Source organism: Myxococcales bacterium, assembly GCA_016699535.1.
Taxonomy (GTDB): domain Bacteria; phylum Myxococcota_A; class Polyangia; order Polyangiales.
Map to the genome: position 1 here is coordinate 3,096,567 of CP064980.1, position 922,305 is coordinate 4,018,871.

Below are 922,305 nucleotides of genomic sequence, written 5' to 3' on the forward strand. Positions count from 1 at the left end.
TGTTGCCGATTAAGGTGGTCACCGTGCTTTTGCCGTTGGTACCGCTAATCGCAACAATGGGCGCCTTGATGTACCAGCTTGCAAGCTCGACTTCGCTTACGATTTTCACGCCCTGCTCTTCAGCGATATCCAATTCCGCAAGAGGCGGCACGCCCGGAGAAAGGACGATCAGATCCATGTCTGACAAACGTTCAGCATCATGTCGGCCTAGCAAAAGCTCTGCGCCTCGCTCGCTAAACTCACGTAACTCGTCGCCGAAATGAGACGCCGGGGCACTATCATTGGCCAGCACAGTAGCGCCTTGGGCGAGCAGAAAACGCGTTGCGGCTTTACCGCTTGCGCCGAGTCCCACTACCGCCACTTTTGCTCCCCTTAACTGCACGCCCTACCTCAACTTCAGTGTTGCCAAGCTCGCCAGCGCGAGCATGATGCTAATGATCCAGAAGCGCACGATGACTTTGGGCTCCGCCCAGCCCTTTTTTTCAAAGTGATGATGAATCGGCGCCATCAAAAAAATACGTTTTCCGGTCAGCTTGAACGAAGCCACTTGCCCAATGACGCTAACAGCCTCTGTTACAAAAATTCCGCCAAGCAGAATCGAAAGCACTTCGTTTTTGGTTAGCACCGCTAAAGTACCAAGACCTGCACCCAGAGCAAGCGAGCCCACATCGCCCATAAACACTTGGGCCGGATAAGTATTAAACCAAAGAAACCCTACCCCCGCGCCAATCATTGCGCCGCAATACACCGCAAGCTCACCAGCGCTATGTATCGCAGGAATATCGAGGTAGCGCGCGATAGGGACTCGGAATAAAATCGCACCCGCAAGATACGCAAGAATCATGTAGGTGCCTGCGTTGATCATCACGGGCCCTATGGCTAAACCATCGAGGCCGTCGGTAAGATTAACCGCATTGGATGTGCCAACGATGACCAGACCGGCAAAAATAACGTAGAGCCAGGCAGGAATGCTGAAGGGGTAACGTTCAAACGCCACAAAAGGCAACGCCAAACGCTCGCGCAGCGCAAGCCAATCTTCGGGCAAACCCTTTTGCGCGTACCAAAGAAAGGCAGCGACACCAAAAGCTATCGCAAATTGCGACAGGAGCTTCATACGTGCAGAAACACCTTTGCTGTTTTTGAAGCGGATTTTCAAAGCATCGTCGATGTAGCCAATCGCGCCAAAGCCAACTGTAACGGCCATCACAACCCACACCATCGTGTTTGACGGATTTGCCCACAGCGCGGTTGAAAAGATCAACGCGAGCAGAACAAGCGCGCCGCCCATGGTCGGTGTGCCCGCTTTGGATAAATGCGATTCAGGACCATCTTCACGTATGACTTGGCCGATTTGTCGAGACTGAAGCTTGCGAATGAACCATGGATAGAGGCCAAAAGTAAGCACCATCGCTGTCATGGTTGATGCCAAAACCCGAAACGGTACGTAACGAAGAACGTTCAAGAAGGAGAACGCATCATGCTGAGCCAGGGGATAAAGAAGATAGTAGATCATGCGTTATCTGCCTCTATCATGGCCTTTACGATGCGCTCCATTTGCATGGCTCTTGAACCCTTGATCAAAATGACGTCCCTCTCTTGAAGTTTCTCCACGACGGGCGCGACAGCATCGAGCGCATTGTTGATAGAGATGGCTTGAGTCGGAGCGGCAAGGCCTGTGGTTTCTGATGAACTTTCAACCGCAACTTTCATTTCAGGGCCAAAGCCCACAAACATCATCGCAGAGACCGCGACAACGTGACGGCCAACTTTTCGATGTTCAGCTTTCGAGCGCTCCCCAAGCTCTTTCATGTCACCCAACACAACAAAAAGTCGCCCTTTGATGGTCTGAGCGATTTCCGAAGCGGTATCGAGTGCAAGAGACATCGCTGCAGGCGATGCGTTATAGGTATCGTCAATCAACAGTGATCTTTTAGGGCCGCGTCGAAGGTTGAAACGGTGGGGCGCACCAGGAATGTCATTGAGAACCTTTGCTATAATCTTAATTGCTTTTGGCACCGCCTTGGGGTCGGTGGCGGTAACCATTTCGGTAACCAAGGCCACCACAGCGGCTGCATTCATAGCAGCACCCTCGCCCAACTGCCGCATCTGCAGTGGAATCTCATGATTGATCTTGCTAAGCGCAATGGTACATTCGTTACGAAGTGAGGGATTGATGTGCTGAGCACGCAACTGCACATCACCGCTGTCTTGAGAACCAAAGCGCACTAACCGCTCGGTCGCTAAACCTTCGATAAGCGTATCAAAATACTCGCTGTCGCCATGGACCACAGCCAAGCCTTTCGGCGAAAGCGCGCGCAACAAAGCCCCTTTTTCTTTGGCAATGCTTTGCTCGTCGCTCAAACCTTCGGTATGCACAGCTGAAACATTGGTAATCACGGCAGCATCGGGCTGCGCGATGCTCGCAAGCCGTTCCATCTCACCGGGCTGGTTAATGCCAAGTTCCACCACGGCTAGTTGATGTTTCTCGCTCAAGGCCAGCAAGGTCATGGGCAAACCAATCAGGTTATTCAAGTTGCCTTCGGTCTTATGAACCTTCTTGTACAAAGTTTTTAGTACTGCAGCAGCAAAGTCCTTGGTCATGGTTTTCCCGGCAGAGCCAGAAACGGCAACAACGTACCCACCCCATCTACGGCGATGGGCCGCGGCCAAATCACCCAAGGCTGCGATGCCATCAGGCACCTCAATCACTGCGATGTCTTTCGGTGCTTTCTCAGCCTGACTTACAATAACGGCTTTTGCTCCGGCCTTCACTGCTGTTTTGATATAGTCGTGGCCATCCATGCGCTCGCCTGCAATGGCGACAAACAAGTTGTTTGCTTTGACTGACCGGGTATCGGTGCTCACACCGACGATTTCGTCGTCCGCATTTCCACTCAACAAGGTGCCTTTGCAGATGGAACAGATTTCAGCAAGGCTAAATCGAACTTCGTTTACTGGGATGGGTGTTGCCATCTTATGCATCCTCCTCAACAAGAGCAGAGTCTGCTTCTTTTATTGCCTCAAAGTCGCTAAAATGTCGCCTTTGTTGCCCAATGATTTGGTAATCTTCATGGCCTTTGCCCGCCACCAAGAGCACATCCCCAGAGCTCGCCGCTTCCAATGCAACGGCAACGGCTTCGCGACGATCCGGTATGCAAGCGTAGGCGCGAGCAGAACTTTTCAGCTGACTCGCCTGCACTTTTTCGAGTTCACCGGCACGACGAAGTCCAGTTTCGATCTGCTCAATAATGCGATCCGGATCTTCGCTTCGGGGATTGTCGTTGCTTAGCACGATAAGATCCGCATACTTTGCAGCAACCTCGCCCATAAGAGAGCGCTTGTCTTGATCGCGATCGCCACCACAGCCAAACACAAGCAGTATCCGAGCCTTGGCGACTTTTCGAAGCGCACGCAGCGCCGAGCTTAACGCGTCCGGCGTATGCGCGTAGTCCACAAAGGTTAGAATTTGCTTCTTCGTCTTAACAGGCTGCAAGCGGCCCGGAACAATCTCGAGCTGCTCTATCCCCTGAACTGATTTCTCAAGGTCCAAACCAAGAGCATGACAGCATGCTAGCGAAAGCAGTAAATTGTAGGCATTGTGCTCGCCAATGAGACGACTGTGTATGGCAAGCTCACCTTTCGGCGTACGAATTTCCATCGACACCCCTGAGCTAGAACATGTCAAACGTCTGCAAAAAAACTCAGTATCTTCGTTGCGAAACGAACAGCGAATCAATTTCCCCGGATACAAATCAGCAATACGCTTCCCGTATTCATCGTCGATATTAATTGCACCGTACTCGGGCCGTAGGTCTAAGAACAAACGCGCTTTGCTTTGAAAGTACTCTTCCAGCGATTTGTGAAAGTCCAGATGATCCTGACTTAGATTAAGGAAAGCAGCGACTTTAAAATCAAGCGCATCAACGCGGTGAAGCGCTAGAGCGTGACTTGAGACCTCAAGAAGCAAGTGTGTCGCTCCACGGTCAAGCACCGCACGCGCAAAGCGCGAAATGTCATCAGCTTCCGGAGTGGTGTGATTAGCATCGTAGCGCAGCCCTACTCCACGGTATTCGATAGTGCCCATCACTGCCGGAAGGGCAGCGTTCGCAAAGACAGCTGCTTCGAGAAGATAACTTAAGGTCGTTTTGCCGTTTGTGCCCGTGATGCCCGCAACAGACAAGCTCGATGATGGATGAGCAAAATGCTTCTCCGCTACTTTACCGAGCGCGATGCGAGCATCGTGTGCAACAGCAAGAGGAACATGACACTCAAAGGCATGGTCCGCTAGAACAGCAGCCGCACCACGCGTAATAGCGTCTTGAACAAAGCGTGATCCATCTTGCATCTGCCCCTTTAGCGCCACGAAAAGATGGTTTTTTAAAACCCGACGTGAATCATGCTGCACATCAACAAAACGCACGCTTGGATCTCCCACGATGCTATGAACTAAGCCTGCATCCTTCAAGCTTTGAAGTGAGGTCGAAGGCACCATACGCTAGCCCCCCTGCCCTGTTTTCACGTAGTCAGGTTCGGCAAGTTCAACTTGCAAACGCGATCCGGGAACGACAAGAGCTCCAGCTTGCGGCTGCTGAGAACTCACCACGCCAGAGCCCGACAATGTTAGCTCAAGATTGGAACGGTAGGTCATGACAATCGCCGCGCGTGCACTCTTGCCTATCAAATAAGGCACAGTGGTTTGCTCTTGAAGTGTGGACGATGCGTTGTTGCTTTTAAGGTACGATGCCGGAATGATACCTGGAAGCATATCCGTGTCTTGCCGTGTATCTTTTCGCTTCGCTCCTTTATGTGCTGCAAGAAGCGTTTTGCTTCTGCCGTCGGACGGAACACCCAAGTGATGAAGCGCGGCGAGCTTAACGCGGCGAAACACAGGCGCAGCGACCGTCCCGCCCGTATGCTCAACAGTGGGCTCATCAATCACCACAACAATGGCAAGACGAGGGTTGTTTGCGGGAACGAAGCCTGCAAACGATGCGATCCATTTGTTTCGCGCATAGCCGCCTGCAATGTAGTCGGCCTTTTGTGCCGTACCGGTTTTCCCTGCTACTTCATAGCCATCGATGGCAGCTTCAACACCTGTACCCTCTTCGGACGCCACTTCCTTCAACATGCGAGCAACACGATTTGCAGCCCAACCTGCCACAGCAACCCGGCGCAACTCAGTCTTGTTCTCCTCAAGAAGCTCGCCGCGCGCGCTTTGAACCCGTTTGATGAGCACGGGTTTCAAAAGCTTTCCGCCATTGGCGATAGCACTGGTCGCCACAGCAAGTTGGATAGCCGTGGCACTCATACCTTGGCCAAAAGGCACAGTGGCAGCATCCATGTCATACCATTTGCTGTAATGCCTTAAAATACCTTGCGCTTCGCCCGGTAGACCGACATCGGTCTTTTCGCCGAAACCATAGCGCCTCAAGGAGCGAAACATCCGTGCCTTTCCCATCGAAAGACCAATACGCGAAATCCCAATATTGCTGGAATGTACCAAAATTTCAGTTGGCGTTAGCCTGCCCCATTTATGGGTGTCGTGAATGATAAACTCACCGATTTGTAAAAGTCCCTGGCCGCAATCGATTCGTTGATTGGGTCGGATCGCGCCACTCTCAAGAGCACTCGCCACGGTAAACATCTTAACCGTCGAACCTGGCTCAAAGCGGTCTGTGACTGCCCGGTTCCGTCGGTTGGCCGGCGGAGACTCACCTGGGTCATTGGGATTGTAACTGGGGTAGTTGGCCATGGCCAACACATCCCCATTATGGGGATCCATGACAACAACACTACCCGCTCGCGCCTCATAGTGCTGCACGGCATAGGCAAGCTCTTGTTCGGCGCGATGCTGAATGCTTTTGTCGAGACTGAGGACAATATCCTCACCCTGCGTTGCGCGATCATCAAGAAACTCTTCGGAGAACACAACCGAACCATGCCGATCGCGCGTCGCAGCGGTGCTTTCAATGCGCCCGCGCAAACGATCCTCTAAAGCAAGCTCAAGACCCTCGATACCTTTGCCATCCACATTGGCAAAGCCCAAGAGATGTGAAGCCAGCTCACGGTTCGGATAAAAGCGTCGCGCTTCTTTGGACATGGCAACGCCTGGCAATTTCAGTTGCTTGATCGCAGCTGCTTGCCTGGGAGTGATATGCCTTCTTATCCAGACAAAATAGCGATCGGATGAAAGCCTTTGATGAATGCGCTTTGCATCCAAAGCGGGCAGAACGCTTCGCAGTTGAGCCGTTACCGCGGCAGGGGTTGCTCCCTGCTTTTTTAGTAAGCGCGGATTGGCCCACACGCTATCGACTTCAACGCTCACAGCCAGTTCAGCGCCGTTTCGATCGTATATGGTACCTCGCTTTGGCGCGAGCCTAAGACTGAGTTGATGCTGCTCCTCCGCCATCTTAGCGAGCGGACTAGCAGCTTCGACCTGAAGCTCCCAAGCACGCCGGACAACCGTGCCCACTCCCACCAGCAGCAACAAAAGCATGATGGATACCCGCAACCGAATCCATTTTGCACGACGCTCAGGAAGGTTTTTCACCTCGCCGCTCCTGTATTCGCTGCGATTCGGGTGGCATCCATGGAAACCACGCGATTGGGTTTGGCCGTTTCCATGCCAAGTAATTGGGTAGCCAGAAATTCAATCCGAGGGGTTTGCCTCAGCGTCGCCGCTTCAAGTGACAAAGTTCGGCGTTGTTCTAGGAGCCGACGTTGTACTTTGCGTGCATTGCCAACTTCATAGCCGAGACGCACCGTTTCAAAGCGCAAAGCCAAATGCACAACGAATGCTGCAGAACTTGCGATCACTGCAACGGACCATAGGGTAAGAAAACGTCGTTTCATTGTACCACCTCCGCAGCACTTACTCTTTTGGCTGCGCGCATTTTTGCGCTCCTCGAACGAGGATTATCTTTGGTTTCACTAAGCGAAGCGGTAAGCGGTTTTTTTGTAAGCGGCTGCCAACGACTTTTGTCGCGGAAGGCATATTTAACCATGCGGTCTTCTAAGGAATGAAAACTGATCACGACGGCTATTCCCCCAGGAGCAATACAATCCGGCAACACTTCAAGAAGCTCGGAGAGCTGCTCAAGCTCTTGATTCACCACAATGCGCAACGCTTGAAAAGTTCGCGTTGCTGGATGGATACGACTACCGGGTGGGCGACCTATTGCACGGAGCACGATATTTGCCAGTTGTGTCGTTGTTTCAATCGGGCTTTCACGCTTCGCCTGACAAATAGCCCGAGCAATACGTCGCGAGCGATGCTCCTCGCCGTATTTGTAAAGAAGGTTGGCAAGATCTTTTTCTGAAGTTTGGACTAACAACTCAGAGGCACTTAGCCCGAGCTCAGGGTTCATCCGCATATCGAGAGGACCTTCATGCTGAAAGGAAAAGCCACGCTCGGCAGCGTCGAGTTGAAGCGAGCTCACTCCTAAATCCGCCAACAAACCGTCCACAGGACAAACGCCGTGCTCTTGAAAAACCTGTTTAACGCTCGCAAAATCAGCATTAAAGAACTGCGTGCGCGCGCTGTAGGGGCTAAGTCGATCCTTTGCGAGCGCCAGCGCATCAGGGTCACGATCAAAAGCAATAAGCTTTCCAGAAGGGGCACTTGCCTCAAGGATAGCCTCTGAGTGGCCGCCTAGCCCAAGAGTGAGATCCGCATAGACCGCGCCATCCCGTACACTTAACGCAGCGAGACACTCATCGAGCATCACAGGAATATGCGCTTGCTCGCTTTGCGTCATCATAGTCCCAGCTCCGAAAGGCGTGCCGCCATGATCTGACGTTGCTCGGCATCGTCAAGCACTTCAGTTTGAAGTTTATCGAACTCCGCTTTGGACCATAGCTCGACGTGCTTTCCCATGCCCGCCCATAACGCTTTGCGTTTGAGCTTCGCATGGTCACGCAAGGATGCTGGGATTAAAAGACGCCCAAGTTTATCGAGCTCACACTCGACTGCTCCGGATACGTAGATACGTCGAAGCATAGCGACGCTTCGATCGAACTTTGGCAATTGCGAAAGACGCTCTTCGAACGCCATCCATTCACTTAGGGGATAAGCAACCAAACAGGATTCAAGACCTGCAGTGATCACAAGTCGACTTTCGCCGTTAGCACTAAGCAGTTCACGAAAACGCGAAGGAAGAGATGTTCTTCCCTTAGCATCAATCGTGTGTTCATAGCGTCCTCGAAACACTGCTTGGCTCACCTTCACCCGTTGGGCCCGTTTTGCCCAGAATAGGCACTAGTTACCACTTTTTACCACTTAGCTCTCCGAAACTACGGGCTTGCGGTACACGGTGTCAACTTCTTTTTGCCCTTCGATCAGCATCTGATCGCCTTTGTTTTTAGTTGGAAAATAAAAAGAACGCCACTTAGCGAGAAAGTAGCTTTAGGCTGCTCGCTTGTTCAGCTTATGCTCGTTAGAGCATGCGTGTAAAAAGCGTTCACTCCAATCACATCTGGCATGACTAACAACACTGAACAAAATGATAGCGAGCAAATCCTCGATGCAACGCAAGAAGACAGTATGGATCTTGCTTGGACGCAAGTTCTTGAGCACTGGGAAGAGGACATTGCTCATCGACGTTTTATCGTACTGTGCCAAGCGACCGGCAAACTTTCCGAGGCCGGAAAACGCTACCGAAGTATAAAAGAAGCAGATCCTGCTCGAAGTGAACGCGCTTCAATGCAACTTGAACACGTCTTCGCTGCAGCCATGCAGGCTCTCGATGCATCCCGTGCCGACGCGATTAAGCCTTCGCACAATAGGATTACAGTTTTTGCATTGGGTGTTTTTCTCATGATGCTTTTTTTCGCCGTCTGGGCCTGGAGAAGGACCCTCTAAACGACGTGAGATCATGACACACGCACGAGAACGACATTTTATTAAGATCTTGCAAGCAACGCTTGAGAAAGAAAAGTATGAAAAAGTAGTGCTCGGCATCGGGGACGATGCAGCGGTACTTGGCTCGCTTGATAAACACCTCGTCTGTAGCGTTGATGTGCAAGTTGAACACGTGCATTTTAAGCAGTCCTATCTTAGCCATGAACAACTTGCATGGCGCGCTATGGCCGTAAGCGTAAGTGACCTTTCGGCAATGGCAGCCAAGCCTGTGGGAGCCCTGGTCTCCCTCATCTTGCCCGAGAGTACCAGTGACGAGACCATTCGTGCGCTCGCCGAAGGCTTACGAATGGCATCAGACGAGATGCAAATTCCTGTAGTCGGTGGCAATTTGTCGCGTGGTCGTAACATGTCCGTTTCTGTCACCGTGCTAGGCGAAAGCAATTCAAATGTACTGCGACGCTCCACTGCCAAAGTTGGTGACAAACTCTATTTAACGGGTCAGGTTGGAAGTGCCGCCTTGGGCCTAAAGGCACTACAGCAATCATCAACGCATCTTGACTTCAGAAAGTTTGTAGAACGCTGGCAGCGTCCCCCTGTCTATTTGAAAGAAATGGCAGCCGTCGCCCACATTGCGTCAGCAGCCATTGATTTGTCCGATGGACTCAACGATGCCCTGCAGCTCGTCACCGAATCATCCCATGTCGCTGCGACTGTCGCTTTGGAAAAACTCCCCTTTGATACCGGGTATCGTGAGGCCTGCGAAGCCCTTGACTGTGATCCCTTTGAGCTCGCCTTGTTGGGGGGCGAAGACTATGAGTTGCTTATCGCCTCGAAAGAGCATCCGTTACTAGAAAGCTTTGCAACCTGCATTGGCGATATTGTCGTCGGTGACAAAAACGTGATGTATACCTACAACGGAAGTGAGCAGCCCACGGTTAGGCAGGGTGACTTTGTTCACTTCGCTTAGTCACCCAGCGACCCAGAGATAGCTGTTTAGTAATCCCACACCAGCAAAGCATAGTTGCCCGCAGCCCGAAAAGCGTACGATCCAGAAGGAGTAACAATCATCGTAGACAGATCGCTGACTAATGCCGATCCGATGAGCTTTCGGGATGCGAGCAACTGAAGTTCGGCACCTGCCCCTATTTCAACAGAAGCACTTTCGATATCTGCGCCGACTTCAGCGATCGTTGTAGTCGCAGAAAGCTGTGGAGTAATCGTGAACTTCAACGGAAGGTCTCCAACGTTATATGCACGAAAAGGAACTGTGTTTGTGTCAGGTAAGGCGTAGAGAGTGCGCCAACGCAATTCAGCATCGTATCCGTTCTTGTCGAACTCATAAGTTTCCAACATTACCCTAGTCGAATTGTACATCGCGCACACCACCAACACCGGCTCTCCGTTCTGAAGCTCGGAAACAGTGCTAAGCTCAACCAATTTGTTTTGAATGCGAATTAGGCAATCGTGGTCATTGTCTTGGGGCCAAACAAATGGATCCGGGTCGAAACTTGGACCCTCATCAACTCTCGACACCACACGGCCCGTTTTTGCATCGTACTCAATTCCATCTATAAACCGTCTAAAAACATCGAGCTCATCTTCCTCAACACTTTCGTTGCCTTGCTCCGCAAGAGTAGCATCCATCTGGCGCACTAGTTCTAAACGAATCATCTCAAGTTGAGTTTCCGCCGCCGACAGCTCACCTTGGCGCAGTCGCTGTAGAATGGCATTTGAGATTTGTGCCAGTAAGCCTATCTCAAGAAGTTCAAACGACGAATGCTGAGGTCGCATCATATACCATGAGTCAAGCCCACGAATAGCAATTGCAGCTATTGCAAGGCCAGCCAACGAAAGCAGCGTGATAACTTTGGACCAACTTAGATCAGGTATCGAGAAACTTGCTAGTCCAACAGCTCCGAGTAGCGTTGCCGTTTGCCGGAGACTTTCGCCGAGCTCTGCAAAATCTATTTGAGACAGTAAAACCTGTTGGCCGGATTGAGCATGTTGGCCATTGACAGTAAGACAGCCAGAATCAACATAGCCCTCACGTGCACTGTTTTGAAGATTTGTTTGCGTATCTGCACTAACAAGCTCTTCGCGAATCTCATTGCTTCCGTAATCCTGAACAAGCTCTTTGTCGGGTTGAGCCGCAAAGCGCTGGCGAACAACGCAGCTACCCTCATTGCAAACTAATTCAGCGTTGCTTAAAGCTTCACCAAAATTTTCCCGCCCCTTTGCTTCTACATAGCTACGAAAAGGTTCACAAACATCAAAAGGATCCTCAGGGCTCCCTTCCCCGTTGTATGTTACTTTATCAACCCGAAATGGAAGTCCAACGAGAGCGCCTTCAAGTTCACCTAAGTCATTGGATTCTGGCTTCGCCGGCGCAAGTGAGCAAGCGACACTCCCGATACAGATAAGAGCTAGAAGTCGACCAAGAAAAGGCATGGCTATAAACGGAGCAAAAACAATGCCAACGGATATTTCGCTGCTTTCTGCGAATTTAGCATGTAGGATAACCAAGCCGCTGTGGATAGGATACCCCAGCACAGCAACACAATACCCGCACCATACGCATGCCGACTGAAGTGTGACCGATACCTTTGTTTAACTTTTAATAATGGTCACGGGACAATCGGCACCACGCATGACGCGTTCACTGACGCTACCAAGGATGATTCCATCTAAGGTAGCAACGCCCCGAGAACCCATCACAACCATAAAAGGTCTGCTCTTCTTCGCGTAGTTAATGAGTTCCACACTCGGAACTCCTTCAAGGGAAACATGACGGCGCAAAACTTTATGTTCTTTTAGTACTGCTTCGGCTCGTTCAAACGCGGTCTTTGTTGCTGCTGCCTTGGCACGCAATGAGTCTTCCTTAGAAAAAGCCACCACTCCACCAAAATTGATCCCAGGCGTATCATACGCGTAAACCAATTCGAGTTCTGCATCAAAGCGAGTCGCCAAGTCTGCGGCAAAACGCAAGGCGTTTTCACAACCAGCTGAACCATCAATGGGAACCATAATTTTTTGCATCGCTCGTCTCCTAGATTTCGGCTTCACCCGCGAACAACAAACACCGGCATTGTGGCATAGCGAAGAGTGCGCTCAGCAGTGCTGCCCAAAAAGAACTTTTTCAGATTTCCTTTGCCACTTGCACTCAACACGAGAAAAGAAGCATCGCGATGGGATGCATGCTCAGCCAGGGCATGCCCCGTTGTCTTATCGGAAGGAGTCTGCTTGAAGGTAGTTTTGGCGCTCGGAACAAGCAAAGCCTTTAGTTCATCAAGTTGTTGCTTGGCGTGATCGGCCCAAAGTTGATTCACAGGCTCGTCCAACTCGCGACTCAGCGGTGCACTGATGTGCACAAGCTCAATAGAAGCTTGCAATTTTTCCACAAAGGGTTGGACAAAAGAAATCGCTCTTTTGTTTTCATCGGAAAAATCGACACCAACAACCCACTTACACTTATGAAGCGCTGCAGGCAAAGTGGCATTGGGCGGCAGCGCTAGTACGGGTACATTACTGTGCCGAAGCACTGTGCTCGAAGTGCTGCCAAACACATGCTGAACCAACGGAGAGTGGCTCACGCTACTCGAACGCAACCCGAGAACAACAAACGCCGGCGGATGCTCCTTCGCATAGTCAAGAATGCCTGTACTTGCACGTTCGTTTCGAAACTCGACGCAACACTCAACACCTAGCTTTTGCACAACAGACTGCTCAAGCTTAAGTTGTTTTTCTGCAGCGTCACGACGTTCGGCCATGGTTTTGCGCATGGCTTCGATAGCAGGAAGCAAGGCCTGCGGAACATCTTCAGACGATTCGGCATCTGCAACACCCATAAAATGAAGCAAACAGAGCTTAACATCCAAAGCTTTGGCTAAGGTTGCCGCAAACTGCAGCCGTGTTTGGTTGTTTGCCGCCAAATCTGTAGGAAACAGCAGAGTGTTTTCAGACATTTGGCTAATTATATCGCATGCGAGAAAAAAGATTAAGCTGCCTTGCTATGACTCAGCATTATTATAAAAAGCAAGCCTAATCCACCTCTTTCTCACCTTTATCATTGACTGCACCACGAGGAGGAATGATCGTCGGTTCGTATTCGGATTCCGGATAACTCCGAACGCCAGTCCTTGCAGGATGAACCGCGCCAATTGGGACAGGTTCGAGGTCTCGATCAACCGGTTTTTCGTCAACACGAGCATTGCTACCGCCGCACCCGACTAACCAGCAAACAGCGAGCAGTGATCCCATCCGAATTTTTTTCATTCCTTTTGACATTAGCACAGCTTAACCTGGAAAAATACTTGGACGATGGTATAAACGAAAGAGATCAAACGGACTCAATGATAAGGTGTTTTTGATGACTTTTCCCTTACAAATTACATTTCGCGATATTCCACCCTCCGAAGCTCTTGAACAACGAATTCGAGAAAAAGCTGCTAAACTCGAAAAGTTTCATGACCGTATTCATCGCTGCCATGTCGTTATAGAAGCGCCACACCGGCACAAACACAAAGGCTTTCTTTACGAAGTTACCATAGACATAACGCTGCCAATATGCGAACTCTTGGCAAACCAAAGAAGCGGTACGAGTCCGGCACACGAAGATGCTTACGTAGCGGTACGTGACGCTTTCGATGCAGCAGCACGTCGGCTTGAGGACTACATCGAGAAGAAACGCACGCTAGAGCGGCAATCGTAGTTGTCCCTGGTCAGCCCCTGCTTTCTTCCAGCACTTCTAGCTTCACTTTTTTGCCTGGATAGCTGGGTTTCGACTGCGGGCAAGTGTCACCGACTGACCAGGTACATCTAAATTATATCGCCTTTGTCTGACGGTTTATCTGCGATGCGCTTTGTGCTTCGCGACAAAACGGTTGGCCCCACCAATAGTGCACCTAGGATGACCCACGGAATCATGCCGGCGGCGTGAACAAACACCGCAACCGCAGCAGCACGTGACTTAGGTGTATCCATCACAGACAACGCTGCAACCACGGCAAAATGATAGGTCCCTACATAGGCAGCTGCCGCCGGAAGTGCCGTTCCCACTGCCAAAAAGGCCAACAATAGAAAGCTCGCATACCACGGCACCTCGAGATCAAAAGCCAAGGTCCACACATGCAATGTCACTAAGCTAAACAACCAATAAAACACACTCAGTAAAATAACGTAGAACGCATCTTTCTTTTTCTTTAGGGCGCCAAGACCATCGAGTACTTGTTGCGCAATAGGCAAAATCAGCCGCTCAAGCTTTGCCCCCAGGAAAGAAAGCACATAGCGCACAACTTTCATAAACAACATTGACTGAAAAGTAGCGACAACAAGCACGCAACAACCTGCTGCAGCAATGGCCACTGCAAGCCAAACGCCTGGACCAAGCGCGCCAGAGCCAAGAGCCAAAGGAAGCACCCAAAGTGAAAAGGCAATCACCAGTGCCAGATCAATAACTCGCTCGACCGCAATAAGCGCAATGCTCAGCCCGGGAGAAAGGCCAGTGCGAAACGAAATGTAACCAGCCTTCAGGAACTCTCCTATTCGGGCCGGTAGCACAGCGTTGCCCAAATACCCAGCAAACACAGAACGCAATGCGTCTTTGAAACTGAAGGGGTGTTGCGTGCCCACAAGAATCTTGATCCGCAAGGCGATACACAAAAAGCCGAGGCCTGCACTAAGATAACTGAGCAAGAACACTCCCATTTTCACTTTTGTGGTCTGAGCCCAAAATGAATTGAAATCCACGCCTCTGAAAGTCGCAAAAAGAGCAACCACACTAACTAGAATCGAAATGAGTAGAGCAAAAACCTGGCGCTTAGGCAGTGAAAATTTCATAAAACCAGGTAACCTTTTTCCCTACGTGTTTAGGGACTGTATTTTTTGAATAAGCCTTGTTTAGCATCGTCAAACAGTCATGGACCCTGGCATCCGATCTGGCAAAGTCACCATGCTTTCATTGGTTTTTTTGTTTGTCTATGTAGCGCAAAGCCAGGCCGAAGAACAGATTTTTAGTTCCGAAGAGCTCGAGCAGCTTAATCAAGGCTTACTTGTGACCCGACCGCAGAGCCAACTGAAAAAGGGGATGTTCCTCTTTGGTGGAAACAGTTGGCAACTTATCAATGCCAAACCGCAAGAGGTGTGGCAATCCCTACTCGACGTCGAACGCTTTCCTAGCATAATTCCAAAGACAGTGAGTTCAGAGCTCTTATCGGAACATGAACAGCGACGCGTTGTTGCGATACACCAAAAAGGAGGGCCTTTTGATATTAACTACCGTATTGTCTTCACGGTAAAAATCCCTGGCAAGGAACTTCTTTTTCGCATTGATTCCTCTCACGACGGTACCGCGACGAAAGCATGGGGCTTTTTTCACATCGCGCCTTACAACGATCGAAAAAGCATTCTTAGTTATGGCGTACTAAGTGACATCGGGAGCGGAAGTGTCCAGGGAATGATTCGTCCCCTGCTCCAAGAAAAACTCCTCAAAGTTCCTTTTTACCTAAAACGCTATCTCGAACGCGGCGGAAAGTTTCGCTACACCCAAAACCTTCCAACTCAACATCGGAAGCCTAAGGTTGATCGCTCGATAGCCAAGCTAGGGCGTGTATTCGCCATCGCCAGCAAGAAAATACAGTAGCGCCATGCGCACAGCCACTCCTGCTTCGACTTGGTCCAAGATTAAACTTTGAGGACCATCCGCCACAAGAGGATCAATCTCCACACCCCGATTCATGGGGCCAGGATGCATCACCAGCGCGTTTTTCTTCGCTAGCTCAAGGCGTTTTTGGTTGATGCCGTAACACTTTGCGTACTCTCTTAAACTCGGTATGCATGCGCTCTTGAGTCGTTCCTGCTGGATGCGCAAGGCCATCACCACATCGGCACCTTCCAAAGCGCTTTCGACAGAATGAAACACTTTCGCACCAAGGCGCTCAATACCAGGCGGAATCAAAGTGTTGGGACCAACCACGTGCACTTCGCAGCCCATGAGTTTCCAAAGCAAAATATTGGATCGCACGACACGGGAATGCATCAGATCCCCACATATCGCGATACGCAAACCGTCGATCGATCCCAAACGAGACCGCAATGCAAAGGCGTCAAGCAATGCTTGGGAGGGATGTTCATGCATGCCATCGCCTGCGTTGATGACCCGCACATTTGTTTTCTCAGCCACAAAATCAGCAGCACCCGAAGCTTGATGACGAATCACAATCACATCCGGACACATGGCTTGCAGGGTCCGGCAGGTATCGAGCAAGGTCTCGCCCTTACTTACGCTTGAACTACTGCCAGAGACATTAATCACATCGGCGGACAAGCGTTTGCCCGCGATTTCAAACGAAGTCCTGGTACGTGTAGAGGGTTCAAAAAAGGCGTTGATGATTGTTTTCCCTCGCAAAGTCGGTACCTTGCGAACTGCTCTTCGTGACACTTCAAAAAAAGCTTCGGCTGCATCAAATATTTGCTCCACATCGCCGCGACTAAGCGCCTCGATGCCAAGCACGTGGCGGTGCCGAAAAGCTTTTTCTTTTGCTAAGCTCATTTATCCAACCCTATTTCGCAATCTGACGAATGCATCTTCAATCTTCTCCGAATCAACGCATGCATCCAGGAGCACACCCTCTGGGACTTTCACTTCGCGACCCACAAAATCAGCCATAATGGGAAGCTCTCGAGCACCCCGATCACAAAGCACCGCAAGCCATATTCGTCGCGGGCGACCATAATCGAGCAAACACTCTATTGCTGCTCGGATAGTCCGACCTGTGTGAAGAACATCGTCCACCAAAACAACGTCTTTGCCTTTGATATCAAAAGGCACATGACTCGGTCCTATTTTAGGGTCAGGAAGCGCGGACGCCGCATCATCCCTATAAAGGGAAATGTCGACTGTTCCGACGGGAACCTCGAGGCCTTCACTTTTGCGTATGAACTCGGCCATCCACGTTGCAATTGGCACGCCACCACGGCGCACCCCAACAAGAGCTAACTGCTGCGGGCCGTGAGTTTGCTCAACGATTGCCATGGCCATACGCTGAATGCTGCGTAATACATCCTTTGCATCCATGATGGTCTGCTCTGAGCCCTGCATCTAAACCCCGTGTTTATGCCCCAGTGGGCATTGGGTCAAGCTCCTTATGCGAAGCGCCGAGTTTGTAGGTCAAAAAGCATTACACCCTCGTGTTTTTAGCCTCAAAAGGGTAACTTCGGACTCGAGCTCGATCATGCCCACAAGCTCTATCCCTCCAACAAGCGAAATCATCCACCAAACGCTGCATCACAGCGAAGTGATTTTCGATATTGCTGAAAGCGACCTGAGCGTCTTGGTCCGCGAAATCGCCAAGCGAATGCGTGCTCAAAGCAGACTTTCAGGCACCCAATACAGACGAATTAGCAACGCACTTGCCCATCGTCATCAACCCAGTCCAAAGAATCTCGGGCATAGTGTTGGCGTATTGCGAGTCACTTTCCCTGGAACGGGGAACGCCCGTTGCTCATTGCTCAGGCTTCATCAGCCCTGCTATGCCGAAGACGGAGCCTCTTTGGAGTTTCTTTGGGTCGTATTCGAAGCAGACGGAGTCACGGATCCACGAGACGCTGAACTCGAGCCCTTTGGTTGGATGCTGCATGATTCGCGATTTGGAAGCCAAGCACTAAGCGCCGATTCGCCGGAAGCATTGCTGGAGGTCTACGAGCGCTATCTTGCTTTTGTTGAATCACCCCCAAAACCAACACAAGACAGTGTTCCGCCAGAGCTCCGAAAAACAAACAAACTTGCAGGAGGACTGCTTAACGACATCAAACGACGTGCGCCCTTTTATTTCAGTGATTTTTCAGATGGCCTGCACCCGAAAGCCTTAGCATCAACCTTGTTTCTCTTTTTCGCGTGCCTGGCGCCTGCCATTGCGTTCGGGGGATTGCTCACCGTGCTTACGCACGGACAAGTCGGTGTGGTCGAAATGCTTGTAACGCACACGTTATGTGGCATCGTCTATGCGCTTTTTTCAGGACAACCACTCACGATTCTAGGCAGCACGGGCCCGGTAATTATTTTCATGGGGATTCTTTACGGCGTATGTGAACAAGCCGGCCTAAGCTACCTACCCGTGTTGGGCTGGATTGGCCTTTGGACGATGGCCTTTATCTTTGCTTTCACTATTTTTGAAGCAGGCAGTCTCATGCGTTGGTTTTCGCGTTTCACCGATGAAACCTTCGCTGCGCTCATATCACTTATTTTCATCGTCGAAGCAGGCAAAGATATTTTACGAGGATTTACGGACGAAAGCCGGAGTTATCAAGGAGCTCTCTCATCGCTCGTCCTTGCACTTGGCACTTACGTCATCGCCACACAACTGTCGCGATTTCGACGCAGCCCTCTTCTGCTTCACTCCGTGCGTGAATTTCTCGCTGATTTCGGACCAGCCATTGCTATCTTCACTATGACATTCGTGGCTTGGTCAATGCGTCACATCGACCTAGTCTACCTCTCCGCTCCAGAACACTTTGGCACAAGCACAGGGCGCGCCTGGTTCGTTGATATTTTTCAGACCCCATACTGGGCACGTTTGGCCGCCGCATTGCCTGCGCTCCTTTTTTCCGTGCTTGTCTTTCTCGATCAGAACATCACGGTACGGTTGGTCAATGCTCCGCAACATAAACTAAAAAAAGGAGCTGCCTACCACTTGGACCTTTTGGTCGTAGGCGTTCTTATTGGCATATGCTCCTTGTTTGGCCTGCCTTGGATGGTTGCCGCCACAGTACGGTCGTTAAATCATGTACGAAGTCTCGCTCATGTAAGCAGCCAGGGTGGTCAAGAACACGTCGTGTCGGTCATCGAAACAAGACTCACGGGCCTTTCGGTGCATGTCATGATTGGCCTTTGCCTTTTTGTACTTCCTTCTCTTCGGGCCATCCCGATGTCCGTGCTTTTTGGCTTGTTTTTGTTTATGGGCATCAACTCAACACGTGGCAACCAATTTTTCGAACGCATCAAGTTATGGGTCACCGATCCAAACATGTACCCTCCTAAGCACTACACGCGCCGTGTTCCCAAAGCGGTCGTCCATACCTTCACCGCAATACAAGCACTATGCCTCACCATGCTTTGGATCATTAAGGCTTCGATTCTGGGAATTATCTTTCCTTTGTTTATTGGCCTGCTGGTGCCTATTCGTCTACTCATGACTCGCTTTTTTGATCCCACACATCTAGCTTTCCTGGACGCGGAGGAAGTTCCCGACGAAGAGATGTACCGAGAGTTTGACTAAAGCATTTTCCAATACAATCGATTTGATTCTCGCTTGTCCAGAGCGCCCGATGCTGCGTTGCTCCTCCTCGCCGCAGCGAAGCGAGGACTGTTTGAGCATGGGGCCCCTGGGCCTCGTCGCCTCAAGCCTTTTTATCTAACCTTGCGATTCAAAAATTTCGAGCCGAAAGCGGAGCGCTATTAATACTGTTCTGCAGTGGGCGCGTGCGGAGTTTCGTAAGGCATTTTCTCGCCCTTTTCCGAACGTTGTTTCATTTCGTATTTGGAAGGACATCGCGGAATGACTTGGCTTGCTAAAAAGCTACCGTCTTTATTAAGCGTTCCTTCAACCGTGACGGTCAAACCCTGACCGTCGCGAAAGGTATCTGGGACAACACACTGCGGAAACCGCACCGCCATGATTTTGTCTTTTTTCTCCAGCACGAAACGCCACTCGCAGGGCTGTTCTCGAAATTTGACCGAGCCCTGTCGAAGGTCACCTTCAACGCGCAATTGTTTACCTTCGAACATAGCAGGCGTGTCGACAACTTCATGAACAAGTTTGGAGTACACAAAAGCATCCGAAGCATCGCTTCCAAACAGCAAAAAACCGACAGCGGTACAAAGCAAAGTAAAGACAATGCCGATTTTCGCCCAACCTGGCAGCCGACGTTTTGGTGTAACACTAGGATCAGTAATTTCAGATGGCTCGTTCATGGCTCTTTCTAGTATGAAGCAAAATCCGCCTGCTCGCCATGGTACTTGCCCGTAACCATAGCAAAAAACCCGCAAGCACATGAAGCTTACGGGTTTTTTGTGATTTAGAACAAGCTGTTTTTACTGGATCAAAATCTCAGAAGAAACCAGCTAGTTTTAGCGCAATAACGAAAGCGTAGAGCACCAAAGACTCAATAAGCGCTAGCCCCAAAAGCATTGGCGTAAAAATCTTGCCCGATGCATTTGGATTTCGAGCAATGCCATCAAGTGCAGTTGCCGAAGCTTTGCCCTGACCCAAAGCACCACCAAACGCGGCGATACCAATAGCCAATCCAGCAGCAAGATAGGAAATCGCCTGCTGACTGAACTCATTGGCTGGAGCGCCACCCATTTGAGCAAAGGCAGGCATTGCCACCATTGCTGTCCCACAAAACACCAAACATTGCCTCATCATTTTTTTCATCGAAAACTCCTTAGTGTTCCCCGTGTTCAATCGCCAAAGCGATATAAACTGTTGAAAGCAAACAAAAGACCACCGTCTGAACGACGACGACCAACGACCCCAGTACCATCACCAAAACAGGCACTGGGATAAACACACCAACCACACCAAGCCCACCCACTACCAAGCCAAGAATAACGGTAAGCAACGTATGGTCAGCAAACATATTTCCCATCAAGCGAATCGACAGCGACATGGGTCGCACGATATGACTGATGGTTTCAATCACGAACATCAATAGCATCAAAGGAAGGGCATACCACTTAATAATCGGACCTAGGAAGTGCTTAAAATAAGCAATGCCGTGCTCTCTGATACCAAAGATATGTGTCGAAAAGAAAATCACCGAGGCGCAAGCCAAAGTCGTATTGAGCGAATCGGTCGGTGGCGAAAAACCTGGAACTAGGCCGAGGGAGTTTGAAACTAAAATAAAAAGCGCGCAGGTACCGATGAGCGGCAGAAAAAACTTCGCCGCCTTTTTGCCCATCATTTCGGTCATCGAGCCATAGACCATTTGCACCACGAGCTCGATAAACACAGCTGCGCTAAAGGTATCCTCGGGCACGAGTGCTTTTTCGGTGTCTGCAACCTTCTTGTAGGTAAGGAAGCCCAGGAAGGTCAATAAGAGCAATACAAAAACGGCGCCAAACACGTGACCCACGGGGACCGATTGGTGAGCAATCCAAGTCTCACCGAAGCCCTGCGCAGCACGTTCGACATCCTTAAAAAAAGGAAGAAAATTAAACCAAGTTTGACCGTGTGGCATCGTTTTACTCTCCCTCTTCCAGCGAGGAGCCGGCGTTGTTTATCAGACTCCCGGCAAGAATGCCAACGACCATGGTGCTAAGACCGACAATAAAGCCCAAAGGATGCAATTTTAAGCTAGAAAGTGCGATCGCCATGAGCAAAAACAGGGCACTCATCTTTAGAACATAGATAAAAACGACTGCGGCTGGAGCCAGGCTCTGGCGGCTAAGCCTTTTGCCGAGCCAACGAAGAGCAGCCCAGTTGGCGGCACCAAGCAGACAGCCAGCGCACAGGCCAAGAGCAGTCTGGACGCCGAAAAGCAGACCACAAGCCAGGGCCAAAAAGGCGCCCAGCCCAAGAATCCAAATAAAAACAGCGTCTTTTTTTAGGATTTCCATGTCACATCTTGTCCAAATCAACGGTTTTCGCCAAACGATACAAAGCGCGAAAACCCGTTATACAGCCCAATACCAAGCCAGTGATCTTCAAATAGGGGTTTGTACCAAAATGATTATCCAACCAACGACCGACGAGGTAGCCAACCACCATGGCAAGCACCAATTCCAAGCCCACAATGCTCACTCGCGCTGCGACTTTGAGCTGCTCTCGCCCTTCTGGGTCTATTAATGGCATATTGGACCGTTTTCCCAACCCTTTACCGGCGATAGGCAGACACTAGTACCTCGACGTGGCGCTGGGTAGCATGGGGTCACTTATAGGGTCAAGCCGACTGTTTTAGACGCAAAAAAGCTTTTTCCATCGCTTTTTTAGTTAGGCTAAGCACCTCAGCATCATGGCAAATCGAGACAAAGGCGGCCTCGAACTGCGAGGGCGGCCAATAGACACCTTCCTGCAATAGGCTCCGATGCCATTGGGCAAAGGCTTTCGTGTCGCAAGCCGATGCATCATCCCAGTGCCGCACCGGACCTTTGGTGAAAAACACAGTTAGCATGGAAGCCACACGTTGCACGCACACTGTCACGCCAACTTGGTTTGCGGCCTCGAGAATGTCTCGCTCTAGTTGAGCACCTGTCTTTTCAAGGGTCTCGTAGACTGCGGAGCGCTTGAGCTGACTCAGCATTGCGATGCCCGCCGCGGTCGCCAAAGGATTTCCGCTTAAGGTGCCTGCTTGATAGACCGGTCCCAAGGGAGCAACCTTTTGCATCATTTCGGAACGTCCTCCGTACGCGCCAACCGGAAGGCCTCCTCCAACGATTTTTCCAAAACAACTTAAATCAGGACGAACACCATAACGAGCTTGCGCACCCCCGTGATGCACACGAAAACCCGTCATCACTTCATCAAACACCAACACCACACCCGCTTCGCTACAAAGCTCACGCAGCCCTTGAAGATAGCCTTCCTGAGGAGGTACGCAGCCCATATTTCCTGCTACCGGCTCGATAATCAGAGCCGCAATGTTGTCCTTGTGCGCCGTAAAGACCTGCCTAACCGCTTCAATGTCATTGTAAGGCACAAGTACGGTCAGTTCGGCAAAGGCCTTCGGCACCCCGGCGCTGTCCGGACTGCCTAAAGTGGCTGCTCCACTACCCGCTTTGACCAGCAGATAATCAGCTCCACCGTGGTAGCAACCAACGCATTTCACAATCATATCCCGGCCAGTAAAGCCGCGCGCCACGCGCAGTGCACCCATCACCGCTTCGGTTCCGCTGTTGGTCAGGCGCAGCATTTCCATGCTCGGCACCGCCTCGTTAATTAGCCGCGCAAGGTCAAGCTCGGCCTCCGTCGGAGCACCAAAGCTCGTACTGCGCTCAGCAGCGTCTTTGACGGCTGCGATGACATGAGGCTCCGCATGCCCCAAGATCATCGGTCCCCATGAACCGATGTAGTCAATATACGAATTGCCATCGACATCTTTGAGCCAAGCGCCTTTGCCGCTTTTCATCACCACCGGTTCGCCACCCACCGCAGCAAAGGCTCGGACGGGCGAATTGACACCACCAGGTATCAATTGCCGCGATTGCTCATAGATCGAAAGGGATTTTAAGTCCGCACCCATACTCTTGCCTCCAGGACGCACTCGTGGGTATCCCGTCTTGGGTCTACCTTGCGCCACCTGAACTACACTATCTAACCTATTTTAGAAAAGTCACTTCCAGCTCATGTTCAGAAAACGTGGATAAAACTTAGCGCTCCCCCCGTGTTTTTCTATATTCTCTCAAGGTCTTGGCAGCTGAATTGAAAAAAACGGATACTTGTCATCATCATTGAAAACGGCTTCGGAATAAATACAGAACGAAACTGTTCTGCCCTACAGCGGGCATAAGGGAGAAAATGGCCATCCAATCGTCTTTGGGGACCCCAGATAGAGCAAGACAAGCGACGGTTTCCCCTTTTGATATGGCTGGCTCTATGTGCACACGGGCTCGAGGAAAATACCGAAGTGGCCTTGCCACGCCTTTGAATCGGTGGCATTCGCGCAGCCAAGCTAAAAGTTCATCCCGCATGAAACGCCATAGAACCCCAAAGCATCAGAGCAACTGCAGCAACAAGCTCTTTGCTAGCGTTGCAGTAACTATAGCGTTTGCCGTTGGCCTCTTTTTATCAAGCGCTGTTCACCACCAACGTTTTGACGCCGGCTATCACCACAGCCTTAGCGACTCTTCGAACCAAGCATCGCTCAGCCAGCGTAATAATTATCGCTACGCCTATGCGACCATTTCAAGTAGCTCTGAAGAAGCCGGTTCTGAGGAAGAAAACAACGAAACACAAAAAACCCGTCGTGCAGACGATATCCTAGTCCAACCAACGGCTGAGTTCGTGCTTTTCTTTGAGCGCGCCCTGAGTGGTTCAGAGGACTATCAGCCGTCGGAGCGACATGCTCCTCGCGCACCCCCCTGCGCCTGACGAGAATTCCCTAACGAAATTTTCGTCTCCAGCAGGTCGGTTGATGCAAGTCCTAGATGCTCAGGGGTACATTCATTTGTTAATGCGTGAGGAGAAATATGTCTCAGAAACTATGGTCTGCGCAGACACGTAGCACACTCAAAGATGATTTTAAGTCAGGTTTTTTGGTCTTCCTTATTGCCTTACCTCTGTGCCTTGGCATTGCCATGGCAAGTGGTTTTCCGCCAGTTGCGGGCGTACTGACCGCAATTGTCGGCGGCGTCGTTGTGACCTTCCTTGGAAGTTCACGACTAACAATCAAAGGGCCTGCTGCAGGCCTTATTGTTGTCGCGCTTGGTTGCGTGCAAGAGCTTGGCGGTGGTGACCTTCATACGGGGTATAAACGAGCGCTCGCTGTTGGCGTAGCTGCAGCAGCGCTCCAGATCTTATTTGCTTTGATGCGTATGGCCTCGATAGGCGTCGTGATGTCGCCATCCGTCGTTCACGGCATGCTTGCCGCGATTGGCGTTATCATCGTCTCAAAGCAAGCGCACACCCTTGTTGGCGTTGCTCCGCATGCAAAAGGGCCGCTTGCCCTACTCGCCGAGATTCCACAGAGCATCGTCCGCGCCAATCCTGAGATTCTCATTCTTGGATTTTTATCACTCATCATACTTTTCGGGCTCCCTTACATTCGCACGAAATGGGCCAAAGCAATTCCTGCGCCCATACTGGTTCTCGCCGTTACGGTGCCACTTGGGCTTGTGTTCGGACTCGACCACCCACACGACTATTGGCTTTTACACGGCCACTTTCACGTCGGACCGGAGTACTTGGTTCAACTCCCAGGGGCTTTGATCAATGCCATCGCATTTCCGGATTTTTCAATGCTGTTTAGCTCAGCATCGTTGAAGTATATTGCTATGTTTTCGTTGGTCGGGACCATCGAATCAACACTAAGTGTCATTGCAGTTGATGCCCTGGACCCAGCGAAAGACCGCTCTAACCTGAACAAGGATCTACTCGGAGTCGGTGTGGGTAATCTTATTTCCGCTATGATCGGCGGTCTTCCAATGATCTCTGAAATCGTTCGTAGTAAGGCGAATATCGATGCAGGAGCCAAATCGAGTTTTTCGAATTTTTTCCACGGCGTATTTCTTCTTCTCTTTGTCGCACTCGTGCCCCAGTTGCTTCATGAAATCCCGCTTTCAGCACTCGCCGCAATGCTGATTTACACGGGTTTCCGCTTGGCTTCACCCTCGCAGTTGGTCCACATCAAGCAAATCGGAATGGATCAACTTGCGTTGTTTGTGACCACCCTTTTGGTGACTTTGGCAACGGATCTGCTCGTCGGTGTTGCTTCCGGCATAGCGCTGAAGCTGATTCTTCATTACCTACGAGGGGTACCCCTCTCTTCGGTATTTCGCACGCGCATAGAAAGCAAACAAGAGGGATCCGACCTGGAGATAAAAATGTACGGAGCTGCGATCTTTACAAGTTTGCTTCCGCTTACGCGTGCGATCGGGGAGCTTGGCCCAGCAACCAAACGCGTACTTTTGGACCTATCGGAGGTCGCGGTGGTTGATCACACCTTCCTCTCTCGTCTACACGGAATGGCAGCGGAATGGCCTCATACAGAACTTGTACTGGTAGGTATGGACAAACTGCAAGCAACATCATCTCATGCGCTAGCTACGCGCAGGAAGCAAAAATGATTCGTGTAATGGAGAACGAGGCCCTGCTGGCTAAGTTCTTCCCAGACAATGTTCCTTCGCTCGAGGCGATGCTCGAGCAAGCTGCAAAACTTCTTCCAGAACAAGCAGTGTTGCAGTGGTTCGTCCACCACAACACCTTGCATTCGTTTGAGCATCTGGAGTTTGAAAAAGCAGTCATCACGGCATCCGCCAAACTGGGAACGGAAGCCTTCCAATCCGAGGCGAAATACCGAGACTTCATGGCAAGTGGGCGCATCATAGAAGCCGACCTCGACTTTGCCTTGCAGCCATCGGAGCAGCGCGACGAGGCCGAGCTCTTTGTGGGCGGCCCGACTGTCTATGCCTTTCGAAAAATGCGCTTGAAGCATCTTTTTGAGATTCCGCAAGGTTCCGCCTTAAATTGGCTGTTAAGCGAAGGCAATATCAAAAAGGAGATTCAGCAGGACGTCGCCCCGGAACGCAAAGCACAGCTTCTGGAACAAGCTAAGTTTCGATTTGGCGAACTCCCAGCAGCGACTCAGGAAGCATTGTTGCTCGAGAGTTTGTGGAATGCGCTGCACAATGCCACCGCAGAGACTCACACGGAAAAGCCCCTCCCGCGTCGACGTGATCAAATCTTAGAGCTCTTTGGCATCGATACCGATGATTGGGTTCACTCGATGATGATTCGCCTTGCCGGAGCCTATCTTGATCAGGGACTGGCGTACTGGTCGATGCCAAATCGGGAAAGAGGCTTTTTGAATGCTTTCCGTAGTCTCTATAGTTTGCCCTATGGTCCCCCCGATCGCTGGCGCAGAGCTTTGAGCGAACTGTTGAAGCAGCAACATGGATGGTCTGCCGAGCAAACCGTGCGTTGGACACTGCAGGAACTTTCCGTGCCGGAACATCTGTGGCCGACTTATATCGAAAAAACCTTGCTTTCATTGCGAGGCTGGGCCGGTATGTTTAGGCAGTTCGAGCTGGATCCGAAAAAAGCACCCGTTAAAGCATGGCCTGCTACTTTGATGGACTATCTTGCGGTGCAACTCATTTTGGATCTGCTGGCCGTTCGTTACGCGCTAAAGGAGCAACTTGGCGACGAGAGTGCTTTTGAGAAAATCGAGCAAATCCTGTCCGAAAAAATGTCACGCGTTGAGAACGCTGAAAAAGATTTGAGCCTTGTATACGAAGCTTTTGTACTTGCTCAGCATTCTGATTTAAATCTTGGCGTCTTTTTTGATTTACGAAACTGCGCATGTTGGCTTGACGAAGTAAAGCGCTTCAACACATTGGAAAGAAAACGTCTGCTGCAACGTGCCTTTGAACATCGGCACCTGGTGCACATTCTCGACACCCTGCAGGTGGCGGAGCCCATTGAGCCCCAAAATACGCCAGCGGCATTTCAAGCAGTCTTCTGCATTGACGATCGAGAAGAATCATATCGTCGACATCTTGAAGAAGTCGACCCTTCCTTTGACACCTACGGCTACCCAGGCTTTTTCGGCGTAGCCATGGCCTATCAAGGCCCCACAGACGTCCGTCCGCGTGCGCTGTGCCCCGTGTCCATGCAGGCCACGCACTTTGTACAAGTCGTTCAGGACCAGAAAAACAAATCCATCTTCTCGCACTGGCATCACATGTTGTTCGTCGGTAGTTCAACCTTGATCCGCGGATTTATCATTACGCTGTTTGGAAGCTTAGCGGCAATCCCCCTCATCTTCACGGTGCTCTTTCCGAGGCTGTTCGCCTCATTGATCGCGGGATGGAGCCCATCGATAAGAAAAGGCGACCGCTTGCTCTATGAACGCCAGAACAACATCAAAGAAAGCGACTTGCCCATTGGCTACACCCATGAGGAAATGGCCAACGTGGTAGAAAAAATGTTGAGAGAAACAGGTTTGGAAAACAAACTCTCAAACCTTGTCTTTTTAGTTGGTCACGGATCCATCAGCGTTAACAATCCACACCTTGCAGCCTACGGCTGTGGCGCAACCGCAGGAGGCTCGGGAGGGTCGAACGCTCGCGTGTGCGCCTCCATGGCCAATCATCCTCGAGTCCGCGAGATCTTGGCGAGTCGCGGCTTGCCGATTCCTCAAAACACCCACTTTATTGGATGCCTACACGATACCTGCACGGACGATGTGTTTTTGTTTGATGAAGAGGATGTTCCGTCGGAGCATGAAGCCGCTATAGCGCGCGCGAAAAAAGCATTTGGCGAAACAGGTCTGCGAAATTCCAAAGAGCGCTGTCGTTTGTTTGGCGTCGTTTCCACCTCGATATCACCCAAACAAGCGAAAGCCATCGTGCATCGCCGCTCCATTGACCTTTCGGAACCGCGCCCCGAATACAATCACACGAAAAATTCGTTGTGCATTGTCGGACAGCGCAAATGGACACGCGGCCTTTTCCTCGATCAACGTGCTTTTCTTGTGTCCTACGATCCAAAGGCGGATCCAAGCGGGGAGCGACTCGAAGAGGTGCTTATGGGTAGTGTGCCCGTCGGCGTTGGCATCAACCTCGAGTATTTTTTCTCACACGTGGACAACCGAATCTATGGCGCCGGCTCGAAGCTTCCTCATAACATCACGGGACTCTTCGCCGTTATGGATGGGCATGCATCGGATTTACGCACAGGGCTTTACCAGCAAATGATCGAGATTCATGAAGCAGTACGTATGGTCTCCGTCATCCAAGCGTCTCCTCAGGTTCTAAAATCAGTCATGAAAAACCGTCCTGGCATTGAAAACTTGGTTAAAAACAAATGGCTCGAGCTTGTGGCTTGGGATCCAGAAAACCAAGCTATCTCCTGGTTCAAAGATGGCGAGTTTCAAGACTATGTACCAGAATCTGATCTTGTGCCTCTGTACAAAGACTCGTTGGACTATTGCGAAAACACACGCCTGTCCCTTCCCTTTGCCAAAAGAACTTGTTCTGCTGACGAAAGGCAGGTCTAGATGCCTTGGGAATCTGTAGCCATCACCTCCGTCATCGCCTTGCCTGCCTTAGCATTTACTTACCTTGCTCTAGCCTCGTGGTTCTCGATTCGCCTTTCTGAAGACCGGATCAATCTCGTCGTCGGCTTGAGTTTTGCAACGGCCGCTACAATCGGCACGGTGCTCGTAATCGATATCTGGGTACATGATGCGGTTCACTATCACGTCGACCTCGGCACGTTTTTCGCTGTCGAGCACTACAGCTTTCACTGGGACCTGATTGCTGACCGGCTGTCCCTGCCCTTTGTGGTGTTTTCCTCCGTGCTCACCGGCGTCATCGGCTCTTTTTCAAGGCGTTATCTTCACCGCGAGCCCGGTTATCGTCGCTTTTACATGTTGCTTTGCATGTTTGGAGCGGCAGTCAATTTGCTCGTGCTAGCCGCTAACTTGGATCTCATTTTTTTCGGCTGGGAAATCGTAGGTTTAACCTCAGCACTTCTCATCGCGTACTATGACGAACGAAAAAAACCCGTCGAACACGGCCTGCTCGCGTTCTTAACCTATCGTGTTTGCGACATAGGGCTACTTGGGGCTGCCGTTTGGCTGCATCATACTGTCGGAACATCAGCCACGGTCATCTCCACACCCGCCGAACAATGGCACGGTTTTGTTGTTCCGCCTCACACTTTTGATGCAACGTTGATAGCGTTTCTGCTTCTTTGGGCATCGCTAGGCAAAGCTGCGCAACTTCCCTTTGGAGGATGGCTGCCTCGTGCCATGGAAGGGCCCACGCCATCGAGCGCGATATTCTACGGCGCTATTTCCGTGTCTCTCGGGCCCTATCTGCTATTGCGAGCGGCACCCATTATTCATGCAGCTCCACTCAGCGCTATTGCGATCATTGGCATTGGAGGTCTTACAGCTATTCAGGGAACCCTAATTGGCCGTGCGCAAACCGACATAAAGAGCAGTTTAGCTTACGCGTCCATGGCTCAAATCGGCATCATCTATGTTGAAATCGGTCTCGGACTTAATCTCCTTGCGCTTATCCACATCGTAGGGCACGCCGCCTTTCGAAGCTTGCAAATTCTTCGTTCACCAAACCGCATCGCCGACTACCACAACCTTGAACGCACCATTGGAGGTCCGATTCCTGAAACAGGTTTGCATCTTAAAAAACGAGTGCCTTGGCTCGTGCAACATTGGCTCTACCGTCAAGCCTTAGACCGCGGATATTTCAACGTGTTTCTCAAAGAGTACGTTGTCGGTGGTTTTCTGTTTCTATTCAAAAAGCTAGACGATCTCGACAACCGTTGGGTAAGTTTTCTCGATTCTAAAACGACTTTCCTGAATCCGAGCACTCGTTCCGGAAAAGATCAACCATGATTGCGCTTAGCCCTCTTCTAATTGCCTTTATGTTCTGCATCGCGGCATTGCTCGTAAGACGTCAGCCCGATGCAAAAAAAGCCAGAGCCTTTTCGGTCATAGCCACCGGTCTCGGTTTTTTTGTTTCCCTGGTTTTTCTCGGCATCGAGCAGTTCTTTCCGCAAGCTGAGCTATCTGCTGCAGCTCACCAAGTGGTATTGCTGCCACCTGGTCTACTAAGCTTTGCGCCAACCGTTAATTGCGTGATCGGTATGTTGGCGGTCTCACTCAGTTCGGTCGCCACCCATCGAAGTCGAAGCTACGCGAACATTCTGGCGTTATTGCTTGTTTCTTTGACCTTCGTCGCGCTAACGGACCCGATGGCCTTGTTTTTCCTCTGGGCTTTCTCGGCATGGATTGTCTACTCGGAACTACGAGAAAGCAATCGCACTCATAAAAGCGCTCAACTCTTTTTGATTTACCATATTCCGAGCATCGTGCTTTTTGGCATCGGAGCATGGCTGCACTCCGAACAAGTCACCACCCTCAGCATGATTTGTTTAGTTCTCGCAATTGTCATTCGCGAAGCAGTGATCCCTCTGCACAGCTGGTTTCCGCTGTTCGTATCACAAGCTCCCATGGGCATCGTCGTTGCATTCGTTGCACCGCAAATTGGCGTCTATGCCCATCTCACTCTCCTTTCAGAAAGTCTTCCATCCTCTTTTGCGCATCACATTGCCACCGTCGGTGCAATCACTTCAATTGCAGCGGCAACACTGGCCATCGTGCAAAAAGATGCCAAACGAGCACTGGCCTTTCTTATGATGAGCCAAACCGGTCTTGTGGCCTTTGGCCTCGAGAACGAATCGTCAGTGGGCTACTTTGGCGCGCTACTTACCTGGCAAGTTCTGGCCCTAGCAAGTTCCGGTTTCGCGATGAGCCTTAGCGCGCTTGAAGCCAGACGCGGGCAGCTTTCCTTGAATGCGCCAGGGGGAAACTTCTCACGCACCCCGCATCTAGCTACGGCATTTTTGCTTCTTGGTTTTGCGACAGTCGGCTTTCCTTTGACCATAGGCTTCATCGCCGAAGACCTGTTGGTGCAAGGCTCAGTCGCGGAATATCCCCTGCTTGGCATTAGCTTGATCATTGCGACTGCCCTAAACGGAATGACCGTCATGCGTGCCTTTTTCGTTTTGTTTTCCGGAAGCAACACCCACATCGGCGAGCAAGACCTTTGCTTGCGAGAACGCATAGCACTCAGCGTCGTTCTAGCCGTTTTGCTGATCACAGGAATCCAGCCACGCTTGCTCCTTTCTTTTGAGGCGCAGGCACTGCCGGAACAACCCCCTGTTCAACAGACTAAATAACTTCTCGAGCTAGATTCCTTCGAAAATCTCTCCTGGGCTTTCCAAACCCACGCGCTTTGCGCCGGCGACAACTTCCTTTTTTTCTCAACCGCCGCAAGTCCCGAAGTAAATCTATCTCTGCCCGCCAAGTACTGAAAATCCCATCGCTTGGATCTCACAGCACGGAAGCGTCCTATGGAACTTGAATGTTCTGCCTTTGTGCATCACATTGCTTTGCATGAGTGAACACACAAAACACCAGCCGCATATTGTGATCGTAGGCGGAGGATTTGCTGGCCTTGCTGTTGCCAAAAGATTGAACAAAGCGCCTGTAAAAGTGACCCTTATTGATCGCTGGAACCATCATCTTTTTCAACCTTTGCTATATCAAGTGGCCATGGCAGGTCTCTCGCCGGCCGATATCGCGGCACCCATCCGCGCTATTTTGAGAAAACAGAAGAAGGTAACGGTATGGCAAGCTGAAGTGCAAAGCGTTGATGCCCAAGGCAAGGAAGTCGTGATGCGGCATGGCTATCGGCTTCAGTACGACTACTTGATTGTCGCCACCGGGGCGCGCACAACTTACTATGGCAACGATCAATGGGCAAAACACACCATCAGTCTTAAAAGTTTAGACGATGCCATAAACATTCGCCGCAAAGTACTTCTGGCTTTCGAAGCAGCGGAGCGTGAAGCAGACCCCGACACAAGGCGACAGCTTCTCACTTTTGTGGTCATCGGTGGCGGACCGACAGGCGTTGAGTTGGCTGGGTCGTTGGCTGAACTTTCAAAGCGTGTCCTTGCGAGTGACTTTAGGCAGATTCATGCCGGAAGCGCGCGTGTGGTGCTTGTTGAGGCTGCCGAATCTATTCTCAACGCTTTTAATCCCAAACTCCGGGATTCAGCCATAAAGCAACTCAAAGAGCTAGGCGTGGAAATCTTATTGAATCAAGCGGTAACGGACATCACAGAAAGCGGTGTCCATTTCAAAGATAATTTCATTCCTACCAACACAGTCCTTTGGACGGCTGGCGTGGGAGCGAACTCGTTGTCTCAAGCGCTTGATGTGGAGCGTGACAAAAATGGCCGCATCAAGGTCGATAAGCAGTGCCGTGTCCCGAAATTTCAGAATATCTTTGCGATCGGTGACATAGCCCATTTTGAGCAAGAAGGTAAAACACTCCCAGGTGTTTCCCCTGTGGCCATTCAGCAAGGGCGTTACGTGGCACACTTGATTGCAGAGGAAGCAAAGCGCAAAAAATTTTCTAAAAGCTTTCTCTATTTTGACAAAGGCACGATGGCGACTATCGGTCGCTCTCGGGCAGTGGCTGAAGTGGGAGCGATAAAGATAAGCGGCCTGTGGGCATGGCTTGCCTGGCTCTTCGTACACCTTTGGTATTTGGTGAGTTTTAGAAACAGGCTTTTCGTTTTTTTGCAATGGTGTTGGTCGTATATCGCTTACAAACCCGGTGCGCGACTTATCACAGGCGGAGAACTACCCCCGCATCCAAAAAACAAAGTTTGCTTCCAAACCAGAGGGTTGCGCAAAGCGCAGCATCGACAGAGTAGCCCGCTACACTGAGGAGCTTAAAGAACAGGCCTACCGCGCGGAAGGTTAGATTTTGAAAGGCAAGTGAGCGAAAGAAACCCCACAAATGTGAACAGGGAGAACGAAGTCATCGCCGTGCCATCGGCCCTCTTTTTATTCGCGTCGCTCTATCGCTTCGGCGTGCAGGCGTAGCAAGTCAATGTACTCGTTTTGTTCTGCTTCGACGGGGCTGCCATCGTACCAAGTAAAGCTATAGTGATCCCACTCTACAGGACGTGCATCGTAGCTGTACATCCACGGAAACGCGCCATCGACGATGCCTTTTTCGGCAAGCGAAAGCCAAGCCGAATAGATGTCTCGACGTTCTGAGAGCTCAAACAAAGCGCGATCATCCCGTGCTGGATTGAGCAGACCAAACTCACCCATGAGCAAAGGGATTTGACTTTGCGCTAGAAGGTCGTGATGGAGCCTTGCCCACGTCTCACACACGCGCTTCGCTTCATACGGCGAAGCACCCCAAGCCTCGGGATAGCAGTGGATCGAAGCGATATCCACGCATTGAGAGTTTAAAACAAACTCCGTTGCTTGACTGCCATCCAAAAGCCAGCTCGCAGTAGCTTGTTCAAGAAACAACAACTGGCTTGAGTCTTCAAGTTCACCATAGAAGTTGCCAAAGCCAGTTTCACCGCTCGCTATGAGTTGTTTTGCGCCAAGCGCACGCAGCTCGCCTGCCATCTCGCAATACCAATCACTCAAACGCTGCGCACTCGTCCCCCAGCCGCGTGGCTCGTTCATAAGCTCCCAAGCCAACACCGCGGGCTCATCACGGTACTGTCGTCCAGTTTCACTATTAACCCGCAACATCAATGCACGCAGATAGCTTTTAAAATGATCACGCAAACTGTCTTCAACAAAAAACGCGCCGCGATCATCTTGTTTGTCATGCGGATAAGCGTTCCACGCCAAATACTGATCCACACCGCCATAAGCCGTCCAATAGTTACTCACCGACAGGATTAAGTGCAGGCCATAGCGCTCCGCCATCGCGATCACATGATCCAGACCGCGAAAACCAGCTTCGCTGTAAATCCCTTGCTCGATTTGGATCACTGAATCTTTTTCAGGAGCATCGTTGAAACCATTAGTGCGCACTGTGCTGACACCAAGTTCGGCAAGCTCTCGAAAGACTTCGTTTACAACCTCGCTCACCGTGGCTCCGGCTGCGAGTTCTCGGCTGGCTTCTTCTTGCAAGTAATAAGCGTTGGTTCCGCTGAAGCCGTAAGGCTTGCTGTCCAAAGTCAGTCGTCCCCACTCTACTGACACATAGTTTGAAGCAGATTCATCCGGCAACTCATCTCCGCATGAAACACAAATCAACACAAACGCGATAAAACATAGCCTGTGGCAAAGGATGATGGATGTCATGGAATGATCTGCTTGCTTGGCGCCATACGCTGAAAACCGTTAAAAAGAAATCCTAGCCCCATCCCGCAACATGCCACATATGGCATGTTTTACCGACATTTAGCGCCAAAAATGGCTTTTTTTGGACAAATTAATGCCATTTCTGTCCAAGGCGCAACTGCATGGCTGAGATCGGAATATTTGCCGCGTGCTGAGTGTTGCTCCACTGACCGCCGGTATGTTAATGGAACTTTCGCGAAATAGCTCGTGTCACTGACTCGGTCGCTATGGCTCGACAGTGCCTAATACCGGAGCTGTAAAAAGGAGTAAGAACATGAATGATGTGCGGGTGATCAATGAAATGGTGCAAAAAGAGAGCGCCTTTGTCGATCCTATCCTCCAAGAGATCCGCAAGGTGATCATCGGCCAGGATCACATGATCGAACGCCTTCTTATCGGCTTGCTTACCGGCGGTCATGTTCTTTTGGAAGGTGTTCCTGGCCTCGCAAAAACGCTGACCGTAAAAACCTTGTGTCAAACCATCTCGGCCAAGTTTCAACGTGTGCAATTTACGCCCGACTTGCTACCGGCCGACTTGGTGGGCACGGTGATCTACAATCAACAACGCGGAGAGTTCTCAGCCAAGAAAGGCCCTATCTTCGCCAACTTGGTGCTCGCCGATGAAATCAACCGCGCGCCTGCCAAGGTTCAAAGCGCGCTGCTTGAGGCCATGCAGGAACTGCAAATCACAATTGGCGATACGACTTACAAGCTTGAGCAACCCTTTATGGTGATGGCCACGCAAAACCCCATCGAGCAAGAAGGCACCTATCCCTTGCCTGAAGCGCAAGTGGACCGCTTCATGCTTCACGTCAAGGTGCCTTATCCAGCGCGCGATGAAGAACGCAACATCATGGAGCGCATGAGTCAGTCCGCTTTGCGCGACATAGCCAGCAGCGAAGGAAGCAAAACCAACACGGTGCTCGAACCACGTCGTCTGCTCGATGCTCGAAGCGTCGTTGCAGAAATCTACATGGACGAGAAAACCAAAGACTATATCGTCGACATTGTGCTTGCCACACGCAATCCTGAAAAAGCAGGGCTTGCGGATCTCAAAGACATGATCGCTCACGGCGCATCACCGCGCGCAACCATCGCGCTCAACCTTGCATCCCGCGCTCATGCCTTCCTAAAGCACCGCGGCTATGTCACGCCCGAAGACATCAAAGCCGTTGGCCCCGACGTGCTCAGGCACCGTGTGCTACGCACCTACGAGGCCGAGGCCGAAGAAATTAGCAGTGATGATATCGTTAAACGTGTTTTCGATACGGTTGAAGTCCCGTGAGTGTGTTTTGAGGCCTTTATGTTTGCAAGGACTTCGCGTGAGCTTTCCATATCTTCGGCTTTCAGGCTCGTCGCTCGTCGGGAAGTACAGTCGTACGTCCCTTCTCACTCCTCACGTGCGCTCGAAGCTAGGAAAAGCTCACGCGAAGTTGTGCATAAAAAAAACATTACCGCATATCTCTCCCAAAGCATCAAGCATTGCGAGAACATGATAGCCGGAGCAGAGTCCCGTGATTCCTAAAGAGCTGATAAAGAAATTACGCAAGATAGAAATCCATACCTCTCGCTTGGCCAATGAACAGTTGGCCGGAAGCTACCAATCCGTTTTTAAAGGCCGAGGCATGGCTTTCAGTGAGGTGCGGCAGTATCAACACGGCGATGACGTGCGTTTTATCGACTGGAACGTCAGCGCACGCATGAACGATGTTTACGTCAAGCTTTTCACCGAAGAGCGTGAAATGACGGTCATGCTTTTAGTCGATTTGTCCGCATCGCAGCGCTATGGCGTCAAAGACCGCAGCAAAATCGAGGTCGCTGCCGAAATTGCTGCCCTGATGGCCTTTAGCGCCATCAAGAACAACGATCGCGTGGGCCTTATTCTCTTTACCGACACGGTTGAACGCTTCGTGCCTCCTAAGAAAGGGCGTGCTCATGTCATGCGCGTCGTGACTGAAATCCTCAATGCCCAACCAACAAGCAGTGGCACAAAGCTTAGCGATGCTTTGGATTTTTTTGGCAGTGTGAGTAAACGACGATCAGTGGCTTTTTTGATCAGTGACTTTAAAGATCACGATTATGAGCGCTCATTACGTGTTGTAGCTAGAAGACACGACATCATTCCCGTTCAAATCGACGATCCGACGGAATACGAACTGCCTTCGACCGGACTCTGTTTAGCTCAAGATCTTGAAAGCGGGGAGTTACTGGAGCTCGACCTGAGTTCGAAAGTGGTCCGCAATGCTTTTCATCGTCACGAAGCCAAAATCCGTCTCATGCGCGATCAACTGTTCAGCAAGTTGAGCCTGGATACGGTTAAGGTGCGTACGGACCAACCTTATATTAAGCCCATTGCTGCCTTGTTCCGGCGTCGGCAAAAACGCATGCGAGGGGCTGCATGAGAGCGTTATTGAGCCTGTTGCTGCTTTGCTTTATCAGCGGCTCGGCATCAGCGCAGGGCGCAAACACCCCCCCTGCACTTACGGTTGAGCCCCGAGGCGGCAGCAAAACTGGCCAGCTTTTGCGTGCAAAGCTCAGCATCACCGTTGCAGACACAGTCACTGTCGCAATGGCAAAGAGTGATTTTGGCCGTCTGGAGATTCACAGCAAAAAGCATCACGAGCTTCGAAAAGACAATCAGATTCAGCATCGCTTTGAGTTCATGCTCCTTTCGCTCAAACCCGGCCCCGTGACTATTCCGCCTTTGACCCTTCAGCTTATTGATCAAAACGGCGAGATCACAAAAGTTGAATCAAACTCGCTTACACTCAACATCGCATCCTGGCTTGCGAATGAGCCCAATGCAAAACTCAAAGGCGCCTCCAAAGACGACGCCACTCGGCCCCACCAAGTATGGCAAGATGACTACTTGCTGCTCTGGTTGTGGCTTACGGCGCTTGCTCTACTACTGCTAATCGCCACGGTTTGGCTGATTGCTAAAAAATGGCAGTCCTATGCGCAAGCACGAAAGCCGCCACCGCCACCTACCCCCCCATGGGAACTTGCTGAAACAAAACTTAGAACGCTAGCAAAGGATCGCGCAGCTCTGTTTGAGCAAGGCAAGGGAGAAGAGTTTGTCGACCGCCTTAGTGATATTCTGCGTGAATATCTTGGTTTACGCTATGGGTTTGAGGGGCTTGAGTGCACATCCGATGAAGTCATCGCCCACCTTAAAGCCATTCGACCCGAGGGTATTTCCATCGAAGCTCTAATTCTTCGTTTCAGCGATTATGATTTGGTGAAGTTCGCTAGAGCCGACGCGCAAGAACAACGAGCCGAAGAGCTCATCGCCGAAGTTCGCGCGCTCATCAACAAGAGCCGCATGAAGGTTAACGACGAAACAGCAAAGGAGCCTGAGCATGTCTAAACGCTCCAGACGCTACGCTTGGCTCACCCTGTTGTATACGAGCGCGCTCTTTATAGCCTGCGCTCTACTTGGACTCTACCTGGCCAAACACTACTACGAGCTGCCTTTGCGCATTGCAGCCTTTCGCTTTCAAAGACCTTGGGCTGCCCTGTTGTTTTTAGCGCCGCTGCTTGCATGGATAGCGCAAGGCTATCTGTCCCTGAATCGTAGCCCTCGTTTTTTGGCACCCTTTGTTTCCGAGCTCGCACATTTTCCGAAAAGCATCAAAACACAGCTGAGCCCTCTTGTTCCGGCATTGCGTGTCTGCGCATTGTGTTTTGTTGTCATCGCATTGATGCGGCCCCAAAGCATTCACGCCAAGCAGTCGACACAAAGCGAAGGCATCGACATTGTCCTTGCCATGGATCTTTCGCTGTCCATGCAAGCCGCGGACATTGTACCGAATCGCTTCGTTGCCTCCACCCAAGTTGTTGCTGATTTTATTGAACGACGACCAAGTGACCGCATCGGCGCGGTAATTTTTGGCAAGAACGCTTATACGTTGATGCCGCTTACAACGGACAAAACGGCTTTGCTTAATGCAATTTTAGAACTTCAACTCGGTATTATCGACGGCAAAGGCACGGCCATCGGCAACGCCGTAGGCGTAGCGCTCAACCGACTGCGTCCCTCCGAAGCAAAAAGCAAAGTGGTGATCGTGCTAACTGACGGTAATTCGAACGCCGGAAACATCGCGCCCGAACAGGCCGCTGAATACGCCAAAACCATGGGCGTGAAGATTTATACCGTTCTGATGGGGCAGTCTGATGACGCGCTGGTGCAGCGCGGCAAGGGGATCTTTGGTTTTGCGTTAATGGATCGCGGTGAGTTTCCCATCAATCCGGAGCTGCTCGAAAAGATGGCCACCGAAACCGGCGGCAAAGCGTTCTTGGCCACGGATCGCAAAGGACTGGTTCGCAGCTTTCATCGCATTCTCGATGACCTTGAGCGCTCAAAGATCGAAGAGTCCGGTGCAGTATACGGCGAGCTCTTTATTCTTCCGGTGGCCTTTGCTCTCTGGCTTTTGTTTATCGAAGTACTGCTCAGTCAACTTTGGTTAAGGAGGTGGCCATGAGTTTTGGTGCACCTTATCTATTGTGGCTTCTTACGCTACTTCCCCTTGTGGTTTTAGCCCAGATCTATGCTTTCATCGCACGAAAAAAGACCTTGATACGGCTTGGCAACCCAGATCAAGCCCGCCAGATGATAGTAGGCGATGCGCGCAAATGGCGTGCCGCCAAGAATGCACTCATCTTGTTTGCGCTTGCCTTATTGATTGTCAGTTTGTCCCGGCCTCAATACGGCACTCGCACTCTGCTGCTTCGCAAACGAGGCATCGACATCGTCATCGCTCTTGATTTTTCAAAGAGTATGTTGGCTCAAGACGTCAAACCCAATCGCATCGAGCGCGCAAAGAGTGAGATTTTGCGTTTTATCGAAGGACTTCGTGGTGACCGTGTTGGCATTGTAAGCTTTGCCGGTGAGACCATGGAGTTTCCGATGACCACGGACTATTCTGCGCTCCGCCTTTTCTTTCGCGACCTTGGACCAAACGATTTGCCTGTGGGCGGCACCGCCATCGGGCGTGCACTCATCGCAGCCAAGCGCTTGATTGAGCGATCGAACGAGAACGAGACGCAACCGAGCAAAGATCAGGCGCAACGCGTCGTGCTTTTGCTTACGGACGGCGAGGACCATGAAGGAGATCCCGCTGCCGCCGCCGAAGAACTCGCTGCCGCTGGGATCAAACTCTACGTCATCGGTATTGGGTCGCGAATCCCGGAGCGTATCCCCAGTTACGCGCCCGATGGAACCTGGACGGGCTATTTGCATGACGAGCAAGGCCAAGTCGTCACTACATCCCTGAGCGCTGAAAACGAACAAACGCTCAAACGCTTGGCGAAAATCACTGACGGTCAGTACTACCGTGCAGGCAAAGGGAGCGTCGGTGCGGCTGAACTGCGACGCACGCTAAGACAGCTCAAGCAAAGTGAACGTAAGAGCAGGCGTATTGTGCAGGCTGAAGACCGCTATACCTTGTTTGTCTTGGCCGCCTTTTTGCTGCTTTTCCTTGAAGCGCTGCTGCCATTGGCCTGGTTTGCTCACGATCGAAAGCAGGTAAAACCATGACTGCTTTGAGACGATTCAGCCCTAAAGCTCTGTTTTGGTACATTTTTGTGTTGCTGCTAGCGCTGAGCATCGCCGCACTCGCCGTCTCCTATGCAAGCTCTTGGCAGCCTTTGCGCTCGGAAAACTCTCAGGTCAAACAAGGCAACCAAGCCATGTTGGCAAAGGACTACAAAAAGCACTCAGCTACTACGACAAGGCAGCTAAAGAACTACCGTCGAACAATGCGGTGCATTTAAAACCGTGGACTTGCCCTACGCGCTCTTGGCAAAAACGATCAAGCCATGCAAGCCTTTTCCTTAAGCACTGACTCAGAAGGCAGCGTCGCTACGCGAGCGGAAGGCTTTTTAATCTTGGAATCCTTCATTTCGAGCAGGGCGATGCGCACACTCAGAAGCAAGCTTACGGCGAAGCTAAAAAATCCTTTGAGGCCGCAGTCGATGCCTTTTCTGCGTCATTACGCCTAAAGCCCAGCAATCCGCAAGCCGCATGGAACCTTGAGCTTGCCTTGCGCCGTCTTGAACAAAGCAAAGAGCAAGAAAACCAGCAGCAAAAGGAACAAGAAAAGCAGGACAAAGAAAAACAAGACAAGGACAAGGAAGAGCAAAGCAAAGACGAGCAAAAACAGCAGGACTCGCAAGACAAAGAAAACTCCGAAAACAACGATCAAAAACAGCAGGACCAACAAAAAGAAGACTCCAAGAAAACCGACGATCAAGCACAAAAGAATGAACCCAAATCCTCGGAACCAGAGCAGAAGCAAGAGCAGTCTCAGTCACAGCAAGACCAAAAGGTCTTGCCACAAGATGCAAAAAGAGCGCTTGATGCCCTAGAGCAAGGCGAAGAAAACCTGGAACGACACAAAGCCATTCTGCGTGCTCGAGAGCAACATCGTCGCCTAGAAAAGGATTGGTGATGAAGACGGCTCTCAGCAAACTCAAAGCGAATACTCGGGCCACCTGCTGCTCCGGCTTCGCCTCGTGGTGTACCCCGATGCTTGGTCTGGTTTTGCTTACGGTTTTTTGCGGAGCTTCACTTGCAAGCGCGCAACAAGTCTCGCTTAGCATGGAGGTCGATCAAAACAGCGTTACGGCTGGATCGACCTTCACGCTTGAAGTACGTGCCGACGTTAAGGGCGCTGATGCTGATGGCCTTAAATTGCCGGATTTAGGAGAATTTGAAATTGTAGGACACCAGCTTTCAAAGCCCATGCAGTTTAGCTTTAGTTTTGGCACGGGGGGCGCGCACCGAAACGTGCAATCAAGCATCGTGCACACTTTTTCGTTGAGAGCACCTGGACACTCTGGCAATTTCACTCTTGGCCCAGCATCTCTGCGTCTCGGTCGACAAACTTACCGCAGTAACGTTGTCGCAATTCGTGTTACAGGCTCCGCTCCTTCATCAAGCAGCACGCTCACGACCGCACCTCCAACATCGAACTCGGACATGGTCAATTATGATGATAAGGCTTTTGTGCGCGCCGTTATCGACAAAGAGTCGCTTTATCTAGGTGAGCAAGCCACCGTGTCCATCTATTTGTACATACGCGGCTCGCTGCGTTCATCGCCCACCGTAACGCAGGAAGCCTCGGCCAACGGTTTTTGGACGCAAGACCTTATCGCAGCGGGCCAAAACATCGAACCCAGTTTGCAACTTATTAACGGATACAATTTCCGCGTCTATCTTTTACGTCAATTCGCAGCAATCCCTCTGCGCACTGGCGAATTGCACATTGGCGCTTTGGAAATCACGATTCCGACAGGATCGTTGTTTGATCTTTTTGGAGGCGGTGGACGCAACGTCGAACGAAAAAGCCAAGTCTTGGACGTCAATATTAAAGACATTCCAGACCATCCGCGCAAAGCCGAACTGCCGCTTGTTGTCGGCTCGCTCAAGCTCGAAATGGGCCTTGATCGACCGAATACCGCAACGGGGGATGCAGCTCGACTCACGCTCACGCTCCAGGGACAGGGCGACCTTAGTGCAGTCGCACTAGAACTCCCTACACACCGCGGATTGCGTGCGCTTGAGCCTGAGACTCGCTTGCATGTTGAAACGGCGAATGGGCTCGTTCAAAGCACAAAAACTTTTGAATGGTTGATCGTCGCCGAAAAGCCGGGGAACTACAAGATCCCTCCTTTTGAAGTCTTGGTCTTTGATCCTGAAAAGAAAAGTTTTTCCGTAGCACAAAGCAATCCTCTCACTCTTACCGCAGTGGGCAACCCTATCGATCTTCCAAGTGAGGCTGAAGAAACGAAGCTTGGCAGCAACGAAGACGGTGCAGACGACATCGACATCGTGCCCAAAACATCGAGCACTTTTCTTCGAAAAGAAGCAGCGATTCCCAAACGCCCGTGGTTCTGGTTTTTACTGTGTCTTCCGCCTGGCGCTTTGGCCCTTGTTCTTAGTTGGAGAAAGGGTCAAAAGTTTCTGCGTCGCAAACGCCTGAATCCTTCACGTAGCTCGAAAAAGGAGCTCTCAAGCCTCGAAAGCCTCGCGGTATCTGAAACAAGCCAGCCCTTCTTCGGCGAATTGGATCGAATCTTACGACAATCTATCGAACAGCAGATTGGCGAAGGAAGTCGCGCTCTGACCTTTGTGGAGATCGAACAAGCACTTCAAACCCGAGGACTATCCTTAGAAGTCATAAAAAAGCTAATCAAGCTGCTAAAGGCTATTGAAAGGCAACGTTTTTCCGCCGACTCTGAAGGCGACGACCGAAAAGACTTGCTGCAAACGGCCAAACAAGTTTTATCGAAGATGAAGGCAAAAAGACCATGAATCGCACTGCCTGTTTTGCACTTGTGATGTTAATCTTTTCCTTTACGGAAACGGTGCACGCTGAGTCACTCGCCGAAATATTCCAGCGCGGTGTCTCTGATCTTCGAAAAAAAGAATGCTCTTCCGCAGCCAAAAAATTTGATCGTTTGCAGAACCTTAGCATTTCCGATCCAAACCTTTTTTTCAACAAAGGACTTGCGTTTGAATGCCTCAATCAACATGGAAAGGCTATTCTTTATTTTGAACGAGCTAAAACCCTTGCCCCGACGGACAAAGAAACAACGAAGCACATTCGCGCTGTTTACAAGCGCTTGGGTGAGCGACACGCAACCACGGCGCCCAACCGTGAGTTCGACTACCACCCTCCTCTCACGCGAGTGGTTACAGGATGGATCTCTCTGAAGCATGCAAGCTATGCAACACTTGTGCTTAATCTTTTTGCTTGGCTTTCCATCGCTTATTTGCTTTGGGGCAAAAATGAAAACAAGCGTGTAGCCGCAGGACTAAGCACCGTTGTTTTTGCTTTTGCCACTGCGTTTTTCCTCGTTATTTGCCTGAGTAAAAGCCACCTTCTTTTCGGCAAGCCCACGGCTGTTGTACTGAGAGATCATCTGTCACTTAAAGAGAGTCCAGGCACAGATTCCGAGTCGAACAACGAAGCCTTTGAGGGCGAGCAGGCCTCAGTAAATGACCGACGCAACGGCTACGTGTTTTTATCTTTTTCAGAAGGGCGAAAAGGATGGGTTCCGCGGGATACTATTGGAACTTACTGAGCTTGCTTTTCTTTTGAAAGTTTGGCGCGTTCAATGCGGATACGCTTCATCAGACTTACGGCACGCTCATCGTTTGGGTTGCTCAATAGCACATCGCCTAGAAACTCTTCAGCTTCATGCAATTGACCATCTTCGAGCGCTCGCTCTCCGAGTTCGAGCAAGCGTTCGACATCGGGGCTAACCTCTTGCTGATCTTGAGCGTTTTCATGGCTTTGACGTAACCAAAGCGATACGGCGGTGGCCGCCAAAAGAAAGACGATAAGGCCGCCAACAATGAACATGCTCAACAGCCAGCTTCGTGGAACCACAACGGAATCTTTGGTCCCTCTGGAACGGCTTGTTCCTGCATGTGCGCCGTACAAAGGTTTTACTTCGGACGATGAATTTTGCCCTGAAGCACCTGGCTTCAACCACCCCGAGGATGACGAGTTCCGACCTTCTGTGCTGGGACGTGAAAGTCGTTTTATCCCAGGCCGTTGAGCTGCATCAACAATTGCCATGGAAGTCTCGCCAATACGAATTCGATCGCCGAACTTCAGAGGAATCTTAAAGGCCGACTCCCCATTGACCAAGGTTCCGTTTCCGCTTCCTAAATCCTCGAGCTGTAGTTCCTTTTGCTCGTTGATAATGCGTAGATGCTTCCGCGAAACAGTTACGTCCGTCAAAATGACTTCGTTATCTACTCCGCGGCCAACCGTGGTTATGCCTGGATTAAGAACGAAGCTTTTGCCTTGATCACTTCCCTGTTCGACTAAAAGATGCGGAGGCGGCGTGCCTCCTTCAACGATATCAGTGGATTGCTCCGCAAGCAGGCTGTCTTCCTCAATGTGAGTGGGCTCTGCGTCCAGCTCATCGGTAGACTCGTTATAGGTGTCATCCCCAAAAACAGCACGCTCTTCTTGGGCACCCGGCCCTACAGGTGGGCGTTTAGAAGGGTAAGATTCATCCATGAGTCTCAGCTCAGTATACAACTATGAAGATTAAAAATTTAGCTCTTTGGAACAAAAAACGCCGGACCTACATTTCCCCATAGGCGCACCGCCTAGCCAGCGACACGAGAAGCGTGGACGTACGTGCAGAAAAAGCCCATAAAAGCCGAAGCATGATACACTGGAAGGCGGCATGGAAAGAACGGATTCAGCGGAATCTTTTGGTCCTTACGAGATCATACGGCGACTCGCCGTAGGTGGTATGTCCGAAGTCTTGCTTGCTCGTCACTTTGGTCTGGAAGGACTAGAGCGTCGCGTTGTCATCAAGCGCATCCGTGAAGGACTAAGCCGAGATGAAGAGTTCCGAACCATGTTTCTGGACGAAGCAAGGCTTATGGCAGCTTTATGCCACCCTAACATTGCCCAGGTCTTTGAGCTTGGGCAGGTGGGTGAATCCTATCACCTTGTGATGGAATACGTGCGTGGGCCCACACTAAACACTATCTTGCATGCAGCATCAAAACATGGACTGCGTGGGCTTAGTCCAAGCATTGCACTTCACATTGCTTTGGGCATCGCCGAGGCCATGGCCTATGTTCACTCTTGCAAAGATGACTTGGGTCGACCTTTGCGAATTGTACATCGCGATCTTAAGCCCGCTAACATTATTGTAAGTTACGATGGCGCGGTAAAGCTCATTGATTTTGGTATCGCAAAAGCAGCCTCAAAAGTTTACGAAACACGCACCGGTGTAATCAAAGGCACCTACGGGTATATTGCTCCTGAGCAACTTGCACACGGATCGCCCGTTGATCACAGAGTCGATGTCTTTGCTCTCGGGATCATTCTCTACGAAATGGTCGTTGGAGAGCACCCCTTCGATACAAGTGATGATCCTGATTTGCTCGATCGTATCTTGAACGCACGCTATACAAGACCGCGAAAACTAGTGCCTACGATTCCGCGCAGTCTTGATAAGCTCATAACACAGTGCCTTGCTCCACATCCCGAAGGTCGTCCGGAAGACATGGCAAGCCTCATCGAGCAACTCCTCAACGAGCAACTTGCTTTGGGCCGAGGAAGCTCCATGAGGAACCTCTCTGATTTTATAAAGCAACTCGTGCCTGACATGCATGGACCTGCACCGCTAAAGCCCATGACGGAATACAAGAGCGCGTTTCCTGAGTATTCTGTAGCGGCCCCACGCCCAGATGGAACCGCGCAGACCACAGCCGAAGGGCATGTCGCCATAGCACCCCCTCACGACAACGATGAAGACGAAGGCACGCAGCGCATGAGTAAAGATGCCGTCACAAACATGGCTCAAAACATGGCATCGCATGAGGAAGTTCCCGATGCTTCCGAAAGCAATTGGGACGAACTTCTTACCATGGTCGCTCCAAGTTCCGAAGGTCTTCCCATAGAGCCCACACACGGAAACGCTACGCTACCGATTTACCTTAGCTCAACGCCTCCACCTGGGAAACGAAGTTCCGGATGGGTTTTCCTTGCCTTGCTTCTTATTTTGCTTGCGGCTCTTGGAGCCTATGTAACGGTATCGGTGTTTCCTAAGCCACCGGTCGTCTTGAACGCGCTACAGAACGTAGGACTCAAGGCATGGATCGATATGCTGGAGTTCGGATCACCAAAGCAGTCGATACAGGAGCATAAACCCAATCCCGCTTCGAAAGCAGGCACACTCAAAGAGCGAAGCATCAAGATATCCTCCGATCCGTCCGGAGCTACGATTGTGCTCAACGGCAAAACCTTAGCCGAAAAAACACCAGCAGCCATTAAAGTCCCTGCAAATCTTGATAAGGTAAGTGTGCGTGTCTCCAAAAAGGGCTATGCCGGATACTTGCAAGAACTTGGATCCGAAAGCACTTCGGAGCATTTTATCTTGCTTCCGCTGCAAGGCTCGGACGGCGAAGAGTAGCCAAGCGGCTAAACAAGGCCTTTTTACAACGATTTGGGTCTTTTTTGCGCCCGGGCTTCGTGCTAGAAAAGCCTGACTTATGAGGCATTTGTTTTACATGACGCTATGCTCAGTTCTGAGCCTGCTTGGAGGGTGCAACACAGCACACGAAGAGTCCCATCACAGCTCCGAGAAGCAACATGGGCTGAGCAGCAAAGAAGCCAATACGGTTCTAGCGCAAGTTGGCGATGTGAAGATCACTGCAGGCGATGTTGCGGAACGTCTCGCAGCGCAATCACCCTACTTGCGCAGTCAATATCGCAGCTTAGATCGTCGGCAAGAGTTTTTGGAAAACCTGATTCGTTTTGAATTATTAGCGCAGGAAGCCAAGCGTCTTGGCTATGACAAAGCTCCCACCGTTAAACGCGCCAAAAACAAAGCGATGATTGAAGTGATGATTGAGGATGAGATTGACTCCAAACTAAAACTCGAAAACATCAGTGAGCAGCAGATACAAGACTACTATCAAAGCCATCCTGAAGAATACGACAAGCCTGCACAAGTTCGGCTCAGCCAAATTGTGGTGAGTGATGAAGCAACGGCAAACTCACTTCTAAAGAAACTGAACGAAAAGAAGGATGAAAAACGTCACGAGTTGTTTGTTGATTTTGTAAAGCAATACTCAATCGACACGCAAAGCAAAGAAGCGTTAGGCGACCTTCAGTTCCTATCCAAACCGACTGACGAAAACGAGCAGGAAAACCATGTGCCTGCGGCGGTAGCACATGCGGGATTTGCGCTAAAAAAGGTCGGCGATCTTTATCCGAACCCCATCCAGAGCACGCAAGGTTTTCATATTGTGCAGCTCACGGCCAAACGGGACGCCTTACGCAGAAACCTCGAAGAGGTCCGTCGACCCATTCAAAACATGTTGTTGCGCAAACAGCGGGACGCTCTTCTGGACCAGCTCATCGGAAAACTCCGTAAAGAATCTACCATCACGGAAAAAGCAGAACTGCTAAACACATTAGACATCAATGGCCACGAAAATGCTTCTTCCCAGACCCCTTAAACAAGTTTTCATCGCGATACTGCTGTGCCTGTATTTTTCGCAGAGCGCCTTTGCCGGAATTGTTGAACGGGTTGCTGCCGTTGTAAATGATCAGCCCATATTTCTTTCCGAGGTTCGGCAAAAGGCCACGCCTTTTTTGATGCGTGCCTTTCAAGCTCCTTCGGAAACACAGCGCCAGACCATGGTTGAGCAAATATACAAAGAGATCACCAACCAACTGATCAACGAAATCCTTATAGAGGAGCTGGCTTCAACCATGCAGGTCAGTATCTCAGAGCAAGATGTTGCTCGAGCCATCGAAAACATTCAAAGGCAAAACGGCATGGACGATGCGGGCTTTTGGGAGGCCGTGCAGACACAAGGGCTTAGTCGCGTTCAATATCGACGAGACGTAAAGAAGCAACTGTTGCGTTATCGAGTAATCAACCAGCGCCTACGAGGACGCGTAAGCATTACCGAAGATGACGTAAAGCGAAGGTTTCGGGAAGTTACTACGGAAAACAATGCCAAGTGGCGTTATCGTATTTCCCATGTTTTCATCGAAGTACCCGCTGAAGCGACAGAAGAGCAGATCATGGCGCTCTACGAAAAAGCGCAAGGGATCTATGCTCAATACCCCGGAGAATTTCAATGAAAACATCGAAGAACACGGTGGAGCGGAGCTTGGCTGGATTAGCGATGGTGATTTACGTGGTAAGCTCGATGAGACGGTAAAGAGTCTAGAGCCCGGAGAAATCAGTCCCCCTGCACGTGGCGCGGGCGGCTTTCACATCTTCATTTTACACGAAAAAGAGAAAGAAAAAGCCGCCACCTATGAAGAAATGCGGGAGCAACTCTATCGTCGTATCATGGAAGAAACCATGGCACGTCAAGAGCAACTGCTTTTAGAACAACTTCGTCGGGAAGCCGTTATTTCAAATCGTCTATTGTGAGCCTTTAGACTGAAAACTGTGTGACTTCAGCCGGCCGACGAGCTGCCGCGCTTTGGCTTGCGAACAATTGACTCAAGCGTTTTCTTTGAAGCAAACAGATTGTCTCAAGAGACTTGATGTTTTCTCCAGGATACACCTTGCTCGTTGCCAGTTCTTGGTAGAATTCGATGCCTTTTTCTAAATTTTGTCTGAATACTTCAAGCGACTTAGGAATCGCTTCGTCCAACTGAAGGTGCTTGTCGATTTGTTTTTCTAAATGATCCATGTAGAGCACTAGTTCTTTTGCAAACATATGGGGGCGGTCCTGGGGAACCAGACTTTCTCCTCGACCGTAGATATGATCCACCATTTCTTCCAAACGATAACTCTTGTCAAAATAAGCAAGGTTTGGTCCGGGACAAATAGCCACAGGCAAATCGTTACGATGAGCGATACCTAGGGCGATCAACGCACCATTGCCCAAATGAGAACAGATGCAGCGCTTGTTGTAGATGGCCTGAATCTCCTCGTTTGCCTCAGCTCGGGCTGGGGCTTGCTCATAGCCAAGAGACTCCAGTTTTTTCTTCATGTATTGCCTCGAGCCTAAACACAGCGGCTTGCCATCAAACTCCGAATTAAAGCAAACGTGTCCATTGGGACAGGGAGATCCAGGTGTGCCCTCTGCAATGCGTTTCTCGGACCATAACTCCGAACTCGAGTCACGGAGGTTGTTAAACGCTACGCCCATGGGAGAGGCATCGCTAAGGACAAGCTCTTTTTCACCGGCACGTTCAAGTTTCTCTCGAGTTGCATCGTCAAGTGCAGTGGCTTCCGGCACCAAAAGAAAAGGACTGGCCCAACCGGTGGCATCAAAGCCAAAAGACTCTACAAGCCGAGCAACTTCAGCAGCATTTCCGATTCCGCCCTGCACTGTCAGCCGAATACGATCCTGAGGATCACGTGCTTGATAGAGCCAGTTCTTCTTCTCACAATAGCTTTGGATAAATGGCTCGAAAAGCGCGTCAAACTCTTGTCGCTTTTCTTGAAACTCCCTAAGGATAGGCCCGAGTAGATGCCCTTCCGTAGCGAAGGCATGACCACCACAGTTTAGACCGGACTCCACGCGAAACTCGGCAACGCGAAGCCCTTTTTCGCAAGAAGCTTGCCTTGAATCAAAGCAGACCTGAGATCAGAGACCTTTAAGATAATCTTCTTTGCGGTGTGCCCATGTTCATCCGGATAGAATCCAGAAAAACTCTCGAGGTATCCGAAGAGTGTCGGATTCACGCCTGCTGATAGCACCAACTCATAGTCGCCCTTTGCTTCGGCAAGACCCAGAATCGCAGCTTTGGCATCGGACAGCTCGGTTTCAATGCGCTTACCATCGCGATCGAACCAAGCACCGTCTAACTTGGTCATGATGTTGCAACCAATGCGCCCAGGAACAATATGTTGATTGAGTGCCTTTTCTTCCTCTGCATCAGGCTGATCGGCAGCTCGCTCCATGTAGCGTAAGAACTGTGCTTTTGCGGGATTCGTATCGGGCAACAAGCGAAAATATCGAGACTTGTCATTGCCCGGCGCAAAAGGCTGGGCCTGAAGCTCAGTCACCTGGCGACAAAGAACATCAGTGCAAAGCTCAAGATAGAGCTGTATGCGCTTCGCACGGTCCACGGAACCACGCTTGGGCACGGCTTTATCTGAAAGTCCCCATTGTTTTGCATAGTGGCACCGAACTTTGTCAATAAGACGGTCATCAACTAAGGACATTACCGAAGAGATGCCGTACTTGCCAACGCGCAATATGGAGTCGATGGTAAAACCCGTTCCCATAACAGGGATAAAGAACTTATGTGTTTCTTGAGACATGCCTGTCTCCTTTCTGTGTGAGGCGCATCGCGATTTGCGCTCTTTAAAGCCTCTCACCCAAGCTTCCCTCAACGGAACCTTGCAATTGAGCCCTAAGCTACTCCCTCAAGGTTTGTTTTGTTCCAGGACAGTGTCAGCGTTTCATCACAATATTTAGATCGAGCAGCTCTCGAATCGCCCGCTTTTTAGCCGTCTTGGCTTGTCTCGAGCGTCTGGCTACGTTATGAGCCCTCTTTGGTGAAAAGCTCTCCGATAGATTTAGACTTCGATCCCGAGCACGTTAACCAAGAAGCGGCGCTTTTAGCATTAGCTAAAAAGCAAAGCTGGCAACTGACCGGCCTAGCTCCAGGTGCGGCAGCCTTACTCTTCTCGGATTTGTACAAGCAGACGAAGCGCATGCAGCTATGGGTGTGCCCGGATGACACCATAGCCCAACGAGCTCGTGAAAATTTTGGCTTCTTTGCACAAGAAAACACTAAGAAAGCCACCCTCATCTACCCAGGATATGAATTTTCTCCCTACGTTGAGGTAATTCCCGACCAAAACGTGGCCATGCAACGCCTAGATGCACTTGGGAGGCTGTGTCTCGGCGAGCAAGTATCCGCACTTTTTATAGGCGCAACCGCCATGCTCCCCAAGCTCCCTCCACCAAAAACCTTACAGCGTTTTTCGCTTACACTTGAGCAGGGGCAAATCGTCGATCGTGATGATTTCATCAGTCACTTGTCCCACATTGGCTATCTTCGTGTCCCTGCTGTCGAAGATCCAGGAAGTTTCAGTGTCAGGGGAAGCATCGTTGATGTTTTTTCGCCCACCGAACGCACACCTGCACGTATTGAATTTGATGACGATGAAGTATGGCTCATCAAAGCCATCGATGTGGAATCCCAGCGGGCACTGTCGACACAGCCAAAGACGCATATTTTCCCCGCGCGCCTATTCAGCACAGCACCCCACGAGCGAAGCAAAGCCGAAACGAGTTTGCGAACGTTATGCGATGCAGTCAATTTTCCATCGAGTAAAGTCAGGCCCCTTCTCGATGCAGTAACAACCGGACGTCTTTTTCCAGGAAGCGACGGCTTTTTGCCTGCTTACTACGATACGCTGAGCAGCATCCATAGCTATCTGCCTTCCGATGTGCAGATCATTTTGCTGGATCCTCCAGCAATCTTCGATGCATGGCAAAGCTACTGGCAGAACGCTCAAGACGACCACGACGCAAAGCATGCTGAGAAGAATCCCATTTTCAACATGAATGAACTGCTCGACTCACCGGAGCAAGCTATCGCATACACAACAAAGGCAAAAACGATTTCGATAAACCGCCGAGATGTTGCAAAAAACGCCGCACTGCCTTTTGAAGAAACGCGCACAGCAAGCTCCAAAGCACTTCACTTTGGAAGCACGGATCAGCGCGAACTCAGCACAGCATTGAGCGCTCGCCGTAAAACTTTAGGAAAGAAGAATGTCCTTACGCCTCTGAAGCAATGCATCGACGATTGGCACGACTATGGCTTTGCTGTTGCGGTAAGTGCTAGGCATCAGCAGCAAGCGGAACGACTGGCTTCCATTTTTAGTCACATGGGTTTTGAAAAACCATCTCTTTCATCTAATTTCTCTAAAAACAGAACCTCTAACGACCAAACGAAACAACTTCAGATTGTGTTGGGAAAACTTGCAGACGGTTTTATCTGGCCCCAGCAGGGTCTTGTTTTCCTAACCGAAGAGGAAATCTTTGGCGCCCGCAGCCACCGCAAGTCCACAACGACCGTAAAAAAAGACAAAGCCTTTGTGCAGGATCTACGCACGCTCAAAGTCGGTGACTATCTAGTGCACCATGAGCACGGCATCGGCGTGTACCGTGGCTTGGAAAAAAAGTCGCTGATGCCAACGCGCATGGAATTAATGCAAGGCCGTCAGCCCCTTAATATCGAAGTGTTGGTCATCGAGTATGCCGAAAACGCAAAGCTCTTTTTACCGGTCACACGCCTAAGCCAAGTTCAAAAATTTTCGGGCCAAGCAGGCAGCAAGCCCAAACTTGATCGTTTGGGCGGCCAAAGTTTTTCGGTTAAGAAAAAGCGTGTAAAAAAAGCGGTCGCCGATTTGGCTGACAAGTTGCTACGACTTTACGCTGAACGTGCACTCGAAAAAAAGCAGGCTCTTGGCCCAGCAACTACCGACTTTTCAGAGTTCGAAGCAAGTTTCGCTTACGAAGAGACACCGGATCAGAAGCAGGCCATTGACGATGTGCTTTTGGATTTAGAACGCACCATTCCGATGGATCGCGTGGTCTGCGGCGACGTTGGCTTTGGAAAAACAGAAGTTGCCATGCGCGCAGCGTTTCGAGTAGCCGAATCCGGCAAGCAGGTCGCCTTGATATGCCCTACCACTGTATTGGCACAACAACACTACCAGAGTTTTAGAGATCGGTTTTCTAACTACCCTTTTTCCATCGGGGTACTTTCACGATTTGTGCCTAAAACAACTCAAAGCGAAACTTTATCTCAAATAAAAAAAGGAGAATGCGACATCGTCGTTGGCACTCACCGTCTGCTTTCAAAAGATGTCCATTTCAAAAACCTAGGACTACTTATCGTCGACGAGGAGCAGCGTTTTGGTGTTACGCACAAAGAGCGCCTCAAAGAACTACGGACCCACATCGATGTTTTGACGCTGACGGCGACACCTATTCCGCGCACCCTTCAACTTGCGATGGGCGGAGTGCGTGATCTTTCTCTTATTACCACGGCGCCCAGCGATAGACGCGCTGTACGGACTTTTGTTTCAGCCTGGGATGACCATCTTATCAGCGACGCAATTCGTCGCGAGCTCAACCGCGGAGGGCAGTGTTTTTTTGTCTACAACCGTGTCGAAGGTCTTTATGAACGGTCTAAACGTCTTGCAGAACTTGTTCCAGAAGCTCGCGTTGCCGTTGCTCACGCCCAGATGAAAGCGCTTGCGCTGGAAAAAATTATGACTGATTTTGTTGCAGGCGAGATTGATGTCCTTTGCTCCACGGCAATTGTTGAGAGCGGATTAGACATTCCCAAAGCCAACACCATCATCATCGATCATGCAGAAATGTTGGGACTGAGCCAGCTTTATCAACTTCGAGGCCGCGTAGGTCGTTCAAAAGAACGCGCCTACTGCTTCTTATTGGCTCCTCCTATGGCCAGCCTTGGCGAGGATGCGCGTAATCGCCTCGAGGCGATGGAGCGTTTCTCGCATCTCGGCGCTGGCTTTAGCATCGCATCACTCGACATGGATCAACGTGGCGCTGGGGACTTATTGGGTGCAGAACAAAGCGGGCATGTTGCAGCGATTGGCTTTGATCTCTTTGTCCACATGCTTGGAGATGCCGTAGCACTGCTGCAAGGCAAAAGCGTTGAGCATCCGATTGATCCTGAACTAAGCCTGGACGTCGAGCACTATATCCCGGAAGACTACATCGACGATGTCGGTTTACGCTTAAGTTTCTATCAGCGCCTAGCCGATGTCGACAGTCAATCCGACATGGACGAGATTGCGGAAGAAATGCAAGAACGTTTTGGACCACTCCCTGAGGTAGCTCGACAGTGTTTTCGCGTGATGGGCCTAAAACCTGTATTACGCGAACTCTACATTTTAGGGTGTGAAGCTAACCGCATGCGCATCACCTTGCACCTAAGTGAAAACACTAAACTCGACCCCGTTAAGCTCACTACGCTCATTCATCAATCCCCGAACAGCTTGACGCTGAGCCCTGACATGAAGCTAAGCTACCGCAAGAGCAAAAAAGAACTTCACAAACAAGAAGACACCGTTGAGTTTGTGCTTCGTGTTTTGGATACACTCAAGCAGCTCTAGATCAAGGACACTCGACTATCTTTCCATTACCGGGATCATCGTTGGGAACGCAGCCAATACGCAAAAAGCAAGCATCGCAATCGCTAGTCATTGCACTTGGTGAGTATAGCCAGGTGCCGTAGGCATCGACCCGAAAACCTTGGAAACTATCTAAACGGACCCAAGGGTCGGGACTCGATTGATAGCTTTCAATAGCTTGAGGACCATTGACACCAGCCAAACGCCAACTTTGCCCCGCAAACTCTTCCGGTTTTGCAAGGTCCAAGTAGCGATAAGCAATCTGCTTTCCCAGTTGACCGCAGCTCGGCACGCAGTAGCCATCTTTCAAGCCCCATTCTTGATTCCACGGGTTAGCGCAAAGAATTCTGGCATTGCAACTATCACTGTCCATGTCGACTTGACCGCTGCATTGTTCGACCACTTTTCCAATCCATTCCTTTGCAGAGACCCCTCCCCAAAAGGATTGACCATCGACGCGACTTGCACGACTGGCGCGCGCTACGAGCGTAGCGTCGCCACTCGCACTGAGGTCTTCCAGATACTCCAGAAAATAGGGCATCACCGTGCGCACCGTATCGCGAACTGCATGGTCCTGAAGTTCGCTTAATGTTCGATGCGATATCAGATTGTGAATGGCAAAAAGCCTTACGCTCCCTTCCTGTAGCTGATAGACAGGCGCACCAGAGTCACCAGCATCCGTGGTTTCATTCAAATCGGTGGAAAAACGACTCAGATAGAGTGACGATATAAAGTTGTATTCTTTTGAAATACGCGGAGCGGATGTAACCGCCGAATCGAGTTGCTCTAACGGAGCACCGTCTGCCATTGTACCGTCCACATAATAGGTAGAGGGAATCGAAGGAGCTTCATCAGCAATCGAAATCGGCTGCATGTCCATTGGCAGAGACTCTCGTTGAGCCAGCCCCTGAATACTCATATCCACTTGCAAAAGACCAAGGTCCGCGGTGTTTGGACTTTCTGTATCACGAAGCCAATCGTCACTTCCGTTAACGCCTCCGTAACGAAACACGCTTGGGTGATAAAATGTTTTTACAACCGCACCGCTAAGAGGAAGCACTCGCTTAGTGGGCAGCATCTTGCCATAATAGGTAATTTCAAGCTTGGGCATTTTTGCCGTGCATTTGGATTTAATATAGCCAATGGCCGTCAGCACGTGTGCCGCTGTCAAAACATAGGGGGTTGAAGGATCAAGCACAACACCTGTAGCCCTCACTTCCGCATCGGCAGTCCCGAGCAAATCAGGGCACCAATAGTGAATAGATACCGTGTTGCTTAGTCCATCGTAGACATAGCCCTGCACCGCATCGGAACTTTCCTTTACGGCATAGTCCCGCTCTGCGCATGCACCGGCGAAACTGCATATCAACAGGAGGTGGATGTAAGATTTATTGAAAAGCACACAGCCTTAGCAAGCAAGAAGCGCGCCATAGAAATATCTAATGTTTTCAGCCAAAGCGGTGCTACTGTGGTGTCTGTACACCAGGGCTCGTCGACACCAGCTGCCCGGTGCCATCCGGCTCAATCTTTTTGAGACATAGCACTAGCCGCTCGCCATAGGGTCAGCGGAACAATGAGCGCGAAAAAAATACCCAAGCTAACGCCAAAAAACCGGGCCCAGTTGCCCCATTTGAAATAAGTCGCCAACAACGCAACCAGCGTGCTTGAAAAAAAGAACAGCACCAAAGGCAAAAGAGCGATCAAACGTGAGCGTTTGGTCCGTTGTGCTACTCGGTACACCCATGCACTGCATACAAACGACAAAGCGATTCCGACAAAAGCAAACACGAAACTCTACCCTTCTTTTCCCTCATGCATTAGCGAGGCTCGTAGTAAAGCACTTGTCGCATGCTGTGTAAAATCAATACGCATCTCGGGCTCCACAAGCGAGCGCCGAAACCCTCCACGCGCTGCTTCAGGGTTTTGAAACAAATAACTATTGTCTGCTCTGACTTGTTCACGAATTAAAGCATCAGTCGCTGCTTGAACTTGTTTTTCAACCTCCTCGTTTACTCGACCATGGTATCTGCCTAGCAAATAAGTCGAAACCATGGCCTCCGTAAAACCGGCAGCTGCGCCTGCTTGAGGAACCATCAAAGCGCCCACACCGTAGTGACCATAAAAATCACGATTATCCCAACCCTGCTTTGCGTATTGCAAACGCGACAAAAAGTCGGCATAGCCCTCGCAAAAATCAAGATAGTGTTGCTCTTGTAAGGCAGGATACGCTTCTTCCGCAGCAATGCACGTCCAGTGATCGGCTCCGTAAACAAACCAGCCCAAGAAGAAACTGTATTTCTCAGTGGTGAGAAAATCCAACGCTTTTTCCGCAGCACTAAGAAAGAGTTTATCGCCAAAAACCTTATAGCCTAGAACCAAAGCAAGAGCGGCCTCTTCACTATAAAACATCTTCTTGCTTTGCCTGTCGATTTGCTTGCGATGAGGATCGTAGCCGTGAAAAAAATCGCCGTTGTCTTGCTGCATAGCAAGCAGGAAATTTAACAAAGCTCTGTTTTGCTCAGCAAAACGCGTATCGGAGGTTTTACGCTGGTATTCAAGCCCCGCAATGGCACTAAGCGCCGAAGAGCCCAGGGTGACTTCACCTTGAAACACAACGCAAGCCGCCTGCGGGCTACCACAACGACGACGCACATGCTTTGAAAGCCAGAACATGGCCCGTTGTGCTCCAACACGAAAACGTTGCAGTTTTGTTTGGCCCCACAGCTGAGCCAAACTATAGGCCGATCCGGCATGCCGAGGCACACTGTATACCGCACCTTGGTGCGCTTGATCCTTCATGGGCAGATACACGTAATTGAAACGCCCATCCAAACGAAGCTGCCGGAGCATAAAATCGCCGCCGGCGATGGCCGCTTTTCGCAAGTTCTCTTTGCCAGATACCGGTCCTTTAGTGTTTCCCCGGTAGACTCCACGCGTCCGTCCCTGCGCGAACAAAAAACTCTCAACCGCCGCACGTAAAAGCGGATGCTCTTGCGAGGTTCCTAGTTGCTCGTAAACCCATTGGCGATTGATACCAAGCCTCACCTCGCGAATCTTTGGAATTAAAGGCGCACTGCCAAACACGCCGGCTTTTAGCATATCGTCCGGCAACAGCATGCGCTGCTCGGATAGCAAAGCGTCAATACCGGGTCGAACCGACAAGGAAAGCAAGGGGGTCGTTGCAAACCAAACGGCTTTGGTCTGCCCAATGCGGTCCATTTTTAACGTAAAAGGCCGCTCAACATCCAGAGCAGGAACTCCTGCATAAAGCTTGTTCTGAATCGCACGCATCATCTCGTAGAAACTTTTCTTTGTTTCGACGTGACGAGCCAGCAGCTTACCGTGCTGCCAAACACTCACGACGAATGCGTGACTACTGATATCCGCGTATTTCAGAGCGCGTATATCAACCGGCTCGTCATGAACAAGACTTGCATAGAGAGCCTTGCCGCACAAAGTTCGAAGCCGATACGATAGCTGCACATCGCGATTCAAATGCGTGCCATAAACCACAGCGAGTAGGCACACGATGAGCACGCTGATTAGCCCTATACCAAGACGCTTTATCGGTATCTTTAATCCAAAATGGCTGCGCACTGCCTGAGTACGAAGCAGGCAAAGTTGCAACAGAGGTATCAGACCAAGCAACTGAAAAATGATGAGACTTACCATAAAGGCCACAATCGCAGCGCCATAACCAAAGTCACCATAAATTCCCTGCAAGTAAAAAGCCGATGAAACAAGCGCGGCAACCACGACAAAGCAGCACAGCAAAAGTAGCATGCTCAGATAGGTGGTAAGCAAAACACCAAAACGGCTACCTCGCCACAAACTCAAAGCACTTAGGGCGTAAGCGAATGCGATCATAAGAGACGCGATATTAATTCCTTGACTCTTCCACGGGACGAGCCAGATAAAAGTCACGCTCAATAACAAAGCAAGAAGCGCGCTGATTCCGCTTGCGATGCGCAAGACCTTGGGCATTTGCGTAGTTGACATCCGCGCACGATAGGCCGACACAGGTAAGCAGCTCAAGAGCAACGCGGTATCGGAGCTTCGGGGGCAGTGAGAATCATATCCACCCAGTCGAAAAGCGCGTCAGGCTAGACAATCGCTCAAAAAACGGAACATGACAAAAATGGCATTAAATTGCTTATTTAATGCCAACAGTGGCGTAAAAGCCCTAAAAAAAAGACAGCTTATGATTTACCCTTTAGGTCCGAAGCTTTGATGCCGCGCTGCCTCAGCAAACGCTCAAGCGATTTACGGTGCAGACCAGCTTCATCTGCGGCGCGGCCAAGATCCCCGTCGCAGCGTTGCACCAAACGGATCAGATACTCACGTTCCATGGGTTCAAGCCATTTTTCACGAGCTTCTTTGATGGGCAGCTGCACACCGAGATCCCGTGGAAGCGGAGGCGAGGTCAAACGAGCTTCGGAGTGAACCTCAGGAAGGGAAGAAGGACGTATCGCAGCCGCTCGTACGCTCGCGCGACCCGTGGGGCGTACGCTTGTGCTGCGAGCCCCCGGTGGAGCCGATAAATCATTGCGTTTTAGTGTGCTGCCCGAAGCCAGCGTAGCTGCACGACGAATCACGTTGCGAAGCTCGCGCACGTTACCAGACCACGGACGTCCCATCAGGTACTCAACAGCCGCAGGTTCAATATCAGAAATACCGCCCCACTTTTCCTGGTTCTGCTCAAGCATATGGCGAATGATCAAAGGAATATCTTCACGACGATCACGCAGAGCTGGCATCTCTAAGATAACTTCAGCAAGACGGTAGTAGATATCTTCACGGAAGCGTCCGTTGCGAATCATCTGAGCTAAGTCACGGTGCGTTGCTGTAATCACCCGCACGTCGACTTCCATGGTTTTAGAGGCACCCAAGCGCTTAATCTCACGGCGTTCGAGCACTCTCAACAACTTAGGTTGCAAATCCAAAGGAAGCTCGCCGACTTCATCCAAAAAGATGGTGCCGCCGTTTGCGACTTCGAAAGCACCCGCACGAAGCTTGTCAGCTCCGGTAAACGCGCCCTTTTCATGACCAAACAACTCAGATTCGATCAGGTTAGCACTCATCGCGCCGCAATCGACAACGACAAAAGGGCCTTTAGCGCGTTTGCTGTGCTGATGGATAGCACGTGCAGCAAGCTCCTTACCCGTGCCTGTTTCACCAATCAGCACCACCGAAAGGTCTGTCGGCGAGACTTTCGAAAGCAGCGCAAAAATCGAACGCATCACATTGGAGCAGCCGTACAGTTCACCAAAATGATCCGCGATGGGCTCCTTAATGCGCACCCACTTTTTCTTCGGCTCAAAAATGATTTCCGTATAGCCAATGCGGATTCTGGAGCCCGGGCTAAGAAAAGCCTCAAGGACGGGGGTGTCACCCAGCCGGGTGCCATTGGTCGATTGCAAATCCCGCAAGACGTAGCGATCATCTTTGACGGTAATCTCACAATGATGACGACTTACAGCAGGATCGCTGAGCGAAAGGTCGTTACTGGACGCTGCGCCTATGGAGAGACGGGGCGCATTAACTTCAATCTCTTTGCCTTTATCCGGCCCATCAACAACAACAACGCGCTGACGATGTGCCACCAGCACCGGCCCTGTTCCATCGTCACGTACTTGAGTGCCGCGGAAGGTTCCTGTCTGCAAAGAATCTTCAGTCTTAACGTCGTCCATCATCCTTGCCGATTTTAGCATTAACGAAGGGTAAAATGGCTATTTATCGGCCGGTTTTCTCCTTTTCGCCCTGAAACGCCGTGCATTGTTCGACCCTGGAAGTATGTTTTTAGCGCGAGGGCCCCCGGCCAATTCATGCGGATTCCAAGTATGATTTTCGCCTTGTCTTCCGCTTTTTTCCGAGGAAAATAACGTTGCACACCATCCAAAAGCAGTGCACATTCTCTTACACTTCGCACCCCTACGGAATAACATGGATACCCAATCACTTCTTGAATCGATTTACGAGGCCGATCGCAGAGCCGACGCAGCCGAAACTCAACTGCTTGACCAATCGGATACAAAACAACTTGCTTCTGTCCTAAGTGAGGAAGTGAGCAAAGCATGCCAACTCGCTGATCGCGACGAAGCAGAACGACGGCTTCGACGACTGAGCGATTTATGCGCGCAGTGTCCAAGCAACGCAACCATTGACGCTTTGTTTCAGATCTTAGACGAAGAGAGCTCCAACCTACGGACCATTGCGTGCGAGGCCTTATTGGATTTGTCCTATGAACGCTACGGCGAAGTCGCTCGGCGCATCGAAGCCAGGATCGCAACGAATCACAAGGGCCATAGCATGCAGGAGTTGCCGTTCATCATTGCTGAAGTTGGCGAAGCAAGTGCGCTTTCTTTGATAAGCCAATTTCTAAAGCATCCCGATTCAGAAACCGTCGCCGCCGCAATCGAAGCGCTTGCTTCGCTAGGTGAACCTGGCGCTGAGCCAGCCCTGCAGGCACTTGCTCAAGATCCACGAGCCGTTACTTTGTACGATGACGATGAGGAACTAACGACTACCATCGGGGATCTGGCCTCAGAAGCGCTCAGCCTGATCAGCCCAGACGAGGACCTTTCCTAGTGTCCGGCGCCGATGCACTCAGCTGGAAAGCCAGCTCGACCCTGGATGCTGCTGAGTTCGACACCTTAGTAGCTCCCCGTTATATCTTGCGCATTGGGGCTTCGATTTTGGACAAGATTGAAGCGGGAAGTAACGAAAGCATTCTTGATTTGGCTTGCCGTACCGGCTCTTTGACCCTTGAGCTGCTAAAACGTCTTGGGCCTAAAGCCCGAATCATTGCCCTGGAAAGCGATCCAGAATTGCTTGGCATCGCACGCAGTAAAGCGCCCAAGGAAACCGGCCGACGTTTGTTTTTCGGGGCGCTTTCCCATCCAGATCAGTGGCGCTTTGAAGAAGAAGTCTTCAGCACCATCGTCGCCAACTTGGCCTTTGACGAGTTACCTAGTCCCGAGGAAGACTTTCGGCGAATCTATCGAACCCTAAAAAACGGCGGTCGCATTATCGTGACGCGACTTTGTTCCGGATCGTTTCAAGAAGTGCTCGATATGTTGCGTGAGCTTAGCCACGAAGAGAATAACTCGCGTCTTACGCACCGTACCGAGACCATCGCCGAGCGCTACGTCAATAAAGAACAATTCGTCGATTTTTTCAAAGCCCTTGGTTTCGAAATTAGCGATGTCAAAGAACACGAGTTTTCTCTTAGTTTCGATCGTCCTTCCGACCTGTTTTCCGATCCGGTCGTTCGTCGTGTAGCTCTTCAAGAATGGAAATGGATCAGTGAGGTTAGCCGCGACGCTGACACACTTTTCCTCAACCTTGAACAGCGCCTAAAAGCCTACTTCGAAGGCCAAACCATCCCCCTCACTCTCCGCTTCATCACCTTAGAAGCAAAAAAACCTACCACGCCAACCCCCGATCAAAAATAAGTCCTCGCTAGGTCATCCTTCAGAGCGGAACAACAGGACCCAGCAAATCAAGCGCAGTAGCTCCGCATGCAAACACATTTTCGCTAGGTTTTTCTAGGCTCTCGGCAGGTCTAGGGCCCCACAGTTCACTCCGCATTCGCTCTGCTAAAACTCTGCCCGAGACACTCTCACAGGACCAAGGAAGCACGGTCAAGCGGACATCACAGCCACGCGAGAGTGCTGTTGTCTGTACTTGCTGACGAGGGCCGAGGACGTAAGCCGAAGCTAGATAAACCTCGCTAGAAGCTCTCCCAATCAAGATGCCGTGAACGCCTACTCCTTGCGGACAATAGACCCCACTGGGGCATACATGCACAGGCATTTAGCTTCCATATGGCACACTTTTAAGTCCTTCTCGCAGATCAGAGCACCTTTCGTTCCACTTTTTCTATAAATTATCCAATCATTTTCACAGACGATCGTTTTGGAACACCTCTTGCATTACTTAGTCTCAGAATGGAACTTACAAACCAACAACCCTCATTTGATTTGAATCGCCACAGCTTAATGTGGGGTGCACTTGCAACTGTGTTGGTTATTAATCTTGCCGATGCCGGTCTAACATTATGGGCGGTTCACATGGGCTGGGCAGTTGAAGCCAATCCCTTCATGGCTCATGTTTTAGATCTGGGTTCCATCCCCTTTGTACTCACTAAAATTTTCTTGGTTTCATCGGGTGTCATGCTTCTCTGGATGCTGCGTAGCCGCACTCTACTCGCAGCAATCGGCTCCTTTGCCGTGCTGGGCACCTATCTTTACGTGCTTAGCTGCCACATGGAAACATTCCGCTACCTTATGGGCTAGTTTCCCCTCAACTTAGCGCTACGAAAAAGCCCAACACTACCTTTGCGCTTTTGGCTGAAGAACGCTAAAAGCTCGGTACTGAGACAGAGGAGTAGCGGAAATGCCTTATATTGTTGCAGAGCCTTGTATCAAATGTAAATACACCGACTGCGTCGCAGTTTGCCCAGTGGATTGTTTCTACGAAGGGAAAAACTCCCTCGTGATTCACCCTGATGAGTGCATTGATTGCGGCGCTTGTGAGCCGGAATGCCCTACCAAGGCAATTTTCGATGACTCATCCGTTCCTGAAAAATGGAAGCCCTATATCGAAATTAATGCCGTGCTATCCGGAGCCAAAGAAGCATCCGACGCTGACACAACAGGTTGGCCGGAGCATTTAGTAGCGGCCGCTGAAGAAGACAAGCTTGCCGCATGGCCAAATATCAACGAGCAAAAAGAGCCTATGCCAGGGGCTGATGAAGCCGCCAAAATTGAAGACAAAACTGCGGACTTCGACCCACTTGGCGCATAGTTAGTTGACGCCGAAAAAATCGGACCACTCCATGACATAAGAGACCGCTTCGCCCTCTGGGGCCAAGCGGTTTTTTTAATGTCAGTTCAAGCTAAGCGCATCGCTTTCAGCGCCAGTGGCTTTTTTTGGTATTTTTTCTTTATCCTCGCGGTGTAATTGCACGCTAACCATCTTAGAGACTCCAGGCGCCTCCATGGTTACACCGTATAGGCGATCTGTAAGTTCCATGCTCCGGCGCGAGTGCGTAATGATAATGAACTGCGACTCTCCAGACATGGTACGAATGGCTTCGTTAAAGCGATCAATGTTCGCCTCATCAAGCGGGGCATCCACCTCATCGAGTAAACAGAAAGGCGACGGCTTGTGCTGAAAAATCGAGAAGATAAGCGATACCGCTGTAAGCGCTTTTTCACCACCACTCATGAGCTCGATTGAACCAATTCGTTTACCAGGAGGCTTGGCAATGATGTCAACGCCTGTCTCAAGCAAGTCGTGCGGCTCGGTAAGAACCAGCTCGCCTTTACCGCCGCCAAACATCGCGGGGAACACCTTCTGAAAGCGTGTATTAATTGAATCAAAAGCTTCTTTGAAAAGCTTCCGACTCTCTTTGTTCATCTTTCGAATGGCCGATTCAAGCTGCTCCAAAGCTGACTCCAAGTCGCTCTGCTGCCCGGTCAAGAACACATAGCGCTCGTTTTTCTCTTCAAACTCCTCGATGGCCAGAAGGTTAACTTCTCCCATGCGACTGAGTAAGCGATTGAGCTCCTCAGCACGAGCGCGTTGCTCATGGTGCGGAACCTCAAGGTGATGAAAATCGCATACAACAAAACGCAAATCGACATTGTGTTTTTCCTGTATTTGATCCAGCAAATGCTCAATCCCAAGCGTCGCCTCGCGTTGCTTCATCGCTAGTTCACCAGCGACACTCGCATCTTCCTCAATACGCCCACGAAGGCCTTTGAGTTCTTCTTCGCTCAAAGAAAGCTCCTGACGTGCCTCATCAAAAGCATGCTTCACACGCTCAAGCTCCTCGTTGTCTTTAATGCGCTGCTCTTTGCGTTCCGCAAGATTTTCCCTGCTTTGCTTTATGCGCAACGACATCTCTTCTTGCTTAAGCTTACCCTCTTCAAGGTCTTCGCGAAGTTTTGCCGATTGCGCCTCTAGCTCCTGCAAGGAGCGGCTTAGACGTTCAACAGAGCTCTGCTCACCTTGGCTCTTTTGGCGAAGCTCAGCCGAGGTCACGCGCTGATCGGTAACCACCTTGGACTGCGTCTCTTCGTGCTCTTTTCGATCATTGTAAACTTGGATCGCAACTTCGATGTCCTGCTCGATGCTTTGTCTACTGCTTTTGGAACGTTCAAGATCCGAGTTCAATGACAAAAGCTTATCTTCCAAACTCTCGAGCGTAAGCCGAATTTCGTTTTGCTCTTCCTCAAGCAATTGCAGTCGCCGTGATTTATTCTCAATCGACTGCTCCGCTTGCCGCAACTTCGATTGCGCTTCAACCATGGCGAGTTCGGTGTCGTGAGCTTCGGACTGGGCTGCCTCGGTGGCTGCCTCGATCTCAGCAATTTGCTTACGCACATTCGTATGCGTGGCCTCCGCGGTATGAAGCTGCGCTTGGGCTACTGCGAGCGCCTCGGATAGAGCCTTAACCTCACGCTTGACTTGCAAGACGTGCGCCCCCTGCTCTTCAAGGCCACCACCAGTGAGCAAACCTTCTGAATCAAGGAAGTCGCCTTGCGGCGTCACAAAATCATAGCCCGGATGGCTGTCGTGAAGAGCAATCGCAGCCTGAAGACTGTTTACGATGAACACCTTGCCCAAAAAGCGCTCAACAAGAGAGCGATCTTCATCCGAAACCAAGATACTGTCCAGCAGTCTCCCAACAACTCGCGAGTCATTGAGATCGGCACAAGACTCTGGTGCAGCTACCGCTTGCTTAGCCACAAAGGTTGCACGGCCATGCTTACCTTCGCTGAGATATTCAATGATAGGCGTGCTCGAGGAAAGTTCCGGCACAATAATACAACGTAGCTTCTCGCCGAGAGCGGCCGCAAGCGCTTGAGTTAGCTCCTCTGGACAATCGATTCGGTCAGCAAGCATGCCAACCACAGCATGACTTGGATCCTTCTCCTCATGGCGACTAAAATGGTTCATGACCGATCGGGTTCCAGAATCAAAACCTTCAAACTGGCGCCAGATTTCCTCAAGAGAAGCTAGCCGTGATTTCTTTTCAATCACCGAAGCACGCAATGCATCATGCGTTCGTTCGCTTTGAATCGCCTGGGCGCGCAAACCATCCAGTTCTGTCTCGAGCTCCTGCTTTCGCTCTTTGCTCTGCGAACGGCCGCCACTTAGACCTTCGATGCGAGCATTTGTTTCTTCGGCAGAGCTTCGGTCCGCCACCATGCTCTGCTCGATTTCTTCTTTTTCACCGCGAATCCGCTCCAAACGCGCTTGAAGCTCTTGCTTACGAAGCAACGCTGCTTCTTTTTGCGCCTCATGCGAAGCACACTCAGCTTGCAAGCGAGTGAGTTGCTCTTTTGCATTCTCAACGTTGCTTTGAGCTTCGCTAAGCAGTTGCCGTTTGTGTTCCAGTTCGGTAACTGTTCGCTCGAGCACTAGCTGAGCTTCATGCTCTGCGCGCTGAGCTTCTTTCAATCCGAGCTCAAGCTCTTCGCGTTCCTTCAAAAAATTCGATTGTTTTTCGGAAACAGACTCCAGATCACCTTCCAGTTGCTCTTCACGCTCACGAAGGCTGCTCAATTGATCGAGCTGATGAGCTACTTGGCTTTCAAGCAAATGCACAGCGTTTTCGGACTCAAACGCGTGTTTCTGAGTCTCTTCTACGGTTTTGCCCAAGGCATCAATGCCCTGTCGCCTCTTGCAAAGCCTCTTCACGCACAGCAAGTTCGCGACGGACTTCCTGAAGCTGCTTTTGGGCTTCAGAAAGCGAACCCGCCACGGCTTTTTCGGTAGCAGTAAGCTCAAGCCAGCGGTGTGTTGCAGCATGAAGCTCCAAAGATCGTAATTCTTCTTTGTAGTTTTTATAGCGTTCTGCCTTTTGGGCTTGTCGCTTCAGTGACGCTAGGCTTCGCTCAAGCTCAACGATGACATCCTTCACACGCAAAAGGTTTTGACGCGTGTGATCCATTTTTCGTTCCGCAGCTCGTTTTCGTGCTTGAAACTTAGTAATGCCAGCTGCTTCCTCAATAAAGTGACGACGATCTTTCGGCTTTGCTGAAACGATAAGTCCAACACGACCTTGCTCAATGATGGAATAAGCCTTGGTGCCAATACCCGTGCCCAAAAACAAATTGGTCACATCCATCAGACGTACAGGAACCTTATTAATGAAGTAGTCACTTTCGCCAGAGCGATCCAAGCGACGCATCACAGTAATCTCGGAATAGTCCTTAAACTCCTCGGGCGCTAGGCCTTGGGCGTTATCGAAGGTCAGCGCAACTTCCGCAAAGCCATGAGGCGCCCGCTGCTCGGAGCCGTTAAAAATAACGTCCTCCATGGCCTTGCCCCTTAGGTGCTTGGCAGACTGCTCGCCCATGACCCAGCGAATGGCATCCACCACGTTGGACTTGCCGCAACCGTTCGGGCCAACAATGCCAATAATATCCTCATCAAAACGAAACACCGTTCGATCAACAAAGGATTTAAAACCACAAATATCAAGCCGCTTTATGCGCATGAATTACCAACACCTGTAAGCAAAAGAGTGACTTGGTGGGGTAGCACCCAAAGCAGCCCTTTGCAACGCAAAACAAGGGCCAAGAGAAGCTAGATCGCCTTGCGACTGACAGGAATCCGGAAAGAAAGCGATTTTGGCTGAGCGCCGAAGTTAATTGCCTGGGCCACCGATTGCAGACAACGGCCTAAAGGCGATCGCCCCACCTCCGCTGGCAATACAGCAGCGGACTCTACCGCCCCGCTTTCGCTCACTGAAAAACGCAGTGATACATTTTGCACATCTTGCGTGGTATCGTCCGCGTGTTGACGAAAGCAACGATCAAGCTGCTCATGCCGTTTTTGTACGGTCGCAGACAACTGAGCAATGTCGACTTCGGCTGAGACTTTAGCTTTGTGCGTCTTTTTTACGATAGGTTGAGTCTTTTTCGTCGTTTCAACCGGGTCTTTGTTTTCGGGAACTTGCTCTTGATTGTCTGCAGAGCTTGGTTGCTCTGGAGTTTGTTCGGTGGCAGTTTCTGTTTTCTGCTCCGATACGCCCGTACTTTGAACATAAACAATCTTTGTATTGTAGATCTCTTGAGGGGTGGACAAAACAACAGCAACCACTCCACCCGCAAGCAGCAGCAAGGCGAACGCAGCCACAGTTGCCCAGATTTTCCATGCCCTGCTAGGCGCCTTTAACGACCACCGAGTCGGTATCGTCTCCGAACTCGCCTTCGTTACTTAGAACAATAGGTATGCTTGGAAATTTATCGGACGGTGGTGGCCTGGACGATATATAGGCTGCTTCGCGAAAATCGGAAGAGGTGTCGGGTGCCTCGCGCCAAGCACGATCAAGATCGCTAAGATCATCCGCCCCCAACAACTCCGACATGTGAGGATCAAAAAAGTCCTTAGCGACTGCTTCAGCAAGCTTGGCCTGAGTTTGCTCAGCATTCCCGGTGCGCATTTGCCTCAAAGCTTGCGCGAACTCTAATGCGCTCTGAAAACGCTGGGTCGCGTCTTTGTTAAGTGCTTTGTTAATAATATCGCTGAGTCCTGGAGGAATGTCTTGCCGGACACTTTCCAGAAGCTCTGGTTGGTGGTTCAGCACTCTAGAAACAGTGGCTGAGAAATTCGGTGCACGAAAAACGTTTCGCCCAATCAGGGCTTCATGAAGCACGACGCCGCAGGCATAGACATCCGAAACCGGCGAAGGATCCCCTCCATGAAGTATCTCAGGCGCAAGATAGGGAAACTTACCCTTAATAGTAGCCTCTCCCGTGCCAACATCGGTGGCATCCGTTCGCATTCTTGCGATACCAAAATCCGCTAGCTTTACATGACCTTCTACGTCCAACAATACATTGGACGGCGTAACATCGCGGTGAACGACCTGCAGCACTGTACCGTCATGAGCGGTCAGCGTGTGCGCGTAGTGAAGCGCATCAAGCACTTGAATCACAATATGGATGGCAAACTCGACGGGAAATGGACCTGAAGTCCCCTGGGTGTAACGCAGCCACCTGCCAAGATGAAAACCATGAATGTAGTCGAGCACCATGAAATACGCACGGTGGTCACGTCCAAAATCGATAACGCTCACAATGCCCGGGTGTCGCAAGTTCGACATGATTCGAGCTTCACGTTTAAACATGCTAACCATTGAGCTATCGTCACCAAGGTCTGTAAGAATGCGTTTGATAACAACAGGTTTTACAAAACCAGCAGCGCCCTCACTACGTGCGAGGTAAATGACGCCCATACCACCTTTGGCCAGCACGCCAACTATGCGGTAGCGTCCTAAAACTAAACGGCCAACAAATTCGTCAGCTGGGTACCTCAATGGTTCTACTGGGCAATGGACCTTAGATAATAATGTACACCATATTGCGCCTGAGAAATACGGATGGCAACAGATCGTTCATCTCCGGATAGTCCAACGTCACCTTTGAAACGATACTGGGAATCGGTTTGGAGCGGTGTGCCGCGAACACTTACCTTAGCACCATCGACAGCGGCTCCAGATACCGTCACGCTTGCGCTCCCGGCCGGTATCGTCCCTGAGGGTTCACGCAAAAACGCAGCAGGAGCCGCATTGTCAAAAGCAACGGAAAGTGCCGTTGTGGCAGATCGTTTTCCGTCTTTACTCTCAAACCACCAGTTGTATGTCCCTTCAGCGACTTCCCCAGCATCAAAAGTGTATTTGGCAGCATTGGCAGTCACCGTCTTGGAACTTCCTGAACCTTGTGGCTCAAGACGCAAGGTGTACGAGCCACCCTTCGGTGCCCTTGACCAAATAAAGCTCAATTCCGGCAAAAGATTCTGATAGAGAACCGTGTATTTTCGACCATCCGCTTCGACTGTGTTTCGCGGGGCACGCTTCGGTATCTGTTGGCTGCCCGCATCGCGGGAAACACGAATCGTTCCGGAGGCTACGGCTTTGGAGGCTTCCGTGCCGCCGGAGCGCATGCAACGCAATCGGTAGTGCAGGGAACCAGGATTTGCCGAAATTATAGCGCTTCCTTTTCCAGGAGAACTCATAAGCAATCGCGAAAATGCACGATTACTACCAACTTCTACCATGCCTTCACCGTTGCACTTGTCCTCAAATAAAATGCGTATCGCCGTGGGAGCGGAGGTATCGTGAACGGTCGCGCTTTCTCCTGCGGGCATGGAAAAATCAGCATACTTCGGAATTTTTGTAAGCACCTCAAGCATTCCGCTATGCGTGAGGCGTACCTTCTCGCCGCCCAACAAATCAACCGATGCGTCCTTACCTTTGACTTGCGCGTTGCCATTGCGGACCGTTATGTCGGAATAACGACCACCCACTTCAATATTTGATACACCTGTGCTGCCCGATCCAAGCGCTACCATTTCACCGCCGGGAAGAGCAACTTGCACAGCTTCACCCGTTGCTTCTGCACTTAACGTGCCACGATCAGCCTTAAGCAAAGCGCCCCCTTCTGGAGCCACAACGATATCGGCTAAACCTTTGACTTCGGCAAACTGCCCAGCGCGTCGGATTTCAACGGTTGCCCCTCGTGGGATCTTGATTTCACTTCCCGGAACAACTTCGATGCTACCAGGCTCTACGGTGCTCCAGCTTTTCTCTCCCGGAGCGCGCACACGAGCGGCACGCCCTTTAAGGTTAACTTCCACGGTATCCGATGACGGCTCTTCAGCAGGTGGCTCTTCAATAGGCTCCTCTGTTTCATCGCCTCCGAGGCGTTCGAGAATAGCGCCACCCACCTCAAGCACAACGCCCTGCCCTGCACCAAAACTCAAACTATCAGCTCCCTCAATCGAAGCTTGGCCTACCAAAACAAGAAACTTCATTTTGTCGCCATTGACTTGAACTTCAACTTGGGAGCCGGCCTCGATATAGGCCACGCCAACGTACGTGTTGAGTTGCAAACCGCCTCCGCCACCTTCAAGCACCACTTCACCAGCCTCAACACTAATCCTTCCATCGCCTCGTCCAGGAGCTTTGGACAAAAAGCGTATCCGTGTTAGTTCGCCGAGTTTTACACCGCTACCTGAGGTGAACATTATTTTTGCGCTTGAGCCACGTGCAGTGCGAACTCCATCATTGATGATAAAGCTATCGCCCGTGTTTGCCTTTTTCCAGCTGCCCTGCTTACTTGCGTAGTCACGCTGCACTTTATTTTTTGTTTGGACAAGCTCGGCGATTTTCTCGACACCACAACCACGAAAAGTATCGCACCCCAACGAGAAGAGACTCAAAACAATGGCAGCACTGAGAGTTGATCTAGCTCCAAGCAACATTACCGAGCCTTTCGACGTTTCGCACCGCTCGATTCGCGCAAGTCAATGTTTAGCACGGTCACGCCTTGCTCCTGCACACGGACCCTGCGGTGTTGATCCCGATAACCGTCCATCTCAATGGTGACGCGATAGTCACCGGGAGGCACATCAATTTCAAAGCTTCCGTTTTCATCCGCTTTAAGTTCTGTACCCAGCGGCTCAATACGTACCGTGGCGCGCAAACCGATACCGCTGTACGAGCGAATGTATCCACGGATCTGTCCAACAGGAAGGTCTTCATCAAGAGTCACGCTAACTTTCACACTCTTGCCTGCAACGATGTTAAGCGATTGGGTCGCGGGACGATAACCCTCGGCGGCAATCGATAACTCAAGCGCGCCTTGCGGTAGCTCAGCTTGTGTGAAGCTGCCATCTGCATTGGTCACGATTTGCCCTTCGCTTTGTCCCTGTTTCCACGTGATTGTGGCCTGCAAACCATTGCCAACTTTGTCGGTAATCCGGCCTGTGGCAATACCTGTGGTGGGCTTGGCAGGCTCCTTCTTTTCAGGCTTCACTTCTTCTTGCTGTTTGGGAGTCTCGACGATATGAGGCTCATCTTCGAAACTAAAGAGATAACTAGCCCCTGCCATTACAGTGAAAAGCGGCTCAACAGGAATTAGTGGCTCACCGACGTCCACGGTTGGGCGCGAACTTGGCACAAATTCGCCTATAAGATGGAGTGCCAACGGCAGGCTGCGCGAAGGCTGCCAGCGCCCACCTGCATTGATGCGCATGGGTGCTTTGGACATCGGCGGAGCACCCGAGCCAAGCAATGGCTCCCAAGTCCATTCACCGAGCAGCTCAAAGTCACCGAGTTGCCACAGCAAACCAAGACCAACTAGTGCAGCATTAAAATCACTTACACCAAGCGATAACCGATCTGCTCGGCTGAGTTGATCGGCGTTCTTCGCGGAATCCGCAGAGTTGTCCAAACGGAAACCTGTCTGGAGCGCCAAAGAAAGACCACTGTCTCCAAATTCATAGCTACCAAGCAACAAAGCTTCCAAGGTAGTCGCTGAAAGTTCGATCGACGGAGCTACTGCCCCAGGTAAAAGCACGCCGAACTGAGCACCAATACTCAAGCCGTCTGCCACTTCGGATCCGGCACGAACTCGAAGCCGCGGATCACCAACCAGCCCGTCATCGCTCCCCGTATCGCTCGAATGCTTATCAAAACGTCCGTCAACGGTGGCTGCAAAGCTTAACCAACGCAAAGGTCGTACCGACAGACTCGTTCGGCCTAGGAACCGATTGTGCGAGTCGTTGTCATCAAGCACACCTTCGGTGTAGCCAAAGCCCACCATGCCAGCAAGACCAAGTCCACGGTCTTGATCTTTGGCAATGCCAACACGGTACAAGCCCGGCAGGGCATCAAGGCTAAGGCCGACGCCATTTTTCTTAGCCAGTTCTCGTTTTTGGACTTGGGTTTTTTGATGCTGTGCTAGCGCAGCATGCGGCGCAAAACAAAGCCCAACCAATATCAATGCCCCAACCAGCCTCTTGGTGTGCCAACGCATGCAAGTAGTTTAGCCGAAAAGTGAAAAAAATAGCAATGAATGCGTCAAGGTTCTGTCCAACAAAAGACTACGTTCTACTGTAAAAGCGGCTAGATACGCAGGTTGTCCCACATTGCTCACCACAAAATCACAAATCGCACCCCAAATTGAGCGCATCTGCTCCGTCTGGATAGTAGGCGGGGCGAGTTTGTAACAGCTCAAAACCCATGGAGCGATAGAGCTTGATCGCCGCATGGTTGTCGGCTCGCACCTCAAGAAATAGTTGTTTGACGCCATCTTTTCGCAAATCATCGAACATCTGCCCGAGCAACACCGAAGCCAGCCCTTGGCGGCGGTATTGATCAATTGTCATCAACTGATAGAGCTCGTATTCCTCTGCGGTAGACCTACCCACCGCCAAAGCTCGCGGCTCAAGGTCTGCAAGAGGAGCAGCTATCCAGATCGAAAGCTGCGGAAGCCTAAACCACTTCGCGAAGAGTTGCCTATCGCTGGAATGCTCAAGTTGCGCAAGCCAGCTCTTAAGCACCGCCGATTCAGAACCATCACGCTTGAGTCGTGCGATGCGTAAAGTCGAAGCTTCAGTCGTTATTGCCGTTATCGGCTGTTTTGTCGACGGCATTCTGATGTTCCAAAGACTCAAGACTACCAGCAGAGCTTTCTGGCATCGGAAGTCCAGAAGCACGCCGAGCAACAAGGAACTCGACGTAGGCAACTGCGGTAGAAAGGTCCGCCGGATGAACACGTTCAACAATCTCACGAAGACGCTGTCGCGGGGCCATGCTGCTCACGCCTTTGCCATCGGATTCTTCCGAAAGCTCTTTTTCTGCTTCGTCGGGCTTTTCGTCGTTTAGCTCAGCAAGGACTGGTTCCGGACGGACGATGGCTTCGATTCCGTGTGTGGCGAGCCAGGCCTCCATGCACTGTCGAAGACGTTCTGAGCGGAAGGTAAACCAACGTTCGCGTTCTTCAGTGAAATTCATCAGCAAATCTTTAAACCTACGGAAGGCACCTTTTCCGTCGATGGCACCATTGAGGCGACGCCGCAAATCATCGTCGAGCACGCTTTCGTTAAAACGCTCCATCCAGCGGTATTGCTCACGCGAAGAAACCGCTTCGATACGCTGATAATTCATATCTGCTGCGATACGGGCATGCATCGCTGGATCGGCAACCCCGTCGACAACGCGGATAACTTCACCGGTTATCAAATGCAAATAGCTGTGAACTTCCGGAGCATTATTTTCAAAAGCGTCTTCAAGCGGCTCCCAGGCTATCGGTACTTTTCGTAAGGTTGTTGATTGCATAGTCTCGCTAAGGTTAGGAATTCTAGAATAACACAAAAAAAAGCGCTGTCTTCTTATTAAGCAGTGGCCATCACGCGTTTTAAGGCTGTTGACCAAAGTTTGAGTTTTTTCTCTCGTTCCTCCGTTTTCATCACAGGATTAAAACATTTATCAATACGATGAACTTTGCGAATGTCTTCCAAGGTAGGGAAAAAGCCCACGGCTAGACCCGCAAGATAAGCAGCTCCTAGAGCCGTTGTTTCCACCGATTCAGGCCTATCGACCCGCAAAGCAAGTAAATCTGCTTGGAACTGCATTAAGAAATCGCTTTTGGCGGCTCCTCCATCAACACGCATGCTCCGTAAATCTTCGCCGAGGTCATCGCGCATCGCCCGCGCAAGGTCGTAAATCTGAAAGGCAATGCCCTCCAGGGTAGCTCGAGCAAGATGTGCCCGCGACGAGGCCCGCGTTATTCCGGTAATCATACCGCGCGCATGGGGATCCCAATGTGGCGCCCCAAGGCCTGTAAGCGCCGGGACAAACACAAGTTCGCCACTATCGGGAACAGAACTTGCCAGCGGATCCATCTCGCTTGCATCCGATATCAAGCCAAGTCCATCACGTAACCATTGAACGGCGGCGCCAGCGATAAACGCACTACCTTCCAGAGCATAAGTCATCTCAGAGCCGAGTTTCCAAGCAACCGTACTAAGCACGCCATGTTCTGATCGCAGGGGCTGCGTCCCAGTATTTACGAGAAGAAAAGCGCCGGTCCCATAGGTGCATTTGGCATCACCTTTATCAAAACAGGTCTGCCCAAACAAAGCAGCTTGCTGATCCCCCGCCATACCCGCGATGGGTGTTCCATCGGGCAGTGATTCTAGTCCGTTGGTTTTTGCTAAATGACCAGAGCAGGCGGTTACCTCCGGAAGGATGGCTTCAGGCACAGATAAAAGCTGACAGAGCTCGCTGTCCCAATGGCCTTTGCCTATATCAAACAAAAGTGTTCTTGATGCATTGCTTGCATCCGTGATGTGAGACTTGCCTCCTGAAAGACGCCAGACAAGGAACGAATCAATCGTTCCGAAACAAAGCTCACCCGCTCGTGCCCGACGAAGCAATGCTGCGTCGTTTTGAAACAACCACTGAAGCTTCGTGCCGCTGAAATAGGGATCGAGCAACAAACCACTTCGTGCTCTGAACAAGGCTTCATGGCCCTCGGCCTTTAGCGCTGCGCATTGCTCAGCACTGCGTCTGTCCTGCCATACAATCGCGCGGTGAACCGGCAAACCGGAATCGCGTTCCCAAACGACGGTCGTTTCTCTTTGATTGGTAATACCAATGCCTGCACAATCGGCTGGCTTCAAGTCGCTCTTTTCAAAAAGCTCAGCCATGCAATCGCAAACACTTTGCCAGATTTCCTCCGCATCGTGTTCTACCCAACCTGGTTGAGGGAAATGCTGCGGAAACTCGCGATAACTCTTAGTGAGGATTTGCGCTTGCGCACTGAGGGCCAAAACAGTTGAGCCCGTTGTTCCTTGGTCAATGGCTAGAATAAAAGGCTTTCCCATACGAGCTTTAGTATAAGGAGGACCCTAAAAAAAGCGCAACTCTTGGCAAAATTTCTGCTATGTCGCTGGAATGACTGCTATCGGAGCGGCCCTCGTTGCTTTTTTCATCTACATCTATGCGTATCGTCGTTATGGCGGTTTTTTAAGCAGCACGGTCTTTCAAATCCGTTCTGAGCAAATCACCCCGGCCCACACATTGCGCGATGACGTGGATTTTGTGCCAACAAAACGAAGCGTGCTTTTTGGCCACCATTTTGCGTCGATTACCGGCCTTGCCCCCATGCTAGGGCCAGCCGTTGCAGTTATTTGGGGTTGGCTACCGGCTCTGGTTTGGGTGGTGTTTGGCTCCGTTCTGATTGGTTGCGTGCACGACTTTTCTGCCTTGGTTGTATCGCTGCGTGCAGAAGGAAAATCGATCGGTGTGGTTGCCGAAGGGATCATGGGTCGCCGGGCTAAGACCCTCTTTTTGTTTATTATTCTTTTCGGGGTCGCGCTTGCGATGGGCGTTTTTGTGTTTGTCATCGCGCAGCTTTTTTCAACCAAACTCACCCCGCAAAAAGCCGGATACCCACAAGCCGCCCTTCCATCGCTTAATATTATGGTCCTAGCAGTTTTGATCGGCTGGTTAAGTTTCCGCAAAGGCTACAGCGTACGAAAGCTCGTTGCCTTCGCGTTTCCAATCACACTCGCATCGGTATTTGCCGGCATGCAATGGCCGACTTTTGGACTAGCTGAAAGTCTTTGGCCCAGCCCACTCACTTGGATTGCTTTGCTTCTTGTTTATGCACTTGCTGCATCCATATTGCCCGTGTGGTCGTTGCTGCAACCTCGTGATTTCTTAAATTCCTTGCTTTTGTATCTGGGTCTGCTTCTTTGCTATCTGGGATTCTTTTTGAGCGCTCCGGAGTTTCAAGCCCCGGCAGTGCGCTTTTCGCCACAAGGCGCGCCACCTCTTTTTCCTTTTGTTTTTATAATAATTGCCTGCGGTGCAGTCAGCGGCTTTCATGGCCTGGTATCATCTGGCACCACATCCAAGCAACTTGATAAAGCAGAGGACGCCAAAGCGATTACTTACGGCGGCATGATAGGAGAAAGTCTCTTAGGGCTGCTTGCTGTGTTTGCATGCACATGCGGGTTTCCTGATTCACAAAGCTGGGCGAAGCACTATGCAAACTGGAACTCTGCTCAGAGTTTAGCAACAAAACTGGATGCCTTTATTCAAGGCAGCGCATCGTTTTTGAATAGTGTAGGGATACCCACTGCGCTCGGCGCCACCTTCATGGCTGTCATTGTCGTATCCTTTGCACTTACAACCTTGGATTCAGCAACGCGTCTGTTGCGCTACAACATCGAGGAACTTGCGAAGAATTTTGGTTTTCGCTCCCTGCAAAACCGTTTTGCTTCATCAAGCTTCGCCGTGTTTATTATCGGCGCTTTCGCTCTTTACAAGGTCGATGGCAAACCGGCTGCGCTTGCACTTTGGGAGCTGTTTGGCACCACAAATCAATTGCTCGCCGGTCTTACCCTTGTAACAGTCACGCTCTATCTCAAACAACGCAAATTACCTATAATCTACACGCTTGTTCCGGCCATTGTTATGATGATGACCACCTTAGTTGCCATGACTGAAAAACTTCTTGAGTTCTGGCAGGGACAAAAACTTTTGTTGTTTGTGGTTGGTGGAATTTTACTCGTCTTCGCTCTGTGGATATTGGTGGAAGGATGCCTTGCTTGGTTTCGCAAAAGCGATCAAGACCGCAACCTTAGTCTCGATGTGTTTGAAAAAAGCTCATGAGCCTGCACCGGATTAAGGTTTTTGGCATGCCACCTTGGCTTGATGCTCAGCATTTACTTGGCGAGGGGACTTGGCATCGGCACAAATCCTATTGGCATAGCCAATTACACAGCAAGCAAGCAGCCGATGTGCAAGCACGTCTGCGCAACATGTGCATTGGCGGCGCTACGATTGAAACAGTCATCGAACCTGCCGTACCGCGGCAGGCCTATCGCAAAGCCCTGCACGAGGAAGCCGTGCGCATGCGGAACAAGACGCCTCTTTTCTCAGAAGCTCAGGCTTGCCTTGATCGTGAATCCCGAGCCTTTATAACACCCGAAGCGCTTGCTCTTGATATTGGAAAACTTGCCACAGAACGAAGCGTGCTCGATGCAGGTTGCGGTGTCGGAAGCAATGCTATCGCTTTTGCGCGTGAGGGCTGCGCAGTCACCGCTCTTGAAAGTCATCCGGAACGCTTGGCCATGGCCATGGCCAATGCAAAAATCTATGGAGTCCAAGAGCTTATTCACTTTAAACAGTCTCAAATCGATGCAAGAACACCCTTACCCCCTGCGGACATTCTATTTGTTGATCCTCCCTGGCTGGGACTTGAAAAAGAAAAAAGCAGTCTTACAGACTACCCTTTTTTAGAGCTCATGCTTGACCGATTTAACACCGAAAAAAAATGGCATGCCTTGTGGATTAAGCTTCCCATGCGTTTTGATTTAAGCTCGCTTGAAGGCTTTCGTCCCTTGGCTTTTTTCGGAAAAGGAAAAGGCGATTTTCGTCGAGTGAAGTTCCTACTATTGCAAAGCAGTCAATAACATTCTCTTATTGGATTTTCGCCGTGTAGTTCAAAAACAGAGCATGGGCTTGTTCGCCCGCCTGTTTGCGTAGCTCCGCAAGCTCGCTCGGATCTGCGCCCCTTTTTTCTGCCTTAGCCATGCACACCAAAGCCGCGACTTTTCGATTGCGAAAAAGCAGACTTCGAGCCAGAGCGCTGTACGCCTCCGCATCGTCTTTGCCGCTTGAAATCGCGCGACGAAACAAACCAATTGACGAGCCTTGTTGCCCACCCCGAAAAGCATGGACACCGAGTGCATAGTAGTATTGACCAGCAGCCGGTAAATCTTGCACCCACTGAATGGCCAGCCGGATTAACTCCTGCGGAACATGCTGTTCAGCGGCCTCACACCCCACCAAAGCTTCCGCCAAAAGAGCAAGCCCTTGAGCCAGCTGTTCTCGATCGGTATCCGATAATTTTGCGCCACCGGGGGTCCGCAAAAGGCGTGCTAACGGAGCTGGCCAAGCGCCCAGCAACTCGATAACTTGCCCCATATCGCCGCTATCGAAAGCCGCTTGGGCCTCGGTAACTTTTGAAAGATCAAGCGATACTTCCGCCTCGCCGCCGCCCCTTTCAGTGCTAAGTTTTAAAGCATGGCAGAGCGCATCCCGAAACTCACCAACGCTTAGAATCTCCTGACTTCCTTCAATCTCAATAAGCAGTTCTGGCTCTGGCTCCTTGAGCGTGAGCTCAAGCACCTTCATACCAAAGACCGACGCCATCAATAGAAAGGGAACTCCCACAAATTGTTGGACGTCCTCCCGATTGGGCCTCTCAGCGAGCGGTTCAAACTGCCCAGCCGCCACTAAAATAGGAGCAAGCAAGCGGTGACGGAATTCACTGAAGGTAAGTTCCTGAGTTTGCGGTTGTTCTCCGACACCAAATTCGATTACCGATGCTTCGGGAACAACCCGGTCCATCGTTATCGATGTGATGCGAACACCACATATAATCGAAAGAGCCGTGGTGTGATCCCCAAGAACTTCACAGACTTGCGCCAATCCGGGGTTCGACTCTTTTGCCTTTTTAAACCAATCACGTGGATAAAGGTCTTCGAGACGAATAACTTTGGGAGCGTTCGCCATGGGGCTACTGAGACCGTTCTCGATACCATTCGATGGTTTTACCCAAACCATCCTCCAGTTCGACATGAGCTTGAAAGCCCAAGAGATCACGCGCTTTGTCTGTATCGGGAATCCGCAAGGCAACATCGGGAAAATCCCAATCGACAAATTCAATCTTCGAGTTGCTTTTTGCAAGACTCACGACCAAACGTGCAAGCTGATAAATAGTCACAGTGCTTCGTGCATTGCCGATATTAAATGCTTCGCCAACGGCTTTGTCGCTTTGCATCGCCAGCAAAATACCTTCTACGATATCGTCGATATAACACCACGAACGAATCTGATCTCCGTTGTTGTGAATCTTTATACTTTCGTTTCGTAGTGCCCGTGTGACAAATGCATGCACGGCTCCTTCGCCCACCTGACCCGGACCATAGATATTAAACGGCCGGATAGAGCAGGCAGGAAGGCCATATTGCTTCCAGTAGTTGTGCGCCAGATGCTCCGTCGCTAGCTTGGAGACAGCATAGGTCCAGCGCGCCTCGCCGACTGCACCAAGACTGGTCACATCGGCCTCTCGCACGCGAAAAGCATAGGAGCCGAAAACTTCACTGGTTGAAAAATCGATAAAACGCTTAACGTTACTTTGTTCCCGTGCTGCACGAAGAAGATTCATCGTTCCTAGCAACGATACTTCCATGGTGGTCACCGGATTGTTTAACACGGTGTCCACGCCTGCGATGGAAGCCATGTGCACAAAGTACTCCATTCCCTTGGCGGCCTCATTAACAACATCCGCATCGCGAACATCTCCAACGCAAAGTTCAATATTTGGGTGAGTATCCAGACCAGCAACCGCAAGTGCGTTGCGTCTCAAGTTGTCAAGCACACGAATATGATTGTCCTCAGCCAGACGCTTGCATAATGCTGTTCCAATAAAGCCAGCGCCACCGGTGATAAGAATCTTTTGTTGTTTCAACATACTTGCACAAGGAGTTAGCACGAACTGACGGCCCTGGTCCATTAATGGCTAAGCACGACCGCCGAATGCGAGATTCCCACAGGCCACATCGCCGAAGGTGGTATTTCTAAGAAAAAATTGTGCGATTTTAATACTAGTTGCTCATATTCTGTGGGCAACTAATAATGAGGTATGACCGACCGTAAAGCAGCTCCGAGTCCGCCGCCTGCGCCGCGAGCGCAGCACAGCGTTGAAATCGACGAGGACGAAGTCACTCTTAAGCCCCCTATTGCGGAAAAACTTAGCTTTGCACTGGAGCAACTCAGCAACAAATCGAAGCATAAAGCCTCTCTTTCTGAGGAAGTTCTAGCTAACCTCAGACGTCTTATTCAGCTCGCATCAACCGACCCTCGACGCGCACTGTGGTGGCTGTTTCCTGTACCAGGAAGCTACGCGAGCTACGCGCCCAGGAGCGCCGCCCCGCCCAGCAGTCCCTTTGCAAGCCCATCGAGCGTGCTCCCCACAGCAGTGGCCTATGCCCTCTTGCTCCGCCAGGTTCATGCCTTTGCCGACGCAATTCCAACGGCGCTAGCCGTTATCGCACAAGCACGAAAAGTCGACGATAAGCGTAGAGAAATCGCTGCCTTACATGTCCTTGCGGATGCCTATTCGGGCTTGGGCCTCGGTTTTGAAGCGCAAAAATTCTCTGACTGCGCCGATTTATTGCAGCGAAAGTTGACGAAAGTAGAAGCTTCCTAAACACTAGATACGTGGGAGAACTTTACAGGGTAAGATATTGTAATCCATTGTGTTTTTTGACATGCGTGGTATCGACTCTTCTCGCGCCAGCTTGCGTCACCACCAAGCCGACAGCCCACCCTCAAAACATTAACACCGACGCAGCAACTCGCAGGTACCCTCCAGAAGCCAGCGGCGAACGCGCCGATTTTTCAACCCGCACGACATCGTTTGTTGATCCCGTCAGTCCCGCTGGGCAACGTGCACAAGGCATTTATCTTACCGGGCCGCTCATCCGACGCTACAAGACTGCGAAACGAATCGCTCAGCTTGCCAAGCAATCCCATGCCAACGCCGTCGTGATTGACATGAAAGACGATCAAGGACGTGTGTTCTTTCCGACTAAGATCGCAGAACTCCAACGGCAACGCGTCAATCATATCGAAAACCCTAAAAAACTTATTGCCGAGCTGAAAAAAGAAGGAATCTATACGATTGGTCGCCTGGTTTGTTTCAGTGATCCGAAACTCCCCTCGCGTGAACCGGAACGGGCCATTCTCGATACGCGCCAAAACAAACGAGACAAACCATGGGTGTCCTGGGGCAATGGAAGCACGTGGCTCAACCCTTGGCATCCGGCTAATCACGCTATGATTGTGCAAATGGCCAAAGAGGTGGCGGCGCTAGGCATTGATGAAGTACAGCTCGATTACATCCGTTTTCCAGTGGATCCGGGGACACGTTTTGCAAAGTATCCTTTTGAAAAACAAACGCTTCGACGTTTTGTCCTCAGAGACCTGCTACGCAAAGTCGATGAAAGCATCCGTGTACCGTTGAGTGTGGATGTCTTTGGTCTTACAGCTTTTCGCACGGGCGATCCAACGGGTCTCGGTCAATCCCTTGAAGACTGGACCGACTACGTCGAGATTTTCTCACCCATGCTTTATACGAACAACATGAAGTCATGGGGACGGCATGTTAAAACGGCACGCGCCTTTGCACTCGTCAACGCCGGTGTGCGCCAGCTCCGTCAGCGTCTCGGGCCAGAACCTATCATTCGCCCTTTCCTGCAAGCCTTTGCTGCTGGAGCAGACTACTACAACGCCGATTTCATCTCCGAGCAAGTGATCGGCTCGCGCTTAGCCGGAGCTGACGGCTTTCTTTTTTGGAACCCCGCATCGAACTACGGAACCGTCTCTAGAGCCATGCGCCGATCGAAAAACCGCAGCCCTTTCCCAATTAAAAAGCGCATGCAGCAACGAAGCAAGCTTTGGTCCAATAAAAGCAAATAACAAAACAGTCTGCTTTTGGCCTAATTTAATGACAAAACTGTCATTTTTTTACTAAATTCACGCCAATTCGCTAACCCGGCGTTAAAATAAGATGAGCTCACCTGAGTCGATGTGAAGGAAAGCCTTCAAATCTCACACGAATATTCGCTACCATAGGCCTGTGGAGGAGCCCCATTCAGTTCGCACTCTAAGGCCGCAGCAACATGACACTACTCGATCAGGCTAAGCCTCATAGCCATGCTGAATTTTCAAATTTGCTTTCCGGCTTAGCGGTAGACGGAAAAATCGCCCTTTTGAGAGCAGAAGAACAAGCTTGCGATGAGAGCAGTAAAAAAGCTGCCCTGCTCTATGAAATCGGAACCTTGATCGAAGAGAAACAGGGGAACGAAAGTTTAGCCATTCGCGAATATCTTGCAGCCTTTAATCTGGAGCCACAGTTTCGGCCCCCGCTCTATGCGCTGATTCGAATATTCGAAAGCAGACGTTCTTTTAAGAACTTATTAAAACTTTATGAAGCCGAAGCAAACGCCGCGGTCACACCGGAAGAGAAAGCCTCTGCTTTAGTGGATAGCGGCTGTCTGCTTGAAGATCATCTCGGTCAGGCCGAACTCGCACGTTCCATGTACGAAGAAGCTGTTGCGCTTGCCCCAAACTACCGAGTCGCGTGGCTCTTTTTGGAACGTTCTTACCAGGATGCAAACGACACGGAGGCTAGCGACCGCGCGCTGAGTGGTTTAGCGGCACATATTGAAGACAAAGAGTGGCAAAGTCTTTTGCAGCTCGAATTGGGCCTTCGACTGCACGAACGCGGACGCAGTGATGAAGCGCTCAAACTTTTGAACGCGGCATCGAAAGACAGTCCCTTTGAGTGGCGGTTCCTGCGCCAAATCGAATTCCTATGCCGCAAAGCTGAGCGCGATGATGCCTTGCTTGATATTTTAGAACGTTCTGCATTGCTTATTGACGAAGGGAGCAACACAAGACCACAGCTCATCTTGCCATTTAAGAACGGTTCTGATTTAGCAAAACGCTATGCGGCGTCTCTTTGGGCCGAAGCTGCTCGGCTGCGTGTAAAGCTAAACAGTGACTCGCACGGAGCCATGCACAATCTGCGTCGCGCAGTCGAGTTGTGTCCGCAAGAGCTGTCCTTGCGTTTGCAGCGTTGGTTTCTCGCCGCTCAAACAAGCGATTACGCCCAAGCCTTGGAAGACATTAACTTTCTGTTGACCCAAAACCCCGGCCAAGACTTAAACGCTGCTTTGCAATTCGGCTTAGCAGAACTTGCAAGAGCCCAAGGCGATTTAAAAAAAGCAAAACACATCGCGCAGCGTGTGCATGAAGCCTATCCACAAGCGAAGAGTCTTGAAGTGTTCATTCGAGATATCGCAACTCAAATGGCGAGTCCGGAAGCCGCGGTTGAACTTCTAAGTCGCCAAGCTCAACGTCTTGGCGGAGCCGGTCAGAGTTGGTGGGAAGCAGCTCACATCGCTGCCGATGATCTCCAAAACCCAATGAAAGCCCGTTCGCTTTACGAAAAAGCGCTTAAGGCAAATGACGATGAAACTGCTGTGCTTCGTGAAATGTATGGCAGCCTATTGCGCCTTGGCGATTTGTATGCCGCCCAAGAGTCGGGTGCAATTCTTTTAGAAAAAGAGCTTTCGGAAGGTGAGCACAGTGCACTGCTGCGTGATCAATATGAACTTTTGCGCGATGTTTTTGGCGATAGCGGTGCAGCCGAGGAACTACTGAACGATGCCATAAAGCAAGAGCATGCGCATGAATGGGTGCTCGATACCGCACGACTTTTCGGAGCCATGCAGGATAACACAGAACTTTGTGCAAAAGCTCACGACCAACTTGCTGGGCGATGCAATGACAAACGACTTGCAGCTGCTCACTATTGTGCAGCCGCACGGGCAAGCGCACGCTCAAGCCGACGCATGGTTGCCGCTCAGTTCCTAAAAAAAGCGTTAAGTCTTGTCCCCGACCATGCCTATGCGCTCGCTTTGCTCGAGACCTTACTTAACTCAGGCGAAAAAACCTTTGAACTCATGGAAATCGTTCAGGAGGTCGCATCGCAGCACATCGAGCATTCCGGAATTGAAACATCCTTGCTCACAAGTGCAATCGAAGCAGATCTTAACGGAGATATCCCTAACGCAATCCGGATGTACCGACAGCTCAGCCACATTAGCCAAGGAGCCCTTGCCCCGTTGTGGCATCTCCGTCGTATTGCGCATCGGCAAGGCAGCAATGATCTGCTTGCCGAGGTATTGCATAGTCTTTACGAGCTTGAACAAAAGCAATCCCGTTTTGGACACGCCACATTGGAGTGGGGGGAACATCAATCGTACTTTCAAGGAAATTATAACGCTGCGGAAGAACTCTTCAGTCAGGTGTTTCATCACCCTGACATCGGCTTTGCAGCTGCACTTAGTGTGCTGAGCCAACCCCTTACTCCGGAACACAGCGAACATCGCAGCGCAGCCGTTGAGCAAATGCTGAAATGGACACAAGGATCGCATCGCGAAAACCTTAGACAAGATCGCTGTGCTCTTCTGGGCGAAGGGGCTGAGGCGGTGGATTCGCTGGAAGATTTCGTTGAAGAATACCCAGAGAACATGTGGGCTCGACTCACCCAGCTTTCGCAATGGACCGTGCGCCCTAATGAAGGAGAGCGAAGAGCCCACACTTTGTTAGCGCTCGCAAAGCTTAGCAAAGATCCTCACGCCGCCGCCGACATCATGTTGCATGCTTTACGAACCGTCATGATTTCGGATGCCGAAGACGCTTACGGCGATGCGGTCATTTTCGCACATGAGATTAATCCCAAGAACGATCCAATGATTGCCGCACTCGCTTTCGATGAAACATTGAGCGGAGGCGATGACCCGGAAACACGCGCACGCGCTCTTGAAACATGGAACGACCGCGCTGGATCCGAGTGGGGGCCAGGCATTCGCGCGGCGCTTGGTCGCGCGTTGGTCGCTTCAGGGCGCTACGACAGTGCATTCCAAGTACTTAGCGATGTGGTCAATACAGACCCAGACGATTTGGCTTCGTGGGAAGCCTTGGGTCTCGCCGCGGAGAAACTCGAGAACTGGGAAGAAGTCGCTTGGGCACGAGAGCAAATGGCAGAACGCAGCCCCGATCCACTCAAAGCAAAACTTCTCGAACAAGCAGCAAGCGTGTGGATCGATAAGTTAGGTGAACCTACGGAAGGCGAAAGACGCTTACGCGTCGCACTCAAGCTTAGGCCTGAACTTAGCACCGCTTTCGACCGCTATCACAACCTGCTTCGTGACCGAAAAGACACCAACGCTTTGTTGGAACTGCTCGCGATGCGACTGCCCGTTGTTACGGACAACAAGCAATTCAGCAAACTTCTTTACGAACAAGCTATCTTGTTCCGATCCATTGGAAACTTAGAAGGGGCAAAGCACTCCGTTGAACAACTACTCGACCACGACGGGGCACATATTGGAGCGCTGGCACTACTCTCCGAAGCCAACACCGCTTTGGGTGATTGGGAAGGTGCCATCTCGGCACTACGCCGGCTGGCCAGCAGTGAAGTTCCACTCTCCCAAAAACGAGTCGCTCGTTTGGCATCGGCCAATCTTCTTGAAAACAAAATGAACGATTCACTTTCGGCGTTTGAAGAGCTCTTGCTCCTTCAAAAAGAATATCCCAACGATCCAGAGCTAAGTTTACGTATCGGTAGTCTCGCTGAGAAACTTGGAAACTTCAAAAAGGCTATCGAGATCTGGGAGAATCTCGCGACTGAATCGGAGGGGGAGCAACGAGGCGTTTACTACAAATTTGTCGCGAGAATATATCGTCACCAGATTGGAGAGGCGACTCCCGCCATACGCGCCTACGAAGAGGCTCTAAAAGCCAACCCGACCGACGCGGATGCTTGTGAAGAAATCCTTGCGTGCGACATCGACGGAAAAGCCAAACGTCGAACGATTCGCAATTTCCAAATAGGTCTTTATGAACATCTTCAGAAGCATCCATTTTCGCCTGAACTCATGCGGCAGTTGCTACGTTCGGCAAATTGGGCGGAAGAAAGAGACCGACAAAAAGTAGTTCTTGAGGCCATGCGATGTTTGGGCTTTGCTAGCCAAGAGGAACTCCAACAATTGGATCGCCTGCAGAGAACCGAGCAGTTTCGTTTTGAAAGCAACTTCGATGAACGTGTGCTCGAAGAATTGCTCCAGCACAATGTGCATAGTCCCGTTGACGAGATCGGACAGCTTATTGCTGAAGAGTTCTGCTCTAAGTCCTTCGTGTCGCTCGAAACCGCAGGGCTCTTTAAGCAGAATCGAATCAAAAAACGGCACGAGAACGCCGAACGAGAAGAATTGCGAAAAATTGCTGCTTTATTCTCTGTTCCAATTGGCGATTGCTACATGGACCTTGACTCCCCGAGTCGCATCATAGCGGTGCAACGTGGCACGGACCTCTATTGGGGTATTGGCTCGAATCTTCTTGCCCCCTTCGCCTGTGCCCAACGTTTTGAAATAGGGCGCCAGCTTTTCGGAATCCGCTCCGGCGTCTTACCGTGGGTTCACCGTGGAGCGACGGAAACCAGCGCTCAGATTTTTTCGATTGCTGAATCGATGGGGAAGAGATTGTCCTCCGGGGTTGGTTATTTTGTTCAAAACGAAATGAGCGATCACAGCGTTCGACAGTTTAGTGGGCGAAACAAACGTAAACTTAATAGTTTATGGAATGAAATGGATTCGCGAGGCGACAGTATTCTTGCCTACGCGCGAAGTATCGAATTCGCCTCGGCCGCCGTAGGCTTGATCCTCTGTGGCAATCTGCCTGAAGCTCTTGGTGTAATCCTCGATGGCCCTATCGACAAACATCGCGTTCATCAATCGCGCTTAGCGCGCGAACTGATTTCCTTCTGGATTTCCGATCGAGCCATCCGAATAAGGCGACAACTGGGGGCGACTCAATGAATGACAATTGGGAAAAATACCCGCCCATGGAAGCTGTAGACAACGATGGACGGAACATGAGCCTCGATGATGAACTCGATTCGTTGCTGACGGATCTTGAAGAGATTAACGATGACCACGCCTCCGTTGTCGTGCCCCTTGCTTCCATCCTGCAACAAGGCATGCCCTCGAGCAGACAAAGGTCCGAGCGGCGCACTCTTGACGACGATGACGACCTTGGTTTTTCCGCAGAAGAAACCCAACGCAGGGCCAATCCTCAAAAACGTCCTCTTGCTTTGCATACTGAGTTGCCTCCACTGGAAGGTGAAGCAAGTCGTCAGATTGAAATTCAAGCAGCGCCGGAGGACTTTGGGGCAGCCGCAGCACTACAATCATTCGGTATTGAAAGCACAAGCGAGCGTCGTCCTCTCTCCCTTCCTACTCAAGAGTTAACCGAGCGGGTATTGCTTTTGAGTGAGTTGGCTGCATCGAAAGCCGGCAGCACGAGTGCACGACTCTACGTTGCTGCAGCAGAGCTTTGTGAGCAAGTTGGCAATGCCGACCTAGCTCGTGATTTATACCGCAAAGCACTGGAAGCATCTCCGCTGGATCTCGTCGCGCTTCGTGCACTAAGGCGAGACGCCGTTACTCGACGCGCATGGAGTGAAGCCGCCCGTCTTTTAGAGTCTGAAGCTTCGTTACCACTAAGCCCCAACGAACGGTCTTTGGCACTTAGTTTCCTTGCAGAGATTCAGTGGCAGCGCCTTGCCGACCCTGTCTCCGCGCTGAATTCAGCCCAGCAAGCAGCGCAACTGCGACCCCAATCGGTTATGGCTGGCCTCGCTCTATCGAACCTCTACCTTGTCAACGGAAACATGGAACGAGCTTTTTTGGAGCTTGAGCGGGTAAGCCGTTACTGGGGCGACCGAGAAGCACGCTCAGCCCTGTCCTTAAAATCAGCATACTATTCTGAGAAACAAGGAGACTGGAAACACGCTCGCAGGCAATTTGAAGCGGCCCTAAAGGATGCTCCGACATCCCTTTGCGCCCTGCTGGGTATCGTGCGTTCCTCACGAGCAACAGCCGACCTCGATCGTGCAGTTGCGGCACTAAAAACAGCAGAGAACTCAGCTGAAACTGGCACAAAGGAGTATTTCGCTTGGCTTAGCTCGCGTTTTCTTCAGTTTTACTTAAATCGCCACCGTGATGCGGCTCGCTTATTGTCTGAAGCACGCGGACCACTTGCTTTGCGATCAAGGGTCGATGCGACGCTGGTTCGCGAGCAGGAGGACAGCAAAGCGGCAGCGTTGCGAGACTGGGTAGCGATCGCGGGTAGCTCGCATCGAGCTCTTGGGCTAATTGAAATGGCCATCTTGGCTTTACGGACAAACAAGATTGAAATCGCTCGAAAATGCCTAGCTGAAGCTACGTTATCGGACAGCGAAGTAAAAAGCATCGAGGCTCTACGTGAACTCATGGCTCGCCGTTTTTCTGATTCTGAATCGGCAATGATCAAGGCAGCACAAGATACGAATCAGAAAGGTTCAGGAAACACCGCTGTCGCAAGAGCAGCACGACTGGTTGCAGACCCCCGAAAACTTACCGAGGAAAAACAATGGTTAGTTCATGCTTCTGAAGATGAGCAACACGCCATTTGCGCGGATGTACTTTTACTCGACCTAGCTGCGATTATGAACGACACCTCTGGGATTATCGATGGGCTTAAGCACCACGCTCTACGCTCTCCACCGTCCCGAAGGATAGGCCCTCTTCTTGCGCTCGCAGAATTTGCAGCAAGAGAGGGTGACACCGAAAACGCTCTAAAAACATTGCAACAAGCTCATGACCTAGAACCAGGGAACCCGGTGGTTCTTAGACCACTCGGTCGTCTCTCCCAAGCTATTTCCCGAGAGCGCGCAGCGGGACTTTGGCTTGAAGAAGCACATCACAGTAAAGGCAGCCAAGCTGCTTTTGCCGCTACCAATGCGGCACGTCTTTTATCTGCCTCAGAAAGCCAAGCGGTCGAAGCGCTTCACGTAGCTTTAAAAGCATACCCACTGTATGGACCTGCACGCTGGTCGTTGGAGAAGATACTCGTTAAAAATGGCGACAGAAAATCAGTAGCGGAGCTACATAATTCGCTTCAAGAAAATTCCCGAACGCGCCCATCTGGAATGAGCACAAATTAAGGGCCTATTGGAACTTTTGGCCGACCTCTCCTGATGAAGCAATGCTGGCACTCGCTTCAGCCCTTGATTTATTTCCAGACGACCCGATTTTGGGGATGCTGCTTCTACGCTATGACAACACAACGCACTCCACTCAGCGACTGCGAATCGCGCAGACACTGCTGAGCAGGGATTCTTCAACTCTTGCACACGCTTTCGTGCTTGACGCAGCTTGGCAGTGCCTAGCACGCGGCGATTTGCAAACGAGCACTGCTTTTCTTACGCAACACAGCCAACACAATCCTACGGATCCCTTTCATTTTCGCATTGCAGATCATCTAAAAAGCGACCCAACGAAACTCATCGCGGAAAGCATTCGTGCCTCTGATCAAAGCGTGCAGAATGACTCGACTGTTTTTGCTGTTGAACATCTTTGCACAATCACCAATACAATTTTAAAAATCCCTCAAGCAAATTTGAGAGCTTTGCAACTGCTGTCCGACCAAAACCCTACCAACAAAGCACTTGCCAGAGCACTTCAACGCAGTTTCATTCAACTCGGCAACAAAGACGAACTGAGTTCTATCGACGCTCGCATGGGAGAACTTCTCGATTCCGTATCGGATTGCACCACGCACACAAGAGCTGCAGCTCGTTATGCGCTCTCTCAGTCGTCGGCACGAGCTAGCGCAGCAGACAAAATCTTACTACGCACCGATGAAACACAACTTTCGGATTCGTGGATTGCGCGACGTCTACTCGGAGCAGCATTGCGAACGAACAACATCGAGCGCACGGCTATCTCACGACAAATTATTGCTGAAGGCGCTTCCCGCAACAGTGAAAAAGCACCTTTTGCGTTGCGCGCCGTAAGTGTGCTTGAATTCCAAGGGCAGTCGCAGGAAGCAGCCAACCTCCTTACCAAGTCCATCGGTGGGAACGAGGTATCTTTTCACTTTGAGGAAGAACTCGCGCGACTTTTCTTTGAAATGGGAGAAGGGAAAGCTGCAGCTGAGCATTTTGAAGCTGCTGCGAGACTCTGCCACCTACCCTCGCATTCCCTTTGCCTTTGGCATCACGCCGGCAGTATCTGGCAGGACGAGGTCGCAGATCGAACAAAAGCGGTTGCCGCATTGGAACAAGCCGCGGCTATCGACATCGCCTATTCCGATGTTTTTGACCGCTTGCGACGTCTTCTCCAAGACCATGGTGGACTGCGTCAGCTTGCAGCACTCACCCTGGAACGCATTAAGGCAGGAGGGGACCCCAGGTCCGTCGTCGAGTTACATGTACAGCTTGCAGATCTCTACCAGCAACTTGGAAAAGCTGACGAAGCTAAGAAACACTTGGAACTGGCCCTGTCGACTGAGCCGGATCATCTCGATGCTCTGCGGGAATTTGCCGAGCTTTCGAGTGCATCAGAGAGCTGGGAGGATGCGGCTAATGCGTACATCCGAATTGCACGAATCTCCCGCGACCATGATGAGCTGCGACGAATTTTTTTGGCTCTGGGCAGTATTTATGAATCAAAAACACCCGATGCAAAGCGTGCGGAAGCTGCGTTTAAGCGTGTGATTCGCATTGCTCCCGATGACCTTACTGCAATGCAGCGACTTGCCAAAGTCTATGTCGACGACGGAAACATGGCTCAGGCTATTGAGACCCTTAGTCACCTTGTAGATAAAGACTTGGATCCGGAACGTAACAGAGATCACCGCCTAAAACTCGCTCAGGCCTACGAAAGTAGTGGGAAGCTGCGCCAAGCTGAGCAGACTTTAGAAAGAGCTCGGAAGCATACGCCAGCGGATATCATCGTAATTCAGTCTCTGGCTGATTTCTACGACCGCCAAGGTGCGACCAGCGCTTACGCCATGCACCTAAACCGGGCCACCGACGATTTCCGCCATGCTATCCGCAATGACCTCAGTGACGCCGCAGCGTGGCACGGACTCGTGAGGGTTTTAGGTTGGAGAGAAAAACACGATGCGGCCAGAGCTTGTGCATCAGCGGCTCTTTCAACAGGAATCGTCGACATCGAGATTTCTAAATTACTTTCTCCTGACGGCGCCGCTCGTTTGGACATACAAAATGCATCCAATGACGAACTGGACCAACTCCTGAGTCCTGAGATGCTTGCGCCAGCAGTGCGTACGCTTTTCACTCTTAGCGCATCGGCTATGGAAAAATTATTCCCGATCGACCTGCGAAGCTTCAAGGCTCAAAAGATTGGCCGTCGCGAAAAGTCCCGTGAAATCGCTGATCGGGTTTCTGCTCTACTAGGCCGAAGCGCAGCGCACGTGCACGTAACTGAGTCAACATCACATCTCTGTGTCCCTATCAGTTCAAACCCTCTGTCGATTTTAATCAGTCGTGATCTCATCGAGACAACCAACGATGACGAGCTGTTCTTCCTGATGGCTCGCGCCATAAAAGTGGCAGACAGTTCTCTGTCCGTCACAAGCCGAACGAAGCCTTACGATGTTGCCCTGCTTTTGGCCTCGGTAATTCACATCTGCGATCCGGAATTCTTTCCTCCCGGAATCGAGATTGAGGAACTTGAAGTCTATTCAAAGCACATGAATAAGTACCTGTCCAAACGCCTCAAGCAGCAAATCATACCACATGCCTTAGAGGTTTCTGCAATGCAGAACTTTGATCCAGGTATTCTCGGCAATCTTGCATTCCAGCTGGGAAGCCGTTTTGGCTTGCTGCTTCTGGGTTCAGCCCCATCAGCCGTGGCTGCGCTCCTCAAACTTCACGGACACCCCGATCCTTCTTCAAACTTGGCCCGTCGCATAGTAGCGATTCGCGAGATTAATGAGTTATCTTCACTTATTAGTTTCGCAATATCAGAAGAGCACTTTGAAGCCAGACTAAGAGTGAGTACTCAGAAAAGCTAGTATGCAAATCGCACTTATTGGAAAACTCTCATCACATGTCGAACTGCTTTGGCGCGCTTGTGAGCTCTCGCTTCTAGAACGTCGTGTCGATCGCATGATGGTGCTCGACACGGAGCAAAAGGTTCGGGCCCAACTCAAGACATGGAACCATGGAGCGTCTTCGTCTCAAGACGCACCTCACACCAAAGATCAAAAAATTGTTGAACTTGGCGTCAACGGAACAAGTCAACAAATCGAATCCTACCTCGAAACGGAAGGGATTGCCCAACGCACTTCGGACATACACGCTTTGCCGGATCTACATACGCGCATTATCGAAGTAATGGACGGTGAAATCGTTTTTTTCATCCATGATAAATCAGTGCTTAACGAGGACGACATCGCAAGCACAAAACTCATTGTTTATGGCAAAGGAGACACTCTCGACCTGCGTGCATTTGGAAGCCGACACTTTTTTTGTCCGGGACCCATCGCCGATGAAAAGCTCTCAATCATTCGTTCTGTTAAAAATGGCCTTATCGAAATTGAGTGCCTTGATTTCAAGGGAAACACCGAATGGAAAAAGTCCCTTAGTCCCAAAACACCTCGTTTGAGCATCACCTAACTTCAATGAACGCGCAAAATGAAACAATTGGTCTATTCGGAGGAAGTTTCGACCCTCCTCATCTCGCTCACGTCTTGGTTGGAACCTATGTGCTTTCTTCTACACACGTTGATCGCATTGTTGTCATTCCAACCTATGTTCATCCTTTTTCAAAGAAACTCGCGCCCTACGAACATCGGCTGCGCATGTGTGAGCTTGCGTTTTCAGACTTGAAACGTGTTTCCGTTTCGGACGTAGAGGGTGTTCTCGGTGGAGAAAGTCGAACACTGCGCACCGTTGAACATCTTTCAAAAGAAATGCCAAACAAGCAACTGCGACTGATCATTGGATCAGACCTCGTCAAAGAAACCGAGAGATGGCACAGATTTGATCAGATAAAGAAAATGGCGCCACCTTTAGTTATTCCTCGTGCATCGCTAGATATTCATAGCCCACTTGGAATTCCACCAATTAGCTCCACCGAAGTTCGAGAACGTCTGCGCACCAATGAGGAGATGAGTGGCTGGCTTCCAGAAATCGTCACCGAGTACATACGAACTCAAAAATTGTATCAGGACTAGCTGCACTGCTCAGCCTTACCGCTAACGCTTTCGCCAACCGCACAGTTACTGCGCTTCGATCGCGATATCTCCGTCCTTTATTTTCAAACACACACTGCTACCAGCAGAAAGCTTCTTAGAAAGCAACGCGTCAGCGAGCGGAGCTTCAATCAAACGGCTGACAGCTCGGTTCAAAGGCCGTGCTCCAAGCTCAGAGTCAAATCCGCCTTGATCCATAAGCACATCAACGACATTGTCTTTGTATTTCAAAACAATGCCGTTTTGGTCAAACAACTTCTCCTGAAGGCTCGCTAAACGCTTCTTGGCGATTTTAACCACTTCAGATTTTGTAAGCGGCAAGAAAACCAATGGCTCATCGATTCTATTCCAAAGCTCAGGCGCTAACGAGCCACGCGCTGCATCTAGAGCAGATTTTCTAGAATCGTTTTTTGCCAAAACATCGTCTTCAAAACCAATCGAGTTGTGCTTAATAAAAGCTTTTGCTCCAAAGTTTGAAGTCATCATGATGATGGTATGTGTAAAATCAACCGTCCGCCCACGCGCATCACTTAGCCGACCTTCATCGAGAAGAGGAAGCAAGGAAAGCAGTACTTCACGATGCGCTTTGTCGATTTCGTCAAGCAAGATAAGTTGGTAAGGACGATTTCGAACCGCCTCGGTAAGCTGACCACCCTCATCGTGCCCAATATAGCCAGGAGGGGCGCCAAGCAGTCTTGCCACGGCGTGCGCTTCGCTAAACTCAGCCATATCAAAGCGAGCAATTTCAATCCCAGGAAAAAGAAGTTCAGAAATAGCCTTTGCGAGTTCTGTTTTTCCGACACCCGTTGGTCCAAGCGCCAAAAACACACCAAGTGGCCCATTGCCAAGAAAACCAGCGGCGCTCTTTCGAAGCGACGCGGCAACTTTCGCAACAACCTCGTCTTGCCCCACAATCCGCTCAAGTAGCTTATCTTCTAACTGCAAAAGGCTATCCGCGTCCGTCTTCAACAAACGCTCCACGGGAACGCGACTGTGTTCACTGATGACTTGAGCAATATCATGATCCGTCACCCGGTTTTTTCCTGCACGCTTTATTCGAGCGGCGGCAAGATCAAGTGCACCGATAGCCTTGTCGGGCAAAAAGCGATCGTGGATATAGCGCGACGACAAAGTCACAGCCAATGCAACGGCATCATCATCGAAACTTACGCCATGGTGTTTAGAATAAACCGCCTCTACTCCGCGCAGGATTTGGATGGACTCTGATTCAGAAGGCTCCTGAATGAACACTCGCTGAAACTGTCTTGCAAGTGCCGGATCGCGTTCAATATGTCGGTTGTATTCTCGCTCGGAACAAGCCCCAATACTGGAAATGCTCCCCGAGCTAAAAGGGCTTTAAACTCACTGGAGAGCTCATCAACGGCATCGCCAGCTGCCAGAATGGTGTGGATATCGTCCACGAAAAGAAGCACCCTGCCTTTAGCGGCTTTTAGTTCATCGGCAAGCATGCGCAGACGTTCTGTCAAAGCTCCGCGAACTGCGGTCCCAGCAATCAGGCTTCCTACGCCCATTTCAACGACCACGGTCGGATTGACCTCGTTTTGGCGTCTCGCTTCACGGACCATGCGACTAACTAGGCCGTGAACCAAAGCGGTTTTACCAACCCCGGGAGGTCCAACCACAACGGGATTGTTTGCCTTTCTTCGGGCCAGCACATCGAGCAGCGTTTCAATGTCCTGCTGCCGGCCGACCACACAGTCGAGCGCGCCCATATCCGCATCGAGGCTTAGATTGTGGCCCAACTTAGCCAAAACGGGAAAGCACTTACTATCCAACGCGAAGAGGGACTCAGAGCCACGGATTTTCTTGTAAGATCCTGTTTCAAGGTTCTCTTGTGGTAGTTGCTTTGTTTTGCTAGGTGCAGCAACCCGCAAGGCCTGGGGCTTCGGTTCCACCTTAACTTCTTTTGCTTTTTCTTCGCGCTGCTCTGAAAACGTTTGTCCAGAGTTCAAAATAGCCCGCGCTACGGTTTTGTTTTTGGACGTTGAAGCCAACATCTGTCTGGAAGCAATACGGCGCCCGCCCTGCCCTAGTAAGTCAAGTGCTTGTTGCTCGATACCGGTGGGACTTCCAACAATCTCCGCTAGGCACCGATAAGCTGCGCTCCGCGATTCTCTGCTCAAAGCTAACAGCAAATGAAGAACGCCCGGCTGCTTTAGGCCAAAACCCTGCGCAAGACGCGAAGCCTTCTCAAGACTCACCTCCATAGCGCTCAGGGATTCATCCGAGTGCTTCTTCAAAGCAGCCGCAAGGGCGGCTTCGCTAAGGCCGTTTTCTGCCAAAACTGCGGCTGGCTTGCCGCCATGTTGCAGCATAACCAATAGCAAATGGGAGGTGGTTAAGGTCTGCCCCCGACGACGGGCAGCTCGAGATGCTTTTCCAAGCAGGGTTGCCAACTCTTTTCCCATGATCCTATGTCCGATACCTGCTTGAGAGCTTAAAAGCCAATTTTTTCGTAACACAAGCCTGCCGTCTTGACGCGCAGGCTGCTTAGCGCCAGTTTAGCCGCCAGACCATGCACGCTGCTGATCTTATCGCCCAATTGAGCGCTGGAAAGCCTTCTTCGCGGGTTTTTGTCCTTGTTGGGACCGAGACAGTTTTTCAAAAACGCTGCCTTGATGGGATCAAATCCTGGACCCATGAGCTGGGTTTGCGAGCCGAAGATATCGAATTGCATCGTGGACCTTCGATCCCAATTGCTGCTGTGCTCGAAAGCCTGCGAACTCCGCCCATGTTTGCCAGCACCCGTGCTATTTTCATCCAGCAAGCCGAAACACTAAAAAGCAATGCTTTAGACAATCTTGCCGAGATACTGAAGACACCACCAACCGATGCCATTGTTGTGCTTCAAGCAGAAAAGCTTGACGGTCGAAGCCGCTTTGCAAAACTCGCCAAGGACAAGGGGTACTGGATTGACCTTCAGCCCTTAAAAGGACCGGCTCTAAAACGTTTCGTCATTCACCAGGCTAAAAGCCTTGGTCATGCTCTTAGTGACCACGACGCAAGTCTGCTAATTGATAGTTGTGGCTCAGAGCTTGTAAACATCGATGATGCACTTCAAAGGCTCTCGCTTTTTGTCGGCCCATCCCAGCGCATCGACGCTGCATCCATTGAAAGCTGCATCACTCAACTGCCAAATGCCACCATCTGGGATTTAGTGGATAGTGTTGGAGCGTCTCAAACAAAGCAAGCGCTTCGCAGTCTCGAGCAGCTACTCAAAGAAGGGGAGCCTCCTTTGCGATTACTCGCCATGCTCGCCCGCCAATTCGCATTCTTGGACGATTTCGAAGTGCTTTAGACTCAGGTTCAACCCCACAGGAAGCGGCTCGCCTCGCTTCTGCACCAGCGTTCAAAGCAGGCGAACTTGCGAGCATCGCAAAACGAATTTCTTTTTCAAAACTGAGCAAGGTTTTTATTGAGCTTTCAACGCTAGAACGCAGCTTAAAACAAAGCCGTGTACCGCCCAGTGTTCTATTGCAACAGAGCATCCTTAGCCTGCTAGACGCGAATTAGCGACGAGCTCTAAAGCAAACGCAAAACACTTAGGAAGTAGGCGTTAAGCTGGTTTCTGACGCGCCCTTCTTTCGCCGCAGATAACGGAAAGAACTGAGCCATGGATAGAGCGTCGGCAGTATCCCAAGCGTAAGCAACGTTGAAGTGACCAGGCCGCCAACGACAACAGTCGCCAGAGGTCGCTGAACCTCCGATCCAACGCCCGTCGCAAGCATCATGGGAACGAAGCCAAGCGCCGCAACCAGGGCTGTCATAAGCACCGGCCGCAGACGATTGTGCGCGGCAAAACGAGCGGCTTCCATGGGCGAGGCGCCTTGTTGCTCTTTGGCAACCAAGGCATTCATCAGCACCACGCCGTTGAGCACGGCAATACCACTAAGCGCAATGAAACCAACCGCAGCAGAAATCGACACCGGCAAGCCCCTCGCATATAGCGCCATGATGCCGCCAACAGCGGCAAAAGGAACATTCAGCAAAATAATCAAAGCGATCCGAATTGAGCGAAATAAAATAAAAAGTAGCAAAAAGATTAAGACAAGCACTGCTGGTATGACAACCGCTAAACGAGCCTGAGCACTTTTAAGGCTTTTGTACTGCCCTCCCCACTCCAGTCTCATCCCCGTCGGAACATCCACATGCTTGGCGATGGCCACTTGAGCATCCTGAACGGTGGTCGCAAGATCACGACCGCGAACGTTAAAGCCTACGACGACTCGTCTAAAACCGTTGTTTCGATTAACCATGGCCGGAGTGGGCATGCGTTCAACTTTTGCTACGTTGCGCAGGGCCACGGTGTGTCCTTGCGCCGTGACCAAGGGAAGCTCAGAAGCACGGTACGCATCCGGCGATAGATCAAAGCGTACACGAAGCGGAACACGAATAGGACCATCGTAAGTCAGTCCTGCATCGACTCCACGTCGAAGTGCTTGAACGTGATTAAGTACATCTTCGGGACTAAAACCGAATTGCGCCGCGGCAAGTGGATTGGGTCGAACTTCGATAACGCTAACCGAAGGTGGCGCTGAAACACGCACATCTTGCGCACCATCAACCTTTTTAAGTGCGCGAACCGCTTGCTTGGCAACCGCATTAAGTTCGGTGAGGTTTTCACTGTAAAAGCTAAGGCCAACATCACTCACTTCACCGCCCAAAAGCTCATTGAAACGCATTTGAATCGGCTGCGTAAAACTCATATCTTTTGGTTTCGCTGAGGGCGAGACAGCTTTCTCGATCTGGGCAATCAAATCAGATTTGCTAAGCCCTTCTCGCCATTGATCTTTGTCTTTCAAGTCAACAAAAACATCGGCCTGCTCCAAACCCATGATGTCGGTGGCGACGGCTGGGCTGCCTATCCTACTTACGATGCGGTTTACTTCAGGAACCTTTCGCAAGATGTCCTCTTCCATAAGCAAACTCTGGTTGACCGCACTCTGCACCCGTATGTCAGGCTCTCTCAGCGTCTGTATGACCAAATCCCCTTCATCGAGTTGTGGAATAAAGGCACTGCCCGAATGGGCAAAAAGATAAATACCACTGCCCAGCAGTAGAACTGCGGTTGTAGCCACGACCAAAGGTCGTTTTAACATGCGATCAAGCTCGGGCTCATAGATGCTTTGGACTTTACGAATCAGCCAGGGCTCTTGCTTGGGCACATCACGATCACGCAAAAACAAGCGAAGAGCAGGTGGAATAAAAAGAAGCGACAACACAAGCGCAGTACTAAGAGCAAACACCACGGTAAGCACCATGGGACGAAACATTTTTCCCTCCACACCTTGGAGCGAAAGAATCGGAATGTAGACCAACAAAATAATTAATACTGAAAAGAACACAGGCCGTGCCATGCTATTTGACACGCGATCAACACAGCCACGAACATGCACCTTTTTCTGCTGCATTTCGTGAAAAACGCTCTCCACCATCACAATGCCGCCGTCGACCAGGAGACCAAAATCAAGTGCGCCAAGACTCATCAAGTTTGCAGGAACATCAAAGAAAACCATAGCCACAATGGCACCAAGCATCGAGAGAGGAATCAGCGACGCTACAAGCAAGCCCGCACGCAAGCTGCCGAGCAAAAAAAACAAAACAAAAATAACAAGCAAGCCACCTTCAAGAAGGTTCTTGGCTACCGTTTTCAGTGTGGCATAGACGAGCTCGCTACGATCGTAGACTTCTTCGATTTCAACGTCCGGCGGCAAAGCCTCACGTACTTTTGGCAATGCCGTATGCACGTCTTTGAGCACTTCCAAAGCATTGGCTTCAAGAAGCATCTGTAGCATCACATAGACCGTCTCGCCGCGACCATCCAAGGTTGCCGCGCCAAGCCGCGGCCGAGCACCATCTTGAACCGATGCGACATCACCAATTCGAATCACCGTGCCATCCTCGTTTAACCGCAAGACGGTAGCAGCAAGTTCAGAACTACTTCTTGGCCAAGACACGCCACGCAACAAGGTTCCGCTTTGTCCTCGATGCAAGGTTGCCCCAGCCACTTGGCCGCTCGCGGCGCGAACAGCTTGAATGACTTCATTCATCGTAACTTTATAGCTCGCCATTAGACTGGGATTGGCAATGACGTCAAGAGTTCGTTCTCGCCCACCCCAGGTATTAACTTCAACAATGCCCGGCACCGACCGCAACAGCGGGGCGATTTGCCATCGCGCCAACTCATACAGTTCGGTGGTGCTTCGCTTATCCGAGTGTAAGGAGAAATGGTAGATTTCACCTAGACCACCGGTCATGGGTCCAAGTTCAGGCGCATCAACCCCATTAGGAAGACTCGTAGCAATGCTTTGGAGCGATTCTTGGATGAGCTGCCGTGCACGAAGAATGGGAACATCTTCGTCAAACACCGCAGTTACTGAAGAAATGCCGTAACGCGATATGCTACGCTGCGATTTTAGTCCTGGAACCCCACCAATTCGCATTTCGACCAAGCGAGTGACGATGCGCTCGACTTCTTGGGGAGTAAATCCCGCAGCGCGCGTAAGTATCATCACTTGTCTGCCGGTCACATCGGGCAAAGCGTCAAAGCGCAAATGAAAGGTCGCAATCAGTGCCAGAAGGGCACCCCCAATGACCAAAACCACGGCCCATCGCGCACGCGCAAGGGCAAAGTTCACCCATTTCTCAATCATCTTGGCTGCCTCGCTCCAGTGCTCGCGCTGCGCCAGCGCCCGTTTGTTGCACCGCTCGCGCTGCGCCAGCGCCCGCTCGACTCGCCTCTTGCACTAAGGCTATGCGATCGCCTACGGCAAGCGGACCGCGAATGAAGGCATTGTAGTCGGTTGACGCAATCACTTCGATTTCGATATGGCTTTCTTTATTGTTTCGGTCTCGAAGCACAGTGATTTTCCCGCTCTGCTCGGCCACCATGCTTTGAGGGATTTCAAAAACCTGCACTGCACTATTGATACGAACCCGACCACGCAAACCGTCCGCAAAGACCGCTTCTTTGGCAAATTCATACCACAGAAGCCACGTGCCATCTGCACTTTGCACTTGCGATATCGCCTCGGGATTAAGCGCCAAGATTTTCCCCGCGTTATCAATAAAACTAAGCGAATCAGCTTTTGGAAAGCCGCCCAAAACACGCACTTCGACGCGACCTTTGCTTTCACCAACAATACGAGCAAGCGGCTTATTACTACCAAGATCAGGAATCTCCCCAATACGAGCGCTTAGCTCGGTAAGCACGCCGGAGATGGGAGCACGCAAAGTCAACGACCCCTTTGCCAGGAGCGATTTTGCAGCATCAGGAGAAATGCCCGAAGCCCGCAATACTGCTGCCGCTCGTTTCGTATCAATGCCAAGTTCCGCTTGTGATTTTTGCTGCTCAAGCACTCTAGATTGATCAACGATGCCTTCTTCACGAAGGGTTTCTAGACGCTCTGAGCGTGCTTTATACACCACCGATCGCTGCATGGCGCTCAAATACACTGCCGCAGCATCAAGCACCTCGGGGCAAAGTACATCTAGTACAGCATCACCCTTTTTTACTTTTGCACCGACCGTTGCATGCAGCGCCGTAATCCGTCCGCGGTAAGCCAAGGCAATGCCTGCTGAAGCATGTGGTGCGCGCACCACGGCTGGCGCTTCAAATACCGAGGTCGTATTGGCCTTTCGTATCAGGTACCAGTCATAGATAGTTTTCTTTGCTTGATCAGCCATCTTTGCTTTCTGCGTTTGAGGCTGCTCTTTTTTTCCACGCGCGCAAAACGACAAAACACTCGCAAACCCGATGATCCAAATTGTTTTCATTTGCTGCTTCCACGGTTGTGCAGTGCTTTCATGAGCAACCACAGTTTTATCTTTGCCCAACTAAGAGCTTCCTGGCTAAGCGTTGAAAGCTCGCGTGTCGCTATCCACTGACGACGTGCTGTAACCAATTGGAAAACACTTCCTTCGTTTGCAGCAAGAGCTTTTTCCTGAGCATCGACGAGATTGGTAACACTTGGCAGGGCCTCTTTCGTTACAAGCCTTAAAAGGCGGGTCTCGTGCTCAACCTCGTGGATTGCAGCAAGAAGCTGCGCTTGACCATCCCGCCGAGCTTTGTCCTTAGCAACGTTAAGCCGTTCAACTTCTTCCAGGTGCTGCGAGACCTGTCGTTTTGCCGCGTTCGATACGGGCACGGAGATACCCACTAAGCCAAAACCAAGCCAAGACGTGGGTGATTCCCGCTGCACTTGTGCTCCGATTTGAAACATCGGCGCTACCGAAGCATCGGCTTCACTCACCCTTGCCTTTGCAGAGTCCCGAAGCAAACGTGCATATTGAACCGAGGGCAGTGCATCGACGCGTGCAATGAGAGATGGCGTATCAAAGTGCTTTGGGAGCGCAACGCGAGGTGGATCTCCCTTGGTCGTCAGTTTGGTATTGGGTTTTCGGCCCATTGTTTCACATAGCTTTAGAACCTGATAAAATTGCATACCTTCCAGATCGAGCGACTTCATCTTAAGTTCAGCAAGGTGAGACCGGGCGGATTCCACATCCAGCACGGTCGCCTCGCCTAGCTTTTGCGCCCGCTCAATGGCGCTCAGGAAAGTCTCAGTTAGTTTGGTTGCATCCGCTGCCATGCCGCGTAGTTTCTCGATTCGCCACAAAGCAAGCCAGGCACGGGCGATTTCCAGGCGCGAGCTTAATAGGTTGGCTTGGACTTCTGCGGCAATCGCCTGACGTTCCTTCTTTGCCGATTCACGTCGCGCGCCACCGAGATCTTCAAGACTAAAAGACTCTGAGAAATTAGCTTGAAATTCAAAGCCCTTGGACTCAGCCGGATGAGGACGAAACCCCGGCATAAACGAAAACTGCATCGGACCTGCGGTACCGCCTATTCCATCGTCGCTATCGCGTCTGGTTTCTAAGGCCATGCTTGAGCTTTTTACCGCGCTCGCATGCTGCACCAAGCCGACAGCCTCCTCAAAACGAAGGGCTTCCGCTTGCACGCGTGATGGCACGAATAAAAGTCCACAGACAACGAGGTAAATCCCTCGAATGTAGGAAAGCAACATACGAATAGTATCCCTATATGAAGAACAAATATGACATCTGGGACTACTCCCAGGAACGCGTCATGTGACGGAGCTTTCAGTTTTTTCTATATTTTTCTATACGTCAGACGACGGATGCAGGTCATTTAGCGCATCCTTTTCGGTCGACGGCAACAGAAGATCTTCTAGAAAAAACGCCGACAGCTCTGTGCGCCCTGCAAGTCCGCCTTTTCGGTATACCGCTCGCGCTTGGTCCCGTGCGGTACGCTCGCTTGTCTTCCGCAAGGATGAAATATCGGCAATACTCACGCCTTTGAGCAGAAAAAGTGCCACTTCTTTTCAGCGTTGCTCAATTGCCAGCGGAGAAACTGTTGGTCTATTTGCTCACCAAGACCTCTCAAAAGCTGCTGAGAAGATTCCTTCCACTGGTGTGCCTCGGTCTGAAGACGTCCCAATCGTCGTCTCAATCTGACCGTACGACGGCGCTGACTTCGAATAATAGAAAAAGCAGTTAAGCCCAGCACCAAAAATGAGACCAGATGCATGACCAGATGCATGGGATGCACACCCGCGCGCCAATCGACAAAAAGATCCGATCCTAGAACAGCAGCGGCAAGTGTGAGACCAACAACCCAAAGACGAGCCGTGCGACCTGGAGGCCACCAGCGCAGATCATCGTCAATCCAGCTTACCCACTCACTTTGCTCAATTTGATGACGCGTTTGCGCGTGATCCATTGCAGCGTGTGCTTAGTTAAGCGCTGCAACCTTAGTGTGCAGACGCGAAATGTACCGAGAGCCAGTCTTACGATGAAAGACCCCTTTGCTCACTGCCATGTCAATACTTCGCGCGACACGCGCAAAGGCTGTCTGAGCTGCTGCGGAATCACCTTGTTCCACCGCTTCACGAACTGCCTTGGTAAAAGATCGCACTGTGCTGCGCACATGGCGATTTTGCTCACGGCGCTTTAGGCTTTGGCGATGTCGTTTTTCTGCAGACTTATGATTTGCCATCTCTTTTTCGCTCCCTACATACCACTCGGAGGTGGGGGATTACCGCTCAAGTAGACGGCTGTCAAGTGAATCTCATAACAAATTGCGGTAGCAATGAAATTATTGTAGTATAATGTGAAAGGTTCTTTATGGAAGGGAGGCCAAAGGTGCCCTCCGCCGAGGCAAAACGCGAGCCAGAAAAATTACCAAGAACGATTGGGCGTTACCATATTCTGGGTCACCTCGCATCGGGCGGTATGGCTGAAGTCTTGCTTGCAAAGTTGCTGGGTCCCAGTGGCTTTGAACGCCCTGTCATCATCAAGCGAATCTTGCCCCACCTCGCAAAACGCACGGAATTCGTCAAAATGTTCTTGGATGAAGCGCGCATCATCGCAGCGATTCGTCACCCCAACGTCGTGCAAGTTCAAGACTTGGTTCACGATGGCACCGAACTTTACCTCGTCATGGAATATCTGCCGGGTGAAAGTCTGGCTGGTATTATCACCCGCTATAAATCCATGGGTGAGCGCTTAGATTTTGCGCTTTGCGCTCACATTATTTCAGAAGCCTGCGCTGGTCTGCATGCCGCGCACGATCTTAAAGATCCCGATGGTCACCCACGCGAGATCGTCCACCGCGACATCTCGCCTCAAAACATCTTTGTGACCTATGATGGAACCACCAAAGTCCTTGATTTCGGCATTGCGAAAGCAAGCGATCGCGTTACTAGTACGGAAGCAGGTCAACTCAAAGGCAAATTTGCATACATGTCTCCGGAACAATGCCAAGGGCTGGCTTTGGACCGACGAACCGATATCTTTGCACTAGGCATTGTGCTCTACGAGCTCTCCACCCAAAAACGACTCTTCGCTCGAACCAATGCCATGAAAACGCTCGAAGCGATTTGTTATGGCGACTTTCCTGCCCCATCCACCCATATTGATAACTACCCGGCAGAACTCGAGCGTGTCGTACTCAAAGCCTTAAGTAAAAAACGGGAGGACCGCTATCAAACAGCAGCCGACATGCGCAGAGACTTAGTCGGCGTTGTCTCTTCCCTTGGCTTTCAAGGTATTCCTGAAGAAACCTTAGCGGCACAGATGGTCGATGTCTTTGCTGATCGTGTGGCTGAAAAGCACGAGTTGCTTCGTCGGGTGCGTAGCGGCTCAACCCTATCGCATATTCCTGCGGCAGAAATAGGCTCCGATCTCGAAGCCGAGGAAGGGTCGCGACCTTCTCTTACAAAGGGCCTTGCCACAAGTGGCGTGCATCGCGTTGACACCAGCGCAGGAACCAGTGTCATGACCTCTGGAAAAAAGCGTTCCGCCTGGTGGTGGCTACTTGCTGCAGCCATTATTGGAACGTCATTTTTTATCGTTAAAACCTCCACAAAAGCGCCATCGCCTGGCCAAAACAAAGCCTTTCCAGAAGCAAACTCTCTACGATCTGATCCGGTAGCAGAACGGCAAACACCCCCACCGGCCGAAAAAGCCAAGCAGAGCATCGCCCTAAGTATCGATAGCGTCCCACCTGAAGCCGAGGTCAGTCTCGATGGTGAAGTTGCCGGAAGCACGCCACTTACACTCGAACTAAAAGAGGAAGCACCCCACTTCTGATACAGGTTCAAAGCAAAGGCTTTAAACTCTATGAGCGACGCCTCGTTCCGAGCTCCGATCAACAACTGCACCTTGTCCTTGAACGCATCCCCACAAAGATACGCAAAACAAAGGCATCACCAAAGAGCGAGGAGCCCGACAACGGCGGCGGATTTAGACGCTTTAATTAGTACTCTGACCTAGAAGCTTGCAGCGATGCGGGTTAATGTCCGGACGTCGCTATGGATAAACCGGCCCCGAAAACAAACTCTCAAACTGTAACGCGCTCTGCGTTAACCGTTGCATCGGGGACACTGCTTTCACGCATTTTCGGGGCTCTTCGGGACGCTGTGATTGCTGCTGTTTTTTCGTTGAAGCACACCGATGCATTTTTCATAGCGTTCACGATTCCGAATTCGCTACGGGTCTTGCTCGGTGAAGGGGCGATTTCAGGAGCCTTTGTTCCAGTCCTTTCGCAAACCCATGAACGCGAACCTGAGCGCTACAACCATGTTTTCGGCGCTTTGTTTGGGATGATGGGACTGATCTTATTTGCTGTCACGGCCCTGGGTGTGCTCTGCGCACCTTATCTCGTATCGATGTTTGCAGCGGGCTACCTTGAGCACCCCGAGAAGTTTGACCTAACCGTTCAACTAACGCAGGTGGTCTTTCCCTATATTTTCTTGATGGGTATTGCCGCGCTTTTTACAGCCAGTCTTCATACACTGGGTGTTTTCTCCGTTCCCGCTTTTAGCCCTGTGTTTTTAAACATAGCGCTTATCTCAGCAGCGTTTGTACTGCCAAGTTGGCTAAGGCTACACGGCTATCCCGCGGTACTTTCTCTTTCCTTGGGAGCTTTGGCTGGAGGTGTTCTGCAAATTCTCTCACAGCTCCCTGTTTTGCTCAAGCGTAAAGCCATGGCCCTACCGCGAATCGATTTCAAAGACCCTGCTGTAAGGAAGGCGCTTCGCTTGCTCTTGCCGCTGATCCTTGGACTCGGAACCTACCAACTTAATGTGATGGCCTCTCGCCTGCTTGCATCATTCCTTGCAACTGGCGCGCAAAGCTATCTCTACTACAGCCAACGTTTGGTTGAAATTCCGCAAGGCATGATCGCTTTGGCCATTGGCGCTGCTGCACTGCCTACCCTCTCAAAACTGATTAGCAAGGGAGAGCACCAAGCGGCGCAGCAAACGCTTAACGATGCTTGGCGGCTTTCATTGTTTATCACAATCCCTGCAACGGTTTTTCTTACTGGCTTTGCCGATGCCACGGTGAGTGTCGTGCTTGGCCGCGGCAACTTCGACTCAGAGCAAATCCGTCAGACGGGCGCTGCCTTACGCGCACAGGCGATTGGTATCTGGGCGATTTCAAGCGTGCGAATTCTTATCCCCCTGTTTCATGCAAACAGCGACACCCGCTCGCCAGTAAAGGCTAGCATGATTAATCTCGCCATCTTCGTGACGAGTTCCGTCGTCTTGATGCAGTTTTGGGGACACCAAGGAATTGCCGCGAGCATCGCACTCGCGGGGATCGCGCAACTTGCTGTGCTTATTCTACTCAGTAGACGCACGGGCCTTAGTCCTTCGCTTCGCCCGGTGCTCCACAGCAGCTGGCGTATTGTCGTGTGCTCAATGCCCATGATGTTGCTATTGTTGGGGGTTAATCATTTCTTTAACTGGGCAGTGCAAAAAAGTTCCTGGCTCTCGATTGCTGTCTACCTAGGCACAACCCTCCTTGCTGCAATCGTGTATACGGGGATGGCAAAACTGATTCGACTTCCAGAGCAGCAACACTTTTTCGACGCATTTAGACGTCGAAAATGAGGATGAAGCCATCACAGGCAAGAAACGAGGCTTTCCCCTTCATGCTATTTTGCGCTAGCTTCCGAAGCTATGGAATCTGAGTTTGTCGCTGCAGCCTCTTCGTTTGAGCAATTGCCCGCACCGGTTTTTGCCGAACTTGCATTGGTGGGCCGCTCCAACGTTGGCAAATCAAGTTTGATCAACACCTTGCTTGGTCGCAAGAAACTAGCTCGCACGAGTGGTCAACCAGGTTGCACTCGCAGCCTTAATCTCTACCGAGTTCATGTGGGGCCAGGCTGTTTTGATCTCATCGATCTACCCGGGTTTGGTTACGCCAAGCGAAGCAAAAGCGAACGCAAAAAGTGGCAAAGCATGATTGAAAGCTTCCTTAACCAACGCGTTGGACTGCGCGGTATTTTACTTATCGTCGACATTAGGCGAGGCCTGGAAGAAGAAGAACGAGATCTTAGTAATTACATCAAGTCCTTGGGTTGAGTCTGCAGATTGTCGCCACAAAGATGGACAAGCTTCCTCTAAACCAGCACAAGCTCGCCGTGGCTAAACTGAAGAAAGATACCCCTGCGCCGGTAGTTGCATTTAGTGCGCACAACCAACTTGGCAAAGAAGTACTTTTTAGCCGAGTACTAAAACTGGTCGGCATCGACGCAGATGCCGTATCGTCCAGGCATCCGACATGAAACTTCTTCGCATTGTTCTCAGCGATTTACACCTCGGCACCGGCATAAAACGCGGGGAACTCAATCCTTTTGAAGACTTTGTCCACGATGATCGTTTCGCGGATCTTTTACAGTACTACGACGAAAAAGCTGGTACAGAAACTGAAATCGAACTCATCCTCAATGGGGACATTTTTGATCTCTTGAGGGTTAAAATCGATGGCAAGTGGCCGCTCGAAATCACCGAGGAGATTGCCACCGAAAAACTTCGCAAGTGCCTTGAAGGTCATCCTCGTTTTGTTCGTTCCTTGCGAGAGTTTTTAGCCAAGGCCAAACGTCGTGTTGTGTATTTACCCGGCAACCATGATCTCGACATGTGGTTTGCCGCACCACAGGAGCTTTTTCGACGTTACGTTGCTCCTGCGGATGGTCCAGCCGACAAGCTTCGTTTTATTACGAGCAGCGACACGTATTATTTACCGGAAGGCATTCAGATTCGGCACGGACATCAACTCGAGCGCATCCATCGCGTGGACTACCAACACATGACGCGCACGGACAAGAGCGGTGTCGAGATTCTCAACCTTCCCTGGGGCAGCATTTGGATCCTTGAAGTCATGAACCCCGCAAAAGAACTCAGAAACCATATCGATCGGGTGCAGCCGTTTAGGCGCTTTTTAGCTGCAGGCTTGCTCTTCGACACCAAGTTTGCGCTGCGTTTTTTGCTAATGTCATCGGTGCATTTTATTCGTCACCGCGTGTTCCGCATTCATGTTTGGAAAGAACGTATTCGGAATTTCACAACGATTCTTCGTGAGGAAATTTTCACCATCGGCACCTACGACGACGCGGCAACCCGTGTGTTGAGGCAGTTGCGCGGCGTTCACACCCTTATTGTTGGACACAGCCATGGTCCGCGCTATCTTTCGCTGCCACGCGGGAAAGTTCTGGTTAACACCGGAACATGGATGCGCATGATTAACGTTGACTTGGAGCACTTGGGACAAAACAGCGGGCTTACTTATGCGCTTATTGAATACGATGAAGAAGGAAGGCCACAAACCTCGCTCATGCGTTGGTTTGGCAAACAGCCGACTTGCGAGACCATTCCTTATGCAGACTAGGTTTTTACCGTGACAGAGCCCACCATAACGCTGCTTGTCGTCGATGACGAGCTTTCAAACCGCGAATCGCTTGAAAAGATTTTCACGCGAGAAGGGTTTCGTGTTCTTTTGGCTGGCGGGGCACAAGAGGCGCTTGAACTTTGTCGCAATCACGTTGTCGATATTGTACTTTCAGATTTGATGATGCCTGGCATGAGCGGCCTTGAGTTATCGAAAGCGCTCAAAGTCGTGGCCCCCGATACGGAAATAGTGCTGATGACGGCCTACGGCACGATTGAAACCGCTGTACAAGCCATGCGGCAAGGCGCTTACGACTTTGTCGAAAAGCCGCTCAAACGCATGAACATCGTAAAAACGGTGCGCAAAGCGGCAGAGCGCGCTGCCTTGCTGGCGGAAAACCGTCACCTCAAACGCGCGCTTTTTGCCATCAGCAACCAACGCATTATTGGCTCATCCCCTGCCTTGCGCCGGGCCTTAGATACCGCACGTCAAGCTGCGCCTTCGAGTGCAACTGTTCTACTGCTAGGGCAAAGCGGTACCGGAAAAGAGCTGCTTGCTCGCTACATTCACGAGCACAGCGAACGTCAAGGTGAATTTGTAGCAGTGAACTTAGCGGCCTTACCAGAAACCATTGTCGAAGCAGAGCTTTTTGGACACGAGCGCGGCGCGTTCACAGGGGCCATGCAAAAACGTATTGGTCGCATCGCACAGGCTAACCGCGGCACCCTATTCTTGGATGAAATAGGCGAGCTACCTGCCGCCATTCAAGTCAAGCTTCTGCGTGTTCTTCAAGACGGAATGTATGAGCCCTTAGGCGGGAGCAAAGAGCATGCCGATTTCCGCTTGATTGCTGCCACAAATCGAGACCTGGAGTCGGAAGTCAATGCCGGGCGTTTTCGTGAGGATTTGTATTATCGCCTTAACGTCATTGCTATAACCTCACCGCCCCTTTCCGATAGGCGCAACGACATCCCTTTGCTGGTTGATCATTTTCTTGATCTGTACAGCAAGAAGAACAACAAGGCGACGTTTAGCTTCTCCTCAACTGCTATGGAAAAAATGTTGGGCTATGGCTGGCCCGGTAACGTTCGCGAACTTGAAAACGTGATTGAGCGCATTGTCGTCCTCAACACGAAAGCAGTGATCGACGCCGAAGACTTGCCGCCGCCCATCTCGGATGCACAAGCCCATCAAGGCGATTTGGTGTTTTCCTTAGGTACGCCACTTGCACAAATCGAACGTGCAGCCATTGTCGCCGCGCTCCGTCACAGCGGCGGAGACAAACAACTCGCAGCGCAACTGCTCGGCATCTCTGCGCGCACCATCTACCGAAAATTGGAAGAAAAAACCTAAAAAATGCCAAGGTTGACATGTTTATCGCATAAAACATGCCAGCTTTGTCATGTTAGCATTTGCGATTGTTAAGTTTTTCTAAGTTTTTGCCAAACTGTCAACTCACTCCGATTTAAGCACCGTCACACTGTCAGCTTGTCGAAACACCGGTCGATGCAGAATCGAGGTTTATCCACGAATTAACGTAAAATATAAGAGGATCTGTCAATCGTTGCAACTTGGCATGGTCTTTGCTGCAAGGCTATACGTGGCTTACGAATTAAAGCAGCAACATATCATCGTTGGGATAGTTGGCCTTACCTTTGTGCTGAGTGCCATGCTCTTTGCACACGGGTGCACACGCATCATCGCCACGAGCACACTAAGCCTCGATCCAGAACTTCAACAAACACAAAGTGGAGGCGCGCTCCCTCAATTCTCAGCACGCGGCGCCATCGGATCAGCGGCGAGCAAGCGACGTGACCCCAAGCCTCTGCTAAAAAGAAATATTTTCGATTCGGCCCTAGGACCGTTGGATCAGATTCCAGCACCCGAAGCCACAGATGGCGGCCCCCTCGTGGTCGATCCAAACGCGCCGCCACCACCGTGTGAAGGCGGGATTCGTTTAGTCGGATCATTTGCCTTTCCTAAACTTCCCGAATACTCCTTTGCCGCCATCGCAACATCGTCTCAGACCGGCATGTTGTTTCGCAGCGGTATGAGTGTTGATGGCAACATCGTTGCAGATATTTATCCCGATTTAGTTTTTCTTCGTCGTAGTGGCGGCGGATTATGCACCCTGTCCATGTTTGGCCAAGAAGCGATGGTAAGACCGCCTAAAGCAAGCACGGCCAGTACAGCCACCACAACGGATAAAGCAGGCGCTATAAAAACGCGCACCGGTTTTGGTGTCGATGAGATCAGTGAGAACATCGAAAAGATTAGCGATACGTCGTATAATATTAATCGCTCCCTGGTCACGAAACTCCTTGAAGACCAGTCCGCCATGATGCGTGCAGCTCGCATACGCCCTGTCAAAGAAGGCGACCGTGTTATTGGCGTCAAACTTTCAGCCATTCGAAAAACAGGACTACTGGGCCAACTTGGATTGAGCAACGGTGATGTGCTTCGCACGATCAATGGATACGACATGTCGGATCCAAGCGCGGCGCTTCAAGCCTATGCACGCCTTCGCAATGAAAACAGCCTTACCGTTTCGGTGCTGCGAGACGGTAAGCCAGTGAACATGACGTACAACATTCGTTAAGAAGATGGGAACTATGACTAAGTACACACAACACTTTTTTTGCCGCGTGCTAAAGCGTCCTCATGGCAACGCTTATGCTGGGAAGCAGTGCAGCCTTTGCACAACCCAAACCAAAGCAGCCCGTAAAAGAAGAAGCCCCAAGCCCCGGTCCTAAACTTACGCCCCCTTCGCCCAGAGTTGCAACACCACGCGATGGCCAACCAAGACCTCGTCCCAGAGGAGCACCGGCGATTCCTACGCCACCCGCTACGCAGCAACCAGCAGACAATGCAGCGCTTCCATCCGACATGAAAGCCTTTGAGACGGGTCTTGAATACAAGCCGACCCCTCCTGGAGCACGCATTACTTTTAATCTCGAAGATGCGGATTTGCCTGAGCTTGTACGACTTATTTCTCAGATCACAGGTCGGCGTTTCATTTTGCCTGGAAAGGTTCGCAGTATCAAAGCTACCGTCTTTGCGCCAACTGAAGTCACTGCAGCAGAAGCCTACCGTGCCTTTCTTTCCATCCTTGAGATGAATGGCATGACGGTCGTTCCCGCCGGACGCTACTTGAAAATTGTCGAGACCGCAGGCGTTGAAAAGCAACCACTTCAAACCTATGTCCCTGGCGAATCGACTCCAGGTGATGACCGCTACGTCACGCGAATGCACCGGCTTTCAAATCTAAGCGCCGATGATGTAACTCAGCTGCTCGGCCGTTTCAGTTCCTCAGAGGGCAGCATCACTGCCTACGCACCGACCAACACCATCATCATCACGGACACCGGCACGAACATTCAACGAATGATGCGTATCTTGGAAAGCATCGATGTGCAGCGCACCGGCGAGCAGGTATGGATCGAGCCGGTGTACTATGCCGATGCCAGCGACCTTGCAAAGACTTTAGAAGACATGTTTCCTTCAGCACGCTCAGCCGGAAGCGGAAGTCCTTCTTCAAGCTCCAGTGCCTCCAAAAGCCCGTCACGAAGGGAAACCGCAGGCTCAAAGTCCAACAACTCGGCAACGATTGGCCTTGGATCGGGCGATTCACGCGTTACGAAAATAGTAGCCGATGAACGATCGAACTCGCTGATCATTGTCGCAACAGAAAGCGCTTATTTGCGCATGCTTGAAATCATCCGTGAGCTGGACAAATCACTTGAAGGCGAAGGCCGCATTCATATTCACTATTTACAACACGGTGATGCTGAACAAATCGCTTCAACCTTGAGCAACCTGTCAGGCAACTCGGAGTTCAAGCTCAGGCTCTTCTGGCGGCAAGGGTCGTGCGGCAAGCAGCGGTCCTGCCGGTCCAACCAGTGCTCAGTTTGAAGGGCAAATCCGCATCACAGCACACACCGCAAACAACGCTCTTGTTATCACGGCTTCGAGTCATGACTACGCTACCCTGCGTCCAATCATTGAAAAGCTCGACCAACGCAGGCGTCAAGTCTTCATTGAAGCAGCCATCATGGATCTTTCCGTCAGTCGTTCACGAGACCTGGGTGTCCAATTTCATGGCGGTGTATCGGATCAGCCCACGGATGGTTCCATTGGTGTGTTGGGATGGCAAGCTCAAAACACGGTGGGGTTGCTTTCGGATCCAACATCAACAAGTAAGCTGCTCAGCGGTCTTGCCGTTGGCGTACGTGGACCACAAATCGATGTCGCCCAAAGCATTGGCCTTTCCTTACCGGCTTTTGGCGTCGCACTTAACGCCATCGCACAATCATCGGACGCCAACATTCTCGCCACGCCACATTTGATTGCAATGGACAACGAAGAAGCGGAAATAAGCATTGGCGAAAACGTCCCACTTCAAACCAACGGTTTCGGATCTGCATTGTCCGGACTATCCGGGCTTGCCGGCGCAAGCGGACAAACAAACGCAGCTACCTCAGGGCTTGGGGGATTAGGCGCACTTGGAGCTCTCGGCGGTTTCGGAAACGTGCCGCGTCAAGACGTGGGAACCACCATTCGCATCACACCTCACATTAATGACTCCGATGAAATTCGTTTAGAGATCGAAGAAGAGATTTCCGAAGTAGCGGCTTCAAATGAAGGCACGCTGGGCGTTAAAACCTTAACTAAACGCACAGCCAAGACGCAGCTCGCTGTAGAGGATCAAGAAACCGTGGTGATTGGCGGTTTGATGCGAGACACCGTTGTGAAATCCGAAACCAAAGTTCCGATTCTAGGTGATATTCCTCTGATCGGTGCACTTTTCCGGAGCACGCATCGAGAAACTCGAAAGTCGAACCTCCTTTTGTTTCTCACGCCTTACATAATTAGAGAGCCAGCCGATTTGCGTGCCATTTTTGAACGCAAGCTTCAGGAGCGCCAAGAATTCGTGGATCGCTACATGGTGTTCAACGACCACGAATACACACCACCGATTGACTACTCGCGAACGCGTGGCCTGTTTGCTGAAATGACCAACGAGATGGACTCCATGGAAGCAGATCATCAACTTCTGCTTGACGCAGAAAATGCGCCGCGTCTTGAACACAAACCAAGAGCCGCAGTGGGCAACTCATCGCCAGAGGACTACGAGCCTTCCGAAGGTAACGTAATCATTGGTCCAGATGGCGAGCAAACAACCGTGGGCCCGAGTTCAGACTACAATTCAAGCTCCGATGACACTTCCAGCAGCGAAGGAATTCCTTCTCCTCCAATCTCTCCCTTTCGCGGAACCTTCGGGCGAAGCAGAAATGAAGTCGACTCAGAGTCCCTGAAGGAGGAGACGGGAATAGTGATGCAGACTGATTTTGTCGGCGAAGTACTCGTCAAGCATGGCGCGCTTAGCAGCGAGAAACTGGCGGAAGCTTTGGAGGCTGCCGAAAAGAAGGGCAGTCCACTTACCGACATTTTGCTTGCAGCACGTCTCATTGATGAAGACAAGTTGCTTGAAGCACTTGCTAAAGAAATGGGCATGGAGATTGTTTCTCAAATTCAAGTCGATAAGATCCCGACCGAGTTGATTGAGCTTGTGCCCATTACCTTTGCACGACAACACAGCCTTCTGCCCTTTGCAGAGAAAAATGGGAACGTGATCGTCGCGGTTGCCAACCCCCTTGATCTTGCGCCATTGGACGATCTTCGTGCGCTTTTGAACAAGCCGACGATTCCAGTCGCGGCACTTGAAAGCACTGTTTTTGATGCCATCAACCGCGTTTATGAACGCAAAGATGAAACCGCTCTTTCGGAAGCGAAAGATGGTCACACGGAAGAGGAACTTCAAGACCTTATTGATATGAAAGATGAGGCTCCCGTCATCCGCTGGGTCAACAATCTCTTTTACAATGCCGTACGCGACCGAGTCTCTGATATTCACATTGAGCCCAGCGACAACCAAGTTGTTGTAAGAACCCGAATAGACGGAGAACTCTACCCCGTCAAAACAGCTCATAAAGGGTTTCTGCCGTCCATCGTAAGCCGCATTAAGATCGAGGCAGGTCTTAACATCGCTGAAAAACGTTTGCCTCAAGACGGTCGTATTACAAAGAAAATCGCTGGCAAACTCGTCGATGTACGTGTCTCAACCGTACCGACTGCAAAAGGCGAACGAATCGTCATGCGTCTGCTCGACAAGGAACAAGTACTGCTTGATTTACCCGATTTGGGTTTTGATCCGAGCCAGTTGCATGTGATGGAATCGTTCATCACACGCCCTAACGGGATTATTCTTGTCACCGGACCAACGGGTCAGGTAAGACCACAACGCTTTATGCCTGCTTAAACAAAGTCAACAAGCCTGGCATTAACATTTTAACGATTGAAGATCCTGTAGAGTATGAACTTAAGGGAATTGGACAAGTCCAAATTCAGCCCAAAATCGGATTGACTTTCGCTTCTGGCCTCCGAAGCTTTTTAAGGCAAGACCCGGACGTCATCATGGTCGGCGAAATTCGTGATCATGAAACTGCAGAGATTGCGATTCACGCATCGCTTACCGGTCACTTGGTTTTATCAACACTGCATACAAACGATGCAGCAGGAGCCATAACGCGTCTTGCGGAAATGGGGATTCAGCCCTTTCATATTTCTTCGACCCTGCTTGCAGTGCTTGCGCAACGGCTTGTAAGACGACTTTGTCAGCACTGCAAAGAACTCTATGACCCTTCAACCGAAGAAGTGCGCGCGCTTGGCATCAATCCGGAGTTGGTGTCGACGCGCACTAACCCTTCCATTGACATAGCCAAGCTCAAAGCTTTGCAGGGGGAAAAAGGAACTCTAACCGTCCCAGAACACAGCGCCTTTTACAAGCCCAAAGGCTGTGAGCATTGCGCTGGCACAGGATATCGAGGCCGGCTGGGTATCTATGAATTGCTTAGCGTTGATGAAGCCGTACGCCGGGAAATTAACCAAAACAGTGATTCAAAATCCATTCATCGAGTTGCGGCACAACATGGCATGCGCTCATTGCGTGAAGACGGCGCTCGGCAAGTCTTAGCGGGAAAAACAAGCATTGATGAAGTGCTCGCGGCAACGCAGGCTGGGGAGTTGGAATAAGCCGTGACTGCTTTTGCATGGAAAGGTGTCAATAGCCAAGGCCGAACGCTAAAAGGCGTTCGCGATGCCGATTCGGCAAAAGCGGCGCGAGCGCTTCTACGCAAAGAAGGAATTCTCGTTACCCATGTACAAGAGCAGAATTCTCAAACACTCGCGGCAAGCAAAGACATCAATTTCAAGAAACTGTTTCAACGCATCTCAATAAGTGATGTTGCCGTTTCGACTCGCCTTTTAGCGACGCTGCTCAAGAGCGGGATTCCTTTGGTCGAAGCCCTCAATGCGCTCATCGAACAGCTTGAGAAGCCAGAGCTCAAAGCGGCCTTCAATCAAACGCGCGATAAGGTCAACGAAGGCATTAGCCTCGCTGAGGCACTAGCTGAGCACTCAAAAATATTTACTCCACTGTACATCAACATGGTAAGCGCCGGAGAGGCTTCAGGAACCTTGGAAGTTGTACTTGAACGATTGGCTGAGTTCTTAGAATCGCAAGCACGTCTTCGTGGGAAAGTCGTCAGTGCGATGGCCTACCCCATGTTTATGGGCCTCATGGGTTTTGCCGTCATCGCGTTAATGATGGTAGTCGTCGTGCCAAAAGTCACGTCAATCTTTGAAGACTTCGATCAAGTACTGCCGTGGTACACGCGCATGCTCATTGGGACAAGCCATCTCATCTCGGGTTACTGGTGGGCTCTGCTTGCTGTTTTCGGTGGTCTTTTTTATTGGTTTCGCCGTTGGAAGAGCACCGAGGAGGGACGCGAAAAATGGGATAGGTTTTTGCTACGCGTTCCACAAATTGGACAGCTCATTGTCATGATTGCAGTGACTCGTTTTAGCCGCACCTTATCGACTCTTCTTTCAAGCGGCGTACCCATGCTCAACGCCATGGACATCTCTCGGCGCGTGCTAGGAAATACAATCTTGATGAACGTCATTGAGGAAGCACGCACATCCGTCCGCGAGGGCGAAAGCATCGCCGGGCCCATCAAACGCAGTGGCCATTTCCCCCCCATCGTAACGCATATGATCGCTATCGGAGAACGTTCCGGGCACCTCGAAGACATGCTTGAAAACGTAGCCATGGCCTACGAAGATCAAGTTGACAACAAACTCACCATGCTTACCTCACTCCTGGAGCCCACCATGATTGCGCTAATGGGCGGGATTGCTGGAACGATAGCTTTTTCAATTCTCATGCCACTCATGAGACTCAACGAGTTCATAGGATAGCTTATGGTACGACGACACAAAGAACGTATTGCACTGCCATGGGAAGGCCAATTGGTCCGGCTTGGAGATTTGCTCGGAGGACGACGGCTACGAGTTCTTTTAATGTTCTGCCTAATTGGTGCTACTGTCATCTTTCTCAGCCACCATATTGAAGAGCGAAGTAGAATTCGAACAACTTGGGCTGTTATTCATCAAGTCGAGCAAGCCCTTTACAGCTATCGCATCGAGCAAGAGCGTTGCCCTCCATCCATATTGGATCTGATCGGCAAAGAACAAGATAACGAGTTTGGGCTTCGTGCCATCCCACGAGATGGTTGGGGCCGCGAGTTAAAAATTGTCTGTCCTAACAAAGAAAATGATGCAGGAGGCATTGTCGTGATGTCCGCTGGACCCAGTGGTTCATTTTTAGTCAACGACAACCTTTACTAGCAAAGGAGAAATAGTGTGATGAAAACAAATCAAAACCAACGCCAACACCAAAGTAGTCTTGAGGGCATGACGCTCGTTGAGATCATGGTGGTCATGGCCATTATCGCTCTCGTCGCAGCCGGTGTGGGCTTTGCGCTAATACCGCAGTTCAATAAAGCCAAAATCAAACAAACGACGGCAGATGTTCAAACCGTTCGCTCAGCTGCCATCATCTGGCTTTCTGACAACACAGGCTGTCCTAGCGTCGGAGAACTCATTGAGAACAAGTTTCTGGACCAAGGAGCAAGAACTCAAGATGCCTGGGGCAACGATTTTCGGATCGAATGCACATCCGATGACATCGAGGTTTCTTCCGGTGGACCGGACGGCGAGTTCGGTACTGAGGACGATATCAAGTAATGAAGAACGCGCAGGCCAGAAACTCAATGCTCGGGATGACCCTTATTGAGATTCTAATTGTCTTGGCTCTTGTGGCTGTCGCTGCAACGGGAATTAGTTTTTCCACCGGTGCAGCCACACGAAGCCGTCTGCGGTCAGCCTGCGTTCGCGTTTTATCAGCTTCACGCTTTGCGTACACCCGTGCGATTTCACAACAGAAGACCGTACGCATCGCTTTTGATTTTCAGAAAAACGTCTTTTCCATACAGGAATCCGACGGCACAGTGCTGCTAAACCAAGGCGATAAAAATGAAAGCGAAACCGAAACGAGCGACCCGTGGGCAATGGCACGTGCTCGCTTAGAAGGAACGTTTGACCCCAAACCCACGCCTTCGCCATTTCATCCCATAGCCGGTAGCGATGGAAAGCCCATCAAGCGCTACGCATCTCAAAAACTTGGCGCAAAAGGTCTTCGTTTTCTTCGTCTATTAGTTCCGCACTCGCCCATTCCCATTGAAGGCAGCAATGCTTCGGGCTCCATTTATTTCTTTCCGAACGGGCAGACTGAACACGCAGTGCTGCAGATTGGGAGCGAATCAGGCAACGACGTTTATTCCCTGGAACTACACCCTCTTACCGCTCGAGGCACCATTCATGCGGGCAAATATGTACCGACTACGGCTTTGACTCTGCGGAATCGTACTCCGAAGTTGAGGACAATTGTGATGCCCCTTCTCTGCAACTTCGGCCATCGTCTCATGCTGCACAAGGCTTTTCTATTTTAGAGGTCATGATTGCGGTAGCCATATTGGGCGTTTCTCTTACCGCTATTTTTTCAAGTGAAGCCGGAGCCGTACGGGTTGCAACACACGCAAAGAAAACAGTGGTAGCGACGTTATTGGCACGCTGCAAAATGGGCGAGATAGAAGAAAAACTTGCCAAAGAAGGCTTCCCCGCGATTTCAGATGACGATCGGGGTGATTGCTGTGAAGATGCAACGCCTGAAGGCTTTCAATGCGAATGGAAGATCACCCGCTTGGAGCTTCCGGATCCCGATATTAGCGGAAACTCCGCAAGCGAAGATAGTCTGAACGCCCCGCAAAAAGCTGATCTGCCGGGTAGCGACACAAAAGATAGCACCGATGTAGCGAGCCAGATGGGCAGCTTCGAGTCCGGAGGACTTACCGAAATGGCTATGCAATATGTATATCCGTTGCTGCAGCCCGCCATTGAAGAGCAGGTCCGGCGAGTTGAAGTTATCGTAAATTGGCAAGAAGGAAAACGTCCCACATCGTTTGAAGTCGTCCAGTATCTTGTTTCGGAAAACCCAACAAGTAACATTGCAACTGGCTTGCCTGCAAATCTTGGCACCACGGCAACTCCGACTGGCACGAGCTCTGGGGTTAGGCCATGATACAGGACGTTATCGTCACCAAAGACGTTCGTGTGCGGGGAATGACCCTGATCGAAGTGCTGATTGCTATTGGTATTTTATCAATCGTTTCAACCCTTGTGTGGCAAGGCTTCTCACAAACCACTCGAAACAAAAAGCGGATTGAAAATTCAATCGATCACTACCATGAGATGTCACTTTCCTTGGAGCGCATGGTTCGTGATTTGTCCATGGCCTTTGTTTCAGCTCAGATCAACCCAAGCCCCTCGCTGCAAACCATCCAAACGATATTTGTTGGCGATGATCGCGGAGATCGGGATCGGATCGACTTTACCTCTTTTTCCCACCAACGACTTTTTGCCAATGCGCATGAATCCGATATCAACGAGCTTTCCTATTTCCTTGCAGCCGATCCAGACAACCCCAGAAAGAAAGTCTTGGCGCGTAGGGAGCAACGCCGACCGGATGATCATCCACGCGAGGGTGGCGAATCGATGATTCTAATGCGGGATGTCATTGAATTTAACCTTGAATATCTCGATCCACTGAGTCACGAATGGGTTCGCGAGTGGGACACGATGCAAGCCACTGGCCAGCTCAACCGTCTGCCTTCGCAAGTTAAGATCACGCTTGCGATTGAAATGGACGAAGGCGAACGCAATCCAAAAAAACTTAGCCTAAGTACGAGAGCGTCACTACCACTTCGTTACGCCATTAACCATGCGATGTACAAACCATGACCTCTAACCCCAGCAAAAGACAAGCATCAAAAAAGAACAAGGGGTGGCCTTGGTAGTGGTGCTGTCAGCATTGCTATATTGGCGGTCATGGTGGCCGATTTACATGAAAACACGCATACTTTTTTTGTGTCGGCCAATGCCAAACGTGATGAGCTAAAAGCGGAGTATATGGCGCGAAGCGGCATCAATCTTACACGACTTTTGATCTCCACTGAGCCTTTAGTAAGACAAGCAACAGCTCCTCTTATCCAAATGATGACGCAACGCACACCTCCACAGCTACCTGTCTGGGAATATGCAACCGAAGCTTTATCGATGTTCTCCGATTTGGAAGGAGCCACTGCCGCCGCAACACAAATCGGCTTGGACCTTGGCTCTGCAGAAGGGTTGGGAAACGCCGGGGGAAGTTTTGAGATATTGGCCTGTGCCGAAAACCGTAAAATCAATGTCAACTCACCGCTCGCGTTGCAAGGAGAGCACGCAAGACAAAGTGTTGCCTCTCAAGTCTTTTCCCTTCTAGGAGGCTATCAAAGTCCAAGCCCATACGATCCACTTTTTAGCGGACGAGATGCAGATGGACAGTTTTCTTCTCGCCTTAATATCGTGGGTGACATTGTCGATTGGTGGGATTTTGACCAGCAAGCCACCAATTTTGATCCCGGAGCGCGCACTGTAACGAGTGCGGGAAGTGAAGATAACGTTTATCAGTCGCTTAAAGACCCTTACCAATCAAAAAATGCTCCCTTTGATTCGCTTGAGGAGTTACGTTTGGTTCGTGGCTTTAGCGATGAATTCTGGGCGACATTTGTAAGCCCAAAACCAGAAAACCCCTGTGAAGACCTTATGACTGTTTACGGAACAGGTTCCTTAAATCCTAACATGGCGAAGCCCGAAGCAATGCTTGCTACACTTTGTTCATACATTTCAGATCAGCCCCTATGCCTGGACACCATGGAGGGCGCCAAGTTTGTCCAGCTGGTAAACACCGTGCGGGGGATGTTCCCTATTCCCTGGTTTAGTTCGGCCACGGATTTTGTAAATTTTGTAGAGGGCAAAGGCAACCAGAACGATCTGTTCCCAACCCTCAAAAGCTTCTTAGGAGAAGACCCCTCGTTACTGTTTCGTCCCGTTACTATCAATCAAGATGTTCGTAAAAATTTGGAAGCTGCATTTACTACCGAGTCCTACCTTATCTTAATTCAATCGACAGGCAGCGCTGGCCGTTCTCGTGTTAGCATTCGCAGCGTTGTCAATTTTCACAACCGTTGGGCACCGCCGCCACCAAATACTGCGGTCATGCCTGCAACCGGGGTTATTCAATACTGGCGGGTTAACTGATGGCAAGAGTAATAGGAATTGATATTGACGCGCATAGCATCAAAGCGGTGTTACTACGAAGCTCACTTCGTAGTCACGAACTCCTCGCTTATGATGAAATCGTTCTCGACAAAGATCTCGTAAGCGATGAGCTAAAACGCAAAGCTATCTACGAGGGGCTCCGCGAACTTCAGCAGCGATTTTCCTCGGAGACCGACTCCGTCGTTTGCGCCATCTCTGGTGGGATCGTTTCCATGCGAACACTGAACTTTCCCAAGGTAGCGCTTCGTCACCTTGACGGCTTGGTTCCGAACGAACTTGAGGCTGAACTCCCCTTCGACATTGAGGAGGTTGTTTTTGACTATCAGAGTGTCGCAAAGGGGGACGAATCGTTGCAAGTGCTTGCAACCGCCGTTCCCAAATCCGCACTTGAAGACACCATTGAATTGTTCTCTTCAGCGGGCCTGAGTCCTCGCGAAATCGCAATCGGAGCGGCATCGCTTGATGGTCTAGCTCCACTGCTGGCTGATTTACGTGCACCCGGACCGATCGTTCTTGTTGATTTCCGAAATGCAGAAACGGATGTCTGCATCATTCAAAACGGTCATTGTGTCTTAGCGCGCACGCTTTCTCATGGAGTACGCAGCAGCCAGTCAAGCCCTGAGACGCTAGCGATGCAAATCAAACAAACCCTTGCCTCCTATCGAGCCTCAAACGGACTTTTGCCCGTTCAAGCCTATATTGTCGGAGAAGGAAGTACTCTTCCCAATGCCTCACGGTGGGTCTCGGAATTACTTCACATCCCGACCGACACCCTTTTATTGCCTGTGGCAAGCGGCCTTGAGGCCGAACAGACAACACGTTATGCGCGAGCTGCAGCGCTTGCGGCGAGGATTCTCGGGCGAGGGAAACGAATTAACCTCCGTTCCGGAGAATTCAGGCCTGAGCGAGCAACAAGCGTTTTGCGCGAACGAGCGGGTTTGCTCGCTGCTTGTGCGGTAGCTATCGTTGTATCCTTCGTAGTGTTTGCCTACGGACATTTACAACTGCTCGAGAACCAAAACGAAGCTCTGAAAATAGAACTCTCGCAGCTTAGTAAAAAAGTGTTTGATGACGAGGCCAGCGACCCAAAGCGCGCTAGAGAACTTTTGGAAGGACGCGGGCAAGGCAAAAACCCACTGCCCGAGATACGAGCGTTTGATATTATGGAATTTGTAAGTAACGCCGTCCCACCCAACATCGCGCATGACACCAGACAACTTCGCATCGAGCTCGGCATCGGTGGAGGGCGCGGACGCTTGGAACTCGAAGAATTCTAACGAATAACAGTGAGCGCGCGGAAGTCATCGCTAACCTAGGCAAGCACGAATGCAGTAAAGACCTCAATGAAGCAGGAACCTCCCCTGCCGGCGACGGTCGCATTCGTTACAAAGTCGAAGCAGACCTAAATTGTCCAGGGACGAGCGTTAGCACCGAAAGGAAAGGCAATGAATCTAACTAGTTTCATCGAAACGCCACGCCGCATGTGGGATGGGCTAAGTGATCGCGAACGCCGCCTCGTCGCTGCGTTAGGAGCTGTTTTTGCCGGGCTACTGATCTTTATTCCTCTTTTCTTGGTCCTGCAACAAGCCTCTTCGACCAGCTCCGAGAACGAAGAAATACGGAAAGTGTTGAAGGAGATCAATCAAAACCAAGGCATTCTTGAAAAGCGGGGAGCAGCCCGACGTGCAGCAGAGCGCCGATTTGCAACACGCGCCCCTGACCTAAGTGCCTTTCTAGAGGAGCAAGGCCAACGCGTCGGATTAACGGTCGCGCGAACCCAACCGCAACCCAATGCCGAGGTCCCCGGCTTTACACGTCGTGGTGTCAAAGTTGATTTACCGGATGTTCCACTCCGGCCCGCCGCAGAGCTAATTGCCGCCGTAGAGAACAGCCAGTACCCTGTTGCCGTCGATGAGATCCAGATATCTCACACACAAATGGGAGTGGATCGCTTTTCCGTAAAGCTAGGCGTTGTGGCTTTCGACAAACACCCCGAAAAAGAAAGTGCAAAGAGTGAACCTTGAACACTTAAAAAACCTTGCCAAAGAGTCCTTTGCTAGAGCCGTCGCCTACATTGCAAAGTCGCGGCGTCGCACGCTAATTGCACTTGGTGCTAGCTATCTATTTCTCTTTTTGCTGTTTTCCTATCTCTTGTTTCCGTACGGCCAGTTGAAAGACTTTGCTTTACAGGAGTTTCACTATCCTAGACTGCCCAACGGCGAACGTGGACGGAGCGCTTATATTCTTGAGGTCGATTCCCTCCGTCCCCACTGGTTTACTGGGGTTAAATTAAAGAATGTTCATTTCCGAAAAAGAACCACCATCAGCGATCAAGAAGCTTCCGGTTTTTCTGCCGATGCCGTAACCATTCATCCATCGATTCTTTCATTGCTTGTTGGAAAGAAAAGCGCCTCTTTTGATGTCGAATTAGGTGACGGAGAAATCGATGGGAGCTACTCGGGCCGTGAAGAAGGGTTTTCTCTTGACGCGGATATTGACGACGTCGACCTCAAAGAGCTCGCGCTGATCGAAAGCTTAATCGGATTACCATCCACGGGTCTCATCAACGGCAGCATCGAACTCAATGTTGCTAAAGAAGCGGCTGAGAACAACGGAGAAATCGAACTCAGCATCGAAGGGCTGAGTATTGGTGATGATAAAGCCGCGCTTAAAATCAAAGATGTCCCCCCTGGTATGAAGTTAGCAAAAATCGACGCTGGGGACCTCGAAGCCCACGTCAGCATCGAAAACGGTATAGGGAAGATTGACCAATTTCAAAGCAGCGGCAAAGACCTTGAGCTCCAAGGAAGCGGTGAGATTCGGCCACGCTTCCCTTTCAACCAAAGTGCGGTTAACGCGCTTGTTAAGTTCAAGTTTAATGATGCCTACAAAAAGAAGAACGACACGAACATTGGCCTCTTCATGATTCTTGATAACTTGCCGCAAATGAAGCGTGCCAAAACATCAGACGGATGGCTGCAGTACCGTTTGAGGGGCAATTTTACCCGATTGCGCCCTCTTCCTGACGGAAAAGCTCGTAATCCGAGCTAGCGAGCGACTCAAAAAAGGGGATGTTTTTGAGATGACTTCTAGAATAAAACGCCTCGTCGTGTGTTAATAGCGAGATAGCCCTATGAATTCATCCTCGAAAAGCCCCTCCTCTGAAGCTGAGCATCCAGGCAGCGCATCGCTTGCACTTCGGCCAAGCGATGCGCTGGGTCGATTTGACCCACTGCAAGCTTATATGCGTGAAGTGAATGCTTATGCCCTTCTGTCTCATCAGGAACAAAAAGAGCTCGCGGAACGGTACGTGGAAACAGGAGACTTGGATGCTGCGGCTCAGCTTGTTACGGCAAACCTACGCTTGGTTGTAAAGATTGCCTACGAGTACCGTCGTGCTTACAAGAATATTCTTGACTTGATCCAAGAAGGAAACATTGGACTCATGCAAGCCGTAAAAAAATACGACCCTTACCGCGGCGTAAAGCTTTCAACTTACGCAGCTTGGTGGATTAAAGCATATATTCTTCGTTTCATTCTTAACAATTGGCGTCTTGTAAAACTGGGCACAACACAAGCACAGCGAAAACTTTTCTTTAATCTCAACAAGGAAAAAGCCAAACTAACATCGATGGGTATCGAGCCTACCCATCAAGAAATCGCCAAACGGCTGAACGTTAAAGAAGCCGAAGTCGTTCAGATGGAGCGTCGACTGGGCGCTGGGGACCTCTCCCTTGATACTCCGATAGCGGGCAGCCAAGACGATGGCCGTGGCCAAAGCAGACTTGATCTTGTTCCCGATGATAGCTTGGATCAAGCAGACACCGTGCTGGCGGACGCACAAGTCGGTGAACAACTCCGGGCCGTATTGGACAGCTTCTCCTCGACTCTTAAAGACAAAGAGGCTGCTATTTTTAATAAGCGGTTGTTGGCCGATGACCCTTTGACCTTGCAGCAGCTCGGCGACGAATTGGAGTAAGTCGCGAACGAGTTCGGCAAATCGAGCAACGCCTACAAAACAAATTGAAAGTTTTCCTTCAGGAAAAGCTGGGAGAAACGGTAGTTGATATTATTGGCGAATAGATCTTATCCACGCGAAAACAATCTTCGAAGCCAGCGCGATGCTCTGTAAAGGGAAATTGTACGTCGTGGGGGTCCCTATCGGGAATCTCGAGGATATTACCTTTCGAGCACTGAAGGTTTTGAAGGAAGCTGACCTAATTGTTGCCGAAGATACGCGTCGAACTTCAATTTTGTGCTCTCACTATGCGATCACAACAAAGCTGCGGTCCTTTCACAGCTACAGCAGTCCCAAAACGCTGCAGTCCATCGTTTCCAGACTGTCAGAGGGCGAGAATATATGCCTCGTCACCGATGCGGGAACCCCTTCAGTAAGTGATCCGGGTACTGAGCTTGTTGCTGAGGCGCGAAAAGCAAACATCGAAGTGATTGCGATCCCGGGCCCTAGCGCTTTGACCGCCGCCGTATCGATTTGCGGACTGCAAGGGGATGGATTGCTTTTCCTAGGCTTTTTGCCTCGCTCAGGCACACGACGAAAAAAAGCCCTTGTCCGCTTAAGAAGCTCTCAAGAGTGCGTGGTCTTTTTCGAGTCACCGTTTAGACTCAAGGCCACGATTCAAGAACTTGCGAAGTGTCTGCCGGAGCGAAATGCAGCGATTTTTCGAGAGCTTACGAAGATCCATGAAGAAGCACTGGTTGGAAGTTTCCAGGAACTCGATGCTCGACTTCAGGAAGTGGAGCGCGTGCGTGGGGAAATCACCATTGTGGTAGAGCCTTCGACTAACGAGACAGGCGCTACCCCAGCACGCCTCGAGGATGACGAACTGCAAGAGCGCATCGAAACACTACAAAAAGAAGGGCTTTCAACCTCCGCTATGGCAAAATCTCTCGCGCTTGAAGACGGTCGCTCAAAGCAAGAGCTCTACGATTACATCGTACACATGAAAAAAACAGGCGAATCTGAATCGTAAATTTGCTTCATGGACTTGAACTGAATCTAAGCCTACACTTCAAGCGCATGCAGTGGACCGAAGATACAGTTGCCGGATTCTTTCTAGCCGCCACTTTGATGGGTAAAAAAGATGCGAAACACGTCAAAGCGTGGATCTGTTCTCAACAACATACTGCTATTGATTTCTTTTTTGATAACTATCGAAAAACGCCTGCGACCGATCGTCCGAAGATGTTGCGCAACATCGTTCTTACGCTCAACGCCGTCCCAAAAGACAAAGAAGCTCTTCACCCACGTGCGATGGCCCTGATCGCCTCGCGCATTGACGAGAGTCCCCAGGGAGGGTTGTCGAGCGCGCGCTTGCGCGACGTGAGCACTTCATGGACGGACGATTCTTGTATTCCCCGAAGCGGCTATAAGCCAAGCGCGGAATTACTCCGGGATCTGCGACGACTCTGTAGACAAGCAAACAAGCAGCCATGACATCAATTCGAGCACTAAAAACCCAAGGACGAATTATCAAGAAGGCGGAATTAGAAAGCCTCGAGCAGGCTGAACAAGCTATTAAGGATAGTGAAGCGTTTTGCAAAGCGCTGCGAGACAAAGCAGAACAAAGCGCTGAGGCCATCCGCAAACAAGCACGGAGCGAAGGCCTCGAACAGGGCCGCGCACAGGTCGCCTCGCAATTGCTAGTAGCTCAACAGCTCTATGCAAACACCTTGAATGACAGTGAAAAAGACATCGTTGCGCTTTGCATAAACATCGCGGCTCAAATCGTGCAAGATGAGATTGTTACACGGCCGGAGCACATCATCCCTATCGCAAAGCAAGCCATTGCGCAGGCCACCCAAGCCAAGCAACTTACGCTTGTCGTGCACCCTGACGATAAAAGCTATCTTAAAGGCCTTGTGCAAAAGCATGCCCCTGCGATTCACATCGAATGCGACGCGAGCATGAGCCGAGGTGGATGTGTCGTGTTGAGCAACATCGGTGATATCGATGCACGACTGGAAACACGTTTAAGCAATCTTGAACGACAACTACTAAAGAGCTAGCGCTATACTTGTGAAAAACAACTGGACATTGCCGCTTGCACTTATTGTGCTTACCTTTTTATCCACCCTCTACGTAGGGGCCGGAATGGAGGGGAGTCCAGGAAACATTCTGACTGGCTGGCCTTTTGCCTTACCACTTATGGCCATCCTCCTTGCGCACGAATTTGGCCATTACATCGCCGGCCGTATTCATCGCGTGCCTATCTCGCCTCCGTACTTTATTCCGGTCCCCTTCTTCCTATTGGGCACAATGGGTGCCGTTATTCACATGCGAGGACGGATCAAAACGCGCAATGCACTCTTAGATATTGGCGCGAGCGGACCCCTTGCCGGATTACTTGTCACCATGCCTGTACTCGTCTACGGCATTGCAACTTCAGAAATACGTGGCATGCCCGAGACCGGAAGCTACCTCATCGAAGGCCGTTCGCTATTCTACCTGCTTTGTCTCTATATTTGCCACGGCCCGCTACCGGCAGGACAAGACATCTGGCTAAACTCAACAGCTTTTGCAGGCTGGGCTGGGCTGCTCGTCACCATGATCAATCTTCTTCCCGTAGGGCAACTCGACGGCGGACACGTAGCTTACGCACTTTGGGGGAAGAGACAGAACAGCCGCTCGGAATTTATTCGACACCTGCTACCCTTCTTGGGACTGGTCATCTCATTGTGTTTTTGGACAGCGGCATACCTTCAGGGGATTCGTGGCGAAGCATTAATTCAGGAGTTTATGGCTGGGATGCATTGGGTGTTTTGGGCAGGGATCTTGTGGCTAATGACAAGACTATCTGGAAAAACCCATCCGCCCACCGATGATGACCAACTTTCTCCTAAGCGAAAGGCTATTGGTTGGTTAACCCTTTGTTTCTTTGTCCTGCTCTTTATGCCGTCTTGGATCCGTGTTGCATAGTGTTTGTTTAAGAAAGTCCTGAGCCACCTGGCTTGGTCTTGATTCCGCTTGCTTCCGCCCCCTAGACCTTGGAATTAAGCTAGGCTCCTGTAGGCTGCGATTCTATGATCCTAAAAATTGCACAAATTGGCGAACCCGTTCTCAGAAAGACCGCGGATAAACTCAGCATCGAAACACTCCTTAGTGAAGAGACACAAAGTTTCATCGACTCGCTAGTCGAAACGATGCGTCATGCGAACGGAGCCGGGCTTGCGGCCAACCAGGTCTTTATGCCTTTGCAAATCTGTGCCATCGAAGTCCACAACAACCCACGCTATCCTTACAAGCCCAACATTCCGCTCACTGTGCTTGTCAATCCAATCCTTAGCCCTCTCGACGACGCAACTTTCATAAACTATGAGGGCTGTTTAAGTGTACCGAATCTACGAGGAGAAGTGCCCCGTTATATCAAGCTCAGAGTGCAAGCCTGGGATCGACACGGTGGTCCCATCGATGAGGTCGTTCACGGTCTGAAGGCTGCTACCTTTCAGCATGAGGTCGACCACCTCAACGGTAAGCTTTTCCTCGACCGCGTAGAGAACACCGCAAGTCTTTGCACATGGGAAAACTTTGAAAAATTTCATGCCTTGAGCTTTATCAAACGCGCCAAAGCCTTGGTCGAACAAACTGGAAGCTAAACTATTGTGACAACCGGAAACAGAATTAACTACGAAGAGCAAATCAGTGGGTTTAGTCAGGAGATATCCAAACGGGGCAAGAGACTAACCCAGCTTATCGCTCCACGGCTGCTTCTTTTTCTAGCGGCCATTGTTTTCCTTGTCATGTGGCGAGTCCAGGATTCGCACGTCTACTTCAATGCCGCCGTGCAAGTTTTAGTTTTTTTCCTCGCTTTGGGCGTATGGATGTCACGTTTGCGCCAGCACAAAGCAAGCTACGAGAATAGAAAGGCGCTTGCTGAAAAGCATCTGGCCAGAACCAATTCCGATTGGCTCAATTTTAAACAAACGGGACAGGAATGCCTTCCACTCTCGCATCCCTACGCCTACGACATTGATTTGGTTGGACGCGGAAGCCTCGTTCAGAAGTTTTGCACAGCACACACCTTAGGTGGAGTCCGGACCTTTATCAGCTGGCTGAGCGCACCATCTTCAAAACGCGTCATTGAAAACAGACAACAAGCAGTAAGGGAGCTAGTCACCGCTGGAGGATTCAGGCTTGAGCTTGAACACCTTGGAAGTTTTAAGCGCAAGGAGCCTCTCGACGAAGCCCCTTTTCTTAAATTTCTCCAAGACTCGACATCAAATGAAGCCTACGTCAAGCTCGCGCGGTTCGCTTGGATAATACCTGCTGTGAACGCACTGATCTTCGCTTTGGTTAGCTTTGGAAGGTTACCTGCTTGGTGTTTTTATCTGTCTGCCATTGTTCAATTTGTAATTGGATGCGTTTTGCAAAAACGGCATCCGCAGAACTCGATTGGCTCAATGCGAGTATTGGTTTCGCAGACTCTTACGAAAACCTTTTTTCTCTCGTTATTCGACAATCTTTCCAGTCCCCCTTGCTGTCTGACCTTCAGAAAAGTCTCAGTGACGGTCGTTCGCCGCTTAAGGCACTACGTCGCCTTGTTTCATTTGCAGAGCTGCGTTTCCAAGGGCTGCTGCATGTCTTTTTGGATCCGATTTTGCTATGGGATTATCAGACCTGGGGGCATCTAAACCGTTGGAAAAAGCAGCATGCAGAGCAGGCAGGCAAGTGGTTTCAAAGCATCGCAGACATCGAGGCCTTGTCTTCTCTTGCAACTTTAGGCGCACTTGATCAGCATAGTTGCTTCCCTACGATCAGCGGCAGCGATAGCTCTTGGGCAGCACAAGGACTAAACCACCCACTCCTTCCCGCTGGGGTTTGCATCGAGAACGACCTCGTTATAGACGGCGCAAGCTCATTGATCATCGTAACCGGATCCAACATGGCAGGAAAGAGCACGCTTCTTCGAGCTATTGGCCTGAACACCGCGCTTGCTCTTGCTGGCGGACCTGTGTGCGCACAGCAAATGCAACTACCGATATGTCTTCTTCGCTGTAGCATGCGGATTCAAGACTCTCTTCAAGCCGGAGCAAGCTATTTCCATGCGGAGCTAGAACGTTTGGCGCTCGTACTAGCCAACACGCAAGAGCAATTGCCGGTCCTGTTTTTACTCGATGAGCTTCTTAAGGGAACAAACGCCGCTGCGCGCACTGAAGGATCCATTCGGATACTGAACCGTTTGTTGGAGCGAGGTGCTATGGGCCTGATTGCCACCCACGACACCGAACTCGTTTCACTCGAAAACCAATCGCAGTTTAGAATAAAGAACGTGCACTTTACCGACGTCATGGTAGGGGAAGAGATGCGGTTTGACTACAAACTCCGACAAGGCCCCGTCAAAAGCAGCAACGCTCTACGGCTCGTGGATGAGCTTTTAGCTGGCTCGTTTGTGCCGGAAAAGGCATCGAAAAAAAGCTAGTTAGTTTTGCTTCATTGTTCGCCTTTTTTGTTATAATCCAAAAGTGTCCATCGAAGGGATTCTGCAGCTTTCCTCTGCCGTGAACGATCAAGAGCGCCGAAACCTTTGGCGCCAGTCGATGGCTTCCTTGGGCGCAGCTGCGTTAAACCAGAGACTCGTTCCCCTTGAGGGGTTTTCCCCAGAAAGCGTGCAAGCTTTTGTACGAAGCGCGCTTGAGCACAACCTTATTGACGACCTAGAGTGGCTTTCTGCACCGGCAGCTGCAGTGGCTTTGTATGAACTCGCTGCAGCAGTACCCGTGGGGACCGAAAGGCATCAACTGGGTCGTCGCGTCGCTTTTCGTTTGCATGAAAGCGACGCTTCAACTTTCGTGGCCCTTGCAACTTCTTTGGCCATGGGATCGCGACATGGCCTCAATACCGAAGCAGCCCAAACGCGCGTCGCCCTCGCACTGGATTTACCTTTAGGCAATGATGCTCAGGTCGATGCTCTAGCTCTTGCCTTGATTTCAAAAAAGGAACTTGAAAGGCAATGGCTAAGCATCCCTTCGATGGGATCGCTGCCCTCACGGCGGCTCGCAGCACGCCTTCTTGAACGAGCCGCGCGACAAGCAGCCATGAAGGCTAGCCAAGGCGACATCGTTGCCCTAAGCGCCTTTGAATCACACGAAGTCAAAAGCGCATGGCAGCGCCTACTTTGGGATCGAGAATCATTGGTTTGGTCGCACGTTGCCGCCGCCCGCGGTCTTCTCTCAAGCAGCGTCTCTTCTCTACAGAACGATATTGATCGCGGCCTTCGTCCCACGGCAGGTATTGGCGATTTACGCAAATCGGCTGCTTCACTAGCTGCAAGCTTAGCAGTCCGGCCGAAACAATCGTTGGAGCGATGCACTTCTCTTTTGGAAAGCAACCTTCTTAAAAAAGATCCGGGTATTTCTGCCGCCATGGTACTTGGCATTCCTCGCTCGGTTGAGGTCGAGCCTGAAGCGGCAGAACGACTGCTGGAGAAAATTGTTGAAAAAGCCGATGCTTATACTGCCGAAGCGATGATCGAGCTGCGACAACAGATCGGAGGCGCAGATTTTGGCGCAAAAGCTTTCTCATCGATGCAGCAGAAACTACGCGCAGAGCTGGAGACCCTGCCTTCCGATGATCCAGCAAAAAGGCGCTTTACCATTGTCTCATTGAGGAACTTGGCGCCGAGCAACGGCCACTTTCAGCCAGCATTCACGACCATCTAAAGCGCGCCCTTCGACAGTTTTCCGAACAGGGAGCGCGAGATGCCCACAAGAATGCGATCCAAATTCTGGATCGAATCTCGCTGGTTGTCGATGAGCTTCAAGACATCGACCCAAACGATCCGGCGCAACTCCCTTCTGCTTTCGCTCGGATGCGCAATCTCGACAACGGTTTATTAAAACGCACAACCCTTCGTGAGTTGCTTAAGCTCGGCGCAAAAGAGAGCGCTCCGAAACTTATTGAAAAACTCGACATGCACCTGGTTCGCTTTCACAGCTGGTTGATCAAACACGAAACGCAGAACGACACCACCGAGCAGAGCATGCATCTGAGCTGGCACCAAAACCGTCTTCGCACACTGCTTCACCTCATCGACACAGACATCAGCTCTCCAGAACGAAAACCCGATCCGGTTGCTAGCAAAAGCATCCGCTCAAAAAAACAAGGTGAATCATGGCCCATCTCACTTGAACGCGACGTGCGAAGCATCCGCATACATACGGTACGGCTGTTTTTGAGACACGTTGAAGCAAAACCGGCAAAGCACCTCAAACGTATTCTTCTTGCCACCCTTACCCGTGCCTGCGATGCATTGGTACGCGACGACATGTGCGAAGTGTCGGATATTCTGTTTGCACTTTTTGATTCACTTGAAGACGCTCAAAGCCTTGAAGTTATCTCCGAAGCATCCATGCTACCGGACATAAAAGCCCCCACAACCCACTATGCCAAACTTCTTCACCATATTATTCAAAGCCGTAGGGGATCTGCGGGTTCAATCAGCACTGCGCTTGACGGGCTTACCGATCTCGCATTTAGCCTAAAAACAGGCTCTCCACGAGTCGAGGCCATGCGTGCCGGAATGCTAAGCCTGTCTTCAGCTCTTGAAGCAGTTACCGTCTGCCCTTCCCTTCGGGCTCTTGTTTTCGATCGCTCAGCAAGTCCGCTTACGATGCTGGCCCAAGGCACTGAGACACTAAGCCAGATACGCATTGGCGCTCACCGGCGTTTGGGTTTGCGGCAGATCGAAAGCTCGAGTGACATCAGCAAAAGCATTCGAGCACTTGATCTGTTTATCGAACAGACACTCAAAGAGGACAATCCAAAAGCCTTACAAGATGAAGTAACCAAAGTCGCACAACGGATGTCTCGAGCACTACCCCAAGCAGTGGGTGATATCGCGGCAACGGTACTCTTGAGGATTGCCGGAAAAGAGAAGGAAACCTCTGCCAAAGCAGCCCCTCCGCCAGTACCTCAACATGCCAAAGCTCCTTCGCTGCCTCCATGGCTTCCTCCAAGCCGCACCTTGGGAGGATTCTATGTGATAAAAAAACTTGGCGACGGGGGCGTGGCTACGGTGTTTGTAGCCAAACGTAGTGAAGAGCGACACAGTCCAACCGCTTCGCAGTACGCCCTTAAGATCCCAGAATACACAGGAAGCGCTTCTCGAACACTCTCGGAAGGAGAGTTCTACAACATGTTTCGTGAAGAAGCTGGAGCTCTACTCACACTCCCAGAAAGCCCTCACCTTGCACGCTTTGTTACCTTTGATGCCGGAGTGCGCCCTAAACCTATTCTGGTGATGGAACTGGTTGAAGGTATTAATCTGCAACGCGTTATTCAAATGCACGACCTGAGCATCAAGTCAGCCTTTGCTATTCTCGATGGGATTGCCGCAGGACTGAGTGTTCTACACAACTCTGAAATGGGTCATCTCGATATTAAACCTTCGAATGTGATTCTACGCGATTCAAGGAAAAGGTCAGAAGACAAAGTCATGCCGGTCTTAGTTGACTTTGGTTTGGCGGGCAGGCGCCTCAGACCCGGTTGTGCCACCGGTGAGTATGGTGCACCGGAGATATGGGGACTCGTTCCAGAGGGATATGAGCCCAAACCACAAGCCGCCGATGTCTACGCCTTTGCCTGCCTTAGCTTTGAAGTCCTTTCAGGCACGACTTTGTTCGAAGCTGAAAGCGAAATCGCCACGATTACTCAGCACATTAGTCATCAAGGTATGCCGGAGAAACTTAGATCTTGGGCACAGAGCCCTCTTAGGGAGCCTCTCGCCAATGTACTCTTTGGGGCCCTGCAACCCGATCCGCGAGCTCGAATTAACATCGATCAGTTTCGCAGCGAACTTGCTCGTTGCCTAAACCACGTCATGGACCGGAAATGGCCTTTATAGCTGTTTTTCGGCAATTTTAGCAGCCTACTGTCCATCTTAGCGCTGTCCTCTACATAGAGATAAGGCCGCGAACGCGAGCTCCGGGGAGCAGTTACACTCAGAAGAGAAAAAAACGTCAATTCCTTCGGTACAAGTGGACCAGACTATGCTAGCAAGCCCAGTGAAATAGGGTTCTTCTAAACTCATAGAAGACTCTCAATCACAAGATACGAACTGAAACCCACCACACGTGAAGCAGAGGTCGTTGTCATGACCACCGAACAACTTGAAAACGTCGTCATCCGCTTTACCGGCGACTCCGGCGACGGCATGCAACTCACCGGTACAGAATTCACCAAGACCAGTGCAATTGCAGGGAACGATTTAGCAACTTTTCCTGATTTCCCTGCCGAAATACGCGCCCCCGCCGGAACGCTTGCAGGCGTCTCTGGCTTCCAAATTCATTTTTCAAGCAACGCCGTATTTACGCCCGGCGATGCGGTTGATGTCCTCGTCGCAATGAACCCCGCTGCCCTAAAAAGCAATCTTGCCGATCTTAAAGAAGATGGTGTGCTAATCCTAAACAGCGAAGGGTTTAACAAACGTAACCTCGAGCGCGTCAACTACGACAAAGACCCTCGCCAGGACAGCAGCCTAAGCAAGTACCGTGTTTTTGACGTTGACATTACAGGGATGACACTCAAGGCCATCGAGGAACTCAAGTTAAACCAACGCTCGGCCGTGCGGTGCAAAAACTTCTTTGCACTGGGCTTGGTGTACTGGATGTTTAATCGTGATCCGAAACACACGATTGAATGGGTCGAGAAAAAGTTTGCAAAACAAGAAACAATAAAGAATGCAAATATCTATGCCCTTAAAGCAGGCTATGCTTTTGGCGAAACCTCAGAAGTCTTCACGCACAACTACATCGTCAAAAAGGCAGATATCCCTAAAGGGCGTTATCGAAATATTTCCGGCAACGAAGCTCTAGCGCTAGGCATGATGGCCGCCGCTGAACTCAGCGGTCTAGAGCTCTTTTTGGGCTCCTATCCCATCACACCAGCCTCCGATGTCCTGCACTATCTGTCACGGCAAAAGAAATTCGGCGTTAAAACCTTCCAAGCAGAGGATGAAATTGCAGCAATCAGCGCAGCAATTGGAGCAAGCTTTTGTGGCTCTCTGGCTGCCACCACAACCAGCGGTCCCGGACTAGTGCTCAAAGGTGAAGCCCTTGGCCTGGCCAACATGCTTGAACTTCCTTTGCTGGTGATTGATATCCAACGTGGTGGCCCAAGTACCGGACTGCCAACGAAAACAGAGCAAGCAGACCTTATGCTTGCCCTACACGGACGAAACGGCGAGTCACCTTTGCCCATCGTTGCCGCCAAAGGCCCAGGCGATTGCTTTTACGCCGCAATCGAAGCCGCGCGCATTGCCGTTACACACATGACTCCCGTTATTTTGCTTTCGGACGGATACATTGCAAATGGCGCAGAACCTTGGCCCATACCTTCGATGCAAGATATTCCCAAAATCGATGTTCAGTTTAGAACCGAGGTTGAAGGGTTCCAGCCTTATCTGCGTGATCCCAAAACCCTTGCACGGCCATGGGCCATACCCGGCGTTCCAGGTCTTGAACATCGTGTTGGCGGTCTTGAGAAACAAGATGTCACCGGTACGGTCAGCTATGATCCCCAGAATCACGAGCACATGATCAAAACCCGCGCCGCCAAGGTTGCAGCGGTAGCCGACAGTTTGCCTCCCACTGAAGTGGACGGTGATCTTGAAGGCGATTTGCTCATTGTCGGTTGGGGAAGCTCTCATGGAGCTATCGAAGCCGCACTACCCGCTCTTCGTTCCAACAACAAAAAAGTAGGACATATCGGCCTTCGCTATCTCAATCCGCTTCCCAAGGACCTCAAAGAAATCTGCGGCCGCTATCAAAACGTCCTCGTTCCAGAACTCAATATGGGTCAACTCTCTAAGCATCTACAAACAGAGCTTGGACTAAAAGTCGCCGAGTACCACAAAGTCCAAGGGAAACCTTTCCGAGTCATCGAAATCATTGAAGCCGCAAAGCGCGTGTTGGAGGCTAACTAATGGACAGTCTACCTGTTATCAATCACACCGATCCAAGCACACTCAGCAAAGCAGATTTTACTTCCGATCAAGATGTACGTTGGTGCCCTGGCTGCGGAGACTACTCCATTCTAGCCCAAGTGCAGCGTACCCTTCCGGAGCTCAACATACCGAGAGAAAATTACGTCTTTGTTAGTGGCATCGGCTGTTCATCTCGCTTTCCGTACTACATGAACACATACGGCATGCACAGCATTCACGGTAGAGCACCAGCCATTGCCACCGGGATCAAGGCAGCGCGACCTGATCTGTCAGTATGGGTTATCACTGGAGATGGCGACAGCCTTTCGATCGGTGGAAACCATTTTATTCACGTGATGCGTCGAAACGTTGATTTGCAACTCATGCTTTTCAACAACCGCATCTATGGAATCACAAAAGGTCAATACAGTCCCACTTCCGAGCAAGGAAAAATCACGAAATCAACCCCAATGGGCTCCATCGATCATCCAATCAATCCTGTGGCCATCGCCCTCGCTGCAAATGCCACCTTCGTGGCTCGCACCATCGACGTCGAAGCCAAGCACCTGCAAAGCATGATCAAGCGCGCCGCGGAGCATCGCGGCACTTCCTTCATCGAAGTCTACCAAAACTGCAACATCTTCAACGATGGAGCCTTCGCGCCTCTATCTGAAAAGGCAAGCAAAGCCGATCACCTTTTATACCTTGAGCACGGCAAGCCTATGCGCTTCGGAAAAAACAACGAAAAGGGAATTGCAATGATCGGCGGATGTCAGCCTGCTGTTGTCGACGTTCAAAGCCACGGAGAAGAAAATCTTCTCGTGCACGATGAGCAAAGCGAGTTTATCGCTCTGATGCTAAGCCGTTTTGTGCGCTCCGAGTTCCCTACCCTGATTGGTGTCATTCATGCGGTAGAGCGTCCCACCTACGATTCAATGATGGCCGAGCAACTGAAACAGGCTCAACAAAAAGGCAAAGACACTATCCAAGCACTTCTTGATCGAGGCGATAGCTGGGAAGTCACCTAGAGGCTACAACAATACGCGGTCGTCTTTGTGCGCTTCGAGATCCTGTTCACGGTCTTTGCCTTGGTATTTGATGACAGCGCGATCATAAGCGGCGACTAAGTCCCGTCTGCTTATAGCTCCGCGGATTTTTGTTCGGTCGCCATCCTCAACCACCACCAATTGATCTCGCTTGCTTTCCACAATTTTTCGCATTGCGGAATATAGTGTTTCATTGATATTTAATAGTGGAGCACTCGACATGAGGTCCGATGCCACCACGCGGTCACGCTCTTTGTCGCTTGCCATGGCAATTGCATGTCTGACACGTCGATTGTCAATAATGCCATGAAGACGCCCTTCTTCATCCACCACGGGAAAGACATCCTGATCACTGTGGCCATAGGCTTCAATAATTTCTCGCATCGACGCTTTGGGGCGAATAAAATAGGCCGGTTCGTGATCGGGATCTTTTAGCGCATCACGCACCGTGAGATTCTTCAGTACAGCACCCAGCATTTCTTCTAGATGCACAGGGATTTTGAGCGACTGGCAACTTGGGCGCGATAAATCGTTGAGCGTCTTACTAGCAAAAAGGCGATGATGGTCACCCACATCGTCGGAACAAGTAAATCGTAACTACCCACCATCTCACTCACCATAATGATGGTCGAGATGGGGGTATTAGCTGCAGCAGCAAAAAAACCGGCCATCCCCACAATCACAAAGGCACCAGCTGGCGCATCATGCCAAGGAATATAGTGCTGCACGAGTTGTCCAGTTAGACCACTCAACGCCGCGCCAATAACGATTGCAGGACCAAACACACCACCACTTTGCCCAGAACCAATTGTAAGCGAGGTCGTTGTGATCTTGCCGAGCACCACTACACCAAGAAAGGTCCACGGCACTCTTCCATCCAGAGCTTGCTGAACCACACCGTATCCAGAGCCCATAACTTCGGGGAGAAAAAAGGCAAAGAGGCCAACGCCAAGGCCACCAATTGCTGGCTTGAGATAGGGAATAATTTTCCATCCGCGGAAAAAATCATGCACAGCATAGAAGGTCACCACGTAAAGTTTAGCTCCCATGGCCACCACAATGGCAAGAATGGTGTAGGAAAATAGCTGAAGCGGATCATCGAAGGCCTGGATATGCGCTTTGAATAACGGGGATACACCAAAGGGTATCGTAAAGACGGTATAGGAAATAATTGAAGCGATCACCGCAGGAACAATTACCTCGAACTCAAGATCCATCTCTTTATAAAGCACCTCAGCAGCAAACAAGGCGCCGGCAAGGGGCGCGCGAAAAATCGCACCGATGCCTGCTGCCATACCCGCAACCATGAGGATCCTGCGATTACGTGCACTCAGTTTAAGGAGGTCGGCTGTCGCAGTTCCCAGGCCAGCGCCAATCTGAGCGATGGGCCCCTCTCGACCGGCCGATCCAGCGGTCCCCAAGGTAATCACCGAGGTGATTGTTTTTACGAGAGGAACTCGATAGCGAATGCGTCCGTGGTGGTTGTGATACGCATCAATAGCAGCATCGGTACCATGACCTTCTGCTTCCGGCGCAAAATAGTAAATTATCAAGCCTCCGACTAAGCCGCCGATCACCGGCAAAAATGCAAGTCGCCATGGATGAAAGGCTTCCATCCCAGGTGCCCAAAGCCCTCTATCGACCGCGGCTTCACTTGGTCGAAAACCCGCATAGGAGTTAAGCAAGGTGTATTTCGCAACGGTCGTTAGCAACTCAAACAATACGGCTGCACCACCCACAAAAAAACCAACCAGGGCACAAAGCAACAACAGGCGTCCGACATGTTGAGCGCGCCCTACTGGAACAGCATTCTTCGTTAATTCCCTTATCTGCATGACTTCACATCATCTCGCTACCACGTTCACGAACTAACACATCTGAGCTTACGCACCCAAAAAAGGGCGGAAACGACTGAACCGCAAGGCCGCGTCCTGCACAGTATACCTGTACGATCTTTTTGAATGCGCTACTAGGGCGATGCTATAGCAACTCCCTCAAACAGTGTCCAATGGTATTGTACATCGAAAAAACCTCTAATTCTCTGCTCTCGGCCAGCGTGTGCGAGCACAACCATTCTCCAATTTGATGGCCACTAAATTGATGAGTTTTCATCACAGACAAGTCGCCGCGCTCCGGGACTACACCAGTTCACGTTGGCTTTATCGCCTATACATATTCCATTGACGGACGAGCAATCTGTATCCGAACCGCACTCCGTAATTTTGTTCGGAACACATCCGAGCGTATCGCTGCAACCAAATCCTTCCGGACACATGTACAAACCACTATTCGGATCTGCCTCAGCAGTGCATCGCAAGACACATCCATGAGCATCGAGATGGACACCGCTTTCACTCAATGGCCGCGCGTACAGTTGGCTGCTCAACTGAGAACAGTGACAGTCGGCGTGATAGCTACAGTCGCTATCGTTGCAATCGAGGTCACCGTCACCATCGTCATCTACGCCATTGTTGCAAATCTCATTATAATACGGTTCTTCGACCTCTAAATCACACGTGTTCGTAGGACAAGCAGCGTGATCCAGTACACATTCTAAATCGTCGCAATCTATTTTTCCGTCGCCATCGTCATCTATTTCGTTGTCACAAACTTCGGAATCTCTAAACAGAGAAGGACAAAGCAGTTTCGCCGAATTCACCCCTTGATCACGAAAATGACCAACAGCAGATGCATACACTGTATTGAGTAGCCTTTCTTCAAGATCACAATTTCCGGCATGGCAGATAGCTTTTGCAAGGTCAACGCCCTTGAGCGCAGCCTTACTTCCTTCGAAGCTGATGCGACATTGGTTTTGGGAAAGTTCAGCGTCTGGTCCCAAAAAAGGTGATTTCCAACAATCACCCTGCGGTTGCGCGCTTACAAATTCACTCACCGGCATGTAGTCACAGTCACAGTCCTTGAGAGTCACAGGCAACCCGACCTTCTTAAGCTCTTCAAACAACAACAACGTACCGTAGTTCCACGGGTGATAGTGGGTGGTGCTTGTCCCTGCGCTAAGCGGCAGGGCGCCAGGAATGCCTAGTACCGCAACGCTGGCAGCATCCCAGAGTGCGCCAAGCACATCAAATCCAACGGTAGCGCCCACGCTGAAGCCGTAAACACCTTCGGGCGGATTGTGCAGTTCCTCCGGCGCGATCAGATGGTCGCCATCCAGATCCGTACCCGAACGAAACCAGTTAAGGTCTGCATTTAAAAAACGCTTTAGTACAGGCAGAGGATTTATACCAACCGATGCACCGTTAAAAAATCCATACCAATCGCTTAAACCATTCTCTAGACCATAGGCTGCTCCACCGTACATGCTGAAGCTCGCGCCGCCACTAAAGAGTTTGGAAACATTTGTCCCGTTGCCAGCATATCCGAGCACCATAATCTCTTGGTTGTACAAGTCAGCAACCACATCAATGCCCCGCAACACCGAATCAACGCCTTGTAGTATTTTCAAAGACCCTTTTGCCGAGCCTCCGACAAAGATTGCGGGGTGCATCGCATCATCCGCGAAGCCCTCTGGGATTCCGTAAGGGAAAACATGTTCGAGTGCTTCGCAATACGCCCGGTTGCTCAGTACCGCTGAAGATTCCGATGCGCTATCCATTTCAGTTTCTGGACTACAGGCCGGTATACTGCATGATAAAAGAAGCCATGCGCAGACATGTAAGTAATATTTTGTACTGCAATGCATACACGGCTACATTGCAAAGCCGATGCCAATCCGCAGTGCCTCGTAAGGACTAGACAATATGGAATCGCGGCGCTTATGGTATCCCGATAGCCGAGAAAAATTCTAAGAATTGATAGCAATTAATGAGGTTTTAGACCTCAGGCCGGGAAAGCTAGTTTCCCCAAAGCGGGCCGGCCTTGGGAAGGTCTTTGGCCATGATGCGAGGCGGTTCATGATCCGGATCGCAGCGATACTTTGCAAAATCCGTATAGCCACGCTCACGAAGAAAGTCTTCATCAAGCAACGCGTGTCCGGAAAGCTCAGCAGGATCCGTCGTAAGCACTTCCATCACAGCGTCACACAAAATATCAGGCTTGCGCCAGGTCTTCGGTCCGCCAAGTTTAAAGTTGATGGTCGCTTGAGACTCAATGGCCGTAACGGGCCACAGCGCATTGATGGCCACGCCCTTGCCTTTGAGCTCTTCTGCAAGTCCAATAGCCAGCATTGTCATACCAAACTTACTAATGAGATAAGCCACCTTACCCGGCAGAGCCGATAAATCGATGGGCGGCGAAAACACCAACACATGCCCTGCCCGGCTTTTTAAAAGATAAGGTAACGCTGCTTGCGTCAGAGCAAACGATGCACGCGCGTTCACATTCATCATCAAGTCAAAACGTTTCATGGGCGTCTCAGCAACGTCTTGCCACCATAGAGCGCCTGCATTGTTGATCACAACATCGATACCTCCAAAGGTATCGACCGTTTGCTGGACTAAGTTTTCAATGTCTTCTTGTTTGCTCACGTCGACTTTAAGCGGCAAAGCCTCTGCGCCAAGTCCGCGCACTTCCTCGGCCACTGTATGAATCGAGCCTGGCAAGGTTGGCTTGGGCTGCTCGCTCTTTGCAGCAACCACAACCTTCGCTCCCTCGCTTGCAAAACGCCGTGCAAGAGCTGCTCCAATACCGCGCGATGCACCTGTTATGATTGCCACTTTACCTTTGAGATCTTCTTGCTTGCTCATGTTAGGAAGCATACAGTCAGTTAGCGAAAATGGCACATGTTTTGATCATCGGTTGCGGCTATGTTGGAATAGCCCTCGGACAACGCTTGTTAGGCAAAGATCACGTGGTATGGGCGTTAAGACGCAACCCAGCCGAGCTTCCCGTCTCTTTTAAACCTATTGAAGCCGATTTGCTGGTGCCCAACACCTTACGCCATTTGCCGGATGTTGATTACGTCTTTTACACCGCAGCGCCCGATAGCCGCGATGAAAAAAGCTACCAAGCCATATACTTACAGGGTTTAAAGTACACCCTCGCTGCACTTGAACAGAAAAAACACAAACCCCAGCGTGTGTTTTTCACCTCCAGCACCTCCGTGTACAGCCAAAGCGATGGTCAATGGGTCGATGAAGAATCCAAAACCGATGGCAATCAGCCATCAAGTGAAATACTTCTTCAAGCCGAGAAATTCTTAAAGCAAAGCTCCTTACCCAGCACCGTCGTTCGCCTCTCAGGCATCTACGGTCCCGGACGAACGCGTTTGCTCGAATCCGTCAAAGAAGGCCAAGCAAGCTATTCAGAAGACCAAGTAAGCTATACCAACCGTATTCATCGTGATGATTGCGCCGGCGTCTTGGCTCACTTGATGCAACAGCAAAAACCAGAAGCCCTTTATCTTGCTTCCGATCACGACCCAGTGGATCGAAAAACGTTGCTATGCTGGATTGCCACACGACTGGCCGCACCAGCACCGAAAAGCTCTACCCAGGCCCAAGGGCGCAACCGGAGCAACAAGCGCTGCCTCAACGAAAAGCTACTAAAGAGTGGCTACGTCTTTCGCTACCCAAGCTACAAAGAAGGATACAACATGATCATTGAACGAATGAGCATCCGATGACTCAAAACCATGCGATCCAATTTGGAACAGCTGGCATACGTGCCGTTCTTGGCCCGCTGCCCAATCAAATGAATAGGGATCTGGTGATGCGTGTCACTGCAGGCTTATGCAAGCACTTACTGAAGTGTAGCCCTGAGGCCCCTAAACAAGGCCTCTGTGTTGCCTATGACGGACGAAAACACAGTCTTGAATTTGCTCGAGCTGTTGCGGAGGTCGCCTGCGCGCAGGGCTTTAAAGTCTATACCTTTGAGGACACGGTCCCCACGCCTTTGCTCGCTTTCTCGGTCACAGAACTTGGGGCAAGCGCTGGGGTCATGATTACCGCAAGTCATAACCCACCAGAGTACAACGGCTACAAAGTCTTTTGGCACAATGGCGCACAGATTATTCCGCCTCACGACGAAGGCATCAGCAAAGAGATAGCGGCTCTTGGTCCCAAACAGGATTTTCGCACCCTTGCCTACGCAGAGTTTCAAAAACAAAGAAAGATCGAATTTGTCGGCCGTCAAATCGAAACACTTTATCTCAGCTACATCGAAACACTAGGGCATCAGCCAAAAACAGTCGATTCAATTTGCATTGCCTATACCGCCATGCACGGCGTGGGCGAACGCATCGCACGCAAAGCTTTCTCTCAGCGGGGTTACACCAATTGTCACAGTGTCCCGGAGCAAGCTTTGCCCGATCCTGACTTTCCAACCGTTGCTTTTCCAAACCCGGAAGAAAAAGGCGCCATGGATTTGGTCCTTAAACTCGCTTCCAGAACAGACGCCGACATTGTACTTGCCAATGACCCTGATGCAGACCGGCTTGCAGTGGCCTGCAAAGATAGATCCGGATCATACCATCAGCTAAGTGGCAATGAGGTGGGCGCACTTCTGTGCGAGTACCAACTTCGTCACTCTCGTACGCCGGAAAAACAAAGCATCTTTTGCAGCATCGTCAGCTCGCCGCTCACAGCTCTTATCGCACGTCACTACGGGGCCTACTTTGAGCAAACCTTAACGGGTTTTAAATGGATCATGAATCGAGCTCTCGCTAAGCAAAAAGAGGGTTTTTGCTTAGCGCTCGGTTTTGAAGAAGCCTTGGGCTACGCCCCGAGCAGCGAGGTAGCAGACAAAGATGGCATTTCTTCTGCCATTTTAATGACAGAAATGGCAAGTTTTTATCTCAAAACCGGACAAAACTTGCATGACGTGCTTATCGAGCTCTGGCTGCGTTTTGGTTTTCATCACAGCACAGCACTTAATATTCATCTCGACTCGGAAATGGCCGAGCACATACAAAGCAAACTGGATGCCTTGCGAAAAGAGCCACCAAACCTCCTTGGCAAGCTCGCTGTGCAACGCTTTTGCGACTACAAAACCGGGCAGATTAAAGACCGCGATGGGCGAAGCTCCCAATCAACCTTACCCTCGAGCAATGTGCTTGCCTTTCACCTCGAAGGCGGACATCGCGTGATGATCCGGCCCAGCGGCACGGAACCCAAACTTAAAATTTACCTGGATATCACGCTTCCACTAGCCAGCTGCGAAGCTCTCGCAGAATGTCAAAAACAAGCTAGCGCGATTACAACGCAACTCGGAGATTCCGTGCGAGCTATCTTCACCTAGTGTTCGTTAAACGAACACTAGCCCAACGCTAGCCCACCAATACCCAACCGTTTTGTTCCATCCACTTATGAACGCGCGACTCACGGCCTCCGGCAATAGCAACCGCGACGCGATCAATCTTTGTGCCACAATCTTTGGACATGGGTAAAACTCGCTCTTTTATACCGCAGGCCAAAGGAAGAAAGAGATCAACGGATTGTTCGATCAACTCCACTATTGTATCGCGTGTTACCTTCGAAGGCTTCCACCATTCAACAGTTGCAAAGCCACGTTCAAATTCGATATTCCAAAATTCATGATAACGCGTCTGTCCAAACAGCACATTCAGCTCTTCTTTTTCGACATCCAACGGGGTAATGCTTTGGTGGCCTCGTCGAAGCGCCACCCATGCATTGCCTAGCTTGTACTCTTTGCGTGCTTTGCGAGCCACAAGCATATTAACTTCTTCGCTGGACGTTAATGCGATCAGCCCTCGCCTGCTGCCAGCACCAGCCATGCGAAGCACTTCAGAATCCATCGCATTACCATGGATGGCCGAAAAGCCAGCGTCTTCGGCCATGATCACAGCATCCGGGTGTGAATCAACGAAAATCACTGTTTCACCTGCTTTACGAAGCAAACGCGCCAAAGCTAGACCAATGCCGCATGATCCAACAATAAGATATCCAGAAATGGGCACTCGCACACGTAACAAGGTCGCCACAGTCTTAGCACCAAGCCCCTCAACCACCACGGTGGTTGCAATCAAAAGAAACACCAAAGCCCTTAGCTCGCTTGCTTTGCTCTCGCCCGAAGCCAGAAGCACTTCCGCAAACAACGAAGCAGCCGCAGCAGCAACGATGCCTCGGGGAGCCATCCAGCTAAGAAAAAGTTTGTCGCGCAAGTTAAAGCGAGAACCGGATGTCGAAGCCCAAACGGCAATGGGCCGAATAACCACCATCAGCGTAAGGACCGTCATCAGTCCATTGAAACCTAGACTCACTACTTCTGCGGTACGCACGCTAGCGGCCAAAAGCACAAAGAGCATGGCAATTAGCATTACTGTAAGCTGCTCTTCAAAGTCCCGAAGCTTGCCCAGGCGCTGGATCCCCATATTACCCACGGTTAGGCCCGCTACAGTGATGCTCAAGATGCCACTTTCTGGCAGCAACAGGTTCGATCCTTCAAACAAAACGAGTACATAAGCAAGGACAAATACATTCTCGAGTCCCTCAGCGATGGATCGCTTCGAGCGCAGCAAGGCACCAACGAAGAAGCCACCGACAAGACCGGCCGCCGTTCCAAAAGCCAAGCGAGAAAGTAAACCAAGCGCGCCAATCGCAAAGGCATCGCCGTGCCAATCCACAACGACCTCAAGCACAACCGCCGCAACAATCGCACCGATGGCATCACCAAAAACACCTTCGGCTTCAAGCACGGTAGCCAAACGCGGAAGAAGACGAATACGTCTAACAATGGGCTGGATCACTGTAGGACCCGTCACGATGACAAGCGCACCAAACAAAAAACAAAGTCGCCATGACCATTGCATCCAATAACGCGCTGCCAGTGTTCCGCCGATTGCCGTGATCAGTGCCCCAACAGTAATCAGACGACGAATGCTCGAGCCTCGCTTTCGTAGACTCTTAAGATCGAGAGCAAGCCCACCCTCGAAAAGAATGACCGCAACCGCTGTATGCACGAGGTCTCGAAGTGCGGGACCTAGTTGTTCCGGATGCACAACGCCGAGCACATCGGGACCTAGCACCACCCCAAGGCCAAGCAAAATAGCAATGCCAGGGATACCTGTGCGCCGCCCAAGAGACTGGGCAATCATACCCAACAGCAGCGCTAGCGCGATCATAAATAGGCGATGGTCCATTAAACACGGTCGTCTGTTTCCAGGCTCAAAAACGAGCTGGGGTCACTAACGCTTCTTAAATTAAGCTTCAGAGCAGAATGGACAAATCTACCGCCAATGTCGAGCCCAACGAACATTTTGCCTTAATCTGCGAATAAAACGGCATAAAACATGGCGTTAAATTTTTGCCAACTCGCTCAATCGCATCATCTACATACCGCGTTTTAGCTGCCGCGGCTGATGAGCAAAGTTGCAGCATGAGTTTGACTGGCTACTTCCAATACCAACTGACTAAAGATTTTATGATTCGCGTCAGGTTTCTGTACACCCAAGATAACCAGATCATGTTGCATTGCGCGCTCGCGAATAAGTCTTGCAGCATCGTCGCTACGAAGCACCTCAGCAACGTTGGCCCCTGCGGCTTCTTCATCTGCAAAACGCTTAAGTTCTCGCTCAATGACTCGCAAACGCGCAGGGGTCGTCTTTTCAGGCACGACTCTTAAGAAATTAATTGTCCGCTTACCCATACGTAAAATTGCACCGAGAAGCCGCGCTCTTAGTTCATCATGCGCTCCTAGACCACCAACAGGAACCAAAATGGTCTTAACTTTATCGAGATCCCAGCCCTCCGGGGCACGCAGCAAGGTTACATGACAATCCAGCGCAGAAACGAGTTCTTCAAACTGCTTTGAACTCTGTTCCCGATCAAAGTAGGTTAATCCCATTAAAACGATTTGGCAGTTGTGCACATTCGCTACGCGAATAATCTCAGGCCAAGGCTTATCCGCTATAGTAATCAAGCCCTCTGGACGATAGCCAGCGCTAAGCGCACGCTCGAGGGCCTTGTCCAAAAGCGCAGCCGTTCGGCGTAAATCCTGTGGCGGCACAGACTCGCCCTGTCGAAGCGGCGTACTAAGCACCGAGAGCAAAAGCACCCGACCAACTTGAGTTGGCGCAAGGGCAGAAGCCACACCCACTAAAGGAGCAGCCGAATCTGGATTTGCGATGGGCACAAGCACCAACGGAGAACGTCCTCGCAACCTGACAAGCTCCGGATCCTGCGCTTCTGCACGTGCATCCATAACCTCTGCGCGTCCGGCAAACAACGCAAAATAGAGTGCAACGCCCAAACCAAGCCAGATAAGCACGATGGCACCAGCTTGCGGTACGGCAATGGCCTGATAGCAGGCAAGACAAAAGCAACTTACCCCACCCACGACGGGCACCAGTGGAAACAAAGGGGTTCGATAGCATTTCCTTACGGGCGTTACGCGCTTGCGCGCCAAGATCGAAGTGTAGTGTGCAAGCGCAAAGGCCAATAAGAAAATGAGACTTGATGCGGCACCGGCAGCTGCCAAGTCATGCATCATTAACACAATGGCAAGCAGAGTAAGAACGCTAAGATAGGTGGCCATAAGTGGCGTGCCATAGCGTTTATGCCGTATGCCCACCACCCACGGCAGCGTTCGATCGTCGGCCATCGAAAGGGAGACACGCGACGCGGCTAAAATACAGGCCTGTAAAGCGGACAGGGTCGAGAGCACCGCCGCAACAAGAACCAACCAAAAACCTGTTTCCCCCATGTAGTGTTTTGCCGCAACAGCAAAAACGGTGTCCGGATGATGTTCGGCCAGCTCATGAATATGCTCACCGCTTTGCACACCGACCGTCGCCATTAGAAACAAAAGCGGAATATAAATAAGCAACGCTGCGCCAAGCGATAAGAACATGGCCCGCGGAATATTGCGTTCCGGATGTTTGACTTCGCCTCCAACTGCGGCAATTAAATCAAACCCCTGCAGAGCAATAAATGTAAAACCCATCGCGCTTAGCAAGCCTGCAACACCGCCTGGGAACAACGGACTGAGCGCTTCTGTGGTTTCCAATAAGGGCTGCTTTGCAAAAGCGAATGCCCCAGCGCCAATCAGCACCAAAAAGACAAGCACTTTACCAACGGTCGCCCAGTGGCCGCCTCCTTTGCGGCTTCGAAGCGCCGCGAGTGCATATGCGGCTGTTGCACCCACGCTCAGCAACAACACTGTGCCGCGCGCCGTTAGAAAAGAAAAATCGCCTGCACCAAACACTTCGGTAGCCAGCGCTTGAAGCAACGTCGATCCATAGGTTGCAAAACCAAGCGCATAAAGCGCTCCAGCTACGATGTACGCAAACCACAGCACCCAGCCGACGGCAAAAGCCGCACGCACGGAAAGCACTTTTTTAGCAAAGACATAGGCTCCTCCCGTTTCAGGAAAAGCGCTCGACATCTCAGCAAAACTCATCGCCGTTAAAAAAGCAACGACACCATTGAACGCAATCGCAAGCACAGCGCCTGGACCGGTGCTTGAAAAAGCAGCACCCGCCAAGACCATGATACCACCACCCACGATGGCCCCCACGCCTATAGCGGTAGCTCCCCACAGTCCTCGATGTCGCGTCTCACTCATACTCCGGGGCATTGTACGGGCCATCACCTATTAGCGGCAAGTTCGCCTAAATTTCGGGCAACCCCTTTGCACTACCTAGAACAACATCATACAAGCGCAACATGAAAACGAGTTCCAGGACAGTATTGAATCGTTTTCCTTTCTTTTACGGATGGGTTATCGCTGCCGTAGCAACGGTCGGAATCCTGATGAGCATTCCCGGTCAAACCATGGGAGTTAGCGTCTTTACCGATCCTTTGTTACGAGCCACCAAACTATCACGGCTTCAACTTAGCAACGCCTATCTTCTTGGCACCATTCTTAGCGGAATTCTGCTGCCCTGGGGAGGCAGCGCACTGGACCGTTATGGAGCGCGCCTTACCGCAACCCTATCGACTTTTGTACTTGGTTTAACCTTGGTCGTTTTATCGCGCATTGATCGGATTGCCGCATTTTTGGGCAGTGTGCATGCTTTTTTTGCCAATCAAGCCTTCGCCACCGGATTGTTGGTTGTTGCTTTTCTTTGTTTGCGTTTTAGCGGCCAAGGCATGCTCACGATGACTTGCCGCACCACAATCGGCAAATGGTTTGATAAAAGACGTGGACTCGTGGCCGGCATCACTGGCGTAGTGGTCTCCTTTGGATTTGCTTCGGCACCCTTGTTTTTAAACAAGTGGGTCACTGCACACGGTTGGCGAAGCACCTGGGTGGAAATGGCCATGGTCGTAGCTTTTGGGATGGGCACGCTTGCCTGGTTGCTGCTTCGCGACAGCCCCGAAGAGCTGGGTCTGCAAATGGACGGCCAAAAGACAAGCCTAACGGAAAACACATCACAAAAGCTCGTGCGTGAAGTTGAACAGCCAGAGTACACGCGCGCTCAAGCTTTGCGCACTATCGTCTTTTGGGCGCTCACCTACGCTGTGGCTTTGCAAGGATTGGTCATCACCGGCTTTACATTTCACATTGTCGACATCGGTGCCGACGCGGGCCTCGATGCACATCAGGCCGTCGCGATTTTCTTACCCATGGCTGCCGTAAGCACGCTCATGAATCTTACCACGGGCTATCTTTCCGATCGCGTTCGCATCCGTTATCTGCTGATGGCGCTTGCCGCATTTCAGTGTATCGGAGCACTCGGCGTCACACACTTTGCATCCTTTGCGGGACGGGCTTTTTGCGTGCTTGGTTTCGGTGCCGGCGGCGGCATGTTCACCATCCTTACGACCGTCGCACTCCCAAGGTTTTTTGGACGCAAGCACCTTGGCGCCATCAGTGGCCTTCAGATGATGTGCATCGTCATTGGCAGCGCACTTGGTCCAAGCATGTTTGCTCTTGCTCGACAACTATCCGGACACTACACGCCCGCTCTGCTGCTTTGCGCTGCTCTGCCTCTTGGACATTTTATTCTTGCGCTCTTAAGCAACCCGCCTGCGCCACGTCACTTGGAACGATAAACGATCATTCCGTGACTTAGGTCATAAGGCGAAAGTGCAACCGTAACACGGTCACCCAAAATAACGCGAATACGAAACTTACGCATCCTGCCGCAAAGCTGCGCACGCACGATAGCGCCTGCATCGGTAGTTACTTCAAACTGACCACCCGCAAACACGTTGGTAATGACCCCTTCAAGTTTGACGTGATCGTCTCGCCCGGCATCCTCTTCCTGAGCAAAATCCTGTCTATTTCTTCTACGTTTCGCCACAACACGTCCTTCTTTGCGCTGGTCGTATAAGGCCTTCTTCTAACGATAGCCAGCTATTTCACAAATTTTCGGTTTTATTTCTGCAGTTTTTGCAGAATACCGAAAGTCTCAGAGACAGGCATTAGAGCACTAACCTTATGTAAATATTGAATTTTCATGCCTAAGCCCCGTTTGCCAGCACGAAAAAAACCAAAGAGACCTCAAAAGGCCAACGCATCGATACTTCGATCCTTGTTGCCACACGTTTCGGCATTGAAAAGAATGAAAAAAATTCGCATAGTTCGGGCCCACGACTCCTTAAGAGCGTTTGTTGGAGGTATTGATGTTAAGTATTGGCGACAGTTTTCCAGAGTTCAAATTGCAAGCTTGCGTAGGCACCGAAGCCGGCAAAGAGTTTAAGCAAATCTCTCACGACAGTTTTCCGGGCAAGTGGAAGGTTGTTTTCTTCTGGCCGATGGACTTTACTTTTGTGTGTCCCACGGAAATCGCTGCCTTTGGAAAAGCCAATGCTAGCTTCGCGGAAAAGAACGCCGTTCTTCTTGGTGCGAGCACCGACACGCACTATGTGCACCTTGCATGGCGCAAAGATCATCCAGACCTCAAAGAGCTCCCTTTCCCAATGCTTGCCGATACCAAGCGTGAGTTATGCGAAGCTCTTGGCATACTGCACAAAGACGCGGGCGTTGCCTTGCGCGCCACCTTTATCGTGGACCCTGAAAACACCATTCGCTTTGTAAGCGTCAATGACCTTTCTATCGGACGCAGCGTCGATGAAGTGCTGCGCGTACTGAGCGCTCTTCAGACCGGCGAGCTATGTCCCGTTGAATGGAAACCCGGACAGGCAACATTGTAATGGTACGCTACTCAACATTGTGCATTCTTAGCTGTGTGTTGCTGGCATGCGGAGCTCCGAAGCAGCCAGCACAAAACCAGGTCAGTCACGAAGCTGCCCCAAGCGAGGGAGAAGAGCCCAGCCAGGCTCCGTCCGACGAAGTGCAAGTCGTTGGCACTGAAAACGGATTAAATGCGCCAACGAATGTCGCCGCTGCACCACCAAGTGCCGAGCGCAGCCCAACAGGTCTTGCCTGGCAAGTACTCACGCCTGGACATGGGCACGATCATCCCACGGCAACGTCGAATGTCCGAGTGCACTATACCGGATGGACCACCGACGGACGATTGTTTGATAGCTCAGTCAAACGCGGCGAGCCAGCAACCTTTCCACTCAACCGTGTAATTCCGGGCTGGACCGAAGGCCTTCAGCTGATGAGCGAAGGCGAGAAGCGACGCTTCTGGATTCCTGCGCACCTGGCGTATGAAGGTCAAAACGGCCCACAAGGCACTTTGGTCTTTGATGTCGAACTGCTCGAGATTCTGGACTAAACAATTTAGCGGTAAGGATTGCTAAGAACTTCTTCGCCTGAAGCAGCGGGCTTGCCTGCAGGGCGACGCGGTGTGGTGATGCGCTTACGCACCCGAGGTTGAAGCTGATCCTCTTGGAGCGCTTGCTCAACGACTTCCCCTTTCTTTGCGGTGTTGACGGCTTCCGTGCTCTTAACCTTTGTGGCAAGCTCGCTTTTTTCGATCGGCGGAGCAGGCACCACATTTGAGGAAGGCTTTGTTTCTTTCGTCACATCTTCAGAAAGCTTTGTTTCGGATTTTCCCGACGCTACAGCCGGTTTGTCGTTCTTCTCTTCATCGTCTCCACCCGAGATAAGTGCGGCAAATAGCGCGACTACAATAGCCAACACAACACCGCCAATCGCCATTTTCTTAGTTGGAACGCGAGGTTTACTAAAAGAACCGGTATCACGACTGAGTTCTTTAAGTTCAGCTATCGGGTAATCGGTGACCGGCGTTCGTTCATCATCCTCGGAAACATCGACCTCGATGGGGACCGACAATGTAGAGTCTTTGGCTAAACTCCTAAGCGAAGTATTGATGGCTTCATTCTCTTTTGCAAGCTTCTCGCTTGCCAGTCGTTGCAAAAACAAAGCAACTGCTCTTGAGGGCGCAACCCCCCTACCTCCGGAGCGATTTTTTCAATCGCCTCAATCATTTCCTGAGCTGTTTGAAAACGCTCGTCCATTGGCTTGGCCAACGCTTTCTTCAAAAGCGCATCGAAGTTCGAAAGCTCAGGCTTGACGCTCGAAGGCGGCGGCGGCTCCAAGACAAGAACTTTGTGCAAGGTCTCCGCATTGGTGCGCCCACGAAACAAACGTTTTTGAGTGAGCGACTCCCACAACACAACGCCCATCGAAAACAAATCGGAACGCTGCTCGACTTTACCATGCGTGGCTTGCTCTGGCGCCATGTACGAAAGCTTGCCTTTGAGCTGTCCGTGCCGAGTGGTTGAAATATTAACTTCGGCTTTAGCAATACCAAGATCAGTTAAGCGCGAAATGCCATCGGAGCCGACCAGCACGTTTTGCGGAGAGATGTCGCGGTGCACGAGGTTTAGCTTCCTGCCATCACGATCGATCAAGTCATGTGCGGCAGCGAGGCCATGCAAGGCATCAATAATAATGCGAAGTACAATCGTGACCGGAACACGCGCTTTGCTTGTCACGCTTGTTTTTAAAATGGATGCGAGATTCTCGCCCTCGACATATTCCATGACAAGGAAATAGCCATCCATCGGAGACTCAGAGATGTCCAAAGTCGCCACAACATTGGGATGACGAATCCGTGCAGCAAGCCTGGCTTCATCCAAAAACATGTTCACGAATTGTTCTTCGTCAGCGAGGTGTGAATGAAGCGTTTTAATAGCGACAAGACGCTCAAAGCCAGCCATGCCGCCGTGTCGTGCTACATAGACGGAACCCATACCGCCGGCAGCCAGAAGATGTAAAATGTCGTAGCGGCCCAAACGCTGGCCAATCAGCTTCTTTCTATCGTTGGAATTGGCGTTTAAAGCACCTTCTCCCATTCAAAACCGACCCCATAATGCAGCACCCGCGCCACCTGGCATCGCATAAGCCGAAGCCTGTAAACGAAAACCAGACGAAGCTACTTCATCTTCATCGTCTGAGTTGCTGCTGTTCCAATCTGTTAGAAACACACCCATGACTGTCGTTGCCACAGCCAAGCCAGCCGTCACACCAATGAGCACATTGGTGCGAAGCTCTAAATCTTGTCCCGCTGAATAACGTTCTGGTGTGGGATCTTTCTTGTATTCATCGGCAGCCGATGATGTATCCAGCCCCGACCAGACGGTGACGCCTAAAGCGACAGCCGTAAGACCAGCGCCAACCCAAAAGAAGACCGGCGATAAACCATCGCTCGAACTGCTATCCTCGGGGTTATCTGCTGGGGTCTCGCTGGACTCCTCGCTATCGGCTAGCTCTTCTGAATTGTCATTGCTTTGCTCTTCGCCGGACGGACCTACCAGGGCGACCACCTTCTGCTCGCCAGCTTCGCCGGAAACACTCTGCTCTCGGTCGCCATCTTCAAAGCTTGCTACAATGGTATGCTCATCACCCGCCGAAAGGAAGATGGACGGGAAGTATTCGCGCTCGTCATCAATGCGTATTTCACAATCTTCACACACAAGGTCCACGCGGAAATACTTCGCAGCGGCTCGCTCGAGGGCTTCCTTAGCATCGCTGGTCATGCGATGCACTCCATACTCTTCTTGTAAGGCAAGAGCGGCCGTGCCAGCACGCTTGTCATCTTCAGCGCGCAAGTAGGCCTTGATGGTCTGAAGCAATGCGTTGACGGATGGAAGCAGTCGGTAGGCAGTTTCATAGAAACGTCCAGCTCGCGCAAAATCTCCCGCTACGTAAGCCTTCGATCCACGGTCATACGCTGCAGCAGCCGCGGCGCGCTTCTCGGCACTCTGCGGATCATTCTGAGCAAAAACCTGTACGCTGCTAAGGAACATGCACACTACTGCCAATGCACTCAACAATCTTACGGTGATGCTTTTTTTAAAGCCCCATATCCTCATCAGAGAGTTTGCTCCTTCGCTCGTGTCCAAAGCCAATTATGCAACAAAAACTGTGGTGGAGTACAGCAAATGCCGATCTGTGTGCGTGTATGTAGCGCTTTTCGCTACCTTGAAATGCCCAAGAGTGTGCGCGTTCCTGCATGATTTGCCTAAGATCTGGATAAAACACCATTTTCAGAAGCGATCCAAAAACGAGCGCCAAGCTCCCTCAAATGACATCGCCGCTCGTGCGTTTAGCGAAAATCGCTTGGCTTGAAGTCGGCAAAAGCAACTAACTCTGCTGTGTGTACTGCGGGGAGCCCACGCCAAAACACCCACCAGTTGTTGCTGCGTTGCATCCCATCGCAGTGTTTCTGATACCAGGGCAAGATGGGATTGTCGGGCCGCGCCCGCCAAAAGAAGCCTTTGTGTTGCGCCACAACAGCTTGCCACAAGTCACCACCAACGCCTTCACCGCGTGCATCTTTGGTGACTGCAAACTTATCGAGATAATCACCAAGTGGCGTGCAGCGCATCAAAGCAAGACCGCGAAAGTTTTCCTCAAGGTAGAGCACTCCTTTTTGCTTTTCCCAAAATGCGTCATCCAGACGCCTGGCAAAACTGGCTTCAATGATTTGGTTTAGCGCAGCTGAATCCAGCGCGGAAAAATTTGTATGTCGCGTAATGCTGCTTCCCCAACGCAGCAAAGTACCCGCCCCTTTGATCGAAAAAAGTTCGCGTAACAGCTCCAACGGAGAAGTGATAGCCACCAAAAAACGTCTGCCTTCGCTCTGCTCGATCCAGGCTTTAGAGAGCTCAAGCATCGAGCGCTGCTCGCTTCCCAACGTAGGCAGCGCTTGGACAAAGGAGTCCAGCTGATCGAGCCGTAGCGCGGGCACACGCTCCTGCCCCTGTACAATCGCGCCGCGACGATGCAAAAAGACAAGCTTCTTAGCGCGAAGTTCTTTGATAAACACAGCAATGCGTTCTTTGGGGTCCTCGCTCTCGTCAATCACCAGCAAAGGAATACTTTCGTTCTTTAGCGCGCGTTTGGCTGCTTCTAAATCTGTTTTGCAAAACTCGGCCGCAACCTCACTTTGCAAAAGCAAACTCTCAAGCTTCTGGGCCCTGCGGGCCGAACTTGCCTGTTTACTATCAAGCCCCACCACCACAAGGGGAAAAAGACCGAGCAGCGAAAGCACTTTAAGGTCCAAAGCAACAGCCTCAAGCGCATCTTCAGCCACGCCGCGCTGCACCGAAATAACAGCAAAACAGTCGCTTTTCTGTTCATGAAAGAGCTTGAGATAGAACTCCGCTTCCCCTGGTGGCGCAACGCTCTGCAAAAAACGCTGCATGGCTTCGGCATACTGCATCTTGATTATCCTTCGAATGGCCTTATATTAGATGGATGGCTCTGTTGCAAAATGGTTCCGCCACGCTGCAAACAGATTCATAGTTCTTTGAAATTATGGGGGCGAAATGGTTTCGACGGGGATGTCGAAGCGCTAGTGGCGTGCCGTCGGTCTTTGGGACGACGTAAAAACCTCAGAGAAACAAACGACTGCAGATAACGCAGAATTCGCTCTCGCGGCCTAAAAAGCCAAAGGAGCCGTTGAACCGAAGAGCCTGTCAGTGCTCTCGGGGAGGCGTCGTTGAACTGGCTAGCTAACTCCGGGCAGCTCGGGAGCTAAGCGAAATAACAGAGCTGATAACTTTGGTGAAAGCCTGTTTGTGGGCGAGCCCCAAAGTGACACCAAAACACAAACTACGCATGTAGAAGCTATCGTAGAGGATTCGCGGACCTGGGTTCGACTCCCAGCGCCTCCACTATGTTTTGAGCAAAGCTCAAAACCAGTTTATTGCTGTTCGTCGTCAGACCTGAACTTGTGCAGCTCCGTGGACTTGCGTCCACTCCGCCATGCAAAAGTTCACATATGTCCGACTCCCACCGGCTTCACTATGTTTGTGGTCGGAATTTTCTTCGATCGCTCAACGATTTCAAATCTGTCGCGATTTGATGGTTCGAGATGTAACGCGACGCGTCGATAAGGTCCCTGACTTCACTCAAAAGGACACTGAGGCAATGATTTGGAAATCTCACCCTTGGAAGAAGTCGCTGGAGAGACTAGCAAAAGACTTTCGCAAGCGGCAATTGCAACGACGATGGGGCGAAGCGTCGCTAGCGAAAGTTGAACAGAACTTCTTCATAGCGGCGTTCTCCATTCGAAAACTCAGCGAAGGACAAAAGCTGTCGGACGAAATCGAGGCCATGTCCTTGCCGATCGTTTCGTTCAAGCCCACTGCTCGGAACGCCGACCTTCTCAACTGGCACAAGCTTGACATGCTGTATTATTTGGACGCTCCCAAGTCCGCTCGATTGGGTCTGCGGGCGTTCTGCAATCAGGCGATTCATAGCTTCATCTTCGTCCCGAAATGCGATCCATGCTTGAGCGGTTTCTATTTCAGCTCCGACCAATCGCGACACTTTTCGCTCTACTATCTCTCGGTCGACGCGCTAATTGAAACAATCGAACGCGTCGCAACCGATGACGTCCTAAGCGTTCAGATACAGAGGGACCCAGTTACCGGTGAGCTTTCCGTGGCCCAGAAATCTAACAAGGTTCCACCACGCTCGAACTGAGGCCCTTCCACGCTCTCGTATCGAAATTGATGTCCCGATTCAGACAGTCATCCAGGCTTCTGTAAAAATATCCCGGATTTATTAGGGCGAATGCTTCGCCATAACTTTTGCTCCATTAGGGATTTTCGATAGTATTGTTCCATGCAATGGGATGAAAACCTCACAGGGACCGCTCTCTCGATAGCCAGCACCGATAGATCACCTTTGCGTGTATTGGCCGGGCCTGGGACCGGGAAGTCTTACGCGATGAAGCGACGTATCATGCGTCTACTACAAAAAGACGGTGTCGATCCCTCTAGAATATTGGCGGTTACATTTACACGAACGGCAGCTGGTGACTTAGTTAAGGATCTTCGCAGTCTAGGAGTTTCCGGGTGTGAGAAAATTGATGCCGGAACACTTCACAGCTTTTGCTTCCGTATACTAAATGACAACGACGTGTTTGGACACATTGGTAGAGAAGCTCGTCCTATTCTGACTTTTGAAAAATCTAAGGTTTTGAAATTTGAAGCAACACCTCTTCTCGCTGATTTAGATGACTCGGAGTTTGAAGCCAATAGAAAAAGGACTAACCGCATTTTAGCATTCGAGGCAGCTTGGGCTCGTCTTCAATCAGAACAACCAGGGTGGCCATCAGATCCCACTGATCAAAAATTCCATAGCAAACTCCTAGAGTGGCTGAAATTTCATAAAACCATGCTTATCGGTGAGCTAGTCCCGCTGACCCTCTCATACCTGCGAAATAATCCTCAAGCGGATACCCTATTTTCATACGACCATATCGTTGTCGATGAGTACCAAGACTTAAACAAAGCGGAACAAGCGCTTATCGATCTATTGGCCAAAACTGCCACTCTTTCGATAGTGGGTGATGGCGATCAATCAATCTATAAGTTCAGGCATGCAAATCCCGAGGGTATCATTGAGTTCAATAACGCAAGGCCCAACACCCATGATGTAACATTGAGCGAATGCCGGCGGTGCCCTAAAACCGTAGTAGCTATTGCTGATTCACTCATTCGTCATAATAAGCCGGGAACGCTTCAACCGACTCTCAGACCTTTGGCGCAAAATGCGCCGGGTAATATAGTGGTCGTTCAGTGGAAAAGGCTCACCGACGAAATCGCGGGAATCGCAGACTATATTCATTCTATCGTCCAATCCGGAGAGTCGTTGAGCGATGTTTTGCTACTATGCCCCAGGAAACACATAGGATACTTAGTCCGTGATCGCTTGAAAGAAGCGAACGTGCCTTCTCACTGCTTCTACAACGAGGAAATCTTGGAAACAGCTGAGGCTCAGGAAGCCTTTGCGCTACTCACCTTGCTGGCGAAACCGGATGACCTCGTAAGCCTTCGTTTCTTACTTGGTTGCAAGTCCAATAGTTATCTCAAAGGAGAGTATAGAAAACTTCGAAATTACTGCGAGGAACAGAACAAAACACCAAAGGAGGCTCTGGAGCAAATATTAGTTGGTGAAACCGTACCAAAAATTCCAAAGCTGATTTCCAGGTATAAAGACCTCAAACCGCGACTAGGGCAACTCAGATCTCTAAGCGGCGAATCCCTTGTTAATGAATTGTTCCCGGCTGACTCTGAGTGGGCAAATGGGGTACGAGACGTCTATGAGACGTTCGATGAGGATGGCCTCGCCCCGAAGCAAATCCATGAACGCTTGCGAACGCACGTTACGTCCCCGGAGGTGCCTACTGGAAATTTCGTGCATATTATGAGTCTCCACAAGAGTAAGGGCTTGACAGCAAAAATTGTGATTGTGATGAACTGCGTTGAAGGGCTCGTTCCTTATATCGACAGAAAAGAAAGTCAGTACGAGGCAACTCTAACAGAACAAGAACAAAGGAGACTTTTTTATGTGGCAATCACGCGCACATCGAAGACATTGGTTTTGTCTTCATGCACAAAAGTGGAAAAGAGCCTCGCCCACAAGTTGGGTATGAAAGTGCGAGGGTTTGGCCGAACAGCAAATGCAATCGCCAGCAAATTTCTAAACGAGCTCGGGCCACAGTGCCCCGAGGCAATAACGGGTGAGACCTGGAGAGGAAAAGACTTCCATATCTGACAGATTTCGCCCCCCCCCCGAAAAAAACAGATCTCGTGGTGTGCCCTAGGGGCGGAGCACACTGCCGTTCCTCAACACTTGATCACCTACACACGGGACGATTTGCCCTGAAATACGGATTCTGTTTCGGAAAGGCTCCTCTATGAAATACAAACATCCAGCTGAAAAAAGTGTTGCGTTGGTAATCCTAGGAACGGTGCTGGTTTGCTTCAGCGCCATTACCATTCCTGTTCAAGCACAGTCCTCACAGGAAATAGAACTACTGGTATTCTCTTACGAAAAAGCAAGCTACGGATCTGCCGGTAAAAAACTTTTTTTAGGATGCTTAAACTGCGAACCCTCGTCACCAATCTCCATAATAAATGAAAATGGTAAACATGGTCCCGGCTTCATAGGTGCTATGAGCGAACAAAACCTATGGAGCGTTCTCTCACCATTTCGTAGTAGTATCGACAATAAATCTATATGCAATACTATGGCTGATTCACCTCCAGTGATTGTCGACCGCAAAGGAAATTTCTACGGACGCCTGACGGTTAGCAAATTTCACACTCAGCGTTCACGTCTTACAATCGCGCAATTGTTTGCAACCGCACTATGCAAAAGCCGCTGAGGATCAGCAAATCGCCGCAAGTTGCATGTCTTAGTGAACTTTACCCAACAAGATTTGATGACACGGGCAGATAGTTCTGGGGACATGCTTTAGAAAAGCACGTAAAATAATATCAATAGTTTACAAACTTGACCGCGAAACCATTATCTTTGTCGACAGTTTCGCGGTCGGGTTTGTAATTGCCTGTGGCCGTTTGACTATTTGGGTCAAAGCATGTCCCCAAGAAACAGAGCTTGATCACACATGTAGATTGCTAGATTAGCCCCAGTGCGCAACAACGATTCTACTGCACGCAGTTATTGCCGCTATATGACCAGCGAACAATGGAGTTGTTAAGGTCCACTTCGAAATATGTCGTACAATAGTATGTGACCGTTTGTTTTGGGTGACTATATCGTTCTTCTTGGACAGTGTTGTTATAGCTGTTGTATTTATACGTCGCGGTCTCATTTGGCCCGTACTGAGGCATCTCCACGGTGTTGCTACGGTGGTACACAAGGAGCTTATTACCGTTAGGCGCCTGGTTGATCGCATAAGGATACCCCCAAGCACTAACCAGCGAATCGACATGTGAGCCCTTCCAGGAGTTGAGTGTCTTTTCGTAGTTAGCGGTTGTCGCGCAGCAAGTCAGTATTAGCCCGATTGCAATAGCAAGTACATTGGAATGTGCTTGCGAATCATAGGGTGTCTCCATGCTCTTCGTCTTTCCAATCAGGTTAAGCGTATCCTGTGTCATTGCCGCTTCATTAACCGCATCAAGCGGCAACGCCACCGCAATCAACTTCTTAACCGAACGTCCCATCATCTTCAGCCCCCGAACCATTGCAAAAGGAACATCCAGTCTACGGCAACAAATCCGAGCATCCCAGCAAACAACATAAAATCGGTACGATGGTGAACTCCATCGCTATACAGTTTCATGCGTTTCAATTCAGTGTGGGTTTCGGTGTGCCCCGCACCCCGACCAAGAAGTTTCCTGACATAACTTTGTAACTTATCTTCGTTTACACAATGAACGATTCTGGTGCAGCGGAAGGTAAGTCTAAAAAAGATGGTCAGAAGAAGGGGAAGTTTTCCTGCTGGATTTTACGCGATTGTGCTTCGGGGCTAGCAGCTCTCGGAACTGCGGCAGGCACTCTTTTGCTAGGCGTTGCAGCGTCCTATGCGGCTTGCCAAACCAATGACCTGTTTTCTGAAGTTCTAAAAATTCAAAGGAAATCGGATGAAATAAGCAGCGCTGTGGCTGATGTCAAAGCAGCAACAACCCAACTGAACAGGGGTCAGGTCGTGTTTTTGCTACTTGTTGTCTTATTGGCGCAACTTCTACACCGTTGGGACGATAACGCTACATGTCGCGCCCACTCCGCATCGACGCTCCCGGCTACTGGCACCACGTGATGTCGCGGGGTGCTGCCTTTCAAAACATTTTTCTCTGCGATGAAGACAGGGTTGTTTTTCTCGATTTGGTAGCAGATTGCTGCTCGCGGTGGGGATTTATCATTCATGCATTTGTGTTGATGGACAACCACTTTCATGTTTTTCTGCAAGACTCTCTTGGCCAACTCAGTCGAGGCATGCGCCATCTCATCGGGGTGTACACGCAAAGGTTCAACCGGAAGCACCGCCGAGATGGCCCACTTTTTCGTGGACGATTTCGCTCCAAGGTGGTGCAATCAACTGAATATGCCAATAGTGTCGTTGACTACATCCATCGTAACCCAGTGGAGGCGGGTCTAGTAACAGAAGCCAGCAACTATCCATGGTCAAGCGCCAGTGAAAAAGCGCTTCAATTCGGCATTCTTTGTGAAGCCTCGCTCTGTCTCAGAGACACCGATGCCGAGACGACGATGCTGGTTTATCATCCTTCGAATTGTGGCCCGGTTTGGGGAGATGCAACTTTTTTGAAAGAATGCAGGGCCGTGGTCAATCAAGTGCCGACGAAGGCAACTCCAAACGTTCCCGATGGCCGTAGATTATCTCGCCCTTCACATCATGAGATTGTCAAGTGCATTGCCCATGCAGAAAATATTAAGGCACCGTACATTCTGAGTTGCCGCAAAGCAAAGAAGCACCCGGCTCGATTTGCAGCGATGGTGCTTTGTGCAAGATTCAGTGGATTATCGGCGCAGGCACTAGGCGCGTATTTTGGGGTCAGTGCTGCTGGCATTCGTGCCGCTGTGTGGCGTTTTCGCCATTCTGAATCGCATCGGGATTCGATCAGACACCTGCAACACATCGTGGAAGAACATCTCGCTCATCCACGTAGGGCACTAGACTCAAAATCGTTGGCTAGTAGCAAAAACACGACCTGACCCCGATTCTTATGGAAGCAACTCCCGGAAGTTACCACTCGAGCCACCCATCAACTCAAAACATCACTTCAACGCTACACAAAACACGTTTCTTTCCTTCTTTTCCTAAAATGCCTTGTCACGTTTTAAAGGACCGCCCTTCTTGCTATTCCGAATCTCGAACAATATTTCGTGCTTTAGAGAGCAAATCGTTGTAACTCTCATCGAATGGCTCAGAGAGCGAAGATTCTAGCGAAGACTCTATATCCCATAGCACTCTTTGCTCGGCCTGGTCTTCAAAAGTCGCACTATTTGATTTGTTGAAACGTGATAGCCACTCAAAAAAAACAAGCGCCTCATCTTGTGACAGTAGCAACTTAACTTTCTTATCGGTCATGGTATTAGAGTCCCCCGTGTTTCAATATGTTTTGTTGCTGAGCAGGGCTTAATTTCCAACCACTCACAAAATTTCCAGCGGAGTCCGTCATCACGTTTAGCCGACTGGAGGGATCAAGAAAGTGCTTGACCGGCTGATTGTGATACGTTCCCGAAATTTCTTTGACTCCTGGGCTGTTTACATGCTGATGAATCGCACGGCTGAATTTTGCAGCGTTAGCTTTGCTATAGTTGCCGCTTACTCCAAAATCGGACGCATGCTTAAATTTTGCTTGGAGCTGTCTTCCAGTGCGCAGGATCACCTTATTGGCACTCTCAGCTGCCTGAGTACCGCTACTGCCCAAGAAGCGTTTACTGATGGCGCTTTTGACAGAGGAAGCGTGTTTGCTGGCCCATTTGGTGAGGCGGCTGGCTTGGTTGGTGATGAACGTGGTGGCTTTGGGGGCGTAGCGGCCTGTTACTTTGCCGATGCCCGATAGCATGCGCGAGGGTCCGGCGACGGGGCCTGCTGGGCCCGTGCCAACGGTCATGCGAATGCCTTCGGCGGTTTCATGGGCGAGGTCTTCTGCAAAGTCGATGAATTTGTTGCGCGGTTGATTTCCACCTGGTGTAGGGCCAGGCTGCAAGCCGTCGGGATCAGTCATGCCGATGGGCTCGCCGAGCGCATAGCTGTAGGGGCTGAGCCGTTCGGGCTGCGTCATGACGCTCTCGGGAGTAAGAACGGCGACTGGGTCGGGTGTGATAAAGCTACTCAGCTCGGGCCGGTAGGGGCGTGCTTTGAAGTCGGCTAGCGCTGCGCCTTTGTCATACTCGTTGCCGGCAAAGCGAAATGGGTCAGCGCTACTCTCTTCCAGGCCCCGCACACTGCCATACGCGTTGTAAGCGTAGCGCGCGAGCACTTCTCCTTCAGCATCAGCGCGCACCACGGGGCTGCCGTGCAAATCGTTGAGGTAGAGCTCGGCCGGTGCGGGCCATTCGGTGATGAGCACGCCATCGTGCGGGTTAAAGTCATCGCCGCCACAGCTCAGCAGCACACCCACAAGCGCTAGCGCTCCGAGCGCAAAGCTTCGCCGTTTGAGCACACTGAAGACGACCGAAGCAAGCAAGCCAAGCAATGCAAGCACCCAAAGCCATGGCGCGCTTGGCACCGAGGGCCCTAGGGGTGTTGATGGTGCTGCAGCCGACGGTTGCGCTAAACCTGCTTGTGGCACAGCATCAAGGCGTATCGCGCGCTTGTCATCGAGCTCGACATAGCGAATGATCTTTCCTTCGCGCACTTCAACATCGGGCGAGGGATAACGCACTTCTGTTTCACCATCAGCACTGCTTGTGCGTTTGATGACTCGGCGATCATCGTAGCCATACTGGTAGGTCTCGGTGATCTGCGCGCCGTTTTCATCTGCGCGCACGACTTTGGCGATACGGCCTTTGGCGTCCCATTCTAACGCACGCGCGCCATCTTCAAGCAAGCGGCCTGCGGCATCGTACTTCAAAGTCTCATCGGCAAACTTGGTGACGCGATCAGGGCCGTTTGAATCCGTGTATTCATAGTCAACTTGCGCGGCAAGATCAGCGCGATCCGAAGTCACCGAAAGCAGATTGGACATCACATCGTAACTAAAGGTGGTGCTTCCGAGCCGGTTTTGCTCTGATGCCAAGCGATAACGCGCATCGTATCCATATGTCGCGCTGAGATTGAGCGCATCGCTAAGCTCGCGGGCATCGATTTCTTCAATCACGCGTGAGCTTGGGTCAAGCTCAAACCGCAAATCAAGCAGCGTGGAGCCACCGGATTGCGAAAGCATATGTGTCAAACGCTGCCGCGAGTCGTACTCGCGCATGCTCTGCACGCCATTGCCGTATTGAGCTTCTTGCAAGCTGCCCCATGCGCTCCAGCTCACGTTGTTGATGAGGCCAGTGATGCTCTGGGTGAGGCCGCGTGCATCATAATTTGTCTCAAAGTAAGTCTTATTGGGGTAGCCGCGGCGTTTGAGGCGGTCTTGTGAGTCGTATTCCGACCAGTTTGCATGCTCAGAGCCATCGCTCCAGCGGCGCACTTCATCCGTAGCCCGTCCACGCGCATCGTAGCCAAAGTGCACTTCACCCACTTCATCTTCAAGCCACGAGAGCTGACCTTGGGTGTGGCGCATCCACGAAAAACGCTCCGAGCGCTCATCGTAATGATAACGCACCGAAAGGCGCTCCTCGCCATCTTTTGCGCGGTGCCACTCCTCGAGCGCTCTTCCGCGCGCATCGTAGACATAACGCACTTGGTTGCCTTCTGGATCAAGCCTGCTCAAGAGCGCACCAGGCACATCATAAGAAAACTCCCAGCTTCCAGCATTGGGGTCTTCGAGTTTCGTGCGCTGCAAAAGGCCGTTGTATGTGTAGCGCCGCACGCTGCCTCGCGCATCGCTGAGCGTGATGAGTTTATCGGCTGCGTTGTAGCTGTAAGTTGTCACAGCATCGTCTTCATCGCTTTCTTGCAAGTGCTGAATGAGGCGACCGAGGCCATCGGTGATATCACTCCGGCGGCGCCCGTTTTCATCGAAGCTATCGGTGCGCAACGGTGCGTAGCTAAAGGATCGCGTTGCGCCATCGGGCTCTGCTTCACGGATGGGGCGGCCAAGCGCATCGTAGCTTAGTTCAACACCGCTCTGGGTAAGATCTGCTTCGCGGTAATCGGCATTGCTGGCAAAGAGTGGGCGCTGCGCGAAGGAAGCCAGACCGCGCGGACCAAAGCGTTTGATTTCACTGCCGGCCCATGAACCATCTCCGGCTTCTTCGAAGATGCCGCGCTTGCGGCCGAGGCCATCGATATGGGTAATCGACGTTTCGACCTCGTCTGAATCGCTGTCTTTGGCAAGTCGTTCGCGAATGACAGAAGTCGGTGCGCCAAGCGTGTACTCATAGCTTTTGGTGGGGTGCTCCTCGCTATCGTGCGGCTCGATGATGCTGATGAGGCGCCCGAGCGCATCGTGCTCAAAACGTGTGCTCTGATCATTCGGGTCTATGAATGAAAGCATGGTGCCAAACGCTGCATCGTAGCTAGCGGCAAAGTTCAGCGTGTATGAGCCATCGACATCAAGCCGCTCCTCGGTAACAAAGGTGCCGCTTTCATCGTAGGCAAAGTCGCTGCGGCCACCGCGGCCATCGATTTGCGCAATGATATTTCCGTGCTCATCATGCTCGTTGACTTCCACATCGACAAACTCATCGCCCGAGCGCCAGCTGGTTTTTCGGCTCACAGCTCCCCGCTCGATTTGCCCCAACGGCAGTCCTTCGAAGGCGGAGCCATCGTAGTAGTGGCGGGTTTCGGTGATGCGCTGGCCTGATCCGTCGCTCACTCGCTCGCTTGAGGGCGCGCTTAGAATCCAGCGTTCGGTGTTTTGAGCAAAAGTGCGGGTCGTGATGCGCTCGTCACCGCCCGCAAGCAGGTCATCTCCCAGGGTGATGCCCCACTCTGCTTGTTTGGTGACGTTGCCATAGTCGTCGTACTCGAAGGTTTTCCGCGTGGTGACTGGTGTATCACCAAGCTCAATCACCGTGGTGTCGCTTTGCTCGAGATATGCAAAACGCAAGGGACGCTGCGCATCGGCAGAGTCGAACAACTGCAACCCATAGGTGTTTTGCACGTGATCAAAGGTTCCGCCGTCTGCGTTTTGCCTGATCACACTCAGCGGCAAGCCTTTGAAGGCTATTTCAGTCTCGCCGACATCAAAAGTGCTGATGGTATGAAGCGTGGGCTGGGGCCCATCGCCCACGTCGATGCGCTGCGCATAAGCAAAGCCACGAAACTCCCGCTCGTAGGGGTCAAAGTAGCCATCGGCATAGTAAAAACGCGAGTGTTGAACGGAGCCAAGGCTGTCATCGACCCACATCTCGGAGAGCAGCATTTGACCAATGGGCGAGCGTTTGCTCCAATCGAGGGTGTGTTCATTCGCCCACGCGCGCATGACGCCGATGCCCGCATAGCTCATGCGCGTGATTTGCCCCAAACCATTGTCAATGCGTACCAACAGGCCAGGCTTTCCCTGCTCGAGCACATCGACGTAAGTCCATGCTTCATCGACGGGCGCGCTGCGATCAAGCCAGACCACATCGGTGCTTCCGTTGGCGTTGATGTCAAACAACCTGACTTGAATCGATTCACTCGAGCCCGGTGTGTTTTCGATGCGCACCACATCGCTGAGCGAAGCAGAAGCAAGGTTTAGATAAAGCAGAACATGCGCAGCATTCACAACGACAAGGTCTGCAAGGCCGTTACCGTCGATATCACTCAGATGTGAGCGAGAGAGCTCGCCTTCTGAAAGAGCGGGCGCCCCTGAGATCGGCACGGCAGCAGCAAAACGTCCTGAGCCTTGTGCAGGGAAATAGCGCAAAGAACCCGAGCGCAGCTGCGCAATGTCTTGCAGGCCATCGCCGTTCATGTCAGCAAGACGCAATCCATCGCCATCAAAGGTAAGCACTTGGCCTGATTCAAGCTGCCCGAGATTTTGCACGGCAGAAAACGTGCCATCCCCTTGGTTGATCGCCACGCGCACATCACCAGAGCTCGCTTCGATATGCAGCCAGTCCACGCGCCGGTCGTGGTTGAGATCAACAAACTTCACATTCGGATCGCTTGGCGCGGGACTAAGGTTGGGACTGAGCACCACCGCGGCGCCGAAACCGGTGCTCCCGCCGGGATAATAACGCAAACCATCGCTGCTGCTTGAGAGGCGCGCGAGCACATCCGGGGCGCCATCGCCGTTGACATCGGCGAGTTGTGTGTCGGGATTATCGAGCCACGTGGATGCTGAATCGATGTTTTGCCATTCGCCGAACCCAGTGCCATCAAGATTCGGCCGCAAGCGGTATTGCCCGCCATCAAGCGATGCATCCATTTGCACGACATCCGGCAAAGCATCGCCGTTGACATCGGCAATCTCAACGCTTGCGCCAAGCTCGCGTGTGGGGCCGTTAAGCATTTGTTTTGGCGCGATGGCCGGGTCAAACTCGGCGTAACTCAAGCTAAGCGCTGGCAGCGTGGTTTCACCATCTTTGCCAGTGAGCTCAACTTTGACCAAGCGGGAAAGGCCGGTGCCAAGCTCGTAGCCGAGGTCATACTGGCGCACCATCTCACCTGCGTGCAGCACCTCGATGCGTGTCAGGCGCTTTGTGGTGCGCACAGCAAAAGTGGATAGATAGCTCGTGAGCGCATCGGGGCGCTCTTCGTAAGAGAAGCGCACTTCGTTGATGCTGCCTTCGACGTGAAGATTGTAACGAATTGAAGTGAGATAAGGACGCTCGCCTGCGGGTTTATCGTAGCTGTACTCGATGCGATGCCCAAAAGTGTCTTCTTGCGCCGTCAAAGCGTACGAAAAGTCTTTTGTACCATCCTGCACCACGCTGCTCGCAGAGCCATCAAACTCGAAGATGACACCAGAGGAGTTGGTGAACACAAAACCATCGCCCGAGCGCCGGCCGCGCGCAAAGGCGCCTTCGATTTCAAAACGATAGCTGCCATCAGGCATCTGCACGAGCTCTTCTGAGCCTTTGCCGCCCATGCCGCTAAGCACCCAGCGGTCCTCGGTCGTGTAAGTCGGCAGGCGCCGGTCGGTGCTACGCTTGACCGTCGGGGTAGCCAAAGACCAGCCAAGGCCAAGTACGTCGTAGCCGGTGCCTGAGCTATACTGAAGCTTCACCGTCGGCTCAAAATCAGCCACACCGGGCGGCACATCCACATCGATCTCATACGTACTTGAGCCTGCTTGAAGCTGTGGCTCAAAGGCTTCCCCCAAGCCTTCGATGGAGCCAGGGCCAGAGGGAAGACTCATTACCGCCGGACGCACACCCGAGCGGTCTTGCGCACTTGCGCTCAAGCAAAGCGCCCATACGCTAAACCCCAACACTAACACATGCAAGCATTTAGACCTCATGTGCCTTAGAGCTCACAACTGGGTGCAAATGAGCCTGTGTAGTCCGACAATGTAATCGCTTCACGTTTGAGCTCGAAGATGATGTCCTCAAGCCGTGACAGATCCAGGTCATCGTTTTGTGGGGCCTGTTCTGCTGGTGGAAAACTAATCACCCAATCCGAGGCCGCCACCGAGCGTCCAAAGAATTGGGTGTCAATGTCATCTCGATAGGTGTTTACGCCCGCATCGATTTCTGCTTCGCGCGGCGCAAGCTCATAGCTGTATACAATGTCTTCGACCACACTGTCTGGTGATTCGCAGCTTCGCACAAAGCTTACGCCTTTTTGCACTAACCTTACGATAGCTTGGTCGTCACCAAGGCCATCGCCGATGAGTTTCACCCGCACACCTGTCACAAAGTCGTTACACAGCCCAGTGCTAAAGGCACCGTTGTTGAGCGAAAGGCTTGTGGCAAAAGGAAGATTGACGGTTCCATCATCCTCGATTTGGTTTGGCTTGAAGAGTAAGCGCTGAAACTGTTCGCGCGCTGAAATCTCTCGGCCGGTTTGCGGATCTTTAATGCTGCCGCGAATCTTCAAGATATCTTCTTTGAGGCTTAGCTCAAGTGTTTTGGCCTGCGGCGCGCCATAGACCAATCCTACATCCTCAGCTTGGCGTTTTAGACATCCAAAAAAATCCAATATTTCGCTAGCATTAAAGGCAGAAATCAACTCGGTATAGATGCCAGGCAAGGAGGTATTAACCTCATACTCAAAGGCTTTGGCGGCATCAAATACTGCTTCGCGCGCGCGCTCCCGAGCAGCCATGGCAAGCACCACTTTTTCATCGCGCAGCATGCGCAAGGTGGGATCGTTGAGCCCGCCGAAACGCTCGCCGTTAAGATGAGCCCGGATTCTGTCATACTGCTGCGCCGTAAACTGCGCTTGATTGGAGAGATCTTGAGCGTGCACAAGTTGCGCTGAGTAATCGAGTGCGGCTTGCGTCTGCTCAATGCGCAGTTCGGTGATGCCGATCGCAAGCTCTTTCATTTGGGTCATGCCATTGATGTACTCAACTTTATAATCTCCCTCGAGCAGGGCCATTTCTTTGGCAAGCTGCGCTTGCTCTTTTTGCGCTTCAAGACTGCTCACTTTCTTGTTCAAGAAAGGTTGCGCAACCCTCGGACCAGATGCAGCGATGATTCCAGGATTCGCTGTCACAATACCGTAGCCAAGTGTGATCGCATCACCCGCTATCCCTAGTAAATCGCCCCAAAAGCTGGAAGTATTCTGATCTTCGGTAATGTTAACGATCTCCTCGTTTTGTGAATTCACAAACTGCAAGTTTTCCTGACGAATTCCGTGAACTTGACTGAGCCTTGAGACTTGCGCGCGGATGCGTTGTCGCTGCGCGCGCGTGCGCTGTTCGGCCAAACGAATGCCCGTCTGACTCTGCTCTACACCAATGGCCGCTTGGCGCAATGCTCCACCCGAACTGCCGCATTTTTCAACATCGGGAGAGCTGGCAGAGCCACCGCACACTTCAAGCAGCTGACTTTGAAAACTACTTTGAGCCTCGATCAACCTGTCCTCGAGTGTAAACTCCTTCGTAGCCACTTCCATTACGTAGTCACGCGCTTCTCTTTCCTTGGCATCAGCCTCCAGCACGCGTTCCTCTGCCCTACTTATGAGTTGCGCAAGATTGGTGGGCCCTTTGTCTTGAGCCTGCCGTACATCGTAAATGAAAGGAACGTAGCTCGGGTCTTTTCCGAACACGCTATCGGGCTGCTCCAAAAGCTGCACATATAGTCGCCCAGCATCAGAAAACGATTCGTCTAGCTCGAAAAGATGTGGCAGCTCACTGGCTTCTTGTTTTTTGGCCATGTGCGATAACACCGCCGCTAATGGAAACCGTTGCAAATGATCCTTGTTCATACTGCTGCGGAGCTCCGCAACATACGCAAGAGGATCCACTTGCTTCCAACGCGTTTGCAATGCCAGTTCGAGATAATATTTTTGAGCATCCCAACGACGGCTCAGCAGAGTAGCCATGTTGCGGATATGCTTGTAGTCCGTAGCACTGGCATCTTCAGGCCTTAGTTTCATCATCACCGGCAAAAAAGCATTTGAACTCCAGAAAAAATTAACTGGGTAACCCATATAAACGCGAGCTTCATCAAGCATATCCATCAACGTTGTTCGTACACTGTCACCGGTGCTTTCAAACTCGGCGCGATAGCTTTCCACAATTCTTTCCTGAACCGCGACAGTCGCAGCCTGAACAGCTCCGTCGATGGCCTCCACCAACATCCGCGCACCATCAGTTTCAGACTCCGTTCCCCAAAACTCTATGCTCAGCTGTCCTGCGCAATGCGTTTTTCCGAAAGACCAACACGTCCCCGGGTTCTCCGGCACATGTGATTCATCTTGACATTGTTTTCCCAGGTTCGAAAAGGTAAGCTCTATCGCAGTTGAATCCGCATTGAAGGCTTTTTCGGGGCTCTCGGCATCGTTGACTACACTCTCGGCACACAACAGCAAGGTCTGATTGCTCGCAGTACAGCTGCTTAGACCAGTGAGACTTTCAGCCCACTCGTAACAAGACGTAGTCGTGTTACCATTTGAAAACTCGTAATCATAGTCAATCGCATCAAACGAATCCGACGATGCTTCCCCGAGTTCCGGCAAATCTGTATCCGTTTCCCTCACTACAAAAATAGTTGCAGACAGATCAAAACCTGATCGCAAAATACCGTGCCAACTCTCGATCAACTCTCCCTGGAGTATACCCGCCTGGGTGCTCGATAAAGAGAAGTTCACTGACCGTGCGATTGTTCGGAAGTACAGACTACGAAGAAAATCTGCATCGAGTTCGTTAGGATCGATCACCTGCCCAAAGCTCGCTCCAAGATTTCCATTACCATCAATCGTTACCGAAGCTCCCGGCCAGCCGCCATCCTCTTTTTCCATGTAGCCAAACGAGTAGTTTGGATCGATGTACAGGTCGTAGTTGCCATCATCCTTTTGTTTAACAGCAAAACGAATCGGCATTTGACCTAGCCCTGGATCCTCGTAGGCGACTACGCCGCGATACATGCCTTCCAAATTATTCTGCACCACAGCTGGCACCAGAGCATCACCACCATAGGAGTAAACGGACACAAAACCCTGCGCTGTTCCGCTGCCCGCCGCTTCGCGGTCCACCTCAAGGGTGATCTCTTTTTCGCCTTTAAAATCCGCAAGCCGATCTTCATCGGCGATTTTGATCCAAGGCACATCGTTCGAAATCCGATAGCGCAAAGAAACATCTGGGTTATCTGATTTCAGCGTGAGTGTGACGGTGTCACGATCGTTTCCAAAATCGAGCAGCTCTTGCTCAACCGACAAGGTTACAGCACGTTCTGTTTCAATCGGCACATCATTGGAATCACCAGAGCCTGAGCAACGCCCGCGCTCTGAGCACGAATCGCCACCGGAGCAACTTTTTTTAGAGCTGCAAGCTTGGTAGCAAATGCCGAGTTCGCAATAAGAGCCGTTTGGACAATCAGCCGAAAGCTCACAGGCTGGCGCATCGGTCAGCCCAAAATCAACCGGGTCAGGTCCGTCACTGCCACACCCAATTAACCAAGCGAAAAAGAATACCGACCCTAAAACCAGCTTTTGACGATCCATCCACAACTCCGTTTTCATCCGCGCCCGCGTCGAAACGCATAAAGCCTATGCTCCGTTATCGGGCTTTGAGCACCATTGTTGCCAGAAATTTACCTAGTTTCACCGTAAAAATTTGCAAGCAACGTAATTTCAACACCTTAGTAAGCGAAATGGATGTATCCATCCATGCCGAACTAGCTATTTCAAGCAAAAAAGAAAACAAGCCTCACAGTCCCCGTAAAAGTATTAGGTCCAAGATCCGCCGGCCTTCCAGATCTTCAGACTTTTCGTGCCAGAGTGAATGTCTTTGGCGATGGGCACTAGAAATGCTCGGAGCATCGGAGTTGCTTCAGATAGTGAACTGGGCGCGTCGTTGACCTGTATGCGTTTTACAAAAGCAGCCCATTTCTTTTTTGTGTCTTCGTTATTTACAAACTCCGAGCTCAACCCTACAGGGTCGAGGTCAATTTTCGTCCCTCGATGCGCGAAAGTTTTGCGTACAGCATCGGACAATAATGAGCCGTCAAAATTGAAAGTTCGAGCCAACAGCCATAGGTCGAAAAAATCTTTCATCCTGCTGTTGATTTCGCCCAACTGGACCATGGCTTCAAATTTTTCTGCGACGACAGTTTCTTTTGGATACATTTTTAGAGTCGGAGCTGACATTTGTAGAAGTGTTGGGTACGCATTGAACGACGGCTTAGGGGTGATCACATCGCTAAACCCGATGTCTACCTGCACAGGAATTCTAGAACGGCTAAGAAAGCCAGCAAAGGTCACGCGCACCCCTTCGTAGCGCGCGTCTTCTTTGATGCGCCCGGCCCGAACTTCCTCGGAGGGAAATTGCAGACCATCAGGTTCTACATCAGTGTCACAAATGCCTTTGAAAACATCACGAACAGCATCCAGCGAGTTACTCGCAAAACCCAATAGATCAATGTCACGCGTAGGCCTTGTGATGGGTGCATTCCACACGTGGAGCAATAGCGCTCCTTTGAGCACGAAAGTATCGCCATACTTTGACTTCGCTAAGCGGTACAAGAATCGTTCAAGCCCGTAGAACTGAAGAAGTTCTTGAAAAGGTCTACCCTTGGCTCGAGCTTCGTTCAGGAGCTTGGCGTGAACAGAAGCCGCCATGTTCTTTACATTCTTGGCGCTCATTGTAGAGCCTCTAGGTAGGGTCTCAGCACGTTGGTCACACGACAAATTTTTGCATAGCGCTGTAGTGCACCCAGGTCACGGCCCGGTTTGATATACCAGTTTCGAAGTGCCTCCACAGCCACATCGCTTCCAATCTTTCCGCGAAACTTAAAAGCATCGGTAATAGATTTTTCAGCAGTGTACATCTTTACTTTGGCTCCATCGATAGAGTGCTCGACTATCCCTGCGTCGAACGTTTTCTTAGAAAGCCACCATAGGCGCACAGGTGGGTAGTCGACCCGGGGAGCTTCGCGATCCATACGGATAGCAACGTCAACGACGTGGGGCACCTGCGTAGTAAGTTCGTAATAGGCGAGCGCGGAAGTGAGACAAATGATTCCGTGAGGAATGCGTCTAGCACAAGTCACGAGGTCTGGGTTCCCTAGCGGTTCAAGATCCGTAAGGCGATACAGCCCTCGGGACATGCGTTCTATGATTCCGGCATCACGCATAGCGTAAAGAGTATATCGGCTGATGCCACGCTCGATTGCCTCGGCCATTCGAAGCATTCCGCCCTGCCCTTCAAACACTGCACGAGCCTCTTTAAAAGGTTGATCCACACCAGACATAATACCTGTAGATATTAATAAGTACAGGTAATTTGTCTGATTCGGAATGGCTCAACGCATTTAGATCTATTGTAATTGTTTTGTTTTTTCCACATCCGCATGAAGTCATTCCGGGAATCGAACCCCCACACCCAAATAAATTGTGGGGTACATCTGGGGGTACTTTTTGATCGCGGTTACGCGGAGCGGCCTTGTTTTAGCCACGCGGTGAAACGGTGTGACTCCCAGCGCCTCCACTATGTTTTGAGCAAAGCTCAAAACCAGTTTATTGCTGTTCGTCGTCAGACCTGAACTTTTGCAACTCCGTGGACTTACGTCCACTCCGCCATGCAAAAGTTCACATAAGTCCGACTCCCAGCGGCTTCACTAAATATTTTCACACTAAAAGGTGCGCTTTTTTGAACTGCACAGATATCATCAAGGAAACCATCCGGGTTTTTGAAACCTGTCTGGCTCGTGCCAGCAGCTCTTCGGACCGATCGTTACTTCAAAGGCACATCCTCGCTTTGAACCAAATAATGGAGTCCCTAGATCAACACGGTTCAATGAAGTATCAAATCTCCAGTTTTGAAAAACTGCTATCGGATCCATGGATGGACGATCGTAATATGTTCGAAACGGTTTACTACGCATGGGAAAACTTTAAAATTGCATATCAAGCGTTTATTGGCGGCATGACAGTAAACGAACGTCTTCACTACACTGGGCTGACAGCCGAATTCGAAAAGAAAAAAAACAAACTGGAATCAAGAACTATTTTGAGAGAAGTCTTTATTTCTGATGACGATATCGAAAAGATACTAAGTTCTGATTCTGCCGTTAATTCCTAAGGAATGTGCCAACGCATTTTTTGAGGAAGGATTAACTCTTGGCGAAGTCAGTCATTTTGTTTGGCGTATACGCAATGCGCATATCTCCGAAACAAAGTTTCCCTAAACATTAGCGGTCAATCAGTCCACGAATTTCCTAAAAAAAACGCGTTGGCACTTTCCGCGGAAGTTCATCTGCGAAATGCCTTCTGCAAAACGTTCTTTGAGATCCGTCCTTCAGCACGATGTTGTAATCAAGCGAAGGAACAAAATGATTGATGCGGCAGTAGACGGGAAGGCTTGGCATATTGGCATATGATTTTTTGTTGCTCCGATGTCTCTCATGCTTCGCTAGATTTACACGAAACGCTTCTAGAAGAGTGAAGAGGTCATCTAGGCTTTGTTTTTGCTCTAACATGACTTCATACTGCTCAGATTTAGCTGCAACTTTTTCCGCATTAATACTCTTTGATAGAAGTATTTGATTTCGACTATTCTCCCTTCCAATCTCCATTCCCTTGCTTTTTCTCCGAGTTGTTTAGCTTTATACAACTCATCGAATTCGCGAACGCGTTGTCGCCATGTACGCAGAATTTCATACAACGCGAAAATCCACATTTACGTAAAAGCTGCAAATTCGGAGGTTTCAAAGGGTGTTTTCTCTTCGTTCGCAAGTGCTGCGGCTACTTCGTACTCCATTCTCGTGATACGCATATCTGTAAGCGACAAATAGTGGCCTTGCATCGATAAATTAAGGTCATCGAAGAATATCAAACTCTGGAATTTCTCGTTTAGCTCGTTAACGTCCAGATCGATCGAAGGTCTTCTGTCTAAAGCATTCGAAGTCATAAATTCACCAAGCAATAGTAAGAATAGGCCAGCACTTCTACAAATCTTGTGCGTATAGGTTCGTAGGAGTGTCCCGGACGATGGAATAGACGAGCAAGTGGCGGACTCACTCAGACCTTCGCCGTGGATCTCGGAATCGAGAAAATTGCACCCAAGGAGTCAGACAAAATGTCGGCACTTATTGATAAGTACAGGTAATTTGTCTGGAAGGCATTCTTCTAATATGATACTAAATGTATGTCATAACAATTTTTAGTCAACATTACGTATCATGCCAAAACCTGACCACGACATCGTTACAAGTAAGGTGGAGAAGCTGCTCAGGCTTGCTCGGAAGGGGCCCGTTCGCGCGAGTGACCTAGATAGCGCCGATATTCCAAGGGCTTATCTTCGGAGACTTTGTGACCAAGGGATTCTGGAACAGGTAGATCGGGGACTGTATCGGCTAGCAGATGCACCTGTCAGCGAGATGGGCTCACTTGTGGAAGTGGCTAAGCGAGTGCCCGAGGCGCGAATCTGTCTAATAAGTGCACTGCAAATGCATGGACTTGGATCCCAGCTCCCTCATGCAGTTTGGATCATGATCGGTAGGCAAGCACGCATACCAAGGATTTCATACCCCAAGATTGAAATCGTTTGGGCGAGCGGCGCCGCTTTTGAGCATGGCGTAGAGGTTAGGGAGATCGAGGGGGTGGACGTTCGAATCACCACCCCCGCAAAAACGGTCGCCGATTGTTTTCGCTATCGTCGGCATGTAGGACTCGAAGTGGCACTTGAAGCGCTGCGGGATTATCTGAAGGAGTATCGTGGCGGTATAGATGATCTTGTGGCAGCAGCAAAGGCGGACCGAGTGTATCGTGTGATGCAACCTTATATGGAAGCACTGGTATGAAGGAAGGGCGTGAACCCAATATTAGCGCATCGGTGCGCACTCGATTGCTGCGGCTTGCTCGGGAGCGAGGGACTGACTTTCAGCTCCTACTGACACGCTACGCCAACGAGCGCTTCTTGTATCGTCTGTCGGCATCGGAATTCGGTTCGCGCTTTGTTTTGAAGGGAGCGACGCTATTTACTCTGTGGACCGGCGCGCCCATAGAGCTACCCGTGATGTTGACCTACTCGGTTTCGGCGAGCCGAGCGAAGAGCACATACGCACGATATTTGAAGCACTGCTGACCCTGGACGTGCCCGATGACGGCGTGAAATTTGATATCGATACGCTGAGCGTCGGACCGATCCGAGAGGACCAAGCGTATGGCGGTCTACGAGCTGTTTTTGTAGCCCGAATCACGTCCGCAAAAATAGAACTCCAGGTCGATATCGGATTTGGGGATGCGATTACGCCCGAACCAGAAGTATTGCCCTACCCAGGGCTACTCGATTTCCCGGCTCCACAGCTGCGTGTATATCCGCGAGAGACAGTGGTTGCAGAAAAACTTGAAGCCATGGTGCAGCTCGGTATGACGAACAGTCGCATGAAAGACTTTTATGACGTCATGCTCCTTGCGCGTGATTTTGATTTTGACGGCGAGTCCCTCGTGGAAGCCATTCGTGCCACCTTCGAACGCCGCAAGACACCTCTTCCTGAAAAGCTACCCGTGGCGATAAGACCAGAATTTACCGAGGATTCAATGAAGTTGGCGCAGTGGCAGGGGTTCAAGCGCAAAGCAGACATCCAAGACGCCGACAGTCTTGAGTCTGTAGTGCGTGCCGTAGCTGATTTTGCTTCGCAACCATTGCTCCAGGCTCATTCCGGGAGAACCTTTGGTCGTTCATGGCGAGCCGGTGGTCCATGGACATCGGAAGACACGTAGAGTCCTCAAACTTTATATTTGTGCAGTTTCAGCGACACGAAAGCAAAGCCAAACTTTACATTTCTGTAGGGATCCCAACACAAAATTAAAGGCGGACGGTTGGTGATTGGCAAGAACGCGAAACTAAACTCTCGCGCGCGCGAGGCTTCATCGGAGTCTCAAGCTGTCTCCACAATGTCTCCAAAATTGAGGTTGATTTGAGTGATGGACTTGCCCAGAAAAAGTGGAGAGACGTTCCCGCGGGAACGCCTTCGCGTCATGAACCGCTAACGGTTGTATTAGCCGGTCAAATCCTGATCTAAAATCGGATCAAATCCACCATATATCATTCGCTGTCCATCAAAAGGCATGTCCATGTCTTTCATCTTTGCATCTTCCATCATCTTTTTCATGCCTTCATTGCGCACAGCCTTTGAAGGCCATTCTATCCAACTAAACATGACCACTTCGTCTTCTTTGCTTTTTACGGCCCCGTAAAAATCAGTAACTTTGCCTTTTGGCACATCGTCGCCCCAACCTTCTACGATACGACTTGCGCCATACTCTTTAAACATGTGTGCCGCTTTTTTTGCCGCCTCTAAGTATTTTTCTTTGTTTGCTTTTGGTACTGGAATCAAATAGCCATCAATATACATTGCCACCTCCCCTTTCGATCTAGTTTGCGACAGCGGCATCCAAGGCCGCAATGTCGATTTTCGACATGGTCATCATCGCCTCAAAGGCGCGTTTTGCTTCAGCGGCATCGGAACTCGTAGTCAGCTCGAGCAGCCGCCTTGGCGTGATTTGCCATGAAAATCCCCAACGGTCTTTACACCAACCGCATTCGCTCGCTGCACCGCCATTGCCAATGATGACGTTCCAGTAGCGGTCAGTCTCTTCCTGATTCTCAGTAATGACCATAAAACTGACAGCCTGATTGGGCGTGAAATTCGGACCGCCATTGAGGCCGACGAAACTACGGCCAAGTACGGTGAACTCCACTGGTGTTAATCACCATCACCAACAATTCGGGCGGCGGACAGCCCGTGAGCATGGCCTGCTTACGGAAGACTGAGGAGATTTGCTCGCGTCATGGTGTACCGCTGTTTCTTGATGCCTGCCGCTTTGCCGAAAACGCCTGGTTCATTAAACAACGCGAAGCAGGGTACGCCGATAAATCGGTCAGTGAGATCACGCGCGAGATGGCCGCGTGTGCTGACGGCATGACGATGTCGGCAAAAAAAGATGGCTTGGCCAACATCGGTGGTTGGCTCGCACTCAAAGACGATGCATTGGCGGATAAGTGCCGCACCCTATTGGTGATCACGGAAGGCTTTCCCACCTACGGAGGTTTGGCGGGCCGGGACCTGGAAGCCATCGCTCAGGGTTTGCATGAAGTGGTGGATCACGACTATTTGCGCTACCGCGTGCGCTCAAGTGAGTACCTTGGGGAGAAACTGCGGGAGTTGGGGATCCCCATCATGGTTCCGGTCGGCGGGCATGCTGTCTACATTGATGCTCGGGCCATGCTACCGCACATTGCGCCGTTAGCTTATCCGGGTCAGGCTCTTGCACTCGAGCTCTACCGCGAAGGCGGTGTGCGCAGTTGCGAAATCGGCACGGTGATGTTTGGACGACAGCCCGACGGCAGCGAGATACCCGCAGCCATGGATCTGGTGCGCCTAGCTATCCCGCGGCGCGTCTACACCCAAAGCCACATCGACTACGTGGTCGAAGTCGCTGAGCGCGTCTCGCAGCGCCGCAGCTCTCTTCTGGGCCTGCGAATCACCCACGAGCCTCCCGCCCTGCGCCATTTCACCGCAACGTTTGCGTATGCAAGCGACGAATGAAGAGGTGTCGCGATCGGGTTTGCAACATTTCGATGTTACATCAGTGATTCGCCGTGAGCAGGTCCCCAAGAATTTTGGGACAGTCCCCTTAAGGCTGGGAGTATACCTGGCCAGCTAGGGACCCCAACCCACTTCTCGTGATTGCTCGAAGCGCTTTTCGATACGCGCGATACCTTGGATTCACTAGGCATCATTTTTTGGCTATTCTCCACAATATGAAAAATTGCCCGTTGGATCTTCCTGGGACTTGCAGAGAGTTCCACCGCCACAACGTAGGGCGCGCCATTTACGATCCTCCAAGGGTTCATACGGCAAAGCGAAGCCTTCTGATCCATGATGAGGTGCAATACACTTGAAAACGAGTTCCGGGTGCTCCGGATTGCAAATATCGCGACCGATCGGAACATCACCAAAACCTGAACCAATACAACTATCAGGAATAGTTGCGGTATCGATGGGGTCCGCATTCTGAGCAAAATACTCACGTAACAAAGAAGGAGAATCTTGGTACCAAGCATCGCCAGAGAGCGATTCAACAAGCCGCAAGTGTTGTTCTCCTCCATAGATTTTATCTCGCTTGCCATAGAGAGGTGCTAGACACCATTTGCTCATGCTAAGGTCAATACGTTCTCCGGTGTCCGGGTCGATATCGCCGGGAAACATAATACAGCCTGTTTTATTTACATGATCGAGCCCTAACAAGTGACCTAGCTCATGTGCTGCATACATTGCGACTTGCCTAGCAAATTTATCAAAAGACGGGTCCTCATCTTTCAGAGACGGGGCATTGAATTCCATATAACCTCGTGCTTCGAGCAGGGCGTTGAAATAGACCCAACCGACATGGGATGCATGGATATGGTCGAAATCAACCGGTGCTATACCAGCATCGAAGCGGTCCCAATTGTAATGGCAACCTGAATCGTCACAACTCATCTGGCCTGAGGCAGAGACTGAGTTATCAAAAACCAGCGTTGTGTAGGGACCCTGCTGTGGTCGACTCAAGGTTACGAGCACCGAGCCGTTGTGGAGCGGAGCTAGAATGTCCCGTAGGTTGTTTCCTATCTTCTCTGGTAAGTCTGGGACCGGTAATATCAAATTCGGATCGCCCAACTCTATCGTCGCCGTAGGATCATACAGGAACTCAAAGTTCTCGGAGTCTGAGAAATAAGGATTGATCACCTGAGAAATATTGCGTTGAGAGTTATCAACTAGTCCGTAGTGATAGGTGCCAGGCCCGAAATCCAGAAATACCACATAAACGTTTGGAAAAACCGATGCTGATTGGTGATCATTATCGATGGTCGCCTCCATGTTGCAACCTAAGACCGAAAGGACCGCCAAGAATGCGACTCCCGCAATTTTCCCTGAGTTAAAACGAAATATATCCATGTTGCTATACCAAAACGGTTCTTAAAACAAGCAAGAATAATGCCACTGCAGCTACAAGTGATAGCATTGCCAGGGCTATCGCTTCTATAACTTTGACAAAACAGTGACTTAGATGATCGTGAAGAAACCTCCAGCAGCCCAAAGGGCTGCACAACGCAGGAGGTTTTTATGAAAGCAAGAGCACAAAAACCCCAATGCAGGTCAGTTAAGGCCCCAGTTGGCGATGTTGACCTCAAGACAAGGGTAACAAAGTTGCCTCACGACATCGGTAACACTTTTTGTTTTTTGGGTGGGTAGTTTCGTGTATGTGCTCGGAATCCTTTGGGACTTAGGGTGCCGACGAGCACTTTGCCGAAGTAGATGTTGCAAAGACGCTGTCGATACAAGAGGGGTGATCAAATTGGGGACATACTTTGATCTAAATAGCAGAATGATCGCATATGTTTACATGTACGAGCACGGAACCTTCGGGAAGAGGTGTCGCGATCGGGTTTGCAACATTTCGAGGTTACATCAGTGATTCGCCGTGAGCAGGTCCCCAAGCAGAAGATTGTCTCGGTTCACAGAGCGGTAAAACCGTGCTAGACGCCAGGACCCCCGAACTACCCGGCCACCCAAGGATACAGCCATGAACTCTTCTCTATTCGCACTATGTTTATCCTTCATCCTCTGCGCCAGCGCGTGTGCAGACAGCGGCGATGACACAGAATCGCAGGAACCGGGTATCGACTATTGCAGCAATCTTAACGAGCTCTGCGCCAGCTGCGACGTCCCGTCAAACAACGCTGCTTGCCAAGAGCTCGCCGATGCGGATGACGCAACCGCCTGTGAAATGCAGTACGAAGCCTTCTTGAAAGCCTGTTATCCGACCTCCCTAGCTTGCGAAGAGCTGCAATTAAAGTGCAACGACTGTACCGTAGAAAACGAGAAAGCGAATTGTGAAGCAGCGGCCAACTCACGCTACGCGACCGCAGAGCTCTGCACGAGCTTCGATATCACGAACTACGGAAGTTGCCCGCAACCTTAACAGCATCGTCACGCAGATAACATCCGGCTACGCCAGCATCTTGCAACAATAAGCCGGCCAGCTCGTTGCATGTGTGCAACTGCAAATCCAGAGTCCCGGAACTCAAAAACCACTAGCATAAACGTGACAACTGCAGCGTGCGACATGTGGGGTAGCTGGAGTCGATGGATGTTGTCCGCGCAGATTACTCGTAGCGCTTGCAAAATGGGCAAAATCATTCATCCTTATTCAAGAGTTGTGAGCGCTCTCAAACGGTGTAGCGCGCGCGAAACGAAGGGTGGTCATGTTGCAATATCGTCGTTATTTAGTTTTGTTAGTCGCGGGGTTAGTTGCTTCGCTCATGGTTAGCGGTTGTTCGGGAACTTCCGACAGCAACAGTGCCTCAAACAGCCAGGAATCACCCGACGGGGGCGATGCGTCCACAAACACAAGCGACGGAAGTTTAGGGTACGCGAATCTGACGCCAGAGCAGCAGGCGGCGCTCGATGCGTGCGAGCAAGCGACTGGCGAAAGAACGTTTGAAAATTGTCCACCACAGATTCTGTGCTCCAGTCTCGATCCGACCGCCACGGTCCCGGTCCAGTTGACCTTTGACCCATTGCAAGACGAATGCCCCTGGTCCACTACCGGCGGGCAAGCTGCGGACGGAAACGGTCCAAAGCTTAACGAGTTTATTCGTGCTCGCGTTGAGCAGGTTCAGGATATCTCGCAGCACCTCGAAGTACCTGAGGGAGAAATCGCCGTGTTTTGCCGTATCAATATCTCAATTGTAAAACTCAACGACCAGTTTAAATACGACGATGATCTCATTTTGGTCTTTGGTGGGAGCAGTGCAGATTCCGGAGCAGACGGAGGCGTCATGCTGATGACCAAGAACAAGATGATTAGTGAAATCACACCCACTGCCGTGGCCGAGTTCGAATCAACTTCGTGGCCTTTGTACTCATGGGACGATGTGTATGACCTAAACCTTGCCAACGGGGCTCCAAATAACGAGCTCGCTTCGCCGATGTGCTTTGGGCACGGTGATACAACACCGCTGGATGATCAAGGCAATCCTCTTGCGTGTCAGCTTCCAGACACCGACGTGAACGGCGAAAACGCCATCGATTTAACCAACGCAACAGCCGAGGCCATTGGCATTCGTGCCGCGCTCAATGGCAACTACAATCTGTCAGTCGTGATTACGGGGGATAACGACAGCTCGAGCGACTGCAAACACCAAGGCTTCATTGCCAATCTTGATGTTGGCTATATCAGTCTCCCTCAAGCCGAAGTAGAGAAAATCAAACCCGACGACGTCTTTTAGGGTAAAGCCTTAATTTGCGGGGACGGTTCATTGGATTTCGCGTTTGCTATGCAAGTGCATAAGAAGAGCTTCAGCAACTACTGATCTAGCTACCCTGGGCACCAAGACTGTCCGAACCGGCAACATTGCTAGCAGCTTTAGGTTAGGTGATGACTGCAGGGGTGAGGTTTGGGTTACAGTGGGTTGGCACTCTTTGGCACAACAGGTACCGAAAACATCTGAATTTAATGAAGTTTTCTGTGGCACAGTGTTTGCAAATACCCTGTTTATGACAAACCGTATTACTTTATCCATTGTTTTCGGGTTCAGTTTACTCGCCTTGCTAGCTCACAGCTACAGCTACTCAAGCCATGCCAAGGCTTGTTCGGTGGCGGCCGGGCCCAATTCCGAGCTTGCTTTAGCGCTCGATCGCTTGGCCGATTCCCTTGAACAAGACTTTGCCGACGTACCACTTGAAATAAGCCGAGAAGGGGTGCTTGCCTTTGGCCTTGACCCTTCAACCGACGGATACACCACCGGTGTATTCGAAAAAGAAACCGAAGCCTTGGGGTTTGCGCAAGAGGTGGACTGGTTTTCTATTTTAGTTTTGGACCCTGAAGGAAATATAGTCTTGGGAAAAAGTGAATATCGGTCTGAAGTTAGAGCCGTGGTGTGGCGCGCGAATACCGAGCTCTTACCAGACACGCTTTATGATGTATCGCTAAATATTCTGTACACAACCAATGGGGAAAGTGCTTCGGGCAGCGTGAACAGACAGGTTGAGTTTCAACTAAAAAGCGCAAGCGACTATACGCCAGAACCTAGGCCCATTCAGACTCTCGCATTAAGCATCGAAGCGCAAAAGAAGGTGCTTGAGTCGGTGTGTTGCGACACAAGCCAGCCTTCACCAAGAGATCCCTATAACTGCGTGGGGCTCACTGAGACGGTGACACGCTGTTGGGCGACCCAGAGCACGGCCATTCCATTGGTACGCGTTCAATGGGATACGGTCGAGCAAGACCTAAACCGCTTTTACTATGCATATCGCATCACCTCCGATGCATCCGAGCCTGCTTTCCCAGATTTGTTGTCTAGCAGAGATATGGTTGAGACTCGAATGGATGCGATTGCATTTCAGGAAATATCGAAGGAGTACTGTCTTGCGATTGAAACTTACAGTTTAATTGATGGGACGCTTGCAACATCCCAAACTCTTTGCGTCGATCACGATCCAAGCATTGAAGCAAAAGAATTTCCGGCGCAGCACCCGGATTTCTCGTCATGTTTTCCTTATTATGAAGATTCCAAGGAAGCACTGACCGAGGACGAAAGACTTCGTCTCGACCCGAACGCACAACTGGACCCCTCCCATGAAGGGTGCAGCCTCAAGTCATCCTCGCCGCCGCGGATCGCTTGGTTGTTTGTAATAGGCGTATTCCTCTGGAGAAGGCGCCGAGCCCGGCAGAGTTTCCAATAAAACGGAGTTACAAAAAGGCCGACAAAAAAAGCCTAGCCGGCCTTCCGTGCTGCCTTATTCCGCCAAGGGTGCTGCAGCAATCTGCGTCCTATAGTTACGGCAGGGCTCCTGGCCAAACTTTTGAAGATCCTTGTCGCCTCGGAACTCAAGTGTGAAGTTAATCTCAGTGGGTGCCACTTTGCGGTTGTCTTCTTCCGTACAAGCTGCGCTCAGATAAAATTCGCGAGAAATGATGTCGGTACAGTCAATCACGGCTTTCGATTTGTCGCTCGATGACCACTCTTCAGCAAAGCATCGCAATTGCGGCGCTTGGTCGTTCGCACACGTCATATTGATAGACCAGAGCAACGGTTGATCAATTTCTTGTTCGTAAATCTTGCCCGCTCCGAAGGCATTTCCGCGTATGTAAAGAGAGCTGTTCAAACTACCATCTGCTTCGCCATTCTTAAAAACACGACCCCAGTTCTCATAGGGCCGCATGGTGTATCGTACCGTTTGGCCTTTGTTGCGAAAGACTCCGTAGTGATCGACATTCAGATTCGTTGGAGAGAAAACCTTGAGGTAGTCGCTTTCGGTGACAGTGTCGGGATCATTGGTTTCAGGCACAAAGCACAGCCGGGGCGGTTCGGCGTTTATACTGTCGACAAGCCTCACTTCTTGTGAAACATAAGATTCAAGCCAATCTTTTGTTTCCTGTGAGTCTAAACGGCTAGAAAAATTTTCCGCACCGTTGATGCCAGAGTGAACTCCCAGCACAAGACTATTAAAACCGTTGGTACTCAGATCGGGTCCACCTGAATCTCCCGGACAAGTCCCAGCAAGAGGAACCGGGTAACCCAATTCATCAAATTCCGCATCAACGGTTGAGAAATAATAATCCTCCGAAGAAACCGCTTTTGTCCACGATAGCTTCTCAGTATAGGTCGTTCGCACAAAACGCTTTTCTCCAAAATCGGAATCACCAAGTGCCTTGCAACCATATCCTGCCTGCAAAACCGTAGTGTTCTCCGCGTTTGCAGTAGAAATAGCATAGATCTCACCTGGAATTTCTTGTTCCACAGTGACAAGGGCTAAATCAGACCAACCCTCCTCAAGAAGAGTGTCATAATCGCACGGGTCAGTGCAGTGTTCGACAAACCCAGGATGATAGTCGATACGCTCAACGGCAACATAGAAACGCATACGGTCTTCCCAAGGGTAGATGCCACGACCAAGAAAAAGCACCTCTCCTTCAAGCTTATTACTTACAGCAAGTTGAGTTTTGTTATACTCGTAGCCGCTTTCGTCAACGCTAGGAATATAATTTATCTCGGACACGCAATGCGCCGCGGTCAAGATATGTCGTGGACCCACCATGGTTGCCGAGCAATGGTTGTTAAAATTAATCACACCTTGTAGTTCGTCGTAGAGCGGAGTGGTGCCATTAATGATGGCGGAACCTTCTTCGGAAAGGCTCTCGGACTGAGCTAGGCCTTGGCAAGCACCTAGCAAACTAGAACCCAGAGCAACTACTAGAAAAAAGAGATTTCCTGGCAAATATAAGCGCATAGACATGAACCATGAACCCGATACTGCCAACGTGCAACACGAAATCCAGTCGCCATAAAATCCGCGGACACCGGTAGTAATACACTTTGCATCACCTTCGTGCTGTATCATCCCAGCAACAGACGGAGCCAAAATAAGTGCTGCCCGTCTATTTTTGACGACCGAATGGCGTCTTTTGGTCATGTTGAATTATCACATTGTGCCAGAGTTGTTTTGGCCGTTTCTTCTCCAGGGTACCGAATTAGACAGTTGGCAAGATCAAGTTTTCAACAGCACTGTGGGCTTCATGTTCCTGAATACCCGGGTGCTGGGCGCGTCTATCCCCGGCCACATCGGCGTTGAAGAGCTAAACGCGCAATAAAAAGGCCCCAAGTTCACTTGGCAGGTGGCGGTTGATGTTCCACCAAAGGTCGTTGGCACCTTTGTGCCTTGAGAAAATCAAGCTGATTGACGTCTTTTTGAGGAGATGACAGCACTTCGCGCCATCCTGCTAAAGACAAAACTGGAAGAAACGCTTAAGTGGAATCTGCCGTGTTACAGCTATAAAGAAAGCAACGTAGTTATCATCCAACCCTTCAAAAATTGTTTAGGAATGATGTTCTTCAAAGGCACACTGCTCAAAGACCCCAAAGGAGTCTTAGTCGACAATGGACCAAACTCTCAGGCCGGGCGTCGATTCGAATTTGCCTCGGTACGCGATATTAATAAACTAACACCGACCATCAAAGCTTACATAAAAGAAGCTATCGCAATAGAAGACTCCGGCCAGACCGTGACGTTTAAGAAAAACCCCGAACCGGTGCCCGATGAGCTTAAGAAAATATTTGCGGCAAAACCCAGGGTAAAAAAAGCTTTTGGCTCACTCACCCCGGGACGCCAGAGAGCCTACATTCTCTATTTTTCCGGCGCCAAGCAATCTTCGACTCGTCAATCACGGATTGAAAAACACATCCCACGCATACTCGAAGGCAAAGGCATCAATGACCGCTAGATTTGTTTAGGACTTAGGTCCGGGTTTTGTAACTCTGTTTTTTGTTTTGTTGACCACTTGATACGAGGCGTTCTACGTAGTTAGCCCATGAAGACGCAACACCAGAGCTTGTTGTTGGCTTTCATCACGCTTGGTTTACTGGCTTGTGGCTCAGGGAAATCAGCAGCGGCACACTCCACACCACGAGCTTATGAAAAACCGGAAGCACGGCAAAACGAAACTGAACGCTCAGACAGTCAATCTCACACTCAAAACACCGACGATAACAACGCATATGATTCACTTAGCGAAGCTCTTCAAGCCAATACGCCGCATATACAAAACTGTTACGACCAACTCCTTCGGAATGCACCTGAGCTCGAAGGTCGAGTCGTCGTTCAATTTCGTTTGCTGAGTTCAGGCTACGTCGATCAGGCTTACATTCTTAACAACACCACTGAAAGCCCTGAACTGGCAGATTGCATCAAACATATCATCGCAAAACTTCAGATCAAAACACCACCGGCGAGCAGCGTTACCCTCCAACTACCCTTCGTCTTCGCTCCGCCCTAAACTTCCATGCCAAGTGAATTGAAACTTTGCCGCGAGTACAATCGCTATCATCTTCATCGCAGTTGTTAAAGCGGTTTGAGACTAGTGGACAGTTTTCTTTTTCGATCAGAGCACTAGTAGCTATCGCTACAGTCTGAGCTTGCTAACTCGAAAGCGTGGATGTTGATGCCTGTAGTGCAGTCATCAAAGCAATTATCCATTTCGTACACACACGCATCGAGCAAACCTTCTTCACTAGCGTTAATATGGAAAGAGACGTCATCAACGTTTTCAATGCTAGAAATGTATTTGTCTTCACATGTAACTAGCAACTCGTCGTAGGTGGATACATCCGAAGCAAAAACATCATCGTGACTTCCGAGCAAACTGCTATCTTCTTCCCAATTTGTGACAAGTTCTTCTGAACCATCAATTTGGCGTAGTGTTTCCTTGTATATACGAGCCACTACTGCATGATTTTGGACTTGGATTTCGGTGTAGTAGCACGAGCCAGTGAACGAGCACCGCGACGTTACGTAGCAATAATCTGCACGACTTTCTTCTGTTCTTTCGTCCCAGTTACTTTGAATTTCAGCTAGATCATCAAGTGCCGCTTGAGTTTTAGGATCGATATCATGGGTATCAACGTCATCATTGCTGCACGCAATTAACACGCACATCGCCATCGCAAAGTAGACTCTGTTAAAATTCATCGCGGCCTCCTCAGTTTTAGAAGTCATGTCTTACGCAAAAGACATGCCAACACACTACAGCCCATTTTCCAGTGCAAAGAGCTCCTGCTTACGTCATCGTGTGCCACTCTGCGCCAGGAGCGTGGACTCACTTTCCTTTCTGCCTCATCCGGAGACAGCAGACCTCAGCACTGTGAGTTTTTGGGTCTTGTAAGCAGCCCATACGACATAAATTACCAAAATTATTGAATAATAATGAACGGCTTCTGGCGCCGTTCTGAAATACCAAGCGGCACGGTTTTTGCTCTATTTTAGCGTCAACGTGCAAAACAAGCAAAACGGCACTGTACGAAGCTCCCACAGATGGTCTTACCGAGCGCTCGCTTTAGTTCTATGTGGAACGCTTTTGGGCTGTAATGTGCGTACCGAACAAAACCTCGACTCACAGGGCGGCGCGAATACAATCGCCGCACCTATTGCCTTTGAGATAGTTGGTTCGAGCGCAGCACTTTCTCTTGGTGGCTTGGCAGCTGTAGGTGGTAGTTTGATTTTGGGGCTTGGTCTAGCAATGCTTCTAAGCACTCAACAGCATGAAGCCGAAGTACGCACGCAATTCGCCAAGCCTTTGAAGACTGGATCGCGGCTGGAGCAAGCTCCGAAGAAGACTGGGTAGCCTCAGCATTCGCGCAGATTTATGATAGTGCTTCGTTCGTCGATCAACAGGATTTTGCCGTTGCCGAGTTCAACGCCCTGTTCGTAAACAAAGTAATGCCTGGTATCCTCCATGATCTAAGCACGCCAGGCTCAGATGTGTGGCAGGGCGCAATCACTCTTCCGAAGCTGCAAGGTTTTCATGATCTGATCTTACACCTACTTCCTCATCCGTTTGAGGACTCGAACTGGGTCAGCCCTTTCCATGGAGAGAGTTCTGCAGACCTTCAAGACTGGCTGACGATGCAACTGGACTCACTGGCCATGGGCAGAGTTTACCTATCCGCCGAGTGGAACGATGCTCCTAGTATTGCCGAACAACTTACCTCGCGCGCAGAAGTTGCAAAAGAGTTTATAGGCACGCTCGTGTTTCTTCACACCGCCCTCGGCAATCTTGAAATCCCGGCTGACGGCGAACGACTCATCAAAGAAGCCGAACGAATTCTGCAAGATCTCGAGAACGCGGAGTCTCTCGATGAGGCACAGCTTCTTTACGCTTTAATCATCTTGCTAACCTTAATTGCAGAGTTGCTCAAACACAGGTTTGGCGGGGGCAGCACATACATAAATGACGCCAGTGCTGCCAACTATATCGGACAGCTCGCCATGGAGTTACAGCAGATATTGACTGCATACCTCGAGCGATTCAGCGAATTTCTCTCCGTCGAGATTAGGCAAACGCTTTGCTCATTTTTCTTTGGTGATATCGTGGAAAATCTAATAGAGCAGGACTCCGATTTATCCGAAGATCTTTTGGGAGATTTGAGCAAGTTCATGTTAAACTTATGTCCTTCCGACTCAAGCTAGCAGCTCACTTCATCACGACCTATCTCTATGGAATAAGCTGAAACTTTTGCCATCGGCTATCCGCAGCTGCAGCGTTTTTTACGAGATGGCTTGACTTATGGGCACCTTATTTCCGACACTCGGGCGGCGGGATGCTCTCGTCTCCTGCACCGAATGCACTTACTGGGGAGTTTACATGCATAACAAGTTGTTCTTTTGTTCCAACACTTTGGTGACGATGATTGCTGTTCTTTTCATTGCGAGTTGTGCGGCGCAAAGCGCATCCGATGATCTGGGCGAATCGTTGACGGAAGAGCAGCAGGCTTTTGTGGCCAACTATATGGGAAACCAGTACGGCGCAACCTTTGATGGGGATCCTCGGGTAGAAGCCTTGCAACACGCCCTCACTTCGGCAACTGGTTTAGAGCTTGGTGAATGGAAAGGGGTTATCCCCTTTAAAATGGCTCACAAGTGGCTTGGCAAATGAACTACGATGATACGCGATTCGTTAGCCTTGCTGCGCTTCGCAGTAACAGTGGACAAACACACGTTTTCGGTGCGACTGGCGATGAGCAGAACACGCAGCTGATTGGTTTTGCGCCGGATGGCACTCTTCACTGGGTGGCTTCCGATGCTAGCGATTTGAACGAACTTGAATCTAGTCTGATGTCCCCTGATGAACTCGACCTTCCGATGGCACAGGTCTGTCGCGAATGTGTGCAAGAATTTCGAACCTATCAATTCATAACAATGCTTGTTGCATTCGCCGCCATCATTATCGGCCTGGTGGTTGTTAGAAGAGCCGGCGGATGGCAAGGCAAAGCCGTTGGCCTTGGAATCGTCGCTTTGGCCATTGCAACCTTTGTATCCTCCATGCGTGCTTGGATCGTCGCCGGCAATCCGGAAAAATCAAACGCGTCCATCGATATTCCACGCATCGAAACAAGCGTTGGAGACGACGGGTGGCTGATCCAATGGTTTGGTCAGGCTGGGCAGTTGCTTGTTGATCTTCTTAGCGGAGTCACCAACGCCTTCATCGGCGCCATCAATCTTTTTGATAGACTCTATTGGTCTGCTTGGGATGGCTACGGCGGATACCCGGTGTGCACAGATGCCTGTCAATAGATTCCGGGCCAGGGAGTGTTCTCTTTTATTTGAGCAAAGCTTCATTTAAAGGTTGATCGTAAACGAGAAGATCTTTAACGGTAACGCTTCCCTCAGAGGTTACAGAAACCTGCAGTAGAGCCTCATCGGTGCGGGCAGCTTTGATAAAGATTCTTTCGAGTTCTGATGCGTGGGCCCCGGGAATATAGAATCGCTGAAGCTTTTCGAGTTGCTCATCACGGATGCTTGCGTCGCAACGACGGGTAGCTTCGCAGCGATCGAAGTGCACGCGCGGGGGCTTTCGCTCCCAGGTTTCAGTGAGACATAAACAACAATCTGCAAGATCATCGCAGCTACGGGCGCCGCCATCCCAATCGTAGCCAACAACGTAGTGGATGTAGTGTCCTTTGAGAAGGTCGCGCGGATCGTAGCCTTTTAGGCTAAAGTACCACAGCGTTCCACGTTCGAGATTATACTGAGAGAAAGCAATGCTTCCAACGATCAGGACCAACGGCAGGGCAAGCGCGACGAGTATCCCGGTCTTGTTTGTTGATGGTGTCATACTTCGTCCGCCATTTGTTCAAAATGATCCATGACTCTGGGCGATTTGCGATACCAAAGCCATGCCACCAGTACAGTCAACATGCCACCTGTGATCAAACCCAAGCCGGTACTCAGCATCGAGCCAAAGACCTCGAAGTAGATCAGAACGATGCGCAGTCCCAGATAAGCTGTGACGAAACCAAAAAACCGAGACCACTGCAGGCGTAGTGCCGCCCATCCGAGAACGCACATGAAAGCAAGATTGCTCAACGCACCAACAAGCTCTATCGCCTCGTGGGTGAACAGAAAAGGAAGCACGGTCACTGCAAACACAGATAGCAACACTGTCCGAAGTGCACTAATGCTACTCGGCGATAAGTTCGGATACATTCGGGGCAGAGCCACAGCCGCTCCAATGCTTGGCGCAACCGCGAGCAGCGCCGAGAAGACAATCGTTTCATCTCCAGAAATATCTGCGTACCACGCGAACTGAGCGGCGAATCCCATGGCGACAAGGAACGCCCATGCCAGCGTTACGAACACAAAGCGAAAACGTGGCCGCTTCATTTTTATGGGAGCTATTTCGGAGAGCAACAAGAAAAGGAATGGCGCAAAATATGTGGCGAAAAAAGGAACATCCGGTGACAAACCGACCTTGTGTGCCTCGATCCAGCTTGTGAGCTGCACTACACAAGCGCCATAGGTGACTGCAAGGCCCAAGCCCCAAACCCAAGCGAGAAAGGTCGTTGAACCCAACAACACAACTGGCGCGGTGGCCATAGTCCACGCCAGAAGCAAACGGTACAGAGGCGGATCCCAATGGTAAATTTGCCCTACCAAGGCCATCGATGTGAGCGTAAAAAGATAATACACAAGGATTAACGCGTCGCGTTGCCAAATCTGCTTTGCTTTGTGCAGCCGCCAAATACCCCATGCGATAGCAACTCCCACTAAGAGGTCAACGAAAATTTTAGCGAGGTCACTGATGTCCTGCCAGTTCGCCGCAACCGTGGAAATTAATCCCACCCCAATCGTAAACGCACCAAGCCCGCCAAGAGCGTACACCAACCGAGGTCCATTGGATCGCGACTCGAAGGCCGTGATGTTCGCTAGGGTATCCTCATCGATCAACCCAGCATCTTTCCATGTCCGGAGCTTTGTTTTTAACGACACGATGTTAGCGGAGTAGCCTGATTCTCCAACAGCGCCAATGCGACCGCCTCACGAAACAGAGTTTTCTCAGCTCTTCTTTGAGAGCACATTGCAGGCGCATGCAACCATTGAAAATCGATGACTCAGTTGAGCCTCGTTCACTGTTCGTGGCAATCTAGCGATACACAGGGCTTCGTGAGCATGAGTTAGATAGCCACATGGTTTCAAACGATTAGCACGCATGGGTGCTTGTTCTAGCTTTACTGAGCATGTAAAAGTTTGTTGAAACTGCATTGGCTTTAATATACACTCGGCACATGCCTTGGAAATTGGTAGCGCTTATTTTCGAGCTTTGCCTACTAATGAACTGTGGCCGTGTCGGCTACGATCAGATCGCTAACTCTCAGGACGGCGGAGACGCAGATGCGCCGGTGTCATTGGACGCTGGAACCGATGGCAATGATTCACTTGATTCGGCACAAGCCCCAACCTGCTCCGATGGCGTTCAAAACCAAGATGAGACGGACGTCGATTGCGGCGGTAGCACTTGCGCTGCTTGTGCGGCGGGCCAAAGCTGCAACCAAAGTAGCGATTGTTTTTCTAACGCTTGCGCCACAACCTGTGCCGCGACCGTTGGAATAACCGAAAGTTTACGTCCTCCTGACCCGACTATATCCTATCAGTATTTTGGTGATTCCATGGACCTTTCTGCCAATCGCATGATCATCGGGGCCACCGAATTTTATCCATTTTCGCCGGGGACGGGACATGCGTACGTCTACGAACGCCAAGGCAACGGAAGCTGGCTTTTGGAAGATACGCTAAGCGCTTCGGACGGCGCCTTGGGCGATGCCTTTGGCGCCAGTGTCACCATCGACGGTGACTATGCTGTTGTTGGCGCGCCAAACGTCGACGGTGGGGGCTTTTCCGATATCGGTGCTGCTTATATTTATGAGCGACAGGGCAATGGAAGCTGGCTTGAAGTGACCAAGTTGACACAGACCCCAGCTGATTACACCTATTTTGGCGGCGCTGTTGAGATGGATGGCGACCTCGCCTACATCACTCGCTATCGAGGTTCGGTTGGCGGAGGAAACTTCAGCGGTGGTATTTACGTCTACCGCCGAACCGGCCCCGGAAGCTGGTCATCCGAAGATACCTTGGGCTACAATCCACGGAAATCTCCGGCGGAGATTATTTGGGCTATTCGATTGCCATCGACGGCGATTGGTTGATTGCAGGCGCGCCTGGTCGCTCTGATGGGTCTGCGACTTCGGGTGCGGTTTATCTTTATCGATGGAACGGCAGCTCGTGGGACTTTTTCAATCGTTATTTCGGATCGCTTAGCAACAGCGATAACCACGAGTTTGGATCGTCGGTGTCTATCCAAGGCACGCGCTTTGTGGTAGGCGATGTTGGCCCGAATAACTCCGCTGGCTATGCTTACATCTTCGATTGGAACGGATCAACCTGGCAAGAGACCGCCGCATTACAGCCTTCGGATGGAAGCAACGACGATGAGTTTGGAAAAGACGTCAAACTCTATGGGGACTTCGCCATCATCGGCGCACCTTATAACACGACTAACACGGGTGGTTTGGGCGCGGGATACCTCTACGTTCGTCAGCCAAACAACAATTGGGCGTTGGCGATCAAATACGAAGCAAGCGATTACTATGGCGCCGATGCCCTCGGCTATACGGTGTACATCGACAGCAGCCAAGTTTACCTGTTCGCCAATTGGAAATTTAACACGGCAAGCTACGATGACGTGGGAGCCCTTTACATCGTTGATCTCCCTTAATAGTTTGTATTCGAGGGGACACTCTCCGCGACGCTTTGTCGCTTGAATGCATTAAAGCGTGGGTGTATGTCCATGTGCAAGGAGTCAGTATGACAGATAAAGTAACCTTCTATTATAATCCGATGTCACGCGGTCGCATTGCCCATTGGATGCTCGAAGAAGTTGGCGCCGAGTACGAGATTAAATTGTTGAAGTGGGAAACGGGCGATCATAAGTCGGCGGATTATTTAAAAATCAATCCCATGGGAAAAGTCCCTGCGATTGTTCATAAGAAGGTTGTCGTGACAGAGACTTCTGCTATCTGTGCCTATTTAGCCGACGCTTTCCCTCAGGCAAACTTAGCACATGATGTGAGGGATCCGCGTCGTGGCGCCTACTACCGCTGGCTCTTTTTTACGGCTTCATGCATGGAGCCGGCCATGCTTGATAAAACAAATCCGCGTATGGATAGTCCAAAGCCAAGCCATCTAGGGTACGGTAGCTATAGCGACGTGGTTTCTAATCTTGAACAGGCAGTCTCGAATGGTTTTCTCTTGGAGGAGCAATTCAGCGCCGCGGACCTATTTCTCGCTTCCAATCTGGAATGGTATATTTTCACCAAAGCTCTAGAGGCTAAGCCGGTCTTTACCAAATACATTGCGCGATGCCAGGACCGTCCCGGATACAAACGTTACATCCAAAGGCTGGTCCAATCGGCTAGTGCTCTGATTGGAAAGTATTGAGCCGAGATCGTAAAGTGAAGGGGTGAGATGCTAGGAAGCAAAGCGCGGTAATATCGCGAATATTTCAAGGTTTTCTGACGCTGCAGCTCGCGCCTTCACTGCGGCGAGAGGGATCAATACTTTTCGATCGGAGCACTAGTTTGGGCATCCGAAATAAAATAGAATTTGATCATTGTGGAGGCTCGGCTTATGCCTGCGCGCATGGCGGACGATCAACACGGGCAATTAGTATTGGTGCAAGTAACCGGGCGTGATCACGTCGGTATTACAGCAGCTCTAAGTCAAACCGTGGCAACGGCAGGCGCCGAGTTGATCGACATCGAGCAAGTGGTGGTGCAGGGCCATCTAACCCTTTGTTTGTTAATTCGTGTAGATGGAACGCCAGCAAAAGGCGAGCCTGTGCTTAAGGATCTGCTCTTCACCGCAAAACAGATGGGCCTTGAGCTGCAGTTTGATTTGCTTGAGCAGCAAGAAGAAGGCACTGGACAAGATTTTTTTGCAGTAACTGCAATTGGTGATGCGCTCGGAGCTTCGCAGGTCGCGGAACTTACCAAAGCGCTCGCTTCACACCGTGCCAACATCGTAGCGATACGACGTTTGAGTGAAGGTGTTTTGTCTTCATTGGAAGTGATCATCGCCCTACCCGAAGGCAGCGAAGAAGCGCTGCGAACAACACTGATTGAACAGAGCGACAAACACCATTTTGACGTGGCTCTTCAGCGTGACAATCTTACCAGACGCTCGAAGCGCCTTATCGTCATGGACATGGATTCCACGCTTATTCAAATCGAAGTCATCGATGAGTTGGCCAAGCTTGCTGGCGTCGGTGACAGTGTTGTCGCGGTGACCAAAGAAGCCATGGAAGGAAAGCTGGACTTCGAAGCCTCGCTTCGCAAACGTGTATCGTTACTCAAGGGCTTGGACTATGCCCAGGTCGTCCAACTAAGCCGAAACTTGCCTTTGACGGAAGGTGCGCCTGAGTTGTTGCGGGTCTTAAAAACGCTCGGTTATAAAACCGCAGTAATCTCCGGAGGCTTTATGTGTGCGGCCGAAGCACTGCAAGCCACGCTTCGGCTTGATTATGCTTACGCGAACCGCTTGGAAGTTCGCGATGGAAAGCTGACCGGCGCTCTAGAAGGCGAGATCGTTACACCGCAGCGCAAAGCCGAGTTACTAAGCACCATTGCCCAACACGAAAGCATTGCTGCTGAACAAACAATTGCTATCGGCGATGGCGCCAACGATTTATTGATGCTCTCTCGTGCAGGGCTAGGCATCGCATTTCACGCGAAAAAGCGACTGCGCGATGCGGCAGACACCGCTTTGAGTCGAGGCGGCCTCGATCGCATCTTGTATCTTCTTGGACTTCACGCACGCGACGTCCAACACCTCATGAAGGCTCCCTAGACGCATGTTTTACGTTGGTCGACCGTTGCTTGCACAGCCTAACAACAGCGTGAGCTTTATCCGCAGCTACCATTTAATGGTAGCTTGTAGTTGTCGGCGCCATCTAAATCGCAAACCAGTTTCCAAGTGAGCACTCCACGACATGGATCGCATGCACAAACATAGTGACCGTCGAGTCCTGCAAGCGAGTCTCCCGTTGGCGCGTGGTGCAAATCGTAATTTTCCGAGGTTGAGCCTGGACAAAGCCAACCATTGCACAGCTGTCCTGAGCTAGCAGGAACCCATCCATCTGCTGTTTGTTTACAAGGACCAAAATCCTGGCCAAATTCATCCCCCTGAGTAAACAGGCCATCTTCGCACACAAACGACAGACCGGTAGTATGACTATTGTGCGTTGGGCAACTCAAGTTTCCAGACGGAGGCGGCGTCGAAGCATGCAGGGGCTCAACGAACGAATCATCCGGCGAGTTTGAAGATGTGTTATCAACATCAGTATCGTCAACGAGGACGAGATCTGGGTCATCGCTTTCATTGATGAGGGAAACATCCGGCGGGTTAGTTTCTCCATCGCTAAAATTGGTAGAATTTACCGCGATGAACTTCCACCAATTCTCGTTTTTCGTCCGAGGAAGCTTCGCAAACCGCCATTTGTGGTACTCTGATTCTACACAACCCCAGCCATCGTCATGATCGCAATCAAACTGGGTTGTGGGAAATGACTGATCAGGTACAGGTCCAAAAGCATGACACGTTGAAGAGACCTCTAAGGGACTATTGTAGTTATATTCTTCTCCCGCTGCTGAATTTGGTGGATGGTGAGTGTCACCACACCCTGCGATACCGTTGGAAGAGGTACCTAGGTATTTTGAAAATTTTTCATAATTACCTTTTGGAAGTTTGCCTGCCTCTTCAACGTGTTTGAGCGTGTCATCCACACGGTGTCCATAGTCGTGCAGCATCTCCGCAACATGCCGTTCATAACTAAAACCCATGAGAACAAAGCGCCGAGAGCAGGAACGGCGCGAAACCGAGACAGTGGGTCCATTTATCCAAAAAGAATCCCGTCCTACCATGCTGCTTTCGAAAAAACCAAAGCCAGGTGCGCCTAAAAGCAGGACTTCATCCACTTCCCGCTGAGCAACTCTGTTACAAAGATCGTGATCACGTACTATCTTCTCGTAATCCGCATTCTTCGTATTATAGCAAGAACTGCCGTCATTCAGGCACTGCTCATATGACGTTTCATTAAATTGTTCTCCTATCATTGGAGGAAAAGCATCGACGTCTTTCCAGTCGACAATGTCATACGCAACTCCTCCACCAGAGGCTTGGTATAGTGCCTCGCTAAACCCGGTGACAAGTTCACGCGGATCTTGCCAAAAATGTTGTTCGCGTAGCGAACCGCCACTGACAATAGGATCATAGTTGATGACCAATACTTTCAGTCGTACCGACTGTTCTGCATACGGCAACCATGCTCCGAGCATGGCTCTCTTTGCACTCGCTTGATCGGAATCTGCAACTGGAACACAACCAGCCGTAAGAAAAGCATGGGAACAATAGATAAGAATAAAAAAGCAAAAGCTACGAAAAAATGGTTGCATACAAATCCCTTTTTTCACTACTGCAGCAATAAATGTGCCAATTAGCTCACACTGTCCCCCAATAGTTCGCCTGTAATCATTCTTGTTTTTATCAACAGAAAAACAGCAAGATGGCTAACTGGGTTGCCAATGAGGACTTTCGACCTCAACGTTGACAGGCAAGGTTCGACTCGCCATGAGTATCTGCACCCATGGGATTGCCTTTCCGCCAACAGACTATTGCCTAACCTTATCGGATCGAATTTTTCCACAGCCTTGACACACATACCAACTGGTTGGTATGTGTGTCATATGGGTAGGCCTTCCAAAAGAGACGAGCAACTACCAAAGCGTGAGAAACTTCTTCTTGCGGCCTTCAAATTGATTCGTAGCCAAGGGTACTCAGCCACGAGCGTTGATGAGCTATGTAAGGAAGCAGGCGTGACAAAGGGCACTTTCTTTCACTACTTCAAGAGTAAAGATGCACTCGCTGTTGCTGCCGCCAATCACTGGTCTTTGGTCACCGGAAACTTCTTTGACTCCGCTGCTTATCACGACAGAAAGGATCCCTTGCAACGATTCATTGGCTACATCGATTTTAGAAAAGAGATTCTTCAAGGCACAGTTGCAGAGTTTACATGTCTAGTAGGCACAATGGTGCAAGAGACTTACGATGCACAGCCTGATATTCGAAAAGCATGCCGTGAGAGTATCTTTGCTCATGCACAAAAGCTGGAGGCTGATATACGCGAAGCGAAATCCCTCTACGCGAATAAGGGAAAGTGGTCTGCTGAAAGTCTAGCTCTTCATACTCAAGCAGTGATTCAGGGGGCGTTTATTTTAGCCAAAGCGAGCGGCAGTGCCGATATTGCAGCACAGAGTCTTGATCATCTCAAAAACTACGTCCAGCTATTATTTAGTGGTGGTGAAGCAAGCAAAAGGAGAGAAAAGCAATGAATAGAAATTCAGTTGCATGGTTTGAGATTTACGTAACAGATATTGAACGCGCAAAGCGTTTCTATGAATCTGTTTTCCAAAGAAAACTAGAAAAGCTGGGCCCGGATGACTCGGACTTTGAAATGTGGTCGTTTCCGGGGAGTCCGGAGCAATATGGGGCGTCTGGAGCTTTGTGCAAAATGAAAGGTTTTGAGCCTGGCAACAACAGCGTACTTGTCTACTTTTCTTGCGAGGACTGCGCCGTTGAAGAAAAACGCGTGCAAGAATTTGGCGGACGAGTTCAAAAAGAAAAAATGTCCATCGGCGAGTACGGCTTTATTTCACTGGTGTTCGACACCGAAGGCAACATGTTTGGGCTTCACTCCATGAAATAAGGATGAGATCTCAAAACTACCAGTAGCAAAACGATGTATCGGAAGCATTTTCACAAAATAATTTAAAGGAGAGTCAAGTGACAACTACAAACACCATTCAACTTCATCGCGTGCTCAGGGCACCCACTGAAAAAGTTTACCGCGCATTTCTAGAGCCAGACGCTCTAACGCGCTGGATTCCGCCCTATGGCTTTACGGCAAAAGTGCATGAAATGGATGTCCGCGTAGGCGGCCACTATAAAATGTCATTTACTAACTTTGGCACGGGAAGCGAGCATTCGTTTGGAGGCAGGTACACCGAGCTAAGACCCAATGAATTGATTAGATACACTGACCAATTCGATGACCCCAATTTGCCCGGAGAAATGCAGGTAACTATCGCGCTTAAAAAAGTTTTGTGCGGTACCGAGCTAAGAATTACGCAAGAAGGAGTCCCCGCAGTTATCCCTGCTGAAATGTGCTACCTCGGTTGGCAAGAATCACTTAGCATGCTTGCCCATCTCGTGGAGCCAGAAATTCCGGATCAAGGATAGAATCCGTGTTTTTGAACGGCGGTGTAGTTGGCGCTTCGCTTGTTGCTACTCGTACAACTTTGGGGTGGCTATGCGGTATTGCGGACCATGGTAGGCTGAATGATTTCGATCTATCATCGTTGCCATGAAGGCTATTGTTGTCATCCTGATTCTTTGCACTTTTTGCCTGGATTGTTCCGATGAAACGACTATCTCGGATGCCGCTTCTATCGAGTTTTCCGATCCACAATCTGATTTCGTAAGCAGCGAGGTTCGTGATGTTGATGGACAAATTGTTGAATTCGATGCCAATACAGATGAACTGATTTGGCTTTCGACAGGACAGCGTTTTTCGGGTTGGCCGGTCGACAAAAACCAGATCGCAGAGCAGTTTTTGGTTCGTTTTGGCACCGAAGACGGAGAGCGACGTGCTTATTTTACTGAGATAAGCCCACCCACGATTTGCAACATTGAAGTCAATAACGGTAGCTTGAGCATCTCGTCGACTTCGGTGACCGTGCCTGTATTATAGGAAGATAGCGGGGTGATTCATCACAGCACACAGCCGGCCAAATTGGATCTAGTCGTCAAGCGTTTTGATGGCTGTGGCTACCACTTTGCGAATGCACTTGTAGCAATCTTCAATGCCGAGAAAACCGCATCCAGATCGAGGCGCCTTCTTCACGCGTTCTAAGGCCGGCAATGCTTTTCTCTCGTCGGTCTCTACGATGCGTTCAATAGCTTGTCGCTGAAGACGACATTGTTTCGCGAGCTCAAACTCCGCAACGGCTAAGGCATAGGATGGAATCTCCTCTACGGGTTTGTGATCGAGCAACCAGCGCGCGGCCTGACGCCTTTGCACTTTTCGGCTGTGCGTCATCATGGTCTCAACATGTTGTTTTACCTCTTCAGGTACATGAGAAAAAGCATCCTTTATGTTGGACACAATCCCCGCATTAGCTACCTCCGTCTTGGTGTCGCTCGAGCTTGACCAAAGAATCATCGCCACGATGACTGCTGAAGCCAAAGCAAAAACAGCAAACCATCGTGACACGTAGGGCTGCAATCTGTCGGGCAGAACGCGAAAGCAGCGTTGCCCGAAAGCGCGTAGCAATGCAGCAAAGCCACGCGTGGTGTGTTCCACATACGAGCGAGCAGCGTGAGTAGCTGTAGAAAAGGAAGGTTGTTGAGGGATCTGCGATCCGAGCTCTCGCAATGTCTGACGAAGCTGTGTGGCTGATTCGGGTCGATCCTCGGGCTTGGGTTTAAGAAGCGCACCCACAATTTGATCAAGGCCCGCAACAGGAGCCGGCTGCCGTAGGGAAAGCAAGCCATTTAGCGATGGCGGTATATGCGTAAGTTGCTTTGTCACGATTTCGGTAAAGCTTTCTCCATCAAAAAGCCTTTGACCTGTTAACATTTCCCAGAGGATGACACCCAACGCATAAAGGTCAGCGCGCACATCAACCGCGCCACCCATAGCTTGCTCCGGTGCCATGTAGCCTGGTGTGCCAACCACCGTCCCCACACGCGTAAGTGATCTATCCAAAACAGCGCCCTGGGGCGCAGGCTGCCCCGTCGATTGGACTTGAGCAATTCCAAAATCAAGCACCATGACCCACCAACTGTCATCGTCACGCTTCTCGATCATGATGTTGTCGGGTTTAAGGTCGCGATGGACGATTCCTGCAGCGTGTGCAGAGATCATGGCATCTGCAACTTGAGCGGCAATATGACAAGCATCCCTCCAAGAAAAAGTTTCGTGTCGATCGAAAAGCTCTCCGAGACTGTGTCCTGTAACAAACTGCATGACGAGATAGGCGCCGCCTTCGGGTAGCGTTCCGTAGTCCAGGGCGCTTGCAATGTGAGGATGCTCTAACCTGGCACTGGCCATCGCCTCGCGGGCAAAGCGCGCCGTGATTTCATCGTTGCCAATGAATCCTGAAAGAATCGCTTTAAAGGCCACACGCTTGTGGAGTTTTAGGTGCTCGGCGACAAACACCTTTCCCATGCCGCCCTCGCCCAGCACTTCTAGGATGCGATACCGTTCATCAATCACTCTCCCGATCCAAGAACCTTCCTTTGCTTCGCTGACCGAAACAGCAAGCTGGGTTTGCCCTTCCGGGTCTGCAGCGTGCGAGGCAGAGACCTGCATCGGAGCAAAGGCAGCCGTGGGTTGCCGAACATGCCTGCCGCTGTCCTTGCCCACCTCGCTGCTTTCATTGCCATGACCGCTATCTTTAGAAGCATGAGACATCTGTGCCCAGGATACCTAAATCACGCTTTCATGCCTAACATGTAACCTTTGGCACGACTTGAGACCGCCACAAAAATCGCTCAGCCACAGCATTTTTTCAGCTTTTCACGCTCATTGTCGCAGGTCATGGGAGCCCTTGAAAGGGCTTTTAGATCCCTGCCCTGCGGGTAACGACACAATTTGGCACAGCTTTGCGTGCTCAAAACAGAATCATAACAGTAAAGAACCAATGGCACGGTTGTTGCTGTAACTGCACTGAACTTTCAAAATAAGGAATATCAATGAATCGACATAGAAAACGTGCTCCGTGGGTTATTGTAGCAGCTTCTGCGCTTAGCTTATCTTCTGCAGCTTGTGATGACGAGAGCCCTCGCTTCTGTGATCCCTGTCAGTCCCAGTGCGACAGCGGCACCTGCAACCCTCCGCCGCCCTACGAGGATGCGGGAAACGATGGAAATACACCAGATGGTGGCAATGGCGGCGATGGCGGCTGACGCCCAAGCACACGCTGATCTTGATCTTCAACGCGTTCAAAAGGAGTGGTCGGCACGCGTCACTGCCGAGTACCGATCAGCCGCACTTAGCGCGCAAAGCTTGCATTGGCTCATTCAACTTGGCCTAAGCCCTGATACCATTGACCTAGGGCACCGGATTGTTCGTGATGAACTCGATCACGCGGCTGACTCGTTTGACGTGTTTCAAGCTGCTGGCGGAAAGCAACGCTCCGTGCTGGACCCGCATACGCTTCACTTTAAACAAGCCGGCAAGCAGCCCTTGCCGTTTCAGGTTTTGGATGTCGCCGCTTCGGTATTCTGCTGTGGCGAGACCGTGGCCGTGCCACTTTTCCAAGCCATGCTCAAACAAACGACCGCAAAAGACGCTAGAGCAGCTTTAAAAAGGATTGTAAAAGATGAAGCCGTGCATAGCGCCTTTGGATGGAGCCTGCTGGACGAATTATTGGAACTTCTAAAAGATCAAGGACGAGATTTTTAAGATCACGACTTGAGGGCTATTATAGCAATCTTTCTAACGACTACTCTCACAGTCTTCTCGAAACGACAGCTTTGGAAAAGAGTTGGGGCCTACTCGACGGAGCCGAATACCGGCGCATCACTGAGGAGTGCATCGCAAAAGTGATTCGACCACGATTCGAAAACAAACTTCATCGCCGGTGGATCTCAATTCAACCGCTATCTATCGATAAAGAGACCGAGCAACTTATTGGTGCCTTAACTCACGGGCCCTGACATGTCGTTCTTGCACCCACTCGACCACTGCTTGAGTTCAGCAAACCCTATAAACTCAAAAATGTCCCTTGATTTTTGACGCTTTCGAATTGCCATACCCACAATATATTCTACACTAGGAGTACTAGCTCTTCGTTGCGGGATTTTTCATGAGACTTACTATGCGGCTTACTTTTCTTCACTTTGTTCTAGCCTTCTTTTTGTTTGCTTGTGGTTCAAGTAACCATGCTCTAACCGAAGACGCTGGCGTCGATGGCGAGATCGACGCTGCCGCGCTGCTCAGCGACGGCGGAAAGGAAGGCGAGACGCTACCGGATTGGGAAGAAGGCGCTTGTCGCCTCGAGCCCGCCGCTGAGCCTTTTGCAAACCCCTCGACTGAGTTGCATTGGGATGCAAGCGCATTGCCTTTTCCAGAGTTTAAGCATGCCATCATGTCTCCTGTCGTAGTTGATTTTGTACCTGAGGCCGAAGGCGATGCCATTCCCGAAATCGTTTTTATCAGTTACCAAAACTATCCTGAAACAGGCGTTCTACGCGTGGTCAGCGGACGAAGCCCCTACACCAATCTCCTCACCTTTGCTGGCGATGGCAGCGCACCGATCGTTGCTCCAAGTACCGATACCACAGGCAAAACACCTGCCTTGCGTTTTGACGGACATGTCGCGGCCGGTGATCTGAACGGCGACGGTTATCCTGAGATCGTAGCCACTAAACAAAACGGTGGCGTGGTGGCGTTTACCCGAAACTCCGATGGAAGTTTTTCGGAACTGTGGAGTAAAAATGGCAGCGACTGGCCGGGAGTCTCAAGCGCCACCGGGGAAACGCAGCCCAACGGATCTCCTGCCATCGCAAACTTGGATGGAACAGGCTCCCCAGAAGTAATTATTGGACGTCTGGTACTCAACGGCAACGACGGTTCACTGCGTTGGATCGGAACAGGCGGAGCCAAAGGGATCAACAGCCAGGGCCCTTTGAGTTGCGTGGCAGATTTGGATGAAGACGGGTCCATGGAAGTCATCGCTGGAGCCACAGTGTTCGACAAAGATGGAAATATCGTGTGGCAAAACAAAGACGGGTCCAATAATCCTGAAGAAGGGTTTTGCGCTATTGCAGACGTTGTCTCAAACAGCGATGGAAGTGCTGGCCAAGACGGCTTGCCCGAAGTGATCCGCGTTTCCAAAGGAAAGGTGTATTTTCACGAGACACGCATCAATGGCAACGAAGGTAATGTTGTTTGGTCTATAGAGATTCCGAAGTGCGATACCGAAAACAACATCACTTGCACGAGCAATTGCGCAAGCAAAAACTCTGGAGGCGCGCCGACTGTGGCTGATTTCGATGGCGACGGCAAAGCCGAGGTTGGTGTCGCTGGAGGCAGCTGCTATGTCGTGTTTGATCCAGACTGCAAAGGAGCAAATGTCGAAGGATGTGTAGAAGACGGCATTCGTTGGGTACACAGCACCGAAGACGATTCTTCCAATGTCACTTCCTCCACCGTTTTTGATTTCAACGGTGATGGCAGCGCCGAAGTTGTCTACAATGACGAACAACGCTTTTTGGTTTTCGATGGAAAAACCGGAGCCGAAGTATTTTCCGATTGGAACCCTTCAAGAACTCGCACCGAGCAACCCATCGTCGCTGACGTTGACAATGACGGCAATGCTGAAATCGTTTTTGTCAGTAATACTGAAGCAAACTTTGCTGGCGATGGAATCCCTGGAAATGTAAGCGCAGAAGAACGCATCCCCGGCGTCGAAATCTGGTCAAGCGCTGATGATTCCTGGGTCCGTGCAAGGCCACTGTGGAACCAACACACTTACCATATTAGTAACGTCAACGACGACATGACGATTCCAACCGAAGAGATAGCCAGTTGGAAAACGCACAACACTTATCGTCTCAACGCTGCGGTGGGAGATTCTTTGGCGGCGCCTGATTTAGGCACGGATGCTGGCGCCGTTGTGTGTGAAGACTTTACGATGAAGCTTTGCATTCAGCTCTACAATTCGGGTGACGTAGAAGTTGGCGCAGGGATTGAAGTTGAATTTCACCGCGACAGTGCCGATGGCGAATTGCTCGCAAGCACAGCAAGCTCTCGAAACATCCCCCCAGGGGAATACGGCGAAGTCGTGTGTGGCGAGTGGGATCCAGCCAGCTCTGAAGTCGGCCCCGTGGATATTGTCGCGTTAATCGATCCTGGGGCAAAAGAACGTGAATGCGTCGAAGATAACAACTCACTAAGCTTTTCTGTCATTCCCTGTAGTTTTGATTCGGTGTTCTAGCCGAAACGATCAACTACTGTTATAATTTCTTCCGATAATTCATGAGTGCACAGTGCTTTAGGAGGTATCTATGTCCAATGCTTGTTTGCTACTCGCCGAAGGTTTTGAAGAAATTGAAGCAATCACCGTGCTCGATGTCCTACGGCGCGCCAATATCGACATCGCGGCTGTCGGTGTTGACAGCGAATCAGTGCTTGGAGCGCACGGAATCAAAGTGCAAACTGATCTGACCATGCCGCAAGCCGTTGATCGCAATTGGGACGTCGTTATTTTACCGGGCGGATTGCCTGGTGCACAAAAGCTCACGCAAAGCAAAGAAGTACAAAAGTTAATCAAAAAGCAACATCAGCAAAGCAAAAACATCGCTGCGATTTGTGCAGCTCCAATGGCGCTCGCCAAAGCTGGCGTCCTTACCGGCAAACAAGCTACATGCTATCCCGGGTTTGAATCCTACCTGAAAGAGGGTAACGCTACATTCCACAAGCAAGATGTCGTGGTCGATGGCACGATTACCACGAGCCGCGGCCCAGGCACCGCCCTAGCCTTTGCCCTTGAACTTGTCGCTCAACTCAAAGGGAAGAACATCGCCGATGAGCTTGCCAAAGCGACCTTGAGCACATAGCGACAACTCTACGAAAACCATGTTCTGACTCTTTTACGTACCACGAGTCGTTATTTTCGGCTGCTCCGTAAAGGATGGACTTTATCCTTCGCACTCGCATGGTACAAAACTTTTCAGAACTTGCTCCTTCATGGACCCACTGCACATCAATACATGAGGGCGGGTATGGTGCACTGTCGGTATGTTGAGTAAATCGACAGCGCGTTATGTTTGAGTACAATAGTGAGTTCGAGTATCTCAAGCGTGGAGGGCAGAACAATGGGGCAGAGCATGCGAATCTTAGTAGCAGTATGGGTTATCTTTTTGTTAACACAATGCAGTAGTGATAAAAAAAGCGGCATTGATCCAAACGATCAAAACAATACAACCGATATTCCTAGTGACGTAGCATCCGCCTATCCAGTGGGCCTCGCGATTAGCTCGCCGCTCCAAGTTGCAAGCACTCAAGCGCCTGCACTTCCTCAACAATTACAAAACGCGTCCCCTGTTGCTGCAGCGCGTAGTTTTCTTAGCGGTGATTGGCTTAGCAGTCACGAAATGGCCACCACCGAAATCAACGAAGTGCTCAATGGCCAAGTCTCGGTATTTGATGGCAATGATTTTTTTGTAAACGCCGGACGGGCCAATTGTTATGGACCAACGGTAAAGTACAGTTCGCATCCCGATGAAATGGGCGGAGGCGGAGGCAGTGCCGATGGCCAGCTTCCCGGTGGCGATGTCGGCATTTGGCTTGAAAGCGAAAGCAGCGGTGAAGCATGTGCCGCAGCAGAGCTTAATAGTCTGCTAAGTGGCCTAAGCAGCCAAGGTCTTGCCGCCCTCAAGGCCCTCGCCGCACTTGCCTATGTTGCTTTCAATGAAAACGGTGCGCTACCCGCGGCCGGTGACAGTGCCGACCTTACTGCAGCGATGAACGCGGCGGGGCTAAGCGATACAACTTTCATTCATGCGAATTTGGGCCAACCGGAAACAGACACCTGGAGTTACGAGCTTGAGTTTGACTTGACTCGGAACAGCGACACTCATCGTGTTTATGTAAACCTCGAGCACCATGCATTGGGCACGGACAACTACGATGGTAAAGTCTTTTATCGTATAGGTGGAAGTAGCAGTGACTTTCCTGGCGGCAACTGCGCAGCTTCGAGTCGTACCCTAAACGGAAGCCTTTGGTATGAACTTGCTTCGGCTAATGATCTAAAAGTGCAGTCACGTACAGCCACTTATTGTGGAGAAAACATCGATGGCCGCGTTGTGGATAGCAGCACAGGTGATTATGGCCAACTCGACCCAAACAAGCGCATTCCAGACGACAGCGAAGGCTGGAGTGAGAACTTCAACCTCTTTGTCGGCAACTTTGATCCCAGCAACTCCTCCGGGACTTACACCTTTGCGTGGCAAGCCGGCGCAGGAGACAGCAACACGCGCGTCTTTCAAATTGGCATCAACGATTTTGAAGCGCCCGATGGCGAAGCCTACTTTGCTTACGGTGCTCCCATGCACCAATTCACAGGTGAAATCCTCGGCATGATTTGCAACTGGGCAGGTCCGGGCTCCAATCACAGCTTGCAAGACTATGCACAGCGCCAGTTTGTTGAATTCGATGCCGCCGCAGGTATCTTTGTGCAGCCTGAAGGCGGATCCGATATTCTCTATGCGCCAACCAATAGTTGTTCCTATGACGGTAATGGCAACTTCCTATACGACACCAACGCTGATGGCTCGCTCGATGATGAAACCCACGCCGCAGTCACGGCGGATTTGTTTACGCCAGGTTCCGGCCAAAGCATCACCGAAGCCATCGCCGCCCGCGGCTACGATTTACCCCAAGCCCCCGGAGGCTGGCCTGCGCCCTAAAGGGGTCATTCACCAAGAAGTTAACTTCTTGCCTCAGAATATATCTATTTAATAGGGACAAAATCACAAGGAAAGTGACCCCCCGTTACAGAAAAACATGGCCTTAGCAGGAGGTTTTGTACGCAGCGAGCGCTTAGAGTTGCGCCGGAAGGTCGACTTCGATGCCCCAGGCCCGACAAGTGGAGCCCGACGGATCCATCCTCGAGCAGGCCTCCAGCCAAAACTCATAGGGGAAAAGTTCCAACGCAAAAAAAGCTACACAGGAAGTACGTTCAATAAAAACACGAAACCCCCTCAGAGCGGCAATCGCCAGCGCGCTCACGCCCAGAATAGGAGTGAGCAAATCCCAATCAATGACAATCCAATAGTGCCCGGGCCAGCCTACGGCGAAACCGTTGTCCGGCAATTCATCGATGCCGCTGCGATCGATTGACTCAAGACCGTTATCGGTCCCCGTGCCATACACCTCATCTGTATTTGGAAGACTATTTGAGTCCCTAACTTCCAAGCCATCAAGACCCGAACTTGCTAACTGATAACTGGCGTCGCTCGATGATACAACGACCGTTGCCTTGCCGGGCTCAGTTTCCATCACAGGCGATCCTGGAGGACAGGGGCCGCAGATATGTACGTCAAGAAAATCGTGCCAGACTTTCCCGTCCGCTCGATCGGGTGCCACCATTTGCGCAAATGACACAGAACTCTCTGCGCCACTATAGAGACTTTCTTTTGTCCTCAGCCACGTTTCATACTGACGTGTCATATCAAAGTTTGTCCCTATCTCAAACTCTGCGTAGATGCACATCGTGCCATAGCAACCGGTGAACTGATGCATCGCACCAGGGCTGTTGTTGTTGCTATGAGCGTCAACAAACTCCCCCTAACGATCCCGCCGCGGCTGATATCATAGTATGATTTTTCACAGGCAAGCATAAGTTCACGCTGCGCTAGTTCATCAGAAGCCAAGGCGGGATTGTTCTCGGCACAGTTGCTTATGACTTGTGTGCACGCTTGCTATGTATCACGCCTGCTATTTATTTATGCAGACGCTTCACTTGACACTGTATCGTCGCTTGCAACGGAACACCCTGTTGTGATCAGGATAACTCCCACTACGAGTTGCTTGTATGGATGTAGGCTTAGGTCAGAGATTGGGTTTCCTTGTATAAATGCTTGCTAGTATCCTTGCAAATTTCAGGCCGAATAAATCTGTGAACTTCAAAAATGATTTCATTGCGATTTAGCTCATAGGGGCCATCAAACCCTATCTTGAAGAACTCCAGACCGTGATCTTGGAGCGCTGTGATTTCAAATCGCTACAAAACGACTAGTGGTTAAAATTGGCATCCCTTTGAAGCGAGCGCTGAAACACCTGCTGACTGCAAAAGCAGTTGATAGGGTTGAAGCGTAAGCAAACGACCTGGAGCCTTATGCTACAAACACCGTTTTGATGTTGGTGAATTCGTGGATGCCGAACTCGGAGAGTTCGCGGCCGTGGCCGGAGTGTTTGATGCCACCGAAAGGGAGGCGTGAATCCGAGCGAACGAAAGTATTGACGAAACAACTGCCAGCCTGAAGGCTCTTTTTGGCAAGGCGTTCAGCTTTTTCGCTGTCTTTGGAGAAGATGGCTGCGCCAAGGCCGTAGTTTGTATCGTTGGCAATACGTAACGCATCGTCTTGATCTTGCGCTTCGATGATAGAGGCCACCGGACCAAAGAGTTCCTCATGATAAGCGGGCATACCAGTTCCAACATTACCAAGTACAGTCGGAGGAAACCATGCACCGGGTTTATCGGGCACTTCGCCACCCAAAAGCAGCTTTGCACCCTTTTTAATGCTGTCTTGAACCTGCGAGTAGAGTTCATCGCGCAAGTCCATGCGCGCCATGGGACCGATATCGGTGTCTTCATCGAGCGGGCTGCCCACTCGCACAGCTTGCATGTGTTTAAGAACTTGTGCTTGAAACTCTTCAAGCACCCTCTTTTCAACGATGAAACGTTTAGCGGCAATACAGCTTTGACCGGCATTGATGAATCTGCTTTTGACGCAAGTTTTTGAAGCAAGTTCAATGTCTGCATCGGCAAGTACAACGTAGGGGTCAGAGCCGCCCAGTTCAAGCACGCATTTTTTTAGTGCCGCACCAGCTCGTGCAGCAACCGCACGCCCTGCCCGCGTACTGCCTGTGAGCGTTACCGCAGCAACACTCGGCTCGTCAATCAGCGCTTCGGTATCCTCGTTGTTCAGATACACATTGCTAAGCACTTTTTTAGGAAAGCCCGCCTTAACAAAAGCATCTTCTATTGCCTCAGCACAACCTGGAACGTTCGAGGCATGTTTGAGTATCATCGCATTGCCCGCCATGAGCGCTGGAGCTGCGCAACGAAACACCTGCCAAAAGGGAAAATTCCATGGCATGATTGCAAGAATCACCCCCAGGGGCTCAAAGGCCACGTAGCTTTTTGTGGCATCGCTAGCAATGGGACGCTCGTTGAGCATCTGCTGGGCATTGGCAGCATAGTACTCGCAGCAGTTTGCGCATTTTTCGATTTCTGCGCGGCCCTCGACCACGGCTTTACCCATCTCGACCGCCATCAGTTCGGCATAATCATTCGCAGACGAGCGCAAGACCGTTGCAAGACTATCAAAGCATTCGGCGCGCACGTTCACACTTTTACTTGCCCAGTGTTGCGCACTCCTTGCACATTCATTCGCAATGTCACCTGCTTCTTTAAGCGACATGCTGCGTGCCTCACGAAGGGAGCGGCCATTTGAAGGGTTAATCAAGGCCATCGCGTATCCTCTCTTTATTTCAACAAGAACATACGCCTGTTCGAAACAATTGTCGAATACGACTTACTGCATACGCGCCTCGAGAAGAAACTTATTCAGTGGGAGGACCAACGGTTGGGACACACTGCAAAGTCACGTCGTGCGCGTGAGCGTTGGTTGTCGTCGAGCTTTTCGTGAGTGTGCCGTTTAATCTCAACGTTGCAATCTCGCCTGAAGTAAAGGTCACTGTATGCATATGGCCACTTCCCGTAAGCGAGTAAGGCCCAAGAGCGCCGTTTTCAAGATCACTTTCGGTAATCAGCAAAAAATGGGAATGCACAACAGTCTCCACCCCCACACTTAAGCTTTCATCGACGCCGCAGATTGCATTGTTGTTCGTGAGGCCCGAGTCAGTCGGCGTTAAACCATCTGTTGCAACATCTGCAGAACTGTCTTGACTCGTATTGCTATCCGGATCGCTACTCGTATCCGATCCGGCATCACTGGACGAACTCGCATCATCACACGCGGAAAGCGAAAGCAGGCCGCTTCCCAAACCAAGCAACACTGCTCCATCGCCAATAAACTCTCGCCTGTTTCGCTTCATGCCCAAGCCCTCCCCAAGTCATTAACTTGGCATCGAGCCAATGCAGTGTCAAATGAAGCAGGCTATAGCATTTTGTGTTGGTAGAGCGCGCCATCATGAAAATCATGTCTTCGGTAGTAGGGTCGTGTACCCACAGCCGAGATCACCGAGAGCGTTCGATAGCCTGCTTGCTTGGCCAGTTTTTCAGCCTCCAACAGCAACGTCCTGCCCACGCCACGATGTTGGCCCGAATGCTTTTGCTTTTGGCCCAATGCCATGGCCTGGCCATAAACATGCAACTCCCGAATCATGACAGAATTGGCAATTTCTGGCTCTAAACACGCCATGTTTGGCATAAAAATGCGTATAAATCCAACAACCCTGTCATTCCCGCATAGCGATTCAATGAAGTACTCCGTGCCTTCTTCAAGCAGATAGCAGCTATGCTTGATATGAAAATCAATTCCCAAAGCTGAACTTGCGCGAATCTCGCGCGCACGAATATCAAGCAAGGTTTTACCCAACTGGCGTGCTTTGGCTTCGGCTGCTTCGCGCAAATTGCTTTGCACGTTGCCAGTCACAATATCGCCTGCGGGAATATCGCGCACCACGCGACTCAAGCGACAATATCGTGGTGTATGCGTCAAAACATGAACCAACACGTCACACAACACCTCGGTCGAATAAGGTTGCCACCTTCCATCTTGATAGGCCTGCATAAGTTCGGTGTTCTCGATTAGACTGCAAGGATAGATTTTGAGTTCGTCCGGATAAAAAGCAGGGTCACTAAACAACCGCAAAAAATCTTGCTTGTCTTTTTCAGGATCGCTGCCAAACAGATTAGGCATCCAGTGCGCTTGAAGCTTAAAGCCATAGCGACGCACAAGCTTCGCGGCTTTGCGTGCTGCAGCTACATCGTGGCCGCGTTTGTTCAACGCCAAGACCTCGTCATCCAAGCTTTGCAAACCCAGCTGGATTTTGGTGCAGCCCAAACGACGCAGCTCGACTAACACATCCTCACTGATTTCATCGGGTCGAGTCTCAACGCTAAGGCCCACGCAGCGTGCCGAAGAGTTCTCGTTTTCGTTATGTGCTTTTTCGAGTTCAGTCCAAGAGCAATCTTCGTGTGAACTTCGATGGGCCGGGACCTCGGCGTTGTAGTTCGTTTTCTTCAAATCGATGCTGCGTGGCAGCCCGGAATTGTCAAAGGTGTTTTTTGCTAAAATGCTCGGCCGCTCATCGAGACCCGCTGCAAAATCGTTCATGGCATCGAAACAGCGCTTGATAAACCAACGACGGTAACTTTCCGGATAATGCGTCCAGGTCCCGCCGAGCACGATAAGCTCAACTTTGTCGGTGCCATGGCCAATGGCGCGGAACACATTAAGTCGACCCCAAGTCTGCAAATAGGGATCAAAGGCATTGTCCTCGGCCCGTTGCGCTCCAGGCTCGTCGCTAAGATAGCTTTTGGGCATACGCACATCGTTTGGACAAAAGATGCACTGCCCCGGACAAGGAAAGGGTTTGCAGAACACCGTGACGGGACTTACGCCACTTAGTGAACGCACCGGTCGCATGCGAAGGCGATGCAAAAACTCACGTTCGCTCACCTCAAAGGGATGCACGTTGCTTAGCGCACGGAAGCCTGCGATGATCTGACTGCGTGAGAAAAGGCCCTTTCCTGCCCGGGGATACCGCTTGAGGAGTCGCTGAATGAGCTTTGCTGAAAGCGGAGCCGCAGGATCGGGCAGAGCCAACATGCTCTGCTCAAGCTCGCGCAGCAGGGGCAAAAGCTCAACTTCATACGCTGTGATATCGAAATGACTTGCAGGCGGGCTTTTGCGCCTGGCAGGGGCTCGCTCGGCAAGACTCTGGTAACTTTCAATTGCTTTCATGGTACAAACACAGCCATGCAATCCATCTTAGAAGCTCGAACTACCGCGCTTTGCTTGATGATAGCAAGCCTGCTGAGTCCCACCTTGGCCTGCGCCCAAAAAAGCGCTTGGACCGAAGCGCTCTTTACCGAAAATCGCGCTTTTGATGACACCAAAGCACCCAGCGTGCTCGTGCACGGGCATGGTCAAACGATGCCGCACACCCTGGTGATATTTTTGCATGGCTGGAATGGTTGTGCGCTGCGCTTAATGAAGGACGGACAGCAGGCATGTTATGAGGGCGGCAGAAAAGGTATGGGCTGGGACCTGGCAAGGCATTTTGATCAGACTGAGCAAGATGCCTTGTTTCTGATCCCGCAGCTTGCGCTACTGAAGCGTCACGGCAAGCCAGGCGCATTCGCTAAAGCCAATGTGTTTCAACGATTTCTCGATGAAAGCCTAGAGCAACTTGAAACGCGAGGTCGACTGAAAGACGCTGACATCGAACACGTCGATTCCATTATCCTTGTTGCGCACAGCGCCGGTTACGAAACGGCGCTTGCCTTGATTGCAAACAGCGGCGTTGAAGAGAAAATCAAAACCATTGTTTTGTTTGATAGTTTATATTCTCAGCCCGAAGCCTTTGCAGATTGGTTGCTTGAAAAGCCCGAACAGCGACGCTTGATTTCTTATTTCCTGCCTAAAGGCACACCCCATCAACTCAATAAGAAGTTACGTGATTTGCTTGATGAGCATCACTACCCTCGCCAAGAACTCGTTGTTCACGCAAACAAAGCGCACTTATCACAGGCTTCGGCACTTTTCATTCAAACACAAGTGCAGCATGGAGCGCTGGCCAAAAGCTATCTTACGCAGGCTTTGCGTTTAGCTTCGAGGCTACTTGCTTTGCCATCGCGTAGTACTCCGAGAAACGCGGATACGCGAGCACGTTGAGCACCAACGCAAACACAAACAAGACCCAGGCTTCTTTGAGTGTTCCAGCGCCGAAGACAACGACTAAGCCAAAAACAGCGATGGATTCATGCAAGGCCCAACTTATAAGCAAGGGGGCCGTGACCCACCCTGGCACACGAAGCATGAGCTGTTCTTGCTCGCCAAGCCCCTCGAGCATGGGCCTGATTTCCGGGCGGGGATCCGCCTGAAGAAATGTTTCTAAGCGTGCTTCGCTTATCAACGTGCGTCGGATGAGCATCGATGCAAGACTCGCCCCGACGACAACCATCATAATGACAGTATTGGGAATTAAAAAAGAGGGCTCTCTGTCCTGAACACTGCTGGCCACGATGAAGCCAATCACAGCGTACATGGGAATGCTGACACACAGCGCAAGCCATATAAACTTCAATGTTGTTTCCAGCTTTCTCTGCTTTTGGCGAAAAAATGAAGATATCGATGGGTCCACAATTAACGAGTCTATTGATTACTTGAGACTTGTCCAGAAAGCGAAGATTCGCGAAAACCAAGGGATATCCGCCATTGTTAGTGCCCTCGGAATACTGTAATTACTATCCTCCTGTCGTGCTTTACAGTAGCCGACAAACATTACTCGCGACTGTTTTAAAAATGAAACAAATAGACGAAATTTAGATTTTTGGTTTGGGCCCATCGAGTTTGACCAAATACCCATTCAAGAGAAAAAAGAGCGGTGGTACAAGAAAGATCCTCAATTTGATCAAACGCTAAAAGAGCGCTGGTTCGATGCTCTGCAAGCCGCCAAACGAGACGCTTTAGACGACTGGGCGACCAGTCCTCGCGGAAGTCTTGCTCTGATTATTCTTATCGATCAATTCGGGCGTAATATTTTTCGAAATACCGCAGCGAGTTTTGAAGGTGATAAAAAAGCACTAGCGATTGCCAAGCAAGCGCTAGACCGACATTTTGATCGGGAACTTCCTTGGGCTATGCGAGTTTTTCTGTATATGCCCTTCATGCATTCCGAGGATTTAGTCGATCAAGAGCATTGTGTGGAATTGTTTAAAAGCCTTAAACACAACGCTCCGGAGCATTTTAAGAAAGCTTTTGACCAGAACATCGACTATGCTATCAAGCACAAGGATATCATCAAGCGCTTTGACCGTTTTCCTCATCGCAATGCCATCCTTGGACGCAAGAGCACGCCTGAGGAATCCGCATTTTTAGAGCAACCAGGTTCATCGTTTTAAATTAATCGTTTTATTTAAGGATTCACACGTGTTTGAAGGCTTCGATCTTAGTCCGGGCTACCATCTCGGCTCTCACTACAAAGTGGTGCGCTTTTTAGGTTGCGGCTCCGAAGGAGAAGTCTATCAGATTGAAGAAACGAAAACTGGGATCCACCGTGCGGCAAAGCTGTATTTTGAGAGCGCTGTGCCAAGCGACAAAGCGGTCGTCTGGCACGCAAAAAAACTAAACAAACTGCGGCACTGCCCCATCGTGCTTCAATACCATCACACGCAGACTGTTCAGCTGCGGGGGCGCCAGGTGCTTTGCCTTATTTCGGAGTTTTGTGAAGGTGTCCCACTTGGCCTTTGGGTGAACTCCCAGCCCAAAAAGCGGCTTCATCCCTATCTCGCCCTGCACATGCTCTATTGGATTGTGTGCGGCGTGGAACGCATTCACGCGCTTGGCGAGTACCACTCAGATATCCATTCACACAACATCCTTGTCTGGCCCCAAGGCGTTGGATTCAATTTGAAGCTGGTCGATTTTTACAATTGGGGCAAGCCCGCGCCTCGAAAGCGAAAGCAAGACGTCATCGATGCTATCAATGTTCTGTACGAATGCCTTGGTGGTAAGAAACGCTATTCCAAACTAAGTCCACAAGTAAAATACATCTGCGCTGGCCTAAAAACGGATCTAATTTTAGAGCGCTTCCCAACGATGAGTGCGCTACGGCTCCACCTTGAAACCTTTGATTGGTATAGAATTCCAAGCCACTAGAACGCTATTGGCTTAGGCGAAAGATAACAAAGCTTAGATCATCGGGCTTGCTTGGAATCTCACTGCCCTGAACTTCAGGAGGACTCATACGCTTGGTGCAGGCCTCGATTAAAGACTGTGCTGCATCCGCGATGGGACCTTTTCGAATGCACTTTACGATTTCTCCAAGGTAGAGATTATCAGTCAGTCCATCACTTGAAATAAGAACGGTATCGTTAGGGCTAAGTTCAACACTCGGACCCACTTCAATACGCATCTCTGAGGTTCCAACATAATTGGAAACGATATGACGCTGCTCGTGTTTCATGGCTTGTAGTTCGTTGATAAGACCAGCTTCGAGACCGTAACCCACCGGACCGTGTGAAATGTTCTGATGCTTAATTCGTCCTCGCCGACCAACCACCAGAATGCTTGAATCGCCTATATGAATAGGTTTTATTTTTTTCTCCTCGATCAAGACAAGTGCCAGCGTGGTAGCTGCGCCAGTTCCTAAAGCCAGAATCTCTTGGTTGGCATGCTCTATACCGCTGATCATGGTTGCCCGACGCAGAACTGAATCGGCGGGTTTCGGCTGCCACGATTTGGCCAAATTCTCGAGTAACATTCGAGCCGCCTTAGCGCCGGAGCGACTCCCTCCCACACCATCGGCCACTGCGATAAAACCAGTTTGCGAGTCGAGCTCCAAAAGAGCGGCGGCGTCTTGGTTTTCGCCGCTGCCTTTGGGTCGTCCTCGACTAAATGCGGCTACAGTGCCCCCCTGCAAAAGGAAAAACCTCCGCAGTCTCTAGATTTGCTTCAAAATACGACCGCATTACATGAGCGATTATATCGAAAGCGGAGGAAAACAACGAAATTCATAAAAATGAATTCATAAAAACACCTCTATGTATGCGATCATCGCAACAAACCCACTACTCTTTTGAACAGTAGGAGACGCGAGCAATGGTGCTTCCGGGCTAGCCAAGCCGATGATTGTGGGCAAGTCGCATGTATTTCGCGGCCAACTGGCGATGAAAGCGCTCATCTTCACCGCTGAGCTTCTTTACAACCTTGCCAGGAACACCAAGCACTAGGCTTCGTGGGGGGATGATCGTTTCAGCAGTGACTAAAGCCCCTGCCCCAATCACGCTGCCTTCTCCAATCACAGCAGCATCAAGCACTGTGGATTGAATGCCAATCAAACATGCATCCTCTACGCGGCAGCCATGCAGCACTACCCGGTGCCCTACGACGACATCGTTGCCAACCCATGTGGGGTCGGTATCGCCAAGATGCACAACTGAACCATCCTGGATATTGCTACCTTCACCAAGGTCAATGCGGTTAATGTCAGCTCGCAGCACAACACCTGGCCACACACTGCTCTTGGGACCAAGCGTCACTTGTCCAATAAGCACCGCTCCGGGAGCAACATATGCATCCTCTGCAACCGAAGGAAGATGCTCGAGATAACGTTTAAAGATCGCGCCAGCAAAACGCTCTTCAAGGACACGAAGACTTCGCTCGAGCTCTTCGATATTTTTCGGTGGCTCGTTTACGGTTTGTACTGAATCAACAATCGTTCGCATGGCTATGTACTATCCTGTATTTCGCAGTCCCTGAGCAATACCATTAAGGGTTGTGCTTAGCACAGCGCGAAGTCTTATCGTTTCATCGCTTTGTTCCCCGTGATTCTTTTTTAGCTTCAGCAGTTTGACCTGAAGCAACGAGAGGGGATCAATGTAGGGATCACGTAGTCTAAGAGCCGCTTGTAGGCCTTCTTGATTATCTAAGAGCGCCTTTTGTTCCCGAATAGCTAGAATGGCGTCCACAGTACTGCGATACTCTTCTTTCAGGCGCTCAAAGAGAGGCCGTCCTTCCGGGCAGAGTTCGCTTATATAGAGTTCTGCGATTTCAAAATCGGCTTTTGCACACACCATTTCGACTTTGGCTAAGAAATCATCAAAAAACGGCCACACCTTGATCATCCGCTGAAGTCTGTGAAGCCCCTTCGCATCGCTCATCACCTTTTTCAAGGCGGTACCAACCCCCAGCCACCCAGGAAGCATGATTCGGTTTTGATTCCAACCAAACACCCAGGGAATGGCACGAATACCTTTGAAGGTTCCCGTTCCCTTATCCCGGTAGGCAGGACGCGAACCAAAATGCACATGCGCAAGCTCTGAGACCGGCGTACTGCTTTGAAACAAGCTAAACAGCTCGGCATGTTCATGGACCATGTCTCGGAAAACCACTAAGGCTTCCTTTGACATCGATTTCATTAACTGTTCAAATTCCGACTGTTCGCTCTGATCGACACCCTTGCGCCAATCTTCAACACAAGCGACCAAGGTGCCCGCAAGACTTACTTCTAAGCTTTGCTGCGCTACAGAAAAGATTCCATACTTCTGAGAAATAACTTCACCTTGTTCGGTGATTTTAACAATACCATCCATCGTGCCCGGAGGAAGCGCGCTTAACGCTCGAACAACCGGCGAGCCACCTCCCCGACCAACGCTTCCGCCACGACCGTGGAAAAGCAAAAGTTGCACGCCCGCATCGCGACACACTTGCGCAAGCTTTCGCTGTGCATCGTACAGGGCCCAAGACGAAGGCAGAAGGCCTGCATCTTTAGCAGAGTCAGAGTATCCCAGCATGACTTCTTGGACTTTTCCGCGAGCTTCAAGCTGTCGCAGGTAAGCTGGGTTTTGGAAAAGTCTTTTCATGACATCCGACGCGTGCTCTAGGTCATCAAGAGTCTCAAACAGCGGCACCACATCAATCTCCGAGCGGGGAATTTCCGCTGCCAAGTCCACCAGACCCGCTTCACGTGCAAGCAGCAAAACCCGAAGCAAGTCGTTCTCCGATTTCGTCATCGAAATGATGTAAGTGTTAGCTGATTCGGAACCAAAACGATCTTGCAAAGTGCGAATCGCATGAAAGGTATCCAATGTCCGTCTACTTCGTTTGGAGAGTTTCGATAAGTCACCCACGAGCGGCCGAGTTCCCAGGAGTTCTTTTTGCAGGGCTGCGGCGTCAAAGGCTTCTAAACGCAACAGCTTGGCGATTTCGTTCAAAGCTTCGGTATGCTCCTGAGCATCCTCACGCAGATCCAAATCGTAACCATGAAAACCATACATCTGCATCCGTAGTAACAAGGGCTGAAGCAACGTGGCCCGTGTCTGATGCGCACCACTTTTTCCCAAGGCCTCATCAACCAGCAATAGATCTTTTTCAAACTCGGCAACGTCTCGATAGCCAACGTAGGTCGCCGCAAGTGGCTGCAAGGGTTTTTCAGAGAGATGCTGCCTAGTTCGTCTCAAGCGACCTCGGATGAAGCTAAGCTTTAGCCGTATGGGCTCGTCAGCATCCCTGCGTTGATTCATTTCCCATATATCAGGCAGATCAAGGCAATCTTTTTGCATGGAAGCTCGCAAACTGGAAGGAACAGGAGCAAGGCGCTCGGAAAAGGAAAAACGTTCAATCAACTGATTGATGTTTTCGATGTATTTGCCAAGCATGCTCCAGGCCGTGTTTTGCACAGCTTCGATTGTAATCTCCGGGGTCACGTAGGGATTACCATCGCGGTCTCCACCGACCCAACTCCCGACACGTACGACGGCTGAAGGGACCAGGGCATCGCCAAACACAAGCTCAAACGCTTCAGAAGTACGTTGCGCCAAATCCGCACCCACCTCAAAGAAACCGTCCTCGAGATACCAAAGATTTGTTCCAACCTCATCCATCACCAAAGGTCGGTCATGACGCACTTCAGAAGTCAGCCATAGCATTTCGACTTCAGCTTCGACTTCTTTTTCGATCTCTTTGATTCGCGTTTCAGACGCATGGTCTCGCTCAAGCAAGCGATCGGCTATCCTCGCCTGCAAAGATAAAACTGTCCGCCGGGTGGCCTCGGTAGGATGTGCGGTAAGCACCGGTCTTACTTGCGTGTGCGCTATCTGTTCTCTAACTTGTTTTGACGTAAAACCTGCTTCTTTTAGACGCAGCATTGCCCACGGAAGTGTACCTGGAGCATGTTCACCGCCAGCATCATCGATCATTTGTTGATGCTTACGCGCACGGTCTACCTGTTCCGCTGTGTTGATAAGCAAGAAAAACAGAGTGAACGCTCGAGAAACAATCGTCCATTGCTTTTCATCGATGCCCTCAAGGTGCTGATAGATCTCAAACAAGTTGGGCGCGCCTTCATCCCGCCGACGTCGGGCACGACACTGGGTACGCATCAACTCCACTGCCTCGAAACTCGCTTGCCCTTCAAGGCGACGGATCACCTGGCCTAAAGTCGAAGAGAGCCAGCGAACATCTTCATGAAGCAAACGAGCACCATGCCCTTTGTGTAGCGACTGTGAATCCATATCAACCTTTTTTAATTCGATAAATGCGAGACCTCCATAAAGGCGCCCGAAGGCTCTTTTGTCAAGCACGAGCGCGGTAGCTAAGCGCTATTTTCCCCAATCTTTAATCAGCGCCACTGCATGCTCCGGATTCTCCCAATGCAGCCGCGAGCAGTGTTGCACATCAATAAGCTGGCCGATATCGCACTTGGGTCGTATAAATGCATGCTCATGAATCACAGCTAACATCTCAAGCGGCTTCATCGGACTAAGCTTTGTATGTTTTGATTGCTCTATCACAACCCAATGAACTTGAGTTGGAAGCACAGGCATTGTCGCCACTTCGCAATCCAACAAAGGATAAATAGGTGAAGTGGCCAGCTGTCCGTGAACATCTTTCATCCGGCGATCCACAAAGCGATTCGAGTTGAACAGTGCCGGCCTTTTTGACGGTTCATCCACTCGTAAATCAAATTGGATACTGCGGGGCAAACCCCACAGAGAATGCCCATCACTCCAGATAAACTCGTCACTCAGGTAGCGAAAGCCTGCCTGCACAGACAGCAGACTTAAAGTCGACTTACCTGCGCCGCTTGGCCCCATCAGAACCACCGCGTTCTTCGATCGAACTACCGAAGCAGCATGCAGTAACATCAAGTCCTTACTCGAGGAAGCCAATTGCAAATAAACCAGTGCTTCGAGCCTAGCTGTCAAATCATCGGCTACCTCAACACGTTCAACATCCTCGCCGTCTTGCTGAATGACAAAAGCATGATTTTTTTCCGACACGACAAACTCGGTAGAATAGACGGGCGGAAGAACAGAGTGTTTGCACTGCCCCCATAACAACTCAAGCTGCCCAAGCAAAAAAGCTGGTCCCGCGATTCTGACTTCAAGGCAAGAGAAGAAAAAGCAAACCCTCATAAAAATTCAACAAGATGCTTTGCTTGCAGTTCACGAACAAAGCTTTCAACGTCTTGTTTAACACGATCATTCGGCACCGGAAGGGTCTGAACAATGCTTTCACAAATCGCATCAACGCTTCGATTGCCATCGATGAGATACCATACGGCCGCTCCAACATTGTTGAGGAGCAAAACACAATTATTCTGCTCGTCGACAAGAGCAAGCTCTTCATCATTCATCTGGTGAGTGGTAATCGTTTTACGTTTTGGAACCATCGTGTTTATTGCACCACCGCATCAAGCATAGTGGCTCTTAGCCTACAAGCCCAGCAAGTTAACGACTCAGCATGCTTGCTGAGTTGTTCTGGCAAGGTATCAAGGTCAAGCCGAACATCCTTCGGCTGGGTTAATATGTCAGACAACCGCTTTTGATAAACATTACCCAAGGGAGAATTGCGTGAAAAAATACAAGGATACACCGTGCCATCCGGTCCTATCGCCGCGCTCCCAGAAAAGCGTGGAGCATCATCGCTTGAGCCACCGCTCTGTTTGTGAATGCCGCCAGCAGCAAGAAGTACTTCTCCACTCTTGGATTTACGAAGCGAAACCCCGCGACCCACATCACTAACGGTATCGTAGCCACTGACTCAGGAGCAATACCAATTTTTTCAAGAAGCTCGCGCACCTTGGGATAGTGATCGAAGTTTTCTTGCATCAACACCACACCAGCACGCGCACGTTTGCCATCTGCGAGTACCCGTTTAATGGCCTCAATAGTACGCCGCTGGCTACCTGGCGTTCGCGTAATGCGGTCGTGCACATCCGGGTCGTGGGAATAAAAAGAAAAGGCAAAGGAAAGCGAATAGCTACGAATTTGATTGTAGAGAGCGTCTCCTAAAGCAAGACCATTGGTATAGATTTCAACATGCTCGAATTTGAGGCGATCGCATTCTTCAACGGCATCAAGAAAATGAGAGCTTATCAGCGGGTCCCCGCCGGTAAGCTGCACGGATTCAAAGCCGAGCGTTTTGGCATCTTTTAGAAGTGCTCGAATGGACTCAAGGCTGAGTTCTTCGTCGCACTGCGGACTTGACTCCGCATAGCAATGAACACACTGCTCATTGCAGCGTTTGGTCAACTCAACAAAAAGTTGCCGATAACCAAAGCCTCGCAAAGCCGAAGCTCGCGTCAGTGGCAGTAGCGGTGATTTTGAAAGTGCCTGAAAAAATTGAGCGCTTAGAGCTCCACCCTGCCCGGCAAAGTGTAAAAGCGACGGAGAAACCGAGCCCGCTAGCACCGACTCACGCCATTGCCCCTCGAGCTCGAAGAGCTTTTTCCCTCCCATGTCTAAAACCGCAAGACTTCGTTCCGTATCCACAACGAGCCAATGCGGCGCGAGCATGTAGCTCGCCGAGCCGTGCGGTTCGGTGGCTCGACTGCTTTGCTGAGCGCGTTCTATGGAAGTCTGCACAAGTATTTTTACCCTTAAAAACAGCCTTCTGGAATAGTCCAAGACCATCCTTTTAAGGAACTGCGATGGCCTTGACGTCTTGACTTCAGGGGGCGAAACTCGCTTGCAGTATCGTGTTCGCCTCACTAAGCCAGCATTTTGCCATGAAGTCCGTTCCAGCAGAAGATTCTTTTTTCAGAAGATGGCTGCGTCGTACATTCACCCTATCCTTAGTCCTGTTTGTTTCGACGATCTACTTATGCAGTTTTCCGCTCACCTTCTTTTTGAGCCTTATTGTTGATTTAGTCAGAAACAAACGATTTAGCTCGATACGCGCTCTGATTTTTTTCGGGCTGTTTCTGTTGTCTGAATTTCACGGTGTCGGCGGTGCCATCATTTTGTGGATCCGATACCGGCTACTTCGTTTCGGTAGCTACGAACAATTCATTCAAGCGAACTACAGGCTTCAGTGGGCCTGGGCTTCGTTTACGGTAAGTTCAACCCTTCGCCTATTTGGAATGCGTCTAAATATTGACGCAGACCCTAAAGACGGTCGCGGCCCGGTGCTGGTTTTCATGCAACACAGCAGCATCGCCGATACCCTGCTGCCCATCTACCTCCTATCCCGGCCTTTTGGACTTAGTTTGCGCTACGTTTTGAAAAAAGAATTGCTCTGGGACCCTTCCATTGACATTGTGGGGCAGCGTCTTCCTAACGTTTTTGTGAACCGAAGCAGCAAGCAGCACTCTAAACAGATTCGCTCGCTGCACAGCCTGGCTTCAAATCTAGGACCGAAGGACGCCGCATTCATTTATCCAGAAGGAACCCGTCGAACCGAAAAGAAGCGGCAGCGTATTATCGCATCCCTTCAAACAACCGGTAACCAAGAGCAAATCGCCTATGCGAAATCACTCGAGCATTTGCTTCCACCTCAACTCGGAGGCTCAATTGCTTTTCTCAATGCAGCTCCGAGCACGGATGCTTTATTTTGTGCGCATGTAGGCTTGGAAGGCTCAACGCAGATTAAAGATGTATGGAAAGGCATGTTGATTGGGAAAACGATTCACGTGAAGTTCTGGCGGTTTGATGGCGCAGACATCCCGACCTCCCCGCCCGCGAGACGTCGCTGGTTTTTAGAAAAATGGTCCTTAATGGACCGTTGGCTTATTGAACAACACCGCAATGGGTGAATTTTATAAAAGCAGTGACAACACTGTTGTTTTAGCAAGCGCTGGAACTGGTAAGACCGAAAGCCTTACTACACTTTTTTTACACGTGCTTCTTGGCGCTGGCGAATCAAAGGATCCGATAAGCGCAAACCACATGGTCGCGCTCACTTTCACAGAAAAAGCGGCAGCAGAAATGAAGCAGCGCATCGCGCATGCCCTTGAACAACTCAAGCAAGGCGTCCCCGATAACGAAGCCCTTCACTCGGTGCAGACACTTCGAGCCTCGCTCAAGAGCAAGGGTCAACACCTTGACCCTTCGCTCGTGGCAAGAGCGCTTCAGTTATTGCCGAGTGCTCGGATCACAACCTTGCATGCCTTTTGTATGAACATTCTACGCCGTTACGCCACGGTCGCGGGTCTTGCGCCTGACTTTTCACTTCTTAATGAAGTGACGGCCACAGCCATGCTGGACACGGCCATCGAACAAACGATGATCGAAGCGCTGGACGCGGATGAGGCTATCGGCAAGGAGCTGCTCGTCGAGCTTGAAGGCATGCATCTAAGCCCTCATCGCGGAGCAGTGCCTGTCTTGCGAAAGCTGTACCGAGATTTACGCGAAGCAGCGAAGGATCCGGAAGGCACCGAATACCTCGGCTACTATGCTGACGCGCATATCGATCAGGACTTTAAAAAGAACGCTCAGTTACTGGGCTGCTCGCCATCCGACTGTGAGAATCAAGATTTAGCCTGCGCATTTGACGCATTGTTGGGAGCGCACCAACAACTCCAACACAGCGAAGGATTGCACGTCAGCACAAAAAAGGTAGTCGGCAAAATCTTGGAAGCCGTCCAAGCATTGAAAGAACGCTATACGCACACCTCGATTCGCAGCGAACACCTGTTTGAAGCGGCAACACTTCTGGCTGAACAATGCGGAACTGGCAAAGCAAAGGATCTTGAGCCTGCCAACGAAATGCGCGCAGCAGCCATTGCCCTTTTTCTGCTTCCACAGCTTAAGCAACGCTCGCAAGGCATTCACCGTCTGCTTAGCCACATCCACATCCGCTACAATGCGCTTAAATCCGAGCAGAACTCCGTTGATTTCCAAGATCTAACGCTTTATTGCCGCAAGCTTTTGCTCGAGCACCAAGACCTTCGCGAAGAGCTTCAGCGCAACATTGCTACACTTCTTGTGGATGAGTTCCAAGACACCAATGGCCCACAGCGCGATATCATCTATCTACTTCGCAACACTGAGAAGCAAATTTCGCTACCGTTGAATGCAAAACACCTTCAACGCCAGGGCTTATTCATCGTTGGAGATCGCAAACAATCGATTTACGGTTTTCGCGGCGCTGATGTTGCGGTATTTCAAAATGTCGTCTCGGACTTAGGAAACAACCATGCTAAATTGTATGCGCTTCGAACCAGTTATCGAAGCAGTCCAGAGCTCATCGCAGCCCTCAACGCTCTTAGCCGAGCTGCCCTTAAAAAAGACAGCGAGCAAATCTTTGACTTTGATTTCGATGAAGATGACGAAGCTTTGGTATCCTTTCAAGGCACAAAAACCAGCAGCAACTCACCGGCTTTGGAGTTTTTTGACTCGCGCGAGGAGGAAGAATTCTCTGCGGCCAAAGAAGGCTCGTGGATCGCGACACGCGCAAAGCAGTTGATTGAAGACAAAGAGAGCTGCATCGATCGAAAATCCAAGCAACTCCGCCCAATCAACTATGGCGATATGGTTCTATTGCTTCCTCGCTTCAGCAACTTATCGAACTACATCGCGGCATTGCAAAACGAAGAGCTGCCTTACCGAATCGTGCGTGCGCAGGGCTTGTTAAGCACCCAAGAAGCAAAAGACTTATTCAGCCTATGCAAAGTCTTGCTTGAGGAGCACAGCAACCTTGACCTCTTTTCAGTGCTTAGGTCGCCTTGGGTACTACTGTCCGACGATGTCCTCCTACGTTTAGCGATGCAGAGCCGGCAAGATTCAAGACCGCTAAGTTCCCTAAACTGGCCTTATCCCTCTGACGATCACGACGCGGAACGAAAGCGTTTTGAGCGAGCCCTTCCCTTGATTCATCGGCTCCAAGGGCATGTCGAGCGTTTAGGTCTTTCCAAATGCCTGGAGTTGCTTCTTAGCGAACTGCACTACGACACGATCCTTGCAGGAATGCCCTCTGCGAGTGATCGTCTGCGCAATCTTGATTTTCTTTTAGCGCGCATACGTGAGCATGAACTCGAAGGCTGGGATGCACAAAAGATCCTTGTCAACTGGCAGTGGCGTCTTGCCCGTGGTCTTGATGAACCCGCACCATCGTTTAGCGATTCAAATGATCAGAGTTTGTGCGTGATGACGGTTCACCAGTCGAAGGGGCTGGAGTTTCCCGTTGTGTTTGCAGCGGATCTCGGTCGCCGGTCAGCGGAACAGAGCTCGCCGCTTTTATTTGATCCCGATCCCGATGCAGGACTAGCCCTGGGCCTACGCGCCCCGTCGGGTCAGTGGTTATACGATGAGCACGCAAAAAAAGTGCGCGATATTCATCGCGCAAGAGAACGCGCCGAAGCAAAACGCTTGTTTTATGTGCAAATCACACGTGCACGAGACAGACTGATTTTAAGCGGAGCGCCCAGTTCGTTCTACAAAACGCTCCTAAACGAGACTTTGCCAGCACTGGAACAGGCGGGGCTTGCCGGACGACTTTTGCCGAAACTTTCACCGAAGCAAAGCAGCCACGCAAGCTCAAGTGAAACAATGCTCGAATCGGCCTCGCTTATCAAGCAGCTTGATGATGCGCCCCAAATCCGGCCCACGCTTCTTCAAACTGCGGTTACCACTTTGGAGGACTTTGCACTTTGCCCGCGCCGCTACCATGCACGAAGCGTGCTTCGATTGCCGGAGTTTCCAAGGCCTCTCATTAAAGAGCAGGAGCAGGGGCAAAGCATGGACCCATCGAAGCGAGGAACTCGTCTTCACGAAGCGCTCGAGCTAATTGATTTTGGCAAAGCTTTGCAAAGCCCCACAGAGTACAGTCAAACAGTCTTTAAAGAAGAGAGCAATGCTGAGGAACTTCAAAAGCGTCTCAGTCATTTTCTAACGAGCGATTACGCGGCTTGCATCGCACGCTCGGAGCAGCAACACCGAGAGCTTCCCTTTACGCTAAAGGTCGATGCCACACAGGGCAGCATTGTCTTGCGCGGACAAATCGATTTACTTCACGGTGATAATAAGAGCATGGACCTCGTGGACTACAAAGCTGCACGCCCTAAAGGTTCTAGTCCCGCAGAACGCTACCGTTTTCAGCTTGATATCTACCGACATGCCCTTAGGCGTGTGCTGCCAGCGCATACCAAACTTCGAGCAGGCATTGTTTTCCTTGATGGACGTAGCAGCGCTCCTGTGTTTTTGGAAGCGCAACATGATTCTGATACTTTTGAAGAGAAACTAGGGAAGCTCGCCGATGCTTTACTCGAAGCGAGCACCCGCAATAACTTTGAAGGCAAAGAGGAAAGTTATTGCAAACAAATCGACTGCGGTTTTCGTTGGCTGTGTCATGCCAAAGACAATGACAGCGAAGCGACGTATTTACACAACGGGCTCTAGGCCATGCATATTAAAGGCAACAATGGCACGCGCCGCCCGTTCGACATCGATGTCCGATTTAAAATCACCCATCACGTACTCTTCCATAACCTGCTTGACCGTGCCGAGCACGCACGATGCGGACACCTCAACATCAATATTTCCAATCACACCAATAGACTGACCGTTGCGGATGGATTCCCGAATAAAGTGCCGTAGTGATCCATAGAAGTTGTTGAGAATCTCCCGCGCCTCGGCATCAAGGCTTACCGCTTCACGCACGATAATTGTCGCAAGTGAACGATCGCGCACGACGGTATTAAGAATGCGCTGCACTGTTTGCACCAACTGCTGATCTATCGGCGGTGCGTCCGAACCAAGATCCACACCAACGACACTTGCCCGTAGCCGCTCAAGAAGTTCTTTGAGCAAGGCTAGGAACACGGCGCCTTTGCTTTCGAAGTAAAGATAAAATGTGCCGCGTGCTATGCCGGCGCTCTCAATAATATCGGCAATACGTGTTTGATGGAAACCGCTCTTTGAAAACACCTCCGCAGCAGCATCGAGAATCTCGGCTCGACGGCGGCTACGCGGACTTGTGCCTTGTTTTTTTAACGGCTTGGTAGAAGAAATCTCCGTACTCATACGTTCAACCTAAGTGCTCTTGGAAGAGTGTTAAGGGTTAAGGGCTTTAGGCGACAAATCTCGCCATCAATCATCACATCAACTTGACCGAGACCCTCAAAGCGCAAGCTCTTGCAGGCGTACCCATGTATGGCGGTATGGGCCAAATGCCGGCCCTGGTAGATTGCCGGAAAGGTTCGGAGAAGATCCAAAACCGACAGCGGCTCGACATGCACCACGTTGAATTTTCCATCGTCAACTTTGGCATCAGGCGCCATATGCATCGTGCCACCCGTAAACTGACTGTTGCAGACGGAAAACATCATGTAGTCAACCTTGTCATGTTTTTCGTCATTTTCATGCCAAACGTGGCATGTTTTTTGCGGAATTGATGCCAGTTTTGTCAAAACTGCCATAGCATAGCCGACGTGTCCGAAGGCCTTGAAGTAGCGGTTTCGAAGCGCACCCACTTGTGCACTAAAGCGAATACTAAAGATGTTAAGAAAGAAAAGCAGACCGTGTTCGTGCCGCAGCTCAATGAGATCCACCAAGCGCTCTTTTCCCGAATCAAAACGCTCAAGGGCTGCCTTTGTGTCGCTGATGCCGAAGTCGCGCAAAAAAGAATTGCCCGTGCCTAACGGTAGAATACCAAAACGCAGCGTTTGGTCTTCAAGGGCCTCGGGGAATAAACCGTTGAGCACTTCGTAGGTGGTGCCATCACCGCCTACCGAAAGAAAACAACGCTTACCTTCTTTCATGGCGTTGCGCGCAAGCAGGGTCGCGGAGCCTTTGGCAGTGGTGTTGAGCCGCTCGACGTGCCAGCCTCGCTCTTTTAGCTCGGCCAGAGCCTCGTTGGCCAACTTGCCACAACGCCCCGCTCCGGCCGCACCATTAACAATCGCCACGCATTCCTTATTCATCGCAATGCCATCATCTCCTCGCTACTGCTCTGTTCCCGAAGCATGGCAGCAAGGCTTTCGCGCTTTAGTTTCAACGATGCTGTGCGCGGAAAATGCTCCGGCCAAAACAAAACACCCTGCAAGCGTTTGTAGTCCGGCAAGCTTTGGTTTTTTTGTTTGAGTCCATCAATGACGCTTTGTCGATCTTGCTCGGAGCGCACCACAGCCACAAGACTGTTGTGCTCAAGTTGCTCTTTTTGCCAGAGGTAGTTGCTGGCCATGACAGCCAGCTCTTCACAAGGAAGGTCTTCAAAGGCACTTTCCACATCTTCTGGATAAACATTTTTGCCGCCAGCCGTCACAATCATGTTTTTAGAGCGGCCGAGCAAACGCAGATGCCCCGCAGAGTCGATGGCTCCAAGGTCTCCGGTCTTGAGCCAACCGTCCTCAAAAACAGCCGCGCTAAGTTCTGGCGCATCGAGATAACCCAGCATGACCGTATCGCCTCGCACCCAAACCTCACCCACACCGTCGGCGTTTTGATGAGCAAGTTTCAGTTCAGTACCAGGCACCGGCTTGCCCACGCTGTCTCCGCGAAAGGGCCGCAAATCATTAACGGTGAGTACGGTACAGGCCTCGGTAAGACCATAACCAATCGCGACCGGGATGCCCAGGCGGTAGAAAAACTCGGCACGCTTTTGGTCCACCATTGCACCACCACAAAACAAAACTTTAAGCTCGCCACCAAAAGCTTCATGAATGGGCGCAATAAGACGTTTTGAGAGCGCATGATTGGGTGAACGTTGAGTGCACCAACGGTTTACTGCGCTCAAGGTCGATAGAAGCTTTTGCTTGTAGGTTGGAGATGCTTGGATCTTTTCGCGAATCGCACGCTCGAAGGCTTCAAGCAAAAGAGGAACCACAGCCATGTGCGTGATGCGCTTCTTTTGCATGGTATCCAAAATGAACTCGGGCCTTAGTGCACGCTGATGAACTACCGTGGCTCCGCCAAAAAAGGGTCCTAAAAAGCCACACATAAAATCAATGGCATGGTTGGTGGGCAAAATGGAAAAGTAGCGGTCCCCCTCGCCGAGCGGAAAAAGTACGTTCAACGAGGCATACTGCGCAAGGTAGTTACCGTGGCTCAGCATGCAGCCCTTGGGTGTGCCCCCAGTGCCGGATGAATAGACAATCGTTGCTAAGTCATCACGGCCTGCCGTGGAGCATGTTTTGAAATCAAGTTCAGCGGCTGGTAAATGCTCCCAGCGAACGGTGTTCGCAATGAACGCTTGATCTGGCAGCTCCGAGACCAAGGCCGCAAGTGTTGTGCACTGATGAAGCTTTTGCCATACCGCGTATTCACTCAACACAAGCTTTACGCCGCTGTGCTGTAGCAACGCCGCTTGCTCTTGAGCGCTCAGCTTGTAGTCGATCGGCACAAGCACAGCGCCACGAAGAAAAATCGCATAAGCGCCGATTAACCAATTGCTTTGGTTGCTCATGACAATCGCAACGCGATCGTTGGAGTCGACATGCTGCGACTTTAGAAAAGCCAGCACCCTTGCCGCTTCTTTGGCGACATCAAGATAACTTAGGGCGCGCACTTGCCGTTTTCGATTCATTTCACAAAGCGCAAGTGAGTCTTTGTAAGTGATGATCGAGTCGCGAAGCGCTTCGCCTAGGTTATTCCAATGTTTAGGGCTCATGACTGTCGCTTTCGAATCAGCTCCGCAAGACGGGAAAAAGTGGTAACGCCTTGAAGTTCGTAATCAGGAATCTCAACGTCAAAGGCATGCTCGAGATCACTCAGCAGTTCCATCGCTCTAAAGCTATCAATACCGAGTTGCTGAAAAAAATCCTCGTTGGGACTCAACGTTTCTTTGGCCACCCCAAAGCGTTTCGCAGCAAGTTCGATCAAGCGGAGTTCAATACTTTGTTCATTCATGGCAGATAAGGCCTTAAATCATTTCTGGTTACAAAACTCTGCAAAGCTTCAAACACGGTCGGCTCCATCATAAGCTTGCAGAAAAGTTCTTTTTCTTGCTCAAGTTCCTCTAGCGGCAAAGCTTTCACAAATTGCTTTGCTTGCCGCACGGTGTGTTTTGAGAAACGAGCACACTGCTGAGCCAGGGCGCGTGCGGCGCTCAGTGCCTCACCCTTCGCCAGCCGTTGCGAAACAAGGCCAAGTTCATAAGCCCGTTTGGCGTTGAGACTCCGGCCGCTGAATAACAAATCACGAACCACGGCATTCCCGAGATCACGACCTAAACGCGGAAGCCCACCAAAACCAGGAACCAACCCCAGGCGCAGCTCAGGAAAACAAAACGACTGCTCGCATCCGCTACCATGACATCGCAAGTCAGCGCGAGCTCGAAACCACCACCGAATACCGGACCGTGCAAAGCCGCTATCGTTGTGGTTGGCGCGCTATCGATGATGTTGAACACTCGGTGGATTCGATTCAAAAAATCCCGCACTTGCTCAAGCGCCACTTGTTTTTCTTCGGCTGTGTGAGCATCACTCAAAAAGTGATACAGGGCTTTGAGATCCGCACCGGCACAAAAGCCGCTTTGAAGGCTACTGTAAATTACGAGGGGCGGAAGGCTTGAGGCGCTTTGTATATAGTCAGCAAGCACTTCAAGTTCGTCCAATGTTTCAAGGCCAATCTCGTTACAAGGAGCGCGGTGAAGCTCAACCTCAAGCACTGAGTCGCGAAGCGCACAACAAATTGTTTTTCCTTGGTAGTCCATGGCTATGTGTAAAGCTGATTCAGTTGCACTTGATAGTGCTCTTCCAGCACCTGGCGCCTCAGTTTTTGGTTTGCTGTAAGCAACCCGCTTTCAGGCGTAAAAGGCTCCTCGGTAAGATGAAAAGCGCGAATGCGTCGGTAATGCGGCAAACTCTCGTTAAGCGTGTCGATGGTGTGTTTAACCTTCATCTCGTCGAGTTTGCCCGAAATGATCGCAGTCAAATAAGGTCTACCGTGGCCTACGACCACCACATAGTCTGCTTCCGGCAGGAGCGCATGCAGACTCTGCTCGATCGGCTCCGGTGCCACGTTGTGGCCAGACTCGGGTACCAAAATATTTTTCAAGCGACCGATGATCTGAAGGTTGCCTGCACTGTCCTGCTCAACTTGATCTCCGGTGCGAAACCAACCATCCTCGCTGATGCAAGCATTGCTCTCTTCCTCTTTGCCCCAGTAGCCCATAAACACATGCGGGCCGCGGGTCTGCAGCTCGCCATCCTCTGAAACCCTGCATTCGACACCTTCGATGGGCTGGCCGACAAAACCATGAGCAGCTTTCTTTCCCAGTTTGTCCATACTCACAATGGCCGTCGTTTCAGTGAGCCCGTAGACTTGATACACAGGAATGCCCAAAGCAGAGAAAAAATCTTGGGTGCTTTTTTGCAGCGGCGCAGAACCACAAATAAGAAAATCCAATGCGGGGCCGAGCTTTCGACGTATGGCAGCAAAAAGCGAAAGCTTTGCAAACTGAAGCGCCAATCGATCGGCTAAACCATGAGCACCGTGCATTGAGACCCGCATGGCCCGGTTGAAAAGCGCCGCAGCAAAACCACCTTTTTCCTGCAAACCGCTTTCAATCTGCTTTCTTATACGCTCGAGCAAGGCAGGAACATTCAGAAAGTAGTGTGGCTGTGCGGTTTTCATTTCTTCTTTGAGTTGCTCGAGATCGGTCGAAATGCGCAGCTCTGCTCCCCGCAGCAAACAGGTCCAAAGCATCACCCGTGATCCTGCAAAGCAAAACGGCAGATAGTGAAACACCCGATCATCTGCCGCATTTCGCGCTGCATCAAAAGCCTCTGCCGTACGGTGCAACATAAAATCCAGGTTGGCCTGGCTCAGCATGGCGCCTTTAGAGGCTCCGCTTGTCCCTGAGGTATACACAAGAGTAGCTGGGACATGTTCGTTGCGTTTTCGGAAAGGCTCGTCGATGGATTTTTCCGTAAAAAGCTGATCGAGTAGCAGTACAGCAGGAGCAAGTTTCTTTTCTTTAAAACTTTCTGCAAGGTCTTCGTCCGCCACCACAATCACGGAAGGCATACTGTCTTGGATGATCGCTTCGAGCTCTTCCGCCTCTTGGCGGACATACAAAGGAACGGAAATCCCGCCTTCGGCGATAATGGCAAGATCACAAGCGACCCAACGAAAACTATTGGGCGCCACAAACACAGCGCGATGACCCGCACGAAGGCCAGCTTCGCGAAGCGCAAAGCGTGCACGTGCGATAGCTTCGATCAAATCATTGGCGGAATACGGCCATAAGCTTGCGCCGTGGACCTCTTGTAAAACAACACGATCCGATTGCTGCTTCAATTTATCCAGAATCTCTTGCGCAAAGCTCATGACGCCTCCTTTTTCTCGGCACACTCGTAGCGTTTTATTAAGGCCTTTAAGTTATCATTAAGCTCTGGCAAAAAAGCCCAAGGGTCTTCTTTTGCAAGCAACTGCTCAGAGATTGGAAAGTCTGGGTACTGTTTGTGTAAGGCTTCTAAAAAGGTCTTCCCCATCTGCCCCATGCATTTGAGATTGCGCACCACTGCCTGAGCCATCGCGGTTTTGCTTTGCGAAGCGTGCTGCTGCACATAGTCAAATTGTGTAAGTATTTTTTCAGCAAGCTCAGGGGCATTCATGTCAATCGAGAGCGCTGCTTCACCACGATCACTCATAAGATTCGCAATGCGCTCATCCATCGTGACACCAATCGAGAGCACCTGAGCAGGCATGGACGTTACGATGGCGTGAAAACGCGAAGAGATGAGCCAAGTGCTCTGTCGCAAAAGCGAAACAAGGCTGTACATGTCGTACTCATCCGATATAAAAAGTGCAGGCGATATTGAACTTAGACGCGCGGCCAAGGCTTCTGCGGCTTTTCTATCGAGGCGCTCCATGCCCACCAACGCAACAAAAGCATCTTGCTCTTTCTGAATACGGAGCACTGCTTTTGCAAGTTCGTCGAGATAACGCTCTTGTTTTTCTTTAACGTCTGGACCGCCATGATGAAAGTAAATCGAAGCGTAGTGATCCTCGTCTCTTCTAGAGTTAAAAGCGAGCTTTGCAGCGCGTGCCAAATCGGGTCGCACCGGCCACCAATAACCATTGATGGGACATACTGTGAGCACTGGGCGCTTTCCGTCCCAGCCCTTCTCTTTTAGCAGCTTCTGGCCGACTTCCGGCGGCGCTGGATCAAAGGTCCAGGCTGTATCCGTGCCCACGGTGGATTCAATCCCCAACGCACCAAGCACCGAAGCACTCTGTGTGTTACGAACGATTACTTTAGCGTGCTTGCAATAACGTCGCACAAGCTTTTCCAACGGAGCATCCATAGCCCCTGCTTCGCCACCGTACGCAACCGCAAGTTTCTGCTCGGAAGAAGCCAGACCCAAGGATCCAACCATCATGGTTGAAAGCGCATTGGCAAACTTGGACTTAAACATCGAGCCTTCAGCCGCGATGACACCGTGATGCGCATGCACTGTGTCGAAAAGGAACTTTGGAAATAGTTTTGGAAATTGAATCTGCTTTACCGTTCTAAAATAGCCCTCGGACCATTGGGGGTTCAGAGTCAAGATCGACAAACTCAGGTGCTCATCACCAAGCAAGAAGCGAAACTGCCGAATCATCTCTTCAACCCGAACATCGGCCCCAGTATTGCGATTACCGGCATAGCCTACAATCATTAGCTTAAGCGCTTGACCCGCTTTCCACTGCGCCCCGGGATCAAGGGGATAGCGCGCAGCGCTGAGCTCAATGAAGCTAGCCATGCTTCGCATCAGCCAGCGATCGGCATCGAGATGAGCCAAAGCATTTTGCTCAGCAAACTGCTTGGCTTTTTTTGCTATCTCTATCCAACCTTGCATCTTTACGTCCTTCATGCAGCTTTAGCCGCCTTTTGGGGTAGCGGTGAAAAAGGAAAACTAAAATTAGACTCTTTTGCAAAGCGATAGAGTTCGGCGGCATAGGCATTAAAGGGAACGGCTTTTAGACCAAGCTCCTGCTCGACCCGAGCACTATCAAAGACCGTATCAAAGGTAATGTAAGGCCAAAACACCTTGAGCAAAACAGCCACGCGATAGAGCGTGCTCTCTTTCGGAAGCAGCAGACCGGCATCGACGGTTCGTGAAAACGCGTGTTCAAACGCAGGGGTGAATCGCGGCACGCGGCGATCTAAACTTTGACACACAGATTTGGCTATTTCGCCTGCGCTAAGGGCATCGCGACCACTGCTTAAATGATAGCAATCGTAGGAAAGCTTTTGCTTTTGATGCAACCTTGCGATAGCAGCACCTACAAAATCCGCATTGACGATATCGAGTCGCCCTTTTGGGTTCATGGGCAAAGCCGGAAACTCCATCAAAGCCGCAAAGGCCCTAACCATGTCGAACTGACTTGTTTGCGCGAAACGCGAATCACCCATCACGATCGATGGACGCATGATAAGGACTTTCTCAGAGGGAAGCATTTGCCGAACCATGTGCTCAGCAAACTTTTTGGTCCGGGCATAAGGATCGTAGTCGGAGCGGCTCCAGTCAATTGACGCATCTTCACTCACAAGCTCAGACTGCCTTTGGCCCGCCACTGCAACCGTCGAGACATAACTAAAGCGTCTTAGGCGCCGTCTTTGCTCGAGTTCCAGGCCAAGCTTAATCATCGAAAGCGTGCCTCGAAGATTAACGTTCATGCAGACTTTCTCAGAGCGACGGTTTAAAGAAGCGGCAATATGCAATACCGAATCCACCCGACCAAGCAGCTCGTCGTGATCCTTTCTGCTCATCCCCAAGTTATCTTGAGTCAAATCACCGTAGACAAAATGAAGCCGCGGCAGATAAGCGAAAAACTGTTCAGCTGATATATGAAGTTGTAGCGCTCGCCACAGTTTCTCCTCGCAGGCACGTTTGTCTTTTTCTCGGACCAAAACATGGATTTTCTCTGAGCTGCCCTGAAGTAGTTCGCTCACCACGTAGCCGCCAAGAAACCCAGTACCACCCGATAGGAACACACTCATATCTCGGCCCTCGACACTTCTGCACTTTCAGTACTCGGCTGCACAACACCCAAACGCTTTTCCACCAAACGCAAAGACAAATCGTCGGGAACTTTCTGTCCCTCGATTAGCGGTATACACCACTTCATAAGCCCAGGAATCTGCACGTTGATCCAGTAACCGTACCAGTCAAGATTATCGATTCCAAAACGAAAAGCGCTTTCGACAGTGGGATCAAGCTCCTCGTTAAGAGTTTGCAGATTTTCACTCTGAAAAATGTAATCGTGATCGTGGGTAAACGGCCGGTAGAGCGTGAGCATGTATTCAATGCGATTTAATGTACGCTTGCCATGTTTGATGCTTTTGACCAAGCGTTTAACGGCCTTGTCCACCGAAGTGCCAGCAAACTTTGAGCGGACATGCCTTTCATGGAAAGTACGAAGCAATCCTTCCGCTTGCTCGCTTCGTTTGCGCCAAACGCCCAAACGTCGCAAATGCGTATCGCCCTCAACTTCAAAGGCATCCAAATGACTCCACAAACGCTTTTTCAAACTTTCGCTTTGATGCATCCGTTGATGGCGACGGATGCCTAAGGCCACGAGATCCAAAGTTCGTCCAAAGCTTACAGGATTGATTGAAGAGGAGCACAAATGATAGACGGCTTTGGCTTGATTGCTGAGTGAAGCAGCAAGCACGAGGCTTATGCCGCGCGCAACCTCATCGCCTCGCACAACATCAAAACGATTGCTGCTTTGCGACGGGATCCAGCGATAGGGCGTTGAAAGCAGCCATACCAACGGCGCCGAGGTATTAATACCTTCATTCCAGCCAGCAAAGGGGAAGTCAGTGGCGCATTCCACCACGGAGGGACGTGCAATGCAAAGATCGATGTCTTTGCGGTGCACGAGCAAGTGCTCAGCAAGGCCTTTGCTTAAGGTGTAAATGTTACGCCAGCCCAGTTCTTCAGCAAAGCGTACTGCGATATCGATACGCGCTTGTTTTGCTTTTCGATCTTCTTGCGGCAAAAAAAGCGCATCACTTCGCATGCATGCTGCTTCGATATCGCGCAAGGTCTCTCGAGGATCAAAGACCTCACCTTTCGGACATATGCCATACTCAATACTCTCTTGAACCTGCCCTTGCGCTACGCCTGCTACGTAAGCGGTCGAAATATGGATCAGTTTCTTCGAGGGCGTTTGCGCGGCGAGATCAGCTACATGAAGGGCTCCTCTCACGTTGACCGAAAGTGCTAGTTTGGGATCCGCTTGAAAATCCGTTATGCCCGCAATGTGCACTACCGCATCGATTCTTGGGAGCAGTTCCTTGCATGTTTTATCAGACAGGGCGCACTTCGCTTGTTGAATGTCGCCTTCAAGCACTGTCACTTTGCTTTTGATGAAGGCTTCGTAGCTGTTTCCGTATTTTTCCCTAAGCGGTCTAAAAACAGGATTTCGTCCAATCATGTCTAAAAACCGTTCGGCGGCGCTTTGCTTTCGCGTCGAACGGAGAAGAATATAGACTTGCTTGAGATCGCTAATGCGATCCAATGTAAAGGCAAGCCAAACCTTCGCCACAAAGCCGCTCACACCAGTCACTAGCAGCGTCTTACCACTCAAGTTTTGTTTGGGATTAAAGTCCCTTGTCATAACACCGACCAATCGCTCTGTTTTGCCAAATGGCGTAGTTTTCGATCCGGATGAATCACTGAAGCATGTCCCATAAGATCCAGCATCAGGCTGTCCTGACTGCCAGAAGCCACTGCAAAAGAAGCCGCCAAATCAATATTGTTCTCGGCGGCGTACTGTCGCAAACGTTTTCCTGAGACAGCGCGCCTAATCACCGGATCCAATAACCTTCCGGTGGCTTTGCCCTCACGGTATTCAAGACAATTGCATAGCAACGCATCAGCCTTCACTCGCTCGGCTACGCTCTGCATGACTTCGGAGATACTGTCGCTAATCAACACCACATGAGAAACCCGTCGCCGGACTTCCTGAAGATGAGCCAGAGCTTCAGCGTTCAGTCTGGGTTCAATGATTTGCTCGGCATAGCTGTGCGCCATGGCCCGAATTCGATCCTGGCTCAGCCCGCGTAGCGCAGCCCATCCCAAACGGCGGCCTAAATCGTAAACATCACTATCGCCTCCAAGTGCAAACGGAAGCGATGCAACAATTTGGCCAAGGCGCAGAGCCCGCTGCCTTAGACGCTGAGCGTTTGCGGCGCACCAGGCCGGTGCGAGCAGCGTTGGAACGCGCGACAAAGTGCCTTCAACACGACAAAATAACGCTGCTCGTTTGCTTTCTTCAGCAGTACTCATGGTTGCGTTATGGTGTAGCCAAATTAGACTGACATGTCAGTACAATTGAAGCAAACAAGATAACCTATTGTTATTAATAAGAAATTCTGCGTTTGTTGCATTGAAATAGAGCTCCTAGGCGCCCTGGCGAATGAAAAAAGGCTCGGGGCTCTAGAATACAATGAGTTTGGCAGCCATGAAGAACATTTTCATCAATAAGGTCTTCTATATCAACCAGCCCTTCTTTCAATTCTCGGTCGTGCAGCTGTGCATCCATGGGCTGGTAGTTTTCTTCTGCATACTGGATGCCCGACCGATCGATGCCCCCGCGTGACTCACGCTTGTGCTCCACCCGAACTCAAAGCGACGCGGCGATGGGTGTTCTGTGAAAGCTGCATCTATGGTATGTCAAGTCTGAGATTAATTACTCCAAATTAATGCCAAATTTGGCGTGGTGATGTTTTTTAGGCAATGGCTTATTTGTTCCTACGGGTCGCGTCAGCTCTAAACTCGTTATAAAACAATACGCATTAGATAACGAATGGGTGGGTTGCATGGAACGTGTTTTTCCTACGCCACTTGCGTCCTATAGTGAATCTTTCCTCGCCACTCTTAGTTCAGAACTCGTTGTTGAACCGACGAACTCGCTGTCTTTAATTCCTATTGCTACGCAGAACGGTTTCTCGCTTTCATTGATAACAACTCAACACGAGCCGATATATATGTTTGACATTATAGTGACCCACGAAGTCGCTAATCCGAACGAAACCCAGATCAATCATGACAAACTGCAGGCTCTAGCTCCACACGGCTTTTCACCGGACCGCGTCGAGCTCGAACTAAAATACTATGCAGCACAGCTTACACACTGGCCCTTTTCACATGGCTCAGGTGATGAAGAGTCGGATGCCAGTGGTATGCTAACCCTCAAATACGAACGAAACTGGATAGTACCACTGACAAGCGAACTCACGGAAAGCTTGGTGGCCGACGTAAACTAGAGGGGAAGTGGCGTGTCACTGTGAAGCCTAAAAATGTGCTCGGCACCTTTTTGGTCGTTATCGGAAGGCTTGCTCAATTTGTTCGTTGGTTAGTTTTCGGACTTCGCGTTCGTTTTCAGGTTGCCAACTTGGGGAAGTCACCAAGAGCATTTTCAGGTTTCCAGCGTAGTAGAATTTGTGGTTCGGAGGCACGACAATGATGTCAGTGGCTTTGACAGGTTGTTTGTGCCCGTTGATGATAAAAGCGCCCTGCCCTTCGATGATGTAGTAAACAAAGAAACTTGCAACATCGTAAAACTCCTGGCGATGACCGTGGGTGGTTTCAACCGTAACCATGCCCACCTGGTTTTGGGTGGCATCTCGGACCGGATACACTTTGAGGTCGATTCCAAACTTGGATTTGCTGAAAGCTTCATCTCGCGTAAAAACAAAACGTGCGGGCGCAGAAACCTTGTCGGAGCTTTTTCGCTGGACAACCGGTTTCGGCGTAGCGCTGCTTGGCGCTCCCGAAATCGTTGAACCGCCACACGCCACCAGACCAAGACAAAGCAATACAAACAGGGGCTTCATTGAGACCTCCAGTCTGGAGAAAAGTTTCCATCAAATCGAAATGAACACAATAACGTTATCGATCTTGCAAAAGAAAGTGCCAGGCTCCTTTATGGGTGACATGGGGCACTCGGCAATTGCCAATTCTGGCGTCTTTTGACCATATAATATGCCAACAGTGGCATGTTATAACAAAAAAACATGCTAGTTCTGTCATGTGCGCAGCGCGTTACATCGGGTGGCTTGAACACTTGATAGGCGCCTGCTCTGGGGTCAAGCTCTACCCCCAAATGCATTGGAAGCTTTGAAGGCTTTAACGTTGTAAGAGAGCATGAGCGCAGCGAGATGGAATCAACGACTATAGAAGAGTGGGCTCAAGCTTTTATTTTGAGCACGCGTTTGAGCGACAAGCTAGAGCCTTCTGCGCCGCCGAAGCGATTTGCGGCGGATGGATTTGCTGGCGTTGATTTGCGGCCGGGCCGCCCGGAGGAATTAGTCGTCACAAAGAAGGCGCGTGGCTTTCGAGGGGCACACCGTTCGGTTTTGGCACGTGCGCGTGCGGCGCATACTTTCTTGCATCACGAACTTCAGGCGGCGGAACTGATGTGTTGGTGCTTGCTGCGTTTTCCAGATGCACCCAAAAGTTTTCGGCGCGGCCTTGTGAAGATCGCCACCGATGAGTTGCGGCATATGGCGATGTACCGCGAATACATTGAAAGCTTGGGTTACGCCGTGGGCGCTTTTGAGGTGCGGGATTGGTTTTGGAATCGCGTTCCGCAATGCCAGAGCCCTACCGAATATGTGGCAACCATGGGCATGGGTTTTGAAGCTGCCAACCTCGATCACAGCGAGCGCTTTGCGAGCATTTTCGAGGCAGCCGGCGATCACAGCGGAGCGGCTTTGCAGCGGCATGTGGGCCAAGAAGAGATCGGGCATGTGCGTTTCGCAGTCCATTGGTTTTGCGCTTTTGGTGCAGAGCTTAACTTTAAAGAATGGAGCAAGCATTTGCCTGCGCCGCTATCGCCGATGGTGATGAAGGGACGGCCGCTCAATCGCGCGGCGCGAGCCAAAGCCTCGCTTGGGCAAGACTTTTGTGATGAGCTGGAGCAATGGGAAGCCATTGGGTTATAAATTTCGATGCTGAGCTAGAACTGGCCGGCGACTCGCTTCCTAAAAACGCCACGCAGTTCTTGCAAAGTTATGATTTGCGAAAACTGCCTTTTATCGCCACAGGCGATACTATTGCTGGTTTGGACAAGCCTAAACCGGGCTCTATAGGAAAAGCATTTTGTCCCACCCCACATGCGCTTGCTCGGCTTGCACGAGAGGGGGTTATCGCAGCAGCGGCGCCGTCGGTTGATGTTTTGCGCACAGTTAATCATCGCGCGTTTTGCGCAAAGCTCGGGCAAACCCTAGAGGGTGCACACTTTGCTACCGACAAGGCAGAAGTGATTAAAGTCATTCAAAGCGGCAGCCCTTACCTGCTTAAACGTCCTTTGGCGATGGCTGGCCGGGCAAGTCGTTCGGTGAGCAGCGAGACGCTGTGTGATCAAGATCATCGCTGGATTGAAGCAAGCCTCGAAGGTATGATGGTTTGCAAGTCGAACCTGAAGTGGCCATCGACATCGAGTTTTCCATCCACGGATTTGTCAACGAGGCGGGTGAATACCGGATAGGCGATCCAGTAGAACAAATCGTCGATGAACACGGCGTATGGCGTAGTGGCCAAGCAGCTGAAGCAAAGATTTTTGCCAACGAAGAAGGCGAACTACGCGAACAGGCAAATAATGTAGCGAAGGCCTTACATCGAGCCGGTTATTTTGGTCCGTTTGGCATCGACGCTTACCGCTACCGCAAGGGCAAGCACATGTGCTTTCAGCCACGCTCAGAAATCAACGCGCGCTACACCATGACCTGGGGAATCGCCGGCGGAGCACTCTACTGCTAAGTGGAAAAGGAGGTTGGCACCTCTGGACCCGGTGGAGCACTGCACTGCTCAGCGGAAAAGGAGGTTGGCACCCTTGGTTCGCCCTTGGTTCCGGCGGACCGCTGTACGGCTAAGTGGAAAAAGGAGGTTGGCACCCTTGGTCGAATAATTGCGGAGCAAATCGCTGTTTGCGCCCTTCGTCTGCAGCGTCACGAATTAAACACGTCACTCTAAACTGCTGTTATTTATAGATAATTGCAGAGCAAATCGCTTTTTAGTCGGGCGACTACCGGTGAAGCTGATTATTGGGTATAGGGACGGCATTCGCCCCATGCAAACAGAAATCGAAAAAACCTTTGGTTTTGAAGCAGCTCACCGTTTGCCGGAGGTCGGCGAGCATCACAAATGCTTCAATCTTCACGGCCACAGCTTTCGCGTCACCCTTCGCGTTCGGGGTCCCGTAGATCCGAGGAAGGGCTGGATTGTTGATTTCGCAGAGCTGCGTTCGGCCTGGCAGCCTCTTATGGATATCTTGGATCATCACTATCTGAACGACATCGAAGGATTGGAAAATCCAACCAGCGAAGTCCTCGCAGCGTGGATTGCTGAGCACATCACCATTAAGGGCGCCAAACTTCATTCGGTGACAATCCATGAGACCTGCACCTCGGCAGCAACGGTATACCTTTAAATGGTTCTTACTATGAACCTTCGGAGAAACATGCTTATTCGTTCACTTGTATTACTCGTCATTCTTTTTTCTTCCTGCACACCCCAAACAACTGAAAGCACCTTTCCAAACAAAGCGTATGGAAAGCATCCTCTGGTATTGAGTATTGTTCTTGACCAAGTAGGAAGCTGGGCGCTGGAGCGCTACCTCCCCTACCTCGACGAACATGGCTTGATTCGGAGCCATTTGCCGAAAGCTGAATACTTCAAATATGTACAACTTGCGCACGCAACCACGTTTACAGCACCGGGTCATGCGGCGATTTTTACCGGGGAGCCACCACGACACAGCGGGATCGGCGCCAACCGGGTCTGGGACTACAAACGCAACGATGTACGCATGATTGTCGACACCGGCAAGCATCGGGTTTTTGCAGACACCGCGCACTTTGCTAGCCCTGATGAACTCGAGGCACAAACCGTAGGCGACCTTCTCAAAGTACAAAGCAGAGGAAAATCCAAGGTTGTATCGATTTCAATCAAGCCTTGGCCTGCGGTTGTTTCAGGCGGTAAAAAGGCAGACTTGGCAGCATGGTACACGCCTCGAGAAAACGATGGCGCGATGAGCACCTCCAGTTACTACAGCAAAGAAGAGCCCTCATGGATATCGAGCTGGAACAAGGACCACACAGTTGCTCAGTTTTGGGGCGCATGGGACGCTGAGAATCAAAAACTGTACACATCGGTAGTAGGCGCCGATGAGGGCCCTGGGGAAGACACGCTTGAAGGCTGGAGCACCACCTTTCCTCACGACCCTAAAAAGGCCAAAGAACCCTACGTTGCTTTTGAGTACACCCCGCAAGCTACGGCTTACCTATTGAAGTTTACCGAAAAAGCAGTTGAACACTACGGTTTAGGACAGGACAGTTATCCCGATCTACTAATGGTGTCTGTTTCTGGCACCGACAAAATCGGTCACACCTTTGGCGTCGAGTCCTGGGAGTATTTGGACAATCTTATTCGCGTCGATCGTATGCTCGGACAGTTTGTCGCTCAGCTTGAAAAGACAACCGACCTTTCCGTGCTGATTACTTCCGATCATGGCTCTTATCCACTGCCCGAAAAATCGGAGCACCCGGAAGAAGGTGGCCGTCTTGACTACGAAGCAACCCTAAACGATCTGAACACCTTGGCGCAAAAACAATTGGGCCAGGGAAAGTGGTTCGCTTATCTCGAATTTCCATTGCTTTACTTTGCACAAGAAGCAAAAACTGGCGACAAACGCAAAAAGTTAATCGCGATAGCAACCGAGTATTTCACAAAACTATCTGGCGTTTCTCGCGTATTTGACACGGCGGAATTTAGTTCCGAAAGCGAAGAAAAAGATCCTTTGCGCGAAGCCATTCGCCTGTCTTTACCCGCAAAACTTGGCGCGGATATGTACATTATTCCAGGACAAAACACGGTACCACGCGCCAAAGGCGGCACCACACACGGAAGTCCTTGGCCACATGACCGGCAAGTTCCCGTTATTGTGTGGCGCAGTCGAGCGCATGCTGACGCGGCGCAAACGCCACAAGGGAGCCAGGAAATGATTCGTAACGAACTATACGATCAACGACGTATTGCATCGACGCTTGCTGATTTGTTAGGACTACCTGCCCTAAAGCGGCCATCGCTCTTAGAGACAAGCAAGTAATGAAACCTTCGCTAAAAAGCCAACTCAATCATCTCAAGCAGCTCGAAGCGGAAAGTATTCACATCATCCGCGAAGCGACTGCTAGTTTTGATAAGCCCGTGATGCTCTACTCGATCGGGAAGGACTCGGCCGTGATGGTGCATCTTGCGCGCAAAGCATTTCATCCGGCGCCGCTGCCCTTTGCTCTGCTCCATGTGGATACCACCTGGAAGTTCAAAGAGATGATCGCGTTTCGTGACCAATACACCAAGCAGTATGGCATGCGGCTCTTAGTGCACTCGAACAAAGAAGGCGTGCAAAACAATGTCAACCCCTTTGACTATGGTAGTAGCAGCTACACCCAGGTAATGAAAACGCAAGCTTTGCTGCAAGCACTCAAGCAACACGAATTCGATTGCGCCTTTGGTGGAGCACGCCGCGATGAGGAGCGCTCCCGGGCCAAAGAACGGATTTTTTCCTTTCGAGACCGTTTTCAGCAATGGGATCCCAAAAACCAACGGCCCGAACTTTGGGAGGTCTACAACACACGGATTCGGCAAGGGGAAAGCGTACGAGTCTTTCCTCTATCCAACTGGACCGAGCTCGACGTCTGGCTCTACATCTGGAAGGAAAACATCCCTGTTGTGCCACTTTATTTTGCCAAAGAGCGTCCTGTGGTTAAGCGGGCTGGCACGTGGATCATGGCAGACGATGAACGCATGCGCCTTGAGGCAGGTGAAAAACCCGAAATGAAGAAGGTTCGCTTTCGCACTTTAGGCTGCTACCCCCTAAGTGGCGCTATTGAATCGGACGCCGACACCGTGCCTAAACTGATTCAAGAAATGCTGCTTACACGTTTTTCTGAACGTCAAGGCCGGCTTATTGATTTTGACACCGAGGGCTCGATGGAGCTCAAAAAACGAGAAGGTTATTTTTAATCATCATGTCAATCGTAAAACAAGATGACGAATTGATTCGAAGCGACATCGAAGGCTATCTCGCATCGTATCAAAACAAAGAGCTCTTACGTTTTGTTGCAGTGGGCTCTGTGGACGATGGCAAATCGACCCTCATTGGACGCCTTCTTCACGACACGGGAATGGTCTACGAAGACCAATTGCAATCGGTACGCAAGGCCACGGCCATAGAAGGCGAAGATATCGACTTCTCACTCTTTACAGATGGGCTACGTGCTGAGCGCGAACAGGGCATTACCATCGATGTCGCCTACCGCTATTTTTCAACAGCAGTACGTAAATTTATCATCGCCGACACACCAGGGCACGTTCAGTACACGCGTAACATGGTTACAGGCGCATCCACCGCGCATGTCGCACTCATTCTTATTGATGCGCGTTTGGGCGTGCTGCAGCAATCCAGAAGACATGCCTATATCGCATCCCTGTTAGGGATTCCAAATCTCGCTGTTTGTATAAACAAAATGGATCTTGTTGGTTACGATCAGCACGTTTTCGAACGCATCAAGAAAAACTTTTCTGCTTTTTCTGACAGCCTAGCTTTCAAGGAAGTAAGCTTTTTCCCCATTAGCGCACTTAAGGGCAGCAACATTGTGTCCGCTTCTCCGCACACCGCTTGGTACACCGGACCCACAGTGCTTGGCTATCTTGAAACCGTAGCGCTTGCAGAAGATCAAAACCCTGACGATTTTCGCTTTCCAGTGCAGACTGTGATTCGGCCACATCTTGATTACCGCGGCTTTGCTGGGAAAATTGTTTCTGGCTCTATCAGCCGGGGCGATGAAATTATCACGCTTCCGTCGGGCAAGCGAAGTCACGTAAGTTCCATCGACACCTTTGATGGCGAACTCGAACAAGCTTGTGCAAACCAATCCGTCACCATCCGTTTGGATGACGAGATTGATATCAGCCGAGGCGACATGCTGGTTAAAGCAAACAGTCTACCTTCTGTTGGGCGAAGCGTTGATGCAAGCCTTGTCTGGATGAACGAAAAAGAGCTTGATTCAGAAAAGAGTTACATTTTAAAGCACACTACCCAAAGTGTACGCGTTCAAATCGATAAAGTTCATTGGAAAAAAGACATGGACACCTTAAAAGAGGTGGAGGCTTCAACCCTTGGTCTCAATGACATCGGCAAGGTGAGTTTATCGTGTCATCGCGCTATTTACTTCGATGCCTATACAAAAAACCGAAACACCGGTGCCTTTATTCTCATCGACTCACTGAGCAACGACACAGTGGCAGCGGGAATGATTGGGCCCAGTACGACCAAACAAGAATTCGATGAGGCCCTTCGCGAACTTCGCGCAGGCTCGGCACTAAAGCCAAAAAGCCAAATCAGCCGCGCAGAACGAATGCACCGCTTGGGGCAACATGGCGCTGTCGTATGGCTCACCGGCCTTCCAGGTTCAGGACGCTGGACCCTCGCCTACGCCCTTGAGCGCCGCCTTTTTGACTTGGGATGCACGGCTACGGTCATCGATCCGACGCAAGAAACCTTGTCGTCCATGATTTCATCTGCCAAAGCCGTTACACACGCGGGTCTTATCGCTATCTGTGCTTTTCCAAGTTACAAGCACGACGATCGCGAAGCTGTTCGCTCACGCATAGGCGATCAACGCTTTGTGCAAGTCTACGTGAACACTTCACTTGAGCTCTGTAAAGAGCGACGACCTGGTGCTGATTTTTCCGGCTTTGAAGAGCCCGCGAACCCTGAAGTCACCGTAGCCCTTGATCACACGCGTATCGAACAAGCCGTCGATTTCATTATCAGTGCACTGAAAAAACAAGGCCGTATCACCATCTAGGGAAACACCCTAGAACATCGGGAAGATGGAGCTGGTTTTTCTGTCACGACGGTGCTCACTTGGATGATAGCGCGCATCGACGTAGCGTCGCTCAATGATGAGAACCGAAGCTGGGTTTTGTGCAGTGTTTTTAAAGTCGCTGATGCTCTCCGGCGTGCAGTGCACCACCGCATTAACAGCAAGAGCGTCTCCTTTCCACTGTATACCTGGACTGAGTACCATCATCGACGCCGAAGCTTCCTCGATGATTGGACTCGAATCTGTTTTAAGATCAAGGCGGTAAATTAGCGCATCTTTTCCGTCATGAAAACAACGACGGTGGACTCCCTGAACCACTTGCGCAGCAGCTTTAATCTCACTTGGTCGAGCTGTTACGCTAAGCGAAGGCACCCCAAAACCGTCAAGCGCACCAGGTTTTTTCAAAGTGACTTTCGCCTCAAGCACTGCGCCGTGCTCTACGGATGCAATCGGTGGACTTAGCAGACAACGAAGCAAAACCTGCGCACCCGTTTCAAGTAGTCTGTAACGGCAATGGCCAAGCAAAAACCGAACCTGTTCAGCGGTCTGCGCGTAACCAACCGTGTACTTTAGTTTCTCAAGATACGCGGCTTGCCCGATGTCGACTTGCATCTCGAGATCAACCTGCACGGTTTGCAGTTTATCCAACTCGTGAGTGTAGACGCCAAGCAAAGCATCCAGTTCCAAGCCACTAAGACGTATGGTCCCGATTGTCATGAACGCAGCATACACAGGTCCGCGACACAGACCAATATTTGGCGTAATTTTCATTGAATCATGACAAATCTGGCATATATCGGATGTTTTCATGACATGTCTGTCTAGAAGGGCATTGCGTTATGTTGCCGAACGGAGGAGGAACTGTTAAACCGCTGCCGGTGAGTTTTTTAGGCATCGACTATGGAAGCAAGCGCGTAGGCCTGGCTCTTGCAGAAAACGCAGAGCTCGTCCTGCCGTTAAAGACACTAGCTCGAGGCAAAAACTTTTGGGAGGAACTAAAGACTTGTATTTTTGACTACGAAGTCGATGTCGTCGTGCTCGGGCTGCCGCTCAACATGGACGGCAGTGAGGGTGATGCCGCAAAGCGAACACGCATTTTTTCCGACGAACTTCAGAAGCACATCAATGTTCAAGTGATGCTCTGGGATGAACGGCTTAGTAGCGTCGAAGCTCATGACCGTCTCGATCAAGCAGGATTCTCTTCAAAGAAACAAAGGCAAGTTGTCGATCAAATGGCTGCCGTGATCATTCTGCAGAGTTTTTTGGATGGCCAAACGCAAAGCTAACAAACAAACACTTACTTTGATTGCTGGCTCCCTGGGTGTGCTCATCATCATTGCGCTTGCCTTTGCGCTCTTTTCCTACAAGGAAGCCAGAGAAAAGCGGGCTGCCTATCGTGCACGGCATGTACGTGTCACTATCCCCGAAGGCTTTGATACCTTTATGATCGGTGCGCGCTTGCAAAAGCTTGGGGTCATTGATGCACAATCATTTATTAGTGCCTGTGAAGATGAAAGGTTCGTGCGCTACTTAGGGCTCAGCGGCCACAGCCTGGAGGGCTATCTTTTCCCAGACACCTACGAGTTTTTAAAGGAAAGCTCTGCCGCAATCATCGTCGAGAAGATGGTGAACAACTACAAAAACAAAAGCCAAGCGCTTTGGGATGATAATCGCCGAGCTCTGGATAGCCTCCATGACACCCTTGGCTGGAGTTCTTACGAAGTACTCATCTTGGCCTCAATCATAGAAAAAGAAGCTCAAAGGAAAGAGGAGCAGGCCATCATTGCTGGAGTGTTTCTAAACCGGCTTACAAGCACAACTTTTTCTCCAAAACGTTTGCAAGCTGACCCTACCCTTGCTTATGGGTGCAAGCTAGCTTCATCCGCGCTTGTTTCTTGCGCACGTTTTGACGGAAAACATTTGGGCAAAACGCAACGCATGGATCCTCAAAACCCTTACAACACTTATTTCATCGAAGGCTTGCCGCCCGGTCCGATCAGTAACCCTGGCTTATCCGCCATGACTGCAGTGCTCAAGCCCAAGAAGCATGATTTTCTATACTTCGTCTCACGCGGTGATGGCAGCCACCTTTTCAGCCGCACCCTCGATAAACATCAGCAGGGCATCAATAAATATTTGAAAAAAATTCCTACTAAAACTGATTAGAAGCCGCGAATTGGGCAAGAGCTGCACCTGAGCCTTCTAGACTACAAACTGCGGAAGCTATAAGCCTCTTCTACTCCCGCACTGTCTCAATGCGCCACATGCAGACGCTCTGGTGCAGTCCTTGCCTAATCCACTACCAAGACCAGTGAGCATTTTTTTAACCACTAAAGTGATTGATTACGCTGTCGTCGGGGATGCGACGGCGGGTGCGTAGCGTTATGAGTAATGCGATGAGGGACAGAGCAAAGGCGACGCCGGTTGTATCAGCAAGCCAGTCCATTACGGAGGGGATGCGTTTTGGCACGTAGTATTGGTGACATTCATCGATGATCCCCCAACTCACGGAAATCACAAAAGCTAAGAGATAGCGAAAACGATTGTTTAGATGGGCAAAGCTTACATGACAGGCAAAGTATACGAGAACACCGAGCACGAAATACTCTGTGAAATGCAAGAGCTTGTCATGCACCAAAAAAGTTACTTTCGGCAGATGACCCGCAGGAATCGCGGATACTCCCCAGATAAGTGTCATGTACAAAGCAGCAGGCAACCACGATAGGATGGCTCGAGCGTGTGTCCGTATCATCGAGAACTACTGTACACCAGCTAACGGTAATCGACGAGTGTTTTTAGCAGGAACCGGAGCCAGCGACTCACCTCGCTTGACTGCACGCAGCGAGTGTTTGAAGGCTTGGCAAATTTCAACTTCGAGCAGCTGGCCCACAGGGTTTTGCTCCGGAGCAAGGTCAACGTGCACAATTTCGTTGCGCTCGGTGCGACCCATGAAACGGCCTTGCACTCCCCGCGAGGGCCCCTCGATCAGCACGGACTGAATTGTACCGACGAGACTTTCAAGATGAGCATCTTGCTGCTCAGCCACCAACGACAAAAGCGCAGCGAGACGTTCATCTTTCACTTCCTCCGAAACGTCGTCCTCGAGCTTTAACGAAGGCGTGAAGGGCCGCGGTGAATACTTGAACGCAAAAGCTGATACAAAGCCAACGCTTTTGATCAGATCCAAGGTCTGCTCGAAATCCTCGTCGCTCTCGCCCGGAAAGCCCACAATCACATCAGTGGAAAGCGTCATGCCTTTTCTGCTTTGCAGTAAGGCTTTAGCACGCTCGATGTAGTGCTCACGCGTATAGCGACGAATCATGCGTTTCAGAACGCGATTGGATCCGGACTGAACGGGCAGATGAACGTGCGAGGCCAATACCTCAAGCGACGCATGTTTTTCAAGCAACTCGTCGGTAAGATGCTGTGGATGCGGCGAGGTGTACCGTAGGCGTGACAAAGCTGGGACTTCATCCGAGATGCGTTGGAGCAGCGAAGCAAATTGGGAACTCTTGTCGAGCGCGCGCTGGTGGGGCGCGAGCATTGAATTAATATCTGCAGTGCCAGGTTCATACCAAGAGTTAACGGTCTGTCCTAAGAGCGTCACTTCCCGGATACCACCCTCTACCATATGTTTAATTTCATGGATGATGTCATCGGCAGACCTGTAGCGCTCGGAGCCACGGGTGTAAGGAACAATGCAAAAGCTGCAACGCTGATCGCAACCTTTCATGATAGTAACAAAACTGCAAACTTCATCGCGCGCTGCACGTGGCGTGGCTTGCAGGAACGAAGGATTATCATTGTCAAAAACGGTGCGTGCAACCGGGGGGCCACCTGAGCGAACATGTTCGATAAGCGCCGGCAGTTCGGGGATATTGTCCGGGCCCAACACAACATCGAGATATGGGACTTTTCTTAAAAGCTTTTCACTTTCTTGTTGCGCAACACAGCCAGCCACCGCCAGAACAAGATCAGGGCGCATATGTTTCAGCGGACGATAGGTGCCCAGTGCACTCATCAATTTGTGCTCGGCCTTTTCGCGAATACTGCAAGTATTAAACACAATTACGTCGGCATCCGATGCTGTTTGTGCAGCTTCGTAGCCGGCCTGCGATAAGACCTCTTCCATGCGACGCGAGTCATGGACGTTCATTTGGCAGCCGAAGGTTTGGATGAGGTATTTGGACACAAAAAGCTTCTGTTAATGATTGAAAGGGACAATGGCGCCACAAAGCCGATGCAAGGATTCACAACGCACAAATACAACGCTCCCTTTTAGAGGCAATTGGCAAAAATTCAAGCGGCCAAGTAATTTTGAATAATTACCCCAATTTCAGGTCTGCACGAGAAGCAAAGCAGAAGCCTTTGAGTGGCTTGGCGTAGAGAAAACAACCGCAGAAAAGCACGGGTGGCTTTGCGTCACGGTATGGGCGAAGGTATCACGGGCAGTCCGAACAAGGCACCCCCGCCAGAAAATCCTACAACCCCATCCGAGTTAAACACCGGCAGGGCTGCTGCTGAAGCCCGAAAGGTTTCCAAAGGCTGCGCGGTAGCAGAGCTAGCTTCTGTCATCATGGTTACGGGTTGCGCGCCGGTGATGCCAAAGCCCACGTTGATCAAGAGAACGGCTCTATTCCCAGGAATCCCATCGGCTCCCACAACCACGGCGCCGGGCGTTGAACACGCAATAGCAACAAAGGCTCCTGAGGGTACGCCTTCAGCCACTTGAGCGACGGCCGGGTTGAACATAGCCTGTCGCGCGAGCATTGCCACGTTGCCGTACCATAGTTGAGTCACAAGCTCCGAAGTAAACAGCGCGCCATTGACTTGAGTAATAATCCCGTGGAGCGCCAAAATGGTGGCTTTGCATTGATCGATACGAGGTTTTTCAAGCTCTAGATCAATATCCGCGCTGGTATGGATGGACAAGCTTTGCTTGAGGTCAAGCGGAGTAAGGTAGTCCTCCACATCGTAGTCTCCGTATCCTCCCTGACCTGGCATACTGGTTTGACCTAGTCGTGCATCATCGAGACTTATTTCGGACGTTGCCATTATAGCTTGCAGGCTATCGGTGACATAATTCCAGAACTCTTGCAGGACGACTAAGGGAGCATGACGCAAAGCCTGATCAATAGCATACAGCTGTTTGATCGTGGTCCAATTCTCTGCTGCAAGGCCACTGTCAACATATCGGTCTAGGCCATATAGCAGCAATCCAGCCCCGACAACCACACCGACCACTGGCCAGCCAAAAGTAAAGCCGACCGCTGCCGTTAGACTAATGGCTTCAGCCGAAGCATCTTCCGCTGCAAGATCAGCTTCTTCATTGTGCGCGCTGCAATTGGACAATAGTAAGCCAAGGCAAAGAAACAATACAATGCCTGTACAGGTATGACGTTGTTGGAAATAAGGATTCATCATGATAGTCATTTTAATAAGCAATTTCTGTGCCATGTTCTTGGATAACAATACAATCTTTTCGAACGGATATTGAGATAAAGACAGGCTTCTATCTAAGAGAAAAGCTGATCTGCTCGGGGTGTGGAATCCAAGGAGTGGATACAAAAAGCCTCAGTTCACTACAGGCCGATGCTCATTGAGCGCGCTCGAAACGTAAAAAGTCGGCAAGCACTCTGAGCTCGGATTCGCTGAGATCTTCGGCAAAGGCTGGCATCTCATTTAGCTCGCCGTAGTGGTGTTCAGGATCGGCTGTTTGCCGGTAAATCCACTGCGCTGATCCGTAAGCACTCAGGTCAGGGCCGCCAAGGCCATCGTAGTCGCCATCTCCTTCGTAACGATGACAGCCCATGCATTTGCTCTGAAACAAACGCGCACCTTCTTCAACAAGCTCTTGATTAACGGGCAAATCCGTTGGCTCTTGACCAAGAGAGAACAGGAACTCGACAATCGCGGTGAGTTTTTTTTGCCCCAGTTTTTTTTGCGAGGGCATGTCGTCGATATCTGTCTTTGCAAAAAACCGATTCGCCTGAGGTTTTTCTAGCAGGGCCATGATCCACTCCCGCGAGGCAAACGCGGTGTGATCCGGGGCTTGTCGCTCGCCCTCCCCATGAAGAATATGACACTGCTGACAGTTTCTGCGATACAGATCCTGACCTCCAATCACAGGGTCATTAGCCAGCATGAACAGCGGTCCCTCTGGAGGAACGCCCTGCTGAGCTATCGCATACGCACGCTCTGCACGCTTGGCAGCGCTGGCTTTGCTTCTTAGAAAATCAACATCGTGCAAATCATCGTAAAATGACCAGACCGTTAGTCCGGCTATGAATAGTCCTGCGCCGATGATCGGTAATATGAATTTCAAACGAGGCCTTAATCCCATCTTTGGTTCATGATCCAAAAATGGTAGTGCGATAAGAAACGCTGCAACCAGAACGGGAATGAGAGCCGCTGCTATGCTTTCAAAATCCGATGGTAGGATTTTAAACAACTGAAATAAAAAACGAAAATACCACTCAGGCCGCGGCGGATACACAACACTTGGATCGGCAGGCGCATCGAGAGGAGCGCCATGCCCCTTGAACGTAAAATAGATAATCGCGCCCACGGTGATAACACTTGCGATTTGATTTCGAACAAGCTGAAAGGGATAGTAGGGTTGCGAGTGCTTGGCTGGATTTGTTCGATACGGATAGCGTCGAAGTGGTCCATGTCGCTGAAACAGCAAAAGATGCATCACGACCAGCAACACAATGAACGCGGGCAAAATAGCAACATGAAGTGCAAAGAAGCGGCTCAACATGAGCTGCCCGTACTGATCGCCGCCCAACAAAAGTGATTTGAGCGCGCGACCCACAAACGGCAGACCTCCAATGACACTCGTCGTTACTTTGGAAGCCCAATAAGCTTTTTGATCCCACGGCAAAAGGTAGCCACTTAGCGCCATCCCCAGCAGCAAGGCCATCAAGGCAAGACCAAACCACCAGCTTAGTTCACGTGGAGCTTTATAGGCGCCATAGGTTGCTGTTTGAACAAAATGCAGTCCAAGCACAATCATCACTGCAGAGGCTCCATAGTGATGCACACCGCGCACAAACCAACCCAAAGTCATTTGGCTTTGGATATACATCACGCTCGGCCAAGCAGATTGCACGCCGGGTACAAACACCAGCATAAGCAACACGCCGGAAAACAACTGAATCACAAGCAGCAAAACAAGAACACGTCCGAAGACGCGCGACCAACTGGCTCCCCCGGGTCGCTCGTGATGCAAATAACGATCAAGGAGTTGTTGATACCCCGTACGGGCTTGCAGCCATTGGCGAAACTCCATCATGATTCCAATTCTATTTTCTTTGAAGTCTGTAGCTCAAAACGCTTAAATTGAACTTCGATGGAATTGCCCTTCACCCGGGTTTTTAGCTCATCAAGCGCACGAGGAGACGGTCCAGCAAGGGCTTTTCCATCAAGAGCAAAGGCACTTTTATGGCATGGACACGCAAACTCTCTTTTATTTTTTGCCAGAGCGATTTTGCATCCAAGGTGCGGGCACTCGGCACTTAGAGCCCTTAGCTCTCCCTTTCTAGAACGGCTTAGCCACACCGTGCCCAGTGTCTGCTTTTCATTTTTAATCCAAGCGTCACGCGCATCACCTATCACCGCAAACGATATGGGCGTCTCCCCCAAGTGTTCAAGCTTCGCGATAGGGACCCAACGATCTTTAGTCTTGTTCCGCCGAAACCAAGGGTCAACAAGATAGCCGATCCACGGAACAGCAAAAACCGCACTCAAAAGGGTAGCTGTGCCGTAGGTCACTGTTTTTAAGAGTTGGCGACGTGTTTGACGCTTTCTTTCTTCCATCTATACTCCTCTAGCCAAATCACGCTTTTTTGAGTTACATTTTACGGTGTTAGATTGAACTACTTATGTCAATTGGCAAAGGCCGTTATTTTGGAGTTGATAGGCAGAGGAGCTGACCATGTTTTCAAAAAACTATTACCTTTGGTTTTTCTTATCCTTGGGTCTGACAGCAATTGTCAAAATAGTGCAAACGACGATGCTTCAGAAGCAGAGCTTAGTTCAGGCGATGAGGCATCGGAAGCTAACGCAGATACCGAAGTCACTGCATCTGGGCAGAACGATCCGGGTTTAATCGATCCGCGTGCCAATGCGATCGAGCAAGAGCTTAGCTCTTTGACAAAAGCGAATTGGAAAAAGCTTCTGAAATCTGGTGAGCGCCGCTACGATCGTGCATGCGGTTCATGCCACCCTGGTGGTCAAGACGACCTCGGACCAAGTTTGATTGGCATTCGTTGGTCGATTTCGGATATGTATCGGCAAATTCGCAAAGGCTCAGGGAAAATGCAGCCGATTTCGGAAAAGCGACTGCCCGAAAAGGACATGGCGGCCGTGATGGTCTATCTGTCGACCCTCAACATCGTCAAAGACCTTTCAGCTCCCTAAAGCAGCTTTTTAGCATAAAACAGCTGTGAAAACTGCCGTAATCTAGGCTATAAGCGGCTAGTGGGGCATCCGGTATCTGGCTCAAATTCATTCCGTTTGAACTGCCATAGTCGAGCGGACGCTGGCGTCGCGCGAGCTCGTTTGAAAACGGACGCTAGCGTCGCGCGAGCTCGCAAAAAAACGGGCGCGAAGAGCAAGCGAACTACTTTGCAAACACGTCCGGCCGAACCATCGAGCAAACAGCCAAGGTGCCGTCTATTTGTGCCACAGTTATTCTTCTTTTGTGCTGGAATCACTCTGTTTAGTGCTTGCGCCTCGGTTCCCAAGGGACGGTATGGAATCACCAATTTTGAGCTTAGTGGTGTACAGCAGATGGATGCTAAATCCCTGCAAGCCTGTTTAGCTACGCAAGAACGTTCCTCTTTTTCATTTAATTTGGGAGCGGTTCCCGAACCCGAATGCAATGTTCCGCCCTTCGACACAGATCGCGTCACCTTGTCGTTGTGGCGCTGGCCTTGGACCGACTGGCCTGTCTTTGAACGGACAATTTTTGAGCGTGACCTGGAGCGCATTGTGCGTTGGTACCGAGCACGTGGTTTTTACAGAGCCCGCATCTTGAATAGCGAAGTTCTTCCCAACTCAGCGTTGGACTCTGACCGAACACTGCTCATGGAAGGGCAAAAGCTACGCCTAGGTGAAGAGGAAAGTGAAAAACACGCTACGGTAAAAGTCCAAGTATACGAAGGCGAACCGGTTATTGTTCGATCCTTGGAGCTTAACGAAGATACCGAATTGGAGATTGATCTTCGCCGCAGATTACACAAGCAAATAGGCCGTATGATCGGGCAGCGCTTTGATGAAGCAGAGTACGACTTGAACAAAAAACATTGCTTCGAATCCTACAAGACGCTTCCTATGCCCATGCTGAAATTGAGGGCAGCGTTAAAATCGATACGCGCAAATTAACGGCTACCGTTAAGGTAGTTATCTACCCTGGCCCAGCATGTCGTTTTGGAAAGGTTGATGTGGTTGTAGACGACCGCTACGACCTTCCAAAATCAACTATTTTGGGCGCTGCGAAAATTCATAAACGTTCAGCCTTTAGCCTCACTGCGCTCGAAGAAGCACGACGAGAAGTCTACGCACTCGGTGCTTTTTCATCTGTTGAAATCGAGCCTGAGCTGAACGAAAAAAATGCAATTATCGATGTCCATATCCACGTCACGCCCGGACGGTTGTTTCGATACGGTCTAGGTGTTGGAATGCTTTCCGGAATTGCCCAACTTAGCAGTGTTCAAGAGCAGCAAGATGTTTTGCAGTGGGACCTGCACGTGTTGGGCTTTGTCGAGTTTCGAAATCTTCTTGGTGGCTTACGTAGACTACGCATCGAAGAGCGTCCGCGTTTGATTTTTACGAGAAACTTTCCACAGGCATCCGATGGAGACCCCGTCTTGGGTAACTTGGTCACCGTCGAATTCCAGCAACCTGGCTTCGTTGAAACACGCACTACTTTGACGTCGGGTGCACGCTGGGATTTTGGACCGCAGCCCTATGGCGAGGACTATTCTCGTCACAATCTGGATGCATGGGTCGGGCCACAACGCTATTTTGCAAAAGGGCACCTTTTTGCTTCGACTCGAATTCACGGCAACGTTTTCTTTCCGACACATATCGGGGCCAGTGTCGAGGATCCCCCGAAAAAGTATGAAGTGCTTTTCTTTGAACAATACGCCCGGCTCGACCTTCGCGACCGGCCACGACAACCCCATAAGGGCTCATTCTTCGCACTCGGGCTTCATGAAGCCATCCCGCCCGGATCATGGACCTACTTGCGATTTACGCCTGATGCGCGTGTCTATTTGCCATTGCCGTTAGGCTTTACTCTTGCTGGACGTTTTGCGATGGGCATCATGGAGATTCTCGAGAGCTCGTTTAATCCGGCGACAGATCCCCGTCTTGCCACGCTCGGTCCAGGTGTTTGCAGATGCAGGAGATGTCTCGCAATCCAAGCAATTTCGTTTTGACCATCCTCAAACAACTTTAGGACTTGGATTTCGCTACCACACCATTATCGGCCCCATTCGTTTTGATGCAGGTTGGCGAGTTCCTGGCGCACAGGTTATCGGAAAGGATGAACGCGATCCAGAACGAGCAGGGAAACCGTCCGATGCAAGCCTACTCTTTTTTGGTTTTCCAGGCGCGCTGCACCTAACGATAGGAGAATCGTTTTGAAAGCACGACGGGCAGGCATGCGCGCTCTTATCGCGTCTCTTATCGCTGCACGTGTTACGATTGCAACCTTTTTTATCGTGCTCGTTTCAGTAAGCGTAAGCGCCTGGTACCATATTCAGCTTCCTCAAGGTCGTCACTTGGTTGCAAATTTGGTTCATGATCTTGTCAACGGAGAAATCAAAGGTCAGCTCCAGATTTCAGAAATCGTTTCGATCAGCCCAACAAAGGTCGTGACCAAAAACGTATATCTTTACGATGCCGAAGGACGTCGAGTTGCTTTCGGAAAAACGGTTACCATCACACCAGATTTTCGAGCAGCATTCCGAGGCACACTTCGTTTCGCTCACGCGCGCCTCAATGGAGGACGCGTCAACCTCTACCCATCCGAGAGTGGATTGCCTACCTTAATCACTGCCTTTGAAGCGCGAGACCCTACGCCAGGAATAGGACCACCCATCCACGCTGTTGTTGACGACATACAAATTGAAAAGGTTGCAGTGCGAGGTGAGGTTCTTGGACTCAAGGGCCTGTTGGCTAAAGACTTCAAAGCAAACTGGCGTCTTGAGTTCAATCGAAAAATTCAGGTCACCGTTTTCAGTGCGCAGGGCCAATTGCTCGAACCCTTTCCTTTCAAGCTCGCACTTCAAGATTTACGAGGACTGATTGAAACCGATTTAGCGAGAGGGATTAGTTTGGCTGCACGTCTCAAGAATGGAACGGAGCACTATACTGTCGCGTTACGCTATTTTAAAGATCCTAAGAAAGCAGATGAGCCCACGCTTGATGTACACGTTAACACAGCAAGCGTGTCGGCTCGAACAATTCAGGGACTGGGTTTTGAATGGGCGAAGATCCTTAATTTTAACGCGGCAGGGATTTTCGTCTTTTGGCCCGCCTGACAAACTTCAAATGGAAGCAAAAGCCACCACCGAAGGAGGCATTGTAAACATTGAAGGCTCCCTTGCTTCAGGACAAAACGCCGTCGTGACCTTCAAGACATCACAACTTAGGCTTAGCAAAGTTCTTGCTGAAGCACCTGACATAGCCGTCTCGGGTTCCGCAACCGTCACCGCAAGCCAGCCGCACCCAAAGCTTGATATTGATGTCCAAGCTTTTGAATACAAAGGAATCACTTTCCCCGCTTTCACTATGCAGGGACGAATTCTTGCGAATCGAATACAAATCGATGCAATGCTTTCTAGGCATCTTGCTGGATCCATCAAAGGTCAAGGAGATGCGTTTTTCAATGGACGTATCCGGCTCGAGTTGGAAGCTAACCTCAAGAACATTGGACGTGATCCCAACGTACCATCCGAGATTCAAGCAGATGCAAAAGCAAAGGTTGCAATCGATACCCTGGGTTCGTCATCAAGTAGCCTTGAAGTAAGGGGCTCGATTGCACTTTCCGCAGTCCACTACAGAAGCATTAAAGCAGAGACACTGGTATTTGATGGCCTGTATCGTGGTGCACTAAGACAGCCTTATGTAAAAACACGACTCTCAGGCAAAGGTGTTCGCGTCGGGAACTACGTCCTTGGGGATACGGAGTTAACCATCGCTGGAGGCCCTTACACCTATGCTGTCGAAGGACGTGCAGGCACACCTGAGCAACGCAGAGCAGAGTTCGCTGCCACGATTCAAGCCAGCACGGACGGCTATCTCCTGCACGCCAAGCAGGTAGTTGTTTCAGCTGCCGGCGGTACATGGCGTGGCTTTGTTGAGGGTCTTACCTTTCATCCCGGACAAGACCTAGTAGTCGAACGCATCGTTCTGGCGAACGGTACCCAACGCCTGCAAGTCAGTGGGCAATACCGCTTTGATGGCACCGAAGAGATTGAAGCACAATGCAGGATTTTGATATCGCAGGCCTACGTGCCATCTTGGCAACAGGTGTCGAACCTTTTGCCGGTCGAGCGGACTTGCATCTAAGTCTTCGAGGACATCTGAGTTCACCTGAACTGTTGATCGAAGGCGCATTACGTGAAGGTAACTTCCTTTCCTTGGAGCCCGTCACTGCTGTTTATGTGTTGAACTATAGCGATGGTGTACTCGAATTCGATGCCCAAGCAGAAATCGAAGAACGTGCTGTTTTATCAATCAATGGCAGCAGCCATCTTCAACTCGATGTCGAACACCCGATTGAGGCTATTCGTCAGGGACAACATCACTTTTTGGCAAGCATCGACAATCTTTCGCTTGATGTCATTTCGCGTGCGACCAAGAAGCCACTTGAGAATCTTTCCGCTTCGGTTTTTGGAGATCTCGAGTTCAATGGTTTTTTTCACGAGTTTAGTCTCGACGGAACCTTACGTTTGTCGGAGTTCGTCTTTCGTGATTCGTCACCTGTCGATATCCAAACGCGTTTTAATTTCGGAGGCCAAACGCTGCTTCTTTCGCTAAGCACCTTACATGAGCAGCGTAAGCTTTTTGATGCAGAAGGAGCTTTTCAGCTACCACCGAACACCATCCCTGAGGCAAGCTCTGCGTTTGCAGCAAAGGTACTTGACCAGCCGTGGCAACTCTCCTTTGCCTTTCCACCGCGTCGCCTCGACAGGCTCCCTTCTCCCCTTTCTGAGTATCTAAATTTCCCGGCTGTGATTCAAGGAAAGGCTAATTTTTCAGGGGGTCAACAGACGACCACCGGATCGGTCGACCTTAGCACCACTTGGTTCGGATCATCGAAGGCAGGTGGTCTTTCAAAATCACGTCCACGCATGCGGATTCGTGGCGATACAAACAACGACCAAACACATCTTAGTTTCGACGGTTTTGTCGGCACCGATCGAACCTTTAAAGCCGAAGCCTCTGCGAAAACTCCTTTGCATCAATGGATTCGTGCAGAACTGCCTTTCAGCATTCCGGGAACACGTTTTAGTGGGCATCTATGGCGCATGCCCATGGAAGATATCCCTCTTATGCCAAACTACATTAAGGGCCCCGCTGACATCGCTTGGAATGCAAAAGCTTTGTTCACCGAAAAACCGTCCTGGACGATTGAACTTAGGTCTTCAGCGCTTCGCTTTTTTGAAACAAGCCCTATCGTACTCACCCTTGAAGCAAAAACCACTCCGGAAGGGGTATCCGTCGAAGCCACCACAGAAGACCTTTTCAAAGGTAAAGGTACTGTTACAGGACACCTGCCGCTCAAGTGGCTAGCCCAGCCACCCTTTGCAAGCTTTGATTCTGACGCTCCTTTTTCATTGCATGCAAAATTCAAAAAGGCACGCCTGCAACCGATTCTCACCTCGATTCCCAGTGTAACGAACGCCGATGCGATAGCGACCGGACAAGTCGATTTAGCGGGTTCGATAAATGATATTCGTATTACGGGAAGTATGGATGTCTCCAATGGCTATCTGCAGCTAGTCGGACTCGGTCAGCAGCTACAAAACATTCAAGGACAAATTATTTTCAGAGAGAAATGGGCAGAACTAAAAAACATACGAGCTACGGACGGCCAAGGGAGTTCACGTATCTTGGGTGGTATCGGTTTCGAAGGTCTTCGTCCTACAAAAATCAAACTTAGTCTAAATTCGTCACGCTTTCCGGTTCGACGAGAAGGAGCAGTTTTAGCTCGCCTTACTGGTTCAGCCAATATGACAGCCACAACGACACCGGAACGTCTGGATGCAGCCATGGTCGTACACAACTTATCGGTAGCCTTACCCGATGAAAACAACTCGGGGGTTCAGGAGTTGAGTCCCCACCCCGACCTTACAGTAGACGGCGGAAAGACTGCTACTGAAGAAGGGGATTCAACACCCTTCATCGTCCATATGCAATCGATGCGTCGCAACCCTTTTGGGTGCGACGTTCGGATTTTTCCGCGCAGGTCGCTTCAAAACTTGATGTGACGTACAAAGATCCCTACTTGTATATTGAAGGCTATGCCGATCTACGAAGAGGTTTTTTCGACCTGTTTGGAAAGCGCTTTGAGCTCTCTAGAGGAACCATGAATTTTGATGGCTCAAGCGAACTCAACCCGGAATTGAATCTTCAAGCCACACACGAAGTTGCATCATCCGGTGGAACTCTTGTCACGATTTCAGTCGGCGGTCGGCTACGTGCTCCAAAAGTTGATTTTACCTCCAATCACCCAGACTGCCGGGAACAAAGCCAAGTCATCGATTTGTTGATTAGTGGTCGCTGCGCTTCGGGTCAGAACCAAAGTGGTTTTGGCGTTGCCGCTGCTGAGCAGCAAGCAGCATCCTTTTTGGCAGGTCTGACCGCCGGTATTCTTACCTTGGGTGCACGACGAGAATTTGGAGAATTGGTGCCGGTCATCTCAATCGAGACGGGACAAAGTGGCTTCAGTAGCACAAGGGCTCGACTCGGTTTTCAAGCAGACACAATTATCCCACCATTTATGAAGTCTGTAGTTCGCGGGGCGTACATTGAAGGGGCTTTTCCTCTGTCCTCCGCACAAGACAGCCCTCAAATACAGCAACAGCAACTTCAGCAACAGGGTGCAGGTACACGCTTTTTGTTAGAACTTCAGTTTCCTTATGACTTTGTGGGCACCACCCGCTACTGGCCGCCCAGCACTTTCGGGTTGGATCTTACTTGGGAGCCCTAGAGATGTGTGCCCCTGTGTTGATTCGATTCTCGCCTTACCGACGGTCATGATACAGCGCTCCGCCTCAGAATTCCCGGGCACTCGACTTCTTGGCGCACGACGTGTAGATAGCCTGCATGCAGCGTAAACTCTTCGGAACCGACGGCATTCGCGGTCTGGCAAACCAAGGAATTATGAGCCCTGAGACGGCCTTCCGGGTTGGAGCCGCGGTCAGCTACCAAGCACGAAAACGGGGTATTCGATCTCCTCGTGTCGTTATCGGCAAAGACACTCGCCTGTCTGGCTATCTATTTGAAACCTCCCTCGCAGCAGGAGTCTGTACCTTTGGAGGGCGCGTCCTACTCTCCGGTCCTCTTCCGACCCCAGCCATTGCTCATATCACTACAAGCATGCGTGCAAGTGCTGGAATTGTTATCAGTGCATCACATAATCCATTTGAGGATAACGGAATCAAAATATTTGGCCCCGACGGATACAAACTACCGGATGAGGTTGAACTTGAAATTGAAAGCCTTATTTTGGGAAACGAACTCGATAGCCGACGACCCATCGGCAAATCCATTGGTAGAGCAGACCGCCTAGACGACGCTTGGGGACGCTATGTAGCTTTTGTCAAATCACGTTTTCCTCAACATCTACAACTCGATGGCGTACGCATTGTAGTCGATGCAGCACACGGCGCGGCCTATCGAGCTGCACCCTGTGTATTTGCCGAGCTTGGAGCCGAGGTATTTCCCATTGGCATAAAACCAAATGGGAAAAACATCAATTCACGTTGCGGCGCACTGCATCCCGAGCACTGTGCGCGTGAGGTAAAGAAGCGGCATGCTCATCTTGGTATCGCTCTTGACGGAGATGCCGATCGCGTCATCTTCATCGACGAAAAAGGAAACACCATCGATGGCGACGTCATCATGGCGCTTTGTGCGACTCGCATGATTCGAGCAAAAACTTTAAAAAAGAAGACCCTTGTCGCAACCGTCATGTCTAACCTTGGTCTTGAACGATCACTTCAACGCGAGAATGGGAAGCTTATTCGTTGTCCGGTCGGTGACCGCTATGTGGTCGAAACATTGCGCCGCGGAGGATACAACTTTGGAGGCGAGCAATCTGGACATCTTGTTTTTCTAGATCACGTCACCACTGGAGATGGCCTTGTAGCAGCACTCCAACTTCTATCTATTATACTACAAGAAAACCGCCCGCTTTCTGAATTGGCAAACGAAGTGATGCAGCCCGTTCCACAGGTGCTAGTGAATGCTACTTTCAAGACACGCAAAGCCCTTGAAAACCTTAAAAAGACGAGCAAGCAAATCCGTTTGATTGAAGCAAAGTTAGGAAAAGAAGGCCGCGTCCTGGTTCGATGGAGTGGGACAGAAGCAAAGCTACGGGTGATGATCGAAGGACCCGATCATAAGCTTATCTCTACTCTAGCAAAAGAATGATTAATACTGCAAAAAGCGAGCTCGTCTAGACTTCCGTTGTGGTGTGACAGCTTTGAGCCGCTTCATGAACCCTAAAGAACAGGTTTTCCTCACCGATTAACTCAGCCAAGCCTGAACGCTCCATGACATCACGCACGGGACCTTTAACTGAAGCCATTTTCAAACAAATACCACGTCTCTTGTAGTCGCACACGAGTTCGCGAAGCGCAGCTTCCGCCGAAGAATCAAGATAGTTGATACCACTGGCATCGAGCACAACAAAGTGTAACTTCTCCTTCAGGTCTCGCTCCAAAACCCGTAACGTTTCTCGCAAGAAACTCACATTTCCGAAATAGAACTGAGCGTCAATGCGCAGCAACAGTACACCTTCGCAGCGTTGAGCCTCCGAATACCGTAAAACATTTCTATAGATTTCCGTCCCAGGCAGACGACCCAACAAAGCGTAGTGTGGACGAGTGGTGCGAAACACAAAAGTAATGAGAGAGGCTCCAACGCCAATAAGCAAACCGTTTTGAACGCCAAAGCTCCAAGTCGAAACAAAGGCAAGGCCCAACAAAAACAGGTCTTTCCGATCAAAACGGCGAAGACGTCGCAGTTCTCCAATTTCCAGCAAACCAAGGACAGAAACAAAGATAACCGCGGCAATAACAGAAACAGGCAATAGTCTCACCCAAGGCGTAAGCCAAAGCAAAACCATAATAACAATTGTAGCCGCAAACCAGTTGTGTCTTGCGCTTATTGCCGAGGCACGAGCGGCTACGGCTGAACGAGAAAAACTTCCCGAAACGGGGTAACACCCTGAGAAACTTCCGGCAAAGTTGGCACAGCCCAAGGCAAAAAATTCCCGGTTTGGATAGGGCTCCTCCGCAGCACTACGCGCCAAGCCTTTGCCGATTGAAATGGCTTCAACAAAACCAATAAACGCGATGCTCGTTGCAGCTGTAGTCACGGAAAAGAGCAAAGAAAAATCCCAAACCGGAACTTTGAACGTCGGCAAACCTGTTGGTATGGGCCCGACATTGTTCACTCCAAGTTGATCGGTATGAACAATGGCTGCCAGACAAATTCCCAGCAAAGTCACGAGCAACACAGCTGGAAATTTGGGCCAGAACACTTTGCATACCCAGAGAATAGCAATCGTGCCCAGCGCTATCGTGAAAGTCGCTAAATGTGTTTTTTCCACCTGTTCGATCAGAAAGACAAAGGCACTAAAGTTGTCGCTTCCTTTGGGAAGCTGCACCCCAAGAAGCAATGGCACTTGTTTTAGCGCGATAATTAAAGCAGCCGCACTCGTAAAGCCTCGTAGGACCGGCCGGGAAAGGAATTGGCCAAAAATCCGCCATGCAATAAACCGAGGCAAAGTTGAACCATGCCCACAACGGCGCAAAACATCGGAGCAATCGCCAAAGCGGATACGCCATGTTTGTGACTCAACAGCGATAAAGATGCTCCTACTAAAAGAGAATCCAGAGCGACGGGACCGACAGAAAGATAACGACTACTACCAAGCAGGCCATAAACCACAGGTGGAAGCAACGCCGAATACAAACCGACTTCCGGTGGAAGTCCTGCAAGCAACGCGTAAGCAACAGACTGAGGCACAAGGAGAGCCGAGACACTCAGACCTGCAACAAAATCTTTACGCAGACCGCTGTTGAGATAAGGCAAAGCGCCTGTAACTATCGCTTTCGCTTTCATGATCGCTCATTTTTTTTGCAATGCAACGAGTACATCGGGAGGAAGAATACGAGCAACATTTACGCCCTTGGGAACGCCTCGTACATAAACTGAAATGGGCTGCATTCCTCTTTTAGTCGATGCAAGGTCTGCAAGACTTACGTAGGGAACAATATGTTCAGGATCCAAACTATCGATAATTTCTGGGTCACCCTGCAGCACTACTGTTACTCGAGTGGGCCTAAGTTTTGCGCTCTGAGCCCCCAAGACAGCCACACTAAGCCTATTTAATCGCTTCTCCTTTATTTCAGGAACAATTTCTATTTCCACACGAACAGACGACTGATCCAGATAACTAACAAAATCAGCCGGGGGCTCCAACGGTATCTCTTGGACATGTGTTCCCACGTCCAAAGAAGAAATATCGATTGGCTCAGTATGAGCAATTTTTAGGTCAGATACCTTGCCCTTGGGTCCGCGCACAATAATCGTATCAGGAACGACCCGCACTGGCGGCAACACAGATAGTCCACGTCGCGATTTTCCTGTCGTTTCTGCGAGGATTTTGACACGTTTTTGTACCCGCTTGGCATAATTTAATCGAATGCTTGCGGGGGAAATCTGAATAATATTGACGCCGGGTGGCATCTCAAAAGAGGACTGATTTAAGTATAAATAACGTTTTTCTGTATCCCTAACGTCGACATGAACAGGTGGAATACCATCACGCTGTATCGTGCTAAGAACTGAACGACTCCCCTGCAGTGTCAGACGAACAGCTTCCGGAATCTCACTCACAAGCACGCTTTCGGAGGTATCCGGAGGAAGAAGCGGGGCAACTTCAACTAACACGGTTCGTTGCGCATCCTGAGCACCACGCACCAAAGCAAAAAGCCCGATTGAAAAAACAATCGCTGTAAGCTTCATGCCCATTTGATTGGTAAAAAGTCGCTGTACTTTACGAGCAACACGGAGAGCACTCACGACAAAGTCTCCTTATTTTGATTCGGTTTCGCTTTAGAATCTCTCCCTGGAGTTACCCCAGGAGGACTGCTTAGACTTCCCGATCGAGATTCCGGCCGAACACTATTCTTGAGGCTCACACGCTGAGAGGGATCTTTGTTCGCTGTCTTCGAAGAGCGTCCATCCTTTGATTTCGCTCCATCACTTTTGGGCAGAACACTTGCTTTTCGCTGTCGCTTTCCATGGAACAATCCGCCAAGTGCCTCGCGTAAAGAACTCGAATCAAGTTTTCTTACGATATTGCCGTTGAAGCATAAGCTTATCGACCCTCGCTCTTCAGAAACCACTACAACAACGGCATCTGTTTCTTCGGTAATACCGATAGCCGCACGGTGTCGGGTACCTAGGCTTTGATCGAGTTTAGGACTACCAGTAAGCGGCAAAAATGCTCCAGCGCGCCACACCTTACCTTCGCGAAGGATAACTGCTCCATCGTGCATTGGATTTTCAAAACTCGGAATAAAAAGGCTATAAAGAAGCTCTTTACTTACAACAGCATCCAAATGAGTGCCTTGATCAATAAACTCGTCAAGCATCGCATCGCGTTCGAAAACGATAAGAGCGCCGATACGTTTCTGAGCCAAGCTCGTTGCAGCACTGATTACTTCCTCAATAATAAAATCTTCTTTTGTCTGACGACCTAAATGCAGAAAAGGTCTGCGGCCAAAGCGCATAAGCGCACGTCGAATGTCATTTTGAAAAATAACCACGATGATAAGCACTATCGAGGCAAGAAGAGTGTCAAGCAGTGTGTATAGCGTAACCAAACCAAACTGCCGAGACAGGTGATGCACGACAAAAACCAACACTAGCCCTACACCCATTTGCATGGCGCGTGTGCCCCGTACCAAAAGCAGTACCCAATAAATCACCACGCTAACCAAACAAATATCGGCAATATCAGTGAGAACAACCCACGGCGAGCGTTGGAAAAACTCAACAATGCTTTCTACCAATGAGACAATCATTGCAGAAGCATCCTTTCCACGTCCAAGCGCTCGCTCAACGCGCTGGCCATACACATAGCTTGCCTTGTCTCAAAGACATCATGCGTGCGTATGGCTTGGGCGCCTGCCCAATAGCCCCATGCCGTAACAACTGCACCAGCGCTCATGCGCCGAGATGGTTCGGGCTTTTTGCCATTGGCATCAGCGCTCACTCTTGCGATAAACGATTTTCGTGAATGCCCAAGAAGTACCGGATAGCCTAAACTCACGACATCCGTAAGTTTTGCCAAGATATCAACCGTCGCTTCTGCGGATTTGGCAAACCCTAAACCAGGATCGAGCCAAAGCTTATTTTGCTCTATGCCTTTACTCAGACAGCGCTCCACGCCCTGCTGCAACTCATCACATACTTGCGCTGCAACATGGCTGTACGAAGCGTTCTCGCCCGCTACCTTGCCATCTGCACGATTATGCATCAGTACGTAGTGAACTTGTTTTTCCGCTACGAGACTCAACAACTCATCGTTTGCTGCGCACGAGACATCGTTTACAATACTCGCGCCTGCTTCCAAAGCTTGTTGAGCGACTTGAGCTTTGACGGTATCGATCGATATGGTCGCGCCGAGTTCACTTCTTAGCGCCCTGATCACTGGAATAACTCGTCGCAGCTCTTCCGCTTCATCAACTTGCGTTGATCCTTCACCGTAGTCGCCTCCTGCAGGTCGACTTGACTCGCCTCCAACGTCGATCACATCAGCGCCCTCGCTGAGCATTTGCTTTGCACGCGCCAAGGCATCTTCAGGACGAAGAAAAGCCCCACCATCGCTGAACGAATCAGGCGTAATGTTTAAAATCCCCAGATTTGACGTTGAAGCTGCATTGGTTAAGTAAACAACTGGATACACTACACCTACGGAGCAACCAAGGTGCTTTTTCCATTTTAAAGTATACGCGCTACACCTACATCTTGTCAGAAAGCCGACAAGCCGACAAATGACGCGATGTGTATAGGGCAAAAAAGCCCGTGATTGCCGTTCATTAACCCGCAACTAAACGTACCCGGTCAGTCAGTGACAAAAGACAGCTGTTAACAAAAAAAGTATGCGAACAAAAAGGCAAAGCTAGAAGACAACTCTTTTTTCGATGTTTTCGTAGATTTGAGCGTGCCCACAGGACTGAGGAGGATGGTACATCGGTACCTGTCGAGCGGGTGCTAGAGCCCGTGAGCCCGTTTGTTAGACGAGGCCTGAGGACCTAAGCCGAATCTACGGAAAGCTCGGAAAAAGTGCCTGCAGGCGCCACGGACCGAGCGGTTACCAGCTAAACCGGGTCGGGAATCTCACTTGGTCGTGGATGGAAAATCGAAGGCTTATTTTCAGAGTCCTTCTCTGTGTCACGATTAATCTGCTTTTTTCGCGTCGTAGCGTAGGTGGGAATGACCACACGCTCTCGCGGCGGCAGCTCACGCCCTTCCATAAGGGCTTTTATTTCCTCACGGTCGAGGGTCTCTCGCTCCAAAAGTGCCTCAGCAATCAAATCAAGCTTGTCGCGGTTGGCCTCAAGCAAACGTCGTGCTTTGTCATATTGTTCGGTCACAATACTGCGAACTTCTTCGTCTATTTCGCGTGCGGTTTGCTCTGAGTAGTCCTTACTCTTCATGCCTGAGCCAAAACCAAAAAGGCTGTCTTCATGCTCAGCAAAACTAACTGGACCAAACTTCTTGCTCATCCCCCACTCGGTCACCATCGAACGAGCAAGCTGAGTTGCTTTTTTGAAGTCATCCGCTGCACCGGTGGTCAGCTGGTTGAATACAATTTCCTCGGCAATGCGGCCGCTAAGCGCCATCGCAATGCGATCCAAAGCCCAGGCGCGTGAATGCCCCAATTGATCTTCGTCGGGAATCGCCATGGTAATACCAAGCGCTGGTCCTCGAGGAATGATGGATACCTTGTGAATGGGATCATGATTTTCCAAAAGCTGCGCAGCCAAGGTGTGTCCAGCTTCATGCCATGCGGTAGTGCGTTTTTCTTTGTCGCTGATCATCATAGACCTGCGCTCAGAACCCATCAGCACTTTGTCCTTGGCCATTTCAAAATCCGACATGGAAATCATGTCTTTGTCCTGACGTGCAGCAAGCAAAGCCGCTTCGTTGACCAAGTTTTCTAAGTCTGCGCCAGAAAAGCCAGGTGTTCCCCGAGAAAGAATTTCCACATCGACGTCGTCGCTGAGCGGCGTTTTCTTGGTGTGGACCATCAAAATCCCCGCACGGCCCTTAACATCAGGTCGAGGCACCATAATGCGTCGGTCAAAACGACCAGGACGCAAAATCGCTGGGTCAAGCACATCCGGGCGGTTGGTAGCGGCGATAATAATAACGCCCTCATTGGACTCAAAGCCGTCCATTTCGACCAACAACTGATTTAATGTCTGCTCTCGCTCGTCGTGTCCGCCGCCAAGACCAGCTCCGCGATGACGTCCTACTGCATCAATTTCATCGATAAAAATAATGCATGGCGCATGCTTTTTTCCTTGTTCAAACAAGTCACGCACACGGGATGCACCAACGCCAACAAACATCTCGACAAAATCAGAACCCGAAATGCTAAAGAAAGGGACGCCTGCCTCTCCCGCAATGGCTCGGGCAAGCAAGGTCTTACCGGTCCCGGGTGCGCCCATAAGCAACACGCCTTTCGGAATTCTTCCACCAAGCCGCTGAAACTTCTTTGGATCTTTCAAGAAGGCAATGATCTCTTCGCAATCGTCCTTAGCTTCATCAATGCCCGCAACATCCTGAAAAGTCACTTTGTTTTGCGACTCGTTGAGAAGTCGTGCACGCGACTTGCCAAAGCTCATGGCCTTGCCGCCCGAGGACTGCAGCTGCCGCATAAAGAAAAACAGTATCCCTAACACAAAAATCATCGGAAGCCAGGTAACAAGCAAGCTCGCCCAAATACCGTTTTGCTCATCCGAGCGGTACTTCACACGAACTGTGTGCTCTCGCAGTTCCTTAGCGGTCTGTTCTCCAGGAGGGCCAACGGCAACACGCGTTGATTGTTTGCTGCCATCGTCTTTCTTTGTCGTATAGCTGTATTCGGCAATGGTCTCACGAGCATTGATTGTGACCTCTTGAACTTTTCCAGCCTGAACTTCTTCCATGAAGTCGCTGAAAGCCACATTTTGAGGTTGGCTACTTTGCATGGTCAGGTTGTACAGAGCGACCATTAATACGATCACAAACAACCAGATAAATAATGTTCTTTGTCCTTGCTTCACTTCATCACCGGATTTCAAGAGCTAGTTTGGCCGACACCCTGCCACTTTATTATAGTATCTCAGTAGCATGAGGGTAGGAAATATTCAATCACACCACAACTTTTTACCGCTGTGTGCGTGTCGGATATTCACTTACTTTTAAAGCTATAAGCACGCTTTTCCGAACGCGCAAGAGCCACTGCCCTGGCAGCAAGACTTCACCTCCAGAAGGAAGCACTCTGTTAAGCTGCTGATGTTGCGCGCGGCCCAAGATCTGTCCGGTCTGCTCTTGCACCCAAACCTTGAGCGCTTGTCTTCGAATGGCGATAGGACTTGCCAATAACACACCAACATCAAGCTCGTTGGCTTTGAGTTGAGCCTTTTGCAGCACATCCCTAAGGCCAAGTTCGAGATGCGATTTTAGATCGCGTGCATCGTCGGCAAGCAAGGCCAAGCTGCGCAGTAGATCGGGATTTTCCTCTCTCAGTAGTGGCAGAAGCTTTTTACGAATTCTTACTCGTTTGAAGTGCAGATTGGAGTTGCTCGGATCTTCCCGAAAGGACAATCCCCGATGTTCTAAAAAAGCGAGCACATCCTCTCGTGTACAATCGATCAGAGGACGAATCACGCCATCCTCTCGACTCGGCGCAATGCCCGAAAGAGCCAAACAGCCGCTCCCCGAAGCAGTCGATCTAAAACCGTCTCCGCTTGATCATCAAGCGTATGCGCTATCGCAATTTTTGTCGCACCAATTTTGTCTTTTAGAGCCAGAAGAGCCCGATAGCGAACCTTCCGGGCCGCGTTTTGTATCGAAGGCTCTTTCGGTAGCTCGACACACAAGCCATGAAAAGGAAGGCCTAGTGTTAGAGCATGTTGCCGGACAAACTCAACGTCATCTGCTGCGTTATCACGGAGTTGATGGTTAACCGAAGCGACATGCAGCCCCATCTCAAAAGACGACGATAACTCTGCAAAGGCATAGAGCATCGCTAGAGAATCCGCTCCACCCGAGCATGCCACAAGCACGCTTTCTGAAGGTCGTACTAAGTTACGTTCTTTAAGCGTGCTTCGAACACGCGTAAGTAACAATGGCTTAGATGATGACATGCTATCAACGCTTCTTTACCCACACCGCACAGCGCTCAGCGTCCACCAAAATACGCATCGTGTCCGCGAGTTGGCAGGATTGTTTTCTGTTTTTTCTGCAAACGCAAATCGATCGCACGTGCCGCTTCGCGTCCTTCGGAAATTGCCCACACAATCAACGATGCACCGCGATGGGCATCTCCTGCACAATAGACCCCCGGAAGACTGGTCTCAAATGATGGATTCACTTGGATACAACCGCGTGCATCAAGCTGAATCGAGGTCTGCTCCACCAAACTCTGCACCCAAGGACCCGTAAAACCCATCGCCAAAATTAATAGGTCGACCGGAATATCGATATCGCTACCCGGAATTTCACGAAAAGGGCCGCCTTCGCCACTGGTATTGAGCTCAACTTTGACGGCATGCAAGGTCTTCAGCACACCATCTTTGCCGGATAACTTCTTGGTCAACATGGCAAACTCTCGCTCACCACCTTCTTTGTGCGATGACGAGCTACGAAATACCATCGGCCACTGCGGCCACGGGTTGTTCATATCGCGGCGTTGCGGCGGCATGGGTAATAGCTCGATTTGCTTGACCTGCTTTGCGCCTTGACGAAGTGCCGTTCCCAGGCAATCAGAGCCAGTATCTCCTCCGCCCAAAATCACAACACGCCTAGCTTGCGCATGAAGGCTAGTGCTTTGTTGCTGGCCGCGAGCATTGAAGCGGTTTTGCGCCCCAAGATAATCCATCGCGAACACAACCTGCTTTAAATCCCGACCGGGCACCGGCAAGTCTCGAGCTTTTTGAGCGCCCATCGCGAGAAGTACGGCATCGTACTCCTCGATAACGTCCTTCCAAAGCAGGTCCTTTCCAACGGTAACACCCGTGCTAAATGCAATGCCGGCCTTTTTCATAAGGTCAATGCGTCGATCAATAACCCATTTTTCAAGCTTAAAATCTGGGATGCCAAAACGCAGCAATCCTCCCGGCGCTTCATCACGCTCAAACACGGTCACCGTATGCCCAGCAGCGGCAAGTTGCGCCGCCGCGGCGAGCCCCGCCGGACCGCTGCCAACAACCGCTACGCGTTTATTGGTTTTTTTAGCGACAACACCAGCGTCAACCCATCCTTCTTGAAACGCCTTTTCAATGATTTCTTTTTCCGTTTGCTCAATCGTCACCGCATCGGCGCTAATCGCAAGAGTGCAAGCAGCTTCGCAGGGCGCCGGGCAAAGTCTGCCTGTAAACTCCGGAAAGTTGTTGGTCGAACTCAATTGCTTGTATGCCCTTTGCCAATTGCCTTTCGAAACACTCTGATTCCAGTCCGGAATAAGATTGCCAAGTGGACAGCCCTGATGGCAAAAAGGAATGCCGCAGTCCATGCAACGCGCAGCTTGGCTTTGAGCCAAAGGCTCTGGTTGCGGCTGATACACTTCTTTCCAGTCCGACAATCGTTCGTCAACCTCACGAGCAGGCGCATTCTGCCTGGGCGTAGTGATAAAAGCGCGAAGATCAGCCATGGACGCCGCCTGTGTGCAGCAAGACCCTTTTGCTTTCTTCTTTACTCAAAGGTCGTTCCGAGCGGCGCTGCAGCAAAATTTTCTTGTACTCGATTGGCATGACCTTAATGAAACTTGAGACGAGTGTGTCCCAGTTGTCCAAAATCCGGGCTGCTAAAGCCCTTCGCGTATAGCGCACATGCTTTTCAAGCAAGCCTTTGAGCAGCCATTGATCACTTTCGTCGGAAACTGCTTCAAGCTCAACCATGCCAAGGTTGCAGCGCTCGGCGAAGCTCTCTTCACGGTTGAATACAAAGGCCACACCACCGCTCATACCCGCAGCAAAATTTCGGCCCGTCTCTCCCAGAACAACTACCACGCCACCGGTCATGTACTCACAACCGTGATCGCCTACCCCTTCAATCACAGCCGTAGCCCCGCTGTTGCGTACAGCGAAACGCTCACCTGCACGCCCCTCGGCAAACAAGCTTCCCGCTGTCGCACCGTAGAGCACAGTGTTTCCGACAATAATGTTTTCAGAAGCATTGAACTGCGAATTTCGATCCGGGTAAACAACAATACGCGCCCCGGAAAGGCCCTTCCCAACATAGTCATTGGCCTCGCCCTCAAGCTCAAGCGTTAAGCCCTGCGCAGCAAAGGCTCCAAAACTCTGCCCCGCGGTTCCCCGATAGCAAATATGAACGCTGTCATCGGGCAAGGTTCGACCTCCTCGGCTTCGCGCGATGTGACCACTGAGCAACGTTCCCACTGCACGATCCGTATTGCGAATCGTTAAAGTCTCTTTTAATCGTTCGCGCTTTTCAAGGGCTTGATCGGCTTTCGCAAGCAAGGCTTGATCAAGATGGTTTTCAAGCGACCATGGCAGACTTGTTTTTTGTGAACGCGCCCAGACCGAAGGTGCACGGGGCTCAGCTAAAATCTGTGAAAAATCGAGTTTCGAAGCTTTCCAATGGCTCTGATCCTGACGAACTTTCAACAAATCCACACGGCCTACCAAAGCATCAAAACGGCGAATACCCAACGCCGCCATGTGCTGCCGCACATCGCGCGCCACGAGACGGAAAAAATTCTCGACATACTCTGCCTTGCCCGCAAACTTTTCTCTCAACACAGGGTCTTGTGTTGCTATGCCCACCGAACAGGTGTTGAGATGACACTTGCGAAGCATAATGCAGCCTTCAGCAATCAACGAAGCGGTGGCCATGCCGAACTCTTCAGCGCCAAGAAGCGCAGCAACCATGACGTCGCGACCTGTGCGAAGCCCACCATCAACCTGCACGCGAATGCGATCACGCAAACGGTTTTGTACCAAGACTTGTTGAGTTTCGGACAGGCCAAGTTCCCATGGTAGACCAGCGCGTTTGATGCTTGAAAGCGGCGATGCGCCGGTGCCGCCAGAGTAACCGGCTATAACGACGCAACCCGCCCGGGCTTTGGCTACGCCCGCAGCCACAGTACCTACCCCAACCTCGCTAACAAGCTTTACGCTAATCCGCGCGCTTGGATTCACCACCTGCAAATCGTAGATCAGCTGTGCCAGATCCTCGATGCTGTAGATGTCGTGGTGCGGAGGCGGAGAAATAAGGGTTACCCCGGGTGTCGAGCAACGCACTTTAGCAATACGCTCATCAACTTTGTGACCAGGGAGCTGCCCTCCTTCGCCAGGTTTTGCTCCTTGGGCCACTTTGATTTGCAAATCATCTGCGTGCACCAAGTAATCAACGTGGACACCAAAGCGGCCGGAAGCGACTTGCTTGATAGCACTACGGCGCAAGTCGCCGTTTTCATCCGCATAAAAACGATGCGGCTCTTCACCGCCCTCGCCACTGTTTGAGCGCGCTTTGAGACGGTTCATTGCAATGGCCAAGGTTTCGTGGGCTTCAGCGCTGATCGAGCCAAAAGACATCGCGCCCGTTACAAAACGTTGAACAATGCTGTCCTCGGATTCGACTTCATCGATATCGATACTTCGGTGCTCGTCTACTACCAAATCGAACTGGCCCCGTAGAGTAGCCAGTTGATTGTCCTCGTTGTTCACGCTCCGGGCATACTTTTCATAAATTTCAAAATCGTTGCTTTTCACTGCAGACTGCAAGAGTGCAACTGTTTGAGGGTTCCATTTATGAAGCTCACCCCGGCGACGCCATTGGTAGACTCCGCCAAGCGGTAAGGGATCGGCAAGACTTGCAAGACTCTGACCGAAAGCCCGGCTATGCCGCTCGATAACTTCCCGCCCAAGCTCGAACATCCCGATGCCCTCAAGGCGTGAAGGTGTTCCGGTAAAGTATTGATCGACCACATCGCGGTTCAGACCTACAATTTCAAAGATTTGAGATCCGCGATAGGACTGGATAGTTGAAATACCCATTTTGGACATCACCTTCAACAAACCAGCATTAACCGCTTGAATGTAGTTTTCAATGGCTTGCTCAACCGGAATGTCTAATTCACCATCTTGGCAAAGTGCATGAATACTATCCATCGCCAAGTATGGATTGATGGCCGTTGCGCCAACAGCAGTAAGCATTGCAAAGTCGTGAACTTCAAACGCATCGCCGCACTCGACTACAAGGCTGGCCTCCATGCGAATGCCTTCGCGCACTATATGCTGATGCACTGCGCTTGCCGCAAGAAGGGAAGGAATGGCCAAATGATCTTTATCGACGCCCCGATCAGAGAGAATCAGAATATTGTGTCCGTCTTCGATCTGTTCCTGCGCCACTCGACAAAGCTTTTTTACCGCACGCTCAAGACCTTTTTCCCCACCTTTGGCTGAGTAGAGCAGCGAAAGCACCACCGGCTCAAACACGCCAGCACGCACGGCACTAATCCTTGCAAGGTCAGCATTGCTCATGATCGGACTACCGATCCGAATTAAATGACATTGCTCTGGGGTTTCATCGAAGGTATTGCCCACACCGCCCAAGGAAGTCTGTAAACTCATGACCAAGGATTCACGGATGGGATCAATCGCTGGGTTTGTAACCTGCGCAAAGAGTTGATGAAAATATTCAAAAAGACGTGGCGCGTTTTGGCTAAGCACAGCGAGGGGCGTATCGGTACCCATCGAACCGATTGGCTCCTTGCCCTCCTGTGCCATGGGCGACAAAATGATCTTCAGGCTTTCATCGCTGTAGCCAAACGCGCGCTGCAAAGCGAGCAGTTCATCGCCAAGCAGCGTATCGGCGGCTTTTTCCTCGGGAAAGTTTTTGAAGTGAAAGACATTCTTCTCGAGCCATTTGCCATAAGGGAAACGACCAGCCAGATCGGCTTTGACTTCATCGTCTTCAAGGATTCGGCCTTCGCTGGTATCCACCACGAAGATTTTGCCTGGTTTGAGCCGACCTTTGCCGCGAATCTCCTCCGGGGGAATATCAAGCAAGCCAGCTTCTGAAGCGAGGACGACCCGGCCGTCTTTGCTGATTAGATAGCGCATCGGCCGCAAACCGTTTCGATCAAGGCTTGCTCCGACAAGCTGTCCGTCGGTAAAAGCTACGGCCGCTGGACCATCCCAAGGCTCCATAAGCGAGGAAAGGTAGTTATAAAAATCGCGCCGAGTGGATTCCATGCCCTTAGCGCCTTCCCAGGCTTCGGGAATCAGCATCAACACCGAGTTAGGTAAACTTCGTCCGCCGAGATAAAGCAGCTCGAGCATGTTATCGAATTGAGCTGAATCGCTGAGCTCTGCTCCGATAATCGGGAAAAGACGATCAAGGCTTCCTCCAAACTTAGCCGACTGAAGCAGGTTTCGCCGAGCCGTCATCCAGTTTCGGTTGCCGCGCACGGTGTTGATTTCACCATTGTGCGCAATCAGTCGAAAAGGTTGTGCCAAATCCCAACTTGGGAAAGTGTTGGTTGAAAAACGCGAATGAACTAAGCCAATCGCGGTAACTAGCAAGGGATCTTGAAGATCGAGATAAAACTCCCCTAAACGCTCAGGCAAGATCAGCCCTTTATAGACGATCGTTTCCGTCGAGAAACTTGCAATATGAAATTTACCCTCCGGATCAGCCTGCTCTCGGTGAATGCGATTCTCAGCAAGCTTGCGAATAACGTATAGCTTTCGCTCGACCGCTGAAGGCGATACACGTCTTAGCCGAACGAATATCTGCCTCATCACCGGCATCACTTCGGTAGCAAACGGTCCAGCAAGTTCTTGCCGAATGGGTACATCACGCCACCCGAGGACTTCCTGTCCCTCGTTTTGCGCCTCTTGCTCGATGATAGCTTCGCAAGCAGCTCTACTTCGAGGATCGCGCGGAAGAAAAACCTGACCTACCCCGTAGCGCCGCCGTCTAGGTGGTTCAATGCCAAGCTCACGAATTTTCTCTTTGAAAAAGCGATGTGGGATCTGCACCAAAATGCCCGCACCATCGCTTGTTTCCGGATCCCAGCCCGAAGCGCTGCGGTGCGCTAGACGCGCCAAAACCTGCAATGCATCCTCGACAATGCCGCGGCTTTTTTCTCCGTTGATCTTTGCCACAAAACCAACACCACAGCCGTCATGCTCAAGCTGAGGATCGTATAAGCCATGCCGTTTTAACGAATAATGCACCGACCTGCATTTCTACAATCCTTTTAGCCGCTATGTCTAGAGTGCTAATTGGGCCGGGAGCAAGATGCAGCAATCAAAATGGCGATATACCGAGACTCAATGAGGGATCAGGTTGGGCCATCGATTAGGAAGAACGCCTAACACGGAGCAACGCAAGCAGAACAGCAGGGACTCAAAACGAGCTAAAAATGCCCTTGAACTAAGGAAAAACGCAACTCGGGATTGGCTTTTTGCCCATATTTCAGCTGCTCTTTGTTGCTTACGTCGCTTAGCACCGCTGGCACAGGTAAGCCCATCGAAAGCCGTCCGGATTCGCTAACGCCAAGTGCGGCAAAAACAGGCGCATTTGAAGAAGACTTCGGCTCTTTGACTTGCGATACGCTTCGTCCTGGCGGAGGCACTACAGCTGTGTCTTTCTTTTCAATCGCTTCCATTTCGTCTTCGGGATCATACGCGGCAGACGATACAGCAAGCACAATGGCCGGAATGGCCAAGGCCATGCCAGCAGCCATCACTCCAATACCGGCTTCAACCGAATTATTGTTATCAATCAAAAACTGACCAGCAATTGCACCGCCAGTGGCACCTACGCCCGCAGCGATCAGATAGGGCCATGCGTCTTTGACACCAAAAACACTCACCACGGCTAGACCGAGCTCAGCGCCCAGCAATCCGCCCCCCACTTTACCTTCAAAGTCTGCATTTACCGGGTCAACGTTTTGTGCTGAAGCAGAAGAGGCCAACGCTGTCACCAAACAAAGTGAAAGCACGCACACCTTCGCCAAATTCATTTTTTGCTCTTGGCCAAACACACAAACCTCCCGAGATCGTTCAAAGAATCCCGATACCCTAGCTCGGTACCTTACACAAAGGGGATCGGTTCGGCAACTATGAGCTCACCACCGGAGCCTCCAAGGCCACAAAAGGCTCGTTGGCGTACCTAACGCGAAATCCCAGCTCGGAAAAACCGACGATCCATCCACTCGGTCACCGGAGCGGCGATATAGATGGAGGAGTATGTTCCGACGACCACACCGATAACCATGGCTAAAGCAATGTCCTGAATGACAGGGGTGCCCCAGATAAAGAACGCACTCACTGAAAGAACGGTTGTGCCTGATGTCGTAATCGTTCTTGATAGCATCTGCGAAGTACTAATATTGATTAACTCTCGCAGGCTCTTATCTCGCATGCGTTGCATGTTTTCACGAATACGATCGAAGATAACTATCGTATCGTTGATCGAGTAGCCCATGATCGTAAGCAAAGCAGCAACGGTTGATAAGTTAATCTCCTTTCGCAACAAGACGAACAAACCAATCGTAATAATCGCATCATGCACCATGGCAAGCACTCCGCCCGGTGCAAAACGTAAATCAAAGCGAAACGCGACATAGACCATAATGAAGGCGACTGCGTAAAGTAGCGATTGCAGCGCAGCCGTCCGAAGTTGTTCTCCTGCTTTTGGACCTACCCATTCCACTCGCCTGGGGGCTTCTGGACCGCGGGAGCCAAGCTTGCTCTGGAGTTTGTCGACAATCTTGTCGGCCACGCCTTGCAAACGAATTTCATAACGAAATTGATCTGCGGATCCGAAACGGCTTGCAGAACGCACTTTCACGCCAGCCGCATGAACCGCATGCGTCAAAAGAGCCTCGTTGGTGACTCCACTGAGTCTTAGTGATATTTTATCGCCACCAGGAGAGAGCTTGAACTCTTTTATCTTGGTTTGACCAAGCGCTGAACTGATTTTCGATTTGATTTGTTTAATTTTCGAATCAGCAAGAGATGAAACTTCCTGAATACGAACGATGAATTCATTGGGCCGATCCTCAACACTTAGTACTTCCGGTTGACTGTAGCCCAAAGAACCAAGGGTCGAGCGCAATTCCCCCGCGCTTACTTTCCCTTTGAATGCAAGCTGGATTTCCGTACCACCTCGAAAATCAATGCCGTAGTTTGGTCCCGGAAAGACAATAAGGACAAGACTGCCAATCACCGTCAGAATAGAGACTAAAATCACTACCTTCCGGTAGCGCATAAAATCAATATAAACGCCTGGTTTAATAAACTCCATCGACTAACCCACCCGCAACTGTTGCACACGTAAACCGCGGACCAACCATTCGAACATTACTCGAGAACAGAACACACCGGTAAAAAAGAGAAGTAATGATTCCAGCCATCAAGGTCACAGCAAAACCACGAATGGGTCCCGTACCAAACTGATAAAGCACAACACCTGCAATGAAAGTCGTTAGCTGTGCATCCATAATCGACCAGAAGGCGCGACGGTAACCCTGATCCACTGCCGCGCGTGCCGATTTACCACCTCGAAGCTCCTCACGGATACGCTCCATAATCAGCACGTTAGCATCCACGGCCATACCAACCGTTAGGGCAATTCCCGCAATACCCGGGAGAGTCAGCGTTGCACTCATCACCGACAGAAAAGCCAACAACAACGAAATATTGAAGAGCACCATGACGTCCGCAATGAAACCACCCACCTGGTAGTACAGAAGCATGAATATCAGCACCAATATTATGCCTACCATCGCTCCTTTTGCACCACGCTGCACTGAATCTTGACCCAGCGTTGGACCGATGAGTTGCTCATTTGATGGACGAATAGGAACAGGAAGCGCACCCGCCTTGAGTACAATCGATAGATTCTTTGCTTCCTGTTGGATGTTGGGTCCTACACCCAAAGTAATTTGGGCGCGCCCTCCTCCAATCTTGGTCTGTATCACTGGAGCAGACTCGACGCGGTCATCAAGCACAATCGCCATGCGTCGCTTTACGTTTCTTTCTGTGAGCTCTTCAAAAAGATTTGCGCCACGCGGTTTTTTGAAGTCAATCGATACGAAAAAGGCGGGTCTTCCGGACGCTGTCCTTGAGTGACCCACGCATCCTCGATTTCATCACCGCCCACTTCGCTCCGTGAAAACAGGTAGTAAGTGCGCCATAATGTGGTGGGCTCTTCGCCCGGTTCAAGACCCTGAGCCAAGGTCTCAGAACCCATTAAGAGCTGATGGTCTTCGGGAACTCTCTCAGCATCGCGTAACGATTTAAGATATTTCGAAAGTTTCTGCTTGGCACCCTTGCCTTGCGCCATGAGATAGCTGCTCGTCGAACTCTTCCCGGTCCCAGTAGGGACAGTTTCTTTGAGTGCTTGGATACCTTCAGGAAGATCGGAAAGCGTTGCCACAAAATCACTTTCATCATCCAACACTTTAAACTCGAGCTGCGCGGTTCGGCCAATGATATCGCGCGTCAGTTGAAAAGTGGCTTCATCTTCACCAGGAATCTCGATAATAATATCGGTTTCGCGGGAAGCCACCGAAGTCTGACGCAGCTGAAGTTCATCAATGCGATTGACGATCGTGCGCTTGGCTTGCTGAACTGCATCGTCACGCAACGCCTGTAACCGGTCTTCACGCACTTCAAGACTCACAGTGTTTGCATCACGTCCCACTTCTTTTAAATCACCAAGATTACGAAGCAAGTCGCGATCAAGCGCTTTTAAATCCGAAGTTTTTTTAAAGACCACCTGAAGTTTGCGATGATCGTCACGGTTACGTTTTACAGTAACGCGTTCGGCCACTTGGTCGAGCTGGGCGCGCGTGGGGGTGTCGCGCTCTGGAATCACATTAAGCTTTCTGCCAAGACTCTCTAGAAGCTGCTCGGCACGCGTGTCGCGAATATCACGTATCGCTTCATCAACCTCGGCTTCGTACACCAACCGCAAACCACCACGAATATCGAGGCCCGGGACAATCTTCCCTTTGAAGGTATTTTTAACGAAACTAGGAGCGGGCACCCACTTGTCGATGCTAGGCCAGAGGGAAAGCCAGGCAAGCGCAACCGTTGCCGCAACAATACTAAAACGGAAATACCAAGCTCGGTCCATTTTCTTTAAGCCGCCTTCTTGTTGGAACCGGTGTTTTCGACGCCGGCAACATGGCTACGTAGCACATTGAGTTTTACTTTCTCGGCCACTAACAACGTTACATCGCTGTCGCTGAGGTCAAGAATCTCACCCCGAATCCCACCCGTTGTGCGTACGACATCACCACGTTTTAAACTACTGAGTAGAGCTTGTTGTTCTTTTTGACGTTTTTGTTGCGGGCGAATCAAAAGAAGATAAAAGACCACAAACATGACAACCAGCATGCCAGCTTGCATGGCGCAGCCCTCGGGCGCCGGTGCTTGTGGTGCTGATGCACTGGAAGCGGCTCCGCCGGCTCCCGACCCTGTTGCAGCAGGCTGCAACTTCCAAAATAATTCCGTCAAAGCTAAAAACACACACAACCTCGCAAATTACAGCGACACTTACTTTGTTTGATTCTATCGGCCGCGGTTCTACTTCAAGGCCGAAAAAGCGTCAACAGATAGGACTTTAGCTCACGCTCATGGGCTTTTAGGCAAAACACGCCACAGATCCTGCTTTTTCTTGGAGCGGGTGGTAGGGAACAATTGGACACACCTGAGGGCTGCCCCAGAATGGAGGGCCGAGTCATTCAGGTGTATCAGCGCGATGGAAGACTTTGACCCGAAAAAAGCGCAGCAAGCTTGCGCCCAGTTCAGCGCCGCCGGTGGAAAGCTCGCGAATAAACAAGAGCAAACGATGGTGGCTGCACTTTTCGAGCATAGCCCGGCATTATTTCCGCTGCTTTGCGAAAAACCATCCCGTCTTTCAGCAATTGTCGCCGAGCCACTTTCGCTGCCATGGAACGAAGAATCGCTGCGTAGCCTCTTCGATCCGCTGTTTCAAGGCGAGCTTGAGCCCTCTGAACTGACCAAACAATTGCGCGAATTACGCCATATCGCGATGCTACGCCTTGCTCTACGCGATGTCTTGCGCCTTGCAGATATTGACCAAAGCAGCGCCGAGGTGAGCGCACTTGCCAGCACGGTCGTGCATTATGCCTTAAGTGCTTCATTAAGTAGTTACACAAAACGCTTTGGACTGCCATTGGACGAGCAAAAGCAGCCCATCCCGCTGGTCGCCCTTGGCATGGGCAAGCTCGGGGGCGTCGAATTGAATCCTGGTAGCGATATCGATCTTTGCTTCTTTTATGGAAGCGACCACATGCTGGAAAACTCGTGTTCAATTGAAGCACATGCCTTTTTTACAAAAGTTGTCCAGCGAAGCTGTAGCCTGATCTCGGATGTCTCCGAAGATGGCTTCTGCTTTCGAGTCGACTTGAGGTTGCGTCCAGAGGGTCGGACAGGACCTTTGGTTAACTCGCTTTCAAGCGCAGAACGTTACTACGAATCCTGGGGACGAAACTGGGAGCGCGCCGCTTTGTTGCGAGCACGACCTATCGCAGGGGATTTGCCCTTTGGAAAAAAACTCCTTTTGACACTCAAGCCCTTCGTGTTCCGTCGCGAAATTAAGCCTGCCCTCGCTGGCGAGATGATGGAATTGCTCGACCGCAACCGCAGTGAACATCAAGTTGACTTAGAAAACGACGTCAAACTTGGGCTCGGTGGAATTCGCGAAGCCGAGTTTTTTGTGCAATCGCTGCAGCTAATCTGGGGGGACGTTATCCGGCGCTTCAAGTCCAAGGTACCATTGCTGCCGTTGATGCTTTGCTAGCTCATGGCTTGGTTTCTGACCGCGAAGCACAAGAGCTTACCGACGCGTGGGCTTTTTGCGTCGCCTGGAACACCGCATTCAAATGCACCGAAGCCACCAAACCCACGAGCTACCGAAAGAAAAGCAAGCGCGAACAGCTTTGGCAGAATCGCTGGGCTTTAGCGACCTTGATGCCTTTGAAGACGAGTACACGAGGCACAAAGAAAAGGTTCGCAAGTTAGCTCAAAGCCTGATCCCGGGCCAAGACAGCTCGAGCAAGTCTGTGTTTCAAAAAGCATGCAACGACCTTGCCGAAGGACATTCGCTGCAAAGTGCCGCGGAGCAACTTCAAGGAAGCATTCAGCAAGCAAGCCTCGATGAAATCAAAGCGCTACTAAAACGCCTTTCAAAAAAAGCCGACTCCCCGCTTGGTGCAGTCACTCAGGAGAAACTACCGCTGCTTGGGCCAACTTTGCTCGAAGAGGCCACGAATTCGTCGGATGCTATCTCGGCACTTCATTTCCTCGTTGAGCTCTTCGAGCGTCTAGGTGGCCCCTGGCTCTATGGTCAATGGTTACTCGACGAAGAGCCCATTCGAAGACGTCTCATTAATCTCTTTGCGAAAAGCCCAACCTTATCCGAAGCACTGATCAATCACCCTGAGAATCTGGAAACGCTCTTTAGCTCGCATCGCACCATCGACCCAACGATCATCCGAGACCGACACAGGGCGCTGTCGGAGAACTACAACTCCGCTGAGCAACAAGAAGACGCCATTGCCAACCTTCGTAAACTCAAGCGCGAGCACATGCTTGGGATAGGCCTCATGTATGTGGGCGGCGATGCCGAGCTCGAAAAGACAAGCGAACTCCTCAGTATACTGGCCGATGAACAAATAAAGGCGGCCACTTGGATGGCCATGAAAAGCCTAGGTAAACCAACCACAAACCTTGCTCTTCCCGCGGTGGTGGGCCTGGGAAAGCTTGGCGCAGGAGAGCTCGGGTTTTCAAGTGATTTAGATATTTTCTTTATCTACGATTCAGATGCTCTTTCCGAAACTCAAAAAGAATACGCACAGGACAGTTACACTAAAATCGCACAACGCTGCCTGAGCATTTTATCACAACCTCATGAGCAAGGCGCAGCTTACCAAGTGGATACCCGTTTGCGCCCAAGCGGCCGACACGGCCTACTCGTAGTCTCTCTCGCCGCTTTTGATCGCTACCATGAAGAGCACGCCGAGGCCTGGGAGCGACAAAGTTTGATTCGAGCACGTCCCATTTCAGCTTCGGAGTCGCTGAAGCAGGCCCTGGATAAGCGCTTCGCCCATCTTGCCTACGAGCATCAAGCACCTGAGGCTCATAAACTCGCGCACCTTCGAGCCCGCATGCAAAAAGAACTTGCTTCGGAGACGGCGCATAAAGTTAACCCGAAGTATGGTTACGGCGGACTTGTCGATATTGAATTCCTCGTGCAGTGGCTGCAGATGCGCCACGGCAGTGATTCCAATGTACGCACTCCTCACACACTCTCTGCCCTCCGCAAACTCTCCGAAGCAGGATATTTTCCGAAGAACCAAGCTAAAATGCTCGAGCACTGTTATAGTTGGTTTAGAAGTATTGAGCAGAGTCTGCATCTCATGAAACCCTACGGACAGCTTTTTATCTCGCGAGACGACCCAACGCTTAGTAAGCTTGCAGCCTCACTTCGTGTTCGTGCTCGAGACGCCATGTCAGTCGAAGAGGCCTTCTTCGCGACGTATAAGCAGAACGCCGAGTTTTGCCGTTCCATGTTCGAAGAATACCTCTGCAAAGTGGATGCCGCCGCACCTTGGAGTGAGCAGTGAACCAGCTTTCCGTTCTAATCGCACATCCTGAACAAAAAGTGGCCACCGCCATCGCGGATGAAGTCCGGCAAAGCGGTCATTCGGCCACAAAAGTATATGACGGCAAAGATGTGCTACGTGCTTTTGAACAAAAAACTTTGATGCGCTGATCGTCCATGTTGCGCTACGAGGACAAGACGGAATCAGCACCTCAGAAAGCATCCGTAAATCAGCAAAGGGCATAGACCTGCCCATCATCCTGACGGGCACGCCCAATGTCGATGCATTGAAACTCGAAGCACTTGCCGAAAGCATTCGCGCAACAGCCTTTGTGCTTAGCGACGACAATGTTCGTTTTGTGGTGCGCTTGCTCGACGACCTGGTCCACCGCTCACCCACAAAACCCTCCGTACACCCTGAAGCGCCCGACGGCGCTCCCGATTACGATACAGGCGAAAACAAAAGCGACGAGCACTTTGCCGAAGGCGAAGAGCGGCAAACCAAAGTCGATGACGCGCCCTATAGCGAACTTGAAAAGACTCCATTATCCCTTGGGCTCAAGGCGACGATCCCGACGCTGAAACCGAAGGACAAAATGTCGAAGCTCAAGTCCGTGCAATCCAAGAAAACGAAAGCGCCACCACTGGCAACTTCAAGAGCATGCCCTTCCCCCGACTGCTACGCCAAATGGCCGACACACGCAGCACAGGCGCGATTGCCATTTACCATCACGACAGCGACCGAAAAACCACCACTGGAGAGGCACCTAAAAAGGTCGTTTACTTTCGAAATGGCATCCCTGCCTATGTCGAATCCAATCTTGTTCATGAATGCTTGGGACACATGCTGGTCCGACAAGGAAAAATCGACCGAAGCATTTTAGAAGAATCCGTTAAGCGGATGCACAGTGAAAAGCGAAAACAAGGCGACATTCTAGTGGCACTTGGTGTGCTGAGCACCGCAGAGCTCAATGAAGCCTTGCAAGAGCAACTTCAACGCAAACTCTTTGATTTGTTTGGTTGGCGACATGCTTCGTTTCACTTGCTCAAGAACGAAAGCAAGCTCCCCGGCATCATCCGTCTTGAGATGGGCCTTGCGGAAGTGATTTTTGAAGGCGTCGTAAGGCAGATCCCACCGCAACGTCTTTTGCGCTTACTTGAACCTCACATGACCCACTACGTTGTGCCCAATCACCAACGCGCCGAAGTCTTTCTGAAGATGGATCTCGTGGATGAAGCACGCGACGTCGTGCTCAAGCTCAACGGTTCCATGACCATGTCCCAGGTGCTTAGAACCGCTACGAAGCGACCCGGAGCCGTTGCGCAACTGCTCTATGCGATGGCCACGGTCGAAGCCCTTCGCTTTTCCTTAGAGCCAGACCAGGTCGCCTCAGTTCAAGACTATCTTGCTGAAACGCAAAGTTTTATGGTCCCCAGCCCCGAGCAAGAAAGCACGGCTCCTGCTTCCACCACCGCCGAAGCACCTGTTCCAGAATATGGCTCCTACGCCACAACCGAAGTCACTAGCGGAGAGACCCCCAATCAGCGCACACGCAGCAAAAACGAATCGGTCACTGCCAATGCCGATCCTGCTCCTGCCACTGAAACGACTAACACCGAACAACTTGATCGCGAGGTCGAGCTTACCTTCCAAGCTGAACGCCTTTTCCGTCTCGGAAAACGCTCTTTGCGAAACAAGGAATACGACCGTGCGCTACTTTTGTTCAACCAAGCCCATAAACTTTGTCCCGACGAAGGCGAGTTCATGCTCTACGTCGGCTACCTTACGCACTTGATGGCCGACGGCAAGCCAAAGCAAAACGAAAAAGCTAAGAAAATCATCGAACGCGCTATCGAACACGCCCCCCACCTCTACGAAGCCCACCTTTTTTACGCCCGGGTTTTACGTAGCCTCGCCAAAGACGGCAACGCGAAAAGTGCCCTGCAAAGGGCCATCGCACTCGAGCCCCAGCGAAGCGAAGCCCAAGAGGAACTTGAGGATCTAGACCGGGACAACTAGTGCAGGTACAAAGAGCCTCGGAGGTCGGATGATCGACAAAGTAGAAAAGATATGGATGGACGGAAAGCTCATACCCTGGGACGAAGCAAACGTTCACATCTTAACACATACGCTTCACTACGGACTAGGCGTTTTTGAGGGCGTACGTTGCTACAAACGCGACGATGGAAGCAGTGCCATCTTTCGTTTGGATGAACACTCCCAAAGGCTGTGCGACTCAGCCAAAATAGCCACCATCCCTTTGCCATGGACCGCCAAGCAAATCAGTGAAGCTTGCGTGCAAACCGTGCGCGCCAACAAGCTTGATGCTTGCTACATTCGTCCTCTTGTGTTCATGGGTGACGGCGCGATGGGCTTGGCAGCCTCAGACAACGCAACCCGTATGGCAGTCATTGCTTGGCGCTGGGGAGCCTACCTCGGCGACGAAGCGCTCAAATACGGCATTCGCGCTAAAATCAGCTCCTTTGCTCGGCCAGGCGTCAATATGCTCATGGCCAAAGGCAAAATCGTCGGACACTATGTAAGCTCCATTTTGGCCAAGCGTGAAGCGCTCAACGCAGGCTACGAAGAAGCTATCCTGCTTGATGCGCAGGGCTACATCGCTGAAGCGTCCGGCGAAAACGTGTTTGTCGTCAAAGACGGAACCATCTATACGCCACCACTTGGCGGCTCACAGCTAGGCGGCATTACCCGCGATACAGTCCTTCAACTTTGCGCGGATCTATCCATTCCAGTGCTCGAGCGAAGCTTGTGTCGCGATGAGCTTTACATTGCCGATGAAGTCTTTTTGTGTGGCACAGCAGCTGAAGTCACCCCTGTGCGTGAACTTGATGATCGCAGCATCGGCATCGGCAGCCGTGGTCCCATCACAGAAAAAGTCCAAAGCCGCTTCTTTGAGACCCTACGTTCCTCCGATCCAAGTCATCCGGAGTGGTTTACAATCGTATAAAGCCTTCGCTAGCCTACGAAGAAGGATTTGCTTCTTTGTACACAAGAATGCGTCGGCAGTTGGCACATTGCTCCAGCGTCTCACCGCGTTGCACATTGATGAACTGCTGAGGCGAAATCGTCATGCGGCAAGCGGTGCAGGTGTTGTGATACACTTGAACTAGACCGACCCCTAATCGATCTTTAGTTGCTCGCAGCGACGCAAGTGGCTTTTATCAACATGCGCAGCAAGCTCATCACGACCTAGCAATACCTCAGAACGTTCTCTTTCAAGTTCCTTGATGCGAGCTTCAGCCTTTTCTCTTTCATCGTCACAGAGTTTTTCAACTCTTCGAGCTCTCCTTCATGGGAAGCTAGCGAGCTATTGACTTGGTCGATGGCGGTGTTGAGTTTTTCGCGTTCTTGCTCACGATCGCGAATGTTGCGCCGCAGAGATTCCATTTCGCGTTCAGCCGCTTCGGCTTCACGGGCATTTTGCGCACGCGCCATTTTGCTTTTGGCTTTGGCAAGCTGCTCGTTGCCTTGGCTAACTTCCTGCGCGTGCTGCTCTCGAAGACGTGTCGCCTCAGCAAGCTTGTCGCGTTCGACCGAAAGCAGGCGCTCAAGTCGTTCGACATTGCCTACCATCTCTTCGATTCGAGCTGGAAGCGCGCGAAGTTCGGTTTCTACTTCTCGCGCGGAATTATCAATTTCTGAAAGTTTAGCTAAAGCTTCAAGTTGTTCCCGCACACGCGCGCCTTTACCGCGCCTTGCGACAAGACGCAAGCACGAAGCCGACAAGCCCCACAATCCGCGCTTTTTACAGGCTTGTCTCCTTCATACTTCCTCCCTGTCTGAAAAACACCATTTGACAAAACTGGCATATTTCTGGACTATTTAATGACATGTCTGTCGTTAAATAGCGCAGAAATATGCTATTTATATCACAACCGGCGTTTTAAAACCGATTCTCGTTTGCGGCCAAGCAGCAAGTCTTGCCCAAAGCATGAGACCACACAACAACGATCGACTGCTCCGCATGTCTGCTCTTCTTTGCACGCCGGCTGTATACCGAACCAGGCTCTGCGTATTCTGAGCTCTCAACGAACGCCATGCCCACCCTGACTAGGCTCCGGAAATCATAGGCCCTTTGTGGCAAGATGATGTGATGTGGCCTGCATCGCGTACCATACCATGGACGGCCTCGAAAAAGTCATGGGCACGGACTACGAGATCGGATCTCCGATCATTTCCCAGCATTTGTCGATATTCAGCCTATGGGATGTTAGGATTGCGACATGCGCAAGCGTGGCTTCCCGTTGCGATCGGCTTTTCTGTTCTGGACAGTCCTGGCTACGCTAGGTTGTGGGCGAATCGGATTCGACGAATTGCTCGCCGATGCTGGAACGAACGACTCAGGAACAACGGACGGAGCAGCAAACGACGACTCGGACGGCGACGGACTAACGGATATGGTCGACTGCGCCCCTCAAATGCCAGACCCTCCAGGTACGCCAGGGGTGGGAGATCCCTGCGACGGTAACGATTTAGACCAATGCGAAGACGGTAGCATCGTCTGCGAATCAGGGATGCCGGTCTGTAACGACACTATTGATGATATGGAACATGCCGAGATTTGTGACGGCGTAGACAATGACTGCGATGGTTCGTTGGTTGATGACGGGACTGACGATTGTGGGGCGTTTACCGAATGCATTGGGGCAGCGGGTTGTTCACCGGTCCGGGCTATCGGAAATTTCGGAAGCATAGCCGACGATTTTGTTTTTGACGCATTGCTTCTTTCGGACGGGGATCTGCTTTTCACAGGAATAAGCAACAACACAGCAGGACAAGGAGATTTTGATCTTTTTCTAACTCGACTGTCCCTAAACGGCACAATACGTTGGACCACTTTGGTGGGGGGATCGGGGTACGACGCTGGATTGAATATTGCTGAATTAAGCAACGGAGATTTCATGGTAATCGGCGAAACCGAGTCTTTCGGGGCTGGAGACCGCGATTTTTACTTGGTACGCGTTGATGGGACTGGGGCACTTGTCTCAACCTCCGTTCATGGCGGCAGCGGCGCCGAACGAATCGGTAACAACGGACATATTGAGCAACTTGCCGATAATTCATTCCTATTGGTCGGCTTTACACAGAGTGCGGAGTTTCGACCTTCCGGTGGAGGTGGCGAGGAAGCGATAATCGTATCCGTTGACGAAAACGGAAATGATCTGTGGGCTGTTTCAATGGGCGGCAACGGAAACGAATACATCGCCGGCGCTGCCTCAGTATCGAGCGGAAATATTATTGCCGCTGGCACCACGGACTCATTCGGAAACGGCTTGGATGATACTTTCCTGCTACACCTTACCAACGATGGCACGCCACTTTCAGCCACGGCCTATGGACAAAACGGTTATGACACTGCCTATGGTTTGGCGCACAACAGTGGAAACGATGATATATTTTTGATCGGCCTCAACGATACCTATGGGGGATTCCATACGCCGTTTTCTTTTGGCGCAGACATTTTCATACATCGATTTTCAGGCACCGGTGTCCTGCAAGAACTGATTGTTCTCGAACGGGACGCAAGTGAAATGTTTGTAACCCTTGCGGCCTCGGAACAAAACACTCTCTATTTTGCTGGCCACCTCAGAACCTCTGCCGTCCAACCGCAAACTCAAGACACGATCGTGGGCTCTATGAATTTGTCAGCCAACCTAAATTGGGCAACACGTATCACTTCAAGTATCACTGCCCACACCAACCAAAGTTATCCACGTATCGTGCCTTTGTTAAACGGCACGACCGCGATCATCGGCGCGAGTTACACCGGAACCGGAAATCGTGGCGCTGACAGTTTTGTCACGATCGTGGGTGGCCAAGGTGGCGCTGGCATTTGCCCAGGGTTTAGCAATCTTGCATCAGAGCTCAACCGCGAACAAGTCACGCCCCTGCCAAGCCCAGCTACTCTTGAAAACCCGATTCCGCTAGGTTCCACCCTTCAAATCAGCTCGGCAATGATGAACTCCTCAACAGGTGGCGTGGCGGCAAGCGTAGCGGGCTTCGAATTGCTTCCTCAACAGCTGTGCAACTAAAACAGTCCCTTACAATACCGATATCGCGCAAGCATAATCGTAATGGAGCACAAGGTCATTTATACTATTCTGCGCCTCTAGACTAGCTCGCAGCCGCCTCCGCGCAGCAGGCCTTGCACGCGGTTGAGCATCGCTTCGGAAGGATCAACGCGCAAGCCGTCACCCGATAAACGCACTGCCCATTGCTCTTGGGAGTTTAGCTCAAAGCGTACAGGACACTTTCCTGGATGGGCTTCGAGCGCTTCGCGCAAAGCTTTAAGTACACCAGGTTCGGTTTGATCGACATCGAGCGAAATCCGCACGCCACGACTTTGCTCCCTAAAAGCCTCTCCCAGCGCAGTGGCTTCTTTTAAGACTAGCTTGGCTTGAGTCCCTTGTTCAGCCCCACCACTCTCAGCGGCGGCGCCCCGGTCGTGTTCATGCTGAACACTGCCTTTGACCAACACACCTTCACCCGAACCAAGAATCTCTCGTACGTTATCAAGCACTCGTGGTCTTACAATCACTTCAACACGGCCCACCGGATCTTCCAAATCAAAGAAAGCAATCTTATGCCCAGTTTTAGTGGTTCGCTCTCGAAAGCCCTCGACCATACCGCCCACCGTTACTTCGGTGCCATCCGAAAGGGCACTCAGGCTTTGAGTGCTGGCGCTGCAAAAACGTTTGAGCTCCGATACGAAGCGATCCAGGGGATGACCTGAAACGTAAAAGCCCAAGGTATGCTTTTCACGCGCCAGACGTTCTTTATCACTCCACCCATCGATGCGGGGGAATTCGGAACGAAGAACGGTATCGGGTTGCGTGTCATCTCCAAGCAAAGCAAGCAAGTTGGTTTGTCCGCTACGACGTTCAGCTTGCGCTTTTTTTCCACGCTCAAGCGCCATATCGATAGCCGCAAAGGCTTGCGCGCGACTGATGCCTTGCGGTTGATGGGCGCTTCCAAACGCCCCGCATTGAACCAAGGCTTCGACAACGCCTTTGTTCACTTTCCGAGAATCCACTCGTCCCGCAAAATCAAAAAGATCCAAAAAGGGCTGCGTTTGCTTCGTCTCTTCGTTTCGCCGGGCAGAAAGTATCGAATCCAGCGCGGCCACGCCAATGCCTTTGACTGCGCCTAAACCAAAACGCAAGCGAGGGCGATAGGGGTCGTAGAGCTTACCTCGCCTGGACCGCTGTTTACCTTTGACTACTTTGCAGCTCTCATCGGGCGCATCATTGTAGACCACCGTGAAATCAATTTCGCTTTCATTCACGTCCGGCGGAAGCACAGTGATGCCCATGGATTTCGCTTCGGCAATGGTCCGCACTACTTTTTCACTTTTTTCTTTATCCGCTGTGAGCGTGGCGCACAAAAACTCCACGGGAAAGTTCGCCTTTAGATAAGCCGTCTGATAGGTAAGCATCGCGTAAGCCGCCGAGTGCGATTTGTTAAAACCGTAACCTGCGAAATACGACATGAGCTCAAACACTTTTTCGGCATCTTGCGGCTGATAGCCCTTGTCCGTGGCACCTTGCACAAAAGTCGCTTTTTGCTTGGCCATCTCTTCGGCTTTCTTCTTACCCATCGCACGGCGGAGCAAATCCGCAGCGCCAAGGGAGTAGCCCGCCATGCTTCGGGCGACCTGCATAACTTGTTCCTGGTAGACGAGCACGCCGTAAGTCTCTTTGAGGATCGGCTCAAGGCTTGGATGCGGATACTGGATCGCAACCCTGCCGTGCTTACGTTGCACAAAGTCCTCGACCATGCCGGAGCCAAGCGGTCCCGGACGGTAAAGCGCCACAGCAGCAATCACATCTTCAAGCGAATCGGGCATGAGTTGCTTAAAGAGGGCCTGCATACCACTTGATTCCAACTGAAATACATTGGTTGTTTCGCCAGAACGGAGCAGTGCGAAAGTTGCAGGATCATCGAGCGGAATACGATCGATACGAAAGAATTCACTGTTTTGGCCAGGACGGCGTTGTATCAAACGGCATGCAATATCAATGACGGTCAGTGTACGGAGACCGAGAAAGTCAAACTTAACCAGACCGGCTGCTTCAACGTCGTCTTTATCGTACTGCGTCACCAACACGCCAGGCTCAGGCACAAAGACCGGTACATGACTCCATAAAGGGCCTTCACTAATCACCACACCAGCAGCGTGCATCCCGGCATGACGCGTCAGATCCTCAAGTGTTTGCGCACTTTGAATCAGCTCATTGATGACGGCATCCTCTGCGCAGGCGCGCCGAAGGCGTGGTTCTTTTTCGAGCGCTTCGGGAATCGACACGCTCTTGCCTTGTATCGGTTCAGGAATAAGCGTGGCAATTCGGCCAGCGTCTTGAGGAGTCATACCCATCACGCGTGCAACGTCACGCACTACGCTTCGGCTTTTCAGGGCATGAAAGGTGGCGATTTGCCCGACGCTCTCTTTGCCGTACTTTTCTTTCACATAATCAATCACTTCGTCGCGGCGATCCATACAAAAGTCGATATCGAAGTCGGGCATCGACACACGTTCTGGATTCAAAAAACGTTCAAAGAGCAAACCGTACTCGATGGGATCGAGGCCTGTGATACCCATGGCGTACGCCACAATGGAACCTGCACCCGAACCACGGCCAGGGCCAACAGGAATGCCTTTTTGTTTTGCGTGATTGATAAAATCAGCCACGATAAGAAAGTAACTTGCAAAACCCATCGACACGATGACATCGCATTCGTGTGCAAGACGTTTTCGGTAAGCCTCGTGATCAACCGCTCGTCCCGTCTCGTTGAACTCCGCAAAGCGACTCTCGAGGCCTTCATTAGCCAGCTTGCGAAAGTAGGTGTTGTCATCCATGCCTTGGGGCACGGGGAAATTAGGCATCACAGGCGGGCTCAACGGATCGACCGCTCCGCCGCACATTTCTGCAATGAGCAAAGTGTTTTTTATCGCCTCGGTTTTCTCGGCGAAGCGCTCGAGCATTTCCTCTGCGCTCTTTAGATAAAGCTCTTCATTCTTGTGATAGGAAGCTTCGCTATCCTTCAGAGTCATACCCGATGCGATGCATTGCAAAATCAACTTGGCGCGATGGTCTTTTTTTTCTGGATAGTGGCAATCGTTTGTAGCCACGATCGGAAAGTCTAAGCTTTTTGCAAGCTCACACAAAATACGGTTCAAGGGCTTTTGTTCGACAAAGCCGTGATCTTGCAGCTCCACGAAGAAAGCACCCGGCTCGAAACACTCACCCAACTGACCCATCACAAGTTTTCCGTTGCCAGAGCCTTTTTGCAAAATGCTTTGTGCCAAAAACCCGCCCATGCATGCACTAAGACCGACAAGGCCCTCGCGGTGTGCATGAAGCAGTTCATAGTCGATAGCGCGCGGCTTATCCTCGCTGCCATTAATCCAAGCACGGGAAACGAGATTCACTAAGTTTTGGTAGCCTTTCTGGCTACGTGCCAGCAGCAGCAGATGCTGTCCCGGGCCCTGGCTTTGATTCACCGCATCGACGAAATCAATTTCGCAACCAAGGATCGGTGCCACGCCCTCTGATTTACAGGCTTTATTGAACTGCATGGCCCCAAACATGTTGCCGTGATCGCTCAATGCGATCGCTGGAGCGCCTTGCTCCTTCGCCCACTTTGCAAGCTGCTTGATACGGATAGCGCCATCCAGCATGGAGTACTGGGAGTGAACGTGCAGATGAACAAACTGTGAATTCGACATAGAACGAGATTATGTACCTGAGCCTTACCTTGATTGAAAAGGCCTGATACCCTCCCCGTCGCATGTCTACCTCTTCTGAGAGCTTTTGCCAGCGTCTTGACCTCGGGCCAAATGACAGGCGGCGCCGATTGCAGCTCATGGGATTAACGGAAAGCATTTGGCCAAAAAGCCAAATACTTTCGGTCTATGTAAAAAAGTACGAGCAGGAAATCTTAGATGATTTCGAAGCGCAACTCAGGGACTTCAAGCAGATCTATCATGCGGTAATTCCACGTTTTCGTCTCGACGAAATGCATGCCTTGATTGAAAAACAAATCAGAAATCTTGGCCATGAAATCCACACCGAAGAATACTTTGAAGAGCGTTTGCGCCTCGGCTCAGCCTACGGCAAGGCTGAGCTACCAGCTTTTGTCTGCAACTATCTATTTCACTTGCTTAGCAATTGCCTCCTCGCTTCGTTGAATAATCATCAACAGCAGGACCTGGATGCGGTTGCAGAACGCTTGCTGTGTTTGGATTTGTCGCTGGCTCTGGAAGTCATTGCTCTTATGGAGCGCCGCTCGCGCAAGGAGCGATCAAGCGATCGAAAAACACCAATCGAATCGGACAATGCTGCGCTCTATCCCCTTCCCAAGGTTGAAAAAGGCTACGTCCTTACCGTCCTTGAGCAAGTTCTTTCTCCAGATACACAAAATCTGTCTCCGATGAGTGTCGTTGTTGCCGAAGTCGATCGCTTGGCAATCATCAATCAAACGCATGGTCAAGCGATTGGCGATGAAGTTCTAAGACGTGTTTCGGTACGTATGCGGAGTGCTTTACGCGATGAAGACACGGTTGGCCGCTACGGTGGCGATGATTTTTTGATTTTGCTTCGTGATGCACCTTTGGACATGGCTCGCGATGTGGCTGAACGCCTAAGACGCCGAGTTGCAGCCGAACCGATACGTTTGCGCGATCAGCAGATCCATCCGACCATTACCGTGGGAGTGGTGCAAGCAGGCTCGAGCGAAGGCGCTGAACTCCTGTTTAGGCGTGCACGCTCCGCCTTAGAAGCCGCTATTGAAGCGGGCCGCAACTGCGTACGCTGCAGCTAAACCGTTACTCGTATTCGCTCGAAGCACTAAGCCACGAACTAAACACGTGGCGAATGTCGTCTAAAGAATCCTCAATCATCAAAGGCATCGTCTGCGCGTAAGTATCAAGCAGCACAAGCGCGTTCACGGACGAGTCGGTTTCGGTGGCAGCCCGAAACCGAGCAGCAAGCGCCATGTTAACTTTTTGCATGGCACGATAGATTTTCGTGAGCCCACCAAGCTCATGGTCCATTGCCTTACCAGTTTGGTAGCGAAAATACTGCGCCAGCATGTACATGGAGGCCACCCGATAAATCACTTCTTCCTCGCTCGGAACTGGCAAATGGAAACGAGCCATCGGCCGAAACACCGCGGGATGAGGGCAACCGCTCGTTGCCATAATAAGACCCATCAGTGAGCCGATTGCACTTTGTGCCGTAGTTTTTTGAGCAACGATACGCTCAGCCGCACGGACTCTCAATCGCACGCGATCGTGGGAAACAATCGTATCAAAACGCCGAAGGACATCGACCAACGCCACCGCAGCCGGGCAGTGCGGATAATCCGCCTTCCTCAAGGGACAGTTGGAGCACTGATGAAACTCGAGCCGTGTCCAGTCGGGCAGGTTTTGCTTGGCAGGAACTTGTAGCTGGTAGCTCTGGGCATCAAACACAAAACGAAAGCTTTCTTTCTGAGCGTTGTCGAATTCGAAAATGTACTCGACGACTTCTGTCTTGTGCCCATTTTCCGCCATGCATGTGATTAAACGCAGGAAAACGAAAAGTGCGCAAAAAACACAGCTTTGCCACGGTAAAAGGGTAAACCCCCCGCAACTTTTGAGCTGGCTTCCAAGCTAAAAAAACGCTAGGCTTTCCCATTCGACCCCCAAAACCGCTGTTTTACCGGGTTAATGGACGATGAAGCTCAGCCGAGAGATTGCCTTGCAGCTTTTGAGGCTTGGTGCTACAAAGCGCCTTCTTTGTGAGGAAAAAGTATTATGCGTGCCACGCCATTAACCCAAGTAAAAGAACGCTTAAAATAAAGAAGCACTTATCAAAGCAGTGCAGGGTCTTACCACCAAAGAGTTGTGGATTGACCGGATTAACGAAGATAAGGGTCTTGAGCATGTCTCTAATGCAAAGTTATTGCACTTGCACGATGTGCTTAGCAGCGTAAAAAAAGAGTTTGGTAGCCGCACGAAGTTGATTGACTCAATGTGTACGCTTCAAAACCGCAGCAAAGACGCAGACTACCGTAAATCGCTTGAAAGCCTAAGCACACCGCGCTTGTTCGACAAACAACGCGCACTTGCTAAAAAAGCCAAAGCTCGCTCGTAGCGGCCAGGACTTGCTTTTAGCGAAGCATCGTAAAGTAGGCCTCAACCAGTGTAGGGCCGAAGAACAAGTATTCAACAGCAGCCAGCGCGAGGAAAGGTCCGAAGGGCATTTTAAGCCGCCCTTTGCTTTTCGGCGTATCCGTTTGATCGGGATCCGCTTCATCCTGGCTTGGCTCCTGTGCTTCGATGGCGCCTTTGGGCTTGAGACTGCGACCGCTTAATAAAAGCACCGCAGCTGCGAAAACGCCTTGAAATGAGGCGGCCATAAGAGAAAACAGTACGCCTTTCCAGCCAAGGAAAGCACCAATCATCATGAGAAGTTTGGAATCACCTTCGCCCATGCCGCGACGAGCGAAGAGTATCTCGTAGCCCCACACGAAAAGCACTTGAATACCCAAGTAACCGAGGCCGGCGCCGAGCGCGGCATCAAGAGCGCCAGGCTCCTGGCGCAAGCTCACCGTAACAAGTCCCAACGCAGCGCCTGGCAAGGTCACCTCGTCTGGAATCAACATACAATCAAGATCAATGAAGGTAGCAACCAGCAAACCACCGACGAAAGTAAAATAGATGCCCGCTTCAATGACGGCAGCAAGCATATAGCGATCGGGACTGGCCCATACCACCCACAGCTCAGCGATAGCCAGCGCTAAAACAGCACCCAATAGCTCAACCAAAGGGTAGCGTATGGAAAGCTTTACGCCACAACACGCCGCCTTGCCTCGCAAAAAAACATAGCCCAAAATAGGTACGTTTTGCCAAGCGCGAACAGGTGCACCGCACGCAGGGCAATGGCTTGGCGGTTTGATGACCGACATCTCCAAAGGCCATCGGTAAATTGCCACATTGAAAAAACTGCCCCACGCCGCGCCTAGCACAAAAGCCACAGTGCGTATAAACCATGGTGATAGGTCAGAAACGAGCATGATTCATGCAATGTAAAACGTTAGTACTTACAAAGAAAGAAAAGGTAGATTGAGATCATGAACTTCCTTGAAAACCCACGCGAAGCTCTCACAGAAGCAGGCTGCGTCGTCATCAAGGTGGGCTCCAAAGTCCTCGCTGGCTCGAAGCACAACGGCTGGCTTGATGCCTTTGCGGCTCAGATTGCGGCTTTACGTGCCCAAGGCCGCGAAGTCGTCGTGGTGACCTCGGGCGCCATCGCATGGGGTTATCCTCGGCTTGGCCTCACGGAGCGACCCACCGAAATGGCTCTTTTGCAAGCCTCGGCTGCGGCAGGACAAAGCCATCTCATGCAAGCCTATGAGCAATCCTTCGCAAAGCACGGTCTGGCTGCAGCCCAAGTTCTGCTCACTCGGACAGGAATCATCCCGCGCGATCGCTATCTCAATGCGAGCGCAGCGCTGAACGCTCTGTTGGATCACGGACTCGTTCCGATTGTAAACGAAAACGACACCGTTTCGATTGATGAGATTACCTTTGGTGACAACGACCATCTTGCGGCCATGGTGTCGTGGCTGGTTGGCGCCGACTTGCTGATTTTGCTTACCAGCGTGGATGGCTTGCTTGATGCGGAGCAAAAACGCGTAAGCCTGGTTCCCGAAATGGCCACCGTCAGCGATCTGGTCAAAGAAGAAAAAAGCACCGACGGCACAGGCGGCATGGACTCGAAACTCAAAGCGGCCGCCTCGGCAGCCAAACATGGCGTACCTGTGGTGATAGCAAACGGTAACGACGGAAGCATCCTGCAGTACATACTTGATGGACAAGATGTAGGCACCCTTGTACTTCCTCAAGGCTCACGCCTGGCGTCACGCAAGCATTGGATTGCCTATACCTTGCATCCGGAAGGAAGCGTAGTCGTTGATCACGGCGCCGCCAAAGCCTTAGTCCAAGGCAAAAAAAGTTTGCTGCCTGCTGGAGTCGTTCAAGTCCAAGGTGATTTTGCGGCTGGCGATTCGGTGCGCATCATTGATGAGCATGGCGAAGAAATCGCCCGTGGGCTGAGCCGCTACAGCGCAGAGGATGCAAAAAAACTCATTGGCGTTCAAAGTCATGAAATTGCAGAGTGTTTGGGCCGAAACGATGGGCATGAAATTGTCCACAGAGATGATATGGTAGTGATCTACGATGCAAGTCACTACGACAAGAAATAAGAACATGACTGATAGCAACACAAGTGGGGAGCAAACTAAAAGCCAAATCACTGATTTAGCGCTAGCGTCAAAGGCGGCAGCGCGCAGTCTTGCGAGTTTGCCAACTGAAAAGAAAAACGCTGTGCTGTTACAAGTGGCTGAGTTACTGCGGGCGAGGCCAAAACTGACTACTTGAAGCCAATCAAAAAGACTTGGCGTATGCTAAAGACAAAGGTCTAAGTAGCGCTTTGCTGGATCGCTTGCGTTTGGATGAAAAGCGCATCGACGACGTGGCCAATGCCGTTAGCCAAGTGGCAGCCATGAATGATCCCATTGGCGAAGTGACGGGGCTTCACACTACGCCAGGCGGTGTTCAAGTTGGCCAGATGCGTGTGCCTTTGGGACTTATCATGATGATTTACGAGTCACGCCCTAATGTCACAGCTGATGCGGCGGCCCTCTGTCTTAAAAGCGGCAACGCCTGCATTTTGCGTGGTGGCTCCGAAGCCTTTCATAGCAACACGGCCTTTGCCAAGGTCTTCGAGCAGGCCTTGGAAGAACAAGGTCTACCCAAAGCAGCGGTTAGCTTAGTTCCCACGACGGACCGTGAAGCAACGCTCCATCTGCTCGGCCTTCATGGCATCATTGATCTGGTGATTCCTCGCGGTGGCGAGCGGCTCATTCATTTTGTCGCTGAGCATGCCAAAATACCCGTCGTGCAACATTACAAAGGCCTATGTCACGTCTACGTCGACGGCGATGCCGATTTTGACATGGCAGAGCGCATTGCCATCAATGCCAAAGTGCAGCGCCCTGGGGTCTGCAACGCCATGGAAACTTTACTGGTCGATCAAGCCTGCGCCAAAAGTTTTTTGCCCAGAGTCTGTGCAGCGCTCAAAAAAGAAGGCGTCGAGATACGCGGCGATGAGCAATCTAAAGCAATCGTCCCCGACATCAAAGCCGCCAGCCCCGAGGACTGGGACACCGAATACCTTGATCTGATTTTATCGATCGCAGTGGTGGACGGCATCGATGGGGCCATCAAGCACATCGAAGAGCATGGCAGCAACCACACCGAAGTCATCGTCACGCGCAGCTACGAAAAATCCCAACGCTGGCTTAGGGAAATTGATGCTAGCTTTGTCCTGATCAACGCTTCGAGCCGATTTAACGACGGCGGTGAACTTGGCCTGGGGTGCTGAAATCGGAATTTCTACAACAAAAATGCATGCTTATGGCCCTATGGGCTTAAATGAGCTTTGCGCTTTAAAGTGGATAGGCTATGGACACGGGGAAATACGTCGTTAACATCTTTTAAAGGATTCTGGTTTGGCTAAACAAAGTTCATCGGTCGCTCGCAACGTTCAAAAAAATTCAACCCAGCTTGGCGCCAAACAACTTGCCCTCGGCATCGGAAATATCGGCATCGATAAAAAGGCCAAAGACATCGAAATCATCGATGTGCGCGGCAAAGTCGATTACACCGATTATATCGTGCTCATGAGCGGCAGCAGTGACCGTCAAGTCAATGCTTTGGCACGTTATATTGAAGAGGGCAGCAAAAAGGATCTTGGCACACCATGTCATGGTGTAGAGGGTTTACCGAAAGCCTCATGGGTACTTCTTGATTACGGCGATGTGATTGTGCACATTTTCCACGAACACACGCGTCCTTATTACGATCTTGAAACGCTCTGGATGGATGCCAAGCGCGTTGCACTCAAAGCTTAGCGCTACGTCGTGCAAGTTCTAGTGATTTCGGTGGGTCGGCTTAAAGACAAAGAGCTCAAAGCCCTGATTCAAGACTACGGCAAGCGTATCTCTCGTTTTACGCGTTTTGACGAAAAAGAAATCAAAGACGCCCAGCTTGATACCGTGCGCGAGCAAATCGAGCGCGCCATTCCAAAACGCTCGCGTACTATCGCTTTAGAGGTTCAGGGCAAAAGCTTTACGAGCCCCCAATTTGCCGCTGCCGTCGAACACGCCAGACACGATGCCATTGAGCATCTGGTGTTCATCATTGGCGGCGCGTACGGACTGCCCAAAACGATTTCCGATCAAGCCGACCTCAAGCTCTCGCTTTCCACCATGACCCTTCCCCACCGCCTTGCGCGCCTGCTACTGCTAGAGCAAATCTACCGAGCTTTTAGCATCCTTGCGAACGAACCCTACGCCCATGAGAGCTAGAGCATGTTCCAAGTGCTGCGACAATTTGCCGCAGCGAAAAAAACGATAGATTTAGTTAGTTTGCCGCCATGAACGCGACGAACGCTAACACAGATAGACCTGTCACTCTTTCTTTTTTTCGTTGGCTGCTTCAACGCGACACAGCATGGTCGGCACTAGACTGTTTCGGTCGCGGTTATTTAGCCATTGCTGCTTTGGCCTTTTTTCAAGTGATCGCGTTGCGGGTTCCGGCGCTTTTTCATCTACAAGGCAGGCAAACAGTCCTAGCACTGCAAGCGTCGGACATGATTCTAGTCTTTCTGTTTATCATTCCAACGCTCTTTCAACTAAGCAGCACCTTCATTCTCAAATCGCACCTTGATGAAACAAGCTTTGCTATGCCTAAAATTGCAATCGCTAGTTTTTTTCTCTACCTCGGCGGAACAGTTTCGGTCCTGACGAGTGTGGCATTGCAAAAGCCGACAGAGCTTAGCAGAAGCTGGCTCCTGCAAACGAGCTATGATTCGGCCTTAAGTGGAGCTGAAACGCCTTGGTTGTTGATTGGCATCGCCTTGATTGCCGTTTCACTGCTCTTATCTGCAATCAATGTCGTCTCGACGATCTACGCTTGGCAACGCAAGTCCACGCCTAGCAAACGAGACCTGCCAGCCTCGCTTTGGTCACTCTACGCCCATAGCCTTGCGATTTCCATCGCCTCTCCGGTGCTTGTGCTCACCATGCTCCTTACTCTCGCGGAGCGCAGCAACAGCATTTCCTTGTTTCGCGCCAGCGCTGGGGAGATCCCTTTTCTTTTTTACATTTGTTTTGGTTTTCGGCGCATCCTTTGCTCATCACTTCGATTCTGCCAGCTCTTGGATTCGCACTTGAAAAGCTAAGTTCCACTGAGCAGAGACCAAGCGCGGCAACCACCCATGAACGCAATGCATTCTTTGCTTTTGCTTTGCTTAGTTGCACGGTATGGGGACAGCACATGGCAGCGGCAGGCATCAGTGCCCAGACCGCCCTATCATTTAGCTTGCTAGGCATCGTCTCGATGTATCCGCTGGTTTATCTTGTCATACGTGCCTTTCACTACACCCGCAGCGTTAGCCATCGCCACCTGCCGGAGCTCCTCCCTGCCCTGAGTGTCTTTGCTGCGCTTTGCGTGCTGATTGCTTTGGCTATGCTTTGTTCTGCTGCCGGTATGGCGGTCAGCACCAACCTTTTGCTCTTTTCTCACCTAGGCCTAGCGCTTGTTTCGTTGCTCATTGTTCTCGGCATGATTTCCAACCTCCTTGCGAGCTGGCACAGCGATCAGCTAGGATAGAACACATCCCCTACGATGATCGCAAAACGCAAAATAAAAGTTTATCTATTAATTCTTTCAGCCCTTGCTCTTTTGCGATCGGCCAAGTCGCCGCCGAAAAAAATGACCACTCGGGTTATCACTACAAGGTTATCAAAGTCATTGATGGCGATACGCTCGTGGCCACCGATGGCAATATCAAATTCAAAGTTCGCTTGGCCGCCATGGATGCTCCAGAGCGCGGGCAGCCCTACAGCAAAGTCGCCAAGCATCTACTAAGCGAATACGTGCTCGATGAAAGCATTTTGATTCGACCCGTGGGCAGCGGCCTTGACCGATATGGACGCGTACTCGGCCATGTCAGCGTCAACAACAAAGACGTCGCGCTTCGCCTCATTGAAGAAGGTCTCGCCAGCTACTATCGCCCCACATGTCAGGATTATCCAGCCGATAAAAAGAAATACAACTATGAGCCGGCGCTCTATGTCCAAGCGGAGCAGCAAGCCAGGCAAAAGAAAAGAAACATGTGGTCCGAAGCTTCTGTCATCTTAGCTTGCAGCTATCGACGACAGCCAAAGCATCCATAAGCCAATAAGCATCGGCTTTAAATTTCTTTTCACAAAGGTGTTAATAAATAGCCTCAAGCTACGTCTTTATAAGTAGAGCCTACGTTTTTCGCGGGCTTGCAGGACATGAGGATGTAGTATGCATGCAACAGATAGCGATTCTTCAGTGATGGCGAACTTGCAGGAACTGATGGAACTTCAAAAGCAGCGTGTTCGTGATGAGAACGCTCGAATCCAAACACAGCTCGCGAAGCAAGAAGCGCTTAGACAGGCCGAAGAGCAGCGCCAGCAGGCCGCACGCGAGGCCTCTGTCAAACAACACGAAGAGAAAAAGCGCGAGCAGGAGCGCCAAGCTGCAGAGGAAGAAAACAGGCTCGCTCTAGCGCGCCACGCGGCGGAAGTACGCCTCCGACTGCAAGCTGCGCAACACGAGCGCTTGTCTCGTGAAGCCACTCAACTGGCGCATGAACGAGCTCTTAGTCGCATCAGACAAAAGCAGGGATGGCGACTGGCATCGAGCACAGGTCTCGCCATCTTTTGCATTCTGGGGACTTTGTTGGGGAGTAGCTATTTTCTTTACCTGCAACCTCGATTCGAGCGCTATGCCACACAGGCGCAACGCGAACGAGTGCTTCGAGAAAAGCTGCAACAACAGCAAACGTTGATTTCGGCAAAGCTTGATCAGCTTAAACAGAGCTTGCATGAACAGCAAACACACGATAGCGACGAAGGCAAGCAAAGCATGACTAAGCCCGTAAAGCGCGTTCACAAAAAGCCGGTCGAAAGCAGAAGCCAGCACAAAACAACGAAAACCAAAAGGCTAACCGGCTTTGGGAGCCTGAACAGCAACGATCCGCTTTTTGGCTTGCCTGCGCCCTAGATGAAAGTCGCGGCAAGATGCCAACTTCGTCATTTTTTTGGCATTTCCTTGCCACAATTGGCAATTTTAAACTATTTTTCATGCCAAATTTTGTTTGTTAAGAAAAACAGCCGCGCCACGTTGATCAAGTAGAGCTCAAGGGATGTCCCGCATGAAACACACCGAATGGATTGAAGAAGCACTGAGGGAACATGAACGATCACTCCTTAATTTCGCGAGCAGCATGGTTGGACCGCATTACGCGGCCGAAGCCGTGCAAGAAACTTTCTTGCGACTTTGTCAGCAAGAGCAACAAAGCGTGTCAGGACACCTTCGCGCCTGGCTCTTTAGTGTCTGCAAAAATCTATGCCGAGACATCTTGCGCAAAAGGCGGCATCTAATGGGAGCCTTGGAGACCGACGGTTTACAAAGCCAAGAAGCAGCTCCTGCTCTGCACGTTGAAAAGCAGCAAGAACTTACACGCATCCGCCATTGGATGCAAACGCTTCCGGCTTCTCAACAAGAAGTTCTTTCCCTGAAGTTTTCTTCTGAGCTTTCGTACAAGGAAATCGCCGAGGTCATGGATATGAGCACATCGCAAGTGGGCGTGCTGCTGCACCGCGCCGTAAGCAGCCTCAAAGACAAGATGAACAAAGAACAAGAGAAAGGAGGCAAGCATGAATAAAGAAGAACAACAAGCCAGGCTGCTTGCCTATCTATTGGATGAACTCGGTGCACAGGAGCGTCAAGCTGTCGAAGAGCAACTCGCTCAATCGCAGAGCTTGCGAGACGAAGCCGAAGCGCTCAAAAGCACCGTGCACATGCTTCAAACACTTGCTCAAAGCGAACTTGCGTTAGATGAGAGCCAACGGCAGAAAGTTCGTGAAGCTGCCAAAGAGCAGACAGTCACAAGTGCGGAGCACAGCTCTTCACCACTCGCTTGGCTAAAACAAGTTCCAGGACAATGGTGGGCTGCTGCAGCTCTATCGGCCGCAGCAGTAGGTAGTGTGATGATCTGGGCTGGCGGAGTGGCCACTGTTCAGCGGTTTCAAGGAGAAGAATCGGCGAGCGCCAAACCGTTCGAGAGGCAATCGGACAACCCGGTCGCCTTTAACTCAACAACCATGGAATTCGCTAAAGAAGCACGCCCGGCGCGCAATGCGCTTCGAAGGTCACGACGCAAGCAAGCCACGGCAGCCGACCCGCTTACAGGGATAGGCTACGGAAGTGGAGGTGTTGTCGCTGCACCCGCATCCCCGAACTTTAATACCGAGCGCTATGCAGCCCTCAACGAGTCAGGTTTTCAAAACACTATCTCTTCTCCGTTTTCAACCTTTTCGATTGATGTAGATACAGCATCTTATTCGGTCACGCGTCGACATTTGCAAAACGGAGAACTGCCCCCGACGGACGCAGTGCGCATCGAAGAACTGCTTAACTATTTTCGCTACGATTATCCGGAACCGAAAGCGGGCAAGCCTTTCAGCGTCAGTACGGACTTAGCGAAAGCACCGTGGCAGCCCCAGCATCGTTTGTTGCGCGTTGCGCTCAAGGGTCGCGAGATCGCACCAGACGAACGCAAGCGCGCCAACTTGGTGTTTTTGATTGATGTCTCGGGCTCAATGGCCGATGAAAACAAACTGCCCTTGCTTAAGCGCGGCTTTAAGATGCTCACCGAATCGCTCAAGACCCAAGACCGCGTAGCGATTGTGGTCTATGCCGGCGCATCCGGTGTGGTTTTGCCGAGCACGCCCGGAAATCAGCGGCAGCGCATCGATGCCGCATTGGATGAGCTTTACTCCGGCGGCTCGACCAATGGCGGAGAAGGCATTAACTTGGCCTATCACATTGCCAAGCAAAACTTCGATCCCGAAGGCATCAACCGCGTGATCTTGGCCACCGATGGCGATTTCAATGTCGGACAAAGCAGCGATGCTGAACTCAAACACTTGATTGAAAAGCACGCCCAGAGTGGGGTGTTTCTCAGCGTACTTGGCTTTGGCGAGGGCAACTACAACGATGCGGGTCTGGAACAACTGGCGGACCGCGGCAACGGCAACTATGCTTACATCGATAATCTACGCGAAGCGCGCAAAGTGCTCGTCGAACAACTTGCCGGAACACTGATCACCATTGCTAAAGACGTGAAAATCCAAGTGGAGTTCAACCCCAAGAAAGTCGCAAGCTATCGTTTGATTGGCTATGAAAACCGTCGTCTTAGCAATCAAGACTTCAACGACGATAGCAAAGACGCTGGCGAAATCGGCGCAGGCCACACGGTGACGGCGCTTTATGAAATCGTGCCGGTGGGCGTCAAAAGCAATGCCCCGAGCGTGGATCCGTTGAAGTACCAAAAGCCTGCGGCGCACACCGTGCTTAGCAAAAGTGATGAATGGGCCACGGTTAAGCTTCGATATAAGGAGCCTCGTGCACATCAAAGCAAGCGCATCGAGCACATCGTAAGTGGCAGTACCCCTATCCAGATGCGCCCCGACTTTGCCTTTGCTGCAGCTGTGGCGGAGTTTGGTTTATTGCTTAGTGACTCAAGCCATAAAGCACGCGCCAACCTTACTCAAGTGCTGACGCTTGCCAGGCAAGGCAGCGCTGGCCCATTGGCAAACACCGAACGCCGTGAGTTTATCGAACTTGTAAAAGCAGCCATGCGTTTGAAAGGATGAAGTCGTGAAGTTATTGGAGAAAAAAGCAAACGTTTTTGAGAAACGAGCCCTTAATATTGCCATTCTTTGGAACGACGATGTGCTTTATGCAGAGCATTTGCGCTTGCCCAATCACTTTGTGCTTTCATCGTCGGATACTGAGCATCCAAAATTTGTCAGTCCTGAGGGACTCATCAAGGACGAGTCCCTCTCGTTGTTGCACTGCGATCCAGACGGCTCTTTTCGCATTGTTATTCCAGAAGAAGCCTTCATTGAGCACGCGCCTTTAGACATGCCGGAAGGAAAGATCGAGCAACAGGTCTCGGTTTCGCCGCGCGATGGCGAGCATTTGGCTTTTCGTCTGGATGAGATTTGCTTTCATTTCTCCCTTAGCGATGGAGCTCAGCACCCTTTACCCCTCAATCCGATCGACTGGCGAGCGACGAAATACAGTCTAGCTTCGTTGCTCTTTCATTTTTTGCTTGTCATGGGTATGTGGCTGATGCCGCCCTCTTCTTCATCGCTAGCGATTGAACTGCTTAGCCCCGATAGCGCACTCGTTGATTATGTGCACGACGCCAATGAACGCGAAACGGAACATATTCTTGTGAGCGTGGGCCACGACAATGCAAGTTCATCGGCTCCCGAAGCGATGCAAGGCGATGCAGGCCAGCTTGGCCGCCCCGATGAAAAAGCAAAAAGCGGCCGTGCTCAGTATCATGGCCAAGGCTCAACGCGGCTCTCGCCGATGCTAATGGCCGAGAGCGCGGGCATTCTTGGCGTACTGCTTGCATCCACCGGCGCACTGCACAGCAGTGATTCACCCTACGCGAAAGATCGCGCACTTGGCATCGATGCTGAGACCTTTTGGGGAAGCTATGAAGGGGTTCCCGGAACGCAATTTGGTTTCAACGGCCTCGGACCACATGGCACCGGTATCGGCGGTGGCGGTGATGCCAATGGATCCAAACCACTAGCCAGGATCGGAGGACTGGGAAACGACGGGGGAGGCGATTACGGACTTATTCGAGGCACCCTTGATCTTAAAGGACGGCAAAGTCATGCCCCACGTGTCAGTTCGCAGCAAGCGACGGTTACCGGAACGCTATCTAAAGAAGTGATTCGCCGAGTGGTAAGACGCAACATCAACACGGTGCGCTACTGCTACGAGCAAACGCTGCGCGAGCGCCCAGATCTTGAAGGACGTATCACCATGAGATTTGTGATTGCTGAGGGCGGCTCAGTCATCTCAGCGGACGTTTTATCGCGAGCAAGCGACATTCAGCACACGGAGCTCAGCCAATGCATGAGCGAGAGCATCCGTCGCTGGAACTTCCCACAACCTGAAGGTGGCGGAGTGGTCATCGTAAGTTATCCCTTTATGTTTGCTTCAGGCGGCTAGTGTTCGTTTAAGGTTTTATGCGGCGGGTTCCTTTTGGCGGCTTCCATGCGAAGGTGTTCGTAGGGACTGGCTTGTTGAACTTGAGTTTTGAGAACTCAAACTTATTGCGATTGCCGCTGTGGTCAATGATCAGCACACGATGCACTACCCCGCGTCTTGATGGATCGGCATCCACAAAAAACAAGATACGATCAAAGTTCGGATCAGGTTTTTGCGGCCGCAGCTCAAGCACGTATCCATTAAACTTCCATGACGCCGATTCAAGCAGGCGAAAATGAAAATCATCGGCCAAGCGGCTGGTACCGGTAAGAAAAGACATGGCTTTGGGCAACTGGGCGTTTTTCATGTCTTGCTCAAAGAGCTGACCGGCGCTGCCTTCCTCACCTGGCTCAAATATTTGCAGACTCTTGCTATTGGCAAGGATTTTTTTGCCGTTAGGCTTGGCGTAGTTCCAAAGCATTTTGCCGGGTTTGACAAACAAGACCTCACCCTTGGAACGCTCGTAGCGCTGGTAAAGTTTGTAGTAGTACGTTTGGTAGAAACTGGCCGCGACGCTTTTGGTCTGATCGTAAAAGGTCTGGACATAGGCTGCGACCGTTTTTGCATCGACTTTTGGGTCCGCCGCGAAGGATCCGGTCGGAATCCCCAGTATAAAAGCGCATACCGTGAGATAAATTCGTAGTCGTTTCATATGCTTCTTTGACTGCTTGCCAGAAAAATTATTCATAGCTCACGATTTTGTGGTATTTTTTCAAAAACTCAAACAGTTTCAACGTTATAGCGTATTTGCCCTCAGCCGGTCCTGGCACAGGGCCGCTCTATGATCTACACTAAAACGCACATACAAAAAATCCCGGAGAGAAAATAGGCTCTCCGGGACATCGAATAAGCGTTAGGTAGACTCTAAAGCAAAGGACTAAGCAAGTAAGGCAAGATCCAAATTTAGAAACTGTAAAATTAAGAAAGAATAAGAAAGCTAAGAAACAAAGCGCTACTTCGTTTCACATGCAATTTGGGTGCCAAATTAACTCAATCGACAAAGAAAAGCATTAACTATCTGAAATTACTAACATTTCACACACAGTCTTCTGTTTTTCTACTCAACCAACGATAATACTGGCCTTTGAATGCTGACAATCGTGTCATATCTAAAGCTTTGAAATTCATCGAATGTCACACGAAGCAAATGATTTGATTTATGATAAGTCTCGCTAACCCCTATGCTTGAGTCTTTTTCAAAAGGGTTGAGCAACGATTTATGAGCACCGCAAAAAGCAATCCAAATATCGTTTCGGCACATCCATCTCAAGAAGAGGGGTCGGAAGTTGCACCGACAGGAACCTGGTCTGGTGATAATGTGCCTGAAAACCAAGGCACAGCTCCAGAGCCCGACGCTCAAGACGCCTCACAACAAATTGCAATCTCATCGCAAGTACGTGAGAAAACTTACTCGGAGGTGCCAGGATTGATGCCGGATGAAGAGCAGAGAGCTGCCGAAGCCACGCAAAGCCAATCGAAGGCAACTCCCAGCAAAAAAAAACCGGTAGCGCCTCCTCAGCCATTGCTAGCTTCCACTCTTTTGCTCGACGATTTTGCGCCCAAAGAACCTGGTCAACAGCTGATTCGTCGCAGCTCCATCGCAGTGGGCATCCTAGGCACCGCGGCTGCGTTAGCGCTATCTCGAGCTGAGCCAGGGCCCTTAGTTGTTGCAGCAATTTTCGCAATCATCGGAGCTATCGGCGCCTTTAAGCTTTCCTATGCTCATCGCGCCTGGGCATTGACTGTCCTAAGCTTTGTAAGTCTCGGCTTTTTATCTTGGGTGCGCAGCAGCACCGCAGGCCTTTATTCCGGTCCTTGGTTAGGCCTGGGCGTGGCAGTCCTATGTGGAAGTCTGCTTTTCCGCGCGTACTACCGCAGTGCGCTTACCTCACGCATTCTTGTCGGCGCGTCGGTAATCGTGACAGCTGGCTGGCTGGCCATAGCCACCCAAGTCGAATCGATATCTGTCCTCGAGATCGAATGGCAATCTTGGGCAAAACCTGTTCTTTGGTTGGTTTTGAGCCTGCTCTTGCTTTTGTCCCTACTCTCTTTCATGGAGGCGCAAACCACGGGCGGCTGCAGGATCTGGGCAACATGCCTGCTGCTTTGGTACCCGGCGTACGTTTTTTTGGAATTGGCCTTGCGAACATGGCCTGCCCAAGGTGGAGCTGTGCTCATCTCTCAGGCATTGCGTACCTTAGCGCCAGCCTCGTCGGTATCCGGAGAATTCCAAATCAGCCCCGAACTTTCAACGCTTTCGGTCTCACTTCTGTGCGCGCTTGCTGCGCTCGGGCTTTGGCAGCTGCTTGCTGTACACTATACCCGAAGTTTCCGTGGCAGACGTGATGATATTTCGCTGCGCTTAATGTCCAACCGCTAGAGCATTTTTTACCTGCTTGTGCGGCGAGCCTTAAGATCGTCATGACCCTATGACTAGCCTTTCAAGGGCTTTGAACCAATTGATCAATGAAACGCTCTAGTCTCAAGCGGCGCGAGGCTTTGAAAAGGATAGCCTCTCCGCCTACAAGCTGCGCGCGGAGTAGCTCGAAACCCTGCTCAACACTTTGAGCCAAAATGCATGGCGTTGAACTAAACAAAGGCCTTTTGGCAAAGACCTCGGCAAACTTGCCGATAGCCACGATGCGATCAAAGCCTGCAGTAGCGATTTGTTGCGCGACCTGCTGGTGGAGTACGGTACTTTGTTTTCCCAGTTCGTCCATGGTTCCGATGAAAGCTATTCGCCTGCCTTGGAGTTGCTCCATCGTCTCAATCGCGACTCTAAAGCTGGCTGGGTTCGCGTTGTAGCAGTCAGCTAGGACGCGGAAGCCACCAACAAGCCGCAACTCTGCACGCAGCGGCGTCGGTCTCATCCCCTGCAACGCGCTTTGAGCCTGTGCCGAGCTCATTCCAAGTGACTTTGCAACATGAAGCGCCAAGCTGGCATTGTCTGCAAAGGCCAAGGCGGCATAGGGAATGCTTAAGTAGTTTCCTTCAAAAAAAAATCGCGCAAATCCTCGTTTATCAATATAAGCTTGGCTTGGTGCGCCCTGTGCTGATCCTGCTACACTGGGTACCAGATGAACATCTTCAGCGAAAAGACGCGCTACGCGGATGACATTGCGAAGATGACTTGGAATAAAGGCCTTTGCTGAAGGGCGCAAGTACTGGAACACAGAACACTCCTCTTGAAACACGCCAGCACTATCGCCAAGACCTTCAAGATGCTCGTCGCTCAACGAGGTAAACACTACAATGTCAGGCTCGGCCATGGATGCAGCACGCGCTATCTCTCCCTTTTTACTTGTGCCCAGCTCCACAATGACAATATCGTTGTCCTGCTTTGCTTCGAGCAGAGTTTTGGGCACGCCAATCAGATTGTTTTCATTGTTCTTCGTTGAATGGACGCAAAAAAAATCAGACAGTATAGCACTCAGCATGTCCCGGGTTGAGGTTTTGCCGTTTGATCCGACAACGGCAATGACTTTCGCCGAAAGATGTCGACGTTTACTGCGAGCCATATGTCCAAAGGCTAACAAGGTATCATTTACACAAAGCAGGGGTAGAGGCGCGCTTCCTTCGGGAATCCGTTGAACCACTGCTAGAGCCGCTCCCGAAGCTGCTGCCGCTGTGAGAAAATCATGTCCATCGTGCTTCGCTCCTTGCAGGGCTACGAATACCGAACCAGGGCGCAAGTTGCGAGTGTCTGTGCTGAGCACAGGAAACTGTATCTGGCTTTGTACGCTTCCTTGAATGTCAAGCGCAGCGAACATCTGCGTCAGTGTGGCTCGCTTAGGCCGCGGTGGCTAAGCACTCGAAGAGAGTTGGGTTCTGTCATTGCTCATTTGATCACAGGCTAAAGTTCTGCTTTTCTCGCATCTGACACGAGATAATCGATCGTCAAGTACCCGGCGATGGTCTCGGGTGAAAGGCTTTGCTTTAAATCAAAAAGGGGCAATCTACCCATAAGTGGTACATTCAATGCCGTACAAAGCGTTGCGATTTGTTCGTTCGAAAAAGGAACGTTTTCATCTACGCAGTTGGCTACCCATCCGATTAGCCGTAGCCCCTCAGATTGTATTGCTTCGGCCGTAAGCAAAGCATGGTTTAGGCAGCCCAATCGAATGGCCACGACCATGACAACATCAAGCCCGAGCTGCTTGGGGATCTCAGCCATGGTCGTGCCGTGGATATCAAGGGGTACACGAAAGCCCCCTGCTCCTTCCACAACCACAGTATCGGAGATTTTAGCAAGTTGAGAGAAAGACTCAACAATGGGACCAAGTTCAATGGGAACATGCGTTTGCGCCGCCGCGATGTGCGGTGCAATTGGAGCTTCGTATGCAAAGGGATTGACAAGATTATACTCAGCGACCCTTCCCGCTGCTTGAAGACGCAAGGCATCATCGTTACGAAGCCCCTGGGATGTCATTTGACTTCCCGAAGCTATCGGCTTCATTCCAACGGCCCGCAGACCAGCATGGCGAAGTGCAGCAATAAGTGCACAGCTTACCATTGTTTTACCGACTCCAGTGTCGGTGCCGGTCACGAATATCCCAGACCTTTGTACTGCCTTTGCTTTGAGAGCTGTTCGACCGAGGTGTTAATCGGACGTAGCACCGCTGCCCCGCTTGTCTCGTTGCTTTGCTCGTCGACAATAATAAATGAACCCGTCATTCGGTTGCGCTCGTAGCTATCAAAGAATAGCGGTGTCTTGGTACGGAAGCGCACTCGCCCGATCGCATTTCGTTCAAGCCCAGAAGACTTAGGCTTGCGATGCAAGGTATGAAGATCCAACTCGTAATCGATCGCAATCACTATGGCACGCACCCAACGAAACGTGTGTTTGATGAGATATTCTTGTCCAACTTGCAAGGGTCTTTCTCCTAACCAGACAAGCATCGTTGCAAGATCACTTGCAATACTCGGGAGGTTGGCAGGTCTGCACAGCATATCGCCACGAGAAACGTCCAAGTGATCTTCCAAAACAATGGTTGCAGGCATGGAGGGATGGGCTTCTTCTATGGACTCCCCGTACAGTTCGATCTTCGCAATCCGGCTACGTTCCATGCTCGGCAGAACGACAAGTTCATCACCAACACGAAACACCCCACTCGCTACAACTCCCGAATAGCCTCGGTAATCAGCAAGACTCTGTGACCTTATGACGTGTTGCACAATAAAACGTGCGTCAATAAAATTATGATCCGATGCAATATGCACCGTCTCAAGCAAATGAAGCAAGGAGCGACCTCGATGCCACGGCATTCGTTTGCTTTCGTGCACGACGTTGTCACCATCCAATGCACTGATCGGAAGGAAAGTCACATCGCGTACCGGCAGCTTTGCAACGAACTGGGAAAGCTCTTGTCGAATGCTTTCAAAAACACTTTCATCGTAATCGCAACGGTCCATCTTGTTGATAGCAAAAACAACATGCTTGACTCCAAGCAAGGAGACGACCGCAGTGTGGCGACGAGTCTGATCGAGTACACCGTGGCGCGCATCAACGAGTATCACCGCAAGGTCGGCCGTGCTCGCACCAGTGACCATGTTGCGCGTGTACTGAGCGTGACCCGGTGCATCGGCAATAATAAATTTCCTCTTTGGTGTCGAGAAATAGCGATAAGCCACGTCAATCGTTATCCCTTGTTCTCGCTCCGCACGAAGGCCGTCAGTGAGCAATGCAAGGTCTGCACGCTCATCGCCCCGGCGTTTGCTTGCCTCCCTGATGTGCGCCAGCTGATCATCGTGAACTGCCTGACTATCGGTGAGCAGACGGCCAATTAGTGTAGACTTTCCATCATCGACACTGCCTGCAACGATAAATCGCAAGACTTCTTTTGAATAAGCCGGGGCTTTGGTTTTAGAAGTATCCTTCACGCTTTCGATCCTCCATCGCAGCATCACTTGTGCGATCATCCGCTCGGGTCGCGCCACGCTCCGTCACACGAGCCGAAGCCACCTCGTTAACAACACTATCGATCGTAGTCGCGTTCGAGCGAACAGCGCCTGTGCAAGTCATGTCGCCAATGGTGCGAAAACGCACCATCTCTTCAAAGACCTTTTCGTGTGGCAATTGTTTTATAAAAGATGATGGCGCATAAAGCATACCGTCTCGTTCGAACACTGAACGCTTCTTCGCGAAGTACAAGTCAGGCATCCTGATGTTCTGCGCGCGGATGTATTCCCAAACGTCAAGCTCCGTCCAGTTGCTAAGTGGAAATACTCTAAAATGCTCGCCCGGATTGATGCGTCCGTTGTAAAGCGACCATAGCTCCAAGCGTTGGTTCTTGGGGTTCCACTGGCCATCCACATCGCGGTGGCTAAACACGCGCTCTTTGGCCCGCGCTCTGTCCTCATCGCGTCGTCCCCCGCCGACTGCAGCATCAAAACCGTAATCCTTTAGGGCATCAAGCAAGGTCACCGTCTGTAAGCGATTCCTACTTGCCCGCAAGCCAGTCGGGTCCATCACCCGACCTTCATCAATCGATTTTTGGACACTGGCTACAATTAAATCGATTTTATTCTCGCGCACAATCTGATCGCGCAACGCGATAATTTCCGGGAAGTTATGTCCAGTATCGACGTGCATAATCGCAAAGGGCATGGCTGCCGGTCGAAAGGCTTTTTGGGCCAGATGCAGCAGCACAAGTGAGTCCTTCCCGCCACTGAACAGCAGCACCGGCTTTGACATTTCGTGGTACATCTCCCGAAATACGAAAATTGCCTCAGCCTCGAGGGCAAGCAAATGGATCGGTTTTGATTCGCGATTCACCACGTAACCTTTCTTTAGGGGTTACAAAGAGTACAGTATTGAGGGTCGGCACTTCGCAAACCGTCGGGCCGGTGCTGATGCATTCGAAATGGGCAGGCCGCACACGCCCATATTTCTTTTTCAACGAGCGTACTTGGTGCACCACATTCTGAGCAGGGCAAACCAAGCACTGCTTTTTCAAAACCAAAGCCAGCCACTCCGCATTCAGGACAGCTCCGCGCTACGCGATCCGCAAGCCGTTTTGCCAGCTTTGCGATGGTTTCCATTCTTCGCTGGTTCATGTGTGCACGCATATCTGTTTGGACGAAGGCTTTCCGATCGACAGACTGTGCGCAACAACGGAGGATAGCCTTTTTTAAATCATCAAAGTTGCGAATCCCTTTACTCATGGTCGTTATGTCAGCTCGCGCATCATTGGGTGCAGTGACAAGTGCATGATGAGGTAAGTCTATCCCGTGTACAAAGTCCTCCAAGCCAGCAAAATCGGTACCTATCGTGACGGCGTTGTATACGGGGCTTGGCTCAAGAATGCTCTCAGTTATTGCAATACCTTTATCCGCATCGACAAAGACCATGAGTTCTAGGCCCGAATAGCTAAACGGAAGAGCAGGATGCGGACCGTAGCTGCCTTCCGATGCTATGGCGAGCGTATGGCCGCTAAGCTGCAGACCAGCTTGCGCTTTAGCCAGCGCTGCATCATTCATGGTTCCCAAACGCGGAATCTCTCCTGTGAAGGTCCCCATCTGGTCGGTATCCAAGCCGCAAGGTGTGTGCAGCTTGATGCCGAGTCGCCTAAAAAAGGGCTGAGCAATAGCTTCTTCCTTTTTGTGCATGCTCGCCAAGCAACCGACCATTCCTCGATAGTCACCGGCTTGATCGAAACCATCGCGATTCTTCGAAAAAGGTTGCACAGCGCTCCTTAGGCAGCTTGCGTTTCGATCGAACGCTCGAGTGAGCTCCATTGTAGGCTCCCTAAATAACGGTGACTGATTTGACCTTCATCGTTTAGTACGAACAGGTTAACCCAGCCGTTATCTACCAGATTTTTTATGGACTCGTGTTTCTCAATCGTAGCATTAATCGCTTCAAGCGGCGCTTCAATCAACACGTTCAGACGCACAGGCTCATGCTGCAATTGCTTCCCATCGTATAGCGACTGCCAAGGCAATCCAACGCGAAGATCACCGGTGTTTCCCTCCAACACACCGGTTGTTCCACCGACAACGTTGTGCAGTGTCTTGTTTCCAGCTCCGAAAAGGGCGTTGTCGACCGTCGAGGCGTAGTACTGAAGGCTGATCCAACTGGCAACCACCATGGGTGCCGTCATGATAAGCTCGAGCACGGAAAAGTTTTTATCGTTTTTCCAGTCATAAGAGTGAAGAAACGCACGGCCTTGCAAATCAAGGTTCAGTGTTCGGGTACGTGGCGCAACCACGAAAGCCGCACAACCCGCAAGCCCCCATTCAGGACGTACTTGGGCCCAATCGCGGCTACGGTAAAAGCAACTGTTGCTTCGAGATTCTGGCTCAGTTGTGCCGCGAGCGGCTCGCTCAAGTCGCGCCAAACCTCCAGCGTCTTTGAAACTCTCCTGCAACTCAAACAGATCACGCGCGTGCGATTCGGGTACTTCCGCCCTGTTCAGTATGCGCACTTGATCCGTTGTGGTGTCATGCAGTGCCGCAAGGAAAAAAGTGTCCTCGGGTATCACAATGTCTTTTTGCGTAGCCCATCACGAACTGCCGGATCGTTTAGCACCACGGCAGCCACCGTGGCGTTGGCTTCACCCGTTCGACCGCCGCACGCCCCACAATCGAGCCCCGCTGCATGCGGATTGTTCACGCTGCTCGCGCCATGCCCGGCGAGTACCACCATCCGTGCAAAACCTTTGGTCAGTGACATTGCCCTAAGGGCGTTAGCCGCTAGCTCTATGCGATCTTCAAGGCAGATGCCGGTGCTGCGAGGCTCAAAACCTGTCTTTTCGAGGACAAGGCTTCTCTGCGATCCTTGCTTTGCAAGACCCTCGGTTGAGGGATGAGGCACCGGACGCGTTAGTGCAAAGGCGTCGGTAAAGAGTTTGGGTAGATAGAATAGACCAATGGGTCCCACGAAACTAAAACAAGAAATCGCACCCATTTTGAAACTCTGCCAAGCACGCGAAAGATGATGACGCTCGAGGCGTTTTTGGTGTACCTTCGATCGTTGTTCTTCATCAGCAGCAGACTCCACCACACGATGCGTCGGTCGAAGAAGTACAGGACATTGCGGCACTGCTTTGTTGTGCGCGATCGGGACCACTTCGATAGGAAAGCCGAAAAACCCTGCAAAACCCATGGTTGCAATGCGCGGGTTGGAGCGCTCCAAATGGCGACGAAATACCTCTGAGCGCACGTCGATACAAAAGATGCATTGAGCTTGGGAGCGCTCTTTGTTTGCTCTTTTCAACTCAGAAACATAGGAAGATCCCTCATCGCCCCCCTTGCGATTATTGAACTGAGCAAGCAGCTTTTGTTGCACTCGTTTTTCGTAGGCAAGCTGCAAAATCAGCCGCGCCCGAAACTTGGAATCGGCACTGTGGTTGGCTGAAAGCTCGAGCATGGTCTGTCTGGCTGCACGCCAGCCCGCGGTAAATTGCTCATCCTCAAACGCCTTGAGCAGCGCAACTTCCACTGCCAGTAAAACAGCAAGAAACTCAATCAACGTATCGTCTTTAGACTGCTCGTAAAGCTTTTTCTCCCAGACAATGCGCGCCGCACATGCGGACCAACCCCCTACACGCATCAATAGCCGATGCAGATAAAGCTCTTGGGCTTGCTCTGGAATGTCAAGCAGCCTCAGCGCCTCCGATGCGGCTTCGAGCGCCGAGTCGGGTAGTGTACGAAGCGTTGAGCGAAAATGCCGCGCCCCCATCACCTCAGGGCTGCGATCAATCTCAGCCTCAGTTTTCCACGACAAAAAAAGCGAGCCTGTACGCTGTGGCTGCCAAGCCGCAACCTGCGTATCAAAATAGGATGCTGCCCATGAGCCTACATACTCGACGACAAAACGATTCCAATCGCTGTGTCGTTGCGCATCAATGACATCTGTAACGGTTGGGATCATCGATTCATCCGTCTGCAAATCTCCACGCTCGATGGTGGCGACAAGGTGTTCGCGCTCTTTTTCCAGTCCTAAATCTTGGATGGCTTCGTCGATGTGCTGCCAGCCGATTTGCCCCGAGCTAACCTGCCTATGAAGCGTATCGGCAGGCAGAGTCATCTTTGCTGCAGCAACTATGCTCAGCGTCTGGGCTGCTTCAAGGAAGCTTTTGTCTGCAAATCCTAAAAACGGGTTTACCGCTACAAAGCGATCGAGCGGCCAGACCGGCGCGATCCTTTGTGATACTCGGCGAAGAAAGTCCTCGACTTCATATTGCGATTCAGTCATCGGAGTGCTGCTATTCATCTACTTGCTTCCTTTCAATCAAAATCAGACCATGTTTGAAGACCGACTCAACGCACCGAGCCACCGATCGAAAAGCGTATTGGCATAGAGCCCATGACGCACATGAACGCGCAGGCTCTGCGCGAAACGGGACTGCCTGCTCCAGCCTGAAAGCTGAAGCCAAATGGCTATGAAAAAACTTAGTACCACTACGCCACCGAGAACGAGCGTTACGGGATTCGGTGCTCTGATCTCAGGAAAGGAGTCCAAAAGCATAAGCTGGGCACCTTGCTCAAGCAAAAAGAATGAAACGGTTACCAATGTCGCAAGGCCCGTTGTTTTGAGATAGACCAAAACTTTTGCTGGGCGATCGAAACTTGCGCCAAGCAACTGACTGAGACCAAGCACCACGATGGCGCCGATAAGCACAAGGGAGGGCTCTTCCCAAGGCGTAAAACCAAGAATCCAGGCCACCGTTAAGTAGGCTCCGAGCGCCAGAACGAAGCTAGCAGCTATCGTAAAAGGTTTATAAAGGCGCGGGGATATAGCAATGGTTCTGGACTGAAAGCTATCGACGGCGCTACCTGCGGAAAGAAAAGCATGCGCTTTATAGAAACTGTGGGCGACAAGATGCAGCGCGACCGCCGGGTAGACGTGCAAACCACATACAAAAAGCATAAAGCCCATGTGCGCTGCGCTCGAATAGCCCAACGCAACTTTAACAGAGGGTTGCGTTCGTAAAACGACTGATGCAAATAAGGCAGTAAACCCGCCAAATACGATCAAAAGCCATGAGGCCACTTGCCCATTGACCATGATGGGCGAAAAGCGAAGCACCAAATACGGTCCCGCGTTTAGGACGCCAGCATGCAGAAGCGCTGAGACTGGTGTTGGCGTCTCCATCATCTCCACAAGCCAACCGTGTGTCGGAAACTGAGCCGACTTTAGCAGTGCTGTAAGCGCAATGAAAACCGTAGCTATGGCCACCAAGGAGGATTGGTTTTGAGGATGGGCGACTAGGATAGATTCCAGATCGCCGGTGCCGTAGGCTAAATAAAGAAGCACAAATGCGACTGCAAGCATTGCATCACCAAGACGCGCCACAATAAATTTTTTGCGTGCTGCGTGACGCGCTCGCGGCCGTTGCGCGTAAAAGACAAGCAAGCGTTGCAGGCACAAACTGGTAGCAACCCAGCCTACATAGAGAATCAAAAGATTATTGGCAAGAACGAGTACTTGCACAGCCGCCACTGTGGCCGCAAACCATCCCATGAAAACACCGTGGCGTGCATCGCCATCGAGGTAGGTTTGGCTAAAGCGCCCTATCACGAAAGCCAAAACAGACACCATGGTGAAGATGGTCACACTCAAGGCATCGACACGTAGGGATAAGCCAAGACCCCCGACGCCGAGCAGAGGGCTTGTACTCGGAGCCCCAAGGAGGCGAACAAGCCCCACGCAAAGGGCAGCCGCTACGCTAAATGCGGTCGCAAAGGCTAGAGCGCGGGCCACAATCCGAGAGCGATGGTCCGGATTGCGTGCACAAAGATAGCCAACAGTGAGCAGTGTGATCGGACAGAGTATAAGTAAGATGAAAATTGGTATGGATGGCACGTTTCAGACTCCTGGGTTGTTTTAATGTCTTATCGGCCTTTGAATCATTTATCCAATGCATTATTATCATATAATGCATAAACAAAAACGAACGATTGAAACGCTGCCGAGTCTCCTAAACTATCAGCACCTTTACTACTTTTGGGCTGTAGCGACCGAAGGAAACCTTACTCGAGCGGCCGAAAAACTTCGTGTTACGCAGTCTGCCGTTTCAGTGCAACTTCGCAAGCTCGAGGATAGTATCGGCCACGCTTTGTTCTGGCGGCAAGGACGCGGTCTAGAGCTTACCTCGCATGGACGGTTAGCTCTTGATTACGCTCATCGTATTTTTTCCACCGGAGACGAACTACTCGAAGCTCTGCACCAAGAATCCGAGGTGCAACGCAAAACTCTGCGTGTAGGCGCGCTTGCAACGCTGTCACGCAATTTCCAAATTGCGCTTCTCAGACCCCTCATGCAGAAGCATAAGATTCGACTTTTACTGCGATCCGGCTCTCTTAACGAACTTGTTGAGCGCCTCGAGCGCCATGATCTTGACCTAGTGCTTACAAATTTTCTACCGCGAAGAAACGAGGACTCCGTTTGGGTAGCTCATACCCTCGATACCCAACCAGTCAGTTTAGTTGCAACGCAACCACGAGCATCAAGGAAGCTTAGATGCTTGTTATCTGAAGAGCGCCTTGTTCTGCCTTCTAAAGAATCGGGTGTACGCATCGGTTTCGATGCCCTGGTCCAACGAATGGGTATTCAGCCCCGCATCATTGCGGAAGTGGATGACATGGCCATGCTCCGTCTTGTTGCTCGTGAGCAGAATGGCGTGGCGGTTGTCCCTCCCATTGTTGTTCGCGACGAACTTGAGTCGGGAGCTCTTATCGAGATTACACACCTTCCGAAGCTTGAGGAAACCTTTTTAGCCCTGTCAGCGGACCGTATCTCCCCACATCCTCTTTTAGTCGAGCTTTTGAGCCGAACGAAATAGCAACACATCGCGAATCAATGCACCAATTCGCTGCACTCTAATCTCGCAGCCAGAGCACTATGCGGATGCTCCGTCCAACTGCACGAAGATCGCAAGCAAGCACTTTGCTGCCCTCGCCCGAATTATGTTGTTTTTTCTGGCTAGCAAACCGCAAGACATAAGCTTTTTGTTAGCCTAGACGAAAAGCGAGCAAGGGAACTGCCAAATTAATCCGAGCACTGCTAACGAGCTCTCGTTCTGGGCCATGAAGCAAAAAACACCACTAAGCAAGTGCGGCCTTTTTTGTTGTGTGCGGTGGCCATACCGACATCTGTGAAGCGCGAGTCGAGCAGGACTTTTAGGTGCGACGGACTGCTAAGCAACGATGAAAAGGCCATTTCCGTGTCCCGAGCTCTGGCAATGGCTTCTCCGGTGGCATCGGCGCTTAATCGAAGCTTGCCCAAACGTTCTTCGGGTCCTTCTCCGCTTTCGCCTCGATGCGAGACTTTGTGGCTCAGGCATACTTGCTCAGCGTGCTGCTTCGCTTGCTCTGATAGTAGTCGATTATTACGAAGTGCACCTGCATTGAAATGAGAACGCAGCGTTTGTAGTTGCTCGCGAGGGCCCCCATGGACCTTCAAGCTATTGCCGATTTCTTCTTTCAGATCGGTACGTCCAAATTCGATCACCGGATAACCACCCGAGGGATTCTCGGTATGCAGCTGCAAAAGCGCCTTGCTTTGAAAAACAGGGTCGATCGCAAAGCAATATTCATCGCCGGTTTCATGCAAAGGCAGTTCATAGAGCATAAGCTCCGCGTCTACTGCCAGTAACTGTGGACGATAAAATCCTTCGGCCAAACGAAAACAACGTTGATTGCCTTCGGCCAACTCACTGAAAACCACCGCACGTTCCACTGCAACCCAAAGGCTATGATCTCCATGGACTGCTAAACCACACGCCAAAGGCGCATCGCTTTGTTGCCGCAAGGATTCAAACCAATGGTCCTGAGCAGCATACGACGCAGTTTTGCCCCGCCATGCATGCACGCGCAATTCCCATACACCAAACTCTCGCGCCCTTGGGTAAAGTGCTTCTTCATCGATTGCACCGAGCTCACCTAGCCCCAGAGCAAAACGATCAAGATTGGCTGCTCTAGCGCATGCTGAGATTTTCCGAGGCGCAGCAGCGAGCCTCGTCTCCTTCGTCAGCCCAGGATACTTCGAGGGAACGGTTCTCGGCGGGCTCTGGCGATATGAATGAAGCGATGATGTACCGCAGCCCAGAGCCAACGCTATCAGCAAACTAGCTGCGGTAGTCTGCATTAATCCGCACATACTCGTGTCCAATATCGCTTGTCAGATAGCTTGCTTCGAAATTGCTCGCGCCTAGCTCAAGACAAATTGTGTACTGTTCCTTTTTCATCACAGCGGCGGCGCGTTTTTCTTCGGCAGGACCGAGCCCCACGCCTTTTTCGACTAGCGTGACCTGGTCAATCAAGATTCTTGCTTTGTTTCCATCAAAAGCTACGCCAGCATTGCCAGCGGCCATGAGCAGTCGTCCCCAATTCGGATCAGCTCCGTGCAACGCCGTTTTAACCAAGAGCGATGTAGCTACTTTTTGGGCCACCGCACGGCAGGCCTTTTGACTTGCGAGCCCCTTTACCACAATACGCACGCAATGCTCCGCCCCTTCGCCATCGCGAACGATGCTCTCGGAAAGTTCCTGCAACACTTCCGTGAGTGCTCTAAGGAAACTTCGGTACTCAGGGCTACCTTGCTTGAGGCTATCGCTCATGGCCTTACCCGAGGCCATCAGAGAAATCATATCGTTGGTGCTGGTATCGCCATCGACGGTCACTCGGTTAAAACTCTCATCGCATGCTTTGCGCAAACACTGCCTGAGTAACGCGGGCGCTAGCTTTGCATCGCTAAGCACAAAACAAAGCGTTGTGGCCATGTTGGGATGAATCATTCCGGCCCCCTTGGCCATACCCAAAACACGGACTTTGTGTTTGCCAAGGTTCACATCACGCTTGGCAATTTTTGGCCAGCGATCGGTGGTCATAATCGCTTCAGAAAACACCGCAGCGCTATCGGGACTCAGCGCACCAATTAAGGCAGGTAGCGCACCTTCAATCCGCGACGCTGGTAAAGGAAGGCCAATGACTCCTGTCGAGGCAGCCAACACATCGCTGTGTTTGCAGCCCAGGTGTTTTGCAAGTGATTGCGTGGTCTGGAGCGCTGCCTGCATTCCAAGCGCACCTGTGCAAGCATTCGCGTTTCCGCTATTGACCAAAATGGCGCGAGCCAGTCCATCTCGCACACGTCGCTCGGTAAGCTGCACTGGAGCTGCTTTGATGCGATTCTGTGTGAGCACTGCAGCCGTGGGAACCACTTCATCGGTGCAAATCAAGCCCAAGTCCAGAGCATTTCCCTTTTTAAGGCCACAACTCATAGCGGAAAAAGCAAAACCTTCTACTTTTAGATCAGTCTTTGTTGCCATGATCGCTTAGACTTGTCTTTCCCCAACAGAAGGTCAAGATCCGTTGAGCTTTCCTGGCGCTTCGCCTGCACAGGCCTGGCTTCACATTCGCAGCCTAGAGCGCTACTCAAGGCATGCTAGACTAAGTTGTCATGCCTCCCATCAGCCAAGAAAAGATTAAAGCACTCGAAGCTTTGCTCAAAAGGCTTGGTATCGAGGAAGCAGATTTGCTTGAAAAATTTGTTCGAGGGAGTGGCCCGGGCGGTCAGAAAATCAACAAAACATCGGTAGCGGTCTACCTTCGGCACCTACCAAGCGGCATCGAGGTCAAGGTTCAACAAAGTCGTTCCCAAGCCACCAACCGCTTTTTGGCGCGCCGAGAACTTGCCGACCGCCTGATTGAACAGAAGACGCAAGAAAAAAGCCAAAAACAACAGCGCATGGAAAAGGTTCGGCGCCAAAAACGCAAACGTTCCAAGCGCGCCAAAGAAAAGATACTTGCTGACAAGCATCATCAAAGCGAGAAAAAGAAGAACAGAAAGAAACCGGGAAGCGACATACCGTAGCCCTACGGACTGCAGAAGCTACAGGCTGCTTGAGATGCGCGGCAGCCGTGCAAAGCTCCTCAGCCTACTTCAGCGTTCGCTTCGTTTTGATCTGTACGCAAATGACACTGCTTGTATTTTTTACCGCTGCCACAATGACAAGGATCGTTTCGGCCTAGTTTCGGTTTATCCCGCTTGACCGTTTCGCCTCGCAATTGCTGAAGTTGCTCCGGGCTAAGTTGCGTAAGCTGTTGTGGTGCAGCACCTTGCTTTTTAGCCAAACGCCGCGCATGGCGACTAAGTTGTCCACCGTCCGCTCCTGAGCCTCCGCCCTGTGCAGCATCGTGCGACATGCGGATAAGTTCCTGGCGCGCATCGACCTGCCTTTTACGTTGAGCTTCAAGCCGTGCGACGTCTTCTTCCGCCATGGTCTCAAGTCGATAAATGGCCGAAGCGACCGTGAGTTTAACGCTTTCCATCATTTGCACAAAAAGATCAAAACCTTCCTTTTTGTACTCTTTCTTTGGATCGCGCTGCCCGTAACCTCGAAGGCCAATGCCCTCACGCAAATGTTCCATGTTTTGCAAGTGATCAATCCATTGCCGATCGATCTCTTGTAAAAACAAATTGCGGAATACGCGCAGAAACTGCAGATGTCCCAGTACTTCTATTTTCTTATGAAGCAACGCTTCGGCATCGTCGTAGAGCTTAGTTGCCAGTTCTTGCACATCGGTGATCTTTTCAAGTCCGCTTGCTCGCACATCAAAGGTGCCAGAAAAGGCCTCGGTTAGTCCCTGGATATCCCAATCCTCAAAATGCTTATTGGGCGGACAAGCACGCTCGACCATAACGCCCACAAGCTCATCCACTAAAGCAAGCAAACGCTCCTGCTGCTCAGCCAACGATGAGCCGACTTCTTGTTCCAGAATCTGAAGCGCTTTTTCCGGCTCTTCACGATAAGGGCTCAAATCAACGCGGCAGCCAAACCACACATAAACATCGCGCTCAATAAGTGCAGTGCGCAAAGTGCCCAGCGAGGACAATTCGGCTTGCTGCGCCTGCTTTCGAAAACGCTCAAGTTCCTCTTGCGATGCACCTGGCGAAGGTTGTGGTCCGCCATGAAACTTGATCATTTGCTCAAGCACCGGTTTGGCAAGCTCAGCATACTTTGGATCAATCGTACTTATAAGCGGAACGGGCTCAACGCCGCGCTTTTGTTCTTCTTCAGTGGGCACCGTTCGGTACTGACCACAGAGCACCTGCTTGCGAAGGACGTAAACGCTCTTACGCTGCTGGTTCATGACATCGTCGTATTCCAGCAAGTTTTTACGAATGTCGAAGTTGCGTTCTTCGACTTTCTTTTGCGCGTTCTCAACAGCTTTAGTCACCCAACGATGCTCAATAGGCACATCTTCTTCCATGCCTAAGGTATCCATCATGCGCTGGACTCGATCCCCAGCGAAAATACGCATCAGATCATCCTCAAGCGAAAGGAAAAAACGTGAACTACCAGGGTCGCCCTGACGTCCGGAACGACCACGCAGCTGGTTATCAACACGCCGCGATTCATGTCGCTCGGTACCAATGATCATTAAACCACCGTTATCGAGCACTTCTTTCTTTTCCTGTTCACATTGCTCACGGTAGCGCTCAGTCTCGGCATCGACAGCGGCTTCAAGTGCCTCTTTATCTGCAAGCAAGGCTTCATCAGCACGCTCGAGAACCTCGTGACGTGCAAGCATGTCTGGATTACCACCAAGCACAATATCGGTACCGCGGCCCGCCATGTTGGTCGCCACCGTCACGGCACCTTTTCGGCCTGCCTGAGCGACGATATACGCCTCACGTTCATGCTGTTTGGCGTTTAGCACGTTGTGCTCAACGCCGCGCTTGTTCAGCAATCGAGCAAGCGCATCGGATTTCTCGACGCTGGTCGTACCGACGAGCACAGGCTGCCCACGCTGCTGTGCGTCTTCAATCTCAGCAGCCACTGCCTTGAACTTTTCGCGCTCGGTTTTGTAAACCAAATCATCGGAATCAATCCTTTGAATGGGCTTGTTTGTTGGTACAACCACTACATCAAGGTTGTAAATTTTATGAAATTCTGCAGCTTCGGTATCCGCGGTGCCCGTCATGCCAGCAAGCTTGCCGTACAAACGAAATAGATTCTGAAAAGAAATGGTAGCAAGGGTGATATTTTCATCTTGAATCGGCACGCGCTCTTTGGCTTCGATGGCCTGATGCAAACCGTCCGACCAACGCCTGCCTGGCAAGGTACGACCCGTAAACTCATCAATGATCATTACCTTGCCTTCAGCGGTAACCATGTACTGCTGATCACGCTTATATAGCGTATGCGCGCGGAGCAACTGCTGAAGAATGTGCAGGGTTTCTAGATTAACCGGATCGTAAAGGTTTTCCTCTTCGGTGATGCCACGCTCTTTGAGCATGGTTTGAGCAAGGATAATGCCTTCTTCGGTTAGTGTGACGTTGCTGGCTTTTTCATCAACGGTGTAGTGATCGTCTTTGCGCAAACGCGGCAAGATGTCGTTGATGCGAATGTATTTTTCACTGGCAGTTTGCCCTGGACCACTGATGATCAATGGCGTTCGCGCTTCATCGATCAGAATCGAGTCAACCTCATCGACAATCGCGTAGTGCAAATCACGCTGCACATAATCATGAATGCTAAACTTCATGTTATCGCGCATGTAATCAAAGCCAAACTCGTTGTTTTGACCGTAGGTAATATCGGCAGCGTAGGCTTTCTTTTTTGAACTATCGCCCTGAGAATGCACGACAACACCAGTGCTCATGCCCAAAAAACGGTAAAGCTGCCCCATCCATTCGGCATCGCGCGTGGCCAAGTAGTCGTTCACCGTAACGACATGCACACCTTTGCCGGCAAGAGCGTTGAGATAGCAAGCAAGGGTGGCAACCAGTGTCTTACCCTCACCGGTTTTCATTTCAGCAATCTTGCCTTCATGAAGCACCATGCCGCCCAAGAGCTGCACATCAAAATGCCGCATGCCCAAAGCGCGTTTGCCTGCTTCACGCGCCGTTGCAAAGGCCGGAATCAAAAGCTCGTCGGTACTGGCTCCGCGCTCAATCATCGCGCGAAACTCTGCCGTTTTGCCGCGCAGCGCTTCATCGCTCAGGGCCTGATACTCAGGCTCGAGCAGGTTAATCGCGTCGACTCGTGGCTGCATGCGCTTGAGTTCACGCTCGTTTTTGGTTCCAAGTATCTTTTTTAATGCCCATCCGTACATTGCCGGCGCAATCTAAGACCTCAGAAGGCAATGCGCAACGTCTGGATGGGCTCAAACACTACTGGGTTTGCAGGAAGATCATGAGCAGCACGAAGGCTGCAGCCAGAGCGATAAACATGGCAAAACACATAATTACCAAGGAAATCACCCGCCCCAAATGCTTCTTTTCGACCTCACTTTCGCCTAAATCACTTAGCAATTGCTCGGCCCGGCGTAGCTCCTGCCGACCCCGAAAAGCAAAGGAAAATGCCGCTCCGAGCGCACTAAGCAGTCCCAAAACCGCCAGCCATAGCCCCCAAGTTGATTTGCTTTTCTGATAACGATTCTGCTGCACGGGCAAGCTGCGCACAGGATGAGGGAGCGGCATCCAGCGCTCTTCTTGAATGGCATGTCTATAGGCATTCATGCCATTTTTGGCTGTTTTTTTCAAAATTAGTGCCACTTTTGGCATTTCAAACAACAACGAGCGACTGTGCTCGCCTCCAAATACGTCGCTACTGAGCTGAAGGCGCCATAAGCCTTCTTTGGCGGCAAAGCCTGGCAAGCCGATCGTCTCCTCTTTTTTTGCCGGTTTTTTCCACGACTGTGTAAAGACCCAACGCTCGCCAGAGCTTTCGATTTGAAACACATCTGCCACAAGACAGTTCGTGGCAGCAGAGCTTGCCGCTTTAAAATCAAGCGTATCGCCAATCTTTAATTGCCGCTGCTCCATCTCAAGGTGCGCCGAGGCAAGTGAGATGGGAACGCGCACCTTACGTTCTGCCACTGGCGTTTTGTTGTGCTCAAGCACGACATCAAGTTCGGCCTCTGGTCCGTGCACTTTAAACGTCAACGCGGCCCAACCCGCTTTGCTCTGCACCGGCTGCTCATCCAAGATGTCCACCGATGACTGGCTCTTGATACGTACACTATATACGATTGGATTGTCTCCAAGTCGTACAATCATCTGACAACTTCGATCCGGCAGACAAACACCCGAAACAAAACGCAAAGCAAACTGCTTTGGCATGAGCTTGTTGCTGATTGTACGAACATCACCAAGCCGTCTTTGTTGAAGTGGATGCGCGCTGCGCTCTTGCGCGGGGTAAGTAAAGTTGCCTCTGCCCACATCGAGCTTTTTTTCAATGCCAAATTGCCGATTCTGATAAGTCACCCGCAGCTGAAGCCTGTAGCCACCAGAGGGCAAGGAAGTTGGGATGTGCAGATTGCCCTCTTGCCCCATGCAAGGCGATTGCTTCATCCGAAGTTGCGCAATCAATTCGCCGCCGCGGTCTCGAAGCTGCAGCAAGCCCTGCGCTTTTATCACAGTGGGTGTGCTCTGCGTTCTCGAGATGCCAAGCAAAAAGGCACGTGCGGGGAGAACACCACCCTGCGGTACGCGCTCCGGCGTAACGAGCTGCAAATCGTAATCGGTGCTTGGTTTGCGCAACCACAAACTAACACCGCCTACGGCCACTAATAGTAATGGCAGAAAAAACGCCCAAAAACGCGAAGCTGTATCCGTTGATGCTTTCACTCGCAACGATCCATATCACGTATCAAAACATGATGAGAGAAACCCGAGTAGTTCAGTCCTCTATTGTAAAGGTGTCAATCCTTCAACAGAACTAAAAACGCTCGCGTTTGCGTCTCGTCTTGAGCTATTGGGTTGCGTTAAAACTATGTTTGTGAAACGCGAACTATTTTATTGACCCACTTCGCAAATTTTCATCTTCTCCGCTCAATACAAGACCTATATGCATATGAGTTCATAGCAATGCATGTGGCCCATTTACCATCTGCACGAGGAGTGAAAGCATGCGTAACACTTGCCACTGGATTAACCACAAACCAGTCACCGTATCGATAAGCTGTCTTTTAGTGTCGCTCATCGGATCACCCGCTTGGGCCACCGATGGGATGAATCCCATCGCCTACGATGCGCGCTCTGCAGGCATGGGCGGTGCCAACACTGCGGTGATTGATCACGCCTTAGCTATCACGAGCAACCCAGCTGGCATTGCTTTATCAGGTGCTAATCTGGATTTGAATCTCACGCTCCTTACGCCATCCCTGCACGTGCGAGACCAAGTCATGACGCCGCAAGGCGCCATGCAACTCAACGACAAAGACAGCGAAGGCCAACTGTTCCCTCTTCTAGGAATCGCTTACTCGATGCCTGTGTCCAAGAAGCTGTATGCGGGTATGGGAATCTTTGTGCAAGGAGGCATGGGCGCTCACTTTAGGGGCCTAAACACCATGACCGATCCAGACCCCACAACAGTCAACCAAGACAACGAAGGACAGCCCTCAACCTATGATATCAAAAGTCAGATTATGTACATCAAGTTTGCACCCACAGTGGCCTATCGCCTTCTTGATAACTTGATCTTAGGCGCGTCCTTTAACGTCGGAGTTGCTAAAATGGATTGGCGACATGGCGCCATGCAATTTCCTGAGCCTGATGGAGACAATCTCTATGGAGCCCAGAGCTTGAATTTTAAAAGCGACTACGCTCTTGGCTTTTCGGGACGCTTTGGCGCGTTGCTCAACTTGCTCGATGACAATCTTCGCTTTGGTGCAAGCTACGCTATGAAAGCGTCGCCAACTTTTGATGGAACACTCAAAATCAATGGTGTCCCTTACGACGCTCAGACGGAGGACTTTGCTTGGGCACGGGAGCTCGCGCTCGGTGTCGCTGGCAAACTTTTCGAAAAGCGGCTTACCTTGGCGGCAGACTTTCGTTGGGTCAACTGGGCCAATGCGGTTGACACCGTGCAGTTTGATGCAACAGCGAAAGACCCATCGACCTTGCCACCAGGCATGACGCCGGCACTTGCGCTGCCTTTTCAAATGCGTTGGCAAAACTCCGTTGTTCTGGCTTTTGGTACCGAGTACGCACTTCTCAAAGACTTTTTGTTTATAAGAGCCGGCTACAACTACGGCAAAACGCCCGCTACTGCCAGTGGAATCAATCCGCTTTTTCCACCGGTCACCCAGCATCATCTCACCGCAGGTCTTGGGTTTAAAGACGTCGAAAGTGGCGTTAAAATGGATCTCGCAGGCGAGTATGGGTTTACCGGCAAAGTTTCCTCTAGCTCCGAGAACCAAATGGCTTATCAGCCAGCCCTGCCTGGACAAACACCCCAACCTAACGGTTATTCAGTGGATGTGCAGATGAAACAACTGAGCATCTATTTAGGCCTAGGCTACGACTTTAATTAGCGATTTCCTCGCTGGACGCCTTCTATTGTCTCGGGAACTTAACTGCTTCGGGACGAGTGCATATGTATGTATCGACAATCCTCAAAGGGCACACTATGCTATTGCCACCTATGATTTCAAAAGAAGCACCGCCAAATTTCAAGCAAATTGAGCAACTGCATGCAAGGCTTGGCCAATACATGGAAAAGCACAAACTCCGGTCCACTGGGCAACGGCGTCTTGTGACCGATGTTTTTTTTCGCACGGGCGGCCATCAGTCCATCGAAGAGTTGCTGGCCATGGTGCGCGAGGAAGATCCAAAAGTTGGCTACGCCACAGTGTATCGTACTTTGAAGCTACTTACTGAATCAGGCATCGCCAATGAGCATCATTTTGGCGATGGATTTACTCGCTATGAAATAGCACTCAAGGGCGACCATCATGACCACTTGATTTGCACAGCGTGCGGCAAAATTGTCGAGTTTGAGCAAGACCGAATTGAAGAGCTGCAAGAACAAGTTGCGAACAAGCACGGGTTTAAACTGAGCAGCCATAAACACGAGCTCTACGGCTTGTGTCCGAATTGCCAGAACTGACACCTGTAAAAGCCACCTTGGACGGCAGCCAATTCTCATCACACCATCCGTGCAGAACCGCCGGTATGGAACTACACCTATCGGCTATTAATTTGCCCATCGGTGCTCTCCTACAGTGACCTACATATTTTTATCTGGCTAGAAGCTCGACGGCACACCCATCGCGTTATGGCATAGCCGTATTATTATGATATAATTACAAAACATGTCTGATTATGGATGCTTTTTTAGAGTGCATGCTGCACATCAAACCCCGGCTGCTCGGGGTCGTCGTAAAACAACGGCTCATGGCTTCACTCGTTCTCTTTCCTTCACGGCCTGTTTAGTAGTCATGGCGTTGGAAATGTGGGGTTGTGGCCGTTTGGGCTATGACAGTGAAGATCAAGACATGGTCGATTCGGGAAGCAACGTGAGTAACACCAACACCATTTCCTTCCTGGACACCGATGGCGATGGCATCAGTGATGCGGTTGAGGGAACCGAAGACTTGGATGCAGATGGTTTAGCCAACTATCTTGACAGCGATAGCGACGGAGATTCGATTGGTGATGAAATCGAGGGTGAGAATGATTTCGACTTGGATGGATGGGCAAACTTTCTCGACCTTGATTCGGATAATGACGGGCTTCTCGATCAGGACGAAGGTGATGGCGATCTTGACCAGGATGGCAATCCAAATTTTCTCGATAACGATGCAGACGGAGACGGCCTAAGCGATAGTGTTGACCTTGACACCTATTGTAGTGACGCCCGACTCAACTTCGGGGAAAGTGATGTGGATTGCGGCGGCATTGCAATAGCTGTAGCAATGGCAGTGCATGTAGCGCGAGCACTGATTGTCTATCAGGGCGGTGTTCCGGTGGGCTCTGCATCCCGGCAAGCTGTGCCGATAGCATACTCAATGGCGACGAGACGGATGTCGATTGCGGCGGAAGCTGCAGTGCTTGCCCAAATGGATCGAATTGCTTGGTGCCAAGCGACTGCAGTTCTAGTGTCTGCAGCTCAGGTCAATGCCAAAGTCCGAGTTGCTCAGATGGAACCCAAAATCAAGATGAAAGCGATGTGGATTGCGGTGGAAGCAGCTGCAGCACATGCAGTACGGGACAAGCTTGCATGGTTGCCGGCGACTGCAGCTCCGGGGTATGTACGAGCAACGTGTGCCAAGCAGCGACTTGTTTCGACGGGACAATTAACCAAGATGAAACAGACACCGACTGTGGCGGAAGCGTTTGTGGCGCTTGCGGTGATGGCTTCGGCTGCACTCTTTCCTCCGACTGCAACTCCGGGGTATGCACAGGCAACATCTGCCAAGCTGCGACCTGTTCCGATAACATACAAAACCAAGATGAAAGCGATATCGACTGTGGGGGAAGTTCGTGTGGTAGGTGTGTCAACGGAGACAGTTGCTCAATCGATCTCGATTGCATTTCCCTTAACTGCGACACTGGAACATGCGCACCTCATCCAGGATTTTCACTCACGTTTGGAACCAATAATGACGACATCGGCACAGGCATTGCTTCAGATAACTTCGGCAATATCTACGTTACGGGTTCATTTAGCGGAACCATTAACCTGGGTGGCTCTGATCTAATCGGTCCCGGAAATGTAGATGTTTTTGTAGCCAGCTATGATATCGATGGGAATCATCGCTGGTCGGCAGCCTTCGGAGGAAGCAGTTTTGATGAGGCGAGCGAGCTCGACATCGATGCCAACGGCAATATTTACATCGTTGGAACCTTCAGCAGTAGCGATGCGAACTTTGGAGGAAGTACCTTTAGCGCAATCAATAAAGATATTTTTGTAGCCAGTTACGACAGTTCGGGCAATCATCGCTGGTCGAAGGGGATCAATTCAAGCGGCGATGACGAAGGCGCGGGGATTGCTGTTGATCCTTCTGGATATGTGTATGCCACCGGAAGTTTTCAAAACACGATTGACTTTGGAGGCGGCAGTCTAAATGCAACAGCCTCGGATGTGTTTCTGGTGAAATACTCGACCGCGAACGGTAGCTACATATGGGCAGCCGACTTTGGAAGTACGCTCACAGACAGGGGCGATACCGTTACCGTAGCTAGCTCAAGCGATGTATGCATCGCGGGTGACTACGCCGGGACCATCAATTTCGGTGGAAGCCCACTAAGCAATTCCGGCGGCAGCGATATCTATATTGCGTGCTTCAACGCGAGCGGAACACACCAATGGTCCAGCGGTCACGGTGGTCCAGGAGACGACAAGGCCTATAGCATTGCAACCGATGGCAACAACCGTGTATTGTTAACGGGCGAGATTAACAACAACGTTGATTTTGGCGGCGGAGCACTCGGCTTTTTTGGAGGCTCCGATGTGTTTGTCGCAAGTTTTGATGCAACTGGTACGCATATTTGGTCGCAAAGTTTTGGCAACAGCTTGAACGATGGCGGATATGATATCGCGGCGTATCCAAGCAACGATGTCGCCATTGTAGGATATTTTCGCAATTCGATTGATTTCGGTGGTGGAACTTTAAACGGCGTGAACTCCAATGAAGACTACTTTGGCGCGCTATTTGATTCAACAGGCGGCTATCTGTATGCCGATGTCAATGGATCGACAGCACGAGAATACAGTTATGCTTTTACATTGAGTTCCGATGGACGCGGATGTCACATCGGAGTGTTCAGCAGTCCCACTATTAATTTTACTTTTGGCAACCATACGCTCGTTGGCGGCAAAGACTTCTTCATTGTTTGCAAGTAATTCGCATCAAGAGCCCGTGCCCATTAAAGCATAAATCCCCCTGGCCAATGCCAGGAGGATTAAGCAAGAGCATAATCGATTCTCTTAACTCGCGATGAGTGGCGCGATAATCAACGCGACAATGCTCATGAGCTTAATGAGAATGTTCATCGATGGGCCACTGGTATCCTTGAGAGGATCACCCACGGTATCGCCCACAACGGCAGCTTTAAGGGCTTCGCCACCCTTTTGCTCGCCAGGGATTTCACCCTTTTCGATAGCTTTCTTTGCATTGTCCCAGACGCCACCAGCGTTGGCCATAAACAAAGCCAAGAGCACACCAGCCACAGTGGCCCCTGCAAGCATGCCCCCAAGCGCCTCGACGCCAAGCTGAGGAATAAAACCAACGATAATCGGTGCAGCGATGGCAACGGTTCCAGGAAGGACCATTTCACGAAGAGCTGCTTTTGTTGAAATCTCAACACAGCGTGCGGCATCTGGTTTTGCATCAGGCTTTCCTTCAAGCAAACCAGGGATCTCTCTAAACTGACGCCGAATCTCGTCCACCATTTGCCCTGCGGCTTTACCCACCGATGTCATGGTCATCGCGCCGATGAGAAATGGCAAAATGCCGCCGATGAATAGACCAATCACCACTTTTGGATCACGGATGTCGATCACCAAGGGCACGCCTTGCACCGCTTCGACTTTTTGAGCGAAAGCAGAAAACAATGCCAAAGCCGTCAGCGCCGCTGAACCAATCGCAAAGCCTTTACCAATGGCAGCAGTGGTGTTGCCAAGTGCATCAAGACCGTCGGTGATTTTTCGAACCTCTGGACCAAGCTTTGCCATCTCACTAATGCCACCAGCGTTGTCCGCAATGGGGCCATAGGCATCAACCGACATGGTAACGCCAACGGTTGCTAACATGCCAAGCGCGGCAATTCCGATACCATAGAGGCCGGCAAGATGATTGGCGATAAACACTGCAACCACGATGAGCAAGATCGGAATAGCGACGGATTCCAGTCCAACGGCCAAACCATGGATGATATTCGTAGCGGGGCCTGTTTTAGAAGCGTTTGCTACGCGAATGACTGGAGCAGCACTGGTATAGTACTCGGTGGCTAGGCCAATAAGCACGCCAGCAATCGATCCTGCAAGCACCGCCCAAAACACACCGGAGCTCACGCCGAAGGCCGCAATGACGAACTTCGCAGCAATCAAGAACAAACCCGCTGCCAAGAAGGTCGAGTAACGCAATGCGGCTGCAGGATCCCAAGCCTTGAGCACCGACATCGAGGCCACGCCAATCAAAGAAGCGACAAGACCAACCACCGCCAAAATAAGAGGCAAGGTCACCAAGGTTCCAGTGATCATGCTTGCATCAGCAAGTGCATCGCCAGACCATAGCGCAGCAGCTGCACTGCCGCCCAAGGTCGCGCCGATGGCGCAGGTTGCGATAATGGATCCCACGTAGCTTTCAAAAATATCAGCACCCATACCGGCGACGTCACCGACGTTGTCGCCTACGTTATCCGCAATAACGCCGGGGTTACGCGGGTCGTCCTCTGGGATGCCAGCTTCGACTTTACCCACCAAGTCAGCGCCTACATCGGCTGCTTTGGTGTAAATACCGCCACCCACGCGTGAGAAAAGTGCAATCGATGAGGCGCCCATCGAAAAGCCACCAATCGCTTGAACCGTGTCGACATTGTCAAGCACACCGAAAATCAAAAAGAGGCCACCGACTCCGAGCAAACCAAGGGATGCAACGGCCAAGCCCATGACTGCTCCACCGTTGAATGCCACAAAAAGAGCGTTAGCTTGTGATCCTTGCCTGGCAGCTTCACTCGTTCGCACGTTGGCTTTGGTAGCCGACTTCATGCCGAGGAAACCAGCAAACATGGAGCACAACGCGCCTAGGAAAAACGCAAAAGCTGTTTGCACGCCATAAAAGACGAACAACGCTATCGCTACTACGGCGATGAACACCGCTAAAATCAGATACTCAGAACGCAAAAAAGCCATGGCACCATTGTGGATTTCTTCACTGATTTGCTTCATGCGGTCGTTGCCAACGGCTTGTTTTGAAACATAGCCGTACAGGGCAAAGGCTATAATAAGGCCAACCACACCTGCTCCAGGGATCCAAGGGATAAAATTCGTGAGTTCCACTGCGCCTCCTAGTAATATGCTCGCGTAGCTCAACGGCCAGCACGTGCTACGCCCTGAACGGTCATCCTGTCCAGAGCGACGCTCTTGTACCCAATTGGCGTGCTAAATCAAGCCTGGTCAGCCTTTCAGAGCCAAAAGTCTTAAAATTTTCACTAGATCTCCCAAAAGAGCACTAAACTCTGGCTCGAAACGAATCGGTGGCTTTTACAAGAGCCCTGCAAATACCGGTTTCACTTTGGGCATGCCCCGCAGCACCGACGATATTGAGCTGTGCCTCCGGCCATACGGCATGGAGATCGACGGCATTTTTGACCGGACAAATCACATCGTAGCGGCCGTGCACAATGACCCCCGGGATACCCCCGCAACCGGAAGGCATCACGCAGAAGCTGCCCATCGCATTCAAAAAAACCCTTATTCACAAAGTAGTGAGCCTCAAGTCGCGCAAAAGCATCACTGAATTTAGTTTGCTCTGCTTTTCGGACAAGCGCCGGATTGGCGAGCAGCGTGCTTCGCCCCATCTCCCAACTGCTCCAGGCATGTGCAGCTTTGGCGCGAAGCTTCTCGTCATGACCAGTAAGCAACTCATGGTATGCACTCAATAAGTCCCCGCGTTTTTCAGCAGGGACAACTTTCTGAAATTCAGCAAAAGCTTCTGGAAACAAAAAACTTGCGCCCTGCTGATAGAACCAATGCAACTCTTCTGAGCGCAATAAAAAAACACCGCGAAGGACAAGTTCGCTGACACGTTCCGGATACTTTTGCGCATAGGCCAATGCTAGGGTACTCCCCCATGAGCCACCAAAGACCTGCCAAGTGTTAATACCAAGGCGCTCACGAATCGTTTCAATGTCTGAAACCAAGTGCCAGGTTGTATTAGCACGGAGCTCAGAATGTGGCGTACTCTCTGCGCAACCACGTTGATCAAAGAGCACGATTCGATAGACCTCAGGATCGAAATAGCGCCGCGAAACGGGCTGGCTCCCTCCGCCGGGACCACCGTGTAATACGACAACCGGCTTGCCATTTTCGTTGCCAGATTGCTCAACGTATAGTTCGTGCATCTCGTCTACTTTCAAACGAAACTCGGAAAACGGTTTTATCTCCGGATACAATGTATGTTCAGACATGGCACCTAAAATGATTTCGCCGCACTTCACTCTGTAGCAAAACAAAAAGAGTTGTTAGCCAGCTACATGATCCAACATAGATACTTAGCTTTTGCAAATTCAAAGGTTCAGGCCCGGACAAATTCTCATCGCTTCGAAACGATCAAATGCTTAACTTCCGTCAACGATTTTTTTAATCGAGCAAGGCAAGTAAATCATCACGCGTGAGGGCCGTCGCGCGGTCGGCTTCTCCAAGAGCAGCTTCGGCAAGCCCACGTTTTTTCTTCTGAAGCGAGAGAATACGTTCCTCGACTGTATCTTGAGTGACCAAGCGATAGACCATGACCGGTCGGTCCTGACCAATACGATGGGAGCGATCGGCCGCTTGGTCCTCGGCAGCAGGATTCCACCATGGGTCGGTTAGAAAAACGTGATCCGCTGCTGTTAGATTGAGACCAGTTCCACCCGCTTTGAGCGAGGCAAGTAGCAACGGAGGTCCGGAATCGCTTTGAAAGTTTGCCACAACCTCGGCACGATTTCGGGTTGCGCCATCCAGTCTCAAAAAATCCAGACCCGATTTTTTCAAATGAGGCTCAATGAGATTAAGCATCGAAGTCCACTGAGAAAATACCAATGCTTTGTGTCCGTCTGCGGCAACGGTCTCGAGTGCCTCAATTAATGTTTTCACTTTGGACGAATGCTCAGCGTGCTGGCCTGGTACCAGCGCGGAATGACAAGCTGCCTGCCTTAATCGAAGCAGTGCCTCGAGCGCAGCCAGCACGTTACTACCATGCCCCAGCCGCTCAATCACGTCCTTACGCGTTGCGGCGCGAATTGTATCGTATACGGCTCGTTCTTGCTCGTCGAGCTCCACATGGAGTACCGACTCCGTTCTTGGAGGCAACTCTGGCGCTACGTCTTTTTTGATGCGTCTTAAAACAAAAGGCCGGATTTTCTGCCTCAAGCGCTCGGCCGCGCCCTTGTCTCCAACGGCAATCGGTTTTGAAAATCGGTTTTGAAAGTCAGAACGACCACCCAATAGACCTGGATTGCTAAAATGCAGCAAGCTCCATAACTCTTCAAGCCGATTTTCAACGGGCGTGCCAGACAATGCGATTCGGAACTCACCATCCAGGCGGTACGCCACTTTGGCTGCTTGAGACGATGGGTTTTTAATGGCCTGCGCTTCATCGAGCACGATGCAATCCCAAAACTGTTTGGTCAAAAGCGCCGCGTCAATGCGCAAAATTGCGTAGGTGGTGATCACCACATCCGCCTGCTTATCAAGTTTGCGTTTTGGGCCATGAAAGATTGATGTTTTCAATGTGGGCCTAAAACGTTGGATCTCGTCTTCCCAGTTTTGAAGCACACTCGTTGGGCACACAACCAGACTACGTCCTTTGAACGCACAAATGCTCTGCAAGGTTTTTCCTAAACCCATGTCATCGGCCAATACGGCACCCAGGTTCGCGTCACGCAAAAAACAAAGCCAGCTCACGCCTTCTTTTTGATAGTCGCGAAGCTCTGCGGTGACACCCTCTGGAATCGGGCTCTGTGGCAAAGACTTAAAATCTTCGAACAAGGGTCGTAAGCGGGCAAAACCGGGAGGCGGAGGTTGATTCAGATCTTCGGCCAAAATGGCAAGGCTCGGTAAGGCAACCGTCGGAACTTTGTTCTTGCTCTGTTTTCGTGCGGCAAGCAAATCGGCCACGCGGTCACCGTGTTCGGCAAGCCATTCTTCGGGTAGAGGCGCCCAACCGCCACCTTCAAGTGCAACTTGGGAAAAACCACCCTGCCAGGCGCCAATCACCGCTTCAGCGCTAACGCGCAATGCCTTTTTGCTGGACTGTTGCGCGTTGGTTTCGAAAAACAAATCAACCTTTTCACCTTTGATCAGCATACGCGGTAGCAAAGGTGCCTGTTGCAGAAACTGACCCTCGGGTCCTAAAGCGTGACTCCAACGTTTGAGCTTTTCTGCAAAAGCCGTTGCTTCGCCACCCGTGAAAGTAACTTTGCGACCGGGCATCAAATGCAAATCATCCCGCAACGCACGAACAATTTTCCGCCTCGGCCTGTCCATCGCGCACCGGAATCAACCCTTCAAGATGCACCAGCTTTCCACCATCGATGCGCGCCTGAGGAGGATCGCCATAGACAATCGTGGGCAGGACCGACAAGGTGTTGCCTTCTTGTTTGACCTGCAAATCAACACGAGGTTTGAGCGATTTGCTGGTTCCGGGAACATGCTTCGACAATATCTCGATGTCCGCTTTACCTTCAAACTCTGGAAGCACGCTCGTGGCCAGTTCACCCACCGAATCAAAAGGAAACACTCGTGTGAGCGGTAGATTTTCCAAACGTACACCAGTGACGGAAACTTCAGCGAGCACGTGCAAGGTCTCAGCAAGGCGTACGACACCGTCGGCTACGATTTCATCGATAGCCTTACTTGGCAGAAGTGAAAGCTCGATACCGTCTGAGACGTCTCGAAGCACAGCTCGCGGCCGCACAGGCGCCGAGGAAATCTTGAAGGCCTTGTTCTCAAAAAATATGCGCCCGCTCTCGTTTTCCGCCTCGAGCAAGGCAAAAATTTTACTGAGCATACTAAGCGGGATAGTCGCCGGCGGTCGTTGTCCTAAGATGCGATCGATTTCAAGATCGTTGTGATCAACATTGAGGCTTTCACGCGCGGAACTTTTGCTCATCATCTTGAAAAGAGAGCTCTCAAGCGCCGACTTTTCTTTTCCGGTCGCCAAAACACGCTTTAGCCCAAGGCCAATGCCACGACGCTCAAAATAATAGTGTAGCTCGGCAACCTTGCGCTGACTTGTGGGCAAAACCCGTCCGTCAGCAACGGCACTGCTAAGCGCTATAACGGCGGCTGCCACATGAGCGCAATACTCTTTGGGGCTTGGACAATCGCAATCCCACTCCTCATCATCCGGATAAAGGACCACCGTGGGAGCCACTGGAAGTTCAGGTGTTTTGACACGAAGCACAATTTCATCGTCATTTTCCGATTGCCCCAAAACGCGATCTTCACGCGCAAGCTTGACGCCTTGGGCCCACAACCCGGATGGGCATTTGCCCTGTACCCTATGAAAAAGTGTTTGAATCTCAGACATACTTGCCAACTGAGCCCACCCCGCGGCGGAGGCGCACTATACACCATCCAGATGATTCCTGCATTCCATAAGCGTGAAAAAGCACTGTTTTTAATAAGAAAGGCTTTCTAGCACGTCATTTTCAAAGCGCACGCGTTGAAAAGTAACCGGTCAGTTGGTGACTGAAGTCAGCAGCTAACAAAAAAGTATGCGAGCAAAAAGGCAAAGCGAGAAGACAAGTCTTTTTTCGAGGTTTTCGTAGCTTCGAGCGCCCCCACAGGGACGAGGAGGCACGTACACCGGTACTTGCCGACGAGGAGCGAGGAGGTAAGCCGAAGCTACGGAAACCTCGGAAAAAGTCCTTGCAGGCATCACCGACCGACCAGGTACGCTTGGAGTTCTTCGAGCCCCTTCGGGCCCTTCAAGATTCATGCGTTTTGCGTCTTTGTCGATGCGAGCAATCAGTCCGCTTAGCACTTTGCCTGGTCCGAGTTCAACGAAAAGATCCGCTCCAGCGGCTCGCATGGCCACGATAGATTGCTGCCACTTCACAGGAGCGCTTACTTGTTTAACAAGCGCAGCACGCAATGCATCACCGTCGCTTTGAGCGCAGGCATCGGTATTCACGTACAGTGGGCAGCTCGCATCGTTAAACTGTGTCTCTTTGAGCTTCGGCTCAAGCGCATCTTGCGCAGGCTTCATCATCGCGCAATGAAAAGGTGCACTCACCGGCAGGGGTCGAATCTTTGCACCCTTTTCTCGAAGACTCTCACTTGCAGCAGCAACCGCGGTTGCTTCTCCGGCAATGACCACTTGTCCAGGAGCGTTGTAGTTCGCAGGAGAAACAATGCCTGGCGTTGCTTCGCAGATAGCTTCAATCACAGAAGGATCACCGCCGAGCACCGCAGCCATGGCGCCTTGTCCACCGGCACAGCTTGCTGCATCAACTTGCCACGCAGATGCACCAAGCGAACAGCGTCGGTAAAACGAAGCGTGCCAGCAGCCACATTGGCGCTGTACTCGCCAAGGCTGTGCCCTGCAACCATATCGGCGGCAGGTTTGCCCAAGGCAGCCCAAAGCGCAATCGATGTCGTGAGGATTGCAGGCTGAGTATTGGCGGTTAATTTCAGGTCTTCCTCGGGCCCTTCAAAACAAAGTTTTGAAAGCGAAAAGCCAAGCGCTTCATCTGCTTGCTCAAAAATCTCGGCGGCCTTGCTGGAAGCTTCAGCAATGGCCTTACCCATGCCTACTTTTTGAGCCCCCTGCCCTGGAAATACAAATGCTACTTTTGCCATGCTAAGATCTAACTCCCAAAGTTATGTTGATTTTGTCTGCTCAGGACGAAAAAGCCCGAGGGAATTCGCAAAGGCCCTATAGCTAAATCTGCACTACCCAACAAGAGGGTTGGATCATCTGCGTAAACCTGCACAAGATAGTCGCGCAAAAGCCCGCTGAGCTGCAGCCCGTTGGCGCCAAGACCGTAGTCGAGCAAAAGAGCTTGCGCAAAGCGGCTGTCTTTCCCGCCGCTTTGCACAGGATGCACCCGAAAAAAACCATGGCGTTTGGGATTCTCCTCACTGGGCCTTGCTTCAAAGGGCGGCTCGTTTGCTTTTTGATCCACAACAACATTGTAGCCTTGAATAAAAGGGGCTGGCCCGAAGCTCACGCGGGGCTCACCCTCGTAGAAACCTTTTTGAATTTTCCGAAGCCTAGAAGATGAGCTACCCCAGCTGTGTTGATGCCGGCAAACTCCCAACCCACAAGCTCCTTCATATCAGGGGCATTCGCGTGCGTCATGATGTCACTCAACAACGAAGCTGCCGCTTTTGAGAGCTGCAACGCGGAAAACCGTGCGCCTTTGTCGTTTACCCAGTTTTTTGTCATAAGCTGTTCTTACAACAAAGCGGGTGTTGAGACGAGAGCCCACTCATTGTGTCACGAAACACACCTCGTGCTACATCGCGCGAAACATTCAGCTTCACGAAAAACATGCTAAGATAAGGCTTATGAAACCTTCCCTGTTTTTTTTACTTTTGCTGCTCTTAACCGCCTGCGGCATTTCCAATTCTGCCACAAGCACCACCAATGGCGACCCCTGTGCAAATGGCCCTGCTGAAGGCGGATGCGGAACCGAGTGCACTCTCAATCCTGCGATTTGCGCTGATGGTTTCTTTTGCGGTGGGGATGGACTGTGCACTGCTCAATGCAATGAAAGTAAAGGCGCCATGTGCTCCAATGCCCAGCGCTGCACCAGTGATGGGCGCTGCGTTGCCACAAGCCAGCCCGCAAGCGATAGCGGAGTTAACAGTACGGAATGCGTCGATGAGTTGCTGGTGTTAATACGTGATTTTCAGAGTAGCCACCCTGACTTTGAGATCGATCTGAACGCAAAGGGTATTTCACAAGGCCTTCTAGAGAAAAACATTGTGACAGCGAGCTTGGATAGCAATCGCAAGCCTGTGTTCAACACCACTGAAGCGCCTTTTGTGACGGTTGAAAACCAAGCAAGTTTCGATCAGTGGTTTCGTAATGTCGACAGCGTCAATCAAGCCATTGAAAAAACCCTTCCGCTTACCCGAGGCACTGACGGCGCCCTTACTTACGATTCAGATAGTTTCTTCCCAATTGACGGCGAAGGTTTTGGCAACACCCAAGGCCAGTCTCACAACTACCATTTCACCATGGAGCTGCACTCCAAGTTTAGCTACAAAGGCGGCGAAGTATTTACCTTCCAGGGTGATGATGACTTATTTCTCTTCATCAATGGCAAGCTTGCGATTGACCTAGGCGGTGTACACGCTGAAGAAACTGACACCGCCGATATGGACGCCCTGGCAAGTTCACTCGGTATCGAGATTGGCAACACCTACGATCTCGACTTGTTCTTTGCCGAACGCCATACCACCGAATCCAATTTCCGCATCGAAACCTCGATCGAATGCATCGTCAGCGAAGACGACGTTTTTTAGTTGCACCACAAAACCTTGATGGCAACTATTTTACGCTTCGCCGCTCGATAAGTTTACACTACTGCCATGACCACCCTGATATTCGGAGACCGAAATCGAATTGAGGTCACCGCTATTTTTCTGGGAAGCCGGATTGAACTGCGTGCCATTCGAGGACAGGTCAAACTTGCTTCCTCTCCACTTGTCGTGAAAGTCGGCACGGAGGGTTGCGCCGTGTTGCTTCGCTATGGAGCCGTTGTCTTTTTCAATGTTGATATGCAAGCACAAGCAGAGTTCCTTACTGAGCTAAGACCTCATGTCAAAGAACCGGCTGAACAAAGCGAGCAGGAAAACGATACCTTAGGCCTGCGCCTCAATGAGCCCGAAGGTGTGGATGAAGCGGTTATTTATTTACAAGATTTCGATATCCGAAAGATTCAGCTGATTGGCGATGTGCTGGCCAAAAGTGCGACCTTGAGTTTTTACGAAGGCACAGTGGCTAGTGCTTTTGATCGCATTGAACCGCTGGCAGTTGCGCTGCAACACCACGGTCGTCCGCATCAAAAAACGGTCACACTGCTAAAGCATCTTGGTGATGCGATGAGTGTCCAGCATAAAATGGTCGGTCGCATGGAGCTTGGCGAAAAACCGGATTTGCTTTGGGACAACAGCGCGCTTGAGCAGCTCTTTGCGCATCTGGAAAACGAATACGAGCTGCGTGAGCGTCTTTTTGCGCTCGATCGCAAACTGACCTTGCTCTCGCACACAGCCCAAACCTCTGTTGATTTAGTGCAAGCCAGGCATAGTTTGCGTGTGGAATGGTACAGCGTGGCCGTGAGTTTGAGCGAAATCGGGGTCTCGCTCTACGATATTTGCTTACGCCCTTGATTTTTGCCGGATTTGCGTCAAACAACAGCAGCAAGAAATTGTCATCGAGCGCGCGCTGGCGCGAGCATATCTATGGAAGCTTTAGACCTCACTTATTGGATTGTTTTTATCTCGGCAGCGGTAGCGCTCAATCTATCGCCGGGGCCGGATCTCATCTACGTACTCTCACGCACGGTGGCACAAGGCAGAAAAGTCGGTCTGGCTTCCTCCGTGGGGGTTTGCACTGGCGCCCTTGTTCACGTGGCCGCTGCAGCGTTTGGGCTTTCAGCAATTTTGGCGTCATCCGCCGTTGCTTTCGCGGCCATCAAATACGCTGGCGCCGTATATCTTTGCTACCTTGGCATTAAGGCCTGGCGCCATGCTGGCAGCGGTTTTCATTTTTCCCAGGCCAAAGACGAAGGATTGAGTGTACTAGCTGCCTTCAAACAAGGCGCACTTACGGACATCCTCAATCCCAAAGTCGCCATCTTCTTCATGGCTTTTTTGCCACAATTTGTCCGGCCCGATGCAGGAAACCCGCAAGTTCAAATTGTTGTCCTTGGCCTTCTCGTTATTGGGCTTGCACTGGCAAGTGATTCGATTTTGATTTTGCTGGCGGCCAAAGCCACCGACTTTTTTCGCAACGATAGCCGCTTTACCCGCATCCTCGATCGCACCTTGGGCACGATCCTGATTGGCCTCGGGCTGCGCTTAGCCTTTGCTGAAAAATAGAGTCTCTCGCGAAATCAAGCACGTGGACAACCCGCCACTTGCTTCAACTCAGACGCTTGTCATGCTAAGGGGTCTATAGGTCCCCAAAGGCCTTGAGCAAAGAGGTTTTCGCCATGCGTCTAGTTAATAACTACTTATCTATCTGCACAATGATTCTGTTTCCGCTTTTTCTCGGAGTCGCGATTTCAGGATGCAGCAACGACGGGTCAGGCGCGGCTTTTGAAAACGCCGATGGCGTTGCCTGTGAGCCCTCTACGATTGATGGGACGAGCGCATGTTCCGGCGTGCTCTGCGAAGCCAACCAGTTTTGCTCGCAAGGCGCATGCGTTGCCGGATGCATGAGCACGCTGAACTGTGGGGAAGAAAGCTATTGCGATAAAGTTGGCAGCACTGATCCTTTGGGCGCGGGCGTATGTCGTTCTTGCCTACCGACGAGCAATCCCGCCGACGATTCAAACGATGGAACGGTTATCGACGTGAGCTCTGGACAAGGCTCCAACGCGTCAGGCACCTGCCAGAACCTCGTCAACAACTACAATGTCTATGCCACAGATAACAATCCACTCAGCTGTCTGGGTTATGGATATGATGTCTGCAGCGTTACCGATCCCGATGGCAAACTAACATTGACCTGCTTTGATGGACCCGATGCCACCGATTCCATGGAGTGCACCCTCGATTCAGACGCTTGCACTTGCACCACAACCCTCGTCACCCCCGAAAAAGAGGGCATGCTAAAAGTCGACTTTAAAGGGAAACTCATGACCATCACTTTCGATGGCTTGCTGTGCAAATACCTTTTTGACGCCTCATAGCCACCCATCTCGGCCGCGTTAGGATGGGCAATTGCTCCGATTTGACAACTTTGCCCAAGCGCCTTAATCACGTGGGTTATGGTTGAAGCAAGTATCATTGAGGAGCGGCTTCGGGAGGCTTTCCCGGAAGCAGTTCATATCGCAATTGAAGATTTGACGGGAACAAAAGATCATTACTCCGCGATGATTGCTGCACCCGAATTCGAAAATAAGAATCGGATTGAGCAACACAAGCTAGTCTACGCGGCACTGGGCGAGCTTATGGACGGAGCAATTCATGCCCTTAGCTTGCAGACTTTCACGCCAGGCGGCTGGGCTGCACGTGGGCAATCGATCATCTAACGACCGCACAAAACAAGGAAACAGTAAGTTATGGACGATACAATCAAGAAACGAATTCAAGACATTGTCGATTCCGACGCTATTGTGCTCTTTATGAAGGGCAATAAAACTTTCCCACAATGTGGGTTTTCGGCGACAGTTGTCGAGGTACTAAAACGCCTAAACGCTGATTTTCAAAGCGTAAATGTTCTTGAAGACCCCGAGATACGGCAAGGTATCAAGGAATATTCCAACTGGCCGACAATCCCTCAGTTGTACATCAAGGGACAATTCATTGGTGGTTGTGATATTATTCGCGAGATGTACTCGAGTGGTGAGCTTGAGCCTTTGGTTAAGGCTGCCACAGAATAGGTCATGCAGGCGCTTGCGCCTCGCGGGTGAGAAAATGGGTAGAGACAGAAAACGGAGCACTTGAATATGAAACTTAAGAACCTAAGTATTGGATTTGTGAGTTACCTTGCAGCGTTATGCTTAACAGCAAGCGCATGCACCAGTGATAGCGGGGAAGCTGGCAGCCCTTCGGCGCGCGCTCAAGCTTTAGTGGATGCAACCACTGAACTTCAGAGTGCTTCAGCAAGCATTCAGACCGACTTGCTCTCGACTTGCCAAGCAATGGCAACCGATCTCGATATCGCCGACAGCGAACTCGCTCCGGCTGGCGATGAGACAGAAACCGAAGCGGCATGTCGGGCCGTGAGCACGAAGATTGACGCCATCGTCGAAGCTAACTTCACAGCACAAGCAAGCCTTGAGATCATCTACGTGCCTGCTCAATGTGAGTTTAGCATCGATGCAGCAGCAAGTTGTACAGGCGAATGCGATGCAAACTTCAACGCAGAAGCTGACCTTCAATGTGATGCGGGCAAACTTTCCGGCACATGCGAAGCTTCTTGCACTGGTAGCTGCTCAGTTGAAGCATCTGCGAGCTGCAGCGGTGAATGCAGCGGAAGCTGTAGCGGCACTTGCGACGGTAACTGCAATGGTGAGGCCAACAATGGTGGCGGATCGGTGTCCTGCGAAGGCGCTTGCGAAGGCACTTGCGAAGGAAGCTGCAGTGCAACATGCACCGCTGAAGCAACAGGCCAGTGTTCCGGTACCTGCACAGGTGAATGTTCAGTAGAGATGCAAGCTCCGCACTGCGAAGGCGAAGCCCACATCGAAGCTGAAGCAAGCTGCAAGGCTTCTTGCGAAGCTCAAGCCGAAGCAAAAGCTGAGTGCACCGAGCCAGAGGTAACTGTCGTTGCCGATGCAAGCTTCGATGGGAACGTCGAAGTTCAGGCCCTTGTAACGACACTTGAGGCAAACTGGGGCGTCTTGCTCAGCATTTTTGCGAAAGTCGGCCTTTTGGTGAGCGCATCAGCTGATGTTGTTACTCAATTGACTGCATTCGTTGAAGCCGTGGGTCAAAGTGTGCTTTCGATATCTGCCGATCTTATTGCTAAGGTTCAGGCCTCTGCAACAGCGATGGCTGATGTTTCGGTTGATGTCTCGGTAAGCGCAAGCGTGAGCACATCAATGCAAGGCTCTGTAGCCGGTGCAGGCGGCGCTTAGAGCAAAACACTAAGCAACTGCTTTAGAAATAAGGGGAGCTGAGTTAGTCTCAGCTCCCCTTTTGTTTTTAAATGCATCCATGTCACGGCGAGCTCACCAAAAACAGGTCCTACGAACTGCATGGCTACTGTTAGGCATGTTATGCAGCGCAACTGCTCTCGCCCAATACCAGGCAGTGGCTGAAGTTGAACGACCTATCAGCAGTAGCTATGAAGAAGATGTGACGAGCACAGCATCGGTGGTTGCTGTTGATACACAACGCACTGCAGTCCTGCGGACCGAAGAGTTGCTGTTGCAAGTTCCAGGAACACGTGTGCAACGTTTTGGTGATTTTGCTTCTTTTTCGTCGCTATCTTTGCGGGGAGCTGAATTTGACCAGACCACCGTTCTGCTCGGCACTATCCCACTGCAAAGTGCTGATGGCGGAGCCTTTGATCTGTCGACCCTACCCGCTCACATGGTGGAGCGCCTTGAAGTGTTTCGTGGCTCAACGCCAGCCTGGCTCGGGACTGCCGGTATTGGCGGAACCTTACGCATTGTTCCGCAGCAAAGCGAGCACAGCTCGGCCGAACTGAACACAGGTATCGGATCCTTCGGCCTCGCTACAACAAATCTATCCGTTTCAGCTAAAAGTGCTAGCGGTCTAAAATGGACGGGCGTAAGTGGATTTGCACACTCAGACGGTGACTTTCAGTACACTGATCAACGCGGCACCCTGTTCGACAGCAGCGATGATCAGAAACGCACCCGAAGCAACAATCACAAAGATCAAGCCTATGGACTGCTTCACCTTGAGGCCCCACTAGCCGGAGGAAAACTTGAAGCGCTAGCTTTTATTTTCGAGCGCATCAGCGGAGAGCCAGGGCCTGCCGTGCAGAGCAGCTTGTATGCGCGCCGTAACCTCGCGCGCGCTATCGGAGCCTTGCAATATTCAAAAGAACGATCCACGCGTGGCAAACTACTCTGGCGCACCGAGTTGTTGGCGTCGATTGCTCATACCCGAAATCGTTTTTCTGACCGTTTTAGTGAAATTGGATTAGGACACCAAGACAGCGACAATCATTCAACCCGTACACAGCTGCGAGCCGCTGCCGAGAGACGCTTAATCGACTGGCTCAACCTGACAGGCATACTCGATTGGCAACATGAAATGTTCTCGCCACAAGATGCTTACGCACAAGAAGCCTTAGATGGCTCGCAACGTGATCGTTTGGCTGCAACCATGGAAATGCCTATCAAAAGCAAACTCGCAGCCTTGCCTTTTGAGCTTAGACCCTCGGCGCGCATGGAGCTGATTCACGCCAAGCTCTCTGATACTGCAGTGCAATCGTCCTCGAGCACCCAACTCATCTCAACCTTTCGACTCGGTGCGGCTCTCGCGCTCTGGCCTGGCTTGGCACTTACCGCCAGCCTAGCGAGAGCTGCACGCGCGCCTAGTATGATTGAACTCTTTGGTGATCAAGGACTGTTGCTCGGAAACACCTCGCTCGAACCAGAAACCGCTTACCTAGCGGATGTGGGAGTCAACTTTTCAGAACAGCTCGGAGAGCTGCAAAGCGGTATGCAAATAAGGCTGTTCGCCAGTCGAATCGAATCCATGATTGTGTTTAACCAAATCAATGACGAGAGTAACTTCGCCTCTCGCAATCTTGGCGGTCAAACCGAGATTTACGGAGTTGAAACAAACACATCTCTTGAGTGGAAACGTGCTTTGAAAGTCATCGCAAACGCCACTGTGATGAAAAGTAAAAGCACACAAAACCTAGCATTACCGCTGCGACCTCAATTGTCTGCTTTTACGCGAGTGCAATACACTTTCTACCCTGATAAATGGTTTGACGAACTCGCGGTATTTTCCGATCTGGTCTACCGCAGTAATTTTTTCACGGATCTGGTCAATACAGTGCTGCTCCGGGAGCAGTGCATTTTAAACGCTGGAATTCAGAGCGCCTTGGTCCGAAAAACACTTGATTTACGCTTCCAGATTCGTAATGTCCTGGACTCTGCCAACAAAGATCTCTTGGCTTTTCCATTGCCGGGCCGTAGTTTCGCGCTGGAGCTCACATGGCATACCGATGGACCCTAGCAATACGAACAGCCGCTTGGATTGGCCTAAGCGCATGCAACTTAAAAAGCCCCCATCCAGCAGCAAAACTGGGTCCGCCTGAACGCAAGCCTAGTTTTGCAGTGGTTACGTCTGACTACGTGAGTTCGGCCATTGCCCTGCTTGATGCCGATGGTGAACTGATTACTGAAGCTTGGATTGATTCAGGAACAACCGCTGCGGGACTCAGCGCTACCATTGGAGGAGATGTGGTGCTGCCAAGTCATCCCTCCGAGGACAACACACTAAAGGTGATTGATCGCTTGGGAATTGATGTTGTAACCCGCATTGATCTCGACAGCGGTCAAATCATCGATCAGATTCAAACCCAAGGGAACGGACCGAACGAAACTGGATTTCGCGCCAATCCGCAAGACTGGGTTCAAATCAGCGATACGGTGGCTTTTGTTTCACGGCATGAACCCAACCTCAACCCCAATGCTTCAGAGCTTGATGCCGGCAATGATCTTATCCAAATTGATTTGCCAGCTCAAAGCATTCGCAGGCATATCGACTTAGCATCATTTAATACTTCGGTAGGCGCGACAACTGTCTATGCACGACCTGCTCTGATGACCCAGTTGGGCTCCTTCCTTATCTTCTCAATGGCAAGACTCAGTTTTGATTTCTCCAAAGCTGCTAGCGGAATTCTAGGGTATCTCGATTTATCAAGCATGACACTCGGCCGTCTTGATCTCGCTCCGTGTAAACAGGCAGCTTGGCCAAGGCAAGCAACGCTGAAACTGTTTTTGTACTGTGCGTAGGCACTCCTTTTACGGCTGGAGCGGAACGCAGAGCAGACGCTGGTATTTTTGCAGTCGAGCTCGTTGGCAATGAGCCGACCCTCAAAGACCATTGGTATGCATCCGAGGATCCGAACGTAGTCGTTCCTCAAGGATCTTTAGTCTCTTTCGATGAACATACCGTAGGTTTTTCGGGAAACGCTGAGAGTAACCACGATGAATTTTGGATTTTGGATTTCTCTACCCGAAGCGGCCAACTTCTCTATGAGGCAGAAGAAAGTTTCGTCTTAGGACAAGGGAGTTTTTCGCAAGGAACACAACTGCTCTTTGTACCGCATACAAAGCTTGGTCTATTGCGCTACAAACGTGAAGATAGCGGTGAATTGAGTGCTCTGCCTACGATTAACGTCTCACCAAGCCGAAAACTGCCTCCTCGCGAGATTCGTATACTTAGCCTAAATGACTAAGGGAGCTAGACGCCGCACTGGCCGCGCCAGCGCAGCCAATGATCGGCTAACACAAGCGCAACCATCGCTTCAGCAATAGGCACAAAGCGCGGCAACAAACAGGGATCGTGGCGACCCTTGGTGGCGATGCTGCTGCTCTTTCCGTCACGAGTTACGGTATCTTGCTCCTGAGAAAGACTGCTCGTAGCTTTGAGCGCCGCGCGCAACACAATGGGCATACCCGAAGAAATTCCGCCAAGCATACCACCGTGCCGATTGCTTTCGGTCGCGACCTGCCCATCTCGCATCACAAAGCGATCATTGTGCACGCTGCCACGCTCGAGCGCTCCACTAAAACCAGAGCCATATTCCACGCCAATCACGGCCGGTATGCTGAAAAGCGCTTTGGCAAAATCGGCTTTGAGCTTATCAAACACTGGCTCACCCAGACCCGCCGGGACACCTGTAGCACAAAGTTCAGCTATGCCCCCAATGGAATCTTGTTCTTTTCTCACCTTATCGATGAGAGCAATCATCTTTTTTGAAGCAGCATGATCCGGGCAGCGCACCGGATTCATCGTTCCATCTTTGAAAAACTCAACGCTTGCTTCTTCAATGCTACTTGGATCAGGGATCTGCGCAATGACATCACCAATCTGCGTGACATAACCAACAACCTGAACGTTTAGCCACTCCCTCAGAAGCTTCTTTGCCACCGCCCCTGCGGCAACACGTGCAACAGTCTCACGCGCACTAGAACGACCCCCGCCACGGTAGTCGCGAAAACCGTATTTGGCATCGAAGCTGTGATCCGCATGTCCCGGGCGGTACTTGTCTTTGATGTCGCTGTAGTCTTTGCTACGTGCATCTTGATTCCGTATTAAGATAGCAATGCTTGTACCCGTTGTTTTGCCTTCAAACACTCCACTGAGTATTTCAGGAGTATCGCTTTCGTTGCGCTGCGAAACCAGTTTGCTTTGCCCGGGACGACGACGCACGAGGTCGTGTACTAAGTCTTCTTCACTCAAAGCAAGACCAGGAGGACAGCCGTCGATAATCACAACGTTGGCCGGACCGTGAGATTCGCCTGCAGTCGTGATGCAAAAAGAGGTACCAAAACTATTACCGGGCATGATTGGCGCTACTCTGCCATAATGACGCGGTTGCGACCAGCTGACTTTGCTTTATATAGCGCCTCGTCAGCAAGTGCCACGAGGTCCTCCGGTTCGGCAACTTTGGGACCAGGCGCGATTGCGACGCCCATACTGATGGTCACCGGTATCTGGACGCCTTCTCGCTCAAAACGATAATTTTCTACTGCTTTGCGCACTCGTTCAGCAAAGCTCTCTGTTGCGTCGTAGTCAATGCCTCGACACAACAAGACCAATCTTCACCGCCATAGCGTGCAAAAACATCTTCAGCACGAATCGAATGGCCAATACCTTTGGCAAGTGTTACCAGCACGTAGTCGCCAGCGAGATGGCCGTGGGTATCGTTAATTCGTTTAAAATGATCAATATCAAACATCAACAACGAAAGCGTCGTGTTGTGGCGCGTAACATAAGCAAATTCAGTCGCTAAACGATCCAAGAAAAAACGCTTATTAAAAATCTTTGTCAGACCATCGCGCAGAGCCGATTCGTACATCTGCTTCTGGAATTGTTCTTCCAACTGGTCGTGGTAGGTAAACTTTAATATCGTTGTCGATCCGAGCTGGATCTTGTCACCGTCTTGCAACAAGTGCGGTCCGCCAAGAGATTCACCATTTACGAAGGTACCGTTGGTCGAACCAAGGTCTTCAACACACACGCAGCCGTCTTTCAGAAAAACACGAGCGTGTTGCCTTGAAATGCCATCGTCGATAATACGAACGTTCGCGCCCTCGCTTCTACCCATCACCAGCGCTCCATCGAGCTTATACATTTCCCCGACATTGCTACCTGCCAAGACAATCAAATAAGCCTTGTCGTTGCTAGCAAGCTTAGCGATAGGTAACTTCGACGCAATTACCGTTCGGTCTTCTTCGTCACCAAGTATCGGTGGGATCTCAGAATCTTGCCCCGGAGCCATGACTTGTAGTGTATCAAAGGGCGGCACAAGTTACCAAGTCACTATGCTATATCAACGCGTTATTCGATCACTTTTTTTCCTGCTTCCTGCGGAAATTGCCCACAAGGTAGGTTTTGGGGCTTGGCGCCTGATCTGCGCGATCCCGCTTGTTTCAGGGCTTATCTCACGATATTTCGCCCAAACACCGCATAACCTACAAACAACGGCTTTTGGCCGCGCCTTGGCCAGCCCCATTGGTCTGGCTGCTGGCTTCGACAAGAACGGGTCCGGTTTTAAGGCTCTTGGCCGCATGGGTTTTGCCTTTATCGAAGTTGGCACCGTCACCCCACGGCCTCAGCCCGGCAATCCACGGCCGCGCTTGTTTCGTCTCCGAGCCGATCGCGCTTTGATTAATCGCATGGGTTTTAACAATGTGGGAGCAGTGGCCGTGGCCAAACGACTTCGCCGTAAGGGCGACTGTTTCATCGGTGTAAATATCGGCAAGAACAAAGACACTCCCAATGAGCAGGCCGTAGAAGACTATAAGGCGTGCGCAAAAACCCTTCTACCCTATGCTGACTATCTCGTTATCAACGTTAGCTCCCCAAACACACCAGGCCTGAGGAAACTGCAGGCGGTGGAACAACTGCGGCCGGTGCTAAGCTCGGTAAACCAACTTGCCACTGAAAAAAAATGCCCAGTCCTCCTAAAGATTGCGCCGGATCTTAGTGATGCAGAGATTCGAGATATTGCAAAACTCGCCATCGAGACACAAATCGCTGGCATCATCGCTACAAACACTTCATTGAGCCGAGACGGACTAACAACAAACCAAAAAGCACTTGGCAACATCGGACCCGGAGGACTTTCTGGAAAGCCCCTCAAAACACGTGCAATCGAAGTGCTGCGTGTGCTTCGAGAAACAGCCGGGGACAAACTCGTACTTGTATCGTGCGGCGGCATTGAAACCGCAGAGGACATCGCTCAGCGCCTAAAAGCCGGGGCAACTCTGGTGCAAATCTATACTGCACTTATCTATGAAGGGCCAGGGCTACTCCGAAAACTACATAGCGAACTTTCGGAAAAAATTGGGACTTTACCCAAGGGCCCTCGATCCCTTACAGTGCAGCAGTAGTGAAAATTTCTCCCTGGATTCTTTTAGTTCTCGCTGTGCCTGTGCTTCTTTTAGGAGAACAGTTCGTTAAGCGAATCCGCGTTCTAAATCGCTTTAACATCCCTGCCCCGGTGGTCGGAGGGTTGTTCGTATGCGTGCTCATTTTAGCCGCCAACTTGATGGGGCTAGACATAACTCTTGAGCAAAAAATTCAAGTACCTTGGTGGAACTGGCTGGTACTTACCGAAACACAGCTTTTCGATAACCCATCGGTCGATATGATTCGGCCATTCCTGGTCGCATTCTTTGTCTGCATTGGTTTGAACGCCAGTTGGGGTTTAGTTAAACAAGCCAGTTGGCAGCTGCCTCTTTTTTGCCTGCTCGCTGGTGGCCTAACTATCGTGCAAAATCTAACAGGCATCGTTGCTGCAACCGCGTTAGGTGAATCCCCGCTGCTTGGCTTGCTCTGTGGCAGCATTAGCTTGACCGGTGGCCATGGCACGGCCATTGGGTTTTCAGACGTTATTGTTGAAGCGGGCTACAGCTCAGCCTCGGTTGTGGGTGTTGCAGCTGCAACTTTCGGTCTCGTAGCGGCAGGCTTGTTGGGAGGCCCCGTCGGTGGCCGGCTCTTGAAAAAAAACAAGCTTGAAGCAGACAAAGACCCCAATTCGGACTCTGAAGAGAGCACAGGACAAGAGGAAACAACCACTGGCTTCTTTTACGAAGTCGGGCAGTTGCATAGTTCAGGGCAGCGCGCAGTATTTCACTTAATTATTGTAGTACTTTGCATCAAGGCCGGGGCGTGGGTGAGTGCCGGGATAGAAGCTGTCGGTCTTACGTTTCCCGTGTACATCGGTGCGATGATCGTGGGCGTGATTACACGCAACGTTATCTATTTCATCAAACCTGATTTAATCCAGACCTGGCTGGTTGATTTACTAGCCTCAGTGTTTCTTGGGATATTCTTGTCGATGGCGATGATGGGTCTGAACCTTATCGAGCTGGCAAACGCCGCCGGGCCCATGCTGATCATCCTCGGACTGCAAGTGCTGGTCATGGGCTTGTACGCTTATTTCATTACCTTTCGAGTCATGGGCAAAGACTACGACGCTGCCGTTATGGCCGCTGGGCATTGCGGCTTTGGCCTTGGAGCAACACCCGCTGCAGTCGCGAACATGAAAGCCATTACAGAAAAATTTGGACCAGCGCCTCGTGCTTTTTTGGTGTTGCCCTTAGTCGGGGCCTTCCTAATTGATTTCATCAACTCGCTCGTTATCCTTGGATATCTTAATTTCGTTACCTGATGCGTGTTCGAGACATCACGGTTTTTCCTAACTATGCTTTGAAAGCGCAACATATGCTTCATGTTGCCGAGCAAGCTCAAAGCAACAGTTCGATAGGAAATTGTGCGTGGCAACTAGACGAAATTGAAACTCAAATTATCACATCGGTTATTGATGCAACATCACTTCCCGATGAAGCCACAGGGCGACTCTGGCTAGCTAGCGTGATTCATGAGAGTCCATGCAAAACATGGATGGAAACCTCACAAATGAGCCGACCAGGACTCGTCGGGGCCATCCAGCACGCATTGCGTTTGTTTCAAGAAGTGGGCGCGAACCCCGACACCTTAAAAGACACGGCGATGAAGCTTCCAGTGCAGGGAAAGAAGCGACTCGAGCGAATGGCTTCGATGATGGACTGGTGGAGTGCGTTCAAGGAAACGCATAACATCATGGATGTTTTTGAAGCGCATTGGTTTGCAGCAAGCAGCATCAACAATGGCGCAGAACTTCCGAAGTTCCTTCGGGAGACCACGTCGATTACTTTGCGCTATTGTCTCGATTTGCCTCCTGCGCGACTTGCGTTATGGGAAGCCATCGCCAAGCGTTTGCTAGAAAGTTGCTCCATTACTATCGAGCTTCCTTATGCTCCCGGCGAGACTATCTATGCGCAACGTATCTCCAGAATGCTGAACGACTTTGAGCGTTTTGCTCAAAGCAGCCAACTAAACATTCATCCCATCCCGGTATCCCTTGATGCAAATGGCTGCGGAGCATCTCTTGCTACACGGCTGTATGAACCCCGAAACGCAGCTGAGCCACTCGAAGGCGTGGCGGCTTTCGAGCTTTCGAGTCGCACAGAACAGCTTGCCATCGTTTCTTGCACCTTGCGTCAATGGCTGGATGAAGGCATTGCGCCACACCGTATTGCCGTATGCTGCCCTACTCTGAATAAGGAAGCGGATTTTTGGGCTACGGCCCTTGCTCAAGAAGGTATTCCCATTGAGCAACCTCGTTATCCTGCGCTGCTCAACTCACACTTTCTTCGTTGGCTTTGCGAGCTTACGAAGTTGACTCAGTCACAATGGACCGCGACAACATTGTTCACGGTACTCAGCAGTGACTTTGCGCGCACACTCTTTGAGCAAGCGATCACACGCTCAGTCCTGAGAAAAACTCTTTCGACGCTCCCCTCTTCACACCATCTCGAGTTGCCCACCGTTGTAAAAAGTCTTGAAGCGATGGAATCGCAGAGCGCGCTTAGCTGCGCAAGCGCCGTCAACAAGCTTCACCTTCTCCTTGATCCATTTTCTGAGCAGATGAGTCTGCACGATTTCGTTGATCGCTTTCGTAGCCTCGTTCGGGCACTCAAAGTCAAGCAATCACTGGAGCGCCCTCACATTCATCCGGAAAGCTTGCGCACCATGATTCATGCCAGCGATCCCTTGAATCGCAACCTCGCTAGAGCACTAGGACAGGACGAGCTTGCTTTTGAAAGCTTGGATAGAATCCTGGATCGGTTTTCGTTGGTAGCAAAATCACTCGACGCTAAACACCCATCAAAACATTGGTTTGAGCAATTGTTTTCCGAGCTTCAGGACGCTTCACTTTCACTGCTTAGTGTTCATGGAAATAGCATTGCGATGCTTTCGCTATCCATGCTTGCCGCCCGTCAATTTGATGCAGTCGTTTTTTGCGATCTTTCCGAGGAAAGTTTTGCTGCTCTTGCTAAAGACAACCCGCTTTTGCCCTACTCCGACCTTTGGCATATGCACCAGGACATTGTCAGTCACAGCAAAGCGGGTTTTGATTGCTCATCACGCGCCACGGCGGACTCCGTATTGCACGACACAACGCTAGAGCGCGCCGCCTCTGATTTTCTTTTAGGGCTTTTCAGCGCCACAAAAAAGCTTTGCTTATGCTATTGCCAAACCGATTCTGCAGGCCGACCACTAAGTGCTTCAATGTTTTTCAAAGACAGCGCCGAGGCCATTGGCATAACATCAGCGACGGAGTGCCTTCGCAATGCTCGCGGAAAGACACTTTCGCGCCGCATGCTTGGAGCGACACTACACAAAGGTGCACTGCCAGAAACGAGCCACGATCTTTTGCTTTCAGCCAAACAAAGGATAGGCATCGAACATAGCCGTTTCGTTCACGCTCTGTCATTTGGAAAAGTGGCGCAGAACAGTTACACCGGGATTCTAAGTGCCGAAAGTCTAAGTCTCGAGGATCCGATAGGTAGCGAGAACTCACCCCTCAGCGCCTCGCAGCTTGAGCGTGCCTTCCGTTGTCCCTTTCAAGATTTTGCAGCGCGACGTCTTCGTCTAATAGATGATCGTGATGTCGAATTTGATCTCGAAGCAAAAGATCAAGGAACCTTGGCACACCTTTGTTTTGAAGATGCCATGTCATCGATTATCCAAAAAGGAGTATCCCAGTTTCACGAGAAGCATCGCAAAATGGCACTCGAACTCGCAAGCAATGCGATTGAAGCGCGAATACAACAACAAGCCACCGCGACCTCGCTTCACCCGAGCATCTTCGCTACCATAGCTCATCGTATCGCATCTCAGCTGCTAGGTCTTATCGATGATCTCTATCGGAGCGACGACGGCTATCACGCGATTCATCCTGAGCAGACATTTGGCTTCAAAGACGGTTGGCCTGCGTTGCAGATTAGCGATCCGCAAAGCGAGACATCCTATTTTGTACGTGGAAAGATCGACCTTGTAGAAGAAGGGCGCGGCGGGGTTCGTGTGAGTGATCTTAAACGAGCCAAAACGGGATCGCTTCGCGCGCAACTTCAGCCCGCAAAGTTTGGCTCACAACACCTGCAGCTTTCACTCTATGCCGCTGCTACTACCCAAACAAAAATGCTATCAAACGAAAAAATCGATGCGCGTTTCTTGAGTCTAGGAGATCAAAAAGCGCTCCCTTCGATTCGAGTACTGGCCAAGACATCGTCGGCATGGAAAAAGTCTACGACTGCAATAGAAGACTTGCTTCATGTTAGCAACCCCGACCGTCATCTCACCGTGCTTGGAGAGCGGGTAGTTGATCTGGCGACTCAAATGAGAAGCGGAAAACATGTACTACGGCCCATCGCTGAGGCTTGTGGTTTTTGCGATTTTTCCCCATTGTGCCGTATCCCAGAAAAACCAGCAGAGGAAGCAGAAGATGACTAGGAGAAACGAGCGATGAAACTTTGGTGGGCCGTCGCCATGGCAGGAGCGGTAGGTTCGCTCATGCGCTATGCTTTGGGTATGACTCTACAGCGCTACTTGGGAAGCGCTTTTGGTTATGGAACCCTTCTAGCCAACGTTCTAGGTTGCTTCTGTATTGGCTTTGTGATGCAGCTGTCTGAACGAAGCATAATAAGCGCGGAGTGGCGCATTCCAATCGTCATAGGCCTACTCGGTGGATTTACCACCTTTTCAAGTTTTGGATACGACACCGTGCATTATATGCAAAACGGTAATCATGTGCTGGCGCTTACCAATACGATGGGAAATCTAATACTAGGGCTATCCGGGGTGTGGATTGGATTGTATCTCGCAAAGGTTTTTTAAGATCTTGAAATCACGAGATGAAAGGTTTCATTTTTAAAACCTTCTCTCCGATGAAAAAATATTCTGACCACTCACCGCGGCGTGCAGCCATCCCAACAATGATGGCGTAAACAACAGCTATCAAAACAGGCAGCACATGCAACACGTTCAAAAGACTTGCCAGGCTCACCCCAGCAATTGACAACACCATGATCCAGATTTGCAACGCCACTTGGATCACGAATAAGGCACCTTGGAAGATGACACTTTGATGGATGTGAAAGAGCTCAAAAGCCGTCTTTTGTTTTGAGAAAAGGAGCACCAACAGCGGTGCACCTATGGGCAGCACAAAGCCGCAGCACACCACGTTGGCAATGGCCGCCAGAAAATGCGCGAAAAAGGCATTCTGGCACTGCTCAGGGCCCGGAAGCTGCCCTCCGGCTTTGGCCCCGGCAAAATACCCGGCCGCCCGCTCTTGGTGGGGCGCTGGAGGAGGAGCAATCGGGGCATGGTCAGGTAGCTGATTTTGCGACGGTTTTTCGCCGCCTTGATCCTCAGAACTCATGATACTTGTCTAACGCGTGCCGTCATCGCTGGCAAGAGTGTATTTCCTCGGGCACAAAAGATAAAACGAGGCTATACTGCGGCGCACGAATAGTATTTGAAAGCGAGTGCAGCGTGCTAGATGAGACTCCCCGAAAAGCTTTAACCTTTGATGATGTCCTTTTACTTCCCCGCTATGCGGACTTTTTGCCAAGGGATGCCGACCTTCGCACACGCTGTGCTCGGAATCTCGAGCTAGCAATTCCCTTGGTTTCCAGTGCCATGGACACGGTTACCGAATGGAAAACCGCAGTCACCATGGCTCGAGAGGGCGGTCTAGGCTTTGTCCACAAGAACCTAAGCCCAGAAGAGCAAGCAAGAGAAATTCTCAAGGTAAAGCGAGCTGAGAGTGGGATGATCCTTGATCCGGTCACCATTCACCCGACGCGCAGCCTGCGTGATGCTTTGGGTCTGATGAGACTGCACAATATCTCAGGGCTGCCTGTCGTTGAGAACGAACGCATTGTAGGCATACTCACCAGCCGCGATCTGCGGTTCCAAAGCAAGCTTGACCAAAGTGTTGAGCAGCACATGACACGCAAACTTGTGACCGTGCCGCCCGGTGTTTCTCAGCAGCGCGCAAAAGAACTCCTGCATGAGCATCGAATTGAAAAGCTTCTTGTGGTCGGAAGCGGCGGACAGTTGGTCGGCTTAATTACCATCAAGGACCTTCTGCAAGCGGAGCGCTACCCCAATGCCATCAAAGACGACCTTGGTCGCTTACGTGTCGGCGCCGCAGTGGGGGTTGGCCCCGATCGCGGCGAACGCGTCGCAGCCCTGATTGCCGCCGGGGTTGATATTCTCACCATCGATACAGCACACGGTCATACCCGCGCTGTTATTGACACGATTCGGGAAATAAAGACGCAGCATCCGGACACGCCTTTGATCGCAGGAAACGTCGCAACAGCTGAAGGTGCCAAAGCACTTATCGATGCTGGCATTGATGGTATCAAAGTAGGAATGGGTCCCGGATCGATTTGCACGACACGCGTTGTGGCTGGAATCGGCGTTCCACAGATCACCGCCATTGCTGACTGCGCAAAAGTTGCCGCGCAAAAAGACATACCCATTATTGCAGACGGCGGCGTGAAATACTCAGGCGACGTCGTCAAAGCCATCGCGGCTGGTGCCCATTGCGTCATGATCGGCTCGATGTTTGCTGGAACGGACGAGTCACCAGGTCAGAGGATCTTGTACCAAGGACGCACGTACAAGAGCTATCGCGGCATGGGCTCACTTACCGCCATGGCCAGAGGGGCAAAAGATCGTTACGCCCAAAGTGATGTCGAAGACGTGGAGAAGCTCGTGCCAGAAGGTGTCGAAGGCCGAGTCCCCTACCGCGGATCGCTCTCGAGCATCGTCTATCAGCTCACCGGCGGTTTGCGAGCCGGCATGGGCTATACAGGCTCTCGAACCATTGAAGCCTTGCGCAGCGAGACACGCTTCGTGCAACAAAGCGCACAAGGCGTAAGAGAAAGCCATGTCCATGACGTCGTGGTGACTCAAGAAGCCCCCAACTACAGCTAGAAATTGCCAAAAGCCAGTCGACGCGTTTTTGCGGCCGTGTTAGATCGCGGGGGTGTCACAGTCGCAATACATCCTCATTCTGGACTTCGGTTCTCAATACACTCAACTTATCGCACGACGCATTCGCGAGGAACGCGTGTACTGCGAAATCCAGCCTTGTACACTTGATATCAAGGCTCTTGAAGATCACAAACCCAAAGCCATTGTTCTATCCGGCGGACCCAATAGTGTCTTCGAAGAAAATGCGCCTCAAGTCGACCCAAAGATTTTCGAACTTGGTATTCCCATCTTAGGCATCTGCTACGGCATGCAACTCCTCAGCCACGTCCTCGGCGGAAAAGTCATTCGTGCCGATCACCATGAGTACGGTCCAGCCCAAGTTGAAGTAAACAACCCTAGTAGCATCCTCAGCAGCTTCAGTATGCATCAAAAACTTGATGTATGGATGAGTCACGGTGACCGTGTCGAATCTTTGCCAGAAGGCTTTGTCCCGATGGCCAAAACATCCAGCACGCCCTTTGCGGCTGTCGGGAACGAGGCGAATAAAATATACGCCGTGCAATTTCACCCTGAAGTGGCTCACACACCCCAAGGCGAGGAGATTATTGCTTCCTTTCTTTTTGATGTCGCGGGGTGCAAACCCACGTGGACACCAGGATCGTTTGTTGATGAAAGCATCGCAAGTATCAAAGCTCAAATCGGTGATGCCGAGGCCGTGTGCGGTCTTTCCGGCGGAGTGGACTCTTCGGTCGCCGCGGTGCTCGTTGCAAAAGCCATTGAGAAAAAGCTCACCTGTATTTTCGTTGACAATGGATTGTTGCGCCTGGGCGAGGCAAAAGAAGTCGTACGCACCTTCCGCGACAATTTCGGCCTCAACCTTGTTCATGTGGATGCATCCGAGCAGTTTTTAGATGCACTAGGGGGAAGTCACGGAAGACCGACTTCGCGTTCTTCGCGAAGCGGACATTATCCTAGAGGAAGAAATTCGCGACGCCGGATTGTACGAGCAGATTTGGCAGTCGTTTTGCGTACTGCTTCCAGTAAAAACAGTGGGTGTCATGGGCGATGAACGTACCTATGACTCTGTAATCGCCATTCGTGCTGTGACTTCCAAAGATGGCATGACCGCAGACTGGGTCAGGCTTCCCTATGAATTGTTGGGTAAAGCATCCTCTCGCATTATCAACGAAGTAAGAGGCTGTAACCGCGTCGTCTACGACGTGTCGAGCAAACCGCCGGCGACAATTGAATGGGAATAACTTTGCGCAAACTGCCTTTAGCTCTGGTTGTGTTTTTGGGGACAACGCTCTGCATCGCAATGCTCTTAGAAGCTTGCGCCGGCACTCAAACGAGAGCGAACGATACAGCTCGCCTTTTAATGAACATTGAACCAGCTCAGGGCCGGCTCTATCAAGGGAATCGCTTTTTAGGCAGCGCACTAGCTCTCGAGAAAACCCCGCTACCGCTTAGTCCCGGCGAATATTTTTTCACGGTCAAAGCACCACACTTTTTTCCCCACGATCTGCGGCTATTTCTCAAACCCGGCCTCACGAAAGTCTCCATCAAGCTGCGTCCTATCCCCCAATAGGCTTGCTTGAAGGAAACACGGACCAGCCGGAACAAGACAGCAAAGCACTACTTTTCTTCGGGCAGCATGTTTTTCACGGTCGGAATATTTCGCTTACTTAATAAGCTCTTAAAGAAGCTCATGGCTTCGGCAATGAGGGCAGCATCGGTACTGTCAAAGGTGATTGTTACGCAAGGAGGCCTGGCTACCAAGGGGTAGCTCCCTATAGCGAGCATCGGAAAAGCTTTTACAAGATCATCCAGCAAATCGACAATGTCGCATTCATCGGCGTAGATCCCGATTTTCTCCGATAGAAAAGCAGGATTCCCTTCAAAATATTTCTTTACGGCTTCAAACTTCATCCGGAAGTATTTAGGAACACCGGGGAAAATAAAAACGTTGTCCATGCGAAGTGTCGGAAAGGAAGAGCCCTCCTCATAAAGAAGCTCGACTCCCTGAGGAAGACGCGCCATTCGCAAGTGCCCGGCTGAAAGACACTGACCATAGTGCTCTTCAAATAGCTGAATGAACTGTTCGGATTCTTCCAAATCGACGTTAAAAGCACTCGCAATTGCCTCAAGCGTCAGGTCATCATGTGTGGGTCCGACGCCTCCGCTGGTGAAAACAATATCAAATGCAGTACGAAGCTCGTTCAATGATTTCGCAATGTCTGAGATTTCATCCGGAACGTAAACAACCCGTCCTAAGCTCACACCGAGCTCGAAAAGTCGCTCGGCCAAAAAAGGAGTGTTTTCGTCTCGAACTTTACCTTTGAGGAGTTCATCCCCAATAATTAACGCTGCCGCGGTTTTGGCAATACGATCGGGCCTGGGGCCACGGTCATCCACCAAGCTCAATCCCTAAACGTTGGGCCACACGAACAAGTTCATTGTCAGGCGAGACAAGTTTGCTTTCTTGTAAGGCATCACTTAGAGGCACATCAACAACATCTTGCCCCTTAAGACTCACTAAACGACCGGTAATACCATCGCGACAAAGTTCGGCCGCGCGTACGCCGAAACGTGATCCGAGCAGACGATCGAGCGATGATGGCGTTCCTCCACGCAACAGATGACCTAGCACCGTGACGCGAATCTCGTGCGAAATCCTATCTTCAAGTTCTTGCGCAAGACGGTGTCCTGCGCCACCCAAGCGTGCAAGGTGTCCGTCGTAACCCGCTTCGACTGTCGAAGCACGACCCCCTTTTGGCATCGCGCCTTCGCCGATGGCTACAATCGCAAAAGTTGCTCCGCGCTCAGCACGTGCATGAATAGCTGCCTCAACGCGTTCGATCTCGGGGATTTCCGGAATCAGGATAACGTCCGCGCCACCTGCAATACCAGCATGAAGAGCAATCCAGCCCGCATGACGGCCCATCAGTTCCACAATCATCACACGATCGTGCGATTCAGCAGTCGAATGCAAACCATCAATAGCCCAAGTCGCAGTTTGAACTGCGGTATCAAATCCAAAGGTAAAATCGGTGCCTCTAAGGTCATTGTCGATGGTTTTGGGGACGCCAATGCACTTGAGGCCCTTTTTCTGTAGCCTTATGGCGTGATTCATGGTGCCGTCGCCGCCCACCATCACCACAGTGTCAATCTCAAGTTCCTTGATTCGTTTTACAACGTCATCGGAGACGTCAACGATCGAAGTCTTACCGTCACTTCCCTTTACAGGGAAGGCAAAGGGATTGCCGCGATTGGAGCATCCAAGAATGCTACCCCCACGATGAACAATACCTTTTACGCTTTCGCTCTTGAGCGGCACGATGCCATCCGGCCTCATGAAACCTTCCATGCCGTCTTCGCTGCCAAAAACCTCAATCCCAAAAGATACACTCGCTTTGACGAACGCACGGAGGACCGCGTTAAGACCAGGAGCGTCACCGCCACCCGTAAGAATGCATACACGCTTTGCTGCTTTTTGACTCATGTGTTGTCTACCTGTGAATTATCCAATTTTGATTGATTGAGCTGATACATTGCGATTGCGGCGGCAACCGATGCATTCAGAGAGGCTACGGGGCCAGCCATGTCGATGCGTACTAATACATCACACGCCTCGCGTACAAGACGCCTAAGCCCTTTTCCCTCGGAACCTACCACGAGCACCTGCCCGTTTCGAGTTGAATTAATGCTGTTAATTTGCACATCGGATGCTGCATCGAGGCCGACAATCTCAAAGCCATAGTTTTCGCGCAACAAACAAAGCGCTTTGCCCAAATTTGTCACTCTGGCAATCCGGGCATGCTCAGTGGCTCCGGCTGCGGCCCGAACCACCGCTCCGCTGACCGGAGCTGCCCGATGTCGAGGGATTATCATGCCATCGAGGCCCAAACACACGGCAGTTCGAACAATAGCCCCGAAATTATGAGGATCGGTAAGCTCGTCAAGTGCGATGAAAAAAGGGCTCTTATTGGGGCACTCGCTCACCATCACCTCAAGATCGAGGTACGGAAACTCTCCGCCAATGCCTACCACCCCTTGGTGCCGCCCACCTTGAGCTAAGGCATCAAGCTGGCTTTCTGGGCAGATTCGCAGCTCAACACCTTGATGCTTTGCAAGATCCAGCAGTTCAGTTAGTCCCTGAGTGGCTTTTTCTGAGACACACAGGATATGTAGCGGAGCACGGCCACGCATGGCCTCACGTACTGCTTGTTTTCCGTAAACTCTTCTTTTCATGGATGATCCGATTCCGCTCTATTTAAAACCGTGGCAATTGAAGCAACGATCTGAGAAGCCGACCGTGCTGGATCTTTGGCGTCTCGAATCGGTCTGCCCACGACAAGCAAATTCGAGCCATGCTCTACCGCCCAGGCAGGATCAGCAACCCTTTTTTGATCGAAACTATCCGCCAAGGAGGGCCGAATGCCAGGTGTCACCAAAAAAGCATTCGGCCCAGCCACCTCGCGAAGCACGTGAAGCTCAGGAGCTGCGCAAACAAATCCGCTTACGCCTTGCTCAACCGCCATACACGCCAGGTCTCTGACTTGCTCAAGCGGTGGTTTCAATACACCGATAGCCTTTAGGTCTTTCTCGTCACTGCTAGTGAGTACGGTGACCGCTAGCGTACGCATGTTGCTGTGCGCGGTAGCCTTGAGAACCTGGCTCAAGGCCTCAGGTCCCGCACTCGCATGCACGGTCAATAGATCAACGCCAAGATCAGCAGCTGCTGCCGCAGCTCGCGCCATCGTTGCTGGAATATCGTGCAATTTTAAATCCAAAAAGCATTTCAAACCCAACGATCGCACTAACGAAACAGCTTCGCTTCCGGCCGAAGTAAACAACTCCAAGCCAACTTTCAAATAGCCAACCTCATGTTGAATACGACGGGCCAATGCCTGCGCCTCTTTCAAATTAGGAAGGTCCAAAGCGCATGCCAAGTGTTGTTTAGCTTTTGTCCTGATGTCGGTATCCATTAAAACCTGGGCGATCAGGTACCTGACTTTGGCTAAAAGTCCAGCCCACCCAATGGATCATCGGAATTTGAGCCCCCGCCTGAGGTCTTCTTCTTCGTGGAGCTGCCACTGCTACGACGCGAACTTTTTCGGCTACTGCGAGAACTGCTTGCCCGAGCACGTTCTGCGGCTTTTTCTCGCTCAAGCTTCTGCGCAGCTTCCTTCGCTAGTCGCTCGGCATCTTCTGCTTTGCGTTGTGCCTCGGCAGCTTCTTGAGCTAACCGTTGCTTTTCAGCTTCAGCCTCTTCGCGTTGCTCGCGCTCTATCTGAGCTTGCCTAGCCTGACGTTCAAGTTCCGGTTTGACCATGCCAAAATAGACACCAGCACCAGCACCGATAAGGACAACCGCCGCAACTGGAAGGACCCAGTGGGGTAATCCTTTTCGTTGCTTGGTCTCGATCTCAGCCAAATGCCGTTCATGAGCAAAGCGCTGTTGCTCTTGCTGGATTCGCTCTTGTTGCTCCATCTCCAGACGGACACGCAGCTCTGCTTCTTCTTTATTGCGAAGTTGACGTTCTTCTTCCTCGCGAAGTTTACGCTCTTCGGCAAGCTTGGCTTCTTGCTCAGCCCTTAGAGCGGCTTCTTTTGCTTCACGCACACGAGCCTCTTCGGCTTCGCGACGTAAACGTTCTTCTTCTTCTCGTTTCTTTCGAGAGTCTTCTTCCGCTTTGATGCGGTCTTCTTCGAGGTTCATTAACTCTCGAAGGTTAAATAAAACGGAAGACTCGTTATCCTGATCAGACATAATGGCTCTATTTGTAAATTTAACAGCCAGTTGGGTACACTGTCAATGAAACGGGTCCATTATCCAGAACTTCAAGCTTCTCAAGGGGCGTTATGACAACTGAAATCAAGGCACACATCACCGGTACTGTATGGAAAGTTGAGAAAAAGCAGGTGATTCGGTCACCAAAGGAGAGGCCATCGTGATCTTGGAATCCATGAAAATGGAGCTGCCCGTCGAATCTCCCTGCGATGGCACGGTCAAAAGCATTGTTTGCAAGGAGGTGACTCGGTCAATCAGGGTCAAGTTCTTGCCACACTAGGGCTCTGATTAGAAAATATTGAGCAGCACAGCTCAAAGCGACGGCCTTGCAGCACGGCGGACGCGCCAGACAAGCACGAGCATACTTGCCAATAGCAGGCAAACCCCGAAAAGAAGCCCAAGAAGGCCCTGAAGCAAATTGGCAGAGGCCACTGAGACTTCAAACGGGCCAACCCAACGGAGTACTTGAGGCTTGTGCACCAGATGCGGAACAGCCAGCATGATCACCGTCACATTGTCCGGGCGAAGCCCCTGGACTGCGCCAGCGACGAATTCCTTTATCTTCTCGTCGCCCAAGGACGAAGGCAGTTTCTGAAATTTGATCAAAACGGATGCACGGCTTGAACTTGATGAACTGTCCTCCCAGAGCTGCTGCTGCGCAAAGCTAAATGCACATCGACTTGAACAACACCGTCGATCGATAACAAGCTCCGCTCTAATTTCACGGCCACTGAGTTTTCGTAGGCTTCTTTTGATGCCACGCACTGGAAATAAATGGTTTTGCTTTTGGGGAACTCGGTGGGAATCCATCCCTTTTGTTGGCAGTGCTAAGCTTCGTAAAGTCTGCAACGCCAAAGGAGCCTGGCTGTTTGAGACCTTCACTTGGTAGCGGCCTCGAGATAGACCGACATTACGCGAATCTTTTGTTGCGTGGATCCCCTGCGCGGCCAATGCTTTGAGTACCTGATCCGCTTGCTCTTCGCTGAGGCGACTCTCTATTACCGTTTCACACGCCAAACAAAAAAAACAAAGGATCGCTACGAAGTAAACTGTTTTCACTCAATCAACCCTGAATGTAAAAGTGGCACCCATTCGAGGTGAAGAAAAACTAGGGAACTTTACTTTACGAACCTGCGCAACAACGCAGGACTTAAAACTTGCGCTACCTGCATGGACACTTGCACCAAGCACGCGTCCACTACCCTCAATCGCAAGGTCGATCCGCACCGCGCCAGGACGGCTTGCACTGCGAAGCTCGGCTCCCACACAGTTACTTAACGACCTCATGCTACGATTCATAACAGAGGCTATCTGCTCGGAGCTCAGCGTGGCGATGTCGTTTCCGCCGCTAACATCACCGAGATCCACCGCTTGGTTCATGGCATCTTCGTAGGACAAATCACCACTCCCACCGCTCTTGTTTTTGGCACTTCGGCCGCGTTTGCCGCGGGGTGCATTAAGAATACCCGCTTGTCCTTCAAGCTGTATTTCGCCTCGTTCGTATAAACCCGCAAGATCGGGATCACTTTGATCTGAATCCGCGCTTTCACGCGTCATCACATAACCTGCTACGCCTAAACCCAGCGCTCCGATAATTCCGAGTCCCACCACGATTTTAAATAAGTTACCGGCTCGTTCCATGCGCTCAGAACGCTCCAAAGCCGTTTTCTGCGTCTGGTGTTGGATATTGATCTGGTATTGCTTAAAAAAGCGGAGAAAAGTGGCGAATCACCCAACGTTGACTGCTCGCGAGTATCGATGTTGGTAAGGCCATGTTCTGCTCGCGCACTGCCATCCATGACCATGTGCACCAGATCTCTGCCAGAAAAAGGTCCGTGATCCAAACCATCTTTCATTAGCATCCAGCGAGGCGCATCGTTTTTATCATTGCGCTAGTTGTTCTTGAAGATTCGGCGTGGGGTTTGAAGACATTGTTCTTTGCGTTATCTGTCATAGACACTGATACTGGTTTGCTTATGGCATGTTAGATCCATAAGTGTAGCGAAGCTCTATGAGCTTGGCCAAGTTCAGCACGGAGGAGAAAGTAGCACCTTTGCCTACCCCTTAGAAGACACATTGTCTGCTACAAAGGCAGCAAGCTCCACCCAAAATTCCTGCCAATTGGGCGGGCAATCGTTGTGATCCGCATCGTAGGCAATTAGTTTTCCCTTTTTCACGCAGCGCTTGAGTCGCTGTGCATGACTAAACGGTATCAGCTTGTCTTTGGTCCCATGAACAATCAAAACCGGAAGATCCAAAGATTCCAAGCGGGTTTGATTATCAAAACGATCTAAAACAAGCCATGACGGGACCAAGAACTTACGTACAACATTCGGAATGCTTGTAAAGGTCGACTGCACAACCATGGCCGCAGGAGGCACTACCTCCGCCAAAGCACAAACCACACCACCGCCAAGCGAACGACCATGAAAAAGAATCCGAGAAGCATCGATACGCGGGTCTTTCTTTAATTTTTCTAGAAAATAAACCATGTCCGAAAGGATATTGGCTTCGGTTGCTTTTCCAGTGCTTCGCCCGTAACCCCGGTATTCCGGCAAAAACAAGTGAAAGCCGTTGTTTCGATACCAGTCCAACGGCTCGAGCCATTGATCGATCAACTCGGCATTGCCGTGAGCGAACACGACGAGAGGCAATTTTTCTTCCGCACGGTGATGACATGGGGCAAACCATGCCTCAACACTGAGCTGCCCCTCTTCTCGGTACCAACGTTCAACATCGTATCCCGGATCAGGTCGTTGCTCTTTTGCAGGAGCAAGATGCTTTGGAAAAATAAAAGTACGTTGCCAACCCAGTAGTTTAGCCGCTACATCGTGCCCAAACATAACTAGTTGTCTTTTGCTTTCCTTTGAAAGGTTAAACTTGTCCTTGTAGTCCTTGGCGCATTGGTTACCGGAGCGCGAAAATGGCCGGAAACGATTTGCTTCTCGAAACATCGTGTGACTTCCTGAGGCAGGCTAGACGATCGAACATCCGCTCGCGTCACGCGTCCGGTTTCCATAATGGTCGCTTCCACACTAAGCGTAACCGTCGCTGTCGCTTGTTTTGCAATGTCCGAAGAGACACAACTGCTGGCAGCAGCAACAAGCTGCTTGAGCTCTTTCTCATAGTCACGCTCTTCAGTCTTCTCGGATGATTTTTCCTCAGCCTCGTCTTCGGAAAAATCAAAATGAGGAGCTTTCCCTGGCTGACTTTCCTCACCACTGCGCCTGGGAGACGAAGATGAAGAATGCTTTTTCGGCTGCTTCGGCTGGGCCGCTCTATACGGCTCAGCTCTTTTTACACCCCGGCTTACCTCGACAACACTTTGCTCAACCTGCAAATCCTCTGAGTCACCACAAGCAACCAACAAAACAGCACAGCACCCCATACAAACAAAGTTCATGGTTCACACTTTCTTCGCGACTTCGATCTTCAACGAAAGGTCACCAAAGGCTAAGCCGTTTAATGATTCGATTACGCTATCGCTCAGACTCGCAGGTAGTTCGATAAAACTATAGCGATCGCGGAGCTTAATTTGTAGCTTTTCAGCGGCCGGAAGATCAACATGCTCTTTCAGTAGAGTGAGCACCTTTTTGACATCAAAACCGTCTCGCTTCCCAACATTTAGGTAGAGCAAGGTGTTCTGCTCATCGTGAACATGAACAACCTTAGGAGACTCTCGCCTCTTTACTTCATCACTATTCCGGTTGTGTTCTTTTTTCCCCGACGTCGCATTTTCTCTTTGACGCACGTTTGGATTGCTCTCCTGCGCCTCTTTGCTGGGAGCGGCAACTCGCTCAATCCTTGAGCCACGCGCCATTTCATCGACATCCTGCTCCATACCGCCAAACAAAGAAGCGACCATGGCAGAAACATAACGGAGAGATTCAGGATGATTAAGAATACGACTGGCTACCGCTCTATCAATTTCCTTGATCGGTACTTGAGTGAGTGCATCAACCAAATCGAGACGATCAAGTTCTTTTCGAGTTTTCCACTCGCGTTGCGTGGGCAAACTTCGTTCAACGGGAAATATTTTGTACTGCAACCTCAGATAGTAAAGATGTCCAATGTCGGTTGGCCCGATCAATGACAGCGCCGCACCCGTCCGACCTGCCCGGCCAGTACGTCCTGCACGATGAACATACTGCTCTGTTGATTCTGGGAAGTTGTAGTTAATAACATGCGTGATATGCGAAATATCAATGCCGCGAGCGGCAACGTCTGTTGCAACCAAAAACCTGAGTTCGCCGGTGCGGCTTTTCCCAAGCACCGCTTCCCGATCACGCTGAGGCAAATCGCCGTTGATCCAGTCAGCATTGAAACCAAGGCGTTGAAGTTCCTTAGCAACTTGCTCAGTCTCTGCCTTGGTCTTACAAAAAATGATTGCGGTATCTGGATTTTCGACTTCCAGCAATGACACCAAATCAGCCGTTCTATTTTTGCCGCTGATAAGATACACAAAATGAGAAACGCTCTTGGCCCCAACTTCGTCGCTTGAAAGAGCAAGCACCATAGGTTCATGGAGAAAACGGTCTGCCACCCGCCGTATCGCTGAATCAATCGTTGCTGAAAAAAGAAGTGTTTGTCGCTCCTTGGGAAGCTTACTAATGATCTCTGTAAGATCCTCGATGAATCCATCGAAAGCATTTCATCGGCTTCATCGAGCACTAAAACCCTTAGCCTTGAAACCTCCAGGGTGCCCTGCTTTAAATGGTCAAGGATGCGTCCGGGCGTACCCGAAACAACTTGAATCCCTTCGGCCAAAGCGCGTACTTGCGTCTCCATGCTCGCCCCGCCGTAAACGGCAAGGGCTTTAATCCCTGAATAATTGGAAAGACGGGAGATTTCATTGGCGCTTTGTACAGCCAGTTCCCGCGTTGTAGCGAGTACAAGCGCCTGCACCGGCCCATTTTCCTCTACTAGTCGATCGACAATCGGAATACCAAAAGCAGCTGTCTTCCCTGTTCCGGTCTGTGCTTGAACAATGAGATCTCTTTTTTGAATGGCGGGCTCGTAACTTGCAGCCTGGACTGGGGTTGGAGTGTCAAACCCCATATCCGCCAGCGCCTTTTGCGTGGATTCCTTTAGATTAAGTGTTTCAAAACCTGTTGGTTTTTGTTCGTTCACGGGGCCTCAGTCGATGTGGATGGAGCATGGTCTGCCACCTGCTGAGTTGCATCTTTTGTTAAGAAAATCTGCGGAATTAGAGATATAAACGCCACCGTTACTACGTAAACAACAAGAATCCAATACACAATCAGACCAGCACGTCTGCCGATCCGACCGGATGATTCAAGAGAGCTTGATTGCGGTTGTGTCATTCGAGGAAGATTCATTCGCCTTTGTTTTCTTTCACCTCTACGTCCTTAACAAGCTTATACCCTACGCCATGAACGGTCAGCAGAAAACTAGGCCGATCTGGACAAGGTTCCAGCTTTTTACGCAATTTAACGATGCAATTGTCGACTGTGCGGTTATTGGGGCCAGCGTGTATTCCCCATACTTTTTCAAGAATTTCGTCGCGACTCAAGGGTTCACCCCGAAATTGCTCTAACAGCGCTAAAAGCGAAGCTTCATAATAGGAAAGGTGTTCAATGTCATCTCCACGCGTAAGCGTGTGCGCTTGCGGATCGATCAGGACATCCCCAATTACAATTTCATGAATCGCGTCGACCCGCCCCTGAACCCGACGCATTATCGCCCGAATGCGTGCCACAAGTTCGCCAATTGAAAACGGCTTAGTCACGTAGTCATCCGCGCCGGCGTCGAGTCCACGGATTTTGTCAATCTCATCACTGCGTGCTGTGAGCATAACAATCGGCACAGTATGATCAATTGCTCTAATCTTTTCACACACCATGAAACCATTAATGTCTGGCAACATAAGATCTAAAATAACGCAGTCCGGCCGAGAGCGTGTCGCTTCAGAGACTCCCTCTTGACCCGTCTTAGCATGAACGACTTGATAGCCCTCAAACTGCAGCGAGTCGCATAAACCAAGAGCTAGCGAAGGGTCATCCTCGACCAATAAAACTTTTGCCTTTGCTTGGGACTGCTTAGTTACCGTCATAAATTACCACGCCATCAGTGCCATTCTTGCGCGTCTAATTTGGATACAGGAATACTGAAGCCAACCTTCGCGCCTCCCTTTTGTTTGTTTCTCGCCCATGCCTGGCCACCATGCGCCTCGGCGATATATCTCACCAACGACAGCCCAATTCCTGAACCGCGAACTTGCCCTGTACTTCTGCTCCTAAAAAACCGCTCAAAAACACGCTTGATGTCTTCTTTGGGAATACCCGGCCCCTCGTCGGCCACGCTGAGCTGTAACATGCCAGCTTTGTAGCGCAAGCCAACGTCGACCGCTGTCCCACCACCGTATTTTGCCGCATTATCTAACAAATTGATCACCGCCAATAAGATAGCTTGGTGGTCAAAAGCCACGAGAGGAAGATCTTGTTCGATGGTTATGCGAATCTCAATGCCTTCTCGCTCGATGCGGTATCGAAAGGTTTCGACGGCATGCAACACGACCTCACCCAGATTGCCTTTACGCATTTCATAGCGCTGCTTGCCGCTCTCCAATGCGGAAAAATCCAAAACATTGTCGATAAGCGTGCTGAGACGCTCACTCTCCTTGCATATGATCTCCAGATACTGTCCGCGCTTCTCCTCAGAAGGGACTCGTCCTGCACGCAAAAGATCGGAAAACATTCGGACTATTGAGAGTGGTGTTTTAAGTTCATGCGATACGTTCGCTAAGAACTCGGTCTTGCGTATATTTAACTTTCGTTCTTTTTCCACCGCATAGAGCAAGAATGAAACGCCCATCACAACCACGGCAAAAGCGAAAAGCAAGAGCCCAACTTCATTGTAACGGCGCGTGCGACCTTTTGCTTGAAGTTGCGGGGCATGCTTCGGAGCGATTTGAAGCCGCCACGCATAGAGCGTCGTTGGAAAACGTCGACCTACAACATAGTCGCCGGCATCCGAAAGCGAAACGCCAAACATCCGACGATTGTTTGCATCCACCACATTGTACAAATGCTTGGAAGCTTCGCCTCTAAACAAGGCTGGAAAAAGATTACGGATCACGTAACCAAGGTCATGTTGAAGCACCAAGTAGTAGCGATGACCTTGAAGCCATCTCATTTCATAGGAAAGTAGATAGTATTTTCCTTTTACGTCTTTATGCAGATGTTGCAGCTGTTTTGTGTTCTTCAGATTGTTCGAAATCTCTGGCAACAAAGTGTTGTGGAAGACTTCCAAAAACTCGGTGCGATGCTTTTTTTGCCAGCACGGGTCACGAAGGCTACTTGTGACAGCGTGTCGTCAAGAATAATTGAGCGAACACTGGGCGCGCTCTGCTCCGCAAGAGGAACAAAGTCCTGTGTCAATGTATCAAGATGCTCCAACGATACGACGTCAAAAACCGTGTTATCCGCATCAATGATCTGTTTCTCAATACGATCGACTTTTTCTTGAACAAGTAAAAGAACCGATTGAGCAATCGAACGCTCACCCAGTTTTTCAAACTGCGATGCAGTGAGAATGGTGTAGTAACCCAAGATGCAAGCCGCGCCGACAATGGCCGGAAGAAAAATCCAATACAGTCTTTGACGGTTCATTGCTGCACTCAATTTCTCGCTTTAGTCACGTTCGGGGCGAGGTTGTCTCGACATTAAGGTCGCCGCAGCTTCCGATGGAGTTTTAGCTTCATACAAGGTTTTGTAAACTTCTGCGGTTATTGGCATATCAACTTTCTGCTGAAGACTAAGCTCATACGCGCTTTTTGCTGTGGGAAAGCCTTCCGCAACCATTTTCAGTTCATGCAGCGTATCAGCAAGCGAACGTCCTTGACCTAACGCTAGGCCCAAACGGCGATTCCTTGAAAGATCCCCGGTACACGTCAATAGCAAATCACCCATACCAGCCAAACCCGCGAAAGTAAGCGGGTGGGCGCCAAGCTTGACGCCGAGCCTGGAGATTTCTGCGAGACCACGGGTAATCATACCCGCACGCGTGTTATGACCCAACATGAGACCATCGGCGACGCCAATAGCAATCGCAATCACGTTTTTCAGAGCGCCAGCTATCTCCACGCCAATCACATCATCGGTTGTGTAGACGCGAAACCAATCACGGGCAAACCGTGCTTGGACGTCCAGCCCAACCTTCTCTGCTTCAGAAGCCACTACCACCGCAGTCGGCAAGCCCTGTGCGACCTCTTTGGCAAAGCTTGGGCCCGAGATGGCACAAATAAGCGGCGCCATGGATGCTGACAACATGCTTTTAATAGCGTCACATCCCACCATTAGGCTTTCGTTTTCAATGCCCTTGGGAGCGATGACGATGGGCGCAGAACTGGGCAAAAATGCTTTGGCGTCAGTGATAAGATGCCGCAACCCTTGAGTAGGCACGGCCGAAACCACAAAATCAGCGGACTGAAGAGCTTCCTCAAGATCGGCTGTAACCCGCACATTATCGGGCAGAGCAAAACCCGGCAGATAGGTCGCGTTTTCACGACTCGTCAGCATCTGCAAGGCATGATCAACGCGTCGAGACCATAGCCGAACATCCTTCTCACTTTCAGCCAGCATCCGTGCAAGCGCTGTTCCCCAGGAACCTGCACCCAGGACCGCTATAGTGCCTCTATCAACCATGACGAGACGATACCTAAAGCCACGCTATGTCGCTACTACAACTTTGGTTAGTAAGAAGCCTAAAGATTAGGGCGTGTCCGGACATTCCGGACCGAGGGAAAAATCGCGAGATTCGAGCCGCTCGAGGATACCCCCTAGGTTGCCGAAGCAGTCATTCCTTCATTTTCAGCGCTTTTCTTATCTTTTTCGCCACTGTTTGCGTTAAGTTCCAGCTTTTCTGGGTGCTCTAGGGCATTGGCAAGAACTTCATCCATTTTGGTGACGTAAACAAATTCAAGCGTGTCACGAATTTCCTGCGGAACTTCCTCAATATCTGCAGAGCATCGCTCCGGCATGATAACTCGCTTGATGCCGGCGCGGTGGGCAGCAAGGACTTTTTCTTTAATTCCGCCGACGGGCAACACTCGGCCTCGCAGCGTAATCTCTCCAGTCATGGCCACATCGTGACGAATACGAATGCCAGTGAGCAGCGAGACGAGTGCTGTCATCATCGTCACACCAGCGCTTGGACCATCTTTGGGCATGGCGCCTGCTGGGATATGAATATGGATGTCGCTTTTTTCCAAAAAGTCTTCTGGAATATGGAGCTGCTTGGCACGAGCACGTACAAAACTAAGCGCAGCTTGAGCAGACTCTTTCATGACCTCGCCAAGCTGTCCGGTCAACTGAAGTTTGCCTGTGCCTTGCATTCGCGTCGCTTCGATGAACAAAATCTCTCCACCCACGGAAGTCCAAGCCAAACCAGTAGCAACTCCGGCTTCTTCGGTGCGCTCGGCGACCTCGGAAGTAAAGCGTGGTGGTCCAAGGAAAGGACGCACATCGTCTGCTTGCTCGACAGCAAATGGGCCGAAGTCACCCTCGGCAACTTTCACTGCAATACCTCGAATAACCGAAGCAATCTGCCTTTCGAGATTTCGTACTCCCGCCTCTCGCGTGTAGTAGTCGATCACTGCCTCGAGAGCCCCATCTTTAACTGACAAGATCTTTTCGGTAATTCCGTGCTCCTCGAGTTGCTTTGGCACCAAGTGCTGACGCGCAATGTCGAGTTTTTCTTTGCGTGTGTAACCCGGTATTTCCAGGATCTCCATGCGGTCACGAAGCGCTGGAGGAATGGTGTCACCAACGTTTGCCGTAGCAATAAACATTACCTTCGATAAGTCGTAGGGGATTTCTAGATAGTGATCCGAGAAGGTATCGTTCTGTTCCGGATCAAGCACCTCAAGCAGGGCCGCCGCAGGATCGCCGCGAAAGTCATGACCAATCTTGTCGATTTCATCCAGCATGAACACGGGATTAATCGTGCTCGCCTTTTTCATGCTTTGAATCACTTGCCCTGGCAGCGCTCCAACATACGTACGGCGATGGCCACGTATCGCAGCTTCATCGTGCACTCCGCCCAAAGACATACGGACGAACTTGCGTCCCAACGCGCGGGCAACCGATCGTCCGAGCGAGGTCTTACCCACACCGGGAGGTCCAATTAGACAGAGGATAGGCCCCTTCTTGTCTTTTTTAATCTTTCGAACAGCCAGATACTCTACGATGCGCTTTTTAACTTTCTCAAGCCCGGAATGATCTTCGTCAAGCACTTTACGCACCGACGGAATATCCATTTTGTCCGTCGTGGCATGCTTCCACGGCACATCCAAAATCCAATCAATATAGGTGCGAACCACCGTGTATTCCGCAGAGCCAACTTGCATCGAACGCAGACGCTTAAGTTGTTTGCGCGTTACGCTGTCTGCCTCTTTTGGCAGATGGGTTTTGACAATTCGCTCCTCGAGCATGTCCAAATCACTTTGATCGCCATCTTCCTCACCAAGCTCTTCTTTAATAGCTTTGAGTTGTTGGCGTAGAACGTACTCCCTTTGGTTTTTCCCCATTTCCTCTTTTATTTGGGAGTTAATGCGATCACGCATTTTGAGTATTTCGAGTTGCCGAGTGAGCAATCGAAGGACTTTACGAATTCGTTCTTTCGGATCAATCGTCTCGAGCAGTACATTTTTTTCATCGACCGGAGCATCAAGATTGGCAGCTACCAAATCTGAGAGTTGCCCAGGCTCTTGTATCGAATCCACCAGAGAGCTTGCTTCACGCGGAAGTTCAGGCATCAGCTGGATGACTTGCTTTGCAATATCTCGAAGCGACATGGAAAGAGCTTCTGCCTCCACGTCCTCTTGCTTGATTTCGGCGATCTTCGAGACGCGCGCCTTGAGATAAGGCGAGCTCGAAGTAACTTGCTCTAAACGGATGCGCCCAACACCTTGTAAAATTAAACTGTAGTTTCCAGAAGAATGCTTTAAAGCTTTGAGCACCCGAGCAACAACACCCACAGTGTACAAATCATCTTGGCCTGGATCATCAGTAGCCGGATCGCGCTGAGAGAAAATCCCGATGAGAGTTTGCGACTGATTTTCTAGATCTTCTACCAAAGCAACGGACTTTTCGCGCCCCACATCAAACGGAGCAACCGCTCCGGGGAACAAAACCGCGTTGCGAATGGGAAGAACCGCAAGTTCCGAAGGAACCTCGATATCCTCATCAGCCGGGGGCAGCTCAATCTCTTCTTCTACTGTCTTCTTTTCGTCGTCAGACATTACTCACCTTGTTTCAAGAACTAAGCCTATCTTTGCACAAAACTATTGAACTTAGCCAACTTAGTCACGCCCTTTCGCCGGGGCAAGGACTTAATGTACACATGCCATTGTAATGGTGGTATTCTTTAGGGAAATGCGGGGAGTCGTACAACGTGTGCAAAGTGCGATGGTCAGGGTCGGAGAGAAAACCACCGGTTCCATCGGTGCTGGACTGTTAATCTATCTTGGGATCGGAAAAACTGACCGAACCGAGGACGCAGAAGCTCTTGCCAAGAAGATCAGCCAACTACGAGTCTTTGTTGATGATAAAGACAAAATGACCCACAGCTTGCTCGATTTGCAGCATCTCAACCGTCCGTCAGCAGCACTGGTTGTTTCACAGTTTACATTATTTGCAGATCTGAGCCGAGGACGACGCCCCTCTTTTCATCTCGCTGCTGACCCTATCCATGCTGAAAAACTTTATTTGCATTTTTTGAACGCCCTTGGCAATGAAGGCGTCTGTGTTGAACAAGGACGTTTTGGTGCCATGATGCAAGTTCACAGCATTGGGGATGGCCCTGTCACTTTGTGCATCGATACAAACGAAGCATAAATCACCGGATTTTTCTTCATAGTAAATACAGACGGTGGCACTGGCGCAGGTTGCTGGCGCTCAGACCCAATGTCGATTGTCTGAAACCAATTGCCGGTAGTGTGTGATTTCCGAAGCCTTTTGCTCATCACTCCAGTGTAGGAGCTCCGCCATGCATGTGGCTACGGCCTCCACAGCATCGAGCCCTTGGCTGGATTCCCTAAAATACAATTGCGTTCGGCGCACTAAAACATCTTCAAGACGAACGGCAAATTCCTCTTTAACAGCCCAGAGCACCTGAGCCATGATTTCAGCTCGCCCGGTGACGATTGCTTTTAACAATCCAGGCTGATCGACGGCATGTTGCATAAGACTCAAAGAGCGTACCCCGTAGCTTTGGGCTAGCAATGATGCCGTCTTTGACGACAGAAAATCACCGTATTGCTCAAGCAAATCACTCTCGATGCCGCCCTGCCCTTGCTTAGGCCACCCTACAGCACCTGGAAGTGGTTTGTGCTTCGTCTGCGTAACGGTTGGATGACTCCGCAAAAGTTCTTCTTTGTGCAACCAACTCACAACCTCGTTGGCAACTTCTTTGGCCATTTTCCGATAGGTGGTGAGCTTGCCTCCCGCAATCGAAAAGAAGCCAGGCGACTCCATACGCAGCTCATGCTCTCTACTCATCTGAGACGGCATTAACTTGCCTTTGCTATGTTGCGGTCGCAGCAATGGTCGCAGTCCCGACCAGGTTGCGATTACATCGTCACGACTTGCTTGGGCCCCCGGGAAAAAATCCTTTGCAGCTTCAATCAAATAATCCACGTCCTCTCTGCTGGCGTTAACGTGTTCAGGCATTCCTTCGTAGAAGGTATCCGTGGTTCCGAGATAAGCCTCATCTCCCCAGGGAATGGCAAACATCACTCGTTTATCCCGTGGATGAAAAAGTGCCACGGCGTGTTTCAAGGGAAACTTCTCTTGAGGCAAAACGACGTGAATGCCCTTGGTACAGTGAAGCATCTCATCTTTGGGAGCTCTCGGGTTTTTTCCGCGCGTAAGGTCAGTCCAAGGCCCCGTAGCATTGATGACCGCACTGCATTGCAGGGGCTTTTCGGTATTCGACAGCGTGTCTTTCGCAATCACCGTAAACTGTTTTTCTTCTCATCCCAACTGAAACGCTCGGCTTTGGTCCAGGTTAAAATGGTCGCTCCATCCTGCGCTGCGTCGATGGCGTTTTCGAGCGTCAATCGAGCATCATCCGTCGAACAATCGTAGTACATCGGGACGCCCACAAGATTGTCACGTCTTAGTGCAGGCTCAACCTTGCTCAGTTTGGACTTCGGGATCATCTTGTGCAGCTTGGGCGATCGAAAAAGTGACAAAAAATCATAGAGCCACAAGCCAAGACGTAGCATCCACAACGAAAGAGGCGACGACTTGTATATTGGGAAGAGAAAAGCCAAAGGCTTGACCAAATGCGGTGCAATCTTCAGTAAGATACGCCGTTCGCTAACTGACTCAAACACAAGGCCAAAACGCAGTTGCTTGAGGTAGCGAAATCCACCATGAACGAGTTTCGATGATCTGGAACTGGTTCCATACGCCAAGTCATACTGCTCGAGCAAGACAGCGCTGATACCACGTTCAGCCAGATCGCGAACGATCCCGCAACCGCAGATCCCCCCTCCAACAACCACAACATCGTATGAGCTCTGTACGCGTTGCCACATTTCCGAACGTGAAGGCATGAAAACTATCTCCCATAGCAATACTTCCCGAAATTACCAAAGAATGCTACCTGGCAGGCATTCTTGGTATGCGTACTTACCTAAGGCAGTTTACTTTTTTCTTAGTACTCGCGGCGCCCGCGGTTGTTTCGCGGCTCTTGCTGGTCTCGGCACTCGAGACCGACTGGACGCGCTACGATAGCCGGGGCCTGTGCGCCGACTTGGTCCTATGCTGCATAATTGCTCTGCTTTCGGCGTTGCTTGGTCGGCGAATCCGATGGCTAGCGCTTCCCTTGCCGCTATTATGGATAACCCTATGCTTCATCAACTACGAGCACGCCAAGCTCTTTGATACCGTCGTCGAAATTCGCTACGCCCACTACCTATTCGATCCTACCTTTTTTATGGGTTCTGTTTCTGGCTCATCGCTGCTCCTTCCTTGGCTGATAACATGCCTTGTGGCCTTACCGACTGTTTGGTGGAGTCTCAAAAAGCCTTGGGGCAGATGGACTTTTGCGGGCTTCACCGTGCTGTTGATTGCATCTACCAGCTATTGGCTGGCGCAAGCAGCTTCCCTTGAAATCATGCCTTGGCGTCAACGCAATTTTTTACTGGCCAGCCTCGACTCCACATGGACCAGCCTTCGACTAAAGCACCAAGCGGATACCGACGCACTTCACTATCACAAGCGAACTGAGCGTTTAGAACAAATACTTGTGGCCGATCTAGGACAAGGCCTCCGGATAACGCCTCACGGACGCGGACAGAATGTAATCTGGCTAGTTCTTGAAAGTGTCTCTGGCGCCTATTTGCCTTCCTTTGCCAAAGCCCAGGATATGCGTGCCGATGCACATATGCCCCGACTCGACGCCTGGTTTAAAAAAGGCTTATCCTTTGATCAATTCATTGATCAGCAACGCCAGACGAACAGAGGCAGCTACGCGCTTCTCTGCGGAGACTATCCCAAACTTCGCTCCGACACGCCCAAGATGAGCGAATACGCCGCTGAACGACGACGCACTTGCTTACCCAAAATTTTAGCCGAACTCGGTATGCATACGGTGTACATGCAGTCAGCCCCATTGGGCTTTATGATGAAAGATCATTTCATGAGGGCTGCGGGCTTTTTAGAACTGCACGGCTACGAGCATTTCAATCATGCCTATTCACGAAACAGTTGGGGACCAGACGACCGAGCTTTTTTAGAGCAAGCTTCGGATGACATCATCCACTATCACGAAAAAGAGCAACCCTTTTTCGTAACGCTTCTCAATTCCGGCACGCACCATCCCTACAATAAATTGCCTTTGCTTACCTCGACAGCAGCGTCGATGCCTTTCTTCGAAAACTTCAAAAGCAAGGTGTACTTCGGGACACCACGGTTTTCATTACGAGTGATGAATCTGCAGGGGTTAGTCGCTACAACAACGCAGAAAGCAAACGCCTCACTCACAATTGGGGCATTTTGGGCATCATCGGACCGGGTGTACCAAAACAGCGAACAAACATTCCTTTTTTGCAAAGTGACCTTGCCTTAAGCACCCTTGATTGGTTGGAATATCCATACAAAGCTCTGCATTTTAGTGGGCGAAGCATCTTTCGAAACTATTCGAAAGGCCGTCCTTTGTTTTTTGCAAACACATATTTCCGTCGCGCTTACGCCATCAAAAAAAACGTGCTTTCTATTTGCAATGAGTTTGGGACCCAATGCACCAACTACAAAAGCAGCCCTTCACACCTTTTCAAAGTACCTACCAACGCTCTGAAGGAAACCAGTCCGGAAAATCCTGATTTAGTTTACGTGTCCCACCGCAGCACATTGTGGCAAAAACCCAAGAAAACCATTGAATCGATATCGCTATTGCAAGGGAAACAAACGCTGAGTATTCCCGATGATTTTTTCTTTCATACACTTTTGGGGCAACAGTATTTCCAAATACCTGCGGGGGCATCTGCGGAAGTTGTGATTGACGCAGAGTTGGTAGGCAAGCAAGCTATTGCAAATTTGCGCTACGATTTTGTTAGGAGGCGGGTTCGAGAACGGTTTGGGACCGCTCTACTAAAGGACGGTGACCGTTTTAGGTTGACTTATCGCAAATGGTTTAAAGAACCGGTCGAACGCTTCTCGGTGGACTTGAATGTGTTTCGAGTCAGAGGCCACGATATAAAACTACGGATTCACAAGGCACGCTTCACAACGCATTTACAAAGCTCCCCTCCTCCGGCTCACGACCGTATGTTTTTTGAAACCTCGATTGTCGCAAAAGCCAATCAAAACACGGTAAAGCTTCACATCGATCAGAAGCAGTGGAACTCTTTGGCAACCTGTATGACGCAGACCAAGGAAAACCCTCCTCTATGGCAAGCTAACCACTGTCAAACCGAGATAAGTTTTGAGCTACCGGCTCGATTCTATCCAAAAGGAGCACGGCTGCTTAGCTCTTGGACTGTTCCACAAGATAAAACGATCGATTCGATAACATGGCATCTAAAGGAAGGATTACGTGATACAAATTTAGATAGCTGTACGCTAGACTCGAAACACTACAAAGACAAAGACCCATTCCAGTGCAAACTCGATATTCCCGTTAAGCGCACCGTCGGCCAAGGTGTCCTAGAGATGCATGTCTCTTTGAGTGCCCTGACAACAGTCTCTGCCTTCCAAGCTCCCGAGCTCGAAATAGTCCTTCCCAGCAATCTTTTTGCTAAAAGAGAAAAAACAAAACCAACCCGTTGACTTTTACCTACCTTTTGAAAGGCTCTGTGCCATGGACATTCTTACTCAACTCAGCAGCGACCTTAAAGAAGCAATGCGAAGCAAGGACATGCTTCGCGTAGAAACCATTCGAGGAGCGCTAAGCGCCATTCGCAGTAAAGAAATGGAAACATCAAAAAGCTTGGACGAAGCTACCACCATGGCTGTTCTTAAATCGCTGGTCAAACAGCGCGTGGATTCAATCGCACAGTTCAAAGAGGGCGGCAGAAACGACCTGGTTGAAAAAGAAAGCCTCGAAAAGGAAATTCTCGAAAGCTACTTGCCTGAGGCCCCAGACGAAGCTGCCATCGAAAAAGCAGTGCTCGCGGCTATTGAGCAAAGCGGTGCTAGCGGCATGAAAGATATGGGCAAAGTCATGCAAATCTGTAAAAGCGAACTGGGGCCTACCGTTGACGGAAAAATTCTTAGCAATCTCGTGCGAAGCAAACTCAACGCTTGAAGCTGAAATACAACGCATTGAAGTCAACGCCAACAACGCGAGCTTTTTCTATCACCATCTTTTTTGGTTTTCTCGCGGCTTGTTTTTGGTTGCATGCGCTTAAATCGCCCGAATCAACAGGCGTTGGCGATTGGCGTATGGTTCACCACAATTGGGAAGCTGGTTTTGCATCCATACATCGTGACCATCAGTTTCCTTTCTGGGATCCTTTTCATTGCGGCGGGATAAGCTCGATTGGTAACCCAGAAACACAGCACTTATCACCTTTTTTTTGGCTGTCATTTCTTACCGGACCCACACTAGCAAGCAAGCTGCTTTTGGTAGGACATACCTGGATAGCATTGCTTTCGTTTTTCTTGCTTTGTGTTTGTAGCTTCAACATGTCGAAACTTAGTGCTCTATGGGCTGTACTGTGGAGCTGTTCTGGTTTTTTTGCATTACAGTTCGGTGTTGGACACGCTACTTTTGTACCTTTTTGTTTTGCCCCCCTGCTGCTTCTATGTTGGCAAAAGTCCCTCGACGATTTGCGTTACGCTCTTGCTGTTGCGCTTATCTTGGCCATCACCGTGTTTGAAGGGGGAACTTACCCCTTTCCCTATTTCCTACTCATGCTGGCCATTGACGCTGGAGCTAGACTGCTCGACAAAAAATCAAGCTGGCAGAGCATCGTTTTATCTGGGAGTTTAAGCGCGGTTTTCACCGCACTTTTTTCAGCGCTTCGCATTCTACCTATCTTGGATACGCTAAGGCGCCATCCCCGCGCTATCGAAAGCAGTGATGCTATCGACCTCAAAGGAGCCTTAGGCATGTTCGTGCGACGGGACATGCCGCCAGGTCATCCACCCTATGCCCACAATTGGCACGAGTATACCCACTACATTGGATGGCCCGCTTTGCTTTTAGCTATCGTGGGCATTTTCTTTGCGTGGCGCGCCAGACGCTGGCCCATCTTAATAGCCTTGTGTTTGTTTGTTTCTCTCATGTTTGGCGAACACGGAAATTTTTCTCCGTGGCACATGCTTCATCAACTCCCGATTTTTTCCTCGCTTCGGGTCCCTTCACGCTTTTCGGTAATAGTCGGCTTGTATCTTATCGTGCTTAGCGGATTTGCTTTTGACGGAGTGGTCTCATGGTTGAAAAAGAGGGCCCAATCAAAGACAGCCCAAAGGGCGGTGTTTGCATTTAGCACCATCGCAGCATTGGGCATAGCCGGCGAGGTGTACATTAACAATCTTCGGCATACCGATTTTTGGTTAAGCCCCGCGATCGAGGAGACCGCCTCGAAACACTTTCATCTTATTAGCGCTCCTGACTGGGGCAGGTATTATCCAATCTATGCCTCGCTTCCCGCTCGCAATCTCGGTACAGCTGGTTGCTACCCCTGGGGTATGCAATGGAATGTGTCGAATGAACTTTGGTCTGGGAATGTAGCACAAGTCCGCATCAAACAGGGCCAGGGCAGCATTTCGAGCTACACACAGACAAGCCATCAATGGCAGGTTGATCTACGACTTGATACGCCAGCGCTGCTGGTATTCAACCAAATTGGGATCCTGGATGGCAAAGCTCCATAGGCGACGCATTTGCATTTGATAAACTGCTAGCACTCAAACTTTCCCCAGGAAAACATCGGCTTACCCTACGCTACTCCCCTCGATTGTTTTGGAAGGGCCTTTGGCTCGGCGTCATTGGAGTCGTTTTAGCTATTGCATTCTATATCTATGAAACCCGTCGCAGAAAAAGACAGCTGCTTTCAATCGATTCAAAGCCTGTTATTCTTGAATAGCGTAACGAAGCTGTACTTGATGCTGTACGACAATTTCGCCTTGCTCAATGGGCACTGCGGAATCTTCCATGACTTCCGCTTTCATACTTTGATAGGCCGCACGTGGATAAATGCGATCCGCTTCGCTCTCGGAAACGGCCAACAAAGGTCCCAGTGTTGCGCCACTTAGCTCAGCAAGTGCCTTAGCTTTCTCTTTGGCGTCCTGAACAGCTTTTGCCCGGGCTTTGGCTTCAAGCGCAGCTGAATCCTCGAGCTCAAAACGAATACCCCAGATATTATTGGCGCCTGCCTTGGTGGCTGCAGCTAGAACATCACCCAAGGTATCCAGTTTGCGCACCGAAACATCCAGTTGATTATTTACAACATAGTGACCCGTCGGCAATTCAGCTTTGCTGGATGTCTCTTTGCCTGGCTCGGGTCTTGGGGGGGAGTCTTGCACAAAGTTGATGGAATAGTTGCTGGTTTGCAAATCACGATCGGCGACTCCTTTGGCTTTGATTGCATTAACAATGCTTGTCATTTGTTTCTTTGCAAGCCTTTCAGCATCATCAACACTTGTTGCCCTCACCTGCACGCCAATGGTTGCACGTGCAACGTCGGGTTTTCCGGTCAAACGCGCTGAGCCATTCACGCTAAGCCCGTAAGCTTCACCCTGCGAAGCATCGTGCACCACCACTGTGTGCCCCGCACAACCTGTAAGAACAAAAAGGAGTATTGGTATTCTATAAAACATTGTTATCACATCCCCGTAATCATCAATTTAACGCATACGGCATCGCAAGAGTGAAAGGATCAATCTTGGCCGTGAACTGCTCGCCCTGTCGGTACGCATGATGTAACCGCCCTGCATCGTGCCTACAGGCGTCGGCAGGGGACAAAAGCTTGTGTACTCGAAGGTCTCCCCAGGGTTGAGGCGTGGTGTTTTTCCCACTACACCTGGGCCTTCGACTTCTTCTGTGCGCCCGGATGCATCTGTAATAAGCCAACGCCTCGAGACCAACTGAACGACTTCACTGCCTTCGTTTTCAATTTTTACCTTATAAGAAAAAAAGTAATTATTGAGATGCGGCTCGGATTCTTCTTTAACATAAGAAGACTCGACCTTGATACAAACTCCGCGTGTTACCGTACAGGACATAGCGCTTGCTACCATGACACAAACTCACCCCTGGAGGAAAGGGGGGCTGTGCTCAAGATGATTTCGACTTCTTCGAGGCAGCTGCTCTGCTACAAGCCAACTCGTACAGCTAGCCACAGTAGCGCTAGGAGAGCCGCTGCGATGAGCAGCGACCAGGCAACATTGGAAACAAAATAAGGATAAACCATCAAGATCAATCCCACGGCAATTTGCGGAAAACGCCTTTGCCTCTTTCCGTACGAAAACGAAACAAAACCTGCTCCGCTCACCAAAAAAGCAACAAACATTACTGCGGGATCAAAATTCATCAATCAATCACGTTGGTCCAAAGGAAAACCGCTTTGAAAGTATAGCACAAGAAAAAACAAGGCATAGAACTCATTGAAGCAACACTAAAAGAGCGGGTAGCACACAATGCAGCACTCGCCTCGCTATTGCCAAAAACCGTCGGGGTACGATAAACCCGCTCGTGCATTGTCTCTTGTACAAATTAGAAAGCCTTGAGCGGAAAGCCGCGCCATGAACACTGACTCTTTCTCAATCGACGCCTATCTCAAACGTATCGGCTTGTCCGCCCTTCCCACGGCGACCTCCGCAGGACTAAAAAGCATTGTATCTGCTCAAGCTTGCTCTATCACCTTTGAAAACCTCGACGTCTTAGCTGGTGAAGCTATCCGTTTGGATCAGTCCGCAATCATCACAAAGATACTTCACCAGGGTCGTGGCGGTTATTGTTTTGAACTCAATGGACTACTCGCCCTGGCGCTACAAACAGCAGGCTTTCAACTGAGCCGAGCACTTGCGCGAGTTACCTATAAACGAAGTGAACCCGGTCCCTTCACGCACATGGTTCTTTTAGTCGAGAGTGAGGGCAAAGAATGGCTAGTGGATGCTGGCTTTGGTGGCCCCGGACTAATCGAACCAGTGTTGCTCGAAGAAAGTGACACCATTGTCCAGAGAGGCGCACGTTTCCGTCTATTCAAAGACAATACCGGAGACTTTCACCTGCAACGCAAGATCGAAAACGAATGGTTGGGACTCTATATTATCTCGAGTAGAGCTATTCTCCCAATTGATATTGAAGTGGCGAATCACTTTGTTTCAACTTGGGAGCGTTCACCTTTTCGTTCAATGTTTATGGTCGCACGGCCAAACGGGGATATGTTAAGTACGCTCCAAGGGCAGGAGTTTCTCGTTCTTGATTCACAGCTTCGGGTGAAAACAAAAAGCGCGATTGAAAGCGCCGAACACCTTCGGACGCTGATGCTTTCAGTTTTCGATGTTCCTATCTCAGAGAAGCTTGCAGCGAAAGTTTGGCTTCGAATTCGATCAGGACCCTAGATCTGGCATGAAAACATGGAACGCTCAGCCTCGAGGAATCAACCGCAGCAGGGGCGACAAGCGTATGGTATTCCGCTATGAACGGCGCGGGAGGACAAGGCTAAGATGGACTTTTCTTGGATCACTAGCTCAGAGGCACTAGTTGCTCTATTGACGCTCACCTTGCTTGAGCTCGTGCTCGGCATCGACAACATTGTTTTCATCTCTATCTTAACTTCTAAGCTCTCTGTGAACGAGCAGCCCAAGGCTCGACTGCTGGGACTGTTCATGGCCATGTTTGGCCGCATTGCACTGCTGCTTTCGCTGACCTGGATCATGGGCCTTACCAAGCCATGGCTTACTTTGTTTGGAAACGAAATTTCAGGACGTGACAGTATATTGATCCTGGGTGGTCTTTTTCTCTTGGGCAAAAGCACCCATGAAATACACGGCAAGCTCGAAGGGGAAGATGAACATGATCCCCAAGGTAAAACGGCAGCTTCGTTTCGAGCCGTGGTTTTTCAGATTTTACTGGTCGACCTTGTGTTTTCGCTTGATTCCGTGATCACGGCCGTAGGCATGGCTCAGCACATCGAGATCATGATTATCGCTGTCGTTCTTTCCGTCGGCGCGATGATGCTTTCCTCTGGAGCGATATCACGCTTCATTGATGCGCATCCTACGGTTAAGGTGCTAGCGCTGAGTTTTCTGCTTTTAATCGGGGCTACCCTGATCGCTGACGGTTTAGGTCATCACTTTCCCAAAGCGTACATCTACTTTGCCATGGCTTTCTCAGTTTTTGTTGAACTGATTAATCTTCGCGTTCGCAGCAAAAGCAAGCCCATTAAGCTCCGAAACCCTCAACTCTCCCACGCGATCAATAAGAGCAGAAACGAAGAAAGTTAAGGCGCCGCAGTTCTTGATATCGCTGGGCAATTCAGCACAGCTTTGAGCGCAATCGAAATTGCGTTCGTCGGACAAAGCCCTATACTTTGCGGCATGAAGATCTTGTACCCATTTTGTTCCAGCCCTTCGCCCGGCGGCCCGCTTTGCCTTTGCTGGCTGCTCGCAGCACTGAGTCTGTGCACATGCGACTCGGGTTCCATCGGAAAGAAGAAGGACGTCATCGATGATGCTTCTACTTTATCCGATGCAGCCACGGGTGATGGGGGAGACGGTAGTACGATCGGCATCGATGAGCCGATCATACCCGCCGCAGATCTGCCAGCGTGGATGGAGCCACACGGCATTCATCTGCATGATCTAGTTGGAAACGTACCCGAAGCACATCTTGTTAACGCCATTGTTTCTGGCTTTCCCGGTCTGGGACGCTACGTATCCGGCGCGAGGGATGGGAGCACCGTGACGATGCGCGTACGCCTAAACTTACGTTCCGATGCAAGCGGACAATACTCGGAAGTCTCCGCATTAGGTCAGCAAGCTGCACTCGATCAGTGGCCCACGGTGCTTCCCGCATCGGAACTACGTTTGTACGACGGCACAACTGAAGTGACCGACAAAGTTATTTCATACCACTATCATCCAGCTGGATTACTGCAGCCGACAGACGGCGCAACTTCCTTCAGCCGCTACCCAGTTATCGATGTTACGACAAACCTTTTTACTGAGACAGGCGCCTTAAGCTTACCTGCCCATCGTGGCTGCTCCTTTGTGATGAGCAGTCAGTATTCTGAGTTGATTGCAGAGTTTACGCTTACGTCGAATAACAAGATTGCAGTTAGTTTTTGGCTAAGCAAGACTTTGTTTTAAATCCTACATTGGGGGAGGCAATGCAGGGAACGTGGAAGCATTGCGAAGCCAACTGCAAGCAACCTATCCCGATCGACATAATAAGTTTCAGTTCACAATGCCAGCCGGCACAGACGTAATGTTGCCTCATTTCCCGCCCACCCCGATTGATCCCTACAGCGATATTTCGAACGTCGCTAGGCCAAGTACAGGGACCTACCGTTTTGGCAGCTCCAGCAATCCGGCGCTATCGGTCGACCATACGATTTCGATGGCAATGGCGCCCAATCTGCAATGGCAAGATGCCGATCAAAGTGGCGCGACCAAAGAACTTAACTTTCTTCCGGCTCTCACCACGGTCGACCTTATCTCAAGTCCAGAATACTTCGTGCCCGCCACCGTTGCCTACGATCCCTGCATGACCAATGGAAACTGCTCAACCATGCTACTCGAGCAAATCTATAACGCCAGCATGACGATGACAGTGTACTACTATTCCATCACGCGCACTGGAGACAACTTATACAAAATTCCGTTGCGACAAGTGGGATCGACTTACACCAACGCAGCGCCGGGCACCGCCACCACTCACGGCTTTGGCTATTTCGACTACCAAGGTCGACTCGTCGACTTTGAACCCTAACCCAAGTGTATTGCACTGTTGTGAGAAGACTTGCTCGAAGCAAGATGGCTCAAGACTTTTGTATCAGAGCGCTAGATGCTCTCAAGCACACGCTCAAGGCGCTCTTTCACTTCGCTGGCAACTTCCTGAATCGAAGTGTTTGATGAAAAAGAGCCCATCGCAGCCACTGGATCCATGGCAAGGATACGCGTTGTTTTGGAATCAATTTGGCTGAGGCAAACATTGCAGGGCAAAAGCACTCCAATCTCTTCCTCACTACCCAGTGCCTTGTGCGCAAGCTTGGGGTTGCATGCACCTAATATCGTATAGGGCCGAAACTCCACGTCGATCTTTTTCTTTAGCGTATCTTTAACGTCAATTTCAGTGAGCACTCCAAAGCCCTCGACTTTTAACGCCTCAACCACTTTCGTCCGTGTCTCATCAAAACCATAAGGCACTTCACGCTGCAGAGTATAGCTAGCCATAAGCATCTCCCTTGCCTTTACTGCAACAAGCAAAGCACTCGTTGCCTCAAGCAGCGCAATTATATCATCAAGATACCTTTTTGGCTCTAAACGATATTTGAGTACTCAATGTAGCTCAGATAGCCCCAACTGCAGTCGATAACATCATTGTGAAACCAGTCGAGCCCAATTCATCGCGTCGTTCTGAACACCAATCAGCAGAGTCCAGGTCTGAGTACTGCGGTCGCACTGAACCAAACCCTTATAGTTAAGCTGGTTTTGGTAGTCGTTAAAATTCACGTTGACCTCGTTAACTGAATCTTCAAAGGTATCGGTCGACGCATTGTACGCATAGAGCGGATTTTGACTTGCACCATCAACAATATTGATGCCATTGCCCAACACAGTGCTCGCCATAATGTCCATACCGTAGCTACTTTGCGAAGTCTCGTAGTGTGTTCCGAGGCTTCCATTACCATCATCGTAAACCATCGCGATCACACCGTCGTTTGAAGTAAAGAAGGCTTCGATGCTGCTGGTGTCACCACAAAAATCAGCTGCGTTTCCGGAATCGCTGAGTACAGAGCCATCACCGGTCACATCGCTATCGCTTACCGCGCTATCCATGCCAGCATCGTTATTTGAGCTGGAACTATCGTCCGAGCAGTGAAGCGCTGCAGCGCTGAGGATTGCAACTAGAAAAAAACGATATAAACTGGACATGCTTTTTCTCCCTACGCAACGATATGATGTTGCGCTGCAAGCGTATATCTGCTTTTTGCTTTTTTCAAAAAAAACACAAGTGAGCTGAATTAATCACTCATGGCCTTAGCGCTTCGCAAACTCGATCGCGAATTTATTGTGTCTTACGAAGCAGCAGCGCTCAAACGATTTCACGCATCCTGACAACGGCAAGCTTGATCGATAAAGCGATGCAATTGTTTACGTATGTCTTTAGGCCAATCGACGATGTGACTAGCAACTTCATCAAACTTGTGTGCAAACAACGCGCGTGCTGCCTCTTCAAAACCTGGTTGATCACCTGCGATATCCCAAATAAAACAGTGTGCAGCATCGATAATTTTCCGCATGGCGTCTTGTGATGCGTTTGCCTTGCGTGCGCTATCCACAAGTCGACGCAAAGTGGCCGAGGCACCTGAGGGTTGCTCAGAAAGCCACTGCCAGTGCCGTGGAAGCAGCGTGACCTCTCGTGAGACCACACCAAGCTTGGGCCGACCTGGACCGCGATGGACTGACGTTGCCTTCGTTGCAACCTCCTGACCATCGAGCTTGTCGATCACTTCTGTCTCGCTACCACTGAAATCAACATCCACTGCCCGTCCACTCTGTTCATCAAACAGCGCAATTCGTTCCTGACAGCCCCGATCCACGTAGGGCTTGGCCAGACGAACAACTTTTTTTAAATTCCCTCGTCCCAGCAATCGATTGCCAACAAACACAAAAAATACCGCTTTCTCCCCCATCAATCGCCACCTCTCAATGCCAAGCTTTCGAAACAAGGCTGGCTCATAATATTACCCGGGTAATATTATGAGCGAAGTGCGTAATTTAGCAAAAATAAAGTTTTTCACCTCGACACTTTTTCGAGCACGAATTCAGCGAGCGAGTTTTCCATGATGACCGCATCACCTCTGGAGTTCGGTACACTATTTCTTTCTATCCAATGGATAGACACTATTCAGAATACTGGCAGTCCTTCGGTTATCGGAATCTTTTTGTTAGGTTCGCATCCGTACACACATCGAGCAAAGGAGGCAAAATGCCGATTGTCATAAACCCACTGGGCGAAGCGGCACTGGAAATGCAGGTGTATGGAAAACTCGCCAAAGACGATTACCAGAAATTCATTCCAGTGTTGGAAGAACGCATCAATGAAAAAGGACAAATCGGGCTGTTATTGCATTTGTCCGATTTTCAAGGATGGACTCTTCCGGCACTCTGGGAAGATTTGAAATTCGATGCCAAGCATTACAACGATGTTTCACGTATTGCCCTAGTCGCTCATGATTCTGGAAAGAAATGGATGGCGACTCTATCCAAGCCCTTCACCGGAGCAGAGATCGAATATTTTCCGGAAATCGAAATTGATAAAGCTCGCGCATGGGTACAGCACTAAAACCATAGTCCTGGCTTGTATCTTCCGAGTATATCTGCTTGTCTCCTAGCCTTAGGAGGCTCAACGATGACGACACGCTCAGCAACAGCTTTATGGAACGGTACCCTCAAGGAAGGCTCAGGCCAGATGAAGGTGGAGAGTGGCTTCATCGATGTCCCTTTCACTTTTGCTTCTCGCTTTGAATCTTCGGACAAAGGGACCAATCCCGAAGAGTTGATTGGCGCCGCGCATGCCGGATGTTTTTCAATGTTTTTGTCCGCCCTGTTAAGCAAAGACGGTCATAACCCTACCGTGATTAGCAGCTCCTCCAAAGTTACCTTGGGACGTGACGATACCGGTCCTGTAATCACCATGATTGAGCTTAGTACCGAAGCGACAGTTCCTGGTCTCAAGGACACGGAGTTTCAAGATTACGTTGCCAAAGCCAAGGCCAATTGTCCCATCTCTCGCGCTTTGTCTGCCACGGAAATCTCGATCAAAAGCGCTACGCTGAAAAGCTAATCGTTTTAGCCATAAAACCTAGCTCGCTTGATTTGAACAAGATTCACTTCGCGGTTGCCAGACATCTTGCAGTTGAGCTGCGTCCTCATCATCGCGCGGCGGGCAAATGACAGTTGGGCGATCACAAAACTCTCGCCACTACCGTGATCGCCCAAAGGCTACTAGCTAGAGCAGTCTAGTCACTCGAGAATGTTGTATTTTTCTATTTTCAGCGAAATTTGTATTTTTTTGAACATCTCGACTTGCTTCGGGCACTCAATCATACAATGACAAAAATAACGATGAAATCAGCGTGTGCTCTTCTGCTCGTCTTTGGGCTTCAGATGATTCCCCCTCCATATGCCCAGGCTCAGGAACAGAGCACAACGCCATCGCAACAGCATCTACGGCTGCACTTGCGTGGCTTCGAGGACGCCGCCTTGCAGGAACTCATCAAAAAGCGGATTGCGCAGGAACTATCCCTGGAGGAGGGCGCAATCGATGTCCTAGAAGATTCGGTCCCGGAAGGTGGCGAAATTTTTGTGGACTATAATGACACCGGTATTCGGCTCCGCTATATCGATTCGGAGGGGCGCTTTTATCAACGGGACACCGAACGAAACTCAGAGCATCCGATTGAGGAGCAAATCGCTCTTGTCATTGGAAATCTAGTACGCGATCAAACGGCAACTTTTGAAGTTAAGGAAGTAGTTCTTCCCGTCAAAACGCCGCCCGCTGAGGTGAAAAAGAAAACTAAAGCAAGTAAGAAGGAAAAATATCAAAAACCCAAAGGAGTAAACAAGAGAGCCAACTATCTTGAGCCCTTCGCCATAGCATCCTTTGGTGTATTTGGAGCTGAAGAAGGCCTGGGCGCACAACTTGGTGCCGACGTGGGGCTTCGAATTAACGGATTCGGTTTATCTGGCGGCTTCAATATTTCACACACGGCTTACACAGCCAATGTGTTCGAACAGCAAGTTATAACTGCACCTTCAATGACCGACTACAACGCACCGGGTAGCGTAACATGGCTTTCGCTTCCTTTTACCTTTTCCTATCGCGCCGATCTTAGCCGGACAATATCGCTTGATGTAGGCGCTGGCCCTGGGTTTAGTATAGGCATCGCCAATGTCGAAGAAGCTTCTGAAACAAACACTACGGGATATTTGCACTCAATGCTTGGCCTAAGTTTCAAACTTTCAGCAAGAACCCGTTTTTCTTTCAATCCGTTCTTCCGTTACAATCTAAGCAAAACAACCACATCTGCGCTTATCCAAGTTACCCAAACGCAACCTAGCCAACGCTCAATCGTGGCCGACGTACCACGCTATATGGGCGGTGCCCTTATCGGGCTGGAGTGGATGATTTGACATGAAAGGCCAGTCGACCACAACAAGCTCTTTTGGAACTTGGGACGCTGCCCATAGCGAAGCGGGTACTGCCACCTCGGATGAAGTGCAAAAAACCGGTATTCTTATTGAAGACATCAAAATGGGCCACCGTGATGCGATTGCTTCTGTCTATGATCGTTATCAAGGTAAGCTCCGAAACCTAGCGTATCGCCTGCTCGGCGATGAAAGTAGCGCAGAGGATCTCGTGCACGATGTGTTTGTCACTCTGCCATCCGCAATTCAAAAATTCAAAGGACAAAGTACTTTATCAACCTTTCTTTGCGGTATTTTGATCAATCACGCACGGCGCGCAATTCGCTCGGCTACGCGCAAACGCCATGCTCTATCGAAGCTTAGCAAACAAATCCCTTTGCCCTCTCATAGCCCTGAATCGCAAGCATATGAAACTGAATTCCTCGATCACATGCAATGTCTGCTTGACCGATTGCCCATCCGACAACGCATTGTGTTCGTGTTAGTAGAAGTCGAACAAAAGAGCACTGGAGAAGTAGCTGAAATTCTCAACACTCACCCAGCAACCGTTCGAACACGACTTTTCCATGCAAAGCGAAAACTTCGCTCTTACCTAGAAAAGGAGGTCTTGTAATGACGAACCAAGACCCACTTGAGTTGATGATCGCTGCCCTCAGGCACAAACAAGCAGATCCCAAAAACGCTCCACGTACACGCGCGCGTATTTTGCAAGATTTGGTTTTAAAGAAAGACGAAAAGCATATTTGGCCCGTAGTTATTGCGGTGGCTGCTTTGCTTTTTGCATCAAGTGCCTGGGCGACCCTGCACTACGAGCTAGAGTTTCCATTTTTACTATTGCGAGCGCCAGCGCCACAGAAACCACATCCGCAAGGTATGGCAACGAGACTCTCCTCGTCGCCGAAAAACCAACCAAGCGTAGCAGTCGCCTCAGCAAACAATTTCAACAATGCCGAGAGGGCATTTTCGCAAACAAGCAAAACCGGCCAAGATCTGGCACCGCCAAAAACACATCTCTTAGCAAAACCAAACCAAGCAATTGCATCGCCTCCTCAACTCGACACTTTAAAAGGAGCAGAGCGACACGCATATCTCGGTGCGCATGCTTTGCATTTTTATAAAAGGGACTACCCATCGGCTCTGGATGCCTGGAACAACTATATTCAAGATTTTCCAAATGGATTGCTCAATGCCGAAGCGCGTTACAACCGCGTGATTGCCCTCATTAAGTTGGGGAAGTTCACTCGGGCCAGCATCGAGCTTGAAACCTTGGAAATCTTTCCCGAGCTTAAGTACCGCCATAGAGATATGCAAAAGCTACGCACATGGCTAGAGCAACACCACGAGCCGCAATGAACTCTTCAACGACAAGGTAGCTGTTTTATCAAAGGCCGGCATTAATTTCCTAAGGTAAAATCCTGTTGTCAAAACTTGGCGACTAACCTAGTGTTCTGCAATGCGCAGATACACGGCCATGGATTCAATGCGACTGGCTTTATCAATTACAATACAGTGTGCTTGCGGATCCCCAAGGCCATCGCCGAGGCCGAGTACTGAAAGCACCACCCCTCCACCTTCACCATCAAAAAGAGCGATTCACCTGGGGATGTCAATCATTGGGACGATGCCGTGTTTGCCCTAAAAGCCCAATACCCAAAGCTAGGCCTTGTTGTACCAAGTCACGGTTCGCCCGGAGGAGTAGAGCTTCTCGATCATACGGTGACGTTGGCAAGAAAACACAGTGCTCCGTAGCATTATTCGAGCAAAGGATTCTTGAAATTAGCGTTGTTTTAGCGGTACATAAAGAAACTATGAACGATGAAAAAACAATTTGGACTGGCGGCCCCTCTCAAGTGCTTAACTTAAAAGTATATGTTGTCTGCTTTTTACTGTGCTTTTTAGTCATACCGATATTTTACGCCTTGTGGAAATGGTTGGAGTTGAAAAACACACGCTACGAACTTACGAACCAGCGCCTGAAGATGCATTATGGTATACTTTCCAAACATAGCGACGATATCGAACTTTATCGAGTCAAAGACACGCGTTTTGAGCAGCCGTTTGTGTTCCGATTGTTCGGCGTCGGAAACATCATTCTCGCAACATCCGATATCAGCAACGCCCAAGTCATGCTTCGTGCCGTCCATCAAGCAGACAGTGTACGCGACCAAATTCGAGCTAACGTAGAAGAAGTCCGGAGCCGCAAAGGTGTTCGCGAAGTCGATTTCAACTAAACACGACTATCCTCAGTGATGAACGGGTACCGTTTGCGCTTTTTTCTTAAGATGACTTTCTCCCCCTTTTTGCAGTTCAGCGTATCGAAAACATTCAACCATATGATCATTAACCATCCCCACAGCTTGCATGAAGGCATAGCAAATAGTCGGTCCGCAAAAGCGAAAACCTAACTTCTTCAGAGCTTTCGACATGTGTTGGCTTTGTGTGGTCTGCGCAGGCAAGTCACTTAGACTACTCCATCGATTGCAAATGGTCTCGTGCTCAACAAAGCTCCAAAGAAAATCGTTAAAGCTTTGCCCGCTATCACGTAGTTGCAAATAAGCTTTTGCACTGTCTATCGTTCCTGAAATTTTTGCACGGTTCCGTACTATCCCAGCATCGCTCATAAGTGATGCAATCTTTTTCTCTGAAAAGCGAACAATCTTCTCGGGCTCAAAGTTCACAAAAGCCTTGCGGAAGTTTTCGCGCTTTTTCAGAATGGTGAACCACGACAGCCCCGCCTGAAAGCCGTCGAGAATCAACTTCTCGAACAACGCTCGGTCATCATGCTCCGGCACACCCCATTCAGTGTCGTGATAATGTACATACAAAGGATCAGATCCACACCAAGTACACCGAATTTTAGTATGTTTAACCATGAACAAAGCCATAGCAGAAACACAGCCTCACCGCATCCATCAAATGTTCTGAAACAAGCATGGCATGCTCTGGTGCAGTAATTGACTCTTAGGTATACTCAGATTCTTTTCTGGCGTTAGAAGCCACATTGACCAGCAGAATCTTACAATGCAAGGGGCAAACATGAGCGATCTGATCGTGCGGGATGGTTGCATTAAAGACGCAGAAGTGATTACAACATTCCAACAGCGGATGGCCTGGGTGACCGAGGGTAAGTCGCTTGATGCAGAAACAGTATCAACTGGGGTGCGCACCGTGTTCAACAATCCGGAGTTTGGATGCTACTTGGTAGCCGAAATAGATGGCGAAGTAGTAGGTAGTTTGCTGATTACTCAAGAGTGGAGCGACTGGCGCAATGGGCTGTTTTGGTGGATTCAATCGGTATACGTCGATGAGAATGTAAGACGCCGAGGCGTGTACCGAGCCATGCATGAAGAAGCACGCAAGCGGGCCAAAGCAGCCGGTAACGTGGTTGGTATTCGGCTCTATGTTGAGCGAGAAAACACAATCGCACAACAAAGCTATATGCAGCTTGGAATGAAACCCACCCATTACGACGTGTATGAAGAACTTGTCGGATAGAAAACGGTGTCTTTTGTGCGAAACTAAATTGCATGCGCATCGCGCGCGACGTTTCAGCCGCTTCCGAGCATGTTCCCGACCGTAAACTACGGAAGCATCTCACCACGCCAAGGAAGTTTTGGATTACTTTCACCCGTTGCCCAACGGTAGCGCAATCCGGCAACACCGTATGCACCAAGCACAAAGCCTAAAGAGTCCGGGCTGGCCACAGCCATTGTAAGAGCGCTCGCGATTTCCAGATGCTCTGTCAACTGAAACGATAAGACAGGACCGATTCGCCACACGCCTTCGGGCCTGGCTGTACCAAAGACGTGTTCGGCAAGGACACCAACGCGAAGCGAGTCCTGGTTCAACAAACGTGCAAGTGCTGCAAAGCGAAATACAAAATAAGTTGAATCCGCTACAAGCGCACGATACGATTCATCATAAAAAACACGGTTCGAGGGAACATCCACGGAATGAATAAAGATAAAGTCAGCAACCAAAGCCGCGTGAGGCAAAGGCACAATGCCGACTGCTTCAAATTCGAAAGCCCAGTACCTGGCACGCGCTCCGGGTGTGTCGTAGACATCGCTCCGGGTATACTGTTGTTGTGGACTATAAAAAGTCTTATTGTACGAAGCCGTGTCGCGAAAACCCGCAGAGATATCAAGTACCGGTGTCGCCACACGGACACCACCGTAAGCTTGTGCGAACTCGACCGTCGTTATCGCGTTGAAATCAACCCCGGTCCATATCCAGTGTGGTTTGCCATAACCAAAGGCCACAGCCGGTCGAAGATAAGGCGCGCCGAGTTCCATTCGTGTTGAAGCAAAAAAACGTGTCTTGCCTTGAGACCAGTAGCCAAAGTCCAAGCTTGGTTCGGCTTGTTTCTTATTATTCCGTAACTTGGGTGACTTAGCATCTTGTGCATAAACATGCTTCGGTCCAAGACAACAAAGCAGCAGAAACAAGATGGAAATACGGATTGGCATAGACGATAAACGAAGCCTTTGGCGGGGAACGATGACATAGTTAGCGCTAGGCCGCGAGCTCATCGAGAGCTTTTTTCGCCTTCTGAACAAGACATTCACGCTCTTTGATGCTGGATTAAAAAAGGTAGCTATTAATATCTTCGTGTAGTGCAAGCACTTCGCTTCGAAGATAGTCTGACAGGGCTTGCGCCAAGGTGATTTCACTTGTGTCTTTATCAAAACCAAGGAGATGATCAATCCAAAGTGAGACAGCAACTACCACGGCAAAGAGACCCGCAATAACGGAGCTTGGCAGCGCTGCCAGAACAAGAGCAGCAACCATGCCAATTGCTACGATGGAAACAACAACAACGGTGCCAATCCGAGACCAGTCGAGCCGCATGCCTTCGATTTGCACAGAGCCAGACTGGGTGTTCGGCGCAGCTAAAAGCTCAGTGATAGCATTATTCCACGCTATCAAATCTGCAGATCCTAATGCAGAAGAATGGTTTGCTTCAGCGATAAGGTTTAACCACTGTTCGCGACTTCCTTTATCCGAAATCAAAGCCGCACTCGCTAGCGATCCTTCGGCCGAGCTGATATCCCCAGCACCAAACGCAGGATCAATGAGATAAAAGTCATGAATGCTGTCGGACTGAACGGCCTCATGCAAAGCGGCCCAATCGTGGGTACCTACCCTGTCGGCCGCAAGGAAATACACCCACTGCCCGGAGGCTTCGCTTTGTCCACCGATCACGATACCGCGAGCATCGGCTCCTAGACCAAGCTCGACAACGCTTCCAAACGCCAAGCTGCCAGAAACCTGAACTTCAGCGCCAGAAGCGTCAATCACAAGCGATTGCTCTTTTACGCCGTCACACCAGTTGCAACTTCCATCGAGGGGATTGGTGTTGAAAATGCCCCACTCGCTATCAAATCTAAAATCAATGCAAAGAAAGCGCTCCAACGTCTTTTTAATTACGATTTTGTATAGAGTATCAGCACTGAGATCGGCGCCGGCCGTTGCTGCATTTGCAGCATCAGCGCAAGCATGAATTGAGTTTTCGACTAGGTTTTGACTTTGGCTCATGTTGTTGAGCTGCAAACAACGTGAAATGGCCATGCTGCATAAAAAGAAGGTTGCGATCACTTCCTCGGTAATAGCGATTGGTAGCGTTGCGGTAGATGTTTTTGGCCCCCTCCAAACGGTATCTCAGGTCTGGGTGAACATCAGTGCTTTGCATATCAGACTGATGTTCAAGGCCTGAGTCTAGCTCAACACCGCAAGCAACTGACAGAGCGACAAACAACACAACAGCGCAGTAGCGCACGGGTGAATATATTCCTGACAAGTATAGGCTTATAAGGAAGGTTTTATTTTTTTGGTCCATCGATACCTTTTGTCCAAGACCGTACAGCAAAAAGTGTGCTCAAAACCAACCCTTTTCACATTTTCATTTTAGCCGCCTTTTTGCACCAACTTGCGATTCTGTTGCTGTCATCTCAACTGAGCCAGTTGGCGCTTTCTTCCTCTTTGGCGGACAATAGTCCCCACCCAAACACAATAATACCCTATGTTTTTCACGCAGCTAAACGGTCAGAAACGCCTTTACTAGGTAAGATTGTATTCGCGCTTGCAGTCCTGTCGGACTCCAAATCACTAAAAGGACATGCAATTGTGTCCTAAAGTGACTCCAGCGAGGAAACAATAGTAGCCACTTTATGTGCGGAGTGGTTAAAATTTCCCGCGTTTTAAGCAATTTTTTTTGTTTTAAAGTTGGCCTGATTTTTGCGTTACTATGCCCCCATCATGAGACGCAACTTTGTAAGAAATGTAGGCCTACTCGTTCTAAGCGCTGCACTTTTGTTGAACGGCTGTACCGCTGAGAGCTCGAACTCAAACGAACTTGACCACGATCACTCCGAAAGTATTTCGGCACTTCTCTTTGCCGAAGTTGGGGCAGGAATTCTGGTTTGGCATGTCGCTGTAATCGCTGGAGTTGCAATCCTTGGGTATCTTAGCTTGCTCGAAGCAAACGGGGTCGACGTACCTCAGGCTGTTTGGGACACCACTGAAACCATGGTCAATGGTGCAGAATATATCGCGGAGAATGCCTGGCCAACCATCAGCGCTCTAGCTTCGCAAGTCTCACAAATTATTTCCTTACTAGCTCAATCGATTGGCCGTAGTGTGGGGTCAGTTATCATGGACATCAAGCCGGAGTTCGATCGAGGCATGATGGCCGCGGATCTCGGGTTGCCGAATGCAGCAGACTTCGGGACCGACGCTTTCAGAGCGCACATCGAGCAGTTAATTGCTATCGGCGGCCATCCTGGACTTGCAACGCCGAATCCAAATGATCCAAACGATCCAAGCAACAAACCGGATTGGTGCAATGCCTTGATCACCGGAGCACGCACAGCCGGCCGAGCAGGTTTCGAATTCAGCGCCCCCTCAGCAGCGGGGGCAACAGAGTTTCTTTCTTATTTGGACGGCATCTACGCTTTTGACCCTAACACCAGCGTCGCACGCTTTGGTATTAACGTCTTCGAAGCCGTACAACAAGGAAGCGGAAGCATATGTAAACTTTTGATGAATGTAGCTTCATGTAGCAAAGCACAGGGCATTGATACTATCGATATTGATTTCGCTGGACCCGCAGAAAGGGTAGTTACAAAGATGACAAACAACTTTGGTAATCCAACAATTTTCGGCTCTGGAATCTATCGCTGGACCATCCCAACGTCAGGTTTCACCTGTGTCGACGGTCTCTCCTCAGGAAACATCACTGCCGTACACTATATCCCCTGATTCTAGGGAACTGATCTCTTACCCTAGTTTACTGCGCTTCGCTTCGCGAATGCTCGTCGAGCAAACTGAAAAAGGCACAAAAACGCGGACTTGCGTCCGCTTCGTCTGTGGCTCTTCTGCAAGGTGCTTCCTTACCCTAGTTTACTGCGCTTCGCTTCGCGAATGCTCGTAGACTAAACTGAAAAAGGCACAAAAACGCGGACTTGCGTCCGCTTCGTCTGTGGCTCTTCTGCAAGGTGCTTCCTTACCCTAGTTTACTGCGCTTCGCTTCGCGAATGCTCGTAGACTAAACTGAAAAAGGCACAAAAACGCGGACTTGCGTCCGCTTCTTTTGTGCCTTTTTCAGTTTAGTTGCGGGGGCCGGATTTGAACCGACGACCTTCGGGTTATGAGCCCGACGAGCTACCAGGCTGCTCCACCCCGCGTCAGTTGGAGCGCATTATAAGCTTCTAAAGCTTTTTGTGTCAACGCGTAACGTCACTCTTTTTATCAGTCAAATAGCGTTTTTTTAGTTTTTCAATTTCGGTCTTTTTTAATGGGCGTTTCTGACCAGGTCGCAAGCCTTCGGCATCGATACCAGCGTGTGATAGCCGCGCCAATCGCATAACCCGTTTATCCAACGCCTCCAGCATACGATGGATTTGGCGGTTTTTACCTTCTTGCAATGCGATACGCAGCCATGTCGAACGTGGCTCTTCGCGATCAACATGAACTTTCGCCGGCGCGGTCTTGTAGCCATCATCAAGGACAATCCCCTGCGTTAACTTTTGTAAATCGTCCACAGACACTTTGCCGGACACCTTCGCGATGTAAACTTTGGGTGCAGCGACTCTTGGATGCATTAAAGCTTCAGAGAGCTCACCATCGTTAGTCAGAAGCAAAACACCACTGGTGTGATAATCCAATCGACCAACAGGATAGACACGCTCCGGAACATCTCTGATATAGTCAGCAAGACATTCACGCCCTTCAGGATCCGAAAGCGTACTAAGCACGGCTCTTGGTTTATGAAAAACAAAGTAAACCAGTGGCTCTAAGACAATGCGTTTACCGTCGACTTCGATTTTGGCACGACGCGGATTTGCCTTGCTCCCAAGTTCAGTCACAATGCGTCCGTCAACCCGTACCCGACCTTTAATAATAAGCTCTTCAGCAGCTCGGCGCGACGCAACGCCCGCTTTGGCAAGTATCTTTTGAAGTCGTTCTAGTTTTTCTGCCACAACACATGAAACCTATTTAGCGGCTTCCTCTTTTTTCCGTGCTTCTTCTTCGGATGTCATCAAAGGATCCCCCAAAGAAGTGGTCATTTCTTCTTTAAAGAAACGGTCATCACGCTCCCAACGATCCACGCGTCCATCACCATCAAGGTCAGTGCCCATGCGAATGACTTTATCATTTTCATAGTATTCCCAACGGTCCGGCTTCCATTGATCAGCAGTGCTGCGGCCGGCAATGTCGCTTTCAGCGCGCAGAGGTTTGCCGTCTTCGAAATACACTTTGTTGTCGATTTTGCCATCGCCGTTATTATCGAACTCTTTTCGCACGATTTTGGCATCTTCGAAGTAGACCCGTGAATCTATTTTACCGTTGAAATCACGGTCTGCATCTTCACGCAAAGGACGCCCGTCTTGATTGTAGTGACGTACAACATCTTTTACACCATCTGCGTTTTAAATCACTTTCTCGACAGACAAGTATCAAGCGTCGTTCGGCACCCTCGCCCACACTTTGAAATACTTTGCGGATGTCCGGACGCTCATCACCCGAGGTATCGTATTCGCTAATCTCACGTCCCGGGCTTTTAACATCACAAAGCATTAGATCCGTTGAGGAAATATCTTCTGAGCCTGAACTGCCAGTGCTCGGCATAGTCGCTGCAAGGTTCCCTTGCACTGAAGCGTCCCCTCCACCGCAGGCACCTATAAGAGCCAAGGCTAGGCTTATCCTGATTTTCATGGTTCTTCTCCCGACGCAGCATCATCATTGTCTTGGCCATCTTGTTCGCTTTCAGCGGGAGACTCGTCGCCAAAGCTCTCGCTTTGCTCATCGGTCTTTGCTTCCGTCGCTGGAGGAGCTGAATAGTTCACTTCCTCTTCCGGGATTTCCAAGACACCCCCTTCACAAGCCATTGGCTCGGTCGGCGGACCCGCTGCAGCACTCGGAAACTTTTCGTTTCGGTCAGCTTTACCGTCGCCATCGGTATCGTAACGTACTTCAACAACGCTTCCGTTTCGAAGAATTTCCCACTTTTCTGGATCGCCATCGTTGTTGTCATCGTAGACAACTTCGGTGAGCCAACCATTTTTATAGCTCTCCCAAACGTCGACCCGACCATTGTGATAACGATCACGCTCGGTTTTGGAGACCGCTTTACCATCACACCAGACCCAATAGTCGATAACGTTGTCAAAGTTGGTGTCGAGTTCTTTTCGTTCAATCTTACCGTGCTTAAAGAAAGTAAGCTGATCGATGCGTCCGTCAAAATCAAAGTCGTGTTCTTCCCGAATCGGTGTTTTGCCATCGGTGTCGAAAAAACGCGTGGCATCAATCTTGCCGTCATAGTTCATGTCGTACTGAACACAGCGCTCGACGCCATCTTTAAAGTAATGCGAAATATCAACACGCCCATCATTGTTAACGTCTACCGTGTGGCGGTTTTTGCCAGAAGCCTCACAAAGCTCTCGCATCTCCTCATCGCCTAAAGAACCTTTCGGTAGCGTGCTTCCAGAAGAACCGCAAGCCGCAAGAAGAAGCGCTAAATGGACCGTTGCTGGGAAATGCTTGATAAATCTCATTATTTTTCGCCTTTCAGGGCGTTACCATAGCGTCCTAGCACCTTGGCTGGCAAGCATTCTTGATTGACGGTACGTATGTTGTCATGTATGTTCATACGAAAGCAATACCTCTTCACCGAACAGTCAGTTTTTCGATGGCCCGTAAAAAAATCTCCACCACCATTTACATTACTCCGGAACAGAGCGAAAAGCTCAAACTGCTTCACGAACGAACAAAAGTTCCTGTAGCAGTATACATCCGTGAAGGCATCGATTTGGTGCTTGAACGTTATAACGATCAACTCCCCGGACAACTCAGCTTAGGGGAAAGTCAGAACAAACGTCGGAAGTGAACGGCGATACCATTCAAAACGTCCGCAATTTCTCCATCATCGCCCATATTGACCATGGGAAGAGCACGCTTGCGGATCGCATTCTGGAGTACACTGGAGCTTTAAGCGAGCGCCAAAGAACAGACCAATTCCTCGATAAGCTGGAATGGAACGTGAACGGGGCATCACGATTAAAGCCCAAGCTGTTCGCCTAAGCTATAAGGCCGACGATGGACAAAGCTACCAGCTCAATTTGATCGACACCCCTGGACACGTGGATTTTAGCTACGAGGTATCGCGATCGCTTGCTGCATGCGAGGGGGCGTTGCTTGTTGTCGATGCGAGCCAAGGCGTGCAAGCCCAGACCCTCGCCAACGTTTATCTCGCCCTTGAAAACGACCTTGAAATCATCCCGGTCTTCAACAAGATCGACTTACCGAGTGCGGATGTCGATCGCGTTCGACACGAAGTCCAGGAGGTCGTGGGCCTCGATTGCAGTGAAGCTATCGCCGCCAGCGCAAAAACGGGTGCAGGTATTCACGAAATTCTTGAAGCAGTCATCAAAAAGGTTCCACCTCCCAAGGGGAAAAAGGATGAAACGCTGCGCGCGCTTGTGCTTGATAGTTGGTACGACAGTTACCGCGGCGCGGTGGTGCTGGTTCGTGTAGTGGATGGAACTTTACGAAAAGGGATGAAGTTTCGCATGCTTGCCACCGGACAGGACTACGAGGCCACTGAAGTTGGTGTGTTCTCACCCTTCCCGCAAGCACTTGCCGCACTTAACACCGGAGAGGTCGGTTTTCTCGCTGCGAGCATCAAATCAGTCAACGAAACCCGTATTGGCGATACCATCACCGATTCGAAAAACCCCACAAAACAGCCTCTGCCCGGCTTCAAAGAAGTCAAACCCATGGTGTTTTCTGGAATCTTTCCGACCGACAGCGGCCAATACAACGACCTTCGTGATGCGCTTGAAAAACTCAACCTCAATGACAGTGCATTTCAATACGAGCCCGAGACGTCGGATGCGTTGGGTTTTGGCTTTCGCTGCGGCTTTTTAGGCCTCTTACATATGGAAGTTGTTCAAGAACGACTTGAACGTGAATACGATTTAGATTTGATCACCACAGCGCCAAGCGTGGTGTATCGCGTGTACACTACGGGCGGAGACGTTGTTGACGTCGAGAATCCCTCGCGCTTGCCTGATCCTGGAAAAATCGACTACATCGAGGAGCCGTTTTTAAAGGCAGCGGTTCATGTCCCTGAAAACTTTGTCGGTGCTGTCTTAGCACTATGTCAGGACCGTCGCGGCGTTCAAAAAGGCATCCAGTACGTCACAACCGATCGCGTGATTATTACCTACGAGCTGCCTATGGCTGAAGTGCTTTTCGATTTCTACGATCGTCTTAAAAGTGCGACCAAGGGCTACGCCTCCATGGAGTACGCTCTTATCGACTACCGTCGCAATCCGCTCGTGCGACTCGACATGCTCGTCAACGGCGAACGCGTGGATGCTCTTAGCGCCATCGTTCATAAAGACAAGGCATTCGTCCTTGGACGCAAGCTCGCCGAAAAATTAAAAACCATCGTGCCTAGACAGCAATACGAAGTCGCCATTCAAGCAGCCATTGGTTCACGCATTGTCGCCCGAGAAACAGTGCGCGCCATGCGTAAGGACGTCACAGCAAAATGTTACGGCGGTGATATATCGCGAAAGCGCAAACTGCTCGAAAAGCAAAAAGAGGGCAAAAGCGCATGAAGAGTGTGGGCTCGGTGGATATTCCACAAGAAGCTTTTCACGCGATTCTAAAGGTCAACGAATGAGCATGGCGATAAAGCACATCGTTTGGCACGAGGGTGAAGTAAGCGCCAAATTGCGAAAGAAGCACTATGGACATCCCGGACTGACGGTTTGGCTTACAGGATTGTCGGGGTCCGGAAAAAGTACCATCGCCATGCGTACTGAACGATTGCTGATTGAACAAGGTGTCAAGAGCTACGCGCTTGACGGCGATAACCTGCGTCATGGCCTAAACAGTGACCTCGATTTTACCGCAACTGGCCGACAAGAAAACATTCGACGCATCGGTGAAGTCTGCCGTTTGTTTTGCGATGCAGGGATCGTTGTATTGGCCGCCTTTATCTCGCCCTACGAAAAAGACCGTCAAACCGTTCGCAATATTCATCCTGAGAAGAGTTTTATTGAGGTACACGTCGCTACCCCGCTCGCAGTATGCGAATCCCGTGATCCCAAAGGATTATACAAAAAAGCACGGGCAGGAGAACTAAAAAACTTTACGGGGATCAGCGCTCCTTATGAAGAGCCTTCCCATCCAGATCTTGTGCTTGACACAACGAAGACGGATATCGACGATTGCGCAAAGAAGCTCGTATCTTTTATCACTTCACACTTATCGCAAAACAACTAACTTTCGAATCTAGTTATCCACCCACAGCTTTTTCCCGGGCAATAACCACTCGTATACCGCGTCTTCAGGTTTCGCTTCGCTAAAGAAAAAACCTTGGGCTACAGCACACCCCGCCTCCTTCAAAAACTTTAGCTGCGATTCTTCTTCGACACCTTCTGCAACAACTTCCAAGCCTAATATATCACCCAAGCTTATTACCGCGCGGGCAATCTCGGCATCACGAACTTGATAACACAAACGCTGCACAAATGACTGATCAACCTTGAGAACATCAATCGGAAAATCACGCAGATAGCCAAGGGACGAATAACCCGTTCCAAAGTCATCAATGGCAACGCTTACCCCCTGCGATCGGAGTTCTGTCAGTCTCGACCGAATCAGCGATGTCTCCTCGGCAAAAAGGTGCTCGGTAATCTCCAATTCCAATTCTCCGGCACTGACTCCATAATCCAAAAAGGCACTCTTTAAATGAGGCATAAATTCGGCGCTAAGGAGTTGTTTTGGAGAAACATTGACGGCGACTCGAACATCGCGAAGACCTTCTGCCCGCCACATGCTTTGATACCTGCAAACTTCGCGTATAATCCACCCTCCCAACTCTACGATTCTGCCCTCTTCTTCAAGTAAGGGGATGAACTCCATAGGAAATACCAACCCACGTTCTGGATGCTGCCAACGAACAAGTGCTTCCAAACCCCAAATCTGACCCGTTCTTAAATCAATCTGTGGTTGAAAATGAATAACAAACTGCTTCTTCTCGACAGCAAGACGGAGCTCCTCAAGCAAATGCATTCGGGCTTGCATGCTTCGGTAAGAACTGTAGTCAAACATGGCCACACCATTTCGACCGGAACGCTTGACTTGGTACATCGCCGCATCAGCACTGCGAACTAACTCTTTTGCATTGCTTGCGTTATCGGGGACCAAAGCCACACCCACACTAACCGAGCAAGAAATATCTCGCCCTACTATTTCAAATGGCTGCGTAAAGGTTTCCACCACACGCTGCGCCACAAGATGTGCTTCGCGATCAGAATGCACACTTTCCAAGATAACGGCAAACTCATCCCCAGACAAACGTGCCGCCACGTCAGTGCTGCGACTAAATTGCAAAAGTCGTTCAGCCACATGTTTTAGCAACTCATCACCAACTTCGTGCCCGAATGCATCATTGATTTGTTTAAACTGATCGACATCAATGAACAACAGACCCGTTTTTGTTCCGGCGCGTCTTGCCCGTTCAATTGACTGCTTCAGTCTTTCATTAAATAAACTACGATTGGCTAGCCCAGTAAGCTGGTCATAATGAGCCATGTGAACAAGCTGATCGCAAAAGCGCTTACGCTCCATCGCATAACGGACCGAGCGAATGGTTGATGACACACCTTCATGCCCCTTATAGAGATAGTCTTGCGCTCCGAATTTGAGCGCTTCGACTGCCGTTTTCTCATCCTCGTGTCCTGTTACTACAATGACAGGAACTTGAGGACTGCACGCGAGCAATTGTTTGACTGTAGATATTCCACTCGAGTCAGGCAGTTCAAGGTCGGACAAAACAGCCTGGTATTCTGCACATTCCACTGCCAGCAATGCATCAGCAAGTGTTTCGACACGATCGACAGACAAATTCTGGCCATGCTGCATCAAAGTACGAGTGATTAACTCAGCATCCAAAGAATTGTCTTCAATGAGCAAAACTCGAAAAGCGCCATTTTCGTTTTTCAAGACAGGCTCAGATTGGTCCACTACAACACCGTTGTCTAGCAACATCCGATCCTCCCCAGCGGTCAAACCAAATGATAAATTATACCCTGTCTTAATGCTGTTTGTGCTGCCGTTATCAACAAACCTGGTCGATAAATGAGTTTCACCGTTTAAGGTAAACTAATCAAAAAAAGAGCAGCCCAGTGGAAGTAAATTGGGCTTACTAAACCAGTATTCACAAAGCTTACGCAAACCTACTTCCAAATCCCGTGGATTACATGGCTTGGACCAATACGACGATGCACCCCTGTCGTAAGCCGTGCGTATGTCATTTATATCAGTTGAGCTACTAAAGATAACAACCGGTACGGCGCGCGCTTGTGGATGTTTTTTTAGCTCGACAATGAACTCTAAACCGTTTCCATCGTCCAAGTTGAGATCCAACAGAATAAGGTCCGGCAAAGTTTCAACACCTGATGTTCCACTACAAAGTTCTTCAATCGCATCGTCAATTCCTTGACGGAAGGTGCAACCAATTTTGTCATCATAGAGTTTGTCAATGACACGTTTGACCGCTACTTGATCAAGTTTGCTATCATCTATCATGAGAATCTTAGCTTTACGGCCCATATGCTTTTTAGTACCACTTATGGAATTGCCGTCAAGGTAGTATGTAGGTAAGTAAGTATATTGTTCATGTAGGACGAATGTTTACATAAAGCTAATCGCCGCAGTTTTCATATTCACACATATCTGAGGAGGAGCTATGCATGCTGAAGGGACCCGTCTATTTGATACTACGGGCTTTGTTCCTCGTTGGAATTGCGGAGTCTGGAGCCACGGTCTTGGATGGGTTCACATTGTTTCTGATCTTGTTACCTTTGCTGCCTACTTTCTGATTCCTGCCACAATTGCTTATTTTGCGTTTCAGAGGCGAGACATTCAATTCCGTAGTATCTACATTCTTTTCGGACTATTTATATTGAGTTGCGGAACGGTTCATTTAGTCGAAGCTATTATTTTCTGGGCTCCCATCTATCGATTTTCAGCGTTCGTAAAGTCCATAACGGCAGTGATTTCTGTAGCTAGTCTAGTTGCTTTGTTTTTTGTAGCGCCAAAAGCACTTCGTTTACCGGGATACAAAGCCTTGTATGAAGAGATTCGGGTAAATGAAAACAGATACCGTTCCTTAGTGAGGGCAACAAACGCTGTTGTGTGGACCGCAGATAAAAATGGCGAGCTCGTCACTGTTCAAAACTCTTGGAATGCCTACACCGGTCAAAGCTTTGATAAATCCAAAGGCTTTGGCTGGCTCGACAGGATTCATCAAGATGACCAAAAGAGAGTACAGGAGAGCTGGGAGCAAGCATGCGCAACAGGAGATCAGTATTTCGTGGAAGGTCGAATTTGGAGCGAAGAGCACCATAGCTATCGGCACTTTGAAGCGCGTGCCGTTCCAATAAAAGACACTTCTTCGGAAATCGTCGAATGGGTTGGTGCAATTCGAGACACCGAGGACGAAAAGCTCCTTGAAATAGACAAGATCGATGCCAACGAACTAGCATCTGTTGCCCTCGAGTCTGTGACATGTGGTCTTGTTATTGCGAATCAAAACGGAATAATTAAACGGGTGAACTCTCAACTTACCGATATGCTCGGCTACAATGCAGATGAGATCGTAGGACAGACGATCGAAAAGCTTGTCCCAACGAAAAGCAGAGAAACGCACACAAAAAGTCGTAATCTGTTTTTCGAGAGTCCGAGCAAGCGCGCTATCGGACAGAACCGTGACTTAGTAGCCCTTGCATCCAGCGGTAAGGAAATTCCCGTGGAGGTGGGACTTAACCCCCTACAGTATCGTGGTGAATTGCATGCCGTTGCCACAATCGTTGATATAGCAGAGCGAAAGAGAACAGAAGCTGCCTTAAGGGGATACGCAAACCAGCTCAAGATTGCCAACGAGGATCTCGACCAATTCGTCCACGCGGCATCGCATGATCTAAAAGAACCCATTCGCGGCATCAGTACCTATTGTGGTTTTATTCTAGAAGATCACGCTGAACAGATGAATGCCGAACTTCGTGACATGGTAAAGAAAATCGAAACCCTCGCACACCGAACACACAATATGATCAGCGGCATCCTTAACTTCCGACGGCTACATGAGCAATTAGAGAATTCCCCAGCATGCGAATTACGAGAAATAATTGCCATTGCAAAAGAAACGCTCATAGCACAATTAAGTCATGAGCAGGTATTGTTCAAGATTCAACCTCATCTTCCCGTGGTAATGGGCGCGAAAACAGAACTCGTAAGTGTATTTCAAAACCTGATTAGCAATGGAATCAAATACAACAACAATGAGGAAAAGGTCATTGAAGTCGGCTGCAAATCGTCTGAGGATGGAAAAGAGGCGCTCATATGGCTACGCGATAACGGTATGGGTATCGATAAAAAACACACCGGCAATTTATTTAAACTATTTAAGCGTTTACCAAATGCACGGGGCAAAGAGGAAGGCACAGGTGTGGGCCTAGCCTTTGCAAAGCGCATCATCGAACGTCATGGTGGCACTATCTGGCTTGAGTCACAGGTCAACGAAGGAACTACTTTCTTTTTCACCCTTCCATTAGCGGCACCTGCATAGAAATGGTATACGATTTTGGAAATCAGTTGACGCTAACGGAGGACAATCCATGAAGTACAGCGGCGGATGCCATTGTGGCACAGTTCGATATGAAGTTGAGATGGAGATCGAAAAAGTGATCTCGTGCAACTGTTCAATATGCTCCAAGAAAGCTCATCTATTGGCATTCGTCCCGGAAGACAATTTTAAACTTCTGAGTGGAGATAGCGACCTGCAAGACTACCAGTTCGCGAAGAAAACAATACATCACTACTTTTGCAAGCACTGTGGCGTTAGTTCTTTCGGCGCAGGGACGATGCCAAATGGTCCTGTGGCACGAGCAATTAATATTCGCTGTTTGGACAACGTTGATATCAACGACTATCCCGTAACTCACTACGACGGTAAGAGTCTTTAACTCCAACCATCACACAACATGTAACGCCATACAGGAGCAAGGACCGGAAGACCGTCAACCACTGGCATGCTCTGCTCAGAAACCACAGAACCGTAAATTATCTATCAAAACACCGAATCAGCAACATTGCAGGGGAAAGTTCCCGCTAACGAAGCGTTGGAACCATTTTTGAGATCAGTACACGCACTACCCTGAAGCTCAATGTGGTTCGCATCAACTGCTCGCCATCCGTTGGGGTCATCGCAAGGCAGAGTGGTTCCGTTTGGATCCTCGTTTGATGTAAGCACAACTTGTCCTTCACAAGCCTTGCTTAGGTCTTTGATATTGCCTTGAAGTTCAAAGGTACAAGACAGTTGGTTTTGCACCAGAGTCTGTAGTGCTGTTGCAAGCCCGGCAGGATCGGTCACTGGGTAGTACGGCGCATCCGCATCGCCATTGTTTGTATCAACACCAGCACCGGCATTGGCCATGTCTTGGAAGTGATCGCTGTCGGCAGCCACTGAAACCACGTAGGTGCGGATGCCATCGTCGTAAGCTGCTGCCACGGCGCTCAATGCTTTGCTTTTTCCAGCATTGGCTGCCGCTTGACTAGCACCTTGATTCAATGCTGTGCAGGTATCGGGCTCTCCATCGGTGGCAAGCAAAAATACTATGGGGTCCGAATTCCCAATTGGGTTTGTTTTGAAATAGTTTGCCAAAAACTCGATCGCATCCCCGGTTGGAGTATCGTCGACCATGTTAGCATCCGCATAGAGCGAAACAATATCATTGTAGGCATTAAGTGCTGGAGCTTGAGGCGATTGTGTATTCCAGTCTTCGCTAACAGACCACTCTGGACTGTTAGCAAAATTAATCAATGGGCATGATGTATCTGCATGGGGCAACGTGGAATCACCATTTGCATTTGGATCGGTTCCTGGATCTACTTTTCGCACGTAAGCACGATCATTCATCGCACTGTATAGAGCGATGCCAAAACGCACACTTTGCTGTAAATCGTAGATAAGTCCGTCGGGCCGTGAGCCTTGTTCACCAATAAGAAAATTCCTTAGCGTGTCCCAGCGAGAATTTCCGCCAAAGTTTGAGTCCATGCTTAACGATTGATCAACAATGAGAACGATGTTGGGCGTGATGTTATCCGTATCGATGTGGACTTCTGCGCAAACATCACTTCCGGAATCACCGTTTGAACTGTTTGCTGCAAGACAGCGTCCGTTTGAAGTGCAAGTGCTTGCATCAGCGCATGGGATGTTATTGACCAAACTGCATTCGGCATCACAGACACCACTGCTTGAACAGAAGAAACCGTCCGCACACGCGTTAACGTCCGTTAGACATGGCGTACCGCAACCGCCTTCCGCTGGACTAGCCTTACAAGCTTCTGTGTTCGAACCTATACTCTTCTTACTGGAACAGTTTGGTAAACAAAGACAGCAATACGACAACAACACAAGCGACAAAACACGCATAGTTTTCCCTCGAAAAGTAAAGATAAGAAATCCTTATCTAGTTTTACAGTTTCTGCTCCAAGCGCAAGACAAAGTCACAGTTTACATGAGCTTACCTTTCATGACGAATAATTTCATCAGCACACAGAAACGCTGGGTCTGAACAAAAAACACCAATAAAACCATCAGAAGTTACAGTGATTTTATAGGCGAGAGTCGTAACACCAACTTCCCCGGTTCAGTCACTAGGTCCTGCAATCGGATAAGATCCAGCATCGAGCGCCACGGCTCGCTTGCCTTGCTTCGAACGACCGGGATGTCTCGCAAGTCGACACGGAACATATCACCATCACGACTGACGGGAGGCCGCAGTCCTTTTGCTCCAAAATCAATAAATGATCCCCAAAGCTTTTTGGCAATCGCAAGAGCAAGTTCAGATACAACGCGGTCAATTTCACGATTTTGCTTCTCATTTTTACCAAGAACACGAAATACGACTTCCTTTGCCCCTCTAGGCGCAAAAAAAACGCCACGGGATTCTAGAATAAGTGTTTGCTCTTCGTCTTCGCTAAAGCAGCCAGACAAAATGATTTTACCTTGCTTAATGGAGACTGTAAGCGAGCTCGCTACACCTTGTTTGACCAGCTCCGAGCAAAGTTCGGTCTCTGAAATTTCGAGCCCCTTCATTAGCGCCATCACTTTGGAGCTAATCACAGTTGGCAGGCCACCTAACTTCTTGAAAAAGGACTCCCTTCTTTTTTCGGCACTGTTCAGCCAACTTTGAATAAGACGCTGCATCTCAACCCAAAGAAACTGTGCTGGGTTCTGATTCGTTCTGAAGCGATAGTGCTCTTAGTGTCTCTAAGTCAAAAGGGCTAGTGCAGCGATCTTTCTGTTGCCAAACCAACGATTCACGAACTAGGCGCGCCGGCATGTCTTTCGATTCAAAAATCACTTCGATAACTTCCGCAGCCTTGGCGCTACCATGCGGTGTAATGCCGACTGAAAAACGAATAGGCACCAGATCACCCATGTACCCAGCACGTTCAAGCGTTTCTGCCCCTTGATTAGCAATCACTTTATCGAGAAAAGGCGCAACATTAACACGTCGTTTGATACCCTTGGTATTACGAAGCACTTCGAGCGGGGTTTTACGCTTTTCATCGATCCAAGATTGAAGCGCTTGCTCAGAATCGAGCTCTCTTTCACTCAAAACCGCTCTAGGGACTCCCGCCACATAGAAGGCCTTGTTGATTACTTTATTGATGCCCAAGTCCTGCTTGCCTAAAACGTTCACCGAGAAAACACTAACGCCTTCCGATGCACAGTCCTGAAAACGCTCCAAAAGCTCCTGAGAGTCGATATTGATCTCCGGCTCGAGTTTGATGTCAACGTACTCACCTAAAGAGGCCACCCCAAGTGATAAAGCGGGGCCGAAACTCATTTCAGCTTTTGGATGGAAACCTTGCGAGTAACGCAGTGGCAAGTCGAGTCTGCGCGCCATACGAGGCAAAAGTCGCACTAAGTCAAGATGGGCACTGTAAGCTGCGCGTCCGACTTTAGTGTAGCCCAAACGCAGACGAAGCGCGGGAGAACGAAGTAGAGGGATTTTGCGTACAGTATCGCGGCGCTGCACTGAACCAGGCTTGGCCTCAACGGAGTGAACATCGCGCGCTTTGTCGGCATGTAAATCATCCAAGAAAATCTCGCGTCTACCACGCATCTGCTGCATGTCGCAGGCTATGCCGCAATCGTAACAGACGAGCTTTCGTTTATCGCTACGCGCGTCTTTTAGATTGGTGTGGTGCACAAACATGCCTGCAACTTTTCCGCATGGCGGTGACAGACGATTGGCCACGGCTTTTCGATATTCACGAGCCAAAAAGCCATCTTCCAAACCTACGTCGAGATGGTCCCACGGCAGGCGTGCATCGATGGGTATGGTACCGAGAAAGATATCAGGATTGATTTGATGCTCGTGCAATGCTGCTTTCCAAACATCCAACTTCAGTTGCTCTTCCCAAGAATCAAAGCGCGCACCGTTTTTGTACGCGGTCTCGATGACTTGGCCTAAGCTTCGATCGCCACGAGCTAAAAAGCCCTCGACCCAGGATCCCTCGGAAGCATGCATGCGGAGCTGCACATTTTCTTCACGAGCTGTCTGCTTTAGGATGCCTTGCTTGCGCAGTATCTCCGAGAAACCATTCATGGCGCACCACTGAAAAGGCGTGTGCGGTTTTGGAACGAAGGTACTTACGCTTACAGTTACGCGAGGCGCACGCTTTTGAAGGCTCCTACCAATATTCCGAGCGCGGGCACCTGTTTGAACGATGCCTGCTACATCCGAATCTTCCTCGGTTGGCAAGCCAATCATGAAATACAATTTCATCTTGGACCAACCTCTTGAAAATACACGTTCAGCGGTTTGCATCAGTTGCTCTTCGGTGATGTTTTTATTTATCACGTCACGCATACGTTGCGAGCCCGCTTCGGGAGCAAAGGTAAGACCTGTTGCACGAACCTTTTCGATATCTTCAAGCAATTCGTCGTCCAAACCATAAGCGCGCAAAGACGATACTGAAAGCGAGACTTTCTGTGGTTCAAGCTTTTTCATCACCTCATGAATCAAGGGCGCAATCGCGCTGTAGTCGGCCGTGGAAAGCGAAGTCAGCGACGCTTCATCGTAGCCTCCGCCCATCAGCGAAGCTTCAAGAGAGCTCATGATGTCCTGAGGTGTGCGCTCACGCACGGGCCTGTAAATCATTCCGGCCTGACAAAAGCGACAGCCCTCCGTACAACCGCGAGCGATTTCAACGGACACACGATCAAAAACCGTTTCGGTTGCTGCAATCGGTCCATCACTTGGAAAGGGATATTTACTGATGTCTTTTACAAAGCTTCGCTCGATTGGATAGGGTAAACTTGGATCGTCTGGCTTTTGCACGACTTGAAGACCAGTATCCTCCATCGTCTCGCTTTGATAAAGACTCGGCACATACAGGCCTGGAAGTTTTGCAAGCGCACGAAGCCGTTCTACGCGCGTCATCTTTGTTTTCTTCAGCGCAGACCACGTTAACATCAGTTCCGGGGTGGCTTCTTCCCCGTCGCCGATAAGAAAGACATCAATGAACGAAGACATGGGCTCAGCATGCGTAGCACAAGGGCCGCCCGCTACAATCAATGGATCGTCATTGTTACGCTCGTCGCTCCGCAGAGGGATCCCTCCTAACTCTAGCATTAGCAGCACATTGCTATAGGTTAGCTCGAACTGCAGTGAAAAACCAACGATGTCGAAATCCGACAGTGGTCTCCAACTTTCAAGTGAACGCAAGGGCTCATCTCGCAAACGCAACTCCTGTTCCATATCAAGCCAGGGCGCATAACTTCGTTCCGCAAGAAGCTTTGGGTGCTTGTTGATGATGGAATACAAAATCTTGTAGCCCAAGTGACTCATGCCGATGTCATACAGATCCGGAAAGGCGAGACATATCGTGCAAGCTGCCGCATCAAAATCCTTTAGAATCTCGCCGTGCTCACCACCGACATAGCGCGCCGGCTTCATGACTTTAGGGAGAAAGTCCGCGTAAGGATGCTCAGTCGTTTTTTGGGCCATAGCGACCAGTTGTAGCCTAGTTTGAGCGAATGTTAAGGCTGCCAGGACGATAAAAGGCGATACTTTACGAAAAAACGCCAATTATTTAACTTGACTCTACCTGCGACTAAAAGTTTTCACCTCGCGCCAGCATCCTCTACAATCAAAGACTTCTGAGACTTTTTCATGTTTTTGCTTTTTGATGGCATCGTTGATTTCGTTTTGCACCTAGCGGTCGAGAGCATTGCTCCAATCGGCCGGTTGATCTGTCGGAAGCTAGGCCTCGATGCAACCGCTTTTAGGTCAGCTGCATTCGGATCTCTTTTTTGGCTGAGTACCGCTGCTGCGATCGGAGCAATATGTTGGTACCTTTTTTTCAATCCCTAACTCAAAGATAAAACAACTAAGTCATATTTAAAGGTTTGAACATGAAACTACTTTATATAGCGCTGGGAATGATTACTGCCTTGTTCCTATTGTCAGTCCGCGGACGAAACCAGGAGAACAAGTTAAAACGCCAAGGATTAATTCCCACAACGGAAACGCCCACGCTCGATCATGTTCATCGCTTGATCGCAGATGGCGAAAAGATCCATGCCATTAAACTGTACCGACAGATTCACAACGTCAGCCTCAAAGAAGCCAAAGAGCAAGTAGAGCAGCTCGCAAAAAGCAAACAAACCTGAAAGCTCGCTCATCAGTTATCCCCCCCCGCGAGCAGCGCGAGCCCGCTGGGGTGGGAGCCGACGCGCGAAGCGCGCTCGGGAGGGGATTCGCGTGAATCCCCTCTTTGGAGCGCTGCCACGTAGCGGTCCAAACAGTTAAAGCTAACAACCTAACCAATTCCAAAATTAGCAAGCAAACATCCTGCTCGCAAGGCAAGCCCGCTGGGCACTCCGCAGAACAAAAAAACCCGCGCTTTGCACGGGTCTTTTTTTGCTGGCGTCCCCGGAGTTCTCGTCGCTTCGCTCCTGCGATCCCGGTGATTTGCAAATCCCGCTGGGCACTCCGCAGAACAAAAAAACCCGCGCTTTGCACGGGTTTTTTTGCTGGCGTCCCCAGCGGGATTTGAACCCGCGTAACGAGCTTGAAGGGCTCGCGTCCTAGGCCTCTAGACGATGGGGACCTTTGGTGCCGGCGGAAGCTACTCCAAGTCCGGGCTAAAAGCCAGTCTTGTGGTGACTTTGCCTAGTGGGCCGTACAGGATTCGAACCGCAAAACCGAAAACACCTGCGACCTTCCGAGGAAGGGCGCACTCGAGGTTTTGTACTTTGTTTTTGTGGCTTTTCTGCCTTTCCTTTCCACTAGTGGGCCGTACAGGATTCGAACCTGTGACCGTCGGGTTAAAAGCCCGCTGCTCTACCAACTGAGCTAACAGCCCTAGGAGCCGGAGCGATATCAAGCACAGCCGAACAAAGCAAGCCTTTTTAAGCTCAAAGCGAACGGGGGAGCAAGCCTACAAACAAATCACTTTCAAAATTACCTACCCACCCACCACGCGAGCAGAGCGAGCCCGCTGGGGTGGGAGCCAAGGCGCGTAGCGTCCTTGGGAGGGGATTCGCGTGAATCCCCTCTTTGGAGCGCTGCTACGCAGCGGTACAAACCAAATTAGTGGGCCCACCGGGATTCGAACCTGGAACAACCCCGTTATGAGCGGGGGGCTCTAACCGTTGAGCTATGGGCCCGTAAGGCGACCATCGCACCAAAATCGTGCAACAGCCCCCAAACTCAATTAGTTTTCGGCGAAACTACGTAACTGCTTCGAGCGGCTAGGATGACGAAGCTTGCGCAACGCTTTGGCCTCAATCTGCCTAATACGTTCACGTGTCACTTCAAAATCTTGCCCGACCTCTTCAAGAGTGTGATCGCTCTTCTCACCAATACCGAAACGCATTCTCAAAACTTTTTCTTCTCGAGGCGTGAGTGTTTTGAGCACGCTTCGCGTCTGGTCCTCTAGACTAAAGTTGATGACAGAATCCACCGGTGAAAGCTCCGACTTATCCTCGATGAAATCACCGAGATGGCTGTCTTCTTCTTCACCGATCGGTGTTTCAAGCGAAATCGGCTCTTTGGCGATCTTCAATACCTTACGCACCTTATCCAATGGAAGCTCCATCTTTTCAGCGATCTCCTCAGGGTCGGGCTCACGGCCAAGTTCCTGAACAAGATACCGCGAGGTGCGAATGAGCTTGTTGATGGTTTCAATCATGTGCACCGGAATACGAATAGTGCGTGCCTGATCCGCAATCGCGCGCGTGATGGCCTGACGAATCCACCAGGTGGCATAGGTCGAGAACTTGTAGCCACGGCGGTACTCAAACTTATCAACCGCTTTCATCAAGCCAATGTTACCTTCCTGGATGAGATCCAAGAATTGAAGACCGCGGTTGGTGTATTTCTTCGCAATGGACACCACCAAACGCAGATTGGCTTCCACAAGTTCGGCTTTAGCGACTTCTGCTTCGCGCTCTCCACGATGGAGTTCGCGATAGGTTGCCTTAAATACTTCTAAAGGCTGGCCCAAATCTTCTTCGATACGCTTGGCAACTTTGTGTGCATCTTTGATGCGCTCTTCAGCGCGCTCCAGCTGTGGCGCACCCACTTTGTATTTACGTGCGACTCGCTTCTCGAGCACTGGGTCGGTGTGAATCTCTTTAACGGCCTTGCGAATCTCTTTAGCAGGCATACCTCCCGCAAGACGCTCGGCATCGGCAATCATGGTTTCGTAGCGAGAAACCCGTCTTGAGTAGAGCTTGAACTGACCGATGATAGCGTCCACTTGCTTCTTATTAAGGCGAAGCGCCATAAGAGCATCAACCGGCTCTTTTTTGCTCTTATCAAGCTGAGCTTGCTGCGTCTTTTTGGCTCGGTCTGTCTTTTTGCCGCCCACGTTGAGTTCGGTGCGGAGTTTTGCAACATGGCTTTCAATCTTTTTGATTTTCTCGAGTTGCACGCACACGTTCTTGATGGCCGCTTCTTCATCAAACTCGGTGCCTTCTTCCACGTCAGCATCTTTTACGACATCTTTGACACGCACTTTTCCATTTTTGAGCTTGTCCGAGAGATCAATAATCTCCGTCACACCCACTTTGGAGTTCAAAAGAACATCAAAAACTTTGCACTCCCCTTCTTCAATACGCTTGGCGATTTCGACTTCACCTTCACGTGTAAGCAAGGAGACCGAACCCATTTTCCGCAAGTACATCCGAACAGGGTCGTTGGATTTGGCTTGGTACATCTCTTCGGCTTCTTTGCTGCCAACCGCAGGAGGAATCACCGAAGGTTTCTCATTACTGCCGGCTTCCGGTGTCGTGGTGATCACCGTAGGATTTCGAATATTGTCAAGCGCTGAGACGGCTTTGATGGGGCCCTTGTATTTGCTTGGATGATCCAGCACCGCAACGTCGCCAGCCTTGAGCAACTGCATAAGCTCATCGATTTGCTCCGAACTGACGAGGTCAGGAGGCAAGCCATCGTTGATTTCATCAAAGGTCAGAAAGCCTTTGGTTATGCCTCGTTCAACCAAACGCTGCACTTCACGCGCTTCAGTGCCTCTAAGCCTAAAACCACCGCTTCTTTTTTCCGCCTTTTTGCTCTTCTCCGTTTTGGAACGGCTAGCAGTCGTAGTTGTTTTCGATGCTTTGTCAGCCTTGGTGGCCGTGGTTGTTTTGGCAGTGCTTTTCGCAGTCATCTTTGCGCTACTCTTCGCTTTCTTGGCCGTTGTTTTTTTTACGGCTCTTTTTTTTGCGGCGGTTGTTTTTGACGCCGACTTCTTTGTGGCTGTTTTCTTTTTAGCTCGTTTTTTCTTTGTTGCTTCCTTGCTAGCCATGTTCACCCCTTAGCAACTTGCATCGCCCGTTGTGCGCTTCTAAAAAGCCGATCACGTTCTTTGGTGAGTTCCAGTGCTTGCTGGTCGTTTCCGAGTCTGCGCGCTTCTTTAACTTGAGTTGCGAGCATCGGCAACTCGCGCTCGATATTTTGTTTAGCCAGTTGCACTATACCCCTGTCTAGTATCTCCTCTGCCGCCTTGGCCTCGTGCTTCTGCACAGATACCCGACGCTCGAGTAGACTTCGACATTCAATCTCCCCTAATTGTTCCAATAGAAGCGTTGCATCCACCACGCCCCGTGTGGCGACGATGCCCGCTGCCGCATGAAAGATGACCCGAACTTGGGTATCCGTCAAAAGCTCAACAAACAATTCTGCCCTTTGATCGGAGAAAAGTTTAGGAAAATCCAAAAAAGCCCCTAAAATCTCCCATTCGGTACGGGTATGCTTTGGAATTGTCCACAATTTCTCTAGTTTTTTTTCTGCGCTTTCGTTTGCCCTCGATTGCTTCGTCTCACTCTTTCCTCTTCTAAGTTGAGCACGAACCGCGCCAAGGTCAACCAGCCCAAATCGTCTGGCAACACGTTCGATGTAAAGTTGCAATTCCACGGGATTATCAGTCATGTGGATATAACGGCCTAGGCTCGCTACGGCGTCGGCTTTGCCTTTAGCATCGGCCGGTGCCAGCTCCGAGGCCCGATCAATGAGGTACTCGACAACGCCCACCGCGGAGTCAAGCCGCTGTGAAAGCGCCTCTGCGCCATGTTCCCGCACAAAACTGTCGGGGTCGCTGCCTGGTGGTAAAGCAACTACTTTAGCGTTTAGGCCGCTCGCGCTCAAAATAGGAAAGGCAGCTTGAACCGCTTTGGCGCCAGCTGCGTCGGCGTCAAACAATAGAATAACGGTGTCCGCAAAGCGACGAATCAACTTCGCTTGGCTTTCGGTCAGCGCCGTGCCGAGCGGTGCAGCCGCAAAAGGGATTTTTGCTTGATGCAAAGCCAAAAGGTCAAAGTTGCCTTCACACAGGACAATCTTTTGCGCTCGCCGTACTGCAACGCGGGCTTCATGCAGGCCAAATAGCAGGTTGCCTTTCTTGTACAGCGGGGTGTCAGGACTGTTGACATACTTTGCAGCTGGGCTCTGTTGCTTGTCCTCCGTGCCGGGAGGGTTTTCAAGCATCCGTCCACTGAAAGCAACAATACGCCCATGGGAATCGGAGATGGGAAACATCAAGCGATGACGAAAACGATCGTAAAAAGCATTTTTTTCTCCCTCTTTTTCGGAGAAACCCCGCTTTGAGACGATCAAACCAAGCATTTCGGCATCGGCAAGCGAATGACCGCGAGCACTTAGAAACTCAACCAAGCTCCGCCAGCCCGCAGGCGCGTAGCCCAAACGAAACTGAGTCGCCAACTCTGAATCGACGCCTCGTTTCTTCAACTCGCTTTTCGCATAGACCGCTAACTGATGTTCTTTAAGCTGCGTCATGTAAAAACCGGCAGCGTCCTCGATAAGGGCATACCAACGATCTTTTTGACTCTTTTGCCGAGCCTCCTGCGCAGATTTATGCGGGTCCATCACAGGTAGCTCGATACCGCTACGCTCGGCCAGTTGTTCCGCTACTTCGGGAAAACTTCTATTTTCCATGCGCATCATAAAGGAAAAGACATCACCGGAGACGCCACAACCGAAACAATGAAAGAACTGCCGATCGGGATGAACGTAAAACGAGGGGGTCTTTTCTGCGTGAAAAGGACAAAGGCCCTTGCTGCTTGCGCCCATTCGTTTCAGATTCACGTATTCTCCAACGATCGCAAGGATATCTGTTCGCTCACGAATCTCGGCAATCTTGGACTCAGAAATCAATGCGGCCTCACTCAAGCAGGGTTGTGCAACATAACCCCCTTCCGACCATGGTCAAGCGCCTGATGGAAGATGGAGACCTCCCATCGGCAGTGCCGGGTTTGTAGCAATTTCGGCCAATTTCACACTTTCTTTAGGAAAAAGCGCGACGTTAGGGAGAAATTGACAAACAAGTTCGATGGGTTTGCCCAGATTCTCGGCCCCTCATCAACCTGAGTTTCGAATAAGAACGAACTAATTTAGCTTTTTTGGGCCTTTTTGCTGCGTTAGACTTCTTTGAATTGCCCAAGAGGGTCGTCCTGTGTCGATCTGCCAGGCAAAAAGGCCAAATCCCGCGCTATCTTTGCATTTCTTATCCGAAACTCAGGGTATAACCTGGCGCATGTTGTCTGGCGGCAAAGCACTGAAACAAGCTTTTCGCAGTTACGCCATCGTGGCGATCGTTACTGCATTGGTGGTTTATCTTCCTGTGGCCTGGTTTCAGCAGCATCTGGCTCCTTTGCTGCTGGCTTTGTTTTTATTGTGGACCGCGCTTCATTTTGCCGTTGATAACAAAGACAACCTGGCACGCCACGGACTCTCGCTGGGCGGCTTCTTTGAAAGCAGCAGTTCAGAAAAAAGCACCGTGTCGGCTTTGCTCCATACGCTTCCAGCAGCATTCAAGTCCTTAGCGTTAGCGGCACTTACAGCATTGATTGTATTCCCGCCGTTTATCGTTGCCTATCTCTGGTGGTGGAAACCCGACGGTGCATTTCATTGGCAATGGCCTGCTGGACTTTTAAGTTATGCACTAAATCAGCTTTTTGTCGTCGCTCTTCCAGAAGAAGCTTTTTTTAGAGGCTACCTTCAAACACGTCTTGCCGATGGATTTCGGACACAACGCAAGGTATTCGGCGTGTCGCTGTCGCTACCAGCATGGTTGATGCAAGCGGCTCTTTTTGCGCTGCTCCACTTTTTGGCGCCACCCCACCCTTCACGCTTTGCGGTTTTCTTTCCGGCGCTTGTCTTTGGTTGGCTCCGACGCAAAGAACAAAGCATTGGTGCAAGCGTATGGTTTCACGCCATGAGCAACATACTATCGTTTACTTTGGCACGGGGGTTTGCATGAGCCCAAAACATGTGCCGCCGTTGCAAACACAACAGATTAAAGCGCAACTAAAAAGCCGAGAGCTTGGTCATTTACTCGAACTCTATGAGGAAGTTAACTCAACAAACGATGTAGCCAAAGAAGCTGCACTCAACGGCGCTGCCCACGGGCTAACGATTGTTGCCGAAACTCAGCGTGCTGGACGTGGCCGACGCGGCCGAATATGGACTTCGCCGAGCAGCGGTGACTTGTACATGTCCATCGTATGGAGAAAAAAAATACCGCAAGCACACTTAGCTTTAGCAACACTGTGCACCGGCTTAGGCGTGGCAAGCGCCATCGAAAAAAGCACTGCAAAGACCGTGCAAATAAAATGGCCCAACGACATTTTGATTGCACAGAAAAAAGCTGCCGGTATTTTAGTCGAAGGGATAGGACGCAGCGAAGGACTGAATGCTCTTATCATCGGGATTGGAGTTAACGTCCATCGAGAGGCATTCCCCGCGGATTTTGAAACGCTGGCCACATCCTTGTGTTTGCAGAGCGATTCCGGCTCGCCCCTTGACCGCGGCGTACTGCTTTGCGATATCTTAAAGGATGTCGAAGACTGGCTCGAGCAACTGTGCTCCAGTGCGGTTGCGCCAATCCTTGAATCCATGCAAAAACGTCTTGCTTGGCGAGGACAATGGGTGCTGTGCGACGATGTCGCTGGACAGATACAGGGCCTTGATGACAAAGGAGCCCTAATCTTAGCAACCGAATCAGGACCGGTGCATTTGCTTTCCGGGTCCGTTCGCCTTCGTGAACGTGATTCCAAAGGATGAGAGACTGAGCACTAAGTTATGAACAACGCAACAAAGCTAGAGGCGTTTCGAAGCAGTCTTGCTGCAAAAAAAATCCACGACGAAAGCGTGATGCGCGTGTATGGACCGGATGCGCGCACTTGGCTCAACGGACAAATCACAGCCAACGTGGCCATTGCGTCCAAAGGGTCTGGGATTTATGCCGTAGCGCCCACCGTCAAAGGTAAAGTTATTTCGGACCTCGTTGTCTACGACCGAGGAGATGACTTTTTGCTTGCTCTTCCTCAAAGCGAAGCCACCAAGCTCTACGACAACTTTCAGCACTATATTATTATGGAGGAAGTTGAACTTGAATTGCTTCCAGAAGCCCGCGTATGGAGCCTGCAAGGGCCTCAGGCATCCGAGCTAAAACATAAGCTACAAAGCGATGCAATCGAGTTTTTCTCTAGTCCTCGACTCTGCGAGAATGGCTTGGACGCGGTGATCGTGCAGTCAACAAACGAAGCAGCGTTAGAAGAAGCTATTACCCAGTATGGCCTGCTAGTGAATGAAACAAACTGGGACACCATGCGCATACGTTTAGGGATTCCAAAGTTTAACATGGATTTTTCAAACAAAGACTTCCCGCAAGAAGCGGGTCTTCGAAAGCGTGCCATCAGTTTTACTAAAGGCTGCTACATTGGACAGGAAGTCGTTGCCATGTTGGAGCACCGCGGCAAGCAAAAATGGCTTAGCGTGCATCTAAAAAGCAAGCTGCTCTTAGAACCAGGCAGCGAACTTCAAGACCAAAGTGGCGAAGATATGGGTAAAGTCAGCTCCGCTGCGTGGGACGATGAAGAGCAATGCTGTTATGCTCTTGCGCGAATTTCAGCCACAAAAAGCGAAGGCATCGAAACACTCTACTGCGACAAGCAAGCCATCACGGTGCTCGGACATCTGTAGAACAGAAAGCTAGCGCAATATATCGCCCGCAACTTCGCCACCATCGACAACTAATTGATGCCCAGTCACGAAAGGAGCAGTTGCCAAAAACAACACCGCATCGGCAATATCTTCTGCGCGTCCAAGTTTACCGAGAGGCACCTGTTTGAGCAGTCGCTGAACGGTGTCTTCTTGCATTTCCGGAGGTGGCAGCACAGCACCCGGCGCGACCGCGTTAACGCGAACATCAGGAGCGAGTTCGAGCGCTAGGGTTTTGGTCAGCTGAAAGACACCCGCTTTTGACATGAGATACGGCAAGTAATGTCGAAAAGGTTTGATTGTACTGGCACAGCTTAAAAGAACGATTGCACCTTGCCTTGCCTTTAACTCCTTTACCGCGTGCTGAGCTAACCAAAAAGGAGCCTTAAGGTTGAGCTCAAGGGCCCGATTCCAATGCTCCTCAGCAATCGCATCAAGCTCAACGCGCTCAAAGTTTGCCGCGTTACAAACAAGCACATCGAGCCTTCCGAAAAAGGCAATCACTTCATCGATCAAAGCCTGACATTGCTTTTGGTCGAATAAATCAGCCTGAAAGGACTTTGCCTGACTGCCTGCCTCAGTTAGTTCCTGAACCAAATCAGCGGCTCCGCTTTCGGAATGGTGGAAATGCACGGCCACTTTTGCCCCAGATTGGGCCAATCGTCGGCTTATACTGGCACCTAACCTTTTGGCACCACCGGTGACTAGGACAACTTTGCCTTGCAATTAAAAGGGGAAACGGTATCGACCATAGCTTCTTCCGGCACTGTCTCATACTCATGGTTTCAGTCAACGAGGTGGCAGACCGGAAAAGAATGGCTATACTAGAGTATCAAGTAAGCCACTTGGCATATAAGGCAGGACAAACATGATTTCACTTACCGACAAAGCAGCTGCAAAAGTAAAAGAAATCCAAAAGGATGAAGAACTCAACGAGCAAGGTTTGCGTTTGCGCGTAGTCGGCGGCGGATGTGCTGGGTTTAGCTACGATTTGTATTTCGAAGACGAAGTCCAAGAGATTGATCGTATTTTTGAATCGCAAGGCATCAAGCTCTACGTCGACATGATGAGCTACTCCTATCTTGAAGGAACCGAAATCGACTATGTCGATGGGCTTCATGGCGCTGGCTTTAAATTCAACAATCCAAAATCCTCAGCCACTTGCGGTTGCGGCTCAAGTTTTAGCGCATAGTAACGCAGCTCGCGCCTTCATTTTGCAATCTCGTCCGTTGACTTACACCATCGGTTCAAGGTTCCGTGGGGTATTTGCGCCTTTTGAAGAACGTACCAAACGAATAACGATGTCCGAACGGGTGATCAAATAGAGCGACACGAGGATTAAGAGCAACGCCCCTGCAATCAGCCAACGATTGTAAGCTTCTTCTGCGTAGATATCCCCCTGCCCGACCTCGGGCATAGCAGCGGGCTCAATTGCCAAGCCGAACTTTTCTGCGATTTTTTGATGCCGTACATGTGAATAACAGGCACGCCGCTTTCAATGAAACGCGACATCACGCCATCGACCGCCGATACCCCCGGAGGCGCCTTTTTATTCATGCCCGAAGCAAACATCTGCTTGCCAATTTTTTTACCTACGGAGATCGAGCCGCCACCCACATTGATGTAAGCCTTGATGGGCCGACCGCTGGCCATTGTATAATAAATCTGCATGCGTTGATCGACGCCATCGGAAAGAGACTCACTTTGAAGCAAGGTTAAATCATTCGCTTGCACCGCACGATACAACGCTTTGAGGCCTTTTTTGGGTAAACCTTTACCACTGTCGCCAATACCGCCAATCGAAGCAGCCACCGATCGGTGCTCAAAAATTCCTTTATCGTAAAGCACTTTTTCCATATCGGGCCACAACAAATCAAGGAGGTTCGCGCCAAACTGAGATGCCGATGCGCTCAGGATAATAATGGATTGAGTTTGAGCGTTTGAATAGCCGCTAAGGTTGCAATATTAATGGCCGGAAACGATCCAGAGTATCCAACAGCAACGACATCACCGGGACGAACACCAAGGTCACGCAAATAGTGCACCATGACAGCTGCAAAGTTAGGATTGACGGAAGTCCTCTTCGAGCTAAGCGATCCATAGTTCGTCGTCGCTTCGGACATAAGGTCGCCTATCAAACCGCTTCCAGCAGGATCATTGTACGTTTGCACAGGAAGTCGCCTGGTTTTACGTTCATCGAGGATGGCGTCAAAGGCTTGTTTGGTGAGTCGCGCGGCGTGAATTTTAAGACCATAGTCTGGCTTTTTGACTCGTTCTTTTAAATGCTCAACTGTCATTAGGCTTAGACAGGAGCCAATCGCAATAAGCGTGAGTGCAGTGCGAGAAATACGCTGAGAGCGCCAATACAAATTCTTCATGAACCAAGCTCCAAACCAAGCAACAAAAGCAATAGACGTACCACAACAGAACTCGTAACAAGAGCGCCAAGCGTAGCAATCAAGCCCTGCCGATCAATCCATATCGCAATTAGTCCTGGGATGATGTAACCGATAACGGTAACGTCCGCGCTTTGTTTTGAAAGAAATTGGCCAGGATCAAGACTGATTAGGGTACCCACGATGTATCCCGCAAGAATCATCAGGACCGTTCTTCGCCGACCGTAGATAATAGTAAAACTTGATATGGCGTGAACAAAAGCAAAGGATACCACCCCCGCTCCAATGGTAAGCGCCACACGCAAAGGGTGATGAAGCATGATCGCCAGATAACCCGGCACGACCATACCGCCCACGGCAAGCCCAAGCAGCTCAGAGAAAAGCAAGCTCGTGAACAACCCAATTCCAATCGACAGTGCTAAAGGACTCATTTATCTCTCTTCCAACAAGGGCGCTAACATGCTGCGATTTTGAAAATAGCGAAGTATTTCCAAGCCCTGTCCCCCGATATTTGCAATACCAATAATCAAACTGTTTCGCCCAGAAAGTTCCGCAAGGAGCTCAAAAATCTCCTCTGCACGAAAACCCTCCGCGTAATTAAGTTTGCTGGGATCAAGACCTGCTCTTGTAGCTGTTTTTGCAAAAACATAGGTTCCTGTTCCCATCAAAACATAGTGGTCTGCGATAGGCCACTGAACACATGCAACACCTAGTTGCTTTGAACGATCCGGTCGATCGACTCGACAGTTTACCAACGCAATAACTCGTTGTCCTGGCTTGGCCTCTTTGACGGCACGATTCCAGATAGCCCCCGTCGAGGTGGGATCGTTTGCCGCAAAACCATTGATGAACTCGAAATGTCGACCAAAGAACTCAACGGTATAATTCGCCAAAGCCCCAGGATCAGGTGTTGATTTTTTCATACCTGCAAGGGCAGTCTTACGCTCCACACCAAGCTCAACGCACACACGAAGCGCCAATGCGACGTTTTCCTTATGCTCCATATAGGGAAAACCGTTCATATCATCGTCACTGACATCGGCGACATCGGCATCGTCGACTGTAACCAACTTGCTTTTTCGATCCTGACATGCTTTAGCAAAAATTGAAGTGTACTTTCGCTCCGAACAAAATAACACGGCCTTCTTTGGAACCGTTCCAGCCAGAGCTCGCGCGACATCCTCCTCCGTTGGACCCATCACTTCCAAATGATCTGCCCGAGCATTGGTCAGCACACCGTGCGTTGCCGAAACCATTACGCGCTCACTTAGCGACTGCAAAATCGGTTGCAGTGCCATGCACTCGACCACGAGAGCTTCAGCTTTGAGTTTCGCCGCAAGCCGCACCACACGCAACTGTTCAATCACGTTGGCGCCCATTGGCCGAAATAGAGGATACTCCTTGCCATCGGGCATAATCATGCGAGCCAGGGTACCTGTTGTTTTAGCGCAGCTGCGAATGCCGCCTTCGCGAAGAGCGGCTGCGATCAACCGAGTGACGCTTGATTTGCCTCTCGTACCGTTCACATGCACGCGGATTGGGATTCTCTTTAAGAGCATGCGATGCACAAACCGCTCGACCGCAAGCCAGACCACGAGCACTGCAAAAAGCACAACTAATACATAGAAACTACCGTTCATCGCGCAAAGAGATGATACGGCTTTTTGACTTTCGTCAATAGCAGTATGCCTAGTGTTCGATTGAACACAAAAGAGCTCTAGAGCATCCGTCCTTGATGCTTAGCCGCCCAACTGACCGATAAAGTTCTCCAGAGCAGCAAAAGCAAAAGTTATTTTCTGAAAAAAAGAAGAATTATGCGGAATGAAAAAATAGTTGGGGTGGGCAGACCAGAGTTTACGCAGGCGCAAATCAAGAGCTTTAGCGTCCTCAATATCTTCGATGCGTTGAGGGTTTCCACCTTCAATCTCTAAGCCACCAACAGCAGCACTTTCAAAGAACAAGACTGCATCATAGCGTTTCAACTCCACCTCAAGACTTGAACCCACCTTGAGAAAAAATTCATCTGGACCATCGGTCCAGTAAGCTGCGCCATCAACAGTGCCTCGATCGCACAAAAGAATGCGGCCTGGATAGTTTGCAAACTGGATATCTTCAAGGTTGCGCTGCACATGAAAAATCGCTTGCTGTGCGGCCTGCCTCGCATGCAAGTTATCAACCCTTGGGAAGCCTCCGGCGAACAACATGGTTGCTGTTTCCGGAACGACTACCACCCGCTCACCAATTTCGCGCCGAAATAAATCCGCAGCCGTTGTTTTGCCTCCACCTGGACCACCAGTAAGGACTATCCTTGAACAACGCTTTGAGCTGTCTTTGTCGTAAAGCAACACACTGAAAGCATACCACGAGCAATAAACTTTTGGACCACTGTATGTTTATGTAGGCACACCGTATAGTTTAGACCTTTGCTTCATCCTGGTATCCTTATAGGGCATGGCTGACAGTAAAGACCCGAAGACTTCCGAGCTACGTATCGACGAGATTCGTGCAGTTACAAACCTGCCTCAAAAAAGCCTTCCGCCTCCTCCTCCACGGAAATCAGCGAAGCCCATACAGCCGCCCCAACGCACACACTCCGCTGCGCCAACGACTGCCTATGAATCCGATCGACCAACTATCGAGGATCTTAACGCAACGGTCTCGCAGCAAAGCGTCCTTTCCTTACGTGCTAAAACCTTAATCACTCGTTTTCAAAACGATCTTCTATCCAATCCCGACGCCCTTCGTGCGGCTCGACTACACTTTGAGCTAGCTCATCTTTTCGACTGCCACCTGCAAAATCAAAGCAAGGCCATCGAGCACTATAAAAAAAGCTTGGAGCTCAAAAGCGATCATCTGCCCTCAATCCAAGGGCTGCGGCGGATTATGCTCGATAAAGGGCAGTTTGAAGAAGCGCTGCCACTTTTCGACCGCGAACTAGAGCGAACAGGAAACGTCCGCGACAAGGCCCGACTGCTGCGCCAAAAAGCTGCGGTGATCGAAACAAGCATGTCTGAGCCCGATAAAGCCTTCGAGCACTATTGCCGCGCTTTTGAACTCGATAACAGCGATCATGCTGCTTTGTTGGGTCTTGACCGATGCGCGCGAGTGCTTGGGCAATGGGATAAACTCGATCAAGTCTATCAAAAGAGAATCGCTCTAATAGACAAGGAATCAATCTATCGCGCTCAGCAGTTATTTGAGCGTGCCTGGATTGCAGAAACACAGCATCAACCAGACATCAGCGCGCCCGAACTGTATACAGCTGCCCTCGCTATCGATCCGAATCATCTTCCCGCGCGCGCGGCACTCAAACGCTTGCACGAAACACAGGAAAACTGGCAATCGCTCATTGAAGTGCTTACTCATGAGGCAGAATACACCAAAGACATTCGCATCAAAGCCGATAACTATTTACGCATCGCGCAACTTTATTCTGAAAAGTTAAGCGACGCGGATAACACGGCCCAAGCTCTGCAGAAGGCATCCTCTGTGTGCCCGCAGGATGCCGTGATCCTAGCGAGACTAGCGCGTCTGTACGAAGAAACGGCGCGACATAGAGCCGCGATAGGCGTCTGGGAGCGATGGGTCTCCATTGTTGAGGATCCAACGGACTTAGTTTCCGTCTCGTTTCGCATCGCAAAAATCGCCGACGACTTACTCGACGACGAAGAACTTGCCATCCAATGGTACGAGCGCACTCTTGGCATCGAGCCATCGCACACCGCGAGTCGACATCGTTTAGAGCAACTCTATCGAAAGCAGCAAAATTGGGACGCTCTTGTCGGGATGCTTCTCGCATTTGCACGAGCGAGCGAAGACAACAAAGAACGTGCTGCAGTTCATGCCAAAGTTGCGGGCATTCTGGAAGAACATACAAAAGAGCCAAATGATGCAATCGATCATCATCTACGCGCGCTAAGTTTTGTGTCAGACTACCAAGGATCCTTCAAGGCACTGGACCGGCTTTTTCGTAGCACGGGCCGCTTCGCGGAACTCTTGCAACTCTATGAACGACTTGTCGAAGAGCAAAACGATCCGACTGAGAAAACCGAACTGCTCTTTGCAATGGGCGGCCTGTGTGAAAATGAAGTAAAAGATTTTGCCCAAGCGGCGCTCTGTTACAAACGTATTCTTGGCGTACAAAAGGATAGTTTACGAGCCATCAGGGCCCTTCAACGCGTCTTGGAACGTGCCAAAGACTATAAGGAACTAGCGGAAGCTCTAAAACTTGAAGCACGACTAACCGTTGAAAAGAGCCGACTGGCACAAATCCACAACCAGATTGGCATTCTGTTGTTCGAGAAGCTAAACGACCTTCAAGGCGCAACCGTCAATCTTCGCAAAGCTCTGGATGCCGATGAAACCTTTGCCCCAGCGCTTGAGCAACTATGTCTCATTTACACGCAAGCGGGCCGATGGGAAGACGTGCTCCGCGTGTTGCAGCGTCAAGCTAACATCGAAACCCAACCGAAAGCTTCGGCCTCATTGTATTTTGAAATCGCAAGACTCTGCGAATATACCCTGGGACAAGCCGACCAAGCCATTCGCGCCTACGCAAAAGTTATTGAGTTTGATCCAAGCCATCGGCAAGGTGTTGAATCACTTCGCTCCTTACTTGTGAAACACGAGCGCTGGAAAGAACTTTCCGTAACATTAGAGCACTTATTTAAACATGCAAGCACCGCTTCGGAAAAAGCATTTATATGTTTGGATCTTGCATCACTCTATGAGAAAAAACTCGAAGATCTACCTCAGGCGATTTTGTTTTATGAAAAGGCTATCTCGCTACAGCCCAACTTGCACACCGCCAATGATGCATTAATTCGTTTACGTTTCCAGCAGCAAGCCTGGGACAAACTCGAGCAACGCATTGCTCATGCAAGCGCCGCCACAGAAGACCTTGGCCTGGCGAAAAATCATCTCTGGCATGAAGCCCTCGTTCAGAAATCACTTCTTAACGAACCAAAGAAAGCTGAACAATCGCTCCATGCAGTTCTCGAGCTTGACCCAACACATATTGGCTCAATTGATGAATTGCGAAACGTTCATCTTGAAACCAAGCATTGGGAAAGAGCAGCACAATACGCAAAACACTTAGCCGAACATAGCGAACAGCCCTTATTGCACCAGGCGTTCCTACAATAAGCTGCCACTCTGGCTTCTTTCCGCAAAGAAAAAGGCGTTAAAGATCAGGTGCAATCGTATCAAACGATTCTCACCAAGACGCCCGACAGCAGCGCGGCTCTGCACGCCCTTGAAGATCTTGGCCTGCAAACCCGCGATTGGGATCTTCTTACACAAGTCGAGGGCCTACTTTCCGCGGAGCAATCTAACTTGGTACTGGCAGCCGCGCACATGTGCCGACTCGGCGAAGCACTGGAGGCCATCGGTCATAACGACGCCATCAATGCCTATCGAGCTGCAATCAAAAAAGATCCCGACAACCTTGGGGCGATTCATAACTTTGCACGGCTTGCCGAACTAGGATCCGATGTGATGATCCAAATCGAGGCCAAACGGCAACTTGCGCGCATCGCGCTTGATCACGCTGATGCGGCATCTCATCTGCTTGAGAGCGCATTTCTTTGGCTTGAGAAAGCAGACAATCCTGTCGAAGCGCTCAAAGATCTTCAAGCCGCTCTCGATAGCGACCCCTCTCACAAACCGACCATGGACGCAGTTGAGCGGTTACTTATCAATGCCGGGCAATTTGAACAGCTTTTAGAAATTTTCCTACGGAACACGTCACGTCTTAGCGAAGCGCGTGATCTTTGTGGCTGTTGGTTTCGCATTGCCAAGATCCAATGGGAACACGTGGGCGATATTGCTGCGGCCATCCATGCCCTTGATAACGCATTGCGCGCGGATTCGAGTCATTTGCCCTCCGCCATCATGCTTACGAGCATCTACGAACAAGATCGGCAGTGGAAACGGGCAAGTGAACTTCTAGAACACATCCTAGCTCTGGCCAACGAAAACGACCTGCGTTTGGAAACGCATCTAAAACTAGCTACACTTTACGAGCACCATCTCAATGATCGCAACCGAGCTCGACAACACCTAGAAGCTGCTCTCGCTATCAACCCAAGCCATCACGACGCACTCGTGCAAATGGCGACATGGCAGTCGCAAAGCAATGACTTTCAGGCTGCTCAAAAGATGGCAATGCGCTTAAGCCGCATCGCTCAGACACCGGAAGCGAAGGCGGTATCGGACGGTTGCTTGGGCCGCATCGCGCTAAGACAGGGTCGTCTCGAGGAAGCGCTGGAGCTTCTGGGCAAGAACTTCGCGATCCTTGGCCCTAAAGATGCGTTTGCAGACGACTACAAAAGCCTCGTGGAAAAGATGGACGCCTGGAGCAGCTACGCCCAAGTCATTCAGGCCTTTATTGACTACGCAAAAGATAGTTCACCTTTGGTCTCAAAAGCATTCCACGAGCTTGCATGGGTGCAACAATTCAAACTGAAACTGCGCGACGCGGCAACGCAAACCTTGCGCCAAGGCGTAAGGTATTCTCGCGGCGATGCCACCTTGCGACGCACGCTAGCTCAGCGCCTCGTCGATGCAGGCAAACCCGATGAAGCCGTAGCTGAACTGACAAAAGCCATCAAGCAGCAACCCGCCGATGTCGAACTCTGGCAAAATCTTGCGCGTATTTATCGGCAAAGCGGTCAGAGTACGCTTTGCCGCCTGGCACTTCAGCCTTTGCTACTACTTGATGCTCTAAGCGCAGAGGACCATGAGTTCCTTCTTGCCTTTACGCCGCGTGCCGCATCCGCGGGAGCAAGTGCGCTTGATGCTGATGCCATGCGGCGACTAAGTGTACTCCCACAAGAAGCAGAAGCTGCAACCGAGCTATTGCGTGCTACGCAACCAGGACTCGGTAAAATATTTCCTCCCGATTTTGAAGCCTACGGGGTGGGCCCTCGTGACAAACTAAGCTCAAAAGATGACCATCCGCTAGCCATTCTCAGCTATCGTGTAGGCGCCATTTTGGACGTCAATGAGTTTGATTTGTATTTGCATGGCACTCGCACGGCTCGAGTGGATGTCGAACTGGGCGATCCAGCTCTCGTTTTTATCCCTAACGAACTGTCCCAACTCAAACGTCCAGCTCAAGCTTTTTTGGTGGCGCGCACCTTTGCGAAAATGGCTCTAGGTCTGGAATCCACCGAGAAACTCACTCCGCGTGAACTTCAGATCTTGCTAGCGGCGGCGACTCGGACAGTCAGTGCAGAGTTCGGTTACGGTCTTAGCGGCGAAGAGGTCTTGGAAGACCAGAACAAACGGATTATCAAGGCTCTTAGTCGCAAACAACGCAAAAGCCTGGAGGAAGCGGCAGCACGCTATGCCGTGAGTCCAGCTCCCGACTTTTTGCAATGGGTGGCCAGCATTGATCAAAGCGCTAATCGGGCCGCAGCTCTTATAAGCGATGATTTGGTCTGCGCTATCGACATGATTCGCCAATCGCGTCGTGAATACCGAAGCCTGGAGGGCGCAGCGCTAGTAAGCCAGAGCCACGAAGTTCGTGATTTGCTGCGTTTTTGGCTCAGCCCTCTAGCCATCGATCTTCGCCGCGGGATGGGCATCCTTTAGAGAAAAGCCTGATCTGCACTGGGACTCGATGCTGCTCTAGCGGCCAAGACTCCCCAAATAGTTAGGGTTTTCGGTTTGACTTGAGTGGGTTTTGTGTCATTTTTCCTTACAGCACATGCCGTCGCACATTCTCATTGTCGAAAGCAATCAAACCATTCGCAAAGCCATGTCAAATACGCTTACGCGAGCCGGTTATTCCATCAGTCATGCCGAAACAATCGATAAAACGGCAAGCTTTCTAAAGAACAATCCTTCGGTGCAACTCGTCTTTGCAGATGTCCAAACGCTCGGTGGGGAACGCGAGTTTCTCAAAGACTTCTCCCATGTCTTTCAAGCACACCCGTCGGTTGAATGGATACTCACGCATTTCTCCTCCATGCGCGTCCCTCAAAAGATACAAAAGCCAAACTTACGTTGTCTTGAAAAACCCTTCTCTCCAGAAACAGTTCTAAAGCAGTCGTCCAAATACGTACAAAGCAGTCTTGGAAACGATGAGATTGCCGTTAGCGGCGATGAAACCGAAGATATCAGTCCACTTGATGAGAGCGGCTACGCGAAATCAACGCAATGGCTGCAAGAACAAAGTGTGGTTTTAAATGCATGGGTGGAACGGCTTTCGGAGGGGCTGACGCCAATCATACGCACACTTCAAACACCTTCGGAACTAACGCCTCGCGTTTTTAGCACGGCTCTTCAGCAAACACTCGGCGAAAAACAACTTCAAGCACTTAGCCATGACTTGAGTCGACTAAGTCCCACTGCAAAGGGGCTTGCCTCTCTTGAAGGCCGCATCGATCATGCCCCACTGATCGAAACCTTGCAGATGCTGCAAATGCAAAACCAGACAGGCACACTAAATATTCGCAAAAATGATCGGGTAATTCATGTTTGCTTGAGCAATGGCGCCGTTGACATGGCAGTTAGCGAAGGCTCGTCGCCAGAGTTTCTACTGGGGCGCTACCTTATCGAAAAAGGTTTTATTCGACGCGATGAACTTGAAGGCCTTCTAAACGACAACAATGATGAGCTCGAACAATTGCTCGGGCGTCGCTTACTCCACAAAGAGCTTATTTCAACAAACGAGCTGACAGAAGCTTTGGCCCGACAGACAACCGACTTACTTTGCGAAGCACTGCGTTGGAACGAAGGAACCTTCCGCTTCGACAAAGAAAACCTGCTGCCAGAAGCACGCCTTGCAAGATTGCAGCTTCCAGTGCAATCCCTTATCCTAGAAGGCGTCCGACGCATCGATGAATGGCGACTGATTGAGAGTCGAATCTCTGATTTTTCCAGTGTGTTTAGTCGCACTCAAAACGAGCAGGAATCAAATTTGTCTCAAGAGTTTGACGACAGTCATAAAAAAGTCTGGGAGTTAATTGATGGAAAAAGAGATTTGCGTTCCATCATTGACGCCTCATCCATGAGTTCATTTGATGTTTGCAAAGCTGCATATCAGCTGCTTGACAGCAATATGATTCAAAGCCCCAGCATGCACTAGAACCATACAACTGGTCAGTCCGTGATGCCTGCATGGACTTTTCCCGAGATTTCCGTAGCTTCGGCTTACCTCCTCGTCGCTGTGGGAGAGTGTCTGGGGCAGAGTTCCAGCGAAGCGAACTCTGGGGGCCCTAGACCTGCTGAATCTACGAAAATCTCGGAAAAAGTCTTTCCTACTAGCTTTGTTCTCGTGTTCGTATACTTTTTATTAACCGGTGAGGTTTGACTCCAACTGACCGGTTGTTACCCCTTAGAATGCGACTTCAAGGCTTGCGGTTAGATCAATATTGAGCATGAAGATCGGCACCATGAAGTGAAACTCGGGCGTGAACACCACGCCGAAATTTCGCGCAAACGATAGCCAACCACGGCGCCGGCTTGCACGCCTTGCAAACCTGAAAGCACATAAGGCCAGCCTTTGGCAGGCTCATCGCCATCTTGCGGAGGTTTCGGACTAATCTGACCCACACTTGCACCGAGGAATGGAGCAAGATTGAAACCTTTGGAGCGCGGCGTGGTCACTAGATATTGTCCGCGCAAGCCAATTTGCATACCGGACATGGACCCCTGGCCTTTATCAAGTTGCATGCGCACCGACGCTGCAAGAGCGAAACGCTGCCAAAAGTAGTAGCCCATGGTGGCCCGCAATGCGTAAGTCGGCACAAAGCCAGAAGACGAGACTTCAACGCAATCGTCGGTGCCGCTGCAATCGGCTTCCCAACCTGCAGTGGGCCCGGATGAAGGTGCCGAGCGGTCAGCTAGCATACCACTGCCGACGTAAGCCAAACCTGTCGTGAAACCTAGGTGCGCGAAGAAGCGAGGCGTTTCAGGATCCGGACCTGCGTCTTGCTCGGCAACGTCTTCACTAAAGACACAAATTGAATCTTCGCAAATCAAACCAGCCTGACAATCATTATCTGCAGAGCAGCTCTCTTCAAAAGCAGCGGCTCCACCTGCCGGCTCGCATCCGGGCATGCCAGGTGGACAAACCGCATCGCTGCCTTCGCATGCTTCTGGAGGGGGCTGCCCCGGAAGAGCTGGCGCGGGCATGGTGCGTTGGCTAACGATCGGTACATTAAAAGGGGAATTTGCCGTGCCGGCATAACCAAGTGGAGCGCCATCCTGTCCGAAGGCAATGATGTAATACTGCATGGCAGGTTCGCGAACGTGATAGCAAGGGATTTCTTGTCCCCAGCCGTTGGCTATTTTGGTCATCTCGATACGCGTGAACTCAGCCATGGCAGCGCCTTGGAAAAACAAGTGAACTTGTCCGGCTTTAAGCTGTTTGGGAAGCTCGATATAAACTGGAATGGGCGTGTGGAGGAGTTGTTGCGGCACGGGTTGATGAGGCAGGCTCACTCCGGTTCCCCCAGTTTCCATGGGAGGGCCACCAGACGGTGCAGCTGCGCTTGGCTTAGCTCCACCCTTGCCCACTTTGTTTTGTGCCAAGACCCATACCGTTTGAATGTCTGGATTGCTGGTCAACGGATCAAGATCAATGGCCGGATCAGTCTTAAGCGCACTTACAAAGTTATCTAAGCCTTTGCTGTTATCCCCATAGCCACCTATGTAAACAACACCTAAGTTCATGTAAGTGCGCGCAAGCGGCGCTCCGGTGACGCTGCCTTTTTTCGCAACTTTCAAGGCGCGGTTTAACGTCGCTTTGGCCTTGTCTAAATCGAGATTGTTGTAGGCCTCCATGGCCTGACGATTGAGTTTTACGATTTCAGTAACTTGCGCCTGAGCAAAAACGGTTTGACTTCCAGCAAGCAAGCTAACCAACACAAGGAAAAAAGAAAAAACGCGCATGTTTACACTAGACCAACGGAATTTGAGTTTCGGAAAAAAGGCAATTGATTACCTCAACTAGAAAGTTTTGGCAGCTTATGCTTGTCCTTTTTCTCGAACACGGCGTCAGAAAAACTTGAAATATCTCAAGATATTCCTGCATTCTTCTTCCTTCTGTTCGAAAAAAAATCCTGCGCATCTACCTGTCAAAACTTTCCAGTTGAGGTACTAGCAGAAAGGTTCTGAGGCGGCCAGCTGCAAAATCACCGCCTTATAATAATTTTGCCGAGTGAACTTCTGCCAAAAGAAAAACAAAAAATCGCCGTGAAGAAAGCTACGCATAGCTCACGCTTTTACGCAGCAAACTAAATTTCAAACAATGGCGTATTTTAACGAAAAATACGACAAAACTGGCGGTTTTTGTAAGAATTTACGCCACTTCTGACATATAGGTGCTTAGGGCTAGCGAGCTAGATGCTCTGAATGCTCCATACGAGTTTCAGTGCAAGCGCACTTAGCACCAACGCAAAAAGGAGGTTAATAAAGTGTTGCGAGCGTGCATAAACAGCCTGAATACGCGGTTTTTGAAGCATTTTTACCCAGAGTAGCCAAAGCAGCCAGCCTTGCATCACGACGATCGCGCCAAGAAGCCAGGGCCACCAGCTCGGATGCTTTGCCGACATAAATGGCATCATCGCGGCGGCTAAAAACACCACGGCCTTTGGATTAAGAACATTGCACAAAAAACCAGCGCGAAAACCAGTAAGCTTCGCTCGGCCCGAAGTTGCCGTGCGCTGTTGCCCCGATGCTTTTGTGCTCTTGAAGAGCAACCACGCTAAATACAAAAGGTATGCGGCCGAAAAAACTCTTAGCGCAACGGAAATGGCACCTCCTGCTGCAAAAAGCTGAGCCGTACCCGCAATGGCAAGCAATGCGTGCAGGCATAGACCACATGCAACGCCAGTCGCTGCCCAATAGCCCGCCGAAGCACCCTCGGCCAGCGATATTCGCGTCAGAAGAATCATGTCCGGACCCGGGCTAAACTGCCCAAGGACCATAACGCCTGCAAACGCTAAAAGCTCCACCGCCATAAGAGGATGATAAGGTTTATTTCAATAAGATCGAATTAAACCTTATCATCCTCATCATGAAAACTCATGCAACGATATACTGCCTATGCACTGCTTTGCTTTGGAGCTGTAGTTCTGACAAAAGCGCTATCACTTCCGACCCAAGGGATGCAGGCAATCCTGCACAACCAGTGGCATGCAATGAGCCAGCAACGCATACTTCGGTTGCGACCTATTATTTCGAAGCCGACGGTAGCGGCAACTGTTTATTTGATGCAACGCCAAGCGATCCAATGGTCGCAGCCCTGGCTAGCAATGCATACAACGGCTCGTATGCTTGCGGGCAATGCATTCAAGTCGACGGCCCCGATGGCAGTGTAACGGTTCGCGTGGTGGACAGCTGCCCTGATTGCATGAACGATCAAGTGGATCTGCACCCTCAAGCTTTTGATGGCATCGCTGCGCGTGAACTTGGTCGCGTCGATATCACTTGGAAGGTGGTTCCTTGTGATGTGAGCGGAGCAGTTCGTTTTCATTTCAAAGATGGCAGTAACCCCTACTGGACCGCGGTTCAGATTCGCAATCACCGCCATGGCGTAGCGAAACTCGAAGCCAAACAAGCGGATGGCAGCTACCAAGAGCTTCCGCGTTATGACTACAACTACTTTGTGGCCGAACAGGGCCTTGGTGATGGTCCCTATGAGTTCCGAGTCACGGACATCTATGGGAGCCAAATCACCGAAGCGGGCATTGCACTAGGCGACAATGTCGAGCGCACTGGAAGCACTCAGTTTCCAGAATGCATCTAACTCTGGTTTATTACCGGCTCGGAACGCTTCTTTTGGCGCCAAATCATGCAGCACCATGATGTCGTCGCGCTCAGCTGCCCATTTGTCTGGAAAACTTCGAATTTTTTGTGAAACCCCAAAACGCCTTTTCCCTTGGAAGCTTACTTGGATTTCTTGGACTTTGAGCAAAGTGTGCTATGCCAAAGACGTGTCAGATCTTCGAGAAGAGCGTCAACGTTGGATACGATCGCGGCGAAATGCAGAAGCTAAAGAGCGTGCCGAAGCACAGCAACAAAAACACCCATTGATGTGAGCTTGGCCTGGCTTCCTTTTGAAAAGGAAGCGCTGGAGCAAGCCACTGTGGAAGATTTCGGCTCGGCGTAACCTACGCAGCCATCAATTCCCAACTTTGGCACAGCGAACAAATAATCTCGCACCAGGAGCAAGAGATGAAGCGCGACATAGCCACTTTGATTCGTCTTGGAGAAAATGAGCACATCGAATTCAAGTCTACCGTACGTTGGGACATGCAACGCGAAAAAGTGAACAAAAAACTTTCCGACGTCGTGGCGAAGACTATCGCCGCGTTGGCAAACCACGGTGGAGGCAGCCTTCTCATTGGAATCAACGACGACGGTAAGATTTTGGGCCTAAATCTGGACTACCAAACACTGAAAAAACCAAACCGCGATGGATTCGAGCAGCTCGTGATGACCCTCGTTCGTGAGCGTCTTGGCGGTCATGTTTGCAGGCTGATTCATGTGCTTTTCGCTAATCTTGAGGGCCACGATGTCTGCCGGATTGTGGTAGAGCCGTCGGATGCGCCTATTTTTTTCGACGATGGTACATCAACGTGCTTTTTTGTACGGACAGGGAATGCAAGCCGGGAGCTTGATGTTCGAGAGACGATCCAATTCGTAGCAAGCCGCTGGAACGAAAAGGCGGCCCAACCGAGCAGAGCCTTAGACTGGTCATCTCAGCCGCCGAAGGGAGTGACAAAAGCATGAAACATCCTTTTAAACGCAAGGTGGACTTCTTCGTTGATCAAGGAAAGCTGTCATGATGCGACTCCTGAAGCCATGGCTTCTTATTCACACCCGACCGGTGCTTGCCCAGCGTTTTGGACGGGCACGCGCAAAACAGATTCTTGAGCAAGCCTTCGGTCGCTATAGAACCAGCGCAAGCAATCTTCGCAAAGAAGCATCGATGGGAGGTAATGTGATGGTTCACTGTGCTGCGCTCACGGCAGAGCTTTACCATGTCCTGCTAGTTGAAGGACTCGACGAGCAGCAAGCGCGCGCACAAACCGCCAAAGTCACCGCAGTCATCTACGACAAAATGGCAAAGCTTCCCTGGTTGATCGCGCGGATTTCAGCGCGATCGCCCATTGCCCGACTAAAGCGCGCCACCACAATCTTCCGGAAATTTCCTTTCAGTCCGCCAGCCTATCTGATGCAAGATGTGCCATCGGATAAGCAAAGCGTTGCCTTCGACGTCAAGCGCTGCCCGGTTGCCGAGTACTTCAAGCAACAAGGTCTCCCTGAGCTATGCGCCGAGTCCTTTTGCAGCCTTGATTTTTCTCTTGCCGAAAAATGGGGCGCGCAACTGGAGCGGTCAACAACGCTTGCCGCTGGAGATGCATGTTGCGACTTTCGTTGGCGGTTGAAACCGATCGAAAAAGAACGAATACCCAAGAAAAGAAGAGGGCTTTATAAGTCACCCTTTGTCAGACGAAAAAACTTGCACGACCCATTTCGGTTCTGCTCTACGGCCCTGCTTACTGGAAAGAGATCGTCAATTTTCGATGCTTTGACCAAGCACGGCATGATTAGCCCACAGGACCGTGCGCTTTTTCGCTTCGCAGACAGCCCAGTTGAAGCTTTTTCGTTTTTGAAGGAAGGTCTTTCCGAAGCCATGGAAGCTACGAGCCCTGCATTCGCCAGCACTGTTACCTGCTCCGCACATCTTGAGCAAAAATGTGCCCATGCTGCTGCTGATTGCTGCGGTCCCACTGCGCCTATCCAGAAAGTCAACACATGACAGATCGACGCAACCATTGGGAAGCTGCATACCAATCCAAGGACTCCGAGACACAAAGCTGGTTTCAGCCTCGTCCGGTCGAATCGCTTGCGCTTATCGAGATGGCGGGCTGCAGCCCGCTAACACGAATCATCGATGTGGGTGGCGGCACCTCGCTTCTTGTCGATGAGCTCATAACCCAAGGTTGCCGGAACTTGAGCGTTCTTGACATTTCGGCCTCAGCACTTGAAGAAAGCAAAAGGCGGCTTGGCATGCAGGCAGAGCAAGTGCTCTGGATCGAGGCCGACATCGCAGAGAGCGCCATCGACGGAAATTTTGACATCTGGCACGACCGAGCTGTCTTTCACTTTCTTACGGAGACCACTGACAAAAGGGCGTACGTGCACACGTTGAAAAAATCACTCAAGTTTGGCGGACACGCAATCATCGCCACATTTGCAGAAGACGGTCCCACGCGCTGCAGTGGCCTTCCGGTCGTTCAATACCATCCGAGCTCACTTCTCGCAGAGCTCGGCGAAGGTTTCACGCTAGTAGAAACACGCAAGGAATTGCACCACACACCCGCGGGTCGCGATCAAAGTTTCGTCTACTGTCTTTTTCGGCATACTGATGCAGCGCGCCAGGCTTGACTCTGTAGCAAGGTACGGGGTTTAGACTGGTTAACATCATGAACAGCTCCGAGACTTTTACCATTGGACAACTGGCTAAACACACTGGGGTTGGCGTCGAGACAATCCGGTTTTACGAAAAAAAAGGGCTTCTCGTGGCGCCTAAACGGCTGCCTTCGGGCTATCGGCAATATTCAACTTTAGCGCTTGATCGAGTCCGCTTTATCCGGCGCGCCAAAGGACTTGGCTTTACGCTCGGAGAAATTGCTGAGCTGCTATCGGAAACGAAAACGGGGTCAGGTCGCTTCATGTAGACACGAATGTCTATGGAACAAACAAGTTCGCCGTTTCCTCCAAACTCCGAGTTGTCTACATGAAGCGACCTGACCCCGTTACTGGGCATAGAGATTTATGCCTTGCCTATTCTAAACCGAGCGCAAAACGTAGGGAGTCATCAACTTGCGCCATTTTTGATGTGCTTAAAACAGAGATGCGCTCCTCAAGCGACGCCATGGCTATCGTGGCTACATTGTCCAAGTTAACAACACAAACTTTCGGTAGCTTTTCTTTGCGGCCTACTCGGACTTCTACTGAAAAGCCACGGATGGTTGTGCTAAGCGGCGCCACCGTTACCATAGCCCGCACATCGTAAGCTTCATCACGAGAAAGAAGAAGTACCGGCCGCCGCTTATCAAGCCGGGCCCACCACAGTTCACCCCGCTTCATTCCCAATCCACGTGCGACAGCCCCGACTTGGCAAGCGCTGTCGCCTGTCTTACTTCATCTTGAGATTCCGGAGAGCACTTATAAGCAGCAACATATTCACGCACACGAGCGTGTCTTTCATTGTGGCGCAATAAAATCCGAACAGCACGTTGAATCACCGCACTGCGGCTCTCGTGATTCGCAAGCCGCAACTTCTCAACTTCGTCATAGACATCATCCGGAAGCGTAATCGCTATTTTGGTACTTCCCGCCATAGTATTACTTTATCATACCACACGCCGGGCCAAGGTCAAGACTCTAACCTCCTCAACTATCCTTCGAAGGTAAACGTTTGCCGAGGGGCCGAGGAAGCTGCCAAGGCCCGAGGGATCCCCACAAATTGTTCAATAATTTCATTGATTGGAACCGTGAGCATTCTCGCGCCTTCCCCTGTGTTCAAAAAAAGGTGGTTTTTTGCTCGTCTGAGCGAGCCCCGGCCAGATCACCAAATCACCGTGATCCTAATCGTGGTTCATTCACGTCCAAGTGATCGAAATATTAAAGGAATTGAAATTGTTTGTTATATGACACACGCGGTGCTCACGCATTGGGTATAGGAGATGGACATGACAGATCGACGCGAGCATTGGGAAGCTGCATACCAATCCAAGGACTCCGCGAGGCACGCTTGTAGAAACACGAAAGGAATTGCACCACACACCCGCGGGCCGCGATCAAAGTTTCGTCTACTGCCTTTTTCGGCATACTGATGCAGCGCGCCTGGCTTGATTTTGTGGCGCTGCGCAGCGTGGGCGGCAGCAACTTTGCAGTGAGCGATAATGCCAAGGACTACCTATCTAAATCCTTCAAGAACACCGCCCAGCTGATCAAAAACTAGCTTACCTTGCATCCTAGGCTAACCATGTGTTAATGTTGAAAGCGATGATAAAGAAGCTCTCCCCGATAGTGTCTCTCGTTCTTGCTCTGCAATTTGTGCCGGGATTGGGCGAACTTGTGGAGAGCGCCGTTCATTTTGCCGTCCATGGGCATTCAGCCCATGCGCTGTCTGATACCGAGCACCAGTCTCAAGAAGCTGAACATGGGTGTTCAGGGCCTTTTCATCTTTGTCCATGTCATTCAACGGTTGCTTATACCATGCAAGCCGCAGTGTCCGGTGTTGTTGCGCCTGCTCGCGATGACGCTAGGCCCAAATGGTGGATCGATGGCGATGGGCCAACCGACGCTCATCTGGCTGGCGTCTTTCGTCCTCCACTGCCTAGCTCTGCGTTCAAGGGAGTCAAGTGTCCGGAGTTCGCCCTTTGCGGCGAAAAATTCCGTGTAACTCAAGCGCCTATTTTGGTGCACCTACGATTGGCAAAGGAAAGGCTATGAAGAGACGATCGCATATATTTAATGCGCGGGGCACTGTCGCCGCGTTAATGGTCCTGGCTGCCAGTGGTGGTATGCCAGCATATGGACAGGAGTTGTCTACCCGCAGAACCGCGGCATGGCGTCCACTGCGACCGGAGCAAGCAATTCATCTCGAGCAAGCTGTAAGCTACGCGTTTGGCAGTCATCCAAAAATTCGCGCAGCCGAAGCGCGTCTTCGAGAAGCACAGGGTCGGCTAACAGGGGCACAAACCTATCCCCACAATCCGATTCTCTCCGGCGGCGCAGCTGCCCATACGATAGGGCCCGATCAGAGCAGGCCTGATTTGAATTTTGTGTTGGGACAGGAGATTGAGATAGCCGCTCAGCGCGGTGACCGGATAAGCGCTTCACAGAGAGAGCTTGCTGCGCAGCGAGCCAAACTGTTGCGCACGAAACGTCTGCTTGCTGCCAACGTGCATGTTGCTTTTATCGCAGGCCTTGAGACTCGGGAGCTTCTGGACGTGGCCCTTCGGGATGTGGTGTTAACAAGACGGCTTTACGAACTGGCGCAACGTCGTTTAGAACGCGGCGGCGCCACTCAGCTCGATGTCAACGTTGCAGCCGCGGAGCTTGGACGGTCCGAGGCGCGTTTTCAGTCCGCCGAAGCCGACTATGGCCTGGCGAGGGCTTTTCTTGCCGAGACCATAGGACTCGATCCTTCTTTTCTGCCACTTCCGCGGGGAAAGCTTCATGTCGAGCTCGAGGCGCCTCCTTCGCTTAAAGAAGCCGTGCAATCCGCACACGGCAGACGAGCTGATCTGCGAGCCCTCAGAGAGCAGCAAGCAGCAAGCCGTGGACGCTACGAGCTTGCCAAATCAGAAGCGTGGCCAAATATCACCCTAAGCGCTCTTGCCGGAAGCGAAGAAGGCATACCGCTCGTAGGCGGAGCGCTGTCGATCCCTATTCCACTGTTCAACCGAAACCAAGGACGCATTCAAGAAACCAAAGCTGGGATCGATCGTTCGCTGGCGGAGCACGAGCTCGGTGAGCTCTCGGCACAGCGCGAGGTCGTAGCCGCACACACGCGTTATCAAACAGGGATCCGCACCGCACAAAGATTACGGCAGTTGGTTGTCGGGACACTGGAGCAAAATCTGTTGCTTCTTCAGCGTGCTTTCGATGCAGGTAAAGCCACCTGGCCAGAGGTTGTGCTCATTCGTCGCTCGCTGGTGGATGGGCAACGTGAACTGATTTCCGCGGAGGCCAATGCCCGACAGGCCTGGATCGCGCTCCAGATTGCAACCGGAAGAATGCCTGTGCCCCTGCCCAAACGCAAACCAAAGGAGAAACAATGATACGGCGAAACCTACTTATCCATTTGATGGCCCTCGCACTGGGCATAGGATTTGGAGCGTGCTCGTCCAAAACCAAAGAGCAACATGCAAAGCATGATAACAACGATGCGCATAAGGAGGGAATCGTTGTGCTTACTGCCGAAGCTGCTACGCGAGTCCGCATTCGAACAAGCCCCGTGCAAAACCGCGTACTATCCGGTGTGATTTCCACGACCGGAAGGGTCGACTTCAACCAGGATAACCTCGCTCATGTCTCGCCGCGTGTACCTGGAAGGGTGCACCAGGTCCACGCAGTCCTCGGCGCGCAGGTGAAAAAAGGGCAGAGCCTTGCTGTGATTGATTCGATTTCGTTTGGACAAGCCAAAAGCACATTCTTGCAAGCAAAGGCGCAGCTTGAACTTGCAACCAGCACACTTGAGCGTGAACAGGGTCTGCTCGCGGATCAGATTACAAGCCAGCAGTCCGTGCTCGAGGCGCAAGCGAGCCACCAGCGTGCGAACGCCACATTCCAAAGTGCACGACAACAACTACGCCTATTGGGGTTATCCAACCGCCAAATTGATTCCGTGAGTTATGATGACTCCGCAGCGGCACTTTTTCCCTTGCCAGCTCCCATTTCTGGAACCATCGTTGAAAAACATATCAGTTTGGGCGAAATCGTTTCACCTGGAAACAACGTATTTACAGTGGCAGATCTCTCAAGTTTGTGGATCTGGATTGACATCTATGAACGCGACTTGGCTCACGTTCACTTGGATGATGACGTGGTGCTCAGCGTAGACACCTTTCCTGACCAAATTTCAAGGGCAAAGTAGCCTATATTCGCAATGAGATCGATCCGGACACACGAACCGCTCGGGCTCGTATCGACGTCCACAATCCAGACAGAGCCCTCAAGCCAGGCATGTTTGCAAATGTAGTCGTCTCCGATCCACATGGCGTAGACGGAGCGCTCTCGCCGAAAACCCTCGTGGTGCCCATGGGCGCCATTCAAAGAGACGGCAAGGAGCAAGTAGCTTTTGTTCCAAAAGGAGAACGTCGCTTCGAGCGCCGTGTGCTTACGCTTGGCCAGCAAACGGATGCCTACGCTGAGGTCTTAAGTGGCCTGAAAGCTAGCGACTCGGTAGTAATCGAGGGGACCTTCATTCTTAAATCCGAGGCCGCCAAAAATACCCTGGGCGGCGGTCATGACGACTAAGGGACAAAGCAAATGATTAACCGCATCATCGATTTTTCTCTAAACCACCGTTTGCTGGTTATCATCGGCTGGTTTTTGACGGTGGCTATCGGAGCGTATTCCCTCTCTGATCTGCCAATCGACGCAGTGCCCGATGTGACCAACGTTCAGGTTCAAGTGCTGACCAACACTCCCGGTTTGGCTCCAGAAGAGGTGGAAAAGTTTATCACCTTCCCTGTCGAGACGGCCATGAGCGGTGTGCCCAAGGTCGAAGAGATTCGGTCCGTATCCAAATTTGGTTTATCGGTTGTCACGGTGGTGTTCGAAGAGGGCTCCGACATTTACTGGGCACGTCAGCAGGTCAGCGAACGTCTCACCGAGGCGCGTGAACAGATCCCGCAGGGCTATGGCGAACCTGCGATGGGACCCATTTCCACTGGCTTGGGTGAAATCTATCAGTTCGAGGTTAAGGGCGAACCGATGTGCGAGGCCGAGCAAGAGGATACAGAGGAGTGTTATACGCCAATGGAGCTGCGCACGATTCTCGATTGGTACGTCAACTATCAGCTTCGCTCAGTGCCGGGCATTGTCGAGGTAAACTCATTCGGCGGCCAGCTCAAAACATACCAGGCCACGCTCGATCCAAAGCAGTTGGTGGCCTACGGTCTGAGTGTTGGAGATGTACTCAGTGCTCTGGAGGCCAACAACCGTAACGTCGGCGGTGGTTACATCGCGCATCAGGGTGAGCAGTATCTTGTGCGTGGCGAAGGGCTAATTGAAGATCTTGAATCGCTTGGCAGCATCGTGCTAAGCCATGACGCGCAGGGCACGCCAGTGTATGTTCGGGACGTCGGCCAAGTGCAGTTCGCGCCCATGATTCGACAAGGGGCGGTCACGCGTGACGGTCGCGGTGAGACCGTCGTTGGCATCGTCATGATGCTTATGGGCGAGAACTCTCGCGCTGTGGTGAATCGCGTCAAAGACAAGATCAAACAGGTCAAAAAGACGCTTCCCAAGGGTGTGAGCATCGAGACGTACTACGACCGTACCGAGCTTGTGGAGCGCACCATCAAAACCGTCGCGACAAACCTGGTTGAGGGAAGCCTGTTGGTCGTCATTGTACTGCTTCTTTTGCTCGGCAATCTTCGTGCAGCGCTAATTGTGGCTTTGGCCATCCCGCTCTCCTTTGTGGTAGCGATTATTGGAATGAAGTGGGCGGGGTTGTCGGCAAATCTTATGAGTCTCGGAGCAGTAGACTTTGGCATCATTGTGGATGGCGCTGTCGTGATGATCGAAAACATTGTTCGAGTGCTTCACGATACCAAACACGCAAAGGACGCCTCACACCTCGAGAAGGTCCGCTCTGCAGCTCGCGATGTTGCCCGCCCGGTACTTTTCGCTGTCGGGATTATTATGATCGTTTATCTCCCGATCCTTGGCCTTCGTGGCGTCGAGGGAAAAATGTTCATCCCGATGGCCCTGACCGTCATGTTTGCACTTTTTGGTTCGCTTGTGGTTGCACTTACCCTCATGCCGGTCCTCGCGAGCTTCTTTCTCAAAAACATTTCAGAAAAGGAGCCCTGGCTCTTTCGTATGGCCAAAAGGGTCTACGTGCCACTGCTCGGCCTGGTCCTTCGCCACAAGGCTCGCACCTTTGGAGCTGCCGTGGGCATCTTTGTGATCAGTCTTTTTCTCATACCGTTTTTGGGCGCAGAGTTCATTCCCAAACTCGATGAAGGCGCTATCGCGATGCAAATTTGGCGTCTGCCTAGCGTCTCGCTTGAGCAGTCGAACGACATCAGCACGATGGCTGAACAAGTACTCAAAGAGCAGTTCCCTGAAGTGGACACGGTTGTCTCCCGCACCGGACGCGCTGAAATTGCGACCGATCCAATGGGCGTGGAGATAAGCGATACTTACATTATTTTGAAGCCACCAGACACGTGGCGATTCAAGACCAAGGAAGCGCTACTCGAGGCCATCGACGAAGCAATAAAAAAGAACGTTCCAGGAGCCATCTTTAGTTATTCCCAACCCATTGAGCTTCGTGTGCAAGAACTCATCTCCGGAGTGCGTTCTGACATCGCGATTCAGATCTACGGCGATGATTTAGATTTGCTCAAGCAAAAAGCCGACGCGGTTGCTGCCATCGTTCAAAAGGTTCCGGGCGCCGCTGATGTCAAGGCAGAACAGACGCAAGGGTTGCCGTTGCTGCGCATCCACATCGATCGAGCTGCCATTGCACGCTATGGCATCACGGCAACACAGGTTCTCGATGTCATCGAAACAGTGGGCGGCAAACGAGTCGGCACTGTGCTCGAAGGCCAAAAACGTTTTGCTTTGCAAGTGCGTTTCGATCACGATGTACGAAAAGACTTGCGTGCCATTCGCGATCTGCGCATAGGCGTGCCGCAACAATATGGCCCCACAATGCAGATTCCGATCTCCCAGTTGGCGCAGATCACGCTTGAGGAGGGACCCGCTCAGATCAGCCGCGAGCGAATTAGTCGGCGTATCAACGTGGAGGCCAATGTGCGGGGGCGTGACCTGGCTTCCTTCGTCTCCGATGCGCAGGCAGCAGTTGCTGCGAAAGTGGAGCTACCCCAGGGTTGGCTGATCGAGTGGGGCGGTCAATTCGAAAACCTCCAGAAAGCATCGAAGCGTCTCGCATTGCTTATCCCCATTGCGATGTTGCTCATTTTTTTCCTGCTTTATTCCACCTTCAACTCAGCACGCCTTGCAGCGCTCATCTACCTAAACGTTCCGATGGCCATCACGGGCGGACTCGTTGCCCTGAGCATTCGCGGATATCCGCTTTCTATTTCAGCAGGCGTCGGGTTCATCGCACTTTTTGGCGTTGCAGTGATGAACGGTGTTGTGTTGGTCTCCTATATGGTTCAACGGCAAAAAGAAGGGGAAGATCCGGATAGCGCTGCGCGACAAGGAGGCATCTCGCGTCTTAGGCCCGTGCTGATGACAGCGCTTACCGGCATCATTGGTTTTGCTCCGATGGCGATTGCGACAAGCGCTGGCGCTGAGGTGCAGCGTCCGCTTGCGACCGTTGTGATTGGCGGATTGTGTACTTCGCTTCTGCTCACACTTCTTGTGATTCCGTCGGTCTATACATGGTTTGTAAAACAGGATAAGCAAAAAAACATAGTCCGATGAGCGAAGATCACACACATGGGTCAGCGGCTAACGTGCGGCAGGCCGCAGGCAAGTATAAACATCGGCTCTTATGGTCATTTTGGGTCATAGGCGGATATTTTATAGTGGAGCTCGTGGGCGGCCTGATGACCAATTCACTGGCGCTGCTCTCAGATGCCGGTCATATGTTAACCGACGTGCTTGGGCTTGGCATGGCGGTAGCTGCCATCCGTGCAGCTGACCGCGTCAAGCGCGATCCACAGAAAACCTTCGGTTTATACCGCTTGGAAATCCTGGCTGCACTCGCCAATGCGGTGCTGCTATTCGGTGTCGCACTATACATCCTTTACGAAGCCATTGAGCGTTTCCAAAAGCCTCCTGCAGTACTCGGGGCGCCCATGCTTTTTGTTGCCATCATCGGGCTTGCGGTCAACCTGCTGGTTTTCTTTTGGCTCAGGGGCGGCGCCAGTGAAAGCATCAATGTTGAAGGCGCCTATCTTGAAGTGCTTGCTGATTTGCTTGGCTCCGTTGGGGTGATTGTAGCAGCGGTTGTCATTCAGGCCACTGGCTTTCGGCTTATCGATCCCATCTTCGGCACCGTTATTGGGGTGTTTGTGCTGCCTCGCACATGGCGCTTGGCGCGCAAAGCCATCCGGATTCTGATTCAAGCTGCCCCACCCGATCTGGACATCAAAGCCATGCATGCGGCCCTCGAAAACATTGATGGCGTCTGTGCGATTCATGACCTGCACGCATGGACCCTTACCTCGGGCATGGAAATTTGCTCGGTGCATTTGTGCTTGCAAGAAGGAGCTGAAACAGCGTCCGTGCTCAAGACGGCCCAGAATATCCTCCATGATCAATTCGGTATGAACCATCCCACCATCCAAATCGAGCCTGAAGGTTTTATGCACTGCGAACAAAGCAATAGCGGCACCCAAAACTGGTAAAAAGTTTGGAACCTGGATTCCCAACCGAACTCAAAAAACACCAGTCGGGCACTACTCCCGCTTGACTCTATTGTAAGGTACAGAGTGTAATGCGGTGTCCGATTGATGTGATTGCGTTTTTCTTGTGAGCTCGCACTGGAGCGTCGCCTCACATACTTGAAATATCACGGGATATTCCTGCGTTTTCCCGCCTCGCTCCAGTGCAATCTCACTACGCCCTCCCCAATCACATTAATCGGACGCCGTATTAGACCGCTTAACATCATGAGTAGCTCTGGGACTTTTATCATTGTACAACTTACTAAACACACCGGGGTTGGCATCGAGACCATCCAATTTTACGAAAAAAGCTTCTTTTGCCACCCCAGCAGCTGCCTTCGGGCTCCCGGCAATACCCGCCTGGCACCCTTTGCCAGATAGCAAAGTATCCGTCCCCCGATTCCTGTTAGCTCCTTCTATTTGCTCGATTGAGGTGCGGGGAACCAACCTTGCGTGCGATTGGCAAAGGCTACGAGTGAGAGCATCACAGGCACCTCGATGAGCACACCAACTACGGTGGCCAGCACCGCTCCGGAAGCGATGCCGAACACGCTGACCGCGACGGCAACTGCTAGCTCAAAGAAGTTTGATGTGCCAATCATCGCTGCCGGTGCAGCAACATCAAAAGGCAGCTTAAGTAACCGCGCAAGTCCGTAAGCCATGGCGAAGATGCCATAGCTTTGGATCAGAAGTGGGATGGCAATAAGCAGCACGTTCAGTGGCTGCGCCATGATGGTTTGGGCTTGAAAGCCGAAAAGCAAAACCACGGTGAGCAAAAGCGCAATCATCGACAAAGGTTTTAGCCCCTCGGCCAAGCGGTTAAGTCGCGCTGCGCTCATAAGACGTTGAGTGAGCATTCCTGCGCAAAGCGGGATGAGCACAAAGATGATAACCGAGGCAATGAGCGTCTCCCACGGAACATGAATATCGGTGACTCCAAGCAAAAATGCAGCCAGTGGTGCATAGGCGAAGATCATAATGAGGTCATTGACCGAAACCTGCACAAGGGTGTAGTTGGCATCGCCCTTTGTAAGATGGCTCCAGACAAACACCATCGCAGTGCAGGGCGCAACGCCAAGCAAAATCATGCCAGCAATATATTCTTGGGCGCTTGCAGCAGAAACCATGTCAGCAAAAAGCACTTTGAAGAAAAACACACCAAGCCCGGCCATGGTAAAGGGCTTGATAAGCCAGTTGACGACTAGGGTTAACGCCAAGCCCTTGGGCCTTGTGCCAACTTTTTTGAGGCAACTGGGATCGACCTTGAGCATCATCGGGTAGATCATAAGCCAAATGAGCGTGGCAATTGGCAAATTGACATGGGCCCATTCAAACCGTGCGACAAGCTCAAAAAAACCGGAGGATACGTGGCCCAACACGATGCCCAAAGCAATCGCCAACGCAACCCAAAGAGACAAATAACGTTCAAAACTGCCCATAGCAAACCTCCTGCAAACACATCGATGCGTCGCCAAAGGGAAACTACCTTGCTGGAATCGATTCCGGAATAACCATGGTTGCCATCAATTTCCTGGTCAAATCAGAATTCTGCACAATACCTACTGTAACCCGTTTAGTTACAAGAGGCGATCCACTCCGCGCGTTTCTCGGCATCAGAGGCTTCCCCCTGTTCGGGGTTGATGCGTCACAATGATCGGTGTGTTCGTTCATTTTAATCGTTTATGCGTCGGGAAACGGAATCCAGGGAAAGAAGTCCATGCGTCCTCATGATGTCATCGCGTTCTTTTGCCCACTTTTCTGGAAAATTCTTGATGCACATCTCACAGCATTGATTGAATACCAGCGTTTTTCCTTGATACTCTGCAACCGGACCATCATAGGTCACCCGGCTTTGAAACTTGCCAAGGTCTTTTTTATCAAGGGGCGATCCACTCATTGCGCAGGTCTCGTTATTAACGTGTACGACATCGCCTTGCACGGTGTAGACATGCGCTGATTCAGGCTGCTTCGTTTCAACAACTTGCGAGGCAACGCTTTTTTCCGAATTGCTCTTGCCGCAAGCGCCAAGCATGGCTGCTCCAAACATAAAAAACATAAATTTCGACGGCTTTTTCATTTTAAATTCCGTTCCAGACAAAATTGCGGTTAGTGGTGTTTTCTAGAATGCGAACTGCCCCCGACAATCTCCCCACAGGAACGCATTTTTGGACCACTGCGGTATGGGTTTTTGCTTTCACCGCGCCTTTGCAGCCAGCTCGCTTTCACTTTGGAGCAATAAAGCACATCGATGCCAGCAGGCTTGGACATCGTGCCCCACATGGCCATCGGCATGGATAGCTTTTTAAAGGCAGTCCTCGCTTGCTCGATCTGAGTTGCTTTGCCGAGTAAACTTGCTGCCTTTTTTAGGTCACCAGGGATGTTCTTATAGTGGCTCTCGTGCTCGCCACTTACTTTTTGTGTTTTTAACTTTTTTGCTTCTTTGATGATTTTTGCCGCAGCGCCTTTCACTTCGTTCAAACTGTCTTTCGAAAGTGACTCTTGAATTCTGAGATAAGAAACAAGAATTGGCTGCATCGCGCTATCGAATTTTTCTGCTCCGGAGCCCATGGCGCTTTCCTCCGCCACCGCGGATGACGTTACGCCAAAACAAATCAATAAATAAAAAACAAACAAACGAACAAATAACATCACTCTCCTCCTAATAATATGTTTAATTTAATCAGGTTTTGTTCCTGTCTCCTTTGCAGCCGAAGTCGTGGCACATGAAAAAAGCGTCATAAACAGAAAACCAGTCCCCGCCGAAACAACCAAACTTGTTGAATGAAGAATTTCATACCGCCCCTGCGCGGGGCACAAGATTTTCAAAGCAAAACCCATGCCAGGTTGTAGATCCTCAAATTCAAGGCAAACAATGGGAGGGGCGCAAACAACGTAACCCATACGGTTACTGTTTGGTAACCGCGAGGGTTACAAGCAGATGAGGCAAACACCTCTATTTGCAGGAATTAGGGCAATTGTCCGCTTGGCACACTTCATGCGTATGCTTTCCGTGACTGATTTAATCATCCACACGCTCCAAGGAGCAGCCGCTTCACAACGATGGACACGAACATGAACATGCCGACCCCACAAAACGGCCCCCTCTTTACTTGTCCGATGCATCCACAAATCGTTCGAGATGGACCGGGCGACTGCCCCATCTGCGGGATGGCGCTCGAAGCCAAAACGGTAACATTAGAGGAGCAGGACAATCCCGAGCTCAGGGACATGAGCCGCCGCTTTTGGTTTGCCGCCGCACTGTCTGTGCCACTGCTTAGCATCGTGATGCTCGACATGCTGCCCGGGCGACCTGTCTCGGCGTTTTTGCCCGGACGCTTGCGCGCTTTGCTCGAGCTTGCGCTCGCAGCGCCTGTGTGCCTTTGGTCCGCCTGGCCCTTTTATGTTCGTGCTCTTCACTCCGTGCGCAACCGAAGTTTGAACATGTTCACGCTGATCGGCCTCGGCGTGAGTGTTTCTTTTCTGTATAGCGTCATCGCGACCCTGCTCCCCGGCATCTTCCCCGCATCCTTTCGCGGGCACGGTGGACAGGTCGCGGTCTACTTCGAAGCCGCTGCCGTGATCGTGACCTTGATCTTACTCGGCCAGGTTATCGAGCTGAAAGCTCGGAGCCAGACCAGTACTGCCATCAAAAAGCTTTTGGGTATGGCCCCAACCAGCGCGCGCCGCATTGGCGCAGACGGTTCAGAGCACGACGTGCCTCTGGAGCAAGTTTCTGTTGGCGATCGGCTGCGCGTGAGGCCAGGTGAAAAGATTCCGGTTGATGGCACGGTGCTCGAAGGAAATTCCAACGTGGATGAATCGATGGTCACCGGCGAGCCCATGCCGGCGCCAAAGAGCCCGGATGATGGCGTCATCGGCGCCACGATCAACGGAACTGGCGGGCTTGTCATCCGGGCCGAAAAAGTGGGAGCAGAAACCTTGCTTTCGCGCATCGTTGCCATGGTGGCGCAAGCGCAACGCAGCCGCGCTCCCATTCAAAAGCTTGCCGATGTGGTGTCCGGCTACTTCGTGCCGACAGTGATCGCCGTCGCGGTCATCACCTTTGTGCTATGGGCGCTGTTCGGACCGGAGCCTAGCATGGCCTTTGCGCTCATCAATGCGGTGGCCGTTCTCATCATCGCTTGTCCTTGCGCGCTCGGCCTGGCCACGCCGATGTCAATCATGGTCGCCACGGGCAAAGGAGCGTCCTACGGATTGCTGTTTCGAAACGCAGAGGCCATCGAGGTGATGCGCAAAGTCGATACCTTGGTCGTCGACAAAACCGGCACGCTGACCGAAGGTAAACCAAGGCTCGTTACCGTCTCCGCGCAGTCGGGCTTTAACGAACAAAGCTTGTTGCGACTTGCGGCCAGCATGGAGCGAGGCAGTGAGCATCCGCTCGCGGCCGCCATCGTGGCCGGCACCCAAGAGCGAGGCGTCGCCATGACCAAAGCCGAAGAGTTTGTATCGGTCACGGGCAAGGGAGTTCAAGGAAGGGTCGAGGATCACAACGTGGCGCTTGGCAATTTGGCCATGATGGAGCAAGTGGGCGCCGACACCGCAAGCGTGGCAGCTGCAGCCGAGAAGCTTCGCGCCGACGGGCAAACCGTAATGTTCGTTGCTGTCGACCGAAAGGTGGCCGGACTGCTCGGCGTCGCCGATCCCATCAAAGAGAGCACTCCCGACGCCATCACCTCACTACACCGCGAAAGGCTGCGCGTGGTCATGCTAACCGGTGACAACGAGACCACAGCGCGCGCGGTCGCCGCAAAACTTGGCATCGACGAAGTGATCGCCGGAGTTCTGCCGGATGAGAAAGCCGCCAAGGTGGCGTCGCTGCAAAGCGAGGGGCGCGTGGTGGCCATGGCTGGAGACGGCATCAACGATGCCCCGGCGCTGGCCCGCGCTGAGGTGGGCATTGCCATGGGCACCGGCACGGACGTTGCGATGGAAAGTGCGGGCGTCACCCTCGTGAAAGGCGACCTGCGCGGCATCGTGCGCGCCCGCAAACTCTCGCGTTTGACGATGGCCAACATCAAACAAAATCTGTTCTTTGCGTTTATCTACAACTCTCTTGGCGTGCCGATCGCGGCCGGTATTCTCTATCCCTTTTTTGGCATTCTACTTAGTCCCATGCTCGCAGCCGCTGCCATGAGCTTAAGCTCCGTGTCGGTCATCGCCAACGCCCTGCGGCTACGGAGCTCGGAACTATGACCAAGCGCTCTGCTCAGTATGAAAGGGGAAGTCTTAGCCTCCTCGGCACCGTGGCGATGGGGACAGGTGTGATGATCGGCGCTGGCATTTTCGCATTGACCGGCCAGGTCGCTGAATTCGCTGGCGGGCTTTTCCCCCTTGCCTTCATCATCGCAGCCATCATAAGCGGCTTCAGCGCCTACAGCTACATCAAGGTCTCCAGCGCTTATCCCTCTTCCGGGGGCATTGCGATGATCCTGAAAAAGGCCTACGGGAGCTCGACGTTGACCGGCGCGGCCTCCTTGCTGATGGCACTCTCGATGGTCATCAACGAGAGCCTTGTCGCGCGCACCTTCGGGGAATACACGCTACGTCTCTTCCCCGAAGACGTACCGCGTTTCTGGGTTCCCGTTCTCGCCGTCGGGCTTATCGCGCTTGCCTTCGTAGTCAACATCGCAGGAAACAAAGTGATCGGTGCGGTCTCGACTGTCAGTGCAGTGATCAAGATCGGGGCCTGCTCGTTTTCGCAGCGATTGTGGTCGCAGCCTCCGGCGTCGATCTGCAGATCCAGCCATGGCCTGCAGCTGGAAAGCCTTCGGCGCCAAGCTTCATCGGCGCCATCGCGCTGGCTATCCTCGCCTTCAAGGGCTTCACCACTATTACCAATAGTGGCGGCGAAATCAAAAACCCGAAAAAGAACATCGGCCGAGCAATTATCATCTCGCTGGTTCTGTGCCTTCTGGTCTATCTCGCGGTGTGCTTCGCCATCGCTTCCAGTTTATCGCTCAGTGAACTCATCGAGGCTAAGAATTATTCTCTCGCCCAAGCGGCGCGTCCTGCCATCGGTGGTTACGGGACGGTTTTTACCGTCGCGGTCACCATTGTCGCCACCGCAACGGGCTTGTTTGCGAGCATTTTTGCGGTATCGCGCATGCTTGCCATGCTTACCGATATGGACCTCATCCCGCACAGCCACTTCGGCATGCCGGGAGATGTCCAAAAACACACTCTCGTATACACCGTAGTCATCGCCGCAGCGCTCGCAGCACTCTTTGACCTATCGCGCATCGCCTCGATTGGCGCGATTCTCTACCTCGTCACGGACATCGCGATTCATTGGGGGGTGCTTCGCCACTTGCGCAAAACACTTCAGGCAAACGCCGCAGTGCTCGTCACAGCCATTGTTTTAGATCTCGTCGCGCTCGTTGCTTTTGTTTTTGTCAAAGGCTCTGCAGACCCGCTGATCATTGGCATAAGTGTGGCTGGCATCGGCGTGGTGTTCGCGTTAGAGCGCTTTTTTTTGCAGCGCTTGCGCCGTTTACGCGGAAAGGAGCTGTGAGACATGTTGACTAGAGTGCAAAGCCTTGTGCAGCGGCTGGCGCGGCTGTGCGTGATTTGTAGTAACCGAATGAAGAAGCTCATTGTTTTTGATCTCGATGGTACGCTTGCTGAAAGCAAAGCATCCCTGGATGCCGAGAAGGACAAATGGGACCCTGACTTCGCCAAGCGTAAGAAGATGCAGACCCGCCTTAAGCAACTTATCCCTGAGTTTTCTGTGCGCCTGGGCGGCGCGACCTCTAAGGATGCGCAATGAGCGGCTTTCAGATGCAGCGCCTTGGACAGATCATGGCGCCCGAACCAGGTAATCCGCTTGAGGTCGAAGGCGTCCTGAATCCGGCGGCCGTTCGTGGCCCAGAGGGTCACCTGTATCTCTTCCCCCGGCTTGTCGCGCAAGGCAACTATTCGCGCATCGGCATTGCCCGCGTGCGCTTCAATCAAGCAGGTGATCCGGTGGGCGTCGAGCGGCTCGGCATTGCCCTTGAGCCGGAGGCTGACTACGAGCTGCGAGCGGATGGTTCTGGTGGTTGCGAGGATCCGCGCATCACCTTTGTGAAGCGGCTGCGGCGTTATGTCATGAGCTACACGGCCTTGTCGCCCAGCGGTCCACGGATCGCTCTCGCCATATCGGAAGATTTGTTTCACTGGAAGCGTCTGGGTCTAGCGACCTTTGCTCCGTATCGCGGCGTCGATTTCGTTCACGTGGACAACAAGGACGCGAGCCTCTTCCCGCTCGCGATTCCTAATCACGCCGGCAAGATGCAGCTAGCGATCCTTCATCGGCCCCTCTTCTCCGGCACGCGTCCCGAGGAAACCGTCTGCCAGTGCGCGCCCCGTGAGGTGGACATCGATCATGAGAGCATCTGGATTTCCTACTGCCCGATGGCCTTGGATGACGTCGAACCGCATCATCTTGGCCTGTTCAACTCACATCACCGGCTCGCAACGCCCGTATCGCCTTGGGAGAAGCTGAAAATCGGCGGCGGCACTCCGCCCATCCTCACCCTCCATGGCTGGCTGATCGTTTACCACGGCGTGAGCGAGCTGTCCGAGCCAGGAGGTGACGAGCGCTCTTTGTGCTACTCGGCTGGGGTGATGGTGCTCTCGAAGGAGCATCCGCGCGTGCTCCTTTATCGATCGGAGGAGGCAGTGTTGACTCCCCTGCTGCCGCAAGAGCGGCAGGGCGTGGTTTCTAACGTCGTCTTCCCCACCGGCATCGACCAGCGCCTCGATCTGGGCTTGCCGGACCGCATCGACGTTTACTACGGGATGGCCGACAACCGGATCGGCGCGGCGCGCCTCGATGTGCCCGAACGCCTGCCGTCAGGGGCACCCGCTTGAGACGCGGGCACGAAACTTGCAGAGCAACGCCCCCGTGTAGAGAGGAGTTCATGTGATGCCGTCGGGACTTGTAAAGCGAAGTTGCCACATATTGATCTGGTTGGTGGTTGCTAGTTCATGCACCATCGATGACAGCTATCAGATCGAAACTTCCGTCAACCCAACGCCAGTTCGCGTGGGCAGTGAATGTGAGATTACCGTGGTTGCCACACTGTCCGGTAAACGAATAGTGCCCCATGTGCTTCATATAAGCGCTCGATTTGAATCCGAAACCGAGGGCGTGCCCCTTCATACGGAGCTTCACGGCGATGGCTATCGCTCCATCACTACCTTTGAAGTCGCGGGGGACTATACCCTCGAGATCGTCGCGCATTTCGAATTCGTTATTGCACGCGAGACTATTTTACTAACCGTCACCCCGTAGATTTCAGAAACGATTCTCAGAAATATGATCATGCTCTACCTTCTCAATCAATTCCCTATGGGACGGAACCGTAATCGTAGGCAACAGCGCAACGAGAACAGGTATACACATGGCTAAGGTCCAGAGCATGGTGCAGCGGTTGGCGCGGCTGTGCGTGATTTGGTGGGTGCTCGTGAGCGAGTACAGCGCTTATCGTCGATTCCGGCGTGACGGCAGCGATGACACGATTCCGGCAAGGTTCGCCGATCGTCTTGTCGCGCTGGGCCCAACTTTTATCAAGTTTGGTCAAATCCTAAGCACGCGCTCTGAGTTGCTCCCCGCTGCCTATATAGAAGCGCTTTCGAAGTTGCAAGAACAAGCGCCCGAGCTTCCTTTCGAGACGGTGTACGCGATCCTCGAGCAAGAGTTTGGCACATCTGTTGATGCTTTGTTTGCAGACTTCTCACGAGCGCCCGTTGCCGCTGCATCGCTGGCTCAGGTCCATAAAGCGGTGTTGCACAACGGCAGCGTTGTCGCGGTCAAAGTTCAGAGGCCCGACCTCGAGCGTTTGCTACGGCGCGACCTTGATGCGCTGCAACTAGGCTTGAACTGGTTAGCGTGTTTGTTTCCGAAACGAATGAAGCGAACCAATCTGGTGGCATTTTTCGACGAGTTCCAGCGCTACACCCTCAAAGAGCTCGATTTTGCCAACGAGGGCAAAACGATTGAACGTTTTCGTGCCAATTTTAGAGGTCGCAAGGATGTTCACTTCCCGGCCGTCTTTGATAGCCATACGACCTCTCGCGTGCTCACGTTGCAGTGGGTGGAAGGTATGCGGGTGCATGAAGCTTTCGCTACGCTGCCAGCGGCTCAGCGACAAACACTCGTGGCAAGGATTGTCGATGTACTGCTACAAATGTTTGTTGCCGATGGTCTGTTTCACGCCGACCTTCATCCCGGCAACATATTCTTTCATGCCGACGGCAGTTTTACGTTGATCGATTTTGGCATGATCGGCGAGCTTAGCGACACGCAGCGGGATCGCTTTATTTTGTATTGGTTTGCGGTTGTACAAAAACAGACTCGGCGCGCCTTTTATCATTTCAAACGCCAGACGCGTGTTCTGTCGGGCGCAAACGAGACGGCGTTCTTCAATCGTTTCGCCGCGCTCGCTGAAACCTTCTATGAGTCTCGACTCAGCGAGATGAGTTTCACAAAAGTATATCTGGAGATGATGCAAGCCGGCTACGAACACGGCTTTGTATTTCCAAGTGAACTCATGCTTCATGCCAAAGCCTTAACGACGGCCGAAGCACTGGTCTTTGTACTCGCGCCAGAGGCTCGTTTCGAAAAAATTTCGCGACCCTTCATCGCCCGTCAATACCTTGCCCGCACAGCTTCGACCGAGCTTGTCAAACGCCGGCTGTCGCAAATCGTCCCCGAGCTACTACTGATCGGCGAAATGCCACCCGAGCAAGCGCTCGATCACAGCTGGGACTGGGATGCGACCGTGGAGATAATCAGTGAGCTTGGTAAACAGCTGAGCACTACCGTCACCCAATCATTAAGCGATGGTGGTTTATGGAAATCGCTACTCGAAACCGATGCCCGAAAGATTCTTGGGGAAGCGTTGCCAGGCGAGGCGGCCGACCAAGCTCTAGCCGAAAGCTGGAAGCGTTATTACGAACTGGAAGCATCCCTGCCTATCGAGCGCACGCTCGGTGCCGTGTTCACAACGCATCTTGCCCTGCTGACGCTTGCCATGCATGAGGCTTTGCTTGGGCATGATGTCAGCAAAGACCAAAGTTACCAGCTCATCTACGATATCGGTTGGAAGTTTTATACACGCATGGGAGAGCCTCCGCTTCTGCTCGCCGCCGCGCTTACCGACGATCCCGACAAGCGCTTGCGCTTGGCTACCGATCTATTTCGAACTTTTCCCTTTGGCTCGCCAAGCTACGGGTGGCGCGATGTGCCAAGTGCCAGCGGCGTCGTCGCATTCGATTGCACCCGCTGCCCCGTTGCCGAATTTTTTTCAAGATACGGTGCTTCTGAGCTGTGCGTGAACACCTGGTGCAAGCTTGACTTTCCCTTAGCGGAAAAGTGGGGTGCTCACCTAGAGCGAACAGGTACCATCGCCATGGGAGCCGGGCATTGCGACTTTCGCTGGCACGTTACTCAGAGCGATGGCGACGATAAACACGAGGAGCCCGCACTGTGAGACTCATCCCTTATCGGCACGTTGGAAGGGTGCTGGCCTTGGCAGGGACTCTGCTTTTCGTGCTAGCAGACAGCTCGCAAGCTCGTGCGCAATCGATACCAGATCGCGGCAAGGCCCCAAGCTCTGTCCGCTGGCACCGCGACCGTGCCGACCCGCGTTGGGTGCACGGAATGGTCGAAGTTAAGATGGCACCACCAACCGTGTGGAAGCGTATTCAAAATTTAAGGGATTGGCCCACTATGTTTAGCGACATCCGCGGCATGAAGAACTTAAAGAAGGTCGGGCATGTATGGACCATGGAACTTGAATCTGAAATTTTCGGTCATGGCTTTCATGACTACGTGCTCAAATTTAAAACACCTTTGCGCGCCGAACTGACCGTTGATTCCGGCGGCATTTATGCTTTGGCCCGTATGCAAATCGCAAAGGCTCCCCAACCATCGACGACGATCATTCGCTACAGCGTCCTAGTCGAAACAACCGGTTTCATAGGCTGGTTTATCTCAGACAATGACTTACGTCAGAAACAAGAAAAGCTGGTGCTGCGCTACCTCCATGATTTCCAACGCGCCTTCAGTCCGTAAGTTGGGATTGTAACGAGCACAAACGCAAAGAATTTGCAACTTTCCCGAAGAAGTTGAAAGCTACACGGACTTCCTCACGCGACAACACGGCATGTTTCTTAGTGTTACTCTTCGTCGTCCCAAGCATACAGGGTGATGAGGTAGGCAATAATGCTTCGAATTTCATCTTGGCTTAGGATATCTTTCCAAGCCATCATTTACAGCGGTGGCTCTACACACCCGCGGGCCGCGATCAAAGTTTCGTCTACTGTCTTTTCCGGCACACTGATGCGACGCACCAAGCTTGACTCTGAAGCAAGGTACAGGGGTCATTATGAGTAGCTCTGGGACTTTTACCATTGTACAACTTACTAAACACACCGGGGTTGGCATCGAGACCATCCAATTTTACGAAAAAAGCTTCTTTTGCCACCCCAGCAGCTGCCTTCGGGCTCCCGGCAATATCCGTCTGACACCGTTTTACAGATAGCAAAGCATCCGTCTCTCGATTCCCGATTTTGGTTTAGATATAACACAATTTACGGCGAAAATCGCCGCGTATTTATTGTTTTGTAAACCTAAGCGCTGTGATAACATGGTTTATTGACATCAATATATCCGGCGATGTCCGCCGCAAAACAGAGCAAATATAAACCATGTTCGTAAATGCCGATATACGCGCAGAGCTCGCAAAACTGCTGCCTTATGGCCTCCTGGCGGCACGAAGCTGGTTGATGGACAAGGGGCTGAGCCGTCATGGTCTTGATAATCTGCTCAAGAGCGGCCAACTCGTCTCGCTTGCGCCGGGCGTCTACAAGCGCCCGGAGACGACCCTGAAATGGCAGGGATTGGTTTCCTCCCTCCAACGTATGGGAAATGATCTGCTTGTCGGCGGCATCAGCGCTCTGGAACTCCAGGGACACTCGCATTACCTATCGCTGTCCAGCCTTAGGACTGTTCACCTTTATGGCTATGATCCTCTGCCCTCATGGGCAAACAAGGTCGACCTAGCAGAGACCTTCAAATGGCATGGCAATGCCCGCCTATGGACGGCAGTGAACAACAAGGAGCTCAAGCCAGATTTCAGCATCGATCTGTCGTGGGGGGATCAATCAGCCCCGCTCAAGGCCTCTTCTTCTGAACGTGCGATATGTGAGCTTCTTGTTGATGTTCCGGAGAAAGTTTCCTTCGAGCATGCCGAACAGTTGATGCAGGGATTGGTGAGCCTATCGCCTCGCCGTCTGGATGCGATCCTGCATCAGCTGAAGCATGTAAAGGCCAAGCGGCTCTTTTTTTGGCTGGCGCAACGGCAAGGTCATGCATGGTTCAAAAAGCTTGATCCGGCGAGCTTCGATCTCGGCCATGGTAAACGGGTCGTCGCCAAAGGAGGCAAGCTTGACCGAAAATACCTGATCACGGTGCCGGAGAACATGCATGAATAGGACCCATCCCTTCTTCGGACAGGTCGAGCTACTCGTGCGTGTCCTTCCTTGTCTATCTCATCAGCCATCAGCGGCCAATATCCGAGCTGCTCTCGCCGAACCAAAGGGACATCAGTAAACTATTCGAAACCGAGTTCAGAGAAATGACCGAAGAACCGGTTTCGCTCGACGATCTACTGCAAACTCGTGAACGCCTTATAGGACATGTACAGAAGGCCCTCACAGATCAAGACCGTGTGTTTCTTCTTTCGTTTAAAAACCGCACCCCTGACTGGTCGCTATTAGAGCTAAAAGGTGTGAACGAGTTACCTGCGGTCAAATGGAAGCTCGTTAATTTGAAACGTATGAAGGCCGAACAGCACACAGAAGCGATGAGCCGTCTGAAAACGATTCTTGAAAAAGGGTCGGGTTGTTTCACGTAGAACGAAAGAAGGCTGCGCACCAAAACGAAACTCGGGTGGAAAAAGAATGGGACCAAAGTAACCCATTAGGTTACAAAAGTAACCGTATAGGTTACAGTGCACTGAGCTTTTTGGCCTGAGCATGATAATCACAAGGAATTTTGATATGCATGTTTGGCATGAAACCTGCTTTACTCCTGCCATGGAGCCAAAAAAACACTTTCTGAATGACTGACCCTCTCGATCAGAGGCGCGTTTCAGCGCCTCCTTTCCCAAAGACCAAACGCGTGATCGCGAGACGATTGACGCTGCGTTTCGTGCTTTTGTCCCTTATCTCGGTGATGATGTGCCTGATTTTGATCAGTTTAATTGTGCAGATCTCAGACGTTGTAAGGAGGATGCGCGACGACGAAGTTGCGATCAAGGCGAGTTTGGCCCTGGCGACCGCGGTGCGTGAACAGTTTATGCACCAGGAGCATTGGATTATTGAAAAAAACGACGAACATCTTCAGCACTATCAACACTGGACCGAGGTCGTTAACGAGAACATCCGCGCGTTAGAACCACTCGTGCCAAGGACAGAGCGCTGGCGTCTGGAACGTATCGCGGCGGACAGCAGCGAGCTGAACCGACTTTTTCAAAAGAAGGTGATGCCCGCTGCAAGCCGTGGCAATCACGGCAAAATCATTCTGCTGCACGAAAAGAGCGATGTGCTGTCCGCGCGCGCCGCGCGTCATGCCGACACGGTGGCTTCTCACATCGAAAAACGCATGGCGCACGCGCACGCTTCGGCAACTTGGACAACACGACTTGGGATGCTCAGCGGCGCAGTGTGTGTGCTTTTGATTCTTTCGCTAAGTGTTCTATTCCGTCGCCGAATGCGCAAAGACGTTTTCAAACCCCTGGAAGTTCTGTCCGCGGCGGCGCAGCGCTTTGGCTCAGGTGATTTCAAAACACGAACGGGTGCTTTGGGTGAAGGCGAGCTCGCTGCCGTGGCCTCAGCTTTTGATCGCATGGCGGAAGAACTTGAGGTGAGAGAACAACAACTTATCGAAAGCGAACGCATGGCGGCCATTGGCCAGCTCGCCGCAGGCGTTGCGCATGAAATTAACAATCCGATCCAAATTATTCGCGGCTATCTGAACACCATCAATCCAGATGCTTCACGCCAAACTTTAATCGACGAGCTGAAAATTCTAGACGAAGAGGCTTCGGCCTGCCAACGCATTGCCGAAGATTTGGTGACCTACGCTGTAGAGCCAGAGCTGCACTTTGATGTTTTCCAAATGCGCAATTTTCTTGAGGAATCGGTCCAGCGCTTTGGGGAAACCATCGAAGGCAAAGCACAAGCCCTGCATGTTCAGACCGAGGACGCCAAGGTCTTCATGGACGGTGGACGCATCCGTCAAGTGCTGATGAATCTTTTGCTCAATGCCGCGCAGGTCTCCACCGAACAGCAATCCATCGAGGTCACGGGCAACAAAGCGGTGGATCAAAGCTACGAGATCCTGGTCTCTGACCGCGGACCCGGTATTAACCCAGAGGACAAAAGCAAATTTTTCGAGCCCTTCTTTTCTCAAAGATCAGGCGGATCGGGGCTAGGCCTTGCCGTCGCCCAAGGCATTGTTCGCGCACATGGCGGCAAAATTACGGTTCAAGACCGAAATGGTGGAGGCAGCATTTTTCGGATCAGTTTGCCGCAACGGCTAAATGAGAAAAGGCAGAGTGCATGAGCTCAAGCAATAAGCCAACAGTTCTTATCGTCGATGATAAAAAACATGCTCCGGCTTATGACAAAGATTCTGCAAAACGATGCTCGTGTGCTCACCGCAGAAAGAGGCATCGAGGCACTGGAATCCTTGCCATCGAGCCCGTGGACGTCGTGCTCTGTGATTTGCGCATGCCAGACATGGACGGCATTGCGGTTTTGAAACAATGCAAGGCCATCCGCAAACAAACCGAGTTTGTGCTTATGACTGCTTACGCTTCAGTGCACACTGCGGTAGAGGCCTTGCAGCTGGGGGCTTATGATTATCTAAGCAAACCTTTTGAGCCGGAAGCAGCGCGCGCTGTGGTGCTGCGCGCGATGGGCCGCGCTGCGACCGCATGGCCAGAAACTCAGAGCAAGGCAAACGAAGAAGTGCTGCCCAACATGATCGCGCGCTCGGCGGTGATGCGTGATTTTGCCACCCTGGTTCGGCAAGTGGCCGACAGTGATGCCACGGTGCTTCTGCTCGGCGAGACCGGCACCGGCAAAGAGCGCCTGGCGCGCGCCATTCATCAGCTAAGCGCGCGCTCAAATCAACGCTTCGTGGCTGTCAACTGCGCCGCGATTCCAGCCGAGCTCATGGAGAGTGAACTCTTCGGTTACAGCAAAGGAGCGTTCACCAATGCGGTAAAAGACCGAAAAGGTCTTTTTGAAGAAGCCCATAAAGGCACGATTTTCCTTGATGAAATTGGTGAGTTGCTGCTTTCATTACAGGCCAAACTGACACGCACCCTGGAAGAGCGCAGCGTCCGTCGCCTTGGCGAGTCGATTGAGCGAGCCTTCGATACACGATTGATTGCTGCAACGCACCGCGATATTGAAAGCATGGTCAAAAACGCCAGCTTCCGTGAAGACCTTTGGTATAGGCTCAACGTGGCCATGCTGCGCGTGCCAACGCTGCGCGAGCGAAAGGACGACATCGAACTTTTGGCAAGCCATTTTTTACGCGACATACCGCCAAGGAAAAAAGAGCGTCTCATCGGTTTTTCGCAGGCTGCTATCTCTGCCCTTCAAAAGTACGATTGGCCGGGAAACGTAAGGCAGCTGCGCTCCGCCGTTGAACGGGCCAGTGTGGTATGCCAAAGCGAACGCATCGATATCGGCGATTTGCCGCCCGAAGGTTTGGGCCAAAAGTCTGCTGGACGCCCAGCAACCTCTCTGAGGCATTTAAGCTGGGCCGAAGCACAAAAACAAGGGCAGCTCGAAGCTGGCCGCCTCTATCTTCAGCAAGTTCTCGATCTTTACGACGGACACATCAGCCAAGCCGCTGCCCACGCCGGGGTTGAAAGAGAAAGTTTTTACCGAATCATGCGGCGCCATGGACTACACCCCGATCAGCATCCCAACAACAAAGACAAAGAGTGCATGTGACCCAATGGGTTACGATCAGGCTTCGCTGCTGCGCTCGTGAGGCGTTGATTTATGGTACTGGGAGTCCGCTGTTGAGTACGGAAAAGCTTATTAAAAGCTGGTTTGTTTGCAGACGCTAGGTTTTACAATGCAGCAGTTGCGCGTTGGCACGAGTATTGCTTACGGTTACAGGGGACACATTTTGGAAATGGATTTATGGCAGCACCTCTCAATGCAAAGATTCAAGATCTGCGTGCTCTTGTGCAGCGGCACAAGGTATGTTGGGAGGTGTGGCCTGAAGAGCATTATCGCAAAGGACGAGGCAAAGTGAACATCGGATATATCATACAAATCACCGGAACGCATGATCATCCGGCTCATCCGCCTTTACCGGGTTGCGACGAGTGCAAAGCGGTCTATAAAAAACTTAGAGATATCGCCCGTTGGATTATTCCTTCCGAGCAACGTGAGAGCAAATATGAGATTGATATGTTCGACCATGCCCTTCGTTATTCGCCAAAACGCAAATTCCGCGAAGAGGTCACGCTGTCATTAAAAATCCTGCATCGAGGCCAATGGGATAATCCAGTAGATGCATGTGAAACGCGCTGTCTTTATGAAATGGAAGAAAAACTTGCAGAGCTCGGTGCACACAAGGGGCATGGGTCATGAAAAAAGCTTGTGTGGTATGGCTCGTTTTATGGGGCTTTCCCATAAACATTGTCGCTCAAGAACAGCATGGGGATGCTGAGCGCGATGTCGCCCAGGCACTTGCAGAAGAAGGCTTGCGCAAGAACCAGGGCCTTCGCGCTATTGAAAAACGCATCGCAGCGCTCTCGGAGAACATCGATAGAGCTGGCGCATGGATGGATCCAATCGCCTCGGCTGAATACAGCAACATTCCGATTGATTCCTTGAGACCTGATAGGCACCCAATGAGCGGCGTTCAGTTCAAGCTTCAGCAAACCTTTTTCTTCCCTGGAAAAACTTCAAGGCGCGAAGCCGTAGCCAAAGGAGAAGTGAAACAAGCCAAAGAGGCCCTAGCCGAAAGCCAAACACAATTGCGCAATTTGGTAAAGCGAGCCTACTACGAGCTAACGCTGGTAAGGCAGCTCCGTGAGATCACAAAAGAGCACATCCAGCTCGTAGCGCAATTCATCGATGTCGTGCGCGTAAAATACGAAGTCGGTAAAACGGCGCAACACGAGTTAATCCGGCTCGAAGTGCTTCGCGGCGAGCTTAGCGATCAGCTGGAGGATTTTGACCGTGATGATCAGGCCCTAAGCGCCGAAATCAACAGCACCTTGCATCGACCGAACACTGTGCCGATTCAAACGCCCAAAACCCTTGCTGCGCTAGAACCACAAAGCACACTTGCTAAACTGATACAACATTCAAAACACCATCGCCCCTTGCTGCGGCAATACCGTGAGCAAGCACGCACCAAAGAGCTTGCTGCCAAACAAGCAAGCCTTGAAGGGTATCCTGATTTTACGGCATGGCTTAGCTATCGGCTTCGTTCTGATACGGGAGCCGACCCAGGCACCGATTTTGTGGGGGCGGGTCTCTCGGTACCGATTCCCTTTTGGTACGATCAGCGCTGGGGCAGCGAACGCAGAATCAACGAGAATCTCGCACGAGAAGCGCGTGCACAAGAAGATGCCCTTTTTGACGACATTCGCGCAAAGCTTGCCGACACCGTTTCACGCTGGAAAAGAGCCTACGAGCAGACACAAACTTACGAAAAACAGCTCACTCCGCAAAGCAAACAAGCGCTCGAAGCCACTTTTTCTGCCTATCAGGTCGACCGCGCGGATTTTGCTTCCCTGTATCAAGCCGAGCTGCAGCTTCTTGATTTCGAGCGCACCCTTCGCCGGGCCCGCGCGCTAACCCATATCAGCCAAGCCCAGACCGAAGCTTTAATTGGAAGCCCTTTGAAAACCAAGCAAAACAAGCGGAGCCGCTAAGCATGCAATTACATATGAACAAACGCTGGATCATCGCAATCGCCATGGCAACAACAGTCATTGCCGCTGCTGTGCTGGCGTACGCTCTCTGGGCGCCAAGCAAATCAAGCGACGAGCACGCTGAGCATGGCAAAGAGTCTGAAGAGTCGGATAGCGAAGCTCAGCTCTACACCTGCGGCATGCACCCTCAAGTGGTCGAAAATGAACCCGGCACTTGTCCGATTTGCGGCATGAACCTCGTGCCGATGAAAAACAGCACGAAAAAAAGTCCAACCAAAGCAGGCTCGCAAGGCGACCGCAAGATCAAGTACTGGCAAGCTCCGATGGACCCAAGTTACATCAGCGACAAGCCTGGCAAGTCGCCCATGGGCATGGATTTGATCCCTGTTTACGAAGATGGGGCAGGCGACGGTGATCCGGAAGGCATGATTCGCATTGATCCGGTTGTTGTTCAAAATATGGGCGTGCGCACTGCCCCCGTGGTGCGGGGAAGCCTGTCGCGCACGGTACGCACCATCGGCGAGGTGGTAGTGGCCGAGGATTTGCTTTCGGTCGTTAACTTGAAATTTTCAGGATGGATTGAGAAACTATTCGTGGATCAGACCGGCGTTTCTGTGCGTCAGGGTCAAGCGCTTTTTAGTATTTACTCACCTGAACTGGTTTCTGCGCAAGAGGAATACTTAATGGCGGTGCGCACCGCAGGTGCCGATAGCCCGCTGGCACGCTCTGCTGAGATGCGACTGCAATTGTGGGATCTGAGCGAGCGAGACATTACGGGTATCCGCGAAAAGGGAAAACCCCAGCGCGCGCTTACGATTCGCGCCCCACGAGCGGGTTACGTGCTGCACAAAAGTGTGGTGCAAGGCGACCGGGCCCTGGCGGGGGAGGATTTGTTTCGCATTGGAAAACTTAGCGCGATTTGGATTCATGTTCAGGTTTACGAATTTGATGCCCCGTGGGTCAAACTTGGTCAGCCCGCGACGATGGAGCTCTCCTTTCAGCGCGGCAAACTCTACGAAGGGAAAGTGAGTTACATCTACCCGACCCTCGATGAAAAAACGCGTACGCTGACGGTGCGGCTGGAGTTTGTCAATCCTGAACTTAGTCTCAAACCAGGCATGTTTACCACCGTGCGGATCAAAACACGCCAGCAACAAGGCGTGCTTGTGGTGCCCACCGAAGCCATTATCCATTCCGGGGAACGTCAGATCGTTTTTGTGACACCTGAGCTCGGCAAATATGAGCTGCGTGAGATTGTTACGGGGGTCGCGGGTGATGACCATGTCACAAAAGTAATCTCCGGTCTGCATGAGGGAGATCAAGTGGTCGTCTCAGGCCAGTTCTTGCTCGATTCAGAAAGCCAACTTCAAGAAGCCGTTCAAAAAATGCTTAAAGCTCGACTGCAAACCAAGCAGCCCACCTCGCCGCCTGCAAGCAAAGCATCGATGCCAGAGACCATGGAGCATGCGCCCTCTGGAGAAACAAAGAGCTCTGCTGACAAAGCCCAAGCTGCACCTGCGGCAATGCCCATGAAAGCGCCGATGAAACATCAGCCTTCCAAGGCTTCAGAACCAACACCGAGCACGGAAGAAAAACCAGTTCACAAGCCCGCTCCAGCCGCGATGAAAGCTGATCATAGTGGCCACTCCGCTGCAGACGCCGAGCATCATGGCATGCACCACCAGGTGACCCCATGATTGAAAAGATCATCGAAGCATCGGTCAAAAACCGTTTCTTCGTTATCATCATCACCGCGGTCGTCATTCTTGGTGGCGTGTGGGCACTTTATAACACGCCTATTGATGCAATCCCTGATCTCTCTGATGTGCAGGTGATCGTTTTTACAGAGTACCAGGGCCAGGGCCCGCAGGTGGTCGAGGACCAGGTCACCTACCCCCTAACAACGGCCATGCTCTCGGTGCCCTACGCGAAAGTCGTGCGCGGTTATTCATTTTTTGGATTCTCACTTGTCTATATTATTTTCGACGATGGCACAGATCTGTATTGGGCACGTTCCCGAGTGCTTGAGTACCTTAACTTTGTTCGTGATCGCTTGCCGCAAGGCCTAAGCCCGCAGCTTGGACCCGATGCGACCGGGGTGGGCTGGGTCTATGAGTACAGTTTGGTTTCAAAGAAACATGATCTTTCACAGCTTCGCTCCATCCAAGATTGGTATCTGCGCTATGAGCTTGCCGCGCTGCCGGGCATCGCTGAAGTGGCAAGTTTAGGTGGTTTCGTTAAGCAATACCAAGTGGACGTCGACCCTGAAAAACTTCGCGCCTACAAAGTTCCGCTATCGAAAGTAAAAGAGGCCATCGCGCGTTCCAACGTGGATGTCGGAGGCCGCGTGCTTGAGATGGCGGAAACCGAATACATCGTGAGGGGTAAGGGCTATTTTCGCTCTGTTGAAGATATCAAAAACGTACCGATTGGGATGAATCCTGAAACCCATACGCCGATTATGCTTTCGCAGGTCGCCGATGTGCACCTTGGCCCAGAAATACGCCGAGGCCTAGCCGAGATGAATGGCGAAGGTGAGGTGGTGACAGGCATCGTTATTATCCGCTTTGGGGAAAACGCGCTAGAGGTCATTGATAGAGTTAAAACACGACTATCAGAACTCAAGTCTAGCCTGCCCGAAGGCGTTGAGATTCACACTTCTTATGATCGCTCCAATCTTATCAAACGTGCGATTGGCACGCTTAAGAAAAAGCTCTTTGAAGAGATGATCGTTGTGGCATTGATTTGCCTGCTTTTCCTTTTGCACTTGCGCTCAGCTTTGGTGGCGATACTGACACTTCCAGTGGGCATCTTGATGGCCCTGCTCATCATGCATGGCCTTGATATCAACGCCAATATCATGAGCCTCAGTGGCATCGCTATCGCCATAGGAGTAATGGTGGACGCCTCCATCGTGCTGGTTGAAAACATGCACAAGCATAAGGAGCGTGATCATGGCTTATCTCAGGCGGAACTGGTGATCCGTTCTGCCAAAGAGGTGGGCCCAGCCCTCTTCTTTTCGCTACTTATCATCACGGTTAGTTTTTTGCCCGTGTTTGCGCTTCAGCAGCAAGAGGGGCGTTTGTTTCATCCACTGGCCTATACCAAAACATTCGCCATGGCCTCGGCCGCAGTGCTAGCGATCACGCTCATCCCTGTGCTGATGTACTATCTGGTCCGCGGCAAGATTCGCACAGAAGAAACCAACCCGGTGAGCCGTTTTTTCATTCGAGTTTATCGCCCGATCATCCATTTTGTATTGCGTTTCCCAAAATGGACCGTTTTTGCGGCCTTGTTTGTGATGCTCCTTACGCTTTTGCCCTACAGCCTGATTGGCTCAGAGTTTATGCCTCCGCTCAATGAAGGCGACCTTTTGTACATGCCCACCACACCTCCTGGCATCAGCATCACAAAAGCAAAAGAGCTGCTTCAGCAAACTGACAAAATCATTGCGCGCCATCCCCAAGTCAAACATGTGCTTGGCAAGGTAGGCAGAGCCGAGACCGCCACCGATCCTGCACCGCTCTCGATGATGGAAAGCACCATTATTCTTAAAGACGAGCACACCTGGCCTAAAGGCAAAACCATGGAGGATATCATCAAAGAACTTGATGGGATGATTCAGTTCCCCGGAGTGACCAATGCATGGACCATGCCGATCAAAACACGCATTGACATGCTGGCAACCGGCATTAAAACGCCTGTCGGCATCAAGTTGCTCGGAGCCGATCTAAACGAGCTTTCTGCGGTGGGTTCGCAGATTGAAGCTGTGCTCGGAACTCTTCCAGACACCCTGTCGGCCTATTCTGAACGCGTCGTTGGCGGAAATTTTATCGACATTCACATCCAGCGTGAGGAGGCGGCGCGTTACGGTCTGACCGTTGGCGACGTGCAAGACGTCATCAAAAGCGCTCTGGGTGGCATGAACGTGACGTATACCGTCGAGGGGCTGGAACGCTATCCAGTCAACCTTCGTTTCCCTCGGGAACTTCGCGACGATTTGGATAAACTTCGCTCGGTGCCTATTCCAACGCCCATGGGACATACGGTTCCGCTTGCTCAGGTTGCCAATCTCGAGGTAGTTAAAGGTCCGCCTTCCATCAAAAGTGAAAATGCACGCCGGACGGCTTGGATTTACGTAGACCTGAAAACCTCTGACATAGGCGGCTACGTGCAAAACGCAAAAGCAGCTATTGCCAAGCAAGTAAAGCTTCCCACGGGCGTTTCGATCATGTGGTCTGGCCAGTATGAATACATGGAGCGCGCAAACAAGCGCTTGGCCATCATCGTCCCGCTCACCATGATTCTCGTTTTCTTGCTGCTATTCATGCATTTTCGCAATTTCCAAGAAGCAAGCATTGTCATGGCCACGATGCCCTTTGCGTTGGTCGGCGGTGTCTGGCTTATGTTTTTTCTTGGCTATAACATGTCCGTAGCAGTAGCCGTTGGCTTCATTGCCCTTGCGGGCTTGGCAGCGGAAACCGGTATCGTCATGTTGGTCTACCTGGATCAGTCCTATAAACATTACGTCCAAGAGGGCAAACTTAAAAGCATTACCGATCTCAAAGCCGCCATCAGTGAAGGCGCTGTCGATCGCGTCAGGCCCAAACTAATGACCGTAGCCACCACCCTGATCGGCCTGCTTCCCGTCATGTGGGGAACAGAAACCGGCTCACGCATCATGAAACGCATCGCGGCGCCAATGGTAGGAGGACTTATCTCCTCGACCATTCTGACTCTAGTTATTCTTCCAGCCATCTTCTTTCTCTGGAAGGGTTTTGCACTTCGGCGTGACATTGCAAAACAGTAAAGTCATCTGATCAAAACTGCGCCATGGTGGATTTGGCATCAAAACCAAAATCAACAAGCTCGGACTTACCGTGATCGTTGACGGTTTTAACTGCACCGCTCAAGGGGACTGCCGGGTGGATCCATGCGCTTCCGTGAATTTTCTTTCCGGTCACATCTAGACTTGAATCGACTTTGTCTGCGCCGAGGAAAGTGCCCGCCGGAACGCGTACCTCCTCTTTGCCTTGGGAAACAAAATGCTCAGGCTGCACTGACTTTAGAATGTTTTTCCAAAACGCGCCCCCAATGGCGAGTTCGATTTCACTGAGCTCGTGGGCCTCTTGTCCTTTTTCTTTAGTGACGGCGCGAAGGATCTCGATGTCTTTGAAATCGCCCTCCTCACCCGGGTCCATCACAAATTCACTAACGCTGTGAATGTCTTTGCTTTGCATCTCGACTTCCGTGGTGCGCAATCGCTCATCAACCTCTAACAAACGCGTGGTAACAAAAGAAACAATTTGGCCCTTTTCGTTACTCACGCTGTACTTCGTCCACTGACCTGCTGCGAGCGCTTTATGATCCGAGCTATCACCCGCCGCATAACTTTGATCTTTTTGTCGAACACGAGCCGCCTCCTGATCCATCGCCGCAATCAGCGCCGGATTACTCGTCGCGCACGATCCAGCAAAAAAACAAACTAAAAACAAAATCGCAGAGCTTTTATTTAAACGCATCATCAGATCCTTTTCGAGAGTCTGCTTTGCTTATCGGCCACGTCCTTCCGAAGTTGCGGACCGCTAACCTAAAAATAGAAAGAAGCAGTACAACTTCGAATAGCTTAAGTTTTTCAGGCGCAGCAGTTTTATCGCGCGCCGCGGCGAAAGGGCTTGCTACTTTCGGATAGCAGATCGAGTACATGTTCTGGCTTTTTCAATCAGCTTGCTTTGTTGGCGTGCAAAGTGTGGTTGAAGCTAAGCAGAGCCTCCGGATATGGGACGCGCGTAGCGAATAGCGTGTCGCGTCGCAATGCTTAGAGGACTATTCTCGTCCGCTATTCTAAACATGTTGATAATTCCGGAATTTTTTTAGTTTTGGAAACCGCAATAGCATTCTTCGCGACAGCCGTTCAAAGGTTTAAAGTTTCGTTGAGCTCTTTCAGCGCCATTCTTTTGTCAGTAAGTATGTCGGTTAGCTTGATACTTTTTGGCCACCGGGTACTATGCGCGTGGAGGGCTTCATATGACTACTCGATTTCTTTGTGCATTTGCACGGGTTGCTGTCGTGGTGTGCGTAGCAGGACTTGTGGCTTGTGAAGGGCCAGCCGGTCCCAATGGTGCCGACGGAGAACCTGGCACAAGTTCGGATCCACTTGCTGGTATCGACGGTGGAACAACCACTGGACGATCGGCTGCTTTTGTTGGCGGAGGGCTACAAGTGGAGTTACTTGCTGCTGCAATTGACAGTGCAGGAGTTGCAAGCGTTGAGTTTAAGTTGACCTCCGATGACGGGGATCCTTTGGATCGTCTCGGCGTGTATACAATTGGCGAAACTTCATTGAACTTTGTTCTAGCCAAGTTGAGCGAACACAGTGACGGCGGACCTGGATCGTATACCGCATACACAAAAACTACACAGACCAGTGACATCACGGACGAAACTGCTGAACAAGCGAGCTCCGAGAGCGATGGGACCTTTGAAGAAATCGACCCGGACCAAGGCAGCTACCGTTATACCTTTTCGACCACTATCGATTCTCCCTCCATGAATTCAACCCATACCGTTGGAGTTTACGCAACGCGAAATGTGGACGATCAGAGATACGACGCAAGCGATACCCTTGATTTCGTACCGAACGGCTCGGATGTTAGTTTGCAACGCGAGTTGGTTACCGACGCCGCTTGCACAAGTTGTCACAGTGAGATTTCCGCACATGGCGGTGCACGAATTGGCGTCAAACTGTGCGTGCTCTGTCACAATCCACAAACAAGTGACCCAGATACCGGTAACACTGTTGATTTTCCCGTCATGATTCACAAAATCCATATGGGAGAGCACTTACCTAGCGTACAAGCAAACACGCCCTATCAAATCATCGGCTACCGCGGCAGCGTGCACGACTACTCAACCGTCACCTTCCCGCAGCCCGTTGTGAACTGCGAGGCCTGCCATCAAGGACAAGATGCAGATTTGCACGCGTCAAGAACAACCAAGAGCACTTGCACTTCATGTCATGACATGACCTCGTTTGAAGATCCGGCTCCCAATGGACTAAGCTTGCATGGTGGTGGCGCGCAACCTGACAACGCTCAGTGCACTGTCTGCCATCCTGCAGCAGGTAGTCTCGCGGGTATTCGCGATGTGCACATGGATCCAATCTTTGATCCCAATGCACCAGTCTTGGCTTTTGAACTGCTTTCAGTAAGCAATACGGCACCGGGACAGCAGCCGGTGTTGGATTTCAAAGTGACTGTCGATGGAGCCGCTCTTGATATTCTCACCACTCCGATGGACAGACTCCGAGCCACCATAGCTGGGCCGAATACAGATTTTGCAAGCTACTGGCAGGTAACCATCCAGGGATCGGGAGCATCTGGAACACTCAGCGCTATCGATGCCAATGCCGGGGAGTTCCAATACGAATTCTCCGCTCCCAATGCAATCCCTGTGGATGCCACTGGAAGCTACACTCTCGCACTTGAAGGCCGCATTGTAGAGGATACAATTCGCTACGCAGCGTTTACGGAAACTATTGCTTTCGCAGTCACTGATTCAGAAGCTGTACCGCGACGCACGGTTGTATCAAGCGATTTGTGTAACAACTGTCACTATTCAGTGGCCGGTCATGGAGGCGGACGCAAGGGGGCAAAGGTTTGCGTCCTTTGTCATCAAGCCAGTACGATGATCACGAATGGTGGAACTCGTTTCGAAGACGACGAGCTCATGCGGCTACAGACTGTGGATTTCAAAGTTATGATTCACAAGATTCACATGGGTGAACATCTGAGCCAGCCTTATTTTCTGGGGGGACGTCCATCCGAAAGTAATCCGGCTGGCAGTCCCACTGACTTTGGGGAGATCCGTTACCCTCGAAGCCCAAGTGACTGTGAGAGCTGCCACGTCCAAAATACCTACATCCTGCCTCTGTCTTTGGATATGTCACCCACTCTATTTGACGAAATGAGTTGCTCTGAGAATCCGGGAGATGATGCCAATGACTACTGCAATGACCCCTACTGGTTAGTGGATCAAACCATTGAAGTGCCGCCAGAAACAGCGGTGTGCACAGCGTGTCACGATCAGCCGGCCACACAGGCTCATGCCGAAGTGATGACCACTACCATGGGCGGAGAAATCTGCGCGGTATGTCATGGACCTGGAACGGTTTATGACGTTGCCGTGGTACACAGCGCTCCATGAACTTAAGATGGGTGCTCATAGCCACATTTTTTGTTACGGCATGCACAAAAGAAAAAGAGCCTGACCTAGTCACAACTTGTGTGAATTGGACGGATGACGTGGCGCCAGTTTTTACTGAGCAGTGTTCGAAATGTCACAGTGTTTCGAGCGCTGCAGCGCAGTATGACGTCACAGAATACAAAACAGTGCTCGGAGCAAACCAGGTCCCGCCCATCGTGATTGCGGGAAGTGAAGAATCGACTTTGCTCCGAGTGCTCAATCCTGACTCAGCGGACGCCATCCATTCTGGTTTCAAAGAAGTCTATGACTTGGTTGAGACTTGGATAGTAGGATGCAATGCCGCATACATACAGTCGGTCATTCACCCTTCCGGAATCATGAACCCCGGCGATGAAGGTTTTCACGGCAAGTTACTTTCCCAGCACCGGTGGAACTTTAGTTTGTGCGAAAACTGCCATGGTGAAGCCGCCGGAGAGTCCAGACAAACGCCTTGCACGAGCTGCCACACTAGCGGCCCTACGGCATGTGAAACGTGTCACAACGACGCACTCTATTATAGTGGCGCGCATCGCTATCATCTTTCCTATGAAAACGGTGTGCTCGATTTCGAGATATGTAACAATTGTCACCATAAACCGAATAGCTATAGTGATGCAGGGCATTTGTTTAATGAAGATGGATCCGTGGATTGGTTACCTGCCGAAGTTAATTTTGGAGCCATTGCTAACTTCAGTCCAGCCGCAGACATACGACAAGGACCTGCTGAATACGATTTTGACTCTAGGCAATGCTCGAATGTCTATTGTCACGGCGATGGCTCGCAAAACAGCACCGCTCTTGACGCCAGCCCGCTGTGGCTACAAATCGCAGAAGAAAAGTGTAACTTTTGCCACGCTATGCCCCCAGAAAGTCACGCCCAGGATCAGTGTGAGGCATGCCATCAGCAAGTTGTAGGGAAAGACAATATCATCATCAACAAAAGCCTGCATGTGGACGGCATCGTACAAGTCGGCCGTGAAGGCGAGAGCGGCTGCACACGCTGTCACGGTCAAAGTGGCAGTCCTGCCCCACCCTATGATCTAGCAGGACATAGTCTTGCCACATTCATAGGTGTCGGTGCACACCAAAGTCATACTCAAGCTCTGCATCGCATCACCGCTCCGATTGCATGCAACGAATGCCATCAAGAGGTGACTGACTTGCATAGCGAAGGGCACATTGACACGCCACTCCCTGCCGAAGTCTTTATAAACAACGCCGCTGTGCTAGCCACAGCTCAAGGAGCCATGCCAAGTTGGAATCGCGAAAGCAATCAATGCAGCGACGTTTATTGTCACGGTGGTGGGGCTCTTAGTGATGACAGTGCTTTTTCGGTCAGTCGAAGGCCTGCTTGGACCACTTCGGGCGTCACGGAAATGACTTGCGGATTTTGTCACGGTTTTCCACCAGGCGATGCGAACCACGATCCAAATTTCGGGTTTAGCGATTGTGTGCTCTGTCATACTTCCGTCGACGAATTCGGGAATACCATTGTTACAGGACCTCCAGGTAGTGAAGTGAGTGAACACATCAACGGGGTGATTAATGTCCGCTGAAACAACCAAAGCAGTTTTTGACATGTACCCGATGGCAATAGGACTTGCACTTGTAAGTTCCGCCTTAGCAACCATTATTTTGATTTGGTTTTTGCTTCGACGGCCTCCATTGACGCTTAGCACAAAGGTCGCATTGTTCTTCGGACTCGGCGCGTTTCCCATTCTGGCAGCCCTGATTGGGAATACGGCAAATTTTGTGCACAGTAAGCATCGTAACTTTTGTAGCTCATGTCACGTCATGCTTCCCTACACACAAGATTCCAACAATTGGAATAGTACAACCCTAGCCTCCAGGCACGCACGCAATGCCGAGTTTGGTGATCACAACTGTTATATGTGCCATCAAGACTACGGCATGTTCGGAACCGTGATGACTAAAATGGGAGGACTGCGCCATGCTTGGGAATACTACACGGAATACCAGTATTATAGTTTAGAGCAGTCAAGAAAAAGATTCATCTCTATAAGCCTTTCAAAAACAGTTCCTGCACCCATTGCCATTCGACTCGGTTGCCTATCTGGAAAGATGTGCCTGAACACGGTTCACTCAAAGACGAAATCAGTCACAAAGAGGTGAGCTGCATCAGTGATGGTTGCCATGGCCCTGCGCATCCCTTTAGCAAAGACATCAAGCCGGAAGAGGCGACGATAGGAGAGAAGCTATGAGATCGTGGCGCTCGATGACTTGGTTAAGAATCGCATCGTTTCTGGCTTTGTTAGCGCTCGGCCTTATTACTTGGTCTTTTTTGGACCCAAGTCCTTTTCTAATGATCTTGTTTATGTCGGTGGGCCAAGGGATTGGCACTCTTTCTAAGATGATATTTTTAGTTGTGGTGATTCATGATGCTCTGTTGCGCCCATCTCGGTTGTCGGCAGAACAAGAGAACGAAGAACAAGGGAGCAAAACGGCATGAAGCCAGTGATGCTCGGCGTAAGTTTTGAACGAAAAGTCGCCGAGGGCCGGGCGTCGCTCGCAAGATGCTCAACGCCGAAAGGGTCGAGCCTCTTTCAAAGAGTGCACCGCAGCGAGCAGCGTTCAGGACTGGCGAAAACCTTTTATAACCTCCGTCGAGCACCACTAGGCTTTGCGATCCGTGCCGTTGTTGCTTCCCTATGGCTGATCGTTATCCAACTTCAAGGGACCGCTCACGCTGAAGCAAATTACAGTGTTCAAGGTGATGCTTTATTGCGCGCACAACCTGGAATGGGTTTGCTTACTCTGCAAGGAGATAGCGAAATTCACCCATGGATTTCAGCAGAAGCCTTGGTATGGAGCCGTTATGGCAGCGACCTCGATGGCGACGCGTTAGTAATGGCTATACGTCTGAGAGATCCAAGCCGTCGCGCAGAACTTAGGCTAGGACGCTTTGTGCTAACACCAGGCGCACTACGACCTGTACATATTGATGGAGGCCACGCACGACTCAGACTTCCTGCCGATTTTTACTTAGAAGGCTTCGCTGGAATTCCGGCAGTGGTCGACTTTGATTCCCGATCCTACGATTGGATCGCAGGATCCCGCATCTCTCGCAGCCTCGGCGACTGGGGATCTGTCGGCGTAGCCTACGCACAACGCCGCGATCATGGTGTGCGCGCCGATGAAGAGGTTGCTTTCGATGCCGGCGCAACCATAGGCGATTTGCTTGATTTAAACGGACGTCTTTCTTACGACTTGCTTTATCCAGGCATCAGCGAAGCCCATGGCGCTGCGGTCTTACATGATAGCAACTGGCGCGCGGAACTCTTTTACACCGAACGCTCTCCTTCCCGCATTCTCCTTTCAACCTCACTTTTTTCAGTGCTGGGTGACAGTGTATCTCGTCGTGGTGGTTTTACGGGACATTGGCGTCTTGCTCCCAGACTCGACGTCGATGGCACCGCGGCTCTGCGAATGGTGGGCCGTAACCCCGGCGAATCAATTACCTTGCGCACCACACTGCGCTTAGACGACCTAGGGAGCAGTTCGATGGCAATCGAGGGACGTCGCGAAGGTGTCATTGACGGAAGCTGGACAGGTGTGCGAGGCGTTGCTCGTGTGCAAGTGCTCGACACCATCTTCGCATCCACTGAAGTCGAAATGGTTTTCCCGGATGATCCCCATGGCCGCGGTGTGCTATGGCCCTGGGGGCTGTTAGCCATGACCTGGAAAGCAAATGAAAATTGGGAGGTAGCTGTTGCTAGTCAAGGCAGCATCTCGCCAGATAACAACGGAAAACTGGACGCTATGTTGCGCCTGACCCATCGCAGCGGAGCAGCTTTATGAGACGCAAGCTACTTCTTGTTCTTGGAATCACTGCTGTTGTGGGATGCGCTCATTTGCTTGGTTTAAAAAAAGCTGACAAAGAAGCATTTTCGCATCGTACCCACGTTCTTAAAGGCGTTGCCTGTGTAAAATGCCACAAAAAGCTCGATCAAGCGGGAGATAAAGGTCCTCTGCATATGCCCTCGCAAACAGATTGTGTGACGTGCCATGACAAGCCTCATGATTCGCGGCCATGTTTAGGGTGCCATAGTGACGACGATCGACAAATGCGTACGACCATGGGCAAAGAACACATTCGTTTTCGTCATGACACGCATCTAAAACGGATGCCTGGTAACTGCGTCCGGTGTCATACAGGCATTGCGGACGAAGAGGATTCTTCTTTGGTGGCTCCAATGGCCGTGTGCCTGAGTTGTCATGCACACAAAGACGAGTTTAAACTGCGCAAGTTCATGGTTTTGATTTTGAACGTCGACATGGTGTGCAAGCTGGCAGCTCTGCTGATCTTTGCACCACCTGTCACAAAGAGCGATTCTGTGCAGGATGTCATGGCGTGACTGTACCCATCCTGCCTACGCGCATGCAGTTTGACAACACCGTCAACGGTCCGACGCTTCATCGCGCCGGCTTTGCTTCGCGGCACGCGGAGGAAGCCCATGCGCAAGCAGGTCTTTGCACCACCTGTCACAGCGAACGTTTCTGCAGTAACTGCCACCGCGACCGCGGGATTCACGGCAGCATCGAAAACCCTGTATCACCTCATCCGCCCGGATGGGTTGGCGCTCTTTCTTCGCAAAACGATCATGGCCGAGCGGCACGCAGGGATCCGGCAGCCTGCGCAAGCTGTCATGACGGCGCTGGTCAAATGTTGTGTGTGGAGTGTCACCGAGTGGGCGGCATTGGCGGCAGCCCTCATCCAAGCGGGTTTTCAAGCTCAAAAGGTCAAAACGAAATGCCTTGCCGCCTTTGCCATCTCACACCATGAAAGACCAATCATTCATTGCAAAGCTGTTGTCTCGTCCTTGGTTTATCGCCGCTCTGATTGCAACTGGCCTTTTTGTAGCACTGCTTGTTTTGGGAGGATGGCTACTCCTGCAACAACTCGAACAGCAACCCGCGGATGCAGCACCCACCGTCAAAATCCCTGCTCGTTTCACGCATGTGCGCGATTCAATTAATCACGCGAAACATCTCAAAGCAAAAGTGCAATGCAAGAGCTGCCATGACCTGGAGCACGAAACTTTCGAAGCACCCGACAAAAAAGTCTGCGCGGATTGCCATGATGATATTCATGGTGAAATCCACGCTCGCAGCACAAACAAAAAAGCTCCAAAATGCCTTGATTGTCATTCCTTTAAAGAAAGCTCTGCCGATAAGACTATCGACTGTCTAAGCAGCCATCAAAGCGCAATCGGTCACGCTCCCGCTCTGCAAAGACATAAAGACACACGTTGCGTCGGATGCCATCAAGTGCACAACAGCCCTCCGCTACAACCTCAAGGTTGCCTTGACTGTCATGAAGATAAAAAGACAGGTCATGGTCAAGGTCAGGAAAAGCGCTGCTTGGATTGCCACAGCTTCCATCAAAAAGATGAACGTATCGATGCGCAATGTCAAAACTGCCATAGCAAGAAGAACCCTATCATACCGGTACAAACAGCTCTCGTTAAAGGTCATGATCCGTGCACGGGCTGCCATAGCCCTCATGGTTTTACAAAAACCAGTGTTCAAGCTTGCACGAACTGCCATGCTTCAATCACGATCCTTGGCCAACAGAAAAGCAAGGAACATGCCAACTGTCGGAGCTGTCACGATCCTCACAATGCACGAGCTTCAGCACAATCAAGCTGCATAAACTGCCATCAAGCTCTAAGCAACAGTCATCCTCCTGAGCAAAACAATTGCGTCAGCTGTCATCAAATTCATAATCCCAAGGGAAAAACTTCAGCATCAACGCTCCCTACAGCCTTAGCGTGCAGCAGTTGTCATAAAACAGCCAAATCCGAGACAGCTTTTCATGCCGGAGCCACTTTGTGCACTAACTGCCATACGCCTCACCACTTCGCTCAAAAGAAGCCCTTTGATTTGTGCGCAAAGTGCCACCAAACTGAGGTCAAACAGAAAGCGAGCATTGCTGAGCATCGCGACTGCGGGAGCTGCCATAACGATGCCGCCCATCACCCCAACAAAAGCAAAATCAAATGCGCAAGTTGCCACAAAACCCAGCATCAAAGTGCGCCCAAGGGCCACCAAGATTGCACGAATTGCCATAACCCGCACGATGGGCGCATGAAAAAGCAAGCCACTTTTTGTGTAAACTGCCATCAAAACGAAGCGAAAAGCGCGCATGCTCCACCGCATACTCAATGCACAAACTGCCACCGTGCACATGGTCCTGGCGGATTGCCTTCTTTGCCTGCCTGCAGCACCTGCCATGCTCTGCCCAAACTATCGGGGCTGCATGCAGTCAAGAAGCATCAACAGTGTCAAAGCTGCCACCACCCGCATCAGGCTATGCAAAAAAACCAACGTGCTCTTTGCGCAACCTGCCACGACGATAAACAAGACCATGAAGCCAGCACCAATCAATGCAGCGGTTGCCACATTTTCGCAAATGCATCGTGATGGTTTGTCTAGGCCCGCAAACTAAATATTCATAGTGTGACTGCTAACGGACGCTACAAGATTCGAACTTGAACTGCGACATCCAGGGCCGGAGACTTAAATGTCTCCGGCACCGAGCAGTGAGTAGCAGCTTGCTGCCTTTGTTTCGCATCGATTTTTTTGCGGACGCTACAAGATTCGAACTTGTGACCTTCGGCTCCGGAGGCCGACGCTCTATCCAGCTGAGCTAAGCGTCCCATCGCTAGCGCTTCAAGACCTCGATCCCCGCGAGGACATTTCGCGAGCTTTTCCTATCCGCGGCTTTCCTCCTCGCTCCTCGTCAGCAAGTACAGCCGTACGTGCTTCCTTGTCACTGTGGGGGCGCTCGCGCCTAGAAAAACCTCACGAAATGAATTTCCTTGAAGCTCTTATTGAGCTTACCTACTCCAAGCCCTGTGATCAACAGCAAGTGTGCTTGGTTCTGCTTCTACCCAGTCCTTAGATTAAAGCAGGCCGAGCTCTAATTTCGCGGCTTCGGACATACGGTCTTTGTCCCAGGGGGGATCCCAGACGACCTTAGCGTAAGCGTGACGCACGCCCGGAACATTGGCTACTTTTTCCGCAACTTGTTCGACCAAACTACCGGCAACAGGGCACGCCGGTGCGGTAAGGGTCATCGTAATGAAAGCGGCTCTGTTTTCGTCGATATCAACGCCGTAGATCAAGCCAAGCTCATAGATGTTCAGAGGTATCTCCGGATCGTAAATCGTTTTTAGTGCTTCGACGATAAGTTCTTCGTTCAACTTATCTATTTCGAATTCGGGACTCTGGCCAGGTGCATTGGCTTGATAGTCCTGCTCTGGATAGCCTTGCGGTGCAGTCCAGGCTGCGGGCGTGTTCATTGGTAAGCGGCGTTTGTTTTCAGGATGCTCAGACATCATGCACTACTCCGTACTCACTTGGGTTTTGTTTTCTAAAGCAGCGTGCAGTGTGTGCCACGCCAAAGTGGCGCATTTAACACGCATTGGAAATTCCACCACGCCCGAAAAAGCAGCAAGCTTGCCAAGCAAAGCCTCATTTGGCTTATGTTCAAGAGTCACGAGGTTATGAAACTCGCTGAATAACGCTTCGACTTCCTCAAGAGACTTGCCTTTAATGGCTTCGGTCATTGTGGATGCCGAGGCGGTTGAAATCGCGCAACCCGATCCTTGAAAGCCCACATCCTCAATCCTGTTGTCCTTGATGCGAAGCTTTAAGATGAGATTGTCACCACACAAAGGATTGTGCCCATTGGCACTGTGTGTGGAAGGCTCCGGGAAACGGAAATTGCGAGGCTGCTTTCCGTGGTCCAAGATAAGTTCCTGATACAGCTCTCGTAGTTCTGACATTAGCCTAACAACTCCTGTGCATGCTGTAGACCGTCAATAAAACGATCCACATCGCTTTCTGTGTTGTAGATGCCAAACGATGCCCGCACGGTCGCCGGGACTCCGAAGTGTTCCATAACCGGTTGGGCACAATGATGGCCTGCACGAATTGCGACACCATCCATATCAAGCACCGTGCCGATATCATGAGGATGAATTCCCTCAAGCACCACCGAAACAACACCCACCTTCTGAGCAGCTTGACCCACAAGGCGTACATTTGGAATCGCCTTTAGTTTTTCGTGCGCATAAGTCAGCAAGGCCTGTTCATGTTCAAAAACAGTTTGCATCCCAAGTTTTTCTAAATACTCAAGCGCGGCTCCCATCCCAATGACGCCCGCGATATTTGGGGTTCCTGCCTCAAAGCGATGCGGCAAATCATTGAAAATGACTTCCGAAAAACTCACGCTCTTGATCATGTCGCCGCCCGATTGATAGGGCTGCATCTGCTCAAGCCACCTTGTTTTGGCCACAAGCACACCCGAACCCGTGGGGCCATAAGCCTTGTGCGCACTAAATGCGTAAAAATCAGCATCAAGCGCGCTAAGATCGACAGGAAGGTGAGGAAGAGCTTGTGCCCCGTCAAGCAATACAGGTAAGCCGCGAGCATGCGCTGCATCAATCATGGCTTTCACAGGCAGCACCGTGCCCAGAGCATTGGAGACATGGCAAAGCGAAACAAAGCGCGTTTTTTCCGACAGCTTTGCCTCAAACTCCGCTGGATCGACTTGTCCTTTATCATCAAAAGGCAGCACAACCAGCTTAGCCCCCGTGTTTTTGCACAATAGCCACCATGGCACCAAGTTGGAATGATGCTCTAACTCCGTGATCAGGATTTCATCGCCAGCTTTGAGTTGGGGAGCCACAAAACTTTGGGCAACAAGGTTAATGGCCTCAGTCGTCCCACGGACAAACACACTGTGGCTGCCTTGAGGTGCATTTAAAAAGCGCTTGACGGTATCGCGTGCTTTTTCATAAGCCACCGTGGCGCGCTGCGATAGCATATGCACACCCCGATGAATGTTTGCGCAGTCTTTAGCATACACATTCAGTACTGAATCAATCACAGCCTGAGGTTTTAGAGCGGTTGCCGCGCTATCAAGGTAGCAAAGCGCTTTGCCGTGAACTTCTTGATCCAGGGCCGGGAAATCAGCGCGCACTTTATCCCAGTTCTTTTTAGCGCGCGATTCAGGATGCAGGTTTGCTGTTGGGGTGCTCGGTGTCATGTTTAGCACAGCTCCTCCAGCACCTGTTCAGCGCCCAGACGACTCAATAAGGTGGTTTGCAAAGCCTTGAACACTGGAAGGTTCTGCGCAGCTTGCAAAAGCTCACGCACGAAGCCATAAGTCAAGAGCGCTTTGGCGTGCTGCTCATCAATGCCTCGCGTTCGAAGATAAAACATCTGCACGGGATCAAGTTGACCCACCGTGGCGCCGTGGCTGCACTTGACATCATCGGCATCAATCTGCAGCTGTGGTTTGGTATGAATCACGGCGCTGTCGGACAAAAGCAAGTTGTGATTCTCTTGAGTCGCCGAACTTTTTTGAGCATCACGCGCCACTTTAATGCCGCCATCAAACACGGCCTGACTTTGAGCAGCAAGCACGCCGCGATAACGTTGAGCGCTTAACGCTCGGGGACAAGTATGCTCTACCGTGGTGTAGTGCCCAGAAAATTCATCGTTATCCGTAATGTAGCAACCCTCGAGACTGCACTCGCTACCCTGAGCATTGAGCGTGATCGATAAATCTTCACGCCGAAAGGCTCCTTGCATCGAATAGCTATGCGAATCCAGATGCCCGTCACTCTCGATACGCGCATGGTATTGGTAAAGATGATAATCTTGCTCACTGCCACTGAAGATTCGAAAATGGTGCAAGTTTGCATTGGCACCGATAACGGTTTCGACCACCGAATTGCTAAGATGAAGCCCGGCGGAATCCTGAGCCGGCAAAAAATGCTCGACCACAGTGCATTCGCTACTTTCACCAAGTGTAATTAGTACGCGAGGATGCACAAGCGCATTACCACTGCTCCGCGAGATGATGTACTCTACGTCGATGGGCGTTTTAATCTGCGCACCTTTTTCGACGTTGATCCAAAGCAGATCCGAGAACAGAGCCGTGTTGAGTTCAAACCAGGCATCACGTTGTTTTGCTATGCGAGCCAAGAAAAAAGCCATGGCTTCTTTATCTTTTGTATTCGCAGCATGCAGGGTCGTGATGCTAAGGCCTGAGAGATGCTTTTGCTTTTTGAGCGAGTAGCTGCCATTTTGACAGAGCACCGGAGCTTGAGAGGAATTGCGATGCGCCGAGGGTTGTACCGGCGCATCACTTAAGGAATCAAAAGATGACGCAAGCAAATCGTTCATCGGGACAAAACGCCAAGCTTCATTTTTGCTCGCGGGAAGACCATGTTCAATCACATGCTTGGCAGCTTCAGCACGCAGCTTGCTAAGCCAAGCAGTTTCCTGACTCAAGGGAAGATGACTAAGCTTGGCCACTAAACTTTGTTCAAGCTCTGAGCGTTCTTTTGCTACCTCGCTCATACAGAGGGCCCCTCAAACTGATTGGGACTGTTTTCATGCTTGCCGTATCCTTCTTTTTCAAGACGCAAAGCAATATCTTTGTCGCCCGACTCGACAATCCTGCCATCGACTAGCACATGAATTTGATCCGGCACAATGTAATCCAAGAGGCGCTGGTAGTGTGTAATGAGCAGCATAGAGCGATCCTTTGATCGCAGCGCATTCACTCCGTCTGCAACGACTTTTAAGGCATCGATATCAAGTCCAGAATCGGTTTCATCCAATATCGCAAGCTTAGGCTCTAGCATGGCCATTTGAAAAATCTCATTCCGCTTTTTCTCGCCACCGCTGAAGCCTTCGTTGACACCGCGTCTTGAGAAACTTTCATCAAGCTTGAGCAACGCCATCTTTTCTTTGGATAGTTTCAGAAAATCCACTGCATCGATGGGCGGTAGATCGCGATGCTTGCGGATGGCGTTCATGCCCGCCTTGAGAAAATACATATTGCTGACACCAGGAATCTCCACAGGGTACTGAAAACCCAAAAACATACCTTCTCGAGCACGCTCTTCGACCGACATCTCTAGAAGGTCTTTACCATCAAAAAGCATCTTGCCTTTTGTCACCTCGTAGCCGTCGCGACCCGCCAGCAAATACGACAGCGTACTCTTACCGGATCCGTTAGGTCCCATGATCGCATGCACCTGTCCGGTCTCCAGTTTGAGATTGACACCCTTAAGGATTTCTTTGCCATCCACACTTGCGTGGAGGTTTTGCAGTTCCAACATCGATATACTCCAGTACGTTCACAAAATTGAGCGGGCGCTTGCCCCGCGCGAACTCGCTTGTTACGCGGGCTCTAGCGCCACGCGAACTCGTTTGTTATGCGGTCGCTTGCGCCGCATAAACTTATTTGTCAAAACAGGCCCTATCCAACAGCACCTTCCAAACTCACGCCGAGAAGCTTCTGAGCTTCAACAGCAAACTCCATCGGAAGTTCTTTAATCACTTCTTTACAAAAGCCATTAACAATCAAACTCACGGCATCTTCTTCGCTTAGTCCTCGTTGCTTGCAGTAAAAGAGTTGATCTTCGCCAATGCGCGAAGTTGTAGCTTCGTGCTCGAGCTTCGCCGATGCGTTACGCACTTCAACATAGGGGACAGTATCCGCAGTGCAGGTATCGCCAATAAGCAGTGAATCACATTGGGTATGGTTACGCGCGCCCTGGGCGTTTTTCATAATTTTGACCAAACCACGGTAGGTTTGTTTGCCATGCCCAGCCGAAATACCTTTGGACACGATTGTGCTGCTGGTGTTTTTACCAAGATGAATCATCTTGGTACCGGTATCGGCTTGCTGTCGATTGTTGCTGAGCGCAACCGAATAAAACTCACCAATGGAGTTGTCACCCTTTAGGATACAGCTTGGGTACTTCCAAGTGATCGCAGAGCCGGTTTCAACCTGAGTCCATGAAATCTTAGAGCCCTTCCCTAGGCAGTTGCCGCGCTTGGTTACAAAATTATAGATCCCGCCTTTGCCGTTTTTGTCTCCGGGATACCAGTTTTGCACAGTGGAATATTTGATTTGTGCGCTTTCGAGGGCTACCAGTTCAACGACCGCAGCATGCAGTTGGTTTTCATCGCGCATCGGTGCGGTGCAACCTTCAAGGTAGCTGACATAGCTTTGATCATCGGCAACAACCAGCGTGCGCTCAAACTGACCGGTATTAGCAGCGTTAATGCGGAAATAGGTGGAAAGCTCCATGGGACAACGCACACCTTTGGGAATGTAGACAAAGGAGCCATCGCTAAAGACAGCCGAATTCAGTGCAGCGTAGAAGTTATCCGTGTGAGGAACGACGGAGCCAAGGTACTTTTTAATTAGTTCCGGATACTCTTGAACAGCTTCGGAAAAAGAACAAAACAAAATTCCCTCATCCTTTAGTCGCCCTTTAAAGGTCGTTGCAACCGAAACACTGTCGAAGACCGCATCCACCGCAACGCCCGCAAGCGCTGCACGCTCAGCTAAGGGAATGCCAAGTTTTTCATAGGTTTTTAAGAGTTCAGGATCGACTTCTTCCAAACTCTTCGGCGCATTCTCTTTGGACTTCGGTGCGGCATAATAAGAGATGGACTGAAAATCGATCGATGGATACTCGACATGAGCCCAGGTGGGTTCTTTCAACGTAGTCCAATGACGATAGGCTTTGAGTCGCCATTGCAATAGCCAATCGGGTTCATTTTTCTTTTTCGAAATAAAACGAACGATTTCTTCGCTCAGACCCGGTGGCGCGTAGTCTTGCTCAATGTTGGTGATAAAACCTGCATCGTAGTCGCGACTGATGAAAGCATTAAGCTCTTTATTTTTTTCTTTCACTTTCCTACTCATGACTTATTCCGATTCGACTGCAGCGGGCTCTAAAGGCTCGCGATGTTTGACCAACTGAAGCGGTACCAGCTTCGCCGATTCAGAATGGTTCATGTCCGCTAAGGAAACCGTGGACAGGGCTTTGAACACTGCCGTATTGATCAGCGCCCAGTTGGTATGTGCACCACCGTCGCTCTGTCTGTCGCAGGGATTCTCAGAGGGAATACTGCATTCGGTCAGAGCGATCGGACCTTCCATCGCCTCGATGATTTCCGCAATGCTCACCTCGGCTGGCATGCCGTTCATCCGATAGCCGCCATTAACGCCACGCTCAGAAGAAAAGATACCGGCGCGAACGAGCTGTTTAAGCACCTTGCTTACCGTAGGGCTGGGTATTTTTGTGCTTTCAGAAAGACCTCGCACACTGTGCAAATCCTCTGGTCGCTGCGCCATCTGCGTGCTAAGCACGATGGCGTAGTCAGTTAGTTTTCCAATGCGAACCATGCTGGCTATATAGTACGAAAATAGTACTATTTCCAGTCATAAGTAACATCCCACTGCATCCGGACACTTTTGGCATGTATTCAGCCTTAAAAACGCCAAATCTGGCATAATTCCATGTAAATCATGCCAGATGCACTAGCGGCAATTTTGTTACTAAAGAGCAAATGAGCTGCCGCAGCCACAACCGCTCTTGGCTTTGGGGTTGACGAATTTGAAGCCGTAGCCAATCAGTTTGTCTTCCCAGTCCAAGATGCATCCTTCGAGGATTTTCATGCTTTTGGCATCGATAAACACACGCAAGCCATCGTAGTCAAAGACATGGTCGTTTTCGCGTTGGTTTTGGGCAAATGCCACAGCGTAGCTTACGCCCGAGCATCCGCCGCCTCGCACCCCCAACCTCAAACCCAATACGGCTTCTTCGGCTTCGCTCAGCTTTTGCTTGCCCATAGCGATTGCTTTTGGAGTGAGATTAAATTGCGGTTTTCTCTCGATTGCTGGCTTCTGCGACATACTCGTCTCTTTCACATTCAACACCGGAAATCCAGTACTATAAGGGCTGTTTCCTAACAACCCGAACTATTCTGCAACAGTACTTATAGAGTGTAATCAGCAAATTAGGGGATCGCAACAACCACCCTGAGCAAACCAGGTCCCATTAATGCAGCGCCACAATTGCTGATCGCCCTGTGAACAACCATCTGAAGACATCACGCTCACGCCGCTGCAGGTTTTAGGGCGCGTCCCTGCGGCAGGACAACTAGGGGCACACACCTGTTCACAGGTTGACCAACTGCTCCAGACGCCCCAAGTGCATGTTGCGGAAGAACAGCTTCGATAGCGTTCTTGCATGCCGTTGCTGCCGCAGCTCTGTTCCTGGGTATCGATAGTGCCTGCCACACACTCATAGCTTTCCCCGGAACAGCTGCTCCAACTACTCCACGTGTTCCAGACGCAACTGCTACTGCATGATCGCTGTCGACTTTGTGTTCCGGTGCCGCACTGTCCGCAAGCGCGTTGCTCCGAGTCCTGCTCGCCCGGGATACAGTCTTGAATGTTGGAGCATGCGCTCCAGTCACCCCAAGCTTGCCATTGGCAATCTTGTCCACAACTACGCGAACGCTGTCGAGCGTTGCCGCAGCTTCCACAGCTTTCGCTCTCGGTTTCGCTTTGTCCCGGCGTGCACACTCCTTCAGCAACGCAGGCATAGTCGTCCCAGCCGCAAGTCTCATTGCAACTGCGTTGCAGGGTTCCGCACATCCCGCAGCTGCCGTTTTGCTCGAGCGCGCCAACGGCACAGGCGCCTTGATTGGTGCAACTACCATCATTGCTCCATGTGCCATCAACACAGCTTTGTGCTTGAGTGCCACATTGCTGACAACTTGTTTGTCGAGAATCGGGCACCGTACAACTGCAATCGGCTGGCGCATCACAACTTTGCCAGACACCATTGACGCAGTCTTGAATGCCATCGGCACATTCGCTCTGGCAGCTCCGTTCTGAGCGGGAACCCACAGAGCTGTTCTGATCATCGCAATCGACCTGCTCGGCAAAGCCATCTCCGTCCTGATCGACAAAAGTGCTCTGACAGTCTGCTCCTTCACAGGGCTCTACTTGTGGATCGCTCAGAAGCGTTGCATCAAAACTCTGGCAACTCGCCATCGCAAGCACAGAGGCGAGCAAGATCGGTTTAATATAGTCCACTTTCCTTATTATAATCCACAGCGCCAAGCTCGCCACTTCGTTTAGCGGAACGGCAGACGCTGTGGGCGAATGCCGACATTGCGACCCGACAAGACATTGAAATCATTGAGACTACAAGCAGGCACTCATTTTGCCTGCCGTCAAGTGGCATGCCCTTTGTCGTCGCAGTAGGGATCGCTTGGCTAAGCTCTTTGTTTTTACGCGAAGCCTTTGCTTCAAGCACCGCGTTGAAAATCATCGTTGGAGTGTTTGTACTCGCAATCATTGCTTTACTGCAACGAAGGAACAATCTGCGAGAAGGCTGCAGAGTGTTGTCTCAATTGCTAATGCTGTCACTTTGTTGCGGCATCCTCCTTCAACTACCACGCGCACGCGGCAAAACTGTACCGCAATCAGGACCGTATGTGTTGCGCATCAGAGTCGAAAAAACAGACCATACGCGTGGCGGGCCCCGCTCCTTGGTGTCCGTGCTTAGCGGTAAACACCTTATTAACAAAACAGCAATGGAGCCTGGCACAAAGCTCTACGTGTATCCCCGAGAATTCCCTCTGGGTGCAGAACTTTCAGTGTTCTTAAAAATAAAAAGCTTCTCTCGTTTCGACAACCCCAGTCCGCATCCCACTTGGTCCTTTGGAGAGGCCGAACGACCTTCTGCGAGTGCATGGATCATCGCACCTGAAACCATACAGACAGTCTCACGAAATCTTTTTCTCGAGAAGATACAAACACTTCGCTCAAGGATACGAAGCCGGCTTCAGCAAACACTTGGCCGCCGCACTGCAGCGCTTGGTTGCGCGTGGGTGCTGGGCGAATCGGCTCTCATGGATCCCGATGATAAAGCTGCTTTTCGCAAAGCAGGCATGGCGCATCTGCTTGCGGTCTCAGGGCTGCATGTCAGCCTCATCGCCGGAATTTTTCTTTTAGTGATCCGTCGCTTACTTCAAAGCACGCCCCTGCTCTCAAAACGATTTGACATTAAACCACTCGCTTATGTAACAGCGCTTCCTTTTGTCGTGTTTGTTGCGCTCGTGGCTAATGGCTCACCCAGCGCTTGGCGTGCAGCTCTTACGGCCATCCTGAGCTGGAGCGCTACTGCGTTTAGTCGACAGCCTTGTACGATTCGCACAGTGGCGGCATCGCTAGTCCTATTCTGTGTCTTCGATCCCGTTCGTAGTTTGCAACCGGCTTTTCTGCTTTCGATCATGGCTACCGCTAGTCTGATTGGCAGCGCTGCCAGATTTAGCTTTCTCAAAACACATTGGACCACTGCCTATCGAAGTTTCATCGCAACTGCGCCACTACTTTGGTGGTGTTTTTCCTCGCTTCCTTTAGTCGGTCTTCTTAGCAACGTCATTCTGCTTCCTTTGCTTAGCGTGACGCTACTGCCCCTGTGCTTTATTCATACCTTCTTGGCTACGCTTGGCTTGGGAGTCGCCGAGTATTCAGCTTTCGTGCTTTCACGGGGATCGGAATGGATGCATTCAGCCAATGCATGGCTCGCGCAAATTTCATTTGGACAAGTTCTCCCTCCGCCAAGCTTGCTTCAAGGACTGATCGCTGCACCGTTTTCTCTGTTTTTTCTTGCGAGCGAGAGAAAGCAAAAACGAAGCATCGTTGCTGCACTTGCTTTGCTGGCTCTTTTTTTAGCAGAAGCACACTTGCGCTACACTGAAAAACCAACAGGCGCGCTGCGCGTTAGTTTTCTTGACGTGGGCCAAGGAGACGCCGCTCTGATTGATCTGCCCAACGGCAAACTCATGATGATCGACACAGGAGGAGATCCTTTAGGCAAATGGGATCCCGGGGCGAAGGCAGTCTTGCCACTGCTCAAAGCACGTCGACGAGAGCGCATTGATATTCTTGCCATTAGCCATCCGCATCCCGATCACTATGCTGGATTGGCTGCTTTGCTTGAGGAAATCAAAATTACAGAGATTTGGGATAGCGGGCAGGCCTTGCAAGAAAATCCCGAGGGGGGCTACGCCAAGCTACTTGCTCTGGCTCAAAAAAGGGAGCACGCTTGCTTACAGCACAGACCCTTTGCAACAATGATCTATCGGAGGGCGGCGCCGAGATTCATGTCCTTTGGCCCTGCCCTAGTTTCGATGCGAGCTATGACGTCAACGACAACTCGCTAGTCATCTCAATTGCCTACGCAAAAGGTCGCTATCTATTTACAGGCGACATTGAGGCCGAGGCCGAGGCTGAGTTAATCCGTCAAAGAAGTCCATTGCAAGCCGAGGTATTGAAAGTAGCCCACCATGGATCCCGCACCTCAAGTTCTATGGCTTTTTTGCAGGCAGTCGCGCCGGACCTTGCAGTGCTCAGCAGCGGAAAAGACAATCCCTTTGGCCATCCCCATCAACAAACCTTGGATGCACTACAACAACTCGGCATTCATTCGTGGTCCACCGCAACACGCGGAGGTCTCGTCCTTACACAGAAGGGTTCGAAGCAGCAATCTCTTTTTCATAGATTCGGTAAGTTTTGTAGATCTTGGCACCCATGGCTTTGATCGCAAGGTTGATGAGGCGGTTATCTTCCAAGGTCCACGACAGTTCAGCCCAACGATAGCCGCAGGGTTGCGCGCGTCGAATAAGTTCGACGTACATCGCCGTAGAGAGTCCGCCATAGCGCTTGATGCCTCTGATCTCTTCTCGAATCCCTAGCATCATCAACCGACCACTTCGGGGTTTGTTGATTTTCATGCGCCACAGGATCTTAAGCAGACCGGTTGGAAAGAGTTTGCCGTCGATGTCACGTATGGCTTCGTTGAGATTGGGGATGCAAATACATATCCCCATGGGTCTGCCATTAATCTCAGCAAAGAAAGCAACGCGCTCATCAATGATTAGCTTGAGGTCCTTGGCGATCTTATCCACTTCTTCACGTGTAGCCGGAACAAAGCCCCAATTTTCTTTCCAGGCATCATTGAATATCTCCATGATGCTCTTGAGTTCTTCTTCCATGCGCGACTTATCAACGCAACGCATCCTTACTTCAGGAAGCAACTGAATCTGCTCCCAAGCTTTTTTGGCGCGCGCCGGAACCTCGTCTACATCGTAACGCCAAGCAAAAAGGTCTTTGCATTTGCTGAAACCAGCACTTTCGACAATGCCGGCTTGATACTGCCGTGAATGCGGCATGAGAATCACAGGTGGGTGCTCAAAACCGTCTATCAGCAAGCCCACTTCTTCGTTGATGTTCAAGGAATACGGTCCCCGGATACGCTTCACGCCGCGCTCGGCAAGCCAAGCTTCAGCCTTGCGCAAGAGCGCATGACCGACTTCAGGATCATTAAGTGTATCAAAAAAACCAAAAAACCCTGTTTCATCTTTGTGAATCCGCAAGTGTTCACGATCAATTTGGGCTGAACAGCGCCCGACTAATTTGCCGTTTTTCCAAGCGGTAAACAGGGTCGCTTCACCATGCAAAAAGAAAGGGTTTTTCCTGGGCGTGAGTCGCTCGCGCAAATCCATTTCCAGTGGCGGAACCCATGCCGGATCAGCATTAAAGACCACATGTCCTGCTCGAATAAAATCGTCGAGGTCTTTGCCTAAACGATGTTCGCGAATTTCAACCGCCATAAACTAAGCTTTCGGTCCTAACATGGTTTCGGGTCGTACGACTTCATCAAATTCTTTTGCAGAAAGGAAACCAAGCTCGACAGCAGCTTCTTTTAGTGTCCCGCCTGTTTTGTGCGCATGTTTTGCTATCTTAGCCGCGTTGTCATAGCCGATTTTAGGATTCAATGCTGTCACCAGCATAAGGGAGTTATTTACGTTGCGCTCAATGGTCGCAAGATTGGCTTCAATGCCAATGGCACAATGGTCATTGAAACTCGTGATAGCATCGCCAAGCAAACGCACTGATTGAAGCAGATTGTAGGCAATTACGGGTTTGAAGACGTTGAGTTCGAAGTTGCCTTGACTGCCAGCAAAACCAACCGCGGCATCGTTGCCGAAAACCTGCACGCACACCATGGTTAGCGCCTCACTTTGAGTTGGGTTAACTTTGCCGGGCATGATGGAGCTGCCAGGCTCATTTTCAGGAATACTGATTTCGCCTATGCCGCAACGCGGACCGGAAGCAAGCCAACGCACATCATTTGCAATTTTCATGCATGCCGCTGCAAGTTGTTTTAGCGCACCGCTGCTTCCTACAAAGGTGTCGTGCGCGGCAAGACCTGCAAATTTATTCTCAGCACTATCAAACTGTGTACCCGAGATATCACTTATTTTCTTAGCGACCATAGGAGCATACTTGATGTCAGTGTTAAGGCCTGTACCTACGGCAGTGCCACCCAAAGGAATTGCTCGAAGCTGTTTAAGTGTTCCCTGTACCGCTTCAGAAGCGCTCTTGAGCTGCGCGACCCAACCGCTGATCTCCTGGCCAAGTGTGAGCGGGGTGGCATCTTGAAGATGAGTGCGGCCGATTTTCACAATGTCTTTAAAAGCGACAGCCTTCTTGTCTAGCGTATCGTGCAACTTCTTTACCGCGGGGAGCAGGTGCCGCTCGATTTGCTCTACGGCAGCAATGTGCATGGCTGTAGGAAAGGTATCGTTGGAGGATTGTGAACGATTCACATGATCGTTGGGGTGCACTGGCTTTTTCGAACCAATCTGCCCGCCTGCAAGCTCGATGGCTCGGTTTGAAATAACCTCATTGACGTTCATGTTGCTTTGGGTGCCCGAGCCCGTTTGCCACACAACCAACGGGAAATGTTCATCCAAACGGCCATCGATGACCTCATCGGCTGCGCGAACGATAAGGTCACACAGCTCTTTTTCCAGGTTTCCGAGCTCGTGATTGCTGAGTGCTGCCGCTTTTTTGAGAATACCAAAGGCTCGGAGAATTTCACGTGGCATGCGCTCGCTACCAATACGAAATTCATTCTTGAGCGTGCTGTTTGCGCGCCATAGTATTTATCAGAGGGAACTTCGATGTCTCCCATCGAATCACTTTCAATACGTGTGTTCATTTTTTTCCTCGCCCGTATATTTTTAGCAAAAACAACGCTAGCGTTGTGGCATGCGGCGTTTGGCTTACTGCATTGTGACTCTTTTGGCTAGCAGCTCGGTGACGGCCGAGTCTGGGCCTTCAATTGAACTACTCAGAAAAAGCCTCGAGCACGAATTTTCCGGCAATTCCAAGGTTTCGGAAAGCTCACTGCATAGCGTGGGCTATACACTGGATGTTGCAGAACGGATCAAACACAGCCATCCGGCGCAATCCGGGGCATGGATAAAACGTGCCGCAGCACTTTTAAAAGCGTGCAGTCGGGAAAAGATCCCTATCCTCAGCTAAAAGGAAAAATCACGCCACGAGGCTACAAGAGCAAACTGTCATCTAAACGGCAAGGCTATGCCATCTACATTCCGCCCACATACGATCCGAATAAACAGTACCCGCTTATGATTGTGCTTCACGGAGGATCATCAAACGGTAATTTGTTTTTAGGGGTGGTGCTTGGGAACAACTTAAATTGGAAAAGTTATCCTCAGCATTTGTACGACTCTTTTGAGCCACGGCACTTTCCAGAATGGATCGTGGTTGCCCCGGATGGTTATGGACAAGTGCTTTGGCGCTGGATGGGCGAACAAGATGTGCTTGATGTCATCTCTGACGTCAAGAGCCAATACAGTGTCGATCCCAACCGTGTGGTCCCTAGCTGGGATATCAAACGGCGGACTCGGTGCCTATAGCATAGGGCTTCGCCAAGCTTGGCGCTTTAGCGCAGTCATCGCTATGGCCGGAGCACCTGGATGGCACCAATACGCCGGAGGTAGCCCATCGAGTGTTGAACGCGCACTTCTCGCGCAGGTCTCAGGCTTTGATTTGGCACGCAACGCTCACAACACCGATTTCCGTTTTTATCACGGACGCACCGATACCGGACCAATGCGGCCACACTATGTCGAAGAATTCGAAGCGCTGCTGCAACGTAAAAACATCCCTTATAAAAACCGCTGGTACGATGCGGGCCACGATATCCTCTATATCGTAGAGCGACGAGAAAAACTTTTTGAAGACCTTACTCGAGTCGTGCGCAATCCACATCCTGCACAAATAAAGATGGTGACTTCTGATTTTCGCGCCAATCGCCAACATTGGCTGGAAGTCACCCGTTTTGATGGTTATCCCGCTCTAGCTGAAATCGACGGAAAAATCGAAGACTCAACGCTGAGTATAAAGAGCAAAGGGGCATCGGCACTTCGCATTTATGCGCAGGACTTACCTTTGTCCCCCAACAGGGAGCTCAAACTACAGATCAACGGCGAGGCAGTCTTTGAAGGCAAGCGAGATGCGTTAGGGCATCGTGTTAATGTAGTCCATCAGAATGGAAAATGGAGACTTGCATATCCAGAGACTAGCACACTTGAGAAGAAACCTGGCCTAAGCGGCCCACTCACGGACGGCTATTATGAGCCCGCCGTGCATGTCTACGGCAGTCAGAATGAAAGCACTCGTTCCTTGTTAGAACAAAGCGCAACCAAAGCTGCCCGCGGCTGGCCTTTATGGCTTTGGTTTTTCTCACAACCAGTAGTTGCCGATAGCGAACTTAGCGAGGCTCAAATCAAAAACAACAACATCGTCCTTTATGGAACGCCAGATGACAATATCGTTCTAAAAGATCGCTTCCAAGCTACCGATCCAGATCACACATGATGGCATAACCATTCAAGGCAACGAATTCAAAGGCAAAGAGCTTGGAGCGCGCTTCATCTATCCTAATCCCTTAAATCGCGAGCGTTATGTGATTGTTCAAAGTGGCACAACGCCTCAAAGTATTGCAGCGGCAAACAACCTTCCCGACTTTGTCGCGGACTATGTTGTTTTTGATGCTACTTTGTTTAAAACCCGCCAGCGCTTGATAGCCGGAAAAACGCGTTATCTCGCACATGGCTTTTGGGGAGCCCACTGGCAATAAAAGCTTAGCCGTTTTTTTGTGCTAGAAATTCCAAAACGAGCGCAGCAGTCCATGTGAAACTTTCTGCACCAAGGCCTTCACCTGTCTGCGCTTCAAAGTACTCATAGAAGCCTGAGTTTTCAACCAGAGCCAGACTTAACTCGGCCAAATCAATATCTACAGCGTCATTTAACATCCAGTTGGTATTGATCCAAGTCGGCCCTCGCCAGTAGCGACGTGGCTCGAACTTTGCGTCTGTGGGCGACGTTGAAGGATAGGGGTACGGGGTAGTGAAGCGAGAGCGCAAACCCTCGCGAAGTGCGTCTTCACGCTCCTTTTTTACGCCACACCAAAGAGGCATATAGCATCCAATGGTATCCGACTCGATGAATTTCAAATCAAAGGCATCTTTATAGCAATAACGTTCTTTGTCTGGATGCCATAGATGCTGCTCGAGGCCTTCCCGAATGCGCTTTGCACGCAACAATGCCTCACTCCGAAAATCACATTGCTTGGCTAGCCAAGCAAGATCGTCTTCGGCACGAATCACCACCGATGTCATGAAAGGATCGTAGACACTGAAACTGCCACGCCCAAAGCCATTGTCCGCAATCTCTTGCACTAAAGCTAGGTAACGTTTGTAGGTTGTATCATCAGGTCGTTGCTCGGCCTCTGTAACGACAGTGTTATCAACACGATTAAATGACGGAACCTCGGAAATATCGATGCGCTCCAAAGCAGCATCCCATGCGGGGCTGTTGTCCAATCCGCTTTCCCAAGGATGAGCTACCGCAATTGCGCCCAAGCCACAGGGATCACGTTGCTCTGAGAAGAAGCACAACGAAGCATCCAACTTTGAAAGCAGAGGAAGGAGCCGCTCACGATTGGGATCTCTTGAAAACAACATCCTTAGTGCTGTTGACCACATGGGCGGTTGAGTGACACTCGTGCTGGAGTAATCCTTCCAAATCGCCGGACAAGGAAAATAGCGTGCGTCAGGATTGTGAAAATAAATGTGGGGGATACGACCATCTGGCCATGCGGTTGCAAAGAGTGTTTCCAATTCAACCCAGGCACGATCAGTATTAAAGTGAGACCAGCCCATGGCAGCAAATGCCGAGTCCCACGCCCATTGATGAGGATACAGACGCTGTGAAGGTACCGTAAAAGCACCTTGGTCGTTGTTCTTTAGGAGCTCGATGGCGTGTTCTCGAAGCAGGTCTGTTGACATAACGGTCTTGAATGTTTTGAAACTATAGATAAAACCCGACACTGTAATTGAAAAATTAGGATGACGCTATGAAAAATTACAGCAATTCCCTGCTATTTTCTAGACACTTGAACTAGAAAGTAGAAGGTTCAGGTTAACGAAGTGAATCAACTTAACATGCGCTACTCTATCGTCCTGCTAATCTTATCTCTGCTTATCTTTGAAACTGTTTCTGGTTGTGGAAAACGGGAAGGCAAAGACACACCTTCCGTGCTTGGAAAACTAAGTGCTCCTACGCAGCCGAAAACCCACGACACGACAATCGAAGAACGTTCTTCCCAAGAAGATATCAAAGAACAGGTTTCTCAAGCTTTTGCCGCACAGTACCCGTTGCTAGGAACCGTTGAATGGCACATCGCTCGAATCTACTCAGAGCCCAAAACCACATCGGCCGTGGCTGGAGCGGCACGACGCGGCACCTTTTCGCGCCGCACTGGTTGAGCAAGGCGAAGGTTGCAAAGGAAAATGGTTACGCCTGCCGGGCAATGGCTTTGCATGCACAGCCCAAGGCTTTGCTTTACAGAAGCCAGAGCAAGACAACGAGGATAAGTGGGTACCCATGCCGCCGGCCTTGGATAGCGCGCTGCCCTACCCCTATGGACGAGTGGTCCGAGAAGGCAGCCCACAGTACTGGCGCCTTCCCAGTCGTGAAGAGGAAATTCAAGCGATGCAAATCATGAAACGCATCGCCGAACGCACACAAAAACTTCAAAACTCCACAGTAGACGGTGAAGATCCAGCCCCTGAGGAAGAGCAAGCTTCTGCAAGTGACGAGCAACCGGAAGCTGTACCTGAGACTAACCCGGCGGTAGAAGAGGCGACGGAAGAAGAAGCCCTTCCGGACTTCATTCGCATGCGAATGCAAGCGGGATACTATGTAAGCCTCGATCGTTTTGAAAATCATGAAGGACAAGATTTCTTCCGAACAATACGAGGTGGATTTCTACGTGCCGATGACATTGTTGAAGTAACAGCTCCACCCATGCGAGGAGTCATTGTCGGTGGCGTTTGGTCCTTGCCGCTTGCTTTTGTATGGCGAGCTTACACGCGTGCTTATCAATACAACCCTTCGGAGAACAAGCTCAAAGTACTTTACGATTTGCCTCGTCACACACCCTTGGCCTTAAAAAACGATAACTTTATTCATGAAGGCAAGGCGTACGTACTAAGCCGTGAAGAGATTGCCGCTCGCATGACAGCAGTGCGTATCGCTAAAGCAGTTCGCCGGCCTGCAATTATCCCAGTAGGCGAAAAATGGATTCACATCAATCTCAAACAACAAACAGTTATCGCTTATGAAGGCGACAAGCCCGTTTTTGCCACCCTTGCATCCACCGGAAAAAAAGACTTTGAAACGCCGCCTGGTGTGTTTCGCATGGTCTCCAAGCACGTAAGCACCACCATGGATGATTTCACTTCGCAAGAACAGGCTTATAGCATCGAAGATGTACCCTGGGTGATGTACTACAGTGGCAGCTATGCATTGCATGGTGCTTTTTGGCACAACCGTTTCGGGCAAACTCGTAGTCACGGCTGTGTTAATCTGTCGCCCATTGATGCCCGATGGCTCTTTCAATGGTCGGAGCCCACCCTTCCCAATGGTTGGCACTCTTTGTTTTCTTCCCGCGACCGCCCAGGAACCTGGATCTATGTTGATACTGGAGAAGAAGAGACCAACTAAGACACTGCCCTTCTGATGTCACTGCGGGAAGCTCAGCAAGCTCGCCACGGACCGGGGCGCGTAGATCAAGGAATACCAAGCTATATTTCAAGTTTGAGCAACGATACCCCTAAGTTACAGCATCAAACAGACACCGTATTTGTGCTGTGATTGGATGGAACTGGTTTTCCAGTTGTCTGCAGTAAAAAAGCACGCTAATCCGCTGCCTGTGATTGCTGAAATGAAACAAGATACTCTCCCCTGCAGTGGTTGCGGCGCAAGCATGGACCAACTGCGTGCACCTCATGTTGTTGCATTTGAAGAGGGCTTGTCCTTTTTCTGCTCCGATCAGTGCTTAAAAAAACTCAAGGAACATAGTGCACGGCCAAGCTTCGAAGCGCTTCGCCCTGCTCGTGTATCACGATCGCCCGTGCCGCTTGCTCCCGTTAACACCAACAGCATTCAGTCGCCAGGCTTTTTAATCGAAACAAGGCGCCGCTGGTTCATCGCCGCCGTGACACTCTCTACGCTATCCCTTCTGATGGCTGCTTTTGCAGCACGCTCATGGATAGCACTTCTTTGCACCGCACTTAGCACCACAAGCGTTGGCATCGCGTTCTATGTTGTTCGAGAAAAACATTTAACTCGAAACATTTTTCTGGGACTGGGCTGCATTGGTACCTTACTCATCAATGCGCAAGCGTGGATGCTCGTAGCCGAGAAAAGCAATGCCAGCTTCGTATTAGCCGGCGCGGCTTGTTGTTCGTTGGTGGTTCTGTTTCGCGTCTACACAGAAATACAAGTTTTGCGGCCCATAGTGGCCATCCTGCGCAGCATGCGCAAGGCCCTACCGCACATTGCCAAAAAGCCACGACAGGACGATCGGAACCCAACTCAGGTTGCTTTTGATCTTTGCAATAGTGAAGAAGTATCGGTGGGAGAGGAGATCTTGCTTCTTGCGGGCGATAGCGCACCTGTTGACGGAACGATTCGCGCTGGACAAGCAGAAGCCTTTCCCTTCCCGGCTTCAAAGACACTCATATCCGTCAGGCCAGGACAGAATCTTATTGCAGGAACCCAAGTGGTTCGAGGTGCGCTACGCATGGTAGCGACAGCCACGCGCGATCAACGCCTACCTTTGCGATCGCTAAGTTCGCCGCGCACCATCCTAAAGACACCGCTGTCACCCGCAACCCTGCATCAAGCCATGTACCGTTGGGGCTTGGTTGCCTTTGCTTTTGCAGCTCTATTTTTACTCATTATTGTCGATGGTATCGCAAGCAAACTCGGCATGCTTGGGTTGCTTTGTGTCGTCACCCCTTTTGTATCCCTGTCTCGCAGTGGCTATATCCAGCTCTTGCTTGCTTCGTTCTCAGCGCAAAATCGCGGGATCTTTTTTAATGATCTTCATGCGTTATATCGAGCTGGTGCAGTGGACACCGTGGCCGCACGAAGCCGCGGCATTGTCACAGAAGGCCGATTGCAAGTCGTTGATGTCGAATGGATCGATAACAGTGCGATGAGTAAAGCCCTCGCGCTGATTCTCTCCGCGGAAAGCAACTTTAGCCAACAGCCTATCGCCCAGGCCTTAGTACGTTACGCCAGTGACCACTGCAAAGAGCCGACAGCTCTCGCGCACCCGACACTCAGTCCTGGAGAAGGGATCACCGGAAACACACAAGAGGGAGAAGCTTTTGTGATCGGTAATCGGCAAATGCTGCTCAATCAAGGCGTTAGCATCGCCGTTGCAGAAGAAACCCTAAAAAAAGCTGAAACGCTTGGCCGCACCACGGTATTGGTCGCCATCGGCGGAAAAATGGTGGCTGTCTTTGCTATGCAAGATGAGCCAAGCCCACATGCCAGAGTCGCCGTCCAACGTCTCTCCGACCTTGGCATCGAAGTCATGCTCCTTTCGGGAGACCAAAAACGTACAGTCGAAGTCATGGCTGCACACCTTGGTATTGATTACATCAAAGCTGAACTTTCGCCCCCCGAGCGCGCCCATGAAATTAAAAAACTCCGCGAAGGAGGAAGCGTAGTGGCAGTCGTTGGGGATCCGAGCCTTGATGAAATCCTTCTGCGAGAAGCGAATATACCCATCCCACTAAGCTCCGCTGGCAAAGGCGTTTCCTTTAACGACAGCATGGCTTTGGTGGGTAGCGACTTGCGAGATGCGGCCGATGGTCTGTGGATTGCGCAGGCCTGCCACCGCGGCATCCGCAAAAAAATCTTCGCAGCCCTCACCGTCGGAAGCTGTCTTATGGCAAACACCATGTTTGGACAACTCCCTATCATGATCGGGGCTTTGGCCGCCTTTGCGCTTGATTTTTACGCCTTGCTTGCGCCACGGCGCTTGCAACGACGAATTGACCTCCGCGTCCCATGCCGTTCATGGTAGGAGATCAAATATGACGTCTAGCAAAATCTGGGGTGGACGCTTCGAGCAGGGAGTCGATGAATTAGCTGCGGATTTCAGCGCTTCGGTCGAGGTCGATCAGCGCCTTGCCCTCTGCGACATTCAAGGCTCGATAGCCCACGTCCACATGCTCCAATCGACCAAGATCCGAAAAGACGATGAGGCCAAAGCCCTCCTCGCAGGGCTTGAACAAATCCGCGATGAAGTGAGCGCTGGAAAATTAAAGTGGGATCCAAAGCTTGAAGATATTCATATGAATATAGAAGCCTTGCTCACTTCTCGCGTTGGTGAAGTCGGTGGGCGCTTGCATACCGCACGAAGCCGGAACGACCAAGTTGCAACTGATATGCGTCTTTGGACACGGCAAGCCACAGTCGACCTCATCAACGATCTTGACCAACTTCTTACCGTTCTTTACGAACGAGCAGAGCAACATCAAGACACGCTACTGCCTGGCTACACGCACCTTCAACGCGCCCAACCCACACGGCTGGCGCATCATTTGCTTGCTTGGTCTGAAAAATTCGAAAGGGACCGCAGCCGTTTCATCGATGCAAACTCACGTCTAAACGAATGCCCCCTTGGAGCCGGTGCACTTAGCACCACGACCTTTCCTATCGATCGGCACCAGACGGCGAAAGAACTCGCATTTGAACGCCCGATGAGCAATTCGCTTGATGCCGTATCCGATCGTGATTTTCTAGCTGAATTTCTTTTTGCTATCTCACTTTGTGCAGTTCATCTTTCACGCCTCTGTGAGGAGCTCGTGTTGTGGAGCAGCCAAGAGTTTGCTTTCGTTGATTTGGGCGATGCCTTTACCACCGGCTCTTCAATGATGCCTCAAAAGAAAAATCCGGACATGGCCGAGCTTGTTCGAGGTAAGACCGGCAGAGCCGTCGGCAATCTCGTAAACTTACTCGTCACTTTAAAGGGTCTCCCTCTGACCTACAATCGCGACATGCAAGAAGACAAAGCCCCCGCGTTTGAGGCCTTTGATTCATTGCACAGCTCGCTTCGTGTCATGGCAGCCATGCTTGATGCCGCCACCTTTCATAGCGAGACGATGAAAGCTGCGCTTCGCACAGGCTATCTCGATGCCACCGAAATTGCCGATTATCTGAGCACAAAGGATGTACCGTTTAGAGAAGCACACAGCATCGCCGGACAGTTAGTTCAAAAAGCCATCAAGCTCGGTAAAACACTTAATGAGCTTGAGTTAAGTGACATGAAAAACATAAGCCCTCTTATCGAGCAAGACATTTATGCGGTTCTCGATCCTGAAACCGCTATCGAACGCCGTGACGTTTTTGGTGGCCCGTCGAAAAAGCGGGTTAAAGAAGCACTGCATGCGCTGCAAAAACGTCTTAAAAGCCGCGGCATTTCCATCTAAAAACTGATTAAAAGGATACCATGTCTTTACCCTCTTTATCTGGGACACCCTTTTCGTACCAAAACGGCACTTTGCATATCGACGGCGTATCACTTGAGCGCATTGCCGAAGCAACCGATACACCCTGCTTCGTTTACAGCTCAGCCGCCATCGAAAAAGCTTACAAAGCGATTGACGCCTCTTTGTCTTTTGCTCCGCATGAGATTTCTTATGCTGTGAAAGCCAATGGCAACTTAGCCATCTTGAATCTACTGCGTGAACTTGGATCCGGAGCAGATATCGTTTCCGGAGGTGAACTGGCACGTTGTCAAAAAGCGGGGTTTTCTTCAGAACGCATTGTCTTTAGCGGAGTTGGAAAAAGCAAAGAGGAGCTTTACACCGCAATCAAAGCAAAGATTCGGTCCATCCATGTGGAGAGCGAAGCGGAGCTCGACCACATCAACGCCATCTGCCAAGAACTCAAATGCGAAGCCAAACTGTCTTTCCGAGTTAACCCAAACATCGACGCCAAAACCCACCCCTATATTTCCACGGGTCTAAAAAGCACAAATTGGCCTTGATATCGAAAAAGCACGGGCGCTTTATGAAACATTAAACAAAGCCCGTATCTCAAACTAAAAGGCCTTGCGTGCCATATTGGCTCTCAGCTTCCTTCAGCCGAGCCTCTACGGGATGCCATCGAAATCGTCGCATTGCTTGCCAAAGATTTAATCGCCAAAGGCGCAGAGCTTCAAACACTTGATGCTGGAGGCGGATGGCCCATCAACTATGGTAACGAAGAAAAAAATCATCCACCGCTTCAGGCCTACGGACAGGCCATCGAAGAAGGAATAAAGAGGGCGGGCGCTACGCAGCTCGGTCTTAGCATTCAAGTTGAACCGGGTCGTTCCATTGTGGGACCAAGTGGTGTGTTGCTCAGCCGCGTTTTGCTCACCAAAACGCAAGGCGATAAGCTTTTCACCGTACTCGATGCCGCAATGACTGAACTGTTGCGACCTGCGCTCTACCAGGCCTACCACCCCATCTGGCCCGTCGGCGAATCCATCACTCAGGCAAAAAGTGTTGTTACCGATGTGGTGGGCCCGGTTTGCGAAACCGCCGATTTCATCGCCTTGGATCGAGAGCTACCTCCTCTTAGTGAGCAAACTTTAGTCGCTATCGGCAATGCAGGCGCCTACTCCTCCGCTATGGCCTCGAACTACAATGCCCGACGCCGCCCTGCCGAAGTGCTTGTCCATAAAAGCACCTTCCGAACGGTCCGCACGCGCGAAAATTATGAAGACCTATGGCGCCTTGAATCAACCTGAGCTCAGCTGCGTTTTTTAGCTAACATAGCTTATTGTCGTGTTTTTTTCAGACAAAAGCGGGGAAATACCACTAGCGCCAAGCCCCGAGCCCTGGTAAGGATCCCTCAAGTTTTATGCCAGGCACAACGATCATCGGAACCGGACATTTTGTCCCAGGCGAACCCGTACACAACGATGCCCTTGCGCGCGTCATGGATACCAATGACGATTGGATTCATCAGCGCACTGGCATTCGTCAACGCTACTATGCCGAAGACGGCACCGGCAGCAGCGACCTTGGAAAAGAAGCCGCCGTTCGAGCACTTAAGGCTGCCAAAGTCAGCCCCGAAGAGGTTGACTACATTCTTTGCGCGACCATGACACCCGAATTTGTCTATCCAGGTTCAGGTGGATTACTGGGTGCAAAGCTTGGTATTCCGGGCGTACCAGCCCTGGATATTCGTATGCAGTGCGCAGCAATTCCATTTGCTTTACAGGTAGCCGACGGTCTGATTAACACCGGCGCTGCGAATACTGTTCTGCTGGTAGGTGCTGAAGTTCAATCAGGTTTTATGCCCTGGAACGATTGGGATACCGTTCGTGGACGTGCTCAAAATAAAATCCCACAAGAAGACTGGGATAAAGCCACCCGCCAACGCGGTGTATCGGTCCTTTTCGGCGATGGCGCCGGCGCCTTCGTACTACGCAAGTCCGAAATCGAAGGCCATGGCTTGATCGGTAGCGCACTCTACACAGACGGTCGCGATGTCAAACTCATCTACGTGCAAGGCGGTGGTTTCACAAAACACCCTTACGTTTCAAAAGAGACTCTCGAAAACGACGATCTTTACCCACGCATGCAAGGACGCGATTTATTTAAGAGCGCCGCTGTTCGTCTTCCGAAGGCCGTGCGTGAAGTGTGTCTGCGCTGCAATATCAACATCGATGACATCGACTATTTCGTCGCGCATCAAGCCAACGACCGCATCAACGAAGCAGTAAGGCACTCTCTTAAAGTTCCAACAGAAAAGATTCCCTCAAACATTGCTAAATACGGCAACACCTCTGCCGCCACTATTCCCATTTTGCTCGATGAGTTGATTTTGGAAGGTCGCGTCAAAAAGGGTGACTTGCTCTGCTTCTTGGCATTGGGCGCTGGCTTGCATTGGGGCGCAAGCTTACTGCGACTTTAGGCCTAGCGATCGAGAAAATAAACTTGGGCCTTCACCCTGCGCAGGACGGAAGCTTCCTCGCTCTGTGAAGACATAGTCCACGTACTTTGCAGGCGTCACATCAAACGCCGGATGACGGCAAACGATTCCTTTTGCCACGATACGCTTGCCGAAGATCGTAGCCACTTCTTCTGAGCTACGCTCTTCGATCGGAATCGCTTCTCCATTGGGAGTTTCAAGATCCACCGTGCTCCAGGGAGCAGCTACAGTAAAGGGCACATCATGCGCTCTACACAAAACAGCCAGACCGTATGTTCCTATTTTGTTGGCAACATCGCCATTGGCAGCAATGCGGTCCGAGCCAACTACGGCAAAGTTGATTTCCCCGCGCTTCAGAAAATGCCCAGCCATCGAATCGGTAATCACTTCGACATCAATTCCGGCTTCGCTGAGCTCCCATGCGCTCAAGCGCGCCCCTTGCAAATAAGGTCGTGTCTCGCAACAAAACACTTTGAAATCTTTACCCATGGCATGAGCTGCTCGGATCACACCAAGCGCTGTACCGTAGCCTCCGGTGGCTAGCGCGCCGGTATTGCAATGTGTCACGACTGTGCCGCCATCCGGTACATGCTCAGCGCCGAGCTTTCCCATGGTTTTGCAAGCATGAAGATCCTCGAGATGAATAGCCTCTGCTTCTTGCTGCATGCGCGCTGCTCTTGTTTCGTGCGCTTCATCCTGAATGAGTCGCGCCGTCTCGAGCATGCGTGCTGCTGCCCATTTTAAATTCACAGCGGTGGGTCTGGCTGCCACAAGCTCATCGGCGCCGCGTTCAATAGCCTGAAAAAAACCAGCCCCTGTGCTGCGTTTTGAGAGCGCCGCAAGCGCATAGCCTGCCGTGATGCCAATCGCAGGGGCACCACGCACCACCATATCAGTGATAGCTTTTGCAACATCGCTTACACCGGCGTAGCGATAGTACTTGATCTCGTGCGGCAAAAGCCGTTGATCCAAAAGCAGTACTTGCGCATCAATCGGATCGTATTCGATCGAAAATATCTTTTCTTCGCTAAGAGGCGCTCTGGAAAGTAGCTCAGACACTAGGCAAACTCAGAAGGTCGCTTTAGATGCCAATCGCTTAGCTGCTCGTACGCAGAAGCCACCTTAAAAAGCAGCCCTTCTTCAAAAGCCGGTGCACAAAGTTGCATGCCGATTGGCAAACCGTTTTTTGAAAAACCACAAGGCACATTGACCGCTGGAACCCCAGCCAAGCTCGCAGGTAAGGTAAAGATATCCTCCAAATACATCGCCAGAGGATCCCCAGTGCGTGCCCCGAAAGCAAACGCTGGTGTCGGAGCGGTTGGCGAAAGGACCACATCACAGTTTTTGAAAGCCTCGGTGTAGTCGTTGCGGATCAAGGTGCGGACTTTGGTCGCCTTGAGATAAAAGGCATCGTAGTAACCCGCTGAAAGTGCATAGGTTCCGAGCATAATGCGTCGTTTGACTTCCGGACCAAAGCCTTGCCCGCGTGACTTGTTGTAGGTATCACGAAGATCTTCGCCATCGACTCGAAGTCCATAACGCATGCCATCAAAACGCGCCAAGTTTGAGGACGCTTCAGCGGTCGCCACAAGGTAGTACACCGATACAGCATGTTTTGCGTGAGGCAACTCGAGCTCTTCAACACTTGCGCCTTGCGCTTGCAGCTGCTTGATAGCTTCTTTGAGAGCCGAGACGACTTCAGGGTCGCTCCCATCAGCAAAGCTCTCTTTGACCACCCCGATGCGCAAACCCTTGATTGGCTTTCCGCACGCCGCCTCGTAGTCATCCACAGGCCGCTCCACGCTCGTCGCATCGCGATCATCGTAGCCGGCAATCGCTGCAAGCGTGCGCGCCGCATCTTTGCTGCTTCGTGCCATCGGTCCGATTTGATCAAGCGATGAAGCGAAGGCAATCAGTCCGAAGCGCGAAACGCGTCCGTAGGTAGGCTTAACTGCCATCACACCGCAAAACGAACCCGGTTGCCTGACGGATCCACCAGTATCGCTGCCTAAGGATACAGCACACAGCGATGCCGCCGTAGCTGCAGCAGAACCACCCGAGGAGCCACCCGGCACATGCCCTAGCTCCCATGGGTTTTTAACCGTTGCGTATGCCGAGTTTTCGTTTGAAGAGCCCATGGCAAACTCATCAAGATTTGTTTTGCCCAAGACGACTGCGCCAGCGTCCCTTAAACGCTCAACCACATGAGCATCGTAAGGCGGTACATAGTGTTCCAGAATTTTTGAAGCGCAGGTCGTACGGATTCCTCGCGTACAAATATTGTCTTTTAGCGCGATGGGAACACCCGCAAGCTTTCCAGGATCACTCCCTTGCTTTCGCTTGCGATCCACTTGTGCGGCTTGCGCCAGCGCACGCTCTCCATCCAAAGTCAGAAAGGCATCAAGCTTAGGATTGAGTTCACTTGCTCGATTCAAAAACGCTTGCGTTACTTCGACTGCCCCAAGCTCACCACTTCTAACTTTGTCGGCAATATCAACGACGCCCAATTGGTAAAGCTTTTCCATGTCTAGCCTTCCATCACTTTCGGTACTGCAAAACCACCGTCGGCGGTCTTGGGCGCTTGGGCAAAAGCTTCATCACGTGCCAAGGTGTCTTTAACAACATCCTCACGAAGCTTCATTTGATCCAAACCCGGGTAAACGGTTGGCTCAACGCCGCGAACATCCAAAGCATCCAAACTCGCGATGTACTCCAAAATGGCGTTGAGCTGACCGCTCATTGCTTCAAGTTGCTCTGCGTTCAGTGCAAGCCGAGCCAGATTGGCCACATGCTGTACTTCTTCGGGTTTTATTTTGTCTTGCGCCATAGCGGCGCTTTTATCACGGCTGGGCAACCAAACAATAACCGAGGAGCCGCCCCTGCCAAAACCCAAGCTTTTGGGCCCTCTTTATGCCCACCTTGTAGGAAGCTTCCTTCAGAGCTCTTACAAAAACATTTGACACACCGGTATTTTTTTACTATTATCAAAACAGGGCAAAGGGATGAATACCATCGATCCATGGATTGCAGAAACACTCGGAATTCCCGTTTTTAGCGAGGACTTTGAAGGGAAAGTGGCCTGTAATCCAAGCGCCCAGAAGCTCATAGGACCCGAGCCTGCAAGCGATATGTTGAATTTGCTGCGCAGGATCTGCCGAGATGACGCTCTGCTGGAGCGCGTGATTGAAGCCGGCCGAAGCGGTAAACGTGACGCCCTCCTCATTGAGTCAAAAGCAGGATCGGGAATCACAACCTGGCAGGCCTTGGTACTGCCTGAACGCGATGGCTGGCAGCTTTGGCTTGCACCCGCCACGCTCAGACAATCCATTGAAGTCCAAAAACGCGCCGCCTTAGCCGATGCAGCTGCAAGCGTGAGCCACGAGATCAGCAATGCCCTTGGCGCGATCATGGGTTGGGCCCAAATGGGAGCCAGCTGCCCGACGCTGCCATCACGCGCTGCCGACGCTTTTGAGCACATCGAATCAAGTGCTGAAGCTGCAAAATCCGTAACACGGGCTATGCTCGAGGCCTCAAGCGATGGCGTGGTTCGCAACAGCACCATCGATGCATCATCGCTTCTACTACAGATTCAACGCTTGCTTACGCCAGCTGCTCGCAAAGCAAACGTGACCTTGCTTGCAGATGTTCACGAGGAGCTGATGGTTAAGTGTTCGCGCACTGATCTATGGACAGCCATTTGGAGTCTCTTAAAGAACGCTATCGAAGCCATGGAGCACGGTGGCCGTATTGAACTCTCCGCCTATGAAAAAGGCGACAAAGTTTTTATCAGCGTGCAAGACAACGGGCCTGGAATGAGCGCTAAACTTAGACGCGAATCCTTTGTGCCCTATTTTACAACGAAAGAAAGCGGCACAGGTCTTGGGCTTGCCTTGGTCAAACGCGCGGTCGAAAACATGCACGGCCACATCGAGTTATTCACCAAACCAAAACAAGGCACGCGCTTTGAGATCGAGCTTCCTTCCGCCAAACTCGAAGCCACTGAACGCAAACAGTCATCCGGTATAAAACACTCGGATATGCCAGTGAGCGCCAAAGTACTGGTTGTGGAAGACGATGCATCCTTGATGGAACTTGTCTCGACTGGCCTTTCCTTGCAAGGCGCCCAAGTGACGGCTATGCGATCCGGCAAAGAAGCCTTAGCCCTCAACGATCACTTTGATGTTGCGTTGATTGACATGCTGCTTGGCGATATGCGCGGTGATGAATTGCTTTCGCAGCTACGCAGCTCTAAGCGTGTCGATAGAGCCATTCTAGTGAGCGGACAGCCCGAACCACACGCCTTTGCCTCTGGTGGCGTTCCCAATCTATGGCTGCGCAAACCATATGAACTTCGCATCTTGGCTCAAAGCATCCAACAACTCCTGAGCGAACAGGAAAAAAAAGCCCATAGCGCTTGAGAAAAGCACTCATGACAAATTTGGCATATTTTCGCCGAGAAACATGCCAGTCATGTCTGTTTTTAGCAAAAAATCATGACGCTTTTGTCAGATTAAGCTGTTTGCGAAGACGACAGTGTCGTGGTAAACTTTTGAAGTAAATGTTATTTTTTGAGAAACGTTGGGCGCAAGCCATTCTCGAAGCCTTTGCTCCAAAGCGCGACGGTTTGTGGGGAGCAGGCATCCAACGCTGCGATTTTCTCAACGCCTTCGCGACGATCAGTCAAAGCTCTACGCCCAAAGCACGCCTGGGCCTTCGAGTGGCCTTGTGGATGGTTGCGCTGGCCCCACTGTGGACCGGAACGCGCTTTTGCACGATGGCCAAACTGCCCCTACAAGCGCGAACAGAGCTGCTTGAAGGGTTAATCTCTTCGAAGCATTTTGTTGTACGCGAGCTCACCACCCTGCTTAAACTTGTAAGCACAATGGCCATGTTCTCAGTCTCTGAGCTGCGCCTGGCCAGCGGCTATGAAAAAGAGCGCACGCTCTACGATAGCGCTGAAGAAATCTCCGGCACACGTCCCTCCCGACGCAATCTTCCCGTCGTGCACGATGCACCGGATGCTGAACATGAACAAGAGGTGGCGTAATGGGCAAGTGGGCCATGGAAGACGTCGCTGATTTTGTGATCGTGGGCTCAGGAGCCGGCGGAGCAACGGCTGCCTACGTGCTTAGTGCTGCGGGCTTCTCGGTGCTTATCCTCGAAGAAGGTGCTTATTTGCAAAGCAAAGCACGACCCAAAGAAGCTCTTAAAGCCATGTCCCAGAGCATGCGAGGTTTTGGCGCGCAAACCACCGACAGCGCCGTACCCATCCCTTTGCTGCAAGGCGTGTGCGTCGGCGGCAGCACCGCCATTAACAGCGGCATCATCTGGCGCATGCCGCAAGACGTCCGCAAGCTGTGGAAAGATCAGCATGGTCTTGATGAGCTCGTAAACGAAAACGCTCTACATCGCATTTACGAGCGCATCGAAAAATTGCTTGGGGTGCAAAGCACCGATTCAAGCTTGTGGGGAGGTAACGGGCATAAGCTTGCTGACGCTGCAAGCGCAATGCATCTCAAGGGCAAAGCCATGGAGCGCAATGCCGCACAATGCAAAGGCAGTGGTCGTTGCGTGCAGGGTTGTCCAAACGGAGCACGGCAAAGCATGGATGTGTCTTTGATACCGCTGTCCATTGATCAGGGCGCTCGGCTTTTCACTGGGGCGCGCGCTTTGCAAGTTGTCATCAAGCAGGGCCGTGCAACCGGAGTCACTGGTAAGATTTCAGGGGCCTGGTCGGCCTACTGGTAACTTTAGAGTGCATGCGCGAAAAGCTGTCATTCTAGCAGCCAGTGCGCTTTACACCCCGGTGCTTCTTCTACAAAGCGGACTGAGCGGCAAGGTCGGGCATCACTTTCGGGCCCATCCAGGCGCTCCAGTCGTCGGTATGTTTGACGAGCGCATCGACATTGCAAGCGGCGGCACCCAAAGCTACGAGATACCATTGCGCGAGCGCGGCTATAAAATCGAATCGATCGGCGTTCCGCCTGAACTTATCGCAGCACGGATTCCCGGCGCTGGCGCTGTTTGGCAAGACCGCATCTCGCGCTTGGATCACGTCGCGCAATGGGCTGGACTGATTCATATGGAGGCTCAAGGTCACATCGACGTTGGTTGGGGGCAAACGCCAAAAGTTAGCTATACTCCCAGCCAAGCCGACTATGCCAAAGCACGCGAAGCGATTGCGCTCATGTGCAAGATGATGTTCCAAGTTGGCGCCAAAGAAGTCTATCCGGGCTTAGGTGGAGTGCCAGAGGTCATTACGAACCCATCCCAAGTGGAGTTGATCGAGAAGGTTGCACTTAAAGCGCAAAGCTTTCATCTTGTCGCCTCGCATCTGTTTGGCGGAGCCGTTGCTGGAGCCGATCCAGCACACAGTGTTGTGGGCCCAGACCTGCAATGCCACGACCTTCAAAACCTTTACGCGATGGACGCCAGTGTTTTTCCAAGCAACATGGGCGTCAACCCCCAGCATTCCATCATGGCCATCGTCTACCGTGCCGCCGAACGCCTTGCCAACCAAACCCATTACTATCAAGCCGCCTAAAAGATCGGAGGACGGCGACGGAGCAATCCTCTCTTCGTCAACCTGCTCTCACCTTTAGAGCACTTTCACTCTTCTTTTGCCGGTTTACACTAAGGATCCTACAGAAAACTACGGTAGAATAAGGGCTTAGATCAGGTTTTCTAGCAGACGGTTTTCCGCACGGGTTCTGGAGCAGCAGGTCTAGGGCCCCCGGGGTTCGCTTTTTGTTCAAAGCGCCGCTCGCGGCGCTTTGAACGCGCCCAATCGGACGGAACCCCGCCCCAGACACTCTCCCACAGAAAAGACGACGATTATACATTGGTATTTGAGGCGCTTTTTCGAGGAGGAAAGCCGCTCCAGAACCCGTGTGGGAAACCGCCCTAATCATAGGCAATAATTTGTTCAATCCTAAGGGTTTACATGCAGAGCTTGGTCTTCTGTTCTGACGCATGCTACGGATGCCAAATATGACCAGGACACTAGAGCCAAAGGTCACTGTCTTGGTGACGGGCGCGACCGGTTATATTGGCGGACGTTTGGTGCCGCGCTTGCTGGACAGTGGCTACCACGTACGCTGCCTTAGCCGATCGGCTCGCAAGCTTGATGCGCGCGATTGGTCCAAACATCCCCGACTTCAAATTATCGAAGGTGATGCGGCCAAGCTCGAGGATGTAATATGCGCGATGCAGGACTGCACCGCCGCTTACTACTTCGTGCACTCGATGCTCGTTGCGGGCGCAGCCTATCGCACGCACGATCGAGAGCTTGCCGAGACCTTCTCGAAAGCTGCTGACATTTCTGGTGTCGAGCAAATCATCTACCTGGGTGGTTTGGGAGAAACCGGAGACGGCCTAAGCGAGCATTTACGCTCCAGACGTGAAGTCGAAAAGGCGCTTTCCCAAGGCAAAGTGCCTGTTACCGTCTTTCGCGCCGCGATGATTATCGGGTCCGGCTCAGCTTCGTTTGAAATTTTGCGCTACCTGGTTGAACGCCTGCCAGCCATGGTCACTCCCCGTTGGGTGAATACCGAATCGCAACCGATCGCTGTCCGAGACGTGCTCCGATACCTGGAGCAATGTTTAGACGTGCCGCACAGCAAAGGGCAAACCCTTGATATCGGAGGTAAAGACATCCTGAGCTACCGCGAGCTCATGCAACTGATGGCCCATCACCTCGGGCTCTCGCGCCGCATCATTGTGCCGCTGCCTGTTCTGAGCCCCAGACTCAGTTCGCTTTGGATTCACTTGGTCACTCCTATTGATAAACGCATTGCACGGCCGCTTGCCGAAGGACTGCGAAACCGGGTTGTTTTGCGCGATAATCGGGCGGCGGAGCTCATGCCAGGAAGCATCCAAAGCGCGAGCGAAGCGATTGCAGCCGCACTTGGAAAACTTGATACGGATGAGATTGAAACAGCTTGGATGGACGCTGGACCGATTCCAGGAGATCCAGACTTTTCCGGCGGCACGGTGTTCACAGACACCCGAAGCGCCAACGTTAACGCCCAGGCCCAGCAAGTCTTTAACGCGGTTTGTCGCATCGGCGGAGGGCATGGCTACTACCACGCGGACTGGCTCTGGCGCCTGCGCGGCTGGATGGATCGCCTCATTGGCGGCCCCGGTCTACGCCGCGGGCGCCGAAACCCCCTTCGGGTAAGTTATGGCGAAGCGCTCGATTTTTGGCGTGTCACCGATATTGTGGAGGCTCGCTACCTTGAACTTCGCGCCGAAATGAAACTGCCTGGCATCGCCACCCTTGATTTTAGGATTGAGCCGGATGAAGCACGCCACAATCGTTGTACACTCATCCAAACAGCACGATTTAAACCCAAGGGTTTATTGGGCCTTGTCTATTGGTATCTGGTCCTTCCGCTGCACGGCATCGTGTTCAAAGGCATGCTTAGCGGCATCAAGAACGCCGCCGAAGGTGCTGCCAACTAAGCTCGCTACGAACAAACCGCCTAGACTATTTCTGGATGGATTCGGTTATTAATCTGATCCCAACTCGGCATGGCGCATAAATTTTATGGCTGTGCTAGCACATGGTCATGGAGAAAAATCCTTTTCGCCGCCAACCAGGCGCCCCGCCTTTTTTGCTTGCGCACCGAGGTTCCCATCGGAGGGCTTGCGAAAATACCATGGCCGCGTTTGAGCAGGCCATGAACGATGGCGCGGATGGGGTTGAGTTGGACCTAAGGCTCTGCCGCGACGGAGAGGTGGTGGTGTTTCACGACGCTGACCTAAAACGCCTAAGCACACAGCGTGATCGCATCAGCAGTTTGCGTTTGCATGAACTCAAGCAGGTCAGACTCAACGACGGACAGAGCATTCCGACACTTGTTGAGTGCTTAGAGTTATTGGAAACGCGACAGGCTCTAGTCAATCTCGAACTAAAGGCCGACGGAAACAATGGAAGAAAACTGGCAGAAGCAGTGTTGGACATCTGTCATAAACGCAAAGCAACTCACCAAACTCGCTTTTTGTTTTCAAGCTTTGCTTTGTCAATCGTTCGTTATCTGAAAAAACACAGCCCAATAAAAAGCGCTTATCTTATCGACGATGCCTATTGGGGCAAGCTTCGTATGCAGGGAGTTGCTCGCCTCTGCAATATTGACGCACTTCATCCCAAACATAATTTGATCGATTCGACCTCCGCGGCATTACTCCAGAGCCGAGGTACTCTTTTAAACGTTTGGACGGTTGATCACCCCCAAGACCTTCGCCGCTGCGACGAAGCAGGCGTCGATGCAATCATCACCAACAACATTACAAAAGCCAGGGAAACCTTAGAAAAATAGATAGTTGGTCCAGTTTTTGCTCTAAAATTCACATCCGCCACCGAGCTTTTGAGTTCGCCAAAAACAATGGATACACTAAATTGTGCTATACTAAATAGATATCCATGTAATCCAATGAAGGACTTTATCGTCGATGTCCAAAACTGAGTTAGCCTTGGTCGTGAGCGGTGGCGGAGCACGCGCTGCCTATCAAGCTGGTTTTTTGAGACGCCTTTCGCGAGAATTTCCTGATTTGCAGATTGATATCCTTACCGGCGTTTCCGCAGGTGCGATCAATGCAGTGTTTCTTGCCTCGGATCCACACTCCTTTGCCATGAAAATGGAGCATCTTGCCGAGCTTTGGAGTGGTCTTCAAACCGGCGATGTCTTTCACGCAGACGCAAGCTCGCTTAGCAAGCAAGTCTTTCGTTGGATGAGGCAACTTGCCTCCGGAGGCGGTCACGGCGGCAAACGAACCCGCGGTCTTGTCGACACGCAACCTTTAGCTGACTTTCTTACAGAACGCCTTGGAGCAGAGTCCGGGCCCATCCCTGGTATCGAGCGAAATCTTGCCTCAGGAAGGCTGAAAGCCTTAGCCGTGACCACCGCATGTTATGGCACCGGGCGAAGCGTTACGTGGGTGCAAGGCCGGGACATCTCCACCTGGGAGCGCCCTCACCGCACCAGTGTTCAGACGCAGATCACCGTTAAACACATTTTGGCCTCGGCAGCCCTACCTTTGTTCTTTCCAGCTATTGAGATTGACGGACGTTGGTATGGGGATGGTGGCATACGCTTGGCCGCACCACTTGCCCCTGCGGTGCACTTAGGCGCCGAAAAATCTTGGCCATCTCGACTCGCTACATTCCGCAACTACGATGAAATGTTAGCACCTGAAGGCGAAAGCTACCCGCCCCGGCCCAAGTATTGGTATACTTCTGAACTCCATTTTCTTAGATCTTTTCGATCAAGATGCTCAACGCCTCAAACGCATCAACCATTTGTTGAAACATTTTCCAAATCAACGCCAAGATGCTTTCAGGCCGATCAATCTCAAAGTCGTTCGCCCCAGCACCGACCTTGGTAAACTCGCCAACGAATTCGAGGCCAAGCTGCCAAAGGCCTTTCGTTTCCTCACCCGAGGTCTTGGCACTAAAGAAATCCGCTCCAATGACGCCCTGAGTATGGTGATGTTTCAATCGGACTATATCAACCGCATTATCGAAATCGGCGAAAAAGACGCGGAGTCGCGACTCCCGGAAATGCAAGCGTTTTTCTCCAGCTAAAGCAGACGGGATTGCAAAGCTTCACCCTTTTGCTCTATTCAAGCCCTGCGTGGAATTAAGAACTCAAACCTCACTGCTTGCCGGCGTCCTTGCCATTGCGATCGCAGTGACGGTGCTATTGCGGCCCAGGCAGCGTCATTTACAGCGGCAATTTTCTATTTTTAGCCTTACAGTTGCGGCGTGGTATTTGGCTACCTTTGCAACGGGAACGCTAAAAGGCCACGTGTTATGGTTCCGGATCGATCGCATCTTCGCCGTGCTTTTACCCATTGCGGCCTTTCAATTTTTCAGAGCCTTTGTCATTGAAGAAGCCAAGCGAGCCATGGTCATGCGGCGGTTGGCCTGGGTCTCAGGTGCAGTACTCATCGCCGCTGCTTTTAGTCCGTTTTACGATCATATCGTCGTATCCGTTTTGATCTTCATCTACGTGACCATTCTTCTGATGTCTGGGTTGCGCATGCTGTTTGATCACAGCAGGCTCGTACGCTCGCGCTTTGAACAAGCGCGTCTGCGCTTTTTGGCCATCATGGGTACCCTTGCTGCGACCTTTACGGTTATCGACTACCTGCCTTACGTCGGTTTGGATATTCCGCCTGTAGGCCCCGTATTGGTCTTGGTGTTCTTATATATCCTATCGCAGTCGATCCTTCATTTTCGCTTGCTGGATATGTACGAGCTTGCTGGCCGGTTGATCATTCTCAGTGCTCTAGCATTCGCCATAGCAGGCATTTATGCAGTGATCGTTCTATTCGCAGGCGAACGTTTCTTTCTGTATGCCGTGGTTGCAGCACTTGCTTTATTGCTGGTCTTTGATCCCACCCGTGCCAAGCTAGAGGAAAAATTCATGCAGCTTCTGTTTCGTGAGCGCTTTGATCTCGAGCGGGCATTGCATAGCTTGCGAGCCCAGCTCGTCCATGTTCTTGAGCTTGAGCAGGTCGTGCGCGTACTTCTCTCGGGTCTTGAAGAATCCAGGCGATTCACGCACGCAGCGGTTTTTCTAGCCTCCGAAGACATGCTCAGCTTCGCTCTTCGAGACTATTTTGGACCATCGCCGGTGCATCATATCGAGGTAGCAGCTGCACGGCCCTTACTCGATCGTTTGCGTCGAGAGGAAAACGTCGTGCTTGAAGACCTTGAGCACGAAATCGAGGAACTCAAAGATATTGGAGATCAACGAGGCTCAGAAACCGTGCATGAAATCGTGCATACCCTTGAAGCATTGAACGCTTCGGTATGCATCGCCCTACAAACCAAACAAGAGTTATTTGGTTTTCTATGCATCAAAGACGAACGCGTGTGGGATGCCTTTAGCCCCGAGGAAGTGGGTTTGCTCAAAGGTCTTGCTAGTCAGCTTGTCATTGCAGTAGAAAACTCCCGTCTTTACGAACAGCTTAAAGAGCGGGATCGTCTTGCAGCGCTCGGTGAGATGGCCGCTGGTCTAGCGCATGAAATCCGCAACCCACTTGGCGCTATCAAAGCCAGCGCACAATACCTGAGTGAACCAGAACAAAAACTGGGCCCTTCGGAGCCGGAGTCAAAGGAGTTTTTGGGGATCATTGTCGATGAAACAGACCGACTCAATCGCGTTCTATCTTCCTTTTTAGACTTTGCTAGACCTTCGCATGGCGATCCTGAACCCACCGACGTTAATCTGGCTGTGCAAAAAACCCTTAAAATCCTAAATGCAGAGCAAAGCTATGGCAGCATCGAGCAACTTCTTGATCTTGAAGAAAAACTGCCTCTGGTACGAATCGACGTCGAACAACTTCGACAAGTTCTGATCAATCTGATTCGGAATGCCTTTCAAGCCATGGAAAACCGCGGAACGTTAAATATTAATACACGAGCAGTGGAACGGCGCCACACCGATGGAAGTCCGCGAAGGTGGGTTGAGATCCGAGTAAGCGACACAGGCCCTGGCATCCCACAAAAAATGTTATCCACGCTCTTCGTTCCTTTCGTAACATCACGGGATCAAGGCACGGGTCTCGGCCTTGCTATTTCGCACCGTATCATTACCGAAGCTGGCGGACATGTCGAAGTCCGAACACACGACAAAAGCGGCACCAGCTTTTTAATCCGTCTCCCCATCTCTCACACCGGCGTCTCTCAGCACTAGAATCAATCTCCCATCTAGCTAGAGTCATTTAGCCTTGTGTGCACGGTCCAGCACTCCTGCACCATGCATCCGCTACTCTGTTGAATTAATGCTTCCAGGAAGTAGCGCTTCGGATGTGCCTAAGCGCTCTGCGCGAAGTCGGTAGGGCCTGAGGTCACGCCTGTCGAGACTGTTAGGGCTCTGTCCTGAACTCTCAAACAATTCTTTAAAAGCTGCTGTCGCAGAACTATCAGCAAGCTTTTCTCTGCTTTCAGGAAGCATGTAACGCCATGACGTTTTTTTTTCGTAAGCTACACCGTGTTCTTCATAGAACACCGAATTTACAAATTCAGCATCGCGTTCCTCGAGATAGCCATCCGGAAAAAGTCTCCAGACCTCGACATCAAGCTCTTCGAGTTTGTCCGTGAGTGCACCCCCCATGGCATTCTCACGTTCTTTCCAACGATCCGCAGCCACCAGCGTCGCTGTGATTAGCGCGCGGGCTACTGAGCTTCCTCGTGCCGAGCGCCACAACCTCGCAGTCGTTCCATCACGCAGTAGCACCATAATCTCCACACTGGTCGCGTCACGCAAGGTTTCAGGAAAAGTCTGCAAAGGCGGAGGACTTTCACCTTCAAGTAAACGCCGCGCCAATGTGGCGAGCGCTTCGCCAGTGACCTCATCGACTTTTGGGAAATAAGATAAAAGGTAGAGCGCTGCATCCTTGGAGATAAGCTCCGCATGAAAAAATTGCATGGGCGCGTAGCCTACAAAACGATCGCGTAGCGTTTGTTGCTCTGTTTTTTGCAGTGGACCGGCAAGCACACCGGTAATCCGTTGATCGAGCAGCGCTTGTGCCAAGGCCTCTTCATCTTCGCCACTGAGCAACCTTGAGACAAAATCGTTGTCCTTTTCACTAAGCGTAATCGTTCCGTCAGCGTTCCATCCGGCAAAGTCTTTTTCCCCGATAGCAAGCAAAGTTCCACGATTTTTCAACACAGCGTTTAGTTCTGGCGGAGCAGTGACACGTCGCCACCAAAGACCGAAAAAAACCCCGACAATTAGAACGACCCCAAAGAGCAACGCTCCCACCACAACAGGTCCGGCAACACTTTTTTTCCTACTTTCCTTCATCGTGCGAGTCGAATGCCCCTTGGACAGAGACATAACAAGGTGATAGCACCCTGCCAACATGAAGATTGGTCTTTTCAGCGTATTTTCACAGAAGGCATGCACTTTGAAAGACGTTGCTGGCGGTTACGGAACGGTCTTCCGTGTGGGTCACAGCTGGAGGGCAAAACTTTTAGAACGCGCTAAAACACGCCTTATCCATCTACCTCCACCTAGCTTGGGATACTTGGCTGCTTTCGCTACCCAGGGAGGCCACCAGGTCGTTGTAAGGGAACGAAGACCTTCTGCTAAAAGCCGCGATCCCATGCCTGATGTCGACCTCGCGATTGTACTTAGTTCGATCACCGATGCACCGGAAGAGCGCAAGCTGCTCGCCGAACTTAAAGATAAAGGCATCCATAGTATCGTCGTCGGCGCGTTTGCCTCAGCAAAGCCGGAGTATTACAGCGACATCGCAGATGCCGTGATTTGTGGAGAGGCCGAAGCGCTCGGACATCAACTTTTTGATAAAAACCGCACCGGGGTCATTGAGGCGGGCGAAGTCAAAGAGCTAAGCAAACTACCCCTGCCCGATTGGTCGATGTTTCCACGCAAGCACTATCGTTATGCCGGTCTTGCAGCCAAAGGTCAGGTGCTGCCTGTTCTCGGCATGAGGGGCTGCGCCTTTCGATGCAACTACTGCCCCTATCCCGTTACAGCAAGTTATCGACTGCGACCCGTATCCGATGTTGTCGATGAAGTCCGCTTCCTAAAAAAACACTATGGCGTACGGGGCATCGCTTTTCGCGATCCGTTGTTTAACGCATCGCGCCAACGTTTGGCTGCTTTCATCGAACAACTCAAAGGCTTGCAGATTCACTACAGTGCTGAGATGCGAGCAGACCGTTTGGATATCGAGACGCTTGATAAGCTTTACGATTCTGGACTACGTAGTTTGCAAATCGGTATTGAGAGCGCGGATGCTTCGTTCGCAACATCACTGAACCGTGATGTTCCAGATCTTACACAGATTAAAAAGCTGGTCCATCACGCTGAAAAAATCGGCATTCGTGTCATCGCAAACTACATACTCGGCTTACCGAACGATACGGAAGCACGCATGAAACAAAGCATCGATTTTGCTAAAAAGCTCAACAGCTTTGCAGTGCAATTTACCGTGGCAACACCTTATCCGAAAACCCAGCTTGCAGCCGCGGTTAAAGATAAAGTCCATGCAAAGCCGGGGCCTGCTTTTAGTGGGTGGGAGCCCACCTTCGTCCATCCTCAAATCGAAACACACACGCTAAAAACCATGCGCGAAAAAGCCTATATCAGTTATCATTTTCGAGTAGCTTACCTGCTTCATTTTGTTTCGTTCTTGACAAGGCCCTTTCAAAAGAAACTGCGCGCTCTCTTTTCGATCAAAGCATTAAACTCTAAAACGCAATGCAAACTTACTCTTAGCAAAAGCGAATAACACCATGCCTGTGTCGCCCAAACTTCGCTATCAAAGCCATAAAGAACCTTTTCACATTGTACTTGTGGAACCTGAAATCCCTCCAAACACCGGAGCCATCGCTCGAACCTGCGCGGCCACTCAAACAGTGCTGCACCTGGTTGGTCCCCTAGGCTTTCGCATCGACGATCAAGCGGTAAGACGCGCAGGGTTAGACTATTGGCATCTCGTCAACATGCAGCGACACGATAGCTTTGAACAATTTTTGGAATGCAACCCGGATCGACCTTTGCATTTTTTAAGTGCAGGCGCCCGGAAAAGTTATCTTCAAGCTAATTTTCAAGCCGGGGACGTTTTGGTTTTTGGTAAAGAGTCCGTTGGGCTGCCGGATACACTTTTGACCCGTTATCCTGAACAGTGCATTGCTATTCCCACTTTGAGCGGCGGCGTTAGCAGTCTCAATCTTTCCAACGCTGCTGCTCTGGTTCTTTATGAAGCGCTCCGAGTCACCGGGCAACTCGAAACACTTTCGCTAAGTGAATAGCATCAAAAAATCATCGATAAATATCACCACAAAAAGCATTGCTATAAAATACACAACCAAGCCGAGATATTGGGGCATCCAAGCGCGATTGCTTTGCACTAACTCTTTCACATCCAACACAATGTCATGGGAATATTCATAGTTCCCGCGTGGGGCTCCAAGTCGACTGACCAGTGCGGTAGTTGATATCGCAACAACAAGCCCAAAGAGATTCCACCACATCCAGAAAACCTCACCCTTAAACAAATAAAGCAAGACGTTGACGGCGATGCCTGATGCGACGCCAGTCAGCACCGCCGGCCCAGTGGCTCGGCGATCGACAAGGCCCGCAACAAAAGCCGCCAAAATAGGTCCATAGAAAAAACTTCCGAGTTTGTTGATGCCCTCCACGACCGTGCTTGAAATATTGCCAACCCAGAAAGCAAAAAGGGTGATGGATAGCCCCCAAAAGCGGTAATACCCTTGCTCGTCCAAAGTTTTCGACCTTGTGAAGCCCCGCGAAGCTTGCTTTCAATGAAATCTCGCATGGTTGCTGCCGAAAGACTGTTTAGGTTGGAATCAAGGCTTGAAATAGCCGCCGCCAAAATCGCCGCAAAAAGGATACCTCGCAGTCCCGAGGGTAAAAACATCCGGATGTACTCTGGAAGCAAACTGTCTAGGCGGTTGGCCGAAATCGCCTGCTGCAATTCCTGGGATTGCGCGTACACCGCGCCAACTGCAAGGCCCATGAAGATATACAAAAGAGTCAATGGAAAACGAAACAAGCCATTGAACATCAAAGCACGTTTGGATTCATCAACCGAAGGAGCAGAAAGCATGCGTTGCGCCTGGCTCTGATCGACGCCGTAGTAGCTGACGTACAAAACGAAACCGCCCAAAACAAAACCCCAAAATGGTGTTTTGCTTCCATCGCCTAAACCTAAGCCCCACTCGATTGCCGAAAGGCGTGCTGGCTCATGTGCAGCGATGATGTCCGCAAAACTTCCGACCTGATGAAAAGCCACGACAATGCAAAGTAAAATGCCCGCAAGCAAAATAAACATTTGCATGACATCGGCATAAACCACAGCAGTCATGCCACCAATCGAATCGTAAAGTGTTGTTGCAACTCCCATGACGAGAATGCAGGCCCAGACTGGAACCTCAAGACATACTGAAAGCACAACACCGGAGGCGTAAACCTGAACACCAGCAGCGAGTCCACGGCTAACTAGAAACATCGCACTTACACTTTTGCGCGTGAGCCGATCAAAACGCATCTCTAAATATTGATAGACACTTATTAATTCAAGCCGTCTAAAAAAGGGCACCACGAGTACCATGACCACAATCATTGCGAGCGGAACGGCCAGTTCGTATTGAAGCCAAGTCAGGCCACCGCCCGGCGCCAAAGCGACAAATGCCGGAATACCAATAAAACTGTTGGCCGAGGTCTGAGTCGCCATCGCTGAAATGGCTACAGCCCACCATGGCAAGTTACGTCCACCGACGTAGTAGTCATCAACATTTTTTTGGTGACGCGAAACCCAAAGCCCTAGGCCAACAACGCTTAACAAGTGAACTGCTATCACCAACCAGTCAAGACGACTCACCGAAAGGTGGTACTATAGACAGCTGAAAACACAAGAACAAAAGCCCTATTGCAGCAAATCGCGCTTTACTTAGCGATCGGCCTCAACAGAAAGCAAGGTTTGTTGCATATCGCGGTGCGGGACAAAACCGAGCTCCTGGCGCGCACGGCTATCATCCACCATGCATAAAAATCGGATATGATCGATTTCTGGCGGCGGGAAGGAAACAAGACGGTATTTCCACAACCGATTGAGTGTGGTTTTTGCAACAAACGACGGAACGGGCACCGGTTTACGACGCAACCGTTCGAATACCTTAGATAGCGGTAACTCCCCCGGGCCTCGCAAGTTGAAAATGCCTCGTACGCCTGGCTTCAGTGCGGCTACGATTGCGTCGGTGACATCTTTTTCATGGATCACTTGAATCATCGGATCAAAGCCGAGCAAGGTGAGAGGCCGTTCTAAACGCAAATAGTTGCTTGCTGCGTTTTTTACGCCGCCCAAAATATGGCAAGGGCGCAAGATGACAGTCTCTGTCTCCATATGACGCCAAAAAAAGCTTTGTGCCAACATATCCACTTCAACTAAATCGCGAATCTTGCTGAAGCTCTGTGCGCCAAGCAAGGGTGCCTCTTCGCTTAGAAACTGAGGATTGTCAGGTTGAGGTCCATACACATTGGCGCTTGAAAGCAAAACCAGTTTTGGAACTTGGTAATGCGTGATGTACTCAAGCAATTTTTGAAAAGCCACGACGTTAAAAGTGTGATGTTCTTTGTCACTCGCTCGTGGATTATGCATCACGCCTAAATGAATCACGGCCCGGATCTTGTTGGATCGAAAGATATCGCGCATCTTCCGACGTCGTAAATCAACCTTGTAGTGCTCGATATCCTCAGGTTTACCAAGAAAATCACGGCGATCGACACCAATTACTTTATCGTTTCGATGCAAGGTTCGAGCAACAAGGCGGCCAAGGCGACCACAAATACCTGTCACCAGGACTGCTCCGTCTCGTGAGGCGGCAGCACGTTTCAACTGCCCAGAAGATACACGACTTGCTCGAGCAGAAGGGCGTTGCGACTTGGAGACTGGGTTTGTGGACATATCGTATGCTTTGAATTCAACGAGCCATTGTGGCGCTAAGCTTTGGCGAAGACTAACACAGTTGTCTTTCAGATATGATCCCTTGCCATTGCTACCAAAATACGGAGCGCCTTTGCTTGAGACCGTCGCCTAACATTCCATCAATGGCATCTCGCACTTGCGCGACTTTCTTGGACACGGAAACATCATCGTCGTCCGGATGCCCCTCGAAGGTCATCGCTTCGCCAAAATAGATGCGATACTTTGTCGGCAAGGGCAGTGGGAAACCCAAAAACAGCTGAGGCAGCACTGGAAGGGCAGGAAGGCCTAATACCTTTCCAATTTTCTCAAGGTTGGCCACGGAGGGGTACTGCTCTTCTCCGCCAATGATAGCTGCCGGTACGATAGGCGTGCCCGTCTCCAAAGCCATTCGCATAAAACCAAAACCAAAATCACGCATTTTATAACGCTCTTGGTAGGGTTTAGAGATGCCTCGTATGCCCTCTGGAAAAACAAGCAAAGTGGAGTCCTGCTCGAGCAGCCGTCTTGCATTGTCCTGAGAGCCCACTACCTGCCCGAAGCGGGGATATAAGTAAGAGATAAAAGGAAGTGTGGCGGTCCATTTCTCGACCATACTCCTCGCGAAGCGAGGTGGCTCAGCGTCCAAAAGCAGAGCCGCGGTAATAATCACGGCATCCAGCGGGATCTGCCCAGAGTGATTGGCCACAACGATGGCCCTGCCCTCTGGAACTCGCTCGACGCCAAAAACCTCGGTTCGAAAATACAGTCGATGTAGAAATGCCGCGAAAGCAAGCCCATATCGAGCCACCGCTGGGTCAAAACCAAAGGGATCCATACCCACTTCGTTGTGAGCGAGCTGAATTCGGCTAACTTTGGCATCAAGCTCTTCGCCAAGCAGTTGTTCGCTCATTTCCATGAAGCGATTGCCCGTCCGGCTCAGAAGCTCTCGGAACGGTTGACGGTTCTTTAAACTAAATCGCCTAAGACTAAGTGCGTAACTGCCTTTTGGCATGAAAAAGCTCATAGCAATCACTCCGCAGCGCGTCTACTTTATCTTCAAGAAGACCGATATTGGACGCATTTTCCTTCTCGAGACGCAGCCCCATGGTAGGGCTTCGACTTCGATCTCTGGCGTCGAAGTCGAGATCGATGCTCGAGTTCGAAACCAGCATCGAGCCTGCTTTTAACTAACACTGTCAATCTAAATCCATGATTTTATAAGAAATTTCCAAAATTGACGAAATAACGTCTACGCCAATTTTTCTCATTGTAATTACTGTGTTTTATAAAAATATATGATCCAATATTCAAACGTATTTTGTCGTCCCGCCGTCATTTTCATTATGGCTCCCCTGGAAATGTCACGGATACATGTGTGTATTCATGATCTTATGACACTGCGTGCGGACAAAGCGTATCGCTGCCCATTGGATTGCCGCTGAGCGCGTACGCCCTAGCTCGAGAACCGCCGCAAACCCACCTATAATCGCAGTGACCGCAGCCGCCCTCATAGTGGTCGGCATTGCGCAGCTCGATAAGGTCGGGATTTTCGCGGTAGATCGTCTCGAGCCCGGTTTCTTTAACGTTTCCGAGGAGTGGATAAGGCAAAAATCCCGCGGGATAGACATCGCCGGTGTGGGAAACGAAAATCACTCCGTTACCGTCTCGTACACCAAAACCCTTTGATTTTGCCTGCTTTTGTAACTCTTCGATCGTCTTACCGCAGGCCAATTCCTGCTCCATCCAAAAGCGTCGATAGTGAGGAGCTTCAACTGTGCTCAGGAAAAAAGGCGCAGAGCTCGATGTCTTATAAACCCAGTCAAATAAATCATTCATTTGGCTTTGGCTGGGCATAAGTTGCTTGCTCCCCTGCCAACAGGAATCAGGACAAACAGACTCCAACGCCGGACGGGAGGGTGTGCTTTTTCGCTAAGCAAACGGTAAAGGGTCTCGACATGAGGCAAGGTATCGCGAGTAATTGTTGTGTTTATTTGCACAGGTATCTCGTGCTCTTTGGCCCATCCAAGCGCTCGCATCGAATAGTCAAAAGTGCCTGGCACTTGCCTGAATCCGTCGTGGACCTCCGCATTGGGGCCATCGAGACTTACCCCAAGCGCCATGACGCCAAGTTCCTTCATTTTAGCCACTTTTTCAGAACTTAAAGACGGCGTCGTGCTTGGAGTGACCGAAACCGGTACCGAATGGCTCCTGGCGTAAGCAATTAATTCAAAAAGATCAGGTCGTTTCATGGGATCGCCACCTGTTAGCACCAGCATACTGCCAAGTGTTTTGACGGAATCGATCAAACGCTTCGCTTGTTCAGTATTTAGCTCCGCAGGGTCGCGATACGGCAGCGCGTTCGCGCGGCAGTGTTTGCAGGCAAGATCACAGGCAATCGTGGTTTCCCAGTACACATTCCTGGGAGCATCCGAATAAACAAAACCTGCGAAGGGTTCACCGATTAACTGAGCATGTACCATGGCATTGAAGCTCTTTCTGAGTCGAACAAGCGCTTTACACTGATTCAAGCAACTACTCCCATCAGAAAGCTCTAGCAAGGTCCTTTTTGCGTTTGTTTTGTAACCTCAAGCACGGTATAGCTTCGGGTTTTGTAAGGGTTTTTTTTCTCGAAAAACTTCGAAAAAAAACGGGGGATGCTTTGAAGCGCTTTAGGCATGGTTGCATTTGGGCAGTACTGATCCTTTGCAGCATCGGTTTTATTGCAAGCCCTGGCCACGCCGATCCTAAACCAGCAAATCTCTGGGCCAAACTTGAAACCCCAAAAGTTCTTCTATCAGGGGTGCCGTTTACCTTGAGTATCAGTCCGCGCGAGCACGAGGAACTGTCCGAGGATCTGGAACTGGAAATCCTTGCAGCCTCAAGTGGTAAAGAACTACGTCGCTATCGCTTTTCAAATCCTGACATGAAAAAGCTTTGGACCATCGACGGCATTCGTATCGAGCACGGCGGTAAAGCAAAGATCCAGCTTCTGCACCAAGGCAAGGTCTTCGTTTCAAAACAGCTAAGTGTGATTCCGGGCTGGTTTTCCATCTTGCCAACGCTCATCGCCATCATCATCGCTTTGCTACTCAAAGAAGTGCTCATTGCGCTCTTCGTCGGACTCTGGATTGGCGTGATGGGCGTTCAGGATTTTTCACCAGTGCGTGGTTTTCTGCGGAGTATTGACAGCTACGTAATTAACGAAGTCGCCGATCAGCACCATGGATCGGTCATGGTCTTCACACTGATGCTTGGAGGCTTTGTTGCACTTCTTTCGCGCTCCGGAGGTGCGCATGGTTTAGCCACTGCATTTACGCGCTTTGCCAAAAACCGCCGACGTGGACAGCTCAGCACATGGGTGCTTGGCTGGGTGATCTTTTTTGATGACTACGCAAACACCTTACTCGTCGGCACAACCATGCGGCCCATTACGGATCGCTTACGTATCAGTCGAGAAAAACTCGCCTTCATTGTCGATACCACTTCAGCACCGATTGCATCTTTAGCGCTTGTCTCAACTTGGATTGGCGTTGAAATCGGCTACATCGCCGATCAGTTCGATGCGCTTCATCTCGAAGGGGATCCCTATTGGGTTTTCGTTCAGAGTCTTCCCTATCGCTTCTACCCTATTCTTATCCTTTTTTTCGGCTTGCTCTTGGTTTGGATGAAACGAGACTTTGGTCCGATGTACAAAGCCGAAATGCGCGCCATTGAAAAAGGACAGCTCCTGGCTCCGGGCGCCAAACCCATTGCCGATTTGGATGGCAAGGGGATGGAGCCCGATCCAGACAAGCCACAGCGCTGGCTCAATGCCGCCTTCCCCGTTTTGGTCGTGATCGCCATTCTTTGCATCGCCATGTACGTCACAGGTATTGAGGGCATCGATGCAAAACGAAGCCTCGGAGAAAGCATCGACACCAACTTTCGAACCATCGTCGGAAATGCAAGCTCAACCAAAGCACTGCTTTGGGCATCGCTTGTGGGCTGCATTTTGGTTATTTTCATGGCCAATGTGCAAAAGCTTCTAAGCTTTCAAGAAGCACTAAGTGCCTGGTTGCTTGGCGCAAAGTCCATGGTGCTGGCGGTTATCATTCTGGTTTTGGCTTGGGCGCTGGGCACGGTCTGCAGAGAGCTGCAAACCGCTCAGTACATCATGCAATTGGTGAGCGCATGGCTGCATCCCGGGATGCTTCCTGCTTTAGTGTTCGCAGTGGCCGGTATTGTAAGTTTCGCCACTGGAACATCCTGGGGAACCATGGGCATTATGTTTCCTCTCGTGGTGCCTCTCGCCTATGAGCTTGCACCAGCCGATGCATCCATCCGTCTAGCAACGGTCGCTTCGGTGCTTTCCGGTTCAGTATGGGGGGATCACTGCTCACCGATTTCCGATACAACAGTGATGAGTTCACTTGCTTCGGCCTGCGATCACCTTGATCACGTACGAACCCAAGTACCCTACGTCGCGCTTGTCGGTTTGGTAAGCATGATCACAGGATCACTCGGTACAGCAATGGGCTGGTACGGACCGTGGACCGGCGTGCTATTGGGCGCCGTTGTCTTGGCTTTGTTTGCTTACTTCGTCGGCAAACCAGTCGATGACAGCTGAGCATTAAGGATAGTTTTCGAAGCTTCACCAAGTTTCGGCGCAAAGCAGAAGGTTTCAAAAAACCAAACACAAAGCAATCTGTTTGATCTTGTTCCTTTGGCTCGGTCCTCAACAACATGGTGCAAATCAGGTCGAATGCCGGTCGTGGCCAAGGAAAACATGAAAACACGCACATCATTTATCTTTACGAAGCTAACGATCCTCTTGCGACCGTGGAGCTCAACTATGCGCTTCGCCGTCCCGAAGAATTAGACGCCTATTTGCAACCCTGAGCAATACGCTCTTGAGGGTGCATAACCATGCAGCAACCACCAGGGCAGACGATGGTACCTTGCTCAGGCGATTTCCACTAAACCTTCTCAAGATTGCCAAAATTGCTGACAAGGTGCTTTCAAGCATTTCATCGTTTTCGCCCAGGTTGCGTGCGGCCTCACCCGAAAGTTGCACTAGATACAAAATACCGGAAAAATACTGTTGGAGCTGCACTTATGTTTAGATTTCTTGGTATCTTTCCAAATCTTGCCATCCTTTCCCTCTGCTTGGCCGCGGGTTGCGGACAGGTGGAGTTTGGCAACACGAACGATGCTGGAGACACCGGACCTGACCCGGATGCATCGATCGGAAACGATAGCGGCAATCAAAGCGACAGCGGTACGGATAGCGGTACCAACTCTTGCACGGGTTTGACCTGCGGCTTCATACCCTCCAACGGTATCGCAGCAGTGCTGCCAAATGATACGAGTTCGCTCGGTGACACTGTAGTGGGCGCCAACGGTTCTGCCTATTGGGAAATCGATACGGACACCGGAGCCATAGAGGGCTACGATGATCTGGACCGCAACGGCAATCAGCAAATACGAGCTGGTCTGAACGCTGTAAGCGCTGGGATTTTTTATGCGCTACTTCCGAAGACAACAAGTCCGAACATTGGAGTCTTCGTCAGCCGCAGTTTGACTATTCCCAATGGCACATTTGTTTTCGGCAAAGGCAACGCTGCCCTAGCCTGGATTACGATCGAAGACGACATAACGATCGAGGGCTGGCTGTCGGTTCGCGCCGATACATTTAAGACATCCCGACCCGGACCCGGCGGCGCCCAAGGCGGCCAGGGTGGGGGTGCGGCCGGTCAAGGAATCGGCGGAGGAGGCGGTGGAACCGCTGGTGGTGGTGGTGGAGGCGGTTTCGGTAGCGTTGGCGGACTCGCCAACGACGGTGCCGCGGGCACTGCGGGGGGAATCATCTATGGAAGCGCCGAACTATCTCCGCTTGTCGCAGGTTCAGGTGGTGGTTCAGGCCCTGGTTCGACCGGTGCAGTCGGTGGAAACGGCGGAGGAGCACTGCAGTTGTTTTCTTTCACGGCCATCGAGCTCGGTCTCAGCGGGCGGATCGACGCGGGTGGAGGCGGCGGCGCAACTCCTGATGATTGCTGCAATCTGGGAAACGGCGGTGGAGGCGGATCAGGAGGTGCTATTTTGCTCGAGGCACCGACGGTTCTTATCGCCGGCCTTCTAGGTGCCAACGGTGGTGGTGGTGGCCAAGGTGGCGAGAACAGTGCTCAAATCCCTGGGACACCAGGATCTCCTACTGTGGTACCTGCGCCCGGTTCAGTGACCAGCTCTAGTAATGGTGGCGGAGGAAATGGCAGTGATGCACAAGGCGTTGCGGGCGAAGGTCTCGCCGCATTTACCAGCGGTGGAGGCGGCGGAGGCGCCGGCCGCGTTCGCATCAATACAGCAAGTGGTGCGGAGAGTTTTGGCCCCGGAATCACTCCGTCGGTGCTCTCCGGTTTGAGCACCATCGGTACCTTGGCAACCGAGTAACATGTGAAAAAGCTCACGAATGGACGACAAGTGGACAGTGTTGTTCATGATTGTACACTCGGCAGTGCAGTGGACCTAAGACGCTATTCGCGCAGAGCGCAACAACTAGGAGCATTGAGGGTTATCCTAGCACTCGCGATCGCAGCTCTTGCGATAGTAATGCATGCCCCCTCCGCCGAAGCGCAATCTGGCCCAGATGAATGGGGTCGCACAAAGAATGCCCTCCCCGGCGCTTGGCGTTTTTCGGCACCCACGCCTGGCATCCGCGGCTTAAGTTTTTTCGGATCGGCAGGCTTTGGGTACACAGAGCAGGTTCTCAAGCAGAACGATACGCACTACAGACTGTCCGGCAACGCCGCGGCAAGTGTAACGCCTTTGGATTGGCTGGGTTTTGCACTCAAGTTGGACGGTCGCATGGACTTTCATTCAAGTGACAGCGGATCTGCACAAATTGGGATGGGTGAAATGCGCTTTGTATCGCGCGCAGGCACAGCACTTGGCTTGGGATTTGCAACTGGGATTGAAGCAAGTGTTTGGCTGCCCGGAGGTGAAGCACCTTCGCTGGAGTTTGACGCGACGACCCTCGACGCTCTTTGGTCGGGAAGTTACCGCGTGCAAGAGATACCGCTTACGCTCGGAGTCAATGCAGGGTTTCGTTTGGACAACAGCGCCAACTCGCTTTCCGATCCTCAATCTCTGCTGCCTGCTAACCGACTCACCCGAAGTCTAAGCAAGTCGAACGCAGCGCTGTTTACTGTTGCCGCAAACTATGTTGCAGGCCCCATCGAAGTTCTCGCGGAATGGACGTGGGATCTGCTTGTTGGATCCGATGCTCCCCCTATCTCGGCCTCGCCCATGCGCATTGCAGGGGGCGCTCGCTGGAATCCCTCAAAAAAATACCGCTAACGATTGCTGCGATCGCCGAGATTGGTCTAAGCGCACGCTTTATAGTAACGCAAGATCAGCCGCTTGCTCCGGTCGAGCCCCTTGTCAGCGGATTTCTCACTCTCGGGTACCTGATTCCCTTTGACAAGCCGAAGGCCCCTCCAGCGAAGTCGCAAGAGCCACCGCAGGAGACGCCAGTTGTCACATCACCACCGGCGTCACCTTTTGGATCCATTGCAGGCGATATATCTGGCGAACAAGGAAAGCCCGTGGTTCAGGCCAGGGTCTCGATAGCAGGTCATGCAGACATCGTCACGGACAACAAGGGGCATTTTTTCATTGAAGGTCTCAAGCCGGGCGTCTACGAGTTGGCGATTGAAGCACAAGGGTATGAAAAAACCGTTCGAACGATCGAGCTGCAAATTGGCAAAACGTCGTCGCTCACCGTTGGCCTGGTTGTTAAGCTTCCCACAGCGCAACTGCGAGGGCTCGTTCGCTCTTATGCTGGCGACGCACTCTTCGCTACCATAAGCATTGTTCCCGGCACACTCGAACTACAGACCAACGAAACGGGTGCTTTTGAGACCGACATTGAGCCAGGAGTCTACGACGTTTCTATCAAATGCGAAGGTTACCTTAAACAGACAAGGCGCATCAAAGTCGAGGAAGGTGGCGTAACAATCCTCAATATCGACATGCGCAAAGGTGCTCGAACGCGCAGCAAGCACGGACAAAACTAGCAAATGACCTGTTTGGTTAAAAACCAAACCAGCGAGGCTCTGTAGCGAAACGCGACGAAGACTCCCTTGGACTCCAAGGCCGAAGGCAGCCCACTGATCCAAAGAGGTCCCAACGGCCTTTGGTCAGAAGGCGGAGGTACTAGTCTTTTGGCTTTTGAAAGTTTGCTCAGTCCACAAGTGGCTGAACAACGCTACGCCAAAGCCATGGGGGCCATGGCCGGTTAAATTGTCTCTCAACTTTTTCCGGGCAAGTCCATCGGAAAACCCTTTGCGCATCCCCAATAAACAAAAAAGGGGCTGACCCCAAATTAGTAATCAGGCCAGGTTGTGCCAGCGGTTGGCGATATGCTGCAAGTTTTCTGAAATTATTCCGCAATTTCTTGGCACGACCTTTGCTTTGTTTTCTGACAAAGCCAAACACCAGGAGAGCTATGAAAAACCTATTCTTGAAGTTTCTAACCTTGCTGCTCGTTTTAGCAGCTTCGGGTTGCAGTGAATCGTCGATTAGCAAATCCGAGGCCCTTCTAAGCGGCGGCCGAAGCGACATCGGAGCTGATTTGTGCCGGACTGAACTTTGGTATGGTGATGGCGAGTGCGATAGCTTTTGTCCGCATCCAGATCGTGACTGCAGTGATAGCCCTGCGGCGAGCTGGATCTTGAGGCATGTGAAGCGTCAAAGTTTTGCGAACCGATGGCTCCCCAACCCCCGTGTGAAACTTCGCAAGGTCCCTGTCCAACGGTCATGGCAATTCCGCAGAATTGCAGGCCCATTGTCTTTGATTCACCCTGCTACGATATTGAGGATGAAACCGAGTGCACAGCGACGATGGCCTGTGAAACCGAAAGCGGCTATGCATGTCCCGATGGGCAGACCTGTCCGCCGGAGTCGCCTCTGCCTGCGCAGGATTCCGGAAGCGCACCGACCGGAAGTGGTACCGTTGAGCCCGGAGGTTTCGGAATCGTGTGTGTACCGGCTGAACCAATTTTGGTTGGAGAATGCGAAATACTTGAAACGCGAAGAGGCCTGCGCCGGTGCCGGATGTGTGCCCATCTTCAAACCAGCGCCGCCCGTAGCGTGTCCGGACATCCAAGGCGAAACGGAGCCGTGCCGAGATCCCGAACCCCCGACCTATCTGGGGTGCGCAACGCCAACGCAGCCCACTGAACCCACTCCGCCACGCCCGACATTGCTCAAGGCAGCTAAAAACAAAACGAAAGCAAAAAGGCTGTCTAGACCTAAAGAGGTGCCGTAAAAATGTGCTTGGTCCCTTTTAGACCGCCTTAGCTGCAGCACGTTTGCGCGCTACTACGCAAGGCTTCGAAGAAAACTTGAGATGTACTTTACCTTTCTTCGGGACCCTTTGCGCATCGATACGAGCAACAACGCATCAGAACGAGCGCTACGGCCGGCGGTGAGTTGGCGCAAACTTAGTTTTGGCTCGCGCGATGAGCACGGTAGATTATTTGTTCAAAGGACACTCACGGTCGTAAGCACGCTGAAGAAACAAAAACGAAGCTGTTTTGCCTTTATCAAACAGGCCTTGCTGGCCAGGCTCCATAATGGGTAGCGCCGTCGCTCCTTGCGAGCAAAGCTGGCTACCCGCTGCTCACACCGGCAGCTTTGATGTCTTGAAGCCAAAAGGGCAAGGCTGCCACGCGCAGTTTGCGCAGCGCAGCGAGCACCTCGTTTGAGCATGGAAGCCTTGCCCTTTTGGCAAGCTCACTGCGCAGCCACTGAGGTCCATCCACGCCCCCAGACTTACCCCACCATTTCTGAAAACACTGTATTTTCTTTAGTGTCACAACTTAGGGGGTGTCCATCTACCTATGACACTGACAGCACGGTTCACTATCGACCGAGGCTTATTGTCTCCATCCAAGGCGTTTGCAGGGCGAAATTTATTCGTTTTTTTTTGACCGCATTGTCGAGAGTGCTTGGCATCAATGTTGCTCTAGATGGATTGACTTATTTTTCTAACATGCCGCCGTGCTGCTTTGAATAAAGGAATCCATCGTGCAACAAGCGATTCTGCTTAAAACTCTTATTCTTCTAACGGCCTCTTCATTTCTCTTGGCCTGCAATTTTGTTTCATCCGAAGGACTCGACGAAGACCAATCCGGGCAAAACCTCGAATCCTTGGGAATCTACCAACTCTCATTCAGTAACGGTGAGTTTACGACCTATGCTGGCGGCATCGGAAGCAGTCCTTTAGGCGATGAAACCTATCACGAAACCATCGCCATTCAATTTGCACCCCTCGGGGAACAATGGACAGCCTGGCTTTCCCAAGACTTTACTTTCACGGCCTACAACAGTGCGACCTACTACTTTGACAGTTCACCCAATCCCGACGCTGCTGAGCTTCCACCTCGTATTGTAATGAATCCCGACACCGCGACTTGCAGCATGTATTCCTTTTTGCCGCTCTATGTTTTCGGGCCAGTCATAAACGGCGTACGGGTAAGAGACGATCGCTACAAGTTACTGCTACGGATTGAACCCACCGACCCCAACCGATGCGCCGACCTTTCTCAAAACCTTACAACCATGGATCTCGACGTACAGCTCACTGTATTCGATGACACGCTAAATAGCAGCAATGGAGTTTGGTACAGTCGCAGCACGATCCAACGCCACAAACTCGCTGAACTCTTCGTGCAAAACAACTCCTCTGAGGACTGTACAAACAGCATTCCGGAAAGCCTTGATGAGGGCGATTCATTTTGCGCAACACGTACGATCATTGACGTCGGCGAAGGCGACAGCAACTGTGTCAGTTTTGCGGTCACCGATGGAAAATTTGGATTGCCGGAAATCGAAGTCACCGTCACGCCAATCGAGCCGCACACCGAAAGCGGAAAGCTGTCTCGCGGCGAACACTATTCTGTCAGCACATCCTATGAATGCACACAGGGAGATTTATCTTGGCGTACATGCATCGGACATAACAAAGGCGCGCTGACCTCCGGCTATTGCTCTGCGAACGGCGATACCCAAGAAAGCCCCTATACGGCCTATTCGAACATGGTTATTCGCTCATGCAGCGGCGAGCCTAGAGACGGAACCGCCACCGTATGCATCAACCCCACTCCAGGCCTGTACTATCCTGGGTCCTACAAACTCCTCGTACGGATCAAGTAAGCCCAAAGCAACTAAATGCTTATTGACTGCCTTGCAGGAACATCTTGCGGGACACGCAAAGCATTGCGTTGCAGGATTTTCTGGACCAAAGCGTGTGACATTCCCAAAAAGGTGCCAACGACCTTTGGTAGCTTCCACAAGACTGAAGGTCCTTCAGTCTCCACTTTTTTGCCGTGCTTTTTCCGCATAAGAACTGATCGGCTGCCACCCAGATGAAGGCTACCTACATGGAGTCTTAAGTCATCAGCACGCATTAAGTTTCCTACCATTCAGCAACTGAAAACAGTTTACTTATGGATTTATTGGTTTTTCCCAGTGGAACGATTCTTGCTTGTTTTTATAAGCCATATGGCCAATTTCGATGGTTTAGCTGCCCTGAATCGTTTCTTTGCTTTTTTCATGCTTCTTTTGGCGATGGCTTCTGGATGCGTTCAGAGTCCCTCAGATATTGCGATGGATGGCGAACTGCAAAAGGACAAGCCTAAATCCAGTGATAAAATTTGCGAGCTGATTCAAGATACCATCGGATACCCGCTTTCACAGATCGACAGTTTTTTCCCTTTTGAAGGTGTCCAGGGACAGTGCGCAGCTCTTATAAACGGCGCCCCCAACGTCACCGTTTTGCCATTGGTCGAACTTGTCGCTCTAAACTCTACTGAAATCCAAACGACGCTTGAGCAACAGAGTAAAGCAGCGTGTGCAGTACTTCAGCAGACACTCAGTCTCTGCAAAGAGGGCAGCTATCAGCAGGGCTCTGAGCCCTTGGTGACACACAAGACAAGTTGCCACCCAAATGCAAACTTTCATTGCGATCGTTACCATCCCGATTTTGCCGAAATACTCGGCAATGCTGAGCTAAGCTTCACTGGCGGCCTAAAAACCACTGAAGACAGTTACTGTACCGGGCAAGTTGCCTATGAGACAGGATACTCCCAACAGATTCCCGCACAACCAGTCCAGTGGTCATGCAAAGGCGACGATGCTGAAACACTCATGCAAGCAATGGAACACACCGAAAGCATTTTTGCATGGACTGTGTGGCCACTCAGCAACATTACTGAATGTGAAGAATCTGAAGAAGACAGTGTTTTTTGCAATCAATGTAAGGTTGTCAAGGCTTTGCTCGAGTGTGTGCTACCCAACCTTGGTCCTTCAAAAGAGTGCACGATGCCTGGCCCCGAGAATACGTCCGGACGAAAGTATCAAAAGACTGGTGATTACTGCTACCGCATGACGCAACTTACGGGAGGGCTTGGAGCTTCGGCACACAGCGCCGGGCTCGCTTTTGATCTCAACAATCTTTCACATCCCTTAGCCAACCGTAACAATGGGAATATCTTTAGCCTTGGCGATCAAAAAGCGATGAACATTTTTCAAACAGCACAAGTTGATCTTCCCCCAGAATTTGTGTCCATCCTAGAAGGTTGCGGTTTTGAGTGGGGCGGACGAATGAACAGCGCTGAAGGGATCCCACTTGGATGCGATCCGATGCACTTTCAGCTCCCAGCCAACTAGATCCAACATCGATTCTAGTGCCCTGCCCAAAAGCGCCTACAGTATTGCGGACTGCTTTTCGGGAACATCTTGCAGGACACGCAAAGCATTGCGTTGCAGGATTTTCTGCACCAAAGCGTGTGTCATGCCTGCATCAAGTAAAGCTTGGGTAAGATGCGGCAACTTGCTTGCATCTTCTAAGCCTTGCGTGGGCCTGATGAAGCCATCCCAGTCAGAACCCAAGGCGGGCAAACTCTCTCCTCCAACTTTAATGATATGCTTGAGGTGTTCAACCACCGCCGGGATACCGTCTTGCCCAAGATAAGCAGGACAGAAAATCACTCCAACAGCGCCTCCGTTGTCCGCAACGGCTCGCAGTTGCTCATCGTCGATGTTACGCCACATCGAATGCACCCCGCTAACCGCGGTATGGGAAACGTACATGGGCTTTTGCGCGATAGAGCAGGCTTGCATAAAACCTTTTTTGTTAATGTGAGCCAAATCAACGATCACGCCTTGCTGCTCGCAACTCTCGATCACTGAACAGCCAAAATTGGTTAAGCCCTGCTCATGGTTGACACCAAAACCCATGGCGGGAAAACCACAAGCGTTGGCAGAAAAATGCAGCAGACCGAGATAACGGACTCCACGCGCCGCGAAATGCTCGAGCCTACTCAATGAACCCTCAAGACAATGTGCGCCTTCGATGCCCAAGAGCGCCGCAACGCCATGCTGGCTTTGTTTCAAAAAGGCCTCGGCGCTTGTCACAAGCTTGAGGCGACCGTCACTCCTATCGCAAGCCGCTCGAAGAAAATCGATCTGCTGATCGATTGCAGCACCAAGGTCTGCGTCAAGCACCGGCAACGAGACCAACCCAAAAAACTGAGCACCAAGCCCACCCTCTATTAACCGAGGCACATCCACGTGCCCTCCAAACCACGCATGCGGTAAAGGGGCTTTGTGCTTTTTGTTGAGATCATAGCCAACGAACTTCGTCCAAAGTAGCGGATCGGCATGTAAATCAATGGCCGGACACTCGGCATGGATTGTTTGAACTGCGTCACTGTGATGTGGGTAGCTTTTCATTTTTGCACTGCCGATAAACACGGGACCCTTTCGTTAGCTTAGCGTAAAAAAACCCTGTCTTTCGAATTAGAGCTTTTTAGCACTTTTTAGACGAAAAACAGCGATTGTACTCCCGAAAAAAGGCACTATACTGCCGAGCATGTCTTACCATGCCATGTTCAAATGCGTCGCTGGATGCGAAGGGCAATACCCTCTCGATGAAGTTATCTACCGTTGTCCCAAATGTAGCGAATTGCTTCAGGTTCAACATGACCTTGAGGCTCTCAAAGATCAAAGTGCAGAAGAGTGGAAAGAGCTCTTCAACAAACGGCATCGCACCACCGAGTGGCCTTTTGGAAGTGGCGTCTGGGGCAAAAAAGAATGGGTGGCGCCTGGCGTAAGTGATGATCATGTAGTCTCGCTTCATGAAGGTGGGACCAATCTTTTTTGGGCCAGTCGCTATGGCAAATCACTTGGCCTGGATGACTTATGGATTAAACTTTGTGGCAATAGCCATACAGGCTCCTTTAAAGATCTAGGAATGACCGTGCTTGTTAGCGTGGTCAATCAAATGATCGCCGATGGCAAGCCTATCCGCGCCATTGCCTGCGCATCGACTGGCGATACCTCCGCAGCACTGGCTGCTTACTGCGCGGCAGCCGGCATACGCTCGGTTGTTCTGCTACCCAAAGGCAAGATCACCACCGCGCAACTCGTGCAACCTTTGGCCAATGGCTCAACTGTCTGCGCCTTGGACACTGACTTTGATGGTTGCATGAGCATTGTGCAGCGTCTGGCCACCGAACCCGGTGTCTACCTCGCCAATTCCATGAACTCCTTACGGCTTGAAGGGCAAAAAACAGTCGCTATCGAAGTGGTGCAGCAATTCGACTGGCAAGTGCCTGATTGGGTGATTATCCCCGGCGGAAATCTTGGTAACGTCTCAGCGCTGGGAGCAGGCTTTGATATGATGCTCAACTTGGGTCTTATCACAAAGCGGCCACGCATTTGCGTTGCACAAGCCCAAGCGGCAAATCCTCTTTATCTCGCCTACAAAAAGGGTTGGGACAGCTTTGAGCCCATGCTGGCACAAAACACCGAAGCCAGTGCGATTCGCATTGGCAACCCAGTCTCGATTCGCCGGGCGATTCGTACGCTCAAGAGCTACAACGGCGTGGTTGAGCAAGCCAGTGAACAAGAGCTGGCTTCCGCAGCAGCCTCTGCCGATCGCACCGGCACCTACGCCTGTCCGCACACCGGAGTCGCCCTTGCGGCCCTGGAAAAACTTGTTGCTCGTAAAGAAATAAAACAAAAAGATAAAGTCGTTGTGATCTCAACCGCCAATGGCCTGAAATTCAGTGAATTTAAAGTGCGCTACCACGAAAGCAAAATTGAAGGCGTAACCAGCACTCTAGCCAATCAACCCATCGATTTGCCCAATGACTATGATTCGGTACGCGGAGCTGTGTTGGGTGCACTCGATAAAAGCTGATCAAGCATCAAGCGCTGCTCGCGACGAAGATTGACTAAGCGCACTCGAATCCGAAACATGCCCTCCGTGGCGTCTTTTTTTGTGCAGTCAATCGTTCGGCCATTGAGCTCCATGCTTCCGCCATCATGCTCCAACACAAAGGCGATGGGGGAGCCTGGCGCATGCGCTCGAGGAAGCTCAATGCGAATCACTTCACCGCTTAGGCCCAACGCTTGTCCATGATCATCCTGAGAAACAATACGATGCAAGGTCTATCTCCTATGTTTTTGCATGACTTGACGGGCTTCTTTTTTATCAAGATCCCGCTTGATTTCTTCTCGCTTATCGCGCTTGGCACGCCCTTTACCTAAACCCAGCTCAACTTTGGCGTGGCCGTTTTTAAAATACACGCTGAGCGGGACTAAGGTGTAGCCACGGATCGTTAGTCGTGTGTGAAGCTTTTCAAGCTCGCGCCGGTGCAAGAGCAACTTGCGCACTCGAGTGGGTTCGTGACCAAAAGCTGTGGCCTGCTCGTAAGGGGCGATATGCATTTTGTACAAAAACAGCTCATCGCCATGAAAGCCAGCATAGGAGCCTTCGAGATCACCGCGCCGGTTGCGCAAACTTTTAACTTCCGAGCCTACAAGCACTAAACCGGCTTCGAGCTTTTCTTCTATCTCATAAAGCTTGCGTGCTTTTGGGTTGCGACAGACCAACAGGTCCGCTTTTTTGTCGCTTTCTTTTTTCTTTTGCTTAGCCATGCTTTTAGTCACCGCGCGCGAGCACCAGGGTATATACCTTTTTCGCGCCTTGCGCCCGAAGTGCTCCAGCCGATTCGCTCAGAGTCGCTCCGGTGCTTCGTACATCATCTATAAGTAGGATGCGAAGCCCTTTTACATCATTTGTGGCTCTAAAAGCACCCTGAACGTTAGAAATACGGGCTAAGCCACCTAGGCCGACTTGAGGAACCGTATCCCTAACACGCAGCAGCACACCGCAACGTAGAGGTTTTTTTATCGAGCGTGCCACAGCCCGGGCTAATAGCGCACATTGGTTATACCCCCTTTGCCTCAATCGCCTTGCGTGCAGTGGCACAGGGACCACGATATCCACTAAAGGCTGATAGGTATGAACTTGCTCGCACAACAAAGAACGCAGAGCTTTCGCATAGTCAGTGCGGCTTTTGTATTTGAAACTTTTTATGCCCTCCGCCAAAGGTCCGCCGTACAAAATAAGTGCAGCGTTAATCGCTGGAGCTTTGTCTTGTTTGCTGTTTAGCCGCTCCAGCAGTGGTTCACACACTTCGCAAAAGCCATCAAATCCCGCCGGATGCTCGACGTCGCATCCGGGACAGCAACGTGGTGCGAGCAAGTCCAAGCACGCGGCAAAAAAACTTTTGATATTTTTCCAAAACACCGAAGCTTATCGGCACAAAACCAGTAAAGTTGCTCGGAGCCCTCATTTTTGCCTTTACCGCCTGCCTTCTTCGACAATCGCTCTTTCGCGTGTCACACTGTTCTGCCATGTGCAGACTGTTTGGCTTTCGAAGTGTAATTCCCTCACAAGTGCATCGCTCTTTGCTCGATGCGGAAAATGCACTGGGCCGGCAAAGCAACGCTCATCCTGACGGCTGGGGCGTGGCTTATTATTTGCAAGATACGCCGCATGTCACTAAGAGCGCATCGCGCGCTCTTGGTGATGCACTTTTTCATCGCCTCAGTGGCGTTGTCGCATCAGAGACAGTTGTCGCCCACGTGCGCAAAGCGACCGTTGGCGATATATCGGTACTCAATTGCCATCCTTTTCAATTTGGACGCTGGATTTTCGCCCACAACGGTGAAATCCCAGGCTTTGCGGAGCAACGGGAGAAATTTCTCGGCGAGATTGATCCCGCTTTAAGGCGCTACGTCTTGGGCGATACCGACAGCGAAGTTATTTTTCATCTGCTTCTCACTGAACTCAATCGCTTTGCAAAACCAACAAGTGTCGTAACCTTGGGTGATTGCATTAGACGCACCATCGATACCGTTCAACGTTTGTGGGAAGCGCCTGATTCGACATCAAAACTTTTATTGACAGTAATGATTACCAACGGCTCTAGCATGTTAGCTTATCGTTTCGGCAAAGAACTTCATTATTCGACCTACAAAACACGCTGCTCTGATCGCGACAGTTGCGCTTCTCTGTCTCCTGAATGTGAAGCTCCCAGCCTTTCTGGCCGAGTCAACCACATGATCATTTCCAGCGAGCCTCTGCTTGGCGAAAATGTTTGGCATGAACTGCCTGATCAGGAACTTATCGGTGTCGACGAGTCAATGATGTTGGTCGCGAAGCCAAGCCAGCAAAACAAGCTTCCTGTTTTGGCGTAGGGCAACATAAAACCCAAGAAAAAACGTTCTGAATTGACTGGACTGTTTCACATTGCACAGCACACCAAGGTCATGTCATAGTGCAGCCTGACTCGTATCAGACAGAGCATACGAGATCATCTGTAAGGAGCAGCATGAACTTGCGGATAGTTTTACTAGGAATACTTTTTTGCTCATTTTTGCCGGCTTGTATGAGCAAAATTGAAGACGACTACCTTGAAGGTCGTGACTATCAGCAATGCGATACAGTTGCAGTCATCACCGCGAACCTCCCGCTAAAAGTGCGTGCGGAAGCATCAGCAAAAGGAAATGTACTCGGCGAGATTTTTCCAGAGCAAGAATTCCTCTTTCTGCGCTCCCTTCAAGGAGACGCTTACAGGTGCGGCCCTGAGCTGTGTTACAGTTGGACGGAAATCGACTATGGTGGAAACAGCGCCTACGTCGCCAGCTTTTACGTGAGCCGCCGCTGTGCTGCTGAGCCCTAAAACTTGGCCTGCGTAGGAGCGTTTGGAAAAACCAAAACACTTCAAGCAAGCGCGGTAGGCATGTCCTCTTTTCTTAAGTTGCGATTGTGCTAAATCGCAGCGATGGAACATTTTACACCGCTTACTTCCTTGTTAGGTGGCATGCTTATTGGGCTCTCTTCAGCCTGTGTTTATCTTTTTCATGGACGAATCGCTGGCGTGAGCAGTTTGCTTGGCGGAGCGCTGCGTGGCGCCAAAGCCGATCGCGCTTGGCGCACGAGCTTTTTGCTTGGATTGCTAGCTGCCGGATTGCTCGCAGTCCAATTTTTTCCGGATGCATTTGCAGTGACCATCAAACGCCCTCCCATGGTGCTTGCTCTAGCAGGCTTGTTGGTTGGCCTAGGTACACAAGTCGGAAAAGGCTGCACGAGTGGTCATGGGGTTTGCGGCATTGGACGTCTGTCCAAACGATCACTAATTGCTACGCTAAGTTTTATGATCTCCGGAATGCTTACTGTTTTTGTTTATACCCGATTGCTGGAGAGCAACTTAAGATGAAAAGTCTTTTGCTACCTGTCTTTTACGGGCTTATTTTCGGTTTTGGTTTAGCGCTTTCGGGGATGAATCAGCCCAGTAAGGTCATTGGCTTTTTAGATATCACTGGCCACTGGGATCCAAGTCTTGCTTTTGTCATGGGTGGTGCAATAGCAGTATACCTACCGGTTTACCTATGGACGCGGCATAAGCTGTCACAGTCTATTTTAGGAAGCAGTTTTTCTCTTTTGCCCGCCCAAAGTATCGATGCGAAACTTGTGCTTGGAGCGCTTTGCTTTGGTGCGGGTTGGGGCCTTAGCGGCTACTGCCCCGGTCCAGCGCTAAGCTCAGTCGGCGCCTTCTCCGCTAACGCCGCATGGTTTAGCATCTTTATGGTGCTTGGGATCATGCTGACTCCCAAGCGATTTATTGCTTAAGCTAGAGAAACAGTCGTTCCGAAAAAGGAACAAAAAAACCGTTATGTTTCAAATCGTTCCGTTTTTGCAACGATGCTTTACGATAACGATACCTAGCGCAAGAACAATCAAGGACTTAAGCTGCTAGAACTATGGAAAACAACAATTCTAGACAAGCCTTGAAAACAGTAAAACACATCCTTTCCCCCCAGGAAGAGCACTGGGTTGGTAATGGCTTTTTTGTAAGCTCAATTCTCTCTCCTTTTGTGATCGATTCTCAGGATATCAGCCCTTTTCTGCTTTTAGATCACGCTGCACCAAAACAATTTTCACCCTCGACTCAAAGCCGTGGGGTTGGGGAGCATCCACACCGTGGCTTTGAGACTGTTACTTTTGCCTACGCTGGCGAAGTCGAGCATCGCGACTCGTTTGGCGGTGGTGGCATTATCGGCCCAGGCGATGTGCAGTGGATGACCGCCGCATCCGGTCTCGTGCATGAGGAAATGCATTCAAAAGAATTCACTCGACAAGGCGGCTTGTTTGAGATGGTGCAACTCTGGGTCAACCTCCCAGCGAAGTTAAAGATGATAAGTCCCAAATATCAATCCTTGCTCGATAAAGACTTTCCACGCATCACGCTCGAAAGCGCAATCGCTCGCCTGATCGCCGGCGAACTTAAACAACAAAAAGGCCCAGCGCATACTCACACCCCCATTCGAGTGTTTGATCTGCATTTCGAGCAAGACGGAGAGAGTCGATTTGCAGCGACGCCAGGACATACCTTGCTTGCACTGCTGCGCACTGGCTCCGTGAAGACAAAGAACGGTGAGCATGCTCGTGAACGGGATATTTTTGTTTTTGATAAGAAGAGCGAAGGCGATGTTGTGTTTGAGGGATCAAAAGGCAGTTCTCTACTCATCCTTGAAGGCCAAGCCTTAGATGAGCCCGTCGTCGCGCACGGGCCCTTTGTGATGAACACCACGGATGAAATCCGAGCAGCCATTCGAGATTTTCAGTCTGGAAAAATGGGTCGATTGAGTTGATCGACCTAGCTCTCTAAAGCTCTTGCCGTTAATTTTTTAATTGCTCTGGAGGCGTACTTTTTTGTGGGCGCGCTTTGTGATTCTCAGTTTAGCTGCCTCGGGGGATGCTTTTTCTCAGGGGATCCGTTATCTACAATTCAACCTTTTTGCGATGGATCTTCAAAGCCAAAATCTCCGCCTTTTTGTGGCTGGCGCCACGGGTTTTACCGGAAGGCATCTTGTCAAACTAGCGTGTGCATCGGAAATCCACACCACGGCACACATTCGGCCGGACTCTACGCGCAGCGAGCAATGGATCGCTTTATTCAAGCAGGCAGGAGCTCGTGTGGATCAGAGCATCTTCTCACTCAAGGCACTGGAAACTACGCTCAGCAAGCTACAGCCTACGCATGTGTTTTGCTTGATTGGCACGACCCAAAGGCGTCGCCTACGCGCGCTACTCAAAGGGACTAAAGCCGGAAGCTATGAGCAAGTTGATTATGGGCTCACCAAGCTATTATTAGACGCCACACGCGCAAGCGCTCCGGATGCTCGCTTTGTTTGGATTTCAGCCACGGGAGCGAGCCCACATGCCTTCAATCGTTATTTGCGCATTCGTGCAAAAACAGAAAAAGCCATCAGCGAAAGTGGGCTTAACTACACCATTGTCCGTCCATCGTTTATTACCGGTCCCGATCGCGATGAGAGCCGCCCCTTAGAGCAGGTGGGAGCATGGTTAGTCGATCGTTGTCTTAAACTGTTCGCGTGCTTGGGCCTAGACCATCTCGTAAAACGCTTCTCTTCGATGCATGCATCGGAGCTCGCCCGTATCTTGCTTGAACGATGTTCGAATGCCGAGCCGCCGCATCACCTCATGAAGTCCCATGAGCTTTATGAACTCAGCCATGTTCGTTACCTTGAAACAAAAGCAATTCTTAACAAGAGGACGGCAGAGGATTCCAAGCCCGTCTAACCCACCATGTGGATACTCCTTTTTCTAACCTTGCCTGTCTGTGCTTTTTTGCTGATCACGGGAATCTTTGGTCACCATTTAAATAAAAACCTAAAAAAAGTAACACAAGCTAAGGCCTTGCTCGATGATGCGAACTTACCTGAGCTAAGCTTGGTTATTCCGGTAAGGAATGAAGCCCAAACTCTACCGCAAGCTGTTGATTCGGTTCTGGCCATCGATTATCCAAAACTTCAGATCATTTACGTTGACGATCGCTCGGACGATGAAAGTCCCACCATCCTTGATAACTATGCGAAAAATGATCCACGGATGACGGTCCTGCATTTGGATACCTTGAAAGAGGGCTGGTTAGGCAAAGTTCGCGCCCTGCACACGGGCTTTGAGCAAGCAACGGGCGAATGGGTCTTAGCGAGTGATGCTGACCTTTGCTTTTCACCACAACTCACTCGTTATGCTCTTAGCTTGGCAGTCGAGCAAAAACTGGATCACCTTGCCATAATGCCCAAAATGCTGGCCAAAGGTTTTTGGTATCGCCTATCTTTATGCGCTTTTGGAGCTGCGTTCATGTTGCTGGTGCGTCCCAAAGCGCTGATGGATCCACAATCCAAAGCCTATACGGGCATTGGAGCGTTTAACCTCATTCGACGGTCCCGTTTCGATCGATCCAAAGGCTTTGAATGGCTACGTTTGGAAGTGGCCGATGATATGGGTCTCGGCATGCTGATCAAACAGGCACATGGACGATCGATGTTGGTACGGAGCTGTGGACTGCTAACCGTGAGCTGGTATCCGAATCTAAAAGCCATGATGCACGGCTTAGAAAAGAATCTGTTTGCCGTGACTTGCGGATACAGCTACCTGCGCTTGCTGGCGACGGTTATCCTTGTGTTGATGCTGTTCTTTACGCCGTGGCTAGCTCTTTTTCAGCCATGGTTTGACTGGCTCAGCGTTGTGGCGCTTTTGGCTATCGCTTCCAACGCTTACTATAATCTAAGCGTCTCGCGAATTTCCGGAATGCCTACTCCTATTGCTTTGTTTGCGCCTCTCGGTCTATGGACCTTACTGTATGCGCTCATGATATCGGCATACAAAACATGGAAACAAGATGGCATTTATTGGCGAGAGAGCTTTTACAGCCTTGATACACTTCGCAAGGGGCGTCGCGTTAAACTCTGATCGCATGCACGAAATTGGTTACAAGGTATCGGTCGAAAACGAGCTCAGAACACGCATGTAGTTGGCTCGCTCAAAGGCTCCAGGCTCAGCGCAGTTCATCTGACTCATACTGCCCTGCATTTGTTTCACAGACTCGTACTCATGCTCGATCAGCCATTCTTGGAGTTCAGAACGTAGTTCCGTAATGCGGCCAATGCCATTTCGCAACAGCTCCGAAGCCATCATGGTAATCTTCGCGCCAGCCATCAGGCCTTTGATAACGTCTTCGCTACGATGCACGCCTGTAGTGAGCGCCAAATCAGCTTGAATACGTCCATAAAGAATCGCTATCCAACGGAGCGGCAAACGCAACTCATCCGAGCCACTTAAGACCAAATGAGGAACAACTTCAAGAGTTTCAGGATCCAAATCGGGCTGGTAAAAACGATTAAATAGCACCAAGCCATTCACTCCAGCATCCGTAAGTTGTTTGGCCATGTGAGCAGTTGAACTAAAGTAAGGGCTAAGCTTCATTGCAATCGGAATGGATACCGCCGAGCGAACATGTTTGAGAATATCAAGATACATCGTCTCGACCTGCAGTCCAGTTAGGCCCAGATCTGTGGCAAGATAGTAAACGTTGAGCTCCAAAGCATCAGCGCCTGACTGTTCTATGTTCTTTGCGTAATCGATCCAACCGCTGTTTGAAATGCCGTTGAGGCTTCCTATCACGGGAATCGAAAGTGATTTTTTAGCCCACGCCAAATGCTCGAGATATTCCGCCGGGCCCGTTTGATAATCAGGTGCCTCAGGAAAATAGCTTATGGCCTCTGCCGAAATCTCCGCACCCTGATTGAGATAGCCATCCAGATTATGACTCTCCTGGGTGATTTGCTCTTCAAACAACGAGTGAAGTACAACAGCAGCAGCGCCTGCATCCTCCATGCGCTTGAGGTCATCACGACTACGCATCAAAGGCGAAGAGGACGGCACTAGCGGGTTTTCTAACTTAAGGCCCAGGTAGTTTGTGCTAAGATCCATTTCACTTGCCTCGCTTTTTCCTCATCAACTATTTGTTGTGCTTGCAAGTTTTGCATAACTTGCCCATTGCGATTTCACATCGTCAGTTGCCATTTGCAAAAGCTCTTTCGCGCGTTCAGGCTGGCTTTGAGTCAGCATTCGGTAGCGTCCTTCACGATACATGTACTGCGAAAGCGGCAGCGACGGCTCTTTGCTATCAAGCTGGAATGGGTTTTTGCCTTCATGAAGCAAGTCCGGGTTGTAGCGATAAAGTGGCCAATGGCCTGATTTGACGGCTGCTTGCTGCTGCTCTAGGCCAAATTTTAAATCGTAGCCATGCGCGATGCAATGCGAATAGGCCAAGATCAAGGAGGGCCCGTTGTAGGCAGAGGCTTCTTGAAAAGCCTTGATAGTCTGCACATCACTTGCCCCAAAAGCAACGCGTGCGACATAAATATTGCCGTAACTTATCGCCAAAAGCCCCAGGTCTTTTTTAGCCATTGACTTCCCAGCAGCAGCAAACTTTGCGATTGCAGCGCGTGGTGTCGATTTGGACATCTGACCACCCGTATTTGAATAGACTTCGGTATCCAATACAAGAACGTTGACGTTGCGGCCCGATGCAAGCACATGATCCAAACCGCCATAACCAATGTCGTAAGCCCAACCGTCGCCTCCGACTATCCAGACGCTCTTGCTGACCAGAGCATCCGCTAGACTTAGCAGTTGAGTGAGGGAGCGTTTTTGCTCAGCTCGGCTCTCGGCTTCTCGCAATTTTTGCAGTCGCTGCTTTAGATTTTCAACAGCTGCGCGTTGAGCTTGAAGGCCAGCTTCATCATCTTGATTTGCCGTTAGCAGCGCATCAACGAGCTCACTACCAATCTCTTCTCGTAAATCACGAAGCTGCTGTTGAGCAGCCTCTTGCCTTTGATCGAGCGCAACACGCATCCCAAAACCAAACTCAGCGTTGTCTTCAAAAAGTGAATTGGACCATGCCGGACCACGCCCTTCTGCGTTGACAGTGTAAGGTGTGGTCGGAAGATTGCCCCCGTAGATTGACGAGCAACCCGTAGCATTGGCAATGATACTGCGGTCACCATAGAGCTGACTGAGCAGCTTAATGTAGGGCGTTTCTCCGCAACCTGCGCATGCACCGGAAAACTCAAACAAGGGCTGAAGAAGTTGCGAGTACTTAACTTTGTGCACCGGGAGTTCTGTTCGATCTATATCGGGCAACTCAAGGAAGAACTCCCAATTCTTACTCTCCTGCTCCCTGAGAGCAGCGACTGGGGCCATGTTGATTGCTTTATACTTTGGTTGTGCTTTGTTTTTAACGGGGCAAACATCAACGCACAATGTGCAGCCCGTGCAATCCTCAGGCGCCACTTGTAAACTAAAGACCTTGTCCTTGAACTCAGCAAAACGCGCGGGCGCAGACTTAAAAGTCTCAGGCGCTTTTTCTAGACGTGAAGGGTCAACTATTTTCTGTCGAATAACCGCATGAGGACAAACAAACACGCACTTGCCGCATTGAATGCAAATGCTTTCATCCCATACGGGTATTTCGGTCGCAATATTTCGCTTTTCCCATTTTGTTGTTCCGGTGGGATAACTTCCGTCGTTAGGCAGCGCACTCACGGGAAGATCATCTCCAAAGCCTTCAATCAGCCTGGCGGTGACTTGCTTTACAAAATCTGGCGCGCTGTCCGGCACCAGAGATCGGCGCTCGCGCGTACTCGTTACCTCGCTTGGGACTTTCACTTCATACAGATGCGATAGTGCAGCATCGACCGCTGCGTTGTTTTGCTTAACGATCTCTTCGCCGCGTTTGCCATAGGTCTTCTTGATGGCATGCTTAATAGCTTCGATGGCTTTATCTGGCGGAAGAACGCCGCTGAGCTTGAAAAAGCAAGTCTGCAGCACCGTGTTGAAACGTCGCCCCATCCCAGTTTCCGCTGCAACTTTGTATCCGTCGACTACAAAAAACTTCAGCTTCTTTTTGATGATGCTCTTTTGAATTGTGCCTGGAAGCTTTGCCCACACTTCCTCCGGACCGTAAGGGCTATTCAGCAGAAAAGTGGCCCCCTCCGAGGCTTTTGCAAGCACATCGTAGCGGTCAAGAAAACTGAACTGGTGGCAAGCCACAAAATTTGCAGAGTCGATAAGATAGGTGGAGCGAATGGGTCGTGGACCGAAGCGCAAATGCGAGACCGTCATCGCCCCCGCTTTTTTCGAGTCGTAGACAAAATAGCCTTGGCCGTAGTTTTCAGTACTTTCGCTAATAATCTTAATGGAGTTTTTGTTCGCACCCACAGTGCCATCGGAGCCAAGGCCGTAGAACACAGCACGCACTACGTCATCGGCTTCAATGTTAAAGTTTTTGTCCCACTCTAAACTGCGGTGCGTTAGGTCATCATGAATACCAATCGTAAAGTGGTTTTTAGGCTCACGATGAGTTAGTTCTTCGAAAATGGCTCGCACAATGCCAGGATTGAACTCTTTAGAGGAGAGCCCGTACCTTCCGCCAATGATACGCGGCATGCCATTAAGATGGCTCTTGCCGCTTGCCGTTAGCTCACAAAGCGCAGCAAGCACATCGAGATACAGAGGCTCGCCCGAGGCGCCGGGTTCTTTCGTGCGGTCCAAGACCGCAATTTGCTTTGGTTGTTTTAGGCAAGGCAGCGACAAAAGCTTCGGCGCTGAACGGGCGGTACAAGCGCACTTTGAGAAGACCAACCTTTTCACCCTTTTTGTTAAGGTATTCGACTGTCTCGTGCACCGTCTCGGCGCCCGAACCCATCATGACAATAATGCGTTCCGCGTCTTCCGGACCTACATAGTCAAAAAGCCGGTACTGCCTCGAGCTGTATTTTGCAAAGGCATTCATGATCTCTTGGACAAGGCGAGGCGTGTTGTCATAAAAGGCGTTTACGCTCTCACGCGCTTGGAAAAACACGTCGGGATTTTGCGCGGTGCCGCGAACCACCGGATGATCTGGACTCAGCCCGCGTGCGCGATGCGCTTGGACGAGCTCCTCGTTCATCATGGCTCGCAATACTTCATTGGACAGTGGCTCTATCTTCGAGACTTCGTGAGAAGTGCGGAAGCCGTCGAAAAAATGAACAAAGGGTAACCTTGCCGATAAAGAAGCTGCCGTTGAAATGAGCGCAAAGTCCGATACTTCTTGCACATTGTTTGAGGCCAGCATCGCGAACCCGGTAGCACGAGCAGCCATCACGTCCGAATGATCCCCAAAAATCGATAGCGCTTGAGCTGCTATCGATCGAGCCGCGACATGAAATACCGTAGGTGTGAGCTCACCTGCGATTTTGTACATGTTAGGAATCATCAACAGCAACCCCTGCGACGCCGTGAAGGTTGTGGTGAGCGCACCGGCTTGAAGGGAGCCGTGCACTGTTCCTGCGGCACCACCTTCAGACTGAAGTTCAACGACTTGAGGTACTGCACCCCAGATATTTGTTCGCTTTTCAGACGACCATTGATCAGACCATTCTCCCATTGGAGAAGAAGGAGTAATCGGATAGATGGCGATTACTTCGTTGATGCGATGAGCAACCCGGGCTGCCGCCTCGTTGCCGTCAACAGAAACCATTGCTTCGGTCATTTTAGCCTCATTCCTGATAGCGAGAGGACTTGCTACCGTGTTCAATCACACTCCAAGAAAATGTTCCAGCAAATAGTTAGTTTGCCCCGAAAAAGGTTGGACCAGTATCCAACAACAGCAAAGCAACAGGAGTTTTCTTAGAGCATCGCTCTAGAGCCAACTCGAGCTAGAGCCTATTTGCAAAGCTCATCGATTAGTTCGCGATGGTATAAGCTACCACGAAAACCGACCACACGTTCCACTTCTTTACCGTCCTTAAAAATAGATAACGGTCGGTGTGCCCCGTACTCCGTAACGCGCCGCAATTTGCATCCCGTCGGTGATGTTAAGCTCACAAACCTTAACAGTCTCCGCTTTGTCACTTGCAATGCCAATAATCACATCTTCAAGTTGTTTACAGGGCGCACAACCTGGCGACCAAAAATCAACCAAAGTAAGTCTATCGGATTTTAGTACCTGAGCATCAAAGTTTTCATCACAGAGCGAGGTTGGCATGACACGCTTGGAAGCAAACAGGTTTGAAAACCAACTCATCCCTTGATTATAACATGAACCCGGCTTCTTTATCGAATAAAGATAACAACTAAAAAGAGGGATTGCCCGAAGCAGCAGGCTCTTCGTTGAACAAGCTTCGAAGAGCATCCGGACTGCGGATGTTGGACCCTTCTAGCGAGTTTATATCCACCTGGGTCAAATCGACATTTGGAGCAAAGACCTGTTCATGAAAAGCCTTAGCGATGTTGGCAGCGTCTTCTTTTCTATGTTTGATCTTGTGTTGTGCGCAACCCAAAGCATCGCCCGATGCTCCGATAAGACACAAACGCATGGATGCGGTGTTCTGTAAAAATTGCAGACGAATAGCTGCTCGATCTTGCTTATCAAGCCTATCGGAGCGCGCTAAAAACTTCAGCACCCTAGCCTCCAAGGCATTGGCCGCCGTCGGAAAACGAGTTGGAATGGGGATTTCTAAACGTCTGAATGCACCGGGATCATGCTGCAACGCACGATCCACCCACATGGCCGACTGCTTTGCTTGACCTATCTGCCAACTTGCTTCGGCTGCCACCACAAAAAGCCTTGCTCGCAATAATACTTCAGCTTTGCCCAATGTTTTTTCTGCCGCGTTTGCAGCTCGCAGGCTTTCAATGTAGCGCCCTGCTCTCAAAAAAGTCTCGGCTTTGAACGCATCGTAATACGCCTGCACTAAGGGTCGCTCATCGCTCTGTTCGGCCTCTCGCAAAGCTTCCATACTCACCGACGGCCCAAGGACATCAATGAGATCCCCTGCAAACCAGGGTGGCATGACAGCGCTTTGAGCGGAACCTATCTTGAAGGTGCCTGCAAGCCTTGAGCCTTCCGATAGCAGGCGCGCAACTTGCTGTCCCGCTCGCCAGGCCTTCATTCGCTGAAACGACGCTTGCATCCACGCCCACAAACGTTTGTAAAAAACCTTGTCGACGCTTTTTTCTAACTGCTGCTCCGCGCTAACTCGCAATGCCCGGCGATGCAGCAAGGCTAGAATAGCGCGATCCTGTTCTGCTTCGCGACTGGTATGCGCACGCCTATCTGGAAGCAACAAAGCTTTTTCGGAAATCTCTGCTGACACATCAGCTTTGCCCATTACCAAGAAGAAGGCCGCAAGACCGCGCCTTAACTCAGAGAGGTCCACGTTGCGTACATGTGGAGGGCGCTCAGCTCGATAAGGTGCAATCGATTTAAAAGCAGATAAACTCTCTGCAAAACGTCCTTCGCGCAAGTAGAGATCGGCCAAATCAAGCCATGGATTAGCGTACCATGAGACGGGTACGCGTGTGGCTTCAAGACTGGTTTTCTCCGCTTCATCGAGTTTAAATAAAGAACGGGAGGCTTCAGCGTAGTTGCTTAGATCGACAGCACTTAGGGTTCGTCGCTCTTGCCGTGCATGCTCGACAGCTTGCTTACAGGCGAGATACCCAGCCTCATTGTCCCCTGCTTCAAATTCAATCGCGCACAATGCATTGTAGGCCAAGACTTTTTGAAACAACGTATCTTCTTTGAGAGCCAACTTGGCATATTTGCGCGCTTCTTTGTAACGCCTCAGTTTCATCAAAGGCCACGCTCGCTCGGCAATCATGAGTGGACGGTAGTACTCATTGTAGCGATCCATGAACGCAATACGTTTTTCGTATTCCTCCATGTCGTAGTACGATGCACCCAGTTCCTTCAATATTCGAGAATGCCAACCCCATGGTTTTTGGGGAGTGGGCACTTTGCCGTACTTGCGTTCGTAAAGCTTCAGTGCTTTTTCTAAATGGAATACTGAACGCGGGATATTGGCTTCGGCGTAGTGCTCAACATAGCCAAGAACCAAATGAGCAACGTACGAGCTTTTGTTCTTTTCGATTACCTCCTGGGCAAGTTCGCGTGCTTTGATCAGCTTATCGGAACGAGCAAAAGCCCAAGCAAGTTGTTCATCACTGCTAGCCCGCAGATTTGCAGCTTGGGGCATCGGCGGCAGCTCATCAGCTCGCGCTGGCAGCACCAGCAAACATAGCAAAAAAGAGCAGGCGATAGTTTCATCGCTTAAGGGTGGTTCGTGCCAGCATCTCAAGCACTGGTTGCAAACACTCGCTAACCACTTGGCTCTCATCGCCGATGCCCGGAACGCAGTCCAAGCGATGAGCAAAAACGAAGGGCGACAAAACTGCAACATCGTCTGGACTGACAAAGTCACGTCCATGCACTAACGCCCTAGCCTGCAAAGCTGGCAGCATCAACACCAAAGAACGCGTTGAAACCCCCTGAACAACGCGTGCATCTGAACGCAAAGTCGTTGCAAGTTCAACAAGACCTTCTTGAATCGCTGGCGAAACAAAGACACTTTCTCGTAAAAGTTTTCGCACCGCAAGGATTTCTTCACGGCTTACTTGCGCTAAGCGCGCAGCTGTCTGCAAACTGGTTTCTGGATAGCGAGCAAGCACCCTGAGCTCGGCTTCACGACTAATATGTTTCATGCGGATACAGAACAAAAAGCGATCCAGCTGTGGTGTCGGTAAAGGATAGGTGCCAGCAACATCGCGCGGATTTTGTGTTGCAATCACAAAAAACAGTTCATCCAGTGGATAAGTCTGGTTATCAACGGTCACCTGTTTTTCCGCCATTGCTTCAAGCATGGCCGATTGGACTTTGGGCGAGGTGCGGTTAATCTCATCCGCCAACACCACATGCGCAAACAAAGGTCCAGGCCGAAAACTCAACGAAGAACGCTCAGGATCAAACACACTCGCGCCAGTAATATCGCTGGGCAGTAGATCAGGCGTAAACTGAATGCGCCTAAATGCTCCAAACGCGCTACTACGCTCAGCCCGGGAGATGCCTTGTCCCAACGCACGTGCCAAGGTGGTTTTTCCGGAACCAGGATAGTCCTCAAGAAGGACATGACCATCGGCAAATAGCGCGATACTAATGAGCTCGATGACATCGTCGCGACCGACAATCGCGGCACGAAGGCGGGCCATCATCCGATGCATCACTTCTTGTGCCCTTGGGAGTTGCTCAGAACTTATCGCGACCTGTGGATCTTGCATGCTATCGCTTCCTACTTGATATCGAAATTCTATCTAGAAAACAGCCATGACCATGGCAGAATCAAAGCCCAAAGTCTACGCCACCAACTCACGTTCTGCCGACGCTCATCCCGCAGATTGCTAAGTGCCGAAGGAAGCGACGCCTGCAGATTCCGCTGAGGATCGGCAAAGGCTGTAGCGATGTGAGTATCGCTAAGTTGTCTAAAACTTGGATAGCGTTGTTGCAACCGTCTGGCGAACGCTTCTTGGCTCTCTCCATAGTGTCGTCTTATTCTTAACTCCGAAAGCACATCCAACGCCGCACGATAAGCATAGTGATTTTTTTTCCGACCACGGGAAAAATGGTAACAAACGCGACGGTAAAATTTGATGACATAGAAGATGAAGAGCGTAAGAATGCTTATCCATGCGAGCAGCCACGGGAGCAACTCGACCGCCCGTATTAAAAAGCGACTGGCTTTGGCTGCCGGAGAATCCTTGCCCATTTGCAAAGGACGCTCTCCGCGCAGCAGCTCCCCAATAATCGCTGCAGATCCGGATCAGGCGGTGGTGGTGGCGAATCAAGACTTTGCTCCGGAAAGATGTCCATCACGATCCAACCGAGGTCTTGAAAATAAACTTCCGGCCAAGCATGTGAATCTGCGCTGCTGAGCAGTAGAGCTGAGCCTCCCTGTCTGGCAGCTTCATTAATCGCATAGCCGGTTGCTACACGTGAGGGAATGCCGAGCTGGCGCAAAAGGTAGACGGCCGCGTGCGCAAAATGAATGCAATAGCCTATTTTTTCCCCAAACAAAAAAGCAGCTGTTGGATCTTCCGCGTTCGCGTAACCGTGCCGTAAACTGTAGGTGCCGTGAGAGCCTAGCCAACTGACCACAGCAACGGATTTGGCCATCGGATCGCTCTTTAGGGCTTCTGGCATCTCATCCACAATGCTCTGGGCCAGCTTGTCGTAACGAGGATCTTTGGGCGCCGCCAAATAGTACTTCCACTCCGAAGCCGTCCATTCTTTCTTTCCAGCTTCAGCTCCTATTAGGGCTAAGTATTCAGTATCCAGAGCGGCCGACTCGACCTCGTAGCTTCTTAAAAACCGTGATGGATTACTGTTTTCGGTTGCTGTTAAGCTAATCGGCGACTCGAGCCCAGGAGGTCTTGAATGATCCGCCAACAAGGCCATCGTTGTTTTTAGATCTTTGCGAACGCCCGCTACAACAAAATCGTGTGGTATCGCAAACGAGGTGGTCGGAAAACCTGGAGCAATATCTGTATCGACATCGTCACGCGTAGTGGTGACCAAACGTCGGCCGTTGTACTGACTGAAAGCGTTTTGTCTAAAGTAGTAAACGCCTTGGGGCGGTGAATAATCATCGTGAAATAAGACCACGGCAACCGGTGAGCGGTCGGCTTCGTCGTTGTAGTTGTCACGAAACTCCATTTCTTCGGTACTATGCTGGCCTTTGCCCGATTGTTCTTTGTTCTTTTTTTGCTGGCCTTGTTGTTTGTTCTTTCCACGAAGGCCCAGCGCATCTCCAGCAACCGATGGCGTCGGCAGTCCCAACACCTGCGTGCCGGCAACCACGACTCCGAGTATCAACAAAAAGAAAAGCCCCATGCTTAAGGCTCGCCACAAGCCTTTCGCTCGATTGATGACAAAAAAAGCTAGCAGCGAGACGGCCACGCCAATCAACAAAATGGCCAGAGCCGGATCCTTGCCCTGCGTCAATAAGGGGTCAGCAAGTTCGAAGGGGCGGTTGATGGATCCATAACGATGAGCGGCTAGCAACTGGGTAAAACTTACACACACAAGCGCTATCTCTAGCAGCACAAAATAACGGAAGCGCAAAGCCAAACTCCGAGCCATAAGCGCAACGGAATAGCAACAAATAAAAAAACCAAGGTCTTGAGCAAAAGCAAAACGCGAAGTTGTATCGAGAAAAGAAACAAAAGAGAGCGAGGACAGTATCCAGCTACGAACAAACAAACCCAAAAGAAAAGCAGAACAGAAATCAGCACGAGAGCAGCAAGACGCACGCGCTTTTTCAACAACAAGTGCGCAGTGACAACGCCAAGCACTGCTCCCGTGCCGGCACTCACTCGCATCGAAAAGCTGGAAATGGACCATAATAAAGCGACAGCCGAAACCCCATAAGCCAAGGCCGAAATAAGTGTTAGACTCCAGCTTCCGGACAAAGGCCCGTTGTTCTTATGACCCGGCATTAAGCGCTCCGCCTTAGCTCACGTTTATCGCTCATGGAATGCAGGTAGCTGTCTCCACTTTTCCGGTCAAGGATATCAACACTCGCACCCATTTTCTTAAGCGAAATGAGTAGCTCTTGCAACTCGGTCTTCGTAAAGACATCGGATCTGTTTGCATTGAAAAGAAAACGCGTCAATAGCTTCGGAGGATGTTCCTGTGGCGCGCCGTCGATCCCTATGACGACATGCACGCCCGCGGCAAACTCACTGATACACTCCCGCAACTGTTCAAGCCACTCGCCCTGTTGGGTTGGGGGACAAAACACCAACAAACTGGAAAAACCAAGTTTGCGTTGAGCAGACACAAATTGACGTAGTTCGGTCTTCTTTTCCTTGTTCCGTTGTTTTGAAAGCTGGATAAGCTCCAATGCTTTTGCAACGTCAACGGCAAGCTCCGAGCTACCATCGGCACCAAACAACCAGTCTTCCCCCAAAGCCTGTTGTTCGATCGCAACGCGCGCTACGGCTGCACTTGCATCATCGTTAGGCCCCTCAACCAAATAAGCTAACACTTTTGTCGTTTTGCTAAACGCCCGTTCGGGAAAACGCGTCATCAGTTTACGCGTGCGCGCAAAAAGCTTCCAATGAATGAGGCGTGCAGGATCCCCGGGGTTGTAGCGACGGAGCTCGACACGGTCTCCTTCGGCGAGCCCTCGTGGATGTGCCAGGTCTTCCCCTCCAGCGTAGGCACTTAGCAGCGGACTGCGATCCAATGCGCCTGTCCATGGCAATACCTTTAACTCAAGCAGCTGCGCGGATTCAAAAACAATCCGACTCAAGCCCAGAATATCTTGGATAAAAAAACGACGCTTAAGGTTTTTGTACTGGCCACGCTCCAAAAGACGAACACGCTCATGCAGCACACGGCTTCTATTAATACAATCAAGCTCCGCGATATTGGGCTCATACCACTGCCACCTCAAATCAACCCACGGGAGCCAAGAGACCGCTTTGAGCGCAAAATCTGTTTCCACCTGCAGACAGGTCTCAAGGCTAAGGGCCTTGCATCGAAGCCGTCGCAAGCGAAGGTGCGAGAGCAATGCAACAGTCACCGTGCTCAGTACGGAAAAGCCAAGCAAAGCAAGCGCGGAATAGGACAGCACGAGCACGACAAGGTCCATTTGCCGAAGCCCCCACCATTGAAGAGCAAAGGGAGCAAGCACGAGCAGCGAAAAGCCAAGGGAACTCAACGGAAACAAATTGCGAACGGTGTGGGTAGTCCTTGCAATGCCTTTCAGCAACTTTCCTTTCGATGAGCCTTTGTTCTTCACAATAGAAATATTATAGTTGCTTTCATGTTAAAGCACAGAGACTTGATTGGTTTTATCTTGGCCCTATGCTCGCTAGCCGCCTGCGCCTCGAGCCCAAAGGCTAAAACAGTACCACAGAAAGCCAAAGAGGTCGCAGTGCAGGTCCACAACAATCAACGCATCGACGTTGTGGTTGGCGCAATGGGAGGCACGCTATCGCTTGGAAGCAATGCTGAGTTACGCATTCCCGAAGGAGCCATTCCAATCAAAACAGAGATTCATTTTCGCTTCGACAGCGATTCTTCTCTTGCAACGCAAAGCTCAACGCGCCGGCATATCGGCCCCACCGTGCACATCGGCCCTGAGCTTGGCTTTGCAAAAGCGATTGAGCTACGGGTGCGTGCTCCACAATCTTCAAACCAGCTCGGCGAAGGCGACTTGTCTTTGTTTATTGAAAAACAGAGCCCGGATCAGCGCGGTCTCGGTCTCGGCGGAACACGCACACGCTGGGAATACTGGCCCGCGAAAAGAGACGGTGAGTACCTAAGCGCTCAACTTAACGAAGTGTACGATTTCCGCATGCAGTTTGTTGTGGAAGCTGAAGAATAAAAGCAGCTCTAGTGGCTTACTACTTTGTTGGCTAACTCGTTTTCGTCGTCAGTTTGCAGGGGAAGCACTTCGCCGACTTGGGTGGCCAGTGCATGGATGACTTTGCAGATACCTTCAGCAGCACGTTTTTCGTGAATCGCCTGCACGATGGTTTTTACGTGCTGTTGCCAGCCTTCAGTTTGAACTTTTTCATGAATGCCGCGGTCGGCTAAAATTTCGACGCGTTTCTCAAGCGCAGAGATGAGCAGCAGCACGCCCACGCGGTTTTTGGTTTCCGCTATATTGTTGTCCAAAAAAGCAAGTTTTGCTTGACGGTGAACTGCAGCTTGCTCCAGCGCATCGGGCGCAAGCAAGCGCAGCAGCGGCGGCAGGCCGCAAAGAAACCAGCTCAAAGCAAGCAAAGGAAGCTGAAGTGCAATCAGCCAATCGGCAGACACCAAAGGGCAGCCATAGTGAATCGTCAGCACTGCGCTCAGCGTGAGCAGTCCGCTACCAAGGCCGCGCCATAAAAGGTAGGCGTCGCTTCTTTCAACCTCGGCCACCACGATTTCGACGTCGCCCAGGGTTTCGACCTCAGCGATTTTTTCTTCGATCTTGCGTTTATCGTCACTGCTTAAAATCCTCGCCATGACTACCATCCCCCCGAAGCGCCGCCGCCGCCAAAGCCGCCGCCTCCACCGCCGAAACCACCGCCACCGCCAAAGCCGCCACCTCCACCGAAGCCACCACCGTAGTACATGCCTCCGGCTCCTGCGCGCGGCGATGCGGAAAAGATCGAGCCGAAGAAAAGGCCCGAAAGGAAGCCGATGATGCCGTGCAAAATAAAAAAGCCAAGCAATCCGCCCGCAACAACCATAATGGGAATGCGCGCTGCCTTAGGCAGCATGCGAGAGACCATGCTGAAAAAGAAAAGCGGCAAAAGCAAGAGCATCCACCCCGGGCCCTGCCTGCGTTGCTTAGCGCGTGGCGGTGGCCCGAGCGATTCGCCCTTGGCTGCTTTCATGAGCGCATCGAAAACTGCATTGATGCCTTCAGCAAAGTTTTGAGCGCGAAACGATGGCGTAGCATACTGGTCAATGATGCGCTTGGCTAGGGCATCCGGGATGGCTCCCTCTAAACCGTAGCCCACTTCAATGCGCATGCGCCTTTCCTGAACCGCGAGCAAAAAAAGCAGCCCGTCATCCCGCTTTTTATCACCCAGTTTCCATTGCTCAACGGTGCGAATCGAAAAATCTTCGATGGGATCGCCATCCAAGGTGGGCACACTCAAAAACGCAAACTGATGGCCGGTTTGCTGTTCATAAGCAGCAAGCTTTTTCTCAAGCTCGGAGCGTGCGCCGGCGCCAAGCACCCCCGCTAGATCGGTAACCCGTGCATTAAGGGCTGGTGGATCAAGGGCACCTGCCGAGTTCGGAAGGAAACAAAGAAGTGCAAGCATCGAAGCGAGCGCACCGACTGTCCATCTTCGTAGCACCGCTCGTATCGCAGTAGGCATTCCTCAGGCCCTACCCTACTCGAACTTTACTTCAGGGGCTCGGTCAGCGCCTTCAATCGTGCCTTCAAAGGTAGGCCTGGTTTCTTTGCCCCGCATTCTCGCGCCAATCATGCTGGGAAAGCGCAACACCACTTTGTTGTACTCAGCAACCGATTCAATAAAGCGACGGCGCGCCACTGCAATGCGGTTTTCCGTGCCCTCGAGCTGCACCATCAAATCACGATAGGCTTGCGAGGCTTTAAGATCGGGATAGCGCTCGACGGTAACGAGTAAACGCGACAAGGCGCCTGAAAGCTTAGCTTGAGCTTGCTCAAATTGTTTAAAGCGCGCCGGATCATCAAGGATGCTCGAATCAACCTGCATGCTCGATACCTTGGAGCGTGCTTCAATCACGTTTTGCAAAGTATCTTGCTCGAAATCAGCTGCCCCTTTAACGGTCTTGACCAGATTGGGCACAAGCTCCGCTCGGCGTTGGTATTGGTTTTCAACTTCCGCCCACGATGCTTTGACGTCTTCGTCGCGCTCGATAACAGCGTTGAAACCACAACCCGAAGCAAACACAGCAGGCAGCAAGAAAAAGAATAGAAGTTTATGTTTCATGAGCGTTCTTTTAAGCATGGCGAACAAAGGACGCAAGGGCGCTAAAACAGCCACATGCCAGAGTTGGCATTAAAATATCATAGAAAACGCCAAACCTGTCATTAAATAGGCGCAAAAACAGACAAAACAGTCATGGCGAAAAACTCATCTAATGTTTTTCCAGGCAAGCATTTTACGCAAAGCCAAGATAGCGTTAAATGGATCGCATGTTCCGCTTTATCCAAGTTGCCCTGCTTTTTGTTTTCGCCTGCCATGCGCAAAGTCATGCTGAGGATAAAGCAATTTCCAAGCAGCCATCTAAACAACAAAGCGCTTATGCCGAAGCAACCTTTGCCGGTGGATGTTTTTGGTGCATGGAAAAACCTTTTGACATGTTGCCAGGCGTGATTGCCACGATCGCTGGGTATACCGGCGGGCACACGAAAAACCCAAGCTACAACGAAGTAAGCAGCGGCAATACAGGTCATGCAGAAGCAGTGCGCGTGCGTTACGATCCAAAAAGAACTAGCTATAAGAAACTACTTGATGTCTTTTGGCACAACATCGATCCCACAGTTAAGGACCGACAGTTTTGCGATGTGGGCAAACAATATCGCAGTGCAATTTTTTATCACGACGCAAAACAAAAGAAGCTGGCCGAATCATCAAAGCTAGCCATTGAAAAAGCAAAACACTTTAAGACACCACTGAAAACGCTGATTCGAAAAGCCGGACCTTTTTATCCTGCTGAAGACTACCACCAGGACTTTTACAAAACGCATCCAGAAACCTACCGAAATTATTCGCTAAGCTGCGGCCGCGAAAAAGCCCTGCAAAGACTGTGGAGTGAACCTTAGCGTCATTGTTGAATCGCTCCATGAACGCTCAAAGCAAGAATCTTTTTAGATTTATTCGAAGCGAAGGGCTCGATTGCGCTATTGGGCTGTCATCAGGACAAAACTCTGTTAGCGTCCCAGGCCTATGGTACTTCGAGATTTGGGCTACCGAGCTTATGAGGGCAGCCTTCAAGGGCGCGGGCAAAATGCATGGGTGCTTTGGCGCTACAGTTTAAGGCGAGCCTGGAACAGTTGGCTGATTAAACTTTCCGTTCTTTTTTGTTGGGTACCTGCCATGGTGCCGCTGGCCTACATCGGTATTGTGTTTTGGTTCTCGACACAAACCGCCGGCGGCAATGCGCCAGGCGCAGGCAACATCGATGGAGCAAGCTTGCTCAATAACCTTTTCAAGTGGCAGCTGTGGTTGTTTGTCAGCTTGGTAACCTTACGCACAGGCGCCAGCGCCATGGCTGAAGACATGACCAACGATTCCTTTACTTTTTTCTTTTCGAAACCGGTTTCGCCTTTGCAGTATTTACTCGGCCGAATGGGCGCGGTGCTGACCTTGGTCTTTAGCATCACCTTATTGCCTACTGCACTCGTCGTGCTCTGTTTGAGCGTCACCTCGCCGCAAGGTGAAGTGTGGCATAGCGCCAAGCTTTTTTTCCCTACCCTCGGCTTGTGTGCCGTTGTAGCGCTGGTCACCTCGGTCGTATCGGTGGGCATCTCTTCGCTCTCTCGTAACCGAGCCTTGACCATGACGGGCTGGCTTTTGTTGTGGATCGTGCCGCACGTCATTGCGTCGGTGGTGTATGCGATTACAGACCTTCCTTGGCTCAAGCTAGCTTCGCTGCCCGCCGTGCTTGGCAGCCTATCGCAGATTTTATTTCAAATTACGCCGGAAAAAGACGCCGCCATACTCAACTGGATGCAGGTGAGCGCAGTGCTTTTGGCGGTTACGGCAAGCAGTTACGCCTTGGCTTGGTTTCGTTTGAACCGTCTTGAGGTGCTTAAATGAATGAAGACAAAACAAGCCCTTCCTTGCGGGCCATTCGTTTGAGCAAGTGGTACGGACGCATTACCGCGCTGCAACAAATCAGTGTTGATTTGGAACCTGGCATTTGGGGACTGCTTGGTCCCAACGGCTCGGGCAAGAGTACCTTCCTAAAGCTGTGCGCAGGACTGCTTCGCCCTAGCCTTGGGCAGATGCATGTCAACGGCATGGCGCCTTTTGCTAACCCAAAAGTGCTAAAAGACATTGGCTTGTGCCCCGAAGCCGATGCTTTGCCAAAAGAGCTTAGCGCCCTTGAGTTTGTAGCCGCCATGGCGCGTCTGTCCGGCTTTTCAAAAAAGGAAAGCCTCGAGCGAGCGAAAGCAGCACTGGAGCGCATGGGACTGACGGAAGCCGCTGATCGGCGTTTGGTGGGCTTTTCTCGCGGCATGCGTCAACGCGTAAAACTTGCTCAAGCCATGGTGCATGAGCCCTCGATTCTTCTTTTAGATGAACCTCTGAGCGGCACCGATCCTACGACGCGTCAGATGATCCTCGCGGAAATTCAAGCCCATGCCGATCGCGGCGGACTGGTGCTTTTTTCTACGCATGTGCTTCATGAAGTGGAGAGCCTCACGGACAAAGTATTGCTGATTGCGCGAGGGCAACTCGTCGCACAAGGCGCCATTCGCGAAATCCGTGATTTGCTCGATGATGTGCCACACCAGATTTGGGTGGAGTGCAGCGAAACACGCAAGCTTGCGCAAAGCATGATTGCTGAAGAGCACATCAAGCGCATCGACTTTCACGATGCAAGCCGGGTGGTTTTCGAAACAGATGCGCCCGATCAAAGCTACACTGCGCTCGGTCAAAAACTATCCGAGCACGACTACGGTCTTGTGGCGTTGAGCAGCCCGGATGCCCAGCTTGAATCGCTTTTTCATCGCCTTGTAGAGCGCAGCTCAGGGCTCGCCGGAGTGGGTGTGGACGCAGCAAGCAAAAAACAAAACAAAGCACGAAAAGAGGCAGCCGATGCATGAACTTCCTTCAGGCTACCCTGCCATACAAACTGTGGCCGAGCTTCATTGGCTCAAACTCAAACGCGGCAAAGGTCTTTGGCTAGGCATCATCGCAACGCTCACCGTCATCGTTGCGGTGGCCCTAGCGCGCTATGCCGCCAAAGACATCGAGCCAAGCGAACTGATGCAGAGTGCCTTGAGTTTGGACTTCTTTGGCCTTTTGGTTTATTTGCTGCCTTTTTTGTTTGCGGCAGGAGCCATCTCCGATGAAGTCGAAGATCGAACCTTTAGTTTTATCATCAGCCGCCCAGTCCGACGTGTTTATCTACTCCTGGGAAAATTTCTAAGTGCATCATTGGCGAGTATTGCTTTGCTTTGCTTGAGCACACTGTGTTTGCATCTGATAATTTACTTGCCGGATTTCAGCGCCGCGAGCGCCGCGCTGCCGCAGAGCCTTGCTGCAATGGGAAGTCTTAGCATCTTGGCTTCAGCCTATTGCGCTATTTGCTTGCTCTGGGGCGCACTGGCTGTTGAAGCCTCTGGAGTGCTTAGTGTGATGTACTTTGCCGTGGTGGAATTTTCACTTGGGCACATCCTGCCGGGACCTTCACGCATGGTGTCGCTGAACTACCATGCAAAGCAACTTGCCGGTCTGCCCAAAGGCGGCCTCTTCGCTCCAGAGATGACCCCAGATTTGCCAGCTGTGGCTCACGCTGGCGTGCTTTGCGCTGCCTTGCTTGTCGTTATGCTTCTGTGCACCCTTGTGATCAACCATGGCGAATACGTCACCGAACAAAGCTAAAGCGAAGTAATTCTCGATATCAAAATAATAGATTGAACAAACGCAGCACCTCCGGGCACTTAAGAAATAGAGACGGAGGTTGTTATGATGCGTATAATTAAATTGGGCTGCTACTTTGCTTTGGCGTGGGTGCTTAGCGCTTGCTCAGATTCATCCACGGAGGCGCAGAATCCGGGACCATGCAGTCTGACGGCTCAAGGCGTCGAAAACTATCAGATTGATTACGCTTACGATGAGCATGGCCAGCTTGTACGCGAGAGGCGTAGCCAAGAAGGACCCTATATCCGGGACTATGTTTACGATAGCAAAGGAGTACTTCAAAACATGACCCAATACGAAACCAATCCCCACCACACCGTATATTCCTACGACGACGAAGGGAGACTCATCGAAGAAACGCGCACGTTGAAAGATCCCTCGATTCGAACTTTCGAATACGACGAAAGTGGCTTGCTCGTTTTTGAAGAGCAAAGTGGCACGGGACCTTATACAAAAGACTATTTCTACGATGGCCTTGGGAGACTCGAGCGCGTTGAACAAAACGGCACAGATCCGCAGACAATCCAATACAACTACGATGAGCACGGCTTACTCTTAGAAGAAACGCGAAGTATTAGTAGTCCGTACACTCGAAGCTACAGCTATGACGAGAAAAATCGTATCTCTAGCGTTATCGAGCAGCGCGTTGGTCAAGGACAAATCGAGTTTAATTATGAGTATCTCTGTTTGGATCCAGAATAGTCCAGAGCTTTGTTAGCGAAATGGCCTCTACGGACACCAACAACGGTGTCCGTAGAGCAAGCCTTTTCCCTAGGCACTGCAAAAACAACGACCCTATGCTTAGCTTTGTGCTATTCATTAATCATGCATGCTCGTGGAGCCTTGAAATGGCACTTGCTTCTTTTTGGCGTATGCTTTGCACTGGCTCTAACAAATAACAGCTTGGCACAATCACTTTCGGTGGATGAAAATGACGATGGGCAAACCCGCGTGAGTTGGCTGGATAGCGCAGCGGAGCCGCGCAGCGTGCGTATACGCAATGATCAAATTACGACGACCGAACAGAGCTATTTAGTAGACGGTATCACGATTAGCGATCAGGCGCTGCTTGAGGGCGGGCGCATGGTTCATCACGGGAGCTGCACACAGGGATATACAAGCTCGGACGCTGGAACTGAGCTTGTCGCTTCTGTCGTGTTTAGCGCAAAACACCATGCTCTTGTGCGCCGCAGTTTTCGCCTTGCGAGTTGTTCCATGCCGAGCCTTGTTTGGCGAATCACCAACGATTACTTTTTTCAAGATGGAAGCGATGGATATATACAAACTGTCGCCTATGACAGCAGCGACATTGCAGATGACGTCGAGCTAGGTGACGACATGCGCGGGCCCTACAGCCAATTTGATTGGCCTAAAAACGGGATTATTACGGGAATGGCCTGGGGCACGCAGTATAAGTTTGAAACAACTTCTGCGCTCACTGGCAGTGGGGATCCGTCAACTGAAAACGGTGTACAGGTAAACTGGGATTGGTCCACACCGAACACGATTCCTTATGTCATGTCTTGGGCTAGCCCTAGCGAGGGTGGCGCTGTAGACCGAGAAGTTGGCGTCGTGCAAAACCAAAGCTACCAGGAACAAGACATGGGCGGCGGCTACTATGATGGTGGCGACAGCTGGGCCAGTGCCCCGCCTTTGAGCGGCAGTTCTTTGCCTGCGGTATGGGCACTTCCCACACAGATGTCAGGTTATGACAGTAGCTACAGTTCCGGAAGAATTACTTGGGGTGGTGTCTATGGCGCTTTCAACAACGGACACTCTAATGACACCGGCACGTTGAGCATGGGTAGCAACTTTAGACCAGTCAACGCTTGGAGCTGGACCCATGTTGTTGGAAAACACAGCGACGCTCCAGTAAAGAAGATCCTACGCACCATCGAAAGCACGTACCAAACAAAACTCACAGCTCTTGCGGGCAATGTCTGGACTGAAGGGCCGCGTGGTCCCGGCAATTTCGTAAGTGAACGTTTGGGCGCAATGCCAACCACCGAATACCTTGTACCCGGTTATGATTTTGTTTATCGCGCATGGCGCGTCGATGCGCTAGACGACGTAGCAACACTGCGCTTTGAGTTGCCGGCAAATACACAGCTTTCATCAGCCACGATTATTGTCAGCAACTACACCGCACAGACCGCGCCTGATCTGTACTACGACGCTTCACTCCTACAAGACTCGGCCGATTACTATGCATCCTTGGTCCCAAGCGAAAATGCGCTCTACCTTACCCTGCGCCAGGCCATCGAAGCTGGCGTGCACGTTGTTGATATTGGTGGAGAGGGCCTCGCGCCGAGCGACATCGATGAGGGTTCTTCTTCGGGCACAGCAAGTACGGGCTCGGCATCGGGCGGCTGTTCATTGAGAGCCCACGATCGGACAAGCACAAGCTTCAGCATGCTGTGCTTTGCCTTCGTTTGCCTGATTCGCATCAGAAGCAAGAGCGCTGTAAGGCGGTGAACACCCCAGCAGGGAAATAGCTCCCAGCCGTTCATAGCTCGAGCACAGAAGTCGGCAGAGCTTACCTTTCTGCGGCTTTTCCCCGATCCCTGATTCACTCCTGCAAAGAGCGGCTTTCCTTGCGAGCAGGTAGTTCCGTGGGTATCGAGAGCCAAATCCCTTCAGCAGACAGCTCGGACGATGCCGCTTCGCCTAGCCCAAAACTCGGCCTCCATCGCCACTGAGCCCTGCACCGCCAAGCCAGGAATCGCGTTCACCTACTTTTTTATTGCGATCGTGCGTAAAAAGCTTGCGGCTTTCAAAAAAATTGGTATCAAGCCCTCTTTGTTTTATCAGGCAGGGCTAGGCTACTTCAGCAGCTGGGGGCACACTATGGACACTCTGGGCCAACATCTTCTGGTTGAATTTATGGTTGTGATGCCGAGGCACTTAACGACCAAGATAGAATTCAAGATTTAATGGTGAAAGCGGCACAGGCAGCTGGCGCTACGGTGGTCGGTAAGTTTTTTCATCGTTTTACGCCGCAGGGCGTAAGCGGCGTCGTTGTTGTCGAAGAATCGCATTTATCGATTCATACCTGGCCCGAAACAGGTTACGCGGCGGTGGATTTTTACACCTGCGGAGAATGTGTACCCGAAAAAGCACGTGACCTTCTCACCCAGGGCCTGAGCGCACAAAACACCGAATGGCTTAAGGTTGATCGCGGCGTTGACCCGCAGTATTCCATCGTTATTCGCGAGCACGATAAAAAGCGTCAAAGTCATGCAGTCCAGCCCCAAAGCTTTGATGCAACGGCCATTTAGTTTGGCTCTTAATTAAGGATAGAAACAAATGAGCGAATGGTTTGATGAAGTTTATCAAGACAACTTGCGCCTTGGGCTAAGGGTACTGAAACATGTTTACCACAGCCAAAGTAAGTTTCAGACGATAGACATCGTCGATACCGAGATGTACGGCCGAGCCCTCGCGCTCGACGGCTGTTTTATGACCAGTGATAAAGAAGAGTTCTTCTATCATGAGTCACTTGTTCATCCGGTGCTTTGTTCGGCGCCGTGTATAGAAAAGGTTCTCATTATCGGTGGAGGCGACGGAGGAACCAGCCGAGAAGTCTTACGCTACGCCGAAGTTCAAAACGTACGCCTCGTTGAAATCGATGGCGAAGTTGTCGAAGCCTGCAAGGAGCACATGCCTCATATTGGGGGCAGCGCTTGGCAGGACCCGCGCCTTGATTTACGGATCGAAGACGGGGTGGCCTATGTAAAACAAGAGCAGTCCGGCATCTACGATATTATTTTACTTGATAGCACCGATCCGATCGGCCCTGGCGTTGGCCTGTTTAACAGAGAGTTTTATGCCGAGTGCAAACGTCTACTCAAACCCCACGGCGTTTTAGCGCTGCAAAGCGAATCACCGGTCATGATGCCGAAAGGTTTTGCATCCATCCAGCACAACCTCCGCGCAGTATTCCCAAAAGTCTTTCCATATTTTGGGCCTGTACCTATCTACAATACTGGAATATGGAGCTGGACCTACGCAAGTGCCGAGGCTACCCCACATGAGACCAATGCGGCGCGGGTTAATATGATTGTTCCCGGCTGTCGTTACTACAACGAAGCGGTGCACCGCGGGATGTTTGCTGTTCCAAACTACGTCAAAGGTTTACTGCATTCTGATCCGTTGACATTGGAAAAACAGACAGACAACAAAGTAAAGGCTGCTCCTCTAGCCTAAGCAGCCGTAAAAAGTTAGGCTGAATAGTGGCGCTAGAGAGGCAAGAAGCGTGGCCATGGATCAAGAGTTTGGCGTAAATCAATCGTTAGTTGAAGAGCTGTATCAGCGCTTTAAAGAAAACCCTGAATCGGTTGATCCGGTGTGGCGTAGCTACTTCACGAACGGAGGCTCCACTCAAGCTATTAACGGAACACGTTACACGGCATCCGAGCTTCCAACAGCAGCGGACAAAAGCAAAAAGAGCCGCAAACGCATTGATTCCTTTCCGCCAAACGCAGAGCTGCATTTCGCAACAGAGCTTCAAGGCCGTGTCTCGGCCATGATGGATGCCTTTCGGGCCAGGGGACACCGCCTTGCAGCGCTGGATCCGTTGGGCCTCGTCCCTAAGCACCAAAGCAATTTGAGCCTTGAGCATTTTGGCTTGGATAACGTAGGCCTCGATACCGTGTTTTCGGTAGGTGGTCTGATGGGCAAAACCAAGCTACCCCTTGGTGAAATTCTTGAACATCTTAAAGAAATCTATTGTCGGAGTATTGGCGTTGAGTTCAAGCACATCGACGAGCAGGAGATTCGTCATTGGTTGCAAGAACGCATGGAAAGCACAGGCAACCATATTGAACTAAGCCGAGAAGAGCAAATCCTTATTTTGAGTAAGCTTACTGACGCTGAAAGTTTTGAGCAGTTTTTACACACAAACTACATCGGAGCAAAACGCTTTTCCTTGGAAGGCGCAGAAAGCGTCATCCCTTTACTTGAACTCATGATTCAAGATTCAGCAAAACATGGCGTAAACGAAATCGTCATTGGCATGGCACACCGTGGTCGTCTGAATGTGCTTGCGAATGTAATGGAAAAAAATCTGACTGAAATTTTTGCGGCCTTCGAAGATGAGCACCCTGAACTGCACCTCGGTCGCGGCGACGTGAAATATCATTTGGGCTATTCTTCCGATCGTGTTCTCGCCAATGGACGAAAGGTTCACCTGTCACTGGCCTTTAACCCGAGCCACCTCGAGTGGGTCAATCCAGTGGTCGAGGGCCGCGTGCGCGCAAAACAAGACCGGCGCGCAAATGGATCCAGAAAAGACGTGCTCCCCCTGCTTATTCACGGGGATGCTGCTTTTGCAGGTCAAGGCGTTGTCCCAGAGACACTCAACCTGAGCCGTCTGCATGGCTACGATACCGGTGGCACGATCCATTTGGTTATCAACAACCAAATAGGCTTTACGACTTCTCCTGACGACGCCCGCTCGACCGCGTACGCCACCGACATCACGCGTATGCTGCGCTGCCCTATTTTTCACGTCAATGGAGAAGATCCGGAAGCCGTGGCTCAAACCGTACGCCTGGCCACCGACTTTCGACAGCGCTTTAGCCGCGATGTTGTCATTGACATGTACTGCTATCGCCGCCACGGACACAACGAAGGGGACGAGCCCCGTTTCACGCAACCCTTGATGTACAAAGCCGTAGACAATCACGCTTCAGTACGTACGCATTACGTGACCCAGCTTGTCGAGCATGGCAAGATCACGGAACAAGAAGCAGAAGACATTGTCAGCAAGCGACGTTCCGCTCTTGAAAAAGCACTCAAAGAAACGCGAAGTTCAGTCGTGATTCCTCCTGAATATGCCGGTGATGGCATCTGGAAAGGCTACAAAGGTGGCCTTGATCATACCGTCGAAGACGTATCGACTGCTGTCGACAAGCGAAAGCTTCGTGAACTTGCTACTCGACTGTGCACTGTTCCTCAAAACTTCAACCTCAATCCGAAAATAAAGCGCGTCCTTGACCAACGTAGAGAACAAGGTACCGAAAAACGCCCTCTTGACTGGGGCGGCGCCGAAGCGCTTGCTTTTGCATCGCTGGTTGAAGCCGGTCATCGCATTCGCATCACAGGGCAAGACTGCAGGCGCGGCACATTCAGCCATCGCCACGCGACCCTTTTCGATGCCAGAAGCGGACAAGACTATACGCCCCTGCAGCACTTGCACCCAAATCAAGGGCCGTTTGAGATCTACGATAGTCCCCTATCCGAAGCCGGCGTGCTTGGTTTTGAGTACGGCTACAGCTTGGATTGCCCCGACGGAATGGTACTTTGGGAGGCGCAATTTGGTGATTTTGTAAACTCCGCTCAAGTCATCATCGACCAGTTCATTAGCTCGTCGGAAGATAAATGGAAGCGTCTTAGCGCGCTGGTCATGCTGCTGCCGCATGGCTTCGAGGGGCAAGGGCCCGAGCACTCCAGCGCACGTCTTGAACGCTTTTTAGTGCTTTGCGCTGAGGACAATATGCAGGTGGTGAATCTTACCAGCCCCGCACAGCTCTTTCATTGCTTGCGCCGACAGGTACTAAGGCCTTATCGCAAGCCACTTATTGTCATGACCCCCAAAAGCCTTCTGCGGCACCCGAGGGCCACTTCCACACTCGAGGAACTTAGTAGTGGAGAGTTTCAGCGAACCACCCCCGACCCCGAAATTAAACAACAAAGGGCCCGGCGCGTTATTCTTTGCTCTGGAAAAATCTATTACGATCTAGTTCAAGAACGCGAGAAGCAACAGATTGAGGATGTTGCCATCGTTCGACTCGAACAGCTCTACCCGCTGCGGCGCGAAGAACTCAACGCTGTACTTGCTCCCTATGGCAAAGACATCGAGATTTTTTGGGTACAAGAGGAGCCACGCAACATGGGCTCGTGGTACTTTATGAGCACACATCTTCCCGTTTTGCTGGGCCGTAGCGCACCAATACACTGCATTGCACGCCCCAGTAGCGCAAGCCCTGCAACTGGCTCGATGGCAAGTCATCGACTCGAACAGCAATGGCTCCTCGACGGTGCTTTTTCAACCGATTCAAGAGACATCCAGCCAGGCTTTAACTCCTTTTAGAGCGTTTCCAATACAATTGATCGAGATATCGCGCAGGACAGAACGCCTAATTTTGCGTTACTCCTCCTCGCGCCTTGGCTCAGTCGCTAGATGACGAGGCGCAGGGAATGCTGAGGCATATTCAAAAACGAGCAGCAACAACGACGGAGCTCAAAGATATGAAAAAACGATCGCTTCAATGCCAACCGATACTCGGTACGGCTGATTAGTTTTTCTTGGGGTTAGGCATTTTAGCTTCGACGAACTCAACGTGTTTGCGAGCTTTTGGATCGTATTTCTTGAACTTCAGCTTGTCCGGAGTGGTCCGCTTGTTCTTGGATGTGTAGTAAGTGTAGCCAGTGCCAGCACTAGAAACCAATCGAATAAGATCACGCATACCTTGCTCCTTATGCCTTCCAAACAGCCCAAAAACCTACCGTAGAGCGCGTGCTAGCGCGGCGCGAGCACTACGTGGAAGGGAGAGGGACCATAGCCTGAGCTTTGATAAATCGCAAGGCAATCAAGCTTGCGGCGGCTCGCTTTGAAAGCTCCAGCCTTTTTCTTCAAAAATTTCGCGAATTTCCCGTGCCCGGCTTGTTTCGACCAGCCACGCGATAAGCATTCTAGGCCGCAAAATCCCTTCATACACGGGCAGGTTGCAATCCTTGCCATACACAACCAGAGGGACTGCTATCAGGTTCGTGGCGCCCAAATTGGCAGGCCAGCGGACTTTGCTCTCCTTGGGGGCACGCCACCACTGAACTTCCGCTTCCTCATGACGAATGCGTTGCGACCACCGTTGCACATCCACCGCGGAGGCAAAGAGCAGCTTGGCGCCTGAATGGCTCACCATTTGTGGGCTCACCCCAACCTCCAAGTCTTCCGTGGTAATGCCAAAGAAATGCTGCTTAGCAAGATGCTTTGCATGCTGCACCGCGAGAAAGTTAGTTTGCTCGTTTGAGGTGCAAGCAAGTAAACCACGTCGGATATCTAGCTTCGCAAGCTGCAAAGCCTCTTCCTTGAGAGCATTTCCATACACGCAACCAAAACCTGCGGCTTCCGCTTCTTTGCATGCTCGAGGATTGCTCTCAATAAAAACAATCGGATCCAACGGATTGCGAAGCAGGCCTGCTAACGTCAGTCCAAAATCATTCGCGCCTACAATGACCCAACCATGATCCGTCTTACGACGAAGACCCAAAAGACGTGCCACGATTCCACCGGAAAGACCTGCCACGACCACCGTTGATGCAATCACGACAAAGACCAAAGCCTTAAGATCGGCACCGCCCTCCATGTGCGCAACATCCAGTTCTGAGGCGAAGAGACTTGCAACGGCAGCAGCCACAATTCCTCGCGGACCAATCCACGCGATGAAAAGCTTTTGTTTCCAATCCAACGACGTGCCGCGTGTCGAGGCAACAACACATGCCGGCCTGACCAATAGAATTACCGCCAAAACGGTAAATACCGCGCCAATCCCAAGCGAGTAGATTTCAGAAAGACGCACATCCGCCGCTAACAAGACAAACAATGCACCAATAAAAAGGGCGCTAAGTTGTTCTTTAAATTCCAGAAGACTTTTTTTCGCGCGCTCCGAAATATTGGCCACCACCATTCCCGCCACGGTCACAGCAGCAATGCCGCTCTCATGGACGGAGATGTTGCACACTTGAAAAACAAGCAACACAAGCGCAAGCGTAACTACGTTTTCAAGGCTTTCAGGAACAAGCCAGCGAAAGCGCCACAAATAAACGATGCACCAGCCGGACAAAAAGCCAACGCTAATCCCAAAGGCTAAGCGTCCTAAAATGTGCATGACCCCGCTCATGGCGTTAAGGCCCGTGGGCCGAAGTACAACTTCTAAAACGACCACAGCCGTAATTGCGCCGATGGCATCGATCAGCACGCCTTCTGCTTCTAAAATAGTTGATACGGTAGTCTTCACCTGCAAACGTTGCAAAAGTGGTTTGATGACGGTGGGCCCGCTGACAATGACCAAGGAGCCAAATAGCGCCGAGAGCGTCCAAGGCCATCCCATAAACAACTTGGCACACAGGGTCCCTGTCACCGCGGTGACAAAAGCACCCAACGTCACAAGACGACGAATGGCTTTTTGCTCTCGTTTCAAACGAGCGAGGCTGAGATGCAAGCCACCTTCAAACAAGATCACAGCCACCGCAAAACTAACAAGCCCGGAAAGGCCATCACCAAGAGCACTGGGGGCCAGCCAGCCTGCAAGGTCGGGTCCCAGCAGTACACCCACAAGCAAAAGAAGCACGATGCTCGGCATACGAATATGCGCCGCAATGACTTGGGCGACTATTCCTGCGGCGATAGCAAGCGCAAGGGTTACGTAGGGGTGGCTAAAATACATGGTTAAGTATGGTTAAGGTTGCGCTACCCAACTACTGTAGTCCCCATCATAGCCTGCCGCGCGTTGAAGTTGGTCTACTTTTTGTGACAGTTCTTTGATCTCGCTAGGACTGCGCTTGCGCATGTCGGAAAGTTGTTCGGCAACCTGCTCGGCTTTATTTGCTATAACATCATGCGCCGCATCGACTGCAGCATCAACAGCTTCGCTGCTTTGCTCACCAAGATAGCGACTCATAATTCCCTCGCTTATCTGTTTAGCGTTCTTTCGGCTGTCTTTAATATTGCCCTTACCAGTCAGCACATTGCCAAGACCGAACACACGGGAAACACCTTCTAGCTCGCCAGTATTCCAGTCCTTCCAGTGAAAAAGCTCCCCACGACAAGGAATCTCAGCAAGGGGTTCCGGAATGCTTCCGATGGAACTAACTACCAACGGCGCATGAACGTTGATTTCTGTGTCTGGCAAGGTCCGAACGCGTCCGTCGACGATTTCAGTCTGCGCAAAACGCAAGCCCACCAATCGGCCGTTGTCCTCAATATAGCCCACTGGCACACGCTTTTCTTCAAAGTTCACAAGATACTTTTCGATAACTTTGTTAATGATGCGTTCGCGAGCCACACGGACCTTTGCAATCTGCTCCGCCGAAGCTCCTTCTGGAATCGACGCCAGAGGCATGTCTTGCTTGGAGCGGCGGTAAAAAAGCCGTGCACCCTTAATGCCAAGCTCTTCCTGACTGAGCCCATGTGCTTCTAAAACAGCAGGTATGCCGCGATGCTCGAAGCTTTCAACGTCGACTTCGATGCCTCGTTGCTTAAGTGCTCGGCCATAAAGCTCAAAATTAATGATTTTTGCAACGTCGACAGAAGCCAGCCCTCCGCCAACAACGACTGTGCCGTCTTTTACTTCATAACGGGGGCCCGAATAACCAGACTCAAGACAATGATTGAACCAGTAGACAAACGAGTTTTGGTAGACCAAACCCTTGTCGATGAACTGATCGACCTTCTCAATTCCTAACGATCGGTCCCGCCACGCGCCATTTGCAAGAACCACGGCAGTAACAGCCCACTCATCAAGCAAAGCTTTTATGCTCAAGCTTTCACCAAGCTTTGTGTTCGGAAGAAAAGCTACTTCGGGATGACTCAGATTCTCGTTGATCTTTCCGTATTCGGCTTCGCGAAGTTTGGCGTGCCAGCGCGGCAGTCCATCTTCGATCTTACCGTATGGTTTTTTGTTTTGCTCGATCACAATGGGTAGAATCCCACGCTTTACGAAACAAGCAGCCGCCTCGGAGCCGGCGACAGCACCGCCCACGATGGCTACAACATGCCTTGCTTCCGCAATGGCTTCCCATGACTTGGGCATAACGCCGAGAACAGTACTCGAGTTTGCCATGCGATGCCAGTCTTATTTGATACCTACACTTGCAGAAAACCAGCGCTATGAGTAGGACATTGGCGTGCAACCAGGACATCATATGGCGCTGCCACCACTGGCACCGACCACGAAAAAAATCATTGTACTGCTATCTGCAGCGTTTATTGCTGAACTAATTCTGCAGGTTTGGGTTGGTATTCCAGTTTTCCAGATGCTTGCCCTCGACCCCACTACGTTGGGCATCCAAACCCTCTGGCAGCTTTTTACCTTTCCTTTCGTTGAATACCCGCAAGCGATTATCAAAGTCTTCTTAAGCTTACTGATGATTTGGTGGTTTCTGTCGCCGTTCGAGCTGAGTCATGGCCGCGCTAGGCTGATACAACTCTGCATGGCGGCTATCCTAGCGTCCGGTTTGGCAGCTCTGCTCACGGGCCAAATTGTTTCCTCTGGCTCCGTATTTACCTCATCACTGTTGGCCGGATCCGATGCGTTATCCTTGGCCGCGCTCGCTGCTTTTGCAGCAACCTATCGCCACAGCCAAATTCTTCTTTTTGGGGTCTTTCCCATCAAAACCATGCACATCATTGCTTTTAGTGTCGCGATGAGTGTGCTTTATTTCTTGGCAAGCCGCGATCTTGTCTCCTTAGCAGCGCACCTGGCTGCCATCGGAGCTGGCTTTGCCTTCGTTAACTGGATGCGTCGTCCGCCAAAGCGCCGTACTTTAAAACGAAAAACAGGTGCGGACGCTGCGCTACAGGTGCTTCAGGGCGGCAAACCGACGGATCCTCCAAAATGGTTAAACTAAGACACTCCCGCTTTACTGTTCTTGGATTTTGCGCCCTCGGCATGTTGGCCTGCGGAAAGAAGACTGTCCCATATACGCAACCTCAAGATGAAGCGCCGATTCCAGAAGTCTCCGACAAAGAGGCTTCCGATTTTGACACCGTCACGATTGTTCAAGAAGCCGACAGCCAGTTCAAAATAGCGGGCCTAAAACACGATAAAGCAGCAAGCGGTCTTTCTCTGACGCCTCTAAGGGACGACTGCTCTATTAAAAATGCTAAGCTTGTTCGCCTAAGCAAGGCCACGAGCGGCGTCCTATTCGAGGATCAGTGTGTGGATAAAACCTGGCAAGAGTTATGGATCATCGATCATGTGCATAACCTGCAAGAGAAAGCTAAAATAGCACTCAGCGAAACACTTTTTGATCGTTTCGAGCTTGGAGCAAAACTGGCCGACGCACCAAAACACTCCGAAGAACTGTCGGTTGTCGTTAAAAAGAAAAATAGCACGTCATCATCTTCTGAATTTGACGTAGCACTCGAAACGCATGGCAACTTGCTCGAAGTCAATCCCGTAACTTTGGAACAAGAGCTCATGAAGCTCGCTACACGTGCAAATAAAAGCCTGACAAACTCCCCCCAAAGCGCCCTAAGCGAAGCCGATGACCTGCTTAGCTTTCATGCGCTTTTTTGCCGTGAAGCACCTGGTGGAAAACTACTTTTTAACAGAAAAGACTACGGAATCGCGTGTGGTCGTTCAGAGGCAGCAGCGCTTGCATTCGCTACAAAAGCAGCAGCGCTCGTCGCGACGCAAAAACAAAGTGAAGCAGCGCGCTTGTTGACCGAAGTTGCATCTTCAGCTTTTTCTTTCACGGAGCAGAGCAACGCAATTATTGAGAAGCTGTTAGAGCAGAAACTCGGCAGCAGCGTTGATATCAAAGTACACACTGGACCCATAGTGCAAGGGAGCGTTCCAAGCGCGGCTTACCCTGGTTTAAACTTTGTGGGAGAAGAGACGGTGATTGTTTATACCAATCCGCCGAAGCGCTGGAGCGTTGGATCGTCTGCTTTCGATAGCGACAGCACGCCAGCCTCACGGCCTCATCCGCTGAGCCCAAACCGTCAGCTTGCCGTCGTCAATCTTCATCGAAGCTGTGCGGGTTACGCTGTTGGGATTGCACCTGCATCGTGGCTTTCGGATACTTCGCTTGGCTTGCGTTACAAACAAAGTGTTGTGTTCACCGGCTCGGATGAATCATGCAAACTAAGCAAAGAAGCAGAAGCAGATACGGGCGGCTGGAACGTTTTTGGCTGGACTCCAAGCGGCATCGTCATGAATCATGCGGAATCGCTTTGGATGCTTCCCGTCAATTCTGACGGGGAATCTACCGGAGAGCTATCTAAACTCGGCCTAGCCAACGCTCTGCCCAAAGGGCTTAGCAGTCCGGCTGTCAGTGAAAGTCAAAACGCTTTTGTGATCGCCCTGCCGGGCGGCGCGGCCATATATCGCAGCTCCTCCCCAAATGACGCCATTCTTCTACGCCCGAAAGCCTGGGCCCCTCCCGGGTACCGATTGAGCAGGTCGCACTTTCACCCTCTGCAACACGTGTTGCAGCAATCTACAACGGAAGGATATTTGTCCTTGAGCAGTTACAAAACCAGCAGACTGAATAAACACACTTCCCTGCTTGTTAGCATGGCATGCGGCTTGTTTGCTTGTGCAACTTCCGGAGCTGTCCACGAAGCTCAAAACGAAAAACAAAGTCCTGCAGTTGTCAGCCGCCCAAATGCAGATCAGGTTGAGCATAGCCCATCGCTGCCAAGCAAGGCACTAATACGTGTTTACCGTGCAACAGGCCGCATCTTGTGGTCGCCTCTGTTTCCCAGCAAAAAAAGCATCGTGCTTTCTTCAACCACCGGGCAGGCCATCGCCTTAGATAAACAGGGCAAACGCCTTTGGGAGCATGACTTTGGACGCACGATGTTTGGCGCGTCAGTTCTTGATCAACAAAACAATGTCGTTTTGGTTAGCGACGATGGAACAGTGCGTTCTTTTTCATCAACCGGGCAACAGCGCTGGAGCTACGCAGTCCATCATTCCACCGTTGCAGGAATCCGAATCGATCAAAAAGGACGTCTCTTCGTTCCATCACTGGGTTTGGTTGCACTAAACTCAGAGGGAAAGCTTTTGTGGCACTACATGACAGCAAGTACCTTGCACCATTTGCCAGCCTTCCAATCGGATGGAAAAGTCATCATAGGTACCTTAGACGGCATTGCGCACGGAATTAATCACAATGGTAGAGGCGCGTGGCGCTACGATACCAAAGCCAGCATCTCTGCCGGAATCGCAGTTGGGCCGGATGATAGCATCTACCTTCCAACCGAAGGCAAAGGCCTTGTCGCGCTCGATGCACAGGGCAAGTTGCGCTGGGAGTTCCCTCTAAACTTAGCAATTCGTGCTACGCCGCTTGTCTTTCAAGGCAAACGCACGCTCGTCGTTTTTGGTTGTGATGACCATATGATTTACGCACTCAGGGCTCAGGACGGATCGCTGGCCTGGAAGATTCAAAGCTGGGGAGCAGTTCGTGCTAGCCCATCAAATCCGCAAGATGAACTAATTTTCATCGGATCGGACGATGGCTTTGTCTACCTTATCGATCCAGATGGAAAACTCAGATATAAGATAGTCGTTGGACAAGCGGTTCGCTCTGCGGTCGTTGCCTCGCCGTGGAACTGGTTTTATTTCGGCGCAGATGACGGCTGGCTTTACGCTTTTCACAATTAACGCTTTGGCGGAGCAGGAAACACTAAGGCGAACATGGGATATCGACAGCGCAAAGCAACACACACCGGACGCAGAAGCAAGCGAGAGAAAAGCGAACGGTTTTCTAAAAAAGACACCGTAAGAGGCTACTTCTCTCTGAGCACGCGTGGTTTCGGTTTTGTTAATCCCGAACTCGGAGGAGAAGATATTTTCATTCCCCCTGGGGCAGTCGGACCAGCCATGCAGGGCGATGGTGTCGTTGTTCGTTTTTGGCCGAGTGCAAAAGGTTTTGAGGGCGAAATTATCGACATTTGGTATCGCGCCGTCACCCACGTCGTTGGAACATTACGCCAAGCGGCTTCCGCCTTGTGGCTCGAGTCGGATGACCCGCGCATGCGAGGACCCATGCAGGTCCAAGGCTCCATGCCATCAAAAGTTTCACCAGGCATCGAAGTCATCGCAAAAATCATCGACTATCCTTCTCGTGCCGGTGAAGCACCCGTCGTTGAAATCACCGAAGCACTTGGTCCCGCTGGCGTTGCCAAAGTTGAAGTAGAGAAAATAAAAATTCGAGAAGCCGTGCGAGAAACATTTTCGGCTAAAGTGCAAAAAGAAGCAGATAGCTTTGCATCGCATCTTGGCAAAAAGGATCTCCAAGGCCGCGAAGATCTGCGCGATGTCGAACTCGTGACCATTGACCCTGAAGACGCTCGCGACCACGACGACGCCCTTTGGGTCAGCAAAAATCAAGACGGTTCATTTTTAGTACTTATCGCGATTGCCGACGTTTCACACTACGTTACCCCAGAAAGCGCACTGGATGAGGAAGCACAAATGCGCGGTTGCTCTATTTATCTTCCCGACCGAGCAATCCCCATGCTTCCGGAACGGCTGTCGGCTGGACTTTGCTCTTTGGTCCCCAACGAAGACCGTTTCACCTTGGCGCTTGAAATCGAAATCCGGCGCGATGGATCGGTCAAAGCATTTCGCTACATCGAAGGCGTGATGCGCTCTGCCGCAAAGCTCTCCTATGAAGGCGTGGCTCACGAGCTCGGACTCAGCACACAAGCCAAAGCTCAAAGCGAAGCCAAGCGATTTCACGGAACCTTGGCCACCATGTGGGAGCTTAGCCAAATTTTACGGCAAAGGCGCATGAAGCGCGGAGCGCTCAATCTCGAGCTTCCGGAAACCAAAATCGTACTCGACCCCGTCACCGAAGAGCCCTTGCGCAGCGTGCAATCACGCAAAGACCCCGGCATTTCTAAAGCCTACACGATTGTCGAAGAACTCATGCTTCTGGCCAATGAAACCGTCGCGGCCGATCTCGACAAGCAAACCTTGCCTTGCATCTTTCGTGTGCACGACAAACCCGATCCTAAAAAGATGCAAACCTTCGCCAAAATGGCTGAGGCATTTGGCTTTGCGATGCCAGCTGATGCAGCAGAAAACCCCAAGCAACTGGGCAAGTTTTTAAAGCAAATTCATAGCTCACCCAACGCGTCCTTGCTTCATTCTTTGCTACTGCGAGCAATGCAGCAAGCCGTTTATGACACAAAAAACATCGGGCACTTTGGACTTGCAGCCAAATCCTATCTCCATTTCACCTCGCCCATTCGCCGATACCCCGATCTTCTTGTTCATCGCGAAGTCCGCGCGCTGATCCGCCATCGCAAACTTAACCATGATAAAGTTGAGCACGCTCTGAGACTCCACGCTGTACGGGCAAGCCGTCTTGAACGTCGCGCTATGACGGTCGAACGCGAAGTTTCTAACTTGTATAGCGCCATACTCATGCGACCTTTTGTCGGTCACGAGTTCACCGCAACCATCTCAAGCATCTCCAATTTCGGTTTTTATTGTGCGATTGAAGACCCTTATGTTGAAGCGCTTTGTCGTGTCGCGGAACTTGACGGTGATTTTTATGAGCTCGATGACATGGGCCTGCGATGGATTGGCAAACGCAGTGGACAAAGTTTTGGGTTGGGCGACAAACTCCGCATCTTCATCGAGGATGTATCCATCCATCAACGTGAAGTGCGTGCCATTCCAATAGAAAATTTCCATAAAACCAAATACAAAAGCTCCAAAAAGAATCAAAACAAAAAACAACCGGGCAAACCACGTCCCTCACGCAAAACCAACTTTAGAAAAAAGCGAAAGCGATGAAAGCAAAAAGCAGTTTCTTCTCAGTCCCCGAACTCATTGCACAAAAACGTGATGGACTCGCGTTATCGAATGAGCAAATAAAGACCATTATTGAAGCCTACACAGACGGTCGTGTTCCGGATTACCAAATGAGCGCTCTGGCCATGGCCATCTATTTTCAAGGCATGAACGATGAAGAAACGGTAGCGCTCACCATGGCCATGCGGGATAGCGGACGCATTGTGGACTTGAGCTCGGTAAAAGCACGCTGTGTTGATAAGCATTCAACAGGTGGCGTAGGCGATAAAGTTTCGATCTGCCTTGCTCCCCTGGTTGCAAGCTGCGGCGTTGCGGTACCGATGGTTAGCGGCCGTGGCCTCGGTCATACCGGAGGTACTTTAGATAAGCTAGAAAGCATACCCGGCTTTAACATCTCATTGCCGATTAGCCGTGTCCTAAAACAGCTCCAAACGCTTAACTGTGCACTTATTGGTCAAACCAAAGACATCGCGCCCGCGGACAAAAAACTCTATGCACTGCGTGATGTCACTGGCACTGTGGAGTCCATCCCGCTCATCACGGCAAGCATTCTTTCCAAGAAACTTGCCGCCGGCATCGACGCCCTGGTTTTGGATGTCAAAGCCGGCCAGGGGGCGTTCATGAAAAATGAAAAAGACGCCAAAGCCCTGGCCCGCTCCCTTGTGCGGGTCGGCAAGCTCGCGAAAAAGCAGGTAACGGCTTTTCTGACCAACATGGAAAGCCCACTGGGACTAAGCATTGGCAACGCTCTTGAAACAAAAGAGGCGCTGCAGCTTCTGCATGGGCAAGGCCCTGATGACCTCCGTGAGTGCACCCTCGTTCTTGGAGCTGAGATGCTGCGCCTGGGCAAAGTCGTGCGAACCGAGGCTCAAGGCCGGAAACGACTCTTGGAGGCTATCAACGATCGCAGTGCGCTCGAGCACATGAAAAAGATTATCAAAGCCCAAGGCGGAGACCCACGCGTGGCCGACGAGCCCGATCGCTTGCCTTCAGCCACTCGAAAAATCATGCTTAAAGCTCCAAAAACAGGCTATCTACGCAGTATCGATGCTCTGGAAATCGGCCGTTGCGCAACAGCCTTGGGTGCTGGACGTCTTACTGTAAACGATTCCATCGACCCTGCCGTCGGCATGCTCCTTCAAGCAAAACCGGGAGATCAGCTTCGCAAGGGAGCGCCACTTGTCGAATTGCACATCAAGCGGGATGGGCTCGATAGCGCGATACAAGACCGGATTCTGGCAAGTTTCGAGTTTTCAGCCACTCGGCCCAAACTCAAGCCGCTTATTTTAGAAGTACTCCGATAGCGATATTTTCGGCACTCCACTCCGGTGAAAATCTTTTTTCATCAAAGAAATCATACGATTAGACCTTCTATCTTGCAGAAATACCTAAAAAAGCTACAACGCATGCACGGAAGCCTCCCGAGGGGGGCCTCCAAACATGGATCCATCTTAAAGGAGAAACCCCTATGAAGAAGTTATTTGTTATGATGATTGCTTTGATGTTCAGCAGCGCAGTGGCCGTCGGCTGCAGCAGCGAAGAAGACGCTGAGTCCACCGAGGTGAGCAGCGGTTCTGAGTACACCGAAGAGCAGTGGGGCAATGCTGAGCAAGAGGCTACCGAAGGTACCGAAGCAACAGAGGCTGAGTCCACCGAGGCTACCGACGAAGCTGCAGAAGGTGCTGAAGAGACCACTGAAGAAGCAACCGAATAACATTGAGTTAACGCTCATTGAAGATGAGGCCGTAGTGCTTGAAGCGCTGCGGCCTTATTTTTTTGCAAACTGTCATGTAGAAGGAATTGGATATGACCAAAAACCACAAAGGTTTTGTGCAAGGAGCGTGGTGTCTCTTTGATTGGGCCAACTCGCCGTTCACAACACTTGTTGTGACCTTCATCTACGCGACCTATTTTACCAAAGCGATTGTCGCTGACGAAGTCGATGGCCCGGTACTTTGGTCTCGAGCGATTACCATCACGGGTATCGCTGTGGCTCTCTTCTCGCCCCTACTCGGCTATCTTGCCGACCGAAAAGCATGGCGTAAGCAACTGCTTTGGATAAGCACTCTTCTGTGTGCCGTGTTTTGTGCCTGGCTAAGTTTTGTTCATCCAGAGGATCCACAAGCCATTACCAAAGCCTTGGTGTTCTTCATTGTTGCCAACGTCGCATTCGAACTTCAAATGGTGTTTTACAATGCCTACCTTCCTGAAATAGCGCCCGCCAACAAAGTGGGCCGATTATCTGGCTTTGGTTGGGGCCTGGGCTACTTGGGTGGCCTGGTTTGCATGGCAATAGCACTTTTCATCTTCGTTAAATCACCGGAGCGCTTTGGCATCAGCACTAACCATGGCTTCAATGTCCGAGCCACTTGCCTGTTGGCTGCGTTTTGGCTTGTTATCTTTGCACTACCTTTTCTTCTGAGTGCAAAAAAACCAACTCCCAGTTAGTTCATCCCTTCCGGAAAAAAACTTTTGGCAAAGCTTGAAACTTCTAAAACGCTATCCTGCGGTCTTATGGTTTTTGCTCTCCCGACTGCTCTATAACGACGGCTTGGTTACCATTTTTGCTTTTGGCGGCATCTACGCCAGCACAGTGTTTGGTTTCAGCAACCAAGACATTCTTATTTTTGGCATTGCACTCAACTTTGCAGCAGGCCTAGGTGCATTTCTATTTGCTCACTTTGATGACCGCTTTGGCCCTCGACTTACCATCAATCTAAGTCTTATCGCCTTAAGCGGGGCGACACTGCTTGCTGTCGTGGGTCAAAGCCCATCAAGCTTATGGCTAAGCGGAATTGTCATCGGACTCTTTGCTGGCCCAAACCAAAGCGCAAGTCGTTCACTTTTTAGTCACATGGTCCCTGAGCAGCACCGCACCGAGCTCTTCGGTCTGTATGCCATGTCAGGAAAAATGACGACCTTTCTTGGACCGCTATGCCTTGGTTTACTCACCGACGCCTTTTCATCCATGCGTGCTGGAGTAGCCGCAGTCATTGTCTTCTTTATCCTCGGAGCGCTGCTATTGCAGCGCGTGCCAAAGCGCTCAAACGCTATAGCGGCTTAGGAGCTCTAAAAGAGCATCGGGCTGCTCGGCGTGCACCCAATGACCGCAGTTTTCAAGAAGGTGAGCATGCAAATAACCCTGCTCTTGAGCCCCAAAGACTCGTTCACGCTCCTCCTTCGCAAAAGTCGTGGAGTTGCCGGCAATCACAATATCACGCCGCATCGATTTGGCAGGAGCTTCCAAATCCGGCCAAAAATCTTGCACGCCATAATCTCGCATCATCGCCTCAATGGCATCCAGGTCAATGGCTAATTCAAAACCAGTCTCGTTTCGCTTTAAGTTCATAGCTAACCACGTTGCAACACCCGAACGCTGGCCCGTTGCTACCGCCATTGAAATGAATTCCTCTCGGCTTTTATAGTGCTTCGGTACGGTCTTTAGAAATTCCAATACCGCCAGAGCTTGGATCGCATTGTGATGCTTTGTCGGCCCAGGCATCGAATCGATAACCCAAAGTTGCTTGATGCTGCTTTGCCGGTCCCTACAATAGCGCATCGCTACTTTGCCACCAAAACTATGGCCCAACACCCCTCAATCGGAGCGCTAACACGTTGCTCCAATGCTACGAGGTCCTCAGCAGCTGCCTCTAATGTATGCGGTGGCTCAAACGCGACCGAATCACCATGCATGCGCAAATCCACCAACAAAGCTCCCCAATCGGGCCGCTGTTGCACGAAACGTTTAGCAATCCCTCGCCAATTGGCGCGACGCCCTAAAATTCCATGAATGAATAACATCCAGCGCTTTGGCTCTTCGCTAAAAGGGCTTATCGCTGAAAAGCCTAGGGAATTTTCCTTGCTTGCCTCAGTCACTTCGCCGCCCACCAAGCAAGCCAGCTCGCATCATGAAGTAAAGAAGCTGAAGCACCGCAGTAATCGCTGCTGCAACATAGGTCAACGCGGCTGCGCGCAACACTTTGGATGTACCCAACACTTCTTGCTCAGTAATCATTCGATGATCTCGCAACACGGTCACCGCACGACTCGAAGCATTGAACTCCACCGGAAGCGTAATCACAGTAAACAGCACAAAGGCTGAAAAAAGAACAATACCTGCCCATATAAGCCCTGTGCTCTGCATGAACAGACCCAGACCACACATGATCGTGCCCAAATTGGAACCCATCATCGCAGGTTTGACAATCACCGAACGAAACTTAAGTGGGCCGTAGCCGGTTGCATGTTGAATCGCATGGCCCGTCTCATGGGCTGCTACACCAAGCGCCGCCAAGGATCGACCCGCATAGACATCTGGCGATAAACGCAATACACGCTTGAAGGGATCATAATGATCCGAAAGATACCCAGGTGTTTGCTCCACACTCACATTGTGGATGTCTTTTGCTCGGAGCAGCTGCTGTGCTGCTTCGGCGCCTGACATTCCACTTGCGGCGGGCACCGCTGAGTATTTCCGAAAGGTGCTTTTTACGGTAGCACTAGCCCAGAAACTAAGCGCCATACCCGGCACTAAAAACAGCAAATACATCGGGTCGAAATAAAACATGCCGGCAAGATAATCATGCAAGGCAAAAAGGCAAGACAGTAGTGGAACAGCACAGTGAATCGCGGGGGATAGTTTGATGAAAACATTGGGAAATAACTTCTTAAAAGGACTGCTCATCGTAGGTCCCTTAGCTATTACGCTCTACGTCGTATACGCCGTTGTAAACGGCATCGACCGCTTGCTTAATATTCCCATTCCCGGCCTGGGCTTGCTGCTTACCGTCAGCGCCATCACATTCATCGGCCTCGTCGCTTCAAATGTGGTCGGCAGACGCCTTTTGCGATTGGCGGAAAAACTCCTAAACCGCTTGCCTTTTGTGCGTTTCCTTTACAGCGCTATCAAAGACCTCGTGAGCGCCTTTGTGGGTGAGCGCCGTGGTTTTGATCGACCTGTTATGGTGCAGCTAAGCGAAAACCCGTCAATTGCGGTGATGGGCTTTCTAACCACCGAAGAAGCCGTTACTCCTGAGCTAGCCGATCACGTCACAGTCTACCTCCCTCAATCTTACAATTTCGCCGGCAATCTTATTTTGGTTCACCGGAGCGCAATACGGCCGCTAAACGTCGAAAGCAGCCGTTTGATGGCGCTTATTGTCTCAGGAGGCGTCTCATCGACCGCCAACAAGGCCACCATGCCTCCGCAAGCACCACGCTAGCGCTTCTGAAAAGGACATTCAAAAATCGCTCCGCACCTGAACCTCGAGAGTGTCTACGAAAACAACCACCTGTAAGAGCTTGTAAGCATTACGCTATCCATTTGACTGCAACGCCCAAGCACCAGTAAGATCAGCTTATGCGTCTATTATGTCTGTGGGTCGCTGCGCTGCTCATGAGTTGTGCAGGCAGCTTGGATAACAAAGATCAATTTCAAGGTGACGGTGGAAGCTCCGCCGATACCGGAACCGACACAGGGACAGTGCCAAACGATGCTGGCACCACGCCCATGTCGCTCTGTAATCTCGCATCTCCTGCTCAGGTCATCACCGATTCCTGCTTAGGAGCGGGTTGTCATGACAACGGGGTAATCGCACCCGACCTAAGTGGTACTACCGCTTATGCCACCTTCGTCGATCAGGATGTTACTCGAAGCGGTTGCACGGGTGAAAAATACATCGACAGCACCAACCCTGAAAATTCTTTTCTCTATAAAATTGTAGTTGCAGGTAGCGTTTGTGGAAATGGCTTGATGCCACCTAGCCCCAACGAGGGAGTGCTTGATGCAAACGATGCTGACAACGACGCAGCTCTTAAAGATTGTCTAAAAGATTGGGTCACCGAACTCGCTTCAGGAGCGAACTAGTCATGCGTAAAACATCTTCGAAGTGCTTTGTTGTCTTTATCTTCTCGACATTGCTTTTTGCTTTTTTCACAAGCCAAGCCAGTGCTCAAAGCTGCAGTAAACGTGTTGTGATCTTGGATTTTTCGGGCCCAGGCTCAAACAGTGTACGCACCGGAATCATCAAGACCTTGGATGCACAAGGTTGCACCTTGGTGCCCTCCAAAAAAGTGCCGCGCCGCCTAAATCGAAGTAGCGACTATACAAAGGCAGCCAGCCGCATCGGCATTGATGCTTTTATTGAAGGTTCAGTTAAAAAGAGTGGCCGCAACTACACTGCCGAAGTATCCGTGCGCAACGGCTCCGATGGCGAAGTTCTCAAAAGCACAAGTTGGCGTGCTCGATCTGCCAAAGCTCTGGCCCGCTCTGCGCAGCGCAGTGCCTGGCGACGTTTGAGTAGTGCGCTTGAACAAAGCGGAGAGGACGCCGCTGCTGAGGAACAAAGCAGTGATAGTCCAAGCTCGGGAAAACGCATTGCGGTTCTTCCCTTTGATGGCCCCAAGGGTGTTCAAGCACGAAGCGCCGTTGAGCAAGCTCTGAAAGACGATGGGCACGAAGTACTTGAAAGCGCTCAGACCGACGCCGTGATGGAATCGCTTGGCGGCCAACCCGACGATGAGGAGGCCTTTGTTGCCCTAGCGAAAGAACTCAACGCCGATGCAATTGTGGTCGGTAACGTATCCAAACAAGGCAAAGGCTACGAAGTTGTGGCGACTGCTCACAATGGTATGGACGGTGAAGAACTGGAAGAAAGCTCAGCAAGCGCAAAGCGCTCGCGAAACCTCGACTCCGCTTCCAAAAAAGTAGCTAAAGAGCTTTCGCCAAAGCTCAACGATGCCCAGCGACCAGGACAAGCTTTGAGTGACGACAGCGAACAAGACGATGACAACGAAGAAGACAGCTCGGATGATGAAGAACTAGCTTACGTTGCTTTGGATGCTTTCGTGGGCTCACGTTTCTTTTCACGATCGCTGAGTTACAAAGACGATATTAATGCTGCGCTACGTGGCTACGAAGTATTTCCTGCCTTTGCGATCGCTGCAGGAGCCACCTGGTTTCCCGGAGCCCATTTTACAAATGGGGTGGGCGCACACATTGGTATTCAGGCGTATTTTGAAAGCTCACTGGGCCTGAATTCAACCGTCGATGGAAGTACCGCCGAGTTTCCAACCTCAGCCACGGCTTACTCGGTTGGCTTAGTCGGCCGTATTCCCGTGAGCAAACTCGAGATCCTCCCTGCCCTAAGCTACGGCAGCCGCAGTTTCAAAATCGATGCAGCGAACGCCACAACTCCGAAACCGGATATAGCAAACGTCGCCTATTCGCATGCGCGCCTCGGTGCTTCAGCACGTTATGCATTGGGTTCACGCTTCGCGCTCATGGGTGGACTGGGCTATCAGTTGCTCCTAAGCGCTGGAGAGATCGAGGACACGTATTTTCCGAACCTAAGCGGCGGCGGCCTTGATCTAAGCCTCGGCGCTGGATACCGGATTGTCGCTGGCCTTGAAGCTCGCCTTGAACTCAATATGCAACGCTACTTTATGACCATGAACCCTGAAGTAGGCGATTCACCTGTTGCTGGTGGTGCTTTGGATCAATGGTTTGGCGCCACACTAAGCCTGGCCTATCGTCTGGGTGGTCCCGATCCTGACGGAAATTGAGTAGTACTTCACTAAAGAAGTCTTAACGACTTTATGCTATGCGTTGGGCATGCGTGTCCTCTATTGCCTAGTTCTTCTTGCGCTGTCCTGCGGCGGTAATAAGCAAGTTCTTCTCAGTACACCGCGACCTAAGCCTCAACAGAGCAAGGTCGAAGAAAGTATCACCTTGAGCCTTGTAGGCACCAACGATTTTCACGGAAGCATGCACATGCTGCCATGGCTTGGCGGCTATCTTAACAACCTTCGAGCCGAGGAGCGCCCCGTGCTGCTCCTCGACGCAGGAGACATGTTTCAAGGAACCCTTGAATCGAATCTCGGCGAAGGAGATGTCGTCGTTCAAGCCTACAATGCACTGAACTACGATGCTGTTGCGATTGGTAATCATGAATTTGATTTTGGTCCTGTTGGAAGCGACACCACCGTAAAGCAGCCCACGCAAAACCCTCGAGGCGCGTTGCTCCAGCGTGCCAGTGAAGCTCATTTTCCTTTTCTTAGTGCAAATATCCTCCTCAAAACCTCAAACGAACGCCCTGATTGGAAGAACGTCTACCCTCACGTCCTCATTGAAAAAGCAGGAATTAAAATCGGCATCATTGGGGCAACCACTGAAGGAACTCCTTGGGAAACTATCGCAACGAATGTAGCCGATTTAAAATTCTCATCCATTGCTAGCGCCATCGAAGAGCAAGCAGCCATCCTAAAGGGACGCGGCGCAGACTTCATTGTGGTCACGGTCCATGAAGGCGGAGCGTGCGACGAATTTCACGATCCCAAGAACGTTGAAAGCTGTGAGACCGATGCTCCCATCATGGAAGTTGCTCGCAAACTCAATAGCAACCTTGTCCAGGCCATTGTGGCTGGGCATACACATCGGGGCATGGCGCATGTTGTAAATGGCATAGCTATCATCGAGTCATTTGCACAAGGCGTTGCGTTTGGACGAATTGATTTCACCCTACGCAAAACCGACAAACGCATTCTTGGTCGCAAGATCTATCCTCCACAACAACTGTGCAAGGCCATCGAAAAAAACGAATGCATGCCGTTTGACTATGCAGGGAAAAGCGTTTCAAAAGACATCTCAGTTGAAAAAATCGTATCAGCTTCTCAAGAGCGAGCCGCGAAAAAGAAAAACGAGTCTCTTGGAGTGTACATCAAAGGCGTTTTTTTTCGATCACGCAGCGATCCATCTCCGCTAAGCAATCTTTTTGCTGACTACATGCTCAAAGCACACCCAGAAGCCGATGCCGCTCTTATTAATAACGGGGCAATACGTAGCAATCTAAACGAGGGAACACTCACCTACGGACAGCTCTATGAAGCCCACCCTTTTGACAACAGTTTCGTCATGGTTACTCTGACAGCGAAGCAACTAAAAACAGTCATAAAGAAACAGCTGGAACAACAAGGAAGTTTTATTTCTTTTGCAGGAATCACCATCAAAGCTTTTTGTCGAAACAAAGAGCTTCAGCTTTCGCTTACTTCCAAATCCGGGAAAACGATAAAAGACACAGCCTCCATTCACCTTGTGACCTCAAACTTTGTTGCTAACGGCGGTGGAGCATTTCTCTCGTCTCTTGATTTACCAGCTGATTCTTTTCACGATTTTGAAGGGCAGGATATTCGAGAAAGTATTGCTCAACTTTTAAAGAAGCAGGGAGGGACTCTCGATGCAGCGGATCCCAAACTCTTCGATCCAAAGCATCCACGCATTGAATTTGAGGGCAAACGACCCCTCATATGTCACTAAGCTTCTGGTGAAATACCGCAAAGTTTTGCCACGGCATCACGATAGCCTTTCCAGTAGCCCAAGGTCTCTTGCATGGCCGTGATCACAGCGCCCTGCTCATCCTGAGGGCAAAAATCAAGCACCACCTTCCAGGCAGCTGCGCGATGGCTTCCCTCGACCGCACGATGGGCCTTGGTAAGTGCAAGGGACTCGATTGGCAATCCGTAGTGTTTAACAAGCGGATGCTCTTTTAAGTCAGGCTCTGGTCTCTTCTGCGCATTCGGATCGAGCTCACCACGATCATACGATGTGCCTTCAATAAAGATCGTTGTTACCGCTGCAGCGGTGACCCAACCATTGTCCACGGTAAAGCGATCAAGGCACTGTCTATATGCTGCGGCTTCGGGAAGCAATTCAATCCGCTCAAAACGAGCAAGGTCCATTCCGAGGCCTTTAGGATATTCCAAAAACAGTTCCGGATGAGGCTTGCCTGCCGCGATCTGACCGGTTTCTTCTTCGTAGACATTTTCAATGAGCTCCCGTCGCACTTCTGCAATGGGGCACTGCACGTATGCACGGGCGACAAGAACCGGAAAATCACGAACATAGCTTTCATACTCTTGCTCAAAATGCAGATGCAAAAATTCTTTCTTTACTTTTCCAGAGGTAAAGAGGCCCCAAGCCCAATGCTGCTTCGACTCCATGACCTGCAACAGCGCTTCTTTAAAATCAGCTTTGTCCATACGTTATGTCTACCCCCAAAATCCCAAGTGCTCTGATCGGAAAGGATTGATCCATCTCGACGCAATACTTTCCGAATTTTCCAACCAGAGCACTAGCGACACACCAAACACTCTAGCAAAATTCAGTACCGAAACGTAAATAATGATTTTGTCACTAAATTCACAAAGAATGGCATGACGCCGAAAAAATACCCGTGACTCGAATGGATCAATGATAGGCAGCCGTGGGCGTCCAAGGAGGGTCCTGTTCCGGACCATCTGCATGTGGCGCATGACAGCAAGCACGGGAAGAAAAGAAGCTTAAACCTTCCGCGGTTCTCAGTCTTGAAAGGTCCGGAACAGGACCCTCCTTGGACGCTTATCACCTTTGCAAGTGAATATTGTTAATTGTTATGTTTTTTTTTGCTCATGGATGTAACGGCGGATGCGACGTGGAACATTGAGCACCGTATTCGAGATTTGTTCTCGCAACATGCTCTTGAAAAAACCATCGCCCGTATCGAGCATGATGCCATAAGAGAGAATGCTTTTACCGTCTTTCCATGGTCTCACGGTAAAGAAGCCCCAGGCCGCCTTAATATCATGCGGTCTACTGGTATCAAGCTGAAAGGTAAGTTCTTTTTTGTCCTCTTCAGTGACACCCAACAGAGCATAGCTTACCGACAGTGGACCCTTGGCGTGCTCTAACAACACGATTCGTTTTGATCCTTTTTGCTTGAGCAGTTTGGCGGAAACGACAAAGGGGAAAATATACTTATACTTGTTGGTATTGGTAATCGTCTTCCAAACGTCTTCAGGCGACGCCGAGATAATCTGCCAACTGGTCCCTCCAGTAAGGCGCAAGCCACCGCGCTCCTGGACCGTCTGACGCTTAACAAGGCCCCCCCGCTCCAGCTTGTCCATCTCCGACTTCGAAAAATCACGGCCTTTTGCAATGGCTAGGGAGGGAATGGTGGCCAAAGTCAGCAATATTATGCTAAACAGTCCCACACTTTGTCGTATACCCTTCATACAATACTCGCTTCCGCTAGTTCGCTATGATTCTTTTGACGTCCGAGCATCTGCCTTATTCTATTGTGAACGATTTTGAGGAAATCGCAAAATCATCCATGAAAGTTAGCCGAAATGCCCCAGCTCTCTGATCAGGCTATCTCACGTGAAGGTTGGGGAAGCCGGCTTGGATTCATGCTTGCTTCCGTGGGCTCCGCTGTAGGTCTAGGTAATATGTGGCGCTTTCCCTATGCTACTTCAGAGCACGGAGGCGCCGCTTTTGTCTTTCTATACATCGTCATGGTCTTCGCCATGGGGATTCCCTTGATGGGCTGCGAGTTTGTTGTAGGAAGGCACACCAAACTAAGCCCTGTAGGCGCCTTGCGTACATTAGGGGGCCGTCATTGGGCGATCGTTGGACATCTATTTGTCCTAGTCGGCTTTTGTATCCTGGCATACTATTCCGTGATCACCGGCTGGACGCTTCGTTACGCCATCGAAGCCCTCACGATCGGGCTACCCGCAGATCCTGCAGCACATTTCGACCAGGTGGCGACAGGTCATGACGCATTGGCATTTCATCTGCTTTCCATGACCGTAATGATTGCTGTTGTGGCTGGCGGAGTTCGCTCTGGCATCGAGCGCACTTCGTTTATACTGATGCCAGCCCTTTTTATCTTAATTATTGGCCTTGCCATTTGGGCTTTCACTTTAGATGGTGCGGCAGCAGGTTACAGTTTCTATCTCAAAACCGATTTTGGAAAATTATTCTCCCTCAAAGTGCTGGTCGCTGCAGCTGGACAGGCATTCTTCAGTTTGTCCCTAGGCATGGGCGCCATGTTAACCTACGCCAGTTATCTTTCACGCAAAGAAAATCTACCGGTAGCCGCCGTAACGATTTCCACCGCTGACTTTCTAGTTGCTTTTATCGCCGGGTTGGTCGTTTTTCCGATTATTTTTGCCTTCGACCTTTCGGGCGAAATCAGCGAGAGCACCTTGGGGGCTTTATTTATTGGTTTACCGAAGGCGTTTGCTGCGATGGGAAACGCAGGACGTTTTGTAGCCTTCATGTTTTTCGCGACATTACTCGTCGGAGCCCTAACCTCCGGCATCTCCCTGCTCGAAGTCGTGACGGCTTCCGCGATGGATGGAAAACATCATGCCGCGCGCAAAAAGGCAGCATTGTTTATGGGCGCCATCATTGCACTAGTCGGCGCGCCGTGTGCCTATGATTTAGAGATACTGGCTATCTTCGATCAAGTGGTTGGAAATGTACTGCTAGCTAGCGGAGCCTTGGCTTTGGCTTTTTTGGTCGGTTGGAAAATGAAAAACCCGACGGAAGAAATAGCTCATGGATTTGAAGGGCCATCGTGGATGCTCAAAGGCTGGCATCTTACCCTTCGTTTCGTCGTGCCCCCAGTGTTAATCTTGGTGCTCTATCAATCGATACAAGATACCTGGGTCGTTGTCGGCGGCATGCTTTCCAACTAAATAAGTTGCTCAAGCGGAAAATAGCGAAGCAGATGGCTTTCGCTAAGCTTTAAGGTTAGCGGCTCGTTGCTCGAGTGCCGGCATGATTTTGCGAAGTTCCTTTAGCTCGCGAGCCACTTCTTCATCATCGAAATCAAACTGATCCACCAAGGCTTCTTGCAGCGAATCATAAAGCCAGGTGCTGCCCTCTGTGTCTTTGGAGCAATCAATTGCGGTATGGCCTTTGAAGTTAAGCGTTGAGACGCGTGCTGCGGCATGTTCGATAACTTTCATCAAATCACCAAGATGCTCTCTCGCAACCTGCAACTGTTCAGTCATTGGCTGATAAACCTCCGGAAACTCCTCGTGATGAGCAGAAAAGGCCTCTGGAGAAGCTTTGCTAAGCCTTTCCAACACGACGCGCATCACAAGCACGTCATCCACATAGGCGAGAATGCCTTTCATGCCAGGAATCACATTCGAGCCAGAAAGCACATGGAGGAGCGCTCCGGCTGCATCGGTGCGCTGTGTATCGTCAAGATCGGGATCTTCGACGATACGCAATACGGCTTTGCAATCCTGGGGCAATGATAGAATTGCCTCTTGGATGGCTGCTCCAAACTTTTCCGCTGACATGTTCACTTACCTCTTTGGAGTCAAACTGCGTCCAGCAGGACACGCTACTTGCACCTTGGTTGGTCCAGCATCGGTTTCAAGAATCTTGAACTCAACGCGACGATTCTTTTCCCATGCTTCGTCATTGTGAGCCGGATCCACCGGACATCTCTCACCGTAACCTGCGCTTCTCAAGCGCCCTGGGTCCACACCCCGTTCGATCATCGCATCTTTGACGGAAGCTGCCCGGTCACGGGTAAGTTTGATGTTGTAGGCATCGCCGCCACGTTCATCAGCATGGCCTTGAATCTCAATTTTCACGATTTGCGGGTTACCCGTCAGAGTAGCGGCGAGCGCATCCACAATCGGATAACTTTCTTTCTTAATCACGGCGCTATCTGTTTCAAAGTAGATCTTCTGCAAAATCATGATGCGGTCTTCTTCGACCACGACATCGCCCTTATCAGGACAGCCATCTTCGTCTTCAAAGCCGTTGTAGGTCTCTGGTTTGGTTGGGCAGCTGTCGTCGACATCGAGGATGCGATCTTTGTCGTTATCCGGGTCAGGACAGCCATCCTCGTCTTCAAAGCCGTCTTTGTCCTCTGGATCATTTGGACAACTGTCGTCTTTGTCCAAGATACCATCTTGGTCATTATCCGGATCAGGACAGCCGTCTTCGTCCTCGAACCCATCGAAGTCCTCAGGATCGTCTGGGCACTCATCGACGCTATCAAGGATGCCGTCACCGTCGCGATCGCCCTCTTCGCCCTCAGGGCAGCCATCTTCATCATGGTCCCCATCCATATCTTCGGGAATAAGCGGACAATCGTCATCGACATCCGGAATACCATCTTTGTCATTGTCTGGATCAGGACAGCCGTCTTCGTCTTCAAAGCCATCAAAGTCTTCGGGCTCATCCGGGCACTGATCGATATCGTCTTTTATGCCATCGCCATCACGGTCGCGGACGCTGGGCTCGAAAATAAAGCTTACAATGCCGCGGGCCAAGGGCGTGGAAAAACCATCGGTGGGGATGCCTATGCCGCCACCTATAAACAAGAAACTATTGCGCTCAACAAAGACTTTTAGGCCTGCCGCGGTTTCCATGGCGAGTGCGCCATTGTCACCAAATGCGTTGTAAATTTGATTGCCGTAGAACTCACCAACGAGATCAACCGAAGGCAGGACGCGCAAACTCGCGCCGACGCCAAAGGTGATGAGATCATCATATTTAAGATTCGAACCTTCTTGACCGGCAACAAATTGCGCAGCTGTTGCGTTAGTCGTTCCAGGCACTGTTCGACCGTCGATCGGAAAACGAACGCCATCTTTTGAGTTGAAGCGATACCCTAGGTTAAAGCCGATTCGCAGGATATCGGCCGGTCGCAACTCAAGGGCGAGAGTTGGCCAAAGCGAGACGCCCGGCTCACCAGCAAACTCCTGGGTTGAACCCGTCGGAACACCCACGCGCAACAGTGCCGCCAAACCAACAGGATCGCGATCAGCTCGCAAAATACGGTATTTTGCGTGAAAATGAATATCGCCAAGGCCTTGGTAGTCCAGGCCACGGGGTCGGGCGCTATCGTTGTAAACACCTGGAGCGGTGATGTTTGAGCCTACCACCGCTTGGAATGGAAGCTGTAAACCGATAATCATGCGGTTGAACAAACCAACGTTGGCTTGCAGCGTACCGGTGAAAAGCGCATCAACGATATGCTTTTGCCGCTCAGCATCGCTTGCGAGCACCGCATCGTTGTTTACAAAGCCTCTAAACGAAAGAATTTGAAAACCGGCATCTAGCACTAAACCGAAACTGTAGTCCAAATGCCCAAGCACTTCGGTACCGTTGACGGAGATGTGGCCTTTGGAATCCACAGCCGGCCTGAACAGATGTAAGTCCATGCCTCCGCCATTCAATTTCCCCGCTTGAGCAAAGCCGGTGGAAGGCATCGATAAAAAGAACAGCCCTACTAGGACCGAAAGACCAATGGAGCGTTTGCTTGCAAACGCTGATGTGACTCGCATGGTTCGAAACAATTCCGTACTCTGTTGGTTTCGTGGAGTATCAAACAGGCATGGATCATTTGTCAATGCTTGTGCAATTTCAAGATCTTGCTCACCAGTCGCGAGAAAATCAGCACAAAACCAAGGCAATTTGATGTGAATTGACCCTATTCAGCGCGAAGATCGGGCTGGCCTACTCGGTGGGTTGCTCTTTTAAAAGTAAAAATTGACGATATTCGGTGGACCGCGCATCCGAGGGGTAGCGCTGGATGTACAGAGTCATGTCGCGAATTGCTGCATTTTGATTGCCCATTTGCCGATGGGTTGCAATTCGCAAGGCCAGCTCCGAGGGGCCATTGACCTGACTCAACGCTTCAAGCGCGCAGGCATTGTTTCCGTACTTGAGACATTCTCTGGCAGCCGCGAGGCCTTTGGGAGCCGGGGCAGGTTTGCTGGCTTCCTTTGGAGCCTCGATGGGGGTTGCGCGTCGTTCTGGAGCAACTCTGGGCGCAGAGACGCTCGCCAAGACAGGCGGCTTTGTGACTTTCGCTCGCGTGGGCGACGCAGAAGATTCCAGATTTTGGGACAATAATTCCGCACGCTGTCTTACTCGTACTGGAGCATGGGTCATGCCAAGCAACTCATCGAGCACGCTCTGCGCACGAATTGGATCGCTTTTGACTAACTCTTCGGCGGACTCCAATCGCAACTCCGCATAGAGACGATTGGTTTGAATGACTTCCGAGCGATTACGAAAAGCGCTGCTCTCTGAGAGGTTCGCTTGAAACTGCAAGTAGGCTTCCTCAACGCGGCCTTGCTCAAAAAGTGCTCTGCCTTTGGTAAACGCGGCTTGCTCAGTGAGTGCACGTTCTGCCACGTCCCGACACTGCCGCCCCTGTTCACTGTCGGGTCGCATACGCACCAAATCGCGTCCTAGACCAACAGCTTTGGCGTAGTTCTGTCCTTCTAATGCCTGCTGACAGTCTCGAAGCGAGACCCAAAATTTCTCCGCTGAACTGGATGAAGTCACCGTCGAGCCCGCAGTTCGCTCGCTTTGCCGTTTTTTGACCGCGTCAAAGAGCACAACACCCGCAATCACTGCGGCAAGACTAACAATGCCAAATGCCACAACTAAAGGCGCACGTGAAACAGGAAGGCGTAGAGGTGGCTCCGCGATGGCAGGAGCAGGACTTCTTGTCGGCGGAGGCTCGGTGGACGCAGTGCCAAACAGCCCCGATCCCTGCTCGGAAGCATCGTCCGGAACGGTCATACGACTTGCCGAGTTGCGTGCTGGAAAGGCCCCCTTCAAGTCGGGTTCCATACTGAGTTCGATCCGATAATCACCTATGGCAATACGATCGCCAGCACTGATCTGCGTTTTGCCCTGAATGCGTTTACCGTTGACGATAACGCCCGTGTACGAACTGAAATCCTCAATGCGTAGTTTTCCGTCGGTACGGATTAACTTGGCGTGCAAGCGAGAGATATTCCGTTCGCTTAAATGAACCGTAGAGCCCTCTTTACGTCCGATGGTGATCACATCGTCAAGCAAGGGGACTTCGGTGGTTTTGCCATCGTCATCTTCAACGACGAGCTTATACATACCGACCTAGCTCCACAGGTTCCTTACCAGAAGCCATCTCATACATACCTGGGTATATATGGAGGCGCAACGCCAGCTCCGATGGCGTTTTCTCATGTGAAAAGCGACCGGAGGTATGTATGAGATGGCTTCTAACATCCGTTTTCTATCGTAACGGTTGCACCGGTGCTGTCAAACTCCAAACGTGCCATACTTACGTTTCCCTACAAAGATCACCGCCAAAAAGGGTCACCTTGCAAACAACGTTTGCTCAACTATGCACTGCTTGCGCCGCGCCAGCGTGCGCTCGACTGGCGTCTTGGCCCTTTTTGCGCTTAGATCCTATAAGTGACCCCTCGATTGCAATTTTTACTGCTGAGTGGCCTGTTTTTGGCCTTGGCAACCTGCAAAGGCCAGAGCCGGGCACCGAACGCCCCATCCGATGCCGCCACTGCACAGGACAGCGGCCCGGACAATCCCGACTCCGGCGAGCCCTTAGCCGGACGCGGACAGAATCCCGTGCTGCCAGCAGCAGATATTATCATAGAGCTTCCGTATGGGGCCCCCGCCATAGACTATGCTTTGAGCGTATCGGCGGATCCTGCTTTGGCAGACATTGTTTTCTTGGTCGACACAACAAGTAGTTTCGGCGAAGAGATTGACGCTATTCAACGCGACTTGCGTACTCAGATTATACCAGAGATCCAGGTGCGGATTGAGCTGTCATCCTTTGCTGCCGCACGGTTTGAGGATTTTCCCATTGCCCCCTTTGGATCTTCAACTGACCGCCCCTTTGCTCTTCTTAGCGCCGTTACCTCTAACGTGGATGCAGTTCAAACGGCGATCGGTCTGCTCGACAATCCGTTGGGCCTCGGTGGCGATGGACTTGAATCCGGCATCGAAGCTCTTTTCCAAATTGGTACTGGCGAAGGCTTTAAGCATAACGGCAAACAATACGTTGCTGCGTACAAAGGCAAAGCTTTGGATGGAGGGGGATCTTTGGGCGGCGTCGGCTTTCGAAGCGGCGCGCTTCATTTGGTGATTCAAATTACCGATGCTCCTTTCCACAGCAAAAGCGACTATGCAGCAGCGATTTCTGACGCGCATTCCTTTACAGAGGCCATCGACGCCCTACGCTCGCTTGACGTCATCGTGATCGGCATCGCCAGCGACGAATTTGCTCGGCCCGATCTTCAAAGCATTGCGCTTGCTACGGGTGCAGTGATGCCACCTGTAGACGGAACGTGTCCTACAGGTATTGATGGCAAGCCAAACGCAAGCATCGATGGCCAATGCCCATTGGTGTATGATGTTCAAGGCGATGGTTCAGGCTTATCCGAAGCGCTGGTTGATGCAGTGCTGATGTTCGTGAACACCTTACGCTACGATCAAGTATGGCTGCGCATCGACGATGATCGTTTTGACTTTATAAAATCAGTAGTCGCTTATCAGGCTACATCACCTGAGGGCATAGCCGAGCCTGGTTTCGCAGATCTGCAAGCACCCTTTGATGGAAAGTTCGATACCTTTACAGCGGTTGGCCCAGCAACCGAACTGGTCTTTGCTCTGGAACTGCAAAACGATCGACTTCCTCCAGCGGTGGACTACGATCAAGTATTCCTCGTGCCGGTATCTATTTTAGGAGACGATCTGGTACTCAGCGAAAAAACATTGCGTATCGTGGTACCCTCGACGCCCTATGTGGGCGATGCGGGATTGGATGCAGCAGATGCCAGTAACTAGAACGCTTTTGGGGTGTTTGTTTGTTGCAGTCTTGCAGTGTGCTTCGCTGAGCTGCGCCCATGAAGATTGGAGGGGTGGTATTCAAGCCAAACTACTCTACTCCCAACAAAAAGGGCTTCGGGTTGCCGAAGTGCCCCCAAACAGCGCTGCGGCCCGCGGAGGACTGCAAGTGCAGGATCAAATTCTGAGCATCGATGCGCAAAGCGTTGAAGGTTGGCCCCTGGTGCAAGTGCTTGATAAACTGCGAGGATCGGTCGGTTCAACCATCCGTTTGGGCATCCGTCGCGATTCCAAACGCTTGACCTTGGAAGTCGAACGTGCTCCCTATAAGTAAGTAGTATGAAACGACGTAGCCGCATTAGACTGATTGCTTTTGACATTGATGGCGTACTCACTACCAGCCAGACTTTTTGGCTTGGTGAAGAGCTCGGCTGGAGTCAGTTTTACAGTGTACGAGACGGCGAAGCCTTCTTACGTTTGCGAGCCGGCGGATACATCTTGGTTCCCATCTCAGCAAACAAAACGCTAAGCGCTAAAAAACGCATGGAGCAGTTTGCGTTTGATTGCACATGGCTTGGCGTATCCGACAAGCTTACAGCAATAAACGAGGCTACTGCCAAATACCAAGTCTCCTTTGAAGAGACTTGCTACGTAGCCGACGGCCTTGGCGATGTTGAGGCTTTAAAGCAGGTCGGCTTAGGGATTGCCCCTTGTGATGCGCATCCTGTTTGCAAAACGGCAGCCAAGCACGTTCTGAAAGCAAAAGGAGGCTCATACGTTATTGAGGAACTCGAGCTCTATCTCATCAATAAACACGCATGAGCCATTCACGGTTTATCGAGCTATTAAAGAAAAAGAAACGTCGCATCATTGGGCTCATGTCCGGGATGAGCATGGACGGCATCGACCTTTCGCTCGCGAGTTTTGATCGCAGCAAAAGCGAACTTCACATTGAACTTGAAGATTCCTTTTCTTGCCCTACCCCCAAGACCTACGGCAAACGTTGCGTCGCTGCATCAAACAAGGATCAAGCCGTGAACTATGCCAACTGAACTTCGACCTTGGCTACAGCTTCGCCAATTGCGTGAACAGTTTTTTACAAACGCGCTCGCTCCCTTCTATTGAAATCGATGCCATTGGCAGTCACGGACAAACAGTAGCCCATCGCGCTCCGGAACAAGAACGCCATGGCTCGACCTTGCAAATCGCTTCCATTTCAGTCATCGCCGAACTCACCGGGATTACAACGCTTGGTCACTTTCGAGAGCGGGACATGGTGCGCGGCGGTCAGGGCGCGCCGCTTGTTCCTTTGCTCGACTGGTATCTTTGCAAAGACCAGGTAGCTTTTCCCGTAGCGCTGCACAACTTGGGAAGCATTTCCAACCTGAGTGTGCTTAGCGATCGCATCGAAGATACGGTGGCCTTTGATACGGGTCCGGCTAATCAAATGATCGACTATTTTGCCTCGCTGATTGAAGGGGAACATGACGGTATTGACAGAGATGGCACTCTTTCCGCGCAGGGTGTGGTGGATCAAGCGCTGCTCCTCAGTTGGATGAAGCATCCATTTTTGGCAGAAAAACCTCCAAAAAGCGCCAGTTTTGACGATTTCTCGCCTGAATTCATGACAAAACTGTCTTCTCAGCAAAGTAGCAAGCTAGGCCCATTGGACCTTCTACGCACCGCCGTCGAGTTTTGTGCCCAAAGCATTGCCGAGGCATACCGCAAGCATGTACTTGCCGCCTTTCCGACACTCAAGCGAGTGTATTTCAGCGGCGGTGGGGTGCACAATCAGACTTTGATGCAAAGCATCGCAAAAGCATTGCCAGAACTTGAAGTACTTACTCTTGCCGAACACGACAAGCGGCTCACCGACTGCAAAGAAGCGCTAGCGTTTGCCTTGCTTGCCGATGCGAGCCTTAGCGCGGAGCTCACCACGATTTGCAAAAGCACAGGGGCTAGTCAAAGCGTGGTGAGCGGCGAGATCGCAATCGCAACACCATGCGACAGATCCTAAGTTGCCGGTAAAAGCGGACCGTTAGGGTTAGCAGTCACCACGAAGCTCGCGCAGTGCTATGCTGGCTTTTGCAAGCAAGAAGAAAGTCAATCTTTCCACTTGCAGTTATCTCTTAGAGTGAACTTTTCTTGGGCTGAGTTTCCTCACGCGCTTGCTTGGCTTTTTCGCGCTTTTCTTCGCGTTCTTTCTTCTCTTTTTCAAGCTTTTCTTTGTGTGCTTGTTTTTCGCTGGCGCGCTTTTCAGCCTTCTCGCTTTTCTCTGCATCAAGCTTTTCCTTGCGCGCTTCTTTCGCTTCTTCGCGCTTTGCTTTGTCGCTTTCCAACTTTTCCTTGCGAGCTTCTTTCGCTTGCTCACGCTTTGCTTTGTCATCGGCACGCTTCGCTTCGCGTTCTGCTTTTTTCGCCTCAAGCTTATCTTTTTGAGCTTGTTTAGCGGCCTCACGTTTTTCTTTGTCTTCAGCGCGCTTGGCGGCGGCTTTTGTGCAGGGCTCATTGGCGTCTGTGCTTGTTCTTTCGACGCTGCGCTATCTTCGGAAGTCTCAGTGAGCGCTTGAGATTGACCTGAAGTCGAAGGCTGCTGTGCAGTCACTGCAGATTGGGGAGCCACACCAACAGGCTGTACGCTTGAAGGAGTGAAGTTCTTTGTCGACTTGTCGGAACTGTGTACCGAGCAAGCATGAATCATGGGAATTAACAATGCTATTTTGAGTAATGTTTTCATGCGGCGTATCTTCGATTGGATGCTATTCACTGTCAACAAAGGACAAATATAGCCCAATAACCACGAAAAAGATCCCTTACCATGCTCCGGAAAAGCATGTTAGCGTTCGCGGCCGTTATGGGATCTACACTAACACTTGGGGTGATTGGCGGAAGCGGTCTTTACGCGATGCCCGGCCTTGAAGACCTGCAAACCAAACAGGTCGAAACCACGTTTGGCAGTCCATCCGATGCCATCGTCTGCGGGAAGTTTGGCAAAACCCGCTTGCTATTTCTGCCACGTCACGGAGTGGGTCACCGCATCCCACCGCATAAGATAAACTACCGTGCAAACATTCTGGCCCTAAAGGCCCTTGGTGCACAGGCCATCGTTAGCTTGTCTGCGGTGGGCTCTCTTAGAGAAGAAATTCAGCCAGGCGATTTCGTTGTCATCGATCAGTTTATCGATCGCACAACCTCGCGTCCCCGAACCTTCTTCGATGAGGATGTGGTTTGTCATGTGGAGTTCGCCGATCCTATTGATGCAACATTGCACAACGCCTTGACGGATGGCTGCAAAGCCTTAGGACTTCGGCATCACGAGGCCGGAAGCTACGTCTGTATTGAGGGGCCTCAGTTCTCCACTCGCGCAGAATCACACCTGTTTCGCTCTTGGGGAGCAAGCGTGGTGGGAATGACCAATCTACCAGAGGCTCGGCTTGCACGCGAAGCCGAACTGCCTTATGCCACTGTAGCGCTGGCGACAGACTACGATTGTTGGAAAGAACATGAAGCGTCTGTTTCCGTGAAAAGTGTGCTTGAAATTCTAAAACAAAATGCTGAAAACGCGCAACGTTTGCTCCAAACCATTAGCCAAACACTGCCAGATCGTGCCGATTTTGAAGGAAAATATTCCATTCGACATTCAATCTTAAGCGATTTATCGAAACTTGGTCAGGCAAGTCGGACGCGTCTTGCGCCACTTATTGAGAAATATTGTTAACGAGAAAATGAAAAGGGAAAAAATGTCTCGCGTACTAGTTGTTGGATCCGTAGCTTTTGACACTTTGCACTTACCAAGCGGTAGTCACGAAAAAATACCCGGCGGAGCTGCACTGTACGCAGCAATGGCAGGCTCGTTTTTTTGTCCGATGCGTGTGGTAGCCGTTACCGGAAACGATTTTCCACAAACAATGCTTGAAACCATGACGAAACGTGACATCGATGTTTCTGGCATTGAAAAAGCCGATGGACTGACATTTCATTGGGAAGGTCGATACGCGCAAAACCTTAACTCACGTGACACGATTCGCACCGATCTTAACGTCTTTGCCAATTTTGAGCCCACGCTTCCATCCAATTACTTGGATTCTGAATATGTTTTGCTGGCCAACATTGACCCTGTTTTGCAGCTGCAAGTCTTAAATCAAGTAACCAAGCCCAAACTTGTGGTCGCAGACACGATGAACTTCTGGATTGAAGGATCCCTGCCTGCCCTAAAACGCACATTAGAGCGTGTGGATGTCCTTGTCATCAACGAAGAAGAAGCACGGCAGCTTTCAAGCTGCTACAACCTGCTCGAAGCCGCACGCATTATGAAGGCGATGGGACCTAAAATCGTGATCATTAAACGCGGTGAATACGGCGCACTGCTGTTCGACCACGACAACGTGTTTTTTGCTCCTGCCTTTCCGTTGGAAAAGGAGTTGGATCCGACTGGCGCTGGCGATACCTTTGCAGGAGCATTCCTCGCTTTCATCGCCTCCTGCGGTGAAGTCAACACTCGCATACTGCGCCAAGCTGTAATTTACGGCTCAACTGTGGCTTCTTTTGGGGTCGAGGGCGTAGGCAGCAAACGACTTGAACAAATTAGTCGAGACGACATAGATTCACGTTACGAAGACTTTGCACGTTTGGTGGCATTTCCATCATCCAATGGAAATCAATGTTAACAGGGGGGCGCATGAAAAGACCGTTGCTTTGGCTGGTATCAATTGTTTGTTGCTGGAGTGCTGTAGCTTGCAGCGAAACAGGCGATCCGCTTGCTGTCGATCAGCCCGCACCCGACTACTGCCCTGATAAAGCGCCCCTGGGCTATCAGATGAGTGGCGATTGTTGTGCGCGTGTTTCCAATGCCGACCGTCTTGATCATCCTCAGTTTCGAGTCGCTGGCATTAGCGTTAATCGGCCTGCTATTCTGGACGACGATTTCATTGCCAACATCATACAGGCCTTTCTCGATCAAGAAACCTTCAACTGGATCATTGATGTTCAAAATGCCGCAGCCGATGGCCCTATTGATATACGAACTGGTTTTGGTATTCGCGACGTCCAAGACAACACTTTTTCTTTTGATACGACAAACCCCGATCTCGCTCCGGCACCACTGGCAGCCGAGCTCGGAGAGAATGAAGTAAGTTCTGAAAGTTTTAATCAAACATTATTGCTTCCTATCCTGGATAAAGACGTCACCCCAGGGCAAACTATCGATCCGAGTGCCGTTCTTCCAGTCGATCAACTGAAGCTGATCAATGTGCCTTTTTCTGACGATCGAACATGCATTGGTATACGTAATCGGGACCTCAATGTGTATGAAACAAAGATCATCGTCGATCAAAGTCTTGATACAGAAACACGTCTCGAGGCCAGTGAGTTTCCTGTGCCGCCTGGAGAAGTTGAAGCTTACGTCAAAGTGGACGCGGCTGATGACGTTTTTGTTGCCGATCTCAATGATAAACTCTGCGACATCATTGCTTGTGAGCTGCGCAGCACATGCAGCGATCCGGTCGACTATTGTGGCGAAGTCGCTCGAAGCGAATGGAACAATCCACCCGATTCACTTTGTGATAGCAACGGTTGTCAGCGCAACGACAGCGAAGGAGACGACGTTAATGGGAACGGGAATATGGACCAAGTCTGTGACCCTGCTACCGAATGTAACGCTTGGTACCTCAATCTATATTTCGTAGCTCAGGGAGTAGAGATCACGAACTAAGTTTGTGATACAAGCGCTAGGCACTATACCCAGGCCGGGGTGGCGGAAGGGCAGACGCGGAAGACTTAAAATCTTCTATCGGAAACGGTGTGCGGGTTCGAATCCCGCCCCCGGCACTTAGTAGCTAGCTAATTTAGGAATTGGTTTTCTTGTTGGCTTTAACTGTTTGGACCGCTGCGTAGCAGCTCTCCAAAGAGGGGATTCACGACAATCCCCTCCCAAGCGCGCTTCGCGCCTTGGCTCCCTCCCCTGCGGGCTCGCGCTGCTCGCGGGCGATGATCTGTATGCAAACGCTAAATTAGTGAATGGCTTCTTGGGCGGGTTAGTGGTGAAAGCTTTTTGCGAGCTTGTTCTGTGTTCGAGCGCCCCCACAGAAATCGAGCGCAGTGGACTTCGGTCCATGAGCACGGTTTCGAGGAGGTAAGCCGAACACGGAGCAAGCTCGCAGAAAGTCCTTGCATGCAACGATCTGTAAACAAACGCTAAATTAGTGGATGGCTTGGGGGCGGGCGGGGCCGGGGAGTTCGGCTCTGCGGGAGACGATGCGATTCTTTTCATCGACGTGGATGACAACAGGCTTGTGCTCGCGGGCTTGCTCTACGCTCATTTGGCCAAAGGTTGCAAGGATGATGATTTCACCGGGCGCATTGAGGTGCGCAGCGGCTCCATTGACACAAATCGTTCCCGAGTCGCGTGGCCCTTTAACGCATAGGTCATTAAACGACTGCCACGAGTGATATTCCAAATGTACACCGCTTCATGCTCGACTATACCGGCAGCTTCCATCAATGTTTCATCAATGGTCACGCTACCTTCGTATTCTACATCGGCTTGGGTGACTATTGCCCGGTGAATCTTGGCCAAGAACATCGTTTTCTGCATCATTTCCTCCCACTGTAGCGCCCGCAAACAAGCAGTGCACTCAGCAACGGCATTAATCTAACCGCTGTTCCTAGCAGGAGCAAGCTCCCAATAAAAGCTGAAATATCCTAAATGCATAGCACACATCCTGAGCTGGGCATGCAGGCGAGGGATTCGGTGATGTTTGCCCCTTTAGATGATTCGTGTTAACGCCGCAGCTAATGACTTCGTTGATACCCAAACGCCCACGATTTATGGGTTTTATTGTCCTAGGCATCGTTTTCTTAGCCTTTATTACCCTACCCACGCTGGCACGGATCTACACGGAGTTCCTCTGGTTTAAGTCGCTTGGCCAAGGCGCGGTTTTCACCACGCTCCTCACTACAAAAGTCTGGCTGGGTTTTGCCATCGCGCTACTAACCTTTGCCTTTGTATTTGTTAACTCTCGACTTGCGATCAAGCTCTCTCACGGACTTTATCCTGTCGTATTGCGCGATCCCAACGGTGTCGTTCAGATAAATGCTGGGAAGATTGCTACCAAATTCGTCTGGCCGGTCTCCCTACTTGCTACGCTTTTCCTTGGATTTTGGGGAGCGAGTCTTTGGAATGTTTGGCTTCGGAGCAATCACAGCGTTTCCTTCGGCCAGCGCGATCCTCTATTCGGCCGCGATGTCGCTTTTTACATGTTCGATTTACCGTTGCTTGAAATGCTAACTTCGCTTGGCCTTACCCTGCTCGTTCCAACCGTGGGGCTTTGCGTGCTTCTCTATTTTGCCCGAGGTGCTTTAGTCAACGCTCCGAACGGCCCACGTGTTGAAAAACATGCACGCATTCATCTGAGTATTTTGCTCGCGCTCCTTTTCTTGATGCTTGCCTGCAAAACATATTTGCAGACTACGTATTTGTTGTTCTCCGAGTCTGGACCCGTCAGTGGAGCAAGCTATACCGACGTATTCGCAAAGCTACCTGCTCTACAGATAAAGGCCGCTATCGCCGTAGTCGCTGCCTTGCTCGTATTGGGCAATCTATGGCGCCAACGCTTTTTATGGGTGGGGATAGCTTTTGCTCTGTACGTGAGCGTCGAAATCTTAGGCGTTCGTGTGTATCCTAACTTGGTCCATAAGTTTACGGTCGTTCCAAACGAATACGAAAAAGAAGCGCCTTTTATTCGTCATAATATTGAAGCCACACGACAAGCCTTTGCTCTGGATAAAGTCAAAGAGCGCGATTTGACTGCAGATGTGACTTTGACCATCGATGATATCAATCGAAACCAAGCTACCATTGAAAACATTCGACTGTGGGATCATGCACCTTTGCTGGACACCTTCGCGCAAATCCAAGAAATTCGTACCTACTACGACTTCACCTCAGTGGATAACGATCGTTATGTCATTGATGGCAAGTTAAGACAGACCATGCTCTCACCACGTGAGCTTGCTTCTGAAAGCTTGCCAAACCGCACATGGATCAATGAACGTTTTACATTCACCCATGGATACGGATTAACACTCGGCCCGGTCAACCGTGCAACACCCGAAGGCCTCCCCGAACTTTTTATTAAAGACATTCCCCCTCAGTCTTCAATAAAAGGACTCAATGTCAGCAATCCCGCTATCTATTACGGAGAGCTGACGAGCGATTACGTGTTTGTCGACACACGTAACCGTGAATTCCATCACCCATCGGGTGATAAAAACGTTTACGCTAAATACAAGGGCAAAGGCGGAGTCTCGCTCTCATCCTTTTTAACACGACTGGCTCTTTCCATTCAGTTTGGTTCGATAAAGCTTCTGCTTTCTGAAGACATTCAAGAAACAAGCCGGGTTTTACTACACCGCAACATTCAAGAACGCATTCGAAACATCGCGCCATTTTTACTTTTCGATCAAGACCCCTACATGGTGATTCGAGATAACGGACAGCTTGTGTGGTTGATTGACGCTTATACTATCGCCAACCGATATCCCTACGCGCAGTCTGTCCGCGCCGGGATCAACTACATGCGTAACTCTGTTAAGGTCGTAGTCGATGCCTACGACGGCTCCGTTGATTTCTACGTGGCGGACACTGTCGATCCAGTTTTAAAGGTTTGGCAGCAAATCTTCCCGACTTTGTTTAAATCTCTGCAAAGCATGCCAAAGGATATCAAAAAACATCTGCGTTATCCGTTAGATATTTTCGAATACCAAACAGAAATGATGAGTATCTATCACATGAAAAGCGCTGAGCTTTTGTACAACAGGGAAGATCAGTGGGAGATACCAGCCATCACAAACGGTGAAAACCGAACCATGCTTGAGCCCTACTATACCGTGATGAAACTTCCTCAGGAGAAGAATCCTGAATTCATTCTCATGCTGCCCTTTACCCCCAAGCGCAAAGATAACTTGGCCGCTTGGATGGTAGCGCGAAACGATGGCGAGCATCTCGGCGAGCTTGTGGTCTACAGTTTCCCCAAAGACCGTCTGATCTTTGGACCTCAACAGATTGCCAATCGCATCAATCAAGATGCTGAAATATCACGACAAATTTCGTTGTGGGATCAGCGTGGCTCCCAAGCCATCTTAGGCACCTTACTCGTCATACCGATCGAAGAAGCACTTATCTATGTGCAACCCTTGTATTTGCGCTCCGAAGGCGGACGCATTCCGGAGCTCAAACGCGTGGTGGTTGCCTATGAAAACCGCATTGCCATGGCCCAAACACTTGAAGCCGCCATTGCTGATCTCTTTGGAGGCGAAACTGCAACGAGCAAAACGGTATCCTCCAAGGAAGAAGACATAACGCTTCTTCAAAACACGCAAGCCCAAGAGTTCAACGCGGCTACTGAGGAAAAGCTGCTAAATCAGCAGGCGCTAAATCACTATCGGCAAGCCATCCAGGCACAAAAAGAAGGTGACTGGTCACGCTACGGTGAAGAGCTCAAGGCCTTAGGCAATGTGCTCGAACGCATGCAATAGCTAACTGTAACTGGCCAGTCCCTGGCAGCTGAAAGCACTTTTTTCGAGCTTTTCTTATCTTCGGCTTACTTCCTCGGACTTCCTCGTCAGGTACCAATGGACCATCCCCCTCAGTCCTGTGGGAGAGTGTCTGGGGCAGAGTTCCAGCGGAGCGAACTCTGGGGGCCCTAGACCTGCTGAACCTAAGAAAACCTCGAAAGAAAACTTGGCTTCGGGCATTGCGTTCATGTTCGCGTGCTTTTTTCTTAACTGCTGACTTTTGTCACCGACTGACCAGGTCCCAATAGCTAGAGCGATACACTGGGGCGTGTCTCGGGGAGTTTTTCCGGATCACGGAACAGTACACCATGTTCAGCGAAGTCTCGACGAAGCTTCGGAAAGGCGCTGCGAATTTTTTCTGTGGTGCTCGCATAGGCAACGTTCATCAAGAATTTGAAAATAGTCCCTTACTGTATTTGGTGACAACTGCGCGTCATTCGCAATTTTTGTATAATTGAGCATTTGAGTATCGCTCAACGCCGCGGTTCCTAATGACATCCGCTACGCTTTACCTTACGAGGAGTCGATAGCGACAACGGCTGGACCTGATTGCTAGATTGTGCCGCCGCCGCCAAAGAGCGAAGTGATGTCGTGCCAGAACCCCAAGATGACGAGGAAACAAGGGCGCAACTTGATTTTTGGCAGGATGACCCTCCAGATCCAACACCAAGAGGCACTCCTTGGAGCAAACTGCTCGCCCGAGTCTTCAAGATAGATGTGAGCGTGTGCCCAGCCAGTGGTGGTCACATGAAGATTGTCGAGTTTCCCGCCAACCCTAGACCGGGTTTCACAACTTCCCTTGCCCTTTGCCGGTTGATTTCAATCCATCGCGATGCACCACTGCTTGCTGCCCCTCGGTGGTGCAAACTGTCCGTAACCTCGTGCCCTAAACACCTTTTTTTTGCCCGCCTTAGGCCCTTGGCACCCGGGCCCACGACCGCGCCCGGCCCTGCGTTGCTCAAAGCTGTGCTCTGTCATCGCTTTTGCGCTACGCCCCCAGTGTGTTTCGCCCTTTTGGAATACCTAGGCTTAAAAGATTGTTTTGCAAAAGCGCGACGGTTTCTGAAGGTCCAGATTGCGCCACAATGGCTCGGATTTGCTCGAAATGAGCACGCTGCAGGTTGACTATCGTCTGGTAGTCCGCCTGTGAGCAGGCAAAGACGTTGTAGTTGACCACCGCCAAATGCTCTGTTTGAAGCCGTTCATGTATCACCTTTTGCCAGTGTTCCAGAAGCTTCCAAAAGGCCTCAGGGTGACGATGGGTATCGACCGTAAGCACCTCGCTAAGCAAGTGGTGCGTGCCATCCCAGCTCACGACATTCGCTTGCTCTAACAAAGCTAGACTGCTTTGGACGATTTCGGGGCTCAGCCCGAGGTAGTTCGCTATATACTGATGTGAAGCGTTCTTTCGTTGGCGATAATGCTCGGTTTCAAGGACCCTTAGAATCGCTTCGGTCCAAGGCACCGTCCATGCGAGCTCCTGCAGGATGCGGCGGGCTTGCTGCTCTTGTCTGAGCGAAGGAATGTGCTCGATGCCCACAAGTTCATCCAGGAAATCGCCTACGCGATGAGTGCACGCTTGAATCAAAGAAAGAAACTCAGGAAGCCTGGGATGACTTTTACCGGAAAACCATCGACTGACCGAATAGCGCGAATGGCCCGTGCTTTGAGCAATCGAAACAATGCTTTGCTTGCCTTTTAGCGCTGAAAGCCACAAGGCAAGCCCGGCGTCATCCAGATGGCTGCAAAGCGCATGGGCATCCACGCTCGACATGAATCGATCCATCGCCGCGACCACATCAATGCCCACACGCACACAGGCCTTGAGCGTGACAAGCCCCGTGGGAAAACGCCGCCCAGCCTCCCAGTCAGCGGCAGTATTACTGCGATAGCCCAAGCGACGCGCGAAGGCCATTTGCGAACGAGGCCCGCGAATTGCCCGTAAAAGCTCACTAGCTACATGGTTCACTATCCCAGTTTAGCACATATAAGTGCGATTCAGAAGCGTAAAAAGTGCATAATCGGTAAACTTTATCCTTGTCTATGCTCGCAGCCCTTCCATACTAGAGTTGAGGGCCAATCTCTGGTCCTAACAAGGAGAGAACGAACTTATGTCAGCTTTTTACTTAACCCCTAAATATACAACACTCAGCACAGCCGTGCTGTGCTTGGCACTGGGCCTTTCCCATTGCTCAACCTCCGAGGGCGGGCAATCTGGTGGTGGCACAAACAATGAAACGCCGTTGTGCAATCAACTTTCACGGCAGAGCATTGAAGCGGATGTAGTCGCCGAAGGCTTCAGCGTGGCTGTAGCCGATGAACTTGCATTGTATGTCAAAGACTACGCCGGCGAACTTCTGGATGATAACGGCGACGTGGTGTCGGCTTATGTTCTCGAGCTTAGCGCGGCCGATGATCTTGCTCTGCAAGTCGTCAGGCAAGAAATTAATGAGGACAGCAGCACCCTTGAATCGGAAACCTATGAGGTCGTCGATCAAGACTGCGCCGATTATTACGAAGCCAAGTTGAACTATATTTTCAGACTCGGTTCGGAAGATGCTCCGATGATCGAAATCAGCGGAACCGACACCTTCCGCTGGAGCAGCGCGCGTAAGTTTGCTGCGTCAATTCATACAGCTATCGAAGAGGTGACAGGGTCTTTTGAACCCGCGCTCATCGCCGAGGGCTACCAGAACATTGAGTTGCAACTCGAGCTCAGCAGCACCAGCTCGGATGCCGAGACCCTTGTGCCTGACATGATAAGCGGCGAGCTCGGCTGGCAGGGCGAAAAGTTCCACGGAGACCCCTCTGATCCTGCTGATCCGAACGCCATCGCGGAAGCGAAAACTGAAATCACTGGCAGCTTCAGTCAAGCACTGGAATAGATCCACGCAAAACACAAGTAAGTAAGAACTAGCCCGCACCCCGACTCTTCGATATATGGAAGGGTCGGGGTTGTTTTTTACTGCTCGCTCCGCCTTGCCCTTTGCCCCGAAGCACTGTCAGTTCAAGCGCCCGAAATGGCTTCCAGGGCGTTTTCTAGGGTATTTGTCGTAGTTGATGGGTTTATCTTCCAGTTTCAGTGTTGCAAAATGCTTGATGCGGTTCGAATACTGAGCGAATTTCGATCTATATTAAGCAGGACGCTTGATAGACTGAAATCACGCAGTTTTTTTCTGCTAGGGGCACGTGGAGTTGGGAAAACACTGCAACGAGCAAAACGGTATCCTCCAAGGAAGAAGACATAACGCTTCTTCAAAACACGCAAGCCCAAGAGTTCAACGCGGCTACTGAGGAAAAGCTGCTAAATCAGCAGGCGCTAAATCACTATCGGCAAGCCATCCAGGCACAAAAAGAAGGGGACTGGTCACGCTACGGTGAAGAGCTCAAGGCCTTAGGCAATGTGCTCGAACGCATGCAATAGCTGTAACTGGCCAGTCCCTGGCAGCTGCAAGCACTTTTTTCGAGCTTTTCTTATCTTCGGCTTACTTCCTCGGACTTCCTCGGACTTCCTCGTCAGGTACCAATGGACCATCCCCCTCAGTCCTGTGGGAGAGTGTCTGGGGCAGAGTTCCAGCGGAGCGAACTCTGGGGCCCTAGACCTGCTGAACCTAAGAAAACCTCGAAAAAAAACTTGGCTTCGGGCATTGCTTTCGTGTTCGCGTGCTTTTTTCTTAACTGCTGACTTTTGTCACCGACTGACCAGGTACAAATAGCTAGAGCGAAACACTGGTGCGCGTCTCGGGGATTTCTTCCGGATCACGGAACAGCACACCATGTTCAGCAAAGTCTCGACGAAGCTTCGGAAAGGCGCTGCGTATTTTTTCTGTGGTGCTCGCATAGGCAACGTCAGCGAGTTCCTTACGCAAGAAAACTTTCATCGGAGAGCCGGCCATCAAACGCATTTCTTCCCCTTCTGGACGAAAAAGGTGGAAATGCACATCCGGAAACATCTCCCGCAAAGCGTACACGGTCTTATCAAAGCGGCCGTTTACAATCGCCTTAAGTCCTTGAAGTGTTCCAAAAAGACCGCCGCGATCAAAAACGTAGCCAGCGTTGCGCGAAAGCAATGGAACCAAAGGATCGACTAAGATCACCAAAGTTGCTCCGTGGTTTACAGCAACACGCATATTGGTCGTACGCGTAAAGGCCCCGTCTATATAGTAACGTCCACCTATTTCCTCCGGTGCGTAAAAAGGGGCAAGCGCAGCAGATGCTCGTATGGCCTTGTGAAGCGGAACGTGTTTAAAATTTTCTTCTCCAAAAACGACGGCTTTTGAAGAATCTTGGTCTGTCGCCCCAATGAAAAGCGGTTTGCGTAAACCGTCAAAATGGTTACTCATCCCCGGTCTGTTGAACTGCTTTTCAAGCCAACGGCTGAGACCTTCACCTTTGAAGATACCTGATGGCACCATTTCTCCCAAAGACGAAATCGGATCTTCTGCAAGAGAGCGTGCCCACATGCCTTTTGCAAGATGAAGCAAGCGTTTGCGAAACTCGGGAAGATTAATGTCGTAGATTTCACGACGGCTAATGGGCGATACGCGCGATTCTTTGCCAGACATGCCTTCAAGGATCTCATCCGGACCAATGCCGTTTGCGAGCAGTCCACCAATGATCGCTCCTGCACTGATTCCGCAAAACAAGTCAAAATCGATGATGGGTCGCTCTGGCAAAAAACGCTCAAATGCTCTTAGAACACCAAGCTCGTATAAAAGACCTTCGCTACCGCCGCCCGCAAGGCAAAGCGCGATTTTTCCTGTTCGCTTTAATCGAGGAATGATAGCGAGTTGCTCGATTACTTCCTCAGGGCTAGGCTCGACCCATACACCGCGAACATTCTTTGCCCAATTCAAAGGCAGCAGCGGCGCCCTCCGAACCCGCAGCAACGATGCCATAAATGCGCGAGCGCAATCGAGGCCAACTTTCTACGGCTCGAATAAAATGGGCCGCAAGGCTATCGGACCAAGGCTGCGCCGGCATATGACGCGTATCAACGAGAAGGGCGAGAGGTTGCTCTTCCCTCAAAAAAGCAAGGACCTCAGGCAAGCTTTCAAAGAAATGAAACAGGTACTGGGCACTACCAGGACCTGCATGCCCTTTAACCTGCACACCACCGCCATTAAGGACATGCGCTCCAGAAAGGCGACCCAAGACAAGAGGATCTTCTTTGTGTGCGCCAAGGTAAACGACTGTATGCACGAGCCCCCCTATCTATGGCGAAGTCTGGCACGAAATGCTATTGTATGAAAACGAGTGGTATGTTTTCTACTGTAAATTCGCTTCGGCTTGCACTTCGGTTGTTGCAATGACTGAAATTACCGTTGAAGAAGTTGAGATGCTTTAACTGACGCAGGATTTGAATTTATCAAACCCTGGGTGGTGAAATTCAACTTGCGGAGCGTGTGCGCGTGCATATGATGGATTCCAGCGTGCGCGTTCATGTCAACGATCGCATCGGAATGAGTTTCATCGTGCGGGCTCAACGTTCTGATTTTCCCCAATCCACTGCCGAAGAGTTATTTTCAAAAGTTCGGAACGCCGCGGGTCCTACCGCGGGCGCACGTGGCTATGCCGAAGCGGCCCATGACGTGACCGACATCAAGGACCCGGTCAACTCCGATAAAGTCCTCGATGTCTGGCACGAAGTTAGGTACAGCAAACAAAATGTTGAACTGCCCGAGCTTGCTGAAGAAGTGCGCTGGGCTATGCAAATGGAAAAATTCATTTCAAAGGTCTGAACTTTTTTCAGACGCCATCGCTTAAGCAGCAATGCTGTTCATATTAAGCCGAAAAATGGCTCAATTGAACAGCATTCGTACTACGGACCCGAGACGTACACATCGCAGCTAAGTGCGGTGCCTTCCGGATTCTCGGGACTAGCACATGGAGGGTTATTCGAATTGGGAACATTGTACTTGAATTTGATATTGAGACTTCCTACACGAAGACCACTCATATGGTACGTCCAATAGTACGTCGTCCCATTGTCCGTTTGGCTGGACCAAGCCGCTACGGGATCACCCGCGCCATCGAGAGCAACCGCAACGCACCCAAAAGCGTCGGTATGATCAAAAACAGCAGTTGCAGTTCCGGCAGCGGCGTTGGCTTCTGTGATTTCCATATGACTGCACTCACCTGAGGAGCCCAGTTTTCCAACGGTAAGCGAGCCAGGCAAACCCGTGCTCGTACCTGAATCATTGTTATTGTTGATAGTGCTGTCAATATCAACATCACTTGTGCCAGAATCGTTCCTTGTGCTGCTTGCGTTTTCCGCACAGGCTACGGCAAAGAGCAATGCAAGACTAAGACCCCAAGATAAACCACGCGAATTCATACAACATCTCCTCTGAATTGACTTGACCGGCATTGTGCACTGATCGCAAGTTGGAAGCAAAATCATGCTTCTTTCGCCCCTTATATGACACAGCTTCCTTGATGAAGCCAGCACTTGTAGTGCTCAATAGCCCATGCCCTTGAACGCTAATTTTAGGACGCACGCTGCTCGAATGAAGGGGCGGCGAACGCTCGCTTCATGCCGAGCGCATAGCTAACTAAACACAGGAATGCTTGAGTATCTTCGAAAGCGAATGTATCGCCTCTAGGCCATCGCCTCGGGTGGCTTGGTCACGCGTTCTGCAAGCAGACCTTTGGGACCCTCCACGAGCTCGAACTCTACCGTTTCACCCTCTTCAAGCGTTCGAAAACCTTCGCCATCGATTTGGCTGTAATGCACAAACACATCTGGTCCCTCTTCGAGTTTGATAAAACCAAAGCCCTTTGCATCGTTAAACCATTTTACTTTGCCAACTGGCATAACATCCCTCCTGCCGCTGCGAGCACCAACCGCACAAGTGCACCACACCGATCACGCCCAACGTCACAACACCTCCCAAAGCAACCAGCCCGAGGATGTTGCATGCAACCACTACCTTCCTGAGAATAGGTAGGCCACCGCGTGAGTCAAGAGAATTCCTAAAACATTCTCGCTATATGGCAAAACTCTGACACTTAGGATTTGCTGCTCTTCTATTCAATAGAAGATAGCAATTAGCTCTTCGTGCCTGTTTTTTTCGGGCCAAGATGCTTGGCATACAAAGTGCATCGTTCGTTTGTTTAGTGTAGGCCCATGTCAGTAAAATCAACACAACTATTTTGCACTACTTTAGCGTGGGACAAAATGACCCTGCAGATCAAGCGCGCTAACTCCGTCTAAAAGGCTGAACTAAACACAATGAAAACTATCGATGCTTATGGAAAGAGCAGTTCATGTTTCCAACAATCACCGTCTTTGATGTAGTGATCGCGATCATGCAAGCGATAGTCACCCGCATTCCAAAACTCGATGCGTTTGGGGCTCAGACAATACCCGCCCCAAAACTCCGGACGAGGAACCTCTCCTTTTTTGAACTGCTTTTTAAAGTCATCAAAGCGTGATTCGAGCGTAGTTCGACTGTCCAAAGAACGACTCTGTTTTGAAGCCCACGCTCCCACTTGGCTTTCGTGCGGGCGACTTTTGAAATACGCATCGGCTTCGGCCTCGGAAACCCGACTCACTGTCCCTTCAATGCGTACTTGTTCGGCAAGCGTCGGCCAAAAGAAACAGAGGGCTGCCTGTGGGTTTTGCGCTAAATCACTGGCTTTGCTGCTCCCGAAATTGGTGTAAAAAACGAAACCTTTTTCCGAAAAATCTTTGAGCAGCACAATCCGCACGCTTGGACGCGCCGCTCGATCCGCTGTCGCCAAAGCAGCAGCCGTCGCATCCCCGCTCTCTTTGAGTTTAGCTTCATCGAAACGTTCCTGAAAACGAGAAATGGGGTCATCCATAAACCTACAGTAGCACCTTCGTGAAAACTGAACAGAGCCAAGCTTCGGGAAAAAACGGATAAAGCAACAACGGAAATTCCGGTGCCTTGCAACACCAATCGGGCTTCAATTCAGCGGCGATTTTCATTTCGTGATTGACCAATTACGAGGTCTCCGGAATACTGTTAAGTAGATGGGTAGTAAGCACCAACATTTCAGCCTAGAGGAAGCCAACGCCATGCTTCCAAGGGTTGAAACACACATGCGACGGGTGCTTCAGCTCCATGTGTTTTTGCGCCAATCGGCAGATTTGCTCATGGATAAAGAAGTGCCCGTTAGCCCCGAACTCTTATCGGGCGAAGAGGTATTTGAAGGCCCGCACCACATCCACAGCAAGCTGACGCAAGCGCAGGCGCTGTATGCCACCGTGCGTAGTGAGCTTGAGCAAGTGCATGCTCTGGGCGCTCAAGTCAAAGACATCGAAAAAGGGCTTGTTGATTTTTATTCGTATAAAGACGGGGTTGAGGAAGTCTTACTTTGTTGGCGAATCGGTGAGAGCCGTATCAAGCACTACCATGGTAGCAGCAAAGGTTTCGCAGGGCGTCAGCCCGTACAAGGCCACGTGTTTGTCGGAATCCGCAACAACTGGACCAACGCGACCTATAACAGGTATTTTGGCAGTTTTTTTCTAAAAAACAGACAAAACTGTCTGTTTTTTAGCATAATTATTGCCACAATTGTCATTTTAGCAAAATAGCGAGAATCCCCTATGACTCAACGTGAAAAGACAGCGATTTGGGCCCAATGCTTTGCTCGACGCTTTTGAAGCTTCCAAAGCAACACCCAGCAAGGCATCGATCCTCCGCTTGGCACTGCCTGAACGGATCGCGTTTTACTCGCCAAATTAGGGGCCAAATAGTCGCTAGGCAGTGCGGGATCGTGATAGTGTTTAGGCCTCTATGTCTGCGACAATTGACGAACTTATTCAGCGCCTTAGGCGAAATCCAAACGATAAAGAAGCTTTTCAAACGCTGCGCAATCATTACCAGCGCATGGGTGATTATGCTTCGCTTGCCAACCTCCTTGAAGGATGGGCTGCTCAAAGTCGCGACGCAAACGCGGCGGCCTCGGCTTATGTTGAAGCATCTCAATATGCCATGCAGCTCAACGATCACCCTCGAGGGGTAACGCTTTTGGAGCGCGCGCTTCAACGCAATCCAAACCATGAGCAAGCTTCGCTGCAACTTGAAAACATCATCGAGCAATCAGGAGACTTTCAACGCCTAGTTCGGCTTCTGCAGCAACGTATTCAAACGGCCACCAAGCACGGCGGCTCGGCCTCTGAACTGGCAGGTCTTCATTTTCGCTTGGGAGAGATTTGGCAACATCAGTTTGATCGAGCGGATCGTGCAGTGTACCAATACCGAAAAGCGTTTGAGCTCGACCCCACGATGGTCGCTGCCGTATACGCCGCCCGAGAGATTTACCGCAACGAAGGCAACTGGCGCATGGCGGCAACCTTGTGCGACCAAGAAGTTAACGCGGAGCAAAACCCTGAACGTAAAGCCGCGCTTCTTCGTGAACTTGCGGGAATAAGGCAATTGCATTTGGGTGACCAGCAAGGCGGAATTGTGGCCTTAAAACAGGCTTCGGAGTTGGCTCCCGAGGACGTCACTATTCTCTATGAGCTGGCGAGCCATTTGCTCGGGCATGCAGCCTCAAACCGCAATGCCGATGCAGCCGAACTGGATCGTCATCAAGCGGCAGATTTGCTCTTTCGCATTGCGCAAAGCACGGTACAGCAAGCGCTTGCACCGAACACCTCACTCGATCAGCCGGGAGCTATCTCACAAGTCGACAGCGAACAAGCGCTCGCCTATGCGCAGGCTGCGTTGGATGCCAACGCAGGCCATGCAGCAGCGCTTGAAATGCTCGAAGCGCTAGCCAACGAACTTGGTAGCTACAACGAACTGCTCCCAGCGCGATGGGTTAGTTTTCTGGAAGCTGCGCCCGAAGATCCTTTGGCGCAAAGTACACGTCAGAAACTCGGACATGCCTACGCCACCGCGGGACAAGTCGAAGATGCAATCAACTGCCTTGAGCCTCTTTTGCAATCCTCCGATACCTGGGCTGCCGAGGTTTTGGTTGGGCTCTACCAGCAAACGAATAACGCCGCTGGACTGGAACGAGCGCTTAACGTGTTGGTGCAACACCTTCCGCCCGAGCAAAGCTTGCCGTACCGCCGCGACTTGGTTCAGGCGCTAGCCACGCTTGAGCGACGCAGTGAAGCCATTGAGCATGCTCGTCACGTCATGGAGATCGACCCCACTGACGCCGAAATTTTAGCTTTCCTTGAAGATGAATACCAGCGCATGGGTGCGTGGAATGAATTACGCGACTTGATGCTCAGTGCGGCTCGTCTGCCAGGCGCATCGGCCGAAGCCAAAGAGCAGCGCCTCCGACAAGCTGCGAAAATCAGCGAAAGCCATTTACAAGATCCGGCAGGTGCCATTGGCGCTTGGCGCGCTGTGGTAGGACTTAACCCTGCCAACGAACAAGCCTCTGATGCACTTGAACGCCTACTTCGTGAGGCAGAACGCTGGGATGATTTGATTCAAGACTTGGAACGTCGCGCACTTGCCTTGCAAGATATCGACGCTCAAGCAGAGATTTTCAGAAAAATCGCACGCATCTATCAAGAGCAAAAGCAGAATAATCCTTTAGCCATTGAAAGCTTCGCAAAGGTACGCGAATTCCTTCCAAGCGATGCTGAGGCCTGTGTGGCTCTTTCCGAGCTTTTACTTGGAGAGGGACGTTACGAGGAAGCCTTGCCATTGCTGAAGGAACGCCTCGAGACCACTGAAACGGGTGAGACACGACTGCAATTGCTCCATCAGATTGCTGAAATAAGTGACGAGAAAATTGGCGATGACGAAGGCGCTCTAAATGCCTGTCTGTTGATCCTTGAAGATGCTCCCGAATACCTTGGTGCCCTGGAGCGCATGGAGCTTATCTACGCGCGGCGAAATCAGCACGATGAGCTGCTTCGCGTGCTCAACTCTCAACTCGAACTCGCTGATGAAAGTCGAAAAGCGGAACTTCTGATTCGCATGGGCAATCTCGCAGAAAACGAGCTCGGTGATTTAGACCACGCATCCGAATACTACCGCCAAGCTGTTGAACTTCGTCCGCAAGACGAAACTACGCTCAATGCGCTGTGCTCTGTATTCGAAAAACTTGGTCAACATAATGATCTGGTCAAATATCTGGAGAAGCGAGTAAAGCTTGAAAAGGAAGACGGCGCCAAGATTGAACTTCTGAGAAGGATCGCCCGAACTTATACAGAGCACCTTAGCGACCCAGAGCATGCAGCCAGCACTTGGGAGAGCATCCTAAAACTCAATGATGACCCAGAAGCCCTACTCGCCCTACGGGAGCACTCTCGAAGCAACGAAGACTACGACAAACTCGTTGACATCATTAGCCGGCTCGAAGCGATTCAAAGCGATGCAGTAGTGAAACGTGACCTTGCTTTTGAGCGAGCTCAAGTTCTGCATGATCATCTCAATGAAAACGAGCGAGCCATTGAGGCCTTGCAGCAGGTGATCCGCAACCTTGATGACAGTTACGTTCCCGTTCTCGATGCCCTACAAACATGGTGTGCTGAAAGCGACGATAACGCCGGCCTTGCGGAAGCGCTTGAAGCCAAACTACGACTCACTGAGGATGTTTCTTCCAGCATTGAACTATGCAAACAACTTGCCGATCTCTATGAGAACGACATTCCTGACTCGGAAAAAGCAACTCGAGTGCTTCGTGCCTGGGTCGGACGCGAGCCCTCTTCTCTTGAAGCACACACTCGCCTGATAACGCATCTGGATGAAGCAACGGAGGCCAAAGACTTGGTCGTATCCCTTGATGCGGTGGCGCAACTTCAGGACGACAGCGAAGAAGCACTGCAAGCACGTATCCGCGCAGCCAACTTGTGTTACGAGCAACTTGATGATCTCAACGGAGCTTGGACGCGACTGCTGCCCGCTGTACAAAGCGCCGAGATTGATGCTGCAACCGCCTTGGAGGCCATTGCTAAGAAGGCCGAAAAGGGCATGGAGTTTGCCTCGATTTTTGTGGAAATGGCTCAACAGGCACAAAGCCCCGAGCAAAGCGCCGAGCATTGGAAAAGCGCAGCTCGCATCTACGAAGAACTCGCGAAGGATCCAACAGAAGCACTTGAAGCATTTTTACGCGCTTTTGCTACAGACCTTAACAATGAATCGTATCTCGATGAGATTGATCGTTTAGCTCAACTAGCTGGAGCTTGGGAGCGTCTAGGCCAGGTTTATGAAACTTTACTTCGTAATAGTGAAGATGATGCTCGTAAGGTTGAGCTTTTACAACGTCACGCCACCGTCCTTGAAACTGAAAAGCAAGACTATTCGATGGCATTTGATCAACTTCTCCGTGCCTGTGCACTCGACTCGGATGATTTATCCCTCGTTGAGAGCGCAGAAAAACTCGCTACGGCAGCGAAGCGTTCCGAGGAAATGCTTGCTGTCTACGATCGGATGCGAAGTGGAGCTGATTCGGTGGAGCAAAGCCTGCCCATCATGGAGCGAGCTATCGAATTGTGTCTTGAGCAGTTGAATAACAAAAAACGTGCTCTAGCTTATCTTGGACAAGCTGCTCTTATGGCCATTGGCGAAGATGCTGCAAGTAAACAAGTGCAACGACTCGCAGCAGATCTTGACGAGCGTTTTGCGAAGGAAGCGGGTGCTGATGCATCAAGCACTGAAAGAGCTGCCCGTGACACACTGCTCAAGGTGTACGAAGGTCTTTATACCGAACAAAGAACACAGACTTCCGTCGACATGCTGATTCGTGCAGCCAAATACCTGGCAGAAGAAGGGGCTCAAAAAGAACGTGCCCTTGAAGCACTGAAATACGCTGCTACCGTTGATCCCTCAGATTCCAATATTCTTGATTCGCTTGAAGATATGGCGCGGGGTTTTGACATGCTTGAAGAGCTTGTCGCTTTGCTCGGTGAGCTTGCGGACGAAGCACTTGAAGCTGAAACGGCAACGTCGCTATTTTATCGAAAAGGACGCTTGCTCGAAGAGGACCTCAAACGCCCAGAAGAAGCGGCTCAAGCCTATCAGCACATGCTACTTCTTCGCTTTGATCAAGACGCATCCAAACGCCTACAGCAGTGCCTAAGAGCCACAGGTGACTTCAGTCAACTCCTTATCGCTTTGGGACGGGACCTCGATTACGCGCACAGTCCCGAAGAAAAATCTGGGATCCATCTTCAAATCGCGTCGGTTTGGGAAAACGACCTGCGCAACAAATATGAGGCCATTGATGCTCTTCAGAGCGCCCTACTGAACACTCCACACGACGAGGCCATTGAAAAACATCTTGAAAGGCTTCAAGAAAATGACGAAGCGTCGCAGAGCGAGAGCGCATGGGATGAAGTGTTATCCGACCCGAGTTCTGCAGATGATCCCGATGTAAATAAGATCAGCAATGACGAGCTTTCTTCCGATCGGCCAGCACCGTTGTCGAACGATGAAGACGATCTCTTGGAAAGTGAAACCGCTGAGAACCTTTTGGAAGCAAAAGATGAATCCGCCGAGCAAGACATCGACAGCTTCGATGCTATGGAAAAGAGCGACGAGCTCCCTGCAACAGACGATGATGCTGCGGACGAAGAGAACGACAGCTTCAATGCTATGGAAAAGAGCGACGAGCTCTCTGTAACGGATGGCGACCTTGCCGGCGACGACGACCTCTTTGATGCCGAGGGCTTCGAAGAAGTTGACGAAGAGGAAGCTCTTTCGGCAGCGCAAGATGACATGGCCATCGTTAGCGAACCGCCTCGTTTTTCGAGCCTACCGCCGCCTTTACCCGAATCCGGTGTTTCGGAGCTCGAAGGCGACGAAGAGATTCCCATGGATCTGCAAAGCGAAGACGAAGAAGAAGACGGAAAACAAGAATAGCTCTTGTTTCACGCAGGCCATGCAAGAGGATAACTGTCCTATTTTTTTGTTTTTCGAACGGTACAAAAGGCGAGATCGGACCATAGCGATGTCGGCTCCAGTTCGAGATAGGCTCGCCAATGCAACTCAGCATCATCGCTTCGGTTCATAAGCTCCAAAACAACACTTAACATGAGATGTGCTTTGGCGTGACCTGGATCGATTTTTACCGATATCTGGAGATGCTTTTCAGCCGACGACCAGTCATCCTGATGAAGCGCCAGACGTGCAGCACTAAGCCTTGCTTCTGTATGCAAAGGCTGTTTTTCAAATACCTTGTGCAATAAGGTCTCCGCTTTTCTATATTTCCCCATGGCCTCGTATACCGAGGCTGTTTCGACATCGACTGCAATAGAGTCTGGATGGTAGCGCTTGGCTTGCGCAAGACAGCGAAGCGCATAGGAAAGTGCTCTGCCTTGTTCCTTAGCCCGCAGCGCACGTAAGAAAAAACGCCTAGCCAAAGCATTCCGATGCCCCATGCTCGCGTGTTTTTTCTCAACGTGATGAAAGCGATCCAGTTCCTTCTGAACAAAAGGAAAGGCACACTGACCTGTGAGTGGGTCAAAAACACCTTCACTGTCGGATGCCATCAGTGTTTGGCCGGCGGTTCCTAGCTGCTTTAGAAAATCCACAGGTGTATCGGAGGCAAAGCGATGCATCGTATGCATGGCCCGAGCAACAAAACGAGAAGACAGCCCAGCTTCCTTCAATGCTCCCAGTGCTCGGATGATCACAAGCTGATCAAATGAATAGCCGTCTGAGTGCAGGCTACTCAACAATCCCATCTGCCGCCAGCGACGAAGCTGTGCAGCTTCCAGCCCGCAAATCACGGCAGCTTTGGATTCGGAGATCAATGAGCCCTGTTTGCTAATTGCCAGATCCGATGCACCGCGACCCGCTTGCCCCGAGTCCTGATTACGCGCCTTCGGGAAGTTTGCGAAAATTACTTTTGATTCGCTACTCACAGTTGATGCTGTAGCAAATTTACAAGAGAATGCTACGCTGATCGGAATTCCTTGCTCGAGATTTATGAGATATCCTCTTATTAAATGACACCTGAAGCTCCACTAAATCGCCCTTTTGCTTGCATTGCGGACATCCATGGAAATTTGCCTGCTTTGGAGGCTGTCCTTAAGGAACTTGCGATTCGAGGGATTGTCGATCTCTTTGTAGCCGGCGATCTATTGCTGGGGGGAAGCCAGCCTCTAGAGGTATGGCGCAAGCTGAGGGCTATTAATGCCCGGATGGTCAAAGGCCCATCGGATGAAGCACTCTGCCAGATCTCCGATCCTGGCAAAGGCGATGAAAGTGACGGAGCTGAAAACGCTCGCAAGATTTTTCTCGAAACGAAAAATCCTTAGGGGAGCTCGTGATAACGCGTCTGGCGAAACTGCCTAAGCATCTACGGCTTCCATTGGTCAATGGTGAAGAGATTTTGCTGGTGCACGGCTCACCCAAAGATCCCTATACTCCCATAACGCACGATATGAGTGCAGAGGAAGTCGTTGAGCTCATCGATGATGACCATGCGCAGTTTATTGTCTGTGGCGGCTCACACACGCCTTTTCGTCGTGACCTAGCAGAGCACCATTTGATTTCAGTCGGGTCCGTGGGACAAGCCCCCGAAGGTAATCATGCGCATCTTAGCATCCTCACTCCTCAAATGACGGGAATCCAAGTCGAGCAGCTTTGGCTCAACTATGCATCGTAACTGGTCAGTGGGTGACAAAAGTCAGCAGTTAACCAAGAAGTATACGTACACAAGGGCAAAGCGAGAAGACAATTCTTTTTTCGAGCTTGTCGATTCACGCGCTCGCGCGGTGTGAGCCACCCACTCGACAGATTCGGCTTACCTCCTTGCTCATCGTCGGCAAGTACCGGTGTACGTGCCTCCTCGTCGCTGCGGGGGCTCTCGAATCTACGGAAACCTCGAAAAAAGCCCTTGCAGGCACCACGGACTGACCAGTTACTTACTATTTTGCTTCCGCTGTTACCATAACACGTCGAATCTCAACGCGTGTCACATGTTTTTTATCGGCTTCACGCACCGTAAAGATAAAAGGACCAATCTCAACAGATTCCCCAACTTGGGGAACCGCTCCAGCGAACTCTGTTACCATACCGCCCACCGAATCATAATCGCCTTCCGAGCGCGGCATTTCTTCGCCAAGAAAATCTTCAAGATCGTAAATGGAAACAGCAGCGTTGGCTAAGAACAAGTCAGGCTTTATCCGTCTTATCGGCACATCTTCGTTATCATGTTCGTCTTGAATCTCACCCACTATCTCCTCAATGATATCCTCGAGGGTGACAATGCCGTTGGTCCCGCCAAATTCATCAACCACAATGGCAAGATGGATACGCCTGGCCTGCATCTCCCGGAGTAAACTCGTTATTTTTTTACTCTCAGGAACAAAGTACGCTGGACGGCGCACCAAGGATGAAACAACCTGCTGGCCAACCGTACCGTCTTGATACATTTTGAAAATATCTTTCGCGTACAGCAAGCCTTCGATTTGATCGATTCGCTCCCGGTAAACAGGGTAACGGCTATGTCCCTTTTCAAGCACTGTTTTTAGCGCGTCTTGAACCGAAGTCTCAATGTCTAAAGCCACCATCTGCGTGCGTGGGACCATGACTTCACGGGCCAGTGTATCTTGGAACTCAAGAATGCTTTTAAGCATCTCGGCGTGATCTTGACTCAACGTACCGGTACGTTGACCTCGTTCGATGAGTGTTTCCACGTCAAACTCGGTCACACGCCCAAGCTGCTCTTCGGTCGAGACGGGAAACATTTTTTCCAATAATCTCCAGCAAAGCCAAACGGGATAGGTCAATACCATCAATAAAAGATCAAAAGGCCTCGTCCAACGAAAAACAGACACGATACGATCTTGAATGGCTTTTCTAAAAAGACGGTTAAAAACAACCGAAACCAAGCCATCTAAAATGGCAACTAAAAACGCAGCCACTACAAATCGGCCGACAAAATATCCTTTCGGGCAGAGCTGCGTCCAAAGCAGGGCCGATGTGCAGATAAAGAAAGCGCGACTTACGGTCAAACGTAGCCGTATGACGTAACGTTCAGCAAGCAAGCGTTTTGCCGTGCGCTGCAAACCTTTCTGTTTGTCGTTGACGTAAGACTGCAGCACACCATCTGGGCACATGCCAAAGGCTACGTTAACAAGGCCAATGCTGCTTGAAGCTAACAGGCTAGCAACAAGGCCAAAAATAAGCTCTGTACTTGGACCTTCCAACCCTTTTCAATCCATGTCCGTTTGAACGGATCTCCAGTTTCGCAGTTTAGCGTCCTTCAGCCACCAGGGCAATATTCCTCAAGACTACCTTTTTTTAGCTCGGAGTCGGAGCCTTAGCGCGTTAAGGCGGATAAAGCCCGTGGCATCTTTTTGATCGTACACTTCATCTTCTTCGAAGGTCGCATACCTTTCGTCGTAGAGACTATCGTCACTCCGACGACCGAGCACTGTCACGTTTCCTTTGTACAAACGTAAGCGAACTTCACCACTGACTACTTGTTGTGCCTGGTCAATGAAAGCTTGCAGCGCTTCTCGCTCTGGAGCGAACCAAAAACCTCGATAGACCAAAGATGAATATTCTGGAATCATTTGATCGCGTAAACGAATCACTTCGCGATCTAAAGTAATCGACTCTAATGCTCGGTGTGCTTTTTGTAAGATTGTGCCACCGGGGGTTTCATAAACGCCTCGGGATTTCATGCCTACAAAACGGCTCTCTACTATGTCGACACGTCCAATGCCGTGCTCCGCACCCATGGCGTTGACAGTTTCAAGGGACCTTCCTTGGAGACATGTCTTTGCCGTCGACCGCAACAGGATCGCCAGCTTGATAACGCAAGGTAAGCTCCAACGGCTTATTGGGCGCATCCATCGGGTCCTTAGTCCATAGGAACATATCTTTTTGGGTTCGTTCCAAGGATCCTCGAGCACGCCGCCTTCGTAACTGATATGAAAGAGGTTGCGATCCATCGAGTACGGTTTTTCGGCCGTCACAGTGATCGGTATTTTGTGTTTTTCGGCGTAAGCAATGCAATCGCTACGGGACTTCAGATCCCATTCTCTCCAAGGCGCAATGATCTGGATGTGGGGATCGATGCCAAGAGCAGACAGCTCGAATCGCACCTGATCGTTTCCTTTGCCGGTTGCGCCATGCGAGATGGCCTCTGCTCCAGTTGCATGTGCCACTTCCACTTGAGCTTTGGCGATAAGTGGTCGCGCAATAGAGGTTCCTAAAAGGTACTCACCTTCGTAAATGGCATTCGCGCGGAGCATAGGAAAACAGTAATCGCGAACAAACTCGTCACGCAAATCGCGAAATTCACAGCGGCTTGCACCGGTTGCCATGGCTTTTTCTTCGACGGCTTTGAGATCTTCCTCTTGGCCAACCTCAGCACAATAAGCAATAACTTCAACGTTGTATTTCTCTTTAAGCCAGGTGAGAATTACCGAAGTATCGAGTCCGCCACTGTAAGCCAGGACTACTTTATTAATCTGTTTTGACTTCGCCATACTAAGCTTCTCTTGTTACAAATCAGGTTTTGCCAACCACCCCTCGAAACATACGCTGGGTGCGTTTTAGAGCATCAAGCTGCTCCCTTACACCGTCTGTATCGTTTCGGTCTACAAGATTTTGAACCCGTTCGACGACTGTTCGCGCTTTGTCGATGGCGTCCCGCCCGAATTCGCTGCCCGCGACGATTTGCTCAACCTCGGGAAAAAGCCGTTCAATTTCATCAACAATAGTCTCGACTTCCTGCTTGAGCGCTTCCATATTGTCATCCGAACGACGGGAAACAGCGTAGTTATCGGCTTGAGCAGTCATCGACTGGATCTCTTCGAGGGTCAGGCCGCTCGTCGAGGTCACCGTGATGGACTGAGCCGCGCCTGTTTCCGTGTCCTTGGCTGCCACACTCACAATACCGTCGGCATCGATGTCAAAACTCACCTCAACCTCAACCTGCCCGGCTGGGGCACGCCGAAGTCCAGTGAGAACAAACTCACCGAGCAAATCATTCTCTTCAGCACGCTCAGATTCACCCTGCATGACCAATATTTTCACGGCCGTCTGGTTCTCGCGAACGGTCGTAAAGACCTTGCTGCTTGACGTCGGTATGGTTGTGTTTTGAGCAATCAGTGATTCAAAATAACCACCAACAACCATGATACCCAAGGTGTGTGGTGTTACATCGAGAAGAATCATATCATCTTCTTCATTGAGCAACGCCGAGCCCTGAATCGCCGCACCCAAGGCTACAACTTCGTCAGGATGAACTCCTTTGCTTGGTTCTTTTCCAAAGAAGCGACCCACAGCTTCTTGTAAACGCGGCATGCGGGTCATGCCCCCAACGAGAATTACTTCTTCAATATCCTCAGTGCCAAGCCCTGCTCCCTCAATGGTATTTTTTGAAATCTCTAGCGTGCGCTGAACAAGGTCTTCGCACATTTCGTTTAACTGCGAACGTGAGAGAAGTTGCTGCAAATGCATGGCTTCGTTTCGTGCATTGGAGATCACAAATGGAAGGTTGATCTCAGTTTCGTGCACTGTAGAGAGCTCGCACTTTGCTTTTTCTGCCGCATCCTTCAGTCGCTGAAGAGCCATGCGGTCTTGGCGCAAATCGATGCCATTTTCTTTGGAAAACTCATCCACTAACCAGTCCATGATGCGCATATCAAAGTCTTCGCCACCCAAAAAAGTATCGCCCGCTGTGCTTATCACCTTGAACACATCGTCGCTGCTCATTTCGAGAACGGAAATGTCGAAAGTACCACCACCAAGATCAAAAACAGCAATAGTTCGATCGAGTTTTTTGTTAAAACCGTAGCCCAATGCAGCAGCAGTGGGCTCGTTGATGATGCGAATCACATCAAGCCCGGCGATACTACCCGCGTCTTTCGTGGCTTGCCGTTGGCCATCGTTGAAATAAGCCGGAACGGTAATGACAGCTTTTTTGATTTCTTCGCCAAGGAATTCTTCAGCGACCATTTTCATCTCCTGAAGAATCATCGCGCTGATTTCTGGAATGCTATAAACTTTGTCGCGCAATCGAATTCGTGCGTCGTTGTGAGGCCCTTCCACAATATGATAGGCGCAACTGAGAACTGCATTTTGGACCTGGTCACTATCCCAAGGCCGACCAATCAGGCGTTTTGCTGCGTAGACCGTATTCTCTGCGTTCGTGACGGCCTGTCGCTTAGCAATATGGCCAACCAGACGTTTGCCAGCTTCCGTTACGGCGACCATTGAAGGGGTTGTTTTATAGCCGCCGCGATTCTGTATAACAGTGGGCACATCTTCGTCCATCACTGCAACACAGGAATTGGTGGTCCCTAGATCAATACCAATAACACGTTCCATAGTCTTCCCGTCCAAGTTTAGATGACTAGCAACTGCAAATCTATCTCAAAACCATGGAATCGTCGCATTTCAATCACTTTAAGCACTAACACGGCCAGAATTTGCCGCTGTAACCCTCTTTTGAAGGCAGCAATGAACACCAAAAAGCCTCCATTGACCAACAGCACACTATTCTGCATCGTCATCGTGTATCTGCTTCAAAAGGTCTTTGACGGTAGCGTCATTTGGATGGTGTGTTAACGCCTCTTCCAGTTCGCGCTGGGCATTTCGCTTAAGGCCCGTCGACATAAGTACTTTTGCCAGGGTTATCCTATTTCCAGCTGATTCCGGAGCCAAACTGACCGCTTTTTTGCGAGTCTTTGCGCATGACGCATGTCACCCTTTGCTTGAAGCATGGCTGCAGCAGCTCGGTGATAGGCTTCGGCATCATCAGGCTTTGCCTTCGTCACTTTCACCCAGGAATTGGCAGCGGCCTCCCACATTCTAAAACGCTCTTCATAGCGTGCTTGCGCAATGTAATCGGCGACAAGCTTCTGAGCTACGAGTTTTCTCATGCGCTCATATTCCTTGCCTATGTCCGGATTATCCGGTGCCATAGCTTTTGCTAAACGCATCGCGTTCATCGCCGCCGACAGATCACCCGCTCGTTCGGCGTCCTTAGCCCCTTTAAGAAATTGAGCGGAGCGTCCAAGGCCAGTACGAACTGCCGAAGAGCCTGTCACCGAAGTCATAAGATTGCGCGCTAGCGTCTTTGCATGCTCCTGCCGGTCCGCTTTAGGCGCTCCAGGCTTCGGTGGAGTCGATGAACGCCCAATCGCCGAAAACAGTTTCTGAGCAGCAAATTTTCTGTAACGTGCCTTGGCTGCTTCCTTTTGCTGCGTCGCTTCAAGGGCATTTTTTTCTTCGTCATCGCCACTACCTGATGGCGGTTCGGTATCTGCCTTTTCCTCAACATCCGCTTTTTCAAGAAGAACCCGCGCGGTATCTGTATCTTCACGGGTTTTCAGATAGGCATCGTACTCTTCGCGCAGCTGTTTTTTACTCAGCATATCGTATGCTTTTGTCAGCTGCGTAAAAATTTTCTCCATCTTTACTTTGTACGAACCGATATTTTTTCCGTACATCGAATCGGGATGAAAAACTTTTGAAAGCTTAAAATAAGCATTGCGAATGGTTTTTCGATCAGCGTGTTTATCAACTCCAAGCAAATCGTAATAAGAAAGCAAATCGAGCCGAGCATACATATCAAGAATTGCTTTAGCGCGAGCGCTATCCATGTCGACATGCTCCTCCGCTTCGACTTTCTTGGTGGTGGACGCTGCAGAGGGAGGAGCGGTCAGGCGCGGTGGACGAAGAGAAACCGGCGGAGGAGGATCCACCCATTCGATGGCTCCCAAGTCTTGGAGATGTGATAGCATCGCCATGACTTCTTGCTCGGTGTTGCCCGTCACAGACACCAACTCAAGCACACTCATCACGCTATCAAGACAGGACAGTACATACGCTTCTTTTGAGCTTATGGGCAAGGAACGAATATCGATACCTTGTACAACGCGCGGGACTTTTTCCAAATTCATTCCGAAAGCAATACTTCCATCAGTGCCTTCTGAGCGTGCAAGCGATTTTCCGCCTCATCCCATATTCTTGAGGATGCACCCTCGAGCACACTTGTTTCTACTTCTTCCCCTCGGTGGGCAGGAAGACAATGAAGAAATATAGCATTATCGCTGGCTTTGCGCATGATTTCTGCACTTACACAGAAGCCGTCAAAAGCCAGTTTTCGCTTTTCGTTTTCGCTCTCCTGCCCCATGCTGGCCCAAACGTCGGTATTGACAACATCGGCATCCAAAACGGCCTCTTGGGCATTATCCCCAAGAACAAGGCGTACTTTGCCCTGTAAAGTAGCATGCTTCAGCACTTCAGCATCCGGTTCATAGCCCTTAGGAGAAGCGATACGCAACTCAAAGCCTAACAAAGCAGCAGCGTTAATCCACGAATGGGCCATATTGTTACCATCTCCTACCCACGCCACGCGAAGATCGGACCACGGCTTGTTGACGTGCTCACGGATCGTCAATAGGTCCGCAAGCAATTGGCAAGGATGGTAGCTGTCCGAGAGCGCGTTGATCACTGAAATACTTGCGTACTTAGCAAGAGCTTGCATGCGATCGTGTCCATGGCCTCGGTAAACCACAGCATGAAGATAACGAGAAATCACTCGCGCTGTATCTTCAATGCTCTCGCCCCGTCCTAATTGCATTTCGTTTGCGCTTAGGACAAGGGGATTTGCTCCCAGCTCTTGGATACCTACTTCAAAGGAAACGCGCGTTCGGGTGGAAGCCTTTTCAAGTAGAATCGCGATTTGTTTTCCCTCTAAGACGCGAGGGGTCGATCCCTCTGCACGCAGGCGCTTGAGCTCCTCTGCGCGGGCCAAAACTTTCTCGATTTTTTCCGTGCCCAAATCCCACAAAGTAAGAAAATCGTTCTTCATTTGCTTTCCTTTTTGGGAGGGTCGCTAAGCACTTGCTCGACGATACTCAAGCCCTGTTCGATCAAGTCTTGCTCAATGACCAATGGCGGTGAAAAACGCAAAACCTTTCCGCCTGCAAGCGACAGCAACAAATTCTGCTCTCGCAATTTTCCAAGCAGCGCCAAAGGATCAATCGAATCGGCTAACTCAAGTCCTAACAATAGTCCCTGCCCTCTCACATCGACGGCAATATCCGTCCCTAGCTTCTCCCGCAATTGATTAAGGCCAGCCAAAAGATAACTGCTTTGTTTTTTCACGTTATCAAGAATGTTTTCTTCATCAAAAACACGCAACACCGCGAGCCCTGCCGCGCATCCAAGCGCGTTGCCGCCATAAGTTGTGGCGTGACTGCCAGGAGGCAAGCCCTCCGTCAGTTTTTCTTTGACGGCAATCGCGCCTAAAGGAAAACCACCCGCAATGCCTTTGGCCAGGCTGCAGCCATCGGGCTCAACCCCGCTGTGCTCCATCGCCAAAAACTCGCCAGTCCTGCCGTAGCCAGTCTGAACTTCATCGTAAAACAACAGAGCGCCATTCTCGTCACATAACTCTCTTAGTTGTTGAAGATAACGTTTACTGCCAACGTGAATGCCGCCTTCCGCTTGCAATGGCTCAACCATCACAGCTGCCGTCTGCTTGCCGATGATTTTTTTAACCGCTTCAATATTCATAAACGGTACGTGCTCGATGCCCCCTACCATGGGTGCCATGCCAATCTTGTATTTCGGCTGGCCCGTCATGCTGAGTGCTCCGTAGGTTCGGCCATGAAAACTCCCTTCCATGGCAATGATTTGCACCCTCTCTTTGTCACCCTGTTCGTAGTGGTAGCGTCGTGCGAGCTTAAGCAGCGTTTCGTTGGCCTCAGCTCCACTGTTAACGAAATAAACGCGATCAAAAACGGTTCGACTCGTGATAGCTTTTGCAAGCGCGATGACTTTGTCATTGAAAAAAAGATTCGAGACATGCATTAGGCTAGCGACTTGATCTTGAATCGCGCTAACCAAAGTCGGATGGCTGTGCCCCACTGAAAGCACGGCTATGCCCCCACACATATCAAGGTATTCGTGCCCTTCGATGTCCCACAAATGACAGCCCTGACCACGCTCAAAGACAATAGGCGCTGGCCGCATGTTTGCAGTAAAATAGGTTTTAGCTTCGGTGCTTGTCTGGAGGTTGCTGGACATGGCCAAGATCTAACAGGCCCGATGTGTTTTTGCCAGATCCCTAACCACGAGAACCGAGCACTCGTGTTGACCGAGAAATCGCGCAGAAACGAGGCTCTAAGGCGAGGAGGTGCAACGCGGCATGACAAGTGCCGAGCAAGCAAGAATTGACTCAATTGAACAGAGCGCCGCTAAGTTAGAGGACGGCGAAGGAGGGACGCTCGGTGAATCTGCGTGCCAATGCCTTCGTCGGTGAAAATCTCGAGAAGAACAGCGTGCTGCATGCGGCCGTCGATAATGTGAACCTTGCGTACACCGCCATCCACAGCATCAAGCGCGCACTCTACTTTAGGAACCATACCCCCTTCGATGACACCGTTTTTGCGAAGCGCTTTAGCTTCCCTGGCCATGAGTGTACGCAAAAGTTGCCCCGCGCCATCGCGAACACCCTCAATGTCGGTCATAAGCACAAGTTTTTCAGCTTGCAAAGCGTCTGCAATTTTCCCAGCAACCGTATCGGCATTGACATTAAGAGCCGCGCCATTCTCATCCACCGCAACAGGAGCGATCACCGGAATAAAGCCACCCTGCACCAGCTGTTCGATAAGTCCTGTTTTGATATGGGTGACCGCGCCTACTCTACCGGGATCAACCCACTGACCCCTTTTTAGTTTGCATGCGATCGACTTTTTCAGCGGTCATGAAAGCGTCGTCTTTTCCTGATAGCCCGACTGCTCGTCCGCCATGAGCACAAATCAGGGAAACTATCTCTTGATTGGTCTTGCCGCCAAGCACCATTTCAACCACACCCATGGTGCGATCATCGGTCACTCTTAGGCCGTCAATGCGATCGGAAACGACGCCCATCGATGACAGTGTCTCATCAATCTGAGGGCCACCACCATGAACGACAACCGGTTGAATACCAACGAATTTGAGTAGCAATACGTCACGCGCAAAACTGTCCCGAAGCTTGGGATCAACCATCGCATGGCCGCCGTACTTGATGACAAAGGTCCGACCTCGGAAGCGCCTTATATAGGGAAGCGCTTCATGCAGTACCGAGGCTTTTTGAATGTATTCAGCTACCACGCCCTGCATATACCTAAATTCCAAGCAAGGAGTAAGACAAAGCATCCCATCAAGCCCGCTTCGCGTCCCGCGGCGCCGATTGTTGACGCCTGAGCGTGATGCCCCATGCCCCTCCTGCGTGTAAGTGGACAGTTAGGGTCAACAGTCACCACGAAGCTGCGCAGTGCTAGGGTGATGGTGGCAAACAAGAAGAAAGTTAATCGAGCACTCTTTTTCCGAGCTTTTCGTAGCTCCGAGCGACTCGGAAAGCCGGAGAGACGGAAAGCTCGGGAAAAGTCCTTTCTGCGTAGGGCTACCTGTCCACTTACCCAGCGACAATTCGTACAATGTGGGGTCTATATACACCACTTGAGTAGGGTCCAAAAAGGATATCCAAGGGAGAATCAAAGCACTGCAGCAAGTTCGTCCTTAAAAAAACCAATATTTTCAGTCTTCATTGAACTTTGTTTCAGGATGACGGTGTAGGCTTGAATCTTGCATGAAATAATACGGATATGCTCGTACTAAGGGTTCGAAGTCTTGGCTGTGTCTTGTTGCTGTCTGCGTGTAGCCAAGGGGAAATTGGCGCTTACTCCGACAATTGGCAGGCTCCCACCGAAGAGCAGGTACTGCTCCCTGAATCGGCGCGACCCGAAACCCTTCGTTTGCTGACGCGAACGGAATTTCAAAACACCGTGACCGATCTTGGAATTATCGACGATGCAGCGGCCATCGTTGGGACTTTTCCCGATCAAAACGTAAGCGATGGCTTTGATAACATGGCGCACTCGCACGTCGCGAATCCTCTTTTAATTGAAGCCTATATGCGTGCTGCAGAAATGCTTTCTGGAGCGGCACTTGCAAAGCGTGTTTCGCTAACAGCCAGCATCATGGAGTGTGCAGGTGCGGCAGGCACCACTAAGGCGTGCGGGTTGAAGTTCCTGGACCACTTTATCCCAAAAATGTTTCGTTTTCTTGTACCCGAGGAGCAGCTCTCGAGTTACAAAGAGCTCTTTGAAGTAGTATTCAACACATCCGGTTTCAACGCTGCCTTTCGTATGAGCCTCGAAGCAGCACTGCAGTCTCCCGATTTTTTGTACCGAGCCGAGCTGCCAAATAGTGCAGGGACACTTGATCCCTTCGTTATGGCGTCTCGCCTTTCTTATTTCTTGTGGTCCACCATGCCAGATGATGAGCTTTTTGAGGCAGCGCGAAGTGGTGCACTTAGCACGCGTATCGGCGTTGAAAGCCAAGCCCGCCGCATGCTCGAGGCGCAGCGCGCAAAAATGGTCGTTTGGCGCTTCTCGGATCAATGGCTAAAGCTGTATCGAGCTTACGCTGTCACCAAAGATCGTGTGCGTTACCCTGAATTCTCGCCAGCACTGCGCGGGGCCTGGCGCACAAGCGTGCTCGCATTCATCAATGATCAATACTTTGGCGATGGCACCCTTGAAGATCGTTTGCTCTCACCCAAGGTATTCGTCAACCAAACCTTGGCAGACCTTTATGGCTGGCAGATGCCAGCACCAAGCGAGGGTTACTTACCCATCGAAGCGGATTCGGATCGATTCTCGGGACTGCTTTCTCAGCCAGGGCTGATGGCAATCTTGGCAAAATCCGATCAGAGCTCACCCATTCACCGCGGCGTATTTATCCGAGAAAAATTACTGTGCGAACATCTTCCGCCACCACCCCCCGATGCCCCTGCCTCGGTTCCGCCCGTGGACGACAATCAGACGACACGCGAACGTGTCACCAAGTTAACCTCTGCCCCCAATGCATGGGCTGTCACATGAAGATTAATCCTGTGGGCTTTGCCTTCGAGCATTTTGACACCATGGGCGCCTGGCGCGAGACAGAAACCGTCGGAGACCAAGAGGTCACCGTCGATTCAAGTGGCGATATTTTTGGTGCTGTCGATCCAGAGGTCAATGGCTACATTGAAGGCCTAAATGGCGAGCAGGGTTTGGCAACACGCTTGGCCAGTTCCGATGCCGTCAGCACCTGCCTTGTACGTCAATGGTACCGCTACATGATGGGACGCGGAGAGAATCTTGAAGATGAATCGGCGATTGAAGCCATTCACACCGAGTTCAAGGCCTCAGGCAAAGATCTCAAGGAACTCCTCGTACAGCTCGCTATCAGCAAAGTCTTTCGAGCCGCACCTGCTTTACCGAAGGAGACTCCATGAGTAAGAAACTTACCCGGCGCCGATTTCTGCGAGGAAGCGGTGGTGTCATTGTGGCTTTGCCGCTTTTCCAGAGTGACTTTATCACTGGCCGAGTATCAAAAGCATCAGCTGCAACATCGGAGCCACTGCGTTTCGTTGCAATGTTTCGCCCCAATGGAACAGCGCAACCGTTTGCAGGCGCACCTGATTATTGGTGGCCCACAACCAACGCTAACGGCAACGGCCCGCTTAGCGATGGCAAGGGAGGGACTTTCAATTTCAATCACTGCAATGCCCCGCTTTCAAGCATCGCGCCCCACGTCAATTTTCTTCACGGCCTGGACTACACACGCGATGAACGCCGCGGGCCACGCAGTGGCCCCAACGACGGGTATCCGCGTCCGGATGATGTGGGTTACGATTTCGATCCTGGAGAAGGCCACCAGATGGGCATGGGCAAGTTCCTAACGGGTCGGCCGCTGCTTACAGGAGCGCAAGCGGGCGGCGATGGAAGCCTCGCCGGATGGGCTTCCGGAATTTCTCTCGACCAGCACCTCGCTAAAACGCTTTCCAAAGGCAAACGCTTTTCAAGTCTGGAGCTCGGCGTACACGTCACAAACGGTGATGTGCGCGGACGCATGTCCTATGCCGGAGCGAATCAACCGCTTCCCCCTACGAATTCTCCAAGAGCGGTCTTTGATCGAATTTTCTCGGATCTCAATACTTCACCTACGGCACTGCAAGCCTTACGTGCGCGCCGCGGCTCGGTGCTCGATACGGTTCTGGATCGCTGCAAATCGTACATGAACTATGAACTGGGGTACGAGGAACGTCAGCGAATGGAGCAACACTGCGGCATGATTCGCGACTTGGAGGAGCGAATCGTGGCCACACCGGTGATCGGTGATCGCTGTCAGCTTCCAGCTGTCCCTGGATCGCCAACCCTAAGTCCGGAAAACATTCCTATTTTTTCCCAGCTGCATATTGATTTGTTGGTCATGGCTTTTGCCTGCGATCTCACGCGTGTTGCAACACTTCAGTATTCCGATTCATTCAACCTGATTCCCTTTAGCTTTCCTATTGCTGACCGAGTCAACCAAAGTGATGCCTTCTTACTTGGCCACGAGATTTCACACAGCTTCCACAATGTGGGTCGTGAGTTCAATGAACTTATCGTGAGAGAAAAATGGTATTCAAGGCAAGTCGCATCATTCGCAAGCAAGCTTGCTGCATACGGTGAAGGCAGCGGCAGCATGTTGGACAACACTGTTATTCTTTGGAGCAGTGAACTTGCACACGGACATCATCGACACAACAATGCTCCGCTCACATTGATAGGCGGAAAAAATGCCGGCATCAAAGGTGGCCGCTATCTTCAATACGGTCCAGGGCGACCTCACAATGATCTGTTGCGCACTATCATGAATGCGGTGGGCGTACCCGGAGATAGTTTCGGTCGCCCCGATTGGAATACCGGAGTCCTCGAAGGACTGGTCAGCTAACTGGAACATGCTCGATCTATAGAGCTTGGGCCAGGCGCTCTACCCTAAGAGTGCGGAACCACTGCTTGCCAGAATTCTGAGCTCGGAAGCGTAGGCTATGCCAGCCTTCGAGGTCTCCAAGTTCTACGGTACCGCTAAAAAACTCTCCGCTGGCATCTTTATCAAAGGTCTGAAAAGGCCCCTCGTCTACCGATACCGCTACCTTATCGGTCGACACCACCGTTGAAACTTCCAAGCTCACTTGATTGCCACGGTAGCGTTCATACGGAGCAATACCTTTGACGATAATAAGGTCGTCAGTATAGACGTGGCACAGTTGATCACTGGTTTGCGCCCAAAAAGCGTCTTTCGAATAGGCATACAATGCAGATAGCGAAGATAATTTAATTGTCTCAGGGAGATAGCGCTTCCAGGTGCCCACTCCATCTCGACTTAGGAGCTGACCACCATGTGCAACCCAAAGCACTCCTTCACTTTTTGAAAAGGCTTGAAGCGTACCACTGCCCCACTTCACTTTGCGAAGGCTGTCCTCAGCTCCCACATAAAGCGCTGAATTAGAAATGATCACTGCTCCAAGCTCGGGGTCGATGTCCAGATGATGTACTTCAGGCCAGTTTTGTACTTGCTCCTGTTGATCGTTCACGAGATCGAAACGCCAAGCGTGGTTTCGGCTCCTAAACCAAAGCATCTCATCATCCGCGATGCATTGCCCTTCGATAGTGGCAAAGGACTTGATTTGACGAAAATCGATAAACTCCGAGCGAAACGCAGCCCAACCATCGTTTTCATAACGAAACAAACCATTTTCGGTTGCAACAAAACTAGGACCGTCTGTCTCAGGATCCCCACACATCGCTGCAAAGGCAGCAACGGACTCCGGAAAGACAATGCTGCGCGCATCGTTTTTGTCGACGGCATAAATACCTTGAGGCGCCTCAAACAACGCCCGCTCATCGCGAAACGCTACCACAAATTGCCCGGCACTGGAAGGAATGGACACTTGAGTCGACAGGCCTTTTTGATCAACATAGCGTGAAGCTACATCACCACGCAGCCAAGCCTGCCCCTGAGGGCTCACTCCAAGCAAAGTTTCAGTATCCAAAAGCACTTCACAGGTTGCTTCTAGAGGCAATAGTTCGATGTCATCCGGAATAACTTCTATTTTACTCGGATCTACCGCGCCCGAGCATGCGCCAAGCACAAAAACAAGCGCCCACGGCAAAAATGTTTTCATACGCTTATCATGGTCCTTGTTGCCAAATTTTCGTAGTATTGCAATGAGATGCAATATCCACGTAGAATATCAAAAGTTCCGGAACAAATTTAGCTCCGACCATAGCATGTTCTGCTATTATTAAACCTAGCTTTTTGTAGAAGATGCGTTGGTATGAACTTTGCATCCATTCTGCTCTCGGATGCCTAAAAAGACCTCAAGACGAGCCGTACTAACGGGGATGGGACTCGGAGCGATTGCCGCCGCACTTCCACCCCTTGAAAGTTTACTGATCAGACGCAAAGGGCAGGTGGTGCAAGCTCAAACCATCCAAACGCCCAAACGTTTTGTGCTGTTTCATTGGGGTGATGGGGGCTACATGAACAGCTTCACCACGGATGCGCGTAGCGCGCTAACGCCGCAAGGCATAGCCGGATCGCATCCTATCGGCACAGATGTCAATCCTTTTGTGAGTGTTGTCAGGGGACTATCCAATGACGATATCTCACTGCAAATTCCGGGTTCAGTCAGCCGCCATTTAGCTACCATCACCACTTTCACTACGGAATAAAGTCCGTCGTATCGGGGGACTCAATTTCCCGAGGCGGTGGCATCTCAGTGGATCAAGCAGCTGATGCGTTGTTGCGCGGAGATGCCCCCTTCCCCGCACAGGTACTATCAGCAGATTACAACTCATTTAGAGGAATACCGTACAATATGATGTCGTTTGATGCATCAGGACAGGCACAAAATATCGTGCAAAACTCTGGTGAGCTATTCAACCGTCTTTTCTCTTCATACACGGCTCCTGATACATCTCAAGATGAACTCAATCAACTTCATGCACGGCGTCGAAGTGTGCTTGATTTCGTCAAAGAAGACATCAAACGTTTACAACAAAACGTGAGTCAGGCTGACCGAGAGCGCTTGGACCAACATTTCACTGCAGTTCGCAACGTCGAACTACAAAGCACCACTGCACCGCGCCAGTGTTCTGTAGGAGAGGCAGTCGGCAACCAGAGCGATCTTCAGCAGCGTACCGAGCTTATGCAGGAAGTCGTCGCTCTTGCTCTTTCGTGTGACCTCACCAGGACCGTTGTCTTTACCGTTAGTAGTACAGAATGTTCAACGACCTACGGATTTTTGGGCCACAATGTCAAAGACCACGACATAAGTCATTTGTGTTGCGGTTCGGATACCCAAATGTTCGCCGAGATGACTCAGTACAAAGTCTCTCGTTTTGGTCGACTTGTTGAAAAACTAAGCTCATTCGGAGACGGGGGTGGCAGCACCCTACTTGATAGTAGCATCGTGGTCGGTCTCAGCGAGATGGGAGATGCGAATCACACCGACTCAGAGCTGCCAGTTTTAGTTGCCGGCGCCGGACATTCTGGAGGAGGCACCATCACAGCTAGCGGCCCCATATCGAACCTGTGGCTGACTGTGCTTCGTAACGCCGGTTCAACTCAATCAAGTTTCGGAAACTCGACAGGAAGCATCAGCGGGTTGTGGGAATCATGATGGCAAAAAAGCTCCAAACATTATCGAGCTACCGCCATCTTATTTTGGCCGCGCTCATACTCGACTTGATAGGCTGCTTCGGATCGATTTCGGGCAAAGGGTCAGGCTCTTCGAATCCAAATGCTGCCGCGGGTACGGTAACGCCGCTGACTTGCACTGAGGAATCGTTGTCACCTGGGTTTAACCCCATGCGTCGTTTGAGCAATTTGAGTATGCTCGTACAATCGAAGACATATTTGGGGTGGATATCTCCGCTCAAGCCAGCAGCTTTCCTGCAGACCCTGTGGTGGAAGGATTCAGTAACAACGCTGACTTTTTGACGATTTCAGATGCACATGCCACGCAATACATGAACATCGCCGAATATGTAGCGGATGCGGCGATCCAAAATGCGACGCTACTTGCACACTTTACTGGTGGCTGTGATGTGCAGCAAACAGCTTGCATTCAAACATTTACGCAAAACTTGGGCAAAGTCGTCTATCGCAGACCACTTAGCGAAGAAGAGATCGGGAACTTTATGACCCTCGGTGCCACAGCCGATAGCAACGGTGCCCTCGAAAAGGTACGTGTCGTAGTCGAAGCTATGCTGCAGTCGCCTTTTTTCGTGTTCCGTGTTGAATATGGACAAGAAAACGGCGAGCGACCTCAGCTACGAAAACTCGATCCCTATGAAATAATTTCTCGCTTGAGCTTTTTGCTCTGGCAAAAAGGTCCATCTGAAGCACTTTTGGATCGAGTTGATGGCCTTGATTTGAGTAGCGTTGAAGGAATAAGTGCACTCACGACAGAAATGCTCCAGGATTCAGCTTCCGAAGAAGTCCGATGGCATTTTTCTAAACAGTGGCTTCGGATGGATACTCTTGAAGGAAAAAGTCTACCTGACAATGAATCCTTTAGCAGTGCGTTAGTCACGAGTGCAATCGAAGAAGTGCAGCTTTTGAATAGAGATGCCTTAGGTAGCGGCGGTGATGTGCGCTCGTTACTCAATGCTCGTTACGGCTATGCTGATTCACTACTTGCGGACATCTACGAGGTATCAGCACCTTCCACAACATCACTACAGAAGGTGAACTACGATGAATCTTCGCTTCGTGGAGGTCTATTTTCAACAGCTGCATTCTCGATGTTGACTACCAATAGCCAAGGGGGCGTCACTTCGTTTACCCGTCGCGGAGCATATATTCGCGATGCTTTTTTGTGTGATCCGCTACCAGCTCCGCCTCCTGGTGCAGAAGCTCTCACTGAAGTGAACCGTTTGGAAGACCCCACCTGTAGCGGCTGCCATGTCAAGGTGGACCTCATTGGACATGGCCTTGAGATGTTTGATGCTTTGGGCAAGCAGCGTAGTAGCTATGCCAACGGAGACCCCGTCATTACCGCCGGTAGCATTGATGGCCTGGATGATCCGGATTTCAGTGGGGCAGCACAACTCGGCACCAAGATCGGAGATCAACCACAGTTCTCCGAGTGTGTCGTGGATCACTATTTGCGGTGGGCCCTCGGCAAAATCTTGGAAGATGAATACGATGGATGCACTGTGGATATCATCTCCCGTGATTTGATATCAAAGAGCTACGATTTTAATTCCATGATTTTGCAACTCGTAACAAGTGATGCATTTAGGTACCGTACAGCCCTACAGTGACAATCTCTGCCGCTCGTGACTCAGAAACAGTTCTCACGACGACGTCAGTGCCCGTTCGTGTTGAGGCACAACAAGCAATGGCCGAGACTTTGCGAGACGGCATAGGGGCTTTTCTCTTGAACCAATCCCTCTGCTGACACCCGAACCGAAAAACACAACCTTCCTAGACTGATGTGCCTTACAGCAACTAGGCAACATCTACACAGCAAAACGATTACTGGAGTAGTCTAAGGCACATACTCTTGGAAAAACGCCAAATAGATTCGCCCCAAAGTGAATTTCCATTCCCATCAGTCGTCGTATGGCCAACACCTGGAAGTTCACAGAACGCAACGGGCATGTCACTTGGATTACAGTCAGTATAACGAACGCAAGTACTCTCGTTTGGAATCCATCCTTGTGTTCCGCTGCATTGATAAAAATCAATAACTTCTTGCGCCATCAACGTTGACCACTGATTCATCAGACCATCGTTCTCGCCCACACCGATGTAGCTAGCCACCTGCCCAACGCAGCTGTTATCGTAGTCCCATGTGCCTGCAATGGGAGCCATGCCACGAACGATGTCGCCACGTTTGCAACCAACGTAAGAAGCCATCTCGCCTCCAAGGCTAAATCCACTTACAAAAACTCGCTCTAGATTAATGCAAAAGGTCTTAGCCGCATCGGCAACGAGAGTATCAAAAAACGTCATGTTAGCTGCCTCGGAACTGCCTAGCCATTCTCGGGAGGAGCCCACTTGGAGCGCTTCAGGATGAATAAAAATAGCGTCTTCTTCGTAACCTGCATCCATCACAAAAGTGGCTTGCCCACCAGAGCTGCCATGAAAGCCAAAAAAAAGAGGATAAGCTCGACTGTGATCGTAGCTAGCAGGCACCGACAAACTGTAGGTTCGGTTAGCACCGGCAATCAGCATCTGCTCGGTTGATGTACCACGTTTAGACGGGGCTGAAAGATCACAGCCTGCACTACGGGTGGTAATTTTGGGTAAAGTCGACGGATCATTCGGATCGGAACCACTGTCTGATGGGTCAGTGCCGACAGCCGGATCAGTCGAGATGTCCGGATCCGTACCCGACGAAGTTTCTGATGTGCTCAGCACTCCTGCAGAATTTTGTTCGCCTTGACTGCCAGCCGGGTCTATTACTTCTCCTGTACACGCTGCAAGCAAGCAGGCAGCAACCACAACGAGCAGAGTGCTCCGTATATCTCGAGATCGTATTATACCCACAATTCACACTCCATGCTTGAAATACTATGCAAGAACTGCACCAGGTAATACCCATTACAAAACCGACAAATACACTGTTTTTCCGCAGAACAGTGACCGGCTACATGCGCAAAGAACGTTCTTTGTACCATGCTGCTCTAGCTAAGACTTGTGAAATTGTAAGCGGGGTCGGTCCACAAAGCCGCCAGTGCCGGTGGAATACAACCGATTAATAACTATAGCGGTTGTGCCAAGTAAACTATGGCAAGCTTTGGCCTCTACAAAAATCATAGGCTATACTAGATTGGTGGGCTTTGCTTATCCATTATTGATCGCCATCGCTGTATTGGGCGGATGCAACTCGTTTGGGAGCGCTGTGCATCAAAGTCCAGCAGATTCTGGAACGCCAAGCGACTCAACCGTCGATGTCAAAAACGATGACTCGAGCACGACTCTAGATTGCTCTGATGGAATACTCAACGGGAATGAGACCGACGTCGATTGTGGCGGAAGCTGCCCCGCCTGCGCCCTGGGAAAGCAATGCGACGTTGCCGCTGACTGCGATAGCAACATGTGCCCCGCTGGCTACTGCACCTGCGTATACGGTAGCTTTTCTGAACCAATCAACCTTGGGGCTGATATCAATTCGGTATACCCCGAGTGGGATCCCTTACCCAGCACTGATCACTTAAGGCTATATTTTTCCTCTGATCGGCCAGACGGCGCTGGTAAAACGGACTTGTATGTCGCAACACGATCCACGATAGGAGCTTCGTATTCCTCTGTGGTACCCCTTAGTGAAATCAATGGGACGAGTTCCGAAGACAACCCTTCGGTGTGGAATGCGGACACCGAGCTTGCATATGGCACGTGGAGCACTTGGGGTGTAGATGGAACATTAATCCACGCAACACGTTCAACGGCATCAGGACAATTCACCTTATCTACCGCAGGAATTTTTGATGCGATCAATCGAAGTGATTCGGCACAGCTCGAAATCGCAGTCACCGAAGACGGTTTGCTTGCAGTATTTACGTCCAACCAAACCGGCACGGGCGATTTTGATCTTTGGCAAACAACGCGACAAACAACATCCGAAGCCTTTGCTGCGCCAACAGAACTTACTGAACTCAACTCAACATTTTTGGATGCTTTTGCGACACTCTCACGCGACGGTCTAAGCGTCTATTTCAACTCTCAACGCTCTGGCGGCCTAGGTATGGCGGACATTTACACAGCATCTCGAACGAGCCGCAGTGAAGCCTTCAGTGCCCCTGTTGCTGTTCCAGGAGTGAATAGCTCAGGTATTGATGCAACGCCGGCACTGAGCGCCGATGGATTGACACTATACTTCGCTAGCGACCGACCAGGTGGACAGGGCGATGTCGATCTGTGGATGAGCACGCGTAGCTGTTTGTCGGCGACACCTAATTAATCTTGGCAATGCGTTTATTATGGCCTTTATGAATATTTCTTGCTGCCGAAAAAGCCTTACAGTATGTACTTTGCCAAATCTTGATCTGCCAAAATGGGATCGAGCGTCGATCTTACTTTATCCCCATCCACTGCATATTGCTGCTCGTTCATCTCCGGGGCAACAAACGATAGTTCTTCAAGCAAGGCTTCCATGATGGCATGCAACCTGCGTGCGCCAATATTCTCCGAGCGCTGATTCGCTTGGGTTGCAAAATGAGCCATTGCAGCAATACCATCCTCGGTGAAGTCTAATTTAATGCCCTCAGTTTTCATCAGAGCCACGTATTGTCGCGTGAGTGAATTTTTAGGCTCTGTCAGAATTTTCACGAAGTCTTTTTCCTCGAGACTATCCAGTTCGACGCGTATGGGAAAACGTCCTTGAAGCTCAGGAATTAAATCAGACACTTTACTCAAGTGAAATGCACCTGCCGCTATGAAAAGAATATGGTCGGTACGAACAGCCCCGTATTTCGTGTTGACAGTACTTCCCTCTACGACAGGCAGCAGATCGCGCTGCACGCCCTCTCGGGAAACATCAGGACCCATGGCACTTTGACGGCCGGCGATTTTGTCAATTTCATCTAAGAACACAATACCTGATTGTTCGGTACGCTCCACAGCCAGACGCTGCACACGATCCATATCCACTAGCTTTTGCGCTTCTTCCTTTTCAAGCAGCTTGCGGGCTTCGGGGACTTTAACCTTGCGACGCTTTGCTTTTCCCCCCATCCCGGGAATTTGGCTAAATAGATCTTTGAGATTGTGCTCCATGTCCTCGATGCCTGGACCACCCATGACTGTCATCATCGGCATCATGCCTTGCGGTGATTCGACATCAAGCTCAACAAGTTCATCGTCGAGTTCGCCAGACCGTAACTTTTTCTTTACTTCATCAAGTTTTTCTCGCGCTATCGGTGTGGGAGCCGGTCCTTGACCGATGCTAAATGGACCAAAATTGGGTACGGCTTTTGGCGGTGCCGGAAGGTCCGCAGCGGCTAGCTTGCGCACCAGGCGCTCTTCCGCATTTTCGGCGGCGCGAATTTTGACGTTTTCCATCTCCTCATCGCGAACCATTTGCACCGCAAGCGCGACCAAGTCCCGAATCATTGACTCCACGTCGCGCCCGACATAGCCGACCTCAGTAAACTTCGAGGCCTCTACTTTGACAAAAGGTGCTCGGGCAAGCTTTGCAAGGCGCCTTGCAATTTCTGTTTTGCCAACACCCGTCGGACCGATCATGATGATGTTTTTAGGAGCGATTTCATCCCGCAAATCTTCAGGCACTTGCTGACGTCGCCAGCGATTTCGCAATGCCACAGCTACGGCACGTTTGGCTTTGTCTTGTCCTATAATATACCGATCAAGTTCACCGACGATTTCCCGAGGGGTAAATTACGAGTTTCAGTGCTCACGCGTTAATCTCCTCGGTCACAAGCTTGTTATTTGTATAGACACAGATTTCAGAAGCGATTTCTAAGGAACGTTCGGCAATATCTTTGGCTGATAGTTCTGTGTTGCGCAATAAAGCCTGACCTGCGGCAAGCGCATAGCTTCCGCCAGAACCAATTGCGATAATGCCTTCATCCGGTTCTATCACATCCCCTATGCCACTGAGGAGCAAAGTGCGTTCATTGTCCATAACGATCATCATCGCTTCAAGACGGCGTAAGTACTTGTCGGTCCGCCAATCTTTTGCAAGTTCAACGGAGGCCTTAAGTAAGTTGCCACGATGCTCTTTAAACTTTGCTTCAAAACGATCAAGTAACGTAAAAGCGTCCGCCGTTGCTCCGGCAAAACCAGCAACAACTTTACCATCCGCAAGTCTGCGAACTTTTTAGCATTGCCCTTAAGCACCGTTTGACCATGAGAGACTTGGCCATCTCCGGTCATCGCTGCTGAGTTGTTCCGTCTGACCGCGACAATGGTCGTCGATCGCATTTGTTTTCCCATGATTTTTCGCAAAGTGAGGCCAAGCTAAGAACGAGTCGGGTTACTGTCAAGCAATCTATTTAACCTCCAGAGCCCACTTAACTCCCCCTTTGAATTCAAAGGCTTAGAGCATTTCCAATACAATTGATCGCGATATCGCACAGGGCAGTGCGACTGAGGCGAGGAGAGGCCACCAGTTGCAATGGTGCCACGGCGAGGAGGAGCACCGCAACATCGGGCGTTCTGGACAAGCAAGAATCGAATCAATTGTATTGGAAATGCTCTAGCTTGTTTTTTTGTTCTGGGCCAGTGGGTGGGCCTTATCGTAGACCTCAAAAAGGCGATCGATACTTACGTGGGTATAACGTTGTGTTGTTGCAAGACTTGCATGCCCTAGAAGTTCTTGAATATTTCTCAGATCCGCCCCAGCATCCAGCAGGTGCGTAGCACAACTGTGCCGCAACATATGAGGATGGATATCCGAGCGCCCCAAGGCTTGTATGCCGTAGTTTCGAAGCAAAGCCTGGATACGCCTGGCGGTCAAAGGTGTGCCGTATTGCCCTAAAAAAAGCGTACGCGTGTTTTGTTTCAAGGTTTTGGGATGAACGAAGTATTGCCTTTCCTTCAGATAAGCTCGCAAAGCATCCACCGCAGGCTGTGTGAGCGGCACCCAGCGCGCTTTGTCACCTTTACCAACTACATGCATTCGAGCAGCACTTATATCAACATCCGCTATCGTAGCTGTCGCCACTTCGCTTACTCGTAATGCACTGCCGTATAGCACTTCCAAGATAGCAAGGTCTCGCAAAGCGATTCGGCTGTTTTCTGGAACACGATGCTCAGCTTGTTCAAGCACTCGAAAGGCATCATCAACGGTGAGAAAGGACGGAAGTTTACGGCGCAGTTTCGGAGTGCGCAACGCCGCCGCTGGATTGTATTTAATCTGCCCACGTCGGAACAAAAAGCGATAAAAGGCCCGAAGCGCTGCCATTTTTCTCGATAGGGTCAGGGATGCGTTGTTATCAAACAAGGTCGCCAAAAATGTTCTCAAGACAAGAGCATCATGGCGCGTTGCATCCAAAGGATATTTTCTTTCTTTTAGAAAAATCTCGAAGCGCGAGAGATCGCTCAAATAGGTCTTAACCGTCCGAGGCGCATAGCGCTTCTCACTTTTCAAATAATTCTCAAAAAGCTCAACTTGCTGAGTAAACGCGCTCTGCTGTCCCTGAATCCCCACAACTCACAGCATGCCAGAACTACCAGCACTACCAAAGAAAATGCTCTTGGCTTCCGGAAGTTGATGACCTTGAAAGCTTTGATGCAGTCCTTCTAAGCCCCCAGAAGGCTGTGGCTGACCGAAGACTCACTATCCGGCATCTGGTATCTACAAGCGCGGATCCTGGAATTCTGGCGCATTTAGAAATATTTCATCAGTAAGAGAATTGAAGAACGCAAGGAGCGCTGTTTTTTCCTCTTCGCTCATGTCAAAACCCGAAACAAAGGGCGACTTGTTTGGATTCTTTCGACCATCGCCAGCGTTTGGCCCCGTTTCGATCAGTCGACCACCGGCTGCATAGTGTTCAAGAACCTCGCCGAGAGTCTCAATCGAACCATCGTGCATGTAGGGAGCCGTCACCGCAATGTTACGCAGACTTGGCGGCTTGAACTTGCCTTTATCTAAAGGCTCACCTGTTTGCGCAACCAACCCTGGGGCATCGGCAGGATAACTTCCTTCTTCGTCTAGATTGTACAAGCCGTTGTTATGAAACTCAGCTTGATCGAAAGTATTGCCAGCATGATCAACGGACTGGCTAAAGTTGAAGCCACCATGGCAGTGAAAACACTCGAAACGCTCCGAAAAAACAAGCTAAGCCCTTTCTTGGCTTCAGCAGATAAAGCTTTGCTTTCGCCCTGAATGTAACGGTCGTAAGGCGAATTGCCAGAGATTAACGTGCGCTCGAAACTCGCGATGGCCTTTGCGACCGTATCAAGCGTGAGGGCTTCCTCTTGCTCCGAAAATGCAAGGTCAAACTGCTCGGCCAAGCTAGTGTCACCTGTCAGGCGCTCGAGCATAAGCTCTTCCTTTGATGCCAAGCCGAGCTCAACGGGACTCTCATTGAACAAAGGAAGCAGAACTTGCGCTTCAAGCGTCCTGAGCAAAGGGTTGGCCCAATGTAGAGTCGCATTGTAGGCGATGTTGGTAAGAGAAGGAGCGCTGAGGCTTGTTTCATCTCCCGTGCTGCCTACAGAAAAAGGCCGTGCATCGGTAAATGCCAAGGCAGGATCATGACAGCTTGCACACGACTGCGTTTGATTCCCTGATAAGCGCGTATCGAAAAACAAAACACGACCCAAAGCGACCTTTGCATCGCTCATTGGATTATCATCTGGAACACGTGGCTTCGGGAAGCCATCTGGAAGTTGCCACTGGTAACTATCTATAGCCTCCGACTCCTTTTCATCCGCACACGAGCTCAAGCTAAGAAGAAATAGGAGGGGCGCCCACCGCATGAAGGGGTGCGGTGGGCGCTTTGCAGACCACCGGCTACTGTGATTGGAAACGAAAAACACGTTGCTCAGTTGCAGCATGATCCTTCCACTCCAAACCGATGTTCTGAAAATATTTCTCGCAATCTGAATCGTCAGGCTCTGACATGCAGCCGGGTGCCAGTTCATTGCTGCTGAGATCAACGTCATAAAACAGTTCAGCAAGATCAAAGACCACTGATGTCTCGCGCGGGTCCCGGCCTTCGAGAGTAACTCGGACGCGGTTGTGATTTTGGCATTGAGTGACCTTTCCGTCCACACCAGCCTCACACATCGTGCTGCCAAGATGGAAATTATAAGGTGTGTTTTCCTCATCAGCCAAGTCAACCCTGACGAATTTGTAACCGCCATTCCAGTTCCAAAACATGGCACTAAGATTAAGAGGAGCCTCTGCGGTAGCAGCTTCCTGGTGGTTTCGAGCAAAAGGCACGCCAAGGGTAAAGCTTATCCCCATATAGTTATGATTCTCAATCTTGCCCGTAAGCGTGCTGTGCACATCGGTGTTTCCGAATTCACACGATGGTCCGCCGTCTTCAAAATCAAGCAACGCAAGCCCATCATTTTGCCACTTGCCGTCCTCATCAAGCTCAAGCGCAACTTCGTTGCCGGCCGTGTCGATAAACGCAACATCATGCACATAAAAACGAAAGTCTCGTAGCGTGACGGTGCTTCCCGATGCACCCAAACTATCAATGACACTGCCGCAGCCAAGCGACTCATCGGCAGCAACACCTAGAAAAAGAAACCGACACCGACTCGGAGCTGTTTTCATCGTTTTCACAAGCAGAAACGCTCAGCGCCAAAAGCAAGCCCAAACCAAATATCCCCGCATTAAGATAAGAACTTAGCACCACAACTTACCCCCTGGACGTCAACAACTTATGCGATCCTTACTAGCATTGGGATGGGATGCGCACCATGCGGTCAATTGTCGCAGCGCTCGGCTTTTACCTTGTGAAACAAGTGCAAATGAGGGATGTCTCCATTTTTCATCGAAATTTCAAATGCGATTTTTGCTTCCTACAATTCTGGTCCTGCCCGCGCTCTATGTTTGCGCGCCCGCACAAGCGCACCACAGCGCAGCAGGCGACCTGGGTCAAAGCAATCTAAGCCGCGCACCCATACAAAATGCCGGAGGCAAACTCTCCCTTGCCAATCACCGTTTATCCCTTGATCAAACACTGTATCGGATCTCAGAGACACCCACTTTCGTTGATCCTGTGGCCGAAGACAGCATGTGGTGGTGGACATCGCTGTCGGCCGCAGTGGCGCTAAGCAATACACTCGAGCTTGGCCTCACCATACCGATGGCAACTCGATTTTCGCTACAGGACAGTGAGCAAGAGGATGTTGGCTTTGGCGACCTCCGGTTTGGCAGTCGGTATTTTCTTTTTTATGATCAAGACAATAGCTACAATTTGTCTTTAGGCAGCGAGCTGTCTTTACCTACCGGAAGTAGTCATGATGGTTTCAGCGCCAAACATGTCGTTCAACACGCCGCGTTTGCTCTGCGCGTTGTACTCGGTTCGAGCGATGTGATTGTGGGAAGCGATGCAGGCTTGGCTTGGTCGTACGAGCAAAACCCTCAACTGGCTGCAGACTACCGTTTGCTTGTTGCTAGCCCTGAATTCGTATCAATGCGTCTGTCGGCCTCGGTCCAAGGGCAAAGTTTTTTCTTTGACAGTAGCTCCTCGTTGCAAAGCATTCCTTCGCAACGACGCAGCGCTGGCGACTCGCTTTTTGTTTTCTCTTCGGCAATCAATGCAAGCATTTTAAAAAATCTTCTTGTGATTGCTGGTGTTGATTTACCCTTAAGTTCGAAAAAGAATTTTGATTGGGCTTGTTCCCTATCGCTGCAGTATTGGTTTAGCTCTCAGCGAGCCAACAACTAACCGCGTCTGCGACGAAGCCTGGCCAGGCCCAAGACGGCCAACGCTCCAAACAAAAAGGAGAAAGCTGAATCCGTTGAGGAAGGTCCGGCAAGGTGGCAATCGCAACCGCCCGATGAGTTGTCCGTCTCGACCGGTACGCCTCCATCGACATCGGAGCCGCCAGCTCCACCATCGGCCAAAACGCCTGCATCATCCGCCAAGTTACCCGGACTTGAGCCATCGCCAGGGATGCCTCCCGGCTGACACGACGCTGAGTTGTTAGCCTCCGACGATGTTGCAAAGTAAACACCGGTAAACTTGGCGCCTTGGTTGTTATTCGCTGGATACCTCACGGTAAACTCCAGGCGATATTCGCCGTAGCCCTGATCAAGCTCAGTGGTCAGACAACCAGTATCCGTCCATGCCATGTTGGAGTTGCACGATGAAGTGAGATCGAGTGGTGTCCATAGATGCACCCAGCTTTGATTCGAAGCGCTTCGTCCAAAAACTCGAATGCGCGCAACTTCATTTTGCGTGCCCGTAACGTAATAGCTAAAGAAACTCAAATAGGTATCGGATGCGTTGGCCGTGATGGTTTGGCTAAGCACGGCATCAACGCCGCCTACGCCCGTGCCACCACCGCCTTGTCCGGAACCCATGGCCATGCGAGCCGCAGTACCGCAGTAGTTCGAACCCGGACAATCCCCCGACGTTACCTGATCAGCAGTGGGGTTGCTGTCCTTTTGACTGAGCGACCAACGCTTGGGATTCGTTTCATCCGTCCAGCCGCTTAGGTCTGCGTCATTGCCGTTGCGAAACCACGGGTTGGTCACGAGATTCGGCGGCGTGCTCGGCAAAGCTGCCGCGGGATTCGTAACCGGAATGGAATAAGCCGGATCGGGAGCGGGACAAGCAAAAGCTGTGCTTCCAGCAAATGCTATCACAGCAAACAGAACGAGAGTTAATCCAACATAAGCTAAGTCGTTTTTCATAAGTATCCTCTAAGGCTTAAAGCCTAGCATGAATCCAGTCGCCTTCAATTTGGATCCAAACCAATGCGCTATCCTAATGAAATCGCTACAAATAATGCCAAGCTAGCGCGGCATGGGGTATTTTGAAAGCTTGCGTTGCAAACTGCGGCGATGAATCCCGAGCTTTCGTGCTGCAAGAGAAATATTTCCACCGCAGTCGCTCAACACACGCTGAATGTGTTCCCATTCGACGCGCGCAAGCGAAGGAACTTCTTTTGGTGTCTCATTCGCATCGACTGCTTCGGTGTGAAATGCGCGTTCGATATCATCGGCATCGGCTGGTTTACTTAAGTAGTGTGTTGCTCCATCACGCACAGCTGCAACAGCCGTTGCGATACTTCCGTAGCCCGTCAGCACGACTGTTTTAATGCTGGGGAAGCGCACCCGAAGTGGTTTGATGAGGCTCATGCCATTTCCATCGTTGAGTCTGAGGTCAAGCACCGCGTGACTAAAGACTTGCTTTGTGATTTTAGCATTGGCTTCTTTAATACTCGCGGCAGCACTCACTTGATAGCCGCGCTCAATGAACACATCAACCAGACGCTCGCGAAATACTTCATCGTCTTCGACTACCAATAGATGTTGCATAGCGTTCATGATTGCATCATCGATATTCGAACAGTGCTGCCCTCGCCTAGTTCGGAAATAATCTCAAGTTCTCCACCCATTTGCTTAGCAAAACTGTCTGCCAAAAACAGTCCCAACCCTCGGCCTTGTCGTTTCGTGGAAAAAAAGGGTTCTGAGACTTGAGCCCGTAAATCTTCAGTCATACCGGCCCCTTGGTCACGCACTTCGATGCCTACACTTTCAGCACCCTTGCCAAGGCCGCAGGAGAAAAACCGGATCGTTATATCTTGATCCTCACGAGAAGCTTCTGCCGCATTTTGGATCAAGTTAGCCACCACTTGAACCGTTGCGTTAAAAGGAACACTAACGCTTTCTTCTCCGAGCTCATCGTGCCACCGCAGTCGCTGTTTTACTTGCCCTTGCACTACATGAATGATTTCGGACTGGAGTTTGGATACCGATACACGTTGCGGTTGCTCTCCACTTATTTCGCCTGCGCGTATATGCATGTGATCCAAAATTGTTTTGCAACGCCCGGCTTGCTCGCGGATAAGAGCCGCATCCGCACGCAGACTGTCAATTGAAACCTGCTCGCCCAATTTACGCGTAAGTTCTTTTGAAACGAGCGCGATGGTACTGAGCGGCGTGCCGAGTTGATGTGCAGCACTTGCAGCTAAAGTACTAAGCGAGGCCAGTTGCTGGTTTCGGGCAATGCTTTCCCGGTATCTTGAAAGCTCTTCACTCTTGGCAGCCAGCTCCTGGATGAGACGTTGTACGACGAGAGTCACCAAGACCGCCGTGGCGATAAAAGCAGCTAGCATCCCGTACAAGTGAAAGGTGAAAGCCCCTTCATGATGAAGCATGCCTTGATGGTGCATCGAGTCTGCGGGCAGACGAAATAGCAAAAGCAAAGGCCACGGAACTTGTGGCTGTCATCAGCCATGTCCACCTTCGTGAAAGCAAGACGGCGCTGAGCATGATTTGAACGATGAAAAGAATAGTGAAGGGATTGGCCGCTGCCCCCGTAAACGCTAGCAAGACCCATAGCCCTGCCGTGTCCATGAGCAGCATCGTAGCGAGCAGCCAGGGATAAAGTGTACGATCTTGGTTTCGATAGCGCACCAAGAGCCAATTGGAGAGCAAGGCCACGATACATAATCCCAGCATCCAGCTGCCCTGCTGCCACGGAAACAACGAAGCGCTAAGAGCAGCACACAACGATAGCGCCCAGCCACCCCAAAGCAGCCACCGATAGCGACAAAGCCATAACCAACCAATTTCTATTGAGGCCTGCATTGCGAACTTCACCCCTTTGTTTTCTTAGACTGACACCTTGAAAGGATCCAGTCCTAAAAACTAACCGCCAACACTTAGAGTCCAAAACGACAACAGTGGCAATTTATGTGGCTAAAAACAGACAAAATTGTCATTTTTTGGCAATTTAATGCCATTTCATGCAATGCCCCGATCCAGAATGCGAACTTTCCGGTTCAATTCTTGCCACCGCACCCGAACGAATTCGTTCTTCGCAATCTTGATTGCAACGTTCAATCCTGGGTTTAAGCCATTTGTTAGGTCTTTTTGCTGTTTTTCTCGATTCCTAAGCTCAGCAAAAACAAAGAACACATCCAAGCGTCGAGAATTCTTCGATTTTTAACATTTTTTTGCGATACTCCCGCTGACTGGTGTGGTCGAATACCTGAGGCGATTGTTTTATGTCCACCCAGCGCAACTAACGTAACTCATATTTGGGGGAAGAATGAGACTGATACTTCAAAGAAGTGCTCGTCAAATCGCAACTGCATGTTTTGGGTTGATTGTACTTGGATGGTTTAGCGCGTGCAACAACGACGAATCCGCGGTCTATGGCGCGGTGATTGGCTTCGCTGATGTGCCCATTGGTGATGAATGCGCCTATGGCGGTGTGGCAGCGCAAGCTGGCGAAGATAACAACCACAACAAAGTGCTTGATGAAAACGAGGTCCAAACCAGCCAAATACTTTGCAACGGTTTTTACAACAACACCACCAGCGGCCAGGGCTTGCTCATGAGCAGCACCACGCTCTACGTTGGCGATGCGCATTGCCCAAACGGTGGCACGATGATCCAGGTGGGTCTGGACAGCGGTGAGATGAATGGCGAGCTCGAAGAAGCTGAAGTCGGCACCACGGAATACGCTTGCAATGGCAACGGAACCTTCACTACCCCCTCAATCATGCCTCCTTCGGGTCCAGCAGGCTCTTACTCGATTGACTTTCACGGTGGAAGCGGCAGCACCGATACCGGTGGAAGCGGCGGAAATTTTTCGGCTGTTTTCAGTGAAGGAAGTCTCGGTGGCCACATCAAATTTTTCAAAACAGGCACAGTCGATACAAGTTTCGATCTTCCGGAAAACATAAGCAGCTCACTGGGCGAAACACCATTTGAGTTCACCGCGGATACCACCGTGCCCGCTTTGGCAGACGGCTCTACCCTTAGCGATGGACAGATTCATATTCGTAACAGTCAATCGGCGTTGTACCTCCGGCAGAACAGCACGGATGTTCGCATCACCGGTATTCGAATCGCCTCGGGTGTCACGGTTACTTTTGAGCCGAATTACGGAGGAAACTCTATCGACTTCAGTCTTGAAAACGACGTGATTAATGAGGGTCATATTATCGCAGGTCTCATCGGCGCCACTCGAAACAGAAGTGAGCTGCATGTCAGTTGTAACCTCTATAGAGGTCTTGCTGGTTCAAGTGTAAGCACACGAGGCGAAGATGGCGGCACTGGTGAAGATGGCGGAGAAGGCAACGACGCAGAAATCAACACTGCTCGTCTATTGGTCAATGAAGGCAGCTTCGATTCTTCCGGTGGAGACGGTGATGCCGGCGGCAATTCCGGCTTCACATACTTGCACTCCTACGGAAATGTTTACAACAGCGGAGCTATAAGCACACAAGGCGGCAACGGTTCAGTTAGCACCGGCGGCAACGGCAGCTACTCTGGACTTGGTTCCGATCAAGGATCCGTGTTCAATAGTGCAACGCTTTCTGCAATAGGCGGCACAGGCATGACCGTCGGCGGCTCGGCTGGTTACGGCTACATCTTCGCCTATCGTGGAACTATTGTTAATTCTGGCGATTTCATGCTCCAAGGCGGAAACGTCAATCCATCGTGTACGACAACATGCAGTGGCGGCTCCGGAGGTGTTGTGTACTTGTACGCTGCTGGCGCTCAGCTCAAAACGTCGGGCAACTTCATTGCGCATGGCGGAACCGGCACAACTGGCAACGGTGGCAATGGTGGCTATGCCCAAGTGTACACGGGCACTGCTAGCGGTTCAAATGGAACCCTGCCGGCGGGTAGCATTCACGTCACGGGCGATTGGCAGTTTTTCGCCGGAAATGGTGCAAGCGGTGGCCCCGGCGGTCTTGCCCAAGTAGTGGTAGCGCCCAATAACTATGCACGCCAACAAGAGATTATTTTTTACGGTTATGCATCACTTAGCGTCAACGCTGGATCGGGCGGTACCAATGGCGGATCGGCTGGATCGCTTGCTCTTTACCAGAGCTCAACCCAACTCTCAGGATGGCCAGCCTATGGAGGCCCCAGTGGCGGCGTGATCAACTACCTTGATATCAACTGCTTTGGCGGCAATGGTGCAGATGGCGCTGGCGGCAACGGTGGCGATGTGAATATGGAAACCGAGTATCAATATGGATTTGATGCCGATAGCGAAATCGTGATGAACTACGGCGATATCAACTGCGCCGGTGGAAACGGAACCACCATGGGCGGTTACGGTGGGGACCTTTACTTTTGGGGTTACAACCATGCTGAAAACCAGGGCAATGTTGATACGCGTGGTGGCAATGCAAGTGCGAGTAGCGGCACAGGACGGAATGGCGGCGACTTTGGTCTCTTTTCCGACCTAGGCCCTGCCATCAATAGTGGCACTGTCAATAACTGCGGAGGCAGTGCAACTGCTGACGGTGGAAATGGCGGCAGTGCTAGCGACATTGAGATTGTCGGTTACTCGGTTCAAAACAGCGGGGATCTGTTGGCCTGCGGCGGCGATGGCAACACGACCAACGGCACCGGCGGCGACGGTGGTTATATCTTTGTGCGTGGCCTTTACGAGGCTGCGAACAACACAGCAGACTCCATCGACGTAAGCGGCGGATCTGCAAGCACCGCTGGAGAAACAGGCGTGGTTTATATCGATGACCTAAATGTGACCGATAGCCTTTAAAACCCGGTAAACGAATTGCTTTTAGTTAAGCATAGGGGGCATCACCAGGTCGGTGATGCCCTTTTTTTTGCCTTTGGCGACGGCAAAAGCTCCAAGACCCCGTTTTTTTTGGCTTTTGCTGTCGTAATTCTTCGGTTTTTCTTTTTTTTTTGAGATACTGCACGGCACTGGGAGGTCTCTGTGCAGAGCAACGCAAGGGGCAGTCTCAGTAAATAACAACATGATTTAGTTGGGGGAAGAATGAGACTGAAACTTCAAGGAAGTGCTCGTCAAATCGCAACCATGAGTTTGGGGTTGCTCGTACTTGTTATCTTTACCGCATGTGACGACGACAATGGCAGCAAGGTCGGTCCAGTGGTCGGCTTTTCGGATATTCCAGCAGGTGATGTATGCGCCTACGGCGGCGTACTTGCTCAAGCTGGTAATGACTCCAATGCCAATGGCATCTTGGATGAAGGCGAAGTCGAAACCAGCCAGAACCTTTGCAATGGTTTTGCTGCAAACGGTACCAGTGGATCCGGTTTGCTTATGACCTCAACATCTCTGTCTTCCGGGGATGCAAATTGTCCCAACGGCGGCACCATGGTCGTTATCGGCATCGATAGTGGCGATATGGACGGCGAGCTCACCGGCGATGAAATCGCAACCACCGACTACGTCTGTAACGGCAACGGATCCTTTGTAACGCCATCCCTGCTTCCGCCTTCAGGCCCCGAGGGTGATTCCGTGATTGATCTTCATGGTGCTGACGGCAGTACCACGAACGGTGGAAACGGCGGCTACTTTGGAGCTGCCATGAACGACGGAAGCTTGGGCGGTCATATTAAGATTTTCAAGACCGGGTCGGTGGACGCAAGCTTTGAGTTCCCCGAAACGGTTAGCACTAACTTAGGTGAAGTTCCCCTGCAGATCAGCACAGACACCACCTTGCCAAACCTTGCAGACGGCTCAACGCTTAGTGAAGGTGAAGCGTTCATTAAAACAAGCAACAATCGCCTGTACATAAGGCAGAGTAGTTCCGATGTCATCGTCACCGGTGTTCACGTTGCTTCAGGTGCAACACTGACGCTGGAGCTCAATTATACTTCCTATGCTTATTTCTATTTAGACAATGACTTTTTCAACGAGGGCACGATCAGTACAACAGTGATAGGTGCTACAAAGGATCGTGGCGGTCTTCGCATATACTGTGAAACCTACTACGGAACTTCGTCCTCAAGCGTCGACCTTCGCGGCGAAGATGGCACGACTGGAGAAGACGGCGGAAACGGCGGTTGGTTAGACATCGAAGCTTATGTCAACGAAGGCATCTTTATCAACCAAGGCAACATCAACCTCTCCGGTGGACAAGGCGATCAGGGCGGCAACGCGGGCTGGCTCTATGTGTATTCGGACAGTAAGATTCTAAACTCGGGGAACGTCGCTGCAAACGGCGGAGCTGGAAACGTAACCAATGGTGGCTCAGCAAACGAAATCGAGTTTGACGCTTACTTTGGGCATGCCTACAACTCTGGAAATCTGAGCGCAAACGGCGGAACAGGTCTGACCTATGGCGGTAGCGGTGATACAATTTCCCTCTACAACGAGTACGCGGGTCATGTCCGAAACAGCGGAATGCTCAGCGCAAACGGCGGAAGCGTCAACGCTGCATGCACGACAACCTGCTCAGGAGGCTCGGCTGGCTATATCGGACTGTACGCTTACGGCGGAGAAGTATTAAACTCCGGAAACGTTAGCGCTATCGGTGGAACGGGAACCACAGGCTCCGGTGGTAGCGGCGGCTACTTCGAGCTCTACACCTCGAATTCAAGTGGTTGGGAAGGCAGCTACCAGCCTGGTGGCAACATCGAAGTTGCAGGTGAGCTCTTGATTTACGGCGGAGCAGGTGCAAGCGGCGGTTCCGGCGGAGGTGTGGAAGCTCACATTGATGCAAGCAACACTCCCGCGCAACAAGAGATCATTTTCTACGGCTACGCTTCGTTGAACATGGCTGGTGGCAATGGCGCAAGCAATGGCGGCGCAGGAGGTTACCTCGAATGGTGGCACGACACCACAGACGGCAACAGTTGGCCGGCCGACGGTGGTCCATCCGGTGGCGTAGTTAACTACCTTCCAGTCGATCTATCGGGCGGTAACGGTGCAGATGGCGCTGGTGGTTCAGGCGGATACTTCTATATGTATACCGAAGACGAGTATGGCTTTGATACCGATAGCGAGGTTGTCATCAACTACGGTGACGTCGACTGCTCCGGCGGTGACGGCACCGACGATGGCGGATACGGTGGTTATGTCTACATGTGGGGCTACAACCACGCTGAAAACCAAGGCGATATTATCGCTCACGGTGGAAGCGCTAGCGCCGATAATGGTTCGGGCAACAGCGGATACTACATTGGTATCTTCTCGGACCTCGGTCCTGCGATCAACAGCGGTAACCTCGATTTCTGCGGCGGCGATGCAACGGCAGATGGAGGCTCCGGTGGTTCCGGTGGATATGTTGAAATCATTGGCTACTCAGCCAGCAACTCGGGTAATGTTGGAACGTGCGGAGGAGACGGAAATGCAAGCAACGGAAGTGGTGGCGATGGCAACGACTTCCATATGTTGGGTTTGTATGAGGCCTCCAGCAACACCGCGGATACGATCAACGTAACTGGCGGAGCAGGAGACAGCCCCGGTGAAAGTGGTCAAGCGTATATCGACAACCAAAACGTCACCGACACACTCTAACCTTCGGTTAGACAAGTCCGAGTGATAAAAACGGGATGCAGCTAGTAGTGCATCCCGTTTTTATTTAAGCTCTTTTAAAGACAACTAGTCCCAAAGAACAAAACCAAGAAACGCCTTAGTTAGCGACGAGGCAGAACAGGTGGTTCACGATCTTTTTCACCTTCGCCTAGGTCTTCTGCCCGAAGACCTGTGTCTGCGAGCCAACTGTCCAGATCATGAAGCGCTCTTATTGAGAGCGCTTCTTTTTTCGCACGCTTCCTGAGTTTTGGATTATCAAGCTCAGGAAACATGCTCCAAACAATATTGCTGGGTTGGAAGTTCTCTGCAGGCGTTTGCAGGTGACGCAAAAGCGCACCAAGGGCGGTCGTAGCAGGGAAAAGTAAAGGTAAGTTGGCGCGTTTTTCAGAACCCAACATCATGCCAAGAGCAAGTCCGCATGCTGCACTCTCTACGTAGCCTTCTACACCTGCTATCTGCCCAGCTAGATGGATGTGGGGAAGCGCTTTTAAAGCGAGCCTTTCGTCAAGCACCTTGGGCGCATCCACAAAGGTATTGCGGTGTACCGTGCCCAGACGTTCAAACTGCGCCTGCTCGAGCCCCGGAATCATTTGAAATACACGCTTTTGCTCGGGATATGTCATGCGTGTCTGAAAACCCACAAGGTTGTACGCACTGGCCTCTTTATTTTCCTGGCGAAGCTGCACCACTGCAAAGGGGCGTTTGCCAGTACGAGGATCGGTCAAGCCTACCGGCTTCATGGGCCCGTAGGCCAAAGTAAGTTCACCACGTTCGGCCATGACTTCAAGAGGCAAACAACCTTCGAAGTAATTTGGCTTTTCAAAAGCATGCGGAGTTACTTTTTCAGCAGCGCGCACTGCCATGACAAAAGCAAGGTACTCTTCTTTGTTGAGCGGGCAGTTGACGTAGGCATCATCGCCCCCTTTATCGTAGCGAGATGCCTTGAACACCTTGCTCCAATCAATCGAATCGGCGAACACGACTGGCGCTATGGCATCATAGTAAGCTAAACGCTCTGCTCCGATTTTGTTTTCGAGGTCTTTAGCAAGCGCATCACCGGTAAGCGGCCCGGTGGCCAAAATAGTTTGACCCTGCGCAGGAAGTTCAGTGACTTCAGCCGATTGAACTTCGATATTCGCATGAGCGCTAATTCGAGCAGTGACTTCTTTTGAAAAAGCTCCCGATCAACAGCCAGTGCACCCCCCGCCGGCACTTGCGCAAGCTCTGCACACTGCATGATCAATGAACCACAACGGCGCATCTCTTCCTTAATTAAACCTACTGCGTTAACGAGTGCCGCGCCTCGAAATGAATTGGAACAAACAAGCTCCGCAAACAAATCACTCTTTTGCGCCGGCGTACGTTTCTTGGGCTTTTGCTCGATCAACGTGACAGTGAGCCCCCATTGCGCCAGCTGCCAAGCTGCTTCGCTTCCCGCAAACCCCGCACCAATTACCGTAATATCCGTCCCCATGCCGGATGCATAGCACATCAGCCCCCGCTCGCTAGTACCGATGAGCCAAGCCCTCCGCTCGCAAAGCGAGCCCGCTGGGGTGGGAGCCAAGGCGCGAAGCGCTCCAAAGAGGGGATTCGCGTGAATCCCCTCTTTGGAGCGCTGCTCCGCAGCGGTACAAACAAGTTAAAGCTCACAACTTAACAAATTCAAAACTACATCACCCATCCCCCTTCCCCCGGCCAGATCCAGGCAATCAGCCTGATCTTGAAGAAAAGATCTGCTATGGAGGGGTCATGGACCTTCGATATGTTTCCGAAATCAACCAGGGCGTTCCGGTGGCTTCGCCTGGGGAGTTTAAGGCTCTTTCTGTCGGCCCATTAAACATCTGGCCTCCTGTGGTGCTAGCCCCTATGGCCGGAGTGACCAACTATCCTTTTCGCACCCTTTGTAAGCGCTTCGGGGCAGGCCTTTACGTTAGTGAAATGATCACGGCACGCCCTCTGGTTGAAGGGCGGGAAAAAACACTAAGGCTTAGTGATTTTGGACCAGAAGAAAAAATCCGGAGTTTACAGCTCTACGGCGTGGATCCTCACTACGTTGGCCTTGCGGTCGAGAGGCTCGTTAAAGACGGTAGAGTGGATCATATCGACATGAATTTTGGTTGCCCCGTGCGCAAAGTGACGCGTAAAGGCGGTGGCGCGGCCATTCCCGCGAAAGCAAAGCTCCTTAAAAACATTGTTCATGCGGCTGTAAGCAATGCTGGCAAGGTTCCTGTCACGATTAAGTTTCGAATTGGCGTCGATGAGCATTTACACACCCATCTTCAGTCCGGCTACATCGCTCAAGAGGAAGGCTGCGCGGCGGTCGGACTGCACGCTCGCACGGCAGCGCAACTCTATGACGGACAAGCCCGTTGGGAGGCCATTAAAGAGCTCAAGCAATCGTTAAAACACATCCCCGTCTTGGGCAACGGAGATATTTGGGAAGCCCACGACGCTTTACGCATGATGCGACAGACAGGATGCGATGGTGTAATTGTTGGCCGCGGTTGTTTGGGAAGGCCTTGGCTTTTTCGAGATCTGGCGAAAGTCTTTGACGGAGAAGCCCCACCCGATCCACCTACCCTTGGCGAAGTGGTGGACACAATGAAAGTTCATGCCAAGCTGCTTGTCGATTGGCTAGGTGAAAGCCAGGCCATGCGTAATTTTCGTAAGCATAGCACCTGGTACACCAAAGGCTTTCGCAAGAGCGCTGAGCTTCGAAAAAAACTCATGCAAGTTAACAACTTTAGTGAGTTTGAAGAAGTTCTTGACACAATGCCACGCGATGAGGCTTTTCCTCCGACGGCCATGCGCGTCCCTCGAGGAAAAACCGCAGGAACACAAAAGGTTGCTCTACCCGAAGGTTTTCTGGATCATCTTGACGATGATGCTGTGCCCATTGGAGCCGACGAAGAAGCCGTTTCCGGCGGTTGAAATTGATTATTCCAAAGCAAGGAAACGAGAATACTGTGAGAAAAAAACTGAGCTATTTTCTTCTTGCGCCAAAAGTTGGTAGCCAATCTCAGCTCGCAACTCATTCGTGAAATGATAACCGATAGCACCATAAAGACGTATTTGATCAAAGCCAGCTTGCTGGCTCCAAGTGTTATCGTTCATGGCAAAAAACGCTTCCACCGAAAAAGCCGAAAACGCAGAAGGTAGATGCTCGAAATCCCAGACAAGACGCACTCGTTGTCTTAGTCGTATACCAACACCGCTATCATCAGGCGAAAAGCGTTCTTCAACCCGTGTTCGAAGACCTAATTGCAGTTGATAGGGCCATTCGAAACTCACTTGAAACTGTTGCCACAGGCGATGCTCATGAGCCTCAGCACCACCCCGGTCTGCCAGGGTCGCGAGCCAATCGCCGCCAACCATCATATTCGTTTCTTCACTTAATCGTAGTCCCGCAGCAGCGCGAACCACGCTCACCGTTCCCATGCCGCCTCGTCGGGTTTGAAGCAAACCATAGAGAAGCCATCTGCGAGCCTGCGGACTAAGCTCGCTAAGCCCCTCGAGAGTCAACCAATTTTGATAGTCTGACTCTGCTTGAGCCAGCGTTGGTATTGAGAAACTCATAGTAATAAAAAATAAGTAGGGAAATACTCTATATCTTGAACGCATATCGATGTCTTGTCTGCGAGAATTTGCACTATCAAAACGCATGGCCTACGACAGCTATGGCTTTGAAGCAAGGCAAAGTCCCTCACAAAGGAACGTCGAGATGAAAAAAGCGGAATTGTGTTTGCTAGTCTTTTTCGGGATCGTTTTTTGCGAAGTCGTTTCGTGTGCAGGGCCGGGTTACGACGCCGGCAACGATGTCGTTGCCCAAGAACGAAATCTTTATCGACCACTCGGCGCTAAAGGCATCGATAGTCCCTTGCCCAAAGAGACTGGCAAAGGTTGTGTGTTTGGAACAATCCGGGCCATGGATGCCATGGGCTCTTCACTAAGCGGTGCAACAGTCCACTTCTACAATCACACCGAAAAACTTGCTCAACAGCAAAGTAATACGCAAGGCGAGTACTCTTTTTGCATATCAAAGAATTATCGTGACTCCCATGGAAGAGAAGTGAAATCAATTTCACTTCGCATCGTGGTCATTCATAGTGGCTATCAAGAAAAAGAATTTGAAAAGCGTTGGAATCTTGACGCAGCACTTCACGTTGATATGCGGCTTAGTCCCTCAGAACACTAGCTTTCGCTCGTTTTTCCATCTGTGCCTGTTGGAGCAAGCTTTTCGTTTGCATCGGCTGACTCGTCCGGCATCGGACCAATGTAGTCGCAGCCTTCTCTGACGCATTTAAGCTTTGGATTTGCTTTGCCACCTGCAGGTACAAGAAAGTCACTTTTGCAATCGGGACAGACTTGATTTACAGGCTTCTGCCAAATACGGAAATCACACTTGGCTTCTGAATTGTAGTTTGAGCAGCCGTAGAAGGCCCTTGAACGCCCCTTGCCTTTGACCTGTACAATCTCACCGCCACATTTAGGACAGTGCACTCCCAATGGAAGGTTTCGGGTGTGTTTGCATTCGGGATATTTTGAGCAGCCGAGGAAATAGCCGTTTCGACCCCATCGCTTTAACATGGGCGCGCTGCACTCATCGCAGGTATACGGAGTAAGTTCTGGTTCGCGCGAACCTCCGTCTTCATCGTCACCCGTTGGGATGTTGCGGGTGTGCTTGCATTCTGGATAACCCGTGCAACCCACGAAAGGTCCATTGCGGCCCCATCGCTTCATCAATTGTTTTTCGCACTCGGGGCACTTTTCATCGAGCATCTCGGGCTCGGGCCACCACTTGTCTTTGTTCTCTAAAACTTTGGCAATTTTTGCCTGAAGCGCGTCATGAAAGGGGCGAAGAACGTCAAGACGTTTGACGCGCGCTTCTGCAACACCATCAAGATCATCTTCCAACTTGCGGGTAAAGCTTATATCAGCCAAGGAAAACTCGTCAGCAACCAGACGATCGATAACCAAAATACCCAGGGGTGTTGGCTTTAATCTATTTTCGATCTTTCGCACGTAGTCCCGCGCTTGCACCTTGCTAATAATTTCAGCGTAAGTACTGGGTCGACCAATACCCTCTTCTTCAAGTTTCTTAACTAAACTTGCTTCATTGAAATAAGGTGGAGGTTCAGTCTGCTTCGCATGAACTTGCACGCTGGGTGGCACCACCAAGTTCAGGCTTTCGCCTTCATTGAGCTCGGGCAGCGTGCCCTCTTCAACCTTGTCTGAACCTGCGTCTTCTTCCCCGGCAAGCTCCGTGGAAGTGACTCCATATACCTGTTTCCAGCCGGGCACGCGAAGAACACTGCCGCTCACCCGAAGACGGAAGACATGTTTTTTAGCTTTGGCTTCGATCTCAGCAGTGGTTTGATCATAGAGAGCAGGCAGCATCTGAGATGCCACAAAGCGATCCCAAATAAGCTTGTAGAGTTTAAGTTGTTCAGCTTTGAGCCACTTGGCCACCTCATCGGGCGGCAAATCCAAACGCGTAGGACGAATGGCTTCGTGCGCATCTTGCACATTCTGCTTCTTTGTTTTGAAGACGTTGGCTTTATCTGGCAATGTGTTTTTGCCGTAGGTCTTTTTGATGAAATCGCGGCATTCATTTACCGCATCATCGGAAAGACGCACGCTGTCAGTACGCATGTAGGTGATCAAACCCACGGCTTCAGCATTTTTACCCTTGCCGAGTTCAATGCCTTCATACAAGCGCTGCGCGACACGCATAGTGGATTTGGGCTGCATACCTAAACGGTTTGATGCGTCCTGTTGGAGCTTTGAGGTAGTGTACGGAGCTGGCGCATTGCGTTTTTGCGCTCGCTTGGTAATTTTATCAATCTTGAAATCTGCTGCTTTGAGCTCGGAGACATAAGTGTCGGCTAGCTCTTCTTTCATGACAGCAGGTTTGGAACTTACCCTATCGAGTTTGTCTCCGTCGACGGCATCAAGCACCGCGGTAAACGAAGGTCGGTTCTTACCCACCAACGCTGCATCCACAATCCAGTACTTCACCGGCACGAAGGCATCGATTTCACGTTGCCTATCCACAATGATACGCAAAGCCGGGGTCTGAACGCGACCGGCCGAAAGACCAAAGGCAAGCTTTCGCCACAACAGGTTCGAAAGAGGATAGCCGCCAATGCGGTCCAAGACACGACGCGTGCGTTGAGCTTCGTACAAATCGGTATCTAGTGCGCGCGGATTCTCAATGCCTTGCTTGACGCCCTTTTTGGTAATTTCATTAAAGAGCACTCGCTCAATGCTAGCATTTATATTGCTGTTCTCGAGCTCTTCTTTGATATGCCATGCAATCGCTTCGCCTTCGCGATCAGGGTCAGTTGCGAGCAAGACTTCATCGACATTTTTGGCTTCTTTTTTAATTGCCTTGAGGACATCCGCTTTGCCTTTGTCCTCAATCACTGCGTAGGTCTCTTTAAAATTATCGTCGATATCGACACCACCACGCTTGGGCAAGTCCTTGACGTGGCCTTTGGATGCAAGCACCAAGTAATTCTTACCTAAATATTTCTGAATCGTTTTGGCTTTTGCCGGTGATTCCACGATAACTAAGGACTTTGGCATCGTTGTGTTCTCTCCTAAGACCGCTCAGCGTAGCCTGAAACGTCCGCCAGGCAACTCCTGCACTCTGGCGGCCAAGCTAAGCATGACCAGCGCGGTTTGTACTCTTTTTGCAGAAAGCCCCGATGCCTGAATCAAGCCATCTCGGTCCATGGGACCCTGCTTAAGAAGGGTAGCAATCTGCTGCTGATCTCCATCTAAAAGCTTGATATTATTTGTTTTTTGTTCAAAAAGCATGGGGTTTTCGTGCATGCGGGGTCTCTTTTTAAGACCCCTTAAGGCCGGATGCGATAGGACATCTTGGACAGAAGTGCAAATGAGGCCACCTCTTTTAGCCAAAGAAAGTGCGCCCTGCCCCCTCGGGTCCCAAGGGCTAGCTGGCACAAAAAACACCGGAATATCAAGGTCTTGAGCCCATTTTGCCGTGATAAGCGCACCGCTTCGCACAGGAGCCTGGACCACTAGCACAACCTGGCTCAATGCGGCGATCAGACGGTTTCGTTGCACAAACATCCAACTGGCAATGGCTTGCCCCGGCTGCTGCTCACTAAGCAAAACGCCGCCCCTATCCACTATAGTACTAAAGAGCGCGTGATTACGTCGGGGATAAGGACGATCAAGGGGAGAGGCAAGAACGACGGTGGTTGTTCCATCACCATCGAGCGCGCCCTGATGCGCAGCCGTATCAATACCGTGCGCTCCGCCCGATACGATGGTGAGCCCGACCTGAGCCAGCGCTGCGCACAATTCGCGTGTGAAACCAAGCGCTTCGCTTGAAGCGCGCCGCGTGCCAACCACCGCCACACTGGGCCTATCACCCGGGCCATCGCCACAGACCCAAAGTTGCTTAGGCGCTTTGCCTAGTTTTTGCAATCTCGACGGCCAGACGGGGCTATTCGGCTGGATGCAGCTCTGTTTAAAAAGCGTTTGAGCCATACCGTTTTGTTGTCGGCCATTCGCGCTTGTGGTTGCTTAGGCGCATGGAGTTAAATACGGAAACCCTGCGCCCTATTGTTTTTCTCGTGGCCGGTGGCTTGTTCTTTATCTGGCTCGAACGGATAGGCAGCAGATGGTTTCGGTCTCTGCGCGCACGCTTTCGGGCGAAACGTTGGCAAAAAGGGGAAAACAAGGCCCTGCGCATGCTTAGCGCGGCAGGCTATCGCATCCAAAGCACGCAAGACAGCAGAACCTGGACACTCTTCGTCAACGAAAAACCTTTGTCCGTAAAGCTCCGGGCTGACGCGATTGTCGAGAGGCATGGCCAACGCTACGTCGCCGAAATTAAGACTGGAAGCAAAGCGCCACAAATTCAGAACTCCGCAACACGAAGGCAACTGCTCGAGTACGCCTGCGCCTACGGAGCCTCAGGCGTGCTACTGGTCGATGCGGAGAACGAGCAAATTCATCACGTCCAATTTGATCTTCCTGAACAGAACACTGCAATAAAGCACAGCCCATTTGCGTGGGCTTGGCTCATCGCACTGCTGAGCATTGCGGTAGCGGTTTATCTTCGATCGCGGTCTTGAACGATTCATCGATAGCAGAGCACTCGTGCACTGATTGGAAAGTATTGAGCCGAGATCGCAAAGTGAAGGCGTGAGATGCAAGGAAGAAAGCCGCAGAAATATCGCGAATATTTCAAGGTTTTCTGACGCCGCAGCTCGCGCCTTCACTGCGGCGAGACGGGTCAATCCTTTCCAATCAGTGCACTAGCGCGCAGCGCAGCACCCAGGCTTACAAGGCTGAACTCTTGGGCCAAGCGATCCCACAGCCTTTGGCTCTAGTTTTTGTACATTCTCACGGACGAGTGCATGCATCATATCGATAAAAACCGGATGGCTGCCCGCGGTAGGAGCCCTTAGCATCTTTATTCCAAGAGCTTTTGCGTTTTGCTGAGCTTCAATATCCAAATCATAAATGACTTCAAAATGATCCGAAACGAAGCCAACAGGACAAAGCCAGGCATGCGTGATGCTCTCTTCCGCAAGGGCCGAAGGTAGTCATTAACATCGGGTTCGAGCCACGGCAGATGCGGCGGGCCACTTCGGCTTTGGAAAATAAGTTTCCATGAATCGATACCCAACTCATGTGCAACGAGCGAAGCTACGCAGTTTAGCTGCTCGAGGTAGTCACACTTCGCGGACATCGCCTGCGGAATGCTATGCGCAGTAAAGGCATAAGCAACAGTTGCTCCGTTGGCTTGTTGTTGGATCGCTGCTAACGATGCACGTGCCGATTCGACCACTGCTTTAATGAAATAAGGATGATTGAAATAAGGACGTATTTTTGTCACCATTGGAGCATCCTCGCCGAGCGCTGCTCGCGCCGTTTCGATATTCTCCAAATACTGCCGACAACCGGAATACGAACTGTACGCTGAGGTCACGAAAGCCAAGGCATGCTTGATACCGTCACCTCGCATCCGGCGCAGCGTATCTTCCAGAAGAGGATGCCAGTTTCGGTTGCCATAATAGATAGGCAAATGCGGGCCATCTTTTTCGAGAACTACGCGCAGGGCTTGTATCAATGCCTCATTCAGTTCATTGATGGGGCTCTTGCCGCCAAACTGCATATAACGTTCTGCAACTTCGGCCAGACGCGCCTCGGGAACATTTCGCCCTTGGACAACTCGCTTCAAGAATGGAAGCACGTCATCGGGGCCGTCTGGTCCACCAAAAGAAAGAAGAAGCAACGCGTCGTATTGGGAAAGCTCCGAGCTCACAGTCCACACCGATCCTTAACCGCATCGATGAGACCCTGATGCAGGCCCAACGCCTCGGTCACTCGAAAGCGAATCGACGGATGATTGCGAGCAATCGCCTCGACCATCTCGGGAATATCCCTGCTGGCATGCTTGCCAGGACTAAGCATATAAGGATGCACTATCAGGCGATCGATACCTTCCTTAAGGCAGAGCTCAACCGCCTGCTTGAGATCCGGTTCGGCAAGCTCCATATGAGCATGCGTCACAAAGACTTCATCATCGACATTTTTGCGCATTAAAGCAGCCACTTGCTCAAGCATCGCATTGGCTTCCACGCGGCGGCTCCCGTGGTCAATGAGAATCACTCCAGTATGAAACACGGCACAGGCATACCCTAAGTGCAGGCGAATGCCCAGCCCAAGTCTTCACAGAGGGGGTAGCTCTGGCCATGCGCTCGATGTAGGCTACGGCCCAATGCATATTCTACTTATCAGCCCAGGTTTTTATCCTTTCCACGGACACAACGCGGTGACCGAAGCCACTGCTGGATTGGCTAAAGCTCTACGTAATCTCAAATACGAAGTCACTACCCTGTGTCCTCTTTTGCCGAGTGAAGCACACAAACAACGTGGCCTTGCACGCCGCCTTGATCCCCTCAGTGTAAAACTGGGCGATCAAAGCAAAGAGTTTGTGATCTTTGAAAGCAAGAGCCCATCCGGGGTCAACCACGTTTTTCTAAGCCACGAAGATCCTACCTCTTCTGCATCACCGGAAACACTAAGCGATATGGATGTTTTTTTCTGTGAAGCGGCTAGTCGTTTTGTTCACGAGTTTCCAGAAGCACTCGATGTCGTTCACGTGCACGACGTTGCCTGCGCGCTTTGCGTACCCATGCTCAAAAGCACCGAGCACACAGCAAATGCAAACTATCCGATCCTTTTCACCCTCTACGACCTTGAGCATCAAGGGAAACTGTCCGAACTACAGGCTTCAGAACTTGGCCTGCAAAACAAAGACTTTTCTGATTCGCTACTTTTTGCCGGTACCGTTAACCCCGCTGCCGCTGCAATTCAATACACAGATGTCTTGTGCACAAACACGGTCCGTCTTGCTGCAGACCTTGAAGACGACAGCACGGCCATGGGATTAAAACAGCGCGCCGAGCAGCGTGAGCATTGCGCGATTGGTATTGATTTTGGCGTCGATACTAGCGTCTGGAACCCTGCAACAGACACCTTTTTAAAAACACATTATGAATCCATCAATTTGCAAGGAAAAATTCAAAACAAGACGCAATTGCAATTTGAAAAGGACCTCGATGTCGAAGCTGACACGCCCTTGTGCGTGTGGCTCATTGAAAACACCGATTCCCTGCCAGAAAGCTTAGATGAAACATTTTTCCAACGTCTTTTTAGAAATGAATTGCAACTGATCATCTGCACTCCAAGCGATTCATTGCCTGAAGTTGTAACCACCCAAGAGCAAAGTTTTGAAAAGCAGCTTCGCTGTCAGCTTAATATGAGCGAACAAGACCAACACCGACTCATAGCAGCAGCCGATTTCTTACTGCTTTCAACATCCAGCAATCATCTGCTCAATTTGTCAGTCGTTGCATTTCGCTATGGTTCCATACCCGTAGTCGCAGACACCTCATTCCTTCCTCATTGTGTTTTAGACTGCGATACCGAATTGCGTAGCGGAAGCAGCTTTCTTTTCAGCACCACACACAATGATGACGTCCTGAAGACCTTGCAGCGAGCTCTTGCTGCCTATTCACAGAAGAAATTATTTCTAGACCTTCAACACAATATCATGAAAACAGATCTATCTTGGGACCGCAGTGCACGTCATTACGCACAACTCTATAAAGAACTCGCCTCTGCCGAACAAAAACAGGAGAAATAGCACTTCATGAGTTCCTCTCCTATTCTTCAAAGCGAAAACAACGGTATTGTTACACTCGAGTTTAATCGACCCGAAAAAATGAACGCCCTCAATGTGGCGATGTATGTTGAGCTAAAAGAAGCTCTCGAGCGTGCTGCCAAACAAAACGCGATTGCCGCGGTGCTGCTGCAAGGTAGCGGTGGCAACTTTTCAAGCGGAAACGATCTGGCCGATTTTGCTTCGCAAGACACTGAAAAGTTTGGCAAAGCCGTTCTCAGCTTTCTTGATACCTTGGCTCAATTTCCCAAACCCATTGTTGCGAAAGTGCAAGGATATGCTGTGGGCATTGGAACAACAATGCTTCTGCATTGCGATTTTGCCTACGCAACAAAGGATGCTCAGTTTGGGCTGCCCTTTGTAAAGCTTGGGCTCGTACCCGAAGCAGCTTCAAGTTACTTGCTCCCATTGCTTGCCGGCCACCGCAAAGCAAGTGAACTGCTTTTGCTTGCTCAAGGCTTCGGAAGCGACGAAGCCAAAGAGATGGGGATTCTCAATGCAGTCGGTAATGAGCAGGCGATGGATTCAGCTGTCGAGCAAACACTTGCTTTGCTTCGCTCATTGCCGCGTGAAGCAGTTTTAGAAAGCAAACGTCTGCTCAAACTTCCCTTTCAAAAACAAATCCAGGATCAAATAAAGCACGAAGCCCAGGCTTTTATGTTGGGGCTCCGTTCAGCAGCCACACAGCAAGCCATCGCTGCGTTTTTTGAGAAATCAAAAACAAACGCCTGAGAAACTATCTATGAGAAAACTTCCTGAAATAAACCGACGTATTTTCTGTAACCGCACCTTGAATCTGCGCTCCATCAAAGCCGTTGGCTTTGACATGGACTACACCCTAATCCACTACAACACCGAAGCTTGGGAGCAGCGGGCCTATGAGCATGTGCGTAACCGTCTTGCAGAAGCAGGCTTTCCCGTCAAACATCTTCGTTTCGATGCAAGTTTGGTAAAGCTTGGCCTTACGATTGACACCGAACTTGGCAACTTGGTTAAAGCAAATCGCTTTCGGTACATCAAACGTGCTTGCCATGGAACACGCCCTTTGAGTTACGATGAACAACGTAAAACTTATGGTCGTGTTCAGATTGATTTAAATCAGCCTCGATGGCGCTTCATGAACACCTTGTTTTCGCTTTCCGAGGCTTGCATGTACGTGCAAATGGTTGATTTGCTCGACAAGGGCCGGCTAGACAACCGTTTGGGCTACAGCGATGTCTATCGCATTGTGCGCTCACGCATTGATGAGACCCACATGGAGGGCACCCTAAAGCAAGAGATCATCAATGACCCAAAGCGTTTCGTCGAGCTCGATAAAGAAATTCCACTGGCGCTATTGGACCTCAAATACGCTGGGAAAAAACTTTTGCTGATTACCAATTCGGAATGGCACTACAGCGAAGCCATGATGAACTATGCTTTCGCTCCTTTTCTTCCCAAAAAAATGAATTGGAAAGAATTGTTCGACGTAATTATTGTTGAAGCCCAGAAACCGGACTTTTTTACAACACGAAAATCTATTTTTGAAATCGTCGATCACAAAGAAGGCCTGCTTCGACCTTTCTTTGGCAAACTTAAAAAAGGCGGAACCTATCTTGGCGGGAATGCAGCCCTGCTTGAAGACTGGCTGGGAATCGACGGTGAAGAATTTTTATACATTGGCGATCACATCTATGCCGATGTTTTGGTCTCGAAAGATCTCTTGCGTTGGCGAACAGCGCTCATCGTAAGAGAGCTCGAGCAAGACATCGAAAGCGATAAAAAATTTCTAAGCAAACAAAAAGAGCTCGAAAAACTCATGGTGCAAAAAGAATGCCTTGAGCATGAGTACTCGCTTTTACGCCTTGATTTGCAACGCCTCAAAAACAAATACGGGCCAAAACCCAAAGCAACCATGGGGAGTCTTCAGCAGTCGATCAAAACCGTTCGTGCCAAAGTAGTTAGTTTGGACGAAAGAATCGGACCTCTTGCAAAACAGGCTTCGGAGCTTACCAATTCCATCTGGGGACCATTGATGCGTGCCGGAAACGATAAAAGTTATATCGCGAGACAAATTGAGCGCTATGCGGACATTTACATGTCGCGCGTTTCGAACTTAGTTGAGCAGACCCCTTTTGTTTACATGCGTTCTCAGCGCGGTATGCAGCCTCACGATCCTGGTAATCTTTAATAGGATAACAAGGTGTTTTTTGGCATTCGGCTAACTAAAGAATGGAAAGAAATGCTCAGCAGTGCGCAACAGGGCCTCGATGGCGTGCGCTGGACAAAGCAAGAGAACCTCCACCTCACATTGCTTTTTCTTGGAAACATTGACCAGAAGATCTCCAGCGAACTTTGCCAAAACGCAACGCCTATGCTGCTTCGAAGCTTTTTCATCGATGGCCATGGTGTAAGCGCCTTCCCCGCACTCGAAAATCCCCGTGTACTCTTTGCATCCGTAAAACTCAACGCCGAGCTATTAGCGCTGCACCAAAAGCTCCGAGACCTTTGTGAAGCACTTGGCATTCCCCTCGAAGCTCGATCCTACACACCACACATCACGCTAGGCCGTGTCCGTCGGAAAAAGCTACAGCTCCAAAACTGGCACGACGCCAATGAATCACTTGTCCTACCGCCCTTCCAAGTCCAAACCTTTGAGCTCATGGAAAAAGAAAAACACGAACGAAGCCACCGCTATGCCACCCGTCAGGTTCTCCCACTCAATAAGGGGAAAGACTCTTTACCGGTTTAGTCAGTGAACTGTGAAAGATTTGAGCTTTCTGCCAACACTGTTTGTTTGGATTAAATGTAGACAATCTACGATCTTGTACTGGAGCCAACCCTCTCCACTTGGGGAATATTTGCTGCTCCTGTCGGAAATGTGGCTTTCAGTATCTCGCCCTGACGAAAAAAAGTTAACGTTATCGCAGAGCCAAGTACACTGTTTTTTGGCATGAATATTGCTTAACTAATTAATCATGAAACGCTTAGTGAAAGTACGTACATGTAGGCTAGCTTCGTTGCTGACACTGCCACTCCTTTTTAGCGCATGCAGCGTTAGTCCCACTGGCGATACGGCATCGGATCACAACGCACAATCCACCGATCCGTCACCTATCCTAAGCGTAAACGTGAACCACGAAGCATGGGTTTGGGTACTGCGACCTTGCGCCAATGGCGCGCATGGCCTCGATCAGCAACGTGCTCAAGCGACGGAGAACTATTGCACGCGCGACGGCTTGGGCAACGGCTTTCGCATGCAACCGGTATGGACACACCAACCTCAAGTCGACTCCAAGGTTGGCATTTACGGCGCGAGCTTCGTTGAGGGTGTCTCTTGCGAAGCGCCCTATGAGTTTCCATCGTACGAACTGCCAAATGGTGCAATGCAGCAATCGACGTGGCCAAGGCACCCCTGCACTGAACTTGGCTGGGTGCAAACATCGTTTTGGGGTCAATACATGATGATCGAAGATTTACTCGACGCCACCGTGGTCGGCCAAGACACCGCACAAAGAGATCCAGGCACAGGTCTGCCTAACTGGCTGGAGGCCCTTCGTAGCCCAGCAGAACTCAGCACCTGCAACGCATCAGAAAAAGTTGCCTTCTTCAATTCGGAACCGGACACGATCGCCGTCTACACGCTAAGTTCTTATGGAGAACTTCGTGAACAAAAACCTGGTCTTCTTAAATCCGTAACCGTGGAGTCCTCTATTGAACCCGGCGCACAACGCTCGAACCTGTTCCGACCGCAACGGATCTACTCGATTTTCTATGAATGCTGGGCTGATAGTTGTGGTTCCAGTACGCAAGATTGGAATACCTGGGTGTCGCGATCACGCAGCATCGAACTTATTCGCGGAAGCTATGTAAGCGCTATCGATCAGCAGGCATCGCTGCCATGGCTTTCTCCTGTACTCGAATCCCCTCCATCCAATGGTTTCAATATCACCATCAATTACGATAAAGACGATAGCGACTTTTTCGACGAAAACAAACACCCCGGCCGTAAGACTATTCTCGAAGCGGCTGCAGCTCGCTGAGCACAACGAATTACGAGCGAGTTTGAAAACATTCCTGCAGGCAGCCCGATTCAAATCATTCATCCTGCTTCACCGAACCTTCCCCCGGTTGAGTTCAATTCGGAAAGCGAAATCGACGATCTCGTGATTTTTGTTGGCGCAGCCGGCTCAGATGTATTGGGCACTGATTCAGCGGCAAAAAACCATCCAAATGTTCAACTCTTGCTCTCACCACAAACGGATTTCGATCAGCGTTTAGTTCTACGACGTGATGGGCACATCTATCAGCCATGGGTGGCCAGCATTACCTTCCGCGAAGACTGGCCATGGTTTTTTGATGCAACGCTCGATAACGCCGACGACTTTCCCGGAACCTTCGATAGCCGTATGGATTTCTTTGGCGTTGCTCTACATGAAATCGGGCACGCCCTGGGGATAGGAGGCAATCCCGCCATGGGCGCATTGCTCCAAACCCTAGGCAATGGCGAGGACCGCTATCAGGGATTCATGGGCCAGGAAGCTTCTTGTATCAATGGCGGACAGAACGGCTACACGCCAGTCAAAATGTCAGGCGGCGTACACACCGCACAAGAGGTTCGCAGCAATGGCAATCCACCGGTCATGGGTCTGGTAGTCGAGGCGCCTCGACGGCAAATCACCGACCTTGACTTAGCCATGCTTCGCGATATCGGATACAAAACCACCAGTCCATAGCTCTGCACAGGACCTGAGCTCAGTGGATCGGCACAGAAAGTTGCTAGCGAATTTCTAAGGGGTTGGCTTTTCTGTTTTAGTGCTGGCTTCTTGAAGGAGTGCAGCATCCATCAAGTCTTTTTTGCGTCCGGAAGCTAATTTGTTGGCCAAGAGAGCTTCGCGTCCAATTACGTTCAATGGGATGCCGTGGAAATCGACTTTGCATCGGCCACTCCAGGCTTCTTCGAATGTTATTCCATCAATGCCCGTTAAAATGTCGATCCGCCACGGTTTTCTTCCAAGCATGAATATTTTGTTGGGTTGCTTCAGTGCATCAGGAGAGTCAACGGCATCACCGAAACCGAAACTTCGAAGTGCATTGTATACACACCTTGCGTTCTGCTCGGACGCCTCGATGAATAGGTCTAAATCTTCAGTGAGTCTAGCCTCGACGTGGAAGGCGAGGGCGTGGCCTCCAATCAGAAGAAACTTTGTATTCTCTGAGACCAATGCTTCTAAAAACTCTTTCCAGTCGGGGGGGATTGTCATCGTAACCGTAGTATAGTCGTCGCAGTCGTTCCAGGGAATCGAATCTCTCTTGAGGACTTGATTCCTTGAGGTCCTCGATATCAGCATGTGAGTCGTGCAAATCGACTACCCGAAGCACTTTTTCCATGCTCCATTGTAGCACTTCTGAGGATTGCACTCAAAAGGAGGTCAGTTGCCTGAAAAATCTCGTAAAGAATTGCTTCTTTTTGGGTGTTTGGTGGAAAACTCGATTTAGGTCAAAATCGTTATTAAAAATCGGTACCGCCATCGGTACCGTCGATAATACACACACCGTCCCAATGATGCCACTGGCCCGGAGCGACGCAGTCCGTTCGAAGGTCAGGACAATTAGGCAAACTGGTGCTTGGATAGTAGCACGACAAACCCACCGGTGAGCATGGCGTGCCATCATTTGGTCTCTCAACGCCTTCGGGGCAACCTTCCGTAGTACCGGCATCGTTTCCATCCGAATCGCACGCGCTAAGGAAAAAAAAGAGCGATACGCCAAGCAAGAATTTTCTCATACAGATGCATTATCTCCGTTTGGAGTGGCACGCAAAAATATGGATAAATTCAATCCCTAAAGTTAATGTACTAAAGCTCGAGACCGAAGTCCTGTTCTTTGAGTAAGGCGATGGTTTCTTGAAGGTCGTCGCGTTTCTTGCCCGAGATACGCAGTTGATCGCCTTGAATCGAAGCTTGGACCTTAAGCTTGCTGTCTTTAATAAACTTGACCATTTTTTTAGCGGTCTCTTGGTCAACGCCCTCTTTGAGTTTGAGAAGCTGCCGGTAGATACCTTTGCCGCCGGGCTCGATCTTTTGCGGATCAAGTGCCTTCAGCGAAACTTTACGGCGCACGAGTTTGCTTTTTAAAACTTCAAGAACGGCTTCCACCCGGCCTTCGCTGTTGGACTTGAGCACAATGCCGTCGTCTGTTTTTTCAATTTCGCTTTGGGTGCCTTTAAAATCAAAGCGCTGGGTCACTTCTTGAGAGGCTTGCTTGATAGCATTATCGATTTCATGCTTGTCGAGTTCAGAGACCACATCGAAACTAGGCATAGCTTACTCCTTAGGTTTAGCTTAGAGGATGAGCGGTTTTTTGAGGGATCTTTGGCAGTTTGGCATCGCTGCCGCGAATGTAAAGCGGCTCAAGCGAATCGATGTCACTTGGGCCATGCTGCTCAAACTGGCGCACGGCTTCATCGGCCAGAAACGATGTTCGCTTGGCGCTGCAATTATTCAAGGATGATCGTCGCCGAACCATAGGTAACAGGCCTGACATCCGTCCCACACCCTGCTCCATCGTGCATCCCCTTCACAGGGCTGCTGGCTTTGTGGACCACATACCAAGGGAAAGCTCGTGCCCTTGGTATCCAACGAAAAGTTTTGCGGACGAGTGAGCTCGTACCACTGTTGTCCTTCGCTAGCGGCAAGTTCGAACTCCCATGGCGCAGCTACGCCTGAATTATTCTGCACGCAATTTGTAGTTGTTCCATCGTCGCCCATACATTCGCTAAGACGATCACCGTTGGAACAATACAAACGCCAATCATCGGCCTGGCTCGTCCATAACGCCGGTTGCTCCAAGCCAAGTCGTCGCCAAGCAAACTCACGTCCGAGTTGACCACAACTTGGTAAAAGCTCGCCTTGTTTTAGGCACCAATCGTCGGTATTGGGGTCGCACTCCCAGGTGTCGGTTGTGATGCGTTGACGGCATTCCTCAGCACTTTGAGCATTTCCGCACAATCGCACAATGGAAGGAATGAAAAAATTCGAAGATACAATCGGAGCTGCGATATTAATTTTGTAAGGATTCGTTGCTAGATCACATTGGCCTTTGAACCCATGGCTTTCAGAAATAACGCCAACCACTTGGCCGCGTGGAGAAATTAACGCGCCTCCACTGTCTCCTCGGCATGCGGCACCTGCTCCAGCGTCCTTACGCAAATTCTTGGGAAGGTATGTACTGTTCGCACTCACAAAGTGAAGGGCCTTTGGATCAAGTGACGGTTCACTGGCCTGTAGATTGGCAATCTCTTGGGAGGTCTTGCCACTTTCGGAAAGAAAGTTCGCCAAGGTCTCTTTGTATGAAGAAGTAGTGGTAATTCCATCGTTGACGAGACAAACGTCGGCTTCCCGCAGGTAAAGATTAAATCCGCCGGTTTCTTTGGAGCCTCTGCCCACAATGCGATAACCGCATGCAAAGGAACCGGTATCAAGCGGCTCCACAACAGGAGCGTAACTTAAGTCTACAATTCGATTTTCCTCGAAGCGGTGCTCATTAAGCACGATTACCGCTTGTTCATCTTCACCCCGGTGTAGCCCTTGAGTGAAGCGCGTATCGCCGTCTGGTACGGCCTTTAGAACAAATGCCGCTTTCGCAGAATTCCGTGGCTCTCGCCTTCTTGAGTAAACACTCCAATCGAAATGTCCCCTTGGCAGGACGATGGGACCAGATTTTCCACAACGTGCGCAGCTGTTGCCACCATGTTTGAGGCAATCACTAGGCCGGTTGCCGTCCAACATAGAGTAGGATTGTTTGGATCGAGATTATTGTTTTGGTATCCATACACAAGCACCACCCCGGGATATTTAGATGCATTGACATCGGTTCCGCCGGCAATAGCTTGCCCTGCGTTCGCGGTCCCTGGATCAGCGCCCAGTTCACATCCATACGAGACCAGGGCCAACAAGGCCCAGAACACTCCAGAAAACTTCTTTTGCAAAAACATCGGCGTTAACACCCCCCTAAAAACATTATCTCCATTTTGAAATGCACAAACCGTGCCAACCATGCAACTAGACGTGACTTGCCCGGTTATCACATCATAAACATCCATAACTATTGAGCATTTTCTTAATCTTGGCGATGCCGTAGCAGGTGGCACATTCTGAGCCAGACGGAAACAGTAGCACCCATCTAGGGCAAGCGTTCTAGACAGGGTTTGTTGGCCTCAAGACATGGGTAACAGTTTTGCCGCCGTTTGAAAGCGAAGGGATGCCTATCTGGACCGACCGATGTAAGGAGTGCTGCGGCAGAACACCACGTCAGACTTCTATTGGCGGCAATAAAGATTGGAACGATAAGCACATCAGCGAGAAGGTCGCGTAACATCATCTGACAGACAGCATCCCCAACCAGGGTGACTGTCACATCAAGTGTCAGCTACTACGGCTAACGTGACCGAAGGTGCAGCCAGTCGATGTGCCGACATGATGCACGTCCTAAAAACCGGCCATCTCATCGACGTCAAACCCGGGGCGATAAGGCATTGGGCAGCTCTTGGGTGTGCTTAGCGGATCCGTCGTGGGAATCACAGTTTACATGGTTCTGGTTCCTGGTCCGGACACCATCTTTCTCACGCCCGAATGACCCGCACCCGCAGTCGCCACTTGGAAGGCGGTTGCAGAAGTTTTCATGCACGGCTTGCACTATCTTCCACCGCACAGCGGAGAAGCGATGTTTATCGCAGCTATGCTCGGTATGGTAATGGCCATTGCCGAACAAAAGGCATCGATATCGATTTAAAAACACCTGCCAAGTGTCGCAAGCAAGGGGCTCGCGTTTTTCGATACACAAAATCCTGGCTGAGCCGTTTCGTTCTCGTGAGCGCTGAAAGCCACATCGGTATTGCTCACGCCATCGTAGGAATACTTAGCTTGTAAGCTGGTTTCCGGATAAAACGGTGAATGCGATTGTGGGGATCCTCACTTTTTTGTCATGGCTAGGCATCAGAAACAGTTTCGGACACCTTGACAGGAGTTTTTCGTTGCGGATTTTTTCTCTACTGAACGGAGCTCTTTACAAATTGATCTCTCCAGGTTTTTGCAGGATCACGTTCTGCATCCGGGTAGGCGCAAATGTGCACTGCATCCGGGATGCCTTGCAACGCAACCGATTCACCGAGTGCTACAAATTGCCCCGAAGGGAGTTTGCAGGCTTGTTCACAGGAATAACTGTCGATGTCGAAGCTCTTGACACACCGATGTCCCGTTGGACAAGGAATACTCCGCCACTTCGCACTACCCATCGGCTCAGCGGGAAGTGCCGATTCACTGTCTTGACCTGTGTTGTACGGAGCAATGCAGACAAACACGGAAAAAGGATCATCGTCGTGACAAGTGCTTTCTAGAAGAGCTGTACTCCCGCAACGCTCCGGAGATTCTAGATTCACTAAATTCTTTGCAGGCTCACTCAGTAGATGTTTCAGTGTCATGAACGCGTTTTGCCGGTAGGTAGGTTGCGTAAATATCTTCCCGTTAATTTCAATTTCAATTTCTCCGTCTTGATAGATAGGATCAAAACACCCCTCAATCGGATCAATATTTTTGCTGAAGAATGGATCTACTGGAGCATCCGCCCAACCCACCAAAGCGCTCTCGATACGCCCATCATTTTGTGCAGCACGTCCAAGAATATAATCCACACCCTGATACATCAATGCTTCACCGAATACATGAACTAGTCCAAAGGCATGTCCAAGTTCATGCGCAGCTATTAAAGCGAAGAAAGGAACCAGACTTCCAATACGTACATCTACGCCTTCCGGAGGCTTAGCGAGGTAGTAGTTAATGATCTTGCGCACAAACACGAAGACGACATCATTGGCGTTGACGTCACCACAGTCACTGCTTGAAATTCCAAACACATCGAAAGACCAGTCTTTTTCCTCCGCGCTTGAATATCGATGCACGGTATCAAAGACAACTGTATTGTAGGGACGATTGTCGGTGGGTCTATCCAAGGTGAAAACAAGCTCACCGGAATGAAGCTCCGAGAAAATCGCCTCAAGTTCTTTCTTGATCAAGAATGGAAATTGCTCACCCACCAAGCCGGAAGCAATAATTCCAGGCTCACGAATGATCCCCCGCTTAGCGGTCCAGTCGAAAAAACCTACTGAACTGGAAACATTCTCCGGCGCAAAAGCAACTGGTCCATCGGTGTAGGTGCCAGGTCCAAAATCCAAGAACACGGTATGCAACGCCGCCGTTTGCGAATCCCCATGTTCGCCAACGTCCGTAAGCCGCACTTCGCACCCAAAAACAAACAAGCAAACAAACAGCAAGCATCGGATTTTTTTCGACTGAAACATAAGCTTTAAAGACACGAAGTTATCGTAGCACTTGTTTTTATTAATCAACTCGACTTTCGCATTTAATAAACTCCGCTCCTTGTTTAGACCGGCCAGGTGTAGACTTGAAAACCTTAGCGTTGGGCCATATGTGCATTTTGATCTCGGCGGAACACTGTTTATTCGATTCCGAAGTTTATTGAATCGTTTTTGCATACTTTAACTGCTTTCTTGCCAAGTCATGCGTTCGATGATGCCACTGTTGTCCGGGGTCTAATGCATCCGCACAGACTTTTTCATCACCTTGCTGTTTCATGCAAACAGTTAGATACCCGAACCGCACACCATGATTTCATCATTTGTGGCTTCATATTCGGAACTAACCGGCGCGATCACACAACGCTGGGACTCACAGCGGACTACTTCCGGCGCACAGGAAAGGGGACAGCGCCAACCTTCAGGGTATGGAGCATCAAGCTCAGAAGTTAATTGTTCAAGAAACTCACGATTCTCGTACTTATTGATCCACAACTCAGAACAACCCATCTGTACACCCGTACAATCATCGACGGTTTCACAGTGGTTGAGTGTTTGCGCTTCTTCGTCAATAGCCGCATAGCGCTCCTCCTGCGTCATATCGGAAGACGAGTCCGAGTCACTCGAGCAGCCTACGACAGCCAACATGCCTATGAGAGCTAAAGAACTAAGAAGCAGTTTTGTCATTTGAACACCTCCTAGCAACTGGGAATGCAAGAGTGGTGCCATATGGAAATCACAAGATAATTCTCGAATTCAGTGTGCCAAATTGAGCCATCCAAAATAAGACTTATCGGACGCATACATGTATGGCTACAAAAAATGTTTCCATTGATATCGATGCGTCCGATCAAAAGACAAGACGTGTCTACAATGCGCTTCGAAGTTTCGGATTCGGCAATGTCATCGACCCGCCTGATGCGCTGAACCAACCCAACAAAGTATTATGCTTGGAAGAAAACCGTGGCGGATTGACATCTTAACGGGCGTTGATGGAATAGCATTCGAAGAAGCCTGGAGTAGCCGTTGCAAAATCGACTTTCACGGCATTCCGTCGAACGGAATTGGGTGTGAAGCACTTCTAGTCAATCAATTTGCTTCCGAACACAAAAAGGACTTGATGGATGCTGCACTCCTTCAAGACGCCAGCGCCGAGAGAGAAAAACCAAAGCCCTAAGCTAACTTTCTTCTCCCAAGACCGTTGATGATGTTTTTTGAGGGATCTTTGGCAGTTTGGCATCGCTGCCGCGAATGTAAAGCGGTTCAAGCGAATCGATGTCACTTGGGCCATGCTGCTCAAACTGGCGCACGGCTTCATCGGCCAGAAACGATGCACGCGGCGAGGCAAATACTTGAAACTGGTAGTTAGCCTGGTTCTTTAGTGATTCACGGATCAATGCGTCGTATTTTTGTAGCCCATCACCACTAATCACAAAGCGTGCTTCTTTAAACTCGTTAAGCAATAGATCGCAGGCAGCCTCTGCTGAACAATGCAAAGGAGCTAAACATTCCTGAAGCATACCATCAGGCTTACGTTGATAGACTGCCATGTATACTTCGTTTTTGTATGCGTCCATCATCACAACACTGAGTACGGAATCACTCGCGCTCATTGATGCTGTGCCGCGCAGCGAACAAACACCGACGAGCGGTATACCTGTTGCAAAAGCAAGGCCTTTCATCGTGGCTACGCCTACCCGCGTTCCCGTAAACGATCCTGGGCCAAGCCCTACGGCAAGCAGATCCATGTCCGTGAGCGCAAAACCGGCAAGCTCGAGTACATGTTTTACATGGGGTAAAACGGTCTCGCCGTGTTTGGCGCGGACGTGCGTGCTGAGCTCGGCCCGGAGCTGGCCGTCTTCAAGTAGCGCGATCGTACCCAGATAGGTCGAAGTATCTAAGGCCAAAACCTTCATCCCCTGTCGGTTAGCTCTCCTGCCTCGGGCCGTCAAGATGATAAAGGGCCGCAATCTTGAGCTTTTATCCAACTTGACAGCATACGCGAAGCCGTTACCATCCCGCGCTGGTAGAGATTGCCTCAATCTGGAATAAAAACAGCAACGTTTTTGTTCTTTCAACCAACATGAAAAACCTTCTGAGGGGTATCGATGAGTGAAGTGATGATCGAAGCCCGAAACCTGACCAAAGACTACGAGAGCGTCCGTGCCGTGGATGCGGTCAGTTTCGATGTCCATAAAGGCGAAGTACTGGGGTTTTTGGGCCCCAATGGCGCTGGGAAAACCACCACCATGAAAATCCTAACCGGCTTTATCGCGCCTAGCGAGGGTAATGCCAAAGTCAACGGTTTCGACGTTTTTGAGGATTCGCTTGGGGTGCGCAAGTCCATCGGGTATTTGCCAGAGCACACACCGCTTTATACTGAAATGGTCGTCTATGAGTACCTGAACTTCATGGCGGAGATGCGTGGACTGGAAGGAAACGATCTGCGAGCCAGCATTAAACGTGTGGTTGAGCAAACCGCGCTTGGCGACATGATCAGCCGTGAGATTCGTACCCTATCGCGTGGTTACCGACAACGTGTCGGCCTCGCCCAGGCCCTGATTCATGAGCCACCCATTTTGATTTTGGATGAGCCCTTGAGTGGCCTTGATCCAAACCAAGCCGCTGAGATCCGTGACCTTATTAAGGACATCGGCAAAGAGCGCACCATTATCTATTCGACGCATAATTTGGCCGAAGTACAAATGACCTGCAAACGCGTACTGATTATCGCGCAGGGTAAACTTGTTGCTGACGATAGCACGGAGCGGCTGCGTGAACGTGCTGGGCACTCCAAACACCTTGTGACCGTGCTTACGAAGGGCGACGAAGCCACCGCGCAGACCGCCAAAGCAGCTTTTGGCAAAATCGAACATGCAAGCGCAGTCAACGCACTTCAAAGCAGTGACAGCGAGTTGCGCTTGGAGGTCATTCCTAGTGACAATCAAGATCTCAGTGCTGAGATTTTCAAAGCAGCCGTGGCTGCCAACTTGGTGCTCACCGAACTTCATCGCGAAGGCCAAGATCTTGAAGAAGTCTTCCGAGAACTCACCCTACAAAACGATTCATCAAAAGCTAAAAACCAAAGCGCCGCCAAGGCTGCCTAAGTTTCAGGAGAGATTGGATGCATACGACGCTTACTATCGCCAAACGCCAACTTCGTAGTTATTTTAGTGGACCAGTGGCTTACATTGTCACCTGTCTATTTTTACTACTCATCGGCATTTTCTTTTGGCCCGATTTTTCTTAGTCAAACGCGCCACAGTACGAGACATGTTTCAAGTGGTCTCGATCCTGCTTGTCTTTGCTGCCCCGGCCATGACCATGGGCTCATTGGCTGAGGAAAAACGCACTGGCACCATCGAGCTTTTGATCACCCTCCCCGTACGCGATTGGGAAGTGATCATCGGCAAATTCTTAGCGGCCTTTGGTTTGTACTTGGTGATGCTCGCGGTCACAGTTGTTTATCCCATCAGCGTTTCGACCTTGGGAGACCTTGACTGGGGACCCGTGATTACAGGCTATCTTGCGCTCGCCTTGCAAGGCGCCGCGATGCTAGGCATTGGCCTGCTTGCATCAAGCTGGACCGACAATCAACTGGTTGCTTTTTTCATTGGCATCGCCCTTTGTTTTGGTTTTTGGTTTATCGACCGCTTCATTCCCTTTTTGCCTCGAGGAATCGCCTCGGTCACCGAGTGGGTTTCGCTAAGCTTTCACTTTCGCAGCATGATTCGCGGCGTCATCGACACCCGGAACGTGCTTTATTTCCTTTCCATTATTGGTTTTTCTCTAGCCCTAGCTTTCCGCTCACTCGAGCGCCGTCGTTGGAGTTCTTAAATGTCTGATACCAAGAAAAAACACAGTAAAGCGGCACGCGAGTCCGCGCTTTTCCTTGCCATCGTTGCAGCTTCATTGGTGCTATTAAATGTGCTTGGCACCTTTGTGTACGGACGCGTCGACCTTACCGAAAAAGACATGTTTTCATTGTCCAAAGGCTCGAAGAACCTGGCAAACCGTCTCAAAGACCGCTTGGAGATTCGCGCTTATTTCACCAAGGACCTGCCCTATCCTTACAACGCTCTTGAGCGTTATAGCCGCGACATCCTCGAAGAATACGAAGCGGCATCGGATGGCAAAATCCACGTGAGATACATCACTCCAGAAACAGACGAAGAAAAAGAAGATGCTCAGCGCGATGGCGTTCAGCAAATTCCCACGCCGGATTTGCGCGAAGATCGCATTGGCGAAGTGCAAGCCTTCCGCGGCATGAGCTTCCACTACCTTGGCAACACCAAAGCCATTCCTTACTTGGAAAACACCCAAGGTCTTGAATACCAGATCACCCAAACCATCAAAGAGCTCGCCGGCGAAAAACTTCTCATCGGTGTGCTCAAAGGACATGAAAGCCCAAGCCTCGAAAAGGGTCTGACAGGCATCAAACAAACCCTGCAAGGCACATACGACTTTCAGGAAATTGATGGCGATGCCGACATTCCAATTGATATGCGCGCAATTTTGGTGGTCAATCCCCAAACGCCACTAAGTGAGATTGAAATTGCAAACCTGCGTGGTTTTGTAAACCGTGGCGGCTCCCTTGGTATTTTCGGTGGCTCTCGAAAGCTTCCGGAGCAGTTGCTCAACGGTGCTGCAAGCCAAGCGGATTCAAGTCTCAACACTTTACTCAAACCTTGGGGCGTAAGCATTGATTCTGGCATGGTAGCCGATGCTGAATGTGGAAGCGTCAATGCACCGACCAACATACCAGGCCTTGCACTGCCGGTGCGCTATCCTCTACTTCCTGAGGTACGTATCTCAGAAGAGCAAGCTGAGCATCCAGTACTCTTCAGGCTCAACCAGTTGCAACTGCCATTTACCTCGCGTGTAACGGTAAGCAACAAAGCCAAAACCTCCAGTGCTTACAAGACAGAAGTCCTGGCCAAGAGCTCTGACAACTCCTGGCTTATTAATGATGCCGAAATCGACCTATCCCCTCGGCAACAATGGTATCCCTCCGCACAACTTGGACCTTTCCCGCTTGCGGTGGCGCTTGAAGGCAAGCTCGGTGAGAACGCGAACGAAGGTCCCATGAGCACGCCGGATGGCGACGACGCCAAGAAAAACGAAAAAGTCGCACGTGTACTTGTTGTGGGCTCAGGCTTCGCCATCGAGGATCGTGCCCTGCCCCCTGCCGATCCACGCACCGGCGAGCGCCCGATGACCAGCACCTTAGCCTTTGCGCTAAATACAGTGGACTGGCTCGCTCAGGATGCAGACATGGTTGGCATTCGCGCCAAGAATGTTGAAGAGCCAGCGCTCAAAGATCCTGCTCTTGAATCCGCTCAAGGCGAGGTCATGGAGGCCCTTCAGGAGCGTGATCAAGATAAAGCCAACGCTGCCTTCGAACGACTTAAAGAAGCACGGGCGAAATGGGGAGCGACAAAGTCTCTTTACCGCTGGTTTCACACCTTGGGATTGCCGGTGGCTTTTGCTGTCTTTGGCTTTTTCTGGTGGCGAAAACGTAAACATCACTTTGCTAACATCAAGCTCTAATCCAACGAGGCATTACAATGGTTAAAGAAAAACGTCTTGCAGTAGGTTTTATGGTGATGCTGGTGCTCATAGGCCTAACCGCCTGGGCTTTTGCCTCACGCCGTGCTGAACTTAAAGGAGACAGCGTAGCAGGGGCTTCGCTACCACCTATCCCCGCTAACAAACTCGATGAAATCGAGATTTACAAAAGCGCTGATGACTATGTTCGTCTGTCCAAAGTGGACGGCAAGTGGGTTGTAAGTGCGCCGGTTCAAGGCGAAGCGGACAGCTCGGCGGCTGATACAGCTGTCGAAAAACTCACAGAGCTAAAAGTAACAGGCGTTGCCGCTACGCACAAAGACAACCACAAAGCCCTTGAGATCGACGATCAAACGGGCATCCGTGTTATTGCCAAAGAAAAAGGAAAAACACTTGCTGATCTTGTGCTAGGCGTTTCACGTTCCGGAAGCACCATGGTGCGCGAGCACGGTAAAGACAAAGTGCTTTCGGTTGCAGGATCCATCAAATGGACTTTCGCTAAAGACTTAAAAAGCTGGCGTAATCGAAAAATCCTTGCGCTCGAAGCAGGCAAGATTGCACGCGTAGATTACAAACACGACAATGTATCATTTAGTCTAGTCAATAAAGACGGCAGCTGGGATCTTGCAGATGGCAGCAAAGCCATCAAGAAATTCAGCGCAAGCAAAGCACAGTCTTTGGTAAACAATGTAGCGAGCCTCAATGCAACTGACTTCGCCGCAGACTCCGTGACTCCAGAACAAGCTGGCTTGGATCACCCAAACGCTACGGTCACCGTCAGTATGCAAGCCGCTGAAGGCACTAAGCCCGAAGTTCACACCGTTATCATCGGCAAGAAAAACCCCAGCGATGAAAACCAATACTTTATTCAGCGCACGGATAAGCCCATTATTTATCTCACCACCAAATACATTGCCGAACGCTTGATGCCGACTGAAAAAGACCTGCAAGAGGACGAAAAGAAAGAAGGCGATGCGCCACCTACACCGCTACCTGGCGCCGGTATGCCTGGCATGCCGCCGGGAGCCGGCGGAGGTCAGCAACTACCTCCTGAGGTCATGAGACAGATTCAACAGCAACTTCAGCAACAGCAAGGCATGCAATAGTCAGGATTGAGATGGGTAGCGGTCCATTTTGTGCTGAGAGCGCATTTGCTCGTCACATCTCTGGCACAAAGGGCACTAATGCCTGTCCTCAATTTTGTATCTAGACTTTTCCCTGCGGGTGTGTAGGCTCTGGACTAAATTCGGGGCCACCCATCATTAATTTCTTGCAGGAGTCGGACATGTTTAACAAAGTTTCAGCACTTTTAGCTGCCTCAACCCTATTGCTATGTGCCTGCGGAGGCAGCCCCCACGTGGTGCGTGGCTCCCAATCGCCCGGTCTTGACGATGCGGCCTATAGCACCGGTCTTGACCGTCATGATTTGCAGCAGCTCATGCACGAGAATTTCAAGGCACTATGGAGTTCTCCCGTGGTGACGCGTTGGCAAGAAGAAGGTCGCGCTGGCAAACGCCCAACCATTGCTGCTACGCCGATTCGCAACGAAACAAGCGAGCACATCGACAGCACTCTCAACGCCTTGATTAGTGACGTTGAAACCGAACTCGTTAACTCCAATCTCTTTCGAGTCGTAAGCCTTGAGAACCAACAAGACTTACTCAACGAAATCCGTGCTCAACAGTCCGATGGCTTTGACCAAGCTGAAGCCGCTGCTTGGGGAAGGCAACTCGGCGTGCGCTACATCATGACCGGCAAGGTTTTCACGACCGACGAGCGAGCCGCAGAGTCACGCCGGGTTCAGTACTACATGTTTATGCAGGTCATGTCCGTTGAAACCGGCGAAATCATGTTTCAGAATAAATCTGAACTTACCAAAGCCATCGTAAGCTAAACACGTGACACTACGTCTGCCCTCACACAAAAAAGCAGCCAGCTTCTCCTGGAGCTTGGCTGCTTTTTTGCTCTTACTTAGCGCCTGCGCAGGCCACGATAAGCGAACTGCCGATGCACGCGCGGCGCTCGATCAAGGAAGCCCCTGGGCAGCCATCGATGCGCTAAATAAAGAACTCGATGTCGAGAGCGCCGATAGACAACCTGACGCTCTTGAAGACGATGATTCCTTGCTCTTGCTTGATCGAGCCATGGTTTTGCAGCAGGTAGGTCGCTACGATTTCTCAAGTGCCGATCTGCAACTTTCTGACAAGCACATCGAAGTCTTGGATTTTTCACGCGGTGCCCTCGACGATCTCGGAAAATACATGTTTTCCGATGATTCAGGACCCTATCAAGCCCCTGCTTACGAAAAGATCATGATTAACACCGCCAACATGATCAATTACCTATGCCAAGGAAACTTTAGTGGCGCACGCATTGAAGCAAGACGCTTTGCCACCATGCAAAGTTTTTTGCGCAATCAAGATCCCGAACTTGTAGCTCCACTTGCACTCGGCAATACGATCGCTGGCCTTAGTTTCGAAGCAAGCGGCGATATTGCAACCGCTTTGAACCACTACCGCGATGCGCAGCAAAGCGCCGAACAAAACCAAGCCAGCGAATGGCAAAACGCCATGCATAGCTGGCCTCAAAAAGGCCAAAAGGCCGAATGCTCAAGCCCAGAAGGTTGCGGCACGCTCATCGCTATCATCGGCGCAGGCCGAGTGGCAGCCAAAGTCTCAAAACGTATCCCGATTGGTTTGGCGCTTACCTACGCAAGCAGCTTCATCAGTCCTTACAATCGCAACAAAGCGGCTTACTTAGCCGGTCAAGGTTTGGTGACTTGGATTAATTTTCCAGAAATGGGCAAAGCACGTGAGGTCACAAGTCCACCGGTGCTCTACGTGGATGGACAACGCAGCGATGCTCCCGAGATTGCGAATTTGAACGCCATTTCGAGACGTGCTTGGAAAAGCGCGCAAGGTGCTTTGATTGCATCGGCCATCACACGCCTCATCACACGTGCCGCAGCCGGTGAACTAACTCGCCGAGCTGTGGGCGGCGTTGCAGGAGCGCTCATCAGCCTAGGCGGTCAAGCCGCCCTTACCGCCAACGACACCCCAGATACGCGCAGCTGGTCTACCCTCCCCGCGAAGTTCTATGTTGCACGCATTACGCTGCCCGCCGGCGAACACAGCGTTCGCTTCACCTCCCAAGGCCTAAGCGACGCAAAGAAAATCACCGTCAACAAAGACAGCATGCTCGTCGTAAACTTCCTTGCTCTCCGCTGATCCACAATCAGATTTCCCATCCGAAGATGAGAGTTGGCTCGAACAGGCCGGTGGTTTGACCGTTTTCGACCTCGGCTCCGAGAAGCGCAACGAACAACACGCGCATGGGATCCACGGGAGACCAAAATAAGGTCGGCCCCGCTAAGGCTTCATAGGCGTCGAAGGCAAAGCGCGCTCCTGGAGCATCAACCATTTCGAGTTTTACTTCTGCACCAAGCGAGAAACGCGAATCCACCATGGAGTAAGCCAACGCTGTGGTGAGTTGATATTCGTGGGCTTCACCGCCACCGAGCTCCCGTTCAAAGACAAGGTTTGAGGCAAAAAACCAACGTTGACCAAACTGCTCAGCAAGTAAAAGCTTGCCTTCCAACTTTACCGGGGCATCCCTTTGACGCACCACTTCAAAATAAAGCGTGGGGTTTAAGAAAATCTTCCCCCAATCGGCAAGCGCATAACGAAGCTCTAGTTTTTCTCGCTGCAGCTGGTAGCTACCATCCAAGCCAAGTTGTTCAGTCTGCAAATAAACATCAAGTTGCAAACGATAGCCCAAACCAAATTCAACCTCAAACTGACTGCGGTTTCGAGCATCCGTTGCATCGCGTAAACTTGTTTTGTTTTCCCACCAATACTCAAACGCAAACGTCCCTGCAGGGCGTACATAAGAACGGGTATTGGCAAAACGTCGAAAAGAGGTCCAGCGTGGCTGTTTGTACGAACCAATGAGCTGAAGTTCTTTGACTGACGGTACAACCGCGGTAGCGCCATATACTGGAGGCATATCGTACACGTGGCGTCCCGGAATAGTTGTCACTGCATGTGGATTTAAGCTTTCGTTCTCCGATTGCTTTGCACTTGCTCGATGAGCAGCCTTGGCTACCTCTCCAGTGTTCTCCTGCGCATGTGCATGTCCGCAGAAACAAACCAGCCCGACTAAAGCAAGCTTCCAACTTCGCATCACCCCTCCACCGATATGGAATTTACCTTCAATAACTAATTACTAAAGCAATTCCAAGCTGTTTTTCCAAGAAGCCAATCAGCAGTACAGGAGTCGAATGTGCGTCTATTGTCGTAGCGTTCTGCGCACGGATCATTAATTTGAGCGCTGCATGTCTCTAGAGCGAGGCATGAAGTTGCTAGTGTGCTTTCCTAGCAACTTTATCTAAACCTTCGCACTTGCGTGCCCGTTATACTTCGTCACCTTCGACACGAGAATCAGAAGTAGAAGGTGCCGCCAAAGAAGGGTGAAAGCCAGCTCTCGGCTTTATCAAACATGCTGCCGGGAAAAGACATGGCCAGGCGCAAGCCAAGATCGAGACCAAAGGCCGGATGCACTTGGATGGCCACACCAACGCGACCACTTAGGCCAGGGGCGAAACGATAGTTATTGACTGTGCCGCAGTAGTAGTAATCGCATGCAAAAGAACGATCGCCGCTCAGATGCCACCAGTTCATATCAAAAGCAAATGAGCCAAAGGGAGTGAACATGCTGCGGTTGAGCCACTGAAGGCGTAAACCAAGCGAAAGCCACCATGAACTCAGACTGCCATCATCTCGCAAGGTTGAATCATCAAACCAGTTGATCTGTGAGCCAAAACCAAGCTCGGGCACAAGATAGCCAAGGTCTAAACCAAAACGTCCTTCGAAACTAAAGCCGGTGGTTAGAGCATCCCCCGTGCTCGAGAGAAACATCGGCAAACCAAGATAGATCGAGACTTGACCTGTACGCTCCGGCATCCATGGGTCGCCATAGTAAACTTCCGGGGGATGATCCGCATCGTAGGTCTGCTCATAGTAAGCAGGCGGAGGAGGTGGCGGGGGCGGCTCGGGTGGAGCACCGCGCAAACCAATTGTTGTTTGCTCTTGACCTGGTGCAGGCGGCGCTTGTGGTGCTGCTGCCGGGCTCTGCTGGGCGGGGGCCGGAGCGGCGGCCGGAGCCTGTTCTTGTTTAGGTGCTGTGTCTTGAGCAAACACTGACAAAGGCAACGTCGCCATCATGACTACAACTTGAAAAATTAAAACGCGCATGACTCACCTAACCTGCCAAAGAGTTCGCGCACACCATCGCACAAAAACAAGCGAAGAGCCAGAGCAGTGCCCTAGGGCACCCGGTCAATCGGTGACAAAAGTCAGCAGTTAACAAAAAGGTTACAACACGAAGGCAGAGCTAGCAGGAAAGACTTTTTTTGAGGTTTTCGTAGATTCGAGCGCGCCCACAGGGGCGACGACGATTATACTTCGGTATATGAGGAGGAGCCCCGAGGACGTAAGCCGAAGCTACGGAAAGCTCGGAAAAAGTGCCTGCAGGCACCACGGGCTGACCGGTTACCTTTGCTCTTCGGCAAAGCTGCGCTATCTGTTAGGCCATGCTTTGTTTTGTGCACAGCTCCGATTGGCAACTTGGTATGCCCTTTAACTGGGCCGAGGGCGATGCCGGCGCAAAACTTAGGGCCCTTCGCATGGAGGGCATCGATCGTCTTGGCGAATTAGCCAAAGAAAAACAAGCGCAATTTATCTTGGTTGCGGGCGACCTTTTTGATGCCAATACCGTCTCGGAACGTATTGTGATCGAGGCCTGCGAACGCATCGCAGCATTACCGGTCCCCGTTTTTGTCATTCCTGGCAATCACGACCACGGTGGCCCAGGCTCCATTTATCGACATGACAGTTTTGGCAAAAATAAGCCGGAAAACATGACTGTTATGACTGAAAAAGAGCCGTTAACATGCCAAGACTGGCAAGTCTGTTTTTTTCCTGCACCTCTTTTGCAGCGTCATGAAGCGCACGATCCCACTGAGCACATCACTGCCGAAAGCGGTGAGCCTGGTTTTTTTCGGATCGGGATCGCCCACGGCAGCATCCGCCGTTTCGATCAAAGCGGTGATGGCACGGTCTATAACTTAATTGATCCGAGACGCGCCAAGCTAGCCAAGCTGGATTACCTCGCTCTGGGCGACTGGCATGGCACCGAACAAATCGATGCACGGACTTGGTTTTCCGGCGCCCATGAGCCGACGAACTTTAAAGGCAACGATACGGGCAACGCGCTGCTCGTACGCATTAGCGAAGTGGGCGCGGTTCCTGAAGTCGAAAAGCTTCACGTCGCCAAAAGCCAATGGCTCCATCAAAGTTTTTCGCTCTTCAACCGCGAAGACATCGAAGCACTACGTCAATGGATAACCAATCTCGATAGTCCACGCCACGCCTTGCTTGAGCTTGAACTCAAAGGAGCTTTGAGTCTTGCCGATTTATCCGAAGTCGATGAGCTTGTCCGAGAGCTAAGTCATCGTTTGCTCGTGCTGCGCACTGAACGCCGCGCTCTTTTGCCCGCCGCAAGCGAGGATGAGCTGGATGCACTTGCCGCCGATGGTTATGTGCGCATGGCCGTTGAACGATTGCGCGAACTTCAAGGTAGCGGCGACGTAGCCGCTGCTAGAGCGTTGCAGCTTCTTCATCAACTCAAACATCAGCCATGTTAATCAAAACGCTCACTATTAAAAACTTCGGCGCCTTGGATGGCCCTCTTGAGGTCAAGCTCGAAAAAGGTCTGAATATCATCTACGGCCCAAACGAATCCGGAAAATCAACCCTGATGCGTGCGCTATGGATGGCGCTGACCATGCGCGCCAAAGTTTCAGGCGATGCTCTGCGCGTGATTAAACCCAAAACCGGCGCTGTGCCTGAAGTGAGCGTGTGTTTTGAGCACAACGGATCCTCCATCCAAGTGGATAAGCGCTACGCTGGCAGCAAAGGTCTGTGCCGCTTGCGCATGACAGAAGAATCCGGCCGCATCACTGATTTGTCCGGCGATGAAGCCGAAGCGCGGTTGCGCCAAGTCATGGAGCTCTCGCAACAAAACAGCAAGCGAAGCGGCGATTGGGGCATCTGGCCCCTGGTATGGATTCGGCAAGGCCGCAGCAGCCTAGCGCCTGCAGATGATTTAAATGGTAGCGGCGCACAAACGCTTGCCACCCAGCTTCACAAACTAAGCTCTCAAGTGCTAGCGGGCACCGACAGCGAGCAGCTGTTTGCGCAAGTCGAAAAAGAGTATCGACGTTTTTTTACGGCCACGGGCCAAATCGCACGATCCGGCGATGCACCGCTGCATCAAGCGCAAAAGAGCCTTAGCGAAATCACAGCCGAGCGCGATGCCTTGCTCGAGCAAAGTGCTGCCACTGAAAAGCGCGCCTTACGCATGAGCGAGCTTGAGGCACAAAAGCAAGCACTGCAAAAAACCTTGCCCGCGCTCACAAGCAGACTCAAAAACCTTGAAGCGCAATGGGAAAAAGCAGCGCCTGAACAAGAGCGTCAAAAAACCGAGCAAGCAAAGCTTGAGCATGCCGAACTTGAAGCAAAACGATACAGCGAAACACTCAATCGATTTATCGCTATCCAAAAACAACTTGAATCGCTGCAAAAAGACATCAAACACTATCAAGCTGAACTCAAAGTAAAGAACGAGCAAAGCGAGCAAGGCCCTTTGCTCGATGTTCATTTAAGAGCCGATAAAGATTTAGCCATTTCTTTGAACGGGGAGCAGTTTGTTCTAAAAAAGGGCGAGGAACTCAGAAAGCAACTCCCAGGGACGATTGATTTTTCAATCGATGGGGTTGCTCGTTTTGCTGCACAGCCACCGAAGAGCCCACACGCTAAAAACGAGCAAGCCTTGCTTGAGCGTGAAATCAAACGCAAGCACGACAGCCTAAGCGGCCTACAAAAAGAGCTTGCTGCGATGGAAAAAGAGTACGGCAATCGCGACGCACAAAAAGCAAAACTCGAGCAAGTTCAGCAAGCTCTACAAAAACAAAAAGCCTTGGTTCAAGAGCAAGGATCTAAAAAGCAAGCGCTAAGCAAGCTCGGTGATGAACTAAGAATCATGCGTCAAAGCCTCAGCCAAGCGCTTGAACAAGAGAAAAAACTGGATGCAGAAACTCACGAACTTCGAGGACGCTTTAAAGAAGCCAAGGTGCTCGGCCTGCATGAAGCGCTGCAAGAAGCCGAAACGGCCTTCCAAAATGCAAAGGCTCAAGCACAAAGCCTGACTGAGCAAGCTGAAGCCTGCAGACTGCTCTACGATACCTTGATCGCTTGCCGAAACGACATGGAAAAGCACTATGTCGAACCGGTAAATCGACAGGTTACACCGCTCCTTCAAACCCTCTTTCCCGACGCCAGCATTGATTTAAACAGCCAATTGCAAATCGCTCATCTGCATCGCAAAGAAAAAGGTCGCGATAGCTTTGAACAATTGAGCGTTGGCACCAAAGAGCAAATCGGCCTTGCCGTGCGCCTCGGCACAGCTCGAGCGCTTGCTGAGGATGAAAGTTTGCCAGTACTTTTGGACGACGCGCTCGTTGCAAGCGACGAGCAACGGTTGCTGCAAGTGGCCCACATGCTCAATCAAGTCAGCGATCGCTTACAGGTGATTTTGCTCACCTGCCACTTTGAACGCTATGCAGCTCTGCCCTTGAATCAGCCTAAGCTGATTGATCTCGAAAAAATCAAAGGGCTCAGCGCCGAAGTCCCTGCCAGAGCCGCCGCGCAGCCAAGCAGCCTAAGCTAGAACGTCGGTTCATGACTCCCCAGTGTCTGGAACACTATTAGAGCGTTTCGTGGCATTATACTGATTAAGAAGCACTTTCATTGTAATTTTGTATGGAAATTACATGTGTTTTATATTTTATAAAAAAATTCTTGCGATACTGTCTTTTTTTATATACAATGTAAAAAGATAGTAACAGCGGAATGGGTATCCGCGTTGGGTTTGGATATGGAACATTATTTTAGAAAACACGCCGGGTCGTTGCTCTCTCTTGGAGCAATAGGCCTTTTTGCTGTTCTGCTTGGTGATAGTTCAGTAGCTAGGGCGCAATGCTCGGGCACTGCAACCTACGGTGCGTACAATGGGAATGAATATCTTCGTTGTAGCAGCAGTGTAAATCGGAGCACGGCGCAGACTCAGTGCCAAAGCGTCGTGGGCGATGACAGCTCAGCATGGAATCTGGTGGCTATCGATAGCGCTCAAGAAAACACCTACGTGCGCTCGCTTGGGACGGGCAGCACGTGGATCGGAGCAAACGATATCGCCGCTGAAGGGACCTTCGTGTGGGCCGATGCATCGCCGTTGACTTACAATAATTGGAATGGCGGAGAGCCCAACGATTATGGAAGCGGCGAAGACTGCGCCGAGATGCAAACCAGCGCCGGATGGAACGATATCAGTTGCACTCAAAACCGCGTCTATGTTTGCGAAGGCTCGTCGGTATGCGGCAACAACGTCGTAGGCGGCACTGAAGAGTGCGACGATGGTAACACCAGTAACGGCGATGGCTGCGCAAGCGATTGCACGGTAGAGCCCGGCGGACAGGTGTGCGGAGACGGCGCACTGCAAGCACCGGAAGAGTGTGATGATGGCGATACAAGCGATGGCGACGGTTGCAATGGACTCTGTGAGATTGAAAGCGGATGGTCCTGCTCTGGTCAACCTTCAAGTTGTAGCGAACTTTGTGCCGGATCCGGAAGCTGGAGTTACTATTCTGGATCCAACGAGCTTTTCTTTTGCGACAGCACAGTATCTCGTTCGGCAGCAAGTGGTGACTGCCAAACGCTAGGCGCAGGCTGGGACCTTGTACGCATTGATAGTGCTTCGGAGAACAACTACGTCGATAGTCTTTCCGCAAATGTATTGTGGATCGGCGCAAACGATATTTCCTCCGAGGGCGTGTGGCTATGGGCCGATGGAACACAATTTTGGTCCGGCAATCAGACGGGCTCGTCGGTTGGCGGCTTGTATGAAAACTGGAATACAGGAGAGCCTAACGACAGCGGAGCAAACGAAGACTGCGCCCAGATGCGTACGGATGGTGCCTGGAACGACATCGCCTGCACGAACAGCTTCCGTTACGTATGCGAAGGGCCAGCCATTTGCGGGAACGGTATTCGTGGAGCTTCTGAAGAGTGCGACGATGGCAATACCGCCAATGGCGATGGCTGCGCGAGTGACTGCACTGTCGAGCCCGGAGGACAGATTTGCGGCGATGGAGCCATTCAGTTGCCCGAAGAATGCGATGATGGGGATACCTCAAGCGGCGATGGCTGCAGCGCATCGTGCGTAATCGAAGGAGGCTGGTCTTGCAGCGGTGAGCCTTCGGCTTGCGCTCAGTTGTGTTCCGGAGTGGGAAGCTGGGGCAGCACATTTGGCAGTACAGAGTATTTCTTTTGCGACAGCACCGTCACACGAAGCGCTGCATCTGCCGACTGTCAGGCCATTGACAGCGGCTGGAACCTAGTAACCATCGATAGCTCAACCGAAAACGCATTCGTGGATGGTCTATCCGCCAACACCTTTTGGATCGGAGCCAACGACCTAAGCACGGAAGGTACCTTTGTATGGGCTGATGCTGCACCGTTGACCTACAACAATTGGAATAGCGGCGAGCCCAATGACAGCGGTGGCAACGAAGATTGTACGCAAATGCGAACCGATGGTACGTGGAACGACCTAAATTGCAGCTCAGCGCAACGCTACGTGTGCGAGGGTCCCGCTGTATGCGGCAATGGAGTCTTGGCTAACACCGAATACTGCGATGATGGCAACAACACCAACGGCGACGGCTGCAGCGCCAGCTGCCAAGTCGAGCCAGGTTATGAATGCACCGTGAGCAACCCTAGTGTTTGTTCGGTATCGACTTATGCCGTGCTCGGCGAAGTACGTTTACTTTCATCGCCACAAGGCACGGTACTTCGCTGGACGACAGCAAGCGAAGCAGGCACTCTTGCTTTCATCGTTTCTCGATACAACTCCGTCAGCCAAAGTTTCGAAGAGATCGAAGCCGGTCGAGTTCTTGCTGCACCTGGCCAAAACGCTGGCGCAAGCTACCAAATTCCGGTGCAGGCATCATCGAAGCAGTCGAATCGCTTCCGAATAGAGGAGATTGTAGCCGGAAATGAACATGTCGTACTTGGCGACTTTGAACTGCAAGTCGAAGAAGCCTCCAGCAACGACACCATTGAATCGCCGGTCGTAGCGAAAAGCGCAATGCAGTTTACTCCGTACGAACGAGTTTTCATTGATCGAAGCCGGGGCCGCGAAGTTAAAGGCGTCGTACTGCAAATCCATGAAGCAGGTGTCTATCGCGTATCGATGGCTGAAGTAGCTGCCATCAGTGGCTGGGATGAATCTTCATTGCAACAAGCCATGCTCAATGGACAACTCTCAATCCGTGACGCAGAGAAAAACATTCCATGGGCACGCCTGGATGATGCAAGCTTCGCTTTCGTAGCTGAAGAATCGACTTCAATCTATAGCAAGATGCACTCTTACCTTCTCGAGCTTGGCGAGGGTGAAGTACTCACCGAAAGAAGCGTTGAACTTGCATCCGTGTCCACCATTAGCAGCGCTCAAGTCAGTCGACATTTTGAAGAAGACCGTTTTGCTGCCACGGCAGCTTCAACCAATCCGGAACAAGACTTTTGGTTTCACAGTGCGATTAGCGCAACTTTCTCTGGTTTTCCGAGCACCGAATACAATTTTGATGTGCGGGGTATGCAATCGCAAGAGCAAGCGGAGCTCGATGTCGAAGTCTTTGGCGCTTGGGCACTAAGCGATGAACTGAGCCAAGACATTCGCGTGCTACTCAACGGACACGAGCTCGGCGTATTTCGTATCGACAGCTTAGGTTCACTTCTGCTGAAAAACACCGTACCGGCGAACGTACTTCGCGAGGGCCACAATACCCTGCGTCTCGAAGCGATTGCTGGCAGCCCAGGCAGTGGCGGTATCTACTTTGACAGTTTCGATCTACGCTTCCGCCGCATGCTTCAAACCGAGCAACAAGCATTGCGCTTTGAGGCTTCTTCCGATGACATCGCATCCGTACGAGTCGATCAAGATGGAGCGTTGCTCTTTGATCCTGCAGCTCGGGTTCTGTACCGAGCCTCCGGACAGGAACAACAATCCTTTGACGTAGCAGTGACAGCAAACAAGGAATACTGGTTAGTAAGCCCTACGGCTCTGCCTACCCCCGCTTTGCGAGCCATGTACAGCAATGATTTGCGCACGAACACATCTGGCGCCGCCTTTGTGATCGTGAGCACACAGCAAGGGTGGGAAGCTGCGCAACAGCTTGCCGAGTATCGTCGCCAAGGGGGCCTGAGCAGCTTGGTCGTGGACATTCAAGATGTTTTTGATGAATTTGCAAATGGTCTAGCGTCGCCCTATGCGCTCAAAAGCTTTCTTGGCTACGCGCAAACACATTGGACGCAATCGCCTCGCTACCTTCTGCTGCTGGGTCACGGAAGCCTTGATTACCGCGAAGTGACATCCGAAGGTGCAGGCTGGATCCCGCCTAAACTTGTTTCGACCGCAAAGGGACTTTTTGCTTCAGACCTTTGGTTTGCCGATCTGAGTGGAGATGATGGAATGCCCGAACTTAGCGTCGGTCGTTTGCCAGCTCGAAGCTCGAATGAAGCCATTCAGATGGTCGAGCGGGTGTTGGCTTACGAAAAGAGTCCTATCGCATGGCTAAACGATGCCTTGCTCTTGGCCGGAAGCGCTCGACAGGCAGACTTTCTTGCTCAAAGCCAATCCGTTATCGATGTCCTTTCGCCCAACTTCTTTGCCGAACTGATCGATGCAAATGAAGCCCCGGCCGAAACAGTCACCGAGACCCTAGTTTCTGAACTCAACGCTGGCGCATTCTGGTTCAACTATCTGGGACATGGCTCGATGAGTCACCTGGATGATCAGCAATTGCTACGACTTGATAATGTCGATGATTTGACCAACGTCGATGCTTTGCCGATTGTAACAGCAATGAGCTGCACGGTTGGTCGCTTTGAAATCCCCCAACTTGAATCCCTTGCCGAAAGCTTAGTTCGTCAAAGAGACGGTGGCGCGATTGCAGTGTGGTCGCCGAGTGGATTAAACCTATCGGAGCCAGGCGCAAAACTCGCGCAAGACTTGGGCGACATTCTGCTTAATCATTCCTACCAAGGCAGGCGCCTTGGCGATGTGATTCAGGAGTTAATCACCAGGAATATGGCAGACCCTTACACGCAGCAAAACTTGCAGAGTTATATTCTCTTCGGTGATCCTACCTTGGCGATTAACAACGCACATCTACCTGAGGCCAGCCAACTTGAACACGATGAGACCAGCAAGAGCAGCGGTTCCACGCTTAGGTCATTGACGCAACAAGAGCAAAACAGCTCCTTTAGAGCTCAAGGATGCGGTGTTCATGCACCAACATCCTCGCAGAGCTCATGGAGCATCATGCTCGCATGTGTCTTGTTCTTTATCGTACGCCGCCGCCGATAACTCTACGCCGTGCGCTGAACGATATGGAAGCCAAAGGGGGTTTCAAAAACGTCGCTGGTCGCGCCAACATCCAAGGCAAAGGCCGTGTCTTCAAACTCAGGGACCATTTGGCCACGACCAAATTCACCAAGATCGCCGCCCTCTTGCCCACTGGGACAATCCGAGTGCTGTTTCGCAAGTTCAGCAAAATCACTCCCCTGATCGACTTGGGTTTTGAGCTGCTCGATTTGCGACTTCGCGTCGTCTTTGGAACGGCTCGCAGAGGAACGCATCGATCCCGAATACATCAACAAAATATGAGAAGCCCTTACTTGATCTGGCATAACAAAGTCCTTTCAGCTTTTTCAGTTTGTACGACGCACAAGCAATGATGTCAAAATGCAGCCCCCTATCCACCGACAACGCATAGCGGATTTCAAACAGAAAAACTTTATAAATAAGGAGTGAGCAAGCGAATCGTGCCATCACGTAAGCGGGCGAAGAAGCTTCGCTTACGAAAACCATCGAGACTGAGCTGCTTGGAGTCTTTTATCTTCATTTCGATGTCTTGATTGAGTTCTTCGGCAAGCTCAGTGCTGTAGTTTTCTATATTAAACTCAAAATTCAAACGCAAGCTCCGTGGATCCCAGTTTCCGGAGCCAACCAGCGACCAGGCACCGTCAACCACCATAAGTTTGCTGTGATCAAAAGGAGGAGGATTTAGCCAGATTCGGCAACCATGCACAAGAATATCATCGTACAAACTTTGTGATGCCCATTGAACCAGACGAAGGTTGTTTTTCTCTGGCAATACAATATCAACCTCAACCCCGCGCAACGCGGCACTGTTGAGCGCCATGATGAGCGTTTGATCAGGGAGAAAATAAGGCGTTACGATTTTTATATAAGATTGCGCGCAATCGATCGCGCCATAGTACGCCCAACGTAGTTTATCAAGGTCTTCATCCGGACCGTCTTTAATACCACGACAAATCACTTTTCCCATGGGGCTCGGATCTGCCTCGCAGTCTTCTCTGGATAATTTGTCCGGGGAAGAAAAATTCCAATCTTCAGCAAAAGCTTCTTGCAAATGACACACCACAGGACCTTCATACAAAAAATGCAAATCACGCACAGGATGCTTTGAATGGCGATTGAGTTCATGACCCTCGCGAATGTTCATCCCCCCGGTAAATCCTATGCGTCCATCAACAAGCAGAATCTTTCGATGATTGCGCAGATTCGTATAGGGCATGCGCCAGGGAAAACGCGTGGGCAAAAACTTAGCAGCTTTGATGCCGTACTTTTTTAGCTCGCCCGTAATGGGCCATGGCCATGAATAGCGAAGGCCCACGGCATCCACCAATACGCGAACAGTCACACCTCGTTTCTTCGCGTCACCAAGAGCCTGAGCAAAAGCTTTGCCAACGGGATCGTTGTCGAAAATGTAGGTACTCAGATGCACACTTTTTTGAGCACTCTTGATAGCATCAAGCATAAGCGGATACGCTTCATCGCCATTGTGTAAGACACGAACCTGATTGTGAGCTTCGAGTTTTCTATGGACAACCCGTCTTGTGAGCAGAGCCAAGGAATGTAAATGATGCCCGTCTGGACCCACAGCGTCATAGAGCTCGGGTTCCGGCAACGAGAGTTCATCACCGGGCTCGAAACGTTTGCGCTGCAGTGCCTCGGCGCGGCGTTTGATGCGATTGATGCCAAGCAGTAAGTACAAAATTACGCCCACAAAAGGGGCCAAGTAAATCAATCCAACCCAACCCACTGCGGCACGTGTATCCCGTTTATTTAATATCGCGTGAACAGATGCCAGCAGTGCAAAGATAAAACCCCACGTTGCAACCAAGCCCGGCCAAAGCTCTTTTAGCACTGAGACCCACTCCAAGGCCTCGATTTGCTCAAACCACATCAACATAGTGCACATTCTATCCGTGAATTGCTTATCTACTCTCTTTTATGTCTTTTAAAAACCACAAACAACTACCGCCACAATGTTCGCGTCTCAATATCCAAGCACAGATCGTCCGATGGACATCAACTTTATCGTGCAGCAACAAATTCACAAGCAAGGCTCGCAATTGAAAAAAACAAAACTATCCTGTACATGCTGCTCATGGAATGGCGACCTTTTGCCTATGTTTTTTCGTCGCTAATCGTGGCTCTTGTCTTAGTGCCGTTGCTTTACGCTCCGCTTCAAGACTCCTACCCGCTTTCCAGTTATCCGATGTTTTCTGTTGAACGTGACAAACCCTGGGTACGGCATATGCGGGCCGTTGATACTCAAGGCCGATCGAAGCGGCTGCCGCCGCATATGATTGCAAACGAAGAAGTGATGCAAGCGGCAGTGCTTGTAAACCGGGCAGTCAATGATGGTCCTGAACAATGCATTGCCTTGTGCCAGCGAGTAAGTTCACGCCTAAGAGAGCGCTCTGAATGGGCATTGTCTAAGCGCATTGAGATCGTCAGCGAACAATTTGATGCCGTGCAGTATTTTCTTCCAACTGGAAAACACCAAAGTTTGCAGTCAGTGGTGGACTGCCAGTGCAAGGTTAGGCAACCATGAGCTTCATCAAAACGCTTGATCGATGGTGGTGTCCCGTCACACCACCGACGCGGCTTGCTGCGCTACGTATAGCCGTAGGCAGCTTTGCTCTTGCGTACTTGCTAGTTCGACTAAATAACTTAAACGCTTATGCTTACTTTCCTGCATCGAGCTTTAGCCCGGTAGGCCCCGTCTCTCTCCTTAGCGGACCGATGCCAGCGTGGCTTGTTCATGTTAATTACCTGTTCTGTTTGATCACTGCCGTTCCTTTCATCTTGGGATGGAAGTACCGTCTGCTTGCTCCTTGCTTTGCCCTAGCATGGCTTTGGCTCAGCACATACCGCAACTCCTGGCAGATGATCTTTCACACCGAGAATCTTCTTACCTTGCATGTAATCATCCTTGCGGTGGCCCCAGCAGCGGCAAGTTGGTCTCTCGATGCCAAACACAGAGCCCTCCCTCCGGCAGACGCCCGGTTTGGATGGCCGATAAAGCTCATGGCTACCGTCGTCGTGCTGGCGTACATGCTAGCTGGCGTCGCAAAACTAAGAAACTGCGGTCTCGATTGGATTTCTGGCGATCAACTACGCAGCCAAATTGCTTATGATAATTTGCGCAAATTGCAGTTTGGCGATGTGTACTCGCCCCTCGGTATCTGGCTGCTTCGCTTTAAATGGCTTTTCGGACCTTTGGCATGGCTTAGCTTGATCTTGGAACTGGGAGCCCCCCTTGCTCTTTTGCATCGCAAAGTCGCACAACTTTGGTGCTGGTCCATTTGGGGCTTTCACCTAGGCGTCTTTTTCCTGATGGCTATCTTGTTTACTTATCCCGTTTCAGGTGTCGCATTTTTACCCTTCTTCCATGCTGAAAAATCTGTAAAACCAGTTCTGTCATTCTTCCATAAACTACGAGCAAGTCGAGTACCTGCGGGCTGAGGACATGCTTCATACACGCATAGACAGTTTTCTTGTTCAAGCAATCTATGCAAATGCCATTTACACACCTTGCAGTAGCTGTTGCTTTGCGTTCAGATGATTGAAATGGAGTTTTCTGTACACGACAGCGTTGCAAGTGTTGGCAAGCGCAGTATTGATGTGCTTGCCAAAGGACAGAGCCCTTTTACACAATACGCTTTTTTGCATGCTCTGGAACACTCCAAAAGCGTTTCGGCAGAGACGGGCTGGATACCACAGCATGTGTTTGTGGCTGATGAAAAAGGCGCTGCGGCTTTCATGCCCTGTTATCTAAAGTTCCATAGTTTCGGGGAATACATATTTGATTTCGCTTGGGCTGATGCCGCCGAAAGGGCGGGCATAAACTATTATCCCAAACTCCTCAGCGCCGTTCCGTTTACTCCCGCTAGCGGCAGACGCATTTTGCTGCGTGAAGGTCTCGAGCTCGCGGAGCTGCTTCCTTCGATTCATCAGGCCATCTTACACTTGTTTGATAAACACAAGATCAGCTCTTGGCACCTGTTGTTTTGCCAGGAGCGTGAAGCCAATGCTTTTTCTGACTTTGATGCCCTTTGTCGGCTCAGCTATCAGTTTCATTGGAAGCGCCAAGTAACATGGTCCACCTTTGAAGATTACCTGCTCGCCATGCGTTCCAGTGCGCGAAAGCAAATACGCAAAGAGCGCCGAGTCGCACAAAGTCATGGTTTTGATTTGCGTATCATCCGGCCTGAAGAGTTAACGGCCGAACACATCAATGCGCTTTATCGTTTTTATCAAAACACGGTCGATGACAAATTCGCGCATGCTTACCTTACGCGTGATTTTTTCGAGGAACTTCAGCGAAATCCGGAAAACTTTCTTGCAACCTTCGCCTTCGATCAAGGAAAGCCCGTGGCAGCCGCACTTTTTTTTCATAAAGCAAACACCCTGTACGGCCGCTACTGGGGCGCTGACATCGAGGCCGACTCACTTCATTTTGAACTTTGCTACTATCTACCGATCGAGTGGTGCTTGGAGCAAGGGATTGACTATTTTGAAGCAGGCGCCCAAGGCACCCATAAAATCAAACGCGGTTTTTTACCTGCATCCTGTTACAGCGCCCACCTTTTTCAGGATACACGTTTGGCTTCCGCCGTTGCTCGTTTCATCCGCCTAGAACGCAAGTCTGTGGAGCAAGAAATGTCCCTACTCTCGCAACATTCACCTTTCAAGCAAACAGCAACAGACACAAAAGACTGACTTGGTTTTTTTGAGATTGGATGTCTTTTTGAGTCTATGGTACTTAATTTTTTATGACACTAAATCATCTCCCTGTAGCTTTATTTTTTTTACTTTCTCTTCTCGGGATTGCATGCTCAAGCAGTAAAAACTCAGCCAACTTGAACGATGGTGGCATCGACGCTGATGCTCAAACACCCATCGATGCCAACACAGCAGACGGTGGCGTTGGCAGTGGCGTATTTCCCCTCGGGGTGTCGGCCAATGGTCGCTACGTCGTAGACGCATCAGGCAATCCTTTTTTAATCCATGGCGAGGCCGCATGGTCTCTTATTGTCCAACTTAACCTCACTGAAGCAGAAACCTATTTGCAGGATCGGCATTCACGTGGCGTAACCACACTTCTGGTTAATTTAATTGAAAGCTATTTCTCAGACAACCCACCCAACAACGCCAACGGGGATGCACCTTTTACAACGCCCGGTGACTTTACCACACCAAACGAAGCATACTTCGCACACGCGGATGCCGTTCTTGCTCTAGCAGCCGATAACGGTATCGCAGTGATGCTTTTCCCTTCTTACCTCGGATACAACGGCAATTCCGAAGGCTGGTTTTCAGTCATGTCCGCTTTAACTGAACAAGAGTGTACCGAGTATGGACACTATGTCGGCAGCCGCTATGCGAGCTATGACAATATTATTTGGATGTGGGGTGGCGATTACACACCGCCTTCTAACTCGGTTGGTGAAGACTGCATGAAAGCCATTGCCGATGCCATTGTAGCTGCAGATCCTAATGCACCGACTTCGGCACATTGGGCTCCTGAAACAAGTTCTCGTGAAAAAAGCCGCTTTGCAGATAGGATCGACTACGTTGGGGCATACACCTACGGATATACTTTGCCTTTCTGCCGAAGCAAGCGCGATGAGCAACCCACGCGTCCTACTTTTTTGCTTGAGACACGCTATGAAAACGAAGCAGGTGAATCTGTTGTCAACATTCGACGTCAACAATGGTGGGGGATGCTTGGTTGTGGCGCTGGACAGATTTCTGGGAACAGACCTATCTGGCTTTTCGATAGCGGATACGCCGATGAGTATGACTCACCGCTTTCGTTGTATCAACAGCGCCTCGCGGCACTCATTTCTGCCCGTCCGTGGTATGATTTAGAACCCACAGATACACTTGTCACTTCCGGGGAAGGCAGTGGATCTTCTGAAGTAGCGGCATCGCTCACTGCCGATGGAACGCTCGCACTCGTTTATCTTCCACCCGACCACAACTCCGGTATCACAGTCGACCTTAGCTTGATGAGTGGATCAGTTACGGCCACTTGGTATGACCCTACTACCGATGCCTCGGTTTCCGCGGGCTCATCTCTAAGCGGCAGTCAGCTATTCAGTCACCCTGGCACCAATTCAGAAGGCCAAAACGATTGGCTCCTGGAGCTCACCACCCAACCCTAAAAAATAAGAAGCACCGCAGGTATCTACCCCACGCCGTTGCGCCCGCCAAGTCAGTACTGTGTTACCATTAAGCCGCTGAAGCTATAGAGGGTGTCTTCTTAGTAGAGTCTGCAACTCGCGAAAGAGCTCATCTTTGCGATGGTTGAAACGATACTCGCTTTCTTTGAGATGCAAGCAATAGGTCTTCTGTGAAATTCATGAAACTTACTCACACGATGCTTCGAATAGCCCCAAAAGCTTTCGACCAAGCTGATTCGAAACGGTATTGCATCAGAGTGTTCCTGGATTCGACGAATACGATAAAGCTTATTTTGTACGGTATCGACAATAGCTTCGTGATTCCCTAGACACGCCGAATACCGCAATTGCTCCAATGTGATTTCACCGCGAATCAAGCTCAGCAACGAAGCGTGGTGTGTATCACAAATCACATCGGTATAAATTCTTCCATCCTCACTGTGGATACCAAATAGCATCGGACGTGCACTGTACTTTTCTGCTGCACGTCTAAGCCGGATGGACTGCATGTGCTGGCCGTGACGCATAAGTTCACTCTGGCGTGCGATGGCTTCACGCAAGCGGATGAACAGTTGGTTCGTTGACCGAATGCTTACCCCCACTAACGCGGCGGTCGCTGTGGCCGTCAGATCCATGGCAAAACACCGCAGTAGGTGCTCAAAGGTATTTTGGTCGATTTTCGAACATCGATAGTAGGGATTTCTAAAACTTGTGTTTTCCATGCTACGGCCATAAGCAAAGACCGTGCCTACATGTATGCAAATGTATTCTTATTGAAATCATTTGGAAAAAATCGTACAATTAGCATGCTTTGGTGTATGTTATTAGCATACACCAAACTACATTGGGTTACTTATACCCACCTGAGGAATCTCCAGACCCCAACAAAACGGCCTACCTTCCTAAGCACACCCCTGCAACGGAACAGTCCTCTAATGACTTCGCGCACATTTTCTTAGCAGTGGCTTGTTCAAAGCCCCTCGTCTACCTGACGGGTTATAGTCTCGCGGATACTAGGAAAAGAACACAACAACCCAGAAGACACGCCAAACGCGATGCAAGCATTTGGCGTGTCTAAATTCTCTACGGTGCAATGTGACTCATCGGGCACCAGGAACTCTCCTAGTCCTCAGAAGCCTCAATCACCACAGGCTGCATGACGGGCTGAGCTTCGCTGTCTATGTTCCCTGGACTTTTTTCAGCGTTTGGCGCAATGGACTGCTCTTCAAGCTCTATCACAATAGGCTGTTGCGCAAGAGTATCAGAATCAGTCGTCTCTTTTTGATGCTCCATCACACTGCGCTTGAGCAATGCCAACGCCTCTACGGCTGGGCGCCTTTCAATATGCTCCACCAAAACGTAACGCTGCTCAAGCGCTTCTTGCTCTTCGGGGCTCTGCGCAACCTTGTAGTCGTATTGCCATTTTTTGCTAATTCTCCGGAGAGAGTCTCCCCCATCCACGTCAGGCAGCATCTTGCGAATGTTTTTAGCAATAGCGTTTGCTACGGGCCGTGCCTCGTGAGGTCGGCAGTCCGAAAGCTCTGCGCTTTTTACTTTAACACTGTGATAGTGCCAAATGTCGCTGCGTCGAACTTGCAACACCCGTAAAACACGTCGAATGCAATTTTGGGGCATGCCTACCGTCTTGCCTACTGAAATCGGCGACACTGCCAACCCTTCGTCAGTATCGGCTTTTTGCTCGGAAACTAAAGCTGTCGTTTGGCCATCCTCTTCGGCTTGGGCATCGTAGTTGGGTGCAGGCCGATAAGCCGGTCCACTACCACAAGCCAAGCCGAGAATGAGGCAAAACAAACTTGATGTTATCTTTATTAACTTACGCATGTGTTTTCCCCGATTAAAAATAGTAAATCGCCGAGATGTTGCCGGTAAAAATATCCCACGGCTCATCTTGTATCGATGTGGTTAATCCCAAATTATGAGAACTTACCTTTGTGACAATGTCATCGTCTCCAGGATTGTCCGTGGTCGTTTCAATCGACGCACTTGCATAGCGCATGTGCAATCCGATCGTGCCTTGTAGAGAAAGTTCTGGAATTCCGATAAAGCCAAAGTGGACCTCTGCACCTGCACGTGCGCCCATCTCAAACAGCATACCAGACATGCTCGGATTGAGGTTCTTATCGTTGACACTTCCGCCTGCCACTGCAAAGTTCACCTCAGGAATCACAAGAAATTTGTAATGGCGGCTATAGCTAAGCGCTAAAGGTAGGCCTGCATGCAATCCAACTCCCCATGTACTCGGATCGTTGGTGTCGCTGATCGTGCGATCGATAGCAACTTCTTTTTGTCCGCTTGAAAACTGAAGAGCCATCCCCGCTTCTACGCCGAGCGAGGGGTTCACCCAATAGCGAAACCCTAAGGTAGGCGCAATCAAATCATCAGCAGGATCCAAGGCTACGCCTTGAGCAGTCCCTTCAAAACGCGCAAAGGGGATGCGCTGGAAACCAAAATATCCCAATCCTACTCGCCCGACCACCGAAAGATGATCACTGCTAGGCGATTCGTTTGAAGGACTCGTCTCTTGTGCAGCTGCAACAGTTGCAGCTGCAACCACTGCCGCGATGGCCATTGTCATTACCGAAATCGTACGTCGCATGTGCTTCTCTCCTCAGAAATAAATAGATGAAGCATTGGCTTTCGCATTTAGAGCCTGCAGCGGTCAAAGCTATTTGAACGACAAACAAAGCCCTAAGGAATCAAAAAAAGCCAAAACGAAAAACGAGAGGAACAAAAGAAAAAAGACCCGGAGCAAAAAGCAGTGAAGCGCGTTTTCTTCGCACGCTGTTTGTAAAAACTTGGGAACGAAAACTGCACGGCTCAGTAGGCAGTGAAGATTTGCTACCTAAGTCAGCATCTGATAATCTTAATGGCATCAAGGCGTGATGACCTTGCTTTCATACCTTTGCCTACCATATGAGAGGGTGTCATGAATCAAGCTCCAAAGCTTGTGCGACAATGGTTTTGTGTTTTTTTTATTGGCGCAGCTTTGCTTGGTTGTAGTGGGAAGAAACCAAAAGATAGCAATGATGCCGGAAACGATCTGGACTCATCAAACGGCCAAGATGGAGCCTTTGATGTGTTCAACCCCATCGATGATGCAGGCAATCCCATCCCCGTTCTTCAGTTTGAAAACTGCCTTGATACCAGCAACACGGCGGATGTTTGTCGTGATCCCGAGACTGTCGCATATGGAAGCGTCGGTGCGGAGTCCGCCGTTCACTTTGGCCTGGGAGACAATCCAACCTTCACCGACGGCTTTTTAGATTCCGCCAATGAGCAGCTTGTTCTATCGGCCCTGATCAATACCAACGGAGCACCCGATCTAGGTGTTATTGCGACTGTAGATACTGTCACTGGTGAAAGAAAATTCATATCAGGTAGCTATGACGATGCCGTAAACGGTTTAACGCAAATTGGAAGTGGCGATGCTTTTGACAACTTCCAAAGCGTGCAGCCCGGAGCAAGCTCCTGGTTTGCCGTAGGACAGCGACGCATCACGATTGCTGGAATTCCGCCGACTTACGAACTGGAACACTATATCGTAAGCATCGATCCCAATACCGGGACGAGGACTTTGCTTTGGCCTGCGGAAACAGATGGTGGAACCAGCGGCGTGCCCAACGCTGCAACAGACTGGACCTGCGATGGTATTTCCAACGTCATCGTCAGCCCAACACCCATGATATCCGACGGCAGCCACACTTTATATTTTACCGTTCGTGAAAACAGCACAGAGCAAGCTCGCGGCTTAGTAAGTTTCGATACGAGCGACAACTCCTGCGCCGTGATTAGTTTTTCTGGAAGTGTAACCACCACTGATACCGGTGCGGGCATACCCATCGAATACAGTGCGGACGCACTCGCCTTTAACAATGGATATGTTTGGTGGCTCGCGGGTCACGCTCAAAAACTTTTTCAAATACGGCTGAGCGACGGTAGTCGCGCACTTGTTTCGTACTGGATCGAAAATTCTACCACTGTTGGCAATGGTGATAGGCTTGGACAAGAGTCAATGGCTTACAGTGCTCTTAGCAGCCGGCTTTGGACTTGGCATGGATTTGATAATCCGATTAATCCACTGCCCCAACCCTGGCTTGCTTATACTATACCGGACTTTGCTACGCCTGCCAAAGCTCTCGACCGAAGCTCTGTTGCTTTAATGGACAACGACCCGGTGAAGGAACCTGAAATGACAGGTCTACTTCTTCCTCATCATCTTAACCCTGACTGGGTTTTTGTCACAAGCTACGGAAGTCTTCTAATCTTGGATGCGAGCAATGGAAACGCAAATATCTTTTCACGTTAAGCGCTCGATAGCACTTGTCGCCACGCTGGCCGTGAGCCTGAATGCATCGATTTCACATGCGCAACAAAGCCGCAGCATCGATCTTGCACAACAAGCCTACGATGAAGGAAAACTCGACCTCGCTCTTCAACTCTTTGAATCAGCAAAAAAAGAATCACCGTACTCCGATGAAGAGCTCGTCGCGATCCATTTGCATATCGGAATTTTACGCGGTGCTCGCGGAGAAGCGCAGGAAGCAAAATCCGCATTTAAGAAAGCTTTCGCCCTTAACCCACAACTTGAGGCTCCTCCAGAACTGAGCCCCTCACTGCGTGCCATTTTTTTTGAAGCCAAGAGCGAAGAGACTGCCCCTAAGATAACCCCTAAAGACGCTGCAATGAGCGCCTCCACGCAAGAGATTCATCCACCAGAATTAGTGCTCGAAAAGCCATACGAATCGGAATCAAACTGGTTTCAAAGTCCTTGGTTTTGGATCGGAACCGGGGCTGTGTTGGCAGTCGCCACAACCATCATTTTGCTTGTCGCATTGTCTGACACCAAGCAGAGCTATGTCTTTGATGCACCGAGGGTAGAAAATCCACCATGAGTGATCGTAAAACAGTCGCTGAACGTCGCGCTTCAGTTCAAGAACGGCATTCGGTACCAAACGAGGAGGAGCAAAACAGACTCACTCGTCTTTCGTGGACAGAAAAACACACCATTGGAGGCTATGAACTCGTTGAGCTGTTGGGCGTTGGTGGAATGGGACAAGTGTATTTGGCTCGCAAAACCGGGCCTGGCGGCTTTGAGAAATGGGTTGCGCTAAAACGTATCCATCCTAAATTCGTAGGGGATCCGACCTATATCAACATGTTTTTGGATGAAGCACGGATTGCGGCATCGATTCACCATCCCAATGTTGCGCAAGTCTACGATCTTGGCATGCAGGGTGAAGAATACTACCTGACGATGGAATACCTTAACGGTGAGCACCTAGCTTCGTTGCTAAACAAGCTCAACGAAAACGGTGCGATGCTTGATGTTGAGTTAGCTGCTTTCATTGTTGCTCAAGCTGCTCGAGGCCTGCACTACGCCCATGAAGCAAAAAACTCAGCAGGACAAAAGCTAGAACTTGTCCATCGTGACATTTCACCTCAGAACATATTTATTACCTATGGCGGCGAAGTGAAGATTACGGACTTTGGCGTAGCACACGCCATTAACCGAATTTCGAAAACACGCACCGGAGGTATCAAGGGCAAAAGCCCATACATGGCACCAGAGCAAGTACTCGGGCTCGACATGGATCGTCGTGCGGACGTTTTTGCATTGGGGGCAGTTCTCTGGGAATCTTTAATCGGTAGCCGCTTGTTTCAAGGAAAAACGGATGGCGAGATCTTGATGAAGGTAGCCAAAGCCGAGATTCCTGATCCCAAACAATTTCGGCCGGATCTCCCCCAGGATCTGGTAAGTATCTTATTACGCGCCTTAGCCAAAGAGCCCGGCGACCGTTTTGCGCACGCGCAAGCGATGGAAGAAGAGCTCAACCGGTTTTTACACAAGCGTACCCATAAAGTTGACGGCGTAGTGCTCTCTCAACAGATGAATAAAATGTTTGAAGACGAGCGCCAAATCAAGGACGACCTTCGAGTTCGGAGTTCGCAAATGACCACGGCCTCCGGAGTGACTGCCCTCTCTGTCGAAGCAGATGCTCCTATTTCCCATCTTCGATCAGCTCCAACACTTAAGGACACGACACGCGCCTCAGAAACACTCGAAGAGCAAAACGTGCAAAATGAAGGAAAAGGAAAGACCCTGCAGCTTGCAGTGCTGGCGGTCTTGCTCATGGGAGTAATAGCTCTGTTTGCCAGTTCTTTTTTTGAACAAAAGCCAGTTTCAAAACATCTCTATGGCACGGTCTACCTGCAAAGTGAACCAAGCGGAGCCGAGGTCACCATTGATCAGATCAAGCAACCCGGAAACACCCCCTTATCCGTCAAGCACCTTAACACGGGAAGGCATCAACTAAATCTGAGACTCGAAGGCTTCCAAGAAAAGCAAGCGAGCTTTGATCTTGACGAAGGAAACACAAAGCTTCGTTATACTCTGGTTCCACTGAAGCCCCAGGATGCCAAACAAAAATCTCAAGTGACAACTCGCCAAGGTCAGGCTTTTGTCAACATCCTTAGTCGACCATGGGCCACTGTAAAAATTAATGGACAGCTTGCAGGACAAACTCCTCTAATTAAGCACAAAGTTCCTTCTGGCCCCTTGGTGATTGAGTTGCAAGCAGAAGGAGTGGGCGCAACCAAAACGCTCCACGCAAAAAGCAAACCGGGACAAACCTTGTCGTTCAATGAGAACCTATGATGGAAAAGATACTTCTTGTGTTCCTTTTTTTTGTGTCAACTTGTTTTGCTTCTTGCACAAGCACCGAGGAGGTTCATATCCCCGTCTCCTTGTTCCCAGAAGGGCGCTATCCTATCTCCTATGAGCTAGTTATTATTGAGGCAGAGCTTTGTCCAACCGCCGAAGCGTATTTCGCCAACGACCCCTTTGAGGGTGAACTGTATCGCCAAAATTTCTTTATCGATGAGTCTTACGAAATTGGAGAGCTTCCCGATGAAAGCTTGATCGCAGTTGGCATAGGACGCGGCCCAGACTGCACCCCAGAGCACTTCGGTTGCGTTCCTGTGAACGCACGGGCCAGCGGTGCAATTGAGATCACCCTGCAAGAGGTGGACTTTTCCCGTTTTGTCTTGCTGGACAGCGATGTCTGCCCGCAAGGGCTGCTATGTCAAGGCCAAGACGGCTGCATTTAATCGGAGCACGCGTTGATGCGAGATGGAGAAAAATTCTGCTGAAGTTAAAAAGCGCATTGGATCCCCAAAGCTATTATCGCGAGTTTTGATAACGAAGCTCGGCCGCACGGGCGTGGGCTTCGAGGCCTTCGAGCCGAGCAAAATCAGTCGCATCTTTAGCAAGGGTGGCGACGCCGCGGGTGTCATCCAAGTGAAGCCAAGTGCGAACCCGCAAGAAGTTTAAGACCGACAAACCTCCGGTGATGCGTGCGGTGCCCGAAGTGGGCAATACGTGATTGGGGCCTGCGCCGTAATCACCAAAGACTTCGGCTCCGGCAATGCCACTAAACAAGGCACCGTAGTGACGTAGTTTCTTTCGGTAGGGTTCAGGATCTCGAACAGACAGCTGCAAATGCTCTGGCGCAAGCGCGTCACAAATCTCGATGGCCTGTGCTTCATCTTTGGCCAACACAGAAAAACTATGCGAAAGCGCCTGTTTGGCTGTCTCTGCAGTCGGCAAATCCCGGAGCTGCACGCCGAGCTCCCGATTCACTTCATCAAAAATCGCTTCATCTAAACTAACAAGAATGACTTGCGCATCAGAGTCGTGTTCAGCTTGCGCAAGCAAATCAGCAGCAAGTAGCTGCGGACTTGAGGAGCGATCGGCCAGTACGACGAGCTCCGAAGGCCCAGCCAGCATATCAATGGCAACTTGTCCTGAGGCGAGTTTCTTCGCTGCGGTAACCCAACGGTTGCCAGGACCGACAATCGCATCGCATCGTGGGACGCTTTGAGTTCCGTAAGCCAAAGCAGCAATGGCTTGAGCGCCGCCCACAGCAAGCAGAGCATCAGCACCCGCAATGGCCGCCGCAGCCTTGGTTAAAACAGAAGGTTTAGGCGAAGCGACCCAGACTTGCTTTACCCCTGCTACCCGCGCGGTAATGGCTGTCATAAGCACCGATGAGGGCAGAGGATGCCTGCCGGCAGGAGCGTAGCAGCCGGCGCTATCCATCGGACTTACACTATGACCAGCTGTTCCGCCCGGCACACGAGTGCTTACTTCCTTAATCGCATGACGTTGAAGGTCAGCGAAGGCTTGAATGCGTGCAGCCGTACGCTCAAGCAAAGCGCGTTCATTCGCACTGATATGTTTCAAGGCCTGTTCAAGTTCTGCTCGTGAGATCACCAAAGCATCATCCGCTTGCAAGTCGCCAAAACGAAGGGCGTACTTCCTTACGGCCTCATCACCGCCCTTGCGCACTTCCTCCATGATTGCCGATACACTTTGGAGTGTTTTCGGGTCCACCAGATCGAGGCGTTGCTGGCTTAGCTGCTCGGGCGTTGCGCGTTTGAGCCATTCCGTCATTCTTCGTCCTTGGTTTTTATTTTAGCGTCGCCCGGACGACGCGTCAGCACAAGCGCACGGCGATCTAATTCGGCCTCGATCTGGGAAAGGTCAATTCCATGTTTTGTCATTTTTACCATCGAAAAATAGACAACATCGGCAATCTCATGGACAATTTCTGCCAATTCTGTCGCCTCGGTCAGTTCCCCGGCTTCTTCTAAAATCTTAGCATTGAGCAGCTTGGCATCGCCAAAGAGCCGTTTGGTGTATGAGCCCTCGGGAGCCTGCAGCATACGTTCTTTAAGAACTTGAGTCAGCGAAACAAGTCCATGTGCATCGCCCCAACAGCTGTGTGTATCCTTGTGGCAAAACCCCGCGCCCGCTTGACGCACGACAAAGCGCAATGCATCGCGATCACAATCGAGGTCTACCGACAAAAGCTCTTGCGTTGCACCGGAAGTCTCACCTTTTTTCCACAGCCCACGTTTGCGCGAATGATACACTCCGCTTTGGCTCTCTACGGCTTGCTCGAGACTTTCTGCGCTCGAATAAGCTAACCCTAAAGCATCGCCATGTTCCGAAACAACAACAGTCGGCCAAAGGCCATCCGCTCGATCACTCTTGAGCGGTGCTGCAATGGCCGCTGCAAGTGACATCTTGTTTGCATAAAGCGCCATGCCCACCTGAGCATCAGCACCAAGGGCATCAAGTTCGGCGATTTCCGCAGGACTGCTCACGCCACCCGCAATCGTTATTTCTGAACCTCGCGCAGCATCGATTAGCTTTTTTGCATACTCGAGATTCGCTCCTCCTAAGCGCCCTTCCCTCTCGACCATGGTAATTAAAAAACCACCCACGTAAGGCGCAAGCTCTGAAAGACGCTCTTCGATGCGCACGCCAGTCTTCTTTTTCCAACCTTCAACAACGATTTCCCCGTCAACGGCATCCAGCGCGGCCATCAAACGCCCTTTGGGAAACTTTCTCAAAAGCTCAGGAACAGCCGCTGTGCCTAAAATAATTTTAGATGCGCCTGCATCAAGCCACATGCGGGCTGTCTCTTCGCTGCGAATACCGCCGCCCACACGACACCGGGCCATGCCAAGCAAGTCCTTGATAATCGATTCGTTCGATCCTTGACTCATCGCTGCATCGAGATCAATGCATGCTATCTCTCCTGCTAAACGAAATTTTCTCGCTATGGGGCGCGGATCGCCTGCATCGATTTTGAGTTTTTTTCCGCCCACAAGCTGAACAGCATGGCCATTCATTAAATCAATCGAAGGAATAATCATAAACGCACCTTAAGCCCCGCATCACGTAGCTCCGCTTTAATTTGTCCAACGGTATATTCACCGTCCTGAAAGATAGAAGCCGCAAGCACAGCATCGGCGCCAGCTTTGAGCGCATCAATCATATGCGCTGAACTTGCTGCGCCGCCGGATGCAATCACAGGAATGCCCACCGCAGAACTTAGCGCTTGCATAAGCTCCAGATCGTAACCTGAACGCGTGCCGTCACGATCCCAACTGGTGAGCAGTATCTCGCCTACCCCGAGTTCTTCGGCGCGCTTGGCCCATGCTATCGCATCGCCACCGGTGCGCTCTTTGCCGGAGTGAACCACCACTTCCCAAACGTCATCGCTTTTTTTCGCGGCATCAATTGCAAGGACTGTACATTGTCGTCCAAACTGATTTGAAAGCTCGCTTAGAATTTCTGGGCGCAACACAGCGGCTGTGTTGACGCTTACTTTATCGGCGCCCGCGGCCAGCAGGCCTTCGGCATCGCTAAGAGAACGCACGCCGCCGCCGACCGTAAGTGGCAATGCCATATTCGCACGGATGTCCTTAATTGTTTCCACTTGCGTGCCCCGTCCCTCAGGCGTAGCCGAAACATCTAACATCACGAGCTCATCTGCACCTTGCGCTTCGTAAAGAGCAGAAAGCTCAGACGGCGAGCCTGCATCGCGTAGTCCGGAAAACTTTACGCCTTTGACAACGCGACCGGCATTGACGTCTAGGCAGGGAATAATGCGTACGGTTAACATGCTTGCTCCCGGGAGCTTTCTAACCAGCGCGAAAGAAGCTCCAAACCAAAGGCGCTCGAAAGCTCAGGATGAAATTGGCATCCAAGCACCGCGCCCTTTTCAATGGCCGCTATAAAGTCCATGCCATGGTGTGCTTTGGCATAGGCCCAGTGCTCGGGCGCTTGAGTAGCGCAATAGGAGTTTGCAAAATAGGCATAGCCCTCCTTGAGCATGCCGTCGTTTTGCTGAGGGTGAATGCGATTCCAACCAAATTGTGGAACTCTCACCGAAGTTGGAAAATGAATGATCTTACCAGGAAAAACGCCCAAGCCCGCCACCTTTGAAGACTCTTCACTTTGCTCAAACAAAACTTGAAAACCAACGCACACACATAAGGTGGGCGCACCTTTCAAGATACGTTCCTTCAGTGCTTCGATGAGTGAGAGCTCTTTTAGCCTGCTCATCGCCGCCCCAAAGGTTCCAACGCCCGGCAGCACCACTTGCTTGGCCTTGCGGATTGTTTCTGCATCTTGGCACAGCCGCGCTTCGGCGCCTTGTCGACCCAAGGCGCTGATCATGGAAGCTATGTTTGCACAACGAGTATCAACAACTTCAACACTCACAACACACCTTTCGTGCTTGGAATCTCGCCACCTTCACGCCGAGCGACTGCCTCACGCAGAGCCAAGGCAAGGGCCTTGAATGCCGCTTCAATACGGTGATGATCATTGAAGCCAGTGAGTAGATTAACATGGAGTGTCGCTTTGGCAGCAGTGGCCAATGACTCAAAAAAATGTCCCATATTCTCCGTGGCCCAGCCACCAATCTTTTCTCGGCCAAGCCCTAAGCTGATTTGCGCAAAGGGTCTGCCTGAAAAATCTACCACGGCACGGGCCATAGCTTCATCAAGCGGAGCGTAGGCGTAACCAAAACGGTGAATGCCGCGGCGCTCGCCCAAAGCTTGGTCGATGGCTGCGCCCAAGGCCAGCGCACAATCTTCAGAACTGTGATGATCGTCGACTTCAAGATCACCCACACAACTCAGCGAAATATTCATGCCGCTGTGCTTCGCCAAAGCGCTCAGCATGTGATCCAAAAAGCCAATACCACTTTGGACTTGAGACTTCCCTTGGCCGTCTATATCAACGCGCACTGTGATTTGGGTTTCTTTGGTCACTCGCTTTATTTCCGCGCTACGACCATCAAGCTTTTTGCTTTGCATTTTCGCGGGCTCAATGTTTTTCTCTTTGATCGGTGACGCTGGTTTTGCTTGCTCGTTTCCACCAAGCACCAGTCGAAATGCGGTTTCAAGTCTTGCATAAGCTTGCTCGTTACCTGGACAAGTAATGCGAAGGTAGTGCTTGAGCTGAGGCCTGGTTTTGAAAAAACGCACGCTCACTTTTTGCTCAAGAAGCTTTTCGTAGATCTCTTGAGCACGGGGTGTTTTTACAAACACAAAGTTGCCTTGCGAAGGTTGGATATCCAATCCGTAGCCAGCCAAAAGCTGATTGAGCGATTCGCGCTCGTGCCTTACGCGACTTACCTGGGCTTGCAGCACATTTTCGCCACTTTGGGTAAGATAGTAGTGGGCAAGAAAAAGTGAGATGCGCGAGACTGGATAGGGGCTTCCGACAGCGCGAAGCCAATCGACGATTTGCGTTTTTCCCATCGCATAGCCCACACGCAAACCCGCAAGACCCCAGCCTTTTGAAAGGGTGCGAATAAGAATTACGTTGGGAAGACTAAGGCCGGTGGGTGTGAGATCTTCATCAGCGAATTCGGTGTAAGCCAAATCAAGCAGAATCAAGGCATGCGGCGCCGCTTCTGAAATTCGACGTAGTTCATTGACCTTAATCGTGCCACCGGTGGGATTGTTTGGAGAAACAACGACGATCAGTGCAGTTCTTTCATTGACCTTACTTAACACTTCTTCGGTCGGATAAGCTCCCTCGAGCCAAGGAACAATGTGAGTGGTGGCACCTGTAATTTGCGCGTAGCGGTCAAGCATTTCAAAGCCAGGCTGAGGGAGAATCACTTCTCTTTCAGGATCCAGCATGGCCAAAAAGGTGCGAAACAACGCATCGTCCGCGCCGCAGGTCACAAGGACTTGGTCGTTTTTTAAACCAAAGTGCTGGGCCAGTGTGCTTTCAAGCTCGGCTGCATTCGGATAGCGATTGATAAGCTCTGGATCGGCACTCGCAAGCAACTGCATGAGTTCAGCCGGTGCGTACAGGCTTTCATTGGTATCCAGTCGCAGGATATCCTTGTTTGGCGCTGAACCGGGTCGGTAAACGCTGAGTTGTTCGATACGTTTTAATGGTTTTGGGCCCACAGTTTCGTTTTTCATGGTGTTATCCTACGGTACGATTTGGTTTAAACGTGTCACCACAATGTCAGTGCCACCGCGTTGTTTCAGTTCGGGTATCAATGTAGGAAGATCTTTTTTAGGCACGGCAGCGCGCACAGCATAGCCTGCATCACCGTGCAAACGCGCCATGGTGGGTTCACGCATGCAAGGCAGGATCTCGATCAGCCGCTCAAGATTGGCTTCTGAGACGTTGAGTTCGACCATCACACGGCCTCGAGCCTCGATGACTGAACGAAGCAGCAAAACAAAATTATCAATCGCTTGTTTCTTTTCCGGAACCTTCAACGCATCGGGGTTCGCGTAAAGCCTGGTCGAAGAAAGCATGAGTTCATCTACAATGTGCAAACCATTGGCACGAAGCGTATCGCCAGATTGGGTAATATCAATGATGCAGTCGGCATCTTCCGGCGGGAAAACCTCGGTAGCGCCATAGGAGCGCACAAACTTCATTGGCATTGGCTGTTTCTTCATCCAAGCTTGGGTCAGTTTCGGATACTCCGAAGCTACTACCAGCGATTGATTGGGTAGTTTGCCATCGCGAATAAGCCCCGAAGGTGCCGCTGCAACGAGACGCACGGGATCAAATCCAGTATCTAAAAGATCAACAAGGTTTGCGCCAAGCTCAGCAACCCAGTCGGCCCCTGCGAAACCAATATCGCGGGATCCGGCATGCAGCATCTCGATGATAGTTTGCGGTTTTAGAATCTTGCATTCAAAACCTGGCATGGAAATACTGGGCCGGTAGCCGCGCTCACCAATGCGCAAACGAATACCCGCATCGGCCAGCAGACCACGTACGCCTTCGGACATGCGGCCTTTGGGCAACGCCAGTCGCAGAGAAGTTGTTTTTATTGAGTTTTGTGTCATTTGCCGCTCTCCTATACCACACTATCGGGCCACGCAGGCGCCCCCTTTAACCCTGCCTTTGAAGCGGCGTTTTTACAGTGTTTAAACGAAAAACGCCGACCCAAAAGCCGGCGTTATCAGTTCATGCGCAAGGCACATCACCCCATAACCCGGCCAAAAACCCGGTGATGATGATGCGCCGCCGCGAATGTTACCACTAGCAACATGACGGATGGTTTAATGCCAAGAGCCCTCTCAGTCAAGCCGATAATTGTTAAGGGCGATTTCTTCGCTTTGAATATTCCCCTATTTTTTCGGTTTAACAGAGAACAAGCTCCGCGTTCCAGCTACGATCCGAGCGGATTGGCCTCCCATCACTTGAAGTTCGTTGTTTCTGTGCTTTAGTCATGCATAGCTCTAAGTCAGAGGATGCATGATTCACAAGGTGTTTGGTTCGTTGCTTTTTGGCGCAATGCTCAGTCTTTTTCAAGGGTGTGCTGCTTCAACACAGGATATCGTTGTCGAAGAAATTCATCGCGATCCGCTAAGCATTGAAGACCTGACTTTCATGGATGCAGCTCACGCATCTCCCTTGTCCAAGTACGAATACTCCGACTTGTATTTCCAAGACGCAAATGAGCAAATTTGGATTTGGTCACACAACCACGAAGGCTCGCGGGACCGCAAATGGCTACGCTTTATTTGGCCAGAGCAAGCAATTGGCATGCAGTTCGTTGGCGCAGCGCATGCCATTCATTCGCAATTCAGAGCTGAAGCCAATTTTTCTGACATGTATTTTGAAGAAGACGGCGTCATTTACGTGTGGGCAGCATCCGTCGGCTCACCCTACCCGCAAACAAGACGATGGCTCCAGTTGACATGGCCCGAGCTTGCTCAAGGGATGAAGTTTGTAGCAGCCGCGCACGCGGCACCTGAATCGTTTGCCGAATACTCGGATCTGTATTTCGAAGATGACGAAGGTGAAATTTGGGCTTGGGCCTACCAAGTTCCTGAACTGCCGCGCTTTGATGGAACGCAATTGCGTCAATGGCTGCACGTTATTCGGCCCGAAGCCGCCCAAGACATGCAATTTGTTGGAGCCGCTCACTCCCTTCATTCTGGACTACTTGGCAGACCCGAGTACACCGACTTGTATTTCAAAGCAGAGAGTGGCGAGCTTTGGGTATGGGTCTTCGAGAGTCGCGACGGAGACAAACAAGTCCGCATCTGGCAGCGCGTCGATTTGCCGCACTAGTGTTCGCTTAAGAAAATCCTGAACCACCGAGGCGCCGGGCTTTGTTCCGCTACCAAGGCGCCATGACGCAGGACTATCCCTTGATAATTCAAGGAATGGCAACGCAGGTAACAGAGCAAAGAACAAGCCGAATGGCTCAGGATTTTTTAAGCGAACACTAATGCTTGGATACACTCATCGGAAAAAGAAAATCCAGGAAGCGTTCTGCAGTCGGCTGTGGTTCATGGTTGGCAAGGCCTGGACGTTCGTTGGCTTCAATAATGACATATTGGGCTTTCTTGGGCGCTTCGACAAGAAAATCCAAACCGACAACAGGAATACTTAGTGCTCGAGCAGCCTTCACTGCCGCATCTGCAAGGCTTGGATGAAGCAGGGGTGTAACATCATGAATGGTGCCGCCGGTGTGAAGGTTGGCGGTTTTACGCACGGTAACAAGACGGTTTTTTTCAATCACACTTTTTAAGCTAAGCGTTTGCTCGGAAAGACAACGGAGTGTTTCGTGGTCCACGAGGACTTTGCTCTCGCCGTGAGTCGCTGCTTTACGACGACGAGACAGTTTTTCAATAAGCTCCCCCACGGTGTGTTTGCCCGTGCCGATGACTTGAGGCGGCTTGCGTATGGCGGCAGCAACTACTTTGTTGTCAATCACGATGATGCGTAGGTCGTCGCCTTGGACGTAGCGTTCAACAATAATTTTTTCATGAACCAAACGAGCATTCCGAATGGCGTGTTCCAAGGCCGCTGCATCTGAAACGCCCACGGACACACCTGCGCCTTGTTCTCCGTGCAAAGGTTTAACCACCACCTGTTTATGATGATGGAGAAACTCCAAAGCAGGTTCAAGCTCCGTTACCACGCGTTGCTCGGGTACAGACAGCCCAGCTTCACCGAGGAGCTTTGAGGTAAGGCTTTTATCAGAGCATCGCACCATAGCGATGGAAGAGGTCAGCTCGCTCAGCGATTCCCAGCACACAACCGAGCGACTACCGTAAGTTAGACGAAGATGATTGCGATCGGCATCAAGTACTTCGACATTCACACCGCGGCGCCTCGCTTCGTTTGCAATAATTTCAGCATAGGGATTCAAGGTTTGAACCCTGTCAGGTTCAACAAACAAACGTTCATTCACTGGGTTGTGTTTGTGCTTGATACAAAACACCGGCACTCGGTAAAACCCCATCTTTTCATACAAAGCAATCGCCGAACTGTTGTCTGCAAGCACACTAAGATCCATGTAGTGCCGTCCAAGTTCTTTAAACTTCGTAGCAAGTGCTGTCACAAGCGTGTGCCCAACGCCAGGAACGGGTGTCTGCGAATCGACGGCTAAAGTCCAAAGGCTGCTTCCTGCTTCTGGATCTTGAAACACCGCTTGATGGTCGACCCCGGTGACAACACCGATGACTTCTCCCTCCGGATTCACGGCTAGCAGATAGTGCAGTTGTTTCGAATGGCGTTGTTCCCAAACGAAATCTTCATCAACACAGACCATATTGCGCAAGTGAAACAGTCGATTAATTTCTCTCACGTCTCGCTTTTTTTCAATAGCTCGAATGGTGATACTCGCAGGCTGACTTACAGGCCCGTAATTCAACAAATCCAAACGAAAGGTATGCGATGGATCCAAAAACAAACGTTGCGGAGCTTGCGCAAGTATCACGTGTGGATCGCGGATGTAGAGTGCCAAATCACGCTTGCCATGTCGTTCCTTCAGCAGACATTCGGCAAGCTCCGCGCTATCAGAAAAGCTTTGGCCAAACAACAATCGCCCCCAGCCACACTCAAGGACGGCATTGCGTTTCATCTGCTCGAGGTACGAGTCGCTCGGTTTGACCCAGCTTGCAAGCGATACATCTTCGGCGGGGTCAACGGGTTTATGCCGACCATTCTGCTCTTGAGAGGATTCGGCCTTAGTCAAATCCGATGCTGACACAGTATCGTATTGCGGAACCTTGTCGTCATGATGCGTCATAGCTAGAGCCCTTGTTCACAAAGCCACAGTTCAAGAAGTGCTATCTGCCAAAGTTTGGAACCTTGTAAGGGTGTAATGTGTTTATCCGGTTCTTCAAACATCTTGCTCACTTCTGGAAGGTTAAACACACCGCGTTGCTTCGATCGCTCAGCACACAAGCTTTCCTTGACGAGCTCAAGGTAGGGACCACGCAGATACTTCAGCGCCGGCACCGGGAAGTAACCTTTGGGTCGGTCAATCACTTGATGAGGAATCACGTCGCGCGCAATTCTTAAGAATGTGTTTGCCCCCTTGCTTTACTTTAAGCTTTGCTGGCACACGCCCCGCAAGTTCTACAAGTTCATGATCCAAAAACGGCACACGTGCTTCAAGCCCCAGGCCATCGTCATGTTATCGACTCGCTTGACCGGATCATCAACCAGCATCACGGTGCTATCCAAACGCAAAGCCTTGTCCACTGCACGAGCAGCACCCGTTCTGTTAAAATGCTGCTTCACAAAGGCCGTACTAAAATCTTCGCTTACAAACTCTCTATGGACCAAGCGAGCAAAATCGTCGTGATCACGATCAAAGAAAACTCGTTTATAATCCGTCAGCGCATCGCTGGACTCCATTAAGGGTGGATACCACCGGTATCCCGCGAATATTTCATCGGCGCCCTGACCACTTTGCACAACTTTAACGTGCTTTTTGACTTCTTGGGACAAAAGGAAAAAACCAATATTGTCGTGACTCACCATAGGCTCACTTTGCGCCGCAATGGTCCTGGCTAAATTCGGCAAAAACGATTTGGTCTCGACGCGAATCTGGTGGTGATCGGTCTTAAAATGTTTTGCAATGATATCGGAGTACTGAAACTCATCGCCTTTTTCATCACCCACGCTCTCAAAGCCGATTGAAAATGTACTTAGTTTCTGCTTCGCCTCAGCAAGCAATCCCACGATCAGACTGCTATCGAGTCCACCAGAAAGCAGTACGCCAACCGGAACATCGGCCACCAACCGTCGCTCCACGGCAAGCCTCAACGCATCATGCACACGCGACTTCCAGTCATGTTCTGTCAATGCCGCATCTTCGACAGAAGGCTCCATGCTTAAAGACCAATAGTTCGTACTCGAGATTTTTCCATCGAGCTCGATTTGCATCACAGTGGCTGGAGGCAATTTCTTGACGCCGCTAAGAATCGTATGAGGCGCAGGCACCACGGAGTGAAAATGCATGTAGTAATGAAGCGCTTCAGGATCGATTGAAGTATCCACCGAACCTGCAGCAAGAATTGCAGGAAGCGAAGAAGCAAACCGCAATACTTTGCCTTGATTTTGCCATGAATAATAAAGCGGTTTAATGCCCAAACGATCCCGTGCAAGCGTAAGGCGTTTGCTCTGCCGTTCAAGTATTGCAAAGGCAAACATGCCATTGAAGTGCTCCACACATCGCGCGCCCCAGCGATGAAAGGCTTTGAGAATGACTTCGGTATCGCTTGTTGAAAAGAAGGAGTAACCCGCTTCTTCAAGCTCATCACGCAATTGCTGGTAGTTGTAGATGCAACCGTTGAACACGAGGCTTAATCCAAGTTCTGCGTCCACCATAGGCTGCATGCCCCGTTCACTTAGATCAATGATCCTAAGCCGGCGATGGGCCAAGGCGACGGGCCAAAGCTCAGCACACCGTTTCCATCAGGTCCTCGTGCATGTTGAGCCTCCGACATTGTCGCGACGGCGCCAACATCAGCGACTTTTCCATCAAAGCGATACTCTCCTGCTATGCCGCACATTGCGTTCGGCCTCCCGTTTGTTGGTGGCACACTCACCTAATCGAGACGAGCGCTAGTGGTTAAAAGCCTTTACGCAATATGAGCGTTAATTTCAACCGTTACTGCTATCAGTGGGTAACTCCGGAAAGCCTTCCAGTGGACCCAATCCGCTTTTATCCCTGGCAAACAAGGGTGGACTTTGCATGTACAGTGTTAGAATTGTTGCCAAATCGACCAACGAACGTAAATGCGTTCGTTCATAACCATGCGAAGCATCCAAACCAAAACAAAGTAAAGCCGTGTGAATGTCGTTACCCGCTTCCACGGCAGAAGCCGCATCACTTCGATACCACTTGAAGACGTCACGACCGATAGTTAGACCAAAGTCGTTGGCAATCTTTATAAGGTTACGGCTCAGATGGTAGTCATAGGGCCCAGCCAAATCCATCATCGAAATGGTCACTCCGGTTTCGTCTGAATTTTGGCCGGGACCGGAGGTACCATTATCAACGCTCACGAGCTCGGCGACATCTTGGTGAAGCACGCTTGATGCGCCCGAACCCACTTCCTCAGACACGGTGAACAGAGGATGACAATCGACAGGAAGTTCAATTTTTGCATCGACAACAGCCTTCAAAGCGCTAAGCACGGATGCAACGCCCGCTTTATCGTCGAGGTGACGCGAGACAACAAATCCGTCTTTGGTAAATTCCGTGCCTGGATCAAAGCCGACAAAATCACCAATGGCAAAACCATGTTTTTGCAAATCATCCTGACTGCTGGCTTGCACATCAACGCGCAACTCTAGATTCTCCCAATTCACAGGTTGTGTATCAATCTCTTTATTGTAGATATGCCCGGAAGCTTTCAGCGGAAGGACGGTTCCTCGTATTGCGCCTGCGTTATCGGTGAACACGGTAACGCGCCCTCCTTCGGCGAAGCGTGACGACCAAGTTCCGATGGGAGCGAGTGCCAAGCGACCGTTGCTTTTCAATTTCCGAACCATCGCGCCTAAGGTATCAACATGAGAGACAATCGCCCGATCAGGCGTCTTGGTTTTACCGGGGATTGTCGCGCGAATCGCGCCGCGACGTGTTAGTTCAAACTCAAGACCAAAGGAATCAAGCTCCTTGGCAATGCGGTGCACAATGTTATCGGTAAAGCCAGAAGGACTGGGGATGGCAAGCAAATCAGCAAGGATGCGCTGAAGGTAATCTTTATCGATGGACAGCTTTTTCATGCCTACACCATACTCAACTGCAGGAAAAATTACACCTTACACAAAGAATTCTTACGAGAAATAACCTAGCGGTGAACTACACATGCTCTGCCTTCCGCAAGGTGTGCAGCAATGTTAACCTCCTATGGTTTCGGCAATTTTTCCTTGCGTAAGCTGCGAATTATACCGACGCACATCAGCAGAATAATCACGCAAAAAGGTAGCGCGGAGGTTATGGTCGCAGTACGCAGCGCTTGAAGACCGCCTGCAAGCAAAAGGGCTGCAGCCACAAGCCCCTCGAGCACAGCCCAAAACACGCGATGCCAGACGGGATTATCTTCATTGCCACCCGCTGCCAAGGTATCCACAACGAGCGATGCCGAATCAGAGGATGTGACAAAAAACAGAACAATTGAGATTACACAAACCAAAGTCGTGAACATGGTGGCAGGATAACTCTCAAACAAAACAAAAACGGCCGTTGGCATATCGTCGGCAACAGCAAGCCCAACGGAGTGATCCCCGTGAATCTCCGCATAAAGAGAAGCTCCGCCAAACACACTAAACCAAGCAAAGCCAACCAAGGTTGGAACAAACAGTACGGTTACGACGAACTCGCGAATAGTTCTGCCTTTGGATACGCGCGCAACAAACATGCCCACAAACGGCGCCCAGGCAATCCACCATGCCCAGTAAAACAAAGTCCAGGACCGAAGCCAGCGTTTTTCGGCGGTGTTTTCAAAACTTCCCGTAATGAAGGAATGCTTCGGTAACTGCTCCAAATAGCTGCCAATATTTTCTACAAATGAATTGAGTAAAAAGGGCGTAGGCCCTAAAACAAGCACCATCAAAAACAGCAATCCAGCAAGTGCCATGTTGAGCTCGCTCAGACGCCGTATGCCCATATGCAAGCCGCTAACAACCGAAAGCGTCGCAAGACTGGTAACCCCGGCAATGACTGCAACCTGCGCTACGGTAGTGTTGGGAAGGCCAAAGGCATAGTGCAGTCCAGAATTAACCTGCATCGCGCCAATGCCAAGCGAAGTAGCCACACCGAGCAGCGTCGACACAATAGCAAGCACGTCAATCACATCACCCATGCGACCAAACACACGCTTGCCCAGCACCGGATAAAGTGCTGAACGCAAACTGAAAGCAAAGCCCTTGCGAAAACAAAAATAAGCTAGCGCAAGCCCAACCACTGCGTACACGGCCCATGCATGCAAACCCCAATGAAAGAAAGTAAGTCCCATCGCATCACGTGCGCGGACCAGTTTGTTTGTTTCCATGGTGGGTGCATTGGCGTAATGCATCATCGGCTCGGCTACGCCGAAAAATAAAAGTCCTATGCCCATGCCCGCGCTAAACAACATCGAGATCCATGTTGGTGTGGAAAACTCTGGCCTGTCATCTTCAGCGCCCAGTCGCAATTTTCCGTAGGGACCAAAGATCAACCACAGGGCAAATAGCAAAAAGCCCGTCATGCTAAGTACGTAAAACCAGCTAAAATATCGAAAGATACTGTTTTGAATCAGCTCAAAAAAATCGCCTGCTCGACGAGGACCCAACAAAGCAGCAGCCAAGAGCACTCCGATAAAGAAAACCGATAGACCAGAAACGAACGTTGCGTTGGGTTGAGGATGTGTTTTAGGTGACGATGAGCTTGACATAGACAAAGATATCTATGGGGCGCTCCGCACCCTATTAAGATCCAGTGCTTCTACAACCCCTGTTCGACCACATTGCGAGATGGTGGCAGCCCAAAGGTAAGTTTGGGCACCGCATCCATTCGCTGCAACGCAGCACCTACTTCTTGTCGCAGAAAGGAGCGCACTTGCCAAGCGTCTGATGGTGTTTTTGCCCAAACAGCCAATCTGCAACGCATGCCGTACAGCTCGGTATCGGCCACCCAAAAGGAGCTTTCACCTTCAGGGAAACGAAAAGGACAGCGATCCGCTATCTGCAAGCAGCACTTTTCAATCACATTGATATCAACGGTGTAAGAAACCCAAAAATCAATTACCGCCCACACATAAGCATCAAAGAGTGAAAGATTAACAAATTCCGTTTGCAGCATTTTGCTATTTGGAACGACATAACGACGCCAATCCCAAATCTTAATAGTGGTGTGCGTCACGGTGATGTCTTCGACCGTACCGTAGAAGCCATGGATCTCGACGGTATCTCCAATCGAAACACTTCGAGAAAAGGAAACCACCAATCCTGCAATCGCGTTTTCGAGCACAGGCCGTGCAGCAATACCAAGGCCAATGGTAAAGACAGCTGCAAGAAGAGAGACAAACGTAGATGGTATCTTTCCCAAAAAAAGGAAGCACAAGGAAAAGAGCCGCAAGGAATACAATCAATGGAAGTAAAACACGACGCGTTACGGTGAACTGCTTTTCAATGGCTTCGTAGCCACGTTCTCGTGCAACTTCAGTTTGATCCTCAATCGGTGCGCCACCTTGAACAGCATCCAAGCGTTTACGTCCAAACAGGCGAGCTTTGCGTTTTTTTGTATTGTGCCAGAGCCAAAACCACGCGTAGCTCAAGGCCACACCGAAAGAAACACACACGCACCATAGGTAAATCCCAAGGACATTCATTGCGCTTGCCATCCATCCATACGATCAGCGCTACCACATATGGCCGAGAAATCTTAACCCTCAAAAGCGATCACAGCAGGAAAATTACACCGTATGGCCCATGCGCTCGGGCGCCGCATCATCTGTTTTTTGCCCACAGAGCAGCGACGATACACAAAAATTTCGGTTTTAAGGCAAAAAAGCAAATCCAATAACGCTTTTTCGATGCTTTAGGCCTTGCAAAATTCCCCAGATGGGAAAAAGCTCCCGCCCAAATAACCCGGGCCCAATTGGCGCCCCTCTGGATAAACACAAAGCATGCAAGATCTCAGCAAATACAGAAACATCGGCATTTTCGCACACGTGGATGCCGGAAAAACCACCACCACCGAACGCATTCTCAAGCTCACCGGTAAGATTCACAAAATCGGCGAAGTGCACGACGGCGCTGCCACCACCGATTTCATGGAGCAAGAACAGGAACGCGGCATCACCATCCAGTCGGCTGCAACTACCTGCTTTTGGAAAGAGCACCGTTTCAACATCATCGACACTCCCGGACACGTGGACTTCACCATTGAGGTGTACCGTTCGCTCAAGGTGCTCGACGGCGGCATCGGTGTGTTTTGCGGCTCGGGCGGTGTTGAGCCCCAGTCCGAGACCAACTGGCGCTATGCCAACGACTCTCGGGTAGCGCGTGTTATCTACGTGAACAAACTCGATCGTCTTGGTGCAGACTTCTACCGCGTGGTGGACCAGATCAAAACCATCCTCGGAGCAAAACCATTGGTCATGGTACTACCCATTGGCACCGAAGGAGACTTTGCCGGCGTGGTCGACCTGCTCACACGCAAAGCCTATGTATGGGACGACTCAGGTCTTCCAGAGAACTTTGAAGTCAAAGACGTTCCCGAAGACATGAAAGAAAAAGTCGAGAAATACCGCAACGACCTCATCGAAACTGCGGTGGAACAAGATGACGACGTCATGGAAGCTTACCTCGAGGGTAACGAGCCTGACATCGACACCATTAAACGTTGCATTCGCAAGGGAACCATCAAACTAGCCTTCTTCCCAACCTATTGTGGCTCATCCTTTAAGAACAAAGGCGTGCAGCAGGTTTTGGATGCGGTGGTAGACTACCTCCCGAACCCAACCGAAGTTGAACCACAGCCCATTATTGATCTTGAAGGTAACGAAACCGGCGAGTTTGCAAAAGTCGATGCCAGTGAACCAGTTCGCGCTTTGGCTTTCAAAATCATGGAAGATCGCTTTGGAGCTCTTACTTTCACACGTATCTATTCCGGTACTATTAATAAAGGCGACAATCTTCTGAACACTGCTACGGGTAAATCCGAGCGCATCGGCCGTATGGTGGAGATGCACGCCAACGCCCGCACCATGGTCGACACTGCAAGTGCTGGTGACATTGTTGCCCTCGTCGGACTAAAAAACGTGCGCACAGGTCATACGCTCTGCGATGAAGATAACCCTGCCACCCTCGAGCCCATGGTCTTTCCGGATCCAGTTATTTCGGTGGCCATCAGTCCAAAGGACAAAGGCAACAGCGGAAAGCTCAGTGTCGCCCTCGGTAAAATGGTAGCCGAAGATCCATCGTTTCACGTGGAGGTGGATCAGGAGTCCGGTGAGACCATTCTTAAAGGCATGGGCGAGCTTCACTTGGACATCAAAGTCGACATCCTCAAGCGCACCCATGGTGTTGAAGCCGATGTGGGCAAACCCCAAGTGGCTTACCGCGAAACCATTACCAGAGCAGTTTCTGACAGCTACACGCATAAAAAGCAGACGGGTGGTTCGGGTCAGTTTGCGAAGATCGACTACACAGTTGAGCCTTTGGAAGCTGGTTCCGGCTTTGTCTTTGAATCCACTATCGTGGGCGGAAGCATTCCAAAGGAATTCATTCCCTCCGTTCAAAAGGGTTTTGAAGTCATGAAAGATAAGGGTCCGCTGGTTGGCTTCCCACTTCTTGATTTCAAACTCATTCTTCAAGACGGTGCCTTCCATGCTGTCGACTCATCGCAAATGGCGTTTGAAGCCGCTGCCAGGGCTGCGTACCGTCAGACCATGCCCAAAGCGGCTCCTCAGTTACTCGAGCCCATCATGAAGGTGGATGTGTTTGTACCTGATGCCAACCTTGGTGATGTCATTGGCGATTTGAACCGTCGTCGCGGTATGATCAAGTCCCAAGAGCCTGGTCCAACCAGCATTCGCATCAAGTCTGATGTGCCACTTAGCGAAATGTTCGGCTACATCGGCGATTTGCGTTCGGCTACTTCAGGCCGTGGCCAGTTCTCCATGGAGTTCAGCCACTACGCACCCGTTCCATCGAACATTCTGGAACAGGTCAAAGAAGAAGTCGCCAAGCGCAACGCTAAGAAGTAAGGCTTTCAACGCAAAGCTCGGCCATCGCAGGCTAACAAAAATGGCATGTTTTTTGGTTTTATTTGCCACGTTTGGCATTAAATCCATACTAAACATGCCATTTTTTGTTTAACCATCTAGAGCCTTTCTTCTATGATCAGCTAGCAAAGCGGAGGGGAAGCTCCATGCTCAAACAGTCCTCGCTTCGCTGCAAAACTGCGCGTGGAGCTCCCTCGCTGCTTTGCTCCAATACTTAAAGAAAAATGTTCATCGGGATACTCTAACTAGGGAAGTATACCAAACACCACCCGAGGCAACACTTCATCGCGTTTAAACCAAGAGTCGTATTCGTGGTGTGTATCGATCGCTTTTAACTTTGAAGTCTTGCTGCAAAGAGGCCTAAGCTACAACAAGGTCTTTGAAGTCAACAACACGATTTACCTCGAGTGCTAAGGACAGTTTCAACAGCATAAAGTCACTTTCGTGTTTTAGTCTTGGTTATTTAATGCCGCGCATATACTCTGCGCATACGTAGGTATCTTGCAAGAAGGTTTTACCTGATTCCACAAAATTGCCATCGTCCTTGATTCGTTCCAAATGACGCTCCGTCGCCGCCAACATGCACTCTGCGAAGTCCACCCAAGCCTGCATCCATGCAAGCGCGACAGCGAGAGCGTCCGCTACAGCCTCACCACTATTGGCCATGACGGCTTCGATTTTTGCCAGGCCATCACGTGCAAGCTGAAGCATTTGTTGCCAATACACGACATAGGCCTGAATCTTGCACGTCTCATCCTCGCCACATTGAATCACCTTGGTTGTGTATTCTTCCAAAATCTCTGCGGCACGCTTTTGGAATTCGCCCATGGCGTCACCTGTCGAACTGGCTGCCGCCACAACCTTAGCAAACTGCATGGAAATCGTCGCAAATGAAAACAACTCGTTAAAAACCGCCACCTTTTGGGTTGCAAAGTCTACGATACGCGGAGAGTCATAGGGATGCAGTTCGTAGCTGCGACGCTGAGCCTCGGCAAAAATAAGATCATCAAGCCAGCTAGCAAGTTCGCTAACCTTTGTAGGGACCGACACACTGTTAGGAGCGATGCCTAAGCTTTGTGCGGCGCCCACCCAAAAGATTCTCAGACTTTCAGCATCGACATCACCGCTGGCATAAACTTCGCTGCTCCTATCCACCACCGAAGCAAGCAAAACCGGAATCACTCCTTGCGCCATGTCATAGAAAAACTCATCCTGACTAACGCCCATGCCATCGGCCTCGACCGCCGCCCAGCTCGCTGAGACCCAGTTGCCATCGGGCGCCGCGCCACTGTTTAGCCAGGTTGTAAAATATTCTCCACTGGTCTGTTGCAGGGCAGCAAGCCGCTCGGCATGGTATTGTGCCGCATCGCCAGCAAGCCATAACAAACCCACAGCGCCAACCGCGATAACACCTAGCGTTGCCGCGGAAAAAGCGTATGCGGTAATTGTTGCAGCATCCAAAAACAATGACGTTCCAGCAGTCGCCGCAATTGCCATCGTAGAGTTATCGCCACTCTTGTCCAAAGAATTTGTGCTAGTTTGAGCACTGCATGCCACAAGTGAGAAACTTAAAGTAATGACGATCAAAGGCGTAGCAAAGTTGTATAATCTATTCTTCATCCAAAACTCCATGGCTCGGTCGTTACTAAACACATCAGCGATACGTTCAATGCAATTGACATGCCAGAACCCTTGTTCCTTGAAATACAACGAAAACTCTGCTTTTTTGGGGATACGACGCGTCACTGTAGGTGTCTGTACACTGACCTAAAAAGCCCCAATCTGAACGCCGTGCTGGGGACAAAAGTCTTCGGCGTTAGTGTAAGTCATGTAATGGTCCTTGTTCAGAGCCTCGCGTTTTTAGGCGCTTTTGATTTACTGCAACTCTGCGCTGAACAAATACGTCCAAAGACTTCTGCGAGATCCTTGTTTTGGTTTTCTCTTTGCCAACTGATCACAAAACATCCATCATTCAGAGGCAGCAACATGGGGCCTGCTTTGACTGTCTGCAGTTCGCAACTCGCTTTGTGGGACTGAGACTGCGTTGGGCCGAACGCAAACGCACTGCTAGGGCCACGTTTTTAGCCACGGTCTTCCAAATCGATGTCTCCATTCACCTCATTTGCGGTGGTCCCATGAACATCTCAGCGTCGGTCGAGTCCCAAGATGCCTCAGGCATCCTTCCTGCTCCGCCGGACCCATCCTTCCTCGTCAGTTATTTTGTTGTTCTTTCCGGTTGATTTTGTGCTGCCCCGATATCGGGCTGCATCTTGGGGCCATGCAACTGCTGAATATTTCCCTCTCTACTTTGAACCCTCCTACACACATCGTCGCTATGTTCCACCGGACCGACATGTCAAAGGCGTGCTCGCCCGGCGAAGTGACACCGTCCTGCATTGCCACGTTTGATCCTCGCAAATTCCCTTTTTTCAATTTCCATGCATGAATCTTACTGCAAAGAGGCCTAGGGTCCCACCCGCAGTTCCGCAGCTAAGCGAGGACTGTTTGAGCGTGAAGGTCAAGCTCTGCTTTGCTGGCTCCACATGAAAAGCGGCAAAGGTTAACTACAGACGATTGGACGCAGCCATGAAGCGTAGCTTCCAGACCATGAACACGGCCTCTTTAAAAATGGCTTTCGACATTTTGCTCTGACCAACACGTCGATCGATAAACGTAATCGGCACTTCTTTAACTTTGAAACCTTTACGAATCGCACGGTAAGTCATTTCGATTTGAAAAGAGTAACCCTCGGACTGCACTGCATCTAAATCCAGGGCTTGCAGTGCCTCTTTTTTCCAAACTTTATAGCCGCCGGTAAGATCACGCACCCCAAGCCCGAGAATCATCCGGCTGTAAAGACTGCCACCCTTGGAAACAAAATGTCGCGTCGGCCCCCAGCCTTCGACTTTGCCGCCAGGAATATTACGCGAGCCAAGCACGACATCTGCGCCCTCCGCTAAAGCTTCTAAAAACGCCGGCAAATGCTTTGGGTCGTGTGAAAGATCGGTATCCATCTGCGCCACAGCGTCATAGTCATTACGCAAAGCCCAATGAAACGCTTCGATGTATGCGCTACCAATACCCAGCTTGCCGCTGCGGTGAATTACCTTGATGCGGCTGTCTTTAGTGGCCATGCGTTCGGCAAGCTCACCTGTGCCATCCGGAGAGTTATCATCCACCACCAAAATATCAGCCTCAGGCACCACAGCCTGAACACCTTCGATAAAAGTCGGCAGATTATCGGCCTCGTTATAAGTAGGCGTAACGATAAGTAAAGACATAGATGCCCGCGGAGCATAACCGATAAGGCCCTAAGCCACTAGTGTTCGCTTAAGAAAGTCCTGAGCCACCGGGGCGCCGGGCTTTGCTCTAATGCCAAGGCGCCATGACGCAGGACTATCCCTTGATAATTCAAGGAATGGCAACGCAGGTAGCAGAGCAAAGAACAAGCCGAATGGCTCAGGACTTTCTTAAACGAGCACTGGTCCATCGTAGTAATGCAAAAAGGCCGCAGCTAGTGTTCGTATTGCGCGCGGAGGCTGCCATCAGGTGTGCATAAATCCCAACCGTCATTGTTGGTGTTAATATGCGGAGCTGCCAACGATGCAACCATACCCAGGATGCCACCACTACTCGAGTTGTCACTCCTTTGTCATGTAGGCAGCGTACACATTTTTACCACATCACGCAGATCACCCGACCTAAATGATGGGACAGTCTTGAAACGTCCCGGTGAACTCGCGCATAGTCCTCGGTCTGATCCGATCAGGTTGTCGAAAGGGGGCGCACGTGCAAACCGAATCCAGAGGTATCGAAACTGTGACCAAAGCGACACGCGGTTCCCGTCCGCCGCATTCTTCGCTGAAAGTGACGTGCAACACTCAAACAGGCAGACGGGAAATCAACTCACAAACCAGCACTGGTCTGCAAACACTGAAGCAAATTGTCTGCCCTGTGGATAACCCTACAAAGCGGCGCTATGCGCTTCGCAAAGCGCTTGAACTGGCAGAACTCAACCATGCGACCCTGCACGTTGTGCATGTATACCGGTTACCGTTTTGGTTCATTGCTGATCTAAGGCAACATTTGCAAGACGAACTTCGCCGCTCGATACAACGCGTCTTTTTCTTGGGGACTTTCTTGGGGACATGCTTTAGGAAAATAAATAGAATAATATCAATTGCTTACAAACCCGACCGCGGAACCGTTATCCTTATCGACGGTTTCGCGCTCGCGTTTGTAATTGCTTGTGATCGTTCGACTATCTAGATCAGAGCATGTCCCCAAGCAGATGTCCCAACAACTCCCGTCAGTCCAACAATTTTCTTCACCCTAGCACTCAAGATACGCACTAAAATGCCGTCATAAATCATGATGAATCTAAAAAAGGGATGGAACATCGTAGCCTATGACTGAAACGAACTTCTGCCGGATATGCGGATCTCAAAAAGTACAAAACAAAGGATGTGTTCAAAACAAAGATGGATACTACATCGATTGCAATCAATGTGGTTCGTATACTATTTCAGGAGATACGTTGAGATGTTTTCCAAATCCTAATGAGTTGTTTCCTGGGGATAGATGGCACGAGTTAAGTGCGACAGTGCGTCGACGATCCAAACGCAATAAAGATACTGAAGTACACTTTAAGAACGAGGATTGGGAGAAGCTATTAGATGGACAAAGCATTCCTCGCGATCCTATGCAACAATTAGATAGCATACTTCTTGAGCTGGCCGACCTTCAAAAAGACTTAGGTGATTTCCGATCAGTTTCGGCCACTGAAGATCTTTATCTTGGTTTTTGTAAAAATAAGCAAGAACTCAAAAAGCTCGTCGGGTGGGCGAAGCAGTCGGGCTATATCGATACCCAAGCAGACCAAAACATGGGTACCAGAGCTGTGCTTAGCCTGGACGGTTGGCAACGTGTTAACGAACTTCAAAAACCAAGCACATCTTCAGAGCAAGCATTTGTTTCCATGTGGTTCACTGAGTCTACAGATGATGTTTATAAAGAAGGTATCAAGCCAGCGATTGAGCACAATGGGCTTAAAGCCATTCGTATTGATGAAAAACCACACAACGAAAAAAATTGATGACGAAATAGTTGTTGAAATTAACAAAAGCAGATTCCTCATTGCCGACTTTACTGGCCATCGTGGTGGTGTGTACTGGGAAGCTGGCTACGCTACAGCACTAGGAATCCCAGTCATACATTGCTGCAATGGAAGCGATTTTGACAACGCTCACTTCAACATTCGTCAATACAATCACATTGTTTACGACAATACCCTGGCACTCAAGGAGCAACTTCAAGCTCGCATTGCAAGAATGCTCGTAAGTCCCACCGCCTAGTCATTGGGGAACGGACGCTACCCCCTATATCTCCTCAGTTTCGGGTAACAAGATCGACAACATGGTTGGTCTTGGGGAGATAACTGGAGTGATGCCTTGGGAGGGCCTCTAGAAAGTTTAGACAGAATGCTCACGTTAAGATTATAATAAACTCAATAATTACAACCTGCTTACGGCATTTGAACGTAAATATTTTAAATAAAATTTTTGACATTCCACCGATCGTTGCTACCTTATAAACAGGAGTTTTTTGTGGGGGATTTAGACATGGAGCGTGAGACTGAAAAGCAGAAGGTTTGGCGGGCTCTTAGGCCGGGGAAAGCTGTTCGGCGCGAGAACTTGTTGGCCATATCACCCAGTGTGGACCGTTGCCTCAAAGAGCTTGTGGCCGAAGCTAAGGTGAGGAAGTTAAGTCAGGGCCTTTACATGCGGCCGAAGGAAACTGCTTTTGGTCCTGCTGCGGCGGACGAAACCATGCTGCTTCGTTCCTTTCTCAAAACCGATCACTTCTTTGTATTTAATCCAAGTGTTTTTAATTCACTGGGGCTGGGAACGACACAGCTTTACAACAAGCGTATCGTTATTAATCCCAAACGTCATGGTGAACTAAGCATTGCTGGGCGAAACTTTTCTTTTCAACGGCGTGATAGCGCGAAAGTGCCGAAGGAAGCGTCGCCTGAGGTGCTTGTCGTTGAAATGCTTAATGGACTTTCAGAACTTGCTGAAGATGAAAAGCAAATCATGTCTTCCCTGGAGCGCAAGCTCACTGAGTTCGACAGCAAGCAGCTTGCGCGCGCTGTGCAAAAATACGGAAGCCATTCCACTCATCTAAAGTACCTGCGCCTAACCGAAGCGTCCGAAGCAAACTGTGCCTGAGTACCTTCACAACCACAAAGATTTTGTAACGATTTTAACAAATCTGTCTGTGCATATGAGCATCGATCCTTCTTTGATCGAAAAGGACTACTGGATTATGCATAGCCTGTGGTCTCTGAAAAAGCATGGCTTTAGTTTTGAACTAAAGGGAGGAACATCCCTTTCCAAAGGGTATCATCTAATTGAACGCTTCTCGGAAGACATCGATATTCGCATTGACCCTCGGCAAACGGCATGCGGCTTCAAAGTCTATGAAAGCCGGAACCACGACAAAGATAGACACGTGGAATCCCGTAAACAGTGCTTTGACTGGCTTTGCTCGGAGCTTGATGGAAAGATTCCCGGGGTGGTTGAAGTGCAACGAGCCCATGAGTTTGACGGCAATAAATACCGTAGTGGAGGTATTCGGCTAGCGTACGAATCTAAAACGAATGCTCTTTCAGGCATCAAGGAAGGTATCCTTCTGGAACCGGGCTTTGCAGAGACCACTCCTAATAATCTAATCGACATTTCATCTTGGGCTTGGGATAAAGCAAGAGAGTATCAAAATCAAAATATCATCGACAATCGGGCATCTGATATTGCCTGCTATGACCATCGCTATACTTTTGTGGAAAAACTCCAAACGGTAGTGACGAAGTTCCGAAAGTACAAACAAACTCAGCAAATCGAAAAAAATTTCCTCAGGCACTACTACGATATTGCTCAGCTACTAAAAAGCAATGACGTGCTACAATTTATACTTACGGACGAATACCGAGAGGTCAAAGACCATCGCTTTAGTAAGACAGACAAAGAGTGTCAGCTGTCTGATGCTTTTCGTTTAGATCAGCAGGTTAAGGAACAATTTGAACAGGAATACCAGGGAACAAAAGATCTTTACTACAAGGGTCAGCCGCCTTTTTCTGAATTGCTCAATACAATCGAAGCCCACCTTAATCTCCTATAGCGTAAGGTGTTGTCTCTGAGACGGAGACATGTCTTGTCATTTGCTCGTGTGGCGGACGTATCCACGACGAAACATAGTATCGACAAGGATTGTGAATCCTTGTAGCGTGGTTTTGTGTTGCGTGCTCGTATCGTTGCCATGTTGATCTTTGCCAGCGTTGTCGTGTGTTTTAGCTGGCTTGCTACGCGTGAGGAAAGTACATCGCCTCTCGTTCTGCCTTCGCTTGAAGAGCAGAAAGAGATTTTTCGTTATTTGGTTCAGCGGGAATCGTTGATACGCAAGCGTGCGGAGCAAAAGTTCCCGGGCGATCACTGGTCACAGAGTGATGATTTTCACAACGCCGAAACAGCGCTAGTTCGTCAGCTTGCGGCCCAAAGCAAGCAATCTCAGCAGGGCATCTGGTTTGCGATTGATCGAGGAATAAGGCAGCACTGGTTTGCGCAGTATCCTCGTGAGGTCAGTAACCCTCCTTGCAAACCACGCCCTTTTTATGATTGATCCTCAACCAGCTCTTCGGTGATAAAGCAATGAACATGGTTATCACCATCCCTTCACGACTCAAGCAGTTTGCAGGCACCATCCAAGCCAAAGATTTCTTTTGGATTCGTCTCGCTTGCTTTGCTTTTTTAGCAAGCTTGTTTCTCTGGCCTCTTCTTAGCCACGCATCAGACATCAATGCTTTCGTGATGCTCAATCTTTCATCGTACGAACGAGACGCTGTGATTACGATGCGGCGTTTCTTTGAGCTGCCGCTATGGGATCCTTACTACTGCGGCGGTATCTACGCACTTGGCAGCCCTCAAAGTCGCTTTGCATCACCAAGTTTTCTTATATCACTCATCTTTGGCCAAGAGCGCGGAGCATTGCTCATTGCTTTTGTCCTGCTCATTGTCGGCATGGAGGGCTGCTTTCGTTATTTGCGCAGCATTCATCACAACTCATGGTCTGCTCTTTTGTGCGCGCCTCTTTTCCCTTTGAGCGGTTTTTTTGCTTCCTTGTTTTTTCTGGGCTGGATTAACTTTTTCTCGTTTTTAGCTATCCCGTGGCTATTGTGGGGCGTTCGCCAAAGTGTGCACTCAAAGAGTGCAGGCTTGGTAAGTATCGCGCTCAGCGCGGCATGGATGACGGGTTTTGGCGGAACTTATTCTGTGCCGATGGCCGCGCTGGCTGCTGTATTCGAGTGCTTTGTTGTTCTGGCTTCTTTACGAAAAAGCCCCAAGCGCCTGCGCGAGTTGCTCGTAAGCTACCTGATAGCTGGCATGCTAAGCGTGTTTCTTAGTTGCTATCGTCTATGGCCGATCATCGAATCGCTGCACGCTGCGCCGCGGATCATGACGGGCACGCCTGCGCATTCGCTTCGCACCCTTGGCGCTATGCTTTTTGAGCGCCTAGCGCCCGAGCAGGGCAATCTCAGCGTACATGGGCAGTACTACATTGGCATAGCCCTGATTCCGCTTATCGTGTTGGGCTCTTTCCGGCGCTCGATGCTTCCTTATGTTGCAGCGCTTGGTCTGTCGTTATGGACAGCTACAGGCTATGCATCGCAGCTATCTCCCTTTGCTGCGCTCCGCCACTTACCCATCTTTTCAACCTTTCGCTATCCGGAACGCTATCTTATTTTTGTAGCCTTGTACGCTACCATCCTTTGCGCTGAAGCTTTGCATCGCCTATTTCAACTTGCTCAACGCAAGCGAGCTCTGCACCCTATCCTGCTCGGCGCGTTACTCCTTCTGTTTACTACATACTCGCTTATGATAAGCGATCATGTTCACGCAGTCGCCGGGATGCACTTTGAGCACGCTCCAAAAACCATCGAGCGTTCCTTTCATCAGGCAAGCGGTAGTCGCTGGGCTCTGAGCTACTTTGCGCCGATGTCTCGTGGTTCTCTCCTGCTGGGAAGCCTATCCAGTTCCGCAATCAGCCCTCTTACGTGCTGATCTAGAACACGAAGAATATTTGCAAGACCCTCTTGCAGGTCAGCTTGAGCGCAGCCATTGGAGTCCTAACACGATATCCCTAAACGCAACGCTTGGGCAGCGCACACGCGTGCTGATTAACCAAAACTGGCATCCCGGATGGAAAAGCAACGTAGGCACCGTGCTAAGTCACGAAGGACTGCTCGCTATCGATCTGCCGCAAGGATCACACCAGCTACGCTTGCGCTTTTTGCCGCGCTCGGCCATTGGTGGCTTTCTAAGCTCTCTTTCGGCACTACTTGTGCTCTGTTACTTGATATACTCACTACACAAACATTCAAAGTACGGACCGAGGCAATTGGCTGCTCTGGCAATTCCGCTAGTGGTTTTCGCTGCATGCCGCTTAGGCATCCAAGAAGCATCACAGCCCGCACCGCCTCCGGTAAATGCAAACGGTGTTAGAGCGCTTAGCAGTGCTCTTCCCGAAGCCAGCCAAGCACTTAATATTGAATATGAACTTCCAGTTAAACTCAAAGGCCTGCGCTTTGCTGACACTATCCAGCGGAGCAGCTTATTTGAGCTGGAGCTCGATTGGCAGAGATACGGCAGCATTCCTCGTAGCGTAGGCGTGTTCGTTCATTTGATTAGCCCCAGCGGCTACACGATAAACTCGGATCACTGGGCCATCGCCTCAAGTTTTATTCTACGAAATGCACCTAAAAATATCATCCTACGCGATATCGTCTCGTTCCGTATACCGGCTAACGCCGAAAAGGGAATATGGACACTTCGGGCAGGCCTTTGGAACATTGGAAGCGATAAAAAACGCATCCCTATCACGAATCAAGCCCACAAAAACGAAAACGACGTCACGAGCTTAGGAACGATCGAAGTTCGTTAGCGGACAACCAACAGCACGCAACGGGATGCATCATTCCTTGCTCGAGAAGGAAAATCGTTCCTTGTTTGGCAGTGGAAGCCGAACACTGATCCGCATTTCAAAAGCAATAAATCATGAACGATCAGAGACGTTTTGGTACTCCGCACAAAAGTCTCGGCGCGACCTTTCTGTGTCTATCGGACCTTTTTGATTCCTAAGCACATTGTTTGTCAGACAGCTCATGCTAACTCTTCAATCCGTTGTGATTTTTTTTGGAGTTGAATTATGACAAGCAGATGTTCTTTTAGACCAACACTAGCCGCGGTTATCGCCTTATTCACCGGGAGCATGGCTCTTTCTTGTAGCCTCGATGCATCAACAACAATCGATAGCGATTCGCATGCCTTTCAAGAGGCAAACGTCGATCAATGCAACATGGTGTTTCCATCAGCAGAAAACTCAACAGCGAATGTCGGACCGATTCGACTTGACTTGCATACACTTAGCATCAGTCGTCTGGATATAGGCGAGTCCAAAGAACTCAATCTCTATTATAGCGGCACATCATGTGATTTTCCGCCGCTTAGCAGCAATTATTGCGAATCCAATGGCGCGGCTGTCATCAATCCGGAAGCAGCAACGACGAATTTCAATATTCCATGGCCGCTTTCAGAACAGGGCACGGCTGCTTCCATTCAGCAACGCTCTTTAAGCACGCTGAGCCTGCTGCAACCACAAGCAACAGGGAACAATAAACGTGGCCCTGAAGGATCGTTGCTCATTGATGGCGTGGATTTCGGGGCACCATGGCAAGCCGACGGGCAGACCCATATTCCAGCTTGGAATCTCGATGCGTACGCCGCTTATCAGTTCACACCAGCCAATGTCATCCCACCCCAAGACAGCGGAGATCAATTCTTTGCTGTCGCCATTGATTACAACAAAGCACCTCCATACAGTGCGCAGATCAATGACACCCTAACTCAACGTTTGGGCTACTATGGGTTCCGTTTCAAGAACACACAAAGCGGCATGTACATCCAGCCAACAGGAGAGCGTCAACCCGCGTTTGAGGCTTTCTCAGCAAAAGCACAGGCGCATTTCAAAGAGCTCTACGACAGCAAATCACCTGTTCAAAACTTGCTCAGCAATGTCTTCGGAATCGAAATGGGCTCGAATCTTGAGCTGATGTCTCTTCCAAACGAAGTTTGGGCTTTAAGCTCAGCAAGCTTTGATGCAAGCTACTGGCTGTTGGCGCGACGATCGATCGGCTGCCGCATCCGATATGAACAAGTTCTGGATTCCATACGCATCGAAATCCCTTTTCGTTTTATGCACAATGGCAGCACCTACAATGTGGCAGCCATCTACAAATATGCACGCGCTCCGTATAACGCACAGCAATCGCACCATGATGATTTTGCAGAGCTGGCCATGAATTTGTTTGAGCTTGATCTGCAAGGCAACTTCGGACAGCCACCTGTTTATGGAGTTGACGTAAGGCCTTATTTCCCTCGGCAAGGCGATAATGCCCTGCTCAACGAAGCGGACATTCCGGTGATTGCACCCACATCAACGCCTTTTACCTCATCGGTGCCTGAAGGGCCATCCCAATCGTTCCCCAACTGCCAAGGTCAGAACTGGTGTGTGATGCCGGACCATCATGTACTGCCGAGTTGCGGTTATCTCGGGGCGCAACTCTTTGGCTGGAAGTTGCTAATCGCCAAACCAGCATCGCAAACGCCACTTACCCCCCTAAATGAAAGCACCGATTTCAACGCAAACCTAAGTCTCGATCAAGCAAGACAGCTTTCGTCAAATTTCATGGCCGAACCCACCCCCACACAAACACAACTCGACAATTGGTTTGAAATGCACGGATGGCGTTTGTTTTGCAACTCGGCTTGCAACGGTGCTGGCGACTGCTTTGAGCTTAGTCAGACGCCGCAAGAACAGAACTTTAACTGGGATAAGAAGGGTTACCCTGGCCCATCGCCTTATTCACAGACGTGGGATTGCCCAAACGGTTGTTACCTGTATCGCCCCGAGTGAGCCCACACTAGCGACAAAGGTGCTTGGCCGCGATTACGCATGCAACAAGCTTTTTTTCCGTTTTCAGCAACTCAAGCAACCTTTGCTCTGAAGAGCAGCATGACTAATCCTTGAGCCCTGCAGCTTGACATGTTTCAACGGTGGAGTAAGTGCCCCACGTTTGCTAGATGCCAGACGCTCCATTTGTTGGTATGCATAGGGCTAAGCGCGTGAGACATTATCTATCCATACCAACTCGTATTTTCTTGGCCTTTACATTTGTATTGTTGCTTTTCGCATCCGTTGCGGGGCTTAGCCTTGTGCAGCATCAACGCACGGCCTCGACCTTGCGCTTGCTTCACGCCGGCTATTTGCCGTTGGCTCTGTCGGTGGGTGAGGCTCGAGCGGCGCAAGCGGTGTTTGCCACCTTGCTCGATCGCCTTTTGGATGACGGAGAGTCTGTAGCCACGCGCAATTGGCTTGGAGTCGCGCTGCGCGTTCGTCCGCTTCGATTGCGCCGAGCCATCGAAGGGGTGAGTCGCGTTGCGCGCCTGAATCCGCCGCCTTCCGATCAAGACTTATTGCGACGGGTCCATGCGGGTCTCGTTGCAGTGCGTGAAATCCAAAACAACAACGAACCGCGCTTCAAAACCTTGTTTGATGCGCTACGCGCGCGCGATAGAAGCTCGGCCACTCGATTGCTTACCGAGTTGCGTGCCGAAGAGCGCAAAGGTCAGCGACAGCTCCGCCAGGCTTGGGCCACCCTTCAGCAACATATGGCTTCCACAAGCATGCAAGCCGACAAAGACGAGCAACAGATGGTTATCGTGCTTGGTGTATTGAGTCTGGTGGTGCTTTTTATCGGAAGCATTCTCATGTGGTGGTCGAATCGTTTGCTAGCACCACTACCCTTGCTTCAAGAGCGCGTTGAAGCCGTGAGCCGTGGTGAGCTCAAACGCTATCCCAATCCCAAACCCCACAACGAACTTGGTAGTCTGGCAGTGAACTTTGAGCACATGGTCGAAACGCTTGCAGCGCGCGACGAGAGCCTTCGGGAGACGACCAACAGGCTTGTGCAAAGCGAGCAACTTGCCGCTATCGGCCAACTTGCCGCTCAAGTCACGCACGAAGTACGTAATCCCTTATCTTCGATTGGCTTAAACGTGGAGCTTCTCGAAGAAGACCTGTCTGAAAGCAGCCAAGAAACGAAAGACCTGCTCACGTCCATTCGACGTGAAATCGATCGACTAACCGAGATCACCGAAAAATATTTGAGCTTAAAGCGTTTACCTTCTCCGCAACGAGAACTCGACGATTTTGATCGCATGCTGCACTCGATTATCGAGTTTATCCGGCCTGAGTTTCAAAAAAGCCAAATCACCCTTAGCTTACAAAGCGAAGGGGTGTCTCATTTGCTGTATTTTGACGAAGATCAGATTCGCCAAGCGTTGCTTAATTTACTTCGCAACTGCAAAGAAGCCATGCCGGACGGAGGCAAGCTTGAACTCGTTGAACACTGGAATGAAGACGGCCTTTCATTAAGCATCGTCGATCAAGGCATTGGCATGGACGACGAGACGCGTTCCAAAATCTTTAACCCCTTTTTCACGACCAAAGAACGAGGCACTGGTTTAGGACTTTCACTCACCCAACAAATTGTGGTAGCGCACGGCGGAAGTATCGAATGCAAAAGCAGCGTTGGACAAGGAAGCACCTTTATCCTTCATTTTCCCCACAAGAGCGCAAGTCCCACTAGCACCCCTCCATCATCTACAACTCAAGAAAGAACAGCATGACACGAATCGATCAGCGAGAGTCCAATCAACTTAGAGAGGTCACGTTTGAACTGCATGCCCAACGGTTTCCCGAGGGTTCGCTAATTTATCGTTCAGGGCAAACGAGCATTCTTATCGCAGCCTCGGTTGAAGATGGCGTGCGCGATTTTCTCAGAGGCACAGGACGCGGCTGGGTGACCGCCGAATACGCCATGCATCCGCGCGCGAATCCAGAACGCAAAGGCCGCGACAGCAGAAAAGGATCGATTGATGGACGCTCGCAAGAGATTCAGCGTCTAATTGGTCGAGCGTTGCGCGCGATTGTTGTGCCCGTAAAACTTGGCGAACGCACAATCAATATTGATTGCGATGTGCTCGATGCCGATGGTGGAACCCGCACCGCATCCATCACCGGAGCCTTTGTTGCCTTGGCTCTAGCGCTTGATCGTCTGTGCAAGGACGGGCTTATCGGAACGGGTGTGCTTCGCGGCAGCATGGCTGCCGTCAGCGTGGGTCTTGTGGAAGGAAAAAGCTTGATTGATCTTTGTTATCAAGAAGACAGCAAAGCTGAAGTGGACCTCAACGTGGTCGCAACAGCCGATGCTCAGATTATTGAGATTCAAGGAACATCTGAAGATGCACCAGTCAGTCGCAGCAATTTGATGGCTTGGTCGATCTTGCCCTTGAGGGTGTTCATGAACTTACTGTCCTTCAAAGCACGATTCTCAAGGATGCCGGAGTAAATTTACAAAGGTTATTTGGCGCATGAAAAAATTAGTCGTTGCGAGCAAGAACAAGGGCAAGCTTATTGAGCTCACACGCCTGCTCGACATGCCGGAAATTGAACTTGTGTGCTTGGATGATTTTTCTTCCGCCCCCGATGTCGAAGAGACCGCAAAGAGCTACCGGGGCAATGCGAAGCTTAAATTGCTGTCTGCCCTCGCGCATACGGATCTGCCCTGTTTCGCTGATGACAGCGGTCTTGAGGTTGATGCTCTGGAAGGAGCGCCAGGAATTTATTCGGCAAGATTTTCCGGAAAAATTGCCAATGATGGCAAGAATAACTATAAATTAATGACAGAACTGTCTGGTTACACCGATCCAGCTCAGCGCAAAGCTCGCTTTCGAGCCGTCATTGCCTTTGCTGAGCCAAGCCAGAATCAGCCCGACGCAAAGATTCACTACTTTGAAGGCGTAAGCGAAGGGCATATTGCGCTCGAAGCCCGCGGCAAAGGTGGTTTTGGCTACGATCCGCTTTTTGTCCCAGAGGGCTATACCAAATGCATGGCCGAGCTTGAGCCCGCCGAAAAAGACAAAATCAGCCATCGGGGGCGCGCCTGCGCAAAGCTCAAAGAATTCCTCAAAGAGCATTGGCTGTCTTGAGCTCTAGGTAGCTCTCGGTTATGGTCCGCGGCACCAGTGAGCAGCAAGGCTTTGTTGCTTTTGGAAGACGGGGTGTAGCACAGCCTGGTAGTGCGCTGGTTTTGGGAACCAGAAGTCGGGGGTTCGAATCCCTCCACCCCGACCCTGTTGGTGGCTTTTAGAATTGATTTTGATTGACGGCGCGCAGAGGGCTAGGGCGTTGAGCTAGGGTTCGCGCTGGCGCTCTCCCGGATTCCCAAAAACTGCACTGCGTTTGTTTTTGGGCCCCTGCCGACTCCGCTCAACGCCCTAGCCCTCTGCGCGCCTTTCCTTATTCATCGTTTCTAACCGGAGTGGGTCGGTGCTTCGGGCGGAATAGTTATCGCTGCGCGCTGGCGCTCTCCCGGATTCCCTAGTGCTCGTTTAAGAAAGTCCTGAGCCACCGAGGCGCCGCGCTTTGCTCTGCTACCAAGGCGCCATGACGTAGGACTATCCCTTGATAATTCAAGGAATGGCAACGCAGGTAGCAGGGCAAAGAACAAGCCGAATGGCTCAGGACTTTCTTAAACGAACACTAGCACTGCACTGCGTTTGTTTTTGGCGAGCTAGTCAGTACCTGCATCGGTCGCATCGCACACGGCATGGATGGATTTGGCTAAGCCGTCATCGAGATTAACGATGCGATCGTTTTTGCAGCTACCGTCGGGACAGCTTATGTAAGTGGCTGGAAAGGGGCACGGATAGGCAGCATCTGGCTCGTTGCTGAGTTCGCGTTCGACCAGCTGATCCTCGATGCAACAGATGATGGTGCTGCTATTTGGGGCAGATTTTTTTTTGGACTGATTCGAGCATGAAAAGTTAGCTACAAAGAGCATTAGAAAAAGAGTCAGAACTAGTCGTGGATGTTGCATTCTCGGGCCAATCGCTGCGAAGTGTTATCTAAGCTTAGCACTGCTTTAGGCCCTTTGTTTTGCTCATTTTACCGGGCTTTATGCAGAAAGAAAAAGCGAGTAGCGCGCAGCGCCCACTTTGTGGTACGTGAGCACGCGATACAGAAACCTTTGGGGCTCTGTGTTCGCGCCCGTAGCTCAGTTGGATAGAGCAGCGGCCTTCTAAGCCGAAGGTCGGAGGTTCGAATCCTCCCGGGCGCGCTATCGATCTTACAGCCTTTCGCTTGTGATTTACGCAGTACAAAAGCTTTAGCGCGGCGCTCCCCCGGAGCCCCGCTTCCTTTTCACGCTTTTGCGGTTCGAATCCTCCCGGGCGCGCTGCTTTTCTCAAGACCCATTGGCTTTCTCTTCGCAGCAAGCTGTCTCTCGAGCTCTGCGTCATAGACACGTTTAGTGTCTCTGACTCTTTTTGTCGCTGCTCACCTCCCGGGCGCGCCGATCGTTTTAAGCAAGGATGCGGGTTTCTACGCCTTGGTGGGCGGAGTTGTTGCTTAGACGTGGATCAACCCACGAGGTGACGTTGCTTAGGCCCATAGCTTGCATCATCGCGGCAAAGAGTTTGCCGTGGGCGTAAAAGCCATCCGAGCAGCCAGAGTTCGCATACATGCACCAAAAATTGCTGTCCAAAGATGAGTCGCGCATTTTAAGATAACGGCCCGTGTTCAATGCGCCCCCTGCACCACCTGCAAGCACTACGGGAATGTTGTTGTGCGAATGCACACTTGACCCCGAGCCAAACTCATTGGTCCAATAGATGAGCGTGTTATCCAGAATCGTACCCTCGCCCAATGGATCCGGAACATCCAGGGCTTCAAGTAGATATGCAACTTTTTCAGCATAGTAGTGTTCCAGATTGTAAGAGTCACCGCTTGCTCCACCTGGAATAGCATGCGCAATGTTGTTATGAGGATCAGCAATACCCAGCCATGGCACATTTTCAAACGAACCACCTCTGTCAAACTGCATGGAAACAAAACGTGTCATGTCACAAGCAAAGGCTTGCGCCACGATATCAAACTGGAGCTCGGTTACTGTCGGCGCATTGTCGCGCTTTGTCGCATTAATGGATGCAGGTGCCGGTGGTTTCTCATTACAACTCGCAACCGCCGAGCCATCGAGACGTCGCTCAATGGATGCTAAAGCCTCTAAATGCTGATCGAGTTTGTCTCGCTCGCTTGGTGGCAGCTGATTTCGAAGCCTTTCAATATCTGCCGAAGCATAGTCGAGCGCTGAGCCTCGACGCGCAAGTTTGCGTTCCAGTGCGGGATCGATCGTGCCCCCCCCACCTGAGGGTTGGAAACTACCAAACAATAGATCGTAGGTTTGGATGGGATCATAGAGCGGGGGTAAACGGTTGAGGTTCATGTCGTAGGACAGTGTATCCATCGCACTGGTCCCGCCTGCAAAACCAGCACTGAGTTGAAGCGATTTGACGGGCGTGTCCGGATTGAGCTGAGCCGCAAGGTATTGATCGATGGAAGGAAGTCTGGGCCGTTCAAATTCGCCACTGTTTCCAGAATAGTTACCAGTCGCTCCTGCACCTGTGACCGCTGAAATCATGGCGGGGCCATGGTTATCCACGCCGACATCGGCATTAACGCGGTGATCCACATTATCCAATACCAGCAAACGATCTTTGTACGGTTGCAAAGGCGCCAAAATGGAATTGTTGAAGTCTAAGGTAAAGTTGGTCTCCGTGGCCGCTCCACCGCTACTCGAACGGGGTTTCCATTGATCCATGACCACGCCTTGTGGGTTGAAAATCATGATGAAACGTTTGGGAGCACCATTGGCCGCAGCAGCTTGCTTACGTTGCCACATACCGGCAAAACGCACCGTTACGGCGCTAGCACCCAGAGCAGCCAAAAACAACCGCCTTGAGCTTAGAAAATCTGGCACTCTCTTTTTTATTGCGCTCCTTCCACATTGGCTCGTTCAACAAAGGTATTCGACCGGACGATCTCAACCAACAGCTGCAACGTTGAAGTATCCGCGCCAGCAAACCCCGGATAAGCAAAGGCAGCAAGATTGTCACGCAACTCTTGCTGACTCCGCGAAATTCCCAACATGAACTCGGTCACATTCTTTACGAAACACTGTTTTGCTTCTTCGCTGTTTGCAAGATACCAGCTCAGTTCAACCGGACCATCGAAGTTTCCATCGGAAGTCAAAGGAGTGCTTAGCCCTTCAAACTCGGTAGCATTGTAGTTGTAAACCGAACCACTGGCATCCACTGCTGAGCCATTGTCCGTATCTCGCCACTGGCCCAAGGCATCGAAGTTTTCAAGTCCAAATCCCAGAGGATCAATTACATTGTGACAACCAGCACAGGTAGGATCCATAGCATGAGCCTCGACTACCTGACGGTTTGTGCTGCCAGGTGGTGGTTCTTCGCCTACAATCGAGGTATCCACACCCGCCGGAGGTGCACCTAGTTCGTTACACAAAAAACGTGTCCAGATAAATTTGCCGCGCCGCGTGGGCGAAGAACGCCTTGAATCCGCGTAGGTGCCAAGCACACCGGCTTGAGTCAGTAATCCAGCGCGTTGAGTCGGATTAAAATCAACCCTCGAAAAAGCCGTACTGGGAGCCGGAACACCGTAGAGACTGGCAAGGCCCGAGTCAATGTACGAATAGTTCGCGGTCATTAATGTCGTGTAAAGAGTATCACCCTCCACCAGTATTTTTTCAACGAAGGTATCGATTTCGGTCTGCATAGATTGTGCCGTGTTTTCTGAAAAATTCGGAAAAAACGTTTCATCCTTGGTCATCAACGCCACATTTTCCATTCCCAACCACTCACGTACAAAACCAGCAAAGTGTTCACCAGCCTTGCTGTAAAGGCGCCGTGCATGCGCTTCACGAACATCAGCATCGAGTAGTTCACCGGCGGAAGCAGCAGCCCTTAGCTCCTCATCCGGCGGTGCTCCCGTTACAAAGAATGCAAGAAGAGTTGCTACCTCATGATCCAACAAAGGAACAACGCTCGTCATATCATCTGCGGGGCCAAGCTCCGTGCGGTAAAGAAAACTCGGCGAAACCAAGATAGTTTGAATTACGTTACTGATGCCGTCTTCAAAAGCGGGCTCGCGTCCGTCTGAGTAGACTTGCATTAAAGCGGTCACTTCCGCATCGAGCACGTCCCGACGAAAAGCTTTTGGAGCAAAATCACGAATAAACTGCTCGGCACAATTGTCTTCCCCGTCGCTTGCGCTGCAAGGCAATAGCGATACTAGGTTTGCTTGCGCACGTTCTGCATAATACTCAGCCGCGCTCATATACTGCTCAGCCAACGAATCGTTGACACGAAGGTTCGCTGCTGCATTGCCAAATCCACCCTCTGCTGGATCGTTAACAAACGCTACGGGCGGCAGAGTAGTATCTCCCAATAAGGCTTTGATGCTGGCCTGGTAGTCTTCGGTGCTGAGGCGCCAAATACGGCGAGAGACATACTGTTTTTGAAGCTCATCGGCGCTTAGATTGGGATCGTTTTCACCCGGCGCATTATCCCCGCTCCCTCCTCCGAATCCCGAGATAAGCCCATTACATCCCAGTAGGAATAGAAATACAAAACTCAGAATTGCTGTTCGATCTATCATTCAGGTTCTCTTTGTCCGTTGGCACAGGCCAGGCTCCAAACCATACGGTCTTCCCCACTGGCGCGCTAACAATGCAATTCACGTGCCAACGCTAAAGGAATAGAATTCGTAGCAATTCCCTGGAATTCACACGCTGGTTTTATCAAACGCAGACCCCCAAAGAACATCATGCGCTCCAAAGCTGCCTTTTTTTGCTAACGCATTGGCCAACTAAGGGGGTCAATGGCAGCCGACAGCGGTTAGATTGCTCCAGCGGGCTTTGGCGACATGGCTTTTGACGAGAGCTTCGATGAGATCAAGTCGTGCTGATGCGCTGCTCTGTTCGCGGAGATTAACGAACATAAGATTACCCATGCCGGAATCAAAGCGAGTGCGTTCGCCCTCTGCCAGTTTTTCCGCGGTTTGAACAAGTTTATTTACGATTTGCGCTTGGCGATGAGCCGCTTTTAGGGCTGATGCTGCATCGTGAACTGAGGTGACAAGATTGTCTCTGACATAGCGCAGTTTTTCTTTTGCTTCCATGATCTCGGCTTTACGTTGTGTCAATCGGCCGCGTTCAGGGCGCAGCAAAAGTGGCATACTAAAGGTCACGCCACCCTCAAAAACTGTGCCAGGCAAGGTCGTGTTGCGTGAAGCATCCCCAAGGTCGCGTGAAAGCTGTGCTTTTAAATCAACCTGTGGCGCGAATTGGTTTTTAGCAAGATCGAGTGTTACGCCGTAGGCCTCAACTTTGGCAAGCTCGCTTCTAAGTAAAGGATGGCATTGCGATACTTGCCTCAACGCCGCTTGCGTATCGAGGGTGGGAGCTTCCAAAACAAGTATATCGTGTGGCAGCTCAGTGGGCTGTGCAAGGAGCGGTCGTCCTTGCGAATCACGCAAAAACATCGAAAGTGCAATCGTACTTTGCTCAAAATGCCGAGTGGCTTTAATTAGACCTTCCTTGCGTTCGAGTACCATACGCTGATTGTCCCAAAGATCAAACTCCGTGACCGCACCAGCCGATAAACGCTGGCTCAATTGTCTATCGCGTTCTTCTGCAAGCTCAAGTAGCTCCAAGGCCACTTCCCGCGCCAAGCCAGCGGCAACCCATTGCCAATAGTGTTTGATGGCTTGAAGCTCGAGGCTCAGGGAAGTAGCTCGAACAACTTGCTCGCTTGCGTGCAGAAGCTTTTCTTGGCTGCGAATCTTGGCACGGCGCTCATCAATCGGACCTCCGCGCCACAAAGGAACTTGCACTCCGCCACGTACTTCACCACCGCCCAGTGTCTCATCGGAATAATAGCTTGGGTAGCGCTCATCTTCGAGACCTAGACCAAGACGATAACCCGCAAAGAGCTCAGCGCCCCAAAGCCCCGTGGCCTGTTTTAGGCCAACATCGAGGCTTCGTAATTCGTAATAACCTCCGCTCCGGGATTTGCCCGAAGCTTCAAGCCGCGGATCGAATCCACCATCGGCTTCGGTAAGTTTTCCCTCGGCTTGCTTAAGTTGCTCAAGAGCGATCCGAATGTGTGGATGATGCTTTTGCACGGAACGAACTACGTCTTCAGGATGAAGGACTTGCTCTTTGCGACGCTTATCAGCTTGCTCCGCAAAAGACTCGATTGGCATAGCAAAGTTGATAAAAAGGGCAGCGACAATCCAGCACAGTAATTTGATAAAGAGAATGATGCCCTTCATGACGAACCCTTCGTCTTGTCCGGAGGCGGCGGGCTAGTAGCTGGCGGAAAACCATTGAACTGTCGCCATATTTCAAAGCCAAGTGGTACCTGGCGTAGTAGAAACCAGCCTTTCGCACGCACACCTTGCCTCAAATAGTTCGGGTTGGGCCAAGGCTCATCCTTGGGATCTGGCACCACGAGGATACGAAAATTGCCTTGGCCATCATCGGCAGCGTCTACAAAGGCTACTCGACCACCGAAGGTTCCTGCGGCGACCGACGGCCACCCTGAGAACTGAATGGCAGGCCAGCCTTCGAACTGTAACCTGACTTTATAGTTGCGACGAATCAACGCCGCATCGTTACCATCCACAAAAAGTGCCACGGCGCGATCATCCACATCAGGTACCATGACGGCTAACACAGCGCCTTGTTTGACTTGTTCGCCACCCTGGCGCACCAGCACCCTTAATATCGTACCGTCTGCTGGTGCGACCACAGTTTGCTGTTTCTGCCGGGCAATATCGACATCAAGACGGGCAAGCGTCGCATTGGTCGAAGCGATATCGGTTTGCGCGCTTTGCAGCGATGCCTCGGCATCGGAGATGCTCGCTTGGCTTGAGGCCTGAGCCTGATTAAGATTGGCGCGCTCTTGCTCGAGCTTTTGCTTCGCCGCACGCACCTCCGCTTCAGACGATTGCACTTTAGCTTGGCTTTGACGAAAAGCTAGCTCGGCAAGCTCAAGATCGCGCACTGACGCCAAGCCCTCTTCTTTAAGCTTTTGTTGCCGAGTGAAATTAATTTGGTTGGTTTCAAACTCGGCTTTGGCTGCTTGCAAATCTTGCTCTTTGGAAGCAAGTTCCTCAGTCGTGATTTGCACTTTGGCTCGCGCTGAATCGATCTGGGCGCGCTGCGAAGCACGCAAGGATGCAATCCGGGACTCAAGGTTTTCTACACGAGCGATTTGCGCGGCGTAGCGTAACTCAACAGCTGTACGTTCGTTGCCCATGCGATCCAGGAATTAGCGCATCGTTGTCAGCAAGCTCAACCACAGGCTCCCCAGCTTTGATTTTGTCACCCTCGTTAACGAACCAACGCGCTACTCGGCCATCGATCGTGGCCTCTATTTGTTGTTGACGCTGATTCGGGACATAGGCCATGACCTGACCACTCCCTTGCACATTCTGCTGCCACGGAGCCACCAAGCAGGTAACAAAAAAAATTAGCATAGCCAGAGCAAGTGTCTTGGCAACAGGCTTGGCACTGCCTGGTGGGGGAACTAATTCCACAGCATTCATGGTTTGCACTTCGCCCAGAGGGAGCTTGGTATGTTCAAGCTCAGACATCAACGCTCTCCTCGGAAAAATCGATGCTGCGGTCACACCAGGTGTAAAGCAAAGGCTGCTCCGACAAGGCAAGGATAGAAAGGTTTGAAAATTGTGGTAGCGAAGAAGCTAACGCCGTTTGCGCATCGGGCGGGAGCCTATCGAATACCTGATCCAAGATCACAAGAACTGGATGTCCTACCAGTACCCGAGCCAATGTCAGTCGCAGCAGTTGCCCGTAGGACAAAGGTGCTCCTTTGGGACCAAGCTCAGTGTGCAAGCCTTGTGGTAGATGGCGAATATCATTTTTGAGCCCAACTGCATCCAGTAGCTCCCAAATGTCTTCTGAGGATAGCGTTGCATCTGCTGCGCACATGTTATCTCTAATACTTCCCGGCAGGGCCTCAGCATCTCGAACTACCGCGACTTTTCTGCGCAGCGCATCCACCGAGATATCCCGTACGTCTCGTCCACCAAACTCCAGAATCCCGTGTTTGACCGGGCTCAGGCCGAACAAGGCATCACCGAGCGCTGTTGCAGCTTGTTCGCCTAGGCCATGCACATGAACTGATTCGTTTTGCCCCACGGCAAAAGTCAATGTGCAAACTTTCTCTATATTTTTCTGAAGTTGAAGACCTTCTGTGGCGAGCACAGGTCTATCCGTATCGAATATCAACTCGGAATCACCAACACTATCTTCTAGAGGCAAATCAAGTAGCTCGCCCATTTTATCGACTGAGGCTAAAAAGTCGTAAAAGGTTTCGACTTTCCTGCCGAGCTTGGCAATGGAAATGAGTACAGCAGTCACAATCAATTCAGCTGCCACGAGCTGACCGATGGTAAGCTGCTTGTTCATGACAAGCAGCCCTCCGATCGCAAGCAAGGTTACACTCGCAAATACCTGAATACTTAGCGCTCCAACAAACTGCCGAAACACCACCCGAAAATGACTATCGCGCTTTTGCAAATAATCCAGCGCGAGTGTATGGCTGCGTTTTTGAGCAAAGTCGCGACTTGCATCAAGTTTAAACAGCACCGGATGTCTTGCCATTTCCTCAAGCCAACCGGCTACCGCATATTTGGCTTTGGATTCACTAATGCCGCTCTGAATTCCCCCACGACCAAGAAAAGAAAAAACATAGACCGCGGTAACCACTAGTATAAGATCAAAGCCCAAAAGCCACGGGTGGTAAAAGGCTAGTACAGTAAGTCCAACGACAACGATGAGTGCCGCATCAAGACCGTCGGTGAGCAAATTAGCCACGGACTTTTGTGCCAAGAAAACGTCGAAAAAACGGTTAAGTAGTTCTGGACCGTTTCTTGTTTGGAATGCACCACTCTTGACGCGCACTAGGCGGGTATTAATTTCAGCAACGATTCGCACGAAAAGTCGGCGCTGCAGCATCTCGACCACACGCAGCTGAAGCGCCCGCAAAGCCGCCCAGATCCCAAGCGCGACTGCCAATAGCGTTGAGAGCACCAGCAATGGCTGACGCAGTCCAGTAAATGCAACCGTATTGACCAACGACTGAACGGCTATGGGGACTGCCAACGAAAACAAGCCCATGGTGATGCCGTAGATGACCACGACCGTAATATCGCCACGATCCAGTTCAAGAAAGGCCCAACTTCGTTTCAAGGCATTTTTTTGATGAAAAGCCGACAAAGCCAATTGCTGGGCATACACGGGAATACTTGCGCGCGGAGAGTCAATCACGTTTTGATCCGAATGCTTTTTGCCACGAAGCTTCAAGTTTCGCCATCCTCTCAGAGAAAGAGCCATAACACAAATATGACATACATTTCAGGTAAGTCAATACCGTAATCATAAACATGTATTTGAAATACATGAAATATAGTGCTAGATATTAACCATGCACAACGATGTTCAGCATTGGTCTTTTCTCAGCAATCATGCCCACGTGCTTATTTGCATTGCCCGCGATGCGACTGTTCGTGTTCGCGACATCGCGCTGACGGTGGGCATCACTGAGCGAGCAGTTCAGCGCATTTTAGGTGAACTGGAAGATGCAAGAGTGATCCGCCGAGAACGCGAGGGGCGTCGCAACCATTACGCCATCGATGGACGCCGACATCTTCGCCACAAGCTTGAATCAAATCATACGGTCAAAGAATTGCGATACACTGGTCCCCTAGCAATGAGCAACGAGGTATGCGTTCCAGCAGGGATCGGCTTCAACTTTCGTTTGTCGGGTGAAGTTGCCGTCGCCCTCGCCTTTGCCGTCATCACCTTCCCAATAGACATCGACTTTTGAAAAACCTACTTCGAGCAAAAGTTCTTGAAGCTCTTTGAGCTGCCAGAGCCGCCAGTCATACACGAAGGCATCTTTCATCTCACTGCCGTCAGGAAAATGAAAATGAATATGGTTGACTGTGTTCGCATCGATGGGATTGTAAAGATCTTGCTCCCAAATGTAGCTAAAGTCTTCGTGTTCCGTCTCTTCGATAAGCTCTTCTTGGGTCTCCGGACCCCCGAAATGATCAAGAATTAACATGCCGTCTTTGTGCAGCGAAGTCAGAACCGATTCGAAATACTCCGCAAGATCAGCACGCTCTTTGAAACCAAAATAGCTAAAGTTAAAGGCCACGGCAATATCAAAGTTGTGGGTCACCGTATGACGAACATCTTGCCGCAAAAGCGTTATGCGCTTTTTTTCATCCTCGTCCAAAGGATCAATGTTGTGCGTTTTGCCCCATTCTAGCACTTGTTCATCAAAATCAACACCGACAGCGCTTCGCTTTGGATCGCTCTTAGCCCAAAGCGCACACATCAAAGCAGTGCCGCAAAAGTCTTCGCGCAGTGAAAGAGGAGCGCGTCCGTTTGTTTGACGAAATACCTGCTCTAAAAATTCAATGTCGGTTTCTGGATCTTGAACCGCGCGTTGATAGAGCAGATGTTTGTCTGCTGTTTTCGCCGTAAGCCCGGATTTCGAGGCTGGTTTCTTTTTTCGTTTTGCTTCACCCATAATGCCAGGCGCACGATACGCGGATAGCGTAGAGTTTCAAGCTTTCTACTGATTTTTTACGATTTACTTAGCAGCGATGAATGCCCGCAACACTTGATGAGCAATGCGCGCTTGATAGTCATCGTCGAAGGCGACTGCATCCGTTCCGGATAATTGCGGCAAAGTCCGCGCTTCATCACGCTTGGGTTCTGGAATCACTTTGCTTTCATCCTGAAGCGGATTGGGCAGATGCCCTTCGAGGGCTGCCTCGCTAATGCTCGATTGTGCACCTTTGGCTTTGTCGGGATCGATCTGCTCGACAATAACATCTGGCTCGATACCCTCAGCCTGAATCGAACGGCCGGACGGCGTGTAGTATCTTGCGATGGTAAGCTTTAGCGCACTTCCGTCAGGAAACTCATTGATCGTTTGCACGCTGCCTTTGCCGAAGCTTCGCAACCCTACAATTGTCGCACGCTTGTTGTCTTGCAATGCTCCGGAGACGATTTCAGCAGCACTTGCTGAATACTGATTGATCAAAACAACCATGGGCCATTCTGGACGGGTACCTGCCGCATTCGCAGTGGCTTCATGAATAAGCACTCCACCTCGACCTCGCGTGGTTACGATAGTGCCGCGCGATAAAAACTCATCACTCACGCCTATGGCCTCATCAAGAAGGCCACCTGGATTGTTTCGCAAATCAAGAATCAGGCCTTGAATGCCGCCGTTTTTTGCAGCACGGGATGCAGCCTCATCGAGCGCTCGGCGAAGTTCGGTTGTGGTGGTTTTCTGAAAAGCTTTAAGTTGCAGGTAGACAACTTGATCGGCGAGCAGGCGCGCTTCGACGGCATGCACACGAATAATCTCACGGCGTAAAGTCATGTCCACCACTTGTTGGCTCTTTTGACGACGCAACCTAAAGTGAACGGGCGTTCCAGGCTCGCCTCGCATCAAACGAATCGCTTCACTAATAGGCATGTCTCGCGCTTCTTGCCGTTCGATAAATACAAAACGATCACCGGGTTCGATGCGTGCACGTTCAGCAGGGCCTCCATCAAAGACGCCAACAACAGTCAACCAACCATCGGATGCATCGATTTCCACACCTATGCCACCAAAGCGACCTTCGGTGTCTGCATTCAGCACACGATAGGCTTGCGGATCCATGTAAGCGGAATGTGGGTCGAGCTCCAACACCATGCCACGCACTGCACCCTGAATGAGTTTGTCCTGATCGGGCTCATCAACGTAGCTGCGTTCCACGTAGGCCAAAGCTTGAGCAAACACCCCTAAGTTGCGGTAGGGGCTGGCCGAAGTTGGCAAAGCAGCCGCTATGGTGCTGGCAAAGGCGGCTCCGCAGGCAAAAGCCAGCACGAGGGCCAAAGCCGCTGAAACTCGCTTTTTTATCGGTATTTTGTTCATTTTTTGAAGAATCATCGTCCAGACCTGTACGCCCCAGTTCCAGCTACACTATAACGAATTTGCAGAGTTGTGGATCCGTAGGACGCTGTGCGTTACGCTAATTTCTCAGGGTACACTCTACCCCAATATCACGAAGGGATACTTGACTATGGCAGGAAGCGACAAAAGAAAGCAGAGCCTTTATTTTCCAGAGGCAATGCTCCAAGACATCCAAACTGAAGCAACCCGACTCGACCGCTCACTTTCTTGGATCGTGCAGCGTTGTGTCAAGCTCGGGCTCTCAGAAATCCGCAAATTACCATCAGTGAACGAGATTCCTGGCGGCGCGGACGATGAAAAAGAGCTTCAGCAAAGCGCTGAGAATTAAGACACAACCTTGGAGTCCTGACCGAGGGCTCGGAGATAATCAGAATCCCTGATGTTTTTGGCGTGACGAAGCGATACAGGGGTATCGGCGAGAAACAGTGGAAACATCAGGGATTCTGAGGGTTACGAGATCGACGGGAGTGACTTCAAGATTACGTCTTGCGCTTGCTCCGATGAGAGCAGAACTCATCGGAGCGAGCAATCGCTCTAGCAATATTTCAAATAGCCAGTAGGCCGGCCACTGAGGCTGTCATAAATGTCGCTAAGGTTCCGCCGAGCATGGCGCGCATGCCCAGGTGCGCGAGGTCTGCGCGACGCTCGGGTGCAAGGCTGCCGATGCCGCCGATTTGGATTGCGATCGATCCAAGGTTGGCAAAGCCGCAGAGTGCATAGGCGACAATGGTCGAAGAGCGCGGATGCAATTGCTGCGTAGCCGAGTTTAGGATTTCTCCTAGATGGCCGTAAGCCACAAACTCATTGAGAACAAGCTTTTCACCAAGCAAGCCAGCAACCGTAGCGCAGTCTTGCAAGGGCACACCCATCACAAAAGCAAAAGGCCAAAACAGGTAGCCCAAAATCCGTTGCAAGGTCCACGGATTCCAACTGAGAAAATCAGCGGCAGGAAGATGGCCCAAGCGAATGGCCTGATCGATGCATTGTCCGTAACCAGCAGCTCCTTTGGGCTCAACGCAACCTTGCGGAAGGCCAATGCCAAGTTTGCCAAGAGCGAGCGCGGCATCCTTCCACACGGCTTGGTTGTGCCAAAGCGCAGGCAGCGCCAAGAAATAATTCAGCATGGCTACCAAAGCGACAAAGGCTAAAAGCATAGCGCCGACATTCAGAGCCAAACGCATGCCATCACCGGCGCCTCGCGTGGCGGCATCAATGCCGTTGACGTCTTGTTTTTCAACGTGAACCGACAGCGAGTTGGCCGTTTCGGATGGTTTGGTTTCAGGAACCATGACCTTGGCGACAACCAGGGCGGCCGGTGCGTTCATCACGCTTGCTGCAACAAGGTGCCCGGCAATATCGGGGAAACTCATCCGCAACATACCGACATAGGCCGCAAGCACGCCCCCTGCCACGGTGGCAAAGCCGCTGACCATCACCGTCATAAGCTCCGATTGAGTCATGCCAGCTAAAAACGGTCGAACAACCAAAGGGGCCTCGGTTTGCCCAACAAAAATGTTTGAAGTGACACACACGGTTTCAGAGCCCGAAGTGCGCATCGTGCGTTGCATGGCCCAAGCCATGCCTTTGACAATGCGCTGCATCACGCCGTAGTGATAGAGCAAGGCCATCAAGGAGGAAAAGAATACTATCGTTGGCAGCACGTTCAACGCAAAGGTGAACTCATCGTCGAGATACTTTCCAAAGATGAAGCGCGCTCCATCGGTGGTGAAACTCAAGAGTTGATTGACAGCACCATTGAGGTTTGAAAAAAGCCATTGCCCAGCTGAGCTGCGTAAAACAAACACGCCAAAGCAAAGCTGGAGGCCTACCCCCCAAATCACAATACGCCAGGGGACTTTGCGTTTGTGGCTTGACATAAGCCAAGCGCAGCCAATCATGAACACAACACCGAATAATGAAATGAGACGTTCCACAGTTTTATTCCGATGCGCTGTACATCGCGTCAATTTGGTTTTGGAAATTTTTACTGATCACAGCACGACGTAACTTGAGCGTGGGCGTAAGTTCACCGTGCTCTTGAGAGAAAGATCGCTCGAGGACCGTATATTTTTTGATTTGCTCGACACGAGCCAAATTTTTGTTAACTTGTCTGTATATGCATGGCAACACGGTCGTTCTGCTCCTCTGAGCTGAGCCCCTTACAAAAAGCGGGGTTTAGCACAATCAGCGCGGTTAAGTACTTGCGTTTATCGCCAATGACGACAGCTTCTTCGATTAAATCTAGCTCTTTTAGGGCGTTTTCAATATTTGCAGGGGAAATATTTTTTCCGCCCGAGGTTATAATGATGTCTTTTTTCCGCCCTGTGATGCTCAAATACCCGTCAGGATCAAAGCTTCCTAAATCCCCTGTATGAAGCCACCCCTCCCTTAGCGCGGCTCGGCTCGCTTCCTCGTCCTTATAGTAGCCAAGAAACACGTTGGGACCTGAAACCAAAATCTCATCATCCTCGGCGAGTTTTACCGAAACACCTGGGAAGGCCGGACCCACCGTGCCCAGGCGTGTTCTTCCCGGGATATTAAAACTTGTAGGGCCGGTCACTTCGCTTTGGCCATAGACCTCATGAATAAGGATATCCAGCGAAGCAAAAAAACGTAGAAGTTCTTCGGAGATGGGCGCAGCCGAGCTGATGAGTAAGTTTGCGCGCCCTAGGCCAAGGGCTTTACGTAGCTTGCCTAGCACCAAGCGACGTGCCGCACCCAAAAGCAAGCTATCGAGAGGATTGATTGTGCACTGTGTTGCGCGCTCGTTGATACTTCGCTCACCCACGGCCTTGGCCAAATTGAAGAGTGCTTGCTTTAATGCGGGAGCTTGCTGCAACTTGCTAAGCAAACCTTCATGCATTTTTTCCCAAACACGTGGAACGCCGAAAAAGAAAGTGGGCTCCACAGTTTTTAAATGCTCCAGTAGATGGTCCATGGACTGTGCGAAATAGACTTGAGCCCCTGAAGCAATCGGACCGTAGATCGTAAAAACTTGCTCAGCGATGTGCGCCAATGGCAAATAAGAAAGCGTCCTGTCTTGTTCGTCAATCTGAACGGAATGCGCGGCCGTTCTTCCGGTCCATGCAATGTTCTGATGGCTCAGCATCACCCCTTTTGGAAAGCCTGTGGTTCCAGAAGTGTATACCAGTACCGCAAGATCGTCTGGGGCAAGCCTATCCACCTGCTGCGCTAAAAACTCAAGCGAAGCACTCTCGCCGTACGCCAACAGATCCTTAAAATGCCACGCGCGAACATGATCCGGAAGATGCAGCTCCGATATCTGACCTTCCATAACAATCACGTGCTGAAGCGCTGGAAAAGTCTGCTTCGTTTTAACCAAACGATTGAAGAGCTTGGCTTCCTGAACAAGTAAAAATTTTGCTTCAGTATGTCTGAGAACATAGCTTGAATCTTCTTCGCTGCTGTTTTTATAAATCCCTGCCGCGGCTCCACCGAGCGACATGCACGCGAGATTAAAAATGACCCATTCGGGACGATTGCTTCCTTGAATGCAACCGATGTCACCCCTACTGAAACCGAGCCGATCGAGTGCTTTTGAAATCTTAGCTACTTGCTGCGCATAGCTTTGCCAAGAAGTCGGTAGCCACTTTTGATCTTGCCACACAAAATAAGCCGAACGTTCAGAAAAGGCTTGGGCGTTTTGTAAGAGAAAGCTCGGTATACTGAAAGTTGTTTTCGACATGTGAAGCTTTCATGTCTACCACAAGCATAACTTCAGGAGGAGATCCTTCTTTTCACTCTTTTAATAGGCACATCGCCTATGGCTCTGAGAAGGACTCAGCCACCGCCACACGACATTGCGATCAGATTTCCGTCCACAAACAAATCGTCACAAAAAACCTTGCAAAGATACCTTTAGGATCTACAGTAAGGTTAATCGTGCAAGAGGTGGACAGTGTGTCCGCGAAATAGCGCTTTGCAAAAGTTTAGGTGCACGAACTGTGCACTAATTATCGCTAGCGAATTGCTCTGGCTTGGAACGCCTGCATTCGCCGATGCACAAAGTGATCGTGTCTACGACCTAGCTTTCGCAGCATCGATTTCAGAAGAAAAGAGAGGAAATGTATCAGGAGCAATTCAGCTCCTGCTTCCAGTGAAAAAGCTTTACCCTCAGGATTTCGAACTCATGTTGCGCTTAGGTTGGCTCTATTTCCAAAACGAGCAATACAACAACGCACTTGAGAATTATCAACAAGCCTTTTCGATGTCGAACGGAGATGACCAAGCTGCGCTTGGCCTGGGATGGTCACTGTCACGTTTGAATCGTTGCCCCGAAGCCTTAGTTTTTTTTGATGATGTTCTTCGCAAAAACCCGGACCAAGTCTCCGCCAAAGAGGGTCAATCGTTCTGTGACGAGCCCGGATGGCTGATCCTGAGCCTTGGCCTCTCTAGCACTTACCAATACCATAGCGCGCATCCGTACTTGGATTGGGGTTTAGGCGTTTCACCCAGAATCAGCGCTATCCTTGATTCGGTTTTTCTCCTGGACATCAGCTACCGAAGAACCGAGTTTCAAGCAGACCAAAGCTCTAGAGCAGGCGCCTCGCCAAATAGGACACACGGCATTTCCGTCGATGAAGCTTTTTTGTCTATGGGGCTTCAAAGCTCAAAACTCGGCGCACTCCTAACTTATGCTTTTGCAGCGAGCAACTCAGACTATCTTGCAAGGGCACATGCACTCGGTCTAAGAGGCTCCGTCCGGTATTGGGGAGAGTTTGTTCTTGAAAACAGTGCAACGTTTTATAGCGATTTGACTGTGTGGCGTTTTGCCCCTTCCTGGGCCATGCCACTGACTTCTTGGCTATCAATACAACCTTACGGAGCGCTTCAGGTCCTTAATAGTGAGCTACCCGTAGAAGCCGGACTTACAAGCACAGTATGGAATACTCTGGGAAGCCTGTGGCTTGGTTGCCGTCTCGGTAAAGCCAAGCGACCTACACGGCTAAGTGAACCAAGCATTTACAACACTTTCGATACCTTTCGGCAAAGCGTCTACTCCGGGGCATCGTTACGAATAGCGCAGCACTGGCAGCTGTGGGTTAACTACCAAATAGAACGCCGTCAGCTGCTCGATGAGCTTAGCCAAACACACCACAGCTTAGCTCACTATTTTTCATTAGGCATAAGTTTGAACAACATTGAACTGGGAGAATGAAATGACGGACCTACAACGTTTATCGGATCTTGCTGTGAGTGACACGGGCTTTGTGTTTGACCCTTTTACCGGGTCCACCTTCTCCGCAAATAAGACTGCCTTGCTCCTTATCCGTGGCTTTAAGGAAAAGACTCCTAAAGCCGAACTTATCGATATTTTGCAAAGAGAATTTGAAATTGAGCCCACGGATACGCTTGAGAGGGACGTAGACGAATTTATTCAAGTGCTCAGAAACTACAATTTGGTTTCGAGAGATTGTGAGCTATGAGCACGAAAGCTATCACTATTGCTATTACGGGGCTAAACGCATCTGACAATCCTGCGCCCGGTGTTGCGGTGATGCGAAGCATCCGTCATGCAAGTGAATTTTCCGGACAGCTAGTTGGTCTTTGCTACGATAGTTTGGATTCTGGCAACTTTGCTTCGGAACTTGCAGATGCTGTTTTTCTCATGCCCTACCCGAGGGAGGGCATCGCCGCATTTGAAGAGCGGCTTCGCTATATCCATTCGCTACGTCCCATCGATGTGTTTATCCCCACGCTTGATTCTGAACTAAGCGCTTGCTTGGAACTTGAACCTGTCTTTTCAGAACTTGGCATCCGAACCTTTCTACCAACAAAAAAACAACTCGAGCTCCGGTCAAAAGCGCATCTCTGCACCCTTGGTGCACACTTCGGTATACAGGTACCTCGCACTCGCGTTGTCAACGAAGCACAGGAACTCTACACAATCGACAAAGAAGTCCCTTACCCTCTTTTTATCAAAGGAGTGTTTTACGGAGCGATAAAAGCACAGACCCCAGACGAAGCAATTAGTGCCTTTCATAAAACCGTAGCGCAGTGGGGGACTCCCGTTGTGGCCCAACAAGCAATAACTGGAACTGAATTTGATGTCGTTGCTGTAGGGGACGGCAATGGTGGACTTGTAGGCGCCGTACCCATGCGCAAAACTCTCCTAAGCAAAGAAGGCAAAGGCTGGGCTGGTATTACCATCAAGGACCCCAAACTACTTGAACTTACTGAAGCCTTTGCAAAAGCCAGCGCATGGCGTGGCCCATTCGAAATCGAGGTCATGCTTGATCGACAAAACAACTATCAACTCATGGAAATTAACCCACGCTTTCCAGCGTGGACCTATTTGAGCACAGGAGCCGGGATGAATCTTCCATGGAGGGTCGTACGCCGAGCGCTGGGCGATACAACACCCATCAAACAAGACTACCGTGTTGGCACCCTGTTTAGCCGTATTGCTATTGATCAAATCGTTGAGCTTGCAGAGTTCGAACAGCTTGTAACCTGTGGCGAATTATTTCGAAGATCTACCGAGGAGGCAGTATGAACAAAGATAAATACGAGCGACCAGTACTAATTCGGCACGCCATTGGGTTGATGAACAAGTATTCACGCATGCGCTCCATGCAGCCGCAATCTCATATTGATGGTGTTTCAGTAGCCGAGCTGATCAACACTTACGGTTCTCCTTTGGTCGTCTTCTCGGAACGCACTCTTATTGATCGTTATCGAGAACTGGAACAGGCTCTTTCAACGCGCTATCCCAACTACCATATCGCCTGGTCCTACAAGACCAACTATCTTGATGCGATTTGCCGCGTCTTTCATAAAAATGGAGCGTGGGCAGAGGTGGTCTCTGAGTTCGAGTATGAAAAAGCACTTCATCTTAACATACCAGCCGAGCATATTCATTTTAATGGGCCACTTAAATCCGAGAACGTACTGCAGCGAGCGCTTTCGTCGGGCACTATTATTCATATTGATCATTTTGATGAAATGGCGTTGGCCGAGCGCATTGCCAAAGAACTATCGTTTCGTCCCAAGGTTGGAATTCGCATTAACATGAGTGTTGAAGGCGCTCCTCAATGGAGCCGTTTTGGTTTCAATTTGGAAAACGGTCAAGCGCTTGATGCCGTCTCTCGACTACTTGCCGGAGGGTCTTTGCAACTTGCTGGCATACACTGCCACATTGGAACTTTTATTATGGATCCTGGCGCTTACCGAGAACAAAGTCAGAAGCTCGCGGAGTTTGCCAATCTGATTAAAGAGAAACATGGCATTTTTTCTGTCCTTCATCGATATCGGGGGAGGTTTCGCCTCGCACAACAACCTCAAGGCTCAATATTTACCCGGTGAACAAGCAATTCCGCCTCTATCTCGCTATGTCGAAGCCATTTCCGAAGGCTTAGCAAAGCTAGACTATCCACCCGATCAAAAACCAACTCTTGTACTCGAGACAGGTAGAGCACTCGTCGATGATGCAGGCTATATGCTTGCTAGTGTCGTAGCAAACAAGCGACTCCCTGACAGTCGTAGAGCTGTCGTTATCGACGCGGGTGTCAACCTGCTCTTCACCTCTTTTTGGTACAACCACGATATCATTCCCGCGCAACCCTTCAGCGGCAACCTTGAGCCTACAGTAATCTACGGACCGCTGTGCATGAACATTGATGTACTTCGCGACAATTTTCTTTTTCCGCCTCTCGACGTCGGCGATCATTTGGTGATTCGAAACATTGGTGCCTACAACGTAACGCAATGGATGCAGTTTATAACCTATCGTCCAGCCGTAGTACTCATTGGAACGGACGGTCAACATAGTGTTATCCGGCGCAAAGAAAACCTTGAAAGCATCCTTTCGCATGAAACACTTCCGAACTGGCTAGCTTAGGGCCAGCTCCCTCGATGAAAACACGACAAAACACAGCTCATAGTTTTTTTAGAAGCTATTCCCAAATTGTTATTTCGAGTTCAAGCAAGGTTGGGGTGTTTCTTTTCGCCTCAACATGTCTTCATCCTCAAATGATGTTGGGCGGCGCAATTGCCGTTGTCGTGGCCATCTTATGTTCACGCTTGCTATCGCTAAGCGAGGAGCAACGAAATCTTGGCCTCCATAGCTACAATGCATTGCTGGTCGGCTTGGGTGCTGTGGCTTGGTTTGGATCCACGAACAACGTTCTATGGATTGTTTTATTAGCAGCAATCGCAAGCGTCTTTGTTACCGCAGCATGCCGCGCATTTTTGGGATCGTATTTTGCGCTACCGACCCTAACCTGGCCATTTTTGATGGTGTTTTATATCTTTCTGGCAGCCTGGAACTCGCTCGATACGCAGCCAGTGTTCGAGCAAATGTCGCTAGTCCCTGCGAATCTGCAAGGCTTACCGCACTTATTACATACTTTTCTCACCGCCTTGTCAGGCATCTTTTTCTTTTCCCACCCTCTTGTCGGAATTCTTATCTTTATTGGATTGTTAGTGTACAGCCGCATTGCTGCCGTCACCGCTCTGCTGATTTGCGCTGCTACCTTTGCATTATTTCAATTTGTATTCTTTATCAGTTCAACTGCACTCGAAAGTGTCATCTTATTAAACGTACTCCTTGTCACCGTATCGGTATCAGGCGTGTGGTTTGTGCCCGGTCTATTTTCCCTTCTGGCTGCCGTTTTAGCAGCTGGGTTTACCATCGGGCTAAGTTTAGGGCTAAACGCGCTTCTTTCAGGATTCCGTTTACCTTTGCTAATTCTTCCTTTTAATCTTGTTTCATTTTTGATCTTGTATGCGATGCGTGAGCGACTTAGTGATCGGAATCCTAAATCAGTTGATTTTTTCGTTGGCACCCCCGAACAAAACCTTCGCTACTATCGAACCCGATTGGCTCGATTTGGATCGCACTACCAAATCCGCTTTCATGCCCCTTTTATGGGAACGTGGTATTGCACGCAGGGCGTAGAAGGTGCCTTTACACACAAGGGTCCGTGGAAAGACGCCTTGGATTTTCAAGTCAGTGGTGCCGATGGGCAGATGCATCGTGGGCAAGGTAACAGTCTAGAAGATCACCTTTGCTATCGTTTGCCAGTATGCGCTGCAGCCGACGGAACAGTTATCCGTGTGGTCGACTCCGTTGCAGACAACCCTATCGGTGAGGTTAACCTGCGCAACAACTGGGGCAACCTCGTTCTTATCTACCATGCTCCGCGCTTATATTCACTTGTCTGCCATCTTTCGCCAGGAAGTGTACGGGTAAAGGAAGGGCAAGTGGTTCGCCAGGGAGATATCCTCGCCCTATGCGGAAACTCAGGACGCTCGCCTGTTCCTCATTTGCATTTTCAACTTCAAGCAAGCCACCAAATTGGTGCAGCTACCCTCCCTATCGAACTTCACGAAATCATCACCGTGGAGCAGGGCTTAGCCCATCTTCATGCGACCTTCGTTCCCCAAAAAGGAACACAGCTAAGAAACATTCAAAGCAGTTCCGAGCTCTCTTTTCCACCGTCTTTCCTTGAAGCCTATGTTTCTGAATTCACCTCAACGAACGGCGTCGAAACAGTTGTTTCAGAATTTGATATGCTCAATCATCGAATTTTAATGTCGCGAAAAAAGAACAGCAACCTCTATTTCGACAAAGAAGAAGGAATGCTCACCATCTACGATGTGATAGGCAAGGACTCATCCGTGCTTCATGCATTGCACTACGCAATGCCGCGTTGGCCTAACGACACTACTCAAGAACTCATCTGGGATGACTTCGTTCCAGTCTCCATAGTGTTTCCAAAAGGGCTACGCTGGGCAAGCGACCTTTTGTCTATTCTCTCATCAACCGCCGCGCTTAGCATGCATTATCGCCTTTAAACGCGAAGGTTTTAAACACGACTATCGAAGGAAGCAGTGCACGCACAACGCTCAAAGGCCAAGCACTGCTAACCACAAAGCTTTCGTACAACGTCAAGGACGTTTTTTTTCAAATAGAGCTACACACTCCGAAGCAATCAACCACACACAAACTTACTAAGAGTGACCTGCAGTGGGACGAAACAGGCAGCGAGGATCCATAAACAGCATTTTGACGTACCGCAAATCACTCAAACAGCGAGGCAACCATGGAACAAATAAAGATGACTACGCAAATTATAAAAAACAACAACTTTTGCTCTTTTCTTTTGTATCGTCGCCAGCACAAGCTACGCAGACTCGCTGCAACAACGCAATTACAAAAACTCCTACGCCGCTGAAACGCGACATGACTACAAGCTGGCTCTCAAAGCGTTACTTGCCAACCAGAGCACAGAAAAGAACTCTTATTTTTTCAATCTACGCAGAGCTTGGCTCCTATATTTAGACGGAGAATACTCAAAAGCTATTTCGGCATATCAAACAGCCGCGCGTCTATCTCCCAAAGCCATTGAGCCCTATCTCGGTCTTTTGCTACCTCAACTGGCGATGCGCAAATGGCTTGATGCTGAAAAAACAGCAAGTCGTATTCTGCAACGAGACCCTCATCATCCGATTGCGAGAGCTCGTAGGGCATTGGCTCTGTATAATCTAGGACGCTTTGCTGACGCACAAAAAGTATACAACAGTGTTGTCGTCGACTATCCGTCCGATGTCGAAATGATGAGCGGTATTGGCTGGTGCCAGCTGAAACAAGGCAAAGCGCAAGAAGCAATCCAAACTTTTGAAAAAGCGTTGCTCATTTCTCCCGAACACTCGTCTGCGTTACAAGGCCTAGCTACTTTAAACGCTACTCAATAGCTTGTGTGCTTTCAAAAACTGGAAAAACATTAAAAAACTTGGCCAGTTTGCATAAGCTCGGATGATTGATAATTGGATAAGCATCCCGAAATTTCATCCAGTCCAGCGTGCTGACCATGGCAATTTCTTTTAAACCAAAGGATGAGCTTTGCTCAAAAGCTCCCTTAATGCATTGCTGCTCAAGCCAGCTCATCGCAGCAACCACGCGCTCTTCCTGTTTTTTTAAGTACGGCAAGGTGCAAACCGTTGAATCATCTTTTCGAAAATAAAAAACATTGATCGCGGAATCAAGCGCTCCGTCTATCACGGTAAGTTGATTGATCGCATCAATGCTCGACTTGAGTTTTTGATCCAAAGCATGGCTCCCAGCGCTATCCTGCAAATAGTCGATGATCGCATGGGAGTCGAACACGAGCTGCTCGCCATCAAGCAAAACAGGTACCTTCCAGATGGGTGTAAGCTCGCGAAGCTTTTTCTGTCCTTCAGCGGTAGCTGTGCTCTGAAGTTCGAGCGGAATATCGAGCATCGAGGCCACAATGCGCACCCGCCGCACATAGGGGGAAGTTGTTGTCCCGAATAAAATCATAGGGCGCTTTTAGCAGCTAAAAATCCCCACCAAAAGCCCTTTTCGGGTCTCTACCTTTTTATATGGGCAAATCCGCAAAAATGCGGTAGTTGAGGTCCCTGCTAAGCAGAATAGCACGCACAATACGAAGCACCAGATTTGCCACATGCTGGCATATCGCGAGCGCCCCCGCAGCGGAGAGGTAAGCCGTGAGATGACAGTATGTGGCAAATCTGGGTTTCGGAAGACCTCAACGAAACAGGTATGCTTCGGTGTGGTCTGGGCGGGGCGGAGGCCCCGTAAAAAATAGATTTGGAGGAGTGGCCGAGTGGTCGAAGGCAGCGGTTTTGAAAACCGCCGTACTGGCAACGGTACCGGGGGTTCGAATCCCTCCTCCTCCGCCAACAACGAAAGAGGTAACATGACAAACGCAACCAACACGATTCTTGAAAACTACAACAGCGAAAGCCCCGGCGTTTTAGCAAACCTGCGCCGCATCATGAACCACGGCACGCTCGCTGGGACGGGTAAAATGGTTATTTTACCGGTCGATCAAGGCTTTGAGCACGGTCCTGCCCGCAGCTTCGCACCGAATCCTGAAGGCTATGATCCAGAATACCATCCAAAGCTTGCTGTTGAGTCCGGCTGCAACGCCTATGCCGCGCCTCTTGGTTTTTTGGAAGTGATTGCACCGAAGTTTGCAGGTGAGATTCCTCTTATTTTAAAAGTTAACAACAGTGACTCCTTGGGAGGACCTGAACAACCTCATTCTGCCGTCACCTCGGGCATCGACGACGCTCTTCGCCTTGGCTGCTCAGCCATCGGTTACACGATTTATCCAGGATCAAGCAACCGCAATAAAATCTACCAGCAGCTTCGTCAACTGATTCACGATGCTCGCCTTGTTGGCTTACCCACTATCGTGTGGGCTTATCCTCGCGGTGGCGATCTTAGCACAGCAGGGGAGACCGCTCTCGATGTTGTGGCTTATTCAGCGCACATCGCTTGCGAGCTTGGCGCGCACATCGTTAAGGTCAAGCTTCCAACCGAACATATCGAACAAAAAGCGGCCAAAGCTGCCTATGAAAAGATCGAAAAGGAAAGCTTAGCCCAACGCGTAAACCACGTCGTTAAATCCTGCTTCAACGGCAAACGCATGGTGATCTTCTCGGGTGGCGCTGCCAAAGGCACCGACGACGTACTTGCTGAGATCAAAGCCATCCGTGATGGTGGCGGAAACGGCAGCATCATGGGCCGTAATGCCTTCCAGCGCTCTCCCAAGGACGGATTAAAGCTCCTAAAAGACGCTATCGACATCATGAAGAAGTAAAAAAGAAAGTCCAATTGACAGCCAGCCCATAGCTGACTAAAAAACGCCTTCCCCCAGCCTGTTCTGGGAAACGGAACCGGAGGACACACTTAGGGTAGAAAAAAATTTAGTGCGAAGCACCAAAGCCACTCAGCGCGTTCAGCTGCTGAGCGCCCCCACAGCGACGAGTGAGAAATACTTAAAGGTCTTTCGCAGCGAGGAGCGAGGAGGTAAGCCAGTAGATGAATGTGCTGAGTGGTTTTGGGTCGTTGGGAGGGGTGGCCGAGTGGCTGAAGGCAGTCGCTTGCTAAGCGACCGTACGCTCAAAAGGTGTACCGCGGGTTCAAATCCCGCCCCCTCCGCCAAGAAAACGTGATATAAAGCGCTAAGCATTCAAGAGGTTTGACACAAACAAATACGAATAAGAAGTTTACTGCGAAGCACCAGTTTTCATAGATGCTGACAGCTCGTGAGCGCCCCCACAGCGACGACTGAGGAATATCGAAAGATATTTCGCAGGGAGGAGCGAGGAGGTAAGCCGCGAGATGGCTGTAGCTAGGGAAACTGGCCTCAATGGAGCCATAGCTCAGCTGGATAGAGCGTCGGTCTACGGAACCGAAGGTCGGAGGTTCGAATCCTCCTGGCTCCGCCAAACACTTCACGCCATAGTATTTTTGATCTGCAAAGTACAAAAGCTCGAGCGCGGCGCTCCACCGGAGCCCCGCTCATTTATCTCTCTTTTGCGGTTCGAATCCTCCTGGCTCCGCCAAACACTTCACGCCATAGTATTTTTGATCTGCAAAGTACAAAAGCTCGAGCGCGGCGCTCCACCGGAGCCCCGCTCCTTTATGTCCCTAACTACTGACAGTCGCTTGGTGTTCCACCGCCGCCATTTAGATTGTCAAACTGGGCAATGCCGGGATCGATGACCGATTGGTAAGTACCTGCACCCATTTCAATACGAATATCGGTGATCCCATTCAGAAAAGCTTCGCTAGTATCGACCGATCCAAGTTCTGTCCATAATGCGGCGTCTGGTGATGTCTCTGTATATACGGTTCCAGCGCTTTCACGTATGCGCCAAAAACGATGAGTGGAACCCGAATACGATGTAGAAGAAACTACTTCTTGCAAACTTCCATTGATCTTACGAAATCTTAGTTGGCTGCCAGCTTGTACCAAAGATACACCTATGTTGCCCGCAGAGGTGAGGTTAAAATACGTTTGCGCCGAGGTTGTAGTGCCTCCCATTCGAATCACTTCGACGTACGCCGATGAGTTGCTTAGTGGATAGCCCGTAGATGATATATAGCCTGCATAGGTTAAACTCGCAGCACTGGCTTGCAATTGTATTTCAAGCATACCATCGGTCTCAGCTATCATATCGGTGGTAGCTTCGTACACCGACCAAAAAGGATCGGCTGCGTTGTCTTCAAAATCGTCGATGACATCCACCACGAACTCTCGTGCGCAACCCGGAGGCGACGAGACGTCGGTCTGCTGATTTGCATCATCGGTTGCATCGCTCAGCGGCGCATCCGTTGCGGCATCGGAGGTCAGTTTATTGGCATCAAAAGCTTGACATCCAAAAGGAAGAGTCGCGCAATAAACGCCCACGAAGATTGAGCCGAGCTTTATCATATTGAATTAACGTATAATATAGAAATAGAGAGTTGGCGAAACAATAGGATTTAGAAGGCCCAAACGAGTTTTTCGCGAGAAGCACTGACTTTGGTGTCATACAACATTTTCGCCTTTGTCCTTGGGCCTTTTTTCTACAGATGTGCTATCCGCCGCGCATAACGAGTTGACAGAGTTTGGAAATCTGTAAGGCTTAAGAATACATTTTTACGTTAACAATGTCTCATCTTAGCTCAAATCTGTGGATGGTAAGGTTAGTGACCCTCGGCTTACTTGGTTGCTGGAGTTGCAACAGCGGGTCTACTAGCAACGACACCGACGGTGCAGTAAGCGATTCTGGCTTAACTCAAAACGACGGCGCACTTGGCGCAGACGCCAGCAACACGAATGATAGCGGACCTTATGTACCCTTTGTACCCGGCGGACCAAGTGAAGGTTGTGGTAGTACTGTAAGCCAAACGGGTAGTCCGGTAGAGCAAACAATTCAAATCGCAGGGCAGCCTACCCGCAGCTACACCATTGCCGTACCGAGCAACTACAACAATGCCCAACCCTATCCTTTGTTTCTTGGTTTCGGAGGCTTCAGTGGCGCGCAAGGTGATTTCGTTTATCAAGGCAGCGGTGTTGATGCTACACAAGCGATTTTTGTCACCCTTCAAGCACTAAGCTCGGGCGATTACGACGGAGCAAGCTATACCGGTGCGTTGTGGCGAGCCAATGATGTATCGGATCCGAGCAAATATGTGCCTCTGGAAGTTGAAAGCGACAACCTTGCTTTTTTCGATGCCTTGGTTGAGCACTTGCTAAGCAACTATTGCGTTGATACGGACCGCATTTTCGCTTCCGGTTTTAGTGCAGGGGGTGGCTTTACGAGCTTGCTCGGCTGTGTACGCGGCGATGTACTGCGTGCCATGGCACCCATTGCTCCTTTTTTGCCAGAAAATTATACGAGCAACTGCCAAGGTGTTGTAGCGGCCTACATCGGTGTGGGTGCAAACGACTCGACCAATTCCGGCTTGAGCAAGCCCATTTCACAAGCTGCCAGTGACTTAAAAGAAGAGCTGCGTGTAGCTAACAGTTGCAGCACCAACAGTACCGCTGCAGCTACCAATTGTGTGCAGTATAACGATTGCACTACCGGCTTGGATGTCATGTGGTGTGAAGTTCCAAACCAACAGCACACATCCCCTGATGTGGCCAGTACCCTGTACGGTAAATCCACGTTTGATTTTTTCATGAACCTCAATCCGGAATCGTCGTAGAAGAGGCATCGGCTTCGCGTTTGGATCCAATTTCCCGAAGCATACTCGAGACCTTACTGGCGTATTTAGACGAAGCCTGAAGACTCCGCCCGGAGAACGTTTCTTGATCTCACCGACAGGGTACTTTCCATCCAAATTTTATCTTGATCTGCTTTGAACGAACATCCTTGTTGTTTCCGACGTGGGGTCTAAGAACCTGGTAGGACATGTGGGAGAAAAACAGAACGCCTTGTTTCTTCTTACTTTTTTGTTTGATTACAACCGGCACAAGTTTTGCAGTAATTGCATGTCATGAAGAACTTACTGGCTTTCTATGTGTTTTTTCTCACACTTGGCATCGGATGCACATCCGCCATTGGACCTGAACTCAGTGCTCAACAAGGAGCGCAAACATCAACAGATTGCCCTATCAGTCGATGGAAAACCAACAGTAACTTCACCAACGTAATTGAAGAGAAACTCACAAACTTTTTCCAAGCAACCGAAGCTAATTTATCCGATTTTATTCTTCTCGAAGAATCACTTTACAACGCGCTTAGCGAATTGGATTTGGAACTGTTCCCGCATTCGGAAATTGGGCCAGCTCTGGAAATCTACGGAGCTAGCTTTGAAATCGCCCAGACAACGATTCCTGGCATGGAGATCCGAATTGGGACCTCGCAATGGGTGTTGATCAAACTTGATGTCCTTATCGGAGACAATGGCACAGCGTCTGTATGGGAGAGTCATTTTGTCGATACCATTGATGGCAATGAAGTACATAGCTGCGAAGAACTCCAAGCTGTCAACGGGGCACCCACTGGAGCAGCCTCGTTTTGCGATGGCACATCACTCGAAGAAGCCATTATCGCAGAGCTAGATGACAGAGGGAAAAGCAACGACTACTGCTTGAGTCTGACCGTTGACCATCCTACTTTTTGCTTTCCTGTGCTTATCAATGACACTTTGACCGGCATCGGCAACCCAAATATTGAAGTTCAAAACACCGATGCCGTAGTAACTCTTCCGGCTGTCTTCTCTGTGCAATACTACTGCCTTGATGAAAACACCACCCCTACCTTTACTTGCACTGAAGGCAATAATTTCACTAGCGAAAACGAAGCCTCTACATCCGAGGGTTGCATGTCGATCGCAAAAAGCGTGACTTACCAGGTTGATGATTGTGGCCAATGGAACGACTCAGGAACCGCGGTGGTTTGTGTGACAGGTATTCCCGGTAGCCACAAGGTCACGGTCACGGCCGATAATGAGGATTGATAGTATCCCGTGAGTGCTCTAAGGTCCTGGTTTTCAGAGAAGCATGACTGAATTCCAAGCGTACGAGTACGACATCAATTTTATGAGCGAAGCTTTGGCGGAAGCTCGCAAGGCTTATGACAAGAATGAAGTACCGGTGGGTTGCGTGATCGTGCATCAGGGGCAAATTGTTGGTCGCGGCCACAATCTTCGTGAGAGCAGTCAAGATCCCAGAGCACACGCCGAAATGATGGCAATCAAAGAAGCAGCACGAGCACTTGGAAGTTGGCGGCTAGTTGATACCACGCTCTATGTCACCCTTGAGCCTTGCCCGATGTGTGCTGGAGCACTGGTCAACAGCCGCATCTCACGGCTCGTGTATGGATGCCGCGATCCCAAGGCCGGAGCGATCCATTCGCTTTACCAACTCGGAGATGACCAACGCCTAAATCATCGCTTTTCAAGCGTCGAGGGGGTGCTTGGCAGCGAGGCCGGCGCCCTGCTATCCGAGTTTTTTCAAGCCATTCGTCAAAACCGCCTAGGGAGCCCAAGGCCCACTTGATCGCTCGTAAATTGCAGATCCTTTTCAAATGTGCCAAGGCGCGGTACAAGCCTCCCGGTTTTGGAGAGCTGGCCGAGTTGGTCGAAGGCGCTTGATTCGAAATCAAGTGTACCCGCAAGGGTACCGGGGGTTCGAATCCCTCGCTCTCCGCAATCTTTTCTTAAAAACACAGGAATACGAAACAAGACAAAAAATAACTTAGAATAATTCAGGAGGGGTGACCGAGTGGTTGAAGGTGCACGATTGGAAATCGTGTGTGCCTTTACGGGTACCGCGGGTTCGAATCCCGCCCTCTCCGCTGGCCCTGCCAACAGTGACGCGTGAACCCCGCCAGGCCCGGAAGGGAGCAACGGTAGCGCGACCCACTGTGTGGCGGGGCCTTTTTTTTGTTTCGACTTTAACTGTTTGTACCGCTGCGTAGCAGCGCTCCAAAGAGGGGAGACACGCGTCTCCCCTCCCGAGCGCACTTCGTGCGTCGGCTCCCTCCCCTGCGGGCTCGCGTTGCTCGCGGGGTGATTGGCTAGGTGGTTTTGGGACGGTGGGTTAGTTTTGCTATGGAGGTTAGGCCTTTGCTTTGTTTGGCCCAGTTTTCGAATTCAGTCATATCGGCATCTAGGCTTTGACGTGGTGAAAAATTCAAGCATTCGGCCGCACGACTTACATCAAAAAGGGTTGAACGGCCTCGCAGGATTACATCGCTTCGCCACAAACCGGCTAGACCAAGCTTTTCTCGCAGGAATGCTTCGGCATAGTTCAATGCATACGAAGATCCGGTTTTTATCGAAGCACCAAAAGCCTCGGCTATGCCGCCGAAAAACTCAGCTGCTGTAGCAAGACATAGATCGCTTAGAAGATAGACGTTCCCACCCGCACCCTGCGCCTGAATGCTTTTGTCGACAGCCTGGAGCAGGCTATCAATATGAAGCGTCGCAAAATAATTTTTTCCCGATCCCGGAAGGCAAATCGCTCCTTTTTCTTGGATTTCAGCGCAAAGCCACGGTAAACGACTTGTATCGTCTGGCCCCCACACCCAAGCGGGACTCAATACGATAACCTCCATACTTCGGTCACTACTCGCGCATGCAACTTCTTCAGCTAAAAGTTTCGATTGCACGTAGGCGCTCAAAAGAGGTCGATTGCTTCGCTTTTGTTCGTTCCAATTGACGCGATCACGATTGGTCAATGTTGCATCTGCACACGAAATGAATATCAGCTTACGCACGCCAACATGTCTTGCTGCGTTGATGACGTTTTCCGTTCCGGCTACGTTGAGCCACGACAGCGCGTGGGCCGATGCATGAGCATCGCTCAGCCCTGCTGCATGCACCAATACATCACAGCCCCTGGCCGCCGCCGCAATGCTTTGCGGGTCCCCAACATCACCCAAAAAGATTTGTCGCTCTGCCAACTCCTGCAGACCTTTGTGCTTCGGTCTTAGCAAAACCCGCAGATCTGCGCCTTGCTTGCTAAGCGATGCCACAATCTTTCGACCCAAAAAGCCAGTTGCTCCTGTAACAAGTATCCTCATGCAAAGAATGGTATAGTCAGAATAATGCGTGGCGTACAGCTGATAGCTTTGTTTTCTCTGTGTAGCTATTTGTGTTTCTGTTCGGATTCGGCAGACTGCGTGGATAGCGATCTCGATGGATACGGCACACATTGCTCTGCTGGAGAGGATTGCGATGAACACAACGCGCTTCGCACGAACAATTGCGATGTTGTAGCTGCTCCAAATTGCACAGAAGATCCCTATCAAACTGGATGCAGTTGCCTTACAGGAACGACAGTGGATTGCTACGCCGCAGAGCCCAGCAGCATGGGTATAGGACCCTGCCTTTCAGGACGAGCGCGCTGCATCGATGGTTATCTTGGCCTTTGTTTGGGTGCAATACTGCCAGAAGTTGAAGTCTGCAACGACATTGACGATGACTGCGACGGGCTCGTCGATGAAAACGTAATCAGCCCATGCGGAGGATGCAACAGCAGTTGCACTGGCGCAGTATGGGGCGGTGTCGGGATGGAGTTTGAGGCGAACGATACCCTTCAGTTGACTTCCGAAGGCTGGCTCACTCTCAAACAAGAAATTTTGGAATCCGATGCGCTTTGGATAGGCAATACCAACGAAAATACCGTTTCCCATATTGATCTCATCTCCAACACGGAGACTGCCCGCTATCCAAGTGCCGGAAACGAACCCACCCGCATCGCAGTCGATTATGTGGGCGATGCATGGGTAGCAAACCGCGCTATGCAAGGTCAGTCAACCTTAACTAAATACGCAGGAGTGATCGATCGATGCATCGACAAAAGCAACGATGGCCTTCAAAGCTCATCTGGCCCCAACAATGTCCTTGCAGAAGCAGCCGAAGACTGTTTGCTTTTCTCAGTCCCGATAGGAACGGCGGAAACGCCAGCGGTGGCGCGCGCGATGGCTATCGATGGCAGCTATGGAAACATGGGACAAAAACATGGTGACCCCTGGATTGGCTTGCATGCTCTTGAACAAGTTGAGCAACGGGACGGCGAGACCGGGGCCCTTCTTCAAAGCCTTAGTATACCTGGTTTCGCTCCCTACGCCGCTCAGTTTGATCGCTGGGGCTACCTTTGGCTCATCAGTCAAGATGGTTTGCTTGCACGCGTTAACCGCAGGCTCACGCCTCCAGAAGTCACCGTCTACGAAGTGCCCTTCGCCTGTTATCTTCTCTACGGTTTAGGCATCGATAAAAACGATCATATTGTTGTCAGCGGATTTCACTGCAATACCGTGATGCGCTTTGATCCGGAAAGCGAAAACTGGGAACTCAGCAGTAGTCCAACAGTCACGAGAGGCCTTGCCGCGACAGACTCAAGACTTTGGGTAGCCCATACCGACGGCCGAGTAAGCACTTATCTTCTGTCTGATTTAAGTCACGAACAGACCATCGATCTTTGGACTGCTGGACACGAACCCTATGAATCGATAGGCCTTGCATCCGATCCTCTGCGCGACACGATTTGGGTCATTAGCTCTTCAGACAATTTTGGAGAAACAGGCATCGCAACTCGAATTGATGCAACAAGCCTTCAAGTATTGGCTCATCTACCAGTGGGACTGGGTCCCCACAATCAAGGCGATCTCATCGGGAGCAAGCGAAGCAATGTCTTTGTGCCCGAGGGACAAAGCTCAGCTGTCTTTGAAGGCTGCCAAGATGCCCAAAGCACCGAATGGTTGCGTATCCACCTTGAAGCCGATGCGGGCTCATCTGGCCAGATAGCGCTAAGTGTCAGGCACGCCGATTCTGTGGAAAATCTCAGTAATTCAACCTTTGAGCCCGTGGGATCTTTTCCTTCCGATTCCTTTCCAGTCGCGTTAGACTTGCCCCAAGGTGGTGTCATCGAAGTCATGGTGCGATTAGGCGTTACAGATCGTGATGGCGCACCGCGGCTGAAACAGGTGGGTGTCGAGTGGAGTTGTCCAGTAGGCAGTGTATTTTAACCATGTTAACTCGATCTGCTTTAATTTTTTGCCTGATATGCGGTGTGCTCGATTTAGCCCGACCCTTTGCGGGGGCTCAAGGCATGAATCAGCAAGAACGAGAAGATCTCGCAAAAGAGCATTTCTACATCGGAACCGGTCTTTACAACGGACACCGCTTTGCCGAAGCGGCAGAGCACTTCGATAAATCTTACCGTCTTTCGCCAAAATCATCGATGCTCTACAACTTGTTCTTGGCGGCGCGCAAAGCCGACCGAAAACAACAAGCAGCTGCAGCACTAAAGCGGTTTTTAAAAGAAGGCAAAGATATCCAAAACCGACAAAGCCTCGAGACTGAACTAGCAGACCTTGAACAAGAAATAAGCCAGAGTGAATCCGCACACCAACCCGTTTTGCAATCTTCTTCAACTCAAGCTGAGCCTTCACAATTCATCGCCACTGAAACCGACACCACGCCTTATATCATCGGCGGCGTAAGCATCGCTTTATTGCTCACAGGAGCCGTCGCTACAGGTATAGCCTTAAGCCAAAAAGCAGACGCAGACAGCTATTGCAGCGACGGTTTGTGTCAAAGCGCTTATCAGGGCGCAATAGACCGCTACGAAAGCAATCTTGCACTCGGACTTGGGTTTTTGATCACAAGTGTCGTCGGACTCGGTATCGCCACGCTGCTCGCACTATCATCAGACGATGAGCCAGAACTATCAACAAAGCAAAATCAGCAACAAGCAAATTGTTCCGGAGTAAGCTGCTTGCGTCGCTTACATTTTAATTTCTAGATTTTTTTTGAGCTAATTGATAAGTCGTGAAGCAATTTAGGCGATTGACGAGGGCGACGATCGCTGCCAATCCCGATTGGCTCATAAGGCAAGCTTTCTAAGCAGCTTGTTTGCTTTTATTCTTTGCATCGTCTGCTCGTGAAGCATTTTGTACCTTTTCTAAGCCGTCGTACACCGCTTTACGGATGGCACCATCTTCGAGCAAGCTTACACGCGCTTTTTCACGCCCCTGTCCCAAACTTTGCTCGCTAAATGAATAATACGCTCCGTTTCGCGTTACGACTCCAGCGCTAAGTGCAAGATCCAAAAGATCACCAATGGCATCGATACCAAAGCCGTAGCGAATATCGAATTCAGCCAATTGGAAAGGCGGCGCGATTTTATTTTTAACGACTTTTACTTTTGTGCGATTTCCCAGAATCTCTTCCCCAGCTTTAACGGGTCCGATGCGCCGGACATCCAGACGCACGGATGCATAAAATTTTAAGGCATTGCCACCCGTCGTTGTTTCAGGCGAACCAAAGGTCACACCAATTTTACTGCGAAGTTGATTGATGAATAAGATCGTAGTCTGTGTGCGGTGCGCTATGCCTGTGAGCTTCCGTAGCGCCTGGCTCATTAGCCGGGCCTGCAAACCTACATGATGATCACCCATTTCGCCCTCTACCTCCGCCCGCGGCACCAACGCTGCCACCGAATCGACGATGATCAAATCGACCGCTGCACTGCGCACCAGTGTTTCGACAATATCCAGCGCTTGCTCACCATGGTCCGGTTGACTCACGAGCAAGTGATCTAAGGAGACGCCAAGACGTTTGGCATACTGAACGTCAAGCGCATGCTCGGCGTCAATGAAGGCCGCTGCTCCGGATTGCTTTTGCACCTGGGCGATGGCGTGTAGTGCCAGGGTGGTTTTACCGCTCGATTCCGGTCCGTAGATTTCCATCACCCGACCCTTGGGATAGCCTCGCCCACCGAGCGCTCGATCAAGCGATAATGCCCCACTTGATATGCTGGGGATCGCTTCCTGGCTATGTTCACCCAATGCCATAATAGCACCTTTGCCAAACTGCTTTTCAATGCTCGCCATGGCTTGTTGCAAGGCTTTCATTTTTTCCTTCATACTCATTGATACGCTCCTCAGTTGAGTTTCATTGCATCCCCAATACTGCTGGGTTTTTCAAGTCCGCTTGCAGCATGCACACGGGCTAAGAATCGGTATTGAAGTGCTTCAGCAACATGCTCGCTTTGCACATATTCGCTGCATTCAAGATCGGCGATAGTGCGCGCTACACGCTTGACTTTGTGCCACGCGCGCGCCGAAAGCGCATAATGGTCGGTAGCTTGGTCGAGTAAATCTTGCGCGTCTTTTTGAAGGAACAGTTTAGCTCCGTGGCTGTTTTTTCGCTCGACCGAAAACTGATGAGCACATAGTACCCGATCTTGGATCTGTGCGCTCCGCTCAGCTTTCATGCTCTGTCGCAAGTGACGAACCGGAACCGCAGGTACATGCAAGTGCAGATCAAAACGATCAAGCAATGGCCCAGATAGCTTTGATTGATAGCGTTCGATCCGATCCACCGAACAGCTGCATAGATGCTTTTCATCACCCGCGTAGCCGCAAGGACAAGGATTCATCGCAGCCACAATCAAAGGTCTTGCGGGCATGCGTAAGCGTTGATTAACCCTTACCACCTGCACCCAGCCTTCTTCCATGCTGATGCGAAGGGCTTCGATAGCGTTGCGCTTGAACTCTGGAAACTCGTCTAAAAAAAGCACACCTTCGTGCGCCAAGGTAACCTCACCAGGACGCACCGGATTTCCCCCGCCAATCAATGCCGCATCGCTGATCGTATGATGGGGCGCGCGAAAGGGTCGGCTTTTCCCGTCGACAAAATCAACATGCTCACGATCCTGTACACCAGCAATCGTTGCTATCGTTAGCGATTCCTGTGGACTTGGTGGAGGCAGCAGCCCGGGCAGCCGCCGAGCAAGCATTGTTTTTCCGGCTCCCGGGGGGCCACTCATGAGCAAATTGTGCCGCCCAGCGGCAGCTATTTCCAAAGCACGTTTGGCAACAAACTGCCCTCGAATATCGCAAAGATCGGGTTGTTTTTGCGCAACCCCGAGAGTTTTTGTTTTAGGTTGAGCCGCCACACTACGCGCAGTTGGCAAGTCATCATTGTTCGCCAAAAAAGCCACCACCTCGTGCAAGCTTTTCGCACAGTAGATGTCGATACCTTCCAGAAGTGATGCAGCGGGCGCATTATCGTAGGCGACCAGAGCTTTTTTAAGACCCAGCTTTTTAGCAACGCTCAATTGAGCTAACAAACCCGGAATGGGTCGCAGCTCTCCTGCTAAGGAAAGTTCTGCAGCAAAGAAAGTTTCTTCGAGTTGATTTAGCGGACAGTTACCTGAACAGGCAAGCACACCAATAGCAATGGCTAAATCAAAGGCGGAGCCGCTCTTCTTCAGATCTGCTGGCGATAAATTGAGCAAAACGCGTCGTTTTGGAAATTCATAACCGCAAAACTCAATCGCTGAACTCACGCGGACGCGAGCCTCTCGCACTGCCGCTTCAGGTAACCCCACAATATCAAAGCGAGGCAGTCCTTTCGTTAAACGAAGCTCGACTCGCACAGGGAATGCTTCAACGCCGAGAAGCGCTCCGGCATGACATACGACTTGCATGCCAATGGCTAGTAGCAATTCGGATGCCTAGTATCGTATCAAATCAATCCATGCTCTTTGCGTGCTCGATCGGTGAAAACAACGCCCCTCCGCCGACGGCCGCCACCAAGCGATAGCAAGTTGATCATCGAAGTCGAGCACAAAAAAAGCCGGTTTCAACTATCTGAAACCGGCTTTTCTCTCTGAGAATCAGACTCTACAAGTAGATGTGGAAACCAAGCATGCCTGCAACAGCAGCAGACGATACAATGTTTACACCATAGGAACCTGTCGAAAAGCCCACTTCGGTATCGCCCACGTCAGGCTTCGTGATACCAAGCGATGCGCCAATGCCGCCGCTGAGACTTAGGTTTGGAAAACCAAGGGCTGTGAGGAAAAACTCGCCACCAAGCGTTGCATTGAGGTTCATGTTGAAACTGGCATCCTCGTTGGTACCGCCGTTGTCATCGAGGCCAGCGCCTACGCCACCACGCACGAAAACAATAATGTTTTCAAGGTGCGTCAAGGCGTACAGAACACCCACTTCAAGGTTGGCATTCCATGCCGTCTCTGGATGAGAGGAATTCTTCGACTGGACGCCCAAGCCGATGCCGAGATCGTAACCCCATTTATCCGAAGCCCAACGACGAATACCCACTGGAGCACTCGTTGTGAAATAACCCACACCAAGCCGACCAACGACCGAGTCGTCGCCCATTTCTTCATCATCTTCGAGCTCAACGGCACTTGTCTCAACCATACCCTGGGTTTCAGCCTCAGCAGAGCTGTCTGCCACAGGCTCTTCTGCAACGGCCTGTTCGGTAGCCGCTGCTTCTTCATTTGTAGCAACGGGAGCCTTTGCTTCCACTTTGGCCTCGGGCTTTGTTGCCGCTTTTGCTTCTGCTTTGGCCTCAGGTTTTGCTGTAGTTTTTGCTTCTGCTTTAACCGCTGCTTTGGCTTCAACCTTTGGAGCAGCTTTTGTCTCAACAGTTTTACTTGCGCCATCTTGGGCTTGTGCACTCAGTGCAAACAACGTCACCATACCGGCAACCAAGTACTTGTTTAGATAATTCATTCTCGAGCCTCCTTACACTGCTTATCTAGAAGGCCGGACTCTAACGAAAAACTTTCTATTTTGCTACCTTGAGCACGTTCTAATACAATTGATCGAAATATCGCGCAGGACAGAGCGACTGAAGCAAGGCGCGACGACGAGTCGTAGTGGTGCTACGGCGAGGAGGAGCAACGCAGCATCAGTCGCTCTGGACAAGCGAGAATCGAATCAATTGTATTGGAAAATGCTCTCAGCGGCCCGATTGATTTGATCGAGCCAGGGCGCTGCAGCAGGCCTCATTCCATGCTGGATGGATTTTCAGGGGCCTGCCCTTTATAGCACCGTAACCGCTAATTTTTAGTTGCAAGTAGGATTCACGCAGAAGCCTGAATCGGTATCACAAACATAGGCGGAGGAGATCTTACTAGCGCAGTCTGCATTAGTCGTGCAGCTAAACTGACACGTTCCGCTGTTTGTCTCACACGCCAAACCTTCCGCCGTACATGGACCATCATTCGCACAAGGTGTGCCCAACCCACCTTCGACGGCTTCATCGACGTTTTGAACGGGTTGCGTGCACTCAAGCCTGATGCGCACGTTAGCTGGCGGCGTACTTGTGAATGCAACTCGTTGGCCATCATCACCACACGACAGCAAGCGCTTGGACTCGGTGCCATCTTTTTCTTTGGTGGTGAAATCATCGTAGAACCAACCTTCGCCCTCTGGAAAGCCCGTGGCGCTTGATTGCGTGACAAGCTGCTCGATCACACACACCTCGTTGCCTTCAGCGCTGACTTCACGCAAGGTTCGACCAGGGTACGATTCACAGGTCTCGCCAAGAGGCAAGGTTTCAACGACGTCACAATTAACCAGGCCTTCCGTGTTGCGATTAAGTTCACGTGGCAAACAAGTGCTTCCGCTAATCGCATCACCAATCTTGTTGAGAATCTGGGTCAGTGCACCACTAAAGTCCGTCACAAAGTTGCCGGGTGTTACCTCCACCGGACAGATGGACTGAACAACACTGTTGCCGCCCGTAAGGTCATTAAGACCCTTGGCCACTTCAACAATCCTGCGAGCAGGGAACGCAAACTGATCCGCCGGATCAACCCCTGAGCATGTTCCTTCGGTCCATTGACCACAGGCAGGCCTAAGCGCATCACGGACGTCACCGTTGATGCATACCCCGGAACTGTTAGCAGTCAGCATTTCGGTCTCAGTCAACGGATGGGTTGGCTCGGCATTATCGCCTAATACAGCATCAAAATTGATGTCACCGTTTGAGGTATTATTGTCCACGAGGTCCTGAGGTACGCCCGTAATAGCCGCGAACACCAACAGTTGTTCCCGATCTTCACGCAACTTCAAGAGACCTTCGATATAGCGCTGCGTTGGATAGAGGACTTCAGCGCCACTGATGGCTGGATTGCTAGCACAGCGAAATGCGGGAATACGGTTGAGTGGAGAGTTCCACTCGCTGTTCTGAGAAACTGCCGTAAACACGTCAGGGTTCGAGGTCGAGCAATCATCTTCGTCGGTGATCATAATAATCGCCAAGAGCGAATCGTCCCGAACAAAGCCAGCGTTGGCGCCCGGAGCAACTCCTAGCGTCTCATCACCGTTGCTGCCGTGGCCTTCACCGTTCTGAAAGGTCACCGGATCAGTCGCTGCAGGATCGGAAAGCGCCTTGAGCACAGACTCAAGCTGCTGCTCCACACCGCAACCGCCGACACCTAGCTTGGCCACGCAGGTAAAATCGGAGGCAAGAACAGAAGAGCTGGGATTGCAATTGCCGTTGTCGTCACACGAATAGGTCAAAAAACTGGGATAGGACTCAGCACACGCTGGATTGCTGGTGTCCCCAGCCGTTTGGAGCAGGCCATCGTCACCAATCGTTTGATCGTATCCAGCATCACGCGAATCGTTGCCGCAAGTGCCGACCGCGTTAATATCAGCGGATCCCACACCCATATCACTTGAAACCACGCCAATGTGCATATCCGTCACAGGCGAAAAGGTTTTAGTTTCGGTACCGTTTTCGGTTTCGATCTCAAGCTCGCCTGTGGTCAGTACGTTAACCATCGTTGCAAATTCTTGAGCCAAGGCACCCTGCTCCTCGGTCATGGAATTGGAGTTATCGATCATGAACAAGATATCGATTTTGTCGGCTGGGTTTTGCTGAACCTCAGCCACAACACCAGAGACCACGCAGGGAGTAAGCGGTCTAAGATCGCGGTTTGGACAACCCCAAAGAAGCATCAGAGCCATTAAGGATGGGTAAAGATAAAAGCTAGCGGTATTTTTCATATCAATCCTCATTTTGACTCAGCTACAGATTATTACAAGTTGGATTCACGCACACCCTTCGTTCGGTATCGCAAACAAAGGATGTATTGGGGCAGTGTGCGTCGTTTTCACAGTAATACTGACATGTCTGCCCAGTGGGCTCGCAACGTAAGAAAGGTTTGTCTCCGTCCGGGAGACTATCGGGCCAAGTGGCGCAGAGTTCAAGTTCTCCGGCACTACACGGGCCGCCCAAGGTTCCGGTATCGCCCGCGACAACTTGTTTTGTGGGCTGAAAACACTCGAGATGAATGTCTGCAGCAGGTGGAGCCTCTGAGCCCTCCTTAAAGCGAATGCGCTGGCCGCCTTCGCCACAGCTATCAATCACTTCAGCGCTGCAATCATCGTAGAACCAGCCGGCGCCTTCGGGCACTGCGCATCCGCCGCCCTCAGTCAATGTCGAGAGCTGCGCTACCCGATAGACATTTCGGCCCTCTTCGCTGCGAACAAATTCGCGTCCACGACCTTCCAACTGCTCGGGGGTGTACTCAGTAATTGTATCAACGCTACCTTCGGCGGCCAAGGTTTCAACCACGGCACAATTCACCCGACCATCCGCACTCTTCGACAGATCGCGAGGCAAACACACATTGCCTAAACGATCGCTAATACGCCCGATAATCGCATCAAGAGCATCCGTAAAATCTTCTTCGCATATCGATTGAAGTACGCTGGTTTGCTCACCTGTAGCTTCATCGAGATCGCGAGCTAGGCGCGTGATGCGTCTGGCGGGAATGGGAGGCTCAAGAGATGCTGCATCCAGGCCATCAGGACGAGCTGGATTGCAAGCTGGCTCAAGCTTGCGGTCTATCGGCAACACCTGCCCTGAAAGGTCATCTTTGACGGTATGTTGCATGCGTGGATCGTTTAGTATCGCTTCGTAATCAAATACCAAGCGACCACCTGAGTCACGTGAACTCACGAGGTCCGAAGGTACGCCTGTAATCGCGGCAAATACCAACAGGTCCGGCCTATCGGATCTTAACTTTAGTAAACCATCAACATAACGTGACACCGGATAAAGGATGCCCGTGTTTGTCCCCTCAAAACCACCAGCGGTGTAGACCGCGTCATCGGCGCCCCAACCAATCTTCGGATCATCAGAGCAGCGAAACTGAGTATTGAACTTCCATTCGTCGTTCTCAGGGGTCAGATAAGCGTCCTGACTCGCGCTAGCAAAAATAGCCGTATCGCGGGCAGAGCAATCGTCTTCATCACTCAGCAAAACAATCGCAAGCACTGTGTTGCTACGTAAAAAGCCAGTGTTCGCGCCATCGCCGCCGTGTCCGGCGCCGCTCAGAAAAGCAACAGGCTCCTCGGTGGCTGGATCCGATAGGCCCTTGAGAAGCGATTCAAGAGCTTGCTCATTGTTGCAGCCACCAATGCCAACTTGGACCAGACACGACACCTCATCGGAAAGTTGAGCTTGCGTAGGCGTGCACACGCCCGTGTCTTGATCGCAGCCAAAAGTAAGGAAACTCGGATAGCTTGTGTCGCACGAGGCCGGGTCTGTGGGATCTGGAACGGTTTGGAGCAATCCATCATCGCCCAACTCCGTGCACTCGCCTCCGCCGCCCATATCGGTAGACAGCACTCCAACGTGAAGATCTTCAACGGGCGAAAAACTCTGCAGATCTTGGTCATCGTCCGGGTCGAGATCGCCCGTGCTGAGCACATCCACCATGCGCTTTATTTTGTTTGCAAGCTCTTGCTGCTCATCACGCATCGAACGCGAATTGTCGATCACAAAAAGCAGATCAACTTTGTTGGTCGGGTTTTGTTGAATATTGACCGTCGTGCCGAGCATCGTGCAGGGCGTAATTGGCTTGAGCTCGCGATCGACACAAGCCATTTGAGCAAAAGTTGCCGTCGCAACCAGCGCTATAAAAGGGGCATTTTTGCGAAAGTCCCTAAAAACACTATGCCGATACCACATGGTCGTGACGGTATAATAACCTAGTTACCCTCCGATACCATAAAAAATTCGATACTTTAGTGCAGATCGGTTGTGGTTACGAAAAAAGCTATTCAAGAGAAAAAAGAGTTTTTGCTACGAAATACGCATTCAAACTCCTATTCCAAGCAAAACTCAGTCTTTTTTGCAATTTTCTGCCTGAAGCGCCGGATCAATTCTAAGATGGATCTTATGCGGCGTGTGCTCATTGTGGATGACGAGGAAAACCTCCGACTTGTGCTTCGTACCTTGCTTAGCAAAGAAGGCTACGACGTGCAGACGGCAGCGAGTGCCGAAGAAGCATTGCAACAAGTGGAAACCTTTGGACCCGACTTTGTCCTGGCCGATGTACGTATGCCCGGCATGAGCGGGATTGAGCTCTGCACCGAACTGAATACACGAGGGTGCACTGCCACGGTCATTGTGATGAGCGCCTACGGCTCGGTTGATCTGGCAATCGAAGCTATGAAAGCCGGCGCCTATGATTATGTGGCCAAGCCCTTCAAACAAGACGAGGTCCTCATCGCGCTTCATAAAGCCGAAGAGCGCGAAGCCTTAAGACGCGAGAACCGAGCGCTCAAGCAAAGCCTGCGTGATAAACACACCTTTGCAGAATTGCTTGGCAAAAGTGAAGCTATGGAGCAGGTGTTTCGCACCATCAACAAGGTTGCCGAATACAAAACCACCGTGCTCATCACAGGCGAGAGCGGGACGGGAAAGGAGCTTGTTGCCCGAGCGCTGCATCAAGGAAGTTCACGCAAAGACAAACCCTTTGTTGGGGTAAACTGCGGAGCCATTCCAGAGGCGCTATTGGAGAGTGAGCTCTTTGGCCACAAGAAAGGCGCATTTACCGATGCATCCTCGGATAAACGGGGTTTGTTCGAGGAAGCCAATGGGGGAACTCTTTTTCTCGATGAAATCGGAGAACTTCCTCTCGCTCTGCAAGTCAAACTCTTACGCGCCTTGCAAGAGCATACCATTCGCCGACTTGGTGATACGGCCGATCGCCGAGTTGATGTACGCTTGATAGCAGCGACCATGCGCGATTTACGCGAAGAAATCGCTGAAAAACGCTTTCGTGAGGACCTTTTCTATCGCCTTAACGTCCTTCAGATCAAAGTGCCGCCACTTCGCGATCGAAAAGAAGACATTTTCCTTTTGTGTGAACATTTCATCGAAAAGAACAACAAGCGCCTTGGCACACAGGTTCGCGGATTGAGCGCAGAGGCTGGAAAATTGCTGATCAATCACATCTGGGCTGGCAATGTGCGCGAGCTTGAAAATGTTATCGAACGCGCGTGCGTACTCACAGAAGATGACGTGATTAAAGAGCAAGACTTACCCGAGCGTCTAAAGGAGCATACCAACACCATGAGCATGGCGCTTTCTTCAGAAGAGCTATCGATTAAAAAGACGGTAAGGCACATCGAAGAAACGTTAATTCGCCGCGCTTTGGAAAAAACACAGGGAAATCGCACAGCGGCCTCCAAGATACTTGAAATCAGCCATCGCGCGTTGCTTTACAAAATAAAAGAATTTGGGATTAGCTGATCCAAACGAGATGCTTTAGAGCCGTCAGTTTTACGTTTCGATCTCAATCTCAAGTAAAACCGTGCCCCGCTCTACACTTTGTCCTTCGGCCACACCCATAGCTACGATGCGACCTTTTTCTGGTGATCGTACTTCGTTTTCCATCTTCATCGCTTCAATCACTACCAGTGCCTGATCTTTTTCAACCACACTGTCCTTGCTTGCATTCAGCTTTAAAATGCGGCCTGGCATGGGCGAGACTAAGGACATCTTGCCCATTTGCTGCGCTGTGATTCCCGAAGTCAATCCTTGCTCTTCAATGGCCCTGGCATGAAAACTAAATTGTCGTCCCCTGCGGTGGATCTGCTCCTCATCAAAGACGAGGTCGTAGACCTCTGAATCCCTTAGGAAGCTCAAACCTCCCGGAAATTCCGCTACCTCGGTCGTGAAAGCGTTGCCGTCCACTTCAAAAGTAACGCCTTGTTTCGTGGTTTTTATGGAAACTTCATGCTCCGCCCCGTTAATAAGTACGCGATATTTCACAGGGGCCCCATTCATGGCTATATTGATACCATACCTTTTGTTAGGATTGCGCATGCATCGTACGACGAAACACCAAACACTTGCCCTTAGACTAAGCTTACTGCTTTTGCTTGCTTTGCCCTTAGCCGCTTGCGGTGGAAGTAATATTCCCAACACCACCGTCGATGACAACTCCAAAAACCGAGAAGTATTGGAATTTGTCGAACTGTACCGCAAGGCCATCGAAGCACGTGATATCGCCAAGCTCCTTTCCCTCGCTTCACCGAGCTACCTCGATGACAATGGCACGCCACACGGAGCGGACGACATCGACTACGAAAAGCTTCAAGAAAAACTAAAATCTTGGAAGCAAAGCATTATCGATGTTCGATACGAAATCCGCTACCGCAACATTCAACATCGGGGTGATCGTGTGTATGTTGACTACACCTACACCGGGAATTTTCGCCTAAAAAAGCCAGACGGTGAAAGTAGCTGGTCAAGAAGACTTGCCGATAACCGATTAATTTTGGATCGAAGCGGTGACACCTTTACCATTGTCTCTGGGATGTAGAAAAAAGGGTGTGATACACTCGATGCGAGACTATCCCCACGAAAGCGATCATGAAGTTTCTCTGTAACCACTGCAAAGCGAAATATCAGATAAGCGACGATAGAGTTGCAGGGCGCACGTTGCGCATGAAATGTCGCAAATGCGGACACGACATCATTATTCGTGGTGCGTTTGCTCCATCCAGCCACCCTGCTCCCGCAAAAGACAATGCAAAAACGGCAGTGCCCACGCCAATCACCAAGAGTGCATCGGGTTCTTTGCTCGGAAAAAGCTTTGAGAAAAGTGTGACTTCCTCTTCTGCTCTTGCCCCAGAGGATTTGCCTTTAAGCGAGCAATGGCATGCGGCATTGGATAACAAGCCACAAGGCCCGTTCAGTGTCGATCAAATCAAAGCATTTTTTGACCAAGGCAAACTCACCGCCGAATCACTTGTCTGGCGCGACGGCTTTAGCGACTGGACAGCTCTTTCCAAAGTCCCCGAGCTTCGGAGTTGGAGCGCCGAAAGACTTTCGTCATGGCCTCCCATTGCCTCAAGCAGCTCCATAGCCCAATCCAAATCCCGCGCGGGCTCATCCTCAGCTAAGCTTCCTGGTGGCTCAAGCGCACCACGCTCAACCTTCGAAGTAGCTGCTCAAGCCGAGCGCAGTGAGTCGCAGAATGAAGATCTCGCCAACATTGGCTTTGACTCCACCGTGATTGACGACTCCGGCTTGAGCCTTAACCTCAATATTGGAGAGCCCACTTCGGATCCCGAAGTCGCTCCGCCCTTGGGTATCGCAATTCCATCCGAAGCTGTGGGTGAGCCTACCGCCACAGCAAAAATCGGGCATCAGGAAAACATTGACACGGAGACGAACCGCCCGTCGATCACGGAGCTTGCCAAAGAGTTCGCAAGCAAAAGCGCTGCTTCAATTCGACCAGGCATTGAGGCTGTAAGCAAAGGCGTGCACGCGCTTCGCACTGGCGACAAAATGGGAGGCAAAGGCTTGCCCCTGGCGGCTTTGGCCGTACTTGTCGCCTCGGCAGCCTTTGGTGTCACGCTGGCTCTGGTCGTAGCAAGCCATTGGCTCAATGGAAACGATGGCAAAGCTCAAGCCGCTGAACAAACTGAAGCCAATCTTCCGAGCAAGCCCAGCATAAAACTTGCGGAGGTTGAACCGGTGGATCTTGCGGAGCCTGAAGTCGAAGTTGCTCCCGCTGAAGAAGAGTCCACGGAGAAAAAAAGCGATAAGAAGAAAAATCGCAGCTCAAGCTCATCCTCTGGTTCCAGCAAAGCAAAAAGCAGTTCCACGGACAGCAAACTTAACAGCAAAGATCAGCAACTCTTGGACAAGTATTCGCAATCAGAAGGCAGCGGCCCGACTGGTATAAAAACCTCATCATCAACAAAAACTACGGCAAAGCCCCTTAGCAGTGTTCAGGTGCGTGCCGTGGTTTCAAAGAACCGCTCGTCACTCCAACGCTGCTATGAACTTGCCGCGCGCTCCTCGGGCAACAACAACACCGTTCGGATTGATGTTCGCCTTACAGTCAGTCCGACGGGCTCGGTGAGCAAGGCAACCGTAAACGGCCCTACCGTTGGTAACCTTAAAAATTGCATTATGAGTTCTGTACGGCGTTGGCGCTTTCCAATTTCAAGCGAGAGCACCGAAGTGCCGTTTCCTTTGGTATTCCAGCCAGGAGCTTAGTCTAACGCGATGTCAGCTGAGACCATCACGAACCTGACCATGGACAGTCTTCATTTGGTGCTGCTGCTTTCGGCGCCCGCATTGCTTGCAAGTATGCTGGTTGGCATCGGAGTTGGAGTCTTTCAGGCCAGCACCCAAATCCAAGACAGCAGCCTTAGTTTTGTCCCCAAAATCCTTGCAGTTGGTGCCGTGCTGGTGTTTTTGGAAACTGGATGGGGCAAGAACTCTTGAACTTCACGCAAATGTTGTGGAGCATGTGGCCTTAAGTTGGAAGTAACTGGTCAGTCCCTAATGCCTTCGAGCACTTTTTCCGAGGTTTCCGTATATTCGGCTTACGTCCTCGGGGCTCGTCCTCATATACTGGAGTATAATCGTCCTCGCCCCTGTGAGAGTGTCTGGGGCGGAGTTCCAGCGAAGTGAACTCCGGGGGCCCTAGACCTGCGGAGAATCTACGAAAACCTCGAAAAAAGAATTTTCCTCTAGCTTTGTCCTCGTGTTCGCATACTTTTTTGTTAACTGCTGACTTTTGTCACCAACTGGCCGGTTACAGTTGGGATTTGCCCAAGTTCGGTTCTCATGATTCTTGAACACCTTATCGATCCTGCTTCACAACACGCCTTGCTCTGGACAGCATTGCTGCTTGCTCTGCGCATCACGCCACTTTTTCTGCTGAGCCCCTGGCTTACGCTCGGCAATTTACCTTGGATGATACGTGCAAGCTTAGCTTTTGGTTTTTTACTCGCGCTTTTCCCACTTGCCACTTCACAAGGCCTACTAAACCCACCGACAGCGCTTGAACTACCTTTGATTGTGCTGCGCGAGTTTGGCATCGGTCTTTTGTTTGCGATTGCAAGTGCCGTGCCTTTTTGGGCCATGGGCTGGGCCGGTCAGTTAAGTCATCACTGGCAAGGTTTTTCGTTTTCCGACAATTCATCCGGGGGCCTACAAAAATTGTTCTTCTATTTTGCCATCGCCCTGTTTGCCTCCATGGGCGGACTTCGTTTTGCCGTGGATCGTTTTGCTCAAACCCTGCTTGATGTCCCCCTTGCAGGAGTAGGGCCGAGCAATGTTCATCTTCAGGCGCTCGCGCTCGGCAGCTCTCGTTTAGTTGCCGATGCGCTATGGTTTACCCTGCTTTTTGCCACACCCGTTGCGGCAACCCTGGTGCTAAGCGATCTGAGCATGGGCTGGATCAATCGAATCAGTCCGCAATTTTCAGCTTTTTTTCTGAGTGTTCCCCTCAAAACAGCACTTAGCATTTTTGCGATCATGATAAGTTTAGCGGTATTTGGCCAACATGCGCTCGATATTTTTCAGACGGCCGTCGTTTCGGCAAAGACACTTATTCTAGAGTTTGCTAGATAAAGCACCATGAAACGACCCAAAGCTTTATTTGACGAGGCCACTATTGCAAAGCGCGTGCAAGAGATGGGCAAAGCCATTGAGCAAGACTACCAAGGGAAAAACTTGGTGCTTATCATCGTGCTCAAAGGCAGTTTTGTGTTTGCGGCTGACTTAGCGAGAACGATTAACTTGCCGCTCAAAACCGATTTTCTCGGACTGCGCAGCTATGAAGGCGGCACACAAAGCTCGGGCATCGTGCAAATCACACACGACCTAAACCATCCTATTGAAGGCAAAGATGTGATTGTCATCGAAGACATCGTCGATACCGGTCTTACCATGGACTACCTATTTGAGAACCTGGCCACGCGCAAACCCAACTCCGTTAAGCTCGCTTCCCTTCTTCACAAACCTGCCCGTACCAAAACCATGATCAACATCGACTATCTTGGCTTTACCATCGACGATGTGTTTGTCGTCGGATACGGCATGGATTTTGATGAGCGCTACCGCAACCTTCCCTACCTCGGCATTCTTGAAAACGAATCATGAGCGATCGACTCGACATGTTAAAGCAAGTGATCGATGCTGGCTCAGCGGATCCTTTTCACTGGTACGCTTATGCGATGGAGCTGCGCAAAGCACGCAAACTTGCCGAGGCCTTAGTTGCTTTTGATGAAGTAAGCGCGCGATTCCCTGACTACGTGCCCACTTATCTTATGGCAGGACAATGCGCCCAAGAAGGTGGCGACCTGGTGCTGGCAAAATCATGGTTCGATCGCGGCATTCAGGTGGCAGCCGGAGCCAACGACACGCACGCCCTTTCCGAACTCCACGCTGCCTCCGCTGCATTGCTTGTTTAAAAGCCATCAATGCAATTTGGCATTAAATGTCAATAAACATGCCACGTTTGGCATGGAAATAGCTAAAAACATGCCTGTTTTGTCATCTTCCGTTTTTTGGACTGGCCTAGCGGCCATGCTCTTTGTAACGTGCGCGCGCATCCCCAAAACTGGCTTTGAAACGAGGACATCATGAGTAGCGACAACACGACGGCGGAACGCGAAGTTAATCGATTCATGCAGGAGCTGGTTGCTAAGAATCCGGCTCAACCCGAATTCCATCAAGCCGTACGCGAAGTGGTTCATGACATCATGCCCTTGGTGTTGGATCGCAAAGACTATCAAAGTGCAAACATTCTTGAGCGCATCACGGAACCTGATCGTGTGGTGATTTTTCGTGTGACCTGGGAAGACGACAAGCAGCGCACCTGTGTGAATCGCGCTTGGCGCGTGCAGTTCAACAACTCCATCGGGCCTTACAAAGGCGGCATGCGTTTTCATCCTTCCGTCAACCTTGGTGTGCTGAAATTTCTGGGCTTCGAGCAAGTGTTTAAAAATAGTCTCACGGGTCTGCCGATGGGCGGCGCCAAAGGTGGGTCGAACTTTGATCCCAAGGGCAAGAGCGATCATGAAGTGATGCGTTTTTGCCAAGCGCTCATGGCCGAATTGCTTCGCCATATCGGGCCCTATACCGACGTGCCCGCCGGGGATATTGGCGTTGGCGGCCGCGAAATTGGCTACCTGTTTGGTCAATTCAAACGCCTTGCCAACCAACACACCGGCACGATGACCGGCAAGGGCATCACCTACGGTGGAAGCTTAATTCGCACCGAAGCCACTGGCTATGGCGCCGTTTATTTCATGAAAGAAATGCTCGAGCATCGCAGCCAGGGTCTGAAAGGTAAAACCGCGTTGGTGTCGGGCTCGGGAAACGTCGCGCAATACTGCACCGAGAAACTCATTCAGCTTGGGGTCAAGGTGCTTACGATGTCGGATTCTGGTGGTTTTATTTACGATCCAAACGGTATCGATGAAGAAAAACTTAAGTGGGTGATTGAGCTTAAAGAAAAACGCCGTGGTCGTATTCGTGAATACGCATCGCAGTTCAAAGGCAGCGAGTTTCACCACGGCAAGCGCCCCTGGCGCACCAAAGCCGATCTGGCCTTTCCTTGCGCAACTCAAAACGAACTGGGAGGCGACGATGCCCGAGCCCTCATCAATAACGGCTGTGTGGGCGTCGCCGAAGGGGCCAACATGCCTTCAACCCTTGATGCTATTGCCGTTTTTTTGAACGCAAAAATCGCATACGCACCTGGCAAGGCCGCCAACGCAGGCGGCGTTGCTGTCTCAGGTCTTGAGCAAAGCCAAAACGCTCTTCGCATCTTTTGGAAACGTGAAGAGGTCGATGAACGACTGCAAGGCATCATGCACACCATTCACAAACGTTGTGTCGAATACGGCGATCAAAAAAGCTTCGTTAACTACGTCAAGGGCGCCAACATCGCAGGCTTCGTCAAAGTAGCCGACGCCATGGTCGCCTACGGCATCGTGTAACTAAGGTGGGGACATGCTTTGTGTGAATTTCTACATACTTTACAATGGCATACAAGTACGAACGCGGAACCGTTCCTTTACACCTTTCCGCATTCGTGTTTCTGAGCCGTTGAGATCCTGTGCTTGTATTTTAGAGCGCGTCGCTACGCGATTGGTGTTCGAGCGCCCGAATAAAGCTGCAAAGCTCTCGGCGCATCGAATTGTATCGCCTGTAGGCGTCTTTTGAATGGCTTTTTTGCAACAGGGCATAGAGTTTGAGTTCAGCCTGATCGCATAACTTCTCGTCCTTTGGCACGCGCAAACCCAAAGTTCGCAGTCTTGTGATTGCACACAGCACCAAAAGAGCGTGAGCCGATATTCTATTGCACTCTAGATCGTTGATACCTCTTTTGACCATAGCGGCTCCAGGCAGATGGATCAATGAAGCTATCATGTTTTATGATCGTCGATGTATGTGTTTAGTTTTTCTTCGAATACTTCGGGATCAATACTCGGATAGCGAAGAAGATCGGGTTTCAGCAACTCAAAATGGCTTCTTAAGCTTTCTGTCTTCACGAGACCGCGCTTGATCATGGCGCTTACATCACTTATGTCACGCTCATGGCCACGTTCTATTTTGGCTAGGGCTTGAGAGATAAAATCAAAATGTCGGAACTCAACTGTCTTGATTTGAACAATTAACTCACTACGTGATTTCCAACCCTTTGCTGGTGGGATGAACATGTCCGGCGAGGCCATTTCAACATTAATGTTAAGGTGTTCTTTAAGAGAAGGAATGGCTTGAAATATCCCTGCAGGCTCGGGATCAAATTTCAAATCGACATCCACTGTGCTCTGCCGCCATCCAATCAACACCGCAGTAGCACCGCCTGTTAGATAAACAGTGCCGGGGCCCTTGGCCTGCTCGCCAAGTTCTTTGATGAAGCGCTCGATTTTGGCTGCACTGCAAATCTCTCGCATCTTTTGAGCATAGCATGTTGGTAAAGTCAGGTAAGCGTTGCTTGCCCTGGGCTCAGCTTTCAATATGGGACGTGTTTTATGCGTGTTTTTTAATAGACTAAGTGTTTAGGAAGGTGAAACCGCTTTTTTGCACGGTTCCGCGGTCGCACTCCTAACATACCGAAATCCTTTTGTTTTTTTTTGCCTAAAGCATGTCCCCAACCCATAGGCTAGAGGGTGCCGCTTAGATCGGAGAAACTGCCTTCGAGGTGTAGCGAGTCGATGTGATAGCACTCTTGTCCTGGAGTGCCCAAAGTTACATTGCTAAGGTCTATGGAATAGGCTTTGCCTTCAATGACGGGGACGGAGGGAAACTCGTGAATGGTGATGTCGCCGGCCGTCGCTAAGACGCCTTTTGAGTTTGGATAAACATAAAAGCATAAACCGCTGCCTTCGCAATCAAGTGTATACTCTCCGGTTTGGCCTTTCCATCCATCACCCGAGAGCGTGAACATTTGCAAATCAACGCAGGCGGTTTCGGTATTTTGTGTGTCTTGGATTTGGAAAATAGGGTTGTTGGGTTGCGTGCTTGAAAAATCACTCAGGTCCGGCCTGTAGATAGCCGAAAAATCATTCCACTCAGACGCTGGGATGGGTAGAAGTGCGCAACCGTCATCGGGATTGGTTTCCGTTTCACTTGGTGCTAAAATACCGAGCTCAACGCAACTTGGGCCACCTTGAGCGAATCCTGGCAGACTGTTGTCGGAGCAGGCATAAAGAGACGCGGCAACACATAAGGCAGCTAAACAAAGATAAGGTCGCATGCGCGGATCGTAGCTCCACCCCTACGCTTTCGGCAAGGCAAAGTAGGCGAAATATGCATCTGTAGTGAAAAAAGAAAGAAAGGGGAAAGGTTGATTTTGTTGGATTTTTTTAGATGGTCGACGAAAAAATGGCCTCAGCGCTATGAGCTGTTACGATTAAAGCCTTAGCTCAGTGGAGACCTTATGAAGCGACTTGTTTTTCTTTTGCCATGCCTACTGCTTGCCTTCGCCGCGTGCGATGATGAAGCCAGTCCGAAAAGTGATGCGTCCATAGACGCATCAAGCGATGCACAAGGCGATGCCTCAGCAGACGATGCAGGCAACGCTTCAGATTGGGGCGTGTGCGATGAAGCAGTCGATACATGCATTCTAGAATCAAAAGGCTGCTGTGATCCTTGTGGAATACCCACGCAAGACGAACTCGATGCAGTAAATGTTGATTTTATTAATGAACACTTTAACGCCGTATGCGATCAGGTCAATCCCAATTGCCCGAGTTGTCCCATTGGCGCCAATCCCAAGCTCAGTGCTCAGTGTATTAGCGGGCTGTGCACAGTTGTGGACGAGAATAAATAGATCGACTCAAAGGCTTCGTATCAACACCAATACTGCCGCCATCACCGACACTGCGAGGGTAGCGGTACGTAGCGGTTTACCTTCTACCCGGCCCGTTAAGAAACGGGAGAGGTAGGTGCCGAGAAGCAAGGCAGGGCTAAGCAGCGCTGCAATCACAAGCACGTCCATGGTGATGCGGCCTGTAAAAGTTAACGCAATGGCGCTAAGTAAAACGCCCACAAAAAACACGGCGCCAAGCGAGGAGCGCATGACGGGACCCGGAAGATCTCGGTACAATAGCGCCAACGGAGGGCCGCCGATTGCGCTTGTCATACTTGCGATGCCAGAGATAAAACCAGCTACGGTGCGGGTTAATTTTGTTCGCGGTAATGAAACTCCGGAGCCGATAATAAGCGCAGCCAAGAACACCACCAAAGCTAAACTTCGTTGCAACACGACTTGCGATGCTACGACCAATAGCCAAGCGCCCGCAATGGTGCCTGGAAGGCGTCCGATTAAGATCCAACCAATGCCTTGCCATTCCAAATTAGAGCGTTCGCGATAGGCCATAAAAGAGGTCATGGGCAGAGACATCAGAATCTGAGGCATCGGAGCAAACAAGGGATTAATTAATGCCAAAACAGGCACGGACAAGACTGCGTAGCCAAAACCAATGGTGCCCTGTACAACACCGGCAAATGCCGTCACTATCCATGCCAGCGTGAGTTGTTGGATGTCAAAATGCATAGCGTTGTGGATGCTCAGTTTCGTACTACTGCCGAGTTGTGGTTCACGCAACCTTTTAGTCGACGACGAAGTTGATGCACCCATAGTTCCGCAAGGCTCAGAAGAGCTTTGTAACAACGAAGACGATGACCTCGATGGGATCGTTGATGAAGATTTTCGTGATGCCGACGGACGGTATGTGCACACTGAGCACTGCGGAGGATGTGATCGCGCATGCACTACGAGCGGTAGCTACGTGATTTCGGTGGGTTGTGAAGTTCTGGACGATGTAGCCACTTGTATCGCACAGCAATGCGAGACAGGTTATATTCCCGGCCGTAATTCGTTGTGCGTACCCGAAGAACAGCACCTGTGTTTGCCCTGCGTCGATGATGGTGACTGCGGCCTAGCTCTTGGAGCTCGCTGCGTTGCGATCAGCGATGAGTTGCGTTGCAGCATTCGCTGCACGGACGAATGCCCCGAAGGCTACAGTTGCACCGAAGGCTCGTGTATTCCTTCGGGGGGAAGCTGTTCTTGCGAGCAAGGCGAATTTTTCGCTGCGGCATGCGCACTTGAAGATCCAGAAGGCAATTTTTGCGTTGGCAGAGCCCAATGCACGGATGGTCAGTTTTCAGAGTGTGAAGTGCCCAACGAAGTCTGCGATGAACAGGACAACGATTGTGATGGCGCAATCGATGAAGACTTTAAAAATGCTGTGGGCGGCTACGATCAGTTTGTTGAGCATTGCGGACGTTGCGGTGGTGATTGCAGCGTTAGTAGTACGCCAACTTTACCCCTAACCTGCGGGGGTGATCCCTTTGCTCCCAGCTGTATCGTGCTTTGTGAAGAGACGCTCGATGGTTTAGCGCCTGGCGATCATGTCGATGCGGACGGTCAGATTGCCACGGGGTGTGAATGCGTTTTTGGCTCGCAAAGCGATGAGTCCGGACCTTCGCTGGCCGAAGGCGATGCACTCGACACAAACTGCGATGGCGCAGACGGTATTGTAACGCAGAGTTTTTACGTAAGTCCGGATGGCGACGACAATAACCCGGGCTCTCCGAGCAAGCCGCTTCAAAGCATTTCCGAAGCAGTGCTACGTGCCGAAGAGACACTCGAGACGGACGCCATTCGTTCTCATATTTTCATCGCTGCTGGCACTTATATTGAAAGTGTTACACTGCCTGCAGGTTTGCATTTGCACGGCGGTTATCGACGCGATTTTCGAGAATTGGATCCGGAAGGGTATCGGGTGGATTTACGCGCTCCTTCCAATACGACTGCCTATGGTGGTGCGGCTCTAAGTATTGTTGCGGACATGAATCGTGCAAGCTCAGTCGAACGACTTGCCATCTACGGACGCGATGCATTGAGTGACGAGGAACCGGCCATCGCTTTGCATGTGATCAATCCTTCTGGCAGCATCACGCTTTCGGAACTTTTGTGTTTGCGGGGCGTGGCGCACGTGGCAGCAATGGTGGATCAGGTTCCGCAGGTCAAGTGCCTCGCAACCAGGCTGCGCAAGGCAGCCAGCCACGCGCCGCAATTGAAGATAGCTCGCATGTCTGCGTTGCCGATGCCAGCAATACAGTACTAGGAGGTGCTGGCGGACAAAACAGTTGTGGGGATACAGTAGTCTCTGGTGGTCGGGGCGGCGCATCAAACTGCCCATCTTTTTCGGCAAGCCAACAAAGCGGCCAGGCAGGATTCGGATCACACGGGGGCTCCGGCGGAAGCGGCGGCATGGATTCGGAAGGACCCATCACCGGAGCGGCTTGCGGTAGCTCGGTGTGTTGCGGTCTTGCGGATTTCTCGGTGCCAAGCGTATTTGTCGGACCGCAGCCGGGGCAAAAGGACAAGACGGAAGCACCGGTAGCTCTGGAAACGGTTGTCAAAACGCCATGGGCAGCTTCATCGATGGCAGCTGGCAGGCAGGCGAAGCCAATAGCGGAGGCCGTGGTGGCGCTGGCAGTGGCGGCGGCGGCGGCGGCGCCGGTGGTGGCACCGCAATGCGCTGGTATAGCAATCTTTGCGAGTACGCCGACGGTCTTGGCGGCGGCGGCGGTGGTGGCGGCGGCGGCGGTTGCGGCGGCAGCGGCGGTGGTGCAGCTCATAGCGGCAGCCCCTCGATTGCGCTCCTCGTGCAATCCAATCAAAGCAATTCAAAAATACCGATCATCAGCAACTGTTTATTGCAATCGCGTGATGGCGGTCATGGTGGAAACGGTGGTGGCGGCGGAAACGGGGCGCTTGGTGGTAGCGGCGCCATCGGTGGCGCACTTGATCCATCGCAGCTTACGACACCGACCTTGGCAGGCCCCTTTCCTGGTGCACGCGGCGGGCAAGGTGGCAGCGGTGGCTCAGGTGGTGGCGGCGGCGGTGGCTGTGGCGGTAGCTCCGTTGGCGTGTGGATCGCTGGATTGTTTCAGCAAGCGCCCAATGTAAGTCTCCTTCAAAGCAACAATGACTTCTCCTCGGCACCGCTGGAGGCGCAGGAAACGGCGGCAGTGGTGGCTCAACCGGTAGCGCCGGCGTGGCAGGCACGGAAAGTGAAGTGCTCTATGTTCCGTAATCAAAGCTTCGTCGTATTGAGCGCTTTGCTATGGCTTGCGTTTACTGGCTGTCCAGACTCAAGTCGTTGTGGACAAGACGAGCAATGCAACTACGTGGATGACGACTGCGACGGCCTTATCGATGAAGACTTCGTCGATACACTTGGAAGTTATACTGATAAAGCCAACTGTGGTTCATGCGGTGTGGATTGCGATCAAGTTTTTCCGAGTGCCGCACAAACAGCTTGCGTCATCGCCGATACGCCGGCTGAACTTCCGACTTGTCAGATTGTGCAATGTCCTGACGGAAAAATCATGAGCGAAGAGGGCATCTGCCTGAGTCCTCCTTTTGCGCTGTGCTTGCCATGCGAGACCGATCAAGATTGCGCCTCACGGGTGCCAGGAGCATTGTGTTTAGAAACAGGTAATGGGGACAAACGTTGCGGACAGCCCTGCAGTCCAGGCGAATGCCCCAATGGATTTGTATGCAACTCCGAGGAGCAAGCAGATGCTGGCAATTGGAACACCCTCGATAGCGGCCTTCCCCAAAATGGACAATGTATACCTTCAAGCGGCGTATGTGCTTGTGCATCGGAAACCTTAGGCACTGATTTTGCGTGCTTGCTTGAGAACCCGAACGGGAATCTGCAATGCGCGGGCATGCAGAGCTGCACCAATACCGGCCTTAGCGAATGTTTGCCGGCCTTTGCTGAAAGCTGCAATCAACTCGACGATGACTGCGACGGGCAAAGCGATGAAGATTTTACCAATGAACAAGGTGTGTATGTGCACCCCTTGCACTGCGGAGCATGCCTTAGCCCCTGTGCCGCACCCGGCCCTAATATGCTCGCGACCTGCGAGGCTGTTTCAACGACAGCAACTTGCGCTCTAGCCTGCGCTCCAGGTTTTGTGGATGTCGATGGAATTGAAGCAAGCGGTTGCGAATGCCAACTTGCGAGCACTGGCGGTCCACCCCCTGTGATTGGTGGGGATGCAGATTGCGACGGCAATCCTGACGACAATGACGATTTCATTTACGTGAGCCCAAATGGGAACGATGCGAATACCGGAGGCTTACTTGATCCCATGCGCAGCATCCAAGCTGGCTTAGTGCGCGGCCAAGCCGTTTCGAAAAATGTATTGGTTGCACGCGGCATCTACGATGGAAGCGTAAGCTTGCTTGCCGGCGTATCTTTATTCGGGGGTTACAGTCCGAGTTTTCACGAGCGTGATTTAGCCCTCTACCCAACTTGGATCGAACGCCGCAGCGTGGACCCAGGTAAACCGATAATGAGTTGTGAAGATATTTCAAGCTCAACCCAGATCGATGGCTTTTCGATTACCGGCAGTGATGCAGTCGAGCCGGGACAAAGTAGCACTACTTTATTTGCCAAAAATTGCGGTCCGTTGGTCAGCTTCAAAAACCTAATCGTCTTTGCTGGACGTGGAGCAGACGGAGAACAAGGCGAGGATTCCAGTGCTAACTTAGCAAGCCTTGGGTTCACTGATTTAGCACAACTTAATGGGGTAGATGGATCGAATGGAAGGACTGGAACTTCATCGAGTCAATTTTGTAGCACCATCACCGCGGGTTCAGGTGGCAACAAAGCCTGTGCATCGTTAAATGTAAGTGGTGGTGTAGGCGGTGCGGCAGCCTGCCCGAACCTGGGATGCACAAACGGAAGCCCTTGTGCTAACGCCGGTTGTACAGACTACACCGTAAACAATATTTGCGACTACGACACCGTCTACGCTTTAGCCATTGCGAATCCAGCTGCGACAGCGGGCGCGGGATTATCAAACGCTAGCCCTGGCGCCCGCACGTACAATGCACCAACCAATCGCGGAACCTGCAGTTTTTGTGATGATAACCCTACCTTACCGCGCAACGGTCAATATGGCAGTGACGGGCAAAGCGGCGATAATGGCTTAGGTGGCGTAGCGTGTTCAACTGCTTCTTCACTCGACGTTGACAACGGTTTGTTGCTGCAAGGTGAAGGCGGTAACGGCAGCGCAGGAAGCCACGGCGCTGGTGGTGGTGGTGGTAGCGCAGGCGCTGGCTATGCTGTCATTGGCGGAACCTCGGGCTCATGTTCCAGCAAAGCTGGCGGAAGCGGCGGCGGCGGTGGTAGCGGTGGATGCGGCGCACCCGGTGCAAACGGTGGCGGAAGCGGCGGAGGCTCTGTCGGCATCGTGGTCTTCCTAGGCTCCGCGCAGAGTATGGGCCCAAGTTTTGATACCATTCGCGTTGTAACAGCCAGCGGTGGTCGAGGCGGTGGTGGCGGTGCAGGAGCTTCCGGAGGTAGCGGCGGAAGTGGCGGCAATGGCGGCGTTTCAGATTTTTGGTGTGCTCGAAACGGCGGCCGCGGCGGCGATGGTGGTGGCGGCGGCGCCGGTGGTGGCGGTGGTGGTGGTTGTGGGGGAAGCAGTCATGGCGTTACTCTTGTTGGTGAAGGACAAGATTTGAGCAGCTACTCCAATGACATTGCATCTGTTGTCTCGGTCGAATCCGCAGGCGTTGCAGGAGCAGGGGGAAGCGGTGGTTACTCTCCAGGAGAGTCTGGCGAAACAGGAAGCACGGGCACGACTCTGCCATTCTTAGTGCTCCCCTAGTGGTAACTGGTCGGTCCGTGACAAAAGTCACCAGTTAACAAAAAAGTATTGCGAACACGAGAACAAAGCTAGAAGACAACTCTTTTTTTCGAGGTTTTCGTAGATTCGAGCGCGCCCACAGGACCGAGGAGGATGGTACATCGGTACCTGACGACGAGGTCCGAGGACCTAAGCCGAATCTACGACAACCTCGGAAAAAGTCCTTGCTGCCACTACAGACTTACCAGTTACGTTTGCTTTTTGCAAAGAACGCTAAAGATGCGTACAAGCAGGCGTGGAGCCATCGCAGAGTGATATTTGGAAAGCGGTTAAACTAGTCGCAACCGGAAAAACACTTTGTCAGCATGAGTCCGGCAAGCTTGCCTTTGCCTATGGACCACTACCCGAAGAAAGCATTGTCGCTCAAGAAGTAGCACTGCAGCACCAAACACTTCACATTGTCCGCTGGGAGCTTCTGCAAGCAAGCCAAGAACGTAGAATAGCAGCCTGCCCCTACTACGAAAGCTGCGGTGGTTGCGACTGGATGCATATCAACGAGGCGGCTCAATCACGTTTCAAGCGTGAAATGCTTACAGATGCCTTAAAGCGTATCACTAAAATCGATGTCCCGCCTGGTACCATCACCTTTTACGCAAGCCCCAAGGCCTTGGCTTATCGCAACCGATTGAAACTCCATATCGATAACAAAGGTCGCTGGGGTCTTCGCGCACATCGCAGCCATGATCTTATTGAAATCTCAAATTGTCTGATCTCAAATGCAAAGATCAACGAAGTTATTACTACGCTCCGAAAGTTAGGAAGCGTTCCACCCTTTTTCTCTTCCTGTTCTCAGATGGAGATTCGCGCTTCTTCAACACAAAGCTCTGCGCTAGTTGTTTTTTACCCAAAGAAACATGCAAAAAAACAGAAACTCGAACAGCTTTATGCCTCTCTTGAAGGCAAACTTGCTTTATCCATCGCGGGACATCCTGAGTTGGGTCCGAGCATTCAAGGGTGGAACAACGGCTCACTCGAGCTCGAGATTCCGGTCACAGCCTTTGTGCAAGTCAATGACGATATAAACGAGTTGATGGTCGAGCGAGTCATTCAAGGAGCAAAACAGCGTAAGCTTCATAGCGTGTGCGATGCATTTTGTGGCGCGGGCAATTTTATTTTGCCTCTTGTAAAGGCAGGACTTACGGGACTTGGTATTGAAAGCCACCCTCAAGCTATACAAAGCGCCAAAGCAACGTCACAACGCTTAGGCTATGAGCAACAGGTTGATTTTATCGCCAGCGATGCACAAACAGCTCTTCAAGAGCTAAACCAACGAAAGCAATCGTACGATCTCGTCATTCTTGATCCGCCAAGGCGCGGCGCTAAAAATCTAGTCGATTATGCCGCCAAAGCAACACGGTCTCATCTTCTCTTTTGTGCGTGCGACCCGGTTAGTCTGGCACGCGACCTAAAAGCGTTTCTTGAACGAGGCTTTGCGCTGGAACACATCGAACTTTTTGATCTCTTTGCCCAAACGCATCACTTTGAAAGCATCGTGTGGTTAAAAAAAGCACACAATGTGGCATCGTTACCCTAGTGATGCAGTGACCAAAAGATGAACTGAGATCGCAAGATAAAATGGCGCAATGCAAGGAAGAAAAAGGATGGAATATCGGGGATATTTCGAGTTTTTCTGACGCCGCAATACACCCTTTCACCGCTGCGAGGCGGATCATCTTTTGGTCACTGCATCACTAACTTCCGTAGAAGCTTTTGGTACTCGGCCTTGATGGTTTCAAAACCAGCCAATATACCATTTTCGACAATTTTTTTCTTTCCGACCACAACATCGCGCACCGCTCGAGCGGTGGCAGAAAACATCACGAGATCATCAAGAGGAGTCTGCTCATCGCTCACAAGTGCTGGGTCATTGGCACTTAGAACAACCCTGTCTTCATCGTATTTGCTATGCATTCCCAAGGCTTGATAGCCATGCTCCGAGCTCGCCCGAAGCAAGGCTTGCCCGTCGAGAGCAACTTGACGTCTTTTTAACCGAGACCTCTCATCAAGCTCAGCAGCCCTCGCCTCTTCAAAAGGATCACTAATGGCATGGCTATCTGCACCAAAGCAGATTGGTATCTTAGCTTCACACAGCTCCCGCACCAAGGGTAAACCATCGCCAAGATCTCGCTCCGTGCCCCGACAAAGGCAAACAATACTTTTCGAATCGGCCAACAACTTAATATCCGTCGAACTGAGATGCGTGGCATGCACGGCACAAAAGTGCGGTCCAAGCAAACCAGCATCAGCAAAAACTTCGACTGGACTACAAGCGTATTCCTCATAGCAGGCTTTGTTCTCGGCTTCCTGCTCCGAGACATGGGCGTGTACCGGCACAGCATCGCCCTGAGCTCTTAGAAAGCTTGCAATATCAAGCAAACTGGATTGAGGCACAGCACGAACACTGTGCGGGGCAAGACCTATTTGGACAGATTCATCGCCCGAAAACTGTTTTTTTAGAGCTGCAATGTCTTCAAAAACGTCGTCCAGATCCGCATCGGCAAAACGTTTTTGAACGGGATCGAGCGACTGATGCTGGCCACCACGTTGATACACCACACGTAAAAGTGCTATACGAATTCCAATGTCTTGCGCCGCACGAATTGCCATTTCCGCCATCTCGGTGCGATTTGAATACGGTTGTCCAGACGGATCGTGGTGCAGATAATGAAACTCTCCAACAGCGGTCACTCCATTCAGCGCAAGCTCAGCAAAAGCATAACGACAAAGAGTGTACATGCTTTGTGGATCAAGCTTCGATGCAAAACGATACATAAGCGACCGCCACGACCAGAAACTTTCATCCTGCTGGCTCAACGCTTGGGTTCTGCCACGAAGGGCACGCTGAAAAGCATGAGAATGAGCCGAGGCAATACCAGGCAGAACAATCGTCGTATCAACGCGCTGGCTAATCATAGAAAGGCAGAGTACGGACTTGGTGTTTGTTTGCCAAGCCTTCTTTTTCTGGGCCTTGTGCTCTGGACGCCATCCTGTAAGCTTTTTGAAAAAGACGATGCGGCTCCTGCCCCGCAAACGGGACAGAACAAAAACACGTCGGACAACAATCGCAATCTTGCCGTACCAGAGATCAAGATAAAGAAAAAGCATCAGCAAAAGCAAACAGGTACTTTATCACCGAAGACAGTCGGCAAAGACGCTGGCATCGTGCGTCATCTAAAAAAAGAGATTGAAAAGCTTGACGAAGAGGCAGAAAAGCAAGCCAAGGAAATAGAAAAGCTTCCTTATTGATTTCTATTCTGCGACAATTTTTTTAGCTTTTCGATTTGACCTTTGCGACTTTTCCCTGAGGGCGCAAAGTGCTCAGCTTTTTGATAAGCTGACAAGGCCGACTCGATCTGCCCTCGTCGTTTCAAGTCGCCAGCAATGAAACGATAGTAATCGTAACGAACATCACTTAGTTGGATCGAACCAGCGAACACAAACACACTAAAACTCAAAAGCGCCAGAGTCGAGAAAGCCACTCGCCACCCTGAAATACGGTAAGCATTTACCGATTGTACTAAAACACAGCCGACAAAAAACACAACGCCATACAAGGCACCGTCAAGCTGCAAACCGACTAACAAGGCAATGGATACAAAGCTAAAGACAACAAAAATCACTGGTGCCCAGGCAGGTTTTCTGAACCTCTGTTTGTTTTTAATAACAAATTGAATCAGCCCATCCCAAAGCCAAGTCGGCCAAAACACAACCGTTGCAATCAGCATCATGTAAATACTGAACCATCCGATACGCAAACCAAGTGTTTCGGCACCTAGATGAAGTGCAATAGCAATACACCAAGCTCCTAAAGCGATTGTTCGGCCCAACCAAGGCATGGTCATGTAGGCTAGAGAAAGAACCGCTTCCATGGCGATGACTATCCCCGCACTAAGCCGCCAAACGTTGTCGCCAAGCTTGCCCTGCAGCAACCAGAGCCAATTGTCTGCTCGTCGATGCAACAGCAAGTAAAGACTCTGTCCCTCTCGCCATCCAGATTCCAACTTGGGGATGACAGCAAAGCCATAAAGTAAAGCGACCGTGAGTATAAACAACTGAAATGCCCAGGCCTCGATCTTGATGCCGGATTTTGGACTAAGCGCATCGTCGGGAACGAAAACAAAACAAAACAGGGCTAGCGACAGAAAATAATGATGCTGGTAGCTATCAAGCAGACTAAGCAACCAAGCGTAGCTGTATAGAACAAACAAAAGGGCTCTAAGCCATGCTCGACTTGGGCCCAGTGCACAGAATAACGCTAGAAGGCCCACGCAAACGATTAGCCCACTGTAAAAAAACGGGTTTGGCATTGGCTGCAAACGATCAAGCCAAACAAAATGTGCAACATTGAATCCGCCTGCACCGTAGCGACCTGCGTGAGGGAGCATTAATAGCCAAGCATCAAAAGCTAGCAAGGCGTAGAGGCTCCGCAGTAGTACTGCAATCCGAGAAGCGGCCTGATCTCGCCAAAAATAGAACTCAAAACCCTTCATGGTGAAAGACCACTTGCTTTGTTCTGGCAGTCGCGATCAATTTTTTCTCGCAAAACCTCTATCCCAAAAACATTATTGCAGCGTCGATAAAAACTTAATGTCGCATTTGGCATCTTTTTGCATTGGCGTGAGAAAAATTTATTTAGCACTTCGGATCTGCCTCGCGCGAGCGTGTGTTGCCAAGCCGTGTGAATTTCGCGATTGAGATCAAGTTGCTTTTGGCCTCGAGCATCTTTGACAACGACAGCAATTCGACATGCCCTAAGACGCGTCGTTGAAAACATCCGCCAAGCAAAGCGCTCATCATCACGCTCTGTCCCGAAGTAAAAAAACAAGGGCGCCATCAGTTGCAGTCCTAGAAAACTAGCAATAATTAGTGTCGGCCAGAATCTCTTGTGTTTTACAGGTGCTTGCATTGAGGGCATAAAAGAGCCACATTGGGCCTCTTCTCAGAAGGAGGCATTGTGGCACTAGCGTACTCGAATGGCATGGCAATCGGAACGTCAGCACCGGATTTTTCTTTACCCGGCGTAGACGGCAAAACATACACGCTCGGAAGCTTCGATGACGCAAAAATCCTGGTTGTGGTGTTTACTTGCAACCACTGCCCCTACGCCAAAGCCTGCGAAGACAGACTCATCGTGCTGCAACATGACTACCTGGAAAAAGGAGTGCGTCTTGTTGCTATCAACCCAAACGATGCAGAGCGCTACCCGGACGACTCCTTTGCCGCCATGAAAGAGCGCGCGCAGGAAAAACACTACCCTTTTCCATATTTACAGGACGAAAGCCAAGAGGTAGCCAGAGCCTACGATGCTGCATGCACTCCGGATATCTTCGTATTCGACGCGGAGCGCAAGCTCCAATACAACGGCAGACTCGATGACAATTGGCAAGAGCCTCATAAAGTCGAACGAAGCGATTTACGTTTGCTCCTCGACAGCCTGCTCAATGGAAAAACGATTGACTTTGAACCCGTGCATTCCATGGGCTGCAGCATCAAATGGAAAGACCCTAGCTAACCATGTATGTCCCTCCGCTTGGCTTGCCCACAGATGAAGTGTGCAAGGAATTGAACCAAATCAGGCACCCTTTTCGTATCGCTATCATTCGCGCAAAGAACCCTTTTAACATTGGTGCGATCATTCGCGTGGCCCATTCTTTCCTTGTTAAAGAAATAGTGCTTATCGGTGATGCGCCTTTTTACGAGCGCGCAGCCATGGGCATGCAAAAATACGAAAACATCGTGGAGATACCCAGTGAGGAAGCCTTCTTAACGAGGGCAAAAGAGGAAAACTGGAAGCTGATTTCCTTTGAAAAAGATCATGCACAAGCCGGCCTTTGGGACGCTGAGATTCCCGAAGATGCAGTCTTGGTATTTGGCAACGAAAATGACGGGCTAAGCGAAGCTATCGTCGCGCAGTCTGAAACGGTCGTTGCCATCCCGATGTACGGCATTAATCACAGCTATCCCATTACCGCGGCCGCTTCGATGGCCATGGCCGAATGGGCTAGGCGCTACTATCAAGGCGGCAGGACCATCCTACCCAAAACATCGTTAAAAAGCGCATAAAGCAGGAAGCCTCGAGCGCACATTTAGCCGCTTAATCGTACCAAAACCCCTTGCCTTATTGAAGCAGACGATTACACTCCACGAGCTTTTTATGGTGGGCGTAGCTCAGTGGTAGAGCACTGGATTGTGGCTCCAGACGTCGCGGGTTCAATTCCCGTCGTCCACCCCATTCTTTGAAAACCTGGCCCTTCCATTGAAAAAAGTATTTTTCGCGCCGGAAGTTTTGTTCTCGCAAGACTGAAAGACATATCTTTTTCTGAGATTTTCGTAGGTTCGAGCGCCCCCACAGTCGTGACGAGGAGGGTACTGCCTGTACCTGACGAGGAGCAGCGAGGAGGAAAGCCGAAATTACGGAAATCTCAGAAAAAGTCCTTCAAAACTCAAAGATATATCTTTTTCTGAGATTTTCGTAGGTTCGAGCGCCCCCACAGTCGTGACGAGGAGGGTACTGCCTGTACCTGACGAGGAGCAGCGAGGAGGAAAGCCGAAATTACGGAAATCTCAGAAAAAGTGCTAGCAATCAAAAATTAAAGATTAAGTTAAAACATATGCGCCCGTAGCTCAGCTGGATAGAGCGTCGGACTTCGAATCCGCAGGTCGTACGTTCGAATCGTACCGGGCGCGCCATCCCTGACTCAAGAGTAAGTGGACAGGTGCTCCTTCGCACAAAGTACTTTTCCCAAGGTTTCCGTATCTCCGGTTTACCGCGTCGCTCCTCGTCGCTCCGGGGCACTCGGACCTACGAAATCCTTGGGAAAAGAGTGCTCGATTGACCCTCTCCTTGCTTTCAAAAGTCACCATAGCACCGCCCAGCTTCGTCGTGACAGCTGACCCTAACTGTCCACTTCCGCTCAGAGGAGCCAGGGACTTTTCGTTTTTTTGACGATCTTCTTTCAAAAAGCCGAAGACAAAAAAGCTATTTTCAGGTAAAGGGCCACTTGGCATCTTGCCAACCGGGCCATTAGCTCAATCCGGTAGAGCAGTGGATTCTTAATCCATTGGCTGAAGGTTCAAATCCTTCATGGCCCACCACGCGTCGCTGCCTCGTCGAAGTCAAAGGCTTCGGTGCAAGTAGTATGCATTGCACTAAACCATGCAAACAAGATGGCTATTGTTCCCCGTGCCTTCATGCTACAAGCATGGTTTAACAGTCCATCCACTATGCACCCTTGGCACGATGTAGCAACGTTTACCGACACTTCGCAGGAGCATTTCCATGCGATCATTGAGATTTCAAAAGGCTCAAAAGTTAAATACGAACTTGATAAGCAAACCGGTCTACTGATCGTCGATCGCGTTCTGTACAGCTCGGTCGTCTATCCTGCAAACTACGGTTTTATTCCACGCACCTATTGTGACGATGGCGATCCTTTGGATGTGTTAATTTTAAACAGTGAAGCCATGCAACCGCTCTCGATGCTGCGAGCACGCGCCATTGGCGTGATGCGCATGGAAGATGACGGCAAAGAAGATGCCAAAATCATTGCGGTTCATATTGATGATCCGGCATTTTCCGAATACCGAGATCATAACGAGCTCCCAAAACATGTCGAACGGCAGATCCTGCGTTTTTTGAGGAATATAAAGTGCTCGAGCATAAAACGGTGACCGTTGAAAATTTTCTTAGCCCAGAAGAAGCAAGGCATACCTTGCTTGCCGCAACCAAGCTCTACCAACAAAACCTCAACTCTCTTACGGAGCAAACGGGGATCTGAACGACGTTCGGATCCAAACATTCTATGAGCTTATCCCCTTGGTTTATCCTTCTTGCCTCCGTTCCCGTACTGTTGCTAGGAGAATTTCTATGTAGGCGTATCGGATTTTTGCGAAAATACAATATCCCCGCACCTGTTGTTGGAGGGCTATTGATTTCGGTTCTTTTGTTGTGTGTCAGCTATCTGGGCATCGAGATCAGCCTGCAGACCAAAGTCACCGAAATCTGGTGGAAATGGATCCTAAGTACTCCACGCGATTTTGGGCCCGATAAAAGCGTTGAAATAGCGCAGCCCTTCATGGTTAGTTTTTTTGCCTGCATTGGTCTAAACGCCAGCGGGAGTCTGGCTAAAAAGGCGGGCAGTGGTCTAGGCATCTTTTTGCTTCTGTGCGCGCTCCTTACTACACTACAAAACATAGTTGGCGTTAGCCTGGCTTCGCTTCTTGGCCAGTCGCCTTTGCTCGGACTCATCTGTGGTTCGTTGGCGCTTACCGGAGGTCATGGCACAGCTCTGGGCTTTGCCGATACCCTAGTGAAATCCGGCTACGAATCAGCACACGTCGTCGGGGTCGCAGCAGCTACTTTTGGCCTTGTCGCTGGAGGCCTTATCGGTGGACCTGTAGCTTCGGGTCTAATTCGCAAGTTCAAACTACTGGGAGCGTACGATTCTATGGCTTCCACAGAGCCAGAGCAATCAACCCATACCGTTTCCAATAGTGCCCCTATGCCAACTGGTTTCTTAACGGAGCTAAAAGAGCTTAGCACTTATGGTAGAAGTGCACTTCTTCATCTCGCAGTGGTGGCTTGTTGTCTGAAGCTAGGGGCTTTTGTAAGCTTATTTGTTGTCAAAAGCGGCTTATCGTTTCCCGTATACATTGGGGCCATGATCGTTGGCGTACTCTTTCGCAATCTGATGGATCTCACTCGGGTCCAGCGCTTTCAAACGCATGTCTTTGATTTGATCGGTTCGGTGTGTCTCGGTATCTTTTTGTCGATTGCCATGATGAGCTTGCAACTGCAGCAACTCGGTGGATCGGTCGCCTCGATGCTCATCATCCTCACGGTTCAAGTCGCTATGATGGTTGCTTTTGCGCGTTTCATCACCTTTCGTTTGATGGGCAATGATTACGATTCCGCGGTCATGGCAGCTGGCCATTGTGGTTTTGGCCTAGGCGCTACTCCCACCGCCGTGGCCAACATGAAATCCTTGGTCGATGCCTATGGACCGGCGCCTCGTGCTTTTCTGATCGTGCCGCTTGTGGGCGCCTTTTTGATTGATTTCATCAACACCTTAGTGATCACTGGTTTTTTGAATTGGCTAGATTAAAAAAGCAAGCAGGCAACCCGTTATACCGCGACGAGTTGCCTGCCATGCCTTGCTCAAGAGATGCCTAGTTTGAAACAACCGCGTAAATTAATACGACTCCCAATACTAACGCAAAACCCAGCAAGGGCCACAATGCACTGGCCTGTTCATGCGTCTCAGGGTTGTTCCAGTCATCCACCGCCGTTGGCTTAGTTTGCTCCTTCGGCGTAGCTATATCTTTTTTCTTATTTTTCATTTGATTCTCCTGCGCTGCTCAATCGGCAGCTTTGATTCCTATCTGTTCGGTTAAACAAACAAGGAAAGCAGCGGAGAATCGTCTGCTACATGCACAACAAAAAACCTTCGATAGCGGTATTGAATCCAAATGCGCCAATCTAACGACAGCGCTCTTGGAGCGCGGCTAAAATCCTCTAAGCCTATCGCAAAATAAATTCGTTTCTTGATTCCTTTCAAAAAGCTATCAAAACGAAATAACCAAGCTGAGGCAGCCTCAAGTGCAGCCGAATGCGATTCCACTAAAGCAACGCCCAAGTCCAATTGGGACGACGGTCTAAGCTGTGCGCTACTATGTGTGTCGGGAGCGGACCCTTCGATGGGCGCCATGGCTGCAGCAAAGCAAAGCCATAGAGCTAGCAACCAGGAGTAAGCGACCACATTCTTCACTTAGCTAAGTTTAATGCTTCCCTGGACGCAAGCAAGCCCCCTCGTTTAACCGTCAAAGGTCAGGGCTTTAAAGGCCTCGGCAGCACAGCCACCGATTTTGGGGTCGCTTAGCTCGCCAAAAAGCCATAAGCCGAGCAACAAGGCCCCGGTCATTGCAGCAAGCAAACGGAGCACAAAACGCTTATCCCGAGGGAAAAGCTGATTTTCAGAAAACTCGTCCATTTTCGCAGTTTGCCCGATTCGCCGCGGCGATGCCATTGCTCCTTAGGGTAATTAGCGCTAGAAACCGCGGCATGACTGTGCTGAACATGCCCCAGCTTGGGGAGAGCGTTTTTGAGGGAACCATTGGCAAATGGCTAGTATCGGAAGGCGATTTTGTCGAAAAAGACCAAGCCTTGGTCGAGGTGCTTACCGACAAGGCCGATAGCGAGCTTCCTGCCCCTGCTTCAGGCGTCGTTGTGAAAATCAACGCCCAGGAAGGCGATACCGTTGCCGTGGGCGATGCGCTCTGCGAAATCGACGAAAACGCCAAAGGAAACGGTGCAAAGCCCGCGGAAAAAGACCGCAAAGAAACACCTCCTCCTCCATCCAAAGAGCAAAGCAGCTCGGCTTCCTCGGCTCAGGCCAAAGCGAAAACCACTAGCTCGAGCATCAGCGATGGGCCAGTGAGCGCGTCACCAGCGGTGCGCAAAGCAGCACGTGAAGAAGGTATTGATCTAAGTTCGGTCCAAAACAAGGACGCAGCCGAGCGAGCCAAAGCCCTCAGCGGTCAAGGCGCAGGCAGCGGTGGTTTATACATACCCGAATTCAAACTACCGCCGTACATTGAGCGCCCTGGCGATGAGATTATCAAGTTCTCACGCCGCAGACGCATCATTGCCGATCACATGCTTTATTCCAAGCATGTCGCTCCGCAAGTTGTCACTTTTGCCGAAGTCGACATGCACGCCACCACGAAACTGCGCACGGAACACAAAGGCAAGCTGAAAAGCGAGGGCATTAACTTAACCTTCCTAGCTTTCGTAACAGCAGCGACCGCACGCGCCCTCAGCGAAAACCGCGCGCTCAACTCGCGTGTCTTAGACGATGCCTATGTCATACTGCGTGATATCAATCTCGGCATTGCCGTGGATACGCCCGAGGGCCTTGTCGTGCCGGTGATCAAAAACGCCGACACCCTTTCCATTCGCGGTCTAGCCAAGGCGATTGATGAACTGGCCGAGAAAAGCCGCGATGGCAAACTCGCACCGGATGACTTAGCAGGGAAAACCTTCACTATTTCTAACCCTGGCCGCAAAGGCAACCTGGTCGGCGGCGCCATCATCTCTCAGCCCAACGTCGGCATCTTGCGCATCGGTGAAATCAAAAAGCGTGTGGTCGTCGTCGAAAAAGACGGAGAAGACTTCATGGCCATCCATCCTGTAATGCAAATGGCCCTCACCTACGATCACCGGGTGGTCGACGGCGTCGCCGCCAACGGCTTCTTACACCGCATCCACGAAATCCTCGAGCAAGCAGACTTCGAGCTTTAGAAAAAGCCACGAATTCAAAGGTGTTGTGCACGTCCTTTGAATTCGCAAGCCTGACTACCGATTAGGGAATCGCAGGCTCGTGCTGCAATACCACAAAGTCACCATCACTCGCTGCATCAACAAATGCATAGTTCATGCTCTCAAGGGAGCTTACGCTATACTCGATAAACGAAGCGGTCCCACCACCACCACCTGGTGTATCGCAATCCAGTTCCGTGCCAGCAGTACAACTGCTGCTTCGCAAATAAAGACTTGGCGAAAAATTACCAGTCACGTCATTGGCGTAAAGAACACCCAAACCCGTTCCGGCACTTGAACCCGGTGAAAAACGCGAAACAACTTCGGTTCCAGTACTTCCGCAACTACCCGTTTGGTTGTTATCCGCACCAGCCTGAGTATAGAGCAAACCGCCGGCGCTGATATCAATGATGCTATTATCGTTGCCACACACTGTCCCGGTGGCTGTGCGAGCGGTCACAGTAAGTTCATAGTCTCCGCTAACTGAACTGTTAAAGCCCTTGACCAGGATATACAAGGTTCGTGTGGTTTCGGGCGATATCGGCCCAAAAGCCCGAAGGAAAATCCTCGAATCGGAGTAGCCTGTTTGACCGTACACGATATCATCGTGACACACGCCAAAGTCACCAGCAGCAGTGCTGCATATTGGATCATCAAGAATTGCAAGCGCGATGTCCAAGTCCGGATCCGTCACGCCTTGAGCGTGAATTTCCAGATCAGCCGTGCCTGTAACGTGCAAAACATAAATAACATCGGCGCCATTTCCATCCTCAGTGCAATTAAGACCAAGATAACTGTTCGTCAACTGACCGTACTCGTTACCGTAAGCCGAATTTAGATCCCCCTGGTGCGTGAAGCTGCCGCTTTGGAGCACGACGGGAATCGGATTGCTGCAATCATGTCCTTCGCAAACCAGGCCGCTTGTTGTGGTCTCATCGTTGCTGCCATCGCAGTTGTTATCGAGGCCATCACAAATGTCTTTGGCTTCTGGGTTGATGAGCGCACCATCGTTGGCGGGGTTATCTTCGCAGTCATCGGCAAGTGGATCGAGTCCTGAGCAGTCGGTGCTGCCGGCGGTTTCGATGTAATGACCATCGCCATCTTCGTCGCGCAAAGTATAGATGCATTCGGTGCCTGTGTCGTTACAGTAGCCCGCAGTATTGCAGTCATAGCAGCTGTTGCCGGGGCAGTTCGGAGGCGTTGAGCAATCCAAATCACAATCGGGCACGCAGCCATCGCCACCGGATGCTGGTACGCAGATAAAGCCTGCATCACACAAATTATTATTGGCAGTGTTTTGGCACTGGCCATCCACACAAACATCATCGGTGCATGCGATGCCATCGTCGCAATCGGTATCGCAGGTCCCGGTGCCTGTATCGCCAGTATCGGCGCCCGCATCGAGGTGATCATCAAAGCGACTCCCATCCGCATCAATAATCGCACTGCAGCCCATCAACAACACCAAAGCTAATAAGATATAATATCGCATACTAAAAACTCCCCTTAAGTACGAAGCCTGCTTCCCTCGGACTGACGTAAGGCGCAGCGGCTAGCTTTGCTTGCTCTTCGCTGGAAGGCGCGCTGTCCTCTTTTTCGCCGCTCCCGGAAAAGAGCAAAAAGGTGGTCACTCCTGCGCCAATCAAGGTTCCGACAAGCAAAACGTCGGAGACCGTTGCAAAAGTATTGGCCCGATCAGCTGCATCACGCCCATCGGCGGCTGCTTGCTCGCGCTCTCGATTACTAAGACTGGTGTCACGCGATTGCAAAAGCTTGTCTTCAAATTCATTGTCAGCGCTCACTGCGACAAGTCCGGTAACAATCGTGCCGGCCAAAAGAGCAAGGGTTACGCCTCCTGAAATGAGCACTGGGGTCGTAAGCTCTAAACTGCCGGAACTTCCTTCCGACTCGTCGGTCCGCAAAGCATCTTCGCTGCCATCAAGATCGGTCTCTGCAGAGCCCTGCTGCAAGGCCACGACAACATCGGTGCTCTGTCCGCCCTGCACAGCTATCTCACGACGCTCTGGGGTGTATCCCTCAGCACCCACCTCCAGCACGTAGTTACCTTCTTTTAGCTGAACGCCACCACTTGAAGAAGGCACCACCGCTTGTCCGTCCACTTTAACCATGGCACCAGGCGGCGATAACCGGAGCATCAAGGTCCCGATGCTCTTGCGAATATTTTTTATGGTGGCTTGAAGTTTTTTACGATCGCGAGCAGAAGCGTCACTGCCTGCTTAATAGAGATAGGCTTCGTAGTTTTCGACTGCCTTAACTGGATTGCCTAACTGCTCGTAGCAACTGGCGATATTCAGCCGCACCGCATGATGAGGCTTGAGATTGTAAGCTTCTTGAAATGAAATTAAAGCACGGTCGTAGTTCCGAGCCTCAAACTGCCTGACGCCTTCTTTAAAGGCTGCTCTGGCCTGCGCCTGGACGTCGCTTTGAGCTTCCGCGCTCGCGCCTAAACCGCTCCATAAAGCCAATGAAAGCACGCCAATTGAAAAGCTAAGTGAACGCAAGCAATTAACCATAAGACAGCTCCTTTAAACCTAGCACGTTTGAGAGGTATGCAAGTTTATTTGTCAGGAAACTAGCACCAATCGAGCAAAAAATCCCAAAAACAAGTCCATGTCACCGGTGTTGCTACACCTGGCTTTCTTGATGCATGTTATGCTGCGAGCAATGCAAACAGGCAATATCCTACTTTTCCCTACATCATGACTTACACCGTTCTAGCGCGCAAGTACCGTCCACAGAGTTTCGAGGACTTGATAGGCCAGGAGCACGTCTCTCGTACCCTGAGCAACGCCCTTTCAAGCGATCGGGTGGCTCATGCCTTTTTGTTCACTGGCGTGCGCGGGGTCGGTAAGACCTCAACGGCACGCATCCTAGCCAAAGCCTTGAACTGCGAAAAAGGCCCCAGCCCTCAGCCTTGTGGCCAGTGTGACCCCTGCAAGGAAATCACTACCGGCCATGACATGGATGTGATTGAGATTGACGGCGCCTCAAACAACAGTGTCGAAGACATTCGGCGCCTGCAGGAGACCTTGCCTTTTGCACCTGCTCGCGATCGCTTCAAAGTTCTTATCGTCGATGAAGTCCATATGCTTTCCACGAGTGCATTTAACGCCTTGCTCAAAACGCTGGAAGAGCCGCCCGACCATGTGAAGTTTATTTTGGCTACAACTGAAAGCCACAAGGTCCCAATCACTATCCGGTCGCGCTGTCAGCGCTACGACTACAAACTGATCTCGATGAGCGCAATGGCCAAGCGCCTTCATGAGATTTTTACACTGGAAAAAATTGCAGCCGACGAAGAAACGGTCTCTTTGGTTGCGCGTGAAGCTGCAGGCTCCATGCGGGACGCTTTAACCTTGCTCGATCAAGTTGTCGCGTTTGGCGGCACAACGCTTAAACATGACGACATCGCCCGGATGTTGGGAGTAGCCGATCGCAGTGCCGTATTTGATATTGTCGAATCACTGTTAACCCGACAAAGCTCAACCTTACTTGAAAGCGTCCATCAATGCTTGGAACAAGGGCTTGATCTGCGTCATCTGCTGCAACAGATGTTGAACTTGATGAGAGATTTGGTTGTCCTGAAAACAATGGGCAAACAAAGCTCGTTGGCAGACTTCACTGAAACAGAAGCGCAGCACGCAGAAGAATTTCTTGCGACAATCAGCAGCGATGAGCTTCAACGCAGCTACAGCATGCTCTCAAAGCTGTGTGATGAACTTGCCCATTCCTTTTCACTTCAGATGGACTTTGAGATGGGCCTTTTGCGCATCGCAAGCAGCCCTGCCCTTATCGACCTTGGCAAATTACTTAGCCTTGAGAAAGGAAGCTCCGGTCCGCCCTTGGCTGTGCCAAAGCAAAGTTCTCATCAGCCACCGAATCCAGCGCCTAGAGCGATCTCAACCCAGGGCAGCAAAACAAGCCCTAAGTCCCAGGACGCAAAAAGCACTGCCGCTGCTGCGGCCACAGCCTCGGTATCCACAGCAAGTCCTGAGTCTCAGCTAGCGCACACCACACCAGCCGTAGCCTCGGCGCCCGCCGAAAACGTGGATCTGCTCTGGCAGAGAGTCGTACAACAATTGCAGCACAGCCGACCCGCGTTGGCTGCTATTCTGGAATACGGAATACCCATCGAGCTCAATTCCACCGTCATGGTGATTGATTTTGAAAAGCACCCGTTTTATGCCAAGCAAGCCCAGAGTCGCGAAGCACTCGATGCATTAGCCAAAGCCTTCGCCTCGGTGCTCAATCAGCCCGACTTTAACCCCAAACATATCAAAATCACCGAAGGTGGCGGGAGCCATGGACAAAAGCTCCCTCTCATAAAAGAAAAGGCTATCAAGCTCGCTCAGGAACAAACGGCCACAAAAAAACGTGCCTTAGAGCACCCCATCGTGCGCGAAGCCATGGAAGTTTTCCCCGAAAACGCAGAAAAAATTGATGTCGTCACAGACGTCGATTAGATTGTGACGACGTGTCTGATTTTCCATCGAGCTCTGATTTAGATCCCATAGGCAGCCTCATCAAGCTGCTCAATCGTTTGCCAGGTGTGGGTGAACGCAGCGCAACACGTCTTGCTTTTTTCCTCTTGTCACAAGACAGAAACTACGCCCAAGCCCTAGCCCATCGATTAGCTGAACTTCATGACCGCGTTCACAAGTGCATCGAATGCAACAACTACGGGAGTGAATCGCGTTGTAGTATTTGCAACGATGAGCGTCGCGACAAGACCATACTCTGCGTCGTAGCCAACGTACAAGATCTTATCGCAGTCGAACGCACAGCATCGTATCGAGGCATCTACCATGTGCTTCACAAGCTTCTCTCACCGCTCGACGGCGTGCATCCAGATGATTTGCATGTTGAGCAGCTAAAGCGGCGCATCGAAACACTGCAAATAAAAGAGATTATCGTAGCCACCCCACTTAGCGTAGAAGGCGAAGCAACCGCTCTGTTCTTGGCGCAGACTCTTCGGGGAAGTGGATGCCATGTCTCGCGCATCGCAAGCGGCCTTCCCCATGGTGGTGAACTCGAATTTACGGATCAGATTACATTGAATCATGCTTTCGAAGGACGAAAAGCACTGTGATGTCTTTTGTCAAAGGAGCCACGATTGGATCACGGTAACAAAAAGAAGTGGCGTTCCAATCTTTCTTTAGCCCATTGGTTTTCTCAGGAAAGCCGCATCCAGCACTCTGAATTACTCATCGCAATTTTCGTCGTACTGATCGTTGCGATGATGATTGTACCACTACCAACGCACGCCCTTGACTTACTCATCGTTACCAATCTGGCTTTTGCAATTGTACTACTGCTTGCCGCAACACAGGCCTCTGAAGCCTTAGCTCTCGCGTCTTTTCCGACCATTCTTTTGCTAAGCACGCTCTATCGACTGGGTCTTAACATTTCATCCACCCGGCTAATTTTACTCCAAGCGGATGCCGGCCAGGTCATTCAAAGTTTTGGAAGCTTTGTTGTGCGCGGAAACTACGTGGTCGGTGCTATCGTTTTTTTGATTTTGACCATTGTTCAATATCTCGTGATTGCCAAGGGTGCTGAGCGCGTGGCCGAGGTCGGAGCTCGTTTTGTGCTCGACTCGATGCCTGGAAAGCAAATGGCGATTGACTCCGATATGCGGGCACACGCCATTGACTTTCGACAAGCGTCATCGCGCCGCAAAACTTTGGAGCGTGAAAATCAATTTTATGGCGCGATGGACGGCGCCATGAAGTTCGTCAAAGGCGATGCGATTGCAGGGATTATCATTACCTTGATCAACATCCTTGGAGGCGTCACGGTTGGCATCACACAGATGAACTTTAGCGCCACTGAAAGCCTTCAGGTTTTCGGCTTGCTCACTATCGGTGACGGCCTTGTCTCGCAGATACCTTCCCTTCTCATTTCAACGGCCGCAGCATTGATTGTCACCCGTGTTGCTTCCGAAGAACATCGCTCAGGACTGGCTGCAGAGATCGTACGACAACTTGCCACAACGCCTCGTGTCTTCTGGATCACCGCGTTTTTGTTTGCTTTGTTTGCGTTAATCCCCGGTCTACCTTGGCTTCCCTTTTTGTTTTTTGCTTTGGTGCTGAGTGGCATCGCTTGGCTTATCCAGAGCAGTACCACAGGCGAACTATCGCGTAGCGCAGGATCAGTAGAGACTCCGGTGTATTGGCAGAGGGGAAGCGAAAGCAGTCCTATTCAAGTCGTGGTTGAGGCAAACTTGGCTGCACGGTGGCGCGCAACCAAGCTTGATGAATCACTACGCCTGGAATGCTCAACGCTTCATTCCGATCTTTGTAAACGCTTTGCTTTTGATTTGCCGCCCATTGCTCTCAAATCCGAATCATCCACACAGGCCGATCTTGTGAAGATCAAGATTGGTGGCACCAGTGTAAAGAGTTTCGTCGCCGAGCCCAACGACATACAGAGTCTTTGCCGACTTTTGAATATTTTATTGCAGCGCTATGCACATGAATGGCTCAGTCCTCGAGAAGTACAAGACACTCTATCAAGTATTCGCAACGACAATCCATCACTCATCCACGAAGTCGTGCCGGAAAAAATCAACCAAGGCATGCTTACTCGCGTATGCCAAGCGTTGATGCAAGAAGGAATTGGATTACAGAGCACAGAGACCGTGCTTAAAGCTTTGGTAGGTCGGGACACAAAAACTTTGGTTTTTGGACTACCTGGCTTTGTCGCGCCGCGCGCTAGCCCGAGAACTGTGCGCATTGATTACCGACCAAGATACCATGCTCGCACTATCGCTTGATCCTGTGATCAGTGACGCCCTACGAGATGGTCTTGCCAAAGAACAAGACAATGGGGCCAGTGCACTCGAACCAAGCCAGCGAAAAGACATTATTCTAGCACTGCAACGCGCCATCGAGCAGCTGCCGGATTCACACACAGCAGTTATTCTCTGCCCTGCCGATGTCCGCCGAGCTTGTTGGATTCTAGCAAATACAAAGCAACTCGACATTCTGGTATTGGCATACGACGAAATTCCGCCCGAGATCCAAATATCCCACGCGGGGATGGTTCGCTTGTCTGCTTAGAGCATGGCCCGTCACGATAACTCCAATTGAGGCGACCCGCGTAGGGTAAATAGTCCGCAGTCTTGGGATCCATGCTTGCATTGCGTATCGTTGTCCAAGACGCATGGGTGTTGCTTGGTTCTCCCTTGGTTGATTTGATTGGACTTTATCCACCGTGAACGACACGATCTTTTTGATCGTTACATGGGCATGCTTCTTGCTTTGCTAATCCAACAAGATAAACCTTTGAAAGTCCATGTCATGAAAAAAACTACCCTTCCTACCCAAGTGATTGCGTCGGTGCTTTTGCCCTTAGCGGCCTTTTGGGGTCCGGGCCTTACAGCATGTTCCTTGAGCCCATCGAGCGACCTTGACGGAAGCGTCGATCTCAGCACGGCGCTGCCGGGCTTTACGGCGTATCCGATCGGAAGACCGGGCCAGAGCTGCGGCATGGAGGTTCTCGATAGGCTGGCTGTATCCCAGCAAAAAACGATTCCCGAGTACAGTATCGATGAGTGCGAGCAATACACGGGTACGGCTTTCCATGTTTGCAATACCTCGCGTATAGACGGCACGGACTACCACACCGGCTTTCACACTTATTGGGCGATGCAGGGCAAAGTCGATACCTTTGGTCTTCCCACGAGCACACCCTACTTAAAGGCGGGCTTGGTCGTTCAGGAGTTTGAAAAGGTTTGGCTAAGCTACGATCCAAGTGAGCAGAGCATCAACAAAATTGATTGGAATTGTTTGACTGACAACAACGGGGCCTTTTCTTCCGATGCATCTGTAGAATTACCAAGTCTTGATGCGATGCTTGGCGGCTCGGTATTTTTGATGGCTACCATGTCTACTCCGGCCGGACAGGGTGCAATCCTGGCGTGCCTTTCGAGCGGACTGTGCATCGCGGGCGTTGCGATAGTAGCTGTCGTGACGATTGGAGCTATTAATTATTTTCGCATCGAACCCCGAGTCGGTGGATCAAGCGCTCTGACTTACACGGTCCCGGGCGTTGAAGGAGCCATTGTAGACGGCCCAGATGGATTGGTTGTGGGCGGAACCGGCGGCGCGCTGGATGGGCTAGAGCTTCCTGATGATCCCGAAGCGGCTGCCGAAGCTATTGCCAGAGCAATTGAAAAGATTGCAAAAGAGCAAGGTGCGGAGGTTGCGGCCCAAGCGCTTCGGGCCTTGCTCCAGAAGTTGCTTCAAGAAGCGTTGCGTTTGAATAAAGAAGCACTCGAGTCGGGTATGGGCCCGGACGGTCAGAGTTCAGCATTGCTGGCCCTACAACAGCTGATGTCGAACATCGCCCGTGCATTATCATCGAGTCTTATCGAGCTCCCGAACGAAGCTAAATGCGCTATCGCAGCAGTATTGCTTGAATTGAATGATTTATTTTTGATCGAGCTGGAAAACATGCTCATGAGATTTGTTGCACAAGATCAATTTGGTATCGACTCAACACGCCTTTCAATAGCGCAGTTAATTGATGCGCTTTTGACAGCGATGAACTGGGAAGTGCCACTAGGATATGACAAAAATTTTGATGAGTTTATGGGTGCCTTGGAAACACATAACTCAAGTTACGCGGGAAACTTGTTCCCCTGGCAGTATTACGGGATGACTCTGGTCAACCTACAGGGAGCGGCTCAGCTTATGAAATTAAATACCGATTGCACGTAAGCGCCGTGATGTTTCGAGTCTTTGGCTCAGGATTGAGTAAACTTAATTGCCCGGTAAATGGTGACGAATCATTTTCAAGGGTGGGCCATACACTTCTTAACCTGAGCTAATATGTGAAACGTCGATATTCGTTTTCGCCAACGCTAGAGCCAATCCGATTATCCTTGTGACGACCTAGAAACAAAGCATTCTAAACCAATACCTGAAACCTACTCGTCGCAGGGTGAAAAAGGTTTTCTGATACACCAGATCTCGCCTTCGCAGCAGCGAGATTGATCCATGCCTTTGGATCAGGGCACTAGGGAATATCTCTAGTGTTCGTTTAAGAAAACCCTGAGCCATTAGGCTTGTTCTTTGCTCGGCTACCTGCGTTGCCATTCCTTGAATTATCAAGAGATAGTCCTGCGTCATCGCGCCTTGGCATTAGAGCAAAGCCCGGCGCCTCGGTGGCTCAGGACTTTTTTAAACGAACACTAGTACACGATACGAAACAGCTGTTGCCCCATGAGCATCAGTTCACCGCTTTGGACACTTACCGGCACACCACTTGGAATGCGCACGTAGGTGCCGTTGGAACTTCCAACGTCAGTAAGCATTATCTTTCCACCTTCTTCGTGTAACCGGCAGTGCAGTCCGGACACGTAACCATCGTCTGGAAAGACAACATCGCCACGTTCCCGGCCGAGATGAAGACCTGCCCGTGGAATAGGAAAGGCATCTGAAATCGTATCGCGGCCAACAACCGTGAGAATTCGCCCAACCATCTCATCCGAAGGACTTCCCATGATTTGAGCATCACTAGAAGCTGCGGCTGTTGCATCTCGCTTTTCAACACGAATGATTTCTTGTCCAATGCGAAACATAGCGCCATGGCCCAGTTCGATTGGACTATTGGGCGTAATTCGCAAAAACACACCATTGAGACTCGATTCGTCTGTGACGGTCACGTCACTGCCACCACGGGTAAAGGTTGCGTGCATCGGCGAAAGATAAGAATCGTTTCCGAAAATTGATCCTGTTTTGCGGCCGACTGTGGCTGTATCGGAGTCGAGTACAAAAGATTCACCGTCGGAGCCATCAGGCCGGATTAACACTAACGATGCCTCGGATGCGGATGAGACCACTGGCATCGATCGAAGCGAAGCCTCGGCAATCGGATGCCCACAGCCACCGCAGAAGCGAAAGCCCGCCGGAACATTGGCACTGCACCCTGGACACACCACAGGCGTGGCAGTCACACCAGGACGATCGGTCCCTGCGCGAGCTGGACTCACCGAAGCTTGGGGAGGGATGCCAGACGCAGCCGCAGGACTAAAACCAGAAGGTGGAGTAGGAACCTTAAAATCCTTTTGAACGCTACCCTCTTGCTTTGGAAGCTCTGCACCGCATCCTAGACAAAACTTATAATGCTCTTGATTTTCTTTGTTACATCGTTTGCAAATAACCACTTAGAGCCTCCTCGGATGGCGTTTAAGACGTAAGCTCCACACGCAACAGTTGATGACCAATAAAAACGTAATCTCCGTGCCGTAGCTCTTGCTTATCGCGCAGACGAATGTAGGTGCCGTTTTTAGAACTGTTGTCAACCAAAGAAAACTTACCATCGGATACCATTTGTACGATGGCATGGTTTCCTGACATAAAAATATCTTCTGCAAAATTAAGATCGTTATCTTCTCGACCAATGCGTACTTGATTGCCTCGCGCACAATAGACGATGCCTTCCAATCCACCTTCGAGAATTTGCACAACCCGGAATGCACTCGGTCGTTTCGGCGAGACGTAGAAATACGTCATGTCGGAGTCGGGGCCAGCTTGATCGCTTGGTATATGATCAATACGGAAAACTTGCTCGCCGCAAAGAAAATAATCTCCTGTCGTTACAGGCACCGGTTCGCGAACGCGGAGATATACACCATTGATGCTGCCCTCATCACGTACCCAAAGTTTGCCTTGATCATAGAAAAAAGTTGCATGGGTAGGTGAGACCCAGTTGTCATTCGGAAAAAGGATCTGACCGTTGACGCTTCCGACACCGTGTGTATCGGAACTTAAGCCATAGCTAACACCCTCAATACCTTCCTGACCACGAACAACAAGTAACCGTGCTTTACCAGGAACCTGCATGGCACCAAAATAATCCGTTTGCATCTGCTGAACCGGTACCGGAACTTCCGCTCCACAGTTTCCACAAAACTTATGCCCCGATGGCACTGGGGTCGAGCACCGAGGACATACATAATGACGCGCCTGCTCCATCCTTCCCTCCTGATCTAACACACCACGACCTTGCTGTATTTCCTGCTGTGATGAATCACCTGATATAGGATTAATATCCAGGGCGGATCCGCATTGAGGACAGCTTGCTTTGTCCATTGCACTGTATGTGTCACATTGTCCACATACGACACCGATTTCGTGTTCCAGCATTCGATCTCAAGTAAAAATTGTTTCAATTGTAGGCGCAAACCACGACAAGCGTCAACGAAAAGGCAATTTGGACCCTCTGCTCAACCGCTTTAAATAGAAAAAACCGCCCATATACAGGGCGGTTTTTCTTTGACATTCCTAATAAGACGCTCGCACGGCTAGTTGCCGGCTAGACATTTTAGAAAGGAGAAGTCAACGGACCCAAACCGGGAGGCATAACTACCGGTGCGGCCTTCTTTTTAGAGGCCTTTTTTTTTGAGCCGCGTTTTTAGAACCACTCTTTTTGGTTGCACGCTTCTTGGTGCTGCGCTTTTTAGTTGCGCGCTTTTTGGTTGCGCGCTTTTTGGTTGCACTCTTTTTGGTTGCACGCTTCTTGGTGCTGCGCTTTTTAGTTGCACGCTTCTTGGTTGCGCGCTTTTTGGTTGCACTCTTTTTGGTGCTGCGCTTTTTAGTTGCACGCTTTTTGGTTGCGCGCTTTTTGGTTGCACTCTTTTTGGTGCTGCGCTTCTTTGTGGTTTTCCTAGCTTTAGACTTCTTTGCAGTTGTCTTCTTCTTGCGAGCCGTCGTCTTTCGTCCGCTTGCCTTTTTCTTGGTCTTTTTCTTCGTCGCCATGCGGACTCTCCTCCGAGCCGGGGGTTTTTTTTCGTTATCTCCAGACCCCAACCCGACCGAGCCTAGAGACTACATATAAAGCAGCGTATTGTAATGCCACTTTTTGTGTCAAGTTCAAAACACCGTTAATTTATATATAACTTATCGATATTTTACCAATGACTGGCATGAAATTCTTGCAACACATTGTTAATAAACAGCTTTTTTATATGGTCATACATGTATGTGAAACCGTTGAGAAAGTTAGGCCAAAGCAGGCTTTTTAGATCACTAATGGTTGACACAGCTCCATTCTCCAGCCTATCAAGCAAAAAGATACCACTTGCGTTGGCAGGATAGGGGCGACTTCTAAGCTTTGCTTACGATCGGGAGCAAAACCATTGATGCTATATATAGAAGCCCTTTTTTAGCTACCGCAGGATAAAAACACCCTGGCTCTAGACCGAGCCAGTCCCACGAAAAGGGGGAGATATGAAGCGCGCTTTTACAAAGAACACCCGTCTAAGTACGACTTTTACAGGCGTTGTTGTTCTTTTAGCCTTAATTGGCTGCGGTTATTCCGAAGAAGAAATGCAAGCCAAGCAAGCTCGAATCAATGATTTAGAAACACAACTCAAAGATTCTCAATCACGCAGCGAAGATCTCGAAGCCCGGTTGAATGACGTTGCGGCCAAAAACGCAACCATGGCAAGCCGGTTGAAAGAACTTGGAGAAAACGTCGAGCAGTTGGAACAGGAGCGAGGCAGCCTCAAAAGCACTGTGGAAAAGCTCAGCGAACGAGAAAAACAGGCCCAGGCGCGGCTAGCAACATTTCGCAACATGCTTGAGCGTTTCAAGTCCATGATTGCATCCGGTGCGTTGCGCGTGCGTATCGTACGCAATCGCATGGTCGTCGAGTTGCCAGAAGGGATCTTGTTTGACTCCGGCAAAGCGGTGTTGAAGAAGGACGGCGAAGCGACTTTAGCGAAAGTCGCAGAGGTTCTTAAGACCATCAACGACCGTGAATTCCAAATCACCGGTCACACAGACAACGTGCCGATTCGTTCTGCTCGTTTTCCGTCTAACTGGGAACTGTCAACCGCTCGTGCAGTAAACGTCCTCAAGTTTCTGGTTAACAGTGGTATGGACAGACAAATGTTATCTGCAGCTGGTTACGCCTTTACGCAACCAGTCGCGCCTAATGATAGCAAAGAATCGAGAGCAAAGAATCGACGTATTGAGATCGTTTTGATGCCACAACTCAATGAGCTTCCCGATCTCTCCAGCCTGGAAGGTTTAGAGAAGTAATTCTCTTGGTCCATCACATCGCAAAGAACTCTTTTTGCTTCTGAGCTCAGAAATGACTGAATCCAGGTCATCTGAGTTCGGAAGACGGGTTCTTTCGGCAAAGACGGGCCGTCGGGCACACTCGAACTCCATTCCTACATGAAAAAGAAACAGTCATGTCAAATCACAATACTCTCGCCATCAATGTGGGCATTGGCGAAACCCGCGTAGCGCTCATCGAAGAAGGTTTCCTTGCTGAGCTTTATGTTGAAAGACAAAGTGAGCGTAGCCCGGTAGGCAATGTATACTTAGGCAAAGTCACCCGGGTCTTACCTGGTATGCAAGCCGCATTCATCGATGTGGGCCTTGATCGTGCAGCTTTTTTGCACGTTGAAGATTTAATCCCAGAAGGCAGCCTGGAAAAGCTTGAATCCGGCGAATCCCCCGCAAGTGAAGAAAATGGTGATGCGACGGAAGAAGGCAGCTCATCGAAACGCAAGCTCCAACGGCTAACTCGCAAAACACCCATTCGAGAGGTGCTGAGCGAAGGGCAAGAAATAGTCGTTCAGGTATCGAAAGCCCCAATCAGCACAAAAGGCGCCCGGGTAACGAGTCACGTTTCTCTTCCGGGCCGCTATGTTGTCTATCTTCCCACAGTCGACCACATCGGCGTTTCCAAACGAATTGGCAACGATGAAGAACGCAAACGTCTTCGCGAATCGATTGAAGCCCTCAAGCCTCCAGTTGGAGGCCTCATTGTACGAACAGTCGGTGCGGGGCTTACCAAAAAACGTCTCAAGGCGGACGTCGGCTATCTTGTCAAAACCTGGGAAAGTGTCGTTGAGGCTAAAAGCAAATCCAAACGCGCTCCCGCTCTGCTCTACAGCGATCTTGATATCGTACTGCGTGCGGCACGTGATCTGTTCACCGAAGAGGTTGGAAAACTTATCGTTGATAGCCCAGAGGCCCACAAGCGATTGCTTGAGTTCATGCAGGCGTTCATGCCCGAACGCATGGGTGATGTCGAAGTCTACAAAGATAAAGAGCCCATCTTTGATGCCTACGGTATCGAAGATGAGATCAGTCGCGCGCTGTCCCGTAAGGTGCAACTTCCTTCTGGAGGTTATTTGATCATCGACCAAGCGGAGGCGCTTACTGCTATCGATGTCAATACAGGTCGCTTTACAGGAAAAGGCCGTGACGTTGAAGAAACCATTCTTCAAACCAATTTAGAGGCCGCAAAAGAGATCGCTTATCAACTGCGATTTCGCAATATTGGCGGACTTATTGTACTCGATTTCATCGACATGGAGCGCAAATCACATCGAGACAAAGTCAACCGAGCGCTTTCCAAGTTTCTGAAACGCGACCGATCTAAAACCACGACTATCCGTATCAGTGAGCTCGGATTGGTGGAAATGACCCGAAAGCGCACGCGCGAATCACTCGGACGTACCCTTCATGAAGCTTGTTTTTATTGCGACGGAACTGGCCATTTGCTCTCAAAAACATCAATTTGTCATGAAATTGTTCGTCAAATCGGCCGAGAAAAAGACGGGATCCCTGGCTATAAGATTGTGATTCACGCACACCCTGCCATCTGCGATCGCCTTGCTCGCGAAGAAAAGTCAGCGATTGAGTTTGTCTCGAAAAAGCATTCGAGGCAGATTGAAACAAAAGCGCATACAGATTATCACCTGGAACAGTTTCATCTATCAGGAAGTTAAAGAAGATGACGCATCAGTCCACAAAACCTGGCCCTAGGCAGTCTGCACGACTAACTATCAACAAAGAGTTCAGCTCTTTGGATTCGTTTGTCCAAGAGTACATTACTAATATTTCCAAACACGGTGTGTTTATTCGCTCTGATAATCCACCCCCCGTTGGAACTGAAGTAAATCTAAACTTTACGGTGATGGTCGATGGCTTGGAAAATATAGAAGGGATCGGCCAAGTCGTACGTGTGCAAAACGACCCTCCAGGCGTTGGCGTGGTGTTCACAAAACTAAGCAGCTACTCTTCGGAGCTGATTGAACGGCTATTGACCACTCACCAATAAGCGCGGTGCTCACTGCGCAACGATATAGCCACCGCTAATCAGCCGAGCCAAGGACTGATAGGTATGCAAGTCATCATGCGCGCTGTGATTCAGCACTTCTTCAGTGGTTTGGTGATTAATCACCAGCTGAAGCATATCTAGTTCCTCAGGAGCAAGGTTTTTAAGCGGTGTCAGCATCGGCCGAACAAGCGCAAGCGTTGCATTCGGGCTAGGGATATCTCCCTCAATGCGCTTGATCTCATCAAGTTGGCGCATGCCCTCCATGAGAAGAGCTTCGGTAGACTGTTCCATACGCGTTGGAAACTCACCTTGGTGGGCAGCCTCAAGTTCAAACATGCCTTGCGTCCAAGTGAGCAAGCGATAAAAACATTTTAGAGGAGAGGTTTCAAAGTTGTCGTTGATCGACGTAAACACAATCTGACCGTTATCGAGATAGATTTTTCCCACATTGTTGCCAGCTCGGACTGCTAATACACCGCTTTTTTTCGAAGTCGAAAACAGCTGCAGCAAGTCAGGCAAAGGAATCTCTTCAATCGACCCTGACATCGTGCGCACAGGCGCTGTGGCACGCACGTCATTAATGCTTTGTTTGAGGGGTGCCTTCGAACTATCAATTTCAGAGACTTCTCCCAAGTCGACCAACTTAATAATGCTGGTACCAATAAGGATACGGTCTCCTTCTGAAAGTTTGGATTTCTTTACTTTCTCGCCGTTAACAAAGGTTCCATTGGTTGAACCAAGATCCTGAATGTAGACATCCTCGCCATCAACGGTAAGCTTGGCGTGACGTCTAGAAACCATGTCTTCGACAAGCACCATATCAAGCTCGCTCGATCGCCCCATCACAACCTCACGATCATGAGGAAGCAACATTTCACCTCCCTGATACTTACCGGAGATAAAACGAAGGGCATAATTTTTACTTGGCGTTTTTGCCATGGTCAATCGGTTACTCGTATAGCGAACTATCTGTTTTTGCTCTTATTTACTAAGGTTAGAAGCCCGCAGGGGTTGGGGTCAAGAGTGTGACAAGCAGAAGAGGGTGTAAGTATTGTGTCCGATGGCCCTTAGCGGAGATTTTGGCGTTGCAACGGCATAAAATGATTTGGTGTTTTTTGGCTATCCTACTGGGATCGGCCTTATTGGTCGCCCTTCCGGGCGGTGCCGAAGCGCAAGTGCGAGATCCCCACCTACAATGGAAGACAATTCGCACAAAACATTTCGAAATTAACTACTATGAACCTCTAGGCCTGATTGCTCGCCGGGCCGCCGTGGTCGCCGAGCGTGCGCATCAGATCTTAGCGCCCCTCATTGCTCACCGACCTCACGAACGAACGCGTATCGTGCTCACGGATGAAACAGACAGCGCAAATGGATCGGCAACGGCTCTTCCTTACAACACGATTCGGATTTTTGCGACTGCACCTGAGGACATCTCACCTTTGGGAGACTACGATGATTGGCTGAGTGAGCTCATTATTCACGAGTACACGCATATTCTTCACCTTGATCAAATCGGCGGGATACCAAAAATCATTAACACTGTTTTTGGGAAGATTGTTTCTCCAAACAACGCACAGCCAAGGTGGTTTATTGAAGGACTCGCCGTCAATGAAGAAAGCCTTCATACCTCGGGCGGGCGGTTGCGCAGCACGATGTTTGACATGTACCTACGCATGAACGCACGTCAAGCTCCTCTGTGGGATTTGGACCAACTTTCTCATATTGCAGATCGCTGGCCTCACGGCACAAGCTGGTATCTCTATGGTGCATATTTCGTTAATTTTATCTACGAGCACTTCGGACGCAAAGCACTTCAAGAGATCACTTCGTACTACGGTCGACAAGCCATTCCCTACGGGATCAACAGGGCAGTTAAACGAGCAACTGGACACAACTTCGAAGAACTCTACGCCTTATTTCTCGATCACTTGCGCAAAGTGCATCAAAACAAGTTGAATGATCTTAAGTCTCAAGGACTGGTTGAAGGAAGGCGTCTTACTTTCCAAGGGGAAGACACAAATTCCCCCCGGTTTTTAGATAACAACGAGCTCATTTACCACGAGAGCAACAACACCATGCGAGGACATCTTCGCCACATTTCGCTCAGCAACGCGACCGAAGGCGATGTTCTTGCACGAGTCATTGGCACAACCTACCTAAGCATTCATCCCGACAAAAATCAGATTGTATATACCGCTACCGACAACTACCGGGACATTTATCGTTTGTATGACCTCTTTATTTACGATCGCAAGAACGACGAAAGCACTCGCATAAGTCATGGTTTGCGCGCCCGCGACCCCGATCTATCAAGCGATGGCAATCGTCTTGCGTTTACTATCAACGGCCTCGGAACAACTCACTTGGGCGTTGCCAAGATTAATGATTTTACAGGCAGCAAGAAAATCCTCATCCGTAGCAAGCCGTCGGAGTTAATCTACACACCCAAATGGTCGCCCGACGGAAAGCAAATCGCCTACAGCCAATGGAGTCGCGGAGGCTATCGCGATATCTGGACCATCGATGTCGCCACAAAACACAGAACACGCATCACCCATGACCGGGCTGTCGATAGCGGTCCATGCTGGTCGCCCGATGGCAGCCAATTGTATTTTTCATCAGATAGAAGCGGTATTGCGAATATCTATGCTTATCGTGTTGCCGATAGAAGTCTGTGGCAAGTCACCAATGTTATCGGTGGAGCGTATCAGCCCACCGTATCACCCAACGGAAAAGAGCTTGTTTATGTCGGGTATACAAGCTTTGGTTTTGACCTCTTTCACCTGAGCATGCACAAGCCTTTTCGGCCAGCTTTACCCTATGTCAACGAACGGCCACCACCGATTGACGATAGCGACATTCTCTTTTCCTTTAGCGAACCTTATTCGCCTTTTCCTACCTTGCTTCCGCAAGCCTATACCTTGGATTTACAACCCGATGGCTTTGGGCAGCAGCTTGGTATCAATGTTCACGGCGAAGATGTCGCTCAATGGCACGCCTACGATGCTCGGGTAGGCGTCAGCCTTCAAAACGCTCAAAGCTCCGTTGATTTTCGCTATGCGTATCAACGCAGTCCAACACGTTTTAATCTCGGACTGTATCGTTTTGCAAACCCTGGTGGCGGTCTTGAAGTAGCAGGAGAACGTCAGTCCTGGATCGAAAGCCGCAGCGGAGCTGATTTCACACTAGCCTACGTGTTTCCACGCACCTTCCATAGCGAAAGTATCAGTTTAACTCAGACCTTTGCTTATATTGATAACGCCGAGCCTTTTGAAGGTAAACTCGATCCCAATACACCGCACCCTGTTTTCCCTCGTTTAGGACTGCTCGCACGTACCAGCGCAGGCTGGAGTTATTCAAACGTCGAGCGCTACATCTACAATATCAGCGCATCCCGTGGTCATAGCATTGGATTTAACGTCTCCGTATCTTCGCCCGCCTTAGGAAGCCAATACGAAGCAGTAAGTTTAACCTGGCGTGCCTCGAAATTCATTACCATGCCCTGGCTCAAGCAGCATGTACTGGCATTGCGTTACGGCGGTGGCATTAGCACCGGTGATATTGCTGGCCGCAGTGTATTTGGCGTGGGAGGCTTCCCTTCCCAAGCGGTCCTGAACGCTGTGATCGACGGAACAAGTTTGGGCGGCGTTGTATTGCGCGGCTACAAACCCTTTGCACGTGTTGGCACGCAGTTTCATTTATTACAAAACGAATACCGCTTTCTTATCTACCGCACCCAACAAGGCTTATCGACCCTTCCCATCTACGCCAACCGCGTTTACGCCTCTGTTTACGCTGACCTTGGCAACGCCTTTCTAGGTAGCATTGACTTTAGGAATTTTCTTCTCGGCGTCGGAGGCGAAGTCTTACTTGATTTCACCCTTGGCTACTATCTGCATTTTACCCTACGAGCAGGTCTTGCCCAAGGCATGCTTGGGCCTATTCAAACCCAACCCTATCTAAACTTGGGCTTTCCCTTCTAGTTGGTATTTTTTACAATCCCATAACAGTGGTTCGTGCGAGTAAAGCATGCGCAATCAAGACAGCCTAAACTGTCTACTTCCGCTTGGATACTTCAAGTTACAAGTGGTTCACAAATGGCTCATATGTTATGCGTGCATATGCAAATCAGAGCCTGGCTTCGGAAAACCGCTATCAGCATGGCAGCGCTGTTTGCGTTTTTTCTTTGCCTAGTATTGATGGCATTGGTTTTTCTGAAAAGCTCCACCGGGCAAGATCTCGTGTGCTCAAAGCTTCAAGCCTTTGCCAACGAAAGCCTTTCCGGAAAAGTCTCCATTGCAAAATGCTCTTTTGATGGCCTTGACACCCTTAAAGTCCAAAATCTTTCACTGCAAACCAAAGATGGCTACCGAGCTCTGGAGCTGGAGGCACTGACGCTGAATGTCGATATAGCCGCCCTTCTGTTCGGCAAAATCCGCCTAGACGAAGTCCTTGTCGAACAACCTAAGCTTGGGCTCAAAAAGAAAAAAGGTGAATATGAGATTCAACGTGCTTTAGAAGCTCGAAGCTCTACGCCTAAAGAGGACAACGCTCCCGGTCCTGAAATACGTATTACCACTCTTACTCTCCGGCATGGCTATGTTTTTGATGCCCCTCAAGACTTTGAACTTGTGAATATTAACTTGCAACTTTCTTTGTCGCTCACAGATGGATTGCATGTCGGGATTGCAAATCTTGCACTTGGCGTCACAAAGCAAAAAGAGATCTTCCTGGAAGGAATACAACTGGAGGGGAATGTTCATCTCAACGACAATAAAAAATCCACCATCCAAATGCGAGTTATCCAGGGATCCAGTCGGTTGCAGCTTGCAGGTAATTTTTTATGGAAAAAAGACCTTCCGACTGCAATCGACGCTACGCTTGAAGCTTCTGTTATCCCACGCGATCTGCACCACTTCGATAGTGGGAAACTAAGCAACATTTTGAAAAGCAATCTTCGCCTGATAGCCGACATAGACGGCAGTCCTAAAAACCTGAGCCTTCATGCACGCTTATTAAGTCGCGGCGGGGAGATCAGCACAACCGCGCATTTGATAGAAAAACAGCTTTCCTTTCAATTCGAAACAGCGAGTCTCGATCTGAAAAAAATTGTTCAAGGAAGTGATGCGACAATCGCACTGACTATGTCTGGCAATTATACTCTACCCGATGCATCTAAAAAGCCATCCCGTCTCAATCTAAAAGTAAAAAAAGCACGCTATAAGAAATGGAACTTACCGCGCGCTGAAGCAGAGCTGTTATTGAATGACTCTGCGATTCGAATAAGAAACTTTCACTTGCCTGAGTTTGAACAAGGCAGTGACTATTTTCATGCCAGTGCTGTCTTTAGGAAAAATGGCCTCTTCGAGGCAAAGCTGCAAACGCGAATTGAGAACACACAAAGCGACAGCGCGCTAAGGAAGAAATGGCCCGGACTGGATGCTTCCCTTGAAGCCAACCTAAGCGCAAGCATGTCCGAAAAAAAACAACTTGAAGCCTCCGGTGAAATAGCAATCGATCACTTAGTCTTCGAAAAGACCAAGCTCAAGGAGCTACATGCCCAAGGTAAGCTCAAATTCGGGCTCAAGCGTGGCCGCGTCAAGCAGATCGACATCAAGGCTTCTCTTGGCGAAGCACACATTGCACAAGGAAAACTAAAACGACTTAACTTAGACATTAATACGAATAAGCCTGGGAATTATGAAGTTCGCGCAAGTGGGACCTTGGGTAAAGAAGGAAGGAAAGTACCTCTCAATGCTTCTCTGAGCGCTCAGATCAACCAAGACGAATCAATCACCGCTAACGGAAACATTAATATCGATGGGCTCGTGGATGGACCCCTGGTAATACGACTCGACAACACCCGTTGGCATCCTCAAGGAAAATTTCAAGCAGACGAGATACAAGTGAGAGCTGCTGGAATCCAAGCAAGTCTTCGAGGTTACTATAGCTTACGAAGTGAGTCTGAGCTTTCTATCGACATTGACGAACTTAACCTTCAAACGCTGGCGAGTATCGCGAAGCTTGAAACAGCAATCTCCGGGACGCTGAGATCCTCACTCCGATTTTCAGGAAGGATCCAAAGTCCTCGAATCGAAGGATCAGTGCGCCTGCATGATGTTTCGATCGCCGCTTCTCCACCTTTCAATATAGAAACCCAACTCCTTCACGATGAGCTCAATTCATTGATCACAGTCCAAGCTTCTGCGCGACCTACTTTCGAAAAACTAGTCAAACATACAGACTACCAACATGTTCTTCGCAGACCATGGCAGATCCAGATACAAAGCCCCTGGAGAGACCTACGCAAAACACCTTTGCAAACAACAGAGGATATACGCTCACGAATCCAAGCAAATTTTGAAGGAGGCGAGCAAAGTCCAGCGCATGGCATCATCGATGCAGAGTTCAACTGGGATGATGCTAGTGGTACAGAAGAACGGTGCTTAGAGCAGGCCAGGGCAGCCTTGGCGATAAACGTTCAGTTGAAAGACAATAAAACAGAGATCAATTTACAAAGCAAAATACAGAATCAAACTTTTTTAAGTGCCCAGGCAAAGATCAAAAGCGATGTGGATCGATGGTTGCAGCATGGCCTGCCCGAACGATTGCCTAAAGCGGACATTACAGCAAAGATCACCGCCTTAAACCTCGGTCAAATCCCCTTCATTTGCCACCATCTCAAAGGCTCTTTGAATGGCCATCTTGACGGACGCGATGTACTTGGCACACATCCCGAAATTCAAGCTCAACTATCAAGCACAGATCTGCATCTGGAAGACTCAAATTTCCTTGATCTGAAACTAAAACTTCACCTCAATGCGAAAAAGCTTTCTTCAGAATTTTCGCTAAGCCAAGAACGAAATAGTATACTCAATGCAGAAATCAATGGACCTCTTGCCGGAACACTTGGCAAAGCTAATCTACGCTTAGGATCGGGCGCAGTCCAAGCAAAACTGGCATTGCATAAGTTTCCGGTGGCGCTTGTTTCTGCAGTTGCAACATCCATCGAAGCCGGGAAAGGAACAGTGAGTGGAAACTTGCTGGCTTCAAGGGCACACAATACCGCTGTGGATCTTCGAGGGGAGCTATCTTTCGATCGAGTCAGCTTGGTATGGTTGGACCCTTACTTTCGACTCAGCGACGTGGGCGGACGGATTAGTGTTAATCCGAAAGCAATTCGCATACACGATTTGCGCACCTCATCACAAAACGGTCGCTTGCTCCTCAACGCGCAACTCGATCACAAGCAATGGCATCCCACCACCTTCAACGCTGAGCTTAGGACAGATAAATTTCCTGTACGACGAGAAGGCATCATGCTTGCCACCATCACCAGCAAAATAAAAGCAGAAGGTAATCTAAAATCTTCGCCTGTTGTTGTGAATGTTGTTCCAGAAAAACTCGATATTTTTTTGTCCGAGCGCTTGGGACAGAAGGTACAAGATCTTCCTCAGCACAAGCAGGTGGTTTACGAAAATCAAAAAGGATTTCAATCGTCAACCGCACCGATCATGCAAGTAAAGGAGAGTGAAGAAACATCGATTTACCACGGAAAAAGTGTGGTTATCAACGTCAGGACCTCGACTCCTTTTTGGGTACGACGAAACGATCTCGCAGTTCAACTTCTAGCTAATATTAAGCTCAATCAACAAAATGGCACCACACTACTGAAAGGCCCTATTGAGGTCCGGCGTGGTTTTATCGCCTTGCTTGGCAAAACTTTTGATTTTAATTCGGGAGAAATCGTTTTTGCGGGTGCATCGCCAATCAATCCAAAGCTGGACCTCAAAGCGGTGTACCGCATACCTTCAGGCACGAAAATCACCGTCCACATTGGTGGATACCTCGATACACCACAGCTTCGCTTCACAAGTGACGATCCGAATGTCACCACAGAATCTCAGGCTATTGCCCAACTGGTGGGCACACAACGCTCAAGTTCTGAGCAGGCTCAATCCGCTGGCGCTCAAGCACAATCTGCTTTAGGAGGTATGGTCGCTGGGTTAATTGGCACACTTGCTCGAGAAGAGTTTGGGCAAAGCTTTCCGATCATTTCTCTGGATTCAGGAGGAAATGCTGAAAGCACACGTTTGAGAATTGGTTACCAAGCTGACAACCTGCTTCCCAAAGCCTGGCAAAACGTGATTCGAGGAATATACGTTGAAGGCTCAGTCTCAGGTGGGGAGCGCGAACAGAGCGCTCGAGCGGGTTTTTTGCTCGAACTTTTCTTTCCTTATGACCTACTTAGCAGCGCAACTTACACGCAACCTGACAACTGGTCCTTGGATTTACTATGGGAGCCATGATCTTGAGACAAGGTCTTTTTTCTGACTTGCGCCGTATTTTTCGCAAGCAACTGCGCCCATCTACCAGCAGATCGGTACGGCACAAAGGAAGTCAAATTTGAAGGCACAAAAAGAATCAACGCGCGAGCGCTTGCCTCTTGCCTAGCAACAAAAGAGCGCGACAGCTTTTCCTTGGTTTTCGGATTTTCACCTTCGCAAAGTTGCGGGGAGCCTCCTTTTGATGAGCAGACGCCACGTCTTGAGCTCTTCTCATGGCCATGGAGCAAGTGGCCTCTGTACGATCGCATCGCCATGCAACGCGACCGCGAGCGAATTGAACGTTGGTATGCGGCACGAGGTTTTCATTCCACTAAAGTGAGAGATATTCGCGTCACACCTAGTCAAGCCAGTCAGGAAGACATTCTAGAGTCCAACAACGATCATCCGATATGCCAACGCCTTAGCAATAATGAAGGGTGCGAAGTCGAAATCACCTTCGTGATCGAGGAAGGAATACAAACGATAATTCAAGAGATTGCCGTTCGCGGTCTAGAAAAACTGCCACCTAAAATTCGTTCAGAACTTTTTGAAGCGTTACTCCTAAAAACAGGCGATGGTTTCGACGAAGCTTTTTACGACGAGAGCAGCGAGGCTATGCGAAATGTTTTAGGACATCATGGTTACGCACGTGCTGAAATCAAACGTGAAGCGCGAATCAACCGAATTGCAGCCAAAGCGTGGGTCGTGTTCGAAATCGAGCCCGGACCCATATGCGTTTTCGGCAAAGTAAGCATCGGCGGGGCAAAATACCTGCCACAAGCGCCAATTCGTGCCGCCGCTGGAATAGAGAAAGGTTCGCGCTACGACAATAAAGCACTTCACGATGCTCAACGTGCCATTCGTGAGCTAGGACCGTTCTCCGCGGTCACGATAGAACTCCAGATTCCCGAGAAAGGAAAATCCGTTGACGTGCATATTCAAGTCACCCCTGCACGAGAACAGAGTGTCGCGTTTGGCTTCGGTGTTCAAGGGGGACAAATAGATACCCCAAGTGAGTCAATCAGCGTTCCGCAGTGGGATGTTCATTTACTTGGACGCTATCGTCATCGCAACCTTTTGGGGGGAATGCGTGAATTGACCATCGAGGATCAGCCACGCATGATTTTTCAACAGCGCTTTCCCGGCCCGGAAACACCTCGCTTTGGTAACACGATTCAAACCGAACTTCGGCAGCCCGGTTTTCTCGAAGCAAGGACCACCGGCATCGCCAACGCCTCACACTCCTATGGCCCAGACCCCTACGACTTTTTCTTTCGACACCGTATCGACACAGAGCTCGCACTTGAACGCTCTTTTCTTCAGGGGATATTGTTCACACGCTTTGCACTCCGTAACAGTTTATATTTTGTGCCCTCCGGAGAGGAGCGCTTTGATGGCACTGCTCCACCTTCCGATTCCATGCTGACCTTTCCCCGAGCAAATCATACGACTTGATTTGCGCGATGATCCTCAACGCCCACATGGCGGAGCATTCCTCCAACTTACCCTAAACGAAGCAGGGTTCTTTCTCCCGTCTGACTGGGACTATGTACGCGCACTAACGGACGCGAGAGTCTATCTTCCACTACCCTGGCGGATCACGCTTGCCGCGAAATTCGCACTCGGCATGCTTTTCATTGACCGCGCAGCATCAAGACTTGATCCCCTTAGTCAAGGCTTGGGGCCACGGGACTACCGCCTGCGCGGTGGCGGGGCTAGTAGCAACCGCGGCTACCTTCCGGGACGACTGGGCGATGGCCTTGAAGGCGGTACCCGTCGATGGGAAGCATCGCTTGAGTTACGAGTCCCACTTCTAAATGACTTCGGAGTTGTTTTGTTCAGTGACAGGGGGGATGTGAGCCGAAAAGAGCATTTCCGTTTTGATCACCCTCAAACCTCAGCGGGTTTTGGCCTACGTTATTTCACTCTGGTCGGTGCTTTACGCGCGGATTTTGCATGGCAGCTTCCCGGTCTTCAAGTCCTTGCAAAAACCGATCAGCGCATAAGCGATCTTGATTCAGACGCCAAGCCAAGAACACGCGGTGGCCCCTTCGTGTTTCATCTCACCATCGGTCAAGCTTTCTGAGCAATTTCTAGCTGTTACTACGACACACCGGCACTGCAAGATTGAAACTATACCCTGTCGGAATGAACAACTCTTGGTTTCGACTCTATCCAATAGGCCCAGGGGACCAAGAGCCACAGGGCAAAAGCAGGCGTGGCAATGGCTTGCGGAGATAAACCGGCCGAAGGTTTTGGACCAAAAAGATTCAGCCCATAAACAACCAACAGAAAAGCAATCAAAGCAAAAAGACCCCAGCGGCGCCCCTTTGTGAGTTCTTTGAGCATGACATCGACATACAGCAGGACCGCGGCGATAAACATGCCAAGTTCAATTAGAGTTGCCCGAATCGGTGAATTCCATAAGCCTAAGCCCCACTTTGGTCCTGAAGGCCATAACGGCAAGTCGGGACGATGCGTGAGTAAATCAAGCAGCCAATGACTGCTAACAACTGCAGCCATCACCAGTGCAACACGCCATTGCTTCTTTGCAAGGTACAGCAGGGAGGCAAAAAGCGCCGACCAGAGTAAAGTAAACATTAAACTATGGGACCAGGGATAATGACTAAACCTTAAGGGACTCAGACCTTTAATGCTTGGGTCCACTTCAACCTGCTCCATGCCCAACACCACAAACAGAGGCCAAATAAGGTCAAGCAACTGACAGGCAATAAATGCGGTTCCAAGCGATACTCGGGGAGAGAAACGCTTGGCGCCAAAAGCAACTGCATAATGACCAATAAACATAACGCACACATTGTAAGTCAAAGGCTTTGCTCAAAAAAGCTTTTTGAGCGAAAAAAGTTCTAGAACGAAAAGCAACAGATCTTGAAACGGACGACTCTGCTAACAACGCTTGTTCGTGCCAAAACAACGGTTCCAGGCTATGCTTACTGCCATGAGCAAGTCACGGATTTTGCTGGACGGACTTATTTTTCTAGTCCTTGCAGCATGTGGTTCTGGTGAGTCGAAACCTTCCAGTTCGAACCCCGACGCTGGCGACAGTGATTCGAGCGAGGACGCCAATTATCAGCTTTTGCGCTATTCGCTCGATCGTTCAGCTTTGCCTAATCTGTACTATCACGACCTTACTTTGATCATCGACGTGGGCACAATCACCTCTGCCATTGTACTCGCCGACGGCGTCGCGATACCTCACCGCTATGAAGCCGACCTCCAGAAGCTTATTGTCACCACAGAGGCCAGCGCTCTCGAGGTCTATGTTGCCAACGCTACTAACCCTGCCGGCTTTGGTGACTTTGAAGTTGCCCCGCTTTATGACGACAAACGCTGGGCATGGTCGCAAGGTTTTGACGACAACTCCTTGTATACGGAGTCGGTGGATGCTTATAAAGAGCTCGGCTACCAGGCAACGGTGTTCATGATTGGCGAACTCATTGACGATAGCAGAACTGAATACTGGATTGTGGATGCCTCAAGCGGAACCGACCCTTCAAACAACAACTACGTGACAGGTCTAAAAGAACTTAGCGAATTGGAATGGGGAATAGGCAATCACGGCTGGGGTCCGGCATCCTCTTGCAATGACAGTGCCGACTTGGAATGGGAAGTGTTGCGTGAAAACCAACGCCTACTTGAAATCATCGCTCAGTCCAACAACCCGACCTACAAGCCCATTGCTGTCGCTGCACCTTGTTTTTTGGGACAGTACCAAGGCATTGTCGCGGATTTGCGAGACCATGGCACAGACCGCACAGGATTCACCAGCACGCCGATCTATCTTCAGTTTAATGAAAGCGGCAATTTAGAAGTACCGTACATTACGGATAGCGAAACCGACTACAGCCAAGGCTCTGTAACCGCAAAAGCCTTCAGTTTTGATACCGCAGTCAGTCGTGACTATCGTATTGAAGATAGTGTCTCTCTCATCACTGACATGTTTGATTGGATGTCAGCAAACGCGGACTCAGAGCATCATTTCTGGTACAACACACTATCCCATGGCGGGCACAACGATAAGGTCATAGCCGTACTGAACTACGCAGATAGCCATTACGGGAGTGCAGGAAGCGACGAGGCTTGGATAGCGCCATCGGACCGAATTTACAGCTACCTCATGCACCGCGACCAAGCCATCGTAAGCTTCGATGGCCTCAGCAACGCATCGCCTCCAAAACAATAAAGCTGTACTTGAAATCAAGCGATACACACAGCTGCTTCTAAACCTCGAGAATGTCTTTTTCTTTTCGAGCTACAATATCGTCGACTTTGGAGGTGCCAGCTTGCACGATTTCTTCGACTTTTTTCTGCGCGCGTTCGACTTCATCTTCGCCGGCTTCTTTTTCTTTTTTGAGAGTCTCAAGTGTGTCTTTGGCCGCATGGCGAGCGGCACGAATTGAAACGCGGCAATCTTCACCAAACTTTTTTGCAAACTTCACGAGCTCTCTGCGACGCTCTTCGTTGAGCTGAGGCATGGGTAAGCGAATCAACTCACCGTCGTTTTGAGGATTCAGACCCAGGCCCGATTCCATGATCGCTTTTTCTATTGCTTTGATTTGTGATTTGTCCCACGGTTGCACCGTCAACATGCGAGGCTCGGGCACACCGATGTTGGCCATCTGGCTTAGCGGCGTGGGGGAGCCGTAATAATCCACGCGAATGGAATCAAGTAAATCAGGATTTGCACGGCCAGTGCGCAGCTTTGCAAGCTCACGCCGCAAGGCTTCGTGTGCTTTTTCAATGTCTTTTTGAAGTTGGTCGTGGGTCTCGTTGATCATAAAGGCACTAATCTCCTTGTTCCGTGACGAGCGTACCAATTTCTTCGCCCATGACAACCCTCATGATGTTGCCGGATACACCTAGCGCAAACCCTCGAATAGGCAGCTTATTATCCCGGCATAAAGTGACCGCCGTTTGATCCATCACACCCATACGTTCTTGTAAAAAGCGATCGTAACTCAGGCGCCTAAACATTTTTGAATCATCGTGCCTGGCAGGATCCTTATCAAACACGCCTTCAACTTTGGTGGCTTTGCACAACATCTCAGCTTGGATTTCCATGGCGCGAAGCGCTGCGGCGGTATCTGTTGAAAAATAAGGATTGCCAGTGCCAGCTGCAAAAATTACCACACGGCCCTTTTCCATATGCCGCATGGCGCGTCGCCGGATGTAGCTTTCGGCTACTTCGCGAATCTCAAGCGCACTCAGCACCCGCGTGCCTACGCCGATCTTTTCCAGGCTATCCTGCAACGCCATGGCGTTGATCACCGTAGCGAGCATGCCCATGTAATCGGCGGTGGTCCGATCCATGCCATCCACGCTACCGCGCAAGCCACGAAAGAAGTTGCCTCCGCCAATGACGATGCCTATTTGGCAGCCAATACGGTGCACATCCGCAATCTCTTTACTGATGTTACTCAGTGTGGTCGGGTCCACACCAAAACCGCCAACCTTGCCACACAAAGCCTCCCCAGACAGCTTAAGCATGATGCGTTTATGTCTAAGAGTAGAGGCTACGGTCATGATATTTATTCCTTATTTCTATTTAGAGGACTTCTGGAAGCATGTTGCGAGCTTTTCCTATCCGCGGCTTTCGGCATCGGGGCTCGTATACCAAACGGGCTAGCGCCCACTCGGTAGGTACATAAGTACCATTTTCCTCACCCCTGTAGGCGCGCTCGTGCCTAGAAAAATCTCGCAACATGATATGTTTCACGGCTCCGAAATGGTTAGTTCCGTCAGGATGACTTTAGAGTGTCGGCTACTTCAGCGGCGAGGTCACTTTGCTTCTTTTCAATGCCTTCGCCAAGCTCAAAACGCACAAAACGACGAATCGAGATTTTTTCACCAATCTTGGCCGTGAGTGCTTCGACGAGCTGCTGGATACTGCGACCTTCTTCGTCACGAATCGAGGGCTGATCAACAAGACAAACTTCACTCATCCATTTGTTGAGCTTACCCTCAAGAATCTTAGCCACGGCCTGTTCGGGGCGTTTTTTACCACTTGCAGCCTCTTCTTCCTCAATTTGGCCCTGAAAGATCTTCTTTTGAGATGCAATGGCTTCTTCGGTGATGTCCTCACGACGCACAAACTCAGGCGACATCGAGGCAATCTGAAGACCCACATCTTCTACCAAGGCTTTGAACTCATCGCTGCGCGACACGAAGTCCGTTTGGCAGTTGATTTCAACGAGCACACCAACGCGGCTACCTGGGTGGATGTACGCGTGCACCACGCCTTCGGCTGCAATCGCACCTGCTTTTTTTGCGACTTTGGCTAGTCCCTTTTTTTGGATGATCTCGGCCGCTTTTTTATCATCGCCCTGCGCTTCAACCAATGCGTGTTTACAATCCATCATGCCTGCGCCCGTTTGTGTTCGAAGCGCTTTAACCATTGTTGCGGTAACTTCCACCATGCTTAATCCCCTTGTCCTATTTTCTAGTTTGAATCTTTTGAATCGTCTGTGGCTAGAGCACCGGACACTTCGCCCTCTGGAGTAGCTGAAGCTTCAGGCGCAACATCGGCCGAAGGAGCCGCTGAACGACGACTACGAGAAAACTCTACCGGCACATCGCCACTGCTTGCTTGGCCACCCACTTGGTAGCCCTCACTGCCTTCGCCTTGAAGGTGCGAACGACGGCGTTGCATGCCAAGAAGACAGGCATCTGCAATCTTACCAGCGATGAGTTTGATGGAGCGAATAGCATCATCGTTGCCAGGTACCACGTAGTCAATCAAGTCGGGATCACAGTTGGTATCGACGACGGCCACAATCGGAATACCGAGCTTTCGGCCCTCGCGTACAGCAATGTGCTCATGATTTGGATCAATGATAAACAGTGCTGAAGGCAAGCCGTTCATGCGCTTGATACCACCGAGGTACTTCTCCAAACGCTCGCGTTCGCGATCCAAACCAAGCAGTTCTTTCTTGGTCAGCGAACTTACGCTACCGTCTTCAAGCACTCGCTCAAGCTCCAACAAACGCTCTATGCTACGCTTGACCGTTTGAAAGTTGGTGAGTGTCCCGCCAAGCCAGCGCCCGGTGACATGAAACTGATGCGCGCGTGCCGATTCTTCGACGATAATATCCACCGCTTGGCGCTTGGTGCCTATAAAAAGCACATGACCGCCGCGAGCCACCGCGTCGGTTACAAAACGATAAGCTTTGTTAAAGCGATCGACCGTTTGATCGAGGTCAATGATGTGAATGCCATTGCGCGCCCCATAAATGAAGTTGCGCATTTTGGGATTCCAGCGTCGGGTCTGATGACCAAAATGAACGCCTGCATCAATTAAATCACGAAGCTCAATGGCGTCGCTTTGGTTTTCTGGATTGGTATGAGTTGTTTCGGTCATGTTTGCTCTCCTTGGTTGTTCCTCCACTTTCCTCGTCTGCCCACTTTGCTATGCAAAGCACCAAAACAAACGTTTGAGCCGGAAAATGTGTGTAATTACGCGGCCGCCTTTCGAGTGAGGGAGCCACGGCGGTTCATTGTGAACTGCGCTCGGGCGTATAGCACGACCCGGCCCGAGCGCCAAGTACGACAAACCTGGCATAATTATACCTGTTTTCATGCCAAATTTGGCATTTTGTAGCCTAAAAACAGCCAGCCCAAAGAGATGGGCCAGTTGCTGTCGGTAGCAGCCAGTGATATCCCATGTCACACTGACTAATCTTAGGAGTCTTATGCTTGATAACCTATCTGCGTTTTCTTTCTCGACGTTAGTGCTTCTTGGCGGATGCGGCACTTCGGGCCAAAGCACGACTAGCGACGCTGGCACGAGCGACGATATTAGCAGCCAAAACACTAGCGATGGTAGCTCAAGTTCCGATGGAAATTTTGACGCACTCAGTGATTGCGCCACGGTGGACACGACCGCGCCCGCTCCCACCGAAGTAAGCTGTCCTAGCGGCTCCGATCCTGGGGAGGTCAAATACTACGTGTCAGGTTCGCTGCCGCCGACCATCCGTGATGGCAGCATGGCGCGCTACTGCTTTACAAGCCCATCGATGAATCGTCCCGTTGCCTTCGTTGCGTACACACCGCCGGATTACGAGAGCTCAAACCAAGATTACCCGGTGATTTATTTCTTGCACGGCATCAGCGGCCAGGAGTGGAACTACTTGGGCTGGTTTTCCGACAACAGCAGCAATGAACTGCTCACAAAAGAAAACTTGTATAGCCTAATCGAAGGAACCGCCAGCGTCTCTGCTTTAGCCGACAAGGCCATTGTTGTTTTTGCTAACGGTGGCCGTAAAGACGCAACAGCTAGTGCCGAAGCACTATTCTATTCAGATCAAGGCGACTACAAGAGTGAAACCATGATCATGACGGAGCTCATTCCTTTCGTCGATAGCAAATTCCGCACGGTGGCTTCCCGTGCAGGGCGCGCCATTGAAGGATTTTCGATGGGAGGACATGGCTCTTTGCGGCTTGCCATGACGTATCCAGCTTGCTTTGCCAGCGCAGTCTCCTATGCCGCCGGACTTGGTGCCAACGCTGCGCCGGACGACATTGCCGAGTTCAGGCCCACCGTCGATCAAGTGCAAGCCATCAAAGACTTTGGCCTTGGAATTCGTGTGGTCTACGGCACAGCGGATAACCCTTGGTATGGCAACTGGCTAGCTCCCGGTGGCCTTAAAGAATTCCTCACCAACAACGGTATTTCTTTCCAAGAACAAACGATAGACGGCTTGAGTCATCAGCTTGATGGGTACTACGATGCGCAAGGTCGCGCAGGTCTCGAATTTCATTTCTCCCATCTTGGCAACTGATTAATCCAATCGACCCGCAAAGAAACACAACGTGGCGCAGATGGTATCCACGGAACTGCGATCTGACGGCGATAGAACGTCTTGCGAGAGCCCCGCTAAGGGCTTGGAGCTACACCACGAAAATAGGCATCTGCAAGTTCAACAGCATCTTGAGCGATGCGTATTCCGATGCGGCGCCCGGGGATGTCGTCGACCGGTGGATGAATACCTCCCCAAATGCGTGAGAGACTGGTTTGATCCGAAGCGTCTCGATAGGTGGCCCACTGCAAGGTGATATCCATACTAGGGCCCTCTTCAAAGACAAGAAAATTATTTTTAGGCGCAACAAACTCACCGATGCCGCCGGGGAAGAATTCATTACCAGTGATCGTGGTCAGTACTTCAGCAGCAGCTCTTGAAAAAGCGGAATGACCTGAGACATATCCTGCAAAAGGTGGCGTCACAAAGGTGGGACGCTGATAGGGCCACCAGTTTTCATCCAAGATCCAACCGACGCCGGCGTCATCACTATCCGGATCAATGATTTCGTTTGGACCCCGCCAAGCATAGAGCTTCAGCTTGCCGACATGCTCGCCCTGATCCTCTGCAAGTTCATCGCCCAGCCCCACCACTTCAATTTTACCCGCGATCAACGGAAGGCCATTAACGTGGTAGCTCGCTTGCTTGGGATCCGTGCTTTGGCCCAATGAAGCCATGTAGCGAATCGCCGACACCGGACGAACATAGTCGTACCAACCTTTGATGCCCCATGCCGAGACCGCGGCATCGTGCACAGCGCCGCCCAGCATAAAATAGAGTTTCACGTCCCACTCAAGCTTGCTCAGGACCTCGCCCTCGCCTTTGTAGCGACGCTCAAAGGCAGGATGATCACTCACAGCGAGATTGGCAATGGTAAACCAATGCCCGGGAGGTGTCTCGGAAGCCGGACCGTCCGCCCAAAACTCAGCAAGCACGCGCGTGTAATCGCCGCGCGGCACGATCTGCGCTTCGTAGGGAAGCCCCGTATAGGGATTCAACGCATGCCACTGCTCTAGCACCCCCCCTTCTTCTGCGTCGTAAAAGTTCCGCATGTCTTGCATGTCGGTTGGCAGAGCTTCGGTGTTTCCACCGCTCAGAGGTGAAATGTCCCACATCACACCATCACTTGGATCAAGATGCGATGACCACAACGCGACCAACGAATGCGCCCAGATGTAGTCTTCAGCAACGGCATCGGGCCCTTGCAGCCACGCGGCAGGCCCGGGATCGTGACAGACACGATAGCTAAAACCGTCACGTTCATGATTGGCACAATCGTTATCCCGCAACGCAAAGGGCACGACAGCTCCCCATTCGGCACCTAAAAAGGGTGATTGTCCCACAATCGGATTACCTGCTTGGTCAATGGCCGTATCCAGAGCCAAAGGCTGCCAATGGTTTGGATCGGATAGTGTTGCATTACCCGAGACGGTTGGGTTGAGCGCTTCGTTGACTGGTTCATAGTATTGATTGGCGTAGCCCTCTTGTTCATTGGAGCCATCTTGAAGACCAAACTCAATCACGCAATTGGCTAAGTACAATCCCAAGGCCGCAGCATCACCGCCGCTGTAGTCACGTGAATAGTATTCAGTGTCGTAGCCTTGCGCCGCCATAAGCGAATCCAAGGTCTCCTGCGTTAGCACTGTGTTCGGAGAGTTGCTGAAACGATGTGATAGCAAGCGGTACATGGCATAGCTAATCGCTTTTGCGCGATCAGCGTCGATATCGCTACTGCTTTTCTGAAGTTTTACTCTATCGTCAGAGCTGAAGGAACAACTGTATCCACCGACGGGGTTGCCTAGGAAAAACGGCTTCGCAACTTCGTCGTAAATAGCCCAAAGATCGTACATCATGGCTGAAGAATGAAAGAGATTGCGCGCATGAACGGTCGGGCGAGCCAAATCAATGCGAATCGCTGCTAGCAAAGCTTCGTTCCAGTTGCGCGCCGCTGACTGGTTGCTGTCGTAAAAAAACGTTCGTTTGCTCGTCTGCTGCATCGCATGCCAAGAGCGCGAAAATCAAACACACGGCCAAGTAAAGTGTTCTCGTAAGCGTTTTTTTACTTCCAACAGGGTACAGAATATCCAAAGCTTGCTTATCTTCCGTCATTTTCAGCTCCACAACCATCGCACTCGCAATCAAAGCCAAGCTAAAGTAATCTCGACGACAACGAGCACAAGTTTAGAGTCAATTGCAATACCATGTAAAACAGCGATGAACCAAAACATCCCGAAACGAATGCTCTGTCTAGGAGTTAGCTCATGCGACTTATCAAACTTGTAGTACTTTGGGTGCTCTTTATTGCTCTTTTCCTTTTTGCCATATCCAACACCGAACAAGTCGCTATCACTTTTGTCGGTGCGCGAATCGCCGAAGGACCGCTTAGTTTGGTAATTTTTGTAAGCTCCGCCCTGGGCATGCTCATCGGTGGACTGCTTGGACTTTTTCTCCGCTCAAAACCGCGAAAAGGCATCGACGATCATAGCTAAGCACTCGGCTTGATCGCCCAAGCTACCTTGGACACAAAGGCGCGCCGCTGCTGCTTGCCTTGATAATGATCCGGCATGAGCTCCAGCAGCTCATCGCGCAAATAGTCACGATAGTAAGGTTCGTGAAAGTCAGCCGCAAAGCTACCCAAAAACACAGCAAGGTCCTGAGCCTCAGAAGGCTGTGCCGAATCCTCAAGCACGAGCAAACCTCCGGGTTTAAGCACTCTATCCATTTCAGACATCACCGTGCGGCGAACCGCACGCGGTAGTTCATGAAAAAGATAGGTACTGCTTACGATGTCGAAACTATGATCGTCAAAAGGCAACGTTTCAGCGTTGCCTTGCACAAGCGATACCATCGGATCGTGTTGCACGGTCTTCTTGGCCTGTTCTAAATAAAAAGGCGATAGATCGAGACCGGTGGCTTGTATATTTGGAAAGGCTTTACTGATAAAGCGCAGGCTTCGTCCAGTTCCACATGCAACGTCCAGCATGTGTGCTGCCCGGCTCGGGTCTCGCTTAAGATGGCGAGCCATCGGCGTAAGGATCTGACGACGCATGACATCCGCCGTACCCAGAAATAAGAACTCCACACTCAAGTCATAAAGCCGCGCCGAATGTTTTGAAAAATAGCCGTCACTCTGCCAATGAAAATTACGCAGATAGTATTTGGGGTAGCGCGTAGCGTCGGCAACTTCCGGCAAGTCTTTATAGTTGCCTTGACGCATGCGGCGATGCACGCGAAAGAACTCTGCTGTAAGCAAAGGCAGATGCAAAGCGTAGCGAGTAAATGGAAAATCAAATAAAATCGATTTCGGATAGTAGCCTTGTTCAACGGATTGCCATTCATCCCGAAGCAGCTGCTCATAGGCAGCTTTCAAAGCCTCACTTGCTGAATCCGCTACCTCATGTTTTGTCTTGCCTACATGCCGAAGAAGCTGATGCGCTGTTCGGATCGGAAAGAGCAAAGCCTTTTGCTGCAAGCGATAAAGCCGGAAATAGCCATGCTCTGGTAACTGCACCATAGGTATCGACATAACACGCACAATCTAACCCTAAAAGCTACATCGTCCATGTTTATTCGCTAAATTATATGGACAAAATGCGAAATAGTGGGTCTTTGAACCCATCAAGTTGGCAAGTAGTGCATGCTGTGGGTGGCCTCAGCCTAACGGACAATGGAGTCTGTAGAGGCGGCTTCGGATGCACAACGGCTTATCCATGAACGCCTTTACACGCAGGATCGCGAGACCTTAGAGCGCTGCATTAAAAACGTCCAATGCAAAACTTTGCATTTGCGGCGGAAGTTTATTGGGATCGTAACCAAGTGCCCCAACGTCAAAGAGTAGATTAAGTTCCTGGGACTCACCTTGTACCTTAAGTGCTTCAACAATCTCGACATCTATAAATAGATTGAAAGTGGCAGAAACGCTCTCAAATAAAGGATCTTTCAAACGAGCGCGTTGTAGGATTTTTTGTCCGTTTACTAAGTCATTTTGCAACATGATTCCGTCGCGATAGATATCGTAGCTGCGTGAAACAGTAGGATAGACGTAAACAGGAACAGTCCCCTCGTTAATGATCCGAAGTTCGACATGTATTTTCCCGTCGTCATCGGCATCCGCAGGATCTAAATAAAGATCTAGCCGCGACATACGTGGATTAAACAAAAGTGCCTTGGTGTCAGCCCAATCCATGCAGGTCAAAATAGTCGAGTCAGCGACGTTTGCATTTATGCTATCCAGGCAACTAGCCGCACCGACTGCATTTAATCCGTCCGTATCTACGGCGTCGTCTTGCTGCCAAGCGCAACCGAGGGAGCTAAGCATAAAAAGTCGCGCTACAGTATAAACCAGGTGTTTGTGAATATAGGAACGTGTTTTACTTCGAGTCATAGCCCTTTACCGAGCAAGATTCGTACCAACAAACGCTCCTGGTAGCCAAAAAAACGACATATTGAATTGACAGCGAAAATACCGCTGCGATTAATTTACTGTCATGATCAAGAACACATTCTGTCCGAAGCAAGGGCTTCCAAAGCCCCAGGTATCATCTGTGCTCCCAAGGTGGACCTAAGTGGACAGATAGTCCTGCGCAGCTTCGTGGTGACTGCTGGCCCGACTATGCACTTACCGCCCAGGATCAGAATAGATGCTTACTAATGAGATTGAGTTGCTGCTTGAGTTCATCCGGGCTGGTAACGGGAAGCCCGCATTGGCCCTGCTTGCAAAGATAGGCGGTGACTTTACCCTCTTTGCAAAGCTTTGCTTCAACCCAAGGCAATAGCTCAGCATAGTCTGCTAGCTTGCTCTCTTCGATGGTGAGCAGCACGGTGGGCATCGCAGCCGTCACGCTATCTCGTTGCACAAAAGCGGATGCGTCGCTAGCGCTATCTTTAACAACCACCAGAAGTTGGCTTACGCCGTCTTGCATCGTGCGGGCTGTTTCTAACAGCTCACAAAACGCGGATGGTACATTTTGCATACGCCCAGCGATACAAGTCAGCAGACGCTCGAGCCTCTGGTAGTGCTCATCTCGAAGCCCGAAGGCATAAAGGCGCAAGAGATTTTTAGCCATCACGGTATTGCCCGAAGGTTCAGCTCCATCCATGAAAGCTTTATTTCTTGCAATAAGGGATTCCTGTTCGTGCGCAGTCATGAAAAATGCACCATGCTCAGTGTCTTCAAAATGCGCCGCAACATAGCTCTCGAGCGCAAAAGCTTTGCGCAAAAATTCCAAATCAGAAGTAAGATCAAAAAGATCAAGCAGTGCGGCAATCAAACAGGCGTAGTCGTCAAGGTATGCACTTGGACCAAGCTTGCCTTGCCGATAGCTACGTGAGAAGCCTTCGCCTTTTTGCATAGTGGTTAGGATGAAATCCATGGCATCCAGCGCGATTTTTTTATAGCTCGCATCATCAAGCGCTTTTGCTGCTTGGGCATAGGCGCTAATCATAAGTGCGTTCCACGACAAGAGAATTTTATCATCCAACAAAGGAGCCGAACGCTTGGCGCGCTCTAAGCGAAGCTTTTCGCGAATAGCAGTCAGCCGCTGTTTGAGCTGCTCAACTGAAACGCTTAGTTCCTGAGCGACATCGCCAATCGATTCTTTCTCAAAAAGAATGGAGCGACCTTCAAAGTTGCCTTCCACGTCCACACCGTAGATACGCTTACATAAAACAGCATCGTCCGGATCAAGAACACTATCGAGCTCCTCGGGTGTCCAAGTGAAAAACCATCCTTCCTGCTTGGTCCCATCAGGCACAATGCTATCGGCATCGGTGGCCGAATAAAAAGCAGCCTCTGGACTACACATATCACGGCTCACATAGTCCAAAATATCTCGGAGCACATCCAGCAACCTTGGATCAGCGCTTTGCTCATAGCCTCGCAAGTAACTCTGGGCGAGCAAGGCGTTGTCGTAGAGCATCTTTTCAAAGTGTGGAACGAGCCAGATGCGATCCGTTGAGTAGCGATGAAATCCCCCGCCTACGTGATCGTGTAACCCACCTTTGGCCATGCAACGAAGTGTATGCAATGCCATCTGCAAGGCTTCGGAATCAGGATGCCGCTTGGCGTAAGACAAAAGGAAAGCCACTGGCAAACTGCTCGGAAATTTAGGCGCAGGCAGCAAGCCACCGTACTTCGGATCGTAACGCTCCTCTAGTTCAGCAAAAGCCTTTTGCTCGAGTTCCTTGGGAATCTTCGCGTCCGTTGACTGCTTTAGCTCAAGCATTTGCTGAAGCGCTTGTTTTAGTTGCTCAGCCGATTCGAGGAGTTTTTCCGGCTCTTTTTCATATTCTGCCGCAATGGCGCCAAGCAAACTTAGAAAACCAAAACGCGCACCGCGATCGCCATCGCGCGCTGGAAAATAAGTGCCTGCAAAAAAAGGAACTTTCTGTGGTGTCATAAACACGGTCATGGGCCAGCCACCATGGCCACTTATGAGCTGCACGGCCGACATGTAAATCGCGTCGACATCCGGTCGCTCTTCACGATCGACTTTCACTGCAATAAAATGCTGGTTGATCGCTGCTGCAATCTCTGCATCTTCAAAGGACTCTTCCTCCATCACATGACACCAATGACAGGTGCTATAGCCAACAGAAAGAAGCACGGCTTTGTTGTGCTTCTTCGCAAGCTCAAATGCTTGCTCACCCCAAGGAAACCAGTTCACCGGATTGTGCGCATGTTGCAAAAGATAAGGACTGCTCTCGAAAAACAAACGATTCGTATAAAGCGGCGCGCCGTTTCCATCCAAATGCCGCGTCCGCGGCCGATACCCATCCGCCCTCTTCTGCCATTCAGCCTCAAGGGCCTCCCGATCCGCCAAAAACTCACCCACAACACCCGGTAACGAAGTCATCATAACAACCGAAGCTAACACAAAGCCTCAAAGCAAACACCCAAGGTAAAACATGGAACCCCAAGAAAGCAATTCGAGCAAACATGAACCGCAACCGTAAACTTGTGAGCACAATCTGCATAGGACTGCAAAGAGCAACCGCTAACCTGATTTGCGATGCGGATGACAGTGGCTCGCAGGAGCATCTGCCCAGAGCGCAAACAAGATAAACGTGGGAGGAAATCCGTCCAGCCCACCGCGCAGACCCTGTGGTCTTGAAAGCTCCAGCGAGCCACTGTTATCCGCATCTCACTCGAGCTCCTAAGCAACCATTACACTTAGAGAAGCCACCGAAATGCATAAAACACCCGCTCTGCAACTCGCACCCCCAGCGGCCTAAACATCCAGTCCCGCCGTGAAACTTCAAGAGCCGACGCCATGTCTTCAAGGATTTTTTTATGCATCGCCTGTCCGATTCGCTCATCGTCAATCGCTACATTGACCTCGAGATTCATGCGAATGGAACGGTTATCAAGGTTGTGCGTGCCCACCGTGGTCCAACGGCTATCAATTACAGCGCTCTTTGAATGAAGCACTGAATGCGGCCAGGTATAAATATGCACGCCACGTTTCATAAGCCATGCAAACATGCGACGCGAAGCATAATAAACCGCAACCACGTCACTTGTTTCCGGCACCAAAATGCGCACGTCAACACCGCGTTTGGCTGCTTTTGCTAGCGCTCGACTCACCTTTCTACCGGGAACAAAATAGGCATTGGCAATCAAAATAGAAGACTGCGCTGCTTGGATTTCTTTTAAATAGGCTCGACGAATGCCAAAGGTTGAAGCTTTAAAAAAATTGGCAAGCACCATGATGCGACTTTCAAGGGGGTTTGTCGCGCCTTTCGGAACAACCGGGCTAAGCGTCTTTTCATCAACCTCGATATTTTTATCCGACAACCTGTTCCAGGTATGTGCACTCACGGCTAGCAAATCCAACACCGCAGGACCTTCAATGCGAACCATGTCATCGCGCCAGCCTTCTCCACCGTGCTCCTCCGCTCGCCAAAAATCAGCAAGGTTCGCGCCCCCTGTAAAAGCAACCTTTCGATCGACGACCAAGATCTTTCGATGATCGCGCAAGTTAACTTTATCCAAACGAAAACGTTTTCGCCAAGGCGCAATGGGGTTGTATTGTTCAAGCTCGCAGCCAGCTTGCTCCAAAGCATCGAAAAAAACCCCATCGCTATCCCACGAACCGATGGCATCAAAGAGAACACACACACGAAGCCCTTTTCGCGCTTTATCCATCAAAGCTTCGGCGAAACCCCAACCTGTTTGATCCGAAGCAATCCAATACATTTCAAGGATAATTTCTTTTTCGGCTTGCTTAATAGCATCCAACATTGCTTCAAGCGCTTCATCGCTATCGTGAAATAGCGCAACCCGGCCTGCTTTCCAAAGTAAAGGCTTGCCTGGAAGGAGATGCTCTTTAAAGGTCTTCGATATATCAACGGGTCTCATCGACCAGGACACCTTAGCGCAGTCCGGACCTTTTGTGCTACGCTCCCTAAGTCATGTCCAAAGCAAAGCACTGTCCGCAATGTAAAAAACCCGTAGCGAGCTCCTCCCAAAATCCTGCGTTTCCTTTTGCTCCAAACGCTGCAAGCTCCTTGATTTGGGAAATTGGCTTGATGAGGGCTATCGCATCGAGTCCGACGAAGCCAGCACAAGTGATGAGCCGGATCAAAGCGCCTGAACTCAGGCCTGGATGAAGCATGCTCTAAGCGCTTTGTCCCAGTTGCTCCGCTAAGGTATTGGCAGTGATTTTTGCACGCTTTACGACTTGAGGAATGCCCACTCCGTAAAGAGCGTTGCCTGCAACCTGTAAACGCGGATAAGGCGCGAGAGCTTTTTCAATTTTCTGAACGCGTTCGAAATGCCCCAAGGTATAACGCGGCAGAGCCTTGTGATAACGATCAAGAATATACCAGTGTGGTTTTTTATGAAGCCCTAACATTCGATCGAGCTCGTGAAGCCCTTGTTCGAACAACACGTCATCTGTTTGCTCGTCATGCGCTGCATTGGGACCACCAAAGTAGCAACGCATCAAGGCTTTGCTCGCTGGAGCGCGGCCGGGGTATTTGATATGGCTGAAGGTCGCGGCCATGATCGGGCTCTTTTCTTTTTCCGGGACCACGACACCAAAGGCATCCAGCTTTCGTTCAAAAGCATCGCCATCAAAGGCCATGCTAAGCACAGCCGCTGAGCCATATTGGATTTGTGAAAAAGCCGCGCTAGCTTCCGGAGCAAGCTCTGCTACGAGCATCGCCGCGACATGCGCTGGCACGGCAAGAACCACCGCCTGCGTTGTGATGCTTTGGCCATCACCAAGCTTTATCGAAAAGCCTTCGTCACTCGCAGTAATGCGAGTAACCGAGGTATTGCACTTAACACTTTGCCCCAACTCGGACATCAAGGCATCGATGAGCGTCTGCATGCCACCCTTGAACGCGGAAAACATGCCGTAACGCGCACCGCCACCTTGCTTTTTTTTGGCATGTTTAGCCGCCATCAAACCACGAGAGACGCTTCCGTAGCGTCGCTCAAGCTCAACAAAACGTGGCAACGATGCATGCATACTCAAGGTCGAAGGATCAGCTCCGTAAATGCCACTTGCTAAGGGTTGAGCAAGTTTTTCAAAGAGCTCCTTACCAAAACGTCGCGTCACAAACGATTGCAAGCTTTCTTCATCGCTAAGCCGCTTTTTCACCCACGGCTCGATCATGGCGCGGCATTTACCTTTCCATGAAATCAATGGGGTGCGCAAAAAACTCCAAATGTCACTGGGACCAATAAGCTGAAAGCCTTCTGGATTTATTGAGCTTGCCATCTGAAAACACATAAGCACCGCGGTGCGCTTCGTTGGTAGCAATAATCTGTTCTTCGAGACCAAGCGCAAGCGCAAGGTCTAGACCATCGCGTGGCTCAGCTAACATGGAATCAGCACCACCTTCGACAACAAAACCATCGCGTTTGTGCGTTCGCAGACCGCCTCCCACGCGAGCGCTGGCTTCAAGCACTTGGATATCCAAAGAAGCGTCGTTCTGCTTGAGGAAATAAGCCGTGCTTTAACCCACCAAGACCGCCACCGATGATTGTAATCTTGGCCATGAACACTCCTTTACAGGCAAGATCTATCTTGCGCTCTGCTCGTGCACGTAGTCCACCAACATTCGAACTTGATCTGGCGAAGTTGGCGGTAAAACCCCGTGCCCGAGATTAAAAATATGACCCGGCCGACTATTAGCGGCATCAAGAATTGTTTTGGCCGCTCCTTTGAGCTCATCCGCGGGAGCGAGCAAAAAGGTTGGATCCAGATTGCCCTGTAGAGCAACATCGCCAAGTCGTTCCCATTGCTCAGCAAGGTCCACACGCCAGTCGATACCAATCACATGACCGCCAGCTTCCTTCATTAAAGGATAGAGCGCCGCATTGCCGGTTGAAAAATGAATCACCGGCACGTGATCGCCCAGAGCAGCAAACACTTTTTTCATATGAGGTAAAACGAAACGCTGATAATCCCTGGGACTGAGACAGCCAACCCAACTGTCAAAAAGCTGCACCGCCTGCGCGCCTGCTTTGATTTGTGCTTTGAGGTAATCGATCACCGCCAAGCTTAACTTCTGCATGAGCACATCAAAGGCAGCAGGGTCGTTGTACATCAAGGTCTTGGTGTGAAGGTAGTCACGTGAACCGCCACCTTCGATCATGTACGACGCCAAGGTAAAAGGCGCACCGGAAAAACCTATCAGCGGGATACGGCCAGCAAGTGCTTGTCTGACTTTCTTTAGCGTTTGCATCACATAAGCCAGGGAATGTTCAGCTTGAATGTTTTCCTTCAAGCGATCGATGGCTTTGCTGTCGCGCAATGGCTCTTCGATAACAGGGCCGCCCTCTTTCGTAAATGAAAAACCAACGCCTAAAGGCTCCAAGACTAAAAGAATATCAGCAAAAACAATTGCAGCATCCAACTCAAACTGCTGCACAGGCAACAAAGTTACTTCAGCTGCCAAATCCGAGTTCTTGCAAAGCTCTATGAAAGACACTTTCGAGCGAATCGCACGGTACTCCGCTTGATAACGTCCGGCCTGACGCATCAACCAAATCGGCGTAAACGAGGTCGGCTCTTTTCGGCAAGCTTTAAGAAACTCAGACACAGCGCTCTTCTAGCACAAAGTATCAAAGCCTGTCCCTAAAAACTTTTCGGGTCGAAACAGGAGTTAAACAACCAAAACTTAGCGCGATTCCTAGCAAAAAAACCGAGAGTGCAAGCGCCTTACTTCGGCGCCTAGACCTGTTCTTCAATGTACCTGGCTTGCTCTTCACCAAAAAAGATCTCAATGCACCTTAGAAGTTGAATTCTAAGAATCTCAGGATCACCTGTCTAAGGATTTTTCTTAAATCGATCGATCAGAATTTCAAGATCCAGAGGGTATCTTTCGTGAAGCTCCACCATGCCTCCAAAGTCATGATCGGTACCTCGCGAAATTTTTGAGATTGCCAAGTCATGTTTTTCAGGCACGTGACTGTAAGCTTCGTTAGCTCAGGAAGCTCGCAACGTTGTACGCACTCTTGATAATCGTGTGGAAACTGTGCCACACCGGTCTCGCCCAGAGGAACGAATGTCTCATCTTTTCTCGAATCGTTTTAAGCGCCTCTTTGATTTCAGAGTTCATGGACTCATAGGTATCGATGTCCGTTGTGCCTTTTGTGACGCCATACCCCAAAACAAGAACTGCTCCACCAATGATAATTAGTGTTTGGTCTTTACGAAGCGCTTGATCTAACGCTTGCAAGCTTTGAAGCAACTCTTGGGGAGTTTTTCTGCGGTAGTTTTTAGTCACAATGTTTCTCAACAATGGAATGAAAGCCTTCTTACGGCATATTCATTTCAAATAGCCACTTACGAGCAAGGTCGGACGTATTGCGTTGCATGAGCTTTTTCTCGTACTTGCTCGGTTTCATATGTACAAAAAAAGCCTCCGATCGGCTGCGGCGCTTATCTCTTAATTTCGCCAAGTGTTTACCTAGAAGCAAGGAAAACTCCCGATCTTGGGCCAACTTATCGGTAAGCTCTAGGAAGAAACCAAGAGTATGATTGCTTTCGCTTTGTTTCGCGCGATGGACTAGCTCCGGCAGTATCTGAGACAATCGCGATTTGTTTTTATAAAACACCACAGAAAGCACCCGCGCAACACTCGCGTCTCGACGAGCAAGCACAAGACTAGAGGCCAGGACCGAGACAAGATCAAGCTCTTTTCGTTCACATCCGGCGCAGGAAACGCTTTCGTTTTGATAAGCGTACGCAATGCCGCAAGGAGGCCTTTATCGATCTGTGGACTCAACTTGAACACATGTGCGTTGCCTACAACCTCACCTGCAACCAAACCTACTTCCTCCATACGCAAAAGCTCGTTACGAACAGCCGTACTGCTTTGCCCTGTCCGTGCAGCAAAACCATGCATGGAGTCCTCGGCGCCACTAAGCACAAAAGCCTTGAGCAGCTCACGACGCGTTTCAGAGGGAACGGTATATTCATAAATCTATCCAGGATCTAGTCGAAAACCATAAATATTTACAACCATTTAGAACACACACCGCGAAAAGATGGAATTTCAAACTTTCGCGGTGTGTGCATTAAGTTATTGAAATGAAAAAGAAAAAAACAGGGGATCCTGGATCTATAGGGCGACTAGGGGGTCGGTGGGGATGGATAGGAGGCGGCTTCTGATTTGGGCGATGAGGAAAATTGAGCCGGCCACGATCACTCTGCCCTGCTCGCCGGCTATGGTCTTGGCTTTTTCAAACGCTTGCTCGGGTGCTTCGGCTATCTCGCCTTCGCGCAAAGCACTGAGGTTCTGTGGACTTTGGCTGCGGGGCATGCCTGTGCTGCTAAAGACATGATGATCGATGACATCATCGAGTTTACTAAGGAGCGATTCAGCGTCTTTGTCCTTCATGCAAGCAAAGAGCAAAACAGTCGGGCCAGTTCTTCTTGGAATCTGCTTAAGATAGTTCGCAAGTGTTTGTGCGCCGTCGGGATTGTGCGCTGCATCCAAAATGATTTCTGGGGATTGATCGAAATGCTCCAAACGACCTGGCCAGTGCGTCTGCTTTAGACCCTGAACGATTTGCTGTTGGCCGATCACAAAACCCTTCTTACAAAGCAACTTGGAACAAACATAGGCAAGCGCTGCATTTTGGTATTGATGCTCGCCAGCAAGGGAAAGCTTCTCTAGATTAAATACTTCACCGCCAAATGAGATGCTGCGTTTGCCTTGCTCGTTACAACGAAGCTTATAGGCCTCATTATAGCGTATCAACTCGACTTCTTTTTGCTTGGCCACATCGGCAATCACCTCAAGTGCTTCGTGAGCTAAATTCCCAAGTACACAAGGCACGCCTTGCTTTAAGATCCCTGCTTTCTCTCTGGCTATCTCAGCCAATGTGTGACCCAAAATCTGCGTATGGTCCAAAGCGACGTTCGTGATCACGCACAGTTCTGGTCGAAGCACGTTGGTGGCATCGAGCCGCCCACCTAAGCCAGTTTCAACAAAAACAATCTCGCATTTGGCATCGCGAAAACTCTCAAGAGCAATCGCGGTGATGGTCTCAAAAAAGCTTAGGGGCGGTTGCATGTCTTTCATGGACTCCGCAAAATCGCTCATCCGCTCGGCGAATTCCTGATCCGAGATGGCTACGCCGCCAATACGGATGCGCTCGGTGACCTTATGCAAATGCGGCGAGGTACACAGGCCGGTTTTATAGCCCGCATAGCGAAACACTGATTCTAAAAAAGCAACGGTACTGCCTTTGCCGTTGGTGCCGGCAACGTGCACAACGCGCAGCGATCGATGCGCCTCTCCGCGAAGGTTAAGTAGCGCATCGATGCGTTCAAGACCTAGCTTGATACCTTGATGTTGCAGCGCATACAGAAAACGAACTGCGTTTGGATAGTCCACGGGTGCTTAGTCGAGTAAATGCCGAAGCACGCGCGCAATGGTGTCACGCATTTCATGGCGAGAGGCGATGATATCAATCATGCCGTGTTCTTTGAGAAACTCCGCACGTTGAAAGCCGTCGGGCAATTTTTGCCGAATGGTGGTTTCGATGACGCGTTGACCTGCAAAGCCAATAAGCGCGTTCGGCTCAGCGATGTTTACGTCGCCTAAAAAGGCAAAACTTGCAGCAACACCACCCGTAGTCGGATCCAAAAGCACACTAACAAAAGGCATCTTCACTTCGCGCAGCCTGCCCAGCGCTGAGACCGTTTTGGCCATTTGCATCAAAGAAAGCACACCCTCTTGCATACGTGCCCCACCCGAGGATGAAAGCAACACCACTGGCTGCTTTTTATCGACGCCACGTTCAACCATACGCGTGATTTTCTCCCCAACCACCGAACCCATGGAACCGCCCATGTAGCGAAACAAAAACGCGCCAATCTGAATGCTGCGTTCTTCAAGCAAACCACTGCCTACCATGATGGCATCTTTGACACCGGACTTTTTTTGTGCAGCTTTGATACGATCCCCGTATGGCTTGGAATCGACAAAGCCGAGCGCATCGACTGGACTTAGTCCAGCATCCTCTTCTTTAAAAGAATCGGGATCCAACAAAAGCTCGATCCATTCTTCACCACTTAAGCGATAGTGATAGCCACACTTGGGACACACTTCGCTGTTGGTGACATAGTGATCGGAGTGACAGGTGTATCCACAACCGTTGCAGCGACGAAATACACCCTCACCAAGCGTGCGCTTTTCTTCGCCCTCTTGATGAGTAACTTTGGTTTTCTCAAAACGAGCCATTAGCCGCATCGATTAGCACAAAGCCGGCCCAACTCAAAAGCCAAGCGTCACGGATAAGCTAAACATGCCAACTTTAGCATGTTTACTGCCTGTAAAACGCCAAAACTGTCGATTTTACGGATAAAAACTGCCATCAGGACCTATCCAGACTATGGGCGCGAGGCAAAATTACCGATAACTGCCTTCCAGAAGCCTGCCCATCGCGGCGATAGGAAAAAAAGCGCTGGGGCTCGCACATCGTGCAACCACCGACATCATCAATAAAGTTTTGCTTTATTCCCGCCCGGCTAATTTGCTCTAGGAGTATTTTTTTTAGGTCCAGCAAAAATTTATCGCCTTTAGCTTGTGTGGCTTGATAAATAAGCGGAGATGAAGAAAAGTGCTGCACTACCTCGCCGCCCACCTCAAAACAACAAGAACGAATATGCGGCCCAATGGCCACACGCAAAGCAGTGCTCTGCACATTAAGATTCTGCAATCGTGAAATCGTAGCAAGAACGATCTGAGCGCGTACACCTCGCCAACCAGCATGGACTGCCGCTACACCACTTCCGTCTTCGCTCGCAAAAAGTAAGGGCACGCAATCTGCGGTGCGCACCGCCACGGCAAGCGTCGGCTTTTGACTGATAAGCGCATCGCCTTGTTGGCTTCGAAATTGCACGGGGTCTAACTTCGCATCAACCACCACAACGGTATCGCTATGCACTTGGCTTAGCTCGTAGAGTTTACTCGTTTCATAACCCACAGCCTGAGCAAGCGATGCGTAGTTTTTCTCAACGCTAGCGGCTTCGTCACCCACGCTACGCGCCAAGTTCAAACTATCAAAGGGAGCTTTGCTAAAACCACCTTGGCGGGTTGAAAAAGCGTGTGAAATCCCCATCTCATCGAAGAGCTTGGAACGCAAAAGAACGGGCTGCGAGTTTACATTGCGCATCGCACCGCAACATACTACTGTGCTTCGCCTAAAGAAATGCCGTCATGGCAAGCACTGTTTTTAGGAAGGTTTTAATATGGCATATCAATTTCCGTCACCTGAATGGACCGCAGCTTACAAAGACGCTGTCAACGCCAATCAAGCCTACGAGCAAGCTTCAGCGGACTGGACCCACGGTGCAGTTGCCATGGTCGTCAAAGCAGACAAAGCCATAGGCCTCGAAAACGATGCAGCCATGCTCCTTGATGTCCATCAAGGCAAGTGCCGCAATACCGAATATTTTACGAATGCTGAACAAGCCAAGAACAAAGCCGCCTTTGTGATTGAAGCTCCCTATCCTCTCTGGAAAGAGGTCGTGCAAGGTAAGGTTGAGCCGATCAAAGCCATGATGCAAAACAAGCTCAAACTCACCAAAGGCGCTTTGCCAACCATGATTCGCTACGTCGAAGGATCAAAACAGCTGGTGCAAAGCGCAAGTCAGGTACCCACCGAATTCGTTGCTTAGGAAACTGTGACAGCATGAACAGCATCGAACTCGACCCTGACGCAGAGCAAAACGGTTTAGCTTTAATCCTGTCGGAGCTTTTGAAAAACAACATCGAGACCGATACAAGCAAAGCCAACATCTTCGAGCAAATGCTTGGCTCAGTGGCAATCGTCGCTGAAGATGCACAAGTAGCTCTTACTTTGGTGTTTCAAAAGGGACGGTTACGCATCTACGACGGAATCTACAGCATCCCGGATATTGCGGTGCGAGCGAGCAGTGAAGACATCACCAATCTATCCTTGATTGAATCGCTGCCCTATTTCGGACTTCCAGACTTGCGAAAGCCCACAGCGCAAGGCGTCCTAAAACGCTTGTTCAAAGGCCAAATTCGCCTCCACGGCATCCTCAACCACTTTAAACTCTTCACCCAGTTCGGTGACATCATGGCCGTAAGCCACTAACCCGCACAAGCAAAACAGCGGTACAAACAGTCAAAGCTAAAGAGCAAACCAATTCCAAAATCAGCTACCCAATCACCCCGCGAGCAGCGCGAGCCCGCAGGGGAGGGAGCCGACGCACGAAGTGCGCTCGGGAGGGGAGACGCGTATCTCCCCTCTTTGGAGCGCTGCTGTGCAGCGGTACAAACAGTCAAAGCTAAAGAGCAAACCAATTTCAAAATCAGCTAGCCCAATCACCCCGCGAGCAGCGCGAGCCCGCAGGGGAGGGAGCCGACGCACGAAGTGCGCTCGGGAGGGGAGACGCGTATCTCCCCTCTTTGGAGCGCTGCCACGCAGCGGTACAAACTGTTAAAGCCAACAACTAAACCAATCCCAAAATTACCTACCCAACCACCCCGCGAGCAACGCGAGCCCGCTGGGGAGGGAGCCGACGCGCAAAGCGCGTTCGGGAGGGAGACGCGTATCTCCCCTCTTTGGAGCGCTGCCACGCAGCGGTACAAACTGTTAAAGCCAACAACTAAACCAATCCCAAAATTACCTACCCAACCCCCCCGCGAGCAACGCGAGCCCGCTGGGGAGGGAGCCGACGCGCAAAGCGCGTTCGGGAGGGGATTCACGTGAATCCCCTCTTTGGAGCGCTGCTGTGCAGCGGTCCAAACAGTTAAAGCCAAACCCAAAGAGAAAATTAGTGCGGACGAGAGGACTTGAACCTCCACGGGGTTTCCCCACTAGATCCTTAGTCTAGCGCGTATGCCAGTTCCGCCACGTCCGCAACCTAAGCCGATACCTCGGCACAGCGGCACGGACAGTACTTCTCCGGAGCCTAATGTCAAGGACTTCAAGGTGAATCGCCATTTGCTGGGATTCACCTCGAAAATAGGATAAGGTGGTTTTGACGAATTTGGGCCATTAAGGAGGCTAAATGCAGACCGATACCGCGCAGTCACTCAGCGGCATATTAAAAAGCGTTGTGGATAGAACTTCGGGCAGCGTCTCGGGTCTGCTCATGGACTTTGATGGCCTTCCAGTCGAGCACTACGTTAGGGACAATAGCAAAGTCGACGCAGAAACCATCGGCGCCGAGTACAGCGTGGTGCTGTCTCAAATCCGTAAAGCTGCTGAAATGCTCGATGCTGGATCTGCACGCGAAGTTGCTATCCAAGCCGAACGTCTTACCACCATCATTCGCCTATTAAACGACGACTACTTCGTTGCAATTTCACTATTGCCGGGAGGAAATATCGGTAAGGCGCGCTTCTTACTTCGCACTGTTGAAGAACAATTGTTGGCAGCCTTGAGGTGAAACACACATGGCAGCTCAATCGTCGTTAAAAATTCTGGTCCTGCATGGGCCTAACCTTAATCTATTGGGTAGCCGCGAGCCTGAGATCTACGGGCGTGAAACACTTAAAACAATTGATGCCCAGCTAAAAACGATCGCCAAACAGTTCAAGGTGAGCTTAACGTGCAAACAATCAAACCACGAAGGTGTCTTGATTGATCTTATCCAGCAAGCACCTAAGCAATTTGCTGGACTTTTAATCAATCTCGGCGCCTTCACCCACACTTCTCTCGCTCTTGCCGATGCCCTCAGCGCGGTGGCTTTACCCTACGTTGAAGTGCATTTATCCAATATCTTCAGTCGTGAAGCACTGCGTCATGACTCATTAACTGCTGTAAATTCCGTAGGATTTGTTGCTGGATTCGCTTCGAACAGTTACCCCCTTGGCTTACGCGGCCTAATTGATTATTTGAAGGCTCCTAATCGAAAGTAAAAGCCTCATGGAAATCGATCTAAAACAAATCAAAGACTTGATGCGGGCTATCCGCCAACACAACATTAGTGAACTTGAAATCAGCCAAGGCGAAGAGAGTATTCGTTTACGACGCGATCCAGCAGAGGGGGCCGTCGCTGGGCCAGGCTCAAGTGTAGCCCCTCCCGCTCCTAGCATACCGCCACCGGCTGCAGTTCCGAGCCAAGCAGTCGAGCCCACTGCCAGCGAGACAGGCGACTTTATCGTCTCGCCATTTGTGGGCACCTTCTATGCATGTCCAGCGCCTGATGCTCCCTCCTTCATCCAAAAAGGCCAAGAGTTTAAAGCCGGGCAAGTTCTGTGCATTGTCGAAGCGATGAAACTGATGAACGAGATTGAAGCTGAATTCGACGGTACCTTACTCGAGGTTTTGATCGAGAACGGAAAACCCGTTGAATTTGGTGACAAACTTTTCGAATTAAAAAACGCTAGGCGACGCGATTACCATGTTCCGTAAGATTCTTATTGCTAACCGGGGAGAAATCGCCCTTCGTATTATCCGCGCATGTCGCGAGCTTGGCATCTCAACGGTCGCCGTCCATAGCGACGTAGATGAGAAAGCTTTGCACGTACGTTTTGCCGACGAAGCAGTGTGTATTGGTCCAGGGCCTGCACCTTTGAGTTATCTCAATATCCCGGCCATCATCGCTGCCGCTGAAATCAGTGGCGCCGATGCGGTCCATCCTGGCTATGGTTTTCTCTCGGAGAACCCTGAATTTGCCTCAATCTGCGGGGAATGTGGCCTCACCTTTATTGGGCCCTCCCCACAAAACATGAAGCAGTGGGGAAACAAGGTCGAGGCGCGCAAACTCGCTACGCGTCTAGGTATTCCTCTCGCGCAAGGCTCTGACACCCTAAAAAACGCTCAGGATGCGGCAACTCAAGCTAAAGCTGTCGGTTTTCCAGTCATGCTCAAAGCAGCGGGTGGTGGTGGTGGTCGCGGCATGCATATTATTCGCAATGAAGAGCAAATGCTCCGCGTGTTTCCTTCCGCCCAAGCCGAAGCGCTTGCTGGTTTTGGCAATGGTGATTTGTACTGCGAACGTTTTGTAGAAGAGCCTCGACACATCGAGTTCCAAGTAGCCTGCGATGGCAAAGGCATCACGCGTGTTTTAGGAGAGCGTGAGTGCTCCATTCAACGCCGACATCAGAAGCTGGTCGAAGAAGCGCCAAGTGTTGCCGTCTCCGAGGAGCTGCGAGCCGACATGGCAGCGACGATCACACGCGCCATGAACGAAAGCGCCTATCAATCCCTGGGAACCCTTGAGTTTCTCATGGACGAAAAAGGCGAGTTAAGTTTCATGGAGATGAACACTCGCGTGCAGGTGGAGCATCCTGTCACCGAACTTGTAACGGGTGTGGATTTGGTGGTTGAGCAAATTCGTATCGCAGCAGGTGAAGCCATGACAATTCCTGATACCCATCTCACCCCACGTGGTCATGCCATTGAGTGTCGCATCAATGCAGAAGATCCAAAAACCTTTGCACCCTCTCCGGGGCTTATCACCGAATACTATCCGCCAGGCGGAGCTGGCATTCGCGTCGATAGCGGCATTTATGGCGGCTGGAAAGTACCGCCACACTACGATTCGCTCCTCGCCAAGATAATTTCTTACGGCAACAATCGTGAACAAGCCATTGCTCGAATGAAACGGGCTTTAGGTGAAACGATTATTACCGGGATCAAAACCAATATTGCGCTCCATGAGTTCTTCTTGGATCAGCCCCATTTTCGCTCCGGGGACATATCAACGCGCTTTGTCGAGCGTCTTGACTTCAGTAAGATGCCTGAAGCCCAATCCTCAAAAGGCTAGAATCGTTGATAATTTTTAGATGAACGCTGTTTTAAACTAAGCGCATCAGCGGTTCGACGATAAACACAGAGTGCTTTTGTAGGTAGTTATCGGGAAAAAGCTCACTCAGGCGTGCGAACGTAAGGCCGTCGGAAGTCTTGACCCTTTAGAAGCGAAACCCGTAAACTATAGACAAAACAAGCAAAACTAAGGAATTGGCGCCGCGATGAGAGAAAAGAACTCTCTTACTTCGAGATCTGCGCGCACGAAGAAATTGTGAAACACGACCGGACGAAGATACTTGAGGCTGCTCAGAAACACGCATCGAAAGGCTTTTACGATAAAGCTATCGCCGAGTACCAGAAGATTATCGCGTCCGATCCACGGGATATCCGTACCCTTCTGCGCGTCGGTGATTTGCATTCCCGCAAAGGCGATCTCAGTGAGGCGAGCAACGTCTATAGCCGCGTAGCTGAACAATACGCCAGGCAAGGTTTTTTTCTAAAAGCCATTGCCGTGTACAAACAAATTCTCAAGCTTGATCCGTCTCGCATTGATATTGCGATGCGCTTGGCAGAAACCTACAAGCAACTTGCACTCGTCAGCGATGCCTTGAGTACTTACGAGCACATTGCGGCTTTGCACTTTGAGCGTACTGAATACAGTCAAGGGCTTTCCGCCCTGGCAATGATGGTTGATTTAGATCCAACCAATGTCCCCGTTCGTATCAAGTATGCTGAGGCTCTGTCTCAACACGGGAGCACTATGGCTGCAGCAGAGCAGTTCGAAGCCGGAGCTCAACTACTCAAGGAACAGAACCGAACAGACGACTACATTAAAGTATGTGAACGTTTACTATACCATCGCAGCGACGATACTGCTTTAGCTAAAGAAATAGCAGCCCTATACCTCAAACGGAAAAACCCGAAACTCGCACTGACCAAACTTCAAATTTGCTTCAGTAAAGAACCGCATAATATCGCGGTGCTCGAGCTGTTAGCCGATGCCTTCCAACAACTGCAACAGATTCCCAAGGCAATTTCTGTATACAAAGAAATCGCACGTCTTGAAAAAGAAGCCAATCGTGCACGCGAACACGCTGCAGTATTAAAAAAGATACTCGAACTAAGCCCTAACGACGATGATGTAAGACAAGCGCTTGCAGCCTATGCGCCAGGAACACTTTCGGGTGCTCCCGTTCCGAGCATTGAGCCTCCGGTCACGGAAGCTGAGCTTGTTGAAGTCGAGGATGTAGAACTTATCGACGATAACGAATTGCAGCCTATATCGGATGCTCCGTCGTCGAGTCTTCCTCCTGAAGTTGCACGCGAGGCAAAAATTGCTAGGTTACTTACAGAGTGTAAAGTCTATGAAAGTTATGGCTTGCAAAAGGAAGTCACCAAACAACTGACAAAAATACTCACCATCGCCCCAGAGCACATTGAAACGCGAGAAAAACTAAAAGACATCTACTTAGCGAGCGGAAAAAACAACGAAGCCAAAGAACAACTTTTGGCTTTGGCGACTCTTTATGGAAGCTCACAACCTGCCAAAGCGCGCGAGTACCACGAACATGCAAGAACGCTCGGCTCGAGCGCTCAACTTCAACCAACGTTTCCGGATTCGGACGAAGGCACAGGCCGCACCCAACAAGAAGTTGTGCGCGAGCACACAGCTCAAGTCATCAAAGCAGCAAGCGCCGCAAAATCTCCAGCAGCTCCTGCCGCAAAAGTTCCGCAACCACCAGTTGGAACACTAAGACCGATGTCACCTCAAGAATTTGAAGCTATTCCGGTGCGCAATCTTGCTCCAAATCCAAAGCCAGTCGCACCAGAAAACGCGAGTCTACGCGTCGAACAAGCCTTGGATGAAGCCGAGTTTTTCTTGGTTCAGGGTCTACTCAGCGAAACAAAACAAGCGCTCAATGAGATACTAACGGTACACCCTGGACATCCTTTGGTGCTTTCCAAACTCCGAGAAGTGGATAGCTTACTTAGTGAAAGCCGTGACGAACCTATTATCACTATTGACGATACCGATCAGAGTTTCTTGTTGGCTGAGAAACTCGCAGAGGAAATCAGTCAAGAAGATCTTGATGAGGGTGGCGATGTCCTTGATGTTGAAAACGTCTTCAGGCAATTCAAGCAAGGGGTCAAAGCACAGCTGAACGATGAAGATACTGAAACCCATTTTGATTTAGGCATCGCTTATAAAGAAATGGGCCTCCTTGATGATGCTATCGAAGAATTCCGCGTCTGTCTGAACAGTCCACAGCGTGAATGCAATGCCTCAACCATGATTGGTATTTGTTTCAAAGAAAAAGGGCAACTCACAGAGGCCATAAAGAACTTTAAACGCGGACTGCATGCTGAAAACAAAACGAAAGAAGAAGAGCTCGGCTTATATTATGAACTAGGCCTCGCCTATGAAACACTGGGAGATTTAAGCGAAGCTGCTTATTTCTTCCAAGAAGTGGTTAAGCGCGACAAAACTCACCGAGACGCTGAGAAAAAAGCCCAAGCACTCTCGCAGGCCGCTAAATAGTCATAAGGCATACGGAAAATAGCCTTATTAGTGCTCGACGCTTACGCAGGGAGAAGACTAAAAACCTGCGTTAGGAATAAGGAACCGCAAATCTCACTTGTTTTAGGCCTTTTTGCTGCGTTCGGCCTTCTTGAATGACCCAAGTGGGTTTCCTGCATCGGTGTGCCTTGCAAAAAAAACAAAATCCTGCGTTATATTCGCATTTCCTTATCCCTAACTCAGGTTTAAAAGACACAAGTGCGGGCATAACTCAGTGGTAGAGTGGCAGCTTCCCAAGCTGCAGGTCGTCGGTTCGAATCCGATTGCCCGCTCAAAATAAAAAACCACCCCAAACTAACGGGGTGGTTTTTTATTTCAGTCCACTAATCGTTTAGTAACGATAGTGCTCAGGCTTGAAGGGGCCTTCGACTGGAATACCAAGATACTCAGCCTGCTTTGCGCTAAGCTTGGTAAGTTTCGCACCAATCTTTCCTAGATGAAGTTCAGCTACTTTTTCATCAAGGTACTTAGGCAATACATAGACTTTACCTTTTTCATAGTTCTTTGGCTCGGTGAACAATGCAATCTGCGCCAATACCTGGTTGGTAAAGGAATTGGACATCACAAAACTTGGATGACCTGTTGCACAACCCAAGTTCACCAAACGACCGCGTGCTAGCACCGTGATGCGTTTTCCATCAGGGAAGATGAAGTGATCGACTTGTGGTTTGATGTTTTCTTCTTTGATTTCTGGATTGTTTTCAAGCCAGCTGATTTGGATCTCCGAGTCAAAATGACCGATGTTGCAAACGATGGCTTCGTTTTTCATCTGCTTGAGATGCTCCGAAGTAATGACATCGCAGCAACCGGTGGCGGTCACGAAAATATCGCCTTTGGCAGCGGCCTCGTCCATGGTCATCACATCGTAACCTTCCATAGCCGCTTGAAGCGCACAGATGGGGTCGATCTCGGTCACTACAACACGCGCACCAAAACCGCGCATGGCTTGGGCACAGCCCTTGCCAACGTCACCATAACCGGCGACCACCGCGACCTTGCCCGCTAACATCACATCCGTAGCGCGCTTGATGCCGTCCACCAAGGACTCACGACATCCATAAAGGTTGTCGAACTTGGATTTGGTCACCGAATCGTTAACATTGATAGCCGCTGTCTTGAGCGTACCCTTTTTGGCCATTTCATAGAGACGATGCACGCCCGTCGTTGTCTCTTCCGAGAGACCACGGATCGCATCACTGCCCTCAAACAAATGTGCATGGTTGTCATGGACAATTTTAGTCAGATCGCCGCCATCATCGAGAATAAGGTTTGCTCCCTTATTGTCTTTGAAAGCCTTGAGCTGCTGCTCGATGCACCACTCGTATTCTTCCTCGGTCTCACCTTTCCAAGCAAAGACGGGCACACCTGTTTTGGCAATGGCAGCTGCTGCATGATCTTGGGTTGAATAGATGTTGCAGCTTGTCCAGGTCACTTCTGCCCCTAGCTCGGTAAGGGTTTCAATTAGAACGGCGGTCTGCACGGTCATATGCAAACAACCTGCAATACGTGCGCCTTTTAGCGGCTTTTTGCTTCCGTACTCTTTGCGCAGCGCCATCAAACCAGGCATTTCGGTCTCTGCAATCGCAATTTCTTTGCGACCCCAGTCTGCTAGTGAAATATCCGCTACTTTATAATTCTGCTTTTCTGTCATGCTTTCTTTCTCCCGATCCTAGAGTCACGTCGGCCATATGCCGCGTTTTCATTCAATTTTTTCTTTCGCCTCAGCGTGAAGCACTTGCCAGCCAAGTTTCGCGTCTCGGCCCTTACCACAAAAGCGCTTCGGTATCGAACGGATCTCTACCTTGCTCAATCCAGCATCGAGCGCCCACTTCCTTAGATCCTCGGCCTTAAAGCCAAGCCACGTGTCCGCTTGCAACTCCCGCATTTGCTCGTCGTGGTGCTGCCGGTAGTCCACTATTATAAGGTGTCCCCCTGCTCGCAGAAGTTTGCCAAGCTCGCGCATGGCATGGGCCGGGCGAGGCGCGTGATGCAACAATCGAGCAGCAATCACTAAATCAACACCCGAAAAATCAGGCAAAACACTTTTTAACTCTGTAATTTCATACTCGCTGCGCAGTAGCTCCACATTGGTGTAGCCCCGAGTTTGCACGCGTGCTTCGGCAAATTTAAGCTGCTCAGCCGCCCGATCCAGGCCAATTACCCTATTATAGAGCGGGGCCAGAGCATCGAGCACGGCGCCATCGCCCGTACCGACATCCAGGGCAGTTTCAATGCACGCAGCCATCACTGGTTTTAAAGCAAATAGGTATGCAGGAAGTTCGAGAGGAAGGTATTCAAACTGCGCGGAAGTCGCAGTGGCAGTAAAGTAGTGCTTTGTTTGCTGATCACGTTGCTTGAGTACTTCGGCAATCCGTTCAAGCAACCCTTCGTCTTTGGCCATGCGCATACCGTTCGCAGTCGCATCAGCTACCAGCGTATCAACATGATTGGTGGCCGAACTCTGAACCCAAACGCGTGTGCCTTCCTTACGAACGGCCAGAAGGCCGGCCAAGCGAAGCGCGGAAACCTGTCGCGACACCTTGGGTTGAGCTGCACTTAATAGAAAGCCGAGTTCACCAATGGAAAGCTCTTCCTGCTCGGCGAGTGCCAGGATTTTCTGCCGCATGGGATCACTAAGCGAGCGGTACATACGGCAACGTTCCACCCCTGCTGAGGCCTCATTTGGCTCCATTCTAATTATATATGCTTATATTCACATATATGCAATATTAATTTAGCTTTACATGAAATGGCATTAATTTCATAAAAAATTGCCAAAACTGTCATTTAATTTATCAATTACTGCCAATTTTGGCAATCCGGGCTTTTTGTCTGGCTTTGTAAAAAATTCGGTTCGGGGGTGGCGAGTCAGGAAAATTCAGGTAGTACAACGCAGCACATCAGGTTGAACAGAAGCTCAGGGGTTGTCCCATGCAAAATATCTTAAAATTATTTCTATCGTTGTGATTCTTAGTCTGGCTGCAAGTGTGAGCGCCGAGGAGCCATCACTCAATCTTCTCACCCGTGCGATTCAAAGCGCTGTCACTTTGAATCACAGCCAAACCAGCGCAAAGCCCATTTTTGTAAGGCACTGCCGTTCGGCACAAAAAGGCTGCGGCGCTCGGATGGAAGCTTTTGCTCAGTATTTCGTTGAAGCTGGCAAGCGTTTCGATCTAGACCCATGGCTTCTGGCAGCCATGGCTTTTAGAGAAAGCGGTCTTGATCCCTTTGCCAAAGGGTCGGTTGGCGAGCGTGGCTTGCTTCAAATGCATCCACAAAGCCCATGGGGCCGCCGTATTCGCTTTGTTAAAGACGAGCGTTATCGAAAAATCTGCAAAAAACAAGCTGGAGCCTGTCAGCGAGAGCTCGTCCAGCGTGCCGCTGATCTGCTGTCGCGCTCCGTTCGCTTCTGCGATGGCGATCTTAACGCCGCTCTGGGCTCATACAACACCGGTCGTTGCGGCGGAAATCCAGACTATGCGCGTCGCGTGATTGATCAACGGGACCAATTGCGCAAGAGCGTTGGGCTGCCAGCTACCAAGCCAAAACGAAGTGCTTTTTTGCCTATGCAGGCTTCACGCATGCAGAAAAACTCGGCCTCAACGAACTAGTATTCGTTGCTGGGCATGGGCTCATCGGGTTTTTCCGTGCACTTGAAGACGGAATAACGGTAGCTTCAGGGAGCGAAACGCTCCTTTGCTTGCTATCCGTTGAGGGCCACTGCCACCGCCTAGCTGGCGATCTTCAACCTTATTTTAATGAAAAAAATTTCATACTAAATAACATAATAATTACAACACAATAACCGCGCTTTTGTTTGATTTCACCAACGCATTGCTAAAAAACCAGGTAATTTTACTCGCCAAATCCATTAGAACGTGCTTATACTCCGGCCAATCACTGTGATTGTCTAAGTACTTCCCCTCGGAGGTTGGTAATGATTCGTAAATTGTTTGTTCTTTCTTTATTAGTATGTGCTCTTGGCTGGGTTAGTGCGTGTGATGATGACACCACTTCCACAGATGCGAGTGTCGATGTCGCCACGGATACCACAACGGATTCCACTGTTGGCGATGGCAACGTCACTGGCGACAGCGACGTAGGTGACGCTAACTAAGTCACCTTGTTGTAGGATTTATGCCTAGACTCAGCCCCGAGTAGACTATCTGCTCGGGGCTGTTGTTTTTAAAAGCGAGAATACACCGTGCGGATTGAAAAGCTTCTAAGTGAGAAACTCTCGGAAATATTCAGCATCAACTTCAATGTTGATGCTGATGCCCTTATTCGACCCGCCACCGATACCCGCTTTGGGGATTATCAGGCCAACGGCCTTTTGCCGTTGGCTAAGCGGCTAGGAAAAACAGCCCGTGAACTCGCCCCTTCGGTCCTCGATCCAATTTGCGATCTGCAGATGGTGGCCGAAGCCACCGTCGCGGGACCCGGCTTTATCAACCTTCGTCTCGATGCAGACTGGCTAGCAAAAGAACTTTTGGGCACACAGGCGGATCCTGAAATAGGTATTAGTAAGACGCAAAACCCCGAGCACATTGTTGTTGATTTTTCCGGTCCTAACGTTGCAAAACAAATGCATGTTGGACACCTACGTTCAACGATCCTTGGTGCAGCCATCATTCGCTTGCTTCGTTGCGTAGGCCACGAGGTTCTCGGTGACAATCACCTCGGCGACTGGGGAACACAGTTTGGGCTACTCATTGCTGGGCTGCGAGAGTTTAGAGACGACGAAGATCTGAACGATTTAAATATTGAAGAACTGGAAGCGCTCTACAAGCAGGCCAATGACCGAGGCAAAAACGATACCGAGTTTGCCGCACAAGCACGTGCCGAGCTGGCTAAGCTCCAAGCTGGAGACAGCGAGAATCTAAAGATATGGCAACGTTTTGTTGAGATTACACGCACTGAACTCGATCGTATCTACGATCGTTTAGGCGTGAGCTTCGATTTGTGGCTGGGGAAAGCACCTACCATACTATGCTTGCTGGGCTGGTCGATGACCTGATTGACAAAGGCATCGCAAGTGAAGATCAAAACGCGATTTGTGTCTTTTTTGAAGACAATCCAAAGCTCAAAAAGCTGGGTACGCCGATGATTGTACGTAAGAGCGATGGCGCTTTTTTGTATGCGACCACGGATATTGCGACCGTTGTTCACCGATACAAACACTACAACACCACCAAAGCAATCTACGTCGTCGATAAACGGCAGATTCTGCACTTTACGCAGATAGCATACATCACAGCCAAACTCGGTATACCCGTTGAACTTCAGGTTATGGATTTTGGGGCCGTCCTCGGACAGGATGGTCGACCTCTGAAAACGCGAGAAGGAACCGTCGTAACGCTTGCTTCCCTTCTTGATGAGGCAGAGCTGCGCGCCGAGCAACGCATCCGTGAAGAGGGCCTCGACGTTAGCGCCGAAGCCATTGAGACCGTCAAGCGAGCGGTTGGAATCGGGGCCGTTAAATACGCGGACCTTCACCAAAACAGGCAAAGCGATTACCAGTTTGACTGGGACAAAATGATCTCCTTTAAAGGAAATTCCGGTCCCTACTTACAATACGCATACGCGCGTATTCGATCGATATTTAGGAAAGGCGACATCGATTTCAAGAGTTTTGAATCACAAACACTCACTCTAAGTGATGAATCTGAAATTAATTTGGCAAAGCAGTTGCTGCGTTTTGATGAGTGCATTCATCAAGCCACCGAAAATCGTCTTCCTCATATCCTCTGCGACCATCTGTATGCTCTCGCTAGACTCTTTAGCCATTTCTACCAGCACTGTCCTGTTCTCAAAGCAGACGAGCAGACACGACAGAGTCGACTATTGCTTGCAAAGCTATGCGCTTCGCAATTGGAAAAAGGTTTGGCAATATTGGGCATCGACGTCATCGAACGCATGTAGAAAACAAGGCGCTATTTCCCTGCACCTCCCCAAAAATGATGCTAAACTGCTCGTATGGAGCAAAAAGATGGCTCATGTGAGGCGATAGCGGAGCAGATTGTAGAAAGCGGCGACAAAGTAGCGATGAAGAGTCTGGCAGACGACCTTATCGTCTCATCGACTGCAAAAATAAATCATGCCGCTGAAATACTAGATCTCGTGCTTGCTAAGAAGATTGAACTCGGTGCATCCATCGCAGATGCTCTTGTAAAAGCTCTACTAGGCAAAAACCGTAAAGCCTCCAGCATGGCTCTCGTTAGGCTTCCAGAACTGGCCCGAAGTGCACCAGCCAAGGTCGCCAAACATTTAGCTCTATTGCAGAGCGCTTTTGAAACATCTCCATCGACGGTTCAAGAAGGTATTGTGCAGATATACATTACGCTGTGCACCGCATCGATAACGTACCAGCGCAAACTTGAAAAGACCTTCCATAAGCTTATGGAAAACGCGAATGATAAACAATTACTGTGCTGGGCTGAGTCCTTGCTTCCGGCTCTCAAAGGAGAGCCTCACGCCAGCACCCGAAGCATCGTCGAGGCACGTATTCCAGAGTTAAGTAAAAGCAACGCAAAAAAACTGGCAGATATTCTTGGCATCAAGCTTCGCCCTTCTCTATTTGTCTAGCTAAACCATGTTTGAATACCTTCTCCTTTGCATCGCTGGTGTTTTCGCCGGATACATCAACGCGATGGCAGGGGCGGGTTCTTTGCTTACTCTACCCGCACTAATTTTCACAGGCCTTGACGCCAATGCTGCAAATGCCACCAACCGAATTTCAGTACTGTTTCAAACCATCGCAACAAGCATAACCTACAAACGGCATGGCATCGCAATTCAGAAAAAGCAACTTTGGATCCTTTTTCCATCATGCGTTGGCGGCATATTGGGAGCTTATGCTGCAACACGCTTTTCAAAAGAAGTTTTTCAAGTCTGCATCGCCATCGTCATGCTTTTCATGCTTCCGTTAAACTTTATAAAAAAGCGAAACAATGACGGAAGTCACACCGACCTCCCTTTCAACTGGCCTACGGCTTTCGTGTTTTTAGCTATAGGTTTTTATGCTGGCTTTATCCAAGCAGCGGCAGGTCTTATCATTCTTTTCTATCTTGCTTACGCCACCCGGATGAATCTAATTCAAGCCAACGCCATCAAGGTGAGCATTATTATGGTCCTCACCCTATGGGCGCTTGTGACCTTTTTCTTCTTTGATGCCCAAATTGATTTCGGGCGGGGTCTTTTACTTGCCCTTAGCACTGCGATAGGCGGCGTTCTAGGGGCCCATGCAAGCGTAAAGCGTGGTGAGAAACTTATACGCGTGGTGCTCACTATCACGGTCTTGGCAAGTGCAGCCAACCTTTTGTGGCGCGCTTTAACTTAGAAGACAGCATCAAGACCCAATACACGGATATCTTCTTTTGAGATATTTAGAGAGAAATTCCTTATTGCCACGTCTTCCTGAAGGAGGCTCTTAGGCTGAGCTCCCGGATAACTTGGGCTTTGTTGTGATGCTGCTAATAGTTCCTGAATAACCGGCGCTGCTTTTGGAACTATCATAACAATTTGTAAATTTTTCAAATCAAAATATTTTTTAATATTTTTATTAATTTCTTGTTTCCCAAGCGCTTTCCATTGTCTGATCAAAGACGAATAGATGTTTTCTTCCATAGCATAAAACTTAGCATCCAGTGCCTGAGCAAGTTTTTCCGAAGCGCTTTGAGAGAACAAAGCATAGTAATTGACAAGAAAATGTTTCATCCGTTGTACTTCTTGTTCATTGAGACCTTGAGAGGTGAGTCGCTCCAGTTCCCTTACTGCAAGTCGAACAGCAAACACCGCACGCTTGGGATCCAACGGCCGAAGCCAAACTGAAAAATATTGTTGATGTCTTCCAAGATGGGATTTTGCAAAGCGAGTCCAGCTTTGTTGTTCAAAATGCTCCGCGTAAGCATAGTCTCCGTAGTTAAGTCCGCGCTTTTCGCGAACAGCTTGCATCAAACTACCGACAAATTGCCGATGTTCGCCCAGGTAGGAACTCGCAAGCTTAAGGCTCGCAAAGTCCGGATGGGCACGTGTAATCGGAAGCGTAAAACCCATTGAAACAGCAATCGCCTTGGCATCAGGCTTTTCGACAAGAATTATCCGGCGGCCGCTGTTTCTTTGCAAAGGACGTTGACCTAAGCCTTGGCAAGACTTTGTGTTCCATGAGGTAAAATCTTCTCGCACATGGCGTAAGAGTGTCGAGGGAATCGATCCAGTCAACCCCACTGTCAGATTATTGCTGCAAAACCATCTTGAATAATGTGCTTTGACATCATCTATCGTTATATTTTTCAAATCTTTAACATGCCCAACACTAGGATGGCCGTAAGGATGTTTCTCGTACAGGAAAGCTTGAAGCAGTTCTTTGCCAAGGCTCTCCTCGTCACTTCCCTTAAGCTCCGATTGCAAATTGGAAAGCATCTGCATCTTCACGCGCTCAAAGTCATTTGTTTGGAACTGGGGAGATTTCAGAAGATCAAGCAAGATCGCATAGCCTACGCCTACGCCCTCACTTGGTAAGCGAAGCACAAAGGCAATTTGTTCACGATCAATTTGCCATTCCACCTTTGCTGCATACGGGAAAAGTTTCTTTACGATCTCTTCATAACTACTCTTACCGGCCCCGCCCTCAGCCATCAATCGCGCGCTGAGTTCGGTTAGTCCAAACTTTCCTATAGGGTCTGCAGCGGAACCAAAGGAAAACACAAAGCGAAACTCGATGGTGTTCTGATCGTTTGCCTTCACGACAAGCCACGGCATTTGAGCCGCTTCTGAAAGAAGCTCGCTTTGACTGATAGTTGAGATGCCAGCCGAATGATCCAATGAAACCGTTGCTCCCGGGATCTGGCTGGATCCGCAATGAACAAGCAATACCGCAAAACAGCTAATCAAATAGTTCGATGATTTCATTTTGTCTCGTTTGAGAGTTGGGCTTGAAATCTTCTTGACGGGCTCAGGTAGCGACGAGCTACTTCTTTCACATGCTTCGCTGTAGTTCGCTGCAAAGCTTGCATAAAACGATTTCGACCTTCGAGCGTTCCTGTTCGAGCCATAAACGAGGCGAGTTCCTCAGCCAGATCACCAGGACGCTGCATGCTAAGCGCTTTTTGATTAAGTAGATGAGATACGATGCGACTGATCTGTATCGAGGATGGTGGGCTAAGCTGAAGCGCGTCAATCTGCCTTTGAATGCGGGTATCAAGCTCGTCGAAAGAGAAGCTATCAGGGGAAAACTCCGCCTCAATTACAAAAAGACCCGCATCGCGACTCATGAAATCCCCCCAGCTCTCCAGCGCTAGAAGTTTTTGCTGATCGATGACTAGCTCTTGCACCAAACTCGATTGTGGACCAAACAACAAAATGCGAAGCACCTCAAGCGCAGCAAGCTCACGAATGGAATGACGATCGGCCGAGGTCGCGCTTGGGCTCTTAAAAAACCCTGGCACCCGATAACCGATAAGCACACGATTGGTTTTCTCGTTTGGCCAGTTTACAGATGTTGTCTGTCCTCGTGGGGGCGGCGTTTCTGGTACAATTTGGCGCAAGTTGTTCTCGACAGAAGGATTTTTCCAGCCAAGGTAGTGCTTTTGTATTTTCGAAAACCATTGAGCAGGATCGATATCGCCCACGACAAGCACAACAGTGTTTCTCGGAAGGTAATGCGTTTGAAAAAATTCTAAGGAATAGTCATAAAGCCCAGGCATTGCTTTGATATCATCCACATAGCCTAGAGTCGTATGTTGATAAGGGTGTTTACTATAACTAATCTCGCTCAGCTTCTCCCAAAGTGTCTGCCAAGGATCTGATGACGCGGTGTGGTATTCTCCCAAAACAGCGCCTGTCTCCGTTTTGAATGCGCTTGGCGCGTAGTGCAAGTACTGGAAACGATCGGCTTCGATCTCGAGCAAGGTATCCAATTGCTCTTTGCTCACCGAAACCGTGTACAGTGTGTAGTCCCGGGTGGTGTAAGCATTGTTGTCGGCGCCAATGCTTTGCATGATGCCTTCGTAACGTTCCGCGGGGAAACGTTTGCTGCCTCGAAACATCATATGCTCGAAGAGATGAGCAAAACCACTTTTTCCGGGATCTGTTTCGTTGCGCGATCCAACAGTGACTAGCGTGTAGAAGGAAAGCGCTTGCTGCCTCCTCCAAGGAACGCATACCACACGCATGTCATTTTCGAGCCGCATTTCATGGGCCCCAAAAGGCAGGCCTAATAGCTCATGCACCGTCGCTTTAGCGTCTGCTCGCCCTAAGGACGGCGACAACATAAGCATAACGAAACATAAGCTAGCGTAATAACGACTCACAGTAGTCCTCGGGGGCCTGGTATCCAAGCAAATGCATGAGTGTCGCTGCAATATTTGCAAGACCAGGATGTTTGACATCGGGATTCATCTTTAAATCTTTGGCTTTTGTCCATACATAAAAGGGAACGGGATTAAGGGTGTGGCTTGTCTTACCAATAGGACGACCCTCTTCATTCAATTTTACTTTGCCTGTTTTTTTGTTGACTTCAAACATCTCTTCAACGTTACCGTGATCGGCTGTAACAATAATTGCGCCATTCATTGCTTCGATCTCTTTGCAGAGACGCGCTATCTGAAGATCCACTGCTTCCATGGAGACAATGGCGGGTTCTAGTTCTCCTGTGTGACCAACCATATCGCCATTTGCAAGGTTCATTCGCACGTGGCGAAATGATTTGCCGCGCATTTCGTCAATAACTGCATCGGTGATTTCAGCAGCCTTCATCCAAGGTCGTTGCTCAAAAGGTCTAAGATCGCTTGGGACTTCGACGTATGTCTCATAAGCAGCATCAAACATCCCACTACGGTTTCCGTTCCAGAAATAAGTGACGTGACCAAATTTCTGAGTTTCACTCACCGCAAGTTGAGTGATTTGATTGCGCGCAAAATACTCACCCGACGTACGAGAAATAGCGGGTGGCTCCACAAGATAGTGAGGAGGGATCTCCAAATCGCCATCGTATTGCACCATGCCCGCATACATTGTTTTGGGAAAGCGTTCTCGGTCAAACTCGCTGAAAGAATCTTCGGTAAATGCACGACTAATTTCAATAGCGCGATCACCACGAAAGTTAAACATAATAACAGCATCGTTCGTTTCGACCGGACCAATGGGCTTTCCACTCTCGTCGCAAATCGCAAAAGCCGGAAGTTGTTGATCGGAAATCTCCGGTGATTTTTCGCGAAAAGCCTTAATCGCATCGGATGCAGAGCGAAAACATTCTGCTTTGCCAAGAACGTGAGCATCCCATCCCTGTTTCACGACCTGCCAGTTTGCGTTGTAGCGGTCCATGGTAGTCACCATGCGTCCCCCTCCCGATGCAATCCGATAGTCGAGTGTGGATGTTTGGTTGATGGTCGCTACCAGTGTTTCCAACCGATCGACGTATTCTAGCGCACTTCGATCCGGCACATCACGGCCATCCAACAAGACATGAATCCGAACACGAGGCACCTTTTCCTTAGCGGCTTGCTCCAACATCGCCTCAAGATGAGCAATATGACTGTGCACATTTCCATCGGAAAGTAGACCGAGAAAATGCAAAGTCGCATTGCTTTTCTTGCTTTGCTCAATCAAAGCTTTCCAGGTTTTCCCTTCGTAGATGACGCCCTGCGCAATTGCTTCGGCAGCCAACTTAGCGCCCTGTGAAAAAATCCGTCCGGCGCCCATGGCATTGTGGCCAACCTCACTGTTGCCCATGTCTTCATCGCTCGGCATGCCGACCGCGGTGCCATGAGCATTAAGTTCGGTACGCAAGGTCCCCTGCGCTAAGCGATCAAGCGTCGGCGTGCGTGCGATTGAAAACGCATTGCCGGGATTGGCTGGGGCTAAGCCTACCCCGTCCATGATGCAAATCAGGACAGGTCCAGCTACCCCAGAAAATGTTGGATGTTTTTTTAGCTCCCATTCAGTCATGAAGCGCTTTTACTCCTTTCAGCCCGCTATGAATAGACCAGTGAATATCAGACATACCCATAAAAGCTCATTAAAACCCATTTCAAATGCGGTCTGCTTCGAGTATGGATAAGCACTATGCCTGAAATTTCTACCTCAGCTCCCTCCGTCGTTGTCCCGGGAAACCTGGACGGCGTACACCGTGGGCACCAGGCGCTTATCGAACACGCGTCGTCCATCGCTCGCAGCAACCAACTCTGTGTTGTAGCGCTAACTTTCGAGCCTCATCCTGCCCAGTTTTTCGCTCCAGACCGTGCACCCGCTCCTTTGTGCACGCTGGAGCGTAAGAGCAAGCTTTTGAAAGCCTATGGAGTGGATACTGTCCACGTTGCTAACTTTGATCGAGCTTTTTCTGAACTTAGCCCTGAAAGTTTCATCGAATCGGTGTTGATCAAACAACTAAACGCGCAGGCTATCGTACCCGGAAAGAATTTTCATTTTGGCAAGAATCGAGCAGGCAACACTGAAGTCTTGGTTCATCTTGGAAAAAAGTATGGACTCAAGGGTGATGCAGTTAGCCATGTTTCGTTGGGCGAAGAAGTGATTTCTTCAACACGTATTCGCGAATGCTTAAAAAGCACTAGAGTCGCCGAAGCATCCCAATTGATGGCTCGCGCATATGACATCGAAGGCATCGTTACCCAGGGCAAACAAATCGGCAGAACGCTTGGCTTTCCAACAGCAAACCTCGACGAGATCCAGACCTTGGTCCCATCCCAAGGAGTCTACCTTATCGCTGCATATCTTCCCGGCGATACTCAAAAGACCATACGTTTCGGGGTATGCAATATTGGCTCACGACCCACCCTCAATACCGGTAAAGCTATCGAAACGCACCTATTCGACGAAAATATTGATCTTTACGGTCGTACACTTCGTATTGCGTTTCTGGAGCATTTACGAGACGAGCAACGTTTTGAACATGTCGATGCTCTTAAGGCACAAATCGCAAAAGATGTGGAAAAGGCAAAAGTCATGCTGAGCTCGGTTTCGCCTCATCTTTGGAGCCTTTTGAGCAGGTAGCAAACCGACGCTTTCTATCGAGGCATCCGTGCTCAGAGAGACCGTAAGTTGCGTGTATTGGTTGTAGAAAAATAGAAAGTTAAAAAAATTAGCAACTCCACTTACAGACGTTCGATAAGAGCGCTAATGACGGTGGCGTGCAGGACAATAGGTACTGGTTTGCTTAGAAGCAGAGCGCTTTATATAGCGTTTTGTTTTTGGCTTCTGTGTCTATGTAGGCTCAGTTTTGCTCAAGATAACAGCGGTCGCGTGTGTCGCTGCGTCAAATTAGACAAGCCAATGCTCGGTATCGTCACGAGCCATCTGCAGCTGAAGTTGTCTCTGATGCGATACGCTATGCTCGCTTGGGTCCCAAATATCTGGATAAGGTACGATCACGTGCCCGCGATGCAGGATGGGTGCCAACGCTACGTCTTGGAGCCAGTCGCGTCATGGCAAGGGATCTCTCCGAGCAGCAAAGCCTCTCAACGGATAAAACAAATCTTTCGACCGACAATGATCTTCGCCTGGAGGCTTTGCTCGTGTTTGATTTTTCTCGCTTTGTTTTTTCATCTCATGAAGTTACGGTTCTCAGTCAAGAACGCATCCGAAATGATGCCCGACATGATTTAGTCCAAAGCATCACAAAGGCCTACTACGAACGAAGACAACTGCAGATCGAGCGCGACGTCTTCGGAAAACAAGATCTCCAACAGATGATGCGTATCCGGGAACTTGGCGACTACCTGCATGCGATGACAGGTGGAAAGTTTTATAGATCACCATAGAACCTCAGATCCCAGCTCTTTTGGTCGATACCTGAAGCACATTGACAGGCCTGGCGGGCAGTGTTAAACGCTGCATCTAGAGACCATCTGATTCATACCGATAGAGGATTTCATTTGAAAAAAGCTCAAGTAGTGTTTTTTCAAGTAAAAAACGACCTGAGGTATGCATGAGATGGCTTCGTGTTATCGGGGCTGTAGCTCAGTTGGGAGAGCGCATGACTGGCAGTCATGAGGTCAGGGTTCGACCCCCCTCAGCTCCACCCGGTTGCTTCATAGCTGGTCAGTCGCCTGTAAGCTCGGGAGCGGCTTTTTAGTGGCTAACGTTCGTGCGGCATGCGATCACGCGGAGAACGGAAGTAGTGCATCGGGGAATAGTACCAGAAGCTTGAAACTCGGTCCGTGTACAGACAGGCATATTTTTCTACCTGATCGCCAAAACTGGAAACCTCAGGACCTGACTTTAGCAGTGAACCCCAAAAAGGATGAAAGGCGCGATCAACTTCTTCTTCAAGCGTGTTGAACTCCTGATCCAAGGCTCGAAAACGAGTTCGCAAGGTTTCCACACGTCGTTTTAGAAGCGTGCGACGTGCCTCGAGCGCCGTTTTTTCTGCCGGATCAAGCTCTACTTGATCCAGTTGGCCCAAGGTGTGCCTAAACTGCGTTTGATGTTCTCGAAGCTCATCATACAAAGCATCGCGCAACAGATCCAAATGATCCATATGGCTAATATCTGCTTCACAACGTTCTAGCGCCCCAAGCTCTTCGGTCATCTCCTGTAAGATCATGGCAGTGCGCCAGGCGCTTTCTTTTTTAGTACGTAAAACATCACCATAGATGTGATCACCAACGTAAAGCACATCATCGCCACCCACACCGGAAAGCTGCTCAAAAAGAGCCACATTGCCTCCCATGTAGATCTTTCCACGTTCCAGCTCTTGAGTTTCGCGCCGCTCACCGTTGGGGAGAACTTCAAGCAGAGGAGTTCCACCTTCAAAAAACAAAGGCTTTCTTGCAGCACAGATGATCATGTCGAAATAGCTTTTCCACGACGCGTACTCGGGAATCTGACCCTCTAACAAATAGGTCATCATCTTTTGCGTGTAGTCCGCTTGAGAATTCGTTAACAGAAAAAGTCGTTTTCCTGAACTGCGCAGTTTATGGAGCGTACGCGCAAGCAGATCGTCCCGATAAACAAAACGAGGCAAATCCGCGGACACCTCATCCAGGATGCTTCCATCTTGATGAGCAAGATCAATACAAGTTCGGATGTCTGTAAATAATTTTTCGTAGTCTACGGTATCGTATATTTTATCGAGAGCTTCGACCGCAGCAGAAAACACCGACACTTCACTGAGTGCATAAAGTGTGTCCACCCAATGGTAACGGGAACTACCTACACGCAAGCGATTGCGATGATAAAGTGAACGGCGCTCCTCCAAGCTTAAGCGATGTAAGCCGTGATAGGCCTTTTTCACATATTGGTATCTATCCATCTTAAGGACATGGCCGTATTTTTTATCAATATGCAGTCCTCGAATCGGAAAGTCGGTGCGAAAAGGCATCTTGAGCAGTAGCTCTGGATAGCCCTGCTCAACAAGCTTTTTGATCGTCACCTCAATGCTTAGACGATCCATTTCGGCTTGATTGTAGATAGCCAGAGTGTAATCCATGTCAAAACCGATCATCTGGATCAGGTCAAAACGAAGATTACGATTGCAATAAATCCTATGCGAGCGCGGCGGAGCCAGGGGCGCTCCATAGGACATACCCGGAAAATTAAAAACAAGTTGCTCAGTTTGAGGCATGTTCTGTCCCGCCGATAGCGGACAAATTAGCCCTCAACACTCAAACGAGGATCATCTATGGAATAGACACTAACCTGCTGACGGCGGCGTCCTTTACGCTCAAATCGAACAACACCATCGACACGCGACCACAAGGTAAAGTCCTTACCCGTGCCAACGTTGTTACCAGCATGAAAAGTTGATCCAACCTGTCGCACAATGATGCCACCTGCTCGAATTTGCTCACCAGCAAATACTTTCACCCCGCGGTACTGAGGATTTGAATCGCGTCCGTTACGGGTTGCGCCTTGTCCCTTCTTATGTGCCATTACAAACCTCTCTTAGCCTTTAATATCGGTTACGCGGACGGCCGTATAAGGCTGCCTGTGGCCTGTCTTACGGCGGTAGCCCTTACGGCGACGCATTTTAAAGATGATGATTTTCTTACCTAAATCTTGAGCAACGATTTCGCCCTTAACTTCGGCGCCAGACAAAAGCGGCTGGCCCACTTTGGAGTTGTCGCCGTCGCCGAGCATCAAAACACTGTCAAACTTTACGTTGGCGCCAACTTCACCGCTAAGGCGATCCATCCGAACGACGTCACCTTTTTCAACACGATATTGTTTGCCGCCAGAGGCAATTACTGCGTACATGATAAACCTCAACCAAGGGTCGGAAATACAAGAGCGGCTATATTACGGACAAATCGCTTTGTCGCAAGCCCAATTACTGCAAAAACGACTTTAGGGCAGAAAAAAGTCTATGCGCCTGTCTTAGATAAATTGAAATAAAAACAACAGCTTAGAAAAAAACGTTGAGAAAACACACTGGAGTTGTTCAAGAATCGGGGGCCTGGATGGTGAAATCCATACTCCCCCGTTTCGATCTGCTCTCATGCAAGAGTCGCTCTAAGTAGGCTGGCCCGTTGTGGCTTCTGGTTTGGGTGCCCAAGAATTGCAGTAGCCCTTTGGATTGATAGTACCTTTAACAACTTGGCAGCTTCCACAACCGCCTTCTTGTGTAGGCGCAACAAACAATGCGCAGTTCGCGCAATTTTTCTGAGCGTCCGGAGAGGAATCCACATATTTAAGTGCATTGCGAGTTGCGAGGTCTGCTGGGGCCAAACCTGTGGTGGATGAACAATCAAGTGCTTTGGGAGCCTCAGGAGCAGCAGCACTACCCTCTTTTTTGCCGCATGCGCTAAGAACTGACGGCATGAGCAACATCGAGCCACCTGCTACACCACCAAATTGCAATAATCGACGTCGCGTCCATGTTTTTTTCATCGTGACTTCCCTTTCTCTTTTGCGAATTTACAAAGCGTCTTAAAGCTATGGAGAACTTGGTTTCGACTTATAACGCGCTCAGCACTGTTTGTCTTTATTCCAAAGAAGAGCAGCTGTGGCCGATTGCCGCAGCCGTTCACTATTGACATCCACTTTCAAGAACAGGGTACTTCTTGTTTACTTGCTGAAAAAAACCGATATGGTTGAAAGCTGCATGAGCACAGCTAATCCGATCCCCTGGAACAGTCTCTATGAAGCCGCGCGTGCTGCCTTGGACAAAGCCTATGCGCCCTATTCCTCCTACAAAGTCGGTGCAGCTATCTTTTGCAGTGACGGAACAATCGTAAGTGGCTCGAATGTTGAGAACGCAAGTTACGGCTTGGCTCTTTGCGCCGAACGAAACGCTATTACCACCGCAGTTCACCAAGGCATCCGACACATTTCGGCAGTCGTCGTAGCCAGCAACGATGCCAACTTTGCCACACCATGTGGTGCTTGCCGACAAGTGATCAATGAATTTGGCCCAAGTTGCCTCGTACATTGCATCAACAAATCTGGGCAGATTTTTGAAAGCTCCCTTAGCGAATTGCTTCCTTATGCATTTGGCCCACAAAACCTCGACCCATCCTAAAACTCTTCGATAAGTTCACTTTCCTTTCAGCACCACTCATGCCATCAAAACTCGATGTACTCATCACCAACGCTTTGCTTTTCACCATGGATGCTGACAGACGCATCTTTCGTGGCACGATGGGTATCTCAAAAGGACGTATTGTTTTGCTCTCGTCATCACAGCGAGGCAAACTTCCGCCGGCTAAGCAGAACATCGATGCCAAAGGACGCGTTTTGCTTCCTGGTTTCGTTCAGTGCCATATTCACCTTGCTCAAACACTGTTTCGAGGTCTTGCCGAAGATCTTCCCTTACTCCATTGGCTGAGCAAACGTATCTGGCCGCTTGAAGCCGCTCATACGGCACGCTCTCTTCAAGCTTCCGCACAGCTAGGCGTCGCTGAACTATTACTCGGTGGTAGCACCTGTATCCTCGATATGGGAACCGTCCATCATCACAACACAGTCTTTGAGGTCATGGCGCAAAGTGGCATCCGAGGTTTTTCCGGAAAAGCCATGATGGATCGCGGACGAAACCTTCCTTCTGCTTTGAGAGAGGAAACAGCACATAGCCTTCGACAAAGCCGAATCCTTTTTGATCGATGGCATGGCTACGATCAGCAACGTTTAGCTTACGCTTTTGCACCTCGTTTCATTCTTTCCTGCAGCTCGGCTCTGCTTAGAGAAACAGTAAAGCTCGCAACCAATCTTGGCGCTATCATTCATACGCATGCTGCGGAGCATCCTGCTGAACGGCTGGCTGTTCGGCACGCCTTTGGTAAAGACGATATCGCAGCTTTGCATGATGCAGGCATTTACGGACCCCAAGTGGTCTTAGCCCACGGCGTTCAGCTTCGCCGTGCGGAAATGAAAGCCCTGAGCAAAACACACACCCGCATCGCGCACTGTCCAAGTGCTAACTTAAAGCTTGCTAGCGGCATCGCTGACCTTTGCGCCTTGCGGTCTAACGGTGTTCTTGTTGGCCTAGGTGCCGATGGGGCTCCTTGCAATAATCGTCTCGAGATGTGGACAGAAATGCGCGGCGCCGCTTTGCTCGCTAAAATCAAATCCGGCGACCCATCTGCCCTAAATCCCATGACCATTTTGTCCATGGCTACCATCGAAGGAGCACGTGTTCTTGGCCTCGATGATAAAATAGGCTCACTTGAAGTGGGCAAGGAAGCGGATTTCATCTTGCTTGACTTGCCGGCCACCACGCATCTTCCCGGACAAGATCTGGCGGCCAATCTAGTTTATGCAGGCAGCTCTTCGGCCGTAAGCGATGTCTGGGTAGCCGGAAAGCAGCTCGTCCGAAACCGAAAGCTGCTAAGTCTCGATACCTCAACCCTTAAAACACAAGCCACCACCGAACTAAAAAAGCTACTACACCGAAGCCAACTCTAAAGAGCTTTTTTGTGATGAGCTTGCAAAGAGGCGTTGGGTCCCCATGCTCAGACAGTCCTCGCTTCGCTGCGGAACTGCGCGTGGGAACCCAACGCCTCTTTGCCTCAAGACATCAGAGCTAATGATCATCTAGACGCTTTTATAAAACCAGGGACCCACTTTTATTGGACTCGCAATGCCAACGAAAGGCTACGCCTGTCATGCTCTCGTTAAAAGTCACGCGAAGCATTTAAGTCTTGTTGCAAAGTGGAGGCAACCCTTCACGCGCAGTTCCGCAGCGAAGCGAGGACTGTTTGAGCATGAAGGGTTGCCTCCACTTTGCCAGCCGCTTGGCATACACCAAAGGATCTAGCTTGGTTTGGGGCGCCAGCGTAGGAGGCGTTTGGGCCAAGTGGGTTGGGATTTTGCTTTCTGCTGGACACAGAGTGTTGTCAAAAATTTTTCGGCAATCTTCAAGGCCCACGGCTCCGTGTTTTCGTGATGCGACAGCTCTACCGTATCCTGCTTGGGACAAAGCATCGCTTCTAGCTTCCACTCGTTTGACGGGGTAAAAAGCTGAACTGCGTATAGCGCGCCATCTTCTTGGATGGTTTTCAGTGTCAATTGCACACGTATGCCGTGTTCGGGACGCATCAACACATCGCCTTAGTGTTTAGCCGCAGGCATGCTACTGGGCATGGGCACCATGCCAATGTCTGGTACTTGTATTTCGTCTTTAACAAAACCCGGTGGCGGAAGTCCGCCGTCCGTAGGCAATGGAATGTCAATGAGTTTTCCGTAGGGGCTAATCTTTACGGCACCCTGCCCTGGCATGACGTAAGCTCCGATGGTCTCATCGTACTTTGGAAGCGCATGCTCTATGGGCGTTTTGATCTTACCGCGCACCCTGCCCTCGTGCACCATGACAGGAATAGGCTCCTTGAGTTCAAACTCGTAGCCTCCTTCACGAAGCGCTAGCTCATAGGTTTTGTCATCCACTTCAAGTTCACGATCTAAAAAGACTCGCTTTTGCCCAATGCGGATATGGGGTCGATGGGCAAGCACAAAAGACATGAGCCGTACAGCCATGTGATTATGCAAACGATGGCAACCGTGCGAGTTGCGGCGAGCCACACTCATGTAGTCCACTGAACCATGCGTACGAATACCTTCATCACCACCTACTGCAATCGTACCGTCATCAAACTTCTGATATTTTTCATGGTAGGCAGCAACAAGACCATAAGCCGATGCATAGCTTGGTCCCATTTCGTGATAATTGATTTCGTATTTAACGCCACGCTTTTTGCTGCGTGTCAGCAAACTCTTGGGCGGTGTACTTTCTGGAGGAAGCCAGACGGGGGCAGCCACAATTTTCTTCCAAACCCGCGGACCGGTGGGTGAGCCTTTGTAGCGCCAGAGCACATGGCCATTTTCAAAATCACTGCGCCAACCACCAACCGTTGTTCCTATGCGCACAAGCGGTATTTTCTGACCATTGTACTTAGTAAACAAGGTGAGTCGTGGACGGCGTTGCACCGGCTGCCCGCGCTCGTTTCCTTCCTCATCAAAGGGAAAGTCATACCAAACATCCCCGCGATCAATTTCAACCGAAAGCTTCATGTCGCCATCGTAGTACTCTGGTCTCGACGGACCGGGGATGGCCACGGTATGCTCAGCCTCGATGGCCCCTAACTTCTTGAGCCAACTTAATGTGGCTTCGGGCGTTTGAAGGCCAAACGCTTTAACCACATGCTTGCTCAAGGAAGCCTCAAAATTAGGAATGGGATGCGTCTTGCCATCTTTGCCCTTAAAGGTGCGTGGACTACCGTCAAGCTTGGTCGAAGTACTGCCATCCTCAATCACGCCCGCCGAGTGCATCGCCCGCTCGCTAAGCACACGCACCACCGCCCGGCGCTCAAGTTCCAAAGTAGGCTCTCTTAACTTTTCAAGAGTATCATGTCCGATGTAACCCCAACCGTAAACACGATGCCGGCGTTCAAAACGTGCCAAAGCCTCGTGCGTGCGCCAATCGAGTACACCCGGAAGATATTTTCCTAAGCCCTGGAAATAGCCTTCGCATTCCATACGCTTTTGCGCCGCGCGCACTGCCGAAACACGAGGAGCTTGGTTAAGATAGTTTTTTAAGTATGAAGCATCTCGTGTATCGAGCTCACTGACATCGAGCTCCTCTGGGCTTGCCACAGCCTTATTTTTCATCAGCTGCTGCACTCGCCGTTCCAAGGCTAAAAAGGCTTGGGCTTTTTGCTTGGTTGCCAACTCTCGCCGATACGCGACAAAACCGTCAAAATTCTGAAAAGCTGATAAATCAATCTCACTGATGCATTCTTTTTTGGCCATCGCCTCGAATCGTTCACGAAGCAGCGAAAGCGTCGGCATGATCCCATAGAGCTCAAGATATTCATCGTCCTTTGCGCGCTCGCCGTGATGGTTGTCTGGGAATTGTCCGCGCGCTAAAGCTAAATAGGTTTTCCGATAGGCTGCTGGTTCATGCTCTGGAATGCTTTCAAAGATATAAGGCGTCCAGTCTTCTCCGAGATCTAAAAGCACATACCCTTCAGCCGCAGCTTTGGCTGCATCAACTTTCTTTTCCTGCTTGGCGTCTTTCCAAAGCGGGACGGGCCGCGCCATGGGGGCAGGACGACTGTCCACGCGCTGGGTCTCCTTTTCTGGCTTAGCCTTGGTCGGCTCTTTTTTTTCGCCGCAACCGGAGCTTGGCACAAGGACAGCAAAAAGAAGGCCGCTTGCAAGAAGATACTTAAATTTCACCTCACCTCGGGCCATAAGCAAGCGCATACGGGACGTTGTTTTTTCAGGATGCCCTGTCATAAAAGCGACAAAGGCCCCGCTATTTTTGCGAAAAACAGCAGAAATAAGCTTTAGGAGTTGTTTCACTACGACGTTCATTTTACTAAGGAATCCCACACTAATTAGATTAACAGACGATAGCCTAGACGCCACCGCATACCACACCACATCTATTTTAAAAACCGGCTTTTGGAGCAAAACATACAAGATTGAAGAATCATAGCTCTTTGTTAGCAGGAGCGCGGCGCGCCCAAAAAGCCGCACAAAGGCTACCTACAACGCAATGGGTCAGGGAAGAAAGCGCTGCAGGAATGGCAACCAAGGGGCTTGAAAAGTTGCTTCGCGCAAGCACCACGCCGAGACCCGAGTTTTGCATGCCAACTTCAATTGAAATAGTCCGAGCTTCCGTAGTCGAAGCAGCGAAGCATTTGGCCAGTACATAGCCTAAAAAAAAGCCCAGTAGATGTAAACTCAGAACAGCTCCGGCAAGGGAGTAAATCAGCTGAGCCAGCTCTGTCTTTGCAGCAGCGATAATCGAAGCAACAATCAAAACTATCATGACAACGGCCAGCGGAGGAGCCCACGGCAAAAGCAGCTCTGTCACACGCGGCATGGTTTTGCGAAGCCAGAGGCCCAAAGCCACCGGAAGCAGCACCACCTTGGCCGTACTGATAAAAAGCCCAACCCCGTCCACCGCAACTTCACTTCCAATCAGCAGGCTGCTTAATAGCGGCGTAAGAGCCACCGCCACCATGGTGGAAACTGCGGTCAGTGTCACCGAGAGCGCTACGTCTGCCTTGGCTAAAAAAGCAATCACATTGGACGCCGTGCCACCCGGACAACACGACACCAGCACGAGTCCAGCCGCATAAAAGGGGGGCAAGGAAAAAACTCGACTAAGCAGCCACCCCAAACCAGGCATCAGCAAAAACTGAAGCAATACGCCAACGCCGACGCTTTTCGGCATGCGCAACACGCGCAAAAAATCACTGAGTTCAAGGCTTAGCCCCATCCCCAACATGATCACCGCAAGGCCGATAGTGATAAGTGGCCCAGAAAACCAAGTCGCAAGCGGCGGATGCATTAAGGATGCAGCAGTAAAAAGCAGCAGCCACCAGGGAAAGAAATGCACGAATTTTCGAAGCCAAAGATTCATGACTCAACATGCCACTTTTGGCATGTTATATGCCAAAAAAACGCCACAAATGGCATATTTAGCGCTGATTTCATGACAAAATAGTCAGTTGGTCTCAAGCTTTTTTATCCACATGACTTGAACTGGGCCACTCACCACACTGGTCTGGTTGTCACTTAAGAGCACCACGCCTCCAGCAGGATGCCACATGACACCCTCCCAGTTTGGAACATCACCATCACTCAAGCTTGCCAAATCAACGAGAGTTTCGGGGATGATGGATCGTGCATCTTCATCAAGCGCCACTTCAAAATGAAGCAAGCGAGAAATGCTGTAGTACCGCTCGATGGCCAGTACTTCGAGATGCCCGTTCGTTTCATTTTTGCGGCAAGCCAGCGACGAGAGCATGCCTTGCTCGGTGCTCAACATTAGCCGTGCAGTGCGCCAACTCTTATGCTTGAGATCATAAAGGGCAAGAGGCGCAAAACGTTTACTCGTTGTATCACTCGTGCCATTTTCCACACCAGCAAGCACATAAGATTCGGTGGCACATAACCCTTCGATGCCTTGGTTATCGTTGGCGGTCATATTAAAGAGCGCGTAAGGCAAGTCAATTTTTTCTTCAAGCTTGGCGATATCGCCAGACACCTCAAAGAGTAGAATATCGTCGGTCTTGCGATTGGCTTCATGGCGTTCGGTGCCCAGCACAAAATGCGTTGAATCAATCCATCCTAAGGACTCCGTATCGGCCCCTTCGGGAACGCCAATCAGGGAAAGCTTGTGCTCAGTTAGTTGTGCATGTCCTTCCTGCACTTTAAAGGCCAGCAACACGCGGTCACGTTCGGCCACCGCCCAAAATCGAGAAGCCGAATCAAGATCGAGCCCTGATAAACCAAAAATCTCAGGCGTCTGAAGTGTCATCAGGTGCACATCGAGCTTTGCGGCAAGCAATTTTTTGCCTGCTGTAGCTTTGCTTGTACTTGTTCTCGGTTGAGTTGAAGCACAGGCCACAAGGAAAATAGATACCCCAAAGATCAATACGCTGTTTTTTTTCACCACACCCTCCACTGGATCAGCCCACGACGGGACCAAAAGCTAACCGCGGTCCTTATGCGATAGACGCCAACCGATCGTCGAGCATACGTCACTTAATCATGCTCTTAGCGCCCAAACAGTCCTTAAGGTCCTTTGTCTGCCGCCAAGCGCACTGCCCACTGTTTGTGCGCTCGCAAATCGCGCTTCGATAACAAGCGTACTCTTCGCGCCACTCGCAAGTGCTTACTCTGTCGCTACCTTTTTCAATGCATAACTGCCCTGAACAGCCTCCAGCAACGCAGCCCTTGCCGGCAAGTATTGGGTTTTCGGCGGCAACGGTTAAACATTGAGCGATCTTCCAGCTGCACTTGCCATCGTTGCTTTTGAGACAGACAGGTCCAGCCGTTTGTCCATCGGGGCAACGCCGAGCCGGCAAAGCTGGCATCATGGCGCATTTCTGTGCAGGACATGTCGAGTTCACCTCTGCTTTGGGATCAGGCAGCGGCTTAACAGTTTCATCTTTTGCTTCAAACGATGCAGGCTTTGGCGCTACTTTGTTCTCGCCGTTTGCGGGAGCTGGATTCGGTCCTGCGGAATCGTTTCGAGCACTGGGTTGTTTTTTTGGATCAGCGCTATCTTTTGCCGATGGCGCTTTTATCTCTTTTTCTGAAGCTTCCTCGGTAAGCTCCGTGCGCTCGGTAATTGCGGCGCATTTTGCTCAGCAGGGTTAGCTTGCTGCTCAACCGCTGACAACGACGGCGGAGGCGTTTGTGCTTCAGGGCTTTGCTCGGGACTTTGCTGACATGCAACGATTAGCCCTAAGCCTATCCAAACAATTTTGTTCATGCACAGTTGCTTACCAGTGCAGGAAAAAAGCCGCAACTGCCAACGAAAAAGCCAGACTTATGCCAATCCGGATCCCAAGTTCTTTGCCGCCCAGTAAACCTGCCAATAATGTTTTTGAAGCAAAATTGCTCGCCGCAACCAGATACACAGAATGCCGAGCAGCTGCAGTGCTCACCTGCCCCTGCTCGTGCAGCTTTCCAAGCGATAAGGTAATGGCATCAACGTTTGCGACTGCACCGAAGGTGGCCGATAAATACACACCTGTTTCTGGGAGCAGATGTGCCGCCGCGCGTGACAAGAGCAACACCAACGTAAACAGACCTGCGAACTTGATTGCCATCGATAACGAAAAGGGGTTGCTCACATCGAGGGTGGCTGCTTCGTTAATCGTGCTTCGTTCGCCAGGGCTTCGTCCTATTGAAGCTTGCCAAAACAAAACGCTTCCGAGAATCAAACTGCTAAGTCCCGCCGCCCCCAAAAACCACATCACTTCGGGCAGCAAAGCTGGCGAGGTCACCGAGATATCAACCATCATGCGCGGAAACATCGTCGAAGATGCCAAGACGATAGCCGCAGCACACGCTGTGGTTAGGCTCCGACGCTGCTTGGCATGACCTGAAAAAGAAACGGTCACGGCGGTTGAAGAAGCGAGTCCGCCGAGCAAGCCGGTCAAGCCAAGCCCCCTGCCCGGTCCCATGACGCGAATCGCAATATAACCGGCAAAACTAATGGAAGAGATCAACACGGCCAGCAATCCGATGTGACGTGGATTGAGTGTACCCCAGGGCCCCATGTCGGCATTGGGCAAAAGCGGCAAGAGAATGGCCGCAAGCAACAAAAGTTTCATGACTGAAAAAACGTCTTCTTCTGAAACATTTCGCAAAAAGCCGTGCAGTGGTTTTTTCAGCGATAGCAATGCAAGTACGACGCTTGCGCCTGCGGCCACCAGGAGCAGGCGATCGGTATAAGGCATGTCGAGCTCTTTGGCTGTGCTCAAAGCACCCAGGGCATAGGTTACCAGCGCCGCAACCTCCGTCGTTACTCCCTTATCCGATCGGGATACTGAGTCACGGTAATAAGCTATGGCAATGAGGGTTCCAACAATAAGAGCAAGACCGAGGGAGACCCAGACATGGGCTAACATGCCAATGGCGCCAAGAAGTGCAATCAGCGAAAAGGTGCGTGCACCAGCAAATCGACCAATACGGCCATCTTGCTGACGTTCAGCTCCAATAAGCAAACCGGCAGCCAACGCCGTAGCCAAGGAAAGTACATTTTCGATGCCAGAAGGAGTCACTTCTAAAAAATTAGCCCTTTATGACGGCTTTGTCATGTTTTGTTCGAAGCGAACACTGCATCTGCAATTTCGTATAAGCCATGCTTTGGAAGACGCACAAAGGCCGACCAGGCCGCGGCGGCCAAAGTACCATCTTTTATCCAGTCTTTTAGCCATTCGCCCGCATGTTTAGGATCGCGTTGTTTGAAACCAGCGCCGTTTTCGATGAGCCAGCGTCGATTGTAGCGTTCATGAACGCCCACTGGCCAGGCACAAATCACCGGCAAGCCAAGAGCTGCAAAGAAGCTCAACTCACTTGGCTTGGTCCATAGAATATCGGTATCCGCCATGAGGGTATTGAAGCTTTTAAAATAAGCGGCGATATCGTCTTCGACTAAAATATCAATACTGGTTCCCAGTAGATCTTGCATCTCTAGCTTGTTCAAGATGTTTTTGAGATTTTCGGCCACTTCATTTCGAATGCCGGCAACAAGGGTGATCCGAAGTCTATTTTCTCTTAACAACTCCGCGCAGCTCGGCAAAAAATGCTCAACAATCTGGGTTTGCGCACCGGCTCCGCCGACAGCATAACTGAGACGCGGCGGTTGCGTGTCTTGCGCGTGCTCGAACTCAGCTCCAAGCAATTGCAATGACTCGTAATGAATTTCTTTACGAAAGCTTCCAAAAGGGTCCAGTCGATGCAAACGCTTTGCTAAATTATGCTTGAGCGATGTGAGCTGCGGCCCTCCCAATAGCTCGTGAGGTAGAGGAAAACCGGTCACTCGAATCTGCTCCGCGCTCACACCATAGGCACGCAAGCGACGTCGCGCTCGTTGACTGGGCACGCAGTAGATAAGATGTGAGGATGCAGGATCATAAGGCGCCCACACTCGATTGATGTCACTGTCCGTTACAACGCAATAAACGTTTTTAATACCAAGTCTGTCGGCCATGATAGCCGGCGCATAAAAAGTCGACACCATAGGTCCCGCTTGGTCTTGCAAGTAGCTTTTAAAATCCTGACCCAAGCCCCGTCGTATCTCACGCTCTAAAAGACGCGCCGAAAGATTCGGTCTTGAAAGATCACGACGGGGATAAAGACTTGGTATTCCCGTGATGTTCTCTAACAGCGCACGCATCGGGCCGCCCAGCGGTCCCGCTGCTGCCGAGGCCCGCGAAAGGCGCTCGTAACCTGCCCGGATCCTTGCCCAGCGCTTCTGCTCATCAGCCTGTGCAAGCGGCGCATCGTCAATATCCATCACGGGTAACGATACATAGTCGCCCAAAGCATAAGCAGCACGATTGTGCCCATACCCCATGTTGACTGAAACTAAGGTTGCCTTGTTCACCAACACGGGGTGTTACGGAAGAATCAAAGCAAATGCAAATTTGACCGTGCTCGGTCAGTCCGTGGCGTCCGCAAGGACTTTTCTCGAGGTTTACGTATATTCGGCTTACGTCCTCGGAGCTCCTCCTCATATACTGAAGTATAATCGTCCTCGCCCCTGTGGGCGCGCTCGAATCTACGAAAACCTCGGAAAAAGAATTGTCTTTTAGTTTTGCGCTCGTGTTCGCATACTTTTTTGTTAACTGGTGACGTTTGTCACCGACTGACCAGGTACATTTGACCTGCTCATTATTCAAGATTGGAGCTCTTTGAGTTTTTCCGCGACCTTTTCGGCATGTCCTTTGGCTTGAACCTTCTTCCAATGGTGAGCCACTTTGCCCTGCGGATCGATAATCACGGTGCTCCGGATCACGCCTTCGGTGACCTTGCCGTACATGTTTTTCTCTCCCCATGCGCCATATTTAGTCATTACCTTTTTACTTTCGTCGCTTAGCAAGGAAATCTTGAGTTTGTATCTAGCAATGAATTTTTGATGACTTTTTGCATCGTCCGGACTGCAACCAAATACGGTCGCATCAAGCTTTTCAAAGCCCTTTATGCCCGATGAAAAATCGCAGGCCTCAATGGTGCATCCAGGCGTATCGTCCTTTGGGTAAAAATAGAGCACAACCCACTTCCCTTTTTGCTCAGCAAGCGAAACCTTGTTTCCTTTTTCATCAGGCAAGGTAAATGCCGGAGCGTTTTTTCCTATTTCAACAGTCATCTTAAAACTCCCTTTTTGAAATACCTTGGTAAAACAAAAACTCTCTCAATTCTAGAGTGCAATCGATTTGCTACCCAGTCTGCCCATCCATGCCTTAAGTGTTAAACTTTATCTGGTGAAGTCGAAGAGCATTGGAGATCACAGAAAAAGAACTCAAGCTCATGGCTGCTGCGGCAAACACTGGGTTTAGGAGTATCCCAGTAAAAGGATAAAGTAGGCCCGCGGCAATCGGAACGCCTGCTGTATTGTAAACGAAAGCAAAAAAGAGATTTTGCCGAATATTTTTCATGGTTTTTTTACTCACAACGAAAGCCCGCAGCAATGCCGACAAATCACCTTGAACCAAGGTAACTTCCGCGCTTTGCATAGCGATCTCGGTTCCGCTACCCATGGCAATACCGACGTCAGCACCAGCAAGAGCAGGTGCATCATTAATACCGTCACCGGCCATGGCCACAATATGTCCCTCTTTTTGTAGTGACTTAAGAATATCAAGCTTTTGTTCAGGTAAGACTTCGGAAAACACTTTGTCGATACCAAGAGTTTTGGCTACAGCGTTGGCCGTGCTTTGCTGATCCCCACTCAGCAAGGCAACTTGCAGCCCTGCTGCTTTCAAAGCATTTACTGCCTGTAGCGCATTTTCTTTAATAGGATCACTCACAGCGAAATAGCCAAGCAATGCATTTTCCTTCACCACAAAAACAACACTTTGTTCTTGCTCGTTTGACTTGAGCAAATCGTGTGCAAATTCTGTTGAATCAAGGCCGAGATCGTCAAGCAAGCGTTTGTTTCCAAGATAAACAGCATGTTCATCCACCCTTGCCTTGATGCCTTTGCCAGGGATGGCTTCAAACTGCTGGGCCGAAGCAAACGAAAGATCCCGCTCACCGATGTATCGTTGCATCGCCGAAGCAATGGGATGCTCACTATGCTGCTCCAGGCTTGCAGCAAGCCCAAGCAACTCATCTTTACTAGTGCCATCTTTGCACACCACGTCGGTCACCAGCATTTTACCTTCGGTAAGTGTGCCGGTTTTATCAATCAACACGGTGTCAACCTTCTCCAAGGCTTCGATAGCGGCGGCGTTTTTGAAAAGTACACCCACCGATGCAGCTTTGCCCATTGCAACCACGACTGACATGGGTGTTGCAAGTCCAAGGGCGCAAGGACAAGCGATAATAAGCACAGCCACGGCATTGAGTAAGGCATAGACCATCTTGGGCTCAGGTCCCCAAAGCGCCCATACAGCAAAACTCAATAACGACACTGTAAAAACAGTAGGTACGAAAATCGAGGCGACTTTGTCCGCCAGGCTTTGAATCGGAGCACGGCTACGTGCCGCTTCACTAACGATAGCCACCATCTTGGAAAGCAAAGTATCCGAGCCGACCTTCTCAGCTTTCATAACAAAGGCGCCCTTGCCATTAACGGTAGCTCCAATGACAGAATCGTCTTTGTCTTTTTCAACCGCACGCGACTCGCCCGTCACCATCGATTCATCAACATAGCTATGTCCTTCAAGAACACGGCCGTCCACAGGAACGCTTTCTCCCGGCTTTACTCTTAGACGGTCTCCGACCTGAACGTGACTCAGTGGGACAGACGCTTCTTTGCCGTTTTCATCCAAGCGCCAAGCCTTTTGAGGAGTTAGACCTAACAAAGCCTTGATAGCCTGAGTCGTTCGGCCACGCGCACGCAACTCTAAAATCTGCCCTAACAGGACTAGGGTGACGACGATTGCTGCAGATTCGAAATACACCGCCACTTCGCCGAATTCATCTCTAAATGAGTCAGGAAAGAATGACGGGAACAGCGCCGCTAACACACTGTAGCCAAAAGCGACAAACACGCCTACCCCAATCAAGCTAAACATGTTGAGGCTTTTGTTTGTAAAGGAACGAAGCGCGCGTTTATAAAATGGCAAAGCAGCCCAGGTACATACGGGTGTTGCTAGACAAAGCTCGAAAAACACCACCAGGCCCGGGGAAAACAAAGTACTGAAGGGGGCATATGGCAGCATATCGCCCATCGCCAAGATAAAAAGCGGGGCAGTAAAAGAAAAGGAGACCCAAAAACGAAACAGCATGTCTTCAAGCTCTGGGTTCTCCTCTTGCGCCGCAGATGCCGCAGTGCGCTCAAGTGCCATGGCACATTTGGGACACTGCCCTGGATGATCTTGTTTGACTTCCGGATGCATCGGGCAAATCCATTGTTCTGAAACCTGGAGGGTATTGGCTTCAAGTGCCATGCCACACTTGGGGCAGGCATCTGGCTTTTCCGAGGCGACCCCAGGACACATTGGGCAAATATATTTTGCGTCGGATGAACTACTCTCCTCGTTTTTTTCACTGCCTGGTGTTGAATGACAACAAGACATTAGAGCCCCCTTCATGGTGCATTGGCATACTCCAAAGTCCGAAAAAACGCGACTCTGCTATGCCAAACCCTCAGCAAAAGATTCCTACGAATCAGGCGGCATCTGCACAATAGCGCCAATTGGTGGTTCACAAGGGATGGGAAGCATACTATCTCGTCGGCTGGTATTTATGAGCTTTTTGGTTTTAGAAGATGTTTCGCTGAGTTTCGGCGGAAAACGTATTGTTGAATCGCTTGACTTGCGCATTGGGGATGCAGATCGCATTGGCTTGATTGGCCCCAACGGATCAGGGAAAAGCACGCTGCTTAAGATGTTTGCTGGCGAACAGGAACCCGACGGCGGAGCAATTCAGAAACAAAATGGCCTCCGCCTGGGATACTTGCCGCAAGATATTGCGCTTGAAGGCGGTCGTACGTTGATTGACTTCGTCCGAGACAGTATTCCCGGCTATCGCAGCTTGCATCAGGCCATAGAAACCGAAGAACATACACTCACGGAATTAAGCCAAACAGGAAGCGACAGTCCCGAGTTGATGCAAAGTGCGACTCGCATTGCCGAGCTGCACGAAGAGCTTTCACGCTTGCAAGATCAGTATTCCGAACATGAGGCCTTGGCCATTTTGGATGGTCTTGGTTTTTCGCAAAGTGATCTGAATCGGGATCTAGCAGAGTTTAGTGGTGGCTGGAAAATGCGAGCTGTGCTAGCTGCACTTTTGTTCCAGAAGCCTGATGTGTTGCTGCTTGATGAGCCCACCAACCATCTTGATATGCCCTCTGTTGCCTGGTTCTCTACCTTTCTTCAAAACTACAGCGGATCCTTTGTTTTGATTTGCCATGACCGTGAATTCTTAAACGAACAAATCGGACGCGTGGTCAGTTTCGAAGTGGAAGGTGTTCGTAGCTACACCGGAAACTTCGAAAGCTACCTCTTGCAGCGAAAAGAAGAAGAAGAAATCCTTAAAAATCGCGCTAAAAACCTGGGCCGCGAACGCGAAAAAACCGAAGATTTTATTCGCCGTTTTCGAGCCAAAGCCTCCAAATCCAACCAAGTGCAAAGCCGGATTAAAGCTCTTGAGAAAATGGATCCGATCCATCTTCTTGAGGAGCGAAGCAGTATTCACATGCGCTTTGTTCCAAGCCAACGTTCTGGCGTTGAGGTGCAACGCGCCGAAGGGCTCGGTCATAGCTTTGGATCACATACCGTATTCAGCGGCGCTGACTTGTCTGTTCGTCGCGGCGACCGCATTGGCATCATTGGCGTCAACGGAGCGGGTAAAACAACCTTGCTAAAAATCCTCGCCGGAGAGTTGCAAGCCACTGAAGGCAAAAGCGAACTGGGTCATAATGTCGACCTTGGCTACTACGCTCAGCACCACACCGACCAGCTGCATCCAAAGCAAAGTGTTTATGAAGAAGTTGCTTCGCAAAACCGCGACGCCAACATGACTCAAGTCCGCACCTTGCTCGGTGCGTTTTTGTTTCAAGGGGATGATGTTGATAAGAAAATCTCGGTACTTTCCGGTGGTGAACGCGCCCGAGTCGCACTTGCGAAACTGCTTATCGATCCACGCAACTACTTGATGATGGACGAGCCAACCAACCATCTCGACCTTGATTCCAGCGAGGCCCTAGCCGAAGCACTCGCAAACTACGACGGCAGCATTGTGTTTGTAAGCCACAACAAAAGCTTCGTGCGCAAACTGGCCACCAAGATATGGAACGTGGAGGGAGGCCGGGTTGAGGTCTATCCAGGCAATCTTGATGAGTATCTCCAAACTTGCCAAGATCGTCATAAAAATAGCCAAAAAAACGACAAAAGTGGCAAGAAACAGGGCAAAAAGCAGCCAGAACTGTCCGCTGCACCTAAGGTCACAGAAAAAACGCAAGATCGACAGCCAAGCCGAAAAAGCAAAGCCAGCGAGAATCAAAGCAGGCTTTTGAGCAAACGCATTGCCGAGCTCGAGACTCGTATCGAGGCGTTGGAGGCCAAGCAAAAAGAATGCAATCGAGTTTTGGAAAAACCGGAAGTCTACAATGATCCCGTGCAGCGCAATGATTTGCTTACGCAACTGCAAGTCAATGCTGAAAAGCTCAGTGAGCTTACCAAGCGTTGGGAAGCGCTGCAGGAAGAGCTGGAAGCACTTTCTCCAGAGATTTAGGGCCCCAATTGGATTTGACGAAGACCTTGTTTGAACAATCGCCGCTAAATTATGGGCACACTTATCGATGCGTAGGTGTTTAGTTCAGTAGACAAGAAAGGTCTGCCGGGCTAACGCTATAGACATGATGAAACGAACATGGATTGTTATCGCACACCGAGCGGGCGCTCGTATTGTGCAAAGCAACGGACCGGCAAGCGAAATTCAAACGATTCAAGATGTTGATCATCCTGAAGGCAAACTCAAAGCTGGTGAAGTCAACGCGGATCGACCAGGGCAATCGGTCTCAAGTCATTCGACTGGGCCACATCCTATGGTGCCCACCAAGCGCGTTACCGAGGAGATTGCAGATGAGTTTGCGCGTGAGATTGCAGGGATTGTCGAGCGAGCACGTCTTAGAAGCGCTTTTGATCAGCTCGCCCTTGTGGCCGCGCCACGCTTTTTGGGGCGGCTTCGCAATGCACTGCCAGCTGCAAGCCAGAACCTCGTTATCGCGTCGCTTTCGAAAAACGTGCCAGACCTAAGTCCGGAAACTATTCGCGAACAGCTTGCTGAAATACGCTTGGTTTAGAAGCAATTATATAAATTTAACGTTACCTTTGCTCACGTCATACATTGCGCCAACGATGTGTACGGCACCTTCGCGAAGAAGCGCGTCGATCGTAGTGCTTTTACGAATGACGTCGATGGTTTGCACGACATTGGCACGAGCTACCTCATCGATATAGCCTTGTTTTCGAAGCGGATCGTCGCCAACCACCTCGCTCGATACCAAAGGCATGGCCTTTTGTATCTCGTCGGTTAACACGTCAAGGTGCTCGCAACCGGTCTCTTCAGAAGCACGCTCATTGGCCAGCTTAAAATTCACGGCAGCCGTAACAGCGCCACATGAGGTGTGGCCCATCACAACAATCAATTTGGCTCCGGCTACTTTGCAACCGTACTCAATGCTCGCAAGCACTTTTTCCCGGGCAATATTGCCGGCAATGCGCACGCTAAAGATGTCACCGATACCTAGATCAAAAACATGTTCCGCTGGAGTGCGGCTGTCGATACAGCTAAGTATCACCGCAAGTGGTGCCTGGCCCGACGCGGTTCCTGAAATTTGACGCTTAAGATCGCGCGTCAAACGTTCACCACGGCACATCCGAGCGTTGCCCTCTTTAAGAATGTCAAGCACAGCATCGGAATCAAGAGCGGCCTGAAGTTCTTGCGTTGAATAATCGACAAACTCAATACGATCATCGAGCTGTTTATACTCGTCTTTAAAGCCGAGCAAACTCAAGGTTACATCATGGGCAGGTGCCGTTTTGGCTCGGAACTCATAAATTAAATCCAAGATATCGGGATCAATGTATTCTGTTTTACGAGCATCAATAAGTACGTTACCACCTTGAGCTACGCTCCGTAGTGCTTTTTCTAGGCTCGCACGATTTAGAAAACTCACTTGACTTGCTAACTCGATACGTAAAACCTCGCCACCGATATGCTTCTCTTTGAAAAGCCTTAAAGGTCGTCTAAAGTTGCTCCGCAAAATAAAGGCGATGGCCACAGCAAGGCCAATGAGTACACCAGTCAACAAGTCAGTCAGTACGATGAAGACAACGGTTGCTGCGAACGGTAAAAATTGCTGTTTCCCTTCAACCCACATCTTGCGAAACAGCGCCGGTGAAGCAAGCTTGAGACCTGTCACGAGTAAGATAGCAGCAAGTGCTGCTAGGGGAATGCTATTGAGCAGATGCGGAAAAACCAAAACGGATATCAATAGCAGTACACCGTGAAATATTGCGCTGAGCTTCGTTTTGTTTCCTGAATCGATGTTGACGCTACTGCGCACGATCACGCTGGTCATGGGTATGCCACCAATGAGACCCGTGAAAACATTGCCTATCCCTTGGGCTATAAGCTCGCGGTTGGGTGGAGAATGCCTCTGCTTCGGATCCAGCTCATCCACCGCATCCAAGTTGAGTAATGTTTCAAGCGATGCAACTAAGGCTAAAGTAAAAGCAGCGAAGTAGATGGCCGGATTTACGAGAACAGACCAATCCGGAAACACAAGGAGCTGCGAGAAAATCTCGCCCTTCTGCCCGACCGGAACTTGGACCAGATGCTCCCCGTCGATAACCCATTGACTACCCAACAGTTTTAACAGCCAGTTTACCCCTACACCCAGCAGCACCACGACGAGAGGACCTGGAATCGGACTCTTCTTAAGAAGCCTGATGCGATCCCACAGCAAGAGAAGTATCACTGAGCACACGCCAATCAGGGCCGCGCCGGGTTGAATGTCGAAAAAGGCTGCTAGGAGCTCCGTGATGGAATTTTCGCCATCAGGTTGCAGGAAGGCCATCTCGCCTTCAACATCCGCATCATGACCGAGAACGTGAGGAAGCTGCTTAAGGAGCAGAATCACACCAATGCCAGCAAGCAAACCTTTGATCACACTTGAAGGGAAAAAGCTGGCAATAAAACCGGCACGAGCTAAGCCAAGTGCAACTTGAATCACACCCGCTAAAACAACAGCAACCAAAAAAGCCGAAAACGAACCGAACTGTGCGATTTGCGCCGCAACAACCGCAGCAAGGCCGGCAGCAGGACCCGATACACTGGTATGCGACGCGCTCAGAGAACCCACCACGAGACCACCGAGGATTCCCGATATCAGGCCCGCAGCCAGGGGCGCATCGGAAGCCAACGCGATACCAAGGCACAACGGCAAGGCAACGAGATAGACAACCAGTCCAGCCGTGGCATCTTTTCCAAGATGCTTGAGCGATATTGCATTTGAAGGCATGCGGCGAAAAGATGTCTCAGAAAAAGCACGGCAAGTCAAAAACGCCAATTTTAACAGTCACTTTCCAGTACAACACATTTAGGCTTTTACACAGAAATGATGCAAAATGCTCTACACGGTCAAAGGGAAGCAAAAGCAAACTTGCTTTTTCTAGCGATCTACGGAAGTTTGTTGACCTTATGAGAATTGATCTCCACACATGAGCACGCTGCGTAAAAAGTCATGCGCCTTTCTACGGCACGTTGCAGCATGGCTCGGATGTTTGTGGATGCTATTTGTTCTCGTGGCAGATGCAACTACCGGCCTGCCAAAGCCAACAGAGGGTTCGGGCTTCGTTAGCAACCCGATTCGCGACAAACTGCTGCGATCGAGTACCGAAAAGCAGGGCAACTCCCCTGTCGCGCCTGTTTTCGCCGAATCCAGTATCGTCGAAGATCGTGAAGATCACAATCATCGAAGTTACTCGTTTTGCGTAGCTCAGGATTCCGTCATAGCAAGCAAGCTTGTTAGCCAACAAACTTCGCTATCGCCTGTTGCACCGCAGCATAACCAAAGCTTCCTTCTTAACGATTTTTGCCGTGGTCCACCCCGAGCTTAGCTTTGATATGCTTCGTTCTTCGTGTCATTTTACGAAAACGATTCTTCGCAGAAGATTGCGACCCTGAGAACAAGCATGAGCAAGAGCGTTTGCCATCCAACGAGGATGGCCCCGCGAAAACGACTTTAAGCATTCAGCGCAAAAGCGTTTTTTGTTTCTATTCTCTTACCAACGCGCATTTCGCGCATCGTCAGGTTCCGACGGTCATCGAAACATGACTGTCCAACGGAAAACTTCATGATTGCTTTCAGTTCTAAAATTCCAAACTCCATCCGATGGTTATATTTATTTTCGCTATTTTCATTTCTCTGCAGCCCAATTGCTCTCGCTGAACAAGCGGCCAAAATAACTCAGACAGATGTGAATGTTGATCCCGTAAGTGGATTAGTCATCAAATCAGGAAGTTCGAGCTTCGAACTACATTTTGCGACCTGGCTACGTGCCGATTTACAAAAATCTTCAAGTTCTTCAACACAGGGATCGTATTCTGTGCCCTTGGCACGACCCTTAATCCAAGCGAACTTCTTGGATTCGCAGCTGCAGTTCCTTGTGCAACCCGAGTTTGCGGGGAAAAACCCTTCGTTGCTCGATCTTCAACTGGAGTGGGTCCCCAACCCAATCTTTCGAGTTCGCATTGGACAGTTTCGAACACCTTTTTCTCGCGCGTTCATCACGCCTATTGTTCGTCTACAACTGGCTGATCGCGGTGCAGTTGTCAGTCGTTTCAGTCTCGGTCGTGACACGGGTGCCATGATTTACGGTGAAAGTCCGCAGCATCGCTTTGAATATGCTGTTGGTGTCTTTAATGGCGCAACGATTGATAGCTTGGATGGAAACCGTCTAACTCCAATGCTTGTTGTCCGAACCGGCGTTAATTTTGGGACGGCTGCTCCGTATGATCAAGCCCCTTCACTTGAAAGCGATTCACCCTCCGGTGTGGCAGTTGGTCTCGGAGGAGCCTATCGCAAACGCAACGTCACGCTTAGCGACGGAAGTCTTGTGCTTGAAGAATCCTGGAACGCCACAACAGACATTACCTTTATGCAAGGACCTTTTAGTATCACAGGCGAGGGCTTTTTAAAGGTTAGTCGCACGCCATTCAACTGGGACACGGGCCTCGGTGCTTTTATCCAAAGCGGTATTTTCCTGTGGCCGCGCGCTATCGAGCTGGGAGCTAGGGCCGGTTGGTTTTCGGATAACGATAAACAACAAAGCTATGAAGGCTTTGTGACCGGTTTCTGGAACACATCCCAGCGTTCTTTGGGACATCATCTCAAAACCACGCTGGTCTATCGATTCAATCGCATCAACTTACCCACTGCACCCATCAGCAACTCGCATGAGCTGCTTCTGCAAACGCAGATGTGGTTTTAGAGGAGTCCCCCTTAATCTTCCTTAGCTTCGTCGTGTTTATGCTTAGGTTCATTCCCCCCCGAAGCGGATACGACGTACGCTGTGGCCGCACCGTGACGGTAGACAAGCTCCCCTCCGGCTTGTCCCGTCCGGTAGCCAAGCCCAAACACAACCAGCGTGCCCAAGGTCGCTACCGCAGCCAAAGGCAGACCCGCTTTTTTATTAGCAGCCACGAAAGCTACTAACATAAGGGCAAGTACGATACCGCTGCCCCATACAAACGCTTCTGCAGCTTCCTCATGCTCTTCAATTAAATGTTCAGAAACGATTTCTTCGACCCTTTCTTCTTCTGCTTCGCCCGATCGCATACCCATGATGCCAGATCCAAGCAACATGGCCTGGAGAATGAGCGCAATCACCCAACTTCGAGCAGGAAGCCACTTGCGCCACCACGCGATCAGCAAGCCTGTTGTGATCAAAGGCATGAGTACACCCAAAGCAACTGGTAAATGAACAAGTTTCGGATGAAAGAACAGGGTATCCATAGTCGGCACCTCCGGCACTGAAAAGCGTGATTCTGGACCGCGATGCTACTCCCAAAATGCTGGCAAGCTCAATGATAAAGCATTGCGCCCGAGACGGTATCTGAGCTTGATCGGCAAATAATTGTGGAACTTTGCTTGGTCAAACACAACTATTCCGCTAAAAACACATATAATTCAAAAACTTGTGACTTTGCTGGAAGCTCACCTTGCCTTTTGCGCGACACCAATTCATGTGAAAGACCATGCTGTATGTTCAAACGGCTCGCCGCCCAAAGCAGCCAGGCCCAGAGAACGTTCTTCGTTTCTTTCGCGCTCCATGGCTGAGCTGTAGTTGCGCACTGCTTTGCGCGTTCTCCCTTCTGAGCACCAACGCTTGCACTCCGGATGTACAGGAAGGGCCATCGCTTGATGCTCAAACAGTGCATGACGAGCAGCTTGTGAGCGCGCAAGTCGCACCTGGTGATGCCAAACCCTTTTATCAGCCGAGCACCAAAGCTCCAAGCTGGAGCGAACCCGGTTTGATTCTCTCAGGTTTTATCACGGCTGGGGCCAAACTTCGAGTAAGCACCGTTCACCGCATAAGCGATACCCGCGCCTGCGGTTATTTCCCAAACACGACGCAGACGCCCTGTACCGCGAAAGGGTGGGTGGGTGTGCTTCTTTTTTCTGAAGACGAGCTTGCAGCACGCAGCAACGTTTTTTTGCGCTTGGAAGATGTCACGCTCTCGGTCGATTTGGATCAAGTTGAAGCAGCCCTCATGTACCAAAACAGTGTGCAACGGCCTCCCGTTGTCCATTTTGACTATCTTAAAAAACAGAGCGTTCGTCGTTTTCGCTTTGGACCAACAGCCGCTCTTTTTGACATGGGCGAAGACAAAAGGTTAAGCGATTGGACTTTTGGTATGTCGCCCGACAGCAGCGCCACGAGCTCCTGGATTACGCCACAAATTTCCGGAGAGCTTTTGCTCGTTGACAATGAGCGGATCAAAATCTCTGCCTCGAGCGTGAAGCACCAAGTTACGGTCCCTTTTCATTCTGCGTGGATACCCGTACCGCAGGCAAAGCAAACCCAGAACAATTTAAAGGCCTGCTTGGCGAGCTTGCCTCTCTTTTGGGCATGGACGAGATAATGCATCAACACGAGCTTCTCGCCCCGCAAGTTCCCAATGGTATCGTGGAACTTTTTACAACAGTTGTCGTTCTTGTTTTGGTGATTCTCATTGGCGCAATCGGCCTTTCTACAATCGATTCATCCAACCCACAAACGAGCTATCAGGGCGGTCAAGGTGCAGCTCAGCCCACCTACCAAGCGAGCCCAAGCGCAACGCCCTTTGCCACCAGCTACACGTTACTGGGCAGTCAGCTCGGAGCGACCGACCCCAGTGCCGCGACCGATTGCCGTGTGTTTGCAGAGTCGACAGACAATAAATGTTATTGTCGTTGTTTTGAAAGCAATGGCTGGCGGGTCACCAATAGCGTAGCTCAGCAAGAGTGGATTTATGGCTGCGAAGTCGATCCGGCTCACCCGATCGATAGTGGCTGCGCCTTAAACAATGATTTTTGCTTGCCGGGTGCAGCAATTCAGGACCGCACTCAACAATTTCGACTGTTTGATGGCTTTTTCGTCCAGCCGCCCACCAATTGATTAGTCCACGGGCTGAAAAAACACTGATTACGACAAGTCCGGACGAAAGCCTTTTAAGCTACTTCCAAATACTTCAAGCTGGTTAGCTCCCGGAGTCGGAGTACGCCGAGTGCAAGGAAGTTTGGCCGAAGACGTAGGATTTCTACTTCGAGGTCAAGCTGACGCCGCAATCGGCGTGCTCTGATTACGACGAGTTCAGACGAAAGCCTTTTAAGCTACTTCCAGATACTTCGCTGGTTAGCTCCCGGAGTCAGAGTACGCCGAGTGCAAGGAAGTTTGGCCGAAGACGTAGGATTTCTACTTCGAGGTCAAGCTGACGCCGCAATCGGCGTGCTCTGATTACGACGAGTCCGGACGAAAGCCTTTTAAGCTACTTCCAAATACTTCAAGCTGGTTAGCTCCCGGAGTCAGAGTACGCCGAGTGCAAGGAAGTTTGGCCGAAGACGTAGGATTTCTACTTCGAGGTCAAGCTGACGCCGCAATCGGCGTGCTTTGGCTCCGGGAGCAGGACTCGAACCTGAGCGCCGACATAAATGCCGGAGACTTAAATGTCTCCGGCGCAGAGGCGCGAGAACCGGGTTGAAGTACATTGCACTCTTCGACGTATTTGGCTCCGCATTCGGAGCTGGTTGCGAACCCGTTCGCAGGGCTCTCGGCGGGACGGGTTAGCTCCGCTCGCACCGTCCCGGAAATGCGAACGCCTGCGAATCCAGGCGGTTGGGCGATGCGACCCGGGACACTCACGGATTCGCACGGTCCCGCGGCGAATGCGGCGGCGACCCGTCGCGTGCCCGCTTCGTGGCCGGAGACGGAGTGCGGGGGCCCGCCAGCCTTGCTACCCTGCGGCGCGACTGGAGGGTTCGCTTCGTAGGACGTCCTCTAGAAACGCCTTGAGCTTCTCCTTCGGGGTCGTTCCGACCGGGCCCTTCACCACCTTGCCTGCTTTCATCACGACGATTGTGGGGATCGAGCGTACCCCGTATCGACGCGCAAGCTCCGGTGCCTCGTCCACGTTGAGCTTGGCGACTTTCACGCGGCCGCTGTACTCGCGCGCGAGTTCGTCGATGGTCGGCGCAATGGCGCGACAGGGGCCACACCACGGTGCCCAGAAGTCTACGAGGACTGGCGTCTCGGCTTCCAGAACCTCGGTCTGAAAGCTCGCGTTCGGACAGGATAACAACGTCTTTGCTGGCCATGTTGGGCTCCCTTCCTCTCCAGGGTCTCGAAGGGCCTCTGGTCGTTACATCCGACTTGACGGGCTCGCGACCGTGGCCAGCGAGGACGGGCGTCTTGGGTAGGCGCGAACGTCAACGCAGCCGCGTGTCGATCCGCATCTCGGCCGTGAGCGTTCGGCGCACCGGACAACGGTCGGCGATCTCCAGCAGCCGGGACTTCTGCTCGTCGTCGAGAGGCCCGGCGAGTTCGATCTCTCGCTTGACTTGCTCGATCATCCCCTTCTTGGTGTCGCAGTCGGCGCAGTCAGCCGCATGAATCCGGGAGTGCCGGAGGTGCACGGTGACGCCCTCGAGCGGCCACCGCTTGCGATCGGCGTAGAGCCTGAGCGTCATAGACGTGCACGCGCCAAGAGCCGCGAGCAGGTAGTCGTAGGGCGACGGACCAGTGTCGGTGCCGCCGAGCGTGATGGGTTCATCGGCGCGGAGCTGGTGCGCGCCTACCGGACGTCCTGTCCGAGCCCGGACCGCCGTCCACGTACCACCACGACTCCTGCATCGATTGCTGCGGCGGTCTCGCCCATTGGATTTAGCATCAGTCCTCGGGAGGTCGACTTCGTTACGCGGTGCCGCCCGCTGTAATATCGGTCGTCGTCGAGACCTTCTCCTGAGCAGCAGCCACTCACCACTCAGGAGGAAATACGACATGACCGCTCGAATCAACGCTACGACCGACACCACCGCCCCCGAGGCCACCAAGCCCGTCCTCGCCCAGCTCAAGCAAGCCATCGGGATGATCCCCAACGTCTACGCCACCATGGGGCACTCGCCTGGGTCGCTCGTTAGTGCCCTCGCGTGGGGGGAGGCGATCGGCAAGGGGACCTCTCCAAGCGGGAGATCGAGCAGCTCAATCTCCACGTCTCGAACTCAACGGCTGCGCGTACTGCGTGAGCGCGCACAGTGCACTCGGCGGTCGGGTCGGCCTGAAGCCCGAGGAGGTCATCGCCGCTCGCGACGGCGTCGGCAGCACCGAGCGCGAGAATGCGCTCTTGGCCTTCGCTCGCCGGGTCGTACGAACCGGCGGCGCGTGCGAGCACAGACCTGGCTCGTCTGCGCGAAGCGGGCGTCAGTGACGCGGAGGTGATCGACGTGCTCGCCGTCGTTGCGCTCAACGCGTTCCGGAACTCCGTGAGCATCGTGTCTGAAACGGAGATCGATTTTCCGAAGGCACCGCGCTTGCCCTCGCCGTAACCGGCCAGCGACGTCGACTGTAACGTTGTCCGGAGATTCGTGACTCTGACGAAAGAATGCAGAGCGAGACGCGACCAACGTTCACGTTCACGGGCTGGGTCTCTGACCTGGCCCGTAAACAGACACGCGCGCTCATGAGCATTGCCCGAACGGAGGGTGTCACCGCCCACGATGCGCTCGACGCCGTTCAAGAGGCCTTCGAGACGTTCCTGCGTCTCCCCCAGGCGCGCGCGCTCGTGGGCTCGGGTGACGAAAGCCGCGCATTGATGGCGGTCATCGTCCGAAACGCCGCACGCAACATGCGCCGCCGACACCATCATGCGCGACCTCACGTCTCTCTCGAGGACGAGCGAGAGTTGACCCACCCCCTGGCCGGCGTCGACGAGCTGATGGCCCAGGCCGAGCAGCATGTGCAGCTCCAGGGCTGTGTGAACCGCCTGGCTGAGATCCAACAGCACGTCGTGCGGATGCGGATGCTGGAAGAGGCCTCGGGAACAGAGGTCGCGTCGCAACTTGACCTGCAACCAGGCCACGTCGCCGTCCTTCTGCACCGCGCGAAGAGGAGCTGCTCCGCTGCATGATGCAGTAGCCGAACGCCCGGTCTCGCCAGCAGTCACCATCAAGGCCCCCGGTCGCGCTCATCCCCCGCAGGTCGCGTGGTAGTCGGTCTCGACCTCGACGCCGAGAAGCAGAACGAGGCGATTGACGAACGAGAAGTAGGCGACCGTCAGGGCTGCGTCCAGGATCGCCCGATCGTCGTACCCGAGCGCGCGTAGCTCGCTGACCTTCGCCTCACCACAATCCCTGGTTCCCGCGCAGCCCGCTGGGGCCCAGCGAAGAAGGGCGTGATCCGCCACCGGAAGATGCTTCGGGATTTCTCCTTTCCCGAGGCCTTCCACGACCGCAGCATCATCGCGGAGTTGTCGCAGTGCTTCGCCGTGGTGAGCAACGCAGTAGGCGCAGCGGTTGACCTCCGAAACGACGACGGCGATGCGCTCTCGGGCGACACGGCTCAGCGTCGAGCGCGCAAAAACGACCGACTTGTACAGCTCGAGATGCGCCCGCAGGGCACGCGGGTTGAGAGACTGCACGCGGTGCACCTCCGCGATCCCGCCGCGCGCTGCGCCAATGGCGTTGTAGAGCTCGAGAAGCTCGCCTTCCGCTTGCTCGGGCGGGATGGTCTTGATCCATGACATGTTGCACCTCACCGTTTCGCAGGCGCCACTGGGCGCGCGGCACGAGGGGTCATGACTCCTCCGGCACGAGAGGACGCTTCCGACCATCAGCGTCCTCTTCCACCAGAAGGACATGACAACCGCCCCGCTGCGTCGTGAGATAGCCCTCTCGGTGCGTCAGAAGGTCGAGCGCCGCCCGCAGCGCGCTCTTGCGTGAAGCGCAACGCTTCGCCGTACGCGTCGAGCGCGTGGTCGTCGAACCGCGGCGCGACGAGGATTCCTCCGGCAAGCTTACTGCGCGGCGCGGCAGCTGCACTCGAGAGGCGGGCGACGAAGGCGCGCACCGACTCGGCGCTGCCTACGGCAATGCGCTCGATCACGTGGAGCGCGTTCCCGTCCGGCCCGAAGGTGACCGCGTCGAACGCCCCCACGTTGCTGTCGGGAACGGCGAGCGTGTGATGGAGTTTCACCGATGTCACCGCGCCCAATGGCTCGATCATCGCGCGCCACTTGCTCATCCGACGAAACTGCTCGAACTGGTGCGTGACGTCGACAAGGAGCCAGCGCGCGAGGCCAAGCGCGGATCCGCATCGAGAAGCGAGCGCACGACCGACTCGGCCGGAAGCTCGGAGGTGACTGACGTGGCGGCCAGAAGCTGCAGCATCTGCGCCTGCGCCCGCGAGTCTGACCGCGCGGCGTTCGGGCTCGCCTCGGTCGCGCGAACTACCTCCAACGCAAATTCGCGTAGCTGCTGTCGGTAGGTTATCGCCGGAAATGCGTTCCGGCGGTCCTCGACGCTTACGGTGGCTCCAGTGGCGGCGACCCAGTCCTCCCAACGCGTCCCATCGGCGGCTCTGGGCCATCCGCTTCCGAAAACCTCGAGGATGCGCTTGCCCTTGCTGAACAAGAGAAAGGCAACCTGGTCGTTGCGACGCAGACGGACCGTGCCGTCGAAGCCCTCCCCCTCGAGTCGCGTCGCGAGCTGCCGCACATCGACGATCGCGGCGTCGAGCCCCGACAGTCGGGGCGCGCTGGGCGCAAGAAGAGGCGAGGAGGGCCACGGCACGTGGCTCAAGGTTCGGTGGACAGCTGAAGAGGGTGACATCCGCAGCGCCCGGCAGCTTCTCGATGATCGCGTCCCCCGAAGCCCCGATGCGACATCGAAGGCCTGAAACAGGACGCCGTCGCAGATGAGCGCAACCGCCCGGACAGCTCGACGGCCCCGCAGAAGGCCGGAGCATGCAGGGGCCGGTCGAAGAGCCGTTCCAATAGCCGCGGAACATCCTGCCGACCGAGCGCTCGCGATGGCCACCCCCCTTGCGACCTCTCCGACGATGGCATGAGGGCTCGTCCCGTCGACGTGGAGCGTCGGGGCTCGCAAGAGAGTCGCGCCGGAACCGGACACCGGCGCCTGCGGCCCCGCGACGCTTGCGGCTGGGCGGGTGGCCAGGAAGGGCTGGAGCGCCCGCGCCATCTCCCCGGGCGCTCGGAAATCGAGCGTCGGGATCCTTTGCGAGAGCCTTCGCGAGGAGAGCGTCGATTCTGCCGACACCCCGGCAACCTGACGGCTCGCCGGCAAGGGTCGCTCGGCCTGAACTTTGCTCATCAGCTCGTACAGCGACTCTGCCTCGAACGGAGGTCGCCCGACTACGCATTCGTACAGCACGGCGCCGACGGAGTAGAGGTCCGCTCGTACGTCGATCGGTCGACCTGCGAGTTGCTCCGGTGCGGCGTACTGGGGCGTTCCGAGCACCTGGCCCACGCGTGTGTGCGAGGTTCGACCCTGGACGCGGGCGATGCCGAAGTCGGTGACCTTGATGCGACGATCCCTCGTCACCATCAGGTTCGCCGGCTTGACGTCGCGATGGGTGATTCCGGTACGGTGGGCTGCCTCGAGCACAGAGAGGACCTCGAGCCCGACCCGCGCCGTCTGTTCCACCGAGAGGCGCTGGTGCTCCGCCAGCACGGCCTCCAGAGCGCGACCGTCGAGCCACTCCATGGCGATGTACGGCCAGCCGCCCTCCGTACCGACGCGATGCACGACCGTCACGCCCGGATGTGAGAAGGCGGCAGCGGCCCGCGCCTCCTGCACGAAGCGCCGAAGCGCATCCTCTGCATCACGCTCCGGGAGTGACTCGACAAAGCTCGCCTTGATGACTTTGATTGCCACCTTTCGGCCGAGCTCGATGTCTTCCGCTTCGTAGACCTCGCCCATGGCGCCGGCACCGACTCGAGCGAGGATACGGTAGGGAAACGTCGCACTGGGTGTATCGGGCAACATGGCGTCGCTCTCCTCCGGCGAGTCGCTCTAAAAACGTGCAAGCCCCAGTGCGCAATGGCGGCCGCCACGCCCATCACGCCCATCGCGATCATCATCTTGTCGTGGATGCAGAGCCCCTTCTTCGCCTTGCAGCCATCGATCGGACACATCTTTGCCATCGTGACCTTCTCCTTCTGGCGCCCAGTTGCGCTCGAAGCAGAGTCTCGAGGGGCCGCGCGATCGTTACGTCGGGCTGTTGGGCTGCCTTTCGGGGTGATTACGGACTGTTGGGCCGCCTCTGCTCATCGCCCGACCTCCACAGTCCCCGGCGGGGGTGCCGCAGGACGCGCGCTGAGGTCGACAGGAAGGCCGAGTTGCGCCCGATAGCTCTCCTCGCCAGCGTGGTTCAGCTGCCAGTACGGGAGACGAGTGGTCGCCAGAAGCCGAGCCTCCTCTCCGTCCGAGGTGGTCCACCCGAGGACCCGCCGAGCGCCCCCGCTCTCGACCTCGAAGGTGCGCCGGTATCCACCAGCTGTGAGCACAAAGCGCGTGATCGGAACGCCAGTACGCATCGCAGCCTCTCGCGTGATCGTTGCCGGCACGGGCGCAAGCGGCACGTGGGCGCGGCGGAGGCGCCACAACGACGGAATCAGCGAGCCTCCGAGGAACCGCCGGCGGCGAATGCGCCGTCGAGCTCGCGGAGTTGACTCAGGAGCGCGTCTTCGTAGAGCGTTCCCGGAGCTGTCGGGATTCGCCGAGAGATCTCTCCCTCGCTCGCGAAGTACGATGCGAGTTCCTCGGCGACCGCGTCTCGCCCCGGCCGGATGGCATGAAACACTTGGCCGCACCACTCCTGCGCCGTCAAAGTGATCTTCACCGGTGAAAGCGCTCCGACGAGGGTCCCCAGTCGTCGATAGGAGAGAACACAGACGTCATCACTGAGTAGGGATAGATGCCCGCGAGAAAAGTGAGGTTCGCGTTCAGCTTGAGCACGTCGATCCGATCGGGCGCGGTCGCGTCGTCATCCTTGATGCGCGTTCTGCGGTCCATCGGCTCGGTCACGTAGGTGAGCACGAGCTCGCCCGTGCGCAGCCTCGCCGTAGCGCGCGACGGTCATTCGGTAGCCCGACAACTCCGCAGTGCCGTCAAACCAGGTGCCACGAAATCGCTCCGATGCGGAGGTGCGCGGCGGGGCCGACGTGGCGTCATGTACGCGGCCACGCCTCGCGACCCACGCTTTGTCCACGACTGCTGAGGCACGCGCTGATGCCGACGGTCAAACCGAGCAGACCGACCGCGGCCTGTCGCCACCCCGGCGCGAAGTGTGTCCGGCTCGTCATGATCGTCCTCCAGATGCTCGTACAGCCGCGTGAGCCGCCGCGGCACGGCGGCGTTCGGCGTGGAGAGTGGAGCTCGCGATCAGCCGATCGACCGAGATGAGCTCGCCATTCCGATTCACCTGGCCAAACTCGAGGACCCCGGTAGGACAGACCGCGACGCACGCGGAGCACCGGACGCACTGCGGATCCTCCATTGGTACGCCACGGCTCGCAAAGCCCATGACGTCGATCCCCTGGTGGCAGGTCGCAGTGCACGCACTGCAGGAGATGCACTTCTTGCCGTCAGCGATGATCCTGAACCGCGAGAACCGCCCGTAGATGTGCATAAGCGCCGCGAGCGGACAGGCGAAGCGACACCACAGGCGCCCGGAGTAACCAAAGTACAGCCCCGTTCCCAGTGCTCCGCGAGTGCGAAGTCGACCACTGGCTTCCAACCGCGGACGAGCAAGCCGTCGGACCACGCAATGCTCAGCGCGCTGCCCGTGGTCCAGCTCGTCACACGAAGGAGCAACATTCCGAAGGCGACGAGGAGGAGCACCTGCCCGAGCGCATTCAGCCGGTTCCACCCTCGGCCGTGAGGCATCTTCTCGCGGTGCCGGTCCCCCATCGTCTCCGCGAGCGCTCCGCACGAGCAGATCCATCCGCAGTACGCCCCCTTACCCCAACGCCAGACGATGAGGGGATGATGACGAAGGTCTGGACGCAGCTGATGATGAGCCACACGGTGTGAGGCTGCGCGGTGAACACGTTCCAAACAAACAGCGGCCACGCCAACACGAAGCCGTAGGCGCGCCAATACTCGCGCCCGTTTGCGTCGTAGTCAGCGAGTGGGAAGAGTGCATCGGCGATCGACTTCCAAATGCCATCGTCCCATGCACCGAGGCGACCGAACCAGGGCAACAGGATCTCCGGAAGGACGAAGAGCAGAAGGCACTGAATGAGCATCAGCGTCAGCGTCTGTCTGAATACGTAGGGCGTTCGGCGGCGGCGAATCCTCGCAACGCCGAAGACGACCACGGCGATGCAGTACAAGAGCGTGATGTAGAAGCCGATGCCGTTGGACGCTGAGGCTGCGATGGCTGTCGAAAGCGTGCTCGACGTCTCCGTGGCGCGCGTCGAAAGCCAATGAGCGGGCAAGATTCGACGGATGCCCAGACGTCCGGAAAGCACTCGAACGCCTTCATCGCGCACAAGAACGCCGCGGAGAAGGCGGAACGCCGCCACGCCGAGCCACTGTGTGGCACGGCGCTCGCCGCGGATCGGAAGTCGAGACGCACGAAAGAACTCGAGCGGCGCATCGCGCCTGATGAGGACAAGACGCGGTCCCGCGTCCACCGTGGACGCCTCGCCGCGTGCCGACCTTCAGCACGACGGAGTACGCCATATCTCGACGACCGTCGACTTGAGACGCGCATCCAAGTGCCCGGACCGGCTCATGGCCTCGATTTGGGCCGCGGTGGACGGCTTGACGCGTGTGAGCCCTTCACCTCGATGCACCAGGGTCACTCGGCGCCGGCCTCCCGGCGAGCGCGAGCGCCGCCGCTCTGGCGGCGCTGTCTCCCCTCCACCACAAACCACCCCACCCGACGACGACTACACGTCCGCCAGAGGTTTGGCGGGATCAATCCCAGGCGGTGGAGCACGTGCGGTCGGTCCCTCCGGCGACGCCGAGCCTCCGGTGGTTCCGACTTCTGCCCAGCGCGATGATCACTCGCGCTGAGCACCGCAGCGGCGCTTGGTCGGCCTCAACTCCACCCTGAGGAAGTCGCCTTCACGGATGATGCGGCGCGCGGTCCCCTGACGATCGGAATGTCGTGGTGACCCGCCTGCGCTCCAGTTCGTCGAGAAGTCCTTCTTTCACTTCGGCGCTCACCTGGAGCGTCGAAGTCGGTTCCATCTC

At 50.8% G+C, this 922,305-nt stretch carries 800 protein-coding genes, 19 tRNA genes, 2 other RNA genes and 41 pseudogenes (1 of these 862 cut by a window edge); 465 read left to right on the top strand and 397 right to left on the bottom strand.

The window, feature by feature from the left end; all coding sequences use genetic code 11:
• The 8 genes in view from murD to mraZ are tightly spaced (at most 24 nt apart) and all read right to left on the bottom strand, a layout consistent with a single transcriptional unit that may run on beyond the window.
• Window positions 1-361, bottom strand: partial view of a UDP-N-acetylmuramoyl-L-alanine--D-glutamate ligase gene (murD, locus tag IPJ88_14655; GenBank protein QQR89424.1) — the 5' end (the start) only. The gene continues 977 nt to the left of window position 1, outside the view; the window shows 361 of its 1,338 coding nt (coding positions 1-361); its start codon is at window positions 359-361; the stop codon falls past the left edge of the window.
• A gap of 24 nt (window positions 362-385) precedes the next feature.
• Window positions 386-1,513: a phospho-N-acetylmuramoyl-pentapeptide-transferase gene (locus IPJ88_14660; GenBank protein QQR89425.1), complete on the bottom strand. Its 1,128-nt coding sequence runs from the start codon at window positions 1,511-1,513 to the stop codon at window positions 386-388.
• Window positions 1,510-2,973, bottom strand: a complete 1,464-nt coding sequence (locus tag IPJ88_14665; protein QQR89426.1) for a UDP-N-acetylmuramoyl-tripeptide--D-alanyl-D-alanine ligase — start codon at window positions 2,971-2,973, stop codon at window positions 1,510-1,512. The genes IPJ88_14660 and IPJ88_14665 overlap by 4 nt, the downstream gene beginning before the upstream one ends.
• A gap of 1 nt (window position 2,974) precedes the next feature.
• Window positions 2,975-4,492: a UDP-N-acetylmuramoyl-L-alanyl-D-glutamate--2,6-diaminopimelate ligase gene (locus tag IPJ88_14670; GenBank protein QQR89427.1), complete on the bottom strand. Its 1,518-nt coding sequence runs from the start codon at window positions 4,490-4,492 to the stop codon at window positions 2,975-2,977.
• Between the two features lie 3 nt (window positions 4,493-4,495).
• On the bottom strand, window positions 4,496-6,550 hold the full coding sequence (locus IPJ88_14675; GenBank protein QQR89428.1) for a transpeptidase family protein: 2,055 nt from the start codon (window positions 6,548-6,550) through the stop codon (window positions 4,496-4,498).
• Entirely contained in the window at window positions 6,547-6,852 is a 306-nt protein-coding gene (locus IPJ88_14680; GenBank protein ID QQR89429.1) for a cell division protein FtsL, read from the bottom strand. The genes IPJ88_14675 and IPJ88_14680 overlap by 4 nt, the downstream gene beginning before the upstream one ends.
• Window positions 6,849-7,757 carry a 16S rRNA (cytosine(1402)-N(4))-methyltransferase RsmH gene (gene rsmH, locus IPJ88_14685; protein QQR92052.1) on the bottom strand — a complete coding sequence of 303 codons (909 nt, stop codon included), beginning with the start codon at window positions 7,755-7,757 and terminating at the stop codon, window positions 6,849-6,851. The genes IPJ88_14680 and rsmH overlap by 4 nt, the downstream gene beginning before the upstream one ends.
• Entirely contained in the window at window positions 7,757-8,221 is a 465-nt protein-coding gene (mraZ, locus tag IPJ88_14690) for a division/cell wall cluster transcriptional repressor MraZ (GenBank protein ID QQR89430.1), read from the bottom strand. Before mraZ ends, rsmH begins: the two co-directional genes overlap by 1 nt.
• A 258-nt stretch (window positions 8,222-8,479) precedes the next feature.
• On the opposite strand from mraZ, the gene IPJ88_14695 reads away from it, so the two are divergent.
• Together IPJ88_14695 and thiL are read left to right on the top strand one after the other, a co-directional pair.
• Window positions 8,480-8,860, top strand: a complete 381-nt coding sequence (locus IPJ88_14695) for a hypothetical protein (protein ID QQR89431.1) — start codon at window positions 8,480-8,482, stop codon at window positions 8,858-8,860.
• Window positions 8,861-8,873: 13 nt separating this feature from the next.
• Window positions 8,874-9,827, top strand: coding sequence for a thiamine-phosphate kinase (gene thiL / locus IPJ88_14700; GenBank protein ID QQR89432.1), 954 nt, complete (start codon window positions 8,874-8,876; stop codon window positions 9,825-9,827).
• Window positions 9,828-9,853: 26 nt separating this feature from the next.
• Here thiL and IPJ88_14705 read toward each other — a convergent pair whose 3' ends face one another.
• The 4 genes from IPJ88_14705 to IPJ88_14720 all read right to left on the bottom strand — a co-directional run bounded on the left by IPJ88_14705 (window position 9,854) and on the right by IPJ88_14720 (window position 13,132).
• Window positions 9,854-11,383 (bottom strand): hypothetical protein, encoded by a 1,530-nt coding sequence (locus IPJ88_14705; GenBank protein ID QQR89433.1) that lies wholly within the window; start codon window positions 11,381-11,383, stop codon window positions 9,854-9,856.
• Window positions 11,384-11,467: 84 nt separating this feature from the next.
• Window positions 11,468-11,896 carry a universal stress protein gene (locus tag IPJ88_14710; protein QQR89434.1) on the bottom strand — a complete coding sequence of 143 codons (429 nt, stop codon included), beginning with the start codon at window positions 11,894-11,896 and terminating at the stop codon, window positions 11,468-11,470.
• Between the two features lie 23 nt (window positions 11,897-11,919).
• A complete protein-coding gene (locus IPJ88_14715) occupies window positions 11,920-12,822 on the bottom strand; it encodes a universal stress protein (protein ID QQR89435.1) in 903 nt (300 codons plus the stop codon).
• Window positions 12,823-12,898: 76 nt separating this feature from the next.
• Window positions 12,899-13,132: a hypothetical protein gene (locus tag IPJ88_14720; GenBank protein ID QQR89436.1), complete on the bottom strand. Its 234-nt coding sequence runs from the start codon at window positions 13,130-13,132 to the stop codon at window positions 12,899-12,901.
• Between the two features lie 94 nt (window positions 13,133-13,226).
• Here IPJ88_14720 and IPJ88_14725 point away from each other — a divergent pair, with 94 nt between their 5' ends.
• Window positions 13,227-13,568: a ribosome-associated translation inhibitor RaiA gene (locus IPJ88_14725; protein QQR89437.1), complete on the top strand. Its 342-nt coding sequence runs from the start codon at window positions 13,227-13,229 to the stop codon at window positions 13,566-13,568.
• Window positions 13,569-13,675: 107 nt separating this feature from the next.
• On the opposite strand, the gene IPJ88_14730 is transcribed toward IPJ88_14725, so the two are convergent.
• Entirely contained in the window at window positions 13,676-14,695 is a 1,020-nt protein-coding gene (locus IPJ88_14730) for a flippase-like domain-containing protein (protein QQR89438.1), read from the bottom strand.
• A gap of 79 nt (window positions 14,696-14,774) precedes the next feature.
• Between IPJ88_14730 and IPJ88_14735 the strand changes: the two genes are divergently transcribed.
• A complete protein-coding gene (locus IPJ88_14735) occupies window positions 14,775-15,497 on the top strand; it encodes a hypothetical protein (protein ID QQR89439.1) in 723 nt (240 codons plus the stop codon).
• Here the strand turns inward: IPJ88_14735 and IPJ88_14740 are convergent.
• Entirely contained in the window at window positions 15,456-16,406 is a 951-nt protein-coding gene (locus tag IPJ88_14740) for an aspartate carbamoyltransferase catalytic subunit (GenBank protein QQR89440.1), read from the bottom strand. The two genes, IPJ88_14735 and IPJ88_14740, sit on opposite strands and share 42 nt — an antisense overlap.
• Window positions 16,407-16,931 carry a bifunctional pyr operon transcriptional regulator/uracil phosphoribosyltransferase PyrR gene (gene pyrR / locus IPJ88_14745; GenBank protein ID QQR89441.1) on the bottom strand — a complete coding sequence of 175 codons (525 nt, stop codon included), beginning with the start codon at window positions 16,929-16,931 and terminating at the stop codon, window positions 16,407-16,409. It lies immediately after the preceding gene.
• Between the two features lie 553 nt (window positions 16,932-17,484).
• On the opposite strand from pyrR, the gene IPJ88_14750 reads away from it, so the two are divergent.
• Window positions 17,485-19,131, top strand: coding sequence for an HCO3- transporter (locus IPJ88_14750; GenBank protein QQR92053.1), 1,647 nt, complete (start codon window positions 17,485-17,487; stop codon window positions 19,129-19,131).
• Window positions 19,132-19,310: 179 nt separating this feature from the next.
• On the opposite strand, the gene IPJ88_14755 is transcribed toward IPJ88_14750, so the two are convergent.
• From IPJ88_14755 to hemL, 6 genes are all read right to left on the bottom strand, one after another.
• On the bottom strand, window positions 19,311-19,826 hold the full coding sequence (locus IPJ88_14755; GenBank protein ID QQR89442.1) for a cytochrome c maturation protein CcmE: 516 nt from the start codon (window positions 19,824-19,826) through the stop codon (window positions 19,311-19,313).
• Window positions 19,827-19,962: 136 nt separating this feature from the next.
• Window positions 19,963-20,289 (bottom strand): ATP synthase F0 subunit C, encoded by a 327-nt coding sequence (gene atpE / locus IPJ88_14760; protein ID QQR89443.1) that lies wholly within the window; start codon window positions 20,287-20,289, stop codon window positions 19,963-19,965.
• A gap of 10 nt (window positions 20,290-20,299) precedes the next feature.
• Window positions 20,300-21,094: a F0F1 ATP synthase subunit A gene (gene atpB, locus IPJ88_14765; GenBank protein QQR89444.1), complete on the bottom strand. Its 795-nt coding sequence runs from the start codon at window positions 21,092-21,094 to the stop codon at window positions 20,300-20,302.
• Between the two features lie 4 nt (window positions 21,095-21,098).
• Window positions 21,099-21,473, bottom strand: a complete 375-nt coding sequence (locus tag IPJ88_14770) for an ATP synthase subunit I (protein QQR89445.1) — start codon at window positions 21,471-21,473, stop codon at window positions 21,099-21,101.
• Between the two features lies 1 nt (window position 21,474).
• Complete coding sequence (locus IPJ88_14775) at window positions 21,475-21,708, bottom strand: AtpZ/AtpI family protein (GenBank protein ID QQR89446.1); 234 nt, start codon at window positions 21,706-21,708, stop codon at window positions 21,475-21,477.
• Window positions 21,709-21,796: 88 nt separating this feature from the next.
• The gene (gene hemL / locus IPJ88_14780; protein ID QQR89447.1) at window positions 21,797-23,095 is read right to left on the bottom strand and encodes a glutamate-1-semialdehyde 2,1-aminomutase; all 1,299 of its coding nucleotides are present in this window, start codon (window positions 23,093-23,095) and stop codon (window positions 21,797-21,799) included.
• A gap of 446 nt (window positions 23,096-23,541) precedes the next feature.
• Between hemL and IPJ88_14785 the strand changes: the two genes are divergently transcribed.
• The 6 genes from IPJ88_14785 to IPJ88_14810 all read left to right on the top strand — a co-directional run bounded on the left by IPJ88_14785 (window position 23,542) and on the right by IPJ88_14810 (window position 32,842).
• Window positions 23,542-23,943, top strand: a complete 402-nt coding sequence (locus tag IPJ88_14785) for a hypothetical protein (GenBank protein QQR89448.1) — start codon at window positions 23,542-23,544, stop codon at window positions 23,941-23,943.
• Window positions 23,944-24,041: 98 nt separating this feature from the next.
• Window positions 24,042-25,637, top strand: a complete 1,596-nt coding sequence (locus tag IPJ88_14790) for a SulP family inorganic anion transporter (GenBank protein ID QQR89449.1) — start codon at window positions 24,042-24,044, stop codon at window positions 25,635-25,637.
• The gene (locus IPJ88_14795; GenBank protein ID QQR89450.1) at window positions 25,634-28,570 is read left to right on the top strand and encodes a DUF2309 domain-containing protein; all 2,937 of its coding nucleotides are present in this window, start codon (window positions 25,634-25,636) and stop codon (window positions 28,568-28,570) included. The genes IPJ88_14790 and IPJ88_14795 overlap by 4 nt, the downstream gene beginning before the upstream one ends.
• Window positions 28,571-29,935, top strand: a complete 1,365-nt coding sequence (locus tag IPJ88_14800) for an NADH/ubiquinone/plastoquinone (complex I) (protein ID QQR89451.1) — start codon at window positions 28,571-28,573, stop codon at window positions 29,933-29,935.
• The gene (locus tag IPJ88_14805; protein QQR89452.1) at window positions 29,932-31,281 is read left to right on the top strand and encodes a hypothetical protein; all 1,350 of its coding nucleotides are present in this window, start codon (window positions 29,932-29,934) and stop codon (window positions 31,279-31,281) included. Before IPJ88_14800 ends, IPJ88_14805 begins: the two co-directional genes overlap by 4 nt.
• A gap of 217 nt (window positions 31,282-31,498) precedes the next feature.
• Window positions 31,499-32,842 carry an NAD(P)/FAD-dependent oxidoreductase gene (locus tag IPJ88_14810; protein ID QQR89453.1) on the top strand — a complete coding sequence of 448 codons (1,344 nt, stop codon included), beginning with the start codon at window positions 31,499-31,501 and terminating at the stop codon, window positions 32,840-32,842.
• Between the two features lie 120 nt (window positions 32,843-32,962).
• Here IPJ88_14810 and IPJ88_14815 read toward each other — a convergent pair whose 3' ends face one another.
• Entirely contained in the window at window positions 32,963-34,234 is a 1,272-nt protein-coding gene (locus tag IPJ88_14815; GenBank protein ID QQR89454.1) for a cellulase family glycosylhydrolase, read from the bottom strand.
• 313 nt (window positions 34,235-34,547) lie between these two features.
• Between IPJ88_14815 and IPJ88_14820 the strand changes: the two genes are divergently transcribed.
• From IPJ88_14820 to IPJ88_14860, 9 genes are all read left to right on the top strand, one after another.
• Window positions 34,548-35,558, top strand: a complete 1,011-nt coding sequence (locus tag IPJ88_14820) for a MoxR family ATPase (GenBank protein QQR89455.1) — start codon at window positions 34,548-34,550, stop codon at window positions 35,556-35,558.
• A 229-nt stretch (window positions 35,559-35,787) separates the two neighbouring features.
• A complete protein-coding gene (locus IPJ88_14825; GenBank protein QQR89456.1) occupies window positions 35,788-36,675 on the top strand; it encodes a DUF58 domain-containing protein in 888 nt (295 codons plus the stop codon).
• Window positions 36,672-37,640 carry a hypothetical protein gene (locus tag IPJ88_14830; GenBank protein ID QQR89457.1) on the top strand — a complete coding sequence of 323 codons (969 nt, stop codon included), beginning with the start codon at window positions 36,672-36,674 and terminating at the stop codon, window positions 37,638-37,640. The genes IPJ88_14825 and IPJ88_14830 overlap by 4 nt, the downstream gene beginning before the upstream one ends.
• The gene (locus IPJ88_14835) at window positions 37,633-38,754 is read left to right on the top strand and encodes a VWA domain-containing protein (protein ID QQR89458.1); all 1,122 of its coding nucleotides are present in this window, start codon (window positions 37,633-37,635) and stop codon (window positions 38,752-38,754) included. Before IPJ88_14830 ends, IPJ88_14835 begins: the two co-directional genes overlap by 8 nt.
• Complete coding sequence (locus IPJ88_14840; GenBank protein ID QQR89459.1) at window positions 38,751-39,809, top strand: VWA domain-containing protein; 1,059 nt, start codon at window positions 38,751-38,753, stop codon at window positions 39,807-39,809. The genes IPJ88_14835 and IPJ88_14840 overlap by 4 nt, the downstream gene beginning before the upstream one ends.
• On the top strand, window positions 39,806-40,045 hold the full coding sequence (locus IPJ88_14845) for a hypothetical protein (protein ID QQR89460.1): 240 nt from the start codon (window positions 39,806-39,808) through the stop codon (window positions 40,043-40,045). Before IPJ88_14840 ends, IPJ88_14845 begins: the two co-directional genes overlap by 4 nt.
• Window positions 40,046-40,314: 269 nt before the next feature.
• Entirely contained in the window at window positions 40,315-40,722 is a 408-nt protein-coding gene (locus IPJ88_14850; protein QQR89461.1) for a hypothetical protein, read from the top strand.
• On the top strand, window positions 40,722-42,587 hold the full coding sequence (locus IPJ88_14855) for a protein BatD (protein QQR89462.1): 1,866 nt from the start codon (window positions 40,722-40,724) through the stop codon (window positions 42,585-42,587). Before IPJ88_14850 ends, IPJ88_14855 begins: the two co-directional genes overlap by 1 nt.
• Window positions 42,584-43,360, top strand: coding sequence for a tetratricopeptide repeat protein (locus tag IPJ88_14860; GenBank protein ID QQR89463.1), 777 nt, complete (start codon window positions 42,584-42,586; stop codon window positions 43,358-43,360). Before IPJ88_14855 ends, IPJ88_14860 begins: the two co-directional genes overlap by 4 nt.
• Here IPJ88_14860 and IPJ88_14865 read toward each other — a convergent pair.
• A complete protein-coding gene (locus IPJ88_14865; GenBank protein ID QQR89464.1) occupies window positions 43,354-44,310 on the bottom strand; it encodes an FHA domain-containing protein in 957 nt (318 codons plus the stop codon). The genes IPJ88_14860 and IPJ88_14865 overlap by 7 nt on opposite strands.
• A gap of 172 nt (window positions 44,311-44,482) precedes the next feature.
• Between IPJ88_14865 and IPJ88_14870 the strand changes: the two genes are divergently transcribed.
• The 4 genes from IPJ88_14870 (at window position 44,483) to IPJ88_14885 (ending at window position 48,208) form a co-directional block, all read left to right on the top strand.
• Entirely contained in the window at window positions 44,483-46,225 is a 1,743-nt protein-coding gene (locus IPJ88_14870) for a serine/threonine protein kinase (protein ID QQR89465.1), read from the top strand.
• Window positions 46,226-46,304: 79 nt separating this feature from the next.
• Window positions 46,305-47,276 carry a peptidyl-prolyl cis-trans isomerase gene (locus IPJ88_14875; GenBank protein ID QQR89466.1) on the top strand — a complete coding sequence of 324 codons (972 nt, stop codon included), beginning with the start codon at window positions 46,305-46,307 and terminating at the stop codon, window positions 47,274-47,276.
• Entirely contained in the window at window positions 47,242-47,910 is a 669-nt protein-coding gene (locus tag IPJ88_14880; GenBank protein ID QQR89467.1) for a SurA N-terminal domain-containing protein, read from the top strand. The genes IPJ88_14875 and IPJ88_14880 overlap by 35 nt, the downstream gene beginning before the upstream one ends.
• Window positions 47,882-48,208, top strand: a complete 327-nt coding sequence (locus IPJ88_14885) for a peptidyl-prolyl cis-trans isomerase (protein ID QQR89468.1) — start codon at window positions 47,882-47,884, stop codon at window positions 48,206-48,208. Before IPJ88_14880 ends, IPJ88_14885 begins: the two co-directional genes overlap by 29 nt.
• Window positions 48,209-48,212: 4 nt before the next feature.
• On the opposite strand, the gene IPJ88_14890 is transcribed toward IPJ88_14885, so the two are convergent.
• Together IPJ88_14890 and IPJ88_14895 are read right to left on the bottom strand one after the other, a co-directional pair.
• The gene (locus IPJ88_14890; protein ID QQR89469.1) at window positions 48,213-49,310 is read right to left on the bottom strand and encodes a hypothetical protein; all 1,098 of its coding nucleotides are present in this window, start codon (window positions 49,308-49,310) and stop codon (window positions 48,213-48,215) included.
• A complete protein-coding gene (locus tag IPJ88_14895) occupies window positions 49,295-50,056 on the bottom strand; it encodes a hypothetical protein (GenBank protein ID QQR89470.1) in 762 nt (253 codons plus the stop codon). Before IPJ88_14895 ends, IPJ88_14890 begins: the two co-directional genes overlap by 16 nt.
• Before the next feature lie 234 nt (window positions 50,057-50,290).
• Between IPJ88_14895 and mfd the strand changes: the two genes are divergently transcribed.
• Window positions 50,291-53,902 (top strand): transcription-repair coupling factor, encoded by a 3,612-nt coding sequence (gene mfd / locus IPJ88_14900; GenBank protein QQR89471.1) that lies wholly within the window; start codon window positions 50,291-50,293, stop codon window positions 53,900-53,902.
• A gap of 1 nt (window position 53,903) precedes the next feature.
• On the opposite strand, the gene IPJ88_14905 is transcribed toward mfd, so the two are convergent.
• From IPJ88_14905 to IPJ88_14915, 3 genes are all read right to left on the bottom strand, one after another.
• A complete protein-coding gene (locus IPJ88_14905) occupies window positions 53,904-55,322 on the bottom strand; it encodes a trypsin-like peptidase domain-containing protein (protein ID QQR89472.1) in 1,419 nt (472 codons plus the stop codon).
• A 392-nt stretch (window positions 55,323-55,714) separates the two neighbouring features.
• On the bottom strand, window positions 55,715-57,919 hold the full coding sequence (locus IPJ88_14910) for a hypothetical protein (GenBank protein ID QQR89473.1): 2,205 nt from the start codon (window positions 57,917-57,919) through the stop codon (window positions 55,715-55,717).
• 200 nt (window positions 57,920-58,119) lie between these two features.
• Window positions 58,120-59,610 carry a sigma 54-interacting transcriptional regulator gene (locus tag IPJ88_14915; protein QQR92054.1) on the bottom strand — a complete coding sequence of 497 codons (1,491 nt, stop codon included), beginning with the start codon at window positions 59,608-59,610 and terminating at the stop codon, window positions 58,120-58,122.
• Window positions 59,611-59,863: 253 nt separating this feature from the next.
• On the opposite strand from IPJ88_14915, the gene IPJ88_14920 reads away from it, so the two are divergent.
• The 4 genes from IPJ88_14920 to IPJ88_14935 all read left to right on the top strand — a co-directional run bounded on the left by IPJ88_14920 (window position 59,864) and on the right by IPJ88_14935 (window position 62,728).
• A complete protein-coding gene (locus IPJ88_14920) occupies window positions 59,864-60,508 on the top strand; it encodes a HEAT repeat domain-containing protein (protein QQR89474.1) in 645 nt (214 codons plus the stop codon).
• Window positions 60,508-61,374 carry a methyltransferase domain-containing protein gene (locus IPJ88_14925; GenBank protein QQR89475.1) on the top strand — a complete coding sequence of 289 codons (867 nt, stop codon included), beginning with the start codon at window positions 60,508-60,510 and terminating at the stop codon, window positions 61,372-61,374. Before IPJ88_14920 ends, IPJ88_14925 begins: the two co-directional genes overlap by 1 nt.
• A 495-nt stretch (window positions 61,375-61,869) precedes the next feature.
• On the top strand, window positions 61,870-62,217 hold the full coding sequence (locus IPJ88_14930) for a hypothetical protein (protein QQR89476.1): 348 nt from the start codon (window positions 61,870-61,872) through the stop codon (window positions 62,215-62,217).
• Window positions 62,218-62,317: 100 nt separating this feature from the next.
• Entirely contained in the window at window positions 62,318-62,728 is a 411-nt protein-coding gene (locus tag IPJ88_14935) for a ferredoxin family protein (GenBank protein ID QQR89477.1), read from the top strand.
• An 81-nt stretch (window positions 62,729-62,809) separates the two neighbouring features.
• Here IPJ88_14935 and smc read toward each other — a convergent pair whose 3' ends face one another.
• The 9 genes from smc to glpK all read right to left on the bottom strand — a co-directional run bounded on the left by smc (window position 62,810) and on the right by glpK (window position 74,614).
• Window positions 62,810-65,593, bottom strand: coding sequence for a chromosome segregation protein SMC (smc, locus tag IPJ88_14940; protein QQR89478.1), 2,784 nt, complete (start codon window positions 65,591-65,593; stop codon window positions 62,810-62,812).
• 4 nt (window positions 65,594-65,597) lie between these two features.
• Window positions 65,598-66,434 carry an AAA family ATPase gene (locus IPJ88_14945; protein QQR89479.1) on the bottom strand — a complete coding sequence of 279 codons (837 nt, stop codon included), beginning with the start codon at window positions 66,432-66,434 and terminating at the stop codon, window positions 65,598-65,600.
• A gap of 89 nt (window positions 66,435-66,523) precedes the next feature.
• A complete protein-coding gene (locus IPJ88_14950; protein ID QQR89480.1) occupies window positions 66,524-67,075 on the bottom strand; it encodes a hypothetical protein in 552 nt (183 codons plus the stop codon).
• Between the two features lie 25 nt (window positions 67,076-67,100).
• Window positions 67,101-68,258 carry a serine/threonine protein kinase gene (locus IPJ88_14955; GenBank protein QQR89481.1) on the bottom strand — a complete coding sequence of 386 codons (1,158 nt, stop codon included), beginning with the start codon at window positions 68,256-68,258 and terminating at the stop codon, window positions 67,101-67,103.
• Window positions 68,259-68,263: 5 nt separating this feature from the next.
• Window positions 68,264-70,204, bottom strand: coding sequence for a FecR domain-containing protein (locus IPJ88_14960; protein QQR89482.1), 1,941 nt, complete (start codon window positions 70,202-70,204; stop codon window positions 68,264-68,266).
• A complete protein-coding gene (locus IPJ88_14965; GenBank protein QQR89483.1) occupies window positions 70,204-71,760 on the bottom strand; it encodes a carboxypeptidase regulatory-like domain-containing protein in 1,557 nt (518 codons plus the stop codon). The genes IPJ88_14960 and IPJ88_14965 overlap by 1 nt, the downstream gene beginning before the upstream one ends.
• A gap of 127 nt (window positions 71,761-71,887) precedes the next feature.
• Window positions 71,888-72,379: a GNAT family N-acetyltransferase gene (locus tag IPJ88_14970; protein ID QQR89484.1), complete on the bottom strand. Its 492-nt coding sequence runs from the start codon at window positions 72,377-72,379 to the stop codon at window positions 71,888-71,890.
• Window positions 72,339-73,064: a hypothetical protein gene (locus IPJ88_14975; GenBank protein ID QQR89485.1), complete on the bottom strand. Its 726-nt coding sequence runs from the start codon at window positions 73,062-73,064 to the stop codon at window positions 72,339-72,341. The genes IPJ88_14970 and IPJ88_14975 overlap by 41 nt, the downstream gene beginning before the upstream one ends.
• Before the next feature lie 56 nt (window positions 73,065-73,120).
• Entirely contained in the window at window positions 73,121-74,614 is a 1,494-nt protein-coding gene (gene glpK, locus IPJ88_14980; GenBank protein ID QQR89486.1) for a glycerol kinase GlpK, read from the bottom strand.
• Between the two features lie 70 nt (window positions 74,615-74,684).
• Here glpK and IPJ88_14985 point away from each other — a divergent pair, with 70 nt between their 5' ends.
• The gene (locus tag IPJ88_14985) at window positions 74,685-76,409 is read left to right on the top strand and encodes a carbon starvation protein A (protein ID QQR89487.1); all 1,725 of its coding nucleotides are present in this window, start codon (window positions 74,685-74,687) and stop codon (window positions 76,407-76,409) included.
• 26 nt (window positions 76,410-76,435) lie between these two features.
• Window positions 76,436-77,212, top strand: a complete 777-nt coding sequence (locus IPJ88_14990; GenBank protein QQR89488.1) for a methyltransferase — start codon at window positions 76,436-76,438, stop codon at window positions 77,210-77,212.
• Between the two features lie 7 nt (window positions 77,213-77,219).
• Here the strand turns inward: IPJ88_14990 and IPJ88_14995 are convergent, their stop codons facing one another.
• On the bottom strand, window positions 77,220-78,317 hold the full coding sequence (locus IPJ88_14995) for a hypothetical protein (GenBank protein ID QQR89489.1): 1,098 nt from the start codon (window positions 78,315-78,317) through the stop codon (window positions 77,220-77,222).
• Window positions 78,318-78,321: 4 nt separating this feature from the next.
• Window positions 78,322-79,278 carry an NAD-dependent epimerase/dehydratase family protein gene (locus tag IPJ88_15000; GenBank protein QQR89490.1) on the bottom strand — a complete coding sequence of 319 codons (957 nt, stop codon included), beginning with the start codon at window positions 79,276-79,278 and terminating at the stop codon, window positions 78,322-78,324.
• Window positions 79,279-79,449: 171 nt separating this feature from the next.
• Between IPJ88_15000 and IPJ88_15005 the strand changes: the two genes are divergently transcribed.
• The 7 genes from IPJ88_15005 to nadD all read left to right on the top strand — a co-directional run bounded on the left by IPJ88_15005 (window position 79,450) and on the right by nadD (window position 92,468).
• On the top strand, window positions 79,450-80,016 hold the full coding sequence (locus IPJ88_15005) for a hypothetical protein (protein ID QQR89491.1): 567 nt from the start codon (window positions 79,450-79,452) through the stop codon (window positions 80,014-80,016).
• A gap of 65 nt (window positions 80,017-80,081) precedes the next feature.
• On the top strand, window positions 80,082-81,287 hold the full coding sequence (locus IPJ88_15010; GenBank protein ID QQR89492.1) for a hypothetical protein: 1,206 nt from the start codon (window positions 80,082-80,084) through the stop codon (window positions 81,285-81,287).
• Between the two features lie 203 nt (window positions 81,288-81,490).
• Window positions 81,491-86,257: a tetratricopeptide repeat protein gene (locus tag IPJ88_15015; protein ID QQR89493.1), complete on the top strand. Its 4,767-nt coding sequence runs from the start codon at window positions 81,491-81,493 to the stop codon at window positions 86,255-86,257.
• Window positions 86,254-88,425 carry a hypothetical protein gene (locus tag IPJ88_15020; protein QQR89494.1) on the top strand — a complete coding sequence of 724 codons (2,172 nt, stop codon included), beginning with the start codon at window positions 86,254-86,256 and terminating at the stop codon, window positions 88,423-88,425. The genes IPJ88_15015 and IPJ88_15020 overlap by 4 nt, the downstream gene beginning before the upstream one ends.
• Before the next feature lie 41 nt (window positions 88,426-88,466).
• The gene (locus IPJ88_15025) at window positions 88,467-91,304 is read left to right on the top strand and encodes a tetratricopeptide repeat protein (protein QQR89495.1); all 2,838 of its coding nucleotides are present in this window, start codon (window positions 88,467-88,469) and stop codon (window positions 91,302-91,304) included.
• A 1-nt stretch (window position 91,305) separates the two neighbouring features.
• Window positions 91,306-91,908, top strand: coding sequence for a hypothetical protein (locus IPJ88_15030; protein ID QQR89496.1), 603 nt, complete (start codon window positions 91,306-91,308; stop codon window positions 91,906-91,908).
• A 5-nt stretch (window positions 91,909-91,913) separates the two neighbouring features.
• Entirely contained in the window at window positions 91,914-92,468 is a 555-nt protein-coding gene (gene nadD / locus IPJ88_15035) for a nicotinate (nicotinamide) nucleotide adenylyltransferase (protein QQR89497.1), read from the top strand.
• A gap of 45 nt (window positions 92,469-92,513) precedes the next feature.
• Here the strand turns inward: nadD and IPJ88_15040 are convergent, their stop codons facing one another.
• Window positions 92,514-93,737 carry an ATP-dependent Clp protease ATP-binding subunit gene (locus IPJ88_15040; GenBank protein ID QQR89498.1) on the bottom strand — a complete coding sequence of 408 codons (1,224 nt, stop codon included), beginning with the start codon at window positions 93,735-93,737 and terminating at the stop codon, window positions 92,514-92,516.
• Window positions 93,683-94,915, bottom strand: coding sequence for an ATP-dependent Clp protease ATP-binding subunit (locus IPJ88_15045; GenBank protein ID QQR89499.1), 1,233 nt, complete (start codon window positions 94,913-94,915; stop codon window positions 93,683-93,685). The genes IPJ88_15040 and IPJ88_15045 overlap by 55 nt, the downstream gene beginning before the upstream one ends.
• A 107-nt stretch (window positions 94,916-95,022) precedes the next feature.
• Between IPJ88_15045 and holA the strand changes: the two genes are divergently transcribed.
• Window positions 95,023-95,805, top strand: coding sequence for a DNA polymerase III subunit delta (gene holA / locus IPJ88_15050; GenBank protein ID QQR89500.1), 783 nt, complete (start codon window positions 95,023-95,025; stop codon window positions 95,803-95,805).
• Window positions 95,806-96,049: 244 nt separating this feature from the next.
• Here the strand turns inward: holA and IPJ88_15055 are convergent, their stop codons facing one another.
• From IPJ88_15055 to rpsT, 6 genes are all read right to left on the bottom strand, one after another.
• Window positions 96,050-99,160 carry an efflux RND transporter permease subunit gene (locus IPJ88_15055; GenBank protein ID QQR89501.1) on the bottom strand — a complete coding sequence of 1,037 codons (3,111 nt, stop codon included), beginning with the start codon at window positions 99,158-99,160 and terminating at the stop codon, window positions 96,050-96,052.
• Window positions 99,153-100,283, bottom strand: a complete 1,131-nt coding sequence (locus IPJ88_15060; protein ID QQR89502.1) for an efflux RND transporter periplasmic adaptor subunit — start codon at window positions 100,281-100,283, stop codon at window positions 99,153-99,155. Before IPJ88_15060 ends, IPJ88_15055 begins: the two co-directional genes overlap by 8 nt.
• Window positions 100,280-101,533 (bottom strand): TolC family protein, encoded by a 1,254-nt coding sequence (locus IPJ88_15065; GenBank protein QQR89503.1) that lies wholly within the window; start codon window positions 101,531-101,533, stop codon window positions 100,280-100,282. The genes IPJ88_15060 and IPJ88_15065 overlap by 4 nt, the downstream gene beginning before the upstream one ends.
• 96 nt (window positions 101,534-101,629) lie before the next feature.
• Window positions 101,630-101,845 carry a hypothetical protein gene (locus IPJ88_15070; protein QQR89504.1) on the bottom strand — a complete coding sequence of 72 codons (216 nt, stop codon included), beginning with the start codon at window positions 101,843-101,845 and terminating at the stop codon, window positions 101,630-101,632.
• Entirely contained in the window at window positions 101,818-102,249 is a 432-nt protein-coding gene (locus IPJ88_15075) for a hypothetical protein (protein QQR89505.1), read from the bottom strand. Before IPJ88_15075 ends, IPJ88_15070 begins: the two co-directional genes overlap by 28 nt.
• A 12-nt stretch (window positions 102,250-102,261) precedes the next feature.
• The gene (rpsT, locus tag IPJ88_15080) at window positions 102,262-102,525 is read right to left on the bottom strand and encodes a 30S ribosomal protein S20 (protein QQR89506.1); all 264 of its coding nucleotides are present in this window, start codon (window positions 102,523-102,525) and stop codon (window positions 102,262-102,264) included.
• 146 nt (window positions 102,526-102,671) lie between these two features.
• On the opposite strand from rpsT, the gene IPJ88_15085 reads away from it, so the two are divergent.
• From IPJ88_15085 to IPJ88_15240, 32 genes and pseudogenes are all read left to right on the top strand, one after another.
• Complete coding sequence (locus IPJ88_15085) at window positions 102,672-104,120, top strand: serine/threonine protein kinase (GenBank protein ID QQR89507.1); 1,449 nt, start codon at window positions 102,672-102,674, stop codon at window positions 104,118-104,120.
• Window positions 104,121-104,341: 221 nt separating this feature from the next.
• A complete protein-coding gene (gene murJ / locus IPJ88_15090) occupies window positions 104,342-105,925 on the top strand; it encodes a murein biosynthesis integral membrane protein MurJ (GenBank protein ID QQR89508.1) in 1,584 nt (527 codons plus the stop codon).
• A 69-nt stretch (window positions 105,926-105,994) separates the two neighbouring features.
• Entirely contained in the window at window positions 105,995-106,399 is a 405-nt protein-coding gene (gene ysxC, locus IPJ88_15095; protein QQR89509.1) for a ribosome biogenesis GTP-binding protein YsxC, read from the top strand.
• Entirely contained in the window at window positions 106,396-106,602 is a 207-nt protein-coding gene (locus tag IPJ88_15100) for a hypothetical protein (protein ID QQR89510.1), read from the top strand. The genes ysxC and IPJ88_15100 overlap by 4 nt, the downstream gene beginning before the upstream one ends.
• A complete protein-coding gene (locus tag IPJ88_15105; GenBank protein QQR89511.1) occupies window positions 106,599-107,705 on the top strand; it encodes a metallophosphoesterase in 1,107 nt (368 codons plus the stop codon). Before IPJ88_15100 ends, IPJ88_15105 begins: the two co-directional genes overlap by 4 nt.
• 9 nt (window positions 107,706-107,714) lie before the next feature.
• Window positions 107,715-109,058, top strand: a complete 1,344-nt coding sequence (locus tag IPJ88_15110; protein QQR89512.1) for a sigma-54-dependent Fis family transcriptional regulator — start codon at window positions 107,715-107,717, stop codon at window positions 109,056-109,058.
• Window positions 109,059-109,305: 247 nt separating this feature from the next.
• Complete coding sequence (locus IPJ88_15115; GenBank protein ID QQR89513.1) at window positions 109,306-110,304, top strand: hypothetical protein; 999 nt, start codon at window positions 109,306-109,308, stop codon at window positions 110,302-110,304.
• A gap of 62 nt (window positions 110,305-110,366) precedes the next feature.
• Window positions 110,367-111,617 carry a hypothetical protein gene (locus IPJ88_15120; GenBank protein QQR89514.1) on the top strand — a complete coding sequence of 417 codons (1,251 nt, stop codon included), beginning with the start codon at window positions 110,367-110,369 and terminating at the stop codon, window positions 111,615-111,617.
• Window positions 111,553-111,735, top strand: a pseudogene (locus IPJ88_15125) (hypothetical protein). Before IPJ88_15120 ends, IPJ88_15125 begins: the two are co-directional and overlap by 65 nt.
• A 21-nt stretch (window positions 111,736-111,756) precedes the next feature.
• A pseudogene (locus tag IPJ88_15130) lies at window positions 111,757-112,578 on the top strand (type II secretion system protein GspD).
• A 159-nt stretch (window positions 112,579-112,737) separates the two neighbouring features.
• Window positions 112,738-114,797 (top strand): annotated as a pseudogene (gene gspE, locus IPJ88_15135) (type II secretion system ATPase GspE).
• Between the two features lie 3 nt (window positions 114,798-114,800).
• Complete coding sequence (gene gspF / locus IPJ88_15140) at window positions 114,801-116,024, top strand: type II secretion system inner membrane protein GspF (protein ID QQR89515.1); 1,224 nt, start codon at window positions 114,801-114,803, stop codon at window positions 116,022-116,024.
• Between the two features lie 3 nt (window positions 116,025-116,027).
• Window positions 116,028-116,453, top strand: coding sequence for a hypothetical protein (locus tag IPJ88_15145; GenBank protein ID QQR89516.1), 426 nt, complete (start codon window positions 116,028-116,030; stop codon window positions 116,451-116,453).
• Window positions 116,454-116,468: 15 nt separating this feature from the next.
• Window positions 116,469-116,852, top strand: coding sequence for a type II secretion system protein GspG (locus IPJ88_15150; GenBank protein QQR89517.1), 384 nt, complete (start codon window positions 116,469-116,471; stop codon window positions 116,850-116,852).
• Window positions 116,852-117,616 (top strand): prepilin-type N-terminal cleavage/methylation domain-containing protein, encoded by a 765-nt coding sequence (locus tag IPJ88_15155; GenBank protein ID QQR89518.1) that lies wholly within the window; start codon window positions 116,852-116,854, stop codon window positions 117,614-117,616. Before IPJ88_15150 ends, IPJ88_15155 begins: the two co-directional genes overlap by 1 nt.
• Before the next feature lie 5 nt (window positions 117,617-117,621).
• On the top strand, window positions 117,622-118,245 hold the full coding sequence (locus IPJ88_15160) for a hypothetical protein (GenBank protein QQR89519.1): 624 nt from the start codon (window positions 117,622-117,624) through the stop codon (window positions 118,243-118,245).
• Window positions 118,242-118,964, top strand: a complete 723-nt coding sequence (locus IPJ88_15165) for a prepilin-type N-terminal cleavage/methylation domain-containing protein (protein QQR89520.1) — start codon at window positions 118,242-118,244, stop codon at window positions 118,962-118,964. The genes IPJ88_15160 and IPJ88_15165 overlap by 4 nt, the downstream gene beginning before the upstream one ends.
• An 87-nt stretch (window positions 118,965-119,051) precedes the next feature.
• The gene (locus tag IPJ88_15170; GenBank protein ID QQR89521.1) at window positions 119,052-120,302 is read left to right on the top strand and encodes a general secretion pathway protein GspK; all 1,251 of its coding nucleotides are present in this window, start codon (window positions 119,052-119,054) and stop codon (window positions 120,300-120,302) included.
• Entirely contained in the window at window positions 120,302-121,600 is a 1,299-nt protein-coding gene (pilM, locus tag IPJ88_15175; protein ID QQR89522.1) for a pilus assembly protein PilM, read from the top strand. The genes IPJ88_15170 and pilM overlap by 1 nt, the downstream gene beginning before the upstream one ends.
• A gap of 168 nt (window positions 121,601-121,768) precedes the next feature.
• A complete protein-coding gene (locus IPJ88_15180) occupies window positions 121,769-122,347 on the top strand; it encodes a type II secretion system protein M (GenBank protein ID QQR89523.1) in 579 nt (192 codons plus the stop codon).
• Window positions 122,337-123,374, top strand: coding sequence for a type II secretion system protein GspN (gene gspN, locus IPJ88_15185; protein QQR89524.1), 1,038 nt, complete (start codon window positions 122,337-122,339; stop codon window positions 123,372-123,374). Before IPJ88_15180 ends, gspN begins: the two co-directional genes overlap by 11 nt.
• 82 nt (window positions 123,375-123,456) lie before the next feature.
• Window positions 123,457-124,406 (top strand): annotated as a pseudogene (locus IPJ88_15190) (RNA polymerase factor sigma-32).
• A 65-nt stretch (window positions 124,407-124,471) separates the two neighbouring features.
• Window positions 124,472-125,314: a 16S rRNA (cytidine(1402)-2'-O)-methyltransferase gene (gene rsmI, locus IPJ88_15195; protein ID QQR89525.1), complete on the top strand. Its 843-nt coding sequence runs from the start codon at window positions 124,472-124,474 to the stop codon at window positions 125,312-125,314.
• A 47-nt stretch (window positions 125,315-125,361) separates the two neighbouring features.
• The gene (locus tag IPJ88_15200) at window positions 125,362-125,778 is read left to right on the top strand and encodes a hypothetical protein (GenBank protein QQR89526.1); all 417 of its coding nucleotides are present in this window, start codon (window positions 125,362-125,364) and stop codon (window positions 125,776-125,778) included.
• A complete protein-coding gene (locus IPJ88_15205) occupies window positions 125,775-126,350 on the top strand; it encodes a hypothetical protein (GenBank protein ID QQR89527.1) in 576 nt (191 codons plus the stop codon). Before IPJ88_15200 ends, IPJ88_15205 begins: the two co-directional genes overlap by 4 nt.
• Before the next feature lie 10 nt (window positions 126,351-126,360).
• Window positions 126,361-127,260 (top strand): site-2 protease family protein, encoded by a 900-nt coding sequence (locus tag IPJ88_15210; protein QQR89528.1) that lies wholly within the window; start codon window positions 126,361-126,363, stop codon window positions 127,258-127,260.
• Window positions 127,261-127,364: 104 nt separating this feature from the next.
• Complete coding sequence (gene def / locus IPJ88_15215; protein QQR89529.1) at window positions 127,365-127,937, top strand: peptide deformylase; 573 nt, start codon at window positions 127,365-127,367, stop codon at window positions 127,935-127,937.
• Between the two features lie 761 nt (window positions 127,938-128,698).
• Window positions 128,699-129,760 carry a hypothetical protein gene (locus IPJ88_15220; GenBank protein QQR89530.1) on the top strand — a complete coding sequence of 354 codons (1,062 nt, stop codon included), beginning with the start codon at window positions 128,699-128,701 and terminating at the stop codon, window positions 129,758-129,760.
• A gap of 43 nt (window positions 129,761-129,803) precedes the next feature.
• Window positions 129,804-131,000, top strand: coding sequence for a hypothetical protein (locus tag IPJ88_15225; GenBank protein QQR89531.1), 1,197 nt, complete (start codon window positions 129,804-129,806; stop codon window positions 130,998-131,000).
• 149 nt (window positions 131,001-131,149) lie between these two features.
• Entirely contained in the window at window positions 131,150-133,183 is a 2,034-nt protein-coding gene (locus tag IPJ88_15230; protein ID QQR89532.1) for a protein kinase, read from the top strand.
• A 249-nt stretch (window positions 133,184-133,432) separates the two neighbouring features.
• Window positions 133,433-135,262, top strand: coding sequence for a 2-oxoacid:acceptor oxidoreductase subunit alpha (locus IPJ88_15235; protein QQR89533.1), 1,830 nt, complete (start codon window positions 133,433-133,435; stop codon window positions 135,260-135,262).
• A complete protein-coding gene (locus IPJ88_15240) occupies window positions 135,262-136,290 on the top strand; it encodes a 2-oxoacid:ferredoxin oxidoreductase subunit beta (protein QQR89534.1) in 1,029 nt (342 codons plus the stop codon). Before IPJ88_15235 ends, IPJ88_15240 begins: the two co-directional genes overlap by 1 nt.
• 3 nt (window positions 136,291-136,293) lie before the next feature.
• Here the strand turns inward: IPJ88_15240 and IPJ88_15245 are convergent, their stop codons facing one another.
• From IPJ88_15245 to IPJ88_15260, 4 genes are all read right to left on the bottom strand, one after another.
• A complete protein-coding gene (locus tag IPJ88_15245) occupies window positions 136,294-136,800 on the bottom strand; it encodes a CBS domain-containing protein (GenBank protein QQR89535.1) in 507 nt (168 codons plus the stop codon).
• Window positions 136,791-138,143, bottom strand: coding sequence for a chloride channel protein (locus IPJ88_15250; protein QQR89536.1), 1,353 nt, complete (start codon window positions 138,141-138,143; stop codon window positions 136,791-136,793). Before IPJ88_15250 ends, IPJ88_15245 begins: the two co-directional genes overlap by 10 nt.
• Before the next feature lie 257 nt (window positions 138,144-138,400).
• A complete protein-coding gene (locus tag IPJ88_15255) occupies window positions 138,401-139,924 on the bottom strand; it encodes a hypothetical protein (protein QQR89537.1) in 1,524 nt (507 codons plus the stop codon).
• Between the two features lie 238 nt (window positions 139,925-140,162).
• The gene (locus IPJ88_15260) at window positions 140,163-141,014 is read right to left on the bottom strand and encodes an SDR family oxidoreductase (protein ID QQR89538.1); all 852 of its coding nucleotides are present in this window, start codon (window positions 141,012-141,014) and stop codon (window positions 140,163-140,165) included.
• 29 nt (window positions 141,015-141,043) lie between these two features.
• Here IPJ88_15260 and IPJ88_15265 point away from each other — a divergent pair, with 29 nt between their 5' ends.
• Both IPJ88_15265 and IPJ88_15270 read left to right on the top strand, forming a co-directional pair.
• A complete protein-coding gene (locus IPJ88_15265; GenBank protein ID QQR89539.1) occupies window positions 141,044-141,892 on the top strand; it encodes an SDR family oxidoreductase in 849 nt (282 codons plus the stop codon).
• Window positions 141,889-143,505, top strand: a complete 1,617-nt coding sequence (locus IPJ88_15270) for a phospho-sugar mutase (GenBank protein ID QQR89540.1) — start codon at window positions 141,889-141,891, stop codon at window positions 143,503-143,505. Before IPJ88_15265 ends, IPJ88_15270 begins: the two co-directional genes overlap by 4 nt.
• 28 nt (window positions 143,506-143,533) lie before the next feature.
• Here the strand turns inward: IPJ88_15270 and IPJ88_15275 are convergent, their stop codons facing one another.
• Together IPJ88_15275 and IPJ88_15280 are read right to left on the bottom strand one after the other, a co-directional pair.
• Window positions 143,534-145,366 carry a cation:proton antiporter gene (locus IPJ88_15275; GenBank protein QQR89541.1) on the bottom strand — a complete coding sequence of 611 codons (1,833 nt, stop codon included), beginning with the start codon at window positions 145,364-145,366 and terminating at the stop codon, window positions 143,534-143,536.
• 203 nt (window positions 145,367-145,569) lie between these two features.
• On the bottom strand, window positions 145,570-147,789 hold the full coding sequence (locus IPJ88_15280; protein QQR89542.1) for an amino acid permease: 2,220 nt from the start codon (window positions 147,787-147,789) through the stop codon (window positions 145,570-145,572).
• A 188-nt stretch (window positions 147,790-147,977) separates the two neighbouring features.
• Between IPJ88_15280 and IPJ88_15285 the strand changes: the two genes are divergently transcribed.
• Window positions 147,978-149,222 (top strand): MFS transporter, encoded by a 1,245-nt coding sequence (locus tag IPJ88_15285; protein ID QQR92055.1) that lies wholly within the window; start codon window positions 147,978-147,980, stop codon window positions 149,220-149,222.
• Here the strand turns inward: IPJ88_15285 and infA are convergent.
• Entirely contained in the window at window positions 149,207-149,473 is a 267-nt protein-coding gene (gene infA, locus IPJ88_15290; GenBank protein QQR89543.1) for a translation initiation factor IF-1, read from the bottom strand. The two genes, IPJ88_15285 and infA, sit on opposite strands and share 16 nt — an antisense overlap.
• Before the next feature lie 322 nt (window positions 149,474-149,795).
• On the opposite strand from infA, the gene IPJ88_15295 reads away from it, so the two are divergent.
• Both IPJ88_15295 and IPJ88_15300 read left to right on the top strand, forming a co-directional pair.
• The gene (locus IPJ88_15295) at window positions 149,796-150,326 is read left to right on the top strand and encodes a peroxiredoxin (protein ID QQR89544.1); all 531 of its coding nucleotides are present in this window, start codon (window positions 149,796-149,798) and stop codon (window positions 150,324-150,326) included.
• Window positions 150,326-150,856 carry an FKBP-type peptidyl-prolyl cis-trans isomerase gene (locus tag IPJ88_15300; GenBank protein QQR92056.1) on the top strand — a complete coding sequence of 177 codons (531 nt, stop codon included), beginning with the start codon at window positions 150,326-150,328 and terminating at the stop codon, window positions 150,854-150,856. The genes IPJ88_15295 and IPJ88_15300 overlap by 1 nt, the downstream gene beginning before the upstream one ends.
• 5 nt (window positions 150,857-150,861) lie before the next feature.
• Here IPJ88_15300 and IPJ88_15305 read toward each other — a convergent pair whose 3' ends face one another.
• The 4 genes from IPJ88_15305 to IPJ88_15320 form a co-directional block, all read right to left on the bottom strand.
• Window positions 150,862-151,461: a hypothetical protein gene (locus tag IPJ88_15305; protein ID QQR92091.1), complete on the bottom strand. Its 600-nt coding sequence runs from the start codon at window positions 151,459-151,461 to the stop codon at window positions 150,862-150,864.
• A complete protein-coding gene (locus tag IPJ88_15310) occupies window positions 151,392-152,402 on the bottom strand; it encodes a serine/threonine protein kinase (protein ID QQR89545.1) in 1,011 nt (336 codons plus the stop codon). The genes IPJ88_15305 and IPJ88_15310 overlap by 70 nt, the downstream gene beginning before the upstream one ends.
• Entirely contained in the window at window positions 152,403-153,422 is a 1,020-nt protein-coding gene (locus IPJ88_15315; GenBank protein ID QQR89546.1) for a hypothetical protein, read from the bottom strand.
• Window positions 153,423-153,655: 233 nt separating this feature from the next.
• Window positions 153,656-154,774 (bottom strand): hypothetical protein, encoded by a 1,119-nt coding sequence (locus IPJ88_15320; GenBank protein QQR89547.1) that lies wholly within the window; start codon window positions 154,772-154,774, stop codon window positions 153,656-153,658.
• Window positions 154,775-154,871: 97 nt separating this feature from the next.
• On the opposite strand from IPJ88_15320, the gene ssrA reads away from it, so the two are divergent.
• From ssrA to IPJ88_15340, 4 genes are all read left to right on the top strand, one after another.
• Window positions 154,872-155,231: a transfer-messenger RNA gene (ssrA, locus tag IPJ88_15325) on the top strand.
• 253 nt (window positions 155,232-155,484) lie between these two features.
• Window positions 155,485-156,042: a hypothetical protein gene (locus tag IPJ88_15330; protein QQR89548.1), complete on the top strand. Its 558-nt coding sequence runs from the start codon at window positions 155,485-155,487 to the stop codon at window positions 156,040-156,042.
• 141 nt (window positions 156,043-156,183) lie between these two features.
• Window positions 156,184-158,121 carry an ATP-dependent helicase gene (locus IPJ88_15335; protein ID QQR89549.1) on the top strand — a complete coding sequence of 646 codons (1,938 nt, stop codon included), beginning with the start codon at window positions 156,184-156,186 and terminating at the stop codon, window positions 158,119-158,121.
• A gap of 142 nt (window positions 158,122-158,263) precedes the next feature.
• Window positions 158,264-158,734, top strand: a complete 471-nt coding sequence (locus IPJ88_15340; protein ID QQR89550.1) for a hypothetical protein — start codon at window positions 158,264-158,266, stop codon at window positions 158,732-158,734.
• Between the two features lie 283 nt (window positions 158,735-159,017).
• Here the strand turns inward: IPJ88_15340 and IPJ88_15345 are convergent, their stop codons facing one another.
• Window positions 159,018-159,539, bottom strand: coding sequence for a hypothetical protein (locus IPJ88_15345; protein ID QQR89551.1), 522 nt, complete (start codon window positions 159,537-159,539; stop codon window positions 159,018-159,020).
• Between the two features lie 206 nt (window positions 159,540-159,745).
• Between IPJ88_15345 and IPJ88_15350 the strand changes: the two genes are divergently transcribed.
• Both IPJ88_15350 and IPJ88_15355 read left to right on the top strand, forming a co-directional pair.
• Window positions 159,746-160,132 carry a hypothetical protein gene (locus tag IPJ88_15350; GenBank protein ID QQR89552.1) on the top strand — a complete coding sequence of 129 codons (387 nt, stop codon included), beginning with the start codon at window positions 159,746-159,748 and terminating at the stop codon, window positions 160,130-160,132.
• Window positions 160,084-161,046 carry a transposase gene (locus IPJ88_15355; GenBank protein QQR89553.1) on the top strand — a complete coding sequence of 321 codons (963 nt, stop codon included), beginning with the start codon at window positions 160,084-160,086 and terminating at the stop codon, window positions 161,044-161,046. Before IPJ88_15350 ends, IPJ88_15355 begins: the two co-directional genes overlap by 49 nt.
• A 145-nt stretch (window positions 161,047-161,191) precedes the next feature.
• On the opposite strand, the gene IPJ88_15360 is transcribed toward IPJ88_15355, so the two are convergent.
• From IPJ88_15360 to IPJ88_15380, 5 genes are all read right to left on the bottom strand, one after another.
• Entirely contained in the window at window positions 161,192-161,422 is a 231-nt protein-coding gene (locus tag IPJ88_15360) for a hypothetical protein (protein QQR89554.1), read from the bottom strand.
• Between the two features lie 4 nt (window positions 161,423-161,426).
• The gene (locus IPJ88_15365) at window positions 161,427-167,342 is read right to left on the bottom strand and encodes a VCBS repeat-containing protein (protein ID QQR89555.1); all 5,916 of its coding nucleotides are present in this window, start codon (window positions 167,340-167,342) and stop codon (window positions 161,427-161,429) included.
• A 5-nt stretch (window positions 167,343-167,347) separates the two neighbouring features.
• Complete coding sequence (locus tag IPJ88_15370; protein QQR89556.1) at window positions 167,348-170,992, bottom strand: hypothetical protein; 3,645 nt, start codon at window positions 170,990-170,992, stop codon at window positions 167,348-167,350.
• Between the two features lie 225 nt (window positions 170,993-171,217).
• Window positions 171,218-172,132: a nucleotidyl transferase AbiEii/AbiGii toxin family protein gene (locus tag IPJ88_15375; GenBank protein ID QQR89557.1), complete on the bottom strand. Its 915-nt coding sequence runs from the start codon at window positions 172,130-172,132 to the stop codon at window positions 171,218-171,220.
• Complete coding sequence (locus IPJ88_15380; protein QQR89558.1) at window positions 172,129-172,740, bottom strand: type IV toxin-antitoxin system AbiEi family antitoxin domain-containing protein; 612 nt, start codon at window positions 172,738-172,740, stop codon at window positions 172,129-172,131. The genes IPJ88_15375 and IPJ88_15380 overlap by 4 nt, the downstream gene beginning before the upstream one ends.
• Before the next feature lie 398 nt (window positions 172,741-173,138).
• Between IPJ88_15380 and IPJ88_15385 the strand changes: the two genes are divergently transcribed.
• Window positions 173,139-173,570, top strand: a complete 432-nt coding sequence (locus IPJ88_15385; protein QQR89559.1) for a hypothetical protein — start codon at window positions 173,139-173,141, stop codon at window positions 173,568-173,570.
• 597 nt (window positions 173,571-174,167) lie between these two features.
• Here the strand turns inward: IPJ88_15385 and IPJ88_15390 are convergent.
• Entirely contained in the window at window positions 174,168-174,398 is a 231-nt protein-coding gene (locus IPJ88_15390) for a hypothetical protein (GenBank protein QQR89560.1), read from the bottom strand.
• Window positions 174,399-174,669: 271 nt separating this feature from the next.
• Between IPJ88_15390 and IPJ88_15395 the strand changes: the two genes are divergently transcribed.
• Both IPJ88_15395 and IPJ88_15400 read left to right on the top strand, forming a co-directional pair.
• Window positions 174,670-175,290 carry a type IV toxin-antitoxin system AbiEi family antitoxin domain-containing protein gene (locus IPJ88_15395; GenBank protein ID QQR89561.1) on the top strand — a complete coding sequence of 207 codons (621 nt, stop codon included), beginning with the start codon at window positions 174,670-174,672 and terminating at the stop codon, window positions 175,288-175,290.
• A 184-nt stretch (window positions 175,291-175,474) separates the two neighbouring features.
• On the top strand, window positions 175,475-176,212 hold the full coding sequence (locus tag IPJ88_15400) for a nucleotidyl transferase AbiEii/AbiGii toxin family protein (protein ID QQR89562.1): 738 nt from the start codon (window positions 175,475-175,477) through the stop codon (window positions 176,210-176,212).
• A 278-nt stretch (window positions 176,213-176,490) separates the two neighbouring features.
• On the opposite strand, the gene IPJ88_15405 is transcribed toward IPJ88_15400, so the two are convergent.
• Window positions 176,491-176,847, bottom strand: coding sequence for a DUF1428 domain-containing protein (locus tag IPJ88_15405; protein QQR89563.1), 357 nt, complete (start codon window positions 176,845-176,847; stop codon window positions 176,491-176,493).
• Between the two features lie 19 nt (window positions 176,848-176,866).
• Window positions 176,867-177,193 (bottom strand): VOC family protein, encoded by a 327-nt coding sequence (locus IPJ88_15410; protein ID QQR89564.1) that lies wholly within the window; start codon window positions 177,191-177,193, stop codon window positions 176,867-176,869.
• On the opposite strand from IPJ88_15410, the gene IPJ88_15415 reads away from it, so the two are divergent.
• A complete protein-coding gene (locus tag IPJ88_15415; GenBank protein ID QQR92057.1) occupies window positions 177,193-178,041 on the top strand; it encodes a tryptophanase in 849 nt (282 codons plus the stop codon). The genes IPJ88_15410 and IPJ88_15415 overlap by 1 nt on opposite strands.
• Window positions 178,042-178,242: 201 nt before the next feature.
• Here the strand turns inward: IPJ88_15415 and IPJ88_15420 are convergent, their stop codons facing one another.
• A complete protein-coding gene (locus IPJ88_15420) occupies window positions 178,243-179,433 on the bottom strand; it encodes a matrixin family metalloprotease (protein QQR89565.1) in 1,191 nt (396 codons plus the stop codon).
• Between the two features lie 628 nt (window positions 179,434-180,061).
• On the opposite strand from IPJ88_15420, the gene IPJ88_15425 reads away from it, so the two are divergent.
• The 3 genes from IPJ88_15425 (at window position 180,062) to IPJ88_15435 (ending at window position 183,225) form a co-directional block, all read left to right on the top strand.
• Entirely contained in the window at window positions 180,062-180,460 is a 399-nt protein-coding gene (locus tag IPJ88_15425; GenBank protein QQR89566.1) for a hypothetical protein, read from the top strand.
• 283 nt (window positions 180,461-180,743) lie between these two features.
• Complete coding sequence (locus IPJ88_15430; protein QQR89567.1) at window positions 180,744-181,769, top strand: hypothetical protein; 1,026 nt, start codon at window positions 180,744-180,746, stop codon at window positions 181,767-181,769.
• 268 nt (window positions 181,770-182,037) lie between these two features.
• The gene (locus IPJ88_15435) at window positions 182,038-183,225 is read left to right on the top strand and encodes a hypothetical protein (protein QQR89568.1); all 1,188 of its coding nucleotides are present in this window, start codon (window positions 182,038-182,040) and stop codon (window positions 183,223-183,225) included.
• Between the two features lie 54 nt (window positions 183,226-183,279).
• Here the strand turns inward: IPJ88_15435 and IPJ88_15440 are convergent, their stop codons facing one another.
• Window positions 183,280-184,956 carry a trypsin-like serine protease gene (locus tag IPJ88_15440; GenBank protein ID QQR89569.1) on the bottom strand — a complete coding sequence of 559 codons (1,677 nt, stop codon included), beginning with the start codon at window positions 184,954-184,956 and terminating at the stop codon, window positions 183,280-183,282.
• On the opposite strand from IPJ88_15440, the gene IPJ88_15445 reads away from it, so the two are divergent.
• The 3 genes from IPJ88_15445 (at window position 184,955) to IPJ88_15455 (ending at window position 186,316) form a co-directional block, all read left to right on the top strand.
• Window positions 184,955-185,134, top strand: a complete 180-nt coding sequence (locus IPJ88_15445) for a DUF2071 domain-containing protein (GenBank protein ID QQR89570.1) — start codon at window positions 184,955-184,957, stop codon at window positions 185,132-185,134. The genes IPJ88_15440 and IPJ88_15445 overlap by 2 nt on opposite strands.
• 105 nt (window positions 185,135-185,239) lie before the next feature.
• Window positions 185,240-185,764 (top strand): YdeI/OmpD-associated family protein, encoded by a 525-nt coding sequence (locus IPJ88_15450; protein ID QQR89571.1) that lies wholly within the window; start codon window positions 185,240-185,242, stop codon window positions 185,762-185,764.
• 87 nt (window positions 185,765-185,851) lie between these two features.
• Complete coding sequence (locus IPJ88_15455; GenBank protein QQR89572.1) at window positions 185,852-186,316, top strand: AgmX/PglI C-terminal domain-containing protein; 465 nt, start codon at window positions 185,852-185,854, stop codon at window positions 186,314-186,316.
• A 113-nt stretch (window positions 186,317-186,429) separates the two neighbouring features.
• On the opposite strand, the gene IPJ88_15460 is transcribed toward IPJ88_15455, so the two are convergent.
• Entirely contained in the window at window positions 186,430-187,008 is a 579-nt protein-coding gene (locus IPJ88_15460; GenBank protein QQR89573.1) for a hypothetical protein, read from the bottom strand.
• 397 nt (window positions 187,009-187,405) lie between these two features.
• On the opposite strand from IPJ88_15460, the gene IPJ88_15465 reads away from it, so the two are divergent.
• From IPJ88_15465 to IPJ88_15480, 4 genes are all read left to right on the top strand, one after another.
• Window positions 187,406-187,660, top strand: a complete 255-nt coding sequence (locus tag IPJ88_15465; GenBank protein ID QQR89574.1) for a hypothetical protein — start codon at window positions 187,406-187,408, stop codon at window positions 187,658-187,660.
• A gap of 95 nt (window positions 187,661-187,755) precedes the next feature.
• A complete protein-coding gene (locus IPJ88_15470; protein QQR89575.1) occupies window positions 187,756-188,505 on the top strand; it encodes a hypothetical protein in 750 nt (249 codons plus the stop codon).
• Between the two features lie 97 nt (window positions 188,506-188,602).
• Complete coding sequence (locus IPJ88_15475; protein QQR89576.1) at window positions 188,603-188,971, top strand: hypothetical protein; 369 nt, start codon at window positions 188,603-188,605, stop codon at window positions 188,969-188,971.
• Window positions 188,956-189,609 (top strand): hypothetical protein, encoded by a 654-nt coding sequence (locus IPJ88_15480; protein ID QQR89577.1) that lies wholly within the window; start codon window positions 188,956-188,958, stop codon window positions 189,607-189,609. The genes IPJ88_15475 and IPJ88_15480 overlap by 16 nt, the downstream gene beginning before the upstream one ends.
• 25 nt (window positions 189,610-189,634) lie before the next feature.
• Here IPJ88_15480 and IPJ88_15485 read toward each other — a convergent pair whose 3' ends face one another.
• Window positions 189,635-190,150 (bottom strand): GDYXXLXY domain-containing protein, encoded by a 516-nt coding sequence (locus IPJ88_15485; GenBank protein ID QQR89578.1) that lies wholly within the window; start codon window positions 190,148-190,150, stop codon window positions 189,635-189,637.
• Window positions 190,147-191,304, bottom strand: coding sequence for a DUF2157 domain-containing protein (locus IPJ88_15490; protein QQR89579.1), 1,158 nt, complete (start codon window positions 191,302-191,304; stop codon window positions 190,147-190,149). The genes IPJ88_15485 and IPJ88_15490 overlap by 4 nt, the downstream gene beginning before the upstream one ends.
• Before the next feature lie 296 nt (window positions 191,305-191,600).
• Here IPJ88_15490 and IPJ88_15495 point away from each other — a divergent pair, with 296 nt between their 5' ends.
• The 4 genes from IPJ88_15495 to serB all read left to right on the top strand — a co-directional run bounded on the left by IPJ88_15495 (window position 191,601) and on the right by serB (window position 195,216).
• Complete coding sequence (locus tag IPJ88_15495) at window positions 191,601-192,518, top strand: FG-GAP repeat protein (GenBank protein QQR89580.1); 918 nt, start codon at window positions 191,601-191,603, stop codon at window positions 192,516-192,518.
• A complete protein-coding gene (locus tag IPJ88_15500) occupies window positions 192,482-193,087 on the top strand; it encodes an FG-GAP repeat protein (GenBank protein QQR92058.1) in 606 nt (201 codons plus the stop codon). The genes IPJ88_15495 and IPJ88_15500 overlap by 37 nt, the downstream gene beginning before the upstream one ends.
• 89 nt (window positions 193,088-193,176) lie before the next feature.
• Complete coding sequence (locus IPJ88_15505; protein ID QQR89581.1) at window positions 193,177-193,809, top strand: glutathione S-transferase; 633 nt, start codon at window positions 193,177-193,179, stop codon at window positions 193,807-193,809.
• A gap of 201 nt (window positions 193,810-194,010) precedes the next feature.
• Window positions 194,011-195,216 (top strand): phosphoserine phosphatase SerB, encoded by a 1,206-nt coding sequence (serB, locus tag IPJ88_15510; GenBank protein QQR92059.1) that lies wholly within the window; start codon window positions 194,011-194,013, stop codon window positions 195,214-195,216.
• 56 nt (window positions 195,217-195,272) lie between these two features.
• Here serB and IPJ88_15515 read toward each other — a convergent pair whose 3' ends face one another.
• A complete protein-coding gene (locus IPJ88_15515; protein ID QQR89582.1) occupies window positions 195,273-196,820 on the bottom strand; it encodes a hypothetical protein in 1,548 nt (515 codons plus the stop codon).
• A 291-nt stretch (window positions 196,821-197,111) separates the two neighbouring features.
• Here IPJ88_15515 and IPJ88_15520 point away from each other — a divergent pair, with 291 nt between their 5' ends.
• The 4 genes from IPJ88_15520 (at window position 197,112) to IPJ88_15535 (ending at window position 199,174) form a co-directional block, all read left to right on the top strand.
• Window positions 197,112-197,756 (top strand): TetR/AcrR family transcriptional regulator, encoded by a 645-nt coding sequence (locus IPJ88_15520; protein ID QQR89583.1) that lies wholly within the window; start codon window positions 197,112-197,114, stop codon window positions 197,754-197,756.
• On the top strand, window positions 197,753-198,130 hold the full coding sequence (locus IPJ88_15525; GenBank protein ID QQR89584.1) for a VOC family protein: 378 nt from the start codon (window positions 197,753-197,755) through the stop codon (window positions 198,128-198,130). The genes IPJ88_15520 and IPJ88_15525 overlap by 4 nt, the downstream gene beginning before the upstream one ends.
• 77 nt (window positions 198,131-198,207) lie before the next feature.
• On the top strand, window positions 198,208-198,663 hold the full coding sequence (locus IPJ88_15530; protein QQR89585.1) for an SRPBCC family protein: 456 nt from the start codon (window positions 198,208-198,210) through the stop codon (window positions 198,661-198,663).
• A gap of 124 nt (window positions 198,664-198,787) precedes the next feature.
• Window positions 198,788-199,174, top strand: coding sequence for a hypothetical protein (locus IPJ88_15535; protein QQR89586.1), 387 nt, complete (start codon window positions 198,788-198,790; stop codon window positions 199,172-199,174).
• A 48-nt stretch (window positions 199,175-199,222) separates the two neighbouring features.
• Here IPJ88_15535 and IPJ88_15540 read toward each other — a convergent pair whose 3' ends face one another.
• A complete protein-coding gene (locus tag IPJ88_15540) occupies window positions 199,223-200,899 on the bottom strand; it encodes a serine/threonine protein kinase (GenBank protein ID QQR89587.1) in 1,677 nt (558 codons plus the stop codon).
• Window positions 200,900-201,180: 281 nt separating this feature from the next.
• On the opposite strand from IPJ88_15540, the gene IPJ88_15545 reads away from it, so the two are divergent.
• From IPJ88_15545 to IPJ88_15570, 6 genes are all read left to right on the top strand, one after another.
• On the top strand, window positions 201,181-201,393 hold the full coding sequence (locus IPJ88_15545) for a hypothetical protein (GenBank protein QQR89588.1): 213 nt from the start codon (window positions 201,181-201,183) through the stop codon (window positions 201,391-201,393).
• A complete protein-coding gene (locus tag IPJ88_15550) occupies window positions 201,350-201,892 on the top strand; it encodes a hypothetical protein (protein QQR89589.1) in 543 nt (180 codons plus the stop codon). The genes IPJ88_15545 and IPJ88_15550 overlap by 44 nt, the downstream gene beginning before the upstream one ends.
• A gap of 71 nt (window positions 201,893-201,963) precedes the next feature.
• Complete coding sequence (locus IPJ88_15555) at window positions 201,964-202,146, top strand: hypothetical protein (protein ID QQR89590.1); 183 nt, start codon at window positions 201,964-201,966, stop codon at window positions 202,144-202,146.
• 161 nt (window positions 202,147-202,307) lie between these two features.
• Window positions 202,308-204,428: a VCBS repeat-containing protein gene (locus tag IPJ88_15560; protein QQR89591.1), complete on the top strand. Its 2,121-nt coding sequence runs from the start codon at window positions 202,308-202,310 to the stop codon at window positions 204,426-204,428.
• A 70-nt stretch (window positions 204,429-204,498) separates the two neighbouring features.
• On the top strand, window positions 204,499-205,050 hold the full coding sequence (locus tag IPJ88_15565; GenBank protein QQR89592.1) for a DJ-1/PfpI family protein: 552 nt from the start codon (window positions 204,499-204,501) through the stop codon (window positions 205,048-205,050).
• A 258-nt stretch (window positions 205,051-205,308) separates the two neighbouring features.
• Window positions 205,309-206,901, top strand: a complete 1,593-nt coding sequence (locus IPJ88_15570) for a hypothetical protein (GenBank protein QQR89593.1) — start codon at window positions 205,309-205,311, stop codon at window positions 206,899-206,901.
• Window positions 206,902-207,034: 133 nt separating this feature from the next.
• On the opposite strand, the gene IPJ88_15575 is transcribed toward IPJ88_15570, so the two are convergent.
• The 4 genes from IPJ88_15575 to IPJ88_15590 all read right to left on the bottom strand — a co-directional run bounded on the left by IPJ88_15575 (window position 207,035) and on the right by IPJ88_15590 (window position 212,151).
• On the bottom strand, window positions 207,035-207,736 hold the full coding sequence (locus IPJ88_15575; GenBank protein QQR89594.1) for a hypothetical protein: 702 nt from the start codon (window positions 207,734-207,736) through the stop codon (window positions 207,035-207,037).
• A 593-nt stretch (window positions 207,737-208,329) separates the two neighbouring features.
• Window positions 208,330-209,691 carry an NAD-dependent succinate-semialdehyde dehydrogenase gene (locus IPJ88_15580; protein QQR89595.1) on the bottom strand — a complete coding sequence of 454 codons (1,362 nt, stop codon included), beginning with the start codon at window positions 209,689-209,691 and terminating at the stop codon, window positions 208,330-208,332.
• A 91-nt stretch (window positions 209,692-209,782) separates the two neighbouring features.
• Window positions 209,783-210,277, bottom strand: coding sequence for a hypothetical protein (locus IPJ88_15585; GenBank protein ID QQR89596.1), 495 nt, complete (start codon window positions 210,275-210,277; stop codon window positions 209,783-209,785).
• Between the two features lie 62 nt (window positions 210,278-210,339).
• The gene (locus IPJ88_15590; GenBank protein ID QQR89597.1) at window positions 210,340-212,151 is read right to left on the bottom strand and encodes a tRNA uridine(34) 5-carboxymethylaminomethyl modification radical SAM/GNAT enzyme Elp3; all 1,812 of its coding nucleotides are present in this window, start codon (window positions 212,149-212,151) and stop codon (window positions 210,340-210,342) included.
• A 15-nt stretch (window positions 212,152-212,166) separates the two neighbouring features.
• Between IPJ88_15590 and IPJ88_15595 the strand changes: the two genes are divergently transcribed.
• Complete coding sequence (locus IPJ88_15595) at window positions 212,167-213,084, top strand: hypothetical protein (GenBank protein QQR89598.1); 918 nt, start codon at window positions 212,167-212,169, stop codon at window positions 213,082-213,084.
• On the opposite strand, the gene IPJ88_15600 is transcribed toward IPJ88_15595, so the two are convergent.
• A complete protein-coding gene (locus tag IPJ88_15600) occupies window positions 212,999-213,496 on the bottom strand; it encodes a hypothetical protein (GenBank protein ID QQR89599.1) in 498 nt (165 codons plus the stop codon). The genes IPJ88_15595 and IPJ88_15600 overlap by 86 nt on opposite strands.
• A gap of 196 nt (window positions 213,497-213,692) precedes the next feature.
• Between IPJ88_15600 and IPJ88_15605 the strand changes: the two genes are divergently transcribed.
• Complete coding sequence (locus IPJ88_15605; protein ID QQR92060.1) at window positions 213,693-214,313, top strand: DUF924 domain-containing protein; 621 nt, start codon at window positions 213,693-213,695, stop codon at window positions 214,311-214,313.
• Window positions 214,314-214,341: 28 nt separating this feature from the next.
• Window positions 214,342-215,070: a protein kinase gene (locus IPJ88_15610; GenBank protein QQR89600.1), complete on the top strand. Its 729-nt coding sequence runs from the start codon at window positions 214,342-214,344 to the stop codon at window positions 215,068-215,070.
• 4 nt (window positions 215,071-215,074) lie between these two features.
• Here IPJ88_15610 and IPJ88_15615 read toward each other — a convergent pair whose 3' ends face one another.
• From IPJ88_15615 to IPJ88_15645, 7 genes are all read right to left on the bottom strand, one after another.
• Window positions 215,075-215,833 carry a serine/threonine-protein phosphatase gene (locus tag IPJ88_15615; protein QQR89601.1) on the bottom strand — a complete coding sequence of 253 codons (759 nt, stop codon included), beginning with the start codon at window positions 215,831-215,833 and terminating at the stop codon, window positions 215,075-215,077.
• 193 nt (window positions 215,834-216,026) lie between these two features.
• Entirely contained in the window at window positions 216,027-216,638 is a 612-nt protein-coding gene (locus tag IPJ88_15620; protein ID QQR89602.1) for a gamma carbonic anhydrase family protein, read from the bottom strand.
• Window positions 216,639-216,647: 9 nt separating this feature from the next.
• Complete coding sequence (gene ppc / locus IPJ88_15625; protein QQR89603.1) at window positions 216,648-219,425, bottom strand: phosphoenolpyruvate carboxylase; 2,778 nt, start codon at window positions 219,423-219,425, stop codon at window positions 216,648-216,650.
• 87 nt (window positions 219,426-219,512) lie between these two features.
• The gene (locus IPJ88_15630) at window positions 219,513-220,193 is read right to left on the bottom strand and encodes a hypothetical protein (protein QQR89604.1); all 681 of its coding nucleotides are present in this window, start codon (window positions 220,191-220,193) and stop codon (window positions 219,513-219,515) included.
• A 131-nt stretch (window positions 220,194-220,324) separates the two neighbouring features.
• Window positions 220,325-220,585, bottom strand: coding sequence for a PqqD family protein (locus IPJ88_15635; protein ID QQR89605.1), 261 nt, complete (start codon window positions 220,583-220,585; stop codon window positions 220,325-220,327).
• Between the two features lie 5 nt (window positions 220,586-220,590).
• A complete protein-coding gene (locus tag IPJ88_15640) occupies window positions 220,591-220,788 on the bottom strand; it encodes a hypothetical protein (protein QQR89606.1) in 198 nt (65 codons plus the stop codon).
• A 14-nt stretch (window positions 220,789-220,802) separates the two neighbouring features.
• On the bottom strand, window positions 220,803-221,780 hold the full coding sequence (locus IPJ88_15645) for a radical SAM protein (protein QQR89607.1): 978 nt from the start codon (window positions 221,778-221,780) through the stop codon (window positions 220,803-220,805).
• A 341-nt stretch (window positions 221,781-222,121) separates the two neighbouring features.
• Between IPJ88_15645 and IPJ88_15650 the strand changes: the two genes are divergently transcribed.
• Entirely contained in the window at window positions 222,122-222,949 is an 828-nt protein-coding gene (locus IPJ88_15650; protein QQR89608.1) for a lysophospholipid acyltransferase family protein, read from the top strand.
• Window positions 222,942-226,532 (top strand): UvrD-helicase domain-containing protein, encoded by a 3,591-nt coding sequence (locus IPJ88_15655; GenBank protein ID QQR89609.1) that lies wholly within the window; start codon window positions 222,942-222,944, stop codon window positions 226,530-226,532. The genes IPJ88_15650 and IPJ88_15655 overlap by 8 nt, the downstream gene beginning before the upstream one ends.
• Here IPJ88_15655 and IPJ88_15660 read toward each other — a convergent pair.
• From IPJ88_15660 to IPJ88_15710, 11 genes are read right to left on the bottom strand one after another with little or no spacing between them, the layout of a single operon-like run.
• On the bottom strand, window positions 226,515-227,156 hold the full coding sequence (locus tag IPJ88_15660) for a TetR/AcrR family transcriptional regulator (GenBank protein QQR89610.1): 642 nt from the start codon (window positions 227,154-227,156) through the stop codon (window positions 226,515-226,517). The genes IPJ88_15655 and IPJ88_15660 overlap by 18 nt on opposite strands.
• Window positions 227,153-228,055 carry a diacylglycerol kinase family lipid kinase gene (locus IPJ88_15665; GenBank protein QQR89611.1) on the bottom strand — a complete coding sequence of 301 codons (903 nt, stop codon included), beginning with the start codon at window positions 228,053-228,055 and terminating at the stop codon, window positions 227,153-227,155. The genes IPJ88_15660 and IPJ88_15665 overlap by 4 nt, the downstream gene beginning before the upstream one ends.
• Window positions 228,052-229,740, bottom strand: coding sequence for an AMP-binding protein (locus IPJ88_15670; GenBank protein ID QQR89612.1), 1,689 nt, complete (start codon window positions 229,738-229,740; stop codon window positions 228,052-228,054). Before IPJ88_15670 ends, IPJ88_15665 begins: the two co-directional genes overlap by 4 nt.
• Window positions 229,737-229,979: a hypothetical protein gene (locus tag IPJ88_15675; protein QQR89613.1), complete on the bottom strand. Its 243-nt coding sequence runs from the start codon at window positions 229,977-229,979 to the stop codon at window positions 229,737-229,739. Before IPJ88_15675 ends, IPJ88_15670 begins: the two co-directional genes overlap by 4 nt.
• On the bottom strand, window positions 229,976-230,332 hold the full coding sequence (locus IPJ88_15680; protein QQR89614.1) for a hypothetical protein: 357 nt from the start codon (window positions 230,330-230,332) through the stop codon (window positions 229,976-229,978). Before IPJ88_15680 ends, IPJ88_15675 begins: the two co-directional genes overlap by 4 nt.
• Window positions 230,299-230,784 (bottom strand): enoyl-CoA hydratase/isomerase family protein, encoded by a 486-nt coding sequence (locus IPJ88_15685; protein QQR89615.1) that lies wholly within the window; start codon window positions 230,782-230,784, stop codon window positions 230,299-230,301. Before IPJ88_15685 ends, IPJ88_15680 begins: the two co-directional genes overlap by 34 nt.
• A 2-nt stretch (window positions 230,785-230,786) precedes the next feature.
• Window positions 230,787-232,403 carry an AMP-binding protein gene (locus IPJ88_15690; GenBank protein ID QQR89616.1) on the bottom strand — a complete coding sequence of 539 codons (1,617 nt, stop codon included), beginning with the start codon at window positions 232,401-232,403 and terminating at the stop codon, window positions 230,787-230,789.
• Window positions 232,400-233,932, bottom strand: a complete 1,533-nt coding sequence (locus tag IPJ88_15695) for a polysaccharide pyruvyl transferase family protein (protein ID QQR89617.1) — start codon at window positions 233,930-233,932, stop codon at window positions 232,400-232,402. Before IPJ88_15695 ends, IPJ88_15690 begins: the two co-directional genes overlap by 4 nt.
• On the bottom strand, window positions 233,929-235,062 hold the full coding sequence (locus IPJ88_15700; GenBank protein ID QQR89618.1) for an SDR family oxidoreductase: 1,134 nt from the start codon (window positions 235,060-235,062) through the stop codon (window positions 233,929-233,931). Before IPJ88_15700 ends, IPJ88_15695 begins: the two co-directional genes overlap by 4 nt.
• The gene (locus IPJ88_15705) at window positions 235,059-236,687 is read right to left on the bottom strand and encodes an SDR family oxidoreductase (protein QQR89619.1); all 1,629 of its coding nucleotides are present in this window, start codon (window positions 236,685-236,687) and stop codon (window positions 235,059-235,061) included. Before IPJ88_15705 ends, IPJ88_15700 begins: the two co-directional genes overlap by 4 nt.
• Window positions 236,684-237,358 carry a haloacid dehalogenase-like hydrolase gene (locus tag IPJ88_15710; protein QQR89620.1) on the bottom strand — a complete coding sequence of 225 codons (675 nt, stop codon included), beginning with the start codon at window positions 237,356-237,358 and terminating at the stop codon, window positions 236,684-236,686. Before IPJ88_15710 ends, IPJ88_15705 begins: the two co-directional genes overlap by 4 nt.
• Before the next feature lie 533 nt (window positions 237,359-237,891).
• Between IPJ88_15710 and IPJ88_15715 the strand changes: the two genes are divergently transcribed.
• The gene (locus IPJ88_15715) at window positions 237,892-238,338 is read left to right on the top strand and encodes a hypothetical protein (protein ID QQR89621.1); all 447 of its coding nucleotides are present in this window, start codon (window positions 237,892-237,894) and stop codon (window positions 238,336-238,338) included.
• 57 nt (window positions 238,339-238,395) lie between these two features.
• Here IPJ88_15715 and IPJ88_15720 read toward each other — a convergent pair whose 3' ends face one another.
• Window positions 238,396-238,908: an AraC family ligand binding domain-containing protein gene (locus IPJ88_15720; protein QQR89622.1), complete on the bottom strand. Its 513-nt coding sequence runs from the start codon at window positions 238,906-238,908 to the stop codon at window positions 238,396-238,398.
• Between the two features lie 324 nt (window positions 238,909-239,232).
• Here IPJ88_15720 and IPJ88_15725 point away from each other — a divergent pair, with 324 nt between their 5' ends.
• From IPJ88_15725 to cysN, 7 genes are all read left to right on the top strand, one after another.
• Window positions 239,233-240,018: a DUF455 family protein gene (locus IPJ88_15725; GenBank protein ID QQR89623.1), complete on the top strand. Its 786-nt coding sequence runs from the start codon at window positions 239,233-239,235 to the stop codon at window positions 240,016-240,018.
• Window positions 239,997-240,563: a hypothetical protein gene (locus IPJ88_15730; protein ID QQR89624.1), complete on the top strand. Its 567-nt coding sequence runs from the start codon at window positions 239,997-239,999 to the stop codon at window positions 240,561-240,563. The genes IPJ88_15725 and IPJ88_15730 overlap by 22 nt, the downstream gene beginning before the upstream one ends.
• Complete coding sequence (locus IPJ88_15735) at window positions 240,500-240,835, top strand: hypothetical protein (protein ID QQR89625.1); 336 nt, start codon at window positions 240,500-240,502, stop codon at window positions 240,833-240,835. The genes IPJ88_15730 and IPJ88_15735 overlap by 64 nt, the downstream gene beginning before the upstream one ends.
• A 310-nt stretch (window positions 240,836-241,145) precedes the next feature.
• Window positions 241,146-241,505 (top strand): 6-carboxytetrahydropterin synthase QueD, encoded by a 360-nt coding sequence (queD, locus tag IPJ88_15740; protein QQR89626.1) that lies wholly within the window; start codon window positions 241,146-241,148, stop codon window positions 241,503-241,505.
• A gap of 12 nt (window positions 241,506-241,517) precedes the next feature.
• Window positions 241,518-243,182: an alkaline phosphatase family protein gene (locus IPJ88_15745; protein QQR89627.1), complete on the top strand. Its 1,665-nt coding sequence runs from the start codon at window positions 241,518-241,520 to the stop codon at window positions 243,180-243,182.
• Window positions 243,182-244,099: a sulfate adenylyltransferase subunit CysD gene (cysD, locus tag IPJ88_15750; GenBank protein QQR89628.1), complete on the top strand. Its 918-nt coding sequence runs from the start codon at window positions 243,182-243,184 to the stop codon at window positions 244,097-244,099. Before IPJ88_15745 ends, cysD begins: the two co-directional genes overlap by 1 nt.
• Before the next feature lie 5 nt (window positions 244,100-244,104).
• The gene (gene cysN / locus IPJ88_15755; GenBank protein QQR89629.1) at window positions 244,105-245,946 is read left to right on the top strand and encodes a sulfate adenylyltransferase subunit CysN; all 1,842 of its coding nucleotides are present in this window, start codon (window positions 244,105-244,107) and stop codon (window positions 245,944-245,946) included.
• Window positions 245,947-245,955: 9 nt separating this feature from the next.
• Here cysN and IPJ88_15760 read toward each other — a convergent pair whose 3' ends face one another.
• Window positions 245,956-246,774: a dihydroneopterin aldolase gene (locus IPJ88_15760; protein QQR89630.1), complete on the bottom strand. Its 819-nt coding sequence runs from the start codon at window positions 246,772-246,774 to the stop codon at window positions 245,956-245,958.
• Between the two features lie 29 nt (window positions 246,775-246,803).
• Here IPJ88_15760 and ruvX point away from each other — a divergent pair, with 29 nt between their 5' ends.
• Both ruvX and mltG read left to right on the top strand, forming a co-directional pair.
• A complete protein-coding gene (gene ruvX / locus IPJ88_15765) occupies window positions 246,804-247,250 on the top strand; it encodes a Holliday junction resolvase RuvX (protein ID QQR89631.1) in 447 nt (148 codons plus the stop codon).
• Entirely contained in the window at window positions 247,231-248,130 is a 900-nt protein-coding gene (gene mltG / locus IPJ88_15770; GenBank protein QQR89632.1) for an endolytic transglycosylase MltG, read from the top strand. The genes ruvX and mltG overlap by 20 nt, the downstream gene beginning before the upstream one ends.
• Window positions 248,131-248,287: 157 nt before the next feature.
• On the opposite strand, the gene vanZ is transcribed toward mltG, so the two are convergent.
• The 5 genes from vanZ to IPJ88_15795 all read right to left on the bottom strand — a co-directional run bounded on the left by vanZ (window position 248,288) and on the right by IPJ88_15795 (window position 253,785).
• Entirely contained in the window at window positions 248,288-248,716 is a 429-nt protein-coding gene (vanZ, locus tag IPJ88_15775; protein QQR89633.1) for a VanZ family protein, read from the bottom strand.
• 6 nt (window positions 248,717-248,722) lie between these two features.
• A complete protein-coding gene (gene miaB, locus IPJ88_15780) occupies window positions 248,723-250,156 on the bottom strand; it encodes a tRNA (N6-isopentenyl adenosine(37)-C2)-methylthiotransferase MiaB (protein ID QQR89634.1) in 1,434 nt (477 codons plus the stop codon).
• A 230-nt stretch (window positions 250,157-250,386) separates the two neighbouring features.
• Window positions 250,387-251,421 carry a hypothetical protein gene (locus IPJ88_15785; protein ID QQR89635.1) on the bottom strand — a complete coding sequence of 345 codons (1,035 nt, stop codon included), beginning with the start codon at window positions 251,419-251,421 and terminating at the stop codon, window positions 250,387-250,389.
• Between the two features lie 139 nt (window positions 251,422-251,560).
• On the bottom strand, window positions 251,561-253,261 hold the full coding sequence (locus IPJ88_15790; protein ID QQR89636.1) for a cytochrome b N-terminal domain-containing protein: 1,701 nt from the start codon (window positions 253,259-253,261) through the stop codon (window positions 251,561-251,563).
• Window positions 253,258-253,785, bottom strand: a complete 528-nt coding sequence (locus tag IPJ88_15795) for a Rieske (2Fe-2S) protein (GenBank protein ID QQR89637.1) — start codon at window positions 253,783-253,785, stop codon at window positions 253,258-253,260. The genes IPJ88_15790 and IPJ88_15795 overlap by 4 nt, the downstream gene beginning before the upstream one ends.
• Window positions 253,786-253,857: 72 nt before the next feature.
• On the opposite strand from IPJ88_15795, the gene IPJ88_15800 reads away from it, so the two are divergent.
• From IPJ88_15800 to IPJ88_15840, 9 genes are all read left to right on the top strand, one after another.
• Window positions 253,858-254,388, top strand: a complete 531-nt coding sequence (locus tag IPJ88_15800; GenBank protein ID QQR89638.1) for a cytochrome c — start codon at window positions 253,858-253,860, stop codon at window positions 254,386-254,388.
• 261 nt (window positions 254,389-254,649) lie between these two features.
• Complete coding sequence (locus IPJ88_15805) at window positions 254,650-255,354, top strand: hypothetical protein (protein ID QQR89639.1); 705 nt, start codon at window positions 254,650-254,652, stop codon at window positions 255,352-255,354.
• Window positions 255,276-256,412 carry a hypothetical protein gene (locus IPJ88_15810; GenBank protein QQR89640.1) on the top strand — a complete coding sequence of 379 codons (1,137 nt, stop codon included), beginning with the start codon at window positions 255,276-255,278 and terminating at the stop codon, window positions 256,410-256,412. Before IPJ88_15805 ends, IPJ88_15810 begins: the two co-directional genes overlap by 79 nt.
• Complete coding sequence (locus IPJ88_15815; GenBank protein QQR89641.1) at window positions 256,363-256,620, top strand: hypothetical protein; 258 nt, start codon at window positions 256,363-256,365, stop codon at window positions 256,618-256,620. The genes IPJ88_15810 and IPJ88_15815 overlap by 50 nt, the downstream gene beginning before the upstream one ends.
• A complete protein-coding gene (locus tag IPJ88_15820; protein QQR89642.1) occupies window positions 256,617-257,519 on the top strand; it encodes a hypothetical protein in 903 nt (300 codons plus the stop codon). Before IPJ88_15815 ends, IPJ88_15820 begins: the two co-directional genes overlap by 4 nt.
• A gap of 10 nt (window positions 257,520-257,529) precedes the next feature.
• On the top strand, window positions 257,530-258,549 hold the full coding sequence (locus IPJ88_15825; GenBank protein ID QQR89643.1) for a hypothetical protein: 1,020 nt from the start codon (window positions 257,530-257,532) through the stop codon (window positions 258,547-258,549).
• A complete protein-coding gene (locus tag IPJ88_15830) occupies window positions 258,465-260,474 on the top strand; it encodes a hypothetical protein (protein QQR89644.1) in 2,010 nt (669 codons plus the stop codon). The genes IPJ88_15825 and IPJ88_15830 overlap by 85 nt, the downstream gene beginning before the upstream one ends.
• The gene (locus tag IPJ88_15835; protein QQR89645.1) at window positions 260,426-261,196 is read left to right on the top strand and encodes a translocation/assembly module TamB domain-containing protein; all 771 of its coding nucleotides are present in this window, start codon (window positions 260,426-260,428) and stop codon (window positions 261,194-261,196) included. Before IPJ88_15830 ends, IPJ88_15835 begins: the two co-directional genes overlap by 49 nt.
• A 116-nt stretch (window positions 261,197-261,312) precedes the next feature.
• Window positions 261,313-262,641 carry a phosphoglucosamine mutase gene (locus tag IPJ88_15840; protein QQR89646.1) on the top strand — a complete coding sequence of 443 codons (1,329 nt, stop codon included), beginning with the start codon at window positions 261,313-261,315 and terminating at the stop codon, window positions 262,639-262,641.
• A 25-nt stretch (window positions 262,642-262,666) separates the two neighbouring features.
• Here IPJ88_15840 and IPJ88_15845 read toward each other — a convergent pair whose 3' ends face one another.
• The 15 genes from IPJ88_15845 to yajC form a co-directional block, all read right to left on the bottom strand.
• A complete protein-coding gene (locus tag IPJ88_15845) occupies window positions 262,667-264,001 on the bottom strand; it encodes an STAS domain-containing protein (GenBank protein ID QQR89647.1) in 1,335 nt (444 codons plus the stop codon).
• A complete protein-coding gene (locus tag IPJ88_15850) occupies window positions 263,917-264,339 on the bottom strand; it encodes a hypothetical protein (GenBank protein ID QQR89648.1) in 423 nt (140 codons plus the stop codon). The genes IPJ88_15845 and IPJ88_15850 overlap by 85 nt, the downstream gene beginning before the upstream one ends.
• A 6-nt stretch (window positions 264,340-264,345) precedes the next feature.
• The gene (locus IPJ88_15855; GenBank protein QQR89649.1) at window positions 264,346-265,302 is read right to left on the bottom strand and encodes a hypothetical protein; all 957 of its coding nucleotides are present in this window, start codon (window positions 265,300-265,302) and stop codon (window positions 264,346-264,348) included.
• Window positions 265,299-266,309, bottom strand: a complete 1,011-nt coding sequence (locus IPJ88_15860; GenBank protein ID QQR89650.1) for a TIGR00159 family protein — start codon at window positions 266,307-266,309, stop codon at window positions 265,299-265,301. Before IPJ88_15860 ends, IPJ88_15855 begins: the two co-directional genes overlap by 4 nt.
• Window positions 266,306-267,193: a dihydropteroate synthase gene (gene folP / locus IPJ88_15865; protein ID QQR89651.1), complete on the bottom strand. Its 888-nt coding sequence runs from the start codon at window positions 267,191-267,193 to the stop codon at window positions 266,306-266,308. The genes IPJ88_15860 and folP overlap by 4 nt, the downstream gene beginning before the upstream one ends.
• Window positions 267,194-267,608: 415 nt before the next feature.
• Window positions 267,609-269,561 carry an ATP-dependent zinc metalloprotease FtsH gene (ftsH, locus tag IPJ88_15870; GenBank protein QQR89652.1) on the bottom strand — a complete coding sequence of 651 codons (1,953 nt, stop codon included), beginning with the start codon at window positions 269,559-269,561 and terminating at the stop codon, window positions 267,609-267,611.
• A gap of 103 nt (window positions 269,562-269,664) precedes the next feature.
• Window positions 269,665-270,207 (bottom strand): hypothetical protein, encoded by a 543-nt coding sequence (locus IPJ88_15875; protein ID QQR89653.1) that lies wholly within the window; start codon window positions 270,205-270,207, stop codon window positions 269,665-269,667.
• A complete protein-coding gene (gene tilS / locus IPJ88_15880) occupies window positions 270,165-270,647 on the bottom strand; it encodes a tRNA lysidine(34) synthetase TilS (GenBank protein ID QQR89654.1) in 483 nt (160 codons plus the stop codon). Before tilS ends, IPJ88_15875 begins: the two co-directional genes overlap by 43 nt.
• Window positions 270,648-270,682: 35 nt before the next feature.
• Window positions 270,683-272,152 (bottom strand): glutamate synthase subunit beta, encoded by a 1,470-nt coding sequence (locus IPJ88_15885; protein QQR89655.1) that lies wholly within the window; start codon window positions 272,150-272,152, stop codon window positions 270,683-270,685.
• Window positions 272,145-276,707 carry a glutamate synthase large subunit gene (gltB, locus tag IPJ88_15890; protein ID QQR89656.1) on the bottom strand — a complete coding sequence of 1,521 codons (4,563 nt, stop codon included), beginning with the start codon at window positions 276,705-276,707 and terminating at the stop codon, window positions 272,145-272,147. The genes IPJ88_15885 and gltB overlap by 8 nt, the downstream gene beginning before the upstream one ends.
• 182 nt (window positions 276,708-276,889) lie before the next feature.
• Window positions 276,890-277,498 (bottom strand): hypothetical protein, encoded by a 609-nt coding sequence (locus IPJ88_15895; protein ID QQR89657.1) that lies wholly within the window; start codon window positions 277,496-277,498, stop codon window positions 276,890-276,892.
• A gap of 149 nt (window positions 277,499-277,647) precedes the next feature.
• Entirely contained in the window at window positions 277,648-278,784 is a 1,137-nt protein-coding gene (gene secF, locus IPJ88_15900) for a protein translocase subunit SecF (protein ID QQR89658.1), read from the bottom strand.
• A complete protein-coding gene (gene secD / locus IPJ88_15905; protein ID QQR89659.1) occupies window positions 278,771-279,616 on the bottom strand; it encodes a protein translocase subunit SecD in 846 nt (281 codons plus the stop codon). Before secD ends, secF begins: the two co-directional genes overlap by 14 nt.
• On the bottom strand, window positions 279,508-280,620 hold the full coding sequence (locus tag IPJ88_15910) for a hypothetical protein (protein ID QQR89660.1): 1,113 nt from the start codon (window positions 280,618-280,620) through the stop codon (window positions 279,508-279,510). The genes secD and IPJ88_15910 overlap by 109 nt, the downstream gene beginning before the upstream one ends.
• A 5-nt stretch (window positions 280,621-280,625) precedes the next feature.
• Window positions 280,626-280,895 carry a preprotein translocase subunit YajC gene (yajC, locus tag IPJ88_15915; GenBank protein QQR92061.1) on the bottom strand — a complete coding sequence of 90 codons (270 nt, stop codon included), beginning with the start codon at window positions 280,893-280,895 and terminating at the stop codon, window positions 280,626-280,628.
• A gap of 352 nt (window positions 280,896-281,247) precedes the next feature.
• Between yajC and IPJ88_15920 the strand changes: the two genes are divergently transcribed.
• The 5 genes from IPJ88_15920 to IPJ88_15940 all read left to right on the top strand — a co-directional run bounded on the left by IPJ88_15920 (window position 281,248) and on the right by IPJ88_15940 (window position 287,084).
• A complete protein-coding gene (locus tag IPJ88_15920; GenBank protein ID QQR89661.1) occupies window positions 281,248-282,312 on the top strand; it encodes a hypothetical protein in 1,065 nt (354 codons plus the stop codon).
• A gap of 46 nt (window positions 282,313-282,358) precedes the next feature.
• Window positions 282,359-284,137, top strand: coding sequence for a hypothetical protein (locus IPJ88_15925; protein ID QQR89662.1), 1,779 nt, complete (start codon window positions 282,359-282,361; stop codon window positions 284,135-284,137).
• Window positions 284,134-284,286, top strand: a complete 153-nt coding sequence (locus IPJ88_15930) for a hypothetical protein (protein QQR89663.1) — start codon at window positions 284,134-284,136, stop codon at window positions 284,284-284,286. Before IPJ88_15925 ends, IPJ88_15930 begins: the two co-directional genes overlap by 4 nt.
• 490 nt (window positions 284,287-284,776) lie before the next feature.
• Window positions 284,777-286,135, top strand: a complete 1,359-nt coding sequence (locus tag IPJ88_15935; protein ID QQR89664.1) for a DUF4388 domain-containing protein — start codon at window positions 284,777-284,779, stop codon at window positions 286,133-286,135.
• Window positions 286,136-286,163: 28 nt separating this feature from the next.
• Window positions 286,164-287,084, top strand: a complete 921-nt coding sequence (locus tag IPJ88_15940) for a branched-chain amino acid transaminase (GenBank protein ID QQR89665.1) — start codon at window positions 286,164-286,166, stop codon at window positions 287,082-287,084.
• 13 nt (window positions 287,085-287,097) lie between these two features.
• Here IPJ88_15940 and IPJ88_15945 read toward each other — a convergent pair whose 3' ends face one another.
• Both IPJ88_15945 and IPJ88_15950 read right to left on the bottom strand, forming a co-directional pair.
• On the bottom strand, window positions 287,098-287,208 hold the full coding sequence (locus tag IPJ88_15945; protein ID QQR89666.1) for a hypothetical protein: 111 nt from the start codon (window positions 287,206-287,208) through the stop codon (window positions 287,098-287,100).
• Between the two features lie 118 nt (window positions 287,209-287,326).
• A complete protein-coding gene (locus tag IPJ88_15950; GenBank protein ID QQR89667.1) occupies window positions 287,327-287,812 on the bottom strand; it encodes a hypothetical protein in 486 nt (161 codons plus the stop codon).
• A 548-nt stretch (window positions 287,813-288,360) separates the two neighbouring features.
• On the opposite strand from IPJ88_15950, the gene IPJ88_15955 reads away from it, so the two are divergent.
• On the top strand, window positions 288,361-290,169 hold the full coding sequence (locus tag IPJ88_15955; protein QQR89668.1) for a putative metal-binding motif-containing protein: 1,809 nt from the start codon (window positions 288,361-288,363) through the stop codon (window positions 290,167-290,169).
• 77 nt (window positions 290,170-290,246) lie between these two features.
• Here IPJ88_15955 and dnaE read toward each other — a convergent pair whose 3' ends face one another.
• Window positions 290,247-293,864, bottom strand: coding sequence for a DNA polymerase III subunit alpha (dnaE, locus tag IPJ88_15960; GenBank protein ID QQR89669.1), 3,618 nt, complete (start codon window positions 293,862-293,864; stop codon window positions 290,247-290,249).
• Between the two features lie 62 nt (window positions 293,865-293,926).
• Between dnaE and IPJ88_15965 the strand changes: the two genes are divergently transcribed.
• Window positions 293,927-294,958: a GGDEF domain-containing protein gene (locus tag IPJ88_15965; protein ID QQR89670.1), complete on the top strand. Its 1,032-nt coding sequence runs from the start codon at window positions 293,927-293,929 to the stop codon at window positions 294,956-294,958.
• A gap of 4 nt (window positions 294,959-294,962) precedes the next feature.
• Here IPJ88_15965 and IPJ88_15970 read toward each other — a convergent pair whose 3' ends face one another.
• Complete coding sequence (locus IPJ88_15970) at window positions 294,963-295,691, bottom strand: hypothetical protein (protein QQR89671.1); 729 nt, start codon at window positions 295,689-295,691, stop codon at window positions 294,963-294,965.
• Window positions 295,692-295,934: 243 nt separating this feature from the next.
• Here IPJ88_15970 and IPJ88_15975 point away from each other — a divergent pair.
• Window positions 295,935-296,274: pseudogene (locus tag IPJ88_15975) on the top strand (hypothetical protein).
• Between the two features lie 16 nt (window positions 296,275-296,290).
• Here IPJ88_15975 and IPJ88_15980 read toward each other — a convergent pair.
• Complete coding sequence (locus tag IPJ88_15980) at window positions 296,291-297,196, bottom strand: prepilin peptidase (GenBank protein QQR89672.1); 906 nt, start codon at window positions 297,194-297,196, stop codon at window positions 296,291-296,293.
• Between the two features lie 57 nt (window positions 297,197-297,253).
• Here IPJ88_15980 and proB point away from each other — a divergent pair, with 57 nt between their 5' ends.
• The 11 genes and pseudogenes from proB (at window position 297,254) to IPJ88_16035 (ending at window position 307,322) form a co-directional block, all read left to right on the top strand.
• Window positions 297,254-298,387, top strand: coding sequence for a glutamate 5-kinase (proB, locus tag IPJ88_15985; GenBank protein QQR89673.1), 1,134 nt, complete (start codon window positions 297,254-297,256; stop codon window positions 298,385-298,387).
• A 4-nt stretch (window positions 298,388-298,391) separates the two neighbouring features.
• Window positions 298,392-299,674 (top strand): annotated as a pseudogene (locus tag IPJ88_15990) (glutamate-5-semialdehyde dehydrogenase).
• A gap of 102 nt (window positions 299,675-299,776) precedes the next feature.
• Window positions 299,777-300,097 (top strand): ribosome silencing factor, encoded by a 321-nt coding sequence (gene rsfS / locus IPJ88_15995; GenBank protein ID QQR92062.1) that lies wholly within the window; start codon window positions 299,777-299,779, stop codon window positions 300,095-300,097.
• 9 nt (window positions 300,098-300,106) lie between these two features.
• A complete protein-coding gene (locus IPJ88_16000; protein ID QQR89674.1) occupies window positions 300,107-300,553 on the top strand; it encodes a 23S rRNA (pseudouridine(1915)-N(3))-methyltransferase RlmH in 447 nt (148 codons plus the stop codon).
• A 68-nt stretch (window positions 300,554-300,621) separates the two neighbouring features.
• Window positions 300,622-301,428 carry a cbb3-type cytochrome c oxidase subunit I gene (locus IPJ88_16005; protein ID QQR89675.1) on the top strand — a complete coding sequence of 269 codons (807 nt, stop codon included), beginning with the start codon at window positions 300,622-300,624 and terminating at the stop codon, window positions 301,426-301,428.
• The gene (locus IPJ88_16010; protein ID QQR89676.1) at window positions 301,353-301,859 is read left to right on the top strand and encodes a hypothetical protein; all 507 of its coding nucleotides are present in this window, start codon (window positions 301,353-301,355) and stop codon (window positions 301,857-301,859) included. The genes IPJ88_16005 and IPJ88_16010 overlap by 76 nt, the downstream gene beginning before the upstream one ends.
• A gap of 158 nt (window positions 301,860-302,017) precedes the next feature.
• Window positions 302,018-302,425, top strand: coding sequence for a thermonuclease family protein (locus tag IPJ88_16015; GenBank protein ID QQR89677.1), 408 nt, complete (start codon window positions 302,018-302,020; stop codon window positions 302,423-302,425).
• 118 nt (window positions 302,426-302,543) lie between these two features.
• Window positions 302,544-303,284, top strand: a complete 741-nt coding sequence (locus IPJ88_16020) for a hypothetical protein (protein QQR89678.1) — start codon at window positions 302,544-302,546, stop codon at window positions 303,282-303,284.
• 151 nt (window positions 303,285-303,435) lie between these two features.
• Complete coding sequence (locus IPJ88_16025) at window positions 303,436-303,948, top strand: sigma-70 family RNA polymerase sigma factor (protein QQR89679.1); 513 nt, start codon at window positions 303,436-303,438, stop codon at window positions 303,946-303,948.
• The gene (locus IPJ88_16030; GenBank protein ID QQR89680.1) at window positions 303,941-305,941 is read left to right on the top strand and encodes a von Willebrand factor type A domain-containing protein; all 2,001 of its coding nucleotides are present in this window, start codon (window positions 303,941-303,943) and stop codon (window positions 305,939-305,941) included. The genes IPJ88_16025 and IPJ88_16030 overlap by 8 nt, the downstream gene beginning before the upstream one ends.
• A gap of 4 nt (window positions 305,942-305,945) precedes the next feature.
• Window positions 305,946-307,322 (top strand): AgmX/PglI C-terminal domain-containing protein, encoded by a 1,377-nt coding sequence (locus IPJ88_16035; GenBank protein ID QQR89681.1) that lies wholly within the window; start codon window positions 305,946-305,948, stop codon window positions 307,320-307,322.
• A 7-nt stretch (window positions 307,323-307,329) separates the two neighbouring features.
• On the opposite strand, the gene IPJ88_16040 is transcribed toward IPJ88_16035, so the two are convergent.
• On the bottom strand, window positions 307,330-308,013 hold the full coding sequence (locus tag IPJ88_16040) for an outer membrane lipoprotein carrier protein LolA (protein QQR89682.1): 684 nt from the start codon (window positions 308,011-308,013) through the stop codon (window positions 307,330-307,332).
• Window positions 308,014-308,580: 567 nt separating this feature from the next.
• Here IPJ88_16040 and IPJ88_16045 point away from each other — a divergent pair.
• On the top strand, window positions 308,581-309,741 hold the full coding sequence (locus IPJ88_16045) for a hypothetical protein (GenBank protein QQR89683.1): 1,161 nt from the start codon (window positions 308,581-308,583) through the stop codon (window positions 309,739-309,741).
• A 61-nt stretch (window positions 309,742-309,802) separates the two neighbouring features.
• Here IPJ88_16045 and murF read toward each other — a convergent pair whose 3' ends face one another.
• From murF to IPJ88_16080, 7 genes and pseudogenes are all read right to left on the bottom strand, one after another.
• Window positions 309,803-311,131: a UDP-N-acetylmuramoyl-tripeptide--D-alanyl-D-alanine ligase gene (gene murF, locus IPJ88_16050; protein ID QQR89684.1), complete on the bottom strand. Its 1,329-nt coding sequence runs from the start codon at window positions 311,129-311,131 to the stop codon at window positions 309,803-309,805.
• Between the two features lie 83 nt (window positions 311,132-311,214).
• Window positions 311,215-311,874 carry a dethiobiotin synthase gene (bioD, locus tag IPJ88_16055; GenBank protein ID QQR92063.1) on the bottom strand — a complete coding sequence of 220 codons (660 nt, stop codon included), beginning with the start codon at window positions 311,872-311,874 and terminating at the stop codon, window positions 311,215-311,217.
• A gap of 29 nt (window positions 311,875-311,903) precedes the next feature.
• A complete protein-coding gene (locus IPJ88_16060) occupies window positions 311,904-313,265 on the bottom strand; it encodes a 50S ribosome-binding GTPase (GenBank protein QQR89685.1) in 1,362 nt (453 codons plus the stop codon).
• Window positions 313,225-314,139: a sulfate adenylyltransferase subunit 2 gene (locus IPJ88_16065; GenBank protein QQR89686.1), complete on the bottom strand. Its 915-nt coding sequence runs from the start codon at window positions 314,137-314,139 to the stop codon at window positions 313,225-313,227. The genes IPJ88_16060 and IPJ88_16065 overlap by 41 nt, the downstream gene beginning before the upstream one ends.
• A gap of 11 nt (window positions 314,140-314,150) precedes the next feature.
• Window positions 314,151-315,047 carry a hypothetical protein gene (locus IPJ88_16070; GenBank protein QQR89687.1) on the bottom strand — a complete coding sequence of 299 codons (897 nt, stop codon included), beginning with the start codon at window positions 315,045-315,047 and terminating at the stop codon, window positions 314,151-314,153.
• Window positions 315,048-315,055: 8 nt separating this feature from the next.
• Window positions 315,056-317,559, bottom strand: a pseudogene (locus IPJ88_16075) (DUF2309 domain-containing protein).
• A 42-nt stretch (window positions 317,560-317,601) separates the two neighbouring features.
• Entirely contained in the window at window positions 317,602-319,170 is a 1,569-nt protein-coding gene (locus tag IPJ88_16080) for an NADH/ubiquinone/plastoquinone (complex i) (protein QQR89688.1), read from the bottom strand.
• A gap of 73 nt (window positions 319,171-319,243) precedes the next feature.
• Between IPJ88_16080 and IPJ88_16085 the strand changes: the two genes are divergently transcribed.
• Entirely contained in the window at window positions 319,244-320,149 is a 906-nt protein-coding gene (locus IPJ88_16085; GenBank protein ID QQR89689.1) for a LysR family transcriptional regulator, read from the top strand.
• A gap of 221 nt (window positions 320,150-320,370) precedes the next feature.
• Here IPJ88_16085 and IPJ88_16090 read toward each other — a convergent pair whose 3' ends face one another.
• Together IPJ88_16090 and argJ are read right to left on the bottom strand one after the other, a co-directional pair.
• A complete protein-coding gene (locus IPJ88_16090; GenBank protein QQR89690.1) occupies window positions 320,371-321,453 on the bottom strand; it encodes a hypothetical protein in 1,083 nt (360 codons plus the stop codon).
• The gene (argJ, locus tag IPJ88_16095; GenBank protein QQR89691.1) at window positions 321,434-322,633 is read right to left on the bottom strand and encodes a bifunctional glutamate N-acetyltransferase/amino-acid acetyltransferase ArgJ; all 1,200 of its coding nucleotides are present in this window, start codon (window positions 322,631-322,633) and stop codon (window positions 321,434-321,436) included. Before argJ ends, IPJ88_16090 begins: the two co-directional genes overlap by 20 nt.
• A 131-nt stretch (window positions 322,634-322,764) precedes the next feature.
• Here argJ and IPJ88_16100 point away from each other — a divergent pair, with 131 nt between their 5' ends.
• Window positions 322,765-323,178: a peptide chain release factor-like protein gene (locus tag IPJ88_16100; protein QQR89692.1), complete on the top strand. Its 414-nt coding sequence runs from the start codon at window positions 322,765-322,767 to the stop codon at window positions 323,176-323,178.
• A 59-nt stretch (window positions 323,179-323,237) separates the two neighbouring features.
• Here the strand turns inward: IPJ88_16100 and secA are convergent, their stop codons facing one another.
• Both secA and IPJ88_16110 read right to left on the bottom strand, forming a co-directional pair.
• Entirely contained in the window at window positions 323,238-326,426 is a 3,189-nt protein-coding gene (gene secA / locus IPJ88_16105; GenBank protein ID QQR89693.1) for a preprotein translocase subunit SecA, read from the bottom strand.
• Window positions 326,427-326,484: 58 nt separating this feature from the next.
• On the bottom strand, window positions 326,485-327,942 hold the full coding sequence (locus IPJ88_16110; GenBank protein QQR89694.1) for a hypothetical protein: 1,458 nt from the start codon (window positions 327,940-327,942) through the stop codon (window positions 326,485-326,487).
• A gap of 281 nt (window positions 327,943-328,223) precedes the next feature.
• On the opposite strand from IPJ88_16110, the gene IPJ88_16115 reads away from it, so the two are divergent.
• The 3 genes from IPJ88_16115 to IPJ88_16125 all read left to right on the top strand — a co-directional run bounded on the left by IPJ88_16115 (window position 328,224) and on the right by IPJ88_16125 (window position 332,944).
• The gene (locus tag IPJ88_16115) at window positions 328,224-329,630 is read left to right on the top strand and encodes an outer membrane protein transport protein (protein ID QQR89695.1); all 1,407 of its coding nucleotides are present in this window, start codon (window positions 328,224-328,226) and stop codon (window positions 329,628-329,630) included.
• A gap of 179 nt (window positions 329,631-329,809) precedes the next feature.
• The gene (locus tag IPJ88_16120) at window positions 329,810-330,205 is read left to right on the top strand and encodes a transcriptional repressor (protein QQR92064.1); all 396 of its coding nucleotides are present in this window, start codon (window positions 329,810-329,812) and stop codon (window positions 330,203-330,205) included.
• Window positions 330,206-331,360: 1,155 nt separating this feature from the next.
• A complete protein-coding gene (locus tag IPJ88_16125) occupies window positions 331,361-332,944 on the top strand; it encodes an SBBP repeat-containing protein (protein ID QQR89696.1) in 1,584 nt (527 codons plus the stop codon).
• Window positions 332,945-333,028: 84 nt separating this feature from the next.
• Here the strand turns inward: IPJ88_16125 and IPJ88_16130 are convergent, their stop codons facing one another.
• From IPJ88_16130 to IPJ88_16155, 6 genes and pseudogenes are all read right to left on the bottom strand, one after another.
• A complete protein-coding gene (locus IPJ88_16130; protein QQR92065.1) occupies window positions 333,029-335,083 on the bottom strand; it encodes a sodium-translocating pyrophosphatase in 2,055 nt (684 codons plus the stop codon).
• Window positions 335,084-335,273: 190 nt separating this feature from the next.
• Window positions 335,274-336,231, bottom strand: a pseudogene (gene pip / locus IPJ88_16135) (prolyl aminopeptidase).
• 172 nt (window positions 336,232-336,403) lie between these two features.
• Window positions 336,404-339,335 (bottom strand): annotated as a pseudogene (locus IPJ88_16140) (helicase).
• Window positions 339,336-339,509: 174 nt separating this feature from the next.
• Window positions 339,510-340,609 (bottom strand): annotated as a pseudogene (gene fabD / locus IPJ88_16145) (ACP S-malonyltransferase).
• 8 nt (window positions 340,610-340,617) lie between these two features.
• The gene (locus IPJ88_16150) at window positions 340,618-340,980 is read right to left on the bottom strand and encodes a hypothetical protein (GenBank protein QQR89697.1); all 363 of its coding nucleotides are present in this window, start codon (window positions 340,978-340,980) and stop codon (window positions 340,618-340,620) included.
• On the bottom strand, window positions 340,977-341,198 hold the full coding sequence (locus tag IPJ88_16155) for a hypothetical protein (GenBank protein QQR89698.1): 222 nt from the start codon (window positions 341,196-341,198) through the stop codon (window positions 340,977-340,979). Before IPJ88_16155 ends, IPJ88_16150 begins: the two co-directional genes overlap by 4 nt.
• 122 nt (window positions 341,199-341,320) lie before the next feature.
• Between IPJ88_16155 and IPJ88_16160 the strand changes: the two genes are divergently transcribed.
• The 10 genes from IPJ88_16160 to IPJ88_16205 all read left to right on the top strand — a co-directional run bounded on the left by IPJ88_16160 (window position 341,321) and on the right by IPJ88_16205 (window position 349,883).
• Complete coding sequence (locus IPJ88_16160) at window positions 341,321-342,283, top strand: fibro-slime domain-containing protein (GenBank protein ID QQR89699.1); 963 nt, start codon at window positions 341,321-341,323, stop codon at window positions 342,281-342,283.
• A gap of 66 nt (window positions 342,284-342,349) precedes the next feature.
• The gene (locus IPJ88_16165) at window positions 342,350-343,150 is read left to right on the top strand and encodes an RMD1 family protein (protein ID QQR89700.1); all 801 of its coding nucleotides are present in this window, start codon (window positions 342,350-342,352) and stop codon (window positions 343,148-343,150) included.
• Window positions 343,151-343,222: 72 nt separating this feature from the next.
• Window positions 343,223-343,861 carry a LysE family translocator gene (locus tag IPJ88_16170; GenBank protein QQR89701.1) on the top strand — a complete coding sequence of 213 codons (639 nt, stop codon included), beginning with the start codon at window positions 343,223-343,225 and terminating at the stop codon, window positions 343,859-343,861.
• A gap of 149 nt (window positions 343,862-344,010) precedes the next feature.
• Window positions 344,011-344,676 (top strand): hypothetical protein, encoded by a 666-nt coding sequence (locus IPJ88_16175; GenBank protein ID QQR89702.1) that lies wholly within the window; start codon window positions 344,011-344,013, stop codon window positions 344,674-344,676.
• A 78-nt stretch (window positions 344,677-344,754) separates the two neighbouring features.
• Window positions 344,755-345,018 (top strand): BolA family transcriptional regulator, encoded by a 264-nt coding sequence (locus IPJ88_16180; protein QQR89703.1) that lies wholly within the window; start codon window positions 344,755-344,757, stop codon window positions 345,016-345,018.
• A 30-nt stretch (window positions 345,019-345,048) separates the two neighbouring features.
• On the top strand, window positions 345,049-345,369 hold the full coding sequence (gene grxD / locus IPJ88_16185; GenBank protein ID QQR89704.1) for a Grx4 family monothiol glutaredoxin: 321 nt from the start codon (window positions 345,049-345,051) through the stop codon (window positions 345,367-345,369).
• A gap of 66 nt (window positions 345,370-345,435) precedes the next feature.
• Window positions 345,436-346,569, top strand: a complete 1,134-nt coding sequence (locus IPJ88_16190) for a hypothetical protein (protein QQR89705.1) — start codon at window positions 345,436-345,438, stop codon at window positions 346,567-346,569.
• Between the two features lie 136 nt (window positions 346,570-346,705).
• On the top strand, window positions 346,706-348,655 hold the full coding sequence (locus IPJ88_16195) for a TonB-dependent receptor (GenBank protein QQR89706.1): 1,950 nt from the start codon (window positions 346,706-346,708) through the stop codon (window positions 348,653-348,655).
• Window positions 348,634-349,437: a hypothetical protein gene (locus tag IPJ88_16200; GenBank protein ID QQR89707.1), complete on the top strand. Its 804-nt coding sequence runs from the start codon at window positions 348,634-348,636 to the stop codon at window positions 349,435-349,437. The genes IPJ88_16195 and IPJ88_16200 overlap by 22 nt, the downstream gene beginning before the upstream one ends.
• Complete coding sequence (locus tag IPJ88_16205; GenBank protein ID QQR89708.1) at window positions 349,392-349,883, top strand: hypothetical protein; 492 nt, start codon at window positions 349,392-349,394, stop codon at window positions 349,881-349,883. The genes IPJ88_16200 and IPJ88_16205 overlap by 46 nt, the downstream gene beginning before the upstream one ends.
• A gap of 5 nt (window positions 349,884-349,888) precedes the next feature.
• Here the strand turns inward: IPJ88_16205 and aroC are convergent, their stop codons facing one another.
• On the bottom strand, window positions 349,889-350,995 hold the full coding sequence (gene aroC / locus IPJ88_16210; protein QQR89709.1) for a chorismate synthase: 1,107 nt from the start codon (window positions 350,993-350,995) through the stop codon (window positions 349,889-349,891).
• A gap of 8 nt (window positions 350,996-351,003) precedes the next feature.
• Window positions 351,004-351,932, bottom strand: a pseudogene (locus IPJ88_16215) (GGDEF domain-containing protein).
• Window positions 351,933-351,975: 43 nt separating this feature from the next.
• On the opposite strand from IPJ88_16215, the gene IPJ88_16220 reads away from it, so the two are divergent.
• Genes IPJ88_16220 through crcB form a run of 4 tightly spaced genes read left to right on the top strand, consistent with a single transcriptional unit; the run spans window position 351,976 to window position 357,880 of the window.
• On the top strand, window positions 351,976-353,046 hold the full coding sequence (locus tag IPJ88_16220; protein ID QQR89710.1) for a quinone-dependent dihydroorotate dehydrogenase: 1,071 nt from the start codon (window positions 351,976-351,978) through the stop codon (window positions 353,044-353,046).
• The gene (gene gltS / locus IPJ88_16225; protein ID QQR89711.1) at window positions 353,046-354,329 is read left to right on the top strand and encodes a sodium/glutamate symporter; all 1,284 of its coding nucleotides are present in this window, start codon (window positions 353,046-353,048) and stop codon (window positions 354,327-354,329) included. Before IPJ88_16220 ends, gltS (IPJ88_16225) begins: the two co-directional genes overlap by 1 nt.
• A gap of 53 nt (window positions 354,330-354,382) precedes the next feature.
• Entirely contained in the window at window positions 354,383-357,496 is a 3,114-nt protein-coding gene (locus tag IPJ88_16230; protein QQR89712.1) for a PD-(D/E)XK nuclease family protein, read from the top strand.
• 12 nt (window positions 357,497-357,508) lie between these two features.
• Entirely contained in the window at window positions 357,509-357,880 is a 372-nt protein-coding gene (gene crcB, locus IPJ88_16235) for a fluoride efflux transporter CrcB (protein ID QQR89713.1), read from the top strand.
• Between the two features lie 10 nt (window positions 357,881-357,890).
• On the opposite strand, the gene IPJ88_16240 is transcribed toward crcB, so the two are convergent.
• Entirely contained in the window at window positions 357,891-358,424 is a 534-nt protein-coding gene (locus IPJ88_16240) for a DUF4870 domain-containing protein (GenBank protein ID QQR89714.1), read from the bottom strand.
• A 113-nt stretch (window positions 358,425-358,537) separates the two neighbouring features.
• Here IPJ88_16240 and guaB point away from each other — a divergent pair, with 113 nt between their 5' ends.
• Both guaB and guaA read left to right on the top strand, forming a co-directional pair.
• Entirely contained in the window at window positions 358,538-359,992 is a 1,455-nt protein-coding gene (gene guaB / locus IPJ88_16245; GenBank protein QQR89715.1) for an IMP dehydrogenase, read from the top strand.
• Between the two features lie 52 nt (window positions 359,993-360,044).
• Window positions 360,045-361,251 (top strand): annotated as a pseudogene (guaA, locus tag IPJ88_16250) (glutamine-hydrolyzing GMP synthase).
• A 376-nt stretch (window positions 361,252-361,627) separates the two neighbouring features.
• Here the strand turns inward: guaA and IPJ88_16255 are convergent.
• The 5 genes from IPJ88_16255 to IPJ88_16275 are packed head-to-tail and all read right to left on the bottom strand — an operon-like array spanning window position 361,628 to window position 365,765.
• A complete protein-coding gene (locus tag IPJ88_16255) occupies window positions 361,628-362,410 on the bottom strand; it encodes a competence/damage-inducible protein A (protein QQR89716.1) in 783 nt (260 codons plus the stop codon).
• Window positions 362,400-363,494 carry a 6-phosphofructokinase gene (locus IPJ88_16260; GenBank protein QQR89717.1) on the bottom strand — a complete coding sequence of 365 codons (1,095 nt, stop codon included), beginning with the start codon at window positions 363,492-363,494 and terminating at the stop codon, window positions 362,400-362,402. The genes IPJ88_16255 and IPJ88_16260 overlap by 11 nt, the downstream gene beginning before the upstream one ends.
• Entirely contained in the window at window positions 363,491-364,243 is a 753-nt protein-coding gene (gene rlmB, locus IPJ88_16265) for a 23S rRNA (guanosine(2251)-2'-O)-methyltransferase RlmB (protein QQR89718.1), read from the bottom strand. Before rlmB ends, IPJ88_16260 begins: the two co-directional genes overlap by 4 nt.
• Complete coding sequence (gene pyrF / locus IPJ88_16270; protein QQR89719.1) at window positions 364,240-364,980, bottom strand: orotidine-5'-phosphate decarboxylase; 741 nt, start codon at window positions 364,978-364,980, stop codon at window positions 364,240-364,242. The genes rlmB and pyrF overlap by 4 nt, the downstream gene beginning before the upstream one ends.
• Window positions 364,981-365,012: 32 nt before the next feature.
• A complete protein-coding gene (locus IPJ88_16275) occupies window positions 365,013-365,765 on the bottom strand; it encodes a hypothetical protein (protein ID QQR89720.1) in 753 nt (250 codons plus the stop codon).
• Between the two features lie 92 nt (window positions 365,766-365,857).
• On the opposite strand from IPJ88_16275, the pseudogene IPJ88_16280 reads away from it, so the two are divergent.
• Window positions 365,858-366,066: pseudogene (locus IPJ88_16280) on the top strand (acetyl-CoA carboxylase biotin carboxyl carrier protein subunit).
• 32 nt (window positions 366,067-366,098) lie between these two features.
• Here IPJ88_16280 and IPJ88_16285 read toward each other — a convergent pair.
• The 10 genes from IPJ88_16285 to lon all read right to left on the bottom strand — a co-directional run bounded on the left by IPJ88_16285 (window position 366,099) and on the right by lon (window position 377,049).
• A complete protein-coding gene (locus IPJ88_16285; protein QQR89721.1) occupies window positions 366,099-366,845 on the bottom strand; it encodes a hypothetical protein in 747 nt (248 codons plus the stop codon).
• Window positions 366,846-367,427, bottom strand: coding sequence for a hypothetical protein (locus tag IPJ88_16290; GenBank protein QQR89722.1), 582 nt, complete (start codon window positions 367,425-367,427; stop codon window positions 366,846-366,848).
• Between the two features lie 416 nt (window positions 367,428-367,843).
• Window positions 367,844-368,629, bottom strand: a complete 786-nt coding sequence (locus IPJ88_16295; protein QQR89723.1) for an alpha/beta hydrolase — start codon at window positions 368,627-368,629, stop codon at window positions 367,844-367,846.
• Window positions 368,630-368,631: 2 nt separating this feature from the next.
• A complete protein-coding gene (locus tag IPJ88_16300; GenBank protein ID QQR89724.1) occupies window positions 368,632-369,189 on the bottom strand; it encodes a hypothetical protein in 558 nt (185 codons plus the stop codon).
• A gap of 3 nt (window positions 369,190-369,192) precedes the next feature.
• On the bottom strand, window positions 369,193-370,248 hold the full coding sequence (locus IPJ88_16305; GenBank protein QQR89725.1) for a DbpA RNA binding domain-containing protein: 1,056 nt from the start codon (window positions 370,246-370,248) through the stop codon (window positions 369,193-369,195).
• A gap of 873 nt (window positions 370,249-371,121) precedes the next feature.
• Window positions 371,122-371,859 (bottom strand): response regulator transcription factor, encoded by a 738-nt coding sequence (locus tag IPJ88_16310; protein ID QQR89726.1) that lies wholly within the window; start codon window positions 371,857-371,859, stop codon window positions 371,122-371,124.
• 14 nt (window positions 371,860-371,873) lie between these two features.
• A complete protein-coding gene (locus IPJ88_16315; protein QQR89727.1) occupies window positions 371,874-372,941 on the bottom strand; it encodes a HAMP domain-containing histidine kinase in 1,068 nt (355 codons plus the stop codon).
• Window positions 372,942-373,009: 68 nt separating this feature from the next.
• Window positions 373,010-373,417: a hypothetical protein gene (locus IPJ88_16320; protein QQR89728.1), complete on the bottom strand. Its 408-nt coding sequence runs from the start codon at window positions 373,415-373,417 to the stop codon at window positions 373,010-373,012.
• A gap of 21 nt (window positions 373,418-373,438) precedes the next feature.
• On the bottom strand, window positions 373,439-374,452 hold the full coding sequence (locus IPJ88_16325; protein QQR89729.1) for an NAD(P)-dependent glycerol-3-phosphate dehydrogenase: 1,014 nt from the start codon (window positions 374,450-374,452) through the stop codon (window positions 373,439-373,441).
• 134 nt (window positions 374,453-374,586) lie between these two features.
• Entirely contained in the window at window positions 374,587-377,049 is a 2,463-nt protein-coding gene (gene lon, locus IPJ88_16330) for an endopeptidase La (GenBank protein QQR89730.1), read from the bottom strand.
• 133 nt (window positions 377,050-377,182) lie between these two features.
• Here lon and IPJ88_16335 point away from each other — a divergent pair, with 133 nt between their 5' ends.
• Complete coding sequence (locus tag IPJ88_16335) at window positions 377,183-377,644, top strand: D-tyrosyl-tRNA(Tyr) deacylase (GenBank protein QQR92066.1); 462 nt, start codon at window positions 377,183-377,185, stop codon at window positions 377,642-377,644.
• Between the two features lie 60 nt (window positions 377,645-377,704).
• Here IPJ88_16335 and IPJ88_16340 read toward each other — a convergent pair whose 3' ends face one another.
• Together IPJ88_16340 and IPJ88_16345 are read right to left on the bottom strand one after the other, a co-directional pair.
• Window positions 377,705-378,763, bottom strand: coding sequence for an FAD-dependent oxidoreductase (locus tag IPJ88_16340; GenBank protein QQR89731.1), 1,059 nt, complete (start codon window positions 378,761-378,763; stop codon window positions 377,705-377,707).
• Window positions 378,760-379,368 (bottom strand): FAD-dependent oxidoreductase, encoded by a 609-nt coding sequence (locus IPJ88_16345; GenBank protein QQR89732.1) that lies wholly within the window; start codon window positions 379,366-379,368, stop codon window positions 378,760-378,762. Before IPJ88_16345 ends, IPJ88_16340 begins: the two co-directional genes overlap by 4 nt.
• A gap of 68 nt (window positions 379,369-379,436) precedes the next feature.
• Here IPJ88_16345 and IPJ88_16350 point away from each other — a divergent pair, with 68 nt between their 5' ends.
• The 4 genes from IPJ88_16350 to IPJ88_16365 all read left to right on the top strand — a co-directional run bounded on the left by IPJ88_16350 (window position 379,437) and on the right by IPJ88_16365 (window position 384,136).
• Entirely contained in the window at window positions 379,437-380,885 is a 1,449-nt protein-coding gene (locus IPJ88_16350) for a sulfatase-like hydrolase/transferase (GenBank protein QQR89733.1), read from the top strand.
• 137 nt (window positions 380,886-381,022) lie between these two features.
• Entirely contained in the window at window positions 381,023-382,084 is a 1,062-nt protein-coding gene (locus IPJ88_16355) for a hypothetical protein (GenBank protein ID QQR89734.1), read from the top strand.
• A 31-nt stretch (window positions 382,085-382,115) separates the two neighbouring features.
• Window positions 382,116-382,562: a GatB/YqeY domain-containing protein gene (locus tag IPJ88_16360; protein QQR89735.1), complete on the top strand. Its 447-nt coding sequence runs from the start codon at window positions 382,116-382,118 to the stop codon at window positions 382,560-382,562.
• A complete protein-coding gene (locus IPJ88_16365; protein QQR89736.1) occupies window positions 382,559-384,136 on the top strand; it encodes a hypothetical protein in 1,578 nt (525 codons plus the stop codon). Before IPJ88_16360 ends, IPJ88_16365 begins: the two co-directional genes overlap by 4 nt.
• 198 nt (window positions 384,137-384,334) lie before the next feature.
• Here IPJ88_16365 and IPJ88_16370 read toward each other — a convergent pair whose 3' ends face one another.
• The 3 genes and pseudogenes from IPJ88_16370 to IPJ88_16380 form a co-directional block, all read right to left on the bottom strand.
• Complete coding sequence (locus IPJ88_16370) at window positions 384,335-385,081, bottom strand: SIMPL domain-containing protein (protein QQR89737.1); 747 nt, start codon at window positions 385,079-385,081, stop codon at window positions 384,335-384,337.
• A 22-nt stretch (window positions 385,082-385,103) separates the two neighbouring features.
• A pseudogene (apaG, locus tag IPJ88_16375) lies at window positions 385,104-385,486 on the bottom strand (Co2+/Mg2+ efflux protein ApaG).
• Between the two features lie 89 nt (window positions 385,487-385,575).
• Entirely contained in the window at window positions 385,576-385,773 is a 198-nt protein-coding gene (locus tag IPJ88_16380; GenBank protein ID QQR92067.1) for a hypothetical protein, read from the bottom strand.
• Window positions 385,774-386,005: 232 nt separating this feature from the next.
• Between IPJ88_16380 and IPJ88_16385 the strand changes: the two genes are divergently transcribed.
• From IPJ88_16385 to IPJ88_16400, 4 genes are all read left to right on the top strand, one after another.
• Complete coding sequence (locus IPJ88_16385) at window positions 386,006-386,827, top strand: arylamine N-acetyltransferase (GenBank protein QQR89738.1); 822 nt, start codon at window positions 386,006-386,008, stop codon at window positions 386,825-386,827.
• A 105-nt stretch (window positions 386,828-386,932) separates the two neighbouring features.
• Entirely contained in the window at window positions 386,933-387,712 is a 780-nt protein-coding gene (locus IPJ88_16390; protein ID QQR89739.1) for a TerC family protein, read from the top strand.
• A gap of 93 nt (window positions 387,713-387,805) precedes the next feature.
• The gene (locus IPJ88_16395; protein ID QQR89740.1) at window positions 387,806-388,576 is read left to right on the top strand and encodes a hypothetical protein; all 771 of its coding nucleotides are present in this window, start codon (window positions 387,806-387,808) and stop codon (window positions 388,574-388,576) included.
• A 31-nt stretch (window positions 388,577-388,607) separates the two neighbouring features.
• Window positions 388,608-389,198 carry a hypothetical protein gene (locus IPJ88_16400; protein QQR89741.1) on the top strand — a complete coding sequence of 197 codons (591 nt, stop codon included), beginning with the start codon at window positions 388,608-388,610 and terminating at the stop codon, window positions 389,196-389,198.
• Between the two features lie 71 nt (window positions 389,199-389,269).
• Here IPJ88_16400 and IPJ88_16405 read toward each other — a convergent pair whose 3' ends face one another.
• The 3 genes from IPJ88_16405 to IPJ88_16415 all read right to left on the bottom strand — a co-directional run bounded on the left by IPJ88_16405 (window position 389,270) and on the right by IPJ88_16415 (window position 391,161).
• The gene (locus IPJ88_16405; GenBank protein QQR89742.1) at window positions 389,270-389,662 is read right to left on the bottom strand and encodes a DUF302 domain-containing protein; all 393 of its coding nucleotides are present in this window, start codon (window positions 389,660-389,662) and stop codon (window positions 389,270-389,272) included.
• A gap of 144 nt (window positions 389,663-389,806) precedes the next feature.
• Complete coding sequence (locus IPJ88_16410; protein ID QQR89743.1) at window positions 389,807-390,364, bottom strand: hypothetical protein; 558 nt, start codon at window positions 390,362-390,364, stop codon at window positions 389,807-389,809.
• A gap of 170 nt (window positions 390,365-390,534) precedes the next feature.
• On the bottom strand, window positions 390,535-391,161 hold the full coding sequence (locus tag IPJ88_16415) for a DUF2239 family protein (protein ID QQR89744.1): 627 nt from the start codon (window positions 391,159-391,161) through the stop codon (window positions 390,535-390,537).
• 260 nt (window positions 391,162-391,421) lie between these two features.
• On the opposite strand from IPJ88_16415, the gene IPJ88_16420 reads away from it, so the two are divergent.
• The 6 genes from IPJ88_16420 to IPJ88_16445 all read left to right on the top strand — a co-directional run bounded on the left by IPJ88_16420 (window position 391,422) and on the right by IPJ88_16445 (window position 395,874).
• Window positions 391,422-391,778, top strand: a complete 357-nt coding sequence (locus IPJ88_16420; protein ID QQR89745.1) for an STAS/SEC14 domain-containing protein — start codon at window positions 391,422-391,424, stop codon at window positions 391,776-391,778.
• A 66-nt stretch (window positions 391,779-391,844) separates the two neighbouring features.
• Complete coding sequence (locus IPJ88_16425) at window positions 391,845-392,279, top strand: OsmC family peroxiredoxin (GenBank protein QQR89746.1); 435 nt, start codon at window positions 391,845-391,847, stop codon at window positions 392,277-392,279.
• A gap of 266 nt (window positions 392,280-392,545) precedes the next feature.
• Window positions 392,546-393,628 carry a hypothetical protein gene (locus tag IPJ88_16430; protein QQR89747.1) on the top strand — a complete coding sequence of 361 codons (1,083 nt, stop codon included), beginning with the start codon at window positions 392,546-392,548 and terminating at the stop codon, window positions 393,626-393,628.
• Between the two features lies 1 nt (window position 393,629).
• The gene (locus IPJ88_16435) at window positions 393,630-394,256 is read left to right on the top strand and encodes an RNA polymerase sigma factor (protein ID QQR89748.1); all 627 of its coding nucleotides are present in this window, start codon (window positions 393,630-393,632) and stop codon (window positions 394,254-394,256) included.
• Window positions 394,256-394,996 (top strand): hypothetical protein, encoded by a 741-nt coding sequence (locus IPJ88_16440; protein QQR89749.1) that lies wholly within the window; start codon window positions 394,256-394,258, stop codon window positions 394,994-394,996. The genes IPJ88_16435 and IPJ88_16440 overlap by 1 nt, the downstream gene beginning before the upstream one ends.
• Before the next feature lie 455 nt (window positions 394,997-395,451).
• Window positions 395,452-395,874, top strand: a complete 423-nt coding sequence (locus IPJ88_16445) for a PH domain-containing protein (protein ID QQR89750.1) — start codon at window positions 395,452-395,454, stop codon at window positions 395,872-395,874.
• Window positions 395,875-395,886: 12 nt separating this feature from the next.
• On the opposite strand, the gene IPJ88_16450 is transcribed toward IPJ88_16445, so the two are convergent.
• Entirely contained in the window at window positions 395,887-396,528 is a 642-nt protein-coding gene (locus IPJ88_16450) for a DNA-3-methyladenine glycosylase I (protein QQR89751.1), read from the bottom strand.
• A gap of 136 nt (window positions 396,529-396,664) precedes the next feature.
• On the opposite strand from IPJ88_16450, the gene IPJ88_16455 reads away from it, so the two are divergent.
• Window positions 396,665-397,138: a GNAT family N-acetyltransferase gene (locus IPJ88_16455; GenBank protein ID QQR89752.1), complete on the top strand. Its 474-nt coding sequence runs from the start codon at window positions 396,665-396,667 to the stop codon at window positions 397,136-397,138.
• 86 nt (window positions 397,139-397,224) lie between these two features.
• On the opposite strand, the gene IPJ88_16460 is transcribed toward IPJ88_16455, so the two are convergent.
• Both IPJ88_16460 and IPJ88_16465 read right to left on the bottom strand, forming a co-directional pair.
• Window positions 397,225-398,175, bottom strand: a complete 951-nt coding sequence (locus IPJ88_16460) for a hypothetical protein (protein ID QQR89753.1) — start codon at window positions 398,173-398,175, stop codon at window positions 397,225-397,227.
• A 52-nt stretch (window positions 398,176-398,227) separates the two neighbouring features.
• Window positions 398,228-399,214 (bottom strand): hypothetical protein, encoded by a 987-nt coding sequence (locus IPJ88_16465; GenBank protein ID QQR89754.1) that lies wholly within the window; start codon window positions 399,212-399,214, stop codon window positions 398,228-398,230.
• Between the two features lie 687 nt (window positions 399,215-399,901).
• Here IPJ88_16465 and IPJ88_16470 point away from each other — a divergent pair.
• Window positions 399,902-400,903 (top strand): hypothetical protein, encoded by a 1,002-nt coding sequence (locus tag IPJ88_16470; protein ID QQR89755.1) that lies wholly within the window; start codon window positions 399,902-399,904, stop codon window positions 400,901-400,903.
• 351 nt (window positions 400,904-401,254) lie between these two features.
• On the opposite strand, the gene IPJ88_16475 is transcribed toward IPJ88_16470, so the two are convergent.
• The 5 genes from IPJ88_16475 to IPJ88_16495 form a co-directional block, all read right to left on the bottom strand.
• A tRNA-Met gene (locus IPJ88_16475) sits at window positions 401,255-401,328 on the bottom strand.
• A 39-nt stretch (window positions 401,329-401,367) separates the two neighbouring features.
• Window positions 401,368-402,123 (bottom strand): rRNA pseudouridine synthase, encoded by a 756-nt coding sequence (locus tag IPJ88_16480; GenBank protein QQR89756.1) that lies wholly within the window; start codon window positions 402,121-402,123, stop codon window positions 401,368-401,370.
• Between the two features lie 12 nt (window positions 402,124-402,135).
• Window positions 402,136-402,519, bottom strand: a complete 384-nt coding sequence (locus IPJ88_16485) for a hypothetical protein (GenBank protein QQR89757.1) — start codon at window positions 402,517-402,519, stop codon at window positions 402,136-402,138.
• Window positions 402,512-402,859 carry a hypothetical protein gene (locus IPJ88_16490; protein ID QQR89758.1) on the bottom strand — a complete coding sequence of 116 codons (348 nt, stop codon included), beginning with the start codon at window positions 402,857-402,859 and terminating at the stop codon, window positions 402,512-402,514. The genes IPJ88_16485 and IPJ88_16490 overlap by 8 nt, the downstream gene beginning before the upstream one ends.
• Window positions 402,856-403,698 carry a hypothetical protein gene (locus tag IPJ88_16495; GenBank protein ID QQR89759.1) on the bottom strand — a complete coding sequence of 281 codons (843 nt, stop codon included), beginning with the start codon at window positions 403,696-403,698 and terminating at the stop codon, window positions 402,856-402,858. The genes IPJ88_16490 and IPJ88_16495 overlap by 4 nt, the downstream gene beginning before the upstream one ends.
• A 134-nt stretch (window positions 403,699-403,832) precedes the next feature.
• Between IPJ88_16495 and IPJ88_16500 the strand changes: the two genes are divergently transcribed.
• The 3 genes and pseudogenes from IPJ88_16500 to cysC all read left to right on the top strand — a co-directional run bounded on the left by IPJ88_16500 (window position 403,833) and on the right by cysC (window position 406,438).
• Window positions 403,833-404,030, top strand: a complete 198-nt coding sequence (locus IPJ88_16500) for a ribbon-helix-helix domain-containing protein (protein ID QQR89760.1) — start codon at window positions 403,833-403,835, stop codon at window positions 404,028-404,030.
• A pseudogene (lepA, locus tag IPJ88_16505) lies at window positions 404,027-405,833 on the top strand (elongation factor 4). Before IPJ88_16500 ends, lepA begins: the two are co-directional and overlap by 4 nt.
• The gene (gene cysC, locus IPJ88_16510) at window positions 405,830-406,438 is read left to right on the top strand and encodes an adenylyl-sulfate kinase (protein ID QQR89761.1); all 609 of its coding nucleotides are present in this window, start codon (window positions 405,830-405,832) and stop codon (window positions 406,436-406,438) included. The pseudogene lepA and the gene cysC overlap by 4 nt, the downstream one beginning before the upstream one ends.
• Before the next feature lie 9 nt (window positions 406,439-406,447).
• On the opposite strand, the gene IPJ88_16515 is transcribed toward cysC, so the two are convergent.
• Together IPJ88_16515 and IPJ88_16520 are read right to left on the bottom strand one after the other, a co-directional pair.
• The gene (locus IPJ88_16515) at window positions 406,448-408,208 is read right to left on the bottom strand and encodes an EAL domain-containing protein (protein QQR89762.1); all 1,761 of its coding nucleotides are present in this window, start codon (window positions 408,206-408,208) and stop codon (window positions 406,448-406,450) included.
• Window positions 408,209-408,322: 114 nt separating this feature from the next.
• Entirely contained in the window at window positions 408,323-408,772 is a 450-nt protein-coding gene (locus IPJ88_16520; GenBank protein ID QQR89763.1) for a response regulator, read from the bottom strand.
• A 136-nt stretch (window positions 408,773-408,908) separates the two neighbouring features.
• Here IPJ88_16520 and IPJ88_16525 point away from each other — a divergent pair, with 136 nt between their 5' ends.
• Window positions 408,909-410,789 carry a PAS domain S-box protein gene (locus IPJ88_16525; protein QQR89764.1) on the top strand — a complete coding sequence of 627 codons (1,881 nt, stop codon included), beginning with the start codon at window positions 408,909-408,911 and terminating at the stop codon, window positions 410,787-410,789.
• A 49-nt stretch (window positions 410,790-410,838) separates the two neighbouring features.
• Window positions 410,839-411,186, top strand: coding sequence for a GFA family protein (locus tag IPJ88_16530; protein QQR89765.1), 348 nt, complete (start codon window positions 410,839-410,841; stop codon window positions 411,184-411,186).
• A gap of 104 nt (window positions 411,187-411,290) precedes the next feature.
• On the opposite strand, the gene IPJ88_16535 is transcribed toward IPJ88_16530, so the two are convergent.
• The 3 genes from IPJ88_16535 to IPJ88_16545 form a co-directional block, all read right to left on the bottom strand.
• Complete coding sequence (locus tag IPJ88_16535) at window positions 411,291-412,655, bottom strand: VWA domain-containing protein (protein QQR89766.1); 1,365 nt, start codon at window positions 412,653-412,655, stop codon at window positions 411,291-411,293.
• Between the two features lie 171 nt (window positions 412,656-412,826).
• A complete protein-coding gene (locus tag IPJ88_16540; protein QQR89767.1) occupies window positions 412,827-413,348 on the bottom strand; it encodes a hypothetical protein in 522 nt (173 codons plus the stop codon).
• A gap of 85 nt (window positions 413,349-413,433) precedes the next feature.
• Window positions 413,434-416,247 carry a TIGR03960 family B12-binding radical SAM protein gene (locus IPJ88_16545; protein ID QQR89768.1) on the bottom strand — a complete coding sequence of 938 codons (2,814 nt, stop codon included), beginning with the start codon at window positions 416,245-416,247 and terminating at the stop codon, window positions 413,434-413,436.
• Window positions 416,248-416,654: 407 nt separating this feature from the next.
• Here IPJ88_16545 and IPJ88_16550 point away from each other — a divergent pair, with 407 nt between their 5' ends.
• Window positions 416,655-416,912 (top strand): ribosomal protein L7/L12, encoded by a 258-nt coding sequence (locus IPJ88_16550; protein ID QQR89769.1) that lies wholly within the window; start codon window positions 416,655-416,657, stop codon window positions 416,910-416,912.
• Between the two features lie 364 nt (window positions 416,913-417,276).
• Here IPJ88_16550 and IPJ88_16555 read toward each other — a convergent pair.
• The 5 genes from IPJ88_16555 to IPJ88_16575 form a co-directional block, all read right to left on the bottom strand.
• Window positions 417,277-417,352: transfer RNA gene (locus tag IPJ88_16555), tRNA-Glu, on the bottom strand.
• Between the two features lie 182 nt (window positions 417,353-417,534).
• Window positions 417,535-417,607, bottom strand: a tRNA-Lys gene (locus IPJ88_16560).
• A gap of 231 nt (window positions 417,608-417,838) precedes the next feature.
• A tRNA-Ile gene (locus IPJ88_16565) sits at window positions 417,839-417,911 on the bottom strand.
• A gap of 47 nt (window positions 417,912-417,958) precedes the next feature.
• Window positions 417,959-420,055, bottom strand: coding sequence for an RNA polymerase sigma factor RpoD (gene rpoD / locus IPJ88_16570; protein QQR89770.1), 2,097 nt, complete (start codon window positions 420,053-420,055; stop codon window positions 417,959-417,961).
• Between the two features lie 2 nt (window positions 420,056-420,057).
• Window positions 420,058-421,920 (bottom strand): DNA primase, encoded by a 1,863-nt coding sequence (locus IPJ88_16575; GenBank protein QQR89771.1) that lies wholly within the window; start codon window positions 421,918-421,920, stop codon window positions 420,058-420,060.
• Between the two features lie 379 nt (window positions 421,921-422,299).
• Between IPJ88_16575 and IPJ88_16580 the strand changes: the two genes are divergently transcribed.
• The 3 genes from IPJ88_16580 to IPJ88_16590 are packed head-to-tail and all read left to right on the top strand — an operon-like array spanning window position 422,300 to window position 424,749.
• On the top strand, window positions 422,300-423,025 hold the full coding sequence (locus tag IPJ88_16580) for a CPBP family intramembrane metalloprotease (protein QQR89772.1): 726 nt from the start codon (window positions 422,300-422,302) through the stop codon (window positions 423,023-423,025).
• The gene (locus IPJ88_16585; protein ID QQR89773.1) at window positions 423,022-423,828 is read left to right on the top strand and encodes a biotin--[acetyl-CoA-carboxylase] ligase; all 807 of its coding nucleotides are present in this window, start codon (window positions 423,022-423,024) and stop codon (window positions 423,826-423,828) included. Before IPJ88_16580 ends, IPJ88_16585 begins: the two co-directional genes overlap by 4 nt.
• An 18-nt stretch (window positions 423,829-423,846) precedes the next feature.
• Window positions 423,847-424,749, top strand: coding sequence for a hypothetical protein (locus tag IPJ88_16590; protein ID QQR89774.1), 903 nt, complete (start codon window positions 423,847-423,849; stop codon window positions 424,747-424,749).
• A 9-nt stretch (window positions 424,750-424,758) separates the two neighbouring features.
• On the opposite strand, the gene IPJ88_16595 is transcribed toward IPJ88_16590, so the two are convergent.
• Window positions 424,759-425,427: an SDR family oxidoreductase gene (locus IPJ88_16595; protein ID QQR89775.1), complete on the bottom strand. Its 669-nt coding sequence runs from the start codon at window positions 425,425-425,427 to the stop codon at window positions 424,759-424,761.
• A 208-nt stretch (window positions 425,428-425,635) separates the two neighbouring features.
• Here IPJ88_16595 and erpA point away from each other — a divergent pair, with 208 nt between their 5' ends.
• Window positions 425,636-425,959, top strand: coding sequence for an iron-sulfur cluster insertion protein ErpA (gene erpA, locus IPJ88_16600; GenBank protein ID QQR89776.1), 324 nt, complete (start codon window positions 425,636-425,638; stop codon window positions 425,957-425,959).
• A gap of 167 nt (window positions 425,960-426,126) precedes the next feature.
• Here erpA and pgsW (IPJ88_16605) read toward each other — a convergent pair whose 3' ends face one another.
• From pgsW (IPJ88_16605) to IPJ88_16625, 5 genes are all read right to left on the bottom strand, one after another.
• Window positions 426,127-426,690 (bottom strand): poly-gamma-glutamate system protein, encoded by a 564-nt coding sequence (gene pgsW, locus IPJ88_16605; GenBank protein QQR92068.1) that lies wholly within the window; start codon window positions 426,688-426,690, stop codon window positions 426,127-426,129.
• Window positions 426,678-427,145 (bottom strand): poly-gamma-glutamate system protein, encoded by a 468-nt coding sequence (gene pgsW / locus IPJ88_16610; GenBank protein ID QQR89777.1) that lies wholly within the window; start codon window positions 427,143-427,145, stop codon window positions 426,678-426,680. Before pgsW (IPJ88_16610) ends, pgsW (IPJ88_16605) begins: the two co-directional genes overlap by 13 nt.
• Window positions 427,142-427,594, bottom strand: a complete 453-nt coding sequence (gene pgsC, locus IPJ88_16615; protein ID QQR89778.1) for a poly-gamma-glutamate biosynthesis protein PgsC — start codon at window positions 427,592-427,594, stop codon at window positions 427,142-427,144. The genes pgsW (IPJ88_16610) and pgsC overlap by 4 nt, the downstream gene beginning before the upstream one ends.
• A complete protein-coding gene (gene pgsB, locus IPJ88_16620) occupies window positions 427,595-428,803 on the bottom strand; it encodes a poly-gamma-glutamate synthase PgsB (protein QQR89779.1) in 1,209 nt (402 codons plus the stop codon). It lies immediately after the preceding gene.
• Between the two features lie 99 nt (window positions 428,804-428,902).
• Window positions 428,903-429,508 (bottom strand): AAA family ATPase, encoded by a 606-nt coding sequence (locus tag IPJ88_16625; protein ID QQR92069.1) that lies wholly within the window; start codon window positions 429,506-429,508, stop codon window positions 428,903-428,905.
• A gap of 106 nt (window positions 429,509-429,614) precedes the next feature.
• On the opposite strand from IPJ88_16625, the gene IPJ88_16630 reads away from it, so the two are divergent.
• The 3 genes from IPJ88_16630 to IPJ88_16640 all read left to right on the top strand — a co-directional run bounded on the left by IPJ88_16630 (window position 429,615) and on the right by IPJ88_16640 (window position 436,257).
• Entirely contained in the window at window positions 429,615-432,308 is a 2,694-nt protein-coding gene (locus IPJ88_16630; GenBank protein ID QQR89780.1) for a tetratricopeptide repeat protein, read from the top strand.
• A gap of 48 nt (window positions 432,309-432,356) precedes the next feature.
• Entirely contained in the window at window positions 432,357-434,759 is a 2,403-nt protein-coding gene (locus IPJ88_16635; protein QQR89781.1) for a tetratricopeptide repeat protein, read from the top strand.
• A 115-nt stretch (window positions 434,760-434,874) separates the two neighbouring features.
• Window positions 434,875-436,257: a DUF4388 domain-containing protein gene (locus IPJ88_16640; protein ID QQR89782.1), complete on the top strand. Its 1,383-nt coding sequence runs from the start codon at window positions 434,875-434,877 to the stop codon at window positions 436,255-436,257.
• Window positions 436,258-436,532: 275 nt separating this feature from the next.
• Here the strand turns inward: IPJ88_16640 and IPJ88_16645 are convergent, their stop codons facing one another.
• On the bottom strand, window positions 436,533-438,065 hold the full coding sequence (locus IPJ88_16645) for a hypothetical protein (GenBank protein QQR89783.1): 1,533 nt from the start codon (window positions 438,063-438,065) through the stop codon (window positions 436,533-436,535).
• A gap of 449 nt (window positions 438,066-438,514) precedes the next feature.
• Window positions 438,515-439,135 carry a LysE family translocator gene (locus tag IPJ88_16650; protein QQR89784.1) on the bottom strand — a complete coding sequence of 207 codons (621 nt, stop codon included), beginning with the start codon at window positions 439,133-439,135 and terminating at the stop codon, window positions 438,515-438,517.
• A 56-nt stretch (window positions 439,136-439,191) separates the two neighbouring features.
• On the opposite strand from IPJ88_16650, the gene IPJ88_16655 reads away from it, so the two are divergent.
• The 5 genes from IPJ88_16655 to IPJ88_16675 all read left to right on the top strand — a co-directional run bounded on the left by IPJ88_16655 (window position 439,192) and on the right by IPJ88_16675 (window position 442,864).
• Window positions 439,192-439,923 (top strand): hypothetical protein, encoded by a 732-nt coding sequence (locus tag IPJ88_16655; protein QQR89785.1) that lies wholly within the window; start codon window positions 439,192-439,194, stop codon window positions 439,921-439,923.
• A 428-nt stretch (window positions 439,924-440,351) separates the two neighbouring features.
• Complete coding sequence (locus IPJ88_16660; GenBank protein ID QQR89786.1) at window positions 440,352-440,909, top strand: ATP-binding protein; 558 nt, start codon at window positions 440,352-440,354, stop codon at window positions 440,907-440,909.
• Window positions 440,910-440,961: 52 nt separating this feature from the next.
• Entirely contained in the window at window positions 440,962-441,942 is a 981-nt protein-coding gene (locus tag IPJ88_16665) for an L-2-amino-thiazoline-4-carboxylic acid hydrolase (protein ID QQR89787.1), read from the top strand.
• Entirely contained in the window at window positions 441,939-442,571 is a 633-nt protein-coding gene (locus IPJ88_16670) for a class I SAM-dependent methyltransferase (GenBank protein QQR89788.1), read from the top strand. Before IPJ88_16665 ends, IPJ88_16670 begins: the two co-directional genes overlap by 4 nt.
• Window positions 442,572-442,609: 38 nt before the next feature.
• Entirely contained in the window at window positions 442,610-442,864 is a 255-nt protein-coding gene (locus IPJ88_16675) for a MerR family transcriptional regulator (protein ID QQR89789.1), read from the top strand.
• Window positions 442,865-442,970: 106 nt separating this feature from the next.
• On the opposite strand, the gene IPJ88_16680 is transcribed toward IPJ88_16675, so the two are convergent.
• Both IPJ88_16680 and IPJ88_16685 read right to left on the bottom strand, forming a co-directional pair.
• Window positions 442,971-443,276: a type II toxin-antitoxin system PemK/MazF family toxin gene (locus IPJ88_16680; GenBank protein ID QQR89790.1), complete on the bottom strand. Its 306-nt coding sequence runs from the start codon at window positions 443,274-443,276 to the stop codon at window positions 442,971-442,973.
• Window positions 443,273-443,530 (bottom strand): ribbon-helix-helix protein, CopG family, encoded by a 258-nt coding sequence (locus IPJ88_16685; protein QQR89791.1) that lies wholly within the window; start codon window positions 443,528-443,530, stop codon window positions 443,273-443,275. Before IPJ88_16685 ends, IPJ88_16680 begins: the two co-directional genes overlap by 4 nt.
• A 667-nt stretch (window positions 443,531-444,197) precedes the next feature.
• Here IPJ88_16685 and IPJ88_16690 point away from each other — a divergent pair.
• Genes IPJ88_16690 through IPJ88_16715 form a run of 6 tightly spaced genes read left to right on the top strand, consistent with a single transcriptional unit; the run spans window position 444,198 to window position 451,255 of the window.
• Entirely contained in the window at window positions 444,198-444,647 is a 450-nt protein-coding gene (locus IPJ88_16690) for a hypothetical protein (GenBank protein QQR89792.1), read from the top strand.
• Window positions 444,644-445,981 carry a TolC family protein gene (locus tag IPJ88_16695; GenBank protein QQR89793.1) on the top strand — a complete coding sequence of 446 codons (1,338 nt, stop codon included), beginning with the start codon at window positions 444,644-444,646 and terminating at the stop codon, window positions 445,979-445,981. Before IPJ88_16690 ends, IPJ88_16695 begins: the two co-directional genes overlap by 4 nt.
• A complete protein-coding gene (locus tag IPJ88_16700; GenBank protein ID QQR89794.1) occupies window positions 445,978-446,796 on the top strand; it encodes an efflux RND transporter periplasmic adaptor subunit in 819 nt (272 codons plus the stop codon). Before IPJ88_16695 ends, IPJ88_16700 begins: the two co-directional genes overlap by 4 nt.
• Window positions 446,797-446,801: 5 nt before the next feature.
• Entirely contained in the window at window positions 446,802-447,179 is a 378-nt protein-coding gene (locus IPJ88_16705) for an efflux RND transporter periplasmic adaptor subunit (GenBank protein ID QQR92070.1), read from the top strand.
• Between the two features lie 12 nt (window positions 447,180-447,191).
• Window positions 447,192-450,326 carry an efflux RND transporter permease subunit gene (locus IPJ88_16710; protein ID QQR89795.1) on the top strand — a complete coding sequence of 1,045 codons (3,135 nt, stop codon included), beginning with the start codon at window positions 447,192-447,194 and terminating at the stop codon, window positions 450,324-450,326.
• The gene (locus tag IPJ88_16715; GenBank protein QQR89796.1) at window positions 450,323-451,255 is read left to right on the top strand and encodes a cation transporter; all 933 of its coding nucleotides are present in this window, start codon (window positions 450,323-450,325) and stop codon (window positions 451,253-451,255) included. Before IPJ88_16710 ends, IPJ88_16715 begins: the two co-directional genes overlap by 4 nt.
• Window positions 451,256-451,710: 455 nt before the next feature.
• Here the strand turns inward: IPJ88_16715 and arsB are convergent, their stop codons facing one another.
• The 3 genes from arsB to IPJ88_16730 form a co-directional block, all read right to left on the bottom strand.
• Entirely contained in the window at window positions 451,711-452,733 is a 1,023-nt protein-coding gene (gene arsB / locus IPJ88_16720) for an ACR3 family arsenite efflux transporter (GenBank protein QQR89797.1), read from the bottom strand.
• Window positions 452,734-452,966: 233 nt separating this feature from the next.
• A complete protein-coding gene (locus tag IPJ88_16725; GenBank protein ID QQR89798.1) occupies window positions 452,967-453,371 on the bottom strand; it encodes a hypothetical protein in 405 nt (134 codons plus the stop codon).
• A 29-nt stretch (window positions 453,372-453,400) separates the two neighbouring features.
• Window positions 453,401-453,943, bottom strand: a complete 543-nt coding sequence (locus IPJ88_16730; GenBank protein QQR89799.1) for a DUF3347 domain-containing protein — start codon at window positions 453,941-453,943, stop codon at window positions 453,401-453,403.
• Between the two features lie 468 nt (window positions 453,944-454,411).
• Here IPJ88_16730 and IPJ88_16735 point away from each other — a divergent pair, with 468 nt between their 5' ends.
• The 7 genes and pseudogenes from IPJ88_16735 to IPJ88_16765 all read left to right on the top strand — a co-directional run bounded on the left by IPJ88_16735 (window position 454,412) and on the right by IPJ88_16765 (window position 462,374).
• Complete coding sequence (locus tag IPJ88_16735; GenBank protein ID QQR92071.1) at window positions 454,412-456,508, top strand: copper-translocating P-type ATPase; 2,097 nt, start codon at window positions 454,412-454,414, stop codon at window positions 456,506-456,508.
• Window positions 456,505-457,826 (top strand): annotated as a pseudogene (locus tag IPJ88_16740) (APC family permease). The gene IPJ88_16735 and the pseudogene IPJ88_16740 overlap by 4 nt, the downstream one beginning before the upstream one ends.
• Window positions 457,827-457,829: 3 nt before the next feature.
• Window positions 457,830-458,081 carry a hypothetical protein gene (locus IPJ88_16745; GenBank protein QQR89800.1) on the top strand — a complete coding sequence of 84 codons (252 nt, stop codon included), beginning with the start codon at window positions 457,830-457,832 and terminating at the stop codon, window positions 458,079-458,081.
• Window positions 458,078-459,166, top strand: a complete 1,089-nt coding sequence (locus IPJ88_16750) for a glycosidase (GenBank protein ID QQR89801.1) — start codon at window positions 458,078-458,080, stop codon at window positions 459,164-459,166. The genes IPJ88_16745 and IPJ88_16750 overlap by 4 nt, the downstream gene beginning before the upstream one ends.
• Window positions 459,167-459,221: 55 nt before the next feature.
• Window positions 459,222-459,590, top strand: a complete 369-nt coding sequence (locus tag IPJ88_16755) for a hypothetical protein (GenBank protein ID QQR89802.1) — start codon at window positions 459,222-459,224, stop codon at window positions 459,588-459,590.
• Window positions 459,591-459,699: 109 nt separating this feature from the next.
• Window positions 459,700-461,790, top strand: a complete 2,091-nt coding sequence (locus tag IPJ88_16760; GenBank protein QQR89803.1) for an L-2-amino-thiazoline-4-carboxylic acid hydrolase — start codon at window positions 459,700-459,702, stop codon at window positions 461,788-461,790.
• The gene (locus IPJ88_16765; protein ID QQR89804.1) at window positions 461,787-462,374 is read left to right on the top strand and encodes a hypothetical protein; all 588 of its coding nucleotides are present in this window, start codon (window positions 461,787-461,789) and stop codon (window positions 462,372-462,374) included. The genes IPJ88_16760 and IPJ88_16765 overlap by 4 nt, the downstream gene beginning before the upstream one ends.
• 104 nt (window positions 462,375-462,478) lie before the next feature.
• Here IPJ88_16765 and IPJ88_16770 read toward each other — a convergent pair whose 3' ends face one another.
• Window positions 462,479-462,571, bottom strand: a complete 93-nt coding sequence (locus IPJ88_16770; protein QQR89805.1) for a cytochrome c — start codon at window positions 462,569-462,571, stop codon at window positions 462,479-462,481.
• A 438-nt stretch (window positions 462,572-463,009) separates the two neighbouring features.
• Between IPJ88_16770 and IPJ88_16775 the strand changes: the two genes are divergently transcribed.
• From IPJ88_16775 to IPJ88_16810, 8 genes and pseudogenes are all read left to right on the top strand, one after another.
• Window positions 463,010-463,795, top strand: coding sequence for a type IV toxin-antitoxin system AbiEi family antitoxin (locus IPJ88_16775; protein ID QQR89806.1), 786 nt, complete (start codon window positions 463,010-463,012; stop codon window positions 463,793-463,795).
• Window positions 463,796-463,938: 143 nt separating this feature from the next.
• Window positions 463,939-464,217: a hypothetical protein gene (locus IPJ88_16780; GenBank protein QQR89807.1), complete on the top strand. Its 279-nt coding sequence runs from the start codon at window positions 463,939-463,941 to the stop codon at window positions 464,215-464,217.
• Window positions 464,218-464,423: 206 nt separating this feature from the next.
• The gene (locus IPJ88_16785) at window positions 464,424-465,929 is read left to right on the top strand and encodes a HAMP domain-containing protein (GenBank protein ID QQR89808.1); all 1,506 of its coding nucleotides are present in this window, start codon (window positions 464,424-464,426) and stop codon (window positions 465,927-465,929) included.
• Window positions 465,926-467,335, top strand: a pseudogene (locus IPJ88_16790) (sigma-54-dependent Fis family transcriptional regulator). Before IPJ88_16785 ends, IPJ88_16790 begins: the two are co-directional and overlap by 4 nt.
• Before the next feature lie 195 nt (window positions 467,336-467,530).
• The gene (locus tag IPJ88_16795) at window positions 467,531-467,986 is read left to right on the top strand and encodes a hypothetical protein (protein QQR89809.1); all 456 of its coding nucleotides are present in this window, start codon (window positions 467,531-467,533) and stop codon (window positions 467,984-467,986) included.
• Entirely contained in the window at window positions 467,983-469,281 is a 1,299-nt protein-coding gene (locus IPJ88_16800) for a TolC family protein (protein QQR89810.1), read from the top strand. The genes IPJ88_16795 and IPJ88_16800 overlap by 4 nt, the downstream gene beginning before the upstream one ends.
• Window positions 469,282-469,283: 2 nt before the next feature.
• Window positions 469,284-470,978: an efflux RND transporter periplasmic adaptor subunit gene (locus IPJ88_16805; GenBank protein ID QQR89811.1), complete on the top strand. Its 1,695-nt coding sequence runs from the start codon at window positions 469,284-469,286 to the stop codon at window positions 470,976-470,978.
• Window positions 470,975-474,091, top strand: coding sequence for an efflux RND transporter permease subunit (locus IPJ88_16810; protein ID QQR89812.1), 3,117 nt, complete (start codon window positions 470,975-470,977; stop codon window positions 474,089-474,091). The genes IPJ88_16805 and IPJ88_16810 overlap by 4 nt, the downstream gene beginning before the upstream one ends.
• A 10-nt stretch (window positions 474,092-474,101) precedes the next feature.
• Here the strand turns inward: IPJ88_16810 and IPJ88_16815 are convergent, their stop codons facing one another.
• The gene (locus tag IPJ88_16815; GenBank protein QQR89813.1) at window positions 474,102-474,806 is read right to left on the bottom strand and encodes a hypothetical protein; all 705 of its coding nucleotides are present in this window, start codon (window positions 474,804-474,806) and stop codon (window positions 474,102-474,104) included.
• Window positions 474,807-475,308: 502 nt separating this feature from the next.
• Between IPJ88_16815 and IPJ88_16820 the strand changes: the two genes are divergently transcribed.
• The 9 genes from IPJ88_16820 to IPJ88_16860 are packed head-to-tail and all read left to right on the top strand — an operon-like array spanning window position 475,309 to window position 483,969.
• Window positions 475,309-477,486 carry an OmcA/MtrC family decaheme c-type cytochrome gene (locus IPJ88_16820; GenBank protein QQR89814.1) on the top strand — a complete coding sequence of 726 codons (2,178 nt, stop codon included), beginning with the start codon at window positions 475,309-475,311 and terminating at the stop codon, window positions 477,484-477,486.
• Window positions 477,483-479,081 (top strand): CxxxxCH/CxxCH domain-containing protein, encoded by a 1,599-nt coding sequence (locus IPJ88_16825; GenBank protein QQR89815.1) that lies wholly within the window; start codon window positions 477,483-477,485, stop codon window positions 479,079-479,081. Before IPJ88_16820 ends, IPJ88_16825 begins: the two co-directional genes overlap by 4 nt.
• Window positions 479,071-479,658, top strand: coding sequence for a NapC/NirT family cytochrome c (locus IPJ88_16830; protein ID QQR89816.1), 588 nt, complete (start codon window positions 479,071-479,073; stop codon window positions 479,656-479,658). Before IPJ88_16825 ends, IPJ88_16830 begins: the two co-directional genes overlap by 11 nt.
• A complete protein-coding gene (locus tag IPJ88_16835; GenBank protein QQR92092.1) occupies window positions 479,610-479,747 on the top strand; it encodes a hypothetical protein in 138 nt (45 codons plus the stop codon). The genes IPJ88_16830 and IPJ88_16835 overlap by 49 nt, the downstream gene beginning before the upstream one ends.
• Window positions 479,744-479,995: a hypothetical protein gene (locus tag IPJ88_16840; GenBank protein ID QQR89817.1), complete on the top strand. Its 252-nt coding sequence runs from the start codon at window positions 479,744-479,746 to the stop codon at window positions 479,993-479,995. Before IPJ88_16835 ends, IPJ88_16840 begins: the two co-directional genes overlap by 4 nt.
• The gene (locus IPJ88_16845) at window positions 479,992-481,344 is read left to right on the top strand and encodes a hypothetical protein (protein ID QQR89818.1); all 1,353 of its coding nucleotides are present in this window, start codon (window positions 479,992-479,994) and stop codon (window positions 481,342-481,344) included. Before IPJ88_16840 ends, IPJ88_16845 begins: the two co-directional genes overlap by 4 nt.
• Window positions 481,341-481,901 carry a hypothetical protein gene (locus IPJ88_16850; protein QQR89819.1) on the top strand — a complete coding sequence of 187 codons (561 nt, stop codon included), beginning with the start codon at window positions 481,341-481,343 and terminating at the stop codon, window positions 481,899-481,901. The genes IPJ88_16845 and IPJ88_16850 overlap by 4 nt, the downstream gene beginning before the upstream one ends.
• A complete protein-coding gene (locus tag IPJ88_16855) occupies window positions 481,898-482,329 on the top strand; it encodes a hypothetical protein (protein QQR89820.1) in 432 nt (143 codons plus the stop codon). The genes IPJ88_16850 and IPJ88_16855 overlap by 4 nt, the downstream gene beginning before the upstream one ends.
• Window positions 482,326-483,969 carry a hypothetical protein gene (locus tag IPJ88_16860; protein ID QQR89821.1) on the top strand — a complete coding sequence of 548 codons (1,644 nt, stop codon included), beginning with the start codon at window positions 482,326-482,328 and terminating at the stop codon, window positions 483,967-483,969. The genes IPJ88_16855 and IPJ88_16860 overlap by 4 nt, the downstream gene beginning before the upstream one ends.
• A 162-nt stretch (window positions 483,970-484,131) precedes the next feature.
• Here the strand turns inward: IPJ88_16860 and IPJ88_16865 are convergent.
• The 10 genes from IPJ88_16865 to IPJ88_16910 form a co-directional block, all read right to left on the bottom strand.
• Window positions 484,132-484,205: transfer RNA gene (locus IPJ88_16865), tRNA-Arg, on the bottom strand.
• A gap of 246 nt (window positions 484,206-484,451) precedes the next feature.
• A complete protein-coding gene (locus IPJ88_16870) occupies window positions 484,452-484,889 on the bottom strand; it encodes a DUF59 domain-containing protein (GenBank protein QQR89822.1) in 438 nt (145 codons plus the stop codon).
• A 3-nt stretch (window positions 484,890-484,892) separates the two neighbouring features.
• Window positions 484,893-485,336, bottom strand: a complete 444-nt coding sequence (locus tag IPJ88_16875; protein ID QQR89823.1) for an SUF system NifU family Fe-S cluster assembly protein — start codon at window positions 485,334-485,336, stop codon at window positions 484,893-484,895.
• Window positions 485,336-486,601, bottom strand: a complete 1,266-nt coding sequence (locus IPJ88_16880) for a cysteine desulfurase (GenBank protein ID QQR89824.1) — start codon at window positions 486,599-486,601, stop codon at window positions 485,336-485,338. Before IPJ88_16880 ends, IPJ88_16875 begins: the two co-directional genes overlap by 1 nt.
• Before the next feature lie 2 nt (window positions 486,602-486,603).
• Window positions 486,604-487,923, bottom strand: a complete 1,320-nt coding sequence (gene sufD / locus IPJ88_16885; protein QQR89825.1) for a Fe-S cluster assembly protein SufD — start codon at window positions 487,921-487,923, stop codon at window positions 486,604-486,606.
• Entirely contained in the window at window positions 487,920-488,690 is a 771-nt protein-coding gene (gene sufC, locus IPJ88_16890; GenBank protein ID QQR89826.1) for a Fe-S cluster assembly ATPase SufC, read from the bottom strand. The genes sufD and sufC overlap by 4 nt, the downstream gene beginning before the upstream one ends.
• A gap of 140 nt (window positions 488,691-488,830) precedes the next feature.
• On the bottom strand, window positions 488,831-490,291 hold the full coding sequence (gene sufB / locus IPJ88_16895) for a Fe-S cluster assembly protein SufB (protein QQR89827.1): 1,461 nt from the start codon (window positions 490,289-490,291) through the stop codon (window positions 488,831-488,833).
• A gap of 3 nt (window positions 490,292-490,294) precedes the next feature.
• Window positions 490,295-490,774 carry an SUF system Fe-S cluster assembly regulator gene (locus tag IPJ88_16900; protein QQR89828.1) on the bottom strand — a complete coding sequence of 160 codons (480 nt, stop codon included), beginning with the start codon at window positions 490,772-490,774 and terminating at the stop codon, window positions 490,295-490,297.
• A gap of 153 nt (window positions 490,775-490,927) precedes the next feature.
• Window positions 490,928-491,284, bottom strand: a complete 357-nt coding sequence (locus IPJ88_16905; GenBank protein QQR89829.1) for an iron-sulfur cluster assembly accessory protein — start codon at window positions 491,282-491,284, stop codon at window positions 490,928-490,930.
• A 96-nt stretch (window positions 491,285-491,380) separates the two neighbouring features.
• The gene (locus tag IPJ88_16910) at window positions 491,381-492,475 is read right to left on the bottom strand and encodes a hypothetical protein (GenBank protein QQR89830.1); all 1,095 of its coding nucleotides are present in this window, start codon (window positions 492,473-492,475) and stop codon (window positions 491,381-491,383) included.
• Window positions 492,476-492,624: 149 nt separating this feature from the next.
• On the opposite strand from IPJ88_16910, the gene IPJ88_16915 reads away from it, so the two are divergent.
• On the top strand, window positions 492,625-494,613 hold the full coding sequence (locus IPJ88_16915; GenBank protein ID QQR89831.1) for a ComEC/Rec2 family competence protein: 1,989 nt from the start codon (window positions 492,625-492,627) through the stop codon (window positions 494,611-494,613).
• Window positions 494,614-494,910: 297 nt separating this feature from the next.
• On the opposite strand, the gene IPJ88_16920 is transcribed toward IPJ88_16915, so the two are convergent.
• The gene (locus IPJ88_16920; protein ID QQR89832.1) at window positions 494,911-496,062 is read right to left on the bottom strand and encodes a hypothetical protein; all 1,152 of its coding nucleotides are present in this window, start codon (window positions 496,060-496,062) and stop codon (window positions 494,911-494,913) included.
• Between the two features lie 3 nt (window positions 496,063-496,065).
• Window positions 496,066-497,456: pseudogene (gene fumC / locus IPJ88_16925) on the bottom strand (class II fumarate hydratase).
• A 50-nt stretch (window positions 497,457-497,506) separates the two neighbouring features.
• Here fumC and IPJ88_16930 point away from each other — a divergent pair.
• The 4 genes from IPJ88_16930 to IPJ88_16945 all read left to right on the top strand — a co-directional run bounded on the left by IPJ88_16930 (window position 497,507) and on the right by IPJ88_16945 (window position 499,406).
• Window positions 497,507-497,782 carry a hypothetical protein gene (locus tag IPJ88_16930; protein QQR89833.1) on the top strand — a complete coding sequence of 92 codons (276 nt, stop codon included), beginning with the start codon at window positions 497,507-497,509 and terminating at the stop codon, window positions 497,780-497,782.
• The gene (locus IPJ88_16935; protein ID QQR89834.1) at window positions 497,749-498,180 is read left to right on the top strand and encodes a hypothetical protein; all 432 of its coding nucleotides are present in this window, start codon (window positions 497,749-497,751) and stop codon (window positions 498,178-498,180) included. Before IPJ88_16930 ends, IPJ88_16935 begins: the two co-directional genes overlap by 34 nt.
• A 43-nt stretch (window positions 498,181-498,223) precedes the next feature.
• Window positions 498,224-499,144: a hypothetical protein gene (locus IPJ88_16940; protein ID QQR89835.1), complete on the top strand. Its 921-nt coding sequence runs from the start codon at window positions 498,224-498,226 to the stop codon at window positions 499,142-499,144.
• An 88-nt stretch (window positions 499,145-499,232) separates the two neighbouring features.
• On the top strand, window positions 499,233-499,406 hold the full coding sequence (locus IPJ88_16945; protein ID QQR89836.1) for a hypothetical protein: 174 nt from the start codon (window positions 499,233-499,235) through the stop codon (window positions 499,404-499,406).
• 4 nt (window positions 499,407-499,410) lie between these two features.
• Here IPJ88_16945 and IPJ88_16950 read toward each other — a convergent pair whose 3' ends face one another.
• Window positions 499,411-500,616 (bottom strand): hypothetical protein, encoded by a 1,206-nt coding sequence (locus IPJ88_16950; GenBank protein QQR89837.1) that lies wholly within the window; start codon window positions 500,614-500,616, stop codon window positions 499,411-499,413.
• A 141-nt stretch (window positions 500,617-500,757) separates the two neighbouring features.
• Between IPJ88_16950 and IPJ88_16955 the strand changes: the two genes are divergently transcribed.
• The 7 genes from IPJ88_16955 to IPJ88_16985 all read left to right on the top strand — a co-directional run bounded on the left by IPJ88_16955 (window position 500,758) and on the right by IPJ88_16985 (window position 508,600).
• Window positions 500,758-501,096 (top strand): hypothetical protein, encoded by a 339-nt coding sequence (locus tag IPJ88_16955; GenBank protein ID QQR89838.1) that lies wholly within the window; start codon window positions 500,758-500,760, stop codon window positions 501,094-501,096.
• Window positions 500,999-502,336 (top strand): L,D-transpeptidase, encoded by a 1,338-nt coding sequence (locus IPJ88_16960; GenBank protein QQR89839.1) that lies wholly within the window; start codon window positions 500,999-501,001, stop codon window positions 502,334-502,336. Before IPJ88_16955 ends, IPJ88_16960 begins: the two co-directional genes overlap by 98 nt.
• Before the next feature lie 154 nt (window positions 502,337-502,490).
• Window positions 502,491-504,713, top strand: coding sequence for a cation-translocating P-type ATPase (locus IPJ88_16965; GenBank protein ID QQR89840.1), 2,223 nt, complete (start codon window positions 502,491-502,493; stop codon window positions 504,711-504,713).
• A gap of 10 nt (window positions 504,714-504,723) precedes the next feature.
• Entirely contained in the window at window positions 504,724-506,121 is a 1,398-nt protein-coding gene (gene argH / locus IPJ88_16970; GenBank protein ID QQR89841.1) for an argininosuccinate lyase, read from the top strand.
• 20 nt (window positions 506,122-506,141) lie between these two features.
• Window positions 506,142-506,681: a hypothetical protein gene (locus IPJ88_16975; protein QQR89842.1), complete on the top strand. Its 540-nt coding sequence runs from the start codon at window positions 506,142-506,144 to the stop codon at window positions 506,679-506,681.
• A gap of 132 nt (window positions 506,682-506,813) precedes the next feature.
• A complete protein-coding gene (locus IPJ88_16980) occupies window positions 506,814-507,428 on the top strand; it encodes a hypothetical protein (GenBank protein ID QQR89843.1) in 615 nt (204 codons plus the stop codon).
• Window positions 507,429-507,541: 113 nt separating this feature from the next.
• Window positions 507,542-508,600, top strand: coding sequence for a ketoacyl-ACP synthase III (locus tag IPJ88_16985; protein QQR89844.1), 1,059 nt, complete (start codon window positions 507,542-507,544; stop codon window positions 508,598-508,600).
• Here IPJ88_16985 and mtnA read toward each other — a convergent pair.
• Genes mtnA through gatC form a run of 3 tightly spaced genes read right to left on the bottom strand, consistent with a single transcriptional unit; the run spans window position 508,586 to window position 511,445 of the window.
• Complete coding sequence (gene mtnA, locus IPJ88_16990) at window positions 508,586-509,635, bottom strand: S-methyl-5-thioribose-1-phosphate isomerase (GenBank protein QQR92072.1); 1,050 nt, start codon at window positions 509,633-509,635, stop codon at window positions 508,586-508,588. The two genes, IPJ88_16985 and mtnA, sit on opposite strands and share 15 nt — an antisense overlap.
• 41 nt (window positions 509,636-509,676) lie before the next feature.
• Window positions 509,677-511,143: an Asp-tRNA(Asn)/Glu-tRNA(Gln) amidotransferase subunit GatA gene (gatA, locus tag IPJ88_16995; protein QQR89845.1), complete on the bottom strand. Its 1,467-nt coding sequence runs from the start codon at window positions 511,141-511,143 to the stop codon at window positions 509,677-509,679.
• Window positions 511,144-511,145: 2 nt separating this feature from the next.
• Window positions 511,146-511,445, bottom strand: a complete 300-nt coding sequence (gene gatC, locus IPJ88_17000; protein ID QQR89846.1) for an Asp-tRNA(Asn)/Glu-tRNA(Gln) amidotransferase subunit GatC — start codon at window positions 511,443-511,445, stop codon at window positions 511,146-511,148.
• Between the two features lie 175 nt (window positions 511,446-511,620).
• Between gatC and IPJ88_17005 the strand changes: the two genes are divergently transcribed.
• From IPJ88_17005 to IPJ88_17040, 8 genes and pseudogenes are all read left to right on the top strand, one after another.
• Window positions 511,621-513,036, top strand: coding sequence for a response regulator (locus IPJ88_17005; GenBank protein ID QQR89847.1), 1,416 nt, complete (start codon window positions 511,621-511,623; stop codon window positions 513,034-513,036).
• A gap of 140 nt (window positions 513,037-513,176) precedes the next feature.
• Window positions 513,177-513,665, top strand: a complete 489-nt coding sequence (locus IPJ88_17010) for a hypothetical protein (protein QQR89848.1) — start codon at window positions 513,177-513,179, stop codon at window positions 513,663-513,665.
• On the top strand, window positions 513,665-514,366 hold the full coding sequence (locus tag IPJ88_17015) for a GMC family oxidoreductase N-terminal domain-containing protein (protein ID QQR89849.1): 702 nt from the start codon (window positions 513,665-513,667) through the stop codon (window positions 514,364-514,366). Before IPJ88_17010 ends, IPJ88_17015 begins: the two co-directional genes overlap by 1 nt.
• A 7-nt stretch (window positions 514,367-514,373) precedes the next feature.
• Window positions 514,374-515,162, top strand: coding sequence for a hypothetical protein (locus IPJ88_17020; protein ID QQR89850.1), 789 nt, complete (start codon window positions 514,374-514,376; stop codon window positions 515,160-515,162).
• 446 nt (window positions 515,163-515,608) lie between these two features.
• Window positions 515,609-517,081 (top strand): SDR family oxidoreductase, encoded by a 1,473-nt coding sequence (locus tag IPJ88_17025; protein ID QQR89851.1) that lies wholly within the window; start codon window positions 515,609-515,611, stop codon window positions 517,079-517,081.
• Window positions 517,082-517,278: 197 nt separating this feature from the next.
• On the top strand, window positions 517,279-517,938 hold the full coding sequence (locus IPJ88_17030) for a hypothetical protein (protein QQR89852.1): 660 nt from the start codon (window positions 517,279-517,281) through the stop codon (window positions 517,936-517,938).
• A 133-nt stretch (window positions 517,939-518,071) separates the two neighbouring features.
• Window positions 518,072-519,203 (top strand): annotated as a pseudogene (locus IPJ88_17035) (patatin-like phospholipase family protein).
• Between the two features lie 49 nt (window positions 519,204-519,252).
• Window positions 519,253-521,322 (top strand): GAF domain-containing protein, encoded by a 2,070-nt coding sequence (locus IPJ88_17040; protein ID QQR89853.1) that lies wholly within the window; start codon window positions 519,253-519,255, stop codon window positions 521,320-521,322.
• Window positions 521,323-521,394: 72 nt separating this feature from the next.
• On the opposite strand, the gene IPJ88_17045 is transcribed toward IPJ88_17040, so the two are convergent.
• A complete protein-coding gene (locus IPJ88_17045) occupies window positions 521,395-522,468 on the bottom strand; it encodes a hypothetical protein (GenBank protein QQR89854.1) in 1,074 nt (357 codons plus the stop codon).
• 25 nt (window positions 522,469-522,493) lie between these two features.
• Between IPJ88_17045 and IPJ88_17050 the strand changes: the two genes are divergently transcribed.
• The gene (locus tag IPJ88_17050) at window positions 522,494-523,888 is read left to right on the top strand and encodes a B12-binding domain-containing radical SAM protein (GenBank protein ID QQR89855.1); all 1,395 of its coding nucleotides are present in this window, start codon (window positions 522,494-522,496) and stop codon (window positions 523,886-523,888) included.
• 4 nt (window positions 523,889-523,892) lie between these two features.
• Entirely contained in the window at window positions 523,893-524,411 is a 519-nt protein-coding gene (locus tag IPJ88_17055; GenBank protein ID QQR89856.1) for a tRNA (cytidine(34)-2'-O)-methyltransferase, read from the top strand.
• On the opposite strand, the gene IPJ88_17060 is transcribed toward IPJ88_17055, so the two are convergent.
• The 6 genes from IPJ88_17060 to IPJ88_17085 form a co-directional block, all read right to left on the bottom strand.
• Window positions 524,400-524,756, bottom strand: coding sequence for a hypothetical protein (locus IPJ88_17060; protein QQR89857.1), 357 nt, complete (start codon window positions 524,754-524,756; stop codon window positions 524,400-524,402). The two genes, IPJ88_17055 and IPJ88_17060, sit on opposite strands and share 12 nt — an antisense overlap.
• Window positions 524,699-526,003, bottom strand: coding sequence for a sodium/solute symporter (locus IPJ88_17065; GenBank protein ID QQR89858.1), 1,305 nt, complete (start codon window positions 526,001-526,003; stop codon window positions 524,699-524,701). Before IPJ88_17065 ends, IPJ88_17060 begins: the two co-directional genes overlap by 58 nt.
• 69 nt (window positions 526,004-526,072) lie before the next feature.
• A complete protein-coding gene (locus tag IPJ88_17070; GenBank protein ID QQR89859.1) occupies window positions 526,073-527,086 on the bottom strand; it encodes an SDR family oxidoreductase in 1,014 nt (337 codons plus the stop codon).
• A gap of 91 nt (window positions 527,087-527,177) precedes the next feature.
• Window positions 527,178-528,002, bottom strand: a complete 825-nt coding sequence (locus IPJ88_17075; GenBank protein QQR92073.1) for an acyltransferase family protein — start codon at window positions 528,000-528,002, stop codon at window positions 527,178-527,180.
• A 473-nt stretch (window positions 528,003-528,475) separates the two neighbouring features.
• The gene (locus tag IPJ88_17080; GenBank protein QQR89860.1) at window positions 528,476-528,922 is read right to left on the bottom strand and encodes an SPASM domain-containing protein; all 447 of its coding nucleotides are present in this window, start codon (window positions 528,920-528,922) and stop codon (window positions 528,476-528,478) included.
• Complete coding sequence (locus tag IPJ88_17085; GenBank protein QQR89861.1) at window positions 528,919-529,614, bottom strand: radical SAM protein; 696 nt, start codon at window positions 529,612-529,614, stop codon at window positions 528,919-528,921. Before IPJ88_17085 ends, IPJ88_17080 begins: the two co-directional genes overlap by 4 nt.
• Before the next feature lie 131 nt (window positions 529,615-529,745).
• Between IPJ88_17085 and IPJ88_17090 the strand changes: the two genes are divergently transcribed.
• The 8 genes from IPJ88_17090 (at window position 529,746) to IPJ88_17125 (ending at window position 536,705) form a co-directional block, all read left to right on the top strand.
• A complete protein-coding gene (locus tag IPJ88_17090) occupies window positions 529,746-531,692 on the top strand; it encodes a Na+/H+ antiporter NhaC family protein (GenBank protein QQR89862.1) in 1,947 nt (648 codons plus the stop codon).
• 116 nt (window positions 531,693-531,808) lie between these two features.
• Entirely contained in the window at window positions 531,809-531,964 is a 156-nt protein-coding gene (locus tag IPJ88_17095; protein ID QQR89863.1) for a hypothetical protein, read from the top strand.
• 216 nt (window positions 531,965-532,180) lie between these two features.
• Window positions 532,181-533,512: a hypothetical protein gene (locus IPJ88_17100; GenBank protein QQR89864.1), complete on the top strand. Its 1,332-nt coding sequence runs from the start codon at window positions 532,181-532,183 to the stop codon at window positions 533,510-533,512.
• Window positions 533,513-533,515: 3 nt separating this feature from the next.
• Entirely contained in the window at window positions 533,516-534,418 is a 903-nt protein-coding gene (locus tag IPJ88_17105; protein QQR89865.1) for a hypothetical protein, read from the top strand.
• 248 nt (window positions 534,419-534,666) lie between these two features.
• Window positions 534,667-535,137 carry a carboxypeptidase regulatory-like domain-containing protein gene (locus tag IPJ88_17110; protein QQR89866.1) on the top strand — a complete coding sequence of 157 codons (471 nt, stop codon included), beginning with the start codon at window positions 534,667-534,669 and terminating at the stop codon, window positions 535,135-535,137.
• A 66-nt stretch (window positions 535,138-535,203) separates the two neighbouring features.
• Window positions 535,204-535,362 (top strand): hypothetical protein, encoded by a 159-nt coding sequence (locus tag IPJ88_17115; protein ID QQR89867.1) that lies wholly within the window; start codon window positions 535,204-535,206, stop codon window positions 535,360-535,362.
• A 517-nt stretch (window positions 535,363-535,879) separates the two neighbouring features.
• On the top strand, window positions 535,880-536,302 hold the full coding sequence (locus IPJ88_17120) for a hypothetical protein (GenBank protein QQR89868.1): 423 nt from the start codon (window positions 535,880-535,882) through the stop codon (window positions 536,300-536,302).
• A gap of 169 nt (window positions 536,303-536,471) precedes the next feature.
• Window positions 536,472-536,705 carry a transposase gene (locus IPJ88_17125; GenBank protein QQR92074.1) on the top strand — a complete coding sequence of 78 codons (234 nt, stop codon included), beginning with the start codon at window positions 536,472-536,474 and terminating at the stop codon, window positions 536,703-536,705.
• A gap of 28 nt (window positions 536,706-536,733) precedes the next feature.
• Here the strand turns inward: IPJ88_17125 and IPJ88_17130 are convergent, their stop codons facing one another.
• Window positions 536,734-536,940, bottom strand: coding sequence for a hypothetical protein (locus tag IPJ88_17130; protein ID QQR89869.1), 207 nt, complete (start codon window positions 536,938-536,940; stop codon window positions 536,734-536,736).
• Window positions 536,941-537,151: 211 nt separating this feature from the next.
• Between IPJ88_17130 and IPJ88_17135 the strand changes: the two genes are divergently transcribed.
• On the top strand, window positions 537,152-538,279 hold the full coding sequence (locus tag IPJ88_17135; GenBank protein QQR89870.1) for a hypothetical protein: 1,128 nt from the start codon (window positions 537,152-537,154) through the stop codon (window positions 538,277-538,279).
• Between the two features lie 315 nt (window positions 538,280-538,594).
• Window positions 538,595-539,794 (top strand): M15 family metallopeptidase, encoded by a 1,200-nt coding sequence (locus tag IPJ88_17140; GenBank protein QQR89871.1) that lies wholly within the window; start codon window positions 538,595-538,597, stop codon window positions 539,792-539,794.
• 36 nt (window positions 539,795-539,830) lie between these two features.
• Here IPJ88_17140 and IPJ88_17145 read toward each other — a convergent pair whose 3' ends face one another.
• Window positions 539,831-540,859 carry a membrane dipeptidase gene (locus IPJ88_17145; GenBank protein QQR92075.1) on the bottom strand — a complete coding sequence of 343 codons (1,029 nt, stop codon included), beginning with the start codon at window positions 540,857-540,859 and terminating at the stop codon, window positions 539,831-539,833.
• Window positions 540,860-540,998: 139 nt separating this feature from the next.
• On the opposite strand from IPJ88_17145, the gene thrC reads away from it, so the two are divergent.
• On the top strand, window positions 540,999-542,330 hold the full coding sequence (gene thrC / locus IPJ88_17150) for a threonine synthase (GenBank protein ID QQR89872.1): 1,332 nt from the start codon (window positions 540,999-541,001) through the stop codon (window positions 542,328-542,330).
• On the opposite strand, the gene IPJ88_17155 is transcribed toward thrC, so the two are convergent.
• The 3 genes from IPJ88_17155 to IPJ88_17165 are packed head-to-tail and all read right to left on the bottom strand — an operon-like array spanning window position 542,282 to window position 543,725.
• Complete coding sequence (locus IPJ88_17155; GenBank protein QQR89873.1) at window positions 542,282-542,578, bottom strand: hypothetical protein; 297 nt, start codon at window positions 542,576-542,578, stop codon at window positions 542,282-542,284. The two genes, thrC and IPJ88_17155, sit on opposite strands and share 49 nt — an antisense overlap.
• A 3-nt stretch (window positions 542,579-542,581) precedes the next feature.
• Complete coding sequence (gene smpB / locus IPJ88_17160; protein QQR92076.1) at window positions 542,582-543,070, bottom strand: SsrA-binding protein SmpB; 489 nt, start codon at window positions 543,068-543,070, stop codon at window positions 542,582-542,584.
• 4 nt (window positions 543,071-543,074) lie between these two features.
• Entirely contained in the window at window positions 543,075-543,725 is a 651-nt protein-coding gene (locus IPJ88_17165) for a ComF family protein (protein ID QQR89874.1), read from the bottom strand.
• A 107-nt stretch (window positions 543,726-543,832) separates the two neighbouring features.
• Here IPJ88_17165 and IPJ88_17170 point away from each other — a divergent pair, with 107 nt between their 5' ends.
• The 7 genes from IPJ88_17170 (at window position 543,833) to IPJ88_17200 (ending at window position 549,263) form a co-directional block, all read left to right on the top strand.
• Window positions 543,833-544,678, top strand: a complete 846-nt coding sequence (locus tag IPJ88_17170) for a class II glutamine amidotransferase (protein ID QQR89875.1) — start codon at window positions 543,833-543,835, stop codon at window positions 544,676-544,678.
• A gap of 191 nt (window positions 544,679-544,869) precedes the next feature.
• Entirely contained in the window at window positions 544,870-545,163 is a 294-nt protein-coding gene (locus tag IPJ88_17175) for a hypothetical protein (GenBank protein QQR89876.1), read from the top strand.
• A gap of 102 nt (window positions 545,164-545,265) precedes the next feature.
• Entirely contained in the window at window positions 545,266-545,700 is a 435-nt protein-coding gene (locus tag IPJ88_17180; GenBank protein ID QQR89877.1) for a YeeE/YedE family protein, read from the top strand.
• The gene (locus IPJ88_17185) at window positions 545,697-546,113 is read left to right on the top strand and encodes a YeeE/YedE family protein (GenBank protein ID QQR89878.1); all 417 of its coding nucleotides are present in this window, start codon (window positions 545,697-545,699) and stop codon (window positions 546,111-546,113) included. Before IPJ88_17180 ends, IPJ88_17185 begins: the two co-directional genes overlap by 4 nt.
• 131 nt (window positions 546,114-546,244) lie before the next feature.
• Complete coding sequence (locus IPJ88_17190) at window positions 546,245-547,135, top strand: pirin family protein (GenBank protein ID QQR89879.1); 891 nt, start codon at window positions 546,245-546,247, stop codon at window positions 547,133-547,135.
• Window positions 547,136-547,211: 76 nt separating this feature from the next.
• Window positions 547,212-548,087, top strand: a complete 876-nt coding sequence (locus tag IPJ88_17195; GenBank protein QQR89880.1) for an NAD(P)H-binding protein — start codon at window positions 547,212-547,214, stop codon at window positions 548,085-548,087.
• A gap of 6 nt (window positions 548,088-548,093) precedes the next feature.
• The gene (locus IPJ88_17200; protein QQR89881.1) at window positions 548,094-549,263 is read left to right on the top strand and encodes a glycosyltransferase; all 1,170 of its coding nucleotides are present in this window, start codon (window positions 548,094-548,096) and stop codon (window positions 549,261-549,263) included.
• An 18-nt stretch (window positions 549,264-549,281) separates the two neighbouring features.
• Here the strand turns inward: IPJ88_17200 and IPJ88_17205 are convergent, their stop codons facing one another.
• The 8 genes and pseudogenes from IPJ88_17205 to IPJ88_17240 form a co-directional block, all read right to left on the bottom strand.
• Window positions 549,282-550,283 carry a dihydroorotate dehydrogenase-like protein gene (locus IPJ88_17205; GenBank protein ID QQR89882.1) on the bottom strand — a complete coding sequence of 334 codons (1,002 nt, stop codon included), beginning with the start codon at window positions 550,281-550,283 and terminating at the stop codon, window positions 549,282-549,284.
• A 24-nt stretch (window positions 550,284-550,307) separates the two neighbouring features.
• Window positions 550,308-553,887 (bottom strand): annotated as a pseudogene (gene nifJ / locus IPJ88_17210) (pyruvate:ferredoxin (flavodoxin) oxidoreductase).
• Between the two features lie 255 nt (window positions 553,888-554,142).
• A complete protein-coding gene (locus tag IPJ88_17215; protein ID QQR89883.1) occupies window positions 554,143-554,421 on the bottom strand; it encodes a thioredoxin in 279 nt (92 codons plus the stop codon).
• A 49-nt stretch (window positions 554,422-554,470) separates the two neighbouring features.
• Window positions 554,471-556,375, bottom strand: a complete 1,905-nt coding sequence (locus IPJ88_17220; protein QQR89884.1) for a hypothetical protein — start codon at window positions 556,373-556,375, stop codon at window positions 554,471-554,473.
• 67 nt (window positions 556,376-556,442) lie between these two features.
• Window positions 556,443-557,453 (bottom strand): AAA family ATPase, encoded by a 1,011-nt coding sequence (locus IPJ88_17225; GenBank protein ID QQR89885.1) that lies wholly within the window; start codon window positions 557,451-557,453, stop codon window positions 556,443-556,445.
• 29 nt (window positions 557,454-557,482) lie between these two features.
• The gene (locus IPJ88_17230) at window positions 557,483-557,938 is read right to left on the bottom strand and encodes a hypothetical protein (protein QQR89886.1); all 456 of its coding nucleotides are present in this window, start codon (window positions 557,936-557,938) and stop codon (window positions 557,483-557,485) included.
• Window positions 557,896-559,572, bottom strand: a complete 1,677-nt coding sequence (locus IPJ88_17235) for a transglutaminase domain-containing protein (GenBank protein ID QQR89887.1) — start codon at window positions 559,570-559,572, stop codon at window positions 557,896-557,898. Before IPJ88_17235 ends, IPJ88_17230 begins: the two co-directional genes overlap by 43 nt.
• A gap of 94 nt (window positions 559,573-559,666) precedes the next feature.
• Window positions 559,667-560,977: a DUF58 domain-containing protein gene (locus IPJ88_17240; protein ID QQR89888.1), complete on the bottom strand. Its 1,311-nt coding sequence runs from the start codon at window positions 560,975-560,977 to the stop codon at window positions 559,667-559,669.
• A gap of 24 nt (window positions 560,978-561,001) precedes the next feature.
• On the opposite strand from IPJ88_17240, the gene IPJ88_17245 reads away from it, so the two are divergent.
• Complete coding sequence (locus tag IPJ88_17245; protein QQR89889.1) at window positions 561,002-561,565, top strand: hypothetical protein; 564 nt, start codon at window positions 561,002-561,004, stop codon at window positions 561,563-561,565.
• Between the two features lie 8 nt (window positions 561,566-561,573).
• On the opposite strand, the gene IPJ88_17250 is transcribed toward IPJ88_17245, so the two are convergent.
• From IPJ88_17250 to IPJ88_17260, 3 genes are read right to left on the bottom strand one after another with little or no spacing between them, the layout of a single operon-like run.
• The gene (locus IPJ88_17250; protein QQR89890.1) at window positions 561,574-562,194 is read right to left on the bottom strand and encodes a hypothetical protein; all 621 of its coding nucleotides are present in this window, start codon (window positions 562,192-562,194) and stop codon (window positions 561,574-561,576) included.
• A 2-nt stretch (window positions 562,195-562,196) separates the two neighbouring features.
• Window positions 562,197-563,060, bottom strand: a complete 864-nt coding sequence (locus IPJ88_17255; GenBank protein QQR89891.1) for a TPM domain-containing protein — start codon at window positions 563,058-563,060, stop codon at window positions 562,197-562,199.
• 15 nt (window positions 563,061-563,075) lie between these two features.
• The gene (locus tag IPJ88_17260; protein QQR89892.1) at window positions 563,076-563,660 is read right to left on the bottom strand and encodes a LemA family protein; all 585 of its coding nucleotides are present in this window, start codon (window positions 563,658-563,660) and stop codon (window positions 563,076-563,078) included.
• A 206-nt stretch (window positions 563,661-563,866) separates the two neighbouring features.
• Between IPJ88_17260 and msrA the strand changes: the two genes are divergently transcribed.
• The 9 genes and pseudogenes from msrA (at window position 563,867) to IPJ88_17305 (ending at window position 574,419) form a co-directional block, all read left to right on the top strand.
• Entirely contained in the window at window positions 563,867-564,496 is a 630-nt protein-coding gene (gene msrA / locus IPJ88_17265) for a peptide-methionine (S)-S-oxide reductase MsrA (GenBank protein QQR89893.1), read from the top strand.
• Between the two features lie 124 nt (window positions 564,497-564,620).
• Complete coding sequence (locus IPJ88_17270) at window positions 564,621-565,493, top strand: hypothetical protein (GenBank protein QQR89894.1); 873 nt, start codon at window positions 564,621-564,623, stop codon at window positions 565,491-565,493.
• A complete protein-coding gene (locus tag IPJ88_17275; protein QQR89895.1) occupies window positions 565,490-566,506 on the top strand; it encodes an ABC transporter ATP-binding protein in 1,017 nt (338 codons plus the stop codon). Before IPJ88_17270 ends, IPJ88_17275 begins: the two co-directional genes overlap by 4 nt.
• Window positions 566,499-567,287: an ABC transporter permease gene (locus IPJ88_17280; GenBank protein QQR89896.1), complete on the top strand. Its 789-nt coding sequence runs from the start codon at window positions 566,499-566,501 to the stop codon at window positions 567,285-567,287. The genes IPJ88_17275 and IPJ88_17280 overlap by 8 nt, the downstream gene beginning before the upstream one ends.
• An 84-nt stretch (window positions 567,288-567,371) precedes the next feature.
• Window positions 567,372-568,028: a hypothetical protein gene (locus IPJ88_17285; GenBank protein QQR89897.1), complete on the top strand. Its 657-nt coding sequence runs from the start codon at window positions 567,372-567,374 to the stop codon at window positions 568,026-568,028.
• A gap of 123 nt (window positions 568,029-568,151) precedes the next feature.
• Entirely contained in the window at window positions 568,152-569,801 is a 1,650-nt protein-coding gene (locus IPJ88_17290; protein QQR89898.1) for a hypothetical protein, read from the top strand.
• A gap of 372 nt (window positions 569,802-570,173) precedes the next feature.
• A pseudogene (gene speD, locus IPJ88_17295) lies at window positions 570,174-570,604 on the top strand (adenosylmethionine decarboxylase).
• A 28-nt stretch (window positions 570,605-570,632) separates the two neighbouring features.
• Entirely contained in the window at window positions 570,633-571,532 is a 900-nt protein-coding gene (gene speE / locus IPJ88_17300) for a polyamine aminopropyltransferase (GenBank protein QQR89899.1), read from the top strand.
• A 55-nt stretch (window positions 571,533-571,587) separates the two neighbouring features.
• The gene (locus IPJ88_17305) at window positions 571,588-574,419 is read left to right on the top strand and encodes a 2-oxoglutarate dehydrogenase E1 component (protein QQR89900.1); all 2,832 of its coding nucleotides are present in this window, start codon (window positions 571,588-571,590) and stop codon (window positions 574,417-574,419) included.
• A gap of 205 nt (window positions 574,420-574,624) precedes the next feature.
• Here IPJ88_17305 and rpmG read toward each other — a convergent pair whose 3' ends face one another.
• The 3 genes from rpmG to IPJ88_17320 form a co-directional block, all read right to left on the bottom strand.
• Window positions 574,625-574,795, bottom strand: a complete 171-nt coding sequence (gene rpmG / locus IPJ88_17310; protein ID QQR89901.1) for a 50S ribosomal protein L33 — start codon at window positions 574,793-574,795, stop codon at window positions 574,625-574,627.
• A 123-nt stretch (window positions 574,796-574,918) separates the two neighbouring features.
• Complete coding sequence (locus IPJ88_17315; GenBank protein ID QQR89902.1) at window positions 574,919-576,775, bottom strand: cation:proton antiporter; 1,857 nt, start codon at window positions 576,773-576,775, stop codon at window positions 574,919-574,921.
• A 12-nt stretch (window positions 576,776-576,787) separates the two neighbouring features.
• On the bottom strand, window positions 576,788-578,170 hold the full coding sequence (locus IPJ88_17320; GenBank protein ID QQR89903.1) for a hypothetical protein: 1,383 nt from the start codon (window positions 578,168-578,170) through the stop codon (window positions 576,788-576,790).
• 64 nt (window positions 578,171-578,234) lie between these two features.
• On the opposite strand from IPJ88_17320, the gene IPJ88_17325 reads away from it, so the two are divergent.
• The 7 genes from IPJ88_17325 to IPJ88_17355 all read left to right on the top strand — a co-directional run bounded on the left by IPJ88_17325 (window position 578,235) and on the right by IPJ88_17355 (window position 586,949).
• On the top strand, window positions 578,235-578,957 hold the full coding sequence (locus tag IPJ88_17325; GenBank protein QQR89904.1) for a rhomboid family intramembrane serine protease: 723 nt from the start codon (window positions 578,235-578,237) through the stop codon (window positions 578,955-578,957).
• Window positions 578,945-581,722, top strand: a complete 2,778-nt coding sequence (locus tag IPJ88_17330) for a PQQ-binding-like beta-propeller repeat protein (GenBank protein ID QQR89905.1) — start codon at window positions 578,945-578,947, stop codon at window positions 581,720-581,722. The genes IPJ88_17325 and IPJ88_17330 overlap by 13 nt, the downstream gene beginning before the upstream one ends.
• A 33-nt stretch (window positions 581,723-581,755) precedes the next feature.
• Window positions 581,756-583,867 (top strand): ribonuclease R, encoded by a 2,112-nt coding sequence (gene rnr, locus IPJ88_17335; protein QQR89906.1) that lies wholly within the window; start codon window positions 581,756-581,758, stop codon window positions 583,865-583,867.
• Window positions 583,864-585,189: a thymidine phosphorylase gene (locus IPJ88_17340; protein ID QQR89907.1), complete on the top strand. Its 1,326-nt coding sequence runs from the start codon at window positions 583,864-583,866 to the stop codon at window positions 585,187-585,189. The genes rnr and IPJ88_17340 overlap by 4 nt, the downstream gene beginning before the upstream one ends.
• A 164-nt stretch (window positions 585,190-585,353) precedes the next feature.
• Window positions 585,354-585,599, top strand: a complete 246-nt coding sequence (locus tag IPJ88_17345) for a hypothetical protein (GenBank protein QQR89908.1) — start codon at window positions 585,354-585,356, stop codon at window positions 585,597-585,599.
• 92 nt (window positions 585,600-585,691) lie between these two features.
• Window positions 585,692-586,333, top strand: coding sequence for an MFS transporter (locus IPJ88_17350; protein QQR89909.1), 642 nt, complete (start codon window positions 585,692-585,694; stop codon window positions 586,331-586,333).
• A gap of 34 nt (window positions 586,334-586,367) precedes the next feature.
• Entirely contained in the window at window positions 586,368-586,949 is a 582-nt protein-coding gene (locus tag IPJ88_17355; GenBank protein QQR89910.1) for an MFS transporter, read from the top strand.
• On the opposite strand, the gene IPJ88_17360 is transcribed toward IPJ88_17355, so the two are convergent.
• The 3 genes from IPJ88_17360 to IPJ88_17370 are packed head-to-tail and all read right to left on the bottom strand — an operon-like array spanning window position 586,929 to window position 588,452.
• Window positions 586,929-587,444 (bottom strand): hypothetical protein, encoded by a 516-nt coding sequence (locus IPJ88_17360; GenBank protein ID QQR89911.1) that lies wholly within the window; start codon window positions 587,442-587,444, stop codon window positions 586,929-586,931. The two genes, IPJ88_17355 and IPJ88_17360, sit on opposite strands and share 21 nt — an antisense overlap.
• 2 nt (window positions 587,445-587,446) lie before the next feature.
• Window positions 587,447-587,761 (bottom strand): hypothetical protein, encoded by a 315-nt coding sequence (locus IPJ88_17365; protein QQR89912.1) that lies wholly within the window; start codon window positions 587,759-587,761, stop codon window positions 587,447-587,449.
• A complete protein-coding gene (locus IPJ88_17370; GenBank protein QQR89913.1) occupies window positions 587,754-588,452 on the bottom strand; it encodes a zinc metallopeptidase in 699 nt (232 codons plus the stop codon). Before IPJ88_17370 ends, IPJ88_17365 begins: the two co-directional genes overlap by 8 nt.
• A gap of 76 nt (window positions 588,453-588,528) precedes the next feature.
• On the opposite strand from IPJ88_17370, the gene IPJ88_17375 reads away from it, so the two are divergent.
• The 4 genes from IPJ88_17375 to IPJ88_17390 all read left to right on the top strand — a co-directional run bounded on the left by IPJ88_17375 (window position 588,529) and on the right by IPJ88_17390 (window position 593,198).
• A complete protein-coding gene (locus IPJ88_17375; GenBank protein ID QQR89914.1) occupies window positions 588,529-589,107 on the top strand; it encodes a DUF502 domain-containing protein in 579 nt (192 codons plus the stop codon).
• A 137-nt stretch (window positions 589,108-589,244) separates the two neighbouring features.
• On the top strand, window positions 589,245-589,751 hold the full coding sequence (locus tag IPJ88_17380; GenBank protein QQR89915.1) for a hypothetical protein: 507 nt from the start codon (window positions 589,245-589,247) through the stop codon (window positions 589,749-589,751).
• A gap of 2 nt (window positions 589,752-589,753) precedes the next feature.
• Window positions 589,754-591,448, top strand: coding sequence for a hypothetical protein (locus IPJ88_17385; protein QQR89916.1), 1,695 nt, complete (start codon window positions 589,754-589,756; stop codon window positions 591,446-591,448).
• A gap of 49 nt (window positions 591,449-591,497) precedes the next feature.
• Window positions 591,498-593,198, top strand: a complete 1,701-nt coding sequence (locus IPJ88_17390) for a bifunctional metallophosphatase/5'-nucleotidase (GenBank protein QQR89917.1) — start codon at window positions 591,498-591,500, stop codon at window positions 593,196-593,198.
• Here IPJ88_17390 and IPJ88_17395 read toward each other — a convergent pair.
• Window positions 593,195-593,920 carry an iron-containing redox enzyme family protein gene (locus tag IPJ88_17395; protein QQR89918.1) on the bottom strand — a complete coding sequence of 242 codons (726 nt, stop codon included), beginning with the start codon at window positions 593,918-593,920 and terminating at the stop codon, window positions 593,195-593,197. The two genes, IPJ88_17390 and IPJ88_17395, sit on opposite strands and share 4 nt — an antisense overlap.
• 390 nt (window positions 593,921-594,310) lie before the next feature.
• Window positions 594,311-594,931 carry an SRPBCC family protein gene (locus tag IPJ88_17400; protein ID QQR89919.1) on the bottom strand — a complete coding sequence of 207 codons (621 nt, stop codon included), beginning with the start codon at window positions 594,929-594,931 and terminating at the stop codon, window positions 594,311-594,313.
• Window positions 594,932-595,045: 114 nt separating this feature from the next.
• On the opposite strand from IPJ88_17400, the gene IPJ88_17405 reads away from it, so the two are divergent.
• A complete protein-coding gene (locus IPJ88_17405; protein QQR89920.1) occupies window positions 595,046-596,401 on the top strand; it encodes a sodium-dependent transporter in 1,356 nt (451 codons plus the stop codon).
• Between the two features lie 42 nt (window positions 596,402-596,443).
• Here IPJ88_17405 and IPJ88_17410 read toward each other — a convergent pair whose 3' ends face one another.
• From IPJ88_17410 to IPJ88_17420, 3 genes are all read right to left on the bottom strand, one after another.
• Window positions 596,444-597,016, bottom strand: coding sequence for a hypothetical protein (locus tag IPJ88_17410; protein ID QQR89921.1), 573 nt, complete (start codon window positions 597,014-597,016; stop codon window positions 596,444-596,446).
• A 6-nt stretch (window positions 597,017-597,022) separates the two neighbouring features.
• Window positions 597,023-599,020: an OmpA family protein gene (locus IPJ88_17415; protein ID QQR89922.1), complete on the bottom strand. Its 1,998-nt coding sequence runs from the start codon at window positions 599,018-599,020 to the stop codon at window positions 597,023-597,025.
• A 172-nt stretch (window positions 599,021-599,192) separates the two neighbouring features.
• The gene (locus tag IPJ88_17420) at window positions 599,193-600,602 is read right to left on the bottom strand and encodes an FHA domain-containing protein (protein ID QQR89923.1); all 1,410 of its coding nucleotides are present in this window, start codon (window positions 600,600-600,602) and stop codon (window positions 599,193-599,195) included.
• Between the two features lie 327 nt (window positions 600,603-600,929).
• On the opposite strand from IPJ88_17420, the gene IPJ88_17425 reads away from it, so the two are divergent.
• Genes IPJ88_17425 through IPJ88_17445 form a run of 5 tightly spaced genes read left to right on the top strand, consistent with a single transcriptional unit; the run spans window position 600,930 to window position 604,341 of the window.
• Complete coding sequence (locus tag IPJ88_17425) at window positions 600,930-602,324, top strand: hypothetical protein (GenBank protein QQR89924.1); 1,395 nt, start codon at window positions 600,930-600,932, stop codon at window positions 602,322-602,324.
• Entirely contained in the window at window positions 602,311-602,658 is a 348-nt protein-coding gene (locus tag IPJ88_17430) for a PDZ domain-containing protein (protein ID QQR89925.1), read from the top strand. The genes IPJ88_17425 and IPJ88_17430 overlap by 14 nt, the downstream gene beginning before the upstream one ends.
• Window positions 602,659-602,663: 5 nt before the next feature.
• Window positions 602,664-603,146 carry an HAD hydrolase family protein gene (locus IPJ88_17435; protein ID QQR89926.1) on the top strand — a complete coding sequence of 161 codons (483 nt, stop codon included), beginning with the start codon at window positions 602,664-602,666 and terminating at the stop codon, window positions 603,144-603,146.
• A complete protein-coding gene (locus tag IPJ88_17440) occupies window positions 603,143-603,376 on the top strand; it encodes a hypothetical protein (GenBank protein ID QQR89927.1) in 234 nt (77 codons plus the stop codon). The genes IPJ88_17435 and IPJ88_17440 overlap by 4 nt, the downstream gene beginning before the upstream one ends.
• A complete protein-coding gene (locus IPJ88_17445) occupies window positions 603,328-604,341 on the top strand; it encodes an anhydro-N-acetylmuramic acid kinase (protein ID QQR89928.1) in 1,014 nt (337 codons plus the stop codon). Before IPJ88_17440 ends, IPJ88_17445 begins: the two co-directional genes overlap by 49 nt.
• Before the next feature lie 112 nt (window positions 604,342-604,453).
• On the opposite strand, the gene IPJ88_17450 is transcribed toward IPJ88_17445, so the two are convergent.
• The gene (locus IPJ88_17450; GenBank protein ID QQR89929.1) at window positions 604,454-604,663 is read right to left on the bottom strand and encodes a hypothetical protein; all 210 of its coding nucleotides are present in this window, start codon (window positions 604,661-604,663) and stop codon (window positions 604,454-604,456) included.
• Between the two features lie 515 nt (window positions 604,664-605,178).
• On the opposite strand from IPJ88_17450, the gene mtnP reads away from it, so the two are divergent.
• The 4 genes from mtnP to IPJ88_17470 all read left to right on the top strand — a co-directional run bounded on the left by mtnP (window position 605,179) and on the right by IPJ88_17470 (window position 608,150).
• Entirely contained in the window at window positions 605,179-606,042 is an 864-nt protein-coding gene (gene mtnP, locus IPJ88_17455) for an S-methyl-5'-thioadenosine phosphorylase (GenBank protein QQR89930.1), read from the top strand.
• 22 nt (window positions 606,043-606,064) lie between these two features.
• Complete coding sequence (locus IPJ88_17460) at window positions 606,065-606,991, top strand: sugar kinase (GenBank protein ID QQR89931.1); 927 nt, start codon at window positions 606,065-606,067, stop codon at window positions 606,989-606,991.
• A gap of 11 nt (window positions 606,992-607,002) precedes the next feature.
• On the top strand, window positions 607,003-608,034 hold the full coding sequence (locus IPJ88_17465; GenBank protein ID QQR89932.1) for a hypothetical protein: 1,032 nt from the start codon (window positions 607,003-607,005) through the stop codon (window positions 608,032-608,034).
• A gap of 33 nt (window positions 608,035-608,067) precedes the next feature.
• Window positions 608,068-608,150, top strand: a tRNA-Leu gene (locus IPJ88_17470).
• A gap of 371 nt (window positions 608,151-608,521) precedes the next feature.
• Here IPJ88_17470 and IPJ88_17475 read toward each other — a convergent pair.
• Window positions 608,522-608,916: pseudogene (locus IPJ88_17475) on the bottom strand (aspartate 1-decarboxylase).
• Window positions 608,917-609,116: 200 nt separating this feature from the next.
• Here IPJ88_17475 and IPJ88_17480 point away from each other — a divergent pair.
• Entirely contained in the window at window positions 609,117-611,858 is a 2,742-nt protein-coding gene (locus IPJ88_17480) for a UPF0182 family protein (GenBank protein QQR89933.1), read from the top strand.
• 287 nt (window positions 611,859-612,145) lie between these two features.
• Here the strand turns inward: IPJ88_17480 and IPJ88_17485 are convergent, their stop codons facing one another.
• Window positions 612,146-612,283 carry a hypothetical protein gene (locus IPJ88_17485; GenBank protein QQR89934.1) on the bottom strand — a complete coding sequence of 46 codons (138 nt, stop codon included), beginning with the start codon at window positions 612,281-612,283 and terminating at the stop codon, window positions 612,146-612,148.
• A gap of 602 nt (window positions 612,284-612,885) precedes the next feature.
• Complete coding sequence (locus IPJ88_17490) at window positions 612,886-613,866, bottom strand: hypothetical protein (GenBank protein ID QQR89935.1); 981 nt, start codon at window positions 613,864-613,866, stop codon at window positions 612,886-612,888.
• 142 nt (window positions 613,867-614,008) lie between these two features.
• On the opposite strand from IPJ88_17490, the gene IPJ88_17495 reads away from it, so the two are divergent.
• Complete coding sequence (locus IPJ88_17495) at window positions 614,009-614,782, top strand: hypothetical protein (GenBank protein ID QQR89936.1); 774 nt, start codon at window positions 614,009-614,011, stop codon at window positions 614,780-614,782.
• Between the two features lie 831 nt (window positions 614,783-615,613).
• On the opposite strand, the gene IPJ88_17500 is transcribed toward IPJ88_17495, so the two are convergent.
• Together IPJ88_17500 and IPJ88_17505 are read right to left on the bottom strand one after the other, a co-directional pair.
• Window positions 615,614-616,753 (bottom strand): patatin-like phospholipase family protein, encoded by a 1,140-nt coding sequence (locus IPJ88_17500; protein ID QQR89937.1) that lies wholly within the window; start codon window positions 616,751-616,753, stop codon window positions 615,614-615,616.
• On the bottom strand, window positions 616,710-617,099 hold the full coding sequence (locus IPJ88_17505; protein ID QQR89938.1) for a hypothetical protein: 390 nt from the start codon (window positions 617,097-617,099) through the stop codon (window positions 616,710-616,712). Before IPJ88_17505 ends, IPJ88_17500 begins: the two co-directional genes overlap by 44 nt.
• Window positions 617,100-617,314: 215 nt before the next feature.
• On the opposite strand from IPJ88_17505, the gene IPJ88_17510 reads away from it, so the two are divergent.
• Window positions 617,315-617,638 (top strand): hypothetical protein, encoded by a 324-nt coding sequence (locus IPJ88_17510; GenBank protein ID QQR89939.1) that lies wholly within the window; start codon window positions 617,315-617,317, stop codon window positions 617,636-617,638.
• Window positions 617,639-617,718: 80 nt separating this feature from the next.
• Here IPJ88_17510 and IPJ88_17515 read toward each other — a convergent pair whose 3' ends face one another.
• From IPJ88_17515 to pdxH, 3 genes are all read right to left on the bottom strand, one after another.
• A complete protein-coding gene (locus tag IPJ88_17515) occupies window positions 617,719-618,234 on the bottom strand; it encodes a hypothetical protein (protein QQR89940.1) in 516 nt (171 codons plus the stop codon).
• A 264-nt stretch (window positions 618,235-618,498) separates the two neighbouring features.
• Window positions 618,499-618,714, bottom strand: coding sequence for a cold shock domain-containing protein (locus tag IPJ88_17520; protein ID QQR89941.1), 216 nt, complete (start codon window positions 618,712-618,714; stop codon window positions 618,499-618,501).
• 434 nt (window positions 618,715-619,148) lie between these two features.
• A complete protein-coding gene (gene pdxH, locus IPJ88_17525; GenBank protein ID QQR89942.1) occupies window positions 619,149-619,724 on the bottom strand; it encodes a pyridoxamine 5'-phosphate oxidase in 576 nt (191 codons plus the stop codon).
• A 217-nt stretch (window positions 619,725-619,941) separates the two neighbouring features.
• Between pdxH and IPJ88_17530 the strand changes: the two genes are divergently transcribed.
• Together IPJ88_17530 and IPJ88_17535 are read left to right on the top strand one after the other, a co-directional pair.
• A complete protein-coding gene (locus IPJ88_17530) occupies window positions 619,942-620,460 on the top strand; it encodes a DUF2203 domain-containing protein (GenBank protein ID QQR89943.1) in 519 nt (172 codons plus the stop codon).
• A 202-nt stretch (window positions 620,461-620,662) separates the two neighbouring features.
• On the top strand, window positions 620,663-625,699 hold the full coding sequence (locus IPJ88_17535) for a hypothetical protein (protein QQR89944.1): 5,037 nt from the start codon (window positions 620,663-620,665) through the stop codon (window positions 625,697-625,699).
• 38 nt (window positions 625,700-625,737) lie between these two features.
• Here IPJ88_17535 and IPJ88_17540 read toward each other — a convergent pair whose 3' ends face one another.
• A complete protein-coding gene (locus tag IPJ88_17540) occupies window positions 625,738-626,703 on the bottom strand; it encodes a tetratricopeptide repeat protein (protein ID QQR89945.1) in 966 nt (321 codons plus the stop codon).
• Between the two features lie 84 nt (window positions 626,704-626,787).
• On the opposite strand from IPJ88_17540, the gene IPJ88_17545 reads away from it, so the two are divergent.
• Both IPJ88_17545 and IPJ88_17550 read left to right on the top strand, forming a co-directional pair.
• Window positions 626,788-627,099: a metallophosphoesterase gene (locus tag IPJ88_17545; protein ID QQR89946.1), complete on the top strand. Its 312-nt coding sequence runs from the start codon at window positions 626,788-626,790 to the stop codon at window positions 627,097-627,099.
• Window positions 627,100-627,107: 8 nt separating this feature from the next.
• Window positions 627,108-627,449, top strand: a complete 342-nt coding sequence (locus tag IPJ88_17550; GenBank protein QQR89947.1) for a metallophosphoesterase — start codon at window positions 627,108-627,110, stop codon at window positions 627,447-627,449.
• Window positions 627,450-627,711: 262 nt separating this feature from the next.
• Here IPJ88_17550 and IPJ88_17555 read toward each other — a convergent pair whose 3' ends face one another.
• The 9 genes and pseudogenes from IPJ88_17555 to argB all read right to left on the bottom strand — a co-directional run bounded on the left by IPJ88_17555 (window position 627,712) and on the right by argB (window position 636,922).
• Window positions 627,712-628,995, bottom strand: coding sequence for an HlyC/CorC family transporter (locus IPJ88_17555; GenBank protein ID QQR89948.1), 1,284 nt, complete (start codon window positions 628,993-628,995; stop codon window positions 627,712-627,714).
• Window positions 628,996-629,079: 84 nt separating this feature from the next.
• A pseudogene (locus tag IPJ88_17560) lies at window positions 629,080-630,285 on the bottom strand (argininosuccinate synthase).
• Between the two features lie 22 nt (window positions 630,286-630,307).
• Window positions 630,308-632,131, bottom strand: a complete 1,824-nt coding sequence (gene dnaK, locus IPJ88_17565) for a molecular chaperone DnaK (GenBank protein ID QQR89949.1) — start codon at window positions 632,129-632,131, stop codon at window positions 630,308-630,310.
• 17 nt (window positions 632,132-632,148) lie between these two features.
• Window positions 632,149-632,310, bottom strand: a complete 162-nt coding sequence (locus IPJ88_17570) for a hypothetical protein (protein ID QQR89950.1) — start codon at window positions 632,308-632,310, stop codon at window positions 632,149-632,151.
• Window positions 632,300-632,467, bottom strand: a complete 168-nt coding sequence (locus IPJ88_17575) for a hypothetical protein (GenBank protein ID QQR89951.1) — start codon at window positions 632,465-632,467, stop codon at window positions 632,300-632,302. Before IPJ88_17575 ends, IPJ88_17570 begins: the two co-directional genes overlap by 11 nt.
• Window positions 632,437-633,708 carry a J domain-containing protein gene (locus tag IPJ88_17580; GenBank protein ID QQR89952.1) on the bottom strand — a complete coding sequence of 424 codons (1,272 nt, stop codon included), beginning with the start codon at window positions 633,706-633,708 and terminating at the stop codon, window positions 632,437-632,439. Before IPJ88_17580 ends, IPJ88_17575 begins: the two co-directional genes overlap by 31 nt.
• Window positions 633,705-634,622, bottom strand: coding sequence for an ornithine carbamoyltransferase (argF, locus tag IPJ88_17585; protein QQR89953.1), 918 nt, complete (start codon window positions 634,620-634,622; stop codon window positions 633,705-633,707). Before argF ends, IPJ88_17580 begins: the two co-directional genes overlap by 4 nt.
• Window positions 634,619-635,842 (bottom strand): acetylornithine transaminase, encoded by a 1,224-nt coding sequence (locus IPJ88_17590; GenBank protein ID QQR89954.1) that lies wholly within the window; start codon window positions 635,840-635,842, stop codon window positions 634,619-634,621. The genes argF and IPJ88_17590 overlap by 4 nt, the downstream gene beginning before the upstream one ends.
• A 170-nt stretch (window positions 635,843-636,012) precedes the next feature.
• Window positions 636,013-636,922 (bottom strand): annotated as a pseudogene (argB, locus tag IPJ88_17595) (acetylglutamate kinase).
• Between the two features lie 485 nt (window positions 636,923-637,407).
• Between argB and IPJ88_17600 the strand changes: the two are divergent.
• The 3 genes from IPJ88_17600 to IPJ88_17610 are packed head-to-tail and all read left to right on the top strand — an operon-like array spanning window position 637,408 to window position 640,564.
• Window positions 637,408-638,688 (top strand): DUF1592 domain-containing protein, encoded by a 1,281-nt coding sequence (locus IPJ88_17600; GenBank protein QQR89955.1) that lies wholly within the window; start codon window positions 637,408-637,410, stop codon window positions 638,686-638,688.
• Window positions 638,673-639,083: a DUF1585 domain-containing protein gene (locus IPJ88_17605; protein QQR92077.1), complete on the top strand. Its 411-nt coding sequence runs from the start codon at window positions 638,673-638,675 to the stop codon at window positions 639,081-639,083. The genes IPJ88_17600 and IPJ88_17605 overlap by 16 nt, the downstream gene beginning before the upstream one ends.
• Window positions 639,080-640,564, top strand: a complete 1,485-nt coding sequence (locus IPJ88_17610; GenBank protein ID QQR89956.1) for a DUF1552 domain-containing protein — start codon at window positions 639,080-639,082, stop codon at window positions 640,562-640,564. The genes IPJ88_17605 and IPJ88_17610 overlap by 4 nt, the downstream gene beginning before the upstream one ends.
• Window positions 640,565-640,580: 16 nt before the next feature.
• Here the strand turns inward: IPJ88_17610 and IPJ88_17615 are convergent, their stop codons facing one another.
• A complete protein-coding gene (locus IPJ88_17615; GenBank protein ID QQR89957.1) occupies window positions 640,581-641,798 on the bottom strand; it encodes a hypothetical protein in 1,218 nt (405 codons plus the stop codon).
• Window positions 641,799-641,979: 181 nt separating this feature from the next.
• Here IPJ88_17615 and IPJ88_17620 point away from each other — a divergent pair, with 181 nt between their 5' ends.
• The 3 genes from IPJ88_17620 (at window position 641,980) to IPJ88_17630 (ending at window position 644,946) form a co-directional block, all read left to right on the top strand.
• The gene (locus IPJ88_17620; protein ID QQR89958.1) at window positions 641,980-642,348 is read left to right on the top strand and encodes a hypothetical protein; all 369 of its coding nucleotides are present in this window, start codon (window positions 641,980-641,982) and stop codon (window positions 642,346-642,348) included.
• The gene (locus tag IPJ88_17625; protein ID QQR92078.1) at window positions 642,345-643,298 is read left to right on the top strand and encodes a DUF1552 domain-containing protein; all 954 of its coding nucleotides are present in this window, start codon (window positions 642,345-642,347) and stop codon (window positions 643,296-643,298) included. Before IPJ88_17620 ends, IPJ88_17625 begins: the two co-directional genes overlap by 4 nt.
• A 241-nt stretch (window positions 643,299-643,539) precedes the next feature.
• Entirely contained in the window at window positions 643,540-644,946 is a 1,407-nt protein-coding gene (locus tag IPJ88_17630; protein ID QQR89959.1) for a DUF1592 domain-containing protein, read from the top strand.
• Between the two features lie 214 nt (window positions 644,947-645,160).
• On the opposite strand, the gene IPJ88_17635 is transcribed toward IPJ88_17630, so the two are convergent.
• The gene (locus tag IPJ88_17635; protein QQR89960.1) at window positions 645,161-646,177 is read right to left on the bottom strand and encodes a hypothetical protein; all 1,017 of its coding nucleotides are present in this window, start codon (window positions 646,175-646,177) and stop codon (window positions 645,161-645,163) included.
• 226 nt (window positions 646,178-646,403) lie between these two features.
• Here IPJ88_17635 and IPJ88_17640 point away from each other — a divergent pair, with 226 nt between their 5' ends.
• Window positions 646,404-647,591, top strand: coding sequence for a PD40 domain-containing protein (locus IPJ88_17640; protein QQR89961.1), 1,188 nt, complete (start codon window positions 646,404-646,406; stop codon window positions 647,589-647,591).
• A gap of 56 nt (window positions 647,592-647,647) precedes the next feature.
• On the opposite strand, the gene hslU is transcribed toward IPJ88_17640, so the two are convergent.
• From hslU to IPJ88_17665, 5 genes and pseudogenes are all read right to left on the bottom strand, one after another.
• A complete protein-coding gene (gene hslU / locus IPJ88_17645) occupies window positions 647,648-649,009 on the bottom strand; it encodes an ATP-dependent protease ATPase subunit HslU (GenBank protein QQR92079.1) in 1,362 nt (453 codons plus the stop codon).
• Between the two features lie 31 nt (window positions 649,010-649,040).
• A pseudogene (hslV, locus tag IPJ88_17650) lies at window positions 649,041-649,582 on the bottom strand (ATP-dependent protease subunit HslV).
• Window positions 649,583-649,844: 262 nt separating this feature from the next.
• The gene (locus IPJ88_17655; protein QQR89962.1) at window positions 649,845-650,798 is read right to left on the bottom strand and encodes a tyrosine recombinase XerC; all 954 of its coding nucleotides are present in this window, start codon (window positions 650,796-650,798) and stop codon (window positions 649,845-649,847) included.
• 147 nt (window positions 650,799-650,945) lie between these two features.
• Window positions 650,946-652,072 (bottom strand): annotated as a pseudogene (locus tag IPJ88_17660) (di-heme enzyme).
• 34 nt (window positions 652,073-652,106) lie between these two features.
• A complete protein-coding gene (locus IPJ88_17665; protein ID QQR89963.1) occupies window positions 652,107-652,880 on the bottom strand; it encodes a metallo-mystery pair system four-Cys motif protein in 774 nt (257 codons plus the stop codon).
• Window positions 652,881-653,121: 241 nt separating this feature from the next.
• On the opposite strand from IPJ88_17665, the gene IPJ88_17670 reads away from it, so the two are divergent.
• On the top strand, window positions 653,122-654,000 hold the full coding sequence (locus IPJ88_17670) for a hypothetical protein (protein ID QQR89964.1): 879 nt from the start codon (window positions 653,122-653,124) through the stop codon (window positions 653,998-654,000).
• Here the strand turns inward: IPJ88_17670 and IPJ88_17675 are convergent.
• From IPJ88_17675 to IPJ88_17690, 4 genes are all read right to left on the bottom strand, one after another.
• Window positions 653,997-654,971 carry a hypothetical protein gene (locus tag IPJ88_17675; protein QQR89965.1) on the bottom strand — a complete coding sequence of 325 codons (975 nt, stop codon included), beginning with the start codon at window positions 654,969-654,971 and terminating at the stop codon, window positions 653,997-653,999. The two genes, IPJ88_17670 and IPJ88_17675, sit on opposite strands and share 4 nt — an antisense overlap.
• Before the next feature lie 102 nt (window positions 654,972-655,073).
• On the bottom strand, window positions 655,074-655,607 hold the full coding sequence (locus IPJ88_17680) for a response regulator (GenBank protein ID QQR89966.1): 534 nt from the start codon (window positions 655,605-655,607) through the stop codon (window positions 655,074-655,076).
• Window positions 655,604-656,440 carry a HAMP domain-containing histidine kinase gene (locus IPJ88_17685; GenBank protein ID QQR89967.1) on the bottom strand — a complete coding sequence of 279 codons (837 nt, stop codon included), beginning with the start codon at window positions 656,438-656,440 and terminating at the stop codon, window positions 655,604-655,606. The genes IPJ88_17680 and IPJ88_17685 overlap by 4 nt, the downstream gene beginning before the upstream one ends.
• A complete protein-coding gene (locus IPJ88_17690) occupies window positions 656,427-656,873 on the bottom strand; it encodes a hypothetical protein (protein QQR89968.1) in 447 nt (148 codons plus the stop codon). Before IPJ88_17690 ends, IPJ88_17685 begins: the two co-directional genes overlap by 14 nt.
• Before the next feature lie 463 nt (window positions 656,874-657,336).
• Between IPJ88_17690 and IPJ88_17695 the strand changes: the two genes are divergently transcribed.
• Both IPJ88_17695 and IPJ88_17700 read left to right on the top strand, forming a co-directional pair.
• Window positions 657,337-659,814 carry a hypothetical protein gene (locus IPJ88_17695; protein QQR89969.1) on the top strand — a complete coding sequence of 826 codons (2,478 nt, stop codon included), beginning with the start codon at window positions 657,337-657,339 and terminating at the stop codon, window positions 659,812-659,814.
• A gap of 240 nt (window positions 659,815-660,054) precedes the next feature.
• The gene (locus tag IPJ88_17700; protein ID QQR89970.1) at window positions 660,055-662,544 is read left to right on the top strand and encodes a hypothetical protein; all 2,490 of its coding nucleotides are present in this window, start codon (window positions 660,055-660,057) and stop codon (window positions 662,542-662,544) included.
• A gap of 119 nt (window positions 662,545-662,663) precedes the next feature.
• On the opposite strand, the pseudogene trmFO reads toward IPJ88_17700, so the two are convergent.
• Window positions 662,664-664,036 (bottom strand): annotated as a pseudogene (gene trmFO, locus IPJ88_17705) (methylenetetrahydrofolate--tRNA-(uracil(54)-C(5))-methyltransferase (FADH(2)-oxidizing) TrmFO).
• 275 nt (window positions 664,037-664,311) lie between these two features.
• On the opposite strand from trmFO, the gene dusB reads away from it, so the two are divergent.
• Window positions 664,312-665,493, top strand: a complete 1,182-nt coding sequence (dusB, locus tag IPJ88_17710) for a tRNA dihydrouridine synthase DusB (GenBank protein ID QQR89971.1) — start codon at window positions 664,312-664,314, stop codon at window positions 665,491-665,493.
• Window positions 665,494-665,499: 6 nt separating this feature from the next.
• On the opposite strand, the gene IPJ88_17715 is transcribed toward dusB, so the two are convergent.
• Window positions 665,500-666,138 carry a DUF2490 domain-containing protein gene (locus tag IPJ88_17715; protein ID QQR89972.1) on the bottom strand — a complete coding sequence of 213 codons (639 nt, stop codon included), beginning with the start codon at window positions 666,136-666,138 and terminating at the stop codon, window positions 665,500-665,502.
• A gap of 145 nt (window positions 666,139-666,283) precedes the next feature.
• Between IPJ88_17715 and IPJ88_17720 the strand changes: the two genes are divergently transcribed.
• Window positions 666,284-666,757 carry a hypothetical protein gene (locus IPJ88_17720; GenBank protein ID QQR89973.1) on the top strand — a complete coding sequence of 158 codons (474 nt, stop codon included), beginning with the start codon at window positions 666,284-666,286 and terminating at the stop codon, window positions 666,755-666,757.
• Here the strand turns inward: IPJ88_17720 and topA are convergent.
• Entirely contained in the window at window positions 666,754-669,150 is a 2,397-nt protein-coding gene (topA, locus tag IPJ88_17725) for a type I DNA topoisomerase (GenBank protein QQR89974.1), read from the bottom strand. The two genes, IPJ88_17720 and topA, sit on opposite strands and share 4 nt — an antisense overlap.
• 24 nt (window positions 669,151-669,174) lie before the next feature.
• Window positions 669,175-670,083, bottom strand: coding sequence for a DNA-protecting protein DprA (dprA, locus tag IPJ88_17730; GenBank protein QQR89975.1), 909 nt, complete (start codon window positions 670,081-670,083; stop codon window positions 669,175-669,177).
• A 44-nt stretch (window positions 670,084-670,127) separates the two neighbouring features.
• Between dprA and IPJ88_17735 the strand changes: the two genes are divergently transcribed.
• Window positions 670,128-670,673, top strand: a complete 546-nt coding sequence (locus tag IPJ88_17735; protein ID QQR89976.1) for a hypothetical protein — start codon at window positions 670,128-670,130, stop codon at window positions 670,671-670,673.
• Window positions 670,674-670,856: 183 nt separating this feature from the next.
• On the opposite strand, the gene IPJ88_17740 is transcribed toward IPJ88_17735, so the two are convergent.
• From IPJ88_17740 to IPJ88_17750, 3 genes are read right to left on the bottom strand one after another with little or no spacing between them, the layout of a single operon-like run.
• Entirely contained in the window at window positions 670,857-671,120 is a 264-nt protein-coding gene (locus tag IPJ88_17740) for a ferrochelatase (GenBank protein ID QQR92080.1), read from the bottom strand.
• A complete protein-coding gene (locus IPJ88_17745) occupies window positions 671,015-671,878 on the bottom strand; it encodes a ferrochelatase (protein QQR89977.1) in 864 nt (287 codons plus the stop codon). The genes IPJ88_17740 and IPJ88_17745 overlap by 106 nt, the downstream gene beginning before the upstream one ends.
• Window positions 671,866-672,231, bottom strand: a complete 366-nt coding sequence (locus IPJ88_17750) for a sirohydrochlorin cobaltochelatase (GenBank protein QQR89978.1) — start codon at window positions 672,229-672,231, stop codon at window positions 671,866-671,868. The genes IPJ88_17745 and IPJ88_17750 overlap by 13 nt, the downstream gene beginning before the upstream one ends.
• 94 nt (window positions 672,232-672,325) lie before the next feature.
• Here IPJ88_17750 and IPJ88_17755 point away from each other — a divergent pair, with 94 nt between their 5' ends.
• The 6 genes from IPJ88_17755 to IPJ88_17780 all read left to right on the top strand — a co-directional run bounded on the left by IPJ88_17755 (window position 672,326) and on the right by IPJ88_17780 (window position 678,507).
• The gene (locus IPJ88_17755) at window positions 672,326-673,756 is read left to right on the top strand and encodes a glycogen/starch synthase (protein ID QQR89979.1); all 1,431 of its coding nucleotides are present in this window, start codon (window positions 672,326-672,328) and stop codon (window positions 673,754-673,756) included.
• A gap of 6 nt (window positions 673,757-673,762) precedes the next feature.
• The gene (locus IPJ88_17760; protein QQR89980.1) at window positions 673,763-674,524 is read left to right on the top strand and encodes an enoyl-CoA hydratase/isomerase family protein; all 762 of its coding nucleotides are present in this window, start codon (window positions 673,763-673,765) and stop codon (window positions 674,522-674,524) included.
• Between the two features lie 10 nt (window positions 674,525-674,534).
• Window positions 674,535-675,962 carry an HAD-IG family 5'-nucleotidase gene (locus IPJ88_17765; protein QQR89981.1) on the top strand — a complete coding sequence of 476 codons (1,428 nt, stop codon included), beginning with the start codon at window positions 674,535-674,537 and terminating at the stop codon, window positions 675,960-675,962.
• Between the two features lie 12 nt (window positions 675,963-675,974).
• The gene (gene thpR, locus IPJ88_17770; protein ID QQR89982.1) at window positions 675,975-676,523 is read left to right on the top strand and encodes an RNA 2',3'-cyclic phosphodiesterase; all 549 of its coding nucleotides are present in this window, start codon (window positions 675,975-675,977) and stop codon (window positions 676,521-676,523) included.
• 226 nt (window positions 676,524-676,749) lie between these two features.
• A complete protein-coding gene (locus IPJ88_17775) occupies window positions 676,750-677,814 on the top strand; it encodes a hypothetical protein (protein ID QQR89983.1) in 1,065 nt (354 codons plus the stop codon).
• A gap of 123 nt (window positions 677,815-677,937) precedes the next feature.
• Window positions 677,938-678,507, top strand: a complete 570-nt coding sequence (locus tag IPJ88_17780; GenBank protein ID QQR89984.1) for a hypothetical protein — start codon at window positions 677,938-677,940, stop codon at window positions 678,505-678,507.
• A gap of 54 nt (window positions 678,508-678,561) precedes the next feature.
• Here the strand turns inward: IPJ88_17780 and IPJ88_17785 are convergent, their stop codons facing one another.
• The 8 genes from IPJ88_17785 to IPJ88_17820 all read right to left on the bottom strand — a co-directional run bounded on the left by IPJ88_17785 (window position 678,562) and on the right by IPJ88_17820 (window position 684,830).
• Entirely contained in the window at window positions 678,562-679,035 is a 474-nt protein-coding gene (locus IPJ88_17785; GenBank protein ID QQR89985.1) for a nucleotidyl transferase AbiEii/AbiGii toxin family protein, read from the bottom strand.
• A gap of 248 nt (window positions 679,036-679,283) precedes the next feature.
• Window positions 679,284-679,559 carry a hypothetical protein gene (locus IPJ88_17790; protein QQR89986.1) on the bottom strand — a complete coding sequence of 92 codons (276 nt, stop codon included), beginning with the start codon at window positions 679,557-679,559 and terminating at the stop codon, window positions 679,284-679,286.
• Between the two features lie 70 nt (window positions 679,560-679,629).
• Window positions 679,630-680,094, bottom strand: coding sequence for a YajQ family cyclic di-GMP-binding protein (locus IPJ88_17795; GenBank protein ID QQR89987.1), 465 nt, complete (start codon window positions 680,092-680,094; stop codon window positions 679,630-679,632).
• A 16-nt stretch (window positions 680,095-680,110) separates the two neighbouring features.
• Window positions 680,111-680,278, bottom strand: a complete 168-nt coding sequence (locus tag IPJ88_17800) for a hypothetical protein (GenBank protein ID QQR89988.1) — start codon at window positions 680,276-680,278, stop codon at window positions 680,111-680,113.
• A complete protein-coding gene (locus IPJ88_17805; protein QQR89989.1) occupies window positions 680,275-681,324 on the bottom strand; it encodes a trypsin-like serine protease in 1,050 nt (349 codons plus the stop codon). Before IPJ88_17805 ends, IPJ88_17800 begins: the two co-directional genes overlap by 4 nt.
• 71 nt (window positions 681,325-681,395) lie before the next feature.
• Window positions 681,396-681,875 (bottom strand): hypothetical protein, encoded by a 480-nt coding sequence (locus IPJ88_17810; protein ID QQR89990.1) that lies wholly within the window; start codon window positions 681,873-681,875, stop codon window positions 681,396-681,398.
• Window positions 681,876-682,820: 945 nt separating this feature from the next.
• A complete protein-coding gene (locus IPJ88_17815) occupies window positions 682,821-684,128 on the bottom strand; it encodes a hypothetical protein (GenBank protein ID QQR89991.1) in 1,308 nt (435 codons plus the stop codon).
• A gap of 303 nt (window positions 684,129-684,431) precedes the next feature.
• Entirely contained in the window at window positions 684,432-684,830 is a 399-nt protein-coding gene (locus tag IPJ88_17820) for a hypothetical protein (GenBank protein ID QQR89992.1), read from the bottom strand.
• A 259-nt stretch (window positions 684,831-685,089) separates the two neighbouring features.
• Between IPJ88_17820 and IPJ88_17825 the strand changes: the two genes are divergently transcribed.
• Window positions 685,090-685,320 (top strand): hypothetical protein, encoded by a 231-nt coding sequence (locus IPJ88_17825; protein ID QQR89993.1) that lies wholly within the window; start codon window positions 685,090-685,092, stop codon window positions 685,318-685,320.
• A gap of 1 nt (window position 685,321) precedes the next feature.
• Here the strand turns inward: IPJ88_17825 and tsaB are convergent, their stop codons facing one another.
• Window positions 685,322-686,059, bottom strand: coding sequence for a tRNA (adenosine(37)-N6)-threonylcarbamoyltransferase complex dimerization subunit type 1 TsaB (gene tsaB, locus IPJ88_17830; protein QQR89994.1), 738 nt, complete (start codon window positions 686,057-686,059; stop codon window positions 685,322-685,324).
• 204 nt (window positions 686,060-686,263) lie between these two features.
• On the opposite strand from tsaB, the gene IPJ88_17835 reads away from it, so the two are divergent.
• The 6 genes from IPJ88_17835 (at window position 686,264) to IPJ88_17860 (ending at window position 692,938) form a co-directional block, all read left to right on the top strand.
• Window positions 686,264-687,250 carry an ATP-binding cassette domain-containing protein gene (locus IPJ88_17835; protein QQR92081.1) on the top strand — a complete coding sequence of 329 codons (987 nt, stop codon included), beginning with the start codon at window positions 686,264-686,266 and terminating at the stop codon, window positions 687,248-687,250.
• A gap of 166 nt (window positions 687,251-687,416) precedes the next feature.
• A complete protein-coding gene (locus IPJ88_17840; protein ID QQR89995.1) occupies window positions 687,417-687,980 on the top strand; it encodes an ABC transporter permease subunit in 564 nt (187 codons plus the stop codon).
• Window positions 687,981-689,693 carry a GldG family protein gene (locus IPJ88_17845; protein ID QQR89996.1) on the top strand — a complete coding sequence of 571 codons (1,713 nt, stop codon included), beginning with the start codon at window positions 687,981-687,983 and terminating at the stop codon, window positions 689,691-689,693.
• A 17-nt stretch (window positions 689,694-689,710) separates the two neighbouring features.
• Window positions 689,711-690,817 (top strand): DUF4340 domain-containing protein, encoded by a 1,107-nt coding sequence (locus tag IPJ88_17850; protein QQR89997.1) that lies wholly within the window; start codon window positions 689,711-689,713, stop codon window positions 690,815-690,817.
• Window positions 690,818-690,996: 179 nt separating this feature from the next.
• Window positions 690,997-691,605 carry a penicillin-binding protein activator LpoB gene (locus IPJ88_17855; protein QQR89998.1) on the top strand — a complete coding sequence of 203 codons (609 nt, stop codon included), beginning with the start codon at window positions 690,997-690,999 and terminating at the stop codon, window positions 691,603-691,605.
• A gap of 4 nt (window positions 691,606-691,609) precedes the next feature.
• Window positions 691,610-692,938 carry a hypothetical protein gene (locus tag IPJ88_17860; GenBank protein ID QQR89999.1) on the top strand — a complete coding sequence of 443 codons (1,329 nt, stop codon included), beginning with the start codon at window positions 691,610-691,612 and terminating at the stop codon, window positions 692,936-692,938.
• Window positions 692,939-692,945: 7 nt separating this feature from the next.
• On the opposite strand, the gene IPJ88_17865 is transcribed toward IPJ88_17860, so the two are convergent.
• Together IPJ88_17865 and IPJ88_17870 are read right to left on the bottom strand one after the other, a co-directional pair.
• On the bottom strand, window positions 692,946-693,893 hold the full coding sequence (locus tag IPJ88_17865) for a hypothetical protein (GenBank protein ID QQR90000.1): 948 nt from the start codon (window positions 693,891-693,893) through the stop codon (window positions 692,946-692,948).
• A gap of 257 nt (window positions 693,894-694,150) precedes the next feature.
• Window positions 694,151-694,963 carry a hypothetical protein gene (locus IPJ88_17870; protein ID QQR90001.1) on the bottom strand — a complete coding sequence of 271 codons (813 nt, stop codon included), beginning with the start codon at window positions 694,961-694,963 and terminating at the stop codon, window positions 694,151-694,153.
• 338 nt (window positions 694,964-695,301) lie between these two features.
• Here IPJ88_17870 and IPJ88_17875 point away from each other — a divergent pair, with 338 nt between their 5' ends.
• From IPJ88_17875 to IPJ88_17905, 7 genes and pseudogenes are all read left to right on the top strand, one after another.
• Window positions 695,302-696,414, top strand: coding sequence for a metallophosphoesterase (locus IPJ88_17875; protein ID QQR90002.1), 1,113 nt, complete (start codon window positions 695,302-695,304; stop codon window positions 696,412-696,414).
• Window positions 696,408-698,498 carry an AAA family ATPase gene (locus IPJ88_17880; GenBank protein ID QQR90003.1) on the top strand — a complete coding sequence of 697 codons (2,091 nt, stop codon included), beginning with the start codon at window positions 696,408-696,410 and terminating at the stop codon, window positions 698,496-698,498. The genes IPJ88_17875 and IPJ88_17880 overlap by 7 nt, the downstream gene beginning before the upstream one ends.
• Before the next feature lie 207 nt (window positions 698,499-698,705).
• Window positions 698,706-699,296, top strand: a pseudogene (locus tag IPJ88_17885) (DUF4215 domain-containing protein).
• A 6-nt stretch (window positions 699,297-699,302) separates the two neighbouring features.
• Window positions 699,303-699,410, top strand: a pseudogene (locus tag IPJ88_17890) (hypothetical protein).
• A gap of 375 nt (window positions 699,411-699,785) precedes the next feature.
• A pseudogene (locus IPJ88_17895) lies at window positions 699,786-700,097 on the top strand (DUF4215 domain-containing protein).
• Window positions 700,098-700,409: 312 nt separating this feature from the next.
• Window positions 700,410-700,574: pseudogene (locus IPJ88_17900) on the top strand (DUF4215 domain-containing protein).
• A 399-nt stretch (window positions 700,575-700,973) separates the two neighbouring features.
• A complete protein-coding gene (locus IPJ88_17905) occupies window positions 700,974-703,253 on the top strand; it encodes a hypothetical protein (GenBank protein QQR92082.1) in 2,280 nt (759 codons plus the stop codon).
• A gap of 2 nt (window positions 703,254-703,255) precedes the next feature.
• Here IPJ88_17905 and IPJ88_17910 read toward each other — a convergent pair whose 3' ends face one another.
• Window positions 703,256-703,576, bottom strand: coding sequence for a peptidyl-prolyl cis-trans isomerase (locus IPJ88_17910; GenBank protein ID QQR90004.1), 321 nt, complete (start codon window positions 703,574-703,576; stop codon window positions 703,256-703,258).
• A gap of 107 nt (window positions 703,577-703,683) precedes the next feature.
• Window positions 703,684-705,159, bottom strand: coding sequence for a cardiolipin synthase (cls, locus tag IPJ88_17915; GenBank protein QQR92083.1), 1,476 nt, complete (start codon window positions 705,157-705,159; stop codon window positions 703,684-703,686).
• Between the two features lie 204 nt (window positions 705,160-705,363).
• Here cls and IPJ88_17920 point away from each other — a divergent pair, with 204 nt between their 5' ends.
• The 4 genes from IPJ88_17920 (at window position 705,364) to IPJ88_17935 (ending at window position 709,432) form a co-directional block, all read left to right on the top strand.
• On the top strand, window positions 705,364-705,813 hold the full coding sequence (locus IPJ88_17920) for a hypothetical protein (protein ID QQR90005.1): 450 nt from the start codon (window positions 705,364-705,366) through the stop codon (window positions 705,811-705,813).
• Window positions 705,810-706,727: an HTTM domain-containing protein gene (locus tag IPJ88_17925; protein ID QQR90006.1), complete on the top strand. Its 918-nt coding sequence runs from the start codon at window positions 705,810-705,812 to the stop codon at window positions 706,725-706,727. Before IPJ88_17920 ends, IPJ88_17925 begins: the two co-directional genes overlap by 4 nt.
• 105 nt (window positions 706,728-706,832) lie before the next feature.
• Window positions 706,833-707,984 (top strand): GNAT family N-acetyltransferase, encoded by a 1,152-nt coding sequence (locus IPJ88_17930; protein ID QQR90007.1) that lies wholly within the window; start codon window positions 706,833-706,835, stop codon window positions 707,982-707,984.
• Window positions 707,985-708,037: 53 nt separating this feature from the next.
• On the top strand, window positions 708,038-709,432 hold the full coding sequence (locus tag IPJ88_17935; protein QQR90008.1) for a DUF4038 domain-containing protein: 1,395 nt from the start codon (window positions 708,038-708,040) through the stop codon (window positions 709,430-709,432).
• Between the two features lie 98 nt (window positions 709,433-709,530).
• Here IPJ88_17935 and IPJ88_17940 read toward each other — a convergent pair whose 3' ends face one another.
• The 3 genes from IPJ88_17940 to IPJ88_17950 all read right to left on the bottom strand — a co-directional run bounded on the left by IPJ88_17940 (window position 709,531) and on the right by IPJ88_17950 (window position 712,067).
• Window positions 709,531-710,172, bottom strand: a complete 642-nt coding sequence (locus IPJ88_17940) for a hypothetical protein (GenBank protein QQR90009.1) — start codon at window positions 710,170-710,172, stop codon at window positions 709,531-709,533.
• Window positions 710,173-710,572: 400 nt separating this feature from the next.
• Complete coding sequence (locus tag IPJ88_17945) at window positions 710,573-711,292, bottom strand: hypothetical protein (GenBank protein ID QQR90010.1); 720 nt, start codon at window positions 711,290-711,292, stop codon at window positions 710,573-710,575.
• 13 nt (window positions 711,293-711,305) lie between these two features.
• On the bottom strand, window positions 711,306-712,067 hold the full coding sequence (locus IPJ88_17950; GenBank protein QQR90011.1) for a hypothetical protein: 762 nt from the start codon (window positions 712,065-712,067) through the stop codon (window positions 711,306-711,308).
• A 330-nt stretch (window positions 712,068-712,397) separates the two neighbouring features.
• Between IPJ88_17950 and IPJ88_17955 the strand changes: the two genes are divergently transcribed.
• From IPJ88_17955 to IPJ88_17970, 4 genes are read left to right on the top strand one after another with little or no spacing between them, the layout of a single operon-like run.
• Entirely contained in the window at window positions 712,398-713,777 is a 1,380-nt protein-coding gene (locus IPJ88_17955; GenBank protein ID QQR90012.1) for a hypothetical protein, read from the top strand.
• Window positions 713,749-714,363 (top strand): hypothetical protein, encoded by a 615-nt coding sequence (locus IPJ88_17960; protein QQR90013.1) that lies wholly within the window; start codon window positions 713,749-713,751, stop codon window positions 714,361-714,363. The genes IPJ88_17955 and IPJ88_17960 overlap by 29 nt, the downstream gene beginning before the upstream one ends.
• On the top strand, window positions 714,360-716,126 hold the full coding sequence (locus IPJ88_17965; protein QQR90014.1) for a serine/threonine protein kinase: 1,767 nt from the start codon (window positions 714,360-714,362) through the stop codon (window positions 716,124-716,126). The genes IPJ88_17960 and IPJ88_17965 overlap by 4 nt, the downstream gene beginning before the upstream one ends.
• 32 nt (window positions 716,127-716,158) lie before the next feature.
• Window positions 716,159-716,578, top strand: coding sequence for a hypothetical protein (locus tag IPJ88_17970; GenBank protein QQR90015.1), 420 nt, complete (start codon window positions 716,159-716,161; stop codon window positions 716,576-716,578).
• Window positions 716,579-716,651: 73 nt separating this feature from the next.
• On the opposite strand, the gene hisD is transcribed toward IPJ88_17970, so the two are convergent.
• The 6 genes from hisD to hisG are packed head-to-tail and all read right to left on the bottom strand — an operon-like array spanning window position 716,652 to window position 723,160.
• Window positions 716,652-717,923: a histidinol dehydrogenase gene (gene hisD, locus IPJ88_17975; GenBank protein QQR90016.1), complete on the bottom strand. Its 1,272-nt coding sequence runs from the start codon at window positions 717,921-717,923 to the stop codon at window positions 716,652-716,654.
• Window positions 717,920-719,194, bottom strand: coding sequence for a phosphoribosyl-ATP diphosphatase (gene hisE / locus IPJ88_17980; GenBank protein QQR90017.1), 1,275 nt, complete (start codon window positions 719,192-719,194; stop codon window positions 717,920-717,922). The genes hisD and hisE overlap by 4 nt, the downstream gene beginning before the upstream one ends.
• A complete protein-coding gene (gene hisF, locus IPJ88_17985) occupies window positions 719,191-719,946 on the bottom strand; it encodes an imidazole glycerol phosphate synthase subunit HisF (protein QQR90018.1) in 756 nt (251 codons plus the stop codon). The genes hisE and hisF overlap by 4 nt, the downstream gene beginning before the upstream one ends.
• The gene (gene hisH, locus IPJ88_17990; GenBank protein QQR90019.1) at window positions 719,940-720,548 is read right to left on the bottom strand and encodes an imidazole glycerol phosphate synthase subunit HisH; all 609 of its coding nucleotides are present in this window, start codon (window positions 720,546-720,548) and stop codon (window positions 719,940-719,942) included. Before hisH ends, hisF begins: the two co-directional genes overlap by 7 nt.
• The gene (hisB, locus tag IPJ88_17995) at window positions 720,545-722,272 is read right to left on the bottom strand and encodes an imidazoleglycerol-phosphate dehydratase HisB (protein ID QQR90020.1); all 1,728 of its coding nucleotides are present in this window, start codon (window positions 722,270-722,272) and stop codon (window positions 720,545-720,547) included. The genes hisH and hisB overlap by 4 nt, the downstream gene beginning before the upstream one ends.
• Before the next feature lie 9 nt (window positions 722,273-722,281).
• Complete coding sequence (gene hisG, locus IPJ88_18000) at window positions 722,282-723,160, bottom strand: ATP phosphoribosyltransferase (GenBank protein QQR90021.1); 879 nt, start codon at window positions 723,158-723,160, stop codon at window positions 722,282-722,284.
• A 412-nt stretch (window positions 723,161-723,572) separates the two neighbouring features.
• On the opposite strand from hisG, the gene IPJ88_18005 reads away from it, so the two are divergent.
• On the top strand, window positions 723,573-724,394 hold the full coding sequence (locus IPJ88_18005) for a hypothetical protein (protein QQR90022.1): 822 nt from the start codon (window positions 723,573-723,575) through the stop codon (window positions 724,392-724,394).
• A gap of 157 nt (window positions 724,395-724,551) precedes the next feature.
• Here IPJ88_18005 and ngg read toward each other — a convergent pair whose 3' ends face one another.
• The 6 genes and pseudogenes from ngg to IPJ88_18035 all read right to left on the bottom strand — a co-directional run bounded on the left by ngg (window position 724,552) and on the right by IPJ88_18035 (window position 731,658).
• Entirely contained in the window at window positions 724,552-726,363 is a 1,812-nt protein-coding gene (ngg, locus tag IPJ88_18010; GenBank protein ID QQR90023.1) for an N-acetylglutaminylglutamine synthetase, read from the bottom strand.
• Between the two features lie 2 nt (window positions 726,364-726,365).
• A pseudogene (locus IPJ88_18015) lies at window positions 726,366-727,961 on the bottom strand (N-acetylglutaminylglutamine amidotransferase).
• An 11-nt stretch (window positions 727,962-727,972) separates the two neighbouring features.
• Window positions 727,973-728,137, bottom strand: a complete 165-nt coding sequence (locus IPJ88_18020) for a hypothetical protein (protein QQR90024.1) — start codon at window positions 728,135-728,137, stop codon at window positions 727,973-727,975.
• Window positions 728,138-728,228: 91 nt separating this feature from the next.
• Window positions 728,229-729,356, bottom strand: coding sequence for an osmoprotectant NAGGN system M42 family peptidase (locus IPJ88_18025; GenBank protein ID QQR90025.1), 1,128 nt, complete (start codon window positions 729,354-729,356; stop codon window positions 728,229-728,231).
• Window positions 729,357-729,478: 122 nt separating this feature from the next.
• Window positions 729,479-731,005: a BCCT family transporter gene (locus IPJ88_18030; GenBank protein ID QQR90026.1), complete on the bottom strand. Its 1,527-nt coding sequence runs from the start codon at window positions 731,003-731,005 to the stop codon at window positions 729,479-729,481.
• A gap of 50 nt (window positions 731,006-731,055) precedes the next feature.
• Window positions 731,056-731,658 carry a mechanosensitive ion channel gene (locus IPJ88_18035; GenBank protein QQR90027.1) on the bottom strand — a complete coding sequence of 201 codons (603 nt, stop codon included), beginning with the start codon at window positions 731,656-731,658 and terminating at the stop codon, window positions 731,056-731,058.
• Window positions 731,659-732,238: 580 nt separating this feature from the next.
• Between IPJ88_18035 and IPJ88_18040 the strand changes: the two genes are divergently transcribed.
• Complete coding sequence (locus IPJ88_18040) at window positions 732,239-734,323, top strand: elongation factor G (protein ID QQR90028.1); 2,085 nt, start codon at window positions 732,239-732,241, stop codon at window positions 734,321-734,323.
• Between the two features lie 477 nt (window positions 734,324-734,800).
• Here the strand turns inward: IPJ88_18040 and IPJ88_18045 are convergent, their stop codons facing one another.
• Window positions 734,801-735,961 (bottom strand): hypothetical protein, encoded by a 1,161-nt coding sequence (locus IPJ88_18045; GenBank protein QQR90029.1) that lies wholly within the window; start codon window positions 735,959-735,961, stop codon window positions 734,801-734,803.
• A 407-nt stretch (window positions 735,962-736,368) separates the two neighbouring features.
• Between IPJ88_18045 and IPJ88_18050 the strand changes: the two genes are divergently transcribed.
• Window positions 736,369-736,581: a hypothetical protein gene (locus tag IPJ88_18050; protein QQR90030.1), complete on the top strand. Its 213-nt coding sequence runs from the start codon at window positions 736,369-736,371 to the stop codon at window positions 736,579-736,581.
• Between the two features lie 324 nt (window positions 736,582-736,905).
• On the opposite strand, the gene IPJ88_18055 is transcribed toward IPJ88_18050, so the two are convergent.
• Window positions 736,906-737,622: a polyprenol monophosphomannose synthase gene (locus IPJ88_18055; GenBank protein ID QQR90031.1), complete on the bottom strand. Its 717-nt coding sequence runs from the start codon at window positions 737,620-737,622 to the stop codon at window positions 736,906-736,908.
• 508 nt (window positions 737,623-738,130) lie between these two features.
• Between IPJ88_18055 and IPJ88_18060 the strand changes: the two genes are divergently transcribed.
• From IPJ88_18060 to IPJ88_18120, 13 genes and pseudogenes are all read left to right on the top strand, one after another.
• Entirely contained in the window at window positions 738,131-738,610 is a 480-nt protein-coding gene (locus IPJ88_18060; protein QQR90032.1) for a universal stress protein, read from the top strand.
• 139 nt (window positions 738,611-738,749) lie between these two features.
• Window positions 738,750-739,436, top strand: coding sequence for a hypothetical protein (locus IPJ88_18065; GenBank protein QQR90033.1), 687 nt, complete (start codon window positions 738,750-738,752; stop codon window positions 739,434-739,436).
• Window positions 739,408-739,695: a hypothetical protein gene (locus tag IPJ88_18070; protein ID QQR90034.1), complete on the top strand. Its 288-nt coding sequence runs from the start codon at window positions 739,408-739,410 to the stop codon at window positions 739,693-739,695. The genes IPJ88_18065 and IPJ88_18070 overlap by 29 nt, the downstream gene beginning before the upstream one ends.
• Before the next feature lie 252 nt (window positions 739,696-739,947).
• Window positions 739,948-740,571, top strand: a complete 624-nt coding sequence (locus tag IPJ88_18075) for a hypothetical protein (GenBank protein QQR90035.1) — start codon at window positions 739,948-739,950, stop codon at window positions 740,569-740,571.
• Entirely contained in the window at window positions 740,564-741,520 is a 957-nt protein-coding gene (locus IPJ88_18080) for a nucleotidyl transferase AbiEii/AbiGii toxin family protein (protein QQR90036.1), read from the top strand. The genes IPJ88_18075 and IPJ88_18080 overlap by 8 nt, the downstream gene beginning before the upstream one ends.
• Before the next feature lie 114 nt (window positions 741,521-741,634).
• Complete coding sequence (locus tag IPJ88_18085; GenBank protein QQR90037.1) at window positions 741,635-742,018, top strand: hypothetical protein; 384 nt, start codon at window positions 741,635-741,637, stop codon at window positions 742,016-742,018.
• Between the two features lie 35 nt (window positions 742,019-742,053).
• A complete protein-coding gene (locus IPJ88_18090; GenBank protein ID QQR90038.1) occupies window positions 742,054-743,457 on the top strand; it encodes a hypothetical protein in 1,404 nt (467 codons plus the stop codon).
• Window positions 743,458-743,476: 19 nt separating this feature from the next.
• A complete protein-coding gene (locus tag IPJ88_18095) occupies window positions 743,477-744,337 on the top strand; it encodes a hypothetical protein (protein ID QQR90039.1) in 861 nt (286 codons plus the stop codon).
• Window positions 744,338-744,601: 264 nt separating this feature from the next.
• A complete protein-coding gene (locus IPJ88_18100) occupies window positions 744,602-746,368 on the top strand; it encodes a hypothetical protein (protein ID QQR90040.1) in 1,767 nt (588 codons plus the stop codon).
• A 209-nt stretch (window positions 746,369-746,577) separates the two neighbouring features.
• Window positions 746,578-748,143 (top strand): HAMP domain-containing protein, encoded by a 1,566-nt coding sequence (locus IPJ88_18105; protein ID QQR90041.1) that lies wholly within the window; start codon window positions 746,578-746,580, stop codon window positions 748,141-748,143.
• A pseudogene (rph, locus tag IPJ88_18110) lies at window positions 748,140-748,891 on the top strand (ribonuclease PH). Before IPJ88_18105 ends, rph begins: the two are co-directional and overlap by 4 nt.
• Window positions 748,888-749,505, top strand: a complete 618-nt coding sequence (gene rdgB, locus IPJ88_18115) for an RdgB/HAM1 family non-canonical purine NTP pyrophosphatase (protein QQR90042.1) — start codon at window positions 748,888-748,890, stop codon at window positions 749,503-749,505. Before rph ends, rdgB begins: the two are co-directional and overlap by 4 nt.
• 68 nt (window positions 749,506-749,573) lie before the next feature.
• Window positions 749,574-749,647 (top strand) — tRNA-Pro (locus IPJ88_18120).
• A 442-nt stretch (window positions 749,648-750,089) separates the two neighbouring features.
• Here the strand turns inward: IPJ88_18120 and IPJ88_18125 are convergent.
• Complete coding sequence (locus IPJ88_18125) at window positions 750,090-750,395, bottom strand: hypothetical protein (GenBank protein QQR90043.1); 306 nt, start codon at window positions 750,393-750,395, stop codon at window positions 750,090-750,092.
• A gap of 166 nt (window positions 750,396-750,561) precedes the next feature.
• Here IPJ88_18125 and IPJ88_18130 point away from each other — a divergent pair.
• A tRNA-Arg gene (locus tag IPJ88_18130) sits at window positions 750,562-750,635 on the top strand.
• Window positions 750,636-750,878: 243 nt separating this feature from the next.
• On the opposite strand, the gene IPJ88_18135 is transcribed toward IPJ88_18130, so the two are convergent.
• From IPJ88_18135 to IPJ88_18160, 6 genes are all read right to left on the bottom strand, one after another.
• Window positions 750,879-752,333, bottom strand: coding sequence for a DUF1552 domain-containing protein (locus tag IPJ88_18135; protein ID QQR90044.1), 1,455 nt, complete (start codon window positions 752,331-752,333; stop codon window positions 750,879-750,881).
• 8 nt (window positions 752,334-752,341) lie between these two features.
• The gene (locus IPJ88_18140) at window positions 752,342-754,033 is read right to left on the bottom strand and encodes a DUF1592 domain-containing protein (GenBank protein ID QQR90045.1); all 1,692 of its coding nucleotides are present in this window, start codon (window positions 754,031-754,033) and stop codon (window positions 752,342-752,344) included.
• Between the two features lie 219 nt (window positions 754,034-754,252).
• Complete coding sequence (locus IPJ88_18145) at window positions 754,253-755,710, bottom strand: TolC family protein (protein ID QQR90046.1); 1,458 nt, start codon at window positions 755,708-755,710, stop codon at window positions 754,253-754,255.
• Window positions 755,707-756,699: an HlyD family efflux transporter periplasmic adaptor subunit gene (locus IPJ88_18150; GenBank protein ID QQR90047.1), complete on the bottom strand. Its 993-nt coding sequence runs from the start codon at window positions 756,697-756,699 to the stop codon at window positions 755,707-755,709. Before IPJ88_18150 ends, IPJ88_18145 begins: the two co-directional genes overlap by 4 nt.
• Window positions 756,674-757,036, bottom strand: a complete 363-nt coding sequence (locus tag IPJ88_18155; GenBank protein QQR90048.1) for a biotin/lipoyl-binding protein — start codon at window positions 757,034-757,036, stop codon at window positions 756,674-756,676. Before IPJ88_18155 ends, IPJ88_18150 begins: the two co-directional genes overlap by 26 nt.
• On the bottom strand, window positions 757,029-758,798 hold the full coding sequence (locus IPJ88_18160; protein ID QQR90049.1) for an ABC transporter ATP-binding protein: 1,770 nt from the start codon (window positions 758,796-758,798) through the stop codon (window positions 757,029-757,031). The genes IPJ88_18155 and IPJ88_18160 overlap by 8 nt, the downstream gene beginning before the upstream one ends.
• Window positions 758,799-758,889: 91 nt before the next feature.
• Here IPJ88_18160 and IPJ88_18165 point away from each other — a divergent pair, with 91 nt between their 5' ends.
• Window positions 758,890-759,291 (top strand): winged helix-turn-helix transcriptional regulator, encoded by a 402-nt coding sequence (locus tag IPJ88_18165; GenBank protein QQR90050.1) that lies wholly within the window; start codon window positions 758,890-758,892, stop codon window positions 759,289-759,291.
• Between the two features lie 774 nt (window positions 759,292-760,065).
• On the opposite strand, the gene IPJ88_18170 is transcribed toward IPJ88_18165, so the two are convergent.
• Window positions 760,066-761,421, bottom strand: a complete 1,356-nt coding sequence (locus tag IPJ88_18170; GenBank protein ID QQR90051.1) for a S41 family peptidase — start codon at window positions 761,419-761,421, stop codon at window positions 760,066-760,068.
• A 133-nt stretch (window positions 761,422-761,554) separates the two neighbouring features.
• On the opposite strand from IPJ88_18170, the gene IPJ88_18175 reads away from it, so the two are divergent.
• The gene (locus IPJ88_18175; protein QQR90052.1) at window positions 761,555-761,773 is read left to right on the top strand and encodes a TIGR04563 family protein; all 219 of its coding nucleotides are present in this window, start codon (window positions 761,555-761,557) and stop codon (window positions 761,771-761,773) included.
• A gap of 217 nt (window positions 761,774-761,990) precedes the next feature.
• On the opposite strand, the gene IPJ88_18180 is transcribed toward IPJ88_18175, so the two are convergent.
• Both IPJ88_18180 and IPJ88_18185 read right to left on the bottom strand, forming a co-directional pair.
• On the bottom strand, window positions 761,991-763,379 hold the full coding sequence (locus IPJ88_18180; protein QQR90053.1) for a NupC/NupG family nucleoside CNT transporter: 1,389 nt from the start codon (window positions 763,377-763,379) through the stop codon (window positions 761,991-761,993).
• 4 nt (window positions 763,380-763,383) lie between these two features.
• Window positions 763,384-765,151: pseudogene (locus IPJ88_18185) on the bottom strand (long-chain fatty acid--CoA ligase).
• Window positions 765,152-765,385: 234 nt separating this feature from the next.
• Here IPJ88_18185 and IPJ88_18190 point away from each other — a divergent pair.
• From IPJ88_18190 to IPJ88_18220, 7 genes and pseudogenes are all read left to right on the top strand, one after another.
• Window positions 765,386-766,624 (top strand): tetratricopeptide repeat protein, encoded by a 1,239-nt coding sequence (locus IPJ88_18190; GenBank protein QQR90054.1) that lies wholly within the window; start codon window positions 765,386-765,388, stop codon window positions 766,622-766,624.
• Window position 766,625: 1 nt separating this feature from the next.
• Window positions 766,626-766,892 (top strand): PqqD family protein, encoded by a 267-nt coding sequence (locus IPJ88_18195; protein ID QQR90055.1) that lies wholly within the window; start codon window positions 766,626-766,628, stop codon window positions 766,890-766,892.
• Window positions 766,889-767,962, top strand: a complete 1,074-nt coding sequence (locus tag IPJ88_18200; GenBank protein QQR90056.1) for an ATP-grasp domain-containing protein — start codon at window positions 766,889-766,891, stop codon at window positions 767,960-767,962. The genes IPJ88_18195 and IPJ88_18200 overlap by 4 nt, the downstream gene beginning before the upstream one ends.
• Window positions 767,959-769,306, top strand: a pseudogene (locus IPJ88_18205) (diaminopimelate decarboxylase). Before IPJ88_18200 ends, IPJ88_18205 begins: the two are co-directional and overlap by 4 nt.
• A 14-nt stretch (window positions 769,307-769,320) precedes the next feature.
• Window positions 769,321-771,264, top strand: coding sequence for an urea transporter (locus tag IPJ88_18210; GenBank protein ID QQR90057.1), 1,944 nt, complete (start codon window positions 769,321-769,323; stop codon window positions 771,262-771,264).
• A 312-nt stretch (window positions 771,265-771,576) separates the two neighbouring features.
• Window positions 771,577-771,813: pseudogene (locus tag IPJ88_18215) on the top strand (hypothetical protein).
• 39 nt (window positions 771,814-771,852) lie between these two features.
• Window positions 771,853-772,164 (top strand): tetratricopeptide repeat protein, encoded by a 312-nt coding sequence (locus IPJ88_18220; GenBank protein QQR90058.1) that lies wholly within the window; start codon window positions 771,853-771,855, stop codon window positions 772,162-772,164.
• On the opposite strand, the gene IPJ88_18225 is transcribed toward IPJ88_18220, so the two are convergent.
• Window positions 772,154-772,750 (bottom strand): glutathione S-transferase, encoded by a 597-nt coding sequence (locus IPJ88_18225; protein ID QQR90059.1) that lies wholly within the window; start codon window positions 772,748-772,750, stop codon window positions 772,154-772,156. The genes IPJ88_18220 and IPJ88_18225 overlap by 11 nt on opposite strands.
• Before the next feature lie 293 nt (window positions 772,751-773,043).
• Between IPJ88_18225 and IPJ88_18230 the strand changes: the two genes are divergently transcribed.
• From IPJ88_18230 to IPJ88_18245, 4 genes are all read left to right on the top strand, one after another.
• Window positions 773,044-773,133: transfer RNA gene (locus IPJ88_18230), tRNA-Ser, on the top strand.
• A gap of 17 nt (window positions 773,134-773,150) precedes the next feature.
• Window positions 773,151-774,059: a class I fructose-bisphosphate aldolase gene (locus IPJ88_18235; protein ID QQR90060.1), complete on the top strand. Its 909-nt coding sequence runs from the start codon at window positions 773,151-773,153 to the stop codon at window positions 774,057-774,059.
• Window positions 774,060-774,310: 251 nt separating this feature from the next.
• Window positions 774,311-774,403: transfer RNA gene (locus IPJ88_18240), tRNA-Ser, on the top strand.
• 210 nt (window positions 774,404-774,613) lie between these two features.
• Window positions 774,614-774,690, top strand: a tRNA-Arg gene (locus IPJ88_18245).
• 206 nt (window positions 774,691-774,896) lie between these two features.
• On the opposite strand, the gene IPJ88_18250 is transcribed toward IPJ88_18245, so the two are convergent.
• A complete protein-coding gene (locus IPJ88_18250) occupies window positions 774,897-775,679 on the bottom strand; it encodes a hypothetical protein (protein QQR90061.1) in 783 nt (260 codons plus the stop codon).
• A gap of 218 nt (window positions 775,680-775,897) precedes the next feature.
• Between IPJ88_18250 and IPJ88_18255 the strand changes: the two genes are divergently transcribed.
• From IPJ88_18255 to ffs, 6 genes are all read left to right on the top strand, one after another.
• A complete protein-coding gene (locus IPJ88_18255; GenBank protein QQR90062.1) occupies window positions 775,898-776,941 on the top strand; it encodes a hypothetical protein in 1,044 nt (347 codons plus the stop codon).
• Between the two features lie 291 nt (window positions 776,942-777,232).
• Window positions 777,233-778,198: a hypothetical protein gene (locus tag IPJ88_18260; GenBank protein ID QQR90063.1), complete on the top strand. Its 966-nt coding sequence runs from the start codon at window positions 777,233-777,235 to the stop codon at window positions 778,196-778,198.
• 43 nt (window positions 778,199-778,241) lie between these two features.
• On the top strand, window positions 778,242-778,739 hold the full coding sequence (locus tag IPJ88_18265; GenBank protein ID QQR90064.1) for a nucleoside deaminase: 498 nt from the start codon (window positions 778,242-778,244) through the stop codon (window positions 778,737-778,739).
• Window positions 778,740-778,801: 62 nt separating this feature from the next.
• Window positions 778,802-778,889 (top strand) — tRNA-Ser (locus IPJ88_18270).
• Between the two features lie 61 nt (window positions 778,890-778,950).
• Window positions 778,951-779,037: transfer RNA gene (locus IPJ88_18275), tRNA-Ser, on the top strand.
• An RNA gene (ffs, locus tag IPJ88_18280) (signal recognition particle sRNA small type) lies at window positions 779,037-779,125 on the top strand. The genes IPJ88_18275 and ffs overlap by 1 nt, the downstream gene beginning before the upstream one ends.
• Before the next feature lie 134 nt (window positions 779,126-779,259).
• Here the strand turns inward: ffs and IPJ88_18285 are convergent.
• Window positions 779,260-780,267, bottom strand: a complete 1,008-nt coding sequence (locus tag IPJ88_18285) for an NAD-dependent epimerase/dehydratase family protein (protein ID QQR90065.1) — start codon at window positions 780,265-780,267, stop codon at window positions 779,260-779,262.
• A gap of 24 nt (window positions 780,268-780,291) precedes the next feature.
• Here IPJ88_18285 and IPJ88_18290 point away from each other — a divergent pair, with 24 nt between their 5' ends.
• Both IPJ88_18290 and IPJ88_18295 read left to right on the top strand, forming a co-directional pair.
• Window positions 780,292-782,214 (top strand): hypothetical protein, encoded by a 1,923-nt coding sequence (locus IPJ88_18290; GenBank protein ID QQR90066.1) that lies wholly within the window; start codon window positions 780,292-780,294, stop codon window positions 782,212-782,214.
• A gap of 2 nt (window positions 782,215-782,216) precedes the next feature.
• Window positions 782,217-782,993 carry a hypothetical protein gene (locus IPJ88_18295; GenBank protein ID QQR90067.1) on the top strand — a complete coding sequence of 259 codons (777 nt, stop codon included), beginning with the start codon at window positions 782,217-782,219 and terminating at the stop codon, window positions 782,991-782,993.
• A gap of 97 nt (window positions 782,994-783,090) precedes the next feature.
• Here IPJ88_18295 and recA read toward each other — a convergent pair whose 3' ends face one another.
• The 5 genes from recA to IPJ88_18320 form a co-directional block, all read right to left on the bottom strand.
• On the bottom strand, window positions 783,091-784,116 hold the full coding sequence (recA, locus tag IPJ88_18300) for a recombinase RecA (protein QQR90068.1): 1,026 nt from the start codon (window positions 784,114-784,116) through the stop codon (window positions 783,091-783,093).
• A gap of 17 nt (window positions 784,117-784,133) precedes the next feature.
• Window positions 784,134-785,684 carry a YifB family Mg chelatase-like AAA ATPase gene (locus tag IPJ88_18305; GenBank protein QQR90069.1) on the bottom strand — a complete coding sequence of 517 codons (1,551 nt, stop codon included), beginning with the start codon at window positions 785,682-785,684 and terminating at the stop codon, window positions 784,134-784,136.
• Window positions 785,685-785,880: 196 nt separating this feature from the next.
• Window positions 785,881-786,738, bottom strand: coding sequence for a hypothetical protein (locus IPJ88_18310; GenBank protein ID QQR90070.1), 858 nt, complete (start codon window positions 786,736-786,738; stop codon window positions 785,881-785,883).
• Between the two features lie 336 nt (window positions 786,739-787,074).
• The gene (locus IPJ88_18315) at window positions 787,075-789,024 is read right to left on the bottom strand and encodes a hypothetical protein (protein ID QQR90071.1); all 1,950 of its coding nucleotides are present in this window, start codon (window positions 789,022-789,024) and stop codon (window positions 787,075-787,077) included.
• 22 nt (window positions 789,025-789,046) lie between these two features.
• On the bottom strand, window positions 789,047-790,996 hold the full coding sequence (locus tag IPJ88_18320; GenBank protein QQR90072.1) for a hypothetical protein: 1,950 nt from the start codon (window positions 790,994-790,996) through the stop codon (window positions 789,047-789,049).
• A gap of 210 nt (window positions 790,997-791,206) precedes the next feature.
• Here IPJ88_18320 and IPJ88_18325 point away from each other — a divergent pair, with 210 nt between their 5' ends.
• Entirely contained in the window at window positions 791,207-792,565 is a 1,359-nt protein-coding gene (locus IPJ88_18325; GenBank protein ID QQR90073.1) for a sigma-54-dependent Fis family transcriptional regulator, read from the top strand.
• Between the two features lie 30 nt (window positions 792,566-792,595).
• Here IPJ88_18325 and IPJ88_18330 read toward each other — a convergent pair whose 3' ends face one another.
• Complete coding sequence (locus tag IPJ88_18330; protein QQR90074.1) at window positions 792,596-793,102, bottom strand: hypothetical protein; 507 nt, start codon at window positions 793,100-793,102, stop codon at window positions 792,596-792,598.
• Between the two features lie 37 nt (window positions 793,103-793,139).
• Here IPJ88_18330 and IPJ88_18335 point away from each other — a divergent pair, with 37 nt between their 5' ends.
• The 7 genes and pseudogenes from IPJ88_18335 (at window position 793,140) to gdhA (ending at window position 799,068) form a co-directional block, all read left to right on the top strand.
• The gene (locus IPJ88_18335; GenBank protein ID QQR90075.1) at window positions 793,140-793,640 is read left to right on the top strand and encodes a nuclear transport factor 2 family protein; all 501 of its coding nucleotides are present in this window, start codon (window positions 793,140-793,142) and stop codon (window positions 793,638-793,640) included.
• A 50-nt stretch (window positions 793,641-793,690) separates the two neighbouring features.
• Window positions 793,691-795,328: a zinc-ribbon domain-containing protein gene (locus IPJ88_18340; GenBank protein ID QQR90076.1), complete on the top strand. Its 1,638-nt coding sequence runs from the start codon at window positions 793,691-793,693 to the stop codon at window positions 795,326-795,328.
• 9 nt (window positions 795,329-795,337) lie between these two features.
• A pseudogene (sctS, locus tag IPJ88_18345) lies at window positions 795,338-795,594 on the top strand (type III secretion system export apparatus subunit SctS).
• Window positions 795,595-795,904: 310 nt separating this feature from the next.
• Window positions 795,905-796,693 carry a flagellar biosynthetic protein FliR gene (locus IPJ88_18350; GenBank protein ID QQR90077.1) on the top strand — a complete coding sequence of 263 codons (789 nt, stop codon included), beginning with the start codon at window positions 795,905-795,907 and terminating at the stop codon, window positions 796,691-796,693.
• A gap of 6 nt (window positions 796,694-796,699) precedes the next feature.
• The gene (hpt, locus tag IPJ88_18355) at window positions 796,700-797,224 is read left to right on the top strand and encodes a hypoxanthine phosphoribosyltransferase (protein ID QQR90078.1); all 525 of its coding nucleotides are present in this window, start codon (window positions 796,700-796,702) and stop codon (window positions 797,222-797,224) included.
• Window positions 797,221-797,535 (top strand): tetratricopeptide repeat protein, encoded by a 315-nt coding sequence (locus tag IPJ88_18360; protein ID QQR90079.1) that lies wholly within the window; start codon window positions 797,221-797,223, stop codon window positions 797,533-797,535. The genes hpt and IPJ88_18360 overlap by 4 nt, the downstream gene beginning before the upstream one ends.
• Window positions 797,536-797,706: 171 nt before the next feature.
• The gene (gene gdhA / locus IPJ88_18365) at window positions 797,707-799,068 is read left to right on the top strand and encodes an NADP-specific glutamate dehydrogenase (GenBank protein QQR90080.1); all 1,362 of its coding nucleotides are present in this window, start codon (window positions 797,707-797,709) and stop codon (window positions 799,066-799,068) included.
• Window positions 799,069-799,198: 130 nt separating this feature from the next.
• Here the strand turns inward: gdhA and IPJ88_18370 are convergent, their stop codons facing one another.
• The 3 genes from IPJ88_18370 to IPJ88_18380 all read right to left on the bottom strand — a co-directional run bounded on the left by IPJ88_18370 (window position 799,199) and on the right by IPJ88_18380 (window position 800,831).
• The gene (locus IPJ88_18370) at window positions 799,199-799,501 is read right to left on the bottom strand and encodes a hypothetical protein (protein ID QQR90081.1); all 303 of its coding nucleotides are present in this window, start codon (window positions 799,499-799,501) and stop codon (window positions 799,199-799,201) included.
• The gene (locus IPJ88_18375) at window positions 799,498-800,028 is read right to left on the bottom strand and encodes a hypothetical protein (protein QQR90082.1); all 531 of its coding nucleotides are present in this window, start codon (window positions 800,026-800,028) and stop codon (window positions 799,498-799,500) included. The genes IPJ88_18370 and IPJ88_18375 overlap by 4 nt, the downstream gene beginning before the upstream one ends.
• Before the next feature lie 209 nt (window positions 800,029-800,237).
• Complete coding sequence (locus IPJ88_18380; GenBank protein ID QQR90083.1) at window positions 800,238-800,831, bottom strand: hypothetical protein; 594 nt, start codon at window positions 800,829-800,831, stop codon at window positions 800,238-800,240.
• 183 nt (window positions 800,832-801,014) lie between these two features.
• Here IPJ88_18380 and IPJ88_18385 point away from each other — a divergent pair, with 183 nt between their 5' ends.
• Window positions 801,015-801,407: a hypothetical protein gene (locus IPJ88_18385; GenBank protein QQR90084.1), complete on the top strand. Its 393-nt coding sequence runs from the start codon at window positions 801,015-801,017 to the stop codon at window positions 801,405-801,407.
• Between the two features lie 6 nt (window positions 801,408-801,413).
• On the opposite strand, the gene IPJ88_18390 is transcribed toward IPJ88_18385, so the two are convergent.
• Window positions 801,414-802,133 carry a sulfite exporter TauE/SafE family protein gene (locus IPJ88_18390; protein ID QQR90085.1) on the bottom strand — a complete coding sequence of 240 codons (720 nt, stop codon included), beginning with the start codon at window positions 802,131-802,133 and terminating at the stop codon, window positions 801,414-801,416.
• A gap of 10 nt (window positions 802,134-802,143) precedes the next feature.
• On the opposite strand from IPJ88_18390, the gene IPJ88_18395 reads away from it, so the two are divergent.
• The 3 genes from IPJ88_18395 to IPJ88_18405 all read left to right on the top strand — a co-directional run bounded on the left by IPJ88_18395 (window position 802,144) and on the right by IPJ88_18405 (window position 808,850).
• A complete protein-coding gene (locus IPJ88_18395) occupies window positions 802,144-803,709 on the top strand; it encodes a hypothetical protein (GenBank protein ID QQR90086.1) in 1,566 nt (521 codons plus the stop codon).
• Window positions 803,710-803,905: 196 nt separating this feature from the next.
• On the top strand, window positions 803,906-807,277 hold the full coding sequence (locus IPJ88_18400) for a hypothetical protein (GenBank protein QQR90087.1): 3,372 nt from the start codon (window positions 803,906-803,908) through the stop codon (window positions 807,275-807,277).
• A gap of 274 nt (window positions 807,278-807,551) precedes the next feature.
• Complete coding sequence (locus tag IPJ88_18405; GenBank protein QQR90088.1) at window positions 807,552-808,850, top strand: class I SAM-dependent RNA methyltransferase; 1,299 nt, start codon at window positions 807,552-807,554, stop codon at window positions 808,848-808,850.
• A 146-nt stretch (window positions 808,851-808,996) separates the two neighbouring features.
• On the opposite strand, the gene IPJ88_18410 is transcribed toward IPJ88_18405, so the two are convergent.
• Window positions 808,997-810,229, bottom strand: coding sequence for a formimidoylglutamate deiminase (locus IPJ88_18410; GenBank protein ID QQR90089.1), 1,233 nt, complete (start codon window positions 810,227-810,229; stop codon window positions 808,997-808,999).
• 30 nt (window positions 810,230-810,259) lie between these two features.
• On the opposite strand from IPJ88_18410, the gene IPJ88_18415 reads away from it, so the two are divergent.
• A complete protein-coding gene (locus IPJ88_18415; GenBank protein ID QQR90090.1) occupies window positions 810,260-810,562 on the top strand; it encodes a hypothetical protein in 303 nt (100 codons plus the stop codon).
• Here the strand turns inward: IPJ88_18415 and IPJ88_18420 are convergent.
• Together IPJ88_18420 and IPJ88_18425 are read right to left on the bottom strand one after the other, a co-directional pair.
• Window positions 810,556-811,806 carry an HTTM domain-containing protein gene (locus IPJ88_18420; protein ID QQR90091.1) on the bottom strand — a complete coding sequence of 417 codons (1,251 nt, stop codon included), beginning with the start codon at window positions 811,804-811,806 and terminating at the stop codon, window positions 810,556-810,558. The genes IPJ88_18415 and IPJ88_18420 overlap by 7 nt on opposite strands.
• Window positions 811,803-812,150: a hypothetical protein gene (locus IPJ88_18425; protein ID QQR90092.1), complete on the bottom strand. Its 348-nt coding sequence runs from the start codon at window positions 812,148-812,150 to the stop codon at window positions 811,803-811,805. Before IPJ88_18425 ends, IPJ88_18420 begins: the two co-directional genes overlap by 4 nt.
• A gap of 120 nt (window positions 812,151-812,270) precedes the next feature.
• On the opposite strand from IPJ88_18425, the gene IPJ88_18430 reads away from it, so the two are divergent.
• The 7 genes and pseudogenes from IPJ88_18430 to gltS (IPJ88_18460) all read left to right on the top strand — a co-directional run bounded on the left by IPJ88_18430 (window position 812,271) and on the right by gltS (IPJ88_18460) (window position 816,420).
• A complete protein-coding gene (locus IPJ88_18430; GenBank protein QQR90093.1) occupies window positions 812,271-812,828 on the top strand; it encodes a thioredoxin family protein in 558 nt (185 codons plus the stop codon).
• A 2-nt stretch (window positions 812,829-812,830) separates the two neighbouring features.
• Window positions 812,831-813,379, top strand: a complete 549-nt coding sequence (locus IPJ88_18435; protein ID QQR90094.1) for a TrmH family RNA methyltransferase — start codon at window positions 812,831-812,833, stop codon at window positions 813,377-813,379.
• A gap of 94 nt (window positions 813,380-813,473) precedes the next feature.
• Window positions 813,474-813,548, top strand: a tRNA-His gene (locus IPJ88_18440).
• Between the two features lie 381 nt (window positions 813,549-813,929).
• Window positions 813,930-814,006 (top strand) — tRNA-Arg (locus tag IPJ88_18445).
• A gap of 328 nt (window positions 814,007-814,334) precedes the next feature.
• A tRNA-Lys gene (locus IPJ88_18450) sits at window positions 814,335-814,411 on the top strand.
• Window positions 814,412-814,540: 129 nt separating this feature from the next.
• Window positions 814,541-815,094, top strand: a pseudogene (locus IPJ88_18455) (inorganic diphosphatase).
• 24 nt (window positions 815,095-815,118) lie between these two features.
• Window positions 815,119-816,420: a sodium/glutamate symporter gene (gltS, locus tag IPJ88_18460; protein QQR90095.1), complete on the top strand. Its 1,302-nt coding sequence runs from the start codon at window positions 815,119-815,121 to the stop codon at window positions 816,418-816,420.
• Window positions 816,421-816,484: 64 nt separating this feature from the next.
• Here gltS (IPJ88_18460) and IPJ88_18465 read toward each other — a convergent pair whose 3' ends face one another.
• Both IPJ88_18465 and IPJ88_18470 read right to left on the bottom strand, forming a co-directional pair.
• On the bottom strand, window positions 816,485-816,655 hold the full coding sequence (locus IPJ88_18465; protein QQR90096.1) for a hypothetical protein: 171 nt from the start codon (window positions 816,653-816,655) through the stop codon (window positions 816,485-816,487).
• 473 nt (window positions 816,656-817,128) lie between these two features.
• The gene (locus IPJ88_18470; protein ID QQR90097.1) at window positions 817,129-817,305 is read right to left on the bottom strand and encodes a hypothetical protein; all 177 of its coding nucleotides are present in this window, start codon (window positions 817,303-817,305) and stop codon (window positions 817,129-817,131) included.
• A 71-nt stretch (window positions 817,306-817,376) separates the two neighbouring features.
• On the opposite strand from IPJ88_18470, the gene IPJ88_18475 reads away from it, so the two are divergent.
• On the top strand, window positions 817,377-818,615 hold the full coding sequence (locus tag IPJ88_18475) for a 2-oxo acid dehydrogenase subunit E2 (GenBank protein QQR90098.1): 1,239 nt from the start codon (window positions 817,377-817,379) through the stop codon (window positions 818,613-818,615).
• A gap of 61 nt (window positions 818,616-818,676) precedes the next feature.
• Here IPJ88_18475 and IPJ88_18480 read toward each other — a convergent pair whose 3' ends face one another.
• From IPJ88_18480 to IPJ88_18490, 3 genes are all read right to left on the bottom strand, one after another.
• Window positions 818,677-820,125, bottom strand: coding sequence for a putative metal-binding motif-containing protein (locus tag IPJ88_18480; protein QQR90099.1), 1,449 nt, complete (start codon window positions 820,123-820,125; stop codon window positions 818,677-818,679).
• Window position 820,126: 1 nt separating this feature from the next.
• Entirely contained in the window at window positions 820,127-820,762 is a 636-nt protein-coding gene (locus IPJ88_18485) for a PEGA domain-containing protein (GenBank protein ID QQR90100.1), read from the bottom strand.
• 108 nt (window positions 820,763-820,870) lie between these two features.
• Entirely contained in the window at window positions 820,871-821,167 is a 297-nt protein-coding gene (locus IPJ88_18490) for a hypothetical protein (protein QQR90101.1), read from the bottom strand.
• Window positions 821,168-821,353: 186 nt separating this feature from the next.
• Between IPJ88_18490 and dnaX the strand changes: the two genes are divergently transcribed.
• The 5 genes from dnaX (at window position 821,354) to IPJ88_18515 (ending at window position 827,377) form a co-directional block, all read left to right on the top strand.
• Window positions 821,354-823,117 (top strand): DNA polymerase III subunit gamma/tau, encoded by a 1,764-nt coding sequence (gene dnaX, locus IPJ88_18495; GenBank protein QQR90102.1) that lies wholly within the window; start codon window positions 821,354-821,356, stop codon window positions 823,115-823,117.
• A gap of 11 nt (window positions 823,118-823,128) precedes the next feature.
• On the top strand, window positions 823,129-823,743 hold the full coding sequence (gene recR, locus IPJ88_18500) for a recombination protein RecR (protein ID QQR90103.1): 615 nt from the start codon (window positions 823,129-823,131) through the stop codon (window positions 823,741-823,743).
• A gap of 24 nt (window positions 823,744-823,767) precedes the next feature.
• On the top strand, window positions 823,768-825,429 hold the full coding sequence (locus IPJ88_18505) for an FHIPEP family type III secretion protein (GenBank protein QQR90104.1): 1,662 nt from the start codon (window positions 823,768-823,770) through the stop codon (window positions 825,427-825,429).
• Window positions 825,389-825,715, top strand: a complete 327-nt coding sequence (locus IPJ88_18510) for an FHIPEP family type III secretion protein (protein ID QQR90105.1) — start codon at window positions 825,389-825,391, stop codon at window positions 825,713-825,715. Before IPJ88_18505 ends, IPJ88_18510 begins: the two co-directional genes overlap by 41 nt.
• Window positions 825,716-825,955: 240 nt before the next feature.
• Window positions 825,956-827,377 (top strand): hypothetical protein, encoded by a 1,422-nt coding sequence (locus IPJ88_18515; protein QQR90106.1) that lies wholly within the window; start codon window positions 825,956-825,958, stop codon window positions 827,375-827,377.
• A 473-nt stretch (window positions 827,378-827,850) separates the two neighbouring features.
• Here IPJ88_18515 and IPJ88_18520 read toward each other — a convergent pair whose 3' ends face one another.
• Window positions 827,851-828,825, bottom strand: a complete 975-nt coding sequence (locus IPJ88_18520; GenBank protein ID QQR90107.1) for an FHA domain-containing protein — start codon at window positions 828,823-828,825, stop codon at window positions 827,851-827,853.
• Between the two features lie 22 nt (window positions 828,826-828,847).
• Window positions 828,848-829,807: an FHA domain-containing protein gene (locus tag IPJ88_18525; protein ID QQR90108.1), complete on the bottom strand. Its 960-nt coding sequence runs from the start codon at window positions 829,805-829,807 to the stop codon at window positions 828,848-828,850.
• 250 nt (window positions 829,808-830,057) lie between these two features.
• Between IPJ88_18525 and IPJ88_18530 the strand changes: the two are divergent.
• From IPJ88_18530 to IPJ88_18545, 4 genes and pseudogenes are all read left to right on the top strand, one after another.
• Window positions 830,058-830,372, top strand: a pseudogene (locus tag IPJ88_18530) (hypothetical protein).
• A 518-nt stretch (window positions 830,373-830,890) separates the two neighbouring features.
• A complete protein-coding gene (locus IPJ88_18535) occupies window positions 830,891-831,706 on the top strand; it encodes an OmpA family protein (GenBank protein QQR90109.1) in 816 nt (271 codons plus the stop codon).
• Window positions 831,707-831,861: 155 nt separating this feature from the next.
• Window positions 831,862-833,412: an Rne/Rng family ribonuclease gene (locus IPJ88_18540; GenBank protein QQR90110.1), complete on the top strand. Its 1,551-nt coding sequence runs from the start codon at window positions 831,862-831,864 to the stop codon at window positions 833,410-833,412.
• Window positions 833,413-833,417: 5 nt separating this feature from the next.
• Window positions 833,418-833,744 (top strand): PilZ domain-containing protein, encoded by a 327-nt coding sequence (locus IPJ88_18545; GenBank protein ID QQR90111.1) that lies wholly within the window; start codon window positions 833,418-833,420, stop codon window positions 833,742-833,744.
• A 9-nt stretch (window positions 833,745-833,753) separates the two neighbouring features.
• Here the strand turns inward: IPJ88_18545 and IPJ88_18550 are convergent, their stop codons facing one another.
• Window positions 833,754-834,683, bottom strand: a complete 930-nt coding sequence (locus tag IPJ88_18550; protein ID QQR90112.1) for a DUF4388 domain-containing protein — start codon at window positions 834,681-834,683, stop codon at window positions 833,754-833,756.
• 161 nt (window positions 834,684-834,844) lie between these two features.
• Here IPJ88_18550 and IPJ88_18555 point away from each other — a divergent pair, with 161 nt between their 5' ends.
• The 4 genes from IPJ88_18555 to IPJ88_18570 all read left to right on the top strand — a co-directional run bounded on the left by IPJ88_18555 (window position 834,845) and on the right by IPJ88_18570 (window position 844,160).
• On the top strand, window positions 834,845-837,730 hold the full coding sequence (locus tag IPJ88_18555; protein ID QQR90113.1) for a PD40 domain-containing protein: 2,886 nt from the start codon (window positions 834,845-834,847) through the stop codon (window positions 837,728-837,730).
• 114 nt (window positions 837,731-837,844) lie between these two features.
• Window positions 837,845-842,056 carry a translocation/assembly module TamB domain-containing protein gene (locus IPJ88_18560; protein ID QQR90114.1) on the top strand — a complete coding sequence of 1,404 codons (4,212 nt, stop codon included), beginning with the start codon at window positions 837,845-837,847 and terminating at the stop codon, window positions 842,054-842,056.
• A 171-nt stretch (window positions 842,057-842,227) separates the two neighbouring features.
• A complete protein-coding gene (locus IPJ88_18565) occupies window positions 842,228-843,529 on the top strand; it encodes a hypothetical protein (GenBank protein QQR90115.1) in 1,302 nt (433 codons plus the stop codon).
• A gap of 1 nt (window position 843,530) precedes the next feature.
• The gene (locus IPJ88_18570; GenBank protein QQR90116.1) at window positions 843,531-844,160 is read left to right on the top strand and encodes a BamA/TamA family outer membrane protein; all 630 of its coding nucleotides are present in this window, start codon (window positions 843,531-843,533) and stop codon (window positions 844,158-844,160) included.
• A gap of 47 nt (window positions 844,161-844,207) precedes the next feature.
• Here IPJ88_18570 and IPJ88_18575 read toward each other — a convergent pair whose 3' ends face one another.
• Window positions 844,208-844,882, bottom strand: a complete 675-nt coding sequence (locus IPJ88_18575) for a metal-dependent hydrolase (GenBank protein ID QQR90117.1) — start codon at window positions 844,880-844,882, stop codon at window positions 844,208-844,210.
• A 151-nt stretch (window positions 844,883-845,033) separates the two neighbouring features.
• Here IPJ88_18575 and IPJ88_18580 point away from each other — a divergent pair, with 151 nt between their 5' ends.
• Window positions 845,034-846,278, top strand: coding sequence for a hypothetical protein (locus IPJ88_18580; GenBank protein QQR90118.1), 1,245 nt, complete (start codon window positions 845,034-845,036; stop codon window positions 846,276-846,278).
• 37 nt (window positions 846,279-846,315) lie between these two features.
• Here IPJ88_18580 and frr read toward each other — a convergent pair whose 3' ends face one another.
• The 4 genes from frr to rpsB form a co-directional block, all read right to left on the bottom strand.
• Window positions 846,316-846,873, bottom strand: a complete 558-nt coding sequence (gene frr, locus IPJ88_18585; protein ID QQR90119.1) for a ribosome recycling factor — start codon at window positions 846,871-846,873, stop codon at window positions 846,316-846,318.
• 7 nt (window positions 846,874-846,880) lie between these two features.
• Window positions 846,881-847,618, bottom strand: coding sequence for a UMP kinase (locus tag IPJ88_18590; protein QQR90120.1), 738 nt, complete (start codon window positions 847,616-847,618; stop codon window positions 846,881-846,883).
• 215 nt (window positions 847,619-847,833) lie between these two features.
• Window positions 847,834-848,511 (bottom strand): translation elongation factor Ts, encoded by a 678-nt coding sequence (gene tsf, locus IPJ88_18595; protein ID QQR90121.1) that lies wholly within the window; start codon window positions 848,509-848,511, stop codon window positions 847,834-847,836.
• Between the two features lie 23 nt (window positions 848,512-848,534).
• Entirely contained in the window at window positions 848,535-849,452 is a 918-nt protein-coding gene (gene rpsB / locus IPJ88_18600) for a 30S ribosomal protein S2 (protein QQR90122.1), read from the bottom strand.
• A gap of 331 nt (window positions 849,453-849,783) precedes the next feature.
• On the opposite strand from rpsB, the gene IPJ88_18605 reads away from it, so the two are divergent.
• On the top strand, window positions 849,784-850,872 hold the full coding sequence (locus IPJ88_18605; protein ID QQR90123.1) for a hypothetical protein: 1,089 nt from the start codon (window positions 849,784-849,786) through the stop codon (window positions 850,870-850,872).
• A gap of 95 nt (window positions 850,873-850,967) precedes the next feature.
• Here the strand turns inward: IPJ88_18605 and IPJ88_18610 are convergent, their stop codons facing one another.
• On the bottom strand, window positions 850,968-852,887 hold the full coding sequence (locus IPJ88_18610; GenBank protein QQR90124.1) for a vanadium-dependent haloperoxidase: 1,920 nt from the start codon (window positions 852,885-852,887) through the stop codon (window positions 850,968-850,970).
• 264 nt (window positions 852,888-853,151) lie between these two features.
• On the opposite strand from IPJ88_18610, the gene IPJ88_18615 reads away from it, so the two are divergent.
• The gene (locus tag IPJ88_18615; protein ID QQR90125.1) at window positions 853,152-853,379 is read left to right on the top strand and encodes a DUF1049 domain-containing protein; all 228 of its coding nucleotides are present in this window, start codon (window positions 853,152-853,154) and stop codon (window positions 853,377-853,379) included.
• Here IPJ88_18615 and IPJ88_18620 read toward each other — a convergent pair.
• From IPJ88_18620 to IPJ88_18635, 4 genes are all read right to left on the bottom strand, one after another.
• Window positions 853,376-854,404 carry a methyltransferase domain-containing protein gene (locus IPJ88_18620; protein ID QQR90126.1) on the bottom strand — a complete coding sequence of 343 codons (1,029 nt, stop codon included), beginning with the start codon at window positions 854,402-854,404 and terminating at the stop codon, window positions 853,376-853,378. The two genes, IPJ88_18615 and IPJ88_18620, sit on opposite strands and share 4 nt — an antisense overlap.
• A gap of 228 nt (window positions 854,405-854,632) precedes the next feature.
• Window positions 854,633-855,274 carry a hypothetical protein gene (locus IPJ88_18625; GenBank protein ID QQR90127.1) on the bottom strand — a complete coding sequence of 214 codons (642 nt, stop codon included), beginning with the start codon at window positions 855,272-855,274 and terminating at the stop codon, window positions 854,633-854,635.
• 247 nt (window positions 855,275-855,521) lie between these two features.
• Window positions 855,522-857,747, bottom strand: coding sequence for a thioredoxin domain-containing protein (locus IPJ88_18630; GenBank protein ID QQR90128.1), 2,226 nt, complete (start codon window positions 857,745-857,747; stop codon window positions 855,522-855,524).
• Window positions 857,748-858,061: 314 nt separating this feature from the next.
• The gene (locus IPJ88_18635) at window positions 858,062-859,249 is read right to left on the bottom strand and encodes a cardiolipin synthase ClsB (GenBank protein QQR90129.1); all 1,188 of its coding nucleotides are present in this window, start codon (window positions 859,247-859,249) and stop codon (window positions 858,062-858,064) included.
• Window positions 859,250-859,302: 53 nt separating this feature from the next.
• On the opposite strand from IPJ88_18635, the pseudogene yacG reads away from it, so the two are divergent.
• Window positions 859,303-859,484, top strand: a pseudogene (gene yacG, locus IPJ88_18640) (DNA gyrase inhibitor YacG).
• 24 nt (window positions 859,485-859,508) lie between these two features.
• On the opposite strand, the gene hemG reads toward yacG, so the two are convergent.
• The 7 genes from hemG to pgeF all read right to left on the bottom strand — a co-directional run bounded on the left by hemG (window position 859,509) and on the right by pgeF (window position 866,533).
• Window positions 859,509-860,618 carry a protoporphyrinogen oxidase gene (gene hemG / locus IPJ88_18645; protein QQR90130.1) on the bottom strand — a complete coding sequence of 370 codons (1,110 nt, stop codon included), beginning with the start codon at window positions 860,616-860,618 and terminating at the stop codon, window positions 859,509-859,511.
• Entirely contained in the window at window positions 860,569-860,820 is a 252-nt protein-coding gene (locus tag IPJ88_18650; protein ID QQR90131.1) for an FAD-dependent oxidoreductase, read from the bottom strand. Before IPJ88_18650 ends, hemG begins: the two co-directional genes overlap by 50 nt.
• Before the next feature lie 102 nt (window positions 860,821-860,922).
• Window positions 860,923-861,945 carry a uroporphyrinogen decarboxylase gene (gene hemE / locus IPJ88_18655; protein QQR90132.1) on the bottom strand — a complete coding sequence of 341 codons (1,023 nt, stop codon included), beginning with the start codon at window positions 861,943-861,945 and terminating at the stop codon, window positions 860,923-860,925.
• 381 nt (window positions 861,946-862,326) lie between these two features.
• Entirely contained in the window at window positions 862,327-862,632 is a 306-nt protein-coding gene (locus IPJ88_18660) for a hypothetical protein (GenBank protein QQR90133.1), read from the bottom strand.
• 837 nt (window positions 862,633-863,469) lie between these two features.
• Entirely contained in the window at window positions 863,470-864,750 is a 1,281-nt protein-coding gene (locus tag IPJ88_18665) for a bifunctional folylpolyglutamate synthase/dihydrofolate synthase (protein ID QQR90134.1), read from the bottom strand.
• Between the two features lie 6 nt (window positions 864,751-864,756).
• Window positions 864,757-865,599, bottom strand: coding sequence for an acetyl-CoA carboxylase carboxyltransferase subunit beta (locus IPJ88_18670; protein QQR90135.1), 843 nt, complete (start codon window positions 865,597-865,599; stop codon window positions 864,757-864,759).
• 133 nt (window positions 865,600-865,732) lie between these two features.
• Window positions 865,733-866,533, bottom strand: a complete 801-nt coding sequence (gene pgeF, locus IPJ88_18675; protein ID QQR90136.1) for a peptidoglycan editing factor PgeF — start codon at window positions 866,531-866,533, stop codon at window positions 865,733-865,735.
• Window positions 866,534-866,609: 76 nt separating this feature from the next.
• Here pgeF and IPJ88_18680 point away from each other — a divergent pair, with 76 nt between their 5' ends.
• Both IPJ88_18680 and IPJ88_18685 read left to right on the top strand, forming a co-directional pair.
• Window positions 866,610-867,038, top strand: a complete 429-nt coding sequence (locus IPJ88_18680) for an SCP2 sterol-binding domain-containing protein (protein QQR90137.1) — start codon at window positions 866,610-866,612, stop codon at window positions 867,036-867,038.
• 14 nt (window positions 867,039-867,052) lie between these two features.
• Entirely contained in the window at window positions 867,053-867,481 is a 429-nt protein-coding gene (locus IPJ88_18685; protein ID QQR90138.1) for a hypothetical protein, read from the top strand.
• A gap of 686 nt (window positions 867,482-868,167) precedes the next feature.
• Here the strand turns inward: IPJ88_18685 and IPJ88_18690 are convergent.
• Window positions 868,168-868,250: transfer RNA gene (locus tag IPJ88_18690), tRNA-Leu, on the bottom strand.
• Window positions 868,251-868,400: 150 nt separating this feature from the next.
• Between IPJ88_18690 and IPJ88_18695 the strand changes: the two genes are divergently transcribed.
• From IPJ88_18695 to IPJ88_18720, 6 genes are all read left to right on the top strand, one after another.
• Complete coding sequence (locus tag IPJ88_18695; protein QQR90139.1) at window positions 868,401-868,781, top strand: roadblock/LC7 domain-containing protein; 381 nt, start codon at window positions 868,401-868,403, stop codon at window positions 868,779-868,781.
• 7 nt (window positions 868,782-868,788) lie between these two features.
• Window positions 868,789-869,253, top strand: a complete 465-nt coding sequence (gene aroQ / locus IPJ88_18700; GenBank protein QQR90140.1) for a type II 3-dehydroquinate dehydratase — start codon at window positions 868,789-868,791, stop codon at window positions 869,251-869,253.
• 7 nt (window positions 869,254-869,260) lie between these two features.
• Window positions 869,261-869,749 (top strand): acetyl-CoA carboxylase biotin carboxyl carrier protein, encoded by a 489-nt coding sequence (gene accB, locus IPJ88_18705; GenBank protein ID QQR90141.1) that lies wholly within the window; start codon window positions 869,261-869,263, stop codon window positions 869,747-869,749.
• On the top strand, window positions 869,739-871,106 hold the full coding sequence (accC, locus tag IPJ88_18710; GenBank protein QQR90142.1) for an acetyl-CoA carboxylase biotin carboxylase subunit: 1,368 nt from the start codon (window positions 869,739-869,741) through the stop codon (window positions 871,104-871,106). The genes accB and accC overlap by 11 nt, the downstream gene beginning before the upstream one ends.
• A gap of 255 nt (window positions 871,107-871,361) precedes the next feature.
• Window positions 871,362-873,629, top strand: coding sequence for a tetratricopeptide repeat protein (locus tag IPJ88_18715; GenBank protein QQR90143.1), 2,268 nt, complete (start codon window positions 871,362-871,364; stop codon window positions 873,627-873,629).
• 239 nt (window positions 873,630-873,868) lie between these two features.
• Window positions 873,869-873,940: transfer RNA gene (locus IPJ88_18720), tRNA-Gly, on the top strand.
• A gap of 59 nt (window positions 873,941-873,999) precedes the next feature.
• On the opposite strand, the gene IPJ88_18725 is transcribed toward IPJ88_18720, so the two are convergent.
• Window positions 874,000-875,319 carry an adenosylhomocysteinase gene (locus IPJ88_18725; GenBank protein ID QQR90144.1) on the bottom strand — a complete coding sequence of 440 codons (1,320 nt, stop codon included), beginning with the start codon at window positions 875,317-875,319 and terminating at the stop codon, window positions 874,000-874,002.
• A gap of 48 nt (window positions 875,320-875,367) precedes the next feature.
• Window positions 875,368-876,360, bottom strand: a complete 993-nt coding sequence (locus IPJ88_18730) for a methyltransferase domain-containing protein (GenBank protein ID QQR90145.1) — start codon at window positions 876,358-876,360, stop codon at window positions 875,368-875,370.
• 232 nt (window positions 876,361-876,592) lie between these two features.
• On the opposite strand from IPJ88_18730, the gene IPJ88_18735 reads away from it, so the two are divergent.
• The 6 genes from IPJ88_18735 (at window position 876,593) to IPJ88_18760 (ending at window position 881,007) form a co-directional block, all read left to right on the top strand.
• Complete coding sequence (locus IPJ88_18735) at window positions 876,593-877,279, top strand: transglycosylase SLT domain-containing protein (GenBank protein ID QQR90146.1); 687 nt, start codon at window positions 876,593-876,595, stop codon at window positions 877,277-877,279.
• A gap of 326 nt (window positions 877,280-877,605) precedes the next feature.
• Complete coding sequence (locus tag IPJ88_18740) at window positions 877,606-877,785, top strand: hypothetical protein (GenBank protein ID QQR90147.1); 180 nt, start codon at window positions 877,606-877,608, stop codon at window positions 877,783-877,785.
• 87 nt (window positions 877,786-877,872) lie between these two features.
• Window positions 877,873-878,685, top strand: a complete 813-nt coding sequence (gene argS / locus IPJ88_18745) for an arginine--tRNA ligase (protein QQR90148.1) — start codon at window positions 877,873-877,875, stop codon at window positions 878,683-878,685.
• Entirely contained in the window at window positions 878,658-879,590 is a 933-nt protein-coding gene (gene argS, locus IPJ88_18750) for an arginine--tRNA ligase (GenBank protein QQR90149.1), read from the top strand. Before argS (IPJ88_18745) ends, argS (IPJ88_18750) begins: the two co-directional genes overlap by 28 nt.
• A 54-nt stretch (window positions 879,591-879,644) precedes the next feature.
• The gene (locus tag IPJ88_18755) at window positions 879,645-880,253 is read left to right on the top strand and encodes a hypothetical protein (protein ID QQR90150.1); all 609 of its coding nucleotides are present in this window, start codon (window positions 879,645-879,647) and stop codon (window positions 880,251-880,253) included.
• 7 nt (window positions 880,254-880,260) lie between these two features.
• Complete coding sequence (locus IPJ88_18760; GenBank protein ID QQR90151.1) at window positions 880,261-881,007, top strand: sulfite exporter TauE/SafE family protein; 747 nt, start codon at window positions 880,261-880,263, stop codon at window positions 881,005-881,007.
• Here the strand turns inward: IPJ88_18760 and IPJ88_18765 are convergent.
• The 3 genes from IPJ88_18765 to IPJ88_18775 all read right to left on the bottom strand — a co-directional run bounded on the left by IPJ88_18765 (window position 881,004) and on the right by IPJ88_18775 (window position 885,614).
• On the bottom strand, window positions 881,004-882,374 hold the full coding sequence (locus tag IPJ88_18765) for an insulinase family protein (GenBank protein QQR90152.1): 1,371 nt from the start codon (window positions 882,372-882,374) through the stop codon (window positions 881,004-881,006). The genes IPJ88_18760 and IPJ88_18765 overlap by 4 nt on opposite strands.
• 200 nt (window positions 882,375-882,574) lie before the next feature.
• Complete coding sequence (locus tag IPJ88_18770; GenBank protein QQR90153.1) at window positions 882,575-883,939, bottom strand: insulinase family protein; 1,365 nt, start codon at window positions 883,937-883,939, stop codon at window positions 882,575-882,577.
• Window positions 883,940-883,958: 19 nt separating this feature from the next.
• Entirely contained in the window at window positions 883,959-885,614 is a 1,656-nt protein-coding gene (locus IPJ88_18775; protein QQR90154.1) for a 2,3-bisphosphoglycerate-independent phosphoglycerate mutase, read from the bottom strand.
• Between the two features lie 117 nt (window positions 885,615-885,731).
• Here IPJ88_18775 and IPJ88_18780 point away from each other — a divergent pair, with 117 nt between their 5' ends.
• The 3 genes from IPJ88_18780 (at window position 885,732) to IPJ88_18790 (ending at window position 887,703) form a co-directional block, all read left to right on the top strand.
• Window positions 885,732-886,676 (top strand): bifunctional riboflavin kinase/FAD synthetase, encoded by a 945-nt coding sequence (locus IPJ88_18780; GenBank protein QQR90155.1) that lies wholly within the window; start codon window positions 885,732-885,734, stop codon window positions 886,674-886,676.
• 251 nt (window positions 886,677-886,927) lie between these two features.
• A complete protein-coding gene (locus IPJ88_18785) occupies window positions 886,928-887,443 on the top strand; it encodes a hypothetical protein (GenBank protein ID QQR90156.1) in 516 nt (171 codons plus the stop codon).
• Between the two features lie 188 nt (window positions 887,444-887,631).
• Window positions 887,632-887,703 (top strand) — tRNA-Ala (locus IPJ88_18790).
• Window positions 887,704-887,760: 57 nt separating this feature from the next.
• On the opposite strand, the gene IPJ88_18795 is transcribed toward IPJ88_18790, so the two are convergent.
• From IPJ88_18795 to IPJ88_18810, 4 genes are all read right to left on the bottom strand, one after another.
• Window positions 887,761-889,248, bottom strand: a complete 1,488-nt coding sequence (locus IPJ88_18795) for an HAD-IG family 5'-nucleotidase (GenBank protein QQR90157.1) — start codon at window positions 889,246-889,248, stop codon at window positions 887,761-887,763.
• A 26-nt stretch (window positions 889,249-889,274) separates the two neighbouring features.
• Window positions 889,275-889,556 carry a 50S ribosomal protein L27 gene (gene rpmA / locus IPJ88_18800; GenBank protein ID QQR90158.1) on the bottom strand — a complete coding sequence of 94 codons (282 nt, stop codon included), beginning with the start codon at window positions 889,554-889,556 and terminating at the stop codon, window positions 889,275-889,277.
• A gap of 12 nt (window positions 889,557-889,568) precedes the next feature.
• Complete coding sequence (gene rplU / locus IPJ88_18805; GenBank protein ID QQR90159.1) at window positions 889,569-889,880, bottom strand: 50S ribosomal protein L21; 312 nt, start codon at window positions 889,878-889,880, stop codon at window positions 889,569-889,571.
• Between the two features lie 255 nt (window positions 889,881-890,135).
• A complete protein-coding gene (locus IPJ88_18810) occupies window positions 890,136-890,513 on the bottom strand; it encodes a high-potential iron-sulfur protein (GenBank protein ID QQR90160.1) in 378 nt (125 codons plus the stop codon).
• 214 nt (window positions 890,514-890,727) lie between these two features.
• Here IPJ88_18810 and IPJ88_18815 point away from each other — a divergent pair, with 214 nt between their 5' ends.
• Window positions 890,728-891,144, top strand: a complete 417-nt coding sequence (locus IPJ88_18815) for a cytidine deaminase (protein QQR90161.1) — start codon at window positions 890,728-890,730, stop codon at window positions 891,142-891,144.
• A 38-nt stretch (window positions 891,145-891,182) separates the two neighbouring features.
• Window positions 891,183-892,526: an amidohydrolase family protein gene (locus tag IPJ88_18820; protein QQR90162.1), complete on the top strand. Its 1,344-nt coding sequence runs from the start codon at window positions 891,183-891,185 to the stop codon at window positions 892,524-892,526.
• Between the two features lie 645 nt (window positions 892,527-893,171).
• On the opposite strand, the gene IPJ88_18825 is transcribed toward IPJ88_18820, so the two are convergent.
• From IPJ88_18825 to IPJ88_18840, 4 genes are all read right to left on the bottom strand, one after another.
• Window positions 893,172-895,433, bottom strand: coding sequence for a hypothetical protein (locus IPJ88_18825; GenBank protein ID QQR90163.1), 2,262 nt, complete (start codon window positions 895,431-895,433; stop codon window positions 893,172-893,174).
• Window positions 895,434-895,551: 118 nt separating this feature from the next.
• Window positions 895,552-896,490, bottom strand: coding sequence for a bile acid:sodium symporter family protein (locus tag IPJ88_18830; protein QQR90164.1), 939 nt, complete (start codon window positions 896,488-896,490; stop codon window positions 895,552-895,554).
• A gap of 84 nt (window positions 896,491-896,574) precedes the next feature.
• On the bottom strand, window positions 896,575-897,525 hold the full coding sequence (locus tag IPJ88_18835) for a hypothetical protein (GenBank protein ID QQR90165.1): 951 nt from the start codon (window positions 897,523-897,525) through the stop codon (window positions 896,575-896,577).
• A gap of 88 nt (window positions 897,526-897,613) precedes the next feature.
• Window positions 897,614-897,952, bottom strand: coding sequence for a hypothetical protein (locus IPJ88_18840; GenBank protein ID QQR90166.1), 339 nt, complete (start codon window positions 897,950-897,952; stop codon window positions 897,614-897,616).
• Between IPJ88_18840 and IPJ88_18845 the strand changes: the two genes are divergently transcribed.
• Window positions 897,951-898,235, top strand: a complete 285-nt coding sequence (locus IPJ88_18845) for a hypothetical protein (protein QQR90167.1) — start codon at window positions 897,951-897,953, stop codon at window positions 898,233-898,235. The genes IPJ88_18840 and IPJ88_18845 overlap by 2 nt on opposite strands.
• Before the next feature lie 125 nt (window positions 898,236-898,360).
• Here the strand turns inward: IPJ88_18845 and IPJ88_18850 are convergent, their stop codons facing one another.
• The 4 genes from IPJ88_18850 to IPJ88_18865 all read right to left on the bottom strand — a co-directional run bounded on the left by IPJ88_18850 (window position 898,361) and on the right by IPJ88_18865 (window position 903,985).
• Window positions 898,361-899,647, bottom strand: a complete 1,287-nt coding sequence (locus IPJ88_18850; protein QQR90168.1) for an MgtC/SapB family protein — start codon at window positions 899,645-899,647, stop codon at window positions 898,361-898,363.
• Window positions 899,648-899,679: 32 nt separating this feature from the next.
• On the bottom strand, window positions 899,680-900,945 hold the full coding sequence (locus IPJ88_18855; GenBank protein QQR90169.1) for a hypothetical protein: 1,266 nt from the start codon (window positions 900,943-900,945) through the stop codon (window positions 899,680-899,682).
• A 321-nt stretch (window positions 900,946-901,266) separates the two neighbouring features.
• Window positions 901,267-901,737, bottom strand: a complete 471-nt coding sequence (bcp, locus tag IPJ88_18860; GenBank protein ID QQR90170.1) for a thioredoxin-dependent thiol peroxidase — start codon at window positions 901,735-901,737, stop codon at window positions 901,267-901,269.
• A 94-nt stretch (window positions 901,738-901,831) separates the two neighbouring features.
• Window positions 901,832-903,985, bottom strand: a complete 2,154-nt coding sequence (locus IPJ88_18865) for a copper-translocating P-type ATPase (protein ID QQR92084.1) — start codon at window positions 903,983-903,985, stop codon at window positions 901,832-901,834.
• A gap of 298 nt (window positions 903,986-904,283) precedes the next feature.
• Between IPJ88_18865 and IPJ88_18870 the strand changes: the two genes are divergently transcribed.
• Together IPJ88_18870 and IPJ88_18875 are read left to right on the top strand one after the other, a co-directional pair.
• A complete protein-coding gene (locus IPJ88_18870; protein QQR90171.1) occupies window positions 904,284-906,272 on the top strand; it encodes an ATP-binding cassette domain-containing protein in 1,989 nt (662 codons plus the stop codon).
• 124 nt (window positions 906,273-906,396) lie between these two features.
• Window positions 906,397-906,843 carry a host attachment protein gene (locus IPJ88_18875; protein QQR90172.1) on the top strand — a complete coding sequence of 149 codons (447 nt, stop codon included), beginning with the start codon at window positions 906,397-906,399 and terminating at the stop codon, window positions 906,841-906,843.
• A 6-nt stretch (window positions 906,844-906,849) separates the two neighbouring features.
• Here IPJ88_18875 and IPJ88_18880 read toward each other — a convergent pair whose 3' ends face one another.
• Complete coding sequence (locus IPJ88_18880) at window positions 906,850-909,066, bottom strand: bifunctional SulP family inorganic anion transporter/carbonic anhydrase (protein QQR90173.1); 2,217 nt, start codon at window positions 909,064-909,066, stop codon at window positions 906,850-906,852.
• A gap of 958 nt (window positions 909,067-910,024) precedes the next feature.
• Here IPJ88_18880 and IPJ88_18885 point away from each other — a divergent pair.
• Window positions 910,025-911,038, top strand: coding sequence for a hypothetical protein (locus tag IPJ88_18885; GenBank protein ID QQR90174.1), 1,014 nt, complete (start codon window positions 910,025-910,027; stop codon window positions 911,036-911,038).
• Window positions 911,039-911,049: 11 nt separating this feature from the next.
• Here IPJ88_18885 and IPJ88_18890 read toward each other — a convergent pair whose 3' ends face one another.
• A complete protein-coding gene (locus IPJ88_18890; GenBank protein ID QQR90175.1) occupies window positions 911,050-911,562 on the bottom strand; it encodes a hypothetical protein in 513 nt (170 codons plus the stop codon).
• A 242-nt stretch (window positions 911,563-911,804) separates the two neighbouring features.
• Here IPJ88_18890 and IPJ88_18895 point away from each other — a divergent pair, with 242 nt between their 5' ends.
• Entirely contained in the window at window positions 911,805-912,692 is an 888-nt protein-coding gene (locus IPJ88_18895) for a hypothetical protein (protein QQR90176.1), read from the top strand.
• A complete protein-coding gene (locus tag IPJ88_18900; GenBank protein ID QQR90177.1) occupies window positions 912,680-913,207 on the top strand; it encodes a hypothetical protein in 528 nt (175 codons plus the stop codon). The genes IPJ88_18895 and IPJ88_18900 overlap by 13 nt, the downstream gene beginning before the upstream one ends.
• Window positions 913,208-914,042: 835 nt before the next feature.
• On the opposite strand, the gene trxA is transcribed toward IPJ88_18900, so the two are convergent.
• A complete protein-coding gene (gene trxA, locus IPJ88_18905; GenBank protein ID QQR90178.1) occupies window positions 914,043-914,387 on the bottom strand; it encodes a thioredoxin in 345 nt (114 codons plus the stop codon).
• Window positions 914,388-914,514: 127 nt separating this feature from the next.
• On the bottom strand, window positions 914,515-915,168 hold the full coding sequence (locus IPJ88_18910) for an OsmC family protein (GenBank protein QQR92085.1): 654 nt from the start codon (window positions 915,166-915,168) through the stop codon (window positions 914,515-914,517).
• Between the two features lie 158 nt (window positions 915,169-915,326).
• Between IPJ88_18910 and IPJ88_18915 the strand changes: the two genes are divergently transcribed.
• From IPJ88_18915 to IPJ88_18925, 3 genes are read left to right on the top strand one after another with little or no spacing between them, the layout of a single operon-like run.
• Window positions 915,327-915,512, top strand: coding sequence for a hypothetical protein (locus tag IPJ88_18915; GenBank protein QQR90179.1), 186 nt, complete (start codon window positions 915,327-915,329; stop codon window positions 915,510-915,512).
• A complete protein-coding gene (locus IPJ88_18920; protein QQR92093.1) occupies window positions 915,421-915,630 on the top strand; it encodes a hypothetical protein in 210 nt (69 codons plus the stop codon). Before IPJ88_18915 ends, IPJ88_18920 begins: the two co-directional genes overlap by 92 nt.
• A gap of 56 nt (window positions 915,631-915,686) precedes the next feature.
• Window positions 915,687-916,211 (top strand): sigma-70 family RNA polymerase sigma factor, encoded by a 525-nt coding sequence (locus IPJ88_18925; GenBank protein ID QQR90180.1) that lies wholly within the window; start codon window positions 915,687-915,689, stop codon window positions 916,209-916,211.
• Window positions 916,212-916,268: 57 nt separating this feature from the next.
• Here IPJ88_18925 and IPJ88_18930 read toward each other — a convergent pair whose 3' ends face one another.
• The 6 genes and pseudogenes from IPJ88_18930 to IPJ88_18955 all read right to left on the bottom strand — a co-directional run bounded on the left by IPJ88_18930 (window position 916,269) and on the right by IPJ88_18955 (window position 921,740).
• Window positions 916,269-916,826 (bottom strand): peroxidase-related enzyme, encoded by a 558-nt coding sequence (locus IPJ88_18930; protein QQR90181.1) that lies wholly within the window; start codon window positions 916,824-916,826, stop codon window positions 916,269-916,271.
• 86 nt (window positions 916,827-916,912) lie between these two features.
• On the bottom strand, window positions 916,913-917,323 hold the full coding sequence (locus IPJ88_18935) for a hypothetical protein (protein ID QQR90182.1): 411 nt from the start codon (window positions 917,321-917,323) through the stop codon (window positions 916,913-916,915).
• On the bottom strand, window positions 917,320-919,086 hold the full coding sequence (locus tag IPJ88_18940) for a serine/threonine protein kinase (protein QQR90183.1): 1,767 nt from the start codon (window positions 919,084-919,086) through the stop codon (window positions 917,320-917,322). The genes IPJ88_18935 and IPJ88_18940 overlap by 4 nt, the downstream gene beginning before the upstream one ends.
• A gap of 852 nt (window positions 919,087-919,938) precedes the next feature.
• Window positions 919,939-920,139 carry a hypothetical protein gene (locus tag IPJ88_18945; protein QQR90184.1) on the bottom strand — a complete coding sequence of 67 codons (201 nt, stop codon included), beginning with the start codon at window positions 920,137-920,139 and terminating at the stop codon, window positions 919,939-919,941.
• A 559-nt stretch (window positions 920,140-920,698) separates the two neighbouring features.
• A pseudogene (locus IPJ88_18950) lies at window positions 920,699-921,046 on the bottom strand (4Fe-4S binding protein).
• On the bottom strand, window positions 920,958-921,740 hold the full coding sequence (locus IPJ88_18955; protein ID QQR92094.1) for a hypothetical protein: 783 nt from the start codon (window positions 921,738-921,740) through the stop codon (window positions 920,958-920,960). The pseudogene IPJ88_18950 and the gene IPJ88_18955 overlap by 89 nt, the downstream one beginning before the upstream one ends.
• 100 nt (window positions 921,741-921,840) lie before the next feature.
• Between IPJ88_18955 and IPJ88_18960 the strand changes: the two genes are divergently transcribed.
• Window positions 921,841-922,125 carry a hypothetical protein gene (locus IPJ88_18960; GenBank protein ID QQR90185.1) on the top strand — a complete coding sequence of 95 codons (285 nt, stop codon included), beginning with the start codon at window positions 921,841-921,843 and terminating at the stop codon, window positions 922,123-922,125.
• The last annotated feature ends 180 nt before the right edge of the window (window positions 922,126-922,305 follow it).

Bases quoted from the DNA above. Each gene is read 5' to 3' on its own strand.
- smpB (QQR92076.1), bottom strand. From the start codon at position 543,070: ATGGCTAAGCAAAAGAAAAAAGAAAGCGACAAAAAAGCGGACCTGTTG.
- IPJ88_17030 (QQR89852.1), top strand. From the start codon at position 517,279: ATGGCCGCGTTTGAGCAGGCCATGAACGATGGCGCGGATGGGGTTGAG.
- IPJ88_18025 (QQR90025.1), bottom strand. From the start codon at position 729,356: ATGAAAAAGCTGTCCATCGATAAAGATTACCTTCAGCGCATCCTTGCT.
- IPJ88_17520 (QQR89941.1), bottom strand. From the start codon at position 618,714: ATGCCAGTTGGCAAAGTAAAATGGTTTAACGATGCAAAGGGCTTTGGT.
- IPJ88_15685 (QQR89615.1), bottom strand. From the start codon at position 230,784: ATGGACTACCAAGGAAAAACAATTTGTTGTGCGCTTCGCGACTCAGTG.
- IPJ88_18875 (QQR90172.1), top strand. From the start codon at position 906,397: ATGATGAAACGAACATGGATTGTTATCGCACACCGAGCGGGCGCTCGT.
- IPJ88_17875 (QQR90002.1), top strand. From the start codon at position 695,302: ATGCTTTGTTTTGTGCACAGCTCCGATTGGCAACTTGGTATGCCCTTT.
- IPJ88_16470 (QQR89755.1), top strand. From the start codon at position 399,902: ATGAGACGCAACTTTGTAAGAAATGTAGGCCTACTCGTTCTAAGCGCT.
- IPJ88_17785 (QQR89985.1), bottom strand. From the start codon at position 679,035: ATGACAATCCCCCCCGACTGGAAAGAGTTTTTAGAAGCATTGGTCTCA.
- IPJ88_16645 (QQR89783.1), bottom strand. From the start codon at position 438,065: ATGCGCGTTTTTTCTTTTTTCCTTGTGTTGGTTAGCTTGCTTGCTGGA.
- IPJ88_14695 (QQR89431.1), top strand. From the start codon at position 8,480: ATGACTAACAACACTGAACAAAATGATAGCGAGCAAATCCTCGATGCA.
- IPJ88_17735 (QQR89976.1), top strand. From the start codon at position 670,128: ATGGAGTTAAATACGGAAACCCTGCGCCCTATTGTTTTTCTCGTGGCC.
- IPJ88_15380 (QQR89558.1), bottom strand. From the start codon at position 172,740: ATGTCTGGTGTGGATCAACCTTTTAAAGAGGCTCGTGCAGTGTTTGAA.
- IPJ88_15420 (QQR89565.1), bottom strand. From the start codon at position 179,433: ATGGATATATTTCGTTTTAACTCAGGGAAAATTGCGGGAGTCGCATTC.
- ruvX (QQR89631.1), top strand. From the start codon at position 246,804: ATGTTGCCGAACGGAGGAGGAACTGTTAAACCGCTGCCGGTGAGTTTT.
- IPJ88_17285 (QQR89897.1), top strand. From the start codon at position 567,372: ATGATGCGTATAATTAAATTGGGCTGCTACTTTGCTTTGGCGTGGGTG.
- IPJ88_16350 (QQR89733.1), top strand. From the start codon at position 379,437: ATGCGTACTTACCTAAGGCAGTTTACTTTTTTCTTAGTACTCGCGGCG.
- IPJ88_15165 (QQR89520.1), top strand. From the start codon at position 118,242: ATGATACAGGACGTTATCGTCACCAAAGACGTTCGTGTGCGGGGAATG.
- IPJ88_14715 (QQR89435.1), bottom strand. From the start codon at position 12,822: ATGTCTGAAAACACTCTGCTGTTTCCTACAGATTTGGCGGCAAACAAC.
- IPJ88_18040 (QQR90028.1), top strand. From the start codon at position 732,239: ATGCAAGATCTCAGCAAATACAGAAACATCGGCATTTTCGCACACGTG.
- IPJ88_17835 (QQR92081.1), top strand. From the start codon at position 686,264: ATGATCGAAGCCCGAAACCTGACCAAAGACTACGAGAGCGTCCGTGCC.
- IPJ88_18385 (QQR90084.1), top strand. From the start codon at position 801,015: ATGAAGCGACTTGTTTTTCTTTTGCCATGCCTACTGCTTGCCTTCGCC.
- IPJ88_17250 (QQR89890.1), bottom strand. From the start codon at position 562,194: ATGGCGAGGATTTTAAGCAGTGACGATAAACGCAAGATCGAAGAAAAA.
- IPJ88_16385 (QQR89738.1), top strand. From the start codon at position 386,006: ATGAACACTGACTCTTTCTCAATCGACGCCTATCTCAAACGTATCGGC.
- gltS (QQR90095.1), top strand. From the start codon at position 815,119: ATGAGCTTATCCCCTTGGTTTATCCTTCTTGCCTCCGTTCCCGTACTG.
- recA (QQR90068.1), bottom strand. From the start codon at position 784,116: ATGAAGGAAAAAATGAAAGCCTTGCAACAAGCCATGGCGAGCATTGAA.
- IPJ88_18940 (QQR90183.1), bottom strand. From the start codon at position 919,086: ATGTTGCCCGATACACCCAGTGCGACGTTTCCCTACCGTATCCTCGCT.
- arsB (QQR89797.1), bottom strand. From the start codon at position 452,733: ATGGGCAGTTTTGAACGTTATTTGTCTCTTTGGGTTGCGTTGGCGATT.
- IPJ88_16650 (QQR89784.1), bottom strand. From the start codon at position 439,135: ATGGCGGTGGAGCTTTTAGCGTTTGCAGGCGTTATGGTCCTTGGGCAG.
- IPJ88_16060 (QQR89685.1), bottom strand. From the start codon at position 313,265: ATGCTGCGATGGAGGATCGAAAGCGTGAAGGATACTTCTAAAACCAAA.
- IPJ88_16045 (QQR89683.1), top strand. From the start codon at position 308,581: ATGAGCACCGCAAAAAGCAATCCAAATATCGTTTCGGCACATCCATCT.
- IPJ88_16550 (QQR89769.1), top strand. From the start codon at position 416,655: ATGAAACTACTTTATATAGCGCTGGGAATGATTACTGCCTTGTTCCTA.
- IPJ88_15520 (QQR89583.1), top strand. From the start codon at position 197,112: ATGGGTAGGCCTTCCAAAAGAGACGAGCAACTACCAAAGCGTGAGAAA.
- IPJ88_18030 (QQR90026.1), bottom strand. From the start codon at position 731,005: ATGTCAAGCTCATCGTCACCTAAAACACATCCTCAACCCAACGCAACG.
- IPJ88_16290 (QQR89722.1), bottom strand. From the start codon at position 367,427: ATGGAACGAGCCGGTAACTTATTTAAAATCGTGGTGGGACTCGGAATT.
- IPJ88_18160 (QQR90049.1), bottom strand. From the start codon at position 758,798: ATGGCTCTTTCTCTGAGAGGATGGCGAAACTTGAAGCTTCGTGGCAAA.
- IPJ88_17350 (QQR89909.1), top strand. From the start codon at position 585,692: ATGACCAAAAACCACAAAGGTTTTGTGCAAGGAGCGTGGTGTCTCTTT.
- IPJ88_18360 (QQR90079.1), top strand. From the start codon at position 797,221: ATGAGCGATCGACTCGACATGTTAAAGCAAGTGATCGATGCTGGCTCA.
- IPJ88_18145 (QQR90046.1), bottom strand. From the start codon at position 755,710: ATGAAGGGCATCATTCTCTTTATCAAATTACTGTGCTGGATTGTCGCT.
- IPJ88_18125 (QQR90043.1), bottom strand. From the start codon at position 750,395: ATGCAACATCCACGACTAGTTCTGACTCTTTTTCTAATGCTCTTTGTA.
- IPJ88_18545 (QQR90111.1), top strand. From the start codon at position 833,418: ATGACGCATCAGTCCACAAAACCTGGCCCTAGGCAGTCTGCACGACTA.
- IPJ88_15590 (QQR89597.1), bottom strand. From the start codon at position 212,151: ATGAAAGCAATTGAAAGTTACCAGAGTCTTGCCGAGCGAGCCCCTGCC.
- IPJ88_16675 (QQR89789.1), top strand. From the start codon at position 442,610: ATGAACAGCTCCGAGACTTTTACCATTGGACAACTGGCTAAACACACT.
- IPJ88_15665 (QQR89611.1), bottom strand. From the start codon at position 228,055: ATGAATAAGGAATGCGTGGCGATTGTTAATGGTGCGGCCGGAGCGGGG.
- IPJ88_14840 (QQR89459.1), top strand. From the start codon at position 38,751: ATGAGTTTTGGTGCACCTTATCTATTGTGGCTTCTTACGCTACTTCCC.
- IPJ88_18685 (QQR90138.1), top strand. From the start codon at position 867,053: ATGAACAGCATCGAACTCGACCCTGACGCAGAGCAAAACGGTTTAGCT.
- IPJ88_15570 (QQR89593.1), top strand. From the start codon at position 205,309: ATGGGGCAGAGCATGCGAATCTTAGTAGCAGTATGGGTTATCTTTTTG.
- IPJ88_17330 (QQR89905.1), top strand. From the start codon at position 578,945: ATGGTTAAACTAAGACACTCCCGCTTTACTGTTCTTGGATTTTGCGCC.
- hemG (QQR90130.1), bottom strand. From the start codon at position 860,618: ATGGCAAGCTCAATAAATCCAGAAGGCTTTCAGCTTATTGGTCCCAGT.
- IPJ88_18170 (QQR90051.1), bottom strand. From the start codon at position 761,421: ATGATTCTTCAAAAAATGAACAAAATACCGATAAAAAAGCGAGTTTCA.
- IPJ88_15660 (QQR89610.1), bottom strand. From the start codon at position 227,156: ATGAGTACGGAGATTTCTTCTACCAAGCCGTTAAAAAAACAAGGCACA.
- IPJ88_16325 (QQR89729.1), bottom strand. From the start codon at position 374,452: ATGGTTGATAGAGGCACTATAGCGGTCCTGGGTGCAGGTTCCTGGGGA.
- IPJ88_15675 (QQR89613.1), bottom strand. From the start codon at position 229,979: ATGAATGAACAAAGTATTGAACTCCGCTTGATCGAACTTGCTGCGAAA.
- murF (QQR89684.1), bottom strand. From the start codon at position 311,131: ATGTTCGCTGCGCTTGACATTCAAGGAAGCGTACAAAGCCAGATACAG.
- mltG (QQR89632.1), top strand. From the start codon at position 247,231: ATGGCCAAACGCAAAGCTAACAAACAAACACTTACTTTGATTGCTGGC.
- rpoD (QQR89770.1), bottom strand. From the start codon at position 420,055: ATGGCTAGCAAGGAAGCAACAAAGAAAAAACGAGCTAAAAAGAAAACA.
- IPJ88_18895 (QQR90176.1), top strand. From the start codon at position 911,805: ATGCTGTATGTTCAAACGGCTCGCCGCCCAAAGCAGCCAGGCCCAGAG.
- IPJ88_16490 (QQR89758.1), bottom strand. From the start codon at position 402,859: ATGAAAATCAGGATAAGCCTAGCCTTGGCTCTTATAGGTGCCTGCGGT.
- IPJ88_16020 (QQR89678.1), top strand. From the start codon at position 302,544: ATGCATGCAACAGATAGCGATTCTTCAGTGATGGCGAACTTGCAGGAA.
- aroQ (QQR90140.1), top strand. From the start codon at position 868,789: ATGGCAGCTCAATCGTCGTTAAAAATTCTGGTCCTGCATGGGCCTAAC.
- IPJ88_14910 (QQR89473.1), bottom strand. From the start codon at position 57,919: ATGTCAACTACGCAAATGCCCAAGGTCTTGCGCATCGCAAGCGGAATC.
- IPJ88_17260 (QQR89892.1), bottom strand. From the start codon at position 563,660: ATGAAACATAAACTTCTATTCTTTTTCTTGCTGCCTGCTGTGTTTGCT.
- IPJ88_15535 (QQR89586.1), top strand. From the start codon at position 198,788: ATGAAGGCTATTGTTGTCATCCTGATTCTTTGCACTTTTTGCCTGGAT.
- bioD (QQR92063.1), bottom strand. From the start codon at position 311,874: ATGGTAAGCTGTGCACTTATTGCTGCACTTCGCCATGCTGGTCTGCGG.
- IPJ88_15260 (QQR89538.1), bottom strand. From the start codon at position 141,014: ATGAGCAAGCAAGAAGATCTCAAAGGTAAAGTGGCAATCATAACAGGT.
- IPJ88_15375 (QQR89557.1), bottom strand. From the start codon at position 172,132: ATGAGCGCCAAGAATGTAAAGAACATGGCGGCTTCTGTTCACGCCAAG.
- argH (QQR89841.1), top strand. From the start codon at position 504,724: ATGACGTCTAGCAAAATCTGGGGTGGACGCTTCGAGCAGGGAGTCGAT.
- rpmG (QQR89901.1), bottom strand. From the start codon at position 574,795: ATGCGTGATCTTATTCGATTGGTTTCTAGTGCTGGCACTGGCTACACT.
- IPJ88_15105 (QQR89511.1), top strand. From the start codon at position 106,599: ATGAAACTTCTTCGCATTGTTCTCAGCGATTTACACCTCGGCACCGGC.
- IPJ88_16495 (QQR89759.1), bottom strand. From the start codon at position 403,698: ATGAGATTTATCAAGCATTTCCCAGCAACGGTCCATTTAGCGCTTCTT.
- IPJ88_16845 (QQR89818.1), top strand. From the start codon at position 479,992: ATGAAGCCAGTGATGCTCGGCGTAAGTTTTGAACGAAAAGTCGCCGAG.
- IPJ88_17145 (QQR92075.1), bottom strand. From the start codon at position 540,859: ATGAAAAGCTACCCACATCACAGTGACGCAGTTCAAACAATCCATGCC.
- IPJ88_17850 (QQR89997.1), top strand. From the start codon at position 689,711: ATGGTTAAAGAAAAACGTCTTGCAGTAGGTTTTATGGTGATGCTGGTG.
- IPJ88_14710 (QQR89434.1), bottom strand. From the start codon at position 11,896: ATGCAAAAAATTATGGTTCCCATTGATGGTTCAGCTGGTTGTGAAAAC.
- IPJ88_16530 (QQR89765.1), top strand. From the start codon at position 410,839: ATGAAGTACAGCGGCGGATGCCATTGTGGCACAGTTCGATATGAAGTT.
- IPJ88_16930 (QQR89833.1), top strand. From the start codon at position 497,507: ATGCGGCGTTTGGCTTACTGCATTGTGACTCTTTTGGCTAGCAGCTCG.
- IPJ88_17175 (QQR89876.1), top strand. From the start codon at position 544,870: ATGAGCAAAATTGAAGACGACTACCTTGAAGGTCGTGACTATCAGCAA.
- IPJ88_16320 (QQR89728.1), bottom strand. From the start codon at position 373,417: ATGAACCGTCAAAGACTGTATTGGATTTTTCTTCCGGCCATTGTCGGC.
- IPJ88_15830 (QQR89644.1), top strand. From the start codon at position 258,465: ATGCAGGATTTTGATATCGCAGGCCTACGTGCCATCTTGGCAACAGGT.
- dnaX (QQR90102.1), top strand. From the start codon at position 821,354: ATGACTTACACCGTTCTAGCGCGCAAGTACCGTCCACAGAGTTTCGAG.
- IPJ88_16200 (QQR89707.1), top strand. From the start codon at position 348,634: ATGGCATACCGATGGACCCTAGCAATACGAACAGCCGCTTGGATTGGC.
- IPJ88_17410 (QQR89921.1), bottom strand. From the start codon at position 597,016: ATGTCAGCGGAAAAGTTTGGAGCAGCCATCCAAGAGGCAATTCTATCA.
- IPJ88_17495 (QQR89936.1), top strand. From the start codon at position 614,009: ATGTCAGCTTTTTACTTAACCCCTAAATATACAACACTCAGCACAGCC.
- IPJ88_17960 (QQR90013.1), top strand. From the start codon at position 713,749: ATGGAAACGCAAATATCTTTTCACGTTAAGCGCTCGATAGCACTTGTC.
- IPJ88_18045 (QQR90029.1), bottom strand. From the start codon at position 735,961: ATGAAGAATAGATTATACAACTTTGCTACGCCTTTGATCGTCATTACT.
- IPJ88_15850 (QQR89648.1), bottom strand. From the start codon at position 264,339: ATGAAAGCGAAAGCGATAGTTACAGGCGCTTTGCCTTATCTCAACAGC.
- IPJ88_15705 (QQR89619.1), bottom strand. From the start codon at position 236,687: ATGACAAGGGACTTTAATCCCAAACAAAACTTGAGTGGTAAGACGCTG.
- thrC (QQR89872.1), top strand. From the start codon at position 540,999: ATGTCTTACCATGCCATGTTCAAATGCGTCGCTGGATGCGAAGGGCAA.
- IPJ88_17515 (QQR89940.1), bottom strand. From the start codon at position 618,234: ATGAATTCGCGTGGTTTATCTTGGGGTCTTAGTCTTGCATTGCTCTTT.
- IPJ88_15695 (QQR89617.1), bottom strand. From the start codon at position 233,932: ATGAAGGACGTAAAGATGCAAGGTTGGATAGAGATAGCAAAAAAAGCC.
- IPJ88_16715 (QQR89796.1), top strand. From the start codon at position 450,323: ATGAGCGAAGATCACACACATGGGTCAGCGGCTAACGTGCGGCAGGCC.
- IPJ88_15475 (QQR89576.1), top strand. From the start codon at position 188,603: ATGGGCACCTTATTTCCGACACTCGGGCGGCGGGATGCTCTCGTCTCC.
- IPJ88_18290 (QQR90066.1), top strand. From the start codon at position 780,292: ATGCGTGGCGTACAGCTGATAGCTTTGTTTTCTCTGTGTAGCTATTTG.
- IPJ88_15075 (QQR89505.1), bottom strand. From the start codon at position 102,249: ATGGATCACGCGCAAACGCGTCATCAAATTGAGCAAAGTGAGTGGGTA.
- IPJ88_15170 (QQR89521.1), top strand. From the start codon at position 119,052: ATGGTGGCCGATTTACATGAAAACACGCATACTTTTTTTGTGTCGGCC.
- IPJ88_18165 (QQR90050.1), top strand. From the start codon at position 758,890: ATGCACAACGATGTTCAGCATTGGTCTTTTCTCAGCAATCATGCCCAC.
- IPJ88_18055 (QQR90031.1), bottom strand. From the start codon at position 737,622: ATGTCTTTACTTATCGTTACGCCTACTTATAACGAGGCCGATAATCTG.
- IPJ88_15235 (QQR89533.1), top strand. From the start codon at position 133,433: ATGACCACCGAACAACTTGAAAACGTCGTCATCCGCTTTACCGGCGAC.
- hpt (QQR90078.1), top strand. From the start codon at position 796,700: ATGAAACGACCCAAAGCTTTATTTGACGAGGCCACTATTGCAAAGCGC.
- yajC (QQR92061.1), bottom strand. From the start codon at position 280,895: ATGCAAGCTGGCATGCTGGTTGTCATGTTTGTGGTCTTTTATCTTCTT.
- IPJ88_17530 (QQR89943.1), top strand. From the start codon at position 619,942: ATGCTTCCAAGGGTTGAAACACACATGCGACGGGTGCTTCAGCTCCAT.
- IPJ88_18465 (QQR90096.1), bottom strand. From the start codon at position 816,655: ATGAAAAATAAGAAAAAAGATATAGCTACGCCGAAGGAGCAAACTAAG.
- IPJ88_16800 (QQR89810.1), top strand. From the start codon at position 467,983: ATGAAAAAAGCTTGTGTGGTATGGCTCGTTTTATGGGGCTTTCCCATA.
- IPJ88_16300 (QQR89724.1), bottom strand. From the start codon at position 369,189: ATGAACTTTGTTTGTATGGGGTGCTGTGCTGTTTTGTTGGTTGCTTGT.
- IPJ88_17015 (QQR89849.1), top strand. From the start codon at position 513,665: ATGGGCAAGTGGGCCATGGAAGACGTCGCTGATTTTGTGATCGTGGGC.
- frr (QQR90119.1), bottom strand. From the start codon at position 846,873: ATGATCAACGAGACCCACGACCAACTTCAAAAAGACATTGAAAAAGCA.
- IPJ88_18760 (QQR90151.1), top strand. From the start codon at position 880,261: ATGTTTGAATACCTTCTCCTTTGCATCGCTGGTGTTTTCGCCGGATAC.
- IPJ88_15920 (QQR89661.1), top strand. From the start codon at position 281,248: ATGGAAGACTTTGACCCGAAAAAAGCGCAGCAAGCTTGCGCCCAGTTC.
- IPJ88_16440 (QQR89749.1), top strand. From the start codon at position 394,256: ATGACGAACCAAGACCCACTTGAGTTGATGATCGCTGCCCTCAGGCAC.
- IPJ88_17405 (QQR89920.1), top strand. From the start codon at position 595,046: ATGCCCCAGCTCTCTGATCAGGCTATCTCACGTGAAGGTTGGGGAAGC.
- IPJ88_14885 (QQR89468.1), top strand. From the start codon at position 47,882: ATGCTCAATACCCCGGAGAATTTCAATGAAAACATCGAAGAACACGGT.
- IPJ88_15345 (QQR89551.1), bottom strand. From the start codon at position 159,539: ATGATGGGACGTTCGGTTAAGAAGTTGATTGCGGTGGCGTTGCCGCTT.
- IPJ88_16295 (QQR89723.1), bottom strand. From the start codon at position 368,629: ATGTTTGGGCACGATGTAGCGGCTAAACTACTGGGTTGGCAACGTACT.
- glpK (QQR89486.1), bottom strand. From the start codon at position 74,614: ATGGGAAAGCCTTTTATTCTAGCCATTGACCAAGGAACAACGGGCTCA.
- IPJ88_15495 (QQR89580.1), top strand. From the start codon at position 191,601: ATGCCTTGGAAATTGGTAGCGCTTATTTTCGAGCTTTGCCTACTAATG.
- topA (QQR89974.1), bottom strand. From the start codon at position 669,150: ATGCCAAAGTCCTTAGTTATCGTGGAATCACCGGCAAAAGCCAAAACG.
- IPJ88_15715 (QQR89621.1), top strand. From the start codon at position 237,892: ATGGAACGTGTTTTTCCTACGCCACTTGCGTCCTATAGTGAATCTTTC.
- IPJ88_17855 (QQR89998.1), top strand. From the start codon at position 690,997: ATGTTTAACAAAGTTTCAGCACTTTTAGCTGCCTCAACCCTATTGCTA.
- IPJ88_15795 (QQR89637.1), bottom strand. From the start codon at position 253,785: ATGGAAGAAAGAAAGCGTCAAACACGTCGCCAACTCTTAAAAACAGTG.
- IPJ88_18755 (QQR90150.1), top strand. From the start codon at position 879,645: ATGGAGCAAAAAGATGGCTCATGTGAGGCGATAGCGGAGCAGATTGTA.
- IPJ88_17385 (QQR89916.1), top strand. From the start codon at position 589,754: ATGCGTAAAACATCTTCGAAGTGCTTTGTTGTCTTTATCTTCTCGACA.
- IPJ88_14815 (QQR89454.1), bottom strand. From the start codon at position 34,234: ATGACATCCATCATCCTTTGCCACAGGCTATGTTTTATCGCGTTTGTG.
- IPJ88_18590 (QQR90120.1), bottom strand. From the start codon at position 847,618: ATGACCGTAGCCTCTACTCTTAGACATAAACGCATCATGCTTAAGCTG.
- IPJ88_17440 (QQR89927.1), top strand. From the start codon at position 603,143: ATGAGCCATTCACGGTTTATCGAGCTATTAAAGAAAAAGAAACGTCGC.
- pgsC (QQR89778.1), bottom strand. From the start codon at position 427,594: ATGAGTCCTTTAGCACTGTCGATTGGAATTGGGTTGTTCACGAGCTTG.
- IPJ88_15460 (QQR89573.1), bottom strand. From the start codon at position 187,008: ATGAATTTTAACAGAGTCTACTTTGCGATGGCGATGTGCGTGTTAATT.
- tilS (QQR89654.1), bottom strand. From the start codon at position 270,647: ATGTCATCATCTAAGCCATTGTTACTTACGCGTGTTCGAAGCACGCTT.
- IPJ88_17845 (QQR89996.1), top strand. From the start codon at position 687,981: ATGTCTGATACCAAGAAAAAACACAGTAAAGCGGCACGCGAGTCCGCG.
- IPJ88_17005 (QQR89847.1), top strand. From the start codon at position 511,621: ATGAATACCATCGATCCATGGATTGCAGAAACACTCGGAATTCCCGTT.
- secA (QQR89693.1), bottom strand. From the start codon at position 326,426: ATGTACGGATGGGCATTAAAAAAGATACTTGGAACCAAAAACGAGCGT.
- rnr (QQR89906.1), top strand. From the start codon at position 581,756: ATGGGATATCGACAGCGCAAAGCAACACACACCGGACGCAGAAGCAAG.
- IPJ88_18305 (QQR90069.1), bottom strand. From the start codon at position 785,684: ATGCAAGTCGTATGTCATGCCGGAGCGCTTCTCGGCGTTGAAGCATTC.
- IPJ88_16585 (QQR89773.1), top strand. From the start codon at position 423,022: ATGAGCCCAAAACATGTGCCGCCGTTGCAAACACAACAGATTAAAGCG.
- IPJ88_16640 (QQR89782.1), top strand. From the start codon at position 434,875: ATGCCGTCGCACATTCTCATTGTCGAAAGCAATCAAACCATTCGCAAA.
- IPJ88_18625 (QQR90127.1), bottom strand. From the start codon at position 855,274: ATGACTCGAAGTAAAACACGTTCCTATATTCACAAACACCTGGTTTAT.
- IPJ88_15300 (QQR92056.1), top strand. From the start codon at position 150,326: ATGGTACGCTACTCAACATTGTGCATTCTTAGCTGTGTGTTGCTGGCA.
- IPJ88_15020 (QQR89494.1), top strand. From the start codon at position 86,254: ATGAATGACAATTGGGAAAAATACCCGCCCATGGAAGCTGTAGACAAC.
- IPJ88_15940 (QQR89665.1), top strand. From the start codon at position 286,164: ATGATCGACAAAGTAGAAAAGATATGGATGGACGGAAAGCTCATACCC.
- IPJ88_18840 (QQR90166.1), bottom strand. From the start codon at position 897,952: ATGATGCCAGCTTTGCCGGCTCGGCGTTGCCCCGATGGACAAACGGCT.
- IPJ88_17125 (QQR92074.1), top strand. From the start codon at position 536,472: ATGTACTTTACCTTTCTTCGGGACCCTTTGCGCATCGATACGAGCAAC.
- IPJ88_18920 (QQR92093.1), top strand. From the start codon at position 915,421: ATGCGCTCTTGGCCTTCGCTCGCCGGGTCGTACGAACCGGCGGCGCGT.
- IPJ88_14725 (QQR89437.1), top strand. From the start codon at position 13,227: ATGACTTTTCCCTTACAAATTACATTTCGCGATATTCCACCCTCCGAA.
- IPJ88_16875 (QQR89823.1), bottom strand. From the start codon at position 485,336: ATGTCAGAACTACGAGAGCTGTATCAGGAACTTATCTTGGACCACGGA.
- IPJ88_16360 (QQR89735.1), top strand. From the start codon at position 382,116: ATGGACATTCTTACTCAACTCAGCAGCGACCTTAAAGAAGCAATGCGA.
- IPJ88_18525 (QQR90108.1), bottom strand. From the start codon at position 829,807: ATGCTGGAACACGAAATCGGTGTCGTATGTGGACAATGTGACACATAC.
- IPJ88_16220 (QQR89710.1), top strand. From the start codon at position 351,976: ATGCTATATCAACGCGTTATTCGATCACTTTTTTTCCTGCTTCCTGCG.
- IPJ88_16810 (QQR89812.1), top strand. From the start codon at position 470,975: ATGATTGAAAAGATCATCGAAGCATCGGTCAAAAACCGTTTCTTCGTT.
- IPJ88_16965 (QQR89840.1), top strand. From the start codon at position 502,491: ATGGAACTGGTTTTCCAGTTGTCTGCAGTAAAAAAGCACGCTAATCCG.
- IPJ88_17305 (QQR89900.1), top strand. From the start codon at position 571,588: ATGGATCAAGAGTTTGGCGTAAATCAATCGTTAGTTGAAGAGCTGTAT.
- IPJ88_16860 (QQR89821.1), top strand. From the start codon at position 482,326: ATGAAAGACCAATCATTCATTGCAAAGCTGTTGTCTCGTCCTTGGTTT.
- IPJ88_16785 (QQR89808.1), top strand. From the start codon at position 464,424: ATGACTGACCCTCTCGATCAGAGGCGCGTTTCAGCGCCTCCTTTCCCA.
- accC (QQR90142.1), top strand. From the start codon at position 869,739: ATGTTCCGTAAGATTCTTATTGCTAACCGGGGAGAAATCGCCCTTCGT.
- IPJ88_17880 (QQR90003.1), top strand. From the start codon at position 696,408: ATGTTAATCAAAACGCTCACTATTAAAAACTTCGGCGCCTTGGATGGC.
- IPJ88_14800 (QQR89451.1), top strand. From the start codon at position 28,571: ATGCCTTGGGAATCTGTAGCCATCACCTCCGTCATCGCCTTGCCTGCC.
- IPJ88_16870 (QQR89822.1), bottom strand. From the start codon at position 484,889: ATGATGTCTGAGCATCCTGAAAACAAACGCCGCTTACCAATGAACACG.
- IPJ88_16840 (QQR89817.1), top strand. From the start codon at position 479,744: ATGAGATCGTGGCGCTCGATGACTTGGTTAAGAATCGCATCGTTTCTG.
- IPJ88_16170 (QQR89701.1), top strand. From the start codon at position 343,223: ATGGAAGCTTTAGACCTCACTTATTGGATTGTTTTTATCTCGGCAGCG.
- IPJ88_18630 (QQR90128.1), bottom strand. From the start codon at position 857,747: ATGATGACTTCGTTACCGGGTGTTGTGGGTGAGTTTTTGGCGGATCGG.
- IPJ88_16795 (QQR89809.1), top strand. From the start codon at position 467,531: ATGGCAGCACCTCTCAATGCAAAGATTCAAGATCTGCGTGCTCTTGTG.
- IPJ88_18535 (QQR90109.1), top strand. From the start codon at position 830,891: ATGAAGCGCGCTTTTACAAAGAACACCCGTCTAAGTACGACTTTTACA.
- IPJ88_15860 (QQR89650.1), bottom strand. From the start codon at position 266,309: ATGATTGTCTCATTGGTAGAAAGCATTGTTGAGTTTTTCCAACGCTCG.
- IPJ88_18435 (QQR90094.1), top strand. From the start codon at position 812,831: ATGTATGTCCCTCCGCTTGGCTTGCCCACAGATGAAGTGTGCAAGGAA.
- IPJ88_17180 (QQR89877.1), top strand. From the start codon at position 545,266: ATGGAACATTTTACACCGCTTACTTCCTTGTTAGGTGGCATGCTTATT.
- IPJ88_17775 (QQR89983.1), top strand. From the start codon at position 676,750: ATGAAACGCTTAGTGAAAGTACGTACATGTAGGCTAGCTTCGTTGCTG.
- IPJ88_16160 (QQR89699.1), top strand. From the start codon at position 341,321: ATGAAACCTTCCCTGTTTTTTTTACTTTTGCTGCTCTTAACCGCCTGC.
- IPJ88_15840 (QQR89646.1), top strand. From the start codon at position 261,313: ATGCAGCGTAAACTCTTCGGAACCGACGGCATTCGCGGTCTGGCAAAC.
- IPJ88_18350 (QQR90077.1), top strand. From the start codon at position 795,905: ATGATTCTTGAACACCTTATCGATCCTGCTTCACAACACGCCTTGCTC.
- IPJ88_15525 (QQR89584.1), top strand. From the start codon at position 197,753: ATGAATAGAAATTCAGTTGCATGGTTTGAGATTTACGTAACAGATATT.
- IPJ88_16950 (QQR89837.1), bottom strand. From the start codon at position 500,616: ATGTCAACAGACCTGCTTCGAGAACACGCCATCGAGCTCCTAAAGAAC.
- IPJ88_17170 (QQR89875.1), top strand. From the start codon at position 543,833: ATGTGCAGACTGTTTGGCTTTCGAAGTGTAATTCCCTCACAAGTGCAT.
- IPJ88_15580 (QQR89595.1), bottom strand. From the start codon at position 209,691: ATGGCCTTGATTAACCCTTCAAATGGCCGCTCCCTTCGTGAGGCACGC.
- IPJ88_16820 (QQR89814.1), top strand. From the start codon at position 475,309: ATGACTACTCGATTTCTTTGTGCATTTGCACGGGTTGCTGTCGTGGTG.
- atpE (QQR89443.1), bottom strand. From the start codon at position 20,289: ATGAAAAAAATGATGAGGCAATGTTTGGTGTTTTGTGGGACAGCAATG.
- sufB (QQR89827.1), bottom strand. From the start codon at position 490,291: ATGAGTAGGAAAGTGAAAGAAAAAAATAAAGAGCTTAATGCTTTCATC.
- IPJ88_15790 (QQR89636.1), bottom strand. From the start codon at position 253,261: ATGATGGAGTTTCGCCAATGGCTGCAAGCCCGTACGGGGTATCAACAA.
- IPJ88_15255 (QQR89537.1), bottom strand. From the start codon at position 139,924: ATGGATAGCGCATCGGAATCTTCAGCGGTACTGAGCAACCGGGCGTAT.
- IPJ88_18475 (QQR90098.1), top strand. From the start codon at position 817,377: ATGACTGTGCTGAACATGCCCCAGCTTGGGGAGAGCGTTTTTGAGGGA.
- IPJ88_16230 (QQR89712.1), top strand. From the start codon at position 354,383: ATGCTTCATGTTGCCGAGCAAGCTCAAAGCAACAGTTCGATAGGAAAT.
- IPJ88_16920 (QQR89832.1), bottom strand. From the start codon at position 496,062: ATGGCGGTTGAAATTCGCGAACATCGTTTAGGCAAAGACCTCGACGAT.
- IPJ88_18225 (QQR90059.1), bottom strand. From the start codon at position 772,750: ATGATTTTATTCGGGACAACAACTTCCCCCTATGTGCGGCGGGTGCGC.
- IPJ88_16460 (QQR89753.1), bottom strand. From the start codon at position 398,175: ATGAGCTCGCGGCCTAGCGCTAACTATGTCATCGTTCCCCGCCAAAGG.
- IPJ88_15545 (QQR89588.1), top strand. From the start codon at position 201,181: ATGAATCGACATAGAAAACGTGCTCCGTGGGTTATTGTAGCAGCTTCT.
- IPJ88_15160 (QQR89519.1), top strand. From the start codon at position 117,622: ATGATTGCGGTAGCCATATTGGGCGTTTCTCTTACCGCTATTTTTTCA.
- IPJ88_17270 (QQR89894.1), top strand. From the start codon at position 564,621: ATGGTACTTCGAGATTTGGGCTACCGAGCTTATGAGGGCAGCCTTCAA.
- IPJ88_15620 (QQR89602.1), bottom strand. From the start codon at position 216,638: ATGCGAACGATTGTTGATTCAGTACAAACCGTAAACGAGCCACCGAAA.
- IPJ88_15485 (QQR89578.1), bottom strand. From the start codon at position 190,150: ATGACACCATCAACAAACAAGACCGGGATACTCGTCGCGCTTGCCCTG.
- IPJ88_16240 (QQR89714.1), bottom strand. From the start codon at position 358,424: ATGAGTTCTGAGGATCAAGGCGGCGAAAAACCGTCGCAAAATCAGCTA.
- IPJ88_18615 (QQR90125.1), top strand. From the start codon at position 853,152: ATGCGACTTATCAAACTTGTAGTACTTTGGGTGCTCTTTATTGCTCTT.
- IPJ88_15655 (QQR89609.1), top strand. From the start codon at position 222,942: ATGGGTGAATTTTATAAAAGCAGTGACAACACTGTTGTTTTAGCAAGC.
- IPJ88_18380 (QQR90083.1), bottom strand. From the start codon at position 800,831: ATGCGACCTTATCTTTGTTTAGCTGCCTTATGTGTTGCCGCGTCTCTT.
- IPJ88_16780 (QQR89807.1), top strand. From the start codon at position 463,939: ATGACCGAAGAACCGGTTTCGCTCGACGATCTACTGCAAACTCGTGAA.
- pyrR (QQR89441.1), bottom strand. From the start codon at position 16,931: ATGGATGCAAAGGATGTATTACGCAGCATTCAGCGTATGGCCATGGCA.
- IPJ88_17075 (QQR92073.1), bottom strand. From the start codon at position 528,002: ATGGAAATGAGCGAACAACTGCTTGGCGAAGAGCTTGATGCCAAAGTT.
- IPJ88_15720 (QQR89622.1), bottom strand. From the start codon at position 238,908: ATGAAGCCCCTGTTTGTATTGCTTTGTCTTGGTCTGGTGGCGTGTGGC.
- IPJ88_18250 (QQR90061.1), bottom strand. From the start codon at position 775,679: ATGATAAAGCTCGGCTCAATCTTCGTGGGCGTTTATTGCGCGACTCTT.
- rpmA (QQR90158.1), bottom strand. From the start codon at position 889,556: ATGGCACATAAGAAGGGACAAGGCGCAACCCGTAACGGACGCGATTCA.
- IPJ88_17920 (QQR90005.1), top strand. From the start codon at position 705,364: ATGGAATGGCGACCTTTTGCCTATGTTTTTTCGTCGCTAATCGTGGCT.
- IPJ88_16830 (QQR89816.1), top strand. From the start codon at position 479,071: ATGTCCGCTGAAACAACCAAAGCAGTTTTTGACATGTACCCGATGGCA.
- IPJ88_16580 (QQR89772.1), top strand. From the start codon at position 422,300: ATGTTGTCTGGCGGCAAAGCACTGAAACAAGCTTTTCGCAGTTACGCC.
- IPJ88_14965 (QQR89483.1), bottom strand. From the start codon at position 71,760: ATGCGTTGGCACACCAAGAGGCTGGTTGGGGCATTGATATTGGTTGGG.
- IPJ88_18395 (QQR90086.1), top strand. From the start codon at position 802,144: ATGCTCAGTTTCGTACTACTGCCGAGTTGTGGTTCACGCAACCTTTTA.
- IPJ88_17755 (QQR89979.1), top strand. From the start codon at position 672,326: ATGCATATTCTACTTATCAGCCCAGGTTTTTATCCTTTCCACGGACAC.
- IPJ88_15230 (QQR89532.1), top strand. From the start codon at position 131,150: ATGCGCAATCTCGACAACGGTTTATTAAAACGCACAACCCTTCGTGAG.
- IPJ88_15335 (QQR89549.1), top strand. From the start codon at position 156,184: ATGCAATGGGATGAAAACCTCACAGGGACCGCTCTCTCGATAGCCAGC.
- IPJ88_14665 (QQR89426.1), bottom strand. From the start codon at position 2,973: ATGGCAACACCCATCCCAGTAAACGAAGTTCGATTTAGCCTTGCTGAA.
- IPJ88_15435 (QQR89568.1), top strand. From the start codon at position 182,038: ATGACAAACCGTATTACTTTATCCATTGTTTTCGGGTTCAGTTTACTC.
- pyrF (QQR89719.1), bottom strand. From the start codon at position 364,980: ATGGATACCGACATCAGGACAAAAGCTAAACAACACTTGGCATGCGCT.
- IPJ88_15240 (QQR89534.1), top strand. From the start codon at position 135,262: ATGGACAGTCTACCTGTTATCAATCACACCGATCCAAGCACACTCAGC.
- IPJ88_17910 (QQR90004.1), bottom strand. From the start codon at position 703,576: ATGCCAGATCAAGTAAGGGCTTCTCATATTTTGTTGATGTATTCGGGA.
- IPJ88_15000 (QQR89490.1), bottom strand. From the start codon at position 79,278: ATGTTGAAACAACAAAAGATTCTTATCACCGGTGGCGCTGGCTTTATT.
- IPJ88_17010 (QQR89848.1), top strand. From the start codon at position 513,177: ATGTTATTTTTTGAGAAACGTTGGGCGCAAGCCATTCTCGAAGCCTTT.
- IPJ88_18285 (QQR90065.1), bottom strand. From the start codon at position 780,267: ATGAGGATACTTGTTACAGGAGCAACTGGCTTTTTGGGTCGAAAGATT.
- IPJ88_17045 (QQR89854.1), bottom strand. From the start codon at position 522,468: ATGTCTCTGTCCAAGGGGCATTCGACTCGCACGATGAAGGAAAGTAGG.
- IPJ88_18515 (QQR90106.1), top strand. From the start codon at position 825,956: ATGAAAAAAACTACCCTTCCTACCCAAGTGATTGCGTCGGTGCTTTTG.
- gatC (QQR89846.1), bottom strand. From the start codon at position 511,445: ATGGCGCAAGACAAAATAAAACCCGAAGAAGTACAGCATGTGGCCAAT.
- IPJ88_17955 (QQR90012.1), top strand. From the start codon at position 712,398: ATGAATCAAGCTCCAAAGCTTGTGCGACAATGGTTTTGTGTTTTTTTT.
- IPJ88_16435 (QQR89748.1), top strand. From the start codon at position 393,630: ATGAAAGGCCAGTCGACCACAACAAGCTCTTTTGGAACTTGGGACGCT.
- IPJ88_14995 (QQR89489.1), bottom strand. From the start codon at position 78,317: ATGGCGAACGCTCCCAAAGTTATTCGTCTCGAAGACCTTTATCCACGT.
- IPJ88_18235 (QQR90060.1), top strand. From the start codon at position 773,151: ATGACAAACGCAACCAACACGATTCTTGAAAACTACAACAGCGAAAGC.
- IPJ88_16420 (QQR89745.1), top strand. From the start codon at position 391,422: ATGCCGATTGTCATAAACCCACTGGGCGAAGCGGCACTGGAAATGCAG.
- IPJ88_18420 (QQR90091.1), bottom strand. From the start codon at position 811,806: ATGAAGGGTTTTGAGTTCTATTTTTGGCGAGATCAGGCCGCTTCTCGG.
- IPJ88_17360 (QQR89911.1), bottom strand. From the start codon at position 587,444: ATGCGCTATTGTAGGGACCGGCAAAGCAGCATCAAGCAACTTTGGGTT.
- IPJ88_18960 (QQR90185.1), top strand. From the start codon at position 921,841: ATGGCCTCGATTTGGGCCGCGGTGGACGGCTTGACGCGTGTGAGCCCT.
- IPJ88_18020 (QQR90024.1), bottom strand. From the start codon at position 728,137: ATGTGCGGCATAGCAGGAGAGTATCGCTTTGATGGAAAAGTCGCTGAT.
- IPJ88_17120 (QQR89868.1), top strand. From the start codon at position 535,880: ATGGCAATTCCGCAGAATTGCAGGCCCATTGTCTTTGATTCACCCTGC.
- IPJ88_15295 (QQR89544.1), top strand. From the start codon at position 149,796: ATGTTAAGTATTGGCGACAGTTTTCCAGAGTTCAAATTGCAAGCTTGC.
- IPJ88_18620 (QQR90126.1), bottom strand. From the start codon at position 854,404: ATGGTGCAGTTACCAGAGCATGGCTATTTCCGGCTTTATCGCTTGCAG.
- IPJ88_15565 (QQR89592.1), top strand. From the start codon at position 204,499: ATGTCCAATGCTTGTTTGCTACTCGCCGAAGGTTTTGAAGAAATTGAA.
- argF (QQR89953.1), bottom strand. From the start codon at position 634,622: ATGAAGAACGATTTTCTTACTTTGTGGGATTTGGGCACGGAAAAAATC.
- IPJ88_16685 (QQR89791.1), bottom strand. From the start codon at position 443,530: ATGGCGGGAAGTACCAAAATAGCGATTACGCTTCCGGATGATGTCTAT.
- IPJ88_14680 (QQR89429.1), bottom strand. From the start codon at position 6,852: ATGAAACGACGTTTTCTTACCCTATGGTCCGTTGCAGTGATCGCAAGT.
- IPJ88_16850 (QQR89819.1), top strand. From the start codon at position 481,341: ATGAGACGCAAGCTACTTCTTGTTCTTGGAATCACTGCTGTTGTGGGA.
- IPJ88_15440 (QQR89569.1), bottom strand. From the start codon at position 184,956: ATGACCAAAAGACGCCATTCGGTCGTCAAAAATAGACGGGCAGCACTT.
- IPJ88_17345 (QQR89908.1), top strand. From the start codon at position 585,354: ATGAAGAAGTTATTTGTTATGATGATTGCTTTGATGTTCAGCAGCGCA.
- IPJ88_15005 (QQR89491.1), top strand. From the start codon at position 79,450: ATGACCGACCGTAAAGCAGCTCCGAGTCCGCCGCCTGCGCCGCGAGCG.
- IPJ88_14805 (QQR89452.1), top strand. From the start codon at position 29,932: ATGATTGCGCTTAGCCCTCTTCTAATTGCCTTTATGTTCTGCATCGCG.
- IPJ88_14875 (QQR89466.1), top strand. From the start codon at position 46,305: ATGAGGCATTTGTTTTACATGACGCTATGCTCAGTTCTGAGCCTGCTT.
- secF (QQR89658.1), bottom strand. From the start codon at position 278,784: ATGGAGTTTATTAAACCAGGCGTTTATATTGATTTTATGCGCTACCGG.
- IPJ88_18315 (QQR90071.1), bottom strand. From the start codon at position 789,024: ATGAAAAATACCGCTAGCTTTTATCTTTACCCATCCTTAATGGCTCTG.
- thiL (QQR89432.1), top strand. From the start codon at position 8,874: ATGACACACGCACGAGAACGACATTTTATTAAGATCTTGCAAGCAACG.
- bcp (QQR90170.1), bottom strand. From the start codon at position 901,737: ATGACTGTTGAAATAGGAAAAAACGCTCCGGCATTTACCTTGCCTGAT.
- pilM (QQR89522.1), top strand. From the start codon at position 120,302: ATGGCAAGAGTAATAGGAATTGATATTGACGCGCATAGCATCAAAGCG.
- IPJ88_17715 (QQR89972.1), bottom strand. From the start codon at position 666,138: ATGAGTTTCTCAATACCAACGCTGGCTCAAGCAGAGTCAGACTATCAA.
- IPJ88_18725 (QQR90144.1), bottom strand. From the start codon at position 875,319: ATGACAGAAAAGCAGAATTATAAAGTAGCGGATATTTCACTAGCAGAC.
- IPJ88_17615 (QQR89957.1), bottom strand. From the start codon at position 641,798: ATGAAAACATTTTTGCCGTGGGCGCTTGTTTTTGTGCTTGGCGCATGC.
- IPJ88_18195 (QQR90055.1), top strand. From the start codon at position 766,626: ATGACGGACCTACAACGTTTATCGGATCTTGCTGTGAGTGACACGGGC.
- IPJ88_16750 (QQR89801.1), top strand. From the start codon at position 458,078: ATGAGCGGCTTTCAGATGCAGCGCCTTGGACAGATCATGGCGCCCGAA.
- IPJ88_14795 (QQR89450.1), top strand. From the start codon at position 25,634: ATGATTCGTGTAATGGAGAACGAGGCCCTGCTGGCTAAGTTCTTCCCA.
- IPJ88_15725 (QQR89623.1), top strand. From the start codon at position 239,233: ATGGAATCAACGACTATAGAAGAGTGGGCTCAAGCTTTTATTTTGAGC.
- IPJ88_16155 (QQR89698.1), bottom strand. From the start codon at position 341,198: ATGACAAAAAACTGGGTAAACGACAAAGGCGCACGGTTTTCCGCGTTG.
- IPJ88_15200 (QQR89526.1), top strand. From the start codon at position 125,362: ATGCAGTGGACCGAAGATACAGTTGCCGGATTCTTTCTAGCCGCCACT.
- IPJ88_15745 (QQR89627.1), top strand. From the start codon at position 241,518: ATGAACCTTCGGAGAAACATGCTTATTCGTTCACTTGTATTACTCGTC.
- IPJ88_15265 (QQR89539.1), top strand. From the start codon at position 141,044: ATGGCACATGTTTTGATCATCGGTTGCGGCTATGTTGGAATAGCCCTC.
- IPJ88_16670 (QQR89788.1), top strand. From the start codon at position 441,939: ATGACAGATCGACGCAACCATTGGGAAGCTGCATACCAATCCAAGGAC.
- IPJ88_18635 (QQR90129.1), bottom strand. From the start codon at position 859,249: ATGAGACCCGTTGATATATCGAAGACCTTTAAAGAGCATCTCCTTCCA.
- IPJ88_18610 (QQR90124.1), bottom strand. From the start codon at position 852,887: ATGCAGCAGACGAGCAAACGAACGTTTTTTTACGACAGCAACCAGTCA.
- IPJ88_18605 (QQR90123.1), top strand. From the start codon at position 849,784: ATGCTTGATAACCTATCTGCGTTTTCTTTCTCGACGTTAGTGCTTCTT.
- IPJ88_14755 (QQR89442.1), bottom strand. From the start codon at position 19,826: ATGAACGAGCCATCTGAAATTACTGATCCTAGTGTTACACCAAAACGT.
- IPJ88_15310 (QQR89545.1), bottom strand. From the start codon at position 152,402: ATGGGAGAAGGTGCTTTAAACGCCAATTCCAACGATAGAAAGAAGCTG.
- IPJ88_17235 (QQR89887.1), bottom strand. From the start codon at position 559,572: ATGGTCCATTTCCAGCTTTTCGATGCGAGTGAGTGCCGGCACGGGAGC.
- IPJ88_14735 (QQR89439.1), top strand. From the start codon at position 14,775: ATGGACCCTGGCATCCGATCTGGCAAAGTCACCATGCTTTCATTGGTT.
- hisE (QQR90017.1), bottom strand. From the start codon at position 719,194: ATGATTATTCCTTCGATTGATTTAATGAATGGCCATGCTGTTCAGCTT.
- IPJ88_18695 (QQR90139.1), top strand. From the start codon at position 868,401: ATGCAGACCGATACCGCGCAGTCACTCAGCGGCATATTAAAAAGCGTT.
- IPJ88_14990 (QQR89488.1), top strand. From the start codon at position 76,436: ATGCCACCTTGGCTTGATGCTCAGCATTTACTTGGCGAGGGGACTTGG.
- argS (QQR90149.1), top strand. From the start codon at position 878,658: ATGCTTGCTGGGCTGGTCGATGACCTGATTGACAAAGGCATCGCAAGT.
- hisD (QQR90016.1), bottom strand. From the start codon at position 717,923: ATGACGGAATGGCTCAAACGCGCAACGCCCGAGCAGCTAAGCCAGCAA.
- IPJ88_15370 (QQR89556.1), bottom strand. From the start codon at position 170,992: ATGGATCGTCAAAAGCTGGTTTTAGGGTCGGTATTCTTTTTCGCTTGG.
- IPJ88_14830 (QQR89457.1), top strand. From the start codon at position 36,672: ATGAGAGCGTTATTGAGCCTGTTGCTGCTTTGCTTTATCAGCGGCTCG.
- IPJ88_17395 (QQR89918.1), bottom strand. From the start codon at position 593,920: ATGGACAAAGCTGATTTTAAAGAAGCGCTGTTGCAGGTCATGGAGTCG.
- IPJ88_17840 (QQR89995.1), top strand. From the start codon at position 687,417: ATGTTTCAAGTGGTCTCGATCCTGCTTGTCTTTGCTGCCCCGGCCATG.
- pdxH (QQR89942.1), bottom strand. From the start codon at position 619,724: ATGGATGACCCCATTTCTCGTTTTCAGGAACGTTTCGATGAAGCTAAA.
- IPJ88_16985 (QQR89844.1), top strand. From the start codon at position 507,542: ATGCCAGGCACAACGATCATCGGAACCGGACATTTTGTCCCAGGCGAA.
- IPJ88_14820 (QQR89455.1), top strand. From the start codon at position 34,548: ATGAATGATGTGCGGGTGATCAATGAAATGGTGCAAAAAGAGAGCGCC.
- IPJ88_14855 (QQR89462.1), top strand. From the start codon at position 40,722: ATGAAGACGGCTCTCAGCAAACTCAAAGCGAATACTCGGGCCACCTGC.
- IPJ88_16090 (QQR89690.1), bottom strand. From the start codon at position 321,453: ATGCAGACTACCGCAGCTAGTTTGCTGATAGCGTTGGCTCTGGGCTGC.
- IPJ88_18775 (QQR90154.1), bottom strand. From the start codon at position 885,614: ATGACTGAATGGGAGCTAAAAAAACATCCAACATTTTCTGGGGTAGCT.
- IPJ88_17415 (QQR89922.1), bottom strand. From the start codon at position 599,020: ATGCGAGTCACATCAGCGTTTGCAAGCAAACGCTCCATTGGTCTTTCG.
- IPJ88_18340 (QQR90076.1), top strand. From the start codon at position 793,691: ATGAAGTTTCTCTGTAACCACTGCAAAGCGAAATATCAGATAAGCGAC.
- IPJ88_17315 (QQR89902.1), bottom strand. From the start codon at position 576,775: ATGTATTTTAGCCACCCCTACGTAACCCTTGCGCTTGCTATCGCCGCA.
- IPJ88_14775 (QQR89446.1), bottom strand. From the start codon at position 21,708: ATGCCATTAATAGACCCAGAAGGGCGAGAGCAGCTCAAAGTCGCAGCG.
- IPJ88_15595 (QQR89598.1), top strand. From the start codon at position 212,167: ATGCAATCCATCTTAGAAGCTCGAACTACCGCGCTTTGCTTGATGATA.
- IPJ88_17820 (QQR89992.1), bottom strand. From the start codon at position 684,830: ATGACAAAACTGCTTCTTAGTTCTTTAGCTCTCATAGGCATGTTGGCT.
- cysD (QQR89628.1), top strand. From the start codon at position 243,182: ATGAAACCTTCGCTAAAAAGCCAACTCAATCATCTCAAGCAGCTCGAA.
- IPJ88_15690 (QQR89616.1), bottom strand. From the start codon at position 232,403: ATGAGCTTTGCGCAAGAGATTCTGGATAAATTGAAGCAGCAATCGGAT.
- IPJ88_15505 (QQR89581.1), top strand. From the start codon at position 193,177: ATGACAGATAAAGTAACCTTCTATTATAATCCGATGTCACGCGGTCGC.
- IPJ88_15340 (QQR89550.1), top strand. From the start codon at position 158,264: ATGAAATACAAACATCCAGCTGAAAAAAGTGTTGCGTTGGTAATCCTA.
- IPJ88_18730 (QQR90145.1), bottom strand. From the start codon at position 876,360: ATGGAGCCAAATGAGGCCTCAGCAGGGGTGGAACGTTGCCGTATGTAC.
- IPJ88_16680 (QQR89790.1), bottom strand. From the start codon at position 443,276: ATGAAGCGGGGTGAACTGTGGTGGGCCCGGCTTGATAAGCGGCGGCCG.
- IPJ88_18370 (QQR90081.1), bottom strand. From the start codon at position 799,501: ATGATAGCTTCATTGATCCATCTGCCTGGAGCCGCTATGGTCAAAAGA.
- IPJ88_14720 (QQR89436.1), bottom strand. From the start codon at position 13,132: ATGAAAAAAATTCGGATGGGATCACTGCTCGCTGTTTGCTGGTTAGTC.
- IPJ88_15700 (QQR89618.1), bottom strand. From the start codon at position 235,062: ATGAGTGTGTTCCTATCGGGTGGTACTGGGTTTCTTGGCGGCTACGTG.
- IPJ88_17370 (QQR89913.1), bottom strand. From the start codon at position 588,452: ATGTTTTATTTCGACCCGATGTATTTGCTGTTTTTAGTGCCGGGTATG.
- IPJ88_17435 (QQR89926.1), top strand. From the start codon at position 602,664: ATGAAACGACGTAGCCGCATTAGACTGATTGCTTTTGACATTGATGGC.
- IPJ88_18845 (QQR90167.1), top strand. From the start codon at position 897,951: ATGGCGCATTTCTGTGCAGGACATGTCGAGTTCACCTCTGCTTTGGGA.
- IPJ88_18670 (QQR90135.1), bottom strand. From the start codon at position 865,599: ATGGCTCGTTTTGAGAAAACCAAAGTTACTCATCAAGAGGGCGAAGAA.
- hemL (QQR89447.1), bottom strand. From the start codon at position 23,095: ATGGGTGCGGACTTAAAATCCCTTTCGATCTATGAGCAATCGCGGCAA.
- IPJ88_15365 (QQR89555.1), bottom strand. From the start codon at position 167,342: ATGAGGTCTAAATGCTTGCATGTGTTAGTGTTGGGGTTTAGCGTATGG.
- IPJ88_15350 (QQR89552.1), top strand. From the start codon at position 159,746: ATGAACGATTCTGGTGCAGCGGAAGGTAAGTCTAAAAAAGATGGTCAG.
- IPJ88_15965 (QQR89670.1), top strand. From the start codon at position 293,927: ATGTCTACCTCTTCTGAGAGCTTTTGCCAGCGTCTTGACCTCGGGCCA.
- IPJ88_18310 (QQR90070.1), bottom strand. From the start codon at position 786,738: ATGAATTATCTAAACAAGTACTTGGTTGCCGGTATGGTGACGTTGTTT.
- IPJ88_18540 (QQR90110.1), top strand. From the start codon at position 831,862: ATGTCAAATCACAATACTCTCGCCATCAATGTGGGCATTGGCGAAACC.
- IPJ88_17215 (QQR89883.1), bottom strand. From the start codon at position 554,421: ATGAGTTGGTTTTCAAACCTGTTTGCTTCCAAGCGTGTCATGCCAACC.
- msrA (QQR89893.1), top strand. From the start codon at position 563,867: ATGTTCCGCTTTATCCAAGTTGCCCTGCTTTTTGTTTTCGCCTGCCAT.
- IPJ88_18320 (QQR90072.1), bottom strand. From the start codon at position 790,996: ATGTGGTATCGGCATAGTGTTTTTAGGGACTTTCGCAAAAATGCCCCT.
- IPJ88_18560 (QQR90114.1), top strand. From the start codon at position 837,845: ATGGCTCATATGTTATGCGTGCATATGCAAATCAGAGCCTGGCTTCGG.
- IPJ88_18065 (QQR90033.1), top strand. From the start codon at position 738,750: ATGACTGAAACGAACTTCTGCCGGATATGCGGATCTCAAAAAGTACAA.
- IPJ88_15045 (QQR89499.1), bottom strand. From the start codon at position 94,915: ATGGGAAAAGAGTTGGCAACCCTGCTTGGAAAAGCATCTCGAGCTGCC.
- hisF (QQR90018.1), bottom strand. From the start codon at position 719,946: ATGTTAACCGTACGCATTATTCCCTGCCTAGACGTCAATGCCGGTCGC.
- IPJ88_16655 (QQR89785.1), top strand. From the start codon at position 439,192: ATGAAAACTCATGCAACGATATACTGCCTATGCACTGCTTTGCTTTGG.
- IPJ88_17790 (QQR89986.1), bottom strand. From the start codon at position 679,559: ATGAGAAAATTCTTGCTTGGCGTATCGCTCTTTTTTTTCCTTAGCGCG.
- IPJ88_15585 (QQR89596.1), bottom strand. From the start codon at position 210,277: ATGAAGCGAAACAGGCGAGAGTTTATTGGCGATGGAGCAGTGTTGCTT.
- IPJ88_15280 (QQR89542.1), bottom strand. From the start codon at position 147,789: ATGAGTGAGACGCGACATCGAGGACTGTGGGGAGCTACCGCTATAGGC.
- dnaK (QQR89949.1), bottom strand. From the start codon at position 632,131: ATGGAACGTGTTATTGGTATTGATCTAGGGACCACCAATTCCTGTGTT.
- IPJ88_15550 (QQR89589.1), top strand. From the start codon at position 201,350: ATGGAAATACACCAGATGGTGGCAATGGCGGCGATGGCGGCTGACGCC.
- IPJ88_14660 (QQR89425.1), bottom strand. From the start codon at position 1,513: ATGATCTACTATCTTCTTTATCCCCTGGCTCAGCATGATGCGTTCTCC.
- IPJ88_14740 (QQR89440.1), bottom strand. From the start codon at position 16,406: ATGAGCTTAGCAAAAGAAAAAGCTTTTCGGCACCGCCACGTGCTTGGC.
- IPJ88_15315 (QQR89546.1), bottom strand. From the start codon at position 153,422: ATGAGGATATGGGGCTTTAAAAAAAGCATCACCGTAAGATTGTTGAGT.
- IPJ88_14985 (QQR89487.1), top strand. From the start codon at position 74,685: ATGACTGCTATCGGAGCGGCCCTCGTTGCTTTTTTCATCTACATCTAT.
- cysN (QQR89629.1), top strand. From the start codon at position 244,105: ATGTCAATCGTAAAACAAGATGACGAATTGATTCGAAGCGACATCGAA.
- IPJ88_15155 (QQR89518.1), top strand. From the start codon at position 116,852: ATGAAGAACGCGCAGGCCAGAAACTCAATGCTCGGGATGACCCTTATT.
- IPJ88_17050 (QQR89855.1), top strand. From the start codon at position 522,494: ATGAAGATTGGTCTTTTCAGCGTATTTTCACAGAAGGCATGCACTTTG.
- IPJ88_15710 (QQR89620.1), bottom strand. From the start codon at position 237,358: ATGAGTACTGCTGAAGAAAGCAAACGAGCAGCGTTATTTTGTCGTGTT.
- IPJ88_18150 (QQR90047.1), bottom strand. From the start codon at position 756,699: ATGGGCAACGAACGTACAGCTGTTGAGTTACGCTACGCCGCGCAAATC.
- IPJ88_16120 (QQR92064.1), top strand. From the start codon at position 329,810: ATGGAAAAGCACAAACTCCGGTCCACTGGGCAACGGCGTCTTGTGACC.
- IPJ88_16315 (QQR89727.1), bottom strand. From the start codon at position 372,941: ATGAGATGGCTTCAAGGTCATCGCTACTACTTGGTGCTTCAACATGAC.
- IPJ88_18865 (QQR92084.1), bottom strand. From the start codon at position 903,985: ATGGCACTTGAAGCCAATACCCTCCAGGTTTCAGAACAATGGATTTGC.
- IPJ88_16395 (QQR89740.1), top strand. From the start codon at position 387,806: ATGAAGATCTTGTACCCATTTTGTTCCAGCCCTTCGCCCGGCGGCCCG.
- lon (QQR89730.1), bottom strand. From the start codon at position 377,049: ATGTCTGACGACGAAAAGAAGACAGTAGAAGAAGAGATTGAGCTGCCC.
- IPJ88_16100 (QQR89692.1), top strand. From the start codon at position 322,765: ATGCCTCCCATCAGCCAAGAAAAGATTAAAGCACTCGAAGCTTTGCTC.
- IPJ88_15205 (QQR89527.1), top strand. From the start codon at position 125,775: ATGACATCAATTCGAGCACTAAAAACCCAAGGACGAATTATCAAGAAG.
- IPJ88_17535 (QQR89944.1), top strand. From the start codon at position 620,663: ATGTCTGCGACAATTGACGAACTTATTCAGCGCCTTAGGCGAAATCCA.
- IPJ88_15145 (QQR89516.1), top strand. From the start codon at position 116,028: ATGGTACGACGACACAAAGAACGTATTGCACTGCCATGGGAAGGCCAA.
- IPJ88_15945 (QQR89666.1), bottom strand. From the start codon at position 287,208: ATGACGATTTCGCCTCAGCAGTTCATCAATGTGCAACGCGGTGAGACG.
- accB (QQR90141.1), top strand. From the start codon at position 869,261: ATGGAAATCGATCTAAAACAAATCAAAGACTTGATGCGGGCTATCCGC.
- IPJ88_16710 (QQR89795.1), top strand. From the start codon at position 447,192: ATGATTAACCGCATCATCGATTTTTCTCTAAACCACCGTTTGCTGGTT.
- IPJ88_17390 (QQR89917.1), top strand. From the start codon at position 591,498: ATGCGTGTCCTCTATTGCCTAGTTCTTCTTGCGCTGTCCTGCGGCGGT.
- IPJ88_15895 (QQR89657.1), bottom strand. From the start codon at position 277,498: ATGAATTTGGCGAAGGTGTGCGTGCTTTCACTTTGTTTGGTGACAGCG.
- dnaE (QQR89669.1), bottom strand. From the start codon at position 293,864: ATGTCGAATTCACAGTTTGTTCATCTGCACGTTCACTCCCAGTACTCC.
- IPJ88_16515 (QQR89762.1), bottom strand. From the start codon at position 408,208: ATGTTGCTAGACAACGGTGTTGTAGTGGACCAATCTGAGCCTGTCTTG.
- tsf (QQR90121.1), bottom strand. From the start codon at position 848,511: ATGGTGGAAGTTACCGCAACAATGGTTAAAGCGCTTCGAACACAAACG.
- IPJ88_18485 (QQR90100.1), bottom strand. From the start codon at position 820,762: ATGGTTAAAGTGGACGGACAAGCGGTGGTGCCTTCTTCAAGTGGTGGC.
- IPJ88_18910 (QQR92085.1), bottom strand. From the start codon at position 915,168: ATGGCTTGCTTGAGCTGGGCGAGGACGGGCTTGGTGGCCTCGGGGGCG.
- aroC (QQR89709.1), bottom strand. From the start codon at position 350,995: ATGCCCGGTAATAGTTTTGGTACCTCTTTTTGCATCACGACTGCAGGC.
- IPJ88_16430 (QQR89747.1), top strand. From the start codon at position 392,546: ATGACAAAAATAACGATGAAATCAGCGTGTGCTCTTCTGCTCGTCTTT.
- IPJ88_16915 (QQR89831.1), top strand. From the start codon at position 492,625: ATGCCCTTTGTCGTCGCAGTAGGGATCGCTTGGCTAAGCTCTTTGTTT.
- IPJ88_18265 (QQR90064.1), top strand. From the start codon at position 778,242: ATGACTGAATTCCAAGCGTACGAGTACGACATCAATTTTATGAGCGAA.
- IPJ88_17025 (QQR89851.1), top strand. From the start codon at position 515,609: ATGACCAGGACACTAGAGCCAAAGGTCACTGTCTTGGTGACGGGCGCG.
- IPJ88_17275 (QQR89895.1), top strand. From the start codon at position 565,490: ATGAATGAAGACAAAACAAGCCCTTCCTTGCGGGCCATTCGTTTGAGC.
- IPJ88_17690 (QQR89968.1), bottom strand. From the start codon at position 656,873: ATGCAGGCCTCAATAGAAATTGGTTGGTTATGGCTTTGTCGCTATCGG.
- IPJ88_16335 (QQR92066.1), top strand. From the start codon at position 377,183: ATGCGGGGAGTCGTACAACGTGTGCAAAGTGCGATGGTCAGGGTCGGA.
- IPJ88_14895 (QQR89470.1), bottom strand. From the start codon at position 50,056: ATGTCTCAAGAAACACATAAGTTCTTTATCCCTGTTATGGGAACGGGT.
- IPJ88_15320 (QQR89547.1), bottom strand. From the start codon at position 154,774: ATGCAGTATGCCGAAGCCATGCAGCGTTTTTTGCAGAGCGTTGCGCCA.
- IPJ88_16500 (QQR89760.1), top strand. From the start codon at position 403,833: ATGGCCCGTAAAAAAATCTCCACCACCATTTACATTACTCCGGAACAG.
- crcB (QQR89713.1), top strand. From the start codon at position 357,509: ATGAAACTTTGGTGGGCCGTCGCCATGGCAGGAGCGGTAGGTTCGCTC.
- IPJ88_17485 (QQR89934.1), bottom strand. From the start codon at position 612,283: ATGAACGTTGCCTATGCGAGCACCACAGAAAAAATTCGCAGCGCCTTT.
- IPJ88_17605 (QQR92077.1), top strand. From the start codon at position 638,673: ATGGGCTGTCACATGAAGATTAATCCTGTGGGCTTTGCCTTCGAGCAT.
- IPJ88_18810 (QQR90160.1), bottom strand. From the start codon at position 890,513: ATGAAAAAAACATGGACGCGACGTCGATTATTGCAATTTGGTGGTGTA.
- IPJ88_17580 (QQR89952.1), bottom strand. From the start codon at position 633,708: ATGAATTTGGAAAAAGTCCCGCGCGTTGTACAAGGTATCGATATTCGT.
- IPJ88_17080 (QQR89860.1), bottom strand. From the start codon at position 528,922: ATGAATGATTTATTTGACTGGGTTTATAAGACATCGAGCTCTGCGCCT.
- IPJ88_14975 (QQR89485.1), bottom strand. From the start codon at position 73,064: ATGCAATCAACAACCTTACGAAAAGTACCGATAGCCTGGGAGCCGCTT.
- IPJ88_16755 (QQR89802.1), top strand. From the start codon at position 459,222: ATGCCGTCGGGACTTGTAAAGCGAAGTTGCCACATATTGATCTGGTTG.
- rsmH (QQR92052.1), bottom strand. From the start codon at position 7,757: ATGACGCAAAGCGAGCAAGCGCATATTCCTGTGATGCTCGATGAGTGT.
- IPJ88_15515 (QQR89582.1), bottom strand. From the start codon at position 196,820: ATGCAACCATTTTTTCGTAGCTTTTGCTTTTTTATTCTTATCTATTGT.
- IPJ88_15220 (QQR89530.1), top strand. From the start codon at position 128,699: ATGCGTTTTGCAAAAACGGCATCCGCAGAACTCGATTGGCTCAATGCG.
- dusB (QQR89971.1), top strand. From the start codon at position 664,312: ATGGACCTTCGATATGTTTCCGAAATCAACCAGGGCGTTCCGGTGGCT.
- ngg (QQR90023.1), bottom strand. From the start codon at position 726,363: ATGACGCATCATGACGACAAGGTTCCGCAATACGATACTGTGTCAGCA.
- IPJ88_14770 (QQR89445.1), bottom strand. From the start codon at position 21,473: ATGGAAATCCTAAAAAAAGACGCTGTTTTTATTTGGATTCTTGGGCTG.
- IPJ88_15330 (QQR89548.1), top strand. From the start codon at position 155,485: ATGATTTGGAAATCTCACCCTTGGAAGAAGTCGCTGGAGAGACTAGCA.
- gatA (QQR89845.1), bottom strand. From the start codon at position 511,143: ATGGAAAAGCTTTACCAATTGGGCGTCGTTGATATTGCCGACAAAGTT.
- IPJ88_18425 (QQR90092.1), bottom strand. From the start codon at position 812,150: ATGGCGCCCTTGTTTTTTTACTTCGGGACAGAGCGTGATGATGAGCGC.
- IPJ88_17720 (QQR89973.1), top strand. From the start codon at position 666,284: ATGAAAAAAGCGGAATTGTGTTTGCTAGTCTTTTTCGGGATCGTTTTT.
- IPJ88_18175 (QQR90052.1), top strand. From the start codon at position 761,555: ATGGCAGGAAGCGACAAAAGAAAGCAGAGCCTTTATTTTCCAGAGGCA.
- IPJ88_16370 (QQR89737.1), bottom strand. From the start codon at position 385,081: ATGTTTTATAGAATACCAATACTCCTTTTTGTTCTTACAGGTTGTGCG.
- IPJ88_17620 (QQR89958.1), top strand. From the start codon at position 641,980: ATGCCTAAAAAGACCTCAAGACGAGCCGTACTAACGGGGATGGGACTC.
- erpA (QQR89776.1), top strand. From the start codon at position 425,636: ATGATTTCACTTACCGACAAAGCAGCTGCAAAAGTAAAAGAAATCCAA.
- IPJ88_18815 (QQR90161.1), top strand. From the start codon at position 890,728: ATGAGCACAGCTAATCCGATCCCCTGGAACAGTCTCTATGAAGCCGCG.
- proB (QQR89673.1), top strand. From the start codon at position 297,254: ATGAACTTCCTTGAAAACCCACGCGAAGCTCTCACAGAAGCAGGCTGC.
- IPJ88_16730 (QQR89799.1), bottom strand. From the start codon at position 453,943: ATGTTATTTGTTCGTTTGTTTGTTTTTTATTTATTGATTTGTTTTGGC.
- IPJ88_16725 (QQR89798.1), bottom strand. From the start codon at position 453,371: ATGAAAAAGCCGTCGAAATTTATGTTTTTTATGTTTGGAGCAGCCATG.
- IPJ88_16310 (QQR89726.1), bottom strand. From the start codon at position 371,859: ATGACGGTAACTAAGCAGTCCCAAGCAAAGGCAAAAGTTTTATTGGTC.
- IPJ88_15055 (QQR89501.1), bottom strand. From the start codon at position 99,160: ATGATTGAGAAATGGGTGAACTTTGCCCTTGCGCGTGCGCGATGGGCC.
- IPJ88_18935 (QQR90182.1), bottom strand. From the start codon at position 917,323: ATGAGCAAGTGGCGCGCGATGATCGAGCCATTGGGCGCGGTGACATCG.
- IPJ88_18930 (QQR90181.1), bottom strand. From the start codon at position 916,826: ATGTCATGGATCAAGACCATCCCGCCCGAGCAAGCGGAAGGCGAGCTT.
- IPJ88_14870 (QQR89465.1), top strand. From the start codon at position 44,483: ATGGAAAGAACGGATTCAGCGGAATCTTTTGGTCCTTACGAGATCATA.
- IPJ88_17600 (QQR89955.1), top strand. From the start codon at position 637,408: ATGCTCGTACTAAGGGTTCGAAGTCTTGGCTGTGTCTTGTTGCTGTCT.
- IPJ88_16900 (QQR89828.1), bottom strand. From the start codon at position 490,774: ATGGTTCGCATTGGAAAACTAACTGACTACGCCATCGTGCTTAGCACG.
- IPJ88_14810 (QQR89453.1), top strand. From the start codon at position 31,499: ATGAGTGAACACACAAAACACCAGCCGCATATTGTGATCGTAGGCGGA.
- IPJ88_15015 (QQR89493.1), top strand. From the start codon at position 81,491: ATGACACTACTCGATCAGGCTAAGCCTCATAGCCATGCTGAATTTTCA.
- IPJ88_18140 (QQR90045.1), bottom strand. From the start codon at position 754,033: ATGATAGATCGAACAGCAATTCTGAGTTTTGTATTTCTATTCCTACTG.
- IPJ88_17220 (QQR89884.1), bottom strand. From the start codon at position 556,375: ATGCCCCAAGCTGCAAATCTGCGGGCTAGCAGTGATGAACAACTTGCT.
- IPJ88_15730 (QQR89624.1), top strand. From the start codon at position 239,997: ATGGGAAGCCATTGGGTTATAAATTTCGATGCTGAGCTAGAACTGGCC.
- IPJ88_16745 (QQR89800.1), top strand. From the start codon at position 457,830: ATGTTGACTAGAGTGCAAAGCCTTGTGCAGCGGCTGGCGCGGCTGTGC.
- IPJ88_17290 (QQR89898.1), top strand. From the start codon at position 568,152: ATGCATGCTCGTGGAGCCTTGAAATGGCACTTGCTTCTTTTTGGCGTA.
- IPJ88_18825 (QQR90163.1), bottom strand. From the start codon at position 895,433: ATGAACGTCGTAGTGAAACAACTCCTAAAGCTTATTTCTGCTGTTTTT.
- IPJ88_15120 (QQR89514.1), top strand. From the start codon at position 110,367: ATGGCAACGCTTATGCTGGGAAGCAGTGCAGCCTTTGCACAACCCAAA.
- IPJ88_18880 (QQR90173.1), bottom strand. From the start codon at position 909,066: ATGCCTTCAAATGCAATATCGCTCAAGCATCTTGGAAAAGATGCCACG.
- IPJ88_18855 (QQR90169.1), bottom strand. From the start codon at position 900,945: ATGGGGTATGGGCACAATCGTGCTGCTTATGCTTTGGGCGACTATGTA.
- IPJ88_18780 (QQR90155.1), top strand. From the start codon at position 885,732: ATGCCTGAAATTTCTACCTCAGCTCCCTCCGTCGTTGTCCCGGGAAAC.
- rplU (QQR90159.1), bottom strand. From the start codon at position 889,880: ATGTACGCAGTAATTGCCTCTGGCGGCAAACAATATCGTGTTGAAAAA.
- IPJ88_17695 (QQR89969.1), top strand. From the start codon at position 657,337: ATGAGACTGATACTTCAAAGAAGTGCTCGTCAAATCGCAACTGCATGT.
- IPJ88_17825 (QQR89993.1), top strand. From the start codon at position 685,090: ATGCTTGGAAGAAAACCGTGGCGGATTGACATCTTAACGGGCGTTGAT.
- IPJ88_17950 (QQR90011.1), bottom strand. From the start codon at position 712,067: ATGCGACGTACGATTTCGGTAATGACAATGGCCATCGCGGCAGTGGTT.
- IPJ88_16880 (QQR89824.1), bottom strand. From the start codon at position 486,601: ATGACACCGAGCACCCCAACAGCAAACCTGCATCCTGAATCGCGCGCT.
- IPJ88_16805 (QQR89811.1), top strand. From the start codon at position 469,284: ATGCAATTACATATGAACAAACGCTGGATCATCGCAATCGCCATGGCA.
- IPJ88_16345 (QQR89732.1), bottom strand. From the start codon at position 379,368: ATGCCTTCACGTTCGGAAATGTGGCAACGCGTACAGAGCTCATACGAT.
- IPJ88_17070 (QQR89859.1), bottom strand. From the start codon at position 527,086: ATGTCCACAAACCCAGTCTCCAAGTCGCAACGCCCTTCTGCTCGAGCA.
- IPJ88_15060 (QQR89502.1), bottom strand. From the start codon at position 100,283: ATGAAAACAATTTGGATCATCGGGTTTGCGAGTGTTTTGTCGTTTTGC.
- cls (QQR92083.1), bottom strand. From the start codon at position 705,159: ATGTGGTTTGAGCAAATCGAGGCCTTGGAGTGGGTCTCAGTGCTAAAA.
- murJ (QQR89508.1), top strand. From the start codon at position 104,342: ATGGATAAACCGGCCCCGAAAACAAACTCTCAAACTGTAACGCGCTCT.
- IPJ88_15955 (QQR89668.1), top strand. From the start codon at position 288,361: ATGCGCAAGCGTGGCTTCCCGTTGCGATCGGCTTTTCTGTTCTGGACA.
- IPJ88_17375 (QQR89914.1), top strand. From the start codon at position 588,529: ATGAAAACATTGGGAAATAACTTCTTAAAAGGACTGCTCATCGTAGGT.
- IPJ88_15430 (QQR89567.1), top strand. From the start codon at position 180,744: ATGTTGCAATATCGTCGTTATTTAGTTTTGTTAGTCGCGGGGTTAGTT.
- IPJ88_17940 (QQR90009.1), bottom strand. From the start codon at position 710,172: ATGGAAAACACAAGTTTTAGAAATCCCTACTATCGATGTTCGAAAATC.
- IPJ88_15760 (QQR89630.1), bottom strand. From the start codon at position 246,774: ATGAAAACATCCGATATATGCCAGATTTGTCATGATTCAATGAAAATT.
- IPJ88_15635 (QQR89605.1), bottom strand. From the start codon at position 220,585: ATGGTTCCAAAACGTAAAACGATTACCACTCACCAGATGAATGATGAA.
- IPJ88_14845 (QQR89460.1), top strand. From the start codon at position 39,806: ATGACTGCTTTGAGACGATTCAGCCCTAAAGCTCTGTTTTGGTACATT.
- IPJ88_14790 (QQR89449.1), top strand. From the start codon at position 24,042: ATGTCTCAGAAACTATGGTCTGCGCAGACACGTAGCACACTCAAAGAT.
- IPJ88_17815 (QQR89991.1), bottom strand. From the start codon at position 684,128: ATGTTTCAGTCGAAAAAAATCCGATGCTTGCTGTTTGTTTGCTTGTTT.
- IPJ88_17570 (QQR89950.1), bottom strand. From the start codon at position 632,310: ATGCAGAATAGTGTGCTGTTGGTCAATGGAGGCTTTTTGGTGTTCATT.
- mtnP (QQR89930.1), top strand. From the start codon at position 605,179: ATGGGATCTACACTAACACTTGGGGTGATTGGCGGAAGCGGTCTTTAC.
- IPJ88_16700 (QQR89794.1), top strand. From the start codon at position 445,978: ATGATACGGCGAAACCTACTTATCCATTTGATGGCCCTCGCACTGGGC.
- IPJ88_17610 (QQR89956.1), top strand. From the start codon at position 639,080: ATGAGTAAGAAACTTACCCGGCGCCGATTTCTGCGAGGAAGCGGTGGT.
- IPJ88_17945 (QQR90010.1), bottom strand. From the start codon at position 711,292: ATGCGTAAGTTAATAAAGATAACATCAAGTTTGTTTTGCCTCATTCTC.
- IPJ88_18830 (QQR90164.1), bottom strand. From the start codon at position 896,490: ATGAATCTTTGGCTTCGAAAATTCGTGCATTTCTTTCCCTGGTGGCTG.
- IPJ88_16660 (QQR89786.1), top strand. From the start codon at position 440,352: ATGAAGCGCGACATAGCCACTTTGATTCGTCTTGGAGAAAATGAGCAC.
- IPJ88_17935 (QQR90008.1), top strand. From the start codon at position 708,038: ATGACACTAAATCATCTCCCTGTAGCTTTATTTTTTTTACTTTCTCTT.
- queD (QQR89626.1), top strand. From the start codon at position 241,146: ATGCAAACAGAAATCGAAAAAACCTTTGGTTTTGAAGCAGCTCACCGT.
- IPJ88_18210 (QQR90057.1), top strand. From the start codon at position 769,321: ATGAAAACACGACAAAACACAGCTCATAGTTTTTTTAGAAGCTATTCC.
- IPJ88_17320 (QQR89903.1), bottom strand. From the start codon at position 578,170: ATGGCAAACTCGAGTACTGTTCTCGGCGTTATGCCCAAGTCATGGGAA.
- IPJ88_17095 (QQR89863.1), top strand. From the start codon at position 531,809: ATGGTGCAAATCAGGTCGAATGCCGGTCGTGGCCAAGGAAAACATGAA.
- IPJ88_17100 (QQR89864.1), top strand. From the start codon at position 532,181: ATGTTTAGATTTCTTGGTATCTTTCCAAATCTTGCCATCCTTTCCCTC.
- IPJ88_16535 (QQR89766.1), bottom strand. From the start codon at position 412,655: ATGCGTGTTTTGTCGCTTGTGTTGTTGTCGTATTGCTGTCTTTGTTTA.
- IPJ88_15355 (QQR89553.1), top strand. From the start codon at position 160,084: ATGTCGCGCCCACTCCGCATCGACGCTCCCGGCTACTGGCACCACGTG.
- dprA (QQR89975.1), bottom strand. From the start codon at position 670,083: ATGGCTCAAACGCTTTTTAAACAGAGCTGCATCCAGCCGAATAGCCCC.
- IPJ88_17230 (QQR89886.1), bottom strand. From the start codon at position 557,938: ATGGGCAAGGATTCTCCGGCAGCCAAAGCCAGTCGCTTTTTAATACGG.
- IPJ88_17905 (QQR92082.1), top strand. From the start codon at position 700,974: ATGCAGTTTACTCCGTACGAACGAGTTTTCATTGATCGAAGCCGGGGC.
- IPJ88_15395 (QQR89561.1), top strand. From the start codon at position 174,670: ATGCCAAAACCTGACCACGACATCGTTACAAGTAAGGTGGAGAAGCTG.
- IPJ88_17185 (QQR89878.1), top strand. From the start codon at position 545,697: ATGAAAAGTCTTTTGCTACCTGTCTTTTACGGGCTTATTTTCGGTTTT.
- gdhA (QQR90080.1), top strand. From the start codon at position 797,707: ATGAGTAGCGACAACACGACGGCGGAACGCGAAGTTAATCGATTCATG.
- IPJ88_17700 (QQR89970.1), top strand. From the start codon at position 660,055: ATGAGACTGAAACTTCAAGGAAGTGCTCGTCAAATCGCAACCATGAGT.
- IPJ88_17400 (QQR89919.1), bottom strand. From the start codon at position 594,931: ATGAAGGGTATACGACAAAGTGTGGGACTGTTTAGCATAATATTGCTG.
- IPJ88_16760 (QQR89803.1), top strand. From the start codon at position 459,700: ATGGCTAAGGTCCAGAGCATGGTGCAGCGGTTGGCGCGGCTGTGCGTG.
- IPJ88_16695 (QQR89793.1), top strand. From the start codon at position 444,644: ATGAAGAGACGATCGCATATATTTAATGCGCGGGGCACTGTCGCCGCG.
- atpB (QQR89444.1), bottom strand. From the start codon at position 21,094: ATGCCACACGGTCAAACTTGGTTTAATTTTCTTCCTTTTTTTAAGGAT.
- IPJ88_18200 (QQR90056.1), top strand. From the start codon at position 766,889: ATGAGCACGAAAGCTATCACTATTGCTATTACGGGGCTAAACGCATCT.
- IPJ88_17675 (QQR89965.1), bottom strand. From the start codon at position 654,971: ATGAAAAACGACTTAGCTTATGTTGGATTAACTCTCGTTCTGTTTGCT.
- sufD (QQR89825.1), bottom strand. From the start codon at position 487,923: ATGAGCGAGGTAGCAAAAGAACGCTCAGAGCTTGAACAAAGTTTAGTG.
- grxD (QQR89704.1), top strand. From the start codon at position 345,049: ATGGACGATACAATCAAGAAACGAATTCAAGACATTGTCGATTCCGAC.
- IPJ88_18155 (QQR90048.1), bottom strand. From the start codon at position 757,036: ATGTCTGAGCTTGAACATACCAAGCTCCCTCTGGGCGAAGTGCAAACC.
- pgsB (QQR89779.1), bottom strand. From the start codon at position 428,803: ATGAACGGTAGTTTCTATGTATTAGTTGTGCTTTTTGCAGTGCTCGTG.
- hisB (QQR90020.1), bottom strand. From the start codon at position 722,272: ATGAAAAACGAAACTGTGGGCCCAAAACCATTAAAACGTATCGAACAA.
- IPJ88_18330 (QQR90074.1), bottom strand. From the start codon at position 793,102: ATGAATGGGGCCCCTGTGAAATATCGCGTACTTATTAACGGGGCGGAG.
- ppc (QQR89603.1), bottom strand. From the start codon at position 219,425: ATGGATTCACAGTCGCTACACAAAGGGCATGGTGCTCGTTTGCTTCAT.
- IPJ88_16165 (QQR89700.1), top strand. From the start codon at position 342,350: ATGACCACCCTGATATTCGGAGACCGAAATCGAATTGAGGTCACCGCT.
- IPJ88_16040 (QQR89682.1), bottom strand. From the start codon at position 308,013: ATGAAACGACTACGAATTTATCTCACGGTATGCGCTTTTATACTGGGG.
- IPJ88_17810 (QQR89990.1), bottom strand. From the start codon at position 681,875: ATGGATGTTTATGATGTGATAACCGGGCAAGTCACGTCTAGTTGCATG.
- IPJ88_18090 (QQR90038.1), top strand. From the start codon at position 742,054: ATGGTTATCACCATCCCTTCACGACTCAAGCAGTTTGCAGGCACCATC.
- IPJ88_16030 (QQR89680.1), top strand. From the start codon at position 303,941: ATGAATAAAGAAGAACAACAAGCCAGGCTGCTTGCCTATCTATTGGAT.
- IPJ88_17760 (QQR89980.1), top strand. From the start codon at position 673,763: ATGAGTTCCTCTCCTATTCTTCAAAGCGAAAACAACGGTATTGTTACA.
- IPJ88_15785 (QQR89635.1), bottom strand. From the start codon at position 251,421: ATGGCACAGAAATTGCTTATTAAAATGACTATCATGATGAATCCTTAT.
- IPJ88_16180 (QQR89703.1), top strand. From the start codon at position 344,755: ATGGTTGAAGCAAGTATCATTGAGGAGCGGCTTCGGGAGGCTTTCCCG.
- IPJ88_17590 (QQR89954.1), bottom strand. From the start codon at position 635,842: ATGTCCAGCAACCTCCAGACAAGCACCGAAGCTAAAACCTATTTTACT.
- IPJ88_15360 (QQR89554.1), bottom strand. From the start codon at position 161,422: ATGACCGATAAGAAAGTTAAGTTGCTACTGTCACAAGATGAGGCGCTT.
- IPJ88_14930 (QQR89476.1), top strand. From the start codon at position 61,870: ATGGAACTTACAAACCAACAACCCTCATTTGATTTGAATCGCCACAGC.
- IPJ88_16525 (QQR89764.1), top strand. From the start codon at position 408,909: ATGCATGCTGAAGGGACCCGTCTATTTGATACTACGGGCTTTGTTCCT.
- IPJ88_17795 (QQR89987.1), bottom strand. From the start codon at position 680,094: ATGCCTAGTTTCGATGTGGTCTCTGAACTCGACAAGCATGAAATCGAT.
- IPJ88_17480 (QQR89933.1), top strand. From the start codon at position 609,117: ATGACTTCGTTGATACCCAAACGCCCACGATTTATGGGTTTTATTGTC.
- pgeF (QQR90136.1), bottom strand. From the start codon at position 866,533: ATGCGCAATGTAAACTCGCAGCCCGTTCTTTTGCGTTCCAAGCTCTTC.
- IPJ88_15980 (QQR89672.1), bottom strand. From the start codon at position 297,196: ATGCTCGTTTCTGACCTATCACCATGGTTTATACGCACTGTGGCTTTT.
- rpsT (QQR89506.1), bottom strand. From the start codon at position 102,525: ATGGCAAATCATAAGTCTGCAGAAAAACGACATCGCCAAAGCCTAAAG.
- IPJ88_16445 (QQR89750.1), top strand. From the start codon at position 395,452: ATGAACGATGAAAAAACAATTTGGACTGGCGGCCCCTCTCAAGTGCTT.
- IPJ88_17280 (QQR89896.1), top strand. From the start codon at position 566,499: ATGCATGAACTTCCTTCAGGCTACCCTGCCATACAAACTGTGGCCGAG.
- IPJ88_18795 (QQR90157.1), bottom strand. From the start codon at position 889,248: ATGCCTCAAACTGAGCAACTTGTTTTTAATTTTCCGGGTATGTCCTAT.
- IPJ88_16115 (QQR89695.1), top strand. From the start codon at position 328,224: ATGCGTAACACTTGCCACTGGATTAACCACAAACCAGTCACCGTATCG.
- IPJ88_15445 (QQR89570.1), top strand. From the start codon at position 184,955: ATGTTGAATTATCACATTGTGCCAGAGTTGTTTTGGCCGTTTCTTCTC.
- IPJ88_14920 (QQR89474.1), top strand. From the start codon at position 59,864: ATGGATACCCAATCACTTCTTGAATCGATTTACGAGGCCGATCGCAGA.
- IPJ88_18680 (QQR90137.1), top strand. From the start codon at position 866,610: ATGGCATATCAATTTCCGTCACCTGAATGGACCGCAGCTTACAAAGAC.
- IPJ88_17255 (QQR89891.1), bottom strand. From the start codon at position 563,060: ATGCCTACTGCGATACGAGCGGTGCTACGAAGATGGACAGTCGGTGCG.
- IPJ88_18490 (QQR90101.1), bottom strand. From the start codon at position 821,167: ATGGTTAATTGCTTGCGTTCACTTAGCTTTTCAATTGGCGTGCTTTCA.
- IPJ88_16260 (QQR89717.1), bottom strand. From the start codon at position 363,494: ATGAGTCAAAAAGCAGCAAAGCGTGTATGCATTCTTACGGGTGGCGGT.
- IPJ88_17465 (QQR89932.1), top strand. From the start codon at position 607,003: ATGAAAAGACCGTTGCTTTGGCTGGTATCAATTGTTTGTTGCTGGAGT.
- IPJ88_18770 (QQR90153.1), bottom strand. From the start codon at position 883,939: ATGTTGTCGCCGTCCTTAGGGCGAGCAGACGCTAAAGCGACGGTGCAT.
- IPJ88_16975 (QQR89842.1), top strand. From the start codon at position 506,142: ATGTCTTTACCCTCTTTATCTGGGACACCCTTTTCGTACCAAAACGGC.
- IPJ88_15250 (QQR89536.1), bottom strand. From the start codon at position 138,143: ATGCAGATAAGGGAATTAACGAAGAATGCTGTTCCAGTAGGGCGCGCT.
- argJ (QQR89691.1), bottom strand. From the start codon at position 322,633: ATGGCAACAAAGACTGATCTAAAAGTAGAAGGTTTTGCTTTTTCCGCT.
- IPJ88_16665 (QQR89787.1), top strand. From the start codon at position 440,962: ATGATGCGACTCCTGAAGCCATGGCTTCTTATTCACACCCGACCGGTG.
- IPJ88_18220 (QQR90058.1), top strand. From the start codon at position 771,853: ATGCGCAAATGGCTTGATGCTGAAAAAACAGCAAGTCGTATTCTGCAA.
- IPJ88_14935 (QQR89477.1), top strand. From the start codon at position 62,318: ATGCCTTATATTGTTGCAGAGCCTTGTATCAAATGTAAATACACCGAC.
- IPJ88_17460 (QQR89931.1), top strand. From the start codon at position 606,065: ATGTCTCGCGTACTAGTTGTTGGATCCGTAGCTTTTGACACTTTGCAC.
- IPJ88_15470 (QQR89575.1), top strand. From the start codon at position 187,756: ATGCCTGGTATCCTCCATGATCTAAGCACGCCAGGCTCAGATGTGTGG.
- IPJ88_17965 (QQR90014.1), top strand. From the start codon at position 714,360: ATGAGTGATCGTAAAACAGTCGCTGAACGTCGCGCTTCAGTTCAAGAA.
- IPJ88_15285 (QQR92055.1), top strand. From the start codon at position 147,978: ATGAGCATTCCCGGTCAAACCATGGGAGTTAGCGTCTTTACCGATCCT.
- IPJ88_18580 (QQR90118.1), top strand. From the start codon at position 845,034: ATGAGCAAGTCACGGATTTTGCTGGACGGACTTATTTTTCTAGTCCTT.
- IPJ88_17930 (QQR90007.1), top strand. From the start codon at position 706,833: ATGGAGTTTTCTGTACACGACAGCGTTGCAAGTGTTGGCAAGCGCAGT.
- IPJ88_18005 (QQR90022.1), top strand. From the start codon at position 723,573: ATGATTCACAAGGTGTTTGGTTCGTTGCTTTTTGGCGCAATGCTCAGT.
- IPJ88_16005 (QQR89675.1), top strand. From the start codon at position 300,622: ATGAACGCGACGAACGCTAACACAGATAGACCTGTCACTCTTTCTTTT.
- IPJ88_14880 (QQR89467.1), top strand. From the start codon at position 47,242: ATGGCCACGAAAATGCTTCTTCCCAGACCCCTTAAACAAGTTTTCATC.
- IPJ88_16940 (QQR89835.1), top strand. From the start codon at position 498,224: ATGGCCGGAGCACCTGGATGGCACCAATACGCCGGAGGTAGCCCATCG.
- IPJ88_17200 (QQR89881.1), top strand. From the start codon at position 548,094: ATGTGGATACTCCTTTTTCTAACCTTGCCTGTCTGTGCTTTTTTGCTG.
- IPJ88_14750 (QQR92053.1), top strand. From the start codon at position 17,485: ATGCTGCATGATTCGCGATTTGGAAGCCAAGCACTAAGCGCCGATTCG.
- IPJ88_17420 (QQR89923.1), bottom strand. From the start codon at position 600,602: ATGTATAAGCTCGTCGTTGAAGATGACGATGGCAAAACCACCGAAGTC.
- IPJ88_15540 (QQR89587.1), bottom strand. From the start codon at position 200,899: ATGTCTCATGCTTCTAAAGATAGCGGTCATGGCAATGAAAGCAGCGAG.
- IPJ88_15390 (QQR89560.1), bottom strand. From the start codon at position 174,398: ATGACTTCGAATGCTTTAGACAGAAGACCTTCGATCGATCTGGACGTT.
- IPJ88_17870 (QQR90001.1), bottom strand. From the start codon at position 694,963: ATGCGCGTTTTAATTTTTCAAGTTGTAGTCATGATGGCGACGTTGCCT.
- IPJ88_15405 (QQR89563.1), bottom strand. From the start codon at position 176,847: ATGTATATTGATGGCTATTTGATTCCAGTACCAAAAGCAAACAAAGAA.
- IPJ88_18390 (QQR90085.1), bottom strand. From the start codon at position 802,133: ATGCATTTTGACATCCAACAACTCACGCTGGCATGGATAGTGACGGCA.
- IPJ88_16410 (QQR89743.1), bottom strand. From the start codon at position 390,364: ATGTCCAGTTTATATCGTTTTTTTCTAGTTGCAATCCTCAGCGCTGCA.
- pgsW (QQR89777.1), bottom strand. From the start codon at position 427,145: ATGAAGAATTTGTATTGGCGCTCTCAGCGTATTTCTCGCACTGCACTC.
- hisG (QQR90021.1), bottom strand. From the start codon at position 723,160: ATGACACAAAACTCAATAAAAACAACTTCTCTGCGACTGGCGTTGCCC.
- vanZ (QQR89633.1), bottom strand. From the start codon at position 248,716: ATGATACGGACACACGCTCGAGCCATCCTATCGTGGTTGCCTGCTGCT.
- IPJ88_15910 (QQR89660.1), bottom strand. From the start codon at position 280,620: ATGGACCGAGCTTGGTATTTCCGTTTTAGTATTGTTGCGGCAACGGTT.
- IPJ88_15065 (QQR89503.1), bottom strand. From the start codon at position 101,533: ATGTTGCTTTCCTACATTCGAGGGATTTACCTCGTTGTCTGTGGACTT.
- IPJ88_14960 (QQR89482.1), bottom strand. From the start codon at position 70,204: ATGTTGCTTGGAGCTAGATCAACTCTCAGTGCTGCCATTGTTTTGAGT.
- IPJ88_17205 (QQR89882.1), bottom strand. From the start codon at position 550,283: ATGGATCTTAGCACAAACTACCTGGGCCTTAAGTTAGAAAACCCGCTA.
- IPJ88_17055 (QQR89856.1), top strand. From the start codon at position 523,893: ATGCCTGTGTCGCCCAAACTTCGCTATCAAAGCCATAAAGAACCTTTT.
- sufC (QQR89826.1), bottom strand. From the start codon at position 488,690: ATGTTGGAACTGCAAAACCTCCACGCAAGTGTGGATGGCAAAGAAATC.
- IPJ88_18470 (QQR90097.1), bottom strand. From the start codon at position 817,305: ATGGACGAGTTTTCTGAAAATCAGCTTTTCCCTCGGGATAAGCGTTTT.
- nadD (QQR89497.1), top strand. From the start codon at position 91,914: ATGAACGCGCAAAATGAAACAATTGGTCTATTCGGAGGAAGTTTCGAC.
- IPJ88_15560 (QQR89591.1), top strand. From the start codon at position 202,308: ATGCGGCTTACTTTTCTTCACTTTGTTCTAGCCTTCTTTTTGTTTGCT.
- IPJ88_14860 (QQR89463.1), top strand. From the start codon at position 42,584: ATGAATCGCACTGCCTGTTTTGCACTTGTGATGTTAATCTTTTCCTTT.
- IPJ88_14945 (QQR89479.1), bottom strand. From the start codon at position 66,434: ATGCGCATAAAGCGGCTTGATATTTGTGGTTTTAAATCCTTTGTTGAT.
- IPJ88_17925 (QQR90006.1), top strand. From the start codon at position 705,810: ATGAGCTTCATCAAAACGCTTGATCGATGGTGGTGTCCCGTCACACCA.
- IPJ88_15670 (QQR89612.1), bottom strand. From the start codon at position 229,740: ATGAGCCCTAAACATTGGAATAACCTAGGCGAAGCGCTTCGCGACTCG.
- IPJ88_16545 (QQR89768.1), bottom strand. From the start codon at position 416,247: ATGGCCCAAAAAACGACTGAGCATCCTTACGCGGACTTTCTCCCTAAA.
- IPJ88_17380 (QQR89915.1), top strand. From the start codon at position 589,245: ATGCGTCTATTATGTCTGTGGGTCGCTGCGCTGCTCATGAGTTGTGCA.
- IPJ88_17685 (QQR89967.1), bottom strand. From the start codon at position 656,440: ATGCTTCATCATGAAGGGGCTTTCACCTTTCACTTGTACGGGATGCTA.
- IPJ88_16770 (QQR89805.1), bottom strand. From the start codon at position 462,571: ATGATGGCTTGGAAAGATATCCTAAGCCAAGATGAAATTCGAAGCATT.
- IPJ88_18480 (QQR90099.1), bottom strand. From the start codon at position 820,125: ATGCGATATTATATCTTATTAGCTTTGGTGTTGTTGATGGGCTGCAGT.
- holA (QQR89500.1), top strand. From the start codon at position 95,023: ATGCACGCTGCTGATCTTATCGCCCAATTGAGCGCTGGAAAGCCTTCT.
- IPJ88_16275 (QQR89720.1), bottom strand. From the start codon at position 365,765: ATGTCTGATCAGGATAACGAGTCTTCCGTTTTATTTAACCTTCGAGAG.
- IPJ88_17190 (QQR89879.1), top strand. From the start codon at position 546,245: ATGGAAAACAACAATTCTAGACAAGCCTTGAAAACAGTAAAACACATC.
- IPJ88_15425 (QQR89566.1), top strand. From the start codon at position 180,062: ATGAACTCTTCTCTATTCGCACTATGTTTATCCTTCATCCTCTGCGCC.
- rpsB (QQR90122.1), bottom strand. From the start codon at position 849,452: ATGACCGAAACAACTCATACCAATCCAGAAAACCAAAGCGACGCCATT.
- IPJ88_17680 (QQR89966.1), bottom strand. From the start codon at position 655,607: ATGAACGCTATGCAACATCTATTGGTAGTCGAAGACGATGAAGTATTT.
- IPJ88_15935 (QQR89664.1), top strand. From the start codon at position 284,777: ATGCCCTTCCCCCGACTGCTACGCCAAATGGCCGACACACGCAGCACA.
- IPJ88_16425 (QQR89746.1), top strand. From the start codon at position 391,845: ATGACGACACGCTCAGCAACAGCTTTATGGAACGGTACCCTCAAGGAA.
- IPJ88_17430 (QQR89925.1), top strand. From the start codon at position 602,311: ATGCCAGTAACTAGAACGCTTTTGGGGTGTTTGTTTGTTGCAGTCTTG.
- cysC (QQR89761.1), top strand. From the start codon at position 405,830: ATGAGCATGGCGATAAAGCACATCGTTTGGCACGAGGGTGAAGTAAGC.
- IPJ88_16085 (QQR89689.1), top strand. From the start codon at position 319,244: ATGCATAAACAAAAACGAACGATTGAAACGCTGCCGAGTCTCCTAAAC.
- IPJ88_17765 (QQR89981.1), top strand. From the start codon at position 674,535: ATGAGAAAACTTCCTGAAATAAACCGACGTATTTTCTGTAACCGCACC.
- rlmB (QQR89718.1), bottom strand. From the start codon at position 364,243: ATGAAAAGAAGAGTTTACGGAAAACAAGCAGTACGTGAGGCCATGCGT.
- def (QQR89529.1), top strand. From the start codon at position 127,365: ATGATCCTAAAAATTGCACAAATTGGCGAACCCGTTCTCAGAAAGACC.
- IPJ88_15025 (QQR89495.1), top strand. From the start codon at position 88,467: ATGCTGGCACTCGCTTCAGCCCTTGATTTATTTCCAGACGACCCGATT.
- IPJ88_18890 (QQR90175.1), bottom strand. From the start codon at position 911,562: ATGGATACCCTGTTCTTTCATCCGAAACTTGTTCATTTACCAGTTGCT.
- IPJ88_16520 (QQR89763.1), bottom strand. From the start codon at position 408,772: ATGGGCCGTAAAGCTAAGATTCTCATGATAGATGATAGCAAACTTGAT.
- IPJ88_14835 (QQR89458.1), top strand. From the start codon at position 37,633: ATGTCTAAACGCTCCAGACGCTACGCTTGGCTCACCCTGTTGTATACG.
- rdgB (QQR90042.1), top strand. From the start codon at position 748,888: ATGAAAAAATTAGTCGTTGCGAGCAAGAACAAGGGCAAGCTTATTGAG.
- IPJ88_18820 (QQR90162.1), top strand. From the start codon at position 891,183: ATGCCATCAAAACTCGATGTACTCATCACCAACGCTTTGCTTTTCACC.
- IPJ88_14785 (QQR89448.1), top strand. From the start codon at position 23,542: ATGAAACGCCATAGAACCCCAAAGCATCAGAGCAACTGCAGCAACAAG.
- IPJ88_18325 (QQR90073.1), top strand. From the start codon at position 791,207: ATGCGGCGTGTGCTCATTGTGGATGACGAGGAAAACCTCCGACTTGTG.
- IPJ88_18925 (QQR90180.1), top strand. From the start codon at position 915,687: ATGCAGAGCGAGACGCGACCAACGTTCACGTTCACGGGCTGGGTCTCT.
- IPJ88_18255 (QQR90062.1), top strand. From the start codon at position 775,898: ATGTCTCATCTTAGCTCAAATCTGTGGATGGTAAGGTTAGTGACCCTC.
- IPJ88_17340 (QQR89907.1), top strand. From the start codon at position 583,864: ATGAAAGCAAAAAGCAGTTTCTTCTCAGTCCCCGAACTCATTGCACAA.
- IPJ88_18100 (QQR90040.1), top strand. From the start codon at position 744,602: ATGACAAGCAGATGTTCTTTTAGACCAACACTAGCCGCGGTTATCGCC.
- IPJ88_18260 (QQR90063.1), top strand. From the start codon at position 777,233: ATGAAGAACTTACTGGCTTTCTATGTGTTTTTTCTCACACTTGGCATC.
- IPJ88_18550 (QQR90112.1), bottom strand. From the start codon at position 834,683: ATGGCAAAAACGCCAAGTAAAAATTATGCCCTTCGTTTTATCTCCGGT.
- IPJ88_15575 (QQR89594.1), bottom strand. From the start codon at position 207,736: ATGCATCAGTTCACCGGTTGCTATGGCACGATGTGCATCTACGCAGAG.
- IPJ88_18375 (QQR90082.1), bottom strand. From the start codon at position 800,028: ATGCGAGAGATTTGCAGTGCAGCCAAAATCGAGCGCTTCATCAAAGAA.
- IPJ88_18555 (QQR90113.1), top strand. From the start codon at position 834,845: ATGATTTGGTGTTTTTTGGCTATCCTACTGGGATCGGCCTTATTGGTC.
- IPJ88_17865 (QQR90000.1), bottom strand. From the start codon at position 693,893: ATGCGAAGTTGGAAGCTTGCTTTAGTCGGGCTGGTTTGTTTCTGCGGA.
- speE (QQR89899.1), top strand. From the start codon at position 570,633: ATGAGCGAATGGTTTGATGAAGTTTATCAAGACAACTTGCGCCTTGGG.
- IPJ88_14865 (QQR89464.1), bottom strand. From the start codon at position 44,310: ATGGATGAATCTTACCCTTCTAAACGCCCACCTGTAGGGCCGGGTGCC.
- IPJ88_14670 (QQR89427.1), bottom strand. From the start codon at position 4,492: ATGGTGCCTTCGACCTCACTTCAAAGCTTGAAGGATGCAGGCTTAGTT.
- IPJ88_16905 (QQR89829.1), bottom strand. From the start codon at position 491,284: ATGTCGCAGAAGCCAGCAATCGAGAGAAAACCGCAATTTAATCTCACT.
- IPJ88_18070 (QQR90034.1), top strand. From the start codon at position 739,408: ATGAAAAACCACACAACGAAAAAAATTGATGACGAAATAGTTGTTGAA.
- IPJ88_15270 (QQR89540.1), top strand. From the start codon at position 141,889: ATGACTCAAAACCATGCGATCCAATTTGGAACAGCTGGCATACGTGCC.
- tsaB (QQR89994.1), bottom strand. From the start codon at position 686,059: ATGAAGGTTTTGGCCTTAGATACTTCGACCTATCTGGGTACGATCGCG.
- IPJ88_16405 (QQR89742.1), bottom strand. From the start codon at position 389,662: ATGGCTAGCTATACTCTGCAGCGTGAAGTGCCTTATGGTTTTGATGAG.
- IPJ88_18900 (QQR90177.1), top strand. From the start codon at position 912,680: ATGGACGAGATAATGCATCAACACGAGCTTCTCGCCCCGCAAGTTCCC.
- IPJ88_16690 (QQR89792.1), top strand. From the start codon at position 444,198: ATGATAAAGAAGCTCTCCCCGATAGTGTCTCTCGTTCTTGCTCTGCAA.
- IPJ88_15825 (QQR89643.1), top strand. From the start codon at position 257,530: ATGGAAGCAAAAGCCACCACCGAAGGAGGCATTGTAAACATTGAAGGC.
- IPJ88_17545 (QQR89946.1), top strand. From the start codon at position 626,788: ATGACACCTGAAGCTCCACTAAATCGCCCTTTTGCTTGCATTGCGGAC.
- IPJ88_17510 (QQR89939.1), top strand. From the start codon at position 617,315: ATGATGGATTCCAGCGTGCGCGTTCATGTCAACGATCGCATCGGAATG.
- IPJ88_15885 (QQR89655.1), bottom strand. From the start codon at position 272,152: ATGGCTGATCTTCGCGCTTTTATCACTACGCCCAGGCAGAATGCGCCT.
- IPJ88_16380 (QQR92067.1), bottom strand. From the start codon at position 385,773: ATGTTTGTTGCTTTTTTGGTGAGCGGAGCAGGTTTTGTTTCGTTTTCG.
- IPJ88_14970 (QQR89484.1), bottom strand. From the start codon at position 72,379: ATGCCGTCGACAAAACAGCCGATAACGGCAATAACGACTGAAGCTTCG.
- IPJ88_15970 (QQR89671.1), bottom strand. From the start codon at position 295,691: ATGGCGGAAAATGGGCACAAGACAGAAGTCGTCGAGTACATTTTCGAA.
- IPJ88_16465 (QQR89754.1), bottom strand. From the start codon at position 399,214: ATGGCCATTTCACGTTGTTTGCAGCTCAACAACATGAGCCAAAGTCAA.
- IPJ88_16735 (QQR92071.1), top strand. From the start codon at position 454,412: ATGCATCCACAAATCGTTCGAGATGGACCGGGCGACTGCCCCATCTGC.
- IPJ88_15275 (QQR89541.1), bottom strand. From the start codon at position 145,366: ATGGACCATCGCCTATTTATGATCGCGCTAGCGCTGCTGTTGGGTATG.
- IPJ88_16195 (QQR89706.1), top strand. From the start codon at position 346,706: ATGTTATGCAGCGCAACTGCTCTCGCCCAATACCAGGCAGTGGCTGAA.
- IPJ88_16450 (QQR89751.1), bottom strand. From the start codon at position 396,528: ATGGCTTTGTTCATGGTTAAACATACTAAAATTCGGTGTACTTGGTGT.
- IPJ88_14915 (QQR92054.1), bottom strand. From the start codon at position 59,610: ATGGACGACGTTAAGACTGAAGATTCTTTGCAGACAGGAACCTTCCGC.
- IPJ88_16190 (QQR89705.1), top strand. From the start codon at position 345,436: ATGAAACTTAAGAACCTAAGTATTGGATTTGTGAGTTACCTTGCAGCG.
- IPJ88_16590 (QQR89774.1), top strand. From the start codon at position 423,847: ATGAACAACGCAACAAAGCTAGAGGCGTTTCGAAGCAGTCTTGCTGCA.
- IPJ88_18740 (QQR90147.1), top strand. From the start codon at position 877,606: ATGATTCGTAAATTGTTTGTTCTTTCTTTATTAGTATGTGCTCTTGGC.
- IPJ88_15030 (QQR89496.1), top strand. From the start codon at position 91,306: ATGCAAATCGCACTTATTGGAAAACTCTCATCACATGTCGAACTGCTT.
- IPJ88_16815 (QQR89813.1), bottom strand. From the start codon at position 474,806: ATGATGCGTTTAAATAAAAGCTCTGCGATTTTGTTTTTAGTTTGTTTT.
- IPJ88_16775 (QQR89806.1), top strand. From the start codon at position 463,010: ATGTTCGTAAATGCCGATATACGCGCAGAGCTCGCAAAACTGCTGCCT.
- ysxC (QQR89509.1), top strand. From the start codon at position 105,995: ATGGAATCTGAGTTTGTCGCTGCAGCCTCTTCGTTTGAGCAATTGCCC.
- IPJ88_16175 (QQR89702.1), top strand. From the start codon at position 344,011: ATGATTCTGTTTCCGCTTTTTCTCGGAGTCGCGATTTCAGGATGCAGC.
- IPJ88_14730 (QQR89438.1), bottom strand. From the start codon at position 14,695: ATGAAATTTTCACTGCCTAAGCGCCAGGTTTTTGCTCTACTCATTTCG.
- IPJ88_18295 (QQR90067.1), top strand. From the start codon at position 782,217: ATGTTAACTCGATCTGCTTTAATTTTTTGCCTGATATGCGGTGTGCTC.
- IPJ88_16455 (QQR89752.1), top strand. From the start codon at position 396,665: ATGCAAGGGGCAAACATGAGCGATCTGATCGTGCGGGATGGTTGCATT.
- IPJ88_18335 (QQR90075.1), top strand. From the start codon at position 793,140: ATGCATCGTACGACGAAACACCAAACACTTGCCCTTAGACTAAGCTTA.
- IPJ88_16630 (QQR89780.1), top strand. From the start codon at position 429,615: ATGGCTGACAGTAAAGACCCGAAGACTTCCGAGCTACGTATCGACGAG.
- IPJ88_15180 (QQR89523.1), top strand. From the start codon at position 121,769: ATGAATCTAACTAGTTTCATCGAAACGCCACGCCGCATGTGGGATGGG.
- IPJ88_15450 (QQR89571.1), top strand. From the start codon at position 185,240: ATGACAGCACTTCGCGCCATCCTGCTAAAGACAAAACTGGAAGAAACG.
- IPJ88_17665 (QQR89963.1), bottom strand. From the start codon at position 652,880: ATGAAAACAGCTCCGAGTCGGTGTCGGTTTCTTTTTCTAGGTGTTGCT.
- IPJ88_17225 (QQR89885.1), bottom strand. From the start codon at position 557,453: ATGCAAGATCCACAGGTCGCGATAAGTTCTGAGCAACTCCCAAGGGCA.
- IPJ88_18870 (QQR90171.1), top strand. From the start codon at position 904,284: ATGAGCTTTTTGGTTTTAGAAGATGTTTCGCTGAGTTTCGGCGGAAAA.
- serB (QQR92059.1), top strand. From the start codon at position 194,011: ATGGCGGACGATCAACACGGGCAATTAGTATTGGTGCAAGTAACCGGG.
- IPJ88_16390 (QQR89739.1), top strand. From the start codon at position 386,933: ATGGACTTTTCTTGGATCACTAGCTCAGAGGCACTAGTTGCTCTATTG.
- IPJ88_16025 (QQR89679.1), top strand. From the start codon at position 303,436: ATGAAACACACCGAATGGATTGAAGAAGCACTGAGGGAACATGAACGA.
- IPJ88_18410 (QQR90089.1), bottom strand. From the start codon at position 810,229: ATGATTAGCCAGCGCGTTGATACGACGATTGTTCTGCCTGGTATTGCC.
- IPJ88_17245 (QQR89889.1), top strand. From the start codon at position 561,002: ATGTTAAAGCACAGAGACTTGATTGGTTTTATCTTGGCCCTATGCTCG.
- IPJ88_15455 (QQR89572.1), top strand. From the start codon at position 185,852: ATGAAGACGCAACACCAGAGCTTGTTGTTGGCTTTCATCACGCTTGGT.
- IPJ88_16825 (QQR89815.1), top strand. From the start codon at position 477,483: ATGAACTTAAGATGGGTGCTCATAGCCACATTTTTTGTTACGGCATGC.
- IPJ88_18575 (QQR90117.1), bottom strand. From the start codon at position 844,882: ATGTTTATTGGTCATTATGCAGTTGCTTTTGGCGCCAAGCGTTTCTCT.